Below are 911,312 nucleotides of genomic sequence, written 5' to 3' on the forward strand. Positions count from 1 at the left end.
GCCACGGCGCGTTGACGCCCTTGAACTCGCCTGCGAGGTCGGCGATCGGCGCGAAGACGCCGCGGGCAGACAAATCCGCATCATCCAGCGTTTCCGCGGGATCGCGAAAGCGGGCGCTCGGAATGCCGGCGCGATCGAGCGCTGCCAGGCACTCATCCACGGAGTGCTGCATCGTCCACCGCTCGACGACCTGCATCATCGCGGTCCAGTTCGCACCGCGCGCCGCGACCGAGGTGAAACGAGAGTCTGACGAAAGCTCCGGCAGGCCCGTCAGGGCGCGAAGCGCCGCAAAATTGCGCGCCGATACCGGTGCGATCAGGACGTCGCCGTCCTTGGCGCGCACGGGACCATAGGTCGGGCGTGCCACCGGCGCCGAGAATTGCGCTTCCTGCAGCTCATACACCATGAGGTTCAACATGCAGTCCATCAGAACGACATCGACGTGCTGCCCTGCTCCCGTACGCTCCCGTTGCACCATCGCCGTTTGAATCGCCGAGAAGCCGAAAACGCCGCCGAGAATGTCGGCAACGAACACTGCTCCGGCCGCCGGCCGGTCGCGATCACCGGCGTATCGCATCAGCGCGCGGTCGAAACCGCTCTCGGCTTGAACGATCATCGCATAGGCCGGTCGCTCCGACTGCGGACCGGCCTGGCCGTAGCCGGATATCGAGCAATAGATCAAACGGGGATTGATCTTGCGAAGCGCCTCATAGCCGAGACCGAGACGCTCCATGACGCCGGGCCGGAAATTCTCGACCAGAATATCCGTGCTTTCGACCATCCGATGCACGAGCTTGATCGCCTCGGGCGATTTGAGGTCTAGTGCGATGCTCTTCTTGCCCGCGTTGAGCTGACCGAAATAGGCGCTTTGGCCGTCGCGAAGGGGCGCGCGCAGACGCATCTCCTCGCCTTCCGGCGGCTCGATCTTGATCACTTCGGCGCCGACATCCGCCAGCAGCCGGGCGCAATAGGGTCCGGCGAGCATGATCGAGAAGTCCAGCACGCGGACGCCCTCGAGTGGTGGCTTCAACGATTGTCCCTGCATCATCCGTTCCTATCGAGGTAAGCCAAGCGCACGCTGCGCAATCAGGCTGCGCTGAATTTCGTTCGTTCCGATGCTGATCACCCACATCAGGGAATGACGCAGGTTTTGCTCGAACCGGCCGTTGTCGATGGCACCCGGCATCTGTTCGGACAGCGTGGCGCGCATGCCGAGCATGTCGAGTGCGGCCTCGCCGAAGCGTTCCATCAGCTCGCTGGAAAAGACCTTGCTTATCGCACCATACTCCGGCGGAGTGATGCCGCCGGCGGCAAGGTCAGCGCAATGCATCATCAGTTGGCGCCCGATCTCGATTTCGCACGCGAACGCCGCCATGCGGTCCCGAATGATCGGATCCTCGCTCAATTCCTGCCGGGCCATGACGTGCTGGCGCAGTCGTTCAAAGGCATGCGCGACTTTCAGCACGATGCCGCCGCCGACCAGCCCTCGCTCGAAAGCGAGCGCACCGGTCAGGACTTTCCAGCCTTCGTTTTCAGCGCCGACGAGGTTCTCCAGGGGCACGCGAACATCGTCGTAGAAGATGTTGGCGAACGTTCCGTCGTACATGGTGGTGGCCGGCCGGATCGTGATCCCGGGCGTGTTCATCGGCACGATGAACATGCTGATGCCGGCATGGGGCTTGGCGCTCTTGTCGGTTCGCGCCGCCAGGAACATGTATTTGCCCCACCAGGTCGTGGTCCAGATCTTCTGACCGTTGATGACCCAATGGTCGCCATCGCGGACCGCGCTGGTCCACAGTGCCGCAAGGTCGGATCCTGCCTGCGGCTCGCTGTAACCCATCCCATGCATGGCCTCGCCGCGCAGAATTTCCGGCAGATATTTCTTCTGTTGCTCGGGCGTTCCGAACATCATCAAGGCGTTGGCCTGGATCGAGGCGCCGATACGCGGAGCCTCGCTTTGCTCCATGGTTTCCATGAAGGCGATTTGCTCGAGCGGCGAACGCGCCTGGCCGCCGAACTGCTGCGGCCAGCCGAGGCCGATCCAGCCGGTGCTGCCCACATCGGCAGCAAATTCAGCGTCGAACTCCCGCTCGGCGAACGGCTTGGCGTCGAAGGCGGCTTTTCTGCCGTCCGCCCAGTTTTGCGCGAGCCATTGTTTGACCTGGTCGCGTAGTTCGTTGCCAGCGGCGCCGAGGTCATATTGCGGCATCTCCGCACCGCCATTGTCGAACAGATAGGCGGCGAGGCTTCGTCTGGCATAGGCGGCGCCACCGAGCGCTACGGTGTCCAGATGGACGCGCTTGAAATGCAGTGGTGCTTCGTGTTCTTCGGCGTAGCCGATGGCGCCGAACGTGTGCTGCGTCTCCAGCGAAACGCGTCGCAAGGCAGGGCCTGCGAACGCCATGGCGCAATCGGAGAAATACGGCCAGTCGAGATCGGCCTCGTCGCGCAGCTTTGCCGCCTGGTGCAGAACGAGACGCACACCTTCGAGGTCGATGAGGCAGTTGGCGAGCTTGTGTTGAATCGCCTGAAATCGCCCGATTGGTTGACCGAACTGCTGCCGTTCCCCGGCATAGGCTACTGCCAGCTCGAACGCGCGGCGCGAGGCGCCATAGGCGCGCGCCAGTAGCATCAGACGCGCGATCGATCGCAGGTCGCTCAGGCTGATGTCGGCAGCAGGAACAAGTCTTGCCGGCGCCGCATCGAGCGTCAGCTCCCAATTGCCCCACGCCCCCATCGCGCGCGTCGGTATACGATCGACGCCGGGAGCCCGAAGGTCGACGAGCACGAGCTGCGCCTCATCCACCGGCGTGAGCAGTTGGGTCGCGCTTCCCGCGGCCTCGACGAACCGGAGGGATCCCGTTGCCATCTCGCCATCAAGCGTGATCGCACCGATACCGGGATCGGGATCGAACGCACCGAAGGAGAAGACAATGCGCGCCGCGCCAGCGTGAAGCGCCTTTCGCAGTTCGGCTCCATCGGAGGATGCATCCGGCAGCACGAGGTTGGCCAGCACGGCAGACCACATCGGAGCTGGACACGCCGCGCGGCCGAGCTCTTCCATCACCGCCAGGATTTCGCGAAGACCGCCCTCCTCCGGATCGGCGCCCAGAACCACGACACCCTGCTGGGCCAGCTTGTCCCAGATCTCGGTGATCGCGTCCGGCGACGCGCCATCCTTCAGGCGATCGGCGCGCCAATGCGTCGCGAGAAGCCCGCGCAAGGATGCGCGAAGCATGCCCGCAACGTCTTCGCTTTCGATGCCGTAGGCCGCCATCGCGAGAGCCTAAGCCTGACCGAACCTCGGCTTGCGCTTCTCCTTGAAGGACATGGTGGCCTCCTTGTGATCCGCTGTCTCGAACGTGACCTGCTCGAGCGCCATTGACGCCTCCAGCAACATGTTCACGCGATCCTTCACGATCTGGTTGATCGACAGCTTGGTCCAGCGGATCGCCCAAGTCGGGCCGTTCGCCAGTTCAATGGCGATTTCCCGCGCCTTGCCCAGCACGTCGGCACGAGGAACCACGTGATTGACCAGGCCAATCCGTTCGGCTTCCCTGCCCTTGAGCAGCGTGCCGCGGATCAGGAACTCCTTGGCCTTGTTGATGCCGACCAGCAACGGCCAGATCACGGTGCCGCCGTCTCCGGCGACCAGCCCGACGCGGGAGACATGCGTGTCGCCGATGCGGGCGTCCTCGGACATGACCGTGATATCGCACAGCAGCGCATGGGTCGCAGCCAGCCCGATGGCATCGCCGTTGATCGCCGCGATGATGGGCTTGTCGAGCTCGAGCTGCCGGGTGACGCCGCGTCGGCTGATCATGGGATCATGGATCTCGCCTTCCTCCAGAACGTCCCCGCCGGGACGCTCCGACATCGCCTTGACGTCGCCGCCGACGCTGAAGAAATCGCCGGCGCCGGTGAGCACTACGACGTTGACGGCGTGATCGTCGGCCAGATCGTCCCAGATAGTCCTGAGTTCACGGATCAGTTTCTGATTGATGGCGTTACGCGCCTCCGGCCGGTTCAGCGTGACCGTCGCGACTTTGTCCGCGACCTCGACTTTCAGGCATTCGTATTTGGCGTAGATCGACACGGTTTCCTCCGTTTTGGCTCATCGCTTCTCGTTCAGGGGCGCATGCCCGGCTGCATCTCGGCAAGCGCGACCTGCAGCGACATCGCACCGGGATCCTGCTCCAGCATGCGCTGCACTGACTCGAGATGGGTACGCATCAGGCGTGACGAAGTCGCTGCATTTCGTGCCCGGAGCGCCGTCAGAAATTTTCGACGCGTCTCCACCAACCGCGCCATCGCGACACCGCTCGACACGACCTTGGCATAGACGAACCGCATGTGGATCTCGGTGACCGAATCGAGGATCATCGCGATCACCTTGTTCCCGGTCGCAACCGCAAGCAGCTTGTAGAACTCGCGCGAGCATTCGACGCGGTCGAGCAGACGCCCCTCCTGCGTCGCGAGCTCCGTGCGCTCGATGTTGGCCTCGAGCGCATCGAAATCGACCGGCTTGCCGTTGGCACAGGCCAGCCGAACCACGAGATCCAGCACGTCAATCCGCGCCTCGGACAGCTCGCGCACGGAGATCGTGCCCAGACTCAACATGTCGCGCATGACGAGATTCATGCGGCCGGTATCGCCCTCGCGCACAAAAGCGCCGCCTTTCACGCCCTTTCGCAGCCGAAGCACTCCGGCCATCTCCAGACTCCGCAGAGCTTCACGCAGGACGTTACGGCTCACGCCCAATTGCTGGGCCAGGTCGCGCTCCGGCGGCAATTTGTCACCGGGTTTGAGCACGCCCAACGCGAGCTGCTCCCTGATCCTCTCGCAGATCTCCTCGAATGCCCGACGCGTATGGATCGGCCGGAATTTCGGCGCCGTTGGCGCCCCTGCCACGCGGCTATCCGCGGGGCGGTCGCGTCGGCCCGATGTTCCGGACTTTGAGGGAGGGGATGCCTGCGGTCTTGACTTCATCATCATGGCAATGATTATTAAATGGATCACCCATTAAATGGAAGCCCTTTCTTTGGAGCTTCCCCCAAGGAAACGCCGCGATGAGTTTCACCGAAGAGCAAACCGCGTTCCGCGAGAGCATCCGCCGGATGGTGGCCAGACATGTGGCCCCGATCGCCGCGGAGATCGACGAGACCGATCGTTTCCCGACCGAACTGGTGAAACTGTTCGGCGAGATGGGATTGATGCAACTCTGGGTACCCGAGCAGTACGGTGGCCCCAATGGCAACCTCACCATGATGTGCATCGCGCGGGAGGAGATATCGAAGGTCTCTCCCGCCTGCGCGTCCATTGCCGGACTCAACACCATGTTCATCATGCCGCTGCTCCATTTCGGCTCGGAGGAGCAGCGCCGCAAGTTCCTGCCGATCATCGCCAAGGGCGGCGTGGTTACGGCAATCGCGATCTCCGAGCCGCAGGCCGGCTCCGACGTCACCGCCCTCAACACGCGCGCGCAGAAGGATGGCGACAGCTACATCCTGAACGGCCGGAAGCAGTGGTGCAGCTATGGCGTGGAGGCAGAGTTCATCGTGTTGATGGCCCGGACCGGCGACGGACCGGGCGCCGACGGCATCAGCGCCTTCATCATCGAGCCAAAGAAGATGCCTGGGGTGTCGTTCGGCCGACATGAGCGCAAGATGGGTTTTCGCGGCGCGCCCAATACGCCGATCTTCCTCGACAATGTGCGGGTGCCCGCCGAAAACCTCGTGGGGGAAGAGGGCAAGGGCTTTCGTGCCTCGATGCGCGCGCTCGATCTCAACCGCCCGACGATCGGCGCTCAGTCGGTCGGCCTGGCCCAAGGTGCGCTCGATGTCTGCATCGCCTACGCCAAGGAGCGGAAGCAGTTCAGAAAGTCGATCTCCGAATTCCAGGGCGTGCAGTTCATGCTCGCAGACATGGCGATCCAGATCGAGGCCGCGCGCGCGCTCGTCTATGACTGCGCACGGGCCGGCGATGAAGGCGACTGGAAGCGCCTGAATCTGCTTGCCAGCATGGCGAAATGCTTCGGCAGCGATGTGGCTATGAAGGTGACGACCGACGCCGTCCAGATCTTCGGCGGCTATGGCTACACCATGGACTACCCCGTCGAGCGAATGATGCGCGACGCGAAGCTGACTCAGATCTTCGAGGGAACCAACCAGATCCAGCGCGTGGTAATCGCCCGCGAGCTGTTGCGATAGATCTCAACTAAATATAACTCGGAGGAACGTCGTGGCGTTTGGCGTTTCGGAAGCGCGCCAAAGCCGGATACGAAATGGCTAATCCGATATTCTCCGGCAGTCAGTTGGAAAAGCACGGTACCAACTCTCCTCCTGGACTATCGCCAATCCGAGAATGCTCAGCTGCTCATCAGCGGCGCGATCGCCATGTTTGCGCCATGCCCCCGAGAAGGGTTACGCAGCCAGCATACGCCCATGTAGTCGGAAGGCGACCGGAGGGACAGCTGCAATGTTAGTGTCCGGAACCGCGCCTCTTGAACCATCTCTTCACGTTACCGACCGTAACCGGCATCATCTCAGATACATCAATCGTGAACTGGAATATTTTCGCTGCTCTTCCCTCGTCGTCCGGATCGAAGAACGTGAAGGACAACTCCCAGCAGTCGCTGTGCATTCGACATACTGGGCTCTTGGTCACAGCGATGGTGTCGAGCACGCGCCCTTCATCGATTGCTGCAGCAAAAGCCGATGCAGCCTGAAACACATTCGTTGCTGCGAAGTTCATTGCACGATCTCTGGACATCTGTCCCAGATTATGCAACTCGAAGTACACGCGACTGAGGAAGTCGGTTACCGCATGATGCAGAGATGCGCGCGCCGGGGTCGTCTCCGTGCCGTGTATCCTGTCCACGGCGTCGTCGACCAGCTCGTTGATCTTCCAGCCGTAGATGCCGCGCAAATCAGTGACGGCAACGATCGGGAGTTCCACCTTTGATTGAAGCCTTATCATTTCGCCGGTACGGCGGCCCGGGATGCTGATCCTCTCGATGAACTCGGATTGATCCGGCGTCAGGCTTTGACCGGCCAAGAGTTGCAGAAAGGTCTCGTAGATCGTGTCGGCAAAAGGGCCTTCGGGAACGAGCCCATAGACCGGCGAGCCGCCGATCACCAAAGTCCATATCAGACAATCCCGCTCCGTCCGGTGCCGATCGAGGTATTCGATGAGATGTTGCACCTCGTGCGGCGTTGGCCGGTCCGGGCCGGCACGCCCCGCCTCCCGGCTCATATATTGCTCGAACTCCTGGCGGCCGATCTCGGATCCGAAGTCGTAGGCCAAGCTGCCGAGCGCATAGACCAGGCCGGAGTGAGCGGTGCTTTGCTCGACGCCCCCAGTCGCGCCGACCGAAGCCGGTGCCGAAGCGGCAGAGCCCGTTACGGTCGGTGGCGAAGCCGATGGACTGAGGGTCTCCTCGACAGACGATGATGCGGCACTCGCCATCACGCCGGCCTGGGGGACGGTTCCGACACCGGCCAGGAGACGGCCGTCTCTGCCGCTCGCACCAATCCCGCCGCGCGACGTGAACAGCGCCTCGAAGGCCGCGGGCAGATCCAGCACGCCTCGAAGACAACGTTCCGGCTCGTCGATGACGGCTGGATCACATGAGCGCGCCGTATCGAGCAGCGCCGCGCGGATCGCCGCTGCATCAATCTGCTGCCCGGCCTGCAATTGCTGGCTCATCAGCAAGGCGGCGATGCCGGTAACGATCGGCGCCGCCACGCTGGTCCCCATTTCGCGGATCGGCTCATCCGTTCCCGGTTGCGCTCCGAGGATGTTTTCGCCCGGCGCCATGATGCCGTCTGCCGAATAATTGCCGCCCCAATTGCTGAACTTGAACGGTTTGCCGTCGTCCTTCAGAGCGCCCACTGCGAGCGTCCCCGGAAGTGCGGCAGGAAAGCAGCGGCAATCGCCCGCGTTATTGCCGGCCGGCGCCACGATCAGGATGTTGTCGTCGAGACATCGGCGGACCGCGCGCGCCAGCAGGTCGTGTGGCGCATCGGTTCGAGTCGGCACGCACGCGGCGCAATGAATCACGTCAGCTCCCCAATCATGGGCCAGATCGAACGCCCGGGCGAGATTGAGCGGCGATATGAACTCCCCCGCCTCGCCAACCTGGTTCATCGGCACGACGATCACCCGACAATCCGGCGCGATGCCCGGCGCCGGTGTGCCAGGCCGCCCTGCGATGACGCTGGTGATGTGAGTGGCGTGACGGTCGCCCAGAATCCGAAGCAGGATGTCCGGCGAGAACTCGGTGAGAAGTCTCTCTTCCTTCTGCTCATCAGGAAGATCACTGTTCGCGATCTCGCGGAACAAGGCGTGCTGCTCAGCCGTGATCGGGCTCGCCCGCTCATGCCAATACGGAAGCAGCATCGAGATCCGATCGCTGCGAAGACTTGACAATGTCAGGTCGGGGTAGCCGTCGAGAACGACGATGGTGACTCGAGGGTCGCCCAACGTCCGCTTTCGGAGCTCGCCGAGACCAGGAATGCGGCCATCCAAATCGTGGGGAATTGTAACGGCAGCGGCATCGACAATCAGGTTGGACGCAGTCACGCCTCTCGCGGTGGAGGGGCCGTCGACAAACCGCCCATAGAGGCCGGCAGCTCGCACCGATGGGGCGTTCAGAAGTTTCGAAGAATCCAGACTCATCGGGCTGCTCGCTCGTCTGAGATAAATCAAAAGCCTGCCGCCGCTGCCGCTGCAATCGGCAGAATCGCGCACGGCGGGTTGACCTTGTCAGAAGCTCGACCACTCGGCTTCCGGGATTGGGAGCGCTCGCCGCGCCGGCGACGAGCGCTCCCCTTCACATTCGACGGATCACCAATGAACCGTCGCCGATCCGTTGGTGATTGTCGTCCGGCTCTATTCGGCGCTACCCGAATAGGCACAGGTGATCGTAACCGAGCCGACGCCGGGAACGCTGACGCTGACCGACGCGGTCACGCCGGCAAGGGTTTCCTCCGACAGCTCGGACAACAGGTCGGCCGAATTTCCGACGATGCTGCGAGAGACCGGCGCGATCTGCACGGGCTTCTTGTTCGTGATCTTCATAGGTTGTCTCCTTCGATAGACGCATGCTCGACCACTCTGAGCGGGTCGCGTACTCCTCCTCCTTGCGGAGAAAGCCAGGCTCGCCGTGAGAGTCCGGTACTAGCGGAACCCGCGGCGTCAACTAGAACGGCATCGGCGTCGGGTTGAGCAGTGCTTCGGGGGTTGGTTCATTCAACCAGGCGAGCCTGACAGGCACGTCGTAGAGACGCCCCGGCGCAAACCTTTTCCAGAAGAAGCGCATGCCCGGCACGACGACTTTGACGACGTTGAGCCCGATGTCGGGCCGCGTGAGGTCGAGAATCAGGACCTCGAGACCGATGCGCCGGCAAGCGGCAACGGCAATATCGACATCGTCGCGTATGTCGCCCGTCCAGGCTGATTTGAAATCAACGGACTTCGTAGCCGGTGCCAGCCGGTCAGGGACAAGGTAAGGCTTGTCATCTATTCGCGCGCCGAGCAGCCACTCGGCGCTTTCGGCATCGATCAGCTCATCAGGAATCTTGTCCAACTCCAGGCCGACCTGACTCATCTCGGTCAGCGCTCTCGTCACGGCAACCGCTGGATCGAAATGGGCTCCGTAGCCGACAATCAGCCGTTCACTGCTGCCCGTGATCCTTCGGGAGACCGCGGCCACGACCGGGATCCCGAGATCGGCAGTGAGATCGAGGAGCCACATCTCCCGGCCGACATCCCGATAGTACTGCTCGAGATTGCGGAAGTACGGATCATCGAAGCTCGTCAGATCGACGGCCGGACGCCGCAAGCGGTTGTACCACCAAAGCGCCACGCAATCCCGCTCGACGACTTCCAGGAACCCCTGACAAATCGCTTCTTCCAGGTTGTTCCCGGCGGCGTTCCCGTTTGAATCCGCCCGACAGAACTCATGATCCCTTGGGAGCGGGTACCATTGGTAGCAAGCGGCCGTCGGCAGAAATTTCTGGTGTCGATGCGTGAGCGACCAAACCGGTGTCCAGTCGATCGGCCGGCCAGGGTCGAAGCGCATGGGAATCCAATTGCTGCCGGTTGCCGAATTTGCATTCAACGTCTCGCGATCTGCGTACTGCGCCTCGCTGAATTGTAGACAGCATTCGGGACGGAGCGCGTTTTCGCCCATCTCGGCCAGAGTGGCGTTGATCCGCGGCTCGTCACCTTGATAGATGAACGAGTAACGTTCGATCGCCTCGCAGAGACCGCTGGCGCGGGCTTGCTCGCTGGTCTTGCCTTTGCCGGAGCTGGTGTGTCGGAGGATCCGGCGCAGGCCGCGCAGAGACCCGACGGTGCCCCGGCTATGGCTCGATCTATAGGTGTGAACCAAATGGTTGGCGGGATCTGAGATCCTCGTCAATTCCGTGACTATTCCGGAGACAGGGCTGATCAGGTGCTGATAGCGGGCGACGGTCTGCTCTGGCGTCATGGAGCGGTGGCCGCTTTCCTCGACATTCCGCTTCGGCGACGATTCCAGCATGATCGGCTGAAAACCTCGACGAGCGATCAGGCCGTGATCGCCGCAACAGCTGCACTGGGGCCGATGCGGCAGTGAATGCGTTTGGCAGCCGTGATTGAGATGATCCAGCGTGAGGATCTTACCCGCCAGGGTCTCCGCCCCGACATTGCCGTCCTCGGGCCCGAGCGTCCGCCCTGCCAGCCATTTTGCAATCTCCGTCGTCGTCCAATGCAGCGCCAGGTCGACAGTTGACGGAAGCGCAGGCCGTGACGTCGGCAGACAAATCGGAGCGTCGGCCTGGGCTTTCCTCTGCCGGTGTATGGACTCCTTTACTTCGAGGTTGCCCCGCAAGCGGTGAGCCAGGCACTGCCAGCAGCCAGTTTCGCCCGGCACGAAGATGGGACCGAGCCAGATGACGCTGCCGACAGGTTTGACGAGCATCCAGGGCCGTCGGGTCTTCAATGCGACCCGGTTTATCTCCTCGATCTCCGGACGCAGGTAGTCGTCGGTCACGACGACCTGAAGGTCGGGCAGAATTGCCGCCGCATCGCCGCTTCTCTGAACTGCCCGGATATCAGCAACGAGGCCCGCCTCCGATATCGACGTCAGCAATCGCGCGACGGAGACATCGCCGACGGCCACCAGCGAGATCCTGCTCTGCCGGAGCTGCATCACGACCCGGCCTGGATCGAAGCCAAGCTCGCTCCAGAATGCCGCGACGCCGGGAACTGTTCCGTCGACGGCCTCGACGAGAAAGCCCAGCCTGCTCAGCCGCGCGATCACATGATCTACAACGTCACTCGAAATTGTCTCAGACAAGAGCGAATGAATCTCGTCGATGGTGTATCGACCATCGAGCAACGGCACGATGGCGCAATACAATTGCCCTGTCAGGACGTGAGATGCGTGCTCGCTGAGCAAATATACATGCATCGGCTCGACGAGCTCGACACTGAAGTTCGGCTTGATGCACAGCCGCACCGGGCTCGCGCAACAACTCGCCATATAGTCAGCGACCTCAGCCTGCATGTCTCTCATCCGATCCCTTCGTCGTCGAGCCGGGCGACTGCCCCGTCCGCCAATCGCCTATGCCCAAATCCTTCCTCGCAGGTACGATTTGTCGGCATCTTCCGCTCCGGCCGACGCTCCTTTCGCGTTCCTGTCCACTAACCCCGTCAGTCCTTGGAGGTAGCTGCGATAGCTCATGCCCATCGCTCTTGCCTCGTCCCAGGTGATCGACCCGCTGGGGCGCTTTTTTTCCGTTCGCGGCTTCTTCGTCATTGCCGACAGCTCCTCGTTCGCTGCGAAATAATCTTGCTGAACTCGTTCGGCCTCGCACGATGGTCGCCCAGCACTGCCGGCCGATCATCGCGTCCCGCGTCATGATGTCGTCAAAACCTCCGGTGGACGAATGCCGAACTTATGACCTGCTCAGGTGCAGCCCATTCAAACGGAGCCGGATCGTTATAATTCGCGCCGTGGATCAGCGAGATCGCCAGAGATATCAAATCCCCTGGCCTTCCATGCACCACATCGACACATGTCGATGGGTCCACGAAATGCGGACGCTTCACCGGCCTTGAAAGGATCGGATTGATGTTGACCATGCGTGTGTCCTCCCGGAATCAATTGGGTTGGGTCCACCACCGGACCTCGCCCATGGTGACGGGTATGAGGTCGCTCACATCGACCGTATAGCGGAATATCCTCTTGGCGCGTTTGTTGTTCTCCGGATCGAAGAACTTCAACTTCACATCCCAACAATCGCTGTCCATGCGACAGAACGGGCTCTTGTCGACCGCAATTTCATCGAGCTGCATTCCAGCTACGAGCGAGTCGCTGAACGTCGTAGCGACCTGGAATGCGTCGGTGACGGCGAAGTTCAGCGCGCGGTCGCGGGATGTTTTTCCGAGATTCCTCAAGTCGTAGTAAACACGGTTGAGAAATGCTTCCAGCGACGAACGGATGCTCTCGGCCTGATCCGACTCCACCCCATCGCTGGCAAGTGCATTCAATGCGTTATCGATCAGTGCGTTGGTCTTCCAGCCATACATTCCGCGCGTATTGACCGGCTGGATCACCGGAACGATCTGCCCCGAGAACAGCTTGACCGTGCGCTTCGTCAGCACGCCTGGAATGGCCACGCGCTGAACGAAATTTGCGTCCGACTCCATCCTGATCTCGCCGGCGAGCATGGTGAGGAGCACTTCATAAACGTCGCGGGCAAATGCCCCGACCGGCTCGATGGCATACACCGGCGTCAGCTCGATATTCAAAGTCCAGATGAGCGATTTGGCTTCCGCAAGATTGGTCTTCAGATATTCGACCATCTGGCGCGCGTCGTAAGGATTTGCAGGAACCTGGTTGTAGTCCGGCATCAGCTGCTTGAAGCTGTCCCGTCTCGCCTCCGTGCCAAAATCATAGCCGAGCACGCCGAGTGCATAGACCAGACCGGCAGGTTCATCCATGTCCGGTATGGAGCTCGGCACCACCGAGCTGAGCGCCATGCCGGGCGCGGCGCGTGCTGCAGCCGGCCGGGCGCCGGCGCCCTCGTCCGGCAGCCGGCTGCTGCCGAGCGCCATCGCAGCCAGCGACTGGATGGCGCCTTGCGACGACTCCAGACGCAGGTCCGCCGCATTCGGCTCCGCTACTTCTGCCTGTGCGACCGTGTTCGGCTCCTCGAGCTCGTTGCAAGCGCACTGAGGGCTGATCGCCGTGTTCACCGTCATCGTGGTTCTGGTCATTTGTCCTATACTCCGTTTCAAGAGTTCGAAAGCACCTGGTAAGTTCAACCTCCCCGCCAAGCATCGGTCAGACTCGTCCGAGCCCAAGCCGTCGCATGGCAACGCACTGTCGAGCAGCAGCTGGCGAATGAAATGCGGATCAGGCTGCGAGCCTCGATCGACCTGATGGCTCAACAACAGCGCGGCAGCCGAGGCCGCGATGGGCGCCGCAAAGCTGGTGCCGCTGCGACGCGTCACGCCGCCGCCCGGCTTGGCGCCAAGGATGTCCTGGCCTGGGGCCATCAAGCCTTTGGAGCGATACGCTCCGCTCCAGTTGCTGAAATTTATCGGTCGGCCCTGGCGATCCAGCGCGCCGACCGGCAACACCATCGGGAGCGCCGCCGGAACGTGCAGACACTCGCATCCGTCGTTGCCGGCCGCCGCCACCACGAGGACGTTGCGATCGGCACAGAGGCGCACTGCGTTCTCCAGCCAGGTATCGGCCTCCCCAACGTCCGTCAGCTGACCGCCGCTGATATTGATGATGTGCGCGCCATGATCGACAGCCAGCTCGATGGCACGGCCCAGATCGAGCTGCGAGGCGCTCCGGCGATCTTCGAAGAAGACCGGAATAATGAGTCCACTGCAGCCCGACGCGAGCCCTTCGACTTCGCTGCCGGGTTGACCGAAAATGACGCTCGTAATGTGAGTCCCATGCGCGGCCATCGGGCCCAACGACTCTTGATCCGCAGGGAGCATGCTGGGCAGCAGAGCAAGATGAGCACCTCGGAAGCATGGATGTTCAAGATCGACACGGCCGTCCAGCACGGCGATACGAACGCCCGGCGAGCCTCTACCGGCATCGAATCGTTGCACATTGTTAGGACTGCCCCCAGGCGTCCACAGCACGCTGCGCGTCTCCACACCCGACGGTGACGAGCCTGCGGCGCCAAACCCGGACGGCCGCTCAACATGCCTGCCAGCAACTAAGGCAGATCGACTTGCCATCTCGTTCGCTTCCTTCGAAGACGCACCTGAAATCTCAGTTCGACGTCGGCCGCTCCAGCTCTTCAAGCTGCGCTGGAGTTGCCGATCCCAGCGACGACGTCCGCTGGGTGAACACGATCTCAGTTCGCAATGATATCTGTTGAACGATTTCTGTCGCGTGAGATAAGCGTGATTTTTCCTATCCCGGATACGATCCACCTTCCCGCGAACTTCGGACGCCGAATGCATGACGTCATTGATAGGTGCGCGGCCTGATCGCGTGTCGACGCTGACTCCGCAATCGATCAATGACTCGCTATAGGTGTGAGTGCGCGTCGTGATCGCAGCGTCCCGCCGCAGATCGAGATGAAATGCGCAACGCCCCGTTTTCGACCGAGCTCTGCGGGCCGCCCGGCGAACCAGCGCTGACGTCATGAGGCTGAATGGGACTGTCGATCCAACGGCCGGTGCAGACAGCTCGTGGCGCCTTTGAAGCATCAAGGAGCTCACTCAGTTCGAATGCTGGCCAAAGCCGCCAAGGTGCGATGAGCTCAAGACGAATGTTGTCGCGCCTTAGCTTTCATACTTGCATGATCATTTCGAACAGCCCGCTGCGCACTTGGCACTATCGCTGCCCTTCGCGTGGGGGTCGTATCCTTGACGCTCGATCTCTGGCCCAAGGCGTGTACCGTGTCGGCAGAAGAGCGCGCACAGACCGATGTAGCCCGGCGCGCCGCATTTCGGAAGGATCTCGATCCTGTCGACGCTCAGGTCAAAAGATCTGACCGACCAGATCGTCGATCACACTGCCAAGATGGCTTCCAAGATCACTGAAGAAGCCCTGTTGATGGATCGACCCATCCAACTGCGTCGCGACGTCAGCCGTGCCCGAACCTGCGGGATCGTGCCCGATCTCTCGCGACGACAAGCTTTTGTTGAGTATGCTGCGACCGATCGGTGCCGATTGAACTGGAAACATCACTTGGTCCTCCTGGTGGGATTGATGGAGCCATGATAGCCACGGCGCCTGCGTTGTCGCGTGAGTTAAGCGTGAACCGCACTTTGAATGCCTGCACTGCGTTGAGATTGCCGCGCTCTGTGCTTGAGATGGACAGCTGCACGACGATCGCTCTTGCCGGCAGTCAGAGTCTCTGCAGCGCCGGCGCCGCTACGATCGATAGCGCGGTCAGGATCTCCTGGAGGGTCGCAAGGACGCCCGCCACTTCTGCTGCCGGCACCAGGACTTCGCTCAGCGCAATCAGCAGCGCCGCGACGCCGGCCGCGATCCGGACGCGGTTGAAGTACCTGACGTAGTCGCCCTTCACACAGAGAATGTAGAAGATCAAACCTGGAGCCTGCCGGCGCAGGCTGAGGATCAGATCGAGCTTTTCGCCTTCAGGCGTGAGGAAGCGCCCCAGCACGACATCGGTCGGCACATATTTCTCACCGGGCTTGTAAGGCAGACCACGCGCCGCATAGGCTGGAATGATGCTGTTCAGCTTGATCCAGGCCTCGCCCGCACTCCAGACGCTGGCCGGTTTGATCTCGTACCATTCCTTGAAGGCGCGGTGGGAGATGATGTCCGGTCGCCGCATGCTGGCCAGTTCGTCAATGCGCCCTGGCGGAACTGTCGGATTTCTCGGCTTGAGGAACGCCGTGTAGTTCAGCGGTCCCGCCTCGTCCAGAAAGTCGTCGGCAGTGCAGGGCCCCGTCCTCTCGCAGAAATTCTCGAAAACGAACGGCTCGATGAATCGACCGAGCGCCTGCGCGATGAAGCGATCAAACAGAAATGAGGCGCGAAAACAGGCCCTGTCGCCAAATTCCCATTGGTCCAGCACTTTCTGACCGATCGACATATCCCCTAACGTGTTCTCGACGAAGCCCGCGTGGACAGGATCGAGCACGAGGGTCTTTGTGTCCAGCGTCGCGACGTCGATCAGTCCCGCTCCATCCCCACCTTCGAGCCATGTGATCTCGCGGTCCAGACGTTTGATCGTCCCAACCCCGACCACGGGGTCGTTCGGAAACAGACCGCGGTCGGTCTTGAAAGCGACTACGGCATTTCCCGTTTCCTGACCGAAAGCTCCATCGACGCCGGCAGCTTGCAAGGGGAATCCGATGGCGAGAAGCGCTTGCTGAACCAGCGCCACGCTGTCCGACACCTCAGGCGCCAGCATGCGACGCCCGCCGGACGCGATCAACTCGAGGTCTGCGTGTCCAGAAAACAACTGAGATACCAACATGCCTGTTCTCCCTGGCTCTGAGCGTGAAGCGTAAAGGCCCTGTCGACACAAATTGCCGGATATCGTGTTCTGAGGTCGGGAGCCGAACGGCCCGAGACAGGGATTCCGTTGATCGTGCCGGCGGACGCGAACAGCGCGCTCTCACCTTTATTGGTCGAGCGATGTCGATACGAAGAATATCGGCGGCTTGCTTTTTGTCGCGTGAGATAAACGTGAGTGCATCCCTCGGGCCCGGCCGACGCGCTCAACTCGCTGCGTCGTTCCTTCGCGCTCGACGGCAGTAGATGGCGGAAACTGAGCAGCCAGCCGGCTCAGGCATCATGCCGGATCCGGTTGCAGAGCAGCTCGAGCACCCCCGTTGGTTCGCTCGGCGTCCGGCTAGAGATCATGCTCGCTAATGCGGTCAACCAACTGGATCAGCCAGAAGATCGTCTGCCGCTCGTCCGGGGAAAGGTCGGCCCGATCCAGCATCTGGGTGGCCGTTTGCCGAAAATCGGCCCAGCGGGAGTAGAACTCCACCACGTCACGAGGAGCCTCCAGGCCGGATCGCCGACCTTTTTCGTCCTCACCCTCGCCGCCCGATTTGGCCATACAGAACAGTAATGCGAACATCCAAAGCTGGCGGCGTGAAAAATGTGTGAGGACACTTGGATATGCGCTTGATACAGTGTTAGGTTGTATTCATTGCGGAACGATAAGTTGTCTCACCTATGGGATTTCTGTGGTGGAGATCAAGCGCATTGAAATCAATCTGTTTGGAGCCTGCGTGGTCCGGTCCACACAGGCGGATGGATTTGAGATAACCGGAGCCAAGCACAAGGCCCTTTTTGCCCTCCTGGCGACCGCACCATTTGGGCGGCGGACCAGGCCGTTCCTTCAGGACACACTATGGGGCACGGCTTGCTATGATACGGGCAGACAGAGCCTGAGACGGGCCTTATCCGATATCAGACAGATCATGGGAGACTGCTTCACAGACGTCCTGAGCAGCACGAATTCCGACCTCACGCTCGACCTCGCCCGCGTCTCCTTCATCGGGCGGCCGGGATCCGGGGAACTGCTCGAAGGGATCAACCTCAAGGAGGACGGCTTCAACAGCTGGCTTGGCGCGATGCGCCAAAATCCTCAGCAGATCTATTCGCTGTACGGTTGCTCTACGCAGTCGCTCGCCGCGCCGATGCTGCCATTCGTCGCAGTGCTGCCGTTCCGGACGATCGGTGGAACACCCGAGCATGCCGTTCTCGGCGACTGGCTGGCCGAGGAAGTGAGTCGCTCGCTTTCACGATCGAACCTGACCTCCGTGATCTCTCATTGGTCCAGCAGGGCGCTCGATCACCGAGCCGTGGACATCGCAACAGTCCGCGCGCAGCTTGCCGTCGACTATTGCTTGGTCGGCACCCTTCGCGTTGCCACACGCGAGATCATACTCGACGCGGATTTGGTTGACACGATATCGGGCCGCATCCTGTGGACCCGGCAATTCGCGGGACCGATCGGCCGCTTCATGGATAGGTGCGCGGAAGGCGTAGCGGAGATCGTGCGCGCCATTGGCGCCACGGTGGCAGACGATGCGATCTCTCATGTGTCTGATCGTCGACTCTCCGACGTGGAAGATCATCGGCTCCTAGTGGCCGGAGTGGGGCTCATGCATCGCCCGGCACTTCGCGATTTTGCAAGGTCGCGCGAACTTATCGAAGAGACGTTGAAGCGCGCTCCCAATGCCGCTGAAGCCCACGCCTGGTTCGGGAAGTGGCACGCATTGAGCGTCTTCAATGGCTGGAGCACCGATCCGGCCAAGGATACGCGGATCGCCCTCGACAGCACCGCGCGCGCTCTCGACATCAATCCGGACAACGCATTTTGCCTCACGATCGATGGTTTCGCACACAACAATCTGCTGCGTCGCATGGATATCGCCAGTGCGCGCTACGACGAAGCGCTGCGCCGCAACCCGAATGAGGCGCTGGCTTGGCTCCTGAAGGGCGCGCTGAACGCATTCCAAGACCATGGACCTACGGCGGTCACGGCAGCCGAAAGAGCGCGGCGCCTGTCTCCGATCGATCCCTTTCGATACTACTACGAATCGCTCAGCGCGACAGCGCTTCTGTCCGCCGGACGATACGCCGAAGCGCTGGATTTCGCCGAGTGCTCACTGCAGAGACATCACCGCCACATTTCCACTTTGCGCACGAAAATCGTGGCTTTACACAATCTGGGTCGAAACGAGGACGCCAAGCGGGCGGCGTCGGACCTCTTGACTCGTCAACCACACTTCACGGTCTCCGCTTATCGCCGGGATCATCCGGCTGCGGACTACAACTTCGGCAAGCGCGCGGCCGAAGCGCTGAGCGCTGCCGGGATCCCTTCTTGAACAAAGGAGCGTCTGATGTCGATTGTAGGCGGAACGGGCGGCACCGGTGGGACCGGGGGGACGGGAGGCACGGGAGGTACAGGCGGAACCGGAGGCGGGAATCTCAATTTTACCGGGCTGGGCTCCTTCCTCGGCGCCGGCGCCGACCCCGTCTACGATCCGATCCTTGTCCAAGGTCTGCAGATCGCCGAGCAGGCAATCACCCACGTCGCCAGCCGCGATACGGCGGAGGACATCGAAGAACTCGCCTTCTCGTCCGCCGGCAACATGGCCTTGTGGGCCGACTGGGTGAGAGCCTCGCTTTACATCACCGAATTCTTGAAGGAACTCGATTGGCGCGTAGACGACAGGACCGTGACCCTCAGCTATGGCCCCCGTCGACATCACGGTGACAGCGGTGACCCTGATCGCGGCGAGCGGAGCTTCTACGCCGTGCGGCGTCCGGACAGCGATTGTTTCAAGGAGCAGTTGAAGTTCATGCGGTCCTACCTGGACCAGCGGCCCGACCGAACGCCTGAGATCATCACCCAGCTCGGCTTTCCCACACCGTATTTTGCGATGCTGCTCGGCCTTCAAGTCGGCGCCAACACTCATACGTTCGAGCTGATCACGATCACTCAGGTGCTTGCCGCCCACGTTGCGATGGTTGTGAAGCACCATCTGGCCTGTCGGCGCCCCGATCGCACCGGCGCGCAGGTCATGCCGATGATCCCGACCCCGGCTCACGGCACCTTCCCGAGCGCACACGCCACCGAAGCGTTCGCAGTCGCGACCGTCCTCAACAGATTTGTCGAACGCCAGCAACAGCACTACCCGGACGTCAAGGCGCGCCAAGCGCTAATCACCAAGCTGGCGGAGCGCATCGCCGTCAATCGGACCGTGGCCGGGGTACATTTTCCGATCGATACTTGGGCAGGAGCAATCCTGGGCCGCGCCATCGGTCAGATCGTGCTGGCCAAATGCCGCGCCGGCACCACCGTGACTGGTTATAGGTATTCCGCCAAAGGCGACCTCGACTTCTTCGTCAAGGAGTTCGCGAAGGGCGACAATCGGGGCTTCGGCGTGACCGAGACCGGATCTATCGATGTTGGATCGTCCGAGCTTTTCGAATGGCTTTGGAACAAGGCATCCGGTGAGTTTGACCTCATCCAGGAGGCATGATCATGACAGACGATGGCGCGAGCGATGATCTTGCTGATGGCTCGGACGGCGTGCCAGTCTACCTCAGCCCCTACGAATTCTGGAACTTCGGAATTGGCCAAGGCTATTCCTTTCCGGCCATCCGCGACCACGCGAAATACATCACCGCTCTAGCCGAATTCCCGAAAGCGGCGAATATCAACGCCATCTCCAATCTTCGGGGGGACCGTCGAATCGCATGGTTTCCGACGCTGTGGAATGCCGCAAAGCTGTCCTTCGTTCCCTTCGTCGTCGAGAACCCGCTCGACGACGTCAAGGGGCCGAAGGCGCTTCGCAACCTTCTCAGCAGAGGCTTGATGCAATTGAACACGGAATTCGCCATCGATGCGAATTTTGCCACGATAGAGGAGGCTCGGACACGCGTTGCATTTCCGGTGCCTGAGCGGGCGATGCATCCTGGTCAAGGGCGCTATCCGGAGCGGCCGGACTGGCGCCCCGACGACGGGCTCCGCGGACGGATATCAGGGCAAAAGCGAATCACCATCATCGCGGTCATCGACGATGGCCTGCCCTTCGCGCACCGCAATTTTCGAGACCTTGGCGGGACGCGAACACGCGTCGAGTTCTGTTGGCTGCAATCAGCCATCGCCAATCCGCAGCAGGACAGCGTTCTGTTCGGGCGGGAATACATGCGGAGCCAGATCGAGGACTACATCGCGCAATACGGAGACGACGAAGACACGCTGTACCGCAAGGCCGGAGCAGCCGTCGACACGGAGGCCCTAGGCAGCCTGATCGACCGGCGCGCTACCCACGGTGCTCACGTCATGGATCTTGCCGCTGGATGCGCCTCCGAACGCGGTGACGACCCAAGCGAGGAAATTCGCATTATCGGCGTGCAGTTACCAAACACCGTCGCCTGGGATACGTCAGGCTTCGGCAAGGACATGTACATGTTGTCGGCATTTCACTACATCTTCGACCGTGCCGACGTCATCGCCAGAGGATACGGCATCGACAAGCCGCGCCTGGTCATCAACTTCAGCTATGGTTTTTCCGGAGGGCGCCACGACGGCGGGACGGAGCTCGAGGCAGCGATCGATGAGATGGTTGCGCTCCGCCGCCACTCGACAGGCCCGACGGCTCTCGTGGTGCCGAGCGGAAATAGCTTTCTCGATCGCTTGCACGCCGTCGTCAGCGAAGCGGATTTCGATCGCGGACAAGCCAGGCTGAATTGGCGCATCCAACCAAACGATCGGACACCCAGCTATCTCGAGCTCTGGTTTGCGAGGAACTTGGAGCCATCCGGCTACACGATCAAATTGATCGATCCTCTCGATCGCTCACGCGTCTCCTTGCCTGTTCAATTCAATCAGATGAAGACGGGCGGCGATCCAAGGTCACATAAGCCTCTCTTGAACGCCGAAGGCCGGCCAGTAGGTCTGATCAGTGCTGATTTGCACAGGGGGCAACGATGGCGGGTCTTGGTCATCCTGGCGCCAACGGAACCGGAAATGGCTTCACTTCCGGCCATCGAATCCGGCCAATGGACCGTCGTGATCAGCCGAGACGAGAACACTGCACCGCTTGAGCAGCCGATCCAATGCTGGATCCAACGTGCTGCGGACCCCGAAGGTCTGCGCTCGGGGAGTCGGCAGAGCTATTTCGATCAACCTGCGAATACTCGCTACACCCCTGAGGGAGATCTCAGTGAAACGGATGCGACGGGATCGATGGTTCGCCGCTTCGGCAGCCTCAACGGATTGGCCACCGGTCGCACCTCGCTGATCGTGGGCGGTTATAGACTTGGCGCGGGGCTCGGCTCTTCCCTCAAAGGCGTCCGTCCAGCAGCCTACAGCTCTGCAGGGGCGCTCGAAAGTGGATGGCCGGAGGCCAGGGTCGCGTGCTCATCCATGTCTGACCGATCACGAGTCCTGACCGGAACGATCGCAGCGGGGGTTCGGAGCGGCGCACGGTCCCGCTTGGACGGCACCAGTACAGCTGCCCCATTCGTGGCGCGACAACTGACAGCGGCCTTCGTCACGGCCGGAGATGAGTGCGTAGAGAAAGCCGCCCTTGAGAACTACCGGTCGTTACTTCATGGGTATTGGGAGGATCACGGCGCAGACGACAATGAAAGCGCAGTTCTGAGGAAGGCGCGACTTGGTTTCGTACGCGTACCTCCGCACTGGCAACCTGGCTTCGACAATTCGAACGACGACCGAATCGGCTGACTCGATTTCACCTGGCAGAATTGGTCATTTTGGCTTGCCAATGTGGCCATGATGCGAAAAGCGGTGGTTCGGCCCCCGACCGGGCCAGAAAGTCAATCGATCGGGGCACGACGAGTGTGCCAGTCCGTCACCGACTGGAACGCATGCCCGGCGCGGGCGAGCACATCCTCGGACAGATGCGGGCCGACGAGCTGCATGCTGAGCGGCAGGCTATCCGACGCCATGCCATTCGGCAGCGTGATGGTCGGACTGCCCGAGAAGTCGAACACCGCGGTGAAGCGCAAGATGCTGAGCAGCACGTTCGGATCCGCGCCGTACTCGCCCATCTTGGTCAGCGTCGGAATCGGCACGGGCATGGTGGGGACCAGGAGCAGGTCGATATCGGCAAACAGGGCCGCCAAGCTGCCGCAGAACTTCAGCCTCTCGTGATGGATCTGCGCGATCTCGACGCCGCTCATCGATCTACCCTGCTCGATCAACTGCGCTAGATCGGGGCCGTATTCCGACTTCCGGGACGGATAGGTTTCGAGATGCGCCTCTGCGGTCTCGATCGAGCACATCGGAATCCACATGCTTACGAGCTTCTCGTAGGCCGGGAACTTAACCTCGCGGAAATCGGCCCCAAGCGCAGCGAGCGTCCGCTCGGCTTCCAGCAACGCGGCAGCCACTTGCGGATCGATTCCGTTCTGGGTGTAGCTGCGGTCTACGCCGATCCGCAGGCCTCGGACCCCGCCACCGATACCTGCGAGATAGTCCGGCACCGGCGCCTGCAGGGCCGTCGGATCGTTGACATCGGCGCCGGCGATGACGCCGAGCATGGCGGCTGCATCGGCTGCGCTCCGGCACATCGGCCCGACATGATCGAGCGAATCCGCCAAGGGGAAGACTCCATAGCGGCTGACGCGTCCCCAGGTCGGCTTGATCCCGGTCAGGCCGCATGTTGCCGACGGAAACCGGATTGAGCCGCCGGTGTCGCTACCGATCGAGCCGAAGCAGAGCCCCGCCGACGTCGCCACGCCCGATCCGCTCGAGGACGAGCCGACCCAGTAATCGACACCCCAGGGATTGAGCGGCGCCTGGTCGTTCGGATGGTGGCTGGTGTAGGCGCCCTCGGTCATTTTTAGCTTGCCGAGCGTGACGGCGCCGGCCTGTTCGAGCCGGTCCACGATCGTCGCGTTGAAGGACGGGACGAATTTGGCGTGGATCATGGTGCCACCAGCCGTCGGCGCAAAGGTCGTGTAGCAGAGGTCCTTCAGTCCGATCGGCACGCCGTGCAGCGGCCCGCGCCAGATGCCCTTGGCGAGCTCGGCGTCACAGCGCTTCGCCTGTGCGATGGCGCGCTCGGCAAGGACGAGCGCATAGCCGTGAAATTTGCCGTCGAGCCTGGCGATCCGGCCCAGCATGGCCTCGGTCACTTTCGAGGGCAGAAGCTCGCCGCGACGAAACAGCTCGGAGAGCTCGGTGATGGACTTGTAGTGGATTGGATCTGCTGACATCTGACAGCCCTGTTGTTGTCGGAAAACGGCCCTGCCCGCCGGCGCCGCTGGCGGCCCGGTTTCGTCGCTGCGCGGGTCGGAATGGGCCTAAAACTGCACCCCGCGCGTGAGCGCACCGTCGACCACGAGGTTGGTCCCGGTGATAAAGCTCGCAGCCTTGCTGGCAAGAAAGACCGCGCCGTTTGCCATTTCCTGCGGCGTGCCCATGCGGCCGGTCGGATTGAGCGCCAGCGCAGTCTTGTACAGCTCGGGATTGCCGTCTTTGATCTGATTCCAAACGCCGCCCTCGAAATAGGTGTTGCCCGGCGACACCGAGTTGGCGCGGATGCCCTTGCCGGCAAGCTGGAAGGCGAGCCCCTGCGTGTAGTGGATGATCGCGGCCTTGAATGTGCCGTAGGGACCGCTGGCGAAATCGACCTCGCGGCCCGACACGCTGGAGATGGTGACGATCGCGGCGGCCTTGCTCTTCTCCAGGTACGGCATCGCCGCATTGATCAGCCGCACCGTGCCCATCATGTCGGTGGAGAACTCCTTCTCCCAGCTCTCCTCGTCCTGCCCGATCGATAACGCGCTGACATTGGCGACGACAATGTCGATGCCGCCGAGCTTGGAGGCCATATCCTCTACCCAGGCCTTGAGCGCCGGACCATTGGAAACGTCGACCGAGCTGCCGAACGCGGCGACGCCCTTCGCCTTGATCGCAGTGACCGCGCTGTCGACGTCAACCTGGTTGCGCGCGCAAATGCCGACATTGGCCCCTTCTGCCGCGAAGGTGTCGGCGATTGCCCTGCCGATCCCCTTGGTGCTGCCTGTGACGAGAACCTTTGCGCCCTTGAGTCCGAGATCCATGTTCTTCCCTCCCTATTGACGACTTGAAAGCACGCCTGAGGCCGTTCAGAGCAGAAGCTGTTCGCGCACGTTGTCCTCGTTGACCTCGGCGCCTGCGAGCGACCGCGTAATCTTGCCCTTCTCCATGATGTAGCAGCGTTCGGCGATCGCCAGGATCGTGTCGAGGTTCTGCTCGACGAAGATGATGGTGGTTCCGAGCTCGTTGCGGAACGACCGGAGCGCCTCGCAGATGTGCTGAACGATCGACGGCTGGATACCCTCGGAGGGCTCGTCGAGGATCATCAGGGACGGATTGCCGATCAGCGCGCGACCTATGGCGAGCTGCTGTTGCTCGCCGCCCGACATGGTGCCGGCTGCCTGCCGACGGCGCTCCTTGAGCCGCGGAAAATACTCGTAGACGAGCTCCGGCAGCTTCTTGCCTCCGGGACCGCCGATCAAGCGACCGACTTCGAGGTTCTCTTCGACCGTCATCTGCGGAAACACGTCGCGCCCCTGCGGGATGTAACCGAAGCCCGCCCTCGCCCGTGCGTCGGCCTCCAGCGAGGTCACGTCTTGTCCGACGAAACTGATGGTGCCGCGCCAGGTCTGGAGCAGCCCGATGATGCATCGCATCAGGGTCGACTTGCCGACGCCGTTGCGGCCGATCACGCCGACGATCTCGCCCCGCGAGACCGACATGGTCACCCCCTGCAGGATCGGTGTCGCACCGTATCCGGCCCATAGTTCCGAAACGTCCAGAATCCGGTCGGCGGCATCGGGCTTAGTGAGCATGGGTTTTCCCGAGATAGATTTCAGCGACCTTCTCGTCCTGCAGGATGCTCGCGAGATTGCCCCGCGCGAAAATCCTGCCGAGATGCAGCACTGTCACGCGCTGGGCGACCTGGCGCACGAAGGCCATGTCGTGCTCGACCACGAGCACCGTCATGCCTTCTGCGTTGAACGACTTGATCAGTTCGCCGGTCTTGTAGGTCTCCTCCGGCGACATGCCGGCGGTCGGCTCGTCCAGCAACAGCAGTTGCGGCTTCAGCGCCAGCGCCATTCCTATTTCGAGCCATTGCTGCTGGCCGTGCGACAGCGCGCCCGCGAGCTTGTCGCAATCCGCCGCGAGATTGAGCAGCGTCAGCAGGCGGTCTTCCTCGGCGATGCGCTCCGCGCCGGACAGTCGCTCCTGCAGCGCGGTCTGGATGTTCTGGCGGACCGGCAATTCCTTGAAGACGCTCGGGGCCTGCATCTTGATGCTCATGCCCCGCTGCACTCGCGTGTAGGGCCGCTCGGCCGTGATATCGACGGTGTCGAACAGGATGCTGCCCTCGGTCGGCGGATAGAGGCCGACGATCAGCTTGAACAGCGTGCTCTTGCCGGCGCCGTTGGGTCCGATCAGGCAGTGTATCTCGCCAGCATTGACCGTGAGGTCGACGCCCGAGACCGCCGTCAGCCCGCCGAAGCGCTTCGAAACGCCTTTGACTTCGACCAGAGCCATGATCAGGACTCTTCCGGTTGCAGGCGGCCGGCTTCGGCTACGTCGCTGCGCCGCCGGCGTGCCTGCCACCAGTCGGCGGCGAGCTTACCGATGCCAAGCACGAAGCCTTGCGGCGCCAGCATCACGGTCGCGAGCAGCAGCGCGCCCATCAGCACCAGCGCCGCCTGCTGGCTGTAGACGGTGATGGTTTGAAAGCCGAAGAGAAGCAGGAACGACCCAACCAGCGTCGCAGTCAGATCGCTGCGCCCGGAGAAGGCCACCCATACGATCGGCATCGCAGCCGCCGGCAAGCCGATGCTGGATGGCGTGATGAACTGCCCCCAGGATGTGTAGAGCGCGCCGCTGAGGCCGGCGAGACCGCTGCCGATCACGAAGGTCAGCAGCTGATATTTGCGGACATCGTAACCGAGCATCTCCGCACGCTGGGGATTCTCGCGCGTCGCCACGATGACGTTGCCGATGCCCGAGTTCACCAGCATACGCAGCGCGAGATAGACGATCACGATCAGCGCGACCATGACGTAGTAGAGCGCCGATCCCTCGACGTAGACGTCACCCACCGTTAGAGGGTCCATACCCTTCATGCCGTTGAAGCCGTTCAGCCGCGCCGAGCCGATGTGCCATTCCGGTCCGGCCGTTTGTCCGAGGAAGAAGGCGAGCACCAGCGTTGCGGACAGCGTCACGATGCCGAAGAAGATGCCGTTGATGCCGCCCCAGATCATGAAATAGCCGAGGATGCCCGCCGCGATCATCGCGATGGCAACGGAGAGCACGAGCGCGGCGATCGTCGCGGTGCCGCCGCCCATGTTGATCGCAAGCACGCCGTAACCGTAACCGGCGATGCCAAAGAACAGGGTCTGGCCGAACGACAGCATGCCGCCATAGCCCCACATCAGGCAGAGGCCGAGCGCCATGAAAATCCAGATCAGGAAGTAGGCGAAATTGCCGACATCGTAGGAGTCGGCGAACAGCGGGTAGGCCAGCGCTCCCCCCAACACAACGAGGAAGCAGGTCCAGAACATCCTGCCGCGTCCGAGCGTCTGTGGGCCTTCCAGCAGCCTCAACATCAACGATTCCCCCTAGCGCCCACGACGAACCAGCACGCTGGAGAGCCCTTCGGGCAACACGCGAATGATCAGGATGACGGCCACCAGCATACCGATCTGTCCGATGATCTGACCGTAGCTCGCGTTCAGCGCCATCCGGATCATCGCCAGGAACACGGCGGCCGGCGCCGTTCCGAGCAGAACGTTGGCGCCGCCGATCACGACGGTCACGAAGCTCTCGACCACGAAGGTCGCCCCCATGGTCGGGATCAGCGTCATGGTCGGCGCGTAGAGCGCTCCGCAAAGTCCGGCGAGGCCGGTGCCGATTCCGAAGCTGATGGCATAGATGCGGCCCGTGCGCGCGCCGAGTGCCTTCGCCATCGCCGCATTCTGCATGGTCGCGCGGGCGATCACGCCGAACCGCGTCTTCATGAAGATGATGTAGAGGCCGGCCAGCACCGCCACGGCGCAGGCGAACAGAACGAGGCGATAGGTCGAGAACGTGTAGCCGCCGATGGCAAAACTTCCCTCGGGCGTTCCGATGCCGCGCACGGCGGAGCCGACGATCAGCAGCATCGATTGCGTCACGATGAGGCTGAGGCCCCAGGTCGCGAGCAGCGAATCCAGCGGCCGCTTGTAGAAGCGCCGCACCACCAGGAACTCGACCAGGACACCGATGAGGCCCGCCGTCACTGCGGCCAGGATCTGCGCGACGGCGAGCGGCACGCCCAGATTGACCAGGCCAACGGTGACATAAGCGCCGCACATGATGAACTCGCCATGCGCCATGTTGATGACGCCCATCATGCCGAAAACGATGGCGAGGCCTGCGGCCGAGAGAATGAGGAACGCGAACACGTCGGCAAACTGATAGAATACCGAGAACACTTCAGCCGACATCTTGATCCCCTTGCCGCTCCCGGCGCCGCATCGTTGCGGCGCCGGCCTTGTTCAAGTTCGTGACGCTCAACACGAGCAAGATCCGTGCCCGGACGTCACGATTTCTTGGGGAGATGGCTCGGCGTGTACTGATCCTTGTCGTTCTTCTTGGTCAGATCGCAGCCGATCTCGCCCAGCCAATACGGCTGGATCGTGCCGTAGTCTTTCTCGACCTTCACCTCGTGCTTCGGCCCAACCGAGATCAGGCGCATGCGGTGCGAGGTGTGCTGACTCTTCGGATCGATGCAGACCTTGCCCTCGGGGGCATCGATGCAGGCATCGCCGGTCGCGATCACCTTGCGCATGTCCTCGAGCTTGGTCGACTTCGCCTTCTCGACCAGTGTCTTGTACATGTAGAGCGCGTTATAGGCATTGTAGCCCATGTCGTTGATGTAGAGCTCGTCGGGGAACTTGGCGTGCCAGCGCTTCTTGAACTCGGTCGCCTCCGGCGTGTCGATCTCCTCGAACCAGTTCGCGGTCGCGTGCATGTTGTTGAGCGCCGGCGGCTTGAAGCGCTTGTGCTCGAAGCCGAGCATGACCTTGATCGACGAGCCCATCGGCAGGTTGAGGTTGGCCGCGGCCGCCTGCTCGAAGAACGAATCCTGGGCGGCGCCGACGTTGATCGTGAGCAGCCAGTCCGGCTTCGCCTTCTGGATGTTCTGGATGGTCTGCGCGAACTGCGACACGCCGAGCGGGATGAACTCCTCGCCGACGACCTGGCCGCCGAGATCCTTCATGATCTTGCGGTTCCACTCGGCCGAGATCTGGCCGAAATTGTAGTCGGCGGCGATGACATAGACCTTCTTGCCGAATTTCTCGACCATCCAGGGAATCAGCGTCGAGAACTGCTGCTCGGGCACCGCGCCCATGCTGATCATGCTGGCGTCGCAGACGCCGCCTTCGTACTGGTTGGTGTAGAAGTACGGCGTGGTGGTACGATCGACGATCGGACGCAGCGCCTCGCGCGAGGCAGAGGTGATGCCGCCGATCAGCAGGTCGACCTTGTCGCGGTTGAGCAGACGCCGGCCGAACTCCTGATAGCGCGCATTGTCGCCCTGCGGATCGAGATGGATGAGCTCGATCTGCCGGCCCAGAATGCCGCCGCTCTTGTTGATTTCCTCCACGGCGAGCTGCGAGCCGTGCAGCTTCGGCATGCCCATGAAGGCGAGGTCGCCCGACACGTCCTCGAGCAGACCTATCTTCAGCGGCGGTTCCGCTGCATGAGCGCCAACGATCGATGCTGCCGTACCGAGCATCGCGCCGAGCAGAATAGCACGCAACTTACGTCCCGAATTCATCGTGATGTCCCCTGTTGTTGAAAGTGCTGACGTCATGGCTTGAGGTAATTCTTAAGGATCGATGCCCCCATCGTGTATTTGGGGTCGACCATGTTGCCGAGGCGCATGCGGCCGGCCTGGCTGAGCAGCATGTAGGCGTCGATCTCATCGAAGCCGTAATCGGCCGCCATCCACCGCACGAGCTCGCGATAGGCGATGCGGGCCGCGTCCTCGAGCGGACGCGCGCTGCCGATCGTCATGATGAAGTCCCTGGTCTCGAGCCTCGGCCACGCAAAGGTCCAGTCCTTGATCAGGTCAACCTGCAGCGTGACGGTCGCGCGCTGCTCCAGCGCCACGCCGGAGAGCTCGCCGTCGCCCTGCGTCGCGTGGCAGTCGCCGACGTAGAGCATCCCGCCGTCGGTGTGCACCGGGAAATAGATGATGGCGCCGGGCGCGACGTCGGGAAGATCCATGTTGCCGCCGTGATAGTCCGGCTGCAGCGAAGAGATCGCCTCGATCTCCGGCGAGACGCCGATCGTGCCGATGAAGGGCTCGTAGGGCAGCGTGAGCCTGTCGTTCCAGCGCACGCCGTTCCTGTCGACATGCACTTTCTTCACGCGTTCCGGCAGCGGCGGATTGAGCAGCGCCGTCGAGCCTGTCCCGACCAGTCCGCCGAATTCCGGAATGACGCAGGTCGTGCCGGCCGGCTGCTCGCCCCGGGTCTCGACGTCGCGAATGTGGATCGCAAGGCAATCGCCCTTCCTGGCGCCATTCACCGCGATCGGCCCACATTGCGGATTGAGATAGGGAAAGTTCAACTTCGCGGTGGGGCTGTCGGTCTCCTTGGTGAGCGCGCCACCAAAGGCATCTTCGGTCTCTACGACGACCACTCCGCCGGGATCTATCGACAGGGTCGGCTTGGCATAAGGACCGTAGACGTAGTGGAAGCCGCCCTGCTGCTCGATCGTGAGACTATGGGTCGTGCCACTCGCGCCCTTGGCGACGGCGCGCCTGGCCATGATGGATGTCTTCAACCAGTCTTCGGACATGTGATCGGCTCCTCGATTCAGATCGCGGGATGACGCTTGTGCCAGTCGGTCACGCGCTGGAACGCATCGCCCGCGCGAACGAGGAGTGCCTCGTCGAAATGACGCCCGACGAACTGGAAGCCGACCGGGCCGCCATTCGCCGCGAAGCCGCCGGGCAACGTCACGGTCGGGCTTCCCGTCATGTCGAACGGACATGTAAAGCGGAGCAGGCCTCCGATCAGCGAGGCGTCCTCTCCGAGCGCTGCCATCTTGGCAAGCGTCGGCGCCGCAAATGCCTGCGCCGGGATCGCAAGGAGATCGACCGTCTCGAACAGCGCGCGCACAGCGCCGCGAAACGCTTCGCGGCGGAGCACGATCTTCTGGTAGTCCATACCGGACTGTTGCCGCCCGAGATCGAGCAGGCCGGCCAGCGCCGGGCCGTATTGGTCCTTGCGCGCCGGATAGGTATCCTCGTGCGCGACCGCGACTTCGATGCCGCAGAGCGGGAACCAGTCGTCGATGATCGCCTTGGGATCGGGAAACGCAATTTCCTTGATCTTCGCCCCGAGATCGGCCGCCACCCGCAAACCCTCGGCCAGCACCTTGGCCGCATCTCCATCAGTGCCTTCGCTAGTCCAGCGCCGGTCGATGCCGATGGTCACATCGCGCAGATCGCCGGTCAGGCCGGCGAGATAATCGGGCACGGCCAGCGGCACCGCTGTCGTATCCTTGGGATCCTTGCCGGCGATGACGCCGAGGATGGCACCGCAATCGACCGCACTCCGCGCCATCGGGCCGATGTGGTCCAACGTCGCCGCAAGCTCGAATGCGCCATAACGGCTGACCCGTCCCCAGGTCGGTTTAAGTCCGGTGACTCCGTTCGCCGCGGACGGAAAGCGGATCGACCCGCCGGTATCGGTACCGAGCGAGCCGAAGCAAAGGCCCGCCGCGGTCGCAACGCCGGAGCCGCTCGAAGAGGCACCGGGCCAGAGATCCGCGTTCCACGGATTTCTCGGCGGGTCGATCTTCGGATGATGGTCGGCGTAAGCGCCTTCGGTCTGCTGCAGCTTGCCGAGGATGATCGCGCCGGCATCCTTCAGCCGTGCGACGACCGTTGCATCCTCAGTGGGGCGGAAGTCGCGATGGATCGTCATGCCATGCGCGGAAGGTGCGCCCTTCGCCCAGCAGAGATCCTTCACCGCCACCGGCACACCGTGCAGCGGCCCCTTGATTTTGCCGGAGGCGATCTCCTTCTCGGCCGCGGCTGCTTCCGCAAGCGCCGAGTCGGCCATGACATGCGCAAAACTCTTGAGCTTGCCGTCGAGCTCGTCGATCCGGCCGAGCAACGCCTTGGTGACTTCGACCGATGACAGTTCCTTTGCCTGGAGCTTTTGCCCGATCTCGACGAGTCCAAGATAATGGAGATCTGTTGCCGCCATTGCTCCTCATCCTCTTGCTCGACATGACACACGGTCGTCAGGCGCATGCGTCACCGTTCTGGCGATGCGGACGCATCGCCAGCTGTCCTGGCGGCAAAACGAAAAAAGCCACCCGCCCCTCCCGAATGAGGTGACGAATGGCTCAAATGCCGCGGCTATGATCTGTCGCTTAGGGTCCGTGATCGAACGAAGCAATTAGGTAGCAAAGAGCTGGACGTCATCGGCCAGATCAGCGCACGCGAGGTTCGACAGGTCGCCCTGTAGGAGAAAAGTCTAAGTAACTGCCCATCGTGTTGTCAACGATGCTGCCTGCCTAAATTTCGAGAGTGCTGCGCAGCAAAAGGGCAAGCCACTTGCGCTGTCGTCGGCGATGATGATTTCATGTTCGCGTTCCGCGACCGAAAGCCGTCAATGACAAAGCCGTCTGTTCCCGTTGGCATCGTCTGCTCGCAGTCCGGGCCATATCAGGCGATGGGCCGCGAGATCCTCAAGAGCGCGATCATGGCGGTCGACGAGATCAACGGCCAGGCGGAGTTCGACTTCTCGATCGCGCCCCATATCCGCGATCCCCGCGGCATCGTCTCCGAATATCACACGGTCTGCGACGACCTCATCCGCAACGTCGGCGTCGAGCACATCGTCGGCTGCTACACCTCGGCCTCGCGCAAGCAGGTGCTCCCCATCGTGGAGCGCACCGATCGCCTGCTCTGGTATCCCGCCCGCTATGAGGGCTTCGAGTGCTCGGACAACGTGATCTATGTCGGCGCCTCGCCCAATCACAACGTGTTGCCGCTGGTTCGTTACGTTCTCGACAACCTATCGCGGGAATTTTTCTGCGTCGGCTCCAACTACGTCTGGACATGGGAGACCAATCGCGTCACCCGCGAATTGGTCAGCGCGGCAAACGGCCACATCCTCGCGGAACGACTGCTCGAGCTCGGCGAAAGCGCGGTCGGGCACATCGTCGACGAGATCGTTCGCCGAAGGCCGCCAATCGTGTTCAACACTCTGGTCGGAAGCTCGAGCTACGACTTCATCCGCGCCTTCAACGCCGGCACCAAGGCTGCCGGCCTGGAGATTCCCATGCTGAGTTGCAGCCTGTGCGAGCCGGAACTAGCGATCGTCGGGCCTGCATCGGCCGGCTGCATCACGTCGTCAGCCTATTTCGAGAGCATTCGCTTGCCGGAGAACCGCGCCTTCGTCACGCGCTGGAGGGCGCGCTATGGCGAGGACAGCAGTCCCTCCGTCGACGGTCAATCCGCCTATGTCGCGGTGTATCTGCTGGCGCGCGCTCTGCAGCGCGCGGGCACGTCCGACATTGCCGAAGTGCGGCGCGCCGCGGCGGGATATCGCTACAATTCGCCGCAAGGGCCGGTGTGGATCGACGGCGGCAACAATCATTGCGTCCTTACACCGCGGCTTGCCGTCTCCAATCCGCAAGGACAGTTTGATATCTTCTGGGAAGCCGACGCGCCTGTTAAGCCTGACCCCTACCTGACGCAGCTCGACGTCGCCGTCAGCCCGTCGAAAGAAACCACGGCGGGCGGCGCATTGCCGAACGCGCCGCATTTGCGGGTTGTGAAATGAGCAGACCGTCTTCATTTTCGCTACGCGGACGCAAGGCTCTCGTCGCCATCAAAGACGAACGCGACGCAACCATCGTGCGACGCCAGTTCGAGCGCCTGGGACTCGAGGGTGTCGCATGGACGCCGGCGGAGCCCGTCGACTTCGCACCGGATCTGTCGTTGATCGACGACGAATTCCTGCCCCTGCTGCAACCGGCGCAACGCGCATTACTGACGCGATCACCTGTCATCGCCCTGCTCGGCACAGAGACGCCAAGCCGACTCAAGCTGGTGTTCGAACTCGATCCAGCTTCGTTTCTCATCAAGCCGTTGCGATCGGCCGGCATCTATGCAGCTCTCGTCATGGCATTCGAGCGGAACGAACGCACGAGCGAGTTGAAACAACAGATTTTCAAGCTCGAACAGCGTCTGCGGTCACGTCGCGTCGTGCTCGCCGCCGTTCTTCAGGTCATGCATTCGCATGCGCTCACCGAACCTGCTTCCTTTGCACTGATCCGAAGAACCGCGATGGAGCAGCGCAAGACGATCGAAGAGCTCTCGGCGGAAATAACGGCAAGGGGCATGCTTCCGCGCGCAACGGGTTAGATTGCTTCCTGTTGGGAACGATCCCGAGACGGAAGAATCGAGATCACCGATGCACAAACCGGTCTATCGGCGTTTCGAGGCGGCGTCCGTTCTTTTCTCTACGATCGCATGGCGGCCGACCGCCCGGACAACATGAGGGTCCACATCGACTTCAAGCACGATTTCGATGACAGCGCGGCGCAGCTGCCCCTATGCGTCGCCGACCTGGGCGTCAAAAACACCGCTTGAAAACCGTTCTAGTTCGGCCTTCTCGAACGGTCTGTCTCGCTAAGGTCTTGATTTGAATGGTGGGCGCACCAGGGCTCGAACCTGGGACCCGCTGATTAAGAGTCAGCTGCTCTACCAACTGAGCTATGCGCCCGAAAGGCCGGTCAAAGCCTTGCGAGGCCGGTCGTTTAGCAAAGCGATCCGGGTCTGGCAAGCGACCGGTCGCAAGTTTTCCAAGGTTCTTCCACAGCGCCGGAAAAGCGAAAAGCCGCTGGATTCCAGCGGCTTCGCCAGGGTTGATCCCAAGGGCTGATTCCCCGCAAAAACCCGCCTCGTTCAGAGCCGGCCCTCGCGGTCGCGGTCCTCGCCGGCGTCTCGGCCATGGTGGAAATGCTCCATGCCGTGCCCCATCATGCGGTCCATGCCGCGCTCCATGAAGTGGCGGTGCCGCGGGCCGTCCTCGCCGCCGCCGAACGGGCCGCGGTGGCGGGTCAGCACGGCGAGGCGCCGCTTCTGGCCCTCGTCCAGGGTCTTGTAGAGCGGATCGGCGGCGTCGGCGATCTTCTTCAGGGCCGCGGACGTCGCGCCCATGTCCTCGGCACGCTGGCGCAGACGGGCGACCGGATCGTCCACCTTGTCGGCGTCCTTGCCGGCATCGCCGGGACCGGCATTCATCCGTGCATTGGCGCGGTCGATGCGCAGCTTGGCGAGGTCGCGCACGGCAGCCTCGACCGGCGGCCAGAGCTTCTCCTGATCGGCGTTGAGCTTCAGCCCGGCATGGACGGCGGCGATCCGCGCATCGACGAGGGCGGCGCGATCCTCCGGGTTCATGCGCATGTGGCGGACGTGCTCCATCCACGGGCGATGGTATTGGGCGTAGACCGCGCCTGAGCCGGCGATGCTGAGCACGGCGATGGCGGCGATGGTGAACTTCTTCATCCGAACCTCCTCTGGAAGGATGTTCATGAAGATGGGCGCGGTGCGGCTGACGCGCAACTTACAAGTTGGACAGGGAGCGCGTCCTTACCAAGATGTAACGAGCGATTTTACCTCCAGAATCGGAATCGTTCGCAACAAAAAGGCTTCCGTGCAGACCGCACGGAAGCCTTCGTTCGTCGCTACACGGATCAGTTGGTCGTGCTCTTGGCCTCTTTGAGGAATTCGTCGATCAGCGGCTGACCGATGCGGCTTGCGGCATCCTTGTAGACCGGCTCCATGGCCTTGCGCATCGCCTCGCTTTGCTCCGCCGTGAGCTTGATGATCTCGCTCTTGCCGCTCTTCTTGATTTCGGCGAGCGCGTCGTCGTTCTCCTTCTGGGACTGCGTGTTGCCGAAGTCGGTCGCTTCCTTCATCGCCTTGTTGAGCGGGTCGCGGATGTCGGCCGGCAGATCGTCCCAGAACTTCTTGTTCACGATCACGACGTAGCCGATATAGCCGTGATTGGTCTCGGTGATGTACTTCTGCACCTCGTGCATCTTCTGGGTATAGATGTTCGACCAGGTGTTCTCCTGGCCGTCGACCACGCCGGTCTGCAGCGCCTGATAGACTTCGGAGAACGCCATCACCTGCGGCAGCGAGCCGAGCGCCTTGAACTGGGCCTGCAGCACGCGCGAGGACTGGATGCGGAACTTGACGCCCTGATAGTCGGCGGGCGTGATCAACTTCTTGTTCGCGCTCATCTGCTTGAAGCCGTTGTCCCAATAGGCAAGGCCGGTGATGCCCTTGGCATCCAGCAGCTTCAGCAGCCTCGTGCCGAGCGGCCCTTCCGTCACCTTCCGCAGCGTCTTGATGTCGGGCAGGATGTAGGGCAGATCGAACACCTCGAACTCGCGGATGCCGAGCGGCCCGAACTTGGAATTGGAGGGCGCCAGCATCTGCACGCTGCCGAGCTGGAGCGCCTCGAGCTCTTCCTTGTCCTTGTACAGCGTCGAGTTCGGGTAGACCTCGACCTTGACCTTGCCGGCGGTATATTTCTCGGCCAGCTCCTTGAACTTCTCCGCCGCCTTGCCCTTCGGCGTGTCGGTGGCGACGACGTGGCTGAACTTGATGATGATCGGCGATTGGGCCGATGCCGGCCCGGCCAGCCCGAGTGCCAATGCCGCGATGGACGCGGCGATCGCGAAGGTGCGCATAATCTCTCCCTGGTGCTATTTGGGCCGCCCGGCATGCGGGCGGCCGATCCTCTTTGCCCGGCTGCATTCATACAGGCCGGCCTCGCCAGAGGCTATTGGCCGTTAGCAGGGCGGGTAGTCATGGTGAATGCCGCCTGCGCTCCCTCTCCCGCCTTGGGTTGGGGAGAGGGTGTTTCGGCAACGGGACATTGCCCCGTGGGGAAAGAACCCTCACCCGCCACGCTTCGCGTGTCGGCCTCTCCCGCAAGCGGGAGAGGCGAAGAAACGTCAGCTCGCCGCGGCCGTGGTCACGGTGTCGCGCTGGCGCTTCATGACGATCTTGTTGAGCGCACCGAGATAGGCCTTGGCCGAGGCCACCAGCGTATCCGGATCCGCCGCGCGCGCCGTCATCGAGCGGCCGTCCTGCGCCAGCCGCACCGACACTTCCGCCTGCGCGTCGGTACCCTCGGTGACGGCGTGGACCTGGTACAGCTCCAGCTTGGCCTCGTGCGGCACCAGGCGCTTGATGCAGTTGAACACGGCATCGACCGGACCGTTGCCCTCGGCCTCCTCGATTCTGATCTGGCCGTCGACGTCGAGCTTCATGGTCGCGCGCTGCGGGCCGTGGGTGCCGGCGATCACGGTCAGCGAGGCCAGCTTGATGCGATCGTGCGAGGCCGCCATCTCCTCGTCGACCAGCGCCTCGATGTCCTCGTCGTAGATGTCCTTCTTGCGATCGGCCAGCGCCTTCATCCGCGTGAACGCGTCTTCCAGCTGGTTGGGGCCGAGCTTGTAGCCCATCTCCTCCAGCTTGTGCACGAAGGCATGGCGGCCGGAGTGCTTGCCGAGCACCAGCGAGGACTGCTTCAGGCCGACCATCTCCGGCCGCATGATCTCGTAGGTCGAGGCGTCCTTCAACACGCCGTCCTGGTGGATGCCGCTCTCATGCGCGAACGCGTTGCGGCCGACGATCGCCTTGTTGTACTGCACGGGGAACGAGGTCGCCGCCGACACCACCTTGGAGGCGCGGGTGAGCTGGGTGGTGTCGATCTTGTTCCAGTAGGGGAATTTGTCGTTGCGCACGTTGATCGCCATCACGATCTCTTCGAGCGCGGCGTTGCCGGCACGCTCGCCGATGCCGTTGATGGTGCACTCGACCTGGCGTGCGCCGCCGACGATGCCGGCCAGCGAGTTCGCGACCGCCATGCCGAGATCGTTATGGCAGTGCACGGAGAAAATCGCCTTGTCCGAGTTCGGCACGCGCTCGATCAGCGTCTTCATGAAGTGCGTGTATTCCTCCGGCACCGTGTAGCCGACGGTGTCGGGGATGTTCACCGTGGTGGCGCCGGCCTTGATCACGGCCTCGACGATGCGGCACAGGAAGTCCATCTCGCTGCGGGTGCCGTCCTCGGCCGACCATTCGACGTCGTCGATCTGGTTGCGGGCACGCGCGACCATGGCAACCGAGGTCTCGAGCACTTCTTCCGGCGTCTTGTTCAATTTCACCCGCATGTGCAACGGCGAGGTCGCGATCACGGTGTGAACGCGGCCGCGCTTGGCGAACTTCACCGCCTCAGCGCAGCGGTCGATGTCGGCCGGATGGGCGCGCGACAGACCGGCGATCACGGAATTCTTGGAGCGGCGGGCGATCTCGCTCACCGCTTCGAAGTCACCCTGCGAGGTGATCGGAAAGCCGGCTTCGATGACATCGACGCCCATATCGTCCAGCAGCTCGGCGACCTCCAACTTTTCCTCGAAGGTCATGGTGGCGCCGGGGCACTGCTCGCCGTCGCGCAGGGTGGTGTCGAAAATGATGACGCGGTCCTTCTCGGACTTGTTCACGGTGGCCATTTCAGATTTCCTTTTGAGCTTTTGCGCCGTTCAGGCCGTCCTGGTCCCTGGCGCTTGAGGTGTCCGGTGATCTCGACCAGCCCCTGAGCGCCCAGGCGCATGGCGCCCAGCCGGCCCTCAGGGGCAGCTAAGAAGAAGCCCGCCAATCAGCAGGGTGGGCAGCAGCGCGGCCGGGATCGTGGCGGCGGCCAGAGCCACCTCCCCCGAAATCCTCTCGATTTGGCCGCGAATCAGCATTGCCGGACCCTTTGAGCCCTCAAATCCTCGGTCAAAACCGTTGACGGTTGGTTGCCGGGAGGCTCAGTGGCCTGTTTCTAGACGAGAAATGGCCGCAACTGCAACGCCAAAAGATGGTCAGGGGGACTGACCTGGTTGGGCGGGGCGGCTCTCGCGTGTCCCGGACAAGCCGCGACGCGTCGAGCGTTGCGGCGCAGAGCCGGGACCCAGGGGCGGCACCGCACCATGCGGATGGATGGGCCCCGGCTCTGCAGCGCACCACTTCGTGCTGCGCTGGGTCCGGGGCACGAGAGCGGTGGGTGGGGCGCGCCGTCTCAGTCGTCATTGCGAGCGCAGCGAAGCAATCCAGACTGCGTCCGCGGAGGCAGTGTCGTAGGGTGGGCAAAGGCGCACTTGCGCCGTGCCCACGACCTTTCAAATGCGGAGATAGACGCGTGGGCACGCTGCGCTTTGCCCACCCTACGAGATCGAGGTTGTGACATGCAGCTCGACTCACAGACACGCCTTCGCAGCCTCGCGGCTGAATTCGCCCGAGCTTTGCTTCATCTTTCACCCTCTAAATCCAAGAGGGCGCAGGGAAGGCCGGGTGCTGACAACGCACCCGCGGTCTGCTGCGCAAAATGCACACGCAGAAGAACCGCACAGCAGCATACAGGTGGTGCCGATCACTCGGCCTTCCCTGCGCGATGGTCGGACGGCTTATGCCGTGCTCTCCCGGGAGCCGAACTTTCCTTCTGGCCTCCCTCGCCCCGCGAATTGGATGATGCAGTCTGCCCGGTTGGGCTCGCTCGCACCTCCGCGGAAGCTTGACCGTAGCAACGACGGCCAGGACCACACGGTTTTGCCGTACGCGCATTCGTTCGCACCACAGGGTCGACAGCATCGTGCACGTAGCCATCGAATGTTGGCGCGACGAACTGAACAGCGCCGTTCGTCTGCACGCGGGTGTCGGGCTCACAGGGACTACCCGCCCTGCCCTGCCGCGTCCACCGCAAGCCCGGCTCGCGATCAAGACGACCTCGAGATCGCCCCTCCTGGATGAGCCGGGATGGGCGACACATACGTCAAAACCGAATTTCGGTAAAGTGGAATATTTTCACGCGGACGGATTGACAGAGGCCGACACAGGCACGGTGCCGTAGCCCGGATGGAGCGCAAGCGTAATCCGGGACGATGCGAGATGCCGGGCGAGCGGTCCCGGATTGCGCGGAGCCTGTCATCGGGCGGCGCTTCGCGCCGACCCGTTGGCTCCATCCGGGCTACAAGAACAGCGCCTCTATCCCGCGCGGCGGGCGCGGGCTCTGCTTTCCCAGCGGTTCAGCATTTGGCCGAGCTCGCCGTTGACCACGGGGACGGCCGTGATGGCGCTCGTGATCTCGTTGGTGTTGGCCGGCGCGTTCGCGTTGAGCCAGTCCGGCTCGGTGTATTCGCGCCAGCGGCGGGCCTCCGCGCGCCGCTTGTTGGAGATGTGGTCACGCGTGAAATAGCCGGCCGCGAATGCGATCCCCAGCAACACGATCAATACGACGACGCCAGCCACGTTCAACTCCGTTCATCGCCCCCGGAGGGTGTCTGCGTGGCAATACGCGCGAAATCATGGCTTGAGCCGGGCCGAATGCGTTGCATGCCGCGCTTTGCCGCAAGCAATTTTTGCGCTGGCCTGCGGAACATTTTCGAGCCCTGCGGACTGCGCAAGGCAGACGCGGAGCGCGCCGCTCCAAACGCATTCGAATATGACGGGATTGCGGCCTCCGACATCGCGCGAGAGCAATTCCAGTCTCGCAACCGGCGCCGGACCGCATTAACCTCCAGTTGCTCGGCCGGATCAACTGGCCAGCCGAACGATATTGGGAGGACGCCATGACACGCCAGGAACAGCGTGAGCACGAGCTTGCGCTTTCACGACGAACACTTGTCCGGGGGCTTGCGCTTGGCGCTGCGGCCACCGTCGCCGGCCCTGCGCTGGCCCAGACCGGACCCGCCGCACCGCCGACCACCATCACCAATCCGCCGCGCGATTTCGGACCTCACGGCGCGCCGACCACTTATTTCTGGGACCCCGACATCATCGCGGTCGATCCCTCCTTCAACGATCTCGCGCAGCCCAACACCGCGATCAAGCGTCTTTACACCGGTGTGCTGTGGGCCGAGGGCCCGGCATGGAGCGCGCAAGGACGATACCTGTTGTGGAGCGACATTCCCAACAACCGGCAGATGCGCTGGAGCGAAGACGACGGCCGCGTCAGCGTGTTTCGCACCCCCTCCAACAATTCCAACGGCAACTCGTTCGACTTCCAGGGCCGCCAGCTTTCCTGCGAGCATCTGACCCGCCGGGTGACGCGCTACGAGCATGACGGCACCGCCACGGTGCTGGCCGACTCCTATCAGGGCAAGAAGCTGAACTCGCCGAACGATGTCGTCGCGCATCCCGACGGCAGCTACTGGTTCACCGATCCGCCTTATGGCGGCCAGCTCTACGAAGGCGAGCCTGACGTCGCGGGCGGCCCGAGCAATGCGGGCGGCAAGCTCAATCCGCGCATCGGGCAGCCGGCCGGCTTCACACCGGGCAGGCGCGAGCTGCCGACCAATTGCTATCGCATCGATCCCTCCGGCCGCGTCGACCTCGTCGTCACCGAGGACCAGGTGCCCGATCCGAACGGCCTCTGCTTCTCGCCCGACTACAAGAAGCTCTACATCGCCTCCACCGGCAAGGGACCGGGCGATACCGGCCCCGGCGGCAAGGGCGAGATCTTCGTGTTCGACGTCGGCAGCGACAACAAGCTGTCCAACCTCAAGAAGTTCAGCGATTGCGTAGTCGACGGCGTGAAGTGCGGGCCGGACGGCCTGCGCTGCGACGTCAACGGCAATCTATGGGCCTCCAGCAATGCCGGCCGCGCCGTCGGCTATAGCGGCGTGACGGTGTGGTCGCCCGAGGGCAAGCTGCTCGGCCGCATCCGCCTGCCGGAGGTGTGCGGCAACGTCTGCTTCGGCGGCCCCAAGCGCAACCGCCTGTTCATGGCCGCGAGCCAGTCGCTCTACGCGGTGTTCACGGCAACGCAGGGCGCAGGGCCGGGCTGAGAGTGCACCGCTATCGTAAGGTGGGCAAAGGCGCAAAGCGCCGTGCCCACCTTCTGTTTCCGTATTGAATGAGTCGTGGGCACGCTGCGCTTTGCCCACCCGACGGCACCTGCAGGCAGGACAACGGAGGTGACTCCCCGACAAAGCGCGTGATACTTGAGCCATGGCAGATAAAATTCGCGTCGTTGTTCTCTATGGTGGCAGATCAGGTGAGCACGAGGTCTCGCTGAAATCCGCCGCCTCCGTGCTCAGGCATCTCGACCGCTCGCGCTTCGAGATCATCCCCGTCTCCATCGACAAGGCAGGACGGTGGCAGTGGAGTGATCTGCATGCGATCGATCAGGCGCAGGCGGCGTCCTTGCCGATCCTGCCCGACGCACCCGAAATACGGCTCGCCCGAACACCCGACGGACGCTGCGCGCTCATGCCGATCTCCGAAAGCGGAGCTGGCCCGCTCGATATCGACGTGGTCTTTCCGGTCCTGCACGGGCCGCTCTGCGAGGACGGCGCCGTGCAGGGCCTCCTGGAACTGGCTGAGGTTGCCTATGTTGGGTCGGGCGTTCTCGCCTCCGCCGTCAGCATGGACAAGGATATCGCCAAACGCCTCGCCGGATTAGCCGGCATTCCGGTCGCGCCCTATCGCGTGCTGACCCGCAAGGCCTTCGCCCGGGACCGCGCCGCATCGGTTGCCAAGGCGACCGATGGCTTGGCGCTCCCGGTCTTCGTCAAGCCCTGCAACATGGGCTCCAGCGTCGGCATTCACAAGGTCAAGACCTGGGATGCGCTCGGCGCGGCGCTCGACGACGCATTTCGCTATGACGTCAAGGTGCTGGTCGAACAGGGCATAGACGCCCGAGAGATCGAGGTCGCGGTGCTCGATGGCGAGACGCCGTTCGCGAGCGTCGCCAGCGAGCTCAATCCCAACGCCCATCACGAATTCTACTCGTATGAGGCCAAGTATCTGGACCCCGACGGCGCCCGGGTCGATCTTCCGGCCAGGCTCGACGCCGCCCAGATGGCGCGCGTGCGCATGCTCGCGGTGCAGGTCTTCGCGGCCCTCGAATGCAGCGACCTCGCGCGCGTCGACTTCTTCCTGGACCGGCACTCCGGCGAATTCTATTTCAACGAGATCAACACCCTGCCCGGCTTCACGTCGATCAGCATGTACCCGAAGATGATGGAAGCCTCCGGCGTATCCTATGGCGAGCTGCTGACCCGTCTCGTCGACCTGGCACTGGATCGGCACCTGCAGCGTCGATCGCTGGAACGCGCCTACGCAAGCTAGGTTATCTGTCGGCACAGGCGACACCTGATCGCCGCGCGAAGCATGCGCCGCGCGGAGCCGCTCCCGCCGCGGCCGGAGGATCCAGATGGATGATCGATCAGAACCGACCGGCCGCCTGATGCAGGACGATGGCTTCGTCCGGGTGCGGGGCGCACGCGAGCACAATCTCAGGAACGTCGATGTCCGCATTCCCCGCAACGCGCTCGTGGTGTTCACGGGCGTGTCGGGCTCCGGCAAATCCTCGCTCGCCTTTGGAACGATCTACGCCGAGGCGCAGCGGCGCTATCTGGAGTCGGTATCGCCTTACGCGCGTCGGCTCTTCCACCAGATGCAAGTCCCTGAAGTCGACGACATCGAGGGCCTGCCGCCCGCGGTCGCGCTTCAGCAGCAGCGCGGAGCGCCGACAACACGGTCGTCGGTCGGCAGCGTCACCACCATCTCGAACCTGCTGCGAATGCTCTATTCCCGCGCCGGCGACTATCCGCGGGGACAATCGATGCTCTATGCGGAGGCGTTCTCGCCGAACACGCCGGAGGGCGCCTGCCCGACCTGCCACGGTATCGGCCGGATGCTCGACGTGACCGAAAAGTCCATGGTGCCCGACGATACCAAGACGATCCGCGAGCGCGCGGTCGCGGCCTGGCCGAGCGCCTGGCAGGGACAAAACCTCCGGGACATCCTCACGACTCTCGGCTACGACGTCGACAAGCCCTGGCGCGAGATCCCGAAGAAGGACCGCGACTGGATCCTCTTTACCGAGGAGCAGCCGACCGTTCCTGTTTATGCCGGCTACGACGCCGCCGAGGTCAAGCGCGCCCTGCGCCGCAAGGAAGAGCCGAGCTATCAGGGCACCTTCACCGGCGCCAAGCGCTACGTGATGCAGACCTACGCCAAGTCCGAGAGCGCGATGATGAAGCGCCGCGTCGCGCAATTCATGATCACGCGCGACTGCCCGACCTGCCATGGCACGAGGTTGAAGCCCGAGGCCCTCAAGGTGAGGTTCGCCGGGCTCAACATCGCCGAGATGTCGCACCTGCCGCTCTCGCAGCTGCACCAGCTCATCAAGCCGTTTGCAACAGCATCTGCGGTCAGGTCGGAGAAGGCCGTTGTCGCCAGACGCATCTGCGAGGATCTTTCGGCCCGGCTCGCCGTCCTGCTCGACCTCGGCCTCGGCTATCTCGCCTGCGAGCGCAGCACGCCGACGCTGTCGCCGGGCGAATTGCAGCGGCTGCGTCTGGCAACGCAAGTCCGCTCCAACCTGTTCGGCGTCGTCTACGTGCTCGACGAGCCGTCCGCAGGCCTGCATCCCGCCGACACCGAGGCGCTGCTGCGGGCGCTGGACCGACTGAAGCACGCCGGCAACTCGATCTTCGTGGTCGAGCACGAAATCGAGGTGATCAGGCATGCCGACTGGCTGGTGGACGTCGGCCCCGATGCCGGCGAAGGCGGCGGGCACATCCTCTACAGCGGGCCGCCGGCAGGGCTCGACGACATCGCGCAATCGCGTACCGCGCACTATCTGTCGCGACCAAGAAAGCCGCTGCCGACTGTTCGTCGCGAGCCGAAGGGGCATCTGAAAATCAGGGGCGTGGTCCGCAACAATCTTCGCGGCCTCGACATCGACATTCCCTTGGGCGTCATCGCTGGCATCACCGGCGTGTCCGGCTCCGGCAAATCGAGCCTGATCAGCCAGTTTCTCGTCGACACCGTGGCCGCTCATCTCGGCCACACGCTTGCTGCCGATTCCGATGACGACAGCCTGGCGCCGACGGTCGAGACATTGGGCGGCAGGATCGTTGCCGGCCTCGACCAGGTGAACCGGCTCGTCGTGGTCGATCAGAAGCCGATCGGACGCACGCCGCGCTCCAACCTTGCGACCTATACCGGCCTGTTCGACCATGTGCGGCGGCTGTTCGCGGCAACGCCGCAGGCGAAGTCTCGCCGCTACGATGCCGGCCGGTTCTCGTTCAACGTCGCCAAGGGCCGCTGTGCGACCTGCGAGGGCGAGGGTTTCGTCTGCGTCGAGCTGCTGTTCTTGCCCAGCGTCTACGCGCCCTGCCCGACCTGCAAGGGCGCGCGCTACAACGACAAGACGCTCGAGGTGAAGATCCGCGGCAAGTCCATTGCGGATGTGCTGGCGATGCGCGTCGACGACGCCTTCGCGTTCTTCCAAGGCGATGCCACGCTGAAGCGCTCGCTCTCGGTCGTGCGCGAGGTCGGCCTCGGCTATATCCGCCTGGGCCAGTCCGCCACCGAATTGTCCGGCGGCGAAGCTCAGCGCATCAAGCTCGCGACCGAGCTGATGCGTCCGCAGCGCGGGAACACGCTCTATGTCCTGGACGAGCCCACCACCGGCCTGCACCCGCGCGACGTCGAACGGCTGATCGCCCAGCTCGAGCGGATCGTCGAGGCCGGCAGCAGCGTGATCGTGGTCGAGCACGACATGGACGTCGTGGCCCACAGCGACTGGATCGTCGATCTCGGCCCCGGCGCCGGTGACGAGGGCGGCCGCATCGTCGTGGCGGGAACGCCTGAACAGGTCGCCAAGGCCGGCGGCAAGACCGCGCGCTATCTGGCCCGGCGCTTGACCCAGTGATCACACGTTATCTCCCGCCTCGCCGTCATTTCGCATTTGCGTTACATGCCGCGTGCGGCCGACCTCGACTTTCGCGATGTTGACTTTCCGTCGGCGCGCTCCCCATACTTCGCAAAAAACAACAACCAATCATAAGACGGTTTTGAGGGAGGATAGGATGCCGACTTCACGCAGGCAGCTGCTGAAGGGTACGGCGGCTGCCGCCGCCACGCTCAGCCTCGATTGGACCCGGGCCCAGGCGCAGGCCGAGAATTTGCGCATCGGCCTGATCTACGATCTCACCGGCCCGTTCGCCGCCGGCGGCTCGGTCGCCTCCTCCGTCGGCGCGCAGATCGCCATCGACCTCGTCAACGAGAAGGGCGGCATCGGTGGCAAATACAAGGTCGCTCCCGTCGCCGCGGATTCCCAGAGCAAGCCCGACGTCGCGATCAACGAGGCGGAACGCCTGATCAGCCAGGAGAAGATCGACATCCTCAACGGCGTCTATGCGAGCTCGCACGCGGTGCCGCTCGCGGCCAAGGTCGAGCAGCAGAAGAAGATTCTCTGGATCACGACCGCGGTCTCCACCGCCGTGTTCAAGGACAAGAACCTGCAATACGTGTTCCGCGCGCAGATTCACTCGGATCAATACGGCCAGGCCTTCGCCGCCTTCCTTACCGAGCATGCCAAGGCCAAGCTCGGCATGGAGGCCAAGGACGTCAAGGTCGCGTTGATCCACGAGGACGGCCCCTATGGCGTCGGCGTCGCCTCGGCCGACGAGGCCTATGCCAAGGAGGCCGGCATTCCTGTGGTGCTGCGCGAGGGCTATTCGGCTTCCGCGCCCGACCTGTCGGTGCTCGTCACCAAGATCAAGCGTGCCAAGGCCGACGTGATCTCGCATGCCGGCTACAATCCCGACATCACCCTGTTCCTGCGCCAGGCGCGCGAGAGCGGATTGCGCTTCAAGATGCTGTTCGGCGCCGGCGCGGGCTACAGTCAGCTCGACAAGCTGCGCGCGACGTTTGGGACCGACATCGACAATTTCTGCAACATCGACCCGGTGCCGGCGCAGCTGCTCGATCCCGCCAAGCTCGCGCCCGGCATGGGCGAGCTGATCAAGACCATGGTCTCGCGCTATCAGGCCAAGACCGGCGCCACCGACGTGCCGCCGCATTGCTCGATGGGCTTCAACCAGACCTGGGTGCTGCTCAACAACGTGCTGCCGGTCGCCAAGGAGAAGTACGGCAGCTTCGAGCCCGAGGCCATTCGCAAAGCCGCGCTCGACGTCGACATTCCCGCCGGCGGCACCATCCAGGGCTACGGCGTGAAGTTCTTCCCGCCGGGCACGCCGCTCTCCGGCCAGAACGAACGCTCGACCCCGGTGGTGATGCAGAATGCCGGCGAGCACATCTCGGTGGTGTGGCCGACCAACATCCGCACGCGGGACCCGGTATTCCCGCTGCCGAAGGGCTCGACCTACGGGGCGTAGCTTTGCTCCCCGCGAAGGCGGTGCACCCTCTCCCCTTGTGGGAGAGGGTGGCTCGCCGCGCAAGCGGCGAAACGGGTGAGGGGTATCTCTCCGCGAGTCCAACTCCTGGCGAGCTCGCGGAGAGATACCCCTCATCCGGCGCTTCGCGCCACCTTCTCCCACAAGGGGAGAAGGATTGCAGCGTGCTCGCGGCAACGATCTCCCCTACAACACCACCCGTCGCCCCTCCTCCGCCGCCCAATAACCCGCATAGTTCACCTTGATCGTCTCATAGGCCAGCGCGAGATCGGACAGCGGCTGCCGCCCGCTCGCCACGCATTCCATGAAGTCCTGGATCTCCTGCAGATAGCCGCGCGTCCATTCCTCCTCGAGGCAGACATATTGCCAGCCGGTTTTGCGGTCGACCTTCTCCGTGATGTAGACCGAGGCGAGCTTCTCCTCGCTGGTCTGGTAGCTCATCAGGTGATTGTTCGGCGTGATGTTGGCGAACAGCGAGCCGCCGGACGTGTAGGTCTCGATCAGGTTGCGCACGCCGCCCATGATCATGTCGCCGGAGAACACGGTCGCCTTGGTGCCGTCGGAGAAGGTCGCGGTGAGCGTGCCCCAGTCCTCGACGTCGATGGGATTGGCCTTGATGTAGGTGCGCTCCTCGGGCTTGAGGCCGGCGGTGACGTTGCCGACGTCACAGGTGACGCTGGCGACGCCAATGGTCTCGCCGCGCGCCCTGGCCTCGACCTGCTTCAGATAGAGCACGGCCGAGAGCGGATGGCAGCCCATGCGGATCAGCGAGCCGCCGCCGGTCATCGCCCATTGCGCGGCATGGGCCGCATGCGAGCCGGAATGGCTCTCCTCGCCCTTCATGAACAGGATCTTGTCCTTGGTCGCCTTGATGATCTCCGCGATCTTGGTCACCGCGGGCGCATAGACCCAGTCCTCGGCATACATGAAGAGCTTGCCGGTGCGCTCGATCGCGGCGCGCGTCTTGTCCATCTCCTCGATCACGCGCTCGTACATCAGCGCCTTCGGCACGTGCCGGCCGATCGGCCGCACATCGCCGTCGCGGCCGAAATAGCCGGCGAAAGGCTTTTCGCAGATCACGTGCTTGCCGGCCTGCATCGCCGCAACGATCATTTCCGCGTGAAGATTGGGCGGGGTGCAGATGTCGACGACGTCGATCGCGCCGTCCGCGATCAAATCGGCGAAGCTGCGATAGACGCGTGCGATGCTGTGGCGGCTGGCGAATTCGACGACACCGTCGCCGCGCGCGGCCACCGCGGCAACCTCGACATCGACGCCATAGACGCGCCGGAACGCGTACATGTGCAGCTCCGACACGAAGCCGCAGCCGACGAGTCCCACCCTGATCCCAGCCATAGCCCCTCCCTCTCGCTTTGGGCGGCACTATAGCGCGCGGGCCGGCCTATTCCACGGAGACCCGCACCACGCCGGCGCTCATCATGCCTAGCGCGCGGGCGGCCGGCACCGAGAGATCGACGATCCGGCCGCGAATGAAGGGGCCGCGATCGTTGACGCGGCACTGGATCGTGCGGCTGCCATAGGACACCCTGAGCACGCTGCCAAACGGGCGCGTGCGGTGCGCGCAGGTCAGCTCGCCGCCCTTGCCGGCTTTTCCATAGCCGTAATACGAGGCAAGGCCAGTTTCGGCCTGGGCAACGGAAATTGCACAAAGCGAAAATCCGGCCAGAGAAAAGAAAAACGTGGTTTGCGCGCGCACGGCACCGCTCCAGGTTGCCCTGCCCGGCGCTGCAAACGTCGCTTTGTTCCCTCGGGTTCCAACAACACTGCCGCGCAACGCGCGACAGTGCGATCACAGATTATTTCCGTCTGTGAAGACCGCTTCTTCTCCGTGTAACAAGACGTCCGCGCGCTCAACCTAGGGCGGCGGGATGCCCGAACGTTGCTCAAAGCCGCCCTGCCTCATCTCGCGGCGACCCTGCTCATGCAGTTCGTCTGCATGAGCTGATTGCTCGCGCTCGCACCGACCGCGTGCGACACTCACCAATGTCGGCGGTAGTAGTGACGGTGATAGACCCGGTGCGGCCGGTAATAGCCATAGCCGTAGTACGGACGGTACGGCCGGTAATAGCCATAGTACGGACGGTAGGGCCGATAATAGCGCGGATAGGCATAGACCGGCGCGTAGCCGTAGCCGTAATAGGCGGGGGCATAACCATAGCCATAGCCGTAGCCCGGATAGCCGTAGCCGCCGTAATAATAGGGTCTGCCGTAATAGCCATACGGCGCGCCGCCGGCGATGGCGCCGCCGATGATTGCACCTGCGGCGAGGCCACCAATGGCTAATCCCCATCCGCCGCCGCGCCAATGCACCGGCGTGACGTCGTCGCCGACCGCCGCCTTCATGGTCGCGACGTTGGTCGGCAGAGGGGCCGCCGCCGCCTGCTGGATTTGGCCGGCGATGACCACGCCGGCCAGCGAACAGGCAATTGCCGTTTTCCAGAACCTCATCGTCTTAGCTCCTGTCTGACGTTTCGCTTGGAAAAGGATCGCAGCGGCATGATCGGGCATCGTTGCGTTATGTCAAATCCCGGATCTTGGAGCCGGAATTTTGCGTGCGGCGCACAAGTCCCATTCATGCCTCCTGGCGAGAGGGCCGTCGGCGTGCAAAGCGCCCGAACCATCCGCCGCCCGGCGTCGCCGCCGCGGTGCCGGAGCCGGAGCCGGGCGGGCAGAGCATTAAGCTTCCCGCGCTCGCAACCAACAACCTACTTCACGATTTACTATGCGTACCGCTACTATCTGTTCCAAGGGCGCGAGGACTTCTCGCGACAAATGGCCTCGGTCTGCGCCGGGCGTGAGTGGGAGGATGACATGAGTGCCGTCGGTAATGAACCGCTCGCCCGTCAGGCGTTGGCGTTCGTCCTGGCTGGCGGACGCGGCAGCCGGCTCCTGGAGCTGACTGACCGGCGCGCCAAGCCCGCCGTCTATTTCGGCGGCAAGTCCCGCATCATCGATTTCGCGCTGTCGAATGCCGTCAATTCAGGCATCCGCCGCATCGCGGTCGCCACCCAATACAAGGCACACAGCCTGATCCGGCATCTCCAGATGGGCTGGAACTTCTTCCGCCCCGAGCGCAACGAGAGCTTCGACATCCTCCCCGCGAGCCAGCGCGTCTCCGAGAACATGTGGTATGTCGGCACGGCGGATGCGGTCTACCAGAATATCGACATCATCGAATCCCACGCCTGCCGCTTCATCGTGGTGCTGGCCGGCGACCATATCTACAAGATGGACTACGAGGTGATGCTGCGCCAGCACGTCGAGAGCGGCGCCGACGTCACGGTCGGCTGCCTGGAGATGCCGCGCGCGGAATCTTCCGGATTCGGCATCATGCATGTCGACGAGAACGGCTGGATTCAGGAGTTCCTGGAGAAGCCGAAGGATCCGCCGCCGATGCCGGGCAAGCCGGACGTCTCGCTCGCCAGCATGGGCATCTACGTCTTCAACGCAAAGTTTCTGTTCGACCAGCTCAAGCGCGACGCCGAGGACCCGGACTCCAACCACGATTTCGGCAAGGACATCATTCCCTACCTCGTCAAGAACGGCCGCGCCATCGCACACCAGTTCTCGACCTCCTGCGTCCGCTCCAGCCGCAACAACACCGCCTATTGGCGTGACGTCGGCACGGTCGACGCCTACTGGTCCGCCAATATCGATCTCACCGACGTGGTGCCGGAGCTCGACCTGTTCGACCGCGCCTGGCCGATCTGGTCCTATTCGGAGATCACGCCGCCGGCGAAATTCGTCCATGACGAGGAAAGCCGGCGCGGCCAGGCGGTGAGCTCGCTGGTCTCCGGCGGCTGCATCATCTCCGGCGCATCGCTGCGGCGCTCGCTGCTGTTCACCGGCGTGCGCATCAACTCCTACGCCAATGTCGAGAACGCGGTCATCATGCCCTATGTGAATGTCGGCCGCGGGGCTCGCCTGAAGAACGTCGTGATCGATCGCGGCGTCGAGATTCCGGAAGGCCTCGTCGTCGGCGAGGATCCCGAATTCGACGCAAAGCGCTTCCGCACCACCGAACAGGGCATCTCGCTGATCACCCAGCCGATGATCGACGGGCTCAATAAATGATGCCTGTTCGCGTCCTCGCGGTCGCTTCGGAAGTCTATCCCATCGTCAAGACCGGCGGCCTCGCGGACGTCGCCGGCGCGCTGCCGATCGCGCTGAAGGCGCACGGCGTCGAGATGCGCACCTTGATGCCGGGCTATCCCGACGTGATGCGACAGGTCGCCGGCATGGCGGAGATCCGCAGCTGGCCGGATTATTTCGGCGGACCGGGGCGGCTGCTGGCCGGCTCGCACCAGGGGCTCGATCTGTTCGTGCTCGACGTGCCCCATCTCTATGCGCGGCCGGGCAACCCCTACGTCACCACCGAAGGGGTCGACTGGCCGGACAATGGCGTTCGCTTCGCGGCGCTGTCGCGCGTCGCGGCCGACATCGGCCGCGGCCTCGTGCCCGCGTTCGTGCCCGACGTCGTGCACGCCCACGACTGGCAGGCCGGGCTTGCGCCCGCCTATCTGCACTATGACAATCGCCCGCGGCCCGCCACCGTGATGACCATCCACAACATGGCCTATCAGGGCAAATTCGCGCCCGATCTGATCGGATTGATCGGCCTGCCCTGGCACGCCTTCAACGTCAATGAGCTCGAATATTTCGGCGGCATCAGCTTCCTGAAGGCCGGCCTGCAATTCGCCGACCGCATCACCACGGTATCGCCGACCTATGCCCAAGAGATCCAGAGCGACGAAGGCGGCATGGGGTTCGGCGGGCTGTTGCGCGAACGCGCCAGCGTGCTGAGCGGTATCCTCAACGGCATCGACATCGAAGTGTGGAATCCGCAAACCGATCCGCACATCGCCTACCGCTACGGCGCCGAGGACCTCACGTTCCGGGCCGCCAACAAGGCCGTGCTGCAGCAGCAGTTCAATCTCGATTCCTCGGACGAGGCGCCGCTGCTCGGCGTCATCAGCCGGCTGTCGTGGCAGAAGGGGCTTGATCTCCTGCTCGAGGTCATTCCGACCATTTTGGACCAAGGCATGCAGCTCGCGCTGCTCGGCAGCGGCGACCGCGATCTGCAGGAGCGCTATCAGGCCGCCGCCCGCGCCAATCCCGGCCGGATCGGCGTCGTGATCGGCTATGACGAGATTCTGGCGCATCTGATCCAGGCCGGATCCGACGCGCTGATCGTGCCCTCGCGCTTCGAGCCGTGCGGCCTCACCCAGCTCTGCGCGCTGCGCTATGGCGCGGTCCCGATCGTCTCGCGCGTCGGCGGGCTCGAGGACACCATCGTCGATATCGGCGAGGCCGACGCCTCGGAGCGCGATGCCACCGGTTTCAAGTTCGCGCCAGTTACGGCCGAAGCGCTTGCCTGGACACTGCGCAAAGCCAATACCGCTTTCCATAACAAGGCGGCTTGGCGACGGTTGCAGCGAAACGGCCTTGCGACCGACGTCTCTTGGCGTAACCGCGCCAGCGACTATGCCGCGCTCTATCGCGATATGATCGGGGCCCACGGCTGAAGCATGACCGCCTTCGAATCCGTGCTATAGAGCCGGCATGGAACCCTTCATGATCAAGTTGATCGGCTTTGCCGCCGCGACCTGCACCACCGTGGCCTACGCGCCGCAAGCCATCAAGGTGTGGAAGACCCGCTCCACCGGCGACATCTCGCTCGGCATGTTCCTGGTGATGGTGCTGGGCCTCGTGCTCTGGCTGATCTACGGCCTGCTCTCGGGAGATGCCCCGCTCGTCGCCGCCAACGCCATCACCATCGTGCTCGCCGGCGGCATTCTGGTGATGAAGCTGAGATACGGGTGAACTAACAACGCTGCCCTCTTCCTTCGCCCCTGTGGGAGAAGGTGGCGCGAAGCGCCGGATGAGGGGTATCTCTCCGCACGTACACTGCGAGAGGTTCGCGCGCGGAGAGATACCCCTCACCCGTCTCGCCGCTTCGCGGCGATCCACCCTCTCCCACAAGGGGAGAGGGGAACACCGCTCTCGAATTCACCCAAACACATACGACGCCATCGCGACACCCGAGACCTCGTCGACGAAGACACGCTTGCCGATATCGCTGCCCGCCGCTCCTGCCGCCACCATCAGCGGCAACAGATGGTCCTCGCGCGGATGCGCCAGGCGCGCACTCGGTGCGTTCTCCCAATCGACCAGCATCGCGTTGCGGCGGACCGGATCCGGGTTGCTGATCGCCTCGTTCAGATAAGCCTCGAAATCGTAGGAGACCGGCCTGGACTCCGGCCGGTTGAAGCCGCGCATGTTGTGATAGGTCAGCCCGCTGCCGACGATCAGGATGCCTTCATCGCGGAGCGAGGCGATGGCTTCGCCGGCCTTGATGTGCTCGGCCGCATCGTAGGCAGACTTCAGCGACAGCAGCACGATCGGCATGTCGGCGTTCGGATACATCAAGCCGAGCGGCACGAAGGTGCCGTGATCAAACCCCTGATTGGGATCTTCCCGGCAATCGAGGCCGGCCCGCGTCAGCAGCGCCTTCACTTCCGCCGCGAGTTCGGGCCTGCCGGGCGCCGGATATTTGATGTGGTAGGTATGCTCGGGGAAACCGTAATAATCGTACACCATCGGCGGCTGCGCCGAGGTCGACACGGTGAAGGCGTCGGCTTCCCAATGGCCGGTGATGACGAGCACGGCCTTCGGCCTTTCCGGGAGCAGCTGCGGCAGCCGGCCGAACTCCGCGGCTGTCTTGGCATATTGCACCCGCCTGTCCTCCATGAACGGCCAGGGACCGCCGCCATGCGATAGGAAGAGCGTCGGAAATCGCGTCATGTGCTCGTCTCGCGGCAATATGCGCGCCAGTGCCGGCGCGACCTGCGGCGAGCATAGGCAAACCGGCATGGTTAGCAAGTCGTTAACGATTTGCCGCCCAAAATCTCCGGTGTGGCCGAAGCAGTCGGCCTGAAGACAAGTGAGACGTGAGATGAGGAAGTTTGCGCTGGGGGACGTCGTCAACAGTGACAAGGGCCGCCGCGGCATCGTGCGCGCTGCCTTCAAGTCGAGAGATGGCCAGCAGTTCTACGCCGTCGAGAAGGACGGCGCGATGGACTATCTGGAGGAAGACCGGCTCAGCCCGGCGCCGCGCGTCGAGCTCGCGGCTTAAGCCCGCTTCATTTCATCGCTAGCGCGCAAATTGGTCGAGACGTTCCGCGGCGGGATCGTCCCCGCTCGCGATGCGATCGTTCGCGATCAGCAGCAGGCGATCGCCGCCTGCCGCAGCGTCCCAGTGCGGCAGGCCGGGACCGTTGGGATCGCCGCTCCTGGCGAAGTTGATCCAGTAGGATCGCATGCGGCTTGCGACCTCGCGATCGGCTCGCGCGAAGATGCCGGCTCCCGGCACGCCTTCCGCGCCGAAAATGAACTGCAACTCGCGCCCGTGCCCACCTTCCCGACTGGCGCGCCGGGCCTCCGGCACATAGGCGAAGCGATAGCGGAAGGTCGCTGCCCCTCTTGCGGCATGCAGGCGGGCCAGCAATCGTGCCGGTTCGGAAAAGACCTTGTCGGTATAGAACCTTGCCGCAAGCTCCGACGGCCGGACGAGACCGGGATAGAGCTCGCGCAGCTCGCCGCTCGTGAACCCTGACGATGCGACCTCCTCCTTGATATCGGGCTCGCTGTCGAAACCCGTCTCGTCATCGTTCGAGCCGATGATCAGGGGAATGCGGCTTTGATGCCCGGCCGCAAAGCCGGCGGCGATATCCTCGGTCACCAGACCTGCATCCCTCATCGGCGCGAAGCCGCGCCGCGAGGTCTGCAACAGACGGCTTTGAGCGGCAAGCAGGCGTCGCGGTTCGACGGCGCGCAGATCCGCCTGCACTCCCAGCGCCGCCGCGAAGTGCCGGCCGACAGCCTCCGCCTCCTGCACCGAGCGAAGATGCGCGCGCGCCGGGATCGATTGCAGAATGGCTTTGTGAAAGAGACCACGCGCTTGCGCGGACAGCATCAGAAGCGCGATCGACGTCGCGCCAGCGCCGCTGCCGAACAGGGTGACGTTATCAGGATCGCCGCCGAAGGCCGCGATGTTGTCGTGAACCCAATGCAGCGCGGCGATCTGGTCCATCAGGCCGTAATTGCCCGAGCCGTCCTCCGACAGCGCGGGATGAGCGAGCCAGCCGAGCGCGCCGAGACGATAATTGGCGGTCACGACGAGGAGGCCGGCCTGCGCCAGCCTGGCACCGTCGAACAGCGGCTCGTTCGCGCTGCCGCTGACGAAGCCGCCGCCATGGATGAACACCATCACCGGCAGCGGGCCGTCGACCCCGAAGGGACGGAACACGTTCAGCGTGAGACAATCCTCGCTTGCCTCGGGCAGCGCCGGCTGAAGACACGGCGCGCCGTAGGCGTAGGCGGTGTGCATCTCCGAGCTTTCGGGCGTCGGCTGCGGCGGGCGCCAGCGCAACGCGCCGACCGGCGGCGCCGCGTAGGTCAGTCCCTTGAAAGAAGCCACCTCGCCTTCGACGGCGCCGAGCATCTGTCCTTCACGCGTCAGCGCGAATGGAAACTGCCCGACCGGCTGAGCCATGGCAGAGCCGGCAAGCCAGAGCAACGCGGAAGCCGCAATGAGCGCAAGCAGGGATCGCATCTTCTGGGCATCTCGATGCGCAGACGGGTTCGCGCGAGGTTATGTCCGCGGCGCGCCAGCAGGCAAGCCTCGCGGTTCACTCACCGCGCTTTGCGAGAATCTCCGCCAGCGCGCGCCGCGCGACGATGCCGAGCTCGCCGAGCGTCGAGTGCCCGGCCTGCGCCGCCTCGATCAGACGCTCGGCGATGATTCTGCGGCTGTCGTGATCTCCGCCATGCGGCAATTGCCGGCACGTCTGCTCCAGGACGACGTCCATGTTGGCTTTGGTGCGCTCACTCAACTCTGGCATGACGCTACTCTGGCATGACGCTCGGTCGCTACGCGTGGCTTGTAACCGCAAGCATACACAGGGGGATCGGGCATGATTAGCCCGGGCAATCACGGCCATTGTGCATCGCGATGCGTGCAGCGCCCACGACATTCGCGCGGCCACGATGCGTCGCAAACGACCACCGAAGATTGCACTTGCTCTGATGACAAGCTGAACCTGCAGCGATAGCCTGCCGGCAAAACGAAACATACGGGAGGAACTGCCATGTCTGACGCGATGGTTGCCACACGTGCCTCCGAGGAACACGGAACCGCTCAGCAGGTCGACGTCGCCGTGGTCGGCGCCGGCTTTGCCGGTCTCTATCTCCTGCACCGCCTGCGCAAGGCCGGCTTCAAGGCCGTCGCCCTTGAGGAGGCCGGCGACGTCGGCGGCACCTGGTATTGGAACCGCTATCCCGGCGCGCGCTGCGACATCCAGACCATCGACTACAGCTACACCTTCGATCCCGAGCTCGAGACCGCCTGGACCTGGTCGGAGAAATACGCGACCCAGCCCGAAATCCTGCGCTATCTCGGCTTCGTCGCCGACCGCTACGATCTCCGGCGCGACATCCGCTTCGGCACGAAGGTCACCGAAGCCAGATGGGACGAGACGGCGGAGCGCTGGCTGCTCAGCACCGACAATGGCGACCCGGTCTCCTGCCGCCATTACATCATGGCCACCGGCTGCCTCTCGGCGCCAAAGCCGCCGGAGATCGACGGCGTCAAGGATTTCAAGGGCGAGGTCTATTTCACCGGACGCTGGCCGCATGGCGGCGTCGATCTCGCGGGCAAGCGCGTCGCCGTGATCGGCACCGGCTCGTCGGCGATCCAGTCGATCCCGCTGATCGCCGAGCAGGCCGCGCATCTGACCGTGTTCCAGCGCACGCCGAACTTCGCGTTGCCCGCGCATAACGGTCCGGCGCCGTCGGACCGCATGAGCCTGCTGCAAAGCGACCGCACCGCCTATCGCGAGCAGGCGCGCCAGTCGATGGCCGGCGTGCCCTATCCGCAGCAGACGGTCGTGAGCTGGCAGTTGAGCGATGCCGAACGCCGTGAGCGGTTCGAGCGTGCCTGGGCGGCCGGCGACCTCGTCCACATCCTGACCCAGCTCTGGGCCGATCAGGCGGTCGACGTCGACGGCAACAAGATCGTCCAGGACCTGATCCGCGAGAAGATCCGCGCGGCGGTGAAGGACCCCGAGACCGCTGCCGCACTCATGCCGCACGACCACCCCTTCGGCGCCAAGCGGCCCTGCCTCGATACCAATTACTACGCCACCTACAACCGGCCCAACGTCACACTGGTCAACCTGCGCCAGGAACCGATCAAGGCGATCACGGCGAGCGGCATCGCGACCGACAAGCGCAGCTTCGACCTCGACGTCATCGTGTTCGCGACCGGGTTCGACGCCATGACCGGCGCGATCCGCGCCGTGCATCCGATCACCGGGCGCGGCGGCAAGTCGCTCACCGATGTCTGGGCGCAGGGGCCGCAGACCTATCTCGGCCTCACCGTCGCGGGCTTCCCGAACTTCTTCATGATCACCGGTCCGGGCAGCCCGTCGGTGCTGTCGAACATGGCGGTCTCGATCGAGCAGCATGTCGACTGGGTGGTCGACCGCCTGGCCGCGCTGCGCGATGCCGGCCTCACCACGATCGAGCCGACCGAGACGGCGCAGGCCGGCTGGAACAGGCACATGGCCGATTGTTCGATGCTGACGCTGCACCGGCTCGCCAACACCTGGTACACGGGCGCCAACGTGCCCGGCAAGGTGCAGGGCCTGATGCCCTATACCGGCGGCGTCGGTCCCTATCGCAGCATCTGCGACGAGGTGGTGAGCCGCGGCATGCTCGGCTTCAAGCTCACCGGCCCTGGTGGCGCCGCGCAATGCAATGACGGCGAGGTGGTGCGGCTGCAGCCGGACGTGCGGCTGGTGCTGAACCTGCTGGCCTCGCTCAACCTGCCGCCGATCGAGTCGATGGGCGCGGAAGGCGCGCGTGCGTTCGTGAACGAGTTCAACAAGAGCCGCCCCGCCGGACGGCCGATCGGCGACATCGTCGACGGCACCCTGCCCGTCGAGGGCGGCGCGCTGCCTTACCGCGTCTACAAGCCGGCGACGGCGGGACCGCATCCGGTCGTGGTGTATTTCCACGGCGGCGGCTGGGTGCTCGGCGACGAGCAGTCGGACGAGCCGTTCTGCCGCGACATGGTGAGGCGGACCGGCATGATGTTCGTCAGCGTCGGCTATCGTCACGCGCCGGAGCATCGCTTCCCGACCGCGGCCGAGGACGGCTATGCGGCGACGCGCTGGATCGCCGAGCACGCCGAAGAGCTCGGCGGCAGAGCAGGCCCGGTGCTGGTCGCCGGCTGGAGCGCCGGCGGCAACGTCGCCGCCGTCACCTGCCAGCTCGCGCGCGATCGTGGCGGGCCCGAGATCGCCGGCCAGCTCCTGATCTGCCCGGTCACCGATTGCAGCTTCGATCGACCCTCCTACAACGACAATGCGACCGGCTACTTCCTGACGCGCTCGCTGATGTACTGGTTCTGGGACCTCTACTGCTCGCCGGCCGACCGCACCGATCCGCGCGTCTCGCCGCTGCGCGGCAAGGTCGCCGGCCTGCCGCCCGCCTTCGTGGTGACCTGCGAGGTCGATCCGTTGCGCGACGAGGGAATCGCCTATGCCGAGGCGATGTCGGCCGCGGGCGTCCCGGTCGAGCAGCTGAAGGCGCACGGCCACTTCCACTCCTCCTTCACCATGGTCGACGTGGTGATCACGGGCGTACCGGGCCGGGTGCAGATGGCGGAAGCCTTGCGTCGCTTCGCCGGGCAGGCCAGCCCGGGGCACAAGATCGCGGCGGCGGCGAGCTGATCAGGCAAGGCGACCGGGAACCTTTTCCCGGCTGCTGCATTATGGCGTCGTGGCATTGAGATGCAGCGACAGGTGTAGGCCCCGGCACGCAGATCCGCGTGCTGGGGCGTTTTTTGCGTGAGGCGGGATGATGGGGGACGTTGTCGGGGAGTCAAAGGTCGATTTCGGTGCGCTTGCGGTGCTGAACAAATGGCCGTCGCTGGCCAATCAGCGTCAGCCGGACCGGGAGCCGTACCAGGTCGTCGAAGGTACGCTCGACGATTGCATCTCGGCATTCATGGACAAGCCGGTGGCGACCCGTCACCTCTATGAGATCCGCACCGTGGCGCAGCCGCCGCTCGTCACCGAGATTCTCTCGCCCGAGCACGTCATCGAGCTCTGGCGCCTCCGAGAGTTTCTCTGACGGCACTTCAAGGAATCGCGCAGGAACCTTCTTCCGGTTTGTCCCGTTAACGGGGATCGGAAGCCAAGTCCTAAGCCAAGTCGCGAGAGCCTGAGGATGCTTGAAGCTGGCGTACCATCATCGATCGTGCCCTACGGGGCGGACCAGACCTTGTTCGTGGTGGTCGATCGCCGCGACGAGAACACCGAGATCCGCATCGAGCGCAACGACCTCGAAGCCACGATCGGCGAGCTCGTCGCCGGCTGCTTCAACGACCCCATCAAGGTGATCTCCTTCAACACGCTCGAGCATTGGATGAAGGACATCTCGACCGACGTCGCCGGCGAGATCCGAGCGCGCTGCGACATCGACGGAAGGGAGCTGCCTGATTATCTCAGCGACTTCGTGGAAAGCCATTCCTGAAAGCGCTCTGCTTGCCCGAACAGGAAAAGCGCCGCGTCCACGGCGCATTTGGCGGTCACCTCGGCGGTGCCAACGCTCAGGACAAGGATTGTGAAGAGTCTAAGCGCGCCGGTACTTGCCGGCGATGACCTCGATCTCGCGGCGGCGTTCGTCCGCAAAGGCCAGCAGCCTTTCGATCGTCAGCGTATCCGTGATCCGTCTGGCGAGCCGCTCGGCGCGCGCGGCCTGATCTTCGAGATACTGGATCGTGTTCAAGCGTCGCTCTCCCCACTGCCCCAAACTGCCTTGATACCCATGGTGCTTGAGAAGCCGCTAACACCCGGTTAAGCGGCGGCGTGTGTTTGCGAGCCGTCCTATTGCACGACCTCGAGCCGGACATTGGTGATGCCCTTGTCGACCATGCCGAGCGCCTCGGCCGCGGACGGCGTGATGTCGACCACGCGTCCGCGAACATAGGGTCCGCGATCGTTCACCCGGACCGTGACGAAGCGGCCGGAATCGGTATCGGTGACGCGCAACTTGGTGCCGAACGGCAGAGTGGGATGCGCCGCGGTCAACTCGTTCTTGTCGAACCGTTCGCCGCTTGCGGTCTCCGTATCCGAATAGAAGCTGGCAATGCCGTGCGACACGGTTTGCTTTGCGTCCGCATCGGGAGCGCGCGCCCGGCTGATCGGGCGCGGATGCAGCGCCACCACGCGCTGCGGGCGCTCGACCGCGGCCTGCCGGCTGGCGCCGGCGAGATCGGCCTTCTGGCGGTCTACCGGCGCTTGCGCGCAGGCGGCAAGCGAGGCGGCGCCGGCGACGGCAAGCAACAGCCGGCATGAGGTCGCGAAGGACAACCGGGAAGCTTCGGCACGTGCAATGCGAGACATGATACGCCCTCCGAACGGGGGCGATTTTCGGTCGGCAATGAGGGCAGAACCTTGTCGGAACAAAAGCAGGCGTGCGGCCGCCGCCATTTCGCGTCAGCTGTGACGATTCCACCACAGTGACGCGTCCTGAATCGGGACAGCCGGCCAGGGAGGGCCGGCAACCCCCGGTGACTCAGTAATGCGGCTCGTACATCTGGGACTGGACCAGGGCCTTGACGTCGTTGGGCGCCGGTCCGGCCGCCAACCCGCGCTGATAGGCGACGTCGGCAACGGCCGCGGCGATGCGGACCGAGACCTCGCGAATGCGCGGCAACGCCGGATAGAGACTGCCCTGGGCGAGGTCCTCCTTGCCGACGCAATCGGCCAGCGTATGGGCCGCCGCCATGAACATCTCGTCGGTCACCAGCTTCGAACCGCTGGCGATGACGCCGAGGCCAACCCCGGGGAAGATGTAGGAATTGTTGCCCTGGCGCGGCACGAAGCTGCGACCGTTGAGCTTGACCGGATCATACGGGCTGCCGCAGGCGAACAGCGCCCGGCCCTCGGTGTAGCGATAGGCATCCTCGGCCGAGCATTCCGCCTTCGAGGTCGGGTTGGAGAGCGCAAACACGATCGGCTGTTCGTTGAGCTCGGCCATGGTCTTGAGCACCTCCGGTGTGAAGGCGCCGCCGACCGCGGCGACGCCGATGATCGCCGTCGGCTTCAGCGTCTTGATCGCGGTCAGGAAGTCGGAGATCGGCGCCTGGCCGGCATGCGCATAGCGCAGCTTGTGGCCGGAGAGACCATCGCGGCCGCCGACGACGAGGCCCCGGGAATCCACCAGCCAGTTGCGCCGGAGCGCGTCCGCTTCGCTGGCGCCTTCCGCCATCATGGCCGACACCACGAGATCGGCGATGCCGGTCGCCGCCTCGCCCGCGCCGAGGAACAGGATGCGCTGATCCCTGAGCTTGCCGCCGGAGATGCGCAAGGCCGAGAACAGGCCGGCCAGCGCCACCGCCGCGGTGCCCTGGATGTCGTCGTTGAAGACGCAGGCTTCGTCGCGATATTTGTGCAGCAGCTTGAACGCCGAATGATTGGCGAAATCCTCGAACTGGATCAGCACGCCCGGAAAGGTCTTTCGCGCAGCCTGCATGAACTCGTCGACGAAGCTGTCATAGGCCTCGCCCGTGAGCCGCCGCTCGCGCAGGCCGAGATAATAGGGATCGTTCAGCAGCTCTTCGTTGTTGGTGCCGACGTCGAGCACGATCGGCAGGCAGGATTCGGGATGCACGCCGGCGCAGGCCGAATAGAGCGAGAGCTTGCCGACCGGGATGCCCATGCCATTGGCGCCGAGATCGCCAAGCCCCAGAATGCGCTCGCCGTCGGTGACGACGATCAGCTTGGCCTGGTAGGGCCAGTTCTTCAGCAACTCGGCGATCTGGCCGCGATCGCGCGAGGAGATGAACATGCCGCGCGGCCGCTGGAAGATCAGGCCGTATTTCTGGCAGGCGAGCCCGACCGTCGGCGTGTAGATGATCGGCTGGATCTCGTCGATATGGTCGACGACGACGCGGAAGAACAGCGCCTCGTTGCGGTCATGCAGCGCGTTCAGCGCGACATATTTTTCCAGATCGGTCGGCAGCGTGCGCAGATTGGTGAGGACGCGCTGCGCCTGCGTCTCCATCGTCAGCACGCAAGGCGGCAGCAGGCCGCGCAGGCCGAGTGCGGCACGCTCGGATTCCGTGAAGGCGGTGCCCTTGTTGAGCAGGGGATCGCGCAGCAGCGCCATGCCTTGCGGCGGATTTGACGACGTCGATTGGGCAACGACCCGAGCAGGTCTATTCACGATTCCCCCAAGGAGCTTCACATTGAACGGTGGACATTGTCGGCCAGCGCTCCATCGAGATCAAGGACGTAGAGACTGCGGCGCCGATTGTGATCTCGCAATGCAGCGAGATTGCCGCGAACGACTGGCAGTGGCGCGAGCAAGAGTTAACGCGGCAAGACAGCTCTCTCGCCTCATGGTGAGGAGCGCGGTACGCGGGTCTCGAACCATGAAGGCCGAGATCTCGCCCGCGGCCATCCTTCGAGGCGGCCGCTGCACGGCCTCCTCCAGGATGAGGAAGAGTGCTTGCGGCGCCATGCACAGCTATTCCGGCTTGATATTGGCCGCCTTCACGATCGGCCACCATTTCGCGGTCTCGGCCTTCTGGAAAGCCGAGAGCGCCGCAGGCGTCTGCTGGTCGGGCGGTGGTATCTCCTGACCCAATTCGGCAAAGCGCCGCTTGACCGCGGCATCGGCAAGCACGGCGACGATGGCCGCGTTGAGCTTGGCCACGATCTCCTTCGGCGTGGTCTTCGGTGCCCAGATGCCGTGCCAGTAGGAAATATAGAGCCCCGGCAGGCCCGCCTCGTCCACGGTCGGAATGTCGGGAGCGGGCTGGAGACGGAGTGAACGCTGCCGGCTGGACGGAGGCAAGCCGGAAATTTCCGCGGGCGACTAACCGGCCGCCCGTCTTGGCGTCAGACTGGCGGCACCGTCTGCCGGCGGCGCGATGTGCATCAGGATGGTCTGGGTGGCGGATGCGATGTTGATGCCATTCTGCTGGAAGCGCAGCTTCATGCGGCGGTTGAATTCGCGCTGGACCGGCCAGCGCCCGGCCTCGGTGCAGCGGATCTGGCCGACGATCGACACCATCGCGCCGTCCACCTTGTCGATGCCCCACAGGTCGAGGTCGCCGCGGATCAGCGCGCGGAATTCCGGTTCGCGGCGCATCTCGTCGACGATGTCCTTGAGGATCTGGCCGGCGCGGTCGGTGTCTTCCCTGTAGGCGACGTTGACGCTGACCGAGGCATTGCCGGCGCCGCGGCTGGCATTGGTGATGGTCGTGACCGCGCTGAACGGCACGATGTGCACCGCGCCGTCGCCCGCGCGCAGGCGGATGGTGCGGATCGAGACGTTCTCGACCGTCCCGGAAAGCCCCGACACGCTGACATTGTCGCCGACCTGCACCGTGTTCTCCAGCAGCAGGAACAGACCCGTGATGAGATCCTGCACCAGCTTCTGCGAGCCGAAGCCGATGGCGATGCCGACAATGCCGGCGCCCGCCAGCAGCGGCGCGACATTGACGCCGATCTCGCTCAGCGCGGTGAGGCCGACGATCGTTGCGATCAGGCAGAGCAGCGCGGTGCGCAGCATCGGCTGAAAGGTGCGCAGGCGCGCGGCGCGGGCATAGTGCCCATCGCGCGACAGCGTGTTGATCTGGCGATCCAGCAGCGCGTTGCTGGCTTCCCAGATCGCGGCTGCGATGAAGACGGCGAGGCCGATCGTCACAAAAGCGGAGATCAGCCGGCTGCCGATCTGTCCGCCGTAGAACCAGACGATGGCGTCCACACCCCAGACTTCGAGCACCGCCACCAGGCCGATGAAGACGATCACGCTAGATACGATCTTGCGCAGCAGCGGCAAATAGCGGTTGGCGCGGATCTCGAGGCCCGGAAAGCGCTGGAGAATCTCCGGCTGGATCCGGAAGCCGCGGTCGATCAGGCTCAGCGTCAGCATGACGGCGAGCCGCGTGATCACGGCGACCACGATGGTGCCGACGAAATATTGCAGCAGCAGCGAATAGCCGTTGCGGATGTTGAGCGCCCACACCGCCCACAGCGCCAGATCCAGGGCGATGGCGAGATAATGCCAGCCGCCGGCGATGCGGTTGCGCAGGCGGGCCGCGATCCCCTGCCGGTCGGCCGGCGCGCGGATGGCCTCGGCGACCTGCCGCCGGCATTGCAGGATGATGACGACGACGAAGAGGTGCACGATCAGCATCACCATGCGCAGCAGCGCGGCGTAGCCGGCGCGGTGCAGACCGAGCAGCAGCGCGACATTGGCAAAGGCGATGCCGGTGACGCCGACGCCGACGATGCGGCGCGCCCAGATCTCGACATAGGCCGCCGTCTCGGCGCGCACCGGAAACAGGCCGAACGGCCCTGCCAGCGCGCGCACCACGCAGATGAGCCCGCGCGAGAACGCGTAGGCGTTGACGACGGCGAGGATCACGAGGCGGACCGTGGTGGGCTGGCCGATCTCGGTGCCGAGCAGCGCGGTCGCGACGCCCACGAAGACGAGAACGGGAAGCAGCTCGAGCACGAGGCGGCCGAACACGGGGGGCAGCCGCAGCATGACCTGCCAGACGCGCGCGAGGCTGTGACGGCGCTTGTGCAGTTCGGGCGCGGGGGTGACATCGGCGACCGAAGACGGCGGATCGGCAATCGGCAGCACCTGCGCCGGCAGATGCGCGGCTTGCGGCACGCATCCTTCGAGGAAAACAACCGGGCGGCGGATCAGGCGGAACAGCACCCATTCGGCCAGCAGCGCGCAACCGAGAACCAATGCGAGCTTCCAGGCGATCTCGATCAGGAGGTTATAGGCCGCGGGATCGTTGGCGGTCCGCACGATCCAGTAATAGAACGCCGGGAAATGCGTGATCGTCCGCGCCACGCTGGCGATCTGGCTCGAGATCTCGCCGATCTCCTCGGACACCGTGAGCAGGAGCTGCGCACCGAGGCCGTCGGCCGAGAGCGGAATCGGCGACGTCTGCCCGGGCGCGGGCGTCGCGGGCTGCTGCGGACCGGACGCGTTGGCGATCGCGCGCAGCGTGTCGATCATCTGCGCGCGTTTCTTCTCGTCCTGGAGCGTCTCGAGCGCTCGCCTGGCCTCCTCGGGCGACAACGCGGCGGCATTGGTCGTCGGCGGCTGCGCCTGCTCGGCGCGAACGCTGGGGAAGGAGAGCGCGAGGAAGAGAACGGCGAGGAAAGCTTGGGCAAGCTTATGCGACACGAGGATTCCCTGAAAAAAATGCATGTGCCGGCGGCGTCGGGACCACCGAAACACATGCGTCATGTCGGATTGCCGCTATTCGCCCCTCGCCTGTGTCGGAAATTGGCCTTCGAGGCGACATTCTCTTGGCATTTGTTGCAATGCGAAGATCGGGGGAACTGCGTCTCCGAAGCGCCCCTCGCGAGAGGTCGCGCTTAGGTCGGAGACCATCGCGGTCTGAGCGCGCGCCTGGTCCTTCGAGACGACCGCTTCGCGGTCTCCTCAGGATGGGGCTAAGCAGCACCGGCACTCGTTGAAACTGCAGCCGCGCACGCGATCCTCTTCCTGAGGGCTCGCCAACGGCGGGCATCTCGAAGGATGCGCGGGGAGCGGTTCTCCTGCGATCACTCCGTCATTCCGGCGTTAGCTCGGAATGACGGCGAGGAGGAAGGACGACAAAATGCAGGATGTGATAGGACGCTTGTCGCGGCGCCCTCCCCGCGGCCATGCGACACGATCGATGGTGATCAAAAATACAGCGCCGGGAAGGTAGGGGCTCTGCCTTACTGATGCAGCCCGCTAAACCTTGACCCGGCGTGCCGTTCGCGGTTTTCGCCGCTATGCGATAGTCCGAACGAGCTCCATCGCACTTAACGCGGCTGGATTTGCGGAGGTGGTGTCATAGACCTCCCCTTGCTCATGAGGTGGACGTTGCGCGTCGCTTGTTTGCGACCATCGGCATGGTCCTCCCGTGACACAAAACTGTCAAGCAGGATCAGCCGGGTGAAACATCACAATTCAACACGCCGGTTCCGCAAGGAGGCGCCGCGCGTCTGTTTTGTCCGACGCGACAAATTCGTCAAATCAGAACGCCCTCCCGGCGGCCTCCAAGTCCTTGATTTTGCTTCCACCGGCTACTGTGCATGGGGTTGTTTTCGCGTCTTTCTTGTCTTGTCCCGTTCCTCTTCCTTCTCCAGCGCCTTGCGCACCTCGTCGAACTCCCGCAGCGAGGCCTTGTCGGCACGGGGAAAGCGCAGGTCGAGCTTTTCGAGCGTCGCATTGATCACCGAGCCGATCACGACGCGCGCGAACCATTTGTGGTCGGCCGGCACGACGTACCAAGGCGCGTGAGACGTCGCCGTGTGCCGGACGATGTCCTGGTAGACCGCCTGGTAACGCGGCCACAGCGCGCGCTCCTCGATGTCGCCCATGGAGAATTTCCACTGCTTGGCCGGATCCTGCAGCCGGTCGAGGAAGCGCTCGCGCTGCTCGTCCTTGGAGACGTTGAGGAAGAACTTCAGCACCACGGTGCCGTTGCGGCAGAGATAGCGCTCCCATGCGGAGATGTCTTCGAACCGCTCCTTCCAGATGTTCTTGGTGAGGAGCCTCTGCGGCAGCTTCTCCTTGGCGAGAAGCTCCGGATGCACGCGCGTCACCAGGCATTCCTCGTAGTGGGAACGGTTGAAGATGCCGATACGGCCGCGCTCGGGCAGCGCGATCACATGGCGCCAGAGGAAGTCGTGGTCGAGCTCCTTGCTGCTCGGCGCCTTGAAGGCATGGACCTCGCAGCCCTGCGGGTTGATGCCTTCGAAGATCGCCTTGATGGCACTATCCTTGCCGCCGGCGTCCATGGCCTGGAACACGATCAGCAGCGACCAGCGGTCCTGCGCGTAGAGCTTCTCCTGAAACTCGGTCAGCCGCTTCTTGTTGGCGTCGAGTATCGCCTGCGCCGCCTCCTTGTCGAGACCGCCCTTCTCGCTGGTCTTGTGATCCTTGAGATGAAACTTGCCCGAGCCGTCATAGCGGAACGGCGTGATGTAGCGGTCAAGCTCCTGGGCGAGCGGCTTGGACGGTTTCTTGCTCATGAGCGCGGGGCACCTTGCGTTGCGGCTTCAATCGGTCGAGCAAGCTACCAAGGATGCCCTTGGGAAGGAATATGATGAAAAGCACGAGCAATAGCCCGTAGACAAGGTTGTCCCAGCCGACCGCCTTGGTACCGAAACCGATGCGCAGGGTCTCGGCCAGCATGATGGTGATGATGGCGCCGACGGTCGGGCCGAGCGAGACGAACAGGCCGCCGACGATGGCCGCGAACACCATCTGCAGCGACACCGCGATGCCGCTGACGGTGTCGGGCGTGATGAACATCTGGTACTGGCAGTAGATCGCGCCCGCCAGCGCCGTCATCAGGGCGCTGAGCAGCGTGATTTTCAGCTTCTCCGCGGTGACGTCGACGCCGGCGGCGGCCGCCGCGTCCTCGTCCTCCGAGATCGCCTCCAGCGCATAGCGGGCCATGCTGCGGTCGACCCAGTGCCAGACCACGATGCCGAACAGCCAGACCCCGAGCGCGATCAGGTACCAGGTCGTCTTGTCGTCGAACTGCAGCGCCAGCAGCTTGCTGCCCGAGGTCCGGTTCGGCGTGTAGCCCAGCGAGCCGCCGGTGTAGTCGCGCGTCGCGGTGATGACCTGGAGCACGATGCCCGACAGCGCCAGCGTCACCAGCACGAAATAATGCCCGGTGATGCGGAAACGGAAGCAGGGATAGCCGACGATCAGCGCCAGCGCGCCGGCCGCGATCATGCTGATGGGAATCCCGATCCAGGGCGAAAGCCCTGCGTGATTCCACAGCAGCGCGGTGACATAGGCGCCGATCCCCATGAAGCCGCCGTGCCCGAGCGAGACCAGGCCGAAACGTCCCATCACCGACCAGGAGGTGTAGGCGAACGACCAGATCAGGATCAGCACCAGGATGTGCAGATGATAGGGATCGCGATAGACGAACGGCAGCGCGACCAGCGCCGCCAGGCCTATTCCCCATGCCGCAAGCCGCCCCTGCCCCATCATCGGCGCCTCGCCAGCAGGCCCGCGGGCCGGATGAACATCATGACGATGAAGAAGGCGAAGGCGAGCACATAGCCCCATTCGAGATCGGAGAACAGGCCGCCGAGCGAGATGATCTCGGCAAAGACGAAGGCGGCAATGAAGCCGCCGATGAAATTGCCGAGACCCCCGAGCACGCAGATGAGGAAGGTGATCGGCCCGAACGACAGGCCGACGAAGGGGTGCACGTCATATTGCAGCACGAGAAGGCAGGCGGCGAGCCCGGCCAGCGCGCCGCCCAGCGCGGAGGTGATGAGATAGATCCGCCTGGTGTCGACGCCCATCAGCGCCATGATCTGGCGGTCCTGCGAGATGGCGCGGATCGCGGTGCCGGTGAAGGTGCGCGTCATGAACAGGTAGACCGCGACCATGCCGACCAGCGCCGCCAGGAACGACAGCAGCCGCGCATAGCTGAAATTCATGTCGCCGAAGGCGAGCACCGGCAGGCGGATGCCGAGATTGCGGAAGTCGATGCCGAAGGCGACGGTGGCAAAGCTCTGCAGCACGAACAGAACACCGCCGGTCGCGAGCAGCTGGTTGATCGGCGGCGCGGTCAAGAGCGGCGCGATCACGAGGTAATGCAGCGCCGCGCCAAGCATGGCCACCAGCATGATGGTGAGCGGGGCGGCAACGAAATAGCTGACGCCGTAAACCTGCACCAAGAAATACATGCCGTACATGCCGATCATCACCAGCTCGGCGTAGCAGATCCAGGTCACGTCGATGACGCCGAAGATCAGGTTGAGCCCGAGCGCGAGCAGCGCCAGCACGCCGCCGAGCAGGATGCCGTTGATCACGGCCTCCAGCAGGTAGATGTCGAAGACGTCGAGGAATCCCTGCATGCCCATCACACCCCGAGATACGCTTCCTTGACCGTATCGCTCGCCAGCATCTCGGCCGCGGTGCCGGACGCGCGGATCGAGCCGGCCTCGATCAGATAGGCGCGATCGACCACTTTCAGCACCTGCTGCACGTTTTGCTCGACGATCAGCACCGTCAGCCCGCTGGCGCGGATCCGCTTCACCAGCTCGAACACCTGCTGCACCACGACCGGCGCGAGACCCGCCGACGGCTCGTCGAGCAGCAGCAATTTCGGATTGGACATCAGCGCGCGGCCGATCGCGCACATCTGCTGCTCGCCGCCGGACATCGTGCCGGCCATCTGGTGCCGCCGCTCCTTCAGGCGCGGGAACAGGTCGAACACGACCTCGAGCCGCTCGGCATAATGCCCGCGCGCCTCCTTCATGAAGGCGCCCATCTTGAGATTGTCGTCGACCGTGAGCTGCGGAAACAATCGCCGGTTCTCCGGCACATGCGCGATGCCGAGGCTGACGATCTTGTGCGGCGGCGTTGTCACGACGTCGACGCCTTCCATCCGGATCGAGCCGCGCGAGGGCCGGATCAGGCCGGAGATGACGCGCATCAAGGTGGTCTTGCCGGCGCCGTTGGGGCCGATGACGCCGACCGCCTCGCCGGCCCTGACGTCGAGGCTGACGTCGAACAGCGCCTGGAACGTGCCATAGCCGGCATTGACGGCGCGGAGCTCCAGCATCGGCTAGCCTCCCGCGCGGCGGCGCGCTTCGGCGGCCGCGGCCTGCGTGGTCTCGGCATCGGTGCCGAGATAGACCTCGATGACGCGCGGATCGCCGGCGACCGCACTCGGCAGGCCTTCCGAGATCTTCTCGCCGTGATCGAGCACCATGACCCGATCGACGACGCGCATCAGGACGCCCATGATGTGCTCGACCCAGATGATGGTGATGCCGAGCTCGTCGCGGATGTTGCGCAGCATGTCGGCGGCCTGGTCCATCTCGGCCTCGTCGAGGCCGCCGAGGCTCTCGTCGGCCAGCAGCAGCTTCGGCGCGGTGGCGAGCGCCTTGGCGAGCTCGAGCTTCTTCAGGCCGGCGGCGCCGAGGCCGTCGACGCTGGCATGGCGATCGGTCGGCAGGCCGACCATGGCGAGCGAACGCTCGGCCGCCTCCTCGGCCTTGACGCGACTGTGGCGGCCCTGCCCGTAAAAGCCGGCGAGCGCGACGTTCTCGAAGATGGTCAGGCGGCGGAACGGCCGCGGAATCTGGAAAGTGCGGCCGATGCCGCTGTTGATGATCCGGTGCGGGGCAAGACCCGCGATCTCGGAGCCGCCGAACAGGATCGAGCCCGAGGTCGGCGCCAGCGTGCCGGAGAGCATGTTGAAGATCGTGCTCTTGCCCGAGCCGTTGGGGCCGATCAGGCCGAGAATCTCGCCCTGGTCGACCCGAAACGACACGTTGTTCACGGCGGTGAAGCCGCCAAACCGCTTCACCAGCCCGCTGACTTCCAGCACCAAAGCTCTCCGCCGCTACTGGTTGCTATAGGTAGTGCCCTTCGGCAGCGGCAGCACGGCCTCGCGCTGCGCCTGGCTCTTGGGCCACACCACGTAGGATTTGTCGTCGACGTACTGGATCACGACGGGGAACGAGCGCTCGTTCTGGCCGGCCATGGGCGAGCCCTCGCCGTGGAATTTGACGCCGAAGCCGAGCATGGTGCCGCCTTCGGGGATGTCGGTGTCGAGTGCTGCCTTGCGCAGGGAGTCGGGATCGGTGCCGCCATATTTCTTGATCGCTCGCGGCAGCACGTCGGTCAGGAACAGATGGGTGTTGGAGGCCGCCATGCCGACATGAGCCGAACGGATGGCGAGGCCCGGCTTGCGCTTGTCGAACTCCTCGCCGACCGCCTTGATGATCGGCGGCAGCTTCGGATCCATGCTCTTCTGGTTGGCGAGCCAGATCGAGATCGGATCGGTGTTGAAGACGTAGTTGACGTCGGCGCCGAGGCCTTCCTTCAGCTTCTCGTAGACCCCGTAGCCCGCGCCATGTCCTACCAGGGCTCCGAACTTCAGCCCCTGCTCGCGCGCTTGCCGGAGCAACAAGGTGATGTCGGGATTGTAGCCGGTGTGGAAGACCACATCCGGCTTGGCCCGCTTCAGCTTGGTGACCAGCGCAGACAAGTCCGGGGCCGTGGCCGAATAGCCTTCCCTGAGAACGATGTTGAAGCCGGCCTTCTTGGCACCCGCTTCGTTGCCCTTGGCAACGTCGACGCCGTAGGCGCCGTCCTCATGGATGATGGCGACCCGCAGGTCCTTCGGCTCCTTGCCCAGCTTCTCCTTGGTGTTCTGCGCGATGAAGTCCATCGTCATCATGCCGAACTGATCGCCGGAGGCCTGCGGCCGAAACACGTATTTGTAGTTCTTGTTCTCCAGCACCGCAGACGAAATGCAGGTCGTGATCCACATGAACTTCTTCAATTGCTCGACGCGCGCTGCCACCGGCACGCACTGCGCCGAGGAAAAGAAGCCGAGCAGCATGTCGACCTTTTCCTGCTCGATCAAACGGATCGCTTCATTGATGGCGACATCCGGCTTGCTCTGAGCATCGGCATAGATCGCCTCGATCTTGTAGCCCTCGACGTCCTTGCCGCTGTACTGATCCAGCATGATTCTCGCGCCGGTATATTGCAGCTCCGAGCCGCCGCCGGCGAGCGGGCCCGTCAGATCATAGATGACACCGATCTTGAGCTTCTTGTCCTGGGCCTTGTCTTGGGCCTCGGCGGACACCGCCAAGCCTGTCGCCGATATCGCGACCAACAGCCCACGTAGCAAACGGGCAGCCATGCGCATGCGCATCAGAACCTCCCTGGACGATTGTGCGTTGCATTCGTCTTGATCTTGCTTGCCCCCATCACATGGGCAGAGCGCAGGGATGTCAAGCCTTGCGCATCAGCGCGAGGCGAACTGCTGCTCGATAAAGGCCGTGACAAATCGCGGCATGGTCGGCCTCAGATCACTCATCCCGCGCACGAGATGGATGGCCGACAATTCGGGCTCGTCCTCGCGGGCGAGGTTGGCTTCGATCCGGGCGCGGGCCTCCTCCCCCGACATATCCAGGTTGAGCACCTGCATCATCGCAATCGTCGGACCGCTGACGACGCAGTGCCATTCCGGCTCGGCCCGGTAGTCCGCCGGCGTCAGGCCGGTCTCCTCCTCGAGCTCGCGGACGACGCTGCCGGGGATGTCCAGCGCGCCGTCCCTGACGTCGTCGAGATCGGGCGTGCCCGACGGGAAGTAGATACGGCCCGCATTGGCGGTGTGCTGCGCCATCTCGCCCATGATGAAGGCGCCGTCGGAGGTACGCAGCGCGCCCATGCCGAAACCGTTGAACACGGGGACGCCGGGAAAACCCCAGTCGCGCCAGGCGAGGAAGCTTGCGAAATCGGTCTCGAAATAGGTGGAAGCGAAATGGCCGCCCGCGAACACGGGATCGCGTCCGAGCAGGACCCGGCCGTTCCAGATCTTCGGCCGCTCGCGCTGCTTCTCGGCGAAGTGCGCCGCGATCTCGTCACGGCGCTCCTCCGCGAACGGCCAGACGATAGGCCGCACCGCAAGAGCGAGCGTCGTGACGCGATGAATGATCGACGACGTCATGCGGGACGACTATCGCGTCAGCTATTTGACGTTTCCCGTGGTCTTCTTGGCTTGCTCGACGAACTTGTTGGTGAAGGTCTTGCTGACGTCGATCTTGGCATTGGCCACCTCGGGCGAGCCGACGCTGAACACCGCGAGCACGGCGTCCGCCCCCTTCGGGTCCATCTTGCCGGTCTCCGAGTACATCGGGATCGTGTTCTTCAGCGCGGCGAGATAGAGATCCTTGTTCTTGCCGACCGTCTCTTCCGGCATCTTCGCCATGATCTCCTCCGGCGAGTGCGAATGGATCCAGGCGAGCGTGGCGAGGATGGCATTGGTGAGCGCCTGCGCCTCCTTCTCGTGGCCGTTGATCCAGGCCAAGGTCGAGTAGAGCGCGCCGCCGGGATACTCGCCGCCGAACGTCTCGAGCGTATCCTTCTGCGTGCGGGTGTCCGAGAGGATGCGCAGATCCTTGTGGCTGCCCTGAAGCACGGTCACCGAGGGATCGAGCATCACCGCCGCGTCGATCTGGCCCTGCTGCATGGCGGCGACCGCGGTGGCGCCGAGACCGACGCCGATCACGGCGACGCTGGTGGGATCGATCCCGTTCTTCTTGAGCATGTATTTGAGGAAGAAGTCGGTGGAGGAGCCGGGCGCGCTCACGCCGACCTTCTTGCCGGCGAGATCCTTGACCGACTTGATCTCATTGGTCCGCGAGGGCGCAACCACCAGCACGAGGCCGGGATAGCGGTCATAGACCACGAAGGACTGGAGCTCCTGCTTCTTGGCGGCGAGATTGACGCAATGGTCGAAATAGCCGGAGACGACGTCGGCGCTTCCGCCGAGCACGGCCTTCAGCGCGTCCGAGCCGCCCTTGAGATCGACCAGCTCGACGTTGAGGCCGGCCTTCTCGTATTCACCGAGCTGCCTGGCCAGCACCGTCGGCAGATAGCACAGGCAGGAGCCGCCGCCGACCGCGATGGTGACCTTGCTTTGCGCCTGGGCGAGCGAGACGGTGAGCGTCAGCGCGAGCAGTGCGGCGGCGAGCCTGGCAATCGTGTTCTTCATTGGTTTCCTCCGTTCGGCCGGCGGCACCATAGAGCAGCAGGGCTGCCTTGAGAAGCGCTCCGCCGGCCATTCAATCGAGACCGTTACAGCTTACCCCCGCCCGTCCGACGCCGTCGGCCGCCACACCAGCAGGCGCCGCTCCACCAGCGTCACCCCGAAGTCGATCAGGATCACGAACGCGGAGAGCACGAACATGCCGGCGAACACGCCGGCGACGTCGAACACGCCCTCGGCCTGCTGAATGAGGTAGCCGAGCCCTGCCGCAGACCCCAGATATTCGCCGACCACCGCGCCGACCACGGCGAAGCCGACCGAGGTGTGCAGCGAGGAGAACATCCAGGACAGCGCCGAGGGCCAATAGACGTGCTGCATCAGCTGCCGCTCGCTCATGCCGAGCATGCGGCCGTTGTCGAGCACGGTGCGGCTGACCTCTTTCACGCCCTGATAGACGTTGAAGAACACGATGAAGAACACCAAGGTGACGCCGAGCGCGACCTTGGACCAGATGCCGAGACCGAGCCACAGCGCGAAGATCGGCGCCAGCACCACGCGGGGCAGTGCGTTGATCATCTTCACGTAAGGATCGAACACCGCCGCCACCAGCGGCTGGCGCGCGAACCAGAAGCCGACCAGCACGCCGCCGAGCGAACCGATTACGAAGGCGAGGATCGATTCCGTCAGGGTGATGCCGAGATGCTTCCAGATCACGCCGGAGGAAAACCACTTCACGATCTGGCTGAAGACGTCGAGCGGGTTGGAGAAGAAGAACGGCGGCAGCAGGATCTTGCCGAACACGGGGACGGTCGACAGCACCTGCCACAGCACGATGCAGACGACCGCGACCAGGACCTGCAGCGCAAGCAGCGTCGGGCGCGACATCAGACCGTCTCCGCCGCTTGCGTGGATTGCGCGTAGCCCTTCATCACCTCGTCCTTGAGCACGCTCCAGATCTCGCGATGCAGTTCGTGGAACTCCTTGTCCAGCCGCACCTCGAAGATGTCGCGCGGGCGGGCTAAGCTGACGCGCCAATCGCCGATGATGCGCGAGGACGGACCGGCCGACATGATCACGACGCGGTCGGCGAGCGCGATCGCTTCTTCCAGATCGTGGGTCACGAACAGCACCGCCTTGCGGTCGGCGCTCCACAGATCGAGCAGCAGATTGCCCATTACCTGGCGAGTCTGCGCATCGAGCGGCCCGAACGGCTCGTCCATCAGCAGGATCTTGGGATCGCGGATCAGCACCTGCGCCAGCGCCACGCGCTTGCGCTGACCGCCGGAGAGCATGTGCGGATAGCGACCCGCGAAGGCGCCAAGGCCGACCGAGGTGAGCCATTGCTGCGCGCGCGGCAGCGCCTCGGCCCGCGGCGTGCCCTTGATCTCGAGCCCGATCGCGACATTGTCGAGCGCGGTCTTCCAGGGGAACAACGCATCGGCCTGGAACAAATAGCCGGCATCCCGGTTCAGCCCGGCCAGCGGCCGGTCGAAAATCCTGACGCTGCCGGCGGCCGGCTTCAGCAGCCCCGCCGCGACGTTGAGCAGCGTCGATTTCCCGCAGCCCGTGGGGCCGACAATGGCCACGAACTCGCCCTGCGCAACCGCAAGATGGGCTTTCTCCACCGCCGTATAGACCCGCCCGTCCCCAAGCCGGAACGCGACCTTGGCATCTTCCAGCGCCACCGCCGTGGGCGTCGACATAGGCTTCCTCCGAATTTCGCTTGATGCCTTAGCCGCTCGCGCGGCCAAGTTCAATCAAGGCGCCAAGCGTGCTACGCATGGGGCCACCCTCCTGACCTGCCAGGGAAGGACAAGCGCGAGCCTCCTTGAGATGCCTTCCAAACCGGCCATCAGTTATTCCCACGTCAGCAAGAGCTTCGGCTCGCTCAGGGCTGTCGACGACGTGTCGCTCGATGTCGCCGAAGGCGAGTTCGTGGCCATCGTGGGGAGCTCGGGCTCGGGCAAGACGACGCTGCTGCGGCTCGCCAACCGGCTGATCGAAGCCGATGGCGGCACCATCAGTGTCGAGGGCGAGGACGTGCAAAGCGTCGATCCGGTCGCGCTGCGGCGGCGGATCGGCTACGTCTTCCAGAGCGGCGGGCTGTTTCCGCATTTGAGCGTCGCTGACAATATCGGGATCACACCCAAATTGCTGGGCGCGCCGGCGGCGGGCATCGCTGCGCGCGTCGACGAGCTGCTCGCGCTCGTCCAGCTCGACCGCGATGCGCATCGCGACCGCCTGCCGGCCGCGCTCTCCGGCGGCCAGCGCCAGCGCGTCGGCGTGGCGCGGGCGCTTGCGGCGAAGCCTCGCATCGTGCTGATGGACGAGCCCTTCGGCGCGCTCGATCCGCTCACCCGCGACGCGCTCGGCGAGGATTATCGTTCGCTGCACCGCAAGCTCGGCCTGACCAGTGTGATGATCACGCATGACATCACCGAGGCGATCCTGCTCGCCGACCGCATCGCGGTGATGCGCGGCGGGAAGCTGCTCGCCCAGGGCACCCCTGCCGAGCTGTCGACCAGCAGCGAGGCCTATGTGCTGGAGCTGTTGCGCACGCCGCGCCGCCAGGTCGAACGGCTGAACGCGCTGCTGCCGCCGGGCGGCGCGGCATGAGCGTGCTTGCCGATCCACGCTGGGGCGAGGCGCTGGCGCATCTGCCCGATTACCTCGGCAACCACGTCCGGGTCAGTCTGGCCGCGCTCGCGCTCGGTCTCGCCGTCAGCCTGCCGCTGGCGATCCTGACGCGCAACCGCCCGGCCCCGCGCGCCGTCCTGCTCGCGGTCGCCAGCATCGTGCAGACGGTGCCGGGTCTGGCGCTGCTCGCGCTGTTCTATCCGCTGCTGCTGCTGGCGGCATCGGTGACGCTGGCCTGGTTCGGCGTGTCCTTCTCGGCCTTCGGTTTCCTGCCGGCGATGCTGGCGCTGGCGCTCTATTCGATGCTGCCGGTGCTGCGCAACGGCATCGCCGGGCTCAACGGCATCGATCCCGCGCTGATCGAGGCCGCCAAGGGCGTCGGCATGACAACACGCCAGTCGCTGATCATGGTCGAGCTGCCGCTGGCGTTGCCGGTGATGATGGCGGGCATCCGCACAGCCGCGGTGTGGGTGATCGGCACCGCGACGCTGTCGACGCCGATCGGACAAACCAGCCTCGGCAATTACATCTTTGCCGGACTTCAGACCCAGAACTGGGTGTTCGTGCTGTTCGGCTGCTTTGCCTCGGCCCTGCTCGCACTCGCCGTCGATCAGCTGCTCGGCCTGATCGAAGGTGGCCTGCGCCAGCGCAGCCGTGCCCGCTCCGCGCTCGGCGCGGCCGGCGTCGCAGCGTTGGTCGCCGCCACGCTGGTCCCGACGATGGGACGCTCGTCGCAGGGCTATGTCGTCGGCGCCAAGACCTTCGCCGAGCAATATGTGCTGTCGGCGCTGCTCAGGGACCGCCTGCAGGCCGCCGGCCTCTCCGCGACGGCGCGCTCGGGGCTCGGGTCCAGCGTGATCTTCGGGGCGTTGAAGGCCGGCGACATCGATCTCTGTGTCGATTATTCCGGCACGCTCTGGGCCAACCAGCTGCATCGCACCGACATCAAGCCGCGCGCCGAGCTGATCGCGGAGCTGAAGAGCGCGCTCGCGAAGGACAACATCACCTTGCTCGGCGAGCTCGGCTTCGAGAATGCCTATGCGCTGGTGATGCCGAAGCAACGTGCCGAGGCGCTCGGCATCCGCACCATCACCGATCTCGCCGCGCACGCATCGACGATGTCGATCGCCGGCGACTACGAATTCTTCTCGCGGCCGGAATGGGCGGCGCTGCAGAAAGCCTACGGCCTCTCGTTCCGCGCCCAGCGCCAGATGCAGCCGGACTTCATGTATGCGGCGGTGGCCAGCGGCGAGGTCGACGTGATCGCCGGCTACACCAGCGACGGCCTGATCGCGAAATACGACCTGGTCGCGCTCGACGATTCCAAGCATGCGATTCCGCCTTACGACGCAATCCTGCTGCTGGCACCGAAGCGCGCCGGCGACGAGCGGCTGCAGGCCGCTCTCAAGCCCCTGCTCGGCAGGATCGACATCGCCACCATGCGCGAGGCCAATCTGCGCGCCAGTGGCAATGACGCGAACTCCTCGCCGGACGCGGTGGCGAAGTGGCTGTGGGGCAAGGTAGCGCGATAGACCCGGATTTCGTAGGGTGGGCAAAGGCGCGTAAGCGCCGTGCCCACGATCTCTTCAATGCGGTGAGAATGGTGGGCACGCTCCGCTTTGCCCACCCTACAAGCGTAGCGATCGCCGCTACAGCCCCCGGATCATCCCCGCATCGATCAGCAGGCGGTTCAGCCGCCGCGCTTCGGCGCCGTCCTTGCAGCCGTAGAAGACGCCCTTGCAGCGGAGCATGATCTCCTTCTGCTCGGCAAAGGACGGGTCGAGCGGGATGCCCGCGGCCTCCTGGATCACCAGGGGCAGATAGGGGCCGTCGATCGTGTCCATCACGGCCTCGCTTTTGACCGGCTGGAAATTCAAGGCGTCGATCGCGTAATAGGTCGCATAGAGGCGCGGATCGTAGGCGTCGAGCTTCTTGCCGAGAGCGCCCTCGTCCAGCCCGGGCTCGAGGATGGCAGGCGCGAACTCAGGCTGATGATCGCCGTAACGCACGATCAGGAAGGGCTCGCCCGGAAATTTCTTCTTCAGCCCCGCGACGAACGCCTTGTACTGCTCGGCGCTCATCGCCTGCCGGCGCAGGTATTCGTCGATGGACGCCACATTGCCCGGCGCTCGCCAGTTCGGCAGCAGCTCGGGACGGAAGCGCGTCTCCCAGGGGAAATGGTTGGCGCCGAGATAGATGAAGGTGAACAGCGGCTTGTTGGGCGGCTGCTGGCCGATCAGCTGCAGCGCCTTGTCGTAGAAGAAGCTGTCGGGCTCGACGTCCTTGGCGCCGAGATCCTTGGAATCGAGGAAGCGTTCGATTCCGGTGGTCGTCTGAAAGCTGCGGGCGGCCATGAAGCCGCCATGGGCGGGATAAAGCGACATCGTGTCGTAGCCGCAGCGGCGCAGCGCCAGCGGCAGACCGCGCTCGACGCGGCTCGAGGCGATGCGTGTCACGAAATAGGCGAAGCGGCCGAACGAACGCGAGGAGAGCCCCGCCAGCACGTTGTATTCGGTGAACCAGCTCGGCCCGCCATTGCTCTCCGCCAGGAACGTGCGCTGCTTGCCGTCCCAGGATTTGAAGTGGCTGCCATAGCCCTGCGGCACCTTGATGCCGCGGGCGGCGCGGATGTCGAAGCTCGATTCATCATGGATCATGATGATGTTCGGCCGGCGCCCGGCGGGGTGGCAGGAATCAACCAGCGGGATATTGAGCCGCTCATTGGTCGCCGCGGCCGATTCCATGAAACCGTATTGCACGAAATCGGAGACCGAACTGACGCCGGAGCGGAAGAACTTCGAGAGATAACCGTCGTCGTAATAGCCGCGCCAGGCCTCGTCAGGGTGATAGAGCGAATAGAAGACCAGCGCGGCAAGACAGGCCAGCTTGCAGGCGAGCGCGGGCAGGCGGCGGATGCGGAAGGGATCAAGCCACCACAGCGCATACATCAGCGGCAGCGTGACCAGGCCGGCCAGGATCACCGACCAGCGCAAATTCGGGAAGATCGCGAACAGGAACGCGACGGTGTCGCGGTCGATCATCATCAGGTCGATGAAGTTGACCGTCATCTGCACGACATCGTGCTTCAGCCGCGACAGCAGCACCAGCACGACCACCATGGTCAACGACAGCGCGCCGGAGAGGGCCGGCCGGCGCAGCAATGTGATCCAGAAGAAATTGAGGATGCCCCAGGCCAGCGCGAACGAGAGCCGCGAGCCGAAATCGGTCTCGGTCTGGTACATCAGCGCGAGGGCGGCAAGGTGCGGCGCGGCCACGGCGAGCAGCCGCCAGATGCCGAGCGCGGCGACGCTCGCCAGCACGGCGGTGGTGGCAGAAGGACCTGGATTGGGCGCGGACGCCATCGAGGACACGCAACTCTGGTCCGGTGCGGTGATGCCAAGCCGTCTGGCCGGCCCGAAAACGACCAGGGCCTCCGGCGCAGCCGGAAGCCTGCACCATGTCATAAAACTGTAACGGAACGGTCAAGGACAGGCAACGCGCGTCGTGATCCGACCTTCGCTTAATGTCAGCGAGCGGCGCGCCGCGATACGGCGGTCGACATCGCCACGCACCGACCTAGCGCTTTGCGATGGCTGAGATGAACAGGTCGAGCACCGCTTCCGCCATCCGCTCGATCTTGCCCTGCTCGACGCCCCAGCGCGGACAATCCCTCTGCCTCGAGTTGCAGCGCAGCATCAATCAGGACACGGTACCTTATTGGGGCAGGAACCCGAGCCGCTTGGCGATGATGCGATCGAGCGTCCGCTTCGGCAGCACGGCCGCGATCAGGTGGCGCATCGGGTCGGGCGTGATCTGGTAGCGCACCTTGGGGCTCGCCGCCGTCAGCGCCTCGAACACGACCTCGGCGATCCGCTCGGCCGGCAGGCCCTTGGCGCCGAGGTCCATCATGAAGGCCATGACCTTGTTCAGCGCCGGCAGGTAGGGCGAGTTCTGGTAGACGGAGAGATCGATCTGTTCGGCCTTGCTCCAGATCGGCGTCTTCACTGCGCCGGGAGCGACGATGATGACGTCGATGCCGAACAGCATCAATTCGCGGCGCAGGCTTTCCGCCAATCCCTCGATGGCATGCTTGGAGGCGGAATAGGGCGCTGACAGCGGATTGCCGTTCTTGCCCGCGACCGAGCTGATCATCACGATCCGCCCCTTCGGCCCCTTCAGCGAGGGATCGGCGCCGAGCAGCGGCCCGAACGCCTGGGTCGCGATGACGGGGCCGATGACGTTGATGTCCATCTGGCGGCGAAAATCGTCGGCCGACAATTCGAGCACGGGACCGGCGACCGCGACGCCCGCATTGTTGACGAGGCCGGCCAGCGTCTCCCCGCTCAGCGCCTCGCGGACCGTTCGCGCGGCGGCAAGGACGGCAGCCTCGTCGGTGACGTCGAACAAGAGCGGGGTAAAATTGGCGCCGAATTCGGCCCTCAGCCGGTCGGCGTCGGCCTGCTTGCGCACACTGCCGAAGACGCGATAGCCGCGCCCGGCCAGGAACTTTGCAGTGGCCCAGCCGATGCCGGTGGACGCACCGGTGACGACGACAGATCGCATGGTCCCCCTCCCTGGAGTTCCCCGCGATCATGCCTCGGATTTTCACCCGTGTCCCGGACAAGCGCAGCGAAGCGGAGCGCAGGGCCGGGACCCAGGAAGCCGCATGGACCCCGGATCAGCAGCGCAGCACCAACGTGCTGCGCTGCGTCCGGGGCACAAAGACTTAGTTCTTCGACTTGTCGACCAGCGCGCCCTTCTTGATCCAGGGCATCATGTCGCGCAGCTTGGCGCCGACTTCCTCGATCGGATGCTGAGCGAGCTTGGCGCGGGTCGCCTTGAACGAGGTCTGGTTGACCTTGTTCTCGAGCATCCAGTCGCGGGCAAACTTGCCGCCCTGGATGTCGGCCAGAACCTTGCGCATCTCCTTCTTGGTCTCATCGGTGATGATGCGCGGACCGGTGACGTACTCGCCATACTCGGCGGTGTTGGAGATCGAGTAGTTCATATTGGCGATGCCGCCTTCGTAGATCAGGTCGACGATCAGCTTCACCTCGTGCAGGCACTCGAAATAGGCCATCTCCGGGGCGTAGCCGGCTTCGACCAGCGTCTCATAGCCGCCCTTGATCAGCTCGACCAGGCCGCCGCAGAGCACCACCTGCTCGCCGAACAGGTCGGTCTCGCACTCTTCCTTGAAGGTGGTTTCGATGATGCCGGCGCGGCCGCCGCCGATGGCGGAGGCATAGGACAGGCCGAGGTCATGGGCGTTACCCGAGACGTCCTTGGCGATCGCGATCAGGCAGGGCACGCCGCCGCCGCGCTGATATTCCGAGCGCACGGTGTGGCCGGGGCCCTTCGGCGCGATCATCAGCACGTCGAGATCGGCGCGCGGATCGAGCAGGTTGAAATGGACGTTGAGGCCGTGCGCGAACACCAGGGCAGCGCCCTTCTTCATGTTGTCGTGCAGGTGCTCGCGGTAGATGTCGCCCTGGAGCTCGTCCGGAGTCAGCATCATGACGAGGTCGGCCCATTTGGCAGCTTCGGCGACTTCCATCACCTTGAAGCCGGCGTTCTCCGCCTTCTTGGCCGAAGCCGATCCCTTGCGCAGCGCGATGGCGACTTCCTTGACGCCGGAATCCTTCAGGTTGAGCGCATGGGCATGGCCCTGGCTGCCATAGCCGACGATGGCGACCTTCTTGCCCTTGATCAGGTTCAGGTCGGCGTCGCGATCGTAATAAACACGCATGGTCGTTTCCTCGTTCAGGGCCGAAAATCGGCCATTGGTCAGTGTCCGAAGGGTGAAATTTGCGGATTTCGGGGGCTGTCTAGAGCATTTTCAGCCCTGAGGGAAACCCGTTTCTGCATGGAAATCCGCGACATCATGCATCCATGAAAACGGGGTAGAGGGAGGCCAGCAGCAGGATCGCCATCAGGATATTGAAGGCGCGGACCAGCCGCTCCGAGGTCAGGACCGGCCGCAAGGCGGAGCCGAACAGGGCCCAGACCACGGTCGAGACGGTGCCGACGATCAGGCTGATCAGGGTCTGGATCGCGATATTGAGCGGGAATTGGGCGATCGCCGCATAGGCGGTGATGGTGCCGATGACGATCACCCAGCCCTTGGCATTGATCCATTGGAACATCGCCGCGCCCCAGAAGGTCATCGGGCCGCGGCCATCCCCTTCCCCCGGCTTGGCCGGGCCGGACATGGCGATCGCGACGGCAAGATAGATCAGGTAGGCGGCACCGGCATATTTCAGGATGGTCTGCAGGATCGGATAGGCCAGGAATACGGAGCCGAGCCCGAGGCCGACAGCTGCGACCATGAAGGCGAAGCCGAGAACGATGCCCACGATGTGGGGGATGGTGCGCCGGAAGCCGTAGGTCAGGCCCGAGGACAGCAGCATGATGTTGTTCGGCCCGGGCGTGAAATACATCACGACCATGAAGATGAGGAAGGCATAGAGCAGCGACTGGGACATGCTGACCTCACGCCGTCTTCGGCAACGGTTCTTCGGGTAGCGTATTGGGGCGCTTCGCCAGCACCATCACGGCGATACCGCCGATCACGGTCACCATGCCGGCAAGCCGCAAGGGTCCGAACCGCTCGCCGAAAACGATGCTGGAGGCCGCCGAGCCGACGAACGGGACCAGCAGCGCGAACGGCACCACTTGCGCGGCGGGATAGTCGCGCAGCAATCGGCCCCACAGCCAATAGGCGATGCTGGTGGAGATGCCGCCAAGCGCCAGCATGCAGAGCGCCGATGTCAGCGACATCCGGCTCAGCGAAGTCCAGGTCGGCGCCGGGCCGTCGGCGACTAGCGTCAGCACGAACAGCGGCACGGCCGAGGCGAGGCACAGCCACGCGAACAGGTCGAACATCGGCACGCCGCGGGCCCTGCGCAGCAGCAGATTGCCGACCGCGAAGCTGAGCGGCGAGATCATCAGCACCGCGAACGCAGCGACGCTGAAATCGTAGCCGACCGTGCCGCAGATCATCAGGAGGCCGATCGCGGCGATAGCGATGCCGAGCGTCTGCATCGGTGTCGGACGCTCGCCAAAGGCGATCGCGGCAAAACCGATCGTGAACAACGCCTGGCTCTGCACCACCACGCTGGTGAGCCCGACCGGCACGCCGTGAGCGATGCCATAGGCCTGGCTGAGGAACTGGCCGAGGAACAACGTGGAGCTGATCGCGATCAGCAGCGACCAAGCGATCTTGGGCTTGCGGATGAACAGGCACGGCACCGCTGCAATGGCGAAGCGCAGCGCCGTCATCAGCTCCGGCGACAGCTCGTCGAGCGCGAACCGGCTCGCCACGAAGGCAAGCCCCCAGATGATCGCCACCAGGACGGCGATGAGGATGTCGGCCGGCTTCATTCCAAACTCCCTAACCTCTCCCGCTTGCGGAAGAGGTCGCGCCGAAGGCGCAGGTGAGGGCTTTTTCCTCTGAGGGAGTCTTCGTTGCCGAAACACCCTCTCCCCAACCCTCCCCCGCTAGCGGGGGAGGGAGCGCAGCGACGTTGTCGTTGCAGCTTGCACTCACAGTTCTAGCCTTGCTCGCCGGCCTTTACGTGGAAGAATTGGGTTTGCGCAGCAGATACGTGCCGTGCATCGGTCCGTGGTAATCGGCCGAGACCAGCGTGAAGCCGACGTCGGTCAACATCCGCTCCATCACCCAGCCGAAGGTGGAATATTCGTCGCGCATATGCGTCACCACGCTTTCGCGTGCGAAATCGTGGTTCTTGATCTGGAAGTCGGCCCATTGCTCGACGTCGCGCTCGATCGCGTCGGGCATCGCGGTGTAGACGATGTCGCGAAGATAGAACGTCGCTCCCGGCTTGAGCGCGCGAAAAATCCGCGACATCGCCACTGCTTTCCAGAAATCCGGCAAATGATGCAGCGTGAACTCGCTGACGACGAGATCGTAGGATTCCGGCCGATAGGCAAAGCTGAGCAGGCCGGCTGATTGGGTGCGCACGGGCGCCTTGCGGTCGCGCGCGTAGATCTCGGCGAGCGCCAGCATCGCCGGCGAGATGTCGATGGCGTCGACCTCGGCACCCATCAGCGCCGCTTCGGTCGCCAGCACGCCGTTGCCGCAGCCGATGTCGGCGATGCGCCAGCCGCGCTGGACTCCCAGCATCTTCAGTGCGGCGCGCGCCCGCAGATCGGCATCTTCGTGGGCGTCGTAGATCGAGGCCACGGCAGGCCCGATCCCCATCCGGTTCCGCTCGTTGTAGTACCAGTCGCGCGCTAGCATGGCTCACATCCCTTCAGGCCCGCGGCCGATCGCGGCAACGCCGGTTCGCGACACCTCGACGAGGCCGAGCGGGCGCATCAGGTCGATAAACTGGTTGATCTTGTCCGTGTTGCCTGTGATCTCGAACACAAAGCTCTCGGTGGTGGCATCGATCACCCGGGCGCGGAAAGCATCCGCGAGCCGGAGCGCCTCGACGCGATGCTCGCCCTGCCCGCGCACCTTCACCATCGCGAGCTCGCGCTCGATCGAGCGCCGGGTCTGGGTCATGTCGACGACCTGATAGACCGGGATCATGCGGTCGAGCTGGTTCTTGATCTGCGCGATCACCATCGGCGTGCCGGTGGTGACGATGGTGATGCGCGACAGATGCTTCTGGGCCTCGGTCTCCGAGACCGTGAGACTTTCGATGTTGTAGCCGCGGCCCGAGAACAGGCCGATGACGCGCGCGAGCACGCCAGGCTCGTTCTGCACGAGCACGGCGAGCGTGTGCGTCTCGTTCGGATCGTGGCGCTCTTCGATGAAATAGGCGGATGCGGGCTGGTTCATTGTCGTCCCCTCAAATGTCGCTCGTCACACCAGCGCCTTGCCGCCGGCGAACGCCTTCGCGGTCGCCTCGTCATTGGCCTGCTCCGGCAACAGCATCTCGTTGTGCGCCTTGCCGGACGGAATCATCGGGAAGCAGTTTTCGAGCGCCGCGACGCGGCAGTCGAACAGCACCGGGCGCTTGACCGAGATCATCTCCTTGATGGCGCCGTCGAGATCGCCGGGCTTGTGCACCTGAAGGCCGACGGCGCCATAGGCTTCGGCGAGCTTGACGAAGTCCGGCAGCGCCTCCGAATAGGAATGCGACAGCCGGTTGCCGTGCAGCAGCTGCTGCCACTGCCGCACCATGCCCATGTACTGGTTGTTCAGGATGAAGATCTTGATCGGCAGCTCGTACTGCACCGCCGTCGACATCTCCTGCATCGTCATCTGCACCGAGGCATCGCCTGCGATGTCGATGACGAGACTGTCGGGATGGGCCACCTGCACGCCGACCGCGGCCGGCAGGCCGTAGCCCATGGTGCCGAGACCGCCCGACGTCATCCAGCGATGCGGCTCCTCGAAGCCGTAGAACTGCGCCGCCCACATCTGGTGCTGGCCGACCTCGGTGGTGATGTAGGTGTCCCGGCCGCGCGTGGCTTCGAACAGGCTCTGGATCGCATGCTGCGGCAGGATGACGTCGTTGCTCTTCTTGTAGTAGAGCGAGTTGCGGGCGCGCCATTGCGCGATCTGCTGCCACCAGCTCTTGATGTCCGGCTTCTTCGCCTCCGCCTTGAACACCTGCAGGATGTCGCCGAGGATGTTGGCGCAATCGCCGATGATCGGCACGTCGACGCGGATGTTCTTGTTGATCGAGGACGGGTCGATGTCGATGTGGATCTTCTTCGAATTGGGGGAGAACGCATCGACGCGGCCGGTGATGCGGTCGTCGAAGCGCGCGCCGACGCACAGCATGACGTCGCAATCATGCATCGTCATGTTGGCCTCGTAGGTGCCGTGCATGCCGAGCATGCCGAGCCAGTTCTTGCCCGACGCGGGATAGGCGCCGAGACCCATCAGCGTCGAGGTGATCGGGAAGCCGGTGACCTCGACCAGCTCGCGCAACAGCCTGGTCGCCTCGGGGCCGGAATTGATGACGCCGCCGCCGCTGTAGATCACCGGACGCTTGGCACCCGCCAGCAGCGCCACCGCCTTGCGGATCTGCGCCGCATCGCCCTTCACGCGCGGCGCGTAGGAACGGTGCACGTCGGACTTGCGCGGCGGATGATAGGTGCCGGTCGCGAACTGCACGTCCTTGGGGACGTCGACCAGCACCGGCCCGGGACGGCCGGAGGTCGCGACGTAGAAGGCCTCGTGCAGGACTTTCGCGAGATCGTTGACGTCGCGGACCAGCCAATTGTGCTTGGTGCAGGGGCGCGTGATGCCGACCGTGTCGCATTCCTGGAACGCGTCGTTGCCGATCAGATGCGTCGGCACCTGGCCCGAGATGCAGACCAGCGGGATCGAGTCCATCAGCGCATCGGTCAGCGGCGTCACCATGTTGGTGGCGCCGGGACCGGAGGTCACCAGCGCGACGCCCGGCTTGCCGGTCGAGCGGGCATAGCCCTCGGCGGCGTGGCCCGCACCCTGCTCGTGACGGACCAGGATGTGCTGGACTTCGCTCTGCTGGAAGATCTCGTCATAGATCGGAAGCACGGCGCCGCCGGGATAGCCGAAAATGTCGGTCACGCCGTGATCGATGAGGGCGCGCACGATCATCGCGGCGCCGGTCATCTGGTTCGGATCGTGGCTCTTGTCGCTCATTGGCTTGCTCCGGATGCGCTGTTGTCAGCGGCTTCGTTCGTGTCGGGTTCGGGAAATAAAAAAGGCCCCGAAGAGGGCCCATGCACACCGCCTGTCTTGTGGATGGCAGCTAGCCATCCCCGGCGGTGTGCCTGGGTACGACGGCGATAAGGAGTTTGGTAATAATGTTACGCATGGCAGGCGCTCGGCTTCCCAAAGGTTGCGCGAACATAGCGGCCAAAGCCTAGATGTCAAGGCAATGCGGCCGTCTCCGCGCGATTTAGGCAGTGTAGCGGTGTTCCCCGGGTTCGGCGAGAGGTAAATTGGGGAACCGGACGGAAAAGCGCGTCAGCCGCGGGCGCGGACCGCGTTGACGTTCGCAGCGCCCCATTCCCTCGCCTGCTCCGGCCTGACCCATTCGAACTCCGGCAATTGATGCCGAAACCAGGTGAATTGCCGCTTGGCATAGTGACGGGTGTCGGCGCGGCCGATGACGGCGGCCTGCTCCAGGCTGAGCTCACCGCGCAAGTGCCGGATCAGGGCGGGCACGCCATGCGCCTTCATCGCCGGCAGCAGCGGATCGAGCCGTCTGGCGGCAAGTCGCTCGACCTCCTCCAACGCGCCGGCGGCCAGCATGGCGTCGAAACGAGCGTCGATCCGTGCGTAGAGCGTGTCGCGCTCGGGTGCGAGAAACACCGCGCGAAAACTGTCCTTCGGCAGCAGCGGAGGCTGGCCTTCCCGGTGCCAGTCGAGCAGCGAGCGTCCGGTCGCCTCGACCACTTCGAGCGCACGCGCGATCCGGGTGCGATCGCGCAGGTTCAATCGCGCTGCGGCAAGCGGATCGCGACGCGCCAATTCCGCATGCAGCGCCTCCGCACCGGTCCGTTCCAGCCGCGCGCGCACGTCCTCGCGCACCTCGGCGGGAATTGGCGGCACCACGGAGAGCCCGGCGGTCAGCGCCTTGAAATAGAGTCCGGTGCCGCCGATGAAGATCGGCAGGCGGCCTTGCGCGCGCGCCTCGTCGAGCGCCTTTGCCGCGTCGGCCACCCAGGCGCCGGCCGAGAAATTCACGGCTGCATCGACATGGCCGTAGAGACGGTGCGGAACGCGGGCCTCCTCATCCTGTGTCGGCCGTGCCGTGATGATGCGCAGATCGCGGTAGACCTGCATGGAATCGGCATTGACGACGATACCGCCGCTGGCGAGCGCGAGCTCCAGCGCCAGCGCCGACTTGCCGCTGGCGGTCGGGCCTGCGATAAGCACGGCCTCGCCAACGGGCCTTCTGCCGACTTGCTCCTCGCTCACGAAAACCTCAAATGTCCCTCGTCGCCACGCTGATCTGCAACCCCGACAATCCCGCGCTCGATACGACCATCGTCGACGGCGCCCGCGCCGTGCTGCCGCAGGCCGCGCCCGCGCACTGGCTGTTCGACGGGGTCGCGGTCGATATCCCGTTCGGCGCCGACAGTCACCTCGAAGCCGACCGTCACGCCATCGAGCAGCGGCTGCGCGAGCTTCGCGGCGACCTGCCGATCGACATCGTCGTGCAGCCTGTCGGCTTCAGGCGCAAGAAGCTTTTTCTCGCCGACATGGATTCGACCATGATCGGGCAGGAATGCATCGACGAGCTCGCCGATCTGGTCGGGGTGAAGGCGCATGTGGCCGCCATCACCGAGCGCGCCATGCGCGGCGAGATCGAGTTCGAGCCGGCGCTGCGCGAGCGCGTCGCGCTGCTGAAGGACTTGCCCGCCAGCGCGGTCGACGAGGTGCTGGCCAAGCGGATCACGCTGACCCCGGGCGGCAGCACACTGGTCGCGACCATGCGGGCCCACGGCGCCTATACCTGCCTCGTCTCCGGCGGCTTCACGCTGTTCACGGCCGCGGTTGCCGCCAAGATCGGCTTTCAGGAAAACCGCGCCAACGAGCTCGTCGTGCGCGACGGCAAGTTCACCGGCGAGGTGAAGGAGCCGATCCTGGGGCGCGCGGCCAAGCTCGCCACGCTGGTCGACCTGATGGAATCGTTCGATCTCGACGACATCGACTCGGTCGTGGTCGGCGACGGCGCCAACGACCTCGCGATGATCCAGGCGGCGGGGCTCGGCGTCGCCTATCACGCCAAGCCGGCGGTGGCGGCGGCGGCAGCCGCGCGGATCGATCACGGCGATCTCACCGCGCTGCTCTATGCGCAGGGGTATAAGCGCGAGGAGTTCGTGGAGGTATAGTCTCTTGCCGCACGCTCAGCCGCCGTAGCTGTAGGGTGGGCAAAGCGAAGCGTGCCCACCAATTGTCCATGATAGCAAGAGAACGTGGGCACGGCGCAAGAGCGCCTTTGCCCACCCTACGAGACCGTACCTGCGGCTACTGCACGCTCAGCGCGACGAAGCGCAGCTCGCCCTCGGCATTGGAGACCAGCAGCAGCACCGACTTCTTGCCGTCCTTCTTGAGCTGATCGACCCGCTTCTGGATGTCGGCGCCGCTCGAGACCGCTTCCTGCGCGACCTCGACGATGACATCTCCGGCCGAGAGGCGCTTTTCCGCGGCGTCGGAATTGGCATCGACCGAGGTGACGACCACGCCCTTGACGCTCTCCTTGATCTTGTAGCGCGTGCGCAGATCCTTGTTCAGCGCGGCGAGATCGAGGCCGAGCGCCTTCTGCGTCACCGGCTTCTCGGGCGCCGGCTCGTCGGTCTTGACCGCGGCCTGCACCTTTTCGGGATCCTGCAGGCGGCCGAGCGTGACTTTCTTGGTCTGCTCCTGGCCCTTGCGGATGATGACGACGTCGACCTCCTTGCCGACCGCCGTATCGGCGACGACGCGCGAGAGATCCTTCGGATCTTTCACGTCCTTGCCGTCGAACCTGACGACGACGTCGCCGGGCTCGATGCCCGCGGGCTTGGCCGGGCCCTTGTCGTCGATGCCGGCGACCAGCGCGCCGCGCGCCGGCTTTATGTTGAGGCTCTCGGCGATCTCGTCGGTGACGCTCTGGATGCGCACGCCGAGCCAGCCGCGGCGCAACTCGCCGAACTGGCGCAGCTGATCGACGACGCCCACGACCGTCTTCGACGGCACGGCGAAGCCGATGCCGATCGAGCCGCCGGAGGGCGAGATGATCAGCGTGTTGACGCCGATGACGTCGCCGTCGAGATTGAACAGCGGACCGCCGGAATTGCCGCGGTTGATGGAGGCGTCGGTCTGGATGTAGCTGTCGTAGGGACCTGAGGAGATGTCGCGATTCTTCGCCGAAACGATGCCGGCGGTGACCGTGCCCCCGAGGCTGAAGGGATTGCCGATCGCGACCACCCAGTCGCCGAGGCGAAGCTTGTCGCTGTCGCCGAACTTCACCGCGACGAGAGGCTTCGGCGGCTTGATCTTGAGCACCGCAAGATCGGTCTTCTTGTCGACGCCGACCAGCTCGGCCTTGATCTTGGTGCCGTCGTTGAGAATGACGTGGATCTCGTCGGCATCCGCAATGACGTGATTGTTGGTGACGACGACGCCCGCCGTGTCGATGATGAAGCCGGATCCGAGCGAGTTGGTCTTCTTCGGAGCGCTGCCGCCGTCGCCGCCCTTGCTGCCGCCGCCGGGGCCCCTGCGGTTCTTGAAGAAATCGTCGAAGAACTCCTCGAAGGGCGAGCCGGGCGGCAATTGCGGCATGGTGTTGCTGCCGCCGCCGCTGCCCTTGGCTTCCACGGTCTGCGAGGTCGAGATGTTGACGACCGCGTCGATCACCTTCTCGGCGACGTCGGCGATGCCATCCGGTCCGCGCGCCTCGGCCGGTGTGCCGAACGCACTGAAAGCACTGACGACGAGCGCGGCCAGCCCTAAACGCAAGCGGGTCGGGGCAATGGTGGCAGCGGACATTGGTATCTCCAGAGAATAAGGATTCGGTCCAGACTGCGCTCGAACGGGGGGACGGCGCAAGCACGGAGCTTAACGGGCCTCAAGAGCCCGATAATACGGCGAAAACCGGTCTTTCGGCTTCACTTTGGCGTTGGTGCGCGGCCTAGACCGGCCGCCGCATAACCCAGATCAGGACCAGGCCGACCACGGCCGAGCCGATCCCGACCGCCCGCAGGATGTTGTCCGGCGTGGCGATGGCGCTCTTCATGGCCTTGCGCATCCAGTTTGGACTCGCCGCAAACATCAAGCCCTCCAGCACGAACAGGATGCCCAAGCCGATGAGGAAGTCGGCGAACGCAATGGACCTCATCGGATTGGAACCTCCCGTTGTGCTGTTCTTGTCTGGACGAGGGCGGCCGGACCTGCCGCCCCTGTCTCGCTTACGGCTTCGCCGGCGTATCGGTTGCCATCTTGCCGGACGGGTTGCTGAAGTACCGGAAGAAATCCGAGTCCGGCCGCAGCAGGAAGCGGGTATCGTTCGACTTCAGGCCGTTCTCATAGGCGGTCATCGAGCGGTAGAAGGCGAAGAAGTCGGCATCCTTGCTGTAGGCCTCCGCAAACAGGCGGTTGCGCTCGGCATCGCCCGCACCGCGGGTCTGCTCGGCCTGCGAGTTGGCTTCCGCGATGATCACGGTTGCCTCACGGTCGGCCTTGGAGCGGATCTCCTGCGCCTTCTGGCCGCCCTGCGCGCGGAACTCGGCCGCTTCGCGCTCGCGCTCGGTCTTCATGCGCTGATAGACCGCCTGGCTGTTCTGCTCCGGCAGGTCGGCGCGGCGGATCCGGACGTCGACGACCTCGATGCCGTAACCGTCGGCCTCGCGATCGAGCTGGTCGCGGATGCGCTGCATCAGCCTCTCGCGTTCGTCGCGCACCACGTTGATGAAGGTGACTTCGCCGAGCACGCGGCGCAGTGCCGCGTTGAGGAGCGTGGTGAGCTGGATGTTGGCAGCCTGGATCGAGCCGACGCTCTGATAGAAGCGCAGCGCGTCCTTGATGCGGTAGCGCGCGAATGCGTCGACCACGAGCCGCTTCTGATCGGACGCGATCGCTTCCTGCGAGGGGTTCTCCAGGTCGAGGATGCGCTTGTCGATGTTGATCACCGAATTCCACGGCGCCTTGAAGTGCAGGCCGGGCGCGGTGACGACGTCGACGGGGCGGCCGAACAGGAGCACGATGGTCTGCTCGGTCTGCTGCACCGTGAACAGCGACATGTAGCCGAGCACTGCGACGAGCAGGAGCGCGAGCAGGGTGACGAAACCCGTGACCGGAGACCTCATCGGTTGCCTCCGCTCGAGGGCTGCCCGGCGGTAGATGGCCGCTTGCTGGTCAATTCGCCCAGCGGCAGATAGGGCACGATGCCCTGGCCCGAATTGCCGCCGTCATAGACGAGCTTGTCCGCGCCGCCGAGCACGCGCTCCATCGTCTCCAGATAGATCCGTTCACGCGTCACGTCGGGCGCCTTCTTGTACTCGTCGTAAACCTTCAGGAAGCGCGCGCTCTGGCCCTTGGCCTCGGCGACCGCCTGCTCCTTGTAACCTTCGGCATCCTGCAGGATCTTGGCTGAGCGTCCACGCGCCTGCGGGATGACCTGATTGGCGTAGGTCTGCGCCTCGTTCTGCAACTGCTCCTGATTGGCGCGGGCCGCCTGGACGTCGCGGAAGGCGTCGATCACCTGCGCGGGCGGATCGACCTTCTGCATCTGCACCTGGGTGATGAGGATACCCGCTCCGTAGCTGTCCAGCGTCTTCTGGATCAGCTCGTGGACGCCCTGTTCGGTGACGTTGCGCGCGCCGGTCAGGATCGGCTGGATCTGCGACCGGCCGATCACCTCGCGCATCGCGCTCTCGGCGACCGCCTTCACGGTGCCCTCGGGGTTCTGGATGTTGAAGAGGAAATCACCGACGCCATCGGGCTTGATGCGCCAGAGTACGGTGAAGTCGACGTCGACGATGTTCTCGTCGCCGGTCAGCATCAGGCTCTCCTCGGGCACATCCCGAATGGAGCGGCCGCGCCGTGCCGGATCCTCGATCAGCGTCATGCCGATGGAGGTGGTGTTGACGCGCAGCGCCTTCGGCAGCAGCACGGTCTCGATCGGATAGGGCAGGTGATAGTTCAGGCCCGGTTGCACGGTGCGGACATGCTTGCCGAAGCGCAGCACGACGCCGAGTTCTTCGGACTGCACGCGGAAGAAGCCCGACAGCAGCCAGAACGCGATGATGAGCAGGACGATCAGCGTGATGCCGATGCCGGAGAAATAGCCGCCTGGCATGATCTGCTGGAGGCGGTCCTGGCCGCGCCGCAGAAGGTCTTCCAGATCCGGCGGCCTCGGCCCGACCGGTTGCGGACCGGAGCCCCATGGTCCCTTTGGACCCGAGCCCCATGGGCCACCGCCCTGATTCTTCCACGGCATTCGTCGCTCTCCTCGGCAGGGTGGAATTGCCCCCGCCCGCTTTGTCCGGTCCGGCTTTATAGGGGACAGGCAGGTCCCTTACAACGCGGCCCTGACCGTCTTCCGAGCTATGCTCGGGCACGAAAATGTCAATGTAAACATTGACGAAAGCGGTTAATGGCCGCGCCGCCGACGATATGTCACATAGGAGAAGTCGGCGCTGTCGTTGGGACCGGCAGGATGGCGGATACGGTCGACCTCGTCCCATTCGCCCTTGTCGATGTCGAAATGCGTATCCCCTTCGGGCTGGGCATGGACTTCGGTGATTTCGAGGCGATCGGCGCGATCGAGCCATTGCCGGAAGATCTCGGCGCCGCCGATTACCGCGATGTCAGTGGCCGAACGTCGCAGGGCATCCCCGCGCGCAACCGCGCCGGCGTCGGCGGCGGATGTCGTGACGATGGCCCCGTCGGCACGATAAGCCGGATCGCGCGTGATCACGATATTGGTGCGGCCCGGCAGGGGACGGCGGGGCAGCGATTCGAAGGTCTTGCGGCCCATGATCACGGGCTTGCCGATGGTCAGCGCCTTGAAGCGCGCCATGTCGGATTTCAATCGCCACGGCATCGCATTGCCCGCACCTATGACGCCGTTCTCCGCGATCGCGACGACGAACACGATCTCCATCAGGCAGAGCTCCCGGCAAGCCGCGTCAGCGCAGGCCCGGTGACGCGGCATAGCGTCCAGTCGTCCATCATGACGGCGCCGAGCGATTTGTAGAACGCGATCGACGGCGCGTTCCAGTCGAGCACCGCCCATTGCAACCGCGCCCAGCCGTTGTCGACGCATTCCTTCGCGAGATAAACCAGCAGCGCCTTGCCGAGCCCCCTGCCCCGATGCGACGGCCGCACGTAGAGATCTTCGAGATAGATGCCGTGGCGGCCGCTGAAGGTGGAGAAATTCGTGAACCAGACCGCGAAGCCGACGGCCTCACCATCCCATTCGGCGATCGCGCAATAGAGTTGCGGTCGTTCGCCGAACAGCGCGTCAGCGACGTCGGCCTCGGTCGCCTCCACCTCGTGCGAGAGCTTCTCGTACTCGGCGAGCTCGCGGATGAAGGAGAGGACGAGCCCCGCTTCTCCGGGCTGCGCACGGCGGATGGTCAACGACATCGGCGTCAGACCGCGACTTCCGCCTTGATGTGCGGATGCGGGTCGTAGCCGACGAGCTCGAAATCCTCGAAGCGGAAGGAGAAGATGTCCTTCACTTCAGGATTGATCCGCATCGCCGGCAGCGCACGCGGCGCGCGGCTGAGCTGGAGCTTTGCCTGCTCCAGATGGTTGGAATAGAGATGGGCGTCGCCGAACGTATGCACGAAGTCGCCGGGCTTCAGGCCGGTGACCTGCGCCACCATCATGGTCAGCAGCGCGTAAGAGGCGATATTGAAGGGCACGCCGAGGAAGACGTCGGCCGACCGCTGGTAGAGCTGGCACGACAGCTTGCCATTGGCGACATAGAACTGGAACAGGCAATGGCACGGCGGCAGCGCCATCTTGTCGACGTCGGCCGGATTCCACGCCGAGACGATCAGGCGGCGCGAGTCCGGATTGCGCTTGATCATGTCGACCACGTTCGCGATCTGATCGATGCTGCGGCCGTCGGGCGCGGGCCAGGAGCGCCATTGATGGCCGTAGACCGGGCCGAGATCGCCATTGGCATCCGCCCACTCGTCCCAGATCGTGACGCCGTTGTCGCGCAGATATTTGACGTTGGTGTCGCCCTTCAGGAACCACAACAGCTCATGCACGATCGCCTTCAGCGGCAGCCGCTTGGTCGTCAGCATCGGGAAGCCGGCGGACAGATTGAAGCGCATCTGGTGGCCGAACACCGAGAACGTGCCGGTGCCGGTGCGGTCGGTTTTCTCCGCGCCGTCTGAAAGAATCCGCTCGAGCAGGTCCTGATATTGGTGCATGTGCGACTATGCCTTTGGGAAGGCGGCGAACTTAGCGGCCACCCCCGCGCTGCAACAGCGGCGATTCGCTGTCCGCACCGATTATACCCGGAAAAGTGAGCGTTCCCGGCGCAAACGACAAGGGGGCGGAACCCGGTGTCCCGCCCCCTCCTATCGGCCTGATGGTGTTGCCTAATTTGCCGCCTTCAGCACCGGGCTCCACTTCGCGATCTCGTTCTTGACGAGGGTCGCCAGCGCCTCCGGCGTGCGGTCCTTTGCCGCCGGGATGACGCTGCCGAGTTCGAGCAGGCGCTTCTTCACGGTCTCGTCGTCGAGCGCCTTGATGGCGGCTGCGTTCAGGCTCGCCACGATGGCAGGCGAGGTTCCCTTGGGCGCGAACATCGCGTTCCAGGCCTGGGCCTGGAATTTCGGCAGGCCGGCTTCAGCCGTGGTCGGCACGTTCGGCAGCGACGGATTACGCTCGGCCGTGGCGATCGCATAGGCCTTGATGGTGCCGGCGTTGATCTGCGGTACGGCGTTGACGATCTGGTCGCACATGTAGTCGACCTGCCCTGCCACCAGCGCGTTCATCGCAGGTCCGGTGCCGCTGAAGGGCACGCTGACCGGCTTGACGTCGAGGATCGAGTGCAGGAGCTCGCACGAGACGTGCGAGACCGAGCCGACGCCGGCATGCGCCGCGTTCACCTTCTCGGCGTTGGCCTTCACGTAGGTCACGAACTCGTTCAAGTCCTTGGGCGGGAAATCCTTGCGCGCCAGGATCAGGATCGGCGTGCCCGCCAGCAGCGCGATCGGCTCGAAATCCTTCTCGGGATGGTAGGCGAGCTTCGGATAGAGCGGCACCGAGGCGGCATGCGTGCCCATATGCCCGGTGATCAGCGTATAGCCGTCATTGGCCGCGCGCGCGGCGCGCGTCGTGGCGGTGGTGCCGCCGGCACCGACCACGTTCTCGATGATGATGCTCTGCCCCAGCGTCTGCGCCATGTGCCCGGTGACGATGCGCGAGATCACATCGGTCGGTCCGCCGGCCGCGAACGGCACGATCATGGTGATGCTGCGGGTCGGATAAGTCTGGGCCTTTGCCGGTGCGACAAAGGCGCATAACGAGGCAAGTGCTGCGGCACATGTGCCCGAAACCAGCGTGCGAATGGTCGTCATATCGGTCCCCCGGGACAAACTAATGCCGGCAACAAAGGCCCGCATTTTCATTTCACGAAGCCGTCACACAAGTCGATTCGACTTCCGAATGCGGCGTGCCGACGCAGCTGCGCTGCGCCGGCACAGATGCGGTGCTCAATTCTCGGATTCGGTGAACACCTCGTCGCGCTTCGATCGCAGCGAAGGCAGCACGGTAAGGACGAGGAGGCTCGCCGCGACCGCCAGCAGCACTGCCGACAACGGACGCGTCAGGAACACGCTCCAATCGCCGCGCGAGATCAGCAGCGCACGGCGCAGGTTCTCCTCCATCAACGGTCCCAGCACCATGCCGAGCAGCAGAGGTGCCGGCTCGAAATCGTGCTTGATCAGCCAGTACCCGACGAGGCCGAACACGCCGGCGAGGATGACGTCGACCGGCGCGTTGTTCACCGAATAGATGCCGATCGCGCAGAAGATCACGATCGAGGGGAACATCAGCCGGTAGGGCACGCGCAGCAGCCGCACCCAGATTCCGACCAGCGGCAGGTTGATGATGATCAGCATCAGGTTGCCGATCCACATCGAGGCGATCATGCCCCAGACGAGGTCCGGCTGCTTCTGCATGACCTGCGGCCCCGGCACGATGCCGTGGATGGTCATCGCGCCCACCATCAGCGCCATCACCGCGTTCGGCGGGATGCCGAGCGTGAGCAGCGGAATGAAGGAGGTCTGCGCGGCGGCGTTGTTGGCGCTCTCCGGCCCCGCCACGCCCTCGATCGCGCCGCGGCCGAACCGCGAGGGATCCCGGGCGAGCTTCTTCTCGAGCGTATAGGCGCCGAAGGATGCAATCGTCGCACCGCCGCCGGGCAGGATACCGAGGATCGAGCCGAGCACGGTGCCGCGCAGGATCGCGGGCGTCGAGTCGGTCAGATCCTTCCTGGTCGGCATCAGGCCGGTGATCTTCTGCTGCACGAGGTCGCGGCTCATCTCGGCGCCGGCGTCGAGATTGCGGATGATCTCCGCGAAGCCGAATACGCCCATCGCCACCGTCGCAAAGCCGAGGCCGTCGGCGAGCTCCGGAATGTTGAAGGCCATGCGGGAGGCGCCGGTTTCGATGTCCGAGCCGACCATCGACAACAACAGGCCGAACACGATCATCGCGATCGCCTTCAGCACCGAGCCCTTGGCCAGCACGACCGCAAAGATGAGGCCGAGCACCATCAGCGAGAAATATTCAGCCGGACCGAACGCCAAAGCGAGCTTGGTCAGCGGCGCGCCGAGCACGGCGATGAGCACGGTCGCGACGCAGCCGGCGAAGAACGAGCCGATCGCGGCGATCGCCAGCGCCGGGCCGGCCCGGCCCTGCTTGGCCATCTGATGACCGTCGATGGCGGTCACCACCGATGTCGCCTCGCCGGGTATGTTGACGAGGATCGACGTGGTCGAGCCGCCATACTGCGCACCGTAATAGATGCCGGCCAGCATGATCAGCGCGCCGACCGGCGGCAGTCCGAAGGTGATCGGCAGCAGCATCGCGACGGTCGCGATGGTGCCGATGCCCGGGAGCACGCCGACCAGCGTTCCGACGAGAGCGCCGATCAGACACATCAAGAGATTGATCGGGGAGAACGCGACGGCGAAGCCGTGAGCGAGGTTGGCAAAAATATCCATCACGCCCTCACTGGATCAGGAAACGCGGGTACATCGGCATCGGCAGCCCGAGAATGTATGGAAACAGGATTGCGCAGCCGATCGTCAGGCAGGCGCCGACGATCAGCGCTTCCAGCCACCGCGTCTCCTGCGAGCCCGCCGCTGCGATCATGAAGCTCGTGAAGGCCGTGACCACGAGGCCAAGAGACCGGATCGACAGGGCGAAGAAGAGGATCGCGGCGACCACGAACAACGGTCCTCGCCAGGAATAATGGGCCATCGCCGGCCCATCGGTCAGAAGGCCGGTCAGGGCGATCGCTGCGGACAAGGCAACCAGCAGTCCGCCGAACATGCGCGGCGCGGTGCCGGCACCGAAGGAGAAGCCCCGCATGCCCTGCAGATCGCTTCCCGCCCACAGCGCGAACAGGGCAACCGCCATCAGGACGACGCCGCCGACATAATCCTGCGCCGACCGTACCGTCATGAACAGCGTCAGGATCGCCACGACCAGCAGCGGATAGGAATAGATCAAGGCCAGCAGCACCTCGGACGACATCTTCTTGGTGCCGCCGCCGAACGATCCGAAAATCGCACTGGGCGCGCCTGCGAGCAGCGCCGTCACGTGACTGGTGACCACAGTCCCGGGGCCGCGGCCGGTGCCCCAGCCGAAGATCGTCCCGATCGACCAGATCAATTCGAAGATCTGCGGCGCAATCGCCAGCAGACAAAAACCAAGCGCCAACCGGGTATTTCGGGTGGCCGTCGCTGAGTGGCCCATCGTGTCGGCCATGCCTGTCTCCTCCGCGACCCGTAAGTCACGAGCACTGTTGTTCTAAATCGGCTGGAACTGGATCCCCCGCCCGGAACACTGCCTAGCGATTTTCATGACACAATGCCAGCAAAACCCAACAGCCCGCCGGCAAGCAGCAGCCACAATGGATTGATGCGCGAGACGGATGCGATCACCGCAACCATTGCGGTCAGAAGCAGTGCAGCAATCGAGCGATCGGTCGACTGGGCCAGGATCAGGGCACTCGCCGCCATCAATCCGATCGAGAGCGGAACCAGTGCAGCTTGTATCAAGCCAGGCCAGCGCGACTGGCTGGGCCGATTCAGCAGCCGGCTGACATAATAGGCAAGCAGCGCCGTCGGCAGGCACATCGCCAGCGTCGCCGCCAGCGCGCCGGGGATGCCGGCGACGGCATAGCCGATTAACGTCACGATCAGAACGTTCGGACCCGGCGAGAGCTGCGCGATCGCATAGGCATCGGCGAACTGCTTGTCGGTCATCCAGTGATTCACCTCGACCGCGATGCGATGCATCTCGGGCACCGCCGCCGCGGCGCCGCCGACTGCGAACAGCGACATCAGTCCGAAGGTGGCGATCAGGGCCCAGATCGGATTGTCGGCATTCATGCTGCTACTTTCCGCCGCAGGAAATAAGTGGCGCCGATGCTCACGGGGATCGCGACCAGCAGCACCGCCTGAAGCGGCAGGCGGAGCACGCCGATGGCGAGGAACACACCGAGCATCAGGATCAGCGCGAGGAGGTCCGTCCGCTTCAGCAGCGGCGTCATCATGCGGAAGACCACCGCGATCAGGAGACCGACGGCCGCGCAGGAGATGCCGGCGAGGCTGCGGCGCAGCACGTCGAGGTCGCCAACACGGGCGTAGATGATCGCGAGAACCATCATGATCAGCGTCGGCGGCAGCAGCAGCCCGGCAAAGGCGGCAATCCCGCCGGCAATGCCGCGCAGCCTCGATCCGAACACCATCGACAGATTGACGATGTTGGGCCCGGGCAGGAAATGGCACAGCGCGAAGGTCTCGTTGAACTCGTCCGCCGTCATCCAGCGGTGCTGCTCGACGATGGCCCTCCGGGCAAACACCAGGACCCCGCCGAAACCGGCCAGCGACATCCTGGCGAAGGCCAGAAACAGTTCCAGCAGGCCGGGCGCAGCAACGCCGGGCGCCGGCGGATCCGGCAGTCGATCTGATGGTTGGCCGGCCGGTGCTGAATCCTCGGACATCTCAGAAGCTTAGACCGCCGGCGCCGATGCGGCCAAGATCAGGCCCGCCTCGGTGCGGAACCTTTCCAAAGAGAATTGGGAGACGCGTGCAAAACCCCTGTTTTTCGAAACCCTTGCCCCCTATATTGGGAGTGCCGGTTCGCCGGCTATGGAAATAAACGGTCGTCGCAATAAACCATTCGGACCCGGGGGCGGTACCCGGCGCCTCCACCAAAGCCCACCCACCGGCTATCCGGAAGCGGGCTTTGGCGGGGGCGAAATAGGATCGACGAGGGCGTAAAGGGCGTACTTTTTCCCGGTATTGTTCCGCCGTTATCGGGCTACTGCAATAGTTGCCAACGACAACTTTGCTCCGGTTGCTCAGGCTGCGTAACGCAGTTTGAAAGACCATCTTAAAGTCCTAACGGGTTAAGCTCCGTTAGGCGGGGTTCGGAGGCACCTGGCAACAGAAGCCTCCACTTGCCTTTCTTTCTTCTCCGGCGGGGACTCCTGCTGACCCGTCAGGCGCGATATTGTTGCGGCTTGGCGAGTCGAGTCGGTAGGGTCCGGCTTCGGGGACGCAACAGGACCACCATGGCGACCGATCATATCCGATACGATGTGCTGGCCCGCGACGCGCTGCGCGGCGTGCTGCGGAAGGTGCTGACCGATGCCGCGGCCCATGGCCTGCCCGGCGAGCACCATTTCTTCATCACCTTCGTATCGAAGGCCGAGGGCGTGAAGCTGTCGCCCCGGCTGCTCGCGCAATATCCGGAAGAGATGACGATCATCCTGCAGCACCAGTTCTGGGATCTGACCGTGCTCGAGGACCGCTTCGAGGTCGGGCTGTCCTTCGGCGGCATTCCGGAGCGGCTGGTGGTGCCGTTCAGCGCCATCAAGAGCTTCCTCGATCCGTCCGTGAAGTTCGGCCTCCAGTTCGACACCTCCGATGTCGCCGAGGTCGCGCCGGAGACTTTGCCGGCGGCCCCTGCCCCTTCGGCCGTAGCGGTGCCCGCCGCCACTGAAAAGGCCGAGACCGCGGAAGAGCCGACCCCGCCGAGCCAGGGCGGCGCCGAGGTGGTGCGGCTCGATCGTTTCCGCAAGAAATGATCTAGGTTGGCTTTGCAGCCGTCGCGGCGGGCCAAACTGCCTATATAGAAGAGCACATGAAGAGGCCGCGCGGCGTTTCGCGCGGCGGAATGGATGTGCTCATGGCCAAAGCTTCCCGCTCGAAGACCGCTCCTCCCGCGACCCGCACCGAGACCGACAGTTTCGGGCCCATCGAGGTCCCTGCCGATCGCTATTGGGGCGCGCAGACCGAACGCTCGCGCCAGAATTTCCGCATCGGAACGGATCGGATGCCGATCGCGCTCGTCCACGCGCTCGGCATCGTCAAGCTCGGCGCCGCGCAGTCCAATCTGGAGCTCGGCCTGCTCGACAAGCGCCGCGCCGGCGCCGTCATCCGCGCCGCACGCGAGGTGATCGAGGGCAAGCTGGACGACCATTTCCCGCTGGTCGTGTGGCAGACCGGCTCTGGCACGCAGACCAACATGAACCTCAACGAGGTGATCGCCAACCGCGCCAACGAACTGCTCGGCGGCGAGCTCGGCGCCAAGAAGCCGGTGCATCCCAACGATCACGTCAACATGAGCCAGTCGTCGAACGATTCGTTCCCGACCGCGATGCACATCGCCGCCGCAAGCCAGATCAATGCCGATCTCATCCCCGCGCTCACCGAACTGCTGCGCGCGCTGCGCAAGAAGGAGAAGGCGTTCGCAAAAATCGTCAAGATCGGCCGCACCCACACCCAGGATGCGACGCCCCTGACGCTCGGCCAGGAGTTTTCCGGCTACGCCGCGCAGGTCGAAAGCGGCATCGCCCGGCTCAAGTCCGCGGTGAAGGAGCTTTATCCGCTGGCGCAGGGCGGCACCGCCGTCGGCACCGGCCTCAATTCCAAGCCGCGCTTTGCCAAGCTGTTCGCAAGGCACGTCGCCGCGATCACGAAACTCCCGTTCACCAGCGCCGCCAACAAGTTCGAGGCGCTGGCCTCGAACGATGCCTATGTGCTGGCGCATGGCGCCATCAATTCGGTGGCGACGGGCCTGTTCAAGATCGCCAACGACATCCGCCTGCTCGGATCCGGCCCGCGCTCGGGGCTGGGCGAGCTGATCCTGCCTGAGAACGAGCCGGGCTCGTCGATCATGCCGGGCAAGGTCAACCCGACGCAGTGCGAGGCGATGACCATGGTGTGCTGCCAGGTGTTCGGCAATCACACCGCGATCACGATGGCCGGCAGCCAGGGCCATTTCGAGCTCAACGTCTACAAGCCCGTGCTGGCCTACAACATGCTGCACTCGATCCGCCTGCTGGCGGATGCGGCGCGATCCTTCACCGAGCATTGCGTCAGCGGCATCCGCGCCGACGAGAAGCGCATCGACGAGCTGATGCAGCGCTCGCTGATGCTGGTGACGGCGCTGGCCCCGAAGATCGGCTACGACAACGCCGCCAAGGTGGCCAAGACGGCCCATGCCAACGGAACCACGTTGAAGGAGGAGGCGCTGCGGCTCGGCTTCGTCTCGGCCGACGAGTTCGACCGCCTGGTGCGACCCGAGAAGATGACCAGCCCGGGATAAATTCCGAATTCCGATAGCCATCCGTAATGATACGGACCCCCTGCGCCCAGAAATGTGCGGCTTTGGGGGTGGGATTTGATTACCGTCAATGTTCCGGCGGGACGGCGTGCTACGCAACCCTTCCGCCCCCCGACGGGGCCGAATTCATCCTTTGATGGCCCAAGGGGCTGATTGACGAGGACGAGCGAATGGCGATCAAGTCTTGTAGGGCGCAACGCGGCGCCCTGTTTGTGAATGTTTCATCCCGCCTGACGAGGATCGGATGATGGAGACGCGGCATGGGGAACGTCATCAACCTGAATCGTTTCAGGAAGCGCGCCGAGCGGGAAGCCTCGGCGAAGCAGGCGGACGCCAACCGGTCGAAGTTCGGCCGCACGAAGGCGGAACGGTCGGCGGAGGAGACGCGCGCGGACAAGGCGAAGGCGCACCTGGACCGGCATCAGATCGACCGCGAGGAGCAGCCATGAAGTCGCCCGTCGTGAAGCGGTCGATCGTCGTCGCCGGGCACAAGACCAGCGTCAGCCTGGAAGAGGCGTTCTGGAACGGCATGAAGGAGATCTCCGGCCTGCGCAACATGACGTTGTCGGAGCTGGTCGGCGAGATCGACAACAACCGCCAGCAGGGCAATCTGTCGTCGGCGATCCGCCTGTTCGTCCTGGACTACTTCAAGAGCCGGGCGATGGCCGCCCAGCCGGACAAGGTCCCGGCCCAATAGCCAGCTCTCGGGGGCGCCTGCGAGGCGCCCCGCGATCCGCGCTCTTTAAAATTACTCTAAGGTGCGGTTTCGGCGAGCGCCCGCGCTTGACCTCAATGCCTTGCGTTGAAAATACAGGGCATGACCGACACCAACGACACGCGCCCGCACATGCCGCTCGGCCTGGCCCAGCGCGGCTATTCCGGCGTCATCCAGCACCTGTCCGCTAGCCAGGCGGGCTCGGCGCTTTCGGACATCGAGCTCGAGAGCCGCCTGATCGAACTCGGCTTCGTCGAGGGCGCCCGGGTCGAGGTGCTGCACGAGGGGCTGGTCGGGCGCGATCCGATTGCGGTGCGGGTCGACAGCATCACGATCGCGGTCCGCCGCCGCGAAGCCATGGCGGTCATCGTCGCTTAGCCTGCGGCCGGACGCCTCATCACAAGCCGTTTGCCAGGCCTTGATCCCATGGAATTACCCCTGCTGCATCTCGCCCTGGTCGGCACGCCAAACAGCGGCAAGACATCGCTGTTCAACGCCCTGACCGGCAGCCGGCAGAAGGTCGCGAACTATCCCGGCGTTACCGTCGAGCGCAAGGAAGGCTTCTTCGTCACCCCCCTGGGGCGCCAGGTCTCGGTGGTCGACCTGCCCGGCACCTATTCGCTGCGCGGCCGCAGCCCGGACGAGGAGATCACCCGCGACTTCGTGCTCGGCAAGGCCTCCGGCGAGACCGTGCCCGATCTCGTGCTGTGCGTGGCCGATTCGACCAATCTGCGGCTGACTATCCGCCTGCTGCTCGAGCTCAAGCGCACCGGCCGGCCGATGGTCCTCGTGCTCAACATGTTCGACATCGCGGCCCGCCGCGGCATCAATGTCGACGTCGAGCGCCTCGCCAAGGAGCTCGGCCTGCCCGTGGTCACCTCGATCGCGGTGCGCAAGGGCGGCACGGCCGAGCTCTTGAAGCTGACCGACGAGATCTCGGCAAAGCTCGCCGCCGAGGCCGAGGCGAACAGCTGGCGCGCGCTCAGCGTCGCCGAATTGCGCGCGACCCAGCGCGAGGCCGACCGCATCATTGCCGACTGCGTCAGCCTGCCTGCGAGACCGGACACCTGGACCGCGCGGATCGACGCGGTCGTGCTGCATCCCGTCGGCGGTCTCGTCGTGCTGACGCTGATCCTGTTCGTGATGTTCCAGGCGGTGTTCGCCTGGGCGCAACCGGCAATGGACCTGCTCAAGTCCGGCTTCGACGCGCTCGGCGAGCTCGTGCACGCCACCCTGCCCGAGGGCCTCCTGCAGAGCTTCCTGGAGAACGGCGTGATCTCGGGCGTCGGCAGCGTCATCGTGTTCCTGCCGCAGATCATCCTGATCTTCCTGTTCATCCTGCTGCTGGAAGATTTCGGCTACATGGCGCGCGCCGCGTTCCTGATGGACCGCATCATGGGCGGCGCCGGCCTGCACGGCCGCGCCTTCATTCCGCTGCTGTCGAGCTTTGCCTGCGCCATCCCCGGCATCATGGCGACGCGCGTGATCGACAACAAGCGCGACCGGCTGACCACGATCCTGATCGCGCCGCTGATGACCTGCTCGGCGCGCATTCCGGTCTACACGCTGATCATCTCCGCCTTCATTCCGGCGAAGGAGATCTGGGGCTTCATCAATCTGCAGGGCCTCGTGATGTTCGGCCTCTACGCCGCCGGCATCGCCAGCGCGCTGATCGTCTCGTTCCTGATCAAGTTCTTCATGCTGCGCGACTTTGCGCCGGCGCCGTTCATGCTGGAGCTGCCGGACTACAAGATGCCGCGGCTGAAATCGATCGCGATCGGCATCTACACCCGCGCCAAGATGTTCCTGGTGCGCGCCGGCACCACCATCTTCTCGATGATGGTGCTGATCTGGTTCCTGGCCTCGTTCCCGCAGCCGCCGGCGGGCGCCACCGGGCCCGCGATCGACTTCAGCCTGGCGGCGATGATCGGCAAGGCGCTCGAGCCGCTGCTGGCGCCCGTCGGCTTCAACTGGCAGATCGCGGTCGCGCTGATCCCGGGCATGGCGGCGCGCGAGGTCGCGGTCGCAGCGCTCGGCACCGTCTACGCGATCGAAGGCGGCCAGGAAGCGTCCGAGCAGATCGGCCAGGTGCTGGCGACGAAATGGTCGCTCGCCACCGCACTGTCGATGCTGGCCTGGTACATCTTCGCCCCGCAATGCGCATCCACCCTGGCCGTGATCCGGCGCGAGACCGGCAGCTGGGCCTGGATGGGTGTGACCTTCACCTACATGCTGGCGCTGGCCTATGCGGCGAGCCTTTTGACCTACAACGTCGCCGTCGCGATGGGGGCGGGTTAGACCCCTGAAGCCAAAACTGAGAAAACAACCCCATGCACAGTAGACGGGGTCAGTGAAATCAATGGCTTGAGTCGGGCGCGAAAATCATCCGACCGAAACTCCGCCCCGGTTGCTCCGTCGGGCGACACAGGGGGATGATGACATCCTCGGCCGCAAACGATGGCGGCATGAACGACGACACGCGACCGAAGCAACCGCGATGACGCACATCGGCCTGTCCGAGCTCGCCCTGCCATCCCTCATCGGCATCGTGAACGTCGCAAACGGCGCATCGCGCCCCGTGCTGGAGAAATCGGATTACCTGGTCGAGCGGAGCACGAACCGTCATGGCAACGACGTCGTGATCTACCGCATCCGCCGCCGAACGCCGCAATGACAGGATTGGAGCACGTTGACCGCCGGACTGTGTTCAATTTTGAACCGACATTGCTGCCGCGGCGGCATGTACCCACAGCCAGACAAGCCCCGGCGGCCGGGAACCGGCTCGCTGCTCAAGAGTTCCTTGTACGGACCTATTTTGGTCCCGGCCCCAGCCTCTCGACGCCTGGGGCCTAGTGCTCTTCCGACATGTGCTGAGGGGGTTCAATGACCGATCCATCAGGGGCTGCTTCGGCCAGTTCCCTCAAGGATTTGCCGAGAATTTCAACGGGCAGCGAAGGTCTGGACGACATCCTGGGCGGCGGCTTGGACCCCAACCGGATGTATCTCTACGAGGGACGTCCGGGCACCGGCAAGACCACGATCGCGCTGCAATTCCTTCTCCGGGGCGCGCGCGACGGCGAACGTGTGCTCTATATCTCCCTCTCCGAGACGCGGCGGGAGCTCGAGCTTGTCGCGCATCGGCACGGCTGGTCTCTGCAAGGCGTGGACATCTTCGAGCTGGTCCCGCCGGAGACGACACTCGACCCCGATCGGGAGCTCACGGTCTTCCATCCTGCCGAGATGGAGCTCAGCGAAACGACCGGCCTCATCTTCAAGGAGGTCGAGCGGCTCAATCCCACCCGCGTCGTGCTCGACAGCCTGTCCGAGCTGCGCCTGCTGGCCCAAAACCCGCTTCGCTACCGCCGCCAGGTGCTGGCCTTGAAGCACTTCTTCACCAACCGCAATTGCACCGTCGTGCTGCTCGACGATCTGTCCTCCTCCCAGGACGATCTGCAGCTGCATTCGATCGCACACGGCGTCGTCATGCTCGAGCAACTCGCGATCGACTACGGCGCGGAGCGGCGCCGGCTTCGCGTGATCAAGATGCGCGGCATTCGATTCCGCGGCGGATACCACGATTTTACAATTTCAGCAGGGGGCCTGCGCATCTTCCCGCGGCTCGTCGCGGCCGAGCATCACAAGGCGTTCCCCGGCGAGTCCATGTCCAGTGGAAACGCCGAGCTCGATCGGCTCCTCGGAGGCGGGATCGAGCGCGGCACCAACATGCTCCTGCTCGGCTCTGCCGGCGTGGGGAAGTCGTCGCTCGCGCTCGCCTATGCCATCGCTGGGGCCGAACGCGGCGAGCACGCCGTTTTCTTCGCGTTCGACGAGGGCCGGGGAACGATCGAAGCGCGGGCGCGGACGCTCGGCCTGCCTCTGCAAAAGCACCTCGATTCCGGCAAAATCCGGTTTCAACAAGTCGATCCCGCCGAATTGTCGCCCGGCGAGTTCGCATCGACGCTGCGTCATAGCGTCGAGGTCGACGGCGCCCGCATCGTCGTCATCGACAGCCTGAACGGCTATTTGAACGCGATGCCGGACGAGCGCTTTCTCGTGCTGCAGATGCATGAATTGCTCAGCTATCTGGCGCAGCAGGGCGTGCTCACGATCTTGATCCTCGCGCAGCATGGAATCGTGGGCCCGATGGATACGCCGCTCGACCTCAGCTATTTGAGCGATGCGGTGCTGATGTTGCGCTATTTCGAGTTCGGCGGAACGGTGCGGCGCGCTCTGTCCGTCGTTAAGAAGCGCAGCGGCAACCATGAGCACACCATCCGCGAGTTCCGGCTCGGCAACACCGGAATCAAGCTCGGCCCGCCGCTTCAGGATTTCAGCGGCATCTTTTCCGGCAATCCGCATTTTACCGGCACGGCACTCCCGGAAGGACCGATCGAATGAACGCGGCTCGCGATGGCCGCGTCCTCATATTCGCCCCGATCGGACGCGACGGGCCGACATCAGCCGAGCTCTTCCGCAGCTCCCATCTGGAAGCGGTGAACTGTCGAAGCCTGCCCGAACTCGTCAGCGCGATGAGCGAAGGCGTCGGCACCGTCTTTCTCGCCGAGGAAGGACTGTTCGGAAAGGACACGGCGCCGCTGGCACAATGGATCGCGGCGCAACCGCCGTGGTCCGACCTCCCCTTTGTCGTCCTCACCAGCCATCGAGAGCAGCCGGCTGTGGTTGCGTGGCGACGCAGCATCGTCGAACTTCTCCGCAACGTTTCGCTGCTCGAGCGTCCGGTTCAGCCGATCACGCTGACCAGCGCGGTTCAATCCGCGATGAGGGCGCGGCGGCGCCAATACGAGATCCGGGCTCTGCTGCAGGCCCGCGAGGAGACGGCGCAGGAGCTCGAGAAGCTGGTGGTCGAGCGCACGCGCGAGTTGAAGGAAGCCAACGAGCAGCTTCGCCTCGAAATGAACGAACGCGCGCGCGTCGAGGAGACGCTTCGCCAGGCCCAGAAGATCGAGGCGATCGGCCAGCTCACCGGCGGCGTCGCGCACGACTTCAACAATCTGCTGATGGTGATTTCCGGCGGCCTCGACATGCTTGATCGCCAGACCGATCCCAGCCGGCGCCGGCGTCTCATGGACGGGATGATCCAGGCGGCGCAGCGCGGCGCCAGCCTGACCAAGCAGCTGCTGGCGTTCTCCCGCCGGCAGACGCTCAGGCCGCAGCCCGTCGACGTCGCCGCGCAAATCGGAGGCATGCGCGAGCTGCTCGATCGCAGCCTGCGGGGCGACGTCCATGTCGAGTTCGACTTCCCGGATTCGTTGTGGCCGGTGGAGGTCGATCCCGGAGAGCTCGAGCTGGTCATTCTCAATCTGGCGGTCAACGCCCGCGACGCCATGCCCAATGGCGGCACCATCGTGGTCCGCGGCGAGAACCTGCCCGACCTGAACGACGAGGAGATCGCAGGCGACTATGTCCGGCTGTCGGTGATCGATACCGGGATCGGCATGCCGGCGGAGATCCTGTCGCGTGTTTTCGAGCCGTTCTTCACCACCAAGGACGTCGGCAAAGGGTCCGGACTTGGGCTGGCGCAGGTCCACGGCTTTGCAACGCAGTCGCGGGGCACCGTCCGAATTCAATCGGAAGTCGGCCGCGGCACCAGCATCGAGTTGTACCTGCCGCGATCGTTCGATGTTCCTTCGAGCGAGCGGCACCTCATCGACCTCACCAGAGTGCGACCCAAGCGGAGCAATCAGGGTCGCGTCTTGCTGGTTGAGGACGATGACGAGGTTGCCTCGCTCGTGAGCGAGATGCTCGGCCAGCTCGGTTACGACGTGACCCGCGCCGGCAGTGCCGCAGCGGCGCTGGGGGCCCTGGCAGACGGCCGTTCCATCGACCTGATCTTCTCGGACATCATGATGCCGGGTGGCATGAATGGGGTCGAGCTCGCGCGAGAGATCAAGAAAAGAAGAAACGACATTCCGGTGCTGTTGACCAGCGGTTACGCCGAGGCCTCGTTCCACGAAGCAGAGACGGCGGGTATCCGAATCCTCGCAAAACCCTATCGCATCGACGAGCTGGCCGCGGCTCTGAGTGCCTTGCGACCGAGTGTGCGGCTTGGTCTGGAGTCCCAGCGCTCAGGCTCTTGCTGACGGCGCAAGGACCCGCGATTGGCGATAGCGAGTCCTACCGGAAATACCCGAGCACGAGGTCGACGTCGGCGCTGCGGGCCACCGTGCCGGTCAGCTCGGCGTCGATGACGCGGCGACAGGCTTCGATCGCGGCGTGGTCGCCGAGATCATTGGCGGCTTCGAGCACGAGCCAGGCCGCGTCGACCGAGGCCTTGTCCGGTGCTCCGCCGCCGAGATCGCCGGGGGCGGCGCTGTTGAGATTCTTCTTGCGAACGGCGGTGCCGAATTGAGGCAACATTGCAGATACTCCCCTGTCCTTCATGTACCTGTCAGTGAACTTGGAGCTCGGGCTGACGGCCCGCATCGGCACCCGCGCCGGTCTTGCGCGACTGGTAGAACTTCAAGATGCTGCGCGAGGTCTCGATCTTGAGCCGACCATATTCGCGCTCGTTGTCCTGGAGCTCGCGCGCCGTGATCAGATGATCCTTGGCGCCGAGGAAGAGCAGTGACATCGTCGTATCCCAGGAGAAGTCGAGCGCCTTGCACAGGACCAGGATCATCTCGCGATTGCGGTCCATCAGCGCGCGCTCGATCACGTCGACCGGCAACGACGAGAGCAGCGACAGGCCGATCTGGACCTCGTCGAAACGGTGCTGGCGGGCATAGTTCGAAATCGAATCCTGGTTGAGATTGCCTTGGCGGTATTGCGTCGTGACCACGCGCTTGGCGACGAAATAGCTGCGCGAGGACGGACCGAACTTGGACTGAAGGTCGCCGGTGACCTCCGTCACCGAGCTCTGGATCTGCGCCATCATCTCGGGCCGCTCGGTCTCGAGGCGGCGGCGGACGTCTTCCGAGGCCTTCGAGATCAGCTGTTGGAAGATATGGCGCGGCACGTCCTTGCGCAGGCCGAGCTGCTCGGCGAGGATCGAATCGCCCTCGGCGCGGCGGACCATGTGCAACAGGCCCGAGCCGGAGAAGCGCGCGCCCTCGTTCTTCGCGACCGACGTCACGACCTCCTGGTTGCCGCGCTTGACCAGCACGTCGGTCACGGCCTCGCCGATCGACTTGCGCTGGGCGATCGCGAGCAGATGCGACTGGCCCTTGGTCATGGCGCTCTCCACCAGCATCCTGTCGTCGATGCGATTGGAATCGCGCAGCACGGGACCGGCGACCGCGATCTCGTCGTCGAGGGCGAGCTTCTCGATGACGTTCAGGGGCGCGTGATCGCACGCCGACATCACCTCCGACAGCTGCGTTCGCGCCGCGACCTCGATCTCTTCGGCGAGCCGGCCGATCACCTCGCCGAACGTGCTGATCTCGTCGTCGCTGTAGCGGCCGGTGATCAGAATGTCGGTCGCATGCCACAACGCCTTCGCCCGGCTTTCCTCGGTGCCGCGCGCGATCGCGTCGTCCAGATCCTGCAGAAGCGATTTCGCCCCGTTCATCTCGATCACCCCAGTTCTTGGTCGTTCTCTTGCGGACCGTTGCGCCGCAATCGACGCGACGCCGAGTTCCTCTGGAACCGAAGCTAGGGAAGAAACGCGAGAATTCAGTAAAATCGGCAAATCAGTTTTGCCGGGCAAAATTCATTCAAATGCGAGGGAATGGGTTAAGGGGCGGGAGAAGAAGGACGGTGCGCTCCCTCGCCCGCTTGCGACCCGCTTGCGGGAGAGGGTTGGGGAGAGGGTGTCTCCGCAACGGGACAATCCCTTAGAGGAGAAAGCCCTCACCCGCGCCTTCGGCGCGACCTCTCCCGCAAGCACGCGGGGGAGGTAAGCAAACTCGCGGCCCGGTCCGAGCAAACCAGAAGCGCCCTCATGGGTTTTGCGGCGTCAGCACCAGCGGGGGCTTTGGCTTCGGCTTGGCCGGCGGCGGGCCCGGGGCAGGCTTGACGTCGATGGCCGGCGGCAGCGGCGCGAGCTGCTGGCTCGCGAGCGGCGGGCTTGTGAGTGAAGGACTCGTGAGTGAAGGGCTCGGGGCAGCGGGAGCCGCTTGCGGCGGTCTCGGCGTCGGCGCAGCCTTTGGCTTTGCGGGCGGGCGGCGCGGATCCTGGCCGGGCAGCGGCACATGCGCGGGCGCCAGCTCGGGCGTCGGATCCGGAGACACCAGCGTCGGCAGCGCCGCGGTCGCTGGCGGCGGCTCGCCGCGTTCGATCGCGTCGAGCCGGCGCGTCTCGCGGTCGATCGTGCGCACCGCAAGCCAGGACGACAGCGGCGCCAGATCGATGGTGCGGTTGAGCTTGTCGGGCGGACCCGCGGCGAACAGCTGAATCTCCGGCGGGGCGCCGGAGAGGCCGGTCATGATCGGCGTCAGGCTGGCGCGGATGTCGGCCTGGTCGGCGGGAATGTCGTAGCCGCCGGAGACGATGGCCCGGGCATTCTTCGCTTCCAGCGGCGTCGCGCCGACGCGCAAGCGTCCGTCGCGGATCGTGAAGGGAATCTGGGCCGACGCCACCGCGATCGGTGCGGCGGCAAGCGCGGGCTCGACCAGCTGCCGCAAGCGGTTGTCGTCGGCGACCTGGCCGCCGTCGCTGGCGCGGATCGCGATCTCGAAGGCGCGCGGATTGAGGCCGCCGATTTCCGCGGCCTCCAGCGTCACCGTGCCGTTGCCGGCGAGCGCGCCGGTCAGCGCCGCGACGCTGCGGCCCTGGCTGGTCAGCGCCATCTGCACCGAGGCGCGTCCCTTCGGCAGCGCAAGCTCGCGGTAGCGCAGCGCCGCCGCATCGACATTGGCGAGCTCGATGCGCGCATTCACAGCGAGGCCATTGGCGCTGTTGCGCGCGTCGAAGCTCGCCGACATCTCGCCGCCGCCGAGCGTGCCCTTGAGCCCATCGAGCGCGAACGACTGGCCGTCGCCGCGGAGCGTGCCGCCGAACGGACGCAGCTCGATGCCGCCGGGCAAGGTCCCGCGCAACGCCTGGAAGGCGATGCGGCCGCGCCAGCCGGTGACGAGCCCAGCGCTGAGCGGCTCGCTCGCATCACGCCCGGCTGCGCCAACCGCCAGCGCGAGCGCCGGCGCAAGATCGAGCGTATCGAGACCGACTTCGCCGTCGACGCTTCTGTCGGAATCCAGCATCACCGCCAGATGGCCGCGCAGATGCGCGCCGGCCGCATTGCCGTCGAGATCGTCGAAGGTCAGCCGATTGCCCGTCAGCGTAAGGCGGGAGGACAGGCTGACGTTCTGCACCGATTTGTCGGTCCGGCTGGTCCCGAGCAGCGGCGCCAGATTGACGTTGCGCACGCGCAAGTTCACGCTGCCCTTCGGCTCCGACAATTCGACACTGCCCTGCGCGTCGGCATCCAGCCCGCCGCCGCTCAGCTTCGCGCTCAGTTGCAGCGGCCGCCGCCAGGCGCCGGTCAGCTTGCCCTCCAGCTGCGAAGCGCCCTCGCCTGCGGCCACCATGCGATCGAGCCCGAGCAGCGCCAGGAGAGCCCCCGCCTGCGGCGTCGACACTTTCGAGTCCAGCGTGAAGTCGCTGCTGCGCAGACGCTCCAGGTCGATGCCGCCGATCGCGGCAGCCGGCGTCTGCGCAGCCAGCGCCGCGGTCGCCTTGAGCTGCGGCGCATCGAGCTCGAGCACGGCGCGGGCATTGCTGCGATCGGCATGCTCGGCGTTCTTGTCGAGGCTGAGATCGAGCTTGAGGCGGGTCGCGCCCGATGCAGCCGGGATGGCATCGAGGCGCGCGCGCAGCGCGGGCACAAACGGCTCGATCAGCGCAGTGAGCTCGCGCAGCGAATTGGCCGAGGATTGCAGCGCGAGCTTGCCGGTGGTCCTGGCGCGGTCGAAGCTGCCGCTCGCCACGGTGGTCACGCCGCCGGCCTGGCCGAAGCGCAGCTGCTCCAGCGACAGCGAGGCGGGGCCGTAAGCGAGCTTGGCAGTGAACGGACGCAGCTCCTGCCCGGCGGAAATCGCGCGGCCGATATCGAGCGAGAGCTTGGCTTCCTCCGGCCACTCGCCCTGCGGTCCCGCGAGCGCGCGCACGAAGCTTGCGGCGGAATCGAGATCGAGCCGATCGGCCTTGAGGTCGGCGTCGATCCGCGAGCCCTTGCTCGCGCCTGTCTGCACGAAGGCGATGCGGCCTTCGACGGTGCCGCCTTCGATGTCGGCCTTCAGCCGGTCGATGGCGAGATGGTTGGCGGCGATCGTGACCTCGCCGGCGAGGCGCAGCGGCCGCGTGCTGCGGCGGTTGACCTCGCTGCGGCCCTGGAGCCAGGCCACAAGCGTGTCGGGATCGGAGGATTCGACGCTGAGACGGCCGCTGAAACTGTCAGCGCCGGGCGTTGCGCCGTTGAGCGAGAGCTGCGTCATGCCGGGCGCGCGCAGCTCGAGGCGCTGGAAGGTCCAGGACCGTCCGTCGGTCTGGAGCTCGGTCGTGATGTTCTGCAGCGGACGGCCGCCGAGCATGATCTGGTCGGAGTTGAACTCGATCTGGGCGGGGATCGGCGCCTGCGGAATGGCGGCGAGCCCCGCGCGCAGCGCCGGCAGGACGCGGAGCGGCTCGGCATCGTCCTTGTCCGTATTCTTGGCGGCGAGCCTGTCGGCATCGACCTGGCGCGCCGACAGCACCGCGCGCAGCAGCGGCGAGGCGCCGAATTTGAGGTCGCCGACGCCGCCGAGCTTCAGCGCGCTGTCCTCTGGGCCGAAGCTCGCGTCGATCTGCTCGAACTTCGCCCCGGCCGGATCCGCCTTGAGCCTGGTCGTCAGCTTCCAGGGGGCCGGCCCGGCCGCGCCGGCCTTCTTGACCGCCGGCACCGCCAGCGTCAGCGCGCCGTCGAATTTCGGCAGGCGGTTGTCGAAGGCGAGCACGCCTTCGAGATCGGCGAGGATGGCGCGCTCGCCGGGATCGATGTTGAGGTGGAGACGGGTGGCGTTGCCGTCGGCGCTCGGGCCGGACGAGACGCGGAACGGATAGCGCACCCCGTTGGCGGTGAAGCCGCCATCGCCGCGCACCGAGCCCGCGAGCGAGCGGACGTCACCGGAAAAGGTGATGTCGTTCAGCTCCAGCGTCGAGCGGCTGGCGGCATCGTGCAGGGCGATGCGGCCGGTGAGATTGAGCCGCTCGATCGCGAGCGAGGCCAGATTGAAGGTGCCGCTCGCGGTGGAGGGCAGATCGACCCTCCCACGCGCATCGAGGCCGAGATCGACCGCCATGCCGCCCACCGAAAGCTCGGTGGCGCGCCATTCGCCGCGCATCAGCGAGCTAAGGCTGAACTCGACGTCGAGCTTGTCGGCGCGCAGGCGGCCGAGATCGTTGTTGCCGCCGAAGGTGACCTGGCGCAGCCGCAGCGTCGGCGCCGGCAGGAGCCGCGCGTCGAGCTCGCCCGCGACCCGCACCGGCACGCCGATGATCTTGCCGGCCTCCGCCTCGAACTGGGGCCTGAACTGGTTCCAGTCGACGTAGTAAGGCCCGATCAGCGCGGCCAGCAGCGCAATGATGAAGGCAATCGCCAATCCGAGCAGCGTCGTCTGCACGGGTCTCCCCTCGGCCAAACCGGCACCCGGACCAAACCCTGGCCTTCAATGGACTTCAGGCGTGCCGGAACAGCCCCTTATATAGGGGGAAGTGTGGCGAAGTCACAGCGACTGTTGCGCGCGGAGGTTAACGCTGGAGGGCGACCCTCATGGTGAGGAGGCGCACCAAGCGCCGTCTCGAACCATGCAGGCCCGCTCTCGCCCGCGGCCATCCTTCGAGACGCCCGCTTCGCGGGTCCTCAGGATGAGGGCAGCGCGTGCAGAATCAGTCCCGAAGCCTCACCAGCTCGCCGGCAGCCGCTTCAGGCCGCGCAGCACGAAGGTCGGCCGCCATTCCGGGTTCTCGACGTCGTCGATGCGCAAGTCCGGCAGCCGCCGCAGCAGCGTGGCAATGGCGATCTCGGCCTCGATGCGCGCCAATTGGGCCCCGAGGCAGAAATGGATGCCGCCGCCGAACGACAGCGGCTTCACGTTCTGGCGGGTGACGTCGAGCCGGTCGGGCCGGTCAGGATAGACCGCCGGATCGCGGTTGGCCGAGCCGAGCAGGCACAGCACGGTCTCGCCCCTGGGGATCCGCTTGCCGCCGAGATCCTCGATCTCCTCCAGCGCGACGCGTCCGGTCATCTGCACCGAGGAATCGTAGCGCAGGAATTCCTCGATCGCGCCCTCCATCAGCTCGGAGCGTGCCTTGAGCAGCGCAAGCTGGTCCGGGTTGCGATGGAGCGCGAGCAGGCCGTTGCCGATCAGGTTGACCGTGGTCTCGTGGCCGGCGCCGAACAGCAGGATGATGTTGGCGGTCAGCTCCTCGTTGCTGAGCTTGTTGCCGTCCTCCTCGGCCTGCACCAGCTGGGTGATGAGGTCGTCGGCGGGATTTTTGCGGCGCAGCTCGAACAGCTGCTGGAAATACATCTGCGCCAGCAGGTTGCCCTCGTTGCCCTTCTTGATCTCCTCCGGCGTGAGGGGTACGGGGTCGAGCAGCCGCCCGCCATCGCGCGAGCTGTTGTAGAACACCTCGCGATGCTCCTCGGGGATGCCGAGCATGTCGCAGATGATGGTGATGGGCAGGCGGAAGGCGAAATCCTCGATCAGGTCCATGTGGCCGCGGTCGATCACGGCATCGATGGCCTGGTCGACGATCTCCTGGATGCGCGGCCGCATGTCCTCGACCCGGCGCGCGGTGAAGGCCTTGACGACGAGGCCGCGCAGGCGGGTGTGATCCGGCGGATCGGCCTGCAGCATCCAATGGCTCATGCTGCGGAACACCGGCTCGTCCATGATCTTGTCGCTGTAGCGGCGTTTCGAGCGCTCGACGAAATCCTTGCCGAAGCGCTTGTCGCGCATCACCAGGCTGACGTCGGCATGGCGGCTGGCGACGAACTGGCCGAACGGCGTCACATGGATCGGATCGAGCGTGCGCAGCCGGTCGTAATGCGGATAGGGATCGCGGATGAAGTCCGGCGAGAGCGGGTTGAACAGCGGCGCGCCGCCGGCGCCTTGCACGTGCTCGTTCATGGTGACCTCAAACCGGTTGCCGCATGACACGAATACGCCGACGCTTGCCTGCTTGCGCGGCGTAACCATCCCTTGAAATTATCAACTCGATACATTGTTGTATCGAGTTGCATTCTGCCCTACCCTGCTGCGATGTCAAGGGTGAGAACCAGGCCGACCAGGGACGATACGCGCGACAAACTGTTCGAGGCGGCCGCGCGCGTGTTCGAACAGGACGGCATCGGCGGCGCCAGCATCGAGGCGATCGCGGCGGCGGCGGGCTTCAGCCGCGGCGCGTTCTATTCGAACTTCAAGAGTAAGGACGAGCTGATCATCGCCATGCTCGAGGACCATGTCGAGCAGTCGATCCGGCGCAACATGGATATCCTCGCCCAGCACGACAATCTCGACGATTTCATCGCCGCGCTGAAGGCGATGGACCGCACGCGGCAGGATCCGCTCGGCCGCTCCCCGCTGCTGCACATCGAGATGATCCTGTTCGTCGCCCGTGCCGAGAAGCGCCGGCCCGAGCTCGCCAAACGCCTGCGCGCGCGCCGCAAGCTGGTCGCCGACATCGTCGAGGCCACGCTGAAGAGCAACGGCAAGAACGGCAATCTCAATCCGCCCTGGATGGCCTCTGTCGTGCTCGCGTTGGAAGATGGCTTCCGCCTGCACCGGCTGATCGATCCCGAGACCACGCCGGCCGACAGCTTTCTGCGCGCGATCACGGATCTCAGGCGCAGGACGGGACTGGCGGCGAGCCAGGGCGCATCGTCATAGGACGCGAGCCGGCTTCAACTCGCATGCGGCAAGGGCGGCTTGCGTTCAAAGGGCTTCTTCTTCGGCGGCGCGGGCAGCAATCCCTCTCTGATCGCTTGTTTCCGGGCCAGCTTGCGCGCGCGACGAACAGCTTCGGATTTCTCGCGTGCCTTTCGCTCGGACGGCTTTTCATACGAGCGCCGCTGCTTCATTTCGCGAAAGACGCCCTCGCGCTGCATCTTCTTCTTGAGAACGCGGAGTGCCTGCTCGACGTTGTTGTCTCTGACGAGTACGTGCAATTTGATCCTCCCGATCGGGGCTGCGAATGGCGACACGTCCTGCAGGCAGCCGCTTGCGCAGGAGCTTCATTGCGAATTTTGGTGATAGCGGCGGCGATATTGGTCGCGGCTTCGGACGCAGGTCTGCTTGTCGCGGCGATACAGACACCGTGACCCTTGTCGTGCAGCGCTGTCAATCGCTAACGTCCCGCTGCCAGATCGACAGAGCCACGCAAGGCGCCTCGATCGGAACAGACGAATCGGCTGTTTCGAAACAAACCAGCCTGGCTCCTTGCAAAATCCTGGGGATCATATATATTGAACTCGTTCGATTAGCCGCTGTGCCTTGTTGAATGCGCCCGCGGGCTCCTTTTCCAAAGACATCGACGAAGTTGAAGATGACCGCGTGATTGTCGCGCGGAATGCGCTTGCGCGCTTTGGAGAAGAAGATGACGACAGGTACGGTCAAGTGGTTCAATGGCCAAAAGGGCTTCGGTTTCATTCAGCCGAACGACGGCGGCAACGATGTGTTCGTTCACATCAGCGCCGTTGAACGGGCTGGTCTTGCAGGTCTCGGAGAGGGCCAGCAGGTCAATTTCGAGATCAAGACCGACAAGATGCGAGGCAAGGTCAGCGCTGAGAATCTCTCGCTGGCTTGATATCGTGGCGACCGCTTCACGGATGTACTGAAACGGTCGCCCTGCCCGCTCAATCCCAGGATTGAGCGGGTTTAGTCGTTTGCGGAGCCGGGTGGACGATGAGCACCAAGAAGCCGGCAGAGCCGTCACCCGAAAGCGTCGCGCGATCCGATCGTCGCCGCGTCGCCGCTGAAGACGGAGCGCGGGCAATGGCCGACGCCGAACGGCAGGCCATCGAAGTTCGCAAGAACATGGCGCGGCTCCGAGCCGTGCGCGAGGCCAAGGAAGCGGCTGACGAAACTGCTCGGCTGGCTTTGCCGCCGGCGCCCAAGAAGCGCGCGAAGAAGCCGACACGATAATCGTCTTCAAGCCGCCGCCAGCGAGGGGCCGATCACATGCCGGAGGGTGCAGATCGTGCCTAGAATCAAGCCAGACCACGGAACCATCACCTTCTTTCTCGCGTCCGGCGCAAATCGGCAGATGTGCCAGCTTGCCACGACCTTCAACACGCAGAAGCAGGCGTTCAGCTATCTGCAGAAGCATCGAACCGAGTTCGAGCGCATGGCGCGGGAACGGCTTGCTTCAGGCGAGCTCCAAGACGGGGTCGTCGTCCTTTCCATGCTCTAGCTGCAGCGCCGCGACGGTATGGCGCTTGTCGTAGGAGAAGTGCGACGCCTAAGGCGTCCTCTCGGACCGGCTCCGCAGTTCTGCCTCCCTCGCCAGCCGCTCGGCCTTCAGCCGTTCCCGATTTGCCTGGAAAGCCTGCTCCGCCTTCTCGTAATCGGTCGCCGGCTTCGCCGCGGCCTGTTTGAAGTGGCTGTTCGCCTCGTTCGCTGCACGCCATGGGGAATACGGTTTCATCAGACGTTCCTCTGTGCTTCTGGCGGCTCGAAGTCCCCCGGTGTCGGGGCCTCCTGTGCTCGCCTTATTCCTGGACCGGCTTGCTGCGCCTGGCTCGATCGATTCGCACGTGGTCGAATGCCTTGGGTCCATCGAGCAGAGCCCGCTTACGGATCGCCCGATCATCGGCCGTCGTGGTGGTGTCCGCCATGCGAGGGATCGCATCCCCAGCCATCTCTGGGTCTTTCTTCCTGAAGCGCCACCCATGCGGTGATGGCTCTGAGCAGCGATTGCGAAGGCCGAAAAGCTGCCGAATGAACCAAGGGGGTGGCTTTTTCCGGTCTTTTCGTCCCAGCCATACAGTCTCCAGACTGGATACGGCGTGGCGCCCTTCCGGCAGGTCTCACTCAAGCAAACCGCCGATCTGCCGATGCGTTCCTAACTGCCGGGAATATCGCCAGAAAGCAAACGATTATGCTGACCGCCTCACCGCGCCGGGACCGCTCGGCGCGACATCGAGCTTCCCGAGCATCGACTTCGCCTGCTCGGCGCAGTGATCGATCAGCCAGCGCTCGAAGGCGACGGGCGGAAGCGCGGGGGCGTAGAGAAAGCCTTGCACGACGTGGCAGCCGAGTTCGGCCAGCGTCTTGCGCTGGCCCTCGGTCTCGACACCCTCGGCGACGACGGTCATGCCGAGGCCCTGGCCGACGCGCACCACGGCCGTGGCGATGGCGAGCGCACCCGCGTCGCGCTCGATGTCGCGCATGAAACTGCGGTCGATCTTGAGTTCGCGGATCGGCAGATGCGCGAGGCGGCTGAGGCTGGAATATCCGGTGCCGAAGTCGTCCACCGAGAGCCCGACGCCGAGCTCGCGAATCGCGGTCATCGTCTCCAGCGCGGCGACGCCGTCCTGCATGAACGCGCCCTCGGTGATCTCCAGCATCAGGGCGTCCGCCGGCAGGTCGTATTCGGCGAGGACGTCCTTGAGCCGCGCGGCGAGCGTGACGTTGCGGAAATTGATCGGCGACAGGTTCACCGACACGCAGGGAATGTTGAGGCCGGCACGGCGCCAGCTCGCCATCTGCCGGCAGGCTTCGCGCACCGACCACAGGCCGATCTGCTCGATCAGGCCGCACTCCTCCGCGAGCGGAATGAACTTTGCCGGCGAGACGTCGCCGAGCACGGCATCGTGCCAGCGCGACAGCGCCTCGACGCCGTGGATCGCGCCGTCGCAGCTGCGGATCTGCGGTTGGTAGCTCAGGCTCAGCGCGCCTTCCGCGATGGCGCGGCGGAGCGCTGCGATCAGCGCCAGGCGCTGCTCGGTGAGCCCGTTCATCTCGGCACTGAAGATGCGATAGGTCGAGCGTCCGGCCTGCTTGGCCATGTACATGGCGGCGTCGGCCTGCTGCATCAGCGTGTCGATGTCGGTGGCATGGTCGGGGTAGAGGCTGATGCCGATGCTGGCCGACATCGGCATCAGCTTCGATCCGAGCTTCAAGGGGGCGGCCAGCGCCTCCGTGATGTCGGCCGCGACGCCTGCTGCGCTCTCGGCATTGCGTCGCGGCAGCAGAATGACGAATTCGTCGCCGCCGAGCCGTCCCAGCATGTCTTCGGGCCCGATCTGCTCGCGCAGACGCTGGGCGAGCTGGACCAGCAGTTCGTCGCCGGCCGCGTGACCGAGCGTGTCGTTGACGTCCTTGAAATGGTCGACATCGAGGAAGGCCAGCGCGACATGGCTGCCGGTCGGGCAGGCATCGATCGCGGTGGTGATCAGGTGCCGCAGCTGCGCGCGGTTCGGCAGGCCGGTGAGGATGTCGTGATAGGCGAGCCGCGCGATCTCGGCGCGGGCCTCCTTGCGTTCGATCGCGAAGGCGCCGAGATTGACGCAGGCCTCGACGATGCGCCGGTGCCAGTTGCTCGGCGCGCGCGGCTCCCGAAAGTAGAAGGCGAAGGTCGCGATGACCCGGCCGTCCTTGGACTTGATCGGCGTCGACCAGCAGGCGCGCAAGCCGATCCCGAGCGGCATGGCCTTGTAGGGCTGCCAGCGGGCATCGGTCTCGAGGTCGGTCGCCAGCACCGGCTCGCCGTAGAAGGCGGCAGAGCCGCAGGAGCCGACATTCGGGCCGATCCCAATGCCGTCCAATGCGCGGGAATATTCCTCCGGCAGAGAGGGACCTCCGAGCGGGTGGAGCAGGCCGGCGGCATCGACGTGGAGCAGCGAGCAGACGACGTCGGGCGCGATCTGCTCGACGCGGCGGCACAGCCTGTCGGCGATGTCGGCAATCGGAACCTCGTCCGCGAGCGAGGCCATGATGAGCTGTTGCAGCGAGCGCAATTGCCTGGTCTCGGTGATGTCCTCGATCAGCGCGAGAATGTGCTTGACCCGACCCTTGCTGTCGCGGAACGCGTCGATCCGGGCCCAGATCCAGATCTCCTCGCCGTGCTTGTCGTAGGCGAGCACCTCGGCCTCGCCGCGGCGGCCGCCACGCATCAGACGCTCGACCAGCTTTGCGATCGCCTTGCGGTCGGTGTGGCGGCCGGCGATGAGCTCATCTGCACGGTGGCCCTCGGCCTCGGCGCTGCTGTAGCCGAACAGCGTGGTGAAGGCCGTGTTGACGTAGACGATGTTCTGCTCGGTGTCGGCGATGATCACCGCCCGGTTGCTCTGATCGGCGACGGCGTGGAGAAGCCCGATTCTGGCGCGGCGCTCGGCATCCGCGGTGACGTCGCGCGCGAACACGATGCGATGGATCGCGCCGTCATGCGCAATGGGCGAGAGCGATATGGCCGCACGGATTCGGCTGCCGTCGTGTCGCACGAGGCTGATCTCGTCGCGGAATTCCCCGACCGGATCGGCCTGAAGACATTTGAGGGTGAGCATTCCGGCATCGCGGCCGAGCGCGTCGGTGCGCGCGAGCTTCCAGATCCGCTCCGCACTGGCGTTGAAATGCGTGATGCGGTGCGCACCATCGACAATGACGACGCCATCGTCGGCGCGTTCAAGTGCAGCCAACTGCACGTCCGGAGTTTCTGTCGCAAGATGATCGGAGGCAGACATCGGAGACCGGGAGCATCGGGAAGAAGCGGCAATCGGCCCGAAGCTACGCTCCGATGGTGTCCAAGACGTTTTTGAAAATCCCCGCGCATCCGCCAAGCCGCGACATGCTTAACATTCGGCAAAAGCAGCGCAGGTAATGCAGTGTGTGCCCGCAACTCACTCCACGGTTCGGCTCGGCGACTTGTGCAGCCGGCCGGCCACCGCCCTCACCTTGCCCGGCGATGCCCGCCAGATCGCGAGCGCCGACAATCCGCTCACGATGATCGCGAGGCCGAAGGCGATCGTGTAGTCGCCGGTGCGATCATGGAGCACGCCGGTCAGCCATGGTCCGGCCGCTCCGCCCGCGAGCGCCGCCAGCATGATGGTGCCGAAGATGCTGCCCTGGTGCTTGCCCTGGAAAATCTCGAACACCACCGCGCCCATGATCGAGGTGAGACCGTAGCCGAGCGCGCCTTGCGCGAGCACCATGAGGTAGACGAGCCAGAGCGAGGGTTGATGCTTCAAGCCGATCAGCGCGGCGAAGCAGATCACGAAGCCTGCGCAGCTGATCGCCCAGACCCACTCCCGCCCGATGCGGTCGGAGACATGGCCCAGCACGATCTGCCCGGGAATGCCGAGCAGGCTGACGGTGCCGAGCGCCCACACCGCGACGGAAGGGCTGAAGCCGATGTCGAGCAGGAACTTGGTCTGGTGCACCTGCACCGCGTACCAGATGTACAGGCCCGAGAAATAGCCGAGCGCGATCCACCAGAAGCGCGCAGTCGCGACGGCGCGCTTCAGCGTCCAGTCGGTATTGACCCAGGCCGGATCGACCACGTTGGAGACCGGCTGAGCACCGCCCGCAGCCAGGGCGGCATCGCCGTCCGGCTCGAGGCCGATGTCCTGCGGGCGCTTGTGCAGCAGCAGGTTCACCGGCGCCAGCACGATCAGGACGAGCAGACCCATCGCGGTGCAGGCGGTGCGCCAGCCGGTCGCTTCGATCATGTGCTGCACCCATGGCAGCAGCGTCACCGAGCCGATGCCGACACCGGCGAAAGCGATGCCGATGGCGAAGCCGCGCTTGCGGATGAACCAGTTCGGCAGGAACAGCGACTGGCCGGAATAGCCAAGACACACCGAGCCGGCACCGACCATGACGCCGATGGTGACATAGAGATGCCAGGGCTCGGTGGTGAGCGGCGCAAGCAGCAAGCCGCCGCCCATCAGCACCACCCCGAGCTCCATCACCGCGCGCGGGCCGGCGCGGTCCATCAGGCGGCCGATCAGCGGGCTGACCACGCCCGACACCACGAAGCCGAAGGAGAAGGCGCCGGCGGTCACGCCACGCTCCCAGCCGAACTCCGAGATGATGGGCGGAAAGAACAGCGAAAAGGCGGTACGCGCGTTGACGCCGATGGCCATGGTGACGAAGGTCACGGCGACCACGACCCAGCCGTAGAAGAACGGAAGCCGCATGATGTGCTTGTTTCATCCCTAGACGATCCTTCCGATCATCCGGGGTTGCTCAGGTCAAGCGCTTTTCGTGCATGCCCGTCGCGCCGGGCGCTCAGGCGGCGTCGCGCCGTGACCGTTTGACGGGGGCATCGAACAGGATCCGCTCGATCGGCTGCGGGCGGCCGAACAGATAGCCTTGGGCGAAATTGACGCCGAGCGCCTTCAGCCGCTCGTACTCCTCGCGGGTCTCGACGCCTTCGGCCGTCACCGACATGTCGAGCCCGCGCGCCAGCGTCACGATCGCGGAGATGATGGCGGAGCTGCGCGGCTGATGCGTGAGATTGCGGATGAACGACTTATCGATCTTGATCTTGTCGAACGGGAACGCGGTCAGATAACTGAGCGAGGAATAGCCGGTGCCGAAATCGTCGAGCGCGAGCTCGATGCCGAGGCGCTTGAGCCGCTCCATGAAGGCGTGGTTCTCGCTGCCGCGCTCCAGCAGGACGGATTCGGTGATCTCGATCTCCAGCCGCTGGGGCGGCAGGCCGGAATCCGCGAGCGCCGCGCCGATCATCTCGAAGAGCTCGGCTTCCTTGAACTGGATCGGTGACAGGTTGACCGCGACCGACAGATCGGAGGGCCAGCCGGCCGCATCCGCGCAGGCGCGCCGCAGCACGAATTCGCCGAGCGGCACGATCAGCCCGGTCTCCTCCGCAAGCTGGATGAACTGGTCCGGCGGGATCAGGCCGCGCGTCGGATGCCGCCAGCGCACCAACGCCTCGAAGCCGCACCGCGCTCCGCTGAGAGCGTCGACGAACGGCTGGTAATGCACCTCCAGCTGGCAGCGCGCGATGGCGTCGCGCAAATCCCCCTCCAGCGTGTTGCGGGCCTCCAGCTCGGCCGACATCGCCTCGTCGTAGATGGTGAAGCAGTTGCGACCCGCCGATTTCGAGCGATAGAGCGCAAGGTCCGCCTTCTTCAGCAATTGCTCCTGATCGCTGCCGTGATCCGGCGCGATGGCGATGCCTATGCTGGTGCCGATCTCGACGCGGTGGCCGGGCAGGAGGAACGGTTCGGTCAACAGCTTGGCGATCCGCGCCGCCAGCTCGGTCGCACAGGCGCGCTGATCCGCACCGGCTTCCTGGATGATGGCGAACTCGTCGCCACCCAGCCGGGCCAGCACGTCGTTGGCGCGCAATGCGGATTTCAGCCGCTGTGCCACCTGGCGCAGCAGCGCATCGCCGGCCCCGTGACCGAGGGAGTCGTTGACGTTCTTGAAGCGGTCGAGGTCGAGCATCAGGATCGAGAACGGCAGTCCCCGCACCCCCAGCTGGTTGTTCATCTCGTCGAGCCGGCTGAGGAAGAAGGCGCGGTTCGGCAGTCCGGTCAGGACGTCGGTTTGGGCGAGCTCGAGCACCCGCCGGTTGGCCAGTGACAGCCGCCGCGAGTTGCGGCTCGCCAGCATGAGGTAGGTCGACAGCGACAGCGTGAGCAGCATGCCGACGATCAGCACCGCGACCGCGCGATCGTAAGTCGTCTCCAGCGGACCGCCGGCGGTGGGGACGGCCCGCACCTGCCAATCGGTATCGCCGATCTTGAGGGTGCCCGACCAGTGCAGTGCCCGGGCAACGTCCCGCATCGACTGCGGCGCCCTGGCTGCCGACGAATAGTCCGGCAGCATCTGCTCCAGGCCGACGATTTGCCCCGTGAAGGGCGGATAGACATTGATGCTGACCGCGGGGCTTGCTCCGGTGGTCACGCGAATGGCGTGAATCAGCAGCGGCAGGTCGAAGATTCCGACCACGAAGCCGGCGAGATTGCGACGCCGGTCCGCGATCGTCTCGCGCGACGTCCCCTTGGCGTAGACGGGAACGGCAACGAGGACGTCGGGCAGCCGGCCTCCCTCCCTCGGTTCGAACAGGCGGGTGCGGATGGCTGCGACGCTGTCGTGGTCGCGCGCGCGCTCCAGAATCGCGCGGCGCTCCGGAACGGTGGCGTAGTCCATGCCGTAGACCGACGAGGTCTTGGGCTGGGTCGAATAGAACACCGGAAAATATTCGTCGCTCTGCGGCGCCGTCGCGAAGCTCTCGCCCTGGAGCGACTTGATGCGATAGCCGGAGACGCCGTCCGTGATCGCCGCGGCCTCGTAATCGGAGCGCTCCTTGCGGTTGATGCGCGGCACCCAGGCCACGCGCAGCATGCCGGGATGGCGTTCGAACAGGCGGGCACTGAAGGTCTCGAACTCGCTGCGGGTAACTTCGTCGTTGGTCGATTCGAACAGCGTGCGCAGGGCGAGCAGCCTCGAGATGTATTCGCCCATGCCGTTCTGCATGACGATCGCTTCGGTCTCGGCCGCGTTCTCGAACTCGATCCTGTTGACGCGATCTTCCCACCGCGCCACGGCGGCCGCGCCGACGACCGAGAACAGAAGACCGACGCCGACCGCGACGAGCGCGGGGCGATACAGCCCGAGCAGCAGCGCGGCGCGCCACCATCCGGTCATACGCCTCCGATCCTGATCGTGCTGATCGTGACCGCCCATTTCGAAGCCGCCGTCCCCTATCCCGCGACAAACCGAACCTCTGGTTGAGGCATCGGTTCGGCTATCGGAACAAGACCGCGGTTAAGAAACTGCACAATTTCGGAACCGGATCATGCCGCAATGCACCGGCTTAGTTAATGAAGTGCGCGAGCGATCCGGTATTGTGGAAACAAGTTGCCGATTTTGCCCGGAGTCCTACGGGGTGCCGACACGGTGCCGATTAGCCAGCTGTTCAGGCTCGCAGGGATATGTTGGGGAAGGTTTCCCAACTATCCGGCAAGGCCCCGATGCATCGATTTCGATCGACGAGATCCGTCATCCTGACCTGCGTGCTCCTGGCAGCGACCACGCTCACGGCCAGGGCCGAGGAGGCCGGCGTCAGCGAGGATGCGATCCTGTTCGGCCAGGCCGCCGCGCTGGAAGGTCCCTCCTCCGCGCTCGGGCAGCACATGCGGCAAGGCATCGTTGCAGCATTCGCCGAGATCAACGCCAAGGGTGGCGTGCATGGCCGCAAGCTGCAGCTCATCAGCCGCGACGACGGCTACGATCCCGATCGTTCGGCGGCCCAGACGCTGCGGCTGATCGATGACGACAAGGTGTTCGCGCTGATCGGGGCGGTGGGCACGCCAACCGCGATGGCGACAATTCCGATCACCAGCGCCAGGAGCATTCCCTTCATCGGCCCGTTCAGCGGTGCCGAATTCCTGCGCGACCTCGAACTCACGAACGTCGTCAACATCCGCGCGAGCTACGGTGCGGAGGCCGAGGCGTGGATCAAGCACCTCACCGAGGATCGCCACTTCACCCGCATCGGCATTTTCTATCAGGACGATTCCTTCGGCCGCGACGGTCTGACCGGTGTGAAGCGCGCGCTCGCCAGGCGTGGCCTCGAGCTTGCCGCCGAAGGCACCTTCGAGCGCAACACCCGCGCGGTCAAGGCCGCCTGGCGAACGATCAGGCGCGCCGAGCCCGAGGCCATCGTGATGGTCGGGACCTATGGCCCCTGCGCGGAGTTCATCAAGCTCGCGCACCGCAGCGGCTTCTATCCAACCTTCGTCAACATCTCCTTCGTCGGCGCCAACGCGCTCGCCAGGGAGCTCGGCCCCGAGGGCGAAGGCGTCGTCGTCTCGCAGGTCGTGCCATTTCCATGGGACCGCTCGCTCAAGCTCGTCGCCGACTATCAGGCGGCGCAGAAGGCGGTCGATCCGACGCAGACACCGGACTTCGTATCGCTGGAAGGCTACCTCTCCGGCCGCCTCGCAGCCGCAGCGCTGGAGCAGGCCGGACCCGAACCGACCCGCGCGAGCCTGCTGCGCGCCATCAACGAAGTCGGCCGCTTCGACATCAGCGGCAGCGTTGTCAACGTCGGCGTCCGCATGATCGACGCGCCGCCGAAAGTGTTCTTGACGGTGATCCAGAAGGACGGGTCGTTCAAGGCGGTGGACCGGCTGTAGGGCCGCTCATGGCCGCCGCATCCAGTGTGCGGCGTTCACCGCGCCCGGCGGGACCTCGCCCTTCACGATCGCTTCGACCTGCCGCACGGTTTCGAGCGACTGATATTCGATCGCCTGCGGCGTCAGCCCGCCGACATGCGGGGTGGCGATCACGTTCGGCAGCTTTGCGAGCTCCGGTGTCGGCATCTGGTCCGGCGCGCGGCCGACGTCGATCGCCGCACCGGCGATGCGGTTCTCGCGCAACGCCTGCGCCAGCGCCGGCTCATCGACGAGATTGCCGCGCGAGAGGTTGATGAAGAACGCATGCCTCTGCATGCGCGCCAGCGCCGCCACATTGATCAGATTCTCGGTCTGCTCGTTGGCGATCGCAAGGCAGACGACATAATCCGATGCCGCGAGCAGCTCGTCGAGGCCGACCTGCCGGATCGCGGCATCGCCGACATCGGCGAAGGGATCGGAGACCAGCACCTCCATGCGCAGCACCTTTGCGATTCCGGCGAGATAGCGCCCGATGCTGCCGTAACCGATGATGCCGATCGTGCTGCCGGCAAGCTGGCGGCCCATCCGCGCCTCCGGCTTGCGGCCGGCCTGGTAGTCCGCCGTCGTCCGCGACACGCCGCGGGAGAGATCGACCATGAAGCCGAGCGCGAGCTCGGCGACGGCCTGCACGAAGCCGGGACCGGCGCGGGTGACGAGCACGCCGGCGTTCGAGGCCGCTTCCACATCGACGTTGCGGATATCGACGGCGCAGCGGACGAAGGCGCGCAGATGCCGCAGCTCGGCGAAGATCCGGCCACGGCCTTCCGTCATGCGATCGGCGACGATGATGTCGGCGTCCTTCGCGGCCCGCACGAGGCCGGCGGCGTCAAGGGGTTCGTCGCCTTCGTGCAGGATCACCTCGGCGGCCGCGCGCAGACCGTTCAAGCTGCGGTCGCCGTAATAGTTGCGCCGCATCTCCGGCGTGTGAGCAAGCAGAACCTTCACGGCTGGACTCCTTCCATGACCGAATGCCTGGGCAGCGCCGCCGCCGAAACCTGGCACGACGCCAGCCGCGCCAGGCATCCTGTCACAATTTGCCGCAGCGCGCAGCGTGACCCAGCGCACAGACGGATCCATGGCGGCCCCCTAGAAAAGATGCCATCATCGCGCGTATTGCCGTTGGAGGTGACATCATGCGCCGTCCAGTCTTTTCCAATCTGCTCGTTGCATCCGGTTTTCTCGCCCTCGCCCAGCTGATGACGCCGACGGACGCCGCAGCCGAAGCGCGGCTTGCGCTGGTGATCGGCCAGTCCGCCTATCGCACCGTGCCCGAGCTGCCCAATGCTGCCAACGACGCCAAGGGCATGACGGAGCTGCTCGGCAATGCCGGCTTCACCGTCACCACGGCGGCCAATCTGGGACAGAATGAAATGCGCGCGGCGATCTCGGATTTCGCCGGCAAGGTCGGCGCCAGCGGCGCCGACACTGTCGCGCTGGTGTTCTATGCCGGCCACGGCCTGCAGATCGACGGCGAAAACTATCTCGTTCCGGTCGATCTCGACCCCAAGCGCGAGGCCGACATTCCGCTCCAGGGCGTGCGCCTCAACGACCTGCTCAACACGCTCGGCGCGCTGCCGACGCGCGCGCGCATCTTCATGCTCGATGCCTGCCGCAACAATCCGTTCCCGGCGCTAAGCGGCGCCGGCCACGGCCTTGCGATCGTCGACACCAAGGCCGGCGCGCCCGGCTCCTTCATCTCCTATTCGACCTCGCCCGGCGCCGAAGCCGAGGACGGCAACGGCATCGACAGCCCCTACACCGCGGCCGCGCTGACCATCGCCAAGCAGCCCAACTTGCCGATCGAGGAAGTGTTCAAGCGCATCCGCGTCGCCGTCGCGCAATCGACCGACGGACGGCAGATCCCGTGGGAAAGCTCCTCGCTGACCACCGACTTCAGGTTCTTCGGCGAAAGCAGCGGCAACACGCCCGCCGTTCCCGGCGCATCCGCGATGGCGCTCGCCGGCGGCACACGCAGCGTCGAGGACTGGCGCAAGACCTTGCGGGGCAAGCCGGCCCTGGCCGCCTATGAGCTGGTGATCACCGAGGACACCGTGGAGGCGTATCAGGCCTATATCGAGCTGTACGCACAGGACGCCCGCACGCCGCGGCTGCGCACGGTGCTGGAACGGCGTCGGCAAATGCTGGCCTGGGAGCGCGCCACCGCGATCAACACCCGCGCCTCGTTCGAGGCTTATCTGGCCAACTGGGACAACAGCGATCTCGCCGCGACCGCGCGCCGGCTGCTGCTGCGCGTGCAGAACCGCAATTATGGCGTGCCAGTCGCTGCCGCGGCGACCCCGGTCGCGGTGGCGATGGCTCCGACCTGCCCGTGCTCGGCCCCGACGGCGCCGGCAACGCCGGCCAATCCGAGCGTCGCGCCCGTGATCAAGAAGCGCGTCGACGACACGCCGCCGAAGCGCAAGGTGGTCGAGACCCCGCCGAAGCGCCGGCCGCCGCCCGACGACGTGGTCTACGAGCGCGCCCCGCCCCCCGGCCCGCCGCCCGGTGCCATCATGCAGGGCGTCGGCATCGGGATCGGCATCGGCGTGGGAATGGGCAGCCGCGGCGGCGGCGACCATTATCGCGGCGACTACAACCGCAGGTACTGAGACGATCTCCAGCGTGGACGTCGCACCGGCTCGCGCCTCGCGCGAGCCGGTCCTATTGCGCCAGCGCCGGATAGTCGCGCTGCACGGCCTCCCGGACCCAGCCGGCCTGAATCGCCCGAAACAGGATCTGCGCGGTCTTGGCGTCGTCGGCCTTCATGCAGAGGTCGACGATGCGGCGGACCGCATCGTCGCGCATCAGATCGTCCGCGATCTTCATCGCGATTTCCATCGCGACGCGGGCGGCCCGTTCGTAGCGCTCACGCTGGCCGGGCTGCGCGGAACCTGCCGCGCTCGCGGCAGCGGCATCGCAGATCGCGCGGATGCGCGCGGCGGCTTCGATGTCGCCGAGCGGTGCATCGATCGCTTCGTCCCAGATGTTCCCTCGCGTCTTTCGCGCGAACCAGCGCATTGCCCGCTCCGTCACTGACGGAGCGAGCATAAAGGGCGCCTACGCCGCGCGCTATGCCTCCGGCACGATCTTGCCGGGGTTGAAGATGTTGAGCGGATCGAGCGCCTTCTTCAGGGCCCGCATGGCGTCAAGCGCCTCGGGGCCGAGCTCCGCCTTCAGATATTTCTGCTTGCCTTGGCCGATGCCGTGCTCGCCGGTGCAGGTGCCGTCCATCGCCTGCGCGCGCTCGACCAGGCGATGCATGAACTCTTCGCCGCGCGCCATCTCGCCTGCGTCGTTGGTGTCGCAGACCAGCGAGCAGTGGAAATTGCCGTCGCCGACATGGCCGACGATCGGCGACAGCAAATTGAGCCGCTTGAGATCCTCCTCGGTCTCGCTGACGCAATCGGCAAGCCGCGAGATCGGCACGCAGACGTCGGTCGCGACCACGCCGATGCTGTCGCCGGGCCGCAGCGCCTTCACCGACCAATAGGCGTCGTGCCGCGCCTGCCACAGCTTGGTGCGGTCCTCGGGCTTGGTGGTCCAGGAGAAATCGCCACCGCCGCAATCCCGGGCGATCTCGCCGAACGCCTTGGACTGCTCGGCCACCTCGATCTCGCTGCCGTGGAATTCCATCAGCAGCAGCGGCGTCTCCGGCAGCGTCAGCTTGGAATAGGCGTTGCAAGCTTGCACCTGCGCCGCGTTGAGCAGCTCGATGCGCGCCACGGGAATGCCGGTCTGGATCGCCAGGATCACGGCTTGGCAGGCCCCGTGCACGCTCGCGAACGACACCGCGCCCGCCGCGATCGTCTCGGGGATGCCGCGCAGGCGGATGGTCAATTCCGAGATGATGCCGAGCGTACCCTCGGCGCCGACGAACAGATGCGTGAGGTCGTAGCCCGCGGACGACTTCTTGGCGCGCGTGCCCGTGGTGATGATCTCGCCGTCGCCGCGCACCACCTTCAGCGCCAGCACGCTGTCGCGCATGGTGCCGTAGCGCACCGCATTGGTGCCGGAGGCGCGGGTCGAGGCCATGCCGCCGAGCGAAGCATCGGCGCCGGGATCGATCGGAAAGAACAGGCCCTGGTCGCGCAGATGCTCGTTGAGCGCCTTGCGGGTGACGCCGGGCTGGATCACGCAGTCGAGGTCCTCGGCGTGCACCGCCAGCACCTTGTTCATGTCGCGCAGATCGATCGAGATGCCGCCCGCGGGCGCGTTGACCTGGCCCTCGAGCGAGGTGCCGGTGCCGAAGGGAATGACGGGGACGCGGTTCCTGGCGCAGATCCGCACCACGTCCTGGATGTCGGCGGTCTCCTGCGCCATCACCACGCCGTCAGGCGGCTGGTTGGGAAGCCAGGTGGTGGTATGGCCGTGCTGCTCGCGGACGGCCTGCGAGGTGATGAGGCGGTTGCCGAAGCGTGCGGCGAGCTGCTCCAGCGCGCTCGCGAGGGCTTTCGGCTCCGGCCGCGGCGGATTATTGGTGATGGTGGTGCCCACGGAATTCCTCCCGACAGAAGAACCGTGGCAAAGGACATAAAGCCGGTCAAGTCAAGCGACCGGACGCATAGCTAGGGAATGAAGCATGCCGGAGAGTGCCGCCACCGCCCCAACGCCTCAGCCGTTCCGCGCCTCGATCATGCAGATCGAGCCGCAATGGATCGACTATAACGGCCATCTCAACATGGCCTATTACAACGTGATGTTCGACCGCGCGATCGACCAGCTTTGGCTCGAGCTCGGGATGGGGCCGGCCTACATGAAGGAGCGAGGCGGCTCGAGTTTCACCGCCGAATGCCACGTGCGATATTTGCGCGAGATCCACCTCGGCGATCCCGTGCAGATCTTCGCCTGGGTGCTGGAAGCCGACGACAAGCGGATCCACACGTTCGAGGAGATGCGGCACGCGACCGAGGGCTGGCTGTCGGCCACGTCCGAGAACATGTCGCTGCATATGGACATGAATGCGCGCCGCGTTGCGCCGTTTCCGCCCGATATTCGCGAGCGTATCGCTGCGGTCACCAAGGCCCACAGCGCAGTCCCGCGCCCCGAGGGCATCGGCCGAAGCGTGGCGATGCCCGCGAAGCGGTAAGTTCAAAGCGTTTCGCAGCATGATAGCCGCGGTGCGGACGCGCGCCTCGTCCTTCAGACGACCGCTTCGCGGTCTCCTCAGGATGAGCTAAGCGGCATTTGCGCTCGTGAGACTGCTGCCGCACACTCTGACCTCATCCTGAGGGCCCGCCGTAGGCGGGCGTCTCGAAGGATGCGCCGCGCGATGGCGCTATACCCTGTTGCGGCCGCGGGCGAGGCCGACCACGGCCGAGACCAGGAACAGAACGACCGCGATGAAGAAGATGATCTTGGCGATCTCGATCGAAGCGCCGGCGACGCCGCCGAAGCCCAGGATGCCGGCGATCAGTGCGATAACCAGAAACGTCACAACCCAGCCTAGCATGGTCAAACCCTCGTCTTGATGTTGTCTGCGTCCGGCGCGGCTTGCCGCACCACCTGCCAGACAATCTCAAGGCGGGAACGATGGTTCCGACCCGGTCAAGGAGGAAATTCGCAAGGCGCGCGGGAACAAATTGGCCCGCCACGCACGTGGAAAACCTGTTTTCGCCGCCCCATATAGGCACCATCCCTGTTAGAAGGCTCCCTTCCGCCACCCCGCGGTGCCATCGTGGGGCCAATGATTCGCATGACCGAGCCGAGCAAGATCACCAGCGTACCCGACCACCAGCCCGCAGCCGGCGGCATCGCCGCGCGTGCGCGCGCCTCGGTGGGCCCGCAATATCTGTCCGGGCTCAATCCGGAGCAGCGCGAGGCCGTGGAGACCCTGGAGGGCCCGGTCCTTGTGCTGGCCGGCGCCGGCACCGGCAAGACCCGCGTGCTGACGACGCGCATCGCCCATATCCTGAGCCAGGGCCGCGCCCGTCCCGCCGAGATCCTGTCGGTGACCTTCACCAACAAGGCCGCGCGCGAGATGAAGCACCGGCTCGGGCAGATGCTTGGCCACGCCGTCGAGGGCATGCCGTGGCTCGGCACCTTCCACTCCATCGGCGGGCGCATCCTGCGCGTCCACGCCGAGCTGGCGCAGCTCAAGTCGAACTTCACCGTGCTCGACGTCGACGACCAGGTCCGGCTGCTGAAGCAGCTGCTTCAAGCCGAGAACATCGACGACAAGCGCTGGCCTGCGCGCATGCTCGCCGGCCTGATCGACGGCTGGAAGAACCGCGGCCTGACGCCCTCGCAGGTGCCCTCGGGCGAAGCCGCCACGTTCGCCAACGGCAAAGGCGGCAAGCTCTATGCGAGCTATCAGGAGCGGCTGAAGATTCTGAACGCGGCCGATTTCGGCGATCTCCTGCTGGAGAACATCCGCATCTTCCGCGAGCACCCGGATATCCTCCGGCAGTACCAGCAGCGCTTCAAGTACATCCTGGTCGACGAGTACCAAGACACCAACGTCGCGCAATATCTGTGGCTGCGGCTGCTGTCGCAGGCGCCGTCTTCTCCTTCCTTCGCCTCTCCCCGCGTGCGGGGAGAGGCCGACGCACCCGGCAGCGCAATTGCGCGCCAGAGTGCGGCGGATGAGGGGGACTCTCCGAGCAGCGCGCTCGTGGAGACTCCCCCTCATCCCGACCTTCTCAGCGCGAGCGAATCTCGTCGCGACCCCGCATCCGCCTTCGCCAAGGCTTCGGCGGACATGAGCGGGGAGAAGGAGAAAACAAAGAACATCTGCTGCGTCGGCGACGACGACCAGTCGATCTACGGCTGGCGCGGCGCCGAGGTCGACAACATCCTGCGCTTCGAGCACGATTTCCCCGGCGCCAAGGTCATTCGCCTGGAGCGCAATTACCGCTCCACCGGCCACATCCTCGCCGCCGCCTCGCACCTGATCGCGCACAATGAAGGCCGGCTCGGCAAGACGCTGCGCACCGAGGACCAGGACGGCGAGAAGGTCACGGTCACAGGCTCGTGGGATTCCGAGGAGGAAGCGCGCGGCATCGGCGAGGAGATCGAGCAGCTGCAGCGCCGCGGCGAGAAGCTCAACGAGATCGCGATCCTGGTGCGCGCCTCCTACCAGATGCGCGAGTTCGAAGACCGTTTCGTCACGCTCGGCCTGCCCTACCGCGTCATCGGCGGCCCACGCTTCTACGAGCGCGCGGAGATCCGCGACGCGCTGGCCTATTTGCGCGTCATCAACTCGCCGGCCGACGATCTCGCCTTCGAGCGCATCGTCAACGTGCCCAAGCGGGGCCTCGGCGATGCCACGGTGCAGATGCTGCACGACCACGCCCGCAAGCGCCGCATCCCCCTGTTCGAAGCGGCCCGCGCGGTGGTCGAGACCGACGAGCTGAAGCCGAAGGCGCGCGGCTCGCTTCGCGACGTCGTGGCCCAGTTCGACCGCTGGCGCGCCCAGCGCGAGGTCACCGCCCATACCGATCTCGCCCAGATCGTGCTCGACGAGAGCGGCTACACCGAGATGTGGCAGAAGGACCGTTCGGCGGACGCCGCGGGCCGGCTGGAAAACCTCAAAGAGCTGGTGCGCTCGATGGAGGAGTTCGAGAACCTGCAAGGGTTCCTGGAGCACATCTCGCTGGTGATGGATCGCGAGGGCGGCGCCGAGGAGGATGCGGTGTCGCTGATGACATTGCATTCGGCCAAGGGGCTCGAGTTCGACAACGTGTTCCTGCCGGGCTGGGAGGAAGGCCTGTTTCCGAGCCAGCGTACGCTGGACGAGCAGGGCCGCGCCGGCCTGGAAGAAGAGCGCCGGCTCGGCCATGTCGGCCTGACCCGCGCCCGCCGCCGGGCCATGATCTATTTCGCCACCAACCGGCGCATCCACGGCACTTGGTCCACCACGATCCCCTCGCGCTTCCTCGACGAATTGCCGGCGGCCAATGTCGAGATCACGGAGTCCAAGGGCGGCTCGGCCTGGGGCGGCACCGGCGGCTACGGCGCCTCGCGCTTCGACGACATGGAGGCGTTCGGCTCCAGCTACACCACGCCGGGCTGGCAGCGCGCCCAGGCCAACCGCAACCGCGGCGGCGGCCGCAATAGCGGCGGCGGTTACGGTGGCTTCGAGGACGAGACCGCGACGTTCTCCTCCTCATCATCATCGGGTCCCGATTTCGGCAGCTTCGGCTCGCGCCGCCGCGGTCCGCTGACGATCGAGGGCGAGCTGGTCGCCAAGTCGACCGGCACGACGTCGGACTTCTCGCTGTCCGACCGCGTCTTCCACCAGAAGTTCGGCTACGGCCGCGTCACCAAGATCGACGGCAACAAGCTCACCATCGCCTTCGACAAGGCCGGCGAGAAGAAGGTCGTGGACAGTTTTGTGCAGCGGGCGTGAGGCCCCGATTTGGCTCAGTACGTCGCCATCATCGAGGATACCGATCCTGACGAGGCCGTGGGCCTGTGGTTTCCGGACCTGCCCGGCTGCTTTTCGGGAGGTGACGATATCGACGAAGCGCTGGAGAATGCGCCCGAGGCCCTCGCGCTCTACGCTCAGGACCTCGCCGCGGACGGCCGCGCGCTTCCTCCGCCGCGGACGCTGGAGGAGCTCAAGGCAGACGCCGATGTGGCCGACGACCTCAGAGACCACACGGTCGCCCTGATCGAATGGCCGCCCCTCGACGCCCCCGAGTGAGGACTGTTCGCCGCACTCGCCCGGCCTTCGACGGTTCTGCCCCGAACAGGTCTTGACCATCGCGAACTTCCCCGTATCAGATGCAGCCATGGTCCGGGGCATCGCACTGATCTTGCTGGCATTGGGGATGCCGTCGCTGGCGGCGGCGGAGACCATGAGTTTTGGCGATTCGATCGCAAAGCTGGCGGCGAGCTGCGGCGCCGAAATCGTCGCCAATTGCCGCGGCGTCAACCCGGATTCGAACCGGCTGAAGGAATGCCTGTCGCGCAACCGCGATGTGCTCTCGCCGCAATGCGCGAGCGACTATCTCGGCGTCTTCGACGCCATCCAGAAGCGCGTTGCCGCGCGCGTCACCGTGGCAAACGCCTGCCAGCGCGAGATCGTCAAAGTCTGCGGCGGTTCGACCAAGGAGACCAGCAAGTCGGTCCCCTGCCTGGTCTCGACGCCCAAGGGCATCAGCAACAATTGCCTGAAGGCTGTTGACGATGCGGGGTATCGCTGATGCGCGCGAAACGGCTCACCACCGCGGGACTGGGCATCGCGCTGGGCTTCGCGCTGCTCGCCGGCCCTGCACGTGCGCAGACGGCGGCACCGACCCGCGACGACATCGTCGCCAAGCTGAACCGTTTCGAGCAGGCTGCCGAGGTCGATCTGCCCGCGCTGAAGCAGCAGGTGATGGAGCGCGCCAAGACCAGGATCAAGAACGATCCGGGACCCGTAAACCGGCCGCTGATCGCGCCCGATCTCGCCAGACTGCCGGCCTTCAATGCGCAGATCCAGTTCGATGCCGACACGCCCATCATCCAGCCGGTCTCCTACCAGACCGTCGGCCGCATCGCGGACGCGCTAGTTCATTCCTCGCTGCTGCCCTACACGTTCCTGATCGTCGGCCATGTCGAATCCAATTCGAAGACGCGCGAGGCCAATGCGATCCTGAGCCAGCGCCGCGCCGACGCGATCCGCGACGTGCTGGTGAACACGTTCAAGATCTCGACCAAGCGCCTGCATCCGATCGGCCTCGGCGAGGAGCAGTTGCTCGACCGGGCCAGGCCGACTTCGGCCGTCAACGGCCAGTTGCAAATCCTGACCTATGCCAAGCTGCCGGAGGAGGCGCCACATCCGGCGGCGCCGGCGCCTGCGGCGAAAAAACCCGCCAAGAAGCGTTGAGCGGAGACGGCCGCGCGCCTGGCGGAACCTCTTGAAATCCTGCTCGTTTTGGTGCCTGTCTGCCGCGCGCCAATACCGCCTTGCGCGACAATAGTGCCGGTTTGTGCACCGCCCGGTCCAGTGCTATAGCGACTATTCGCCCTTCCCGATCCCGTGCTGCATGAGACCAAAATGGGTGGCTTGTTTCAGCGCCAACTTGCCGTTTACGTCGAGTACCATCGCGATCCCCGCAACACGGCGATGCATGTGGTCGGTATTCTCCTGTTGTTCACCGGCGCGGTGCTGCCGCTGACGCTGGTCAGGCTTCCGCTGTTCGGTTTCGATGTCAGCCTGGCGGTGATCCTGGCCTTGCCGGTTCTGGTCTATTGGCTGCTGCTCGATGTAGCGCTCGGGATCGGCATCCTGGCGGTCTCCATCGTGCTGTTCTCGGTTGCGTCCAGCATCGCGGCGCAGGTCAGCACCGCGGCGATGTGGGCGATTTTCGCCACGCTGGTGGTGCTCGGCCTCGCCGCGCAGACCATCGGCCACAAGGTTTTTGAGGGGCGCGAAGCCTCGCTGTTCACTTTTCCTTCGCATCTTTTCCTTGGACCGATGTTCGTGATGGCAAAATTGTTCATTGCCTTGGGCTTCCGTCGCGACCTTGCCGCGATTCTGGCGCCTCTTCCGACCAATTCCCTTTCAACCCGATAGCTCTAGAAGCGAAACAGCAACCTTCTGCATGGCTCTCGTCCTGGTTACCGGTGGCAGTGGCTTCATCGGACATCATCTCGTCGAAGCGCTCCGCGCCCGTGGGCAGCGGGTGCGTGTTCTCGACGTCCGTGCGCCGGCCGCGGCGACGAACGCCGAAATCGAGCACGTCCATGGCTCGGTGCTGGACGGCGCCGCGGTCGATGCGGCGCTCGCCGGGGTCGATCAGGTCTATCATCTCGCCGGCCTGCCCGGCATGTGGGTCGCCAACAAGCAGGACTTTCACGAGGTCAATTACCGCGGTACCGAGATCGTGCTCGCGGCCGCAATGAAGCGCGGCGTGTCGCGCTTTTTGCACTGCTCGACGGAATCGATCCTGTTCCCCTATTCCGACCTCAAAGGCGTTCCCGCCGAAGAGGCGCTGCAGCCCGCCGACGCCATGCCCGGCGCCTATACGCGCTCGAAGTCGCTCGCGGAGCATTGCGCCGCAAAGGCCGCGGCCAGCGGTTTTCCGCTCGTGATCGGCACGCCGACCATGCCGATCGGCGCCGCCGACCACAATCTGACGCCGCCGACCGCGATGCTCTGGTACTTCCTCCAGAAGAAGGTGCAGCCGCATCTCAACTTCCTGGTCAACCTCGTGGACGTCCGCGACGTCGCCATGGGCCTGGTGCTGGCCATGGAACGCGGCCGCCAGGGCCAGCGCTACATCCTCGGCGGCGACTGCGTCCCGCTCGGCGACATCCTGCGGATGATGTCGGCGATGAGCGGCCGCCGGCAGTACCCAATCGTCGTGCCCGGCAAGTTCGCCGAGCTCTCGGGCATCATGCTCGAGTATCTGGCCGACAACTTCACGCGCAGGCCCCCCAACGGCACAGCCGAAGGCGTGCGCATCGCGCTCGCAGCGAGCGATCTTTCGATCGGCAAAGCGCGCACCGAGCTCGGCTATTCGCCGCGTCCGATCGAGCCGGTGCTGCGCGAAACCATCACCCACCTGCTCGCCCGCAACGGCCAGCAGCCCACCGGCGCCATCGAACATCGCGCGCTCTCCTCGCGCGCGGGCTGACGCCGCCGCCCAACGCAAAGAACCTTCATGTCCTTCGATTTCAGCAAGCTTCTCTCTGTCGCCTGGGGTGGCTGGACCACGACTTGGCCGACGCAACTGCTCGCCCTGATTTGGCTCGCTTTTCTGGCCAGCTGGGTCGGCGCCTCGTTCTGGCAGGGGCAGACCAAGAAGCAGGTGATGACGCTGGAGTCTCAGCGCTATCGCTTGCCGATCCTGGTCGGCGGCATCCTGTACACGCCGTTCATTGCGGAAGCCATGGGCTGGAAGCCGCTTTGGGTGCTCGGCAACACCGGCATCATCATCGCTGCGGTCCTCTCGGTCGCCGGCATTGCCTTCGCCTGGTGGGGGCGGCTGCATCTCGGAAAATTCTGGTCCAACACCATCACCCACAAGGAAGACCACCGCGTCATCGACACCGGCCCCTACGGTATCGTCCGTCACCCCATCTACACCGGCCTGATCTTCGGTATGCTGGTGACCGGCGTTGCGATCGGCCTGGTGACGACGATCCTCGGCGCGATCCTGATCTCGCTTGGCATGTGGCAGAAGGGCCGGATGGAAGAGGTGTTCCTCTCCAAGGAGCTCGGCGAAGACGCCTACGGCGCCTATTGCCGCCGCGTGCCGATGATCATTCCGTTCCTCTCGCCGCGGTAAGGGCGTAGCAACCGGCTCACTCTCGTGTCCCGGACGCGCTGCAGCGTGCAACGCTGCTGCGCAGAGCCGGGACCCAAGGCAACATAGGAACGCTGTGAGATGGGCCCCGGCTCCGCAGCGCACCGCGAAGACGCGCTGTGCCGCGTCCGGGGCACGAACGTATCGTCCAGCGCAGAGGAACCGCCCCTCCATTCGCCTGTTACCCCTCGACAGCTGCAACATGTGCAGAGCATCGAGCCATGTCGGATGCCTACGATTATTTTCGCGAGCACGCGATTGCCGCCCTGCGCAAGGCGCGGGCGCTGCCGCCTGGGCGGACGAAGCAGAAACAGCGCACGGTGGCGCGGATCTATCATCTGCTGTCCAGGGAGGCTGCGCTGGCGCCGAACATCCAGCACATCGACGATTTTCGTGCGGCACGGCAGCTCGAGCGGCAGATCGGCCGTTGATCTCCAGGAAGTAGTCATCGGCGCACGTCCCATGCAAATTCGATCGGCTGCCATTCCGCTGGAATAGTCCCCGGCGGCAGGCCGCACCGGTTGACGTCTGCCCCGCCAGCCAGTTGGATGCGCGCGCAAACAGGGGCTCTCATGACCTTCTCCAGCATCTTCGCGCAGTTCGTCGCGATCCTCGGCGGCATCGCGCTGCAATGGCGCAAGATGACGGGCACCGAGCCCGCGCCCGCCTGGGGAGAGACCCCCGCCATTCCCGAAGCGAAGCCGCAAGGCGCGATCCCGACCTTGAAGATGCCGACCGCGCGCGGCTGGAGCCAGGGCCAGAAGCCGACCGTCGCGCCGGGCCTCAAGGTCAATGCGTTCGCGACCGGCCTCGACCATCCGCGCTGGATCGAGGTGCTGCCGAACGGCGACGTGCTGATCGCGGAAGCAACCCAGATCGCAGGCGCCCCGCGCAGCGTGTTCCACTATGCGATGCAGGCGACGATGCGCCGCGCCGCCGCGCTTGGCGTGTCCGCCGACCGCATCACGCTCTTGCGCGACAAGGACGGCGACGGCGTCGCCGAACACCGCGGCGCCTTCATGGAGAACCTCAGCCAGCCCTTCGGCATGGCGCTGGTCGGCGACACCTTCTATGTCGGCAACACCGACGGAGTGATGGCCTTTCCCTACGCCGCCAACGCCGACCGCATCACCGCCCCGGGCAAAAGGCTCACGACCTTCAAGCCGGGCGGACATTGGACCCGCAGCCTGCTCGCCAGCCCCGACGGCAAGAGGCTCTATGCCGGCGTCGGCTCGCTCAGCAACATCGCCGAGATGGGGATGGAGGTCGAGGAAGGCCGTGCCGCGGTGTACGAGCTCGACCTCGTCGCCGGCACGCACCGCATCTTCGGCGCGGGCCTGCGCAATCCCGTGGGCCTTGCTTGGGAGCCGAACACGAACGTGCTCTGGACCGTCGTCAACGAGCGCGACGGGCTCGGCGACGAGACGCCGCCGGATTATCTCACTTCGGTGCGCGACGGTGGCTTCTATGGCTGGCCCTATTGCTATTGGGGCAAGACGGTGGACGACCGCGTGCCGCAGGATCCGGCGATGGTCGCCAAGGCGCTGCAACCGGACTACGCGCTCGGCGGCCACACCGCTTCGCTCGGCCTGTGCTGGATGCCCGCAGGCACCCTGCCCGGCTTCGGCGACGGCATGGTGATCGGCCAGCACGGCTCGTGGAATCGCAGCAAGCTGTCCGGCTACAAGCTGGTGTTCGTCCCGTTCGAGAACGGAAAGCCGTCCGGTCCCGGTCGCGACATCCTGTCGGGCTTCCTGTCACCCGATGAGAAAGAATCCTATGGCCGCCCGGTCGGCGTTGCGATCGGCCCCGACAAGACGTCGCTGCTGATGGCCGACGACGTCGGCAACGTGATCTGGCGTGTGACGGGCGCGTAGGTTGAAATAGTCGAGATCGGCGCCGCGGACTGGCTGCACCTCTCCCGCCTGCGGGAGAGGTCGCCGAGCGAAGCGAGGCGGGTGAGGGTTCTTTCCTCTGGGGGAGTGTCCCGTTGCGGAGAGACCCTCTCCCCAACCCTCTCCCGCTCGCGGGAGAGGGGGCGCAGCGTCGCCTTGATCCCCCCCTTTCACGTCCCCACGCACAGCGTGGCGCGCTGCTTGCGCAGCAACGCGATCACCGACAGCGCAGTGATCAACCCCGTCTTGGGATTCTCGGACGGAATGTTCTCGATGCCCATCGAGAACCGCGCCGAATCCGCTTCGACCTCGATGCGGTGAACGTTGCGCGTCACGGTCGGGTCGGCCCAGACCTGGATCCGGGTCCGATCGGGCCCGATGCCCGCCAGCGACAGCGCGACGGCGACGTTGACGTTCGCCGGAAAGCCCTTCGCCGCTTCGCGCGCGCTGCCTTCGAACAGCTTGAGCGGCTCGCGCAGATTGTCGATGTCGATGTTGTTCTGCACGATGAACGGCGCGCCCTTCAGCCCGTCGATCGGCTTGCGCGTCACCATCTGCACCGAATGGATGGTGCCGACCGCGGCGGCGTTGACGGCATCGAGCCCGATCAGCGCGCCGGTCGGCACGAGGATGCGGCCGCCATTGGCGCGGGCGAGATCGACGAGGTCGAAATTGTCGAGCAGGCCGCCGACGCTGACCACGACCGCGGCCCTACCGCGCTTCACCGCCGGCTCGACGATGGACCGTAAATGATGGCTCGGCGCGCATTCGACCACGATGTCGGCGGCCTCGCCGAGTTGCTCGATCGGCAGAACTTGCGGCGGGCGGCGCAGGCCGCCGATGAAAGCCTGATGCTTGGCGGGATCGCGCACGGCGACGGCCGACAGGGTCAGTCCCTCGATGCCCTGATCGAGCGCGGTCGCGACCTTGGTGCCGATCGAGCCCAGCCCTGCGATGGCAACCCGCAATTCGTTCGAGGCTTCCTGTCCAGCCATGGCATCCTGCTTTCTCGTTGGCTGATGTCATAGCGCAACATTTTCTGTATAAGCCAGCCCGAATTGGTTTGCCTTGCCAGCCTACCAGGCCTTGCTGCGGCCTGGAGCGCGATCCGCCGGCGCGAACCGCTGATGTGTCCCGATGGAGGTCCTCATGCGCACTCATTCGATCGCAGCCATTCCCGCCGACGGCATCGGCCCCGAGGTGATCTCGGCCGGGATCCGCGTGCTGGAAGCTCTGGCCAAGCGCAGCGGCGATCTCGCCTTCAACGTCAAGACGTTCGACTGGGGTTCGGACTATTACAAGAAGCACGGCGTCATGATGCCGGCCGACGGTCTCGCCGAGTTGAAGACGTTCGACGCGATCTATTTCGGCGCGGTCGGCGCGCCTGATGTGCCCGACCACATCACGCTGTGGGGGCTGCGCCTGCCGATCTGCCAGGGCTTCGACCAATACGCCAATGTGCGGCCGACGAAGATCCTGCCCGGCGTCGCCTCGCCGCTGCGCAATGTCGGCGTCGGCGATCTCGACTGGGTGATCGTGCGCGAGAACTCGGAAGGCGAATATGCCGGCATGGGCGGTCGCGCCCACAAGGGTCTGCCGGAAGAGGTCGGCACCGAAGTCGCCGTGTTCACCCGCGTCGGCGTCACGCGCATCATGCGCTATGCCTTCCAGCTCGCGCAGTCGCGCCCGCGCAAATTCCTGACCGTGGTGACCAAGTCGAACGCCCAGCGCCACGGCATGGTGATGTGGGACGAGATCGCCGCCGAGGTCGCGAGCGAATTCCCCGACGTCACCTGGGACAAGATGCTGGTCGACGCCATGACCGTGCGCATGACGCTGCATCCGAAGAGCCTCGACACCATCGTCGCGACCAATCTGCACGCCGACATCCTCTCGGACCTTGCCGGCGCGCTAGCGGGAAGCCTCGGCGTGGCGCCGACCGGCAACATCGATCCGCAGCGCCGCTTCCCCTCGATGTTCGAGCCGATCCACGGTTCGGCCTTCGACATCACCGGCAAGGGCATCGCCAACCCGGTCGCGACCTTCTGGACCGGCGCGCAGATGCTCGAGCATCTCGGCGAGAAGGACGCCGCAGCCCGCCTGATGGCGGCGGTCGAGCGCGTCTGCGCGGCCGGCGTGCTGACGCCCGACGTCGGCGGCAAGGCGACGACGAAGGAAGTCACGGACGCCGTGGTCGAGGCGATCCACGGAACGAATGTGTAGCGCTCTCCCTCTCCCCGCATGGGAGGAGAGGCGAAGCAGCTACTTCCGCTTTGCCGGAGCCGCCGGCGGCATCGCCATCGCGGCTGCAGGCTCGGGCGGGGTCAGGTGGCGCGGGACGATGATGGTTTGCCCGGGCGTGAGCTGTGCATTCTCCGCAAGCGAATTGCTCTGCGCGAGCGTCCACAGCGGCACGCGATTGGCGGCGGCGATGCTCTCCATGGTGTCGCCGCGGCGCACCGGGACCCGCACACCGGAATCCCACAATTCAACCAACGTATCCGCTGGCACGAGATAGCGCAGCGGCACGGCGTCGGCCTCGGTCTGCGGTGGAATGCGCGGCAGCCGCGTCACCATCTCGACGATCTGGCGATGAATGTCGTCGGACTTCTCGATGTTGATGTGCGAGACGCGCGCGTTTTCCTTCAAATCGTAGCTCGCGTAATGGCCGCGGAATCCGGGCACCGCGACGACGTCGCCGCCGCCGAGCACGCTGTCGGACAGGAAGATGTTGATGAAGCGCTCGACATTGAGCGGCACGTCGCCGGTCGCATGCGCGGGATCGATGGCGATGACGAGGCTGATCGGGATGTTCTCCTTGGCCGCCATCTCGGAGATGACGATCGAGCACAGCCCGCCCATGGAATGGCCGATCAGCACGATCGGCGCCGCCTGCTCCTTGTAGCTGGCGATGACGCGATTGCCGATGAACCGGCACAGGGTGAATTCATAGACGTTGGCCGAGAAGCCGGCCTTCGTCAGCTTCTCCTCGAGCCGGTCCATGCCGGTCGAGAAGATCGGTCCCATGGCACCGCGGAACAGGTAGATTTTCGGCGGCGGCAATGGCTCGAACGGCGGGGGCGGCGGCGCGGCAGGCACGGCCCCGGTGGTCCTGGACTTGGCGGGTGAGGCAGCGGCTATGCCGGGGCCCAAGGCGAGCAGCGAAATCGCCGCCAGCACGATTAGTCGCCTCAGATCAATCATCAGTCCAGCAGTCCCACCGCGGGAGGCAAAGGCCTCCCCCCCGGGCTTCATGACCGCGGATTTGGCGGATTTTGCGGCGCCGAAACCGAGCCGATTTGCCTCAGTTCCTGGTTTGCCTCAGTTCCTGGCCGGGGCGGTCGCCGCCGCCGAGCGCGCCTGCCGCGGGGCGCCGTGTTCGGCGACCGGCAAGGCCGGAGCGCGCGAGCGCATGATCGCAGCGTCGATCTCGGCGATGACGCGGCGCTGGATCGCCTCGTTCTTGTCGATCGAGATGTGACCGACGCCGGAGCCTCGCACGTCGACGTTGTCGAGCTTGCCGCGGAGGCCCGCCGCGGCCCGCACCGGCTCGCCGGGACCGTCGCCGATATAGATGTTGATGTAGCGCTCGGCCCCGGTCGAGAGCTTGGTCTTGAACACGGAGTCGAGACCGATCGCGAGCTTCACGGGCACGCCGAGCTGGTTGAGCTTGGCGATCATGTCGGGCAGCGCGGTCGCGCCGGAGGAATGGCCGACCAGGACGATGGTCTTGAGCCGGCCGGCCTTGTAGGCGGCCGCGGCTTCGTCGGCGAGCGAGGACCAGGACACGAAATTGGCGACCGTCACCGGGATGCCCTGCGCCTGGAGCCGGGCGCCGATCGTGTCGAGCCCGAGCGAGAAGATGTTGAGCACGCCACGCAGCAAGTAGACGTGCGTGGTCGCGACCTGGGCCTGGCTCGGCGCGGCCCTGGCGGGGGTCGGATTGATGGCAACAGCTGACAGCAGGATCAGGCCCATCGCCCATGCACGGAGGGCGGACAACTGGCTGGCGCCGGCGGTGTGACGGCCGTTCGATCTCATCGATGTTTTCCCTGGAGACATACGCTGCGCGATTGGCCGGAATCGTAGCCACGGCCTGCTCGCAGACGCAACAAAGAGCCGCGTGAGCGACAATCTTAGCCGCAAGCAGTGACCATCGCGCAACACCTGCCTGAAACCTGCCACCGAAAGGCCTGTTTTGAGACCATTTTTCTCCGGGGAATTGCGGGCAGGCAAGTGCGTTCCTATTTCAGGGCTCCGCTGACCTCCCTCCGGGACCGGTCCGGCCCCCTCCCCAACCTTTTGCCCCTCAGCCTTGCGGCCATCATGTCCTCCATCATCTCCGTCGCCAATCTGTCGAAGACCTATGGGTCCGGCTTCAGGGCGCTCAAGAACGTCAATCTCGATATCAAGCGCGGCAAGATTTTCGCGCTGCTCGGGCCCAACGGCGCCGGCAAGACCACGCTGATCTCCATCATCTGCGGCATCGCCAACCCGAGCGAGGGCCGCGTCCTCGTCGGCGGCGAGGACATCCAGACCTCCTACCGCAAGGCGCGCTCGCTGATCGGCCTCGTGCCGCAGGAATTGCACACCGACGCCTTCGAGAGCGTGTGGGCGACCGTCAGCTTCTCCCGCGGCCTGTTCGGCAAGCCGAAGAATCCCGCGCACATCGAGAAGGTGCTGAAGGACCTCTCGCTGTGGGACAAGAAGGACAACAAGATCATCACGCTGTCCGGCGGCATGAAGCGCCGCGTGATGATCGCGAAAGCGCTGTCGCACGAACCGCAGATCCTGTTCCTGGACGAGCCCACCGCGGGCGTCGACGTCGAGCTGCGCAAGGGCATGTGGGAGGTGGTGCGCACCCTGCAACAGTCCGGCGTCACCATCATCCTCACCACGCATTACATCGAGGAAGCCGAGGAGATGGCCGACCGCATCGGCGTCATCAACAAGGGCGAGATCGTGCTGGTCGAGGACAAGATCACCTTGATGCAGAAGCTCGGCAAGAAGCGCCTGACGCTGCATCTGCAGGGCAAGATCGCCGCGCTGCCGGAAAGCCTTCGCCACTACGAGCTCGAGCTCTGCGATGGCGGCGCGACGCTGGTCTACGATTACGACACAAAGGGCGAGCGCACCGGCATCACCAGCCTGCTCGGCGATCTCCGCACCGCAGGCATCCGCTTCAACGATCTCGACACGACGCAATCGTCGCTCGAGGACATCTTCGTCGACCTCGTGAGGACGTCATGAACCATCGCGCCATCCGCGCCATCTATCTGTTCGAAATGGCGCGCACCTGGCGTACGCTGCTGCAAAGCATCGTCTCGCCGGTGGTCTCGACCTCGCTCTATTTCGTGGTGTTCGGCGCCGCGATCGGCTCTCGCATCAGCCAGGTCGAGGGCGTCAGCTACGGCACCTTCATCGTGCCGGGCCTGATCATGCTCTCGGTGCTGACGCAGAGCATCGCCAACGCCTCGTTCGGCATCTACTTTCCGAAGTTCACCGGCACGATCTACGAGATCCTGTCGGCGCCGATCTCCTATTTCGAGATCGTGCTCGGCTATGTCGGCGCCGCCGCGACCAAGTCGATCATTCTGGGCCTGATCATCCTGGCGACCGCCGGCCTGTTCGTGCCGCTGCATATCCACCATCCCGTCTGGATGCTGGCCTTCCTGGTGCTGACGGCGGTGACGTTCAGCCTGTTCGGCTTCATCATCGGCATCTGGGCCGACGGCTTCGAGAAGCTGCAGATGATCCCGATGCTGGTGGTGACGCCGCTGACCTTCCTCGGCGGCAGCTTCTATTCCATCGACATGCTGCCGCCCGCCTGGCGCACCGTGGCGCTGCTCAATCCGGTGGTCTACCTGATCTCCGGCTTCCGCTGGAGCTTCTACGAGATTGCGGATGTCAGCATGGCCGTCAGCGTCGGGATGACGCTGGCGTTCCTGGTGATCTGCCTCGTCGTGATCTGGTGGATTTTCCGCACCGGGTATCGGCTGAAGAATTGATAGCCCCCGAGCCCATCACCTATAACAGTGGAAGTGGTGATACCCGTCGTAATATCCGCGGCAGCGGTGGCGGTAATGACGGTGGGGAATGCCGAACACGCCCTCCACTGCGCCCACGGCGCCTCCAACACCGGCGCCGACTGCGCCACCAACCACGCCTCCAACGGGACCGGCGATCCGGTTGCCTTCATAGGCGCCTTCCTGCGCGCCGCGCACAATGCCTTGGGCCTGACCAGCTTGCGGCAGGGCCAGCAGCGCAAGCAGGATGGCTGCGGCGAACAGCAGGCGGACGGGCAAGCCGGCCGGCAGAGCTGCGGCGGCGATACGGGCTTTGTTCATCTTCGACCCCAGGAAAACAAGAAAGAGGTAACGGCGGCGGATGCCGCCTGTTGAGTGGTGATGATCAACGCCCGGGGCCGCCGGATGGTTGCGCCTTTGTAACGAATTGTCGGCGTCGAACGCACGTCCGGCTCGCGAAAATGTCAGCGCCGCCACGCGCGGCGCGACCGCTAGCGGCCTTGCTTACGCCCCGCATCGCGTTAACGATGGGCAGGCACGCCGCTGGAACCAAAGCCGGGTTGCAGGCATATTGCACGCCGGGGACGGAGAGCCGCGGCGGCTAGCGAGACAAGGCCGGAGGCCAGGAATCAAATGCGTTTCCAGATGCGTTCATTTTTCATTGTTTTCACATCCCTGATGCTTTTGAGCGCGGGTACCGCGCAGGCCAAGGTCGAGATCACCGTCGACAAGGACAATCAGCAGATGACCGTCGCGGTCGACGGCGTGGCGCGCTATCGCTGGCCGGTGTCGACCGGCGTCCCCTCGCGCGAGACGCCGAACGGCGCCTTCCGCGCCTTCCGCATGGAAGAGGATCACTATTCCAAGGAATTCGACGATGCGCCGATGCCGCACGCGATCTTCTTCACCAAGGTCGGGCACGCCATCCACGGCACGGACTCCGTCGGCCGGCTCGGCGCGCCGGCGTCGCACGGTTGCGTGCGGCTGTCGCGTCAGAACGCATCGACACTCTATGCGCTGGTGCAGCAGCAAGGCGTGCTCAACACCACGGTGACGCTGACCGGTTCGGCGCAGGTGGCGCTGGCGCGCAATCCGCGCGGCCGCGCCAACGCTGCGGTGGCCCGCGCTCCGCAGCAGCCCACCGAAGAGCAATACGCCACATCGGGCGATCCCGTGAACCTGTCACCGCCGGCGCAGCCCGCGCGCCGCTACATGCCGCAGGACGACAATTACATCTATCCCGCCGACGGCAGCGACACCGGCGCGCGCTATCCGGCGCCGCGTTCGGTCACCCGCCCGCTCTATGACGCGCAGGTCTATCAGCAGCAGCCGCAACCCTATTACGACCAGGGTTACGGCCAGCAGGGCTATTATCATCAGCCGCAGCCCCGGCAGGTTTATCAGCCGCGCGGTTATTACTACCAGAACTGACGCAATCGCAGATCAATCGACCTTATCGGCCGAGGCACCATGCCGTCACGCGCCGCAACCATCCTGACCGTGCTCTCGCTTCTCACCGCAGGACAAGCCATTGCAGGACGAGGCATCGTAGAACAAGCCATGGCCTTCGATCTCGAGGCGCATCGCGGCGGGCGGGCGCTGCTGCCGGAGAACACCCTGCCTGCCTTCGCCAACGCGCTGTCGATGGGCGTGGACACGCTGGAGCTCGACGTCGGCGTCACCGCGGACGGCGAGATCGTCGTGTCGCATGAGCGCGGGCTCAATCCTGATCTCACACGCCGCGCCGACGGCGCTTACATCACTCCACCCGGCACACCCTTCGTCAAGCTGCGGCTGGACGAGGTCAGGACCTATGACGTCGGCCAGATCAGGCCGGATAGTGCTTACGCGAAACAATTCCCCGACCAGCGCGCGCTGCCGGGGACGCGCATTCCGACCTTGCGCGAGCTGTTCGCGCTGGTAAGAAAATCCGGCAACGCGCGTGTGCGCTTCAACATCGAGACCAAGATCGATCCGAACCGTCCGGACGAAACGCTCGATCCACAGGCCTTTGTCGCCAAGCTGCTGGCGCTGATCGAGACCGAAGCGTTTTCCGACAGGGTCATGATCCAGTCGTTCGACTGGCGGACCTTGCAGCTGGTCCAGCAGCAGGCGCCCAAGATGCCGACGGCGTACCTGACGCTCCAGCGCGGCTCGGCTCCGACGGTGGCGCTGGACAAGGCGACGAACTGGACGGCCGGCCTCAATCCGGCCGATCACGGCGGCTCGCTGCCGCGCACGATCAAGGCGGCGGGCGGCGCGATCTGGTCGCCCCATTTCGGCGATGTCACCGCCGCGCTCGTCGCGGAGGCCCACGGACTCGGATTGCGCGTGGTGGTCTGGACGGTCAACAAGCGCGAAGACATGGCGCGGATGATCGAGCTCGGCGTTGACGGGATCATTTCCGACAGACCCGACCTGCTGCGGCAGGTCGCCGGCGAGAAGGGAATGGCGTTGCCGGCGGGGACGCCGGTGGCGCCGTAAGACGGTCTCGTATCCCGGACGCGGCGCGGCATGAAATGACGCGACGCAGAGCCGGGACCCAGGACGCCGCGGCATGGGTCCCGGCTTTGCAGCGCATCACTTCGTGCTGCGCAGCATCCGGGCACGGAGGACGGAGTTTGCCTACTCCCCGTCCCGCAGGCGCCGATGCAACGCGCCCAGAATGTTGGAATAGTCGTCGGTCCAGACCCGCACCCTGTCGTCGGCTTCGGTCTGCTCCCACGACTTCGAGGCGGCGAGCCTGCCGATGTCGGCTTCCTCCCGCGCCGAGATGACGACGTCGGTCGAGAAGATGTAGTCGCCATCGCGCCCGGAATCCTCGTTGAAGACCCAGCTCTTGAGATCGTTGGCGTCGGCGATACCGACCACGACGGTCTCGAGATCGAGATGCCGGTTGGAGACGTGCATCACCACGGCGCCATGCGGCGCGAGCTTGTCCTTGTAGATCTTCATCGCCTCTTCGGTGGCGAGATGGATCGGGATCGCATCCGACGAATAGGCATCGACGATGACGAGGTCATAGGCGCCGTCGGGCTCCTTGGCGAAGGTGAGGCGCGCGTCCCCGATCACGGGCTTCATATCCGGCATGCAGCTCGAGATGTAGCGGAAATTTTTGGGATCGCGGGCGGCATCGACCATCGACTGGTCGATCTCGAAGAATTTCCAGTCCTCGCCGGGCGCGGCGGCACAGGCGAGCGTGCCCGAGCCGACGCCGATCGCTGCGACCTTGAGCGGCGCGCCCTTGCGTTCGCGGATCGCGCTGACGGCCTGACCGATGCCGCCGTCCGCGTGATAGTAAGTGATCGGCTCGGGGCGGCCGGTCACGGGCGTGCCGTCATTGTTGCGGAAGCGCTCGGCGCCGTGAATGGTGGTGCCGTGCATCAGCACGTGGAAATAGCCGCCGGGCGCCACCACGATCTTGTGCACGCCGAAGAAACTGCGCACCGTCGTGACGCGGCCCTCGTCCGCGGGATAGACGCGGATCAAGGCCAGCGCGAGCACGACCGTGGCAAAGATCTTCCAGCGGCTGGCATTGAGCGCCAGCGCCAGCAGTGCCGCGAGCACGCCGACGCTGCCGGCGACCCAGACGCGGTGATCCTCGAACCAGGTCGAGATGCCACCCGTGCTGGTTGACGGCACCACCAGCGCCACCGCGATCGCGGCGAGCGCCAGCCAGTACCATTTGACGACACCGGCAAGCCGTTCGTTCGCAATCGGCCGGCACAGCGCGGCAAGCGCGACCAGGATCGGATATTCGGCGATCCACGAGAACGTGAAGGGAGCGAGGAGACCGGCAAAGAGGCCGCCGACCATGCCGCCGAACGACAGCGCGACATAGAAGCCGGTGAGATATTTGGCGGCCGGCCGGGTCCGCGCCAGCTCGCCGTGGCAGGCCATGGCGATGACGAAGAAGCACAATTGGTGGCCGCCGAGCGTCAGCAGCAGATTCTGTTCGCCGCCAAAGGCGAGCAGGACGACAACGCCCGCGATCGCGACCGGCTGCAGCGTCAGCATCCATTTGTGCGGCAGCAGCGGCCGCGACTGGAATACGATGACCCAGGTCAGCAGATACAGCGACAGCGGCAGCACCCACAGCAGCGGCGCCGCCGCAACGTCCGTCGAGATGTGCGCGGTGACGGCGATGAGCAGGCCCGATGGCACCGCGGCGAGGAAGATCCAGCGCAGCCGCGTCAAGACGGCCGGCGCCGGCGCATTGGCGTCCTCTGTCGTCGCGTCGACCACGGCCAGTTTCGGCGAGCGCAACAGCAACACACCGCAGGCGCCGATCAGCAGGATCAAGAGGGCATAGCCGCCGGTCCAGAGCCGGTTCTGCGTGTGCAGCGTGAATACCGGCTCCAGCAGGAACGGATAGGACAGCAGCGCGAGGAAGCTGCCGATGTTGGAGGAGGCATAGAGGAAATAGGGATCATGTCCGGCGGGATGGCCGGTGCGCACGAACCAGGCCTGCAACAGCGGATTGTTGGCCGCGAGCGCAAAGAACGGCAGGCCGATCGAGACCACGAACAGACCGAGCAGCCAGAACGCATAGTTCGAAGCCGGCGGCTCGCCATAGCCGGAGGCGATGCCGAGCGGCAGCATGACGAAGGCCGCGATCAGCAGCACCAGATGCACGGCCACCGGCACGACGCGGCTCCTCGCCTGCATCAGGAAGTGCGCATAGGCATAGCCCGCCAGCAGCAGCGACTGGAAGAACACCATCGCCACCGACCACACCGCCGGCGAGCCGCCGAGCCGCGGCAGCACCATCTTCGTGAACAACGGCTGCACCGAGAACAGCAGCAGCGCGCTGACGAAGATCGCAGCGGTGTAGACCGTCAGCACCAGCCGGTTGCGCGAGGCGGCCGGCTGCTCCGTGGCGGCGGGTTGCACGATCGAATCCATGGAAGCTCCGGCTCAACCCCGGCGGACGCCGGGCGCGCGCAATGGAGCACAAGGCGCCTGAACGAGCAATAAAGGGAGGCGTGATGTTGCAGTGGGCAATGCTTGATATAGAGATGTCATTCCGGGGCGCCTCGAAGAGGCGAACCCGGAATCTCGAGATTCCGGGTCTGGTCCTTCGGACCATCCCGAAATGACAGTGGAACAATTCGAAACTCTCATGACCGAGATCGACGTCGTCATCATCGGCGCTGGCCATAACGGCCTCACCTGCGCGGCCTATCTCGCGAAAGCGGGTTTGCGGGTGCGCGTGGTCGAACGGCGCAAGGTGGTCGGCGGCGCCGCGGTCACCGAGGAGTTTCACCCCGGCTTCCGCAATTCGGTTGCGGCCTACACCGTGAGCCTGCTCAATCCGCAGGTGATCGGCGACCTCGATCTCGTCGGGCAAGGCCTGCGGGTGGTCGAGCGGCGCGCGCAGAATTTCCTCCCCGCGCCGGACGGCAGCTATCTCCTCACCGGGGAGGGCCGGACGAAGGCATCCGTTGCGCGACTGAATGCGCATGACGCCGGCGCGCTCGACGGGTTTTCACGCGAGCTGGAAGACATCGCCGACGTGCTCAGGCAGTTCGTGCTGCGCGCGCCGCCGAACCTCGTCGACGGTTTTGGCACTGCGGCGTTGCGCGAAGGCGTCAATGCCTGGAAGACCGCCGGCATCCTGCGCGGCCTCACCCTGGAACAGAGCCGCAATCTGCTCGATCTCTTCACCCGCTCAGCCGGCGAGATGCTGGATGAGCGTTTCGAGCATGATCTGGTCAAGGCGCTGCTCGGCTTCGATGCCATCGTCGGCAATTATGCCAGTCCCTATGCCGCCGGCTCGGCCTACGTGATGCTGCACCACGCCTTCGGCGAGGTGAACGGCAAGAAGGGCGTCTGGGGCCATGCCATCGGCGGCATGGGCGCGATCACGCAGGCGATGGCGCGCGCGGCGCGCGACCGCGGCGTCGTGATCGACACGGACGCCGGCGTGCGCGAGGTGATCGTCGAGCGCGACCGCGCCGTCGGAATCGTGCTGGAGAACGGCGAGGCGATCCGCGCGAAATATGTCGCGGCCAACGTCAATCCAAAGCTGCTCTACACGCGGCTGATCGCGGCCGAGGCCCTGCCTGCGGACTTCCTCGCCCGCATCCGTCACTGGAAGAACGGCTCCGGCACCTTCCGCATGAACGTGGCGCTAGATCGCCTGCCCTCCTTCACGGCGCTGCCGGGCGAAAGCGACCATCTCTCGTCCGGCATCATCCTGGCGCCGAGCCTTGCCTACATGGACCGCGCCTATCTCGATGCGCGGGCGCAGGGCTGGAGCCGAGAGCCCGTGGTCGAGATGCTGATCCCCTCCACGCTCGACGACACGCTGGCACCCACAGGACAGCACGTCGCGAGCCTGTTCTGCCAGCACGTCGCGCCGGAGCTTCCGGACGGAAAGTCGTGGGACGACCATCGCGAGGAGGTCGCCGATCTCATGATCGCGACGGTGGACAAGTACGCGCCGGGTTTTGCGGCGAGCGTGCTTGGCCGCCAGATCCTGTCCCCGCTCGACCTCGAACGGCAGTTTGGCCTCCTCGGCGGCGACATCTTCCACGGCGCGCTGAGCTTGAACCAGCTGTTCTCGGCACGGCCAATGCTGGGCCATGCCGATTATCGCGGGCCGTTGCGAGGCCTCTATCATTGCGGCTCAGGGGCCCATCCCGGCGGCGGCGTCACCGGTGCGCCCGGCCATAACGCCGCGCAGGCGATCCTGAGGGATCACCGCTCGCTGTTCGGACGCCGTGGATAGATCTGTGGACTGCTTGTGGACAGGCTGTTGAAGGGTTTGTGGGTAGGCCGCGGGATGCTTGGACCAAGCGCGTCGGGACGGCCGGGGGAAAGACCGTGGATAATTGCAGGGACAATGGCGGGATAACCAGTGGATAGCGTCCCGGCGAGTAGCGCATAACCTGTGAATATCGAAAAGCGACGGCCAAGAACGACCTCGCCCGCCAGGGGGAATCCCTTGGCGGGCGGTGATCAGGATAGCCTCGGAAGAAAAGCAGCCCCCGCTGGGAAAATGGAGGCGGAATTTACTTCAGGTTGGTGCTAATCGTCGTGAACTTGTCGTTCATGGTGCTGCCCAGGCTGTTCACCACGGTGATGATCGCCAGGGCGATGCCCGCGGCAATCAGACCGTATTCGATCGCCGTCGCACCGGACTCATCCGACCAGAACTTCTGAATCATGCTCTTCAAGACTGCCTCCGTTTCAATTCCAAGCTGTGTTGGCTTCGTTCGACATCCGAGAATGTACGGCGCGGAACCTTCAGCCGGGTAAACCCGGGAACCGCAACTTGCGCGGAAAATTGCCGGCAAAAATTGCAAAAATTCAACGCAACGGAACCCTGAATGCAGCCTGCTCCAACCCATCGCGCCAGCTTTTCGATCGGCAGCGAGGCCGACGCCAGGCGCGTCGTCGATGTGCTCACGGAGGTATTCTTCGAGGGCGACGCGGCGGTTGCGGCCTTCGAGCGGCCGGACGGACAATGGGACGTCACGCTCCATTTCGCCGAGGCGCCTGATGCCACATGGCTGCGCGAACTCATTGCAACATCAGCAGGAAATGAGATCGCCGCGACGCTCGCCTTCGACATTGTCGAGGCCAGGGACTGGGTCAGGGCCAGCCTGGAGGATCTCGTGCCGGTCCCGGCCGGGCGCTTCGTCGTGCACGGTAGTCATGACCGCGACCGCGTGGCGCCGAACAAGCTCGCCATCGAGATCGAGGCGGCGCTCGCCTTCGGCACCGGCCATCACGGCACGACGCGTGGCTGTTTACTGTTGCTTGACCATGTCCTGAAGAGTTCCAGCCCGAGGAACCTGCTCGACCTCGGCACCGGAACCGGCGTGCTGGCGATCGCCGCGGCAAAGGCGCTGCATCGCGCCGTGCTCGCTTCCGACATCGATCCGCCCTCGGTGCGGGTGGCCTCCGAGAACGCCTCGCTGAATGAAGTCGGCAACCATGTGCGGGTGATCCGCGCGACCGGCTTCGGCGCGCCGGATTTTGGACGGGCCGGTCCGTTCGACCTGGTGCTGGCCAACATCCTCGCCAATCCGCTGCGGCAATTGGCGGGCCCGATGGCACGGCATCTCGCGCCCGGCGGACGCGTCATCCTCTCCGGCCTGCTGACGCATCAGGCCCCCGCCGTGATCGCCGCCTATCGCGCCCGCGGCCTCGTGCCGTTGAAGCATCTGCGGATCGAGGGGTGGAGCAGTCTGTTGCTGCGGAAGATGGGGAGCGAGGTGCCATAGGGTGGGCAAAGCGAAGCGTGCCCACCATTCCGCCCCCGAATAAAGCGAAGATGGTGGGCACGGCGCTTCGCGCCTTTGCCCACCCTACGGCATCATCAATGCCGCTACTCCGCCGGCTTTTCGTCTTGGCGAATTTCCCGCTCGACCTGCAAGGTGCGCCTGGCGCGACGCTCGGCGATGCGGTCAATCATCTGGCTGATGACGCTGCGCGGCTTCTGCGGTGCCGCCGCAGTCGGAGCCCGTCGCGCCGGCGGGGAAATTTTCTCAAAGGAGAATGCTGGCATCGTGTGTCCCCTCGCCGTTGAGATGAACCACCTGCTCGAATATCGCTGTCATCCGGACGAAGCGCGGCTGCCGCATCCTTTACTCCACTCAATACAAGTGGAACCATTCAAGCACAGTCCATGCCAGATGCGACGCAAATTGCGTCCAGATTGCGGACTCGTCCCCATGATCCTAAAGTGATCCACCATGTTCGAAGCACACTTCCAGACATTCGAGGAGCCGGAGGCCGGCGTCGCATTGACGGCACGGCTGGCCGCACTTCGCGAAGAACTCGCCCGTCGCAAGCTCGCCGGCTTCGTCGTTCCCCGCGCCGATCAGCAGCAGAACGAATATGTGCCGCCCTCGGAAGAACGGCTGGCCTGGCTGACCGGCTTCACGGGCTCGGCGGGATTCGCGGTGGTTCTGGCGCAGGAGGCCGCATTGTTCGTCGACGGCCGCTATACGCTTCAGGCCGCCAAGCAGGTCGATGCAAAGGCATGGGTGGTGGAATCGCTGATCGACCCGCCGCCGGAGAGCTGGGTGTCGACGCATCTGAAAGCCGGTGACCGCCTCGGATTCGATCCGTGGCTGCACACTTTTGCGGCAGCCGAGCGCCTGTCCGCCGCCTGCGCCAAGGCCGGCGCAGAGCTGGTTGCCGTCGACAGCAATCCGATCGACGCGATCTGGCAGGACCGCCCGCAGCCGCCGCTCGCTCCCGTCGCCGTGCACGGGCTGCAGCATGCCGGCGTCACCGAAGCCGAGAAGCTGGCGCAGATCAGAGGCGAGATCGGCAAGCTCGGCGTCGACGCGCTGGTGCTGTCCGACAGCCACGCGGTCGCCTGGACCTTCAACATCCGCGGCGCCGATGTCGCCCATACGCCGCTGCCGCTGTCCTATGCGCTGGTGCCGAAAGACGGACGTCCCACCATCTTCATCGATCACCGCAAGCTCTCCAACCTGACGCGCGACCATCTCGAGCAATCCGCCGACGTGCGCGAGCCCGACGCGATGGCGCCGACGCTGATGGCGCTGGCCAAGGGCGGCGGATCGATCGCACTGGACAGTGCCACCGCAGCCGACGCGCTCAGCCGGCTGATCGCAAGCGCCGGCGGCAAGCCGGTGCGCGGCAGCGACCCGATCGCACTGCTCAAGGCGGTCAAGAACGCGACCGAGATCAAGGGGACGCAGACCGCGCATCGGCGCGACGCGCTGGCGCTGGCGCGCTTCCTGGCGTGGGTCGACCGCGAAGCGCCAAGCGGCAAGCTGACAGAGATCGACGCGGTCGAGGCGCTGGAGACGTTTCGCCGCGACACCGGCGCGCTGAAGGACGTCTCGTTTCCGACCATCTCCGGCACCGGCCCCAACGGCGCCATCGTGCACTACCGCGTCACGCGCAAGAGCAACCGGCGCATCGCGCCCGGCGACCTCCTGCTGATCGATTCCGGCGCGCAGTACGAAGACGGCACCACCGACGTCACCCGCACCATGGCCGTGGGCGAGCCGACCGCCGAGATGCGCGACCGCTTCACGCGCGTGCTGCGCGGCCATATCGCGATCGCGCGCGCGGTTTTCCCGGACGGCACTACCGGCGCGCAGCTCGACACGCTGGCACGGCAATATCTCTGGGCCGCCGGCGTCGATTTCGAGCACGGCACCGGCCACGGTGTCGGCAGCTATCTCTCGGTGCACGAAGGGCCGGCGCGGATTTCGAAGCTCGGCACCACGCCGCTGAAGCGCGGCATGATCCTCTCCAACGAGCCCGGCTATTACAAGACCGACGGTTTCGGCATCCGCATCGAGAACCTCGAGCTGGTGGTCGAAGCCAGCATCGAGGGCGCCGAGAAGCCGATGAACGCGTTCGAGACGCTGACGCTCGCGCCGATCGACCGCCGGCTGATCGATGCCGCGATGCTGAGCAAGGATGAGCTCGACTGGCTCAACGCCTACCACACGCGCGTGCGATCCGAGGTCGGGCCGGCGCTCGACGAGTCGACCAAGGCCTGGCTCGATCGGGCGACGGCGGAGCTGAAGGCGTAGGGCCTCACTGCCGCAGCGCATGGCGCCACGCCCCCTGCGCAAAGCTCTTCCCCAACACAACTGTCATGCTCTGCGAAAGCGGGACATCGAGTATTCCAGAGCCCGCAAACGTAGATCGAGACGCCGCGGCGTACTGGATTCCCCGCCTGCGCGGGGAATGTCAGCAGAGGCTGACGCCAACATCGTGCTTCCATCATCACCGTCCCGGAATCCGTATAGCCGCATTCCGAAACGCCGATATCCGTCTTGCGCCGGCGCGCTACAGTCGATTCGAACTCAGAAGATGGACACGCATGCACGGCATCATCAGCAAGCCGCCGGAAGGGACGCGCAACCTCGCGACCTCGCGCGGGGTGCTGCTGCTGCTGGTCGTGATGACCGGGATCGCGCCGATCTCGCTCTACATCCTGGTTCCGGCGCTGCCGGTGCTGGCGACGAATTTCGGCAGCGACATCTCGATCGCGCAGATGACGGTGTCGCTCTACATGGTCGGCATCGCGTTGTCGCAGCTGATCATGGGCCCGCTGTCCGACCGGTTCGGACGGCGCCCAGTGCTGCTCGGAGGGTTGGCGCTGATGGTGGCGGCCAGCATCGCCTGCATCTTTGCCGAAACCCTGCCGCAGCTGATCGCGGCCCGTTTCTTCCAAGCCCTGGGCGGCGCCGCCGGCATGGTGGTGAGCCGCGCCATCATCCGCGACATCTATGAGCGCGACCGCGTCGCCTCCATGATCAGCCTGGTGGTCGCGGCGCTGATGATCGGACAGATGGTTTCTCCGCTCACCGGCGGCCTGATCGAGACGGCGTTCGGCTGGCGCGCGATCTTCTACGCCATCACCGTCGCTGCAATCATCGTCGCCGTCGGCATCGCGGTGGCGCTGCCGGAAACGCGGCGCAGCCGCGCCGCCGGCGGCAGCTTCCGCGGCGACGTCGCCGTCCTGATCAAGAGCCGCGCCTTCGTCGGCTATGTGATGTGCCAGGTGCTGGCCTCGCAGATCATCTTTACCTTCGCGGGCGGCGGCCCCTATATCGTGGTGACGCAGATGGGCCGGACCAGCGCCGAATACGGCGCCTGGTTCGCGACGACGGGGTTTGCATTTCTCGTCGGCAACCTGCTTTGCGTGCGCTTCGCGCCCAGGCATTCGCTGGAGAAGCTGATCTGGTTCGGGCTCGCGCTCCAGATCTGCGGGAGTCTGCTGAACCTGCTGTGGAGCTTCACCGGGTGGAACGAGGCCCCAAGCTGGCTGTTCGGCACGCAGATGATCGTCATGGTCGGCAATGCCTTCGTGATGGCGAATTCCGCCGCCGGCGCGATCAGCATCCGTCCCGAAGCCGCCGGCGCCGCCTCGGGCGCCATGGGTTTTCTGCAGCAGGGGATCGGCGCGCTGATGTCGCAGTTCGGCGCCTATCTCGGCGGCCATTCCTCGACCACGTTGCCGCTCACCTCCGCGGTTCTCGCGGTCTCGCTGCTCTGTGCCTGCATGATGATTTTCGTCGTTCCCCGCCACCAGGTCGTGGTGAGCGAGAAGCTGATCGAGCAGGCGGAGGAGGAAGAGAGCGGGATGATGTAGCTGTCGCTGGGGCGCGACGGCCGTCACCCTGCGTTCGGTGTCATCCCCGCGAAGGCGGGGGATCCAGTATTCCAGAGACGCTGCGGGGATACGGATAGGCCGCGGCGTACTGGATTCCCCGCCTTCGCGGGGAATGACGGCGGAACGTGACGCGCGGGCGCGCCCCCTCACTCCCCGATCAGCTTCAGCCACTCGTCCTCGGTCAGCACCTTGACGCCGTGCTTGTTGGCCTCCGCCAGCTTCGAGCCCGCACCGGGACCGGCGACGACGAGATCGGTCTTCTTCGACACCGAGCCCGAGACCTTCGCCCCCAAGCGCTCTGCCGTGGCCTTGGCCTCGTCGCGCGTCATCTTTTCCAGCGATCCGGTGAACACCACCGTCTTGCCGGCGACGGCCGAATTGCTCTTCGGCTTCTCGGCGTCGACGATCTCGACCTCCTTGGTCAGCCGCTCGACGATGCCGCGATTGTGGCTCTCGCCGAAATAATCGGCGATGCTCTTGATCACGGTGTCGCCGATCTGGTCGAGCGCGTCCATGTCCGCGATCGCCTCCTCGTCGCCCTTGGCGACCTTGAGGCAGGCATCGTGGAAGGCATCCCAGGAGCCGTAGCCGCGCGCCAGCGCCAGCGCCGTGGTCTCGCCGACATGGCGCATGCCGAGCGCATAGACGAAGCGCTCCAGCGCGATCCTGCGCCGGCTCTCGATGGCGCCGAACAGATTGCGCACCGAGGTCGCGCCATAGCCCTCGACCTCTTCGAGCTTGAGCCTGGAATTGCGCTTCTCCAGCGTGAAGATGTCGGCGGGCTCCTTGACCCATCCCTCGTCGAAGAAATACTGGAGCTGCTTCTCGCCGAGACCGTCGATGTCGAAAGCACGGCGCGAGACGAACAGCTTGAGGTGCTCGATCTTCTGATAAGGGCAGGCGAACTCGCCGGTGCAGCGGGCACGCGAGCCCTCTTCGCCCGCCGCCGTCTCCTCGCGCACTACGTCGGTGTGCAGCGGACATGGGCACTTCTTCGGGAAGTGGAATTCCCGGGCAGACTTCGGCCGCTTGTCGAGAACGACGTCGACCACCTGCGGGATGACGTCGCCGGCGCGCTGGATCACGACGGTGTCGCCTATCCTGATGTCGCGCCCCTCGCGCAGCACCTCGCCCTTGTTGCCAATGCCCTTGATGTAGTCCTCGTTGTGCAGCGTGACGTTCTGCACGATCACGCCGCCGACACCGACCGGCTCGAGCTTGCCGACCGGCGTGAACGAGCCGGTACGGCCGACCTGGATCTCGATGTCGCGCAGCACGGTCATGGCGCGCTCGGCCGGGAATTTGTGCGCGATGCCCCAGCGCGGCGTGCGCGAGACGAAGCCGAGCCGCTCCTGCCAGTCGATGCGGTCGACCTTGTAGACGACGCCGTCGATGTCATAGTCGAGCCTTGCACGCTGCTCCTCGATCGCATGATGGAAGGCGAGCAGTCCCTCGATGGAATGGCAGAGCTTGGTCAGCGGGTTGGTCTTGAAGCCGCAGCGCTCGAACCAGCCGATCATGCCGCTCTGCGTCCCCTCCGGCATCGCGCTCATCTCGCCCCAGGCATAGGCGAAGAAGCCGAGGGGACGCGAGGCTGTGATGGTCGGATCCTTCTGCCGGAGCGAGCCCGCGGCCGAGTTGCGCGGATTGGCGAAGATGGTGCCGCCTTCGGCCTTCTGCCGCTCGTTGAGCGCGAGGAACGCCTTCTTGGTCATGTAGACCTCGCCGCGCACCTCGCAGATCTCCGGGACGTTGCGGCCCTTCAGCTTCTGCGGCACGTCTTCGAGCGTGCGGATGTTGGCGGTGACATCCTCGCCCACCGCGCCATCGCCGCGCGTCGCCGCAGTGACGAGCTCGCCGCCTTCATAGCGCAACGACATCGAGAGGCCGTCGATCTTCGGCTCGGCGGAGAAATCGACCTTGCCGTCGTCGAGCTTGAGGAAGCGCACGATGCGGCCGACGAAGTCGCGCACGTCTTCTTCGGCAAAGGCGTTGTCGAGCGATAGCATGGGCACGGAATGCCGCACCTTCTTGAAGCGCCCCGACGGCGCGGCGCCGACCTTCTGCGAGGGCGAGTCCGCGCTGACGAGCTCAGGGAAACGCTTCTCGATGGCGTTGAGGCGCTGGCGCAGCGCATCGTATTCGGCATCGGTGACGGTCGGCGCGTCCTCCTGATAATAACGCTCGTTGTGCCCCTCGATCTCGAGCGACAACCGCATATGCTCGACCTTGGCCTGGGCCTTGGTGAGATCGGCGACGTCGCGCGGAGGTGTTGCTTTGGATTTTGCTGCTCTGGCCATTGTGCTTGGATACGACGGAGCGGGTAGCACGGTAAAGGCGTGTGGAAATCTCGTGCCCCGGACGCAGCGCAGCGCCTCTTCGGCGTTGCGCTGCAGAGCCGGGGCCCATGCGACGAGAGCTCTGGGTCCCGGCTCTGCGGAGCAGCGCTACGCGCTGCACCGCGTCCGGGACACGAGAGCTAAGCCGTTGCCGCCTTCAGCAGCCGCTCCGCGGCGGCCCTCGCCTCGGCCGTGATCTCGGCACCCGCGAGCATCCGCGCGATTTCCTCGCGGCGGTGGTCGGCGGCGAGCGCATTGACGCGGGTGGCGACGCGCTTGCCCTTGTCGAGGGCGTCCTTGGAGATCAGCAGATGCTGGTCGGCGCGGGCGGCGACCTGCGGGGCGTGGGTCACGGCCATCACCTGGACCTTGCCGGCGAGGCGCGCCAGGCGCCCGCCGATGGCGTCGGCGACCGCACCGCCCACGCCGGTGTCGATCTCGTCGAACACCAGCGTCGGCGCCGAACCGCGGTCCGACAGCACGACCTTGAGCGCGAGCAGGAAGCGCGACAGCTCGCCGCCCGAGGCGACCTTCATCAGCGGCCCCGGCTTGGTGCCCGGATTGGTCTGCACCCAGAACTCGACGCGGTCGAAGCCTTGCGGCCCCGGCGCGGCCTCGTCGGTCTCGACCTGGGTCATGAACCTGGCGCGTTCGAGCTTGAGCGGCGCGAGTTCGGCGTTGACGGCCTTGTTGAGCTTCTCGGCCGATTTCTGCCGCGCCGCCGACAGCTTCTTGGCGGCGGCGGCATAGCGGCCATCTGCCTCGATCGCGGCCTGCTCCAGCTTCTTCAATTGCGAGGCACCGGCGTCGATCAGCACGACGTCGGCGGCATATTTGGCGGCGAGCGCGGCGAGCCCGTCGACCGGCGTCGAGTATTTGCGCGAGGCGGCGCGAAGGGCGAACAGCCGTTCCTCGATGCGCTCGAGCTCTGCCGGATCGAAATCGGTTGCGGCCAGGGCGGCCTGGAGATGCTGGTCGGCCTCCTCAAGCGCGTTGATCGCTGCGTCGATCGCCTTCACGGCCGGCTCGACCAGAGCCGGCGAATTGACGCCGCGGCGCTCCAGCCGGCGCACCGCGGCCGAGAGGGCCGCAACCGGCGAATGATTGCCGCCGACCGCCTCCTGCGCCTCGCGCAGATCAGAGGCGATCTTCTCGCCCTGCATCATGGTGGTGCGTCGCGAGGCCAGCGCAGTCTCCTCGCCGTCCTTGGGCGCGAGCTGTTTCAGCTCGGCGGAGGCGTGGCGCAGATAATCGGCCTCGCGCGCGGCGCGCTCCATGCCGGCGCGATGCTCCTCCAGCGCGGTGTTGGCGGTCCGGCGTGCGTCCCAGAGCGTTTCGACCGCGGCGACGTCCTTCTCCAGGCCGGCGAAGGCGTCGAGCAGGCGGCGATGGGTGGCGGCGTCCACCAGCGCGCGCTCGTCGTGCTGGCCGTGAATCTCGACCAGGGCGGCGCCGACCGCCTTCAGCGTCTGCACGCTGATCGACTGGTCGTTGATGAAGGCGCGGGTGCGGCCGTCGGCGAGCTGCACGCGGCGCAGGATCATCTCGCACGATTCTTCAACGCTGGTGTCGTCGAGGCCGTTCTCGGCGAGGATCTTCGCCGCAGGGTGATTCTTGGGGACATCGAACACGGCGGTGACCTGCCCCTGCTCCGCGCCGTGGCGCACGAGGCCGGCGTCGCCGCGGCCGCCGAGCGCCAGCGCAAAGGCATCGAGCAGGATGGATTTGCCCGCACCGGTCTCACCGGTCAAAACCGCAAGGCCCGTTGCGAATTCGATATCGAGCCGTTCGATCAGGACGATGTCGCGGATCGATAGACGCGCCAGCATGGAACCAAATTTCCTAGCCGAGGCCCATCTTCTTGAAGGTCTTGCTGATCCAGGACCCCTGATTCTCGCTCGGCTCGAGACCGCCGGATTTTACAAGATTATAGGCGTCCTTGTACCAGCGGCTGTCAGGAAAATTGTGGCCAAGCACGGCCGCCGCGGTCTGCGCCTCGCCGACGATGCCAATCGCCATATAGGCTTCGGTCAGCCGGTACAGCGCCTCCTCGACATGACGGGTGGTCTGGTACTGGGTGACGACGGTCTTGTAGCGGTTGATCGCCGCCGTGTAGTCGCGCTTCTGCGCATAGTAGCGGCCGACGTTCATTTCCTTGCCGGCGAGTTGGTCGCGCGCACCTTCGATCTTGGCCTTGGCGGATGTCGCATATTCCGAGTTCGGATATTTGCGCACCACCTCTTCCAGCGCGGCGATCGCCTTCTCGGTACGGGTCTGGTCGCGGCTGATGTCCGGGATCTGGTCGTAATGGGAGGCCGCGATCAGATATTGTGCATAGGCCGCATCCGGGCTGCCGGGATGCAGCGTGACGTAGCGGGTGGCCGCGCCGATGCAGCCGTCGTAGTCGCCGCCCTGATAGGACGCATAGGCGGACATCAGCAGCGATTTGCGGGCCCAGTCGGAATAGGGATGCTGGCGATCGACCTCTTCGAACTTCTTGTTCGCCGCCTTCATGTCCTTCTTCTCGTTCATGAGGTACAGGCCCTCATTGTAGATCTTGTCGGCGGGCTCCTCGACGAAGGTGTCGTCCTTGGCGGTGAACTTGTCCCAGAGCGAGCCGGTGCCGCAGCCGGCCAGCGGCAGCGCGAGCAGGATGAAGGTGACCGCCTGAAGCAGCCCACGAGCTCGCAGGGAGATCGAGAAATATCCGCGCGTCATACGCTGTGCCGACATGAGTTTAAGCCCTGACGCCCTGTGATGCGGTGCCCGCCAGCCCATGACCCCGTCACGGGCGCGAAATGGTGCCGTGGTGCCTGCCATGCGACCACGCCGATGGATCCGAAAAGCGATCTTTAACCAACCGGATAGGCAGGCAATTCGCCCGGATTAAGGCGAACGTGCCGCAATGCTAGCCGATCATGGTTACCAGGAGTTTCCCGGGTGTGCGCCGCGGCCGGAGGCCGGCGGCAACTGCTCTGCTCAGGACACGTTCGGCCCGTAGGCCGCCGCAACCCGGCCACCGACGATCCCGCGGCCAACTTCGCCCACGGGACGCGTGGTGCGGCGGATCGCCTCGCCCTCGACCACCCGCCAGGCGGTCCGATCGGCCAGCAACGCAGTCAGGACGGCATGGTTGAGCTTGTGGCCGCCACGCACCGAGCGGTAGGCGCCCAGCAGCGGCAGGCCGGCCAGCGAGAGATCGCCGATCACGTCCAGCACCTTGTGGCGGGCGCATTCATCGGCGTAGCGCAGGCCCTCGGTGTTGAGCAGCCGCTCGTCGTCGAACACGACGGTGTTGTCGAAGGAGGCGCCGAGGGCATAACCCGCGCTCCAGAGCCGCGCGACATCGGACATCAGACCGAAGGTCCGGGCCCGGCCGACTTCGCGGCGGAAACGTTCCGGGTTGAGTTCGAAAGTATAAGCCTGCTGGCCGATGACGGGATTGGTGAAGTCGATCTCGACCTCGACACAGAACCCGTTGGCATGGGGCCTGATTTCGCCGAAGGAATCGCCGATCTTGACCGAGATCGGCTTCAAGACCTGAATGAAGCGGCGTTGTGCCGGTTGGGTCACGATGCCGGCCTGGTCGATCGCCGCAATGAAGGCCGCGGCGCTGCCGTCCATGATCGGCACTTCCGGACCGTCGATCTCGATGGTGGCGTTGTCGACACCCATGCCCCGCAGTGCAGCAAGAACATGCTCGGCAGTGGACACCAGCGGACCGTTGCGATCGCCGAGGACGGTGGCGAAGTCGGTCGCGATCACCTGATCGGCCGTCGCCTGAACTTCGCGATCACTTCCCTCGAGGCCTGTCCGGATAAAAACAAAACCCGCGTCGACAGGCGCGGGCCCAAGCGTGAGAGTGACGGGAAGACCGGAATGAACGCCCACGCCTGCCACGGAGGCTTGCGCACCAAGCGTTGTTTGCCGGCTAAATTTCATCAGGAACCCGCCCCACTACGACCCATTGTGACTTATACGAGACCAACTTGCCCGGCCAGTGCCGGCGCCGCGAATCCGTATCCCCAAGTCACGGCAAACCATAATCACTGCCCTAAACAGCGCCAACTCACGCTTTTTTACCGATTGTTACCCCAAACCCGCCGTATTCGCGCCAAGGCTTAACCAAATTGCGCCGAGCTTCTAGGCCGCTGCCGGCAATTCTACCGAACACCCAAACGCGTAATTAATCATTTAAAATCAGCTGCTTGATTGCACAATCCGGGCATGCACGGGAGCAAAGAAAAGGTCCCGGCAAGCTGGTTGCCAGGACCTGTTTTCGTCTGCCTTATTGTAACAATCCTCAGGTCGCCTGCCGCCGCAGGAAGGCCGGGATATCAAGATGGTCGTCGCCCTGTGGCGCCGGCGCAACAGGCGCGGGACGGCCATGCATGTCCAAGCCCTGCGGGGCCGGACGGCGAGCGTACTCTGATACCGGTTCGTTCGATGCGATCTGCTGTGCCACGGTCTTCTGCGGCCGGCGCTCGGGCAGCGGCGGCATCGCGGGGCCGGTGGTGCGGGCCGCAACGGGCGCCTCGCTTTCCTCGTCGCGACGGCCGAGGCCGACATTGGCGAGGCGCTGCAGCAACGACAGGCGGCTCTTCTGCGGCGCCTCCTCCTCGACCTCACCGCGCGCCTGGCGCAGCTCGGCCTGGGCCGGCATCGGCAGCTCGTCGATGCGCGGCATCCTGGGCGTGCGGACCGGGCGCTCGGCCTGGGGCGGGATGAAGGTTTCGGGCGTCATCGGCTCCTGCATCACGGCCGGGGTCTGCTCGGGCTCCGGAAACAGGGTCGGCTTCTGCGCGATCGGACGCACGGTGACGTCGCCGTAGGTCTGCATCGGCGCCGGGGCCTGCGGAACGTCGGCAACGGCAGCCGCGATGGCGGCGAGCGCGGCGCGCTCGACGTTCGGACGGGGCGCCATCGGCGCGGTAGCAACCGGAGCCTGGCTTGCGGCCGGGATCTGCGCTTCCAGCTTCTGGGCGCGCTCGGCCATGCGCTGGTTGTCGGCGCGGAGCCGCGCGGTCAGGTCGGCGAGACGGCTCTCGGCGGCCGCGGCCGGGGCTGCGGGCGCCTGCTGCGCCTGCGGCGCCGGGTTTGCGACGGGGGCGGAGGTGGCCTGGCTGTTGCGGGCGATCGCGGCCTGCTCGATGCCGGTGGCGACGACCGAGACCCGGATCAGGCCGTCGAGCGCTTCGTCGAAGGTCGCGCCGACGATGATGTTGGCGTCCTGGTCGACTTCCTCGCGGATGCGGGTCGCGGCTTCGTCGACCTCGAACAGAGTGAGGTCCTTGCCGCCGGTGATCGAGATCAGCAGGCCCTTGGCGCCCTTCATCGAGCTATCGTCGATCAGCGGGTTGGCGATCGCCGCTTCCGCGGCGGTCAGCGCGCGCTTGTCGCCGGAGGCTTCGCCGGTGCCCATCATCGCCTTGCCCATTTCGCGCATGACGGCGCGGACGTCGGCGAAGTCGAGGTTGATCAGGCCTTCCTTGACCATCAGGTCGGTGATGCAGGCAACGCCCGAATAGAGCACCTGGTCGGCCATCGCGAAGGCGTCGGCGAAGGTGGTCTTCTCGTTGGCGACCCGGAACAGGTTCTGGTTCGGAATGATCAGCAGCGTGTCCACGACCTTGTGCAGCTCGGCGATGCCGGCTTCGGCGGTGCGCATGCGGCGGCCGCCCTCGAAGTGGAACGGCTTAGTCACGACGCCGACGGTGAGGATGCCCATGTCGCGCGCGGTCTTGGCGATCACGGGAGCCGCACCGGTGCCGGTGCCGCCGCCCATGCCGGCGGTGACGAACACCATGTTGGCGCCCGAGAGATGGTCGCGCAGCTCGTCGATCACCTCTTCCGCCGCCGCGGCGCCGACGTTCGGCTGCGAGCCGGCGCCCAACCCTTGCGTGACCGCGGTGCCCATCTGCACGATGCGCTGCGCCTTCGACATCGTCAGCGCCTGCGCGTCGGTGTTGGCGACCACGAAGTCGACGCCCTGAAGGCCGGCCGTGATCATGTTGTTGACGGCGTTGCCACCGGCGCCGCCGACGCCGAACACGGTGATCCGGGGCTTCAGTTCGTGAATATCAGGAACATTGATGCTGATGGTCATGGTTGCCTCTCGATCACGCGCGCGTGGGTTCGCCCCGGCCGGCGGCCGCGGGTGTTGGTGAAAGTCGGGAATTGCGGAAATGAATCATCAGAAGCCCTCGCGTAGCCATCGTCCGACCTTTCCGAAATAACCGCCGGTCCCTGTCTTGACCTGGTGCCGCGTATGCCGCGGTTCGACATGTTCGAGGTGAACATATTGCGGGTAGACGAGGAGTCCGGCCGGCACCGCGAACGCGGCGTTCTTCGCCTCGTTTGGCAGCCGGCCGAAGCCGAGCGGACGTCCGACCCGCACGGGCCGGCCGAGAATCTGGGTACCGAGCTCGACGAGGCCGGTGAGCTGCGAGGCTCCGCCCGAGAGTACGACGCGGCCGTTGGGCTCTGCGGCGAAGGGCGAATCCTTCAGCTTGTCCCGAACCATTTCGAAGACTTCCTCGGCACGGTGCTTGACGATGTTGGCGATGGTGGCGCGGGAGACGATCTGCGGCAGATCCTGCTCGTCACCGGCTGTCGGCACAGACATCAGCTCACGCGAGTCCGATCCGCCGGTGATGACGGTGCCGTATAACGTCTTGATTCGCTCGGCGTCGGCAATGGTCGCGGAGAGTCCGCGCGCCAAATCCATCGTGATGTGTTGCCCGCCGACCGCAAAACCCGCCGCATGCACGAAACGGCCGCCTGAATAAACGGCAATCGTGGTGGTGCCGGCGCCCATCTCGACGACGGCAGCGCCGAGATCGGCCTCGTCGTCGGTCAGCACCGACAGGCCGGCCACATAAGGGCTCGCTGCCATGGCTTCGACATTGATGTGGCAGCGTTCGACCGCCAGCATCAGGTTCCGTGCCACGGTGGCGTCGCAGGTGACGACGTTCATGTCGACGCCGAACTGATGGGCAACCATGCCGCGAGGGTCTCGGATGCCCTTGACGCCATCGAGCGTGTAGCCGACCGGCAGCGCGTGCAGCACGGTGCGGCCGTCGCCGGTGGCGTGACGCATGCCGGTGGAGGTGACGCGGCTGACGTCGGCCTGCGTCACCGCACCACCTCGGATGTCGGCGGCGGCTTCGACCAGCTGGCCGGACAGCCGGCCGCCGGAGACCGAGAGCAGCACGGACTCGACCCGCACCTTGGCCATCTTCTCCGCGAGCGCGACGGCCTGGCGCACCGCCTGCTCGCATTCACCGAGATCGATCACCGCGCCGGACTTCATGCCGCGCGACTGGATCTGGCTGTATCCGATCAATTCCACCGCATGGGTGCGGCCGCGCAACGCCTCGCTCGGCGGCGACGGCTTCAGCCGCGCGATCATGCAGGCGATCTTGCTGGTGCCGATGTCGAGGCAGGCGACGAGGCCGCCCCGCTTGTGCGGCATCGGGCGCGTCTTCGGCGTCTGGGTGCGATCAAGACCGGTCATGCGGAATCCCCGGCCTTCTTTTTCTTCTTGTCCTTGAACAGATCCTCGCGCGCCTTGGCGGCGTCCTCCGACAGCTGCACCACCAGCCGATCGGGCAGGCGCATGTCGACGGCGACGATGTCGCGGGAGAACAGCCTGTCCTCCTTGTCGAGCCTGGACAGCATCGCGAGCGCGTTGCCGACGTCCTGCTCGGGCAGACGGATGTCGAGGCCGTCCTTGAGCCTCAGATTCCAGCGCCGCTCGCCGACGTAGATCGCGGCCTTCGTCACCGCATTGACCTGCGGATAGCGCGCCAGCAGCGCCAGGAAATCGCGAGCCTGGGTCTCGGCGCCCTTGCCGACCACGAGCGGCAGCGTCAGGAAGCGGCGCGAGACATAGGGCTCGAGCACGGCGCCGTCATCGGCGATCACCGAGAGCCGGCCGGCCTCCTGCCACAGCGCGAACGCCTTGCGCTCGGTGAGCTCGATCATGAGCTGGCCCGGATAGAGCTTCAGCACGGTCGCATCCGCGATCCAGGGATTGGCCTTGAGCTTGTCGCGCACCGCGTCGGCGTCGAGGAACAGCAGCGAAGAGCGGCCGCTGACGCCGCCGATCGCCAGGATCTCGTCCTGGGTGAGCTGCTTGCGGCCGTTGATCACGACGGAGGTGATGCGGAATCCGGCGGAATTGGCCAGCGCGTTGCGGGCGTCGCTGACCGCGGTGATGAAATCCTGGAGATGGCCGCCCTTGACGATGCCGAAGCCGCAGCTGCCGATCAAGAGCAGCACGGTCATGCTGATCCCGACCCGGCGCGGCAAATAGCGCTCGACCAGCGCGACCACGCGCGGCGGCGGCTCGCGCTCGACGACGGCCTTGGCCCTGGCCTTGGTCTTGTCCTTGGCGGCTGCGCGCGCCGCCTCAAGTCTTTCCTGGCGCTTGTCCTGCACCCACTCGCGCAGAAGCACGACCGCTCCGACAGCGGCCGCCTTCAGGTCAGCTTGGGGCCTCAGCGATCTGAAAAGAGACCGGGTGAGGCTTCCTGCTCCATCCATTGCACGAGCTCGTCAACAGTTTGCCCGCGACATCGCGCGGATCCTGGCGAACATGACGTCGTGGACGTGCCGGGCCGGGTGCTGGTCTTCAGCAGAAGAAAACCTCTCCCCTTCAAAGCGTTCGCTGGAGGTGACATCACCCGCGACAGCTCACGCGCCGGCAGCCAAAGCGCCATATGCGCCGCCAGCGTTAACCTTCGGACGTCCTGGTAAACAAAAGGTAAAATTCGTTAACGTCCGGCGCATTTTGCCGGGCCATGTGAGGCATTTATGCCGCGATGTCCGGCATTTTACCGGTTTTGGACGCCAAACCGGCCCGTTTCGCCGATCCGGCCGTTAACCAGTCCTAATTATTTCCGCACACCCCGCTGCGCGAGCTCCACCAGGTCGCGCAGGAAGTCGACGAATGCGATGCCCTCGGCTTTCAGCGCCTTGGGGTAGAGCGAGGACTTGGTCAGCCCGGGCAGCGTGTTGGTCTCGAGATAGACGAGGCCCTTGTTCGAGACGATGAAATCCGACCGGGAATAGCCGGTGCATGACATCGCGCGGTGCGCCAGCATCGCCTGCACCTTCAGCGCGGCAGTGATCTCGGGCGCGAAACGGCCCGGGCAGATCTCCTGGGTCGACTTCAGGAGATATTTCGCGGCGTAGTCGAAATTGCCCTCGCCCGGAATGATCTCGATCGGCGGCAGCGCGATGATCGAGCCATCGGTGCGCTCCAGCACACCGCAGGTTGCCTCGACGCCGGCGATGTAGGGCTCGATGACATAATCTTCGTGCTTTGCCGCATTGCGGACGGCGACGAGATCCTGCCTGGCGTTGACGAAGATCAGGCCGTAGCTCGAGCCGTCGCGCGCCGGCTTCGCGATCAGCCTGCCGTATTCGGCAAGAGCCTCATCGATGTTGTCGAGCGCAACGTTTGCCGGCGGCGTTACGCCGCCGAGGGCGGCAAACCGCTTGGCCGCGACCTTGTCGAAGGCAAGATGCGAGGAGGCCGAGCCTGAGCCGGTGAAGGGCACGCCGCGCGCCTCGCACATCACCTGCAATTCGCCGTTCTCGGCACGCCCGCCATGCAGACCGAGCACCAGCACGCGCCCCTCGGCCTTGGCCTGGTCGAGTGCCTGCTCCAGCGGAATGCCACGCGTGCCCGGCTTGAACTCGTCCTCGAAGGGGCGAGCATGTTCGAGCAGTTGCTTGGACTGCACGACATGCACCTTGTCCTCGATATCCCACCACCAGAGATCCGCCTCGGGCAGCGCGAGATGCAGCGCCTGCGCCGAAGCGACCGAGACCAGACGCTCCCGGTTGGAGCCGCCGAAGAGGATGGTGATGCGCATACGCTGCCTCTGTTTCTTTCTCATTCCGGGGCGCGCAAAGCGCGAACCCGGAATCTCGAGGTTCCGGGTTCGGCGCTTCGCACCGCCCCGGAACGACATTCACGCGGAAATCCCGATCCGCTTGATTTCCCAGTGTAGCTCGATCCCGGAATTTGCCTTCACCCGTTCGCGCACGGTCTCGCCCAACGTCTCGATGTCGTGCGCGGTGGCATCGCCGGTGTTGATCAGAAAATTGCAGTGCATCTCCGAGACCTGCGCGCCGCCGACGCGCAGGCCGCGGCAGCCGGCGGCGTCGACCAGCTTCCAAGCGGAGTGGCCGGGCGGATTCTTGAAGGTGGAGCCGCCGGTCTTCTCGCGGATCGGCTGCGCGGTTTCGCGATGGTTTTGCACCTCCGCCATGCGCGCGCGGATCGCCTCCGCGTCCCTGATCTCACCGCGAAAGCGCGCGGAGGTGAAGATGATGGAAGGATCGACGCCGCTGCTCCTGTAGACGAACTTCATGTCGGCATTGGAGAACACGTGCTTGGTGCCGTCGCGGCCGACGCCCGTCGCCTCGATCAGCACGTCCTTGGTCTCGCCGCCATTGGCGCCCGCATTCATGCGCAAGGCGCCGCCGATCGTGCCGGGAATGCCGAAATAGAATTCGAGCCCGCCGATATTGGCGGCGGCGGCGACTTCCGCCACCCGCTTGTCGAGCGCGGCGGCGCCCGCGGTGACGACATCGCCGCTCGCGCTGGCCTCGCCGAAGGCGCGCGGCAAAAGGCGAATCACCACGCCCGCGATGCCGCCGTCGCGCACGATGAGGTTGGAGCCGACGCCGACGACGTAAACCGGAATGTCGGCAGCAAGGTGCGCGAGGAAGTAAGCCAGATCGTCCTCGTCCGCCGGCGTGAACAACACCTGCGCCGGACCGCCGACGCGAAACCAGGTGAGCTCGGCGAGCGACTGGTTGGCGAGTAGTCGGCCGCGCAGCTCTGGCATCGCGGCTTTGAGAGTGGGCGTGATGTCGGGGAAGCTCACCGCCCTACCCCAGCGCCTTCAATTCGCCGGGCAATGCATACGCCCATTGCGTGATGTTGCCGGCGCCAAGGCACACGACGAGATCGCCCGGCTTCGCGAGCTCCTTGACGATGCGCGCGAGCTCTGATGCCGCCGGCAGCGGGATCACCTCGCGATGGCCGTGGGCGCGCAAGCCCGCGACGAAATGATCGCGGTCGATGCCCTCGATCGGCGCTTCGCCGGCGGCATAGACGTCGGCAACGATCACCGCGTCGGCGTCGTTGAAGCAGGTGCAGAACTCCTCGAACAACGACTGCAGGCGGGTGTAACGATGCGGCTGCACCACGGCGATCACCTTGCCGGTGTAGGAATCGCGCGCCGCTTTCAGCACGGCTGCGATCTCCACGGGGTGATGGCCGTAATCGTCGATGACGGTGACGCCGTGCCACTCGCCGGTCTTGGTGAAGCGGCGCTTGACGCCGCCAAAGCCGGCCATCGCCTTGCGGATCGCCTCGTCCGACACGCCGAGCGCATGCGCGACCGCAATCGCCGCCGTAGCGTTCGAGGCGTTGTGCCGGCCCGGCATCGGCAGCGCGAGGTCGGCGATCTCGTGCATGGTGCCGGCCTTGCGGTCGCGGATCACGACCTTGAATTTCGAGCCGCCGCCGCCCGCGGTGAGATCGACCAGCCGCGCATCGGCCTGCGGATTCTCGCCGTAGGTGATGATGCGGCGATCCTCGATCTTGCCGACGAGGCTCTGCACCACGGGATGATCGATGCACATCACGGCAAAGCCGTAGAACGGCAGGTTCTCGACGAAATGACGGAAGGCGTCCTGCACGGCCTCGAAGGTCTTGAAGTGATCGAGATGCTCGGGGTCGACATTGGTGACGATCGCGACATCGGTCGGCAGTTTCAGGAACGTGCCGTCGCTCTCGTCGGCCTCCACCACCATCCAGTCGCCGGCCCCCAGCCGCGCGTTGGAGCCATAGGCATTGATGATGCCGCCGTTGATCACGGTGGGATCGAGCCCGCCGGCGTCGAGCAGCGTCGCGACCATCGTCGTCGTCGTGGTCTTGCCGTGCGTGCCGGCAATGGCGACGCAGCTCTTCAGCCGCATCAGCTCGGCCAGCATCTCGGCACGGCGTACCACAGGAATGCGACGTTCGCGCGCCGCCATCAGTTCCGGATTGTCGCGCTTGATCGCCGTGGAGACCACGACCACCTCGGCGCCGTCGACATTCTCCGCCTTGTGGCCGACCGAGACCTTCGCGCCCTTCTTGCGCAGACGGTCGAGATTGTAATTGTCGGAGGCGTCCGAGCCCTGCACGGCATAGCCGAGATTGACCAGCACCTCGGCGATCCCGCTCATGCCGATCCCGCCGATCCCGACGAAGTGGATGGGTCCGATCTCGCGCGGCAGTCTCATGTGGTTTCCTTGGGGTCATCGTCCGCGAAGGCGGACGATCCAGTACTCCGCGACGCCAGAGATTCAAATCAACTGCGTCGGATACTGGATGCCCCGCTTTCGCGGGGCATGACAAGTGGCTTTTTTGGCCATTCGGGCCGGAACAGGCGTCAGATTCCCGCGACCTTGACCACGAGATCCGCGAGCCGCTCGGCCGCATCGAGCCGCCCTACCCCCTTCGCGGCCGCAGCCATCGCGGTGAGGCGAGCGGGTTCGGCGGCCAGACCGGAGATTTCGGCGGCGAGACGATCGGAGCTGAACTCGGTCTGCGGGATGCGGATCGCGCCGTCGACCTTGGCCAGCACGCCGGCATTGGCGAATTGGTCCTGATCGATCGAGCCGGGCAACGGCACCAGGATCGAGGGCCGGCCGATCGCCGCGAGCTCGGCCACCGTGCCGGCGCCGGAGCGCGATACCACGAGATGGTTTGAAGCGAGCCGTGCTGGCAGATCGGTGAAGAACGGTGCGAGCTCGGCCTTGATCTTGAGCTTGTCATAGACCGCGCGCACGCGGCTCATGTCTTCCTCGCGCACCTGCTGGGTGAGGACGAGGCGATTCCATAACGCCGGCTCGAGCCGCTCGATCGCACCGGGCACGATGTCGGCCATGATGCGCGCGCCCTGGCTGCCGCCGACGACGAGCAGGCGCAGCGGGCCGTTCACCTCGGGCGCGGCATAAGGCACAGCGGCGGCGGCGAGCACGGCCGGGCGCATCGGCGTGCCGACCGTCGTGGTCTTGCCGGAGAGCGCGGGATCGCGGTCGAGCACCCCGGGCAAGGACGTCGCGATGGCGCGGACGTGGGCGGACAGGAACCGGTTGGCGCGGCCGAGCACGGCGTTGGCGTCGTGGATGATGCCGGGCACGCCGGCGAATTTCGCCGCGACCAGCGGCGGCAGCGTCGGATAGCCGCCGAAGCCGACGACGGCGACGGGCTTCAAGCGCTTGATCAGGCGATACGCGGAGAGCGTGCCGGCGGCGAGCGTGAAGCCGGCATAGGCGAGTTGCAGCGGATTGCGGCCGCGCGCGGTCTCGCTTGCCACGACGTCGATCATGTCCTTGCTGAACAGCCCGCTATAGCGCAGCGCGCGGTCGTCGGTGACGAGGCGGACGCGATAGCCGCGCCGGATCAATTCGACGCCGAGCGCCTCGGCCGGAAACAGATGGCCGCCGGTGCCGCCCGCGGCGAGAAGAATCAGGGGGGAGTTGTCCATGGTGGAGGAGTTTTACAGTGTCTGAGCCGTCATTGCGAGCGCAGCGAAGCAATCCAGAATCCCTCCTTGGAGACAGCCTGGATTGCTTCGTCGCTTCGCTCCTCGCAATGACGAGCTAAGCGTAGCTGCGCATCGCCTCGGCATGGCCGCTGGCTTCGACCTCGGTGCGCGGGCGCAGCCGCGTCAGCGCCAGCATCATGCCGACGCCATAGGCGAGCGACACGATCGAGGAGCCGCCATAGGAGATGAACGGTAGCGTCATGCCCTTGGCCGGGATGAGCTGGAGGTTGACCGACATGTTGATCGCCGCCTGCACGCCGAACAGGATCGCCAGACCCGAGGCGGCGAAGCGCGAGAACATGTCCTCATTGGCATACGCGCGCGACAGCGTACGGAGGACGACGAAGGCGAACAGCGCCAGCATGGCCAGGCACAGGATGATGCCGAACTCCTCGGCAGCGACGGCGAATACGAAATCGGTGTGGCTGTCCGGCAGGCTACGCTTGGCGATGCCCTCGCCCGGCCCGAGGCCGAACCATCCGCCGTTGTAGAAGGCTTCCATGGCGGTATCGACCTGGAAGGTGTCGCCGGAGGCCGGATTCATGAAGCGCCTGATACGCCCCGCCACGTGCGGGACGAACAGATAGGCGCTGAACAGGCCAGCGGCGCCAAGGCCTGCGAGACCGAACACCCAGATCATGCGCATGCCCGCGATGAAGAACAGCGAGCCCCACACCATCAGGACCAGCATGGTCTGGCCGAAGTCGGGCTCCATCACCAGCAGCGCGACCAGCATCAAGAGCAGCATCAGTGCCATCGTGGTCGCCGGCATCTCAGGGCGCCGGGTCGATTCCGCGAACAGCCATGCCGCGATCACGACGAACGACGGCTTTGCGATTTCGGAAGCCTGGATGTTGACGCCGAGCAGCGTGATCCAGCGCCGCGAGCCCTTCACCTCCGGGCCGATGGCGAGCGTCAGCACGATCAGGACGATGCTGATCGCGAAGATGATCAGCGCGCTGCGGCGGATCGAGCGCGGCGACAGGAAGGACACTCCGAGCAGGACGATGCAGGACGGCAGCAGGAACAGCACGTGGCGGCTGAAGAAGTGGAAGGGCTCGAGCCCGATGCGGGTCGCAACCGGCGGGCTTGCCGCCAGCGACAGGATCACCCCGGTCAGCATCAAAGCCAGGATCGCGCCCATCAGCGGCTTGTCGACGGTCCACCACCACTCGGAAAAGGGGGTGCGTTCTTCACGGGAGAGCATGGGCGGCCGCTTTCGGACGGAGGTCCGTCCATTGGTCGCCGAGGTTGGTTACCGGAGGGTTAATAGCTTGTTCAAGTTTTGAAGAGTCTCGTGCCCCGGACGCAGCGCAGCGCCTTTTGCGGTGCGCTGCAGAGCCGGGGCCCGGCGAGCTTTCTGGTCCCGGCTCTGCGGAGCGTCACTTCATGCCGCGCCGCGTCCGGGACATGAGACCGCCTCACACCACCGGCTTCACGCCCGGCAGCGCCCGCACCAGCTCGCGGAACTTGGTGCCGCGGATCTCGAAGTTGCGGTACTGGTCGAAGGAGGCGCAGGCGGGGGACAGCAGCACGACGGCGTCGGTGAGGCCTGCGGCATCCGCATCGCGCGCGGCATGCGCGACGGCGACGTCGAGCGTCTGGCTGATCTCGTGCGGCACCTGCGTGCCCAGCGTTCCCGAGAACTCCTGCGCGGCCTCGCCGATCAGATAGGCTTTTCGGATGCGCGGGAAGAAGCCGGTCAGGCCGGTGATCCCGCCGGCCTTGGGCTTGCCGCCGGCGATCCAGAAGATGTCCGAAAATGACGACAGCGCATGCGCGGTGGCGTCGGCATTGGTGCCCTTGGAATCGTTGACGAACAGCACGTTGCCGCGGCGGCCGACCTGCTCCATGCGGTGCGCAAGGCCGGGAAAGCTGCGCAGGCCGTTCTGCAGCACCTCCAGGCTGATGTCCATCGCGAGCGCGGCGGCGGCAGCACAGGCCGCGTTCTGCGCGTTGTGCTGGCCGCGCAGCGAGCCGATGCCGCCGAGCGCGCCCACTTCGCTGCGGGCACCGCCCGAAGAACGCACGATGTCGCCATGCTCGACATAGATGCCGCTCGCCAGCGGGTTCTTGACGGAGATGCGCACCACGTTCTTGCCGGCGCGGTCGAGCCGGTCGGCGATGTCGCGGCAGAAGCCGTCGTCGACGCCGACGATCGCCGTGCCGCCGTCCTGCACGCCGGCGACGAGGCGCTCCTTCACGGCGGCATAATGTTCGATGGTGCCGTGGCGGTCGATGTGGTCCTCGCTGACATTGAGCAGGATGCCGACGGAGGGATCGAGCGAGGGCGTGAGGTCGATCTGGTAGGACGACATCTCGATGACGTGGACGCGGCCCATGCGCGGCGGCTCCAGCGACAGGATCGCGGTGCCGATATTGCCGCCCATCTGGGTGTCGTAACCGGCGACCTTGGTGAGATGCGCGATCAGCGCCGTCGTGGTCGACTTGCCGTTGGTGCCGGTGATGGCGACGAACGGCGCGTCCGGCGCGTGGCGGCGCCGCTCGCGGCAGAACAGCTCGATGTCGCCGATCACCTCACAGCCGGCCTCGCGCGCCTTCAGCACGCTCCAATGCGGCACCGGATGGGTCAGCGGCACGCCGGGCGCCAGCACGAGCGCGACGAAATTCGCCCAGGACACGTTGCGCAGATCGGCGGTGATGAAACCGGCCTGCGCGGCCTTAGCGACGTTCTCGGCATTGTCGTCGGCGGCGATCACCTCGGCGCCACCCGCTTTCAGCGCGTGGCAGGAGGCGAGCCCCGAGCCGCCGAGGCCGAACACCGCGACGGTCCTGCCGGCGAAGGAAGTGACGGGGATCATCGAGCGATCACCGCAGCTTCAGCGTGGACAGACCGGCGAGCGCCAACATCACCGAGATGATCCAGAACCGGATCACGATCTGCGGCTCGGTCCAGCCGAGCTGCTCGAAATGGTGGTGGATCGGCGCCATCTTGAAGATGCGCTTGCCCGTGAGCTTGAACGACACCACCTGCACGATGACCGAGACCGCCTCCAGCACGAACAAGCCGCCGATCACCGCGAGCACGATCTCGTGCTTCACCGCGACCGCGATGGCGCCGAGCATGCCGCCAAGCGCGAGCGAGCCGGTGTCGCCCATGAAGATCGAAGCTGGTGGCGCATTGAACCAGAGGAAGCCGAGGCCGGCACCCAATAGCGCGCCGCAGAGTACCGCGAGCTCACCGGTGCCGGCGACATATTTGATCTGGAGATATTCGGCGAACACCGCGTTGCCGGCGAGATAGGCGATCATCGCAAAGCTCGCGGTCGCGATCATCACCGGCACGATGGCGAGGCCGTCGAGACCGTCGGTGAGGTTGACCGCGTTGCCGGAGCCGACGATGACGAAGGCGCCGAAGATGACGAAGAACCAGCCGAAATGCAGCACGGTGTCCTTCAGGAACGGAATCGTCAGCGCGGTCGAGGCGGGATCGCGGTTCAGCCGCACCAGCGCGTAGCAAGCCACCAGCGCGATCGCAGCCTCGATCAGGAGGCGAAGCTTGCTGCCGAACCCGGTCGTGGTCTGCTTGGTCACCTTGAGGTAATCGTCATAGAAGCCGACGAAGCCGAAGCCGAGCGTCACCGCCAGCACGATCCAGACATAGGGATTGAGCGGATTGGCCCACAGCACGGTGCCGACGGTGAGGCCGGACAGGATCATCAGCCCGCCCATCGTCGGCGTGCCCTTCTTGGCGAGATGGGATTGCGGACCGTCGCTCCGGATCGGCTGGCCCTTGCCCTGGCGGATGCGCAGATGGTCGATGATCCAGGGCCCGAACAGGAACACGAACAGCGCGCCGGTAACCACCGCGCCGCCAGTGCGGAAGGTGATGTAGCGGAAGACGTTCAGGAAGGTGCGGACGGCACCGAAGCCCGGAAATGTGTTGGAGAGCTCGATCAGCCAGTAAAACATTCAGTCGGTCCTATCGCGCCAATGCACGCGGTCTTGGCCTGGGTATTCGCTTGAACGTGCCTCACGCGCATTCGCTGTCTTCATCATGGGTCGCGCGCCCCAGGGAAACCGGATCGCTTCGCGCCGCAAAGGGTTAAGATTCGGGAGCGGCGCCTTCCAAGCAGTTTACGCCTTCGCCTGCAAGGCGGCCACCAGGCCGGGTACAAACTTGTTGACCCAGAACATCTTCTTGCTCCCCTTGACAACCACGACATCGCCTGCCTGCAGCAGATTTGCGACCTCGCCCGGCTTCAGCGTGGCCGGATCATCGTGCCAGCCGAGGCGCTTGCCTGACGGCAGCACATCGTAGAGGTGGCGCATCAGGGGGCCGACGCAGTAGACCCCGTCGATCCCGTCGAGATGCTTGGCAAGGGCGGTGTGGTAGTCCGGCGCGTCTTCGCCGAGCTCCAACATGTCGCCGAGGACCGCAATGCGGCGGCCGCCGCTCATGTGGCGGGCCTGAAGGCTCTGCAGCGCGGCAGCAACGCTGGCCGGATTGCCGTTGAAGCTGTCGTCGATCACGGTGATGCCGCCGACCGTCTGCTCGACGCCGCGGCCGGTCATGATGCCGACGCGGTCGAGCTTGATCGCGAGCGTCGCCGGATCGAGATGAGCCGCGCGGATCGCGGCGAGCGCGGCCAGCGCATTCTGCACGCGGTGCGGCGCGCCCGGCGTGAGGCTGAAGGCGATCTCCTTCTTGCCGATCATGGCCACGACCTGCCAGCTCTCGCCATGCGGCGCGTGCGCGACCTCATGCACCTCGGCGTGCTCGCCGAAACGCACGACCTTGCCTTTCCATTCGGAGGCCTTGAGTCCCGCAGGCAGCACCAGCACGCCGTCCTCGGGCAGGCCGAGCGCGATCGAGACTTTCTCGTGCCTGATAGCTTCGAGCGAGCCGAGCTTTTCCAGATGCACGGGCTGGACGTTGACGACCAGCGCCACCGTCGGCCGCGTCAATTCGCTGAGCCGCGCGATCTCGCCTTTCTGGTTCATGCCCATCTCGACGACCCAGAGGCTGGCGTTGGGCCGCGCGTTGCACAGCGTCAGCGGCACGCCCCAGAAATTGTTGAAGCTCGAAGGGCTGGCATAGGCGTTCGGATAGGCCGCCAGAAACTCCTTGGTGCTGGTCTTGCCCGCGCTGCCGGTGAGCCCGATCACCGGCCCCTTGAAACGCGCGCGCCCAGCGCGTGCGAGGCCCCAGAGGCCGTCGATCAGCGTGTCCTTGACGACGATCTGGGGAATGCTGATGCCCGCGATCTGGTGCGGCACGATCATGGCGACCGCGCCTGAAGCCTCCGCCTTGTCGGCGAACTCCCAACCGTCGCGCGCGCTGGCGAAGGCCGAGACGAAGCCGCCGCTCGGCGTGCCGCTCAGCGCCACGAACAGGCTGCCCGGTTTCACCAGGCGGCTGTCCTGGGTGACGAAATCGATCGGGGTGTCCGGGAACGATCCGTCCGCGCCCAGCGCGCGCGCCACTTCGGCAATCGTCCATATCGGCGCGCTCATGCAATCCTCGACGCTAATGCGGCGGCGACCGCCTCGTGATCACTGAAGGGCAAGACCTCTCCGCCGACGATCTGCCCGGTCTCGTGGCCCTTGCCGGCGATGAGCAGCGCATCGCCCTCCTGCAATTCCTCGATCGCGGCGCGGATCGCAGCAGCGCGGTCGCCGATCTCGCGGGCGTCCTTGGCGGTGGCGAGGATCGCGGCGCGGATCGCTTCCGGCTTCTCGCTGCGCGGATTGTCGTCGGTGACGATGATGCCGTCGGCATTCTCGGCCGCGATCTCGCCCATGATCGGGCGCTTGCCGGCATCGCGGTCGCCGCCGGCGCCGAACACGACCACCAGCCGGCGCTTGGCATAGGGCCGCAGCGCCTGCAGCGCCTTCGCCAGCGCATCGGGCTTGTGCGCATAGTCGACGAAGATCGGCGCGCCGTTGCGCTCGCCGACGCGCTCTAATCGTCCCTTGGCGCCTTCGAGATGCTCCAGGTTCGCGAACACGTCGGCTGCATCGCTGCCGGTGCCGATCGCAAGACCGGCCGACACCATTGCGTTCTCGATCTGGAATTCGCCGACCAGCGGCAGCCGGATCGCATGGCGCTTGCCGCGATGTTCGAGCGTCAGCCGTTGCGAGAAGCCTTCGACCACGGCTTCGGTGAGACGGATGCCCTCGCCCGCCCCGTCGCCGCTGCGGCCGACCGCCATCACGCGCAGGCCGCGCGCCTTCGCTGCATCGATCGCCTCTGCCGAGCAATCATGATCGGCAGAGATCACCGCCGCGCCGCCGGGCGGCACCAGCTCGCGGAACAGGCGGAGCTTCGCCGCGAGATAATGTGCGACGGTCGGATGGTAATCCATGTGGTCGCGCGACAGATTGGTGAAGCCGGCGGCGGAGACGCGCACGCCGTCGAGCCGGTACTGATCGAGCCCGTGCGACGACGCCTCGAAGGCGAGATGCGTCACGCCCTCGCGCGCGATCTCGTCGATCTGCCGGTGCAGCGCGATCGGATCCGGCGTCGTCAGCGAGCCGTAGATGGTGCGTTTGGGCGAGACGAGGCCGATGGTGCCGATGCTGGCGGCGGCATGCCCGAGCCGCTCCCAGATCTGGCGCGTGAAGGCTGCGACCGAGGTCTTGCCGCTGGTGCCGGTCACGGCCGCGATGGTCGCCGGCTGGGCGGGGAAGAAGTTGGCAGCGGCCAGCGCCAGTGCGCGGCGCGGATTGGCAACCGCGACGAACGGCACCTTGCCCGCGACCGGCGCATGGTCACCGACGACAGCCACGGCGCCCGCGGCAACCGCAGCATCAATGAAACGCGCGCCGTCGGTCTTGCTGCCCGCCAGCGCGAAGAAGACATCGCCCGGTTTGACCGCGCGGCTGTCGAGCGCAAGGCCGGTCACATCGAGCGCGGCGGCAGCGGGCTCGAGCGCGGCGTCATCGCCCAGAATATCCTGACCCAGGAGGTCGCGCAGCTTCATGGTCTTCCAGTCGACATGCCCTGCCGGGAAGCCGAATCCGGGGAAAATCCCGACTCAGCCGCGGCGAAAGCCTACCCCGTTGATTACTGGGTTGTCCTGGATGCTGCAAGAATAAGGCGCTCCGCAGGCGGCAGGTCGAACCGCGGCTCGACGCCCAGAAGCGGCGCGATCCGCTCGATCACCTTGCCGCCGGTCGGCACCGCGTTCCATCCCGAAGTGATGAAACCATGCGTCTCGGGCAATGCCTGCGGCTCGTCCAGCATGATCAGGACGTGATATTTGGGGTCGTCGCAGGGCAGGATGGCGGTGAACGAGTTGAGCACGCGCTTCTTGGCGTAGCGGCCGTTGATGACCTTCTCGGACGTGCCGGTCTTGCCGCCGACATAATAGCCCTTGACGTCCGCCTTTCTTGCCGAGCCGACTTCGGCATTAAGCCGCATCAGGAACCGCATCTTGTCGCTGGTGTCCTGCTTGATCACGCGCTTGGCCAGCGCCGCGGCTTCGGATTCGCTGCGCTTCATGAACGTCGGCGGAATCAAATGGCCGCCGTTCACCAGCGCGTTGATGCCCATTACCGCCTGGAGCGGCGCCACCGACATGCCCTGGCCGAAGGCGATGGTGACGGTGTTCAGTTCCCCCCAGCGTCGCGGCACCAGCGGCGCCGCGCTTTCCGGCAGCTCGGTGCGCAGCCGGGTCGTCTGTCCCAGCTTGGTGAGGAAGGCCTTGTGCGCCTCGACTCCCTGGTTGAGCGCAATCCGTGCCGCGCCGATGTTGGAAGAGTAGGTGAACACTTCCTTGGTGTTGATGAAGCGCCCGAGCGGATGGCTGTCGTGGATGGTGAACTTGCCGTAGTGCAGGTTGCCGCGTGCGTCCCACATCGAGTTCAGATTGATCTTGCCGGAATCCAGCCCCATCGCCAGCGTGAACGCCTTGAAGGTCGAGCCCATCTCGTAGACGCCGGTGGTCAGGCGGTTGATGCGGTCGGGATCGTGCGCTTCCTTCGGATTGTTGGGATCGAAATCCGGCAGCGACACCATCGCGACGATCTCGCCGGTCTTGACGTTGGAGACGAGGCCGGAGGCGGCCTTGGCGTGGAACTTGTCCTTGGCCTTCAGCAGCTCGTCGCGCAACGCGTGCTCGACGCGCAGATCGACCGAGAGTTCGATCGGTTTCTGCAGCCGGTCGGTAGCGAATCCGGCGCGGTGGAGATCGGCGAGGCCCTGATTGTCGAGCCACTTCTCCATGCCGGCAATGCCCTGGTTGTCGATGTTGACGAGGCCGATGAGGTGGGCGACCTCGTTGCCGGTCGGATAGACGCGCTTGTTCTCGCGCAGGAAGCCGATGCCGGGAATGCCGAGCTTGTGAATCGCCTGCTGCTGCTGCGCCGTGACCTCGCGCTTGAGCCAGACGAAGCCCTTGCGCGTCCTCAGGCGTTCGCGCACCTCGGCCTCGTCGAGGTCGGGCACGGTCGCGGTGAGAAGCTCGATCGCCTCGTCCTTGTCGATGATGCGGCGCGGCTCGCCGAACAGGCTCGCCGTTTTGACGTCGGTCGCCAGGATCGCGCCGTTGCGATCGACGATGTCGGGCCGCGCGGTCGCAACCACCTCCTGCGAGGCCGCGCGACGCGCACTATGGGCATCGGCGCCGATCGCAAACATCACGAGCCGGCCGCCGATCAGGGCATAGACCAAGGCGAAGGCGAGCATGGCGAGACCGACGCGTGCGCGCGCCTTTACGGCGCGGTCGACGTTGCGTCCGTACAGCAGGCTGCGGATCAGACGCTGCCGCCAGGGTTCTGCAGGCTTGGCCGGAGTCACAGCGCTCATTGCTTGTCCTCGGGCTGAGGCACGGAGCCCGTCACATTGTCGGGATCGCTGGCGGCTTCGATGGTGTTGAGCATGGCCCCGATCGGATCGGGCTCGCCCGGCCTGAACATCCGTGGCGGACGCTCCGGCAGGTTCTTCAGCGAATCGTACTGCGTGCCGTTGACCGGCCTGAGCTGCAGATGCCGGTCGGACAGCCCTTGCAGCCGCTGCGGCGCATCGAGCTTGGCCCACTCGGACCGCAGCGCCGCGATCGCGTCGCGCTGCTCGCGGATCTCCGCATGCAGCCGCAGCACCTTCTCGGTGCGCGCGGTGGAGTCCATCTTGATCCGGTAGACATAGGCCGCCGCGAAGATCAGCGCGCCGATGACGATGAGGTGGATGATGCGCATCCGCTACCCGCCCCTGATCACGTCGGAGAGTTTCGGCCAGGACGATTGCTCGCCATCCTGATGCGCCGGTGCCGAGGTGCGTTCGGCCGCGCGCAATTTCGCGGAACGCGCCCGCGGATTATGCGCGACTTCGTCGTCACCGGCGACGATGGGCCGCCGCGTCAGCAGCTGGAAGCTCGGCGCAACTTGCGCCAGTTCCGGCAGATGCCGCGAGCCGCCGCCGGTCTTCGAGCGCTCGGAGAGGAAATTCTTGACGATGCGGTCTTCGAGCGAATGAAACGAGACCACGACGAGGCGGCCGCCGGGCTTGAGCACGCGCTCGGCGGCCGCCAGCGCGGTCTGCAGCTCATCGAGCTCCTCGTTGACGAAGATGCGCAAGGCCTGAAAGGTCCGCGTCGCCGGATGAATGTCGCCCGGCTTCGATCGCACCACCCTGCCGACGAGATCGGCAAGCGCGCGCGTGGTCGTGAACGGCGTCTCCTGCCGATCGGCCACGATGGCGCGGGCGATGCGGCGCGAATGCCGCTCCTCGCCGAGCTGATAGATGATGTCGGCGAGATCACCTTCGGAGGCACGCGCGACGACGTCGGCTGCGGTCGGCCCTGACTGTCCCATCCGCATGTCGAGCGGACCGTCGAGGCGGAACGAGAAGCCGCGGCCGGCTTGGTCGAGCTGCATCGAGGAGACGCCGACATCCATCACGACGCCGTCCACGGTGTCGATGCCCTGTGCCGCGCAGACATCGGCGAGATTGGAAAAGCGGTCCTCGACCAGGGTCAGCCGGCCGGCGGAGCGTTCGACCAGCGCGGCACCGCTTGCGATCGCCGTGCGGTCGCGATCAATGGCGATGAGCCGGGTTCCCGGCACGTCCAGGATCGCACGGCTATAGCCGCCGGCACCAAACGTGGCGTCGACATAAAGGCTGCCATCGCGCGGAGCGAGATGGGCGATGGCCTCGCGGCCAAGAACGGGAATGTGCGGGGCCGGGCTCATGCGCCACGCCCGCCGAAGGCCCTGCCTGACGTCCAAGCGAGATCGGGGACGAACAAGCCCATAACGCCTCGAATCATTCCGCGTCGCGGCGGTTCCACGACAAAGCCCCAGTCCGGCATGGTTACCGAGCCCGGTCGTCCCGGGCCGCAGACCGAGTGTTCCGAGCGGAATTTGTCGGGCAGCCATGGGATTTCGAGCCAAAATACGCTTTGGCCGCCTCCGGACGCGGGTCGGCTCTTCAGCTCTCAGTAACGGCCCTTAGCGTTAAGAAAGCGTTGATCGACTCGTTACAAGTCGCAAAGGTGAAGCGGCGGTGATGCCTCTTCCACACACATCCGCAAAATGCATCCGTTAACCGCGCCGCGCGATTGCGCACGGTTGACGGTAAAGGAATAGTAAAGAGAAGGGCTTGGCCCATTCGCGTCCGACCTGAGTTGTCCATGCCGCCGTCCGGTTCGTCCACACCATCTGGAACTGATTCGAAGCGCCACCGCGTCCTCCCGGTTCCCAAGGCCGCGGCGAACATGCGGACGTTCGAGCCGGACTCCTCGATCGTCTCCGACATCATCCCTTCGCCGAATTACGGCGAGCGCAACAAGGGACGGCAGCCCGATATGATCGTGCTGCACTACACCGGCATGCCCGATGTCGAGGGCGCGCTGGCGCGGTTGTGCACGGCCGGCACCGAGGTCTCGGCGCATTATGTCGTGCTGGAGGACGGCCGCATCGTGCAATGCGTGCCCGAGACCAAGCGCGCCTGGCACGCCGGCGTATCGTCCTGGGCCGGCGAGGACGACATCAACTCCTGCTCGATCGGGATCGAGATCGTCAATCGCGGCCACGACTGGGGCTATCCTGAGTTTCCGCTGCGCCAGATCGCAGCCGTGATCGCGCTGTGCCGCGGCATCATGCTCCGCCGCAAGGTGCCGTCCCACCGGGTGCTCGGCCATTCCGACGTCGCGCCCGCGCGCAAGAAGGACCCCGGCGAGAAGTTTCCGTGGCACTCGCTCGCCAATTCCGGCGTCGGTCACTGGGTCACGCCCGCCCCCGTCGTGCGCGGCGAGACCCTGATGCTCGGCACCATCAGCGACGAGGTGCTGAGCCTGCAGCAGGCGCTCGCCAGATACGGCTACGGCGTGCCGCTATCAGGCAAATACGACGCCGCGACCATGGAGGTCGTCACGGCCTTCCAGCGCCATTTCCGCCCGGCGCGGCTCGATGGCGTCGCGGACCACTCGACGCTGTCGACATTGCAGGCGCTGCTGGCCAGCCTGCCACCGGAAGGGACCACCGTCGCGTCGAAGTGACGACAACAGCCGGACGCGCCATCGCCGTGTCCCGGACACTGGGCACACATCTTCAGGATGAACTGTTGCAGGCCGTACGCTCGGCGATATCGGCTTGACGGGACGGTCACAAATGCCCCATGCGTTACCGGTCAGTCGGCCGGACGGCCGCTCCGGCAGGTGCCGAAAGGCCGCCGGGGAGGAAAGTCCGGGCTCCCTTGACATGCGGTGCCGGATAACGTCCGGCGGGGGTGACCCCAGGGAAAGTGCCACAGAGAACGAACCGCCCCGCTTCGCCTTCGGGCTTGGCAGGGTAAGGGTGAAAAGGTGCGGTAAGAGCGCACCGCGGCTGCGGCAACGGAGCCGGCATGGCAAACCCCACCGGGAGCAAAACCGAATAGGGACGGCGTAGCGGGCTGTTCGCGAAAGCGATAACGCCGCGGGGCGATGTCAGGCCCGCCGTCCGGGTAGGTTGCTCGAGGCCGTGTGCAAACACGGTCCCAGAGGAATGGCCGTCACGTATCGTCCGCGCAAGCGGACGGTGCCCTACAGAACCCGGCTTACAGGCCGGCTGATATCTTGCAACGAGGGGTTCGGCGCCAACGCGCCGGGCCCCTCACCATTTTAGCCAAGCGCGTCGCCCCTAGCCGGTGTCATTCCGGGGCGCGCGTAGCGCGAGCCCGGAATCCATCGCGCAGCAGAATTGGTGGAAGAACGGATTCCGGGTTCTCGCTACGCGCGCCCCGGAATGACGGCGGAAACTATACAACGATCTCGTCCAACATCCGCATCAGCGCCTCCGGCGCAGTGACATTCGGCGCGTGGCTGGCATCGAGCTCGAAAGAGCGCCATCCGTTCTCGTTCTTGGCACGCGTCGTGAATTGCCCGAACACGTCGCCCGGCGGGATGCGGGTGCAATAGATGTAGCTGCGCGGGATCGCCGGCTCGCCATGTTCGAGCCTCAGCTTCGTCTCGAAGCACTTGATGGGCATCGGCACCCGGCGCGCGTTCAGCCAGTCGAGATCGGCCTGCGGCGTATCCGGCGGCGGCGGGTTCGGCGGAATGCGATAGCCGTCGCCAGCGGCTGCCGCCCTTCGCATCGACTCCCGCCCCGCCTCGTTGAGGTCGAACAGCGACTGGCCGTCGCGCGGCACGAAAGCATCGAGATAGATCAGCTGCCTCACACGCTCGCGGGCGCGGTCGGCGACACCGGTCGCGACCATGCCGCCATAGCTGTGGCCGAGCAGCACGATGTCGTCGATATCCTCGAATCTGATGACGTTGAGGATGTCCTGAATGTGCGTGTCGAGATCGATCGCCGGGCTGGCGAGATGCGCGCGTTCGCCGAGGCCCGTATAAGTCGGAGTCACCAGGCGATGACCGGCCTCAGCCATCAGCGGATGCATCTTCTTCCAGGCCCATCCGCCGGACCATGCGCCGTGACAGAGCAGGAAGGTGTTCGCGCGGGCGGCCATCGGCGTTTCCATCGTTTTTATTCTTTCGACGATGAAGTGTAGCGACCGGCCGCGTGATGTAAACGCCGCCTCAGGCGGCGCGGGCGTCGGCCTTCACCAGCACGGGCGCGAGCTCGCCCGCCTCCCGCCGCAGCTTTCCCGCCTCGAATCCGTGCATGCCGAGCTGCCATTGCAGCCCCACGATGGCGCCCTTGGTCGGCTGCAGCAATGCGAGCGAGGCGAACAGCGTCACCGGAAGCCACACGGCGAGCTGCAACCATTCCGGCGGCGCATAGGCGGTCTCGACCGCGAGGATCGCCGGCACCACGAGATGGCCGACCACGACCATCACGAGGTAGGCCGGAAAGTCGTCTGCGCGCTGGTGAAACAGCTCCTCGCCGCAATGATCGCAACGATCGGCGACTTTCAGGAAACGGCCGAAGAGATGCCCTTCGCCGCAATTCGGGCACTTGCCGCGAAAGCCGCGCCACATCGCCTTCCCCAGAGAGACTGAACCGGCCGCCATGACCACACCTCTTCCTTTTCGACGACCCATACAATAATAGGCTGTATCCATACATTCAAAGGATAAGGGCCGGAATTGCATGGATTGGATCCCGACAATCTCGGAGCTGTCAGGCCCGCGCTACCAGCGCATCGTCGAGGCCATGGAGGCGGACATCGCCGCCGGCCGGCTGGTGCGCGGCCAACAGCTGCCGACGCAGCGCGCGCTGGCGAAAGCTCTCGGCATCGATCTCACCACGGTGACGCGCGCCTACACCGAGGCGCGGCGCCGCGGCATCCTGGAGGCGCGGGTCGGACAGGGTTCGTTCGTGTCGGAGACCAGCGCGCGCCGCGCGGTCGACCTGCCGCATCCCGTCGCAATCGATCTGTCGATGAACGTGCCGCCGCATCCGCTGGAGGCGCAGCTCGACGAACGCATCATCGCCGGGCTGGAATCCATCCGCGCGCAATCGGGCCTGACGGCGTATCTCAACTATCAGCCGCCCGGCGGCAGCGCGCATGAGCGCGAGGTCGCGGCGCGCTGGATGCGCGGGCGGGTGCCGCACGCCCATGCCGACAGACTCGTGGTCTTTCCCGGCGCGCAGACGATCCTGTTCAACCTGCTCGCGCACCTCGCGAAGCCCGGCGATATCGTGCTGACGGAGGCGCTGACATTCCCCGGCATCAAGGCCGCGGCCGAGCAGCTCGGCATCAAGCTCGTCGGGATCGCCATGGATGACGGCGGCATCCTGCCCGATGCGCTGGCCAAGGCCTGCCGCGTGCACAAGCCTAAGGCCGTCTATCTCATTCCGACGTTGCACAATCCGACCACAGCGACGCTTTCTGCCGAGCGGCGCGGTGCCGTTGCAAAGATCATCCGCGACGCCGATACGATCCTGATCGAGGACGACGCCTATGGCCTGCTCGACCGCTCGGCATCGCCGATCGCCAATCTCATTCCCGAGCGGACTTATCTCGCGACCACGCTGTCGAAATGCATCGCACCGGCGTTGCGCGTCGCCTATCTGGTGACGCCCGACGGCGACGCGCAGCGACAGATGCGCACGTCCCTGCAGGCGACCGTGCAGATGCCGGCGCCGCTGATGGTCGCACTGGTGACGCATTGGATCGAGACTGGCGTTGCCGATCGCATCATCACCGCCATTCGCAACGAAGCAATCGGCCGGCAGCAGCTCGCGCAACGCACGCTGAAGGGCTTCCAATTCCTGGCGAGGCCGGCAGCGCATCATCTATGGCTGCGGCTGCCCGAGCGCCGGCCCGATGTCGCCGCAGATCTGCTGCGGAACGGACTTGCAGTCGTCGCCGCCGATGCTTTCACGGTCGGCGGGACGCCGCCGCACGCGGCCCGCGTCTCGCTGGGGGCGGCCCGGAACAGATCTGAATTGACGGAAGCGCTGCGCATCCTGGTCGGCGCGCTGCAGAAGCCCGCCGACACCAGGCAAATCGTCTAGACCATCGACGACGAGGGCGATGGCCGCAGCGCACGATCGTCGCCGCCCTTCGCGAAAGCCCGACGCGCCGCAGATCACGCTTGCATGCGGGATGGATTGACTTGCACGGCAGCAAGCGTGCTATGCGGGCGGCGGCGATCGACAATTCGGGATCGCCGCGGCGAAGGACAATCCGTTGGAAATGCTCACCTACGTCCTGCTGCTCCTCGGCGCGTTGGCCGGCGGCTTCGTCTCGGGGCTGGCAGGGTTCGGCACGGCGTTGATGGCGCTCGGCATCTGGCTCTACGTGCTGCCGCCCTCGCTCGCGGTGCCGCTGGTGCTGATCTGCTCGGTGATCGCGCAGACCTCGACGTTGCCGTCGATGTGGAAGAGCTTTGACCTCTCGCTGGTCTGGCCGTTCCTGATCGGAGGGCTGGCCGGTGTGCCGCTGGGGACCATGATGATCGCCTCGGCCGATCCCAAAGTGTTCAAGCTGAGCGTCGGCATTTTAATTCTGATCTTTTCGAGCGCGATGTATCTGAACAAGAGGCCGCTCGCGATCACGTTCGGCGGCCGCATCGCCGACGGTGCGATCGGCTTTGCCGGCGGCATCCTGGGCGGCCTCGCCGGATTGTCGGGTCCACTGCCGATCCTGTGGGCCAACATCCGCGGCTGGAACAAGCACGAGCGGCGCGGCATCTTCCAGCTCTTCAATTTCACGGTGCTGGCCACCGCGCTGGTGCTGCAGACCGCATCGGGTCTCGTCGAGCTCAAGGTGGTCTGGCTCGCACTGGTCGCCTTTCCCGGCACCTTGATCGGCGCCTGGGCCGGCGCACGCGTCTATCATGCCCTCAACGACAAGCATTTTGGCGATGTCGTGCTCGGTCTGCTGTTCCTGTCCGGCCTGACCCTGGTCTGGAACAGTCTCGGCGCGCTCTAAAGCGCGATGAGATTTGGATGAATCGTCATCGCGCTTTAGGTTGTTGTTTGCGCATGATCTTGCCGGAAAACCGCTACGCACTTTTCCGGATCATGCTTTAGCTCTTCCGTCCTTCCAACGAACGCAACACAAGGAACAAGCTGCCGTCACACCGGCTCGCGGGCGAGAGGCGCGACGGGTTCGGGGGTCTCCTGCTCCGAGGTCCTCACCTTCGGCACCAACGTCAGGCGCTTGTTGAACTCGCGATGCAGCAGCCACAGGCTCAAGCCGGCCTGCAACGTGGTCGTTGCGACAGAGAGATACCAGACGTGCTCCATGCGGAAGCCCGGCAGCGTCGAGAGCCAGATCGCCGGCAGGGAGTAGGTGAGCACGCGCGTCGCCGAGGTCAAAAGCACCGGCTTGGTGTTGCCGAGGGCCTGGAACATGCTCGAGCAGGTGAAGATCAGCCCTTGCGCGATCATGTTGAGCGAGATGATCCGCAGGAACAGATAGGCGATCTCCATGGTCTCGCGGTCGTTCGAGAATCCGCCGAGCAGCAACTCCGGCGTCACCTGCGCAAGGATCATGAAGCCGGCCATCACGAGCGTGACGATCAAAGCGGTCTTGATGAAAGTTTCCCGCACGCGCGCCGCATTGGCTGCGCCGAAATTCTGTCCAGCGATCGGCCCGGCCGCCAGCCCGACCGCGAGCGCAGGCATGTTGATCAGGCCGAGCACGCGCTGCCCGATGCCGAATCCCGCCTGCGCCGCCGCGCCGAAATCGCGCAGCACGTAATAGACCACCGCCATGAAGATGAACATCATCGCGAACTCGCCGCCGGCCGGCAGGCCGACGTCGAGAATGCGCATGAGATGGCGCGGATGCGGCCGCCACTGCGCCGCGCTGAAGGCGACATAGCGCTCGACCTTGCAGAAATAGACCAGCAGCATCAGCGCGCCGAGGGCGACCGCGATCGAGCTCGCCAGACCCGCACCGGCAACGCCGAGCGCATGGCCGGTGCCCCAGCCCGAGATCAGAACCGGCGCCAGGGCGATATTGATGACCACGGCAAGCGTCTGCACCAGCATGACGGGACGAACGATACCGGTGGCGCGCAGCGCCGATCCCATCACCTGGGTCGCGAACTGCAGCGCGAGCGCCGGCATGAACCACAGCAGGTAAGTGGTCCCGGTCTCGATCGTGGCCTGGTCCGCGGCGATCGAATGCATGTAGGGGCGCGACAGCACGGCACCTGCGACCAGGGTCAACACTCCGAACAGCACCGACAGCACCATCGCCTGGTTGAAGATCAGGTTTGCATCCGCCCGGTCCTTGCGTCCCACGGCATGCGCGATCAGCGCCACCGCGCCGACGCCGAGCACCTGCATCAGCCCGTTGACGAGGAAGCCGGCATTGCCGGCCGCGGCAACGCCCGCGACCGCGGCATCGCCGAGGCCCGACACGAAGTAGAGGTCGACCAACTGGCAGATCATGATCGTGACCATGCCGACCATGATCGGAGGGGCCATGGCCAGGATGTGTCTCACGATGGAGCCGTTCGTCAGGTCTTTCATGTCGTTCCATCCTTGACGCATTCCTTAACGCGTTCTTGCGGCGTGACGGCGGAGCCTCCGCCGCCCCGCGCCGTTCATTCCGCCGCCGCGATATGCCCGAGTTCCACCACCTGGCGCTCGAACAGGCCGCGATAGATGCCGCCGGGCTTGCTCGCGAGCACGGCGTGGGTGCCCTGCTCGACGATCTCGCCGCGGTCGAACACCAGGATGCGGTCGAGGCTCCTCACCGTCGACAGCCGGTGCGCAATCACGATCGAGGTGCGGCCCTTCATCAGCCGCTCCATCGCCTGCTGGATCAGCGCCTCCGATTCCGAATCCAGGCTCGAGGTCGCCTCGTCCAGGATCAGCACCGGCGCATCCGCCAGGAACGCGCGCGCCAGCGCCACGCGCTGCCGCTCGCCGCCCGACAGTTTCACGCCGCGCTCGCCGACCAGCGTGCCGTAGCCCTTCGGCAGGCGCAGGATGAAGTCGTGCGCATTCGCCAGCCGCGCCGCCTGCTCGATCGCCTCCAGGCTGGCACCCGGCCGGCCGTAGGCGATGTTCTCCGCAAGCGTGCGGTGGAACAGGATCGGCTCCTGCTGCACGATCGCGATCTGACTGCGCAGCGATTGCTGCGTGGCGTGCGCGATATCCTGCCCGTCGATCAGCACGCGGCCGCCGCTGACGTCGTAGAGCCGCTGCACCAGCTTGACGAAGGTGGTCTTGCCGGAGCCCGAGCGTCCGACCAGGCCGACGCGTTCGCCGGCGCGGATCGTCACCGACAGTCCGTCGTAGAGCGGCGCGCGATGGCCGCCATAATGGAACGTGACGTCGTCGAACACGATCTGGCCGCCCTCGATCGCGATCGGCCGCGCATCGGACGCATCCACGATCCCGATCGGCTCGTCATGGATCGCCACCAGCTCGTCCATGTCGTTGACCGAGCGCTGGAGGTTGTTGATGTGCATGCCGACGTCGCGCAAATACGCGTGAATGACGTAGTAGCTCGTCAGCACATAGGTGACGTCGCCGGGCGATGCGTGACCTGACATCCACAGCAGCACCGATCCGCCGATCACGGACGCGCGCAGGCACAGCAGCAAGGAAAGCTGCGACATCGCCGTGTAATTATAGCGAAACCAGGTTCGCCGCACGCGCACCCGCCAGCGGTTGATGACACGGGCGAGCCGCGTGTCCTCGCGCGCTTCCGCGCCGAAGGATTTCACCACCGCGTTGCAGGTCAGCGCGTCCGCCAGCGTGCCGCCGACCTTGGTGTCCCAGGCATTGGAGACGCGTGCGGCCGGCGCGATGTAACGCGTCGAGAACACGACCGTCGTGGTGACGTAGAGGATCGCCCCGATCGCGATCACGAGGCCGAGCGAGGTCCAGTGCACGCCGATCAGGATCATCGAGCCGACCAGCACCAGCAACGAGGGCGCCAGCGCCATCAGGATGGTGTCGTTGAGCAGGTCGAGCGCCCACATGCCACGGGTGATCTTGCGCACCGTGGAGCCGGCAAAGGAGTTCGCGTGCCAGTCGGTCGAGAAGCGCTGCACGCGGGTGAACGCGTCCTGCGCGACGTCGGACATGATCTTAAGCGTGAACGGCACGATCGCCTGGAGTCCGATAAGCCGCAGCACCATCGAGGCCGCGCCCAGCGCCACGATCGCGCCGAATGCCACCAGCGCGGCGTGGCGCGCCTCGGGATCGGACGGGCCGCGCGTCAGCGCATCGACCAGGTGTCCCGAGAACACCGGCATAAACAGATCGGCGATGGTCGCACCCAGGAGGCCGCCGGCCACGATCAGGCCGCGCCCCGGCTGCTTCAGCCAGTGCCGGAATACGAAGGGCAGCACCACGCGAATGGCGGCGGGTCTCTTGGACAGAGCGGTCATGACATCATCCGGCCGCACGCGCGGGCCGGCTCCAACGGCGGACACAGGCCGACCACGAGGGCCGAACGGCGTCACTCAAAACTGACTTTGACTTGCGAAGCGGAGCGATCGGGACGCTTGGTCGAAACCTTGGCCCAATCGAAGCTGGCGGAAGAGGCCTCTAACAGGCCGCGTACATACCGAGCCAGACCATCATCGAGCGCGGGCGTACGATCTGCGAATGCGACGAAATCATGCAAATCCCTCCCGGTTCGATTGAATGAGGTGCGCTTTATAGATGTGTGGTTCGCGCTTTGCAACGGGGCTTGTGCGAGATCACGGATGAGTGTTGCAAATTAGTGCGCATCGCCCCCGGCGCCGAACGGCGACGGCGGCTTGTTCAGCAGCAGCACAAGGAAGCTGAGCGCGAGATAGAACAGCGTCAGGATGAAGAAGGCATCGCCGAAGCTCATCACCACGGCCTGGCGATGAACCAGCTGGGAAAGCTGCTTCATGGCCATCAGCGCGGAATCGCCAAGTCCCTGAAATTTCTGCATGAACATGCTCAGAGTTTCGGTAGCGGTGGCGTTGCCCCAGGTCACGCGCTCCTGCAAGCGGCTGATGTGAAGGTCGGTGCGGTCGTTGAGCACCGTGTTGATGACGGCAAGGCCGAGCGCGCCGCCGAGATTGCGCATCAAGTTGAACACGCCGCTCGCGTTCTTCACCTTGTCGGGCGGCAGCGTGCCGAGGGCGACGTTGTTGGTCGGGACCATCGCGAACATCATGCCGACGCCACGCAGGATTTGCGGCACCAGCAGTTCATAGAAATCATAGTCCCGCGTCATCCAGGTCATCTGGTAGGAGCCGAGCGCGAACACGACGAGGCCGAACGCGATCATGTAGCGCATGTCGACCTTCGCCATGAGCCGGCCGACCAGCGGCGCGACCAGGAACATGGTAATGCCGGAGACGAACATGGTGTCGCCGATCATCAGCGCGCTGTAGCCGCGCACCTCGGCGAGATAGCGCGGATAGATGTAGGTCAGGCCATAGAGTCCGATGCCGATGCAGAACTGCAGCGTGCAGCCGACGGCGAAATTGCGGTCCGAGAAGGTGCGCAAATTGACGATCGGCTCGGCCGCCGTGAACACGCGCCAGAAGAAGGCGATGGCCGAGAGACCGCAGATCCAGGCGCAGATCGCGACCGACGTGTCCTGCATCCATTGATATTGCGGGCCCTCCTCCAGCACATATTCCAGCGTGCCGAGGAAGCTCGCCATGAACAGCAGGCCCCACCAGTCGAAGCGGTCGAGCAGCTCGAAATGCGGCTCGTCGAAATCGACCAGCGCCAGCACGCCGACGGTGATGCCGATGCCGGGCACGACGTTGATGAAGAACAGCCAATTCCACGACATCAGGTCGGTAATGTAGCCGCCGACCGTCGGCCCGATCGTGGGAGCAAGGGTCGCGACCAGCCCGATGATGGGACCGACGATGTGAAATTTCGTTCGCGGGAAGACGGTATAGGCCGAGGCGAACACCGTCGGGATCATGCCGGCGCCCAGGAATCCCTGCAGCGCGCGCCAAAGGATCATCTCCTCGATGGTGGTGGCAAAGCCGCAGAGCAGGCTCGCGGCGGTGAAGCCGGCCGCCGAGATCGCGAACAGCAGCCGCGTGCCGAAGGCGCGCGACAGGAATCCCGACAACGGAATCGCGATGACCTCGGCGATCAGATAGGCGGTCTGGACCCATGAGACCTCGCTGGAGCTTGCCGACAGGCCGGCCTGGATCTCGCTGAGGGATGCCGAGACGATCTGGATGTCCAGGATCGACATGAACATCCCGAACACCATGATGATGAAGGCGAACAGCCGCTTCGGCGCGATGCGCTCCGACGCCGGGTCCGCCATCATGGCAGGTGAAGCGGTGGTGGCGGTTGCCATGGGTCAGCTCGGGATCGCGCCAGCCGCGGGGTCGGTGCACCTCTCCCGCCTGCGGGAGAGGTCGGCGCGTAGCGCCGGGTGAGGGTTCTCTCCGCTTGGGGACTGTCCCATTGCGGAGGCACCCTCTCCCCAGCCCTCTCCCGCAAGCGGGAGAGGGAGCGCACCTGCACTTGCCGCTGCAGCGCGATGCATTTCACCGCATCCTACTGCGGATGGACCGCGGGATCGTCGAGATCGACCTCGCTGTCGGCGTCGGCGGCGCCCTTGTTGGTGTCGACGGTGGCATAGACCGACATGCCGGCCCGGAGCAGGTTCTGCTTCGCCACCGACTTCGGCACGCGGATGCGGACCGGCACGCGCTGCACGATCTTGGTGAAATTGCCGGTGGCGTTGTCGGGCGGCAGCAGCGTGAACACCGAGCCCGCGCCCGCCGCGATGCTGTCGACCACGCCGGAGAACTTGCGCATGCCGTAGGCGTCGACCTTGATCGTCACCGGCTGGCCGGGACGGATGCGCTTGAGCTGCGTCTCCTTGAAATTGGCGTCGATGTAGACGTCGTCCAGCGGCACGATGTTGCCAAGGCGCTGACCGACCGCGACGAAGTCGCCGGTGTTGACGAGGCGATTGGAGAACGTGCCGTTGACCGGCGCACGCACCGCCGTGAAGCTGAGGTCGCGCTCGGCCTTGGCGAGCGTGGTCTTGAGCTCGGCGAGCTGGGCCTGCGCTTCGGCCTGCTGCGCCTTGGCAACCTCGACATTGCTGACGGCAACGTCGTAGGCGGCCTGCGCGGCCTTGACCGCGGCGGCGCCCTGGTCGCGTCCGGCTTCCGAGCTCTCGAACACTGCACGCGAGGCGAACCCCTTGGTGCTCAGCGCCTGCTGGCGCTCGTAATCGAGATCGGCGCGCTTCAGGCCCGCTTGGGCCGAGACGAGCTGAGCCTTGGCCTGCGCGACCTGGCTGTCGAGCGCGGCGACCTGGCGGCCGATGCGGTCGATGGCGGCCTGCTGGGTCGCGATCTTCGTGGCGGCGGCCTCGACCGCGATCTTGTAGTCGCCGTCGTCGATGCGCAGGACGACGTCGCCGGCGCGCACCGGGCTGTTGTCGCCGGCGAGGATCGAGGCGACGTGTCCGGACACCCGCGCGCCCAGCATGGTGTTGTTGGCGCGGACGTAGGCGTCGTCAGTGGAGACGTAGAAGCGGCCGACCAGCGTGTAATAGCCGGCATAGCTCGCGACGGCGAGCGCGAGCAGCAGACCAACGCCCATCAGGACGAATTTGCGCTTGCCGGATTTGGGAGCACCGCCTGCGGGTGCATCCGGCGCTGCTGCAGCCGGCTCGTCAGTCGCGGGCTTCTCCAGCGCCTCAGCGGGGCGGCGCTTGGCCTCCTCGACCCTTTCACCGCGCAAGTGCTCGGCAACGGGAGCGGAGCTCTCGATCGCAGCGTTACCGCCGGCTTGCTCCGCCGCTTCCTGGCGAAGGACTCGCGCAGCCTGGTCTCTCGATGCCGCCATCAAGGCCTCCAAAAAAGGCGATCGAGGACGGCCGGCCGGAGGCCGCTTTCCCTGTCGCTGATCTCAAATATCATTGACCGAACGGTTCGGTCAATATACACAAATGGCTCTGAGCGGCACCCTACTCGCCCGAATCCCTTAATATTTGCGTTTGACCGTTCAGCTGATCAGAAAATCTTCCGAGACCCTAAACCAATGGTTGTAGCCGGCCGCGACCATCTGCACGCCGTCCAAGAGGAGGACGGCACCAAACGTCGCCAGATCCTGGACGGTGCCCGCAAGGTGTTCATGGATCTGGGTTTCGACGGCGCCAGCATGGGCGAGATCGCGCGCGCCGCGCAGGTCTCCAAGGGCACGCTCTACGTCTACTTCGCCGACAAGTCCGCGCTGTTTGAAGCCATCATCGAGGAAGAGGCCCTCCAGCACGGCCAGGTCGTGTTCAACTTCGATCCTGCCCGCGATGCCGAGGCCACGCTGAGGGAATTCGGCCTCGCCTACCTTCACCTGATCTGCCGGCCCGGTGGCGGATCGGCGATCCGGACCGTGATGGCGATCGCCGAACGCATGCCTGATGTCGGCCGCCGCTATTATGCGCGGGTGCTGGACAAGAGCATCAACCGCCTCTCCGGTTATCTCAAGGCCCGTGTGGTCGCGCGCGATCTCGATATCGAGGATTGCGATCTTGCCGCCTCGCAGTTCATGGAACTGGCCAAGGCTTCACTCTTCCTGCCCTTCGTGTTCCAGGCGGCGCCGGCACCGTCGGAACAGCGCATGGCCGAGGTGGTCGACAGCGCCACGCGGATGTTCCTGGCGGCGTACAAGACGAAGTAGCAGCGCGTTGCACCTGCAGGCGGGGCGGCATTATATTGCGGCCATGTCTCGTGATCTTCGCCCGCCGGTCGACATCCTCCACTACGAGATCGTCCAGGAACAGGCCTCGGCCCTCGGTCGGATGGGCCGCGCGCTCGAACAGGCGCTGGCGCGCTTGCGCGAGTTCGACGCCGCCCACGCCGCCGCGGAAACTGCAGCCTCGATGCAGCCGGCCAGGCGCAAGCTGGTGCTGGAAGCCGGCCAGGCGCTTTGGATGTTCGTGGTCCAGCGCGAGGCGACGGGCCTGCGCGACAGCCGCCACATCATGCGCACCTACAATGTCCCGGGCGAGGTGCAGCGTTGCATGGGGCTGGCGCCGTCGACAACAGGCTCGAGATGACGACAGCAGCTCGACCTAGTCCGTCACCTGCTTTCTCAACGCGGCGAGATCATTGACGACCATCTTGGTCGGACCGGTCGAGATGATGCCCTCGTCCTGGAGTCGGTTGAGGATCAGGCTGATCGACTGCCGTGTCGCGCCGATCATGCGCGCGAGATTGGCCTGGGTGATGCGGCCGAGTGAGATCGGACCGTTCTCGTCCTGCGCCGCGTTCTCGCACAGTTTCACCAGCAGCAGCACCAGTCGTTCCGCAGCCTTCTGCCCGGCCAGCGTCTGCGCCAACATCGAATAAGTCTCGCCCTTGAAGCCGAGACACTCGATCAGCGCGACTGCGAACGAAGGCGACTGCGCGATGAGCCGGCGGATCGCATCCTGGTCGAGATGCAGCGCCTCGACCCGGCCGAGCGCGCGCGCCGACCAGCTATGCTGATGATCGCCGAGAATGTAGGGGGCGCCGACGAAGTCGCCGGCCTCCCAGGTCGCCAGCATCAGTTCTCGCCCCTGCGTACCGGCGTGGGTGCTTTCGACGATCCCGCTCAAAATGATGTGGATGCCGTTCGCGGGCTCGCCTTCGCGCAGCAGATGTTCGCGGTTCTGGTAGGTCGCCAACCTGCCGGTCCGCATCACCAGATCCAGATCGGACTTGTCCAACGACTTCAGCACATAGCGCCCGGTGCCGGCGGCTCGCGCCTCCGCGCACGACTCACCCGGATCGGCGACCTCATGCGCATGACCGCGCCCCACGATCAGTCTCCCTTCGAGTGACGGCTCGAAGGCTAGGAGGTATCAGGTCGGATTGCAACGCGGCGCGAACGCTCAATGCACGGCCGCCGCAGCTGTAAATGCGCAGGCGAGGTCAGCAAGCAGGCGCTCCCGCCCCGCCGGCGCCAAGAACGTGACCCCGTAAGGCACACCCGCCCTGGTCATCGCATTGGGAACTGCAATCGCGGCGAGCCCGAGCGGATTGGCGTAGTTGGTGTAGTAACCGTTGTTGAAGTTAGCCGTCAGCGGATCGCGCGCCACATCATCAATGCTGAGGACAGTGCCGACCGTCGGCACCACCAGCACGTCGTGAGCCTCCCAGAAACCGCGAAGCCGACGCTGGACTTCCTTGACCTCGTAGAACGCACGGTACGCATCGGCGGCGGAGAACTTCCGGCTGCCAAGGACGAGGTCGCGGACGATCTTGACGCCCGCATCGGGATGGGCGTCGAGGAACGCACCGACCGAGACGTCGCGCTCGGCAAGGAACGGACCGAAGAACATCAAGTCGTTGATCGAGGTGAACGGCGCGAAATCGACCGGCGTGATCGGCAGGTCGAGTTGCCGCAGCCGGTGCAGTGCGGCGCCGAACAGCCTCTCCGTCTCCGGATTGCCGAAGAACTTGAGCTGATCGACGCGGGGCGTTGCGAGCTTCAGCGGCCGCGCGGGGCACGTCTGCTCCGTCCATCCGGCGAAATCCACCGGGGCAAAACAGTCCGCGGGATCGCGCCGCGCCAGCACGCGATAGACGTCGTAGCCGTCAGCGGGACCGCGCGTGTAGAGCGAGATGGTGTCGAAGCTCCGGCACGCATACACCATGCCGCGCTGGCTGAACGCGCCCGGCGCCGGCTTGAAGCCGGTCACGCCGCAATAGGACGCTGGCACCCTGCCCGATCCTCCGGTGTCGGTGCCGAACGCGAAGGACGACGTTCCGGTTGCGACCGACACCGCCGCGCCCGAGCTGGAGCCGCCGGGAATGTAGTCGGGATTGTGCGGATTGCGCGCGATGCCGTAGGGCGAGCGAACACCGACGAGCCCGGTCGCGAACTGGTCCATGTTGGTCTTGCCGATAAAGATCCCGCCGGCTGCGATGGCATCGGCGACCACCGGGCTCGTATCCTTCGCGACATAGGCAAATTCCGGACAGGCCGACGTGGTCTGCTCGCCCGCGACGTCGATGCAGTCCTTGACCGAAAAGACGAGCCCGTAGAGGGGCAGGCCGTCGATCTCGCCGATGCGCGCATCGAGCGCGCGCGCCGCGGCCATGACGTTCTCGGGCCCCGCCGTCGATATCCAGACGCCGCTCTGGTCGGCGTCCGCCAGGCGCGACAGCACGTGCGCGGCGACGGCCGACGGCTTGAGCGTTCCGCTGCGATAGGCGGCGCGAAGACGGCGAGGCGAAATATCCATGTCGGTCACATGCTCACGGGAATCGGAGATGCCGGCGAGACGAGCCCGCCGGCCCGGCGCGTCAGCGGCCGATCACCTTCTCGAGATAGACCGGCTGGATGAAGGCTTCGAAGTCGGCGCGCGGCAACAACTTCGGCAGGCGCTCCTGCTTCACCAGAAAGTCGGCGGTGGAGATTAGCGTGTCGACAAACCTGCCCTTCTTCGCGGTTGTGCCGAGATATTCCTCGGTGAGCTGCTTGTTGCAAGGCACCATGCCGGTGCCCTTCATCATCCGCGTCGCGTCGGGTAGCGGCAGCGACAGCTCCTCCGCAATGATCTCGGCGGTCTTCTCCGGGTTCTTCAGCCAGAAATCGATCCCCTCGCATTCGGCCTTGATGAACTTGTCGACGTAGGACGGATATTTCTCCGCAAACGCATTCATGACGACGCCGATGTCCCAGGTCGGATAGCCACGCTTGGTCATCTCCCCCGAGGTGATCAGGATCTTGCCACCGTTCTTGACGGCTTTGTCGAGGTTCGGCTCCCAGAACCTGGCGGCATCGATATCGCCGCGAAGCCAGGCGGCCGCGATGTCCGAAGGCGCGAGATCGATGATCTTGATCGAGGCGGGATCGACGCCCTCGTCCTTCAACGCCTGCAACAGCAGATAGTGCGTGGTGGACCCGAACGGCGCGGCGACCGTCCTGCCCTTGAGGTCCTTGAGCGACGTGATGTTCTTGTCGGCGCGCACCACCATCGCCTCGACATAGTCGAGCAGATTGATCACGAGGATGCCCTTGATCGGCAGGGCCCGGGTCGCCCCGATCGCCGTCGGGGGATTGCCGAGGCCGCCGAAATCGACGTCGTTGCCGGCGATCGCGCGCAGCATGTCGCCGCCGCCGCCGACCTTGACGTATTTGATGTCGACACCCGGCATCTCCTTGGCGAGCAGGCCGAGATGCTTGGTGACAAGCTGCGCGTTCACCAAGTTCAGATAGCCGACGGTCACCTTGGCCGGCTTGTCCTCGGCCCGCGCGGCGGCCGTGAGCGCCAACGTGGCAAGTGCGAGCGCGGCAACAAGTCTCTTCATCATGTCGATCTCTCCTCGATCAGGATTACGTTCGGGCCCACGGCATCAATAATCCGGCAATTCCGCGCATCATCAGGTCGAGCAAGACCCCGGTCAGGCCAAGCACGATCAGGCCCATGATGACGACGTCGGACAGCAGGAATTTCGCGGCATCCCAGATCATCCAGCCGATACCGGCCGAGGCAGCGACGATCTCGGCGGCGACGAGGACGGTGTAGGTGAAGCCGAGCGAGATGCGCATGCCTGCGAGGATCAATGGTCCCGCCGCGGGCAAATAGACGTGAAACAGCAGATGCCGCCGGGTCGCGCCGAGGGATTGCGCCGCGCGCACATAGACGGGATCGACGCTGGTGACGGCCTGGATCGTCGAGATCACGATGCCCGGCAGGCCCGCAAGAAACAGCAACGACAGTTTGGAGCTCTCGCCGATGCCGAGCCACATCACCAGCAGCGTATAGAGCCCGAGTGGCGGCAACGGGCGATAGAACTCGATCAGCGGATTGAGCAGCGCACGCGCATTGCGCGATACGCCCATGAGAACGCCGAATGGAATGCCGACGAGGCACGCCAACGCGAACGCCACGAGGATGCGGTAGAGGCTGGCGCCGAGATGCTGAAGCAGCGTGGCGCCCTGATAGCCCTTCGTCATGGTCTTGACGAACGCACCCCACACCGCCTGCGGCTTCGGCAGGAACAGCTCGTTGGCCCAGCCCATCTCCGTGACGATGGTCCATGCGGCCAGCAGCGCGACGACGGTAAGCGTGGAGAGCAAGACCGACCGGGAGACCGTTGGCAGCCGCAAACTGCCCCGCCGCGTACGATCGGCGGAGATCGGAATCGCCATGGGGCTTGCCTCGACGCTCATGTGCGCACTCCCAGGATCTGCATGATGGTCAGCGCGTAGATCCGCGTCGCCATCACCGACTTGGTGATGGAGATGTTCTCGTTGTCGACGGCCCAGCCGTCCTCGCCCGGACCGAACGTCACCGCGTTGATGCCGACTTCGCGGAAGCGGATGGTGTCGTTGAAGGCGTTCTTGCGATTGACGCCGGGCTCGCGGCCCATCAGGCGCCGATAGACCGCGCGAAGCGAGCGGCAGGGCTCTTCCTCAACCGGCACGGGCTCGGTCGCGTTGACGAACAGCGAGCCGGGCACCTGGCGCACCCCGACCTTGACGTCGTTGATCCCGGCAAATGTTTGCTGCCCGAGCCGCTCGATGTCGGAGATCACGCTGGCAAGCGTCATGCCGGGCACGATGCCGACCACTGCAAGCGTGATGGTGCAGGCATCCGGTGAGAACTGCATCTCGCCGGGCAGGCCGCCGCGGATACGCACCACCGAGCAGCAGGGCGGCGTATGCCCCATGAACTTGCTCGGCACGTGGGTGAACGTCATCTCCGCGAGTCCTGGCAGCAGTTTCGCCGCCTCCATGATGGCATTGACGCTGATGTCGGGCCGCCAGATATGCGACTTGATCCCCTGGACCGTGACCTCGATCAGGCAATGGCCGGAATTGGCCACCGAGAGGTTCATGCCCCAGTCTTTACTGACGTCACCCCAGGCGGTCGGCTCGGCCGTGATCTCGTAGTCGGCAGCAAGGCCGACCTTGTCGAGCATGTAGATCGAGCCCTCGGTGCCGTTGCGCTCCTCGTCGACGGTGTAGCAGCACATCAAGGTGCCATCGAACTTCACGCCCTCCTCGATCAGGGCCTGCACCGCGAGCAGTGAGGCGGCGAGATTGCCGCGCGTGTCGGAGGTCCCGCGCGCGTAGAGCAGATCGCCATGGCGCGTGGCCTTGAACGGATCGTAATCCGTCATGTGCCATTTCTCGGGCTCGACCACCGGATAGGTGTCGAGATGATCGTTGAGAATCAACGACGGCGCGCCCTCGCGCCCTTTGAGCACGCCGAGCACATTGGGCCGGTGCGGCTGCGCGCTGTGCTTGGTGACCTCCATGCCGAGGGCTTCGAGCTTGCCCGCGACCAACATGGAGATCGCCTCCTCCTCGGCGGGCGGCAGGTCGGGATCGAGCGGATTGCCGGAGCGCGGCTGACCGGTGCGGATCAGTTCGGATGCAAGGTCGAGCCAGCGTTCCTCCGTGATGCGCGCCAGCACGCGCCGCTCGAGATCGGAGTAAGGCGGGGTGACAGACATCTGCATGACAGGTTCCGCTGGCTCACAGCGCCGGCTGCGCTGCGTCGTTGCAGGCCCTTCATTGCACCGACTGTGCCAATTGCCGACCACGCCCGTTCGGACACGAATAGCGATTGCAGTTCAATGATTTGGTCGAAAATCGAGACCGCGCAAATTTTTGCGCGTCAGCTGTGCTTTGCCGAAGGCACAGCGCTGGCTGAACAGACCAGCCGCAGCGGGCGGACGGCCGCCTGAGCTCTGGCGGACGCGCCTATTCGTCGATGTAATCGTCATCCTCGCGCTTGCGCGCCGTGCTCTTGCGCGCACCGAGCGAACCGGTGACGGAGGGATCGCGCGCATTGGCATAGGGGCTGCGCGACTGCGCGCGCGCGGCGACCTGCTCGCCGGACACGGCGGCCGGCTGGCAGATCAAGCGGCGGCTGGCGCGGCGCATCAGGTCGACGTGGATGTGATCGTAGTGAAAGACGTTCGAGCCCGGCGCGAGAACGGTGGTGAAATGCGCACATGCTCCCGCTTGCACGTCGCGCAGGAAGCCCTGCTCCTCCGGCATGCCGCGCCAACCGTCCTTGATGGTGACGCGGCGGCCGTCGGCCAGCACGAAGGCGGAGATGTCGAGCGCGTTGCCGAAGGCGTGCTCGGAGATATGGGCCCGCGAGTTGCCGTTCATGCCGCGGCAGGAATAGGCGGAGATCTGCTTGATCTCGGCGACGCGGACGCCGAACCAGCGCATCGCCGAGGGCTGGACGGTGTCGGCGAGCCAGCGGTCGAGCTCGGACACGATCGGGCAGGCCAGCGTCGCCGTCGGCTTGATCGCGACGGGCCCCACGGCCGTGACGGAATTGCCCTGCGCAGGGCCGAGGCGCGGCAGCGGCTGCTGCGCAGGCGCCTGCGAGTAAGGCGCCGGGCGTGCCGGATAGCTCGGCGAATTCATGTAGCGCGCCGCGCCTGCGGCATCGGTGCCATCGGGCGGCAGATCGATCTCGTCCTCCTGCGCCGCCACACCCGGTGCGTTCAGCGACACCGGCCCGGACGAGGCGCCGTAGCCGGACGGGTGGCGCACCGCGCTCTCAGGATAGTTCGACTGCGGCGGATAGGCGGAGGCCGGGTAGTTCTGGCCCTGCGGATAGTTCGATTGCGGCTGCCTCACGGGCCAGCGCGGCTGGTTGCCGATGCTTCCCGGCGGCCGCAACGGCTCGTCGGCGAAGCCGTAGGTGCTGGAGGCCTCGCCGATAGCGGCCACCTTGAGTGGAAATTCGGCGCCGCACTGGCCGGGTCCGGAAATCGGGTCGATGCGGACGAGATCCGGCCCCTCCTTCACCGCGCCCGATTTCAGGCATGCGGCTTCCGCCTCGGCCCGCCACGGTTCGCGTTCGGCCTGGAAGAAGCCGCGTCCGCAACCCGCTAGCGAAACAAGGACGATGGAGCCGACGAGATACAAACGAACTCCGCGCGTCATGTACGCACGTTCGGTGAATTTACTTAAAGACTCTTCAACACGTTGATTTCAGTGTTCTTTAACCATGACGACCAGCGCGCGCCGAACCCCCGGGCAAACCGAGCGACAGCAGGGCTGACTTTATCGAGACGAGACTCTCTGTTAACTATGATGCTCGCGCGCAAAGCAGCGCGCGTGGAGGGAGCGACTCATGACGTTCGCCGGGAAACTGAGCGTAGTCACCGCCTACCTCGCCATGGCTTTCGTCGGCGCCATCGTGCTCGGCATGATCTAGCGGCTCATCGAGCGCATCGAAGCCGGCTTGTTCCCTTCTCCCCTTGCGGCAGAAGGTGGCGCGAAGCGCCGGATGAGGGGTTCTATCCTCGCGCGCCGGCGTTCGCGGACATGCCCTCTCCCGCAAGCGGCGCGGGCATTTTGCGCGACGCTACGACCGCGCACTCCACTGCCGCGAGGTCGTGATCAGTTGCTCGCGCGGCGCTTCGATCCGTGTCCAATCATTGCCCGAGCACCAGAAACGCCAAAGCGCACAGGCCTCGACGCGGAGCCTGCCGGAGCTCTTCAGGGTCATCGTCGTGTAATAGGTGTTGCCGCTGGAGCGGCTGTAGATGCTGCCGGTCCAGACGTCGTGCGATTTCGGCTTCATGTTGACGAGCACGCTCTCGCCCCGGCGCGAGGTCTCGGTCAACGCATAACCGCAAAGCGCAGGGCCGCAGCGCTCGATGCGGACCGTGCCCTTGGCACCCCGGCTCTCCCATTCGCCGAGCGGCGTAGAGGCCTGCTCGTCGTCGCTGCGCCGTGCGACCGCCACGGTCTGCTTGATCTCGGGGCTCGGGACCGGCGGCAGCTCCAGGCGCGGCGCCTCAGCTCTTGGCGGCTCTGGTCTCGGTGGCTCTGGTCTTGGTGTCTGCGGCGGCACGACGGGCTGCGATGTCGTCGCGGCCAGCGTCGGGGCTGGAGCAGCCGGCGGAGTCGCGACCACGCTCGCTTGCGGCGGACGAGGTGGGATGGCCGGATCGACCGGCGAGCTCGGGGCAATCGGCGTCGGGACCGGTCTCGTCGCCGCGTTTTCCGCCGGCCGAAAGCTGCGATGGGACGAGATCGACACACAGGATGTGGATCGGCACGTTTTGGGCGCCTCGACATGGAAGCGGTGGCGGCCAATCGAGACGGAATAGGAACCGGCCTCGGCCGCCGGCGCGATCGCCATCAGCGCGATCAATGTGCCAAGCCAGGTTGCAAGCCGTTGCATCGCGCTCTCCCTCAATGTCGCGACGACCTTACGCAGAGGAATTGCGGCCGAATGTGCGCTGCCTCACCCAGCCGCCCGCCACCGTTGTGACCCTCATCACAGAACACCGGGCCGGCCCGGCATAAGGTCGAACCACGCTTCATCCACCAGCGACTTCGGTCCATATCGGGACCGCGCCATTTTGGAGGTTGTCATGAACAAGCTCACCGTCGCCGCCACCGCGCTCTTCCTTGCCTCGACCGCCGCCCATGCCGGCGGCAATACGATCTCGTTCCAGATCGAGGGCCAGCACATCCGCATCGAGACGCCGCGCAACTGCGCCTCGCTCAACTGCGTGACCATCGTCGCACCGGGCCTGTCGGACAAGCCGATCAAGCTGAACAACATCAACCTCAAGGGCTTCGGCGGCGCCAAGGATGATGACGCCGACACCACGCCGGCTCCGGCCACGGCCGCGCAGCCCGCGCCGGCTCCGGTGCAGCAGCAGCCCGTGCAGCAGGCGCCGGTTCAGGCGACCGTACCGGCCGCACCAAGTGTCGCCCCCGCCGCGCCCGCGTCGACCGTTGCCGCCGCGCCGTCCGTCGACACGACGACGCAGCCCGCGCCGGCCGCGGCGCCCGCTCCCGTTGCTGCGCCCGCTGCGGTGGCGGCCGCTCCGGCTCCGGTGGCGGCCGCGCCCGTGGCGGTAGCGAACTCGCCGATCGGCATCTGGGCGACCGAAGAGGGGAAGGGCAATGTCCGGGTCGAGCAGTGCGGCGCCAATCTGTGCGGCTACGCCGAGAAGACCAACGAGCGCATCCTGATCAACATGAAGCCCGAGGGCTCGAAGTGGAGCGGCCGCATCCGCGATCCCAATTCCGGCCGTAACTACGACTCGACCATCGCGATGAAGGGCCCGAATACGATGCGCGTGCAAGGCTGCGCCTTCGGCGGCATGTTCTGCGGCGGTCAGACCTGGAAGCGCGTGAGCTGACACGCCGAGCGCATCAGCCCCGACACATGCACCATCTTCGTCATGCCCGGGCTTGTCCCGGGCAGACACGTTCCTGGTGCCAGCACGCCGCTCTCTCCTCCGTCATTGGAAGGAGCTCAGGCTCTCACCGGCCCATCCGCTCGCGGATGTCTTCAGACCGCGAGCAGTATGCTCTGGACCTCACGCCTCGCCGCGCAGCCAGGCCTTCATCTTGTGCAACAGGCCGTGCCGCAACTCCTCGGCGGAGGCGACCTCGGCTTGCGTCAGCGTCTGCAAGGCTGAATCGGTGTCATCGGCCGATTGCACCGGCTCCGGCACCAGCCCTGCCGCGGCAAGCGCGATCGGGCCGGTCTGGGTCAGGAACGCGCGCTCGTATTCGCGCGACAGCCGCGCGATCGCGTCGTCCAGCGAGAGCCAGTCGACCGCCTTGACGTCGTTCGTCAGCTTGCGGACCGGCCCGCCCTCGGCCTCCATGCGCCAGAAATGCACGACCTTCGAGCGCCCGCCGGACTGGTAGGCGAGCGTGCCGAGAAATTCGTGCACGGCGACGTCGTGGCCGGTCTCCTCCAGCACCTCGCGATGCGCGGCTTCTTTCGGCGTCTCGCCATCGTCGAGCTTGCCCTTCGGCAAGGCCCATTCGTTGCGCTTGCGCTGGCGCACGACCGCGATCAGCGGCGTCGAACCACGCCGCAGCACAATACCACCCGCCGCCATCACCGGCGCCCGCGCCATCACCAAATCCGTCGTCGAATCGTCCCCACCGACGATATAGGCGCCGGGAACGGCGGATTGAAGGCTACTTTCTTCTGAGCAGCCCCTGGCCGGCTCGGATGCGCGTGCCCTCGGCGATCCCGTCGCAGAAAGTGAAATCGCCGGGCGCCAGGATGATGATGGTCGAGCCGTGCTCGAACCAGCCGAGCTCCTCGCCCTTGGCCACGTTGACGTCACAGGCGAAACTGACGGGGCCGCGGGTCTGCGCGTTCAGCACCCTATCGAGGAAATGCAACCGGATGCTCGCGACCAGGATCGCGGCGACCGGCACCAGCGTCACCGCCTCGCCGGTCGAAAGATGCGTGCGGATCACGGCGCGCTCGTTCTTGCAGAACAGCCGCTCGACCCGCTTCAACGCGATCGGGTTGACGTTCCAGACGTCGCCGTGGATCAGCGTCACGCCCTCGATCTGCGCATCATAAGGCGCATGGAAGCGGTGATACATGCTCGACGTCAGCCGCAGCGTGACGAACGAGCCGTTGCGGTGCTGATCGACCAACGCGGAATCGCCGACGAGATCGAGCAGCGAATACGGCGCACCCTTGACCTGGAACAGCTCGGTATCCGCGATCCTGCCGTGAGCGCCGACGATGCCGTCCGAGGGGCTGGCGACGATCGAGGGGTCCGGATCGAACGGCCGCAGGCCCGGCTTCAGCTCCCGGGTGAAGCAATCATGCAGGCTCGTGAAATGATCCTTGCGCGCCTCGGACAGATCGAGATCGGAGAACAGCTTCCACAGCGCGATCGAGAAGTCCCGAACCAGGGGATTCTCGATCTTGGAGAACCAACCCATGAAGCGGGTCAGGGCGGCGCGCGGGATGCGGTTGGTCAACAGGAAGTTGAGATCTTCCTGCTGGGTGAAAGAGGCGATGAGGGCTTTGACTGTCATGAATCTGTCAGCTCGCAGGTTTAGCGCTTGTTGTCATGGAAACGACACTCCCGATTCTCTCGATGTCCGTGGCCGCCGCAGCGTCCGCTGCCGCCGTCCTCCCGAAGCTGAAGGCGCGGATCGAGTTGTCCCGCGCCAAGCACCGCTCGCTCGCCGGACACTCCAAGATGTCGCGACGGGTGGCCAAGCTGCTCCCGTTCTACGAGTTCGGAGAGAACGACTACTTCTCGTGCGACGGCGCGCCGGCCAACATCGCCGCGCAGCGCAAGGACGGCTTCTTCCGGCTCGCCGCTCTCTACGCCGAGCGCTACCCGAAGGGGCGCGCGATGACAAAGGAAGCGGCTGAAAAAATCTCCGACCTGAACTTCACCGAGAGCTACCGCGTGCCGTTCCAGTTCTCGCGCCTGGTCCGCGAGCACCTGGGCACCTCGAACTTCGTGGCGTCCTCCAGCGGCGTCACCGTCACCGACGTCGACGGCAACACGTCGTACGACCTCACCGGGTCCTACGGCGTCAACATCTTCGGCAACGACTTCTACAAGGAGTGCATCGAGGGCGCCGAGAAGCGCGCGCACGCGCTCGGCCCGGTGCTCGGCCCGTACCATCCCGTCATCCTGGAGAACGTGCAGCGGCTCTGCCAGATCTCCGGCCTCGACGAGGTCTCGTTCCACATGTCCGGCACCGAGGCCGTGATGCAGGCGGTGCGGCTGGCGCGCTATCATACCAAGCGCACGCATCTCGTCCGCTTCGCCGGCGCCTATCACGGCTGGTGGGGCGACGTGCAGCCCGGCGTCGGCAACCCTATCCCTGCGCACGAAACCTACACGCTCGCCGAAATGTCGGAGAAGACGCTGCATGTGCTGCGCACACGCAAGGACATCGCCTGCGTGCTGGTCAATCCGCTGCAGGGCCTGCATCCCAACGCCAACGCGCCCGGCGATTCCGCGCTGGTCGACTCGTCGCGCGGCGGCCGTTTCGACCGCGCCGCTTATACCGGATGGCTGAAGAAGCTGCGCGAGGTCTGCGACCAGCGCGGCATCGTGCTGATCTTCGACGAAGTCTTCGTCGGCTTCCGTCTCGCCGCCGGCGGCGCCCAGGACTATTTCGGCGTCAAGGCCGACATGGTGACCTACGGCAAGAGCCTCGCCGGCGGCCTGCCGGTCGGCGTCGTCTGTGGCAAGCGCGAGCTGATGCGCCGCTTCCGCGACGACCGGCCCGCCGACATCTGCTTCGCCCGCGGCACCTTCAACTCGCATCCCTATGTCATGACGGCGATGGACGAGTTCTTGAGCCGCCTCGCCAGCCCGAACTTCCGCGCGGTCTATGAAGGCCTCGACGAGACCTGGAACGGCCGCGTGCAGAAGCTCAACGGGATGATGGAGAACGCCGAGCTGCCGGTGCGGTTCGCCAATTTCTCCTCGATCTGGACGGTGAAATACACCACCCCGTCCCGCTACAACTGGATGCTGCAATATTACCTGCGCGCCGAAGGTCTGGCGCTGAGCTGGGTCGGCACCGGCCGGCTGATCTTCAGCCTCAACTACACCGACGCCGATTTCGCCGAAGTCGCCGAACGCTTCGTCCGCGCGGCCGCGAAGATGAAGGCCGACGGCTTCTGGTGGCACGACGGCGTGCTCACCAACAAGCAGATCAAGCGGCAGATTGTGAAAGAGATGCTGTCCAGGCGGTTCGGACGCTGAGGCCGAACCTGTCATGGCCGGGCTTGTCCCGGCCATCCACGCGGCTCCGCACGATGGCTTCAAGACGTGGATGCCCGGGACAAGCCCGGGCATGACGTAGACCATAAACATTCGCGACCTGGGTAGGGGCCGTATCAGGCGTGCTGCTCTTCGAGCGTGGGCTCGTTGATCAGACCCAGCGTGTGCTCGGGATTGAGATGCAGGCCCGGGTCCATCAGCTCGCCGCGCAGCAGCGCCAGCGGCGCCTTGTGATAGAGCATCAAATCGTGGAACGGATCGGTCAGGATCTTGGTCATCCAGACCAGGCCGGTCTCGACATCGCGGATGAAGAACAGGTGCACGGTGCGGAACAACAGGCCGCCGCCGCCGACCACGAGCCAGATCTTGGCGACCTGCCGCATGAAGTCGGTCGCGCTTTGCCAGGGCGTGAACAGGCCGAACAACGTGGGATCGATCACCAGCACCAGCGGCGAGAGCGCCCAGATCGCCATTAGCACCACCTTGCGCTGCAGGTTGTAGCCGACCTTGATCTCTTCCTTGTACTCGTGCGTCGCCTGGTTGACGTGGTCGTAGGTATGCGGCTCGAAGAAGAAATGACCGGCCTGACGCGAGGTCATCGACACCAGCCAGCCGACCAGCGCGGACACGACGGGATCGATGAACAGCCAGACATAGGCGAACAGGAAGCTCAGCGCGCTGATGAAGTGCAGGCTCTGATTGATGCGGCTGTGATGGTAGTAGCGATGGTCGTCCCAGCGCTGGATCCGCAGCTGCTCGAGATAATTCTTGATCATGCTCTTCCCCAAATGCTTTCGGCTACGGGGTTAAAGGGATTCGATGTACGCCGTGTGACAACATCATCTTGTCATGTGATGGCACGCGGCGGCGCGATGACGCACGACGCCTGCGCTCGAGGTCACGCCGCCTTGGCGACATCGACCTTGCGGAAGCGCACCAGCGAGAAATGACCGAGCGGCGGAATCAGGCGCCGTTCCGCGAGCTCGATGCCTTTGGCGCCGGCCAGCCATTTCGTATAACGCGACCAGGCGAACTCGGCGGTGCGGAAGCCCAGCGGACGCACCACCGGCTGCAGCTTCTGCTCGATGAAGCGGCGCATGCCGGCATCCGCGCTGACGCGGGTGAGGACGATCAGCTCGCCGCCCGGACGCAGCACGCGGGCGAATTCGTCCAGCGCCTTCTCCGGATTCGGCACCGCGGTGACGACATATTGCGCCATCACCACGTCGAACGAATTGTCGGGAAACTCGAGCTTCTCGGCGTCCATCACCGCGAGGCCCTCGACATTCTTCAGCTTGCCCTCGGCGACGCGCTGGCGCGCCTTGTCGAGCATCGCCTCCGAAATGTCGGTGCCGAAGATGCGCAGATGCGGCGCGTACATCGGCAGCGAGATGCCGGTGCCGACGCCGACCTCCAGCACGCGGCCGCCGATCTTGTTGGTGGCCGCGATCGCGGCCTGCCGACCCTTGGCGAACACGCCGCCGAACACGAGGTCATAGACCGGGGCCCAGCGGTCATAGGCCTGCTCGACCGTGCCGCGGGTGAGGTCGAGCTGCTGGGTGCCGTCAAGGTTCATGATCTTGGCCATCGATGAGGTTCTCGCTGTGGGTCTAAGGAAAGTTCAACCGCGCACCGGCCGCCGCGCCATGCGGGGCGAGGCGCGCAAGGCGCGGCTGGGTTGGAGTGAGGTCAGGTTGCCGACGAATTGGCGCGCGCTGTTCTCCCAGGAGCGCTCCAGCGCAAAGTTGCGGCAGGTCTCGCGCGACATGGTGAGCGCGCGCAGGCAGGCGGCGCGCAGATCGTGGTCGATCGCGCCGATCGGATGATCGGCGATGACGTCTTTCGGACCCGTGACAGGAAACGCGGCAACCGGCGTGCCGCAAGCCAGCGCCTCCAGCTGCACCACGCCGAACGTATCGGTCAGGCTCGGAAACACGAACACGTCTGCGGCCGCAAGATGCGCGGTGAGATCGGCACCCTTTTTCTCGCCGAGGAAGACGGCATCGGAATATTTCCGTTCCAGCGCCGCCCTCTGCGGGCCGTCGCCGACGATCACCTTGGTGCCGGGCAGGTCGAGCGCGAGGAACGCGTCGAGATTCTTCTCCACCGCGACGCGGCCCATGGTCATGAAGATCGGGCGCGGCAGCTTGAGCTGAGCCGGAGCATCGGGATGAAACAGCTCGGTGTCGACGCCGCGGGTCCAGAAGCCGAGCCGCTTGAAGCCACGCTCGGACAGCTCCTGCCGCAGCGACGGCGTCGCCACCATGGTCATCGCGGCGGCATCGTGGAAATGGCGCAGCACGGCATAGCCGACGCTTGCGGGGATTCCGGTCCGCACCGCGACGTATTCCGGAAAGCGCGTCGTGTAGGAGGTGGTGAAGGCGAGCCGGTTGCGGCGGCAATAGGCCCGCGCCGCCCAGCCGATCGGGCCTTCGGTCGCGATGTGCAGCGCGTCCGGCGCCGCGGCCTCGATCCGCCGTGCGATCTCCTTGCTGCCCGGCAACGCAAAGCGCAGGCCCGGATAGGTCGGCAGCGGCCAGGACGGAAAGCCGTCCGGGGTCAGGAAGCCGATCTCGACGTCCAGCGCCTTGGCCGCATTCGCCAGCGAGGTCAGCGTCCGGACCACGCCATTGACCTGCGGATGCCAGGCGTCCGTCGCGATTAATACCCGCATGGGAAAATCCCGAGAGTTTGATGATTCTCGGTTTCCGACCATCAACGAAGGATATTTCAGGCGTGTGACGTCATAGAAGTGTCGGCCCGTCGTTTTGTGCGTTAACGGACGCCTGCGGCCACGAAACTGTCATGAAACAATTCTTGCCGCGGTGAAACCGTTTTCGGTTTTGCGCGCAAATGTCCCGAAACGTTTTGCCGTTAGTGATCCAGGCAACAGAGCACCGCAGCGGTGCCGCGGTGGCCGAGACCACCGAGCCAACAGGGGCGATCACATGTTCAATCTGGACACGTTCAAGACGTTTTCGCGCGCCGTCGCTTTTGGCGCAGTCGCGGCCTCCGCGATCGCATTCGCAGGCGCAGCCAAGGCAGCGCCGGTGCAGATCTTCCCGTTCTTCCAGCCGCTGCCGCCGATGGTCGCGCCGCAGCCGTTCCAGCCCTACCAGCCCTATCAGGCGCCGAACTACCAGACCGAGCCGTCCGAGGACCAGGACGCCGTGGAGATGCCGGCCCGCTTCCGCCGCCAGACCGTCGCTTACGCGACGCGTGAAGCGCCGGGCACCATCATCGTCGATACGCCCAACACCTATCTCTATTACGTGCTCGGCAACGGCCAGGCGCTGCGCTACGGCATCGGCGTCGGCCGCGACGGCTTCACCTGGTCCGGCATCCAGTCGGTGACTCGCAAGGCCGAGTGGCCGGCCTGGACGCCGCCGCCGGAGATGATCGCCCGCCAGCCCTATCTGCCGCGCCACATGGCCGGCGGCCCCGGCAATCCGCTCGGCGCACGCGCCATGTATCTCGGCGGCACCATCTACCGCATCCACGGCACCAACGCCCCCGAGACCATCGGCAAGCGTGTCTCGTCGGGCTGCATCCGCATGACCAACGAAGACGTCACCGACCTCTATTCCCGCGTCAATGTCGGCACGAAGGTCGTGGTGCTGCCGATGACGGAGCGCCGCGCGGAACTCGGAACCGCGACGCGCTGAACCGGCAGGACATCGTGACGCAAACGGCCCCGGAACCTGCCGGGGCCGCTTTTGTTTGCCCTCGACATGTCGATGCGCGCCGGTTGCGGCGCGGTCCCCGATGGAGGCGCAAATGCAATCACGCCTGCAATCCTCGCCCTATCCGTGGCTGCACGCGATCGCCGGCGCCGCCACGCTGGCGCTGCTCGTCTCCGCGCCCGCCTCGCTCGCGCAGCAGCCTGCGGGCGATGAGGCAGGCAAGCAGGCCTTCAACAATTCCTGCCGCACCTGCCACTCCATGAAGGAAGGCGACAACCGCCTCGGCCCCAACCTCAACAAGATCGTCGGGCGCAAGGCCGGCGCGCTGCCGGACTACAATTACTCGTCATCGATGAAGGACGCCGGCATCGTCTGGGACCAGGACAAGCTGACCCGCTTCATGGTCAAGCCGGACGAGGTGGTGTCGGGCAACAAGATGCAGCCCTATGGCGGCATCTCGGCGGAGGAAGCGGCGAAGGTCGTTGCGTATCTGCAGGCGGCGGGCGGTCAATAGCGGTGCCCACGCCGGGCGGTTTCAGGCCGGGCGGTTTCAGGTTTGCTTGAGAACTCGCGGCGCATCCTTCGAGACGCCCGCCTACCGGCGGGCCCTCAGGATGAGGACTGAGTGTGCGGCCGCAGTCTCTCCGCCCTACTTGCACAAATCATCAAATGCCAGTTAGCCTCATCCTGAGGAGCGCGCTCTTGCGCGCGTCTCGAAGGAGGAGGCGTTCACGATGGCTGACGGCGCGTGGCTCTACATTCTTAGATGCGCCGACGGCAGCTACTACATCGGCACCACGCGCACCGAGCTCGAGAGCAGGATCGCCCAGCACAACGCCGGCACGTTCGAAGGCTACACGAAGTCACGCCGGCCTGTGGCGCTGATGTTCTCACAATGGTTCGATCGCATCACCGATGCAATAGAGTGCGAGCGAAAGCTGAAGAAATGGAGCCGTGCGAAGAAGGAGGCCTTCATGCGCGGCGACTTTGCCGAGCTCCATGAATTGGCAAAGCGCGCATCAAGCCATCCTTCGAGACGCCCGCCTACGGCGGGCCCTCAGGATGAGGACTGAGTGCGCGGCTTCGATCGATGGCAGAGACGTTTCCTGGACGACGATCACTCCTTTCTTGCGCCGAGGCAGGACTGCCAGTTAGCCTCATCCTGAGGAGCGCGCCCTTGCGCGCGTCTCGAAGGACGAGGCGTTCACACCGGCGGCGCGCTTACCGGCTGACTGCACGCCGCCATTCTGCGATCAATCTCAGCCACGCCGATGCATGAAACGCGCTCATCAGCAGATACATCGGTACCATCCCGCCGAGCACGGAAACGTGCCCGGCTGCGCACAGGATATCTGCCGAGCCATTGTCGATCATGGCCGTCAGCACGGCCATGATCGCGAAGGTCGGCGTGGCCGCCAGCGCCAGCCATCTGGCGAGGTGGCGCGCGGCCGCGACACCGTCGGGGTCGGCACCGGGGACCGCGCTGGCCGGACCGGTCATTTCCGTTCCCCCGCGGCCTCCTCGCGAAAAGCCTTCTCGCCGGCGTCGGAGATCTCGACCCACTTCTTGTCGGGCGCGGCGCCCTCCGTGTAGCTGTCGTGCCAGTTCCACCATTTGTAGGTCGGAGTCTGGGGATAGCCCTTCGGCGAATCCTCCCAGACCTCCTGGCGACCGAGCGGCGTGATGTCGAGGTAGTTCCAGGTGCCGCCCATCTGCTCGTCGCCGCGGCTCTTGACGAAATAGGTGCGGAAGATGCGCGTCCCGTCGCGGTAGAACACGTTCGTGCCGTGCCATTCTTCGACGCCGAAATCGGCGTCGAAGCTGTCGGTGATCGTGACCCATGGCATGGTCCAGCCCATCCGTTGCTTCAGCCTGATGATATCGGCTTGCGGCGCGCGCGAGGCGAACACGAGCGTGGTGTCGCGGGCGTTCAAATGCGCGACGTGGGCGACCTGGTCGGCCACCATGGAGCAGCCGCGGCAGGCGTGATCGGGCCAGCCGAACACGCCGGGCTCGAAGAACGCGCGGTAGACGATCAGCTGCCGCCGACCCTGGAACAGGTCGACGAGACTGAGCTTGCCGCCGGGCCCCTCGAACGCATAGGTTTTGGAAACTTCCATCCACGGCATGCGCCGGCGCTCGGCGGCCAGGGCGTCACGGGCACGGGTATGCGCCTTCTCCTTCACGAGCAGTTGCTGACGAGCGGCCTCCCAGTCCTGCGGCGACACCACCGGCGGTGTCTGCATGACGGACTGTCCGTTATTCGGTTCGTTTTGGGCTAATGTCATCATGACTCTCCAAATCTCTCGCTCAGGTCCATTCCGCCCCGTACCGCACATGGTCGGTCGACAACGATTTCTGGCACCGCGCGGTTGCGCGGTGGGAGTAACAAGTGTGGCGGGATTTGAATGGAGTCGCTGATCACGGCCGCCGCGCGCGCGCTCGAGGCGGGCGATCCGCTCGGCGCCCTGAACCGCGTCGCGCTGCGCAACGACGCACCGTCGCTGGCGCTACGCGGCATCGCGATGGCGCAGCTCGGCGACCTCGCCAAGGCCAAGTCGCTGCTGCGAAACGCGGCGCGCGCGTTCGGTCCGCGCGAGGCGGTGGCGCGGGCAAGATGCGTAGTGGCCGAAGCCGAGATCGCGCTGGTCTCGCGCGACCTGAGCTGGCCGGACAAGACACTCGCCGCCGCGCGCACGACCCTTGAGAAGCACGGCGATCTCGCCAACGCGGCGCATGCCCGCCACATCGCCGCGCGGCGTCTTCTCCTGCTCGGACATATCGAGGAGGCGGAGCGTATGCTCGCCGATCCCGGCCGCTTCCCGCTCCCGCCTGCCTCACAAGTCGTTCGCGAGCTGGTGCTCGCCGGCATCGCCATACGGCGGCTCCGATCGGAGGATGCGGGCGCGGCGCTCGCGCGGGCAGCCCGCGCCGCACGGCAGGCCGGCATCCCCGCGCTCGCCGCCGAAGTCGAAGCCGCGAGCCGCGTGCTCGATACGCCGGCGGCGCGCCTGATCACGCGCGGCGAGGAGCGGCCATTGCTGCTTGCGGAGGTCGAGCAGCTCGCGACATCCGAGGCGCTCGTCGTGGACACGTTCCATCATTCGGTGCGCAGGCGAGGCACCGTGGTGCCGCTCGGCACCCGGCCGGTGCTGTTTGCCCTCGTCCGCATCCTGGCGCAGGCGTGGCCCGCGGATGTGTCGCGTCAGACGCTGATCGCGGGCGCGTTTCACGCCAGGCATCTCGATGAATCGCATCGCGCGCGGTTGCGCGTCGAGATCGGTCGGCTCCGCACCAAGCTCAAGCCGCTCGCCGACGTGAACGCGACGAAGCAAGGATTTGCGCTGGCGCCGCGCAGGACGCGCGACATCCTCGTGCTGGCGCGGCCGGTCGACGAGAAGCACGCCAATGTTCTCGCTCTCCTCTCCGACGGCGAGCCTTGGTCGAGCTCGGCGCTCGCGCTGGCGCTGGGAACGAGCCCGCGCACGGTGCAGCGGGCCCTCGACGGGCTGGCGCGCTCGAACAAGGTGCAATGTTTCGGGCACGGGCGCGCCCGGCGCTGGATGACGCCGCCCGTCCCGGGTTTCCCGACAGGCTTGTTACTCCCCACGCCGCTCCTGAAGACGTAACGTTGAGGCCACATCACAGGGAGCAAGCAGATGAAGCGTTCAGCCGCCGAGATCATCAGGGAGTACGGGCCGTTTGAGGGCGTCGAGGCCGTGCATGGCGTCACCTATGACGGCAGCCATGTCTGGTTCGCCTCCGGCGACAAATTGAATGCGGTCGATCCCGATAGCGGCAGGGTCGCGCGCTCCATCGATGTCGCCGCACATGCGGGAACGGCATTCGACGGAAGGCACCTGTTTCAGATCGCAGAGGATCGCATCCAGAAGATCGATGCGTCCTCGGGCAAGGTGATCAGCACCATTCCGGCGCCGGGCGGCGGCGGCGATTCAGGCCTCGCCTGGGCCGAAGGCTCGCTGTGGGTCGGGGAATATCGCGAGCGCAGGATCCATCAGGTCGATCCGGAAACCGGCAAGGTTCTCCGCACCATCGACAGCAAGCGCTTCGTGACCGGGGTGACCTGGGTCGACGGCGAGCTCTGGCACGGCACCTGGGAGAACGAGGAGAGCGACATCAGGCGGATCGACCCCGCGACCGGCAAGGTGCTCGAGCAGCTCGACCTGCCCGCCGGGACGGGCGTGTCCGGGCTGGAATCCGATGGCGGCGACCGCTTCTTTTGCGGCGGCGGCAACAATGGCAACGTAAGAGCGGTCCGCCGCCCCCGGCGCGGCTGAATGCCCGGCAAAGGCGGGGCGCATCCGTTAACCTGTTCGCCGCAATTCCACCCCACCGGTGCGCTCTAGCGCCCTGCTCGCCCGCCCTGTAAAATCCCCGCCGGGGCGGCTTGGGGGATTGATGCGACTGACGTTGAATCTGAAGACCATCCTGGTCGGAATCGCCGTGCTCGCGGCGTCCTTCTTCATCAGCTTGAAGGCGATGGACTTGCTGTCGCCGCGCGCGACGAATTCGGCGCCGCCGGTCGCGCAATTGCCGCCGCTGCCGCCGGCCGCGAAGAGCTCGATCGTGATCGCGCCGGTCGCCATCGCGCTCTCGGCGATCCGCGAGCAGGCCGAGAAGGCCGCGCCGCGCAATTTCGCTGGCAAGGCCGACAACCCGATCTCGCAGATCCTGGAGAACGCCGACATCGGCTGGTCCGCCGTGCGCGGGCCGATGGCAGCTAGCGGCGACAAGGACGTGCTGACGATCTCGACGCCGCTCTCCGGCAAGCTGAACGTGACGGGCTCGCTGTCGGCGAAGGCCACCGGCGCGCTCGGCGACGCGCTCGGCAGCGTGCTCGGCGGTGACGCAGCCAAGCGGATCGGCGCCGTCAACATCAAGAATCTGAACGCCAGCGCGGAGATCAAGGGCAACGTGGTCGTCACCTCGCGCCCGAAGCTCGCCGCCAATTGGCATCTCGAGCCCAATCTCGGCGCCCAGGTCAATCTCGGCGACACCAACCTCAATGTCTCCGGCGCCAAGGTCAACGTGCCGGCGCAAGTGAAGCCGCTGATCGACAAGAATGTCGGCGAGCAGATCAACATCGTTTCCGAGCGGATCCGCAACGATCCGAGCCTGCGCGAGAACGCGAAGCTGCAATGGGCCAAGGCGTGCCGCTCGATCCCGCTGCAGGGCTCGGGCGCCTCGGCCGCGCTGCCGCCGCTCTGGCTGGAGATGAAACCGATCCGCGCCATCGCCGCGCAGCCGCGTGTCGACGCGCAGGCCGTGACGCTGCTGCTCGGCCTGGAAGCGGAGACGCGCGTCACCTCGACGCCGACCAAGCCGAATTGTCCGTTCCCCGACAAGATCTCGATCGTGCCGCCGACCGGCACCGGCGTGAACATCGGCGTGCCGATCGACGTGCCCTTCACCGAGATCAACAAGCTGATCGCCGCGCAGATGGTCGGCCGCACCTATCCCGAGGACGGATCCGGCCCGGTCGACGTCACCGTGAAGAGCGCCAACGTGACCCCGTCGGGGGACCGGCTGCTGATCTCCCTGCTGGTGCGCGCCAAGGAGAAGAAGAGCTGGCTCGGCCTCGGCGCCGAGGCGACCGTGCACATCTGGGGGCGGCCGGTGCTCGACCAGGCGCAACAGACGCTGCGGCTCACCGACATCGAGCTCGCAGTGGAATCCGAGGCGGCCTTCGGCCTGCTGGGCGCCGCGGCGCGCGCCGTGGTGCCGCAGATGCAGCAGGCGCTGCTGCAGAAGGCGACGCTCGACCTGAAACCGATTGCCGCCAACGCCCGCGAGAAAATCGCCGCGGCAATCGCCGATTACCAGAAGAGCGAGGACGGTCTCAAGGTCGAGGCCAGGATCGACAGCCTGACGCTGGCCGACATCGCCTTCGATTCCAAGACCTTGCGCGTGGTCGCGGAAGCCGGCGGCTCGCTGAACGTGTACGTGAGCAAGCTGTCGGGGATGTAGCGCTTTCACTCTCAGAAGGCTATCGCATTGAGATCGGTCCCCGCGGCCGTCCTTCGAGACGCCCGCCTCCGGCGGGCCCTCAGGATGAGGCTGGAGTGTGCGGCAGCCATTTCAACGTGCATCCAATGCCGCCTAGCCTCATCCTGAGGAGCCCGCGAAGCGGGCGTCTCGAAGGACGAGGCGTGCGCGCATGCTACCGCCGCGAATCGCATCCGATAGCCTGCACTCGCACGCCTCTTCATCGGCCGCCCGGCTGGCATTCTCATTCGAGGATGCTAAGCTGCCCCTGGCCACCTCGAACGAGGTGCTGACGAGCATCGTAGCGGCAAGCCGAGGTCAACATGGAAGCCGGCATGGTCACGCCCCCGCCGGCATTGGTACGCTTTTCCGGCATTCAGAAGACCTACGATGGCGAGCACCTCGTGGTGAAGAACCTCGATCTCGACATCAGGAAGGGCGAGTTCATCACCCTGCTCGGCCCGTCGGGCTCGGGCAAGACGACCACGCTGATGATGCTGGCCGGCTTCGAAGTGCCGACCCATGGCGAGATCTATCTCAGCGAGCGGCCGATCAAGAACATGCCGCCGCACAAGCGCGACATCGGCATGGTGTTCCAGAACTATGCTCTGTTTCCGCACCTGACGATCGCCGAGAATATCGCCTTCCCGCTCTCCGTTCGCAAGACGAGCAAGGCGGACGTGCAGGAGCGCGTGGCTGCGGCGCTGCGCATGATCAAGATGGAAAACCTGGCGCACCGGCGGCCCGGACAACTGTCCGGCGGCCAGCAGCAGCGCGTGGCGCTGGCGCGCGCGCTGGTCTTCAACCCGCAGCTCGTGCTGATGGACGAGCCGCTCGGCGCCCTCGACAAGCGCCTGCGCGAGCAGATGCAGCTGGAGATCAAGCAGCTGCACGAGACGATGGGTATCACGATCGTCTACGTCACCCACGATCAGAGCGAAGCGCTCACCATGTCCGACCGCATCGCCGTGTTCAACGACGGCGTCGTGCAGCAGATCGACAAGCCCGACGCGTTGTACGAGCATCCGGTCAACAGCTTCGTCGCCCATTTCATCGGCGAGAACAACGTGCTGGCCGGCACCGTCGAGACGGTCGACAAGGATTATTGCCGCGTCGCGCTGGCCGGTGGCGGCGCCGTCACCGCCCGGGCCGTCAACGTCTCGGGCGCGGGCGCCGCCACCTCGCTCTCGGTGCGGCCGGAGCGGATCGCCATCATCGCGGACGGCAGCCCCGGCGACGGACCAAACCGCCTGCCCGCGAAGGTGCAGAACACCATCTATCTCGGCGACCACGCGCTGGCCGTGCTCGACGTTGCCGGCAACGCCGAGTTCATGGTCAAGCTTCAGCCGGGCGCCCATGGCAGTCTGCGACATGGCGAGAGCGTCTTCATCAGCTTCCGCCCGGAGGATTGCCTCGCCCTCGATCCGGTCTGAGACACGGACCTGAAATGCTCAACTTCAACGCAACTCGCACCAAGAAGGGAACCAGGACCATGATGAAGCGCAAGATGGGCAGGATTGCTCTGGGTTTTGCCGCCGCGCTCGGTGCCAGCGCTGCGCTGGCGACGGTCGCACAGGCGCGGGACCTCACCGTCGTGTCGTGGGGCGGCGCCTATCAGGAGGCCCAGAAGAAGGTCTATTTCGAGCCGTTCAAGAAGGCGGCCGGAATTGCCATGAACGACGAGTCCTGGGACGGCGGCGTCGGCGTGCTGCGCGCCAAGGTGCAGGGCGGCGCCGCCACCTGGGACGTCGTCCAGGTCGAGAGCGACGAGCTTGCGGTCGGCTGCGAGGAAGGCCTGTTCGAGAAGCTGGACTACACCAAGATCGGCGGCGAGGCCGCCTATATCCCGCCATCGGTCAATCCGTGCGGCGTCGGCGCCATCCTCTACGATTTCGTGCTCGGCTACGACAAGGACAAGCTGAAGGAAGCCCCGAAGGGCTGGGCCGACTTCTTCGACATCAAGAAGATTCCGGGCAAGCGCGCCCTGCGTCAGGGCCCGAAGACCACGCTGGAAATCGCGCTGATGGCCGACGGCGTCGCACCGAAAGACGTCTACAAGGTGCTGGCGACCGACGAGGGCGTCGAGCGCGCCTTCAAGAAGCTCGACAGCATCAAGGGCGACATCGTCTGGTGGAAGGCCGGCGCCCAGCCGCCGCAACTGCTCGCTTCCGGCGAGGTGGCGATGACCTCGGTCTACAACGGCCGCATCGACACCGCGAACAAGAACGAGAAGAAGAACTTCGGCATGGTGTGGGACGGCGCGCTGTTCACGCTCGACAGCTGGGTCATCCTCAAGGGCAGCCCGAACAAGGACGCCGCCTACAAGTTCCTCGACTTCGTCGGCAAGGCGGAGAACCAGTCGAAACTGTCGGAGAACATCGCCTACGGCACCTCGAACAAGGACGCGGCCGGCAAGCTCTCGCCCGCCGTCCTGAAGGATCTGCCGACGGCCCCTGACAACATCAAGAACGCGGTCGAGATTAACGTCGCCTTCTGGCTCGAGAACATCGACCGCCTGACCGAGCGCTTCAACAAATGGGCCGCGAAATAGCGCACGGCCGAAATGGGCGCTGAGGCAAAGACGTGGCAGATTGCGCGTCCGCGGCGCATCCTTCGAGACGCCCGCCTCCGGCGGGCCCTCAGGATGAGGTGTGAATTTGTGGCAGCAGCTTTGCAGGCACCCATGTCAATCAGCCTCATCCTGAGGAGACCGCGAAGCGGTCGTCTCGAAGGACGAGGCGCTTGCTCAGGCCTCTCCTCCCAGAGGCCAGCCCGATGACAGCCGCGCCCAGCGCCAGCGTGTCAACCGAGATGCCGCTCAAGCGCCGGCTACGGCGTGCAGAGCGCGCGCGTCAGCTAAAGGCATTGGCGCTAGTCGCCCCGCTTCTCGTCTTCCTGCTCTTCACCTTCGCCGGGCCCATCGCCGGCATGTTGTGGCGCGCGGTCGACGACAGGGAGGTGCGTCAGGTTCTGCCGCAAACCATCGCTGCTCTCGTCGATTGGGACGGCAAGGACCTGCCGGACGAAAAAGCCTATGCAGCACTGGCAAGCGACGTGCTGGCGGCACGCGCCGCCGGCACCATCGCCGTCGCGGCGAAGCGGTTGAACTACGCGCTGAACGGCTTTCGCACCATCCTGACCGGCACCGCCCGCAATCTGAAGGCCGCGCCCGAGCCCGGCACCGCCAAGGAGGCGCTGGGCAGGATCAATCCGGCCTGGCGCGAACGCGCCACCTGGACGACGATCAAGGACGCCAGCGGCCCCATCACGGGCTTCTACCTTCTGGCGGCGCTCGACCTCGTGCGGAACGTGGACGGCGCGATCGTCGCGGCCCCGCCGGACCAGGCCATCTACCGCAGCCTGTTCGTCCGCACCTTCGTCATCAGCCTCAGCGTCACCGTCCTCTGCCTGATCCTCGGCTTCCCGGTCGCCTACCTCCTGGCGACGCTGCCGCCCGGAAAGTCGAACCTGCTGATGATCTTCGTGCTGCTGCCGTTCTGGACCTCGCTTCTGGTCCGCACCTGCGCCTGGATCGTGCTGCTGCAGAGCAAAGGCGTCGTCAACGACAGCCTGCACTGGCTCGGCATCATCGACGAGCCGTTGCGCCTGATCTACAACCGCTTCGGCGTCTGCGTGGCCATGACCCACGTTCTGCTGCCCTTCATGATCCTGCCGCTGTACAGCAGCATGAAGGCGATTTCGCCGGCTTACTTGCGCGCCGCCGCCTCGCTCGGCGCGCCGCCGGTCACCGCCTTCCTGCGCATCTACCTGCCTCAGACCCTGCCCGGCATCGCCGCGGGAAGCCTGCTCGTCTTCATCCTGGCGCTCGGCTATTACATCACGCCGGCCCTGGTCGGCGGCGCCGCCGACCAGATGATCAGCTATTTCATCGCGCTCTACACCACCGACACCGCCAATTGGGGCCTGGCTTCGGCGCTCGGCGCGGTGCTGCTGCTCGCCACCATTCTGCTGGCGCTCGTCTACGGCAAGCTGGTGCAGGGCCAGCAGGTCACGGGAGGCATGAAGAATTGAGCGACAATTCCGCCCTGCGCTCGCCCAGCCAACGCATCGCGTGGACCGCGACCATTGTCGTGTCCACGCTGGTGTTCGTCTTCCTGATCGCGCCGATCCTCGCGATCATGCCGCTGTCCTTCAGCTCGGGCTCGTACCTCACCTATCCGCTGCCGGGGCTGTCCTTACGCTGGTACGACGACTTCATCACCTCGCCGCGCTGGATGAATGCGTTGAAGAACAGCGTGATCATCGGCGTCGCCTCGACCGCACTGTCGATGGTGCTTGGCACGCTGGCCGCGCTGGGGCTGGCGCAGTGGAAGAGCCGCTTCAAGCCGCTCGTGCTGGCCTTCGTGCTGTCGCCGGTCGTCGTCCCCGGCGTCATCACCGCGGTCGGCCTCTATTTCTTCTTCGCGCCGATCGGACTGACCGGCAGCTATCTCGGCCTGATCCTGGCCCACACGGCGCTGGCGACGCCCTTCGTGGTGATCACGGTTGGCGCAACGCTGCAGAGCTTCGACACCAATCTGGCGCGCGCGGCCGCCTCGCTCGGCGCCTCGCCGCTTCAAGCGTTCCGCCGCGTGATCCTGCCGCTGATCCTGCCCGGGCTCGCATCGGGCGCGCTGTTCGCCTTCGCGACCAGCTTCGATGAGGTGGTGATCGTGCTGTTCATGGCGGGGCCCGAGCAGCGCACCCTGCCGCGCGAGATGTTCAGCGGCATCCGCGAGAACATCAGCCCGACCATCACGGCCGCGGCGTTGATCCTGACGAGTGTGTCGGTCATCCTCCTCGCCACCATGGAAGCCCTGCGCCGCCGCAACGAGCGACTCAAGGCCGGCGGCTGAAGGACGGGGGCAACTCGCGAGACAAAAAACGACACGACAGCGCGCCCGGTGAAGACCGGGCGCGCCTCGTCTGCTCGCTCAGAGTGGGATTACTCCGTATACTTGAACTCCGGCATGTTCTTCAGCTCGTCCTTGCTGGCGTTGAACACGGCGTGGTCCGGGTACCATTTCGAAGTGGACGACGTCGTGGTCGCAGCGGGCTTGGTGTCGGCGGTGCCGGTCGCAGCGCCGGTCGTGGTGGTCGTGGCAGGCTTCGCGCCGGTACCGGTATAGGCCACGGCCTCGTTGACGAACTTCAGCTTCTCGTAGGGCACGGCGACCAGATGCTCGCCCATGCCGAGGAAGCCGCCGACGCCGATCACGGCGATCTTGATGTCGCCGTTCTTGTCCATCAGCAGGTCGTTGATGGTGCCGATGTTCTCGTTGGCTTCGTTATAGACCTTCAGGCCGTCCATCTTCGACGTACGCCACTGGCCGGACGCCGTGGTCGAGGCGGTCGTGGACGTAGTCGTGGTGGCGGACGGCGCCGCCTTGTCGGTGGTGGCGGTCGGTGCTTGCGCGAACGCAACGGTCGTGAGCAGTGCGGTGCCGGCAAGACCGGCGACGATCGACTTCATCATGTTGTCCTCTCCTTCAACGAAACTCGTAAGGAGAAAACAGCGCTGACCACACGCAGTTCCGTGCGCGCCGCAATTTCGTCGCGATGCGCGCATGCGCACTGTTCCTGAGTCACCCAGGAACATATTGCGAGGTGAACATATTGCGAGGTGTCGATCGGCCTCGACGTCTCGGACAGCAGGCTCGCCATCGACGTCGAGGACGTGTGGCAGCAGCCGCGCTTGGCGGCGTAGGCTCGCGCGCTGCTTGGCGGAAGGCCTTACGCCGCGAGCGGCGGGTGCTCGACGGCCGTCTCGTCGTAGATGGCCACCGCCTCGAAGCGGTAATTGCAGGCCTGGCAGGTCCAGAGATACGAAACGCGTCCCTCGCCCGGCTCGATCCAGTCGGGCCGCGGGATCGGCGTGCCGCACTGGGCACAGGGGTTCTGCCTGGGGGTGTCGCTGAGGATTGCTTTCGGCATGGCACCTCTCCCGATTTGCTAGCCGCTTTTACTCGCTTTTGCGCGCCCGCGCGAATAGACAGCCTTGCTGCCGCGAGCGGGCATCCGCCTGAGGGAACCCATAGCCCGACATTGAGTCGTCAAAGCGGCTCGGCGCCGCAAAATCGCCATTGGCGGCGTTTGGTCACATCATCGCCGCGTTCGGAAGGCCTAACGGCGGCCGGGCGCAGGTCACACCAAGGGCCCAAGGAAGGGTCCAAGGGCCTCAGGAATATCTGATGAAAATTTTACGCATCGCCGCGCTGCTCGCGGCTGGACTGACATTGCCGCAAGCCGCGCTCGCCGGCCAAGCCGACTATGCCGAGATGGTCGCGGCCCATGCCCGCGCCAACGGCGTGCCCGAAGCGCTGGTGCACCGCGTGATCATGCGTGAGAGCCGCTATCAACCCCACCTGGTCGGCCGCGGCGGCACCATCGGCCTGATGCAGATCAAGCTCGCGACCGCCCGCGGCGTCGGCTACACCGGCGATGCCGCCGGCCTGCGCGATCCCAACACCAACCTCACCTACGCCGTGAAATACCTCGCCGGCGCCTATCGCGCCGCCAATGGCGACCACGCCCGCGCCGTGCGCTATTTCGCCGGCGGCTATTATTACGTCGCCAAGCGCCAGCGCCAGGACGCCGTGCAGCTCGCCACCATGAGCGACAGCAGCATGGGCCAGGGGGGTATGGGTCAACTTTGGCTCGAGCCGAACGGCAACCCGCAGCCGATGTTCGCCGCCGCTCCGCACCGGAAGCTGGCCCAGCGCGTCCGCAACGCGCGGGCGCAAGCCTCGCGGTGACTCCCGTGTCCCGGACGCGCTGCAGCGTGCAACGCTGCGGCGCAGAGCCGGGACCCAATGCTCTCTCCGCAAATGGGCCCCGGCTCAGCAGCGCACCACTGCGTGATGCGCTGCGGCCGGGGCAGGGTTTCCACCTAACGCGTTGACCACCCCGCCCCACTGTCCTACATTAGCACCGTTCCGAGGGGTGCTCCGAGGAGGAGCTGAGATACCGCTAAACGGGCAATGCCGATCAACCGGCTTGCCAGGACCGCGGTGACCCTTTGAACCTGATCCGGGTTATGCCGGCGAAGGGACAGGGATGTTGCAGAAGACCAAGCGACCGGATTCACCGGTATCCATCATCGGCGCAGGCATTGCGGGCGCCTGGCAGGCCCTGCTGTTCGCACAGGCCGGCCATGCCGTGACCTTGCACGAGCGCGGTGACGAGGCGATGACGGACGCCACCAGCCATTGGGCCGGCGGCATGCTCGCGCCCTATTGCGAGGCCGAGGTCGCCGAGCCCATCATCAGCCGCCTCGGGCTGCGCTCGCTTCATATCTGGCGGCGCGAGCTGCCCGACACGCCGTTCAACGGCTCGCTCGTCGTCGCCCATCCGCGCGAGCGCAACGATTTCGAGCGCTTTGCCCGCATGACCGAGGAGCACCGCCGGCTCGACGCCGCCGGCCTCGCCGCGCTCGAGCCGTCGCTGGAGGGCCGCTTCCGCGACGCGCTGTTCTTCCCGGCCGAGGGCCATGTCGAGCCGCGCCGCGTGCTGCCGCAGCTGCACGCGCGCATCCGCGCCGCCGGCGGCACCATCAAGTTCGAGAGCGACGTGACCGCAAGCGATCTCGCCAAGGACCCCGACGGCATCGTCATCGACTGCCGCGGCCTCGGTGCCCGCGACGAGCACAGCGAGCTTCGCGGCGTCAAGGGCGAGATGATCCTGATCGAGACGGCCGAGGTGCAGCTGGCGCGCCCGGTGCGGCTGATGCATCCGCGCTGGCCGCTCTACGTGATCCCGCGCGAGAACAATCTGTTCATGCTGGGCGCGACCTCGATCGAGGCCGAGGACACCGGCGTCAGCGTCCGCTCCGCGCTGGAGTTGCTGGGCGCCGCCTATACCGTGCACCCGGCCTTCGGCGAGGCCCGCATCGTCGAGTTCGGCTCGGGGCTTCGTCCCGCCTACCCCGACAATCTGCCGCGCATCGGCATTCGCGGCAGAACGATCTCCGTCAACGGCCTCTACCGCCATGGCTTCCTGATCGCCCCTGCGCTCGCCGAGCTGACGCTCGCCTATGTCGAGCGCGGCCAGATCGACAACGAGGTGATGCAGTGCGCGTGATCGTCAATGGTGAGCAGCGCGAGGTGACTTCCGCCAGCGTCGACGCGCTGCTCGCCGAGCTCGACTATGAGGGCACCCATTTCGCGATCGCGCTCAACTACGACGTCGTGCCGAAAAGCCGCTGGGCCGAGACGAGCTTGAAGGCCGGCGACGAGATCGAGATCATCACGCCGCGGCAGGGAGGGTGAGGGAGATGAGGCCACGCTTTCTCCCCACGTCGTCCCCGCGAACGCGGGGACCCATAACCCCAGGGAGGAGTTATGGAGCTCGGTCTCTCCCGGCGTGCCCCAAGAGAAATCACGCGGTATGGATCCCCGCCTTCGCGGGGATGACAGCTGCATTTGCGGAGACACCTTCGACATGGTGACCTTCTACGGCAAGACCTTCGCCTCGCGCCTCCTCATCGGCAGCGCGCTCTATCCCTCGCCGGCGATCATGCAGGAGGCGATCCGGGCCTCCGGCGCCGGCATCGTCACGGTGTCGCTGCGGCGCGAATCCGCCGGCGGCAAGACTGGCGATGCGTTCTGGAAGCTGATCCGCGAGCTCGACGTCACCGTGCTGCCGAACACCGCGGGATGCCGCACCGTGCGCGAGGCGGTGACCACCGCCAAGCTCGCGCGCGAGCTGTTCGGCACCAATTGGATCAAGCTCGAGGTCATCGCCGACAACGACACGCTGCAGCCCGACGTCGTCGGCCTGGTCGAAGCCGCCGGCATCCTGATCAAGGACGGTTTTGAAGTGTTCCCCTATTGCACCGAGGATCTCTCGGTGGCGAACCGCCTGGTCGAAACGGGGTGCAAGGTGGTGATGCCGTGGGCAGCTCCGATCGGCAGCGCCAAGGGCATCACCAATCGCGATGCGCTGAAGCTGCTGCGCGAGCGCCTGCCCGACATCACGCTGGTGGTCGATGCCGGACTGGGCGCGCCGAGCCATGCGGCGCAGGCGCTGGAGCTCGGCTATGATGCCGTGCTGCTCAACACCGCGATCGCCAAAGCCGCGGACCCGATCGCGATGGCCAGGGCCTTCCGCCTCGGGATCGATGCAGGCCGCACCGCTTATGAAGCCGGGCTGATGAACGCCCGCAACTTCGCTTCCCCCTCCACTCCTGTCGTTGGGACCCCGTTCTGGCATGCCGTATCCTGATCGCTTCTATCCCGTCGTCGACAGCCTCCAATGGATCGAGCGCCTGACCAAGCTCGGCGTCGGCACCATCCAACTGCGCGCCAAGGAGCTCGACGACGGCCAGGCCTTGCAGATGGTCACCGACGCGCTGGCGATCACGAAAGGCACGCAAGTCAAGTTGGTCGTGAACGATTATTGGCGCGCCGCGATCGTCGCCGACGCAAAATATCTGCATCTCGGCCAGGAAGATCTCGCCGAGGCCGACCTCAAGGCGATCCGCGAAGCCGGCCTGTCACTCGGTATCTCCACCCATGACGATGCCGAGCTTGAAACCGCGCTCGCAGCCAGGCCCGATTACGTCGCCCTCGGCCCGATCTTCTTCACCACGCTGAAATCGATGCGCTTCGAGCCGCAGGGCATTCCCAAGATCACCGAATGGAAGAAGCGCATCGGCGATATCCCGCTGGTCGCCATCGGCGGCATCAAGTTCGAGCACGCCGCGGAGATCTTTGCCGCGGGCGCGGATTCCATTGCGGTCGTATCCGACGTCACCCAGAACCCCGACCCCGACGCCCGCGTGCGGCAATGGCTCGGCCTAGCTGCGGAGGTGGCCTGATGATCGCCCCACTCTCTCCCCTCGTCATTGCGAGGAGCCTTGCGACGAAGCAATCCAGACTGCGTCCGCGGATGCATTTCTGGATTGCTTCGCTGCGCTCGCAATGACGGAGCAAGAACTTACCAGCGTCGCACCAACGCACGCACAACAGAATTAAACCGGAGGATCCCCATGAACATCCGCTCCAATCCCGACAAGACCGTCCCCGCCGTCACCACCGGTCCCCTTCCCTCCTCGCGAAAAATCTTCGCGAGCCCCGACGCCGCGCCCGATTTGCTCGTGCCGCTGCGCGAGATCATCCTGTCCGAAGGCGCGGGCGAGCCCAACCTGCCGGTCTACGACACCTCGGGCCCCTACACCGACCCCTCCGTCACCATCGACGTCAACGCTGGCCTGGCGCGCAACCGCAAGCAATGGGTGCTGGAGCGCGGCGGCGTCGAGGAATATGAGGGGCGCCAGATCAAGCCGGAGGACAATGGCAGCGTCTCCACCGACAAGGCCGCGCGCGCCTTCTCGGCCTATCACAAGCCGCTGCGCGGGCTCAACGGCCACAAGATCACGCAGCTCGAATTCGCCCGCGCCGGCATCGTCACCAAGGAGATGATCTACGTCGCGGCGCGCGAGAACCTCGGCCGCAAGCAGCAGCTCGATCGCGCGGAAGCGGCGCTTGCCGACGGCGAAAGTTTTGGCGCCTCCGTGCCCGCCTTCATCACGCCGGAGTTCGTCCGCGACGAGATCGCGCGCGGCCGCGCCATCATCCCCTGCAACATCAACCATTCCGAGCTCGAGCCGATGATCATCGGCCGCAACTTCCTGACCAAGATCAACGCCAATATCGGCAACTCCGCCGTGACGTCGTCGGTCGAGGAAGAGGTCGAGAAGATGGTGTGGGCGATCCGCTGGGGCGCCGACACCGTGATGGACCTCTCGACGGGCCGCAACATCCACACCACGCGTGAGTGGATCCTGCGCAACTCGCCGGTGCCGATCGGCACCGTGCCGATCTACCAGGCGCTGGAGAAGTGCAACGGCGATCCCGTCAAGCTGACCTGGGAGCTCTACAAGGACACCCTGATCGAGCAGTGCGAGCAGGGCGTCGACTATTTCACCATCCACGCCGGCGTGCGCCTGCAATACATCCACCTCACCGCCAGCCGCGTCACCGGCATCGTCAGCCGCGGCGGCTCGATCATGGCGAAGTGGTGCCTGGCGCATCACAAGGAGAGCTTCCTCTACACCCATTTCGACGAGATCTGCGACCTCATGCGCAAGTATGACGTCTCGTTCTCGCTCGGCGACGGCCTGCGCCCCGGCTCGATCGCCGACGCCAACGACCGCGCGCAGTTCGCGGAGCTGGAGACGCTCGGCGAGCTCACCAAGATCGCATGGGACAAGGGCTGCCAGGTCATGATCGAAGGCCCCGGCCATGTGCCGATGCACAAGATCAAGATCAACATGGACAAGCAGCTCAAGGAGTGCGGCGAGGCGCCGTTCTACACGCTCGGGCCCCTGACCACCGACATCGCGCCGGGCTACGATCACATCACCTCCGGCATCGGTGCGGCCATGATCGGCTGGTTCGGCTGCGCCATGCTCTGCTACGTCACGCCGAAGGAGCATCTCGGCCTGCCCGATCGCAACGACGTCAAGACCGGCGTCATCACCTACAAGATCGCCGCCCATGCCGCCGACCTCGCCAAGGGCCACCCCGCCGCGCAGCTCCGCGACGACGCCCTCTCACGTGCGCGGTTCGAATTCCGCTGGACCGACCAGTTCAACCTCGGCCTCGACCCCGAGACCGCCAAAAACTTCCACGACGAGACCCTCCCGAAGGAAGCCCACAAGGTCGCCCATTTCTGCTCGATGTGCGGCCCAAAGTTCTGCTCGATGAAGATCACACAGGACGTGCGGGACTATGCAGCGACGCTGAACGACCCGAACAGCGTCGGCATGTCGCTGGCCGGCACCGCCGAAGACGGCATGGCCAAGATGAGCGCGAAGTTCAAGGAGATGGGCGAGAGCTTGTATCTGGATGCGGAGAAGGTGAAGGAGAGTAATCGGGTGTTGTGAGGGGGCTGCGAGGCCCGGGGCTCCGTCTAGTTACATTGATAGGGGCCAAGCAAAAGCTTGGCCCCTATTATACGTTTGATGTATTTACACTAAACTACCTTTAGTAGAATTTTATCCGCCCTCGATTTTTCAATCATTGCACGAGAATCAATATGCCTTGGTCTGATGGGCTCGTTGCCGGAACGCCCGCTCACAGCATTGCCTCATCTGCGAACGCTCGCATAAGGGTTGTCGCTGGACCGGGCACCGGAAAATCGTTCGCAATGAAGCGTCGCGTCGCCCGCCTCTTAGAGGCTGGAGTCGATCCGAGCACTATACTTCCTGTAACATTTACTCGTGTAGCTGCAGAGGACCTGCATCGCGAGCTAGTAGGAATGAATGTTCCTGGATGTGACGCGTTGAATGGCGTTACTCTTCACAGCCTTTCGCTGAAGATTCTCATGAGGAATCACGTCTTGCAAGCGACTGGCCGTACTGCCCGCCCCCTGAATGAATTTGAAATCGCCCCGCTTGTCAGCGACCTAATGCAGGTTCACGGTGGCAGAAGGGGCGTCGAACGTCTTAGGATGGCGTACGAGGCCGCGTGGGCCAGACTGCAACACGAACAACCTGGGTACGTTCAGTCTCCAGCGGACGCTGCCTTTGCAATTGACCTCCGGTCTTGGCTCTTATTTCATGAGGCGATGTTGATTGGGGAGGTAATTCCTCAACTTTACGAGTATCTCAGGTCCAATCCGGCGGCGCCCGAGCGCGCTGAGTTCAACCATATTCTAGTCGATGAATTCCAAGACCTGAACAAAGCGGAACAGGGTGTTCTTCATCTGCTATCGAACATCGCAGACGTTTGTATCGTCGGTGACGACGATCAGTCGATATACAGCTTCAAGCACGCCCACCCGGAAGGCATCCGCGATTGGATTACCATTAACGCAAATGCGGACGACCTTCAGTTAAGCGAATGCCGCCGATGTCCTACAACCGTCGTGCACATGGCAAATAGCCTTATCGGGCACAATCAAATGCGGTTGGTACCAAGACAATTGACACCACGGCCGCAAAACGGAGCGGGGCACGTTCAAATAATTCAATACCAAAATCTGGCTGACGAGGTCGTTGGCGTCGCAGATCGTGTCCGAGATTTGGTGGATCAAGGGACACCACCCGGTGACATCTTAATTCTCGCCCAGAGAGGTGTCATTGGGACCCCGATCTACGAAGCCCTGCAAGGACGCGATGTTCCTGTACGCTCGTACTATTCCGAGGCTGAGCTTGACTCGGAGGATGCGCAGCGTCGCTTTGCCCTACTAAAGCTTTTTACAAATCGAGAAGACCGAGTTGCCCTCCGATGGATCGTAGGGCTGCCTGGAAACAACTGGAACGCAAGCGGATATCGACGAGTGAGAGAGCATTGTGAGAATTCGGGACTCTCTCCCTGGCAGGTTCTTGGCCAACTCTCTGCGGGCGCGCTACAAATTCCGTATACTGCGAACATCGTCGCCGCCTTCGACGCGGTGGTAGCTGAGCTTGATGCTTTGGAGGCGCTTCCGGATTTGGCCGCCGTAATTGACTATCTGCTACCTGCGGCCGACAACTCTGTCCGAGACTTGCGAGACTTAGCCGTTCTCACACTCCAAGAGGTGGGAACGAACGATCGGGAGGATTGGCTCTTTGCTCTAATGCAAGCCATAAGCCAGCCCGAAATCCCGTCAGAGATTCACGATGTGAGAATCATGAGCCTGCATAAGAGTAAAGGGCTCAGTGCGCCGGTCACTATTATCGCCGGCTGCGTTGAGGGACTTCTCCCTAAACAGCCGGCAACAGGTACGCCGGCCGCTCAAGCTGCGGCTGAGATCGAAGAACAGCGGCGGCTTTTCTTCGTGGGAATATCGCGAGTGAAGGCGGACTTGCCTAACGGGAAACCGGGCACATTAATTCTTACAAGTTCGCGCAGCATGACGTTGGCTGGTGCGATGGGGGCGGGCATTACGCCTGCATCGGTACAGTACGGTGTGGCACGACTGCACGCGAGCAGATTCGTTGCGGAACTAGGACCTCACGCACCCGCGCCGATTGCTGGCTAGAAACTGGCCCGCATAAAGATGGAGACAGCTAATAGCTCTCATCCTATCGAAACACCCCCCTACCGCCTCCCCGACCTCCTCCTTCCCAACCTCCGCCTCGTCTTCGTCGGCACCGCCGCCTCGACGCGTTCGGCGGAGCTCGGGCACTATTACGCCCATCCCGGCAACCGCTTCTGGCGCGCGATCCATGAGGCCGGGATCACGCCGCGGCGGTATCGGCCAAGCGAGTTCGCAGGCCTGATCGCGCTCGGGATCGGCTTCACCGATCTCTGCAAGACGGGCGCCGGGATGGATCACCAGATCGCGGCGAAGACGATCGACGTGCCGGGCTTCAGGGCAAAGATGGAAACCTATCGGCCGCGAACAATCGCGTTCACCAGCAAGAAGGCGGCGAGCCTGTTTTACGGCCGGCCGTCAGCTGCGATTGCGCTGGGGCGGCAGCCGCGCGATGCGAGCCTGCCGGAGATTTTTGTGCTGCCCTCGCCGTCAGGTGCGGCGTCGGGAAGTTGGACCATCGGGCCGTGGCGCGAGCTTTCGGCGTGGATTGCTTCGTAGGGTGGGTTAGCTGCGCGGCGGCGCGAAGCGCGGTCGCGCGGCGTAACCCACCGCTTCGGTCGCCGCAAGTGGTGGGTTACGCCTTGCGGCGTTCCATGTTGACGGACCGCGCTCGTGAGCGGCTAACCCACCCTACGCAACGCATCACTCCTCGAACAATTCCTTGAACAGCGTCTTCGCGCGTGCGAGGCCTTCGTCCGTGAACACCACCGACTTCACCTTGCCGACGGGATCGTCGATCATGCCCTTGTCATGCAGGCGGCCGAGCACGCCCCAATCGAAACCTTTCCAGGCTCGATAGCCGTCGTGCAGGGTGAGATAGAGCAACGCCAGCGCGGCGTCGTCGATCTTGTCTGTGTTGATGGCCATATCGACCTCCTCGCGAACCGTGTTGCGGCCAATCCTATTCGGCAATCGACAATCTGCAACGGCCCTCGGCAGCCGGGAGTCTGTAGGGTGGGCAAAGCGGCTCGTCCGCCGTAGCTCGAAGAGCCAAGGCGGAAAGCGTGCCCACCACCTGTCCCAATCCATGAAGAGATGGTGGGCACGGCGCTTTGCGCCTTTGCCCACCCTACGCCACCTCGCCCTACCGCATCGTGATCGCGAGGCCGCTGAGATCGGCGTTCGCCATCAGGCCGACTTGGTGACCGGTCAGCTCCAGCACCGCGCCCTTCTGGTTGGTCAGCACGATGGCGCGGGCGCCGCGGCCGACGGCAAGGCCGGCACCGGCGGCGCCGTAGACGCCGGCGACGTCGGAGGGACGGTTGATGTTGCTGACGCGGCCGCGCAGCACGGTCTTGGAGCCGCCGAACACGAGGCCGTAGTCGAGGCCGCCGGTGGAGAGCCCATAGGTGCGGCCGCGGAAGTTGAGCACGCCCGAGCCGCCGGAGCCGCCGATGATCCAGCCCGCCTTGTAGATCGTCAGCGTCACGAAACCGCTGTCGGCCCGCGCGGCGGTCGAGAGGCCGGCAAGTGCGGCAATGGCGACCAGCGCGGCGCGAAGGGTGGATGCGAGCTTCATGGATGTCTCCGGGGGCTATCTTCTTGGAAGAGGATTCGAATCAGACGAAGGGAATGTACAGGATGGATCGGGGCGGCAACATGATGGGAGGCGGCGTCAATCGGGGCATGACAGCGGGGCTTGGGGCCGAGCCCAGTCCATCATGCCATCCTGCTCCTGTTTTGCCCGACGGAGCAATGCTAATTTCGACATTTCAGCATTCCAAAAAAGGCCGATGATTTTCGCTGGACTCCTACTGTGCATGGGGTTGTTTTCGCATTTTTTAGTTTGAGCCCCCCTCACCAGCCGCTACGCTCCTGCATCAAGCGAACGTCCTTCGAGGTGATCCCATGCCGATCCAGCATTTCGCGCCCCCGCCGCACGTCCAGGCGCCGCCGCTGTCCTTTGCGACGCTGGTCGGCGATCTCCTGTTCGTCTCGGGCATTCCGGGCTTCGATGCCGACGGCGCGCTGCCTGACGGTTTCGAGGCGCAGTTCGCCAATGTCGTCGTCAACATCAAGCGCGTGCTGGACGAGGCCGGCGCCGGCATCCGCGACCTCGCCAAGGTCAACGTGCTCCTGACCCGCGCCTCCGACGTCGCCGCCATGAACGCGCTCTATGCCGGCGCCTTCGGCCCGCCGCCCTACCCGGCGCGGACGACCTGCGTGGTGCAGGCGCTGCCGAGGCCGGAGATGCTGATCGAGATCGAGGCGGTGGCCTCGCTGGCGAGGTGAGGTTCAAGTAAGGGCCATGTCAGGCTCACGTCAGCTGGCTGTGGCCCGCAGGGCACGCGGCCGAACCGAACGCGCAAGGCAGGGCTGACATGTCCGTGAGTGGCGGCTCACTCGCTTGCAAAGGACCTGCTTTTACCGCACGAGTTTTTCCGGTCCATATCCCAAAGGAGTTATTCATGCGTCGCCTTCTCGCGCTCAGTGCCGTTGCCGGCATCGCCAGTTCCGTGTTCGCCGTGCCCGCCTCCGCGAAGGTCGGCTATTACGTGATCCGCTGGGACAACACCGGCATCTGCCAAGTCTGGAACGAGGACCTGCAGATGAAGCCGCTCCAGATCGGGACCTCGACCTACAAGGTCGTCAGCAAGCCGTTCCCGACCTTCCAGCAGGCCTCCGATCTCCAGATCAAGATGCGCGGCGAGCGCCGCTGCACGCTTTAGAAGCACCGCAACAGACACGGATTTCAGGGGCGGGTCGCGCAGGCGGTCCGCCCCTTGTCTTTGGCAGGACCGCGCATTTTTCCGTCCCCGATCGGCCATCTCCCGCGCGCGTTCGTTGAACCTCAGCGGCAGGCGGAACTACTCACATCTTGTCCGGGGCGCATCGACCACGAGCGTCCGGCACCCGCCCTCCCCGTCATTGCCGGGAGGCGCATCACATCATTCATTTTGAGGAGCTGATCATGCGTCGTATTTCCCTGCTGTGCGCCGCCGCCGGCCTTGCCGTCACCGCCTTCGTCGCGGCGAGCCCCGCCGAGGCCGGCTATCACCTGATCCGCTGGCAGGACAGCGGCTTCTGCCAGATCTGGGACGAGACCATCCCGACCACGCCGTGGCCGGCCGGCTATCACCGCGCCAGCCCGAGCGTCGCGACCTTCATCGACGCACTCGCGGTGAAGGACGCCGCGCTCAAGAGCGGCAGCTGCAAGTGGTAAGGTAATCGATCGGGGGACGAAGAACCGGGCAAGGACGCGGGCGTCCTTGCCCGTTCTGATTTCCGAGATGTCGTAGGACCTCCTAGAGCGTTTCACTTTTTGATGGAAGCGTATCCAGCATTAACGAAGTAGTTGGTGCATTCGCCGGGCAGAACGTTTCTGACGAGATGGCCGATGTAGTCGCAGGCCTCGTCGATCGAGCGCTTCTGTGCGATGCGCATCCAGTGCTTGATCTTGGCGAAGACTTGCTCGATCGGGTTGAGGTCAGGTGAGTACGGCGGCAGGTACCATAGCCTTGCGCCGGCTTTCCGGATCATCTGCCGGACGGTCGGCGACTTGTGGCTACCAAGATTGTCCATGACGACGATGTCGCCCGGTTTGAGCACTTTGACGAGTTGCTGTTCGACGTAGGCGCGGAAGCTTTCGCCGTTGATCGGTCCGTCGAAGACGCAAGGCGCGGTGAGCTGGTCGGAGCGTAGGGCACCGAGGAAGGTCAGGGTTCGCCAGTGACCGTGCGGTGCAAAGCCGCGCAACCGCTCGCCCTTGGATCCCCAGCCGCGCAGCGGGGCCATGCTGGTCTTGATCCAGGTTTCGTCAATGAACACCAGTCGGTTTGGATCGAGGCGATCCTGCAAGCTGCGCCAGCGTTGCCGCCGCCGCGCGACGTCGGCGCGGCCCTGCTCAAGGGCGAACAGTGTTTTTTTTGAAGCTGAGACCTTCGCGTCGCAGGAAGGTCCACACCGCCTGGTGCGAGACTTTCACGCCTCGCGCGGCAAGTTCGTCCTTCAGCCCGTGCAACGTGAGATGTGGCGTCTGCCTGTCCGCTCCACGATGAACGATCGATGCGGCTCCAGAACCGGCTTGCGGTGGCCACCAACCTTGCCCGGCGCCACCGAACCCGTCGCGCGATAGCGCTGCCGCCACTTCACGACCGACGACACTGCAACATCGAACCGGGCTGCCACCGCATGGCAACTCTCGCCCGATTCCACCGCCTTTACGGCTCGTTCCCGAAGATCATTCGAAAGAGGTCGGACCATCCGATGCTGGCCTCCGATCCAGCCAGCATCTTGAATCACAAATCGCCGCCCGACGGAATCCCTCCCGATTCAGTTAATCAATGAACCGCTCTAGCCTTGGTCAAGAGCTTTCGTGCCTTGGTGGACCAGGGTAGCGCGGTGCTCACCGCTGTCCAGGACGCTTCGCGCCGGCTACGCCGGTGCCGATGGCATCCTGGACAGCGGCTGCGCGCCGCGCTGTTGGGCTCGGCAGGTCGGGACGAAGGAATGGTCACAAGCGGCCGAACAAAGGAATGAGATAAGCCCAGATCACCCGCACCGGATGATCCTGCCCGATCAGGCTATCGATATCGACCGCTCGCAATTCGACCTGATCGCGCACCGGCTCTCGCAGCCGAGGTGCGCCCCGTGGCACCGCTTCGGCCCGCCGTGCCGACTGCTCCGGCAATTCGCCAAAAAGTCCGTCGTCAGCCATCATTCTCTCCAGCAGATCAGTCTGCCCAGAGAATCACATTCGCCCGACGCGCGGTACAAAAGATTCACAGCCTCGTAGGGTGGGCAAAGCGCAGCGTGCCCACCACCTCCATCGTGGCGCTGGACAGAGCCGACGTGGGCACGGCGCTTTGCGCCTTTGCCCACCCTACAATATCGACGTTTGTCGCTACGTCCCCTTCGGCCGCACGATGGCCCAGCCGATGCGCAGCAGCTGCTGGCGGCCCGTCACCAGCCATTCGAAGGCACGCGGCACTTCCGGCACGATGCCGGGAAAGCGCTTGAGGATGTCCGGTGGCGGCGTGCCGGCGGTGTCGGAGGCGCGCCAGACCACGACGCCGCCGGTCTCGCTGAATTTGGCGTGATTCATCCACGGCGTGCGCGCAGGGTCGGCATCGATGAAGAGATGCGGACGACCTGAATGCAGCGTGATCAGGCTCGCCAGTTGCGTCTCGCCCGCAACGGCGCGCAGGCGGTGGTTGGTGCGGCGGGCGAAGCTGTCGTCGAAGAAGTCCGAGATCGCACGCGCCGGCATCGAGGTCGCGATCTCGCTCGTGCCGGTCCAGGGCAACAGCAGGACGCCCAGGACGACGCCGATGGCCGGGGCCACGACGGCGGCGGCCCACACCATGCGCAGCATCCGCGCGCGGCGCATCGCAATGAGATCGCCCGCCGCGACCACCACGGCAAGCCCGGACATCACCAGCACGACGCCGGCGCCGCCGACGACGGATTCGAGCCCTAGCAGGCCGGAGACCAGCACCCCGCCCAGCACCGGGGCGAGTGCGAAGAAATAGACGAAGTTGCGCGCCAGCGGCGCGACCGGCGGCCGGTAGATGATCGGCGGCTCCTCGCCCTTGCCGGAAAACAGGCCGGTATTGAGGAAGGTCAGTGCCGGGATCGCGGCGGCTCCGAGCACGAGGCCGGCCAGCAGCCAGGCCGCATGCAGGGCGCGGGCACTCAGCTCCGCAACTTGCGGCAGGGCCGGCATCGCCAGCGTCTCCGCCCGCATCAGCCAGACCGCATAGGGCAGCGCCAGCACCGCGACGACGATCAACGCGAACAGCGGATCGAGCGCGCGCAGCGTCCGGCGGCCGCCGGCGGTCGAGACCGCGAACACGGCGAGCAGCAACAGCAGGAAGATCGCCGCGGGCGTCGTCAGCAGCAACAGGCCGGCCTCGATCGACCAGGCGAACCAGGCATTGCCGCGGCGCTGGCCGATGATCTGCCAGGAGTGCAGCAGCAGCAGCGCCCACAGCGGCCGGGCCAGTACGAGGGGGCCGAAATCGAGCGCCGAGGAGGAGAAGGCGAGCACCGTCATAGTCAGCAGCACGGCGAGCACCGCGTGCTGCGAGCCGACCACGGCGCGGGACAGGTGATACAGCGCGATGAAGGTCGCTATCTCGCAGAGCTGGGCCAGCACATAGACGCCGAACATGTGGCCGCCGGCGGCGCGATAGGCGATGTCGGCGAGCCAGACCGCCAAGGGCGGACCGAGGTCGGTGCCGACCTGGTATTCGCGTCCGAAAGCCAGCAGCGTCGCCAAGGTGCCCGGGGGGCTGCGGTAGAACACCAGCGCCACGACGAGCCACATCAAAGCCTGCAGCAGCACGGCGATCCATACGATCAGCCGCGGCCGGGCGCGAATGAGCTCGATGACCAGGGAGGTAAACCGCATGCAACGCCCGAAAGATGCAGCCAACCCGTCCAGCCGGCCCTGTTCGCTCACGATTACTTTGATAAGGGGCGTCGCCCGTCGTGGCAACTTCGGTGTGCTCGTCATGCCCGGGCTCGTCTCGGGCATCCACGTTCTTCGTGCGGCATCAAAGACGTGGATGGCCGGGTCAGGCCCGGCCATGACGAGAGAGCTGGGTTAGCTCCCTAGAGCGCGGCCGATGCGTCGATCTCGACGCTCGCATCCACGTGCACCGCGACCTCGGCCACTGCAAACAGGTCCTGCACCGGCTCGACGGTCCATGGCATGTGCTTGGCGCGCGCGGCGGCGACCGGGGCGAAGAAGCTGCGGTGGTGGATGGTTGGGCCGAGGCGGTCGAGCGCGTCGAGATGCTCGGGGACGGCATAGCCCTTGTGCTGCTCGAAGCCGTAGCCGGGGCAGTCCTGCGCCAGCGCGCACATCAGGCGGTCGCGCGTCACCTTGGCGATGATGGAGGCCGCGGCGATCGACAGCACGATGCCGTCGCCGCCGATCACGGCCTCGCAGTCGCATTCCGTGTCGAGCCGGTCGCGGCCGTCGACGAAGACATGCCTTGGCGCCTCCGGCAGTGCCACCACGGCCCGCTTCAGCGCCCACAGCGAGGCGCGCAGGATGTTGTCGCGATCGATCCGCGAGGGCGAGGCCACGGCAACCGAGACCTGCGCGGTGGCGCAGATCTTGTCGAACAGCTTTTCGCGCTCCTCGGCCGTCAGGCGCTTGGAATCGTCGATGCCGCGCGGGATGCGGTCGGGGTCGAGAATCACTGCGGCCGCCACCACCGGCCCAGCCAGCGGTCCGCGACCGGCCTCGTCGCAGCCGGCGACCGGCCAGACGCCGCGCTTGATCAGCGCGCGCTCGCGGCGAAAGCTCGGGGGAGCGACGGCAATGATACCTCTCTTGCCGGCGGGAGCGGCCATGGCTTGGGCCGCAGCCGTCTTGGCTGCCTTGGCCGGCGCGGCCTTGTTCGCAGCAGCCTTCTTACCCGGCTTATTAGGCGCGTCTTTGGCCGGCTTGGTGGCGGACTTGTCCCGAATCATGGCCGGGATCGTGCGCAAGGCGCCCGGCCTGCGCAACCGGGAACCTCGCACAATTCCCGCTATTCAGGCCGCCTACTCCGCCAGATGCACCCGCCGGTCGTCGCCGACATCGATGCCGGGCGCGACCACGACCTCCCAGGGATGACCGTCGGGGTCGGCAAAATAACCGGAATAGCCGCCGTAGTGGGTCTCGTGCGCGGTCTTCACCAGCTTCGCCCCCTTGCCGAGCGCGAAGGCCATCACCGCATCGACCTCCTCGCGGGTCCGACAGTTCCAGGCGATCGTCATGCCGCGGAAGGCCTGCGGCCTTGGCTGGTCCGGCAGCCCCGCGTCGGCCGCGAGCTGATCCCAGCCATACAAGGCGAGCACGGGACCACCGGTATCGTAGAACGCGACGGCCTCGCCGGTCGCCTTCAGCCGGCGCGAGAAACCGAGCGCGTCGTAGAAAGCGATGCTGGCGCGGAGGTCGCTGACGCCGAGCGTAATGACCGTGAGACGCGGCACCGGCACATTGAGTTCCCCTGGCATGCGACGCCTCTTCCGTTTCCGATCAGAACAGGCTGAGCTGGTCGCCGTTCCGCTTCGGCCGCGCAAAGTGATCCGTCGTCAGCTTGGAGCGCCGCTTGTTCAGCCCGAGCCGCTCGCAGGCGATCTCGAAGCGGCGGCCGATGGTCCAGGCCATCGGTCCGGTGCCCTTCATTCGCTCGCCCCATTTCGCATCGTAGTCGCGCCCGCCGCGCATGTCGCGGATCAGGGTGAAGACGTGGCGGTAGCGGTCCGGATAATTCGCCATCAGCCATTCGCGGAAGAGATCGCGTACCTCCAGCGGCAGCCGCAGCAGCACATAGGAGGCTTCCTTGACACCGGCATGGGCGGCGGCATCGAGAATGCGCTCGATCTCGCAATCGTTCAGCGCGGGGATCATCGGCGCCACCATCACGGTGGTCGGAATGCCGGCGTCCGAGAGCTGCTTCAGCGCCTCCAGCCGCTTCGGCGGCGTCGCGGCGCGCGGCTCCATTGTGCGGGCCAGTTTCGGATCGAGCGAGGTCACTGATATCGCGACCTTGGCGAGGTTGCGCTTGGCCATCCGCGCGAGAATGTCGATGTCGCGCAGCACCAGCGCCGATTTGGTGACGATGCCGACGGGATGGCCGGCACGTTCCAGCACCTCGAGGATGCCGCGCATGATCTGGTGCTCGCGCTCGATCGGCTGATACGGATCGGTGTTGGTGCCGATCGCGATCATCCGCGGCTCGTAGCCGGGGGCGGCGAGCTCCTTCTCCAGCAGCGAAGGCGCCTCGGGTTTCGCAAACAGCTTCGATTCGAAATCGAGGCCCGGCGACAGGCCGAGATAGGCGTGGGTCGGCCGGGCGAAGCAGTAGACACAGCCGTGCTCGCAGCCGCGATAGGGATTGATCGAGCGGTCGAAGCCGATGTCGGGTGAGTCGTTACGGGTGATCACCTTGCGCGACGTGTCGACTGCGACCGTGGTCTTGAACGGCGGCAGCTCTTCCAGGCTCTGCCAGCCGTCATCGAAAGCAACGCGCGCCTCGGCCTCGTAGCGGCCGCTGGCATTGGACTGCGCCCCCCGCCCTCGCCGGCGGGCGCGGTCGATGGCGACGCCGAGTTCCGGAAAATCAGAGTCCGCACCCGCCGGCTCGGAGGGCGCCTTGACCGGCGGGTGCTTGAGAGCATGAGAGGATGCTGCTGGACTCATGAAGCGAAGATAGCATGCGGAAGGAACAAATCAAGAACACAAATGAGAAATGGAAAAACAACCCATGCAAAGCGGCCGCCCAGATTTCGAGCGTGGTCCTTTGACCTCACGCAACAAGGCTGTCGTAACGATCTCGTTTGATGTCGGAGGGGGATCGATCGCGCCGGAACAAAGTTGGTGACGATCGCGGCCCTTGGCTCGGCAACAATCGGCAGGAACATGACAAATCAACAACAATCAGCTGCCGCGAGCAGCGATCTCAATCTGCTTGATCGCTACTGGCGCGCCGCCAACTACCTCTCCGTCGGGCAAATCTATCTGCTCGACAATCCGCTGCTGCGCGAGCCGCTGCGGGCCGAGCACATCAAGCCGCGCCTGCTCGGCCATTGGGGCACGACGCCGGGTTTGAACTTCATCTACGCCCATCTCAACCGCGTCATCCGCGCGCTCGATCTCGACGTGATCTATGTCTGCGGCCCCGGGCATGGCGGTCCCGGCATGGTCGCCAACACTTATCTGGAGGGCAGCTACAGCGAGATCTATCCCGAGATCGCCCGCGATGCGGACGGCATGCGCAGGCTGTTCAGGCAGTTCTCCTTTCCCGGCGGCATCCCGAGCCATGCGGCGCCGGAAACGCCGGGCTCGATCCACGAGGGCGGCGAACTCGGCTACGCGCTGGTGCACGCCTACGGCGCTGCCTTCGACAATCCCGATTTGATCGTCGCCTGCGTCATCGGCGACGGCGAGGCCGAGACCGGCCCGCTGGCTGCGTCCTGGCACTCCAACAAGTTCCTGAACCCCGCCCATGACGGCGCGGTGCTGCCGATCCTGCATCTCAACGGCTACAAGATCGCCAATCCGACCGTGCTGGGGCGGATGCGAGATGCGGAAATCCGCGATCTCTTTCGCGGTTTCGGCCACGAGCCGCTGTTCGTCGAGGGTGACGATCCCAAATTGATGCACCAGGCCATGGCGGACGCGCTCGACGTCGCGCTCGCCAGCATCCGTTCGATCCAGCAGCACGCCCGCGACAGGCGCAGCAGCGTCGAGCGGCCGCGCTGGCCGATGATCGTGCTGCGCAGCCCGAAGGGCTGGACCGGCCCTAAGGAGGTCGACGGCAAGAAGGTCGAGGGCTTTTGGCGCGCGCATCAGGTCCCCGTCGCCGGCTGCCGCGACAACCCGGCGCACCTGAAAGTGCTCGAAGACTGGATGCGCAGCTACGAGCCTGAAAAGCTGTTCGACGCGAGCGGCGCCCTCGTTCCCGAGCTTCAGGCGCTCGCGCCTCGCGGCGACCGCCGCATGGGTGCCAACCCGCATGCCAATGGCGGCCTGCTCAAGAAGGAGCTGAAGCTGCCGGACTTCCACCGCTTCGCGATCGAGGTGCCGCAGCCCGGCGGCGTCATGGCCGAAGCGACGCGCGAGCTCGGCAAGTTTCTGCGCGACGTCATCCGCCTCAACGCGAAGGAGCGCAACTTCCGCATCATGGGCCCGGACGAGACAGCATCAAACCGGCTGGACGCCGTGTTTGAGGCGACCGAGCGCGTCTGGATGGAGCCGATCGAATCCTACGACGTGCATCTGGCGCAGGATGGCCGCGTCATGGAGGTGCTGAGCGAGCATCTCTGCCAGGGCTGGCTCGAGGGCTATCTGCTCACCGGGAGGCACGGCTTCTTCTCGTGCTACGAGGCCTTCATCCACATCGTCGATTCCATGTTCAACCAGCACGCCAAATGGCTGAAGGTCACGCGCGAGCTGCCATGGCGGCGCCCGATCGCATCGCTCAATTATCTCCTGACCTCGCATGTCTGGCGCCAGGACCATAACGGCTTCAGCCATCAGGATCCCGGTTTCGTCGATCTCGTCGCCAACAAGAAGGCCGATATCGTCCGCATCTACTTCCCGCCGGATGCCAACACGCTGCTGTGGATCGCCGACCATGCCTTACGCACCTACAACCGCATCAACGTCATCGTCGCCGGCAAGCAGCCGGCGCCGCAATGGCTGTCGATGCGGGACGCCGCTACGCATTGCGATGCCGGAATCGGCATCTGGAGCTGGGCGGGGACGGAGAAGGCTGGCGACGAACCGGACGTGGTGATGGCCTGCGCCGGCGATGTCCCGACGCTGGAGACGCTCGCCGCCGTCGATCTCTTGCGCAAGACCCTGCCGGATTTGAAGATCCGCGTCGTCAACGTCGTCGACCTCATGACGCTGCAGCCGAAGGATCAGCATCCGCACGGCCTGTCCGACCGCGACTTCGACAGCCTGTTCACGCGCGACAAGCCCGTCATCTTCGCCTATCACGGCTATCCCTATTTGATCCACCGGCTGACCTATAGCCGCACCAACCATGCCGGCATGCATGTGCGCGGCTTCGCCGAGGAAGGCACCACGACGACGCCGTTCGACATGGTCGTGCTCAACGAGCTCGACCGCTACCACCTCGCGATCGAGGCGATCGAACGCGTGCCCGGACTCGCGGACAAGGCCGCGCGGGCCAAGCAGCAATTCCGCGACAAGCTGATCGAGCATTCGCGCTATGTGCGCGAGCACGGCGAGGACATGCCGGAGATCCGAGACTGGGTCTGGCCCAACAGCTCCGGCGGCACCACGCCTGCCGAAGCCGGCGACTAGCCATGTCGGACATGGTCCTCGTCCTCAATTCGGGATCGTCGAGCATCAAGTTCGGCCTGTTCGACATCTCGGCGGCCGAGCCCGTCCTGCTCTGCAAGGGCCTGCTCGACGAGCATGAGGCAAGACCGCGCCTCGTGGTGAAGAGTTCGGCGGGCGACGACCTGTTCGCGGCGCGGAAGGAGGCGCCGGCCGCCGACGGCGGCCATTTGTTCGCCGACGTGCTCGCCTTCATCGAGAGCAGGTTCGGCGCGCACGGCCTGTGCGCGGTGGGTCACCGTATCGTCCACGGCGGGCCGGATTATTCAGGCCCGGTCGTGCTGACGGACGACGTCACCGCTAAGCTGGCGGCATTGACGCCGCTGGCGCCGCTGCACCAGCCGCGCTGCCTCGCGCCCGTCCGCGCGCTTGCGGCGATCCGGCCTGCGCTGATGCAGATCGCCTGCTTCGACACCGCCTTCCACCACAGCCTCGCGCCGTCCGCGCGCCGCTTCGCGATTCCGCGGCACTATGAAGAGCGCGGCGTCCGACGCTACGGCTTTCATGGCCTCTCCTTCGAATATGTCGCGGGCCGCCTCGCCGCGATCGCGCCCGAGCTCATCGCCAAGCGCAGCGTCATCGCCCATCTCGGCAACGGCGCCAGCCTGTGCGCGTTGCACCACGGCCGCAGCCTCGACACCACGATGGGACTGACGCCGCTCGACGGCCTCGTCATGGGCACCCGCTGCGGCACCATCGATCCCGGCGTGCTGCTTTATCTGCAGCAGCATGAGAAGATGTCGGCCGAGCAGATCCAGCACCTGCTCTATCACGAGTCAGGCCTCTTCGGCGTCTCCGGCATCTCCGCGGACATGCGAACGTTGCTGGCGAGCGGCGAGGCCGGGGCGCGGGAGGCGGTCGAGCTCTTCAGTTTCCGCGCGGCACAGCAGATCGCGATGATGGCCACAACACTCGGCGGGCTCGACTGCCTGGTCTTCACCGGCGGCATCGGCCAGCATGCCAAGGAGATTCGCAGCGCGATCTGCGAGCGGCTCGGCTGGCTCGGCGTGCGCATCGATGCTGCGGCGAACGACGCCGCGCGCGAGCGGATCGGCGCTGGCGGAAGTGCTATTGATGTGTTCGTCATCCCGACCGATGAAGAGATGACGATCGCCCACCATTGCGCGGCGCTGATCCGTGGACGCCGGGCCGCCGCGCCTCAGTGACCGCTGCCGGTCAGGAGCTGAAAACTCCCCATCGCGACCTCGATCAGGATCAGCACCACGACCGCTATCTCCAGGCGGAGCGAGCGCTGGGTATCGATGATGTCGGTCAGCGCGTTGGCGGTCTCCGACACCGCGGCAAGCTTGCGCTCGAGCGTGTCGAGGCGCTCCTTCAGCTCGTACTCGTCCTCCAGGCGCGAATAGAGCCGATCGAGCTCGGGCTTCTCCCAGAGCACGTCGGGCTTCTCGGCGATGGCGACGCGGCCGGCGACCCGCTGCTGCACCAGCAGTGCGTTGCCGATCAATTGCAGGATGCCCTTGCGCCGTTGCGGCGTGCGGCCGTGTTCGGCGAGCTCCCGTGCAAACGGCTCGATCACGTCGAAGACCGCGGCGACGCGGCGCTCGTCGCGCGCCAGCGACGTGCTCTTGGCGAGCGCATCCGCAACCAGCAGCAGCCGGTCGTCGGAAAATTTGGCAAGGCAGATCGGCCCGCCCGGCTGGATCGCCTCGGCGGCCTCATCGCTGCAGAGCTGGGCCTGCGCGATCTCTTCTTCGTAGGGGCTGAGCTCTCCGGTCACGCGTGACGTCAGGTTGTCGATGAGCACCTTCTCCTCCGACGGGAGCAGGCCGATCAGCACCACGACGCCGTAGCGGAAGATCACGGCAAGACCGGCATGGACCCGGTAGGCCGCCGGGGTGGAAGAAACCAGCGTCCCGATCTCCAGGCCAGAAGCATTGATGCGGTCCCCCAGCATCAGCGCCCGGATCCGCAAGGTGGCCGCGGCCTGCTTCGGCGAGAGCGGCGCCGCGCCGACGGCGATCTGATCGGCGTTCATATCAGGCCTCTCCTGCGCGCAAGATCACACATTTTCATTCGACCTTTCCTGCAAGCTGCATCCTCAGCGGCGAGGGGCCGGGGCCGGCGCAGCGAGAATGCCGCCATGAAGCCGGGGCTAATACTGTCCGGCGGGCTTGTGCCGAAACAATCGGCAATATGACCAACCCGCGCAGGACACTTTTGGCTGCTATGACCGCCGAGGGTTTACCATCGCATGCCGCGGCACCGCCGGAAAGTTGCACTCGGCCACGCTTCGGGTTTATGACAGCCTCATGCAGCGCTACGCTTCTCCCGAAATACGGACATTGAAGCCTCGATCATGCTGAGCGTCATCATTCCGACCGAAGGCGTCGAACAGACGGCAGTGGCGACTCTGGCCGCGCTGGTGCCCGGCGCCGCCGCCGGTGTCGTCCGGGAAGTGCTCCTGGTCGACGGCACCCGCAACGGGGTGATCGAGCGCGTCGCCGACGTCGCAGGCTGCCGTTTCGTCGGCTTCGAGGGGACCTCGCAGGGCGCCGCGCTCGCCGCCGGCGCGCTCCAGGCGCGTTCGCCCTGGTTGATGTTCCTGCCCGCCGGCGCCGTGCTGGAAACCGGCTGGATCGAGGAGACCACCCAGTTCATCCAGGCGGTCTCGAGCAGCGGGCGGGACCGGGCCGCGGTGTTCCGCTATGCGCGCTCGCCTTATGCAGATACCGGATTGCGTGACATGCTCCGGGCCGCGGCGCGCGGGTTGATTGGCCCGCTCGGCGGCCAGGGACTTCTGATTGCCCGTGATCATTACGATCGGATCGGCGGCTACCCCCCGCAGGCTCGGCATTCCGAGGCACAGCTGCTCCGGCGGCTCGGCCGTTCGTCCCGCACCATGCTGCGTAGCCGCATCGTCATGATCAACTGAGATCAGCCGATACTTGCCAAAGTCAAATAATTATTTGACAATGGCAATTATCGAGGTGATCCATGCCGATCGACGCTACCGACGACCCCATTGCAGCGGTCCGCGCCTTCAACCGCTTCTATACCCGCAAGCTTGGCGTGCTCGACCAGCATCTGGGAGAGAGCCCGTTTTCCCTCAGCGAGGCCCGGGTGCTGTATGAGCTCGCGCAGCGCAACGAGCTGGCGGCCAAAGAGATCGGAGGCGAGCTCGGTCTCGACCCCGGCTATCTCAGCCGCATCGTCCAGAGCTTCGATGAAAAGGGGCTGATCGCGCGAAGGCCCCTGCCCGCGGATCGCAGGCAATATCAGCTCAGCCTCACCGCCAAGGGCCGCCAGGCGTTCGCCAAGCTGAACCTGAGCTCGCAGAACGAGGTCGCTGCAATGCTGGCTCAGCTTTCGGCCAGCGATGTATCGCGGCTGACGCAGGCCATGGCAACCATCGAATCCGTGCTGGAGCAACGCCGAAGCCAGCCCGCCGCCGTCATGCTGCGCAGCCATCGCGTCGGCGACATGGGCTGGGTCATCTCCCGACAGGGCGTCGCCTATGCCACGGACTACAATTGGGACATCAGCTACGAGGCGCTGGTTGCCGAGATCTGCGCGCAGTTCATCACGAACTACGACGCCGCGCGCGAGCATTGCTGGATCGCGGAATTGGGCGGTGAGCCGGTCGGCTCGGTCTTCCTGGTCAAGGCAACGGACGAGATCGCCAAGCTGCGCCTGTTGCAGGTGGAGAAGAAGGCGCGGGGCCTCGGCGTCGGCCGCGCGCTGGTCGAGCAGTGCATCCAGGGCGCACGAGAAAGAGGTTACAGCAAGATGACGCTGTGGACGCAGAGCATCCTGGTCGCCGCGCGCGGCATCTACAAGAGTGCAGGCTTCAAGCTGGTCGCCACCGAGCCGCATCACAGTTTTGGGCAGGATCTGATCGGCGAGACCTGGGAAATGGATCTGTGATCTCGCAAACTGCGATTGGGCAGCACGCGCGATGCGCATTGATGTGCCCTCGCCCCTTGTGGGAGAGGGCAGCGACGCTGGTAGGCAGAAGCTCACTTGGGTGAGGGGTATGTCTCAGCGAACGTCGGTGCGCGCGGAGAGAACCCCTCATCCGGCGCTTCGCGCCACCTTCTCCCACAAGGGGAGAAGGAAGAAGTCCGCTCACGCCGTCGCGCCCTGCGCCTTCGGCCTTCGCAGATGCTCGTCCAGCCGCGGCATGATCTCGACGAAATTGCAGGGCCGCGTGCGATAGTCGAGCTGGGCCGCGAGGATGCCGTCCCAGCCGTCGCGGCAGGCGCCGGGAGAGCCCGGCAGGCAGAAGATGTAGGTCGCACCTGCAACGCCCGCCGTGGCGCGGCTCTGGATCGTCGACGTGCCGATCTTGGCGTGGCTCAGCATGTGGAACGCGATCGAGAAACCGTCCATGCGCTTTTCGAACAGCGGCTCGACTGCCTCCGGCGTGACGTCGCGCCCGGTAAAGCCGGTGCCGCCGGTGCTGATGACGACGTCGACGCCGGCATCCGCGATCCAGCGGCGAACGACGTCACGGATCGCCTCGATATCGTCGGTGACGATCTCGCGTGCGGCGAGACGATGGCCGGCAGCGGTGAGACGATCGACCAGCGTCTGGCCGGACTTGTCATCCGCCAGTGCGCGCGTGTCCGACACCGTGAGCACCGCGATATTGAGCGGGATGAACTGCTTGGTTTCGTCGATGGAAGCCATGTCGCATCTCTCGTGTCCCGGACCAGGTGCGGCGCATCAGCGCCGCGCCGCAGAGCCGGGACCCATTCGGGAGGTATGGGAAACCGGCATTGTGGGCCCCGGCTCTGCAGCGCACCGCTGAAGAAGCGCTGCGCCGCGTCCGGGGCACGCAATCTTCGCTACAGCGCCCCCGCTCCGAACGTGTTGCAGGCCTGGACCGTGCCCTGCTGATAGCCGGTCATGAACCATTGCTTGCGCTGCGCCGCCGAGCCGTGGGTGAAGGAATCCGGGACGACGCGGCCCGTCGACTGGCGCTGCAGCGTATCGTCGCCGATCGCGCTCGCCGTGCTCAGCGCTGCCTCGATGTCGCCGGGCTCGAGGAAGTTCGGACGCTTCTTGGCCTCGCGATTGACCCAGACGCCGGACAGGCAATCGGCCTGCAACTCGACCTTGACCTGGAGCGCATTCGCCTCCGCCTTCGAGCCCGCCTGCTGCTGCAGCCGCGTCACCCGCGGAATGATGCCGAGCTGGTTCTGGATGTGGTGGCCGACCTCGTGCGCGATGATGTAGGCGGTGGTGAAATTGCACGCCGACTTGCCGGAGCAGCCGCGGAAGCGCGTCTCGACCTCGCGGAAGAAACCGGTGTCGAGGAAGATGGTGCGGTCCGGCGGACAATAGAACGGGCCCATCGCCGATTGCGCCATGCCGCAGCGCCCGCCATTGGTGGCGTTGCGGAACAGCACGATCTTCGGCCCGGTATAGGATTGGCCCGAGGCCTGGAAGATCTCGCTCCAGCGATCGTCGAGCTCGCCGAGGATTCCGGAGATCATGCTGCCCATCTCGTCGGTCGGCGCGCCGCGCTTGCCGGAGGAGGCCTGGCGGTCGGTCTGGTAGCTCGGGGCATGGCCGCCGCCGGTGAGGATCTCGGCGCCGCCGATCAGGATGCGCGGATCGATGCCGAAGGCGTAACCGACGAGACCGAGGATGATGATGGTGCCGATGCCGAGCCCGCCGCCGCCCATCGGCAGGCCGAATCCGCCGCCAAAGCCGCCACCTTCGTCGCGACGATCCTCGATGTCGTCGCTGCGGCGGAAGTCATCGTAACGCATGGCGGCCTTCCTTTGGGGTCCCTGATTCAGGTTCGTCGGTGTCGTCCGGCGCATAAACGCGAAAGCTCAACGCGCCACACACGTAAAATTTCCGTTGCTTTTATCAATATCGTGGCCGGCAAAAATTGCCTAGTGCGGCAACATGCCGATGCCAGCAATTTTTTCCGAGGGTCGAGCAATTTTTTCCGAGAGAAATTTGCGGCCTTTTTCAAGCCACGATTGCTTTCGCCAGCCAGCGACGCGCGAAATGCACTGTAAAATACGGCGAATGCGCGCGACGACATGCGCGCAGAACGCGACTTGAGGCCTGCTCAGCAAAGCGGCGGGTTAAGTCGATTTTTACTTTGCCGCTTCAATGTAACGATCAGTCGGTTGTTTGGTCCCGCGTCGCCGACAGCGTCGCCTGAGTCAGAGTTCTTGAGTCATGGTAGAGTCGCGTCGCGGGGCGTCTGCAAGGGCGCCCCGCACAAATTTTGAGTCTCCGTCGCATCGCGTCATCCTCGGTGATTGCGTCGCCGAGATGTCGAAACTTCAGGCCGGTTCGGTCGATCTCGTGTTCGCCGACCCGCCCTACAATCTCCAGCTCAAGGGCGATCTCAAGCGCCCCGACGAATCCCACGTCGACGCCGTCGACGACGACTGGGACAAGTTCGATTCGTTCTCCGCCTATGACGATTTCACCCGCGCCTGGCTGCTTGCCGCACGCCGCGCGATGAAGCCGTCGGCGACGATCTGGGTGATCGGCTCCTATCACAACATCTTCCGCGTCGGCGCGATCATGCAGGACCTCGGCTTCTGGCTCCTGAACGACATCGTCTGGCGCAAGTCGAACCCGATGCCGAATTTCCGCGGCCGCCGCTTCACCAACGCGCACGAGACCATGATCTGGGCCGCGCGCGACGAGAAGGCCAAGGGTTACACGTTCAATTACGAGGCGCTGAAGGCCGCCAACGAGGACGTGCAGGCACGGTCCGACTGGCTGATTCCGCTCTGCACCGGCGAGGAGCGCCTCAAGGGCGCCGACGGCAAGAAAGTGCATCCGACGCAGAAGCCCGAAGGCCTGCTCGCGCGCGTGCTGCTGTCCTCGTCGAAGCCCGGCGATCTCGTGATCGACCCCTTCAACGGCACCGGCACCACCGGCGCGGTGGCCAAGCGCCTCGGCCGCTCCTATATCGGCTTCGAGCGCGACAAGACCTATGCCAAGGCCGCCGAAGCGCGCATCGCCGCGGTCGAGCCGCTGCCGGAAGCGAGCCTCGCCCCGTTCATGACCGCGCGCGAGGCGCCTCGGGTCGCGTTCTCCGAGCTGATCGAGCGCGGCATGATCATGCCCGGCACGAAGCTGTTCGACGCCAAGAAGAAGCTCGGCGCGCTGGTGCGCGCCGACGGCGCCATCATGTTCGGCGACAAGGTCGGCTCGATCCACCGCATCGGCGCGGTGGCGCAAGGCGCCCAGGCCTGCAACGGCTGGACCTTCTGGCACGTCGAGACCAAGAAGGGTCTCAAGCTGATCGACGAGCTGCGCGCCGAAATCCGCGCCGGCATGACGGCGGAGTGATTCGATCGTGATCTCGTAGGGTGGGCAAAGCGAAGCGTGCCTACGTCCTGCCCAATTGATGCGAGGACGTGAGCACGGCGCAAGTGCGCCTTTGCCCACCCTACGGCGCGCCTTGAATGCCGCCTCAACCAGGACTAGACTCCCCCGATCAGCCTCCGTCCTGGCGGGCCCGCTCCCATGCGACGACAGTCCGAGACATTGCTGTTGGTGCCGCTGCTGCCGATCTTCCTGGTCGGCATGTTTCCGATGTTCCTGATCGCCCTGCTCGGCTTCTTCGGCCTCGCATTGTTCGGCGTGCTGGTGATCTGCGTCGGGCTCGCCAGCAGCAACGAGGCGCACGACAATTTCAATCACGACGTCATCGTGCACGGCTATGCGCGCGGATCGGAGCGGGCGGCGCAGGCGTCCGACATGCATCTCGCCGCGCGGCTCGGGCTGCGCCTTGAGGCGGTCGGCGCCGCGATGGTCATTACGGCGGCAATCGGTCTTTGTTACGCCGGTTGATCTGCGTCGCGCGCAGATGCCGCCCGGCGAACTCGCCGGTTGCTCCCGCCGACGCGGTTAAGGCAAGAGAGGCGGCGCGGCACTGACGCTGCATTTGCGCCTGGCAATAAATCCTGGGGAGACCGATGCTCAAATTCTATTTCAACGGATCGCCGAACCCGACCAAGGTCGCGCTTTACCTGGAAGAAGCAGGCCTGCCGTACGAACCGGTGAAGATCGACACCCGCAAGGGTGAGCAATTCACGCCGGACTATCTGAGGATCAATCCGAACGGCAAGGTGCCAGCGATCGACGACGACGGGACGATCGTGTTCGACTCGAACGCCATCCTGCTCTATCTCGCCGAGAAGACCGGCAAGTTCCTGCCCGCCGCCAGCCTGCGCGGCGAGACGCTGTCATGGCTGATGTTCGTCGCCACCGGCGTCGGCCCCTATTCGGGCCAGGCCGTGCACTTCAAGCATTTTGCGCCGAAGGACCAGAACCACGACTACGCCCACAACCGCTACCAGTACGAGACCGATCGCCACTACAAGATTCTCGACGCTCGGCTCGAAGGCCGCCGCTACATGGTCGGCGACAGCTATTCGATCGTCGACATGGCGCTGTGGGGCTGGGCGCGGATGCTGCCGTTCAAGCTCGGCGACGACGCCTTTGCGCGATACCCGAACGTGAAGCGGCTGCTCGACGAGATCTCGGCGCGCCCCGCAGCAGAGCGCGCGATCGCCCTCAAGGACAAGTTCACCTTCAAGGCCGAGATGGACGACGAGGCGCGCGCCAACATGTTCAAGCACATGACGACCAAGGTCGCCTGATCGCGCGACGTCAGCTGGGGCCACGCGCATGCGCGTGGCCCTTTGCTTTCGCGGCTCAGGCGGCGTGGACCGAGCTCAGGAACCTGGCGACTTCCTGCTTCAGCCGGCTGCTGTCGGCAGACAGCGAACGCGCCGCAGACAGCACCTGGGACGAGGCCGATCCGGTTTCGGAAGCGCCGCGCTGCACGTCGCCGATATTGGTCGAGACGCGCTGCGTGCCGTGCGCCGCTTGCTGGACGTTGCGGGAAATCTCCTGCGTCGCCGCGCCCTGCTGCTCCACGGCGGCGGCGACCGCCGACGAGATCTCCGACAGCCGCTCGATGGTGCCGCTGATCTCCCTGATGGCGCCGACCGACTGCTCGGTCGCAACCTGGATGTTGGAGATCTGCTGGCCGATCTCGCCGGTGGCTTTCGCGGTCTGCTCGGCCAACGCCTTGACCTCGGAAGCGACCACGGCAAAGCCGCGGCCGGCATCGCCGGCGCGCGCCGCCTCGATGGTGGCATTCAGCGCCAACAGGTTGGTCTGGCCGGCGATGGTGCTGATCAGCTCGACCACGTCGCCGATTCGCGCGGCGGCCTTGGAGAGTTCACCGACATGTGCGTTGGTCTTGCTCGCCTGACCGACGGCCTCGCCGGCGATCCGGGCGGATTCCTGCACCTGGCGGGCGATCTCGGACACCGAGGAGGAGAGCTCCTCGGTCGCCGAGGCGACCGCCTGCACATTGGCCGACGCCTCCTGCGAGGCGCTGGCCACCTCCGTCGACAAATCCTGCGCCCGCGAGGCGGTCGTGGTCAAAGTGCCGGCGGAGGCTTCGAGCTCGTTCGACGCCGACGACACCGTGTCGACGATCTCGCCGACGGCCTGCTCGAACTGCTCCGCCAGCTTGGCCATGTCCTGCTTGCGGCTTTCGGCTTGTCGCGCCTCGAGCTCGGCCTGCTCGGCGCGCATTCGCTCGGTCTCGATCATGTTGTCCTTGAACACCTGGATCGCCTTGGCCATGTCGCCGATCTCGTCGGCCTTGCCGCGACCGGGAATCTCGACCGCGAGATTGCCGCCGGCAATCAGCCCCATCGCACGCGTCATCGAGGTCAGGGGACCGACGATGCTGCGGGCGATCAGGAAGGCGACGATGCTGCCGAACAGGATGGCAAGACCGCCTGCAACTTCCTGAATGGTCGTCGTGCCGGCGATGACGTCTTCGGCATGGGTGCGCGAATCCTGATAGTCCTTCTTCAGGGTCGTTTCAGCGGCCTTGAGCCTACCGATGCTGTCGACGATGAGGGGCGCGAGATTCTTGTGGTAGATCTCGTCGGCCTGGAGCATCGCGGCGGAGGTCGTCTCGAACGCGGCTTTGTAGATGCCGAGCGCGGTCTTCACCGGCGCGAGCGTGGATCGCAATTCCCCTGCCTGCGGGCTCTTTTCGATCGCCGCGAGCCGTTGCGCCGCCCTGTCCACGCTGGCCCGGAAGTTGGCCGGCCCCTGGGTGTCGCGCAGGGCCAGGAAGCGCCAGTTGGCGACACGAACGAGAAGGACCCTGGATTCGAGGTCGGCAACGAGCGCCGCGGTGTCTTCGTCGACGGCTGCGCGCGCCGTATCGACCAGCTTGGCCATTTTCACGGCCAGCTCTTCGCCGCTCGGCAGCAACGTCGCCTTGCCCGTTCTCGCCTCGTTGACGGCGTCTCCGAGGTTGTCACGCAGGCGTCGCATCTTGGCGACGTCGTCGATGAGGCCGTTGTAGAGCGCCCGCCGCTCCTCCGAGAGCGTCCCCTTCGCGCCGACCCGCAACAGCTCGGTCGCCGCGGTTTCGCGCTCTTGCGCCTCTTTCATCGCGGGTTCGTTGGCATCGTAGATGTAGCGCAGATTGGCGCGCTGGATGGCCTGAAGGTGGGTCGATATCTCCAGCACCCGCGCCGTGCTGTCCGAGAGCGCGGATTGTCTCGCGACCTGATCCTGCACCGCCCGCAAATTCCAGACCGCCACCACGGCCATCACGAGACCAACCGCCACCAGGGCCATGAAGCCTGCGTACAGGCGTCCCCTGATCCGCAAACGAAACTTCGGCATTCCCACTGTCCACCAAGATGCATTTCACTTCGAGCGGCCGAACGAATCCGGCGATCGTCAGCGGCCACCCCGGCAGCCGCGCGTCGCGCCCTCGCGACCCACGCTGCACCGCGACACAATGGGGGACACTCCTTAATTGAACCTTCAAATTCTTCGCGCGCATGCGCATCGGCGCACATGGACCTGCTGATATTATCGGCAGCTATGCGAAGTCATGCAAGAATCTGCAGCGGCGTGCATAGCGTGCACGCAAATCCCTAGAAAACGCTGGCCTGCTGCAATTTGCCGAGTGCGTGCTCGACCACTTCGAGCGTGTAGGGCTTCTGGACGACCGGCACCGAGGCAAGCTCGGCCGGAAGCGGCGCGCGCTCGCCATAGCCGGTTGCGAAGATGAAGGGCACGCCGATCTCTTTCAGTTTCTGCGCCACCTTGATGCTGCTCTCGTTGCCGAGGTTGAGATCGAGCAGGGCAAAGCTCGGCCGCGAACGCTCGATCGAACGCAGCGCCTGATCGACGCTGGCGGCGGTGTCGACGTGGCGGGCGCCGAGATCGAGCAGGATGACCTCCGCCGCCATTGCGATGATCAGATTGTCCTCGACAATCAGCGCGGTCTCGGACAGTCGGGGACGACTGGACTGCTGCTCCTCGATGCGCATGGCGGCTCCTGCTATTGATGGCACGAATTCTACGAAATTTGCGGGGATGACGAACTTCGCCTGCACTCCCAGAAGATCGAAGCGGATCTCGGCATCGCCCTTGAGATCGAACGGCACCGAGCGTTCGATGATCGTGGTGCCGAAGCCCCGCCGCGAGGGCGGCTGCACCGGCGGGCCGCCGCTTTCCTTCCATTCGATCACGAGACTCGACGACGGATCGAGCCGCCAGACCACCTCGACGCTGCCGGTGGAATCGGCGAGCGCGCCATATTTGGCGGAATTGGTCATCATCTCGTGGACGACGAGCGCCAGCGTCGCAAACGCCTTGGGATCGAGCGCGACGTCGGGCCCGCCCATCTTGATCCGGCCTGCACGCGCGCCGAGATAGGCGCCGGCCTCGGATTCGACGAGGGTCCGCAGCGCCACCGGCGCCCAGTTCAGATTGGTGATCTGGTCGTGGGCGCGGGCCAGAGCCTGGATGCGACCGCCGAGGACGCTGGCAAACTCCTCCACGTTCGTCGCGGTGTCCTTGCTCTGCGCGACCAGCGCGCGGACCAGGCTCAGGATGTTGCGGACGCGGTGATTGAGCTCGGCGATCATCAGCTCCTGCCGCTCCTGCGCACCGCGGCGCTCACGCGCGGCGAGATCGGACAATTGCAAGATCACTTCCAGCAGAGTGACGCGTAGGCTCTCGGCGATGCGGATGTCGGCCGCCGACCACGGTTTCGACTGGCCTGCCACCGTCTCCTGCCAGAGCTCGAAACTCTTGCGCGGCGTCAGGCGTGGGCCGTTCGGACCTTCGTCGTAGACCTTGTCGGGAGCGCCGGCCCAATTCACGGACCGCGTGACCTCGCGCCGGAAGAAGATCAGGCAGTCGCGCGGCGTTCGCGAGATCGGAATGGCGAGAAACCCCGCGGCGCGGTCGCGGAACGCCTGGCCGGCGGCATAGATCTTGGCGATCTCGGCGCTGGCGAAGATGCGCCCCGGCGAATTCCGGTTGATGAAGGCGACGAGATCCTTCACCTCGTCCTCGGTCGGCGTCTCGCCCTGGAGCGCGATCTTGTTGTCGGACCACACTGCGACGCCATCGCAGTCGATCATCTTGCGATAGTCGCCGAGGAAATCGACGATCGCGCGCCGACTGTGCTCGTGCGAGGCTGCGATCTCGATCAGCCGCTCCTGGACCTGATGGGCGCGGGCTTCATAGGCGACGTCGCCCTCGCGTTCGCGTCCCTCGACGATCCAGGAGAACATCTGCCCGAACAGCTCGGACGCCGTCCGCTTGTCGAACGAGATGTAGCGCGGCGAATAATGATGGCAGGCGAACAGGCCCCACAGCTTGCCGTCACGCAGGATCGAGACCGACATCGAGGCGGCAACGCCCATGTTGCGCAGATATTCGATGTGGATCGGCGAGACCGCGCGCAGCACGCTCATCGAAAGGTCGAGCAGCCCGGCATTGTGCGTGGGGGTAGATACCAGCGCAGCCGGCCTGGAGTTGATATCGGCAATGATGCGTAGCCAGTTCCGCTGATAGAGGATGCGGGCCTGCCGGGGAATGTCGGAGGCCGGGTAATGCAAGCCGAGGAAGGATTCGAGCCCGGCTTCCGCAGTCTCGGCGATCACTTCGCCCGATCCGTCGGGATGAAACTGGTAGACCATGACCCGGTCGAACCCGGTCAGCACCTTGAGCTGGCGCGCCGCCTCACGCGCGAGATCGGTCATGCCGCGCGTCTTGCGGATCCGGTCGAGCATCAGGCGGACCAGCTCGCCGGAATTGACGCCCGGCTCGTGGACGCTCGGCTCCGCTTCGACGATCAGGTAGACGCCGGAGAAGTGGATCGAGAGATCGTAGAGCGGCTTGCCGGCCTGGAGCTCGAGACCGAACAGGCGCTCGGTGGCATCCGGGCCGCTCAGATGGTCGACATGGCTGCGGATGGTCGCAACGGCGGCTTCGGAGATGACGCTCGACAACGGCCGCTGGAGCAGATCGGCAACGTCGCTTCCGAGAAAGCTGCCGACATTGTCGGAGGCCATGCAGATGGTGAAATCCGAGAGGACTGCGAGCAAGAAGCCGAACGGCTGCACGCTGCCGGGAATGTGGATCGGCTCGCGATCGCAATTGGTGAGATTGACCGCCTCGTTCATGCGCGGTCCGCCGCCTGCTCGAACGCGGCGAAGGCAACGCGCGCCGCCGCGATCACCTCGGCTTCGTCGCAGATCTCACTTTCGAGCTTTGACAGGAAGCTCTGCCAGAGTCGCTTGCCCGTCCCGTGGCGAAGATAGAGGGTGGCCGCCCCGATGCGCGGATCGGCCGCATCGGCGACCGTCTTCAGCAGAAATTTCGCGCCCAGACGGGAGCCCTCCAGCACGTACATGGTGCCGAGCACGCCGCTGCGCGTGAGCGGCGGCACCGACACCGTCGCCGCCGCGCTTGCGCCCAGGCGATCGAGATCGGTCGCAATGGCAGCGCTCCGCGACCGCTCCGGCCAGTCTGGAAAGATGCGATCCACGCCGGCGTCCGCCAGGGCCGCTTCGAGCGGAAGAAGGGCACCGGCACTGGCATGAAGGAAGCGGCGATAGCCGGAAAAGCCGGTCAGGTCGAACGCGGACAATTGCGCATCGAGCTCGCGATGGGCATCCGACGTCGCATCTCTGAGGTTTTCACGGAGACCGGAAAAGCTGCGGCCCGCATGCGTCGTAACGTCCGAAGCCCCAACCAGCATAGAATTCCTAGAAAGCCCGCGGTCTCGGGCCCGATTGCCCTAGCAACTCACAGAAACGTCCGGCAGGCGCAAAGGTTCCCGAGGGTTCCGGGGATCCGGGATGAAGCGGCGCGGGCAGCGCCGCTCCTTCTTGTCCGTTTATTTCGGCCGGATAGGCTTCTTCAGCTCGTAGGCAATCTCGGCCCGGGTCATGCCGCAATCCTGGAGCTCTCGGTCGGTCATTGCAGCGAGCTGGCATCGGGCCCAGGACCGCTGTCGCCGGGCCCGCGCGAGGTTCACCAGCCTCCGCCATATCCGCACAAGCATGGTGAGGCGCGACGGACAGGGCCGGCCGGTGGACGTGACGTCGTCCAATCCAGTCAGCTCGCAGCCCTCACGGCCTCTTGCGGAAACGGGCCCAGCGCCCTCTCCGTCAGGATCGAGTCGCAATATTCGCGGATTTCCTTGATCTTGCCGTCCTCCAGACGGAACACCAAGCAATAATCATTGTCGTAGCGCACGCCCTCGGGCGTGACGTTGTCACCCTTGGCCTCGACGACGACCACATCGCCGTCGGCAATGAAGCGGTGCGCGACCGTGCGCGTGCGGTCGCGCAGGCGCTTGCGCACATAGCCGTGCAGATCGCCAAGGATCGCCTCCTTGCCCGAAAAGGTGCGCGACCAGGAATACTGGCCGGTGACCACCCATTTGGCGTCGTCGGCAAGGCTCGCGGTAAACAGGGCGCGGTCGCGCGCAGCCGGATCCGGATTGGCGGCGGCGGCGAAAATATCCTGCATCAGTTTCTTGTTGGCGGCAACGCTCATGGCGGCATCTCCGTTTGGTGAGAACACCGAGATCATCGCCGGCCGATCTACATTCTTCAAATCGATAGTCGATATGATATGTATTCACCCCATGAATTTGCATTCGCTCGACTTGAACCTGCTGACCGCCCTGGACGCATTGCTGCGCGAGACCAGTGTCAGTCGCGCCGCGCTTCGGATGGGCCTGTCCCAGCCGGCGGCGAGCCATGCATTGCAGCGCCTGCGCGACATTCTCGGCGATCCCCTGCTGGTGCGCACCGGCGCGCGGATGGAGCTGACGCCGCGGGCGCAGGCCTTGCGTGCGCCGCTCGCTCAGGCGCTCGACCAGGTGCGCGGGCTGTTCGTGCCTGACGATTTTGATGCGGCGCGCAGCGAGCGGCAATTCCGCCTGATGATGCCGGATCTCGCGGTCGAGCTGTTGGTGCCGCGGTTCATGGAGAAGGTGACGCAGGTCGCGCCCAACATCCGCATCGACGTTGTTCCATGGCGGGGATCTGCGATCTTCCACGCCGAATTCGCCCGCACCATCGACCTCGTGATCTCGATCGGAAACGCCTTCAAGGGATTTCACCGCCAGCTGCTCTATACCGACAGCGACGCATTGGCGGTGCGGCACGGTCATCCCACAGGCGCGAAGCTGAAGCGGCGCGAAACCTTCCTGGCCGCACGCCATGTCGGCGTGATCATTCGCGGCAGCAATGAGGATTTGATCGACACCTGGCTGCGAGCCAAGGGCATCGAGCGGCACATTTCGCTGGTGGTGTCAGGCTATCTCGAAGCGCTGCACGTCGCCGCCCGCACCGACCTCGTCGCCTTCGTGCCGCGCCGGCTGATTGCCGCATTGTCGAAGCAGCTCGGCCTCGTCACGGTGACGCCGCCGCTCGACCCCGGCATCGACGAGCAGTTCATGTTCTATCCGACCCGGGCTCAGATGGACCCCGGCTCGATCTGGCTGCGCCGGCTGATGCTGGAGACGGGACGGGAATTGGAAAAAGGGAGGGCTGGATAAGTCTACAGCTTCAACAAGCACAGTGTCGTCCCGGACAAGCGCGCGCCAAGCGCGCGCCGATCCGGGACCCATAACCCCAGGGAGGAGTTTGGCGAAGACTCGCGGTTGTCAGCGCGCGCGGCAACTTCTCCCTGGGGTTATGGGTCCCGGGTCTGCGCTGACGCTTGCCCGGGACGACAGGGGTGTATGTGGCCGCGTTCCTACGCCTTCTGAGCTTCCATCACCTTTGCCACGGCCGGGCGCTCCGACATGCGCTTGAAGTGATCGGCGATCTTCGGCGTCGCATTGATGTCGACACTGTCGCCTTCGAGCCAGGTCGAGAGCGTGTAGAGATAGGGATCGCAGATCGTGTACTGCTCGCCCATCACCCAGGGTCCCCCGAACATCTTCTGCTCGATCAGCTTGAAGCAGGCGGCCATGGTCTTCGGAACCATCGCCTTCATGTCGGCGAACGAGCTCTCCTGGGTCGCCCAACGCGCGCCGCGCATCTTGTGGGCGTGGTTGATGTGCACGGTCGAGCACAGATAGGAATTGAACGACTGTACCTGGGCGAAGTCGAAGGGATCGTCGAGCGGCGCGAGCTTCGCCTTGGGGAAGGTCTGGGCGAGGTAGGCCAGCATCGCCGGCGTCTCGGTCAGGACGCCGCGATCGGTCACCAGCGCCGGCACGCGGCCCTTCGGGTTGATCTTGAGATAATCGGGGCTGTTCTGCTGGTTGTCCTTGAAGCTCAACCGCTCGGCCGTGTAGTCGGCGCCGGCCTCCTCCAGGGTGATGTAGGTGGCGAGCGCGCAGGTGCCGGTGGCGTAGTAGAGCTTGAGCATGTCGGACCTCATGGGAAAGCTTGAAGTTAACGGTCCCTCGCCGCCCCGTCCATAGGCGAGCTCTTCGCAGTTGCCCACCGCCGCCCTGCTATGCGAAGACGCGTCGATCGGAGGGGGATCTTGTCATGACGGTACTCATCGCCGGCGGCGGCATCGGCGGGCTGACGCTCGCGCTCAGCCTGCACCAGATCGGCGTTCCCGTGAAAGTGTTCGAGAGCGTCGCCGAGCTGAAGCCGCTCGGCGTCGGCATCAACGTGCTGCCGCATGCGGTGCGCGAGCTGATCGAGCTCGGGCTTTTGGACAAGCTGGATGCCAGCGGCGTGCGGACGCGCGAGCTCGCCTATTTCTCCAAGCATGGCAAGCCGATCTGGAGCGAGCCCCGCGGGCTGGAGGCCGGCTACAAATGGCCGCAATTCTCGATCCATCGCGGCACCCTGCAACAGATCCTGCTCGACACCGCGGTCGAGCGGCTCGGCCGCGACAACATTCTCACCAGCCATCATCTGACCGGATGGACCGAGACCGCAAGCGGCGTGCGCGCTGACTTCATCGACCGCGCGACCGGCAAGACCGCCGGGAGCCATGAAGGCGCGATCCTGGTCGCCGCCGATGGCATTCATTCCGCCGCGCGAGAAAAGCTCTATCCGAACGAAGGCCCTCCGATTTGGAACGGCCGTATCCTCTGGCGCGGCGTCACCCCGGCGAAAGCTTTCTTCACCGGCCGCACCATGATCATGGCCGGGCACGAGATCCTGAAATTCGTCTGCTATCCGATCAGCAAGGAGCCGGACGCGAACGGCAACCACCTGATCAACTGGGTCGCCGAGCGGCACATGCCGCCGACCTATCAGTGGCGGCGCGAGGACTATAACCGCACCGCGCGCCTGGAGGAGTTCCTGCCCTGGTTCGAGAGCTGGACGTTCGACTGGCTCGACGTGCCCGGCCTGATCAAGAACTGCCCGCACGCCTATGAATATCCACTGGTCGACCGCGATCCGGTCTCGCAATGGACGTTCGGCAAGGTCACGCTGATGGGCGACGCCGCGCATCCGATGTACCCGATCGGATCGAACGGCGCCTCGCAGGCGATCCTCGATGCCCGCGTCATCACCCGCGAGATTCTCGCGCATGGTCCGACCAGCGCGGCGCTGCGCGCCTATGAGGCCGAGCGCCGGCCCGCGACCACCGATCTCGTCCTGCTCAACCGCAAGAACGGCCCCGAGCAGGTGATGCAGCTGGTCGAAGAGCGCGCGCCCGAGGGCTATAAGATCGTCACCGACGTGCTGTCGCAAAAAGAACTGGAAGACATCGCCGCCAATTACAAGCGCGTCGCCGGCTTTCAGGTCGAGGCGCTGAACGCCAAGCCGCCGATCGTGAGCAAGGACGCGCGCGCGGGGGCGTGACGCTCTCGCTCGAAGCGAGATGCCCTTTGATGTGCCCTCGCCCCTTGCGGGAGAGGGCCGCGATGCCGGTAGACGCGGGCTCACTCGGGTGAGGGGTATCTCTCCGCGAGTCCAACTCGCAGTTTAGACTCGCGGAGAGATACCCCTCATCCGGCGCTTCGCGCCACCTTCTCCCACAAGGGGAGAAGGAAGAGCAGTGCGCAACACTAAACTATTTGCCCACCACCCTCGCCGCCTCCAGCAGCCGCTCGCTCGCGCTCGCCGTCGCCAGCACCGTGCCGTCCTCGGCCATCAGCTTGGCCTCGACGAAGGCGATGGTCTTGCCGAGCTGCGTCACTTTGGCCTCGCCGATAATTGGCCCAGGCTTGGCCGGCGCCAAAAAGTTCACGGTCATGCTGATGGTGGTGGTGTAGAGCCGGCCCTCGCTCATCACGAGCACCGCCGGCCCCATGGTGTCGTCGAGCATGGCCGAGAGCATGCCGCCCTGGATGAAACCCGCAGGGTTGCAGAATTCCGGCTTGCCCTCGAAGCCGAGCTTGATCCAGCCTTCCTGCGGGCGGGCATCGAGCAGTCGCCATCCCAGCAGCTCGGCACAGGGCGGTCTCGGAAAGTCGTCGAGTGCGGTCTTGACCATTGGCAGCCTCCGTTCGCAATCCCTAGCGCAACGCTGCTGCCAGCGTGCTGTCAGGAGGGACGGCGCGGTGCGAGATCCAGTGCATGCGCGATCACCTTGCGCATGACGTTGGGAAGCGCTTCATCGGCAAGGGTCGCAGTCGGCACCCAGCGCATGCCCTCCGGTGCCCGCGTGCGCGCCGACGCCTTCGCGGTATAGACCACGAGCTCCAGCGGAAAATGCGTGAAGACGTGGGTGACCACGCCCGCCTTGCGTTGCCAGCGCGACAATCCCTTCAACTCGGGCGCCTGCCGCTTCGCGGTAGTATCGTCCTGGCCGGCAAGCCAATCCGAACCCGGCACCTCGGTCATGCCACCGAGCAGCCCCTTGTCCGGCCGGCTGCGGACCAACAGCTCGTCGCCGCGCGTCACGACGAAAGCGGCGCCCCGCCGCAACGTGCCGCTCTTCTTCGGCGCCTTGCGGGGAAAGGTCTCCTGGGTGCCCTGCGCATACGCGATGCAATCCTCGTTCAGCGGGCACAGCGAGCACGCCGGCTTCTTCGGCGTGCAGATCGAGGCGCCGAGGTCCATCAGCGCCTGTGCGCTGTCTCCGGCCCGGCTGTCGGCCAGCAGCGTCGCCGCCAGTCGCTGGATCAACGGCTTGGCCTGCGGCAGCGCTTCCTCGACTGCGAAGAGCCGCGACACCACGCGCTCGATATTGCCGTCGACCGGCATGGTGCGGCGGTCGAAGGCGATCGCGGCAATCGCCGCCGCCGTATACGGCCCGATCCCCGGCAGCGCGCGCAAGCCCTCCTCGGTGTCGGGAAAGACGCCGCCATGCTCGCGCGTCACCGCGACGGCGCAGGCATAGAGGTTGCGTGCGCGCGAGTAATAGCCGAGCCCGGCCCACATCCGCAGCACGTCATCCTGCGAGGCGCGTCCGAGCGCGATGACATCCGGCCAGCGTGCGACGAATTTCTCGAAATAGGGCCCGACCGCCTTCACCGTGGTCTGCTGCAGCATGATCTCCGAGAGCCAGACGCGATAGGGGTCCGACGCCTGCCCCGGCGCGGCGCGCCAGGGCAGCCGGCGGCGGTGGCGATCGTACCAGGCGAGCAGCAATGACGGGCGAGCCGATGGCGTGAGCGCCGTCGTGCTACGTTCTTTCCTGCGCGCAGACGAGGACATTCGTCTTTCCTAGAGGAGGACTCCGCCCCTGGCCAGCGCAACCCCACCATTGCGCACTATAACGCCATACGTTATACACAAGCATGATCCAGAGCTTCGCCAACTCCGAGACAGAGTTGATCTGGTCCGGGCGGCGAAGTCGAAAACTGCCGCCCGACATCCAAAATACGGCTTTGCGAAAGCTGCGTTTGCTGAATCAAGCACGGGTGTTGGCCGATCTCTGGGTTCCGCCGGGCAACCGGCTCGAAGCCATGAAGGCTGATCGCCAGGGCCAGCACTCGATTCGGATCAACGATCAGTGGCGCATCTGTTTTGCTTGGGACGACGGAGGACCGAGAGATGTCGAAATCGTCGACTACCACGACTAGGAACGGTCTCCTCCGCAATCCTCATCCCGGCGAAATCCTGCTGGAGGAGTTCTTGAAGCCGATGGATCTCAGCCAGAACGGGCTGGCGCGCGCCGTCCGCGTGCCACCGCGGCGCATCAACGAGATCGTCCTGGGCAAGCGCGACATCACGGCCGACACCGATCTGCGGCTCGCCCGCTATTTTGGTCTGTCGGAAGGCTTTTTCCTCGGACTCCAGATGGACTACGATCTGATGCAGCGACGGCGCGAGATTGATCGCGACCTCAAGGCCATCCGGCCACGCGCGGCGGCCTAGTTCCAGCCGATGTCCAAATTCCCACCCAAACCCGGCCCCATCAGCGCCAAGCCGCTCGGGATCCTGCTCGACGACGTCTTTGCCGAGGCCTATGCCAAGCAGGGGTTCGCGGCGCGCGAGCTGGTGACGCGGTGGGCGCAGATTGCGGGAGCCGAGATCGCCGCCCATGCCGAGCCGTTGAAGATGCAATGGCCGCGGCCGGTGGAGGGACAACCGCAGGAGCCGGCGACCCTGGTGCTGCGGGTCGAGGGACCGATGGCCCTGGAGATCCAGCACTCCGCCGACGTGATCCTGGAGCGGGTCAATCGCTTCTTCGGCTGGAGCGCGGTCGGCAAGCTGGCCTTCCGCCAGGCCCCTCTGTCGCGGCCCCAGGCCCGGAAGCGGCCGGCCCCGCCGGACCCCAAACGCGTCGCCAAGGTGGCCGAGAGCCTGGGGGAGATCGAAGATGAAGAACTGAAGACGGCGCTGGCCCGGCTCGGGGCCGCCATCAAGCGAAATTGAGCCTCATTTCGCGGCCAATCTGGACCCGTCATCGTCGCTCGCCATTGCCTCAAACCACGTTTCAAGCTAGCGACAGGCCGCCCGGGAACCTCGAAAAGCCCCGGGGCGAGACCACGCCAATTCGGGAGCCGACCGTGATCATCACCCGCCGCGCCTTCACCACGATGCTGTCGCTGACCGGGCTTGCCGCGCTCGCCGGGCTCTCGCCGCTCCGCCTCATCTCCGACGCCATGGCGCAGTCGGCCGCCGACGTCGCCAAGCCGGTGTCGCTGCCTGACATGGCGCTCGGCCCGAAGGATGCCGCCGTCACCATCACCGAATATGCCTCGATGACGTGCCCGCACTGCGCCGTCTTCAACGAGCAGGTATTCCCCAAGATCAAGAAGGAATACATCGACACCAACAAGGTGCGTTACATCTTCCGCGAGTTCCCGCTCGACATCAAAGCCGCCGCAGGCTCGATGCTGTCGCGCTGCATCGCCAAGGACGACGCGCCGAAATATTTCGCGGTCACCGACATGCTGTTCCGCCAGCAGAACGACTGGGTCATGAAGAACACCACCGAGACCCTGACGCGGATCGGCAAGCAGGCCGGCCTCACCCAGCAGCAGGTCGAAGCCTGCCTGAAGGATCAGGCGTTGCTGGACAAGATCGCCGCCGACCAGAAATACGCCAGCGACGTGCTCAAGGTGGATTCGACGCCGACCTTCTTCATCAACGGCGAGAAGATCAAGGGCGAGACCTCGTTCGAGGAGTTCGCCAAGAAGATCAATCCGCTGCTGAAGAGCTGATTCGCACGCCACCGCTCTGATTCGCGCATCCAAAGCCGTATCTTTCCCGGCATAAATCCCTTGGGAAAAGCGGCTTTCGCCGGTTGCCCTCGCTGCCCACCGCGGCCATTGTCCAGCCGCATGAGGCGCCTCGCGCGACTCGCCCGGATAGCGACATTGCCTTTCATGGTATTGTCCCGGCAGGGGGATTCGCGCCTGCCAACAGAGATGCGTGCTTATGAAAATCACCCGCCTGCGCCTTCACGGCTTCAAGTCCTTCGTTGAGCCCACGGACTTCGTCATCGAGCCCGGCCTGACCGGCGTGGTCGGCCCCAACGGCTGCGGCAAGTCGAATCTCGTCGAGGCGCTGCGCTGGGCGATGGGCGAGACCTCCTACAAGAGCTTGCGCGCCGCCGACATGGACGCGGTGATCTTCGCCGGCTCCGGAAACCGTCCCGCGCGCAACCACGCCGAAGTGACGATGACGATCGACAATGCCGATCGCACCGCGCCCGCGGCGATGAACGACAGCCAGCTGCTCGAAATCTCCCGCCGCATCGAGCGCGAGGCCGGCTCGGTCTATCGCATCAACGGCCGCGACGTGCGCGCCCGTGACGTCCAGATCCTGTTCGCCGACGCCGCCACCGGCGCGCGCTCGCCTGCGCTCGTCCACCAGGGCAAGATCGGCGAGATCATCCAGGCCAAGCCGGAGCAGCGCCGCCGCGTGCTGGAAGACGCTGCCGGCGTCGCCGGCCTGCACGCCCGCCGTCACGAAGCCGAGCTGCGGCTGAAGGCGGCCGAAACCAACCTCACCCGCGTCGAGGACGTGATCGGCCAGCTCGCAGGGCAGATGGAAGGCCTGAAGAAGCAGGCCCGCCAGGCGGTGCGCTATCGCGAGGTCGCGGCCAAGGTCCGCAAGGCCGAAGCCACGCTGTATCATCTGCGCTGGATCGGCGCCCATGCCGACGTCAACGAATCCGGCCAGACCCACGACCTCGCCGTGCGAGAGATGGCCGAGCGCACCCAGCACCAGGCGGAGGCCGCCCGCATCCAGGCCATCCGCGCCGCGGAGATGCCCGCCCTGCGCGATGCGGAAGCGCGCGCCGCGGCCGGACTGCAGCGCCTCACCAATGCCCGCGAGCTGCTCGACCGCGAGGAGGAGCGCGCCAAGGAGCGCGTCGCCGAGCTCGAGCGCCGCCTCGCCCAGTTCGAGGGCGACATCTCGCGTGCCCAGCAACAGACCATGGATGCCGACGTCGCGCTGCAACGGCTCGACACCGAAGACGCCGAGCTGAAGGAAGAGATCAAATCGCGGGTCGAGAAGCGCTCCGGCGTCGACGAGCGTGTCGCCGAGGCCGAGGCGGTGCTGACCGAGACCGAGCAGCGCTTCGCCGAGCTCACCACTGCGCTCGCCGACCTCACCGCCAAGCGCAATCAGCTCGAGGCCAACGTCCGCACCCACCGCGACAAGCTCGCCCGGCTCGACCAGGAGATCGCAAACGTTGCCGCGGAAGAGCAGAAGCTCACCGAGGCGACCGGCGGCTTCGGCGATCTCGACGAGCTGACCGCTCTGGTCGAGACTGCGGAAGAGACGCTGGCGGCGTCCGAAGCTGCGGCACAGGCCAGCGAAGCTGCCCACGTCGCGGCCCGCCAGACCCTGGAATCCTCGCGCTCGCCGCTGGTCGAGGCAGACAAGCGCGTGCAGCGGCTGGAGACCGAGGCGCGCACGATCTCCAAGATCGTCAACGGCGAGACCAAGAATCTGTGGCCGCCGATCATCGACGGCATCACCGTCGACAAGGGCTTCGAGAAGGCGATCGGCGCCGCCCTCGGCGACGATCTCGACGCCCCGATCGATCCGTCGGCGCCGATGCGCTGGACCAATGTCGGCCACACCGAAGGCGATCCGGAGCTGCCCGAAGGCGCGGTGCCGCTCGCCAACCACGTTCAGGCGCCGGCCGAACTGGCCCGCCGCCTGGCCCAGATCGGCGTGGTGCCGCGCGAGCGCGGCGCCGAGCTGGTGTCGCAGCTCAAGACCGGCCAGCGGCTGGTCTCGCCCGAAGGCGATGTCTGGCGCTGGGACGGTTTCGTCGCCGCGGCGCATGCCCCGACCGGCGCGGCCCGCCGCCTTGCCGAGCGCGCCCGCCTCGTCGACATCGAGAACGAGCTCGAGCAAGCCCGCATCGACGCCCAGATCAAGCGCCAGGCGCTGGAGAACGCCGAGTCCGAGCTGCAGATGGCGGCGAGCACCGAAGGCGCCAGCCGCGAAGCCTGGCGCGCCGCGCAGCGCGAGCTCAACGTCGCGCGCGAGCGTCATGCCAACGCCGAGCGCGAGATCAGCCGCCATGCCGCGCGCAAGGCGACGCTGTCGGAAGCGCACAGCCGCCTCGCCGCCGACCGCGCCGAGGCCGAGGCTGCCTACGAATACGCTCAAGCCGGCATCGGCGAGCTGCCGTCGAGCGAGGACACCGAGACGCGTCTTGCCGCCGTCCGCAGCGACATCGAAGGCCATCGCCGCATGGCCGCCCAGGTCCGCGCCGAGGCGCAGGCGCTGGCGCGCGAGGCCGAGCTGGCCGACCGCCGCGTGCAGGCGATCCTCGCCGAGCGCACCGAGTGGCAGAACCGCAAGGAGAGCGCGGCCTCCCATATCGACACCATCCAGGCCCGCATCGCCGAGCTCACGATCGAGCGCAGCGAGCTCGAAAACGCACCGGCCGTGTTCGCCGAGAAGCGCAGCGCGCTGATCACCGAGATCGAGTACGCCGAGAACGACCGCCGCATGGCCGCCGATGCGCTCGCAACCGCAGAAAGCGCGATGGCCGAGACCGACCGCGTCGCCAAGCTGACGCTGGAGGCGCTCTCCAGCGCGCGCGAGGCCACCGCCCGCGCCGAGGAGCGCATGGAAGGCGCCCGCCGCCGGCTGGAAGACGTCGAACGCGAGATCCGCGACATGCTCGAGGTCGAGCCGCAGGCCGTCGCAGGCCTCGCCGAGATCGAGCCCGGCGCCGAGCTGCCGCCGCTGCACGACATCGAGGAAGAGCTCGAAAAGATGCGCCGCGACCGCGAGCGTCTCGGTGCGGTCAACCTGCGCGCCGAGGAGGAGCTGCGCGAGGTCGAGACCCAGCACACCGGCCTCGTCACCGAGCGCGACGACCTCGTCGAAGCCATCAAGCGGCTGCGCCAGGGCATCCAGAGCCTCAACAAGGAGGCGCGCGAGCGGCTGTTGACCTCGTTCGAGGTCGTCAACAACCACTTCAAGCGCTTGTTCGTCGAGCTGTTCGGCGGCGGCGAAGCCGCGCTGCACTTGATCGAGAGCGACGACCCGCTGGAAGCCGGCCTCGAAATCATCGCCAAGCCTCCGGGTAAGAAGCCGCAGACGCTGTCGCTGCTGTCGGGCGGCGAGCAGGCGCTGACCGCGATGGCGCTGATCTTCGCGGTGTTCCTGACCAACCCCTCGCCGATCTGCGTGCTGGACGAAGTCGACGCGCCGCTCGACGACCACAACGTCGAACGCTACTGCAACCTCCTGCACGAGATGACCGGCTCGACCGACACGCGCTTCATCATCATCACCCACAACCCGATCACGATGGCGCGGATGAACCGTCTGTTCGGCGTCACCATGGCCGAGCGCGGCGTCTCGCAGCTGGTGTCGGTGAGCCTCGCCGAGGCCGTGGACATTCTCGACCAGAACGTGGCGTGAGTCCGCAGTCGCGCCACACCCATTGACGTCATCATCCGCCTTGTGCGCAAATTGCGCACTGGAGCGGATGATCCAGCACGCCGCGGCTCCTCGGCTGACGGCACTGTCTCGGAGTACTGGATGCCCCGCCTTCGCGGGGCATGACCGCGGATGATGATAGCCCCCACCCTGCCCGCCGAACTGAAAGCCGCCCTCGACGGCAAGCTGCAAGGCTTTTCCCGCACCGACGCCGCGCAGCGCTCGCAGAAGATCTCGACCACCTATCGCGCCGGCGGCACCTCCGGCACCATCAAGTCCGAAGCCGACGCGCTCGCCTACGCACTCGCACGCATGCCCGCGACCTACGCGGCGGTGGTGGCCAGTCTCAATGCGCTGACCGAGATCGCGCCAAGCCTTGCCCCGGAAACGCTGCTCGACGTCGGCGCGGGCCCGGGCACCGCGAGCTGGGCCGCCGCGGAGGCGTTCCCGTCGCTGCAGGATTTTACGCTGCTCGACGCCAACGCCACGCTGAGCCGGCTCGCGCTCGAACTGGCGCGCGGCAGCTCGCGATTGGCGGAGTGCCGCTATCTGCCCGGCGATGCCGGCGGCAACCTCGCCGAGGTCTCCCAAGCCGATCTCGTCATCGCCAGCTACGTCATCGGCGAGCTCGGCGAAGCTGATCAGCGCAAGCTCGCGGACGCGATGTGGGCGAAGGCGCGCCACGCGCTGGTCGTGATCGCGCCGGGCACGCCGGCCGGCTACGGCCGCATCCTCGCGCTGCGCCAGCAGCTAATCGCGGCCGGCGCTTACGTCGCCGCGCCCTGCCCGCACGAAGGACCCTGCCCGCTTATCCCGCCCGACTGGTGCCATTTCTCCCAGCGCCTGCCGCGCTCGCAGGCGCACCGCCAGATCAAGGGCGCCGACGTGCCGTTCGAGGACGAACGCTTCATCTACGTCGCGCTGACCCGCAGCCCGCCTGCCGCCCGCGCCGCGCGCGTGCTGGCGCCGCCGGACGTGGGCAAGGCCGAGATCACGGCCAAGCTCTGCACGGAAGACGGCGTTGAGCTTGCGAAGGTACCTCGGCGCGACAAGGCGGCCTATGCAGCGGCCCGGCGCTGGCGCTGGGGCGATGCCGTCATCGCCGAAAGTTGACCTCATTGCTCGCTTTGCCTTGAACTTGGGCGGCTCCCCGTTCGACCAAGTCCTACCTCCCTTCCGCGTCGGGCTCTCATCCTGCACCGATTTGGTCTATCCTAGCGCCCGCCCGCTTTCTTTTCCCTTCAGGAGTCCTCCATGTCGACCGGCTGGATCGTTCTCGGCGTCATCGTCGTCCTCGCGCTGTTCGCCTTCAGCGCGTATAACCGCCTGGTGGCGCTGAGCCAGCGCGTCGGCCAGGCCTTTGCCGATATCGACGTGCAGCTCAAGCAGCGCCACGACCTCGTTCCGAACCTGGTCGAGACCGTGAAGGGCTATGCCACGCATGAGCGCGGCACGCTCGACGATGTCATCAAGGCGCGCAATTCGGCGATGTCCGCGCAGGGGCCGGCGCAGGTGTCCGCGGCCGAGAACCAGCTGTCCGGCGCGCTCGGCCGGCTGATCGCGCTGTCGGAGGCTTATCCGGACCTCAAGGCCAACGCCAATTTCCAGCAGCTCGCATCCGAGCTTTCCGACCTCGAGAACAAGATCGCGGCGAGCCGCCGCTTCTTCAACAGCGCGGTCCAGGAATACAATACCGGCATCCAGCAGCTGCCGGCTGCGCTGTTCGCCGGCATGTTCGGCTTCACCCGGAAGGACTTCTTCGATCTCGGCGCCAGCCGTACCGAGGTCGAGGCGACGCCGCAGGTGAAGTTCTGATTGCTGCGTGATCGGCTTCTCACTCTTGCCGTTCCGGGGCGCGTCGAAGACGCGAACCCGGGACCTCGACCGAGACACTAAGCTCCAGATTCCGGGTTCACGCCGTTGGCGTGCCTCGGAATGACAAGGAGCAAACGGAAGCAGCCATGGCCGCGTACGGTCTCTACACGCACATCGCCTCGAACAAGTCTCGTTCGATGCTGCTGCTCGCCGGCTTGTTCCTGCTGGTCTACGTGCTGGTCTTTGCCGGCGCACTCGTCGCCGAGGTTTTCATCGACAGCAACCGGACCGTCGCCTTCTACCTGACCCACGCCTTCCAGGATCTGAAAGTCGCAGCGCCTGTTGCAACCGTCGTGGCGGCGGTCTGGATCGTGATCGCCTATTTCTTCCACCAGTCGATGATCGACGCGGTGACCGGCGGCCACGGCGTCACCCGGCAGGAGGAGCCGCGGCTCTACAACCTGCTCGAAAACCTCTGCATCTCGCGCGGCATCACCATGCCGAAGCTGAAGATCATGGAGAGCCCGGCGCTAAACGCGTTCGCGACCGGCCTCAATCCCAGGCAATATTCCATCACCGTCACCACGGGTCTCCTCGATGCGCTCGATGACAAGGAGATCGAGGCGGTGCTGGGCCACGAGCTGACCCATATCAGGAACGGCGACGTCCAGCTGATGGTGGTCGCCGTCATCATCGCCGGCGTGGTCGGCTTCTTCGGCGAGATGTTCTTCCGCCTGTTCACGAATTTCAACTGGAGCTCCGGCGGCTCGTCGGGCTCCTCATCGTCCTCGCGCTCGTCCTCGTCGTCGAGCGACAGCAAGAGCTCCGGCGGCGGCGCGGTGATCGTGATCATCATCGCGATCGTCCTGATCGTGTTGGCCTGGCTGCTGTCGCAGGTGGTCAAGCTCGCGCTGTCGCGGTCGCGCGAATATCTCGCCGACGCCGGCTCCGTCGAGCTGACGAAAGATCCCGATGCGATGATCTCGGCGCTGCGCAAGATCGAGAATCGCGGCGAGCTGCCCGGTGCGACCTCGGCCGTGATGGAGCTCTGCGTCGACAATCCCCGCGAGGGCTTTGCCGATCTGTTCGCAACCCACCCCTCGGTGCAATCCAGGGTCGATGCACTGGTCAAGTTTGCCGGCGGCCGTGATCCGGGCCCGCTGCCGCCGACCGAGGCAACGGACGAGCTGGAAGCGCCAGCCGATCCGCAGGACGCCCCACCACCGCTCAGTCATGGCCCCTGGAACGGTGTCGACAGCCAAGCTGCTCCGCCGCCGGTGCCTTCGTCCGGCACCTCCGGAACCGCAAACAGCCCCCCGCTGGGCAATCCTATGGGTCCTTGGGGCCGTCATTAAGCATGCGTTGTGCCGCCATCCGCGGCAGTTTCGCCGCGAGTGGGAAAAACTTCGGGAATTGCCGTATCGACGGCCTGCGGAATTGAATTCTCCCTTGTTTCTGCCATGTTCGCGCCCAACAGCAGACTCGGGACATCCTTGGGGCATTCCTTGGGACATCGATTTGGGGCCCGGCCGATTGCGACCTCGCGATCGGGGGCGCGTTAGGGGACAGCAATGGCAAAGCCGGCAGTGGTTGTGGTGGGCGCGGACAAGGGCGGGGTCGGCAAGACCACGGTGTCGCGCACCTTGCTCGATTATTTCTCAGCCAACAACGTGCCGACGCGCGCCTTCGACACGGAATCGCCGCGCGGAACCCTGAAGCGCTTCCACCCCGACATCACCGAGATCGTCGACATGACGACGACGGCCGACCAGATGAAGATCTTCGATACGCTGAACGCCGTCAGCCCTTCGGTGACCGTGATCGACGTCCGCGCCGGCTTGCTCTCGCCGGCGTTGGCCTCGCTCCGCGACATCGGCTTCCTCGACGCCGCCAAGGCCGGCCAGATCACCTTCGCCGTGTTCCACATCCTGGGACCCTCGATCGCCTCGCTGGAGGAGATCGCCGAGACCGCGGGCTTCATGACCGGTGCAAAATATTTCCTGGTGAAGAACTTCATCAACGACACCCAGTTCTTCCAGTGGGACCAGGCGACCTACAATTCCTACTTCCACCGCATCAAGGACGCCACCGAGCTGACCATCCCCAAGCTCAACGAAATGGCCTACGAGCAGGTCGAGGTGTCCTCCGTTCCGTTCCTGAAGTTCGTCGCCAACAAGGGCATCAACGACGAGGCCGCGAACTATTCCTTCGTGCTGCGCGGCTATGTCCGGCACTGGCTGGCCAACGTCTGGAGCGAGTTCGACCGCATCCGCCTGACCGACATCGTCGGTTCGAAACCGGTGACCCGCAACAGCGAAAAATAGTTGCGCAAGCCGGGCTGATACGGCTGGATTGGTCGTCAAGTTCGACCGATATGGCTGTCGATGTCCGCAACGCCCGTCTACATCATCTGCTCGCCCCGCCCGCAGGTCGGCAAGACGCTGCTGGCGCGGCTTTTGAGCGAATTCCTGCTGCTCAAGAACGGCAACGTCGCGGCCTTCGACGTCAATCTGAAGGAGCCGTCGCTGCTCGACTACCTGCCGGGGGTCACCGAGACCGCCGACGTGATCGACACCTACGGCAAGATGCAGCTGATGGACCGCGTCATCGTCGACGACGGGCTTGCCAAGGTGATCGACCTCGGCTTCCACGCCTTCGACGAGTTCTTCAAGATGACCGAGGAGATCGGCCTGTTGAAGGAAGCGGCGCGCCGCCACGTCGCGCCGCAGATCCTGTTCATCGCCGACACCGACCGCGTCTCGGCGCGCGCCCACGAGATGCTGCGCGGACAGATCCCGCGCATGAACCTGATCACGGTCGACAACGAATATGTGGTGCGCGGCGAGCTGCCGACGGCGATGGAAGGCGGCCGGCTGCTCCGCCTGCCCGCTCTGCCCGGCTTCCTCAAGACCTATGTCGACCGGCTGAACTTCTCCTTCACCCGCTACCTGCGCCAGGAGAAGGACTCTTCGACCGAGCTGCATCAATGGACCCGGCGCAATTACCTCGCCTTCCGCGAGCTCGAGCTCAGCCTGATCCTGCAGCGGTCCTGAATATTTTACCCGGGTAATATTGACAGGAGCCAGACGTGCCGCTACTGGGGTGCGCAGCAACGCCCTCAGTTAAAAGGCCCCGCCCGTGAGCATCGACCGGAAAGCAGCAATCGCCGCCTATAAGGAGCGCAAGACCATCGCCGGCATCTTCGCCGTGCGCTGCGCGGCCTCGGGCGAGGCCTGGGTGGGCCAGGCTCCCAATCTGGAGACGATCCAAAACCGCATCTGGTTCTCGCTGCGCCAGGGTAGCCACACCTGCCGCAGTCTCCAGGCCGCCTGGACCACGTATGGCGAGGCTGGCCTGACCTTTGCCGAATGCGAGCGGCTGGAGGACGAGGACAGCGCCTATGTCAGGAACGCGCTGCTGAAGGAGCGCCTGCTGCATTGGCAGGCCGAGCTGGAGGCCGAGGCGATCTGACCGCTGTGGCGAGTCAGTGTCCCTCGAACGTCATCAGCGTGCGCACCGGCACGTCCATGGCGCGCAGCTTGGCGGCGCCGCCGAGCTCGGGCAGGTCGATGATGAAGCAGGCGGCCACGACGTTGGCGCCGATCTGGCGCAGCAGCTTCACCGCACCTTCCGCGGTGCCGCCGGTGGCGATGAGATCGTCGACCAGGATCACGCGCTCGCCGGGCTGGATCGCGTCGACATGCATCTCCATCTCGTCGATGCCGTATTCGAGCGAATAGGCGATCCGCACGGTGGTGTGCGGCAGCTTGCCTTTCTTGCGGATCGGCACGAAGCCGGCCGAGAGCTGGTGCGCCACCGCGCCGCCGATGATGAAGCCCCTTGCCTCCATGCCGGCGACCTTGTCGATCTTGTTGCCGGCCCAGGGATTGACGAGCTCATCGACCGCGCGGCGAAAGGCGCGCGCGTCCGCGAGCAGGGTCGTGATGTCGCGGAACATGATCCCGGGCTTCGGATAGTCGGGAATGGTGCGGACGCTCGCCTTGATGTCGTGGTCAAAGGTCATTTGTATCCCATGTTAGCTGTCATTCCGGAGCGGCTCGAAGAGCCGAATCCGGAATCTCGAGATTCCGGGTTTGATGCTGCGCATCGCCCCGGAATGACGAGCATGAAACATGCACTCAATTTGCCCCGGCATCCAGCCGGAACGCATTCTCAACAATCTTCAGTCCCACCTCATTGCCGAGCGACATCAGCGATTCCGGATGGAATTGCACGCCGGCGACCGGCAGGGTCTTGTGCTCCAGCGCCATGGCGACACCGTCCTCGGTGCTGGCGGTGACGGACAGCACCTCCGGCATGCTGTCGCGTTCGACATAGAGCGAGTGATAGCGGCCGATGACGATCTCGTTCGGCAGATTGCGCATCAGGCGCCCGCCGCGCACCTGCACCCGCGAGGGCCGGCCGTGCGCGGGATGGGTGAGCTGGCCGAGCTCGCCGCCGAAATATTCGCCGATGGCCTGCACGCCGAGGCAGACGCCGAACACCGGCAGCTTCTTCTCCAGCGCCGCATCGATTGTCTTGTTGATCGCGAAATCTTCCGGCCTGCCGGGGCCCGGCGACAGCACCAGCAAATCCCAGGTCTTCTGCTTGAGCATGTCGAGCGCGTGCACGTGGCGGACCACGGTGACGTCGGCGCCGACCTGGCGGAAATAATCGGCGAGCATGTGCACGAAGCTGTCGTCGTGGTCGATCAGCAAGACCCGCTTGCCCGAGCCGGTGGCATCGGGCGCGAAAGTCGAAAGCGGCTTCGGCGGATCGCCGCGCAGCGCCTGGAACAGCGCGGCGGCCTTGACCTGGCATTCGCGGTCTTCGGCGGCGGGATCGGAATCGAACAGGCAGGTGGCGCCGACGCGCACTTCGGCGAGGCCATCCTTCATGCGGATGGTGCGGATGGTGAGGCCGGTGTTGATGCTGCCGTCGAAATTCACCGCGCCGATTGCCCCCGCATACCAGCGCCGCGGCGAGCGCTCGTGATCCTCGACGAACTGCATCGCCCAGAGCTTCGGCGCACCCGTGACGGTGACGGCCCAGGCATGGGTGAGGAAAGCATCGAGCGCGTCGAAGCCGGGACGCAGCATGCCCTCGACGTGGTCGACGGTGTGAAACAGCTTCGAGTAGGTCTCGATCTGGCGACGCGCCAGCACCTTGATGGTGCCGGGGACGCAGACGCGCGCCTTGTCGTTACGGTCGACGTCGGTGCACATGTTGAGCTCGAACTCGTCCTTCTCCGAGTTCAGGAGTTTACGGATCTGCTCGGCATCGCCGATCGAATCCGTTCCGCGCGCGATCGTGCCCGAGATCGGGCAGGTCTCGACGCGGCGTCCGTCCGAGCGCACGAACATTTCCGGCGAGGCGGAGACGAGAAACTCGCCCTCCCCCAGATTCATCAGCGCGCCGTAAGGCGACGGGTTGATGACGCAGAGGCGCTGGAAGACTTCGGCCGGCGATCGGTCGCAGGGCTCGGCAAACAATTGTCCCGGCACCGCCTCGAACAGATCACCGCGCGCGAACGCCGCGCGCGCGGTCTCGACCGTGGCCTGATATTCGCCGGGCGCATGGTCGGCAAAGCCCTGGCGCGGCGTTTTCAGGTACGGGCTTTCGGCGGTCTCGCGCGGCAGGCCCGCAGTGGACTTGCCCTTCCAGGCGAAATCGTAGGAGAGCACGACGCCGCGGCCGGTAGCGCGGTCATAGGCCAGCAGGCGATCGGGAACGTAGAGCACGATGTCGCGCTGGTCCTGCTCGCGCGGGCGCTTCTGCACGAGATCCTCGATCTGGAAGACGAGGTCGTAGGCGAAGGCGCCGAACAGGCCGAGCAGCCCGTCATCATTGGCGGAGAAGGCGGCGACGAGGTCGCGCACCAGCGACATCACACTTGCGCGCCGCGTGCGCTGATCCTCCTCGACCGGCGCGTCGCCGCGGATGATGTGGCCTGCGAGGCGCACGGGCGTCTTCTCGGAGATCACCACGCAGGGCTCGCGCAGGACGTCGCCGAGGAAAGCGATCAGCACCTCTCCTCGCGGATTGAGCGCTTCGAGCTTGAAATTAAAGCCCGTTGTCTCGAGCTTGAGCGGCGGATCCGAGAAGCCGAGGTCAAAACTCTCGTAGCGGCCGGGCACGGTCGTACCCGAGGACAGCACCACGCCGCGGCGGCGGTCGAGCAGATTGATCAGGTCGTCGAGCCGGCTGGCGCCGCCGGTAAACTGCTCTGCCACGCGCGTGATCGCAAGACCTGCGCGGGTCGCATAGTCGCTTCTGGCCGGGAGGGCAAAGACGGTCCTGTTCATGTCGTCCTCTTACGAAACTTGCCGAGGGAACGCCACACAGGACAAACGAGAAGGCCGCCGCGCTGTGCAGGCGACCTCAGACGATTTGGGAAAGAAAAATCGCACCGGCCACCTCGTCAGGAGGTGCGCCACCAAAGACGGGCTGGGCGGACGGCGGTGCTCATGGGGCGATACTCACCATGGCGCGGGGACGGCGTCAAGGGCCGCCCCATCTGCGAGGGTCGGCTTCGGGCTATTGCTCGAGAGGGTCAGCCTCCCAGCCGAACCTGCTCTTCTTCCGATCCCATTTGAGCACGGAATAACCGTCGCATTCCATGCATCCCCAAAGGACGAGCTTGCCGCGCTTGTCCTTCGAAAGAGCCGCGAACTGGCGGTTGGTACGTACGGCGTCGACAAAGCGCACCTTAGGCTTCTCGCCGTCCGGCTGATCGAGGATCAGCATGAACCTGCCCTTCGGGCCGGCACACTCCTGAAACACACCGACCACGGCGATCTGCCTCGTGGCGGCGCCGTCGAAGCGCCCCTCGACGGCAAAGGACATGCCGGCGTCCTTCATCACATCAGCGCCGTTCTCGACCAGCAGCTCCTTGGGAATCAGGTCCTTGCGGAATTCGGTCGCCTTGCACCAGCTCTTGCGGATCTGGTTCGCGGGGATGCCGCGAACCTCGGTCGTGAACGGGTGGAATTCCGCGATGACCCACCAGGCCTCTGCCTTGAGGTTGCCGTTCAGCGTGACGAAGGCCTGCTCTGCCGCCGCCTGGGCTGTCGTCAACGCAACGATGCCGGCAATGGCGGCCACGCCCCCAACGATCAGGCCGCGCACGCGGCGGGTGAAAGAAGACGTCGCCATACTTCGCTGCTCCCGATCGATCGCTCCGGGTCTCACCCCAGATGCTTGCGGAAAAACTCCGTCGCCCTGCCCCAAGCGAGCTCGGCGGCCTCGCGGTCGTGCACGGCCTGGCGCTGCTCGTTGACGAAGGCATGCTCGGCATCATAGCGGAACAGCTCGAGCGACTTGCCGGCGGTCTTCATCGCCTTTTCGAAGCCGTTGACCAGCTCCGGCGTGCACCAATCGTCCTTGTTGGCAAAGTGGGCCTGGAGCGGAATCTTGACGTCGGCGGGCTTGGCGGCCTGCTCCGGCGGGATGCCGTAGAACACGACGCCGGCCGCCAGCTCCGGAATCCTGGTCGCGCCGATGATGGTCACGGCGCCGCCGAGGCAGAAGCCGGTCAGGCCGACCTTGGCGCCGTTGCGCGACAGATATTGCGCGGCGCCACGCACCGTCTGCGTGGTGGCGTCCATGAAGTCGAGCGAGTTCATCTCCTTGTTGGCGCTGTCGGTGTCGTGATACGGCACCACCTTGCCCTTGTAGAGATCGGGCGCCAGCGCATCGAAGCCGGCCAGCGCGAAGCGGTCGCACAGGCCCTTGATCTGATCCGACAATCCCCACCATTCCTGGATCACGACCACGCCCGGCGCGTTGCCGCGCGCGGCATTGGCGAGATAGCCCGAGGCGTCCTTGCCGTCCGGCCGCTTGAAGGTGATGGCGGTTCCCATGGTGTCCTCCGGTGAGTTTCTGAGGGAGCGGTTGACGGCATTTTGGCGGGTGAGCGCAGAGGACGCAATCACCGCGCAAACAAACTCTCGTGCCCCGGATGCTGCGCAGCGCGCCCCTGGCGATGCGAAGCATCGTCCAGTCCGGCGTGATGCGCTGCTGTTCCTGGGGCCCAGTCGGAAGCATCCTGGGTCCCGGCTCGCGCTTCGCGCGTCTGGGACACGAGAGCAACAAAAAAGCCCCCTTGCGGGGGCTTTCTCATGTCTTGTCTCGTCAGGCGCGGCCTCAATGCGAGCTGGCCCAGACCTTCTTTTTGGTGAAGTACATCAGGCCCGCGAACAGGATCAGGAACACGAAGACCTGGAAGCCGAGGGTCTTGCGCGCTTCCATGTGCGGCTCGGCGGTCCACATCAGGAACGTGGTGACGTCCTTGGCGTACTGCGCAACCGTCGTCGGCGAGCCATCGTCATAGGTCACCTGGCCGTCGCTGAGCGGCTTCGGCATCTTGATCGCGTGGCCCGGGAAGTACTTGTTGTAGTAGGACCCCTCCGGGATGGTCACGCCCTCAGGCGCCTTGTCCTCATATCCCTGGAGCACCGCGGTGACATAGTCAGGCCCCTGCTCCTGGTACTGGGTGAAGACGTCGAAAATGAACCAGGGGAAACCACGCTTGTAAGAGCGCGCCTTGGTGATCAGGGACAGGTCGGGCGGCGCCGCACCACCGTTCGCCGCACGCGCAGCCTGCTCGTTCGGGAACGGCGAGGGGAAATAGTCCGCCGGCCGGCCGGCCCGCTCGAACATGTCACCCGCATCGTTCGGACCGTCCTTGACCTTGTACTCGGCTGCAAACGCCGACGCCTGCGCCACCGAATAGCCGGGCCCGCCGGGCTCGGCGAGATTGCGGAAGGCGACGTAAGACAGGCCGTGGCAGCTGGCGCAGACCTCCTTGTAGACCTTCAGGCCGCGCTGCAGGGCGCCGCGATCGAACGTACCGAAAGGCCCAGCGAAGGACCATTTGTTGCCCGGAGGCTTGTCGCCGCCTTCAGACGCTTTCGCGCTGTCGATCGAGCCCGCGAACAACGAGCCGGCGAGCGCCAGCACGATCGCGGTCGACACCATCGGTGTCGATCGGCTGCCGGTCTTGGCCAGCACCGCATCCGAGATCGAGTTCGGCACCGGCCGCGGCTTCTCGATCCGCGAGAGCAGCGGCAGCACGATCAGGAAGTAGGCGAAGTAGCAGAACGTCAGGATCCGGCCGGCAATGACGTAGATGCCCTCCGGCGGTTGCGCGCCGAGATAGCCGAGCAGGATGCAGACAACGACGAAGATCCAGAAGAACTGCTTGGCCAGCGGGCGATACTTCGACGACTTCGTCTTCGCGGCGTCCAGCCAGGGCAGGAAGCACAGGATGATGATCGCCCCGAACATCGCGACGACGCCAGCGAGCTTGTCCGGAATCGAGCGCAGGATCGCGTAGAACGGCAGATAATACCATTCCGGCACGATGTGCGGTGGCGTCACGCCCGGGTTCGCCGGAATGTAGTTGTCGGCGTCACCGAGATAGTTCGGCATGTAGAAGATGAACCAGGCGTAAAGCAGCAGGAAGCAGGCGACGCCGAACATGTCCTTGATGGTGGCATGCGGCGTGAACGGCACCGTGTCCTTTTCCGTCTTCGGCTCGACCCCATCAGGGTTGTTCTGGCCGGCGACGTGCAGCGCCCAGACGTGCAGCACGACGACGCCCGCGATCACGAACGGCAGCAGATAGTGCAGCGAGAAGAAGCGGTTCAGCGTCGGGTTTCCGACCGCATAGCCGCCCCACAGCAGCGTCACGATGCTCTCGCCGACATAGGGAATGGCGGAGAACAGGTTGGTGATGACGGTGGCGCCCCAGAAGCTCATCTGGCCCCAGGGCAGCACGTAGCCCATGAAGCCCGTGGCCATCATCAGGAGGTAGATGATGACGCCGAGGATCCACAACACCTCGCGCGGCTCCTTGTACGACCCGTAATAAAGGCCGCGGAACATGTGGACGTAGACGGCGACGAAGAACATCGAAGCGCCGACCGCGTGCATGTTGCGCAGCAGCCAGCCGTAGTTCACGTCGCGGACGATCAGCTCGACCGACTTGAAGGCGAGATCGGCATTCGGCGTGTAATGCATCGCCAGGATCACGCCGGTCAGGATCTGCATCCCCAGCATGAAGGAGAGGATGGCGCCGAAGGTCCACCAATAGTTCAGGTTACGCGGGGTGGGATAGGCGACGAACGAGGAGTGCATGAGGCCGAAGATCGGCAGGCGCCGCTCGATCCATTGCAGGGCCGGATTGCTCGGCTGGTAGTCGGATGGTCCGCTCATGATGCGATCCTGAGGAAATAATACGACGAGACGGCGCGAAGCTTCGGACGAAGGTCCGAAGCTCAGCCGATCTGGATTTTGGTGTCGGAAACGAACTGGTACGGCGGCACTGGCAGGTTCGAGGGCGCAGGGCCCTGGCGGATGCGGCCGGACGTATCGTACACCGAACCATGGCAAGGGCAGAAGAACCCGTCGTAGCTGCCTTCATGAGCGATCGGGATGCAGCCGAGATGGGTGCAGATGCCGATCACGACCAGCCACTGATCGTGACCGGACTTGACCCGAGCCTCGTCGGTCTGCGGATCGGGCAGGCTCGCCACGTTGACGGCGCGCGCCTCCTCGATCTGCTTCTTGGTGCGGTGGCTGATGTAGATCGGCTTGCCGCGCCAGAACACCTTGATGTCCTGGCCCTCGGCGATCGGGCTGAGATCGACCTCGATCGGCGCACCGGCGGCGATGGTCGAGGCGTCAGGATTCATCTGCGAGATGAAGGGCCAGAGCGCGGCCGCGCCCCCTACTGCCGCAGCTGCCCCGGTTGCAACGAATAAGAAATCACGGCGTGTCGGATGGTCCGCCGAAGACGCTGTCGTCACGATTCCAACCCTTTCTTCTTGTGCAACCGGTGGAACCGCTCCAGGGGGCGCCCATGAGGTCCCCGGAAAGGCTGCCGGCGCCCGCGGCCCCCCGCGGCGGCAGAACTTCGCTTATTCGCCTCTAAATAGGCGAAACAGCAGTCCAGAATCGTTCTATTGGCACCCTTGCCGGGCGAGCGCAAGCCCGCTATCGGCGCGGGGGCGTGCCATGCACGAATTCCCGGGCAGGCGATGTTTTATTGAGACATTTCCAATCCACAACCAACCCGCCATTCCCGATGCAGATAGCGCTTTTCCAACCCGACATCCCCCAGAACACCGGCACGATTCTCAGGCTCTGCGCCTGCCTCGGGCTGGACGCCCATATCATCGAACCGGCGGGGTTCCCGGTCTCCGACCGCGCGTTCCGCCGGGCGGGAATGGACTACCTCGGCCATGTCAGCATCGTCAGGCACGATTCCTGGCCGAAGTTCGAGGACTGGCGCGCCGCCCACGGCCACCGCCTGCTGCTGTTCACCACCAAGGCCGCCACCGACTATCGCGATTTCCGTTACCAGACGTCGGACATCCTGCTATTCGGGCGCGAGAGCGCCGGCGTCACCGAGGCGGTGGTCGAGGCCGCGGATGCGCGGCTGGTGATCCCGATCCGGGCCGGGCTGCGGTCGCTCAATGTCGCCATGAGCGCGGCGATGGCCGCCGGCGAGGCGCTACGGCAGGTCCGGACCCCGCAAGTCTGAAGGCCAGAGGAGAGACGATTGAGTTACGCGGTCAAGGAAATCTTCCTGACCCTGCAAGGCGAAGGCGCCCATGCCGGACGCGCCTCCGTGTTCTGCCGCTTTGCCGGCTGCAACCTCTGGAGCGGGCGCGAGGCGGACCGCGTTGAGGCCACTTGCAAGTTCTGCGACACGGATTTCGTCGGGACCGACGGCACGCTCGGAGGCCGCTACGGCTCGGCCACCGAGCTCGCCGACACCATCGCCGCGCAATGGCGCGCCGCCGAAGCCGACCGCTACGTGGTGCTGACCGGTGGCGAGCCGCTGCTCCAGGTCGACGCCGCGCTGATCGAGGCGCTCCACGCCCGCGGCTTCGAGATCGGCGTCGAGACCAACGGCACCATCGAAGCGCCCGATGGCCTCGACTGGATCTGCGTCAGCCCCAAGGGCGGCAGCGAGCTGGTGCTGCGCCAGGGCCACGAGCTGAAACTGGTCTACCCGCAGGCCCTCGCCACGCCCGAGACGTTCGAGCACCTCGCCTTCGAGCGCTTCTCTCTGCAGCCGATGGACGGACCCGAGGTGATCGAGAACACCGCGCGCGCGATCGACTATTGCCTGCGCCACCCGCAATGGCGGCTCAGCGTGCAGACGCATAAATCGCTCGGTATCAGATAGGACAGATCTCGTAGGGTAGGCAAAGCGAAGCGCGCCCACCATTCAGGATGACGATAAAAAGACGTGGGCACGGCGCAAGGCGCCTTTTGCCCACCCTACGGCACACTCCTACGGCACACTCCGCGTGGTAAGCGACCGGGAATGAAGATGGACAATTCGACGATCGAAGACCGCAAGGCCCGCGCCCGCACCTGGTTCGAATCCTTGCGCGACGACATCTGCGCGAGCTTCGAGCGGCTCGAGGACGACGCCCCGCAAGACCTCTATCCGGGCGCAGCCGGCCGCTTCAAGCGCACGCCCTGGCAGCGCGCCGACCATACCGGCGCGCCCGGCGGCGGCGGGGTGATGTCGATGATGCACGGCCGGCTGTTCGAGAAGGTCGGCGTGCACTGCTCGACCGTGCACGGCGAGTTCGCCCCTGAATTTCGCGCCCAGATTCCCGGCGCGGCGGACGACCCTAAGTTCTGGGCCTCCGGCATCTCACTGATCGCGCATATGCGCAATCCGAACGTGCCCGCCGTGCACATGAACACGCGCTTCGTGGTCACCACGAAAGCCTGGTTCGGCGGCGGCGCCGATCTCACCCCGGTGCTCGACCGCCGGCGCACGCAGGACGATGCCGACACCATCGCCTTCCACGCCGCGATGAAGGAGGCCTGCGCGCAGAACAGCGGCGTTGCCGATTACGACAAGTACAAGACATGGTGCGACGAGTATTTCTACCTGCCGCACCGCAAGGAGGCGCGCGGCATCGGCGGCATCTTCTACGACTGGCACGACAGCGGCGATTGGGAGGCCGACCTCGCCTTCACCAAGGACGTCGGCCGCGCTTTCCTGAAGGTCTACCCCGACATCGTCAGGCGCAATTTCGCCCGCGCCTGGACCGCCGCCGACCGCGAGGAGCAATTGATCCGGCGCGGCCGCTACGTCGAGTTCAACCTGCTCTATGATCGCGGCACCATCTTCGGGCTCAAGACCGGCGGCAATGTCGATTCGATCCTGTCGTCGATGCCCCCGGAGGTGAAATGGCCGTGACCGTTTCGAAGCAGCTCCCCCGCGCCATGCTGATCGACATGGACGACACCATCCTGTCGGCCTATGGCCGGCCCGAGATCGCCTGGAACACGATCGCGAACGAGTTCGCCGAGGAGCTTGCGCCGCTGCCGCCACCGCAGGTCGCGACCGCGGTGCTGGCCTATGCCAGGCAGTTCTGGTCGACCGCGGAGCCGATCTGGCGGATGAAGCTCGGCGAGGCGCGGCGGCTCACAGTGCGCGGCGGCTTCGCCGCGCTCGCCGCCGACGGCCATCGCGCCCTCCCGGACGATCTCGCCGACCGCATCGCCGACCGCTTCACCACCTTCCGCGAGGAAGCGATCTTCGTCTTCCCCGGTGCGCATGATGCGATCGACGCGTTCAGGGCACGCGGCGTCAAGCTCGCGCTGGTCACCAACGGCGCCGCCGACATGCAGCGCGCCAAGGTCGAGCGGTTCGAGTTGGCGCATCGCTTCGACCACATCCAGATCGAGGGCGAGCACGGTTTCGGCAAGCCCGAGGAGCGCGCTTATCTGCACGCGATGGAGGCGCTCGGCGTCACGCCTGCGGACACCTGGATGATCGGCGACAATCTGGAATGGGAAGTCGTGACGCCGCAGCGGCTCGGCATCTATTCGATCTGGATCGACGTGCACGGCGACGGCCTGCCCGAGGGCTCGACCGTCAAGCCCGACCGCATCATCCGCTCGCTGAGCGAATTGGTGCCGGATAGGCCCTGAGCAGGCCGCCCAACAAAAAGTCGAAAAACAACCCCATGCACAGTAGACGGCCCCTGCAAAATCAAGGGCTTACGGATTTTGCGAAACGCCTTTGATGAGTCAGTCAAAACAGGGGCATGACGTCGCACGATCAAGAGGCGGATGCCCAGAGGCTCAGTGCGGCAGCAGGATCTTGTGCACCACGCCGGACCCACCGCCGGATTCTATCGGCACGACCGGCCTGCGTGATCGGCCCGTCATGACCGCCTGCTAGCTTCCCTTCCGGGTCAATCACGCGAAAGGAACACTCCATGGACTTGAAAGCCGGCGATGTCGTGATGCTGAAATCCGGCGGCCAGCCGCTGACGGTTGCGGAGGTGAAGGAGAGCGACGTGCTCTGCCTCTGGATGGGCATGGAAGGCGACCTGTTCCGCGAGACGCTGCCGCTGGCCGTGCTGGTGCAGGTGGAAGAGGACGATGAGGAGGAGGAGGAAGACGACGAGGACGAAGAGTAGGCGCGCTCAAGACCGCATCCCGGTCAGGCCGGCCTGCTACGCGTTCGATATCCGCTGATCTGCCAATCGCGGGGCAACAGCGGACATGGCTGGATGTCGCAGAAAGGCCAATAGCCGACCCGCCGCATCATAGATTTTTCACCAAGCGCCGGTGGAGCGTTGCGGCGTTGGGCTGCCTGGCGGCCCACTCCAGATTGCGTTCGCCATCGATCTTCACCCAAGACGTACGGGTCGGCGCATCGTCGCCAGTGAGCGAGTTGAACGTACATGATGCCCTTTCTCGCATGATGGCGCCGAGGGAATCCTGAGCCTGGTAGTCGATGAGCGCCACATACTGAACCGGCGGGTGCCGCGCTGATTGCATCATGAATCTTCTGGTTGACTCGGGTACGGCCCGTTCCGGCTCTGCGAAAAATTCGTCCCACGTGATCGTTCTTCTGGAGTCTTCCAGGTCGATCCGTTGATAGGTGGAAGGATCCGCCAGCCGCTCTTGAATCGCCTTTTCGCAGGTCTGCACAAATTGGGACGTGAACGGCGGATGGCTACGCATGTAAGCATTACCGAGACCCGCGATACCGAGGACTACGAATGCTGCAATGGCGAGCTTGATCTTCATCTCTGAACAGCACTCCAAGGGGTTGGGACACCTGCGAGCCCGTCGCTCAAGGAAAACCACAGACTCATACGGCCTCAGGGCTAGCAAGCAGCAACGAACGGACTACTGTAACCCGACTAAGACTAAGCGTGCATTAACCGGCGCGCACAACCTTTCATTCTGGAGTGTGGTACTGCCGCTGGCGCGTGCGACGGCGAGTTGGCCGATTTGTTCTGGTCAGAACGTCTGGTTTGGGCGTCGATGATGCCGATTCGCGACTCAGGTCCGCTTGAACCCATGGCAGCCGTTGAGCCGATGCTGGCCGCCGAGATCACGCGAACATTCTTGCGACCGGCGCAAGCTTTAATCCGCACGAGGAGTTGCAACTGATGCTCCCGGGCAACCAAGCGGTTCACGCATCCCTACGGCCACATTCGGCAACGTGAGGACCACGAAGGCGCCCGATGCGAACTCGCGTCCATGCTTCCGGCCCCATTCAACGATCATCAGTTCCACTAAAGCTTTGCTAACCAAACAATCCTTCCAAGAGAGATTACCCATGGAACAACCGCCCCTTATGAAACTGGAAATGATTGCTCCTCTAGGTTGATTCAAGATGAAGTCGCAACGCCATCAAGAAGCAGCAACTCCTAGCGTTGCGGAAGCTTCGAGCAGCTAGTCGGCTTATCTGATCGATTTTGACCGAGCATCGTTCGTGATCTCATGAAATCCAGCAATGGCCTATATTTTTCTCGCCTCGATCACATCAGAGCTCTGGCGGCCTACCTCGTTTTCGTGTGGCACTTCACCCATCTGACTAATCAATTCCCGGTGCCGTTCTCCGCCGTGCCGCCATTTCCTTTCGCGCTGCTGGATGAGGGGCACGTCGGCGTTGGGCTCTTCATGACGCTGAGTGGCTACCTCTTCGCCAAGCTGGTGAACGGGCAGGCGATCAACTATCCCGCGTTTCTTTGGAGTCGCGCCGTAAGATTGGTACCCTTGCTCGCCGCGTCTCTGGCCGCCTGGTATCTTCTTGGCCAGCTTCACATTGGGCCTCCAATTGACTTCAGTCAGATCTGGCGCGGAGTCTTGCTGCCGACGTTGCCGAACGGAGCTTGGTCGATCACGATCGAATTTCAGTTCTACCTGCTGTTCCCGTACCTGCTTGCGCTTAGCAACCGCTTTGGTCCTCATGCGCTGCTCATCGGCATCTGTCTCAGCCTCTGCCTGCGTGCGCTTCTCTGGCTAAGATACGGAGAGGTCCAGCTCGTGGCGTATTGGACCATCGTCGGGGCGATCGACCAGTTTCTGATGGGCATGTTCTTCGCGACGGCTGGCCTTAGCGCAAAGGCACGTCGCGTCGTGGCTTTCACGTGTGGGCTGCTTTTCCTGATCTTCTGGCAAATCTTCGACGCCGAGGGCGGCTTCTTCTACCTCGATGGGGCCTATCCCTCTCCCTCGGCATTATGGATAGTCATTCCGTCGATCCAGGCCGTAGCCTTTGGCAGTTTCATCGCCTGGTACGACAATTCAGGGATTAGCTTTCCCCCAAAGGTTGATCTCTGCCTTCGCAAAGTCGGAGAGTGGTCATATTCGATCTATCTCCTGCATTTCTTCCTGCGCGAAGTCGCAATATTCCTCGTCAAAGACCGTGGTGGCCAAGACACCAACTTTTGGTGGGCGCTCCCAGCTGCGACCTTGCTTTTCGCAGCATTCGCACCCGTGGCGGGGCTGTCATTCGAATTCTTCGAGAAACCGCTTCTACGACTGCGGACGGCCTACATCGTGCGATCCAAAAAAGGGTTCGGCGGCACTGCATCCGCATTGAAATCCGATCCGCGATCTCGGGCTCGATGATCTGAGGTCTGCTTCGGGTCAAGGCTGCCGCAGACCGTTGAGCCGGCGCCTTCGGTTGGCTCAGCAGCCGACGTTCACGAGAACGAGCCTGGATCGCGGGCACGTTGCGCATGCCCAATCGGGCCCATCCGTCTACGCCAGGAGCTGCCTCGCCGCCGCCGAGATCATCACCAGCCCGCCGGTGATGACAGCGACATCGAGGATCGCGGTGTGGATGTGCAGCGGCATCCGCTCGACGAAGGCCTTTGCCAGGAAGGCGCCGGGGATCGCGATCACGCCGATCAGGAGCGCGAAGGCAAGCACCTGTGCGGTGACGGCGCCGGCGAGGCCGAACACCGAGATCTTGATCAGGCCGGTGCCGAGCGAGATCATCGCATCGGTCGCGATCACGGCGGCGCCCTCCAGGCCGGCCGCCATCAGGAGCGAGAGCAGGATCACGCCGGAGCCGGAGGTGCCGCCGACCAGGACGCCGTAGCCGACCGAGCCGGCGGCAAGGCCGCCGTCGCCGATCCGGACGCTCCGGCGGCGGAGCACGCGGCGCAGCGGCACGCTCAGGATCAGCATGGCGCCGATTACGAGCGCCGCGCCCGCATTGGTCAGCCGCGTATAACCGTAGGCGCCGAGCGCGGTGGTCAGCGCGGCGCAGGCGAGCACGATACCTGCGCGGCGGCGATCGGCGTAGCGCAGGTAGGCAACCGCGCGGCTGCAATTGGTGAAGATGGCGGAGATCGCGATGATCGGCACCACGGGCTCGGCACCGACCAGCGGCACCAGCACCAGCGGCATCAGGGCGCCGGTGCCGTAGCCGGCGAGGCCGCCGATGATCGAAGCAAACAACGCCATCAACGCGACCAGCAGCAGCTGCGGAAGCGAGATGTCGGCAAGGCCTGAGAAGATGGTCACGTTTTCCGATCGCGGCAGACGCGTGCCGCAGCTTGAGCTGCGATGGACGCGAGCGTGGCTTCGTCTAGTGGAGAATCCGCGACGAGGCAACCGTCAGCGAGGCACGCGGCAGCCGGCCTGGCCGCCGCGTCCGACGTCATGCAACGAACCGGCCCGCCCTGATGACGGCGGTGAATCGCGGCCGGCCCTTGGCACCGCCTTTGGCCATTGTCGGCGGCACCGAGGCATCGGATCGAAAGGCGTCGCAGGCCGCTTCGTCCCGCCAGTCGATCAGGACGATGACCCGGTCCGAGCCATCCGATGCGAACAGCACCTCGGCGCCGAGGCTTCCATGCGCCTCCCGCTTGTTGCGGCCATCCGTTGCGAAGACGGACAGAAAGCGCGCGAGATCCTCGATCTCGACCTCGGCAATGGTCGTGTACATCGCCTACCCTCTCAGAATGGCGCCCGCGTCATGCGAGACAGCGGCAGGTTGAGGCTGAAGGACGAAATGACGGGGTCGGTCACGCCAAAGGCGGCGAGACGGGGCCGATGTTTGGCGACATACGCAGCGGCAGCTGCCGGCGTTTCGAACAGGTAGACGCCTGCCGCGCGGCCGGCGTCGCGGTCCTCGCCCCAGAGCTTCCAGATGAGCCCGGGCTGGGCCGCGATGTCGTCCGCAAGATCACGGCAGGCGATGTGGAGATCTTCTCCCCACGGCCCATCAAACGGGAAGTCGAATTGCAGCAATGTCGTCATGTGGTACCTCTTGTTCGCAACGGCCAGAGCGGGCTCGCGCGATCTACGCCGCCGAGGCGCTTGCGGGAATTCACCGCGTGGTAGGAACGATGATGACTGGGAGTGTGCGATAGGCCATGGATACGCTGAGCAGCATGCGTGTCTTCGTGCGGGTGGTTGAGCTCGGCGGATTCAATGCGGCGGCCCGCGCCTGCGCGATGTCAGCCGCAATGGTGGCCAAGCATGTCGGTCATCTCGAGGATCGCACCGGAGCCCGGCTTCTCGACAGAACCACACGCTCGGTCCGACCGACTCCGGAGGGGCAGCTCTACCTCGAGAAGGTGCTCGCAATCCTCGAAGCCGTCGACGAGGCGGAGGGTACCGTCGGAGCGGAGAAACGACTGGCGCGCGGGACCCTCCGCGTGACGGCGCCGGTCGAACTGGGCCAGGACCACCTCGCGCCGCTGCTCGTCGATTTCATGACGCGGCATCCCGGGATCGCCGTCGTCGCCGACCTGACGAACCGCCCGGTGGATCTCGTGCAAGAAGGCTTCGACATGGCGATCCGGGTCGCACCGTCGCTCGACACCGCGCTGATCGGACGCAAGCTCGCGACAACCCACTTTCGCGTCGTGGCAAGTGCGGAATTCCTGGCCAGGCACGGCGTACCCGAGACGCCCGAGATGCTCGCAACCCTGCCCGCGCTGACCTTCTCGCAGCCCGCACCTCGTCTGGACTGGTCCTGGCGCCGGCGTGAGATGCACGGCAGGGTGAGGATGACCGCCCGGCTCGCCTCGACCAGCGCCGATACTTTGCGCAAGGCGGCCGTTGCGGGCCTTGGCGTCTCCTGGCTTCCGTCATTTGTCTGCGGCAAGGACATCGAGGGGGGCCTGCTGATCCCGATCCTGGAGGATTGCGACTGGGGCAGCCTCGGCGTTCATGTCCTCTACCCGCATCGGCGTTTCTCACCGAGCCGGCTTCGTCTCTTTATCGACTTTCTCGCAGAGAGACTGGGTGACGATCCCTCGGGTGACCCGTGGGCGCCACAAATGGAGGAGCGCCGCATCATGCTCGCGGGAAGCCGGTTGGTCTAGCTGAGACAGGCGAAAGTCCGATGCTCGGGGCGATCCCGGGGTACCACGATCAGCGCTATCAAGCCTAGGTTTTCTCGTCGCGGCTGACGCGGGCCGCAGCTTGATCGGCGATGGCAGCGAGTGCGGCTTGCTCCAGGGGAAAATCCGCCGCGAGCCAAGCGTCCTCGGCGAGCGTCAACACGTGTCCGAGCGCGGGTCCTTCGGGCAGTCCGCGGGCAATGAAGTCGGCGGCCCTCAGCGGAAATCTCGGCGCCGTCCAGCGCTGCGGCAGCTCGGCGAGTGCGCGCCAGCGCGCGGAGGCGACATCGCCGCCGCTCCGCGCCCAGCCCAGCAACACGCGATCGTGATAGCGCTCAGGCCCGAGCCGGTAGAGCAGCCGCCGCGCATTGGCCTCGTCCTTGGTGGCGAGGCGCCACCAGCGGTGTCCCATCGAATCCAGCGCCTTGGTCTCGGCATTGGACAGCCGCAGACGCGCGGCGACGCGCTTGGCATCCTCGGTCACGGCGACGGTCAGCGCGGCGAGGCGCCGCGTGCTGCCGGCGGCGAGGCCGAGCTCGCGCTCGACCGCGATCATCGTCGCCAGCGGTCCGGTGTAGACGACGCCGCCGACCAGCGTCTGCAGCAGGCCGCCCTCGGCCATGGCCAGCGCGGCCGCGGACGCGCCCGATGCCACCAGGAGCTTCAGCATCTCCATCCGCACCCGCTCGGCCGAGAGGCTGGCAAGGCCGGCGCGGCCGCGGATGCAGGCGAGATAGCCGTCGCGGTCGGGCTCGCCCGCGCCAAAAGCGGCGTGGATGCGGAAGAAGCGCAGGACGCGCAGATAGTCCTCGGCGATGCGCTGGTCGGGATCTCCGATGAAGCGGACGCGGCGCGCTTTGGCATCCGCGATGCCGCCGACATAATCGTAAACGACGCCCTTCGCGTCGGCCGACAGGCCGTTCATGGTGAAGTCGCGCCGCTCGGCGTCCTTCACCCAGTCGCGGCCGAACGCGACCTTGGCCTTGCGGCCGAAGGTTTCGGTGTCCTCGCGCAGCGTCGTGACTTCATAGGGATGGCCGTCGATGACCAGCGTGACGGTGCCGTGATCGATGCCGGTCGGCACGCCCTTGATGCCGGCAGCCTTGGCACGTCGCATCACCTCCTCGGGCCGCGCCGTGGTCGCGATGTCGATGTCGCCGGGCTTGAGGCCGAGCAGCGCGTTGCGCACCGCGCCGCCGACCACCCGTGCCTCCTCGCCGTCGGCATTGAGCAATTGCAGGACGCGCGCGGTCCCGCCCGAGATCAGCCAGGGCGCATCGGCAAGGACCGGCGCGAGTAATGGCTCGGCGCTCATCGTGCTGCCCCTATTTTTCCACGCCCGGCACCAGCCGCCCGTTCTCGACATGGGCGGGAACGTAGGTCGAGTCCGGTGGCGCGCCGGAGAACTCCGCAAGGCCGATCAGGCCCGCGATGACGAGCGCAAGCGCGACCAGGGAGAGACGCGCGACGATCGTGACCGGCCAGGACGAACGCGCGAACACACCGGAGCGGCTCGCGGCCAGGAACAGCGCATAGACGGCAAACGGGATGAGGAAGATTCCGATCTCGGTCAGAACCGTCCGGATCATGACGAATAGATCCGCTCATACAGCACACGCAGCATTCCCGCCGTCGCCCCCCAGATGTAGCGCTCCGCGAACGGCATCGCGTAATAGGACCGCTCCATGCCGCGGAATTCCTTGCTGTGCACCTGATGGTTCACCGGGTTCATCAGAAAGGATAGCGGCACCTCGAAGGCATCATCAACCTCGGAATGGTTGATGGTGAGCGAGAAGCCCGGCCGGACCTTGGCCACCGTCGGCAGGATGCGGAAGCCGAATGCGGTGCCGTAGAGATCGAGATAGCCGAGCGGCTCGACGAAGTCCCTGGACAGCCCGACCTCCTCCTCGGCCTCGCGCAGCGCCGCGTCCAGCGGCGAGGAATCGGTCGCGTCGATCTTGCCGCCGGGAAAGGCGACCTGGCCGGCATGGTCGTTGAGATGCGCCGCGCGCTGCGTCAGCAGAATGGTCGGCTCGGGATGATCGACCACGGCGATCAGCACCGCCGCGGGGCGCACCGGCTGCTCGCGTGCGATGATCTCCAGCATCTTGTCGGTGCCGGGATCGCCCGAGGCGGGAATGATGTTGGGATCGTAGAGGCCGGGCGGCACGTCGAAGCCGAGCTTTGCCTTCGAGCGGGCGAAGAAATCCGCCGCGCCGAGCACGACCTGGTCGCTCTTCAGGATAGGCTTGGTCAAAGCGCGGCCCTCACCTGCTCCGCATCGGCCATGGCGAAGAACTCGCCTGATGATTCGACGCCGAACATCGGTTGGCCATCGACCATCCGCTCCTCGCCCATGTCAACCAGATCGTAATAGAGCGCCCTCGTGACCTTGGCCCAGAGATCGGCTCGGACATGCAGGTAAGGCGTCAGCCCGCCGTCCGCCGCCTGCTCGAAGCGCAGCCGGTGCGCGGCACCGCAGCTGACCCAGTCGTCGACATTGGTGCGGAAGCGCAGCACGCGATGGCCGTTCTCATCGTCCTTCTGCATCTCGACCGCCATGAACGGCGCATCATCGACGCGGATGCCGACCTTCTCCACCGGCGTGACCAGGAAATGCTTGTCGCCCTCACGCTTGAGGATGGTCGAGAACAGCCGCACCAAGGCGGGACGCCCGATTGGCGTGCCCAAGTAGAACCAAGTACCATCGGAGGCGATTCGGATGTCGAGATCGCCGCAAAACGGCGGATTCCACAGGTGCACCGGCGGCAGGCCCTTCTTGCCGCCTTCGGCATTGGCAGCACTCTTGGCGGCGGCAGTCAGCCCCTCGAGGCCACGATCGGCGCTCTGCCCTTGGTTCGCCATGGTTTGCCCTGACTTTGTCTTTGGCACGATTGGTGCAGGTCTACGTTGTACTTGGGTGCACGGTTCCATCCGGGATAGTCCGGTGTGGAGGTCGCCACTTCGTGATGCCGTACATAACCCGAAGCCGATAAGGTGGGGATAGGTTAATTCAACGAATACATGGCCTTCCTGCAAGCCTAGCATAGGCCCATGATTTGACGCGATGCGATGACATGACGGCCCAGGCAAGCCGCATGGCGGGCTGAAGGAGCGAGCGGATGGCGGAGAGTGTCGAGAAACTCGAGGACGGGATCGTCCGTTCGGCCGAGCAGGTGTCGAGCCAGATTCGCGCCGCGAAGGATGCGATCGCCTCCGTCATCTTCGGCCAGGACCGCGTGATCGAAAACACGCTGGTCACCATCCTCTCCGGCGGCCATGCGTTGCTGATCGGTGTGCCCGGCCTCGCCAAGACCAAGCTGGTCGAGACGCTCGGCGTCACGCTCGGGCTCGATGCCAAGCGCATCCAGTTCACGCCCGATCTGATGCCGTCGGACATTCTCGGCGCCGAGGTGCTGGACGAGAGCACCACGGGCAAGCGCGCCTTCCGCTTCATTTCGGGTCCGGTGTTCGCGCAGCTCTTGATGGCCGACGAGATCAACCGCGCCTCGCCGCGCACGCAGTCGGCGCTGCTGCAGGCGATGCAGGAGCAGCACATCACCGTGGCCGGCGCGCGTCACGACCTGCCAAAACCATTCCACGTGCTGGCGACGCAAAACCCGCTGGAGCAGGAAGGCACCTATCCGCTGCCCGAAGCCCAGCTCGACCGCTTTCTGATGGAGATCGACGTCGACTATCCCGACCGCGACGCCGAGCGCCGCATCCTGTTCGAGACCACCGGCGCCGAGGAAACGCTGGCGAAGGGATCGATGAGCGCGGACGCGCTGATCGCCGCGCAGCGGCTGATCCGGCGCCTGCCGGTCGGCGATTCCGTCGTGGAGGCCATCCTGTCGCTGGTGCGCTCGGCCCGTCCGGGCCCCGACGCCGGCGAATCCGGCAAGTTCATCGCCTGGGGTCCCGGCCCGCGCGCCAGCCAATCCCTGATGCTGGCGGTGCGCGCGCGTGCACTGATCGACGGCCGTCTGGCGCCCTCGGTCGACGACGTGCTCGACCTCGCCGAGCCCGTGCTGAAGCACCGCATGGCACTGACCTTCCAGGCGCGCGCCGAAGGCCGCACGATTCCGGACGTGATCCGGCAATTGAAGACACGGATCGGTTGATGGCAGCGGAGAGCGGGCACACGGCGAAGGAGGTCATCGCGATCCGACGTGCCGATGGCGAAAGCCGCACGCTCGCAGCGTCCTTGCCGCGCCTGGTGTTAGAGGCCCGCCGTATCGCCGCCAACGTCATCCACGGCCTGCATGGCAGGCGGCGCGCCGGCTCCGGCGAGAATTTCTGGCAATATCGCCGTTTCGTCTCCGGCGAGCCGGCGCAGAACGTCGACTGGCGGCGGTCGGCGCGGGACGACCTTCTCTATGTCCGCGAGCTCGAATGGGAAGCCTCGCACACGGTCTGGATCTGGCCCGACCGCTCGCCCTCGATGGCGTTCGCCTCGAAGACCGCGCGCGAGTCCAAGCTCGAGCGGACACTGATCGTCGCCTTCGCGCTGGCCGAGCTGCTGGTCGCCGGCGGCGAACGCGTCGGGATCCCCGGGCTGATGGCGCCGACGGCGAGCCGCAGCGTCATCGACAAGATGGCGCAGGCGATGCTGCATGACGATGCCGATCGGCTCAGCCTGCCGCCGTCCTTCGTGCCTGCCGCGCTCGCCGAGACGATCGTGCTGTCGGATTTCTGGTCGCCGATCTCCGAGATCAGGACGACGCTCGCAGGGCTGTCCGGCTCGGGCGCGCACGGCACGCTGGTGCAGGTCGTCGACCCCGCCGAGGAATCGTTTCCCTATTCCGGCCGTGTCGAGTTCGTCGAGCCCGAAGGGTTCGGCGTGATCACCGCCGGCCGCGCCGAGAGCTGGGCACAGGATTACACCACGCGGCTCGCGCTGCATCGCGACCAGATCCGCGCCGAGACGGGCAAGCTCGACTGGCTGTTCACGACGCACGCCACCGACCGCTCCGCCGCCGAACTCTTGCTGTTCCTGCATGCCGGCATGCAGGTGAGCAAGTCGGGCGCCCGCACCACGACCATCAAGGCGGGGCCGGCCGCATGATGGGACTGCCGCTCGCCTTCACCCAACCGCTGCTTCTGATCGGCCTCGTCAGCCTGCCGGTGCTGTGGTGGCTCTTGCGCGTGATGCCGCCGCGGCCGCGCCGCATCGAGTTTCCGCCGACCCGCCTGCTGTTCGACATCGCCCCGCGCGAGGAGACGCCCTCGCGGACGCCATGGTGGCTGACCGCGCTGCGGCTGCTTGCGGCAGCGCTGGTGATCTTCGCCGCCGCCGGCCCGATCTGGAATCCGCAGACCGACCTTGCCGGCAGCAAGGCGCCGCTGATGATCGTGTTCGACGACGGCTGGAGCGCCGCATCGCACTGGGATGTCAGGATCAGGGCCGCCGACGAGCTGATCGCCAACGCCGACAACGACCGCCGCGCCATCGCGCTGGTGCCGCTGTCGGAGCCGAGCCGCGACATCACCCTGATGCCGGCGGGCGCCGCGCGCGTCGCGCTGCGCCAGCTCGCGCCAAAACCCTATTCGGTCGACCGCGTCGACACGCTCGCCACGATCGACCGCTTCCTGAAAGCCACCGGCGATTGCGAGATCGCCTGGCTGTCGGACGGCATCGACACCGGCCGCGGCGAGGAATTCGTGGCCGGCCTCGGCAAGACCATCGGCGAGCGCAGCCTGACCATCTTCGATGGCGGCACCCCCTCGCCGCTGGCGCTGGTCGCGGCCGAGAACGCCGCCGCGAAGATGACGGTGAAAGTGCTGCGCACCGACAGCGGCATCGCGGTCGGCACCGTGCGCGCGCTCGACCAGAAGGCCTCGCCGATCGGCGAAGCGCGGTTCTCGTTCGGCCCGCAGGACAAGGAGACCGACGCTGCGTTCGATCTGCCGGTCGAGCTGCGCAACGACATCAACCGGCTCGAGATCTCGGGCGAGCGCTCCGCCGGCGCGGTGCAGCTGCTCGACAAGCGCTGGCGCCGCCGCGCCATCGGCATCGTCTCGGGCTCCACCAGCGAGACCGCGCAGCCGCTGCTGGCGCCGACCTTCTACCTCGCCCGTGCGCTGACGCCGTTCGCCGACGTCAGGCTCGCCGACAAGGGCTCGCCGCAGCAGGGCATCACACAATTCCTGGACCAGAAGCTGCCGATGATCATCCTCGCCGATGTCGGCACCATCGCGCCGGAGCTGCGCGAGCGCCTCAACGCCTGGATCGACCAGGGCGGCGTCCTGGTGCGGTTCGCAGGGCCCCGACTGGCGCAGGCCGAGGACGACCTCGTGCCGGTCAAGCTGCGCAAGGGCGGCCGCACCCTCGGCGGCAGCCTGACCTGGGAGAAGCCGCAGCATCTGGCCTCCTTCGCGGCCGACGGCCCGTTCGCCGGCGTCGCGGTCCCCAGGGACGTCGCCGTCAGCCGCCAGGTGCTGGCCGAGCCGGACGCGGTGCTCGCCACCAAGAGCTGGGCCTCGCTGGAGGACGGCACGCCGCTCGTCACCGGCGAGCATCGCGGCAAGGGGCTGGTCAGCCTGTTCCACGTCAGCGCCGACATGCGCTGGTCGGATCTGCCGATGTCCGGCACCTTCGTCGAAATGCTGCGGCGGATCGTCGACATGTCCGGCTACACGTCCAAGCCCGGCGCAGGCGTTGCAGGTGAAGCGACCACCGAGACGGTGGCGCCGCTGCACATCCTCGACGGCTTCGGCGCCTTCGGCCCGCCGCCGGCGACCGCAAAGCCGCTGCCCGCCGATTACCGCGACCGCGCCACATCAGATCATCCGCCCGGGTTCTACGGCCCGGCCGAAGGACCGCTCGCCGTGAACACGCTTGCCAGCGCCGACCGCATCGCGGCCCTCAACACCACGAGCCTGCGCGCCCGGCACGCCACCTACACCAATGCCGAGCCGCGCGACCTGCGCGGCTGGCTGCTGTCGACGGCGCTCGCGCTGTTCCTGATCGACGCCATCATCGTCGCGGTGCTCGGCGGCGGGATCGCCGCGCTGCTGCGCCGCCGCGCCGCGCCCGCCATGATCGTGCTCGGCCTGCTGCTCACCACGCTCGCGCCGACGCCGTCACGCGCCGACGGCGCCGCGGACGATTTCGCGATGAAAGCGACGGCGCAAACCCGCCTCGCCTATGTCGTCACGGGCAATGCCGACGTCGATTCCATCGTCAAGGCGGGGATGAACGGGCTGACGCTGTTCTTGGCCCAGCGCACCGCGCTCGAGGCCGGCGATCCCGTCGGGATCGATCCGGCGCGCGACGAACTCGCCTTCTTCCCGCTGATCTACTGGCCGATCGTGCCCGGCGCGCCGAAGCCGCCGCGGGACGCCATCAACAGGATCGACGCCTACATGAAGCAGGGCGGCACCGTGCTGTTCGACACCCGCGACGCGATCGAAGCCCCACCCGGCGCGAACGGCGCGGCGCAGACCCCCGCCATGCAGACGCTGCGCGAGATCCTGTCCTCGCTCGACGTGCCCGAGCTCGAGCCGGTGCCGCGCGAGCACGTGCTGACCAAGACCTTCTATCTGCTGCGCGACTTCCCCGGCCGCTTCGTCACCGGCCAGACCTGGGTCGAGACCCTGCCGCGCGACGAGGACGAGGACAGCGCGCAGCGGCCGGCGCGCGGCGGCGACGGCGTCTCGCCGATCATCATCACCTCGAACGACCTTGCCGGCGCCTGGGCGGTGCGGCCCGACGGCCAGGCCATGCTGCCGGTGACCGGCGGCGACACCCGCCAGCGCGAATTCGCCTACCGCGCCGGCGCCAACATCGTGATGTACACCCTGACCGGCAATTACAAGGCCGACCAGGTGCACGCACCGGCCCTGATCGAACGGCTGGGGCAATAGGATCGAGATGAATTACGGCATCGCATTCACGCCGCTCGTCCCCGCCATCGTGCTGTGGCTCGCGCTCGCCGCGATCGTCGTCGTCGCGCTGGTGCTGCTGATTGCGCGTGCGCGCGGCGCTGCCGTGCGCGTGGCCGCGCTGGCGCTGTTCCTGCTCGCGCTCGCCAACCCCTCCTTCACCCGCGAGGAACGCGAGCCCCTCACCTCGGTCGCAGCGATCGTCGTCGACAAGAGCCCGAGCCAGAATTTCGGTAACCGCAATCGCGAGGCCGCAGCTGCGCAGGAAGCGCTGGTCGACAGCCTGAAGAAGATCAAGGGGCTGGAGGTGCGCGTCGTCGATGCCGGACAGGCCGACGGCGAGACCGACGGCACCAGGCTGTTCGGCGCCCTCGCCTCGACCTTGTCGGACGTGCCGGTCGACCGCGTCGCCGGCGCGTTCCTGATCACCGACGGCCGCGTCCACGACATTCCGGCGAACGCCGCCGCGCTCGGCTTCCAGGCGCCGGTGCATGCGCTGGTCACCGGCCAGAAGGACGAGCGCGACCGCCGCATCGCGATCACGGCCGCGCCGCGCTTCGGCATTGTCGGGCAGAGCCAGACCATCAGCTACCGCCTCGACGACCAGGGCGTCACCGGCGAGCGCGCCAAGGTCACGATCCGCAGGGATGGCGAGGTCATCAACGAGCGCACGCTCTCGAGCGGCCAGGCCGCGAGCGTCGACGTCGACATCAAGCATGCCGGACCGAACATCGTCGAGATCGAAGCCTCCCCGCTCGAGCGCGAGCTGACGCCGGTGAACAACCGCGCCGTCGTCGCCATCGACGGCGTGCGCGACAAGCTGCGCGTGCTGCTGGTCTCGGGCGAGCCGCATTCCGGCGAGCGCACCTGGCGCAACCTCTTGAAGTCCGACGCCAGCGTCGATCTCGTCCACTTCACCATTCTGCGGCCGCCGGAGAAGCAGGACGGCACGCCGATCAACGAATTGTCGCTGATCGCGTTTCCGACCCGCGAATTGTTCCAGCAGAAGATCAACGAATTCCAGCTGATCATCTTCGACCGCTACGCCCGTCAGGGCGTGCTGCCGATCGCCTATTTCGACAACATCGCGCGCTATGTTCGCTCGGGCGGCGCGGTGCTGGTCTCGGCCGGCCCCGACTACGCCTCCACCACCAGCATCTGGCGCACGCCGCTGGATACGGTGCTGCCGGCCGAGCCGGTCGGGGTGACGGAGAAGCCGTTCTATGCGCATCTGTCCGACCTCGGCAAACGCCACCCCGTCACGCGCGGCCTCGAAGGCTCCGCCTCCGAGCCGCCGCGCTGGAGCCGGTTCTTCCGCACCGTTGATACCCGCAATTCCGTCAACCCACCGGTGATGACGGGTGTCGACGGCAAGCCGCTGTTGTTCCTGTCGCGCTTCGGCGAGGGCCGCGTCGCGCTGCTGCTGTCCGACCACATCTGGCTGTGGGCGCGCGGCTATGAGGGCGGCGGCCCGCACCTCGATCTGCTCCGGCGGATGTCGCACTGGCTGATGAAGCAGCCGGACCTCGACGAGGAGGCGCTGCGCCTCCAGGTACAGGGCAAGAATCTGGTCGTGGTGCGCCAGACCATGGCGGACAGCGTCCAGCCGGTGAGCGTGACCTCGCCGTCCGGCGCCTCGCAGGATTTGACGCTGAGCCCAGGGGAGCCCGGCGAATGGCGCGCCAGCCTGCCGGCGAGCGAACTCGGGCTGTGGCAGGCCACCGACGGCACACTGAAGGCGCTGATCAATGTCGGACCGACCAATCCGAAGGAGTTTTCGGAAGTCACCTCCACGGTCGAGACCTTGAAGCCGCTGACGCAGGCGACCGGCGGCAACGCCGTGCGCGTGGCGAATGGCGCCAACGTCGAGCTGCCGCGCGTCCTCCCGGTGCGTTCGGCCAGCGTTTTTGCCGGCGACGGCTGGATGGGGGTCAGGATGCGCGATGCCAGCGTCGTCAAGGGCGTCGGCGTGCTGCCGATCTTTGCCGGCCTGATCGGCCTGTTGCTGCTGCTCGGCGCGTTTGCGGCGACCTGGGTCCGCGAGGGGCGCTGAACGCTCCGTTGCTCGAACGCCACATCGGACAGTCACCCGCGCTGGGCGGGTTGGAGTGCCGTTGACATCAGCTGACGATTGGAGCGATGTTACATTATAACATCGCGGTGCCCCAGGGACTTGACGCCTCGCGATGTGGGGGTGGCGTTTTCCGATGAAGTGGTTCCGGTCGAATATCAGGCACGGCGCCCGGCTCGCGTTGTTCGCGATGCTGGTGCAGTTCGCGCTGACGTTCGGCCACAGCCATTGGTTCGCTCAAGCCGCTACCCTTGCCCAGGCCACTCACCACCAAGTCGATGGCAGCAAGGATCAAGCTGCGGTCGACCGCGCGGCGGTTCACCAGCAATCGCCTGCAAGCCCCGACCGCGAGCATCAGGGCGAAGACAATTGTGCGATTTGCGCCGTCGTCGCGATGGCGGGCACGATCCTGTTCGCGACGCCGCCACTGTTGCAGCTGCCGCAGGCGATCGACCTGCTCTATCGCACCACCGATGCCGAATTCCTCCATCTGAAATCGGCCGGCACGGCGTTCCAGCCGCGCGCCCCTCCCGCGTCCTGACTCCCGACACCACTTGATCACGCCCGCCGTCGCGCTTTCAGGCGCTCCGGCCGGGAAAAGTTGAAGTCGAATTCCGTCGCACCGCGACGGCAGGCCGCCTCCGATCAGCAGACCACCACCCGGACGGCGCCTGACTGGAATCAGGACAATGTCATTCAAATCGCGACGCGCGCAACGACTTGCCGGAGCAAGCCTGCTCCTGCTCGGCGCTGCCGCCACGCCCGCTTTCGCCCAGACGCCCGCACAGGACAAATCGTCGACCGAGATTCCCGCCGTCACGGTGACGGCGCCAAGCCCGATCGTGCGCAGGGCGGTGGTGCCGTCCCGCAACCCAGGCCGCGGTACACGGACCGCGCGGGTGCGCAGCCGCGAGCAAGCGGCGGAAGCAACGCCGGCAGAACCGGTGCCTGCCGCGCCTCAGCAGGGCGTGCTGCCTGTTGTGACCGATCAGTTCGCAACCGTCACCGTGGTGCCGAACGAGGAGATCCGGCGCAACGGCGGCGGCACGCTCGGCGATCTCCTGTTCTCCAAGCCCGGCATCACCGGCTCGAGCTTCGCGCCCGGCGCCTCGAGCCGGCCGATCATCCGGGGTCTGGACGTCAACCGCGTCGGCATCGTCGAGAACGGCACCAATGCCGGCGGCGCCTCCGATCTCGGCGAAGATCATTTCGTCCCGATCGATCCGCTCGCGACCAACCAGGTCGAGGTGGTGCGCGGACCGGCCGCGCTGCGCTACGGCTCGACCTCGATCGGCGGTGTCGTGAGCGCCACCAACAACCGGATTCCGGACGCGATGCCGAGTTGCGCGCCGTCGTTCCAGAGCTACGGCCTGCCGACCAAGGCGCCGCTCGCGAGCGCGGCGACCTCGCCTTGCGTCACCGCCGAGACGCGCACCGCCTTCAGCTCGGTCGATCGCGGTGTCGAGAGCGGCGTGCTGCTCGACACCGGCGGCGGCAATTTTGCCTTCCATGCCGATGCCTATGGCCGCACGACCTCGGATTACTACATCCCGAGCTATCCCTATCTCAACGACCAGTCGCGCCCGGTGAACGGGCGTCAGCCCAACTCGGCGACACGCTCGGACGGCGCCTCGATCGGCGGCTCCTACTTCTTCCACGGCGGCTATATCGGCGCATCGATCACGCAGAACGACTCGCTCTACCACATCCCCGGCATCGACGGCGCCGACCACAACACGCGGATCGACGCGCACCAGACCAAGATCAACGTCAAGGGCGAATACCACCCCGACGCGGCAGCGATCGACACCATCCGCTTCTGGGCCGGGGCGACCGACTACCGCCATAACGAGATCGGTCTTGCCGATCCCGCCGACCTCACCAGCGACGGCATCAGGCAGACCTTCACCAACAAGGAGCAGGAGATCCGCACCGAAGTGCAGCTGATGCCGTTCAACGCCCGCTTCGCCGAGGTGACGACCGCGCTCGGCTTCCAGGTCGGCCACCAGGAATTGAGCGCGTCGAGCCCGGACAATCCCGGCACGCTGTTCAACGGCCTGTGGGATCCGAACAACAGCAACCGCGTTGCCGGTTACACCTTCAACGAGTTCAAGTTCACGGAGACGACACGGGCGCAGATCGCCGGCCGCATTGAGCACGTCGAGCTGCGCGGCACGACGCCGGACTTCCCGGCCGATTATCTGCCCGACGGCACGCCGCAGGCGGCGACCTCGCGCAATCCGTCCTTCACGCCGAAGAGCGGTAGCATCGGCCTGTTGCAGGACCTGCCCGGCGGCATGGTCGGCAGCATCACCGCGCAATATGTCGAGCGCGCGCCGAAGGCTGCCGAATTGTTCTCGCGCGGCGGCCACGACGCGACCGCGACCTTCGACATCGGCAATCCGAACCTCGGTATCGAGACCGCGAAATCGGTCGAGCTCGGCGTGCGCAGGGCGACCGGGCCGTTCCGCTTCGAGGCGACCGTCTACTACACGCATTTCGACAATTTCATCTATCGCCGCCTCACCGGCGTGTCCTGCGACGACGACTTTGCATCCTGCGGCACGCCCGGCGCCGAGCTGAACCAGGCGGTCTACTCACAGCGCAACGCGAATTTCCGCGGCGGCGAATTCCAGTCGCAGCTCGACGTCGGCGCCTTCCAGGGCGGCATCTGGGGCATCGAGAACCAGCTCGACTTCGTCCGCGCCACCTTCAGCGACGGCACCAACGTGCCGCGCATTCCGCCCTTGCGGATGGGCGGCGGCGTGTTCTGGCGCGACGACAATTGGCTGATGCGCGTCAACCTGTTGCACGCCTTCGCGCAGAACAACGTCGCCGTGATCGCGGAGACGCCGACGGCGGGCTACAACCTGCTGAAGGCCGAGGTCAGCTACAAGACCAAGCTCGACCGCAACTGGTTCGGCGCACGCGAGATGATGGCCGGCATCGTCGGCAACAATCTCCTCAACGAGAACATCCGCAACCACGTCTCCTACACCAAGGACGAGGTGCTGATGCCCGGCATCGGCGTCAGGGCGTTCGCGAACTTCAAGTTCTAGGCTTGATGTATGTCGGGGCCTGCGGGCCCCGACATACATGCCGTCATTGCGAGCGCAGCGAAGCAATCCAGGCTGTCTCCGCAGGGAGATTCTGGATTGAAACCGGGCGATCAAGGCGCGCGCGGCCAGGCCGGACTCGGCGGCCTCATTGTCCGTTCGGACGGTACAGCAAGACGTTCGATCGGCAAGTACGGCTTGCAGAACTATAGGCAGCAGAAACAATATGTATCTGAGAAGATTTGATGTAGCTCAACATTCACCATATCGCTTCGGTGCCAGCTCACTGCTGGCACCCTGCTCTTGAATGGAGGCACGATGCGCACGATCCTTCTCATACTGATCCTCATGGCGCCTATCACCACCGCTCATGCTGAATATGATTATCCTTGGTGCGTCTATGGTGGAGAGCTCGGACCGTCCGGCGAGTGTCTTTACCGAACAAGAGAGCAGTGTCTGGCCTCGGCATCCGGCCGGTGGAATACATACTGCGATGTGAACCGGTACATTCTGTTCCAGCAGCGCGCATTGCAGCCGCGGCCGAAGAAAGCTCCTCGCCATTGAGAGACAATGTGCGGACGGGCGTTCTCTTCTCGACGCTGGAAGAAAGAACTGCTTTTCCGCTGTCGGATCGCGAGCTGCTTTTTCGACAGGCGATGGAGCGCGCTTCGGGTCGTCCGCGCCGGCCGAGCCCTGCGGCAGCCCGATCTTATCCCTGCGCCTTGCTCCAGTCGGGGCCCACCGTCCCCGACACGCCGTCGAAGGCACCGTCGACGAGCTCGAACACCAGGATGCGCGCGGCATCGACCGGGCCCGGCATCGTGACGCGGCCCTTCGGCACCGGCTTGAAGCCGACACGACTGTAATAGGGCTCGTCGCCGACCAGCAGCACGAGACGGTGGCCCTTCGCCTTCGCGTCCTTCAGCGCACGCTCCATCAGCAGGCGGCCGACCCCGTGGCCGCGAAACGGCGGCTCGACGGTGAGCGGCCCGAGCAGCAGGGCCGGCGTCTCGCCGATCAGGATCGGCAGCTGCCGGACCGAGCCGACCAGCAGCGTGCCGATGCGGGCGGTAAACGACAATTCGAGCAGATGGTCGACGTGCTCGCGAATCCGATAGGCGCTGAGCACGAAACGGCCTGGACCGAAGGTGCGTTCATGCAGCCGCTCGATCGACTGGGCGTCGCCGGCGGCCTCGGGAAGGACGGTGAGTGAAAGGTCGGTCATGGCAATCGCGGGATAGCATTGGAACGCGGCGCGGTCCATTGGGCAGCGAAGCCGCTCAGGTCCATTTTGGGGCGCCGATCCGACAGGTGTTCCGAGACCTCAGCCTGCTCGTGTCGAATGACGATCCCCATGCGCAGACACGGCCCGCCCTCACCGCCAGGTCGCAATCAGGGGCCGGCCGTCGAGCACTTCCGCGATCCGCAGCCGCGTGCCGGACGTGGTCCCCTCGGGCAGCGCATCGATCGCGAAGAACCCGCATTCGACGATCTCGCGGTTGGGTGCGGGCAGCCGGTCCTGGCTGAACTGCCTGACCACGTAGACGGCGACGTGATCGCGGCGCGAGACGTGGCTGTTGAGGAAGATGCCATGCAGGGTCGCCTCGCCGGTGAGATCGATGTCGCCCTCCTCCTTGAGCTCGCGCCGCATCGCCTCATCCATGGTCTCGCCGAAATCGACGCCGCCGCCGGGCAGGTACCAGCCGCTGACATAGCTGTGCCTGACCAGGAAGACCCGGTTGTCGGCATCCAGCACCACGGCGCGGACGCCGAGCGTCATGCCGCGCACCAGGAGAAAATAGGCGTGGAAGAAGCGCCGCAGCAGCGGCTCGGCTCTGCGTCGGGCTCGGTTCAGACGTTCTCCCATCAGGCTTCCTCGACGCCGCGGCTCAGGCCGTGCTTGCGCGTTGCTTGCGAGCTTGCCATTACAGCGGAGCAATAGCGAGGCAATCGCGCCCCATGACTCCCAACAGGCTGGCTCCCTTCACGCTCGCCCATCTGTCCGATCCGCATCTTGCGCCGCTGCCGAAACCGCGGCTGATCGAGCTCGCGGGCAAGCGCGCCTTCGGCTACGTCAACTGGACCCGCAACCGCCACAAGTACCAGCGCCGCGAGGTGCTCGACGCGCTGGTCGCGGACATGAAGGCGCAGGCGCCCGACCACATCGCGGTGACGGGCGACCTCGTCAATCTCGCGTTGGAAGCCGAGTTCGCGCCGGCCCGCGCCTGGCTCGACGAAGTCGGCCCGCCCGACCGCGTTACGACGATTCCCGGCAATCACGACGCCTATGTCCGAGCTACCTCGCACCGCTTCGGCGAGACCTTTGCGCCCTATCTTGCGGGCGACGACGGCCGCGTCGGTTTTCCCTCGGTGCGCCGGCGCGGGCCGCTCGCGCTGATCAGCCTGTCGACGGCGGTGCCGACGCTGCCGCTGATGGCAACGGGCACGCTCGGACGCGATCAACTCGCCGCGCTCGAAACGGTCCTGGAACGGCTCGCGACCGAGGACGTCTTCCGCGTGCTGCTGGTGCATCATCCCCTGAAATCCGATGCCCGTCAGAAGCGGATGACCGACGCGCCCGCGCTGCTCGAATTGCTCAAGCGCCACGGCGTCGAGCTGATCCTGCACGGGCACGACCACGTTCATTCGACCGTGTGGGTCGAAGGTCCCAACGGCGACATTCCCGCGCTCGGCGTGCCCTCGGCCTCCGCGCTTGCGCACGGACGCTACCCCGCGGCGGCGTATAATCTGCTCCGTATCGAGAAGGACAATGCCGGCTGGCGCTGCGAGCAGACGGTGCGGAGCCTGGGGGCGGGGTTTCAGGTCGGGCAGATCAAACATGTGAGGTTGATTTAGACTTGGCCGTCATTCCGGGGCGGCTCTGGGAGCCGAACTCCGGTGCGCCCTTGCACACCTGAGAATCTCGAGATTCCGGGTTCGCGCTTCGCGCGCCCCGGAATGACGGCGGAGGATACCTCACCAGCTCCGCAAGGCCGCCAGCACCGCGACGCCGAACAGCGCGGCCGCACCTAGCACGAAGCCGAACACGAACGGCCAGAAGCGCGAGCGGCGCGGTGGCGCGACGACCGGTGCCTGCGGCTCGGGAGGAACGACCATGGCCCGTTCGCGCTCGACCATGCGGCGCGCGACATAGTCGGTGACGGCCTCGACGATAACAGCGGTGTCGTGCGATTCGGCGAGCACGATGCGGCCGAAACGGGTGTCCTGGACGAAGCGGTACATCCGCTTGTCGCGCCCCATCACGACGTGGGCGACGACGTCGATCCAGAGCCTCGGCGTATCGCCCTGGCTGACGCCGCGGTCGAACAGGTCGATCTGATCAGGTACCTGAGCGAACAGGGGATCGAGCGCATCATTGAGGATCTCGAGCCGCGCCACCTCGGCGTCCCTGAGATCGACGACGACGCCGGTCCGGTCGGCGGCCTCGATCCGCGCGCGCAGCAGCGCATCGCGCAGCCGCACCGGACGCGGCTGGCCGGGATGGGTCCCGCTGGTCTCGGGCTCTGACATTGTCGGCCTCGTCCTCGACTTTCCGCCATTAACCTATCAGCAACCAAACCCTCCGCAAAGGCCTACAATTCCAGCTACTTACGGCGCCCACAGCCGATTGACCTGTGCCAAAAACAGACGATCCCACCCAGGCAGGCCTGGATGGGACCGTCCGTCCTTGGACGTCTTCTTAAGTGAGGGCGATCAGGCCGAGACCCGCGAGGGCTCTTCCACGATCGAGAAGCGGACGCCGGCCTTGTGGCGGCTCTCTTCCGAGACTTCCTTCCAGCAGTCCTCGGCTTCTTTGCGGGTCTTGAACGGACCCTTGACCTGGGCGGAGCCTTCCACGAGCTTGTGGAAGTTCATCGAGCCGAACTCGCCGCCGATCACCCAGAAATTGCTGCCTTTGGTCATTGTCAGTCTCCTGTCGAATGGCGTGATGGGTTAGCCGAACTGGTTCATCGTGTTGTGGGCACCGCCCGCCTTCAGGGCGGCTTCACCCGCGAAGTACTCCTTGTGGTCGTCGCCGATGTCGGAGCCGGCCATGTTCTGGTGCTTCACGCAGGCGATGCCCTGACGGATCTCGGCGCGCTGGACGTTCTTGACGTAGCCCAGCATGCCCTGCTCGCCGAAATATTCGCGAGCGAGATTGTCGGTGGAGAGCGCCGCCGTGTGATAGGTCGGCAACGTGATCAGGTGGTGGAAGATGCCGGCGCGCTTGGCCGAATCCGCCTGGAAGGTACGGATGCGCTCGTCGGCTTCCTGCGCCAGCGGCGTCTCGTCGTACTCCGCCTTCATCAGCTCGGCACGGTTGTACTTGCTGACGTCCTTGCCGGCGTCCTTCCAGGCATCATAGACCTGCCAGCGGAAGTTGAGGGTCCAGTTGAAGGACGGCGAGTTGTTGTAGGCGAGCTTGGCGTTCGGCACGACCTTGCGGATGCGGTCGACCATGCTGGCGATCTGCTCGATATGCGGCTTCTCGGTCTCGATCCAGAGCAGGTCGGCGCCGTTCTGCAGCGAGGTGATGCAGTCGAGCACGCAGCGGTCCGCGCCGGTGCCGGGGCGGAACTGGTAGAGGTTCGAGGGCAGCCGCTTCGGGCGCATCATCTTGCCGTTGCGGTTGATGATGACGTCGCCGTTGCGGGCGTTCTCCGCGGTGATTTCCTCGCAATCGAGGAAGCTGTTGTACTGGTCGCCGATGTCACCGGGCTTGTGGCTGACGGCGATCTGCTGCGTCAGGCCGGCGCCGAGCGAGTCGGTGCGGGTCACGATGATGCCGTCTTCGACGCCGAGCTCGAGGAAGGCATGGCGGCAGGCGCGGATCTTCGCGAGGAAGACCTCGTGCGGCACGGTGACCTTGCCGTCCTGGTGGCCGCACTGCTTCTCGTCCGAGACCTGGTTCTCGATCTGCAGGGCGCAGGCACCCGCCTCGATCATCTTCTTGGCGAGCAGATAGGTCGCTTCCGCGTTGCCGAAGCCGGCGTCGATGTCGGCGATGACGGGCACGACGTGGGTCTGGAAGTTGTCGATCTTCGCGATCAGCTCCTGCTCGCGGGTCTTGTCGCCTTCCTTGCGCGCCTTGTCGAGCAGGCGGAAGATGTCGTTGAGCTCGCGGGAGTCCGCCTGACGCAGGAAGGTGTAGAGTTCCTCGATCAGCGCCGGCACCGAGGTCTTCTCGTGCATCGACTGGTCGGGCAGCGGGCCGAACTCCGAGCGCAGCGCCGCGATCATCCAGCCGGAGAGGTACAGATAGGTGCGATCGGTCTTGCCGCCGAAATGCTTCTTGACCGAGATCAGCTTCTGCTGGGCGATGAAGCCGTGCCAGCAGCCCAGCGACTGCGTGTACTTGGTCGGGTCCTTGTCATAGGCCGCCATGTCGGCGCGCATCAGCGCCGCGGTGTAGCGGGCGACGTCGAGGCCGGTCTTGAAGCGGTTCTGCAGGCGCATGCGGGCGACGGCCTCGGCCGACACGCCGTTCCAGGTCGGCTGGGTCTCGAGGAGCGCCTGGGCCGCCTTGACCTCGTCCTGATACGAGGACGGGCCCTGGAGGGTGCTGATGCCGCGCGGCTGGTAGTTCATGTGCCTGATCCTTTCGCTGACGATGGCGATGGCGGGCCATCGACATTCTTGACACTGCATTGCGAGATGCGTGTCAGGAGCTAAACGCGAAAACGGAAACTTCGTACAGATGGCTTGCTTTTTATTGGTGATGTCATGTAACATCAGAACATGTAACAGTTGTTACTTTGTAAAATTTGTAAATATTGGGTCAGCAAGACTGCCCTGATGCAAACGGAGATCGCAGGATATGGCCGCGGAGTCCGGCAAGAAACTGTTCGTCGGCCCGCGTTTCCGGAGGATCCGGCAGCAATTGGGGCTGTCGCAGACCCAGATCGCCGAGGGGCTCGGAATCTCGCCGAGCTATGTCAACCTGATCGAGCGCAACCAGCGCCCGGTGACGGCGCAGATCCTGCTGCGGCTGGCCGAGACCTACGACCTCGATCTGCGCGATCTCGCCACCGCCGACGAGGATCGCTTCTTCGCCGAGCTCAACGAGATCTTCTCCGATCCCCTATTCCGCCAGATCGACGTGCCCAAGCAGGAGCTGCGCGATCTCGCCGAGCTCTGTCCCGGCGTCACCCATGCGCTGCAGCGGCTCTATGCCGCCTATACCGAGGCCCGCCAGGGCGAGACGCTGGCCGCCGCCCAGATGGCCGACCGCGACGTCGGCACGCGCTATGAGGCCAATCCGGTCGAGCGCGTGCGCGAGCTGATCGAGGCCAATCGCAACTATTTTCCGGAGCTGGAGCAGGCCGCGGAGAGTCTCCGCGACGAGCTGAACGTCCCGGCCGAAGGGCTCTACGCGGCGCTGGCCGCGCGGCTGCGGGAGAAGCATTCGATCCAGACCCGCATCATGCCCGTCGACGTGATGCGCGAGACGCTCCGGCGTTTCGATCGCCACCGCCGCCAATTGCTGATCTCGGAGCTGGTCGATCCGCCGGGCCGCGCCTTCCAGCTCGCCTTCCAGCTGGGCCTCGGCGAATGCACGCAAGCCCTGGAGAGCATCATCGGCCGTGCCGGACCGCTCGACGACGCGCCGCGCCGGCTGTTCCGCATCACGCTCGGCAATTACTTTGCAGCGGCGGTGATGATGCCCTACCCGGCTTTTCTCGCCGCAGCCGAAGCGCTCAATTACGACATCCACGTGCTGGCGCAGCGCTTCAATTCCGGCTTCGAGCAGGTCTGCCATCGCCTCACCACCCTGCAGCGGCCGAACGCGCGCGGCATTCCGTTCTTCCTGCTGCGCGTCGATAATGCCGGCAACGTCTCCAAGCGCTTCTCCTCCGGCACCTTCCCGTTCTCCAAGTTCGGCGGCACCTGCCCGCTGTGGAACGTGCACTCGACCTTCGACACGCCGGATCGCCTGCTCAAGCAGGTGATCGAGCTGCCCGACGGCACGCGCTATTTCTCGATCGCACAGATGGTGCGCCGCCCGGTCGCGCCGCATCCGCTGCCGCAGCCGCGCTTCGCCATCGGCCTCGGCTGCGAGATCCGTCACGCCGCGCGCCTGACCTACGCGGCCGGCATCGACCTCGAGAAGACCGAGGGCACGCCGATCGGCGTCAATTGCCGCCTGTGCGAGCGCGAAAACTGCGCCCAGCGCGCCGAGCCGCCGATCACGCGCACGCTGATCCTGGACGAGACGACGCGACGGGTGTCGAGCTTCGCGTTCTCGAATGCACGGGAGCTGTGAGGCTCGGCTGCGCGTTTGGGGGAAGGAGCACGCTACACCTACCGCTGTCATGCTCCGCGAAGGCGGGGCATCCAGTACGCCGCCGCCCATCGGCTCAATCACTGCTGCCGCGGAGTACTGGATCGCCCGCCTTCGCGGGCGATGACGGCTGAGATTGCCGCGCGCCGCCGATCCATGCTTGGTTAATCCGGTCCTAATCCGCGCGCGGGATCTGCAACCAGCGGTTAAGCACGCCTCAACATCGGTGCCTTAGTCTTGCCCCACTCACTTTTCGCAAACAACGGCGGCCTATTCTGCCGGGCGAAGTGACATCAGGGGGTTTCATCATGCGCATTGCGTTGCTGCTGACCGCAACCATCGTCGGCGCGCTCTTCACCAGTCCGTCCCGTGCCGGATCGCTCGATGCGGACGCGGCGCAGCCGCTGCCGCCGGGCTTCCAGAGCTATCGCGGCTACATGTTCGACCTGTCGGAGAATTCCGAGCGCAAGGACGTCGACAAGCTCACCGACAATCTGAAGCAGCAGATCGACCTCGTCGAAGGCGCCGGCCTTTCGCCGCGCGTGTTGCGCTTCTTCCATACCGTGCCGATCGTGGCGAGCGAGCTGGCCTGCCTCGACGAAGGCGCCGCAACCGCGTGCTACGGCCGGGTCACGCCGGACATCCGCCGCACCGCGCCGCGGACGCTCACGGTGTGGGACCCGAACAAGCAGCGCTGGACCAATCCGAACGCCGTCGACCTCGCGGTCGATTCGGGGCTCGGCGTGATCATGCTGCGCCCGGACATGATGCGCTACGAAAAGGAGGCCGTGCTGCTGCACGAGCTGCTTCACGCCTATCATGCGCGGCTGCTGCCGGACGGCTACGCCAACAAGGGCGTGATCGGCTATTACGCCTTGGCCAAGTCCAAGGACCTGCTGCCCAAGGAGACCTATGCGATGAAGAATCCCATGGAGTTCTTCGCGGTGACCGCCAGCATCTTCCTGGCCGGCAAGAGCGAATTCCACGACCCGAAGTCGCGCGAGGCGCTCAAGGAGAAGATGCCGGACTATTACAAATATCTGGTCGGCGTGTTCGGATTCGACCCCGAGCCGGCGGCGGCGAGCGGTCCGGTTGCCTCGCTGAAGTAAGGCGCCACGCCGAAACGTCGAAAGAGCCGCGCGGCATGCGCGGCTTTTTCAGTTTTGGCCCGCTGGAAGCTGCGGATGACGCACAGCCGGGAATTGCCAAGGCGGGGCCCGATCTGCATAGTCCGGCCCGCATCGATAGCGTTTTTCGAAGGGGATAAGAGAACATGGCGGACGCCGACCTGGATGTCGTGATCCGGCAACTGGCCAGACAGCTGCATACGGGCCTGATGACCCGCGCCAAGGAGCGACGGGATCGCCTCAACGGCCTTGCGGCCAAGGCCAAGAGCAAGGAGACCGCCGACCGCTTCAAGATGATGGCCAAGGCCACCCTGGAGCAGGCCACCGCCGCCGCCAAGCGCCTCCAGATGTCCGCCGACAACGTCGCCGACAGCTACGCGCGGTCGATGCGGATTGCCGCCAGCGCGCCGGTGGCGGTGAAGGTGGCGAAGAAGGCCAAGGCAGAGAAGCCGGCGAAGAAAGCCGCGAAAGCGACGAAGGCGAAGTAGGCGGCGAAGGAAGAAGGCCCGGGCTACGCGAAATCCATCTTCTCGACGCGACAATCAGAATCGTAGGGTGGGCAAAGCGAAGCGTGCCCACGCGTCGGTGGCCGCATTGGGAAGATCGTGGGCACGCCGCTTTGCGCCTTTTGCCCACCCTACGATTCCCGGACTGGTTCGGTTGTCTGGTCATCTCCGGCGTAATCGGGCTCGCGGGCCTCCACGCAGCAATGTTCGCTTACGACCTTCGTGCGACGTGCGCCCGAAGCTGCGATAGGGTCGGCCGTGACGTACGAAGCGGTCCCCGGCACACACGACTGTCAGTACATCGCCGATCCGTCATCCGTCACATGTGGCTCCTCGAACTTTGGAGAAATCGATCCTTCTCGCCCGGCGCATAGCGAGACGGCATGAAGGTTTGACGCTACTGACGCCGTTTGTTTCCTCTGGCCGTCGCACCATTGTAGTAAGGATTGAGGACGCACATCTGACCGTTCGCCGACGCCCTGCATTGGTCCATCGTCATGTAGGTGCATCGATAGTAAGGGGTCATTCCCTGAGAAACGACGTACAGGCACACGGGAAACGCCGGATCGTATCTTTGGGCCCGGGCGTGCCCGGCTGTCAGGCCAATGCTCAAGGTCAAGAGCGTGAGAGTCCATTTCCGCATTTGAACCTCCTCCAAGTCCGCACGACACCGGCGCACTCTGACCGCGGTCGGCGTTGATCCAAATCAATTCCGGGAGATTGGTTCGAACGCGCGCCGGGAGGAACCGCGACATCATTGATCCGCGGCCGTATCAGTCACAGCTCTACGGGGCGAGCCACCCGTCTCAGACACGGAGCGGGAAGCTGCGGGCGGCGAGTGCTGCTCCGGGCCAATCACCTTCTCAACGCGGCAATCGGCATCGGCTCGGCGCTCGCGAGTTCGGCGAGCTTGGCGCGCGCCGCTTCGCGCGCGCGGCCGTCCTTGCCGACGGGCAGCGCCAGCGCCGCCTCGAAATCGGCGCGGGCGTCATCGGCCTGGCCGCGCGCGAGGAACGCGAGGCCGCGGTCGAGGCGGGCCTGCGCATCGGAGGGGTCGAGACGGACCGCCGTGTTGTAGCTCAAGATGGCGCGATCGAGATCGCCCATGGCGGCGAGCGCGAGCCCGCGCTGGTGATAGGGCGCGGCGCGCTTGGGATCATGCGCGATCGCCTCGTCATAATCGGTAACCGCAAGCTCGAGGTCACCGTTCTGCCGGCGCGCCTGCGCCCGGTCGCGATAGAGCGAGGCGCGGTTGGGATTGAGGTGGATGGCCTCGCTGAAATCGGCGATCGCCCGCCTGAAGTCGCCGTGACGCAACGCGATCCGCCCACGCCCCTCATAGGCGAAGGCGATCAGGGAGCCGCGCAGCGGCGAGAAGCCGATCACGGCCGAGCAGATGTCGGGATCGTCCTCGTCGCCGCAATTGACGACCATGTGCGTGGACAGGCCGAAAAGCACGCACAGGACGATCAGTAGTGGCACCAAAACTCTGGTCATCTTCGGCGATGGCCGACAGCGGGCCGGCCACGCATCCCCTTTCGAAGAATTGGTCTCGCCGGGGTGTTAACACCGGCGTCGGGGATTATGTGTGCGCCAGGTCACAAAGCCGCACGCAAGGCCTGCGGTTCCGTCAGCCCCAAGGACCACGCGAAGAACCACGCGACGATGAGCGCCCCCACGGACCACGCGGCGGGTAGTTCTCGTTGGCGCCGACCGACGGCGCGGCCCGCGTGCCGAGCTCGGCCGCCAGCTGCTGAAGCGCGGCGATGCGGTTCTGCGTCGACGGATGGGTGGCGAACAGATTGTCCACGCCATGGCCCGACAGCGGATTGATGATGAACATGTGCGCGGTCGCGGGGTTGCGCTCGGCCTCGTAGTTCGGCACCTGATGCGCGGCGCCCTCGATCTTCACCAACGCGGAGGCCAGCCACATCGGCTGTCCCGCGATGCGCGCACCGAGGTTGTCCGCGGCGTATTCACGGGTGCGGCTGATCGCCATCTGCACCAGCATGGCGCCGAGCGGGGCGAGGATCATCATCAGGATCGAGCCGACGATGCCGAGACCATTGTTGTTCTCGCGATTGCCGCCGAAGAACATGCCGAACTGCGCCAGCATCGAGATCGCGCCGGCGATGGTCGCGGTGATGGTCATCAGCAGCGTGTCGTGATTCTTGATATGGGCGAGCTCGTGCGCGATCACGCCGGCGAGCTCCTCGCGGCTGAGCTGGCGCATCAGGCCGGTGGTGACGGCAACCGCGGCATTTTGCGGATTTCGTCCGGTCGCGAACGCGTTGGGCTGCGGCTCGTCCATCAGGAAGACCCGCGGCATCGGCAGGCCGGCACGGCCCGCAAGCTCGGCGACGAGCCCGACCAGCTCCGGCGCGCTCGAACGGTCGACCTCATGCGCGCCGTACATCGACAGCACCATGCGGTCGGAGTTCCAGTAGGTGAAGAGATTGGTTGCCGCGGCAATGACGAGCGCGATCATGGCGCCCGAGGCGCCGCCGATCAGATAGCCGACGCCCATGAACAGGGCGGTCAGGCCTGCGAGCAGAATTGCGGTACGAAGATAGTTCATGGCCCTCTCCCAGAGCCGGCCGCGGCTGCTGGAAGCACCTGCAGGCCGGCAAGCATCAGGTAGGGATGACCCCTGCCGGAGTGCAAGGTTTCAAGGTGCGTCGCGGAGCCGCGGCACTGGTTTGCGCACCCTACTTCCATTAAACTTCATTCAGAATCCAAGCGTCTCCTCCCCGCCGGAAACTCCATGCTCCAGACCCGATTTGCGATCGCGGCCGTAGCTCTCGCTGCGCTGTCCTTTCCTGCCTCCGCCCAGCTCCAGCCTCCGCCCGCCAGGCCCCCTGCCCCCAAGGCGGCCGCGCCCGCGCCGCGCGCCGCCTCGTGCCACAACGGCGCGAGCTTCGATCGCTTCCTGGCCGACGTGAAGAGCCAGGCGGTGGCGGCCGGCGTGTCGCAGCGGACGATCGCGGACGCCTCGCCCTACCTGGTCTACGACCAGGGTATCGTCAACCGCGACCGCGGCCAGCGCGTGTTCGGCCAGCTCTTCACCGAATTCGCCGGACGCATGGCCGCGCCCTATCGCATGCAGAACGGCCAGCAGCACATCAAGCGACATGCGGCTGCGTTCGCGCGCGCGGAGAAGGACTATGGCGTGCCGCCGGCGGTGATCGCCGCGTTCTGGGGGCTGGAAAGCGACTTCGGCGCCAACATGGGCAATCTGCCGACGCTGAAATCGCTGGTCTCGCTCGCCTATGACTGCCGCCGCTCCGAGATGTTCGTGGGCGAGACCATCGCCGCGCTGAAGATCATCGACCGCGGCGACCTGCATCCCGACGAGATGATCGGCTCCTGGGCCGGCGAGCTCGGACAGACCCAGTTCCTGCCGGTGCATTACGTCAACTACGCCGTCGATTATGACGGCGACGGACGGCGCGACCTGTTGCGCTCGCCGGCCGACGTGATCGGTTCGACCGCGAACTACATCGCCAACGGCTTGAAGTGGCGGCGCGGCGAGCCGTGGCTGGAGGAGATCAAGGTGCCGCCGAACCTGCCGTGGGAAAAGACCGATCTCACGGTGCGGGAGCCGCGCTCGACATGGGCGCAGCTGGGGGTCACCTATCCCGATGGCCGTCCCCTGCCGAACGACAATCTGCCGGCCTCCGTGCTGCTGCCGATGGGGCGCTTTGGTCCGGCCTTCATGGCCTATGCGAATTTCGCCGCCTACACCGAGTGGAATAACTCGCTGATCTATTCGACCACGGCGGGCTATCTCGCCTCTCGCATTGCCGGCGCCGCCCCCATGCGCAAGCCGGCCCAACCGGTGCCGCAGCTGCCGTTCAACGAGCTGAAGGAATTGCAGCAACTCCTGGTGCGCGCCGGGTTCAATGTCGGCAAGGTCGACGGCGTGCTGGGCCAGCAGAGCCGAATTGCGGTGAAGGCGATGCAGACCAAGTTCGGCCTGCCGGCCGATTCCTGGCCGACCGCCGAACTGCTCGCCCGCATGCGCGGCGGCACGGTCCAGGCGCAGCCGCCGGGCGTGGTGCGGTAGCGGCCCGTCCACTGTCATGCCCCGGCTTGACCGGGGTATCCAGTCCGCCGCGGCCTCTCGATTCAGCCACGACCGCCTCGGAGTACTGGATCGCTCGGTCGGTGCCGGGCGATGACAGTGAGGGTGTGGCCCGACGCTACCGCGAACAGCGCGAGATTTTCGCATCGCACAAGCCGATTTCGCGATTGTATTTTTCCCTGAGGCTCCCATGTGAGTGGCTCAGGTTTTCTCCTGAGATTTCCCATTCACGAAGCGAGCACACATGTCCTTCTACGACGCGGTCGTCCCCGCCTATCTGCAAATGCTGAACAGCGTAACCGGGCTGCTGACGAAAGCCGAGGCGCATTGCGCGGCCAAGAAGATCGACCCCAGCGTCCTGCTCGGCTCCCGCCTGTTTCCGGACATGCTGCCGCTGTCGAGGCAAATCCAGCTCGTCAGCGATTTCGCCGCCAAGGGCTGCGCGCGCCTGACCCACAGCGAGGTCCCCTCGACGCCCGACACCGAGACGAGCTTTTCGGAGTTGAAGCAGCGGCTGGCAAAGACGATCGATTACGTGAAGTCATTCAAGCCCGAGCAATTCGAGGGCGCAGATGCCAAGGACGTCACCTTCCCGACCGGGCCCGACAAGACCACGACCCTGAAGGGCCAGCAATTTCTCAGCGCGTTTTCGCTGCCGAACTTCTACTTCCACTGCGCGACCGCCCACGGCATCCTGCGCCACAACGGCGTCGAGATCGGCAAGCGCGATTTCATGGGCCTGACCTGACTTGGCAATCGCGACTTGGCAATCGCACGCGGCAGTCGAAATCCGCTGTCGTGGCCGGAATTTCACGTGAATTATGCTACGCGGGACTTGCCGCGTAGCTCGCCTGCACTTTCCGTACGGCTCGTCTCTTGCGCCAGATGTCGCGATGCACAAGTGTTCCTGACCTTTCACCGTCTGGAACATCCCAAATGAGCCGTTCGACCAAGTTGTTTGAGACCTACAAGCTCGGCCCGATCACGCTGGCCAATCGCCTCGTGATGGCGCCGCTGACGCGTAACCGCGCCGTACCGGGCACGTTCGTGCCCGGCGCGCTCGCCGCAGAATATTACGGCCAGCGCGCCTCCGCCGGCCTTCTGGTCACCGAAGCAAGCCAGGTCTCGCAACAAGGGCAAGGCTACCAGGACACTCCGGGCATCTACAGCAAGGACCAGGTCGCCGGCTGGCGCAAGGTCACGGACAAGGTCCATGAGCGCGGCGGGAAGATCTTCATCCAGCTCTGGCATGTCGGCCGTATCTCGCATGTCGATCTGCAGGCAGGCGGCGCAGCCCCGGTGGCGCCGAGCGCGATCCGCGCCAAAGGCAAGACCTTCGTGAACGGCGGCTTCGCCGACGTCTCCGAGCCACGCGCACTCGAGCTTTCCGAGATTCCAGGGATCATCGACGACTTCAAGCGCGCCACGAAGAACGCGCTCGAAGCGGGCTTCGACGGCGTCGAGATTCACGGCGCCAATGGCTATTTGCTCGATCAGTTCGCCAAGGATGGCGCCAACAAGCGCACGGACGCTTACGGTGGCTCCATCGAGAACCGGGCGCGCCTGATGCTTGACGTGTCGAAAGCCGTCGCCGCAGAGGCCGGCGCCGATCGCACCGGCATCCGCATCTCGCCGGTGACGCCGGCCAACGACATCTCCGACAGCAATCCGCAAGCCCTGTTCGATTACATCGTCGACGGTCTCAGCGCGCTGAAGCTGGTCTATCTCCACGTCGTCGAAGGCGCCACCGGCGGGCCACGCGACTTCGCGCCGTTCGACTACGCATCCTTGCGCAAGCGCTTCTCCGGCGCCTACATCGCCAACAACGGCTATGATTTCGATCTCGCCACCAAGATGCTGGACGCGAACGCAGCCGACCTCATCGCCTTCGGCAAGCCGTTCATCTCCAACCCGGACCTCGTCGAGCGGCTGAAGCAGGGTGCGGCATTGAACGACTGGGACAAGACCACGTTCTACGGCGGCGGGGCGAAGGGTTACACGGACTACCCGACGCTGGCGGCCGAGCCGGCGGAGTAAGCGGCGCGCCGTCGCTCCATCCTCCGTCATTGCGAGGAGCGCAGCGACGAAGCAATCCAGAGTCTTTCCGCGGTGACAGGCTGGATTGCTTCGTTTCGCTCGCAATGACGATGCGGAGACAGCGCAGTGAACACAGAAAGTAAAAAGGCCGGGATCGCTCCCGGCCTTTCGCATTTGATGGCGCTATCCGCCGCTTACTTCGCTTCCGCGCGCTTGGGGGGCGTGGCCGGCCACGACTTGATCAGGGTGTCGTAGTCCACCGTCTCGCCCTTCGGCTTCTCGTTGGCGAGCTTGCGCTGGGGCGCGATGGTGCCGTCCTTCTCGGCCTTCGCGAACCAGTATTCCGGCTTCTCCTTCTTGTGCAGCTTCGGACCGCAGGCGCCCTGCACGCCGGACTTCTCCAGGCGCTCCATGACGGAGTCCTGGGCGGCCGCGAGGGCATCCATCGCCTGTTGCGGCGTCTTCGCACCGGACGACGCATCGCCGATGTTCTGCCACCACAGCTGCGCCAGCTTCGGATAGTCGGGCACGTTGTTGCCGGTCGGGGTCCACTGCACGCGCGCGGGCGAGCGGTAGAACTCGACGAGGCCGCCGAGCTTCGGCGCACGTTCCGTGAACGACTTGTCCCAGATGTCGGATTCACGGACGAAGGTGAGACCGACATGGCTCTTCTTCAGCGACACCGATTTGGAGACGATGAACTGGAGATACAGCCACGCTGCCTTGCGGCGATCCGGCGGAGTGGACTTCAGGAGCGTGAGCGAGCCCGCGTCCTGATAGCCGAGCTTCATGCCTTCCTTCCAGTACGAGCCGTGCGGCGAGGGAGCCATGCGCCATTTCGGCGTACCGTCCGCGTTCATCACGGCGATGCCCGGCTTCACCATGTCGGCGGTGAAGGCGGTGTACCAGAACATCTGCTGGGCGATGTTGCCCTGCGCCGGCACGGGGCCGGACTCGGAGAACGTCATGCCCTGGGCCTGCGGCGGCGCATACTTCTTCATCCACTCGAGGTATTTGGTAATCGAGTAGACCGCAGCCGGTCCATTGGTGTCGCCACCGCGCTCGACCGAGGAGCCGACGGGGCGGCAGCCTTCCATGCGGATGCCCCATTCGTCGACCGGCAGACCGTTCGGAATGCCCTTGTCGCCGTTGCCGGCCATCGACAGCCAGGCGTCGGTGAAGCGCCATCCGAGCGAGGGGTCCTTCTTGCCATAATCCATATGGCCGTAGACCTTGACGCCGTTGATCTCCTTGATGTCGTTGGTGAAGAACTCGGCGATGTCCTCGTAGGCGGACCAGTTCACGGGCACGCCGAGCTCGTAGCCATACTTGGCCTTGAACTTGGCCTTGTAGTCGGCGTTGGTGAACCAGTCGTAGCGGAACCAGTAGAGGTTGGCGAACTGCTGGTCGGGCAGCTGGTAGAGCTTGCCGTCCGGCCCGGTGCCGAAGGACTTGCCGATGAAGTCGTTGACGTCGAGCATCGGATTGGTGACGTCCTTGCCCTCACCGGTCATGTAGTCCGACAGCGCGATAGTCTGGCCGTAGCGGAAGTGGGTGCCGATCAGGTCGGAATCGTTGATCCAGCCGTCATAGACGTTCTTGCCGGACTGCATCTGGGTCTGCAGCTTTTCGACGACGTCACCTTCCTGGATGAGGTCGTGCTTGAGCTTGATGCCGGTCAGCTCGGAGAATGCCTTGGCGAGCGTCTGCGCCTCGTATTCGTGGGTCGTGATGGTCTCGGAGACGACGTTGATCTCCATCCCCTTGAAGGGTTCGGCGGCCTTGGCGAACCACTCCAGCTCCTTCTTCTGGTCTTCCTTCGACAGCGTCGACGGCTGGAATTCGGCGATCCACTTCTGGATCGTCGCCTCGTCGGCGGCGCGGACCGGAGCCGAGAGAGCGAACGAGACCGCAACAATCGCGGCAGCGCTCGACATGGTCAGAAAACTGCTCTTGGTCAATGGACCCTTCCTTCTCCTAAACTGTCGCATGGTGTTCCTCCGTTGCAGCGACAAACTTTTATACAGGTCCGGGTTGCCCCCGGATCTGGCCGTCCCTTCGCAAGCTTCAGACCGTGCGAAAAATAAGCACGGCCGTGGCCAGCGAAATTCCACTTGCGAGCCACAGGCTCGAAATCTCAAACCCCTCCTCGCCGATCGGCAGCGTGGCGACCGGATCAGTGCCGACGACACCGATCCACACGAGGTGGATGACGGCGGCCACGATCAACGAGACGAACAGGCGATCGCCGCGCGTGGTCGGGATGCGCAGCACGCCGACGCGCTCGGCCTCGGGATAGACCGCGGCGAGCCAGGTCATCACCGCGAGCGTGCAGGCGAGCGCGGCGAAGAAGATCGCAGTCGGCAGCGTCCAGGCCATCCATGCGATTGATTCCATAGCTCTTACTCCTCGCGCATGATCTGGTCCGAAACCCGGTTTCCACTTTTCGGGATCATGCGCGCCTCCCCTCAGACCCGGCCGAGCGCGAAGCCGCGCGCGATGTAGTTGCGAACGAACCAGATCACCAGCGCTCCCGGGATGATGGTGAGCACGCCGGCGGCCGCGAGCAGGCCCCAATCCATGCCGGCCGCCGACACCGTGCGCGTCATGATCGCGGCGATCGGCTTGGCATGCACCGACGTCAACGTGCGCGCGAGCAGAAGCTCGACCCAGGAGAACATGAAGCAGAAGAAGGCGGCGACGCCGATGCCGCTTGCGATCAGCGGCACCAGGATCTTGATGAAGAAGCGCGGGAAGGAATAGCCGTCGAGGAAGGCGGTCTCGTCGATCTCGCGCGGCACGCCGGAAACGAAGCCTTCGAGGATCCACACCGCCAGCGGCACGTTGAAGATGCAGTGCGCCAGCGCGACCGCCCAGGGCGTATCGAACAGGCCGATCGCCGAATAGAGGTTGAAGAACGGCAGCGCGTAGACCGCGGCCGGCGCCATGCGGTTCGACAACAGCCAGAAGAACAGATGCTTGTCGCCGAGAAAACGGTAGCGCGAGAAGGCGTAGGCCGCCGGCAAGGCCACCGAGATCGAGATGATGGTGTTGAGGACGACATATGTCAGCGAGTTGATGTAACCGGAGTACCAGCTCTCGTCGGTGAAGATGCGCTTGTAGTGCTGCAGCGTCGGCGTATGCGGCCACAGCGTCATGGTCGAGACGATCTCGCTGTTGGTCTTGAAGCTCATGTTGACGAGCCAGTAGATCGGCAGCAGCAGGAAGACCAGGAACAGCCCCATGATGAGGCGGCGGCCGGGGATCGAATGCATCACGCGGCTCCTTCCTTGACGGGGCGCTCGGCGCCGGCGTTGGTCATGACGGTGTAGAAGATCCAGCACACGATCAGGATGATGAGATTGTAGACCAGTGACAGCGCCGCGGCCTTGCCGAGGTCGAATTGGCCGAGCGCGATCTTGACGAGCTCGATCGACACGAAGGTCGTGGAGTTACCGGGCCCGCCGCCGGTGACGACGAACGGCTCGGTGTAGATCATGAAGCTGTCCATGAAGCGCAGCAGCACTGCGATCAGCAGCACGCGGTTCATCTTCGGCAGCTGGATCGCCTTGAACACGGCCCAGCGCGAGGCGCCGTCGATCTGGGCGGCCTGGTAATAGGCTTCGGGAATCGACTTCAGGCCGGCATAGCAGAGCAGCGCGACGAGGCTGGTCCAATGCCAGACGTCCATCACGATGACGGTGACCCAGGCGTCGATGTCGTTGGATACGTAATTGTAATCGATGCCCGCGGCGTTGAGGACGTAGCCGAGCAGCCCGATGTCCGGACGTCCGAAGATCTGCCAGATCGTGCCGACCACGTTCCACGGAATCAGCAGCGGCAGCGCGAGAATCACGAGGCAGGCTGCCACGGTCCAACCCTGGCGCGGCATCGACAGCGCGACCACGATGCCGAGCGGCACCTCGATCGCGAGGATCACCAGCGAGAAGAACAGGTTGCGGCCGAGCGAGGCGAGGAAACGGCCGCCGAGATCGGTCGAGGGATCGAGCAGCTCCTTGAACCAGCCGACGCCGTTCCAGAAGAACTGGTTGTTGCCGAAGGTGTCCTGCATCGAATAATTCACCACCGTCATCAGCGGCAGTACCGCCGAGAAGGCGACCACCAGGAACACCGGCAGCACCAAGAACCAGGCTTTTTGGTTGACGGTCTTGTCCATCAGGCAGCTCCCTCCACCAGAAGGCTGTCGGCATAGACGTGGACGTGTGACGGATCGAATTTCAGACCGGCCATGCCGTCCGAGCTGGCGAATCCGGCGGGCGCGCGCGCCGCGAGCTTGGCGTCGCCGAAGCGCGCGCGCGCAAAACGGATGCGGCCGAGATCGTCGAGACGCTCGATCTTCGCCGTGAGCAGGCCGGGCGCGGGCGCAACGACCTCGACGAATTCGGGCCGGACGCCGATCTCGATCTTGGCGCCGGCCGGCAGGTTGTCGTAGGTGCGGGTGAGCGCGATGACGTGGCCGCCGACCCTGGCCTCCCGCCCCCTCACCTCGGCCGGCAGGATGTTCATGCCGGGCGAGCCGATGAAATAGCCGACGAAAGTATGCGCCGGCTTGTCGAACAGCTCGGCCGGCGTGCCGCTCTGCACTACGCGGCCGTCATGCATGACGACGACGGTGTCGGCAAAGGTCAGCGCCTCGGTCTGGTCGTGGGTGACGTAGATCATCGTGAGGTCGAGCTCGCGGTGCAGCGCCTTCAGCTTGGAGCGCAGCTGCCATTTCAGCTCGGGATCGATCACCGTCAGCGGCTCGTCGAACAGCACGGCGGCGACGTCGGAACGGACGAGGCCGCGGCCGAGCGAGATCTTCTGCTTGGCGTCGGCCGTGAGGCGCGTCGCCTTGCGGTTCAGATAGGGCTCGAGGTCGAGCAGGCGGCCGATCTCGGCCACGCGCTTGTCGATCTCGGCCTTCGGCACGCCGCGGTTCTTCAGCGGAAACGCCAGGTTCTGCCCCACCGTCATGGTGTCGTAGATCACCGGAAACTGGAACACCTGGGCGATGTTGCGCTTCTGGGTTGACAGCGGTGTGATGTCCACCCCGTCGAACAGGACTTTTCCCCGCGACGGCGTGATGATGCCGGAGATGACGTTGAGCAGCGTGGTCTTGCCGCAGCCGCTCGGCCCGAGCAGCGCATAGGCGCCACCCTGCCGCCAGGTCATGGTCACCGGCTTCAGCGCGAAAGTCTCCTGCGGCGCGTTGTTGCCACCGTAGGAATGGGCGAGATCGACGAGGTCAATGCGGGCCATGGCGCATCTCCTCAGGAGCTCGGTGCCGCGACGAGGCGATCCGCCGCGTCGAACACGAAGACATCGTTGGGATCGAGCACGGCGTCGAGCGTCTGGCCGGGCTCGAATTCGTGCACGCCATGCAGCACCGCCACCCAGTTCGATCCGTCGCGGGTCAGATGCACGAAACTCTCCGAACCGGTGATCTCGGTCACCGTGACAGTGGCGTGGAACGCATGGCGATCGGCCTCGCCATTGGCGAGCGCGAGCTGATGCGCGCGGAAGCCGACGCGATAGGCCCCGTCGGCGAGGCCTGAATAAAGACCGGAGGCCGGCGAAGCCGTACCGCCGGCATATGCGACCTGCCCGTTCTTCTTCTCGATGCCGACGAGGTTGAGCGGCGGATCGGAGAACACCTGCGCGACGCGCAGCGTCTGCGGCCGGCGATAGACATTGGTCGTCTCGCCCATCTGCAGCGCCTGGCCTTCCCACATGCACACCGTGTTGCCGCCGAGCAGCAGCGCCTCGGTCGGCTCGGTGGTGGCATAGACGAAGATCGCGCCCGAGGCCTCGAAGATGCGCGGCAGCTCGGCGCGCAGCTCCTCGCGGAGCTTGTAATCGAGATTGGCGAGCGGTTCGTCGAGCAGCACGAGATCGGCGCCCTTGACCAGGGCGCGTGCGATCGCGGTACGCTGCTGCTGGCCGCCGGAAAGCTGCAGCGGGGTGCGCTTCAGGAACGGCTCGAGCCGCAGCAGCTTTGCGGCCTCCGCCACCCGCGCCTCGATCTCGTCGCGGGGCTTGCCCTGCACGCGCAGGGGCGAAGCGATGTTCTCATAGACCGTGAGCGAGGGGTAGTTGATGAATTGCTGGTAGACCATGGAGACCGAACGCCGGCGCACGTCGGCGCCGGTGACGTCCTTGCCGTTCACCACCACCTTGCCCGTGGTCGGCTTGTCGAGGCCGGCGAGCAACCGCATGATCGAGGTCTTGCCCGACAGCGTCGGCCCGAGCAGCACGTTCAGCGTGCCGCTCTCGAACGTCAGCGAGACGTCGCGGATGTGCGGGATTCCATCGACGGTCCGGGTCACGTGGTCGAGTGTCACGGTCATGAGCGTCCTCCCGCTTCCAGCAGGGGACTTTGCGGCACGGCGTGGGTCCTGATCCAGTCGTCAAGCGCACCGACCTCGTCGGCAGATAGTCGCAGGCCGAGCTTGGAACGGCGCCAGACCACGTCCTCGGCGGTCACGGCCCATTCATTGGCCATGAGGTAGCGGACCTCGCGCTCGGTCAGCGTCGCGCCAAAGGACTGGCCGAGATCGGCGGCCGATTTCGCCTCGCCGAGCAACTTGACGGCCCTCGTGCCATAGGCGCGCGCGAGCCGCCGCGCATGCTCGTGGCTGAGGAAGGGATAGCCACGCTGGAGCTCGGCGATCAGCCCGTCGATATCGGACACGTTCATGTCACCGCCGGGCAGCGGCGATTTTCCGGTCCAGCCCTCGCGCGCCTTCGCGCTGCGCAAGTAGGGCGCGAGCCGTTCCAGCGCTTCCTCGGCGAGGCGGCGATAGGTCGTGATCTTGCCGCCATAGATCGACAGCAAGGGCACTCCGCCCGGCGTGTCGAGCTCGAACACGTAGTCGCGCGTGGCGGCCTTGGCCTCGCTGGCACCGTCATCATAGAGCGGGCGCACGCCGGAATAGGTCCAGACCACGTCATCCGGCATGACGGGCTTGGCCAGATATTCGCTCGCCGCCGTGCAGAGATACTGGATCTCCTCGGTCGTTGCCTTCACCTTGGCAGGATCGCCGTCATAGTCGCGGTCCGTGGTGCCGATCAGTGTGAAATCATCCTGATACGGAATCACGAAGATGATGCGGCCGTCGGCATTCTGGAACATGTAGGCGCGGTCGTGGTCGTAGAGCTTCCTGACCACGATGTGCGAGCCCTGTACCAGGCGCACCTTGGCCTTGGCGTTGACGCCTGCGCCGCGGCCGAGCACGTCCTCGACCCACGGGCCACCGGCATTGATCAGCGCCTTCGCCTGGATCTGCGAGCGCTCGCCGGTCAGCGTGTCGACCATGCCGACGGTCCAGAGGCCATCGGACTGGCGGATCTCGGTGGCGCGGGTGCGGGTGCGAATCTCGGCGCCCTTGTCGGCGGCATCGCGCGCGTTGAGCACGACGAGACGGGCGTCATCGACGAAGCAATCCGAATATTCGAAGGCGCGGCTGTAGCGATTCGGGATCAGCGGCTTGCCGACCTCGTCACGCCCCAGATCGACCGAGCGGGTCGCCGGCAACAGATGGCGGCCGCCAATGTGATCATAGAGGAAGAGGCCGAGGCGCAGCAGCCAGGCGGGCCGCAAGCCGGCATGATGCGGCAAAACGAAACGGAGGGGGCGGATGATGTGGGGCGCGATGCCCCAGAGAACCTCGCGCTCGATCAGGGCCTCGCGGACCAGGCGAAACTCGTAATATTCGAGATAGCGCAGGCCGCCGTGCACCAGCTTGGTCGACCAGGACGATGTCCCGCTCGCCAAATCGTTCATTTCGCACAGGAAAACGGTATTGCCGCGACCGACCGCGTCGCGCGCGATACCGCAGCCATTCACACCGCCTCCGATGATGGCGAGGTCGAAAATACGCTCCAACAGACGCATCCCCCGGCGACCGCCCGTTCCTTCGAGCGGTTACTTTCGAATTTGATTAGATCATACCGCGAAACGAAAGCAAGACGAAAGAGAAGCGAAGGGAAGTGAAAGAAGGCTTTTTTGACAGGCAGAATGGCGGCAAGAATGGCAGCTCCGATGGTGATCTGGACGGCACAGCTCTCTTGACGGCTGCGTCGCGGAATTATAGTCATTATAGTCATACTGGACTATTCGCATGACCGGTCGCAACACTGCACCTGACACCCTTTCAGCCGATGACACCTGGACTCTGGCCAATGCCAAGGCGCGGTTGTCCGAGGTGATCGATCGAGCTCAAGCGGGCCCGCAGGTCATCACGCGGCACGGCAAGCCCAACGCGGTTGTCGTCTCCGCTGAGGAATGGGCGCGCAAGACCACACGCAAAGGCACGCTGGCCGAATTCCTGCTGGCCTCGCCGCTGCGCGGCACCGATCTTGAGCTCGATCGGGTGCACGATGAACCACGCGACGACTTGCCGTGAATCTCTTGCTCGATACCAATGTGCTGTCGGAAGTTCAGCGTCCCGCGCCTTCGCCGAAAGTTCTGGCGTTTCTGGATACGATCGATGAGGACCGTACGTTCATCAGCGTCGCGTCGATCGCCGAGCTTCGCCGCGGCATCGCGCTGCTGGAAGATGGCCGCCGGCGCGCCGCTTTGGCCGCGTGGCTTGCCCACGATCTGCCAGCACGATTTGCCGAACGCATCTTGCCGGTCGACCACGCGGTGGCTGAGCACTGGGGCGACTTGATGGCTCAGAGCCGCAAAAGCGGCGTTGCCTTGTCAGTCATGGACGGCTTCTTTGCGGCGACCGCACTTGCGCACCACCTCACGCTCGTCACGCGCAATGTGAAAGACTTTGCGGCGTTCGGCGTCCCACTCCTCAATCCGTGGGACGATGTCTAGGATCTATCTCAGCCGCACCACCGGCGCGGCTTCCGGTGCCGCGTCCTGCACCTCGGCCGGCGCATCGTCGATGTCCGCGCCCTTCGGCAGCGCTTCCACCACTTCGATGCCCTTGCTGTGGCAGATGGTGGCGAGGCGCTCGGGCAGCTCCTGGTCGGTGACGAAGGTCTGGATCTGCGTCATGTGGGCGATGCGCACCGGCGCGCTGCGGCGCAGCTTGGTGGAATCGGCAACCAGCATGACGCTGCGGGCATTGGCGATGATGGCCTGTGCGACCTGCACCTCGCGATAGTCGAAGTCGAGCAGCGCGCCCTCCTCGTCGATCGCGGACGCACCGATGATGGCGTAGTCGACCTTGAACTGGCCGATCAGCTGCGTCGCGGTCGAACCGACCACGGCGCCGTCGGCGCGCCGCACCGTGCCGCCGGCGACCACGACCTCGATGCGGGGATGGCGGTAGAGCAGCATCGCGACGTTGAGATTGTTGGTGATGACGAGGAGATCCTCGTGCGAGGTCAGCGCGCTCGCGACCTCCTCCGTCGTGGTGCCGATATTGATGAAGAGCGAGCAGCCGTTCGGGATCAGCGAGGCGGCTGCGGCTCCGATCGCCTTCTTCTCGTCGGCGGCAACGAAGCGGCGCGCCTCGTAGGCGAGGTTCTCGACGCCGGAGGCGATGATGGCGCCGCCATGGATGCGGGTCAGCGATCTCCGCTCGCAGAGATCGTTGAGATCCTTGCGGATGGTCTGCGCCGAGACCTCGAAGCGGCGCGCGAGCTCCTCGACCATGACGCGGCCCGAGGCGCGCGCGATGTTGAGGATTTCGGCTTGGCGATGGGTCAGTCCGGTCACGGCAAGGGCCTCACATCAGGAAGCTGCATGGTGCGGCGGTTCGCGCCTGCGGTCAATGCGCACGCCGATCACGGTTAACGGACGAGGCGGTGCTCACCATGCCATGGCGGCGGCAAGGCGCGCGAGCAGATCCGGGTCGTCGAAGGCGCTTGCAGAGGCGACGGCGCCGGCCCCGACAAGATCGTCATGGCTGAGGCTGGTCCGGATTCCGATCGTGGGAATGCCGGCGGCGGCGGCCGATTGCACGCCGGTGCGGGAATCCTCGAACGCAACCGAGGATGCGGCACTGCCTCCGACGAAGCGCAGCCCTTCCTGATAGGGCAGCGGATGCGGCTTGCCGTAGGGCAATTCGTCGCCGATCACGATCGCCCTGAACCGCTCGGTGATGCCGAGGCCCGACAGCAGCAGCTCGGCGTTGAGACGCGGCGCATTGGTGACGGCGACCATGGGAACGCCGGCGGCGTCCGCGCGGTCGAGCAGCGCCATCAGACCCGGCAACGGTTCGACCTGTCCGGCCACGAGCGTGCGGAAGATCTCCTCCTTCTCGGCGAGAATCGCGGCGCGCCGCTCCGGCGTTTCGTCGGGCAGAAAGCGGTCGCCGATCGAGACATTGGCGAAGCCCTGCAGCTCTCTGGAGAACCGCGCGTGGTCGAACACATGGCCGTGCGGCCCCAGCACCTCGTTGAACGCCTTGAGATGCAGCGGGTCGGTGTTGGCGAGCGTGCCGTCGATGTCGAACAACAACGCCCTGCCGATTGCTTCGATCATTTCCCTACTTTCCAAGTCCGCGACGCATCAATGCGGAAGACGTATCAATACGGGCTCGAACGCGCAACGATGCATCGACATGACGACGATGCGCCACTCGACAAAGCCGCGCGCGGCTGCAACACTCCTTGCAAGACCAAAAAGGAGGAAACGATGATCAACCGACGCGACCTTGCTCTCTCGACTCTCGCCGTCTCCGCGCTTGCGCTCACGGCACCGGCGCTCGCCGCCTCGGCAGACGAAGAGGCGGTGGCGAAGAAGGTCGAGGCCTTCCGCCTCGCCCAGATCGCAGCCGACCCGAAGGCGCTCGGCGCGCTGTGCTGGGACGATCTCAGCTACAGCCATTCCAGCGGCAAGGTCGAGGACAAGGCGACCTTCATCGCCAACGCCACCGACGGCAAGTCGAAATTCCTCTCGATCGAATACAAGGACCCGACCATCAAGGTCGTCGGCCCTGCCGCCATCGTGCGGTTCCATTGCCTGGGGGAACAGGAAATGGCGGCCGACGGGAAGAAAGTATCGACCAATCTTCACATCCTGATGAACTGGCAGAAGCAGGGCGACGAATGGAAGCTGCTGTCGCGGGCGGCGACGAAGCTGTGATGGCAGTTCTTCCCCTCTCCCCTTGCGGGAGAGGGTGGCTCGCCGCGCAGCGGCGAGACGGGTGAGGGGTCTCTCTCGGCGAGCAGATCTCTCACAATTGGATTCGCGGATAGAACCCCTCATCCGGCTTCGCGCCACCTTCTCCCACAAGGGGAGAAGGAAAGGCAGATGTGTGCTCGGCAAAAAATTCCGGCCTCGCGCTACGCGCGCCCCGAAATGACGGCAGTTACGCCGCTTCCTTCACATCGCCGTTAATCAGCTTGCGCGCGGCGCGCTCGGCTTCGCGGGCGTTGCGAAAAAGCTGGCCTTCGAGGCGATTGAAGCGGTGGGATGAGGCGAAGAAGCAGTAGCCTCCCTGAGAACGAACGACGATACCTGCGGTCTGCGAGTTGACTTCGATAATGTAGCTGTCCGGCATGGTCCGTGGATTCCTCAGTGCGGGCAAATAACGGTGCTCCTGCCCAAAGGTTCCCCAGGCATTTGAGGCCGTTTCCACCCCGAATCGACACGCAATTGAGTACGCCGAGACCTCATCCGTTTTATGACTGGTTCTTGACTGGTTCTTGGCGAAGCCGAGATAATGATGGCTTACTGGCGCCGCGTCGCGCGCGATTACGTCGCGATCGTCGCGTCGGTTGCGCGAACCGCTTGCGGACGGCCGTGCTCGTCGATCGAGACGTAGGTGAAATTGCCGTCGGTGACGAGGAACGGATGCTCCTCGCCGCGCCGCAGCGCCCAGGCTTCCAGATGCGCGGTGAGGGAGGTCCGTCCGACGCGGACGAGATTTGCATAGACCGAGACGAGATCGCCGACATAGACCGCCTTGCGAAAATTCATCGCCTCGATCGCGACCGTCACTGTCCGCGACTTCGCGACCTTCGAGGCAAACACGCCGCCGCCGACGTCCATCTGGCTCAACAGCCAGCCGCCGAAGATGTCGCCGTTGGCGTTGGTGTCGGCCGGCATCGCCAGCGTGCGGATGCAGAGATCGCCGCGCGGCCCGGTATTCGCCTGTTCGTTCATACTTCTCTCACTTGAAACTGTCCCAGCCCGGATCGGGCGCGAACCGTTCGCCGAACCTCTCGGCGAGCCCGCGCAAGGTGGATACGACATTCTCCACACCACGCGTGCGCGCATAGTTCAGCGGACCGCCGCGGAACGGTGCATAACCCGTGCCGAAGATCATGGCGCCATCGACAGCGTCGGCATCATCGACGATGCCTTCGCGCAGGGCAGCAACGCAGACGTTGGACATCGGCAGCACCAGGCGGTCGACCATCTGGTCGGTGACGCGCGGACCGGTCTCGGGGAGCGGCGCCTTCTCCGCCTTGCCGTCCTTCCAGGTGTAGAAGCCCTTGCCGGTCTTGCGGCCGAGCTCGCCCCTGGCGACCTTGTCGCGCAGCCAGGCCGGCGTCGGCGGCAAGAGATCGCCGAACTTGGTGCGCAGCATGTCGCCGACGTCGAGGCAGATGTCGAGCCCGACCTGATCGGCGAGCTCGATCGGTCCCATCGGCATGCCGAACTGCTCCGCCGCGGCGTCGATCAGGCGCTGGTCGATCTTCTCGTCCAGCATCACCATCGCTTCCAGCATGTAAGGGGTCAGCGCGCGGTTGACGAGGAAGCCGGGCGAGCTCTTCACAGGTAGCGGCAGGCGATCGATCGCACCGACGAAAGCGAGCGCGTCTTTCAATATCTGCGCCTCGTTGCCGTCGTGACTGACGACTTCGACCAGTTGCAATCGCGACACCGGATTGAAGAAATGCAGGCCGACCAGCCGCTCCGGCCGCGCCAGCGTGGTGCGCAGGTCCTGGAGCGGAATGCTCGACGTGTTGGTCGCAAGGAGTGCGCCCGGCTTCATCCGCGGCTCCAGCCCGGCATAGACCTTCTGCTTCAGCTCGAGCTTTTCCGGGACCGCCTCGATGATGAGATCGGCGTTACGCACGCCGTCCCCGTTCATGTCGGGGATGAGGCGATCGAGTGCGTCGCGGACCTCGATCGGCTTGCGGATGATCTTGCCGTAGAGTTCGGCAGCGCGCTTCACCGTACCCGCGATCGGTTCGGCCTTCATGTCGGCGAGCGAGACCCGCAACCCCTGCCCGGCTACCCAAGCTGCGATATCGCCGCCCATGGCGCCGGCGCCGATGACGTGGACATGCTTGATGGTATTGCCGCTGCCCGCCGCCTTCTTCATCTGCTCGCGCAGGAAGAACACGCGGATCAGGTTCTGCGCGGTCGGCGTCACCATCAGCTTGGCGAAGGATGCCTGCTCCGCCCTCAGCATCGCGGCCTTGCTGCCGCCATGGGTCTCCCAGAGGTCGATCAGCGCGTAAGGCGCCGGATAGTGCTCGCGGGAGGCGGCCTTGGCCGCCTCCGAGCGCATGCGCTTGGCCAGCAGGCCGCGGACCAGCCCGAGATTGGCGGCGCGCACGAGCAGGCCGGGCTTGGCCCGCTTCAGCCGCCCGAACAGAGCGTCCTTCACAGCGCCCCTGACGTGGCGCTCCTGCGTGACGGCATCGACGAGGCCGAGCGCCTTGGCCCGGCGCGCATCGATGGTGCGGCCAGTCAGCATCAAGGCCATGGACTGGGTCGGATTGACCAGCGCGGTGAACCGCGCGGTGCCGCCGAGGCCGGGGTGCAGACCGAGCATCACCTCCGGGAAGCCGAAGCGCGCACCGTCGATCGCGATGCGGGATTGGCAGGCCAGCGCAACCTCGAGCCCGCCGCCAAGGCAGAAGCCGTGGATCACGGCGACGGTCGGCAGCTTCAACGCCTCCAGATGATCGACCACGGCGTGCGCGGCGCGGATACGGGTCTCGACCATGCCGGCATCGGAGGCACCGCGGAATTCGTTGACGTCGGCGCCGGCAATGAAGCCCGACGGTTTTGCCGAGCGGATCACCAGGCCAGCCGGACGCTCGGTCTCGATCGCCGCGAGCACCGCGTCGAACTCCTCCATGACGTCGGAGGACAGCGTGTTGGCACTTGCGTCGGTGCGGTCGAACAGCAGCCAGGCGACGCCGTCGGCGTCGCGCGTCAGCTTGAAGTGCTTGTACGGGCTGTCCGGCGCGGGCCGGGGCCCGAGCTCCAGGACCCGCTCGCCGAGCGCGGTCATGATCTTGGAATCCATGGTCACACCGCCTCGATCAGCATGGCCCCGCCAAGACCGCCACCGATGCATTCGGTGGCGACGCCACGGCGCGTACCGAGCCGCTTCATCGCGTTGACGAGATGCAGCACGATGCGGTTGCCGGAGGTGCCGACGGGATGACCGAGCGAGATGGCACCACCGTCGACGTTGAGCTTGTCGCGGTCGATCTCACCGGCCGCACCGTCGAGACCGAGGATCTCGCGGCAAAATTTGTCGTCGTTCCAGGCCGCGAGACAGCCGAGCACTTGTGTGGCAAAGGCTTCGTTTAGCTCCCAGGTCTCGACGTCCTTGATGGTGAGGCCGTTGCGCTGGAGCAGCGGCGTCGCGGACATCACCGGCCCGAGCCCCATGATGCCAGGATCGAGCGCCGCCCAATGGCTGTCGACGATCGCGGCCTTCGGCGTCAGCTTGTGCTTCGCCACCGCCGCGTCGGAAGCCAGGATCACCCACGAGGCGCCGTCGGTGATCTGCGAGGAATTGCCGGCCGTGACCTGGCCCCAGGGCCGCTCGAACACCGGCCGGAGTTTCGCGAGCGTCTCCGCCGTGGAGTCCGGCCGCACGCCATCGTCATGGTCGAAGTACTTGCCGTCGCGCGCGAACGCCGTCTCGACCTCGCCTTTCAGATAGCCCGCGCCTTGCGCCTGCGCGAGGCGGCGATGGCTCTCGGCTGCGTAGGCGTCGGACTGGGCGCGCGTGATGCCGAAGAGATGGCCGACGACCTCGGCGGTCTGGCCCATGTTCAGATCGGTGATCGGATCGGTCAGCCCGCGCTCCAGGCCGATGACCGGCTTGAGATCGCGGGGGCGGAGCTTGAAGGCCGCGGCGAGCTTCGCGGCCACGCCCTTGGCGGTGGCAAGGCCGGCGAACCAGCGCACGCCCGAATTGGGCCAGACCAGCGGCGCGTGGCTCAGCGCCTCGGTGCCGCCCGCCAGGATCATGTCGGCATGGCCCTCGCGAATGTAGCGATAGGCGGTGTCGATCGACTGCATGCCGGAGCCGCAATTGATCTGCACGGTGAAGGCGACCATGTCCTCGCCCATGCCGAGCCGGAGCGCGGCAACCCGGGCCGGGTTCATCTCGTCTGCGATGACGTTGACGCAGCCGAGAATGACCTGGTCGAAACTATCGGGCGCAAACGGCTGGCGCGCCAGCAGCGGCCGGCCGCATTGCACGGCGAGATCGACCGGCGTGAACGGTCCGGGCCCCGAGCGCGCCTTCAGAAACGGCGTCCGGCTGCCGTCGACGATGAATACCGGTCGTGCCATCAGCCCGCCGCCCTTTGCTCACCGAGTTCCTGGAAGAACTGATGCACATTGACGGTTTTCTTGTAAATCGGCGACAGCGCCTCCGGCGCAAAATCATCGACCTCGATCACTTTTGTGACGGCTTCATGAGCAGCAGCCAGTTGCTCGCCTTCGGCCTGCGTGATCACGCCCCTGCTGACGGCATCCTTCCAGTCGCGGATATGCGCGGCGCGCATGCGCCTGGCGATAGCCTCAGTGCCGGTAGCCAGCTTGAACGCACGCTCCAGCCGGGCGAAGCCGCCGTCGTCATCGACGTAAGCCAGATCCGGTGTCAGGCGCTCGCGCGCGGCCGAGAGCTCCAGCACCAGGCTCGCACATTCGTGCACGACGCGGTCGGACGGGCCGAGCACGCGGGCGCCGAACGGCTGAACCACGAGCTTGAGGACGCCGGCGACGAAACGGTTGGGCAGGTTGGCGAGGATTTCGGCGAGGCGGTTCTCGATGGTCCTGAAACCGCTCGCCATGCACCATTCCAGCGCGGCAAAGTCCTGCTTCTGCCGGCCCTCGTCGTGCCAGCGCTTCAGCGCCGCCGAGAGCAGATACAGCTCGGACAGGATGTCGCCGAAGCGCGCCGACAGCATCTCCTTGCGCTTGAGCGCGCCGCCGAGCGTCAGCAGCGCCATGTCGGCGCAGAGCGCAAACGCCGCCGAATAGCGCGAGAGCTGGCGGTAGAATGGCGTGGCGTCGCCCGCATCCGGGGCAAGCGCGAAGGCGCCGAAGGTCCAGCTCCGGCCGAAGGCACGAAACAGCGTCCGAAAACTGTGGCCGACATGCTTCCAGAAGGCCTTGTCGAACGCAGTGAGGCCACGCTCGCGATCGGTGTCGGCGAGTGCATTCATCTCGTCGAGCAGATAGGGATGCGCGCGGATCGCGCCCTGCCCGAACACGATGAGATTGCGCGTCAGGATGTTGGCGCCCTCGACCGTGATCCCGACAGGAACGGCGCGGTGCAGATTTCCAAGATAGTTTTGCGGACCGTCGATGACGGCCTTGCCGCCGTGGATGTCCATGGCATCATCGATCGCGGTGCGCATCCGCTCGGTCGCATGCAGCTTCATGATGCCGGAGATGACGGCAGGATGGACGCCGGCATTCAGCGCCGCGCAAGTCAGCCGGCGCGCCGCGTCGAGCTGGTAGGCGGTCGCGACGATACGTGCGAGCGGCTCCTCGACGCCTTCGAATTTGGAGATGGAGATGCCGAACTGCTCGCGGATGCGGGCATAGGCGCCGGTGGTGCGCGCTGCATAGGCTGCACCCGCGGCCGAGAGCGACGGCAGCGAGATGCCGCGGCCGGCGGCAAGCGCGGTCATCAGCATCTTCCAGCCCTGCCCCAGTCGCGCCTGGCCGCCGATGACATAGTCGAGCGGAATGAAGACGTCGCGGCCCCGGTTCGGGCCGTTCTGGAACACCTGCATCGACGGCAGATGGCGCTGGCCGATCTCGACGCCGGGCAAATCGGTCGGGATCAGCGCGACGGTGATGCCGAGCTCTTCCTGATGGCCGACGAGATGATCGGGATCATAGGCCTTGAAGGCGAGTCCGAGCAGTGTCGCGACCGGTCCCAGCGTAATGTAGCGCTTGTGCCAGTTCAGCCTGAGCCCGAGCACCTCGCGGCCTTCGAACTCGCCCTTGCAGATGATGCCGCTGTCGACCATCGAGGCGGCATCGGAGCCGGCCTCGGGGCTGGTGAGGCCGAAGCAGGGAATGTCGCGGCCGTCGGCGAGGCGCGGCAGCCAGCGCTCCTGCTGCTCTTTCGTGCCGAAGCGCATCAGGAGCTCGCCGGGCCCCAGCGAGTTCGGCACCATCACCGTCACCGCAGCTGCGATCGAGCGGGTCGAAATCTTGCGCACCACCTCGGAATGGGCATAGGGCGAGAAGCCGAGGCCGCCGAACTCCTTCGGGATGATCATGCCGAAGAATTTCTCGCGCTTGACGAAGTGCCAGACGTCCTGCGGCAGGTCCCGCCATTCCCAGAAAATCTTCCACTCGTCGAGCATGGCGCAGAGCTCGTCGACGGGACCGTTGAGAAAGGCCCGCTCCTCCTCGGTCAATTTGGCTGGCGCAATTTTCAGCAGTTTCGACCAGTCAGGGTTGCCGGTGAAGAGATCGGCGTCCCACCAGACGTCGCCCGCCTCCAGCGCCTCGCGCTCGGTGTCGGACATCGCCGGCAGAACGCCGCGCGCCCAGGAGAAGATCGGCTTGGTCAGGGTGTCGCGGCGGAAGCTCATGGCGGACCTCATGCATCGGCGCGGTTATCGGGCATTTTAGCGGAAACTGGCTGGCGGAGGCGAACACTTCGCCTGCAAAATTGACGCGGCCGTGCGGCCCCGGACCATAACGGCCAGGGTGCGACGGCAGTTCCGGGAGGGATGAGGAGCGGTAGCTCGGATGGAGCGCAGCGCAATCCGGGAAAGTCTATCCGTGGTAACAATCCCGGATTTCGCTGCGCTCCATCCGGGCTACGGCAGCGACCGGGTCAGTCCGGCCGCACCATCTCGAACATGTTTTCCGGCTTGATCTCGAAATAATCGCCGCGGCGGCCGGCGCGGACGATCGGGCGGGCGGCGGCGGTCTGGTAGACGCCGTCCTTGATCATGGCCTTGTCGATGTGCACGGCGACGACCTCCCCCAACGTCAGCCAGGCGTCGGCCTCCTTGCCGTCGGCGCCCTTGAGGCGGATGATGTCCGACACCTTGCATTCGAAGGCGACCGGACTTTCGCCGACGCGCGGCACGTTGACGAGCTTGCCGGGCACGGCGGTGAGCCCCGCAAGCTTGAACTCGTCGACCTCCGGCGCGACATGCGCAGCGGTCGCATTCATGTGCTTGGCAAGGTCCATCGTGGCGAGATTCCAGACGAATTCGCCGGTCTGCTGGATGTTCTCCACCGTGTCCTTCCAATTGGTGGAGGAGAAGCCGATGATCGGCGGCACGTAGCAGAAAGCGTTGAAGAAGCTGTAGGGCGCGAGGTTGACGTGGCCCTTGCTGTCGCGGGAGGAGATCCAGCCGATCGGCCGCGGCGCGATGATGGCGTTGAAGGGATCGTGCTTGAGGCCGTGGCCCTTGGAGGGCTCGTAGAAGTAAAGGTCTTTGTCGGTCACGCGGGTGCTTCCTTTGCGTCATTGCGAGCGCAGCGAAGCAATCCAGAAATCCCCCCGCGGAGACAGTCTGGATTGCTTCGCTGCGCTCGCAATGACGGAGTTTGTTGATCCGTCCTGGCCGCCTCGAGCGGGTCAGCCCGCTGCTTATAGAGGAAAATCCGCCGCCTCGTCAGTGGCGCGGCGACAGACCGGCGATGACGAAATCGATCATCTGGTCGATGTTCGGGCCCGGCTTGGTGGCGCACTGGGCGATCATCTGGGGATGGAAGAACCGCATCATCGCGGTGCAAGCGCACAGCGAGGCCAGCTGGAGGTCCTTCGTCTCGAACTCGCCGGAGGCCACGCCTTGCGCGATCATCTGGCCGACGACGCCGGCGATGCACTCCATATGGTTGACGCAGACCTCCCAGTCCTCCTGCATCGCGATCTCGACCATCTCGTGCAGCTTGTTGTCGCCGACATAGCGCTCGGTGTTCATGCGATGGATGGTGGTGAGGAGCTCGCGGAAGCGCTCCGGCACCGGGCCGGGCCTTGCCACGATCCGCTGCGCTTCGAGCTCGACCTCGCCCATGAGGGAGCGGGCCACCGCCTGATGGATCGCCTTCTTCGATTCGAAGAAGCGATACACGTTGGCGGGGCTCATCCGGAGCTCCTTGGCGATGTCACCCACCGTGGTCTTCTGGTAGCCGATCTGGCGGAACAGCCGCTCGGCCACCTCGAGGATACGATCCCGGGTGTCGCCTTCGATATGTTCCGAAACAAGGGCCATCAGTCAGGACTCATCGCTCAGCACTTCATCTCACCTATTCAGCCGCTTCAGCAAGCGGAATAGCTGAATGCTCATCGCTCCCATGCTGCGGCGCGGTAGGCCGTTCGGGGATACCTGCCTCGTCCAAGCTTTTCCTGAACCACAGCGCGTAGAGGCCCGGCAGATACAGGAGCGTGAGGAAGGTCGCCACGAACAGGCCGCCCATGATGGTGATCGCCATCGGACCCCAGAACGCCGAGCGCGACAGAGGAATCATGGCAAGGATGGCGGCGAGCGCCGTCAGCACCACGGGCCGGGCGCGGCGGACGGTGGCCTCCACGATCGCCTCGCGCCGGGGCAGGCCGTGGGAGACGTCGGTCTCGATCTGGTCGACCAGGATGACCGTGTTGCGCATGATCATGCCGGCGAGCGCGATCAGGCCGAGCAGCGCCACGAAGCCGAACGGGGCATTGGCGACGTTGAGGCCGAGCGAGGCGCCGACGATGCCGAGCGGCGCGGTCAGGAACACCAGGATCAAGCGCGAGAAGCTCTGCAGCTGGATCATCAGCAGCGTCAGCATCACCATGACCATCACCGGGAAGAGGATGAAGATCGAGGCGTTGCCCTTGGCGGACTCCTCGAACGCGCCGCCCGGCTCGATCCGGTAGGCCGGCTCGAGGTGATCCATGATCGGCTTCAGCTTCGGCGTGATCTGGTTGGTGACATCGGGCGCCTGCACGCCGTCGACGACGTCGGAGCGCACCGTGATCGCCATGTCGCGGTTGCGCCGCCACATGATCGGCTCCTCGTGGGCGTACTCGATCTTGGCGATCTGCTGCAGCGGCACGGCGACGCCATTGCGCGAGGTGATGGTGAGATCGCCGACGCCGCCGAGGTCGAGCCGCTCGGACGGGATCGCACGGGCGACCACGCCGACCTTCTCGATGCCGTCGCGCACGGTCGTGACCTGCGAGCCGGAAATCAGCATCGCCAGCGCCTGCGAGACGTCCTGCGGCGTCAGGCCCATGGCACGGGCGCGGTCCTGATCGACGACGAGCTTAAGGTAGGGCGACTGCTCGTTCCAGTCGAGCTGGACGTCCTTGACGCTCTTGTTCTGGCGCATGACGTCGCGGACCTGGTAGGCGATCTCACGCACCTTGTTGGCGTCGGGGCCGATCACGCGGAACTGGACCGGGAAGCCGACCGGAGGACCGAAATTGAAGCGGTCGACGCGCACGCGCGCCTCGGACAGGAACCCCTCGGCAGCGGCGTTCTCGATCTTGGCCTTGATGCGCTCGCGCGCCTCGACGCCCTTGGCGACGATGACGATCTCGGCGAAGGCCTCGTTCGGCAGCTGCGGATTGAGGCCGAGCCAGAAGCGCGGCGAGCCCTGGCCGACATAGGACGTATAGGTCTCGATGTCCTTGTCGTCCTTGAGCAACGTCTCGGCCTTCTTCACCGCCTTTTCGGTGACGTTGAAGGCCGTGCCCTCGGGCAGGCGCAGCTGGAAGAACAGCTCGGGCCGCTCCGACAGCGGGAAGAACTGCTGCTGGACCTGGCCGAAGCCGACGATCGAGGCGACGAAGACGCCGACGGTCGCGACCACCACGGTGATGCGGTGGTTGACACACCATTTCACGATGGCGCGCAGGCCGCGGTACATGCGGGTCTCGTAGACCGCATGCGGATCGTGGTTGTGGTGCGCCTTCATCTCCGGCAGCAGCTTGACGCCGATATAGGGCGTGAAGATCACCGCCACGAACCAGGAGGCGACCAGCGCGATCGCCACGATCCAGAAGATGCTGCCGGCATATTCGCCGACCGCGGAATTGGCAAAGCCGATGGGGAGGAAGCCAGCGGCCGTGACCAGCGTTCCCGTGAGCATCGGAAACGCAGTAGATTCCCAGGCAAAGGATGCCGCACGCATGCGGTCCCAGCCCTGCTCCATCTTCACCACCATCATCTCGACCGCGATGATGGCGTCGTCGACGAGCAGGCCGAGCGCGATGATCAGGGCGCCCAGCGTGATGCGGTGCAGGTCGAGCGACATCGTGTTCATGACGATGAAGACGATGCCGAGCACCAGGGGCACCGACAGCGCGACCACGATGCCGGTGCGCCAGCCCAGCGCCAGGAACGAGACGAACAGCACGATGACGAGCGCTTCCATGAAGGAATGAACGAACTCGCCGACGGCATGCTCGACCACCTTGGGCTGATCGGCGATCAGCTTGACGTCGATGCCCTGCGGCACCGCCTTCATGAAGTCCGCGGTCGCCTTCTCGACCTCCTTGCCGAGCTCGAGGATGTTGGCACCCTTGGCGGTGACGACGCCGATGCCGATCGCCGCCTTGCCTTCCTGGCGGACGACAAAGCTCGGCGGATCGACATAGCCGTGGGTGACGGTGGCGATGTCCCCCAGGCGGAACACGCGGCCGTTGCTCTCGACCGGCGTTTCGGCCACGGCCTTGGCACCGTCGAGCGCGCCGGTGACGCGCAGCGGCACGCGCTGCGAGGAGGTCTCGACCGTGCCGGCGGGAGTGACGTTGTTCTGCTTGGCAAGCGAATCGAACAGCGCCTGCGGCGTGATGCCGAGGGTGGCGAGCTTGGCGTGGCTGAACTCGACGAAGATGCGCTCGTCCTGGTTGCCGTAGACGTCGACCTTGGTCACGCCGGGCACCTTGAGCAGGCGCTGGCGGAAGCCTTCCGAAACCTTCTTGAGCTGGGCGTAATCCGCGCCGTCACCGGTCATCATGTAGAGGATGGAATCGACGTCGGAGAACTCGTCGTTGACGACGGGTCCCAGAATGCCCGACGGCAGCTGGCCCTGCACGTCGACCAGCTTCTTGCGCAGGAGATAGAAGAGATAAGGCACTTCCTTCGGCGGCGTGTTGTCGCGGAAGGTGACCTGGAGCGCGGTGAACGCGGGCTTGGAATAGGTCTGCACCTTCTCGAAATAGGGCAGCTCCTGGATCTTCTTCTCGATGGGATCGGCGACCTGCGTCTGCATCTCCTGCGCGGTCGCGCCCGGCCAGATCACGGAGACGTTGACCACCTTCACCGTGAAGAACGGATCCTCGGCGCGGCCGAGCTTCTCATAGGAGAAGAAGCCGGCGACACCGAGAATGATCATCATGAAGAGAACCAGCGTCGGATGGCTGACGGCCCAGGCCGAAAGGTTGAAGCGCTTCATCGCTCTCTCCGAAAAGACGATCCAATTACCAAAGACACGACAGCCATTCCGTTCAAACCGTCGTCGCGAGGCAGCGAAGCAATCCAGGGGGCTGGGCAGGTTCTGGATCGCTTCGCCGCTTCAGCCCAAGCATTTGCGCCGGGGCCGAAACTCGCCTTGCAACGAGGAACTCGTAAGCCGAATTTAGAAAGACAGTGACGACACGACCCGCACCCGCTGGCCCGGATCGAGCTTCTGCACGCCGAGGGCGACGATCTTGGCGCCCTCTTCCACGCCGCCGGTGATGACGACGTCGTTGCTCTCGTAGGACTTCACCGTCACCGGCTTCAGGGTGAGCGCGCCATTGTCGTCGACGACGTAGAAGGACGGCTTGCCGCCTTCGTTGAACAGCGCCGACAGCGGCAGCCGCGCGACGCGCTCGGTCGCGGCGTCCGACAGCGTCAGCGTCGCGGTCATGCCGAGCGAGACCTTGTCGTCGGCCTCGGGCAGCGAGAATTTCGCAAGATAGGTGCGCGTGGCCGGATCGGCCGCCGGCGCGATCTCGCGCAGCTTGGCCGCATACTTCTTGCCCGGCTCGGACCAAAGAGTGACGCTGGCGACGCCCGACTTGGCGCGTCCAACCAGCGTCTCAGGGATCGCGACGACCGCTTCCTTCTCGGCAAAGCGGGCGACACGGATCGAAGCCTGGCCCGCGGCAACCACCTGGCCGGGCTCGATCAGCGTTGCGGTGACGACGCCACGGGCGTCGGCGTTGAGCGTCGCGTAGGAAAGGGAGTTCTTGCTCAATTCGAGCGCGCGCTCGGCCCGGTTCAGGCGGGCGCGGGCTTCGTCCGCGGCGGCGCGGCTCGAATCCATCTGCGCATCCGTGGTCCAGCCCTTGGCCTTGAGATCCTTGGCACGTTGCTCGGCGGCGGCGGCCTGGGCCAGCACGCCGGTGGCGGCGGTCTGCTCGGCCAGCGCCTGCTCGGCCTGCAGCTTCAAATCGACCTCGTCGAGGGTGGCGAGCGGCTGGCCGACCTCGACGGTCTGGCCGACCTCCACGAGGCGCTTGGCAACCTTGCCGGCAACGCGGAAGCCGAGATCGCTCTCGATCCGCGGCCTGACGGTGCCGACGAAGCTGCGCTCCGGGGTCTCAGCTTCATAATGCGCGGTTGCGACCAGAACCGGCCGCGGCGGCTCGGCCTTCTCCGCGACGGTGTCATTGCACCCGGCCAGCGTCGCGGCCATCAGGGCCAGCGCCACGCCTGCCAACAGCCTGGAATAGCTCGATAAAACCAACCGGACGAACATCGAAGGACACTCCTGCATCTCGACTGGGAGGAATGTCGACTAATCACTGATAAAAGTCAATAATCGTCAGTCATCAGGAATCCGTGATCGTTAAGGGGTGGTAAGAGAGGGGGTTGGATGGCAACAGAGGAGGCGAAGTCGCGCTCGCTCGTGCCCCGGACGCAGCGCAGCGTCTCTTCGACGGTGCGCTGCTGAGCCGGTTCCCATAATGCGCCGGGTTCGCTGTCCCTGGGTCCCGGCTCTGCGCTGCAACGCTTGTACGTTGCAGCTTGTCCGGGACACACCGAGCCTAGGGAAAGATGGTGGGCACGGCGCGAAGAGCGCGCCTTTGCCTCCCCTACGCAATTACCCCGCTACCGCCCCTGCCCGGCGAACTCGTGCTTGCTGTCATGGCCGCCGACAAACACCAGGATGCCGGCGAGGAGCGGCAGCACGGCGAGTACGAGCAGGCCGGTCGAAGTCTGGCCCGTGGCTTCCTTGACCCAGCCGATCAGATACGGCCCGCCGAAGCCGGCGAGGTTGCCGATCGAGTTGATCAGGGCGATGGCGCCGGCGGCCGCGGTGCCCGACAGCCAGGCGGTCGGCAGGGTCCAGAACACGCCGAAGCAGCAGAACACACCGATGGCCGCCACCGTCAGCACCACCATCGTCATGGTCGGGTCGGTCAGGTAGCTGGAGACGGCGAGCGCCACGGCGGTGAGCAGCAGCGGCGCGCCGACATGCATGACGCGCTCGCGCGTCGCATCGGAGTGCCGCGCCCACAGGATCATGGCGATGGTGCCGAACAGGTACGGGATCGCAGTGACGAAGCCGGTCTGGGCGTTGGTGAGCCCGAACGCCTTGACGATCTGCGGCAGCCAGAATTGCATGCCATAGAGCGCCCCGACGAAGCCGAAATAGATCAGGCTGAGCGCGATCACCTTGGGCGAGGACAGCGCTTCGCCGAGCGAGACATGCTTCACCGCCTGCTTGGCCGCGATCTCCGCATCGAGCTTCGCCTTGAGCCAGGCCTTCTGCTCGGCCGACAGCCAGTCCGCCTTCTCCGGCCTGTCGGTCAGATAGAACCAGGTGACGATGCCGAGCAGCACGGAGGGGATGCCCTCGATGATGAACAGCCACTGCCAGCCCTTCAATCCCATCAGGCCGTCGAGCCCGAGCAGGAGGCCCGAGATCGGCGCACCGATTACGGTCGAGACCGGCACCGCGATGGCGAAAGCCGCCAGGAAGCGGGCGCGATATTCTGCCGGATACCAGTAGGTGAGGTAGAGGATGATGCCGGGGAAGAAGCCGGCCTCGGCGACGCCGAGCAGGAAGCGCAGGACGTAGAAGCTCGTCACGCCGCTGACCATCGCCATCAGCGCCGAGATGATCCCCCAGGTCACCATGATACGGGCGATCCAGCGGCTCGCGCCGAATTTCTCCAGCGCGAGGTTGCTCGGAACCTCGAAGATGAAATAGCCGATGAAGAAGATGCCGGCGCCCCAGGAGAAGATCAACGGCGTGAACTTCAGATCGGCATTCATGGTCAAAGCGGCGAAGCCGAGATTGACGCGGTCGAGATAGGAGAAGAAATAGGCCAGCACCAGGAAGGGAATCAGGCGCCAGGAAATGGCGCGGATCGTCGACGTTTCGATTTCGCTCTTGACGTTCCTGGCGCCGCCGGCGGAACCGGCATGGATGGTGGTCTGGCTCATGGCTTCCCCCTTGGTTGTTGCTTTTGTGGGCGAGTGGCGGTTTTGAGCATCGCGGGCGAAGAGTCAATGGAGCGAGCAATGCATGGGGCGCAGCCGGATCAAGCCATTGCGCCGATGCAGAAGGCGATGATCCGCGCCGCTCTCGCGCTGATCGTCATCGCCTGCGGGCTGTCGTTGCGCTGGTACGGCTTTCCGCTCGGCCTCCCCGCTTTCGTGGTGAAGTATGGCGGCTCGCTATTGTGGGCCACGATGGTGTTTCTGCTGGTCGGAGTCTTGCTGCCGCGACTCACGCGGACGCAGATTGCAGCGCTCGCGGCGATCATCGCGATCGCCGTGGAATTCTCCCGCCTGGTGCATGCGCCGTGGCTCGACGCATTCCGCCTGACGACCGCCGGCGCGCTGATCCTGGGGCGAATCTTCTCGCTGTGGAATCTGGTGGCGTATCTGGTCGGAATCGGGCTCGGCGTGTGGATCGATCGTCTCGCCGGGATGCGCGGTCTCGTAGGGTGGGCAAAGCGAAGCGTGCCCACCACAAGCAGCTGGTGGACACGGCGCTAACGCGCCTTTGCCCACCCTACGCGACCGATGCTTTGCAATTCACTCCGCGAGCTGAAACCGCTCGAAGCGATCGAGCTCCTCCTCGATCCGCTGCTTCAGCGCCGTGCGGCCCGCCGTCTTCTTGCCCTGTCCGACCCAGGTCCATTTCTGCATCAGGAGCTTCTTCGCCTGCCGGTCGGTCTTCATATCGAGCGCGGCGACGATCTCGTCGCCGACCAGCACGGGCAGCGCGAAATAGCCGAGCTTGCGCTTGGCCTTCGGCACATAGGCTTCGAACAGATGATTGTAGCCGAAGATGAGATTGGTGCGCTTGCGCTGGATGATCAGGGGATCGAACGGCGAGAGGATGTGGACCAGGTCGGGCGAGACCGCCTCACTGCCCGGCTCGAGCACAGCCGGCGCCGCCCAATGCTCCTGCTTGCCGGCGCCGTCGAGCGCGACCGGCACGAGCTCGCCGCGGCGGACGCGGGAAGCGATCAGGCCGGCCACCGCCTTCTTGCGCGGGGCGTCGAGGTGGCAGATCGAATCGAGGCTCACCACACCTTGCGACCGCAACGCGCGGTCGAGCTGATAGGTCGTGATCTCCCTTGCCGAGGCAGGCCTTGGCAGCCTGTCCCAGCCGAAATGGCGCGTCATCAGCTCGTAGGTCTTGAGCATGCCCTGCCGCTCGCTGATGGTGACGGCGCCGGTATAGAAGGCCAGCTGCAACGCCCGCTTGGAGGGCTTGCGGCTCTGCCACAGATGCTCCTTCTCAACGAGCACGTCATCCTCGATGTCGCGGATCGTCAGCGGACCGGCCCGCAGCAGCCGCATCACCTTGCGCATGTCGGCGGGCTTCACCGAGGCGAACCATTTGTGCCCCTCGCGCCGATGCTCGCGCATCGCCGGCAGGAAGAAACGGAAGTCGCCGGTCGGCACGTAGGAGAGCGCGTGGGTCCAATACTCGAACACGCTTCTGTCGGCGCTCTGGGCATGGCGCAGATCGGCGCGGCGATAGGACGGGATCCGGCTGAACAGAATGTGATGATGGCAGCGTTCGATGACGTTGATGGTGTCGATCTGCACATAGCCGAGATGAGCGACCGCATCCGCGACGGCCTGTGCTCCCTCGCCGAACGGGGTGCGCTCATCCAGCCGCTGAGCATGCAGCCAGATCTGCCGGGCCTGTCTCGTGGTGAGGGGATGGGGTCTGGGTGTGCGTGACATTGCAGAATGCAATGTAGCGAGATTCGCGCGCAGGCAAACAATCGAGGCAAAGAAAACCGCGCTGCCATCTACTGGCAGCGCGGCCGGTCGACAAACGCGGACTATTTGGCGCTCATCTTCTGCATCTTCATGTAGTGCTTGCAGGCGCCGCGCATATTGGCTTTGCTCATCTCGGAGTTGGCCGAAGCCATTTCCTTCGCCATCGCCTGCTTGGACGGCGAATCCACGGTTCCCATCGCGGTGATCGACTTGCCCATCGCTTCGCCCGTGCAGGGCTGCATCTTGGCTGCGAAAGCCGGCGATGCCGAAAACGCGGCGAGCAGAACGACCGAAAGCAAGATCTTCATCTAGTGTCTCCTCCGTAGAGCGAAACCGGCGCCATGCCGGTCAACACGACAGCCATTCTTTAGCGACAAGTTTGCAGGGAGAAGACATTTTCGTTGCTGCGCCGCAGCGCAAGCCCGCTGTCAGCGTGCGACTTTTGGGCGCTCCCCCCGCGGCTGCCGGTAGCGACCTCCGGCTCAGGCACATTGCCCGGTCCGGCGGGCCACTGCGGGAGTCCGTCTCCCGGCAAAGAGCCCGCGCCCTCAACGTGATTTCAATCATACCGGACCTGCCGCGGTGTGAACCTGTCCCGCGCAGAATGCGACCACTGCGATTGGGACGATCGGCTCCGCTGCCGGAGGGTCCGCGAAACCTGCCGGTTCACCGCCCGAAAGCCGGAAAATATGCGAGAACAGGCCTGGAAGCGCTGTCGGCCACCGTGACCAAGATCACATCCGGGGCTTTGAACCTGCCCTATGCTCGCAGCATCAAATCGCTATCAGGCGTAACAGCGAGGATACGACAATGACCCGTTTTGATAAATTCTTTGGACTGAAGGCGATTGCTCTTTCCGCAGCCCTGTCGATGACGACGGGCCTGGCTCTGGCCGGCGACAGCAATGTCTCCACTGACAAGATCCTGGATGCACTGAAGCCCAAGCCGGCAACCCGCGGCCTGTCCGTCGGTCCGCAGACCGACACGACCGCGCAAGCCAAGGAAGCGACCTTCCTGAACACGGTGCGCAACCGTTCGACCCGGTCGCTCTCGACGGGTGAGCGCGAGCAGATCGCCGAGCTTGCGGCGACCAAGCCGAAGATCGACCTGGAAATCCAGTTCGACTACAACTCGGCCGATATCGCCAAGACCTCGATGCCCTCGGTGCAGGCGCTCGGCAAGGCGCTGTCCGATCCGGCGCTGAAGGGCTCGACCTTCGTGGTCGCCGGCCACACCGACGCGACCGGCGGCGAACAGTACAATCAAGGCCTCTCCGAACGGCGCGCCGACACCATCAAGAAGTACCTGGTGCAGAACTACGGCCTCAACGGCAACGATCTCGTCACGGTCGGCTACGGCGAGACCAAGCTGAAGGATACCGCCAACGGCTCCGACGCCGTCAACCGCCGCGTCCAGGTCGTCAACATGGACACCAAGACCGCGTCGAAGTAACTCGCCATCATCGCGCGAAACACGCCGCCTGCCGCAACCCGGCAGGCGGCGATGTCATATCCAGCTCTGGAACAGCATCAGCCGGTTGAAGCTCCGCATCGAGGTGCCGATAAAGGCCGCCGAGATCGGCAGCATGATTGCAAAGCCGATCGCCGAAACGCCGACATAGGCCCACAGCAGCCAGCGCGGCAGGCCGCCCCGGCGCAGCACATAGACCAGCGCGAGCGAGGCCGCCGTGGCGGCGGGCAGATAGTAGTAGATGAAGCCCAGCGTGCGCGGCAGCAACGCCCACGCGAGCCACGGGCCGACATAGAACGCCGCGATCAGGAATGCATCCCAGCGGCGCTCGACGACGAAATCGCGCAGCACGACGACGAGCGCGAGCAAAGCCGGCCACAGAACCAGCGGATTGCCGAGGAACACCACCGCGGAGACGTTGTCTTCCGCCATCTTGTCGAACAGGAACCAGACCGGCCGCGCCAGCAGCGGCCACGACGGCCATGAACTCATGTAGGTATGCCCGGCAATCGCGGTCGTGGTGTTGTCGGTGAAGATCCGCCGCTGCGCCTCGATCAGCTCCGGCACCGACATCCCGTAGAGCGGAACGAAAGCGGCAAGGTAGGCCACACCGGGCAGAACCGCGAAGCACAGCGCGACATGATGCAGCCGGAGGCCGGGCCAAAGGTCCGGTCGATACCAATCGTCCGCTTTGGCGTCGGCGAACAGCGTGCGCCAGCCCTGCATCAGGCGGATCACGGCGACGATGACGATGCAGACGCCGAGCGGAAACAGGCCGCTCCATTTGCAGGCCGCAGCAAGGCCGAACAGGCTGCCCGCGAGCGCGAACAGCGCCTGCGGTCGCTCTCGTCGAAACCCGTGCATGAAGGCGGCCGTCGCGAGCAGACCGAAGCCGAGCGCAAAGATGTCGAGCATGGCGATGCGCGCCTGCACGTACAGCATCTGGTTCAGCCCCGCGATCAGCGCCGCGGCGATCGCGGGGCCTTGCGCCGAGAACAGCGCGAGGCCGCACAGATAGATCGCGACGATCGCCAATGCGCCGAACAATGTCGCGGGATAGCGCCAGCCAAGCGCGTTGTCGCCGAAAACCGCGATCGAGGCCGCGATCAGCTCCTTGGCCAGCGGCGGATGCATCGGATTGAGCATCGGCTGCGACATCGCCGGCGCCAGCATCTGCCGCGCCGCCGGCACGTAATGCACCTCGTCGAAGACGAACTTTTCCGGCGTCGTCAGTCCGATCAACAGCGCGAGATGCGCGACCAGGAAAATCGCGACAGCAATGACTGCGCTCCGCGACATCTTTGGAACTACGGATGATTGAAGCGGCTGCTGAGGGGCTGTTTTGCGTGTCAAATTTGCGTCACCGCGGACAAAAATGAAAGCTTCGTTTTTCATTGAACGCATTCTGCCGCAACTGTCACTAAGCATGACGCACGTCCCGCGCCGCTTGTGATAATTCCGCCACATCACAAGCAAGCGCGATCCGGTACGATCAGGGACATATCGATCGGTTGCGAAATGAATTTGCGTTTCTGGCTTTTCTCCACCCTGCTGTCGGCCGCGTTGTGCACGGGTCCTTGCGCGCTGGCGCAGACGCGCGTCGGCGAAGCCGTCGTGATCCAGAACGAGGTGGTGCGCGTCGCTGCGACCACCACGCCGATCAATGTCGGCGACAGCATGCTGCGCGACGAGACCGTGCGCACCGGCGCCGATAGCGCGGCGCGCTTCGTGATGGCCGACAGCACCAATCTGTCGCTCGGCCCCAGCGCGACGCTGAAGCTCGATCGCACCGTCTTCAACGACGAGCGCAGCTATCGCGACGTCGCGATCCGCATGACCACCGGCGCATTCCGTTTCGTCACCGGACATTCCGATAAGTCCGCCTACAAGATCACGACGCCGCTTGCGACCATCGGCGTGCGCGGCACCACGCTCGACATCCTCTCGCAGCGCGGACGCTCCGTCGTCGTGCTTCAGGACGGCGCAGCCAGCGTCTGCACGAGAAGCGGCCAGTGCGTGCAGCTCACCCAGCCCGGCGACACCGCGATCATCACATCGACCGGCGGCAAGGTCGGCATCACCAAGTCCAGCACGCCGCCCTGGACCTTCGCCGCCAACTGCGCCGCAAGTGCCGGGCTATGCGCGGTGAACCAATATGCCGGCGCCTCGCCGACCATCACGCCCGCCGTCCACGACGACGGCATGCTGTGCGGGCGCTGACCATGGCGAAATTCACCGTCCGGCACCTCATTCTTGCCGCTGCGTTGGCCGCATCTGCGGCGTTTGCGCTCGTCACGTTCGATGCCCGACCGGCGGCTGCACAGGCCTCGGAGTGCGGGTCCGAGTGCGAACCCAATCCCACTCCGTCCCCGACCTATTCCCCGTCGCCGAATCCGTCGCCCACACCGACCCCCTCCCCGTCGCCTTCCCCGGCTCCATCGCCATCTCCATCGCCGAGTCCGTATCCTCCGCCGTCAGGACCGACCGGCGCGGATTCCAGCGGCAATTCGATCGGCGGTCTCGCCAATCAGCGCTTCAACCAGATGATCACCAACCGGGTGCTGGGCACGGTGCTGCTCGGCGTCAACGAGCAGGTCAATTGCGGCGATTGCATCAGCGCATTCGGCTCGGCCGGCTCGTTCTCGGCCGGCATCCACGGCCGCAAGGAGCTCACCAACAACCTGTCGCTCCTCGCCGGCATCGCCTACACGCATTACAACGAGGGCGGCTACAAGATCACCAGCGCACCGATCGGCGCCTTCGCGCTGCGCTACGACTTCACCGACTGGGGCTCCTCGCGCCCGTTCTTCGACGTCGGAACGATCCTGACGCCGTGGGAGAAAGCGCGCTACACCCGCAGCTACGACACCAGCCTCGGCCCGGTGAGCGTGACGAGCTCGACCAACGCCTCGAACTACGCGGTCTACGGCCGCGCCGGCTGGATCAGCCGCGTGTCGCCCCGCGACGAAGTCGCAGCCTCGATCGAGGTCTGGCAGCTCTGGCAGCGCGTGTCCGGCTACAGCGACAATGCGGTGGGCTTCAATCCGTTCGACGCCACCATCGCTGGTGGCACCGACCGCACCAGCCTGGTCAAGATCGGCGGCCAGTGGACGCGTCTGTTCGGCAGCAATCTCGAGGCCAACATCAACGGCGGCTGGGTGCAGTCGTTTGCGAGTCACAGCGGCATCGTGGCGACCGTGACCGGTCAGGGCACGGTGGTGCCGACCATTGGCAACCAGGGCTGGTTCGAATATGGCGGCCGCCTCGGCTTCCGCGTGCAGAAGGGCTGGATCGTGGATCTCTTCGCCAACGGCACGCTCGGCCCGCAGCCGGTCGGCAACACAATCCACGGCGGCGTCGGGCTGAGGATCAATTACTAAGAGACTCGGCGAGGTCTCGTAGGGTGGGCAAAGCGAAGCGTGCCCACGACTTTCTAACTACGAATGAATGGTGGGCACGGCGCAAACGCGCCTTTGCCCACCCTACGGCACCTGTGCGAAAGTCACGCCGCCGACTTGCCCTCGAACGCGCGGCGCAACGCGTCGATATCCAGCTTCACCATCTTCATCATCGCCTGCACCGCGCGCGCGGCGGCGGCCTTGTCGGGGCTCGACAGGAATTCGAACATCACCTTCGGCACCACCTGCCAGGCCACGCCCCAGCGGTCCCTCAGCCAGCCGCACTGCTCCTCCTTGCCGCCATGAGCGAGGAAGGCATTCCAGACGCCGTCCACCTGGGCCTGGTCGTCGCAATGGATCATCAGCGAGATGGCGTGGGTGTACTCCATCGTCATGCCGCCGTTGAGCGCGACCAGGGGCTGCCCGGCCAGAGTGAACTCGACGACCAGCACGGAGCCTTCCTTGCCGGAGGGACCATCCGAGACGTTGCGCTGAACGTGCGTGATGGCCGAGTTCGGCACGAGCGAGGTGTAGAACTTCGCGGCTTCCTCGGCATCGCCGTTGAACCACATGCAGGGTACGACCTTGGACATCGTGAATGCTCCTCTGGGATTTAGCGTTCGGAAGGACGGCGATCAGGCATTCGCCAGCGCGGGCTGCGGAGGGACCGAAGCCATATCCAGCCAGTTCACACCCCACATATGGCCGTCCGGATCCTCGAAGCTGCGGCCGTACATGAAGCTGTATTCGTCCTTGGGGCTGGGATCGGCCACCCCGCCCGCGGCCTCGGCCCTGCCGATGATATCGTCGACCTCGTTGCGGGTATCGGCGGACAGGCAGAACAGAGCCTGGTTCGAGGTCTTTGCGTCGGCGATCGGCTTGGGCGTGAACTGACGGAATTTGTCGTGGGTCGTCAGCATCGCGTAGATGGTCTCGGAAAAGACCATGCAGCTCGCCGTGTCGTCGCTGAATTGCGGATTCCGGGTTGCCCCGATCGCCTCGTAGAAGGCGGTCGCGCGCTCGAGGTCGGTCACGGGCAGATTGAGGAAGATCATCCTGGGCATCGGAGGCTCCTTGGGCGAGGTTCTGCCCAAGGACGGACGGGCCGACGGCCATCCGACAGCGCTTCCGGATATTTTTTCAGGCCGCCTGCCGCTTCGGCCGCGTAGAACCGGCAGGCGGACCCTCAGGCTTATTTCTTCTCGTTCGGATCCCGATGCACCGGATCGATCCACAGCACGGTCTCGGGCTTCTCGACCGGCTCGATATCGAGGTTGATCGCCACGGCCTCGCCGTCGCTGCGCACCAGCACGCATTCCAGCACCTCGTCCGGGCTGGCATTGATCTCCTGATGGGGCACGTAAGGCGGGACGAAGATGAAATCGCCGGGGCCGGCCTCCGCCGTGAATTGCAGGCTCTCGCCCCAGCGCATCCGCGCCTTGCCCTTCACGACGTAGATGACGCTTTCGAGATGGCCGTGGTGATGTGCGCCGGTCTTGGCATCGGGCTTGATGCTGACCGTGCCCGCCCACAATTTCTGCGCGCCGACGCGCGCGAAATTGATGGCGGCCGCACGATCCATGCCGGCTGTGGAAGGCACATTGGTATCGAGCTGGTTGCCGGGAATGACGCGCACGCCGTCATGTTTCCAGCGATCATCATGATGATCGTGATCATGGTGGGAGTGCGAGTGGTCATGGCCGGTCATGGGACTTGCTTTCTGTTGCTTCCGTGCGCGGCAAACTAACCCGAAGCTTCGCCCGTGAGCCATAACAAAATTGGAACCCTCATAGCTCCAGGACGTTGTCCTTGCGAGCAAAATGGAAGGAGAGTTTCATGGGCAGCACGACCGACAAAATCAAAGGCACCGCCAACGAGGCGATCGGCAAGGCCAAGCAGGGCATCGGCGACGCCACCGGTTCCGACCGCCTGAAAGGCGAAGGCGTGGTCCAGGAAGTGAAGGGCAAGGGCCAGCAGGCCATGGGCGATGCCAAGGACGCCGCCAAGGATGCGATCGATCGCGCCGCGGCAGCCGCAAAGCGCGCGGCGGAGTGACGCACGCAAATCTGAATGCGAGAAGACCGGCCGAAAGGCCGGTCTTTTTGTTGTTATGTCTTGCTCAGTCATCCCGGCGCGATGCGCAGCATCGAACCCGGGATCTCAAGATTGCGCGTTCGGCTCTTGAGCCGCCCCGGAATGACGGCTGCGCTGTCACTTCACCGCGAGCAATTCCACGTCGAACATCAATGTCGCATTCGGCGGGATCACGCCGCCGGCGCCGCGCGCGCCGTAGCCGAGCTGCGGCGGGATGATCAGCGTACGCTTGCCGCCGACCTTCATGGAAGCAACACCCTCGTCCCAGCCGGCGATGACGCGGCCCTTGCCGATCGGGAATTCGAACGGCTCCTTGCGATCGACGGAGCTGTCGAATTTCTTGCCCTTCTGGCCGTTCTCATAGAGCCAGCCGGTATAGTGCATCACGCAGATCTGGCCGGTCTGCGGCGAGGCACCGGTGCCGACTGTGGAATCGATGATCTGCAAGCCTGAAGCTGTGGTCATGGTCTTTCCTGCGGTCTGGGCCGAGGCCGTGGTGGACACGAAATGCGACACGCCTGCGATCACGGTGATCGCGAGTGCCGACATCAGGTTGAGGAGCGCGCGCTGGAAACGCTGCATAAGGCACCTTCCGTTTGAGGCGGAAGGTGTCTAGCGCAACGCGGGTGGGGTTTCCACCCCTCACACCTCGATATTTTCCAGCCGGACCGGGAGCTTGCGGATGCGCTGGCCCGTGGCATGGTAGATCGCATTGCAGATCGCCGCATTGGTGCCGACATTGCCGAGCTCGCCGACGCCCTTCACGCCGACGGGATTGATGCGGTCATCCTGCTCGGACAGCAGGATGACCTCGACGTCGGCGACGTCCGCATTCACGGGCACGAGGTAATCGGCAAGATTGTCGTTGACGTAGCGCGCATTGCGCTCGTCGATCTCGGTGGCCTCCAGCAAGGCCGAGGACATGCCCCAGATCAGTCCGCCCATCAGCTGGCTGCGCGCGGTGCGCGGGTTCATGATGCGGCCCGCGGCGAAGGCGCCGACCAGGCGGGGGCAGCGGATCTCATGCGTGAAGCGATTGACGCGGACCTCGACGAACTCCGCGCCGAACGCATAGGCGATCTGGTCCTTCATCTGGTGACCGCCCACGAGCCGCACCTGCCCGCTATGCATGGCGCGGAAGGAATCCGGCGGCGCGCCTTCCGGCTTCCACTCGCCATATTCCTCGACCACGCCGACCCCGAGGGCGTCGAATGCCTTCTCCAGATCCAGTGGCTGATCTCCCTTCGCGGCCTGCGTGGCCGGTGTCTGGCCGATGCCCACGGTCTCCCTGGCCTTGTCCGTCAGGCTTTGGCCCGGCATCACCGCCTTGAACAGACGCTGCCGGATCTGGTCGCACACCATCGTCACCACCGAGCAGGTGCTGGCCGTGGAATTCGAGCCTCCGGCAACGGGCGCCGGCGGCAGATCGCTGTCGCCGATGAAGACCGCGACCTTCTCGAGCGGCACGCCGAGCCTTTCGGCCGCGGTCTGGGCAATGACGGTGTAGGCGCCCGTGCCGATCTCGTGGCCGGCGATCTCGACCCGGGTGCGGCCGTCGCGCTGCAGCCGCACGCGTGCTGCGGCGGGCCCCATCTGCGCCGGATAGCAGGTTGCGGCACAGCCATAGCCGATCAGCCAGTCACCGTCCGACATCGATTTGGGCTGAGGCGAGCGCTGCGCCCAGCCGAACGCCTTGACGGCCTCGTCGAAGCAGGCCATCAGCGAGCGCGAGGTGTAAGGCTTGCCGCCGATGGGCTCGTTGGTGGCGTCATTGATACGGCGAAGCTCGACCGGATCCATGTTCAGCTTGACCGCGAGCTCGTCCATCGCGCTTTCCAGCGCGAACAGATACGGCACCTCCGGCGGCGAGCGCATGAAGCCGGGCGTGTTGCGGTCGGCCCGCACGATCGAGACCAGGCTGTCGACATTCGGACAGGCATAGAGGCGCGTCGTCGTCTTGGTGCCACCGACGCAATAGGCGTCGGGGCGCGATGAAACCTCGGCGCCCTCGTGTCTGAGCGCGACCAGCTTGCCGTCGGGGCGCGCGCCAAGCTTGATCTCGTGGCGCGTCTCGGCGCGGTAGGTGGTGATGGTAAAGCCCTGGTCGCGGGTCGGGACCAGCTTGACCGGCCGGTTCAGCCGCTTGGCGATGCCCGCGATGATGGCGGTGCGCGGCGTCATGGAGCCGCGCGCACCGAAGCCGCCGCCGACATAGGGGTTGACCACGCGCACCTTGTCGGCGTCGATGCCGAGCTGCTCGGCCACGCCATACTTCAGGCCATAGACGAACTGGCTCGGCTCGTAGATGACGAGTTCGTCGCCCATCCAGGCGCAGCTCGTCGAGAACAACTCCATCGGGTTGTGATGCTGCGTCGGCGTCTCGTAGGAGGCGGTCAGCTTGACCTCGGCCTCGTCGAACGCCTTGGCGAAATCTCCGACCTTCGGGTCTTCCTTGAACTGGGCATTCTGCCCCTTCGCAGCCGCCGCCGTCGTTCCCGGCGAGTCGAAGGTCGCGCTTGGCGTGGTCGCGGTGTAGCTGACCTTGACGCGGTTGGCGGCCTCGCGCGCCGCCTCGTAGGTCTCGGCAACGACGACCGCGATGATCTGGCCGTCATGGGCGATCTCGGCGGATTTGAGCGGCTGGATCGTCGTTCCTGCATAGCCGCCGTTGCTGAAGAGCTTGGAATCCTTCAGCTTCGGTGCGTTCTCGTGGGTGACGATATCAATCACGCCGCGGACACGCCTGGCTTCATCGTAATCGAAGCCGTCGATCCGTCCCTTGGCGATGGCGCTGGTGACGAGGAAGGCATAGGCGGGATCGGCGAGCGGCATGTCGGACGCATAGGTGGCGCGCCCCGTCACCTTTACGACCGCGTCGTAGCGCGGCACAGGCTGGCCCATGTTCGCCTTCGGCTCGGGAGCGGCAGCGGTCATGATCAGATCTCCATCGTTGCGGCCTGCTGGAGCGCACGTGCCACGACGCGCTTGCCGAGCGCGATCTTGAAGCTGTTGTGCCGGCGTCCCCTGGCGTCCGCGAAGGCGGCATCGGCAACACGCTGCGCCAGGCCGTCATCGAATGTCTGTCCTTTCAACAGCGCCTCCGCCTCGCGCGCCCGCCAGGGCACGGTGGCGACACCGCCGAGCGCGACGCGCGCATCGCGGATCGTGCCGTTCTGCACGTCGAGCGCGACCGCAGCAGAGGACAGCGCAAACTCGTAGGACTGCCGGTCGCGCGCCTTGAGATAGACCGATCGGGGCCAGAGTCCGGAGATGGAGAACGCCGAGATCAGCTCACCCGGTTGCAGCGTGGTCTCGATCTCGGGTGTGGTACCGGGCGCCTTGTGCAGCTGGGCAAACGGCAGGCTGCGGGCACCGGATTTTCCGGTGATCTCGACCGTTGCATCCAGAGCCATCAGCGCCTGCGCGAAATCGCCGGGATAGGTCGCGATGCACTGGTCGGAGACGCCGAGCACCGCGTGCATACGGTTGACGCCGTCCATAGCGGCGCAGCCCGAGCCCGGATTGCGCTTGTTGCAATTGTCGTAGGACACGTCGCGGAAATAGCTGCAACGCGTTCGCTGCATCACGTTGCCGCCGAGCGTCGCCATGTTGCGCAGCTGGGCGCTGGCGGCGAGCTTCAGTGAATTGGCGATCACCGGATAGCTGCGCTGAATTTCGTCATGCGCGGCCACGTCCGACATCTTCGCGAGCGCGCCGAGGCGCACGCCATCGCCCTTGGGCTCGATTGCCGACCAGCTACGCGCGAGCGGATTGATGTCGACGATCGCGGCGGGCCTCATCACGTCGAGCTTCATCAAATCGATCAGCGTGGTGCCGCCGGCGAGCGGCTGCGCGCGGGCCTGGGTCAGCGGATCGTTCGCGGCCGCAGCGGCGCCGAGCGCCCGCACGGCCGTAGCGGGATCTGTTGCCCTCTGGTACGAAAACGGTCGCATGCGCCTAGCCTTTCATGATCTCGGGCGCGGCCTGCTTCACGGCGGCGACGATGTTGGGATAGGCGGCGCAGCGGCAGATATTTCCGCTCATATATTCGCGGATGTCGGCCTCGCTGCCAGCATGGCCCTCCTTGACGCAGGCAATGGCGGACATGATCTGGCCGGGCGTGCAATAGCCGCACTGGAACGCGTCGTTGTCGATGAAGGCCTGCTGCATGGGATGCAGGCGGTCGTCGGTGGCGAGACCCTCGATCGTCGTGATCTCCTGCCCCTCGGCCGCAAGCGCGAGCGTCAGGCACGACACCACCCGCCGGTCGTCGATCAGCACCGTGCAGGCGCCGCACTGGCCGTGATCGCAGCCCTTCTTGCTGCCGGTGAGCTTGAGATGTTCGCGCAGCGCATCGAGCACCGTGGTTCGCGCGTCGATGTGCAGGCGCTTGTCCTTGCCGTTGATCCGCAGCGTGACATCGACGGGAAGCGACGGATCCTGTGCCGCCGGGTCCCGGCCCTCCTCTGCGGCCGCGCGGGCCGTGAGCGGGACCAGCGCGCTGCCGGCCGCGCCGGCCATGAAGGCCCGCCGATCGAATGCTGATTGCTTGGAACCTGGTGTGTCGGACATCGACGCCTCCGCCGCTGATCTCTCAAGGCAGCGCACGCCTGCACCGCTCATCGCCCCTTAACCGGAAGCAATGAGCTCCGTTCCGAACGGGAAAGGGCGATGCGGCAAATGCCGCATCGCCCTTCGTCAACTTTTCCTGATGTCGTGCGAGGAACTCGCTGGGATCAATAACCCAGGGCGCAGCCGTCCTTGCGCGGATCGGAACCGCCGGTGAGCGTGCCCTTGTCCCAATCGATCCAGATCGCCTGCGCGCCGCCGAGTGGGCTGACCACGCTCGTGGTCTTGTGACCGAGCTTCTTCAGGCCCTCGACGATTGCGGCCGGCACGCTGTCCTCGAGCTGATACTGGCCCTCGTAGTGCAGGCCGCGCGGCATGTCGATCGCCTCCTGCACGTCGCAGCCGTAGTCGAGGATGTTGGTCAAGACATGGGTCTGGCCGGTCGGCTGATACTGTCCGCCCATCACGGCAAACGACATCGTCGAACGGCCGCCCTTGGTGAGCAGGCCGGGCATGATCGTGTGCAGCGGGCGCTTGCCGCCTTCGATGCAGTTGGGATGGCCGGGCTGGATGCGGAAGCCGCCGGCGCGGTTCTGGAACAGGACGCCGGTCTTGTTGGAGACGATCGCCGAGCCGAAGGAATGCGCGACTGAATTGATGAACGAGCAGACGTTGCGGTCCTTGTCCACCACCGTGATGTAGATGGTTGAGGGATTCATCGGCGGCGCGACGTTCGGCAGGTCGAGCATGCCGTCCATGCGGATCTTGCTGATGTACTCGTCGGCGAAACCCCTCTGGAGCATCTCGGCGACGTTGATCTTCATGTGCTCGGGAGAGGCGACATGCATCTCGCGGTTCATGTAGGCGATGCGCGCGGCTTCCGCCTCGAGATGGAAACGCTCGACGCTGACGGGCGCGTACTTGGTCAGATCGAAGCGCGACAGGATGTTGAGCATCAAGAGCGCGGTGACGCCCGGGCCGTTCGGCGGGCACTGCCAGAAATCATAGCCCTTGTACATGGTGCCGATCGGCGTCGTCGTCTCGGTGGTGTGCGCGGCGAAATCGTCCAGCGTGTGCAGGCCGCCGATCCCACGCAGCGTCTCGACCATGTCTTCCGCGATCGGGCCCTTGTAGAAGGCATCGCGGCCGTCCTTGGCGATCGCCCGCAGGGTCTTGCCGAGCTCGGCCTGGCGGATGACGTCGCCCGCCACCGGCGGCTGGCCGCCCGGCAGCAGGTAACGCACCGTGTTGGTGCCGGCCTTAAGCTTCTCGAACTGGTTCTTCCAGTCGAAGGCGATGCGGGGCGCGACGACGTAGCCCTCCTCGGCGGCCTTGATCGCGGGCTGGAGCAGCCGGTCGAAGCCGAACTTGCCGTGATCGCGCAAGACGGTGGCGAAGGCATCGACCACGCCGGGGATCGAGACCGCATGGGCCGAGGTAAGCGGCACGGAGTTGATCTTGCGCTCGAGATACCAGTCGGCGTTCGCCGCCTTCGGCGCGCGGCCGGAGCCGTTATAGGCGACGATCTTGCCCTCGCCGCGCGGCTGGACCAGCGCGAAGCAGTCGCCTCCGATGCCGGTCGATTGCGGCTCGATCACGCCGAGCACGGCCGAGCCTGCCACGGCCGCGTCCACCGCGGTGCCGCCCTCGCGCAGCACCTCGATCGCCGCGAGCGAGGCCTGCGGGTGCGAGGTCGCAACCATCGCGTTGGTGGCATGGACCGTGGACCTGCCGGGAAAATGGAAGTTTCTCATCGAATTTCTTGCTCTCTTGGCCGTGGGCGCGGGTGGCGCGCCATCTCGGAAAAAACCGGGTCTACATGACACATTCCCGCGGCCCTCGGCAATGCTGGCATGCCAGCGAAATGGCTGCCATCCGCTGGACGTATGGACCTTCGCGGCCGGCGGCGATGTGGGTTTTCCGAGCGGCGGGCGCCTGCTAAACGAGCCGCCATGTCTGATCCGCATTCGGTCACCAAGGTCGCAGCCTTCTACCAGTTCGCCGCCCTCCCGGATTACCGCGAGCTGCGCGAGCCCCTGCGCGCATTCTGCGCCGGCCTGAAGCTGAAGGGCAGCGTGCTGCTGGCGCAGGAGGGCATCAACGGCACGCTCGCCGGCGCGCCGGACGCGATCGACGCCTTCGCGCATGAGCTGGGCCACGGCGACCTGTTCGGCGGCAGGCTCGACAATCTCGAATTGAAATTCTCGACCGCCGGGGCGATGCCGTTCGGGCGGCTCAAGGTGCGGCTGAAGAAGGAGATCGTCACCCTTGGCGACGCCGCTGCCGATCCGACCCGCCAAGTCGGCACCTACGTCGATGCAAGCGAATGGAACGCACTGATCTCCGCGCCCGACACGCTGCTGCTCGACACCCGCAACGCCTTCGAGGTGGCGATGGGAACGTTCGCGGGCGCGGTCGATCCCGGCATCAGGAGCTTCGGCCAGTTCAAGGATTTCGCCGCCGAGCGGCTCGATCCGGCAAAGCATCGGAAGATCGCGATGTTCTGCACCGGCGGCATCCGCTGCGAGAAGGCGAGCGCGCATCTGCTCGCGCGTGGATTTGCCGAGGTCTATCACCTCAAGGGCGGCATCCTCAAATATCTGGAAGAGGTGCCGGAGGCGCAGAGCCGATGGAGCGGCGAATGCTTCGTGTTCGACGAGCGCGTCGCGCTCGGCCACGGTTTGCGCGAACGGAATAAGGACTCAGCGCGTGACGAATGAGATCAGGACGCTGAGCGAGCGCATCGACACGCTGGAGACGCGCCTCGCCTATCAGGAAGACACGATCGAGACGTTGAACCAGACCATCACCGCGCAGTGGAAGCAGATCGATCTGTTGACGCGGAAGATCGCAGAGCTCGGCGAGCGGCTGCAGGACGCCGAGGCCAATGCGCCTGGGCCTGCCAACGAGCCGCCGCCGCATTATTGAATTCTCGTGCCCCGGGCGCAGCGCAGCCCCCTTGGCGATGCGCTGCTGAACCGGGCCCCAGCTTGCGGCGAAGACAGAGCATGGGTCCCGGCTCAGCGCCGCACCGTTTCACGTTGTGTCGCGTCCGGGACACGATGATCCGCAGGCCGGCCCTCCTACTGGCCGGACGCCTTGGGCAGCAAATTCATGAGCTCGCCGGACATCATCAGGCGGTTGCGGCCTGCGTCCTTGGCCTCGTAGAGCGCGCGGTCGGCCGCCTCAAGCAGCGAGCTCACGCCCGCCGTGCGTTCCAGCGCGGGCCGGCACGTCGCACCGCCGACCGAGGCGGTGACGCAACCGGCGGCCTGATTGCTGCCATGAACGAGGCCGGCGTCGTGAATGGCCTTGCGGATCCGTTCACCCACCTGGGCGCAGCCCGCGGCATCGGTGTTCGGCAGCAGCATGGCGAATTCCTCGCCGCCATAGCGCGCCGCCAGATCGCCGGCGCGCTGCGTCTCGGCCGCGATGATCTTTGCGACCAGGCGCAGGCAGGCATCGCCCGCGGGGTGGCCGTATTCGTCGTTGTAGGCCTTGAAATGATCGACATCGATCATCAGCAAAGCGAGGCTGGAGCGATCGCGATAAGCGCGCGCCCACTCCTCCTTCAGCCGCTCGTCGAAGCGGCGGCGGTTGGCAAGGCCCGTGAGGCTGTCCTCGATCGCCAGCGTCTCGAGCCTGGTTTCCAGCTTCTTTTGCTCGGAGATGTCGCGGGAGATCGCGACCACGCCGTCGACGCGGCCATTGTCCTTGCGCGTCACCCGCATGGTCGATTCCAGCCAGACTTCGCCATCTTGCCGGTGCGAGTTGCGATAGGTGAGGCGCGCCTCCTCCCGCTCGCCACGCTTCATGGCGTCGACGACGGCCTGAACCGCCGGCAGATCCTCGGGATTGATGCCCGCCAGCGCCGGCGTGCCGACCAATTGATTGGGGCGCCAACCGACGACGCGCACGGATGAGGGCGAGACATAGCGCAGGTGCTCGTCGAGCCCGATGCGGGTCACCATGTCGCTGGAGCCTTCGGCGAGCAGGCGGAAATGCGCCTCCTTCTCGACCAGCGCCGCGGCCATGCGCTGGCCGCGCTGCAGCTGCCGCACCAGCACGGCGCCGATGACCGCGATCAGCAGCACCAGCGCGACGACGTAGAGCATGCGGGAGATTGCCGCGGCACGCCAGGGCGCCAGCAGCTCGTCCTTGTCGACCGTGGCAATCAGGAGCAGAGGGAAACGGCTGCTGCGCTTGAAGAAGCTGACGCGCTCGGCACCGTCCAGCGGCGACTTGAAATGGTAGGCGCCGCTCGGCCGCTGCAGGCTGGCGTCGCGGAAGAACGGCGTGTCGGAAACGCTGCGTCCGACGAACGCCTCGTTGCTGGGATTGCGCGCGATCATCAGGCCGTCGCCATGCGTGAGCGACACCGAGCTGTTGCGGCCGATCTCGAACTGCTCGTAGAAATGCGAAAGATACTTTGAGCTGATGGTCGCGATCACCACGCCGCCGAAGCTACCGTCCGGCTTGTTGAAGCGGCGCGACAGCGTGACCACCCATTCTCCGTCCAGGAGGCTCTTTACGGGAGGGCCGACATGGGGCTCTCGTTTCGAGGAGAGCCGATGATAGCGGAAGAACCCGTCATCGCTGAGCGTTGACCCGATCGTCCCAGGCGAGGTCAGCCAGTTGCCCTGGTCGTCGATGATGGCGAGGCTGTGAATGCGCTCGATGGCCTTCTTGCGCGCTTCCAGCAGGATGCGCAGCTTCGCGACCGTGACCGGCGCAGTGCCGTCCATCTCGAGCCGGCTGACGACGCCGACGACCCCGGAATCCAGGAGATCGAGGCTGTCCTCGGCATGCTGGGTCAACGACCGGGCGACGTTCGCCATTTCGGTCTCGGCACCCCTCAGCACCGCATCGCGCGCAGTCCATTCGCGCCAGCCGCTGACGCCGAGGATGGCCGCGCCGGTCAGCGCGACGAAAGCCGCCGCACGCAACGGCAGGTGGCTCCATCCAGTTCGCTGGGTCGTAGCACTCATGCGGCAGAATTTCTCCGATGCTCGGAGCCTCTGCCGCTTCTATTAGTGAACTCTGAAATCGCGACGGCAATACGCAGAGTCTGCCGGTTTCCCGGTAGTCCTACGGACGCCGCAATCGGCGCATCGCTAACAAGATATTAGCGAACCTATCGGAATCCGGCGTGCGCCTCCGCCCGCTAGCTGAAGATCGCCTTGACCTTGTCCCAGAGCGAGGGACTTTCGGCCTCGGCATCGGCCTTCGAGGGCGTCGGCTGTGTCGCGCTCACGGGATCGGATGCCGGGAAGCTGTCCTTCAGCCCGGCGTCGAGCTTGGATTGCCGATCGGCGGCCAGCGCCTCGTGCAGATCGTCGGCGTGCTTGTCGGGCGGCGCGGGATTGAATGTCTCAGCCATGATGTCCTCCGTCAGGGTCAACGCGGCGCTGCGGCGCTGGTTCCCCTGTTCCGCTGAGGGCCGAGGGTGTATCAGGGGCGATAACCCTGTTCAGGACCATTCGTGCCCCAAACTGCAAAAAAGCCCTTCATCGACGTACTCTCCGGCCAGCGCCAGAGCATCCCGCCCATGTGGATGATGCGGCAGGCCGGCCGCTATCTGCCGGAATATCGCGAGGTGCGCGCCAAGGCCGGCGGCTTCCTCGACCTCTGCTTCAATCCGGAGCTTGCAGCCGAGGTGACGCTGCAGCCCATCCGCAGGTTCGGCTTCGACGCCGCAATCATCTTCTCGGACATTCTCGTCATCCCCTATGCGCTCGGCCGCTCGGTGCGGTTCGAGGTCGGCGAGGGCCCGCGGCTGGATCCGCTGGATGATCCCGCCAAGGTCGCGACGCTGGCGCCGCGCGCCGACTTCGGCAAGCTCGAGCCGGTGTTCCAGGCGCTCAAGCTCGTGCGCGGCGCGCTGGATCCGAAGATCGCGCTGATCGGCTTCTGCGGCGCGCCGTGGACGGTCGCGACCTACATGGTCGCCGGCCAGGGCACGCCCGACCAGGCACCGGCACGGATGATGGCCTACCGGCATCCGGAGGCGTTCGCTGAAATCATCGACGTGCTGGTCGAGAACTCGGTTCAATACCTGCTGGCGCAGCTCGAAGCCGGCGCCAATGCCTTGCAGATCTTCGACACCTGGGCGGGCGTGCTGCCGCCGGCCGAATTCGCGCGCTGGTCGGTCGAGCCGACGCGGCGCATCGTCGAGGGGGTGCGGGCCAAGGTGCCCGATGCCAAGATCATCGGCTTCCCTCGCGGCGCCGGCGCGCTGCTGCCGGCCTATGTCGAGGCGACCGGCGTCAATGCGGTCAGCATGGACTGGACCGCGGAGCCGGCCTTCATCCGCAACCACGTGCAGAGCAAGGTTGCCGTGCAGGGCAATCTCGATCCGCTGGTGTTGATCGCGGGCGGCGCCGCGCTCGATCGCGCGATCGACGACGTCCTGGCCAATTTCGCGCAAGGGCGCCTGATCTTCAATCTCGGCCACGGCATCCAGCCCGAGACGCCGATCGCCCATGTCGAGCAGATGATCAAGCGCGTGCGGGGCTGATCGGCGAGCGGTCTCTCCGCATCGTCATGGCCGGGCTCGTCCCGGCCATCCACGCCTTGCCACGCGACATGAAGAACGTGGATGCCCGGGACGAGCCCGGGCATGACGAGCTTCGCGATGAGGCTCAGCGCGGCCGGCTGCGCTCGATGATCTCGGCGGCGCCCTTGGTCAGCAGGTCCAGGCCCACCGCACGCCCGAGCTCGCGCGGGCGGTCGGCCGGGCCTGCACGCGAAGCCTCGATGATGGTGTTGCCGGAGAGGTCGAGCACGGACGCTGTGAGCGACATCCGATCGCCCGCGATGGTCGAGAATCCCGCCACCGGCGAATTGCAATGGCCGTTCAGCACCCACAGCACCTCGCGCTCCGCGTCGGCAGAGGCATGCGCGGCGGGATCGTCGATCGACGACAGGATTTGTCGCGTCTGCCAGTCCTGCGCCGCGCATTCGACGGCGACGATGCCCTGCCCCGCCGCGGGCAGCATCTCAGCCGGGGTGAATTCATAGGCGATGCGGCCGGCGAGGCCGACGCGGTCGAGGCCCGACCGCGCCATGATCAGCGCATCGGCCGGTCCCACGGCGCCGCCATCCGGCAGCCGTTGCATCTCGCCGTTGTCGAGCTTGCGCACGCGCGTGTCGGCGGCGCCGCGGAAGTGGATCACCTCGACCTCCGGAAGCAGCCGCCGCGCATAAGCGGCGCGGCGCACGGCGTTGGTGCCGAGCTTGAAACCCTTGCCACGCGACTGGCGCAGCGCCGCCAACGTCACGCCGTCGCGCAGCACCAGAGCGTCGGCCGGCGGATCGCGCGACAGCGTGGCGCCGATGACGAGGCCGGGCGTGTCCTCGTTGCCCGGCATGTCCTTCAGCGAATGCATTGCCGCGTGAAGCTCGCCCGACCGCACGGCGGCCCGGATCTGCGCCACGAAGGCGCCGCCCTTGCCGCCATGCGGCAGCAGCTTGCTGGTCTGGTCGAGATCGCCCGTGGTGTCGAACTTGACGATCTCGACGTCGAGACCGGGCACGGCGGCGGTCAGGCGGCGCGCGATCTCTTCCGTCTGGGCCAGCGCCATCGCGCTCTTGCGGGTGCCGATCTTCAGTCGCGTAGCCAAGTCCTGGTCCTTTCGAGAGGCGCGTCGTTATCTTTGAGCATGATCTGATCGGAAAACCGATTCCCACTTTGCGCTAACGCGGCCCTCCGGGTCCGGATCATGCTCTACCGCGCATCCTCCAATATCATGTCGGAGGCCTTTTCGGCGATCATGATGATGGGCGCATTGGTGTTCCCCGAGACGAGGTCCGGCATGATGGAGCCGTCGACGACCCGCAGGCCTTCGAGACCCCTCACCCTCAACCGCTGATCCACCACCGCGAGCGGGTCGTTGCCCATACGACAGGTCGAGGTCGGATGGTAGATGGTGCTGCCGCGCTCGCGGCAATAATCCAATATTTCGGCATCCGTAGCTACCTTCGCCCCGGGATCGTACTCGCTGACCACGAACGGCTTCAGCGCCGGTGCATTCAGGATCTTGCGCAAGATCTTGATGCCTTCGACGTTGGTGTTGCGGTCGGTCTCGGTCGACATGTAGTTGATGCGGATTTCCGGCGGCACGGTCGGGTCCGCGCTTCTGATCCGCAGTGAACCGCGACTCTCGGGGCGGAGCTGGCACACCGACGCGGTGAAGCCGGAGAAATCGTGCAGCTTCTCGCCCATCTTGTCGGTCGAGAACGGCAGGAAGTGCACCTGGATGTCGGGCGAGGCGAGCCGCGGGCTGGTCTTGAAGAAGGCGCCGGCGGTGCCGGCCGCAATCGTCAGCCATCCCTTCCGGAACAGCGCATAACGCGCGCCGGCCATGGTGCGGCGGAGCGGATGATTGACGGTGTCGTTCAGCGTGATCTTCTGCGAGCAACGCATCACGATGCGGACCTGCATGTGGTCCTGCAGGTCGTGACCGACGCCCGGCGCGTTCAACACGACGTCAATGCCGTGCTTGCGCAGGAGATCGGCGGGACCGACGCCGGAGAGCTGGAGCAGTTGCGGCGAATTGTAGGCGCCGCTCGACAGCACGATCTCTCTTCGCGCGCGAGCGCGACGGAGTTGCGCGTCTTGCCGATATTCGACGCCGACGGCGCGGCGGCCCTCGAACAGCACGCGGTGGCCGAGCGCGTTCGTTTCGATCTTGAGATTGCCGCGTGCCTTGGCCGGGCCGAGATAGGCCACCGAGGTCGAGGCACGGCGGCCGTTGCGTGTCGTGGTCTGGAACAGGCCGACGCCCTCCTGCGTGGCGCCGTTGAAGTCGGGGTTGTAGGGCAGGCCGCTCTCGACCGCGGCGTCGATGAAGGCCTTTGACAGCGGGTCGGTGACGACCATGTTGGAGACCGGCAGCGGTCCGCCCGTGCCGTGATATTGATCGGCGCCACGCGACTGGTTCTCGGCCTTCTTGAAATAAGGCAGCACGTCGTCATAGCCCCAGCCGGTATTGCCGAGTTGACGCCATCGGTCGTAATCCTCGTGCTGGCCGCGGACATAAAGCAGGCCGTTGATCGAGCTCGAGCCGCCCAGCGTCTTGCCGCGCGGCTGGAACACCTGGCGGCCCTTCAGCTCGGGCTCCGGCTCGGTCTGGTACATCCAGTTGACGCTCTTCTCCTTGAACAGCTTGCCGTAGCCAAGCGGCACGTGGATCCAGATATTGGAATCCTTAGGCCCGGCCTCGAGCAGCAGCACTGTGTGCTTGCCGTTCGCCGACAGCCTGTTGGCCAGAACGCAGCCGGCAGAGCCGGCGCCGACGATGATGTAATCGAACTCGGGATCGGATGGCGTGAGGGAGGAATTTGCGTTCATGCGCTGCGGTTCTTCTTGTTGGAGCGGGCGTTTCGCCTCGTCACTAGCACGATCATGCCTTGACGCGCAGCGCCTCGACCAGCGACTTGAACGCACGGGCATATTCCGCGCCCGCCCTTGCGATGTCGGCGCGGCCGGCGCAGGCGACCGCAGCCTCGGTGACGGCGCCGAGCAGCAGCCGCGCCAAGGGCTCGACCGGCTGCTTTGCGATCAGACCGGCCTCCATCGCCGCCGCCAGCGCGCGCGGCAGCTTGCCGCCAAAGTGCTTTGCGTCGATCTCGCGCCAGCGCTCCCAGCCGAGCACCGCAGGGCCGTCGCGCAAGATGATCTGGCCGGTCGGGCCGTTCGCGGTCGCGGCGAAGTAATGCTGGGTGCCGGCGACCATCGCGGCCAGCACGTCTTTCTCCGCGCGTGCGGCTCCGTCGATCTCGACGACGAGGTCGCGCGAAACCTGGTCGAACACGGCCTCGAACACCGCCTCCTTGGTCTTGAAGTGATGATAGACCGCGCCCTTGGCGACGCGGGCCCCCTCCGCGATCTCGTCCATGGTGGTGGCGGCAAAGCCTTGCGTCCCGAACAGGCGGCGGGCCGCCGTCAGAATCGCCTCCGATGTCGCCGCCCTCCGCTCCGCCTGCTTCGCCATGGATCTCGTCTAGTCCAATCATCCGCCGGCCGCCAGTTGACTTTTCGACCACCAGTCGGTATTTACCGACTAACAGTCGGTTTATGTCCCGGAGGTGCGTCATGCCAAGCCGTGAGATTGTCGAAGCGTTCGCAAAGAGGCTGGAGGATGGCGACTTCGTCGGAGCGATCCTCGACTACTACACGCCGGACGCCGCGACCTACGAGAATCTCGCCGCGCCGGTGGTCGGGCGCGACAAGCTCGCGGACAAGGAACGTGGTGTGCTGGCGGCCTTCAAGGCCGTCACTGCCGTGCGCATCGGCGCGAGCCTGATCGCTGGCGACATCGTCGCCAGCCGCTGGAAATTCTCCTTCACCAATAGTGAGGGCGTGACGCGGACGCTGGAGGAGATCGCCTGGCAGACCTGGCGCGGCAACGAGATCCTCGAGGAGCGCTTCTTCTACGATCCGAAACAGCTCGGACGCTGAGTGTTTGCGGCAATTGCCACTACCGATACAGCATAACCACGGCCATGCCGATGAGAGGCGCAAGAAACCAGACGGCCTGCCACGCGGAGCCGTTGATCGACCATCGTCCATAGACGATGGTGCCGCCGTTCCGGGATGACGACCCCGGTTGATCCCGGAATGCTTTCCATCGCGCCTCGGCAGGCCCGAGAAAATCTTCCGGCTTGACCGTCATGTCGCCGCCGCTCAGCACCACCTGCATCATCTCGCCTTTCGGCTGGAACATGGCTTCAGACCCGGGCGGCGCGAAGAAGCTGCGCTTCGGGGCGATATGCTGCTCATAGAAATCCTGACCGACCGTGACGGCCGCAGCGTATGGACTGACGTACGGCACCCCCGAGATGCCGGGAACGACGAGATGGCCCACCCCACGCACCTCCTGCCAGGGAATGAAGAGACCCTTGAGCCAGGGCCTGTGAAACCGGATGCCGGCGGCGGACATGGAGACGACCGCCTGGTCGGCGTAGAGGTGCCGGTAAGCTGAAAACACAATCCATCCCAAGCCCAGATAGAGCAGCATCCAACCGAAGACATTCAGCGATGGATTGACGAGACGGCTCCAATAGAGACTGGGCACGACGCCGCCATAACTGGAGCGTCCGCTTGGCCCGCCGACCAACACGCTGATCACGCCGATCACGCCGGCGACGATGCTCAGGACAAGGACGCCGATCAACAATTCCAGAAGCAATGGCAGCCCGGACCGCCCGATCAGGGTCGTCAGTGCAAAGCCTGCGAACGCCAGCCCCAGGAGAGCCAGATAGACGACGGCCAGGGCCGCTCCGCTCTGGCCGCGGCTCTCGGCGTGAAGCGCGATCGCAAGGCCGGCGACGCAAGCCCACATCGCCCAGGGAAGGCGGTCCATCCGCCATTTGTCCATCGTGTATTCGACCGTTGCCGAAACGTCGGCTGAAGGCTCGCTCATGAACAGGGCCCTCGGGATCGCGAACATATCCGTTGCCGACGCGGCGCACCGAAGCCTGGTCGGTCGACCAATCCTATCACGCGGTCGAGCACAACGTCACCCAAGGCCGAGGGCGCGGCAAGCCATCCCGCATTTGTATCGATTTGTTATCGATACTTGGCACGAACACGCAGAAGTGGGCGGCGCGAGCCCCGCGGCGAAGGATAATTCATAGTTCGTCAAAGGTTTGCAGCGAATTCTCCGCACCGAGCCGGACCAACGGCGCATGCAGGCTCTGGAATGCGGACTCAACTGACCACCTATTTCGCGCGGCTGTTTGCCGGCGATCTGTCGGCGTTCGGCGGTCCCGTGACGGACGAAGCCATGGCCGGCCATATCCGTGCCGAGCAGATGTCGCTCGTGCTCGGCTATTCGGTCGGCATCATGCTGGCCAATGCCTGCAACGCCATCGTGCTCGCCATCGCGCTGTGGTCGTCGCCGGACCGGATCTCCGCGCTGATCTGGGGCGCCGCCGTCGCCGGCGCGGCGATCGCATTCGGCCTGCAATCCCGCACCGCGCGCCGCATCACCAAACCGCAATTCGTCTCGCGCCGCGCCATGCACCGCCTGGTGCGAAATGCCTTCGTCCTCGGCGCCGCCTGGGGCATCGTCCCCGCGGCCTTCTTCGCGGACGCCTCGACCGGCGGCCAGCTCGTCATCACCTGCCTGTGCTCGGGCATGCTGGCCGGCGGCGCGCTCGCCTTCGCCACCGTCCCGATCGCAGCCATCGCCTTCACGGCCCCGATCTTCGTCGGGATCGCCATCTGCCTCGGCAGGAGCGGCGATCTGGCCTTTGTCCTGATCGCCTTCCTCGTCGTGGTCTACGGCAGCGTGCTGTTGCGCGGCGTGTTCGTCAATTCGTTCTCGTTCGCGCGGCGCGTCACCCAGCAGATCGAGGCGGAGCGCACGGTGCGGCTGGATCCCCTGACCCACCTGCCCAACCGCGTCGCCTTCAACGAGACGCTCGAGGCTGCGCTGAAGCGGCTGACGCTGTCCGGCGAGGAGTTTGCGGTGCTGCTGCTCGATCTCGATCGCTTCAAGGAGGTCAACGACCAGCTCGGCCATCCCGCCGGCGACGAATTCCTGGTCCAGGTCGCAAGCCGCCTGCAACGCTGCACACGCGCCGCCGAGCATGTCGCGCGCATCGGCGGCGACGAGTTCGCGCTGGTGATGGCCAATCTGGCGCGCCCGGAAGATGCCCTCGAGATCGCCGAGCGCTTCGTCGCGGCCTTCGACGAGCCGTTCCGCATCGAGGGCCGCCAGATCGTGGGCGCCACCAGCGTCGGCATCGTGCTGGCGCCACGCGACGGCAGCGCGCCGCTCGACATCATGAAGAATGCCGATACGGCGCTCTACCGCGCCAAGAAGGCGGGCCCCGGCACTATCCGCTTCTTCGAGGCCAACGACGACAAGGTGTCACGCGATCGCAAGGCACTGCAATCGGACCTCGAGGGTGCGATCGCGCGAGACGAGCTGTTTCTCGTGTTTCAGCCGTTCCTCGACCTCGACCAAAGCCGGATCACCGGCTTCGAGGCGCTGCTGCGCTGGCAGCATCCCGAGCGCGGATTGGTGCCGCCGAGCGAATTCATCCCGATCGCGGAGGAGACCGGGCTGATCCACGAGATCGGCGAATGGGTCGTCCGCCGCGCCTGCGCGACAGTCGCCAAATGGCCCGACGAGATCAGGGTCGCCGTGAACTTCTCCGCGGCGCAGTTTCACAACGCCGCCATCCTCCAGATCATCGTGCAGGCGCTCCGCGAGGCCAGGATCGCCCCGCACCGGCTCGAGATCGAGATCACGGAATCGATGCTGCTGTCGAAATACGGCCTGGCCGAGCCGGTCGTCAACGCGCTGCTGCAGCTCGGCGTCACCGTCGCGCTGGACGATTTCGGGACGGGGTTCTCCTCCCTCACCTATCTGCGCAAGCTGCCGTTCAGCCGTATCAAGGTCGACCAGTCCTTCATCCGCGACATGCTGGTGCAGCCCGACTGCGCCGCAATCGTGAAATCGGTGATCGGCCTTGCCCGCGACCTCGACATCGGCGTGGTGGCCGAAGGCGTCGAGACTGCGGACCAGCTGGAATATCTCAGGCAGATCGGCTGCGAGGAGATTCAGGGCTACCTGATCAGCCGCCCGGTGTCGGCGGACGGCGTGCTGGCGCTGCTGGAGACGAGGAAGCTCCGGGCGACGTTCGCGGCGTAGGTGAAATTGTGCCTTGAGGCCGGCGGCACGGGAGGCGCGCTCCCTCCCCCGCTTGCGGGGGAGGGTTGGGGAGAGGGCTCTCTCAACGGAGGGACTCGCCCAGAGGAGAGAGCCCTCACCCGCGCCTTCGGCGCGACCTCTCCCGCAAGCGGGAGAGGTGGAGCCCGCAGCGCGGTCCATTGCCCTAACGGGCTTCAGAGCAAGCTCAAACCGCATCCGCCCGCAGCAGCGTGTCCACGGTGACGGTCCCCCGCGCGCGGGAGACGCAGGCGCAGATCTTCTGGTTGCTCTCTTTCTGGTGGTCGCTGAAGAAGACGTCGCGATGGTCGATCTCGCCGTCGACATCGACCACGTCGATGGCGCAGAGGCCGCATTCGCCGCGCTTGCAGTCGGATATCACCTCAAAGCCGCTGGCGTTGAGCACGTCAAGCATCGAGCGCTCGCGCGGGATTTCCAGCTCGACATTCGAACCCTTCAAGCGCACCCGGAACGCCTCGGTCGGCAGCGTGCCGCTGGAGCCGAAGGTTTCGTAGCGCAGGTCGGGCAGCGGGTGGCCGGCTCCGATCCAGGCATGGCGCGCAGCGTCGAGCATGCGCATCGGGCCGCAGAACAGCGCGAGCGCGCCCTTGGGGAGCGTGCCGAACAGCGCGTCGAGATCGAGCCGCTTGCCTTCGTCGCCGGCATGGACGACCAGACGATCGCCGAGCAGCGCGGCGAGATCGTCGAAATAGGCCGCCTCTGCCCGCGAGCGCATCGCATAATGCAGTTTCACGTCGGCCCCACGCCGCACCAGCGCCTGCGCGGCGCCGAGGAGCGGCGTGATACCGATGCCGCCGGCGATCAGGCAATAGCTTTGGCGGGACCAGTCCACCGCAAGGAGCGAGGCGGGCTGGGTGATGTCGAGCCGCGCGCCCGGCTTGAGCTGCCACATGTAGCGCGAGCCGCCGCGGGAATCGTCAGCGCGGCGCACTGCGATCCTGAAACCCTCCGGCGAGGCCTCGCCGACCAGCGAATAGGATCGCGTCTCTGGCAGGCCGTCGATGGTCACGCTGATATTGATGTGGCTGCCGACCGGATAGGCGACACCGTCATACTGATCGGGCCGGATCAGGAATTCGCGAATGCCGGGGGCGAGATCGCGCGTCGAGACGAGCGTTGCCGGAGTCCAGGTTTCGATGAAGCGCATGGTGGCGGCCCTCAGTCGGTTGCGGACTTGATCAGCGCGAGCGCCGGCAACAGGTCCAGATGGGTCCGGTTGCGCAGCGCGAGCCGCAAATTGCGCACTGCGAGCCGTGCGTGCTCGCGCATGATCGCTTCGGCGCGCGCGCCTTCGCGGTTCTCGATCGCGTCGATCACGACGCGGTGGTGGTCCTGGGCGATGATCAGGATCTGCTGCGCCTCCGGCAGCGCCGACTGCGCCATCACGAAGCCGCTGGGAGATGCGAACGGCAGCGCCGAGGCACGGTCGATCTGGCGGATCAAGGGCGGGCTGCGCGACAATTCGGTGAGCAGCGCGTGGAAGCGCGCGTTCAGCGTGACATAGGACGAGAACGCCTCGATCGAGATCGGCACCTGGCGCAGCAATTCGTCGATCGCGGCCAGGCACTCCTTTAGCGGCTCGAGGTCGCGCGCGGAGACGCCGCGCTCGGCCGCAAAGCGCGCGGCGAGGCCTTCGAGCGTGCCGCGCAGCTCGATGGAATCGGAGATGTCGCGTTCGGAGAACGCCTTCACCATGAAGCCGCCGGAGGGAATGGCCTCCAGGAGGCCCTCCTCCTCCAGCCGCACCAGCGCCATGCGCACCGGCGTGCGCGAGGCGCCGGTGGTCTCCACCGCCTGCAGCTCGGAGATGCGCTCGCCCGGCCGCAAGGCGCCGGACAGGATCTGGTCGCGCAGCGCGAGCTGCGCCTTCACGGTCTGCGAGACGGAGCGGTCGACTTCGCGCTCGGCCATGACCTACTCCGCGGCCTGAAGGCGCTGCGGCGCGCTTTCCTTCGCCACCATCTTGTCGATCAGCTTGCGCGACCACATCGCGCCGGCGTCGATGTTGAGGTTGTAGAAGATGCGGTCCGGGTTCTCGTCCATGGCGCGCTGCTGGGCTTCGAGGATCAATTCGTCCTCGCGGAAGATGCCGGAGACGCCCTCGCGGATCTCGGACGTGATGCGCTGCTCACCTAGCTGGTAGTTGCGCACGAAGGCCCAGAAATAGTGGCAGGTCTTCTCGGTCTCCGGCGTGATGGTGTTGAGCACGAAGCCGTTGACGCCCTGCGAGCGGTCGCCTTCCGGGGCGCCGGTACCGGTTGGCGCCACGCCGACATCGATCGCGATGGTGCACGGCGCCTCGAAACGGATGATCTGCCAGCGGTCGACGAGGCCGGGCTTGCCGAGCTGCTTGGCCCAGAACGGCGGCGGCTCGATGTTGCGCATCCAGCGCGTCACCGTGACGGTCTTCTCGCCATGGGTGACGTCGAACGGCGCCTCGGCGACCGCCTCGTTGCCGATCGAGGAGCCGTGCACGAAGGTCTCGTGGGTCAGGTCCATGAGATTGTCGAGCACGAGGCGATAGTCGCATTTGACGTGGATGGTCTTGCCGTCGCCGGCCCAGGCCGGATCGTGATTCCAGTGCAGGTCGGGGACGAGCGCGGGATCGGCCAGCGCGGGATCGCCCATCCAGAGCCAGATGTAGCGGTGGCGCTCGACCACGGGATAGGAGCGCACGCAGGCCGACGGATTGATGGTCTCCTGCGAGGGCATGAAGGTGCAGCGGCCCTGCGCATTGAATTTCAGGCCGTGATAGCCGCAGACCACGGTGTCGCCTTCGAGCCGGCCCTTGGACAGCGGCACCAGGCGATGCCAGCAGGCGTCCTCCAGCGCGGCGACCGAGCCGTCGGCCTTGCGATACATCACGACATGCTTGCCGCAGATCGTCCGCGGCAGCAGCGCCGGCTTCACCTCTGCATCCCAGGCGGCGGCGTACCAGGCGTTCATCGGGAACGGCTTTGTCATCGGTCTCACTCCCACGGCTCTGTATGCGTTATGTATACAATAGCCGAGAGGTGGAATTGTTCAAGGCTCAAATAGGTGTATTATTATACCTTAATCAGGGATAATGTATACACTGCTCATGGTCATCGCCCGCGAAGGCGGGCGATCCAGTACTCCGCAGCGGAAGTTGCCTGCACCGATGACTGCCGCGGAGTACTGGATCCCCCGCCTTCGCGGGGAATGACAGCCGTGGCTGCGGCCCAAGCTGAGCATGCGGCCTGCGCTCAAGTGCCTTCAAAGGCGGGCAAGAGGGGCTGCCTGGCAGCTACGCTCCGAATACCTTCGCCAGACCCGCCTGCGCCTCTTCCTGAATCCGCTTCAGGTGCTCGGGGCTGCGGAAGCTCTCGGCGTAGATCTTGTAGACGTCCTCCGTCCCCGACGGCCTTGCCGCGAACCAGCCGAAATCGGTCTCGACCTTGATGCCGCCGAAGGGCTGGCCGTTGCCGGGCGCCTTGCTCAGCGTTGCGCGGACCGGATCGCCGGCGAGGCTCTTCAGACCGAGCTGTTCGGGCGTAACCGACTTCAGGATGGTCTTCTGCGGACCCGTCGCGGCGACGTCGATGCGGGCGTAATGCGGCACGCCGAACTCGGCGGTGAGATCGCCGAACAGCTGGCTCGGATCGCGGCCGGTCCTGGCCATGATCTCGGCGGCGAGCAGGCCGAGGATGATGCCGTCCTTGTCGGTGGTCCAGACCCCGCCGTCGCGGCGCAGGAACGAGGCCCCCGCACTCTCCTCGCCGCCGAAGCCGAAGCCGCCGGTGAGGAGGCCGTCGACGAACCATTTGAAGCCGACCGGCGTCTCGACCAGCTTGCGGCCGAGCTTCTTGGCGACGCGATCGATGATCGAGCTCGACACCACGGTCTTGCCGATCGCGGCGTCCTTGCCCCAGTTCGGCCGATGCGCGAACAGATAGGAGATCGCGGTCGCCAGATAATGGTTCGGGTTCATCAGGCCGCCGGATCGCGTCACGATGCCGTGGCGGTCGGCATCGGTGTCGTTGGCAAAGGCGACGTCGAAGCGGTCGCGCATCGCGATCAGGCTCGCCATGGCGTAGGGCGAGGAACAGTCCATGCGGATCTTGCCGTCCCAGTCCACCGTCATGAAGCGGAAGGTCGGATCGACCGCCTCGTTCACCACGGTGGCCTTCAGGCCGTAGTGCTCGATGATCGGATGCCAATAGCGCACGGCGGCGCCGCCGAGCGGGTCGATGCCGATGTTGATGCCGGCGGATTCGACGAGCTCGAGATCGACGACCTCGCCGAGGGCTGCGACATAGGGTGTGACGAAGTCGGTCGGGTGGACGGTCGATGATTTCAGCGCCTTCGCATAGTCCATGCGCTTGACGCCCTTGAGAGCGTCGGCGAGGTAGGCATTGGCGCGCTTCTCGACCACGCCCGTGACATCGGTGTCGGCCGGGCCGCCATGCGGCGGATTGTATTTGTAGCCGCCATCGTCCGGCGGGTTGTGCGAGGGCGTGATGACGACGCCGTCGGCCAGGCCGTCAGTGCGGCCCTTGTTGTAGGCGAGGATCGCGCGCGAGATCACCGGCGTCGGTGTGTAGCCGCCGTCCTTGTCAATCATGATGTCGACGCCGTTGGCGGCGAACACCTCGACGGCGCTGACCAGCGCCGGCTCGGCCAGGGCGTGGGTGTCGATGCCGATGAAGAGCGGGCCGGTCAGGCCCTTTTCCTTTCGATAGTCGCAGATCGCCTGCGTGGTCGCGAGGATATGGCCTTCGTTGAACGTGTTCTTGAACGAGGTGCCGCGATGGCCGGAGGTGCCGAACGCCACGCGCTGCGCGGGATCCGCGACATCGGGCTTGCCCGCGAAATAGGCCGTCACCAGCCGCGGAATATTGGTGAGCGCGTCCGGCGAAGCCTGCTTGCCCGCCGCGGGATGAACATCAGCCACTGGAATATCCTCGTCGTTGTCAAAATTGAGGCCCTACCGCACCATAGCATTGGGCTTGCACACGCCAACTCAAAAGCCATCGGCCGACGCCGGCAACAAATGGCCGCATTTGGGTCCATGAATTGGGACATGACCATTCTCGCAACGGCCGTGCTGCTCGCCAGTTCCTTGGTGCTATCGTCTCCCAGATACGTCGAGCGAACGGGCGTCGAACTCAACCCGACGCTGCGCAACGCAGCCGTGGATCATGACCTCGCCAAGGTAAGGCGCCGGTTCGAGCGGGAGCTCCGTGGCGACACCACGGACAGCTTCGGCGCATCCACCAGGCGCTAGTGCGGTAGTGCCGTAGGGTGGGCAAAGGCGCCCTTGCGCCGTGCCCACGATCTGTCCGATGCGGCGATAGACGCGTGGGCACGCTGCGCTTTGCCCACCCTACGAGATCGCGTTTGTGGCACGCGCAGCGCAAATCGCAGACATGCCTTCTCGCTCTCGCGGCTGAATTCGCCCGAGCTTTGCATGATCACTCCGCCCTCAATCCAGGAGGGCGCAGGGAAGGCCGGGTGCTGACAACGCACCCGCGGTCCGCTGCGCGAAAATGCACACGCAGGAAGAACCGCACAGCAGCATACAGGTGGTGCCGATCACTCGGCCTTCCCTGCGCGGTGGTCGGACGGCTTATGCCGTACTCTCCCGGGAGCCGAACTTCCTTCTGGCCTCCCTCGCCGTTCGAATTGACGATGCCGTCCGCCCGGTTGGGCTCGCGCACATCTTCGATCCGGCTTGACCGTAGCAACGACGGCCAGGACCACACGGTTTTGCCGTACGCACGGCCCGCCCTTTCGCCGCAGTATTTCCAGCCCTGTCGACGAAGCTGCGAAACTTACAGGCGAGACGAAGCCTAGCAGCGCCGTTCGTCCGCACGCGGCCACGGACTCACAGGGACTACCCGCCCTGCCCGCACCTCTCATGCCGACGCTGCCGCGTCCACCGCAAGCCCGGCTCGCGATCAAGACGACCTCGAGATCGCCCCTCCTGGTGAGCCGGGATGGGTGACACATACGTCAAAACCGAATTTCGGTAAAGTGGAATATTTTTGTGGAGATGGGTTGACAGAGAGCGACACAGGCCAATCGCATGTGGCGCCCTGCGAGACCTGAGCGCGCGCCTCGTCCTTCGAGACGCTTGCTACGCAAGCTCCTCAAGATGAGGCTAAGCGGCATTCGTGCCTGTTGAAACTCGTGCCGCGCACCCGCATCCTCATCCTGAGGGCCCGCCAACGGCGGGCGTCTCGAAGGATGGCCAAAGGCCAGATCGCTGCCACGCGATCGCCCCGCCTTCATCCCCCGGAGATCAGCGTGGTTGGCTGCGGGCTCACGGTCGCGTAAGGAGATCATGTTATGCTTGCCGCAATCGAGGCCGGTCGAATCGTCCCATGGCTCTTACGCGCAAGCTGCTTCTGCTGATCGCCGGCCTCGTCGCGGCGGCGACACCGGTGCGCGCCGCCGAATTCTACACCGAGGACCTGCGCATCCCCATGGCGCAGGCGGGGCCGCAGGGGCTCGAGGCCTTTCTGGTCCGCCCGGCGGGAGCGAAGCGCTATCCGCTGGCCCTGCTGAGCCACGGCTCGCCGCGCAGCTTCGAGGACCGCGCGACGATGTCGGCCCACAGATATTACGGCATCGCGCTGGAATATGCCCGGCGCGGCTTTGCCGCGCTGGTCGTGATGCGGCGCGGCTACGGCACCTCGCCCGGCGGACGCATCGACAGCGTCGGCGGCTGCGCGAAGGCCGCCTATTTGCCCGCAGCCGCGATCGCGGTTGCCGATTTGCGCGCCGCGATCGATGCGATGGCGCGCCGGGCCGACGTGACGACGTCGGGCATGATCGCGGCTGGCCATTCCGCCGGCGGGCTCGCAACGATCGCGCTCACAGCGCAAGCCCCGCCCGGTCTCGTCGCCGCGATCAACTTCGCCGGCGGCCGCGGCTCGCGCGACGACGACGACGTCTGCAATCCGAACGGGCTGGCGCAGGCCTTCACGGCTTTCGGCCAGTCCTCGCGTGTGCCGACGCTCTGGGTCTATGCGGCGAACGATTCCTACTTCGGCCCCGAGCTCGCGCGCCGTCTCCATGACGGGTTTCGCGCCGGCGGCGGCAACGCGACATTCGTCGCGGCGCCGCCCTACGGCGACGAAGGCCACTATCTCTATTCGGTGGCGGGCCGTCCGCAATGGACGCCTTATGTCGACGCCTTCCTGCGCGAGCGCGGCCTCCTCAGTCGCGACATCCTAAGCCCGCCCGATTCCCTGCCGCCGCCGCACCAGCTCGACGAGGCCGCGCGGGCCGAGTTCTCGCGCTATCTCGCCAGCATGCTGCCGCACAAGGCTTTCGCGGTGTCGCCGAACGGCGGCTACGGCTGGCGCGCGGGGCGCAGCACGGCCGACGAGGCCCAGCGCGACTCGCTGGCCGCCTGCCTGAAATGGTCACCGACCTGCACGCTCTATGCGGTCGACGACCGCCTGGCCAGCCCGCCGCAAACGCCTGCCACTGATCAGAGCGCCCGCGCACGCTAAAGCGGATGGCTTCAGTCGAATCGATTGCCGCGGCCGTTTACCTCTCCCGCTTGCGGGAGAGGTCGGCGCGAAGCGCCGGGAGAGGGCTTTCTCCTCTGAGGGATTATCCCATTGCGGATATACCCTCTCCCCAACCCTCTCCCGCAAGCGGGAGAGGGAGCGCATCACGGTCGTTGCAGCGATCGAGCCTCATGCCATCATGCTTTAGTCGCCGCGCCGAAGGCTGGTGTTAACTCCGGCGCTCTATGACGGAGCCATGCTGTGGGATCGGGCACGCTTCAATCTTGGCGCTACTCTTTGCGCGGCGTGGCGAACCGTGGCGGCCGTCCTGCTGCTGTCGGCCCCGCTCTGCGTGCACGCCGCAGACGGCAACACGGAGCTCGGCGCAGGCGAGACGCCGTCATCCCGGGCGCTGATCCGGAAGATCATCGAGAGAGAAACCGCGCGCACCAATCTGCCGGCGGACATTGCCGAAGCGGTCGTCTTCGTCGAAAGCGGCTACAATTCGGCCGTCATCGGCAACGCCGGCGAGATCGGCCTGATGCAGGTGCGGCCCGACACGGCCGCCATGCTGGGCTTCCGGGGCAGCGAGGCGGAACTTGCCGAACCCGACATCAACATCCATTACGGGGTGCTTTATCTCAGCCAGGCCTGGCGTCTGGCCGGCGGGGAGATCTGCCGCGCCCTCATGAAATACCGGGCAGGCCATGGCGAGGAAGCGATGACGCCGAGGTCGCAGGTCTATTGCAACCGGGCCCGCAACCGCCTTGCCGCCATGAATTCGACCTTGACCGGTGCCGAAGCGGTGGCTGTTCCGGATCCGGCGCCCCCTGTCGCGGCGGCGGCTGCAGCTCCGGCAAAGCCGGCGGGCCGCTCGAAAGCGTCGGTGCAGCCGAAAGCCGTCTATGCCCAATATCGACAAGGCACCGCGGCCGCCAGCCGCGCCTATTGGGCGGCCCACGAGGCCAAGGTCAGCAAGATCAAGGCTCGCATCGAGGCAAAGTGGAAGCGCGTCGCAGCGCGTTGAAGACGATGCCCTACAGCCGCTCGCTGAGCGCGAGCTTGTAGCCGACGCCGGTGACGGTCGTGATCACGGGCGTGCCGCTGCCGACCAGCTTGCGGCGCAGCCGCGCCACCAGCGCGTCGACCGTGCGGATGTCGACCTCGGCCTGGCGGTTGCTGACGACCTCGATCAGATAGTCGCGGCTAAGCGGCCGTCCATCGGCGCCGACCAGCGCCGCGAGCAGATCGAATTCCGCGCGGGTCAGCGACACCGGCTTGCCGTCGCTGCCGAGCAATTCGCGCCGGGTCAGGTCGATGATCCAGTCGCCGAAGGCGATCGAATTGTGGTTGCGCGCCGCCTTGCGGTCGAGCGAGCGCCGCCGCAGCACGCTGCGGGCGCGCGCGAGCAGATCGCGCAGATTGATCGGCTTGGTGACGTAATGGTCGCCGGCGATCTCCAGGCCGAGGATGCGATCGACGTCGGTGTCGCGGCGCGTCACGAAGATGATGCCCGCGTTGCTGGTCGCCTGGATCTCCTTGGCGAGCTCGAAGCCGTCGCCGTCGGGCAGCTGCACGTCGAGGAAGATGAGATCGGTGCGCCCGCGCAGCGCCTGGCGGCATTCCGCGCAGGAGCCGGCGCCGACCACGTCGAAATTCTGGTCGCTGAAATAGCCGACCAGCATGGTCCGCGTCACCGGATCGTCCTCGACGACGATCAGCCGCTCGCGGCCGGCGGGGCGCAATTCCCGAATTGCGGAATCAACCACGGTCTTGGGTATCCTGTCTGCCTGCGGCCCGGCTTTGATGACCTGCGGCCCGGCTTGGATGGCCTGCGGCCCGCCTTGGATGGCCTGCGACCCGCCTTGAATGGCCTGCGGCCCGCCTTGGAGATTCAAGCCGCCGCGCAACGCGCTGTCATGTGAACGGACATTCACGACCTGTTCGAGCCCCCGAAACTAGCCGCCGCAATATTAGGCGCGTTACCGCGCGCAAACAATATTGGTCATGGTCTTGATGCATTAAGTATGAATTGGCCCACACTTCTCGCCAGGGCATCAATGCGCAGGATCGCCGGTGCCTCGCCGGTAGCGATCGATCCCGCCTTCGTCTCAGAGGCCCGACCGCCGGTTAACGTAAAGACTGCCTTCGGCTTCGGAAAGCCAGCCTGCCCCTCTATGGTCCGGCCTGCACAATGAGAACCACGGAGCAGGCGTGATGCAGGGGCAGGCCCGGTTGGATGCCGGTCGAACCGAGCCAGGAACGGCACCGTTCGGCCGTTCGCACACGCTCGATGTCCTGCGCGGCCTTGGCATTGTCGGCGTGATGGCGATCCACGTCTCGCAGGCGTTTCCGTCGCACATCCGCGTCGTCGATTACGCTTTCATGTTGGGCTGGACCGGCGTCAACGTGTTCTACTTCGTCAGCGCCATGACGATGTGCCTGATGTGGACGCAGCGCAGCGGCGAGGCCGATCCGACCCGCAAGTTCTACATCCGGCGCTTCCTTCGCATCGCGCCGCTGTTCTGGCTCGCGATCCCTATCTACCTCGCCATCAACGGCACCGGGCCGAGCGACAATGCGCCCGGCGGTATCGGGCCGGTTCAGGTGATCCTGACCGCGACGTTCCTGCACGGCTTCTGGCCGGACAGCGTCAACAGCGTGGTGCCCGGCGACTGGTCGATCGCAGCGGAGATGACCTTCTATCTGGTCTTCCCGCTTCTGATCACCGCGTTCGGATCGCGCCGTCGTCTTTATCTCGCGTTGGCGATCGTGCTGCATCTCGTCAATGTCTGCCTTTTCAAGCCGTGGGCCTTCGCGCTGTTCGCGGCCCATTACGGTCCCGGCCACGAGGGGTTCGTCTGGACCACGCTGCATCTCAGCTTCCTGAACCAGCTTCCGGTGTTCCTGATCGGATGCGCCCTGTTCTTTTCGCTGCGCGACGGCTTCAGCAGATCCGACGCCGCGATCTTCGCAATCTTCATCGCGCTGTCCTTCGTCGCCGACCGCGCCACCGGCTCGCATGAGTTCAACTATCTCATGATCAATCTCGTGCTCGGCGCGCTGGTGACGGGTTGCATCAAGCTTGCCATCCGCTTCCAGCCGCTCGAAGCGCTCGGCCGCAACTCCTATTCGATGTACCTGTCTCACTTCGCGATGATCTACGGCCTGCGTCAGATCTGGCCGCTCGCGGACGGGCTGATCTCGCTGCTCGTCGCCTATGTCGTCACCGCCGCGCTGAGCTATCTCGTGGCACGCGCGACATGGCATCTGGTCGAACGGCGCGCGCAGGACCTGGCGCATCGCCTGACAATGGCGGGATCGGGCCGCTCGAGCCTCCGGCCAACCATCGCCGCCAGTGCGGCCGGCATGAGCTGAACGAGGCCTCTACCTCACCCGTCCCAGGGCTATCGCTTCTGGCGCTTTGAGGGATCTGTGGGCACGCCTCGTCCTTCGAGACGACCGCTTCGCGGTCTCCTCAGGATGAGGCTAATTGTCATTGTGCTCGTGGTACCGCGCACCCGGTCCTCATCCTGCGGGCCCGCCGAAGGCGGGCGTCTCGAAGGATGGCCACAGGCGAGATCGCTCCCATATGCGATTGCTCTGCCACTCCGGTGCGGCTTGCGTCATGGCCGCCTTCGTATCTACTGTGAAGCATCTTCACGCTGGAGTGGGCACCATGGAGGTCATACTGCTCGGCACCGGCGGCCCGCGGCCGGACCCGCGCCGCATGGCGACGACCACGCTGATCAGGCTCGGTGACGAGAATATCCTGTTCGATGCTGGCCGCGGCGTCGTGCTCCAGCTCAGCAAGGCCGGCGTTTCACTCGGCGCGGTCAACACGGTCTTTCTCACGCACCATCACTTCGACCACATCGGCGACCTCTACGATGTGATGCTGAATTCATGGATGCACGGGCGCAAGGACGCGTTGCGCGTCTATGGACCGCCGGATACCGAGCGGCTCGTCAACACGCTGGTCACGCAGGTCTACGACAAGGACATCGCCTGGCGGGATCAGGGCGAGCCGACCCTTGGCGGCTGGAAGCCCGTCGTCGCGACGGACATCGTACCGGGTCCGGTTGTCGATACCGGACGCTGGAAGATCAGCGCCGAGCTGGTCTCGCATGGCGATGGTCTCGACATGCAGCCGGCCTTCCTGGCGAGATGGATGTGTCTCGGCTACCGCTTCGAAGCGGAGGGCAAGGTCATTGCAATTTCCGGCGACACCGTCCCCTGCCCCGGGCTGGAGCGGCTGGCCGAGGGTGCCGACCTGCTCGTCCAGTGCTGCTTCCTCGCAACGCCGGAGATCAACAACGAGCACCTGCGCCGCCTTGCGAAGTTCACGATCGCCTGCGGCGACACCGTCGGCAAGGTCGCGGCCAAGGCCGGCGTCAAGAAGCTCGCGCTGACCCATCACCGGCCACGCACCGACGACGTCATGCTGAACGCGCTGCTCGACGATGTCAGGCGGGACTATGCGGGCCCCGTGGTGCTCGGCGAGGATCTCACGCGGATCGAAGTCTGAGCGCCCTCAGCAGGGTCCGACCTCGATCCGGAACGACAATTGCTCTTCGGCGCCTGCTGCGATGTGCATCAGGCCGGGCTTGTCGCTGAACTCGCCGTCGAATCCGGCTGGACTGGCATAACCGCGCCAGGGCTCGATGCAGAGGAATGGCGCGCCGGATGGTTTCGACCAGACGCCGAGCTCGCGAAAGCCGCGCCATGACATCTTGAGCCAGGGGCCGCTGGGCGCGGCGTAGCGGACCGCGTTGCTCTCGATCCGGTCGAAAATGACGGCGTCGTCGGTGAACAGGGATTCGGACAAGGGGAGCACCGCGCCTTTGACCGGGCTCGGCTCCGTTGCCGCGCGCAGCAATCCGCCATCGAGGCGACGGACGGGAGACGATTCCACGCTCGCAAAGGTCAGCGAATAGCTCTCCTTGGCAAGTCCGCCCTGGAGCGGCCAGTTGAACGCGGGATGTCCGCCGATCGAAGCCGGCAAGGTCTCCTTGCCGGTGTTGGCGATCACGAGCGTCAGATCGAGACCGGCGCTGTCGAGCGCATAGGTTGCGGTCAGCCGGAACGCGAACGGATAGAGAGCACGCGTCGCCTCGCTGTCCTCGAGCACCAGCGTGCAGCTTTGCTCGCCGCGCTCCGTCCATGCAAAGCGGTTGTCGCGCGCAAAGCCGTGCTGGGTCATCCGGTAGGTCTTGCCCCGATGCCGCAATTCGTCCTTGGCGAGGCGCCCGACGATCGGAAACAGCAACGGCGCATGGCGCAGCCATTCCGGTCCCGCCTGCCAGACGAATTCGGTGGTGCCGTCCGTCAACGAGCACAGCTCGGCACCGTGCGCCTTGACGGTGCTGGCAAGTCGGCCGTTGCGGAGAGTGTGGGTATCGTCACTCATGGCCGACATCTACACCGCGCCCTCACACGCAGCAAGGCGGCTCCGCTGGTGCCATCGGAGCGTTTTGGCGTCGGGCTGAGAGCAGCGTCATATTTCCGTACCTAATGATTGCTCCTGTGGGGCTCGTCCACCACCCGAAAGCCGATGAAACCCATGGTAGCCAATTGAAGTTCTTCATCAACGGGCGCTTTCTGTCGCAAAAGATCACGGGCGTTCAGCGCTATGCCGCTGAAATGGTCAAGGCGATCGACGCGCTTTTGGCGTCGGAGCACATTGCCGCCTCGCTGCGGAACGCGGATTGGCAATTGCTCACGCCAGCGGATGCAACCGAAAGCCTCGATCTCGACCGAATCAAGATCCGCACCGTCGGTCGCTTGCGTGGTCATGCCTGGGACCAGATCGATCTGGCGCGCGCCGCGGCAGGAGGCCGCCTGATCAGCCTGGCCAATTCCGGCCCCGTCTTCCATCGCGACCACATTGTCGTGATCCACGACGCTCAGGTCTTTCGCAGGCCGGACTTCTTCAACTGGCGCTATCTGACCGCCCATCGCACCATGGGCCGGCTGCTCGCGCGCCACGCAGCCATCGCAACCGTGTCGGGCTTCTCCCGCCGCGAGCTGGCCGAGGTGCTGAATCTATCGGCATCGCGCATTCCGGTGTTTCCCAACAGCGCCGAACACTTCGCGGCGACGACGCCCGACCCCGGCATTCTTGCCAGGCTGGGCGTCCAGCCGCAGAAGTTCTTCCTCTTCGTGGGATCGAAGACCAAGAACAAGAATCTTTCCGTGGCGATCCGCGCCGTTCAGCTGCTCGATCGGGCCGACGTTCCGCTGGTCATCGTCGGCGGAGATAATAGCAAGGTCTTTCAGGACAATTCGGGCCAGGGGGTTTCCGGCCTGCTGCTGGCCGGACGACTGACGGACAGCGAGATTGCAGCGCTCTATGCGCATGCATCGGCATTCGTGTTTCCCTCGCTCTATGAAGGTTTCGGCGTGCCGCCGCTCGAAGCCATGATCTTCGGTTGCCCGGTCATCGCCTCGACGGCTGATGCGGTCGTGGAAACGTGCGGCGATGCCGCTGCGTATTTTGACGCCAATGATGCCGAAGCATTGAAGCAACTCATGCTCGAAAGATTGGCAACCGGCGCCATCTCGGAGCAGGAACGACGACGGCAGCAGGAGCGCGTCGCATTTTATTCGTGGCAGAAATCGGCCAAGTCTTTGCTCGAGCATCTCGCACCACCGGCAAGCGTTGCCAGCGCTGCTTGAAGTTTAGTGCATTTCACCTATTGCGCGCGTCGGTTTTCGCACAAGCGGTTTGCAACTGGCTGCAACGCGGGTGCCTTCGCGTTGTTCCATGACATGATGTGTTCATTCACGTGTCCAACGCGCGCGCAATGAGCTTGGCGCAACATCACCACATCGCTGCCCCATTATCGCTACGTATTCGAGGAACTGTGTTTCGCACTCGCGAACACAGAACAGGGATACACGATGTCCGGCTCTCCGACGCAGCCCTATGCAAGGCAACCGATGAAAGTGCTGCACGTCGCCGAGACGATTCGCGGCGGGATTGCGAGCTATCTGAACGAGTTGCATCCGCAGCAGCAAGCAAGCTTCGGCGCCGAGAACGTGCACTACATCGTGCCCTCGGATCATCGCCGCGATCTCCCCGGGATCGATGACAGCCAGATTACGACGTTCGAGCGATCCGGCCGCAGCGTCGCCGGACTATTCCAGATGCTGCGCGCGAGCATGCAGGCGCTGGATGCCTTCAAGCCGGACGTGGTGCACCTGCATTCCTCGTTCGCGGGCCTCGTGCTCCGTCCCGCGCTCGCGGCCCGCTCGGACGGACCGCGCGTCGTCTATTGCCCGCACGGCTGGGCGTTTTCGCGCGAGACCGGCCGCCTCAGTCACGTGGTGACGAAGGCGGCGGAGAACCTCCTCGCACGAACGTCGGACCGGATCATCTGCATCTCCGGCGACGAGTTCAACGAAGCCGTCCGCGCCGGAATTCCTGCCGACCGGCTCACCATCGTCCATAACGGCATCTCGAAGACTCGCTCGCCGCAGCCTCTCGCCGCGGACTGGACTTCCAAGAAGGTCAAGGTTCTCTTCATCGGACGCCTCGACCGTCAGAAGGGCTTTGATCTCCTGATCGAGGCGGCGCGCACGCTCGAAGACGTGCTCGATATCCGCATGATCGGCGCCTCCGTCGTCAACAAATACGAAGGCCCGAGCGTCCCGTCCAACGTCACCCTGCTGGGCTGGCTCGAACGCCCGACCATCGAGACCCAGCTCGAGGCCGCCGATCTCGTCGTGATCCCGTCACGATGGGAAGCCTTCGGCCTCGTTGCCCTGGAGGCGATGCGCGCGGCAAAACCCATCTTGGCGTTCCGCAGCGGAGCCTTGCCCGAGATCGTGGTCGACGGCGTCACCGGCGTGCTTTGCGAGCCTGTCGGCGTTCAGCCGCTCGTGGACGGCTTTCGGCGGGCCCTCGATTTCGATCTCAGGGTGTTGGGGCAGCGCGGCTACGACCGCTTCAAGCAGCTGTATGACGTTCAGAAGACGCATGGCCAGTTGCAGCAGGTCTATCTCGAGCTGCTGCAGGACGACCAGGCCCCGGTCGAGGCGAAGGCAGGACTGCAATCGGATCTCTCCAAGAATTTCTGATGGCTCCGCTAGTCTCACGCACCTTGGTTCGCGACAGTCTCCGCCTCGCGAGCCTCATCGCATCCATTTTTCTGCCGGTCTCCGTCTGCGCCCAGCAGGTGCAACCGCTCGAGGCCCGATTCCTGCTGGGGGTCGGCACGCATCAGGGTCTGGGCGGCCCGGTGAGCGCGCGCGGATACGTGCCTTCGCAGAACGTCGCCCAGATCAAGCAGCTCGGCCTCAACGCCTTCCGCGATGATTTTCCCTGGTCCGATTTCGAGACGGGGGGGCGCCGGATGGGATTCACGCCCAGGCTCGGCAGGCTGGAATCGCAAGTCAGGTCCGGCGTCGCGCGCCCACTTCTGATTCTCGCGTTCGGTCATCATCTGGTGCCGAATTCCTCGCCGCCCACAACCGACGAGGCGCGGCAGCGGTTCGCCGATTATGCCGCGGCGGCGGCGCAATCGGTCTTGCTGCAGCAGCCGCTGTTCGAGCTCTGGAACGAATGGAACTTGGCTGCGAAGAAAGATGCCGCGTTCTCGCCGGAGAACTATCTGGCGCTCGCGCAAGTCGCGCGGCCGGCGGTCAAGCGGGTCGCGCCGAATGCGCCGTTCCTGGTCGGCGCGCTCGGCGACGACCTTGGCTGGACCTGGACGGAGAAGATGCTGCGGACCGGCATCCTGCAATATGCCGATGGCGCTTCGATCCATCTCTATAATTTCTGCATGGGGCCGAGCAAGCGCACCTCGGCCGAGATCATCGACCGACTGACGGCGTTTCACCGCCTGGTCGGCCAGGCCAGCGGAAACCCCGACTTCCCGATCTATGTCACCGAGACCGGCTGGACTACGGCGAGCAACAAATGCGGCGTCAGCAAGCAGGCGCAGGCCGACAATAGTGCGCAGCTGATCCTGTGGGCATCGACCGCGGCGCGCTGGCTCAAGGGCATGTGGCTCTACGAGCTCAAGGACAGCGGACAGAATCCATCGGACCTGGAGCACAATTTCGGGCTCTACCGTTTCGACAATTCGCCGAAGCCCGTGGCCTGCGCGGTGCAGGGCGCCTGGGCTTTCATCCGCTCCAGCCTGAGTGCCGAACGTCGCGAGCTCGCCAGCGGCGTCGTGTCGATCAATGCATCAACGACCTCGGGCGGCAGAATTGCGGTCTGGTCCGAGACTCCGGACCGACGTTACGAAATCCGGCTCAAGGGTGATGCGCAAGGGGCGAGCTTTGCGATGCCGTGCGACCAGGCGGCAAGGCCTGCGTCCGGGGTCTGGATCCCCGTCTCGAGCACACCGGTTCTGATTGCAGCCAATGACAGTGCCGTTCCCGCCCTGGAGATCAGGCCGGCGCGGTAGAGCCGATTTGCAGACATGAGGTTGACGCGATGAAAGTTCTTTTGACGTCCACGCTTTATCCGACGCCTCAGGCACCCAAGATCGTGGGCGGCGCGGAGATCTTCGCCCGTCGTTTCGCCGAAGGCCTGACGCAACGCGGCGACGAGGTGGAAGTGATCCGGGCCGCGTCCAGGCCCGAGCAGGGCCCGGAAACCTGCGACGGCATCAACGTCTACTCCGCGCCGGTGCGGAACGTGTATCTGCCCTTCACGGAGCAGAAGAACGTCGCGCTGCGCAGCATCTGGCACGCGATCGACGACTGGCAGATGCAGGCCCCGATGATCGCGGAACGCATCCGGGCCTTCAAGCCGGACGTGCTGCACTCCAACAATCTGTCGGGCCTCACCACCGCGATTTGGCGGGTTGCCGCCCAGCTCGGCGTTCCCGTGCTTCACACGCTGCACGACTATTATCTGACGTGCCCGCGCTGCTCCCGCTTCGACAACGGACGGTCCTGCGAGCACACCTGCACGAGCTGCGCTGTTCTGACCTTTCATCGCAAGCGTGCCACGCATTGGCTCAGCGCCGTGGTCGGCGTCAGCGAGCGCGTCCTGTCGATTCATACCGACATGGGCATGTTCGCGGAGACGCCGATCCGCACCGTGATCCGCAACGCCTCGACGGAGCCGCCGCGTGAACCCTATCCCCGTCCGGTTTGCACCGCCGAGGTGACGTTCGGATTCATCGGCCGGCTCACCGAAGAGAAGGGCATTGACAACCTGATGCATGCCCTCGCCATGCTGCCCCCCGACCGCATCCGGATGATGATCGCCGGCCGGGTCAGCGACGAGGAGCAGCGACGCCTCAGGTCGCTCGCGCCGGATGCGCGTATCGAGTTCATGGGCTTCGTGGCGCCGGACGATTTCTACAAGCAGGTCGACGTGGTGATTGCGCCCTCGATCTGGCACGACCCCGGTCCACTGGTCGTCGCAGATGCCAAGGCGGCCGGCAGGCCCCTGCTCGGAACCCGCTTTGGCGGCATGCCCGAAGTCATCGAGCACGGCGTGACCGGCTGGTTGACCGATGCCGATCCGCAATCCCTGGCCAGGAGCATGCTCGCGGTCGCCGCCGATCCGCACAAGATCGACGAGATCAGCCGACGCCTGATCGCGGATACCAACAAGTGGATCTTTGCCGACGTGCTGTCTTCATACAAGAACCTGTATGAACAATTGCGCGAACAGCGGATGTCGCGCATGCGCGCTGCGACGAATGAAGCGCCGCAGGGACGGGCCGTCGGAAAGGAGCGCCTCATTCCGCGATGACACGCCTGCGATGACACGTCTCTTGGCGATGGCGGGCTACGTCTATCAGAGCGCCGCGGCGATCATCCTGATCTTCGCGATCAGCCATCTGTTGCCCGCCGCCGACTACACCAACTTTTCCCTCGCGCTGGCCTCGAGCCAATTGCTCTGCGTCCTGATGTTCGAGTGGCTGCAGCTGGCGGGACTGCGCTTCCTGGCGGCAGCCAAGGAGAACGAGGCGGCCCGGCTGAGGTGGTCGCTGCTTGCAGCCGGCCTGTCGAGCGCGGCCGCGCTCGTCGTGGTCGGCGCGTGCGCGTCTGCGGCCAGCGTGCTCCCGACAGGGATCGTGGCGTTGGGTCTGGGCATCTCCGTCCTGCAGGGCCTGACGGACCTCTATTTCCTGTCGGTCCGCCTGTCCGACCGGCTCGGCATCGCCTCCTTCCTGCTTGCACTGCGTGCCACCGGCCTTCTGGCCGGTGCCGTCGCGGCAGGCGTGATCTCGGGGACGGCCGAAGCGGCGCTGCTCGGCATCGCGTCGGGGCACGTTCTGGGCCTCCTCGCCGGCCTGGCCGCCTATCGCACGCCGATGGAACGCGTGCCGTTGAAGAGGATGCTGGCCGACTGGAAGGACTTCTCCCGTTACGGGATGCTCGCGGCGGGCGCATCCGTCATCCATCTGTCGGTGCCGGTGCTGCTCCGCGTCGTCATCCTCGGCCGGCTGGGCGCGACGGGAGCCGGCGCCGGATTTTCGATGGCGCTCGACCTCCTGCAGCGCCCGTTCTGGGTCCTCAATGCGGCGATCCACACCGTGAGCTATCCGGAGGTCGTCAACGACTTCGAACACGGAGGCAGCGCAAGATCGGTGCAGTCGGCGCGCCGGATGTTCGAATTCATGATCTGCACGACCCTCGTGCTGCTCGGCGGACTGATCGGATTCATTCCGGACGCAGCACGTATCCTGGTGCCCCAGGCGAGCCTGGTTGGATTTCTGGAGACGGCGCCAATGGTCGCCGCCTTCTATTTCCTACACACCCATTTGCAGGCGACGACCGCGGTCGTCCCCCACCTCGAGAAGCTGGCGACCAGGCTGGTGCTCGTCGCGGCCGGCCAGCTCGCCGTCGTGGTGTCCATCTCCCTGGTCGCGGTGTCGGCCGGCCTGTCGCCGCGAGGGGCAGTCGGCTGGGCTGCGGTCGCCACGTTCGCGACGATATTGGTCGCACTCGGCCCGACCCTGCGGTTCGAGGCGTTCCCGCGCTGGCCGCTGGTGATGCAGGCCTTGGTGGCCGCACTCCTGATCGGATCGCTCGGCTCACTGCCGACGGAGCCCACGACGTGGCTCGCCGGCAAGATCGTGATCGCCGCGATTGCGACGGCGGTGATCGGATGGCGTGGCGACTTCTTGATGCTGGCCCGCCGCGGCTGATTTTCGCACCGACCTCTGTCGTGCACGCCGGGTTCCTGCACGGAACCGGCATCGTCAGCAAAGAGCGTCTGCACCCTCTCTGGGCAAACACAACCCTTGCGGGTACATTACATGACTTAACCGCCCATGGAAGCGGCATCTGCGAACTTCGCGTGCGAACGAAGTCCCGACAACGGCGACAAGCGAGTCGCGTGAGCGCGCTCCCAACAAAAATTGTAGAACCTTTCTGCGCCGCCTGCGCATACATTCAGCAGCGCAAATCCAGAAAATCTTGAAAGCGCCTTTCTCGCGCCACGTCGATCCGGCATCGCTCGAACATTCTGCTGCCACCGGGCAAGTCTGTTCCTGCACAAGGAACCTCGTTTCGCTCGCGATTCGCAGCTTCGATTTTTATCTGAAATTCACACTCCACAGAGAAGCTTGAACGCAAATCCCTGCGAGCATTCTCGCTCGCGTTGAAACTCGAGTGTGCAATGCCCGATCAAACCATCCTGTCCGCCAGCGGCTTCATCAACTCCATTGGCGTCAACACGCACGCCGGCTTCGGATGGACCGGCTACAACAATCTCGCGATGATGGTCGACAACCTCGAGTATCTCGGCGTCACCCATCTCCGCGACGCGATGGGAACCAGCCCGGCAGCGCAACCCGTCGTCGAGGGACTGGCCGCAGCCGGCTACAAGTTCGACTTCCTGGTGTCGTCCGCCCTGCCCCAGACCGGCACGGCCGGACTGCAGAAGTACATCGCCTCGCTGGAGAAGTTCGCGACGACCTATGCGGGCAGCATCAGCGCCATCGAAGGGCTCAACGAAGCCAATCACCAACCCTTCAGCTACAACGGCAGCTCGAGCCTCACCGCCGCAGCCCAGTTCCAGAGCGCGCTCTATCAGGCCGTCAATGCCAATGCCACGCTCGGCAGCATCCCCGTCTTCAATCTTTCATTGGCCTACAACGATCCGCAAGGCTACAGCCAGCTCGGCAACATGTCGGGCTCGGTCGACTACGCCAACGCCCATGCCTATGTCAGCACCAGCCTGACGACCAGCAGCTCGATTTCGGCGACGCTGAGCGCCGTCATGACCGCGGCGCCGGGCAAGCCCGTCGTCATCACCGAGACCGGCTACACCACGCAAGCCAACACCCAATATCTCGGCGTCAACGAGACGGTGCAGGCCAAATCGATCCTAAACACCCTGGTGGATGCCTACAAGGCCGGGGTGAGCGCGACCTATCTCTACGAGCTGTTCGATCGCGACTCGTCCGCCGGCAACACCAATCCCGAGGCCAATTTCGGACTGTTCAATTCCGACGGGACGCCGAAGCTCGCCGCCACGGCCATTCACAACCTGACGTCCATCCTGGCCGACGACGGCAAGGGCGGCCTGCAGCCGACCGATCCGTTGAACTACACCCTGAGCAACATGCCGGCCACCGGCAACAGCATGGTGCTCGGCAAGAGCAACGGCGCCTACGAACTCGTCGTATGGGCGGAGCCGAAGCTCTGGAACGATTCCACCGATACCGAGCTGACCAATACGGCCCAGACGGTCACCGTGAACCTCGGCGGCGTGCATCATTCGGTGAAGGTGTACGACACCCTGACGGGAACCACGGCGATTGCCAGCTACACCGACGTCAGCTCGATCACGATTCCGGTCAGCGACCACCCAATGATCATCGAGATCGACGCGCCCCCCGCCACTTCGACTCCGCCGGACACAAGGACCAGCGTCAGCGGCACGGCGGCCGAAATCGTGCCTGAGCTCTCCGACCTGAGCGACTCGACGGCGCTGCAGACCATCACGCTGACCGACTCGCACGTCCTGCCGGTCGCCTCGAAGGCGACCATGGACTACATCATCGCCCATTACGGCAGCGCGCTGTCCAAGATCCAGGGCGGCTACTCGTTCGCGGTGACGAACACCGCCTCGACCTGGAGCAGCACGAAGACCTATGATGTCAGCGGAACGCTGCTGTCGAAGTCGGATACCGGCCTGAACTCGAGCGGGCAGCCGACCTCGACCACCGTGGCCTACTCCGACGGTTCCAAGGATCTGATCAGCTACACGGGCGGCGTGATGACGAAGTTCGTCCACGTCGGCACCGACGGAATCAGGACCACCGACACCTACAACACGGCCGGAACCCTTCTGAGCGAAGTCGTCCAGAAGTCCGACGGCTATTACTCCACCACGCTCTACACCGCCGGTGTGAAGACCGCCGCCTACGTCAAGAACGCGGACCGCTCGCAAGACAACTATACCTACAACATCACCGGGAAGAGCTTCACCACCCAGGTGCAGCATCTCGACGCCTCGGGGAAGGTCACCTCGGTGATCCGCAGCCATGCCGACGGCTCGCTGGATTCGACCCAGGTCTACAACAGCGACGGCAGCAGCGTGATCACCACCTACAGCGCCACCGGCGTCAAGCTGGTGGAGACCACCTATCATGCCGACCGCAGCAAGGATGTCTGGACCTACAACATCACGGGCCAGAACTACACGACCGAGCACTACGACTACGACGCGAACGGGTTCATTACCAGCCTGACCCGCCTGCACGGCGACGGCAGTCTCGCCTTCAAGCTGGTCCAGACCAGTGACGGCACCAAGACGACCGATTGGTACAATGCCGCCGGCGTCCTCACCAGCGAGGTCGTGCAGACGGCGAACGGCACCATGTCAACGACGACCTACAGCAACGGCGTCAAGACCAACACCTACATTAAGTATGCCGACGGCAGCCAGGACAATTACGCATTCGGCATCACCGGCAAGAGCTACACCACGCAGATCCAGCACGTCGATCCGTCAGGCAAGATCACTTCCGTGACCCGCAAGCACGCCGACGGCACGCTCGATTTCACGCAAGTCACCAACGCCGACGGCAGCAGCGTCATCACCAACTACGATGCCGCGGGAACGCGGATCAAGGAAGCCAACCTGCACGCCGACGGCAGCAAGGACGTCTTCCTGTTCAACATCACCGGCCAGAACTATACGACCGAGCACGACGTCTACGATGCGACCGGCTTCCTCACCACGCTGATCCGCAAGCATGCCGACGGCAGCATGGCATTCAAGCTGGTGCAGAGCGCAGACGGGACCAAAACCACCGAGTGGTACGACGCCAGCGGCGTTCTCAACAGCGAGGTGCTCGAGAAGCCGAGCGGTTACAGCTCGAACACGGTGTACACCAACGGCGTGAAGACCGCGGCTTACATCACCAATGCCGACATGAGCCACGACAATTACAGCTACAACATCACCGGCCAGAGCTACACCACGCAGCACCAGCATCTCGACCCCACCGGCAAGACGACGGAGGTGACCCGCTGGCATGCCGACGGCTCGCTCGACTACACCCAGGTCGTCAACGACGACGGCAGCAGTGTCGTCACCAGCTACGATGCGGCCGGGGTCAAGAAGTTGCAGACCGACTACCACGCCGACGGCTCCAAGGACGTCTACCAGTTCAATATCGTCGGCCAGACCTACACGAACGAGCACGACAGCTACGACTCGACCGGCTTCCTCACCAACATCGTGCGCACTCACGCCGACAACAGCCTGGCCTTCACGCTGGAGCAGAGTGCCGACGGCACCAAAACGTCGGAGTGGTACGACGCCAAGGGCGTCATCACCAGCGAGGTGACGACCAAGAGCGACGGTTACAGCTCCACGACCGTCTACACCGCCGGCGTGAAGACGGCGGCCTATATCAAGAATGCCGACGGCAGCCAGGACAACTGGAACTACAACGTCACCGGGCAGTCCTACACCACCCAGCATCAGCACCTCGATGCCTCGGGCAAGCTGGTCGAGCTCACCCGGACCCACGCCGACGGCACCCTGGACTATACCCAGGTGATCCATAACGACGGCAGCAAGCTGACCGACATCTACGACAGCGCCGGCAACAAGACCCAGGAGATCGCCAACAACGCCGATGGCTCCAAGGACGTCTTCCTGTTCAACTTCAACGGTCAGACCGGCACCACGCAGCACGAGAACTACAACAGCGCGAGCGCGCTGCAGTTCTTCGATCAGACCAAGACCGACGGCACCCACAACGTCACGGCGGTCGCCGCCGGCGTCACGATCCAGGGCGGAGCCGGCAACGACGTGTTTTCGGCCGCACCGAGCTCGACCACCATCGCCTACGACCACGGCCAGGACCAGATCCTCAACTTCCAGGCCGGCGACGGCACGACCCACGACGTGATCCAGATCTCGAAGCTGCTGGCCGAAGACTACAGCCACCTGCAGATGACGCAGTCCGGCACGAACGCGCTCATCACGTTCTCCGCCACCGACTCGATCCTGCTGAAGAACGTCTATGTCTCCAGCCTGACGAGCCACGACTTCGTGTTCGTCTGATCGCGCTGGATCGCTTGGGGGGCCGGGACCATGCAATGTCCCGGCCCCGTTCATTTGTTGGGCGACTGCCTCCTCGCTGAGCAGCAGCCGGGAATTGGATGGTGCCCATGAAGTCCAGGGCAATCTCATATGCTGTGTATAATGCGGCGGCACCCGCAGTGGGCTCCCTCCCCGCTTGCGGGGGAGGGCTATCGCATATGGCGCTTTGCGAGACCTGAGCGCGCGCCTCGTCCTTCGAGACGACCGCTTTCGCGGTCTCCTCAGGATGAGGCTAAGCAGCATTGGTGCTCATCGAAACTGGTGCCGCGCACCTGGTCCTCATCCTGAGGGCCCGCCAACGGCGGGCGTCTCGAAGGATGGCCACAGGCGAGATCGCTCTCATATGCGATTGCCCTGCGCTTGCGGGGGAGGGTTGGGGAGAGGGTGTCTCCGCGTTGGGGCTGTCGGGAATTTGCCGAGTATGTCCCTGCGCTGCGAGAACCCTCACCCGCCACGCTCTGCGAGCGCGTCGGCCTCTCCCGCAAGCGGGAGAGGCGAAGCAAGCGCGGCCGTGCCAATAAAGCAACTGCGATAGCCCTGCCATGAATTCGGCCGGACGGCCGCGATTGCGCCGCATCGACGAACGCTCTCAGCGAACTTGCGTCACAATTCGCCGCTAGACACGGCGATGACCCGCGCAAGGACTCCGAGGCCCGATGGAAGCCAGTGAAGCAAGACGTTTCGTCGTTCTCGACTTCTACCGCTTCGTCGCCGCGCTCGGGGTCTTCATCTTCCACCTGAAGCTGATCGACACGGGCATCTCGCCGGCCTGGAACGGGTCCTTTGGCCTGTTCGTCGACATGTTCTTCATCCTGTCCGGCTTCGTGATCTCCTACTCCTACCCGTCCGACGCGCGTGGCGTGGCTGCCTATTCCCGCTTCATGATCCGGCGTGTCGCGCGGATCTATCCGCTGCACCTCTTGAGCCTGCTCATCTTCGTGGTGCTGATCGGCGTCGGGCTGGAGCGCACCGCCCGCTCGACCCCGCTGGACTTCCTGTACAACATCCTGCTGGTCCAGGCCTGGGGCGTCACCGATCACCTCAGCTTCAACTCGCCGTCCTGGTCGATCAGCGCGGAGTTCTTCTGCTACCTGATCTTTCCGCTCTTGATGCTGTTTGCGCGCAAGGTCCAACCAATGGTGCTCGCCGCAATCGTGGCGGCGCTCTATCTGGTCCTCGCCCATGGCCATCTGCCGATCTGGCAGGAGCGGTCGCAGATGTATGGCGCCAATTTCGACTACGGAATGCTGCGCGCGCTGCCGAGCTTCCTGAACGGAATCCTGCTCGCCATTCTGTTCCGGATGTCGCATCCCTACCGGAGCAAGCGGATGATCATCGCCGGCATCGGCATGTTCGGCGTCTCCGTGCTCGTCCTCAACGTCTTCGCCAAGCCCGACCTCGCCATCCTGCTGTTCTCCTGCGCCATCCTGCTGACGGCGGTCGGCGAAAGTGCCTTCAAGCAGTTTCCGGGCGCCCGCCTGCTCGGCCGGCTCGGTAACACCTCATATGCGATCTACATGCTGCACGACGCCGTTCTCATTGCCGTGTTCAAGCCATTGTGGACCTGGCTCGGACTGCGCCCCGATCAGTTCGGCCTGTACGCCCTGGCATGCTGTGTGGTCCTGACGATCATCGCGGACCGCACCTACGCCTATTTCGAGAATCCCACGCGGCGGCTCATCAATCGCTGGGCCGACACCGGCCTTCCCTCCTCGCGCAAGGTCCAGACGGTGGCCGCCGAGACATCGATGCGGTTCGACAACACCGAGCGGGCGGTCAACTGACCGCCCTGCCGATGACGTGAGTGCGTTCAGGCGACCTTGCCGTCGGCCGCCGGCACGATCCGCATCGCGCTTTCACCCAGCAACGGCGCGATATTGGCGCGGGACAATTCCATGACGTCAGGCAGGGCCTGACGGACCTGCTGGCCGACCGCTTCGTGCGCGCCGAGGAAGTTCAGCAGGAACGTCTCGAAGCTATCGCCGACGAGGAACTGCGACGGCGATAACAAGAGCTGTTCGCTGACGCCAAAGTGCGCGAACAGGCCCTGGAATTTGTCCTGGTAGGTGATCGCCGCGACCGGCGTGCCCTGCCCCAGCGCCGCAATCGCCAGATGCATGCGGCCGGTGATCACGCCGTCGACCAGACCCACCACGGCCTTGATCTCGCCCGCCGACAGCGCCTGATCGACGTGGTGCACGCGATCGCCGAGCACGGGCTCGAGGAGGTCGGCCAGCGGCCGCAGACAATTGTCGTCGGCGATCTCGGGGCGATAGTCGTGTGCCAGCAGCACCCAGCTTGCATCGTGCTCACGAGACAGAAGCTGCATGGCGCCCGCCGCAAGCTCGATCATTTGCCGCAGCTTGGCCGGCTCCGGCTTCTTGAACAACATCGGATGGATGTTGAAGACGAAGACCTTGCGGCCCTGCTCGCGCTGCCGCGCTATCCTGGCCGCGATCTGCTTCACCGCGGCCGTATCCGCCCGCGGCGTCAACATGAACGCCGCATCGGTGACCAGATGGGCGCGCTTCCTGGCGAAATCGTCGAACCGCCGAAGCGATATCGCATCGCGCAGGTTCAGGACCACGCCCGGATCCAGCAGTCGGAACACTTCGCGCAATGCCTTCGCCGGGCGGGAGTTGAAGCTGAAGCCGAGCACGCTGACCTTGGCGCCGAACGCCGCCATCAGATCGGCAACCAGCAGCATGCGCGCGGCATCCACCGGCGAATAGTAGCCGTCCAGCACGTCGGCCCCCAGGATCAGCCCGAAATCCGGCCTGGTGAGCGACAGCTCCTGCGCCACCGTCTCGTAGGAGAACGGCTGTCTCCACAGCTCGAGCGGCTTGAAGCCCATCGCTCGCACGTCCGCGCTGGCGGCTGCGGTCGCGGTCACGATGTAGACCTCGAGATCGGGATAGGCCCGCTTCACCTCTCCGGTGGCCGCTTCGATCATGGCCTCGTCGCCGCGCGACTGATGGACGCTCCAGGGATCGGAGGGGAGCACGACGAGCCGGCGCGGATTGTTGCGCGGCGCGCCGTTGACGCCGACGTCCTTCCGCGCGATCTGCCACCTGCGCAGCTCGAGCAGATCGAGGGCCCACGGCGTATTCTTCGCGCTGTTGAGCCAGCCTCGCAGCTGCCTGCGTACGGGCACGGGGATCAATTGCTTCACGACATCCTCCTCGTCTGCATCAAGCGGTCGCACCGCGCTTCACGACGAAATCGATCAGGGAAAGGACCTGCTTGCGCCAGAGCAGCAGAAGGCCCGTCAGGTAGGTTACACCAAAACAGGACGACAGCAGTCCGATCCGGAAATAGGGGTTCATGCCCGGCGTCGCCTCCCGGCACAGCACGACCGCGCCGTAAGCCAGAACGATCGCACACAGGCAGCCCGCAATGGGACGCAGAAACTGGCCCCAGCTCAGGCCCAGCAGCCGGAGCGCCAGCGCGAATGTCACGGGAGTGACCACGAGCTGCGAGAACGCGAAGATCGTGGCCAGTTGGCCAATGTCGCGCGACGGCAGCAGGAACATCGCCGGCACGACCGTACAGAACTTCAGGATATTGAGCAGAAAGACGTAGTTCGGTTTGCCCAGCGCGCCGAAATAGGCGCTGTTGACGAACTGCACGGTCTGGACCGCGCCGATCAGCATCAACGGCCGCATCACCGCTTCGCTGCCGGCCCATTTCGCACCGAACAGCAGCAGGGAGAACTCCGGCGCGATCGCCGCGAGGAGCACAAAGACCGGAGACCCGACCAGCGCACCGAGGCTGACGCTGCGCAAATAGGCAGCCGCGATGCGGTCCCGCTCGTGCGCGATCCTGGACAATGCGCTGAGCGCGACGTCCATGACCGCCTGGGTGAGCAGCTGCATCAGGATGATGTAGACCCTCGCACCGACCGTATAGATGCCAAGCGCCGCAACGCCATAGAGCGACAGGATGATCATGTCGATGGTGCGAACGATGGCGAAATCCAGCAGCCTGTTCAGCACGACGTGGATGCTGTAGCCCGAGAGCTCGCGGAAACTTTTCATGTCGTGGCCGCGCATCGGCAGCCAGCGCGGCTGGCTCCAGAGCCACAAGCCGCTGATCGCGCTCTGAACGACCACCTGGATCACGAGGCTGAGAGCGCCAAACCCGGCATAGGCGCAGGCGATCCCCACGACGCCGGACACGGCGGTTGCCACCATGGTCCTGACCGCGAGCACGCGAAAATCCATCTGGCGCTTGTAAAGCGCCTCCTGGAACAGGGTCGCGGTCCCGATCGGAAGCGAAAGACTGGCGGCCGTCAGCAGCGGCGCGAGCCCCTGCACGCCGAGCCAACGCTCGATATCCGACGCAAGGAGGACAATCAGAACCGCCAGAAGCGTCGAAGCGGCGAAGGAGCAGAAGAAGGGCAACGTCACGTCGGCGGGCGTGAGCGTCCGTCGCTGGATCAACGCGTCACCGAAGCCGAATTCCGCGATCGAGCTCAACAACAGGAGGATGAAGGCGACGAGCGCGGCGAGGCCGAAATCCGCCGGGTTGAGCAGCCGCGCCAGCACCAGGAACAGGACGAACGACAGCGCCCGGCCGCCCCAATTCTGTGCAAGCGACCAGAACAAGGCAACCACGACCTGATGTTGTTTGCCCGGCGTGACGTTCATCAACAATTCGACCCAATTCCGACAGATCCAACCACAATCGCAGGCTAGATGACGTGGCACGCGATGCTGCCGCGACGTCACCGTCTTCGATCACTGCGGAGCAGTGATTGCTCCGGACATTACGACGGAGTGATGGCAATCAGATGAGTGCCGTCACGTTTCCCATTTAGAGTGGAAGTGAGTTCAAATCGTGGACTACACTCCAATCGACCTTTGCGAAGTGATGCAAGATGGATGCCTTGATGAATTCGCCTGCTCAGCGTTCTCTCCGCAACTCCAGGCGTTTGCGCGTGGCGATCTACGCACCGCATTTTGCGGAATATTCCTACCGGCTCGCATCGGGATTGGCGCATCATTGCGACGTCCGCCTCGTGCTCAACGCCAAGGACGCGAACCAGCAATGGGAACTTGCCGATATCGCCGTGGCCGCGCCCTTCGAGACCCGCGTCCGCGACCTGAGCCTGCGTCGCGGCGGCGCGATCGGCATCCCCGCGTCCTTCATCGACATAATATCGTTTCGTCCGGACGTGATTCATTGTCACGAAGTTCCGGAAATCTACACGTCGAAGCTGATTCAGCTGCTCCGTCCGCTCGGCATTCCCCTAGTGCTGACGGTTCACGATGCGATACCGCATTCGGAAGGTGGCTCCGGCACCTCGCCGCGTGAAGATGCCTGGCGTGGACGCATGCGCGCTGCCGCATCGATCGTCACGACCCACGGCGAAAGCTGCATCGCGGATTTTCGCCGCGCGTCACCTGACTTCAAGGGCGACACGGTTTCCAGCATGCACGGCGTGCTGATGGTTCCGCCGGCAGGAGGCGCGATCGCCGCACCCGAATCCGCGCGCATCCTGTTTTTTGGGCGGATGTGGGCGTACAAAGGCCTCGACGTCTTCATCGACGCGATCGACATGTTGAACCGGCGCGGCGTAGCCCATGAGGCGATCGTTGCCGGCCGCGGCCCGGAGATGACGCGGCTCGGCGCGCGGATGGAGGCGATGCCGACCGTCAAGACGATCAACGCCTATATTTCGCCTGGGGATACCGGGCGGCTGTTTCAATCCGCCACGGTGGTCGCCCTGCCCTACAAGGATGCAACGCAGAGCGGCGTGCTCGCATCGGCCTACGGCAATTCCCGTCCCGTCGTTGCCAGCGCCACCGGCGGCATCCCCGACGTCGTCACCGACGGCGTCAACGGGCTGCTGGTCCCGCCGGGTGACGCCGCCGCATTGGCCGATGCGCTCGAACGCGTGCTGACCTCGAAGCCCCTTGCCGCGACACTGACAGACGGCGCACGCCAGACCGCCGCCGGCATCTTGAACTGGGACCACATCGCCGAGCAATTGCTCGGGTCCTATCACAAGCTCGCCGGCCGTACCGTGAGCTGACGGCGACGGCACGCGCGCCTCAAGCCGATTGCCCGACCTTCAGCGGTCGAAAGAACATGCCCCGGATCGCCCCGTCCAACAGGCGCCTCAGCCTCACCTCGATCAGCTCATAGCTGATCACGCTCGCGACCAACGACAGCACCAGCCCGAGCGCGATGAAGGCAGCCCACAGCAGCCAGCGATCGACGCCGACAGCAACCAGCTTCAGGCCGATCACCTGCAGGGGGAACAGCACGAAGGGATGCACGAGATAGAGGCTGTAGCTGATCTTGCCGACATATTGCAGGGCCGGCGCACTCAGGGCCCTGCCGAGGCCCGACTCCGGGGCAAGCGCCATGCCGAACAGCAGGAAGCCGGGCAGCAGCCCCACGAACGGGTGAAGCAGCACCAGGCTCGCAAACATCGCTGCTCCGCAAGCAAGCCCCGCGATCAAGCCGAGACGCCCCGGAATCGAGATACGAAAGCCGGTGGCGCTGAACAGCATGCCGATGCAGAAGAAGGCCGTGATCGGCCAATGCAGAAGACAGGCGATGCCGAGCAGGATCAGGGGCGCAGTCAGCAGCCTGCCGCCGCTGCGCCACATGGAGAATGTCAGTGCGAACCAGATGTAGAATGCCCATTCGTAGGTCAGCGTCCAGGCATTCTGCTGGGCAATGGGCAGGCCGAGCGCATCCTGCACGAAGAACAGGTTGGCGGTGAAGATGGCGAGATAGCTCGGCAGATCGATGCCACGGAAGAACTTGTAGGCGACGATCGGACCTATCGCGAACAGTGCGAGATGCAGCACGACGAACACCGGCATGATGCGCAGGACGCGATCGAAGAAGAACCGCGGCAGCGACCCATGCCGTACCAGGCTCGCCGGGATCAGAAAGCCGCTGATCATGAAGAACAGCTCGACACCGTGCCCGCCGACATTGATCACCGATTGCAGCCAGGCCCAGAGCGGCGGCAGGAATCCGGGATCCGGGATGTCGTACATGCCGCCCTTCGGCATGTCGTAGAAATGATCCATCAGCACGCTCAGCGCCGCAATGCCGCGCAGCCCCTGGACCGACGGGACGAACGATCCGTCATAGGCCGGGCCCGCCTGGTGCGGAATCCTGGTCACTCTGCGGCCCCTTGGGTGCTGAGCGCAGGCTCGATGACCACCCTCTTTCGGCGCGCCGAGCGGAACCGGTGTCCATAGGCAATACTGGGCTTCTCGACGAACGAGAACGTCATCCAGCTGACGGCAAGCGACAGCGCCAGGGTCAGCAGCAGGAACAGCGACCATCCGAGCGGCCCGTCGCCGAACCAGACGAGCCGGTGGACGAAGACGATCACGAACGGCGACATCAGGTAGACCGAGTAGCTGATCACGCCGACAAAGGCCATCGGACGCCACGCCATTCTCTCGCCGAACACGGCAAAGCCGATGAAGACCAGCGCGGCGCAGACATAGGCCGCTCCGATCGAATAGCTGTAGAAGAAATTCTCGTGATACACGCCGCCGAACCGCCGGTCGGACAGGGTGACGGCGAAGATCGCATACAGCAGCGTGCAGACGGCCACGTGGCTCCATCGCAGCCTCCCGCCGATGACGGTGTCGCGAATGATCTTGCCCAGGAACATCGCCGACAGGTTCAACCCGACCTCCATCACCGAGGAGACCATCCTGCTCTCGACGAAGAGCGCAGCGCTGGTTCCGACCAGCGCGGCCCCAACCACGATCGCCACCGCCGTGAAGCGCTGATTCAGCAGTCCCATCGCGAACAGAATGGTGCATCCGACGTAGAACAGCAGCTCGATCGCCAGGGTCCAATAGAACACCCAGAGGTTCGGGACATTCACGAAGGTCTGCAACATCGTCACGTTCGCAGCGACCTGCCCGAGCGGATAGACCTTCGAGTCCAGCAGATACATCGTCACCAGCCCGATGACGAGCGAGGTCCAATAGGCCGGATAGAGCCGGAAGAAGCGACTGATCGAGAAATCCCGCACCGGCGTGGCGCTGTCGGGAAAGCTGAACGGAATGACGAAGCCGCTGACGAAGAAGAACAGCACCACGCCGAACCGGCCGAAGTTCATATAGTAGCCGAACACGTCGTGGATGGGCCAGTAATAGGCGCCCGTCGGATGCTTTTCGACGATCACCTCGAACACGTGCTGGACCAGGACCGCTAACACGGCAATGCCGCGCAGCGTGTCGATGAATGCGAGCCGTTTATGCATCGTTCGTTCTCACCTGCTTCCGCTCGCCGCCGGCATGTCCGGGCGGAAACCTTCCAATGGCGGCAGCGGCGGCTTCATGACGATTGGCACGGTGTCGCCCGCCCGTGCGGAGGCCGCGCGCCGCGAAAATACCTCGCTGAAGCTCAATGCGATGATCAGGAGACCGGATGCCGGGCCGTAGTTCAGCACCGTGATCGTGAACAGGTTGACGATGAAGATCAGCGTCAACTTGTACACGTCTGTCGCTCCGAACGTTGCCCGGAACACCATCACCATGAACGCGACAAAGGGCAGGCCGAACATCAGGTAGGTCCCGATGTAGAAATTATCGACGGGCACCCAATAAGCCGCGAGCGGCGAGAACAGCTGCTGCGGATAGTTGAAGCAGCCCGCGCCGCAACCGGTCACCAGGCCGACCGGCATGAGCTGAGTCAGGTAGATGAACGGCTTCTGCCAGCTGTTGTTGATGCGATCGAGGATGCTGAAGAGGGTCGAATGCGGCACCGCCGCGGTCCCCGAAGCGACCACGATCATGAAGAACGGCACGAAGATCGAAGCATACGACCACAGCGCGATGGTCCGGATCGCGGGAAAGCGCGATCTCTCCGGCAGCATCCGCACCAACACCAGCAGGATCAAGTAGAGCACGAGGACGATCATGGTCGTCTTGCTGGTGGTCAGCTTGGTGGCATAGATCGCGATGGAACCGAGCAGGAGACACCAGGTGGTGCTCATGCGAATCGACGTGATCGCGAACGACACCAGGATGAAAAAGGCCGCCATGGTGTTGTCGGCCGCAAAGCCCATGAGGCGCTGGTCGTCGCCGCCATAGGCCCACCACAATCGGCCGGCCTCGCGGACTGCGCCGAAGGACTCGTATTTGTAGCCCACCCAGGGCATCAGGTAGAATTTGGTCAGGAACACGCCGATCACCGACAGGTAGAAGGTCACGGCGATGACCGACAGAAGCTTCTTGTATGAGCCGAGGCTCGAGTCGCAGAAGCAGAATCCGACGAACACCGGCAGCATCATCTTGAACGACGAGACCGCTGCGTTGACCGTACCCAGCATGAAATAGCCGAGCACGAGCGACAGCATGATCTGCACCAATACCAGGAGGGCCAGGGTACTGCGATTGCGCAAGATGCAATGGACGAAGAACTGGATCAGGCACAGAATCGCAATGGCGTCGGGCACGTACCAGAGCGCGTTCATGTGATAGATGCTGGTGTAATAGCGGATCACGCCGCCAAAGGCGTCGCGGACCAGATAGGCGCCGAGCGCGATCGCCTCGATGTTGAGGCTGATCAGCGTCATTCTGGGCTGTTGCAGCGCGAGCATCGTCATATGCGGCTCAGTTCGTCAGCCGCGCCGAGCGCGCGGGAGCCCCCGCGAAATCCCGACGGCTTCCGAGCGCATTCCGCATGAACTTGCCGCCGGGAATTTCGATGTAGAGATAAGTGAAGTGCGAAACCGCCAGAACCGCGGCCAGCGAGACCACGAGGTTCAACGTCGCCGGCAGGCCTGCCCAGACCGAATCCAGCGCGGCGATCCGCCCTGCCCCCACGGCCCGCACGAAATACTCGGCGAGCAGCACCACGAGCGCGTGCACCATGTAGATCGAGTAGGAACGTTTCCCGAGCCAGACCAGCGGCCTGGCCACCAGCATCCGCGGCACCATCAGCGCATCCGGAAAGGCCAGCAGGCTGCCGAGGAACACCGCGAACGTCACGGGCGCGAGGAAGGTCGACGCAGGACTGGTCTCCGCCAGGGACACCAGCACGATGCTGGCCGTCATGGCGGCGAATTGCAGCGCGCCCTGAACCGCGGGGCCCGGCCTGGTCGGCAGGCGATCGACGATCCTGACCGTGAGCACGCCTAGAAAGAAGCTGACGAAGCAGCGCAGGATACCGAAGTCGGTCTGAAGCCCGAGGCTCCTCTTGTCGAGCACGAAGATGATGAAGACCAGGCTTCCGACCGCCAGCGCGCCGCAGAGGACGTAGAACAACAGCAGGGAGCGCAGGCGCTGGGCAAAGAGAATAATCAGGCCGAACACCAGGTAGGTGTAGAATTCGACGCTGATGCTCCAGCTGGGCGCGTTCCAGCTGAGATAGTTGATCAAGCCCATCGAATGCAGCAGCAGGACGTTGAGACCGAAGGAATAGGCATTGTTCACTTCGAAGGCCGCGGGCGCGGCCACGATGACGCCCGCCATGACCAGGCTGATACGCAGGAGACGAAACAACAGATTCGCCATCAGCATGACGATGTGCAGCGGATAGACCCTCGCCAGGCGCCGCACCATGAACTCGCGCAGCGAGAAGCGTCCGAACTCGCTTTCGACGTAGCTGAGCGCCATGACGATGCCGCTGAGAACGAAGAACAGATCGACCAGCAACCAGGAGCTTCTGAAGAACGAGCAGTTGATCCACGCATTGTGCGGGAACGCCGCGAGGAACGTCGGCATCAGCAGCAGATGGTGAATCACCACCGACGTCGCGGCGATGCCCCGGATGCTGTCGAGCGGCAGGACATGCGCCTTCTCACGATGAACCAACTCCGTCACATCAACATTCCCAGCTATTGCACCGCAGTACTGTGTATCAGGACTCGCGCGCGTTCAATCTCTGCGATCGCGGACTCGCATTCGGCGCATGACGGTCGACGATAATTTCAACGCTCGCAGTTCGTCCGGACATGCGAGCGCCAAGTTCACGCCACTTTTTTTGTTTGAGACCGCCGCGCATCGGCGCGCAATCAATTCGGCCGGGATCATTGCGAGCATTTGCGTACAAAGTGTGCGCGAAATTCGGCGGTGTTGCGATGCAGGCCCGGCGCACGAGATGATTTTCTGCCGTGAATTATCGCAGTGAAAAATTTTCTCCGTACGGGGAACAATGAAACGCGGCGCGACTTGTGTCGGTTCTGCGACACGCCGGTCCGCGAGTGCCCGACATGTTTTCAAGTTGCAACATTCGTGAGCGCGACATGCCGATCTCGCAGGCATTGTAATCCGTGTCTTTGCAACCGGTGCAAGTCTCAGAGCATCTGTTCGTCATCGACGATCGCGCGTCAGCTTTTGCGCCGCACAAAAAGATGACACAGTTACCTGACAAGTTTCGCCTGTTCTCTCATTGCAACACAAGCAAGGAACACGGATGGGCCGCGGACTAACACGTCGTCATGCACAACCGCGATGGCTATCGACCGTCTTGATAGGTTCTGCGCTGATCGTTTCGAGCGTCGATGCTTGCCGGGCTCAGTGCGTCGAATTTTCGGGCCGTGCCTCGCAACTGGAACTCGACACCTTCGTCAAGTCACCCTCCTCGCTTCTGGAGCGGTTGCGCAATGACAAGGAGAAGCTGAGATTTCAGCTCGCGACCTATCTCGCCACGAATCCGTCGGTGTTGCCGTCGGTGCAGACGCTGATCTCTTCATCGGCCTCGGCCGACCGCTCCTCCATCGGTGCCGCACTGCGCATTGCCGAAGGGAGGTGCACGTCGACGAAGCCGGAGGCTGCACGCAAGATCAGGGATTTCGTGCAGCGGATCGGTGATCTCAACGTGCAAGCAGGTTATTCCGCCGCGGGAGACGACGCCTCTGGCATCCAGATTCAATCGCAAGCCAGGAGTTCGACGCCACCGCCCCGGGGCGGGGCGCTGCTCGACGGCGAATGGAAGACCAAGCTGGCCAATCCCTTCAAACCCGTCCCCCTTCCGAACTGATCAGCGACCGTCAGAGGCAGCGAAGCAAACCAATGTACCAACCCAGAGAACATTTCCAGTCGGGACACCGATTCGGCATCGAATTCGGCGGAGCGGTCCTCAGCTTCGAGCGCGTCACGGACGTCCTGCGCCGGCAATGGCCGGTCATCGCGGCCTGCACCGGAGCTTCGCTGGCCCTGGTGATGGTCTATCTGGCGCTGGCGCAACCGATGTACACGGCGAATGCCCGCATCATGATGGACACGCGTCAGGCACAGGTGCTGGACAAGGACAGCAACGCCAGCAGCGCGCTCATCGACACCGGCTACGTCGACAGCCAGGTCGAGGTCATCAATTCGGACGACCTGATCCTCTCGGTCGTCCGTCGCCTGAAGCTGACGGAGGATCCGGAGTTCAATGGCTCCAATCCGGGCCTGCTGTCCATCGTCCTCGGCAAGGTCATGTCGCCGTTTGGCTCCCGCGAGCCGCCGTCCCAGGAGCGGCTCGAACATGCCGTGGTCGAGACGGTTCAAAAGAGCCTGAGAACCGAGCGCGTCCTGACGACGTATGTCTTGTCGCTGAATTATCGCGCGCGAAGCCCCGACAAGGCCGCCAAGATCGTCAACGCCATCGCCAATGCCTACCTCGTTGGCGCGCTGGAAGCCAAATATCAGTCCACCAAGCGGGCAACCGAATGGCTTCAGCAGCGCAGCATCGAGCTGAGCGAGCAGGCAACCGCCAGCGACCGTGCCGTGCAGACCTTCAAGGCCGAAAACAATATCGTCGGAACCAGCCGCGGCCTGATGTCCGAGCAGCAATTGTCGGACCTCAATACCCAGCTGGTTCAGGCGCGGGCGTCGACGGCCGAAGCCAAGGCCCGGCTCGACCGGATCACCGCGATTTCAGACCAGGACGTCGCACAATCGACGGTGACCGACGCTCTCAACAACTCCGTCATCACCCGCCTGCGCGCGCAATATCTGGATCTCCAGGCCCAGTATGCCGACTGGTCGAGACGCTACGGCAAGCAACATCTTGCGGCGGTCAATCTCGCCAACAAGATGGATGAGCTGCGCAAGAACATCGCCGACGAGCTGCGTCGGATCGGGGACGCCTATCGCAGCGACTATGAGATCGCAAAGAGCCGCGAAGCCTCGCTCGAGAAGAACGTCAAGGAGCTCGTCGCCCAGGCCGGCGATACCGGCCAGGCCGCAGTCAAGCTGCGCGACCTCGAGAGCGCCGCGGACACCTACCGCAACCTCTACAACAATTTCCTCGAGAAGCTGCAGAGCGCGACGCAGAATCAGAGCTTTCCGCTCAGCGAGGCGCGCCTGATCAGCACCGCCACCAAGCCCGAACGCAAGAGCTCGCCGCGCACCGTGCTGGCGCTGGTGGGAGGCCTGGTCGGCGGCCTCTGCCTCGGCTTCGGTGTCGCGTTCGGGCGCGAACTGCTCAGCGACGTCTTGCGGACCCCCGCCGAGGTCGAGGACGAGCTCGGCGTCAAGTGCCTCGGGGTCCTGCCCGACATTCGTCCGCCGACGACGACCGGCGCGTTGCTTTCGACGTCGGCCAAGACAAGCTCGGCCGATCTGTCCCGCTACGTCGTCGATCATCCGTTCTCGCGGTTCGCCGAGACGTTGCGCAACATCAAGGTGTCGATCGACGTTGCGCGCCTGACCCGCGAGATCAAGGTGATCGGCATCGTGTCTTCCCTGCCAAAGGAAGGAAAAACGACGGTGGCGGCCAACTTCGCGCAGTTGATCGCCCTTACCGGACATCGCACCGTCCTGATCGACGGCGATCTGCACACGCGCTCGCTGACCCGAGAGCTTGCCCCCAACGCCCAGAGCGGACTGGTGGAGGCTCTCAGCGATCCGGCGAGCCTCGGCTATCATGTGCAGCGAAGCAAGGAGACGGGCCTGGATTTCCTGCCCTCCGTCGTCGCGTCCCGCATGGTCAATTCGGCCGACGTCATTGGATCGAAGGCGATGGCCGAGCTGCTCAAGGTGCTGAGAGAGCACTACGAGTACATCGTGATCGATCTTGCCCCGGTGATGCCGGTGGCGGACTCCAAGGCCGTCAGCCTCCTGATCGACGCCATGGTCTACGTGATCGAATGGGGGCAGACGACACGAAGCGCCCTACAGGAGTCGGTTTCCGGATCGGAAGTCCTACAGAAGAAGCTGCTCGGCGCCGTGCTCAATCGCGCCAACCCGAAGATGCTCAAGCGCATCGAGGCGTACAAGGGAAAGCACCACAACAGCTACTACGTCGAGCATACCTAGGCAGAGGCGCGGCGCCGCGCCCAGCCGACCTGGAACGACCGCGGGCCCGTTGCCATTTGGCAGCGGGCCCTTTTTCGTGCTTTGCGGAACTGTTGGGTGAAGGCGATCGCGCGCGCCTCGCCTGCGAGACCGGAGCTTGCGTCAAGCCGACCCGGACCTACTCCGGTCTCCGTATTCGTCCGGAATCCACAACTTGCAGTTATTGCTCTAGCCAAAAGCAAGGATTGACGAAGACGGCGACGGCTAGGACAGTGCGCCAATTGGCCAACGTTCATCGATAAGACGCGACAATCCGGTCTTCGACGTCTCAAATGCCGAAACTTTGGGCACCTATCTTTCCGGGTTCTCTGAGGCTACTCTCGGCTCATATTTGTAGTTCCTTTCCGGCGGGCTCGGAATGCTGATCGTCCTCACGATTTTGACCATTTGGGTGCTGCTCAACATCCTGTTCGTGTTGATCGTGGTTCCTCCACGCAAGGCGCGTCGGCAGCCGATGGCGGCGCCGACACTCTCACCCGCGCCCATCGATCCGAGCCGGCGGGAGATCGAGCAGGACGAACCGTTCTCGATCCGCCATGTCATCGTCTCCGTTGCGATGGGGGCTTTCTTCGTGCTGGTGCCGCCGCTGCTCGCCCTGCGGGATGCGATCATGCGGCTCTTCGGCAGGTCGACACGCGACGGAACCTGAGCTCCGGCGCCTGCCGTTTCAGATCATCGGTTAGATCATCGGGCCATTGAGCCGTCAGTAGGCTTCCTGGAACATCACCGCGGACGCCGTGCGGGCCATGATCTTCAGGTCGAGCCAGATGCTCCAGTTGCTGACGTACCAGACGTCGTACTCGACCCGCTTTTCCATCAGATCGATCGTCGGCGTCTCCCCTCTGAACCCGTTCACCTGGGCCCAGCCGGTCAATCCCGGCTTCATGTGGTGCCGGTAGACGTACTTGCTGATCAGCTCGTCGTAATAATTGTCATGGGCCAGCGCATGCGGTCGCGGCCCGACCAATGACATATCCCCGCGCAGCACGTTCCAGAGCTGCGGCAGTTCGTCGATGCTCGTCATGCGCAGGAAACGCCCGATCTTGGTGACCCGGGCATCCCGCTTGGTCGCCTGGGCGATGGTCTCGCCGTTCTCGCAAACGGTCATGGTTCGGAACTTCCAGATCTCGAACGGCCGGCCGTTGAAGCCGCGGCGCGATTGCCGGAATATGACGTTTCCGGGGGAGTCCAGCTTGATCAGCACGGCAACGGTCAGCAGCAGCGGCGTCAGCATCACCAGCGCGAACACGGCCACGCCAACGTCGAGGCAGCGCTTTTGCAGCCGCTCCAGAATGGTGAGAGGCGGCCGCTGGATTTCGACCGCGACGGTTCCACTGACCGGCAGGAAGGGACGGGCCACGAGATCGGCGACCGGGTCGTCCGGCAGCAGGCGTATGGGCTGTGGAACCGCGCGCAAGTACGGCCCCAGCTTGCGAAGCATCGGCAATTCGTTCCAGTCGATCGCAAGCAGATATTCGTCGACGTCGGCCGAACGCGACTGACGGATCACGTCACGAATCTGGCGCTCCCACTGGCCGTCGTCCCGATCGGCTCCGAGCACGAAATGGCGCATCACGTCGAAGCCATTCCTCCGCAGGTCCTTGAAACGGCTCGACGTGAAGTCGAGCGGCTTGAGGCTGAGCAGGATCACCTTGCGGTCGACCAGCCGGCTTCGCGCAAAGCTGGTGCCGAACACCGCCTGCCAGACGAAGCGGAGGCTGATCAGGCCGAGCCCGCCGATCACGGCAAACACGATGACGGTGCCGCGCGACAGATTGTCTGTCGATTTCAGCAGGAAGGCCGCAACGGCAAGGATCGTCAGCGACATCAGCCAGATCATCACCGCCTTTCGAAGCTGCCAGACGACGTTGAGCAGACGGTGGGTGGCATAGACGTCCCGGAAATAGGCGACCGCGACGAACACCACACCGACAAACAACCCTGCTCCCACCGAAGCGCCGTCATTGGGCGAGGCGACCGCTGCGCCGTACAACGAAGCCCCGGCGGCATAGCTCAACAAGATCAGCAGAAAGTCAGCCGCCATGACGACGATCTGAAATGGCCTCTGAAGAGAGCCACCGCGCGTCGACGACAGCGTGTGAGCGTTTTCAGAACCATAAGTTGCAACAGCCATTCGAACCTCTGCTTATCGTAGAGAGTGCCTGACGCTCATCGTGATGCTGAAGACTCGTCACTTCCCCGCACGGAAAGTGTTGGTTGATCGCAGCGACATTGTGGCGCTGCACGCAAAACTTTTGCGGCGCAAGGATCGTATGTCGCGTTGAAATGCGCGGTGAAATTCGTCGCGCTGAAAATGTCGTCACAGTGATGACATAGGAGCGAACGCGTTGCCCTATTTTGAATCAAGTTCCACATCCGGGGCGGCAGCTGATCGTTGCGCGAGCGTCTCGCCGCCCATCTTTCAGGCGACGCAATTGCTCAGGCTCGCCGGGCGGCCCGCGAGAATTTCGATGGATTTCTATCTGGGCGTGCGTCTGGAAATTCGATTCAGGCATGCAATTCTGGCCGAGCGATCATTCGCGTTGCCCGCATGAGCAATCGGCAAAAACTGCCGCGCCCTTCTTTTGGCGTGATCGAGCCGGAGAACAGGGACGCTGCCTCGCCGAATGCACGCTGTTCGTTGCATGGAAGCTCCTGGGGTGCCGGCGACTTGGGAAATTTTTTCGACCACCCGATCGATTGAGCGCCATGATATCTCTCGCCCGACCACGTCCGTCCGTTCCCAAACCGCAATTGCCGGAGGGAGTCCGAATCTATGCGATCTCGGATATTCACGGATGCGCGCATCTGCTCCAGCCCATGTTGCGGGTGATCGACGCCGACGTTGCCCGCAGCCGACCGCGCTACGCGGTCGAGGTCTTCATGGGTGATTACATCGATCGCGGCCCGGATACGCGCACTACACTCGACGTCCTGGTCGAACGGAGCCGTCGTGGAAACGCGGTCTTCCTCAAGGGAAACCACGAGGCGTTCCTCGTCAGCGTGTTCGAGGACCCTTCCCTGTTCGAGGATTGGATTGCCGTGGGCGGCGCCCAGACGTTGATGTCCTACGGGCTCCCACCGCCGGACCTGAAGCGCGACGAGCCCGCATCGATCATGCGCGATCTGATCCGGGCAATGCCCACCGAGCATCTGGAATTCCTCGACAATCTGCGGCTGAGCTTCAGCTGCGGGGACTTCTTCTTCGTCCACGCCGGCGTTCGCCCGGGCGTTCCCCTGGCCGAGCAGGCCGAGCGCGATCTGCTCTGGATCCGCGAAGAATTCCTGCGCAGCGAGCAGCAGTTCGGCAAATATATCGTGCATGGTCACACGCCGGTCCGCAGCGCCGAATTCCTGGCGAACCGCGTCAACATCGACACCGGCGCCTATGCGACCGGCAACCTGACCCTGATGAGTATCCAGGGCAGCCGCATGCTCGCGGTGTGAGTTGACGAGGGTTTGCCCGCTACAGCTGAAGCGCGCTGCGATTAGTTGAGCAGGCCGGGCTTCTCCAGCCCCGCACGCTTTCCAGCCATCCAATCGCTCCAGGCCCGCTCGTGCTTGACGTAGAGCTCCAGCCAACGCTCGCCATGCCCGGCCTGACGGACACGGCGCGCTTCGACAAGGAAGTCAGCGCCGAGGCGGGCGCCTGGATTATCGAGGGCTTCGAACTCGGCCGTCTCCGAGATCGTGAGGCCGACAAGCACGCGTTGTCCCGCGCCATCCACGATGTAGCGCCGGGGCGCGTCCCTCTTCGGCTCGCTCATCTCGCCATGCCCCATTGGTATCAGTGAGATCCCGCGTCCTGCCAGCGCATCGGACGCGGCGCTAAAAGGCTCGCCGGGCGTGGCCGAACGTTGAGGTGGGAGTTGCACCGTCTGTTCGGCGCGCGGCGCCACGGGATGATCTCGCGGGACTTCGCTGGACGCGCCAAGCACGCAACACGTATCCCGAGATGAGTCCGGCACTGAAGATGAAAGTGGAGACGAATGCAGAAGTCATGGGAGTCGCCCTGGATAGTCCGGGCACTTATCAAGAGCGAGCACTGTGTCGACATCATGATTCCTGCCGCCCCCTGGACGCCGAAAGATTGTTCATGCCTGATCTCTCGCGTGCATGCGGCGTAATCTCGCGCGCGGCGATCGCAGCGATCAGAATCACTCCATGACGAAGCACTCTATATAGAAGGACGTCATAGAGAGACGTCCTCGCAGGGCCCGGCCCTCCAGCACCGTTGCCGTCGGGCGAGCCCGACTGCGGTTTCCCGCGAACAGGAAATTTCGGGCCGGCCAGCCGGCCCACGCCCTTGCAACCGTCCGGAACCCGTCGCATTATTTGGCATCGCATTTTACGAGGGATTCAATCCAATGAACTTCCGCGCTGTTATTCCATCGATTGCCCTGGCTGCTCTTGGCCTCGCCGTGACCACCTCGGTTGCGCCGGCCGCCGAACTCGCGCTTGCTCCGTCGCACCGGGCAGCCGCCGTCCAGGGCGGCGTTGTGCTGTGGGATGACGTCTACCCGCCCGCGATCTATGGTCCCCAGCTTCGCCCGGTCGAGGAAGTCGCCGCCCTGAAGGCGCAGGCCCGGCCGGTGTCCCAGCGCTGGTGGGGATATTGGTACGTGCGGTGACGCGCGGGAGCGCTTCGCCAACACTCAAGCGCATCACCCACAAACCGCCGCAATGCCGAGCGTCAGCAGCGGCGGTTTTTCTATGAGTTGATGAGGCGATCTCGCTGGGCAGTAAGAGGGCTCGAAGAGGGAGCTCACGTCCGGATGCGCCTGATCCGCCTGATCCGCCTGATCGATGCGCGCGGAAGGATCACCGGCGGGCTCCATGCAGGAGAAAGCGCCCACATCTGAGCGGCTTATGAGCCACCCGCAGCGCGCGGGGGGCGCCAGTGACAGGATTAAGAACAGGAGATGATCAGGATCGTTACAGGGGTGGATCAGGACTACTTCAGGTCCATCGTCCAGCAGGGGCCGACAGGTAGATGCAGAAAGGGGGTGCATCGCACTTGAGCGGCGAGGATGCTTGATAGCGCCGAAACTAAGCCTCGTTTACAGAAACCTGACTGGCCCGCGCCGAGGCGGAGCCTTGCTCGTTCAATCTTTCACAAGCGGCCCTAAACAGGCATCGCCGTGAAGCTTAGCTACGGGCCAAAAACAGACGTCCACTCTCTTCAAGCGTGCGAGTACAGATAGATCGGGCGAGTTGCCTTCATCATTCCCTCAGATCAACGGCGCGCCTTTAGCCGGATAGCGCCACGAAAATACCGGTTTGAAGGCAAGCCAAACGGGCTGGTTCGCATCTCGAAGCGGTACTTTGCTTAAGACTGTTCCTCCTCCGGCACGACTCAGCACGAGAAGAGCAGGTTATAGCGGGACACTGAACATTGAGCCGCGCCTGCCGTTTGCTGCAGTCACACATGACACTAGCCTTTGCCGCCGTTGATTCTCTTGTCGTACCCATCGCTACGGTCGCCGACATACTTATAGTTGAAGGCATCAACGCAATTGGTGGCGAAGATCAGCAGCAAAACGGCGAGTACTGAAGCAGCAGGTGAATGAATTTTCACGGATCGCCTTCCTACCCAACTCCCCTGCATTTCGACTCAAGCACGCAGAAAATGAACAGCTGCGGCGGTGATCGGGAGTGCCCGGCCTATGTAGCACCTCGGTGACGGCGGACTTGCATCCGTCGGAGAAGCTGGTCCGGAGACTAAGATGGTGTTGCCGATGCGCGGAGCGGCCATGAAAAATAGGTCATACTCGGCTTTCTCGCTGTGAGCTGCTGCCGGTTTGATCGACACTGAGTTAAGCTAATCCCACCTTGCGCTCTAACTCAACTGGTCTGAGATAACCGATGGTCGAGTGCCTGCGGGTCGTGTTGTAGAATCTTTCGATGTAGTCGAACACGTCGGCTCGTGCCTCGTCTCTGGTCCTGTAGGATTGCCCTCCGTCCGTTCGGTCTTGAGCGACGAGAAGAAGCTCTCCATCGCCGCGTTATCCAGACGTTGCCGAAACCGCTCATGCTGCAGATGATGCCGGGGTCGGCCATCAAACGCTGGTACTGCTCGCTGGTGTACTGACTGCCTTGGTCGGAGTGGTGCAACAGTACTTCCGGATTGCCGCGGCGCCAGACAGCCATCAGCAGAGCATCGGTCACCAACTGAGCTGTCATGGCGGCGCTCATCGACCAACCCACCACCCGACGTGAGAACAGGTCGATCACTGCTGCGACGTAGAGCCAGCCCTCCGCCGTCCAGAGATACGTAAAGCCGGCGATCCACTTCTGGTTCGGCCGCTCGGCAACGAACTGCCGGTCAAGGAGGTTCGCCGGCACCGTCTCGAGTTGTCGATCGCCACTATCCTTCGGCAGGCGCCGACGTCGCGGACGTGCCCGCAAGCCTTGCAGGCGCATCAGCCGTTCGATCTGGTGCAGGCCACAGTCCGCCCCATCGGCGAGCAGATCTCGCCACACCCGGCGCGCGCCGTAGGTGCGGTCGTTCGCCATGAAGCTGGCCTTGACCTTGCCGCCGAGTTCCTCGTCGCTGCGGGATCTGGCGTTGGGAGAGCGGTTCAGCCAGGAATGGAAGCCCGACCGCGATACCCCAGCGCATCGCATAGCCATGCCACCGGCCAGATCGTGCGGTGCTTCACGATGAAGATGAACTTCACGTCGCTTCCTTCGCGAAGAAGGCTGCGGCCTTTTTTAGGATGTCCCGCTCTGCCTTCAGCTTAGCGACGTTACGGCGCAGCCGCTCGATCTCTTACTGCTCCGGCCTCATCTGGCCGTGGCCGGGAAAGGCCTGCACAGGGTCGGCGCCGAACTCCTTCACCCATTTGCGCAAAACATTCTCATAACGTCCAGGTCGCGGCCCGCCTGCGCCACCGACACCCCGCGTTCCCGGACCAGCTTGACCCCTTCAATCTTGAATTCGCGACTGAACTTTCGTCTCTTCATCGCCCACCTCCGGCTCCATGAAACACCTAATCTCGGTGTCCATCAAACCGGCAGCAGTTCAGCCGAGGAGTAGGCTGCACCTCCAATCGATCTTACAATGCACAAGTAGGCAGTCAGCGTTAAGATCCGTCTCGAACATACAGGAAATTGGCCGGTCCGTCCTTGTATCGACAGGTGTAGCCCGCGGAACGAAGCGCTTGATCGACAGACTCCGCTCGCTCTTTTCCGCGCGATGACGGGAACAGCATCTCGTCAAACTCGACTAGGACCTGCCTAGGTCGCACGTTAGTTGTCGTCATCTTGAGGAGAACATCAACTTCCGCTCCTTCGATATCCAACTTTAAAAGTGGCAAATCAGTGAGGTTGTACTTTGCGACAAGCTGATCGAGGGTCACACTAGGAACTTCAATGTGATCTGTGTTTGTCGCATAATTGTTCTGAAAATTGATAATCGAATGGCTGACGTGAGCAGGATTGGGAGGCGCGAAGAACTTTAATACGGTGTTCTCTGTCCATAGAGCAGACGGCTCAAGGCGGAGCATATCCGCGCTCAGGCGAGAAAGTGGATATGCGGATATAGGTTGCTTTCCTCCGTCGACATATGCAGTTCGATTTTCGCGGCCCATTTCGGCCTGGATCGCTGTGAAGTGCGCAACCGCTCTAGGTGTGGGATCCACAATAATAACCGTAGCGCTATACTTGGCTGCGAATTCACAGTCAAAGCTGGCGTCTTCGCCTAACCCGCAACTGACAATGGTTGCGCCGTGAAGATCTGGCGAATCCTCGAGTATCCAGCCTCCGTAGCGAGACCCCAGTCGAACGATTTTCGCGACGCCAGGTTCAATTTTGATTCTGGGAGCAAAATACGCGCAGCGCAGACGATGAGAGATTTTTCTAAGCGTGTCCAAGGAAATGAACCTCCGAGCATCCACTACAAATCATACGGGTCGTCGTTAGCGCGAGGGAACGAAAAAAAACTTGGGTAGTCTGATTCAACAACTCCAACGGCTGACTCTCCAAGTATTGCCGACAAGACGAAATGGCGTGGAAGATGGCTGACAACGTCGACCGTTGATAGCCGGCAGAACGGCTATGCTTCGGGAGCTTATCTCTCGCGGAAGGCTCGAACAATCTGGTCCCGGAATGGCTTTATCAGATACGAAATAACTGTCCGCTCAGACGTGCGCACGAACACATCCACAGGCATCCCGGGAACCAGCTTGAGCGCTCCTAAGCGTTCGAGCTCCTTTTCTGATATGCTAACTCGGGCGAGATAATAAGGCGCTCCGGTCTTGGGATCTTGGATCGTATCGGCGGAAACTCGGCTTAGTACGCCATCCAGCTCAGGTGTGGTCCTTTGATCGAACGCAGGGAAGCGGACAGACGCCAGTTGCCCGGTTGCAAGCTGATCAATGTGCTGAGGAGGCACTTTCACTTCGGCGCGCAGCTCATCGGTTTGCGGCACGATCAGCATGATCGGCTCGCCTGCGCTTATAACCTCGCCAGCGGTATGGACTGCGAGCTGCTGCACGATGCCATCCTGCGGTGCACGAATATCAGTTCTACTGAGCTGATCTTTAGCAGCGATCTCCTTTTCGGTCAGCTGTTCAATTTGAGCTTGGACATCGCGCAGCTCTTTTGCAACTTCAGTGCGAAGATCCTCATCAATTTGAATAATCTGTAACTCAGTCTCGTTGATCTTTCCATTGGTCTGGGCCGCGCTCGTAAGCAGCTGATTCCGCTCGCCATCAAGACTTACGGCTTGCCTCTCCAGCGACGTAACACGAGAAATCGGTACTAGGTGTTGCTGCCAGAGCTCGCGAACACCAGCGAGCTCCTTGGCAATCAGCTCGATCTCCTTTGCCTTGGACGTGGACTGATCAGAGAATCCCCGCGCTTGCTGTCGAAGCTGGCCGATTTGCTCGCGTAGCTGAGCTTTCTTGCCAAGGCGCGCATTGAGCCTAACTTCGAACAGCTTGCGTTCACTTGAGATTATCCGCAAAATATCGTCGTTTGCAGACTGGGGGAGTGCACCAGGAAACTCCAGCGCCGTCTCTCCGCGCCGCTCTGCATCAAGCCGCAGTTGTCGAACCCTAAGCTCATTCAGATTCTTGGTAACAGCCGTCAGATTCGCGCGATTCAGAGTTTCGTCAAGGCGTAAGAGAGTTTGGCCGACGACGACATGGTCTCCATCCCGCACCTTCAACTCGCTCACAGTTCCACCGACCGGATTCTGGACCTTCTTGACACTACTTTCGACTACCAGTGAACCGGAGGCAACAACTGCTCCTGAAATTTCGGTGGTAGCAGCCCACCCGCCAGCGCCACCGACAAGGAGAACCAGCAGCACGCAACCGAAGACAATATGCTGGCGGAGACTTACTTCAGCTTCGTTCTCACTGCGTTTCACGGTGCAACACCCGCGTCGACGACTTTGAGTCCAGCAGGACCTATCGAGGCAGGTCGGGTGATCCTCTTGAGTACCGCCTCCTTAGGACCGAATGCCTGCACAACTCCTTCGGATAAGGCCAGGATATGATCAACGGCGACCAGAGCGGAGGGCCGGTGAGCTATCACGACGACGACGCCTTTGCGCTGTCGCACCTCTAGAATGGCTTTCGTAAGAGCCTGCTCACCTTCAGCGTCCAGATTCGAATTCGGTTCATCGAGAACCACCAGCCAAGGGTTGCCAAAAAGCGCTCGTGCTAGCCCGATGCGCTGTCGTTGGCCGGCGGATAAACCGACACCGCCCTCTCCAATGACAGTGTTATAACCACTCGGCAGCCGGACGATCATCTCGTGTACGTCCGCTGCCTTCGCTGCATCGATCACCATCCAGTCCTCGACACCATCCCGGAATCTCGCGATGTTCTCCGCGATCGTGCCCGCAAGAAGATCGACCGACTGCGGGACGTAGCCAATGTGCCGTCCGAGCTCATCAATGTTCCATTGGTCGATCGAGGCTCCGTCGAGCCGAACTGAGCCGCGAAACGCGGGCCAGACGCCCACGATCGCTCGTGCCAGCGACGACTTGCCGGATCCGCTAGGCCCGATGATGCCCAGCCCTTGACCCGCATGAAGGGAGAAGCTGACGTCCGCAACGACCACCTTAAGATCACCTGATGGACGAACTGCCACCCCTTCAAGAGACAGAGTGGACTTCGGCGCGGGTAGCAAGACCGGCGCCTTGGCGGCGGTATCATGATTGGCCAGCATGGCTTGCAAACTCAGCCAGCCCTGCCTGGCAGCCAGCAAACCTTTCCAATGAGCTATCGTCAGTTCGACGGGCGCCAACGCCCTCGCAGTCAGAATCGAACTTGCGATGATCACGCCCGCTGTCGCTTCCTGATGAATCACCAGAAATGCGCCGAGCCCCAGAATCGCAGACTGCAGGAGCATACGAAATGCACGGCCGGCGGCGCCAAACCCGGCCAAAATATCAGCGGCCTCCTGATGAGCATTCAGATACGTCAGATTTCGTTCTTGCCATCTTGCGATGACCCGACCGGTCATTCCTAGTGCGTGCAATGTTTCCGCATGGCGCACTCCCATCCCTGCAAAGCCAATCCGCGCCGAACCAGCGATCACAGTAGCTGTTGTTGGCCGGCTGGTGAGCATGCCGCTAGCTGCGGTCAGCAGGATCAAAATGATTGCGCCGATCAGCGCCGCGGCCCCGATCCATACGTGGAACGCAAAGCAAAGCCCGAGATATAGGGGCATCCAAGGCAGGTCGAACAGCGCCGCTGGCCCGGCGCTCGATAGAAAACTCCTGACCTGATCCAAATCTCTAAGAGGCTGCAATCCGTCGCCGTTGAGCCGGCTCGCCCGCGAAGTCTCGAACAGAACTTCAACAATCGTCCGGCTGAGGTCCAAGTCAAAGGAGCGGGCGAGCCTCACAAAGATTCGACTGCGAGTGGCCTCAAGAAGTCCCTGGAAGATATAGAGGAGGGTTACAAGCACACCGAGGGCAACGAGCGTCGACGCACTCCGGCTCGGCAAAACGCGATCGTAAACCTGCAACATGAAGAACGATCCCGTCAACATGAGCAAGTTAATGAAGCAGCTGAATAGCCCGACGGCGAAAAATGCCCTTCGACTCCGCCGCAGGAAAAGTTTGGCCGGAGATGCCGTTTTCAACTGCCTGACACGAGACATCAATATTTCACCGGTGAAAAATATCGCTTACAGCAAATCCACCCCAAAAGTCCGGCCTTCTTCGGGGTAGGTTAATGGCACAGATTGAGCGGCAAACCGGCTCACGTAACCATTAGAAACTTCACGCGCCAGTGGAAGTGCACTGGCACGTGAACTTCTCAATGCATCTGCGGGCGGCGACGCTCAGGTCACGCCATTCAGCCAGTCGGCATGACCGATAAGCATGATCGAGCTCTTACCTTCGAGATTGATGGCGAGATCATTTCCGACAGCACGCGCGAAAGTCGTGCTGCTCGAATCGTTCAGCAGATCGTGAATGAAGTCCTGGAAGTCGGCCACCGAACGAAGCGTAATATCCTGGCCGTTGTAATCATTGAGGACGATCTTGTCCTCATCGGCCACGAAGTCTACCAACTTGTCGCCACCAGTGTGCTGGCCGTTAGAGAAGTCGTAGTAGAACAGATCAGCACCAGCACCGCCACCAAGATTGTCATTGCCGTCACCTCCAGCAATGAAATCACTTCCGGCTCCGGCTCTCACTGTATCGTTGCCCGCGCCGAGCGAAATGTTGTCATTCCCAGCGCCCCCGACAACAGTATTGTTACCAATGCTGTCGCGGATAATATCGCCATCGGCTCCCGCAATAATCGTATCGTTACCTGCACCGCCACTCAGGACAATATTGTGCCCAGACCCTCCAATGATAACATCGTTACCGTCACCGCCAGATATGTTCTGATCTGCTCCGCCAACAAGCCTGTCGTCGCCGCTCGTGCCAATCAGTGGGGTCGTCGCCATAGATAGCTCCTCATAACACAATGTGTGAACTTGATGTAATGGTTAACACTCCATTAATGGTCTACACCTTATTATCAGTCGCTAGTCGTTTCAATCCAAAAATGAACAATATTTTTGATTTTTTCTCTCCTAAATCGATTGCCGCGCCACGCGGACCAAGGCGTCGGAAGCAGATAAATTGAGGACTACCGCGTCAACCTTGCGGAGTCGCGGTCAGCACCGCCCCAAAGCCTTCGGGCCGACTGGACGCAGCTAGATTGGCTCTACTGGAGCTCCTTGCAGCGAGCCGACACATCAGACTACGCTGCATAATTGGACGCCGGCGATCGAGGACCTTTGCGATCAATCTGCCGACGGCGGTCGGCCATCCGAACTCTGAGTTTAAGAGAGCACTGCAAGTCAAATCATCTGCCGGTTTTTAGTTTGGAGTGTTCAGCTGTGGGGTTGTCCCGCATTGCGTCCAGCGCCACTATCGAAAGGCCTCGCATTCGGCATTGAGCAGCGCAGCATTTTATTGCAATAGAAGGAAATTCACAGATAAATGCCCAACTGGCGTCTCACATATGGCCACCTTAGGAGCGCTCAGGAGGTGCCAGAAGCCCTACTTTGCTAGGTCAGAGGCATGCGACGCGGCACCGCACGGACACTCCTGGAGATTGCCGCGATGCTTGCGAGAATTCTTCCGCAGCTGCCCCATTGGCTTGCAGCCTATCGCCAGCGCGAAAAGCTCGGCGCCTCGCTCTGGGTGAAATTGCAGAAGATGTAACGCGCCTCGAAAAAGTAACTGCTTGCAGGGGTGTAAATCAGCCGGGGATCGAATCCGCTCGCCAAATGGCCAATACCCGGCCTTCAGCGACTCTGTCATCCCTCAATTCCTGGATCGGGCTTGGAAAGTTGAAGGGAGACCGCTCGAGATTTATTCTCCTGAAATCACCATTGCGAATGTCTGAGTTAAACCAGATCGATTTATCAGACGTCAGAATGATATACTTGAAGCCGGCCCGTTTAATATTGGCAATCAGCCGCTGAGCATCGACGAACGAAAGATGAAACAATACTTCTCGGCAGATGGCCACATCGCCCGATTCAATTGAATTCTGCGTTGCATCCGTACACAAGAAGCGTCGGCGATCACCTCCGAACCTTGCAATGTTCGTCTTGATCACGCTAGGCACGACATCAATGCCAAGGTAGTTGAAGTCCCCCTCCACTGCCTGCATCCAATTGAAATCGCCACACCCGATGTCGACGAGTTGACGACACTCGATTTGCCTCAAAAAATCCGACAAGCTCTGAATAACCTTCTCGGCCGCGTGGGCGGTGGAGCCAACACCCGACAGGCTTTCCTGACCATTCGCCTCAACCCAGACATTCTTGGAATAGATCTGAGAGAAGACGTCCCCCATGTCTTTCGATCGCATGTAGGCAGTGAACCTGCCGCGACGGTTTCTAACCTTGTCCCACGTTTCGATCAGACCGCATCGAAACAGGAGGTGTCGCACGACTTCCTTCAATGATTGCTTGTGATCGTACATCAATCTCCTCCCTCAACCCGCCGGGAATCGGGAGAATGATGACGCTCCCTCAAGGGCCGTGCAGGATTCCCTGCATAGATCGTCCACGGCAGCAAACTCTTAACGGTTACTGCCCGCGCCCCGAGGACGGCCCCCTCACCAACGACGACGCCGGGTCCGACAAAGGCTTCGGCAGCTACCCACGCATTTCGTTCAATACGAATCGTTGCTGCGAACAACTGGAAATCCGGATCGTCGACGTCGTGCGAGCCGCAACATAAATGAGCTCCCTGTGAGACGAGGGAATACGGCTCGAGGATGATTCGATCCATCGAATAGCAATTTACGCCGCGCCCCAGACACGAAAACGGTTGAAGTTCGAGATTGCGTGGATGCCAAATTCTCACTCCTGGATAGATCTTCGCGGTAGGTGCGATCTTGCCGCCAAAGGTTCGCACCAAGACCCTGCGCCAAGCATGAAAGGGGACAGGAGTCCATATTCCGAAGCCATTCCAGACAATGCTCCAAATCAGCCGCTCGAAACGGTTCTTCAGCGTGAAAGTCGCCCCACCCTCGCGGGGATTTGTTTCGACCGCTTTCAGGATTTCCGACATGCGGCCACCGCTTCTGAAATCATGTCAACCAACGTTCGACTTACCGAACGGGCGTCGAAGTGAGTATCGAAACATCGCCGCGCCGCGCTGCGCATGGCGTGTACTTGCTCAGACGGCAATTCCAGATACGTCCTTAGCAATCTGGCTATGCCTGCCTCGTCGTCATCGTCTACCAGACCGGCACCGCTGGCTTGCACCTCACGCCAGATGTTAACCTTGTTCGTTATCAAAACTGGCGTATCGCACGCGAGCGCCTCCGCAACGACGATGCCAAAGTTCTCCTGATGGGAGGGCAAGATAAACGCGTCGGCAGCGCGGTACACCTCCCATTTTGCATCGCCCAGGAGCACTCCCGGCCAATGAATACGATCCGCTATTCCTCGAGCTTCGGCCATCTGCATCAATTCGTTCTGAAGCCCCACTTGATCGGGCCCCGCAATGACCAGGTCAACGTCTCGATACTCATCCGATAATGAGGCAAAGGCAGACAGCAGAAGGTCGCAACCCTTCTTTGGATGGATGCGACCCAAAAACAACAGAAAGCGCCGACTGCCGAGCGCGGGCAATCGCCTATGAAAGCTATTTCCATCCAAACTCTCAATATGAGACGGACGAGTAGTCCCGTAGCCCACCACGAACTCACGGTACTTCTGGCAAAAGAACTCCCCTCGAGCCAGTCGCCGCTCCTCGTCGGTCGTGAACAGAACAGCATTTGCGTTGGCGAGAAGCGGCCCTTCGCTAAAAAACCACAAGAGTTGCTTCACGCAATGCTTCAGGGGATAATTTTTCCGAAACCACGGGTCCATCATTCCATGCGGAAAAACGAAATATGGCACATGGCACTCCCTCAGCACGACGTATGCGGCGCGGGCCGAGTAGTTCCACAGACCATTTACGATCACCGCATCATATTTTCTCACATGTTGCCTAAGCCATGGGATCGCCGCTGGGGCGTATTCGTATATGTCGGTCAAACGGCCCAGCGCGTAGGTTTTAACATCAAGCAGATCGAGCCAGTCCGAATTCGGCGGATCAAAACATACAATCTCTGATTGAACGTCAAACTCGCGCATAAGACGTGACGTCTGCAGAACACCTTCAATAACCCCGCCCGACTTCGGATTAGATGATGCGATGATCTGCAAAACGCGCACGATACGATTGCCTTCCAATTTACTCAATATTTGCGAGCCTGGCTCAGAGGGAACAGCTCCCCACCGCCAACTGGACACTTCTAGTTTAGCGAAGACCCGTCAGACAGATTGCATTAAGCTCCAACTGTCTTACGAGCGAAGATCAATCTCACACTTTTCATCGGCTCTGGAGATAGCCAGTGCAGAACCTTGAACAGCGATGAAAGTAGCTTGCTCCGCCCAGCATAGCTGAGGGAGGCATCCGTACAGAACGTCAGCGCGTCAAACTGCCCCGCCGGAAACGCCCTCCCCACCGCCAACCGCGAGTTCAAGCGATAAAATTTTGGAAAAACGTCCTGCTCCTTCCGCTTTGGTTGAACTATACGCAACACCAAGCTGTGTAGACGCTCTGGAATCAACCTGGCCGATAGCGCAATATATCCGCTTCGGTTGGGTGTTCGTGCGCAAACATAACCGCCCGGCTTTAAAACGCGCCTAAACTCCGCCGCAACCTTCGCAGGGGCTTCAATGTGTTCGAAGACCCAGTCCGAGACAATTAAGTCTATCGATTCGTCGGGGAGTGGGATGGCTCCCTCTTCGCCAAGAAGATAGGCCTCATCAAGGCTCTCGTTAAGAAGCACCACGTCATCCATGTCTACGCCGATGAGCTTTTTCACGCGGCCTTTCAGGTTGTGCAGATTGCGACGATAGGCACATGTGTCGCCCTCCAAGTACTCGGCACGGCCGGCGCCGTAGTCGAGAACTACATAATCTGGCCGACAAAGACTATTTACGAAGGTGTAAAATTGAATAGTCCCATCGACTCGATCAAACCCGAACCACTCAACCTCAGGGTACCAGGAATTATCCATCGAAAAACTCATCAGTCTATTGAAGCTCGAAGCCTTCGGATAGGCGGGTCTCTTCGATTAATTCGAAAGTCGATACATGGCGTCACGTCGCGCTGCCTGCGCGCGCCCCGACTGCACGAGCAGAGCCGACTTGAAATACGACATCAAGAGCATTTTCGATTAACTGACGCTGCGTGACAGGATTGTATTTCGTTCTAATGACGTGATGGCATTTCGTCCTAACTGACTTCCGATCGATGTCCCGATTGAGCCAATGTGAAATTGTTCGAACCAAATCCTCCACGTCCCCCTCTTTAAAGAAAGATCCACTTTCCCCCGGAACAATTGCTTCGACTTCCGGCATTTGCGCATCTGGGTTATCGTGCGTAATGACGGGCGTTCCATACATTAGACTATGAACCGCAGTTAGGCCGACCTTGCCAGGCGAGATCGTCAAATCCGCAGCATAGATCATAGCTCCTAGCCTATCTTCATCATACAGAGCCCCAGTAAAAACGACCGATAGATTTAGCCGCTTCGCTTGAGCTTCAAGTGGAGAACGCTCAGGACCATCTCCAACAAGCAAGAGTCGCGTTTCTTTCCCGCTCGCAGCTAGCTTAGCCAAAGCTTCGAGCAACAAGTCGAAGCGGCACAAGCTCGTGAGTCGAGCAGTACAAATCAGCAATGGAAGGTCAGAGCGACCAACCAATTCAGTTCGCAGCGTCGATAGATCTTGCCGCTCCAACTTCTCGAAGATCGAACGCGCCTTGTCCCAATCGAGCGAGTTGTAGATCGGCGAGATCTTTTCGCCCGCAAAGCCGCTCTTCATCGCAAGTAGCTTTGCTCGTTCGCCATAAGTTAGAATACGCTGGCCGAGACCGAAGTATAAGTTACGAAGCCAGGCCTTAAAGTAGGGCTCTGGACGGAGCCATCCATGAGTCCAGAAGAGAACCTTCTTCCCAACAATCCGACCTACGATCGCGATGAACCAAGTATCGATTAGATTGGGATTCCCCAAAACAATAAGGGCACCAACGTTCCTGTCAAACACGGGCTTCCAGTATCCCGAAATCCGCCCCCCCCTTTTGTTATTCCGAAACGACAGTGGACGAATGTGAACCACGTCATCACTTGGACATGGTTTTATTCCTTCGACTTCGGTCGTGGATCCCCAGAATTCAAAATCGTAGCGATTACTAGTCGCCAGAGCCCTCATGACCGGAGCGCGATAATGCGGGAAGAAAGCGTAGATAAGGGCGACACGCTTGCGCACGCCTTCGGCTGCAATACACGCGTCCGTCATTTCAACACCCTTCTCCTGGTCTTGATTGCATTTTCTTCGCAGACGCCGCTGGGAACATTGGATAAGCTCTTCCCCCGCGGCTGATTAGGAGACGACCGATTTTAGTGCTTATGTGAAGCGAACCTATGCCTACCATCGAAATGAAAGCAAATGTCATATCGAAGCGCCACAAAGCGATCCCGATAAATGCGCCAAAAAAGGCGTAAGACGGGGAAAGACGAGCCACGCTCCTGAACAGAAGCTCGAAAAGCAAGAGCATCAAAAGAAGAGCAAATGGCCAAAATGTATAAAAGTTGCCATAAGCCTCTCCGAAAAGCGTTGAATTCAACGCTAGCCCTTGGATCGATTCGACATAATATCCTAAATAAACGCCAAACGTCTTCGGCTTATCCTCCCATATGGAGGCGGGAATAAAAAAAGAAAACGACTTTAGCAAGAAGGTCTGGCCCCAGAGTGGCGAGAAGTGATCCGGAACGTTTTCGACCAGAAACTTAAACACAAGAATATTGCTTGCCTCAGCGAAGGCATTCAAAGTTTTTGATACTCCGCCTTCTCCATTTTGAGCAGCGGTAGCAGTCTGCAGAGCCAATAGAATGTTCTCGATGCTCACTCCCCTAGAGAGAGCCATACCGCGGAACACCGCCCATACGGAACTTGCATATGTTACCGTTGGAGCCAGCACCGCTAAGCCCATGGCGAGGAGTGCTAACCGGTGCCGGTAGAGCACGGCAATCATCATTATAAAATACGCGACCGTTATACGATTAAAGGTTAACGCCACATCGACAGTTACGACGACAGCTCCCAATAGGGCCGCGGAAAATCGCGACATATCTCCGCAAACCACGCGATAAATAAGATATCCGAATGCGCTCGTCCGGAGGCAGTTCTGTATTCCCAAGCTAAAAACCGCGATCGGGTTCTGGGAAAATGCTGCAGCCGCATTATCCGCCCAATGCCCACCGCTACTCTTCCCGGAAATGAAAAAATTGGCGACCTCCAAACCTAACAAGATGCTCAAAAACATCCGAAATGAAAATCGCTCCACTTCTATCGAACGCGGTGAAAGCCGCCTTCTTGGTAGCATTCGGGCAATCACGTGAAGCGCGAGAACGACGGCCAGCCCAAGGAGGAGGTTCAAGGTTGTGGCAAAATCGGCGTATGGGTCATAGGCCGGCACGTGTAGATTGAGATCCCGTAGCTCGCCCGTTAGCAACACAACCGATAGAGGTATTACGACGTAGTAGACCGCGCCGATCAAAATCCCATCTGAAAATCCTAACCTGTCGACGCGAATAGTTCGCAGTTCAAGAATAGTGAATGATAGAACCGAGAAAAAGCCGAGGACTACGATTACATCGTTCATGGCCGCTGTCCCAGACAGGCGCGACGTTTGACGAGTTGGCCAAGACGGCCGATCACTCTAATCTGCTCGGCGGAGAGCCGCAAAATCACGAAGAAGCTCAGGATCACGAAGACTTCTTTCATGAGCTTTGCCCTGGGGCCAGTTTAACGCTAACGGCCCGCGCGAGCCGCCAGGTCACCCTCATGTGCTCGGCGAAATCGTACCGCCGATATCCGCGGAACCAGTGGTGAAGGACGGTGAAGGCCACTATGACATCCATGGGGAGCAAGGCGATCGCCGCAGCTTCGATCCCGAACTTGCTTGCGGCCAAATATACCAGGCCGGCAGTTACAGCTGATGTGGCCGCATAGACCGCAGCGAACCGATGTTGCTGGTTGATCGCGAGCAGGAAAGAACCGACTGTTCCCCACAGGGTACTTAAGATCATGTTGACGGTGAGAGCCACGAACAGAATTGTGCTCGCATGCATTTGTCCACGGGCTATCCAGAAAAGGAGCCGATCCCCTGCCACTATCAATGCAGCCGCAGAAGGTATGGTGACCAAAAGGAATACAGTCAGATTGAGGTAAACGAGCCTGTCCACGTACAGCTTGTCTTTATGCGCTTCCGCTACGGTAATTTCTGGAAGTGCCGCCCGCGTTAGCAAGCCCACTACTTGCAACGGCACCCTGGCCATCATTCGAATTGTCCCGAGAACAGCGGCGGCCGCAGGCGAAACCGCCAGTCCGACAAAGAAAACGGTTCCTTGGATGCTGAGGGCCGATGATATGGGCAGACTTAATGCCGCGATTGCCGGCTTCGCCAACGACCGAACCTCAGATGCACGAGCTTCGGTCCAGCCAAAGCGGATCCATCCAGCCGCTCGTCGTAACGTGGTATAATAGAAGATAAATCCAATAACCCGCACGATCAGCATTAGTGATGCGCATGCAAGATAGCTTCCGCCGAAGCTCGCCGCGGCGAGAACAGTTGCTTGCTCGATCGGCGATACTATGTCCAGGAGAAAGGTGCCTTGAGCATAGTGCCCAATGCTTCTAAAACCCATATTCATGACGTTCATCTGCAGAACGACTAGCGAATACGTAACCAATAGGAGCGCAGTAGCAGGCAGGCGCTCGTCATGCCAGCCCGCCAGCCCCGAAAAATCTCTGGCGACCAACCACAACCCGGAAGCAAGCCCCAAGATCGCGACCGAGATCAGACTGATGAACAACCAGACGCTCTGAAAAGCACAGAGAGCTCCAGAAAGGTCCCCCGCGGCCACGCGGCGGAGCATATTGACACCACCGGCAGTCCCAAAACCCAGATCGCTGAGCGCGACGTAAGTTGGTATGGCTGTCAGCATAAGCCAGACACCGTAACCGGATGCTCCCCATGAGGAGACGAGAATCGGCACGGAAGCTAGCTGAATAAGCAAGACCCATGCTTTGCCCACAGCATTTGCCGCGACCCCAAGCAAAACTCGAGCGGTTGGGCGGCCAAGCGAAACCCTCATGATCACCGTGCCGCCATTCCCGTCAGCAAGAGATATGATATCTTGCGGATTTAGTTCGGATCCGTTGCTTCGCTCGACTGCGAATCGGCCTGTGCCGAATGTCCATGCTCAAAGATCGAAAAGCTCTCGCCATGATCCACTGAGCGCAGCGTAGTCGGATAGAGGACCGGGGCTTGAGCATAGAAGCATCTCCCAGCTCGGCAATCCTTGCCAGAGCCCTTGGGGTGAAGTGAACTGACTTCAGCCTCGGTAAACTCGTTAGGCCAGTACTTGAAGTGGAGATATAGATTTCCGGCTCGGTCGAGAGCAGCCCTTTGTCTCCAAGCAGCATAATAGCTGCGCCCCGGCTCCACGATCACGCGGTGCATCAATCCGTTTGCCCAACGCTTGAAAGGCTGTTCGAATGGCTTGAGCAGCTGCACAAGTTGGTAGTGATAGGAGTCTCCTTCGGATCGAGCAAATACATGGAGGTTCTGCTCTTTATCCATCAGAGCCGAAGCATAGGAATATCTGCCGTACTTCTTGTTTGATTCGACTTCACCGAAGTCCTCAGGTTGTGTCCATCCCGCTTGTATGGTCGCAGGGGCGCTCGACATTGCCAACTTGAACAGACCTTGATGCGCGCCGAAGATTACGTACAGTATGCCGCGCCTGTCGGCGGTAATGGCAGGAATATTATGGGGATCTGGCCCATGGATGAGGTTCCGCACCGGACTGATATCGCCTGACAGACCAAGGTACTTCGAATCACCAGTGAAACGCTTGCCAAGCAAGTCGAACTCTCGAATGTACACCATGGTGCCCGGCTCTCCGGGTACCTTGGGGGTCGCGCTTGGGTACACAATGAAGATCTTCTGTCCGAGGGTTATGAGCGAATTTGCCCCTCCTGAATGGTTAATCACAAGCAAGCTGTCGTTCGCCACCAGTTGAGCGGGAAAGTCGGGAGCTAGAGTCCCGGACGGATCAAAATGGAAATGCTCCAGCCATAGCCGCTTGCCGGCTCTGGTGCCATAGTTTTCATGGCTCAGAATGGCCGGAGGTCCGTCGTGAGAATTGAACCCATCCGGCATCTCCATTGCGGCCGCCCTCCCGCGTAGTGGCAGAGCTCTCCATGTGCGCATACCGTCCAGCGAGTAAAGCAAAACAGCATGATCGAGATTTGAGTATCGCGGCGTGATGATAGTATAGGCACGATCTCTCGCATCGATTACGATGCGATCATCGATCATTTGACTAGTATCCCACTTCCCATCCCAACGGCTGCCATCTGAGAATATGTCGCGGTTGATCGCCTCAACTACTCGGTCTCCGAAATCCCGGCGGATCGAATAGGACTCGGTCGCTTGCCTGACAATTGCAGACCCGAGCCGAAAGTATGCGACTGACGCTGAATCAAAGGCAGGTGTACCGGCCGAATATTCCGTTGCAAGAGGCGCTAGCCGCGGATCATCAGCGAACCCGGCAAATGAAATCGGCAATTTGATCGAGGGTTGGGTGGACTGTGCAGCCCCCACATCCACCACGCTTGCGATGACCAGCGCCATCACGCCGAGGCGAACCCAAGCGGCGCTGGCCACGCGTCTGACGCCGGACCGGAGTAACCTGTAGCGAGCGGCTATTGTCATGCGCACCTTCCAAGCGAGGCTTCGGAGAGAGGCTCCTGCGGCTTGCAGGCCGTCGGCGCCACTCCGACAAACAATCCGCGCCCTTCGGCGCGTTGAGGTCAGTTCCCACCCTTCAATTGTAGACCGGTGAATGTTTCAAGTCTCACCAGCATTTCATCCCTGTTGGCGACCGGGAGCAGCCTTTGCTCCAGTTCGAAGACCTTCGAGCCGACCAGCATTCTATACCAATAGCCTTGCAGGAAGTGATAGATCAGACCTTGCGTGCCGTCGAGAAACCCTAATCGGATGATGTATCGATAGAGAAAATAGAGCGTTGCGCTGATCCAGAATGGCAGCGCGTTGTAGATGCGGATCTTCAAGAAGCGCTTAGCTGCAGCCTGCAGGGACAGATTTCCCGGCTTTATTGCATTGTCCGAGTGGAAGAGGCCATAGCGGTCGTTCAATATGTCGACGGCTTCTCGGGTCGCGTAGCGGTTGTGCTTCTCGACGAATTCGGAAATGCTGAGCAGGCTATGGTCTGAAAACTCACCAGATAGCGGCTGAGACCTGCCGCTGGTCAAAACGATATGCTCGTCCATCCAGCGATCTTCAATTCGCGCAGATCCCTTCCGCCAAATCCGCAAGAGTATCAGCGGATAGCGGCCACCATGGCGTATCCAACGCCCCAGGAAGATGTGCCTGCGTCTTAGTGTTAGTCCTGTCACTTCAGCCGGCACCAATTGAAGTTGTGACCTAATTTCGGCTGCAAGATCGGCTCCTACGACTTCATCAGCGTCGAGCCGCATCACCCAAGTTCCACTGATCGGCAAGTTGTCCAATGCCCACTGGAATTGCTTCGCCTGGTTTATGAACTTGTGCTGGTAAACATGCGCTCCGCTGTCACGAGCGATCTCGAGTGTCCGATCGGAGGAAAAAGAGTCAACGATGAAGACCTCATGCGCGATAGGCGCCACAGATCTGAGCGCTCGAGCGAGATGCCGCTCCTCATTGTAGGTAAGAACAATAATCGAGATCACGAACTCATCTCATTTGAGGGCCGCCACTTCAAGCACGCGATCAGCAGTTTGAGTCAACGAGACTGTCGCGAGAATTCGCTCAAACTTGGTCGTGATCTGATCGATATCGAAATGCGTTTCAGCATATTTACGGCCATTTGACGCCGACCTCGAGCGAAGGTCCGGATCGCTCAGAAGCGCAACCACGGCATCAACGAAGTGGGTTGGATTGCCGGCGGCTGTCGGCAAACCCGCCTGCGCTTTCTCCAGAATACTGAAAGCCAGGTTTTCTGACGGAGCCGACAAGACAATCGCCCTACCGGCGCACAAATAGCTCAACACCTTCGATGGCACCGAGTAAATTCCTGCGTCCGGCTCGAGGATTGATATCAAGACGTCGGCACTCCCGAGAACATCCGGATAGACGCCATACGGCTGAAACGGCAGAATTTGAAGATTAGTCAGGCTACGGCTTGCCGCCTGGGAGCCGAGGCTGTCCGCAACCTCCCCTTCAGATGTCACGACAACAACAGCGTCGGGCCTATGATGCCGGGCTGCCTCGGCGACTGAAAGGATGAGTTCCGGATTGTGCTTCATCCCGAGCGTTCCCGTATAAAGGACCACCTCTTTATCGGCCAAACCATTGGCCAGCGACCAGGCATTCACCTTTGGGCGCGGCGTTATCTCGTTCAGGGGAGCCCAGTTTTCGATAACGTGGACCTTGCTCAAGGGCTGCTTGAACTCCTCCTTCAGGGGGGTGAGAAAATCGCTAGAGATAGCGACAATTGCGTCACTCTCCCGCAACGCGCGCTTCTCGATCGCTCTGTAATATGCCCCAACCAAACGCCCAATCACTCCAAATTTTTGCATCAAGATGCGAGTGATTGCGATCGAATAGATATCTTGCTGCCAAAACACCAAGTTGTACCGATGCTTCCGCTTCGCACGCACAATTTGGCGTATCGCATCTAAAGGCATATTCGACGAAATCACCACATCCGGCTCGAATTGCTGGATTCTCGCTACGAACCTGCTCCCGACCTCTATCTCCTGATGACGGCGGTGGATGAAGCTATACTTTGAAAATGGGCGCCCCAGAGAGATTGCCTCCGAGATAAAGGTCTTTGGATCGTCCGCGTCACGATCTAGTCTTCCTTTAGGAGTCAAGAACTCGCTGAAATGAAGGTGAAGTACAGTATGCCCGCGAGCGGCAAGTTGCCGGCTCAGTTGAACTTGAAAGGGATGACCCGAGTAGTCCGCTACAGCTATCCGCACTGTCCGCAACCCAGCTAAAAAGAAAAAATAAAAGAACTGAACGAAAGCTCTTAGGCCGCGGATTTTCTGGCATTCGGAATCTGATAAACTTGCGACTCAATCCACGCGTAGGTCTTCTCAAGGCCGGCCCGAAGCGGCTGGCTAGGAGCCCAACCGAGTGTCTCTTTGATCAACTTGTTGTCGGAGTTCCGGCCTCGTACTCCAAGCGGCCCAGGGACGTGAACAATATCAAGTCGCTTACCAGCAATTTCCATGGCCATCTCGGCCAGCTGGTTTATCGTCACCATCTCCTCGGACCCGACGTTAAATGGACCCTCATGAGCCGATCGAGCTAATCGCAACGTTCCCTCTACACACTCGTCGATATACAAAAAGGAGCGAGTCTGCGTCCCATCACCCCAGATCTCGATACTTCCGCCGTTCGAGGCCTCCGCGACTTTTCGGCAAATTGCGGCTGGAGCCTTCTCTTTGCCGCCTTTCCAAGTTCCTTCGGGCCCAAAGATGTTGTGATAGCGGGCGACCCTACATTCCATCCCGTAATTGCGATTAAATGCCAAATAGAGCCGCTCACTGAAGAGCTTTTCCCAGCCATATTCGCTGTCTGGCGCAGCTGGATAGGCAGAGCTTTCGGCGCAATTCGGGTTCTGTGGATCCTCCTGATTATAGGCGGGGTACATACAAGCGGATGACGAATAGAATACCCTTTTCACATTCCGACGTCGGCAGGCATCGGCCATGTTCAGATTAATTGTTGCTGAATTGTGCATGACGTCAGCATCATGCTCACCTGTAAAGATGTAACCTGCCCCACCCATGTCGGCAGCCAACTGATAGACTTCGTCAAACCGGCAATCGACGGCCGATCGGCAAAGGTCTTGATTTCTGAGATCGCCAAGAACGAAATCATCGGCAGCAGTTTCGGAAAATTCCGGGAATTTAATATCCACCCCGCGGACCCAGAAACCTTCAGCCTTGAGATGCTTGACGATATGGCTCCCAATAAAGCCTCCGGCTCCGCACACCAGCGCACGTTTCATGCTCATGACCTTTCCAAACCGATTAACTCAAGTTGATTACGAACCGACGATCGGCTCCCTCTGCGTGTGCAAAGGTCATACCAATTCGGAACAAACCGTTGACCCGGATTCTAGTCCGAACAACCCGAGGGACTTCTACAAGAAGAACTGCTAAACTAAGATCGATATTGCTAACAAGTCGAAACTATCCTCAAGCTTAATCGTGAACCCGACCCTTGGTTGCATTCGCTTAGCTAGGCCCATCGAGCGGCTGTTGAATTATTGTGTATCTGAAGGTTAGGCCGCCTCTTACCGTACCAAGAATGGTATCGACCCGTTGATAGGCCCCAACGCGTATCGCGTTACATCTGCTCGAATTGTAGTAACAAACCATAGCCAGTATTCTGCGAGCACAATTATTCTTGATGCTAACGATTTGATCCCGCATAGCTTGATCGACCACATGAGCTCGAGCCGCCGCCTCGATATTAAGACAAGGACGCCCCAACCCGTCGCGAATAATCGGCGAGGAAGACTGTTCAGGCCCACTCTGCATTAACACGCGTGGCGTGCCGCTCTGGGCAAAGCAACGATCAGCGAAGAATAGACCAATGATAGCACTCAGGAAATAAGCCCGAAGTGTTGGAGAAGCCCAATCCAAAACCACGCCCCCAATTCAGAGGCGGCTCAAACGATGACGGCATCAAAAGGCCTGACGCTGCACCACATAGCCGCACACGCGGTCCCAGTACCACCCATAAGGCGTCTCGACGCGGACTAGGGGACAACGGCGTCGTGGTGCGTACCTATACGGATAAGACTGCGCCCAGAACGAAACCAAGGATCGAAGGTCATCCCGGATGGGAGATGACCGCGAATCCAGCATACTTGCTTGCGACACGCCACTGATGACGAGAGACATAGCCAACGCCGCAAAGCCGGTACGGGCAAATCCCCAAAGCATCCTATCCCCCTCTCGCGCCCAGTGTGGCATGATCCAGCAACCTAATTAGGTTATCAATCCCGCGGCAGTAACGCAACGATATCGGAGCGCACCCGCGCCCTTGATCAATCTATTTGCCAATATCCCCTGCCCCTCGGGAGGCAGCAATCGGAGCCCGGCGATACACATTGCGCAAGGTTTGAAAATCGACCAACCGGGAGAGCGGAACAGTCTCCTCGCCGAGCTTTGCAAATAAGAGGATATCCCGTAGCGTTCTCCAGCGGCTCTCGTCATAATCCGCAATCCGACCGCCGACGGGCATCACGAGCGACCGAAGGTTCCGCAGATCGGACTCGACACTCGTTGGATCGAGTTCCGCAGGGTTGAAACCCACGAGGAGTGGCACGCTGCTAGCATAGTCGGCATATACGAATTGCCATCCTCTGATGATGCCTAGGAGCACTTCCGCAATGAGCCCGGGCCGACTTCTCAGAAGATCGTTACTCGCAAAATATACTAATCCTGGGACGTGGATAGAATAGTCCTGGGGCTTTATGAGCTTTAGTCGCGGGCGCGTCTGCCCGTGGAGTAAGGGCTGCTCCATAACCTTAGAAATAATGGCGTCGACCTCCCCGTCGCGCAAAGAGTCGACGCTAGATAAATGGGAGACTTTTATGACCTGGCTGCGTGACAAACCGAGTTGCGCCAGCATGGCGTCAACTACCGCCTCCCCCTCGCTCTGCGGCTGATAGCCAAGGCGTCTACCCATCAGATCGGCAGGGCGCGCAATTCCCGAATTTTCTAACGTAACGATTGCGACAGAAGTGTCTAGGAGGCTGGCCGCGAAAGCTGTTACCGGAGCACCGTTCCATGCGGACAGCATGAACTTGTGTCCGCTGGTCACTCCGATCGCACCCTGCCGGGCTACCGTTTCGACGAAATTCGGATCAGCCGCATTGGATCGAACAGAAACGTTCTCGGGGAGATATTTCTCTTTGGTTGCGATCATCTCGCCGGCAAACTGCGCTCCATACCGGCCGTCAAGCAGGATGCTGATTTGGGAACCGGAGGATTTTAACTGCCCTCCCAATTGCCGTGGGAAAGCTAAATAAATGGCTGCAGCTGCAGTTGTGCAAGCCGCTACGATCGCAACACCGAAAAAGCGGATCTTGGTCCGACCGGGAAACAAGCGAGGTTTGACCAAAGCAGCAGCATCCTAATGAAGGGTTGAATTTACCCAATCTACGGGCTAAAGTTGGTGCCATAAAGATTAAGTTATTTTTCCGCCCTTAAATAGAAGTTTTTGTGAACGCTCGTTCAACGTTTAAACGATGGGAAGCGATGACTTTAGCATCGAGCCACTCAGAATTAGCTTCCCAAACCGAACCTCCAATCATCATACTGGATCGCGGGCGCGAACTTACTGCCGACAAGATGGTGCCTCGCCGTTCTGCCCGCTGGCTACGTCCCTCGGTCGTTGAGCGGCTGATGGGCGTTGTAGATTCGGGCCTCATATTGCTCAGCGGAATTGGTTGCGCGCTATCTTACCAATTTTATGTCCAGTCCGCGCTCGGCAAACCTATCAACTTCGCCGCCGCAAGCGTTCTCATCGCGCTTATTTTCGGCCTCCTGCTCGCGGTGCAAGGGGGCTATCGACTGAGGAACATCGGCAACGTTCGGCAACAATGGAGGATCACCTTCACCGCTTGGACGGGGGTCTTTGCTCTTTTGCTCGCCCTCGCCTTCGCGATGAAAGTCAGCGATGAGTTCTCCCGCGGCACTACGATCTCGTTTTATTTCGTTGGCCTGACCGCTCTGTTGATCTGGAAGAGTTTGGCCGCATACTGGATCTCAACCGCACTGAGGAACGACGCATTTGCGAACGCCCGCGCGATCGTAATTGCAGAGTTCGGACTGTCGTCCACCTCTTCGGCGATGGCGGATCTGGGCCGACTCGGCTTCCATCTGGTTCAAGTTATTGAAATTCGGCCGCGAGAATTGGCCTCGCCGCTTCTGCTGTCCTCCCTCGCATCGCGGTTCGATCAGATCGTGGCCTTTGCACGCGAAAACGAGATCGAACACATCTTCCTCTTAATGGATTGGGGTCGAAGACATGCGATTGACAGCATTCTCGATGCTCTGAAAATTCTTCCAATTCCGGTACACTTAGTTCCGGATCCTAAGGTCGCGCAATTTCTGCGTTATCCCTTGGTTGGCACAGGAGGAACATGGACCGTTGAGCTGCGGCGCACCCCGCTGAACTGGAATGAACGCGCTTCGAAGCGAGTGATTGACGTTCTCGGCGCCTCAGTAGGCCTTCTCGTATTCGCGCCCGTTATGCTTCTGACCGCCGGCTTGGTTAAGCTGACTTCGCAAGGTCCGGTGCTCTTCTGTCAGACCCGCAATGGGTTCAACGGCCGAGCCTTTCGCATTCTCAAATTTCGAACAATGCGCGTTTTGGAAGATGGCCCCACCATCATCCAGGCTACTCGCAATGACTCACGCGTGACCTCAATTGGAAGATGGCTTCGCAAAACCAGTATCGACGAGTTGCCGCAGTTGCTGAACGTGCTGCTCGGAGACATGTCTCTGGTCGGCCCCCGCCCACACGCTGCTGCGCATAACTCCGAATATGAAAAGCTTATCGGCAATTACGCCTTTCGGCACCACGTGAAGCCCGGAATAACTGGCTGGGCACAGATAAATGGTTATAGGGGCGAGACAAGCACAATAGACATGATGGCAAGGCGAGTAGAGTTCGACCTTTGGTACATCAACAATTGGAGTATGGCTCTCGATCTATCGATTCTCTTTCGCACGTTGCTCGTCGCATTTGGACGACCTTCAGCATATTGACCTGCGAACATCACCAACGCAGCCACGGCCTTCGATCCGGCCCAACTCCCGGCACCGTCAATTTAAACCCCGTTTCGGCCAGACTTTTTGCCAAGGCCTCACGCGGAATACTGTCAACTTGCCTTAGCGAAATGAGAAGTTCTTCGCGCACGGGCCAGCCCGGTCCCGTAAGGTTGTTCACGGCATCCCCAATGAATCCACTGTCGACCAAAGCCGCGAATTCCGCGAGAACTTTTTCCCGCGTCGAGGCGCTGAGCATCGGATAAGCGGCAAGAGCAATCCGATTCCGTCGAAGCGCGATCCAGCCTTCAAGCGGCGCAGTCAGATAAGACTGATCCAAATATTTGAGCAATTCCTGGTCAAATCCGCTGCGGTTCATTTGCGCGGAATAGAGCAGCAACCATAAAAAGCCGTCCGCCGGCGCGGTCGAGAGAGCGAGCTTCAGATCCGCCTCAGCTAGCAACATTTCTAGATCGATGTCGCCGCCGCGCGCAATCGCCGTTTCGGTAAGCGCCAATCGCACGAGCGCTCGTGCGTGTAGAAAGTCGGGCTCTGGGAATCTCAACTCAACGCTCATCCGCGACAGCGCACGAGATAACGCGGCTGGTTTCAACCTATCCCCGGCTTCAATCGCTCTCGAAACTTCTCGGGCGCTCTTGGTGCCCCAGAATGACGGAAGAGCGTAGTAAGACCAAGTAAGGGTTGCCATGCCAAGCAGCGTGAGCAAAATTCTTAATAGCGCCCTGTACATTGCCCGGGTGCGATTTCATTCCTATTCGACATACCCGTAACGAGCATAGTATTTTTGATAGTAATTTCGGCCGTGATAAGATTCATATCGCGCGAGAAGCCTAGTATCTGCCTTGTTAAGCACGACGCCCAACAACTTCTCCTGAATCTCCGGCAAGCTGCGTAGCTTGTGTTGGACGACGTCAACCCTCGTTTGCCCCCATTCGACGACGAACAAGTAGGAGTCGACATATGACGAAGTCACTCTGACGTCGACCACGGGCGCCAGGGGTGGCATATCGATCACGACGTAATCGTACTTCGAACGCAATTGACCAACCAGATCTCCCATGGCCTGCGAAGCCAGTATCTCATTCGTATGCGGCAGATTCGAAGTTAGACCAGCCGGCAAGAACGAAAGACCCGTGCTGGAATCGACATTTATAAGATTATCCAGCTCGGCGACATGACCCGCCACCTGAACCAGGCCGTCGCGATTATCCATCAACAACGCGCGCGACAGCGAGGGATTGCGCAGATCGAAGTCGATCAAGATCACTCGAGCTCCGCCCTGAGCCATGAGCTGAGCAAGGTTGATCGAAAGCGTGCTCTTACCCTCGTTTGGAAGCGTCGAAGTAATCGCAATGACGCGATTTTGACGTCCGGACGAGCTCAAATCAAACGCCACCTTCAACGAGCGCACGGCTTCCGCAAATCGCGACAATGGCTTGTCCACCACGTACCGCAAGAGATCAGGCTTTGCGCCACCTTCAGCTTCCTTTGAGGCGTCAGCGAGCAATTTGGTGGAGTTGTTTCGAGCTATGAGCGGCACTATGGCAAGGCAGTTAGCACCGATGATCTGGTCTACCTGCTCGGTCGTCCTGAACACATTGTCCATCGTCTCGCGTGCCAGAGCTACGCCGAAGCTGAGAACAATCCCGGCAATTAGGGCTATGGCAAGAATGATGAGCGTCTTGGGGTAGCTCTTCACCAACGGAGTTGATGCAGCGCTGATAACCCGAGCCTCAGTTATCGGAAACGATTGCTGCTGTACCGATTCCATATAGCGCTGCAGGAAGTTGTCATACATCGCTTGATAGGTCTGCGCATTGCTCTCCAGCTCGCGCAATTGAACCTGGGCCTGGTTGGTGAGCTGCGATTCCGACACGACATTGTTGAGACTGGACTTGATGCTCTCTTCGCGTGTAAGCGCGATGTCATAGTCGCTCTTATAGGACTCCTGAATGCGCTTAAGCTCGTCCTGGATATTCTTCTTAATCTCCGCCATTTGCCGCCGCAAATTGACGGCTGCAAGATGGTCGGAGCCGTATTTAGCCGACCAGATTGACTCCTTCGATGCCATGTCGACGTACTGACCTCGAAGCTTCACGATCGTGTCGTTCTTCAAAGCGTCAGCGACCGAAGCATCGGGAATCTCTTGCTTGACGATATCATTCATGCGATCGAGCCGAGCCTTTGCTTCGGCGGTGGATGCACGAGAAAGAATCAGCTGACTGTTCACCTCGGCAAGCTGCTGCTCGTTCATAAGTCGGCCGCCGGTATCCACGATGTTGTTGGTCGTCTTGAAGTCGACAACGGCCTTTTGCGCCGCCGAGGCCTGGGTTCTGAGCTCTTTGATGCGATCCTGAAGCCAAACACTCGCGCGGCGGCTCGCTTGGTATTTGGCCTCCAATTGATCGACAATATAGGCGTCCGCTATTGCGTTGGATATTTGAGCGGCCTTTCCTGGGTCAGAAGAGGTAAAGCCAATCTCCATCACGTAGGTGAGGCCAATTCGTCTGATCGTCCGCTTCTTTTCAAAACGCTCCAGCGCCTTCCGCGTCTGTTTGAATTCCGTGGGCGCCTGGGCTGTCGAAACCAAGGCAGAAAGCGCGTCTGCGACCGCACCTATTAGTCCGCCTCCAGATCCGGTAAATTCGGGATCCTCAATCAAATGCAGGTCTCGAATAACGGCGAGACTAATATTCTCCGATTTCAGAATCTCGACCTGAGTCTCAACCATACCGGAGTCTACCGACACGTCGCTCATCATTGAGGGTTGCTGGAATAACTGCACCTTACGGGTATCAATTACCATCGATGCCGTAGAGGTAAATTGAGGCATAGCCGTAAATAGATAAAGCAAGGCCACAAGAAGACATGCAACCACAATGGCAAGCATCGTAGGAAATTGCCGTCGAAGTATATCTATATAAAAATGGAGCGTGTTTTGGCCAGACTCATCGCCTTCGCCAAACTGGCGATTGACAGCCGAGCTGCGCTTATTCATCTGCAGCATTCTGCAATTCCCACAATCGATTCGCCCTTAGTTGAGACAAAAGCTGCACCTTACGGATCAAACAATGAACAATAGCACTTTCGATCGACACTGTGCGATGTTCGTCCAGGGTTGCAGCCGCGGGAGCATTAACTCACAATGAAAAAACGGCGCTCACCGAGCGCCGTTCGAAGGACCGCGTCATCTCGTCGGCTTCTAACATCTAAGATCGATTTAACGTGGGCTGACGCTAACAGTGGTTCCACTCACCGACCCTGTGTATGTCGTAACTGTGTTGCCGTAGTGAAGACCACCAAACGCTGCAGCCGTGCCGGAAGAGCCTCCGAACGCCCCTCCAGAAATGCCCGTAGCGCCGCCAGTGCCAGAACCGCCGCCACCAGCTCCGCCGCCTGCCGCGGCGATAGCGACGTCCCCCGTGGCCGCTTGATAGGCGGCAATGACGTCAGGATTGTTAGTCCCCGCGATTGCAGTTTGTATCTCGTTGGCGAATGCCTGATCGGTCTGCGCAGCCATGCGAGCGACCTGAGCAAGACCGGCAACGATCGCGCGCATCTGATCCTGAGTCGTCGCTGAATCCTTGAGAAGCGCAATCAAGGCAGGCAAAGTTGTGGGATCCGAAGCGCCGAGATCGCGAACACGCGAGATCATTTGCGCTCCGCCGCCCGGATATTGCGAAAGCAAATTGCTCGGGCTCGCTTTAAAATCAGAAATAACCTGTACTGCTAGCTGTCGCTGAGGAGGATATACAGCAGCGTAAGCGACTCCTGTTATCGTCGCGCCGACAGCGGCAGCAGCGACCAAGCGGAGCGCCAGCTTGACAGCGCGCATGAACTACCCTCCAAAAATTGAACGGCCAAAAGAACAAGATTTATACTAACTACTCCAAAGGGGAGCCGCTGTCTACATTACCTGAAAAGTTCGTAAATGGCCTAAGTCTCTCAATATTAAGACTTAGTTGGTCGCTCGGCCTTTGGTTCGCAAGGACGACGAATTGGCCGATTCTGCAGCTGGTGTCCTTAGGGAACGGAACGATTGGGCTAGTCCTGCACCTAAGAGTGCAAGAAAGGGGATGCTATAGCCGGGTATTTGCAGGGTGAAATCCAGGCAGGAATGCAACATCGACAGTCCGGCGATTGACACTGCTGCGAGCGGGATGACTGTATCCCGGCGTCGATTAAGAAAGCCGAGCACCAGAATGACACACATCGTCATCCATGCCGCTGCTACAAGAACGGCCAATGGGATGCCGACGTCGGACGCGAGTTCCAACGGTGTGGAGTGTGCGATGTCCCAGACCCCGCGGATTGAGACACCAGGACCGCGGAGAGGCGGCGAAGCCCACCGGAACGTACCTATGCCCGTGCCAAACCAGGGATTCTCGCTGATGATCCGCAGCGTCAACTTCCACGCCTCAATACGTCCCTCATCGACAAGCCCTTGGCTGTCGAAACGGCCGGAGACCCTCCCGCCGACGAGGTGCATGAGCCCAAGCGCCACCATCCCGCCGGCAGCTAGCGAAATCCAGATCCCGGCGCGCGACGGCAGGTCCTTCTTCAAGAATACCGTAACCGAGATGATCATGGCGAGCAGCGAGAGACTCACGCCGGCTCGCGAGCCCGTCATGAACATTGCCATGAGGCAGATCAGGAGGCCCGCAAGCTGCGGGAGAATTGCCCGCAGAGAAATGGTTCGCAAGGCAAGCGACAAACGCGACCAGTCGATAGGGGGCTCGGGAAGCCGCCGCCGCACGCCCCCCAGGATCAACAACATCCAGACTACCCCGCAGGAGCCAAAATACGCCGCGGCCGTGTTGCGGTTGATGAAGGTGCCGGTGACGCTGCCGAGATAGGCCGTCTTGTCCCGCCATAGGATCATGGTGGGCTCGATCAGGAACGAGAGCACGCCGTAGAGCGCATAGGCCGCGCCCGAGATCGCGAGCACCCACAGCAGGCGGCGGGCGCGCATCCGATCGGCGCCGACGGTGATGCCGAGCACGATGGCGAGGATGTTGGCAAGCGGCGCACCGAGCGCGAAGAAGGCCTCGTTCTTGACGATGGACGCGGATGGCGCGATCGGCACGCCCAGGAGATCCGAAGCCTGCTTCCAGATCGGCTGGAACGGCGCGATCCAGGGATGGTCGGACAGCTGCTCGTGCAGCACGAAGGCGTAAGCTGTGACGATCACACCGATCCCGGCGAGCAGCCACAGATGCGACCTGCGCAGATCGCGCGTCGGCGCGAACATCACCGCGATCCCGAGGCACAGGCACCAGAACGCGATCGACAGATCGTTGGTCGACCCGAACGGAAACGGCGCGCCGGCCACCACGAAGTACAGGATGACGGTCGCGGGCAGGCTCCATGACCAGCGAATTTCGGGAAGCCGAAGGCGCATCGTTCTTGCGAGCCTTGCTCTGGGCCTAGAGGAAGCAATCGATCGGATAGATCTTCACGTCCACATTAAGGCGGCTGTTCCGGGTCTGGGCCCGGAAGGCGTAGAATAGCCCAAAGCTATCACTGCCCGGATCGAGTTTTATTCCGGGGGTTAATTCGTCGGGCGGCACCAGCACACCGATGTGCCGGTTGATGGCCGAGATCTCGATCCGGCCCTCGCCTTCCGCAAAATGCCCGCCGAGCTGGGTCACGGTGACCTTTGGCAGGCCGCGGCGCTGATGGCAGACCTCCTCCTCCCAGAGCTTGGTCTGCTGAACCAGCGGCTTGCCCGCGCCATCGGGAACGACGATATCAGGAAAAGACGGCCGCAGCATGCCGAAGAACTTGCTTTCCCTGGAGTTCGCCGACAGGCGGACGGTGAAGGACAGCTCGCCCTTGGCGCCCTTGAGGCGCGACAGGATTGGAGCGTCAGGCTCGGCGGAGACCGTCACGTCGATGCGGTGGCGGACGCCGAGCTCCGCGGCAGCGCCAAGAGCCGTTCCGGCCGGCGCAAGCCCGAGAGCGACCAAGACGAGAGCCGGAAGGCTGCAAAACGTTCGAAAGCGCATGAAGCAGAAAGCCCCTTGCAACGCTGCGGGTGAGCGGCTGACCGGCACGTACTCCGTAGGCGCCTTGATCCCAGCAATATCCCCGCGGCCCCCGACAATACCGATGGGATCGCGAAACGAAAATGGCACCTGGACAAAGCCCGGTGCCATCGCCTTTGGTCGATTAAATCGGCGTCTTACGGCGCCAGCTTGACGTTGTTGCGGAAGATCAGCGCGTCGTTGCTGAGGTTCACCGCATCTCCACCGGTCGCCATGATCACGCGCAGGTAATTCAAGAACTTAGCAACTTCCACGTTGCGCGAGTTCGAAACGTAGATGATGTCCTGGTTCTTCATCATGACTTTGGTGGCCAGGAAGAAACCACCCGGATCGCGGAAATTGACCGCGAAGATGACCGGGATCGTCTCTGACGTGTACTTGCTCACATCGATGCCGAGCTGGGTTGCAACCTCACGCGGCTCGCGGCGATAGAGGTAAACAGCGGCCGGATCGGCCTGCGCATCTAAAAGGCCCCCGGCCTTGCCCACAGCCTCGCCGAGGTTGATGCGCCAGGCATCGAAGTTGAACTCGCCGCTCTGGCCGCTGGCGCCGAACGCCATGAACTTCTGCTGCTCGCGATAGACGTAGATGCTGTCGTCCGGACGCACATAGACGTTGTTCTCGGGCGCCATCACGAGATTCTCGAACGGCACGGTGGCCCGGCGGCCGCCACGCTCCAGCATGACCCAGGTCTCGAAGCCCTGGCCCTTGATGCCGCCGGCGCGAGTGATCGCGTCAAGCACGCGGTCCTTCGCACCCGCCGCGCTGGCGGGGTAACGCGCCGGCGAATTGACTTCGCCGAGCACGCTGATGAGCTGGGTGCGCTGCGAGGACATCGAAACCACGGCCTGCGGCTCGATGGCGCGATTGCCGATCTTTTCGATGATCGAGCGCTGGATCTCCACCGCCGTGCGGCCCGCGGCCTTGATCTGGCCGGCATAGGGCACCGTGATGAAGCCGTCGTTGTCGACCGACTGATCCGGGATCGTCACGTAGTTACCGGGACGGACGCCGGCTTCGGCCGGGATGAACAGACCGCCTGCCGCGGCTTCGAAGATGGTGACGCTGACGACGTCGCCGATGCCGAACACGATGCTGGCGGGCGGACGGCGATCAGTGAACACGCCGGCGAGCCCCTTGGGCTCATGCGTATGCAAGATCTTCACCGTGGCCGGATTGAGCGGCACCAGCTCATAGGCCGGCGCGCTTTCCGTCTGGATCTTGTTGTTAACGTCGTCCGTCAGCGGACCCGAGCCGGGATTGGTCGAGCAGGCCGCGAGCGCCAAAGCGGCGGCCAGAAACGCGGGCTTCAAAACATAGGTCTTGGCAATAGATGACATGAATCGCGCCCGAGTCCCGACTTGACGTCATTGGTACGTCCTAGGGGGTAGTGCGACAAGTGTTCCCGGTGGTTAAGGGAGCGATCCGCCGGCTACTGTTGCGTGTGAGCCACTCTTTCGAGCCTCCTTTAACCCTTTGTGACTATTTGTTGTATTTGGCGTGCCCGGTTGGAGAGCAAATTGCCCGGGTCGAGGCCTAGGTGTGTCGACCTGAGTCTTCTTGGCCCCGCCTCCGTCTGTTAAAGCTGCGTCCCTCAAAAGGAGGAAACCTCGTGTCTGCCCCTCTTCTGTTCGCCCTTATGGCAGGATCCCTTCTTGGCGGCGCAGACCGTCCTTTGGACCGGGCCGGCTCCTGCGCACGGTCCTCGTGCCCGGTCGCGCCAGTCGTGGAAGTGGCGACGACAAGCCCCTCCTCCGTCTGGAAGTTCAGCCGAACGCAAGGGGGCAAGGACGGAGAAAGCTTCGCGGCCATCATGAAGACCGCGGATACGACCCAATCCGACCCGGACTTCGCCGGACTGATCGTGCGCTGCGCCCCGAAGGGCAAGATCGACGTGCTGGTGGCCGTGATTAGGCCCTTCCCGCCGCGGAGCCACCCCAAGGTCACCATTGCCGCGAGCGGCGGCGGCACCTTGACCGTTGACGCCAGCATGGCCGCCGCGGGGGCGGCGGTGCTGCTGCCCGACGAGGTCTCGGCCTTTGCCGCGGGCAAGTGGCAGACGACGGCCTCGCTGTCCGTCGTGGTCAGGGAAAGCGACAGCGAGATCAAGGGTACCGTGGCCCTAAACGGCTTGCGCGAGGCCTATCATTCGTTGCTGGCCAATTGCAGCCAATAGGCCAAATTTAGCCATACAACTTAAGGGTCTTTTTAGGGTGGGAACCTAGGGTCCGAAGCACGGAGTGTTTCGGATGACCGCGCTTTTGATTTTTAGCTTCCTGGTAGGTGCCGTGCTGGGCCAACGCTTTCGCGTCCTGGTGCTGCTGCCCGTCACGTTCGCTTTGCTGCTCACCGTGCTGCCGGTCAGCCTGATGACCAGTCTTGGCGCCCTCGAAGGCCTGAAGGCCGCGGCCTTTGCGGCCGTTGCACTCCAGGGCGGCTACCTCTTCGGCTCGGCCGCCCGCTTCAGCCTTGCCGCTGCCCGCGCTGCGCGCGTGTTTGCGCGCCCCGTCAAGAGCGCGCGCTGATCTTCCGCAGCTGATCCGGCTCGATAGACTTTGGCGCACAGGCGGAAAGGCCAACGGGCAAGTTGTTGGCCCGCACCGACCTTTGCTTGAAAACTACCCGCTCGCTTGTATGGTGACCTGACCGTTTCAGGATTCCGCATCGAGCGCGCCGTTTGTCCCTCGCTTATTTTGCCCTCATCGTTTGCATCGTTTCCGCTTCCGCTCTCGAAATCGCCGGCGCCAAGTTCGGTGCACAGCTCGGGACGATGACCGCCGCGCTCGGCTTGCTGGCCGCCACCGCAACCGCGCGAAAAGCCGACTCCGCCCATTATGTTCGCGCGACCTCGTGGGGCCGCTGGATCCTGATTGCCATGCCGCTCTTCATCGCGGCTCAACTCGTCCCGCTTCCGCTGAATTTGGCGCATCCGATCTGGGCGAGCGCCCACGACGTCCTGGGCGGCCTGTCACTCGGCCCGATCACCGCCGATATCGGCCTGACCGTCAGCGCGCTGTTCCTTTCGGTTGCAGCGGTCTCGGCGCTCGGCGTGACCATCCTGGTGGTGCGCGACCGCGGCCGCGCCGAACTGGTCCTCTTCGTGCTCGCTGGTATCGCCGCAGTCTCTGCCCTGAACCTGGTTCTGCATCGGCTGTCACCAGCAGACGCACAGATCGCCGCAACGTCCGAACTTGCAACGACCCTGGCCGGCTTTGGCCTCGTCGTGAACCTGGCGATCATGCAGCTTGCCGCGGAGCGGGCGGAAACGCATCATTCCCTGCTTCGCTCGATCGTGCTTGGCCTGTTGGGCCTTGTGGGCGCCTTGATCAGCGCGCTTGCGATCTTCGGCCTCTCGGGCACGAACAGCGCGGTGGCCGCAAGCTTCGGCATCGTGCTGATCCTGCTGATCCTGGTCATCCGCAGGCTCGATCTTTCGCCGTTGGCCGCGGGCGCGCTGTCGCTGGCAGCTCTGATTGGAGCAGCGATCGTCCTGACCTTCCTCTTTGAGAAGAGCTCCGGACCGGTCCTGCTGCGGCTGGTACCGGAGATGGGAGCCGAGACGAGGGCAGCCCTCGAGCGGATGTTGGCCGACACGCGCTGGTTCGGCGCGGGCGCAGGGACCTTTGCCGCGGTGGGGAGGATCTATCAGAGCGACGCTGCAGCGATCTTGACGGCGCCCTCGGCAGCGACGGCCGTCTTTGCAGAGATGGGATGGCTCGGTCTGGCGGCCCTGATTGCGGCGAGCCTGCTCGCTCTGGTGCGCCTGGTTGTCGGCGCTTTGCAGCGCGGACGCGACTCGTTCTTCCCGGCGGCAGCCGCGGCCTGCATGCTCTTTGCGCTGGTTCAGAGCTTCGCAGGTCCCGGATTGCTGCGGCCCGCAGCAATCCTGTGTCTTTCGGTGATCGTGGGATTGGGGCTGTCGCAGAGCGTCAGCCAGTCGGGATCACGATAGGGCGCCGGTGGTCAGACCGAGCGGTCGCCGAGCGAGGCCCAGTAGTTCGGGTTCTTGGGCGACTGAATGCGGACCCAGCGATAGGGCTTCTTCGACCACGGCAGGATGTGGCCGGACAGATTGTCCAGCACGAGATCGCCGGAGAAGGTCCGCACCACGACGACGAGATGATGCTCGCCCCAGGTGGTCACGACCTCGCTGAGCAGCACCGCGCGGGCCGGAAAGCCCTTGGCGATCAGTTCGTGGCGTTTTGTCACGGCGTAGTCGTTGCAGTCGCCGCTCGTCGGATGCAGCAGCCATTTCTCGCCGCGCAGTCCTTCCAGATTGGCCTCGGGACGGATGGCGGTATTGACCTGCCGGTTGACATCCTGCATCTGCGCCAGCCGCTCGGCCGTGAGCTTCAGCCGGCCGCCCCTGAACACGATCTGCTGCGGCCGCGGCTTGCACTCGTCCTTGTACTTCAGGCAGAACAGCGTGAAGGCCATCGGCGCCAGCGTCGGCTGGTCGAATTTGATGTACTGGATGGCACCGCGCAGCCCCAAGGGCGCGCCGACGAAAGCGGCTTCGGCGCGCTGCTGCACCTCCGCAGCAACCACGATGGCGGCCATCGCCGCCAGGAACTTTACAACTTTGCGCATGTCGCGCTCCCCGTTCTTGTTGGGGAGACGCTACGCGAGACCTCTTGAAATACGGCTCAAAGGCCGCGCGATCCTTTAATCAAAATGCGGGCGACTTGGTCGGAAACAATTAAGAATACCGATGTGTGACTTGTTCTGCTAAGAGCGGTTACGACGTTCTCGCTCGTGACGCTGGATGCGATTCGACCGACCCGATGGGCCTCTCCTCACGCTTTCGAAAGAAGACCAAGCCGCGGCTTCCCGACGGCGTCCGCATCTATGCGATCGGCGACGTGCATGGCCGCGCCGATTTGCTTCAATCGCTGTTAACCGTCATCGACGCCGATCTGGCCCGTTCCGCGCCCGAGCGGGCCATTCAGGTCTTTCTCGGCGACTATGTGGACCGCGGCCCGGATTCGCGCGCCGTGCTCGATCTGCTGATCGCGCGCTCGAAGTCGCATGAGACGGTCTGCCTGAAGGGCAACCACGAGGTCTTCATGCTCGAGGTGCTCAAGGACCCCGCCCGCCTGCAGGAATGGCGCCATTATGGCGGCCTCCTGACGCTGGTCTCCTACGGGGTCACGCCGACCATGAACCCGTCGGCGGAGCAACAGGTCGAGCTGATCGAAGGACTGAGGCGCGCGCTGCCGCCCGAGCACCTCGCGTTCCTGCAGCAATTGCCCTCGTCCTTTACCTGCGGCGACTTCTTCTTCGTGCACGCCGGCGTCAAGCCCGGCGTCGCGCTCGAGCGCCAGAAGGACGAGGACCTGCTCTGGATCCGCGAAGAGTTCCTGGCCTCCGAAGAACGCTTCGGCAAATACATCGTCCACGGTCATACGCCGGTCAGCATGCCCGACATTCGCCCGAACCGCATCAACATCGACACTGGCGCCTATGCGACCGGAAACTTGACGCTGCTGCTAATCCAGGGCGATAGTCTGCTCGCAGTTTAAAGTCTGTCTTTCCTTCCGATCCCGTGTTCGCTTCGCCCCTTCGGGCCTCGTCGATTTCACCATGAACCGCATCATCCTGCTTCGAATCATCGGCATTTGCGCCGCGACGCTCTTTGCAGTTCATGCTGCCATGGCGTGCTACAGCGATTTCGTCCGACCGGATTTTCGTGCCAGCGATTTGTTCTCAGGCGAGATCCCGCCCGAGAATGCCAAGCTGGCGGCCGGCGGTATTCTGGCATCCGTTTCATTGGATGGAGACCTGCTCGCGAATTACGCGGCGGCCAAATCCGCTGACGTTCTTCACCGCCCCTCAATCGATGCGCCCGGAAGGACCAGCGAGAACAGGGCAGCCCAGTCCGCCGTCATCACGGCCTTGAAGGTCTCACCGGTCAGGCCCGCGCTTTGGCTCACGCTTGGCATGCTGCAGGCCCAGGCCGGCGAAGTAGCGACACCTGCGGTGAAGATGTCCTACCTGACAGGATCGGTGCCAATCGACGTCGCCTTCGCCCGCGTGCGGACTGTGACCTCGACCGCGGCAGCAGCGGACGAGGAGATCAAGCTGATGGCGCAATCTGACATCCGCGCCACGCTGGCCAATCGGTCCCGTTACGAGCCGCTGCTGATCGCGGCCTATGTGCAGGCAACACCGCAAGGCAAGTTGCTGCTGCTCGACACCACGAAGATCACGGATCCCAAATTCAACGAGATCCTGCGGCGGTACTGAGCCTCAGCGCACCGATTTCGGTGTGACCGGCACAAATCCTGATCGGGGCGCGGCTAATCGGATCGTTTATCCTCGCTGAAGAGAAGGCAAGACAGGTACTTGGGATGAAGCCTATCAACGCGCAACGCTCAAAGGCGACTTGAGCGATCGATCCGGCTTTCAATGCCACGCTTCGCGCCGACTGAACGTCGCCAAGCAGGAAGCATGGCGTCTAGATATCCGCATGGCCTCAACCACTAAAAAGTCGAAGGCCGCGTAGCGTTAGGATCGCGCGCTTCTCCTGCTCGCCCCGGCGGCGCCGATCAGGAAATCTTCAATTTTCTTGCCTGCATTCAGCTGATCGACCATCCAGCGCGGCTGCTTGCCTCTACCGGCCCACGTTTCAGATAGATTTGCTGGGTTCTGGTATTTTGGCTGCACGCGAGGGTATTTCCGCCGATGTCTTTTCGAACCAAGCGTTACCCGATAGTCTCGCCTCGGAATATCCGAACCTGCCGCCTTAAGCTCAAGAAGGCGTTGTTCGAGCTTGCGTTTTTCGTCCTCGATTTTCTTGGTAAGAATATCACGGACTTGATCGTACAGGCTTGAGAGTTCCTCCATGGTCAAGCTTTCAAGGGACGACGCATTGAAGCCCATTTCCAACCTCGCTTGCCGCACGCACGAATCGGCTTAGCTCCAGAAGCTAATATGTTCAATATACCACAGATTGCATTTCAGTCATGGACAGAATAGCAATTTTCCTTCCCACTTTTTGAAGCTGGGGAGCAAGGTCTTCCTTATTTGATTTTCAGGCCTCGCTAACGCCGGCTGGGGTCCGTTGGGCGTCGGGACCGAACGGGCTCTCGAGCAGATCTCTTCGCGGCAAAGTTGTAAAGGATCCGATACTCGAAAAGTTGGACCGAAAGAGTGAGTTGGTCGCGAGCGATCGCAGACAACCGGACGTCGTACTCGCGAATTTTTCCATTAACTGCGTCAATCTGGCGAACATTCATATCCATACTCGTCACTAGGAAATCTTTTGCGCTGACCACGAAAAATGCCGCTTATGTTACTGCATCTGATATGCCACGCGCTCCGCGACAATCCAATGAAGCATCGCTGAACTACACCACATTCAGACGTTAAGGTTTCGAGCTTACTTTAACGACAAATGCTTGCTGCAGGTCGTTTGTGGGACGAGCCGAACGAACCGCTAGGGTCCAGACTCAATTGAGCCAGTAAGCGTAGGCTGCTGCGATCAGGACGCCTAAGAGGTAGTTTGCAGCGCGCTTGTCGTAACTGGTTGCGACGCGCCTGAAGTCCTTAGGCCTGCCACATACGCTCGACGCGGTTTCGATCCTTGTAGGCGATGGTGTCGTAGGGGATTGGGGCGCGGCGCGATGTTGTGAAGGGATGACGGCCTTGGCGCCGCGTTCGGCGAGGCGGCGGCGCAGGCGGTTTGCGTCGTACCCCTTGTCGGCCAGCAGCCTTCGGAAAGCGCCTGCGGCTTGGACAGGGCCTCGGCCATGCTGATGTCGTGGTGTTTCCGGCGCTGAACGGGAGAACGCAAGCTTGCCGCGACCATCGACCAGGCCGTGGATTTTGGCCGTCCGGCCGCCACGCGAGCGGCCAATCGCCTGGGCGAAGGCCTCCCTTTCGCGCCGGCGGCGGAGCGGTGGGCTTTGACATGGGGGGTCGATCGCCGCTCCATCGAAGATGCCGTTATATCCCGTCAGAGCTTCGAACATCTTAAGCCACAGACCCTGCCGGCTCCAGCGGTGAAGCGATTGTAGACCGTCGTGTAAGGCCCAACCCAGGGGGCAGTCGCGCCATCGCGCCCCGCTCTTGTGCACGATCCCCGAGATCACTCTGAGGTCGTCCACCCAGATGCGCGCCTGTGCGCCCTCGTGGGGGTAGCGGCTCGATCCGAGCCCACTCCTCATCGCTAAGCCACCGAATCTGTTTTGCAATCTCCAAGGCTCCCTTCCGAAATCCTTGAATCAGCAACTCAGCTCCGACGCTAGACCTTATTGAATACGGATCCTAGGACCGCGTCGCAGATCGCGAAGCCGATATTCTGCCTGCAGCAGCAAAGGTGTTCTTGTCTGATTTACCCGGCTGCCGCAGCAGGAAAGAGGGTACTTGGCGATTGGACGGGCGAAGATACGGTTCAAACTTGAGATATTGAATGCGTCGTTTACGCGACAGCATTGCTCGCGCGCCATAGCCGGCAGCGAACGATATTACTGCGACAAAAGACAACAATAATACACCCAACAACACGCCAAAATCCACTTATACAATAGATATTTAATAAGTTTGCAGAAACGACAAATTAACGCAATAGCGTTATGATGGGGGCATTATAAAATGATTGAATCAGCTATGATATAGCTCATAATTAGCGCACCGATTTCGGGGCGACCGGCACGAAGTCCTGGTCGCGGCGCGGCTGATCGGGCCTGCCCTGGTAGACGAACATGCCCTTCTTGGTCGTGACGATGTCGCCGCGCTGCAGGCTGTCGTCGCGGAGCAGACGTTCGGTCGCGACGAGGTCCGGATCTTCCGGAATCGGCTTGTAGAGCTCGGGATGCTCCCGCCGCTCGCGCGAGACTTCCTTGGCCCGGCGCCGCGCGTCCTCGATGCGTCGCCGCCATTCATCGCGCGAGACTTCCGGCTCGCTTGGCGGAAGATAGTCGCTGAGCGAGGGCTCGGGTTCGCTCTGGGCAAGACATAGGCGCGGACCGGCCCCGTACACGGCCAGTCCGACAGCGGCAGCCAACAGCACCTTGACCGATGCATCCCCCGGTATCCGGCGACCTGACACGGAATTGCGGCGAGTGGATTGCACTCCGATGTCTCCAAGGTTGGGCCACAGCAGTCACAGGCCATTGCAACTTCAGCTCATAAGGTTCCCAATTGCAAGAAGGTGGTTCGCAGTCGGTCGCATCGGCCCTTGGACCTTCGAGCCCCCCTTAAAAATCGAAAAACAACCCCATGCACAGTAGCCGGCCCCAACCGAATCAAAGGCTTACGAGTTTCCGAATCCAGATTGTTCGGTCCGGGCCAAGCAGCATCGCATCGTTCCGCTCGACCGACGGACGAGTGCTGTTGTTCGAGATCCGCGCCAGAAGACCGGAGAGGAACAAAGCCCTTTCTAAGACCTCATTAGCTCATTGCTGCTAGCTTCCGGTTTCCCCTCCGGAGTGGCCGAGCATGCGTGCAGGATCATTGTTGCTGTTGGGCGTTGCCGCGTCCGCAATGTCAGGCCTCGCGGCTCACGCCAGCCCGCTCTGCATCAAGGAGCGAACACCGTTTGCCTTGTCGCAGGATACGGTGAGATGGACGATGTCGATCGCGCCTGGCGCGGAGTGCATCCAGGGCCTGCGTTGGTCGTACATGCAGATCTTCAACGTATCGGTCGTGAGCGGACCATCACGGGGACAGTTGGCCGTCGTCGGCTCCGGTTTCCGCTATTCGGCCGAGAGCCAGACGCACGGCACTGACAAGTTCACGCTGCTGATCTCGGGCAAGAACCGACATGACGCGGGTACCTCGACCTTGGAGGTCGAGGTCAACCCGCAACAGGAGGAGGTCGCCGCCCGGTGAACGATGGCTAGCGGCGGCTGGACCCGCTGCCCCGGGTTCTGTTCCCGTAATAGGGCCGCGCGTGTCCGCGCGTCGTCACGGGAGGCTCGATCCGGCTCGGGATGTTCCGCGTCGCGTTGGGGGGCGCCGGTTGCGACGGATTGACGATGGTCACGTTGCGGTTGGGCGTCGAAGGATCGTTGACGCCCTGGGCCCAGGCAGCGGCGGGCACGAGCAACGCGATGGTGATCAGAACTGGTCGTTTCATGAATTATCTCCCGAGCAATAACGTCAGGGAGGCGATCACCGTTCCTTCACGGTTCCGTTGGGCCGCCTCAGCGGGGAACGGCGACCAGCTTGCCGTCGCGCCAGACGCCCTGCGCCGACTTTCCGGCGGGCAGGCTGCCCGACAGGTTTCGAACGGCGGTCGGCCGCGACGCCGCCTGATTGGTCTGCGCCTTCTTCGTGGGCGTCGTGATGATGCTGGAGCTCGTGGTGTTGGCCTGATCCTTGATCCCTTGCGCAACCGCAGGCGAAGCCAGGAATGTCAAAGCCGTGAGGACTGCCAGAACGCCGCGCATGATCGAACACCGGAATGAGGAGCTCCGCGAAATGTCACAGGTTTTCCCCTAAAAGCAAGCACCTTCGAACGACCGAGAGGGCCGTCGGCAGACCCGGCAATCAGCGCCAGGGCTGCCTCGGTCCTGGCGTCTCGAGCGGAAAAGCCTAGCGAAATCGCCTCATCCGGGCTACTTGGTCGCCCTTGATGACCGACTCCGGCGAAACTGCGGCCAACGCCCCCTCGACGCAACAGATCAAGGCCGGGTTTATCCGTCTCCTGTCGAGCCGCATCCGCGCCGTCTCCGACGATCCCCAGCAGATGCGGGAGATCGTCTATGAGCTGGCACGCGTCAAGCTGCTCGAGCAATTCACCCACGCCGACGCGCGGGAATCCCGCGAGCTTCTGCAGGTGCTCGAACGCGCCATCAAGGAGGTGGAACGTTCCTTCGCGCGCAGCGCCGCCTCGGAGCCACAGAATGGTGTGGTGGCAACCGCCGTCCCGGCGCCCCCGCCGGTCCAAACTCCCTCTCCTCCGCCCATTCCGTCGCCATCCGCTTCCGCTGCGACACCGATCGCGCAGGACGCGGGAGCACCGCGCCGTCCCGTGGCACCGCCGCAATCGCGCGATCCACGCAAACGCGGCAGCGCCTTCACCTTTCTGGTTCGATTGGTGGTCATCCTCCTGCTCATTGGCGCAGGCGTGACCGTGGCTGTCTATTGGCCTCGGCTGCGGTCGCAACTGACCGCATTGTCGCAGATGGCGCCGATGCCCGAGCGGGCACCGAGCAGCCCGGCATCTCAACCGAGCGCCAGCCCGTCTCCCCCCGTCGGCGAGGCTGTCGAACGGACGCCGGATAGCGCGAAAGAGCCGGCGCAAGCTGCACAACCCTCGATGCCTCTGCCGACGACGTTCGGAGTCTACGCTTTGAGCGAGGGCCAGCTCCATGAACTCAAGTCGGTGCCGGGCAAGATTCCGGACCGCCGCGTCGCGATCTCGGCGGCCATCACCACGCCGAGCGCGACCACGTTGATGGACGGCGACGTCAGGTTCATCGTGTTCAGGCCCGATGGCGGTGTCGATGCAACCGGGACCGAAGTTCGGGTCGTCGCGAAAGTCTCGCGAGCCATGGGCGTCGATGCCAGCGGGAAAGCCTCCATGGTCAGCGCAGGCGATTCCTGGGTCATCCGCAGCATGTCCTACCCCTACAAGGTGGGCCCGGTCGAGGACCAGCCGAGAATGCTGTTGCTGCAACCGGAGCAGGACGGCTTCACGCTCGCTCCCGGCCGCTACGTCGTGGTGATCAAGGGCATGGGCTACGACTTCACGGTGGCAGGAACGGTCACCGATCCCAATCAATGCGTCGAACGCATCAATGCGGCCAACGGCGCGTTCTACTCGCCCTGTCCGCCGCCGCGTCGCTAACCGAGCCCCGATTCCCTATTTGGCCGGCTTGCTGTCCTTGGACGTCTCCGCCGGAGCGTCATCGACCTTGCCGTTGTTGGCGACGCATTTCTGGTAGTATTCGCGCTTGTCCTTCGCGGTGCCCTTCAGGCTACCAGCCGCGGGATTGCCGATCTGCCTGGGCGGATAGGCCTTGGCCACCGCCGCGTCGCATGCGCGCGCCACTTCGGCGGTAATTGCCGACGCCGTCGCCGGCGCAGCCAGTGTCAGCACGCATGCCAATCCGATCAACCTTCGCATATTTCTGACCGGCACGTCGTTGCTCCTTCGAACCGTGAACATCTGCCGGACCATAGCAAAAACGATCGAAGCGCCAAACGGCAAAGCGGTGCCGAAATTGCTACGCGGCCTGCCTCGCGTGCTGCTCGACCTGAGCGCGCGCCTCGTCCTTCGAGACGACCGCTTCGCGGTCTCCTCAGGATGAGGCTAAGCGGCATCGGTACTCGTTGAGTCTGGGGCAACGCAATCGGTCCTCATCCTGAGGAGCGCTCGAAGAGCGCGTCTCGAAGGATGGCCGCAGAGCGCGCAGCCCGCAAGTCTAGCTGTTGAGCTGCGGCGGCTTGAAATCCGGAAAGCGCGTCAGCATGGCGGTCCTGACGAACTTCAAGTGCGCAATGCTGCTCGCCAATTCCTTGAGCCGGCGCTGGCCGTTGGAGATGTCGGCGGCGAACAGGTCCTGGTGATGATTGTCGAGCGCCTCCCGCTCGAGATATTCGTCGGTGCCGTTGCCGAAGGTGACGGATGCACGTGCAAGTGCGTCATCGACGCGCCGGTTGAGGCCGGCCTGCTCCCGCTCCGCCTCCTGCAATGCCGTTTCGATCGCCGCCAGGACGGCACCGATCCGGACCCGGTCGGTCTCGGCATCGCGCTCGACGGAGCGCGCCTTGAACCCTTTGTCCTCGCGGCGAGAGCCGAGAAGATTGTGCGCGCGCGCTCTCAGGAACAGCTGAAACATTTGGGCTATCCCCATATTCGAGATTTAGGCCGCTACCATCGGTCAGGCATAGTTAACAAAGGCTAAATCCTGCGGCCGCTCCGCCTGGCTTCGTGCGATCCACGCCCGCCAGGCTGCTTCGTGCTTGGAATAGAGCTCGAGCCACCGAACGTCGTCAACCGCACCCGTTCCCTTGCCGAGGCCGGCTTCGGCCGCGATTTGCACCGTCTCCGTCGGCGCAAGATCCAGCGCCTCGAATTCCGCCGTCTCCTCCAGCGAAAGGCCGACCAGAACGCGGTGTCCCTGCGCGTCGACGAAATACCTGCGCGGCGCGTTGTGCCGTTGATCAATCATTCGAATGACCCTCGTTCATGATCCAGGGACCTGAAAGATCTTTCAGATGACGGCCATAAATGCAGACGAACGCAATCATGAGGACGCAGATCGTCGCGCCCAGCAAGGCAATGAGATACGTCATCTATGTCCACCTGCGCGCCCCCGAAAAACAGAGGCGGCCAAACGCTCGCCATGAATTGCCTCGTCTTAGGCTGCCTTTCCGAAGCGCTCAAGGAGGGTGACGAGTTAACCTAACCGCACATGGTTATTTCGATTTCGCCACGACTTTCGAGTTGGCGCACGCGTCGTCTACGATGATGGCGGCTGGGTTCGGCCGGTCGCCATCGAGGCGGGGGTATAGGGCGCGTAAAGACGATATCGCGCCGATCGCCTCCGCGAGCGCCACGCCCTCACACCATAGCCGCAACCAAAGCCCGCCGCGAAAATCGAAACCAAGACCAAGACTGCCGTCATCTGGAATGTCCCACGTTTGCCGGAACGTTCCTCCCGCGCTCATTTTCATCTTTTCGTTGCGCCGACTTCAAGATCGGCAGCGCCGAAACTTTTGTCAGACGAAGATGAAGTTTGTGCAACGTGGTGCTTGAAGATTGATCGGCACGTGAGGGCAGAGGTGCGGTGAAGAGGCTCCGGTTCTTCTTACCAGAACCCGACCCGCCGACACCGTGAACCCTCGTTCACGGGAGTCATACGGTGCCTCGCGTGCCGACTTCATCGCGGTAAGGTTGAGCGGTTAGCTTAATCCGCGTTGTTTGTTGCGAAGTCTCACCAAACGCATATCCATCTTCGCACCGGGCTCCCCCAAGCCTGGCCCCACCCAAGCAAAGCCGTCGAGCGAACATGGGTCGCTTGGCGGCTTTGTCATTGTGTCGACAAGAGGATCATTTCGGTTATGGCGCGCAAGCCCTGGTCGTTCAAGGAAGACCGCCGACTCATGGAATTGGCCAAGTCTTCGGCTTCGCTGGAGCAGGCGGCGAAACTTCTCGGCCGCTCGCCGGATGCGATCAAGCGCATGGCTTTGCGGCTTGGTCTTTCGTTGAAGTCGAAGACCGGCAAGAAGGGCTAGTCCTGGAAACGGTTCCCCGCCGACCGCAGCTTTGCCCGCCAGCGCAGAACCTCCTTCATTCCGCCGTGAGGGGCGGAACCAAGGCAAGCATCCGGAGGCTCTCCGCCCGTCTCCGGTGAACGCGACCAAGCGTCCCGTCTTTCAGTCCGCCCGGCCGTTCAGACCTAGTTGCGCGTCTTCTTCTGGGAGCCCATCCCGGGGCTGGTTCCGTAGTTCGGTGTCCCCGTCCCCTTGAAAGCTCCGCCCATGCTGTCCGAGCCGGAATTCGTCGCAGCGCCGCTGCGGCTGGTGGGCTGATTGCCCGCTGGCTGGTCTTTGGTCCCCTGCGCGGAGGCCACCGCGCTGCCGAGAACCAACGACAGGAGAAGGCTTAACGTCCTGATCATACTGCTCAACTTTCATGCTTGGGCCGCGCCGGCCATCGGTCAGGCAAGTTACGCGGTCGCCCTTCCGGGCCGTGGGCCCGTTAAACCCTATCTTAGCCCTCGCTGGCTAGGATCAATTCCCAAGATAATTCTCAAGGTCATTGCCAAGATCAGTCCCTGCCTCTCCTGAATTCCGCCCGGACCGGATGAGACTCCAGCGACCGAACCTTCCGTTTGTGGCGCTCGTGCTTGCGAGCATGATGGCGTTTGGGCTGGCGGGCCATTTCGCGGCCGAGGCCGTCATTCGCCACCAGCAGGTGCACCAGCTGAACGAGCTGACCGAGGTGGTTCTGCGCCGATCCGAACTGGCGGTCGATTTCGCCGCAGCGAGCCTCGACGAGCTTGCCAAGCGCGATCTTGCCAGCTGCGCGCCGGGCGCGCTGCAGGCCATCCGGCTCCACGTCTACCAGCGCTCGACGATCAAGGACGTCCGTCTCGTCAATCCGGACGGATCGGTGATCTGCTCGGCCTATTCCGAGACGCTCGAGTTCGACAAGGGATGGGCGGATCGCCGCGACATGCTGCCCTCGCAGGACAAGCAGCTCGCTTTATTCCGCGTCGAGCAGTTCGGCGGTGACGCATTGGGGGTGCTCAGGGACGTCAATCCCAGCTCGGCGCTGGTCGCCATCGTCGGCATCAATTCCGGCCTGTTCGATCTGATGCCCGCCGAGCTGCGCGCGCATAGCGAGGTGATCCTCGCCTTGAGCAATGGCGAGAAGCTCGGCGAGTTCCAGCTCGATGCCGACAAGCCGCTGCCGGGGCCGATCAGCTTCGACAGGCAGTCCGCGCGCCTGCCGCTTCACGCCACGATCCGGCTCGAGCAGGCGGTGCTTTCGAGCTGGAACAGCGAGGCGTATTGGCCGGCGCTCGCGGTCGCGCTTTGGCTGGGTGCACTCTTCGGCATCCTGCTGGCACGCAGCCGCCGGACGGAAGGACCGGTCGCCGACCTCGATCGCGCCCTCGCAGCCGGCGAATTCAAACCGTACTACCAGCCGATCTTCGACCTCAGGACCGGCCGGATCACCGGATGCGAGGTGCTGGCGCGCTGGGTCCGGAAGGACGGCTCGGTGGTGCCGCCGGTGAACTTCATTCCGCTGGCCGAATCCAGCGGGCGCATCCAGGCGATGACCTGGCAGATCCTGCGATCGGCGCTCTCCGATCTGCAAGTCGTGTTGAAGGCGGACAAGAGCTTCAAGATGTCCGTGAACGTCGTGCCGAAGCACCTGCTGAGCGCCGGCTTCGTCGAGACGCTGCGGCGCACGGTCCTGACGGCGAGAATCTCCGCACGCCAGATCGTGGTCGAGGTGACCGAGCGCGACGAGCTCGACGATCTCGCGAACGCCGCGACCGTGGTGGCGGAGCTGCGTGACCATGGCTTCCGCGTCGCCATCGACGACGTCGGTGTCGGCCATAGCGGCTTGTCGCGGCTGAAGGGGCTCGGCGCCAGCGCAATCAAGATCGACAAGTTCTTCGTCGACACCATCACCGTGGACGCATCGACCACGACGATCGTCGAGATGCTGGTCGCGCTCGCCAGGGATTTTCGGATGACGGTCGTCGCGGAGGGGATCGAGACCGAGGAGCAGCGCCGCGCCCTGATCGCGTCCGGCGTCGAAGAAGGACAGGGCTATCTCGTCGCCGCCCCGCTCCCATTCGCCAAGTTCAGCGAGCTGGTCGAGTCGCGCCGCCATTCCGCAGCCGCGGCACCGGCTGGCGACGTCCTGGTCGCCTGACCATCCCCGCCGGCGCCCTACCGTTCTTCGGGGGGCGAGCCTCCATCGCTTCCCCGCGACTATCGCATTTGAGAACATTCTCTGCGGCCATCCTTCGAGACGCCCGCTTTGGGCGGGCTCCTCAGGATGAGGACGGAGTGTGCGGCAGCAGGTTCAACGGGCATTGACCTGCCCTAGCCTCATCCTGAGGAGGCGCGCAAGCGCCGTCTCGAAGGACGGGGCGCTAACTCAGCCAGTCGCCAAGAGTCATATGCGACTGCCCCCACGACCAGGCGCTTTAACGATGTTCGCGTCTTTCGAAGGCGGGATCGCATCCGGGCGGCTATGGTAGGCCATGCGTCGAAATCACCTCATCGCAGCCGCGGCCATCTGCCTCGCCCTCATCGTCTATGCCACCTTGGCAAGACTGGCGGGACGGCCTGCGCTGATGGGGCATCACGAGGCCTATTGGATCGTCGTGATCGAGCGCTTCAGCGCCTACGGCCTGCTGGGATTCCTGCTGTCCTTCCTGTTGCCCGGCCGGCTCGCTCTGGCCTGCTCGCTCGTCGTGGCCGTCGCCATGGGGCTGGAAGTCCTGCAAGCACTGATCCCCGATCGCGATCCGGGCTTCCTCGACGTGCTGCAAAAGGCGGCGGGCGGCACCGTCGGCGTCCTCCTCGCCCAGACGATCCTGGCCTTCCTGCCCCGACCGCCAGCCTGAACGATCGCGGCGCCGACAACCTCTTCAGCGCCACCGGGACATCATCCCTACTTCATCATCTGCCCGCGCAATTCGCCGCCCGGGTTGGCGGCCGTATGGATGTTCGCGTACCATTTCCCGGCCAACAGATCGGCCGCCTGAGCATCCGTCAGCGTGGCGCTGCCCTGGATCGGGCTTTGAACCGTCTTGAACGGCAAGGCGATGCCGGCGTTCTTGCCCGCTTCACCCGGACCATGGAAATGGGCTCCCATCGCCGGCCCCGTCAGATCGGCAAAGGTGACGGTATAGGTCAGGACTTTGGTCTGGGTGTCGAACGCGGCCTCGGCCTTGCCTGAACCCTGGGAATTGTTCGGCGGGACTTCATTGCTGCCCTTCAGCTCGGCCTGCAGCTTGACGACCTCCGCACGCGCCGGCGCGGCTGCGACCATCAGCAGCGCACCGAGCACCGCCGTTCCCCACAGCGTCACGCCGATCCGATCCTTGGCTTTCCTCATGGCATTCTCCTCGCGGACTAAAACGGCCCGCCTCGGTTTGAAACCCCGGCTCCGGCGAGATCTTCCGGACGACGAGACTATGCCAGATTCGCGAAAAGCGCTCGGATGTCGAAGCGCGAAGCGCTCAGGCTGCACCGCGTTCGCGGAACCCGGTCGGTGTCAGGAGTTCGGCCATTTGCCGGTGGGTGCTCTGGAGCGCGGCGATGGCGCCGTCGAGATCGAAATCCGCTTCGCGGACGGAGGCGAAGAATTTGGCCGTCAGCGCCAGGTCAAGCTTGACGCGCGTTGCGCCGTCGCGGCTCTTGCGGCGATCGAGCGACAGATGGATGGCCCGCATTCTGGCTTCCGCGGGCGTACAATCGCTGAGCGTCGCCAGTTCGTCGTATGTCATCCAGATCTGAGGCATGGTTCGTTCGTCCTTCATTGCGGCCTCATCGTAACGTTCCGCCCCTAAATGCACCGTTGCCACGGTGCATTCGCAGCCCGCTTCGCTGCGATAGCGTCAACGCAAGGCTAAGACGCGGGAGGCCTCGGAGGCAGCGGGAACTGGCGCGGCCGCGAACGGCTGTCGAGACCCTTGGGCAATTTGTCATTGAGCTTCACGACAGCGGATCGCGTTTCCACTGCCGGCGCGTCTTCCTGGCAGAAGATCAGCGTCACCTCGAACAGCACGTCGGGCGCCTGCTTGGCTTTTCCGGAGCAGGTCGCAAGCGCGCCGCTGCACACGCCCGCGAGCTCGACCTCGACCTCGTCAGGACCGAACACGGTCGGCGGGCCCTCGGCATACCGCCGCGTGGTCAGGACCGCCGTGAAGTGCTGGTCGTCAGCGAACCGATAGGAGCCGCCATAGGTGAAGAAGCTGTCGCTACCGGAGATCCGTCCATCCGCCAGATACACGATGCCCGTGCCCTGGCCGCGCGGGGTCCTGAACCAGGCCGCGTATTTGCCGTCTCTCATCATGGAAGCATCCACCGTAAATTTCACCGGTATCTGCAACCCAAGTCTGCGGCGCGACAATGACCGATGCGGCGAGCATTCCGCCACGGTTAATGCCCTGCAAAGCCGACCCGTCAAATTGACCCTGCCCCACGCGGCGATCGCTGCGGCACGTCAGAACAATTCTATGCCGTCGTCCGCGGTCTCGACCGTCTCGACCCGGCGCGAGGCGGCGGCCGACTCAAGCCCGATCGTTTGCAGGAAGTCGCGATGAACGTCGCGCTCGCGCTCCATCGTGTAGCGCGCGAAGAGATCGTCGAGTATCCCCTGATCCTGCACCTCCACCTGAAGCCGCTGCGCACCCGCGGCCGCCGTCTCCAGCCGCGTCGCGACCGCGGGCAAGGCCGCCGAGCTTTCGCCGAGCGTGGTCATCAGGCTCTGGGCCGAGTTCATCAGCCTCTCGAATTCAGCGCCTTCGTTCACGAGCCGGCTCATCTGCTTGCCGAGCCGCTCATTGCCGGCCTCGACCTCGCGCAGCGCCAGCAGGATCTGCGGCTCGAGCTTGGCAAGCTGCGTGGGATCACCCTGCACGCGCAGCTGCTTCAGCTCCCTGGCCGAGCGCTCGATTCCGTCGAGCACGGGCCGGAGGCGCGCGGCTCCTGCCGAGACCTGATCGGCGGTGGCCTTGAGCTCGTTGGCGATGACGACGAAGGCGCTGCCGCGGCTGCCGAGATGGCTCGCCTTGAGGCCGGCATTCATTCCGATCAGCGTGATGTCGACCGTCGCCTCGGCAAGGCCGGCGATCGCCTGGCGAAATTTTGCCAGCGTGTCCTCGAGGATCGCGAGCGCCTCGTCGACCGAGCGGCCCGCACTGTCGCAGGTGGCGATCAGGTTCGACGCGTGCGCCAGCGCCTGCTTGATGCGCGCCAGGAACGACGACGAGCCGTCCTCCTCGCCGCCGAACAGCGTACGGCCGTGGCCGGCGACGCTGCCCGCATCGCGCAGGATGGCGCTGAGCGCGCCGACGATCTGGCCGATGTCGCCGCCGAACTCGCGCTGGGCGTCCCTGAGCTGGGCCGCCTGCAATCGACAAATCGCGCGTATGACGCCGTCGCCCGGGACAGGTTCCGGGACGAGGCTCGGCGCGGGCGCGAGGCCGAGACCGTGGCAGACGTGCTCGAGACGCTGACGCGTGCTGTCGCCGGCCTGCAGCGAGATGATCGCGCTGCCGACCGCGTCGGCGATCTTCCTGGTGCTGGAACTGGCGCGCTCGGCCAGATGGCCGCTCTTGCTGCGCTGGTCGCGCAGGCCGGAATAGGCGGCGCCGAGCTCGGCGCTCTCCGACATCAGCTGGGCCCGGTAGCGGCTCTCGAATTCCCTCTGCCGTCCGGAGGCGGTGGCGACCGCTTCCGACAGGCGCTGCTGGTCCCGCGCGCAGCCTTCGATCGAGCCCTGCACGGCCTTGCCGAGATCATAGGCTTCCTGAGTGAAGGCGAGAAAGCCCTCGCGGTCGCCGTCGAGCGAGGCGGCCTCGATCCGCGCGCTGCGCGCGATGATGGTGATCATCTGGATGTGCTTGAACAGCGGCTTGAGCAGCGCAGACGCCTCCGCCGTGCTGTTGCCGATCGTCTCCAGCAGCGCGCTTTCCGCCGGCAGCGCCCGCGCGAGCTCGCTCAGCCGCGCGGCGATCTCCTGCAGCGCCGTCGCGGCGCCCTCGATCTCGGCGCCGGAGAGTTCGCCCGAGAGCGCAGCCAGGCCCTGGTTCAGCTCCTGGAAGATGAGGTGGCCGCGCCCGAGATCGTGACCGACGCGCGCGAAGACGTCCTCGATGCGCGAGCAGACATCCTCGATCGCAGCGGTCGCCTCTGCAAGCGTGTCGGCGGGAACCGGGGACATGGCCATCAACCCGCCACCGCCGCGTGCCCGGCCTGATACCAGTGCATGATCTCGCGCGGGATCTGATGCAGCGACACGACCCTCTCGACACCGCCATAGGCGATGGCTTCCTTGGGCATGCCGAACACCACGCAGCTCTCTTCGTCCTGCGCCCGCGTCGCGGCGCCGAGCTTGCGCATCTCCAGCATCCCGCGCGCGCCGTCGTCGCCCATGCCGGTCATGATGACGCCGAGCGCGTTGGCGCCGGCATGCTGGGCCGCCGAGCGGAACAACACGTCGACCGAGGGACGATGCCGCGACACCGGCGGACCGTCCTTGATCGCGATCTGGTAGCGCAGGCCGATGCGCTGGAGCAGCATGTGCCGGGCCCCGGGCGCGATATAGGCGCTGCCCGGCAGCACCGGCTCGCCATCCTCGGCCTCCTTGACCCTGATCTGGCAGACGCCGTCGAGCCGCCTGGCGAAGGCCGCGGTGAAGCCTGCCGGCATGTGCTGGACGATGACGAGCGGCGGACAGTGCGCCGGCAGCATCTCCAGAACGTCGTTGAGCGCTTCAGTCCCGCCCGTCGAGGCGCCGATGCACACGATGCGCTCCGTCGTCGGCCGCACCCGGCCCTGCACCGGCGGCGGGATGATGGCGTCGGCGGTCAGCTTCTTCTCGATGGCCCGGCGTTCTGCGCGTGGGCGCACCCGCGCCCGCGCCGCCGACTTCACGGCCTCGCGGAGCCGCGTCGAGCATTCGAGCAGCGCCTGCCGCGTGTCGATCTTCGGTTTCGGCACGATGTCGACCGCGCCAGCCTCGAACGCCTCGAACATCACGTTCGAGCCCTCCTCGGTCAGCGAGGAGCAGATGATCACCGGGATCGGACGCTGCGCCATGATCTTGCGCAGGAACGTCATGCCGTCCATGCGCGGCATCTCGAGGTCGAGGATGATGACGTCGGGAATCTCGTTCTGGAGACGACGCGCCGCCACGAACGGATCCGAGGCCGTTCCCATCACCTCGATATCGGGGTCATCGTTGAGGATCGTTTGCAGGATTTGGCGCACCGACGCCGAATCGTCCACGATCAGCACGCGAACTTTCTCCTTCGGCATGGTGGTGCGGCGCTCCGATCAAACCTGGAAGATGGTGGGCTGGACCTGCTTCAGGCCCGGCACGGCGCTGTGAATCATCGATTCGGAATGGCCGACCAGGAGATAGCCTCCCGGCCGCAGATGGCTGCACAACCGCTCGATCACCTTGCGCTGCGTCTCGCGCTCGAAATAGATCAGGACGTTGCGGCAGAAGATGATGTCGACGTCGCGATCGACCGGATAGGACGCGTCCATGAGATTCATCCGCATGAAATGCGTCATCCGCCGCAATTCGGGCACGACCCGCACCTCGCCGCGCGACTTGTCCCGCGACGACAGGAAATATCGCTTCACAAACGGCTCCGGCACCGGGGCGAGCACGTCCCTGGTGTAGATGGCGGTCTTGGCGAGACGCAGCACGGCGGTCGAGATGTCGGTCCCGAGGACGCGGTACTGAAAGCGCGAGCCGTTCCGCGTCATGTCGTCCAGCACCATCGCGGTCGTATAGGCTTCCATGCCGGTGGAGCTTGCCGAGCTCCAGATCTTCAGCTTCGCGCTGTTGCGCCGATGGGATTTGAGCAGAGCCGGCACCGCGGCCTCGCGCAGGAAGGCGAAGTGCTGGGGCTCGCGAAAGAAGTCGGTCTTGTTGGTCGTCACCACGTCGATGAGATGGGTGAGCTCGCTGTCGAAATGATCCGGCTCGAACAGGTTCTCGACATATTCGTTGAGGTCGGAGAAGTTCAGCGCGCGCACGCGCTTGTGCAGCCGCCCCTCCAGCATCAGCCGCTTGCCCTGCGGCAGCTTGATCCCGACCTGCCCCTCGATGAGCTCGGCGATGGTCCGGAAGTGCCGGTCCGACAGATGGACGGCCGTATCCTGCACGGCGGGCATCATGGCCGCGTGCCCCGGCCCGGGATGGCCGCCTGTCCTGAATATCGGGCCATACGGGCCATCTTCGATCCTAAGCGTTGGCGCAGTCGTTGTAGGCGGACCGGTTCACCCGCGGTGCGGTGAGCCGGTCCGCGGGAGTCGCGATCTAGCGCTGGAAATCGGCGTCCCGATCGTCCCCGCCGTCGTTCATGTCGAAGGCGAAGCCGCCGCCGGCCACCTTCGCGGCGCGCGCCGGCTTGGCCGGCACGGCCTTTTTCGCCGGGCGTTCGACGGCCGCCATGGTGGCCGCCTTGGCGCGCAACTGGCTCACCGCCCGGTCGATCGGCGCCGGCGCCTGGCTCTTGGCGGCCTGCTCGATGCGGAAATAGGCGATCGTGGACTGCAGCTGTTCGGCCTGCGAGGCGAGCTCCTCCGAGGTCGAGGACACCTGCTCGGAGGCGCTGGCGTTCTGCTGGCCGACCTTGTCGAGCTGCTGGATGGCCTGGTTGATCTGGGCCGAGCCGACGTCCTGCTCGCGGCAGGCCGCGGTGATCTCCTCGACGAGCTCTGCGGTCTTCTTGATGTCCGGAACCAGCTTGGCAAGCATGGCGCCGGCCTCCTGCGCCACCTTCACGGTCTCGGATGACAGCGATCCGATCTCCGCCGCGGCCGCCTGGCTGCGTTCGGCGAGCTTGCGCACTTCGGAGGCGACCACCGCAAAGCCCTTGCCATGCTCGCCGGCGCGGGCGGCTTCGACCGCCGCGTTGAGCGCCAAGAGGTCGGTCTGGCGCGCGATCTCCTGCACGATCGTGATCTTCTCGGCGATGGTCTGCATCGCATTGACGGCGCGGCCGACCGCTGCGCCGGAAGCTTCCGCGTCCTTCGCCGACTGCGCAGCGATCTTCTCGGTCTGGTTGGCGTTGTCGGCGTTCTGCTTCACGTTCGAGGCCATCTCCTCCATCGAGGAGGAGGCTTCCTCGGCGGACGAAGCCTGCTCGGTCGCGCCCTGCGAGAGCTGCTCGGCGCTGGCGGAGAGCTCCTGGCTGCCGGCCGAGACGTTCTGCGCCGCGGTGAGAGCTTCCGACACGATCTGGCGGAGCTTCTCCACCATGCGCTCGAGCGCCAGGCCCAGCGTGTCCTTGTCCGACAGCGGCTTGGCCTCGACCGTGAGATTGCCCTGCGCGATCTCGTTGGCGAGGGCCGCGGTCTGGTTCAGGTTTGTGGTCATCGTGTTGAGCGACTTGATCAGATCGCCGATCTCGTCATTGCTGGATGACTCGATCTTCTGCGAGAGATCGCCAATCGCAACGGCATCGGCGAGTCCGACTGCAAGTGCCAGCGCGCGGCTGATATTGAGGGCAATCCAGACCGCGGCTACCACTGCGATGAGCAGCGATGTGGCCACCAGCGCAAGCAGCATGATGATCGCCCGGCTGCCTTCATGCCGCGCTTCGGCGCTCTCCTCGGCCATCGACTTCTTGACGTAGTTGATGTAATCGGTCGCGGCATTCAGAGCCAGCGTGGTCGACTTCAGGCCCTGATTCATCGAATGCTCGGCGGCCCTGGCCTTCTCCTGCCGCGCCATCCGAAGGGTTTCGTCCTGGACCGTATTCGAGGCAGCATAGGTGGTGGCGAAGGCATCGATCATCTTCCTGCCGGTCTCGCTCGCGCCGACATAGGCTTCGTCCTTGACCTTCAGCGCCCTCTCGCGAAGCTGCGCAATCTGGCTGGTGAACTTCTCCTGGTCTGCCTCAGACGACGCGAGGATCGCGTTCTTCTCCGCCCGGACCTGGAGCAGCACGCTCTCCTGCAGCTCGGCAACCTTTGCAAGACGGGCCGCACGCTGGGACAGATGCTCGGCCGTGTTGACGGTGTCGTTGAGCTTCAGATAGGCGACGGCGCCTGCGATCATCGAGAGCAGAATGACGACGCCAAACGCGCTTGCGAGCTTGGCCTTGACGGTGAATCTCATGGTCGATCTCATCGGTTCAAATTGGGATTGCTATTCGGCAACGCTTTACGCTCGTAACTCAGGCGGCGCGGGGCGCATCCGCGCCGGCGGCGCGCCCTTCCGGAAACTTGTCGTTCGCCATCAGCTTGGCGAGATCGAAGATCACGACGAACTTCTCGCCCTTGCGGCCGATGCCGGCGGCATAGTCGGACTGCCACTTGCCGCCGACCTCGGGCACCGGCTCGATCGCCTGCTCGTCGATGTCGGTGACCTCGAATACGCAGTCGGCGACGAAGCCGACGCCGACCAGACGATCCTTCATCGGCACGTCCAGGATGATGATGCGGGTCGCTTCGGTGGCGGCCACGGCCGGCAGGCCGAGCTTGGTGCGGAGATCGACGATCGGATAGCCGCTGCCGCGGACGTCGATCATGCCGAGCAGGAAGTCCGGCGCGTGCGGAAGCCGCGAGATCGGCCGCATGTCCAGGATTTCGCGGACGTTGCGGATGCTGATGCCGAACGTCTCGCCGGCGAGCCCGAGCGTCAGATATTGCGAGGTTGCGGCCATGATGCGGTCCGGGGTTCCGAAGGTTGGAAATGAGCGCGGTCCGGCACGAGGCCGGACCGGTTGATCAGCGTTGGAACTCGGCGTCGCGATCGTCGTCGCCGTCATCCATGTCGAAGGCGAAGCCACCGCCGCCGGCGACCTTCATCGCACGCGCCGGCTTGCGGGCAGGCACCGGCTTCTTCGTGCCGCGGTCGGCCGCCGCCATATGCGCGGCCTTGGCCCGGAGCTGGCCGACGGCGCGGTCGATCGGCTCGGCGGCCGCCTTCTCCTTGCGCACGGCGTCCTCGATCCGGAAGAACGAGATGGTCGATTGCAGCTGCTCGGCTTGCGAGGCGAGCTCCTCGGACGTCGAGGACACCTGCTCGGAGGCGCTCGCGTTCTGCTGGCCGACCTTGTCGAGCTGCTGGATGGCCTGGTTGATCTGGGCCGAGCCGACGTCCTGCTCGCGGCAGGCCGCGGTGATCTCCTGCACCAGCTCCGCGGTCTTCTTGATGTCGGGCACGAGCTTGGACAGCATCTGGCCCGCCTCCTGCGCCACCTTGACGCTTTCCGTCGAGAGCGTGCCGATGTCCGCCGCAGCCGCCTGGCTGCGCTCGGCGAGCTTGCGCACTTCGGAGGCGACCACCGCAAAGCCCTTGCCGTGCTCGCCGGCGCGGGCGGCTTCCACCGCTGCGTTGAGGGCGAGCAGGTCGGTCTGGCGCGCGATCTCCTGCACGATGGTGATCTTCTCGGCGATGGTCTGCATCGCCTCGACGGCGCGGCCGACGGCAACGCCGCTGGCCTCGGCGTCCTTGGCCGACTGCGCCGCGATCTTCTCGGTCTGGTTGGCATTGTCGGCGTTCTGCTTCACGTTGGAGGCCATCTCCTCCATCGAGGAGGAAGCTTCCTCGGCGGACGAGGCCTGCTCGGTCGCGCCCTGCGACAGCTGCTCGGCGCTGGCGGAGAGCTCCTGGCTGCCGGCGGAGACGTTGTTTGCCGCAGTGAGAGCCTCCTCGACGACCTGACGAAGCCTCCCGACCATCGTGTTCAGCGATTTGACGAGATCGCCGATCTCGTCGTTGCTGGTGACGTTGATCGTCTGGGTCAGGTCGCCGCCCGCCACGGCACCGGCGAGGCCGACCGCACGGCCGAGCCCGCGGGAGATGCTGAGCGAGATCCAGATCGCGGCGATCAGGCCGATCACGAGCGATGCGCCCACCGCCGAGACCAGCATGACGTGGGCGCGATTGCCGTCCTCATGCGCCAAGGCGGCCCGGTCCGCCATGTTCTTCTTGACGTTGCTGATATAAACGTGGGCGGCGTCCATCGCTTCGCGGACCGCCTTACGAACCTCGACCGCGGACTGCTCGACGGCCTTCGGCCTGTTCGTTCGGGCGGTCCTGAGCGCGTCGTCCTGAACGGCATTCATCCGGGCGTAGGCGGCGGCGAAGTTCTCGATCAGCTTCTTGCCTTCCGGGGACGCTGCGGCGTGAATCTCTTCTTTCAGCTTGAGAAGCGCCTCGCGCTGCTTTGCGATCTCGGCGACGAAGCCATCCGCTTCGCTATCGGGCGCCAGAAGCAGATTCTTCTCGGCCCGAACCTGGGTCAGGATCCCCCTCTCGATCTCGGCCGCATGCTCCATCCGGCCGGCGCGGGCCACCAGATTATCGGCGGTCTCGATCATCTCGGTCAGCTTCACGTAGGCGAGGCCGCCTGCCGCCATCGAGAGCACCAGGAGCACACCAAACGCGCTGGCCAGCTTGGCCTTGACCGTAAATCTCATTTCCAGCCCCCACAGGTCTCGCCCCGAGACCTCAACTTCAATTCAGGATGCGTTCCATGTTCGGAACGATGACGAACTCTTCACGCCACTTGGCGATGAAGCGAATGAACTCCGGCTTCCAGTGCATGCCGACCCGCGGCGTCTGCTGCACGTCGGTCTGCGATATCTCGGTGACCTCGTAGACCTTGTCGGCGGTGACGCCGACCAGCACCGGTTCGCCGTCGAGCTCGAGCTCGATGACGACGATGCGCGTATCGGCGGTGTCGTCGAGCTGCGGCATGCCGAAGCGGATGCGCAGGTCGGCGAGCGGAATGACGTTGCCGCGGACGTTGATCACGCTGGGAACGAAGGCCCGCGCGCCCGCGACCCTGGTCACGGGAACGGGATCGATGATCTCGCGCACGAGGCCTGCATCGAGCGCGAATTTCTCCTCGCCGAGGCCGATCATGACGACCTGCATCGCGCCCGTCTGACGCTCGCCAGTCAAACCGTCGTTCATCACGCCGCCTCGCTGATGTGCTGCTTTTCGACCTTCGACTGCGCCAGCGCGACCAGCTGCGCGACGTCGAGGATCAGCGCCGCCGTGCCGTCACCCAGGATCGTCGCGCCCGAGAACATCGTGACGTCCGAGTGGAGCTTGGAGAGCGACTTGATCACGGTCTGGTGGTTGCCGATGATCTGGTCGGCGACGAGACCGACATGGGTCTCGCCGGTCGAGATGATGATGGTCTTCTGATGCCGGTCGGGCGTGCCCGATGCGGTCATGATCTCGCGCAACCGGAGGAAGGGCACCAGATTGCCGCGCACATTGAGGAAATTGCGGCCGCGGGAGCGTTCGTCCTCGGCGGTCAGCTCGATGCATTCCTCGACCGCGGACAGCGGAATGATGTAGCGGCCCTCGCCGACGCGGATCAGTAGACCTTCGATGATCGCGAGCGTGAGCGGCAGACGCAGCGTCACGGTGGTCCCCTCGCCGGGCCTGGTCGACAGGTCGATCGAGCCGCGCATGTTCTCGATGGTGCGCTTGACCACGTCCATGCCGACGCCGCGGCCCGACAGCGCCGAGATGGTCTGCGCGGTCGAGAAGCCGGGGTGGAACAGGAACTGATGGATTTCGTGATCGGTCAGCACTGCTCCGGGCGCGATCAGCCCCTGCTCTTCCGCTTTCGCACGGATGCGCGCGGTATTGAGGCCGCCGCCGTTGTCCTTCACGGTGACCAGCACCTGCGCGCCGGAATGCACGGCGGCGAGCTCGATGCGGCCCTGCTCGGTCTTGCCATTGGCCGAGCGCGTCGCCGTATCCTCGATGCCATGGTCGATGGCGTTGCGGATCAGATGCACCAGCGGATCGGCGAGGCACTCGATCATGGTCTTGTCGAGCTCGGTGTCTTCGCCCGAAGTGACGAATTCGACCGGCTTCGATAGATCGCGCGAGAGATCGTGCACCAGGCGGCGGAAGCGGCCGAACAGCGAGCCGATCGGCACCATGCGCGCGCCCATCGTGGTATCGCGCAAGGACGAGGCGAGACGTTCGATTTCCTCGGCGATCATCTTGATCGAGAGGTCGGAGCCGGACGAAGCGAGCTGGGTCAGACGCGCCTGCGCGATGACGAGCTCGCCCACCCGGTCCATCAACTCGTCGAGGCGCTCGGCCTGGACGCGAACGGTGGCAATGCCGCGATCCTGCTTGGCTTCCTCGCGGCGCGCGGGCGCCGCCTCACGCTTGATCTCGGGCTTGTGTTCGGGCTTGTGTTCGGGCGCGGCTTCGACTTCCGCCTTTGCGACGGGTCGTTCGACGACCGGCGCAGGCTCGACCGCCGGCGCAGCCGTCTCGGCGACGGCCGGCTCCTCGTCGAGCAACTGGAACAGCGGCGCCGGCGCGGGCGCCTCGGCCTGCTCGAGCGGCGAGAGCGTCAGCTTCATCTCGTCCTGGACGAACATGAAGACGTCGTCGATCGCGTCCTTGTCGCAGGCCGCGTGCAGCTTGACGTCCCACTTCAGATAGCAGTCTTCCGGATCCATCTCGTCGAGGAACGGGATGCCGTCGGTGACGGGCACGACGAAGCAGGGGCCGAGCTTGCAGAGATCTTCAAGCAGATCGAGCGGGTTCGAGCCGTTGCGCAGGATGTGGGATTCGAATTCGAGATACAGGTGCCAGCCGGCTTGCTTGCTCGCGCCGGGCGCCAGCGGCGGCGCCTCGGCGATGTCCACGACCGGAGCGGCAGGCTGGTCGGCCGTGACGAAGCGCTTGAGGTCGTCGAGGATGGCTTCACCGATGACGTCGTCGGTCGACTGGGGATCTTCGATCAGCGCGCGGATATAGTCCTTGGCGGCGAGCGCGACCGAGATCAGCTCCTGGGTCGGCTTGATCTCGCCCTTGCGGACGCGGTCGAAAGCGGTCTCGAATTCGTGGGTGAAGGACGCCACCTTGTCGAAGCCGAACATGGCGCCCGAGCCCTTGATCGTATGCAGGGCGCGGAAGGCGGAATCGACCAGCTCGCGGTCGTCGGGACGCAGACCGAGATCGAGCAGGGCTCCTTCGAGCACCTCGAAGAGCTCGCTGGCTTCCTGACGGAAGATCTCGGTCGGGTCCATCGCGCTCATGCGCGCACCAATTTGCCGACCACGGCGAGCAGCTGCTCCGGCTTGAACGGCTTGGTGATCCAGCCGGTGGCGCCGGCGCTCTTGGCTTCCTGCTTCACGGTGTCGTTCGATTCGGTGGTCAGGAATACGATGGGCATGCCGACCGCGCTCGGCAGCTTGCGCAGGGCCCGGATCAACTCGAGCCCGTTCATGACGGGCATGTTGAGGTCGGTGATCACGAGGTCGAGCTTGCCGGCCTGGGCCTTGGCGAGCCCTTGCGCACCGTCGCCCGCCTCGATCACGCTGTGGCCGGCCGGCTCGAGCACGACCTTGATCATCTGGCGGATGCTGGGGGAATCGTCGACCGTGAGAATCGTGGCCATCAGGTGCCATCTTTCTTTTGCGGGAAATGCTGATCGATCATCGCCTCGCTGGCGAAGCCGGCGCGACGAAGGGTGGTACGCAGAGACTGTGAGAAGGAGGTCAGGACCACCGGCCGGCCCTGGGCCTCGCCGGTCTTGGCGGTCGACAGCAGCAGCTGGATCGAGGTCACGTCGGCTTTGTCGACGCTGGAGCAGTCGATCTCGAGCCGCTGCTCGCGCCGGAAGGCCTCGCGAATGAGATCATAAACGCTGCGAACAGCAGCGATGCTGCAATCGGCGGGTAACCGCAGCGACCATTTCGGCTCCGTCGGATCGAGCGCCATCAAAGCCCCGCCTTTGCTAAAATTCCGCTACACGTTTGACGCGAATCCCATGAGCAAACTCCTAACGCGACGATCCGTACAACTACGGGTGACATTCGGTCGGAACTCGCGCAGGTTATATGCAGGCATGCACAGCCTGCTTAAATGACAGCCAGCGACGCGGGCCGCAGCGCATTTGCTTCGCGTTAAATCCGCCGGGTTATGCGTGGGGTCCGTGCCTTTGCCAGCGAAGAGAGCCCCGGCCACCGATGCTGACCCAAGCGCTCCTGGTTGACGACAGCCGCTCCGTCCTCAACTTCCTGAAACGTCACATCGAGGCCGAAGGTCTGGTCGAAGCCACCACCTTCCTCGATCCCGTCGAAGCGCTGGCCTGCGCACGCGAGCGCGTTTTCGACCTCGTGCTGGTCGACTACGAGATGCCGCACATGGACGGCATCAGCTTCATCCGCGTCTTCCGTACCCTGCCCGGCCGTGCCGACATTCCGATCGCGATGATCACCTCGCGCCAGACCGACGACGTCAAGATGGAAGCGCTGCAGGCCGGTGCAACCGATTTCCTGCCCAAGCAGCCGCAGAGTGTCGAGATGACGGTGCGCCTGCGGAACTTGATTCAGCTTGGTGCAGCCGTGCGCAAGCTCAGCGATCGTGCCGCGCATCTGGCCAGTGAAGTCGCGGCGGCGACGCGAAAGCTCGGCGAGCGCGAGGAGGAGATCATCCTGCGGCTCGCGCTCGCGGTCGAGTATCGCGACAACGACACCGGCGAGCACACGCTGCGGGTCGCCCGCTACAGCCGCATCATCGCCGAGCAGCTCGGCCTGCCGGCCCGGCTCTGCCGCGACATCTATCTGGCCGCGCCGCTGCACGATGTCGGCAAGGTCGCCATTCCCGACAATATCCTGCTCAAGCCGGGCAGGCTGACCGACGCGGAGATGGCGGTGATCCGGACCCATGCGACGATCGGCGAACGGATCCTGGCGGATTCGAGCTGCGAGCTGATTCAGCTCGGTGCGCAAATTGCCGCTGGTCATCACGAGCGCTGGGACGGCGCGGGCTATCCGAACGGGCTCGAAGCGCAGGAGATTCCGGTGGCCGCACGCGTCGTCGCGGTCGCCGACGTGTTCGACGCCCTGACGACGCGGCGACCCTATAAGGAGCCGATGCCGCTCGAGGCGGCGCGCAACTACCTGATCGAGCACCGGGGGCGGCAATTCGACCCGGCCTGCATCGATGCGTTTCTGTCGCGCTGGAACGAGGTCGTGGAGATCGCCGCGGGGCAGCAGGCCACGCCGTTTCAGAAGACCGAAGCCCCGCTCGTTCCCGATTCAGAGAGCGCAGCGGAGAGCCGTCCGGCCGAGCCCGTCCCGGCGGCCTGACCATTCGAGCAACAGCTTGCCGCGGCTCTGGTTTCTCCGGTCGCCGGCTTGAACCTGTTCCTGCTAGAATGGCACCAACACCAAACAGTGATTCTGGTCACACTTGCCTGGAACCGCTAGTGCTAAGCACCGGACCAGGACGGGGACCCATACCGTCGGTCGAACTGGATGAGAATTCGCATGAAAAGCCTGATCGGCGCTGCTGTCGGCGCCTTCTTTGTCGCGGCCCCCGCCTTGGCGGAGACCCCTGCCGCCATCGTCGAGGATGTGCAAGGCAAGGTCGATGGCATCGAATTCATGGACTATGTCGCGGCGGGCAAGATCATCAAGCTCGGCCCGAAGGCCAGCATTACGCTCAGCTATCTCAAATCCTGCCTGCGCGAGACGATCAGCGAAGGCGTCGTGCTGGTCGGCGCCGAGCAAAGCACCGTGCAGCTCGGCGACGTGCAGCGCGCCAAGGTGCCGTGCGACACCAAGGCGGCGCGACTCTCAGAGCGCGAAGCGAACCAGAGTGCCGCGACCACGTTTCGGACCGTGCGGTCCGATGCCAAGGCCGCCCCGTCCAGGCTGCCGACGATCTATGGCGTCGCGCCGCTCATTCAGGCCAAGACCGGCAGCACGCTGGTGATCGAGCGCACCGACGGCAAGGAGCCCACGATCAGCGTGCCGCTGAAGAGCGACGTCATGACCCGCGGCAAATTTTATGATTTCGCCAAGGCCGGAAAGTCGCTGACCCCGGGCGGCAGCTATCTCGCAAGCCTCGGCAGCAAGCGCTACACCTTCCAGGTCGATGCCAGCGCCACCGCATCGCCGACCCCGATCATCGGCCGCCTGTTGCGGCTCGAATAGCGGACTCGAATAAGCGGAATTGGCGACGGGGCGATGCGGCGGATCGGGGGGCGGGACATCGTTGCAGCGATTCTGATTGCGCTCCTCGCGGGCGCAATTTTCACGTCGCCGCCGCTTCAGGTCCTGCAAGGCCTCTCGCTCGACATCCTCACGGCCCTGCGCGGCAAGCTCATCGGCGACCGCCGCGATCCCGCCAATTCGCCGGTCGTCGTCGTGGCGATCGACAATGAGACCTACGAGACGGCGCCCTTCAAGGGATCGCCGACGCAGACCTGGACGCGCGAGATCGGCCGCGTGCTCGGCAGCATCACCGAAGGCGGCGCCAGGGTGATCGGCTTCGACGTCATCTTCAAGAACTCGATCGAGCAGTCGGAGATTCCCTTTGGCGACACCGCCCTTGGCGGCCGCATGAAAGGATTCGACCGGGATTATCTCCTCGCGCTGCGGCAAATCTCCGACAGCGGCAAATTGGTGCTTGGCGAAATCCTCAGCAACGACCATCCGGAAGTGCCCTATCGCGCCCAGCAAGTGGCCGTGCGCAACACCGTCCGGGCACTCAACGTCCACACCGACCAGGACGACGTCATCCGGCGAATGCCGCTGAGCTTCGCCATCGAGGGGCGGCCGGTCCCTGCGATGGCGGTCGAGCTCGCTGCGCGCGCGACCGGCGCAAAGCTCGAGATTGCGCCTTCCGGCGCGACCGCCTTGTCCGGCTACGCGATCCCGAGCGCGGTGCCGAATACGATGACGCTCAACTTCCGCGGGCTCGGAGGCGACATCCCGACCTTTTCCTTCGTCGACCTGCGCGCCTGCGTCGAAAAGGGCGACCGCGATTTCTTTCGCCGCGCCTTCGACGGCAAGGTCGTCCTGCTCGGCACCGTGCTGAATTTCGAGGACCGCAAGCTCACCTCGATGCGCCTGTCCGGCGGTCGTGACGGCAAGCCGGCCGAGCGATGCGCCCTGCCCGCGCCGGCAAGCACGCCGCAGAAATCCCGCAGCGACGTCGCGGGCGTGTTCGTCCACGCCACGGCGGTCCGGAACCTGATGGAGCATGACGCCGTAACCGAGCTCGTCTTTCCGATGCGGGTCATTGTCACCATCGCGTTCGCGGCAATCATTGCCTGCGCGGCCTGCGCGCTCGCACCCGGCAGCGCCGTAATTGTCTGGTTCGTGCTCACCGCCGTCTATGCCGCAATGGCCGTCGCGGCCTTCGTTCACGCCCGGGCGTTGCCGCTGACCGAGCCGGCGCTCGCGGGCCTTGCCGCGATCGCGATGATGATCGGCTACCGCTTCGTGCTGGCCGAGCGCGACGAGCGGTTCCTGCGCAAGAGCTTTGCGCTCTATCTCGCGCCCGAGGTGATCGAGACCATGGTCGCCTCCGGCAAGATGCCGGCGCTCGGCGGCGAGATGCGCAACGTCACCATGTTCTTCTCCGATCTCAGCGGCTTCTCGTCCATCGCCGAGACCATGACGCCGGGCGAGCTGGTGACGCTGATGAACGAATATCTGTCCGCCATGACCGATATCATCGAAAGCCACGGCGGTTACGTCGACAAATATATCGGCGATTCCATCGTCGCCATGTTCGGCGCGCCGGCCGACGATCCCGCACACGCAACCAAGGCCGTTCGCGCCGCGCTGAAATGCCACGAAAAGCTTGCGGAGCTCAACGCCGATCACCCTGCCTTCGCCGGGCACGGCCTGTCGCATCGCATCGGGCTGAACAGCGGCGAGGCCGTGGTCGGCAACATCGGCTCGCGCCGCCGCTTCAACTACACCGTGATGAGCGACACCGTGAACGTCGCCTCCCGGCTCGAGGGCGCCAACAAATATTACGGCACCGCGATCATGGCCTCCGAATCGACGATGGCGCAGACCGGCGATGCCTTCGCCTGGCGCGAGCTCGATGCGATCAGGGTGCTGGGTCGCGGCGAGGCCATCAAGGTGTTCGAGCCGTTGGCCGAGACGGGCGCCGAGAGCGAGCAGCAGGCAAAGGTGGCTGCCGTCTATGCGGAAGGGCTCGCCTGCTGGCGCGCGCGGGACTTTACGAAGGCGGCCGACGTTTTTGGGCAGATGGCAGAGGCCGATCCGGCATCAGCGCTGTTTGCGAAGCGCGCCCAAGCGCTCACCGCGAACCCGCCGCCGGCGGATTGGACTCCGGTCAATACGCTGGAGGGGAAGTAGCGGCACTTACCCTCCCCTGGAGGGCAGGGCAATCGCATATGGAGCCGATCTCGCCTGTGGCCATCCTTCGAGACGCCCGCCGTTGGCGGGCCCTCAGGATGAGGACCAGGGGCGCGGCACCAATTTCAACGAGCGCCAATGCTGCTGAGCCTCATCCTGAGGAGACCGCGAAGCGGTCGTCTCGAAGGACGAGGCGCGCGCTCAGGTCTCGCAAAGCCCCATATGCGATAGCCCTCCCCTCCAGGGGAGGGTGAAGTCGATTGTCTCTAAAACGGCAGGCCCACGTAGTTTTCCGCGAGCAGGCGCTGCGCGGTCTCGGACGAGAGCAGATAGTCCAATTCCGTCTGCTGCAGCCGATCCTCGTAGTCGGGCCGGTCGGGGAAGCGGTGCAGCATCATCGTCATCCACCAGGAGAAGCGCTGCGCCTTCCAGATCCGGGCGAGCGCCTTGGCGGAGTAGCCTTCGAGGCCGGACTCATCGCCGCGCTGATAATGCGCGAGCAGGGCGTGGTAGAGATAGTAGATGTCGGACGCGGCGCTGTTCAGTCCGCGCGCGCCGGTCGGCGGCACGATGTGCGCGGCATCGCCGGCGAGGAACAGCCGGCCATAGCTCATCGGCTCGGCAACGAAGCTGCGCAGCGGCGCGATGCTCTTCTCGATCGATGGCCCCGTGATCAGGCGGCCGGCCACCTGATCCGGCAGGCGCCGCTTCAGCTCGGCCCAGAACGCATCGTCCGACCAATCCTCCACCTTGTCGGTCAGCGGCACCTGGATGTAGTAGCGGCTCAGCACCTGAGAGCGCAGGGAACAGAGCGCAAAGCCGCGCGCGTGCTTGGCATAGATCAGCTCGGGCGACACCGGCTTGGTGCGCGACAGCACCCCCAGCCAGCCGAACGGATAGACCTTCTCATATTCGCGCAACACGTCCTTCGGGATCGACTTGCGGCTGACACCGTGGAAGCCGTCGGCGCCGACGATGTAGTCGCACTCAACGCGGACCGTCTCGCCGTTCGCGCGATAGGTCACGTAGGGCCGATCCGACGTCAGATGGTGCGGCGCCACGTCCTCCGCATTGTGCACGACCTTGCCGCCGAGACGGTCGCGCGCCTCATAGAGGTCGCGCGTCAGCTCGGTCTGGCCGTAGACCAGCACCGAATTGCCGCCGGAATGCTTGTGCAGGTCGATCTTGGACAGCACGCCGTCATGGGCGATCTCGAAGCCGCGGTGGATCTCGCCCTCGCGGTCCATGCGCTCGCCGCACTGCGCCTCGCGCATCAGCTTGGCGAAGCCATGCTCGAGCACGCCGGCGCGGATGCGGGCGAGCACGTGGTCGCGGCTGTATTTCTCCAGCACGATGGTGTCGATGCCCTTGAGGTGCAGGAGCTGGGACAACAGCAGTCCGGACGGCCCGCCGCCGATGATACAGATCTGAACTTTCATTTTTGCGTCCTCCCGTCGGCACTTTTTTGCAGATTTGATGCCGCAGACCGATGGAGGGTTTCGTCATTGTCTTGTACTATTCGAACATGAAAGGCCCCGTCCCCGCGATCCGGATCTACAACCTGTTCGGCGAGTCCGGCGACTTGCCCGACGTCGTGCATTGCGAGACCATCGCGTCACGCTCGGTGCTGCATGACTGGACCCTGGCCGTGCACCGCCACGCCCGGCTGCACCAGGTGCTGCTGATCGAGCGCGGCGGCGGCGAGGCGACGCTAGACGGACGCGTGGTGCCGCTCAAGCCGATGCAGGTCGTCAACGTGCCCGTCGGCCACGTTCACGGCTTCCGCTTCGTGCCCGACACGCAAGGCTGGGTGCTGACCATCGCCGCGGAGATACTGGACGAGGCGCTGCTCGCCGCCGAGGGCCTGCGCGGCGCGCTGTCGCGTTCGGCCGCGGTGCGCGGCACGCCGCAGATCCGCGCCATCATGAAGCAGATCTTCGCCGAGCACGCCGCGCGCGACTTCGGCCGCGCGCATGTGCTGCGCGCGTTGTCGTCCGCCATGATCGGGCTGGTGGCACGCGCGCTCACGAGCGAGAGCGGCGGCAACGGCACGGTCGAATCCGGCCTGTTCCGCCGCTTCGAGGCGCTATTGGAGCAGCATCATCTGGAGCGCTGGAGCGTTGCGGACTATGCCGAGGCGCTGGCGGTGACGCCGACCCATCTCAACCGGATCACACGGGCGGCGACCGGCGATACCGCCTCGCACCTCATCCTCAACCGCCTGATCCGCGAGGCGCGGCGGAACTTGGTCTACACCAATCTGCCGGTCTCGACGATCGCCTACACGCTCGGCTTCGAGGATCCCGCCTATTTCAGCCGCGTCTATGCCGCCGCCACGGGCGTGTCGCCGCGCGCCTTCCGCGCGCAGCTGCACGGCGAAGAGAGCTGAAGCCTCACACGTCGAAGAACACCGTCTCCTCCGGCCCCTGCAGATTGATCGTGAAGGAATACACGATCTTGCCGCCGCGCTCACCGCGCTTTGCGATCAGGGTCGAGCGCCGGGACGGCTGCTCGATCAAATTGAGCACGGGGTCGGCGGCGTTGGCGGCTTCCTCGTCCGAGAAATAGAGCCGCGTGTTGAGGCCGATATTGATGCCGCGCGCGACGATCCAGACATTGACATGCGGCGCGCATGTCCGGCCTGCTTTGTCGACGATCGCGCCCGGCTTGATGGTCTCGAACGTCACGAGGCCGCTCTCGAAATCGGAGCCGGCGCGGCCCCAGCCGCGAAACTCCTCATCCGACGCGCCGGCCGAGCGATCAGCCGGATGGTTGTAGCGGCCGCTGGCATTGGCCTGCCAGATCTCCAGCAGCACGTCGCGCAGCGGCGTGCCGGTGCCGTCGAGCACTTTGCCTTCCAGCGTGATGCGCTCGCCCTGCGTGTTCGGCGTCGTCAGCACGTTCGAGAAGTTCTTCTCGAAGATATCGAAGCCGGCCATCGCCGGGATCAGTCCGATATGGACGTAGGGCCCGGCCGTCTGCGAGGCAGTTTCCTTGAGATAGTTGAGCGGCTGCGGCATGATTGGATTTCCTGGCTCAGTTCCCCGCGGTGCGGTTTTCAAAATAGGTGGAGCGCTGGCCGCGCAGCACGATGTCGAAGCGGTAGGCGAGCGAGTCGAACGGCGTCGAGGCGTTGAGGTCGAGCGGTGCGACCAGGCGGTCGAGCGCATCCTTGTCCGGTATCGTCGTCAGGATCGGGCAGATCGGGATCAGGGGATCGCCCTCGAAATACATCTGCGTGATCAGCCGCTGGGCGAAGCCGGAGCCGAACACGGAGAAATGGATGTGGGCGGGACGCCAGGAGTTGACGTAATTGCGCCAGGGATAGGGCCCCGGCTTCACGGTGCGGAAGTAGTAGTAACCGGTGTCGTCGGTCAGCGCGCGGCCGCAGCCGCCGAAATTCGGGTCGATCGGCGCCAGATAGGTGTCCTTCTTGTGCCGGTAACGGCCGCCGGCATTGGCCTGCCAGAACTCGACCAGCGTGTTCGGCACGCCGCAGCCGGTCTCGTCGACCACGCGGCCGTGGACGACGATGCGCTCGCCGATCGGATCGCCGTCCTTGGCGTAATTGCGGATCAGGTCGTTGTCGAGCGGACCGAGATCGTTGTGGCCGAACACCGGCCCCGTGATCTCCGAGATCGAGCCCTCCAGCGACAACAGCGCCTGCCGGGGCGAGCGCAGCACCGAGGATTTGTAGCCCGGCGCATGCGCCGGCGGATGAATGGATCGGTCACGCTGGAAGAAGCCGCCGTCGCCGAGCGGCGGCGTCAGGGGCTCGGGACGGTTGAGGCGGGCATCCCGCACCTGGGCATTCATGGTGTCTCTCCCTGGGGCGCCCGGTCCGGACGCGCGGCTTATGGGGAGATCATGGTCCGCTCTATTCCTCGGATAAATAGATCGATTATAATATATTGCATGAAAGAAATCGATCATTTGGCGCTCGACGGCCACGCGCTCGAACTGTTCCTCGCCGTGCTGGAGGAGGGATCGGTCACCGCGGCGGCAACCCGGCTCGGCCTGACGCAATCTGCGGTCAGCCACGGGCTGAACAAGCTGCGGCGGATCGCAGGCGATCCGCTGTTCGCGAAATCCGGCCGCGGCATCGTCGCCACCGCGCATGCGCAGGCGCTCGCCGCAAAGGCGCGAGCTCTGATCGACGAGATGCGGAGCTTTGCCGGTGGCGTCACGTTCGAGCCGGCCCGCGCGCAGCTTTCGCTGACGATCGCCGCCAATGACTTCCAGCGCGATCTGCTGCTGCCGCGGTTCTTCGCTCATGTCGCTGCACAGGTGAAGACCCTGAGCCTGCGCGTGATCCCTTCGCAATCGCCCTCGCCCGCAATGCTGCGCGAGGACCGCTGCGACGTCCTGATCACGCCGCTGCCGCCGTCCGGCATCGACATCGTGCAGAAGCGCCTCTTGAGCGATCATTACGTCTGCTACTTCGATCCCAAGATGCGCACCGCGCCGGCCGGCCGCGGCGCCTATCTCGCGGCGCGCCACATCACGGTCGTCTATACCGACAATGAGCGGCTCGACTTCGACCGCCGGCTGGCGGCCAACGGTCTTCACCGCGACATCGCGATCTCGGTGCCGAGCTTCTCCGGCGTGCCGTCGTTCCTGCGCGGCTCGCAGATGCTGGCGAGCATGCCGAGCCTGCTGGCGTCCGGGATCATGCGTGATTTCGCGCAAACGCGGATTCCGCTGGCGTCCCGCACGCGGACACTGGCCGAGTTGCCGATGTTCATGGTCTGGCACCAGCGTTATCAGAAGGACCCGGCCCATCGCTGGGTCAGGAACCAGCTCGAGACCGTGGCAGCGACGGCCGCCAAGGCGTGATCAAGGCGTGATAACGATACCGTCTTTCGGAAGACCAGCTCTGGCCAATTCCACTGGTTGCGCGCGGGCCGCCACGCTAGAATTGCTTCATGACAGTGACCGACATTGCGAGCCGGACCTACAATCACAGCTGGCGGCTGGATCCCATCATCCGCAGCCTGCTTGATACCGATTTCTACAAGCTATTGATGTTACAAATGATTCGGGAGACCTACCCGAGTCAGCAGGTGACCTTCTCGGTCATCAACCGCTCGCGCCATGTGCGGCTCGCCGAGATCATCGACGAGAGCGAGCTGCGCGCCCAGCTCGACCATGCCCGCACCATCCGCTTCACCAAGAAGGAGCTGATCTGGCTCGCCGGCAACACCTTCTACGGCAAGACCCACATGTTCTCGGCGGATTTCATCCGCTGGCTGGCCGAATTCCGCCTGCCCGAATACGAGCTGCGCAAGGTCGAGGGCCAGTACGAGCTGCATTTCCACGGGCCGTGGACCCACACCACGATGTGGGAGATCCCGGCGCTCGCCATCCTCAACGAGCTGCGCTCCCGTGCGGCGATCAAGGGCCGCGGCCGCTTCGAGCTCGACGTGCTCTATGCCCGCGCCAAGGCCAAGCTCTGGACCAAGGTGGAGCGTCTTCGCAAGCTGGAGAACCTGCGTTTGTCCGACTTCGGCACCCGGCGCCGTCACGGCTTCCTCTGGCAGCGCTGGTGCGTCGAGGCGGTGAAGGAGGGCCTCGGCTCGTCCTTCATCGGGACATCCAACGTGCTGCTGGCGATGGACAACGACCTCGAGGCGATCGGCACCAATGCGCATGAGCTGCCGATGGTCGCGGCCGCGCTCGCCAAGGACGACGAGGAATTGCGCTGGGCGCCCTATCGCATTCTCGACCAGTGGCGCCAGACCTATGGCGGCAACCTCCTGATCGCGCTGCCCGATGCCTTCGGCACCAAGGCCTTCCTGCGCGATGCGCCGGAATGGGTCGCCGACTGGACCGGCTTCCGGCCCGACAGCGCGCCGCCGATCCAAGCCGGCGAGGAAATCGTCGCGTGGTGGGAGAAGAAGGGCCGCAACCCCAAGGACAAGCTGCTCGTCTTCTCCGACGCGATGGATGTCGGCTCGATCGAGGAGACCTATCACCACTTTGCCGGCCGGGTGCGGCTCTCCTTCGGCTGGGGCACCAACCTCACCAATGATTTCGTCGGCTGCACGCCGGACGGCTCGTTCAATCTCGATCCGATCTCGCTGGTCTGCAAGGTATCGTCGGTCGACGGCCATCCCGCCGTCAAGCTCTCCGACAATCCGGAGAAGGCGACCGGAATCCCCTCGGAGATCGAGCGGTACCTGCGCGTGTTCGGCGACGCCGGCCGCGTGCGCAAGCCGGTGCTGGTCTAGCCCGGGCACGTCCGTCCTCGCCAAGCAAGGCGCACACGACGAATGCGACAAGTCGATCGGGCGATTTGACGGCATTTGACGCAATCTGCAGGCGATCATTTCACGACGCCTTCACCCTGCGACGCAGTCCTTCGCCCTTTTCAGGCCGAGTTAAGCAACCATCGCTTCTACTTCGCATTGCAGGCGTGGCGCTCCGTTGGGGCATTGCGCGACTTGGGGAACGTTAGGGTGTTTCGCAGAACAGCGACGTCGATGAAGAGGCGCAGCTTCCTTCACGTCATCAAGCTTGTCTCGCCTTTCGTGATGGTCGTCGTGCTCCAGGCGGCGATCGCCGGATTCAGCCTGGAGGTGATGTCGTCGGTTCGCGCCTATGTCGCGGGCGAAGCATTCTGGTCGCGTTCGCAGAAGAACGCCGTCTATTTCCTCAATCTCTATCTGCATTCCGGCGAGCCCAGCCAATTCGCGCAGTACCAGGCCTCGCTCGCCGTCCCCATCGGCGACGAGTTCGCGCGCTGGGCACTCGAGCGCGATCCGGTCGACGTCGAGGCGGCCCGCATCGGCTTCCTGCAAGGCGGCAACCATCCCGATGACGTCCCGGGATTGATCTGGCTATTTCGCTATTTCAACCGCGTCAACTTTCTCCAGGAAGCGATCCAGGAGTGGAGAGCCACCGATCCCATGCTGCTGGAGCTGAGCGTCTTCGGCGAGGTCATTCGGTCCGAGTGGCAGAACGGTCCACTTCAGGACGCAAGCCGTGTGCAAGCCCTGTCGTCGCGGCTTTCCGAGCTCAACACCCAGTTCACGGTGCATGCCAAGCGGTTCTCGGCCGTCCTCGGTGAAGGTTCCCGCGCCATCAAGCTGACGCTGACCGGCATCAACATCGTCACCGCCGCCGTGCTCGCCCTGCTCCTGATCTGGCACACCAGACGATTGGTACTGCAACGACAGGCGTTCGAGAACGCGTTGCATGCCGAGAAGGAACGTCTGGCCTTCCAGGCTTCGCACGACTGGCTGACCGGCCTGTCCAACCGCCGCGCCTTCGAGGCGCGACTGCAGGGCGAGTTGGACGCTGCGGCAGCGGGTTCGCTCAGCCTGATCCTGCTCGACCTCGACCAGTTCAAGAATGTCAACGACAGCTGCGGGCACCTTGCCGGCGATCGCCTGCTCTGCCAGGTCGCGCGTCTGCTGCAACAGGACCGGCATCCGCACGATTTGGTGGCGCGCCTGGGCGGCGACGAATTCGGCCTGATCCTGCCGCAGTGCTCGCCTTACGACGCGGTCGATACCGCCGAACGGCTGCGGCGATCGATCGAGATGTTCACCTTCGCCTGGGACGATCGCTGCTTTGCGGTGACCGCCAGCATCGGCGTCGCCTGCATCGCCGACAGCGCCACCACGCTCGAGGACGCGATGCGGCGCGCGGATGCCGCCTGTTATCGCGCCAAGGAAAAGGGACGCAACCGGGTCCAGGTCGACGGCGGCAGACCGGACGTCGTGCTCGTTGCAGCCCGGCCGCGCGAGGCCGTGGCGCGGCGAGGCTGATCGCCGCCTGCGAGCCGCTTCCGCTCCGGCCACGAGGACCAGCCGCGCTCCAGGCATAAACTGCCTCCTGAGCAGCTTGTGCGTAAGGCGTCAGGGCCGCAACGACCCGGTTGTGGTCCCCCGGCCACATCATTCCCGAAAACGTTGCGTCTTTCGCATTCCGACACTTCGCCTTGCGCGCCGGTCCAAGAAGGCCGAGGCCTCCATCACTAAGCATTGCAGCTGCCCCGCGTTGCCGCCGGATTCCGTCCGGGCCGCATTGTGAACGGAGTTTGCTTTGTCTTGGAATGATTGGATGACCTCGCCGCACGTCAGCGCTGCAACCGCGCGCCCGCGACGCGCGCTCCTCTTGAGCACAGCGATCAGTGCCCTTGCCGCAGGCGCCACACTGCCCTGGTTGACCGCGCCGGCAGCAGCGGCCTGCGTGATCACCGGTGGCGGTTCGCAGACGGCGCTTCAATCGGGCGATTCGATCACCTGCACCGGGGCGGGAAACACCCTCGTCAAGACGGCACCGGGGGTCAGCGGCGTCACCGCCAACATCGGCGACGGCACCGCGACGTCCGTGAACGATCCCGCCTTTGCCGGCGTCATCTTCGAAGCCGCATCCAATGGCGCGATCAATGTTTCCGCCAACGCGTCGGTCACGTCCGCCAACAGCGACGGCATTGCATTGGTCAGCGGCAGCAACAACAACGTCATCGCGATAGATGCGGGTGCCGTCGTCGGGTCGTCGTCCGTCGGAGCGACGGGACTCGCCCTGTCCAATTCCAGCAACAACATCGTCGTCATCGGGGGGACGGTCGGGAGCGCCGCGCCCTTGACGAGCGGCATTGGGATCGGCACTGGAGCGGCAAGCAACCAGGTCAACATCCTGTTGGGCGGGGTGGTCCAATCCAGCAATGTCGGGGCGATCGATCTCAACGGCGCGGGCGCCGGCAATACCATCGACAACGCGGGTACGATTTCGAGTGCTTCCGGCGCCGCGATCCTCGGCTCGGCCAATCAGGATTCCGTCATCAACTCCGGCACGATCATGACCGGCGCCAGCACGGCCGTGGACCTCAAGGACGGCGACGACATCTTCGCGCTCCATGCCGGATCGACCATCACGGGCGCGGTCCTCGGCGGCAACGGAACGGACACGCTGCGGTTCGGCGGGACGGCCGACAGCTCCTTCGATCTCGGCACATTCGGTGCGGCCCAGCAGTTCCGGGAGTTCGAAGCGCTGGAAAAGACCGGCAGCTCCACCTGGACGTTGACGGGCTCCACGACGGACACGGCGACGATGAATGTCCAGGCCGGCATCCTCATCGTCAGCGGCGCAATGCCCAATGTTGCGACGACGGTCGGCAGCGGCGGCACGATCGGGGGAGACGGTGCGATCGGCGATCTCACCGTGCTGTCGGGCGGCAGGGTCGCGCCCGGCGGCTTTGGTTCGCTCACGGCGTACGGCAACGCCACATTCAACGCCGGGTCGGCCTACGCGATCTCCGTCAACGCGGCCGGTCAATCCGACAAGATTTCCGCCGTGGGTGCCACGTTGAACGGCGGCACCGTCGCGGTCACCACGCTTGCGGGTGCATACGCGCCTTCGACGCAATACACGATCCTCAGCACGACGATGGGCCTCACCGGATCCTTCGCAAACGTCACCCTGAGCGGATACAACCCGCAGTTCTTCACCTCCGCCCTTAGCTACGACGGGTTCTCGGTATTCCTGACGCTCAACTACAACACGGCCGTCTTCCAATCCGTTGCCCAAACGCAGAACCAGAAGGCGGTGGCCGGCGCATTGAGTGCGTTCGGCCCCAACCTGCCCTTCCTCGCATCGTTTGCCGGCCAGAGCGATGCCCAGCTGCGCACCAGCATGGACCAACTTTCGGGGGAAGCCGCCACAGGAGCCCAGCAGGGCGCCTTCCAGTTCACGGGCCAGTTCCTCGGCCTCATGCTCGATCCATTCGTCAGCGGACGCGGGACCTTGGGCAGCGCCACAGGCGACACCGTGCTCGGCTTCAACCCCGCGCGCGCCCCGTTTCCGCATGATATTGCGCTGGCCTACAACAAGGTCTTGGGCGCACCGGCCGCACCGACCTTTGCTGAGCGCTGGACCGCCTGGGGAACGGCGTTCGGCGGCGCCAACCGCACCGGCGGCGATGCCCTCGTGATCGGCAGCCACGACCTCAGCGCGCGCGCAGGCGGCGTCGCCGCGGGAGCCGACTATCATGTCAGCCGTGACGCGATCGTCGGCTTTGCGCTCTCCGGCGGCGGCACCAAATGGGATCTGGCGCAGGCGCTGGGCGGCGGCAAGAGCGATGCGCTACAGGCCGGCGTCTATACCGCGTTGCGTGCCGGCCCGGCCTATTTCGCCGCCTCGCTCGCCGTGGCCAACCACTGGATGTCGACAGACCGCCTCGCGCCGTTCGGCAATCAGCTCACAGCGAAATTCAATGCGCAGACCTTCGGCGGCCGCATCGAGGGCGGCTATCGCTTCGCGACGCCGATCGGCGGCTTCACGCCCTACGCAGCAGCACAGGCGCAGGCGTTTCGCACGCCGACTTACGCCGAGGTTGATCTGGCGGGCGGCGGTCTTGGGCTGACGTATCAGGGCCGCACCGCCTCCGGCACAAGGAGCGAGCTCGGCGCACGCTTCGACCGGGCGACACTGATTGCGCCGAATGCGGTCCTGACGTTGCGCGGCCGCGCGGCCTGGGCGCATGATTGGGTGAGCGATCCGGCACTCCTCGCCGCGTTCCAGGGGCTCCCCACCGCGAGCTTCATCGTCAATGGTGCGACGCCGGCGAAGGACGCCGCGCTCGCATCTGCCGGCGCCGAGCTGAAGTTTTCGAACGGTGTTTCCCTGTCTGCCAAGTTCGACGGCGAGTTCGCGGCCCGCAGCACCACATATTCCGGCACTGCAAGCCTGCGATACGCCTGGTAACGGCGATCCCTCATCGAGATGGCGGTGCGCCCACCGGCAGAATGCCGAGGCCGGCGAGATGCACGTCGATGAACTGGTCGACCTGCTGGCGCAGCATCTGGGGCGGCACGGCCACCATGCGCTCCTCGAGACCGAGCGAGATGATGCCGTGCACGGCGGAGAACAGCGTGCGCGACAGCAGCGCGATCTTCACGTCATCCGCATCCGGCAGCAGCCGCACCAGGGGTGCATGCATCAGCGCGAAGGCGTCCATCACCATCTGCAGGATGTCGTCGGGATAGGGGCGGTCATCCTCCATCCGGTGCTCGAACAGCGAGCGCAGCAGGTTGGCGTGCCCGGCAAAGAAGTCGAGATAGGTCGCGGCAAGTCCGTAGAGCTGGCGCACGGGGTCATCGGCGGGAACGCCGCGAAGCCGGGCCGTGAGGGCCTGCACCGTCTCCCGATTGACGGTCAGGATCACGCCGTCGAAGTCGCCGAACTCGTTATAGACGCTGCCGACGGAACAGCCGGCGGCCTCCGCGACGTCCCGAACCTTTAATGATCTCAATCCCTTAGCGGCGATGATGCCGCGCGCGATCTCCAGGATCTGGAGCCGCCGCCGATTTTTTTTCCGGTCTCGTAGCGATTCTTCTTGAACATTGTTCATTTTCAAGCTACTCATGTGAACATTGTTCAACTTAACCTGGAGACCTGCAAAATGCAAACCCTCGCTGTTGATATCGCCACCACCTTCGTCGATGACGCCGCCGCTCTCGTGACCGGCTTTGGCCGAGCCCTGTTGCGGTTCGCCACGGCGCCGATCAATCGCATCGCCAACGCCTGCGACGTCGCCGGAGTGCTCGCCGAACGTCGGGCCGCCTTCCGGATGTGGCGCGCCAGCCGCGACCGTGCACGCTCCGAACGACGCAGGTCTAGCGTTCTCGGCCGCTTCTCGCCCTTTCGCCACCTCTCCCATCTCACCTGAGGCGAATGCAGTCGTGCCCTCAAGTTCGGCCGGAATCCCGGACCTGGTCGCAACGAAGGACTCACCATGACCGGACATTCGCGGTCGATCTCGCTTACCTCCGTGAAGCGGTTCAGGTTTTCTCATCGCCTGGACCCTATCCGGGTCAGCGCGGCTCGTCCGCCGGTGGTGGCGCGGCCGCGACCAGATAGTTGCGAACCTAACGAGACCATTTGGAGACCAACAGGATCGGAAGGACGGACGGGACAGAGCAGGCAGGCGACTTCGTCCCCTGCACTCGTCGGCCCCATACGCTTCCGGTCGTGACGCCTCACCGGTAACAACCTCAGGCTGCCTTTCCAAGACAGGACTAGTCATGATCAGGGAATTGATGTCGTCACGCCGCTTTGCGCCGCTGTTCTGGGCGCAATTCTTCTCGGCGCTCAATGACAATGTGCTCAAGAACGCACTCGTCATCATTCTGCTTTACAGCGCCGCGACCGGCCACGGCGATGCGCTGGTGACGGTGGCGGGCGCCGTCTTCATCTTCCCCTATTTCATCCTGTCCGGTCTCGGCGGCCAGCTCGCCGACAAATACGTCAAATCCGTCGTCGCAAGGCGGCTCAAGTTCGTCGAGATCTTCGCAGCCTGTTTTGCCGCCGCCGGCTTCTTCCTGCATTCGGTGCCGCTGCTGTTCGCAGCGCTGGCGCTGTTCGGCACCATCGCCGCGCTGTTCGGCCCGGTGAAATACGCCATGCTGCCGGACCAGCTCGAGCTAGGCGAGCTCGCGACCGGCAACGCGCTGGTCGAGGGCGCGACCTTCATGGCGATCCTGCTCGGCACCGTCGCCGGCGGCCAGTTCGTGGCCGGCTCCGCGCATATGGGCTGGGTTGCATCCGCCGTGGTCGCGCTGGCGCTGCTGTCCTGGGCGTTCGCCGCCCGCATTCCGCAGACGACGCCCTCCGCGCCCGACCTCCCCGTCGATGCCAATCCCTGGACCTCGACGGTCAGCCTGCTCAGGACCTTGCACGCCGACCATCGCTTGTGGGACGGCACCGTGATCGTGTCGTGGTTCTGGCTGGTCGGCGCCATCGTGCTGTCGCTGCTGCCCGCGCTGGTCAAGGATGTCGTCGGCGGCACCGAAGGCGTGGTGACGCTGTGTCTTGCCATCTTCGCGATCGGCATCGCCATCGGCTCGCTGTTTGCCGCAAGCCTCAGCCACGCCCGCCCGAACCTCGCGCTGGTGCCGATCGGCGCCATCATCATGGGCTTTGCCGGCCTCGATCTCGCCTGGGCCATCGGCGTCACCGCCAAGGGGCACGAGGTCACCGCGCTCGGCTTTGCAACATCGTTCGCCGGCCTGCGCATGCTGGCCGACTTCGTCGCCTTCGCATTCGGCGGCGGCCTGTTCGTCGTTCCGTCCTTCGCAGCGGTCCAGGCCTGGTCGCAACCTTCCGAACGCGCCCGCATCATCGCCGCCGGCAACGTGCTGCAGGCTGCCTTCATGGTGGTCGGCTCGCTGTTCGTCGCGCTGCTGCAGGCGGCCGGCCTCCATATCGGCTGGATGTTCTTCGGCCTCGGGCTCGCCAGCTTCGGTGCGGTCTGGTTCGTGATGACCAAGTGGGGCAAGGAAGGCGTGCGCGACGCCGGCGGCCTCTTGTTCCGCGCGCTGTTCCGCACCGAGGTGCGCGGGCTGGAAAACCTGCCGCCTCCGGGCACGCGCATGCTGATCGCGCCCAACCACGTCAGCCTGGTCGACGGCCCGCTGCTGCACGCCGTGCTGCCGATCGACGCCAGCTTCGCGGTCGACACCGGCATCGCCAAGGCGTGGTGGGCCAAGCCGTTCCTGCGCGTCGTCAAGCACTACACCATGGATCCGACCAAGCCGCTGGCTGCGCGCGACCTGATCAAGCTCGTCGCCGCGGGCGAGCCCGTGGTGATCTTCCCGGAAGGCCGCATCACCGTCTCGGGATCGCTGATGAAGGTGTATGACGGCACCGCGATGATCGCCGACAAGGCCGACGCCGTGGTCGTGCCGGTCCGCATCGAAGGCGCGCAGCGTTCATATCTCAGCTATCTCAACAGCAGCCAGATCAAGCGGTCGTGGTTCCCGCGCGTGACGGTCACCATCCTGCCGCCGATCAAGCTCCCGGTGGATGAAACGCTCAAGGGCAAGGCGCGCCGTAATGCCGCCGGCGCCGCGCTCCAGGACGTGATGATCGACGCCCTGGTCAAGAACGCCATGCTCGACCACTCGCTGTTCGAGGCGCTCGGACACGCCTATCGCGACCGCGACACCGGCAAGGTCATCATCGAGGATGCGCTCGGCACCAAGCTGACCTATCGCAAGCTGATCCTCGGCGCGCAGGTCCTGAGCCGCAAGCTGGAGAACGGCACCGGCGTCGGCGAGAATGTCGGCGTGCTGCTGCCGAACTCGGCCGGCGTCGCCGTCGTCTTCATGGCGCTGCAAAACAGCGGCCGGGTGCCGGCGATGCTCAACTTCTCGGCCGGCCCGGTCAACGTGCTCGCTGCCATGAAGGCCGCGCAGGTCAGGACCGTGCTGACGTCGAGCGCCTTCATCGAGAAGGGCAAGCTCGACAAGCTGATGACCGCGATTTCCGCGGAGGCGCGCGTCGTTTATCTCGAGGACGTCCGCGCCTCGATCGGCGCGGCCGACAAGATCAAGGGCCTGCTCGCCGGCACCAAGCCGCGCGTCGTCCGCCAGGCCAACGATCCCGCCGTGGTGCTGTTCACCTCGGGCTCGGAAGGCACGCCGAAGGGCGTCGTGCTGTCCCACCGCAACATCCTCGCCAACGCGGCGCAGGCGCTGGCGCGGGTCGATGCCAACGCCAACGACAAGGTGTTCAACGTGCTGCCGGTGTTCCACTCGTTCGGGCTGACCGGGGGCATGATGATGCCGATGCTGGCGGGCATCCCGATCTACATGTACCCCTCGCCGCTGCACTACCGCATCGTGCCCGAGCTGATCTACCAGACCGGCGCCACCATCCTGTTCGGCACCGACACGTTCCTCACCGGCTACGCCCGCTCGGCGCACGCTTACGACTTCCGCACCCTGCGCCTCGTGATCGCCGGCGCCGAAGCGGTCAAGGACCGCACGCGCCAGGTGTTCATGGAGCGCTACGGCATCCGCATCCTCGAAGGCTATGGCGTCACCGAGACGGCGCCGGTGCTGGCGATGAATACGCCCATGGCCAACCGTCCCGGCACCGTCGGCCGCCTCTCGCCGCTGATGGAAAGCCGGCTGGATCCGGTCCCCGGCATCGAGGACGGCGGCCGCCTCTCGGTGCGCGGTCCGAACGTGATGCTCGGCTATCTCAGGGCCGAAAATCCCGGCGTGCTCGAAAAGCTGCCCGAGGGCTGGCACGACACCGGCGACATCGTTTCGATCGACGCCGCCGGCTTCATCACCATCAAGGGCCGCGCCAAGCGCTTTGCCAAGATCGCGGGCGAGATGGTCTCGCTGTCGGCGGTCGAAGCCATCGCGGCGGCGCTGTGGCCGCAGGCCGCGTCGGTCGCGGTGTCGATTCCCGATCCGCGCAAGGGCGAGCGCATCGTGCTGCTGACGACGGAGAAGACCGCCGAGCGCAGCGCGATGCAAGCCCAAGCCAAGACGATCGGCGCGTCCGAGCTGACCGTGCCCGCGGCGATCATGGTGGTCGACAAGGTGCCGCTGCTCGGCACCGGCAAGACCGACTACGTCACCGCGACGACGATGGCGCGCGAGCAGGCCTCGGCGCCGGAGCGCGAGGTGGCGTAGCCGCGGCTCGTCCGCCTCTCCCGCCTGCGGGAGAGGCGGACGCGCTCGCAGAGCGCGGCGGGTGAGGGCTCTCGCCGCGCACGGGCGTCCTCAACTATTCTCAATAATCCCTGCGCGGAGACACCCTCTCCCCCGCCCTCCCCCGCAAGCGGGGGAGGGAGCGCACTTTCATCGTTGAGCCGACCCCGCCTCATCCGTCACGCCGGTCATGCCGCCGTCCGCCGCTCCTGGGCGTAGCGCACCAAGGCGGCGAAGCGATAGATGCCGTGCACGAACTTCCCGTAGGGCATGGTGATGAACAGCGCGAACACCGCGCCGAGATGCAGCGCGAGCAGTGGCCCCATCGCGGCGGTCTCGCGCAGGACCAGCAGCAGCATGCCCGTGAGGCCGGTCAGGAACAGCATGGCGATGAAGCCGACGTCCATGCCGTAGCGGCTCTCGTCCAGCAGCGCGGGATCGCGTTGCATCTTGGCCATGAACAGGCCGATCGGGCCGATGATCAGGCCGATGCCGCCCAGCGTGCCCAGCACGACGGGCAGGTCCCACCACGGATACGGCGCCTCGCGGCCAAGCAGATAATGGTAGAGCGTCGCCACCGACGTCGCGGCGAAGCACAGGATGAAGCCGTAGAACGTCAGGTGGTGATACAGCCTGCGCCGGTCGGTCGGCTTGTCGTCCTCGTTGTAGCAGCCGACGCCGCCGCCATGGAGATAGCGCAGCTCGCCGGCGTCCCGGATCGCCTGAAAGATCGAGCCGCCATCGGCGCGCCCGCCGATCGCGGGACCGATGTCGCGCCAGAAGGCGCGCACGCTCATGACCAGCGCGAGAACGGCATAGAGAAATGCGGCGCTGAACAGGGCGACCATCGCGTTGTGCGGCATCAGCTTGTAGAAGGCGCCGGGACCGGTGTGCACGCCGAACAGCACGCTGCGATCGTTGAGGGCGGCAAAGCCGAGGATGAACGCCGCCATGCTGAGCGCAGCGAGGACGCTGATGATGAGACCGTTGCGCGCGAAGGCACCGGACAGCGCCTGAGGCCAGGCATAGGCCGCATAGGATTCCGCGCGCGCGACCGCCAGCGTCTTGGGAACATTGACGTTGAATTCGTGCGGCGGCGAGAACTGGCAGTCGACATAGCAGGCGCCGCAGGAATGGCAGAGATTGGCGAGATAGTTGAGGTCGCCGTCGGAGAAAGCGCGGCGCATCTCCATCGCCGGAAACACCGCGCACAGGCCCTCGCAGTAGCGGCAGGAATTGCAGACCGTCATCAGGCGGTCGGCCTCGTCGAGAATTCTAGTTCCGTGCATGTTTCGCCGCTTCCCGTCCCGCGATCCGTCCAAACACGCTGCCGATGGTCATGCCCATGCCGGCGGCATAACCCTTGCCGAGCACGTTGCCGGCCATGATCTCGCCGGCCGCGAACATGTTGGCCGACGGTTTGCCGTCAGCCATCATCATCCGCGCCTCCTCGTTCACCCGCGTGCCGAGATAGGTGAAAGTGATGCCGGGCCGCACCGGATAGGCGAGAAAAGGCGGCGTCTCGATCTTGCGCGCCCAATGCGTCTTGGGTGGCGTGATGCCCTCGGTCACGCAATCGTCCAGAATGGTGTGATCGAACGTGCCGGGCCGCACCGCGGCGTTGAACTCGGTCACGGTCTTCTCCAGCGCGGCCGGATCGAGCTCGAGCTTGGCGGCGAGCTCGGCCACCGTCTGGCCGGCAATCGGCGGGAACAGCGTCGGCATGAAGCTGGTGACGACGGTGGAATCGAAGATGATGTAGGCGATCTGGTCGGGCTGCGCCGCCACCAGCCGGCCCCAGATCGCGTAGCGCTTCGGCCAGATGTCCTCGCCTTCGTCGTAGAAGCGCTGCGCGTGCTTGTTGACGACAATGCCGAACACGACGGAGTCGTGGCGGGTGATGATGCCGCCGTCGAATTTCGGCGCGCGGGCATCGATCGCGACCGCATGGCACTGGGTGGGATCGCCGACCTCCTGCACGCCCTTGTCGAGCAGCATCTTCAGGATCGCGCCGCGATTATAGGGCGTGCCGCGGATCAGGAAATTGTCGGCGGCCTCGCCCCAATATTGCTTCAGCCATTCGATGTTGGCCTCGAACCCGCCGGCCGCGGCGACCAGAGAGGTGGCGCGGATCTCGGTCTCGCCCTTGACCGGCCGTTTCAGCCGTGCAGCGAGAAACATGCCGTCCTCGATCAAGAGGTCGGTGACCTCGGCATCGTATTCGACGTCGACGCCGAGCCGCTCGGCGGTCAGATACAGCGCGTTCAGCATCGCCCGGCCGCCGCCGAGAAAGAACGAATTGGTGCGGCCGAGGCTCAGCGTGCCGCCGAGCGAGGGCTGCCAGCGCACGCCCTGCTCCACGATCCAGTCCAGGATGTCCTTGGACTCGCGGATCATGTGGCGCGCCAGCACCTCGTCGGTTTGCCCGCCGGTGACGCGCAGCAGGTCCTCCCAGAATTCTTCCTCGGTATAGGGACCGGTCAAGATCTCGGTGGCGGCGTCATGGGCGCAGCGCATGTTGCGGGTGTGGCGGGTGTTGCCGCCACGATAGAATTTTGGCGCCCCCTCCAGCACCAGCACCGACGCGCCGCCGCGCCGCGCGCTGATCGCCGCGCACAGCGCCGCGTTGCCGCCGCCGATCACCAGCACGTCGTATTTGCGGCTCATCCTGTCCGCCCGACGACACGCGAGATTGGAGAAGTTCCGTCCGTCAGTGGCATGCTTGACCTTCCAGCGTTGCGCATTCTGTCGACAACTAGCGCCTCGCCCGGCGCGCGGGACGCGCGTCTTCAGACGAAGCCGATAAAGCACTGTCGAGCAGCTCGGTCGGACCACCCAGCGCGCGCGTCAGGCGGCCGGCGGCTTTCAGCAACAACGACGTCATCGCCTTGATATTGTCCCTTGTGAAGCGCGGCTTCGGCCCCGAGAGCGACAGGGCGCCGGCGCATTTGCCACCGGGGCCGAACACCGGGCACGCAAGCCCGGCGCAATCGGGATCGCGCTCGCCAAAAGACAAGGCGATGCAGCTCTCGCGGATCGTGTCATAGCCCTCGCCTTTTTCACCATCGAAAGCCAGGATGACCCGTCCAGCCGCGCCGCGGTCCAGCGGCAGCAGCATGCCGGCCTCGACCCGGTCGAGCGTCGAATGCTGGGAGTCGACGCGGAAGACGCAGAGCCGGCGCTTGGCATCATGCCGCACGTGATAAGAAGGGCTTTCCGTGCCGTCCGCCACGAGCTGGCGAAGGATCGGCATCACGCGATCATACAGGTTGTTGCCGCGCTGATAGATCGCGCCGAGCCGGAAGGGCGTCGGCCCGAGATGGTAGCGGCCGTCGGCGAGCTGCAGGAGATAGCCGAACTCCTGTAACGAGGCCATCAGCCGCAACAGCGTGCTCTTGTACATGCCGGTCCGCCGGGCGAGCTCGGCCAGCGTCATCGGCTCCGGCGCTTCCTCGAAGGCTGCAAGGATGGTCAGGGCGCGGTCGACGGCGGCGACACCGGGCATGCAGGCTCCTAGTCCGGGAATCCAGAGGGATCGATGAGCTTGGCGATGACGGGAAAGTACGCATCACCCATGCCCTTGTCGATCGTCTCCTGGAAGATCGTGCGCATCAGCGCCGCGCCGCGCAGGCTCAACCCGGCCTGTGCGCCCAGCTCCAGCGCGTAGGAGAGATCCTTCATCGCATATTCGGTCGAGAAGGCCCGCAGCGGAAACTCCTCGGCGACGATCGCCTTCATGCCGTGATTGCGCAGGGCAAAGCTGTCCGCTGACCCCTTGGACAGCGTCTCCAGCAGCAGCTTCGGCTCGACGCCGCTGTGCTTGGCGATCGCGACGGCTTCCGCCAGCGCATTGACCGTCTCAAACAGCACCATGTTGTTGAGGATCTTCGTGACCTGCCCCGCCCCGGTGCCGCCGCAGAGGGTGACGTCCGTGGCGAAATGCCGGATCAGCGGCTCGACCGCGGCGAACTGCTCCGTCGTCGCGCCGACCATGACGCTAAGCGTGCCGTCCTGCGCGGCCTGACGTGTGCGCGCGATCGGCGCGTCGATCCAGAGCGCGCCTTTGTCAGCCAGCTGCTGGGCGAATGATCGCGTCTGGCCGACATCGGAGGTGCCGAGATCGATCACGGTCTGGCCGCTTCTGATGGCCGGCAAGATGCCTTCGAAGACCGACATCACATGCTTGGCGCTGGGCAGGCACAGGAAGATTGTCTCGGCGCCGGCGACGACATCCCCGACCGACTTCGCCGTCATAGCCCCGTCGGCCGCGATCCGCGCCAACGGCTCGTCGGCAAGATCGAACGCGAGCACGGCTCGTCCGCTCTTGCGCAACAGGTTGCGGCAGATCGGCTCGCCCATGACGCCGAGACCGATGAACCCAATCGAACCAGACATTCCATACTCTCCTCGAAACCTGCGGCCGGGCGGATGGCGGCCCGCCCGGCCTCCGCGCTTACTTCACCAGCGGACAGCCGCCTTCGCTCATCGGCCGGAACACCTCTTCGCCCGGCTTGGAGCTGACGACCCGGTAATAATCGAACTTGTACTTGGATTCTTCCGGCTTCTTCACCTGGACCAGATGCATGGTGTGCAGCACGCGCCCGTCGGGGCGGATCGCGACATCCTTGTTGTACATATCATTGACTTTCAACGCGTGCATCTTGGCGGCAACGGCCGTCGCGTCCGTGGTGCCGGCCGCCTTCACGGCGGCAAGGTAGTGGTGAACGCCGCTATAGACCCCGGCCTGCACCATGCTCGCGACCTTGCCATCCATCAGGGCGGCATAGCGCTTCGACCATGCCCGGGTTTGCTCGTTGAGATCCCAATAGAACGAGGTCGTCACCTGCAAACCCTGGGTGACCTTCAGGCCGAGCGAGTTCACGTCCGTGATGAAAACGAGCAGGCCAGCGAGCTTCTGGCCACCCTCGACGATGCCGAATTCGCCGGCCTGCTTGATCGCGGTCTGCACGTCGGCACCCGACGTCGCCAGGCCCACCACGTCGGCCTTGGAGCCCTGCGCCTGCAACAGGAACGACGCGAAGTCGGCGGTGCCGAGCGGATGTGCGGCCGAGCCGATCACCTTGCCGCCCGCCGCCTCGATGAACTTGGTCGCGTCGCGCTGAAGCGCGTGACCGAACGCGTAGTCGGCCGTCACGAAGTACCAGGTCTTGCCGCCGGCCCGCGTGATCGCGTCGCTGGTGAGCTTCGATAGCGCATAGGTGTCGTAGTTGAAATGGAAGCTGACCGGCGAACAAGCCTTCCCGGTGAAGTCGGAAGAGCCGGGTCCCGAGATGACGAAGATCCTGTTCTTCTGCTTGGCGACCTCGAGGATGGCAAACCCGGCCGAGGAGGCCGCGCCGTCCGCGATCATGTCGACGCCTTCATTGTCGAACCATTTGCGCGCGGTGGCCGATGCGATATCCGGCTTGTTCTGGTGGTCGGCGGAAACGATCTCGATCTTCTTGCCGAGCAGCTCGTTGCCGAAATCCTCCGCGGCGAGCTTTGCGGCGGCGACCGAACCCCGCCCGCCGTTATCGGCGAACACGCCGGACTGGTCGTTGAGAACGCCGATCCTGATGACATTGTCGGCCGCACATGCAGCCCCCGTCTGCGCGGCCAGAACGGCCGCCATCATCCAACGCAACTTCATATCATACGCCTCCCTTTTACGAACTTTGCTTGTCGAGAATGTCCTGCAGCACAGGCGCGATGTAGCGCCGGAACTGTTTCGGGTTCTCACTCATCGGAAAATGGCCGAGGCGCTCCATCACGGTCGCCTTGGCACCGGGAATGCCGGCGGCGGTGCGCAGCGTGTCTTCCGGCGTGCAGGAGAAATCGTACTCGCCGGTGAGGAGATAAAGCGGGCACTGGTTGACGTCGATGTGAGAGGTGCGCCCGCGCAGATCGCCGTCAACGCGATAGAAGTAAAGATCGCCCTTGAAGATGCCAGGGCCGCCCTGCTTGTAGCCCCACAGCGTTTCGTTGCGCGCGGCTTCCGGGCCGCCAGGCGCGATCAGCCCGGACACCAGCGCGGCGCAGACCTCCCCGCCATGAACATCGGGCCGGTTCAGCCAGTTCGTGTCGTACCAGGGCTGCTGGAAATCCGCGGCCTCGAGCCCGATCAGCGCGCGAAACTCGCGCGCGTGCTCGATGGCAAGATTGAGCACGATACGGCCGCCGATCGAGCAGCCCATCACCACCGGGCGCTCCAGCTTCAGCGCGTTGCAGAACGCGCGGATGGTCGCGGTGTAGCTTGCGGTGGTCAGTCGGTATTCGTTGCCATACTGGCTGTCGGGCGGATTGGACTTGCCGTGCCAGGGCATGTCGAAGGCGACGATGCGGAAATGTCTGGTGAGCTCGGGATCGGTCAGCAAATGCCGCCATTGCCGCGCGTCAGAACCGGCGGTGTGGAGGCAGACCAAGGGAATGCCGCTGCCGTTCTCCTCGAAGTAGATGCGGCTGGTCTCTCCGTCGATTTCGACGTGCACGTAGCGCCCGACGATCGGCTCGATGAAGCCGTTCATGACGCCCCTCCAAAACCGTTCCTTCGGGGCAGCGCCAAGAGATCCTTGAAGTACTGAAGATGCGTCATGAAAGGACGCAGATCCCCTTCAAGGGTCGCCTGTCCGCGCTTGGTCAGCGCGAGCAGATCATGCCAGCCGGCTGGTGGCATCTGCTGCCAATGAGCGGCAAGCGCAGCCGGCGTCGCACGGTAGGCGAACCGCCAGGAGCGCATCAGGACAGGTGCCGGCGTCATGTCCACGATCTGCCCGGCGCGGATGGCAACGTGAAAGGGCCGGGTGCTCGGGCCGAGCAGGCAGTCGACGTCGAGCCTGCGTCCACGGACGATCAGAGCAGCATCGCGCGCCAGCAAGTCCGGGATCATCGCGAAGGCGGCGGTGACGGCATCGGGCGCGAACGGCACCGGTGGGTCGGTGTCGGGAAACAGATTGGATTGCATCGCCTCACCTCCCATGTTCTGTTGTGCAGAACGCTATTCTATTCTGTCCAGATCTATACAGGGCCTCCGCCCGAACTCAAGTGGGTATGATGCTCAAGGAGCCGATGCCGTCGCGAGGGCTTCAATAGGAGGGGACTTGTGCCAGGACTTGGCGGCTCGGGATCAGGCCTCGAAAACGCGCGCGAGCAGCCAATAGCTGCCAAGCAGGCAGATGACCGCGGACAGCGCGTAAACCAACTCCGGCGCCCTCACCGGTTCGAACCGATCCTCAACACTGGGTCGGTCGGCCAGACGGAGGATCGGCAATGCGATCGCGACGATCGCGACCTGTCCGATCTCGACGCCGATGTTGAAAGCTGCCAGCGCGGGCAGGACTGCGTTCGGTGGCAGCCCGATCTCGCGAAGCACGCCGGCGAAGCCGAAGCCGTGGATCAAGCCGAACAGGAAGGCCACGCGCCAGCGCCTGTCGACGTCGCGCGAGAAGAAGTTCTCCACGGCGACGAAGACGATCGAGGCCGCGATTGCGGGCTCCACGATGCGGCTCGGGATGACGAGGACATCCAGCGCGGCCAGCGACAAGGTGATCGAATGGGCGATCGTGAAGGCAGTCACGATCTTGACGACGGGAACGAGCCGTCTCGCCCACAGCACCACGGCGACCAGAAATGCGACGTGATCGTAGCCGAGGAAGATGTGTTCGATGCCGGTGAACAGATAACGCTGCAGGGTCGACGATAGCGACGGCGGCGCTGTTGAAAGCGTGATTGTGGTATTGCCGGCGTCGAGCAAGGCCTGTGCCTCCGACCGGCCCTGCGCAATCAGTACGATTTGACGCGCGGCCGGATCCTTCTCGGTCAGCACCGTCGAGCGATAGACAATGTCGCCGGCGGCATCAGCGCAGGCAAACCCGTTGCGATAGAGAATGCCGTCGCCGTCGGCCAGGATCGCCGCATCTCGGGCCACACAGGGCCTGGCACCGCCCGTGACAGCCAGGTGCGTGCTTATATAGACGAGGATGGCGGACCTGGCTGCTTCGACCGCGGCGGGATCGACCGCGTCCTGCCTGACATCATAGATCCTCGTGCCGATCAGGCGATCGACATCGCTGCCCTTCAATCCGAGCTCGACGCTTACCGTGCGATCGGCGTCCAGCGCCACGCGCGCCGTGACGAGATTGACCTGATGCGCCTCAGCCGGAAGACCGATGCCAAGAAGCACCGCGAGCCACGGCAGAAGCAGCCGCCTCATGACCCCGCTCCATGCTGCTCACGCCAGTACATCCGCAACGACCGCCTCGAGGACATCCCGCACATCGGCTGGTTTCAATCGCACCTGCAAGCCGCGCTGGCCGCCATTGAGATAGACCATCTCCTGCGCGAGCGCACTCTGCTCGACCACCGTACGCACCGCCTTGCGCTGTCCGAACGGGCTGATGCCGCCGACCTTGTAGCCGGTGACGCGCTCCGCCTCGGGCGGTTTCATCATCTGCGCCGACTTCCCGCTTGCCGCAGCGGCAAGCTTCTTCATCGAGACTTCCCGGTCCGACGGTACGACCACGCAGACCGGCTTGCCATCCACCAGCGCCATCAGCGTCTTGAGCACGCGCGCGGGATCCTCGCCGAGCGCGGCAGCCGCCTGCAGCCCGATGCTCTCGGCGTCGGGATCGTAGTCATAGGCGTGGACGGTGAAGGCAACACCGGCGGCCGTCAGTGCACGTGTGGCTGGGGTGACTTTGGACATGAACGGAATCTACCACCGTCATTGCGAGGAGCGAAGCGACGAAGCAATCCAGGATCTTGGCGCGGAGGCAGTCTGGATTGCTTCGCTTCGCTCGCAATGACGGTGTGGGCGCAGATTTCCCGCCACACTCCAGCCGTCGTTCCCGGCGAGGCCTATTCCGCCGCGTCCCGCAGCTCTACCCGCTCGGCCCTGGCCGCGCAGAACTTGAACTCCGGGATCTTGCCGAACGGATCGAGCGCGGGGTTGGTGAGCAGGTTCGCCGCCGCTTCCGCGTAGCAGAACGGCATGAACACCATGTTCTCCGGCACGTCGCGGTCGGAGCGCACCTTGACCTCGACGGCGCCGCGGCGGGTCTCCAGGCGGATGAAATCGCCGGGCGCGAGCTGCTTCCTGCGCATGTCCTTCGGCGACATGAAGGCGACCGCCTCGGGCTCGATCTGGTCGAGCACCTGGGCGCGGCGGGTCATCGAGCCGGTGTGCCAATGCTCCAGCACGCGACCGGTCGAGAGCACCATCGGATATTCGTCGTCGGGAATCTCGTCCGGCGGGATGACCTTGGCCGGCACGATCTTGCCGCGGCCGCTCGCGGTCGGGAAGCCCGTGGTGAAGATGATTTCGTTGCCCGGCTTGTCGGGCGCGTCGACCGGATAGGTCACCGCGCCTTCGCGCACCAGGCGCTCCCAGGTGATGTTCTTCAGCGACGGCATCAGCTGCGCCATCTCGGTGAAGACGTCGCCGGGACCGGAATAATTCCACGGCAGGCCCATGCGCTTGCCGATCTCCTGGATGATCCAGAGATCCTGCCGCGCATCGCCCGGCGGCTTGATCACCTGGCGGGCGAGCTGCACGCGGCGATCGGTGTTGGTGAACGAGCCGTCCTTCTCCGCAAACGCCGAGGCCGGCAGGATCACGTCGGCGTGGAACGCGGTCTCGGTGACGAAGAGATCCTGCACCACGAGATGATCGAGCATGGCGAGCGCATGGCGCGCGTGCTGCAGATCGGGATCGGACATCGCGGGGTTCTCGCCCTCGATATACATGCCCTTGATCTCGCCGGCATGGATCGCGTTCATGATCTCGACTACGGTCAGGCCGCGCACGGGATCGAGATCCTGTTGCCAGAGCTTTTCGAAGCTGCTGCGCAGATCGTCGCGCCCCACCGGTTGATAATCCGGCAGGAACATCGGGATCAAGCCGGCGTCGGAGGCGCCCTGCACGTTGTTCTGGCCGCGCAGCGGATGCAGGCCGGTGCCGGGACGCCCGACCTGGCCGGTGATCAGCGCCAGCGCAATCAGGCAGCGTGCATTGTCGGTGCCGTGCACATGCTGGCTGATGCCCATGCCCCAGAAGATGATCGACGACTTCGCCCGCGCATAGGTTCGCGCCACCTCGCGCAGCGTCTGCGCCGGGATGCCGCAAATCGGCTCCATCTTCTCCGGCGTGAACTCCTTGATCTTCTCCTTGAGGTCCTCGAAGCCTTCGGTGTAGCCGGCGATGTACTGGTCGTCGGTGAGGCCTTCGGTGATGATCGTGTTGATCATCGCGTTCAGCATGGCGACGTCGGAGCCCGGCTTGAACTGCAGATGCTTGGTCGCGTGGCGCGACAACGTCTGCCTGCGCGGGTCCATCACGAACAGTTTTGCGCCGTTCTGCTTCACCGCGTTCTTGATGAAGGTCGCGGCGACCGGATGGTTCACGGTCGGATTGGCGCCGATCACGATGATGACCTCGGCGTCCATCGCCGCGGCGAACGGCGCCGACACCGCGCCCGAGCTCAGGCCTTCGAACAGCGCCGCGACCGACGAGGCGTGGCACAGTCGGGTGCAATGATCGACATTGTTGGAGCCGAAGCCGGTGCGCACCAGCTTCTGGAACAGATAGGCCTCTTCGTTCGAGCCCTTGGCCGAGCCGAAGCCCGCCAGCGCCTTCACACCCTTCTCGTCACGGATCTTGACCAGGCCCTTGGCGGCGATGTCGAGCGCTTCGTCCCAGCTCGCCTCGCGGAAATGGGTGAAAGGGTTGGCCGGATCGACCTGATCGTTGGCATCCTTCTTCGCATTCGGCAGTCGCACCAGCGGCTTGGTCAGGCGATGCGGATGGTGGATGTAGTCGAAGCCGAAACGGCCCTTGACGCAGAGACGATTGTGATTGGCGGGGCCGTCGCGGCCTTCCGCATAGATCACCTTCTCGTCCTTGACCTCGTAGGTGACCTGGCAGCCGACGCCGCAGAACGGACACAGCGAGTCCACCTTCTTGTCGGCGTAGGTGACGCGGGTCTGCTTCTCGTCCAGCATCACGGCCGGCATCAAGGCGCCGGTCGGGCAGGCCTGCACGCATTCGCCGCAGGCGACGCAGGTGGACTCGCCCATGGGATCGTCGAAGTCGAACACGATTTTCGAGCCGTGACTACGATAAGCCATGCCGATGACGTCGTTGACCTGGACCTCGCGGCAGGCGCGCAGGCACAGACCGCACTGGATGCAGGCATCGAGATTGACGCGCATCGCCGGATGGCTGGCGTCGGTCGCCCAGCGCTCGGCAGCCGGGAAGCGGCTCTCGGTCACGCCCGTGGTCTCGGCCCAGTGCCAGAATTTTGAATCCGGATCGTGGCTGGTCTCACGCGCCGGCTGGTCGGCGACGAGCAGCTCCATCACCATCTTCTGCGCCGACACCGCCCGCGCGCTCTCGGTCTTCACCTTCATGCCGACCGACGGCGTGCGCTTGCAGGACGCCGCCAGCACACGCTCGCCCTCGATCTCGACCATGCAGGCGCGGCAATTGCCGTCGGGACGATAGTCGGGCGCCGGCGAATAACACAAATGGGGAATCTCGCGGCCCTGGCGCTTGGCCACCTGCCAGATGGTCTCGCCGGGCTTGGCCTCGACCTGCTTGCCGTCGAGCTCGAACGTAATCTTGGTCATTCGGCCGCTTCCTTGAACTCGTCAGGGAAATATTTGATAACCGAGGACAGCGGATTCGATGCCGCCTGTCCGAGCCCGCAGATCGAGGCGTCGCGCATCGCCTGGCTCAATTCGTCCAGCAACGCCCGGTTCCAGACCGGCTTCTGCATCAGCTGCGCCGCCTTCTGGGTGCCGACGCGGCACGGCGTGCACTGGCCGCAGCTCTCGTCCTCGAAGAACTTCATCAGGTTCAGCGCCGCCGCGCGCACGCTGTCCTTTTGCGACAGGATCACGATCGCGGCAGAGCCGATGAAGCAGCCGTATTTCTCCAGCGTACCGAAATCGAGCGGGATGTCGTCCATCGACGCCGGCAGGATGCCGCCGGACGCACCGCCCGGCAGATAGGCGTAGAACTGATGGCCGTCGGCCATGCCGCCGCAATATTCGTCGATCAGCTCACGCACGGTGATGCCGGCGGGCGCGAGCTTCATGCCGGGATTCTTGACGCGCCCCGAGACCGAGAAGCTGCGCAGGCCGTACCGCTCGTGGCGACCATGGCCCTTCCACCACTCGGCGCCCTTCTCGACGATGTCGCGCACCCACCACAGCGTCTCGATGTTGTTGATCAGCGTCGGCATGCCGAACAGGCCGACCTGGAATGGGTAAGGCGGCTTGTGCCGGGGCAGGCCGCGCTTGCCTTCGATGCTCTCGAGCAGCGAGGATTCCTCGCCGCAGATATAGGCGCCGGCGCCGCGGCGCATATGCAGCGTCGGGCCGCCCGGCGGCAGCTTTGCGATCTCGCGCGCCAGGATCTCGCGCGAGGCCGGATATTCGTCGCGCAGATAGATGTAGACGTCGGAGGCCTGCACCACATGCGCGCCGATCAGCATGCCTTCGATGAATCGGTGCGGGTCGGTTTCGAGATAATAGCGGTCCTTGAACGTGCCGGGCTCGCCCTCGTCGCCGTTGATCGCCATCAGCCGCGGACCGGGCTCGCCGAGCACGGCGCGCCATTTGCGCCCCGTGGGGAAGCCGGCGCCGCCGAGCCCGCGCAGCGAGGCGTCGTCGAGCGACTTCAACAGGTCGTCGGTTGACAGCTCGCCCGAGCGCAGGCGGCCCAGCAGCTTGTAGCCGCCGCCGGCGACATAGGCGTCGTAGCCGACATAGTCGGGCAGATGGGCGTGGGTGTCGCCGCCTTTCGCGGCGGCCATCACCTTCGTCACCGTCGCATGATCGACGAAGTGGTGACCGACCTCCGCAGCAGGCGCGGTATCGCAGCGCCCAACGCAGGGCGCGCGCACGACGCGGATGCCGGGACCTGACGCGCTCTGCAGGTCCTGAAGCAGTTTCTCGCCGCCCAGCATCGCACAGGTCAGGGAGTCGCAAACGCGGATCGTCAGCGGCGCGATGTCAGGCTCGCCCTCCTTCACCACGTCGAAATGTGCATAGAAGGTCGCCGTCTCGAACACTTCGGCGAAAGCGAGCTTCATCTCATCGGCGAGCGCCGCAAGGTGCGCAGCCGAGATCTGGTGATATCTGTCCTGGATCAGGTGCAGATATTCGATCAACAGATCGCGCCGCCGCGGCCGGTCGCCAAGTAGCTGCTCGATCTCGTGCGCGGCGGTCGGATCGACCTGGCGCCCCTTGGGCGTAGCCTTGGCGCGCCGGCGCCCCTCACCGGGATGCTCGAATGGGCGGACCTCATGCACGTCGTGGCTCATCGATTCGTCTCGATCTCGTCTTTAGAACAGGTCCAGTTCTAGCTCTTGGCATGCCAGATGCCAAGAAAATTATCATGCTCGCCGAAGCAGTTAACAGCAGTCCAAAAGCCAGCCTGGAGTCGCTGCCCGGACAAGGCCTTGCGTTCATCCAACGCGCCAATCGATAGAACGAAGCCTGAATTGGTCCGGAGATCAATAAAGGCTTCCTATGCTGCGATAGCGAAGTCGTATCGAACTTCGCTCCGAGACTACACGTGCCCCTTTACAAGCAATGAGCTGCTGGAGCGCGCTTGGCGCGCTCCAGCACACGATGAATGTGCGATCAGAAGATCTTGACCGCGCTTTCCAGCGTCTTCCAGACACCCCAGGCCAGCGGCACGCCGACGAAGGCCCAGAACATTGCGGCACGGGCGTCCAGACCGCCCTTGCCGATGCCGAACGAGCCGTGCTGGATCGACGCCGCGCTCTTGGCGCTCGCCGCCTGCAATCTGGCGACCTCCTCCTGGCTCATGTTCCACTTCGGATCGACCGGCTTGATCATGTAATTGCAGATCAGACCGGCGATCAGCATGGCGCACAGGATGTACATGGTCGTGTTGTAGAGCTGATCGCGTGGCACGCCGGCAGCGAGCTGGAACTCGCGGATGTAGTTGACCACCACGGGACCGATGATTCCGGCCGTCGACCAGGCCGTCAGCAGCCGGCCATGGATGGCGCCGACGAACTGGGTTCCGAACATGTCGGCCAGATAGGCCGGCACCGTGGCGAAGCCGCCGCCATACATCGACAGGATGATGCCGAAGCCGAGCACGAACAGCAATTTCGAGCCCATCGCCGCGAAGGTGGGCGCCAGCGCGTAGAGCACGATGCCGAGGATGAAGAACGTGTAGTAGGTGTTCTTGCGGCCCATGAGGTCGGACATCGAGGCCCAGAAGAAGCGGCCGCCGATATTGAACAGCGACAGCAGACCGGCAAATCCGGCGGCGATCGCCGCGATCGCAGCCTTCTGCTCGCCCGAAAGCTGGCTGAAACTCAGCTCCGGATGCCCGATCAGCTTGCCGGCGAAGATCTCCTGGAGCATGGGCGAGGCCATGCCGATCACGCCGATGCCGGCCGAGACGTTCAGGCAGAGCACCCACCAGATCAGCCAGAATTGCGGCGTCTTGTGCGCGTTGTTGAGGTGCACATGGTGCTCGGTGATCATCGATTTCTTCTCGCTCGGCGGCGTCCAGCCGTCGGGCTGCCAGCCGGGCGGCGTCACCCGATACGAGAAGGCGCCGATCGTCATGAAGACGAAATAGATCACCCCCATCACGACGAAGGTCTGCCAGACGCCGACGTCGCTCGCGCTCTTGAAGTAATTGATCAGGAGATTGGCGAGCGGCGCGCCGATCATCGCACCACCGCCGAAGCCCATGATGGCCATGCCCGTCGCCATGCCGCGGCGATCGGGGAACCACTTGATCAACGTCGACACCGGCGAGATGTAGCCGAGGCCGAGCCCGATGCCGCCGATGACGCCGGCCCCGAGCCACATGATCCAGAGCTGATGGACATAGATTCCGAAAGCTCCGACCAACAGGCCGCCGCCCCAGCACAGCGCCGCAACGAAGCCGGCCTTGCGCGGGCCGGCACGCTCCAGCCAGCCGCCCCAGATCGCGGCGGAGACGCCGAGCAGCACGAAGAACAGCGTGTACATCCAGCCGAGGCTTGCAACCTTCCAGTCGCAGGTGGTGGTGAAGAGCTCCTGCCACAGCGAGATGTCCGCGCAGGCCTTGCTCTGCGAGATGCCGATCGCGCGCGACAGCGGCAGCCAGAACACCGAGAAGCCGTAGGCCATGCCGATGCAGAGATGGATGCACAGCGCGGCCGGCGGCACCAGCCAGCGATTGAAACCGGCCTTCGCGATCGTGCGTTCACGATCGAGCAAGCCGGGAGCACCAACCGGTGCATAGACGGTATCGGCAGTCGTCATCAACATTTCCTCCCAAGCGCGGCCTTTGCGGGCACATCGGTTTGAGACCGGTCGCGTGCGGGGCTTGGCAGCCGCGCATGACCGGTCGGATTTCATGCCGAAGTGGAATCGTCTGGCGCGCATCGCCTCATGTGCGCCGAGCAAGCAACTGGTCGCGGGCGATGTCTCTTCGCTTCGCAAGCAGCGTTGCAGCGACGGCTTATGCGCCCTCGTCCCCCCTCAACACCCTGTCTTGAGATGAGCAACGCGCGTGCCAGAAATCACATCGTGATGATTCAACGACTTCCCGCAGCGCAATGTGCCGCGCCAGACAGAATGTCCGACATCCCGGGACAAAATGTCCGATCAACTCGCTTCCGGCAGCCACATCGTGAATGTGCTTCCGGAACCGAGGTGACTTTCGGCCGTGATCTGCCCGCCCTGGCGCTTGATCAGCGTCTGGCTGATGGAGAGGCCGAGCCCGGTGCCCTGCCGCCGTTTCGTGGTGTAGAAGGGATCGAAGATCTTCTCGATCACGTCTTCGCTCATGCCGATGCCGGTATCGGCGACCTCGATGGCGACGCCTCGATGGCCGTCGCGCTCGGCATCGAAGGATCGGAGCGTCAGGGTCCCGCCATCCGGCATGGCGTGGATCGCGTTGACGATGAGATTGACCAGCACCTGCTGCAGCTCGTTCCGGTTCATCAGCACGAGCCGGTCGGCGCGATCGTCCCTGACCACGGCGATCGCGGTCTTGTTCAGAAGATGCTGCACCAGCGGCAGGCAGTCGGAGATGACGCTGGCCGGCGCATGGCGCTCGACATAGCCGGCATATTCCTCCGGCCTCGCAAACTGCAACAGCTTGGTCACGATCTGGCTGATGCGGTGAATCTGCTCGTCGAGCAGGCGAAACTCGACCTTGGCCTTGTCGGCATCGGCTCCGAACACGCTGCGGATGACGTCGAGGTTGCCCTGCATCACCGCGATCGGATTGTTGATCTCGTGGGCAACGCCGGCGGTGATCTCGCCGATCGCCGCCAGCTTCTCGGACATGACGAGCTGCTTGGTGGTGGCCTCGAGCTTGAGATTGGCGTGCTCGAGGTCCCGGGTGCGCTCCAGCACGCGGACGTTCAGCTCCTCGTTCCATTCCCGCAGCTGCCGGTCGCGTTCCTGGATCTGGTCGAGCAGGCCGTCGAGATGAACCGCGACGCGGCCGATCTCGTCACCCGACGCCGGCATCTTGGTGCGGGCGGACAGGTTGCCGCGTTCCACCTCGGCGATCGTCGCCGTGACGCGCTCCAGCGGCATGAAGATGGAGCTCGCCCAGCGCAGGAAGATCGGCACGGTCGCGGCGGTGATGGCGACGAAGGCCGCGATGATGATCAGCAAGGTCTGGTATTTGGCTTCGCTGAACGGCTTCTCCAGAAAGCCGACATAGAGCATGCCGACCCGCTTGCCATAGCTGTCGACCAGCGGCTCGTAGGCGGAGATGTACCAGTCATTGACGACGAAGGCGCTGTCGAGCCAGGTGCGCCCCTCGCCCAGCACGGCCGAGCGCACCGCCGCCGACACGCGCGTGCCGAGCGCGCGCCGTCCCTCGAACAGACGGACGTTGGTCGAGATCCGCACGTCGTCCAGGAACAGCGTCGCAGTGCCCTGGCTGCCCTCCGGCAGGCTCGCGGCGCGATAGACGAGGTCGTTGATCGTGTCGATGAATTCGAGATTCTGGTTGAGCAGGGTGCCGCCGACCAGCGCCGCGGCGCTGCCGTCGGGCAGCATCGCCCGGCTCGCCGCATGCACCACCATGCCGCGCGTCTCCGTGCTGCGGTCGGTCGGCACCGCGTTCGGGGTCGGCACGAGGTCCAATCGCGCGCGCTCGGCCAGGGCCGGCGAAATCGCTGCGAGCTCGTCATTGCCGAAAATGTCGACGCCGGTCGCAGCGACCTGGCCCGACAGCGCCGACATGATGATCGGCCAGTCGCGTCGCGGTTGATGCTGCAGCGGCGGCGACGAAGCCAGGACCTCGCCGCGATCGTTGGTCAGATACAGGAAGTCGAGACCGATCTCCTTGCGGGTCTCGTCGAGCAGATCCCGCAAGGAACCGCGCGCATCCGGTGCCAGCACCTCGTGAAAGCGGGCCGACAGGCCGAGCGCGCGGACCTGGACGCCGGTCTTCTCCAGGATGCGGGCGAGATATTGATGGGCGATGGTGAGATCGCCGTTCACCTTGGAGATCAGGGTCGCGTCGAATTTCGCGTTCCAGCGATAGATCGCGACGCCGAGCAGGAGCGGCAGGATGACCAGCATCGGCAGCAACGCGATCGCGAGCAGCCGGAAGCGGACGGAGCGTCCCCGCACCAGCTCGCCGCTGCGGCCGGCAGCATCAGACATCCCACAACGCGCATTTGCGGTCGATGGTCTTGCGCGAGATGCCGAGGCGCCGGGCCGCCTCCTCGCGATTGCCGTTGACCTCCTTCAGCACGCCGAGAATGTGACGGCGCTCGAGCTCGGCGAGGCTGTCGGCGGGCGCCGACTGACCGTCGTTGCGGGGACCGGCGAAATCGTCGGGGAAGGCGCCGAGGATCAGTGTACGCTCGATCAGATTGCGCAGCTCGCGGACATTGCCCGGCCAGTCATAGCTTGCGAGCGCCGCCCGCACCGAGGCGTCGATCGGCACCGGCGGCATGCCGAGCTGGACCGACAGCTTGCTCATGAAGATGCCGGCAAGCTCCAGCACGTCGTCGCCGCGATCCTTCAGCAGCGGCAGGCGAATCTGCACCACGTTGAGCCGGTAGAACAGATCGGCCCGGAAACGCCCCCTCTCGACCTCCTTCTGAAGCTCGGCATTGGTCGCGAAGATGAAGCGCAGGTCGACCGGAACTTCACGCTCGGAGCCGACCGGGCGGACGCGGCGGTCTTCGAGCACGCGGAGCAGCTTGCTCTGCATCGGCAGCGGCAGCTCCCCGATCTCGTCGAGGAACAGCGTGCCGCCATGGGCATGCAGGAACAGGCCCTCACGCCCCGAATCGGCGCCGGTGAAGGCGCCCTTGATGTGTCCGAACAGCTCGGCTTCGATCATGTCGGGCGGGATCGCTGCGCAATTCACGGGCACGAACGGCTTGTCCGCGCGGTCGGACAGCGAGTGGATCGAGCGCGCCGCCACCTCCTTGCCGGTGCCGGATTCGCCGGTGAGGAGAACCGAGGTCGGCAGCGGCGCGACCCGCGCGATGGTCTCGCGCACGCGCAGCGTCGGTGCCGACTGCCCGATCAGGTTGTCGCGCAGAAAGGTGCGGTCGGACGAGGCCTGCAAGGCATAGCGCAGGACGTAGTTCTCGCGCTGGAGGCGCACACGGTCGAGGCATCTCGCCACCGCGTTGAGGATCTGGTTGGAGCGGAACGGCTTGAGCACGAAATCGGCCGCACCGGCGCGCAGGGCCTGGATCGCGGTGTCGAGGTCGGCAAAGGCGGTAATCAGGATGGCGTCGGCGAAAAAGCCGACGGCGCGTTGCTCGGCGAGCCAATCGACGCCGTTCTTGCCCGGCATGATGTTGTCGAGAATGACGACGTCGTAGCGGCTTGAATCGAGCTTGCGCGAGGCCTGGTCGGTATCGGCCGCCTCGTCCACCAGCTTGCAACGCGGTCCAAGCGTGCGCACCAGGAAATTGCGCATGCCCGGCTCGTCGTCGACGATCAGGATGGAGGCCTGCGCCAGCGCGCCGAACTCCTGCCCTGCAGTCGTCTTGCCGGGCTTGACGGCAGGCTCGCGGCCCGCCGCGGCAGGTGCGGCTGCGCTTGGCCTCGATGTTGAGAAAGTCATGCCCGATGTCTTAGGTTTGAGACCATCCACGCCACAGCCGGCGCCTTTCGCATTGCAGCGAAACCCGGCCGTTCTCCCCACGGCGCAGCATAGTCAAACGCCGCCGCCGTGAATATGCACCTTTCTACGAGCCAGCGCCCTTTTCGACCAGGAACACGATGCGGGCCTCGTTGCGCTCGGTGATCTCGACCTTGTCGCCGGTCTCGCGGATCAGATTCGGAATGTCAATCACCGACAGGGGATCGGTGCAATGAACCTCGAGCTGATCGCCGGGCTGCAATGGCTTGAGCGCCTTGCGCGTCTTCAGGGCGGGCAGCGGACATTTCAGTCCGGTGAGATCGAGCATCGTTCTGGTCATGGGCGCAACATGGCGGGACGAAGCGATGGCGTCAACGCAAGGCCGCTACAGCAGATCGGCGTAGGACAAGAAGCCGACATCCTGCCCCGGCTCGACGCCCGTGATGCTCTCGCCGAGCTCGACGAGGCCCTCGGTCTCGACCAGCGAGGAGAGGAGTCCCGCGCCCTCGCGCGGAAACTTGATGGCCTCGAGCCGGCCGTCCTGCGCGCGTTGCAGGGAAACGCGCACATATTCGCGCCGGCCCGCCTTCTTCTTGTAGGTAAACGCGGCGCGCAGCGGGATCGGCGTCAACGGCTCCGGCGAGCCGCCGGCCAGCGCCAGCACCGTCGGCCGCACCACATGGACGAACGTCACGAAGCTCGCGACCGGATTGCCGGGCAATCCGATCAGCGGCGTGCCGTCGATAATGCCCATCGCAACTGGCCGGCCGGGCTTGATCGCCATTCGCCACAGCACCAGCGAGCCGATGCTCTCGACCGCCGCCTTGACGTGATCCTCCTCCCCGGTCGAGACGCCGCCGGTGGTGAGGACCAGGTCGTGGCGACCCGCCACCTGCTTCAGGCCGTTCGCCAGCGAGGTCCGCTCGTCGCGCAGGATGCCGAGGTCGCTGACCTCGCAGCCGAGCCGGCGCAGCATCGCCATCAGCATGAAGCGGTTGGAATCGAACAGCTGCGAGGGCGCGCGCGGCTCGCCGGGCGAAGCCAGCTCGTCACCGGTCGAGAACACCGCGACGCGAATGCGCCTGACCACGTCGAGGCTGGTCAGACCGAACGCCGCCGCCAGCGCGACGTGCTGCGGCCGCAAGCGCTGGCCCGCGCGCAGCGCGACATGTCCCTGCGGGATGTCCTCGCCTGCGGGCCGGACATTGGCCCCACGCTTCAGCCCCGGCGGCAGAACGATCCTGCCGGCCGCATCGACGCGGACATCTTCCTGCATGAAGACGGTCTCGGCATCGGGCGGCATCGGCGCGCCCGTGAAGATGCGCGCGGTGTGGCCGGGCTTGATCGGTGCCTGGGCGAGCCCGCCGGCCTGGATGCGGCCATCCAGCGGGAACGCCTGCTCGGCGCTGACAGGAAGATCGGCGCTGCGCACAGCATAGCCGTCGACGGCGGAGTTGGTGAAGGGCGGCAACGGCAGCGGCGCCGCGACGTCGCGCGCCAGCACGCGCCCGTCTGCGTCGGTGAGCGCCACCGTCTCCAGATCGGCGATCGCGGCGACGCGCGCTGTGATCAGGCCGACGGCGTCGTCGACCGACATCATCGGGCCGCCGAAGGCAAAGCAATCGTCCGAGAGTTGCGCCATGGTGCCTCGTCAGCGTATCGCGGCGCTTGCCGCCACCACTTCGTCGACCGGCATCGCCGCGCGCACCAGCAACGCCGCAGCAGCCTCGATGTCGTCGAGATGGACAGTCGGCAGGTGCGTGTCAATGGCGGCGTCGGTCGCGATCCCGGCAATGCCGGGATCGCCGGGAAACAGCAGCGGCTTGCCGTTGGCCGCGCGATGCACCTCGATCTTGCGGTGCGGCTCGCGCTTGAAACCCTCGACCACGACGAGATCGACCGTAGACAGCTTGCCCAATAATTCCGGCAGCCGCGGCTCCGCCGCGCCGCGCAATTCATGCATCAGGGCCCAGCGGTTCGACGAGGCAACCAGCACCTCGGCCGCGCCGGCCTCGCGATGCCGCCAGGAATCCTTGCCGGGCACGTCGACATCGAACCGGTGATGCGCATGCTTGATCACCGAGACGCGCAGGCCCTGCGCGTTGAAATGCGGGATCAGCCGCGCCAACAGCGTGGTCTTGCCCGCCCCGCTCCAGCCTGCAAGGCCGATGACTTTCATTCCAGCTCCGTCGCTGCGCACGACTCAGTCTTTGGGTGGAACCGCCGGTCCGACCCCGTCATTGCGAGCGCAGCGAAGCAATCCAGACTGCCGCCGCGGAAAGATCCTGGATTGCTTCGCTGCGCTCGCAATGACGCCGAGGCGGCATTTACCTATTCTCGCCCATGCTTATATCGGCTTGACCCGAATGTCATGCTAACCTCGCCGCCATGATGAAGATCGACAAAGCTCCGGTGCCCCTGATCGTCCCCAACCCGGACGACCCGCGCCTGACCCAGAGCGTGACCGGCACCGACCAGACCGGCGCCAGGGTCGAGATCAAGGTGCCGATGGAGCGGCCGTTGACGCTCTACCTGAATGCGCAGGAGATCGTCACCATGATGACGATCGGCGACTATCCGGAATATCTGGCGCTCGGCTACCTGCTGAACCAGAACATGCTGAAATATGACGACGCGGTCACCGAGGTCGAATACGACGACGATCTCCAGGTGGTCGTGGTGCGCACCGAACATCACACTAATTTCGAGGCCAAGCTGAAGAAGCGCACGCAGACCTCGGGCTGCGCGCAGGGCACCGCTTTCGGCGACCTGCTCGAAGCCGTCGAGAGCGTCGCATTGCCGAAGGCGGAGCTGCGGACATCCTGGCTGTACCAGATGACGCAGACCATCAACACCATGCCCTCGCTCTATCTCGAGGCCGGCGCGATTCACGGCTGCGTGCTGTGCAAGGAGGGCACCCCGCTCTGCTACACCGAGGACGTCGGCCGCCACAACGCCGTCGACAAGATCGCCGGCTGGATGTATCGCCACGGCGTCGACGCTTCCGACAAGATCCTCTACACCACGGGGCGTCTCACCTCGGAGATGGTGATCAAGACGGTCCGCATGGGCATTCCGATCCTGGTGTCGCGCTCCGGCTTCACCGCCTGGGGCGTCGATCTTGCAAGGCAGGTGGGCTTGACGCTGGTCGGCCGCACCCGCGGCAAGCGCTTCATCGTGCTGGCGGGCGAGGAGCGCATCGTCTACGACCAGAACCTTGCTTACGTCGAGGAAGAATCGGCGAAGCACAAGCGCAAGGGTGAAGGTGGTGACGACTGAATTCCCGGCCACGCAAGGTGTGCTGCTCGCCGGCGGCCTCGCCCGCCGCATGGGGGGCGGCGACAAGCCGATGCGCAGCATCGGCGGTCGCACCATTCTGGACCGCGTGATCGCGCGCCTGAAGCCTCAATGCAGCGGGTTGATCCTCAATGCAAACGGCGATCCCGCGCGTTTCGCGGCCTTCGGCTTGCCGGTCGTCCCCGACGACGTGCCCGGCTTTCCCGGCCCGCTCGCCGGCATCCTCGCGGCACTGGACTGGGCTGCGGCGAACCGGACGGGCGTCGAATGGGTGCTCAGCGCCGCCGGCGACTGCCCGTTCCTGCCGCGCGATCTGGTTGCCCGCCTGCACGAGGCACGCGTGCGCGAAAACGCCCAGCTCGCCGTCGCCGCGTCAGGCGGGCAGTCGCATCCGGTGATCGGCCTGTGGCAGGTTGCCTTGCGCGACGAGCTGCGCCACGCGCTGGTCGTCGAAGACCTCCGCAAGATCGACCGCTGGACCGCCCGCTATCCGCTGGCGACGGTGACGTGGCCGGCCGAGCCGCTCGATCCGTTCTTCAACGCCAACACGGTCGAGGACATCGCCGAGGCCGAGCGGCTGGCCGCGCTGGATGACGCGGCCTAGCGGCGTTACGATTTCGGAAACTCGTTGAGAAGCTGCGCCCAGATGATCGCGAAGGCGATCAGGCCGCAAAGGCCGAGGGCCGTGGTGAATCGCGGCAGACGGCCGATCGCAACCAGCAGCCAGGCCGGCAGGAAGAACGCTCCGAAGACCATGCCGAGCGGAAACACCGCGAGCCATTGAAAGCCGCTGCGGTCCCCCTGCGGGACATTGGCGATGTGATAGAAGGTGTAGAGCCAGAACAGCGTACCGATCGCCGCGACGATGGCAGCGAACTTGCGGAAATTGAGGGGTGCGGACGCGGTCATGACCTGGCTCATGTTCCTTGGTCGTGGCGGCGGCCATCCAAGTTCATGACGCCCTGAACCGGACCCGGCTCCGCGGCGACCACTGACCGAACCTTGCCCGGATCAGCCATGACCGACTCGCTCTTGGATGTCATTTTCGATGTTGTCGATCTCGCCCTCGATGTTTCGGACGTGATCGATCGCACGAAGCCGCTGAGCAAGCCTGACACCGTCGAGGTCCCCCCGGAGGCAGAACCGCTACCGGCCACGGCGCAGCGTGCGCTGGCTGAAGCCCAGGAACGAAAGCGCCAGCGCGAGCGCGCCGATCAAGCCGCCAGCGGCGCCGACCAGGCGTCGTAGCCGTAGAGGCACCTCGCTATGCGGGCCGGAAGCCGGCCCGCTCCAGCGCCGCACGCGCCTCGTCCGAGCCGAGGGCGTCGAGAAACGCCTGCACCGCTGGACGGTCCTTGCGCGCCGTCACCAACGCAAAGTCGTAATGCTCTTCCGCGAGCGGAATGAAACCGAGGCCGGCCGCAGCGGCGACCGGCGCAATGGTCATGCCCCAATCGGCGCGGTACTGGGCGACGGCCGCCGCGACCGCGTTGTGCGACCGCGGCTGGTTCCAATAGCCTTCCGGGCGCGCGCCGCCGAGCAGCCGGTCGATCAGGATGCGCGTGCCGGCGCCCTGGTTGCGGTTCACCATGATGCAGGCGGGATCGGCGAGCGCAGCAGCCGCCGCTTGCTTCACGTCCAGACCTTCGAAACGCCGGTCGCCCTTGCGGAAGACAATGCCCTGCATCCGCCGCCAGCCCGGCACGAGTTCGAGCCCCTCGACGAGATAGGGGGTGTTGTAGGTCTCGCTTCTATCGTCGAACAGATGTATCGGCGCGACATCGCATTCGCCGCGCTTGGCGGCCGCGAGTCCGCCGAGGCTGCCGACCGCGATCGAGCGCACGGTCAGGCCGGCATGCGCGAGCCCGGCGGTGACGAGATCGAGGCCGGTGCAATGGCTGCCGACGATGACGAGATCGGGCACCCGCACATGCGGCGTGAACAGCGTCACCTCGGTTGCGGTCCCGGCCGGCATCTGGTCGGCGAGGGCGTCGATGCGCAAGAAACCGTCGGCCTGCGCGAAGGACGTGATCGCGCCGGACCCTTTGCCGGAGGGATAGGCGATCAGGCCATCCCTGCCCTCGACCAGCGAGACCATGACGAATTCGGTGCGACCGAGCTCGGACGCGATGCGTACCGGCACCGTCGCGTTCACCTTCGCATCGGAGCGTGGCGGCAGGCCGGCCAGCCTGCGCAGCACCGGCACGATCATGTCGTGGAAAGTGAACATGGCCGAGGTCGGAAAGCCCGGCAGGATCACCACCGGCTTGCCGTCGCACACCGCAAGGCACAGCGGCTTGCCGGGCTTGAGCGCGACGCCATGCGCGATGATGCCGGGCTTGCCGAGCCGGCCGATGATGCGATGGGACAGGTCGCCCGCGCCTTTCGAGGTGCCGCCTGACAACACCAGCATGTCGGCATCCGCGAGCGCGCCGCGCATGGCCGCTTCGAGCTTGGCTTCGTCGTCGGGAATGGCGCCGAGGAAGACCGCCTCGCCGCCGTTCTCGTCGATCGCGGCCGCGACGATGGCGCCGTTGGTGTCGTAGATCCCGGCGGGGGCGAGCCTCTGGCCGGGCTGGACCAGTTCATCGCCGGTGGAGATCACGGCCACGCGCGGCTTGCGCGCGACCTTCACCTCGGCGATGCCGCAAGCCGCCAGCATGCCGATCTCGCGCGAGCCGATGATGGTGCCGGCCCGCAGCAGCGCCTCGCCGCGTGCGATGTCGGATCCGGCATAGGACACGAATTGCCCCGGCGAGACGGCACGGCGAACCTCGATCGTGCCGGAGCCTGCCGGCTGGGTGTGCTCGACCATGACCACGGCGTCGGCGCCACGCGGCAGCGGACCGCCGGTGGCGATCGCCGTCGCGGTTCCCGGTGCAACTTGCAGCCTCGGCGCGGTGCCGCACTGGATCGTTTCGCCGTTCAACCCAAGACGCACCGGCTTGCCTTCGCCCGCCGCGACGAGATCCGCCGAGCGCACGGCAAAGCCGTCGACATTGGAGCGGTCGAAAGGGGGAACGTCGATCGGCGCCGTGATGTCTTCGGCGAGCGCTGTGCCAAGCGCATCGGCCAGCTTGCGCGGCTCGGCTGGAATCGAACGCGGGAACAACGCCGCCTCGAAGCGCGCCAGGGCGTCCTCCCGCGAGAGGATCTTGAGGAACTGCGCCTGTTCGAAGGCGCTGCGGTCTTGCGGCGGGGGGATCATCGTCATGCCGAACCCATATCACTCCCGGATCAGATAGGCATCGACCGGCACTCCCGCCGCAAATCCCTCGCTGTCGCCGGGAACGAGCAGCCATGCGTCGGCACCGGCGATGGCGTGGAACGGCCATTCCCCGATTGCGAGCGGCGTCCAGGCATCGCGCTCCTCGGCCAGCAGAACCATCTCGGCGATGCCGCCGCTGGATGCGATCTTGCGCGCGAGCGGCAAGGTGATGCGTCGGCGCGTCCGGCGCGCCGCCAGGCGATCGACGAGCGGCTGCACCAGCGCGAGCCAGGCCGCGAGCGCGGCATCCGGCGAGCCGGGCAAGGCGACGGCGGGAACCGGTCCGAGCCGACCGACCGCGGCAGTACGTCCAGGTTGAAGCGCAAGGCCGTGTGCCTTCACCTCGCCCCGCCGGGCCAGGGCCATCACGGCGGCGTCGCGGCGGCCGACGCCGCTGCCGCCGATGGTCAGCACGAGATCGCACGAGGAGGCGTCAAGCGCGTCGGCAATCGATGCTTCATCGCGCGCGCCGGCTTCGCGCGGCTCGACGTCCAGCCCTGCCGAGCGCGCGAGACCGGCGATCATGTGCATCGTTGCCGTTGCACCCGGGACATTGACGATGCGCAGGCGCGGCCGCCGCACGCCGAGCTTCGCCAGGCCCGCAACACGTGCGAGCAGCAGATCGGCCGCACCGACCGGAGAGCCCTCGGCCCCCGCAGGCGTGCGCGCCGCGAGGTCGCTGCCGGCGCGCCTGACGCCCTGCCCCGGCACGGCCTCCGCCAGCACCTGCACGAGCAGCCCGGACACCTCCACCGCGTCGGCATCGAGCACGCAGTCGCATCCCGCCGGCATCGCGTCGCCAGCCTCGATCCAGGCCGGGGCTTTCGTCAAAGGCAGCGGAGAATAAGAGGATGCGCCGACCAGATCATTGGCGCGGAACGCCCAGCCGTCCGTGGCGGCAATGTCGTGCGGCGGATGGGCCGCAAGCAACGGCGTGCCCGCCGCGATGCACCCGGCCGCATCGCGCAGCGGCAACTCCACCGGCGCGAGCGGCGCGAGCCCGTTCAGCAATGCGGCGAGCGCGGTGTCGAGCGGCGTCAGCGAAGGCGGCAGGCGCTGGGTCATGCGCCATGATGGACCATGCATCGCCCGCTTTGGCAACCGCCGGCGATGTGGGTCTCAGCCCCCGGACCGGTCCGAATTCGGGAAGAACAGCTGCTGACCGTCGACCTTGTAGGCGGCGATCGCCGCCTGCCCCTCCGGCGAGGTCAGCCAGTCGATGAAGCTCTGCGCGAGATCCTTCTTCACGTTGGGAAACTTCGCAGGATTCACCAGCATCACGCCGTACTGATTGAGCAGCCGCCGATCGCCTTCGACGACGATGTCGAGATCGCCGCGATTCCTGAACGAGATCCAGCTGCCGCGATCCGACAGCACATAGGCATTCGCGGCGCGCGCGGCGTCGAGGGCCGAGGCCATGCCCTGCCCCGCCTCGCGATACCAGGCGCCCTTGGCGGCCGCGATGTCGATACCGGCGACGATCCAGAGCGCGAGCTCCGCGGCGTGGGTGCCCGACCGATCGCCGCGCGTCACGAACGGCGCGCCCTTGGCCTCGATCGCCTTCAGCGCGGTGGCGATGTCCTTGCCCTTCACCGCCGCGGGATCGCTCTTCGGCGCGATCAGAACGTAGTCGTTGTACATCACGTCGAAGCGCTTCACGCCAAACCCGTCGGCGACGAATTTCTCCTCCTGCGGCCGTGAATGCATGAGCACGACGTCGGCCTCGCCGCGGCGCGGCCCGTCGAGCACCTCGTCGGCGCGCCGCGCGATCACGGTCACCTCGATGCCGGTCTTGTCGCGGAAGATCGGCAGCAGATAGTCGAGCAGACCGGATTCCTGGGTCGCGGTCGTGGTGGCGAGGACGATGCTGCGGTCCTCGGCGAATGACGCCGCAACGCCCACGGTGAGGCCGCAGAACAGCGCGAATGCAACGGACAGGCGGCCCATGATCAGGTTCCCATTGGCTATGGCGCGATCATGATGCGGATCGAATGCGCCGCACTCGTGACGCGTTGGCGCGCTCCGCGCGCTCCAATCCGGGAAATTTCGGCAAGGCTGCACGCTTCTGAATCATTCACCACAGCAGAAATCGCATGCGAGGATGTGTTGCAAAGCAGCGAGATGATCAGGCATGGTTCCCGCGAACTCTTGAAATGCAGAATTCCAACCTGCGTCGAACGTCAAGAAGAAGCAAGAATTTGCATAGGAATGCAGGATGGAATTCCTGACGACCAGCGAAGCGGCCGACTATCTTCGGCTCGGCGAGCGCAAGCTCTATGAACTCGTCACCACCGGCGCGATCCCCTGCACCAAGGTGACCGGGAAGTGGCTCTTCCCGCGACACGAACTCGATCTCTGGGTGCTGTCGGGCCTCGCGCGTCCGGCCGGCATGCTAATCGCGGAGCCGCCGCCGGTGGTGGGCGGCAGCCAGGACGAGCTCCTGGATTGGAGCCTGCGCGAATCCGGCTCGGGCCTGGGGTCGATCAGCGAGGGCAGCGTGCGCGGGCTCGAGCGCCTGCAGCGCAACGAGGTGATGGCGGCGGCAGTGCACTTTCACGGGCGGGACCCTTCCGACGATGTCGCCGGGGATGCCAGTGTCGAAGCGGTGCGCGCGGCGCCCGACCTGCATGATGCGGTGCTGGTGGCGTTCGTGCGCCGCGAGCAGGGGCTCGTGCTGCCGCCAGGAAATCCCAAGCAGCTGCACGGCCTGGCCGACGTGCTCGCGCTCGGCGCCCGGATGGCGATGCGGCAACAGGGCACCGGGGCGCAGATGCTGCTCGACGTGCTGCTGAAGCGCACCGGCGCCACGACGCGGGATTTGCGCCGGGTCGAGACACCGGCTCTCACCGGCCCGGACCTTGCCGAGCTGGTCCGCGCCGGCCAGGCCGATTGCGGCATCGCGACGCGTGCGGCCGCGCGCTCGGCGGGGCTCGATTTCGTGCCGCTGGTCTGGGAAAATTTCGACCTCGCGATGCGGCACCGCAGCTATTTCCGCCCCGCCATGCAGGCCCTGCTGCGGTTTCTCGGCGAAAGACGGCTGCGCCAGCGCGCCGAGGAACTGACCGGCTACGATCCCTCGGCCGCGGGCCAAATCCGGTTCGCAGCCTGACATTGACGCCCGCCCCCAAATAGTTGCAAAAGAAACCAATTCAGCCGGCGGCACAGCCGGGGCAACACCGGCCAACGCGCCGGACAAGGGGAGGAGACGCGTGAATCCAACGAGATTTGGACTGCCGGCCGCGGCCGGCTTTGCCGCAACGTTCCTGGCGGCGACGCTGATGTCGGGCGCCGCCATGGCGCAGCTATCCGACGACGTCGTCAAGATCGGCGTGCTCACCGACATGAACGGCCCGGCCTCGGCGCCGACCGGCCAGGGTTCGGTGACGGCGGCGCAGATGGCGATCGACGATTTCGGCGGCACCGTGCTCGGCAAGCCGATCAGCGTCGTGATCGGCGACCACCAGCTCAAGGCCGATATCGGCGGCACGATCGCGCGGCGCTGGTACGACGTCGAGCAAGTCGACCTGATCGTCGACGTGCCGGTCTCCGCGGTGGGGCTCGCGGTGCAGAACGTCGCCAACGAGAAAAAGCGGCTGTTCATCACCCATTCCACCGGCACCGCGGACTTCCACGGCAAGTTCTGCTCGCCTTACGCGATCCAGTGGGTGTTCGACACCCGCGCGCTCGCGGTCGGCACCGCGGACGCGGTGGTCAAGCGCGGCGGCGACAGCTGGTTCTTCATCACCGACGATTACGCCTTCGGCCATTCGCTGGAGCGCGACGCCTCCGCGGTCGTCACCGCCAATGGCGGCAAGGTGCTGGGCTCGGTGCGGCCGCCGCTGGCAACGCCGGATCTCTCCTCCTTCGTGCTGCAGGCGCAGGCCTCCAAGGCCAAGATCATCGGCATCGCCGCAGGTCCCCCCAACAACATGAACGAGATCAAGACCGGCTCGGAGTTCGGCGTGTTCAAGGGCGGCCAGCAGATGGCGGCGCTGCTGGCGCTGATCACCGACATCCACGGCATCGGCCTGCAGGCCGCGCAAGGCCTGCTGCTGACCACCTCGTTCTATTGGGACATGGACGACAAGACCCGCGCATGGTCGAAGCGCTATTTCGCCAAGATGAACAAGATGCCGTCGATGTGGCAGGCCGGCGTCTATTCCAGCGTGATGCACTATCTCAACGCCATCAAGGAGGCGGGCACCGACGATCCGCTCAAGGTCGCCGCCAAGATGCGCGAGAAGCCGATCGAGGATTTCTTCGCCCGCAACGGCAAGCTGCGTGAGGACAATCTGATGGTGCACGACCTCTGGCTGGTGCAGGTGAAGACGCCGGAGGAGAGCAAATATCCGTGGGACTATTACAAGATCCTGACCACGATCTCCGGCGACAAGGCGTTCGGCCCGCCGGACCCGGCGTGCCCGCTGGTGAAGAAGTGAGATTGGCGAGTATGAGGCCGCGATGACGGTGCCCCCTCTCCCCTTGTGTGTTCAGACCGGGGAGAGGGTGGATTCGCGGAGCGAAGCCGGGTGAGGGGTTCTCTCCGCGAGTCCAGCTATCATTTGAACGCGCGGAGAGAACCCCTCATCCGGCGCTTCGCGCCCCCTTCTCCCACAGGGGGAGAAGGGGGTAAGAGAGCTATCTCACCATCCCGATCTCGCGGAAGTATTTCATCACGCCCGGATGGATCAGCTCCATCTTCGGCGCGGCGGCGACGGTGTTCGACGCGGTCGTCTCGCAGGCCTGGGCGAGCTTCTGGCAGAACGCAGCCCCGACGCCGTGCAGCGTCTTCGTGAGGCGATAGGCGAGATCGTCGGGCAGATCCTCGCGCGTCAGCACGAAGCTCCACGATCCCAGCGAAGCGATCGGCGCGTCCTGCTTGGGATAGCTGCGCGCCGGCACCAGCAGCGGCTTCAGGAACGAATGCTTGGCGCGGATGCGCGTCATCTCCTCAACGCTGGGCGCGATGAAGCGCGCGCCCGCGGCGCTCGATGCCACCGCGGCAAAGCCGGGCCAGCCGATGCCCGCGCCCCAGAGCGCAGCGACTCGGCCGTCCTCGACCATCGCAGGGCCGTCGCCGGCGCGGTCGAGATAGACCGCCTTGAAGTCCTCGTCCTGCTTCAGGCCGATGCCGTCGAGCACGTAGCGCGCCAGGATCGGCAGGCCCGAGCCCCTGGCGCCGAACGCGACAGGCTGGCCGACGAGATCGCGGATCGTCCTGTAGGGACTGTCCGCGCGCACCACGAACATGCCGGGGTTGGAATAGATCGCGGTGAGGATCTTCAGGCGCACGGGCGCGCGGCCGATGCCGGCGAAGGCCTCGTAGGCCGGCTCGCCCGCGACCAGCGCGAGATCGAGCTCGCCCTTCTCCAGCAGCGGGATGTTTTCGCTGCTGCCCTTGGTGTTGCGCGGCGCGATCGAGAGGTGCGGATCGGCCGCGTTCATCACCTCGGCGAAGGCGTTGCCATAGAGCGGAAAGCCGCCGCCCGGCGTCGCGGTGCCGAGGCTGAGTGTCGTGGTCGGAATGGCCGTGGCTCCGGTTTGAGCGGCAAGCGGGCTCGAGAGCAGCGCCGCGCTGACGAGGATGATCGCAAATCGCATGGTCGTCCCTCGGGGGCCCGCGTCAACAGCGACCTGCGGCGATGTAGGCAGCGGCCCGATTCTGTGAAAGCATGCCCCCAAGCACAATAGAAAAATGGGGAGATCTCATGTTGCGAATTCTGCGGTGCGGTGTTGTCGGGCTCGCGGTCCTCACAGGTCTTTTCAGCGCCACGCCTCCCGCCTCCGCCGCCTATCCCGACCGCCCCATCCACTGGCTGATCGGATTTTCCGCCGGCGGCCCGGTCGACATCGTGGCGCGGATCATGGCGCAATGGCTGTCGGAGCGGCTCGGCCAGCAGGTCATCGTCGAGAACCGCACCGGCTCCGGCGGCAACATCGCCGCCGCCGCTGCGATCAACTCGCCGCCGGACGGCTACACGCTGCTGTTCGTCGCGCCCAACAATGCGATCTCGACCTCGCTGTACAAGAAGCTGCCGTTCGACTTCCTGCGCGACACCGCGCCGGTCGCGAGCATCATGCAGCTCACCAACATGCTGGTCGTCTCCAACGCGTTTCCGGCCAAGACGGTCCAGGAGTTCGTCGACTATTGCAAGGCCAATCCCGGCAAGATCTCCTTTGCCTCGTCCGGCAACGGCACCTCGGTGCACATGTCGGCCGAGCTGTTCAAGGTGCTGACCAAGTGCGACATGGTGCACGTGCCCTATCGCGGCTCGGCCATCGCCTTCCCCGACATCATCTCCAACAAGGTGCAGCTGATCTTCGACAACCTGCCCTCGGCCATGGAGCAGGTGAAAGGCGGCAACGTCCGCGCGCTGGGCGTGACCTCGCCGCAGCGCTGGCCGAGCGTGCCCGACGTGCCCGCGATCGCCGAGACCGTGCCGGGCTTCGAATCGGTCGGCTTCTACGGCATCTCCGCGCCGAAGGGCACCCCGCCCGAGGTGATCGAGACGCTCAACAAGGCCGTCGGCGAAGCGCTGAAGGATCCCAAGCTGGTGGCCAAGCTCGCCGAGACCGGCGGCATCCCCAAGCCGATGACGCCGGCCGAGTTCGGCAAGCTGGTCGCCGACGAGACCGCGAAGTGGCGCAAGGTGGTCGAGTTCGCAGGCGTCTCGGTGGATTAGCGAAGGGCTTGGCGGCGCCGCCGGCGCGACACCAGGAGGGGCTCAGGAGGGTCCCTCCAATCAAAAAGTCGCAAAACAACCCCATGCACAGTAGACGGGGCCAGTGATTTCAATGGGTTAGCGGACCGGAAAACCGAGCCCTGACGAGGTGGTTTTGCTGCGTCGGGCAAAACAGGGGTATACAGGCATCATCCGCAGTTTCGGTTATTTGAAAACCACCGTTGATGGAACGCCGCCGTTCCATCCCCCACAGCCAACATTGCACCCCCGCCTCCATCCCTGTAAACGAACCGCGCACCGTTGCCGGCCGCGTTCCCGCGAGCTGTCTCGCGGCGGGGCCTGTAGCTCAATGGTTAGAGCCGGCCGCTCATAACGGTCTGGTTGCAGGTTCGAGTCCTGCCGGGCCCACCAGCCTTCGCGAGCTTCGGCTCGGCGAGCCAGCGCCACGAACTCCTAACGAAGCGAAAGCTTAAATCCTCCTGTACGTCACATGCCCCGTCGCGAACGGAACGCCCGCGCGCCCGGCGCTTCCCCGCACGATGCACGCCCGCTCATCGATCGCGTAGAACCAATCATCGAAGTTCAGCTTGAACGACTTTCCATCGCCCTGGGGCGTGTCGCGCGTGTACTTCCAATGAAACGCGCAACCCGCCTGCTCGCCGGTGGCGTCGCCTTCGAGGCGATTCTCGTGGCCGGTGTACTGGCCTTCGCCTAGCTTGTGAATCGTCCAGCGCAGCGTGTCGCTATGGCCGTCATCGAAGGTGTAGGTTTCGGTCAGGACGACGGTGTCGGTGTCCGCGTCCAGTTCGCCATGAGCTTTGATCGACGCGCGCTTCAGAAGCCCGCCGACGAGGCTTTCGACCACCGCCCAACCTTCCAGACGGCCGACGAAGAACTGCTCGGGAAGAAACACCGGCGTGGTGCCGGCGAACGCATCAATGGCCATGGCTTTTCCTCCGAGACTGACGGGGACATAAGACGCCTCTCGGCCTCAGGTTCCTCGGAGGAAACATGCCTGGATCGGCCGCGCGCTTGCACACGCGAGATCGGACTCGCCATTCGCCACAGCCGACCGCCAACGACGAAAACGGACTACGCCGGCAAGGGCGCGTTGGCAGTGCCTCGTGAGGCGCGAAGGGCCGCATCCGCGTTCTCGGCGCGTTGGCCGAAATCGCCTCTCAGCGCCATGAGGGCGCGGCGTTCTTCCTCGATTTCGTAGGAGGTGCGAAAGCCCAGTTTCCTCAGCACCGGAATGGGCGGGCACCACCCCTGGACGGCGTGCTGGAACAGAAAGCTGGTGACCAGCGCCGGAAGCGCCAGCCAGCGCCTGTCGCTGGTGGCCGCCAGCACGGTGCCGGTGAATCCGACCACCGCTGCGTTCGCCTCGATGGCTCTCTCGATATCCCACTCCCGATCGATCTCACGCAAACGATCGCCGATCTGATCGCGGTGTTCGGCGAAATAGGGCCTGCATCGTGCGCCTGATCCGACGATTGTCGATCTCGGACGAATGCAGAGGCACCCGGTTCCGCGTCGTGGTCATTTGGGCCGCTCCCTATGCTGACCAGATGACGTTCGCTGATCCGATTTGTTCCCGACCGCAATCGCCCGGTTCGGCGCCACCAAAGCGCGACGAACCTTCGATTCCGCGGACATCCATTGGAATGGCGGGGTCGCGCTCACTGCCTGCAGCTGCGCTTGACTATCTGCTCCAGGGCGAACGTGGCTCAGCCGGAATCCGACCAACCGGATCCGTTTTCAGACACTCACCGCGATCGGTGGTGAAAGCCGTGGTATTGGGCAACGCCAGGCGTCGTCTCATAAGCGCTGCCGGGCCCAAACAAGGGAGCCGCGCCGCCAGGGCGTTCCAGGCCCATTCTGCCTGCCGGCGTCAGTTCGCAGTCGTTCAACACATCCCGATCGGGATATTGCGCCTGAAACGAATTTGGATCTTGAATCGCCCACAACGGGCACTGGGCGCTTGCAGAGCTTATCGCGCCAACTGACATCATCGCTGCAACAACAAAGGTCCTGAATCCAGTCATGGTCGTGCTCCATACGGATGTTGTTTTTCGTGCGGAGCATTCGCGCTGGTTCGAATCGGCTGCTCTGTTGAATGCGTTTCCTTCGAATTTCTTGGATGAACATCAGGTGGGTATTCGCTCGGCGCAAAAAAGGTGGCGAACAATCACGGCTGCGCGAATGGCAAATCGGTTTGCTCATCATTGAGTGACGCACACCCGCGTCTCCGCATATCGAAGTCGCGTCACATCGGACACATTCGCCAAAGTCGCTCCAAAATCGGCTGCTGAGTGCAAAAGCCATGCGAGATCACGAAGCCGAGTGCGGCGTTTACAGATACGCACGAATTCGACCGTCAACCGGCGCTTAATGCCGAGGACGTTACCGATCTTGCAGGCGTGGTCGATTGCGAAGGCGTGGACCGAGGCTCATCTAACTTCTCATCGTAGGTCTATCGGAGAAACTACCATGCGATCAGGTGTCGTTTTGAGCCTTTTGATTGTCTTATGTGCACCCGTCAGCGCCGCAATGGCAGGCCAGGTCCATCGGCACCATGCGAAGGCGCATTCTCGTGTCTTGACGACTGGGACCGCTGCGGCCTTGGCTTATTCACCGGCACGGCCGGACCGCCATCGACCGACCCAGAACTATGATGATCGACCAGAACCAGGCTATAATCCGTACGAGAGATGGGGTGGTTAACACCCCTCGCCGCCGACCTGGCGCCTTTCGAGCGCGGCGAGATTGGCCCCACCTATTCCGCGCGGCTTGTCGCTCGAGCGCCGAGCGCGAAACATCACGATCGGCCATATCGAGGCGGACGGCAGAACTTCTGGACCAAGAGCAACAATCGCAGTCGCTTCATCGTCAGATTTCAAATGCAGCTAGGCGCGATGCGAGAACCGAAACTGATTCCGGCCACTCAACAGCACACCAGTTTCGCACCAGAAACGATCGAACCCAAACGAAACGCGGCAAAATCGACGACGCACAATCAGGTCAGGCTGTTCCGCGATAAACCGACAAGTTGACGCTCTTCGCCGATGGTCGCCACATTCTCAAAGCCCCCGCTTCACCAGCGGGCATTCACTGTCGGCCAAGGGCGCATAGACGTCGCCGCTCGGGATCTTTCCGAGCACGTTGTAATATTCCCAGTTCGACTTGACCTCGGAAGGCTCCTTCACCTGGACGAGGTAGAAGTCGTGCACGAGCTTTCCGTCCTCGCGCACCGTCGCCCCGCGGGCGTAGAAGTCGTCGACGGGAGTGGAGCGCATCTTCTCCAGCACCGGATCCGTTGCATCGGTGCCTACCGTTGCAACGGCCTTCAGATAGTGGCTGACGCCTGAATAGACCGCGGCCTGCGGCGCCGTGGGCATCGTGCCGCGGAGCTTGTAGAAGCGTTCGCCGAAGGCCCGGGTCTCCTCGTTCAAGGCCCAGTACCACGCCGTGAGCGTCGTCAGGCCCTTGGCGGTTTGCGGGCCCATGGCATGGACATCGCTGATGAACATCAGTTGAGCCACGGGCTTCTGGCTCCCCGTATTCATGCCGAACTCGTTCCACTGCTTCATGAGGGTCACGAGCTGCTCGCCGGCATTGGCGAAGGCGATGACCTTGGCTCCGGATGCCTTCGCCTGCAGGATGAACGAGCTGTAATCCGCATTTCCGATCGGGTGATACACGGCGCCAAGCGACTTGCCGCCTGCCTGCGCCAGCACGCGTTGCGACTCCGACACCATGTTCTTGCCGAACGCGTAATCGGCGGCGATGAAGTACCAGGTGTCGTAGCCCTGCGAGAGCAGCGTGCGGATCGGGCCCGATACCAGATTGTAGGAATCGTGGAGCCAGGCCAGCCCGGTGCGCGCGCATTGCTTGCCCGCAAGCTCGGTCGTCGCCACCGCCGAATAGATCGCAATCCTGTTCTTGTCGCGTGCCAGCGACTGGATCGCCAGTCCGACCGCGGAGTTGGAGACGTCGGCAACCATGTCGACGCCGTCGACGTCGAACCATTTGCGGGCGATGCCGACGCCGATATCCGGCTTGTTCTGGTGGTCCGCGGCCAGAATTTCGACCTTGATCGACGGGACCGCTTTCTGGAAATCCTCTGCAGCCATTTTGGCGGCTGTGACGGAGCCCGGTCCCGACAAGTCGGACAGCGGTCCGGTCTGGTCATTGATGATGCCGATCCGGACGCCGCCGCCGGAGATTTCGCCCGCCGTGGCGGGAACGCACGATCCGATGAAGGCCCCAAAAATCAGAAGTGTAGCGACGCGGCAGTTCATGCGAGTACCTTTCCAATGCTGGCGTTGGGGCCTTCCTCCCATTGACGAGCGAGCTTAAGCGGCCGCTCTTGATTTGAGTTTCGCAGCCGCCTTCTGGACGGCCGCCGCGCGCTTGCGAAGCCAGGGCTCGGCGTCCGCGCGCATGCGGGCGACCAGTTCGGGCGGCGCATTCTGCACCGTGATGTCGAACGGCGGCTGCGGCTGATATTCCAGCATGAGCTGGAGGTTCTTCGCGACGTCCTCGCCGCAGAGCTCGGCGGCGACCTGAAAACCGAAATCGATTCCTGCAGTCACGCCGCCGCCGGAAATGCGGTTGCGGTCGACCACGACGCGGTCGTCGACCGCAATCGCGCCGAAGGCGGCAAGCTGGTCGCTCATGAGCCAATGGCAGGCCGACTTGTATCCGTCGATGAGCCCCGCGGCGCCGAGGATCAGGCAGCCCGCGCAGACCGAGGTGATGTAGCGTGCCGATCCACCCTTGTCGCGAACGAAGGCGATCACCTCGTCATCATCCATGGTGTCGACCTGCCCCGGCCCGCCGCCGATGCAGAACACGTCGAGATCCGGACAGTCGGCGAACGTCGTGGTCGGCAGCAGCGGCAGACCGACGTCGCTAACGACCGGCTCGATGCGCTTCCACAGCAGATGCACCCGAGCGTTCGGCAGGCGGGCGAAGACTTCGAAAGGCCCGGTGACATCCAGTTGAGTCATCCCGGGATAGTACAGAATTCCGATCTCGATCCGCTTGCCGGACATGCATCGCTCTCCTCTTTGGAACGAAGGCATGTTGACAGGCCGGCCGGTTTGCCGAAATGTCAGAACACACGCAATTCCTGCCAAGGCTCGCCGATGGCTCGTTCTGCCGCCCGCCGTGTCGTCTTCGTCCTGTTCGAGGATTGCCTGCTGCTCGATTTCGCCGGGCCGTTGCAAGCCTTCGAGCTTGCCTGCGAAACGTCGGAGGCCGGGCGCGCGCCCTATGTCTGGCAGGTCTGCTCGTTGAAGGGCGGCCCGGTCAAAACCTCGTCCGGGCTGGAGGTGACGACGACTGCGCTCTCCGACTGTGCCCGCAAGGATATCGACACCCTCATCGTGGGTGGCGGCCCCGGCGTCCATCGCGCCGCTGCCGAGGCCGGATTGGTCGACTGGTTTCGGTCAGCCGCGCCGAAGGTCCGGCGCGTCTGCTCTGTTTGCACCGGCACGTTCGTCCTGGCCGCGGCCGGCCTGCTCCACGGACGAAGCGCGGTCACCCATTGGAGCTCCTGCGACCTGCTGCGCGCCCAACATCCTGACATCTCGGTCCTGGTCGACCCTGTGTTTGTCCACGACCGCGGAGTCTGGACGTCGGCCGGCGTGACCGCGGGCATCGATCTCGCGCTCACGCTGCTGGAAGACGATCTCGGACACCGCGAGGCCATGCGCGTCGCACGGCGCATGGTCGTGTTCCTGAAACGGCCCGGCGGACAGGCCCAGTTCAGCGTGCCGCTGTCGCTGCAAACCTCCGAAGACAGGGCCTTCGAGAATATCGCGGCCTGGATGCAGGACAATCTCAGCCGCGATCTGCGCGTCGAGAGCCTGGCCGAACGAGCGGGCATGAGCCCGCGCACCTTCGCGCGTGTTTTCCGGCAGAAGACCGGCCGCACGCCCGGCAAGGCGGTGGAAGAGCTGCGCGTCGAGGCCGCCCGCCGGGCGTTGGAAGAATCGGCGTCGAGCATCAAGGAAATAGCGGCCCGCGCCGGATTTCAGAGCGAGGAGCATTTGCGGCGCGCTTTTCGCCGCCGCCTGAATGTGCTGCCGCAGGATTATCGCGTTCGGTTCTCTCAGGGGCAGGATTAGCGGCGCAAGGTTTTCGCGCAAGGATTCACTCAAAGACAAGCGCAACCAATGTGCTATCCTCGGCGTCGAAAGCAGCACCGGAGTCCCCCCATGCCCACCAGCGTCAAGCAAATGCTCGAAGCCGCCAACGCGGCGGTGCCCAAGATCACCTCCGACCAGGCCGCCGAGATGATCAAGGCCGGCAACACTCTCGTCCTCGACGTGCGCGATGCGCCGGAGGTTGCCGCCAACGGCAAGATCGAGGGCGCCCTGCATGTCTCGCGCGGGATGCTGGAGTTTCGGGCGGACCCGGAATCGCCCTATCACGACAAGGCGTTCGACAAGAGCAAGTCCGTGATCCTGTACTGCGCATCCGGCGGCCGGTCGGCGCTGGCCGGCAAGGTGTTGAAGGATATGGGGTACGACAAGGTCTATAACGTCGGCGGCTTCAAGGACTGGACCGGGGCCGTCGAGAAATAGCGAACACGAGGCACCGTTCCGGGTCGTCGGAGCGGCCCGCTTCGGCTTGTCGGTCGGCGCGCCTTATCCCGGTTGCAACAATCAGCCCTCCTTCGCGTTGTTCCGGCGCACACAGCGAGGCGCGCCATGACCAAGCCTACCGACAAGGATGCCGAACTGACACCCGACGACTTCCCGCTCGAAGCCGACAAGGACAAGCTCAGGACGCACAAGGGCGAGCCGGTGGCCTCGGCCGAGTCGGAGCAGATTGCCGACGAATTGGCCGAGCGGCTCAACGAGCAGGCGCATCGGGAGGAGCAGGACCGCTGGTCGGCGTGACGCGCCGGCGTCACCGCCGCGAATAGGAACGGGCCGCCGCACCAGGCATTGGCTCACGCCGGGGTTTTGCAATTCCGGTCAATGGCAGCCTCGGCGCGACGTCCCCAGCCTCTGACCAGCGCCAAGGCCGCCTGACCCAGGTACAGGAGCGAAAATGAAAACCTTTATTCTCGCCGTCCTCATCGCGGCGCTCGCACAAGGCCCGGCATTCGCGCAAGGCGGCACCGGCGCGTCCAGGACTGGATCGGGCATAAATTCGACAGGCACCGGCGGCGCCACGGGAGCGGGTGCGTCGAGCCTGAACACGTCGTCGGACAACAACAGCGGCGGCGCGAGCGCACCGGCAAGATCCACCTCCGAGCGGCCGAGCGCGAACGACCCGCGGCAGACGCAAGGCGGCCAGCAGGCCGTTCCAGGCTCCGGCTCGACGGGCGCGAAGAGCAAGTAGGACGATCCGGCCCAGCTGCGCTTCGCGCCGGCCGCCGCCCTACTGGATCGCCGTGATCTGGCGCCGGCGCAGCTCGGACGGGCTGTGGCCGAACTTGCGGCGAAACACCGTGCTGAAATGCGATGAGCTGCTGAAGCCGAGCCGATAGGCAATCGCGGTCACCGAAAGCGCGCGCAGCTCCGGGCGCATCAGCGCATCGTAGCAACGCTGCAGGCGGCGGTTCAAAATCCATTCCGACACCGACATCTCGGTCGATCGAAACAGATAATGCAGATGCCGGAGCGAGACGCCGTTGCTCCTGGCAATCTTCTCCAGCGACAGGTCGGGTTCGGTGAGGTGCTCCTCGATCCAGGCCTTGACGGAACGCAGCCGGGCGTTGCGCGCGGTTGCATCCTCCGAGAATTCGTCCTTGTCGCCCATGTCGAGCGCGAGCGCCAGGACGTCCATCAGTTCGTGACCGAGCCGGCCTCGCGCCGTCTCCTCCAGGCTCGAGGCGCCCGAAGCAAGCAGGGCGCAGAATTCGGCGGCGATCCGGCCCAAGCCCCGCCCCGTGGCGATCGTCGCTGCGAGCGGCATCTTGCCTTCGGCGAAGCGCGAGGAAAACTCCTTGCGCGGAATCTCCAGGTACAACGACCGGAATTGGTTCGAGCACTCCAGATCATACGCGTCGGAGGCCGAAAAGATCGCGCCGATGCCTGGGCTGGTCATCAGGGTCTGGCCGGCCTGAAGCACGTCCATGCTGCCCTGCTGCAGAAACTGGACGTAGTAACAATCCTTGTCGAGCTTGGCGATGTGCCGCTCGCGCCGTGATATGCGCTGCTCCGACAGGAAGACGTCGCTCATCGTGACGGGGCCAAATTGCGCCTCGCGGATAAAGCCTTGATAATCGGCCGGCTTCACCGCGTTCACGTCGACATGAACATAGTGATCGCAGATCGCGTCCTGCCAGGCCGCGAACCGCTTGGCCGGGTCTAGCTCCTCGGTTGTAAAGACGAGATCCATCGGCGGCCCGTTGCGAGGTTGGCTGTGCAGCGCACAAAAGCCCGCCCTCGATCTTAGGTTCCTGTCAGCTTCGTGCAAGACTCTTTGCGCGCCAGCGCAAAAGGTTTGCGCGTTGACGCAAGTCAGCGCGAGCTCCCTCGCCTATCAAGCGCAAAACAAATCTTGGGACGGGGGGAGGCAAGCGCGCGCCGTGACGGCGATCCCGCACGCGCAACGCCAATCCCCCCGGGGATGGCAAGCGATGAAGCGCGTTCGGATCAGCCAACAGGAAATCGTGTTTGCGGTCTTTGCGGCACTCTTCCTGAGCTTCTCGATCTTCCTCAACGGCTTTCTGTCCGCGGACAACATGCTGACATTGCTGCAGAACGTGGCAGTGCTCGGCATCCTGGGCCTGGCCATGGCGATCGTCGTGATCGGCCGCGGCATCGACCTGTCGTTGATCGCGGCGCTCGCGGTCCCCGGCGGCCTGGTGCTTCAGATGGTACAGAACGGGCATTCGCTGCCGGCCTCGCTGCTGGCGGCCGGCCTGTTGTCGATCGCGGTCGGTCTCGTCAATGGCTGGCTGATCGCCTATGCGGAAGTGCCGCCTCTGTTCGCGACGCTGGCGACCGGCCTGTTCGTCGCCGGCCTCGGCCAGGCCGCCCTTTTTCAGCTCGACGTTGTGCAATGGAGCGAGGGCATGGCCGGGTTCGAGCGGCTCGGCCAGGGGAGCATCCTCGGCATCCCGACCTCGATCGTCATGTTCGCGATCGCCTGCGTCGTGGTTTTCGTGCTGCTGCGCAAGACGCGGTGGGGCGCCTACATCTACGCGATCGGCGACAACCCGTTCGCGGCGCGCGTCACAGGCATCCCGACGCGGCCCATCATCGTGCTGCAATACGTCCTGGCGGCCCTGATCGGCTGCTTTGCGGGCCTGGTGATGGCGGCGTCCGTCAACTCGATGCCGACCCGCATCTTCAACTCGACGCTGATCTACGATGTCATCCTCGTCGTCGTGCTCGGCGGCATCGGCCTATCGGGCGGACGCGGCGGCGTCGTCAACGTCATCATCGGTACGCTCCTAATCGGAACGATGCTGAACGGAATGACGATCCTGAACATCCCCTATGCCGGCCAGAACCTCATCAAGGGCCTCGTGCTCCTGGTCGCGGTCATCACCGACACGTTCCTCAATCCACGCAACGAAGAAACGGCCCAACAGGGCGACATCTGATCTGCCCAAAACAATACGCTGTCCAACTAGGAGGAAACCAATGGCCTGCATGCACAAATTCGCGCTTGCGAGTATCGCCGCATTGACGCTTTCGGCCGGCACCGGCCCGGCTTTGGCCCAACAAGGGCTCGACGAGCCGTTCCAGAAAACCTTCCGGGAAGCGCTGGCCGGCAAGACCGTCGCCTACGTGCCGGTGGCGATGAACTTCGACCTGACGGAGGGCTGGTATGCCGGCCTGAAGAAAGAGCTCGAGCCGTTCGGCGTCAAGTTCGTCATCCGCGATCCCAACTGGAATACCAACGCTGGCGCGCAAGCCGTCACCTCGCTGATCTCGGAGAAGCCGGCGGTAATGGTGATCCACAATCCCGACGTCCAGACCTACGCCAAGCTGCTGCAGCGCGCCGAGAACGAAGGCATCTACGTCATCCAGATCAACATGGGCTCGGCCTATCGCAGCTCGGCCTTCGTCGGCGCCAACTGGATCGAGATCGGCGAGCGCCAGACCGAAGGCGTGGTAAAGGCCTGCCAGGGCAAGTCGAACAAGATCGCCATCATCCAGGGCGCGCTCTCCGCGGCCGCCAGCGCCTACACGCTCAAGGGCGTCGAGAACGTCCTCGCCAAACATCCCGAGATCAAGGTCGTCTCCAGCCAGGCCGCCGATTGGGATGCCGCCAAGGCCAAGGCGATCACCCAGACGGTGCTGAAGCAGAATCCCGACCTCTGCGGCATCGTCGGCTTCTGGGACGGCATGGACATCGGCACCGCCGCCGCGATCAAGGAGGCCGGCCTGACCGGGAAGGTGTTCCTGGCCACGTCGGGCGGCGGCGAGCGCAAGGGCGCTTGCGAGCTCGTGAAGAACGGCTCGTTCGATCTCAACATGAGCTACGACGTGCCGACCCAGGCCGCGCAAATGGCCGGTACAATCAAATGGCTGCTGTCGTCGGGTGTCAAGCCGGGCTCGGTCAAGGGCTCCGAATACACCACGCTGATCCCGATCACCAAGGAGAACGCCGACAGCCAGATGGCGTGCTGGAATCTCTCCGATCTCAAGAAGTGATCGCACCCGAAGCTGCGCGTTTCGCCCGTTCCGGTGCGGAACGCGCAACCTTGCTCATGGAATCAGCGGAAGGCAGATGCGCGAGACACTGACGAGGCTCCGATATCGCTATTGGCCGGACCATCTCCTCGGCGAGATCCTGTCCAAACGATGGACCGAAACTGCCATTCCGGTGATCCTGCTGCTGATCGTCGGTTTCGCGCTCAGCCGCTCACTCGAGCACTTCCTATCGCCGTCGAGTCTTGCCGACACCGCGCGGCAGGCCGGCGAGATCGGCTTCATCGGGCTCGGCATGGCGCTCGTCGTCATCGTCGGCGGCATCGATCTGTCGGTCGGATCAATCTTCGCGCTGACGGATTTCTGCGCGCTCTACCTGCTCGACGTGCTCAATTGGCCGGTCCCCGCCGTGGTGGTCGTCACCATGATCGTCGGCGGCCTGCTCGGCGCCGTGAACGGCGTGCTGATCGGGTATCTCAGGCTGCGCGCCTTCATCACCACGCTGATCACGCTGATCATCTACCGCTCGGCCTATGATCTCCTGATCCAGCGTTATTCCAACGCCATCGCGTCGGCCTTTCCCGACATTCCGTCCTGGGATTTCATCGGCGGCGGAACCGTGCTCGGGATTCCCAGCGTCGCGCTGGTCTATATCGTGATCGCGATCTTCGGCCATATCTTCCTGACGCGCTTGCGGCCCGGCTGGCACATCACCGCGATCGGCGGCTCGCGGCGCTCGGCCTACAATTCCGGCATTGCCGTCCGCCGCACCATCGCGCTCTGCTATGTCGCGAGCGGCGTACTGACCAGCATCGGCGCGCTCTTCTTCGCGGCCCGGCTCGGCACCGTCGGTGGCGATATCGGCGTTGGCCTCGAGGTGATCGTGCTGACCGCCACCGTGCTCGGCGGCATCACCCTCGGCGGCGGCAAGGGGTCGGTGGTCAAGTCCATGGTCGGCGTGCTGATCGTGCTTCTCGTCACCAACGGCCTGACCGCCATGAACGCCCGCGGCGGCGTCAACCGCATGGCGCTGGCGTCGATCCTGCTGGCGGCCGCGATGGTCGACATCCGCTGGCAGAAGAACCGCACGCGCATCATCAGCAAGGTCTATGTCGCGCCGACCTATCATGCGCTGCCGCCACCGCCGCCGACCGAGATCGGCCAGGGCGGGCCGTTCGAGCAGAACGACAGGCTGCGCGACGTCACGTTGATCGGGCTCGGCCGGATCGAGGCGCCCGAGGACGTCATCCTCGACCGCAACGACGTGCTCTATGCGGGATCGCGGCACGGCGACATCATGCGCTTCTTCCCGCCAGATTACGAGCGCATGGAGGTGTTCGCGCATATCGGCGGCCAGCCGCTCGGCATGGCGTTCGACAAGGAGGACAATCTCTATGTCTGCATCGGCGGCATGGGCCTCTATCGCATCAGGCCGGACGGCACCGTGGAGAAGGCCACCGACGAGACCAACCGCAGCCTCTACTCCGTGAACGACGACAGCCGCCTGCGGCTTGCCGACGATCTGGACATCACCGACGACGGCCTGATCTTCTTCTCGGAGGCCACCGTGCGCTACGAGATGGACGAATGGCCCGTCGACGGGCTGGAAGCGCGCGGCAATGGCCGCATCATCTGCTACGACACCAAGACCGGCACGACCCATACCGCGCTGCGCGGTCTCAAATTCCCGAACGGCGTCGCGGTCGCCAGCGACGGGCAATCCATCCTGTTCGCGGAGACATTCGGCTGCTCGATCAAGCGCTATTGGTTCGCAGGCCCCAGGAAGGGCGACGTCGAGATCGTCATGGACAACCTGCCGGGCTATCCCGACAACATCAACCTCGCCTCGGACGGCAATTACTGGCTGGCGCTGGTCGGCATGCGCAGCCCGTCCCTGGATCTCGCCTGGAAGATGCCGGGCTTCCGCCGGCGCATGGCCAAGCGCGTGCCGGTCGACGAATGGCTGTTCCCGAACATCAATACCGGCTGCGTCGTCAAGTTCAACGAGCAGGGCAAGATCCTGGAATCGTTCTGGGACCTCAAGGGCCTCAATCATCCCATGATCACCTCGATGCGCGAGCATCGCGGCTATCTCTATCTCGGCGGCATCGCCAACAACCGGATCGGCCGCTTCAAGCTCGAAAATGCCGATCCCAGTTTCGTGCAGTACGACAAGCGCTGGGGGAGGTCGTCGTGATCGCCGCCATCAGCGAATTCGCCAACCGCGTCCTCGGCCGCGGCGAGGCGGCCATTACCGTTCCGTCATTCGATGGGGCGTTGAAGCCGAACCAGGCGCTGGAGCAGGCGGACATCCTGCTCGCATGCGAGGCCCCGGAGGATCTCGCCACCGACGGCACGTCGCTGCTGCTTGCCGACGGCACGCGGCTGACACGCCTGACCGGTGACTCAGCACAGACGATCCGCAGCTTCGAGCGGCCGATCTCCGCGCTGGCGTGCTTGCCCGGCGGCGGCCTCGCCGTCGCACTCGGCGGCACCGAGGTCCGGCTCTACGAAGATGCCGCGGCCGAGACGCCTGCGACGGTGTTTTCGCAAGGGCTGCATGCCGTCAATGCGCTCGCGTCGGCGGCCGAGGGGACGTTGATCGCAACGGACGGATCGTCGTTGCGCGGTGTCGACGACTGGGCGCGCGACCTGATGGAGCTCGGCAGGACCGGCCGGGCGCTGCGGCTCGATCCGATGACCGGCGCTGTCGCGCAGCTTGCCGGCGGATTGGGCTACGCGTTCGGCGCCACCGCGAGCAACGGCAGCGTGCTCGTCAGCGAGAGCTGGCGGCATCGCCTGATCTCGATCGCTCCGGACGGAAGCCGCAAGGACCTGCTCCGTCACCTGCCCGTCTACCCATCCCGGCTTTCGCCGGCGCGCGGCGGCGGCTTCTGGCTCACCGCCTTCACCGCGCGCACCCAGCTCGTCGAGTTCGTGCTGCGCGAGACGGCCTATCGCCGCCGTATGATCGCGGAGATCGACCCCGAGTTCTGGGTGGCGCCGCGTCTGCGGTCCGGTCATTCCTTCAAGGAGCCGCTGCAGGGCGCGCACATCAAGACCATGGGCGTGATGAAGCCCTGGGCGCCACCGCGCTCCTACGGTCTCGTCATCCGGCTCGGGGCCGACGGCTTGCCGCGCTATTCGCTCCATAGCCGGGCCGACGGCGTCAACCACGGCATCGTCGCCGCGGTCGAATGCGGTGACGACCTCGTGATGATCGCAAAAGGCCCCGGCCGCGTCATCAGCCTGCCGCTGGCCAGTCTCGGCGAGGAGGCCCGCGCATGAACGACCTCGTCCTTTCGCTTTCGAAGGCAACCAAGCTCTACGCCGGCGTGCCCGCCATCGACGGCGTCGATTTCGACCTGCGGCGCGGCGAGATCCACGCGCTGGTCGGCGAAAACGGCGCGGGAAAGTCCACGCTGACGAAGGTCATGGCCGGCGTGGTGACGCTGACGTCGGGCGGCATGACGGTCGACGGCGTCGAGGTCACGCCGAAGACCCCGCTGGAGGCGCGCAACCTCGGCATCGCCATGGTGTTCCAGGAGAACAGCCTGGTGCCAACGATGACGGTGGCGCAGAACCTGTTCCTCGGACAGGAAAAGTTCTACAACCGCCTGCGCGGCATCTACATCGCGGCCCAGCAATTCCTGCAATCGCTCAACTTCGACGTGACGCCGACCGCGACGGTCGGCGGCCTCGGCGCGGCCAAGAAGCAGATGGTGGAGATTGCGCGCGCGGTCTTGCACAAGGCGAAGGTGATCATCTTCGACGAGCCGACGGCGACGCTGACGCCGGAGGAGAAGAAATACTTCTTCGACCTGGTCAAGGACCTGAAGCGGCGCGGGGTCTCCATTATCTTCATCTCGCACGCTCTCGAAGAGGCGCTGCTGCTTGCCGACCGCATCACCGTACTGCGCGACGGCAAGCACGTCGTGACCGACGAGGCCTCCCGCTTCGACCGGGCGCGCATCGTGCAGGCGATGGTGGGACGGGATCTCTCCAACACGCTCTACGGCGCGCGCAAGACGAACGTCCGCCCCTCCGGCAAGCGGGTGCTGACCGTACAGAACCTGAAGATGGCGCCGATGGTGAAGAACAATTCGCTGTCGGTGTTCGCGGGCCAGATCACCGGCGTCTTCGGCCTCGTCGGCGCCGGGCGCACCGAGACGTTCAAGATCGTCGCTGGAGTCATGAAGCGCGACTTCTTCCATGGCGGCGAGGTGATTCTCGACGACAAGCCGGTGCGCTACCGGGTGCCCGCGCCGGCGGTGCAGGCCGGCATCGCCTACGTGACCGAGGACCGCAAGGTCGAAGGGTTCTTCGAGACAGCATCCATCGCGCGCAACATCTATCTCGGCCTGCTCGCCAAATTTCCAAGGGGACGCGCTTGGCTATCACGACGCGAAAGCGCCGCGGCCGGAAAGTCCTGGATCGAGCGCCTCAAGGTGCGCGCCATCGGCGACGAGGCCAAGGTCGTCGAATTGTCCGGCGGCAACCAGCAGAAGGTCGTGATCGCCAAATCGCTGGTCCAGGATCCCGAGCTCATCATATTCGACGAACCTACGCGGGGCGTCGATGTCGGCGCCATCGTCGAAATTCACGAGCTGATCAATTCGCTGGCCGACAAAGGCAAGGCGGTGGTCGTGATTTCCTCCTACCTCCCCGAGATCATGGCGCTGTCCGATCGCATCCTGGTCTGCAGGCAGGGCAAGGTCGTCGAGGAATTTTCCGCGCTAGAGGCGACGGAGGAAGCCATCATGTATGCGGCGATCCACTGATCGGCCTCCTGCTGCCCCTTGCGAGGCAACCGGCGCGGTCGGATCAGGCGGAACGCGGCGTTGACCCAGGCTGTCCGTTCGGCTCGTTCAGCAGCCGGCCGGTGGTGGTGTTGACGAAGTGCAGCGACATGCAGGCCGGGCACCTCACCGGGACATAGCTGTCCACGGGCGTGCGCCCCTCGGGCCGCTCGTCGTCGATCCGTTGCTGGACGTTCATGCCGGTGCGGGGGCACCTGAAGAGAATCTGGCGCTGCATGCTTCCTTCATGCGCCCAAACCCGAGCCGGCGAAATTGCGGACGATTCCTTACGGGCCTTTCCCAGGTTTGCGATGGGTCAATGCGAACGGCCCGCCGCTCCCTATGCTTTGCACGACATCGGGCGCGCCGTCGCTCCGGTGCCGCACGAAGCGGAGCCCGGACTCCTAGGCACTCCGGGCACCGCTTCGCAAGACAGGGTGCAAGCGTCCGCGATCAGGGAGCCGGCTCCGCAAGGGGAGGCTTCGCCGGCAGGTTCGATGGAACGAAGGCCGGTACCGCGGCTCGCCCAGCCCTGAACAGACCATGCAATCGGCCTCGGTCGCCCGTTGGAAACGCTCCTCGGAAACCGGGGCTGATTGATTTCGCCCGGCCGGCCCGCCACCCAATGCCGCCGCCGGCAAGAGGCCACCATCGAGACCGCCTCGATCAGGGGAGCAGCCATGATGTCCGCGAAGCTCGACGATCTCCCTGCGGCCGTGCGCTACGCGCTCGAGACGACGCGCGCGACCACGGTCTGCCCGTTCCACGGCGAGGTGATCATCCGCGTCGGCGACGACGCCGCCGAGAGCCATGCCTACGAACGCGCCAAGCGAATCCTGAAGAGCGACGGGACGCCCTTCGAGGCGGACGCGCTCAGGGAAGAAATCGGCCGGCAACTCGCGGTCGCCGCGGACGGGCGGTGCCCGAAATGCGATCGGGCCGATCCGGCCGGCTAGAGCGCGCTGCCTCCGCCGGTCAGGAAGCCGCGCGCCTCGAGGCCTTCTTGCTCGGCCGGGAGGACACGAGGCTCCGCGGCCGCCCGATCAGATATCCCTGCATCTCGTCGCAGCCTTCCTGCATCAGCAGCGACATCTGTTCCTCCGTCTCGATGCCTTCGGCAAGGACCGGCACCCCAAGCCCGTGGGCGAGGCCGATCACGGCCCGGACGATGGCGAGCGATCGGTCGCTCTGACCGAGCGAGGCGACGAAGGAGCGGTCGATCTTGATGCGGTCCAGCGGAAACGCTTCGAGATATGACAGCGACGAATATCCCGTTCCGAAATCGTCGAGTGCGATCAGGATGCCGAGCGCCTTGAGCGATTGCATCGTCGTCTTGGCGCGCGGCATGTCCTCGATCAGGACGCCTTCGGTGATTTCGAGCTCGAGACGCGCGGCCGGAAGCCCGCTGTCGCGCAGCGACCGGCGGACCTGCCGGTCGAGGTTTTCCCGGCGGAACTGCGCCGCCGAGACGTTGACGGCCACCCGCAGCGGCTGGTCCCATGACGCCGCTTCCCTGCACGCCTCCATCAGGACCCAATCGTCGATCTGCGCGATCGAGCCGCTTCGCTCCGCGATCGGAATGAACTCGCCCGGCGGGATGATGCCGCGCACCGGATGCCGCCAGCGCACGAGCGCCTCGTAGCCCATCAGCGTGCCATCGCGATGCTGCTGCGGCTGGTACTCCAGATAGAGCTCGCCCCGCTCCACGGCGGCCTGCAAATCGTGCTCCAGCTCACGGCGGTCCCGCAATTGCTGGTCCATCACGCTGGTGAACAGGCGGACGGCTCCCCTGCCCTCGTGCTTGGCGCGATAGAGCGCGGCATCCGCATTCGCCAGCAGGGCAACGGAATCGCCGGCATCTCTCGGATACAGCGCGACGCCGACGCAGAGATCGATCTTCAGGGCATGGCCGTCGACCTCGATCGGCTGCTCGAACTGTGCCCGCATCCTGGTGGCGAGCAGCTCCGCGGTTGCCGGCAGCGGCGCTTCATCGATGATGCCGATGAATTCGTCGCCCCCGACGCGCGCCACGTAGGATCCTTGCGAGACGTCCTGCAGGCGTCTTGCGGCCTCGCGGAGCACGGCGTCACCGACGGCATGACCGAAGCGGTCGTTGATCGCCTTGAAGTGGTCGAGATCGATGCAGAGCACGGCGAAGGCGCCATCGGCGACCTCGGCGCGTTCGATCGCGGCGGAGAGATGCTGGCCCAAGGCGGCCCTGTTGGGCAGCTCCGTGAGCGCGTCGTGACCGGCGAGATAGCTCACCCTCTGCTGTGCCCTGTTCCGTTCCGTCACGTCGAAGCCGACGCAGACATGGGCGGGTCGCCCGTCATAGACCAGCGGTCGGGATTCGATCACGACCTCGATCACCTCGCCGTCGGCCGTCCTGTGCAACTCGCAGTCGCGTTCGGCTGTCGCCTGCTGCTGCGCATGGGCGAGCTGATGCTCGGACATGGCGAGGAGATCCTGGCGGGAATAGCCGTAGTGCCTGCACATCGCACCATTTACGGCGATGAGCCGATGTGTCTTCGCATCGACCACCCACATCGGAAGCGGGTTCTCCTCGAACAGCAGGCGGAAGGAGGCTTCCGCCTCCGCCAGCGCCCTCTCGGTGCGATGGCGCTCCGTGATGTCCTCGTGGGTTGCGACCCAGCCCTTCCCCTCAGGGCGATGCCGGATCCGCACGATCCTGCCGTTGTTCAGCTCCACGGTCGTATCCGAATTCTCGGCGATCACCGGAGCGCTGTTGCGCCAGACCAGATAATCCTGCTTGGACATCTTCGGGGCGCTGCCGGCCGAATAGCGGAGATCGACGATCTCGCTCAGCTTCATGCCCGGCCGGACCAGTTTCGGATCGAGATCGTAGACCTCGAGGTATTGCCGATTGCAGACGATCAGGCGCTGATCGGCATCGAAGAAGCAGAGCCCCTGGGACATGTTGTTGAGCGCCCGGTCGAAGCGCTCCGCGAACGCGGTCGCGGTCTGCTCGGCGGCCCGGGCGCGATCGCCTTCCTCGGACAGCCGTGCATGGGTCTCGACCAGCTTCACGAAGGAGCGGAAATTGGTGTTGATCATCCGGGCGAGCAGGACGAGCAACGCCAGCAGATTGATCCCGACCGAGATCAGCATCCCGTCGCCGGAGAGCAGCAGGAGTGTCGCGATCGGTGCACCGGCGATCAACATCGTCAGCCGGGACGACGGCGGGAAGCTGCCGAGGCAGTAGGCAGTCCCGACGCAGCCCATGAAGAGCAGCAGGCAGACCGACACACGCAGGCCGGGATCGACCACCATGAACAGCGCCAGGATCCAGATTACGAAGCTGGAGCTGATCACTACGGTGGCGAGACGAGCCCTTACGAGCTCTCGGTAAGCCTCCTCGGCGGTGAAGTCCTCCTTCTTCAGCCGCAGCCACTGCACCAACCGAAACAGACAGGCCACCAGGAGCGCGGCCGGCAAGGCAAATCGCAGCCATGGCGACACCGTGCTCGGAAGGAGCAACCCCACGCTGATGCTGTTGACCAGAAGCGCGGCATAGAGAACCGGCACCTGCTTGCGGAGCACGCGGAACTGCTCGACGAGCAGCGAACGGCCGAGCGGATCGGTCGTGTCACCGATCGCGAATGCGTCGCGAAGCCGCGCGAAGAAACCCATCGAGATTGTCCCAGCCACGTCAAACGCTAGGACAGATGGGCGAAGGACCCGTAAAGGCGCTTGGTGTCTTTGACCTTAACGCGGCTGCCGCAATCATTAGCAAAAGGAACCGCCGCGGTTCCCAACTGGGAACGTCGCGACGCTTGCCCTCTTGAAAGGTCGTGGTGCAGATGAGGTGACCGCGGCCCTCACCCCGCGACCCGCCACAGCCTCCATCGTTCCGGCACGCCCTTGAGCCGGTGCATGCCGTGATCCTTCAGGCTGATCGCAGGCTGCGTCTTCATCAGCTCTCTGACCGCGCTCGACACCAGCACCTCGCCGGGGCGCGCCTTCGCCGCGACGCGGGTGCAGATGTGAAAGGCGAGGCCGACCATCTCGCCGGCGCTGATGGTGTATTCGCCGGCGTGCAAGCCGATCCGGATCTCGAGGCCCAGCGTGCGCATGGCTTTCTGAATCGCAGCCGCGCAGGCGATGCCGCCGTCTGGTTTCCTGAACGTGGCCAAGACGCCGTCGCCCGTCGTCACGACTTCCTTGCCGCCACACGTCTTCAGCTCCTTGCGGACCGCGGCGTAATAATGGCCCATGATCTTGGTCCAGCGCGCATCGCCGAGCTTGGCGGCTTTTGCGGTCGAGCCGACGATGTCGACGATCAGGATCGTGGCCCGCGCTTGCTTGAGCTCGGCACTGCGCTCGGCCGACCGGCGCCGGGGTGCAATCGGCGCGGTCAGCGGTTCATAGCGATGATTGCGGCGCCGGGCGATCGCGGCCTTTGCGTAATCCTGGGCGCGCTGCGCCGTGCCGCAGCGAACGGTCTTCTCCTGAGGCACCCGCGCCCAATAGACCCTTCGCCCATCGCCCGCACCATGAACCTCCACGGCGCCCCACTTCAGAAACACCGCCGAACCAACCCGCCGGACGCACCACGCCTTCGACGTGTACCCCGATACGTTCGACTGATGGACTCCGATGCGCAGAAATTTGGGCATGTGTGCAGCTGATCGCGGGGACCAGGGACTGGTCGCGGTGAAGCGTAGTTGCACATTTCCGCGTTTGCAACAGACGAGCCTCGGCCCGGAAGCCCGACTTCGGCCCGCGGCGTCCATCGCCCGGAAATGCCCGCCTCAGCCGTGATATGCAAACAGCTCGATCGGATCGCTGAAACCCCGCACCTCGTGCTTGCCGACATGCTCCAGCTCGAATTTCGGCTGCACTAGCTCCGCAAAATCGCGCGACAGCAGCACCTTCCGTCCCAACTGCTTGGTGAGGGCTTCGAGGCGCGAGGCCATGTTGACGGCGGGGCCGATCACGGTGAAGTCGAGCCGGCTGGCCGATCCGATATTGCCGTACATGACGTCGCCGACATGGACGCCGATGCCGTAGTTCAGCGGCGCACGGCCAGTCGCGTTGTTCCGCTCGTTCAGGGCGATCATGGCCTGACGGGCCTCAGTGACGGCATGGAGCAGGTTTGCGCAGGCGTTGGGATCCTGAAGCGGAAAGATGGCGAGCAGGCCGTCGCCGATGAATTTCAGGATCTCGCCGCCGTGCCGCGCGATCGGCTCCGACATCGCGTCGAAATAATCGTTGAGCAGGTCGATGACGTCGTCGCGCGGCCAATTGTCGGAAATCTTGGTGAAATCCCTGAGGTCGCAGATCATGATCGCGGCGCGCACTGTCGTGCCGGTGCCGCGCCTTATGGCGCCGGCCAGGATGAGCTCGCCGGCATGGGAGCCGACATAGGTCTCCAGCAGGGTTCGCGCCAGGCGGTTCTTGATGCGGATCTCGCTGACCAGCGCCAGCACCGGCAGGAGCTTCTTGAGGGCGGCGATATGCGCCGGATCGAAACCGCCTCGCCGGCCGGTCGCGAAGGTGACGATGTGCCGCTTGCCCAGCGTGTGGTACAGCGGCCAGGCGACGTAGTCGGTCAGGCCGTTGGCCCGCATCTCGTCATAGAGGGCGTGCTTGCGGCCGAGCGAGGGATCGCGCTCGAGATTCTCGCGCAGCTCGTCCGCTCCCTCATGAATCTCGTTGGCAGGACTTCCGATATACTCGGACCGCTCGCGAACGTCGTAATCGACCCGCGCGATCTCGGCCCCTTTCATCCCGTCGGACCAAGTCATGCGGGCGCCGAGCCATTGCGGATGATTGATCTGGACGTGAAGAGTCGCCCGCTTGAGCGGAATGCCGGCCTGTTGCAGCCGGATGCACATCTGCGCGAAGATGTCGTCGATGAAGCGCTCGTCGCGCGTGCCGTTGGTCAGCCAGTCGACGACACCGTCCGATAGCGTCGGGACATTGTTGGTCGGTGCGTCCATATCCTGCCCCTTATAGCCGTGGCCTGCATCAGGGCAGATATCGTGCCCAGCTTCGCCGCGTCAACCTGGCCAGTTGCATGGATTATACGCAACGGGCTGCGGGACCGATGCCGCCTATCCCAGAAGCCGGACCGAGCCCAGCACCACCAGGCCGTGCATGAGTGCGAGCGTCGATGCCTCGGTCAAATCAATCCTAAGCGTGCCGTTGCCGGGGATGGTGAAATCCGCGCCATCGAGGCGGACGCGGCAATCGCCGCGCGCGGCGTAGACCAGATGCGTACCGGCGGCAAGCTGCCGCGTGCCGGGCTCCATGAGCGCCACGAGCTCGATCTCCGCCGCGCCGCGCCGGGCCATCAGGTTCACGACCTCGACCGGACCTTCTTCGAGCGCGGTCACGATCTCCATCTCGCCGGTGAAGCGCACCGTCGTAAAAGGTTCACGCTCGTCGAACTCCTGCGTCGGCGACTTCAGCACCAGCCCGCGTCCAGTGACGACCATCTGCAGCCGGTCGATCCCGGGCATGTGCGAGAACGGACCGGGCGCCACGATCGGCGTGCTGGCAAAGCGCCACAGCAGGCTGCTCCAATCCTTCGCCGCCGCCTCAGCGCGCCAGGCGCCCGCAATGTCGGTGAAGATGCCGCCGCCGTTCTTCCACGGCGAGCGGGTGTAGTCTTCGGGTGTCAGCAATGTCGTCTTCATGGGAGAACCTCGAGGCGATGAGGGGACGGAGCGCGTGAGCGCGCCTCGAGCAGCGGCTCGGCCGCCTCGCGCACGACGTCCAGATACGTGAAGAGCGAGACGTGGCCTCCGTCGGGAAGCGCCAGCAGCTTCGCCTGCGGGATTGCGTGGCAGACGTTCTCGGCATGCGCGAACGGCACGACATTGTCGGCGCGGCCGTGCACGACCAGAGTGGGCGCCGAGATCGATCCCGCCGGCAATTGTCCCAGCACCGCGAACTGCGCGATGTCGTTGACGGTCCCCGGCAGCCGGGCGGACAGATGCTCGAACACACCCGACTGCAAGGCGCGCAGGAGCGGACCGGCCTCGGGATGGCGAAGCGTGCGTTCGCGCATGGCGTCATCAGGAATGGCGCGGCGGTCACCGACCTGCGGATTCCGTTCGGCCCGCCACTTCAGCAAGCGCGGCAGGCCGGGAACGCGCGCAAGGTGCCGCATCAGGCGCAGGCGCGCTGCTATCTCCGGCGGCGTTTGCAATTGGCCGGTGCAGGCCGATACCAGCACGAGCGAGCGGCAGCGCGAAGGATGACGGGCTGCGAATTGCAGCGCCGAGGGACCGCCGGCGGAGACCGCGACGACCGCCGCGCTCGCAATCCCGAGCGCGTCGAGCAGCCCTCCATAGAGATCAGCCTGTTCGTCGGGTGACGCGCCGAGCGCGAGGCGCGAGCCGAGATAGCCCGGGCGGGACACGGCCACCACCCGCTTGTCTCTGAGCGTCGTGGCGAGGGCGCGCGCCAGCAGCCACGACTGGTCGTGGCCACCCATGCCGCCATGGATGGCCAGGATGGCCGGCCCCTCGCCTGCGCTGGCGCATTGGACTGCCCCGCGGGAAGTCTGCACCCAAACCGGAGCAGGCCCGGCGAGCGGCAATACGTCCGGACTCGCGATCATGGCGCGGCTTCCGATTGTCCGGATGCGCTGGTCTTGAGGTGACGCAAAAGCGCAGCCGCCTCCATCGGCGGCCGACGCTCGATCCTGCGATAGGCTCGCCCATCGGCCGTGCGGGAAACCAGGCCGTGATCGCACAGCGCGCGGCGGAGCAAGGCATCGTCGGCGAAAGCGTGCTGTCGATTGAGCAGCGTCTTCACGTCCGCCTCGGCCAGACTGCACCGCGACGGGAAGCCGGCCCACAACACCCAGAGGCTCAGCTGCTGCAAATTGTGGCGGGCCGGCCAACGCAGCAGCCTGCCGTGATCGTCGAAATGGCGCGCCGCGCGTTGCACGCGCTTCAGATCGACCGTATCGACTGGGGGCGCGGGACTGCCGCGATCGTCCAGGGACTTGCCGACCGCACCCGCCCGAAAGTGCTGGTAGTTCTTATGTCCCGTCGCGCGCGCAAGAATGTTGAGCAGCTCGACGTGCCCGGGTGGCGACGTCCGCTGCAGAAGCTGGGCACGCACGGATTTCGCGAGCGCGGAGATGTCGCCCGCAACAAAGGCAATGGGAGTTCTGGCCATGACCAATCCTCAAAGTGCCGATCCGGATAGGATTGTCGGAGGTCACCGGCTTACGACGCGGCACGAGGTTTGGTGTCGGTTCGATGGAGCCTTGCAGGTTTAGCTTCCCTCGCGGGACGGTGACGCCTGGGTGAACTGCAGACCCACGCAATCCTTACTATAGACGCCCGGCGGGCTCAAGAGCCTGATGTGACATGCGCGGATGTCGTGATTGACGCGCCAAGCGCCATGAACTGCGACCTCGCTATTTCGTCGCCAAGGCTGCCACGGCCCGCCAATCGGCGACGGGCGCGGCCGATGCGAGCTGCCGACAGCGGTCCCGCATCAGCTCGGCGGGACGATCGTTGCGGCGCCGTTTCAGCACGACCTCGAAATCGGCCAGCGCAGCGGCGAACCGCCGCGCGCGATAGGCGGCAAGGCCGCGCTCGTAATCTGCGATCCAGCCGATCGCCTCGGCGTCGATGGCCTCTCCGTCCACCGTCCCGATCAGCTCGTGGACCAGCAATCCCTCCTCCCGGCCATAGACCGCGATGCTGTCTAGCTCGCGCGTGATGACGGCGCCGCGCGCCAGGCGTTCGGTCGTCTCGCCGATCAGGATCTGCGTGCCGTAGGCCTTGTTGGCGCCTTCGAGCCGGCTGGCGACGTTCACGGCATCGCCGATCACGGTGTAGTTCAGCCGCAGCTCCGAGCCGATATTGCCGACCAGCATGCGGCCCGAGTTGATGCCGATCCGGATCTGGAGCGGCTGGCCGAGATCGTCGACCAGACCGGACTCTGCCACCGCCTTGCGGCAGGCGAGCGCCGCGCGGCAGCATCGCGCGGCGTGATCGTCCTGCGGCTGCGGCGCGCCCCAGAACGCCATCACGGCGTCGCCGATGAACTTGTCGATGGTACCGCCATTGGCGACGATGATCTCCGAGGTGACGTCGAGATAGCGGGACAGCAGCGGCACCACGCGATCGCCGAGCCGCTCCGACAGCCCGGTGAAGCCGGCAATGTCGATGAACATCACGCTGAGCTCCTGGACAGTGCCGCCGGGCCTCGCCTCGACGCCCTGGCGCAGCAGGCCGCGGACGAGATCGGCCGGAATGAACTTGCGGAAGGCGGACAGGCCGGACGCCATCTCCGCGATGGCGCCGGACAGGCTCGCGATCTCCTTGAGCCGCGAGGGATGGCGGCGCACCTGCTCCAGCGCGAAGGCCTCGACATGGCGAAGCTCACCGACGACGCGCGACAGCGGCGCGGCGATGACGGACCGCGCCAGCATCGCGGAGGCCAGCGCCGCGAGCACGGCACCGACGGCAAGGCCGAGGATCAGGCGGCGCAACGTCGTCTCGACCGGCCCGAGAAACTCGGCCTCCGGAATCACGGTGGCGAGCGACCAGCCGGGAAACGGCAGCGGCGTCAGAGCAACCTCGTAGGCCGCGCCGCCCGAAATGAGCCGGCTCCGCCACGCCTCCTTGCGGCCGGCCTCCCCTGCCTTGTCGAGCGCTGCGCGCGCCAGCGGCAGCAACGTGGTGTCACCGCGCGCCGGATGGAGCTCGTCGGCGTCCTTGTCCGGTGCCGCGACCAGCTCGCCGCTGCCATCGACGATGAACGCAGTTCCCGTGCGCCCGACCTCGAGCTGCGACAGGAAGCGCGCGAGCCTCGTATATTCGATGATGACGGCCAGAACGCCCTGCCGCTCCTGATAGACGTCGATCGGGCCCGCAAACGCGATCGACGGCCGTTCGCCGGTCGCGTGCTCAGTCACCCTGAACCATTGCGGTTCGTCCGCGTCGAGCCCGGCCTTGAACCAGGCCTGATCGGCGACGCGGAACGAGGTCGGCTCGAAGCGGCGGTTGGCGAATTCGATGTCGCCGGGCACCACGTCATATTCATCGACCCGGCGCTCGCCCGGATGGTCGGTCAGCGAGATCTCCATCATCTCCAGGCGACGATCGCCGAGCTTGTGCGCGGCGAAGAAGGAGCCGTCGGGCCAGCCGAACGCGACCCAGGAGATCGTCGCCTGCGACTGCAATTGCGACAGGAACACGAACTCGCGCTTGTCGGCCTCGCGGGTGTCGAGCACGTTTTGCAGGAACAGGGTGCGGATGGCGGTGTGGGCGGCGCGCGCCTCGTCGACGATGGCCGAGACCTCCTTGCGCACCGCCGCGACGATCTGCTCGTTGATGGTCGAGGCGAGTTGCCGGCTGGCCGCCTCCGCCGTGCGCCACCAGAGCAGGCTGGAGAGCGCGGCCGTCAGCAGGATCGCAGCCAGCACCAGCGCGGAGACCGCGAGGCGGATGCTGATCGTCAGCCCTGCGATCGCACGAAGCCGTCGTTCGGGATCAACCCTCATCGCCCTCTTGCCTGTCGGTTCACGCCGAGCCGCTGACCTTGTTCTACGCCGTCGGCGCTCGTCCGTTACGTCTGGCAGGAACGGGCTCCGGCCGCCAATGCGCGGCGGCTACCGTGTCGATAGAGCCAAGGCATTGGCTTTGAGCCGAGGCTTGCCCGCTAATGCCGGCCAAGCGCACCGGCAGTGCGCCCGATCCAATCGGTCTCACGGCTTTGTGAGCAGCCAGCAGGTAACGCCGGCTGCGCGCCCAGCGAAGGAGACCACGCGCACATCGCCTGCAAGGCGATGCCATCTCGAACAGGAGAATCTCGATGTCTGCCAAGCATGCCGTCACCTCGCTCGTCCTCGCCGGCGCCGTATCCACCGCGCTCGCGACCCTCGCCGCCGCCGGCCCGCTGACCAAGGCCGAGGGCGAGGCTGCCATGGCCGCCAAGAAGGAGAAGTGCTTCGGCGTCGCGCTGAAGGGCCAGAACGATTGCGCGGCGGGACCGGGCACGACCTGCCAGGGCACCTCGACCGTCGACTTCCAGGGCAACGCCTGGAAATTCGTACAGGGCGGCACCTGCACCAGCATCGAAGTGCCGGGCGGCAAGAAGGGCTCGCTCAAGCCGGTCTAGCGGCCTTCACGACGTCGCCAGCAAGCACGAACGGAGCAGCAAGATGAGCACGGCGATCAAGGCGACCCGACCGGCAGCCATGCCGCTTCGCTTCGCGATTCCCATCGGCGGCGTTGCCGGGACGAGCTTCAAGCCGGAGCATCTTGCGGCAATTCTCGAGGCAGGACCTCGGCGTGGCTTCTTCGAAGTCCACGCCGAGAACTACATGGGCGATGGCGGCCCACCGCATCGCGCGCTGGAGGCGATCCGCCGCGACCATCCGCTGTCCCTGCATGGCGTCTGCATGTCGATCGGCGGGCCGCGGCCGCTCGACAAGGCGCATCTGGCGCGCTTCCGCAGCCTCGTCGCGCGCTATCAGCCGGCGCTGGTGTCCGAGCATCTGGCCTGGTCGACGCATGAGGCCAGCTTCTTCAACGATCTGTTGCCGCTGCCCTATACCGAAGCGACGCTGGCTTGCGTCTGCGACCACATCGACCAGATGCAGGAGGCGATTCGCCGTCCGCTGCTGCTGGAAAACCCGTCGACCTACGTCGCCTTCCGCGAATCCTCGATGCGCGAGACCGAGTTCATTCGCGCAATTGCGGAGCGCACCGGCTGCGGGCTGCTGCTCGACGTCAACAACGTGTTTGTCTCCGCCGCCAATCACGGCACTTCGGCGCTCGACTATCTCGCGGATTTTCCGCTATCACGTGTCCAGGAAATTCATCTTGCCGGCCATGCCGAGCAGGCCGACGACGAAGGCGACCTGCTGTTGATCGACAGCCACGACGGCCCGGTCGCGGATGCCGTCTGGAAGCTCTACGAGATCGCGATCCAGCGCCGCGGCGCGGTGCCGACGCTGATCGAATGGGACAGCAGGATTCCGGACTGGCCGGTGCTGCAGGCGGAAGCCGCTGCCGCCCAGGCGATTCTCGACCGTCATCAGTCCGCCGCGATGGCAGGAGAGCGTCATGCGGCCTGAAGCCGGCTTGTCCTTTGCTGCTGCATTCGCGCCGGCGCTGCTGGATCCCGCACGCAGCACGCCTGAAATCGTGACCGGCCCGAACGGCAAGGCCGCCGGCGGGCGCTACGACGTCTACCGCAACAACGTCACCGTCAGCCTGATCGAGGCGCTGGCCGCGGTCTATCCGGCGGTGCAGCGCATCACCGGGGCCGACTTCTTCCGCGCCATGTCACGCTTCCATGTCCGCAGCCATCCGCCGGCCTCGCCGCTGCTGTTCGAATACGGCCGCGAATTTCCCGGGTTCATCGAAGCCTATGAGCATGCGCAGGATATGCCCTGGCTCGCCGATGTCGCCCGCATCGAGCGGGCCTGGCTCGATGCCTATCATGCCGGCGACGCCGCGCCGCTGTCCCCGGCCCGGCTGTCCGCGATCGACCCGGAACGTCTGGCCGACGCCGTCTTCATCCCGCATCCGGCGATGCGGATCGTTCGTTCGCCATACGCCGCGGTGACGATTTTCGCCGCCAATCGTGGCAGCGCTCCCCCCGCGCGCATCGATGCGTCCAGACCGGAGGACGCGCTGATCACACGGCCCGAATTCGAGGTCGCGGTGCGGCACCTTCCACCCGCCGGCGCCGTCTTTGCCGCCTGCCTCGCATCCGGCCAACCGCTCGGCGAAGCTGCCGCGACGGCCTTGGAGGCATCGCCCGACTTCGATCTTGCCTCGAACATCGCCGGCCTGATCGAGGCCGGCGCCTTCACCTCGCTTGCTGCTGGAGACGCACGATGATCACGGACCAACGCATGGCGACCGGCGGCGGCCTGCCGTCGCCCTGGCTGCTCGTCGACAAGGCCAACCAGCTGGTGCAGGCGATCGCCGTCCCCTCGCTGGTCCTGCTCGTGCTGCGCCTCGCGCTGGCGGTGCCGTTCTGGCGCTCGGGGATGCTCAAATGGGACGGCTTCCTCAGGCTAAATGACACCGCCGTGACGCTGTTCAGCGATGAGTTCATGCTGCACCTGCCGGGCGGGCCTTACCACTTTCCGGCGCCGACCCTGATGGCATTCCTGTCGGGCTGCGGCGAGATCATGTTTCCGATTCTGCTCGTGCTCGGGTTCGGCACGCGGTTCGCAGGGCTTGGGCTGCTGTTCATGACAATCATCGTCGAACTCACGGTGCCCGACGGCTGGCCGATCCACCTCACCTGGGCCGCCATGGCGCTCGCCCTCATGGCCTACGGACCCGGAAACATCTCGCTCGATCACCTCATCTGCCGCATTCGTAGCCCGGATGGAGCGCAGCGCAATCCGGGGCAACTCGCGCGGTGAGGCACCTGTCCCGGATTACGCTTGCGCTCCATCCGGGCTACTGAGTCACATCCCACTCAGGCCGCTATCCACTGCGAGCGTCTGCGCGGTGACATAGACGCTTTCGTCGGACAGGAAAAACAGCACGGCATAGGCGATCTCCCACGCCGTGGCCTGGCGGCCGAATGGGATGTGGCCCTTGCCGCGATTGGTGCGGCCAGCGCCGGCTTGGCGGCCGTTCGGGGTATCGACGAGACCGGGATAGACCAGGTTGGCGCGAATGCCGCGGCGCGCGCCGAGATGGGCGATGTTGCGCATCAGGCCGCCGAGCGCGGCTTTCGATGAATCATAGACCGCCATTTGCGATCCGGCCTTCAGCGCGGCGATCGAGGAGATGAAGACGATGGCGCCGCCATCGTCGAATTTCGGCAAGCCGGCGCGGCAGCACAGCATGGGGCCGCGAACATTGACGTCGTAGATCCTGTTCCACTCTTCCGGGCTGACGTTATCGAGGCCGGTCTTGCCGAAGGTGCCGATGTTCAGCACCATGCCGTCGAGGCCGCCCATGGCGCGATGCGCCTCTTCGATCATGCGGATGACATCGGTCTCACGCGTGACGTCGGCGGCAATGGCGAAGGCCTCGCCGCCTTCGTCGGTGATGCGCTCGACGGTCCTCTGCGCGGAGGCGTGATTGAGGTCGGCGACCGCGACCTTCGCACCCTCGCGGGCGCAGAGGATGCTCATGGCGCGGCCGTTGCCGATCGGATCTGTGGCCGCATCGAACACGCGCTGGCCGCCGCCGACGATGAGGATATGGCGGCCTTTCAGTCGTCCCCTGCCCGGCGCTTCGCCCAGCGATTCCGCGCTCGGCGGACGGACAAAGCGCTCCGGCTTGCTCTCGGTCTCCGCCATCCTCAGCCGCCCTATTTCTTGCCGCCGTCATAGACCGCCATGCCGGCGGCGGGATCGAGATCCGTTTCGGTCGCTTCAGTCAGGCGCGCCATCATCATGTAGAAGCCGAGCGCGACGATGGACTCCACGATCTCTTGGTCGCTGAAGTGTTGTCGCGCGGCGGCAAAGATCGCCTCGGGCACACGGACGTTCTCGACGACTTCACGTCCGAACTTAAGCAAGGCGCGTTCCGCCTCATTCAGCGCGGCAGCATCGTAGTCGCCGCGCTCCACCGCATCGACCTGGGCCTGCGTGCATCCGACGCCGAGCGCGATCGGCACGTGCTGGCGCCATTCGTAGGCACCGCCCTCGAGCTGGGCGGCCTGGAGGATCAGAAGCTCGCGGTTGACGGACGAGAGCTTCTGCTTGTGCAGGATCGAATTACCGAGCCGCATCGCCGGAATCATGTTGGCCTCGGCATGGGCCATCATGCGGAAGATGTTGAGCTTGACCGGCATGCGATCGAACGAGGCGCGGATGTCGCCGCTCGTCGTCTCAGGATCAATCAGAGGCAGCCTTGCCACGGTTCTCTCCCTTGGGCTTTCGCTTCTTGTTGTCGGCACCGTTCCCTGCCGCGATCAGCGACAGGAAGAAATCCAGATAGCGGTCGATCGCCTCGAGCACCTTCGCCCGCGGCGAAGGGGCTGCGCCCATCACGTAATGCTCGAGACGGATGTAGATCAGGCCTGCCGCGAACAGCCGCGCGGTCTCACGCGGATCCGGCGTCGACACCAGGCCGGCCAGCGCGAAGCCGCGAAAATAGGCCGTCATCAGGCTCTCTTCGCGCGCATAGAAGTGATCGGCGAATTTGGCGCGGATGCCGGGGACGCGGTTGCGCTCGGCGGTGATGACCTTCTGGAACTGGTGCTCGCGCGGGTCCGACCATTGCTCGACCAGGTCGAGCGCGAACCGGCGGCAGAACGCGGCAGGCTGGCGCGCGAGCTGCTTGTAGCGCGGCTCCTCCAGCCGGCTCGCGGAGCTTGCGGGACCGTGCTCGGCCACGATCGCCTCGAGGATGGCGGCCTTGCCGGGGAAATGGTTGTAGAGGCTGCTCTCGCGGATGCCGACGCGGCGCGCGAGCTCGCGCATCGAAGCGCCGCCATAGCCGCTCTGCGCGAACAGGTTGAGCGCTTCGGTGAGGATGCGCTCGCGCGTCGTAGGCGCGGCCGCTTCTGCCGCGCTGGAGGTGTGGACAGCCATGATACTTGACTAACGAACGCTCGTTCGCTAGTCAACCGTACGAACGATCGTTCGTTTTTCATTCAGCGATCACCGGCACGACGCAGCAAGCGCCGTGCACGATCGAGACATTCAACTCCGCTCGATAAGCGGAGAGCAATTGGGGGAAGAAAGCCATGGCAAGCCACGCTCGCCTATTGCCCGCACAATCAACCGCAGCGCTTCGCATCGTCGCATCATTGCTGCTGATCCTGCCTGCGGCGTTGCCCGCATACGCCGAGGATCCGGCCGTCTACCCCACCCACAAGATCAAGATGCTGCTGCCCTATGCGGCCGGCGGCGGCGGCGACGTGGTCGGCCGGCTGCTTGCGGACAGGATGGGCAAGGCGCTCGGACAGAGCATCTATATCGAGAACCACACGGGCGCGGCCGGCACGCTCGGCACGCAGATGGTCGCGAAATCTGCAAACGACGGCTACACCATCACCGTCGGCGGCATGACCACGCATGTGCTGGCGCCGGCGATCTATCCGAAACTGCCGTACGATCCGATCAAGGATTTCACCACCATCGGCCGCGTCGGCACCTCCTCGATCATGCTGGTCGCGACCAGGAATTTTGCCGCCAATGACATCAAGGGCCTGGTCGCGCTGGCCAAGAAGGGCGAGCCGGTCCAGTACGGCAGCTGGGGCGTTGGCTCGACCGGGCAGTTCTGTGCCGAAATCCTGATGCAGCAGACCGGCATCAAGATGGATCACGTGCCGTTCAACGGCATCGCGAAGCTGGCCGGCGACCTGCTCGGCGGCCACATCTCGCTGGCGACGCTCGACGTCGCGACCGCGACGCCGCTGGTGAAGGACGGCTCGATCAAGGCGCTGGCCGCCTGCGGCGAGCGTTCGCCGAGCCTGCCTGACGTCGCCAGCTACAAGGAACAGGGCGTGCCGTTCGACCGTAATCTGTCCTGGGCGATGTATGCGCCCGCAGGCCTTGCTCCGCCGATCGCAGGGAAATTATCGGCGGCGCTGAAGGAGGCGCTCGGCGATGATGTTGTGAAGGGGAAGCTGCTTGCGCTCGGCATCACGCCGCAATTCGTGCCCGGCGAGGAGCAGCGCGACATCAACGCCCGCGACATCGCAGCCTGGAAGCAGGTCGCCAAGGACGCCGGCATCGAGGTCAAGTGATCATGTTGAGACTGGGAGCGCGGACATGAGCCGCATCTTCGGCGCGGTGCGCCAGAACGGATATGTGGTGCGTGACATCCATGCCGCGATGAAGCACTGGATCGAGGTGATGGGCGTCGGTCCCTGGTACTACATGGGCCGCGTCAAGACCGACTGGTTCCGCCATCGCGGCCAGGACTCTGCCGTCGAGATGAGCATTGCGCTCGCCAATTCGGGCGAGCTCCAGATCGAGCTGATCCAGCAGCGCAACGACGCGCCCTCGATGTACAGGGAATTCCTGGACGCCGGCCACGAAGGGCTCCAACACATGTCGTACTGGAGCCACGATTACCAGGCGCTCTACGACAGGGCGCTCGGGCTTGGCTACAGGATCGGCCATGAGGGCCAGATCGGTGGCGACAAGGGACGCTTTGCCTATTTCGACACCCAGGCCCATCCGGGCACGGTGATCGAGATTTCGGACATCAGCGGCACCAAGGGCCCGTTCTTCGAGAAGGTCCGGCAGGCCGCGCTGAACTGGGACGGCACGCGGCCGATCCGCGAGGTCGGCGGCGCAAAATCGTAAGGCGCGATGACCTACTTCGCCGATGTTCGCTGAGAGCGCAACGCTGTGTTGAGCCGGTCTATTTCACATCCTTGCCGGCGCATCCATGGTAAGGTTGGACCTGACGTCCGAACCTTCAGCGAGGCAGGCATGTCCGACACTGACAAGGTTTTTGCCGGCTCCATCCCAAAGCTCTACGATGAGCATCTCGTCCCGATGATCTTCGCCGGTTACGCCGACGACATCGCAAGACGCGTCGCTGCGCTCTCGCCCTCCGCGCTGCTCGAGATCGCGGCCGGCACCGGCGCCGTGACGCGCGCCGTGGCGGCGGCGTTGCCGGGCCGCACCCGCTACGTTGCGACCGACCTCAACGAGCCGATGCTCGCGGTCGCGGCGCAGCGCCAGGCCGGCGATGATCGCATCTCCTGGCGCCAGGCGGATGCGTTGGCGCTTCCGTTCGGCGACGCCGAGTTCGACGTGGTCTGCTGCCAGTTCGGCGCCATGTTCTTTCCGGACCGCGTCAAAGGCTATTCGGAAGCCAAGCGCGTCCTGAAGCCAGGCGGCACGTTTCTCTTCAATGTCTGGGACCGCATCGAGGAGAACGTGTTCGCCGACGACGCAACGACCGCCCTGGGCAAGCTGTTTCCCGACGATCCGCCCCGCTTCATGATGCGGACACCGCACGGCTATTTCGACCAGGCGATCATACGGGCCGATCTCGCACGCGCCGGTTTCGACAACGTCTCGATCGAAACGCTGGCAGCCACCAGCCGCGCCCCGTCGCCCGACCTCGTGGCGTTCGCCTATTGCCAGGGGACGCCGCTGCGCGGCGAAATCGAGGCGAGAAGCGGCGGCGATCTTCAGGCCGCGACGGACGCTGTCGCCGCTGCGATTCGCGCGCGCCATGGCTCCGGACCGGTCGAAGCCAAGATCCAGGCCCTGGTGATCACGGCGCGGCCATAAGCCTGCGCCGCAGGCAAGCCCGGCTTTCCTACCAAAAGCCGCGCTGCATCGGCTGCGCCGGCTGATAGTACTGATACTGGCTGCGGCGGCGCGGATTGCCTTGCTGGACGTAGGGATCGCGCTGCTGGAAGAAGAAGCCGAAGCCGTTGTCCCAGCCGTCGTCGCTCGCGATCATGGCAGGCGCAGTCGGCTTGCGGGTGATAAAGCCGCCCTGCGGCTCGTTGCTCAGCACCGCGACGAATTCGGTGCGGTAATTGGTCTCGCTGCTCAGCGGCTCGTCCGAGATGACGATCGAGGAGCGCGGCAAGGCGGTCGGCCCGATGCGATCCCACACGTCCTGCGGGATGGTGATGCGGTCGAGCGCGTTGCGGGCCTCGTCGCCGTTCTCGATCGTGACCACGCTCCAGCGCAGGCCCGCATCGGTCTTCGCCATCGCCGTGAAGATGTGCGTGCCGATCGGCTGCTCGGGGTTGCGGATCGTGACGGGCACCTCGATGCTGGTGTCGAAGACCTCGCCGCCGCCGTCGGGCGCCGGCTTGTGCGTGTTTCGCCGCACGTAGAGCTTCTGCGTGGCGCGGCTGATATAGACCGAGACCGGCTCGCTTGCGAGCTTCGCGTCGGTCGCGGCCTTGACGGCTTCAGCCTTTCTGGCCGCAGCGGCCTTGGCGGCCTCCTTCGTCGCGGCCACGGCATCGCGCTTCGGCTGCGCGGCGGCCTTGGCGGCATCGAGCTGCGTCGCCGCGTCGGCGGCCTTGGCTGCCGCCTTCTGCGTCAGCTCCTCGGCCTTGGCGCGGGCCTGATCGTTCCTGGCGTTCGCGAGCGTCTTGTCGGCGAAGGCGAGCTCGGCATCCGCGCGGGCTTTCTGCTGTTCCAGCTTGCGCAGCGCGGCGGGGAGTGAGGCTGCCTCCTTCGCGGCGACAGAAGCAGCCTTCTTGGACTCGTCCGCAGCCCTTGTCGCCTCCTCCGCCTCGACGGCGAGCTTGTCGGCCTGGCGGGGCGCTGCCGCGATGGCTTCCGGTTTCGGCACGAACAGCGAGGGATGAGAGATCTCGGTCGGGACCGTGTCGTGCGGTGAGACGATCACGCGCATGCCGATATAGGTCTTGTCGAACACATTCTCGGCAAAGCCGAACGGCATCCGCACGCAGCCGTGCGAGGCGGCATAGCCGGGCAGCGGTCCGCCATGCAGCGCGATCCCGTTCCAGGTGATGCGCTGCATATGCGGCATCCAGGCATCGTCATACAGGCTCGAGCGATGCTCCCGGTTCTTCTCCAGGATGGCGAAGACGCCGGCCGGCGTCTCGCGTCCCGTCGTGCCGGTCGACACCGGCGCGCGCACGATCCAGCCGTCGGCATCGTAGAAAGTGACCTGCTGGCTCTTGATCGAGACGATCGCCATGATCGGGTCGCCGGCCTGCCGCGGCGCCACCGCCTCGGCCGCCTGACGCGCCTGCTTGGCCGCATTCGCCGGCGCGACCGTCGCAAGGACGGCCACCGCCGCCATCGTCACAATTCCGGGAAGGCCCCAACACCGCATGGCCCAGGTGGATCGCGCCGTGGTCAGTCGGTTGTTCATGCCATCCTCGGTCGAAAATGCCGGCCTGTGCCGATCATGTATCAGAATGCGATCACTGAATTAAGAAATCGCAGCCGGCTTACGTTCCGTCTGTGGCGATATTCGGCACGGCCCGGCAACAAATCCCTCATATACGATGGCCCGAGCCGGCGGAAGGTCGGTTGCAGCCGGGCTGGTCCGAAGCTGGCACCAGTCAGTGCGGCAGAATGTCCGCTCTGCCCGCGAGCGAGGTCGCCCGTCAGACGCCGAGAGCCCTGCGGTTGAAGCTCCGCAGGAACCGCAGCGACAGCGTCCGGACATTGGCGACGTTGAGGAGCCAGGCCGCGAGGGCATAAGCGAGGCCGCCTGCCAGACTGACGATGATGAGCGCGATGAGGCCGGTGCCGCCGGCCTGAGAACGCGCAACGAGGATGGCGGCGGCCATCGCCGCGGCCGAAACCGCGACCCCGGCGAGCCGGTTGAAATCGAATGGCACGGGATGAGCGCGATGCATCAGGGCGATTGCGACGAGCAAACCGATCGCCTCGGTCGCGAGCGTCGCCAGCGCCGCGCCGTAGATGCCGTAGCCGGCGACCAGCACGACCATCAGCACCACGCTGACGACCAGGGTGAGGAAGGACTGCGCCGCCAACATGAAGGGCCGCTCGGCGAGCTGGAAGCTGATCTGCACGTAAAACTGATTGGCGATCCCGAACAAGCGGGCGAGCACCAGGGTCGGCAGCAGGGCCGACACGCCGGCACGGAAGTCGACGCCTACGAGCGTGCCGGCAACCTGGTCCGCGGCAAGCGCGAGCCAGACCGCAACCGGCGTGACCACGACGAGCAGGAGCTCGAGGCTCTCGGTCAAGCGCTCCCGCGTCGCCTGCTTGTTATTCTCGGACAAGGACCGGAACACCAGCGGCACGGTGGCAGCGGCAACGCTGGATGCGATCATGACCATGAACTGGCGCGGCAGGTCGGCCGCGACGCCGAAGATGCCGGCGGCATCCTTGCCGAGCAGATAGGCGACGATAAGCCGGTCGCAGGCCGAATAGACCGCGACCGACAATCCGGCCAGCGTCAGCGGCAGGCCGTAGCGCGCCAGTTGCATGAACTGGCTGCGCTGGAAGCGTGCGATCCTGGTGCGGTCGCCGACAAGGTTCAGGATGATCCCGGTCAGCGAGCCCAGGCCGAACGCGGCCAGCAGCCCCAGTCCGCCCCAGCCGAGCCAGATGGCGAGCAGGCCGAACCCGACGCTCGACACGCTGCGCACGATCGAGATCGCGGCAAACCGGTAGGGACGCAATTTGGCGCGTTCGAACTCCTGACCGACATCGACGGCATTGGCCATGATCGCAACGAACATGCTGGCCAGCAGCAGCTCGACGCTGACGTCGCTACGAGCCAGGAAGACCAAGGGGGTCGTGGCGCAGAGCACGGCCGCGGTGAGGGCAAAGGCCACCATCGCCGTGCCGCGAAAATCCACCTCCGCCGACATCGCCTGATAGCGCGACACCGACAGCTTGATCCAGGCGAAGAAGATCGCGCCCAAAATGCCGGCGAGGCTGATGCCGACGACATAGACGCCGTACTCCGCCGGGCTGAGCAGCCGCGTATAGGCGGTGACGGCGAAGAAGCCCACCGCCGCGGGCAGGATGTAGGCGACGAGATAAATCGAGAAATGGCGGTTCAGCATGCGAGCACGGGACCGTGGGCGGTCTTGCGAGTGTGGCGGCCGTTCATCAATGGGACCTTGGCGAGGCGAACGAACTGCGCCGCAACATCGCTCAAGATTGTCACATAAGTGCGCAGATCGGGCGGCAAATGAAGCCTAGAAGCCGCTTTCGCGCGTTAGCGTTAAATTTGGCCTTCCCGGAACGCCGAGGCTCGGTCATGCGCGGCCATGGCCGGCAAACCGCAGGGGTTAACCCAACACGGCAAAATCCCGGCGTCGCAGCTCCCCGCTTGGTACGATGCTGCGTTGGCTCGAAAAGGACCGCCGTGACCAGGCTCGACAGACGCGAATTCCTCCTCGGCGGCGCCGCAGCCCTGGCGGCGGGAGCAACGGCATCCGCGGCCCCGGCGTCGAAGCTTGCGCAGCGCCGCCCCGGCTTTGGCGCGGCCGCCACGCTCTGGGACCTGCAGGCCGATCCCAGGCTCGGCGAAGCCATCAGCACCTATTGCACGCAAGTGGTGCCGGTGCTGGAGCTGAAATGGCCGATGCTGCGGCCGAACGCCCACACGTTCAATTTCGAGCGCGCCGACGCGATCCTGGATTTCGCGCGCGACAACGACCTGACGATGCGCGGTCACGCGCTCGCCTGGTATCACGACATTCCGGACTGGACCAAGCAGATCAAGGACACACGCGGCGTCGAACGCGCCTATGTCGATCACATCGGCACCGTCGTCTCCTACTACAAGGACAAGCTGACGTCGTGGGACGTCGTCAACGAGCCGATCCCGGACAACCCCCGCAGTCCGAAGGACCGGCGCGACACGTTCTGGACGCAGCATCTGGGCCAGAGCTGGATTCCGCTGGCCTTCCGCACCGCCGCCGCGGCCGATCCATCGGTCAAGCTCGCGATCAACGAATACGACATCGAGTCGGCGAAGGACTCGTTCATCGCCAAGCGCGCCGCCTATCGCAATCTCATCATGGACCTGCTCGACCGCGGCGTGCCGCTGCACGCCGTGGGCCTGCAAGCGCATCTGCATGCCGAGCTCGAGATCGACACCCATGGCCTCGCCGAATTCGTCACCGAGCTGCGCTCATGGGGACTGGATGTGCTCGTCACCGAGCTCGACGTCGACGACCAGAAGCTGGCGGGAAGTCCTGCGCAGCGCGACGCCATCGTTGCCAAGCGCGTCGACGATCTCCTCACCGCGATCTCGACCAGCGGCCCGGTGCGCTCGATCCTGACCTGGGGACTTTCGGATCGCTACAGCTGGATCAACGGCACCTTCGCCCGTGCCGACAAGCAGCCGAACCGCCCGCTGCCGCTCGACGGCGAGTTCAAGCCGAAGCCGTTCCTGGACGTGATCAGCAAGTTCACGAAAGATGCCTGAGGATCACCTCTCCCCGTTGGGGAGAGGTCGGATTGCAAAGCAATCCGGGTGAGGGGCCGCAGGATTTGGTGACACTGTAACCCCTCACCCGGATCGCATCTCCGATGCGATCCGACCTCTCCCTTCGGGAGAGGTAAGCCGAGTTCAACGGCTTGGCGGCCGTGATCTCAGCGCGTCTTCGGCGCGACGAAGGCGGCCGCCTCGTCGATGTGGTCGGGTGCAAGGCCCGGAGCCCGGCGATCGCGCGACGAGAGGCGGAACACCTCGCGGATGTCGTCGACCGAGGTCGAGGAATAGGACTGGATGCAGAGCGCGACCTGCTCGGGCGACGCGGCGCGCATCATCGCTTCGATGGCGGGACGGTCGAGCGGCGTGTCGTCCCAATGCGAGACCGCGATGCTGTCTTCCGTGACCCTGTGGGTGGCCAGATGCGCGGGCGAATTCGCGACGAAATGGCCGTACATCAGGTATTCCGAGAACTTCTTCTTCCGGCACAGCGCCAGGACCCAGTTCAGCCCGGTCGCCGATTTGATGGCGGCGGTCATCGCGCGCGCGGTGTCCTTGTCCCAGACCAGGGCATTGCCGACATAATCGTCGGCGGGAAACGAGCGGTCCTTGATGCCGAGGAGCTGATCGACGGTCCGCAGCCACAGCCCATGCAGCGGGTGGTCGGCGCCGATGTCCTTCGGCGTGACGAACAGCGGCGTCTTCTCAGCGCCGGCATATCGACCAACGTCGAATTCGCGGAAGAACAGATTGTCCGAATCCAGGATGCAGACGCGCTGCTCGGGCGCGTTGAGAACGCCGGCGATCTTCAGGATCTGCTGGATGTGCCAGCCGTGCACCGGCGACGACAGCAGCGACAGCCAGACCCGCCGCTTGCTGATGAACTGAAGCGCCGGCGGCAGGGCGAACAGCCATTTCGGCAGGTAGCGCGAGGCCGGAACGATGACCCGCTTGTCGGACGCGAAGCGCGCGAACAGCGGCAAATCCTCATCGTTAACGAGAACATAATGCCGCGTGTATCCCGTCAGCCAGGTGTCGATGCTCTCGCTTAGCAGCGAAAAGCGTTCGATATCCTTGGCGTAGCTGGCAGTCAGCAGGGCAACGGAATGCATGGAGCGCGCTCAAATGGCCATCAGGCCGCACTCATAGCCGCCTGACGAGACCAGAGAAACTCACGATTCGAATCAAGGTAAAGCGAAACAAAGCGCAGGTCTCGAGCTGAAGCGAGCTAAGCGCTCGTCCCTCGCGGCGGCGCGTGCCCGGGACAAGCCCCGGACATGACGACCGACCCGACGAGGTGAAGAGATCTCACCTCACCTCTTCGAACCCGGCCAGCACCGAAGTCAGGTTCGCACCCAGAATATCCGAGAGATAACCGCCCTCCTGGACGAACACGGTCGGCAGGCCCATCCTGGCGATGGCCTGGCCGATGCGGCGGAAGCCCGGCGTGGTGACGGCCAGTCCCCTCAGCGGATCGTGTTCGGAGGCATCGAGACCGAGCGCGATGACGAGCGCGCCGGGGGCGAAGGATTCGATCGCCTTGCCTGCGACCTCCATCGCCTGCATGTAGCCGTCGTCGCCGGTGCCGATCGCCAGGGGAATGTTGAGATTGGTGCCGAGGCCCGGACCTTCGCCCCGCTCGTGCGCATAGCCCCACACATAGGGATAGTACGCGATGGGGTCGGCGTGGATCGACACCGTGTAGACGTCCGGCCGCGCGTAGAAGATGCCTTGAGTGCCGTTGCCGTGATGGACGTCGACGTCGAGGATGACGACGCGTTCGTGCTTCTGCCGCAGATGGGCCGCGGCAATCGCGCTGTTGTTGAGGAAGCAGAAGCCGCCGGCCATGTCGCGATAGGCGTGGTGACCGGGCGGACGGCACAGCGCATAGACCGCGTCCTCGCCGTCCATCACCATCTGCGCGGCGGTGACCGCCACGTCGGTTGCGGCACAGGCCGCGGCCCAGGTGCCCGGACCGATCGGCGCCGCCGTGTCGGCGGTGTGCCAGCCGAGCTTGCCGACGATATGGGTCGGATAGGTCGCGGCATGCCGCACCGGGTGGATGTTGCCGATCATCTCCGGACCGGAATCGCCGAGCGCGATCCAGGCGTCCCAGGCTTCGCTCAGGAACGACAGATATTCCGGGCTGTGAATGCGCGCACGAGGCCCCTGCCCGAAAATGGTCGGCTCGACCAGCTGGTGCTTGCCGTCCTTCAACCCCTTGAGCAGGCGGTCGGCGCGCTCCGGCTGCTCGGTGGTGCGCTTGACGACGCCGCGAACCAGGAAGAATTGCGGATCGTGGCTGCGGTGCAGTTCGGTATGGACGGCTTTCACTCAAACACTCCGTGGTCGCTTTGAAGATGCCACAGATGTCTTGATCGCTGCGGCCGCAGGATGCAAGCAAGAAGAATGCCGCAAACCTGTCGCGTGAAGCTGATCGTTGCAACGAGCGAGGTGCACTCCCTCTCCCGCTTGCGGGAGAGGGTTGGGGAGAGGGTGTTTCCGCAATGGGACAATCCCCGAGAGGAGAGAGCCCTCAACCACGCTTACGGCGTGACCTCTCCCGCAAGCGGGAGAGGTGAGCCACCCCCGCGACGACCGTTTCAACCCAAAGCCATTGCTCTCAGCAGCGCCCGCGCTGCAGGCAGTGCTCGCGGCCCTCCTGGTCGGTGCGGAAGGACTCGATGAAACCGCCCTGACGCTGGGTGACGAAGACGGTCTTGCCGTCGCTGCCACCGAAGGCGATGTTGGTCGGCTCCTTGGCCTTGAGTGCGATCTCGCGCTCGACCGCGCCATTGGGCTTCAGCAGCGCGACCGTGCCCTTGAGGATGCGGGCGACATAGAGACGGCCGGCAATGTCGGTGCGCAAGCCGTCGACGGTGTCGGGCTGGAATGTCTTGATCAGCTTTGCCGCCGTCAGCTCGGTGCCGTTGATGGCATAGGACCAGATCTGGCCGTTGCTGGATTCGCCGACATAGAGCGTCTTGCCGTCGGGGCTGAGATCGATGCCGTTGGTGGTGCCCATCGCGCGCGGTGCCGTCATCGGCTGTCCCTGCACCGTACCGTCGGCGGCTCTCGCGATCCGCCAGATGTGACCCTCCCTGCCCTTCCAGTTCGGATCGCTCGCATAGATCGTGCCGTCGCGGGCGATCGTGATGTCGTTGGGCTGGTTCATCTCGTCGGAGTGAAACCAGACGGCGGGCGCAGTCGTCCCCTTCGGAATCGCGAAGATGTTGTGCTTCTTGTAATCGGCGATGAACATGGTGCCGCTGCGATCGAAGCGGATGGCGTTGCCGACGCTGCCCTCGGGCAGTGCCGTGAACGGCTCCGACGCCGCACCGCCCGCAGGCAGCCTGCCGATGGTGCCGGGCTTGCCGAGATTGACCACGAACAGATTGCCGTCGAGGTCCGCCGCGGGGCCCTCGATGCCGAAGGTGTATTCGCCGGCGGGCGTCAGCTGCGCGCTTTCGAACAGCTTCGTCTCCGCTTGCGCGGAAGCCGTCGCAACGGCGAGGAGGACGCTACTGCACAGGCACCAGAAATTCCTGCCGGATGTAATAGCCATCGCCGTCGGTGCACTCGCCGTTCAGGTAAGGATCGGCCGGCCTGAAGAATCGGCTGAAGCCGGGTTTGTCTACAGCGCTGCTTTGTGTCACGATAACGACCTTCCCAGCCGGTATTTCGCCGCATTCCTTGCCGGTCTTGCCCAAGAACTTGCGCTGCGGCGGGCCGGGCTTGATCCGCATCCGCGTGCCCGGAACCATTTTCGCAACGAGCAGGTCCATGGTGTCGAGCAGGCGCCCATAGCCGGGCTCGGTCTTCGGGAGGCTCTCGCCGCCCGGCGGCATCAGCTTCTCCGCGCCGATGCCGCGCAGGCGCGTGCGCAGCCTGCCGGAAGCGGGGTCGCCCGGATAGATCCAGCCGTCCTGCGCCAGCATGAAGCGGAGCACAGCGCCGTCCTTCTCCGCCTCCGATTGACCCGGCTTCAAGCCGAAATCCGAATGACAGCCGACACAGTGCCGCTCGACGAGGCCTTTGCGCAGCGTGCTCAGCCGGGCGCTGTTCTGTGCGTCCCGGGCGACGAAGGCCGCAAGCTGGTCGATCATCGCCTCGCTGCGCGTGTCGCACGGCAGCGGTGGCGGCGGATCGCCCGCGGCACGGTCGATGCGGATCACGCTGCGGTTCTTGTCCTCGACCAGCCAGATCGCGCCGTCCTCCGCCACCGTCATGCCGACCGGCGCGCCTTGCGGCCGCGCGCCGTTGACGCGGTGCCAGCCCGCGATCAGCTCGCCAAACGGCGCGGCGGCGACGTCGCCGGCCTCGGTCTGGAAGCTGCGCGTCGGCTCGGCCGCACAACTGACGTGATAGCGCACCGGTGCCGGGCTCGGCCTGGGGAAACCGTGATCGTCGACGTCGTAGACGAGAACGCGGCTGCCGGTCGGGCGATAGCCGTGCAGGCCGACCAGCAGCTTGCCTTCCAGCTCCGGGAATTTGACGCCGCGATAATACAGCATCGCGAGCGGCGCACCGTGCGGCGGCAGCAGCGTGAGCGGCGGCTTGTAGAGCGCGCCTGCCGTGCAAAACGATTTGTAGAGTCCGGATTGCAGCACGCTTCTGAATTCGGGACTCGGCGTCGACAGGTCGTAGCAATAGGGCCAGCCATAATGCCCGCCCTGCACAATCGCGTTGATCTCCTCGTTCGGCTTGAAGATATCGGGCAGGTCGCGGCTGTTCTCGCCCTGCAGGAAGGCGTAGCCGGCATCGGGGAAATTCGGATGCAGCGCCAGCGCCATCGAGTTGCGCAGGCCGCGCGCATAGACCGTGTGCGGCGGATCGGGATCGCCGGGATTCAGCGCCGGGAAGACGCCGCCCGCGGGCGGCGCGAACAGCCAGATCGAGGCCAGGGCCGCAGCGCCCTCGGCCGCCGCGCAAGGTCTTGTGATCGGAGCCGGTGTGATGCAGTCGTCGCTGTGCGAGCCGACATTGACGAACAGCCGCCCGTTCCTGTCGAAGACGAACTGCTTGAGCGGATGCGCGCTCTCCTCGAGCCTGGTGCCGCCGGGCAATTTGATCCGGCGGCCGGGCATGTGACGGATGATGGTTTCGACCGTGCCGCGCGGATTGTCGGCGAGCGGATCGAACCGGAAGATCGCATCAGCGGTCGAGGCGTAGAGCTTCTTGTCCGGACCGATCGCGAGGCCGAACGGATATTCGATTCCCGCGAGAAGCTCCTTGAGCCGCCCGCCCTGCGGCGCGCGCGGATCGAGCAGCAGCAGCCGTCCGTCGCTGTGGCCCCAACCGCCCATGTCGGCCACCACGAACAGATCGCGGCCCGGAACCTGGACGATCGACCGCGGAAACTTGAGGCGATCCTCCTCGCTGGCAACGAGGCCGGCGCAAAATCCGGCCATCATATCGATCTGGATGCTGGGGAAAGCGAGATCGCCGTTGCCGCAGCTATCCGCGCCGATCGCATAGCCGCTGCGGCGGAGCGGCTCCGATGACGCCACCGAAATGAGCCCGAGCACGACAGCAAGCGCCGACGCACATGCGCGCAGCCTCCCAGATGTGAAATAGCTCACGGCGGCCTCCCAGACTTCCCGCCGAAAACCTGTTCCATGACGCGGAAACGCGGTCCAGCCCAACATCACTCGCCTGTGATTAAACCTGTAACGATCTTCGTGACGACCAATCTCCGTAGATTCCCTCACCGGAATCGACCCGAATATTTCGCGAAGGCTTCAGGTGGTATCGCTTTGCCATCCTAGTTGCTCCGCCAGGAGGCGCATATGGTCCAGGTCTATTTTCACTGCTCCAATACCGAGGGCACGCTGATCGACCGCTACGGCGCCGCCGTCTCCAATCTCACCGAGGCGCGCGACCATGCCTCTCAGATCATGCGGTCGATGATCCTGACGCCGAGCAACGAAGACTGGCGCGACTGGGTGATCCATGTCAGCGACGATGACGGCGAGGAGATTTTCGATCTCCCCTTCACCGCCATGCTCGGCAAGCCGCATTGAGGTGATGTCATGCTGATCGCCTCCCTGAGCCTGCTTCGCCAGCCCCTGAGCTTCGTCGTCGCCAAATGGCAGACGCTGGTCAGGGTCGCCGGCGACCCCTACCGCCCCGAGCTCCATTATATGCGCGGGCCCGGCCCGAAATGGCGCGCCAAGTATCAGGCCAGCCGGCTGAACCGCGGGCTCTGACGCTGCGGTCTCCGCCGCTTCCACGCTAGTCTCCGTCTCCCTTCGCCATGGCCGGAGAAGCGTGCCTTTCCCCTACTTCCCCGTGAACTTCGCCTTGCGCTTCTCGACGAAGGCATTGCGGCCTTCGAGCGCATCCGCGCTCTTGCGGATCTCGGCCTGAAGCTCGATCTCGCGGCGGAATTGCGCCTCGTAGGGCGCATGCTCGCTCTCCTCGACCAGCAGGCGGGTTGCGACCAAAGCGCGCGTCGGGCCCTCGGCGAGCCGGCGTGCCAAAGCAAGCGCCTCGTCCATCAGCTTCGCGTCGTCGACGACCTGCCGCACCAAGCCGATCTCCTGGGCACGCTCTGCCGTCAGCGGCTCGTTCAGCAGCATCAGCTCGAGCGCGCGCTGCCGGCCGATCAACCGGGGCAGCAGCCAGGTCGAGCCGAGATCCGGCACCAGCGCGATGCGGCTGAACACCTGGATGAAGCTGGCCGACCGCGCCGCGACGATGATGTCGCCGGCCATGGCGAGGCTGAAGCCGCCGCCGGCCGCCACCCCGTTCACGGCGACGACAACGGGCACGCGGCACTCGCGCAAGGCCTTGAAGGCCGGCCAGTAGAAGCGCATGACGCCGGCCGCGATATCTTCGCCGAGTGCTTCCGACGCCTTCAGGTTCTGTCCCGAGCAGAAGCCACGTCCCGCGCCGGTCAGGACCAGGGCTCGAATAGTCTCGTCCTGCGACATCTCGCCGATGGCGGCGGCGAGCGCGCCGAGCAGGTCCGGCGTCATCGCATTCAGGCTCGCCGGCTCGTCGAGCGTCAGGATTCCGACGGCGCCATCCCGCGCCCGTTTCACACCAGCCATGTCGCGCCTCCCTTTGGATGTTCTCGTTGGCCGCAATGTGCCATTGTCCGCGGGCTTCGCCAATCGCGGAGCAAGTCAGCGCAGCCACGCCAGCCCAGAACAACAAGACGACATCATGCCTCATCAGTTCAGCCTCAACCAAACCGTCCGCAAACCCGCCGTCACGTCCAAGGGCGGCATCGTCGCCTCGCAATCGCGGCGGGCGGCCGAAGTTGGGGCAGAGGTGCTGGCGGCAGGCGGCGACTGCGTGGACGCGGTCGTGGCCACGACCATGGCGCTGAACGTGCTCGAGCCCTGGAACAGCGGCATCGGCGGCGGTGGTGCGATGGTGCTCTTCCGCGCCAAGGAAAATCGCTACGAGGTGATCGATTACGGCATGTGCGCGCCGCAGAGCCTGCGCGTCGCCGACTATCCGCTCAGCGGCGAAGGCGCTGCGTCCGATCTCTTCCCCTGGCCGCGGGTGAAGGACGATCGCAACATCCACGGTCCCGGTTCGATCGCGGTGCCCGGCGTCGTCGCCGGGATGGAGGAGGCGCATCGCCGCTACGCCAAGATGCCGTGGAAGGATCTGGTGGCGCCGGCAGCCAGGCTCGCCGGCGAAGGCCTGCTGGTCGATTGGTGGACCACGGTGACGATCTCGGGCTCGGCCGCCGATCTCAGGCGCTATCCCGCCAGCGCGGCGGCGTTCCTGAAGGACGGCCTGCCGCCGAGCGCGCCATGGGGCATCAAGGCCGAGACGCGGCTGCCGCAGGACACGCTGAAGGCGACGCTGTCGCATCTCGCCGAGGCCGGGCCGCGCGACTTCTACCACGGCGATCTCGCCCGGAGCATCGCCTCCGACATCAAGGCTGACGGCGGCTCGCTGTCGGTCGAGGACCTCGCCGCCTTCCGCGCGCATATGCGCGACCCGCTGGCGATTCCGTATCGCGGCGGCAGGGTGTATGCGACGCCCGAGCTCACCGCCGGGCCCACCATGGCGCACGCGCTGCGCCTGTTGCAGCAGAGCCTGACGCCGGCAGGCGCGCCGGACGCGGCCGCCTATGCCGAATATGCACTCGCGCTGCAGGCGGCCTTCCGCGAGCGGCTCAAGGACATGGGCGATGCCGACGGCAAACGCTCGCTCGGCGCCGAATATCTGGCGCCGGCCTGCACCACGCATTTCTCCGTGGTCGACCGCGACGGCAACATCGCCGCGGTGACGCAGACGCTGCTCTCGTCCTTCGGCTCGCGATACGTGACGCCGCACACCGGCATCGCCATGAACAACGGCATCATGTGGTTCGATCCGACGCCGGGCACCACCAACTCGCTCGCGCCCGGCAAGCGCTGCCTCTGCAACTACACGCCCGTCATCGCCGAGACCAAGAGCGGCAATCGCCTCGCGGTCGGCGCATCCGGCGGCCGCCGCATCCTGCCGTCGGTGCTGCAGCTCGTGTCGTTCGCGATGGATTACGGCATGGATCTCGACGCCGCCATCCATCAGCCGCGCATCGACGCCAGCGAAGGCGCGGTGGTGATCGGCGATGCTCGCCTGCCGGAGGAGGTGCGCAAGACCCTGGCCGCGCGCTTCGACTATGAAGAGACCCGCGTGCAGACGCTACCGCAGAAATTCGCCTGCCCGAGCGTAGTGATGCGCGAGGGCGACACGAATTTCGGCGCGGTCGAGATCTTCCAGCCGTGGGCCGATGCGGTGGCGGAGGGCTGAGACTCTAAAGGACATCAGTCGAGCCGCGAGCACCGCTACACCTCTCCCGCTTGCGGGAGAGGTCGGATCGCATCGAAGATGCGATCCGGGTGAGGGCTTTCGCCTCTTAGGGGTTTCTTCGTTGCGGAGAGACCCTCTCCCCAACCCTCTCCCGCAAGCGGGAGAGGGAGCGCAGCTGCTTCGGGGCAACGCCGAGCTTCGATCGCGCACTAAATTCCGAGCCGGTCCCGCACCCGGCCTGCGATCACAGCGGTCGTCACACCCACCGGCCAGAACGCGTGCAGCGGAATCGGCTTGATGCCCGTGATCGGCATGTCGATCTCCGCCTTGGCGCCGTCGATCAGCCGGCGCGCGAGCTGCGCGCCCATCGCGGTCGCGAGCGCAACGCCGCGGCCGTTGCAGCCAAGCGAGATCAGGACGCTCTCGGCCGGCTCATGCACATGGGGATAGTGATCCGCGGTGATGGCGAGCCGGCTGTTCCAGCCGTGGGTCCAGGACACGCCCTTGAGCTGCGGCCATAGTCTCTCCGCGTACCGCATGAGATAAGCGACATCGTACGGCGACTTGATCCAGCGCATCGGGCCGCGGCCGCCCATCAGCAGGCGATTGTCCTGATCGATGCGGTAATAGACCGTGATGTGGCCACTCTCGTAGAGCACCGGCCGCGTCGGCATGATCGAGCGAGCCACAGCATCGGAGAGCGGCGCGGTGGCGGCGATCGAGGAGAACACCGGCACGATGGTGCGGCGGAGCGCCGGCCAGAGATCCCCGGTGAAACCGTTGGTGGCGAGCAGGACCTTGTCGGCATGCACGATTGCCCGCGGCGTCTCGATCCGCCAGCGACTGCCCTCGCGGCGCAGCGACAGCGCCGGCGTCTCGCCATGCACCTTCGCTCCGGCCGAGATCGCGGCGCGCGCAAGACCACGCGCGTAGCTCAGCGGATGCAGATCGCCGCCGCGCGCGTCCAGCATGGCGCCGATGTAGCGGTCGGTGCCGGTCATCGCGCGGAGCTGCTCGCGGTTCAGATACGTCACCGGCATGCCGCGGCGGATGCATTGCTGCGCGGTCTTCTCGATCGCGGCGGCGCTCGCCTCGTTGTAGGCCGCGCGCAGCGTGCCGTTCTGCCGCGCCTCGCACGGGATCTGGTAACGGCGGATCAGATCATGGGTGAAGTTGGTGGTGCCGTAGGCAAACTCGATCATGCGGCGGCCGAGCTCTGCGCCGAAATCCGCCTCGATCTGATCGGGATCGTGCTTCAAGCCGGGGTTGGTGTGGCCGCCATTGTTGCCGGACGCGCCCCAGCCGGGCTCCTGCGCCTCCAGCACCAGCGCCTCGACGCCCTGCTCGGCCAGGTGCAGCGCGGTCGAAAGCCCGGTGTAACCGCCGCCGACGATCGCGACGGAGACACTCCTGTCGACGTCGAGCGGCGGCGTTGCCACCGGCGCGACGGCGGTGTCGACATAGAGCGAAGGCGGCAGAGGCAGGCGCGACATGGCGGAAGACCGTCAGAGCGGATGCAGCACGCGGCGGAGAAAATCCTGCGTCCGCGGATGCTGGGGTTGATTGAGGACGGTCTTGGCCGCCCCTTGCTCGACGATGATTCCGCCGTCGATGAAGAGCACGCGGTCGGCGACATCGCGGGCAAAGCCCATCTCGTGGGTGACGACGACCATGGTCATGCCGTCGTCGGCGAGCTTGCGCATCACGCCGAGCACGTCGCCGACCAGTTCAGGGTCGAGCGCCGAGGTCGGCTCGTCGAACAAAATGGCCTTGGGCTGCATCGCGAGCGCCCGCGCGATCGCGACGCGCTGCTGCTGGCCGCCGGAGAGCTGCGGCGGATGCGCATCGGCCTTCCCGGCGAGGCCGACCTGGGCGAGCAGCGCGCGGCCGCGCTCCAGCGCCTGGGCCCGCGGCTCCTTCTTCACGAACAGCGGTCCCTCGATCACGTTCTCCAGCGCTGTGCGATGCGGGAACAGGTTGAAGCGCTGGAACACCATCGAGACCTGGGTGCGGATGTTCACGATCGACGGCGCCTCGCGGTCGACCTTCAGGCCCTCGATGCTGATGCCGCCGCGATCGTAGCTTTCCAGCCCGTTGATGCAGCGCAAGATGGTGGACTTGCCGGAGCCGGAGGGACCGACGATGCAGACCACCTCGCCCTTCTCGACGGAGGCTGTGATGCCCTTGAGCACCTCGACCTTGCCGAAGCTCTTGTGGACGTCGTTCAGCTCGATCATCGCTTACCGGCCCGCTTCTCGAAGTGACGGACCAGGAGGATCAGCGGAATGCTCATGGTGAGATACATCAGCGCCACCAGCGTGAACACGCTGGTGTTCTTGAAGGTCGAGGACGCGATCAGCTTGCCCTGCAGCGCGAGCTCCGCGACCGTGATGGTGGAGGCCTGCGAGGAATCCTTCAGCATCATGATCATGACGTTGCCGTAGGGCGGCAGCACGATGCGCACGGCCTGCGGCAGCACCACGCGGCGCATGGTGAGCCACCAGCCCATGCCGATCGACTGCGCCGCCTCGATCTGGCCCTTGTCGATCGCCTCGATTCCGGCGCGGAAGTTTTCCGCCTGGTAGGCCGAATAGGCGATGCCGAGCCCGAGGATCGCGGCCTGCAAGGCCGACAGCGTGACGCTGAGTTCGGGCATCACGAAGTAGAGATAGAACAACAGCACGATGATCGGGATGCCGCGGATCACGTTGATCAGGCTGGCGCTGAGCATCGACAGCGCCTTGATGCCGGAGACCCGCATCATCGCCCAGACGAGGCCGAGCACCGTCGAGAGCAGCAGCGAGCCGATCGTGACGAGGATCGTCAGCGCGACGCCGCTCATCAGGATCGGGAAGAATTCGGCGGCGTCGTGCCAGAAGCCTTTCATCGCGCAGCCTTCATCGATCCGTCGCTGACGATCAGCACCGCTTGATCAGCCCTGGGCCTTCAGGCCCCATTTATCCAGGATCTTCTCGATGGTGCCGTTGGCCTTCAGCTTCGCCAGCGAGGCGTTGATCTTGCCGAGCAGCGCGGCCTCGCCCTTGCGGACGCCGATGCCGACCGAGCCGACCGTGACCGGCTTGTAGCCGTCGACCAGCCGCACCTCGGGGAAGCCGCCCTGCTTCAGATTGTAGGCGAGGATCGGATAATCGGCGTAGCCGGCCTTGAGGCGGCCGGTGTTCACGTCGCGCAGGATGTCGGGAATGGTGTCGTAGGCCTTCACCTCGGCGAACAGGCCGGTCTTCTTCAATGCGTCGACGAAGGCGGTGCCGACCTGGGCGCCGACCGTCGCGCCTTTCAGATCGTCCTGGGTGGCGTAGGCCTTGGTGTCGGTCTTCGGCACCACGAGGCCTTCGCCATAGCTGTAGATCGGGTCGGAGAAGTCGACGACCTCCTTGCGCGGCGGCGTGATGAACATCGCGGCGGCAATGATGTCGATCTTGCTCGAGGTCAGCGACGGGATCAGCGCCGAGAACTGCATCGGCTCGATCTGCACGTTGAAGCCGGCATCCTTGCCGACCTCGGTGATGAGGTCGACCATGATGCCCTCGATGGTGTTGGTCTTGGTGTCGAGGAAGGTGAAGGGAACACCCGTCGGCGTCGAGCCGACCTTCAGCACCTGTTGCGCCGAAGCCGGCACGACGGTGGCAAGTGCGAGTGCCGCGACCACGGCCAGACCAAAACGCTTCATCGCATCCCCCTTTGGACCCGGCCGGTGGCGGCGCTCGCGCATGTCGTGATCAGACGTTGCGGGCCGCGCCGTTTCGGCCTATTTTCACCAATATGAAAATTTGGTCACACTTTCGCTGACGATGCAAGCGGTTTTCATGCACATGAAGGAAGCGGTTTGACGTGAGCGGTGGCACAAGAATGCGCAAACCGGCCGCCGCAAAGCCGGCGAAGCGGGCGAAGTCCAAGGCCGTGACCAAACCGGCGGAGCCCGCGATGGACGTCGCGGTCGGCCGCCGCATCCGGGATCTCAGGCGCGTCCGGCAATTCTCGCTGGAGACGGTCGCGGCGCGCACCTCACTGTCGATCGGCTTCCTCAGCCAGATCGAGCGCGGCCTGTCCTCGCCCTCGCTGCGCGTGCTGGCGACGCTCGCCGACGTGCTCGGCGTCGGCATGGCCGCATTGTTCGGCGCGAGCCCGAGCGCCGACGGCGGATCCGACCAGGTGGTGACGCGCGGGCTTCAGCGGCCCGAGCTGAAGCTGTGGCGCACCGGCGTATCGAAGCAGCTACTGAGCCCGGCGAGCGCCGACAGCAAGCTCAACCTGTTCCTGGTGCATCTGGAGCCCGGCGGCTCCACCGGCGACGAGCTCTACACCCATGACGGCGAGGAAGCCGGGCTCGTGCTCGAAGGCGAGATGCTGCTGACGGTCGACAGCGAGACCTGGTCGCTGAAGCGAGGGGACAGCTTTCGCTTCGCCAGCCGAAGGCCGCACCGGTTCTCCAATCCGGCGAACGATGCGAAGTCCGTGGTGCTGTGGGTGAATTGCGTGACGGGGGCGGGCTGACTGCTCTCAACGCGCACGGTGGGGTGGGAGAAATCCGCGGCATCTCCGCCGTCATTGCGAGCGTAGCGAAGCAATCCAGCGTCTCGCCGCGGAGACAGCCTGGATTGCTTCGTCGCTTCGCTCCTCGCAATGACGCGCGGAGAGGTCTTACCCGAACCGGTGCTTGTACCGCTCGACCGACAGCGCACTGACGTCGATGTCCGGCTTTTTGCCCGACAGAATGTCGGCGAGCACGCGGCCCGAGCCGCAGGACATGGTCCAGCCGAGCGTGCCGTGGCCGGTGTTGAGGTGGAGATTGGCGTAATGCGTCCGGCCGATCACGGGCGGGCCGTCCGGCGTCATCGGGCGCAGGCCGCTCCAGAATGTCGCCTTGGTGAGATCGCCGCCGCGCGGGAACAGATCCGTCAGCGAATGATCGAGCGTGGCACGGCGCGCGTCGTAGAGCTTGTCCGAATAGCCGGAGATCTCCGCGGTGCCGCCGACGCGGATGCGATCGCCCAATCGCGTGATCGCGACCTTGTAGCTCTCGTCCATCACGGTGGATTCCGGCGCGCCGGAGGCGTCCTTGATCGGCACCGTGATCGAATAACCCTTGACCGGATAGACCGGCAGCGAGATGCCGAGCGGCGCGACCAGCCGGGACGACCAGCTGCCGAGCGCGAGCACGTAGGCGTCAGCCTGCAACAGCCCGGCGCCGGTCGCAACGCCGCTGACGCGGGCGCCCTCGGTGACGATGCGGTCGATCGAGGTGTTGAACAGGAAGCGCACGCCGAGCGCTTCGGCATGTTTGGCCAGCGCCTGCGTGAACATGTGGCAGTCTCCGGTCTCGTCCTGCGGCAGGCGCAGCCCGCCGACGAACTTCTCCTTGACGCCTGCCAGCGCCGGCTCGACCGCGATGCAGCCCTCGCGGCTCAGCACCTCGAAGGGCACGCCATATTGCTTGAGCACGGCGATGTCCTCGGCGGTGCCGTCGAGCTGGGCCTGGTAGCGGAACAGCTGCAGCGTGCCTTGCGAGCGCTCGTCATATTGGATGCCTATGTCGCGGCGCAGATCGCGCAAGGCGTCGCGGCTGTATTCGGCGATCGGGATCATCCGGCTCTTGTTGACCGCGTAGCGCGCGCTGGTGCAGTTGCGCAGCATCTTGAGCAGCCAGACCCACATCACGGGATCGAGCTTCGGCCGGATCACCAGCGGGCCGTGCTTCATCAAGAGCCACTTGACCGCCTTCACCGGCACGCCGGGGCCGGCCCAGGGCGAGGAATAGCCGGGCGACACCTCGCCGGCATTGGCGAAGGACGTCTCCAGTGCCGGCTCGGGCTGACGGTCGACGACCGTCACCTCGTGGCCGGCACGTGCGAGGTAGTAGGCAGAGGTGACACCGATGACACCGCTGCCGAGGATCAGAACTTTCACGCTTCGTCAAACTCCCGCGGCATCACTTGTCGCCGCTGCAAGGACACAACTCGCTAGCGGCGAGAGCAATTATCAGGCCACCTTCTTGATGGCGTCGCCGAGGATCGAGACCATCTGGTCGATGTGACTCTTCTCGACGATGAGCGGGGGCGACATCGCGAACGAGTCGCCGCTCATGCGCAGGTAAAGCCCGGTGTTGAAGCAGTCGACCATCACGTCGTAACCGCGCGCACCGACGACACCGTCACGCGGCGCCAGCTCGACCGCGCCCATCAGGCCGCAATTGCGGATGTCGACGACGTTCGGCAGGCCCTTCAGCTGATGCAGCGTATCGCGCCAATATTCGGCGATCGAGGCACCGCGCGTCAGCAGCCCCTCGTCCTTGTAGATGTCGAGCGTGGCGATGCCGGCGGCGCAGGCGGTCGGATGCGCCGAATAGGTGTAGCCATGGAACAGCTCCATCTGGCTCTCGGGGCCGACCATCAAGCCGTCATGCACCTTGCGGCTCGCAAACACCGCGCCGCAGGGAATGGTGCCGTTGGTGATGCCCTTGGCCGTCGTCATCAGGTCCGGCGTGACACCGAAGAAGTTGGCGGCGAACGGCGTGCCGAGACGGCCGAAGCCGGTGATGACCTCGTCGAAGATCAAAAGGATGCCGTGCTTGTCGCAGATCTCGCGCAGGCGCTGCAGATAGCCCTTCGGCGGCGGCAGCACCGCGGTCGAGCCCGGCACCGGCTCGACGATGACGGCGGCAATGGTCTCGGCGCCATGCAGGGCGACCAGGCGCTCGAGATCGTCGGCGAGCTCGGCGCCATGCTCCGGCTGATCCTTGGCGAAGGCGTTGCGGCTGAGGTCGTGGGTATGGCGGATGTGGTCGACGCCCGGCAGCAGGGTGGTGAAGGCGCGGCGGTTGGCGACCATGCCGCCGACCGAGGTGCCGCCGAAGCCGACGCCGTGATAGCCGCGCTCGCGGCCGATCAGGCGGGTGCGGCTGGCCTGGCCGGTGGCGCGGTGATAGGCGAGCGCGATCTTCAGCGCGGTGTCGACCGACTCGGAGCCGGAATTGGTGAAGAAGACGCGATCGAGGCCCTTGGGCGCGATCTCGGCGAGCCGCTCGGCGAAGTCGAACGCCAGCGGATGGCCCATCTGGAACGACGGCGCGAAGTCCAGCGTCATCAGCTGGCGCTCGACCGCAGCCGCAATCTGCTTGCGGCCGTGGCCGGCATTGACGCACCAGAGGCCGGCGGAGCCGTCGATCACCTTGCGGCCGTCGACGGTGGTGTAGTGCATGCCCTCGGCCGAGGAGAACAGGCGCGGCGCCTTCTTGAACTGCCGGTTGGCCGTGAACGGCATCCAGAACGAGTCGGTCTTGATAGTGTTCGGAATCTGATGAAGGGTCACGGCCGCGCTCCTTTGCTGACCCCACAGCAGAGGCACGGCTTGGCATGCGCAACAAGTCCTTTTCTGGCGCGCCGCAAGCCATTGATTTGTCTGGGGCTGCCGGTCCATATTTGCGCGATCCGCAACACTCGCAACAGGGACCTGGGCCAATGAGCGTCGACATCGGTGGACGGCTGCGATTCATCCGAGCGCGCCACAAGCTGTCGCAGCGCGAGCTGGCCAAGCGTGCCGGGGTCACCAACTCGACGATCTCGCTGATCGAGTCCAACCAGATGAACCCCTCGGTCGGCGCGCTCAAGCGCATCCTGGACGGCATCCCGATGGGGCTCGCCGAGTTCTTCGCGCTGGAGCCGGAGTCCAGGCGCAAGATCTTCTACCGGGCCGAGGAGCTCACCGAGGTCGGCAAGAAACCGATCTCCTATCGTCAGATCGGCGACAACCTGTTCGGCCGCAATCTGCAGATCCTGAAAGAGCGCTACGAGCCCGGCAGCGACACCGGACGCGTTCACCTCGTCCACGAGGGCGAGGAAGGCGGCATCGTGATCTCGGGCAAGCTCGAAGTCACCGTCGAGGACGAGCGCCGCATTCTCAACCCGGGCGATGCCTATTATTTCGAGAGCCGGCGGCCGCACCGCTTCCGCTGCGTCGGCGGCAAGCCCTGCGAAGTGATCTCGGCCTGCACGCCGCCGACGTTCTGAGGCGCGATCGGCCGCATCCGGGAGGATACGGGGCGATGCTCTTTCTGAATCGGATTGAGCCAGCTCAATTTCCGGCGTCCAAACCGCCTCTATATTCAGAAGCATAGCCGAGCAGCCTGGCGCAAAGGGTGCTGAGGTTATGGCCCCGGACTCCTAGGCTCTCCGGGGCCGCTTCGTAGACGGAGCTCGCGCATGAAGACCACCCTCGCCAATGCCCAAGCTGAACCCGTACCGGATATCCCCCTGCGCGATGCCGACAGGCTTCATTCGCGCGAGCTGCGCAAGGCGATCGCCGAATATATCGAGCAGCAGCGCGAGGCGGTGAAGGCGCTTCGCCGGAAACTGAACTGACGGCATCGGCAGGGGGCGAGGAACACGCCCCCCTGCCGCTCAAAGCTGCGTCAGCAGTTCCTCGATCCGGATCGGAAACTTGCGGACACGGACGCCGGTCGCATGCCAGACCGCGTTGGCGACCGCGCCCGCGCTGCCGGTGATGCCGATCTCGCCGACGCCCTTGATGCCGAGCGCGTTGACGTGGGGGTCATGCTCCTCGACCGTGATGACGTCGAGCGGCGGCACGTCGGCATTCACGGGAACGTGGTACTCGCCGAGATTGGCATTCATGATGCGGCCGGTCCGGCGATCGGTAATCGCCTCCTCGTGCAGCGCGAACGATAGGCCCCAGATCATGCCGCCAAACAGCTGGCTCTGCACCATGCGCGGATTGACGATCCGCCCGGCGGCAAAGGCTCCGACCATGCGGCTGACACGGACCTGGCCGAGATCGGGATCGACCTTCACCTCCGCGAACACCGCACCATGCGCGTGCATGGCATATTCCTCCATCGCGGCAGGGTCCGCCGCGCCGGTGCCGCGGGCCTCGACCTCCGCGACGCCGGCACGGGCCAGGATCTCGGCGTAGCTCTCGCCGCGGCTCTCGTCGTCGCGCCGGATCAACCGTCCCTCGCGCGCGATCACGCCGGCATTGCCGGCGCCGAACAGCGGCGAGCGCTCGTCGTTCGTCGCGAGATCGGCAAGCTTGGCGATCACGGCCGCGCCGGCGCTGTGGATCGCCGCACCGGCCGTGGCCGTGTGGGCGGAGCCCCCGGCGATGCCGGCATCGGGCAGATCGGACGTGCCAGCCTTGAACTCGACGCGCGCGATATCGAGGCCGACGGCATCGGCCGCGATCTGCGCCAGCGCGGTCCAGGCGCCCTGCCCCATGTCGTGCGCACCGATTTCCATCACGCCCGAGCCGTCGCGCCGGATCGCCGCCCGTGCTTCCGCCTGGAACATCAGCGCCGGGAAGGTGGCCGTGCCCATGCCCCAGCCGACCAGGAGGCCGGCATCGTCACGCATCTGCCGTGGCTGCAGCGAACGCTTGGCCCAGCCGAAGCGCGCGGCGCCCTGCTCGTAACAGGCTAGCAGCGCTTTTGACGAAAACGGCTTGCCGCTGATCGGCTCGACCTCGGCGTAGTTCTTGAGGCGGAAGGCGAGCGGATCCATGCCGCAGGCCCAGGCCATCTCGTCGATCGCGCTCTCCAGCGCAATCGAGCCCGTCGCCTCGCCGGGCGCGCGCATGAACAGCGGCGTTCCCGTGTGGACACGTACGGCGTCGTGCGAGGTGCGGATCGCGGGGGCCGCATAGAGCGTGTGCGAGGCATCGGCCGCGGGCTCGTAGAAATCGTCGAACGTGCTCGACACGGTCCGCGCATGGTGATCGAGCGCGGTCAGACGTCCCTCGGCGTCAGTGCCGAGGCGCAGGCGCTGACGCGTCGGCGCCCGATGGCCGACCGGGCCGTACATCTGCTCGCGGCGCAGCACCAGCTTGACCGGCTTGCCGACCAGCTTCGCCGCCATGATGCCGAGCACCGGCGGCCCGCCCATCAGCCCCTTCGAGCCGAAGCCGCCGCCGAGAAACGGACTGCGGATATGGATATTGTCGTGCGCGATGCCGAACAGTTCGGCAATGCGCGCCAGCGACAATTTCAGGCCCTGGGTCGGCATGTCGACCGACAATCTGTCGCCCTCCCAGCTCGCGACGACGCCGTGCGGCTCCATCGCGTTGTGGTATTGCGGCGGCGTCTCGTAGGTCGCCTCGATCCGCTTCTCGGCCGCGGCAAGGCCGGCCTCGACGTCGCCGCGGTGATGTTCGGTGGGGTTGCCGACGCCGACGACCGGCGGCACGAAGCTCTCGCCGGCGTCGAGCCCGACCAACGGAGGCAACGCCTCGTAGCGCGGCGCCAGCAATGCCGCGCCTTCCGTCGCCGCCTCCAGCGTTTCCGCGATCACGACCGCGATGGGCTGGTTGGCGTAACGGACTTCGTTGCTCTGCAACGCTTCCATCCGGAACACGAACGGATTGGTCTTGATCTCCGGATCGATCGCAAGCCGCGGCTTGTGCTCCGGCGTCATGACGTCGACCACGCCGGGATGACGTTTTGCGGCGGCGACGTCCAGCGAGACCACGCGGCCGTGCGAGATGCTGGAAACAGCGATCACCGCATAGAGCATGCCCGGCGGATGATTGTCGGCGGCATAGGTCGCCTGCCCCGTGACCTTGAGGACGCCGTCGCGGCGGGTCAGCGGCTGGCCGACGTTCGAACCGTGCCTGATATGGGCAGGTGCGCTGGTGAGATTGAGCTCAGACATGAACGGCTCCGGACGTGGAGGCAAAGGGAGACGCCGGCAGCGCAGGAATGCGCGCAGGCGTACCGGCGGCGGCAAGTCGCAGCGCGCGCATGACGATGCGGCGCGCGAGCTCGATCTTGAAGACGTTGTCGCCGGACGGCTTCGCGTCGGTCAGCGCACGCGAGGCGGCCTGCTGGAAGACGTCTGCCGTGGGCGCAACGCCCCTCAGCACGTCTTCCGCGGCGCGGGCCCGCCAGGGCTTGGCGGCAACGCCGCCGAGCGCAAGCCGGGCGTCCGCGATCTTGCCGTTCTCGATCCGCAACGCGGCGGCGGCGGAGACGACTGCGAAGGCATAGGACGTGCGCTCGCGGACCTTGAGGTAGCGCGCATGCGCCGCAAACGCGCGCGCCGCCGGCGGCAGCCGCACCGCGACGATGAGGTCGCCAGGCTCGAGCGCGGATTCGCGCGCCGGCGTGTCGCCGGGCAGGCGATGCAGCTCGTCGAGCGCGATCTCGCGACGGCCGCTCCTGCCCTCGATCTCGACCATGGCGTCGAGCGCGACCAGCGGCACGCAGAAGTCGGACGGATGCGTGGCGATGCAGCTCTCGCTCCAGCCGAGCACGGCGTGGGTGCGGTTCTCACCCTCGCGGGCATCGCAGCCGCTGCCGGGCTCGCGCTTGTTGCAGCGGCTGGCGGTGTCGTAGAAATATGCGCAACGCGTCCGTTGCAGGAGATTGCCGCCGACGGTCGCGGCATTGCGCAATTGCGCCGAAGCGCCGGAGAGCAGCGCCTCGGCGACGGCGGGATAGGACTTTGCAAAGGCCGGATCATGCGCGAGATCGGCATTGCTCACCAGCGCGCCGATGCGCAACGAGCCGTCGGGAAGCGTCTCGATGCCATCGAGCCCGTCGAGATGGGTGACGTCGACCAGGCGATCGGGACGGCTGACGCCGCCTTTCATCAGATCGAGCAGATTGGTGCCGGCGGCGAGGTAGACCGCACCCGGCTGAGCGGCGGCGGCGACGGCCTCAGTGACCGTCGCAGGCCGGACGTAATCGAACGGTTTCATGCCGAGCGCCTCTGATTGGATTGGTCCATCTGTCCTTGCGCATCGAGCACGGCATCGACGATGCCGGCATAGGCGCCGCAGCGGCAGAGATTGCCGCTCATGCATTCGCGGATGCGCTCGGGATCGTTGCCGGCCTGCGCCTCCTGGATCATGCCGATCGCGCTCATGATCTGGCCGGGCGTGCAGAAGCCGCACTGGAATCCGTCATGGGCGATGAAGGCGGCCTGCACCGGATGCAGCTGGTCGCCGCGCGCGACGCCCTCGATGGTGAAGATGTCGGCGCCGTCATGGCTGATGGCGAGCGCGAGACAGGAATTGATGCGCTTGCCGTCGACCAGAATGGTGCAGGCGCCGCACTGGCCGCGATCGCATCCCTTCTTGGTTCCGGTGAGATGGAGGCGCTCACGCAGGAGATCGAGCAGCGTGACGCGCGGATCGTCGAGGACGAAGTCGCGCCGCGCACCGTTCACGGTGAGGCTGATGGAGTGGTTCATACAAGGCTCCGATCAGATTTGGACATGAATCATCGCGCAGCGCGCCACCGCCGTGGCCGCCGTCGACATGCGCCGGCCGGACGGAAGCCGGCCGACAGCCCAGCGAAGATACGGAGGCACCCTCCGTTTAACAAGGCCGGTGCGGAAATATTTGGAATTCGTCGAAAGCGCTTGCACCATCAACGCGATGCAGCCCTGCGAAGGTCCGGAAAGGGTTCAATCTAACCAATTCGTGATCTACATTGCGCGCCATGGACGACCACACCGACCAGGTTCGAAAGCCCCGCGCCGATGCCGTGCGCAACCGCGAGCGCGTGCTCGAGGCTGCGAAGGCCGTGTTCAGCGCCGGAGGTCCCGAGGCCAGCCTGGAAGCCGTCGCGAAGCGCGCCGGGGTCGGCATCGGCACGCTCTATCGGCATTTTCCAACGCGCGAGGATCTGTTCGAGGCGGTGTACCGGCGCGAGGTCGAGCAGCTCAGCGAGCTGGCCGAGCAGTTGAAGAACGCCAAGGACCCGGTCGACGCGCTCAGGCGCTGGCTGCGCTCCAATGTCGAATTCGTCGCTACCAAGAAAGGCATGTCGGCCGCGCTGGCGCTGACATTCCAGAGCTCGTCGGAACTCGCCGCGTTCTCGATGGACCGGCTGACCAAGGCGATCGGCTCGCTGCTCGACCGCGCCGTCGCGGCCGGCCAGATGCGCGGCGATATCAGCCCGGAGGACCTGCTCAGGGCCTTGATCGGAATGTGCTACATGCACGACCAGCCCGGCTGGCAATCCTCGGTGCTGCGCATGCTCGACGTGTTCGTCGATGGCTTGCGCGTGCAGCCGGCCGGCAAGGCCAAGGCAGGCGCAGTCAAGACAGGCGCGGTCAAGGCACGCACAGCCAAGCCAGCGAAGTTGGCCGCAAAGCGGAAGCCTTAGTCGAAAGGGAAATGCGAGATCCGGCTGTTCGCTGCCGAAGGGAAGAGCCGGTCTAAGTCGCGAACCCCGGGCCCGCCTTCACCGCGCTCATCCGCGAGCGGATCAGCAGCAGCACGACGATGCTGACGTTGAGCGCGTTCCAGGCCACGCCATTGGCGAAGGCCGCGCCGTAGGAGCCGGTGGCGTCGAAGATCACGCCCGAGACCCAGCCGCCAAAGGACATGCCGAACACCGAGGCGAAGATCACGATGCCGACGCGCGTCGCCGCCTCGCTCGCCGGCATCGCCTCGCGCACGATGATGGCGTAGCTCGGCACGATGCCGCCCTGGAACAGGCCAAACATCGCGGAGATGAGATAGAGCGAGGCGAGGCTGTCGAAGAACAGATAGAATACCAGCGCAAAGCCCTGCGCCAGCGATCCCACCAGCAGCGTGCGGATGCCGCCGATCTTGTCGGCGAGATAGCCGGAGCCGATCCGGCTGATGATGCCGCAGCCCATCATCAAGGACAGCATCTCGGCGCCGCGCGCTACGCCGTAGCCGAGATCGCCGCAATAGGCGACGATGTGCACCTGCGGCATCGCCATGGCGACGCAGCAGGAGATGCTGGCGATCGAAAGCAGCACGGTCAGCGTGTTGGTCGACAGCTTGAGACCGACGCGGGGGGGCGGCGCATTGGCATGGTCGCGGACATGGTCGTCGCCCATCTGCGCGCGCAGGACGAGGACCAGAAGCGCCATCGTGCTGGCGCAGACGATGCCGATGCCGATATGGGTGTAGCGCCAGCCGATCGTCTCGGTGCCCCAGCTCACGATCGGCGGCCACATCGCTCCCGCGACGTAATTGCCGCTGGCGACGATGGTCACGGCAAGGCCGCGATAGCGCTCGAACCAGTGCGAAGCTTCCGCCATCAGCGGCGCGAAGGTCGCCGAGGTGCCGAGGCCGATCAGGAAATAGGCGGCGACAAACTGCCAGAGCTGTGTCGACAGGCCCGCGAGCAGGTTGGCGATGCCGAGAAAGGCAATGCTGATCCCCATCGCGAGCACGATGCCGAACCGGTCGGTGATCTTGCCGGCGATCACCCCGCCGAGCCCGAAACCGAACATCATCATGGTGAAGGCCAGCGACACGGCGCCGCGCGTCGCCCCGAATTCGGCCTGCACCACGGGAATCACGACCACCACCGCCCACATGCCGACGGCGCCGATCGAGCCGATGACGAGTGCAAGGACGAGGCGCACCCAGGCCTGACGGGAGTCGGGGGTGAAGGAGGCCGGTCTCTGTCCTGGATGATTTGGCGCGAGCACGGCCGGAACATGTTCGCTGGGCGCTTGATGGTCAAGCATCGTGGCGCGATATTGGGCATGCGCTGTGCACTGCGGTAACAAGGTGCTTGGCGGCCGCCGCTTTTGCGATTAGCTTGCAATCAGCGCAGGCACCATCGCCGCGTGGGAACCTGACGACGCAATGTTGCTGCGATTGAGACGATCGGTGCGGATCAAGGTGGGGCGCCTCATTGCCCTCGCCTATCTGTTCTGCGTGCTCGCGCCGGCAGCAAGCCTCGCCTGGAGCAACGGCCCGGCGCCCTGCCTCGATGAGGCCGTGCCGGCGCATCATCAGATGCCTGCCGGCCACGGGCATGACGCCAGCTCGCATCAGCACGCCGGACCGCACGCGCATCACCAGACCGCCGAACGGGATGCGCCGGCGCAGCATCACCATGGCGACCAGGGCACGGTCGGCCCCTGCTGCGCAATGATGTGCGTGAGCGCATTGCCGGCCGATCTGCCCAGCGTCGCCATGCCGCTTCCGCCTGTCACCGCCTGTGCGCCGGAGATCGTGGCCAGTCTGCACAGCGCGGCGCCGCCCCTGCACTACCGCCCTCCCATCGCCTGATCTGACGCGACGATTTCGGGCCGCTGCGCGCTCTTTCGCGCGCGCGAACCTGTGGTCTTTCAGATCAGGGATGAATCATGCTGACGCTTTCCGGGGCGGAGTCCGCCGCAACATCTGCGGTGCGTGGACGATACTTTCGATTCTATTGGCCGTTGCTGGCCCTGGTTGCGCTGGCGCTGTCCGGCTGCATGCCTGCCACCACGCGGGTCGCTGCCGCCGATCCTGCCGATCCGGCGGCGAAGGTCGCGCCGGTCGGCTATCGGTCGACCATCGCGCCCTACACCAGCCTGCGGCCTGCGACGCCGGCACCATGGCGTGGTCGCAACGACGCGGTGACGCCGCAGCCGAAGCAGGACCGGTAGGAGCGCGCCATGGCATGCCATCTTGCGCGAGCCCTGCTCGTCCTCACCGCGTTCAGCGTCTCCGGCTGCGCCGCGTTCTCGCCCGACAGCGGCATGAGCGCCGTCTCCGAGCTGACCAGCCGGGCCATCAACAAGGACGTCGCCTTCGTGCGAACGACTGAGGGCGCCGGCGCGGTCGAGGCGCGCGTTCAGCAATTGCTGGCGCGCACGCTGAGCGTCGAAAGCGCGGTGCAGATCGCGCTGCTCAACAACAGGGGACTGCAAGCCGCCTATAACGAGCTGGCGTTGGCCGAGACCGATCTGGTCGAGCAGAGCCTGCCGCCCAATCCCGTGTTCGCGGTCTCGCGCATCACGGGCAATGGCGCCAGCGAGATCGAGCGCCAGGTGGTCGGCGACATCCTCGCGCTCGCCACCCTGCCGTTCCGCTCCGAGATCGCCCGCGAGCATTTTCGTCAGGCCCAGTTGCGCGCGGCGCTGGCAACGCTGCGGCTCGCCGCCGAGGTCCGCCGCGCCTATTGGCGCGCCGTTGCCGGCAACGAGATGGTGGCGCTGCTGACCGACGCCAAGGCGACGGCGGAATCGACCGCACAGCTCGCCGTCAAGCTCGGCGAGACCGGCTCCCTCAACAAGCTCGACCAGGCGCGCGAGCAGGTGTTTTACGCGGAGACCACCGCCGATCTCGCCACCGCGCGGCAGATGGCAGCGAGCTCGCGCGAAAGACTGGCACGCCTGATGGGGCTGTGGGACGGCGGCCTCGATTTCCGCCTGCCGAACGCCTTGCCGCCGCTGCCACGCCGCCCGCTGACCTTGCCTTCGATCGAGACCGACGCGGTCGCTCATCGCATCGACCTGCAGATCGCGCGGCTGGAGCTGGTGGCACTGGCCAAGGCCTTGAACCTCACCGAGGCGACACGCTTCGTGACCCTGCTCGACCTCGCCGGCATCGCCCGCCGCACGCAGGATCCGGAAGGGCCGTCTTTCCGCGAACGCGGCTTCGACGTCCAGTTCCAGATCCCGATCTTCGACGGCGGCGAGGTGCGGGTGCGGCAGGCGGCGGAGACCTACAATCTCGCCTTCAACCGCCTGACCGAGCGCGCCGTCAACGTACGCTCGGAAGCGCGCGATGCCTATCGCATCTATCGCTCGAGCTACGACATCGCCAGCCACTACCAGCGCGAGATCATCCCCTTGCGCAAGATCATCACCGAGGAGATGCAGCTGCGCTTCTCCAGCATGCAGGTCGACATCTTCGCGCTGCTGACCGAGGCGCGGCAGCGCCTGGCCTCGCTGCGCGGCGCGATCGACGCAAGGCAGCGATTCTTTCTCGCCCAGGCCGACTTGCAGACCGCCGTCAACGGCGGCGGCGTGCCGGCCGCCGGCGGCGACAATCCAACCGCCATCGCCGCGGCAGCGCCTGCCGCCGGCGGCGGCCACTGACACGGAGACCGTGATGTTTTCCCGCCGAGGATTTTTGGGGACCGCCGCGCTCGTCGGCGCGTCTGCGGTTCAAGGCCGCGTGCAGGCGGCGTCGATTCCGGAAGCCCCGCACATGGACAAGGTGGTGATGCAGCCGCCGCTGCATCCGATTAGCGGACCCGACTATCGCCCCGTGGTGACGCTGAACGGCTGGTCGCTGCCGTTCCGCATGAACGGCGACTGGAAGGAATTCCATCTCGTCGCCGAGCCCGTGGTGCGCGAGTTCGCCGAGGGCATGAAGGTGAATCTGTGGGGCTATAACGGCCAGTCGCCCGGGCCGACCATCGAGGCGGTCGAGGGCGACAAGCTGCGCATCTTCGTCACCAACCGCTTGCCCGAATACACCAGCGTGCACTGGCACGGCATGATCATCCCGAGCGGCATGGACGGCGTCGGCGGGCTGACCCAGCCGCACATCCAGCCGGGCAAGACCTTCGTCTACGAGTTCGAGATGAAGAAAAGCGGAACCTTCATGTACCACCCGCATTCCGACGAGATGGTACAGATGGCGATGGGCATGATGGGCATGGTCGTCGTGCATCCGCGCGACCAGAGCTTCCGGCCGGTCGACCGCGACTTCGTCTTCGTGATGAGCACCTATCGCGTCGACCCCGGCACCTACCTGCCCCATGTCAACGAGATGACCGACTTCAACATGTGGACCTGGAATGCCCGGGTGTTTCCCGGCATCGATCCCTTGCCGGTCCGGCTCGGCGACAAGGTGCGCGTGCGCATCGGCAATCTCAGCATGACCAACCATCCGATCCATCTGCACGGCCACAGCTTCGCGGTGACCTGCACCGACGGCGGCTGGATTCCGGAGAGCGCACAATATCCGGAGACGACGACCGACGTGCCGGTCGGTGCCGTCAGGGTGTTCGACGTGCTCGCCGACAATCCCGGCGACTGGGCATTCCACTGTCACAAGTCGCATCACACCATGAACGCGATGGGGCACGACGTGCGCAACCTGATCGGCGTGTCGCGCAAGGATCTTGCCAAGGCCGTCGGCAAGCTTGCGCCTGACGGCATGGCGATGGGCTCGACCGGCATGGCGATGGGCAACATGGAGATGCCGACGCCGGACAACACGCTGCCGATGATGACCGGCACCGGCCAGTTCGGCCCGATCGAGATGGGCGGCATGTTCACGGTGATGAAGATCCGCGACGACCTCGCGCGCGACGATTATCGCGATCCCGGTCCTTACAAATTCCCGCAAGGCACCGTCGCCTACGAAGTGGCCGCACCCGCCCCGGAGCCGGCGCGGCAGAAATCCGCTAGCCCGCCGATGAAGCACAAGATGTGAGCGTTTCGATGAACCATCAACTGGAGTTGACCATGAAGACGATCAAGCTCGGCCTTGCGCTGATTGCGCTGTCGACCGCGCCGGCCCTTGCGCACGACAAGCACTCTCACGCGACCTTTTCGGCCGGCGAGCCCGGCGACCCCAAGAAGCCCGCGCGCACAATCGAGATCCTGCTCAACGAGATGGACTACACGCCTGCGAAAATCGAGGTCAAGCGCGGCGAGCAGATCCGCTTCGTGCTGCGCAATGTCGGCAAGGAGGACCACGAATTCCTGCTCGCCACGACCAAAGAGAATCTCGCGCATGCGGAGCAGATGAAGAAGCATCCGCACATGGAGCACGACGAGCCCAATGCGGCGCGGCTTGCACCAAAGAAGACGACCGAGATCCTCTGGAAGTTCAGCAAGCCCGGCACCTTCGAATATTCGTGCCTCATTCCCGACCACCGCGAGTACGGCATGGTCGGCCAGGTCACCGTGAAGTAACGCGAAAGGAGATCCACATGAACCGCATCATCGGTATCGCTGCCGCGCTGGCGCTGACCGTCGGCCTTGCGACTGCAACCTTCGCCGCCGAGAGCGCGGCGATCAGCGGCGAGGTCAAGAAGATCGACGAGGGCGCCGGCAAGATCACGCTCAAGCACGGTCCGGCGAAGAGCCTCGGCATGGAGGATCCCATGACCATGGTCTATCGCGTCAAGGATCCCGCCATGCTCAAGCAGGTGAAGGTCGGCGACAAGGTGACCTTCGAGGCCGAGGAGGCGGCCTCGGGGTACACGGTGACCAAGATGCAGAAGGCGAAGTAGGAGGCTTTTCCCCCGACCGTCATTCCGGGGCGCGCCCCTTGGCGCGAGCCCGGAATCCATTTCTCCATAGCGTATGCGGCCCGATGGATTCCGGGCTCGCGCTTCGCGCGCGCCGGAATGACCACAGCCGGGCCCCGAAACACCCCGCCCCGCCCCTCCGTTAACCCTTTGCTAACCATACACCCGGCAAGAATTGCCGGGTGAAGTCGAGTGTCGTCGGCCGCGTAGAACGGGAGGAACCCCGTGGACGCCAGTGCGGTGCCTCACTTTCGGAACGGCGGCCCATCGGCCGCCGCGCAGACGTTTGGGGCGCGCGGACGGCAGTCGCGCGGGGAGGCAGCTACCATGGTCGACGTCACCGCAGGACAGGGCGTAGGCAGCACGAGGCCCTCGATCCCCTCCCTCAACGACATCGTCACCGTCCTCAAGCGCGGCGACATCGCGCTGGCGCTCGGCGTTCTCACCATCCTGGTGGTGCTGATCCTGCCGCTGCCTGCGATCGTGCTGGACGTGTTCCTGGCGATCTCGATCACGCTCTCGATCCTGATCCTGATGACCTCGCTGTTCATCCAGACGCCGCTGGAATTCTCGTCCTTCCCGACCGTCCTTCTGATCTCGACCATGCTGCGCCTGTCGCTCAACATGGCCTCGACCCGCCTGATCCTGTCGCACGGGCACGAGGGCACGGCCGCCGCCGGTCACGTCATCGAAGCCTTCGGCAACTTCGTGATGGGCGGCAATTTCGTCATCGGCATCATCGTCTTCGCCATCCTGATCATCGTCAATTTCGTCGTCATCACCAAGGGTTCGGGCCGTATCGCCGAAGTCGCCGCGCGCTTCCACCTCGACGCCATGCCCGGCAAGCAGATGGCGATCGACGCCGACCTCGGAGCCGGCCTGATCGACGAGAAGGTCGCCAAGGAGCGCCGCAAGGAGCTGGAGGACGAGAGCGGCTTCTTCGGCGCCATGGACGGCGCCTCCAAGTTCGTCCGGGGCGATGCCATCGCCGGCCTCCTGGTCGTCTTCATCAACGTCGTCGGCGGCATGATCATCGGCGTGGCGCAGCAGGGCATGTCCTTCGCCGACGCCGGCCGCACCTACACACTCCTGACCGTCGGCGACGGCCTCGTCACCCAGGTGCCGGCGCTGATCGTCTCGACCGCGGCCGGCCTGCTCGTCTCCAAGGCCGGCGTCTCCGGCGCCGCCGACAAGGCGCTGATGAAGCAGTTCTCGGGCTATCCGCAGGCGCTGGCGATGTCCTCGGCGGTGATGCTGGTGCTGGCGGCGCTGCCGGGCATTCCGACCCTTCCCTTCCTCGCGCTCGGCGCCGGCGCCGGTGCGCTGGCCTGGAACGCCCGCAACCGCAACCGGGTGACGGCCAAGGCCGAAGCGGCCGCCCAAGCCGCGCCCGCTGCGGGAACGCCGGGTGCGCCGGGGGCCGCGGCGACCGAGGAGCCGATCTCGGCCGCGCTCAAGATCGACGACCTCAAGATCGAGCTCGGCTATGCCCTGCTGCCGCTGGTCAACGGCCCCGACGGCACCGACCGCCTCACCGAGCAGATCAAGGCGCTGCGCCGCTCGCTCGCGATCGAGATGGGCTTCGTGATGCCGGCGGTCCGCATCCTCGACAACGTCCAGCTCGAGGCCAACACCTACATCATCAAGATCAAGGAGGTCGACGCCGGCACCGGCAAGATCTGGCCGAACCAGTTCATGGTCATGGACCCCGGCGGCAGCCAGGTGCAGGTGCCCGGCATCCACACCACCGAGCCGACCTTCGGCCTGCCTGCGACCTGGGTCGATGCCAGCCTCAAGGAGGAGGCCTCGCTCAAGGGCTACACCGTGGTCGACGCCGCCACCGTGCTCTCCACCCACCTCACCGAGCTGCTCAAGGCCAATATGTCGGACCTGCTCTCCTATGGCGAGGTGCAGAAGCTGCTCAAGGAGCTGCCCAAGGAGCAGAGCGAGCTGGTCAAGGACATCGTGCCGGGACAGGTCACGGTCTCCGGCATCCAGCGCGTGCTGCAATTGCTGCTCGCCGAGCGGATCTCGATCCGCGACCTCTCCACCATCCTCGAAGGCATCGCGGACTCGCTGGCCTTCTCGCGCAATCCCGCGACCATGGTCGAGCATGTCCGGGCGCGCCTGGCGCGGCAGATCTGCGCCCAGAACACCTCCTACGCCGGCTATCTGCCGCTGATCGCGCTGTCGGCGAAATGGGAGCAGGCCTTTGCCGAATCCATCATCGGCCAGGGCGAGGAACGCAGCCTGGCGATGCAGCCCTCGAAGCTGTCGGAATTCATGACCGCGGTGCGCGAAGCCTTCGAGCGTGCCGCGCGCGAGGGCGAGGCGCCGGTGCTGGTCACCTCTGCGGCCATTCGCCCCTTCGTCCGGTCCCTGGTGGAGCGGTTCCGGGCCCAGACCACCGTGCTGTCGCAGGCTGAAATCCACCCCAGGGCGAGGTTGAAAACGGTCGGAAGCGTCTGATTTGTCTTAAGAAGCCGTGTGTTTTTCGGCACAGGCAAATGGTTTTTGAGTTCCTGGCGCCTTGTGGACCAACTCCCGAAAAGGCGCCTGACCGCCACATTACAGCTTTGAAATAATTGCAAAAATACACGATCAGGGGTCGCTTTCGCTCGCGATTTCTCACGTCCTGTCACGCTCTTGTGATGGCCTCTTGGGAACGAATCCCCCCAATACTAGGTTGTTGGGCACCGGAAGCATGAACCTGCCCAAATACGCAGGCGACTACTTCGGGTAGATGGCGGCAGGAGCCTTCCATGAACCACTCGATTTACAGCGCAGATCGCTCGACCCACTTGAAGATCGTGGTCGTTGCCCTCGTTGCCGGCATCGCCGTTGCGGGGCTTGGCATTACTGCGCGCGCGACGAGCTCGGACGAAGGCCTCACCCAGACCGCACGCGTCATGAAGGCCGGCAAGCCGGTCACCATCACCAGCGCGAACACCTCGCTCGTTCGCTAAGGAGAACACGAGTTTTTTGAATTCACGCGGCTCTTTATCAGCCCCCCAAAGTCGCCACGTGGATATGTAGACGACCCCAACCCCAAGTCGACTACAGAAAGCGCCCGCCCCCCACGGGCGCTTTCTCATGTCTGGGGTCGCGATTGCTTCCGGTTGCCTACGCTTCAAGCTCGGCAAGGCGCACCCCATGACGGAGCGTGTGGGAACGCCAATGCATGAATCGCGTGTCCCGGACGCGCTCAACGCGCAAGCGCTGCTGCGCAGAGCCGGGACCCAGCAGGCCCCGCGCTCGCTGCTGCATGGGCCCCGGCTCTGCAGCGCATCACTTCGTGCTGCGCAGCGTCCGGGGCACGAGAGTGAGTTGATGCACCGCTCTCTCATCCTCGTCATTGCGAGCGCAGCGAAGCAATCCAGACTGCCGCCGCGGAAAGATTCTGGATTGCTTCCGCCTTCGCCAAAAGCTTCGGCGGACAAGTCGCTGCGCTCGCAATGACGGCGTGTGGAGCGGCAATGCATGAATTGCGTGTCCCGGACGCGCTGCAGCGCTCTTGCGCTGCTGCGCAGAGCCGGGACCCAGCAGGCCGCACATTCGCTGATGCATGGGCCCCGGCTCTGCAGCGCATCACTTCGTGCTGCGCTGCGTCCGGGGCACGAGAGCGTCAGTGAATGATTGAACATGGGATCGCATCCTCGCGGCGTATGTTGCCCGAGCTTTGCTTGATCGCTTCGCCCTCTGAATTGGAAAAGGGCGCAGGGAAGGCCGGGAGCCGGTGGCTCCCATGGACCGCCATGCCAAGGGCAGACTGCGTGTGCTGCTGCATAGCGGAGAACAGGGCAACCGGGACATCCCGGCCTTCCCTGCGCAGTGGTTGGAACGGCTTATGTCGTGCTCTCCCCGGGGAGCGTTGCACTATTGCCCCCGTCGCCTTGCGGATCACTGATGCGCAGGCCCGGTCGGGCCGCCGCATCACCGCAACACTTAGCGCACAGACCCCGGGCGCCAGGACCACACGATTTTGCCGTACGCCGATCGCACCGGTCGTGTGCGCGACGGCCTTGCTCACGGTTGCCCGCCCTGCAAGACCCTTCGCGCCGATGCCATCGGCGTCCACCGCCGCCCGGCCCGCGTTCGTGACGATCGCGATACGCCCCTCTTCCTTGGGCCGGGTTGCGCGACACATACGTCATTTCCGAATTTCGGTAAAGAGGAATATTTTCGGCGGCGCGGGTTGACCGAGGGCTTGTGTGTTTTGCCCGTCAGGCAACGCAAGCTGTTGATGCGCCGGGTGCGTTAGCGGGCGACCGCGCGCAAGCGGGGGCGGCCGCTAACCCACCGATTGGGCAACTTGCGCAAGAAGCGGTGGATTACGCTTCGCTAATCCACCCTACCGGTCTTGCTCACGCCTCGCGCAGTTCAGACGGCGTCGCGCCGAAGCGCTTGCGGAAGGCGCGATTGAAATAGGACAGATCGGCGAAGCCCGAGGAATGTGCGATGTCGCTGATCTTGCGCGCCCTGGCGCGGGGATCGCCGAGCAGCTTGCGTGCCTGCAGCAGACGCTGCTCCAGCACGAATTCGGTGAAGGTCGTGCCGGCCTGCTCGAACAGACGTTGCGCCTGACGCGGGCTGAGCCCCGAGCGCGTCGCGACCTCGGACAGGCACAGATCGTTGCGGCCGAGCGCGGCCATCACGTCGGCACGCATCAGGTCGAGCCGCGCCGCCGCGTGGCCGCGGCCGCGCGCGAGACTCGCGTGCTCGGCATCGGTGCCGAGCAGGAGGCCGACGAGATCGACCATGTGCTGCGCGGTCAGGCGCTGGCCCACCGCGTCGAGATGCGGCGCGTGATTGGCGGCGAGCGCATGGTAGCGGAAGATGGTCTCGGCGACGGCGCCGTCGGAGAGCACTTGCGACAGCTTGCCCTCGGCGCGCGGATTGATGTCGAGCAGCGCGCGGCGCGGCATGCGGATGCTGGTGAAGCGGTCCTCAATGGTGTGCCCGACGGTGCCGGTGATGCTCATGTCGACGAGCACCATCTGGGCGGGCGCAAGCTCGACGGTGTGGCCGTTCTGCCCGACGCGGACGCGGCCGGCATGGGCGGCGATCAGGACGAGGTCGTCGCTGCCGTCGGCGAGATGGCTCTGGGTGCGGGAATATTGCGCGGAGGCGCCTTCGGGAATGACGAGCGTGATGTTGTCGACCACGCTGACCTGGAGCCGGCAATCGATGCTGTCACCATGGCTCGGTCCGATGTCGAGGCCGCAGGGACCGACGGCCCGCTCGCGCCAATGCTCGAACGCCGCACCCTGCGGCAGTCCCGTATATTGGTGAACGACGATGCCCGGCGTTTTCGCTGCATCCATTTGATCTCTAGCCCCTCTTTCGGCTCCGCGATCGGCGGCGCCGACTGCAATTTCCGGAAATTTGACGCCACGGATTGCGGCGAGGTTCAAATCGGGGGCCGATTCAGGGGGGCTTGTCGGGATGCGACGGCGGGATGGACGCTGGCGACAGGGATCTTGTAGCCCGCACGGAGCGCAAGCGGAATGCGGGACGGCGGCCCCGGATTACGCTTGCGCTCCATCCGGGCTACGGCACCTATTTCTTCGCGGGCGCCTGCGGCTGGGACGGCGGCACGGTCTCGATCAGCTTGCCGGAAAACACCGGGGCCGAGGTCGGCCGGCCGTCGGGTGAGCCGCCGGCCTGCTCGACGGTGACGGCGTAGATCGCGGCGTTGACGATCTCGGCATCGTAGGAGGCGAGCAGCGGACGCGCGGTGAAATCACTGGCGCCGATCACGCCGAGCGAGCGCGGGCGCGGCAGCTTGTCGGAGATCAGCCAGAGCTCGAAGCTCTTGCCGGGCTCCGGCGTCGCGCCGACCTTGCGCACCGTGAAATTGCGCGTCGCGCCGTCGACGGTGAGAATGAAAGCGGGACCGCCGGCCTGGCCCTGCAACAGCGCGACATATTGCGCGGAGGCGGCGAGCGGCGCGGCGGGCGCCTTCACTTCCACGGTCTGGATGCGCGGAGCGGGACGCAAGCCGTTCGGCAGCGCGTCGGGCAGGAAGATCTGGAGCGACAGCGTCACGAGCAGCGCCGCCGCGAGCGCTCCGGCGACGGATGCGATGGAGCGCCAGCGTTTGACGCGGCCCTCGAGGCGAATCACGTTGCCATCGTCGACGACCGCCGCCTGCGGCGCGCGCGCGACGGCTAGATCCGGGGCATGGACCTGCGGGATGAATTGCGGCGCGACGTCGGGAAGCGTATCCGGCTCCGGTCGCGGCATGTCCGGCGGCGCGGCCTCGGCCTGCGACCCCGCCGGTGTCGGCGAAGCCTCCGTCGCCGGCTCTGCTGCCTCCGCAGCGGGCAGCCCCGGTGCAGGCGGAGGTGGCGGCGAAGCTTCCGCAAGCGCGGGCGGCTGCTGCGCCTGCGCCGTGCGCGCGATCTCGGCCCTGATGTTCTCCCACACGATCGGCCGCGGCTCGATCGAGCCGACCATCTGGTTGAGACCGCCGAGCCGGAAGGACCAGGCCTGCACGACCGCGGCGAACGCCTCGTCCACCGCCATCATGGTCTCGACCTGCGCGCGCTCGTCGGCATCGAGCGTGCCGAGCGCATATTCCGCGGCGAGCGCGATATGGTCCTCGGTATAGGCCATCACGTTCCCTCACCTCTCCCGAAGGGAGAGGTCGGATCGCATCGCAAGATGCGGTCCGGGTGAGGGGTTACGCTCCCACATGAAAGCTGCGGCCCCTCACCCGGCGCTACGCGCCGACCTCTCCCCGACGGGGAGAGGTGGATCGTCGTTGCCGCTCTGGTTCGTGCCACTCTCATCATCCTCTATAGTCCGAGGCACTCCCGGATATCCAACATGCTGCGCCGGAGCCACGTCTTCACCGTGTTGACGGGGGCTGCGAACTTCTCCGCCAATTGCTCGCGGCTCCAGCCGTTGTAATAGGCGAGAAGCACGAGCCGCTGACGGTCCGGCTCGAGCCGGCCGATGCATTCCAAGAGCCGCTTCAGCTCTTCGGTCATCTCCCGGCGCGCCAGCGGGTCGGGACTGTCGGCCGCAACCTCCATCGCCTGAGGCTCTTCCTCGATGGAGGTCTCCGACTTCTTGCGGACGACGTCGATCGCGCCGTTGCGCGCAATCGAGGCCATCCACGTGATCGGCGACGACAGCGCCGGATTGAACCGGCCGGCGCCGTTCCAGATCTTGACGTAGGTCTCCTGAATGACCTCCTCTGCGAGATCCTGCCGGCGCAAGATACGGAGCACGACGCCATAGAGTTTCGCGCGCGTGGCGGCGTAGAGGCGCTCGAACGCGGCCTGATCGCCCTTCGCCACCGCCTCGATCAACCCGACCAGTTCTGCTGGCGTCAGCATTCAGCCCCCTGACACACGGTCCGCCGCTTGCCGTCACCTCTCCCCGATGGGGAGAGGTTGATTTGCGCAGCAGATCGGGTGAGGGGGCGCAGGGCTAACGGGGGACCGTCACCCCTCACCCGGCGCTCCGCGCCGACCTCTCCCAAGGGGGAGGTGGGCACCGCCGTCGCTGGCACAGCATTCATCCCCACCACCATAGCGCGCGGCCAAGCCGACCACCAAGGGGCGCGGCGCCACGCTGTGGACAGCACATGCGAAAACCCGGACCTTGCGGGTCCGGGTTCTGCGGATTTCTTGGTAGCCTTGCTTGTCGGCCGTCAGGCGACGGCGCCGATCCGGGCGCGCATCAGGCCGATGCTGTCGAGGTCGGCCTGCTCGCGGGCATTCTCTTCGGCGCGCTCGCGGGCCTGGTCGCGCTCGTCGAGCAGCTCGACCTTCTTCAACTCCTCGAAGGCCTCGGCCAGCGCGGCCTTGGCTTCGTCGAGCTGGCCCTTGAGCTCGTCGGCGGAGCGGGTCAGGTTCTCGCGGCGCTGGATCGCGGCCTTGGCGTAGGTCGGGTAGGCGAAGTGCGAGGGATCGTTGATCCCGGCGCGCTCCTGCTCGGTCTGGATCTCGCGTTCGAGATCGACCGACATCCGCTGGAAATCGGCGATCATGGTCTCGATCTGGGTGACCCGGCGGCGCTTCTCGTCGACCTGAAACTTCTTCAGGCGAATGAGGGTATCTCGTGACTTCATCGACTCGTACTCCCCAGAAGTCCCCCCGCTGCACGTGGGACGATACCGGTCACCCCACGGGCCCGATGGAGGCCCAGACCGGCTCTGCTACTCTGTGGGATCGGATGATGACCGGACAAAGTTAGCGTTCCGTTTCCAAATTACCGAGGATGTGAGCCAACTGGCGGTAGCCGTCTGCCAGTGACGCATTTTCGTCCTTGCGCTGGCGCAGGAAGGCCTCCAGCGGCTCGTGCAGGCGGATTGCCTCGTCGACCTCGGGGCTGGAGCCGGCCCGGTAGGCGCCGAGCCGGATCAATTCCTCCATGTCGGCATAGGTCGCCATCACCTGGCGCGCCTTCTGGATGACGGGCCAGAATTGCGGATCGGCCGATTTCGGCATGGTGCGGGAGACGGATTTGAGGATGTTGATCGCGGGGTAGCGGCCGCGCTCGGCGATCGAGCGCTGCATCACGATGTGTCCGTCGAGAATGCCGCGCACGGCGTCCGCGATCGGCTCGTTGTGATCGTCGCCGTCCACCAGCACCGTGAAGATCGCGGTGATGGCGCCCTCCCCCAGGCCCGGGCCGGCGCGCTCCAGAAGCTTCGGCAACTCGGTGAAAACGGTCGGCGTATAGCCCTTGGCCGTCGGCGGCTCGCCGGCGGACAGGCCGATCTCGCGCTGGGCCATGGCAAAGCGCGTCACCGAGTCCATCAGGCACAGCACGTCCTTGCTCTCGTCGCGAAAATATTCGGCGACCGCGAGCGTCAGATACGCCGCCTGGCGTCGCATCAGCGCCGGCTCGTCGGAGGTCGCGACCACCACGACGGAGCGCGCCAGGCCCTCCTCGCCGAGGTCGTCCTGCAGGAACTCCTGCACCTCGCGGCCGCGTTCGCCGATCAGCCCGATGACGCTGACATCGGCGTCGACGTTGCGCGCGAGCATCGACAGCAGCACCGACTTACCGACGCCGGAGCCGGCGAAGATGCCCATGCGCTGGCCGCGGCAGCAGGTGAGGAACGTGTTCATCGCGCGCACGCCGAGATCGAGCGGGTTGCCGACGCGCTTGCGCGAATGCGCCGGCGGCGGCGTATTGCGGAACGGCATCGGCGAGGCGCCTTGCGGCAGCGGTCCCTTGCCGTCGATCGGCTCGCCCAGCGCGTTGACGACGCGGCCGAGCCAGGCCGACGAGGGCCGCACCAGATTGGCGGCGTTGGCGATGACAGCCTTGCAGCCGCGGCGCACGCCGTCGAGGCCGGCGAACGGCATCACGACGGCATTGTTGCCGGAGAAGCCGATCACCTCGCAAGGAATCGAACGGTTGGCGCCGGTCTCGATCACCAGCCGCGCGCCGACCGACATGGCGTGAATGGGACCGGCCACCTCGACCATCAGGCCGCGGACGCCGACCACGCGGCCGTAAATATTGATGCCGTCGATGTCGCCGATCTGTTCGGCAAGAGCCTTCATCGGGAAGCCTTCATCAGGAGCGCGCGTTCAATATGAGGGCCTTCATGTAATGGGTCGCCTTCGCGAATTCCCGGCCGCCGCAGCGATCCCCGGGACTTCACGGAGGAAACCTTAAGTTTCGCCATATTTCTGAACGCCGCTTAACTTCGTGTTTACCCGCATCATTAATCATTGCGTCACTGTCTTTGTGACTGAGCGTGGCTCCCCTTCAGAAGAAGGCTGAGTCGCGGGAGTCGGTTAGGCCCGTCTCTTAAAGTGGAACTTGAACGGAGCTGGGTGACGAAAGCTGCTTCACCGCAAGACCTTAGGGCGATTCGACAAAAATTGCACCCGAGGGACTTGCGTTCCAGAATCAGGATTTGTTAACCATCTGTTGTCAGGATCCGAATCAGTTGTTCAAAGGCGTTTTGTTGAGTGCCGCGAATGCGGCCGACCTGACGCCCAGGAGCGGCGACTATGGGGAACTGGCATGCGCGTTTTGCTGATTGAAGATGACAGCGCCGTCGCGCAGTCGATCGAGCTGATGTTGAAGTCGGAGAGCTTCAACGTCTACACGACCGATTTGGGGGAAGAAGGCGTCGATCTCGGTAAATTATACGATTACGACATTATCCTTCTCGACCTCAACCTGCCCGACATGTCCGGATACGACGTGCTCAAGCAGCTCCGGGTCTCCAAGATCAAGACACCGATTCTGATCCTCTCCGGCCTCGCCGGCATCGAGGACAAGGTCAAGGGTCTCGGCGTCGGCGCCGACGACTACATGACCAAGCCCTTCCACAAGGACGAGCTGGTGGCCCGCATCCACGCGATCGTGCGCCGCTCCAAGGGCCATGCCCAGTCGGTCATCCAGACCGGCGACCTCGTCGTCAACCTCGACACCAAGACGGTGGAAGTCGGCGGCCAGCGCGTGCATCTGACCGGCAAGGAATACCAGATGCTGGAGCTGCTCTCGCTCCGCAAGGGCACCACCCTCACCAAGGAAATGTTCCTCAACCACCTCTATGGCGGCATGGACGAGCCGGAGCTGAAGATCATCGACGTCTTCATCTGCAAGCTCCGCAAGAAGCTGGCCAACGCCTCCGAGGGCCGCAACTTCATCGAGACCGTGTGGGGCCGCGGCTACGTGCTGCGCGAGCCGCACGAGGCCGACGAACGCATCCCCGCCTGACCTCTATAGGGTTACGTCGCGAGCCCTCGGGCTCGCTCCTCCCAGCCTGGACCCCGCCGCAAATGGCGGGGTTTTGTTTTTGGGGGACGGGATTTCTCCCTCTCCCGCTTGCTTGCGGGAGAGGGTCGGGGAGAGGGTTTCTCCACATCGGGACAATCCCTGTGTGGAGAGAGCCCCCACCCGGCGCTCCGCGCCGACCTCCCCCGCAAGCGCAGGGCTATCGCATATGGGAGCGATCTCGCCCGTGGCCATCCTTCGAGACGCCCGCCGTTGGCGGGCCCTCAGGATGAGGACCAGGTGCGCGGCACCAGTCTCAACGAGCACCGATGCTGCTTAGCCTCATCCTGAGCCGCCAGCGCCAAAACCGGCACTGCACACGGACCATGAACACGGTATCGTTGGCTGCGGAGCGCCGCCGGGAGACAGTGTGGCTGCTTGATCCTCTGGTGCGCCTGGTTGCCCGGCAGATGCTGTCCAGGATGCCGAAGGCACCGGCAACGCCGGCGCAACGCGTCCTGGACTGCATCGAGCACGGCGCTACCATATCGCTCAAGGGCGATCTCCCCTTGACCACGGGTAGGAGGTCCTACGGCGGCTACGCTTCCGGCACACCCTCGACGAACAGCAGCCGGCGTTCCAGCGCCGTCTGCCGCAACTTGAGCACCTCGGCATATTCCGGCGAGGCGTACCATGCCTTCAGCCTCGCCATCGACGGAAATTCGACGATGACGATCGCCTTCGCCGGGAGGTTGCCTTCGGCAAGCTCGGCCTTGCCGCCACGGGCGAGATAACGTCCGCCGTACTGCGCGATCGTCTTCGCGGCGAGCGTGCGATAGGCTTCGAATCCGCCCGCGTCGCACATCTCGACTTCGGAGATCACATAGGCTGTCATGCGCGGCCTCAGGCAATCGTATTGACGATACCGCCTTCTGCGCGCAGCGCCGCGCCGTTGGTGGCGGATGCCTGCTTCGAGGCGACGTAGACCACCATGTTGGCGATCTCGTCGACGCCAGCAAAGCGCTGGAGCAGCGAGCTCGGGCGATGCTGCTTGACGAAATTGGCGGCGGCCTCGTCTACCGACTGGCCGTTCTGCCTGGCGAGATCCTTCACGAAAGTCTCGACGCCCTCCGACATGGTCGGGCCCGGCAGCACGGAGTTGACGGTGACACCGGTGCCGCGGGTGAGCTGCGCCAGGCCGCGGGCGACCGAGAGCTGCGCCGTCTTGGTCATGCCGTAATGGATCATCTCGACGGGAATGTTGAGGCCGGACTCCGAGGAGATGAAGACGATACGGCCCCAATTGCGCTGGAGCATGCCCTTCATGTAGGCCCGCGACAGCCGCACGCCGCTCATGACGTTGACCTCGAAGAAGCGGCTCCAGTCCTCATCGGGAATGTCGAAGAAGTCCTTGGGCTCGAAGATGCCGGCATTGTTGACGAGGATGTCGACGTCCGGCAGCGCCGCCACGAGCGCCTTGCAGCCCGCGGCGGTCGAGACGTCGGCGGCGACGCCGCGGACCCTGGCGCCCGTCCCTTCCAGCTTGCGCACGGCCGCATCGACCTTGTCCTGGCCGCGGCCGTTGATCACGACGCTGGCGCCGGAGGCCGCCAAGCCTTTGGCGATGGCATGGCCGATGCCGGCGGTCGAGCCGGTCACCAGGGCGGTTTTTCCGGAAAGGTCGATGTTCATGTAATATCTCCATCAGATCGATGACGTGGATATCGGACGCGGTACACCGGCCCGCAATCGGAGCTCACCAATCAGTGAGGCGCTCGGCGCCGTTCCGGCAGCAATGGGGCGCCCCGGCTCGACCGCAGGTGGAATGATTATTGCTAACCCAGACCCGAGCATCCTCGCTCATGCGAACACGGAAGGACGAAGCAATGAAGAGAACCGCCCTCACTGTTACGCTCGGGTTGCTCGGCCTGATGGGCAGCAATTCGCTCGCGCCAGCGCAAGCGGTCTACCCGGACAAGGCCCTGCAATTGGTCGTCCCCTTCCCGCCCGGCGGCGCCTCCGACGTGGTGGCGCGCATCATCGGCGGCGAGTTGGAGACGCGGCTCGGCAAGCCCGTGATCATCATCAACCGCCCCGGCGGCGGCACCACGATTGCGGCCAAGGAAGTCGCGCGAGCGGCGCCGGACGGATACACCGTGTTCTTCAGCTCGAACTCGAGCTTCACGCTGCCGGCAGCCGTCAAGGAAACCGTGCCTTACGACGCGGCCAAGGATTTCGAGCCGCTCGGCCAGGTCGGCAAGATCACGCTGGTGCTGGTCACCTACAAGGACAATCCGGTCAAGGACGTGGCTGCGCTCGTCGCTGAAGCCAAGGCCAATCCCGACAAGCTCTCGCTGGCATCCTTCGGCGTCGCGACCGTCTCGCACTTTGCCGGCGAATTGTTCAAATCGGCGGCCGGGATCAAGATGGTCCACCTGCCCTACAAGGGCAGCGCGCCGGCTATGAACGACCTCATCGGCAAGCACATCCAGTACCACGTCGACACGGTGATCGCGGTCAAGCCGCAGATCGAGGCGGGCACCGTCAAGGTGCTCGCCGCGTTCTCGGCCAAGCGCACGCCGTTCCTGCCTGACGTGCCGACACTCGCCGAACTCGGCTATGGCAACATCGACTTCGCCTCATGGGGCGCCGTGGTCGCTCCCAAGGGCCTGCCGCCGGCCGTTCACGACAAGCTCTCGGCAACGCTGGAGGAGACGATCAAGAATCCTTCCGTGGCCGAGCGCTTCGCCAAGGTCGGCTTCGAGCCCGGCTTCGCGCGCTACAGCGATTGGGCGGGAGCGATCGGCAAGGAGACCGCCGACATGAAGGACATCGCGCAAAAGGCGGGGATCAAGGAGGAATAGTCAGTCCCGCGCATCGGCGCAGGTCCCAGACGCAAAAACGGCGCCCGAGGGCGCCGTTTTCAATCCGTATCCGCTGAGTGGCTTACGCCGCCTCGGCTTCCTTTTCCAGCACGGGGCCGGAATCCTGGCCCTTGGCATCGACGTCGCGGTCGACGAACTCGATCACGGCCATCGCGGCGTTGTCGCCGTAGCGGAAGCCGGCCTTGATGATGCGGGTGTAGCCGCCCTGGCGGTCCTTGTAGCGGGTCGCCAGCGTGTCGAAGAGCTTCTTGACCATGTCGACGTCGCGCAGCTCCGAGATCGCCTGGCGGCGCAGCGAGAGGCCGCCCTTCTTGCCGAGGGTGACGAGCTTCTCGACGATCGGACGGAGCTCCTTGGCCTTCGGCAGGGTGGTGACGATCTGCTCGTGCTTGATCAGCGCGGCCGCCATGTTGGCGAACATCGCCTTGCGATGCTCGGCCGTGCGGTTGAGCTTCCGATGAACCTTGCCGTGACGCATGTGAGTAGTCCTTCTCGATTGTGTCGCGGTGGTTCAGCGACTGGTTTCAGGTGGGCTTCCTGCGTTCGCCCTGTGAGTCATTCCGGGGTGGCTCGCAGAGCCGAACCCAGAATCTCGAGGTTCCGGGTTCGATGCTCGCGCATCGCCCCGGAACGACAAAATCAGTAATGATCCTCGAAGCGCTTGGCGAGCTCGTCGATGTTCTCCGGCGGCCAGCCCGGCACTTCCATGCCGAGATGCAGACCCATCTGGGCCAGCACTTCCTTGATCTCGTTCAGCGACTTGCGGCCGAAGTTCGGGGTGCGGAGCATTTCCGCTTCGCTCTTCTGCACGAGGTCGCCGATATAGACGATGTTGTCGTTCTTCAGGCAGTTGGCCGAACGCACCGACAGCTCGAGCTCGTCCACCTTCTTGAGGAAGGCCGGGTTGAAAGCGAGGTCCGGGATGATCTCCTGGGCGACTTCCTTGCGCGGCTCTTCGAAGTTGACGAACACGTTGAGCTGATCCTGCAGGATGCGGGCGGCGTAAGCCACCGAGTCATCCGGCGAGATCGCGCCGTTGGTCTCGATCGTCATGGTCAGCTTGTCGTAGTCGAGGATCTGGCCCTCGCGGGTGTTCTCGACCTTGTAGGAGACCTTGCGGACCGGCGAGTACAGGCTGTCGACCGGGATCAGGCCGATCGGCGCATCCTCGGGACGGTTGCGCTCGGCGGGCACGTAGCCCTTGCCGGTGGCGACCGTGAACTCCATGCGGATCTCGGCGCCCTCGTCGAGGGTGCAGATCTGCAGGTCCGGGTTGAGCACGACGACGTCGCCGACGGTCTGGATGTCGCCGGCGGTGACGACGCCCGGGCCCTGCTTCTTCACGACCATGCGCTTGGGGCCTTCGCCCTGCATCTTGATCGAGATGTCCTTGATGTTGAGCACGATATCGGTGACGTCCTCACGGACGCCCGCGATCGAGGAGAACTCGTGCAGCACGCCGTCGATGTGCACCGACTGCACCGCCGCGCCCTGGAGCGAGGAGAGCAGGATGCGGCGCAGCGCATTGCCGAGCGTCTGGCCGAAGCCACGCTCGAGCGGCTCGGCGACGATCGTCGCGAAACGCGAGGAATCGCTGCCGGGCGTAACCTGGAGCTTGTTCGGCCGAATCAGTTCTTGCCAATTTTTCTGGATCGTCACTGTTTCACCCATACAGGCCAGTCGAACTGCCATTGCAGACACTGGCGTTGGAGAAAGGCCGCAGGTCGCACCCGCGGCTTCTTGCAAAGTCGTTGCGGGCGCCGATGCGCCCGCAACTCGTAAAAATCAAACGCGACGACGCTTGCGCGGACGGCAACCGTTGTGCGGGATCGTGGTCACGTCGCGGATCGAGGTGACGGTGAAGCCGGCGGCCTGAAGCGCGCGGAGCGCCGATTCGCGACCCGAACCGGGACCGGCGACTTCGACTTCCAGCGTGCGCATGCCGTGCTCCTGCGCCTTCTTTGACACGTCCTCGGCGGCAACTTGCGCGGCGTACGGGGTCGACTTGCGCGAGCCCTTGAAGCCCATCGTGCCGGCGGAGGACCAGGCAATCGTGTTGCCCTGCGCGTCGGTGATGGTGATGGTCGTGTTGTTGAACGACGAGTTCACATGCGCGACGCCGGAGGCGATGTTCTTGCGCTCACGACGACGAACGCGGGTGGCTTCCTTGCCCATTGAGTCCCTTTCCTGAAGATCTCAAACGCCGCCGTAATGCCAGCGGCTACACCTGTGGAACGAAAGGCGCGCGGCGACCGGCTCATCCCCGGTTCGCCGCACGCCGCGATTGGATTCGAAAACTTACTTCTTCTTGCCGGCGATGGCTTTCGCCGGACCCTTGCGCGTGCGCGCATTGGTGTGGGTGCGCTGGCCGCGCACCGGCAGACCGCGACGATGACGCAGACCGCGATAGCAGCCGAGGTCCATCAGACGCTTGATGTTGATACCGACCTCGCGGCGCAGGTCGCCCTCGACCAGATAGTCGCGGTCGATCACTTCGCGGATCTGGAGCACTTCAGCATCGCTGAGCTGATTGACGCGACGATCCACGGGGATCTTCACCTTCTCCAGGATCTCACCGGCGATCTTCTGACCGATACCATGGATGTACTGGAGCGCGATCAGCACGCGCTTGTTGGTGGGAATGTTCACGCCGGCAATACGGGCCACGGCCTTCTCTCCTGTTGCCGATCCTCGTCAGGATCGGGCTTTAAGTGCTTGTGTTCTCGGGCAGGTGTTCACAAACGCGAACACGACGCCCTCCCCCGGTCTTCCTGGGGCCCGGCATCGTCTGAAACTATCCGACTTGGATGCGGGGCTTATTAGGGGATTCCGGGGGCTTTCGTCAACCGCTGCTAGCGCTTGGCTCGCTTTTTCGTGACCTTTTTTGCAGCCTTCCTGGCACCCTTCTTGACCGCCTTCTTGGCGGCCTTTTTCACCGCTTTCTTGACGGTCTTCCTGGCCGCCGTCTTGCGACCCTTGACGGCCTTCTTGGCCGCCTTTTTGGCGGATTTGGCCGGTTTGGCGGCCTTTTTGCCTGCTTTCACCGCCTTTTTGGCCGATTTCTTCGCCGCCTTGGCCTTCTTGGCCGGGGCGGCCTTGGCCGCGCTCCTGGTCTTTGCCTTGGTCTTGGCCTTGGTGGCTTCCTTGGTCTGCATCTTGGCGTCAGCCGCGCCCAGTGCCTGGAGCTGGCGATCGATGGCGCGGGTGACCTCGTCGATGGCCATCATGCCGTCGATGGTGGAGAGCTTCCGACGCTCGGAATAGTAGTGAATCAGCGGTTCCGTCTGGCTGCGGTAGCTGGCTAACCGCTTGGTCAGGACCTCCGGCGTGTCGTCGAGACGGACCTCCTCGCCGCGCTCCCGCATCTGGGCGACGCGGGTCTCGACCCGGTGCAGCAGCGCGCTCTCGTTGACACGGAGCTCGATCACGGCGTCGAGCTTGAGACGCTTGTCCTTGAGCAACTGGTCCAGCGCCTCGGCCTGCGGCACGGTGCGCGGGAAGCCGTCGAGGATGAAACCGTTCTTGGCGTCCCGCTGGTCGATGCGATCGGAGATGATTCCGACGACGACCTCGTCGGGCACGAGGCCGCCGCTGGCCATGATCTCCTTGGCCTTCAACCCGACCGGCGTTCCGGCCGCCACCGCGGCACGCAGCATATCGCCGGTCGAGAGCTGGACGATGCCGTAGCGCTGCACCAGCAGCTGCGCCTGCGTCCCCTTGCCCGACCCCGGCGGTCCCAGAAGTATAATTCTCATCGGCGTACGCCCCCCGGATTGGTGAGCGATACGTCGCGCACCCGTGTTTGAAAAATCGAGAACAGTGCAAACCACAATCGGCGCTGCACCGCTACCCTACCATAGGGCAGCAGATGGGTGGACGCCAAGAAGGGCTTTGAAATCAGTGATTGCAGAGCAGTGAGAGCAGCCCTGCCGAAGCGACCGAGCGGTCGCCTCAGAGGCCGCGCGCTGCTTGCGCGGCGAATCGGCGGCGCGGTTCGCGCCGCCTTCAGAGCACGCCGCCTTTAGCGGCGGCGACCGCGCAGCTTCGATTTGCGGATCAGGCCTTCATACTGGTGCGCCAGCAGATAGCCCTGCACCTGTGCCACCGTATCCATGGTGACGCTGACGACGATCAGCAGCGAGGTGCCGCCAAAGTAGAACGGCACCGAGGCGTACGAGATCAGGATCTCCGGAATCAGGCAGACGATCGCCAGATAGATCGCGCCGAGCACGGTGATGCGCGAGAGCACATAGTCGATATATTCGGCGGTGCGCTCGCCGGGCCGGATGCCCGGAATGAAGCCGCCGTGCTTCTTCAGATTGTCCGCGGTCTCGGTCGGGTTGAACACGATCGCGGTGTAGAAGAAGGCGAAGAACACGATCAGTGCCAGATACATGAACAGGAACAGCGGACGGCCGTGGCCGAGCTGAGTGGTAATCCACTGGAACCACTCCGGCCCACTGCCCGCGTTGAAATTCGCGACCGTCGTCGGCAGCAGCAGCAGTGAGGACGCGAAGATCGGCGGGATCACACCGGAAGTGTTGAGCTTGAGCGGTAGATGCGAGGACTGGCCCTCGAACATCTTGTTGCCGACCTGGCGCTTCGGATACTGGATCAGGAGGCGGCGCTGCGCGCGCTCCATGAAGACGATGAAGGCGATCACGGCGACGGCCATGATGATGACGACCAGAATCAGGCCGGTCGACATCGCGCCCTGACGGCCGAGCTCGAGCATGTTGGCGAGCGCGGCGGGCAGCTCGGCGACGATGCCGGCGAGAATGATCAGCGAGATGCCGTTGCCGATGCCGCGCGAGGTGATCTGCTCGCCCAGCCACATCAGGAACATGGTGCCGCCGGTCAGCGTGATAGAGGTCGAGAGCAGGAAGAACAATCCGGGCTCGCTGACGACATTGCCGGCGCCCTGAAGTCCTACCGCGATGCCGTAGGACTGGAACGCGGCCAGAATCACCGTGAGATAGCGGGTATACTGATTCAGCGTCTTGCGGCCGGCTTCGCCTTCCTTCTTCAGCGCCTCGAGCTGCGGCGAGACGGTGGTGAGGAGCTGGATGATGATCGAGGCCGAGATATACGGCATGATGTTCAGCGCGAAGATCGCCATGCGGTTGATGCCACCGCCCGCGAACATGTTGAACATGCCGAGGATGCCGCCGGCCTGCGAGCGGAACACCTGTTCCCAGGCACTGGGGTCGATGCCGGGCAGCGGAATGTAAGTCCCGAGCCGATAAACGAGCAGCGCACCCAGGGTGAACCAGATGCGCTTCTTCAGTTCGTCAGCCTTGGCGAACGCACTGAAATTGAGATTGGCTGCCAGTTGTTCCGCTGCAGAGGCCATCTTGGACTTTCTCCCGCCGCCTATCGCGCCGTCATGCCCGCGGCCGGGCTACATTATACCGGACACCGGACATTATCTGGGGCTCGGCTTCGATAAGTCCATCGTCCCACATGCGTAAAGGCCCGCGCGCCGCGGGCCGATGACGCAGTTGTTACGCCGCCTCGCCTTCTTCCTTGGCAGGGGCGAGAATCTTCACCGATCCGCCGGCCTTCTCGACCGCTTCGATCGCGGTCTTGCTGGCGCCGTGGACTTCGATGTTGAGCTTGGACTTGAGCTCGCCACGGCCGAGCAGCCGCAGGCCGCCCTTGGCGCGGCGCAGCACGCCGCCCTTCACCAGGGCCTCGACGTTTACGACGCTACCGGCGTCGATCTTCTTGGCATCGACCGCTTCCTGGAGCCGGTCGAGATTGATCTCGGCGAACTCGACGCGGAAGATGTTGTTGAAGCCGCGCTTGGGCAGACGGCGATGCATCGGCATCTGGCCGCCTTCGAAACCCTTGATGCGCACGCCGGAACGCGCGGTCTGGCCCTTGCCGCCGCGGCCGGACTGCTTGCCCTTGCCCGAACCGATGCCGCGGCCGACGCGCATACGCTTCTTGCGCGAGCCGGCGTTGTCGGCGATATCGCTGAGCTTCATCGCCCTTCTCCTTGTGTCTTGCGCCTGATCTTCGCCGAAAACGGGTAGCCCGCCGTTCGGGATCCTGCGCCTTTGCTTACTTCTCGTCGACGATGCGGACGAGATGGTGAACCTTCTCGATCATGCCACGGACCGCCGGCGTATCCGGCAGTTCGCTGGTGCGGCCGATCTTGTTGAGCTTGAGCCCGATCAGCGTCGAGCGCTGCGAGTGATGGCGGCGGATCGCGCTGCCGGTCTGCTCGAGCTTGATCGTCTTTGCGGCCTTGGCCATGGGAGTCTACTCCGAAAAGCTTCCGTTAGTCGGCAGCCGCCTCGGCGTCGCCACCGATACGGCGGGACTGGAGGGTGGACACCTTGATATTGCGGCGGGCAGCGACCGAGCGCGGCGAGTCCTGGTGCTTCAGCGCGTCGAAGGTCGCACGAACCATGTTGTAGGGGTTCGACGATCCGATCGACTTCGCCACCACGTCCTGGACGCCGAGCGTCTCGAACACGGCGCGCATCGGACCGCCGGCGATGATGCCGGTACCGGCCGGAGCCGCACGCAGGTAGACGCGGCCCGCGCCATGACGGCCGGCGATGTCGTGATGCAGCGTACGGCCCTCGCGCAGCGACACGCGGGTCAGGTTGCGCTTGGCGGATTCGGTTGCCTTGCGGATCGCCTCGGGCACTTCGCGCGCCTTGCCGTGACCGAAGCCGGCGCGGCCCTTCTGGTCGCCGATCACGACCAGCGCTGCGAAACCGAAGCGCTTGCCGCCCTTGACGACCTTGGCCACGCGATTGATGTGGACGAGCTTGTCGACGAACTCGCTGTCGCGCTCCTCGCGCTCCCTGCGTTCACGTCCGCCGCCGCGTTGATCGCGTCCACCACGTTGTTCGCGTTCAGCTGCCATGGTTTTTCCAATCCTTCAGAGGCTTACGCCTCAATCCTCAAATTCCGTTAGAAGCTCAGCCCACTCTCACGCGCAGCGTCGGCGAGAGCCTTGACGCGCCCGTGATAGAGGTAGCTGCCGCGATCGAACACGACTTCCTTGACACCCTTCTCGGCGGCGCGCTCGGCCAGCAGCTTGCCGACCGCCTTCGCCGCATCGATGTCGGCGCCGGTCTTGCCGCCGTCGCGCATCGACTTCTCGAGCGAGGAGGCAGAGGCCAGCGTCTCGCCCTTCAGGTCGTCGATGACCTGGGCGTAGATGTGCTTGGACGAGCGGAACACCGACAGACGCGGACGACCACCACCGGAGCGGCGCAGCTTCAGCCGCACACTCCGCTTGCGCCGGGCATTGGTAACCTTGGCTTTGGACATGACCGGCTCCGTTACTTCTTCTTGCCTTCCTTGCGGAAGATGAATTCGCCAACATACTTCACGCCCTTGCCCTTGTAGGGCTCCGGCGGGCGATAGCTGCGGATCTCGGCCGCGACCTGGCCGACACGCTGGATGTCGCTGCCCGACACCGTGATTTCGGTCGGCTTCGGCACCGTGATCGTGATCCCTTCCGGGATCGCGTAGACCACGTCGTGGCTGTAACCGAGCGCGAGCTGCAGGTTCTTGCCCTGCATCGCGGCGCGGTAACCGACGCCGGTGATCTCCAGCTTCTTCTCGAAACCCTTGGTGACGCCTTCGACCAGATTCGCGACCTGGGCGCGAGCGGTCCCGTACAGGGCGCGCGCGCGATTGGTCTCGAAGCGCGGCTGAACCTTGATCTGGCCGCTCTCGAGCTTCACCTCGACGTCGTCATGGACGACGAACTGAAGCTGGCCCTTCGGCCCCTTCATCTTGACGGTCTGCCCATCGACGGTCGCGGTAACACCCGACGGCACCGCCACAGGCCTTTTGCCAACACGTGACATGGATGAAAAATCCTTCTCAGAACACCGTGAAGAGGACTTCACCGCCCACATTCGCGTCGCGCGCGCTGTGGTCGGCCATGATCCCCTTCGGCGTCGACAACACCGAAATGCCGAGCCCGTTGTTGACCCGCGGCAGGTTCTTCACCGAGGCGTAGACACGGCGCCCGGGCTTGGAGACACGTTCGATCTCGCGGATGACGGGCTCGCCGTCGAAATACTTCAGCTCGATCTCGATCTCGCTGCGGCCCGAGGAATGCTCGAGCGTGGCGTAGCCGCGGATGTAGCCCTCGGTCTTGAGGACTTCGAGCACGTTCTCGCGCATCTTCGAGCCGGGCGTGGAGACCTTGCTCTTCGAGCGCATCTGCGCGTTGCGGATACGGGTGATCAGATCGCTGATTGGATCGTGCGTGGACATCTAAACGACCCTCCTTACCAGCTGGACTTCACGAGGCCCGGGACCATGCCCTTGGAGCCAAGTTCGCGCAGCGCGATACGGGACAGCTTGTTCTTGCGGTAGTTCGAGCGCGGACGGCCCGACAGCTCGCAACGCAGGCGGATGCGGGTCGCCGACGAGTTGCGCGGCATTTCCGCCAGCTTCAGGGTCGCGGCGAACCGCTCCTCCATCGGCAGCGTCTTGTCGGCGATGATCGCCTTCAACCGCTCGCGCTTGGCGGCGGCGTTCTTCACCATCCGCTTGCGCCGGTTGTTCTTCTCGACTGAACTCTTCTTTGCCATGCTTGGCTCCTGGGTATCCGCGTTTGAGAGGCTTTAGGTCAGCGTCTCACTGCCGGAACGGGAAATTGAAAGCGGTCAACAAGGCCCTCGCCTCTTCGTCGGTCTTGGCCGTGGTGCAGACGGTGATGTCCATGCCGCGGGCTTCCGTGACCTTGTCGAAGTCGATCTCGGGGAAAATGATGTGCTCCTTGATGCCGAGCGAGTAATTGCCGCGGCCGTCGAAGCTCTTCGGGTTCAGGCCGCGGAAGTCGCGGACGCGCGGCAGCGCGACCGTCACCAGGCGATCGATGAACTCGTACATGCGGGCCTTGCGGAGCGTGACCTTGCAGCCGATCGGCTGGTTCTCACGCAGCTTGAAGGTCGCGATCGCGATCCGCGAATAGGTCACGATCGCCTTCTGGCCGGCGATCTGGGTCAGCTCGGCAGCGGCGGTCTCGGCCTTCTTGCGGTCGTTGACGCTGTCGCCGACGCCCATGTTCAGCACGACCTTGTCCAGGCGCGGAACCTGCATGACGTTCTCATAACCGAACTTCTCGGTCAGAGCCGTGCGGATCTTCGCGTCGTATTCCGCGCGCAGGCGCGGGGTGTAAGCGGCCTCAGCCATCGATCTCAGCTCCCGAGCTCTTGGCGATGCGGACCTTCTTGCCGTCCGCCAGAATCTTGAATCCGACGCGGGTCGGCTTTCCGTCCTTGCCGACATACGCGATATTGGACAGTTGGATCGGCGACTCCTTGGAGATGATGCCGCCCTCCTGTGCCTGCGTCTGCTTCTGGTGACGCTTGACCATGTTGATGCCGCGCACCAGCGCCGTGCCGGCGTCGGGACGCACTTCGAACACTTCGCCGGTCCGGCCCTTGTCGCGACCGGTCAGCACGACGACCTTGTCGCCCTTGCGGATCTTCGCAGCCATCACAGCACCTCCGGCGCGAGCGAGATGATCTTCATGTGGTTCTTGGCGCGCAGCTCGCGCGGCACGGGCCCGAAGATACGGGTGCCGACCGGCTCGGACTGATTGTTGATCAGAACGGCGGCGTTGCGGTCGAAGCGGATGACCGAACCGTCGGCGCGGCGGATGTCCTTGCGGACGCGCACCACGACGGCCTTCATCACGTCGCCCTTCTTCACCTTGCCACGCGGAATCGCTTCCTTGATCGAGACGACGATGATGTCGCCGATCGTGGCGTAGCGGCGCTTGGAGCCTCCGAGCACCTTGATACACATGACACGGCGTGCGCCAGAATTGTCGGCCACGTCGAGGTTGGTCTGCATCTGAATCATTGATGCACCTCGTCCTCTTCTCTTTGCGCCAGCCCAGCCGGCGCTCAACATTTCCCTGAAGTCAGTCGGCTAAGGCCAACAGATCAGGCGCTTTTCTTGTGCTCGCCCCGGATCACGACCCAGCGCTTCAATTTCGAAATCGGCTTCGATTCCTCGATCCACACCATGTCGCCCGGCTTGAACTCGTTGCTCTCGTCGTGCGCGTGGTAGTTCTTCGAACGGCGGATCGTCTTCTTGTAGATCGGGTGCGTGAAGCGGCGGTCGACGCGCACCACGATGGTCTTGGCCTGCTTGTCGCTGACGACCACGCCCTGCAAAGTACGTTTCGGCATCTTCGTAAGCCTCTTACTTCTTCTTGGCGCGCGTCTGCGCGGCGACGGTCTTGATCCGGGCGATGTCACGGCGGGCCTCGCGCAGGCGCGAGGTGTTCTCGAGCTGCCCGGTGGCGCGCTGGAAGCGCAGGTTGAAGCGCTCCTTCTTCAGGTTCAGGATGGCGTCATCCTGCTGGTCGGGGCTCATCGCGCGGATGTCTTCGATCTTCATCTGGGCCATGGCCATTACTCCGCAATGCGCTCGACGAAGCGCGTCTTGATCGGCAGCTTGGCGGCCGCCAGGGTCAGCGCCTCACGCGCCGTCTGGGTGTTGACGCCGTCGATCTCGAACAGCACCCGGCCCGGCTTGACGCGCGCGACCCACAATTCCGGCGAACCCTTGCCGGAGCCCATGCGGACTTCGGCCGGTTTCTTCGACACCGGAACGTCCGGGAACACGCGGATCCAGACGCGGCCGGCGCGCTTCATGTGGCGGGTCAGCGCGCGACGAGCGGCTTCGATCTGGCGCGCGGTGACGCGCTCAGGCTCGGTCGCCTTCAGGCCGAACTGGCCGAACGCCAACGTCGCGCCCGAAGACGCAACGCCGTGGATGCGGCCCTTGTGCGCCTTCCGGAACTTCGTTTTCTTAGGTTGCATCATGGCTTTGAGCCCTCAAATTCCTGTACGGCTTTAGGCTGCAGCCGTGTCGCGGCGCTGACGGCCACCACGATCACCACTACCGCCCGTCTCGCCTTCGGCCATTCTCTTGTCCTGGGCCATCGGATCGTGCTCGAGGATCTCGCCCTTGAAGATCCAGACCTTGACGCCGCAGGTGCCGAAGGTCGTGAACGCGGTCGCAACGCCGTAGTCGATGTCGGCGCGCAGCGTGTGCAGCGGCACGCGACCTTCGCGGTACCATTCCATACGCGCGATTTCCGCACCGCCCAGACGACCCGAGCAGTTGATGCGGATGCCTTCCGCGCCGAGACGCATCGCCGACTGCACGGCGCGCTTCATGGCCCGGCGGAACGCCACGCGGCGCTCCAGCTGCTGGGCGATCGATTCGGCCACCAGCGTCGCATCGAGCTCCGGCTTGCGGATTTCGACGATGTTGATGACGACGTCGGACGAGGTGATGTCCGCGACCCGCTTGCGCAGCTTGTCGATGTCGGCGCCCTTCTTGCCGATCACCACGCCCGGACGGGCCGAGTGGATGGTGACGCGGCACTTCTTGTGCGGACGCTCGATCACGATGCGGGCGACGGCCGCCTGCTTGAGCTCCTTGTGCAGGATCTCACGGATCTTGACGTCCTCGTGCAGCAGCTTGCCGTATTCCTGCTTGCCGGCGAACCAGCGGGAATCCCAGGTACGGTTGATGCCGAGGCGCAGACCGATCGGATTGATCTTTTGACCCATCGTGTTCTCCTGCGCCCTTAAGCGGCGGCTTCAGCTTCGACCTGACGAACGATGATCGTCAGCTGCGAAAATGGTTTGTAGACCCGGCCCGAGCGGCCACGGCCGCGAGCGGCGAAGCGCTTCATCACCAGACCGTTGCCGACGAAGGCCTGCGCCACGACAAGATCGTCGACGTCGAGGTCGTGGTTGTTCTCGGCGTTGGCGATGGCCGATTCCAGGCACTTCTTGACGTCGACCGCGATCCGCTTGCGCGAAAACTGCAGATCGGCGAGCGCAGCAGCAGCCTTCCGGCCGCGAATGAGCTGGGCGACCAGGTTGAGCTTCTGCGGGCTCACCCGCAGCATCCGGGCGACCGCCTTGGCCTCGTTGTCGGCGAGGCTCCGTTCGCGCTTAGGTTTGCTCATCGTTTAATCCTCAAGCCTTCTTGGCTTTCTTGTCGCCGGAGTGGCCATGGAAGGTCCGGGTCGGCGAGAACTCGCCGAACTTGTGACCGACCATTTCCTCGTTGACGGCCACCGGCACGTGCTTCTGACCGTTGTAGACGCCGAAGGTCAGGCCGACGAATTGCGGCAGGATCGTCGAGCGACGGCTCCAGATCTTGATGACATCGTGACGGCCGGACGCGCGCGCGGCATCTGCCTTCTTGAGCAGAGAACCCTCGACGAACGGGCCTTTCCAGACTGAACGAACCATGTCCGGCGTTCCTTACTTCTTCCGCTTGTGGCGGCTTAGGAGAATGAATTTGTTGGTCGACTTGTTGGTGCGGGTCTTCTTGCCCTTGGTCGGCTTGCCCCACGGCGTGACCGGATGGCGGCCGCCCGAGGTACGACCTTCACCACCGCCGTGCGGATGGTCGATCGGGTTCATCGCGACACCGCGGTTGTGCGGGCGACGGCCCATCCAACGCTTGCGACCGGCCTTGCCGATCGAGGTGTTCATGTGATCCGGGTTCGACACCGCACCGATCGTGCCGCGGCAACGGCCGTGCACCAGGCGCTGCTCGCCCGAATTCAGGCGGATGATGACGTAGTCCTGGTCGCGACCGACGAGCTGGGCGTAGGTGCCGGCGGAACGGGCGAGCTGGCCGCCCTTCCCGATCTTGACCTCGATGTTGTGGATGATCGTGCCGACCGGCATGTTGCCGAGCGGCATGACGTTGCCCGGCTTCACGTCGACGTAGTTGCCGGCGACGATGGTGTCGCCCACGGCCAGGCGCTGCGGCGCCAGGATGTAGGCCTGCTCGCCGTCCTGATACTTGATCAGCGCGATGAAGCCGGTGCGGTTCGGATCATACTCGAGCCGCTCGACGGTCGCGGGGACGTCGATCTTCTCGCGCTTGAAATCGACGGTGCGCAGCGTCTTCTTGTGACCGCCGCCGCGGAAGCGCACGGTGATGCGGCCGGTGTTGTTGCGGCCGCCCGAGGAATGCTTGCCCTCGGTGAGCGCCTTGACCGGCTTGCCCTTGTAGAGGGCCGAACGATCGACCATGACCAGCTGGCGCTGGCCCGGCGTCGTGGGGTTGAATTTCTTCAGTGCCATCGTCGTACGACCTTACAGACCGGTGGTGACGTCGATCCGGTGGCCCTCTTCGAGGGTCACGATCGCGCGCTTGGTGTTCGACTGCGAGCCGAGATTGCCGCGGAAGACCTTGGTCTTGCCCTTGCGGACCAGCGTGTTGACGCTCTTGACCTTGACGTCGAACAGCTTCTCGATCGCTTCCTTGATCTGCGGCTTGGTCGCCTTCGCCGCGACCTTGAACAGCACCTTGTTGTGCTCGGAGGCGATCGTCGCCTTCTCGGTCACGACCGGCGCGACGATCACGTCGTAGTGGCGAGCCTCGATGTTCTTCGTCATTTGAAGCGCGCCTCCAGCGCATCGATGGCGGCCTTGGTCAGAACGAGCTTCTGACGGCGCAGGATGTCGTAGACGTTGATGCCCTGGATCGGCAGCACGTCCATGTTCGGGATGTTGCGGGCCGCAGCGGCAAAACCGTTGTTGAGCTCGGCACCGTCGATGATCAGCGCGTTGGTCAAGCCCAGACCGGAGAAGTGACCGAGCAGCGCCTTGGTCTTGGCGGCTTCCAGCGCGGCCTTGTCGATCACGACGAGATCGCCGTCCTTGGCCTTGGCCGAAAGCGCATGCTTCAGCGCGAGCGCACGGACCTTCTTCGGCAGGTCGGTGGCGTGCGAACGCACCACCGGACCGAAGGCACGACCGCCGCCGCGGAACTGCGGCACGCGGGCCGAGCCGTGACGAGCACCGCCGGTGCCCTTCTGCTTGTACATCTTCTTGCCGGTGCGCCAGATCTCGGCGCGGCCCTTGGCCTTGTGCGTACCGGCCTGGCGCTTGTTGAGCTGCCACTGCACGCAACGTGCAATGATGTCCTGGCGCGGCTCGAGGCCGAAAATGGTGTCGGAGAGCTGGACCGAGCCGGCTTCCTTACCTTCGAGGGTGGTGACCTTCAATTCCATCTCACGCCTCCTGCGCAGCCGGAGCGGCTTCCGCGTCGCCAGCAACCTTGAACTTGCCGGGCTTCGGAGCTTCCTTCGGCAACGGCTTCTTGACGGCGTCGCGCACGCGGATCCAGCCGCCCTTGGAGCCGGGAACGGCGCCTTCGACGAGGATCAGGCCGCGCTCGACATCGGTCTGGACGACCCGAAGGTTGAGCGTGGTGATGCGGTCGACACCCATGTGGCCGGGCATCTTCTTGTTCTTCCAGGTCTTGCCGGGGTCCTGACGGCCGCCGGTCGAACCGATCGAACGGTGCGAGACCGACACGCCGTGGGTGGCGCGCAGACCGCCGAAGTTCCAGCGCTTCATGCCGCCGGCGAACCCCTTACCGACCGAGGTGCCGGTGACGTCGACGAACTGCCCGACGACGAAGTGATCCGCGAGGATCTCGGCGCCGACGGGGATCATCGCGTCCTGCGAGACGCGGAATTCCTCGACCCGCCGCTTCGGCTCGACCTTGGCGACCGCGAACTGGCCGCGCTCCGCCTTGGGCATGTAAACGGTCTTGCGGCTGCCAGAACCGAGCTGGAGCGCGACGTAGCCGTTCTTCTCTTCGGTACGGTGGCCTACGACCTGGCAATTGCCGAGCTTCAGCACGGTCACGGGGATATGTTCGCCGGCCTCCGTAAAGACCCGCGTCATCCCGACCTTTTGTGCGATCACTCCGGAGCGCATCGGCTTGCTTCCTGTTCTTTCTGTCCTTGCGGACTAGCTAATCTTCGTAAGTGAGCACGACCCGATCCGAAGACCGGTGCCCACTTCTCGGGGCATGCTCAGAGCTTGATCTCGACGTCGACACCGGCGGCCAGGTCGAGCTTCATCAAAGCATCGACGGTCTGCGGGGTCGGATCGACGATGTCGAGCAGGCGCTTGTGAGTGCGCATCTCGAACTGCTCGCGGCTCTTCTTGTCGACGTGGGGCGAACGGTTGACGGTGAACTTCTCGATGCGGGTGGGCAGCGGAATGGGTCCGCGGACCTGCGCGCCGGTGCGCTTCGCCGTGTTCACGATCTCGCGGGTCGACGTATCGAGGATACGATGGTCGAACGCCTTGAGACGGATACGAATGTTTTGGCCGTTCATTGCCGTGCTTTCTTTGAGTAGAGTGGCGAGTAGCGAGTAGCGAATAGATCCCTATCCGCCACTCACCATTCCCTATTCGCTTGTTACTCGATGATCGAGGCGACGACGCCGGCGCCGACGGTGCGGCCACCTTCGCGGATCGCGAAGCGGAGCTTCTCTTCCATCGCGATCGGCACGATCAGGTGCACTTCCATCGCGATGTTGTCGCCCGGCATCACCATCTCGGTGCCTTCCGGCAGATGCACGACACCGGTCACGTCGGTGGTGCGGAAGTAGAACTGCGGACGGTAGTTGGTGAAGAACGGGGTGTGGCGACCGCCCTCTTCCTTGGTGAGGATGTAAGCCTCAGCCTTGAACTTGGTGTGCGGCTTGACCGAACCCGGCTTGCACAGCACCTGGCCGCGCTCGACGTCTTCGCGCTTGGTGCCGCGGAGCAGCGCACCGATGTTGTCGCCGGCCTGGCCCTGATCGAGCAGCTTGCGGAACATTTCGACGCCGGTGACCGTGGTCTTCTGCGTGGCGCGCAGACCGACGATCTCGATTTCCTCGCCGACCTTGACGATGCCGCGCTCGACGCGGCCGGTCACGACGGTGCCGCGGCCCGAGATCGAGAACACGTCTTCAACCGGCATCAGGAACGGCTGGTCGATCGGACGCTCCGGCTGCGGGATGTACTCGTCGACGTTCTTCATCAGCTCGAGAATGGCGTCGTGGCCGAGCTTCTTGTCGGAATCTTCGAGGGCGGCGAGCGCCGAGCCCTTGATGATCGGGATCTTGTCGCCCGGGAAGTCGTACTTGGAGAGCAGCTCGCGGACTTCGAGCTCGACGAGCTCGAGCAGCTCCGGATCGTCGACCATGTCGCACTTGTTGAGGAACACGACGAGCGCGGGCACGCCGACCTGGCGGGCGAGCAGGATGTGCTCGCGGGTCTGCGGCATCGGGCCGTCAGCGGCCGACACGACCAGGATCGCACCGTCCATCTGGGCGGCGCCGGTGATCATGTTCTTGACGTAGTCGGCGTGGCCGGGGCAGTCGACGTGGGCGTAGTGGCGGTTCGGCGTCTCGTACTCGACGTGCGCGGTCGAGATGGTGATGCCGCGCGCCTTCTCTTCCGGCGCCTTGTCGATCTGGTCGTACGCGGTGAACGTCGCACCGCCGGCTTCGGCGAGAACCTTGGTGATCGCCGCGGTCAGCGACGTCTTGCCATGGTCGACGTGACCGATGGTGCCGATGTTGCAGTGCGGCTTGTTACGTTCAAACTTTGCTTTGGCCATTTGACTCTCCGTTCAATCGTCAGCTTTAGACCGACGACAATCAGGCAAACTTCTTCTGGACTTCTGCCGACACGTTGGCCGGCGCTTCTGCGTAGTGGTCGAACTGCATGGTGAAGGTCGCGCGACCCTGGCTCATCGAGCGCAGGTTGTTCACGTAACCGAACATGTTCATGAGCGGCACCATCGCGTTGATGACGTTGGCGTTGCCGCGCATGTCCTGACCCTGGATCTGACCGCGCCGGGAATTCAGGTCGCCGATGACCGAACCGGTGTAGTCTTCCGGGGTCACGACCTCGACCTTCATGATCGGCTCGAGCAGGACGGACTTGCCCTTCTGCAAGGCTTCGCGGAATGCCGCGCGCGATGCGATTTCGAAGGCGAGCGCCGACGAGTCGACGTCGTGATACTTGCCGTCGACGAGCTGAACCTTGACGTCGACCACGGGGAAGCCCGCGACCACGCCGGAGCTCATCACGCTGTTGAGGCCCTTTTCGACGCCGGGGATGTATTCCTTCGGAACCGCACCGCCGACGATCTTGGACTCGAACTCGTAGCCCTTGCCGGGCTCGTTCGGCTCGACCACGATCGACACTTCCGCGAACTGACCGGTGCCGCCGGTCTGCTTCTTGTGGGTGTACTTGACCTCGGCCTTCTTGGTGACGCGCTCACGGAACGCAACCTGCGGGGCGCCGATGTTGGCGTCGACCTTGTAGGTACGCTTGAGAATGTCGACCTTGATGTCGAGATGGAGCTCGCCCATGCCCTTGAGGATGGTCTGGCCGGACTCCTGGTCGGTCGACACGCGGAAGGACGGATCCTCCGCGGCGAGCTTGGCCAGCGCCACGCCCAGCTTTTCCTGGTCGGCCTTGGACTTCGGCTCGATCGCGATCTCGATGACCGGCTCGGGGAATTCCATCTTCTCCAGGATCACCTGCTTGTCGGGATCGCACAGCGTGTCACCGGTGCGCGCTTCCTTCAGGCCGGCCAGCGCGACGATGTCGCCGGCATAGGCTTCCTTGATGTCTTCGCGGTTGTTCGCATGCATCAACAGCATGCGCCCGATGCGCTCCTTCTTCTCGCGCGTCGAGTTCACGACGCCGGTGCCGCTCTGCAGCACGCCGGAATAGATGCGACAGAAGGTGATGGTGCCGACGAACGGGTCGTCCATGATCTTGAACGCGAGCAGCGCCAGCGGCTCCTTGTCGTCCGCCTTGCGCACGACCTCGTTGCCGCGGTCGTCGGTGCCCTTGATCGCGGGCACGTCGATCGGCGACGGCAGATAGTCGACGACGGCGTCGAGCAGCGGCTGCACGCCCTTGTTCTTGAAGGCCGAGCCGCACAGCACCGGATAGAAGGCGCCGGTCAGCACCGCCTTGCGGATCAGCCGCTTCAGCGTCGCCTCGTCCGGCTCCTTGCCGTCGAGATAGGCGGCCATGGCGTCGTCGTCGAGCTCGACGGCGGCTTCCACCATCTTCTCGCGATATTCCTTGGCCTGCTCGACCAGATCCTCGGGAATGTCGACATAGTCGAACTTCGCGCCGAGCGATTCATCGTTCCAGATGATGCCCTGCATCTTCACGAGGTCGACGAGACCCTTGAAGTTGTTCTCGGCGCCGATCGGAAGCTGGATCGCGATCGGCTTGGCGCCGAGGCGGTCGACGATGTCGGCCAGGCACTTGAAGAAGTCGGCGCCGGTCTTGTCCATCTTGTTGGCGAAGACGATGCGCGGAACCTTGTACTTGTCACCCTGGCGCCAGACGGTCTCGGTCTGGGGTTCGACGCCTTGGTTCGAGTCGAGCACGCAGACGGCGCCGTCGAGCACGCGCAAGCTGCGCTCGACCTCGATGGTGAAGTCGACGTGGCCGGGAGTGTCGATGATGTTCAGGCGTTTGCCGGCCCAGAACGCGGTGGTCGCAGCCGAGGTGATCGTGATGCCACGCTCCTGCTCCTGCTCCATCCAGTCCATCGTCGCGGCACCTTCGTGCACTTCGCCGATCTTGTGGCTCTTGCCGGTGTAATAGAGGATGCGCTCGGTCGTCGTGGTCTTGCCGGCGTCGATATGCGCCATGATACCGAAGTTACGGTAGTCCTCGATGGCATGTTGGCGGGGCATGGGTGGTTCCTTGCGAGTCCGAGTGTGTCGCCGTTACCAGCGATAGTGCGAGAAGGCGCGGTTGGCTTCCGCCATCCGGTGCACGTCTTCACGCTTCTTGACGGCGTTCCCGCGGTTGTTCGATGCGTCCAGCAACTCGGCCGAAAGCCGCTCGGTCATGGTCTTCTCGTTGCGCTCGCGCGCGGCCGAGATCAGCCAGCGGATGCCCAGCGCCTGCCGGCGGGTCGAGCGAACCTCGACCGGAACCTGGTAGGTCGCGCCGCCGACGCGGCGGGAGCGAACCTCGATCGTCGGCATGACGTTCTCGAGCGCCTGCTCGAACACGCCGAGCGGGTTCTGCTTGGTCTTGGATTCGATGATGCCGAACGCACCGTAGACGATGCCCTCGGCGACCGACTTCTTGCCGGCGTACATCACCGAGTTCATGAACTTCGTGACGATGATGTTCCCGAACTTCGGATCGGGAAGGACTTCGCGCTTTTCCGCTGAATGGCGACGAGACATAGAGCTGGTTCCCGCTTACTTCGGACGCTTCGCGCCGTACTTCGAACGACGCTGCTTACGGTTCTTGACGCCCTGGGTATCCAGAACGCCGCGGAGGATGTGGTAACGCACGCCGGGCAAGTCCTTGACGCGGCCGCCGCGGATCATGACCACCGAGTGCTCCTGGAGGTTATGGCCCTCGCCGGGGATGTAGCCGATCACCTCGAAGCCGTTGGTCAGGCGCACCTTGGCAACCTTACGAAGCGCCGAGTTCGGCTTCTTCGGGGTCGTGGTGTAGACGCGGGTGCAAACACCACGCTTCTGCGGCGACTGCTGCAGCGCCGGCACCTTCTTGCGCGACTTCTGCACTTCACGCGGTTGAGCGATCAGCTGGTTGATCGTCGGCATCCTGGCCTTACCCTTTGTTCTGTCGCGGCCCCTTGCGGATCCGCTGTCTTGCCGCAGCCCGTTGCCGGAACTGCAAATTCTTTCGAGCTACCTGCCCGACGAGGCTGCCTTCCGCGGAACAATCCGCACAAAGCGAAATCGCGCCAACCACCCCATCAACGGGCGGAAAGCGCTTCGACGCCACAGAGGACCGCAGTATTAAGGCCGTCGGCGTAAAGCCAGGCCTGCGCACTGAGGTCATGCATCCGAATTCGATCTCAAGAGAACTTGCTCAAGAGACCTAGAATCGCACTGGCATTGCCTAGCTATGATCGACAGCGTTTGAGCGGCATTCGTCGAGGTTGGTGCCCGTCTTGAGCGATCCCTTGCGGAGCTGGTCCTAGGAGATCTAACGGGTGGCCCGTTCCGACGCTGGCGATGCTCACCGCCTGTCGTTAAGTGAGGCGCTTTCTATAAGTGAGAGTCGCTCAAGTCAAGGCGAAACGACAGTCACGAAGCGCTTCAGCAGCCTGTCAAAATCGCAGTTTGCCGCCCTCACCGCGCTCCCTCAATATGGGACGGTAGCGTTCACTTTGCCAGCCTGACTGTATTTAATACCCGGAAAAAAAGCAACTTTATGACAATCGGCGCGGCCTTTTCTTGCTCGGAATGCGTTAAGGGTCATTAATCTCTCCGCTTCGGCGGTCATCGGCACCACTGGGAGCAGCGGAAGTCGTCGCGCGACCAAGGTCCGCGACGACAGCCGCTTGGACTTTCGATGCTCACGACCAACTCGAATGAGAGCTATCCGATCGAGCTCTCGAATCGAAAACTCGTCAGGTGCGGACCGCGCCGATGCCGATCACCGGAATCACCGAATCGCGGTCCGGTCACTCCTAGTCATCCTCATCGTCGTCGTCGTCATCTCTGCCGTCGTCGACGGGCGCGGCCGCGCCGTGCGGCTGGTGGATCTGGTCGTTCCACAGCTTGCGATAGGTCCCGTTCTTGGCGAGCAGCTGGGCATGAGAGCCGCGTTCGATCGCCCTGCCCCCGGAAATCACGATGATCTCGTCCATCTCGACCACCGACGTCAGACGGTGGGTCGACCAGATCATGGTGCGGCCCTTGGCGACCTTGAGCAGCGTGCGGTTGATCGCAGCTTCCGTGGTCTGGTCCAGCGCCGAGGTGGCTTCGTCCAGCAGCAGCACCGACGGATTGCGGATGATGGCGCGCGCGATCGCGATGCGCTGGCGCTGGCCGCCCGACAGGGTGTCGCCGCGCTCGCCGACCGGCGTGTCGTATCGCTGCGGCAGGCTCATGATGTAGCGGTGGATCTCGGCCTTCTTGGCGGCTTCCTCCACCTCCTCGTCGGTCGCGCCCTCCTTGCCGAGCCGGATGTTCTCCCGGATCGACATGTTGAACAGCATGTTCTCCTGGAACACCACCGCCATGCTCCGGCGCAGCGAATCCAGCGTCACCTTGCGGACGTCGACACCGTCGATGGTGAGCCGTCCCTCGTCGGGCACGTAGAGCCGCAGGATCAGGTTGAGCAACGTGCTCTTGCCGGAGCCGCTCGGGCCGACGATCGCGATGCGCTTGCCGGCGTCGAGCTTGAGACTGAGATTGTCCAGCACCGGCGTCTGGCTGCCTTCGTACCGGAAGGTGACGCGGTCGAAGGTGATGTCGTTGGTGATGCGCGGCAAATCGGGCGCACCGGGCCGATCGGCGGCGCGAGTCGGCTCGTCCAGCAGCTCCTGGATATGGCGGATCGCGGCGGCCGAGGAGATCGACACCGGGATGAAATGCATCAGATGGGCGATGTTGTAGGAGACCTCCCAGAACGCGCTCTCGAAGGTGACGAAGGTGCCGATCGTGATCTGGCCCTTGGTCGCCAGATACGCGCCAATCGCGAGCACCACGAGGTGCAGCAATAGCACCGAGATGGTGACCGTCCGCTCCACCATGGTCGACAGGAACGCGGCCGAGGCGATCTTGTTACGCGTCTCGTCGTTGCGGAAGGCGAAGAAGCCGAACATCTTGCGCTGCAGGCTGAACGCCTTGATCACGGCCTGCGCCGCCACGTTCTCCTGCACCATGCCGAGCAGCGCGCTCTCGTTGAGCTTCTGCTCGTAATTGGCCTGCACGGCCTTGGGGGTCAGGATCCGCGGGCCGATCAGCGTGATCGGAAACACGAGCAGCGCGACCACCGCGAGCTGCCAGTTCAGGAACACCATCAGGATGATGCCGGCGACCAGCTCCAGAAACGGCAGCGCGGCGCTGTTGGCGAAGGTCTTCACCGAGCCTTCGAACGCCGAGAGGTCGACCGAGAAGCGCGACAGGATTTCGCCGCGCTTGGTGCGGCCGAAATAGGCGGCCGGCAGGTCCTGGACGTGCTCGAACAGGCGTTTGCGGACGTCCGAGATGACACAGGCGGCCAGCCGCGCATCCCAGCGCTCGTACCAGACTGCGACAATCGAGGTGAAGATGCCGGCGACGGCGAGCACGCCGAGGATCTTGTACAGCGCCTGGAAGTCTTCCTCGCCGAGCGCCTCGTCGATCAGAAACTTGAGGCTGAGCGGCATGATGACGTTGAACAGCGTCTCGACGAAGACGCCGAACGCGACGAACGACAGCATCCGCTTGTAGTTCGTCAGATAGGGTTTGACGAACCCGAGGATGGTCGCGAGCGCGCCGGCGGCCTCGCGAGCGGTAAAGACGACGAGGTCCTCGTCCTCATCATCGTCGTCGAGTTCCAGGCCGTCATCCGCCTCGTCCTCGTCATCCTCCTCGTCGTCCAGGTCCGGCTTGGCAGAAGCGGCGAGCTTGTCGTCGAGCCCGGCCGCCTTGTCTGCGGCGAGCTTCTGTTTGTCGGGCGCGAGAGGCTTGTCGTCGGGCGAGAGAGGCTTGGATGCCATGAAACCAACCGATGCTGACGGCCGGCATGACCGCAGAGAACGCAGGACATAGCGGCAACCGCTAAGGCCCCGATTCTATGCGATCAAGATGAATTCGGCAAAACAATTGGACGAATTCGATGCGTCCCGCGGCTATTCCTCGTCCTCGTCCTCGACCTTGTCGAAGAAGGAATAGCGCAAGCTGTCGGCGTCGGCGTACCACTGCCCTGGCCCCTTGTTGGCGGCGAGCGTCGCCTCCCAGAGCGCATCGGTGCAGTCCTTGCGGTGCATCGAGAGATCGAAACCGTTGCCGAAGAACAGCTCGGACCATTCCCACCAGGTGCCGAGCTTCTTGACCCCGCGCAGCAGGTCGTAGCGGTCGATCAGGGCGGGAGCCATGTCCGAGGTGATCGAGCCGAACACGAGGCCGGTCCTGACCACGCGGTTGAGCTCGCGGATCGCGCGGACCACCTGCTTCGGGGAAACGTGGCAGAGGCTGGTCTCGAACACGAAGTCGAACGCGCCGTCCTTGAACGGCATGTCGGTGATCGAGCCGAGCTTGTTGTACTTCTTCAGCGCCTTCGGCGTCCTGGCGTGAATGGCACGGTTGTTCTCGATGCCGAAGGCATCGATGCCGCGCTCGCGCAGCGCGCCGACCAGTTCGCCGCTGGCGGAGCCCGCGACGAGCAGCTTGAAGCCCTTCGTCTTGCCCCAGACGATGCCGAGCAGCTTGGTGAGATAATCGGGGTCGGTAAAGTGGCGCCACGCCTCGTGGTAGGGACCGAGACCGCGATAGTTCTCGAAATAATCGCGATCGATCTTGTCGGAGAGCGGCTGGTCCTCCTGCGCGCGCTCCCGGCGCAGGCGCATCATCTCGGTCAGGATGATGTCGGTGGCGGCGTCGGAGGAGTCGAGCAGCCCGTTCAGCGTGGAGTCGAACAGATAGTCGCCGACCACCACGATGCCCGGATGCTCCTTCGGCTCCGGCCGGTGGTTGGTCATGACGTCGCGCACGGGCAGCCCGCCCGGTATGGCGTTCACCGACGACAGCCAGCGGTGGATCCTGCCTTCCATGAAATGCGAACGCGCGTCGCCGAGCGAGGCCGGCAGCGACTTCAGCGCGGCGTCGATCAGCTCCTGGTCCGACAGATTGGCGAAAGCCAGCGCGTCGGAGCCCGGAATCAGCCAGTTCAGCACGCCGTGCTTGCCGACGTCGTGGCGCGCGCCCTCGTTGTAGACGCAGCAGCCGCCGAAAGCTTCCGACATGAACCAGGCGCCGGGAATCTTCCCGCCCCAGAACGGCGTGTCGAACAGGATCGAGACGCGCAGGTAGTGGGCGGGACGGTCGAAATAGGAGACGTGCTTGACCATCGACTTGCGCAGCTGCTCGCCTTCCCAGCCGAGCGTGGCCAGCCAGGAATGCGGCAGGCAGACCAGCACGAGGTCGAAGTCGCGGGTCTCCGGTCCTTTGCCGTTCATCATCTTGAGCTGGTAGCGGCCGGTCGGCGCCTTGCCCACGGTAAGCACGCGATGATTGAGCTGGATGTCGGCGTTGACCTCCGACTGCAGGCACTCGATCAGCTGCTCGTTGCCGTTCTGGATGGAATAGAGGCCGATATAGCCGTCGACGTCCATCAGGTAGTTCTTGAGCGCGTTGAGGCCGTTGGTGTTGTGGCTCTCGGTCGCGATGTCGGAGCGCGCCATCACCTTGAAGAATCGCTTGGCCGTCTCGTCCTCGACCTCCTCGTCGAGCACCTGCTCGGCGGTCTTGTAGGCCCAGGGATTCTCGTTGTCGTGCGCGCCGACGCCCTCGTAATATTCGACCGGCGACAACATCTCGGCGCAGCGCTTGCGGAAGGCCTCGATCGCAGCGGCGGTCTTGGCACCGTATTTGCGGCGCATGCCGGGCACATCGTTCAGCAGCTCGCCGCCGAGGTGCACCTGCTCGGCGTCCATCGGAATGGTCTGCAGCCCGAAATGCTGGATCAACTCGCGCAGCGGATCCGGACCCGTCATCGAGTAATCGTAGATCTCGGCCACGCCGGCCTCGTACATCGCGGGCGCGGCATCGAACTTGCGCGTGACGATCTTGCCGCCGAGCCGGTCGGAGGCCTCAAAGATGGTGACGCGACAGAGATCGCCGAGCTTGCGCTTCAGGTACCAGGCGCTCATCAGCCCGCCGGGGCCGCCGCCTACGATTGCGAGATCAAGCATATGAGTTCCGTGGTCTCCGGTCCGCCCCCCATCACGGGACCACCGGTCTAGACTCCCCTAGCAGAAGCGCTTTTACGCCTGAAGGAAAGATGAACAAGGGCTGATCCCGCATCGCAGCAAGCAAGCAAGGAATGTAGCAAAAAGGCCGGCTTGCGCCGGCCTTTTCATTATCTCAGTAGTCCTACGGATGAACGATCATTCCGCGGGCGGCAGCGCGGGAAGCTCCGCTTCCGGCGCGGGCGACACGACCGCCGCCTGCTTCTCGCGCTCGTCCAGGATCAGCTTGTCGCGCTTCATGGCGACTTCGCGGATCTTGGCCATGGAGGCGCCGGTGCCAGCCGGAATCAGCCGGCCGACGATGACGTTCTCCTTGAGACCTTCGAGCGGATCGACCTTGCCGTTGACCGCCGCTTCCGTGAGGACGCGGGTGGTCTCCTGGAACGAGGCCGCCGAGAAGAACGAACGGGTCTGCAGGCTCGCCTTGGTGATGCCGAGCAGAACCGGCGTTCCGGTGGCGGGCTTCTTGCCCTCTTCCTTGGCCTTCTCGTTCAAGGCGTCGAACTCGATCTTGTCGACCTGCTCGCCCGAGATCATGTCCGTATCGCCCTGGTCGGTGACTTCCACCTTCTGGAGCATCTGACGGACAATCACCTCGATGTGCTTGTCGTTGATGAGCACGCCCTGGAGCCGGTAGACCTCCTGGATCTCGTTGACCAGATAGGCCGCGAGTTCCTCGATGCCCTTGACCGCGAGAATGTCGTGCGGCGCCGGGTTGCCTTCGACGATGAAGTCGCCCTTTTCGACGACGTCGCCGTCCTGAAGATGGATGTGCTTGCCCTTCGGGATCAGGTACTCGCGCGGCTCGTCGGTCTTGTCCATCGGCTCGATCGAGATGCGGCGCTTGTTCTTGTAGTCGCGCCCGAACCGGATGGTGCCCGCGATCTCGGCGATGATCGCCGCATCCTTCGGACGCCGTGCCTCGAACAGCTCCGCCACCCGCGGCAGACCGCCGGTGATGTCACGCGTCTTGGCGCTTTCGGTCGAGACACGGGCGAGGATGTCGCCCGGATTGACCTTGGCTCCGACGTCGACCGAGAGAATGGCGTCGACCGACAGCATGTAGCGGGCATCGCCGCCACGGGCGAGCTTGAGCACCTTGCCGTCCTTGCCCTTGACCACGATGGCCGGACGCAGGTCCGAGCCGCCGCGGGTCGAGCGCCAGTCGATGACCACGCGCTTGGCGATACCGGTGGCCTCGTCGAGCGTTTCCGAGATCGACTGCCCCTCGACCAGATCCTCGAAGCCGATGGTACCTTCGACTTCGGTGAGCAGCGGACGGGTATAGGGATCCCACTCGACGATGCGCTGGCCGCGCTTGACCATGTCGCCCTCGTCGACGTGCAGGCGCGAGCCGTACTGGACGCGGTGCGTCGCACGCTCGGTGCCGTCGGCATCGACGATCGCCACCACCATGTTGCGCACCATCGCGATCAGGTGCCCTTCGCTGTTGCGGGCGATGGCCTTGTTCCTGATCACGATCTTGCCGTCGAAGTTGGCTTCGACGAAGGACTGCTCGTTCAGCTGCGCCGCACCGCCGATGTGGAAGGTGCGCATGGTCAGCTGGGTGCCCGGCTCGCCGATCGACTGCGCCGCGATGACGCCGACGGCTTCGCCGTGGTTGACCGGCGTGCCGCGGGCGAGGTCGCGGCCGTAGCACTTGCCGCAGATGCCGTTGACGAGCTCGCAGGTCAGCGCCGAGCGGATCTTCACCTCCTGCACGCCACCCTGCTGGATGGCGTCCAGATGGCTCTCCTCCATCAGCGTGTCGCGCTTGATGATCACCTTGCCGGAACTGTCACGGATGTCTTCGCAGGCCGTGCGTCCGAGGATGCGCGAGCCCAGCGAAGCGACCACGGTGCCGGCATCGACGATGGCGCGCATCTTGATGCCGAGCTTGGTGCCGCAGTCGCTCTGCGTGATGATGCAGTCCTGCGCGACGTCGACCAGACGACGGGTCAGGTAGCCGGAGTTGGCGGTCTTCAACGCGGTGTCCGCGAGACCCTTGCGGGCGCCGTGGGTCGAGTTGAAGTACTCGAGCACCGAGAGGCCTTCCTTGAAGTTCGAGATGATCGGCGTCTCGATGATCTCGCCCGACGGCTTGGCCATCAGGCCGCGCATGCCGGCGAGCTGGCGCATCTGGGCCGGCGAACCGCGGGCACCGGAATGAGCCATCATGTAGATCGAGTTGATGTCGGCATCGGCCCCGCTCGCCGTCTTCTTGGTCGAGGAGATCTCCTTCATCATCGCCTTGGCGATTTCTTCGGTGGCCTTCGACCAGGCGTCGACGACCTTGTTGTACTTCTCGCCGTGGGTGATCAGACCGTCGTTGTACTGCTGCTCGAAGTCCTTCGCCAGCGTACGGGTGGTGTCGACGATCTTCCACTTGCCGTGCGGCACGACCATGTCGTCCTTGCCGAACGAGATACCGGCCTTGAACGCGTTGTAGAAGCCGAGCGCCATGATGCGGTCGCAGAAGATCACCGTCTCCTTCTGACCGCAGTGACGGTAGACCTGGTCGATCACGCCCGAGATCTCGCGCTTGGTCATCAGCTTGTTGATGATCTCGTACGAAATCCGCGGGTTCTTCGGCAGCAGGTTGCCGAGCATGACGCGGCCGGCGGTGGTCTCGATCCAGCGCGTCGAGACCTTGCCGGTCTCGTCCATGCCCTGCCACCGGTACTTGATCTTGGTGTGGAGGTGGATGACCTTCGCGTGCAGGGCGTGCTCGAGCTCGGCCATGTCGCCGAAGATCTTGCCCTCGCCGGGCAGACCCTCGCGCATGATCGAAACGTAGTAGAGACCGAGCACGATGTCCTGCGACGGCACGATGATCGGCTGACCGTTGGCCGGATGCAGGATGTTGTTGGTCGACATCATCAGGACGCGCGCTTCCAGCTGCGCTTCGAGCGACAGCGGAACGTGCACGGCCATCTGGTCGCCGTCGAAGTCGGCGTTGAACGCCGAGCAGACCAGCGGGTGAAGCTGGATCGCCTTGCCCTCGATCAGCACGGGCTCGAACGCCTGGATGCCGAGGCGATGCAGCGTCGGCGCGCGGTTGAGCAGCACCGGATGCTCGCGGATCACCTCATCCAGGATGTCCCAGACCTCGGGCCGCTCCTTCTCGACCAGCTTCTTGGCCTGCTTCACCGTGGTGGACAGGCCCTTGGCGTCGAGCCGCGAATAGATGAACGGCTTGAACAGCTCGAGCGCCATCTTCTTCGGCAGGCCGCACTGATGCAGGCGCAGCTCGGGACCGACCACGATCACCGAACGGCCCGAATAGTCGACGCGCTTGCCGAGCAGGTTCTGGCGGAAACGGCCCTGCTTGCCCTTGAGCATGTCGGCGAGCGACTTCAGCGGGCGCTTGTTGGCACCCGTGATGACGCGGCCGCGGCGGCCGTTGTCGAACAGCGCATCGACCGCTTCCTGAAGCATGCGCTTCTCGTTGCGGATGATGATGTCGGGCGCGCGCAACTCCATCAGCCGCTTCAAGCGGTTGTTGCGGTTGATGACGCGGCGATAGAGGTCGTTGAGGTCCGAGGTCGCGAAGCGGCCGCCGTCCAGCGGCACCAGCGGACGCAGGTCCGGCGGAATCACCGGGACCACGGTCATGATCATCCATTCCGGCTTGTTGCCGGAGTGGCGGAACGCTTCCACGATCTTGAGGCGCTTGGCGAGCTTCTTGTGCTTGATGTCGGAGTCGGTCTCCTGCATCTCGACGCGGAGCGAAGCCTCCAGCTTCTCGAGGTCCATGCCCTTGAGCAGCTCGCGGATCGCTTCGGCGCCGATCATGGCGGTGAAGCTGTCCTGGCCGTATTCGTCCTGCGCCTTCAGATACTCGTCTTCCGACAGCAACTGACGGTCCTTGAGCGCGGTCAGACCCGGCTCGAGCACGACGTAATATTCGAAGTAGAGGATCCGCTCGAGATCCTTCAGCGTCATGTCCAGCAGAAGGCCGATGCGCGAGGGCAGCGACTTCAGGAACCAGATGTGGGCGACCGGGGCTGCGAGCTCGATATGGCCCATGCGCTCGCGCCGGACGCGCGACAGCGTGACCTCGACCGAGCACTTCTCGCAGATGATGCCCTTGTACTTCATGCGCTTGTACTTGCCGCACAAGCACTCGTAGTCCTTGATCGGCCCGAAGATGCGGGCGCAGAACAGGCCGTCGCGCTCGGGCTTGAAGGTGCGGTAGTTGATGGTCTCCGGCTTCTTGATCTCGCCGTAGGACCAGGACAGAATCTTCTCTGGAGACGCGATCGAGATCCGGATCTGGTCGAAGACCTGAGCCGGCGTCGTCGGGTTGAAGAGATTCATAATTTCTTGGTTCATCGTCTTCTCCTCGCGTGCCGGTCGCCTCCGGCCGCAAATTCGAAAATCACTTCAAGCAGGCGCCCTGCCCTCAAGGCCTCGGGCGGGGCGCCGGTGCCCGGCCGCAAAGGCCGGGCATGACAGGTCGAATTACTCGGCCGCTTCCGACGTCGGCGCCGGTCCCACCTTGGAGTTGTGCAGGTCGACGTTGAGGCCGAGCGAGCGCATTTCCTTGACCAGCACGTTGAACGATTCCGGAATACCGGCCTCGAACGTGTCGTCGCCGCGCACGATCGCCTCGTAGACCTTGGTACGGCCGGCGACGTCGTCCGACTTCACCGTCAGCATCTCCTGGAGCGTGTACGCCGCGCCATAAGCCTCGAGCGCCCACACCTCCATTTCGCCGAAGCGCTGGCCGCCGAACTGCGCCTTACCGCCCAGCGGCTGCTGGGTGACGAGCGAGTACGGACCGATCGAACGCGCGTGGATCTTGTCGTCGACCAGATGGTGCAGCTTGAGCATGTAGATGTAGCCCACCGTCACCTTGCGATCGAACGGATCGCCGGTGCGGCCATCATAGACGGTCGACTGGCCAGAGGCGTCGAGACCGGCAAGCTTCAGCATCTCCTCGATGTCGGCTTCCTTGGCGCCGTCGAACACCGGCGTCGCGATCGGCACGCCGCGGCTCAGATTGTGGCCGAGCTCGATCAGCTCATTGTCGTTGAGCGACTTGATCGTCTCGTCGTCGCCGTAGACCTTCTTCAAGGTCTCCTTCAGCGGCTTGATGTCCTGCTTCGACAGGTACGCATCGACCGTCTGGCCGATCCGCTTGCCGAGGCCGGCGCAGGCCCAGCCGAGATGGGTCTCGAGGATCTGTCCGACGTTCATGCGCGAAGGCACGCCGAGCGGATTGAGCACGATGTCGGCATGCGTGCCGTCTTCGAGGAACGGCATGTCTTCGATCGGCACGATCTTCGACACCACGCCCTTGTTGCCGTGGCGGCCGGCCATCTTGTCGCCGGGCTGGATCTTGCGCTTCACCGCGACGAAGACCTTGACCATCTTCATCACGCCGGGCGGCAATTCGTCGCCGCGCTGAAGCTTCTCGACCTTGTCGAGGAAGCGCTGTTCGAGCCCCTTCTTCGACTCGTCGTACTGCTTCCGCATGGCCTCGATCTCGGCCATCAGCTTGTCGTTCGGCGATGCGAACAGCCACCACTGCGACTTCGGGTACTCCTCGAGCACCGCGCGGGTGATCTTGGTGTCCTTCTTGAAGCCCTTGGGACCGGCGATGCCCTGCCGCCCTTCGAGCAGCTCGGCAAGACGGTTGTAGACGTTGCGGTCCAGGATCGCCTGCTCGTCGTCGCGGTCCTTGGCCAGACGCTCGATCTCTTCCCGCTCGATCGCCAGCGCACGCTCGTCCTTGTCGACGCCGTGACGGTTGAACACGCGCACTTCCACGATCGTGCCCTGCACGCCCGGAGGAACGCGCAGCGAGGTGTCGCGAACGTCGGAGGCCTTCTCGCCGAAGATGGCGCGCAGCAGCTTCTCTTCCGGCGTCATCGGGCTTTCGCCCTTCGGCGTGATCTTGCCGACCAGGATGTCGCCGGCGCGCACTTCCGCACCGATGTAGACGATACCGGCTTCGTCGAGGTTCTTCAGCGCTTCTTCCGAAACGTTCGGAATGTCGCGGGTGATTTCCTCGGGCCCGAGCTTGGTGTCGCGGGCCATCACCTCGAACTCCTCGATGTGGATCGAGGTGAAGACGTCTTCCTTCACGATCCGCTCGGAGAGCAGGATCGAGTCTTCGAAGTTGTAGCCGTTCCACGGCATGAACGCGACGAGCACGTTGCGCCCCAGAGCGAGTTCACCGAGATCGGTCGACGGACCGTCGGCGATGATGTCGCCCTTCTTGACGATGTCGCCGACCTTCACCAGCGGACGCTGGTTGATGCAGGTCGACTGGTTGGAGCGCTGGTACTTCATCAGGCGGTAGATATCGACGCCCGACTTGGTCGGATCGAGATCTTCCGTGGCGCGGATGACGACGCGGGTCGCGTCGATCTGATCGATCACGCCCGAACGGCGCGCCGCGATCGCAGCACCCGAGTCGCGCGCAACCACGCCTTCCATGCCGGTGCCGACGAACGGCGCCTCGGCGCGAACCAGCGGCACCGCCTGGCGCTGCATGTTCGAGCCCATCAGCGCGCGGTTGGCGTCGTCGTTCTCGAGGAACGGGATCAGCGCCGCAGCGACCGAAACCAGCTGCTTCGGCGACACGTCCATGTAGTCGACCTTGTCCGGCGTCACCGGCAAGACTTCGCCGGCATGACGGCAGACCACGAGGTCTTCGGTGAAGCGGCCCTTCGGGTCGAGCGGCACGTTGGCCTGCGCGACCGTGTAGCGGCCCTCTTCCATCGCGGACAGGTACACGACCTCGTCGGTGACGCGGCCGTCCTTGACCTTGCGGTACGGCGTCTCGACGAAGCCGTACTTGTTCACGCGCGCGAAGGTCGCGAGCGAGTTGATCAGGCCGATGTTCGGGCCTTCCGGCGTCTCGATCGGGCAGATGCGGCCGTAATGCGTCGGATGCACGTCGCGCACCTCGAAGCCGGCGCGCTCGCGGGTCAGACCGCCCGGTCCAAGCGCCGACAGGCGGCGCTTGTGGGTGATCTCGCTGAGCGGGTTGGTCTGGTCCATGAACTGCGAGAGCTGCGAGGAGCCGAAGAACTCGCGCACGGCGGCAGCCGCCGGCTTGGCGTTGATCAGGTCCTGCGGCATGACCGTGTCGATGTCGACCGAGGACATGCGCTCCTTGATCGCGCGCTCCATACGCAACAGGCCGATGCGGTACTGGTTCTCCATGAGCTCGCCGACCGAGCGCACGCGGCGGTTGCCGAGATGGTCGATGTCGTCGATCTCGCCCTTGCCGTCGCGCAAATCCACCAGCGTCTTGATGACGGAGAGGATGTCTTCCTTGCGCAGCGTGCGCTGGGTGTCCGGCGCATCGAGGTCGAGGCGCATGTTCATCTTGACGCGGCCGACCGCGGAAAGGTCGTAGCGTTCGGCGTCGAAGAACAGCGACTGGAACATGGCCTGCGCCGAATCCAGCGTCGGCGGCTCGCCCGGACGCATCACGCGGTAGATGTCGAACAGCGCGTCCTCGCGCGTCATGTTCTTGTCGGCCGAGAGCGTGTTGCGGATATAGGGGCCGACATTGACGTGGTCGATGTCGAGCAGCGGCAGCTCCTTGTAGCCCTGCTCGTTGAGCGACTTCATCAGCTTGTCGGTGATCTCCTCACCGGCTTCGGCGTGAATTTCGCCCGTCTTCGGATTGACGAGGTCCTCGGCGACGTAGTTGCCGACCAGCTCCTCGTCGGACATGCGCAGCGCCTTCAGCCCCTTCTCCTGGAGCTGGCGGGCGGCACGGACGGTGAGCTTCTTGCCGGCCTCGAGCACGACCTTGCCGGTGTCGGCATCGATCAGGTCGTTGACGGTCGAGTAGCCGCGGAAACGGTTGGCGTCGAACGGAACGCGCCAGCCTTCCTTGGTCCGCTTGTAGAGGATCTTCTTGTAGAACGTGGACAGAATCGCCTCGCCGTCGAGGCCGAGGGCGAACATCAGCGACGTCACCGGAATCTTGCGGCGACGGTCGATACGCGCATAGACGATGTCCTTGGCGTCGAACTCGATGTCGAGCCAGGAGCCGCGATACGGGATCACGCGGGCGGCGAACAGCAGCTTGCCCGAGGAATGGGTCTTGCCCTTGTCGTGGTCGAAGAACACGCCGGGCGAGCGGTGCATCTGCGAGACGATGACGCGCTCGGTGCCGTTGACGATGAAGGTGCCGTTCATCGTCATGAGCGGGATGTCGCCCATGTAGACGTCCTGCTCCTTGATGTCCTTCACCGACTTCGCGCCGGTTTCCTCGTCGATATCGAACACGATGAGGCGCAGCGTCACCTTGAGGGGAGCCGCGAAGGTCATGCCGCGCTGACGGCACTCGTCGACGTCGTATTTCGGCTGCTCGAACTCGTAGCGGACGAATTCCAGCATCGAGGTGCCCGAGAAATCGGAGATCGGAAACACCGAGCGGAACACCGCCTGCAGACCCTCGTCGAGACGGCCGCCCTGGGGTTCGTCGACCATCAGGAACTGGTCATAGGACGCCTTCTGAACCTCGATGAGGTTCGGCATCTCGGCCACTTCCTTGATGTGTCCGAAGAACTTGCGAACGCGTTTGCGACCGGTGAATGTCTGCTGCGCCATCGTGGCCTCTCATTTTCGTCGCCCGATCTGGGCGCGCCGTCCAGGACGCGGCTGCCACCGCTCCCCGGGTTGAATTTTCGAACCCGTTTTGGGGGCCGCAGACTCAGGTTCAGGCGAGAATGTCCTGAATCTGTTCTTCAGACCTTCAAAACGCAAAACGACGCGCGGGGCGCTGCTGCGCGCCCGCCCGTCACAACGATCGTGTTCACGGACTGCAAAAGCCCGAAATAGCCTGCTCTCCCAACGGCTTACAGGGAAATCCGGCATCCCTGCCCACCGCGCCTTCGTGCTGCCGACCCGATATGGGGCGACAATAGTGCAGATTCGAGGGTCAAGCCCGCAAATCCCCACACTTTTTCGTGTTCGGCCCGCGTCGGAACGTTCCGTCGCACGCCTTTTGCATCCGGCCCGCCATCCGAGGACGGGCCAGGATCCCGGACGCGCGCCCGGGATCCCGCCAGTAAGCAGTGCTTACTTGAGCTCGACCTTGGCGCCAGCCTTCTCGAGCTGGGCCTTGATCTTGTCGGCTTCTTCCTTGTTCACGCCTTCCTTCAGCGGCTTCGGAGCACCCTCGACGAGGTCCTTTGCTTCCTTCAGGCCGAGACCGGTGATGGCGCGGACTTCCTTGATGACCTCGATCTTCTTGTCGCCGGCGCTGGCGAGAACGACCGTGAACTCGGTCTTCTCTTCCGCCGGGGCGGCAGCAGCGCCACCGCCAGCCGGGCCGGCCACGGCGACGGCCGCGGCAGCCGAAACGCCCCACTTCTCTTCGAGGAGCTTCGCCAGTTCAGCAGCTTCGAGCACGGTGAGGCTCGAGAGGTCGTCAACGATCTTCTGCAAGTCAGCCATTGTTCAGTTTCCTTAACTGTAAGTCTGGTTCGGGTTTGAGTTTTGCGAAGGGCGTCAGGCCGCTTCGCCCTTTGAGGCATGAGCCTGGATGACGCGCGCGAGCTTGCCCGCGGGCGCATTGGCGAGCTGAGCCAGCTTGGTCGCCGGGGCCACGATGAGGCCGACGATCTTGCCGCGCAGTTCATCAAGCGACGGCAGCGAGGCAAGGGCCTTCACGCCGTCGACATTCAGGACGGTCTTCCCCATCGAGCCGCCGACGATGACGAACTTTTCGTTCGCCTTGGCGAATTCGATGGCGACCTTTGGCGCCGCTACCGGATCGTTCGAAGTGGCGATCACGGTCGGTCCCTTCAGCATGGGGCCGATGGCAACGACGTCAGTGCCTTCAAGAGCAATTTTGGCGAGACGGTTCTTCGAGACCTTCACCGCGGCACCCGCCTGCTTCATCTGCTGGCGCAGCTTCTGCATCTGGGCGACGGTGAGGCCGGAATATTGAGCAACGACCGCGACGCTCGTGGTCTTGAAGACCTCATTGAGCTGTTCGACCGCCTCTTTTTTTGCCGCTCGTTCCACAGCAAGCTCTCTCCGGTTGGCGGTCATCGCGAAAGCGGGACCGCCGGGTTGCACCCATCGTCCCACCCAAAACCTGAACCTCGGGGCCAAAATCCCCTTCGGACACGCGCCGGGCGAGACGACAATTCAAAGCCTGCCCTCCGGGAGCACCTGAGGGCGCCCACGGCGTGTCGAGGTCCGAACCAGACCCGTTTCGCGACCAGCCTTTGAAGCTGGATGCGAAGTGAAATCCGGTCTTCACCCGTCTATGCAGGCCATGCGATTAAGCCATTGAGAAATCGGAGTTTCCCGCAGGCGCCTGCAGTCTTGGACAGGACAGGGTCAGTCGGCGAACCGCCCGACCCCTGCCCACATTCCACCAACAGACGGGCTCTCCTTCCTTTTCGGGCAAATCCTCACGGACGTCCTGAAAAGGAATGATCTCCTGTCGTGTCGGGTTTTCGGAATGCGTGCACGAACGCGCCAGCCGAGGCCGGCACGTCCGGAGGCGGTTCTTTAACCGCTCCGGGCTTGCTTGCCAAGAGCAAAATTCACACCAGTTCCAATCCGTTGCCGGATAGGCTTAGGGCGGGCCGGTAAGGGCCGATTCAGGCCGCTTTGACCGCGTAAGGCAGCGGCTTGCCCGCGAAGAACGCGGTCAGGTTCGCCAGCACGCAATTCTGCATGGCAACGTGCGATTCGAGGGTGTGGCCGCCGACATGGGGAGCGAACACCACGTTCGGCAGCGCGGTCAACGCGTCGGGGGCGTGCGGTTCCTTCTCGAACACGTCGAGGCCGGCGCCGGCGATGGTCTTGTCGGTGAGTGCCGCCACTAGCGCCTCCTGATCGATCACCGAGCCGCGGGAGATGTTGACGACATAGCCGTCCGCCCCGAGCCGCTTCAGGATGTCGGCGTTGACGACGTGCTCGGTCTCGGCCCCTGCCCGGACCGCGATCATCAGCACGCTGCACCAGTCGGCCAGCGCCTCCAGCGACGGGAAATATCGATAGGGCAGATCGTATCGGGTGCGGCTGAAATAGCCGACGTCGCTCTCGAAAGCCGCGCAGCGCGCGGCGATCTTGCGGCCGATTTCGCCCATGCCGTAGACGCCGATGCGGCGGCCAGGCATGCCGGCCTGTGGCCGCATCATTGGCGACGGCTTCGAGGCGGCCCAGTCGCCGCTGCGGACATATTGGTCGGCGACAGGATCCGACGCGTCGCCGCGAGCATCAGGGTCATCGCGATATCGGCGACCGAGGCCGCGTTGGCGCCGGGACTGTGGCCGACCGCAATGTTGCGGGCGGCGGCCGCCTTCAGGTCGACGCCGTCATAGCCGGTGCCGTAGCAGACGATGGCCCCGAGCTTGGGGAACAGGTCCATCGCCTCCGCGCCGAGCAGCGAGCTGCCGGCGGTCAGCAGCGCGCGGATGCCGCCGAGTTCCTCGGCCGGAAACACCTCTCGCGCGGGCTTGCCGCCGGTGTCGAGCAGCTCGAAGCGCTCGGCGAAGCGCGTCATCATCGTCTTGGGAAAGCGCGAATAGATCAGGACCTTGTCAGCCATTGTTGTTGCTTCCAGTGAGCGCCGCCACGAACGACGAGGGGCGGAATCGGTTGCCCAATTCCGCCCCTCGCCTCATGCAATTTTCAGGCTTAGCCGAGGATGGTGCCCGGCTCGACCTTCACGCCGGGGCCCATCGTCGAGGACACTGCAACGCGCTGGATGTAGGTGCCCTTGGAGCCGGCCGGTTTGGCCTTGGAGACGGCGTCAGCCAGGGCCTTGATGTTCTCGACCAGCTTTTCCTCGGAGAACGAGGCCTTGCCGACGCCGGCCTGAAGGATGCCGGCCTTCTCGACCCGGAACTCGACCGAGCCGCCCTTGGCACCCTTCACCGCGCCGGTGACGTCCATGGTCACGGTGCCGATCTTCGGGTTCGGCATCAGGCCGCGCGGGCCGAGCACCTTACCGAGACGGCCGACCAGCGGCATCATGTCGGGGGTGGCGATGCAGCGGTCGAAATCGATCGAGCCGTTCTGCACCTTCTCGACCAGGTCTTCGGCGCCGACGACGTCGGCACCCGCGGCCTTGGCCTCATCGGCCTTGGCGCCGCGGGCGAACACGCCGACGCGGAGCGTACGGCCGGTGCCGTTCGGCAGGGTCACGACGCCGCGGACCATCTGGTCGGCGTGACGCGGATCGACGCCGAGGTTGATCGCGATCTCGATGGTCTCGTCGAACTTCGCTTTCGCGCGCTCCTTGACCATCTTGATGGCGTCCGCGAGCGGGTAAAGCTTTTCGCGGTCAACACCTTCGCGGGCTTTGTTCAAACGCTTTCCGATTGCCATGACCGCTTACCCCGCAACTTCCAGGCCCATCGAACGGGCGGAGCCCTCGACCATCTTCATGGCCGATTCGATGGAATCGCAATTGAGATCCTTCATCTTCTTCTCGGCGATCTCGCGCACCTGCGCCTTGGTCACCTTGCCGGCCTTGTCGCGGCCCGGCGCCTTCGAGCCGGACTGGATCTTGGCGGCCTGCTTGAGGAAGAACGACATCGGGGGCGTCTTCATCTCGAAGGTGAACGAACGATCGGCGTAGATCGTGATCACCACGGGAATCGGGGTGTTCTTCTCTTCCTTCTGGGTCTGGGCGTTGAACGCCTTGCAGAACTCCATGATGTTGAGACCGCGCTGACCGAGCGCGGGACCGATCGGGGGCGAAGGATTCGCCGCACCGGCCGGGACCTGAAGCTTCAGGTATCCGGTCACTTTCTTTGCCATGTATCACTCCTGTTGTGCCGGCGTGCCGCCGGCGGTTTCAGGTTCGTGGTCGGGATCAACGGCGGCTGGCAACCGCCCTCGTCCTCCCACGCCTCTTGCTGCGCAAGACCGAAGTCTCGCGCAGTACCCGGTCAGACCTTCTCGACCTGACCGAATTCCAGTTCGACCGGCGTTGCGCGACCGAAGATCGACACCGCGACCTTCACGCGCGAGCGCGCCTCGTCGATTTCCTCGACGACGCCCGAGAACGAGGCGAACGGGCCATCGGCCACGCGCACATTCTCGCCGATCTCGAACGACACCGACGCCTTGGGCCGCTCCACGCCCTCCTGCACCTGGTGCAGGATGCGCATGGCTTCGGCCTCCGAGATCGGCATCGGCTTGTTTTCCGCACCGAGGAAGCCGGTGACCTTCGGCGTGTTCTTGATCAGATGAAACGCCTCGTCGGTCAGCTTCATCTTCACCAGCACGTAACCGGGGAAGAACTTGCGCTCGGCGTCGATCTTGCGGCCGCGGCGCACTTCCGTGACCTTCTCGGTCGGCACCAGAACCAGTTCGAACAGTTCCTCGAGCCCGCGCTGCTTGGCCTGCTCGCGGATCGATTCGGCGACCTTCTTCTCGAAGTTCGAATAGGCGTGGACGATGTACCAGCGCTTGTCGGACAGTTGAGCGGTTGCTGTTGCCATCATTGAATGCCCAGAAGGAAGGTGATGAGAACGCGGATGACCTGGTCGGCGGCGAAGAAGAAGATCGAGGCCACGGCGACCATGACGAACACCATGATGGTGGTGATGGTGGTCTCGCGGCGGGTCGGCCAGGTGACCTTGGCGGTCTCCGAGCGCACTTCCTGCAAGAACTTGAACGGGCTGACTGCCATCGTTTTGATGTCCAACGTCCGTCGACAGACGCGAATGAATTTCAGGGATCCGAACAGCCGCCGTTTGCCCAGCCCTCTGTCTCGAAGGATGAGCCGGAAACCGGGCTCGATTGTTCGGGGATTTCAAAGCCGCGCCGGAGATCCGCGTCTAACGGGCCGGCTGCGAGTGCGGGGTATCTACTGCGGATAGGCCCAAAGGTCAAGGTACAGAGGCCGCTGCCCGGGCGAGCCGATCGCCCCAGGCGGGAGAGCAGAGCCAAGCCGGATCAAAGGCTTGTCCGCCCCCACCAATCCGCCACGGCCCCGGCACGGCGAGACCGTGGGCTTCCGCAGCGTATCAGTCGGCCCGGTCGACCATCGAAACGCCCGGCAGCGGCACCACGAACTTTCCGCCTTCGGCGAAATAGCGGGCGTGCTTGGCCCGGATCGGGTCGACATAGCGCCAGGCGAAGACGACCACGAACGCCGGCTTGCGCTCGTAAAGCGCGGCAGGCGGCAGGATCGGGATGTCGTAACCCGGGCCGGCCATCACGTTCCCCTTCTTGGGATCGTCGTCGACCAGGAAGTCGATCTTGTTCTCCAGGCCGAACTGCGGCAGCAGGGTCGTGGTGCCGACCGAGACGCCGTAGCCGGCGACGAGCTGACCGCGCGCATGGGCGGCGTCGGCCATCGCGACCAGCTCGTCGCGGATGGCGGCGATCCTCTTCACATAGGGCGCATAATAGGCCGGCTGGTCGACACCGAGCCGCTCTTCCTCGGCAACGAAGCGCGCGACCTCCGCCGACGGCTTCTTGGCGCCCCCGGCGCGCTGCACGGTCACGCGGATCGAGCCGCCCTTGGTCCAGATGTGCTGGACGTCGATCAGCTCCATGCCGAGCCGGGCAAAGAAACGGATCAGCGGCTTGATGTTAAAATACGACAGGTGCTCGTGATAGACGGTGTCGAGCAGGTTCTTCTCGGTGACGTCGACGCCGTATTGGGTTTCGAAGACGAACAATCCGTCCGGCGCGAGCACATCGCGAACGCCGATCACCAGAGGATCGAGATTGTCGACATTGGCGATCATGTTGTTGGCGATCACGACGCTCGCCGCACCGTGGCTCTGCAGGATGCGACGCCCGATCGCATCGGTGAAGAAATCGCCGATGGTCTCGATCCCCGCCTCCGTCGCGCGCCGCGCGATCTCGACGGCGGGATCGACGCCGAGCACCCGCATCCCGCGTTCCTTGAAGAAGCCGAGCAGCGATCCGTCGTTGCTGCCGAGCTCGACGACCAGCGAGCCCGGCGCGATGGCGAAGCGGCTGACGACGTCGTTGGCATAGCCCGCGAAGTGCTCGCGCAGGCCGAGCGAGAGCGACGTGGTGTAGACGTAGTTGCGGTACTGGATCTCCGGATTGCCGACATGGAGAATCTGCAGATGGCCGCAATCCCTGCACAGATGCAGTGCCATCGGCACCGCGGCGCGGAACACGGGATCGTCGACGCTGGCGTCGGGGACCTGGAAGTTCGGCGTGCCGATCGGCATGCCGGCCATCGGGACGACCAGCTCCTGCTTGTCCGAATGGCAGAGGCGGCAGGTTTGGCGGACGTAGAACAGATTTTTCATCGTGGAACCGAAAATTGAGACAAGCGATCGGGTGGGGCAATCCCACCCCGTGAAAACCACATCGGCAGCAATGGTCTCAAGTGGGTCATGGCTGGCTCGAGACTTCCCTGCCCAGCCCGTCGTAGCTGGGGGCCTCCGCCGCCGCCTTGGCAGCGTTGTCCGCGGAATACGATCCGCGCTCCGGACTTGCCAGCCAGATCACACCTCCGACAAGCCCGATGATGACGCTGATGGCGCCCAGCAGAAGCGAAACCGACAGCGCTTGCTCGGAAGGGACGCCCGCCAGGCCGAGACAGGCGACCATCGCCCCCTCCCGAACGCCCCAGCCGCTGATCGAGATCGGGACCGCGGTCAACAGCACCACCGGCGGAATCAGGACGCCGGCGTCCGTCACCGAGAGTTGGGCGCCGACACCGCGCGCCAAGGCGTAGCAAGCCGCCGCGGTCACGAGATGGATGAGGAGCGCCGATCCGAACAGCAAAGCGCGGCTCTTCGATTGCAGGAGAAGGAACCTGACCAGTGCTCCGAACCGGACGAAGCTTGCGATCGCCGGATGCGCAACGAGGCGCTTGGGCAGACGATCGAGCGTCAACAGGACAGTAGTGCCGGCGACGCCCGCCAGCGTCAGCCCGCCGATGGCGAGGATCGCGGCCGGATTGGACACGCGTGACGTGAGGAACGGCAATCCGGCGACCATCAGCACGATCAGTCCGATCAGGGCCGTGAAGCGATCAGCCGCGACGCCCTTGACCGCCTCCGGCCACTGCACGCCGCGCTGGCGCAGCAGCCAGATCCGCACGGCGTCCCCGCCGACCGACGACGGCAACACCTGATTGAACCAGAGGCTGATCATCAGGATGCGCCAACCCGCGAGCCAATCCAGCGAGACGCCGAGCGCACGCATGATCAGCTCCCACCGGCCATTGAGCACGAAGGTCTGGAAGAAAATCAGCGTCAGCGCGAGAACGAACAGGAAAGGATCGACCGAGACAAGATGGCTGCGCAATTGTTGCAGGTCGAGACCGCGCGCGATGTAGACCAGCACCGCGATCGACAGCAGCAGCTTTACCGAAAACAGGGCCGCCTGCTTGAACCGCGACTGCATCGAGTGCCCGCCTCAGGATGCCGGATATTCCGCGCGACCGATGACAAGGTCGATCGCGGCCATCATCCAGAACTGGTGCGTCGTCTCGACGATGTTGTAGCTGCGGCTGTCGACAAAGAAATTGATGTCGCCGAGATTGCGCAGGGGATTGTCCGCATTCATTCCCGACAGCGTGATCACGTCGAGCTTCATTGTCCGCGCCTGCGCAACCGCGTTGAGGATGTTCTTCGACCGTCCGGACGAGCTGATCGCGACGAGGCAGTCGCCGGCACGCGCGCTCAATCGCACGGCGTGCGCGATCCAATCCTCGAAGCCGTAATCGTTGGCGAGGCACGACATCATGCTGGCGTCGCTGAAGCAGAGCGCCGGCACCGCTGCGTTCTTCGCCAGGTCGATCGCCAGATGCGAGGCGATGCCCGCCGAACCGCCGTTGCCGATGAAGATGACGCGGCCGCCCTGCTCGCGCGTGCGCAACCAGACGGCGCGGGTGGCGGAGATGCTGGCAAAAACGCCGTCGTCGACAGCCGTCGCGCGATGCAGGCGCCCGACATAATCGACGAGGAAAGCCTTGTGATCGGGATCGACGGACTCGACAGGCATGGGCTGGCGGCTCGACTGCAACATGATGCCCTGATACCGGCTATCACCAGGGATTGCAAAGGTATAATGCTTGCAAAGTCGGCGAGCGGCTGATAGTCGGCTTTCGGGTTTCACTCAACATTGGCCGGCCTGTTTCGCTGGGCATTCGCGTCACGGATGTTCCCCATGAAATGCATTGTCACTGGTGGCGCAGGTTTCATCGGAAGTCACCTCGTCGATCGCCTCCTCGACGATGGCCACGAGGTCGTCGCGCTCGACAATTTCGTCATCGGTCGCCCGGAAAACCTGGCCTCGCGCGCCAGCTCGAGCCGGTTGAAGGTGGTGCGGGCTGATGTCACCGACCTCGACTCGATCAGGCCGTATTTCCACGGTGTCGACTGGGTCTTCCACCTCGCGGCGCTGGCCGACATCGTTCCCTCGATCGAGTCCCCGATCCCGTATCATCGCGCCAATGTCGACGGCACGGTCAACGTTCTCGAGGCGGCACGGCACGCCGGCGTCCGCCGTTTCGTCTATGCCGCATCGTCGTCCTGCTACGGCATTCCCGACGCCTACCCGACGCCGGAGAGCGCCGAGATCCGGCCGATGTACCCCTACGCGCTTACCAAGAATCTCGGCGAGCAGTGCGTCATGCACTGGTGCCAGGTCTACAAGCTGCCCGCGGTCGCGCTTCGCCTGTTCAACGTGTACGGGCCGCGCCATCGCACCACCGGCACCTACGGTGCCGTGTTCGGCGTCTTCATGGCGCAGAAGCTCGCCGGCAAACCCTTCACGGTGGTCGGCGACGGCGAACAGACGCGCGACTTCACTTTCGTCAGCGACGTCGCAGACGCCTTCGTGACCGCCGCGCGCTCCGATATCTCGCACGAGATATTCAACGTCGGCTCGGACAACACCTACAGCGTCAACCGGCTGGTCGAGCTTCTCGGCGGCGACAAGGTCCACATCCCCAAACGTCCGGGCGAGCCCGATTGCACCTACGCCGACATTACCAAGATCAAACGGGTCCTGAACTGGGCGCCGAAGGTGAAATTCGAGGACGGCGTTGCGACGATGCTGAAATCGATGGATCAGTACAAGGACGCGCCGCTGTGGACGGTCGACAAGATCGCCGACGCCACCAAGGACTGGTTCAAATATCTCGGTGACGACGGCGGCGCGGCCCAGAAGGCAAGCTCTTGAACAGGTGCGCGGGATATCATTGCCGCGATTCGATCATTTCCGGGCGGCCATCTGAGACCTACCGGCGCTTTGGGTAATTCATATGGCTCATCCTCAGACAGACAAACCGGCCGTCCATCCGGCACCGCACGACAAGATCAAGACGGTCGAGGAGCTCGGCGAGATGGCGCGTGCCGCGCAGGCAAAGGGCCTGACCGTCGCGCTCTGCCACGGCGTGTTCGATCTGGTGCATCTCGGCCACGTCCGGCACATCCTGGCGGCGCGCAACGAGGCCGACGTGGTCATCGTGACCATCACCGCCGACCGTTTCGTCAACAAGGGCCCGGGACGGCCGATCTTCCCGGAGAACATGCGTGCCGAGATGCTGGCCGCGCTCGGCACGGTCGACTGGGTCGGCATCAACCAGACCTCCAGCGCCGAACCGGTGCTCGATACCGTGCGCCCCGACATCTACGTGAAGGGCTCGGACTACGAGAATCCCGAGGACGACGTCACCGGCAAGATCGCCATCGAGCGCGAGGCCGTCGAACGTCATGGTGGGCGAATCGTCTTCACGCGCGACGTGACCTTCAGCTCGTCGTCGCTGCTGAACCGCTACTTCGACATCTACGATCCACCTTTGCGCGACTACCTGCAGAAGGTGCGCGAAGGCGGCGGCGCCGAGCGGCTGCTGAAGCTGATCGACAAGATCCAGGACATGCACGTCGTGCTGGTCGGCGATACCATCATCGACGAATACCAATACGTCACGGCGCTCGGGAAGGCTTCGAAGGAGAACATCGTCGCCACCCTGCTCAAGAACGGCGAGCAATTTGCAGGCGGCGTCATTGCAGCGGCCAACCACGTCGCGAGCTTCTGCAAGTCGGTCGAGATCGTCACCACGCTGGGCGGCAACGACTACCCTGAAGAGTTCATTCGCGCGCATGTCCGCCCGAACGTCACGCTGACTCCGATCCGCATTCAGGGCCGTCCGACGACCCGCAAATTGCGCTACGTCGAGATGGGCTATCTGCACAAGCTGTTCGAAGTCTATACGATGGACGACACGCCGCTCGACGAGACCACGCGCAAGGAGATCGACCGCGTCACCACCGAGCGCGTGCGCGCCGCGGACGTCGTCATCGTCACCGATTTCGGTCACGGCATGATCGCGTCCAGCACGATCGAGGCGTTGATCGCGAACTCCAAGTTCCTTGCGGTCAACGCCCAGAGCAACAGCGGCAACCACGGCTACAACCTGATCACGAAATATCCGCGGGCCGACTACATCTGCATCGACGCGCCGGAAGCACGGCTGGCCGCCACCGACAAGTTCAGCGACATCGCATCGGTGATCGAGGACGGCCTGCACCGCAAGATCGATTGCGACAACATGATCATCACGCACGGCTCCTTCGGCTGCTACCCGTTCTCGTCGAAGACCGGCGTCGCGCGCGTGCCCGCTTTCACCAAGACCGTGGTCGACACGGTCGGCGCAGGCGATGCCTTCCTGACGATCACGGCGCCGCTGGTGGCGGCCGGCGGCAACATCGAGGACGTCGCCTTCATCGGCAATGCGGCGGGCGCGATCAAGGTCGGCATCGTCGGTCACCGCAACTCGGTCGAAAAGGCACCGCTGGTCAAGTTCGTCACCGCGTTGTTGAAGTAGCGCGAACGGAAAACCTGGAGAACGACAGTGATTGATCGGAAATGGAACGTGATGGTCACCGGTGGCGCCGGCTATGTCGGCAGCGTGCTGGTTCCCCAGTTGCTGGCGGCCGGCCACAAGGTCACGGTGCTCGACCTCTTCATGTACGGTGACGACGTCTTCAACGCCGTTCGCGACAATCCGAACCTGCGCCTGATCAAGGGCGACATCCGCGATGAGGCCGCGGTCAACGAGGCTCTGCGCGGCAACGACGCGGTGATCCACCTCGCCTGCATCTCCAACGATCCCTCGTTCGAGCTGGACCCGGCGCTCGGCAAGTCCATCAACTACGACTGCTTCCGGCCGATGGTGCGCGCGGCGAAGAAGGCCGGCATCAAGCGCTTCATCTACGCCTCCTCGTCGAGCGTCTACGGCATCAAGGACGAGGCCGAGGTGACCGAGGAATTGTCCTGCGAGCCGCTCACCGACTACTCCAAGTTCAAGGCGATGTGCGAGACCGACCTCGCCGAAGAGGCAGCGCCCGGCTTCGTCACCTGCACGGTTCGTCCCGCCACCGTCTGCGGCTACGCTCCGCGGCAGCGGCTCGACGTCGTCGTCAACATCCTGACCAACCTCGCGGTCAACACCGGCCGCATCCGCGTGTTCGGCGGAACGCAGAAGCGGCCCAACCTGCACATCCAGGACATGTCGGCGGCCTATCTGTTCCTGCTGCAGCAGGACGACGCGAAGATCGACGGCAAGACCTACAACATCGGCTATGAAAACCACTCGCTGATGAAGATCGCCGACATCGTCAAATCGGTGGTCGGAGACAACGTCGACGTCGCCGTCGAGCCGACCGACGATCTGCGCTCCTACCACGTGTCTTCGGAGAAGATCCGCCGCGAGCTCGGATTTGCGCCGACCCACACGATCGAGCAGGCCGTATCCGGCCTCGTGGACGCCTTCAAGGCCGGCCGCCTGCCGAACTCGCTCAACGATCCCCGGTATTTCAACATCAAGATGATGCAGAACATCAGCCTGAAGTGAGCGGCGTGCGGATCGGCATCGATTTCGACAACACGATCATCTGCTACGACAAGGTCTTTGCCGCCGTCGCGCGTCAACGTGGGCTGGTGCCGGAGGGTTGGGAGGGGCTGAAGAGCGAGGTCCGGGACCTGTTGCGGTCTCGTGCCGGCGGCGAGCTTGCCTGGCAGGGACTGCAGGGCTTCGTCTACGGCAAGGGCATCGGCGGCGCCGAAATCTATCCTGGGGTCCGCGAGTTCCTCGCAAGCTGTCGCAAGGCCGGCGCCAGCGTCTACATCGTCAGCCACAAGACGCAGTTCGGCCATCAGGACCCCGACCGCGTCGACTTGCGCGAAGCCGCACGCGGCTGGTTGAAAGCTGCAGGTCTCGTCGACACCGCCGATGCGGCGCTGGCGGCGGGCAATGTCTATTTCGAGGACACGCTGGCGGCCAAGGTCGAGCGGCTCGCGAGCCTGAAGCTCGATATCTTCATCGACGATCTCGTCGACGTCTTCGAGCAGCCGCATTTTCCGAAGGCGACGCGATCGATCCTGTTCACGCAGTCGCGGCCGCCCCATCCCGCCCATTGCGAGCCGATCGCGAGCTGGGCGGACATCAGCAGCGGGGTGTTCGCGCGATGAGCGAGCCGGACCTGAACGCGCTGGATGCAATTTCGATCGGCAGCCGCCTCGCCGGCGCGCAGGTCGTGGCCGCTCAACCGGCGCGGTCCGGCGGCAACAACCGGGTGTTTCGGCTGGAGATGGCGAAGGGACCGCCCCTCGCCCTCAAGCATTATCCATCCGACGGGCGCGATCGCCTGGGACAGGAATACGACGCGCTCACGTTTCTGTCGCGCCACGGCATCTCGTCGACGCCGCGGCCCATCGCAAAGGACGCAGATGCATTCTGCGCGCTGTATCAATGGTTCGACGATGACGCGGCGGTGCTGCGTCCCCAGGAGAACGATGCCGACCAGCTGGCCGATTTCCTGATCGAATTGCAGACATTGCGCGACGCCGAGGGGGCGCAGACCCTGCGGAACGCCTCGGCCAGCATCTTCTCGCCCGAGCAAGCCATCGCCCAGTATGAGCAGCGCCTCGACGGACTGAGGCGGGCCGCGGACGATGATCCGGATCTGCGTGCGTTCATCGACGGCAGCCTGGTTCCCACCACCGCCGCCGCCGTCCGACGCCTCCGTCGACGTTATGCGGAACTCGGCCGGAATCCCGCAGCGGACCTTCCGCCCGCTCATCGCGCGTTGAGCCCCTCGGACTTCGGGCTGCACAATGCGCTGCGCGCCGAAGACGGCAGGCTGCGGTTCATCGACTTCGAATATTTCGGGTGGGACGATCCGGTCAAGCTCGTGTCGGACACCGCGATTCACCCAGGCAGCGATCTGCCCGCGGCCAGCGCGAACCGATTGATAGAGAGGCTCTCGCGCGCTTTCGAAGCCGGGGATGACGCGTTTGCGATCCGCCGTGACGTGCTGTATCCTGTGTTCGGGGCGATTTGGTGCCTGATTGTCCTGAATGCCTATTTGCCCGAAAGCCGCTCCCGGCGCGCTCTGGCTGCGCAAGGTGGCGATCTGACGGTCCGCCTTGCCGGCCAGCTCGACAAAGCCCGCCGGCTTCATCAAACGATTTGCAAACGTGATCCAGATCTCACCCCACGCTGAAGCCGCCCTCACCTGCACGCTGGACGAGCGCAGTCTCTACTTGCGCCGCCTGGTCCTCGGTTCTGTCCGCTCCGCGGGACGCGGCCATGTCGGCCCGGCCCTGTCGCTGATCGAGATGGTCCGCGTGCTCTACGACGACGTGCTGCGGATCGACCCGCAAAACCCGCGCGATCCCAATCGCGATCGCGCCATCCTGAGCAAGGGCCACGGTTGTCTCGCACTCTATGCACTGCTCGCCGATCGCGGCTTCTTCCCGTTGTCGGAGCTCGAGGGCTTCTGCGGCTCCGACAGTATCCTGGGCGGACATCCCGAATACGGCATGGTGCCGGGGGTCGAGGCCTCGACCGGCGCGCTCGGACACGGCCTGTCGATTGGCGTCGGCCTTGCGCTCGCCGCCCGCATGCGCGAGCGCAGCTACCGGACCTTCGTCCTGCTCGGCGACGGCGAGATCAACGAGGGGTCGGTGTGGGAGGCCGCGATGGGCGCGGCCAAGCACGGGCTCGACAACCTGGTCGCGATGATCGACTACAACAAGCTCCAGAGCTACGGACCGACCGATTACGTCCTGCCGCTGGAGCCGCTCGCGGACAAATGGCGCAGCTTCGGCTTTGCCGTGCAGGAGCTCAACGGCCACGACATCGGCGCGCTGCGCACCGTCCTGAAGCAGGTCCCGGCCGTTCCGGGCAAACCCACAGCGATCATCTGCCATACCGTCAAAGGCAAGGGTCTGCCGGCCGCGGAATCCAACGCCGATTGGCATCACAAGAACAAGCTGACCGACAGCGAGCTCGACGCCATTCGCGTCGCCGTCGGCGATTTTTGATCGGCTCCCCATGCGCAACACCGCGATGAACATGGTCCACAAGCTCGCCGCGCGCGACGAGCGCGTGCTCTACATCGGCTCCGATCCCGGCGCCGGCACGCTGCGCGCGATGAGCAAGGAGTTTCCCAAGCGCCATCTGATCGAGGGCATTTCGGAGGCGCACATCATCGGCATGTCGGCCGGCCTGGCGATGGAGGGCTTCGTGCCCTACGTCAACACCATCGCGACATTCCTCACCCGCCGCTGCTACGAGCAGGTCGCCGTCGACCTTTGTCTGCACAACCTGCCGGTACGGCTGATCGCCAATGGCGGCGGTCTCGTCTACGCGCCGCTCGGCCCCACGCACCAGGCGATCGAGGACATCGCCATCATGCGGGCGCTGCCGAACATGACGGTGATTTGCCCGTGCGACGCCGACGAGGCCGCGCGCATGATGGACAAGACGCTCGACTGGACCGGGCCGATCTACATCCGGCTGGGCAAGGGCGGCGACGCCATCGTCTCGAAGGCCGAGCACGGCTTCGAGATCGGCAAGGCCATCCTGATGCGGCCGCCGGGCGACGTGCTCATGGTGACCACCGGCATCATGCTCCAGCGCGCCATCGCCGCCGCCGACCAGCTCGCCGCGCAAGGCATTCGCGCCGGCATCCTGCACATGCATACGGTGAAGCCGCTCGACGCCGAGGCGCTGCTCCAGGCGGTGCGCGGCACCAAGCTCGTGGCGACGCTGGAGGAGCACGTGCCCTCCGGCGGCCTCGGCAGCGCCGTCGCCGAAACGCTGATCGACAGGCTCGGCTCCGGCTTTCCCGCCATGCTCCGGCTCTCGCTGCCGGACCGCTTCATGCACAATTACGGCTCGCAGGATTCGCTGCTGAAGAAGCACGGACTGTCCGCCAACGCCATCGCGACGTCGATCGAGCACGCGCTCGCGGCGTCGCGCAGCTCCGCTCCTCAACTTCATTCCACCTGACGGGTCACATGTACGACGTTCGATATTCCTATCTGCTCGAGCAATTCTCCGACCCCGCTCCGATCCTGGCCGAGATCGGCCGGCTGGTTGCGACCGGTGACTTCACCCTTGGCAAGCCCGTTGCCGAATTCGAGAAGCGCTTTGCCGAGCTGATCGGCGTGCGCCACGCCATCGGCGTCGGATCGGGCACTGACGCACTGAAGCTGCCGCTCAAGGCGCTCGGCATCGGTCATGGCGACGAGGTCATCACCGCCGCCAACACCTTCATCGCCACCGTCGGTGCGATCGCGGAAACCGGCGCGCGGCCGGTGCTGGTCGATTGCGACGATTCCTTCTGCATGAACGTCGACCAGGTCGAAGCCGCGATCACCGAGAAGACCAAGGCGATCATGCCGGTGCAGTTGACCGGCGAGGTCACCGACATGGGCAAGCTGATGGCGATCGCCAAACGTCGCAACCTGCCCGTGGTCGAGGACGCCTGCCAGGGCATCCTGTCGGAGTTTGCGGGAAAGCGTTCCGGCACCCACGGCGTCGCGGCCGGCTTCTCGCTGCATCCGCTCAAGAACCTCAACGTCTGGGGCGATGCCGGCGTCGTCGTCACCAATGACGACGGCATGAACGAGAAGCTCCGCCTGATCCGCAACCACGGCATGAAGAACCGCGACGAGATCGCGATCCTGGGCTGCAATTCGCGGCTCGATTCCCTCCAGGCTGTCGTCGGCAACTGGCTGATCGGTCAGACCAGCGAAATCACGCGGCGCCGGATCGAGAATGCCGCCTATTACGACGCGGGCCTTGCCGGCCTGCCTGGCCTGCGCGTCCCGCCGCGCCGGCCCAACGTGAAGCACGTCTACCATCTCTACATGGTGTTCGCCGAACGCCGCGACGAGCTCTACAAGTACTGCCTGGACAACGGCATCGAGGCCAAGATCCACTATCCGATCCCGCTGTATCAGCAGGAAGGCCTGAAGCATCTCGGCTACGCACCCGGCACCTTCCCGGTCACCGACCGCCATGCCAAGGAGGTCATCAGCTTCCCCGTCGACCAGCATCTGACGCGCGCGCAGCAGGACCGCGTCATCGAGACCGTCAGGAAGTTCTGCCATGGACGCTGACACCGGCCGCCGGCGCATCGGTTACGTCAATCTTCCCGCGCAATTCGAGGAAGAGCGCGCCGAGATCATGCAGGCGGTGGAAGGTGTATTCCAGCGCGGCGACTTCATCGGAGGCGCGGCGGTCGGCAAGCTCGAGGAGGAATTGTCGGCCTATCTCGGCTCGCCGCATGTGGTGACGCTGAATTCCGGCACCGACGCGCTGATCCTGGCCTTGCGGGCGCTCGACATCGGCCCCGGCGACGAGGTCATCACGCCCCCGAATTCGTTCGTGGCCTCGACCGCCGCGATCATCGCGGTCGGCGCCACGCCGGTGTTTGCGGACGTACTGCCGGACCAGAACATCGATCCGGCCGCGGTCGAGGCCGCGGTCACGGCGCGCACCAAGGCGATCATGCCGGTGCATCTGACCGGGCGCATGGCCGACATGAACCCGCTGATGGCGATCGCGGACAAGCACGCGCTCGCGGTGATCGAGGACAGCGCCCAGGCGGTCGGCTCGACCTATGACGGCCGGATGAGCGGCACCATCGGCACGTTCGGCTGCTTCTCCGCCCATCCCTTGAAGAATCTCAACGCGGCCGGCGATGCCGGTTTCCTCGTCACCGCCGACGCGGCCCTCGCCGCCAGGATCCGCCGGCTGCGCAACCATGGCCTGATCAACCGCAGCGACGTCCAGGAATGGGGCATCGTCTCACGGCTCGACACGCTGCAGGCCGAGGTGCTGCGCGTGCGCCTGCGTCACCTGCCCTCGGTGATCGAACGCCGGCGGCGCAACGCCGCGCAATACCGCGCCGAGCTCGAAGGCCTGCCCCTGTTCATCCCGCCCTGCCGCAACATCGAGTTCAACACCTTCCACACCTTCGTGGTGCAGACCGACCGCCGCAACGACTTCCAGAAATTTCTGGCCGACAAGGGCATTGAGACCGCCATCCACTATCCGATCCCGATCCACCTGCAGCCGGCGGCGGCGCATCTGGGTCACGGCCGCGGCGCGTTCCCGGTGACCGAGCGGCAGGCGGACCAGATCCTCACGCTTCCCATCAACCAGTTCCTGTCGGCCGCCGATATCAGCTATATCTGCGCGACCGCCCGGGAGTACTTTGCATGACGGATACGGACTTCCTTCAGGCCGACGAGCAGGCGCTGGCGCAGCGCTTCATCGACGACGGCTTCGTCACCACGCCGGCCGACGATCGCGCCGGGCTCGACCGCATCCAGCGGCGCGCTGCGGAGCTTGCGGCGGACTACCTGAAGCTGCCGCACAGCAACGATCCCTATGCGATGCTCGACGGCATCCATACGCGGGTCAGCGTCGACGATCTCAACGGCCTGCGGCTGCACGTCTTCAACGGCCTCAATGCCGAGCCGTGGTTCCGGCCCACCTATTTCCGCCTGGCGCGCTCGACGATCGAAACCATCGTCGGCAACGAGCTGTGCATGCAGCGCCGCGTCAATCTCAGCATCCAGATGCCAGGGGACAGCTCCTCGCTGCTCGCCACCCATTCCGACGTCTGGTCGGGCGACTCGCCGTTCGAGGTCGTGGTGTGGGTGCCGCTGGTCGACGTGCACCGCACCAAAGCGATGTATCTGCTCCCGCCGTCGCTGAACGGCGAGATGCAGGATCGGATGGCAAGCCTGCGCAGCGCCGAGGAACTCTACAAGACGATCAAGCCGCACGCGACCTTCATCGAGATTCCCTACGGTCACGTGATGCTGTTCAATCAGACCCTGATGCACGGCAACCGCGTCAACGAGGAGCCCGGCACGCGGTGGAGCATGAACTGCCGCTTCAAGAGCATCATGTCGCCCTACGCCGACAAGCGCTTCGGCGAGTTCTTCGAGCCGATCCTGCTGCGCCCGGCGACCCGGGTCGGCATGCAATACAAGCTGCCGGGAGGCTTCCATGGCTGAGCGAGCCGGCCATCGCGGCTATATCGGCGCCCGGCCGTTGAACGGCAGCCGCACCCCGCAGCACGTCCAGAACATCGTGATCCGCGACTATGCGCGGCGGAAGAACCTGCAGTTCCTGCTCAGCGCCGTCGAGCACATCATGCCCGGCAGCTACATGGTGCTCGAGGACATCCTCGACGAGCTGCCGCAGCTGCGCGGCATGATTCTCTACAGCATCTTCATGCTGCCGCCGGACGAGGCCCGCCGGCGGGAAATCTACGACCGCGTGCTGCGCGAAGGCTGTGACCTCCACGCAGCCGTCGAGGAGATCACGCTGTCCTCGCCGAAGGACATCCAGGCCGTCGAGGACATCCTGCTGGTCAACAAATACGCAACTATCCTGTGACGATGCCGCGGACCGGTTGAGCCCCATGAGCGAGATCAACCTGCTCCAGCCGATGCACGCTTCGACCAGGCGGGACTACGTTCAGCGCGTGGTCGAGCACGACAAGGCGGAATCCGCCACCGTCGCGCGGCAATGGGGCCGCGACTACTGGGACGGCGACCGGCGCTACGGCTATGGCGGCTATCGCTATGACGGACGCTGGCGCCCGCTCGCGCAGACCCTGATCGATCGCTACGGCATCAAGCCCGGCATGAGCGTGCTCGACGTCGGCTGCGGCAAGGGTTATTTGCTCTACGAGTTCACCCAGCTCGTCCCCGGCGTCAAGGTCGCCGGCATCGACATCTCCGAGTACGGCATCGCCAATGCCAAGGAGGAGATCCGGCCGCAGCTCCAGGTCGGCAACGCCGTCGAGCTGCCCTACCCCGATCACAGCTTCGACCTCGTGGTGTCGCTCGGCGTGCTGCACAACCTTCCGCTCGAGGACGTGTTCCGCGCGGTGCCCGAGATCGAGCGCGTCGGACGCGGCGCCTCGAAATACCTGATGGTGGAATCCTTCCGCAACGAGCGCGAGAAGGCCAATCTGCTCTACTGGCAGCTCACCTGCCTGAGCTTCCACGGCCCGGAAACCTGGGCGTGGATCTACGACAAATGCGGGTACCGGGGCGACCATGGGTTCATCTTCTTCGAATGAGACGACGGGTGTGCGCCGGCCGACCTCGCTGCGCGCACAGAATCCCGAAGTGTATTATTCGGACGACGCCATCGTCACGGCGGATGACGCCACGATCGCGGAGCTGAAGCGCATCGCCGCCGGCAACCCGCGGCTGCGCAGCCGGCTGTGCACGCATCCCGATCCCTCATCCGGCCTGCACGAGATGCTGATCGTGCACCACCGGGAGGCCTATGTGCGGCCTCACAAGCATCTCGGTAAACCCGAATCGTTTCACGTCATCGAGGGCACCGCGCAGGTCGTGATCTTCGAGGATGACGGCCGCATTCGCGACGTGCTCGAGATGGCACCCTACGGCCAGGGCAAGCGCTGCTACTACCGCATGCCGGAAAAGGTCTTTCATTCGATCCTGATCACCTCGGAATGGCTGGTGTTCCACGAAACCACCGCCGGTCCGTTCGATCCCTCCCGGACGGTTTTTCCGGACTGGGCGCCCGATGGCAGCAACGCCGTCGAAGTGCACGACTACGTCACGCAGATCGGCAGGCTCGTCATCGAACATCAAGGCCGCGATGCGAGGGCCTGAGGCCATGATCGAGCCGGCCAGTCCCAACGGCTTCCGCTGGAAGACGATCCCACTCGCCGCGCTTTCCTACATGCGCGAGCGAATGGGGATCGGATATGTCTGGGTCGGTGCGGTTCTGGCCCTTGGTGCGAGCTTGCCCGCATTATTCGCACGCGAGGTCTTCGGCGACGATTGGAGCGTTTACTACACCTACTGGACCGAGGGCCTCCCCGGACTTTTCCGCGTGCTGTATGAAGCGGCCCATGCCGGCTTCATCGTGCCGATGTCGCTGCTCGTCGTTCTCTTGCCCGACATGCCGGACGTCGCTGCGCGCCTCGCAGGTCTGGGTTGCCACCTCGCCAACGGCGTGTTGCTCTACTCCATCCTCCAAAGGTCGCCCCACACGAAGCCGATAGCTGCCTTGTTTGCGGCTCTCTTCCTGCTCAGCCCGTTTTACGTCATTCGCCTCACGCAGAACGCCGTCTACGACGTCTTCCTGCTCTTCTATTTGTTGTCTTACGAGTTGACCTATTCGAAAGTGCGGGCGCTTCGATGGGCCGCGCCGTTCTGCCTGTTCTTCTCATTGTCGCTGGAGACCTTGATCGCCCTCGAGCCTCTCCGGGTCGTGCTGGCCCGATCTCCCGGCGAACGTTGGACGCGGACGCTCGCGCGGCTCGCTCCGTTTTGGTTGGCCGTCGCGACCATCATTGTGCTGCGGATGACGATCCTGGGGAAGAGCGGTCACTACGCCGGACAATATAGCTTCGTGTCCGACCCTGTCGTCATCCGGAAAGCGCTGGTTGCCCATTTCATGGCCTTTCGGACCGGCCTGGAATACGCCTACTCTCACGGGTTCGGGCTGCTGGGAAGCCGCAATTCCACAGTCCTGGCATTGGCCGCCATGGTCGGCTCCGCTCTGCTCTCCGCGAGCGCATTCTGGACTCCATGGCTGTTGAGGAGCTTAGTCTCGTCCGCCAACGCGATGCTGCTGTTGGCGCTCGGAGCCGCAATCGCCCTCCTCGGGGCAATGCCTTACGCCATCACCGGAATTTATGGCGACGTGATGCGGGGGGAATCCAGACTGCTCTTTCCCTCGCAGGTCGGCGTCTTGTTGCTGATGGCGACGTTCATCCAGCTGGTTCCGGGAGCACGATTGCGCGCCGGCTTGGCTGGCGGCCTGCTCACCGTGTTCGCGCTGTCCATGGTGCAAGACTCCAAACGGCTTCTCTATGACGGGCTGATCAACTCGGATCTCCAGCGGCAAGTTCGGGCAGCCTTGCTTGCTGACCCCGAACCAAAGGTCGTGAGGCTCCATATAGAGAATCCTCATCTGTTCTCGTATCGCTCCCGCTGCCTGGGCGCCCCCGACATGAATGTCGCTCAGATGATGCTGCGGGATGAAAATCGAGAGCGGTCGTTCGTGTACACGGATCATTGTGGGGATTTCGACAGTTCCGGGGCTATCCGGAACGACGCCTGCACGGTCTCCTACCTCGAGTTCTTTCCCTGCCCCCCACGCCGAGAGACCTGGCGCTACCGCGCTGCGCCCAGCATTCCGCCGCCCGATCGCATCAGACTCCTCGAACTGATGAGAGCCGTCCTCGAGGATGCGCCGTCGGCCACGCAAGGTCGCGGCGAGCTCGTGCAATTGAAGGACAATCTGCCGATTCCTTTGGCAAGAGCTGAATACCGGCCACCTTGCCGCCGGCCCGGAGTACGTGGAACCGCCTGGCTGCTGGCGTTACCCGCGCCGTCCTGCGAAGAGTCGGGCCTTGGGGCCCGATAGGCAAAGCAATGCTCATACTATGGCTCCCGATCGCTCTCCTCCGGCCGCTCGCATCCAGCCGATGCGCGACGCCGGGAAGGACTGGCTGCTGACGGGTGGAACGGGCTGACGATGCCTCCTGGCAAGAAGACGATCATTGTCCTGACCAAGTTCTTGGTCTCAGCCGGCATTATCGTTCTGGTCGCACGCGACCTCGATCTCTCGTCACTCAAAGCCGACCTTCTCGCCGTTGAATTACACATGCTCGCGCTGGCGATGTTGCTGCTGTTCGCGCAGACGTTCGCCCTGTGCAACCGCTGGATTCTCATCCTCCGCGCGATCGGCGTGTCCCTGGATTGGGTGGCCGGATGGCGCATCGTGCTTGCCAGCGCCTGGTTCAATCAGGTGTTGCCCTCCGGCGGCGAAGCGATCCGCATATGGATGTTGCGGCGCCATGGAATCAAGTGGTCGCAGACCCTGAGCAGCATCGTCGCAGATCGGTTCATCGGCCTTCTGACCCTCGGCTTCCTCATCTTGGCGGGAATGCCATTCCTGATCTCGCGTATCCATGACAACGTCTTGCTGTTCGCCATCGCAGCGATCGTCGCTGCCGCATATTCCGGCGCAATCGTCCTCATGATGCTGACTCGGATGCCGGCCCGAGTGACTGCCGTTCTTCCCGCCCGGGTCATGCAGTTTGCGGCGCTGCTCGAGGCTCCGCTACTCGCGAGAGCAGGACGTGAAGCCTTGTTCGGTTCGGCTGTTGTCGTTCATCTCCTGACCATAGCGGCTTCTTATGCCCTGGCGATCGGGCTGGACGCCGGGTTGTCCGCACTCGACGCATTCGTCCTCGTGCCGCTGGTGATCATGGCGGCCGCCGTCCCGCTTTCCATCGGAGGATGGGGCATTCGTGAAGGAGCGATGGTCGGCGCGCTTGGGCTTGTCGGCATCGCATCCGACAAGGCGCTCGCAATATCCATCCTGCTTGGGCTCGGCAATCTCATTGTCGGATTCATCGGGGGCGCTGTGTGGCTGCTTGCGCCCGAGCGTGCGGCTTACGGCGCCGAACCGAATGATACTGCTCCTCCGCTCCATCAGCGGTAATTGCGCGGAGCTGAAGGACGTGCAACCGCACGGAACTGCCGCGGCAACCCGACGAGCCGGATGCCATCGATCGAAGCCGCCCCTGCTGTGGCGCGGCGCTGTCCCGGCCGCCGCGGGCGCAGGGACAAGGCAACTTAGGAATTGTGGAGCAGCCTGAGCCACTATATAGCCTTCAGCCAGTTCGGAGTTTCACCCGGGGCTCCGCCCCCATGTTGTTCCTGCAAAGAGCCAGCCCAGTGACCGACCATTGCCGCCTTTGCCACTCGACCAACCTGCGTCCGGTCATCGACCTCGGATTGATGCCGATCGCGCATCGCCTTCGGCATAGCCGAAACGAGCAGGAGGAACGGTATCCGTTCGAAGTGCTGGCCTGCGGCGATTGCGGCCTGCCTCAGATCGTCAAGCCGATCGATCCGGAAATTCTGTATCGCCAGTTCAACTACAACTTCAGCAGCTGGAAGCCGGAGCCGCATCAGGCCGACGAGCTCGACACCATCGCGAAATTCTCCAAGCATCAATCCGTGTTCGAGATCGGCTGCAACGACGGCCTGTTCATGGACAAGCTGCGTGAGCGCGGCACCAAGATCATGGTCGGTGTCGAGCCCAATCCGGTATCGGGTAAGATCGCCCGCGAGCGCGGCATCAAGGTCTATGCCGACATGCTCAGCCCGGACATGGCCCACGACGCGGTCGCTCAGTCCGGCAAGTTCGACCTCGTCATATCGCGCCAGGTGCTCGAGCACATCGTCAATTTCGAGAACTTCTTCGCTTGCGTGAAGATCGCGCTGAAGGATGATGGGCTGCTGTTCATCGACGTGCCCGATTTCGCGCCCGGCTCGGCCGTGGGTGACCTCTCGGTGCTCTGGGAAGAGCACGTCAGCTATTTCACCGAACCGACCCTCCTCGCACTGCTGGCGCGCCACGGTTTCGAGGCAGTGTCGGTGAAGACATACAATTTCAGCGGCGGCAGCCTCGCGGTCGCGGCCCGCCGTGCCAAGGGCGCAGTGACGCCGCCGCCGGCGCCATCCGGGGTCGGCGAGAAATTCGGTCAGCGCGCAAGAGAGTATGGCGCGCGTCTCCGCCCGATTCTGGCGAAGGCCCGCGCCAACGGCGCGGAGATCGCCATCTATGGCGCCGGCTGCCGCGCCTGCACCTTCACCAACGCCCACGAGCTGGCCGATCTCGTCGATCTCTCCGTCGACGACCAGAAGGAGCGCCAGGGACTGTTCCTGCCGGGCACCGGCATTCCGATCCGTGCGCCCGAGGAGCTCGCAGGCAAGTCCGGGCCGCTGGTCTGTCTTCTCGCCGTGAACGAGGAGAACGAGGCCAAGGTCAGCAGCCGGCTGCGCGAGACTGTGAAGCGACCGCTGCAGATCGTTTCGATTTTCGCACCCTCGGACATCTGGAGCGAGCTCGACCGTCTCGAGGCGGCCGCAGGGTCGCGGCATGGCTGACGACAAGCTCTTCAACTATTACGAACGTCAGGACGTCCTGCCGACGTTCGGGAACTTCAAATCGTCCAGCGAGCTCGAGGCCTATGCCACCCAGCGGCGCGAGCTGTTCTCGGACAAGCTGGTGCTGCCGCCGCGACTGTTTCGCGATGCCGAGGTGCTCGAGTTCGGCCCCGATTCCGGCGAGAATGCGCTGGTGTTCGCCGGCTGGGGCGCGAACATGACGCTCGCCGAACCGAACCGGCTCGCGCACCCGAAGATCGAGGCCTATTTCACCCGTTTCGGCCTGACTGGACGTCTTCGCGAACTCGCGCTGGCCGACGTCGAGGGCTTCAGCGGCGACCGCCGTTTCGACATCATCGATGCCGAGGGCTTCATCTACACCGTGCAGCCGAGCGAAAAGTGGCTTGCCGTCTTTCACCGCCTGCTCAATCCCGACGGTTACGCCGTCGTCTCCTACTACGAGCGCTACGGCGGCTTCTTCGAGCTCGCGCTCAAGGCGATGCATGCGGCGGGCAAGGTGTTGACCGGTCACGCCGCCCTCGATACGGCGAAGATGCTGTTCGAGGCGAAGTGGAACAGCATTCCGCACACCCGCAGCTTCGAATCCTGGCTGATGGACGTGTTGGAAAATCCGTTCGTCCGGCATCGCTACTTCCTCGATGCGACTGCGTTGTGCACGGCCGCGCACGACAGGGGATTTGACGTCCATTCGGCATGGCCGGCCTACCGCGACAGCCTCGACATCTACTGGCACAAGAAGGTTCTGCCTGGTGACGAGAAGCTCCGTCGCGCCGCGCGTCATCTCGATCGCAGCCGCCTGAGCTTCCTCGGCGGGCGGAAGCTTTATCTGGTCGGCAAGGCCGATGCCGTGCAGGCGATCTCCGCATCGATCGAGGCGCTGGTTCGTAACGTCGATGCAATAATCGACGATCCCCTCGGCGAGAGCCTGCCGCGCGTCGTCGCGGGCCTTGCCTCCTTGCGCGAGACGATCGGCACCACGGACATTCTCGCCGACGACGCGGCCGACATCGAAGCCATCACGGTTACTCTCGACAGCTTCCATCGCATCTTTGCTGCGATCGGGCGACGGGACGTCTCCGCCGTCGCCGCCCTCGCCCGGTCGGATTCGGCATTCATCAACATCTGGGGACAGCCGGCGCATTTCCTCGTCATCCGGAAGCGCTGAGGGAGCGCAGCCATTGAGGCCAGGCATTGGCATCATCGGAACGGGCATGGTCGGCCAGATGTGCCACCTCGCCAATTTCGCCGCCAATCCCGCCTGTCGCGTCGTCGCGATCGCAGACCTCCGGCCGGAGCTGGCGGCTGCGGCCGCGCAGAAATTCGGCATCTCGCGAACTTACGGCTCGCACCGGGAGCTGCTCGCCGATAGCGCGGTATCCGCCGTCGTGGTCGTGACCAAGCGCCGTGCCACTGGCCCGATCGTGCTGGACGCGCTCAACAGCGGCCGGCACGTGCTCTCTGAAAAGCCGATGGCCTACACGACCGCCCAGGCCGTGTCGCTGGCCGAAGCCGCTCGGCGGCAAAACCTGGTCTACAGCATCGGCTACATGAAGCGTCACGACGCCGGCGTGGCACGGGCGCTCGAGGTGCTGACGCGCTTGCGTCATGACGGCTCGCTCGGACGCATCGTCCGGGCAAAGGGCTGGTGCTTCGGCGGCGACACGGGGCGGTCGCAAGACAATTTCGTGATGACCGGCGAAGCGCGACCGGACGGAATCGAGCTCTGGCAGGACGGCCCCGACTGGATGCCGCGCGCGATACGTCCCGGCTACGACAACTTTCTGAACGTCTTCAGCCACATCATCAACCTGTCGCGCTATTTTCTGGGATCGTCGCCCGCCGTCGCCGAAAGCGCGATCGAGGCTTCGGGGGCCGGGCGCATCACCCTCGATTTCGACGGCATCGCCTGCACGCTCGATCTCGTCAGCGGGTCGGACGGAGCCTGGCGCGAGGGACTGACGATCGAGTTCGAACGCGGCGCGGTGATGCTGGAGCTGCCCCCACCCTTTGCCGCGCAAGAGGCGGAGGTGGTTGTCGATCGCGACGGTCAACGCACGCGGTTGACGGGTGGTGCGAGCTGGGCCTTCCGGCGTCAGGCCGATGCCTTCGTTTCCGATGTCGCCACGCACGGTATACCGCTGGCCTCCGGCGCGGATTCGGTCACCGACATCGCGCTTGCGGAGACGGTTTGGAAACAGTGCGCTGGCGGCTGAACCATCCTCATCGCGCTTCAGGCGCGGCATTCTTCTCGATCGGCAGGATCCCCGCGATCGGCCCAAGCTTGATGGTGACCTGCGCGAGCTGCGCCAGGAACTCCGGAACGTCGCAGCGCGCCAGCAGGCGGCACGCATAGTACTTCCGCACCAGGACCGGGTTCGGTGCTGCTCCCGGCCCCGGCTGGAAGGAGATCGTCGCCTGCGGCCCAGACGGATCGAAATGATGGAAGGCGCTTCCCGGAGCCTTGCGCGCCTCGTCCATGCTGCGCAGGATGTCGGGCCGTTCGGCGCGCAGTGCAAATCCGAAGAACGGCTGATTTCCCCAGGCAAGGCGGAGCATGCCGGTGACTTCGGCGAGGCCGAACGGCACATGCCGTGAGGGGTAGTCGAAGAAGCCGTCGTCGAGCGCATAGACCGTCGCCGCGGGCTGGGCCCGACCGGCAAGATCGCGCGCCAGAGCCTCCTGCTTCAGCGTTCTCGCCTGCATGAAGATGTAGTTGGTCCACAGCATGCCGATCGACACGATCAGCCCCGCCCCGAATACGGCCGCAAAGGCCAAGCGAGGGCTGGTCCAGCGTTCGACCAGCCGCTTGACTGCGAGCAACGCCAGCGCCGACGGCACGCCGAACATCAGCAGATGACGGCTCTCGTAGAAATGCATGGACGACGGCCGCAGGCCGGCGATCAGATAGGGCGATGCCAACGCGAGGAACAGCATGACGGCAAGCACGAGCGGCAGAAAGATCGCGAGCCTGGATGCAGCCGGCTTCGTGTCGGAACGCAGCAACAGCACCACGATGCCGGCGAGCACCGCCGCCGCAATGAAGAGCGTCGGGACCGTGATCGCCGCGCGCACCGCATTCGCCATGACGTCCCGGTAACCCGCGACGAAAAATGTCCACCACCCCCTCGCCAATTCGCCGAGAGTCGGGAAATGCGCGTCGTAGTGCTGCGCGTACACGCCCATCCGCTTGAACCAGATGTTGAGCGTGCCCCAGTAGATCAAGGGAAGCGCGATCAACTCCGGATAGCCTGCAGCACAACGCCAGCCTGCGAGCCAGGTGCGGCGAACGAAGCCGTCCGCCGCGTTGCCGCCACGCCAGATCGCAACGAAGAGGCCCAGCATCACGAAAGCAAAAAGCACGATCGTGGAGTTGAGCGCGAAACCGAGCAGGAACGCGAGCGCACAGGCGAGGCGAAGCAGCACGCGCCGCGGACCACGGGCACTGAAGGCCAGCGTCAACAACCAGGCACCGACGAACAGGAGTCCGAAGCTGAAAACGTAGACCGCGTTCGCCTTGCCGGCCCAGAGTTGGTAGCCGGGATAGGTCCAGACGCTCAGCGCGAAACCGACCGCCTCGGCGCGGTCGAGCAGACCGAGACGCCTTGCGGTCAACACCAGCGATGTCGCCCCGAAGACGATCCCGGCAAATGCCAGCGAGACCATCACCGCGACCGGTGCTCCCGTCCAGTTGGCGAACCGGTCGTAGCTGTAGAAGATCGGATGACCGGCGCCGTTCAGCAGAAAGTCGATATCGATGAAATAGTCCGGACGCGGCTTGAGCACCAGCCAATCGTCCATGAAGAGACCGTCGTTCAGGAGCATCGGTGCATGCGCAGCCAATAAGACGGCAAGGAGGACGACGATCGCACGCGGCAATGGGGGCATCTCGGAGGGAGGAACGGTATCGCCGACAAGGGTTCGCACGCCCGGGTGAGGTCCGCAAGGGCGCGCCGACGGGCTCCCTTGACCGGAAAAATGCGACCTCCTATAGAACTTCGCACTGGCTGGACCGAGAGGCGTCCGGGACGATTTTCCGCAATGAACATGCTACCGGGCCCCGCGCAAGCCGCTGCGATTGGTCTCAGTCTTGCGCTGCCGTTGTTGCTGCTGTGCTATGCGCGCATCGCCGCCACCGGCGGATCAGGCCGACGCTTCCGGCTCGGCTGCCTCAGCACCATGGCCCTTTACGCAATCGCCTGTCTCGCGCTTCCCGGACAACGCCATTTCGACGACGTGCTTGGCGGCCTGTTCCTGCTGGCGACTGCGATGATGTTCTTCTACATCCTGTTCAGCCTGCTGGCCTGGGGCTTCACGCTGACGCTGCTCACGGCACTGGTCAAGGCCGGCCGGCCGCTGACTCTCGAGCAATGGGCGGTGGCCTACATGCAGGGCGGCGATCTCGGCACCTTCACGCACAATCGCCTGAAGCTGCTGGTCGGTGCGAGGCTGGTGATCACCGCGGACGGCAAGTTGGCCCCGACGGCAAGAGGCGTCGCCGTCGCGCGCCTCGTCAAGTTGGTTCGCCTGTCGACCGGGCTTGGGTGAGCGACCACGATGTCCTTCATTGTCGGACTCCTCGCCGCGGTTGGCTTCGCCCTGCTGTCGCCCGCCTTGCAGCTGTTAGCCCGCGCGCGCGGCTGGACGGTTGCACCCGTGACGCTGCTCGCGATCGCCGCAATCGTCACGCATGGTCTGGGCGTCGTGCTCGGAATCTTCGTCGTCGCGCAATTCAGGTATTGGGACGCTGCGTCGATCTTCGGGTTTTGCGTCATGGCTTACGTCTTCGCTTTTGGCGCAGTGTACAAATCGGTGTCCCTGGAGATTCTGCTCGGCCTCGTCGACCGGCCCCAGCGGAGCGCACCGCTTTCGGACATCGCCGAGCGGCAGGTTCCAGCTCTGTTCCAGGGACGAATAGGGAACCTGGTCGATGGCGGCCTGGTCGAGCCGCTCGACTCGCACTTCGCCGCGACGGCAGCCGGCCGGGCCATGGCAGCCCGCGTCGGGCATCTGCGCCTCGCTTTCGGCATCGGCGACACCAGTCTTTACGATTTTTCCGACTAGTTGCGGGAAATACACACAACACCGGCTTCGTGCCGGTTGTGCAGGTCTAATCTGCGGGGGCCTTATTGTTCGCCCAGGCCTTATGACCTAGAGTTGCGTTTGGGGGCCGCCGGTCGAAAAGGGGCCGGCAACAGGCAGCTAGAGATGACACCTTCCAGGGCGGCAAAGCGGCTTACCATCGTCATCCCTGCTCTGAACGAGCAGGACAAGATCGCCGACACCATTGGCGGCGTCCTGCCGCTCGCCTGCGAGCTGCTCGACGACTTCGAAATCTTCCTGATCGATGACGGCAGCACCGATGCCACCGGCGCGATCATGGACGAGTTCGCCGCCGGCGATCCGCGCATCATCGTGCAACATAACGCCGAAAGACGGGGCGTCGGTGCCGGCTTCGAATACGCCCTGTCGCGCGCGAAATTCGAAGCCATCACGCTCATCCCCGGCGATCACGCCTTCCAGAACGAAGGTATTGCCCGGATGTTCAAGGCAGCGGGCGCCGCCGACCTCGTCATTACCCATCGCGACAACCAATCGGACCGCTCGGTCAACCGCTCGCTGCAGTCGCATTCGCTGCGGTTCATCCTGAACTGCCTGTTCGGCTTCTGGCTGTCCGACTACCACAGCATGATCGTCTATCCCGTGAAATGGCTGCGCCAGATCGCGGTGAAGACCGACGGCTACGGTTATCAGATCTGCGCGTTGATCTCGCTGCTCCAGCTCGGCCTCAGCTACGTGCAGGTGCCCGTGAGCCTGAACGCGGAGCTGAAGGGGTCATCCCGTGCGCTGCGGCTGCGCACCTATTTCGAGCTCGGCGGCACCATCGTCTCGCTGCTGCGCCGCGTTCCCATCCGGGACGTCGATCTCAGCCAGGTTCCCCGCGGCGCAGGGCGCGTCCCGGCGCGCTAGGCGACGCCTCGCCCGCGTTCCTCGCCTGAACGGCAGGTGAATATACCGTTCAACGGCCGTTGCGCGTGAGGGCGCTATAAGCTCCCTTACCGGAACTCGCGTCCTGGCTCATTGTTACAGGATCGACCAAAGAGGGAGAGAAACTGTGCTTATTCAAGCCGTGGTGCTGGCGATGAGTACCCTTGGACCAGTATCGGCCGCGCCCGCCCAGGAGCCTCTGGTTCAACAGGTCCAGTTCCCGGGAAGAAACGGCTGGTGTCCGCGGGGCTATGACTTCAACTATTCGAACGGCTACTGCTATCCCAACGGCCAGCACGCCCCCGGCCTCTATGTGAGGCCGACGCCGAGACATTATGCCCCCGAGGGATATTACCGGCCGCACCGGCACAGGCACCCGCCAGGCTATTACGACCGCTACTAGGGCAAGCGTCCGCATGGATAAGGCCCGCCAGAGCCGGCGGGCCTCGCTCGGGGCCACCAGCTCACCCTGCTCCCTGGACAGGGTGCACGCGGACACATCGATCGCGGCCATCGTCGACAACTGCTTTGCCGGAATTTTGGGGAGCCTGACCCATTTGGGTGACGGCGGGAGCCAGTTCGGCCTCTGTCGAGACAAGAGCCGCTTAAGCCATTGAATTATCTGGCAGGAGTGGCAGGGCTCGAACCTGCGACCCCCGGTTTTGGAGACCGGTGCTCTACCAATTGAGCTACACTCCTACAGACCCCGCGTTGCCTTGGGATCAGGCGCGCTTTCAAGCACAGAGAGCGGCCGGTTTGCAAGGGTGAACCGCGCCGGCTTCGCTTGTTTGTGCCGGGGCTTCTGGGCCACAGTCCATCGCCGATAATCAAGAAACAACCGGGAGTGCTCATGACCGCCACAGCAACCGCTTCAGCCGCCTCACAGGCCACCGTCGCGCCATCGACCCCGCCTCTGCCGGAGGCCCGCCCGGAGACGCTCGGGCTGTCGCGTCCGCGCCTCCAGGCCATGTCGGACGCCTTCAAGCGCGAAATCGACAAGGGTACTGTTCCCGGGATCACCGTGCTGGTGGCGAGAGGCGGCCAGGTCGGTTGGTTCGAGGCGCTCGGCAGGCAGAGCCCGGCGGCCGCCGCGCCAATGGCCCGTGATTCGATCTTCCGGATCTTCTCGATGACCAAGCCGATCGTGTCGGTCGCCGCCATGGCGCTGGTCGAGGACGGCCGCCTCCTGCTCAGCGATCCCGTCGCCAAGTTCATCCCGGAATTTGCCATCCAGCAGGTCGGCATCGTCAAGGACGGCAAGCTGGAGCTGGTGCCGCCGGCGCGGCCCATGACCGTGCAGGACCTGCTCCGCCACACCTCGGGCCTCACCTACGAGCACCAAGGCGACGGTCCCGTGCACAAGCTCTATCAGGAGTCCCGCGTCCGCAGCCGCAAGATCAGCAACGCCGAGCATGCCGCATTGGTGGCGAGCTTCCCGCTGGTCTGCCAGCCCGGCGCGGAGTTCAACTACAGCCGCTCCACCGACATCCTCGGCCGCATCATCGAGGTCGTCAGCGGAAAGACGCTCGGCGCCTTCCTCCCTGAGCGCGTGCTCGCTCCGCTGCAGATGGCCGAGACCGGCTTTGCGACCTCGGAGGCCAATGCGGGCCGGCTCGCCGAGCCGTTCGCAACCGATCCCTGGACGGGCGACAAGGTCGCGCTGTTCAACATGCTGGAGCAGCCTGTGATGGAGTCAGGCGGCGGCGGTCTCGTTTCAACGACGATGGACTATGCTCGCTTCTGCCTGATGCTGCGCAATGGCGGCACGCTCGACGGCAACAGGATCATCGGGCGCAAGACGCTGGAGCTGATGGCGTCGGATCACCTCGGGCCGCACGTTCAGACCAACGGCACCCTGCTTTCGCCCGGCCACGGCTTCGGTCTCGGCTTCGCCGTGCGCCGCGAGGCCGGCATCGCGCCGTTCCCCGGCAGCGTCGGCAATTACTTCTGGAGCGGCATCGCCGGCACCTTCTTCTGGATCGATCCGAAGGAGGATCTGTTCGCGGTATTCATGAGCCAGGGACCGGGACAGCGCGACTACACGCGGACCTTGGTGCGGGATCTGGTTTACGCCGCGGTGGAGTGAGGTCCGCGCTAACGCGCGGCACTGCTCCTCCACACACACTGTCATGCCCCGGCTTGACCGGGGCATCCAGTACTCCGCGGCGGCAGTTCGTTTACACAACTTCAGCTACGGAGTACTGGATCGCCCGCCTTCGCGGGCGATGACACCGGTTGTTGGGTGGGCTGGGGTGCCGCCTCGACGCTCTATCGCCTCAACTGATCGTCGCGCCGCCGTCGATCACCATGGTCTGGCCGGTCATGAAGTCGCCGGCCTTCGATCCCAGGAACACCGCCGCGCCCGCGATCTCGTCGGGAATGCCGATGCGCAGCAGCGGCGAGCGCGAGGTCGAGGCCTTCAGGTTCTCCGGATTGTCCCACAGCGCCTTCGCGAAGTCCGTCTTGATCAGGCCCGGCGCGATGCAGTTCACGCGGATGTTGTGCGGGCCGTACTCGCACGCGAGGTTACGCGCGAGCTGCATGTCGGCGGCTTTCGAGATCGCGTAGGCGCCGAGGATGGTCGAGCCTTTCAATCCGCCGATCGAGGAGACGATGATGATCGAGCCGTCCTTGCGCTCGATCATCTGCGGCACCACCATCGAGATCAGCCAGTTGTTGGCGACGATGTTGTTGTCCAGGATCTTCCTGAACTGATCGTCGGAGATGCCGGCGAGCGGACCGTAATACGGGTTGGAGGCGGCGTTGCAGACCAGCACGTCGATCTTGCCGAAGGCGCGGTTGCTCTCATCAACGAGGTTTTGCAGGTTCTCCTTCGACGAGATGTTGGCGGCGACCGCGACCGCGGTCCCTTTTCCGAACTTGTCGTTGATGCCCTTGGCGACCTGCTCGCAGACGTCGGCCTTGCGCGAGGAGATCACGACCTTGGCGCCATGCTCGGCCATGCGCTCGGCGATCGCAAGCCCGATGCCGCGCGTCGATCCCGTGATGACGGCGACTTTCCCCTTCATGTCGAACAAGGTCATGTGTCTCTCCCAGATTGATCTTGGTATCGAGATTCCGGGTTCGGTCCTGCGGACCGCCCCGGAATGACAGCTTAACTCACGCCAGCTTCTTGACTTCCGGTCCCGCCGGCTGGTGCATCGCCGCATGCGCGGCATCGGCAATCCACGGCTGCTGGTTCACCATCGGCAATCGCCAGACCGTGCGCTCGGGGCTCGCAAAATGGTCGAGCCGGGTGATCGAGCAATTGTCGATGTCGAACGACAGCGCCTTCTCCAGCTGGCCGTCGAGCGCGAGTCCCAGCGCCGCCTTGATCGTGCCACCATGGGCGACCGCGATGATGTCCTGTCCGGCCGCCTCATTGTTGATCCGCTCGATGGTGCGGCGGGTGCGGTTGTAGAGATCCATGAAGCTTTCGCCGCCGGGCGCGGGCTCGTTGATGTCGGCGAACCAGCTTGCGCCGACGGGACGGCTGGCGATGAACGCGGCGCGGTTCATGCCCTGCCATTTCCCGAGATGCTGCTCGGCGAGATCCGCTTCCCATGGCATCGACTCAGGCTTCGGATAACCCGCCGCCCAGATCGCCTCGGCGGTCTGGTGTGTGCGCATCAGATTGCTCGAATACCACACCGCCTTGCGCGGCAGCACCTTGGCGACGGCGTTGAACACGTAGGTATCGCTGGTGTCGCAGGCGATGTCGCTCTGCCCGTAGATGTTGCCGCCGTCGCTGCGCACCGGCGCATGTCGGACCCACCACCATCGCGTGACGACCACATTGGGCTTGTCTGCACCTGCCATCGAAACCCTTCCATCCCGCCTGATGTCGCTGTACGTCAGGAGCGAACCCGTCTCAAGACACTTTACCGTTTGAAATCTTGTTTGAAATTCCATCGCGCGGCAAGCGCCGCGCGAGGCACCACGAGGGAGAATCGCATGGGCCGCCTGCAAGGCAAATCCGTCATCATCACCGGCGCCGGCAGCGGCATCGGCCGCGCCGCCGCAGCGCTGTTCACCAGGGAAGGCGCCAAGCTGGTCGCGGTCGATCGCACCGAGGCGGTGAAGGAGACCGTCGCCGAGATCAAGAAGGCCGGCGGCGTCGCGGAAGCCATGATCGCGGATGCCGGTTCCGAAGACGACGTCATGGCGATGATCGACAAGGCGGTGAAGACGCATGGCCGGCTCGACGTGATCTGGGCCAATGCCGGCATCTCCGGCGGGCTCGTTCCGCTGGCCGAGCAGACCGTGGAGCACTGGCAGGAGATCCTGCGCATCAATCTGATCGGGCCGTTCCTCGCGGTGAAACATGCGATGCCGCACATGGTGAAGCAGCAGTCGGGCGCGATCGTGCTGACCGCGTCCGTCGCCGGCCTCAAGGCCGGCGCCAGCGGGCATCCCTATGCGGCGAGCAAGGCGGGGGTGATCAGCCTGGTGCAGACCACTGCCTATTCGCTCACCGGCACCGGCGTGCGCATCAACGCGGTGTGCCCGGGCCTGATCGAGACCGGCATGACCAAGCCGATCTTCGACCGCGCCAAGGAGCGCGGCACGCAGGGCAAGATCGGCCAGCTCAACCCGCTTCAGCGCCCCGGCCAGCCGCACGAGCTCGCCGCGATGGGCCTGTTCCTGGCCAGCGACGAGGCCTCGTATGTCAACGGCCAAGCCTTCCCGGTCGACGGCGGCCTCACCGCGTCGATGCCGTATACTGGCAAGCCGGTCTAGCCCAGGTCTCGTGTCCCGGACGCGCTGCAGCGTTCTTACGCTGCTGCGCAGAGCCGGGACCCAGCAGGCCACGGCACTTGCTGACGCATGGGCCCGGCTCTGCAGCGCATCACTTCGTGCTGCACTGCGTCCGGGGCACGGGGCGGTGTTTGGGCGCACAACTGTCTCAACATTCGTCATTGCAGCGCAGCGACGCGATCCAGAAATCTCTCCGCGCAGGCAGCGCCTGGATTGCTTCGTCGCAAGAGCTCCTCGCAATGACGGAACGTGAGGTGATTGCGCGCGTCTCTCGTGTGTCCCGGACGCGCTGCAGCGCTCTTGCGCTGCTGCGCAGAGCCGGGACCCAGCAGGCCTCGGCACTTGCTGATGCATGGGCCCCGGCTCTGCAGCGCACCGCCGAAGAGGGCGCTGCGCAGCGTCCGGGGCACGAGAGAGGAGTTGACTCACGGCTCTCTCATCGTCATTGCGAGGAGCCCTTGCGACGAAGCAATCCAGACTGCCACCGCGGAAGAAACTTTGGATTGCGTCGCTGCGCTCGTAATGACGGAGTGTGTGGTGATTGCGCGCGTCTCTCACGTGTCCCGGACGCGCTGCAGCGCTCTTGCGCTGCTGCGCGGAGCCGGGACCCAGCAGGCCGCGCGCTCGCTGCTGCATGGGCCCCGGCTCTGCAGCGCATCACTTCGTGCTGCGCTGCGTCCGGGGCACGAGAGTGGTGAATGATTGACATGGGGTCGTGTCCTCGCGGCTTGTTCGCCCGAGCTTTGCTTGTCGCTTCGCCCTCTGAATTGAAAGAAGGCGCAGGGAAGACCGGGAGCCGGTGGCTCCCATGGACCGCCATGCCAAGGGCAGACTGCGTGTGCTGCTGCATAGCGGAGAACAGGGTGTAGCGCGCAATTTCAAATGTCACCTCGCGCAGGTTCAAATGTCACCCCCTGCCGGCCCGGCCTGGAACCCGATTCCAAGGCCCTTTCAAACCGCTTTTGAAGGGCCGCCCTAGCGCCGGGTCAGGCCGCGAATGGAGCAGCCGAGCGGATCGACGCCTGAGGTGATGTAGGTCGCCGTATTTGACGACACGGCGCCCAGCATCGTGGCGTAGTGATAGCCCTCCGACAGCCCGGTCTTGACCGATGAGAGCCCCAGCGAGACGACCACGCCGGCCGCGGATGAATTGCCGAAGCAGCCGCCCTGTTCCGGCGTCGACGAGCTGTCGACACCGGCCGCGAAATACACCGCGCCGGCCGCGCCCAGCCAGCCGCCGCCGGCCCCGTCGATGACCCACCGCTCGCCCGCCCACAGCAAGGTTTCGATGCGGTATGAGGAGTGGATTTCACTGAAGCTGGGCGAGACGGTGGTGAGGGTCGGCCGCGCGCCGGCGCTGATCGTGTTCGTGGTCTCAGCGCCGCCGTCATTGAACCAGGTTCGCACGAAGCGCTGCGCAGCGCTGTCGGCCCATGCCGGCCCGGTGACGACGCGCGCGAAACCGACGAGCGACCGCGTGTCGTCGCCGGCCTTGATCTCGGTGCCTTTGTTGCCCGACGTCGTCGATGTCGCGTGACCCGTCGCTGACGCTTCCAGGGTCATCACGCCCGAATTCATGTAGGCGTAGATGTAATAGTCCGTCGAAGGCGTCAGGCCCGTCGCCGGCAGCGAGACGCCGGCATCCGGAACGGGATGCGGCGTCCCCGCGATCGTCAACAAATTGCCGTTGCACGGGGTCAGCACCAGGTCGGCGCCGGACAGCTTCAGCCTGCACTGACCATAGGTCTGCGGCACCCCGAGATTGTCGCGCGCCGCCGATTTGTTCGATAGCTCGGACAGATTGTTGCCCGCGCTCAGATCGCCGGCGCCCGGCTCGCCCGTGGCGTTGAAATTCCAGGCCGTGCCGGTGCCGCTGCCGCCGGTCTTGTCGCTGGTGATGGTCAGCGTCGTGCCGCTATAGGTGACGACACCTTCGAGCCAGCCGGTCGCGCCTGCCGTGGCGGTGGCGCGGACGCGGGCACCGTCCTGATAGGCCAGCCCCGCCTGGGTGGCGAATACTTTCGATCCCGCGCCGATCGTGAGCGACGAGGTCGACGTGCCGCCGTAGCCCTTGCCGGCCGGAATGGTGAAGTCGAGGACAGCGGCGGAAGACGAGCCGGAGTTCTCGACCGATGCAGCGCTGCCGCCGGCGCCCGTCGTCACCGTGCCGACGTCGACCGTCGCCGCATCGCCCTTAGCTGCCAGCACCGCCCAATACGTCGCATTCGGCGGCGCGTGGCCCGCACCGGGCGTCGGGTTGATCCAGACGTAGGAGGAGCCGCCCGACGTCGCGACCTCCATCAGCGAATAGGTGTGGGCATTGTCATAGGGCGCCGGCGTGCCGAACCCCTTGTAGGTGCCGACGAAGGACCAGGCGCCTGCGGTCTTGACCCACAGCTTGGCCGTCGAGGGCTGGAACGCATATTGCCCGTCATTGCCATAGGACGGATCCGGCACCGAGAGCGCGGGGCCGACGAACACGTAGAAGCCGTCCGTGTTCAGCGCGGCGACCAGCGCCGAGACGTCCGCCATCGCCTGGCCGCCGGCAAAGCGCAGCGGCGAGCGCTGCACGATCTTGTAGGCCGTGCCGGCCGCGACGTTGCCGTACGGCCAGGCGTCGATCGCGATGTGCGTCTCGTCGATCACGTCCTGCACGATCACCGTATGACCGTCGATGACGATGTCGTCGCCGGCGCGCGCGTTGACGCCGGACCAGATCGTGCCGGCGCCGACGATGGCGGTGTCGCCGCTGTCGACGGAGACGGTGCCGGTCGAATAGCTCGGAAATGCAGTCATGGTCGCCCCCGTTGCGCGTTGCCGTCAGACCGTGCCGACATTGGCGACGATCTCGTCGAGTGCGGCAGGCGTCGTCGCCTGCGCGATCAGATGCAGGGCGCGCTGACGCGCGCTCTCGCGCTCCTGCAGGTCGTCGCTCTTGCCCGCGATGAGCGCTGCAAGGTCGATCGGCCGCAGGCCGCGCAAGGCGGCCTCGGCATCGAGCGAGGTCTCGGGCGAGCCGGCGAGCAGCCGCGCCGCGGCCTGGCGCTTGGCGGCATGCGCCTGCTCGCGGTGCAGGTTCGCCTGCGCGATGCCGTTGAAGTGGGTGTTGATCTGCATCACGGCGACGGCGCGCAGCGCCGGCATGGGATCGATGACGAGCTTCATGGTCAGACGGCCTCGATTGCGATGACGTGATCCCTGTACGGCCAGAGCGAGATCGTGACCCGGTAGACGCACGGGACCGGGATCGCGATCTCCAGCTCGGTTGCGTCGAGCGGATCGACATTGTGCAGCACCGCGCCCGCGGCGCCGATCACGGCCTTGGCCTGCTTCGGGATACCGGAGATCACAGCGGAATCGACGCCGCCGGCCTTGATGACGGTCTTCGTCACCGCGATCGGCATCACCGGCCGCGCGGTCAGCTCCTTGGCTTTGACGTCGACATACCATTCGCTGAAGCTCGGCAGCGTATTGGTCTCGGCGGCGATGTAGGTGTAGCCGTGCTCGTCGAGCAGCTTGTCGTAGCCTTCGGGGTCATAGACCTTGTTGGCCTGGGTGAGCTGTCCGCTCGGCTCAAAGACTGCGAAGAGGGTCATTGGTAATTCCTGAAGATGCAGTAGGAGATGTGAGTCTGATCGCTAAAGGCGGGAAAGGGATCGCCGAACAGCAGAAATTGCTTCATGAAGTTGATCCCGGTGAAAGAGCCGTCGCCGACGGCTCCGCCGGCGCCGAAATTGCTGCTGTAGCAAGGGCTGCTTCCATAGGGCGTGTATCCGACAGTCGTCGTCGATCCGCTGGAGATCGGCTGATAGAACATCGTCAGGAACAGCGGATATGTGCCGGAAGGCGTCGCCGGCAACGCAGGCCCGACAGACCACCTCAAGATGTTGGCATCGCCCGGCGGCGTGTAGGCAACGCGCATCCAGCCGTTGAGGAAGACCCGCAGCGGCGGCTGGTTCGCATCGAAGATGAGATCCTCGAACGAGGCGCCGGAGGCATCGACGCCGCCCGCGGCGACCCGCAAGGGAGATCCGGCGCCTGGCGTGATGAGCACGCGCCGGGTCGTCATGTGAAAGCCTTCGAGTAGACCGCATAGACGGTCGGGCCGCTGCAGCTGACCGTCAGCGAAGCGCCGTTGCCGTTGATGATCGCGGCGCCCGGCGGGCTGATGCCGACGATGTAGCCGCCGCTGCCGTCAGGCGTCATCGTGATCAGGGGAGACGGCCGGCACGGGCCGCCCGATCCGCTGTAGCCAGGCAGGCCGGTCAACGGATTCTGGGTGGTCACCATCACGATCGGCGAGCGTGAAAGGCCCAGCGCGATCGTCTGCGTGGCCGACACCTTGCCCAGCAGCAGCAGCGTCGACACCTTCGCGCTGACGTTCAAGATGAGGTTGGAGTCGGCAGTCGTATGTGCATCGAAGCCAGAACCCTTCGACACGAACATGCCGTAGGTCCCATCTGCCCTCTTGCCGACAACGGCGCGCCTCGTGCTCATGTGAGCACCACCGGAACGCCGTAGACGACATAAATGCAGGTGTCGCCTACATTCAGCCTGTAGACCGACAGCGTGAGCGGCGACGCGCTTCTCCAGCCGATCCCAACGCCGATTCTCGTCGGAGCGGTTCCGTAGGTGTAGTCGTCGCGAATGAGATTGCCGCCTTCGAATTTGCGTGCATCGACGTAGGGAACATATCCAGGGCTACTCACCAGAAGGTCGGTCGGGGCGCCGCCCGCAGCCGTGGCGGTCAGAAAGCCCGATTGGATGATCGGCACGATGTCGTTCCAGTTCGAGTTGAACGACAGATTGGGCGAGTCGTCGCTCTCAGCCAGCGCGTCGTAGCCCGGCAGCGCTGCCTTGACGCCCAAGGAGACGCCGTCAGCATATTTCCCGATGATGACCCGGCGCGACGTCATGACCAGATCTCTATGCGCTCGTTGTCGGCGTCGATGACGAAATTGCCTGACGGGCTCTGGATCTTGCCGGCGGTCACGGTGCCGATGTTGGCCGTGATCGCGCTCAGAACTGCGACGTTGATCATCGTCGCCGTGATCGAGCCGTCTGCGTACATGTCGCCGCGGAACGCGATCTTCGGCGAACCCGACACGTTGCCGACCGTGAAGATCGGCACGGGGTCGCCGCCGGACACGCCGGGCGCAGCGATCAGGAACTTGTCGGCGGTCACGGTGAATTCGGACACGCCGGCGCCGCCGTTGACCAGCTCGAAGCCGGTCGCATAGCCGTTCACGTCGAGCGTCACCGCGTAGCTCGCCGCGGCATAGCCTTCGAGCGTCGCGACGGCGGCCGACACGGTGCTGACCGTCGAGAACGACGGGCCGAACGTTGCGCTTACCTCGGTCTGGAACAGCGCAAGCGCCGCCTGGTCGTCCGCCATCGCCTGCTGCAGCGTGGCGATCGACGCCTTCGCCGTTCCGGCAACGGCGTCGAGCTGGCTTCTCGCCTCCTTCTTGTCCAGCCAGTTGCGGGCGTCCTGGTTGGCGGAGATCGAGGCGATCAGCTGCGTGGCCTCGTCGACCTTGTCGTTGAGGAAGTCCAAGAGCGTGGTGACCTGCGCCTTGATGGCGGCTTCGAAATCGGCGATCGACAACCGCACATCGGGTGCCGTGACGTCGATCCAGGCGGACCAGAGCATGTCGCGCGGGGCGCTTGGGACGAACGCGCCGCGGACCTGGTAGGCCATGGCGGGCAGAATCGATTGCGTGATGATCAGGTTGCCCGCGGTGACGCGGTCCGATCGGCCGCGCGCAACGTGAGCTGCATCGAGCGCCCGCCGCACCTCGTATTGAACCGCGGAGACGCCGGGCTGTGATCCGTCCCAGGTGATGAGGATCGCCGGCCGCCGGACCAGGCCGGAATCGTCGACCAGGATGTATGGCTGGGCGTCGAACCCGGCGATGCCTTGCGGCGCCGGCGGGTTGGAGATCGTGGCGCCGCCCGTGACCGGCGTGAAGTCGGTCGCAGTGTCCCAATCGTAGTCGGCAGGATCGACTTCCGTCAGCACCAGCACCACGTCGAGGTTGGCCTTGTCGGTGCCGGCATCGACGCGAAATTGTTTCGCCGCATAGCCGTTGCGCGCGCTGGTCCATTCGCCGACGTCGCCGGGCTCGACCGTCCAATAGGCCGGCGGCAGCACGATCGTGTGCCCGCGCGCGCGCTGGCCTTCCTCGACCGCCGATTTCTGCAGCCGTTGCACCTGCTCCGGATAGGGCACCGCATCGAACGCGGGATTGGCCATCAGCCGCCGGTTGCCGTCCCGCGCTTCGAGATCCGTGCGGTAATAGGCCGGCGCGGTCGCCGTGTTCCAGCCTTGCGCCGGATCGGGATACGTCGCCTGGATGCCGTTGACGCTGTCGGACAGGGCGAAGAATGGCCGGAAGGCCTGGCTCTCCGTGGCGATGATGTCGGCGTCGGCGAAGCTGAAGCTCGTCGAGTCGGGCGCGCCGACATGGCATTTGTAGAATCCGCCGACCTCGGAGATCTTGCCCTGGCAGCCCGTCATCAAGGCTTCGAGCGCGTTGGCCGGCTGCGCGTCGACGTTGATCTGCAGGCCGGTGCGATAGGTCGGCTCCGGGCCGGCATCGCCGAGCACCGCCGTGCGGCACTTGCCGATCTGCGCGATCCAGTTGCTGACGGGTAGCCGCGCCGCCGCAATGTTCTGCAGGCCGTAGAGCCAGCTGGCTCCATAGGAGATGCCGCGCAGAATCGCATAGGCCTGCACCACCGGATAGTCGTCGCCGTCGCCGCCCCAGGTCGCGGGTTCATCGAACCGATGCGCGCCGCTGCCGCCGACCGTCGAATCCTTCGAGGGATCGTAGAGCGGAATGCCCGACATCTCGAACTTGAAGGTCGGGATGCCGTTCCAGAGCGTATCGTTGATCAGCGTGTGGACCACGGCGTAGCAGATGCCGGTGCCGACGCGCGTGCCGGTATAAGGCCGCGCCGACGAGGACAATGCGTTGACCAGGGCGCCGTCGGCTGCGGTTTGAGTGCCGTCGTAGTACTTCACGAACAGGTGCGGCGTCGGCGAGCTCTCGCCGTCGAGCAGCTTGACGTATTCGGGCACCTGGTAGCCGAGGTCCGTGCCGAAATTGCTGTACAGCGCGGCGTTCAACGGCAGGGTCACCTTGGAGCCGTTCACCCAGAGCGCGATCAGCTGCTCGCCCGGCATGTCCGAGAGCGCGATGACCTGCGAGAGCATCGCGTTCGGCGTCTGCGTGCCGTTGCTCCAGGTGTTGGCGTAGACCAGCGAGCCCGCGGTGAGATGACGGCCGAAGCCGAACGAGCGCGGCACGGCGCCGCCGCCGGCGATCTGGGTCTGGACGCCGAAATGTTCGGCGGCCTTCTGCGCCGGCTTCCCGGACAGCGCCTTGACCGCGTAGGACAGCGCGAACGAGGCCGCGAGGCTGAGGCCGGTCGCGATCACCGTTGCCGCGATGGCGCTGCCGGCGAAGAAGGTCGCGGCGAGCGCAGTGCCGATGGCGGTGAAAATCGCCATTTCAAACCGCCTTCAAGAAGTGCGTCTCGGCTTTGAAATAGCCGCGGCGCGCGTAGAGCCTGGCGATGACGGGATCGTCGCCCATGCCGGCCATGCCCGCGAACTTGCAGCCCTTGCCGCTCGCCCACGCCTCGTAGGCGTCGAGCATCGCAAGGGCCGAGTAGCCGCGATGCGCGGGATCGATCCACCACACCGTCTCGCTCGCCAGCCAGACGGGACCGAAAGGATGCTCGTGCGCGATGGCGAGCAGCAGGCCTTCGGCCCGGCCCTGGACCTCGTGCACCAGGGCGCAGCCGTTCATCATCTCCAGATGCCGCGCGAACAGGCGCTCGGCATAGGCGGCCTCGAAGGGCACCGCAAAGCCGCTCCGGCCCGTGCCGTCGAAACCCGCGGCGGCGTGGGAATCGCGCAGCAGCTCGACCGCGCGGGCCGTGTCGGCCGGGCTTGCGCTGCGGATCATCTGCGCCACCCCACGGCGTCGGCGACGGCGCGAACGGAGATCGGGCCGCTCTGCTTGCCCCAATATTGCTGCCACTCCGACACGGTCGCGGTGTCCTGGTAGAAATTGTCGGTGGCGCTGCGCAGCCGCTGCGAGGCATCCGAGCGCGTGTCCGGATTGGAGCGCGTCAGCTCCATCGTGTTGCCGGTGCAGGTCAGGGTGACGTCGCCGGTCTGGCCCGCGGGCGGCGTGGTGATCGGCGCGCTGTCGATCGTGCCGACGAAGCGCGGGAACGCCGGCGCGACCAGCGCCCGCGACGACAGGTCGAACAGGCCTCGGAAGATCTGCACCTTGCCTTGCTTGCAATCGTAGCCGCGCACCAGATTGTTGACGCGGTCGGCGACCTGCGAGAGCTTCACCTGGACGTTCTGCACCGTCAGGTTCGACACCCGCGGGATGTCGGAGATCGAGATCAGGCCGCCGGCGCCGACGAAGCTGCGCGTCACCGTCGATCCGGTGTCGGGGTCGATCACGGCGGCGGCGATGGTGCCGACGTCGGACCAATAGCCGTCCGTGACGGGATTGCCGGTGTCGCGGTCGCGCACCACGAACCAGATGAAGTCGCGGGCGATCAGCCGGCGCGCCTGCAACGCTGCGAAGTTCTCGGCGGAGAGTGAGAGCGTCATACCAGGGCCTGCACGGTCTTGAAGCTGAGGCGGCCGAACTTGCCGCGCGTCTGGGTCGGCACCACGGAATCCGGCAGCAGCACGAAGAGGCAGCGCGGCGCCTTCAGGTTCACCGCGCTCGACAGCGCCCACCCTGCGCGCAGGTGCGGCCGCACCTCGAACTGCGCGGTCACGCCGCTGCCATTGGCCGTGACGGTCTCCATCGCCTGGTGCAGCGCGCGCCCGCCGTCATAGTCGAACGACAGATAATCGCCGCGCGAGATGGTCTGGCCGGCAGCGAGGCCGGACAGCGCCAGCGCCTTGTTGTTGGCATTGACGGAAGCGAGCACGCCGTCATTGGCGCCGGTGCCGCCGGGATAGAGCCGCGGCGCCGGCCGGCGCAGATCCCAGGCTTCGAAGCTGTTGATGATGCCGTCGAGCGAGGCAAGCACGGCCTGGTACTCGACCATGACGTCGTTGTGCAGCTCCTCCGTGGTGTAGCTGGCGAACCACAGCGCCGGTCCAAGATCCTTGCCGATCGTGGTGCCGATCGAGAGCCGGCTCTGCTCCTGCTGCGACACCGGCTCGAACGTGAACGGCGGCTCGAAGCCGACCAGGGTGAGGATATCAGAGCGGGGAAAGCTGATCGCCATCTCAGAGCTTCCTCTGCGCGCTGGCGAGGGTCGCGGCATTGCCGACATGGTCGACGAACTGCGGGCTGCCGACGTAGCTGCCGAGCGTATCCGAGGCCGACTGCATCGAGACCTTCTTCACGTAGGCTTGCAGATTGCCGTCGCCGTCAACCGACACGCCGAGTTCGACCTTGAGGGCGCCCGTGGAGGCTCCGCCGCTCGCGGCTGCGCCGACCAGGCCGCCGTCGGCGTAGCCCCGATGCAGCCGCGCCAGATTGCGCAGGCCGATCCGTGCAACGGAGTCCTGGTCGAACACGTACTCGCCGCGATGCACGACGCCGGCGGGATCGTACTTGCCGCCGCGGCCGGTGTAGCCGCCGGCGTCGAACATCGGGAACGACAGCCCGCCGGTGCCGGCGCCGAGGCCCGACGACCAGCTCGGAGCGCCGCCGCCGCCGAGGCCGAGCAGCCCCGCCAGGCCGCCGCCGGAGCCGCCCAAGGCATTCGCGAACAACTGATCGGCTGCCATCGACACCAGCTTGTCCGAGATCCGGCCGAGCGCGTTGAGGCCGGCATTGGCGAACGCGTCCCAGAGCGAGCCGCTGCTGCGCAGGTTCTGGCCGATCTCGACGAAGAAGCTGCGGTTGACGGCCATGCCCTCGACCGCGAGCGAATCCAGCTGCCGGCGCGCGCTGCCGGCATCGTTGAGGGCCTGCTGCAGCTGCGGCAGCGCGGCGCCGGCGACGCGCGCGTAATCGGCGGTGTCCTCCAACGATTTCGCCAGCGCGTTCTGCGCCGCCGTCATCTGCTGCGTGTTGGTCGGGTCGAGCAGCTTGGCGCCGATCGCCGCCTTCAGCTGGTCGTTCGCGGCGTGCTGCGCCCTCGCGTAGTCGAACACGCCGAGAGACGCTTGCTGCTGCACGCGGGTCAGCTCGGTTTGAGCGCGCACCAGGTCGAGGATCGCCTTGCGCTGTTCGCTCGACACCGCAACGCCGTTGCGGGCGGCGATGTTCAGCTCTGCCTCTTTCGCCGCGACCATCTGCTCTGCCGTCGCGAGCTGGCCGAGAAGCCCGATACGCTGTTGGAGACGCGCATCCTCCAAATCGCGCCGTTCCTTCGTCACTGGCTCGGCGATGCCTGCGGCTTTATTCAAGCCGCTTTGAAGTGCAGTGGCGTTGCCCGGCCTATCGAATGTTCCGAAGCGGTCGCTGAACCCAGGAGCCGCGCCAATACCTGCAGCCGTCGCGATCCCTTTGCCGGCCGTGTAAAGTCCACCAAACAGCGGATTGATCGACAGCGATTTGTCGGCGAGGGTCTTCAGCCAGTCCGGCACCGTGACGCTGGACAGCGCGCCGGTGATGTCCACGGCGGCGGCCTTGAAGTTGGCGACGAGCTTCGTCGTGGTTCTGTTCCAGGCGTCGTCGAAGTCGCGCGCCTTCTTGATCAGGTTCCGCTCGGCCGCATCGTTGAACTGCACCGTGCCGGCGATGGCCGCCTGGATCCCTTTGCCGCCTTGCTCCATGAAACGGACCCAGGCGGCGTCGCTGGGCAGCCCAGCCTCGCGCAGGATCTTCTGCTTCTGGATGTCGCTCGACGCCCGCGCGACCAGGTCTGCGACATTGGTCAGGTAGCCCGTCAGGTCCTTGGCGCTCTTGCCGTTGGCGATCATCAGGCCGTTCAGCGAGCCGGCGTTGTGCTGCGCCTCGAACACCTTGTCGGCGAACTCGGTAATCCCTTGCGTGAAGTCCTGGTTGCTGATGCCCTTGAACGACATCGCCTGCTGCAGCGCGTGCAGCTTGCTGATCGGCTGGTCGGTTGCGCGCGAGAGGTCGTCGAGCGATTTCACGCTGGTGATGACCGAGCTCGCGAGCAGCGTCGCGCCCGCAACGAGCCCGACCAGGCCTCCGGCCACCAGCCGCGTCGGCGTCAGCACGGCGCCGATCTGCGCCGCGAAGCCGCGCACCGAGCCGTTGGAGGTGGCGAAGACGTCGGCGACCTGCGTGCCTTGCTGGATCAGCACGGTGAAAGGCGACTGGCCGGACGCGAGCGAGACGCCGACGTCCTGGATCTGGCGCGAGAGGTTGACCAGCTCGTGCCGGGCGAGGCCTGCGCTCTTGGCGATGTTGTCGTTGGCCGCCCCGGCGGCGCCCACAGCATTCTTGGCTTCGTTCGCCGCGGTGCCGAGCCCCTTGACGGCCGCGCTCGCATCCTGCGCCGCCTTCTTGGCGCCGGAGGCGTCGCCGTCGATGACGAGCGAGACGCGCATCAGCTCACCTCATTCAGCGCGGCCGCCGCCGCCTGCTCCATCACGCGCAGGCCGCGCCACAGCTCCGGCGTCACCGCAATGCCTTCCGCGTCGAGGCCGGCCCGCACCGCCGCGTAGTCCAGCGCGAGATAGATCGGGACGCTCGGCCCGATCGCGCCGCCGCCTGGACCCAAGGCACCGCCCGGGCTGCACGCCACCACACGCCATTGCGTCGCCACGGCGAGGAAGGCCTCCACCGCGGGAACGTTGTCCGGCCAGATCCGCGTGAACTCCGCATCGTCCTTCGGCAAGCCGCCCTCGATCTCCTCGCGCAAGGCGACGAGCGAGTCCGCATCCATGCCCGCGTGCCGCGCGCCTTCGATCACCGCCTCGGTCTCCCGCTGGGCGTCCTGTCGGGCTGCCGCGGCGCGGGCGCTGCCGGCCCACCGCCTGGCAGCCCATCTCAGTTTCCCTCGGGAGCCTTGGCGACGGCCGCGAGATAATGGTTGCCCAGCGCCTTGCGCACGTCGGGCCGGCGCAGCAGCTTGTCGCGCAGCTCCTCGCTGTAGGCGAGCGGCGCGCCGTTGTCGGCGACCAGGTCGTGGAAGGCGACGACGATCGCTTTGAGGTACGCGGTGGTATCGTCCGCCCTAGTGAGGTCGAAGGCGGCGAGCTCGTCGCTCGGCAGAAACCTGAATGTGGTCTTGAGCACGTCCTCGGCATGACCGCCGTCCGCCGGCGTCAGCACCTTGACGTCATGGGTGAAGGTCAGTTCGTCCGCAACTTTGAACATCGATTGAAACCTCCTGACCAGCTTTCCGGTGAAGTGGGCTTAGGTGACCGTGATCGAGACCTGGTCGTTGCCGGCGCTCGGCAGGCACAGCATCGAGAGCGGCCACTCCGCGATGCCCTGGTTCTGCTGATAGCCGGTCGGGCGCTTGAACTCGGCATAGGGCGCCGCGATCGTGACGATGTTGCCGGCGGTGACGCCGTGCACCAGGTTGACGGCGACGGTGGTCTGCGCGTTGGCGAGGCCATAAGGGTCGAGGGTTGAAACCGGCACCGCCTCGCAGGTGAAGTCGATCTGCTCGCGATGGTCGGTGATCAACACGGACTCGCTGCCGACCAGCATGCGCGCCTCCACCTGGTTGCCGAGGTCGAGCGAGAAGTTGCGCATCACCAGCGCCACCGCGTTGACCGTGAAGGTTGGCGTGTTCGCCGCGTTGACGATCGCCGGCTTCTTGAAGGCCGTCAGCGTCGGCGTCGCCGCGGCGGCCTCGCTGGGCGCGACCCACAGGCCGGTGAAGGTCCAGTGCACGATCGGGATGCCTTGCGCGTCCGTCGTGATCTTGGCGTTTCCGCGGGCGCCCTTGATGGCGTGCAGCGTCGCGCCCATCCAGAACTTCATGTAGAGGCTCTCGATCGACGACGTGACCGGCGAGTACACGGTCGATACCCCCGCCGACACCACCTCGGCATAACCGCAGCCGCGCATCAGCGGCCCCCAGGCGGGCGCGGTGCCGGCGGTGCCGGACCCCGCAAGCTCGGTGTCGAACTCGATCACGACGTGCAGGTCGGCCGGGATCGAGGGCTGGTTGCCGAAGTTCGGCTGCACCAGGTCGCGCGAGACGTCACTGCCTTCCATCGGGCGGATCGCCACGTTCTTGGCGAGCAGCGCGTTGGCGGCGCCGGTCAGCGTGGGGTCGGTGGCGTAGCTCGTCTCGATCTTGGCGAGCAGCACCATCTGGCGCCAGAAAATCGGCATGGCTTACTTCTCCTTGGAGGGCTTCTGCCGCGACGCCCGCGGCGCGGCCTCCGCGTCCTTCGCCGTCGCAGGTTCTTCATTGCGCACCAGCGAGCCGTCCGGCTGCCGCGTGTAGCTGCCGCCATGGACGGGCTGTTCCTGTTCGCTCATCAAACGATCCTCAGTTGGTCGGTCTGCGAGAAGTCGAGCTGGTAGAGCACGAGGCCGCCTTCCGCGGAGAGCAGCCGGCCGCGGCGAACGAAGAACACGCCGGCGGCGTCAGCCGGTCCCCAGCCTGCGACCGCGGCGATCACGGCGTCCTTCAGCTCGGCGAGCGTCGGCAGCGCCTTCTTCGCCTTCACGTCGCCGCGCGCCTTGATGCAGAGGATGACGCCCACGGCGTTGTCCAGGATTTGCGTGTGATAGCCGGTCGCGGACTCGCCGCCCCTGTCGTCGAACCCGAGCGGGACGACGAAGGCGCAGACGTCGGCGTTCGGCAGCGCACCCTCGGCGATAAGCACCGCGAGCGCGGCGATGTCCTCGACATGGCCGGTGAGCGCGGCGACCTGTGCGCCGAGCCGGTCCGAGACCTGCTTTTCCAGCGTGGTCATGCCAGCTGCCCTTCATCCGAAAGCCAGCGCTCCACGATCGTCCTGATCGTTTCCGGGTCGTCCTGGTCGAGCCCGAGGAACGGCCGCGCCGGCATCCTCACTGTATGCGCGCCGATCGTCGCCTTGCGCGCGCGGTCCGCTTTGCCCGGCTTGGCAAAGCGCGAGATCCCGGTGCGCTTGTTGGTCTTGAAGTGCAGCACGGCGGAGCGCGCCGCCTTGGCGATCTGCCCGCCGAACTGATGGATGGCGGCATAGACCACGTTGGTGCCGACCTCGACGCCGCTGCTGGACGCGTTGGCGGTGATCGAACGATAGAGCCGCGATGTCAGGATCAGCGTCTTGCCGCCGTGCGCGATCACGCGCAAGGACGGCGGCCACGGCGAGCCGGTGGGCGCGACGCTGCGCTGCCAGCGCTCGTGTGTCGACGTCACCAGGGCAAGGCCGATGTCCTGGTACATCGGACGCGGGCTCGCCACGCGGGCGATCAGCGCACTGAGATCCGCGAGCGCGCCGGCTTCGTTCTGCAGGTCGACACTGAGCCTGGCGCCCGCCATCAAATGAAGCCCTTGAGATTGTCGGGCGTGAAGTCGCGCGGCCGGTCGGTCACCCGAACGCCGGTCGCGCCCGACGAGGCCGGCTCGACGCCGGCAACGTTGAGGCGGACCACCCCGTCCGCGATCTGCTTCAGCGTCTTCAGCGCGTCCTGGTAGTCGGCCCGGATCTTGTCCGAGACGGAATCGCGATGCAGCTTGTAGATCGCGATGGCCTTGGCGAGGTCGTTGAGCAGCGCCGGCGTCGTCGCCAGCGGCAGCTGGTAGCGATTGAGCAGATAGCCGTCGATCATGGCGTCGGTGTCGGCGAGCGCATCGGTAACGACGCCGGAATCGATCGCGCCCGCCGGCGGATCGACGCGGTCGGTCAGGTCGATCAGCATGGTCTCGCCGAAGCGCTCGACCAGCTCGGCCTGGGTCGCGTAGGTCATGCTGCCTCCGCCATGCGCCTGCGGAACACGTCACCGGGGCGACGCGCGCGCACCAGGCCGTCGACGACGTCGAGGAAGCGCGCCTCCATCAAGGGCGAGACCGTGCCGTCGCCGTGATCGACGACGACCTCACGCGGCTCGCGCTTGGGAGGAAAAGCGGTCATTCAACCGACCTTCAACGCCTTGCTGATGGCGCGCAGATTGTCGAACGCGGCGTCGACATAGCCGACCAGGCTGGAGAAGGTCTTCTCCTCATCCGCCGGCGGCTCGGCATGGCAGGCGGCGATGATGGAGCGCAGCGAGGCGCCGGCGGCGAAGGCCTGCTTGCCGAGCTGGTAGGCTTGCTCGTCGATCTCGTCCATGGGCGGTCCCCCTCGAAGGAAACTGGACCCCCGGCCGGCGGTGAAAGGCTAAGGCCGCCGGCCGGGGGAAGATCCGTGTGCCGCCGTCTGTCAGGACCCGGACCCGTTGCGTGGTGATCCGGAGCGGCACACGAATTCGAAACGAGGCGTCAGTCCGGAACGTGGTCGCTGACGACGAGCTCGCGGTCGCTCTTCAGCGCTTCGAGCTGATCATCGGAGAGATCCGCGAGCGCGATGATGGTGTCTTCCCGCGTGAACGCGCGCCCGATGCGATACCGCGCCTGCTCGCGACCCTGCCGGGTGCGCACCACGATCGCGGGGCCGTTCACCTCAGTCGGCTTCGCCGTGACGGAGGCCGCCGACGGATGCGCCTGGTGCGCGGCTTCGAGCAAGGCGGCGAGCTTGCCGCGCTCGGCGTTGGCTTCAGCGAGCTGCGCGATCAGCTCCTCGGCGCGGTTGCGCGCGGCTGCGGTCTCCGCCGAGGCAACCGACAGCTGCTTGGTCAGCTCTTCGACGCGCCCGCCATCACCCGCCTGCGCGTTCGCGAGCTTGTCTTCCAGCTCACCGACCAGCGTGAGCAGATCGGCCTTGGTGAGGTTCTTGTTGTCAGTCGCCATGTCTCGTCCTTTCGATCAGCGGAAACGGATCAGCCCGGGCTCGGATCAACCGAGCCAGGTGCAGACGAGAACTTCGGCCGTGTTGTAGTAGATGTTGTCCGCGCCGTTGGCGTTCTTCTGCGCGTTGATCAGCGACAACGCCGCGCCTTCGAGCGTGGACGGCACGACGAGCAGCGGCTTGCTGCCGTTGGCGAGCACGTTGAGCGGACGGCCGAAGTCGCCCTTCATGCCCATCAGGCCCTGCCGCGCGGCGGCGTAGTGCGTGGCGTCGAGCGTCTGCTTGGAGCCCCAGGCATATTGCCAGAAGCCGTAGCCGGCGTTGCCGCGGCCGTCCCAGCCGTAGAGGAATTCCTTCTTGTTGAAGACGTTCTCGTCGGTCGGGTTGTCGAGCGCCACGAACTGGCCGGACTTGCGCAGCTGCCAGATCAGAGGCTTCAGCACCTTCGAGACGTCGAGCAGGAACCAGGCCGTGCCCGAGCCGCCGTCCGTGTTGGCGACCGATTGCGGCGCGCCGTTCGCATCGAGCACCGGATGGTCGGTGTCGAAGAAGAACTGGCCGTCGTAGCAGTTGGTGGCGAAGCCGGCGGCCAGCAGCGGCCAGATCAGCTGATCCGGCCACGCCGCGACGCTCTCGCCGAAGCTCTGGAAGATCGGCGTGTAGATGCCGAGCACGTCGTCCTCGATGTCCTCGCGGTCGACACCGACCGTCAGCTCGTAGGACTTGTTCTTGATGCTGTAGCTCGCCTCGGAGAGCGCCTGGACGACGCGGGCGCCGAGCCACTCGCGCACGCTGGGGATCTTGCCGAGCCAGCCATAGGTCTCGCTCTTGGCGGTGGACGGCACCACGGTCGCGATGCGCTTGTACAGCGACGGCGTGACGTCGAGCTGGTTCTGGAAGGCGGTCTTGAAGCCGACGCGGAGGCCGTCGAGATTCTGGCGATTGATGATCATGGACGCGTGTACCTGGTGAGCTGAGGTTGACGGATGAAAATCAGAGGACGTTGCCCGGGCCGACCGCGACCCAGACGCCCTGGGCGTCGACGTTCACGACCTTGCCGGCGACGGAGCGCGTCGACGACCCGTTGGTCTTGGCGACCGTGTTGTCGTCGACGATGTAGCAATCGCTGCCGACCTCGGTCATCGCGATCAGATCGGAGGATGCCGAGTTGTTGAAGCGGTAGATGCCGGACTTGACCCGGCCGTTGATATCGCCGTTGGCGCCCGCCGAATTGTCCGCATATTTGTCGAACACGCCGACAGCGATCAGGCCGGTCGCGGTCGTGCCCGGAGCCAGCCAACCGCCGTTGAGCACCGCAAGCGCGCCGGCATAGCCCTTGGTCGATGCCTTCATGGGATAGTCGTGCATCACCTTGTCGGTGTAACGGGGCGTTGCGCGGTCGGCGGCGAGAGCAGTCATGATGGGCTCCGATTGATCGTTTCGCTAGGCGTGTTCGTCTGGGTTTGGATGTCAGCCCGCGTTCTCGGCCGCGAGCGTCTTGGCGTAGTCTTCCGGCTTGAGGCCGAGCAGCGTCGCGAGCTTCTCCTGCTCGGCATTGAGCGATATCTTGCCGTCCTTCGCCGCGGGCGGCTCGACGGGCAAGATCGTGTTGCCCGAAACGCCGAGCTTCGGCAGTGCGCCGATCTCCTTCTCGACGGCGGCAGCGCCCTCCGAGCTGGCGGCGTGGCGCGAGATGTAGTGCTCGCGCATCGGCTTGACGCCAACGCGGCCTTCGCGGATCGCGTTGTCGATGAAGGCGGTCGCCTTCTCGGTGGCGCTGGCGTTGAGGGCCTTCTGAAGCTGGCCGCCTAGATCCTTGATCTCGCTCTGCAGCGCCGCGATCGTCGCTGCGCCGTTATCCTTGCCCGTGGTCGCAAGCGTCGTCACCGTCGAGACGATGGCCTCGCTCGTCGCGTCCGCCTGCAGGCCGGCCGCCTTGGCGATCGATTGCATGGCGGTGCTGGTGCCACACATGTCCTTGACCTTGGCGACCACGGAGCCGGCGTCCGCCTCGTTACCGAGGCCAAGGAGCTGGCGAAGCTGCGCAAGCAAATCCATCTGGTCGTTCTCCGTCGAATTGAGCGCGGTCATTCCGCGCAGGTTGGGGGTGTTTGTGAGCGAGGCTCGCGGCATGTCGAGCACGTTGTTCTTGGCGTCGCAGATCAGCACGGGAGAGATGAAGCGATAGGCGCGCTCGGCCATGAGCGTCGCGCCGGGCGCTGACCACTCGACATGGCCGTAGATGCCATCGGCGCGCACATCCATCTGCGTGACCCAGCCGCGCGCCGGCGCCGGCCGCCCTTCGGGCGCCGCGAGATCCGTGGCGTGGTTCTCGTCGATCGGAATGCGGCCGCTGTGGGCCGAGAGCGCCGACGCTGCAAGCTTGGCGGCATCGGTGACGCGATACGGGCCACGACCATCCTTGGTCGACACCAGGCCGCCCGCGTCGATCGGCAGCAGCATGATCCAGTCGGCCGCGCCGCCGCCTTCGCTATTGAAGGCGATTTCAACGCCTGTGCCCAGCACGAGATCTGGCGCCTTGCTATGCGCCAGTTCGATGCGGAAAGCTGTGCTTGTGTTTTGTCCCGACATGCGACCACAATGGCCGCACCGACGCAGAGTTCGTAACCCTGACACGTGTCAGGGTGCGGAATTCGAAGCCGACGCCGTAACTGTAAGCGCAACGCTCGCCATCAACGCTGGAGCCTTGCGCGATGCCAACTCAAATCCTCGCTGTGGGTTCGACCGCCCTGGACTCGGGCGACGTGGTCGTCTCGGCCGGAACGCCTGTCACCGTCTGTCTGAAGGATGCGGCCGGCCCATCTGTCGGCGACCTCGCATCCGTCGAGATCCTTCTGAAGGACGACGCCGGCCAATATTTCAAGGTCGACGACCTCAACGCCAACAAACCCGCGCTGATGATCGTCGCTCCGGGCACCTATCGCTTCAGCCGGCGCGCCGGCACGTCATGCGGTGTCTTCAGTGGCTAAGCCAACGCAGCTGCTAACGCGATCTCTGACACAGCCGCCGTTGGTCTCGCCTGACGACTTCAGAGACCTTGGGGGAGCTAACAGCGGAGGGGGTGGTGCCCCCGCGTGGCTCTGGCTTAACGACCTAGGCCTCGCCCCAACTATCTATGTTGACACCCAGCTTAACCACTACTGGCTGGACGGCCAACAGTTCGCTTCCGAGGCGGAGCTTAACGCTGCCGCGTTCACATCGATGGTGTCGTCCGGGATCGCCAGAACCGGGAGCTATGTCGATCCGTCAGCCACGGAGCGCATCACCAACGGTGACTTCACCGTAGATGCCACTGGTTGGACCGCAGAGAACTCCTCCGTAGCGGCGACTGGTGGGGAGCTTGTCGTCACTGGCGCTGGTGCCGCTAACCCCACTGCTAGACAGGACATCGCCACCGTGGACCGTGAGGCCTACGTGGTGACGGCAAAGGGGCGGCGCGGCACGATGACCCCGACCAACACGGCGTGCGGTGTGGCGGTGCAGTCGGGGGCCTCGCTCCGGGGATCGAGCACGACCACCTTGCAGACCGCACAGCACCTCCGCTACATCTTCGCCAGCGATGGGGCCTCCACCCACAGCATCTTGGCGAGAGCCATAGGGGCCAACCCCACCGGCACTGCCATATTCGATGACATCTCAGTCAAGCGATGCGTCCCGTTCAAGGGATTCGCCAATGGCAACAGGTTCGGCAGGGTATGGGGCAAAACGCCTGCCTCTCTCCCGACCAGCACGCAGTGCGTCAAGACAATCGGGGTCGACCACGCGAACAACTGCTGGCCACGTATCGAGTACACTGCGACCGGTCACATCCAAGCGAAGTTCACTCTATACGCGGGGACAGGCCCGGTTATGGACCTCGGCTACTACCCTCCCGATACGGAGTTTGTCGTTCGTTGGGCTGTAACCCCGCGTCCGGTGGCGTGGGTCGAGGGGTACAACGCCCGTCTCTACAACGCCACGACGGCCCCGCTCGGTGCTGGTGTGATCAGGGTGGGCCGCGACTTCGCCGGGTCAACCTTCACCGGTCAAATCTACGGCTATGCCGTTGGAATTGGTGCGGACATTCTCGGCGACGTCGGCCATCTCATGGGCGATAGTCTCGCGAACGGAGCGGGAGGCGTCATCAATTTCCAGACGCAACTCTTAGCCCTTGGGGGGTTCGCCACTCTCGGTTCTGGTTACGGTGGGTCCGCTCTTGAGTATCAGATCGCTCAAGATGCTAACTTTCCACACGCCGCAAAGTGTCCGCTGATTTGGTACGACCTCCCTAACTTCGACACGGGTGGAGGACCCGGAACGTCAACAACTGGGTACCTCAATGAGATGAAGGCGTACGTCGATAGCTTAGGCATACCCGGCAACAAGTGGGCCATGATCATTCCACACATCAGCGCCGAAATGTCGGCAGTCGTTGCTCAATGCGTGCGGGACATGCGTGGCGGGGCAGCCGCCTCTATCCTCGGTGCGGAACACGTATTCGATTGTTACGAGGTTCTTCCGCACGGCAACGACGGCAACGGCGCTGATGTTGTCGACAATGTGTGCCTGTTTGGCTACCCCAGCGTGGGAGCGGGTGAAGTGCATCTGAACCAGACCTACATCAACAACGTTGCGGTTTGGGCCGCGGGTATGATGCGGGCCTCGGGTTACATTGGGGCAGCTCAGCCGACCTAGTATCTCACGAAAGGTATGCGGCTGCCGATAAGCAGATCCGGCGATCCTCCATAGGGGATAAAGAAGTTAGTCGCGACCCTTGCCAATCCTGCGGCGGTAAACGCAAGTGGCATTGTGGGGACGTTGTTTGAGATAGGCCAAAATTGCCGTATTCCTAACGACGCAGCGTAATGCTCCGGCTGGGGGATGAGTCGGGCTGGACCACTGAGGCAATGAACGAAACAAGAGCGAAGGACGATCGTTGTGGTCTGCACGTTGCAGGCCGGAAGGCCTGGCCCGATGATCGGAGGGCCTATATAGGCTCCGCGATGCCAAGTTGATTCCGGATCAACTGAGGCGGCTACTCGGCCGAAGCCGATGATCCAGTTGTCCGGAGGAGCACCTGTATTCATCAGGATTTCGCGCTCCTGCTGCGGAATGGCTTGTGTCTTAAGGTCCGCAAACTCGAAGCACATCGTTACCATAGCGCTCCACGCCGCCAAGTGTCGTATTCCGACACGGTCGAGCGTCGACCAATCATCGCGCATCAGCGCTGACAGCACGTCGCTAGCGGAGGTTTGCAGCCGCGACATCCATTCGTTGTTGCAGCGCTTACAAACCAGGCGCAATTGCTGAGCATGCGGATTGCCCTGTCGATGAAGACGACCCTTCGCCATCGTTGAGATCGGAGCGCCGCTTCGCCAGTCAGTGAAGGACGTGAAATGGTCGGTCCTGGTGAACGTGGAAGTGAACCGGTCCTTCATCCACTGGCCAAAAATATGCTCAGCCGTCCGCCTTGCAGGTTCGTTGCAAAAGATACAGTGAGTTTTGAACTGGGCCATCTTCGTAGTGATGCGGAGGAGAGTTGAGACCGCCGCCGTGGGGGTACGGAAGTGGGAATGGCGGCGGCCACCGATCAGCGCCACTGGGATGGCCCCGGCCGGTTGGCAATCTTATCGACCTCCCGCTGCCGCAGTCCACTCCCTCTCAAGGGGAGAGCGGGAGGGAGCGCATGCGGCGGTGGCCTCACTTGGCTCTAGGCAAACTCGCTCGGAAGCAATGCGCGCTTTCGTTTATTCGGCGCCAACAATTGCCGGCAGCGCACCGAGTACACTTCGACAGTCCACATCCGGGCGCAATTCATCCTCTTGCCCGTACTGGCGGCGGGATACATCGGAGCGGCCCCGCCGCCGGCTTGGAGGGCAGCTTCATCGTCTAAGTGGATGAATCGTGAAACTGTCCATTTTGCCCGGAAAGAAGGGAAACTCTGCATGTTCCGGATATTTCTCGCCAACGACTACGATAGGAACATCCATCCGAACCCCATGACGATCATCAAGGTACATTGAGGCTGGATGATAATTGGCAGCCTTTAGAGCCAGCACCACCGGGTGATCATTGAGACTTGATCCCGGTGGTAAGAATACGAACAACCCGGTCCCAAAGCTGAGATCCAATGTTGGGTCGCCATAGATCTCCGCGCCGGCCGCCCTGAATGCAGTCGTAAGGTGGTTGGCGAGAAGTATACACTCAAGGCAGCCTCGCTGGCTCAGTATTCCAACGGCTGGAATCCGTCCTTTCATGGATGAGACGGCCTCAAATTGCTCTTTCGTCCATGGTCTAGGAGCAGTTTTCCGCCGCTCTTTCTCCAGATCGAGGTTTAGCTGCGCAGTACGTTCGTTGGCAGATGAAGCTGCAAGTTTGGTTGCTTCAATCTCTCTCGCAGCGTCCGCTTTGTACTTTTCTAGCGCCTCGGACGCCGCCTTGGATTCTGCTCTTTGAAGTTGGAGCTGAACATAGTTTGCGATAAGTGAGCCGATACCGGCGGCCGCAGCTAAAACTAGCGCTCCAATCCGAATTGCGTTCCAGCCGTCGAGGTCAAACCCGAACATGCGCTTGCGCCTTGAATTGCTGCTGTTTGCCATGACGCATTGAAAATTGCCGACAGATCGTTGAGGCGTCAACGCGCGTGTTCACTCTCTTCAGGGCACCGCAGTACCTGGGAGGTCGCGTGATCGATTCCCCTCCCGAGTTGTCTTCAACCGCCAATGCCCGTCAGCTTCCTTGCTTGCTTCATATAGGAAGTCCAATCTACGGGACTCGCTAAAGATATCTGCGAATGTCACGTAACCGTGCACAAACAGCCATGCTCGACCGTCGAGTATTTGTGACAACTGCTCTGCTGTAAGATCGTGGCGTTGAATCTTGATCGCGGTGCCGCCGGGCCCGAGGACGCTCGGGGACGTGCCGGGTTGAACGACCTGTTCCAGAGAGTAGTTTCGATCATTGGTTCCCGTGAGCCAAAGTCGGATATCGACGTCGTACGAGGGGGTCGTTCCGCTGTTCTTGACTTGGATCTTCGCAAATGCGCCTCGATCGTCAAAATTGACGTCGGCTTGCGAAACGGAGAGGTAGGCGCGCAATTGAACGCGTGATGAGTTTTGAGCCAGGCTAAGTTGCGCTTGCGCCGCCTTCATTTGTCCGAAAGCGAAGTAGCCTGCCAGTACAGCGGCAAGCAGGGCGGCAGCAGGTAGCAGAACATCCTTAATCCAGTCGCGAACACATGCTCCGATCTGCTTGTCATCACATGGCGATCCGCCGATCGCAGCAGGTAGCCCGATCACGACGACTGCGAAGACGCAAACAATGGCTGCAAGTAGGATAATTCGTTGCATATTGCATTCTAATCGCGAGCGGCGGGCACCGTCCACTCCCTCAGGGGCCGTCTTTCGCTCCCTTCAGGTGCTCCATACGGCGCAGGATCGTTACGCTCCCTCCAATCAGGACTTCCGCCATTCCTCGAGGCGGAGAGGTCCAATACGTGACCGAGCGCGTAACCCACGTATCGATGAATGCGCCTCCCGGGCCTGTGATGAGATCATAGTCGGCCACGTAGATCGGAGCGGTCTTGTTCGGTTGGATTTCGAAGATGTGGGCTCCGGGACGGAATCTATCCCGGAAAGTGATGGCATCCTCTGCGCTTGCTGCCGCGAAGATGCAGTCAAGCCGGCTCGGCGCAGAACTGCCGAAGGCGCGTCTTGCAGCTTCCAGCGTAGCTTCCCATGCCAAGGTTTTCGCGTCGTTGACTTCAGCGAGTGGTCGACTTGAGCCAAATGCTCGGGTGGTCCGTCCCCAGGAGCCTTGCTCAAGCACCGCCCCTATCGGATGATCTATTGTGGAGACGTGGAAGTAGCTATTTTGCGGGCTTGCTGAGGTCCCCGTCAGACGGCCGAAAGCGCTGTTGAATAGCTTTAGCAGACGTTCGCCGATCAATGTCCCCTCCCGCCTTTACTCGGTGCTCGGCGAGATTAGGCGCTGTGATGCCGCCCGGTCCATTCCCTTCCGGCCGGCCGCGCGCCGCCTGATCAACGGATCAGCCGGGTCGTGCGCGGCGAGCGCTTGCGCTGCGGCGGGGGGTTACCGGCGTTGAGCGCGCGCATCATTCCGATCCGCGCCATCATCGGCGGTCCGTTGCGCTCGGCGACCAGAAGCAGCGCCTCGGCCGCCGCCTGCCATTCCGGCCGGGTCTGGAGCTTCGGCGGGAGCGCAGCGACGTAGTTGGCGGCATCGAGCAGCGTGGCGAGCTGGCGCCCATCCGCCAGCGGGATCGGGGCGTCGAAGCGCGCGGACCATCCCATCAGGTCATCGCGTCGGCGCCCGATCGTGCGCGTACTGCCGCTCGCGGGCGAGCCGGAACGCCGGGTCGGTGGCGTAGCGCTCGGCATCCAGGCGGCTGTCGGGGGTGAAGTGGTAGACCGGGATGCCGTTGCAGGTCACGGTCCACCAGGTCGGCGGCGGGCCGTGCGGTTCGGGCTTCATCGGAACCACCTCATAGGCCTCGTTGGGATCGCGGCCGGGGATGATGGGCATGGGCGGGGTCCTCAAGGCTGTGAAACAGTCGGTTTCCCGTGAAACAGGAGGGCAAGTCGGGCCACCCGGGCAAACCGCCCGAACCTCCCCTTCTGAAAGGCGCGCCATCCGGCAGAGGCCCTTCAATTTCCACTTAAACGATTCTTTCTGGCACCGATGTGCCCCACGGGTCGAACGCGCATGGGCGGGCTTCTAATCGGCTCGGGATATTCGGACTGGCCCGGCCTGGAACTTCCGATCGCCGCCCGCCCCCGCAATCGCAGCCTCGATCCGGGTGGCAGCGAACACGATGACGGCGATGAAGGCGCTCGTGAAGTAAACGATTGCGGCCAGCACCATGTCGATCACCGTCCGGCTTGCGCCCAGGATGGCGAGACAGGCGATCAGCGAGACGATGCTGATCATCACAGTGAAGGCGTCCCCTGACCGAGCGGCGAAGACCACCGGCGCAAGCGCCGTCAGCAGGCCACAGACACCGAGCAGGAGGACCAGCACCGTTCCGCCGCCGGTCGCGATCGATGGAGCGATCTGCTGGGTGATCGCGCTGAAATCCGGCTTCGGCAGCTCGCCAATCGAGACGAGATAGGCGTAGCCGACGACCAGCACCAAGAGCAGCACAAAAGCCGTGAACTTCACAGCGAAGCGAACGTATTCCATCTTGCCTCCCGCTACTTCGTTCGGGGATCCTCAGATAGCTCTACCGTACCACCGCACCCGCGCGGCTACGCGCACGTCATCTATCTCTTCCGCCGGGACAAGCTCAGGCTCGTATGCGCTGTTGTCGCTCTTAATGAGCAACGACCCGTCGCGACGAACTTGAAGCCGCTTAACCCTAACTGCGCCTTGCGAGATGATGATATAGATGCCGTCATCAACAACAGACGTAATGGATTCGTCGACGAGCAAGAGATCACCATCGCTGATCGTGGGCCACATGCTGTCTCCGCGAGCAAACATCGCGCGAGCGTAGCGGGGATTGACACCGAGCTTCCGAAGCCAGTCCGATCGAAAAGCGACCACGTCGGCATCGACAGACATTTCGGGAGACAAGATGCCCGCACCAGCGGCAGCCTCAACGTATAGCTGAGGCACGAACGAGAAGTACTCGGCCATCTCGCGCTGCGACCCCCAGCCGCTGACCTTGCCCTCGGTGATCCAACTGAATGGGATTCCAGTTTTTGCGGACAAAGCGAAGATCACGTCCAAGGACATGTCGCTAGCCGATTTCCAGGTCCGAAGCGTCTTCTCTTGCCTACCAAGCTCCGCCCGCTGATCCACCGGCACCAACCTCAAAGCAAACTTGAAGCGGTCGATCAGCTCCATCCGGCTGCCATCCGGCAGACGGAACGCCCCACCACCATCTTCACCGTTCAAACCGCCTGAGATCTCACGGCCGCCCGATTTTCTGGCATCCGCATCAATTATGGCCGTTTTTCTGGTTGACTTGTCCGTTTTTTCGACCATACTCGCCAAACTTCCTTGGCAATCGCCCGAAAAAACGACCGCCGTGCCCCGAAAATCAACCGCCATAAAGCCATCGATGCCAGGCTGGCATCGAGCAGACATCGTCGCGGCTATCCGCAAGTGCGGACACACACTTGAAGCGCTCGGCCGCTCGAATGGCAAGGGGCGATCGTCCATGTCTGCAGCGCTGCTGAAGCCGAGCCGTGGCTGCAATGAGATCATCTCCAAGACCATCGGCGTACCCCTGCATGAACTCTGGCCTTCCTGGTTCGACCGGTCTGGTCGTCTGATCGCCGGCGCCCGTACTTCTACTGGATGCGCCGCCCAGCGAGACTCAGAAGCGCGGGGCCGCCTTGAGTCGACACGGAGGCGCGCATGAGCCACGGGCCGCGCTCCGCTTTCGACCCCGACAGCAACGTCGAGGTTGCGGTCGACCTGGTCGAGGTCAGCCGCTTCCACCTGGTCGTGCGCAACCGCGCCGACGGCTCGACGCACGCCCTGGCCTATGATGGCGTCGCGATCGGCGCCAACGCCACCGGCGATGCCTACACGCTGATCATGCCGCGCGTGCTCGCGCAGATGCAGGGGTTCTGCGAATGAGCGCGCGCACGGCCCTTCATGTCCGCTGCGCCATCGCGCTCGTCGTTCTGACGCTCGCCTCGGTCACGCTGTTTGCCGCCGCCTCGCGTGACACCGGCAAGCGCGTCGCCGCCATCCGCCCGCAGCTCGTCAACGTCATCGCACGGGTGGCGCCATGACGAAGTACGCCGTCGCGCGGATGAACCGGCGCCATCCGCGCTTCTTCACGGGCCGCTACACAGATCATGGGCCGCTGCCGCTCGCCATCACCACCGGCCAGCCAGGCCAGGCGCGCGCCTATGACGACGAAGCCATCGCGCGCCTGGTCTGCAGCTTCCTCAATTCGATCGCTGCCGTGATGACGCATGGCAAGCCCTGGGCCGTCCTCCCGCTGCCGGAGGGGCGCAAGTGACGCGGCGCCGCGACGAGAGCGAGCTGGACCTGGCGCCCGTCGTCGCGCGCTTCGAGGACGAGCGCGTGCGCTCGCCGATGGTGGCAAGCCGGATCTCCAAGGCCATCGCCGCGGCCATCACCGATTCCGGCAAGTCGCGCGAGCAGATCGCGGCCGACATGACCGCCTTCCTCGGCGGCGAGAGCGTCACCGCCGGCACGCTCTACCAATATTCGTCCGAGGCCAACCAGAAGAACAACATCCCGGCGCACCGCCTGATCGCGCTGGCGAAGGTCACCGGCGACGCGCGCCTGCTCAACGCCGCGCTCGAAGGCATCGGCTTCGTCGCCGTCGAGGCCCGCTACGAGCCGCTGCTGCGGCGCGAGGTGCGCAAGGAACAGCTGAAGGATCTGCTTCAGCGCGAGATCGACGACGCGGAAGCACAATGGAGGGCCATCAAGTGAGAGCATTTTGTTGGGCTAGTGGATTGATCGAGTTCGGGCAGCGCGTTCCTGCTGGCGCCATCCCGATTGCGCGCGGTCCTGCGAAGGTTCTGCGCGAGTTCGTCGATGGCGTCGCGCGTCACGGTTACAAGGCCCAGCGTGTCGGCGGTCGAATGCAGAAGATTCCGGGCTCGGATCGATTGCTTGTGCCCGGTATCCCCGAAGCAACGACCGAGACGGCGGCCGTGGATGCGCTTAGCGCCTGGTGCACGTGGATCGGCAAGCAGGCTCCGAACGGAGTGACCGTGCTGTGAGCAAGCTCGACATCATCACCACGCTGCTCGCGGTGCTCTACCTGCCGGTTCTCCTTGCGGCGTCTTGCGCCAGCTATCGCCTCGGCCGCAACGCGGGCAGCCGGCTCTGGCCGCATCACTCGGATTACGACGACCGCTTGAACTGACGTTCAAGCGCTGGGGATCGCGTCTCCTGGGGCGCAACGGGGAAGTTCGGACGTGAAGATGTTCTTGTCAGCCGCAGAGATCGCCGCAGAAGCGCTGCCGGGCCTGTCCACGGCCGAGCGCGCGATCAAGCGCATGGCGGAGAAGTGCGGCTGGCAGTCGCGCCCGCGCGCGGGGCGTGGCGGCGGTCTCGAATACGCGCTGGAATCGCTGCCGGCCGAGGCGCGCGCGGCCTATGTCGGCCGGCACATCGAGGCGGTCGAGATTCCCGCCGCGATGGCGCGTGAGGCCGCGAGCGAGCCGGAAGCTGGAAGCGTCAGTGCCGGCGCCGCCGATGCCCGCGACGCGCGCCTCGCGCTGCTCGGCCAGTCCGAGCGCATCGCGCGCGAGGCCGGCGTCGGTCACAAGCGCGCCGATCGCCAGCTCTGCGATCTCTACAACACCGGGCAGCTCGACGTCGCGCCTTGGATCAAAGCTGAGGTCAAGGGCCTGACGCCGCGCACGCTGGCGCGCTGGCGCGCCGCCGCCAGGGCCGGCCACAAGAACAAGCTCGCCGTGAACCGCGCGGCCGCCCGCCGCGGCACCGGCATCCTCGACCGCGCCAACGACGGCCAGGTCCGCACCTACATCCTCGCGCTCGTTGCCAAGCAGCCGCACCTCACCACGCATCACATTCGCAGCCTGGTCGCCGACGCCTTCCCGCAAATCACCATCGCCGGCAACGCCGTGAGCCTGCCGCCGATCCGCACCTTTCAAGCGGCGTTGAAGAGCTGGCGGACCGCCTTCCGCAACGAGATCGAGCAGATCCGCAACCCCGACGGCTTCAAGAGCCGGATCCGCTTCGCCGCCCGCGTCGCCAATCCCGCCACGCGTCTCAACGAGCTCTGGCAGATCGACGCCTCGCCGTCGGACGTGATGACGACCGAGGGCCGTCGCCAGAGCGTCTATGTCTGCCTCGACGTCTTCTCGCGCCGCATGATCACATTGGTCAGCGCGACCGCGCGCGCCGCGGCGGTCGGGCTGCTCATCCGCAAGGCGATCCTGACCTGGGGCGTGCCCGAGCGCATCAAGACCGACAACGGCTCCGACTTCATCGCGCACAGCACGCGCCGGCTGTTCGCCGCGCTCGGCATCGACCACGAGACCTCGGCGCCGTTCTCGCCGGAGCAGAAGGGCCATGTCGAGCGCGCGATCGGCACGCTGCAGCGCGGCCTGATGCGCACGCTCGAAGGCTTCATCGGCCACAGCGTCGCCGACCGCAAGGTGATCGAGAACCGCAAGGCGTTCTCGGCCCGGCTCGGCGAGGCGCCGGAGGACATGTTCCAGGTCGCGCTGTCGTCGGCCGAGCTGCAGGCCAGGCTCGACGCCTGGTGCGCCGATGTCTACGGCACCAAGCCGCACGAGGGCCTCGGCGGGCGCACGCCGTTCGCGGTGGCGGCAATGGCCGCAGGCCACCTCCGCAGGATCGAGGATGTCCGCGCGCTCGACATGCTGCTCGCGCCCATCGCCGGCAAGGACGGCCTGCGCACCGTCACCAAGTCCGGCCTGCGCATCGAAGGCGCGCACTATATCGGCGGCTTCCTCGACGTCGGCGAGACCGTCATGGTGCGCATGGACCCCGCCGACATGGGCCGCGCCTACGTCTTCACCGAGGACGGCGACACCTATCTCGGCGAAGCCGTCGCGCCGGAGCTCGCCGGCATCGATCCGGCCAAGGCCATCGCCGCCGCGCGCGCGGAGCAGAGGCGCCTGATCGACGAGCGCATGGACGAGGTCAAGAAGACCGCGCGCAAGATCAGGGCGAAGGATTTCGCGCCGGCCATCCATCGTCAGGCGCTGCTCGATCACGCCAAGGCGGACGGCAAGCTGATCGAGTTTCCGAAAGCCGTCGAGATCCACGACACGCCGGCGCTCGCCGCCGCGCGTGCCGCGCACACCACGGTCGAAAGCGGTCACGCCCCGGAGATCGCCGCACTGGCGGAAGCGCTGCGCACCGAGACGCCGGCGAACGTCACGCCGCTGCGCGCCGAGGAGACCGATCATCAATTGTGGAATCGCGCCCGCGCTCTCGAAGCGCGCATTGCCGCCAAGGAGTTCGTCGAGCCCGACGAGCTGCTCTGGCTCGGCAGCTTCCGCGAAGGCTCCGTGTACCGCGGCTTCCTCGCCACCTACGGCGCTCTTGGCGTCGCCGGCGAGATCGCATCAACCGACGAGGCTGCCTCGTCCTCTTAAGCCCAACCCACCAATGGAAGGTCAGGACTCCATGACGAACACAACCGTACAAGGACCCGTCGCTCTCAAGAACGTCGCCTCCTTCATGGCGATGACGACCAGGCTGATCGAGCGCGCGCCGCATCTGCCCGGCTTCGGCGTCTGCCATGGCCCGTCCGGCCTCGGCAAGAGCTGGGCCTCGATGTTCGTGCAGATGAAGGTGAAGGCTCGCCGGATCGAAGTCGGCGAGACGTGGACGCGCCGCGCGCTGCTTCGCCACATCCTGAAGGAGTGCGGCGAGACCGTGCGCAAGAGCTGGAGCGCCTCCGATCTCGCCGAGCTGGCGAAGGCATCGCTCGGTGCCGACGCGACGCGTCCGCTGATCGTCGACGAAGCCGACAAGCTGGTCGACAAGAACATGATCGAGGTCATCCGGGAGCTGCAGCAAGAATCGGGCGTTCCGATCATCCTGATCGGCGAGGAGAAGCTCCCGGCGAAGTTGCTCACCGTCGAGCGCATGCACAACCGCGTGCTCGACTGGTTTCCGGCGCAGCCTTGCGACCTCGACGACACGCGCGTGCTGGCCAACGCCTTCGTGCCGAAGGTGCGCATCGAAGATGACCTGCTCGACACCATCCGCCAGCGCTCCGGCGGCCGGGCGCGGCGCATTGTCGTCAACCTGGAAAAGGCGTCCGAGTTCGCCCGCAACCGCAGCCACAAGGTGCTCGATCTCAAGATCTGGGGCAGCCAGGACTTCTACACCGGCGAGCCGCCGCAGCAGCGCGAGATCGAGCAGTTCCCGCGCCGTACCACGCTGAGGGTCGCCTGATGCGCACCGAGCACTTCAACAGTGCCAACCTTCCGGTCCGCGTGCCGCGCGGCTTCGAGGGGTTTTGGGACATCATGCTCAAGCTCGACAAGGACCAAGGCTGCTTCACCGTCGCCGACGTCGATGGTGAGAGCAATGTGTCGGTCAAGTGCATCAGCAAATACCTGACCGCGCTGGTCGCGGCCGGTTTTGTCGAGCGCATCGCGACCCGGCACCATGCCATCAAGGGCAAGTATCCGACGCCGCTTTACAAGCTCTTGAAGCACCCCGTGAAAGCGCCGCGGCTGCGCCCGGACGGCAGCGTCGTGCCCGGCTCGACCGTGCACGAGCAGCTCTGGATCGCGATGCGCAACCTCACCGCAGGCTTCAGCCTGACCGAGCTGATGTTTGCCGCGACCACCGAGGAGGTGAAGCCCAACAAGCAGACGGCGGGCCGGTTCGTTCGCCAGCTGCACGGCGCCGGCTATCTCGCCGTCACCAAGGCGACCCGGCGCGGCGGCGTCAAGGGACGCGGCGGTGCGGCGGCGTGGCGCCTCAAGCCCGGCATGAACACCGGGCCGCTGCCGCCGAGCCTGAAGCATATCAACGGCAAGTCGGTCTGGGACGCGAACCTGAAGAAGTTCGTAGGCGAGCCCCCGATTGCGAGGGAGGTGAAGCCGTGAGGCATCAGACGCTTACTTTTGTCCAAAAGGCGCAAGCGGCCTGGGGCGATCCGCTTCCGGATTGGATCGAAGCGATCGCACGCGACGCTGATCTCGTCGGCGCCAAGTCCGTGTCTCGGACCCTCGGATACTCGCCGGGAATCGTTTCGGCGGTGCTCCGCAACAAGTACCCGAACACCCAGGACGTTGAAGCTGCTGCACGAGCGTCGCTTGGGAACGGACGTCTATGGACCAAAGTACCCGCTGCAGCACCTCAAGCGCCCCAACGGCATCCAGGGACCTTCGTCGAGAAGGCGAAGGGTGCTTGGGGCGATCCATTGCCTGACTGGATACAGGCGCTCGCCGAGGAAGCTGACCGCATCAAACTGGCCGGCATTGCGCGCAAGCTGGACTATTCGCAGGCGGCCATTTCGACTGTCCTATCGAAGAAATACGCTGGCGACGTCGCCCGGATCGAGGGCAAGGTTCGCGGCTTTTTGCTCGGCGCCAAGGTCATGTGCCCGGTCTATGGCGAGATCGGTCGCGACCAATGCCTCGACCTGCAAAAAGTTCAGCCGCCATTCTCCTCCGAGGCCAGCAGCCGTTGCTATCGCTGCTGCCGCGGCCTCGGCGGCATCGCCAAGTGCCCGAACTCCCGCATTCCGGATGGCCAGCGATGATGACGGTCAGCCAGGAGATGCTCAAGCTCTACGACCGCTACGTCGACTGGATCAACGGACGCGTCAACTTCACCGTGGCCGAGGCGGTCGAGTTTCAGCGCGACTTCCGCGCGCTGATGGTCAAGGTCGGGCTGATGGAGCTCGGCGTCGACAACAAGGGCATCGACCTGATGATCCAGGCGGCCGAGCCCGGCAGCAACGTCGTGATCTTCAACAAGGAGAAGCTGGCGCGGATCGCGGCGCGCGCGCGCGACGGAGGTGCGTCATGACGACAATTGCCGGCATGATCGAAGCCAAGCTCGCCGCGCAGATCTCCGCGGTCGACGCCAGCGCGGTGGCCGAATCCATCGTCGGCCACGCCTCGCACCAGGCCAAGGAGCGCTTCGCGATGGGAGCCTCGACCGTCGAGATCATCGCCATGGCGGCGTACCTCGTCCGCCTTCAGGACGTGGCCGATCTCACTTACGACATGTTCAAGACCGCGGACCTCATGGACGCGGAGCCCAAGGGAAGCGCCGCGCGCGCCGAGCTGCGCCGCCACACTCTCGAAAAGATCGCCGTCGTCGGCGCCTCGCTCGAGGCGCTCGGCTTCGGCCGCGCACCCACCACCGTTCCCTCACAGCAGGAGAAGCCTTGATGTCACCCGGCAAGACCAATGCGATCAGCGTTCCCCAGGACAAGGAGGCCGCCGTTGCGCTGCTCGCCGAATACGGCGCGACGTTGCGCGAGCTGGATCGTCTCGAACTCGACATGAACGACAAGATTGCCGCCCTGAAGCTTGAGGCGGCGGTCGAGGCGGAGCCGCATCGCGTCAAGGTCGAACAGATGGAGCGCGCGCTCCAGGCCTATTGCGAAGCCCACCGCAAGGAGCTGACCAAAGACGGCAGGGTGAAGACAGCCGATCTCGACGTCGGCAAGGTGTCGTGGCGCTGGAACCCGGCCAAGGTGACGATCCGCGGCAAGGAAGAGACCGTGCTTGAATTGCTGAAGCGCTCGGAAAGCGAGGAGCTGAAGAAGTTCCTGCGCCCGACCGTCGAGATCGACCGCGTCGAGATGCTGCGCAATCCGAAGCTCGCCGAGACCGTCGAGGGTGTCGAGATCACCAAGGGCGTCGAGACCTTCGAGATCAAGCCGGACAGCGCCAAGGTGCCGGAGACATCGGAGAGCGCGGCATGAGCAACGCACCGATCCGCATCGGCCTCACCAAATGCCAGCGCGAGATGCTCGAAGGCATCGAGGCCTACATCGCCCAGCACAACCAGCCACCGAGCTACAGGGAGATCGCCAACATGTTCGGGTTCAAGTCGACGGGGCGCGTTACCGAGGTTCTCCGCGCGTTGCAGGAGCGCGGCTGGATCACGTTCATTCCGGGCCGTGCGCGCTCCATCACCGTGATGGAGAAGGTGAGCCCGCGCACCGGCGGCTACGATCTCGGCCTCGCGCTCGACGCCAAGCTGCGCCGGTTCTGCGCCGACACCAACCAGAGGCCTGAAGACGTCGTTGCCGACGCGGTCGCGCTGCTGCTCGACCAGGAAGAAGGCCAGGTCGCGGCATGAGCGGCACCTCCGCAGGATGGAGCCCGGAGCGCCGGGCGCAGCAGGCCGAGCGCATGGCGGCGCTGAACGCGAACGTCATGACGAAGAGCCGGCGCACCGCGTCCTGGACGCCGAAGCGGCGCGCGGCCAAGCGCGCCGAGTTGATCGAACGCAACAAGGACCCGGCGTTCAAGGCAAAGCGCTTCACCGGCATCAGGCAGCGCGGCCTGCGCGAGGACGCGGAACGGCATATCCACCCGCTGGTGCGGGGCCTGTTCGTCGAGATGGCGAGACAACGGGCGACCTATGACCGGATCGCGGACCCCGTCGGCATCTGCCGCTCCACGCTCGTGAGCTGGCGGCGGCGGCACATGCCTTACCTCGATCTGCTCGACGCCGCGCTCAACGTGCTCGGCTTCGAGCTGGTGATCGTGCCGAAAGGCCGGCGCGGTCCGAACGGTTTTCCGGTCAAGCAGCGTCCAACAGAGGAGTAACCCATGCCCTTGTCCACCCATCTCGCGACCACGTCGATGATCTCGACCATCCACGTGCTGAAGGCGAAAGCCAAGTTCGACGACGACACCTACCGCGACTTCCTGGCCCAGCGCGCCAACGGCAAGCGCTCGGCCAAGGAGCTGACGACATCCGAGGCCGGCCGCGTCATCGAGGATCTGCGCTCTACCGTTGGCGAGGCCGAAATCCGCGGCGCCGTCGCCGGCCTCGACAGCGCGATCGGCGGCAAGCTGCGCGCGCTGTGGATTGCCGGCTACAATCTCGGCATCGTCCGCGAACGCACCGACCGCGCCATGCTCGCGTTCCTGCAGCGCCAGACCGGCGTGTCGCACGTGCGCTTCCTGAAGGACGCGCAGGCGGCATCCAGTGCGATCGAGGCGCTGAAGGCGTGGCTCGAACGCGCCGCCGGCGTCGTGTGGCCGAGCAGTCGCGACCTGGAAGACCTCACGGAGGGCGACCGCGTCATCGCCAGCAAGCGCGCCATCCTAGACGCACAGTGGAAGAAGCTGATCGCGATCGGCGCCGTCAAGCCGGTCGGCCAGGCCGTCGACCCCATGGAGGACCTGCAGTTCTACGCCGGCAAGGTCGTTCGTCAGAACCGGCCCTTCGAGACGATGTCGAGCCGCGACTATGACGAGGTGCAGAAGTCGCTCGGCAACAAGCTCCGCGGCGCGCTGGCGCGGCGTGACCAGGCGGGAGAACCGGCATGAGCATGGTGGAGGCAACGGCCAGACAGGCCGATATGGCCGACGGCGATCTCGACCAGGCGCAGCGCGAGACGGGCTGGACGGCGACGCGGGCGCGCGTCGCTCTCGCGCTCTTCAACGCCGGCGCCTCGGCGGCAGAAGTTGCCGCTGCGATCGGAGGCGTCAGCCGCAACGCGGTCATTGGCAAGATCCACCGCAGCGGCCTGTCCGAGGCGAACCGGAAAAGGAGCCGCGCTGCCGGTCAGGCCCGCGCCAGGCGACGTGAGGGAACCGCCGAGACCGCGGGTTCGCGCCGTTCGGTCAAGCTCCCGAAAGAGGCGCTGCCGCCGCCTGATGTCATCGATCAGCAGATCCCGATCGAGCAGCGCCGCACGCTGGCGCAGCTCGACAGTGCCTGCTGCCATTGGCCGGTCGGAGATCCGCAAGGCCCGGACTTCTTCTTCTGCGGGGCTGCGAAGGCGAATGACGAGGGCATTCCCTATTGCCCGTCGCACATGGTGCGGTCGCAACAGCGCGAGTACCGGCCGCGCAAGCCGGCCGGCGCGGCGTTCGTCAACACGGGGCCGAGCGCGCCCTGGCACGCGAGGTGAGCCATGGCCCGGCCGTTGCGCGTCTGCGACCATGCGCTGCTGCGCTTCCTGGAGCGCGTCGGCGGCCTCGACGTCGAGGGTCTGCGCCGGCATCTGGCGGAATCCCTCGATCGCGCGGCCGGCGCGGCCGAGCAGCTCGGCGCGCGCGAGATGACCATCGCTGCCGATGGCAATCACTACGTCGTCATGAAGGGCGTCGTCGTCACCGTCCTCGCTCCACCCATGAAGCCGAAGCGGATCAAGGCGCGGCGATGACAGAGAAGCTGCCCGGCGTGCTGGCGGAGATCGCGGAGGTGGCGGGCGAAACCGCCGCCCTGATGATCGCTGCGAAGCACGGCGGACGGCGCGTCTACTTCCCCAGCGTCAAGGCGCTGCACGAGGGCCAGTGGCTGTTCGAATGCGTCGGTGCGGAAACCGCCCGCAAGATCTGCGCGCATTTCGAGGTCGACGGCCGCGGCCAACGCATCGACATCCCCTTGCACGTCGGCGGAACCTACCGGCAGTTCGTCCGTTCGGTTTCCGAGCGCATCCACAAGCTCGATCGAGAGGGCAAGTCGTCGACCGAGATCGTCAACCAGGTCGGCGTGACACAGCGCACCGTGCACCGGCACCGCGCGCGGCACGGCAAGCCGAAGAACGACAAGCAAGGCAAGCTGTTTTGACTTCCACGCGGGCTGTGCGAGAGTAGCACGCCCGCATCATCACCGGCCTGACACCTGTCAGGGTCGGTAATTTCGAGCAATTCCGGGATTGTGGCCCTCTCAGCCGGGGGCCAGCTTGCTTCAACCTTCATTCAAGAGCGCTTTGAAATGGGCATGCCTGGCCCTCGCGCTGGCCTTTTCCGCGCCCGCGCGCGCCGAGATGATCTATCCCGGCGTCGCGACCTGGTCCGGCGAGCAGAGCGGCCGTTACACGGCTTTCGGCGAGACCTATGACGCCGACGACCTGACCTGCGCGCATCCGACCTTTCCCCACGACACGCTTGTGCGCGTGTGGTGGCGCGGCCGCAGCGTGATCTGCCGCGTCAACGACCGCGGCCCTGCCAAATCCACCGGCGTCGACATCGACCTCTCACGGGGCGCCGCACGCGAGCTGCGCATGATCGACGCCGGCCGTGTCCACGTCGTCATCGAGAAGCTCGGAAAGATGCTCGAATGAGAGAGAACTTCCCAAAGAGCATGCCGGTCATTCTCGCCTACGAGGGCGGCTATTCGAACCACCCGCGCGACCCCGGCGGCGTCACCCTGGAAGGCATCATCCAGCGCGTCTATGACGCCTACCGCAAGCGCAAAGGCCGCCGCGTCCAGCCGTTGACCAAGGCGATGCGCTTCACGCAAGTCTGGCAAGCCGAGCGCAACGAGATCTACAAGGTCCAGTATTGGGATGCGGTGCGCGGCGACGAGCTGCCTGCCGGCCTCGACCTCGTGATGTTCGATTCCGGCATCATGTCCGGCCCGTACCAGGCGATCCTCTGGCTGCAGCGCGCGCTCGGCCTCAATGCCGACGGGCATCTCGGCGAAGGCACGCTAGATGCGATCGAGAACCACCCCGACCACGATGCGCTCATCGCCGACATCTGCCGCCGCCGGCTCGGCATGCTCCAGCACCTCTCGACCTGGGGGACCTTCGGCAAGGGCTGGGCGTCGCGCGTCGCCAACCTCAAGCAGATCGGCCAGGCCTGGGCGACCGGCTCGGTCGGGCCGCAGCCCGTGGCGGCGCATCAGCAACTCGGCGACGCCAAGGCCTATGCCTCCGACGTGGCGCAGCCGGCCGTCGACGCCAACGACGCCGTCAAGGCCAGCGTCGGCTCCGGCTCGATCGCCGGCGTGCTGGAAGGCGCCCGCGACACCATCGCGCCGGCGGCGTACTCCTCGGAGATCCTGACCAAGGTCTACACCGCGATCGTCATCCTCTGCGTGATCGCCTCGCTCGGCGCGCTGCTCTACTCGTTCTGGTCCAACTACAAGAGCAAGAAGGCGCGCCGCGCCATCGACGGCGACGTGCTCGCCGATATGCCCGCCGGAGAGCCGGCATGAGCTGCGGCATCTTCTCGCCCGCGCAATGCGTGCTCGACGCCGCCCGGATGGTCGACGACTTCTCGGCCGAGCTGTTCTGGCAGCTCGCCACCGCGCCTTTGACGCTGGTCGTGATCGCCATCATCGCGATTCTGGCCTACGCCATCGCGCACGTGCCCTTCGTCGAGAAGTTCTTTCCGGTCACGGCGCCGTTCATTGCGTCGGCGCGGATCGTCTGCCTCGTCTGCGCGGCAGCCCTGATCTTCCTGATCGGGCACCGCGCCGCAGACCAGCGGGCCGAGCTGGAGCGCGCCCGAAGCGATCTCGCCTGGACCGAATTCCAGCTTGCCGCCCAGAAGCGGACCGTCGATGACGCCGCCGAACTGAAGCAGACCGCAGAGTCCGATGCGGCGCAGGCCAAGGGCCGGCTCGCCCAGTACCAGGAGAAGTTTGGCAATGATCCTACTGCCGCCGTTTGTCCTCCTCGTCCTGGCGTTGTTGAGTGGGTGCACGACCTCCAACGTCGAAAGCCCGCAGGCCCCAACGCCGCCAAGGCAAAGCGTGGCCTTGTCGACCGCCTGCGAAGATCTGGCGCGGAACGTCGATGATCCCGTCGTCACCGAGACAATCGATCCGTGGCAGAAGGTCGGCGAGTACGCCGTCGCGCTCGGCGAAGCCAACGCCAACATCGACGCCTCGCGGACGTGCCAGAAGCGGCAGCGCGAGCGGCTCAGCAAGGGGAAGTGAGACGTGAACGTCAACGACTGGGCGCCGTGGGTCGCCATCGGTCTATCCGTGGTGTCGATGCTCTATTCGATCGTCACAGGACGCTCGAAGGAGAACGACAAACGCTTCGCGCATCTGCAAGAGCAGATCCACGAGAAGGCCAACAAGGATACGGTCGCGGTCGCGGTCGGAAAGCTCGATCTGTTGGAAGATCGGGCCACGCGCATCGAGACCAACATGGATCATCTTCCCGATCACCAGATGGTCACGACGCTCCAGGGCATGATCGGCAAGCTGACGGGCGACGTCGCCGTGCTTTCGGAGCGCATCCGCCCGATCGCGTCGATCGCTGATCGGCTTCAAGAGAAGATTCTGGAACAGGCGGGGTTTGATCGATGAGCCGGGACATCATTCGGGAGCACGCGCGGCTGATCATCCTGCGCGAGCTGCACAACCAGTCGAACTATACCTCGAACGACAGCATGCTGCAGCAAGTGCTGGAATCCTTCGGTATCGCCAAGTCGCGCGACTGGATCCGCGGCGAGCTGGACTGGCTCGCCGACATGAATGCCCTGACCAAGACGAGCGCCGGCACCGTCTGGATCGTCACGCTGGCGGCCAAGGGCATCGAGCATGTCGAGCGGCGCCTCCTGATCGAAGGCGTCAAGCGTCCCAGCCCGCCGGAGGGTTAGCGCCCGATGGCACCGCACGCAAAGGCGCGCCGCGGCCGGCTGTCGGAGATCGACAAGCTGCCGGAATGGGCGGACGAAGCCAAGGTCTGGGCCTTCGAGCAGCTGAAGGAGCGCAAGCTCTCGCAGCTCGAGATCCTGGACGATTTCAATGCGCGTTTAAGGGCGGCTTCGCTGGCGCATGACGCCAGCGCCGAGGTGCCGGAGATCTCGCGCTCGGCCTTCAACCGGACCGCCATGCGCGTTGCGCTGCTCGGCCGGCGCCTGGAAGAGACGCGGGAGATCGCGGCGATCATCGCGCCGAAGCTGGACGAGGCCGGCGACAATTCCATCACGCTGATGGTCGCCGAAACCATCAAGACACTGATCTCGGAGATGCTCGGCAACGCCGGCGAGCTTACGGCGGACGGCGCGACCGCCGAGATGCTGATGATGACCTCGCGCGCGCTGAAGCACGCCGAGGAAGCCAAGCGGATCAGCGCGGACGGCCGCCGCAAGATCGAAGTTGAGCTGAAAGAGAAGGCTACCAAAGCGGTTGAGACTGTCGCGAGGACAAAGGGGCTCACAGCCGACACGGTCGAAGCGATTAAGAGACAGATCCTTGGTATCGAGAGAAGAACTCAATTGTGACCATCTGAGAGGCCTAGCTCAATTCGCTTCCGATACATCTTCAGCTTATCTCTAAGGCGATATTCGTGCGCGATCAGATCCTCAAGTTGCCTGTCAAACGCGGCGCGCCATCTGCGCAGATTGTCGCGATGAATCTGATCGAGCTCCTTCGAGTAGGGCTCCCCTGCCTCCTCTTGCTGTCGGATGATGGCGAGATCAATGCTAATGCTGCAAAGTTTGCTGAAATAGAGCGACCATTTCTGCAGCAAATCGATGGGGAATGGTGTGGCAAGCTTACTTCGCAGGTTGGTTGCCATCTGGTGCCGATTCTCAGACAGTTCATATTCTTCGAGTTCATCGGCGAGCAGCCCGTAGCGATCGCGCAAGACAAGCCGCAGAGTACCAGCGACCGGATCCGCCTTCTCCTTTATGATACCTATGGCCAGGAGTTCAGTCTCGATTCGATCTTCCTCTCGCGCTGTGACCTCCAAAAGCTGGGCCGCACGCGCCACCCGAATCTGCTGCTGAACGGCATTCCACGCAATAAACGCTGCCATCAGCGTGCCGAAGGCGCCAAGGATGTTGCCCGCGAAGCCGAGCCAATCCTTCAGTTCAACGGTGTCCTTGGAAACCGATATCGGCACGCCGATACTGATCAATGCCGTCAGCGCTGCGGCAAGGACGATCAGTCCAATGGCTCCCAAACCTTGGTCCCAGTTTTTCATACGTCTAGGATGGCCCGACGCTCGCTAGCTGTCCAGTCCGATGCGGTCGGCGGAGCCGCGATGGGTCTGACTGAGGTCATTGCAGGGTGACCAAGTTCATCGCACGCGAGATCAACGATGCCGAATGGGCAGAGACGCGCCGCGCTGGCCTTAGCGTGGGCGCACAGCTTGCGCGCGAGGCCGGCGGCGTCGAGGGCGTGCTGTTAGGCTATCAGAAGAGGCTGCTGCGCTCGACCTCGGAGCACTCTGTCACGATCTGCGAGAAGTCCCGCCGCATCGGCGCGACCTGGGGCGTCGCATCCGACGCCGCGCTGACCGCAGCCGCCGTCAAGTCGGCCGGCGGCATGGACGTGTTCTATATCGGCTACAACAAGGAGATGGCGCGGGAGTTCATCGACGTCTGCGGCATGTGGGCCAAGAGCTTCGAGCAGGCCGCTTCCGAGGTGCAGGAGTTCGTCTTCGACGATGGCGATCCCGACAGCAACATCCAGGCCTTCCGCATCCGCTTCGCCTCCGGCTTCGAGATCATCGCACTGCCGTCGCGCCCGCGCTCGCTGCGCGGCATGCAGGGCTTCGTGATCCTGGACGAGGCCGCGTTCCACGACGATCTCGACGCCATGATGAAGGCCGCGCTGGCGCTGCTGATGTGGGGCGGCCGGGTGTTGGTGATCTCGACCCATCTCGGCGTCGCAAACGCGTTCAACAAGCTGATCGAGGACGCGCGCGCCGGCCGCAAGCCCTACCACGTCGAGAAATACGATTTCGACGACGCACTGAAGGACGGTCTCTACCAGCGCATCTGCCTGGTCACAGGCAAGGAGTGGAGCCCGGAGGCCGAAGCGAGGTGGCGCGTCGAGATCGTCGCCTCCTATGGCGACGCTGCCGACGAGGAGCTGTTCTGCGTTCCCTCGGAAGGTGGTGGCGTCTACCTGGCCCGCGCTTTGATCGAGGCGCGCATGGTGCTCGACGCGCCGGTGCTGCGGTTGTCCCGGCCGGCCGAGTTCACCTTCCTGCCGAAGGAGCATCGCGAGGCCGACATCCTGGCCTGGTGCAAGGAGAACCTCGAACCGCTCTTGAAGAAGCTCGATCCGGAGCGGCAGCACGGCTTCGGCCAGGACTTCGCGCGCAACGTCGACCTCTCGGTGCTGATCCCGATCGAGATCGGCAAGACGCTGCGGCGCACCGTGCCTTTCTGGATCGAGATGTCGAACATCCCGTTCGAGCAGCAGCGGCAGGTGCTGTTCTATCTGTGCGACGGCCTGCCTCGCTTCATCGGAGGCAAGATGGACGCCTCCGGCAACGGCGCTTACCTCGCCGAGGTCGCGGCGCAGAAATACGGCCCGCTGCGCATCGAGCAGGTCAAGATGTCGACCGAGTGGTACCTGGAGAACTTTCCGCCGCTCAAGGGTGCGTTCGAGGACGGCAGCATCCTGCTGCCGAAGGACGCGGACGGCGTCGACGATCTCGCGGCCGTGCAGACCATCAGGGGCGTGCCGCGCGTGCCCGATGTCCGCACCAAGGGCGCGGACGGCAAGAAGCGCCACGGCGACGTCGCCATCGCCCTGGTGCTCGCCTATGCGCAAACCCGCTCAAAGCTGGTCGAGTTCGATTACCGATCGGCGAGAACCGAGGCCGCATCCGGCGGCCCCGATGACGACGGCGACGGGCGCGGTTGGTGGCAGCCGCCGCTCGGCGCCCGCATTCGAGGAGGCTTTTGATGGCCGTTAAAACATCACAGATCCTGGATCAGTTCGGCCGCCCGATCCAGCGCGAGATCCTGACCGAGGAGATCGCAGGTCCCCGCATCGGCGGCGTGCGCTCGCCGATCTCGGGCTACCCGGCCGATGGGCTCAATCCGATCAGGCTCGCGAACATCCTGAAGGCGGCTGATGCCTATGATCCGCTGCGCTTCTTCGAGATGGCCGAGCAGATCGAGGAGCGCGATCTGCATTACGCCGGCGTGCTCGGCACGCGCAAGCGGTCGGTGTCGCAGCTCGACATCACGGTCGAGCCGGCCGATGACACCGCCGAGGCGAAGGCGCACGCGGCCTGGGTTGAAGGCGTGTTGAAGCGCGACACGCTCCAGGACGAGTTGTTCGACATGCTCGATGCCATCGGCAAGGGCATCAGCGTCACCGAGATCATCTGGGACACGTCCGGGGGCGACTGGGCGATCAAGAAGCTCGCATGGCGCGATCCGCGCTGGTTCCGGTTCGATCGCAACGACGGCGAGACGCCGCTGCTGCTCGGCGACTACAGCGCCGATGGCGTCGGCACGGTGCCCATGACGTCGGCAGGCGAGACGCCGCTGGCGCCCTTCAAGTTCATCACCACCGTGATCCGCGCCAAGTCAGGCCTGCCGATCCGCTCCGGCCTCTCGCGCCTGGTTGCCTGGGCCTGGATGTTCAAGGCCTTCACACAGCGCGACTGGACCATCTTTACCCAGACCTTCGGCCAGCCCGTGCGCGTCGGCAAGTATCCGGCCGGCTCTTCGCAGGGCGACAAGGACACGCTGTTCACCGCGGTCGCCAACATCGCCGGCGACTGCGCCGCGATCATCCCTGAGATGATGACGATCGAGTTCATCGAGTCCAAGAACGTCGGTCCGGGCAGCGACCTCTATCAGAAGCGCTGCGACTGGCTCGACCAGCAGGTCTCCAAGGCGGTGCTCGGCCAGACCGCGACCACCGATGCCATCGCCGGCGGCCACGCGGTCGGCCAGGAGCACCGGCAGGTTCAGGAGGACATCGAGCGCGCCGATGCGAAGGCTCTCAGCGCGATTCTCAACCGCGACCTGGTCCGGCCCGGCATCGACCTGCAATTCGGCGCGCAGAAGGCCTATCCGCGCCTGCGCATCGGCCGCTCGGAAGACACCGACGTCAAGCTGACGGTCGAGAGCGCGGTGAAGCTGGTGCCGATGGGCCTGAAGGTCAAGAAGACGTACTTCAACGAACTGCTCGGCATTCCCGTGCCGGAAGACGGCGAGGAATTGCTCGCTGCGCCGTCTCAGGCGCCGTCGCTCACGCTTCCCGGCGAGAATTTTCCGAGCGCGCCGGCGCTCAACGCCGCTTTGCGCATGCGGGAGACGCACGATCCGATCGCGGCGCTCGCCGAACAGGCCGAGCGGCTCTGTGGTCCAGGCACGGACGCCGTGATCGACGAGGTGCGCGCCGTCGTCGAGCGCTCGACTTCGCTGCACCAGGTGCAGGAGGAGCTGCGCAAGCTCAAACCCGGCATCGCCGAGCGCAATCTCGCCGGATTGATGCGGATGGCGCGCACGCTGGCGAATTTGACCGGCCGGGCGCAGATTCCCGATGCTTGAATACCGCGGCAACAAAGTCGCGCGCGCCTGCGGCTGCTCCTGGGCATCGCTGCACGCCGAGGTGTTGCCGTTTGCGGTCAATCCGATCGAGGCGATCGACTTCCTGAGGAAGAAAACCGACATTCCAACCGCGACCTGGACCGATCTATGGCAACAGGAGCACTCGTCGAGCTTCACCGTCGCCGGCGCGATGACCGACGCGCTCGTCGCCGACTTCCACGACGCCGTGATGAAGGCGATTGAGAACGGCGAGACGCTGGAATCCTTCCGCAAGGACTTCGATCGCATCGTCGAGGACCACGGCTGGAGCTACAACGGCTCGCGCGGCTGGCGCAGCCGCGTGATTTTCGACACCAACATGTCGACGGCCTACGCGGCCGGGCGCTGGGATCAGATCCAGCGCGTCAAGCGCACGCGGCCCTACCTGATCTATCGTCATCTCGAAGGCCAGCGATATCCGCGCCCGCTGCACGAGAGCTGGGACGGCACCGTTCTTCCCGTCGACCATCCCTGGTGGCAGACGCATTACCCGCCGAACGGCTGGGGCTGCCATTGCTGGGTCGACAGCCTCTCCGACGACGATCTCCGCCGCTACGGCTACAAGGTTTCCGACCAGGCGCCGGCCTCCAAGATGGTCGAGAAGACGATCACGCTCTCGGACGGCAGCCTGAAGACGGTCACGGTGCCCGAAGGCATCGATCCTGGCTTCGCGTATCGCCCCGGCGAGATGCCGGCGAGCTTAGATGAGGCGCTGGAATGAGCTTGGCTCCTGCATCCGCACACCAGGCGAAGCAACTCGATCTCTTCATCCCAGAGAAGGCGCCGCGTCCTCATCTCTGCGTGGGCTTCTGGAGCCATGCATGGGCGATTCCTGACATCTATTTCACGTGTGGCTGCAGCTTCGCTCGGAAGTGGAACAAATGCCAAGATTGGCGTGATCGCAGGAAGACACGATGATTACCCCTCGGCATGTAGTGGCGGGGGTCGACAGCGCGCAAACGCTGCCAACCGCGGGCCGATCCTGGCAGACAGACCCGCACGACGAGAGAAACCGTCCTCGCCGACCCGCCGCTGCTGCGCAGCGCGGCGACCGTAGGCGGGGCGGAGCGATTCGAAGAGATGAGTACGGGAGTTGTCTACAGGCCGGTGAAGCCGGCCGCGGGCTATATCGGCGGCAAGAAGCAGCTGGCGGCGCGCATCGTCGCCGCGATCGAGCGGATTCCGCACGAGACCTATGCCGAGCCCTTCGTGGGCATGGGAGGCGTTTTCCTGCGGCGGAGGCGGCCGAGGAAAGGCGAGATCATCAACGACCGCTCCGGCGATGTCGCGACGTTCTTTCGCATCCTGCAACGCCATTACGTGCCCTTCATGGACCTGCTCAAATGGCAGATCACGGGGCGCGCCGAGTTCGAGCGGCTGAAGGCCACCGACCCGTCGACGCTGACCGACCTGGAGCGGGCCGCGCGCTTCCTCTATCTCCAGCGCACGGCGTTCGGCGGCAAGGTGGCGGGCCGGAGTTTCGGCGTCGATCCGGCCGGCGCGCGCTTCAATGTGGCGAAGCTCGCACCACAGCTCGACGAACTGCACGAGCGGCTCGCCGGCGTCACGATCGAGTGCCTGCCATGGGCGGAGTTCATGCGCCGATACGACCGGCCGGGCGTGCTGTTCTTTCTCGATCCGCCCTATTGGGGCGGCGAGAAAGACTACGGCGCCGGCCTGTTCGAGCGGTCGGAATATGCCGAGATGGCGGAGGTTTTAAGGGGCTTGAAAGGCCGCTTCATCATGTCGATCAACGACGTCCCGGAGATCCGCGAGACCTTCGCCGGCTTCCGTCAGAAGCCGGTTCGGCTGACCTATTCGGTGGCCCGCAACAGCAAGGCGCACCAGGCGCGGGAGCTGATCATCACCGCCCGGAATCGAGGGCGCTGAGGAGTCCGAGTTCCGAGTCCGAGTTCGGCGTCTGCGGCCACGGCCGCAGAGCCGCTAAGTCGTTGCGGGACAATCGCTTACGGCCATTTTTGCCGAACTCGGACTCCGGCGCGCAAAACCCCGGATTCGAGTCCGAGTTCAATCGGCCGCTCCGGGTTTTTCAGGCGATTTCGTGCGCCGCCCGCCGCTGGGTGACATTTGAACTTGCGCGCCGTCTGTGCCGCCAATTCGCGCCGGGGGCCGTCCAAGCCCTTGCATTCCAATCACTTCCCGCCGTTTCCCGGATAATCCCGGCTGATCCCGGGAGGTGTCATATGAACCTGCGCGTCACACAGGGCAACCGGAGACATCCCGGCCTTCCCTGCGCAGTGGTTGGAACGGCTTATGTCGTGCTCTCCCCGGGGAGCGTTGCACTATTGCCCCCGTCGCCTTGCGGATGGCTGATGCGCGGGCCCGGTCGGGCCGCCACATCACCGCAACACTTGGCGCACAGACCCCGGGCGCCAGGACCACACGATTTTGCCGTACGCCGATCGCACCGGTCGTGTGCGCGACGGCCTTGCTCACGGTTGCCCGCCCTGCAAGACCCTTCGCGCCAATGCCATCGGCGTCCACCGCCGCCCGGCCCGCGTTCGTGACGATCGCGATACGCCCCTCTTCCTTGGGCCGGGTTGCGCGACACATACGCCATTTCCGAATTTCGGTAAAGCGGAATATTTTCGGTAGCGCGGATTGACCGATGGCTTGGGTGTTTTGCCCGTCGGGCAGCACAAGGGCTGGTAGCCCGGATTGCGCTGCGCTCCATCCGGGCTACGAACTGTTTTGATTTGCCCCCCGGGGCATCGCGTTGGTATGGTTCCTGCAAGCATTCCGTGCTCCATACCCCTGACAGAATGAGACAATGCCGAGCTCAAGACCCGACCGTATTCGCAAACTCCTCGCCGACCTCGTGTCGTTCGACACCGTCAGCGACCGCACTAACCTGCCGCTGATCGCCCATATCGAGAGCTACCTCGCTTCCTTCGGCATCACGGGCGAGCGCATCGTCGACGCGACCGGGCAAAAGGCCTCGCTATGGGTCACGATCGGCGCCGAGGACCGTCCCGGCTTCGTGCTATCGGGCCATACCGACGTCGTGCCCGTCGTGGGCCAAGACTGGAGCCACGATCCGTTCAAGCTGGTCGAGCGCGACGGCAAGCTCTACGGCCGCGGCACCACCGACATGAAGGGCTTTGTGGCGGTGTGCCTCGCCATGGTGCCCGAGATGGTGGAGGCCAGGCTTGCAACGCCGATTCACCTGGCGATCTCCTATGACGAGGAGATCGGCTGCGTCGGCGTGCGGCCGATGCTCGGCGTCGTCGCGAAAAAGAAGACCAGGCCGCTCGGCGCCTTCATCGGCGAGCCGACCGAGATGAAGGTGATCATCGGCCACAAGGGCAAGCACGGCGTGCGCGCGACCTTTCGCGGCCTTGCCCGCCATTCCTCGATCGCGCCCGACGGCGTCAACGCGATCGAGTACGCCGCCGATCTGATCGTCGAGATCCGTCGCCGCGCCGAACAGCTTGCGGCCGCGCGCGCGACGGACAGCCTCTACGACGTTCCGCATTCGACGCTGCTCACCAGCATCGTCCACGGCGGCGCCGCACTGAACATCGTGCCGGACACTTGCGCGGTCGAGTTCGAATGCCGCGGCATCGGCATCACCGAGTCGCGCGAGGTCACGGATGCGATCGTCGCCTGGGCCAAGGCCGAGCTCGAGCCGGCGATGAAGGCGCGGCATCCGGATTGCGGCATCGGCTTCGAGGAGATCCTCGACTATCCCGCGCTCGACACCGAGCCGGACGCCGCCATCGTCACGCTCGCCAAGAGCCTGGCCGGTCGCAACGACCACGCCAAGGTCGCCTTCGGCACCGAGGCGAGTCTGTTCGCGAGCATGGCCGACATCCCGTCCGTCGTCATCGGCCCGGGCTCGATCGCGCAGGCGCATACGCCGGACGAGTTCGTGGAGATGGCCGAGCTGGAGAAATGCGCAGGCTTCGTGGAGCGGCTGATCGCGCATTGTGCGAAGGCCGCGGCATAGGTTGCCGTAGGGTGGCAAAGCGGCTTGTCGCCGTAGCGCGAAGAGCGCACCGATTCGCTGTCATCATGGAGAGCTGGTGGGCACGGCGCTACGCGCCTTTGCCCACCCTATGGAAGCAAGCGCGGGCACGACGCCTCAGCGCTCCTGCAACGCCAGCCGGACGCCAACCGCGCAATAGATGGTCCCGACCACCTTGCCCTGCCATTTCACGACGGCCGGATGGCGGCGCAGGAGATTGCCGAGACGGCCGGCGCCGACGGCAAATACGACGGTGCTAAGCAAGCCGAGCAGCACGAAGACGATGCCGAGTATCGCCAGTTGAATGGTGACCGAACCGTGCTCCGGCCGGACGAACTGCGGCAGGAAGGCAAGAAAGAACAGCGCCGTCTTGGGATTGAGCACCTCGGTCAGCACGGCCTGCCGGAATGCGCGGCTTGCAGTGATCGCCGGCGTGCCGCCATCAAGGCCGTTCGGCGCCTTGTCGATCATGGCGCGAATGCCGAGGTAGATCAGGAAGCCCGCCCCCGCATATTTGACGAGGCTGAACAGCAGCGCCGAAGTGGCGATGATGGCGGAAAGGCCGACAATCGCCATGCTGGTGTGGATCACGTCACCCGCAGCAATGCCGGCGCCCGTGGCAATTCCGACCCTCGTTCCAGAGCTTGCAGCCCGTGCCATCGTGAGCAGCGTCGCGGGGCCAGGAATGAAGACGAAGCCGAGAACGATCAGAATGTAGGCAATGAGGGTGGCGTGGTCGACCATGCGCGCGGTTCCGAGGTGAATTCCTGCGCAGGCTGAGTGACGGTTCGCGGGCAATGACAGCGAATGTGCGGGATGACGAACTCCTGAAAGCGAAAGGCGCGGCCATCAGCCGCGCCTTCGTCATCCTTACACCGCGCCCGCCTTCTGCGCGTATTGCCACGACGCCTTCGACAGCGGCACGGTGCGCTTGGCTGACTCCAGCGCCTTGGCGTTGGCGGCGGTGCCGTCGCGGACGCGGCCGGCGATTCCTTGCGTGATGCCGGCGAGACGGAACAGATTGTAGGCGAAGTACCAGTTGAGATCGGGCACCGTCATCTTAGTGACGTTGCAGTAGATCTGCGCGGCCTCTTCCAGGCTCGGGATGTTGAGCGCCTTGAGGTCGGCGCCCTCGAGGCCCGGCATGATCCACTGCATCAAGAGATAGGTGAAGTCGGCCATGGGATCGCCGAGCGTCGACAGCTCCCAGTCCAGCACGGCCTGCACGCGCGGTTCCGTCGCGTGGAAAATCATGTTGTCGAGGCGATAATCGCCGTGGACGATCGAGACCCGCGCCTGGTCCGGCACCGTCTTCGGCAGCCACTCGGCGACCTTCTCGAATTCCGGAATGTGCTGCGTCTCGGAGGCGCGATATTGCTTGGTCCAGCGGTCGATCTGGCGCGCGAAATAGTTGCCGGGCTTGCCGAAGTCGCCGAGGCCGATCGCGGTGGGATCGAACATGTGCAGTTTCGCCAGCGTCTCGATCTTGCTGGTGAAGATCTTGCGGCGGTCGTCCGGCGTCTGGCTCGGCAGCGTCGGATCCCAGAACACGCGGCCCTCCTCCATCGACATGATGTAGAAGGCGGCGCCGATGACGCCGTCGTCCTGGCACAGCGCATAGGCGCGCGCGACCGGAAAGCCCTGCTTGCCGAGCGCCGCGATCACCCGGTATTCGCGATCGACCGCGTGCGCCGAAGGCAGCAATTTGCCGAACGGCTTGCGGCGCATCACGTAGGAGCGGTTTGGCGTGTTGAGGCGATAGGTCGGGTTGGACTGACCGCCCTTGAACTGGAGCACGACCAGCGGCCCCTCAAAACCTTCGACGTGCTCGCGCATCCACGCTTCGAGGCGCAGCTCGTCGAAACGATGCCGCTCCTCGACGGGTTTGGTGCCCGAAAACTCTTCGTCTTTCCTGACGCCGTCAGCCACGATGACGCTCCCTCTTCAGTCCGAACATGATCCTAATCGGTAACCGCTGACGCACTTGCGTCAAGCGGTTACCGAAATTGGATCATGTCTGGTCGTTTCTTCAAGTCAGGAGCACCGCAGGGCTCCCCCGCTTAGTGATTGGGAGAGTTGGCATACTTCCGAACCTCAAGTCTGGCAATGGCGCGATTGTGCACCTCGTCCGGACCGTCGGCGAGACGGAGCGTGCGGATGTGAGCGTAGTCCTTGGCAAGGCCCGCCTCGTCCGACACGCCGGCGCCGCCGAAGGCCTGGATCGCCTCGTCGATGATCTTCAGCGCCATGTTGGGCGCTGCGACCTTGATCATGGCAATCTCGGCCTGCGCGGTCTTGTTGCCGACCTTGTCCATCATGTCGGCGGCCTTGAGGCACAGCAGGCGCGTCATCTCGATGTTGGTGCGGGCTTCGCCGATGCGCTGCTCCCACACGGAGTGCTCGACGATCTTCTTGCCGAACGCGGTGCGGGAGGACAGCCGCCTCACCATCTTCTCCAGTGCCTCCTCGGCCTTGCCGATGGTGCGCATGCAGTGATGGATACGTCCGGGACCGAGCCGGCCCTGCGCGATCTCGAAGCCGCGGCCTTCGCCGAGCAGGATGTTCTCCTTCGGCACGCGCACGTTCTCCAGCAGCACCTGGGCGTGGCCGTGCGGGGCGTCGTCGAAGCCGAACACCGGCAGCATCTTCTCGACCTTGATGCCGGGCGTGTCGAGCGGAACCAGGATTTGCGACTGCTGCTGGTGCTTGGCCGCCTTGAAATCGGTCTTGCCCATCAGGATCGCGATCTTGCAGCGGGGATCGCCGACGCCGGACGACCACCATTTGCGGCCGTTGATGACGTAGTGGTCACCGTCGCGTTCGATGCGGGTCTCGATATTGGTGGCGTCGGAGGACGCGACCGCCGGCTCCGTCATCAGGAAGGCCGAGCGGATCTCGCCGTCCATCAGCGGGCGCAGCCATTTGCGCTTCTGCTCCTTGCTGCCGTAGCGGATGAACACCTCCATGTTGCCGGTGTCGGGCGCGGAACAATTGAACACTTCCGAGGCCCAGCTGATGCGGCCCATCTCCTCCGACAGCAGCGCGTATTCGAGATTGGTCAGTCCCGCGCCGCGGAATTCGTCGTCCTCATGCTCGGACGGCGGCATGAACATGTTCCAGAGGCCTTCGGCCTTCGCCTTCTTTTTGAGGTCCTCCAGGATCGGAATCACCTTCCAGCGCTCGCCGCTGTGATCCTGCTGGTCGTAGATCGGCACCGCCGGGCGCACGTGCTTGGCCATGAAGGACCGCACGCGGTCGAGCCATTCCTTCTGCTTGGGGGACAGATCGAAATCCATGGGACGCTCCTCGTCTCTCTTGTGCGAGCCTGCTGCTTCGCGGGGCTGTTTGCGCCGGACTGTCCTCCCGTTGCGTGCGGTCCGCAAGCGCGGGCTCGCGGACGCTTCGGAACCAGGCTCGAGTTGCGAACGAGTCCCGATTGCGGATTGACATGTCCGGCCTTCAAACGATAGTTTCATACAAGCGTTTGAATTGCAACTCCCTCGCTCACGACGTCCTTCCGGGGCAGCCTGCAGGGCTGAACCCGGAATCTCGAAATGTGGTGCGAGATTCCGGACTCGACGCCTCGCGTCGTCCCGGAACGGGAAAAGAACCATGGCCAGCGATCATACGAGGTTTGCCATTCTGACCGCCGCCGAACGGCTCTATGCCGATCGCGGCTTCAGCGACGTGACGCTGCGCGACATCGTCGCGGAGGCCGGCGTCAACCTCGCCGCGGTGAACTATCATTTCGGCTCGAAGGACGAATTGATCGCGGAATTATTCGTCACCCGCTCGATCGCCACCAACCGCGAGCGGCTGCGCGAATTGAAGGCGGCGGAAGAGCAAGGCGGCGGCCGCGCGCCGATCGAGGTGATCCTGCTCGCGCTGGTCGGGCCGACGCTGCGCGGCTGCCTCGGCCCTGAGAACCAGCGCTCGACCGCGGCGCGCTTCATGATCCGCGCCTCGATCGAATCCGTGCCGCCGATCCGCCGCATCAAGAACCGCGAGATCGACCATCTGCGCAAATTCGCCGGCGCCATGCGCCGCGCCCTGCCCGAGCGCAGCGACGTCGACATCTACTGGGGCCTCAATTTCGCGCTCGCGATGGCGCATCACACCATCCGCGAGAGCGAGCGGCTGACCAAGCTGTCGGAAGGCAAATGCGACCTCGACGACGTCGAGGACGTCGTCGCCCGCGTGGTCAGCGTGGCGACGATGGCGCTGACGGCGGGCAAGGCGGAGTCGAAGGCGCCGCGGGTGGCGGCGCGGTAAGAGATTCCAGAAGGTTGAGAGCTAACAACGGTGCGTCCCTCGCCCCGCTCGTGGGGAGAGGTGAAGAAGCGCCTCATGCTTCGCTTCTAACCGGAGTGTGTTTGTGACGGCGGGGCTATGCCCGCTGCGGCATCTCCTCGGCCTCTTCCTTGGCGAGCAGCAGCAGCATCTCGATGCCCATCTCGCCTTCCTGCGGCGAGCGGATGAACTTTATCTCATCGGCACTCTGCCGCAGCGCGGCAATGATGGCGACGGCCTGATTGGCGGTGGCCGCCTCGGTCGCCAGAATGGACTTCTGGTTCTTGGCCTGAAACCCGATCGTGTAGGACATGCACTTCCCTCCCCGAACTCCGTGGAGAGATCGAATCAGAGTCGCGTGCAAAGCGGAAGCCGGTGCGACTACGGACCGGACTTATCTGGGGATGGCCCGCATACCTCAGGCAAGCTCGGGCGTCGCTGCCCTTTCGCCTTGGGGGAAGAAAGGGGCTAGATAATCCCCTGCTGCTTCAGCTCGTCGATCTTCGCCGCATCATAGCCGAGCTTGCCGCCGAGCACCTCCTGGGTGTGCTCGCCGAGCAGAGGCGGAGCGCGGTATTCGGTGATGGGGGTGCCCGAGAGGGTCAGCGCGTTGCGGATCAGCGACAGCTCGGGCTCGAACTTGTGCTGCGTCTTCACCCGCATGCCGCGCGACTGCACGTGCGGATCGGAAAACACCTGCTCGAAATTGTTGATCGGGCCCGAGGGCACGCCGGCCTCCTCCAGCTTCTCCAGCCAATAGGATACCGGCTGCTTCAGGAACAGGCCGGCGAAGATCGCCATGATTTCTTTGCCGTGCACGACGCGGTCGTTGTTCTTGAGGAAGCGCGGATCGTTCGCCAGCTCCGGCTCGCCGAGCACGGCGCAGGTCTTCCGGAACTGGCCGTCATTGCCCACCACCAGCATCAATTCGCCATCGGTGCAGCGGAACACGCCGGCCGGCATGCCACCATTGCCCCAGGTGCCGCGCCGCGGCGGCGTCTTGCCGTTGACGAGGTAGATCTGCAGCCAGTGCGACAGCGACGCGATGACGGTGTCGAACAGGCAGACATCGATGTGCTGGCCCTGCCCGTGATTGACGTCGCGATGGTACAGCGCGGAGAGAATCCCGATCGAGGTGTTCATGCCGGTCATGTAGTCGACGATCGAAGGGCCCACCTTCATCGGGCCCTCGCCCGGCTCGCCGTCCATGTGGCCGGTGACGCTCATCAGGCCGCCCATCGCCTGCAGGATGGCGTCATAGCCGGCGCGCGGCGCATAGGGCCCGGTCTGGCCGAAGCCGGTGACCGAGCAATAGATGATGCCGGGGTTGATCGCCTTGATGGTCTCGTAGTCGAGGCCGTAACGCTTGAGATCGCCGACCTTGTAGTTCTCCATGAAGACGTCGACGTCCTTGGCGAGCTCGCGGATGATCGCCTGCCCCTCGGGCTTGGCGATGTTGACCGTGACCGACTTCTTGTTGCGGTTGGCGCAGAGGTAGAAGGAATTGTTGTTGTTGGCCTTGCCCTCGGGATCGGCCAGATAAGGCGGGCCGAAGGCGCGTGCGTCGTCGCCGGTGCCTGGCCGCTCGATCTTGATGACCTCGGCGCCGAGATCGCCCAGCATCTGCGCCGACAGGGGCCCGGCGAGCACGCGGGTGAGGTCAAGGATCTTGATGCCTGAGAGCGGCAAGGCCGACATGTCGATTTCCTCCGGGGAACTGATCTTTGGCGCGGCCGCCCGAAGCGGCCCGCGCTCCTGCCGATACCACCATTTTGACGCCCTGAGCACTGCACTGGCGGCATGCGGCCATCTGCTGCCGGGCACGACGACATTGCCACCAGCACTTTCCGCGCCGCGAATATCCGTTCAGGTGACGGGCGCCGCCACCACCCGCGGCCGTCGCCGTCCGAGCAGGACCAGGATCAGCACCGTGGCGCAGGAAAATACCAGGGTGAGACCGAGCGCGCCGCGGCTGCCGAACTGCGTGAGCAGGCCGACGAGCAGCGGCGGCGAGATCGCGGAGGCGAGATTGAGCGGCAGCGCGATCATCGACATCGCCTTGGCGAACTCGGCCTGATCATAGAACACGAGCGGGATGGTGGCCCGCGCCACCGCCATCGCGCCGCTGCCGGCGCCGTAGAGCAGGATGAAGGCCGCGACCGCCCAGGTCGCGCCCTCGCTCAGCATCAGCAGCAGCATGGCCGCGGGCAGCGCCGTGCCGGCGACGAGGCCGGTCGTGATCCCGTCCCACCGCCCGCCGCCGAGCAGATCCAGCCCGCGGGCGCTGACCTGGATCACGCCCAGCATCGAGCCGAACGCCAGTGCCTGCGCCGGCGCCAGCCCCTCGGCCCGCAAGAGCTCGATCAGGATGGCGCTGATGCCGAAATTAACGAAGGCGTTGAGCGTGATCGCGGCGACGACGAGGCCGAACGTGCTCCTTGGAATCGCGGGCGGCGGTGACGACTTGACCGGCTCGCCGGCATCATCCGCCGCGATCTTCCGGCGCGGCGCGGCGAACGCGTAAAGCGGCAGGCTGACGACGAGCAGCATCGCGGCATAGACCAGGCACGTCCCGCGCCAGCCGAGGTGGCCGCTCAGGAATGCGGTGGTCGGCCAGAAGATGCTGCTGGACAGGCCCGTCACCAGCATCAAGGCCCCGATCGCGTTCTTGGCCTGCCGCCCGGCGATCTCGTTCAGCATGATATAGGCGCCCGTCGACAGCGTGGCGCTGCCGGCGACGCCGAGGACGATCCAGGCGGCGAAATACAGCATCGGCTCGCGCGCGAGGGACAGCAGCAGAAAGCCCGGCGCGGTGACGATGGTGCCGACCATCATGACCGTCCGGGCGCCATGCCGTGCAAACGAAGCGGCGAGCCACGGCGCGCACAAGCCCATCGCGACGTAGAGAACGGAGGTCCCGGCGAACACCGCCGGCAGGCTCATGCCGAGATCGGCGGCAAGATCGCGCCCGACGATGGCAGGAAGCCCGATCGTGCCCCATCCGATCAGTTGCGTGATGGCAAGCACCAGCAGGACCCCGATCAGCCTGCCGTCAGATTTCAAGAATTGCATTCCGGAGGTCGCCTGCCTGCCGGGCCCAGATCGCGCCGGCCCACATCTCTTAGCGGCAGATCGCAGGATCGAGGAATGTAAGTTCCGAATGGGAAGGAGCCGCATTCGCAGAGCCGAGAAGCGCCGCCCAATTGACACGGACTATTCTCTGGTCCATTTTATGGAAAGTTCAAAAGAGACAATGAGATGCGAGTCTCCGTCACCGAGGCCAAGGGACAATTGACCGATCTCGTCCGCCGGGCAGAAGCCGGCGACGAGGTGATCCTGACGCGACACGGACACCCTGCGGTGCGGCTCGTTCCGATCAAGCTTCCGCCGGACCTTACGACCCGCCGCGCGGTGCTCGAGGCTGCGCGCAAGAACGGCGCAGCCAAAGCTCTTCCCGGCCCGGATGCGGCCCGCAGCCAGGACTTTCTTTATGGTGACGACGGACTGCCGGAATGATCGCGGTCGATACGTCGGCACTGATGGCGATCGTGCTCGACGAGCCGCAAGCCAATGGCTGCATCGCTGCCCTGGAGACCGCTGACGAACTCCTGATCTCTGCCGCCACCGCTGCCGAGAGCCTGATCGTCGCTGCGCGCCGCGGCGTGCACGAAGAGATGCAGAATCTGATCGCAAACCTCGGCTTCAACGTGATTTCGGTGACCCGAGCCTCCGCTGAGCGCGTAGCGCAGATCTACTCACGCTGGGGCCGAGGAATCCATCCTGCCGGCCTCAACTTTGGCGATTGCTTCGCCTACGATGTCGCCAAGGAGAATGGCTGCGCACTGCTCTATGTCGGCGATGACTTTGCACAGACCGATATTACCGCGGCCGTGTAAGTCGAGCGTGAAGCGCTGCGGTGTTTTGCGCGCCGGATTTCAAAGAGCTGAGAGCTCGCCCGGCATCACGCGGTGTGGCCGGGATCGACGTGCTTCGGGGTCTTCTTGTCGCGCTGCGGGGTCATCCTGGCCGGATCCGGCGCACCGGGCACGCCGCGAGGACCCAGCTGCTCGCGCTGGATGTCGTCCTCGGAGCGGGATGGCTCGACGCCGTTGGGCTCACGGGGCTTGGTCATCGCGTCTCCTTCTCGAGCGTTGTCCCTCTCACGCGTTGTCCTGGACGCCGAGCGCGTTGCCGCCAGCCTCGCGGCCGGGCACGCTGACCTGGACTTCATGTCCCTCACGCAGCGCGAGAGAAGCCGCGGCAACTGCTGACTCGAACGCAGCTTCCTTGGTGGCATAGGTGTTCTTGACGTCGCCGTCATGCAGCACGCCCCATTCATCCTTCACCGGCACGATGGCGTATTGAGCAAGACCCATGTCGAACTCCTGAGTTTCAGAAACCGTCTGCCCCGATAACGCGCCGGCGGGCCTAACGTTGCGTCAGTTGCGGATGCGTGGCAGTGACGCGCCACACCGTGTTGCCGCTATCGTCCGCGACCAGCAGCGCGCCTGATTTGTCGATGGCAACGCCAACCGGGCGACCGCGCGCCTGGTTGTCGCCGTTGAGAAAGCCGGTCACGACGTCCTGCGCCGGTCCGCTAGGCTTGCCGTCCTTGAATGGCACGAACACCACCTTGTAGCCGTTCAGCACCTGCCGGTTCCAACTGCCGTGCTCACCGACGAAGGCGCCGCCGCGATAGGCGGCCGGCAGACCCGAGCCGGTGTTGAACACCATCCCGAGCGGCGCCACATGCGAGCTCAGGGCATAGTCCGGCACGATCGCCTTGGCGACGAGATCGGGCCGCTCCGGCTTGACGCGGGGATCGACGTGCTGGCCGAAATAGCTGTAGGGCCAGCCGTAGAAGCCGCCGTCCTTCACCGACGTCATGTAATCAGGGACGAGATCGGGACCGAGCTCGTCGCGCTCGTTGACCACCGCCCACAGCGCGCCGGTCTGCGGCTCGAAGCTGAGCCCGTTCGGATTGCGCAGGCCGCTTGCGAAGATGCGCCAGCGCCCGCTGGCGCGGTCGACCTCGAGGATCGCGGCGCGGTTGTGCTCGGCCTCCATGCCTTTCTCGGTGATGTTGCTGTTGGAGCCGACGCCGGCATAGAGCTTCGAGCCGTCGGGACTGGCGACCAGGCTCTTGGTCCAGTGATGGTTGATCGGCCCGCCCGGCAGTGGCGTCAGCACCGTGCCGGGTGCGGTGATCCTGGTATCCCCTTCGGCGTAGGGATATCTGACGATCGCATCGGTATTGGCGACATAGAGATCGTTGCCGACCAACGCGACGCCGAACGGCGAGTTGAGATGGTCGAGGAAGACGCTTTGCGTATCCGGCACGCCGTCGCCATTGCCGTCACGCAGCAGCGTGATGCGGTTACCCGGCCCGGAATCGTTGCCGCCGGAGGTCGCCCAGGACTCGATGAATCCCATGATGAGCTCCTTCGGCCGCTTGATCCCGGCTCGCTTCGGCGCCTTGGATTCCACCACCAGCACGTCACCGTTGGGCAGCACGTAGAGGAAACGCGGATGCTGCAGGCCGGTGGCGAAGGCTTTGACCTGCAGGCCCTGCGCCACCATCGGCGTCTCGCCTTGCTTCCAGCCGACAATGCGCGCGATGTGGACTGGCGGCAGCAGATATTGCTGGATGTCGGGAAGCTTCGGGTTGGCACCGATCTGCGCCTGGGGATCGCCGCTGCCGTCGTCGCAGGCGGCCAGAAGCAGCAGCGAGGAGCATAACAGCGCGCGGGTAAGCTTCGATGTCATCGCGCAACTCCCACGCCGTGGCGATAGACCATGGCCCAGCCGAGCCAGCCGGTGACGGGCAGGATCAGCACCGTGATCACCGACAGAACGAGCCCCGTCGGCCACACCGAGGTCCAGCCATCGCGGGCATGGATCAGCGTGTTGACGATCGCGAGGGTCAGCGCCACGGCATTTCCGATCAGATGCGGCCAGGCCGGCGTCTGCGCCCGCACCAGCCGGTTGCCGAGGAAATCGGTCAGGCCCGCGATCGCCGCCAGCACGCCGAAGACGACGCCAGCGAGCAGAAGCCAGGCGGAGAAATTCACCCACATGATCTCGGCGCTGGTGACATAGGCGATGTCGGTCAAGAGCGCCCCGACGAAGCACGTCATCGGTATCGGCACCAGCATCGGATGAATGGGATGCCCCGCGATTTGCGCGGTCGTGCGCACGCGCACGTCTTCCTGCACGGTCGGCCTCGTGATTTCGTCCTGCCCGACCGGCCAACTCGTGCGCGGCGCGATGGTTCCTAGGTGCGGGTTCCCAGGCGCGTCAGGCCCAGCCGTTGGCGAACCTCGTCATCCTCGATCGCCTGATCCAGGCGCGGGTCATCGCAAGGCTTCTTGCCGGCCTCGAAATCTTCGGCGATCGTCTCGAGCGCCCGAAACGCATCCCCGGCGCTTGGCGGCGTCTCGATGTGGGCGATCGATCGACCGTTGACGGTGAGATCGGCCTCGCCCCAAGGGGTGGCATCGATCTCCAGGCGGTCGCCGCCGGCTTTTGCGGTGAAGTGCTGCACGGTGGATTTCGAGGTCGGCAGCGTGAGATCCGGCGTCCAGTCGATCGGCTTGTCGGTCATGTCGTGGTCTTTCCAAGATACGACCGACAGATAGACCATCCGATCCGTACCGGATTGATCTGGATCAGGCTCGATTCTGGATTCGGGCGATCGGCGCCCCCGTGTTGAGGCTTTGGCTTGGCTGGACCACGGCTGCGTCGGTCGCCACCATCCGCACCTGCACGTCCCTGGGTTTTGCCAGATAGGGCGATGAGGTGACCAGGACATCGGCGCCGGCTCCAGCAATCGCTATCCTTTCGGAGCCAAGGAGCGAAAGATGCGTCCATCACCCTGGCAAAGACGCTCGACAAGGAGGGGGCGCGTGGTCCTCTCGCTGTCCTAGGAATGAACAGGTCCGGACGGCGCCACATCCAAGCGAACCGCGATCCCGGCCAGATCCGGGCGCGGCGCCGGATAAAGCATCATGACGAGCGGATCGTGACCTGGAACGATATGCTCGGCACTGGGCGCTGTGGCGCGCAGCTTGTCGAAGCCGACCAGCATGTCGCCGATGTGGAACGCCGTCGTGAACGGACGCTCGCTCGTCATGTTCTCGTAGAAATGGCTGACGTCGGAGGCGAGCACGACAGGGCCGCGGCGGGTGTTGACGCGGACGAATTGCAGCCCGGCGGAATGTCCGCCCGCCGCATGGACCGTCAGCCCAGGTGCGATCTCGGCGTCGCCGTCGTAAAACAGCACCCGGCGCGCATAGTTCAGCCGCACGATCCCGCAGATATCCTCGACCTCGAAAGAATGCGACAGCCTGGGATAGTGCATATAGCGGCCGGTCGCGTAGGCGAGCTCGCGCTCCTGGAGATGAAACCGAGCGTACGGAAACCGGTCGAAATTGCCGGCATGGTCGTAGTGCAGATGGGTGAGGATCACGTCCTGCACCTCGGCAGGATCGACATCGAAAGCGCGCAGCGTCTCCACCGGGCAGCGCAGGAAAGTCCGCCTGCGCTGCTTGGCGACATCCGAGTTGAACCCGGTGTCGATGACGAAGGTGCGCCCGCCTCCCCGCGCCAGCCACATGAAGTAGTCCATCGGCATCGGCCCGTCATGCGGGTCGCCGCCGATGAAGTGCTCGCTGCGCTGGGCATCGCGCGTGGCGTAGCGGATGGCGAAGAGCTCGTAGTCCGGGGCGGCCATGGGACAATTGCTCAGGAGCCGGCCGCGTCGACCTCGTTGAAGGCCTCGCGCGCGTTGCGGAAGGCGTCGATGCCTGCGGGCACGCCGCAATAGACCGCGACCTGGAGCAGGATCTCCTTGATCTCCTCCTTGGTCAGCCCGTTCTTCAGGGCGCCCTTGACGTGCAGCTTCAATTCGTGTGGCCGGTTCAGCGCGCCGAGCATCGCCAGATTCACGATCGAGCGCGTGCGCCGGTCGACGCCGGGCCGCGTCCACAGCGCCCCCCAGCAGAACTCGGTCGACCATTCCGCCATGGTGCGCGTGAACTCATCGGCTCCGGCGATCGATTTGTTGACGTAGTCCTCGCCGAGCACCTCTTTACGAACCTTGAGGCCCTTTTCGAACAGTTCGGTCTTGCTCATGATCGTCCCTTTCAGGTCTTGAGAGCTTTAGTTGGAAGTTGCGTGGTGCGATGCCGGCGGCGGCCGAAGCGATCGCAGGAGAGCGCCGACGTCATCGGCCGCATTGAGCCGCCATATCGCATCGATGACACGCTCCGCATCCCAGTCGCTGCGGCCCGCGCGCACGCCGTCACGCAACTTCGCTTCGATGTCGCGATCCGACAGCGGCGCGGCCTGGCTGCCGCGCGGCGAAATGACGGTCTCGGTGAGCACTTCGCCGGTCGACAGGCGCAAGGTGACACGCGCGGCGCCGTCGGGCATCTCGCGGTCGAGCTCCGCCCTCACATTTTCCCGCAATCGCGCGATATCGGGCCGGATCACGGTCTCCTGCTCGAACTCGGTGACGCCGGCCCTTCCGAGGAAGAGTCCGCACGCCACGCAATGATGGATGCTGACGCGCGCATCGCGCGCGTTGTTGACGGGGCGGTCGCCGCGGGCCAGCAGCAGCGCCGAGCCCTGCACGATCACCGATTCGATCTGGTCGACGCGCCCGCCAACCCGCTCGCGCAACAGCAGACAGGCGTCGATCACGGCGTGAAACACGATACCTGCGGAATACGGCTTGTAGGTATTCTTTGCGATCTCCCAGGTTCTGCCGAGACCATCGAACAGCCGCGCGCGGTCGAGTTCGTCTCCCATGGTTCGCGCCCACCCAAGCGGACCTTCGAGGGCAAGGGGCGCGGCCTCATAGCCTTGCTGCGCCAGCAATGCGGCGAACAATCCGTTGCGTGCCGCGTTGCCGACGCTGACATTCTTGGCCGCACTCGGAAGATTCTCGACATTGCCGGCCGACTGGCTCGCCGCAATTCCGATCGCGTTCGCAATCCCATCCTCCGAAAGGCCCAGCAGCTTCGCGCACGCCGCCGCCGCGCCGAAAATTCCGCAGGTCGAGGTGATGTGCCAGCCGCGCGCATAATGGTGTGGCGAGACCGCATTGCCGATCCGGCACTCGACGTCGACACCGAGAATGAACGCCGTCAGCACCTCGCGCCCCGAAGTTCTGCGCGCCTCCGCCAGCGCCAGCAAGGGCGCCGCGATCGGCGCCGCTGGATGAATGATCGTGTCGGGGTGAGTGTCGTCGAAGTCGAGCAGATTGGCTGAGACGGCGTTGAGAAACGACGCGCACATCGCATCCATCCGCTCCGAATGGCCGATGATGGTCGAGGTCGCCGTGCCGCTGAACGGCGACAAGGTACGCATCGCGGCGGTGACCACAGGATCGCGCGCAGAGAGCAGCGCCGTCGCGAAGAAATTGAGGATCGACCGCCGCGCTTCCAGACTCTGCCCTTCCACCTCCACCCAGGATGAGACGGCGACGAAATCAGCGAGCGTCCTGCTCACACTCGGAATCGAATCTTGCGGCACGCGGGGCGTCTTCCTCGTTTTGTTCGGACCTTACGCCGATCCGCGGCAAACTGTCGACCCCAAATGTTATGCTTGACAGCTTGTCTGACAATCATAACAATCCGGTCCGTCGGCGCGGGTTCTGCCTCGCCGCAACGATTGCGGCCGACGCGGCCGGCGATCGACGAGAGATCAGCGACCACAAGATCAAGAAGGCGCGCCCGTCACGGGATCGCGCGACAGGGAGTGAACGATGGCGGGAGAAACGCTCGGCGTGATCGGCACGGGCCGCATGGGCGGCCCCATGGCGGGACGATTGATGGACGCGGGCTATTCGCTCGTCATCTACGACACGCAGGCCGAGGCCACCCAACCGCTGGTCAAGCGCGGCGCGCTGCTCGGCAAATCGCCGGCCGACGTCGCCTCGCGCGCCGATATCGTGCTCGCGAGCCTGCCGACGCCCGACATCGTGAAGGCGGTTACGCTCGGCCAGGACGGCATCAGCAGCGGCAACCGCGCCAAGATCGTCGTTGACCTGTCGACCTCGGGTCCTGGCGCGGCCAAGCTGGTCGCGGAGGGCCTGAGAGCCAAGGGCATGACGCTGGTCGACGCACCCGTGAGCGGCGGCATCAAGGGCGCGGTCAACGGCACGCTGGCGGTGATGGTGTCCTGCCCGCAGGCGACCTACGAGACCGTGCAGCCGATCCTGAAGAACTTCGGCAAGTTGTTCTACACCGGCGACAAGCCGGGCGTGGCGCAGACCGCCAAGCTCGCCAACAATCTGATGGCGGCGGCGGCTCTCGTGATCACCTCGGAGGCGGTGGCGATGGGCGTCAAGGGCGGCGTCAACGCCAAGGTGCTGATCGACATCATCAATGCCAGCAGCGGCCGCAACAGTGCCTCCGAAGACAAGTTCCCCCGCGCGGTGCTGCCCGGCACGTTCGATTTCGGTTTCACCACCGGACTTTCCTACAAGGACGTTCGCCTCTGCGTGGACGAGGCCGAGGCCATGGGCGTGCCGATGGTGTGCGGCGCGGTGGTGCGCCAGATGCTCGCGATCACCAACGCCAAATACGGCGCTTCATCCGACTTCACCTCGATCGCCAGGGTGCTCGAAGAGTGGGCCGGCGTCGAGATGCGCGGCTGATCGGGCAAGCCTGTCAGGGAGAGCGACCCGCGATGACGATCGACCCGACCGGATCAGGCAAGACATCGCTCGCGCGCCAGATGGCGCGGAGCGTGCTTGCGCTGGACCTTCGAGATTTCGGGCCTGATGTCGTCACCAAGGCCAAGCTCTGCCTGCTCGACTTCCTGTCCTGCGCCTTCGAGGCGGGTTGTCACCCCTGGAGCCGCCAAGCCGTCGCGATCGCGCTGGGCCGCGGCAACGCAACGATCATCGGGACGTCGCAACTTGTCTCGCCGGCCGAGGCCGCCTTCGCCAATGCCGTGATGGGGCACGGGCTCGTGCGCGAAGACATGCACGCGGCCAGCATCGCGCACCACGGCGTCGTGATCTGGCCTACTCTCCTCGCGCTGTCGGAACAGACGCCGCTGCCCGGCGCAAGGCTGCTTACCGCCGCCATCATCGGTTACGAGACCGGCGCGCGAATCGGCCGTGCGCTCTTGACCTCCGACCTCGCGCGCCTCTATCGCCCGACCGGCCTCGTGGCCCCCTTGGGCGCCGCGCTCGCGGGAAGTTTTGCGCTCACGCTGTCCGAGAACCAGGCCACCAGCGCGACGGCGATTGCGGCCAATACCTCCAGCGGGCTCAACGAATGGCCGCATGCCGGCGGCTCGGACATGTATTTCCATCCCGGCTTTGCCGCCGGCAACGCGATCAGGGCCATCGGCCTTGCCGCCGCCGGGGCGTTCGGCTCCGAGACGATCATCGAAGGCGAAGCCGGCCTGTTCGCCGCCTACCGCCGCCAGGCTGCACCCGACGGAATCGCGCTGTTTCCCGACGGCGAATGCGAGATCATGGCCGTCTACAACAAGCCGGTGCCGGCCTGCAATTTCGCACAGACCGCGGCGCAGGCGGCGCTTCGGGTGTCGCACGAACTCGTCGGCGTCGATGAGATCGACCGAATCGTCATTCGCGCACCCGATGCCGCCGTGCGCTATCCCGGCTGTGATTCCATGGGGCCCTATCGCAATGCGCTCCAGGCCAAGATGAGCATTCCCTTCAGCGTCGCGGCGACGCTGGCGCGCGGCGAGATCGAGGAAGAGAACTATTCCGAGCTCGATGATGCCAAGATCATCCGCCTCGTTGCGGTCACCGAGCTGAAGGCGGATGCCGGCTTCACCGCCGCCTTCCCGGGCAAGCAGGGCGCGCAGGTGAGCGTACGGCTGCGCGACGGCCGGACCATCCGGCAGGCTTTGCCGGACGTCATCGCCGCGACGCCTGCAGATATTCGCGCACGCTTTCGCAGCTCGGCAGCCGGTGTCCTCGGCGACGACCGGGCGCGCCGGCTCGAGCAAACGATCGACGATTGCGAGCAACTCGGCAATGCCGGCGACATCGCCGCGCAGTGCCGCCTCGACGCAGCGGAACGGGCTTTACGATCGGCATCATGAGAAATGCCGGAGAGGACGGGGGAGATATGGTCGACGTGGAGACCAACCTAAAATCGTCAGCTGCGCGGAGGCCGGGCTGATGGAAGGATTCTTGCAAGCGCTCGCCGCGGGCGTTCTGATCGGCGGCGTCTACGGCCTGATGTGCGTCGGGCTCGGCCTGATCTTCGGCGTCATGCGGGTCATCAACTTCGCCCATGGCGATTTCATGATGCTCGGCATGTACACGGCCTTCTATCTCTTCACCGCGGCCGGGGTCCAGGCGCTGTTCGGCAACACGGTCGGGCCGTTCGTAGCCATCCTGCTGGCTGGGCCGGTGCTCGCCGTGTTCGGCTATTTCGTGCATCTGGCCCTGATCTCGCACGTCTCGGGCACGCGCACCGCCTCGCTCGAAGGCGAAGGCCACTACGCCCAGCTCATCCTCACGCTCGGCATCGCGCTGATCCTGCAGAACGGCGGCCTCATCGTGTTCGGCTCGGTGCTGGCCTCGATCCGCACGCCGCTATCGAGCTCGGCCTGGGAGCTCGGGCCGTTCTTCGACATGAGCATCTTCCTCAACAAGGCGCGCAGCATCGACATGGTCGTGTCGCTCGCGATCATGGTCCTGCTCTCGCTGCTGATCACGCGCACCCGGATCGGCAAGTCGCTACGCGCCGCCGCGGACAATCCGACCGCGGCGACCTATATGGGCATCGACGTCGACCGCGCGCACCGCACCGCCTTCGCGCTCGGCTGCGGGATCACCGCGATTGCCGGCGGCTTGCTAGCCACCAACTATCCGTTCCACCCCTTCGTCGGCCTCGAATACGTCATCGTCATGTATGCCGGCGTCGTGCTCGGCGGCATGGGCAGCATCATCGGCGCGTTCTGGGGCGGCATGACGATCGGTCTCGTGCAGCAAATGTCGACGCTGATCCTGCCGACGCAGCTGCAGAACGCCGCGATCTTCGCCGTCTTCCTCCTCATCATCTTCTTCCGTCCGCAAGGCTTCTTCGGACGCATGGTGGAGAGGACGTGACCATGCTCCGGATGCGCTCCCTTCTGCCTCCCCTGCTCTTCACGCTTGCCTACGCGGTCGTATCGCTCGGCGTCACCAATTCCTACTACCAGCTCATCCTGACGCTGGTGCCGGTGTGGGCGGTGTTCGGGCTGTCGTGGAATCTGCTCAGCGGTTATACCGGCCTGATCTCGTTCGGCCACGCCGCCTTCTTCGGAATCGGCGCCTATGCGACCGCGCTTGGCCAGATCTATTTCGACATTTCGCCGTGGCTGCTGATCCCGATCGCGGCCGTGCTCGGCGGCATCGCCGGGCTTCTGATCGGCTTTCCGACCTTCCGCCTGCAGGGCCACTATTTCGCGCTGGCGATGCTCGCCTATCCGCTCGCCATTCTCTACGTGTTCGAATGGCTCGGCTTTCAGGAGGTCACGCTTCCGATCAAGCGCGACGCGCCGATCGCCTTCATGCAGTTCACCGATCCCCACGTCTACACGTTGCTGGGCCTCGCCATCATGCTCGGCACCATCATGCTGACGCAATGGATCGAGCGCTCCCGGTTCGGCATGGCGCTGCTCGCGATCAAGCAGAACGAGGCCGCGGCCGAGGCCGCCGGCATCAACACGCTGGCCTGGAAGCTGCGCGCGATCACGCTGAGCGGCGCGATCGCCGCCGCGATCGGCGGCTTTTACGCCCAGGTGCTACTGGTCGTGACCCCGCAATCTGTGTTCGGCATGCTGGTGTCGGCGCAGGCACTGACGGTTGCGATGTTCGGCGGCGTCGGCACGGTCTGGGGACCCGTGATCGGCTCGGTGATCCTGATTCCCCTCGCCGAGATCCTGCACGCCGAAGCCGGCGCGCGCTTTCCCGGCATCCAGGGCGTGATCTTCGGCTTCGCCATCGTCGGCGTCATCCTGATGGCGCCGGAGGGGCTGTTCTGGAAGCTGCGCGATCTCCTGTGCAGGCGTACGGCACCCAAGGCCGCGGCCAGCGATACAGCGGAAGCTGTCGCCAACGTCACGACGCTGAAGCCGGCCGCGCGGCAACGCGCCGCCAAGGGCGAAGTCATGCTCGAGGTCAAGAACCTGTCGCGCTCCTTCGGCGGCCTCAAGGCCGTGCAGGACGTCAGCTTCAAGCTTCACAAGAACGAGATCCTCGGCATCATCGGACCCAACGGCGCCGGCAAGACCACCCTGTTCAACCTCCTCAACGGCTTCCTGAAGCCTAGCCAGGGCGAGGTGCTGATCGACGGCCGCAACATGTCGGGCCAGCGGCCGCACGTGATCTGCGAGGCCGGCATCGGCCGCACCTTCCAGGTGATGCGGCCCTTCCTGCGCATGTCGATCCTCGACAATGTGGTGGTCGGCGCCTATGTGCGTGCGCGCACCGACGACGAAGCCCGCAAGCTTGCGGCCGATGCGGTCGCCCGCGTCGGCCTCTCCGCCGTCGCCGACCGTGTCGCCGGCGAGATCTCCACCAAGGAGCTGCGGTTGATGGAGCTGGCCCGCGCGATCGCCGGCCAGCCGCGCATCCTGCTGCTCGACGAAACGCTCGCGGGCCTCGGCCATGGCGAGGCGGACGAAGTCGTCGCCGTGATCCAGCAGCTCGCGCGCGACGGCATGACCATCGCGATCATCGAGCACACCATGCAGGCCATGGTCCGCCTGGTCGACAGCTTCCTCGTGCTCGACCACGGCGCCGTCATCACCGAGGGCCTGCCCGAAGTCGTGACGCGCGACAGTCGCGTGATCGAGGCCTATCTCGGCAAGAAATGGGTGGGCCATGCTGCGAATTGAGGAATTGAGCGCAGGTTACTCGACGAAGCCCGTCCTGAACCACGTGTCGATCGATGTCGGCGCAGGTCAGTTCGTCGCGATCGTCGGCCCCAACGGCGCCGGCAAGACCACGTTGTTCAAGACCATCTCCGGCATCGTCAAGCCGAGCAGCGGATCGATCACCTTCGACGGCGTCGATCTGCTCGCGGTGCCGCCGCCGCAGCGCGCCCATCTCGGTATCGCCCATGTCCCGGAGGGACGCCAGGTCTTCCCGTCACTGACCGTGATGGAGAACCTGGAGATGGGTGCAATGACGGAGAGCGGCCTCCGCGACTGGCAGGCCAATATCGAGCGCATCTTCGACTGGCTTCCCGTGCTGAAGGAACGCCGCAACCAGTTCGCCGGCACGCTGTCCGGCGGCCAGCAGCAGATGCTCGCGATCGGCCGAGGCCTCGCCTCCTCGCCGAAGCTGTTGATGCTGGACGAACCCTCGATGGGGCTGGCGCCCTCGACCGCGGACTTCATCTTCGAGCGGCTTATCGATATCCGCCGCCAGTCCGGGCTGACCATGGTGCTGGTCGAGCAGCGCGTCGCGGAAGCGTTGGAATCCGCTGACCACGGCTATGTCCTCGAAGCCGGCCACGTCGTGCTCCAGGGCAACAACGCCACGCTGCGCGCCGACGACCGCGTGCGCAAAGCCTATCTCGGCATGTGACGACCAAGAAAAAACAGGGAATTGGGAGCAAACAAGATGAGCAAGACTTCGAAAGGCAAGATGGCGAACGGGCTGACCCGCCGGACCGTGCTGTCCGGTGCCGCCGCCGTCGGCCTCGCCGGCGTGGCGCGCGCGCAAGCCCCGGCAGAAATCAAGGTCGGACTGATCGTGCCATTGTCAGGCATCTACACCCGCCCCGGCCAAGTCATGAAGATGGGCGCCGAGATGGGCATCGAGCACATCAACGCGCAGGGGGGCATCAAGGCGCTCGGCGGCGCCAAGCTGAAGCTGGTCGTGATCGACTGCGGCGACACCACCGAGAAGGCCAAGAACGCGGCGCAGCGCATGGTGGCACAGGAGCCCGACCTCGTCGCCGCAACCGGCGCCTATCTCTCCTCCTTCACGCTCGCGGTCACGGAAGTGACCGAGCGCGCCGAACTGCCGGTGCTGACGCTGTCCTACTCGGACCTTCTGACCGACCGCGGCTTCAAATACATCTTCCAGACCGCCGCGACCGCGAGCCGCCAGTCCGAGCTCGGCCTGCCGACATTGATGAAGCTCGCCGAGAACGCCTCCGGCAAGAAACCAAAGACCGTGGCGATGCTGATGGACAACACCGCGACCTCGGTCGCCACCGCCAAGGCGCTCAAGGAGAAGCTGTTCGCGCAGGAAGGTCTCCAGCTCGTCGTCGAGGAAGTCTGGACCCCGCCGCTGTCGGATGCGACGCCGCTGATCCAGAAGGTGCGGTCGGCCAAGCCCGACCTGCTGCTGTTCATGCCGAATGCGGTGTCGGACGCCAAGCTTGGCCTCGAGAAGATCAGCGAGTTCGGGCTCGGCCAGGGCAAGATCCCGACCGTGTCCTTCAGCATCACCATCGCCGAGCCCGATATGCTGCAGAGCGTCAGCCCGGAGACCGTACAGGGCATCATGACCATCGTCGCCAATTGGGGCTCGAAGGGCCACGAGGCGCTGATCGCCGAGCTCAAGGCCAAATACAAGGAGCCCTGGATGACGCAGAACGTCATCTCGACCTATGGCGACATGTGGCTGATGAAGGAAGCGCTGGAGAAGGCCGGCAAGGCCGATCGCAATGCGGTCGCGCAGGCTTTCCGCACCATGGATGCCGGCCCGTCGAAATATTACCCGGGCGGCCAGCTCAAGTTCGACGAGAAGGGCCGCCGCGTCGGCGCCGGCGTCGTCATCGTGCAATGGCAATCGGGCGTGCCTGTCACCGTCTATCCGCCCGAGCTCGCGCAGGCGCAGCCGTTCTGGCCGAAGAAATCCTGAAGCGTCGCGCGGTTTTTCAGGGAGGAGAATTGTCATGACTGCAAAGAGCAAGACCACGATCTCTCGCCGAACATTGCTGGCCGGCGCCTCCGGCACGCTGATCGCATCCCGCGCTGCCTGGGCGCAGCAGCCTGCCGAGGTGAAGGTCGGCCTGCTGGTGCCGATCTCCGGGCTCTACGCCCGCCCGGGAACGGTGATGCGCGAGGGCGCCGAGATGGCGATCGACCACATCAACGCGCAAGGCGGCGTCAAGGCGCTCGGCGGCGCCAAGCTGAAGCTCGTGGTGCTCGATTCCGGCGACACCACCGAGAAGGCCAAGAACGCCGCGCAGCGCATGGTGGCGCAGGAGACCGATCTGGTCGCGGCCAGCGGCGCCTATCTGTCTTCGTTCACGCTCGCGGTCACCGAGGTGACCGAGCGCGCCAACCTGCCCATGCTCACCCTCTCCTACTCCGACCTGATCACCGAGCGTGGGTTCAAATACGTGTTCCAGACCGCCGCCACCGCGGGGTCGCAGGCGCGGCAAGCCTTGCCGCAGATCATCAAGCTGGCGGAGACGGCCGCGGGCAAGCGGCCGAAGACGGTCGCGATCCTCACCGACAACACCGGCGCCTCGATCGCCTCCGCCAAGGCCATGCGCGAGGGCCTGCTCGCGGAGAACCAGTTGCAGCTGATCGTCGATGAGACGTTTACGCCGCCGCTCGCCGACGCGACCTCGCTGGTGCAGAAAATCCGTTCCGCCAAGCCGGACCTGCTGTTCTTCCTGCCCACGGTGATCTCGGACGCCAAGCTGCTGCTGGAGAAGATGAATGAGTTCGGCCTCGGCCAGGGCAAGATCCCGACGATCTCGTTCGGCATCGCGATCGCCGAGCCGGACATGCTGCAGACCGTCAGCCCAGAACTGCTGCAGGGCGTCCTGACCTGCGTCGCAAGCTGGGGCGCCAAGGGCCATGAGGCGCTGATCGCCGAGTTGAAGACTCGCTACAAGGAGCCGTGGATGACGCAGAACGCGATCTCCACCTATGGCGACATGTGGGTGATCAAGGACGCGCTGGAAAAGGCCGGCAAAGCCGATCGGGTCGCCGTCGGCGAAGCGCTGCGCACCATGGATGGCGGCCCCTCGAAATATTATCCGCTGGGCGAGATCAAGTTCGACGAGAAGGGCCGCCGCGTCGGCGCCGGCATGACCATCGTGCAGTGGCAATCCGGCGTGCCGGTGACGGTGTTTCCGCCGGAGCTCGCGCTGGCGAAGCCGTTCTGGCCAAAAAGCTGACATCCGCCCCAGAAGAAACGGAGACCACAATGGACAAGGCGACCTACGACCGCGGCCTCGAAATCCGCAAGAGCGTGCTCGGCAACGAGTTCGTCGACAAGGCGATCGCGTCGGCCGACGAGTTCAACCGCCCAATGCAGGACCTCACCACGGAATATTGCTGGGGCTACGTCTGGGGCCGCGAGGGCCTGACGCGAAAGACGCGCAGCTTCCTGAACCTCGCGATGCTGTGCGCGCTCAACCGCCCGCACGAGCTGAAGACTCATGTCCGCGGCGCACTCGCCAACGGCGCGACCAAGGAGGAGATCCGCGAGGTCTTCATGCAGGTCGCGATCTATTGCGGCGTGCCGGCCGGCGTCGATGCCTTCCGCAACGCGAAGGAAGTCTTCGCCGAGCTCGACAAGAAGTAGCGGAGCAGGTTCGTGATGAAGGGTAAATGGGCGCTCGTGACCGGTGCGACGGCAGGCCTCGGCCTTGCGGTCGCTGAAGGCCTTGCCGGCGCGGGCGCCAACATTGTCCTGCACGACCTCGCTCAGCCGAAGCAGGCTGCAGACGATCTGCGCGCCCGCTTCGGCATTGAGACGATCGCAGCCGGCGCCGACCTGTCGCGCCGGGAAGCGATCGAGACCCTGATGACGGATCTGCGCGACCGCTGCGGCGCCATCGACGTCCTCGTCAACAACGCCGTCGTCAGGCATTTCGCCGCGATCGAGCAGTTTCCGCCCGACCGCTGGGACGAGGCGCTGGCCGTCAATTTGTCGGCGCCGTTCCATCTCATCCGCCTGGCGCTGCCGGCGATGAAGCAGCGCGGCTGGGGCCGGATCATCAACATGGGCTCGATCTATTCGAGCCGCGCGGTCGAGGACCGCATCGACTACGTCACCACCAAGACGGCGATCGCAGGCATGACCCGCGCCGTCGCCATCGAGACGGCGCGCAGCGGCATCACCTGCAACACGCTCTGCCCCGGCACGCTGCCGACGCCCGCCATCCTGAACAAGATCGCGAGGATGGCGGAAAGCAGCCGCCGCCCCGTCGAGGACGTCTCGCGCGACTATCTCGGCGAGCGCCAGCCCACTCAGCGCTTCATCGAGATGGACGCCGTCGCGGCCTTGGTCGTCTTCCTCTGCGGCCCCGCCGCAAACGACGTCACCGGCGCCAGCCTGCCGATCGACGGGGGCTGGTCCGTGGCATGAGCACATGGGAACGGGAGTTTTGCGATGACTGAACGATCCGGCCAGACCGCCGTCCTCACGGGCGCCGCCGGCGGCATGGGGCGCGCCATCACCAAGGCGCTGCTGGACAGCGGCCGCCGCGTCGTGCTGGTGGATCGCGATGCCAAGGCGCTTGAAGAACTGGCGGCGACGGCAGGCGATGCGGTGGTCCCGATCCAGCTTGACGTCAGCGATGCCAAGGCCGTCGATCGCCTGCCCGATGCCATTCCCGCTCATTTCAAGCCGGTCGATATCCTCATCAACAATGCCGGCCACGACATCGGCGGCCGGACGCGCTTCGACATCGGTTCCGCCGACGACTGGTCCAACATCATTCAGACCAATCTGATCGGCCTGATGCGCGTCACCCGCGCGATCCTGCCCGGAATGGTCCAGCGCAACGCCGGCCATATCGTCAACATCAGCTCGATCAACGCGGTGCGGATCGTGCCCGACATGGCCGCCTACAGCACCAGCAAGGCGGGCGTGCACATGTTCACCGAGACCCTCCGCGGCGAGCTCGCGGACACCGCGATCCGGGTCACCGAGCTGCAGCCCGGGCTGACCCGCACCAACATCATCCTGACCCGCTACCGCGGCGATCAGCAGAAGGAAAAGGAGTATTTCGACCAGTTCAGGATGGCGCTCGATCCGGCCGATATCGCGCGGTCGATCGTGTTCGCCCTCGACCAGCCCGCCCACGTTCAAATTGCCGAAATGATGATTCTGCCTGTAAACCGGTACTGAGTTTTCCCGAACAGGACCAGAACATGGAAAGACGCCGCGAATTGCAGTCGACACTCCGCATCGAGGACGTCCCGACCGTCCGGGCGATGGTGGCGCAGAAGCTGCGTGCGGCGATCATGTCGGGAACGCTGAAGCCGGGCCAGCGCCTGGTCGAGCGCGAGCTCTGCGAGATGATGGGCGTCAGCCGTCCCTCGATCCGCGAGGCGCTGCGGGCGCTCGAGGCCGACGGGCTGGTCAATACGGTCCCGCACCGCGGCCCTGTTGTGTCCACGATCAGCCTGGAAGAGGCGCGGCAGCTCTACGCGGCTCGCGCGGTGCTCGAAGGTTTTGCCGGGCGCGAATGCGCGCGGCTGCACGATCCCGAGGTGGCACGCCGGATCGGCGACGCCCTGACGCGGCTGAAGGCCGCCGCCGCCAAGCAGGATCTCGTCGGCAGCCTCGAAGCCAAGACCGATTTCTACGCAGCGCTGATCGGCGGCTGCCGCAATGCGTTCATAGAGCGCATGCTCAAGCCGCTGCACGATCGCATCCAGCTGCTGCGGATCACCTCGATGTCGCAGCCGAAGCGGATCAACAAGAGCCTGCGCGAAGTCACTGCGATCTGGCGAGCGATCCAGAACGGCGACCCGGATCTCGCCGAACGCTGCTGCGTCGACCACATCAATGCGGCTGCGGTGGCAGCGCTCGACATGATCGAAAAATCGTCGGCGGCCAAGGAGGCGGCGCCTGCCGACGACTAGAACAATGCCGCCAGGGAGTGTTCGATGACGTTTCTCGTACGATCGCTGATCCTGTTCCTCCTGCTCTATCCCTGCAGCGCGGCGATCGCGGACGACTACCCCGCCCGCCCGATCACGGTCATCGTGCCGTTCTCCGCCGGCGGGCCCGGCGACGTCATCGCGCGCATCCTCGGCAGCGCCATGAGCGCGACGCTGAAACAATCCATCGTCATCGAAAATGTCGTCGGCGCCGGCGGCACGCTCGGCACCAACCGCGTCGCCAAGGCGGCCCCTGACGGCTATACGTTGCTGCTGATGCATGTCGGCCAGGCCACGGCACCCGCCCTTTACGCCAAGCTGCCGTTCGACCCAGTCGGCGACTTCGCCCCGATCGGGCTCGTCACCGACGTTCCGATGATCCTGGTGGCGCGGCCGAACTATCCCGCCAAGGACCTCGGCGAGCTCATCACGCAGATTCGCAAGGCCGGCGACAAGGTTACTTTCGGTAATGTCGGTCTCGGCTCGGCATCGCAGCTCTGCGGCCTGATGTTCATGAGCGCCACGGATACCAAGCTCACCCCGATCTACTACAAGGGCGGCGGACCGGCGCTGAACGACGTCATCGCCGGCCACATCGACGTCTATTGCGATCCCGCGACCGGACCGACGCCCTACATCCAGTCGAACACGATCAAGGGCTACGCGATCACCAGCAAGACGCGCGTTGCGACGCTGCCTGAGGTGCCGACTTCGACGGAATCCGGCGTTCCCGAATTCGACGTGACGACTTGGTATGGTCTGTACGCGCCGAAGGGGACGCCGAAACCGGTGATGGACCATCTCGTCGCCGCGCTGCAGGCGGCGCTGAGGGACCCCGCCCTGATCAGCCGCTTTGCCGAGCTTAGCATGGCTCCCGTCGAATCCGAGCGTGCGACGCCGGAAGCGCTCGAAGCATTCTTGAAAGCCGAGATCGGCAAATGGAAACGGATCATCAAAGCCGCCGGTATCGATCCGCAGTAGACGCTAGCGGCGGAGAGGCCGATGCCTCTCCACACGCTGCGATAGCGCACTATCTGCACGACGACGAAGCAAAGCAGGATGCGCAAATGAACGCATCAAGCACCGAGCGAAACGAGCGAAAGGAAAGTGACCGCTTGTCAGAATGGGAATGCGCGTCTTGTCAGAATGAAAAGGCCCTGACGCGCTAAGTTATTGAAAACATTGGAGCGGGTGAAGGGAATCGAACCCTCGTATTCAGCTTGGAAGGCTGCTGCTCTACCATTGAGCTACACCCGCGCTACGGGCTCCCTAACACGGCCGGGCGGCGGTCTCAACTGCTGAGGACGCCGCGTTCCGGCATGTCCTCGGCCCTGCGAATCGCACCGGTTCCTTGCGGACCTGCCGCCCCCTTAACAGCGGCGGCCACGCCGCCTATATTGAGATCTTCCGCAACCAACGAAAGGAGGTGATCCAGTGTCTCTTACCAAGCGCTGTCACCTCGCTGGGGTCGCCCGCTAAGCTCCGATGAGAGGCTTGGCATCGGGGCGGTCTCAGCCCTGGACCAGCGAGCACGAAATCGGGCGCGACGGGGTTTCCCCGCCGCGCCTTTTCTTGGCGCTGGTTGGAGCGCTCGCTCGGTCAGCCCGTGCGAAGCCGCTCGCGCAACGCGACGGCCGCGATCGATATGCCGACACACCAGGCTATGACTGCCCGGTGCGGCTCCCCGCCGAGCACCAATGTGGCGATGCTCGCGAGCAGGCACGGCGCAATGGCCTTGCCGTTGCGGCTCACGAGCGAGACCAGAAACGGCATCGCCGCGATCGATATCTGCAGGACGTCCATGGCAGGCAGACGGTAGCCGCAGCTTCAGAAGCCGCAGACGTTGGTGGCGCGCGGACGCTTGCCGCGCCGGCTTTCCACGATGCGCTCGCCGCCGTTCTCGGCCGAGCTGCCGTAATAGCGGTGATGGCCGCTCTGGTCGTGCAGATCGGCCGTCTCCGATGGTTTGGCGCGACGTGCGTCGCAAATGATCCTGGTGTTGTGACCCGACATTGCCGCCTCCAGCAAAACCTTGTTGTTTATGGTCCATCAGTCGCGACCGCTTCCGGCCACGTTCACGCGGCAAGGGTGCAATCGGGTTTCAGGACGGTTTCGTTGCTTGCGGGCGGCGCAATATTTTGCTTCGGGATTGTCGGCACCGCCTGCGATGCAACGTCCTTGGGGTCTGTGCAGAAAAACAACGAGGTGACCATGCTTTACGCCATCCTGGCCTATCACGTGGAAGACGAGGTCATGTCCTGGACGCCGGAGCAGGACGCCGCCGTCGTCGCCAAGGTCATCGAGGTTCAAGCGCCGCTCAGGGAAAGCGGCCAGTTTGGACCGGCCGCCCGTCTGGACGAGACCCGAAAGGCCCGGACCCTGCGTGGCCCCGGCGCGGGCATGGTGCTGGACGGGCCGTTCGCCGAGACCAAGGAGCAGCTCCTGGGCTTCCACCTGATGCAATGCGCCACCGAGGAGGAGGCGATCGCGGCGGCGCGGAAGCTGCGTGCGGTCAACCCGACCGCGGTCTACGAAATCCGCCCGGTCAAGCTTTACGTGCCGGCCGACGGGTTCGGCGCGACATCCGGGTGAGCCCCACACCTAAGCGTCGGGCGTGCTCCGCGCGCCGTAGAAGCGCTGGATCAGGAGGCCGCCGAAGGCGATGAACCACAGGTAGGGCGCGGCGTGCGGCGCGAAGGCCGCCACGATCGTGCCCGGAATGAACACGAGCAGCGGAAACAGCGAGGCCATGATCTCATGGCTCCAGCCGCCCAATATCCTCCACCATAGCCAGGCGTTGAGGCCGGCGATCGCGGTCAGATGCAGGCCATAGAGCACCGCCACCGCGCTGCTCAGGGGATAATTGGTGTAGAGGCCGTTGGTGACCGGCAGCAGCACGATCGAGAGCAGGAAGAACAGATTGAGCATCACCGCACCGCGGCTGCCCACCGGCTGGCGCGCCAGGCGCCGGTGATGGCTGATCCAGAATACGCCGGCGATGATGAAGCTGAGCGCGAAGCCAATCAGCTTGCCGGAATAGACCCGGGCCAGATCGTTCCAGTCGGGCGCGCCGGTAAACACAGCCGCCTTCGGCAGGTCGTAGGCCAACAGCGTCATGGCGACGCCAAAGATGGTATTGCTGAGCGATTCCAGCCGCCGCATTTCGAACTGCTCTGGCTTGGGCTTGGGCTCGGGCTTGAACTTGGGGTCGGTCATGCCGGCTGTACGCTTTTGGGCTGGAACTTTGGGCCTTCTTTTCCCTAGGTGTTAAATTGAGTTGCGTCCAGCCGCATTGCGATTCGCGCGGCAATAGCCGACTCTCGGCCTTTCACCGGGGCGATTCGTGGCGACATATCTGGACACGCTCAATGCGGAGCAGCGCCGCGCCGTCGAGCATGGCGTGGCCGGCGGCACGACATTGGGTGCCCCCCTGCTCGTCATCGCCGGCGCTGGCTCCGGCAAGACCAACACCCTGGCCCACCGCGTCGCGCATCTGATCGTCGCCGGCGCCGATCCGCGCCGCATCCTCTTGATGACGTTCTCCCGCCGCGCGGCAGCCGAGATGGCCGGCCGGGTCGAGCGCATCGCCCGCAAGGTGCTCGGCGAGAACAACGCCGCGATCATGCGCGAGGCGCTGACCTGGGCCGGCACCTTCCACGGCATCGGGGCGCGGCTGCTGCGCGAATATGCCGAGCGGATCGGCGTCGATCCCGCCTTCACCATCCACGACCGCGAGGATTCCGCCGACCTGATGAACCTGGTCCGGCATGAGCGCGGCCTGTCCAGGACCGAGAGCCGCTTTCCCGCCAAGGGCACCTGCCTGTCGATCTACTCGCGCTGCGTCAATGCGGAGATGGAGATCGAGAAGGTGCTGGGGCAGCACTATCCCTGGTGCGCGGGCTGGGCCGCCGAGCTGAAGGGACTGTTCGCCGCTTACGTCGAGGCCAAGCAGGCCCAGCACGTGCTCGATTACGACGACTTGCTGCTGTACTGGTCGCAGATGATGAGCGATGCGCTGATCGCCGAGGAGATCGGCGGCCGCTTCGACCACGTGCTGGTCGACGAATACCAGGACACCAACCGCCTGCAATCCTCGATCCTCCTGGCGCTGAAGCCCGACGGACGCGGGCTCACCGTGGTCGGCGACGATGCCCAGTCGATCTACTCGTTCCGTGCCGCCACGGTGCGCAACATCCTGGACTTCCCGCAAAGCTTCTCGCCGCGCGCGGAGATGATTACGCTCGACCGCAATTACCGCTCGACCCAGGCGGTGCTGGCCGCGGCCAATGGCGTGATTGGTCTTGCACGCGAGCGCTTCACCAAGAACCTGTGGACCGACCGCAGCTCGGGGCGCAAGCCGCAGCTCGTCACCGTGCACGACGAGGCCGACCAGGCACGCTACATCGTCGAGGAGGTGCTGGCGAACCGCGAGCAAGGCGCGCTGCTCAAGCACCAGGCCGTGCTGTTCCGGACCTCCTCGCATTCGGGTCCGCTCGAGATCGAGCTGACCCGCCGCAACATTCCCTTCGTCAAGTTCGGCGGGCTGAAATTCCTCGACGCCGCGCATGTCAAGGACGTGCTGGCGCTGCTGCGCTTTGCCGAAAATCCGCGCGACCGCGTCGCCGGTTTCCGCATCCTGCATCTGCTACCGGGCGTGGGCCCCGCGACCGCGCAGCGCGTGCTCGACCAGATGGCGGAGAGCACCGATCCGCTTCATACGCTCGGCCAGCTTCCGGTGCCGGCGCGCACTGGGGCGGACTGGACCGACTTCGTCCGCACGACCCAGAACCTGCGCTATTCGGAATGGCCCGTCGATCTCGAGCGTGTGCGGCTGTGGTACGAGCCGCATCTCGATCGCATCCACGAGGATTCGGAGACGCGCCGCGCCGACCTGATGCAGCTCGAGCAGATCGCGAGCGGCTATCCCAGCCGCGAGAAATTCCTGACCGAGCTCACGCTCGATCCGCCGGATGCGACCAGCGACAAATCAGGGCCGCCCTTGCGCGACGAGGATTATCTGATCCTTTCCACCATCCATTCCGCCAAGGGCCAGGAGTGGAAATCGGTGTTCGTGCTCAACGTCGTCGACGGCTGCATGCCGTCCGATCTCGGCGCCGGCACCAGCGCCGAACTGGAAGAGGAGCGCCGCCTGCTCTATGTCGCGATGACGCGCGCCAAGGACGATCTCCACCTCGTCGTGCCCCAGCGCTTCTTCACCCACGGCCAGGCTGCCAAGGGCGACCGCCATGTCTACGCCTCGCGTACCCGCTTCATCCCGGAGCAGCTGGTCTACCTGTTCGAGCGCACCGCATGGCCGAAGGCTGCCGCGGGTGGCGCGCGTACCGCGGCGCAGGGGCCGAAGATCGACATCGGCGCGCGGATGCGGGGCATGTGGCGGTAGACGCAACAGCTGTCCTATTTAGCCTTCTATCGTTTTAGACTAAATTCAGTTCATGCAAGCTGGCCAGCTTTGCCGATAGTTCCGGCTCCGGCCTCTACGATCACCCAAGCTGTATTGTCAGCCAGTAGAGCCGTAAGAATTGCTGTATTGAGTTTGTGCCCACCCCTAACTGTCTTGATAGAAGCAATCAAAGGCAAACCTGCAAGGGCAAAGTCGCCCAATACGTCCAGCACTTTATGTCGAGCGCACTCGTCGGCGTAGCGCAACCCGTCTCTGTTCAGCAATCCTGTATCGTTAAAGACTATTGTGTTCTCGAACGAAGCGCCTAGAGCAAAGCCTGCAGCCCACAGGCGAGAAACGTCTTCCATAAGACCAAATGTGCGTGCACTTGCAATTTCAAGCCTAAAACTCTCGGGTGTAACGTCCACCACGTAACGCTGGTGGCCAATCGCTGGATTGCTGAAATCAAACTCGACTTCAACTCGAAAACCCTGGGAATAGGGCCTTAATTCTCCGAACGAATCACCGATCTCAACTCGAATTGGCTTGAGTACCTTTATGAGTCGCCGAGCCGCCGATTGCGTCGATAGACCGACTCGATCAATCAATGACACAAATGCCGCCGCGCTACCGTCCATTATAGGCACTTCCGGCCCGTCTATCCGGATGATAGCGTTATCCAAGCCAACACCTCGGACAGCGGCCAGTACATGCTCCGCGGTTGAGACCAACGGCCCCTCACCGTCCCCTAGCACAGTCGCAAAATCTGTCGCAACGACTGAACTTGCGACGGCTTGAACCTGCCTACTCCCTCCGTCGAGTCCTGTCCGCACGAACACGATGCCTTGATCGACTCCGGCCGGCTCAATTGTAAGACTAGCCGGAAGGCCGGAATGTACGCCGACACCTTCCAGCGTTGCCGGCGCTCGAATGGTCGTTTGATAGATACCGCTGGTTAGCTGAGTCCGCGCGTCAATTGCCGTCCTTGAACGTCCGGATGGCACGAAGCCGATAGCACCATCCAGGTTGGCTCCTGCCAAGTTTGTGCTCTCATCGTAGACCGCGCCAAACCAATTGGTTCGAGTAAGATTCGCACCGGTGAAATCGAAACCTCGAAGATCAGATCCACCGAAATCGACATCTGATAAGTTTACAAATCTGAGGTCTCGCACGGGGTCTAAACTCGCTAATGATACGAGCTCCGAAAACGTGTCCGACTCTGATAGCCGGACGCGGTTCATTGCGTCGATATCTTCTGGCGACAGAAGCACAGCGCTACTCTCCATGTGGCGCCTCGAGTATTCTCGTTGCGATCAATCGCTGATGACACAGAAGTACCAAACGGCGACTGTTGCTCTCCGACTTTCTTCGCAAAGCCTTCGCCATAATCGCAGATACGACGGCCTGCTTCCGCTTCGCGCTCGATTCCGGCTCCTTAACGCAGCTGAGACCTGAGATGCTATCAATCCAGAGACCTAAAATGTCACCGTAATACCTGACCACCACATGCACTTGTTCAGCAGAACTGTCCGGAACGACAAAAAAAGTGGCTCGTCGCCAACAATCTTGTTTTCGAGCACGCCCTCTGGATTAAGACCTGTTCCTTCTAAACGCCAAACGTTATGCCCGGCGTCAGCTACCCGCCATATGACCTGGAAATATTCGCCACGTTTCTCCTCGAAAACTAGAGAGCCCGCAGATAGCTTTCCGCCAAGCTCGGCTCCCAGCTTAGTTGCTCCAAACATTCTTCCGATATCAAAACCAAGAATGGCTCCTGCCTTGCCCTCCTTCGTCGTGGTGTCCTTGCTGTTTTGATCAACTTTCTGCCGAAAGAATTCTTGCTTGTAGCGGCCTTCGTGGGAAATGCGGCCGTTCTTCACATCTATTTGGATTTCGCCGACTCGAAATCCGTAAGACAGCCAGTCCAATCCGTCGTCGCCAAGCTCGACGTGGTCTCTTCCGCACCAAAGCGACACGAATATTCCGATCGTATCCGGCGCGTGAGCGTTGCGGGGAGACACTGTTTGTAGAGACGCGACACGAGGCACGGCAAACCTCGGTTCGCCGACCTGAATATCCCATTTTGGAATGCCGACCGCAGGCTTCTTCAAAACGGTCCTCATATGCTCGGTGTGCCTGGAGTTCCTCGTGACAGCATATACTACTGGTTGAGAAGAAGTGAAGCGCGTTGCCGCGCCGGTGCGGGTGCGGCGTCGGGCTAGACTTCGGGATTTGCAGACGTTGCGCCTCGCGGATGAGCTCACGCTCAATCCGCCGGATGCGACAGCGCCCAATCAGGGCCGCCCTTGCGCGACGAGGATTATCTGATCCTCTCCACCATCCATTCCGCCACCAGGAGTGGAAATCGGTGTTCGTGCTCAACGTCGTCGACGGCTGCATGCCGTCCGACCTCGGCGCCGGCACCAGCGCCGAACTGGAAGAGGAGCGCCGCCTGCTCTATGTCGCGATGACGCGCGCCAAGGACGATCTCCACCTCGTCGTGCCCCAGCGGTTCTTCACCCACGGCCAGGCTGCCAAGGGCGACCGCCATGTCTACGCCTCGCGCACCCGCTTCATCCCGGAGCAGCTGGTCTACCTGTTCGAGCGCACCGCATGGCCGAAGGCCACCGCGGGCGCTGCGCGCAGCGCGGCGCAGGGTCCGAAGATCGACATCGGGGCGCGGATGCGCGGGATGTGGCGTTAGACGCAAGAGGCCAGTCGTGGGACCTGTCAGGACAACTGGAACAGCAGAGGTCGGGACATGAAAGCCGTTGTCGTCGAGCAATACGCCCCAATCGATCAGATCGAGCTCAAGGACGTCCCGCCTCCATCCATGGACCCGGGCCAGTTGCGCATCCGCGTCGAAGCCGCCGGCATCGGATTTGTCGACGGCTTAAAGATCGAAGGGCGCTACCAGACCAAGGATCCCCTGCCCTTCATTCCCGGGACGGAGTTCGCAGGCGTGGTGACGGACGCGCCCGGGGCACCCGGCGGCTATCAGCCCGGCATGCGCGTGATGGGGATGACGCGCTCCGGCGCGCTTGCCGAGGAGATCGTCGTCAGCCCCGCAGCGCTCCATCCCCTGCCGGACGGTGTAGCGGCCGAGGTCGCCGCCTCGTTTCGCGCCAATTATCTGACCGCGCTCTATGCACTCAGCGCACGCGCCTCGCTCGGCGCGGGCGAACAGCTGCTCGTGCTGGGCGCGGCCGGCGGCACGGGGATCGCAGCCGTCCAGATCGGCAAGCTGCTCGGCGCGCGGGTGATCGCGGCAGCTTCGACACCGGACAAGCGCGAATTCGCGCAAGCGCACGGCGCCGACGCCGTAATCGACTATACGCAGGCCGGCTGGCGCGACACGTTGAAGGAGTTGACCGGAGGACACGGCGCCGACGTCATCTTCGATCCCGTCGGCGGCGAGATCTCGGTGCAGGCCTTTCGATCCATCGCCTGGCGCGGACGCCATCTCGTGGTCGGTTTTGCGGCCGGTGCCATCCCCGCGCTGCCGTTCAATCTCCCGCTGCTGAAAGGCGGCGCCCTGCTCGGCGTCGACCTCGCGCAGATCCCGCTGCGTGAGCCCGAGCTGCAGAAGCGCCTGATGTCGCAATTGACCGGCTGGCTCGCCGACGGCCAGCTCAAGCCCGTGGTCGGCCGCGTCTTCGCGCTCGAGGATTTCCGCGACGCGTTCAGAGCCATGCAGACGCGCGCGGCGCTCGGCAAGATGGTGGTGCGGATCGCGCGATAGCACGCACAAACGGAAACCGAGCATTTCCGCAGGTGCGCTTGTGACCGGGCCGCGGTCCCTTAGATCTTGCCGATCATCCCACAGAGACCTGATCGATGACCGCACCGCTCGAATTCGGACTGGATACCTTTGGCGACGTCACGAGAGATGTGTCCGGCGCCATGATCACGCACGCGCAGGTGATCCGCAACGTCGTGGACGAGGCGGTGCTGGCCGACGAACTCGGGCTCGACTTCATCGGGCTCGGCGAGCACCACCGCGCCGATTTCGCGGTCTCCTCGCCGGAGACCGTGCTGGCCGCGATCGCATCGCGCACCAAACGCATCCATCTAGGCTCGGCCGTGACGGTGCTGTCTTCGGACGATCCCATTCGCGTGTTCCAGCGCTTTGCCACGCTGGATGCGCTCTCGAACGGGCGCGCCGAGGTGATCCTCGGCCGCGGCTCCTTCACCGAATCCTTTCCGCTGTTCGGCTTCGACCTGCGCAAATATGAAGAGCTGTTCGAGGAGAAGCTCGATCTGTTCGCCGCGCTGTTGCCGCAGCAGCCGGTGAGCTGGGACGGCAAGCTGCGTCCGCCGCTGCGGGATCAGCTGGTCTATCCGCCGGTCGAGAACGGCAAGCTGAAAACCTGGATCGGCGTCGGCGGCAGCCTGCAATCGGTGGTGCGTGCCGCGCATTACGATCTGCCCCTGGTGCTCGCGATCATCGGCGGCGATCCCGCGCGCTTTGCGCCCTACGTCGAGCTCTATCACCGCGCCTTCAAGGAGTTCGGCCGACCCGCGCAGCCGATCGGCGTGCACTCGCCGGGCTATGTCGCCGACACCGATGCGCAGGCGCGCGAGGAGCTGTGGCCCGATTACAAGGCGATGCGCGATCGCATCGGCAAGGAGCGCGGCTGGCCGCCGATGGGCCGTGACGAGTTCGTCAGCGAGGCCGAGCACGGCTCGCTCTATGTCGGCTCGCCTGAGACGGTGGCGCGCAAGATCGCGAAGTCCGCGAAGGCGCTCGGCATTTCACGGTTTCAGTTGAAGTACTCGGCAGGACCTTTGCCGCACGAGAAGCTGATGCGGAGCATCGAGCTTTATGGGCGGAAGGTGGTGCCGATGGTGCGGGAGATGATGGGGGAATAGTCTCAGCCCGACTTCACTCACCAGAGTCTCTTTTTCGCGAAGGCGTGGCCCGAACCGGATTTCAAGTACCGTTCAAACTCACGTGCCTTCGCAATGTCCGAGAAGGCCACGTAAGTCACCAGTCGCCAGGGCATGTACTTCGAGGTGTGCGGTGACTTGCCTGCATTGTGGTCTGCCAGGCGCTGCTTGAGATCCATAGTCAGGCCGATATAACGCTGACCTCCGAACTTTTCGCTCTCCAGAAGATAGACATAGTGCATCGCCGCCGCCCTCCTTCGCCAAGGCTTCGGAGGGCATCCTGCTTCGCGCAGTGAAGGGCTGCAATCCTGCGAAGCGCGTCAGCGCGAAGCAGGATGGTGGGGGAGGCAGGACTCGAACCTGCGAAGCCATGAGGCGGCTGATTTACAGTCAGCTCCCTTTGCCACTCGGGACACTCCCCCGCTCGACGGCAGCACAATCGGGCCGGACCTTGCCGGCGGACCGAAAACGGCCATGGAACGTGAAGGCCGCGACAGCCCGGATGGGGGTGCGACCGGGCGCGTTTATGGGCGAAGCGGTGGGGCAAAGTCAACCGAGGCGAACAGCTAAAATCGCCCTCGCGGGCGCTCAAATTGCCATATTCCGGGACCCGTGACACAAGCGAGCCCATGAAGGATCGAAAATTCGCACCAAGGGGCCCCCGCGGCGGGGCTAAGCCCTTCAACAGGCCGGGGAAATCGGCCGGCCGGCCGGCCTGGCGGGACCGCGATTCGCACCCCGACGGACCGGCCATCCTCTACGGCTGGCACACCGTCACCATGGCGCTGGCCAACCCCCAGCGCCGGATCCGCAAGCTAACGCTGACCGAGAATGCAGCGAAGCGGCTCGCGGATGAAAACATCGCGACCCCGGTCACGCCCGAGATCGTTCGGCCTCAGGAGATCGACCGTCTGCTGTCGCCCGACGCCGTGCACCAGGGCCTGCTCGCCGAAGCCGACCCCCTGCCCTCGCCCGATATCGAGACGCTGAAGCAGGAGGGCATGGTGCTGGTGCTCGACCAGATCACCGATCCCCACAATGTCGGCGCCATCCTGCGCTCGGCCGCCGCGTTCGCGGTCAAGGCGATCGTCACCACCGCGCGCCACAGTCCGGAAGCGACCGGCGTGCTGGCGAAGGCCGCTTCAGGCGCGCTCGAACTGGTGCCTGTCGTCACTGTGCAAAATCTCGCCCGTGCGCTCACCGGGCTGAACGAACGCGGCTTCCAGACCGTCGGGCTCGACAGCGAAGGCAGCGAGGATCTCTCGGACGTCGCGCTGCGCGAGCCGCTCGCGCTGGTGCTGGGGGCCGAAGGAAAAGGTCTGCGGCAATTGACCCGCGAGACCTGCAGCGTCGTGGCGCGGCTCGACATGCCCGGCGAGATCAAGAGCCTCAACGTGTCGAATGCCGCCGTGCTCGCGCTCTATGTCGGTGCGAGCCGGCTGGGGCTGATGAAGCGCTAGCTCCTTCGCCTTGTATCGAAAAGCAAAACGCCCGTCCGTATCACGCGGACGGGCGTTTCGTTACTTGGACCGATCAGAGATCAGTAATAGCGGCGCAGCACGCGGTGGCCGCCGTAGTACGGCGCCGGCGCGTGGCGGTGGGCGTAGCCGTAGCGCGGAGCGTGGCGATGGGCGTAGCCGTAGTGCACGCGCGGCAGATAGCCGTAGCGCGGACCGTAGCCGTAACGGTACGGACGGTAGTACGGGCGGTGATGGGGAACGACGGCGGCGCGATAGCCATAACCGTAACCGTAATTGCCATAGCCGTAGTTGGCGGGCGCGACGACCGCGTCCTCACGGTAGGTCGGATACGGCGCGAAGGCGCCCGGGCCGGTGTAAGTCGGGCCCTGGTTGACGTAGTAATACTGCGTGGTCGGCTCGGCGAGACGCTCGTAGGCGCCATAGCCGTACCCGTACCCGCCGCAGCCGGTGTTGCAGCCGGAATAGACCGGCGCGACGGGCTGGCACGGATTGAAGCCGCAGGCCGCGGCCGGCGCGGTGGCGGCGAACATCACGGCAGCCGCCGCGACCAGTCCCGAAATCATCTGACGCATTACTCTCTCCTGTTGATTTCCGTGTTGTTGGATTTTGACGTTTCTTAACCCGGCGGCCTGCCGGGGACCTCGACATGCGGCCGCGGTCGCGGTGGCCGCGGACGATTATTGATCTCTGGCGCGTAGATCACCGGGGGCGGATCGACAGGCGGATCCATCTGCGCCGGCAGCGGCGCCGATTGCGCGCCCCAACTCTGGTGATAGCTCTCGGCCGGCTTCGGCAACTTGCGGTTCGCGGGCGGCTCAACCTCGAGCCGGCCGTAACCGGGCCGCAGGCCCAGCGTCGGATAATAGTGGCCGACATTGTCGGGCTGACGCTCGGCGATATAGCGTCCGCCATAGATCGTGGGCTGCACCTGCTGGTTCTTGCCCAGACCCCAGACACCCTCGACCACCGCATAGGACGCGTCGATATTGTTGATGATGATCGGCACGCCGGGACGGCCGGGAATGACGATATCGAAGCCCTCGCCGGCAAACGCGGTCGCAGGCAATCCGATCAGAAAGGCGGCGAGCGCTAGAGCGCGCATGAGGAGACCCCGGTTATGCGGCTGCAACCTAGCCGATCACGACGTAGAGAGGGTTAAGGCGCGCTCACCAACTTCCGGTAAGCCTAATGCGTAAGGATTGCGCGCCGCTCAAATGCTGGGAAGCGGGCTAGTGAAGCGTTAACGGCGCAGGGCGCGCCGCACGGAACCGCGCCGCGCGCTCACCTCGGTTTGAGCGTTTGGCGTTCGAAAATTCACCGGTTTCAGCGGAACGTCCGGCGCCGTGAGTGTTTAGCTCTCGTCAACAAGATGGGAGCCAACAACCATGACGATCAAACTTTTTGGAGCGACGGCCATTGCGGCGACCATGCTGGCGGGCTCTGCCATGGCGCAGTCTGTGGTCAACGAACCCGGCCGCTGCTCGGCGCAATTCCCCAACGCCAACTGCCAGAACCTCGGCCCCGGCAACCCTTACACAGATCGTGGCAACCGCCAGCGCCGCGTGTCCCACCGGCAGACCAATGCCGATTGGAATAACGACTGGAACAGGAGCCGCACCGGCTTCTGGCCGACCGACGTCGCCGCCGGCGTAGCTGGCGCCGCGATCGGCACCGCCGGCGCGATCGCGACCTCACCGTTCCGTGGCTGGGACAATTCCTATGCCTACGACAATCGCTGGAATAATTCCTGGGACAATCGCAGCTGGGACACTCGCTCTTATGCCGAGCGTAACGGCTTCGTTTGTACGCCCGGCACCTGGTTCAAGGGACAAGACGGCCGCCGGCACATCTGCCAGTAAGGCGCTCTGAACGATGCGAGAGATCAGGCGGCCCCGAGGGCCGCCTGATTCATGCTGGTGCCACGACCTCCCGGGTTCTGGCACTTTCCGATCAAGTCTGGTATTGCGGCGCGCACGGGCGGACAGCCCCGGCGCCTGCCGGCCCTGCCCGCGTGTTTCAGGCGTCGCCGGCTTAGCTCAGCGGTAGAGCAGCGGTTTTGTAAACCGAAGGTCGGGGGTTCAATCCCCTCAGCCGGCACCATCAAAGACCCAGGATTCCGCGAACCACCGGGACGAAGAAAAACGCGGCAAGCCCGAGAAGCATGCCGATGACGAGCTTCACGTATCGCCCGGCTACGTTCTCATCCAGCCACTGCCCCACCTTTGTGAACAAGGCGAGCGACCAAGCCTCGACGACGGACCTCGCAATCGGAAGCAGCAATTCTCTGATGATGCCGGTCATGCCACTTTGTGGCGCCAGGCTCCGAAGCGGTTCAATGCCGCAGCGCCCGCGGCGCGAATCTCACGTCGACGGCTTCGGCGCGCTGCTTGGCTCTCCCCTGGTGGCCGCACCCGTAATGCGGCCGCGATCCGGCAACTCGTCGAGCCGCCACAACCCGAGGCTCTTGTCGCGCCAGCCGCCGTCGCCCTCCTCGCAGCGCTCGTCGATCAACGCGCGCGGCGCCGGCCAATTGAACGGCGCCTTCGTCATGTCGAGCGCGCGCCAGTCGCCGTCCTCGCAATTGCGATTGCGCTCCCATTCCGGAAACGTCGTGACGAGCAGGAATTGCGCCCCGCTCTCCCGAAAGCGCGCGATGGCGCAGGCGATGTTCTCAAAACTCAGATGCACCAGGCAGTCCCGGCACAGGATCAGGTCGGCACGCGGCAGGGCATCGCGCGTGATATCGGCAACGAGGAAGCGGCCGGCCAGTTCGCCGTCCGCCACCCGCCGTTTGTTGGCCTCGATCAGCGAGGGCACGATGTCGATGCCGATGTAGTCGAGATCGAGCTTGATGCGGCCAATCCACCCCGCATCGCCGCAGGGCGCATCCAGCAGCGAGCGCGCGCCCAGCCGTTGCAACAAGGGCGGAAGCGCCTCCCGGATGGCGGCGGTGGCGGTGTCCTCCGAGCCGAGGCCCGACACCGAGCTGGCTGCGCCCCAGAGGTTGGTCTGCTCGATCCGCTCGAACCGCGCGGCGAGATCGAGTCCCGCGAAATTATCGCGGTCGGCGACGAAGCGTTCGTGAGCCAGCACGGGCGGACGATTGGCGATCATCTGACGGGCGCGAGTCGAAATTGCGGATGCGGGACATCATACAGCGAACGCCGCCGATGTGGTCAGGTTGTGATGACGGCCGTGCGGTTCGTCATCGCCTCGGGATTTCTGGCGCTATCGACGGCATTCGCGTCCCGAACAGAGGGCCGCGCGGAACCAACGACGCACGTCATTCGTTCTCGACCCATGCGAATTCGCGAAGAAAACCGGAACATGTTTCTGCTGGCGACGGTGACACTATTCTGTGGCGCCGTGGCCGGGACGTTGACGCTGCTTGAGCCGGTGTTTCAGCCGGCCCCCGAAAGGCAGGTCGCCGAGCGGATCGTGGCCGAGCGGACTATGATCGACGTCACCAGGATCTCGGATCAGAGGCCGGTTCGGGTGGTGGGCGCGCCGTTCGAGCCCAACGTCAATCCGCGCGAGCGATAGCGCTCATCTCGGCGATGCCTTGGTGCCCTCCTCGGGCCGGCCATGGGCACGCGCCAATTCCTCCACAAACGCAATCACCTCCGCCCGCCTGTCGGACGGAAGCGACAGGAAGGCGCGGATCAGCCTCAAGCCATCCACTTCGGCCGAACGTTCTTTTCCGGACTCCATTCGCCCACTTTCGGGCGACCGGGAAAAATATGCAACCCTTGTCAATCGTCTTGATTCGGCGCAGCCGCTTTGCTGGAATGGCAGCGGCTGAGGTGGATCATGAAATGGATCAGGGAACGCGACGCGCTGATCGCGCAGACACTGGCCTTCGTCCAATCGGTGACCGGCAGGACGGATGAGCTCCTGCGGCCGGGCGCGCCGCCGGAGGCTTCGGCGGCGACCATCGAGGCCGTCGCGGTCGAGACCGTCATGGTCGAGGTCGAGGCACCCCCGGCCCCTCCGCAGCCTCAGCCCATTCAGCTTTCGCCGCCGCGGACGACCGGCGATTTCCGCACCGAGATGCAGGCCCGCATCGCCAATTTCCGCAAGCATCAGGAGCGGTTCGAGCGCGAGCGCGAGGAATTTTGTGCGCAGACCCTGACCAAATTGCGCGCCGCCCTCCGCGACGCCCCGGGCCCGCTGGCCAAAAAGTAAGACTGCCCCGTCAGAGGGCCGACAGCCAGTTCCCACAGCCAAGACTTATAGCCAAGACCACACCAGCCAAAGATTGGCAGCGCAGGCGCCGAGGAGCGCCAGCGTCAGCGGCAGGAGCATGTGCCCGCAGGAGGTGTTCAGGTGGCTCGTCATGGCGGAAAACATCCGCTGATTCCGCCAAATGAGTCCCGGGGATTCTTTTTTTCGCGATTCAGGACTCGTTAAGGACTCAAGGCTTGGTGCCCCCGATCACGGGCCCGTGATCGACCTCCACCTGGAACGCCCGGGCACGTGGGGCCGTTAACGGGCTTTCCGGAGCGGAAAGCAATGCCCTACGCCCTGTTCTGCAACGACGCCCAGATCAGCAAGGCCTATCCGAGCGAGTCCGACGTCTGGAAGCTCGCGCAACGGAGTGGTCTGGTCTTGGATGTCAACGCCGACGAGGACCGTCCGGGGCCGCGCCGGGTGCTCGACAATGACTACGAGATCAAACCCTGCCGGGCTGCCCCGGGCGAGGACCCCGCCAGGAACAAGGCCGAGGCCGAGCGCCAGTCCAGGATGGAGCTCGAGCTGAATTCGTGAGGGGCTGCCGGCGGAAGCCGCAGGGGGATCAGGGCGTCGCGGTCGCCAGCGAGGCCTGCTCACCAGGCATGGTCACGCAGGCCTTGCGGCGGTGCAGCCCGCGGATCGCGCCGGTGACTTTCATCACCTTGCCCGACGGACACGAGGCGTCCTTGACGAAAGCCACCTCGTAAGGTGCCAACATCAGAGGCTCTGATTTGAGGATTGTCTGTGCAGAGCACGGCAGGCCCGAGAAGCACGAGAGCACCACCGCCGACACCAAAATACGCATGTCCGTCGTCCCACCAGCCCGGTAATTGTCATATAACGCGTTCCGGAGCGCGAGTTCCGTAAGCGGCAAAAATTATTTTTGCTTTACCCGCGATCCATGACGCGCGTGAGAAAGCGCGCGCCGGAATGTTCGTCTGCAAATGACGCGCCAGATGGTTCATGCATTGCAAATGCAGGGCCGGCCGACGGCGGATAAACGAAAGGCCGGCGGAGCCGGCCTTTGTCAGAGGGTGGTCGTAGGGTCGCGGGGTCAGTAGCGCGAAGCTGCCGGACCGCCCCAGCCGAAACGGTAGTTCACACCGACCTTGACGGTATGCTCGTCCTCCCGGCCGCGGACCCCGACGATTTCGGCCGGACCCGAGGTGAAGGTGGTGCTGCCGAAATTATAATACTGGTACTCGGCCTTGGCGGACCAGTTGGGCGCGAACATGTATTCGAGGCCGGCGCCGACCGTGTAGCCATCCTTGCTGTTGCCGGTGGTGGTGAAGGCCTGCGGCACGCCGGCGATGTTGACGCCGAGATTGTTGTTACGCCAGGCGTAACCGCCCTTGGCGTAGAGCAGCGTCGGTCCCCAAGTGTAGCCGATACGGCCGGTCACCGAACCGATCTGGTCGGTGTTGGACGTCACCTGCGTGCCCAGCGGGAACGTGACGCCGTTGTTGTTGGTCGGCAGCCACGAGTACTGAGCCTCGATACCCATCACCCAATTGGGGGCGAACTGGTAGTCGAAGCCGCCCTGCACGCCGCCCATGAAGCGGGCGTCGCTGGACTGGAAGCTGTTGTCGCCGGCAAACGCGCCGCCGACATGACCGCCGATATAGAAACCGGTCCAATTATAGATCACCTGCGGCGGCGTATACGCCGGCGCCTTGGCATAGGTGCGCGGCTGCATGTCCGCCGCTGCGGCCGGCGCGGCCAGCGCAAGCAGAGCAACTGCACCCAGCAAAATCGATTTCATGATCATCCCCGTTCTTTCATTTACGACACTCAGGAAACAACGTGGCGTGAATTGGGTTGCTTCGCGGCGATGCCGGAACGTTGATCGTTCGTTACTGTGACGGGTCGGCAACAACGCGAGTTTGTTCCATCCCGCCGACTGTTTTTGTCAACTCGCAAGACCTGCCGTCCCAATTTGTCGCAACGCCAAACCGCCCCGTTCAAAGCTCGCCGAAATGTGATCCGGCGGCCCCGGCGATCTCGTTCTAGCACCAGGCCATGAAGGCCGGCTTTGGGCTACCGCGTCATCTTTTCGAGTTCCGGAAAGGGTGCGTAAACCGCACCCGCACAGAGCTCGCTGGTCCGGTCGACGACACGGTCCGCTCGTCCGTTGACGAAGATCACCGCGCGTTCCCGCATGGCCTTGTAGCTGCCATCGGTCTCGCGCGGGGTGAAGTGCAGACAGCTCACATAGAACTGCCGGCCACCGACCTCGCGCTGGACCGGCTCGGCCATGCTGGCCTCGCGCACGCCGACCGGGTTGTTCAGATAGCTGCGCATCAGCGCCAGCGTGTCGCTGCGGAAATTGTCGGGAAACGGCTGCGGCCCTCCGGCCTGGGTCCCGCCCATGAAGGTCGGACGGTCGCCATCGCCGCCGAAACAGGCCCCAAGCGCCAGCGGCAAGGTCAGGATCAACGCCAGGCGCGCAGTACGTTTCGCCAATCGCCCCACAGCTCGCGCTCTCCACGTGCACAGACTCCGGGCATGTTCTAGCCCCAAGGCCGCGCAAAGGGAACGCACCGCCGCCGGCGCCTGCGCTTTCGCACAGGCGCCGGGACGGGCCTGAAGTCCGTACGCGGCGGCGGGCAATGCAAGGTGCCGCCGCGCGGGATCAGACGTCAGCTGCGCTTGTCGCTGGTGGCCGGCTTGGCCAGGTCCGGCTGCGCCTTCTGCGACTTCTTGGCCGACAGATGCTTGTCGTCGTGGCTGTGCGTGGGCGCCGACTTGTGCTCGTCCGGCGTGGCCGCCGCGTTGGCATTCATCGCCTTCGACTTGGAATCCGCCTTAACGTCCGCCTTGGAATCCGCCTTGACGTCGGCGGGCTTGATGTCAGCGGCTTTGGCGTCGGCCTTGACAGCGGCGTCCGGCTTTGCGGCGGTGGTGGACGCCTTGGTCTGGCCCTGCTCCGCCTTGATCACCGGGGCGGTCGTGGTGGTCTTGCCGGGCTCGGCGGCGAAGGCCGGGGCTGCGATCACGGAAGCCGCGAGCAAGGCTGCGGAAATGGTCTTCAGCATGGTGGTCTCCTCTTGGAAGGATCTCGAGGCGGCACCCTCTCGCCTACCCTTCGATCGTAGGCCGGAACCTAGGGGCGAGGCACTGAACCCAGTCTGAAGCCCCTTGCAGGCTCCCGTTCATCTCGATGACGCGCTTGTCATCTGCATCCGGGCGAGCAGATGGTGCGAAGCGGGAATGTTTCTGCGGGACGGGTGTTTCGGTCTTCGGGCAATCGTGTAGGATCGCCAAGTTCCATACGGGAGAATTTAGATGCGCAGACTCTCAATGCTTGTCATGCCGGGACTGGTCGCCATGTCGCTGGCGGCCGCACCGGTGCTGTCCAGCGCCTATGCCGCGGGCGGCGACTCCCCTTCGCCGCCGCCGAGCTCGGACTCATCGACCAAGAAGGGCAAGAAGAAGAGCTCTTCCGTCAACGATCCCAAACTCCTCGCCGCCTATCGCATCGCCTACACCGCGATCTACGACAACCACGACTACACCGGCGCGATCGGCCAGCTGAAGTCGTTGAAGCGCGACGACGTCGCCGACGTCGCCAATCTGATCGGCTACTCCTATCGCAAGCTCGGCGACTACCAGTCGTCGAAGCTCTATTACGAGCTGGCGCTGAAGAACGATCCGAACCACGTCCGCACCTGGCAATATTACGGCCTCTGGCAGCTCGAACAGGGCAACCGCGAACAGGCGCAGTATCACCTGAACAAGATCGCCTCGCTCGCGGGCACCGACAGCTCCGAATATCGCTCGCTTGCTGCTGCGCTCGACAAGCCGACCGGCGCGACGCTCGTGTACTGACGACATCGCAACTTCATGAGGCGAACGGGCACGACCTTCCGGGTTGTGCCCGTTCCGCTTTCTCGGCTAGCCTCTCGCACCAATCCTCCCCGCAAATCGGTAGCGCAATGGACAAGTGGCTGCGATCCGCGATCGACTACGTCGGCTCCTGGATCGAATTCCAACTGACGACAATCCAGCAGCCGGGCGTCATGGTCGCATTCGCCCATCGTGGCGAGATCGTCGCCGAGCATGCGTTCGGCCTTTCCAATCTCGACACCGGCGAGAAGCTCACCCCGCGCCACCGCTTCCGCATCGCCTCCCATTCCAAGAGCTTCACCGCGGCCGGCATCATGAAGCTGCGCGAGCAGCGCAAGCTCCGGCTCGACGATACGATCGGCCAGTATGTCGGCGGCCTGCATCCGCGCGTTGCCGAGACGACGATCGCGCAGGTGCTGTCGCACAGCGCGGGGCTGACGCGCGACGGCGTCGATTCCGGCCAGTTCATCGACCGTCGCCCCTACCTCGACGCGAACGAGCTGCTCGCGGAATTGAAGCTGCCGACCGCGATCGAGGCCGGCACCCGCTTCAAATATTCCAATCATGGCTTTGGCCTGCTCGGCCTCGTCATCGAAGCGGTGACGGAGCAGCCCTACTCGGCCTGGATCAAGCGCGAGATCATCGGGCCCGCGGGCCTGCGCGAGACCGAGCCGGACGCGCCGCTTCCCAAGGGCGCCTCCTTCGCGCGCGGCCATACACGAAAGGTTCCGCTGGGCGTACGCTGCGTGATCCCCGGAGACAATCCGGCGCAGGCGATGGCTTCGGCCGCCGGCTTCGTTGCCACCGCCGGCGATACCGCGCGCTTCTTCGCGCAGCTTGCGCCCAATGCGAGGAAGAGCGTGCTCTCCGTCGCTAGCCGCCGCGAGATGACGCGGCATCACTGGCGCATCCCGCAGAGCTTCGAGGGCTATTACGGCCTCGGCGTCAATGCCGGCAAGACCGACGGCTGGGACTGGTTCGGCCATAGCGGCGGCTTTCAGGGCTACATCTCGCGGACCTGCGCGATCCCGGCTTGCGAGCTTTCGATCAGCATCCTGAGCAACTCCATCGACGGCGCGGCGCCGTTCTGGATGGACGGCGCCATGCAGATCCTGCGCGTCTTCAAGACCCGCGGCGCACCCGACCGCCGCCTGCGCGACTGGACCGGGCGCTGGTGGACGATCTGGGGCGCGACCGACCTCGTTGCCGCGGGCAACCGCGTGCTGGTCGCCAATCCGCAGTTCAACAATCCGTTCATGGATGCCGCCGAGATCGAGGTCACCGGCCGCGACAGCGGCAAGCTCGCCTGGGCCGCCGGCTATTCCAGCCATGGCGAGCCGGTGCGCCGGATCCGCGACAAGCGCGGCAAGGTCAGTGACATCTGGATCGCCGGCGCGAATGTGAAGCCGGAGCGCGTCGTGGCGAAGGAGATCGCCCGTCGCTATCCGCCGCGCAAGCGGCGGCCTACTCCCTGATCAATCGCTCGACCTCGCTGCGCAACGCCTGCCGTGAGCCGCCCTGCGAATAGAACATGTGGCCGCCGGGATAGACCACGAACTTGACGCGCTGCGTCACGAAGGCGGGCAGTTGATCGAGCACCCGCTTGGTTCCGAAATAGGGCGTGGCAAGATCGAACAGGCCGTGCGTGACCAGCACGTTCAGCTTGGCATCGGTGGCAAGGATCTGGCGCAGCTCGGACACCGATTGCGGCGGGTTGATGCCGCGGCCGAAATCCCAGTGACCTTCCACACTGCCGTTCAGGACCTCATAGGAGCCGTCGGGCCGCCAGTTGAGCTTGCGCGTGAGCACGTCGACAGCAGCGCTCGTCAGCGGCGCCTGGAGCGCATCGCCCGAGGGATCGCCGAACCGCGAGCTGCTGGAATCCGGATAGGGATCGAAGCCGCGCACGGAGCCGTCGTAGCGTCCCGTCACCTTGCCGCCTCTGCGGTCGAACTCGCGGCGGAATTCGCCGACGTCGAAGCGCCCGGCGAGGCGGCGGCTCACCGCCTGGTCGATGCCGGTGAGCTCGGCGACCTTGTCGGCCAGACGATTGGTGGCCTCCTTGTCCGCCTCGCCCTTGACGAGGTCGGCCAGGAATTCGCCGCGCGCGTAGGCCTCGACGTCGGCGAGGTCGGCGCGCTTGACCGGGCCCTTCGCCGCGCGCGCCACCGCGACATAGCTCGGCAGCGTTGCGACATATTGCAGGAGGCTGGTGCCGGTGAACTCGCGGAAATCCAACAGCGGCGATACCAGGATCAAACCCCGGACGCCGACGCCATGCTGGAGCTGCAACTGGCGCACGACCTTCGGGCCGCGAATGCCGCCATAGCTCTCGCCGGCGACGTATTTCGGCGACGCAAGCCGCTCGTGCTTTTCGAGCCAGCGCCGGATCACGAGCGCGATCGAATTGGCATCGCCATCCACGGAGTAGAAGGATTTTCGCGCGTCTTCGCCGCTCGCGACGAAGCGACTGTAGCCGGTGCTGACGGGATCGATGAAGACGAGGTCGGTGAAATCGAGCCAGGTCTCCGCGTTCGGCTTCACCTCGGGCGAAGCCGATGGCGACAGCGCATCGCCATCGAACGGCAGCCGCCATGGACCGGCCGCGCCGAACTGGAGCCATGCCGAGGATGCCCCGGGTCCGCCGTTGAACAGGAACGTGACCGGGCGCGTGGCGCGGTCGGCGCCGTCGAGCTGGTAGGACGTATAGGCGATGTCGGCCAGCGGCTCGCCCTTGCCGTCGAACACGCGAATGGAGCCGGCGGTCGCCGCGAAGCTGAGGGTGCGGCCGGGCAGCTCCAGCGTCTGCTTCGTGGTCGAATCCGGCGGGAGACGGTGCGTCTCGGCCGGGGACGAACTCTGCGGCCCGCTTTGCGCAGCGCTGCCGCGCCCGCCCTTCTGTCCGGCCGGCGCGGTCATCTCGGCGCGCGGCTGCGGCGGATCCTCCGCGCGCACAACACTTGCGCATGCGACCACCGCAACAGCCAGTACGAGCCCGGTTCGTCGCAGCGTCGGCAAGATCGTGGGCATGATCGTTCTCCCTGCCCGGCTGTCATCGCCGGGCCGCACCGAAGCTAGCAAGAAATTGCGACCGTTTGCGGGATCACGGTCGATGGCGCATCCCCGCCGGGCTCAAATCAACCCGTTTTGTTCTCTGGACCGACAATCGCCCGTTTGCCTTGAAAGCCGGTCATCCTCGACAATGCAGCCAAACCTCGTATAGACGAGCCCGGCGGAACTTCCTCCAGCCAGCGGCCGTGTCCGACAAGCCAATGACCAAGCCCCAGCGATACGACCGGATCGCCTTCGTTGCCAGCTCGAGCAATGAGGCGCAGGCCGCCTTCGGCCAGCTCACCAGGGACTACGGCAATTGCGACCCCAACGAGGCCGATGTCGTGGTCGCGCTCGGCGGCGACGGGCTGATGCTGCAGACGCTGCACCAGAACATGCGCACGGGAAAGCCGATCTACGGCATGCATCGCGGCACCGTCGGCTTCCTGATGAACGAATATTCGACCCACGATCTGCGCGCACGGCTCGAGGCTGCGCATGAATCCGAGATCAATCCGCTTCTGATGCGCGCGACCGACGTCAACGACCGGGTCCACCTGCACCACGCCATCAACGAGGTCGCCCTGTTCCGGCAGACCTATCAGGCCGCACGCCTGCGGATCATGATCGACGAGCGCGAGCGCATGCCCGAGCTGATCGCGGACGGCATCATGGTGGCAACGCCGGCCGGCTCGACCGCCTATAATCTGTCCGCTCAGGGTCCGATCCTGCCGATCAACGCGGCGCTGCTGGCGCTGACCCCGATCAGCGCCTTCCGCCCGCGGCGCTGGCGCGGCGCCCTGCTGCCCAACACGGCCTATGTCGTCATCGAGGTGCTGGAGGGCGACAAGCGACCGGTGGCCGCGGTCGCCGACCACGACGAAGTGCGCGACGTCCGCCGGGTCGAGGTCTTGTCCGACAAGACCATCTCGATGCGCATGCTGTTCGACCCCGGCCACAGCCTGGAAGAGCGCATCCTGCGCGAGCAGTTCGGCTACTAGAACCACCTCTCGGCCCGCCGCCGCACCGCGGCCGCAACCCTTCGTTAACCTCCGGCGCGATATGGTTAACGAAGGTTGACCGCTTTTGGCCCGGGCGTCATGTTCCGTATCGACTTCAACAAGCTGCGCTTCCTCGTCTGCGACGACAATCCGCACATGCGCCGCATCCTGCGCACGCTGCTGCATTCCTTCGGCGCGCGCGAAGTCTATGAAGCCGAGGACGGCGCCACGGCGCTGGAGATGTACAGCCATTACGTGCCCGACATCGTCATCACCGACTGGGCGATGCCGATCTTCGACGGGCTCGAGCTCGCGCAGATGATCCGGCAGCCGGAATCCAAGGGCAACCCCTACGCCCCCATCATCATGCTGACCGGCCATTCCGAGAAGCGCCGCGTCACCGTGGCGCGCGATGCCGGCGTCACCGAATTCCTGGCCAAGCCGATCTCGGCCAAGGGGCTCTATCAGCGCATCCTCAACGTGGTCGCCAATCCCCGCCCCTTCATCAAGACCAAGACCTATTTCGGGCCGGACCGGCGCCGCAACACCAATTCCGCCTATATGGGTCCCGAGCGCCGCGTCGGCGAAAAGCACGAGGTGCTGCAGCAGCCCTCGCTGCTCGACAAGGCCCGCTCCACCATCTAGCGCAGGCGTCTTCAGGCGAGGCAGAGATCATGGCGAAGAACAGCGCAAAGGACATCGAGGTCAAGGCCTTCGCCACGCATCAGATCATCACGCAGCCCAACCCGCTGCGCAAGGTTCTGCGCCGCGTCGACGAGAAGGACCTGGACGATCCGGTCGGCCGCGCCGAGCAGGCGCTGGCGGGCCTTTCCGGCGAGTTCAAGGACTGGATGACGACCGAGGTCAACCGTCTGTCGGCCGCCTATGTCGCCATCCGCAATGACGGCTTCACCAAGGAAAGGCGCGACGAGCTGTTTCACGCCGCCCACGACATCAAGGGCGACGCCGTGACGTTCGGCTATCCGGCCGCGGCGGGAATTGCCGAGAGCCTGTGCCGCGTCATCGAGCACGCGCCTGACCTGGCAAAGGTCCCGGCCGAGCTGTTCACGCACCACATCAACGCCATCCTCGCCATCGTGCACGAGAACACCAGGCTCGACAGCATCAGCGTCTCCGCCGAGCTCAGCCGCCGCCTGCGCAAGATCGCCGACGACTATCTCGCACACGTCAACCGCGACCGCCCCGAGCACCTCGAGGTGATCCTGGCGCCGAGCATCGTGCCGGGAGAGTAAGGCCTCCCGCCCTCTCCCCGTCATTACGAGCAGCACTTGCGACGAAGCAATGACGGTGGCTGGAGGCCCGGCTCCATCATTGCGATCAGCTTCGTAGGGTGGGCAAAGCGAAGCGTGCCCACGATTCATCCCGGATCAAACTGAGAGGCGGTGGGCACGGCGCTTTGCGCCTTTGTCCACCCTACGGCATCGCGCTATGCCGCGATCAGATCGTCGTACAGCGGATCAATTGCATCGTCCGCGACCAGCTCGTCGCAGAACAGCCGCGCCTCTTCGCGAGCAGATTCCGTGGCGAAGCGGCGCAGCAGGACCATCAGCGGTTCGGTGGCGCCGCGGTCGGTCTCGCAATGGGTGAGCACGCGCTCGACCATGCGGCGGCGCAGCCGTGCCGCGCCGTCGTCGCTGTCGACAAAGCCCTGCTCGTGGCAGGCATCGAGCGCGACCTGGAACGCCGCAAACGTCGCCTCGGGCAGCCCGGCGCGCCTAAGCAGCGCATGCAGGCTGTTGCCGCCGCGGTCGTGCAGCAGCGCGGTGACGCGTGCCAGCGGCAGATCGGCAAGCTCGGCCAGCGCCGCGTCGAACAGACCGAGATTGCTCGACAACAGCGCGCGCAGGATCAGGCCGGCGGTCAACTGGCCCGTGACGCGCAGATGATGCACCAGGCCCTGCATGTCCTCGCCGCGCGAGCGCGCCGCGATGTTGATGGTGGAGCGGTCGCGCGCCTCGATCGTGATGCGATCGGCACGGTCGGCGCTCAGCCAGTTCCGCGCCACGACGAATTGCGCCAGTGTCTCGGAGAGCTTGGCCACCAGCGCGGCGCGGGTTGCGGACGGCAGGTCGTCCAGCACCAGCATCGCCTCGCGGATCGCCGCGAGATGGCCGTGGCGCTCGACGATGCGATTCCAGGAGAACGGCGCAAGCTCGGCATGGGGATTTTCGATCAGCTCCAGCGCTGCCGCCGCGCAGCCGACTTCGGCGATGGCGGCGCAGACCGAGACCGGCAGCGCGATGCGGCGGGCGACCGCGCATTGCACCTCGTCGTTGCCGGTTGCAACGATGTCGACGAGATCGGCGTCGATCAGCAGCGGGGAATGTTCGAGCACCGGCAGCGCGACGCTCGGCTGGTCCGCCGACAGCGCCCGCACGATCGATGCAGGCGCGTCCGGACTGCGCGCAAACGCCTCGGCCATCGCCTGCCGCACCAAGGGCGAGGCATCGTCGAGCTGCATCAACAGCGCGCCTTCGGCGGCGATGCGGTCCTCTGCCGAAAGGTCTGAGATCAGCCAGGCCCGGGCCAACGCCCGCGTTGCCTCGGCCCGCTCGCCGGCGGACGCCGTCCTGATCCAATTAATGAACTGCCGAACAATCATGCTGCTTCCGGCTTACACAACAAACGAAAGGGGTGACGGCTCGTCACCTGCAACCCAAAATAAACCACGACGCTTAACAAAGCGTTCACCATAACTGGCTGGTTTTATTGAGGATTTATTAAGGGAACAAGGGCGCTTCGGCTCGCGTGCCCCGGACGCAGCGCAGCACGAAGTGATGCGCTGCTGAGCCGGGGCCTAGAATCTCTGAGCGAGATGCGCGCAGCATGGATCCCGGCTCTGCGGCGCAACGCTCACGCGCTGCGCCTTGTCCGGGACACGGCCCGAGAATTAGCTGCTGAACGTGCCGCTGCGATCGCTGAAGAGATCGAGCGGTTGCGGCGGACGCACGTCGGGCGCAGCTGAGGCGACTGATGTCAGCGAGGCGTTATTGCCCCACAATTTCTGCACCGTGGTCGAGACCGGCTGCGTGGTGTCGCCGGGCTGGTAGATCGAGCGGAAGACCGGTGTGGTCGGCGCATTGTCCGCGACCGTCGTGGGCGATATCGCACCGACAGGAGTCGCCGCACGTGTATTCGGGAAGGTCTGGAGATAGGCGGCATTGTCGACAATCGGCGCGGTCGGCTGCACACCGTTCGCGCTCGCGACCTCCGTGGTCGACGGCGTGCCGCCATACATCGCCATCGCGCTGCGGGTCACTTTCGAATTGGCCGCGCTGGCATAGCGCGCGTCCAGCACCGAATAGACCTCGGAGACGCTGCGGGCGCGGCCGTCCCTGGTGTAGAAGATCGAACGGTTGGCGGACGCTGCGTTCGGAAACAGCCGCGCGCCGACCGCTTGCGGATTGTCCTCGGCATTGGCGATCAGTTTCGCGGCGCCTCCGACGCCCATGAAATGCGCCATGTAGAGCTCACTGTCGCTCGGTCTGCGCCCGAGCAGGCCGGTCAGCTTGAAGCCGTTCGACTGCGTCAGCGCCGCCGCCATGCTGGAAGCGGCTTGTGGGTCGTCGCGCAGCTTCATGATCGACCGCTTCATCGCGGGATCATCGACGGTGTAGCTGCCCGACGACGTCCTGGTGATGGCGTCGGAATAATTGCCGTAGCCGAGTTGCGTGCCGGCCTCCTTCACGGTGCCGAGCCAGGTCTGGTCGATGAACTGGTAGAGCCCATGCGCGGACGAGGTGGTGGCGCCTGCCGTGGGATTGAAATCCGATTCCATCTTGGCGGTGGTCAGCATGTACTGGAAGCTGACGCCGGCGACGTTCGAGGCCTGTTTGATCGCACCGGCGACGCGCGCCCGCGCCGGATCGAGACCGGCCGTTTGCGTGGCACTGAAATTGTCGATCGCCATGATGAAGCGCCCGCGCGGCGTTGAGGGACGCCGGCAATTCGGACCGTCCCATCGTTTCACCGTGGGACAGGTATGGTTAATGCGGGGTTAATCGAGGGATGAACGACAGCGAGCTACTTCTTGTAGACCGCGTTCGGATCGAACAGCCGCTCCGCATCGGCGAAGACCAGCTTGGCTCCTCCGCCCCCACCTTCGACCTTGCGATAGAAGCACGACCGCCGCCCGGTGTGGCAGGCCGCCCCGATCTGCTCGACACGGATCCAGACCGCGTCCTGGTCGCAATCGGTTCGCATCTCGATCACGCGCTGGGTCTGACCCGACGTCTCACCTTTTCGCCACAAGGCCTTGCGCGAGCGGCTGAAGTACCAGGCCTCGCCGGTCGCGATCGTCTTGCGCAGCGCCTCCTCGTTCATGTGCGCGACCATGAGAACGTCGCCGGTGGCGACGTCGGTGGCGACGACCGTCACCAGCCCGCTGGCATCGAAGCGGGGCTGGAAGGACAGGCCTTCCTCGATCTCATGGGAGTGAGCGGACACGACCTTGCCGATCCATTCGCGAGGTCAGCGCGCGCCTCGCACCAGGGACAGGAAACGGGCCTGCTCCGCCGGATTGTCGCGGAACATGCCGGTGAAGCGGCTGGTGAAGGTGGAGGCGCCGTGCTTGGCGACGCCGCGCACCGACATGCAGGTATGCTCGGCCTCGATCAGCACCGCAACGCCGCGCGGCTTGAGCACCTCGTCGATCGCAGCCGCGATCTGCGCCGTCAGGTGCTCCTGGGTCTGGAGCCTGCGGGCGAAGATGTCGGTGAGACGCGCGAGCTTGGACAGGCCGACGACGCGCTCCACCGGCGTATAGGCGATATGGGCCTTGCCGTAGAACGGCATCATGTGATGCTCGCACTGCGAGGTGAACTCGATGTCGCGCACCAGCACGAAATCGTCATAGCCGGCGGTCTCGCCGAAAGTGCGGTCGAGCACCTCGGCCGGGCATTGGTGATAGCCCTGATACAGCTCGTCGAAAGCCTCGACGACGCGGCGCGGTGTGTCGAGCAGGCCCTCGCGCTCGGTGTTTTCGCCGATATAGGCGAGCAGCGTCTTCACCGCCGCTTCCGCCTCGGCGCGCGCCGGGCGCGGCTGGTCGGCGCGGACGGCGGCCGCGAGGAATTCAGCGGGATCAAGCTCGGCCGGTCGGCTCTCGGGCTGCCGGTCAGAGGGCTTGCCCGGGCGGATGGATTTGATTGCAGCGTCCATATCGACTCCGTTCGACGGCCTTGAGGGCCGGAGTGTCACCGGCAGACGGGGCGGCCAAGCCGCCGGACGCCTGAAGAGAACAGTTTCGGCGGAATGGGTCCCGAGCTCAAAACGCCGACGGCATGAATCTGGATCACCGCCTCGTACCGCCGGACTGTATTTCCACCAGTTCCGACCCTATATAGGACCCTGGACGACGCCCGCCAAGGCCGATCGGGTGCCGAAACGGACATGGACGCGCTGGACTCCATCACATGCTGAACGACATTTATAACAAGCGGATCATCGAGTTGGCCGGCAATATTCCGCGCCTCGGACGGCTGCCGGACCCCGATGCCTCCGCCACTGCCCACTCCAAGCTGTGCGGCTCGACCGTCAAGGTCGACCTCAAGATGACCGGGGACACCGTCACGGACTTCGCCCATGACGTGAAGGCGTGCGCACTCGGACAAGCCTCTTCATCCATCATGGCAAGTCGGGTTGTCGGCTCGACTGCAAGCGAACTCCGTGAGTTACGCGAGACTGTTCGCAAGATGCTGAAGGAGAACGGTGCGCCTCCGGAAGGCAAATGGGAGGAGATCAAGTTCCTCGAGCCCGTCCGCGACTACAAGGCGCGTCATGCTTCGACGCTGCTGACCTTCGATGCCGTGGTTGACGCGATCGGTCAGATCGAGGCCAAAGCCAAGCAGCCGGCTGCGGCACAGGGCTGAGCCCATCGATGTCATTCCGGGGCGCGCGTCAGCGCGAACTTGGAATCTTGCGCTTTAACATCTGGTTTCCGGGTTCGTCGCTTTGCGACGCCCCGGAATGACGGCGAAGAATCTTACTTCGGCGTCGGCGCAACCGACGCGGCCACACCGCCCGTCGGCACCACGGCTTCCGCCGTCTTGGTCGACTTGGACGGCTGCTCCGGCTCCTCGCCGAACCTTGCCTGCGTCTTCGGGGCAAGCCCCGCCATCGCAGGTGCGGAGATGTCCACATGCGGCAGCACGTCGGCGACGAGATCGGTCGTTACCAGATTGGTGACCTTGAGCTCGCCGGCATCCAGCTCGTGCAGATCTTCCCAGGGCGGAACGCTGAGCGCGAGCGACAGCAGATCGCCGGTGCCGCCCATGTCGAAGGTGTATTTGGCGAGCCGGCCGATGTCGCGCTCCACGATCATCAGGTCCTGGGCGCTGTAGCTCGCCGCCTTGGCATCGTCGGCGCGGTCGCCCATCCAGATCTGGTGGACGCGGACATGGGCGGCTTCAGGCACGTAGCGCTTCTTGCCGGCCAGCAGCAGGAACACGCACATGGATTCGCAGTAGGCCTCGGGCGCGACCGCCGGGTGGGCCGACTGCCCGCCGCGCAGGCTGACGCCGACCGTGGTCAGCAGGCCGAGATTGCGGAAGCGCCGGCCGAGCGTGATCGCGTCGTTGACGGAACCGCCGCTGGAATCGAGCACCACGGTGGCGCCGCCGAGCTGACGTCCGCGAGAGAATTCTTCGAAAGCCTTGGGGGTGTCGGCGGTGATGATACCGACCGCGCTGACCCAGCCGCGGCAGTTCGGCTCGCAGGCGACCCAGCCGAACTTCATCGGCAGCTTGCGCTCTTCGAGCGCGCCACCCGCTCGGGCCGACGACCCGAGTGTCGCGACGGCGCCAGCCAGCACGACTCCACACACGGCGGTTCCCACCAGCAACCAGCCGCGAAGATTGAGCGACTTCAGAACTTTCAAACTGGTCCCTTCCCCAAGCCCCAGAGGCGATTCAGGCAAGCCCCGTTTTGCGTCCGATGAGTCTACACACGAACGTCACAAAAATGGTATCCGGGGGAATACAGATCGTCCATAGGTACTTGCTGCACTGCTCCCAAAAAGCATGCAAAATATGGCGCGCAAACAACAGCTTACAGTTCCTCGCATTGGAACCGTGCAACACCTCGCTTAACATCGCAGCACCGCGCACATGAAGCATTCAGCCTGCGGGCATTGTTCCAGCTCAGTCGAAGGGGCGCTTCGGCTGCCACGCAGATTCGGCCGAGCGCTGATCTGGCTGTACCGGCACACGCTGTCGCCCCTGGTCGGCTACAATTGCCGGCATCTGCCGACTTGCTCGGTCTATGGCGACGAAGCGATCGAACGGTTCGGGCTGTGGGCCGGCGGCTGGATGACGCTGGCGCGGCTGCTGCGCTGCCATCCCTTCGGCACATCAGGCATCGACAACGTGCCGCTGACCGCACCGCAAGGCGCGCACTGGTACCTGCCATGGCGCTATGGCCGATGGCGCGGCGTCAATGCGCCCTGAGCTTGCGATTGCGTTGCCGGGCGCCTGACTGGAACCTTGGACTTTGCTCCCGCGTTGTTTTGACGCTCCCTTGGGGAGGAAACAACAATGCGCTGGAAAATCAGCCCTCATCTTCACGCCAGGCTTATTCACACTAGGCTTTGGCCCGCCCGCGGCTCCAGGCGGCACCACGACCCCCGTACCATGGACCTGCTCGCGATCGTCGCCTTGCTGGCGCTCGTGCTCGGCTCGGGCTGGTACCTGGCATCGAGCCTTGCGACGCCGCCAAGCACGACGGCGTTCATCGTACCGAGCCAGAGCGTGCACTGGTAATCATCGGAACCAGTAGAAGCGCCCGGACTGCGGCGGGATCGACTCGGGCGGTCGCAGCCGTTTCGGACGCGGCGGCTTCGGCGCCGGCTCGGCCGACGAGGTCGCCTCCCCGCTTGGCAGCGTTTCGCTCCCCGGCACTTTCACCGCCAGCAATAAATTCGACTCGTGCTTGCGCCAGCGGTAGCCGACGCCGAAGTCGATCGGCTGGGCCCGTGTGAACAGCTCGGCGTAGCGCTCCTGGTAGCGGCCGGGGAATTCGCCGATCGGCCCGAGATAGCGGCCGAACGGGAAGAACCGCCACTGCCGTGCGCCGTAATTGGCAAGTGGAATGCCGGAATCGTCCTGGATGATGGTGGCGCTGTTGGCGAGCAGCCAGTCGCGGACGACAGTGAAGTTTCCGGAGTGCAGGAGATAGGACGCGCTCTTGAGCAGGCTGTTGCCCGGCCCCAGCGTCTCGCAGAATTTCAGAAAGCCGGTGTTGCGCGCGCCTGAATTGGAAAGGTCGGTGGAGAAATAATACAGCGTGCGCGCCTCGCCGTCGCTGCCGGCGAAGGTGATGCGGACGCCATGGGCGGCGTTCGGTCCCGGATTGTCGCCAGCGGCATGCATACCCCCCTTGGCATCGAGCGCGACCATCTCGACGTTGCGGATGGTCTTGCCGGAGCGCGCCAGGAAGACATAGAGGATCGGCAAGGTGCCGTTGACCTGATTGGCGTGCAGGTCGACCTTCATCTGCTTGGTGATGAAGAACGAGAAGCTCAGGATCGAGCCGAGCGAACGTTCGACATTGTAGAGCGCGGCGCTGATCGAACTGCGCGGCAGCCGCGTCAAATCGGGCACGGCACCGACCGGCTCCAGCGCACCGAGCACGTAGGTGCTGGCCTTGGCATAGAAGGCGTCGGCGTAGAGGAAATCCGGGCCGCTGAACATGTAGAACATGGTCGGCCGGGGCGCGGCGAGATTGACGTCGGCCCAATCGCGGATCTTCGAGAGCTGGCGCTGTTCGAGCTGGGCGAAGGCGCCGTCGAAGAACTTGGCATGGCGCTGCCATCCCGGCTCCTTTGTCAGCGGCAGCAGCGGCGAGTCCGCCGAAGGCTGCATGCCCGCGAGGAAGCGCGCGGTGTCATCGAAGGTGACGTCGGCGGCGCGGGCGGACGAGACGGCCGCAGCCAGCAGGGCAAGAGCGGCGGCTGCAATTCTGAGGGGTCGAAACATATCTATTCGCGAGTGTGTGAATTGCCAGCGGCGACCGGCCGCCTGCGGAAAACGGCATAAATCAACAGGCCCGACAGCATGACGAGCATCCCCGAGAGCGACTGCACCGGCCGCTCGGTCAAGAGGTAGTACATCATGAACGCGGTCACGAGCAGGAAAACCAGGGGCGTGAACGGGTATCCCCAGGCGCGATAGGGCCTTGGCAGATCGGGGGCGGTGATGCGCAGCTTGATGACGCCGGCGACCGTGAAAAACGAGCAGAACAACAGTGCGAACTGGATGAAGTCGAGCACCGCCTCGAAGCTGCGCGTGAACAGCAGCAGCGTCGCGACCGCGAGCTGGAACAGGATGGCATAGGCCGGCGCGCCGCTGGTCGATCGCTTCGAGAACACGCGCAGGGCCGGAATGTCCTCCCCCATCGTCATCATCACGCGCGGGCCGATCCACATCATCGCGGAGATCGAGGAGACCAGGCCGACGCAGATCATCGCGCCGACGATGCGGCCGCCGAGACTGCCGAAGATCGCGGTGCCGGCAACACTGGCCACATCGAGCTGGCCGGCGAGCGCACCGATCGGCGTGGAATAGAGGAACACCGCGTTCAGCGCGACATACAGCACGAGCACGATCAGGGTCCCCGCCAGCATCGCGCGCGGCAGATTCCGCTGTGGCATGTTCATCTCGCCAATGATGTACGTCGCGGCATTCCAGCCGGAGAACGAATACATCACGAAGACGAGCCCGATCGCGAACGGCGCGCTGACGATGTGGGCGAGATCACCCGGCTGCGGCGTGAAGGTGATCGGCTGCGGCACGCCGATGACGAAGCCGGCGACCAGGAATGCGACGATCAACGCGACCTTGATGATGGTCGCGATCAGCTGGAAGGTCGAGGAGTGTCTCACGCCGGTCAGCTGCACCAGCGAGACCAGCCACACCACGGCGATGGCGAGCGGGATCGGCGGCAGATCGGGCACGACCGATTTGGCGTATTCGCCGAACGCCATCGCGGCAAGTGCGACCGGCGCTGCGAAGCCCACCGTCGCCGACACCCAGCCGGCGAGAAAGCCGAACGCCGGATGATAGGCACGGCCGAGGAAATTGTACTCGCCGCTCGAGCGCGGAAACATCGCCCCGAGCTCGCTGTAGGCGAACACCCCGCATAGCGCGACGATGCCGCCGACGGTCCACAGCAGCAGGATCGAGAACCCGGACGGGATATCCTTGACCTGGAAGCCGAGGCTGGTGAAGACGCCGACCCCGATCATGTCGGCCACGACGATGGCGGTCGCGACCAGAACCGAGACCCCTGTCCCGCTTCCGGTCAGCCGGCCAGTCCAGGGTTCGGTTCCCGCATCTGATGCCGTCATCGGGGTCCTTAACCTGAGGCGTGGTGCCTCGCGGGCGCATCGTGCAGTTTGGCCCAGTCAATTCAAGCAGGGTTAACAAGGGTTAAATGAGGCAACGGAAATGGGGTACTTGAGCACCGCTATTTCCATAGCCGAGAGAAAAAGCGGCATAAGCCCCGGAAAACCCCGTCCACCCTCCCCACAATCAGGACACGATTGCATGATCCTTTTGAGCGTTCCGGATGTGGGGAAGTTTCTCCGGACGCTTAACGTCGCCTAAACGCCGGTCGGCTCAATTGTATCGAAATTGCCGAGTGGACGTGACTTTGGGGTCATGGGTGGATGGTCGGGGCCGTTCCGAAATCGAGAGCTGACATGCGTGCCGATCGGACCCCCTCCGATGCGCGCGGTCGTGCGCTCCGACTCGGCCTGATCTCAGCCTTGGTGCCGCTATCGCTGACGCTGGTTCAATGCGGCAAGGCACCGAACCCGGCCGCGCTCGCGGCGAACTCGCAGGCGAACGTCCAGATCGTTGCGAAGACGAGCCAGAAGGTGGCGAGTGGCGACACGTTCGAGGATCGCTTCCCGGCCCCGCAGTTCAGGGAGCGCTTTCCGTCCGCAAGCGAGAGTCTCCTGCAGCGGCAGATGTCGGATTTCTCGCCCAAGCACGCTGTGCAGCAGCAGCCGCCGGAGCAGGCACCTTACAAAGTCGCCTCGCTGGAGCCGCAGGTCCCCTACAAGCGCCCCGCGCGCGAGGGCCTGACGACCCTGGTCAGCATGAAGTCGTCGGCCTTTCCCTATTTCGGCAACAACCCCGCCTCCGACGCACCGTTCCTCAACATTGCCAAGGGCGACCGCCGCGGCCACCGCAGCTATTCGGGTCGCGTGTTCTGGCAGGACGAGACCTATAACGACAGCCGCGTCCTGATGCACATCCCTGAGCATTTCGACGCGCGCAAGCCGGGTGTGATCGTGGTGTTCTTCCACGGCAACGGCGCAACGCTCGAACGTGACGTGCGCGACCGCCAGCTGGTGCCGAAGCAGATCACCAATTCCGGCGCCAATGCCGTGCTGCTCGCTCCGCAGATGGCGGTCGATGCCGCCGATTCCAGTGCCGGCAAGTTCTGGCAACCGGGCGGCTTCAAGCGCTTCATGGCTGAATCGGCCGAGCATCTCGCCCGCGTCACCGGCGATCCCAACGGCGCGCGCGCCTTTGCCAGCATGCCGATCGTGATCGTCGGCTATAGCGGCGGCTTCCTGCCGACGGCCTGGAGCCTGGAGGTCGGCGGCATCAGCGAGCGCGTCCGCGGCGTCGTGCTGCTCGATGCCGTCTATGGCGAACTGGACAAGTTCGCGTCCTGGATCGAAAACCACCGCTCCGGCTTCTTCGTCAGCGCCTATACCCGCCACACCGCGCGGCGCGACCGCGAGCTGATGAACATGCTCCGTCAAAAGGGCATCAGCGTCGCCGAGGACATGGATCAGCCGCTCCGTCCAGGCAGCGTGGTGTTCGTCGAGACCGCCGACGGCATCACCCATCGCGACTATGTCACCCGCGCCTGGACGCAGGATCCGCTCAAGGACGTGCTGGTGAAGATGGCGGCGACGCCGTCGCTGGCGCTGACGCGCGTGGCATCCAGCCGCTAAAGCGCGATGCGATTAGGCTGAATCGTCATCGCGCTTTAGGTTGTTGTCTCAAGCATGATCTATTCGGAAAACCGCTTCGCACTTTTCCGGATCATGCTTTAGCCTTGCGGCTGCTCAGCCGGATCGGCAACTGAGCATGTCCCGCAGCATCAGTTCTTGACATCAGTTATTGACATCAGTTTTTGGGCAGCTTCGGAATGCTCTCGGCAAAACCGTTGAAGCAGGTCAGCCGCTCGTCCTCTTCCTTGAAGAACCGGCAATCGGCGTAGCCCTTGGCCTTCGCAGGCTTCGGCTTCGGGGCCGGCGGCATCACGGCGTCGTAGCAATTGAGGCGGTCCTTGGTGCCGTCGTCGATCTCGAGACAGGCCTGGAGCCGCACGGCGATCGATTGCGGCTTGCCCTTCGGCGCCGTTGCCGTCGCCTCCTTGGTCCCTTTGGGCTTGACCTGCACCAAGGGCTTGTCCCCGACCATCGGTGGCTTGTCGGCTTGCGCGAACGCGGAGGCTGAATAGAGCACCGCGGCAACCGCCAGAATCATCCTCATTTCAGTCAACTCTCTTTGGTCCCCATGACCGGCGTTCTAGCCCTCTCGCGCGCTGTTTGCCAAGCACCTTGCGCACGCCAGGCGCGAAAGTCAGGCCGTGACAGCGGCTTGATGCGGCCGGGTCAGGACCACCAGGATCAGCGCCAGCGCGACGAAACCGACGGCGACGAAGCCGAGCGTGTGCAGGAGCCCGCGGGCGAACAACAATCCGCCGATGGCGGAGCCGACCGCCTGGCCGATATAGAGGACGGAGGTGTTGAGCGCGACGGTCGCCGATGCCAGCGACGGCGCGGCGGCGACCAGCCGGACCTGCTGCATCGAATTGGTCGAGGCAAAGCCGAGGCCCCAGATCGCAACCCCGCACGTCATGAAGGCAAGCGTCCCGGCGCCGATCGCCCAGCCTGTGACCCCCGTCAGCAGCAGGCAGGTGAACAGCAGCGAGGTCCGATAGGGCCCCCAGGTGTCGACGATGCGGGTGGCGATGACGACGCCGAGGAAGCCGCAGATGCCGTAGAGCGCGAACACCGTGCTGATCGCATCGGGGCCGGCGCCGGTGAGCTTGTTGAGCAGCGGGCCCATGTAGGTGAAGATAACGAACTGGCCGGACATATGCAGCATGGTGATCGCAAGCAGCAGCAGAATCGTCGTGTCGCGGCCGACCTCGCGCCAGGTCTTCAAATCCACCGGCACTCCCTGCAAGCCCGCCGGCAAGCGCAGCAGCAACAGCACGAAGCTGAGACAACCGAGCACGCCGATCTCGCCATAGGCTGCCCGCCAGCCATAGCGGCTGGCAATGAAGGTGATCAGCGGAAGACCGACGGCGGCAGCCAGCGACCAGCCGAGAAAGACATAGGCGATGGTGCTGCCGCGCCGCTCGGCCGGGACGATCAGCGCCGCCGTGCCGGCGGCCTGCGGCGTGTAGAGCGCACCGACCGCGAGCATGACGAGGCGGATGACGAGGAGGCTGGTGTAATCGGGGGCAAAGGCCGAGGCGAGATTGCCCAAAGCCAGCACGGCGAGCGTCGCGCTGAGCAGCGTCCGCCGTTCGATGCGGCTGGTGAGCCAGGCCGTCAGCGGCGAGCCGATGCACAGCGTCACCGCGCCGAAGGTGATCAGCAGCCCGGCGGCATGAATGCTGACATCGAGTCCCCCAGCCAATTCCGGCAGCATGCCCGCGGGGGCAAGCACGGAGCAGCCGGTGACCAGATTGCCAAGCATCAGGGCGGTCGGCGCGAAACGGCCGGCAACGGGAGGATTTTTCATGCAACTGCATGTAGAGCAGCCCCGCGGCAAGTCAAAGGGCACGCGGCCAAATAGTTGAAGCGCCGTCTCGGCTTTTGCGCGCCACTTTCTTGGAATTGCCGGATTGCGCAGGCCGAATCGCCTGATATATCGCTCGTTCCCGCTTACCTGCGCTCGTTCGCAGGAGTGAGCCTCAGGAGAAAAGCAATGACCGATCAGCCCAAGTCCGAGTCCGGCTTCCAGTACAGCCTGTCCAATCTCAAGCCCGTGACCCCCGCCGCCAAGGTCACCCTCACCTTCCCCGACGGCGCCCGGCGCGAATACGACAAGAGCATCACCGGCCTCGACATCGCCAAGGGCATCTCGCCGTCGCTGGCCAAGCGCACGGTCGCGATGGCGCTCGACGGCGTGCTCACCGACCTCAACGATCCCATCGAGGACGACGCCAGGATCGAGCTCGTTGGTCGCGACGATCCGCGCGCGCTCGAATTGATCCGCCACGATTGCGCCCACGTGCTGGCCGAAGCCGTGCAGACGCTGTGGCCGGGCACGCAGGTCACCATCGGCCCCGTGATCGAGAACGGCTTCTACTACGACTTCTTCCGCAACGAGCCGTTCACGCCGGAAGACTTTGCCGCGATCGAGAAGAAGATGCGCGAGATCATCGCGCGCGACAAACCCTTCACGAAGGAAGTCTGGGACCGCGAAAAGACCAAGCAGGTGTTTCGCGACAAGGGCGAGGCGTTCAAGGTCGAGCTGGTCGATGCCATTCCCGGCACCGAGCCGATCAAGATCTATTACCAGGGCGACTGGTTCGATCTCTGCCGCGGCCCGCACATGACCTCGACCGGCAAGGTCGGCAACGCCTTCAAGCTGATGAAGGTGGCCGGCGCCTATTGGCGCGGCGACAGCAACAACCCGATGCTGACCCGCATCTACGGCACCGCCTTCGCCAAGCAGGAGGATCTCGACGCCTACCTCAAGCAGATCGAGGAGGCCGAAAAGCGCGACCATCGCAAGCTCGGGCGCGAGCTCGACCTCTTCCATTTCCAGGAGGAAGGTCCGGGCGTCGTGTTCTGGCATCCGAAGGGCTGGACCATCTTCCAGCAGCTGATCGCCTATATGCGCCGCCGCCTGACCGGCGATTACAGCGAGGTCAACGCGCCGCAGATCCTCGACAAGGTGCTGTGGGAGACCTCGGGCCATTGGGGCTGGTACCGCGAGAACATGTTCGCGGCGCAGTCGGCCGGCGACGAGGCCGAGGACAAGCGCTGGTTCGCGCTCAAGCCGATGAACTGCCCCGGCCACGTGCAGATCTTCAAGCACGGCCTCAAGAGCTACCGCGACCTCCCCCTGCGCCTCGCCGAGTTCGGCGTGGTGCATCGCTACGAGCCGTCGGGTGCCATGCACGGCTTGATGCGCGTGCGCGGCTTCACTCAGGACGATGCGCACATCTTCTGCACCGAGGACCAGCTCGCCGAGGAATGCCTGAAGATCAACGATCTGATCCTGTCGACCTATGCCGATTTCGGCTTCACCGGCGATCTCACCGTGAAGCTGTCGACCCGGCCGGAAAAGCGCGTCGGCACCGACGAGATGTGGGATCACGCCGAACGCGTGATGGCCACGGTGCTGCGCGAGATCCAGTCGCAGAGCAACCACATCAAGACCGAGATAAATCCGGGCGAAGGCGCCTTCTACGGGCCGAAGTTCGAATACGTGCTGCGCGACGCCATCGGCCGCGACTGGCAGTGCGGCACCACGCAGGTCGACTTCAACCTGCCGGAGCGGTTCGGCGCGTTCTACATCGACCATGACGGCGGCAAGAAGCCGCCGGTGATGGTGCACCGCGCGATCTGCGGCTCGATGGAGCGCTATATCGGCATCCTGATCGAGCACTATGCCGGAAACTTCCCGCTCTGGCTGGCTCCGGTGCAGGCGCTGGTCACGACCATCACCTCGGAAGGCGACGAATACGCCAAGGTGGTATTGGAGCAGGCACGGCGCGCCGGCTTGCGGGTCGAGATCGACCTGCGCAACGAAAAGATCAACTACAAGGTCCGCGAGCACTCGCTGGCCAAGATCCCGGCGCTGCTCGTGGTCGGCAAGAAAGAGGCCGAGACGCATTCGGTCTCGGTCCGCCGGCTCGGCAGCGACGGTCAGAAGGTGATGACGACCGCCGAGGCGATCGCCGCGCTGGTCGACGAGGCAACCCCGCCGGATGTCCGGCGGGCGCGTGGCGCCTTCTGACGGCGCTCAAGCGGCTCTGTCTTGCCCGACTTTAATGAGGGACTCGGCAGGAATGCCGAGCCCCTCATGCAGGCGTCGGATCATGCTGAGTGTCAGTTCGCGCCGTCGGTTGAGCACCTCGTGAACCCGGTTGCGGCTGCCGATGAAGGGAATCAGATCTCTCGGCTGTAGGCCGCTCTGCTCCATATGATACTTGATGGCTTCGACCGGGTCCGGAAGGTCCAGGCGGTAATGCTTCCGCTCCCACGCCTCCACAAGCGTCACAAGTACGTCCAGCCGATCGCCCTCGGGCGAGTTCCGGCGCGCATTCATCAACGTCTCGATCTCCTTGAGGACGCGACGATAATCCCGGTTAGACTTGATTGGCGCGATCTCCATCATCGACCTTCTAAATGGTTTGCGCATCGATTGCGTCGTACTGCCGGTGCGTTCCGACAAAACGAATATAGACCACGCGGTATGGGTAGTTGATCCAGACCACGACGCGATATTTGTTGCCCGCGACATTGAAGACGACACGGCCATCCCTGAGAATACTAGCGGTTCCGATATCTCGCTTGACGTCCGCTGGCTTCGCCCAATCGGCCTGGTTTACCTGCCGAAACCAAGCCATCAGGGGTTCGCGGGCATCGGAGACCCCGCTCGTCCGATCGAGAAAAGCCTTGATCCTGCTGAGCGCTATGACCCTCATTCAATTCATCTTAACATAGTCCCAACTTGGGACCATAACTTTCTGACCAGGACGCCAGCGGACCCCATAATCCCTCTAAAATCCCTTCCATTCGTCTTCCGCAGGACCTATCTCCGGGCGAGAATAGCAAGCCACGAGAATAGTAAGCCATAAGGACGCCACAGTGCCCGACGCCATCGAACTCCTGAAGACGCGCCGCTCGGTCAAGCCGCGCGAGATGACCGGGCCCGGCCCCTCTCCGGCCGAGCTCGAGACGATCCTCACCATCGGGGCGCGCGTGCCCGACCACGGCAAGCTGGCCCCCTGGCGCTTCATCGTGTTCGAGGGCGAGGCCCGCCAGCGCGCCGGCGAGGTGATCGCAAAAGTCTTTGCGCGGAAGAATCCCGGCGCGCCGGCGGCTGACGTCGAGACCGAGCGCAAGCGCCTGATGGATGCACCGCTGGTGATCGGCATCGTCAGTTTCACGAAGCCGCACCCGAAGGTGCCGGCGTTCGAGCAGGAATTGTCGGCGGGCGCCAGCGCCATGAACATCGTCACGGCCGCGACCGCGCTCGGCTACGGCGCCTGCTGGCTGACCAGCTGGTTCGCGTTCGATCGCGACGTGCTCGACGGCCTCGGCCTCAAGCCGGATGAGAAGCTCGCCGGCTTCATCCATATCGGCACGCCGACCAAGCCGAGCGAAGACCGTCCGCGACCGTTCCTTTCGGAAATCGTGACGCGTTTTTAGTCGATGGCGTGTTGACCCTTCCGGCATCTTGCGGCTTTGATCCCGCCGAGGGAGGAAGGCCCGATGAGACGCCGTGAATTTCTGGTCGGGGCCGCGATGCTCGCCGGCACGGCGGCGCAAGGCCGCTCCGCCGACATCCCCGCCCCGTCGCCGGGCGGGCTCGACCGCATCACGGCATTCTTCGACAACGAGGTGACGAGCGGCCGCCTGCCGGGCGCCGTGGTCCTGGTGCAGCAGCACGGCAAGCCGATCTATCTCAAGACCTTCGGCGTGCGCGACACCAGGACGGGCCTCGCCATGACGCCTGATACGATCTTCGCGATCCATTCCATGACCAAGCCGATCACGTGCCTCGGCGCGATGATGCTGATCGACGAGGGCAAGCTCGCGCTCACCGACCCCGTGTCGAAATACGTCCCGCTGTTCGCCGGTACCAAGGTGGGCCGCGAGGTGACCCTGCCCGGCGGCATGGTCGAGCTGGACCTCGACCCACCGGCCCGCCCCGTCAACATCGAGGATCTGCTGCGGCATACTTCGGGCATCAGCTACGATTACATCGGCAGCCAGTGGGTCGAGCACGCCTACAAGATGGCCAACATTTTCAGGGGTCACTTCAACAACAGGGAATTCGCCGATCGCATCGCAGAACTGCCGCTAGCCCGGCAACCTGGAACGCTGTGGCGCTACGGCCATTCCACCGACGTGCTCGGCGCCGTCATCGAGATCGTCTCGGGCCAGACGCTGTACGAATTCCTGAAAGCACGCATCTTCGATCCGCTCGGCATGACCAGCACCAAGTTCGCGCTGGCGACGGAGGCCGAGCTGGCGCGGATGGCGCGGCCGCTGCCGAACGATTTCATCCTGCTCGCCGGCGAGCGCGAGCGTCTCGACCATCCCGAGTGGCAGTCCGGCGGCGGCGGCCTGCTCTCGACCATCACCGACTATCAGCGCTTCGCGCAGATGCTGCTCAACGGCGGCGAATTCGAAGGCAAGCGCTATCTGAGTCCGGCCGCCTTCAAGGCGATGACGACGGATCACATCGGGCCCGGCTCCGGCGTCGGACGCGATTACTTCTATTTTCCGGGCGACGGGTTCGGCTATGGCTATGGCCTTGCGGTACGGACCGATCCCGGCAACGCAAAACCGCCGCCGCCGGGCTCGCTCGGCGAGTTGAAATGGGACAGTGGCAGCGGCACCTATTTCGGCGTCGATCCCAAGCTCGACATGGTCTACGTCATGATGCAGCAGACCCAGACCGAGCGCGGCCGCATCACGCCCGCGTTCAAGGCGCTGGTCTACGATAGCTATCCCGAGGCGCTACGCCGCCCGTGAGGCGCGCCGACCGAAATCGGCGAGCAGCCTTGCGATCTCGGCCGCGGGCCGCGCCGCGCTGAACAGAAACCCCTGCACTTCGTTGCAACCTTCGGCGCGCAGCCAATCGAGCTGGTCCTCGGTCTCGACGCCCTCCGCAGTCGTGGTGATGTTGAGGCTGCGGCCGAGGCCGGAGATCGCGCGCACGATCGCGCCACAATCGGGCCGCTCCGCCAGATCTTTTACGAAGGAACGGTCGATCTTGATCTTGTCGAACGGAAAGCTGCGCAAATAGCTCAGGCTGGAATAGCCGGTGCCGAAATCGTCCATGGAAATGCCGACGCCGAGCTCGCGCAGTTGATGCAGGATGGCCAGATTGGTATCGGTCTCGGCCAGGAAGATCGACTCGGTGATTTCGAGCTCCAGCCGTCGCGGCGACAAGCCGGACTGCGCCAGCGCCGAGATCACGACCTGCACCAGGTTGCGGCTGCGGAATTGCGCCGGCGACAGATTGACCGCGACCTTGATGTCGCCAGGCCATTTGACGGCCTCGGCGCAGGCTTCGCGCAGCACCCACTCCCCCAACTGTGTAATCAGGCCGATGTCCTCGGCGACAGGAATGAACTCCGCCGGCGAGATCATGCCGTTGTCCGGATGACGCCAGCGCAAGAGCGATTCGAAGCCGGAGATGCGGTCGGATGCGATCGTCACCAGCGGCTGGTAGTGCAGCTCGAACTCGCCATTGGCGAACGCGCGACGCAGGTCCAGCTCCATGTCGCGGCGCTTCTGCGCCTGCAGATCCATCTCGCGCTCGAAGAAATGGTGCACGCCGCCGCCGTCGGACTTCGCCCGGTACAGCGCCATGTCGGCATTTCGCATCAGCTCCTCGGGCGTGGTGCCGTCGCCGGGCGACAGCGCGATGCCGATGCTGGCGCCGATCACCATCTCCTGACCGTCGATGTCATACGGCGCCTTCAGCATGTCGATCAGCAGGCCAGCGCAGGCGCTGGCCTCGTTCGGCGAGACGTCGGCGCCGAGGATCACCGCGAACTCGTCGCCGCCGAGCCGGGCCGCCAGATTGGGGCCGCGGACCGCCTTGGTCAGGCGTCCGGCGACCTCCTTGAGCAGGCGGTCGCCCACGGGGTGGCCGAATGATTCGTTGATGTTCTTGAACAGATCGAGATCGATGTAGAGCACGCCGACGCGCTTGTCCCCGGCCTGGTCCAGCGCCTGCTTCAGCCGCTCCCGGAAATATTCGCGGTTCGGCAGGTCGGTGAGCCCGTCATGGTGGGCCATGTGCGCGATGCGAGCCTCGGCCTTGCGCCGTTCGGTGATGTCGACCACCGCGACCAGATAACCGTCACGATCGTCGAAGGCGACGCGGCGGCCGAAGGTGAGCACCTCGATCTCGCTGCCGTCGGCGCGCAGGTGCCGCCAGTTGCGCGAGGAATGATAGGCTTCGCCGAGGCGTTCGAGCGCCTCGGCGTGGCTGTCCCACTCGTCCTCCGGCCAGATCTCGTGCAGCTTCATGCGCAGGAAGGTGGCGCGGCTGTAGCCGTAATGCTGGACCGCGGCGTCGTTGACGCCGAGGAATTGCCTGGTCTCGGCATCAAACACCCACATCGGCATCGGGTTGTTGTCGAACAGCAGGCGGAAGGAGGCGTCGCGCCGCTTCAGCGCGGTGACATCGGAGATCGTCAGCGAAACCACGTCGGCGAAGGCCGTGGCACCGAGACGGAGGTGCCGGCCCTCGCTCTCGATCTCGAGCTGCTCGCCGCGGCCGCCGGCGAGGGTCTTGAGCAGAAAGTCCATGATCTCGGGCAGGGCCAGCAGCGTCGCCCCCTCGCCGATTCGCCGCCACAACAGGCTGCCGGTCGCGACTTTCAGCAGCGTGCTCGCGCTGTTGTTGTGATGCACGACCTGGAGATCGAACGGCTTGCCGCCGGCATCGCGCAAGGTGGCCAGCGAGATCACCGCGTCGTCGGTCGAGGCGAAGATCGCGTCCAGCAGATTGTACTGCGCACCGCGCTCGTTGACATAGGCGCCGACCAGCGTGGCGCCCCAGCGCGAGGCCGTCGGCAGCGCCAGCACGTCGTAGGTCCGCACCATGCCGTCGCGCACGCAATGCGCGCTGGCCCGGTGCGGCCGCCCGTTGGCAAGCGCGCTGGTCGCTGCTTCCGACAGCGCCGTGGCGCAATCCGGCGACAATTCGGCGACGGCAATGTCCCAGCGCTCATCGCCGAGCCATTTTTGCACGTAACGTCCGCTCCGCGACAGTTCAAGCGCGCCGTCGTTCTTCAAGATCGCGATGTGATCGGCGAGCCGGCCAAGACTGCCGAGCATGACGTCCTCGTAGCGCGGCAGTCGGTCGCCCGGCTTCAACGCGGCATGCCATTTGCGCTGAAGCACCGGGATGTCGTCGAACATTTCGGCGGCCGGTTTTCCCGGCACTTTCCTCGCAGCATCCATGGCAGTCCCCAACGCACTTTGCCGGCGCATCCAATGCAGGCGCACTTAACGACATGTAAAGAGCGCGCAAGCGCGGGTTCCGTTCGGCGATTATGACACTTTTAAGTCGGGTGTTGGTTAGTGCGCGTTAGTGACTGTGACTGTGGTGCGAAGGCGAGCGTCGTGTGCCGGACGCGCAGCAACGCGAAGAGCGTTGCGGCGCGTCCGGGGCACGAGAGGGGAGTTTGGCGCGCGCTGTTTCCGCGCCGTCATTGCGATGCTCCGGTGCAGATCCGGCGGCGGTGCCGTAGGGTGGGCAAAGGCGCAAAGCGCCGTGCCCACGATTCTTCGCGAATTCGGAGACGGATCGTGGGCACGCTTTCGCTTTGCCCACCCTACGAGATCGCGTTCGTGGCGCGCAACTCAAGTCGCACACATGCGCAGGCAGCCTCGCGGCGCATGTCGCCCGAGCTTTGCTTGATCTCATCGCCCTCGATCGGAAGAAGGCGCAGGGAAGACCGGGAGCCCGCTGGCACCCGAGGTCCACTGTGCGAAGTTGTGGTAAGAAGTTTGCACAGTGGCATACAGGTGTAGCCAGGACATCCCGGCCTTCCCTGCGCAGTGGCTTTACGGCTTATGTCGTGCTCTCCCCGGGGAGCGTTGCACTATTGCCCCCGTCGCCTTCTCGGATAGCTGATGCGCGTGCCCGGTTGGGCCGCCACATCACCGCAAAGACTTGACGCCAGCCTGCGGGCGCCAGGACCACACGATTTTGCCGTACGCCGATCGCACCGGTCGTGTGCGCGACACCCTCGCTCACGGTTGCCCGCCCTGCGAAACCCTTCGCGCCGATGCCATCGGCGTCCACCGCCGCCCGGCCCGCGTTCGTGACGATCGCGATACGCCCCTCTTCCTTGGGCCGGGTTGCGCGACACATACGCCATTTCCGAAATTCGGTAAAGCGGAATATTTTCGGCGGCGCGGGTTGACCCATCGCTCGGGTGTTTCGCCCGCCGGGCACCACAAGGTCTTGTCGTCCTGATGGAGCGGCTACGACGGCGGTCCTGCCAGCCGCTCGATCACGAGATCGAGCAGCGCACGCAGACGAGCGAGTCGCTTCAGATCGCGATGATAGCCGACATAGGTGTCGCGACCGGGCGGGGGCGTGCCGATGTCGAGCGCGACCAGACGGCGATCGCTGTCGCCGAGCGGCCGCGGCAGCACGGCAAGGCCGCCACCCCTCGCGCAAAGCTCGGCCTGCACCTGCCTGTTGTTGCTGCGCGAGGCGACGTCCGCATTCGGCAGCATGCGCTTCAGCCAGACCGCGTCCGGCATCTCCGCGAATTCGGCATTCATGGTCACGACGCGAATACCGCTGCCGTCCCCCGCCCGCGGCGGTTTGCTGCCCTTCTTGCCATAGAGCGCGTAGGGAATGTGCAGCAGCTTTCTGGAGATCACCTCGGGCTCGCTGAACGGCTTGATGCGGAAGACCAAATCGGCCTCGCGCCGCGGCAGGCTGTAGAGCCGCGCATCGGTCAGCAGCTCCACCGTCACGGCGGGGTGACGCTTGCCGAACGCGGCGATCACCGGCGACAGCATCACCGTGCCGAACCAGTCCGACGAAGACAGGCGCAACAGCCCGTCGAGCTGCGTCGTCGCACCGGACGCTTGACGCTCCAGCGCGAGCGCCTCGTCCTCGATCCGCTCGGCGTGACGCAGCACGGCCGTGCCCTCGTCGGTCAGCACGAACCCGTCCGCCGTGCGCTGGAACAGCGTCTGACCCAACGACGTTTCGAGCGCGCGAAGCCGCCGCCCCATCGTCGGCTGGGTCTGGCCGATCTTCCGCGCGGCGGCGCCGAGCGTGCCTTCGCGGGCAATCGCCAGGAAAATACGCAGATCGCTCCAGTCCACCACACCACCGCCCATACGAAAATGTATGTTCATCGTACAGCATCGTTCCTTTTCATGCAAAAATTCATGAGCATATTGGCGCCGACAACTGGAGCAAGACGGTCATGATGGCACAACCGACGATGCGTGCCGGCGTGCTGGAGGCCCACAACGGCCCCTTACGCCTCTCGACGATTTCCCGACCCGAAATCGGACCGCGCGAGGTGCTGGTGCGGGTGCGGGCGAGCGGGGTCAATCCGCTGGACACCAAGATTCATGCCGGTACGGCCGCGCATGCGCGCCATCCGCTGCCGGCAATTCCCGGGATTGATCTGGCCGGGATCGTCGAGCGCAGCGGCAGCGAGGTGACGCGGTTCAAGGCGGGCGACGAGGTCTATGGCATGACCGGAGGGGTCGGCGGCGTACCGGGATCGCTGGCCGAATTCGCCGCGGTCGACGCCGATCTTCTCGCCTTGAAGCCCGCCAATCTCAGCATGCGGGAGGCTGCCGCCCTGCCCCTGATCGTCATCACGGCCTGGGAGGGCCTGATCGACCGCGCCGGCCTGAAGGCGGGCCAGAAGGTGTTGATCCACGGCGGCGCGGGCGGCGTTGGTCATGTCGCGATTCAGATCGCGCGCGCTTTCGGGGCGGACGTGTTCGCCACGGGCTCGGCGGCGCAGCGCGGCACCATCGAAGCCTTTGGCGCGGAGTTCATCGACCGCGACAGCCCGATCGAAGCCTACGTTGCGCAGCATGCCGGCGGCCGCGGCTTCGATATCGTCTACGACACCGTCGGCGGCAAGGTGCTCGACGCCTCTTTTCAAGCGGTGCGCCGCTTCGGTCATGTGGTGAGTGCCTTGGGCTGGGGCACGCATGCGCTTGCCCCGCTGTCGTTCCGCGCCGCCACCTATTCCGGCGTGTTCACGCTGCTGCCGCTACTGTCGGGCGAAGGCCGCGCGCACCACGGAAAGATCATGGCGGAGGCCACTCGCCTCGTCGAAGCCGGCAAGCTCGTGCCGCTGCTCGATCCCAGGCGCTTTACGATGGAGAGCGTCGGCGATGCCTATGAGCTGATCCGCGATCACGCGGCGAACGGCAAGCTGGTCGTCGACATCTGAGGTGAAGCCGGTCGTCGGCAGCTGCGCCCCGGCTGTCAATCCTCGCTGGAGGCCGCCGAGCGGTTGCGCAGATAGGCCTGCGACAACAGGAAGAACAACGCGCGCTCGCCATGATATTTCGCCGACGGACGGGTGCGCTCGAAACCATCGGCAAAGATCTTGCCGGACTGGTCGCACACACGCCATCGCCAGCCGAACCGCTTGCGCCTGGTCAGGATCACTTCGAACATGCCGTCGAGCTTGGTCCCCTGCTCCCCTGCCGGTCTCGCAGATTCACAAATCTGCGCCGGCCTTCCCCGTTGGACGGAAGGCCCGAGATATAACCCAGCAGGATGGAAAGAGAACAAGATTGATGATCGGAAATCGGTATCTTCCACCGGCTGTGGTGAATCCGCGAGGCGTCAGGAATAAGCCAGCGGTGCCGGTGTTTGTGGACTCCCGGCGAAGCCAGGAGTGGGCTGAGAATCATTCAAAACAGAAGACTGGATTTGCTGCCGAAGAGCCTCCTTGCACCAGCGCGCCGGACGAGCGGTAACAGGAGACGGATCGATGGTGCACGGAATGAGAAGCGCCGTGCGAGGGGAATCGGTCCGGCGTCCGGCTGGGCGGCATCACCGCCCAGACCCTACCGCGCGACCACCTCGACCTCGCCGTCGACGCCGTTCACGACGTTGAAGCCGCGCTCATAGACCTTGCCCTCGTTCTTGGCGATGGCGCGGTATTCGCCTTCGGAGAGCACCACCCGCGGAAAGGCGCCGATCGATTCCTTGATGACGTCGCCGCCCGGGGTCAGCACCGACCAGGCGGTGTTGGCGAGCGCCTCGCCGCCCCTGTCGCTGACCAGCTTGAGCGTGATCACGGCGGCGCGGTGGGTGATGGTGACGTCGGTGAGCTTGCCGGCCTGGACGCGAATGTCCGAGCGCACCACCGAGTTGGCGTCACCGTAATTGGAGACGATGTAATAGGTGCCTTCGGGGATCAGCACGACGTCGCCGGCTGCGACGTTCGGTACCAGCGAGGCGCGCTCACCGGATTCGAACTGGCTGCCCTTGTAGATCGCGAACGAGATCTGGTTCTGCGGAATCCGGCTGGTGCCGACCCGGCCCTCGATGCGCAGGCCGCCGGCCGGCAGCACGAAGGATTCGCGGTCGGTCTCGGCCTTCAGGCTGACGGTCCGCACCGCGCTGACCAGGCCGAAGGCGACGTGCACGACGTAATTTCCTGGCGGCAGCACGATGTTGGGCGAGGCGTTGCGGTCCTCGCGGATCAGCTTGAAGGTGCCGTTCTCGTCGGGACGGTCGGCAAACACGCGCCAGACCAGGCCGCTGGTGATCGCCGGCGTGTCCTTGCCGTATTTCGCGCTCAGCGACAGCACACCTTGTCCGGGCACGGCCGCATTGAGCGGCGCGGCCGGCGGCACGGTGGTGAGGGCGGGCGGCGGCATGCTCGGCGTGGCCGGCTGCATCAGGGTCGGCGGCAGGCTCGCAGGACCGGCGCCTGGTCCGGAGGGCGGCGCCAGGCTGACGGCGCCGCCGGGGTCGGGCACCGAAGCCGGAGGGACCGGCGGCGGACGATCGGAGAAAAGCTGCGCCTGCGCAGTGTCTTGGCCTGAGGTAACGAGGGCCGCGACGAGCATCAGCGCCGGCAGCAGCCTGATGCTGCGCCGCCATCCGATGATGCCGTCACCCCCGCTTGTCATGCCTCCTGCTTTTCACCGAAAACGCGGCAAATTCAAGCCTGTGAAACCCCAGGAAATACGGTGCCGGTTCGGTCTGTGGAACCCGGTTGACGCCTGCGTGATTAGTCCTGAGGCAACGCCCCTCGCCTTACTCCTGCCCGGTGCCCTGTCCAAAGCGGCATAAACCATGCTTCGCGCCCGGGATGGCGGAGTGCGAGTGCGGTGCCTAGTCTGGCGATACGGGCCTGGCCGCAGCTTTGGCCCCGGCGTAGGAGAGTTTCGGTGCTGGACATCTTGAAGGGGCGCGGCGCAAACGGCTCGAACGGTGAGAAGATTGGCCTTGGCCCCACCCGCCGTCCCATCATCGGCCTTGCCCTCGGCGGCGGAGCGGCGCGCGGCTTTGCCCATATCGGCATCCTCCGGACCCTGCTTGCCAACGGCATCGTGCCCGATGTCGTGGTCGGCACTTCCATCGGCGCCGTCGCCGGTGGTCTCCACGCGGCCGGCCGGCTCGATACGTTCGAAGACTGGGGGCGCAGCCTGCAGGGCATGCGCAACATCCTCGGCTATCTCGACATTCGCCTCAATGGCTCCGGCCTGCTCGGCGGCGAGAAGCTGGCAAGCCGACTCGAGGACGCGATCGGACAGATCCTGATCGAGGACCTCCCGATCAAGTTCGCGAGCGTCGCGACCGAAGTGCGCACCGGCCACGAGATCTGGCTGACGCGTGGCCGCGTGGTCGATGCGATGCGCGCGTCCTACGCCCTGCCCGGGATCTTCCAGCCCATGCTGATTGGCGACCGCTGGCTGGTCGACGGCGCGCTGGTCAATCCCGTGCCGGTGTCCGCCGCCCGCGCGCTCGGCGCCGAAATCGTCATCGCCGCAAATCTTTCCAGCGACATCTTCACCCATTCCACGACCATTCATGCGCATGGCGCCGTGCCGGCTCAGGTCGCGCCGGAGGTTGAGGAGCCGACGACCAAGCGGCGCTTCCCGCGGCTGTTCTCGCCCGAGAAGACCATGAAGCGAGAATTTTTCGGCGGCAACGGCCGGCCCGGCATCTCCTCGGTGATGGTCGACGCCTTCAACATCATGCAGGACCGTATCACGCGCGCCCGCCTCGCCGGCGATCCCCCGGATCTCTTGATCTCGCCGCGGATCGGCCAGTTCGGCTGGTTCGACTTCCATCGCTCCGAGGAGCTGATCGCCCACGGTGCGCGCGCCGCCGAGCGCGCGCTGGAGTCGATCCAGGAGGCGATCGATGTGCTGGCGCCGGCGCCCGCGGGGCACGCCCCGAAAGCGGACGACCAGGCCTGATCAGGCCGTCTTGATGTAGTCGCGCAGGGCTTCCTGCTCGGATTCGTATTCCTGAACCCGGCGCTTGACGATGTCGCCGATCGAGATCAGGCCGACCACCTTGCCGTTGTCGATCACGGGCAGGTGGCGGAACTTGCCTGACGTCATCATCTCCATGAGCTCGGCGACGGTGTCGGTCTCCTTGCAGGTGACGACCTTGCGGGTCATGACCTGAGCCACCGGCTCTTCCAACGCGCCGGCGCCGCGCTCGCCGAGCACGCGGACGATGTCACGCTCCGACAGGATGCCTTCGAGCCGGCTCTGGTTCATCACCAGCACCGCGCCGATCTTCTTCTCACCGAGCAGCCTGACCGCGGCGGCCAGCTTGACGTCGGGCTCGACGCTTACGATCTGGTGGCCCTTGGTATTGAGAATGGAACGTACCGTCATTGTCGCCTCCCTGAATCCGAGCCGCCCGCCTTCTCGGCGGTCCGAACTTGGTCTTCGAGTCTTCAACTAACAGTTTTGTTTAGCGCCGGTTTCACGCTCGGGCGCTTTGCGAAGCATCGCCGCCAGCGGCTCGCAGCTTCGAAACATTCTTCCCGCAAATGATGGATGAATTCGGGCCGCGCCGCAAGCGCCGCTTCAAATACGGTCTGAAACGTCCTGTGATGACGCATCCGCAGCATCGTTTCGCACGCGCGGCACCGGATCGAACAGGGCGAACAGCAACAGGCCGGCGAAAAAGCCGCCGATATGCGCCTGCCAGGCGACGCTGGTGGTTTCGGCATCGATGCCGATCGCGCCGACGCCGAAGATGATGTTGACGCCGAACCACACCGCGAGGAAGCCGATCACCCGCCCATCGCGCAGCGCCCGCAACAGCGGCAGCGCCGGGACCCTTGCCGCGGTATCGGCGTCCGAGCGGTTGAACGACAGGAAGCTGCCGCGGACGAACGCGAAGCGGATCGCGGCTGCCATCGCGCCCGACACCGAGGCGGAGGCGCCGATCATCGGCGCCACCGCGTGCTCATGGGTGAGGAGATGGGCGAGCGCGCCGGCCGCCGCCGTCACCGCCAGAAACAGGAAGAACCTGACGGCGCCAAAGCGCCGTGCCAGCGCGCTGCCGAACGGCAGCAGCCACAGCACGTTGAAGCCGAGATGGGTCAGATTGGCGTGCAGCAGCGAATAGGTGACGAAGGTCCAGACCTTGGCCCCGCTGCCGCCGGGGATCTCCAGATTGAGCAGGGAGGAATCGTAGCGCTTCGGGATGAAGCCGAAGACGTCGATGGTCCAGTTCTCGAATTCCGGCGGCAGCAGCACCCGCAGATGGATCACCGCCAGCAGGACGATATAGGCGGTCAGCGCCGGCGGCAGCGTCAGCACCGGCTCGTGCGGAGCCTCCTCATGGGCGGCAGGCAGGTCGAGCGGAGGATCTTGCGACGAATCGTGCGGGGAATCCAAGGCAGCTTCGCTTTCAGGCGATCGGAGCGATCCACCTGCAGATAGTCGCCTTTCCCGGCCTTGCGCAAGTGCACAAAAGGAAAAGGCAGGGCCCTGGGAAAGCCCTGCCTATCCGTGTCGGCCTTCCGATCCCGGAATGAAGGTGTATCCCCACCCCTCCCCGGCCCGTGGCCAAACTGTTTGACGCCCTGTGTACAGAACCTCGCCGAGAACCTGGAGAAAAGCGGCGGGGCTTGCGACCGGGATCACCATAGCAGGGCGGCGGCCGACGCAAAGCGCATAGTTAATTTAACGTTAACGATGCAAAGGCGCGCTTGAGGGAGGCGAAAACGCGCCTGCGGCATGGACGCTGCAAATCACCTCCTGCACAACAACACAAGGGATCGCGGGTGCACTGAAGCGGGACAGGTCTGTCCCTTCGAGGTTGCACCCCGGGGTAAGCGTTCAGTCATGAAACATCCGTCGAGCCGCGCGTTCTTCGCCTATTGGGACGACAAGCGTGGCGCCGCACGGGCCCCTGACCGGGCCGACATCGATCCGGCCGCGGTCCGCGGTCTGCTCGGCGACATCTTCGTGCTCTCCTGCGAGCCGAACCTCGGCTTCCCGTTCCGCGTCGCCGGCACGCGCGTCTGCGCGCTGGCGGGGCGCGACCTCAAGGACACGGGCTTTGCCGCGCTGTTCGATGATGCGAGCCGCGGCGAGATCGAGGAGATCACGACCATCGTCGCCGACGAAGCGCTGGGCGCGATCGCCGGCGTCACGGCCGCGCGCGAGGACGGCAGCAAGGCCGCTCTCGAGCTGTTGCTGCTGCCCTTCAACGCCCGCCCGCATACGCCGGTGAGCGTGACCGGCGTGCTCGCGCCGTTCGACGACGAATGCGGCGCGCTTTCAGCCTTCACCCTCACCTCCTGGCGCTACCTGCACCAGCCGGAGAAACTCCTGCCGCGCGCGATCCGGAAACTGCAGATCGCCCGCGGGCTGATGGTGTATGAGGGGCTGAGATAGTTCCCACTCCGTCACAATGGCCGCGCCGGCGCATGCGACCGTTTTTGCGGGATCTGCGTCATTCCTGGTCGTGCCGCGAAGGGTTAGTTTCCGCCTCGCGTGAGCTAACGACGGTCGGGTGACATCATGAGCTGGCGAATTCTGGCATGGAGCGCTCTCGGCTGCGTGGTGTTGCTGGCGGCGATCGGCGGGAGCTGGCTGTTGTTGCTGCCGGGCACGCCGGCTCCGGAAGCCGCGCCTGCGATATCCAGGGAGGAGACCGAGGCCACGCTGGCGGCATTGAAGCCGCCGAAGCGCAAACGCCCGCTGATCGCCATCGTCGGCATCAACGACATGACCGAGACGACCGACTATCTGATGCCATACGGCATTCTCGCGCGCGCCGACGTCGCCGACGTGCTCACCTTGGCGACCCAACCCGGACCCGTCGCGCTCTATCCCGCGCTGAAAGTGCAGCCGCATGCGACCATCGCCGCGTTCGATGCTGCGCACCCCGACGGCGCCGATTACGTCATCGTGCCCGCGATGAGCCGCGAAGACGATGCCGTAGCCTTGCAATGGATCAGAAGCCAGGCCGGCAAGGGCGCGACAATCATCGGCGTCTGCGTCGGTGCCAAGGTCGTCGCCAACACCGGGCTGCTCGACGGCCGCAAGGCCACCACGCACTGGTATTCCGTGCGCGACCTGCAAAAGCATTCTGCGATCCGCTACGTCGCGGACCGCAGGCTGGTGGTCGACCGCGGCGTTGCGACGACGACCGGCATCACCGCATCCATGCCGATGGCCCTGACCCTGGTCGAGGCCATCGCCGGCCGCGCCAAGGCGGAGGCGGTCGCCCGCGAGGTCGGACTTGCCGCGTGGGATGCGCGCCACCGCAGCGAGGCGTTCCAGTTCACCCGCCCCTTCGCGCTGACGGCGATCGCCAACACGCTCGCATTCTGGAACCGCGAGCAACTCGGAATCGCCCTGACGCCTGCTATCGACGAGGTGTCGCTCGCGCTGGTCGCCGATGCGTGGTCGCGCACCTATCGCTCGCGTGCCCTCACCTTCGCGGCGACGACAGAGGCGCAGACAAGTCGCGGCGGTCTTCGCATCCTGCCCGACGCGGCCGTCGCCGACTGGCCGGCGCAGCAGACGGTGCCGGCCGCCGTCGACCTGCCGCCGGCGCGGGCACTGGACCAGACCTTGCGCGCCATCGACGCCCGCTACGGGCCACGCACGGCCGACTTCGTCGCGATGCAGCTGGAATATCCGAGATAATTGCAGCGCGCCGGCTGCCGCGTGGAGCAGCCGACGCTCGTGTCCGCGTACCCCGCCGTTACGGCATCGCCAGGTGCCAGGCGCCGTTCAGGAAGCCGTCGCCGGTGATGTCGCCGGGCTTCTGGTCCTTGGCGAAGGTGTAGAGCGGCTTGCCCTTGTAGGCCCACTGCTTGGAGCCATCGTCGCGGGTGATGATGGTGTAGCCGTCGCCGGCTTTGTCGCTGGCCTCGGCCTTCAGCACCGGCCAGTTCGTCGCACATGGACCGTTGCAGGCCGACTTGCCGTCGGTATCCTTGTCGAAGGTGTAGAGCGTCATGCCCTTGGCGTCGGTGAGCACGTTGCCCTTGTCGGTCTTGCCCGTCTTGGTCGGCGGCGCGGCGAAGGCGGCGGGAACGATCGCGAGCGATAGAGCCAGCGCGAGCGCGAGGCGGATCGAGGACGTCATGATGTCTCCTATCATGCAATTGGCTTGCATGGGTAGGACGCCGGGCGCGGCCTCGTATTCCTCGGGCGGCAGCAAAGAAATTTTTCGCTGCGCGCCGCCGCGCGGTGGAATAAACTGGATGATGTGAGACGGAACCACGGATCGAGATGAGCAAGCCGTACTGGCGCCCAGCGCGCATATCCGATCTCGCGGCGATCGTCGCCATCGCGGCGCGGATACATCCCGATCTTCCCGAAAGAGCCGAGGTGTTCGCGGAGAAGATGCAGCTCTGTCCCGACGGATGCCGCGTGCTCGTTGCGGACGATACGATCGCCGGCTACGGCCTCGCGCATCCCTGGAAGCTGCATCAGATCCCGCCGCTCGACCGCTTGCTCGAACGGCTCCCCCAAGACGCGGACTGCCTCTACGTGCACGATGTCGCCGTGCTGCCGGACCGGCGCGGCGGCGTGGCGCGCGAATATGTCGCCGGCATCGCGAAGCTCGCGCGCGCATCCGGCATCACGGCGCTCGCATTGGTCTCGGTCTACGCCACGCGGCCGCTGTGGCAACATCTCGGCTTTCGCCCGGTGACGGCGGACGCGGCACTGCGCGCGAAGCTCGCTTCCTACGGGGAAGGCGCGACCTATATGCGGCGCGACCTCACCGCGGCGTAGCGCCCCTGCCCGACTGCGCCGATGCAGATGACGTCGCCGCCGCCATCCGGCGGCATCATCGCCGTCCGTCCCGAACGGCCGCGGCTCAGCCGCGATGCTTTTTCTTCTTCGGCTTCTTTCCCGGTGCACCCTTCACCGGCCAGGGCGTCACCGAGGGCTCCGCGCGGGCCTGCTTGTCGCGATGCTTCTTCTTTCCAAAGGGCGGCGCGTCGTCGAATCGCGGCGCGCGGTTGCCGGGCGGTTTGCCGCGCGGCTTGAATTCACGCGTCTCGCGCGGGCGCTCGTCGCGGCGTTCGCGATGATCGCCATCGGCTCGCTCGCGAGCCGGCGCGTGTGACCGTTGCTCCGGCGACGCCTGTCGCTGCGGCGCGTCCGCCATCGGCTCGATACGGATGCTGTCTTCCTTGTCCGGTCGCTTGATCTTTGCGGCGAACGATTCCGCGGCCTGCGCGGAGATCTCGAACTCGGTCGTGGTGTCCATGATCTTGATGGCGCCGATGTCGCGCTTGTCGATGCCGCCGCGGCGGCAGATCATCGGCAGCAGCCAGCGCGCTTCCGCATTCTTGCGCCGCCCGATCGCGGCGCGGAACCAGACGCTGCCGTCGGCCATGCTGTGCTTCGACGAGGCTTTTCCGGACTTCGCTCGCGGCCTGGCGGCACGATCGTCGCCACTTTCGCCTTGGACGCCTTGGCCGTGAAATCTGTCCCGTCCGCGCTCCTCGCGCGGCCGACCGCTCCGCTCGCCGGGATCGATGATGTCCTCGGGCGACGGCAGCCGCGCGCGATAGAGCCGCGCCAGTGCGGCGGCGATATCCTCGGCCGACCGCTCGGCGAGCAGCGCCTGCGCCAGCACGAGATCGTCGGCGGTCGTTTCCTCGGTGAACAACACGTCCTTCATGCGCGCGTGGTCGAGCTTGCGGATCTCGTCCGCCTGCGGCGCCGTGCCCCAGACCGCGTCCACCCCTGCGAGATTGAGCAGCAGCTCCGCGCGCCGTCGGCGGGCGGGCGGCACCAGCAGAACGCTCGTGCCCTTGCGACCGGCGCGCCCGGTGCGGCCCGAGCGGTGCTGCATCACCTCGGCATCGTTGGGCAGGTCCGCGTGGATGACGAGATCGAGGCTCGGCAGATCGATGCCGCGGGCGGCGACGTCGGTCGCGACGCAGACGCGGGCGCGTCCGTCGCGCAGCGATTGCAGCGCCAGGGTTCGCTCGTTCTGCGTCAATTCGCCCGAGAGAGCGACGACGGCAAAGCCGCGCTCCAGCAGCGCCGCCTGCAAATGCCTGACCGCATCGCGCGTGCTGCAAAACACCAGCGCGCTCGGCGCCTCGAAGAAGCGCAGCACGTTGACGACGGCATGCTCGACGTCGGCGGGCGCGATCCGGATCGCGCGGTACTCGATGTCGGCGTGGCCGCCTTCGTCACCGGCGACCTCGATCCGAAACGCCTGATGCTGGTATTGCTTGGCCAGCGCGACGATGCCGCGCGGGAACGTCGCCGAGAACATCAGGGTGCGGCGCGTATCCGGCGTGGTCTCGAGGATGAATTCCATGTCCTCGCGAAAGCCGAGATTGAGCATCTCGTCGGCCTCGTCGAGCACCACCGCCTTCAATTCGGAGATATCGAGACGGCCGCGGCGCAAATGGTCGCAGAGCCGGCCCGGCGTGCCGACGACGATATGAGCGCCGGCCGCAAGCTCGCGCTGCTCGCGGCGCGGATCCATGCCGCCGACGCAGGAGACCACGCGCCCGCCCGTATGCCCATAGAGCCAGGCGAGTTCGCGCTGGACCTGCATCGCGAGCTCGCGGGTCGGCGCCACGATCAGGGCGAGCGGAGCGGCCGCGGATCCGAACTGCTCGGCATCGCCGAGCAGGTCCCTGGCCATGGCGAGACCATAAGCGAGGGTCTTGCCGGAGCCGGTCTGGGCCGAAACCAGGAGGTCGCGATCGGCGGCTTCGTCCGCGAGCACGGCGAGCTGGACGGGGGTCGGAGAATCATAATTCCGCTCGGCCAAAGCGCGGGCGAGCGGCGGGGTCAGGGCCGGAAAAGACACGGGATGGAGAACCTTGGTTAATTCAGGCGCGGCACAGCGAGCCGAGAGGCCTGAGGCTGACGTGCGCGGCAATCGGCCCGGCCGCACGCTGGCGATTTGATCTGGCCGCTCTTTACGCCAAGCGCGCGGGAATCACCATGCCTATGTTGCATGGCTTGGCGGAGAGCCGCGCCTTGGAGGTTGCAGCGGATTTTTGCGGCGACCTTGGCTAACATCGGCGCAACCGGATCTGGCGGCGACTGAGCCGAGATCGGACCCAACGAGATGGAGCGCACAACGATGCGATTGGCAGTCATTTCCGATATCCACGGCAACCTTGCTGCGTTGGAGGCCGTGCTGGCCGACATCAAGGCGCGTGGCGTCGATCGTATCGTGAACCTCGGCGATTGCGTCACCAGCCCGTTGTGGCCGAAAGAGACCTTCGAAGCCCTGCAAGCGCTGTCGTTGCCGACCGTGCGCGGCAACCATGACCGCTGGATCGAGGAATTTCCGGACGACAAGCTCTCGCCGGCAGGCCTGTTTGCCCGCAACGCATTGACCGCGGAGCAGCGCCGGGCGCTGCACAGCCTGCCCTCCCAGCTGCGGCTGGACGACGCCATCCTGGCCTGCCATGGCACGCCCGAGAACGACACGACGTGCCTGCTGGAGGAATCGCTCGACGACGGCCGCTTTGTGCCGGCACGCCGCGACGTCCTGGAGGCGCGCCTCGCGAGCGAACCGTCGGCGCGCGTGGTGCTGTGCGGTCATAGCCACCGCCAGGCGGTCGTTCAGGGTCCCGGCGGCCGCCTGGTCCTCAATCCGGGAAGCGTTGGCTGCCCGGTCTTCGCGGACCTTCCCATCGCAGCAAAACTCGAACACCGCTCACCTCACGCCCGCTACGCAATCCTCACGAACAGAAACAAGCGCTGGCAGGCCGAGCTGCTGGCCCTCGAATATGATTGGGACGCCGCCTCGGCGCGCGCTCTCGCCAACAATCGCCCGGAATGGGCGCATGCGATGTTGACCGGGAGCGTCACATAGCCGGCTGCGCCGAGCGCGCAGCGCTCAGATCTCCGCGTAGACCTCCAGCAGATTGCCGTCGGGATCGCGGAAGAACAGCGTGCGGTGGCCGAAGGATTGGTTCGTCGGCGGCGATACCAGCGCAACGCCCTGCCGCACCAGCTCCTCCGCGCACGCATCGACCTCGGCCGCGGACACCTTGAAGGCCAGTTGCAGCGCCGCGCTGCCCGCCGGCGTCGGCGCGTCAGTCGCTGTGCGGCTCGGCCGTGCCAGCGCCAGCGTGTTGGGGCCCAAGCCGTACTCGATCCAGTTCGCAGAGAGCTCGCGCAGCAGCGGGAAGGCAAGAACGTCCTCGTAGAACCGCCGCATCGCCGCCATGTCGCGCACGAAGATGACGGTGTAGTCGATCGCGCGGATGGCATGGAAGGGCGATCGAGCCTGCGGGTTGGATGCGTCTGTCATCGTGGCTCTCGTTGGTATGCCGGCACGTGGCCCGCGGATCACGTGCCGCGGCAGGCCATCACTCCACCAGCTCCGGCCACGGCACGATGGTCGACTTCACCGTCTTCATCGCCATCGCGTCCTTCACGGCCTGCGCGACGCCGTCCTCCGTGAAAGGATAGATGGTCTGCATCTTCAGCCAGGGATATTTGTCCGCGGTGCGGTACAGCATGTCGACGCCGAGCGGCAGGTCGTTGCCGGTGAAGCCCCAGGAGCCCAGCACGTTGAGGTCCTTGGTGCAGATGCGGTGCCAGGACGTGTCGATCGAGCCGGCGTCGGTGAACTGGCCCATCTCGACATAGGTGCCGCCGTCGCGCAGCATCTCGATGCCTTCGGGGCCCGCGGTCGGATGACCCGAGCAGTCCATCACGAGATCGGCGCCGAAGCCGCCCACGATCTCGCGGACGCGCGCGATGCGCTGCTGCGGCGACTTGAGCTCCTCGATGTTCACGGTTGCCTCCGCGCCGAACTCGCGGGCGAGCTTGAGCCGCGGCTGCTCCGGCGCGCCGACGCAGATCACACGCCCTGCCCCCATCTCCCTGGCGGCTGCGACCGCCAGAATGCCGATCGGGCCCGAGCCCTGGATCACCACCGTGTCGCCCCAGGAAAAGCCGCCGGCGCGGGCCGCGCGGTTGAAGGCGCGGATGCAGGAGGTCAGCGGCTCGGACAGTGCGCCCAGGCGCAGCGACATGTCGTCGGGCAGCTTGTAGATCTTGGTGCCCGGCAGCATGTCGAGGTCGACATAGACGTATTCGGCCCAGCCGCCCCACATATGCGGCGCCTTGTCGAAGCCGAGATAGCGGCCGTAGTAGACCGGCGTCAGGCACTTGTTCGCGGTCTGCGGGTAGTGGATGCAGTAATAGCAATGGCCGCAGGGCATCAAGGGCGGGATCATCACCTTCGAGCCGACGGTCAGCGGCTTGCTCATGAAGTCCTCGGTGAACTCGTCGCCGCATTCGACGATCACACCGCCGAGCTCATGCCCGAGCGTGAACGGCCACGGCAGCGGCTTCGGCCAATGTCCTTTCAGGATATGCAGATCGGTGCCGCAGACGCCGCAAGCGCCGACCTTGATCAGCGCGGCCTTCCTGCCGACCTTCGGCCACGGCACGGTGCGGATGACGGGCTCCGAGCCGGGACCTGAATGGGTGCAGACGCGGATCTGTTGCATGGCTGTTTCCTCGCTGCCCGTCTGTTATGGTTGGTTGGTGCGGGCCTAAGGCGAAGCGTATGTGAGATGGGCGGTCGTGCCAAGCCGAAGTCGTAGCCCGCATGGAGCAACGCGGAATGCGGGACCGGCGGTCCCGGATTGCGCCACGCTCCATCCGGGCTCCGGTGCTGCTACACACTCCGCCGCCATCCTGAGGGGCGAGACGTGCGGCGCGCAGAGTCGAGCGTGGAGCCTCGAAGGATGACGGCGGAGTGTGTAGCCACAGTGCATGGCAGATGGTCATACACCCAATTGTCTTGAGCGCCGATTAGCGAACGTGTAAGGCGCCGATAGTCTCACCCCAGGTATTCCCTTGAATCCCCTGCCCCAAAATCCCGTGGCCACGTCCGGCTCGTTCGCGGCCATGAAATCGGCGCCCTACCGTCTCCAGTTCGGCTCTTACGTGCTGGCGATGATGGCCGACAATATCGAGCACGTGATCAGCTATTGGGTGGTATTCCAGAAATTCCATTCACCGGCGCTGGCCGGTTTTGCGGTGCTGTCGCACTGGCTGCCCTTCCTGCTGTTCTCGGTCGCGGTCGGCGGGCTCGCCGACCGGTTCGATCCGCGCCGCATCATCCAGTGCGGCATGCTGCTGTTCATCGTCGCGTCGAGCGGATGGGGCTTCTTCTTCCTCACCGACACGATCCAGATGTGGCATGCGATGCTGCTGCTGGTGATCCATGGCTGCGCCGGCGTGCTCTGGCAGACGCCGAACCAGCTCTTGCTCTACGACCTCGTGGCGCCTGCGGATCTACCGAGCGCGGTGCGGCTGAACGCGATGGCGCGCTATCTCGGCATCCTGGTCGGGCCGGCGGTGGGCGGGATCATCATGCTGACGCTCGGCACCTCCTACGGCATCATCTTCAACACGCTGTTCTACCTGCCGATGCTGTTCTGGCTGTTCTGGGCGCCCGTGCGCGACAAGAGCGTCGCGGCGCGGCGCTTTGCCGTGCGCGGCCTTGCCGACATCGTGCTGACCGTCCGCGCCATCGGCACCCAGCCGGTGCTGACGGCGATGACGTGGCTGGCCGGCCTCACCTCCTTCATGATCGGCAATGCCTACCACGCCCAGATGCCGGGCTTTGCCGGCGATCTCGGCCATGGCGATCCCGGCGTCTCCTACAGCGTGCTGCTCGCGGCCGACGCCGCTGGTGCGGTGCTCGCCGCTATCGCGCTGGAATCCTGGGGACGCCTCAAGGGCACGCCGCGCACGGCGATCATGCTCGCGATGCTCTGGAGCCTGGCGCTGCTCGGCTTCGCACTGGTGCCGGTCTATCCGGTCGCGATCGCGCTCTTGTTCTGCGCCGGGTTCTTCGAGCTGTCGTTCAACACCATGGCGCAGGCGCTGGTGCAGTTGAATGCGCCGCACGACATTCGCGGCCGGGTCGTCGGCCTTTATAATACGGCCGGCCTCGGCATGCGCGCCTTCAGCGGCATCACGGTCGGGCTGTTTGGCGCGGCGATCGGTATTCACTGGTCGCTCGGCCTGTCGGCCGCGCTGCTGCTGGCAATGCTGGTCGTGCTGCAATTACGGGCGACGAAGCCGGCGTGAGCGGGCTTTGGGTGTGGCTTTTCGGGCGCATTGTGTCTGTCCGTGACCGCCGCGGCCGATCCTAACGCGGCATTAACCCTATGCACCTTAGGGTCGTCCCGGACTCCGCCCGGGCGGGGGGTCGGGTGTTGAAAATGGCGTTGGCGAACAAGAAATTTCTACCGGCCGCCGAGGAGCGTCGGCGCTTCCAGCGGGTGAAGGTGCACCTGCTCGGCCGCTACATGCTGCCGGACCGCCGCGAATTCCCTTGCCAGGTGATCAACATGTCGCCGGGCGGCCTCGCGCTGCTCGCCCCCGGCATCGGCAATGTCGGCGACCGCGTGGTCGCCTATCTCGACCATATCGGCCGCGTCGAGGGCAAGATCACCCGCATCATCGACAACGGCTTCGCCATGACGATCGGGGCGACGCCGAGGAAGCGCGACAAGCTCGCGGCCCAGCTGACCTGGCTCGCCAACCGCGACATCCTCAACCTGCCGGAAGACCGCCGTCACGACCGTATCGTGCCGCGCAACCCGATCGCGGTGCTGACGCTCGAGGACGGCACCAAGATGACCTGCCGCATCATCGACCTCTCGCTGTCGGGCGCCGCCATCGCCGCGGAGAACCGGCCGCCGCTGAAATCGACGGTCCTGCTCGGCCGGGTCCAGGGTCGCGTGGTCCGAAACCTCGAAGACGGCTTCGCGCTGGAGTTCCTGCACGAGCAGCCGATCGAGACACTCGAAGAGAGCGTTACCGCGCGGTAAAGCGCCAGCGCGCGAAAACCCCCATATTTCCAGCCCTGAAGGCGGCCTCCGCGATGCGGACGCCGCCTTTTTCATGCCTCTCGCCGCCTCTTGCGCGGGTTAACGCGCGGCCGTTTACAGATGGAAACAGCGGTTCCGGCAGCGTTTGCGCGTTAATCGATAAAATTTGAATCAATTGCAGTTGTTTCAAATTTTATGAGAATTCGATTCAAGTATAGATCGAATTCGCCGCAGGTTTTACTTGCATTCGTCTCGACTTGACTTGGTCGACTTAGCGGCAACGCAAAAGCTCCGTGCGAAATGTGGTCCCAACAAGAAACGGGGGCCGCAATGTTTGACTTCAGGGGACAGGGGAAGGGGCTGGCGCTGGCCGCCATGCTCTTCGGGATCAGCGCGGCAGCGCAGGCCGGCGAAGGCCGTCTGCTCTACGCGAGCCTCGGTGATACCACGCGTGCACCGATCGGCTGGGTCGAATTCTGTGCGGACAATACCGCCCAGTGCCAGGGCGCACCGGCGCAGCCGCGCGACATCGTGATGTCGCAGGGCGCATGGCGCGACCTCGTCAAGGTCAATCGCTGGGTCAACGAGACCGTCAAGCCTCTGACCGACCAGGAGCACTGGGGCGTGATCGAGAAATGGTCGTTGCCATCGGACGGTTACGGCGACTGTGAAGACTACGTGCTGTTGAAGCGCAAGATGCTGATCGATGCCGGATGGCCGCGCCAGGCCCTGCTCATCACCGTCGTGCGCGACAAGAAGGGCGAAGGACACGCGGTGCTGACGGTGAAGACCGACAAGGGCGAGTTCGTTCTCGACAATCAGAACGAGAACGTCGTTGCCTGGACCGAGACCGGCTACCGTTTCGTCAAGCGCCAGTCGCAGAGCGATCCCAACGTCTGGGTCTCGCTCGGCGATACCAAGCCCGCGGTCTCCACCGCCAGCGCCAGAGACTGAGCAAGAGATCAGGAACGAGACAACAGGTTACGCGACCCGGTCACATCCCCACCCACGCTGCACGACGCGCCCCGGGGACAGGCTGGGCTCCAAAAAAGTTGCGCCCAGCCATCCCCCAATGGCTGGGCGCAACTTTTTTGGAGCCCAGCCTGTCCCCGGGGAGCGTCGTGCAGCGTGTAACGCTGCGTCGCTGAATCGGGACCCGGTTTGCGAACAGCGATGAGCCCCGGTTCAGCAGCACATCATTGCATGCTGCGCCCCGGGGCGTGGCAATCACCCCAGCACGTCCGCAAGCCGCAGCTCGTCGGCCGCGGGATCCTTCAGGAACAGCTCGGCTTCGATCTCGTCCAGGTGCGACAGCATCTGCGCGCGCGCGACTTGCTTGTCGCGCTTGCGAATGGCGGCAACGATGCCGGCGTGATGCTCGGTGCCGCAGGCCGGCGTGTCGTGGCGGCGATAGAGCAGAATGATGAGCGAGGAGCGCGCGATCAGCTCCTTCAGGAAGCCGAGATAGATGCTGTGCCCGCTCATCTCGGCGACGAGACGGTGAAACTCCCCGGAGAGCCGGACCGAGGCGCGGGCATCGCCGCGCAGCTCGGCCTCGCGTTCCTCGGCAAGATGCCGCTGGAGGCGATCGATCCAGTCCGACGTCACCGCATCGACGGCGTGATCGACGATGGTGGGCTCGATCAGGCGGCGCGCCTCGAACACCTCGCGGGCATCGGCCGGCGTCGGCCGCGCGACGAAGGCGCCGCGGTTCTTCTCGATGTTGACGATGCCCTCATGCGCGAGCTGCTGAAGCGCGGTGCGGACCAGCGTGCGGCTTGCGCCGTAGATCTCGCCGATCTCGTCCTCGCCGAGCTTGGTGCCCGGCAGCAGGCGGTGCTCGAGGATCGCAGCGGTCACACCCTCCCGGATGCGGCTGACGCGATCGTTCGCATCAGGCGCGTCGGATTTGGGACGGTGCTTGGCGGCCATGAGTTCGAGGTTGGGCTTGAGGGCTCGATCGACGACGTTCGCTGGCGAATGTTAGTCGACGAGCTGTATGCAATCACAGGCGAAAGTTTATACAATCCGCGCCCGTTTCGTGTGCAGGTGATTGCGCACAGGGCGGACGGGACAGCGGGCCCGGATTCGATCTAACGATCTGACTCCGCTGCACAGTTTCGCAATTCGGCCGGCGAGGCGGCGGTTGGCACGGACCTTGCGGAGAGAGCAGCAAGCAAGCCCCTCCTTGGACACGCCATGGCCACTCCCGCCGCCCTCGAACTGGTCGCCGTCACCAAGCGCTATGACACGACGCTGGCGGTCGACACCGTCAATCTGAAGATCCCGGCCGGCACCTATTGCTGCCTGCTCGGCCCGTCCGGCTGCGGCAAGACCTCGACCTTGCGCATGATCGCGGGCCACGAGGCCGTCAGCGAGGGCGACATCATCCTGGGCAGCCAGAACGTCACCGACCTGCCGCCGGCCGATCGCGGCACGGCGATGATGTTCCAGTCCTACGCGCTGTTTCCGCATCTTACCGTGCTCGACAACGTCGCCTTCGCCCTGAAGATGCGCGGCATCGACAAGCCGACACGCCACAAGCGCGCCGGCGAGCTGCTGGAGCTGGTGGCAATGAGCCAATATGCCGGCCGGCTGCCGGCGCAGCTCTCCGGCGGCCAGCAGCAGCGCGTCGCGCTGGCCCGCGCGCTGATCACCGAGCCGCAGATTCTCCTGCTCGACGAGCCGCTGTCCGCGCTCGATCCGTTCCTGAGGGTGAGGATGCGCGGCGAGCTGAAGCGATTGCAGCGCGAGCTCGGCATCAGCTTCATCCAGGTCACCCACGGCCAGGAAGAGGCGATGGCGCTCGCCGACCACATCGTGGTGATGAACCACGGCCGGATCGAGCAGCAGGGCACGGCCCGCGACATCTTCCACCATCCCCGCACCGAATTCGTGGCGCGCTTCATCGGCGGCCACAACGTGCTCAGCGACGCCGGCAGCCTCATCGCCGTGCGCGCCGATCAGCTCGGCATCGCGCCGTTTGCTGACGGCGCGTTCGGCGCGCCGGCGCTGCTGACCCAGACCGAGTACCAGGGCTCCTACATCGCTGTCTCGCTCACGCTCGACGACGGCACCGCCCTGTTCTCCCACGTTCCCGAAGCCACTTTCGACGTCCACCCGTTCCGTCCGGGCGATCGCGTGCTGGCCACCTGGGACCCCGCCAAGGCGCAACGCCTGCAATAGCGCCCTTGATCTTGGAAAAATGCGCAACACTAGAGGAGTGAGGGAAATGACCGAGACGACCAGGACAACCGGCCTCAGCCGCCGCACGCTGCTCAAGGGCACCGCAAGTCTTGCCGGCCTCGCCGCCGGCTCCGGCGCCATCACAGGCTTTCCCTATGTGAAGTCGGCCGATGCCAAGGTGCTGCGCTATCTCGGCACCGCCGTGAACGAAGGCGACGACATCTCCAGGCAGTGCCTGAAGGACACCGGCATCAAGATCGAATACATCACCGCGACCACCGACGACGTCACCAAGCGCGTGATGACCCAGCCGAACTCCTTCGACGTGCTGGACACCGAATATTTCTCGCTGAAGAAGATCGTGCCGTCGGGCAACATCCTCGCGCTCGATGCCCGCAAGATCAAGGAATTCGGCAACATCACGCCGGTCTTCACCAAGGGCGAGACGCCCGGCGGCAAGAAGATCGGCGGCCAGGGCACCGCGCCCTGGAAGGTGCTCTATCTCGAGGGCAAGGATTCCAAGAAATTCGCGACGTCGGCGACCGAATTCGTCACGCTGATCCCGACCGTCTACAATGCCGACACGCTCGGCATCCGGCCCGACCTCATCAAGCGGCCGATCAGCTCCTGGTCCGAGCTGCTCAACCCCGAGTTCAAGGGCAAGGCCTCGATCCTCAACATCCCCTCGATCGGCATCATGGACGCCGCGATGGTCGTGGAAGCCTCCGGCAAGTACAAATATGCCGACAAGGGCAACATGACCAAGGAAGAGATCGACCTCACCATGAAGGTGATGACCGAAGCCAAGAAGGCCGGCCAGTTCCGCGCCTTCTGGAAAGACTTCAACGAGAGCGTCAACCTGATGGCCTCGGGCGAGACCGTGATCCAGTCGATGTGGTCGCCGGCGGTGACGAAGGTGCGCTCGATGGGCATCCCCTGCACGTTCCAGCCGCTCAAGGAAGGCTACCGCTCCTGGGCCTCCGGCTTCTGCGTTTCCAAGGGCGTCTCGGGCGCCAAGCTCGAATGGGCCTATGAGTTCGTGAACTGGTTCCTGTCCGGCTATGCCGGCGCCTATCTCAATCGCCAAGGCTATTACTCCGCCGTGCTCTCCACCGCGAAGGCGCATATGGAGCCCTACGAGTGGGCCTATTGGATGGAAGGCAAGCCGGCCGAGAAGGACATCAAGGCGCCCGACGGCTCGCTGCTGGAGAAGGCCGGCGCGGTGCGCGACGGCGGCTCCTACGAGGACCGCATGGGCGGTGTCGCCTGCTGGAACGCGGTGATGGACGAGAACGACTACATGGTCCGCAAGTGGAACGAGTTCATCGCGGCGTAGCGGACATGTCCGAAGAAGTCCTGCAACAGGCAGCCCCGGGCCTGATCCCGGGGTCGGGCACAGCGCGCGCCGCCAAGCCGACGCGCCTGTCGCCGTCCTCCATCTCCTGGCTCCAGGCCGGGCCGATGATGCTGGTGTTTCTCGCCTTCTTCCTCATTCCGCTCGCCTTCGTCGTCATCGTCTCGTTCTGGGATTACAACGAATACCAGCTGCTGCCGGCTTTCTCCGGCCGCGGCTACACCGACACGTTCGAGGGCTGCCTTGCGCAGCTGCCCGAGCTCTGCACGATCGGCAAGACCTATCTGAAGACGCTGAAGCTCTGCTTCATGGTGTGGGCCATCACGCTGTTCATCGGCTTCTGGGTGGCCTACTTCCTCGCCTTCCACGTCAGGTCCAAGACCTGGCAGATGGGATTGTCGCTGCTGTGCACGATCCCGTTCTGGACTTCCAACGTGATCCGCATGATCGCCTGGATCCCGCTGCTCGGGCGCAATGGCCTGGTGAACTCGGGCCTGATGAAGACGGGGCTGATCAACCACCCGATCGAATGGCTGCTGTTCTCCGAATTCTCGGTGGTGCTGGCGCTGGTGCACCTGTTCACCTTCTTCATGGTGGTGCCGATCTTCAACTCGATGGTGCGCATCGACAAGTCGCTGATCGAGGCCGCCTATGATGCCGGCGCCAGCGGCTTCCAGACCCTTGTCAACGTCATCATTCCGCTGTCCAAGCCCGGCATCGTGATCGGCTCGATCTTCGTCATCACCATCGTGATGGGCGATTTCATCACCATCGGCGTGATGGGCGGCCAGCAGATCGCCGCCGCCGGCAAGATCATTGAGACGCGGGTGAATGCGCTGCAATTCCCGGCCGCCGCAGCCAACGCCGTGATCCTGCTCGCCATCACCTTCCTGATCATCACCATGATGTCGCGCATCGTCGACATCAAGAAGGAGCTCTAGGGCATGACGGAAGGACGCCCGCGCTCGTTCTACGTGCTCGCGATCTTCTTCGCGGCCTATGTGCTGTTCCTGTACGGCCCGATGATCGCGATCTACGTGCTGTCGTTTCAGGGGCCGCAGGGCGGCCTCACCTTCCCGATGAACGGCGTCTCGACGTTCTGGATCGCAAAGCTGTTCCAGGGCACAGGCATCGTCGATCTCGGCGCGGCGTTCCGCCGCTCGCTGCTGCTCGGCGTCATCGTGATGATCGTCACCGTCGTGCTGTCGGTCGCCGCCGGCATGGCCTTCCGCAGGAAGTTCAGGGCGCAAAGCATCCTGTTCTACTCGGCGATCGCCAGCCTGATCGTTCCCTCGATCATCACCTCGCTCGGCATCTCCCTCGAATTCCGCATCATCGACGACCTGATCAAGGCGCATTGGAACGAGAATTTCGAGACCTCGATGGGCCTGCTCACCTCCGGGCTCGGCGCGCACCTGACCTGGACGCTGCCGTTCGGCCTGCTCATCATGTTCGCGATCTTCAACCGCTTCGACCCGCGGCTCGAGGAAGCCGCGCGCGATCTCGGCGCCACGCCATGGCAGACGTTCCGCCATGTCGTGCTGCCGATCATCCTGCCGTCGGTGATCGGCATCGGCCTGTTCGGTTTCACGCTGTCGTGGGACGAGCTCGCGCGCTCCAGCCAGGCGATCGGCGCGGTGAACACGTTGCCGCTCGATCTCCAGGGCCTCACCACCACGGTGACGAACCCCGACATCTATGCGCTCGGCACCGTGATTTCGGCCGTCTCCTTCACGGTGATCGCCCTTGCGCTCGGCACCATCCACGTGCTCAACAAGCGGCAGGCGGCCAAGGGCTCGGATGCCGGCCAGGGACTCGTCTAACAATGCGCTCGTCTGAGGGACTTGTCTGATCCGATGCGGCTTCACGTCGTCAATCCCAACACCACCGCGTCGATGACGGCGAAGATCGCTGCTGCGGCGCGCAGCGTCGCCCTGCCCGCCACGGAGATCGACGCGCGGCAACCGACGATGGGCCCGGTCTCGATCGAGGGATTTTACGACGAAGCCTTCGCCGTGCCCGGCATGCTCGGCTGCATCCGCGAGGCCGACCGCGACGGTGCGGACGCACACGTCATCGCCTGCTTCGACGACACCGGCCTCGATGCCGCGCGCGCCGCCGCAAAGGCGCCGGTGATCGGCATCGGCGAAGCCGGCTTCCACATGGCGAGCCTGATCGCCGCGCGCTTTGCCGTGGTGACGACGCTCGGTGTCTCCGTCGTGCCGATCGAGCACAATCTGCGGAAATACGGCCTCGCCGATCGCTGCGCCCGCGTCCACGCCGCCGAGGTCCCGGTGCTCGCGCTGGAAGAGCGCAATAGCGATGCGCTGGCGAAGATCTCCGCGGAGATCGAGGCCGCGATCCGTGACGACCGCGCTGAGGCCATCGTGCTCGGCTGCGCCGGCATGGCCGATCTCGCCGCCGAACTCGCCGCCACGCACGGCCTGCCCGTGATTGACGGCGTCGCGGCGGCGGTGACGCTGGCGGAATCGCTGGTGCGGCTGGGCCTGAAGACCTCGCGCCTCGGGCCCTACGCGGCGCCGCGATCGAAGCCCTATGATGGACTGCTGTCGCACTTCCGGCCGTAACCGCAGCACCACATACCTATGGGCGGCATGAGCAGAGGGTCAGTGTGCCCGGCCGACAACAGCGCACGCTTTTCGCGGCATCGAGTTCCACATTCGTTGTCGCGCTTGCTGCAACCTGCGAATCTGCCCGGACTCAGATTCGGTGCGCACGTGGGGGCGGAGCATGGCGAGAGACTTGATCGCAAAGTTTGCTGGAGCACTGGCATGGGCTGCTGTCGCAGGTTCGGCGCTGGCCGCCGACATGCCGGCGAAGGCGCTGCCGGCAGTGCCGTCATGGTCTGGATTCTATGCCGGCGTGTCGCTCGGCGCCCGCTGGGCGGCCAGCGACTGGCACACCAGTGACATCGCCCCGAACTTCGGTGCCGGTGCATTCGCACCGACAGCCGGCACCGGGGGCGCAATCGACAGCGTAGCGGCCAGGTTCGGGGGCTATCTCGGCTACAACGCTCAGATCTCGACATCCTGGATCGCCGGCGTCGAGGCCGATTTTGGGTGGGCCGACAACAAGAAGACGATGAATCCTATACCGGGGACGACCGGGCTCTTCTTCGGAGCACCCTTGATCGGACTTCCATCCGGCAGCGTGCGGGAAACATGGGACGGCAGCCTCCGCGGCCGTCTCGGCTATCTGGTCGCGCCCGCCATCTTGGTCTACGGCACGGGCGGCGTGGCGTGGCAGCACCTCGAACTGAACGCCAGTTGCACCGTGGTTCCCGGAAACTCGTTCTGCTTCGGCGCTTCTCACAACGAAACTCTTCCGTCGACGCGGGTCGGATGGACCGTCGGCGGCGGCGTCGAGCACATGATCGGCGGTCATTGGCTCGCGCGCGTCGATTACCGATACGCCGATTTCGGGACGTGGACCCAAACGTTCTTCGCCGCAGGCGGGACCGGAATCGGGTTCGACGACCGCTTCACCGCCCACGTCAGGGCCCGCACCCATACTGCGACGGTCGGCCTCGCCTACCGATTCTGATGCGGAAGCACTAACGAGCGAAGTCCCGATCAACGGTCAGCAACGCGTCCTCGGGCGGACGGCCGCGACCCGGATTGACCGAATCTCACGAAACGCGGCGGAAAAGGTGTTATCGAACCTCCTTTTCTGCACGTATCTTCCCCTTGAGCCCAACCAGCCTCTTTTTGGTCCCATTCCTTGCCGACACGTAACGCTTTCGGGACGCCCCGGCCGCCTCAGGGCTGCCGGTCTTCGCCACTCACCAAGTTTCAATTTGGGTTTTGTCAGCGATGATCGATCTCGCCCAGGACACACCGTCCAACCCGCTTCTCCGTCTCGGCGCCCAGCCCATCGCGCTGACCGCCGCAGCGCTCCTGCTCCTGATCGCCGGCGTCACCTCGATCGCGATCTGGCGTGCCTATACCGGCGCCGCGCCCGAGACCGACCGGGTGGTGGCATCGCGGCAGCTCCAGGCGCGGACCGCGCAGGCTTCCGAGCAGCTGGTCGAGAAGACCAAGGGGCTGGAGGCGACCCAGCAGGAATCGATCGACCAGCTCCAGGTGGTGCAGGATCAGCTCCAGACGATGAAGCGGCTGATGGCGGCGCAGCAGGCCGACACCAAGCGGCTGTCCGAGCAGGTGGCATCGCTGAACGAGTCCATCGACGGCCTGCGGCAGTCATTCGCCAGCGCGCGAGCCACCGACGTCGAGGCGCCCGCGGTTACCCGCAGGAAACCGGTGCGGCACCGCGCCCAGGCCAGCGCGCGCAAGCGCTCGCGCGGCTAGGCAACTCACGGCAGCGCCCGTAATTTTTTCGACTTGTGAACTGGATCACATTCGCCCGTGTGATTCCGCGCGATGCTCCCGGTTACCGGATGGCGTGAGCCGATTTCAATGTCCGGGGCTGGCAAGGTCGTTGACGGTATACTGCGTCAACGGCCTTGTTTTTTAGTGGGGTCAGCATCTCGCCAAGGGCGCTATTCGCAGACATCCACACGGCGATACCGCCATCCCGCAGGGGTCATGACGCGCTTCCGCACGACGTAGCAGCCGCCGTAGCCATCGTTGTAGGCGGGACCATAGTCGTCGGGAACGGCGTAATAGGGGTAGCCGTAACCATAGCCGTAATAGCCGCCGTACAGGCCGGCACCCGCGATCCCCGCTCCGATCGCCACGCCGGGCCAGAAGCCACCGCCACGCCAATGGCCGCCATGGCCCCAACCACCACCGCCATGCCAGTGGCCGCCATGTCCGAACCCGCGCGCCTCGGCCGCTTGCGGCACTGCGAGCCCGACCACTGCCACGGCCAGCGCCGCCATCATCATCCTGCGTAACATCACTCGATCCTCCGCGTGGACACGCTCCACGCTTCAAGCGGGACCAAGCTAACGCCATCAGGACATTCCGGACAGCCACACTGCCTCACTTCCGCGCGAGCATTCAGCAGCCGCGGCAGATGCTCTTGAGCTTCTTGTCGAGCAGGCGATTCTCGGCATTGACGGCGGCGTCCGTCCCGCCGCCAGTGGCGGCAGCGCCTCCGCCGCCGGGGCCGGACGATTGAGCCGTGCCGAGGCTGTTGGTGCCGGGCGGCGGCGCCGGCGAATTGGCGACACCTCCGGTCGACCCTGCGGCGCCACCGCTCGTTCCGCCAGAGCCGCCAGCCGCCTGCGCGAAGGCGACGGCCGGCATCGCCGCAAGCGCGAGGATCAGGATCAGGGTTCTTGTCGAGACGGCTACAGGCGATGCGGCCATGGAGAATTCTCCTTTACCGGTCAACCGCCGCGGCGGAATCCGGTTCCGGAACAAACGCCGTTACCTCAGCTTGAAAGCTAAGGAGAAAAATTCGATGACCGATCGCGATCCTTTTGCAGAAGGCGAACGCGCCGCGCGCGAAAACATTCCGGCTGAGGCAAACCCTTATTCGGACGGCAGCGACGATCACGCCTTGTGGTCGGCGGGCCACGAGAAGATCGCAAGCGCCAGGGAAGCCCGCGAGTCCGAAGGCACTTAGCCGATCCGCTTCAGGCCCTGCTTGAAGCGCGGGCCGTTGGCCGCGTAGAACTTCGCCGCGCTGCCCATCTTCTGCACCTGGGCGTCGTCGAGCGTGCGGAGCACGCGGGCCGGCGAGCCGATGATCAGGGAACGTTCGGGAAATTCCTTGCCCTCGGTGATGACGGAACCAGCCCCGACGATGCTGTTGCGGCCTATCCTGGCGCCGTTCATCACGATCGAGCCCATGCCGATGAGCGCGCCCTCCTCGATGCTGCAGCCATGCAGGATGACGTTGTGGCCGACCGTGCAGTTCCGGCCGACCACAAGCGGAAAGCCGAGATCGGTGTGGCAGGTCGAGCCGTCCTGCACATTGGCGCCCTCGCCGATCTCGATCCACTCATTGTCGCCGCGCAGCACGGCGCCGAACCAGACGCTCGCGCCCGGCTTCAGGCGCACCCGGCCGATCACGGTCGCGGTGTCCGCAATGAAATAATTGCCGTCGGCGGGAAGGTCGGGCGCCTGCCCGTCGAGCTCGTAGATCGCCATGGAGGTCTCCTGTCACGTCGCCCCAGCCATAGCGAAACGGCGGCGAGGAGGCAAAGGAACCGACGCGCCGGGTGATCCGGCCGGGCGTCAGCCCAGAACGCCGGCCGCGCGCAGCGTCATCAGGAAGAAGGTGCCGCTCATCATGCTCCAGAACCCGGCGATGACGGTTGCCATCATCACGAACTCGGCGCGGCGGCTTTCCAGCCGCCTGCCGCGCAGCGTGTTGCGCATGATGATGAAGGGCGCGGCGAAAACCAGGAACGGCACCGCCGCGAAGGTCTTCGGCGCCACGCCGTCCTGCAACAGGCCGAAGCCGGCGGGGCGCTGCGCCAGCGCCTGGTATCCGTTCACGAGCGCGCCCGCGAGCGCGAAGCCAATGCAGATCGCAAAAAACATATTGAGAGCTTCAGGTGTCATCGGAACGGTCCGCCCTTACGCAACGCCACCGCCTTCCTGTGACAAAGAGTGCGGGTTAACGCTACATTATCCTTAAGCGAAGGTTAACGCCGCCGCTGTTCCGCGCAGGGCCGTCCCCGCCCGCCGCAGGTGCGGAACGCTGCGCGAAATCGCTGCCGCGTGGCATATTCGCCGCTGATTCGCCGGCCGGCGGCCGGCGTCCGGATCTCTTGCGCCAGCTCATGACGGTGTTTTCGGAAGCTCCCTTCAGGTCCCCTCGCACGCGCGCCCGGGCGCATGTCGTCCCAATCGTGCTCGGCGGCCTTGCCGCGGCCGGCGCGGTCGCGCTGGTCGCCTATCTGCTGTGGCCGACCTGGGGCCCGCGCGGCGCCAACGCCCCGGACAAGCTGCCGGTGAGCGTCGGCGGCACGCTTTTCAACCTGCCCGTGAACGCGATCCGCATGAAGATCCAGCGGCACTCCGGACCGCAGGAGCGCATCGATCTCGACTTCCTCTATCCCTCGCTGGAGCCGCCGGGCGCGCCCAAGCACGTCACCGCCGAGACGGTGGAAGCGGCGGTGCGATCGATCGACCGCATCTTCCTGTCGATCGCAGCCCATCACGATGCGCTCTCGCCCGAGCAGCGCACGACCACGATCTATCCGCGCTATCTCGACCAGGCTGCGGCCCAGCCCGCCGACGGACTGACCATGCGGATGTTCCGCAGCGATACGCCCTACGGCAGCGAGGATCTCTATTCCGCGGCAAGACCGGCGCTGACCGCGCGCTGCACCCGCGATGGGGCGACGCCGGGCATGTGCCTGTCCGAGCGCCGCGTCGGCGGCGCCGACCTCACCTTCCGCTTCCCGCGCAGCTGGCTGTCGCACTGGCACGACGTGGCGGACGCGATGGACCGGCTGACCGCGCAGCTGCGCGGGCCGAAGGGGTGAACCTAGCCGCCTGCTCTGCCGTGAGATCGGCAGGGCTGTCGCCGCCAAAACAAAAAATGCGAAAACAACCCCATGCAAAGTAGCCGAGCATTGGGAGCATTAAGCATTTTCGTATTTTTCGAACGGCCGTTGACCCGACGGGCAAAACAGAGGCACAATGGCCTCACGAGAGCGGCAGTTGAATGATGCGGTTGCGCATCTTCTGCCGGCACCGGAATTGCCCGGGTCGCCGCCCCGGTGTGTGACTGATATCACTGATCATCATTTGCACTGGGGCATTGTGCGAATGATCTGACGCTATTGCATTCGGGGGCTGGAATGCGGTTTCGGCTGTTGGCTTTGTTGATTGTTGCGAGCTGGTTCGGGACCGGCGCTGCGCACGCCGAGAGGCGCGTCGCGCTCGTCATGGGCAACTCGGCCTACAAGAACGTGGCGCGGCTGGCGAACCCCGCGAACGATGCCGCGCTGGTCGGCGGCATGTTCAGGAAGGCCGGGTTCGACGTCGTCGACGTCAAGCACGACCTCAACGTCGCCGAGATGCGCAAGGCCCTGCGCGATTTTGGTGGCAAAGCCCGCGAGGCCGACGTCGCGGTGGTCTATTATGCCGGCCACGGCATCGAACTCGACGGCACCAACTACCTGATCCCAACCGACGCGACGCTCGAGACCGACAGCGACGTGCTCGACGAGACGATTGCGCTGGACCGCGCCCTGTTCGCAGTCGAACCCGCAAAGCAGCTGCGTCTGATCATCCTCGACGCCTGCCGCGACAATCCGTTCGCCAAGACCATGAAGCGCACGATTGCCTCCCGCGCCATCGGCCGCGGCCTCGCCAAGGTCGAGCCGACCAGTCCCAACACCATGATCGCCTTCGCGGCTAAGGCGGGCTCGACCGCCTCGGACGGCGATGCCAGGAACAGCCCGTTCGCCACCGCCCTGGTCGAACGCCTGCCAATGCCGGGCCTGGACTTACGCAAGGCGTTCGGCTTCGTGCGCGACGACGTGCTCAAGACCACCAGCTACAAGCAGGAGCCCTATGTGTACGGCTCGCTCGGCGGCGACGATGTGGCGCTGGTCCCTGCCAAGCCGGTTGCCGTCGGGCCGCAGGCCAATCCTCAGGATAGCGTGCGCCGGGATTACGAGCTGGCGCTTCAAATCGGCACCAGAGAAGTCTGGACCGCTTTCCTCGCGCAATATCCTGATGGATTTTACGCCAGTCTCGCCAAGGGACAGATGAACAGGATTGCAGCTGAAGAAACGCGTGCTGCGGCGGCGGACAAGGCCCGGCAAGCCGAAGAGGAAAAGTCACGGCTCGCGGCCGAGCGGGCCAAGAAAGCGGAGCAGGACAAGGCTGCGGCCGCAGCCAAGGCAGCGGAGGACGCTCGCATCGCCGCGGAGAAAGCCAAGCAGATCGAGGAGGCCAGGGCGGCCGCAGCAGAGCAGCGCAGGAAGGACGCGGAGGCCGCGGTTGCCAAAGCGCTGGCCGACAAGCAGGCCGCCGAAAAGGCGCGGGCCGAGAAGATTGCGAACGACAAGGCGGCTGCTGAGCTCGCCGCCAAAGAGAAGGCTCAGCGTGACGCTGAGCAGAAGGTCGCGGCCCTGGCTCCTACTCAGTCGACGCCCGGCCTGTCGCCGCAGGAGGCCGCAAAGCTGGTACAGTCGGAGCTGCGCCGCGTGGGCTGTCTGGCCGCCGCCGCCGATGGCGACTGGAATGCATCGTCACAACGCTCGCTGACGCTGTTCAACCAACATGCGGGAACGAAGCTCGACACCAAGCAGGCGAGCTTCGAAGCGCTCGACGCCATCAAGGCCAAGTCGGGGCGCGTCTGCCCGCTGGTCTGCAATCGCGGCTTCAAGGCGGACGGCGATACTTGCGTGAAGATCACCTGCCGCGCCGGCTACCGCGTCAACGACGACAATGAGTGCGAGAAGGTGCAGGACAAGAAGCCGGTCGCGACCCGCGAGGATGCCAATAAGCGAGACAATGAAAGGAAGAAGGTCGAAACCACACCCGCGAAGCCGCAGGCGACGGGTCAGATCTTTTGCAACTCTGTCGGTTGTCGTCCGGTTCGTTCGGGCTGCCGGCTCGAAAATGCGGGGAGGGGAAGCGGAATAACTGGTACGTCGCTCATTGAAATCTGCAACTAAGAAGCCGGCCACGGGGAAGGTTGCTTGCAGCCAAGCGGGTTTGTCGGCAGGTGAGACACGTTTGTCGGGATCGGGGCCCCTTGCTGGAGCGACGCGGCGTGTGACTTCTGGGTCCCGGCTCTGCACTGCAACGTCGTATGCGCGTCTACGCACGCGCTATAGAGCGGTGCAGTGCGTCCGGGACACGAGGCGTCGAAACTACTCCTGATCGACCAGATCGTCCTCGAGGATCGCCATCTGGAACTGGAACGAGCGATCGTCGTCCTCGTCGTCGACGAACAGGACACCGATGAATTCCTCGCCGATATAGACTTCGGCGGAATCGTCCTTCTTCGGCCGCGGCACGACGCGGATCTTGGGATTGCCGAATACGCGCTTCAGATACGCATCGAGCTTTCTGACTTCTTTGACGTCCACGGCAAGTCTCCGATCGAAATTGGTCGGCCGCGTTTTAGGACGAGACGCGGCGAACCGCCAGCATGAATTGCTAGAGAATTTGGGGACGGAAAGGGCCGGAAAATCCGGCCCTTCGCAACGTCAAGAGCTTGCTCACAGCCCCATGGCGTTGATCATCTGATCCATGGTGCGCGACGGCTCGGCGCAGCCGGCTTCGCCGACGATCTTGGCGGGCACGCCCGCAACCGTGACGTTGTGCGGCACCGGCTTGACCACCACTGAGCCCGCGGCGATGCGCGCGCAATGGCCGATCTCGATGTTGCCGAGGATCTTTGCGCCGGCGCCGATCAGGACGCCGTGGCGAATCTTGGGATGACGATCCTCGTTCTCCTTGCCGGTACCGCCGAGCGTGACGCCGTGCAGGATCGAGACGTCGTCCTCGATCACCGCCGTCTCGCCGCAGACGAAGCCGGTGGCGTGGTCGAGGAAGATGCCGCGGCCGATGCGCGCGGCGGGATTGATGTCGGTCTGGAACACCGCGGAGGCGCGGCTCTGCAGATAATACGCGAAATCCTTGCGGCCCCTCAGATAGAGCCAGTGCGCCAGGCGGTGGGTCTGGATCGCGTGAAAGCCCTTGAAGTAGAGCAAGGGATCGATGAAGCGGGAGGTCGCGGGATCGCGGTCATAGACGGCGACGAGATCGGCGCGGAAGGCGTTGCCGAGATCGGGTTCGTCGCGCAGCGCCTCGCCATAGGCCTGGCGGACCAGCTCGCCGGACAACGCGGAGTGATCGAGCCGTTCGGCGACGCGGTGAACCACCGAGTCCTCCAGGCGGCTGTGATGCAGCACAGACGAATAGATGAAGGTCGCAAGCTCCGGCTCGCGTCGGACGATGTCTTCCGCTTCGCCCCGGATCCGGTCCCAGATCGGATCGAGCGATGCGAGCTTTCCCCCCGGATTGACCTGATGCACTGCCATGGATTTTCTCTTTGGGTCTGCCCTCTGAAGGGCTCGTTTCGGTTCTATAGCACAGTCTAGGCGACAAAGCCCTGACGGGCTTGCCTGAGAGCGAACATCACCCTGCCCGGCGAAGGCGCACCAAGCCGTTGGAAAACAACAACTTCTTCTGTAACCCCCAAGCGGCAAGGTCGGCTCAACGTGGTCAGAGTTTCGCCAAATTCAAGCCGGCCGGCCGTCAGACTATTGGTGAATTCTCCGGGAACCGCTATGCGAGCATGGTCGGAACCGGGGACGGAACGAATTTGAGCATCACCACCGATCAATTGCGCGCACGCGCCGCGGGGGCGTCTTGGCTGCGCGTAGCGGCAATGGCTCTGCCCCTCCTCTTGCTCGCGCCGGCGTTCTGGAACGGCTATCCGCTGCTGCAATGGGATACCGGCGGCTATCTGGCGCGCTGGTACGAGGGCTATCTCGTTCCCAGCCGCTCCACGGTGTTCGGGCTCTATCTGCATTATGGCGAGAGTTTTGGTTTCTGGACCAACCTCGCGGTCCAGTCGCTGGCGACGCTGTGGCTGCTGCAGCTCACCCTGCGCGTGCTCTCGATGATGCAGACCTTCCGCTTCGTCGCGATCAGCCTGTGCCTGATCGTGGCGACCGCGCTGCCATGGCTGGCGAGCATGCTGCTCACCGACATCTTTGCCGGGCTCTCGATCCTGTCGCTGTTCCTGCTGGTGGTCGGCGCAGGCCGCATCTCGACACTCGAGAAGATCTCGCTGTTCGTCTTCACCGCCTTTGCCGCGGCGACCCACAGCGCCACGCTCGGCGTGCTGCTCGGCCTTTGCATTGCGGGCTGGATGGCGCGGCCGTTCCTTAAGCAGCGCCTGCCGCTGGCCGGATTGGCACAGGCGAGCCTCACCATCGTCGCGGGCAGCCTGATGCTGATCTCGGCGAACTACGCGCTGTCCGGCAAGCTGGCCTGGACGCCCGGCGGCTACGGCGTCGCCTTCGGCCGCATGATGCAGGACGGCATCGTCGCGCGCTATCTTAACGACCGCTGCCCGCGCGAGCGCTACAAGCTCTGTCCCTATCGCAACGAGCTGCCGGCGACCGCCGACGAGTTCCTGTGGGGCAAGAGCATGTTCAACACGCTCGGCCGCTTCGAAGGCATGAACGACGAGATGGGTTACATCGTCGTGCAGTCGATCAAGGACTATCCGGCCTGGCAGGCCGCCGCGGCACTGCGCGCCATGGGCCAGCAATTGCTGCATGTCGCGACCGGCGAAGGCACCGATGGCTGGATCCCGCACACCCGCGGCATCATCGAGCGCTATATCCCCGCGCAAGTCCCGCCGATGCGGGCGGCGCGGCAGCAGAATTGGCAGCTCGACTTCACCGCGATCAACTGGCTGCACGTGCCGGTGGCGCTGGCCTCGATGCTTGGGCTGCTCGCACTGCTCGGCAACGCTCTCGCGAGCCGCCGGCTCGACGACCTGACATTGCTGGCGGCGACCGTGACGCTGGCCCTGCTCGGCAACGCCTTCATCTGCGCCGTCATCTCCGGCCCACACGACCGCTACGGCGCGCGGATGGTGTGGGTTGCGACGTTCGTGGTGTTGATGGCCGCGGCGCGGCGGTTGGGCGATGACGCCAAGGCTGAGTAAGGCTGGTTGAAGCGTCACACGCCTGACTTGAGCCCCGGTGGCGCTACGAGGGACGTGAGGAACGGCGACGCGCCCTCCTCCGAATTTAGCTCTTCCGCTCTGAGGACCACGGGAAGTTCAGATATTGGTCGCGGCTGTCGAAGCAGATGTTGCCGTACATTTTGAGATAGCTGTCGCGTCGTCTGGGCTCGTTGTACACGGCCGCGGGGTCCGCAACGTCGGCTTCGTATTGCGCCAGGTTTTGCAAGGTCAGCGCCTTCGGCAAAATATCCATCGCCTTGGGAATGCTCTTGCCATCGAGCCAGTCGGCGGCGTGTTGACCCATCGCATATCCGAAGATCGGGCTGGCCAGGCTGACACTGGTCTTGTAGGGACCACCGCGCCTGATCTCGGCGACCGCTGCAGGCTCGCCGTCAATGCCGCCGAAGAACTGGTCGTTCCGGACCTTGCCCGCCTCGCGCATTGCGGCCAGTGCTCCCAAGACAACCGTATCTGCGCCGAGCACCACGTCGACATCCGGATTGGCCAGCAAGATCGTCCGCATCATGGCAGCACCGCCCGCTTCATCCACGGTGAGCGGCGAAATATCGGCGACGATGGTGACGCCTGGCACCGTCCTGAGGGTGTCTCGCATCGCCGTAAAACGCGGAGCGAGGAATTGCAGGCTGTCGTGGGTGAGCAACACCACTTTTGCCCGACCGTTGAGCCTGGCCTTGATATAGGCCGCCGCTTCGTCAGCCAGGACCTTGCCGGTCAGATATTGCGGTGCATTGAGGATCGTCGTCGCGGGCGGCGGCACGACCGTTCCAACATAGGCTCCAGTCCAGATCACCTGCTGCAGCACGGGCGCAAGTGAGAGCGCGTTGACGGGCGCTGCAACCAATGCGCCGACCTTGTCGTTACGCAATGATGCAATCTGCCGGCTCATCAAACTGGCGTCGTTGCCCGCCTGGGCCAGTCGATAATCCAGACCGCGGTCCCCGGCGGCCAATTCCAGGCCACGCGCGACGCCTTGCATGAATTTTCGCTCGTTGTCCTGCGCGAAAGCGAGAACGCGGTTGAGGTCGGCGGGCTTGTTGCAGCCAGGCGCGTTCGAATCGTAAGGGGGCAAGACGACGGGCTTGGTGATGCCGGGCGCGCCCGGCTGCGCCTCGACGGCAGCAGCAAATCCCGGCAGCGTGGCAGCGAATGCCAGAATGAAAGGCCACCGCATCGATCGTCAGCCTTCCGTTCCCGCGGCGAACGCCAAGCGTGCGACAGTGCCTCGGCCATTCGCGATATATTCGACATCGGCTCCAAGCGAACGCGCCATCGCGTTGACGATCCGCGATCCGAGCCCGGTGCCCTTGGCGGGGCCTTCGACCCGACCTACGCCGTCATCCTCTACCGACAGCTCAGCCTTGCCGTCGGTCCGCTTGCGCAGTCGCACGCGCACTTCACCCGGCTTTTCCGGATAGGCGTACTTGAATGCATTCGTCACCCACTCCGTGACGATAACGCCGAGATTGATGGTCCAATCGGTTTTCAGCATCAGCGGTTCCAGCTCATACTTCAAGGAAGCCACGTGGCCCTGGCCGCGCATGGACGCCTCGACGTGTTCGAGAACACTTGAGAGATATTCCTGGAGGTCGACAAAACGCGCGTCGGCGCCGCTGTAGAGGCGCTTGTGAACCGAAGCCACCGCGAGGATCCGTGTCTCCGTTTCCTTGAGCGCCTCCTTCGAAGAGCTGTCCGTGATCAGGTTGGATTGCAGGCGGACAAGGGAGGCGACCAGCGACAGGCTGTTGGCGACGCGATGATTGACCTCTGCCACCAGCAGCTCCGCGCGGTCACGGGCTTCCGCCAGCTGCGCCGTTCGCTTCGTCACGCGGTCCTCGAGCGTGAGGTTCAAGGCATTCAGCTCGTTCCTGGCGCGCGACACCTCCCAAGCATAGCGGAAAACCGTGGCTGTGGTCGCACCGACGACCAGGATGATGATGAGGCCCCCGATCGTGGTCACCAGGCGGAGCAACAAGGCATTCCGCCGCTGCTCCTGCTGGAGCGCTTCCTGTGCGTCGTCGGCCTGGCGAATAATGCTGGAGAGGAACAGGTTCGCTTCATCCATGAGGGCCTTGCCGCGATTACTGCGGAAGCCCTCCTTCGCCTGTTCGTCGTCGAGCCCTCCCTTCAGCGCGACGCTCTTGTCCATCTCGGCGACTTTCTCCGGAATGATTTGCGATAGCCGGTCGAGCACCGCCACGTTCTGCGGAGAGCGGGGAAGCAGTTCCTTGAGGCTCTCAAACTGCGTCAGGACTTCCGCCTTGGCGGCGTCGTAGGGCGCAAGATAAATCTCGTTGCCGTCGAACAGATAGCCGCGTTGACTTGATTCAGCGATCTGCAGGGCGCTGCGCACCTCCACGGCGGAAAGCCGTAGTCCTCGCGAGCGGCTGCTCTGTTCGAAATAGGCGTTGGCGTTTTCGCCGAGCCAGACGGTGGAGCCGATGATTCCCAGGAGCGTCAGAAAGCCGATCGCGAGCAGGATGACGCTCGAACTGATCACAAAGCGGCTTGAGATGGGCATGGGGCTCGGAGCTAAAGGGAAGCCCGACCTTACACGACTTCCGCCCGGCCTGTGTACAATTCGCCGCTTAACGCGGCTCAGCGTCTCAAGTTGAAATGGTAAGGTAAATCAGCTGTTTAGGCTTTGCGCCCTTGGCGGTTCACCTGCGCGCTACAGAAACCAACACGCCGGTCTCGCGACCCAATCGCCACCCCCTCGGGTATCCTCGCGCCGGCAATTTCGAGCACTTCGTGCACCTGGGACGATGGCGCCGAGCGCGCTGGCGGAGTCGGCGACATCGTCGGTCGAGCCGACTGCGATCGGCATGGACATGTCGATGCGCGCGACCTCGTCCTTCGTCATGAGATCGCGCGCGCCGCGCAGGCATCTCCATCTCACTCCTTGGCGAGCGCGATCAGCCGGAAATCCTCGAGCGCCGCGTGCCGGTGCGGGGCGACGTCGCGCCGGTAGGTCTCGGTTTCGACGATCGCGCGGAAGGTGGCGAAGTCGCCGTACTCATTGATCGCCGCTTCGTCCCAGCGTTCGCCCGGCGAGCCGACGATGGGCGCCAGGACCGGGACGGAGAATACCCGCACGAGCGGCTTACCGGCCGCCAGACGCCGGAATGCCGGCCGATAGCGTTCATTGAAGGCTTCGCGGCCCGAGCAAGGCGCGGCGTCGAATCCGTCCTCGTAATGCGCCTGCGCGCGATAGCGCAGCAGATTGAGCATGTAGATCGGCTGGCCGGATGGGATCGCCCGCTCGGCGGCGTCGAGGGCTTGCAGGGTGATTTCGATCGGGTTCATCGGTCTTCCCATGTTTCGAGCGCCGCAGATGCGCGCTGACGCTCTCCAATTAGGGGGTTCGGAAAGGCTCTTGTAGCGACTGGACAGCCATGATTGTGTGGACTGCATGTCCACAACGGCCTTGCCTCCCGATCTCTCCCGTCTGGTCGCCTTCGTCCGCGTGGTCGAGGCGGGCTCGTTCGCCGAGGCGGCGCGGCGGGCGGGGACGACCACCTCGGCGATGTCCAAGGCGGTTGCCCGCCTGGAACAGGCTCGCGGGGTGCGGCTGTTGCATCGCTCCACCCATTCGTTGGCGCTGACCGACGAGGGCGACCGGCTGATGACGGCGGGACGCGCGCTGGTCGAGAGTCTCGCTCATGTGCAATCCGCGCTCGGCGAAGTCGCGCGCAACGATGGCGGACGGGTGCGCGTGACCGCCCCCGCCTCATTCGCGCGCGCCTGCATCCTGCCGCGGCTGCCCGCGTTCCTGCGGGAACGGCCGGAAATCGAGATCGAGGTCAAATTCCGCAACGAGATTCTCGATCTCGCCGCGGAAGGCGTCGACGTCGCGATCCGCTCAGGGCCCCTCGACCGCACGCCCGGTCATCAGGCGCGGCGGCTTTGCACGTTCTCCTGGATCGCCTGCGCCTCGCCCGCCTATCTGAAGGCGCGCGGCGCGCCGGCCACTCCCTTCGAGCTTTCCGCGCACGACCATGTCGGCTTCCGCAATCCGGCGAGCGGTCAGATCCTGACCTGGCGCTTCACCGATCCGCGCGGCAAAGCACCCATTCGCCTCACGCCCAAGCCCAAGCACATTTGCGACGACGCGCATGCCTCGCTCGCTTTGATCGCGAATGGGTTCGGGATCGGCTGGGGGCCGGCGTGGCTCGTCAACGAAGACCTTCGCGCCGGCCGGCTGGTCGAGGTGCTGGCGCCCTGGCGCGCGCCTGGGGAGCCCCTGTGGATGCTGCGCACGTCGGGCCGCCGCCCGCCCCTGCGCACACAGCGCGTCATGTCGTTCCTCAACACGCTTCCGGCCGAGTTCAGCGACAAGGCAGGGTGAGGCATCGGTCGTCATCGCACCCAGCGCGCTGTGCCTCGCTATACGGGAAGCCGCGACCGATAGGGCGCGGTCAGAAGCAGCATGAAAAGCGCTCTTTCAGCCTGGTACTTGGCGGCGGGTCGACTTGATTCCCGCCCCTGCGCCGCGACCGCCCCTTCGCTGGTGCAGACGCTCCAGGCCCATCTTCTTCGCCGGCCCTGCACCAGGACCACCTCGAATATCGGAAACTCCGGTCTGGCCATTGTTGCCGCTTCTCGCCCAAGATCCAATCCAACAAACTTCAACCCGGAGGATTGACTTGAGTCTTCACCCATTTGGGTGACGAGGGAGTTTGCGCATACCGGGCCAAAGCAAAGTCTAATCCAGACCGTCGCGTGCAAGATCAGGCCGGGCGATAAGGAGATATGTCCGCGGATGGTAAAACCGTCTAGCCGCCGCGCAATGCCTTGCCGGCGAGCAAGCTGACGAGCTCCTGCTGACGGGAAAGACCGGTCTTTGAAAGCACGGCTTTGAGCTGCGTGCGCACGGTCTCTCGCGCAACGCCGAATGTCGCTGCGAGCGCATCGATCGATGCGGCCTGTGCAACGCCACGTGCGACCTGGGCCTCTGCGGGCGTCAGGTCGAAAAGTCCCTGCAGGACTTCCGCACTCGGTACCGCGCCGCGGTCGACCGGGGTCACGACGAGCATGAAGGTGGCTCGCGTGAAGATATCGCGTGCCGATCCGCGCACCGGGATGACATGGAGGACCATGGGGACGCGATCGATCGCCGCTGCGATGGCGACGGACTTGACGATCCTGCTGTTGCCGACCAGCGGAGCTCCCACTGCTGCCAGGAACAATTCGTCCGCGGCAGCATCGGTCAAGGTCAGCCGCTCGGCGCGGTCGTGGAACAGCGACGGCATCAGCGCTTCGAACAGGCCGTTTGCTGCGAGCAACCGGCCGCGTTCGCGCAATATCGCTCCGGGCAGCCCGATCGCCTGCAATGCATCGGCTTGGGCGCGCGCGTGCTCGAAACCAAGGCGGCTTGCGGTCAGGGACGCCCGAGCCAGATGCGGCCTCAAGTCATCGAGGAACGAGACGACGTCGCGCGGCACCGGTCCGTTGTCCTGGTGTCGCGGCATGACGATCGCGATCGAATCGCCGCTCGGTATCGGGATGATCGTCCCCGCTCGGTAGCCGAGCCCGTGCTGACGGTAGAAATCGCGGTACACGTCATTGGTCGCGATCTCCTCCTCCGACAGCAGGTCTCCATCATTGAGGAAGCCGGCGTAATTGAGCGCGGCGGCACGCGGCAGCAACGGATCGCGCTCACTCCATCCCTCATTCAGGAACAGAGGCATGGTCTGGTCGAAATTATGGGAGTTGAGCGCGCTGAGGTAGCCGTCGCGTACTGCGAAAAGCAGGCCGCCATTCCCGCCGATCGCGATACCGATTTCATTGAGGACCTCGGGCCACAATGACGGTATCAGCCCGGCCTCGTAGATGCGATCAATCAGGTGATCGAGATGCCCAGATCCACTCATGCGCTGCGCGAAGGAGCCAATGGCGCAAATTATAGCTGGATGACCAAGGGACGCAACCAGCCACAAGGAGGGGGGCCCGGATCCTGCCGTGGAACCAGCTGGCTCCTCACTCGCGCCGTGACAAGAAATCCAGCACGCCGGTCTTGTAGACCTTGTCGCCGACCGCGCGCATGTGGTCGCGATTGGGAATGTCGAGCACTTCCGAGCCCGGGATGATCGCACCCAGCGCGCTGGCGGAGCCGGCGACGTCGTCGGTCGAGCCGACCGCGATCAGCACCGGCACGTCGATGCGCGCGGCTTGCTCGCGGGTCATGAGGTCGCGCGTGCCGCGCAGGCAGGCGGCGAGCGCACGATGATCGGAGCGGGTCTGGTCCGCGAAGGCACGGAAGGTCCGGCCCACGGGATCGGTGACCTCGTCCAGCGAGGCCGCCTCCAGCGCTTTCGCCACGGTCTCGCCGGGCCCGGTGCCCTCGATCAGGCCGCCGATGCCGATGCCGCCGAGGATCGCCGAGCGCAAGCGCTGCGGCTCGTTGAGGGAGAGCCACGCCGCCATCCGCCCGCCCATCGAATAGCCCATGACGTCGGCCTGCGGGATGGCGAGATGATCCATCAGCGCCAGCACGTCGCCGGCCATGGTCGGAATCGAATATTGCGCGGGCTCGTACAGCTTGGCGCTGTCGCCGTGGCCGCGATTGTCGAGCGCGATGACGCGGCGGCCGTTCTTGCGCAGCTCCGAGACCCAGGTCGGATAGACCCAGTTCACGTTCTTGCTGGAGGCAAAGCCGTGCACCAGGATGATCGGATCACCCTCGCCTTCGTCGAGATAGGCAATTTCAACGGCGCCGTTGTGAAAGCTCGGCATCTTCAGTTCCGTGAGGATGTTGAGGAATGAATTGATCTTAGACCACGATCCGGAAAAGTGTGCAGCGGTTTTCCGGCAACATCGTGCTCAAACAATAGCCCGAAGCGGCTCGCGCCTCAGGCCGTCGCGACCGCGTTGGCGAGTGCGGCCTCGGTTGCGATCCGCGCCTTGCGCAGCCGGCGCGCCCGCCTGCGGTCGCACCAGGCCTGGGTCAGGCGCTCGGTGGTCGCCTTGATGGACGACAGCAGACCGAACAGCGTCAGCATCGCGCCGAACAGCCACATCGCCAGATCGAACGCGCCGCCGATCAAGAGCAGCGCGCCGCGGTCGAGCAGCTTCATGATCGCACGCGTCTTGCTGCCTTGCGCTTCGGCAAGCCGCGCTGCGCGCGCGACGTCCTTCGGGCCTTCGGCGATGCGCAACGTATCCATCGCCCCGCGCGTGCCGGTCTTGCCGGCGACGCGCGTGACGTCCTTGCCGAGCCGCACCAGCGCCCCGGCCTTCTCGGCCCGAAACGCAGCCTTGATCGCGCTCACCGTCTCGCCCGGGCGGAGCACCGATCCTTTGGCGACCGCATTGCGGAGCATCGGCGTGTCGACGACCTCGCGCGCGGAGCGGCCCGCCCATGTGGCGAGCCCCTCGCCGAGCCGCCCGACCTTGCGCGCATCCTTCACCAGCGTCAGTCCGGCGCGCACCGGCGCCGCACCGCCGGCGGACACATAGGTTGCCGCCGTCACCGCAAGGCCGGCGGCCGCAAGCCCGAGCACGAGGCGATCGGTGTCCTCGCCCATGGCGAGGTGCTTGCCCTCGCGGACGATGTCCCTGATGTCGCCGAACACGAAGAGATCGCCGGCCACCGTTCCCGACAGGCTCGCGACGTCATCGGCATTGCCGGTGACGAGGCCGGTGGCAAATCGCTTGGCAAACTGCGAGGTGGAATTCTCGGCCTTGACCGCATCGCTGACGCGGCTCAGGAGATCGTCCGGCAGCGCGATGTTGCGGTCGCGCGCGAGCGCGACGAAACTGTCGGCGAGATCGGCATCACCGGCCGCGAGCGCGGCCTCGATGTTGTCCTGAACCACCCGCTCGTTCTGCCGCAGCAGCCCATTCAGCTTGAGCTCGGACAGCACGGCGGGATCGTCCTGGGCGGCGAGGATCGCGCCGGCCTCACGGGCATGCGGCGCCACCAGCGCGAGCAGGAAGCTGCACGCGGCAATGCCCGCCAACGCCGTACTGATTCGCAGCCACTTCATGTGGAACAGCCCGGATGCCCCTGGGATCGCTCGCGCCGACAATTCGTCTTTCGTCTCGAATGCACGCGCCCACAGAGATAGTATGCCAAAATTGCGACACAACGTCCCCGACGAAAGAAGGGCTTCTCTCAGGCCGCAAGATTGTGTCGAATTTGCATGAGCAAATGAGCATGGGGCAATTGCGGAGCTTTCGGTTCCGCCGGACTAGCAATCAGCTGCACCCGCCAGTATGGTCCGCGGCGCCTTAAAGATGCCGCGTCAGTTCTTGATTGTGTCTGCCGCCATTGCCACTCCAGGATGAGTTACGATGTCCGATCATGTCGTCCCGCACTTCCACAACGATGCCGGTGTCCCCGTCATCGAGATCGGCTCGCAAGAGTTCATGTGCGTGGGCGCCAACCCTCCGTTCGACCATCCGCACGTCTTCCTCGACCTCGGCAACGACAACGAGATCATCTGCCCCTACTGCTCGACGCTGTACCGCTTCGCGGCCGACCTGAAGGCGGGCGAAGCCCGCCCGCCGGAATGCGTCCTGAAGGACAAGGTGGCCTGACCGTATCCGTCGGTCAGGGGTGGCGCTCTCCCGAACGATCGTCATCGCCGGTGCCGGCATCGGTGGACTGACGGCCGCGCTGGCGCTCGCCGCGCGCGGGTTTCGCATCGTCGTGCTGGAAAAGGCCGAGCGCCTCGAGGAAGTCGGCGCCGGCCTGCAGCTCTCCCCCAATGCCAGCCGCGTGCTGGTCGAGCTCGGCCTCACCGAGCGCCTCAAGCTGCGCGCCGTCGTCCCGGAAGCGGTCTCGATCATGAGCGCGAGGGCCGGCGGCGAGCTGCTGCGCATGCCGCTCGGCGAAGCCGCCTCGCTGCGGGCCGGCGCCCCCTATTGGGTGGTGCACCGCGCCGACCTGCAATCGGCGCTATCAGGCGCCGTTGCCGATCATCCCGATATCGATCTGAAGCTGGGCGCGACCTTCGAGGACGTCGCGCCGCATGCCAAGGGACTGACGGTGGTCCATCGCAGCGGCACGATCCGCCGCAGCGATCTCGCCAGCGCCCTGATCGGCGCCGACGGCATCTGGTCGACGGTGCGCCAGCATCTGTTTCCCGAGGTGCAGCCGCGCTTCTCAAGGCTGATCGCCTGGCGCGGCACGTTAGACGCCACCCAGCTGCCGAAGGACTACACCGCGCGCCGGGTGCAGCTCTGGATGGGACCGAATGCCCATTTGGTCGCCTATCCGATCGCCGGCGGACGCCAGATCAACGTGGTCGCCGTGCTGCCGGGCACCTGGAACATTCCGGGCTGGAGCACGCCCGGCGATTTTCGCGAGGTGATGGACGCTTTCGCCGCCCCGCGCTGGCCGCCGTCGGCGCGGATGCTGCTCGCCCCGGTCGAGAGCTGGCGGAAATGGGCGCTGTTCGGCGTGCCCGACGGCTGCCCCTGGAGCAAAGGGCCGGTGGCACTGCTCGGCGATGCCGTGCATGCGATGCTGCCCTTTGCAGCGCAAGGAGCCGGCATGGCGATCGAGGATGCCGCGGTGCTCGCCCGTCATCTGAGCTTTGAAGCCACCGAGAGCAGCGCTGATATCGCTGCTGCGTTGAAGCAATACGGCCGGGCGCGCGAGGCGCGGGTGCGGCGGGTGCAGCGGACCGCGCGCCAGCAGGGCCGCATCTATCATCTCGGCGGGGCGCTGGCGATCGCGCGCGATGTTGCGATCCGCGCGCTCGGTCCCGAGCGCATGCTGGCGCGGCAGGACTGGATCTACGGCTGGCGGCCGTGAACCGGGGCGGTCGCGGCCTCAGCGTGCCGGTCGGCCGGATTTCGGAGCGGGCTTGACCGCTGCGGCCGGCGCAGCCGCCGGCTCGGCGGGCGGTGTTGCCGCCTCCATGTCGCTCTCGCGGCATCTATTCCTGCGCCAGGTCTCTTCGAGCAGCTTCTGCTGGCCCCGCGCGGCGACGTAATCGTTGCGATAGGCGAGCTCTGCGACGACGACGCCCCCCGTCCCGGTCTCGGCCTTCGCCATCAGCCGCTCGAGGTCCTGGATGCGGATGACGAGATTTTTGCGTTCGGGAGCAAGCTGCTTGCAATCCCAGAGGTCGTAGCGGGCCGGGTCCACGAAGGCCGGGCTGATGGTGTCGCTGACGCTCGCACAGCCGGCGAGCGCCGCGCAGAACAGGCCCAGCGCAAGCAGTCCGCGCCCGGAGCGACAGCGGGAGAGAAACGAAACAGGCATGTCGGATGAAGAGTCCCCGTGGATGAGAATGCCTAAAGCAATAACACATGTCCGGATTGAGGCTTTGCCTTGTGCCGCCGGCTCGCTTAGAGAAGAAACGTCCCCCGGTGACACAAGGCGCCAATTCCAGACCGCCGGCGATGGACTTAAGTGCTTGATCTCGTTGGATCAAAGCGGGCATGGCGGAATTGGTAGACGCAAGGGACTTAAAATTCTTATCCTTGATGAGCTAAGGATAAAAATGTACGATAAATCATCAAGTTAGGTGATTGACCAAGCCTAAAACCCTTAGCACATTGTTAGCACAAGTCGCGGTCTAGCACGCCCAGCGTGTGGCCGAGCCGCGAAGCCAACGAAAGCAAGGGTCATGGAAGAACTCGCGACGCGGGCCTTAAAACAAAAGAGCCACGTTATTCTTGGTGGCAAAGTTCACATCTACCGCCGCGGGAAGCGCGGCCACTATCATTGCTCCGCTTCAATCGAAGGAAAACAACACCGGTCAGCCACAGGCGCGGATGATCTCCAGTTGGCCAAGGAGATTGCCGAGCAGTGGTACATGAAACTGCGGGGGCTGGTGACCAGCGGTGACCTGGAAAAGGTCACCGCTCGCAAGAGGGAAAAGACTTTCAAGGCAGCCGCCGAAAAATTCCTGGAGGAGTTTCCAGTGCTGACGGAAGGTCAGCGCAACTCCATCTACATCGCCGGCCACGAGCGCCGGGCGCGCAAGTACCTGATTCCCTTCTTTGGCAAGAAGGGCCTCTCGGAAATCACCGGCGGTCTCGTGAACGAGTACCGCATGTTCAGGATTGCGGACGCCAAGGAAAGGTGGGGAAAGCCACCTGCCCGCACGACAATGCACCAGGAGATCGTCTGCCTCCGGCAAATCCTCAAGACCGCCATACGCCACCAGTGGTTAGCATCACTCCCCGATCTTTCAGAGCCTTACCGGAAAAACGGCAAGATTTCACATCGGGCCTGGTTCTCGCGTGAGGAATACAGACAACTCTACACCGCGACCGGGAAACGGGCGCGGAAGCCTTTGAATAACAAATACAAGTGGTGGGGCGAGCAACTGCATGACCTCATCCTCTTCATGAGCAACACCGGTCTGCGGCCGGACGAGGCCTTGCGCCTTGAGTATCGCGACGTAACGGTGGCCTTCGATGAAGGCACCCAGGAGACGATCCTTGAGATCGAAGTGCGCGGAAAGCGCGGCTATGGTCCCTGTAAGAGCACGCAGAATGCCGTGCCGGTGTTTGAGCGCTTGAAGAAGCGCAACAAACCGCAGCCTACCGACAGGATCTTCCCCAAGTCACACCATGCGATGTTCAATGAAATCCTCAAGGAGCTTGGGCTCAAGTTCGACCGCGAGGGACGCCCCCGCACGTTATACAGCCTGCGGCACACTTACATCTGCTTCCGCCTGATGGAGGGCGCCGACATTTACATGCTGGCCAAGAACTGCCGCACCAGCGTTGAAATGATTGAGAAGTACTATGCCGCCCACCTCAAGGACGTGCTGGACGCCAGCGCCATCAACGTCCGCAAGAAGAGGCCGAAGCGGGAAGTGGCGGAAATCCGCAAGGGCGAGCTGGAGACGCTTCGGTAAACAGCTTCGCCACCAACCGCTGATAATCACAAAAATCAACTGTATATTGACAGTTTCAACACAAAACTTGCAATTTTCTCCGTATAGACCTATATAGATAGGCACTAGGGAAGAAAGTTGACATGCTCTATCGCCTTGAAATTGAGAACTTTTACTCAATCCGGAAGCCTCAAGTACTAGACTTGCGGGTCGGCCAGAGTGTGCCGGAAGCCCCCGGCAGGTTTGACGTTCTCTTCCCCGGGTCCAAAGAGCGCTCTCCCCGGGTAGTAGGGATCTTCGGGCCGAATGCATCTGGAAAGTCGACGGTCCTCAAAGCCCTTTCGTTTATCGGTTGGTTTACCCATAGCTCCTTCCAGCTTACTCCCGACGCGAGCTTGCCCTGCGAACGTTTCAACGACGCCGAAGCGCAAACTCAGCCGATGCGGCTCGCAATTGAATTCAGCGCCCCCCTCGACCTGCTAGTTGCGAAGATTGATGACGCGACCGAGCACGGCACCTGGCGCTACGAACTTGAGGTCATCCGGAAGGAGAACCGTTATGTTGTAGGCTCGGAGTCGCTGAAGCAGCGCGGCGGAGGCAAGGGAAAATGGGCTCGCGTGTTCGAGCGGGCTGGCGACTCCGTGCAGGCGAGCAAGGTCTTCGGGCTGAGCGGCTACAGCAAGGTCATCGACAAGGTGCGCGACAATGCGAGTCTGATTGCGACCCTTGCGCAGTTTGACCATCCGATCTCCCTGAGGTTGAGGGAAGCTGCACAGGCGATCGTCGGCAACATTCTTGTCGCCGACCGGAACGAAATCACCGACGTCAGCGCCATACAGTACTACGCCACCAACAGTTCGGCTGTTGAAGCGCTAAACCGGGAGATCCAGCGGATCGATCTCGGCATTCGCCGGATGGACGTCATACCGCAGGCAACGGGACCGATGGCGTTTTTCGACCATGAAGGTCTTCAGTCGCCGATGCCCTGGTCATTCGAAAGCCACGGTACCCGAAGTTTTGTGAAGAACTTTCCGTGGCTGCATATTGGCCTTCAAAGAGGAGGTCTGGTGTTGGTCGATGAGATAGATGTGTCGATCCACCCGCTGGTGCTGCCGGAAATCATTCGCTGGTTCTACGACCCGAACAAGAATCCTCACGGCGCGCAGCTGTGGGTAACCTGTCACTCAGCGTCACTGCTCGAGGAATTGCTCAAGGAGGAGGTGTTCTTCTGCGAGAAGGACGCGCAAGGACGCACCAGTGTGTATGGCATGCAGGACATCCAGAACGTCCGTCGCACTGATAACCGTTACCGCAAGTACCTGTCCGGCGCGTACGGCGCTGTTCCAAATATCGGATGAGGCGCCGGATCGCCCTTATTCCCCAGAGAAGGCCAATCTTCCTGGGATGCGAAGGCCAGAGCGAGGAAGGCTATGGTGCTTTGTTGGGCCGTCTTGCGCGTGAATTGGATAACGTTCACATCCACCTCCACGCGGAAGTTCTACAACCGGGAGCCGGCGATCCTGAGGCTCTTGTGGTGCGGGCAGTACAACGCATAGATCATATTCAGCGTCGCCGGGCTCCCTTTGCCGTCAAGGCCGTCATGCTGGACCGCGGAACTGCTCAAAAGAATGCGGCCGCGGAAGCTCTTGCCCGAGCGAATGGCATCGATTACCTCATCTGGCAGAATCCGGATTTCGAGGCCGTACTCCTACGTCACCTGCCGGGTTGCCAAGCATTGAGGCCACCGGCCGGCAGGAGCATGCAGGAGCTGCAACGGCGCTGGCCTGGATATCAGAAGGGAACGCCCGCACTCCAATTGGCCCGCCAAATCACGCTGGCCGAGGTGCGCCTGGCGGCTACCGTTGAGCCCGACCTGAGCAGCTTCCTGCAAAGCATCGGCCTGCTCTAGCGTGAGCTATCCGGACGGGCTCCGTAAGGCGATGCTGCTCAAACCGTGTGCGAAAACGACTGTATTCTCTTTGCCCTATGGGCGTTTGCGCCGTATAGATGGACCGATGCGGGCGTGGCGAAATTGGTAGACGCATCGGACTTAAGCCATTGAGTGCCCCCGGGGAAACCCAGGGTGCAGAACTGCTCAAAGTCGGGGAAACCTTTACTGGCAATCCCGAGCCAAGCCCCCGCCAGGGGGAAGGTGTAGAGACTAGACGGGCAGCACCTAAAGCTTCCAAGCCAGGGTGAAGGGATAGTCCAGACCACGAACGCCGGAAAGGCGGCGGCGAAAGCCGAAGTGGTACGAAAATCCGTAGGGCCGTAAGGCCTGTGCCGGTTCGAGTCCGGCCGCCCGCACCAGAATTTCAATTGAGCAATTGAGGTGGCGATGAAAGAGCGATTTGAAGGAGAGCAAAACCGCCCTCAGCTCGTTGCATCCCTTCGCCGCCAGGAATTTGCCGGAGGCAAGCTTGAAATCGCCACCGCGCTCGCGGATGCGGGCGAACTCGTTGAATTCAGGCCAGGTGAGAACATCATCGTTCAGCACGCTGCCGATAACGACATTTATCTGCTTGTGACGGGGGTCGTCGCCGTCATCGTAAATGGCGCTCAAGTCGCAACGCGCGCGGCGGGCCAACACGTCGGAGAAATGGCGGCCATCGAGCCGTCGCTACCGCGCTCGGCCACTGTCACCGTGCTCGAGAACGCGGTCGTGTTAAAGCTCAGTAGCGCAGCCTTCCTCTCTGTCGGACACAGCTTCCCCGAGTTGTGGCTGCCGATTGCGCAGGAACTCTCTAAGCGCCTTCACCAACGCAACAAGACCATCTACCCTCCCAACAAGGCTCCCAAGCTCTTTATTATGTCCTCGTCCGAGGCGTTGAAGATCGCTCACGCACTTCGGTCCGGCTTGGAAAAGGACGTGTTCAGTACGGTGTGGGATGACGGCGTATTTTTTGCCGGCGGCTACCCGTTGGAGGCTTTAGAGAAGCAGGTGGGTGAATCCGATTTCGCGGTGGCGATCGCCGAACCGGACGACATCTCTGAATCGCGCGGGCAACGTGCGCCGACCGTCCGCGACAACGTTCTCTTCGAGCTTGGTTTGTTTATGGGCAAGCTCAGCCGCTATCGCACCATCCTGGTGCATCCCAAGGTAAAGGACTTAAAGCTTCCCTCTGATTTACAGGGATTAACCCTTGTGCCCTACCAGGCGGGCGATGATGCAACCATTGCCGAGCGGATTGCGCCGGTATGCGACACCATCAGGGATCTCGTACTTCGCCTTGGAGTGCGGACGTTCTCTATCGAAAAAGATCGATAAACCGCACAATCCAGTTACGTTTGGGGCCGGGACCACCCTCGATCCTGATGTCGACGTTGACGGGCGAGGCGTTTGCGCGAAAGGCCGTCCCAGACAGGCGCAGCGAGGACCTTCTGGCGAGGGTGACGATTAAGAGAACCGCAAAGTTAACTCCCACGTTCGGATCCTCGACGATATCCCGCATCGCGCGTGTATCCTGCCCGCTGGGCAGCGGTTCGAACGAAGGATGAGAGTGCCATTCGCCTAGATAGTTAAAACGTTCATAGTCATGACCGGTGCGCGCGAAGAAATCCGCGATGAACGCCCGATTGTGCTCTACATCCCTTACGAAGTGGGTCGCCGAGCCCCCGCTGTGTTGTATGGAAAGGTCAGCGACGCGGAACGTCTCGCCACCGACGTGTTCGCCCACGAGAACACCGCCGATCTCGCGTATTCCTGCACGCTTAAGCTCCGCCGCCAGCTTTTGGACCACTTCGTACGGAAGAAGCACTTTCATTGCTTGTCGAAGATCTTGGCGATTTCCACGATCTCGGCGGTGGCTTCTTCGGCAGACAGGTCGAAGGGACGCTCTTGCGGTGGCGCCTCCGGCATCGGGATGGGAAATGTTTCAAAAGCTTGCGTAAAAAGGCCTTCCTCCGGCGCAAGGCCCAGAACATAGGCCGACACAGGGAAATAAGAGGGCTCGCGCGCCAGAAGCGTATCAATGGTCAACCGCGCGGTGGCGGCAGCGATACTGGCGACATCGGCGTCGTCAGCGATCATCGGCGGTCCGTCGCCTCCGGTCGCATAATCCCGCGTGACGGTCTTGGGTTGATACCCTCTCTCCGCAAACCAGTTTTCTATCGCGCGGCGCATGAGCTGAGGGGACGGCTCCTTACCGGGCCGATAACGAGCCATAAGCCCGCCGAACCCTCCTCCGAATACTTCGGCCCACACAACGGGCCTTTGCTCCGACTCAGCAATCGCTGCGACCAAGTTGAAAACACTCGGGTTTGCGGTCGCGTTGACGATAACGTCGCGTGCGAGCAACGAGGCGATTGCGGTCTCCGCACTGCCACTCGATTCCTGGCCGGCCATCCGCACCTTGCGGACATAAACCTTCGCTTTGGAATTCACGTTCCTGATGCGCTGTGCAACCGCATCGACCTTGTGGGTGCCGATATCTCGCCAATCAAGATCGTGGCGCACCAGGTTGTCAGGCAGAAGAAGGTCATCATCGACCAGATAGAAATTGCCTACTCCAGACCGCGCGAGCATTGCCGCGACCTTACTTCCCAAAGACCCACAGCCGATGAGTGCGACGCTCATCTCCCGGAGGCGTTCATGGCTTTCGTCCAATCGCTGGGAGACGGGCTCAGGAGGGATGGTGGCGACTTCGCCGGCATAATCGCTGTATGCAAAGAAGCAATGAGCCTTGTCGCCCCTGAGGATGACGATTGTGGCCGCATCCTCATCGAATCCAAGCGCTTTTGTCGCAGCCTTGAAATCAGCAACGCTTGTCGTAGGCGGCAGTGCTTGGGTTAGCTCGATCCGCAGAATCGGTGCCGAACGCTCAAAGGTTTCACTGCCCAGCTTCAGCGGCACGTCAGGATCGGTCCAGACCTCGCCGTCCGATTTCGTGACTTTCTCGATCACGTATACGTTGGTTTCCGGACGGCAGAGCACCAGCATATTGCTTTTGAGCATCTCGCCGGTCTTCATGCTGGCGAAGAAAGCCGTCAGCCCACGGGTCAGTAGCATCCGGAGATTGCGCGTACGCAAGGTCTGCCCAAGCGAAACTTCATGCGCCGAAGGGACCCTCTCCGCTTCGCCCTCGGGCGGGTTTTCCGTAAACAGCAGCCGGTGCGCGCTCTCTAGCAGCATCGCGCCAGTGATATCGCTCGTCCAGTTATCGGGCCGATATTCGAGGCACAGCTCGCCGCCAGGACCGAACTGGTGGTTCGACCACAAAGTCGTTTGGTCGCCCCTCGGATAGACGGAAGGCGGCGTATGCGGGAAATGCGCGGGATAGCTCAGATACACAGGGTAAGTGCGCGCTCCGATCGTAATGTCGGCGTCGAAGATCAAACGTTTGGTATCATCCGTCCTCCACCCGAGCGGGGTCAGCCATTCCGCGCTAGCGGCCAGGGCTTCAAGCCCCAGCCTTTCGCTCTTGAAGCGGCCGAGATCGGAAAGATACCACCACATCAAGCAAAACCGCCGGGCGTGGCGGGTCCGGTCGGCCGGTTGGGAAAGCTGAACGGCTGGGCCGCAGCGGCAGCGGGCTGCAACAGGGAGCCCGTGGACAGCGCCTTGGCCGCTTTCGCTGCCTTATCGCCCTTGGCGGACATCTCGTTGACGGCCGTCTCATAGTCGAGACCAGCGCGTTTGCGGCCCGAACCGAAGATGGTGCGCACCGGCTCCGAGGCCTTGGCGTAGGCGTTCGCCCCGATTGCGCTCTCCGTGCCGGCGCAGCGGGACTGCTCTTTCTCTGCCGCCAAAACGCCGCGGCTGACCGAGCACCGAATGAGTTCGCCCTTGATGCCAAGCCGCGTGACGTTCATCGGACCGAAGTCGAAGCCGATCGCGAGCCCCAGGCTTGAGGCGTCGGTGCCGTTCGTCTTCAGACGCACGAGGGCCAGGTCAAAGCTACTGCGCATGCCGCCTGCGCAAAGGGTCATGTTGCTGATGGTCTCTTCCACGTCGGTGGTTTGCGCTGTCCCCTCCACCAACAGGCCGTGCACGCAATCACCGATGAAGCGGACCTTCACGCCCTTGAAATCCTCGTGGAGCACCGCATCGAGCTCGGCCCGCAGCACGTGAAGGGCGCGCACGACGTGTTTGGCACCGGCGTCGGTGGCGATGTTCTTGCCCACGTAGTTGGTGAAGCCGTCGATGTCGCCGTACACCGCGCAGGCGTCCTGCCGGCGCGAGTTCTTGGCGGAAAGCGTTTCGATGTCGAGCGTCGAGTACGGAGGCGTGTGCCCGGAAAATTCAAACGCCCCGATCGGGTTGTTCTTCAGATCTTCCTTCCATTCCTTGACGATCTCGGCGGCCGTGACCTCTAGCTTGGCCTCCTTCTGGCTCTTTTCGATTTCGGCGACGGTGAGTGGCGTCACATCAACGTCGGTCGCCTCTGAAAGCCCGATGGCTTTGCGCGCCTTGTTGGTGAGATAGATGCCGGTTGCGGTACCACCGCCTGAGCGCTTGGCTGCATAGTTCGCGGGCTCGCCCAGGAACAGCGGCTCGCGGTGGCCGCGACGTCCGTTGTTCACCGCCAGAGCCTTGCCGGTGTCGATGCCGACCCGCACCTTCGCGGCCGGGTGATCGGCGTCTTCGCCTGTTTGCGCCAAGACGTCGATGATCAGTTGCGCCGTTGCAACGGCGCGGTGCACCCGTTTGGCTTCGCTGTCGTAGGGCTTGGCCACCACGGAATGGAGGCGCTGGTTGTGGAAGTCGACCAGGATGGCATCCACCCGGGCGATGATCCGGTGCACCGCCCGGTAATGGAGATTCAGAAAGCGGAGCGTGCGCTTGTGGCAGGTTTCACCTTCGATATCGGTGACTGCCAGCAGGTCCTTCATGTTGAGCACGTCGGCGTAAAGGTGCACGCCGTCGACACGGTAAGCGACCGTGTTTGCGAGGTTGGAGAGATCGGTGTCTCGCACGTATTCCTTGATCTCGATCGCCTTGAGCGGAAGGCCGTCGATCTTGGCATCGATCCGCTTTGTGGCACGCTCTTTATTCCAATTCCGACCTGCCATTGCTGCTGCTCCGTTTGGATGCGCGGCACGAGCGGTGCCCGGAAGGGCGACGGCGATGGCAGCGCGTCATTGATCTCTGCCGTGCGAGGTGCCTCGTTGACCCTGCACGCGTAACGCGTATATTTAGAACATAAGAAGAACTGATAGAAGACGGCTGTAACAGATTTGGGCAGTTTTCCCCCATTTTCCGCTGTGCAGAGATTGCGCGCCATTTTCTCTGCATTTTTTGTAGAGAATAGCCTTGCCGATGACGAGAATAGGCCCCATAATCTCTGCAAAGGATGATGAGATTATGGTCTATATTCACGAACTGCCGGGGTGGCCAGCTTTCAACTGGAACGTTCAACGGATTGCCGATCGCCTGGCTGCAGTTCGACATAAGCAGGGGCGATTGTTGGGCCGTATGGAGCGGCTAGGTTTCCCGCTCAAGGCCGAGGCCACACTCCAGACCCTCACCGAAGAAGTCGTGAAGTCGAGCGAGATCGAAGGTGAAGTTCTCGACCGCGACCAGGTCCGGTCGTCCATTGCACGCCGCCTCGGGATGGATATCGGTGCGCTCGTCCCCGCCGACCGGCACGTTGAGGGCGTCGTGGAGATGATCCTCGACGCGACCGAGCACTACGCTGACGAGCTTACCGACGAAAGGCTGTTCGGTTGGCATGCCGCGCTCTTTCCCACCGGTAGAAGCGGCATGACCAAAATCGTTGTGGGTGCCTGGCGCACGGCGCAAGCCGGTCCGATGCAGGTGATCTCTGGCCCGATCGGGCGCGAGCGCGTCCATTACGAAGCTCCTCCCGCCGAGCGCCTTGCCCAAGAGATGAACGCGTTCCTGGAGTGGTTCAACGGAAATGCCGGTGGCATTGACCCGGTGTTGAAAGCCGCCCTCGCACACCTCTGGTTCGTGACGATCCATCCGTTCGAGGATGGTAACGGGCGCATCGCGCGTGCCATCGCTGACTTGGCGCTCGCACGCTCCGAACAAAGCGCGCAGCGATTCTATAGCATGTCCGCGCAAATCCGCCGGGAACGAAATGACTACTATACCATTCTCGAACGGACTCAGAAGGGTGACCTCGACATCACCGACTGGTTGGCGTGGTTTCTCGATTGCCTTGATCGCGCCTTTGACGGCGCGGACATCATCCTTGCCAGCATTCTCCGCAAGGCGAACTTTTGGGATCTGCATAACACCCGCCAGCTCAATAAGCGCCAGCAGCTGGTGCTCAACCGCCTCCTGGATGGCTTCGAGGGCAAGCTGACCTCGTCGAAGTGGGCCAAGCTTACAAAAGTGTCGCAAGCCACCGCCTCAAGAGACATCGACGAACTTGTTGAGCACGGGATACTTCAGAAGGACGCTGCTGGCGGCAGGAGCACAAGCTATTCGCTTGTCGACGCGCAAACCTGATGGGACATCATGAAAGACGACCAGGAAGATGCATTCGAGAAAATTCTTTCCACGCAGCTCGGCCGCAACATCGATTTCGTGAAGTTCGCGGAGACCAAGAACGCAGCACTGCTCACGTTCTCCTCCGCCTGGATCATCGGCTCCATTAATCTGCTGACTGGCCAGGCCACGCTTCCTCTTGGGTACAATGTCGCCTTCTGCGTTGCGCTTCCGCTCTTCGCGATCGGTGGGCTCGTCTGCATTCTTTCCTTCGTTCCGCAGGTTATGGCGCGCTTTCACCAACCTGACGATGATGCCAAGAGTCTGCTTTACTGGGGGCATATCGCTGAAATCCCTGTTGCCCGGTATCACGAGAGAGTCACCGAACGATACAAGCCCTCCGAAAACCATAGCGTCACCGAACGCTATCTCGACGACCTGTGTGTCCAGATCTCGGTGAACGCCCGCATCGCGACCCGCAAGTTCTCGATGTTTAATATCGCGGCTGGGTTCGTATTCGCTGCGATTCTTGCGCTATCCTCCCCACCTGTTTGGTGGGGTTTGCGCCTTCTTCTGAAATAGTTCGTTCGGTACAGGTAGTTGGGTTAAGATGAACCATGCAGACCATCGACAACCTACGCGACACAGTCCGCAAGCTCGAACCGACCGGGCCGAATGGATTCGAGGGTCTGCTAGCGGCCGTGCTAACCGAACTTACAGGTCGCACTTTCGCGCTTGCCAGCTCAGGCTCACAGCGCGGCAAAGACGGCCAGTCGGTTCTAGATGAGGGCGCGATCTCCTTCGAGGGCAAGCTTTACGAAGATGCCGTGGCAAAGGATCAGATCCTCTCGAAAATTGCAGAAATTGCGGCTGATGAGGAAGGTCAGACCGGACTCTGGATATTGGCTTCGACCGGTCCGATCTCTGTGCAGCACACCAACACGGCGCAAAAAGCGGGCAGAAAGCTCGGCATCTCAGTCAAGGTGCTTGCATGGCCCGCAAGCGGCCTGTCCGAACTTGCAACACTGCTGGCCATGGCCCCCACGGCATCGGCCAACTTCCTTTCCAATAAGACGCCGACTTCGCACTCCGATGTTGTTGCTCAGTTACAGGCGGTAACTGCTCATCCCCAGTTTTCCGAACGGTCCGCCGAGCTGAAAGCCGAGCTTCTGCAGCCAAGTATCGCCCCGGCCTTTGCCCTCAAGGACAACATCGCTTTTTTGTCGGAGGCCTTTGGAAACAGGAGACGCGCCCGCGTCGTGTTCGGACAAGCCCTTTCCCCGACAGATGCTTCAATACAGGGGGTCCTCGATCGCCCGGCTCTTCGAGCAAGAACAGCTGATGCGATCTTCTCCAAGCCGGATGGCTCTGTCGTCGCAATTCTGGGGGCCGAAGGAAACGGCAAATCATGGATTTTTGCGCAGGCATGGATCCATCAGCCGTCGAAATCACTAACGATCGTTCTTCTGCCTGAGGACTTCAATGTACCGTCTTCCCTTGAGTCGATGCGAGACCTTCTCGTTGCCAAGCTCATTGGGCAAAGTGGTGAACCGCCCACCCAAATTTCGCACAATCGTTGGCATCATCATCTCCGCCGGTGGAAACACCTCCCCAGTCCCGAGCAACCACGGCTCGTGGTTTTTGTCGATGGCCTGAATCAACGGGATATTGGCAATTGGGCTCACGTGATCGACATGTTGAGCGAAGTTGCCGCCGAAATCGGCGGCAAAGTCGTCATTAGCTGCAGGACTCTCTTCTACAAGGATAATCTGGAAGGGCGCCTCGTAAGCAACGTCGCTAAATGTGTTGTGCCTGAATGGGATGACGCCGAGCTGGACTCGCTGCTCGCTTCGTTCGGGACATCCATTAGCCAGCTCAACGCCGATGTTGTACGAAGCTTGCGTAACCCCCGGTTGTTTGGGATTGCCGCAGCGCTCCTCAAAGATCAGAAGATCGATCAGTTCGGCGAGTTAAGCGTGAATCGACTACTCTTCGAGCATATTCGGATCGGCGGTGAATCAGAGAACAGTAAGATTCCCCCATGGCAGTTCGTCGGCGATATCCGCCGGCACGCCGATCAAATCATCGCAAGGCTGAAAGACAATCAGCAAGCTGATCTAACTGTGTTTGACCGCCCAAATCCGCTCTCAGGTCACCCGCCGCAGAGCGTGGCACAGCAATTCGAGCTAACGTCGGCAGGCCGCTTTTTCGAAGTTCTTGAAGACGATCCCAGCAAATACGCTCTGAAAGAGGAAGGCCTTTCATTGGCACTGGGATTGTCGCTGTTGACTTCCACGCGAACTGCCCTCCGGCAGAAGAAGAATGTACTTGAAGCGCTCGGAGAGGTTCTAGACCCTATCGCCGCACTGGACAAAACAAGCGACGTCCTACTCGCTGCCGTACTCGCGTCCATTCTTGAAGGTTCGCCTGCGGAAGTCACAGCCCCGCTGATCCAGTGCTTCGTGGACCTCCAGAACTTAGACCAGACGCTTTATACCGAATTCAGGGCGCTGCTGAAGCAGGCCCCTCGAGCCTTCCTTATCGCTCTAGAGAACTCTGCACTCATTGAAGGCGTCACCGCAAACCAGTCCTGGCTAGTCCAGGCTATCCATGACAGCCGGGCCGCCCCCGACTGCGCCGAAGCGCTGAAGGAGACGCTTCTGCGTTGGCTCAGCATGTATTCTGACGATCCAGAGCGCGCGATGGCCCCCTCGCATCCGGGCGAACCGGAAGAAAAGCGAAAGGAACAACGCGCGAAACGCGCCGCTGAGCTCGCGGATAAAATGAAGCAGTTATGCGAAGCTGAGAAAGCTCTCCTTGACGATCTGATCCGGCCGGAGCGTGGCGACTATAGCGGGCTAAGTGCTTTATCCTTTCAGTTCTTGGGGGGGCATCCTCTGGCCGAATATGCGGAGAGCCTGCGCAACTGGGCTTTCGCTTCAGCGTTCAATGGCAGCTATCGTGATCGACGTGAGGATTTCAATAACCTCATCCGTTTGAACGTCCTCGATTGGGCTGAGACCAGGACTGCGATACTCGCAGCTGCACAACCCCTCCGGGGACCAAACACATCCGGGACGGGCCAGTGGGCACTTTCGTATCTCCTGTACGCCACCGGAGACAGCGACGACGCAGCAGCAGCCGGCGAACTTTTTCAGGCTTTGACGAAGGACCAAGAACGATTTGGGGGGTGGCGCCTCATCGAGACCTACTGCGCCACCGATCCCTGCGATCCTTCATCTACGGACCCAGATAACATCGACGACACGGCGAAGAACTACTCGACAATCGATGTTTCCAAGCTGCGAGGAAACATGGGCCATGGCCAGGAAGATCGTTTCTTTGACATGGCGCGTATTGGTCTTGCGCGCTTCAAGTCGGATGTCGCTATCGAGGTGATGCGGCGCTTCGCCGATCAGTCCCTATCCAGACCGACGGAGACATTCCGCCTTGCAACATTCCTACTGCACAAGCACACCAGTGCACTGGAACCCTCCCTTGCAAAAAGGTTCACCGCAAAAGCTGCAGAGGTGGCGACCGAGGCATTAAGTGGCGATAAACATCACGAAAAGCACATTGCGGCGCAATACGCGCTACTGATTGCATTCCCCCACATGACGGGAGAAGAGCAGCTTGATGCCCTTCTTGCTCATCCGAAAGACTCGACATTTCTTCGTGCACTGGCAGATCTATTTCAGCCGTGCGAACCAGCCCGACTAGAGGACGGCCTCGCAAAGGCAATCGCGGACGGTAATGAAGTTTCACAGTTTCGCGCGCTTGCGTTTGCGGAGCATTCCGGCACACCATTAACACCGCGCACTATAGAGCTAGCGGCCAGCCTACTGGCCTCGACCCACAAGCATGTTCGATTGTCATGTCTGGGCCTTGTCCGAGCGACTCAAAATTCATCCCTTCTTACCGCAATTGTGAGCAGCGGTTGGACGGCTTCTGAACTCGACAGCGCCACCGACAAAGCCGAGATCTCGCACGGCTCCGGAGCGCTCGTTGCAGCTTCAAAAATGGGACTTATCTCGATCGAGTCCTGCCTAGACCGCATTGACGTCTGCTCATATCAGAAGATGGTGGAGATTCTGGGTCCCCCGGCGGCCATCGCAGTTGCCGATAGGCTTGAGGTCGCTATCGGCAAGGCGATGAAGTTCAAGATCCAGCGCAACCTGCCTGACATTGAGCAGCAGTTTGAGGAGCCACACTGGATCACATTTCTTAGAGTGTCGGACCGACCAACGCCGACCCGAAATGTTTCACAGCAGCTGAGGGAGCTTTCCGATACAGGCGACGCTTGGTACGAGAGGCAAAAACGCAACCAGGATGCTGCGGAGCAGTTTGAGCGTGAACTCTCCGAAGCAGGAGCGCTGCTCATCATCCGGTCCGTTACCTCGGACCTCGTCCGGGAAATCGACAAGGCCGCTCCGCAGACAACTGACAGATGGCTCAGTCTGTTCCTGAATATGGACCAACAAGACCTGACCAATTTATGCAACACTGGCTGGGCGATCGCGGAAGCGATGTCCTCCCGCAACTCTGTGGATGCAAGCTCACTGATGCAACGGCTCTCGGCAGCCGTGCCTCCAGTGCGCGCGACTTTCGGCAGAGATCGTCTTGCCATTGATGCGGTCACAATATGGGGCGCAGCTTCCACCCCAGAGACTAAGGCGCAGCGATTTGCCAGACTGGATCGAATTGCAAACGATCATGAATTGGCGAATGAGGTACTTGCCGCGTTTCGCGCAAACCGGGAACAGGAGATCCGCGATTACGTCCTTGATCGCCGCAATCGGGCCGAGCCTGCTCATCGGGCGCGCGCCACAATGGTAGCCGGGCTTTGTCCCGCCGAACCATGGGCACTAGAGACGATAGAAATGCTCAAGGACAGCAAGGGATACCTGCAACAGGTCTACAAAGGCGCGACCTATGCAATGGATCGCCATCAGTGGTCGAAGCATTGGTCGCGCCAAATGGCGGGGGCAGGCACTTTGGAGGAGCTTTGGCGTCATGCAGTTCTGCTTTGCAAGATCGTCGATGGCCGCTTCAAAGAATCTGACTTGGTTTCCAAACTTCCCAGCCCTCTGCTGAAGAGATTCGCGCCGACCTTTGAAAGTTCGATCGTTGATCGGATCAAGCGATGGAAGGACAAGCGGGAATCCAAGCTCTTCGGAATGCGAGCACCGGACCGAGTCTTCCTTCCGCATTGACGTGCACCCTCCAGATCCAAGCCGAAAAAGCATTCTGGCGTGGTCCAGTTGCGTCTCAAGCTCATCTCCCGTTGCGCGTTTAACCCCAATGCACGGCCAGGAGGACGGGGAAACTGGCGCCGAGGCGCGTACGCGCAAGGCATCCAACCGCATCCCTGAAGGGAGCCCTCGGCCGGACCCTCCGTTGCGCGCCCGCTATCTCCTCGTCTCCGAAAGATTTCCCGTCCGGCCGCGATTGGCGCAGCCGGCAAAACCAAACGGGAGATAACCAAATGAAACGCAACGAAAAGACCCAGCGCCCCCACAGCGTCTTTGTGGTCGAGGGCGAAGGCGACAAGGCCTTCTGGACCAAGGTAGGTGCAGCCTGGGCGCACGATGACGGCAAGGGCTTCAACATCCAGCTCAGCTGCCTGCCCTTGAACGGCCGCCTCGTCATTCGCGAACCGAAGGCTGACGCGGAGGCGGGGCAATGAGCCCCGCCGCCACGCGGCGCTTCCTCGTCAAGTGCTTTGACTACGAGGAATGGGGCGTCATCGTTGAAGCTGCCACCAGCGAGGACGCCATTCACAAGGCCGAGGCCATCTACCTCACCGACAGCCTGGGCAACATGGACGGCTTCGAGCTTCTCCGCAGCGACTTCGGCTGGGAAGCCCGGCCCCTGGTGCAGGAGGTGCAATCATGAGCGCCCTGCCCATCCAGGACATCCGCAACACCGTGGTTCACGGTGATTGCGTGGAGGTCATGCAACGCATGGCCTCCGGCTCGGTGGATTTCATCCTCACCGATCCGCCGTACCTGTGCCGCTACAAGTCGCGCTCCGGGCAGACCATCGCGAACGACAATCGCGATGGCTGGCTGGAGCCAGCATTTGCCGAGATGTACCGGTTGCTCAAGCCGAAGACGTTCTGCCTGAGCTTCTACGGCTGGAATGCCGCCGACAAGTTTATCGGCGCCTGGCGCAAGGCCGGCTTCCAGATGGTGGGGCACATCGTTTTCAGGAAAAGCTATGCTTCCGCGAGCCGCTTCCTCGAAAGCCGGCATGAGCAGGCCTACCTGCTTGCAAAAGGCCGCCCCGCGCTACCGGCGAGTCCCCTGCCTGACGTCATGGACTGGCACTACACCGGGAATCGTCTGCATCCCACTCAAAAATCAATCAATAACCTGCGACCGCTTGTTCATGCGTTCTCTCCTGAGGGCGGTATCGTGCTCGACCCGTTCTGCGGGTCGGGCTCGACGCTGGTGGCGGCCCGCGGAGCGGGACGCGTCGGCATCGGTATCGAGCTCGACGGGCGTCATCAAGCCACTGCGGCCTTGCGCGTGAACGCCTTGGGTATGGCTGCCTAGCGCGGCGAGTCACCGGCCTACCGCCGTAGGCGGTAGGCCGGATTTTTTGTGCAATTCGGCCGCTTGACCCGTCAACGATGCGCGTGGAAACTGCATCCGGTGTGGGGTTTTCCATGAAATTCATTGAATCGATCGTCGCCAAGTTTGGTCCCGACCGCATAAACAACCTATCCTCCCAAGAACGTTTGCGTCTGTTGGAAGCACGGCGCCATATCCAACACGGCTGGCTGTCAGGTACAGATCAGGCCCGTCTCAAGATAGCGGGCATCTCCGCTTCGGTCATTGCCGACCTCAATTCCAGCCAAGCCCCAAGGCACCGGGCCGCGTTAGGCGATCCCGCCCTGCAGGCATACGTTCGTGCCGAAATCCAGCGATGGATCTCGCTGAGATTGCTGGCCTACTTTCAAAGGAAGCTGGAGTCGTTCGACGATTTCAGCCTCGCAAAAGCCGAAGCTGTTTTAAAAGACGAAGGAAGTTTTTGCTTCAGCCCCGGTTTCGTGGATGACACAGACTTCGGAAGGTCTTTCCGGCGCGGTGTACTTTTCGTGGGCACAAACGACGAGAACGTTCTTTTCGTAATAGCGCACTTCTTGAAACTGTTTGTCAGCACTTTGCGTTCTCTGATGCACAGATACGAAGCATTTGGCATCAACGACCAGCAGCTGAGGCAGGAGTTGCTCAAATCGCTTCCGAACGTTACCGCGACGTTCACGGACAGTGCCTTGAGAAGATTTCAGGAGGCCATGGAGCGAGCTGCTGGCTGCGAGGAACCAAAGGCTATTTGTCCCTACTTCGATATTTTGCGTGCACCAGGCCTGCAAGACGAGCTTGTCAGCGCTCAGCTTGAACGCAAGCGGGCGGTCGCTGCTGAAAGGGCAGCTGTCGATGCCGAGAATGATAAAAAGGCCGCCGCCGACGCAGTTCGTGCGGAGGAGGAAAGGAAACGCCTTGCAGAGGCACAGCTGACACTTGAAATTGTTGACGGGTCTCTCGATGTAACGCCAAGCAGTTGGCCGCTCTTGGAGACGGACGCCAAACTTCAGGAGTTGCTTGAAAACATGCGGACAGGCTTTGCTCAAGCCCGGAAGGTTCACTGCGATGGCGCGCCATTGGAGAAAGAATTTCGGAACGGTCGGTCGATTGTCTCGATGAGTGCGAAGCAGCTTGCTCTCGTGAAGATCGAATTCTGGAAGAGCCGGTCGGGAGTGTTCAGAGGGGTCACGAATCCCGCGTTCATGACGAACCGGATGATTGGGCTCCTTAATTGCGAACACAAACTCGATCCCAACGACACAAAGTTTCAGCACTTTCCAGAACTGTACGCGGGCGGTGCCATTGAGCTGGAGGCAGAGTGGCGCGACAACCTCGACTTCTTGCAGAAGTGGATTGATGATGAAGGATTTAAGGGCGAACTCGTCAGATGGTTTGTTGAAGATAAGGACAACGATGACGGCTGGGCAACGTCGCGTTAGTCTGTGAGCTCGCCGGTTGCTGGCTGAGGCTCCTTTAGTCGCCCTTTGAGCTGAGGGTCCTCATAGGCCTTCACCGCGAGCAGCCGCGCTGGGCGACGGCCGCCTTCAAGGACGACCACCTTGTCCACGTATTCCGGTCCCATGAGTTGCTGTGGTGTCGCCAGCGGCTTCATTTGGCCAGTCAGCAGGTCGCGCCTGCTTCCCAGCTCCTTCGATAATTCCTGAGCTGTCGTGGCGGTTGGCTCCATGAAGCACCGCACCGCCATCAACTCCAGAATGCGTTGCGGGTCGCCGTAAGCCTTCTGAAGCTGCGAAGTCCCTTGCGCAAACAGCCAGAGCCGCAATCCCGATTGGCGGCCGAGGGCGATCATCTGCTCAATCTCCTGCATATACCCGAGCTGTGGAAACTCATCGAGAAAGAAGGTGACGGGCGGCAGGTCGTACTGATCCCGCGCGTCGCGGATCGTATAAAAGATCTGGCCGAGTAGCGTACGGATGAGGGGCCGGTACATCAGCAGCTCCTCGGTCGTGACGCAAAGGTAGAGCGTGCCGTTTTTGCTTCTCAGGTCTTCGAAGTTAATGGTCGTCTCCGCGACGACCGTCTCCAATTGGGGGGAGCCCCACACGTCGACGTGCCTAAGTACGGTCTCGAACAGATTGGACCGGGTCTCCTCATCCGCACTGGCAAGCTGGTTGCCAATGCGCACCAGACTCCTCACCCCACATCCTTGAAGAAATTCGATATGGAGCTTTAGCTCCTTGGGCGATGGCGAGAACCAGTCGACGACGGCCGACATATCCCGCCGCCTTTGGTAGCCGTGCAGGCAGATGTCGTAGAGGGCGCCCTGGAGGAGCTGGGCCGCCCGGCCCTCCCAGAAGCTTTTGGCCGAGTGAGAGTCCGTCGGCACCATGAGCAGCGGCAAAAGCCTTCCTATCGCCGTGTAGGCGGCTATTGGATCGTTCGGCACGGCATCAAGTGGATTGAATTTTTCGGTCGCGGCGGCATCGCCGGGCCTGAAAACCTGAACTGGCCCGACATTCTGGTCGCGCCACTCGCTGGTCAGGTCGGCTATCTCCGGCTTGACGTCCAGGACAATGGCAGGCGCCTGAAGGTAAAGGAGATTGCGGACCACGTGGGCCTGCGTCTTGCCGCGCCCCGGCCGCGCGATCGTGATGAGGCTCTCGGCGCCATCAAAGACGTACTCCTGCCCGGTCTCCTTGAACACGCCGAGCGTCAAAGGTGCCTTGCCCACCATTTCATCAGCCCCCATTGCCATTTCCGGGACTTCCCCGGTCGGCCCACGAGCCATTCAGCGGCCGATTTCGCGACGTCTGCGCATCCTAGCTGGCCTTCGTGCATTGCGCCATCCGCCGCGGAGTGAGCTCCCAGCTAGGAGCGTGGCAGCGCCGTGTGGCGGTCCTGGAAGTGCTGGCGAGGCCGGAACGTCGGCGAAAGTGTCGCTATCAGTGGGAGGCCCAGGCGCTTGCCAACCGGGCGGCGGAGGTTAAACTTACGGTAGTGCGCACTTATGGGTTTGCAGGCAAACCCGCGCCAGTACCCGAGGTGTTGATGGCGATTTACAGCCTGCATCACAGCTCGATTGGCAAGTCCACCCAGGACGAGCCCTACACCGCCGCTGCACACATCCGCTACATCACTCGTACCCGCGCCCTGGGCCGCATTGACGGCGAGCGCATGCCGACTCAGGCCGATCAACTCATAGGGTATCTGCGCAAGGCCGAGGATACCAGCCGCAAGAATGCCCGTGTCATCGACAAGGTAATGCTGGCGTTGCCGAAAGAGCTGGACGCCGAACAGCGGGTGGCCCTGGTCCGGTCCTTCGCCGAAGACGTGACCAAAGGACGGGCACCGTGGCTGGCTGCCTTTCATGACAGGGGCAAGGACGCGAAGAACCCTCACTGCCACCTCGTCATACGGGACCGGGACCCCAAGACTAACAAGCGCGTCATCGGGATGAGTGAGGTGGGCTCGACCGAACGACTGCGGAAGGCTTGGGAGAAGCATGCCAATCTTGCGCTAGAAGCCGCCGGCTTGGATGCGCGGATTGATAGGCGGACGTTGGAAGCTCAGGGCATCAAGCGGAAGCCCACCATACATGAAGGGGTACGGGCACGGCGCATGAGCCGAGAGGGGCGAACGCCGCATTCGCGGCGCCGCTCCTACCGAAACCGGCCAAGGACCCGCAGCAAGAGCCGCGTGGTGGACTACCGTAAGCTCGACAAGGGCATGAGCCGGACCGCGTACAATCGGCGGCTTCAGTTGGCGCACGAGACCGAAGAGGCGCGATGGGCCGCCATTGACGCAGATCGGCAAGCGCGGGAAATCGATCACCTGCGGGGCATCCATCGGCCCGACCTGGACGGAGGACTGGCGCGAGGACTTAAGCGCAAGCTCGAATGATGTTGGCCATTGAATTCAACCGCCGTAGGATCAGGCAAATTTAGCTAATGGATTAGGATATGGATCGCGCAAGAGATATTGCCGTTCGCCTTGAGAACGTTGAAGAGAGACTGAAGAAATTGAAGGGACGAGATGACGAAGAAGCCTCGATCAGAAAGAAGCACCTGACCGGTATCGGTGAGCACCTTCGGACCCAGCTTCTTGAAGAACTTGATTGGATTCACGAGCAGAAGCCCGAACTCGAAATCAAACGAAAGAAGAAGCTAAAGCGTTGAGACCCCGAAGGGCTTGGCTAGGCTGAAGCGCAAGCTTGAATAAACTTGGCTGTTGATTTGGTTCCTCATACTATGAATCTGTGCAGAAGCTTGAGGATGCGTACGTACTGGCTCACAAGCGTGAGCTCCTTGAGTTGCGTAAGCGTCTGGATCAGCTGCGATGGGTTGAAGGGCGCATTGCCGAATACAAATCCACTCTCAGCAATTCTTGTCGCGAAGACGAGCACGATCTAGCTCGCAAGAAATTGTCAATAGCTCAGTCGACCCTGAAGGATCTCAATGAGTGGATCGGCTTGTCGATGCATATTCTTGGATTAGAGGAAGAAAAGTTTAAACTCCAACAGCAGCTTGCCGAGATTGACCCCGCGCTTCTGGAAATCGAATGAGTGACACCGAAAAGCATGTTCGCAGCTTGGAAAAGGAGCTGTCGGACCTTCGTTTCGAGATCTATCATCATGAGGAAACCAAGCGCAGCTTAGAAAAGCGGCTCGCCGAGATAGATGTAGGGAAGTTGCCTCACGAGGCCGAACGCCTCCGCGCACAAATTGGAAAACTTGATGTCGGCATCCTGATCGCCAAGAACAGGATGGAGTACGTCGGCAGGTCCATAGATGGTGGGTTGATGGTAATCAACAAACTTGAATCGGAACTTGAGAAGCCCGAGATAAAGAGGCCAAAGCCGAAGATGTAGGTATTCCTCCGTTGTCTGTTGTCTATCATTTGTAGCGCATCCCTCTGGGGAGCGATTTTATTTTCGAATGCGCGGTGAAGCAGAAAAGCAACGCTGAACGCGTCGGAAGGAAATTTGGGTAGGGAATGGCGCACTTATACATCGCTGCGCGACATAGGTGCACGGCCGACACAGCGGCCGTAAGGTGTCGCCAGGGCGACAAGTCTTTGGAGGGGAATGGCTTCATATCATCTTTCGGCACAACCAGTGAAACGCTCCGAAGGGCGTTCGGTGGTCGCGATGGCGGCCTATCGGGCTGGTGTCTTGCTGAAAGATGAGCGCAGAGGCATCGAGGCAGACTATCGGCGACGGCAGGGCGTGGTGCATGCCGAGATCATGGCACCTGATGGCGCAGCGGAATGGCTGTACGATCGCGAGACCTTGTGGAACGCAGTCGAGCGAATGGAGAAGCGCCGGGACGCTCAGCTAGCCCGCGAGATCAATATGGCCTTGCCTCACGAGCTCAGCGATGAAGAGCGGCTTCGGCTGGTGCGCGGGTTTGTGCGTAGCGAGTTCGTGGCGTTGGGAATGGTTGCCGACTTTGCCATCCATGCGCCAGTCCCCGAGAAAGGTGATGACCCGCGCAACTATCATGTCCATGTGCTGCTCACCATGCGTCAAGCTGGTGGTGGTGGTCTGCGGTCGGTTAAGACACGGGCCTGGAACAGCGATTCCATGCTGATCGCATGGCGAAAGTCGTGGGCTAACCATCAGAACAGGATGCTTAGCCGGGCCGGATACCGGGCTCGCGTCGATCATCGGACCCTTGCCGCTCGCCAGGCTGACGCGGGGCAGTCTGGTAACCGCTGTCTGGCTGCAGAGCTATCCCGCAAGCCCGAGGTCCACGTGGGGCCCAAGATCAAGAATGCGCTGGGGCGGCAGCCAAAGAGTACGGTACGCCGGGCAGGACCGAAGCGAAAGAGAACGGAAAGCGAGACCCCGATCCAGCGTGAGCTTCGGTATCCCGGCCTCGACCGTGGAAGCCGCGCGCAATGGGCCATGCATCGTCTCGCCAGCAATGCTCACTCCTACCAGAAAGAAGCACAGAAGGCAGAGCGCCAGGCGGCGCGGTTACGGGAAAGGCAGCTCTATTTTGCGAAGCTTGCCGAGTCTGCCGAGGCGCGGAGATCTCAGGACGCGGAGCATCGGGTCGAGCGGCAAGCGCATGCGCGCCGACGTTTGGCCGAGATTGCCTATTGGCTCAATGAGCTTGACCTCCTTTTCCTCGCTTTGCTTGGCATCCGCGAGCATCAGTTGGCCCGTCGCTCCGTGTGGGCCAATCGGTTTGCTGGGCGGGTGCGCACTCTTGCCGGCGGACGGGCACGCCCCTGGATGCCGGAATAGCCGGCCATGCATCAAACTTGCCGCGCCAGCGCAAATTCCGCCACGAGCGATAGTTGACCTTCGAAGCAAGTACGGGATAGCGAAGGATATCGCTGCGGTACATGACGATGGCACGTTTGCCCGGCAGCCGCATCACTTCGGAAGGATCAAGCAGCCAGCGGCCGGTTTCCGATTGACCGAGCGAATGATGCTGGCGGATGGGATCGACATTGCTATGCGAGGTGCCCTCATTGCGTGACAGCGATGTTGTCTGCCCGACGATCTCCGATACGAACTTGGCGGCATCCAGGTCGCTGACATTGAAAAACACCTTGCATGCGGCGTTAGCGAGGAACGAGCCGGCGCGGCGGTAGATGGTGCGAAGTTGGCTTAAATCCTGGAACACCAGCAGAGGGGTGCAATAGGCGCGAAGGTAACCTACCCCGCGCTCAAGCGGCTCGAGGCTGCCAAGGGCGGCCGCCTCGTCGAGCAACAGGAGCACCTTGCGCTTGGGGCGCGGCAGGTTCTTGGACCGCGTGAGCGCGTTGAGCACACTGCCGACCATTACGCGGAGGAACCCTGCGTAGATGTCGAGTTTCTCCTCGTCGACAACCAAATAGAGAGTTTTGACATCCCTCACGAGGTTGCCGAGGTCGAAGTTGGAGTATCGGCTGATTTCTCCGGCGGGACCGCCCGCTGCCCATACTCGTGTTGCCTTCTCCGTGTTGGAGAGAATGCTCCTGAACTCTTCGCTGCCGTCCATGGCCATGAAGCTTGCGGCGATCTCAGCGGCCGCTCGTGCACCGGATGTGCAGATCGTGCGCAATAGCTCCTTGAACGATTCGGGCGGCAGGGTCGACAAGGTGCGGACCTGCGCCAGATTGCGTTGCTCCACTCCGAGTTGCATCACGTAGAGAATGATGCAGGCCAGCAATCCTTCGGTCTTAGCGTCCCAATGGCTGGTCTTCTCATCCGGAATGATCATCAGGCGGGCCAGCGCCTCAGCATCATCCCGCTCATGGAATGTTCCGGCACGGATCATGTCAAGGGGATTAAAGTGGTCCGAGTGGTATGGGTCCGTCGTATCGAGGGTACGCACTTTGCCCAACGTGGCACGCTGCCGGCGTGTGATGGCGCTGTTTTCGCCTTTGATATCGGTGCAAACAATCGAGCCGCGATAGTCGAGCAGGTTCGGAATGACGATCCCTACTCCCTTGCCGGCGCCCATCGGCGCGAACACGGCGATCATCCCGTCCTTGTTGAACCGCAAAAAAGAACGGCCCTTCCGGCCGACTATAGGTCCAGATCCTCTCCGCACTCCTGACCATAGCAACTCCCATCCGGAGGCGAAACGAGCCGAGCCGAGCGCACCACCGGGGTTGAAGCCGTGCCATCGGTACAGGGTATGCACGATCGTCAGGATGCAACGAGTGACCGAGAGTGCAATACGCACCACCAGCACGGTGGCGCGCAGCAGCCAGAGCACAATCTGCACCATTTGGTCAGTCTGGCATGCGTTCGTAAAGCGAGCCAGCAAGTGCACTGCAAAGATGCAGGTTGCCGCGATAAGTCAATGAAACAGCGTGATCGGGATGTATCCCAGCCCTACATCCGACATCGGGTCGCGCCGTCCCGCCACCACGTCAAGGGTAGGACAAGCGGCAAGCCGCCCTTGACGCAGCACCATGCCATCGCGGTGGGCTGACCATGGGCAATGCCCAAGTCTGGGCTGTTCCCCATTGGGCACGAGGAGTCGGCCCTCCTGTCAGGCGCACGCTTTGTCTGGGCGGTCATAAGCCCCTGAGCATACCGGCTCATCTCGTTATTCCGCTTAGCCCGGCTTAGCCGGCACGAGGTGCTCGCCCGAGGACTCTCCTATGAATGACTTGGTAGTAGATGCGACTTTCGGAACAGACATCCATGACCTGACTCCCGCAGAGCTGGAGTTTATCGCGGAGAATAAGAATCGCCCCGGATACACAATAGTGAACTCGGAGTACATGGCGCGGCTTTATGATGAACTCAACAAGCCGGTCACCGCCACCTGCCTGCGACGTGCAGTCACCAACGGCCGTGCCTTGCGTATAGACAAGGTAAGGACGAGCTTCCTAGCCATGCTTCTAGGGAGAGCCATCGAGGCGCGTGCGCAAGACGCAAGGCTGGCTCCGCAATAGCGGAGCTTCGCCCTTTTGAGCTTCACTTCAACCGAGAGATTGTGCTCGCACTTACATTAAATGCATTCGCTATTGACGCGAGCTGTTCGCCGGCAGCCTTCCTCAGAAGCGCCTGTTGCCGTTGGCTCTGGTCCAGCTTTGGCTTGCGACCGAATCGCACACCACGAGCCAATGCCCTCTCCCGCCCGGCTTTTGTTCGCCTTAGGATATCCTCCCGAGTTTTGCGCGCGATATAGCCGACAAGAGCGGCGAGCACCTCTCCTAACTCGTGCGTCGTGTCCGCCCAAGGCTCAGCCAAGGATTTGTAAGCCGCCCCTCGCGACGTAATTTCAGTCAGAACGCTCAGCATCTTGAACGGACCACCTCGCGTAAGACGGTCCAGCGCGCAAATGATTACGGTATCGCCGGGCCGCAATCTCCGAAGGAGTTGGGAGAGCACTCGGCGATTGTCTTTGGTGCCGCTTTCCTTTTCGCAAAACACCCTCTGGCACCCCGCAGCATTGAGCTGGGCCAGTTGGATGTCCAGCTCCTGAGCGTTGGTGCTGACACGGGCGTACCCATAGACACGCATGGGATTCAAATGCTCGCTTGCAAAACTCCTGATTTTTGCAAGCCCCCTTCCCTCGCGTACCGAGCAAAGCCTCCGAGCCGCCTTTACTGAATCTTTTCGCGAGGTTGCATCTTTCATGAAACTAAAGAAGCTCTTTCCTGTTTTTCCCTAGCCTGCGCTTTTCTCGCGCATGCGTAAATCAGGATTTTCGCTATCAAGCAGACGGCTGCACAACGTCGGGATTAGCCGACGTCTCACACAAAGCCGGTGCCCCATGGCAGAAGAGTTCAGTCCTGGAGACGGTCCTTCGTACCTCGTTCCCGCAGCGATCGTCCTCTCTGTGCTTGTTGCAGGAGCGATCGGCACCTACGCCTATCTTCAGCAAGAAGCACCGGTCGCCAGGTCGGCACCTGCGCCCTCGCCAGCGGTGGTCGAAACACGGGCGCCGCCAGTACAGCCGAAACCGGAGCCGGTGAGCCGCTTCAAGGGCGTTTACGACGCTTTCGAAATTGGTGCGCTTCCTGCCAGTTTCGAGCGGACCAAGAACGCTGCCCGGCTTCTGGACCAGCTTCAGCGGGAGCCTTGTGACCGACAGGCAATCGTACCGCTCGCCTCCCTGATGGATGATGCGGGCTATCCGCGAGAGAGCGCGAAGATCGTGTTGAAATTCGGCGAACGGTGTGGCCAGACGGCAGCGCTCTTTGAGCGGGCCTACTTCGCTCTCTCACGCATCAGCGACTACGCGGGCGCGCTGGAAGTCTCCGAAGCGATGGTGAAGTCCGACCCTGCCAACGGGCGCTACCGTGTGCTGAGGGGGACAGCCCACGAGCACCTGAAGAACTACAGCGCCGCGCTCAGCGATTATCTCAGCACCCTTCAGCTGTTCACCGACCTGTCCAGGGTGGCGGCGAGCGAGTTCTACCGGGTCTCGCTGATGTACGACGCGCTTGGCCGGCCCTGCGATGCGATCACGCCGATGGAGATGTATCTTTCGTATGACATCGTCAAGCGGCAGACGGCGCAGATCTCACAGATGATCAATGAGTTCGCCAACATGGGTAATTGCCGCGCTTCTTATGCGACCGGGTCTGACCGGGTGCTGGTCGCGCCGTCGAACATTGTCGAGGTGACCATCAACGGTGCGAAGGGACGAATGATTGTGGATACCGGCGCCTCGATGGTCTCGATCACTCCGTCTTTCGCAACGCGCGCAGGCATCTCGCCCGATGAGCGCAATCCCATGACCTTCTACGTCGTCGGCGGCACCATCCAGTCCTCTCCGGCGACCGCCCAGCTTGTCGAGGTCGGCAACGCACGGGCTGCGAACGTTCCGGTCGCGGTATCGACCGGCCATTCGTCCGCATACGGCCCGCAGGTTGACGGACTTTTGGGCATGACATTCCTGGCCCGCTTCAACATAACACTCGCCGGTGGCGCACTGGAATTAAAGCCACGCGCCTTGAACTGACCACCAGACTGCCTGTCATCACTCTCATTCAGCAAAAGGATATCTTATGCGCTTTCTGCTTCCGCTTCTTCTCGCGGCCATTGCTATCTCTGGTCCTGCCAATGCCCAGCAGAAACCCTCGAAACCGCAACCCAAGCAGGCGGCGACATGTTCGTACGACGATTGCGTATCGGGCGCCAAGGCGCGCGGCTGGAGCGGCTCGGAGGCGAGCAGCTGGTGCAGCCGTAATGCCGGTGCCTGTCCCCCGCGCTGATCAATAATCTCTTCCACTACGTCGAGGCTCGAAAGACCAAGCGATAGCAAGCTTGGCCGCTCGGGAGCGGCAAGACCGGATGGGAGCAAGCCGCCCTTGCCACCACTGATCTTGCCGCATTCCGTACTGATCTCGCCGCATTCTGCTGCAGGCGCTGGCGCATCCCTCCCGCAGCCTTCCTTTCACGTCTCTCCTTAGCGTCCACCGGCCATGCTCAGTCGGCTGACCTGACGCGGATACCCGTCCGCCGCAAGGGTCAGGCCCTCGCGCAGGCGCGCCCTGCGGGTGCGGCAGCCGTCTCTCCGCGTCTCTCCCGGTCGCCGGCACGGCCGGATGGCCGCAAAACAAGGAGAGACGACATGAGTAAGGAACGCTTCGATATCCACCAGCACCTCACCGACCGCATCGTTGCGGCGATCGAGGCCGGTGCGGGACACTGGCAGATGCCCTGGCATCGCGGCAGCGGCGGGCGGGCACCGGTCAACATCGCCTCGGGCAACAAGTACCGTGGCGTGAACGTTCTTGGTCTCTGGGTTGAGGCCCAGGTCAATGGTTACGGTTCGCACCTGTGGGGCACTTACCGGCAGTGGGCCGAGAAGGGCGCCGTCGTCCGCAAGGGCCAGAAGGCTTCCTACGTCGTTTTCTACAAGGAGATCGAGGTCGACTCCGCCGAAGATGGCGAGGACGAACGCAAGAGCCGCCTGTTTGCGCGTGCGACGCCGGTCTTCAACGCGGACCAGGTCGACGGTCTGAACGAGGCCCCGGTTGCTGCTCCGGTCGAGGAATTGCGGGACGTGGACGGCTTCATTGCCCGTACCGGGGCGAAGATCATCCACGGCGGAAGCCGCGCCTGCTTCATCCCGAAGCTGGACGAGATCCACATGCCGCCGCGTGAGCTGTTCACCGGATCGGCAACGTCAACCGCGACCGAGGCCTACTACTCCACCCTGCTCCATGAGCTGACCCACTGGACCGGCCCTGCGCATCGCTGCGACCGGGACTTGTCCGGCCGCTTCGGAACTGAAGTATACGCGATGGAAGAGCTGGTGGCTGAGCTTGGCGCTGCGTTCCTGTGCGCCGAGCTGGGGATTGCCGTTGAGCCGCGGGCCGACCATGCACAATACCTGGCGCACTGGCTGAAGGTGCTGAAGGCCGACAAGCGGGCGATCTTCACCGCCGCCTCAAAGGCTAGCGAGGCAGCCGCATTCTTGCGAATGGACGTCCCGTCTACGGGACGTTGACCGGCGGCATCGCAGATGTCGGCAGCGGCTTGCTCCCGCCGTCAAACTTGCTTCCGACGTCCGCCACTTCGCGCATCTTTTTGATGCCGAAGGTCTCGTCGGCCGCTTCCACGATTGCCTCCTTGCAGTCTTCATTCGAAATGCAAAATAGGCCGACAACCGCACCGCCCACCACGTAGACGTTGGCCTCTCCCTCAATCTTGACCTTGCCAAGAGGGGTATCGATCTTCGCCAGCTCAACCTTGGTCTTGCCGTTGAGATTGATGGTAATCGATCGCTCGGAAGGTTTCGTGACAGCAGATTCTAACCCCATGCTCTCCAGTCGCGTGGGAGACCACGGCTTGATCGTAAGACCGGCGGCAGCCTCCGAAGCGGATCGACCAGCGGCTTCTACACCGGACTTCGAGCCGGTGAATTTGACGCTATCGGCGAGGGCGACCATGTCGGACCTGCGGGAGAGCAGCTGCGCTACAGGACCACTCATCCCGCTCGATGCGTCCGCCGCTATCAGGTAGTCGTACCGTCCCGTAGACATCAACGCCTTCATAGCGGCTTCTCTCTCCGCTGCGGTAAGCTCGAAAGTCCTGTAGGCATATCCAGACGTCCGGATCCATCCGAACCGTTCAGCGAGCGCAAGGGCGGGCCGCTCAGGTCCGGCATGGGCGGGGGACGCAAGGGGCAGCCAGGTTGAAACTAACGGCACCGCAATCGCCATCACAAGGGAGAGCTTCATGATCGGACCCCGCTTTCCTGCGTTGGAAATGACAACGGGATTGGAGACTACGGCCGCCAAGATGAACCGGAGCTGACCACAACCTAAAGGATCTGCAATGTTGGTCATCGTCACTGTGGCAGAACGTCGCCACGCCGCCGCAGGTGTCTTTCCTGCCACGCCCGTAATCACCGATTACTTCACCACTGGCTGCTTAAGCAGCACCCCCGCTGCTGAATACAATGATGCGCGCTAAGCTTCCCCCGTGCTCGGACACAAAGCCCGCGTTGCTGCGTATGCCCTGATGGCGGCATCGGTCGCGGCGTCCCCGCTCGCAACAGTCAAAACCCGGCCGGCACACACGCCCCCGGCCGCGCATGTCGACGCCGCATCGCCGACCACGCCCGCACCCCGCCGCGACGGCGCGCCGGTGTGCAAGGTCGGCACCGAACGGATAAGCCCTCTCACCGGACGCAAGCAGGTGTGCAAGTGAGCGCGCTGCTAACCCGGATCACTGCTCTGCTCTCGAAGGGAAGGGGCCCAGCATACGGGCGTCAGATTTGCAAAGCTCCAGGCGATGGATTTGCAAAACGTATACAATCCTTAAGCCCCGCCATCATTCCTCTTTTCCTTATTCTCCTCCTGCCACTCCCGCTCACATCCCACGCCGCCCCCGGCGAATGGTCCGACTTCGCGACCGTCAGCATGACCGACCCGCAGACGCCGAAACTCACCAGCAACGGCATCTGCTGGAGCGACGGCACCAACATCCTCTGCGACGGCACCGCGGGACTGGCCAGCGGCGGCGGGACGGTTGCCGACAACATCACCTCCGGCACCACCCGGGTCACCGCCAACACCACCGGTTACATCAGCTTCACCACAGCGGGGACGACCACTGGCTACATGAATACCTCAGGTGTCTTTGTCCTCCCCGGCGTTTCCGCGACCGGCCCCATCAGCGCCACGAACAGCTACTACACAAATGGACTGGTTATCGGTGGAAGCGGATCAATGCCGGGATGGATGGCCGGCAATGGTCTTTACGTGGGAGGCAGCTATTCTGCCCAATTCACCGGGTCTGTTTTCGTTTCAAGCGGCAGAACGTTCGCTTGGGACAACTATAACGCTCTCTATGGAGACTCCACCAACAAGTATATCTCGGTCATCACCTCCGGCACCGAAGCCATGCGCATCGTCAGCACCGGCCAAGTCGGTATCGGAACATCGTCTCCGAATGGTAGGCTGGAAGTAATCGGCAGTCTCGTGGCGGGTGAATTCGACCGCAACATGGCGTGGAACAGCTCCGGCTCGAACTGGTATTACACAAGCGCTAACACGGCCGCACTGGCCATTCGTTCACTAACGACCGCAAGCAGCACTCAGTTCTATGTGGCACCGGGCGGCGCCCAAGGCGCAACAGCAACGGTCAAGTCGGCAATGGTCTTGGACGGCAACACTGGCAACGTGGCAGTTGGAAACGGTAATGTTTATCCCTCCGCCACCCTCCACGTAGGCGGCAGCGTCCTCACCACCAGTTGGACCGGCATCAACTTCAGCGGCAGCAACGTCACTCCCACCGCCCCCCTCGAAGTCTCCGGCACTGTAAGCGCCACCCGCTTCGTCGGCGACGGCTCAGGCCTCACCGGCATCGTCGGCGCATCAAGCGGCGACAACATCGCCAGCGGCACGACAAAAGTCACCGCCAACACCACCGGCTACATCAGCTTCACCACCGGCGGCACCACCACCGGCTACATGGACACGGCGGGGAAATTCATTCTTCCCGGAGTGAGCGCCACGGGTCCAATAAGCGCAACGAGTGTCTATGCCAACAATATGCAAGTCAGCGGCAGTCTATATGTTTCAACGAATATTGTCGGTGGCTTCTTCTGGCCTGCTAATTTCGGCGGCATAAGCTGGGGAACAGGAAGCACTGACTACGTTATCGGCGCCGGAGGCAGCAACCACATGGTCTCCATCGGCACCTCCGGCACCGAAGCCATGCGCATCGTCAGCACCGGCTACGTCGGCATCGGCACTAACGCGCCAAGCGGCACCCTGCATGTTTACTCCACCGCCAACACAAGTGTCACGTTCAGTGCTAACGACGGAAGCGGCGCAGGCACACGGATTATGTTCGACGTGCAGGCCAATACTAACAACCGCACGATGACCATCGGCGGCAGCACCATTCAAGTCTCCAAAACCAACTTCCTCGCCGGGGCACAGCCACTCCTGCTGAATCCGAACGGAGGAAATTTGAGCGTCAACACGTTCTCCAATATCGCCGCTCTACAAGTAAGTGGCACCGCCATCCATACGAGCTGGACGGCTTTGAACATGAGCACTACCCCCACCGCTCCCCTCGAAGTCTCCGGCACAGTAAGCGCGACAAGGTTTGTCGGCGACGGCTCAGGCCTTACCGGCATAGTCGGCGCCTCAAGCGGCGACAACATCGCCAGCGGAACCACCAAGGTCACCGCCAACACCACCGGCTACGTCTCCTTCACCACCGGCGGAGTTACTACCGGCTATATGAACACCGCGGGTAACTTCATCCTGCCAGGTGTCAGCACGACCAACAGTGGCGTGTCCGCTAGTACAGGTTATTTTCCGAATAGCCTTACGGTAGGCACGACAGCCACCAGCAACAGCACTGCTGTGACGCTTCTCGGCCGCGCTTCTATCAATGGCGCCCTGCTCAGCTATCTGGCCGGCACCGGCAACGCGGGCTTTGGTCCAGCCATAACCACCAGCGGCATCAACAATACCTTCATGGGTGTTCTCGCCCTCAGCAACAACAGCGGGGGCTTCAACAATGCCTTCGGCCGCAACGCCTTGACGAACAACACCACGGGCACCAACAACAACGCCTTTGGGGTTCAGTCGCTTGAGCAGAACCTGACCGGAGGGTTCAATGCGGCCTTTGGTGACGGCGCATTGCAGAACAACTTGGTGACCGGCAACAGCGGTTTTGGTACGGGGGCACTGCGTTACAACGACAGAGGCAGCAATAACGTGGCCGTCGGCACCAATGCCGCCGTTGGCGTCAGCGGTTCCACGACCATCACCAATACCGTCTCTGTGGGCGGCTACAGCGGCGGCGCCCTCACCACCGGGGTCAACAACATCTTCCTGGGCGCCTATGCCGGCCGCTATGTCACGACGGGAAGCTCGAACATCCTTATCGGTTATGATGCGTCACCCTCCGCCGCAACTACCGGCAACGCCCTCAACATCGGCAACAGCATCTTCGGCGACATGACCAACGCCGCGAGCGCGGTGGGCGGTGCAGCCAAGATCGGCATCAACTACGTGAGCCCCAGTGTGGCCCTCGAAGTCTCCGGCACGGTAAGCGCCACAAGATTTGTCGGCGACGGCTCCGGCCTCACCGGCATCATCGGCGCATCGAGCGGCGACAACATCGCCAGCGGCACCACCAAAGTCACCGCCAACGCCACCGGCTACGTAAGCTTCACCACCGGCGGCACCACCACCGGCTACATGAACACGGTGGGCAATTTCATCCTCCCCGGCATTAGCACCACCGGTCCTATTAGCACGACCAACGCATACCTCAGCGGAAACATCACCGCTGTCGGCAGCGTTGTTGCAGCTGGCGGGGTCACAGTTAACAACGGCACCAATTTCGGGTGGTCCGGCGTCACCGACTATCTCACTGGCAATGGCAGTCTCCACTATATCGCAGCCGTCACCTCCGGCACCGAAGCCATGCGTATCGTCTCCACCGGCTACGTCGGCATCGGCACCAGCACGCCGAGCTACACCCTCGATGTCAACGGCTACATACGAAGCAAGCAGAGAGTGCAAGTCTATGCAGGCCCAAGCCTTGCCAATATTCTCATGGACTTGACAGGGTTGCACAGCAATGCCTGGGGCTACGGCATGGTGCTTGATACAACTTCAGCCAGCGGTTTCACCAACGCCAACCAGATCTATCTGCACAGTAACGGCAACGTCGGCGTCGGCACCGCTACACCAACCGCCCCCCTCGAAGTCTCCGGCACCATAAGCGCCACCCGCTTCGTCGGCGACGGCTCTCTGCTTACCGGCATCGTCGGCGCCTCCGGCGGCGACAACATCGCCAGCGGCACCACCAAGGTCACCGCCAACACCACCGGCTACATCAGCTTCACCACCGGCGGCACCACCACCGGCTACATGGATTCTTCTGGGCGCTTTATCCTTCCCGGCGTCTCTACAACCGGTACAGTTTCAGCGACCAACGCCTACATCTCAGGACTTCTCGGCATTGGTCGCAATCCGGGCAGCGGTTACTCGGTGGACGCAGCGCAGGCCATCCGCACCGGCAACGTTGTGCAAACCGCTATTGGCGCCGCGAGCGCGCCGGCCCATACGTTTACGCTCGATAACACCACCGGCATGTTCATGCCGACCTCAGTCACTCTCGCTTTCTCTGCCTCCGGCACCGAAGCCATGCGCATCGTCAGCACGGGCTATGTCGGCATCGGCACCTTTGATCCCAGCGTGACCCTGCATATCGTGAAGAACAACGCAGCCAATACCGCGATCCTTGCGATCAACAACTACACCGCGGGCAGCACTCAGGCGACGCTGCTGAGTATTGGCTCCGATGCATCCGCCGGAAACCTGTTCTCCACCTCATCCGCCTACGCCGACTCGGCGACGTTCGACCCCAACCCGGTTGCCAAGGCCTTCTATATCCGCTCCAGTTCGGCGGCCACCGGCGGCCTGCAATTCCTCACCTCTGGCGGCAGCACGGCCGATATTGTCTTCAAGCCCGGCGCAGGCGAGGCCATGCGCGTCAGGTCATTGAACGGCTACGTGGGTATGGGCACCCCAAGCCCCACTGCCAAGCTCGAAGTCTCCGGCACGGTAAGCGCCACGCGCTTCGTCGGCGACGGCTCCCTGCTCACCGGCATTTCCGCGGGTTCAGTCTCTACCGGCGCCTCCGGCTCCTTGGTCTACCGCGACCAGTCCGGCAATCTTGTCGCCAGCTCCAGCCTCAGCATTTCCAGCACAACGGGGAGCGTCGGCATCGGCGCTGGAGCTCCCGCCAACATCGGCAACAACGCCCTCTACACCTCCGGTCACATCTATGCCAACGGTTACCTCTATGGCTCAGGCATGAGCTTCTCCGGCTCAACCGGCAGCTTGCTCTGGGCCGGCAATACTGTGTCCATCGGCGGCAACTCCAACAGCAACCAGAACTATCTAACCTTCAACACCTCCTCCACGGAGGCCATGCGCATCACCTCCACAGGTCTGGTCGGCATTGGCACCACTGCGCCGGTCGCCAAGCTGGATGTCAGCGGTACTATCCGCACTCCCCAAGTAACCATGCCCAACGGGGGGAGCATCAACGCCGCCAGCAACGCTATCGATTTCACCGGCAACAACTATCTCACCTTCACCACCTCCGGCACCGAAGCCATGCGCATCGTAAGCTCCGGCTACGTCGGCATCGGCACCGGCAGTCCCAACAGCAAGCTGGAAGTGAACGGGACAGTGAGCGCCACCGGCGTCAGGGCCGCCCTCGGCGTCACCGCCACTACCGTCTACGCCACCACCATGGGGGTCGGTCTGGTAGCCCCCGCCGCGCCGGGCGGCTTCCCCGCGCTAAGCGTGGTGGCCGATACCGGCCTGTTCGCCCCCTTGAACGTCGCCAACACCAACAGCACCGGCTACACCTACCTCACGGTCAGCGGCACCGCGCGCACTTACGGCATCGGTGTTGGCAACGGCAGCGAAAGCGGCATTGGCGTCGCCAACAAATTCTTCATCTACGACTGGACCGCTGGCGGCACCAACATGCGTATGGTGATCGACTCCTCGGGCAACATGGGCGTGGGCACCGTGAACCCCAACGCCAGGCTGGATGTGGTGGGAACGGTGAGCGGCACCACCGGCCAGTTCAACTCCCTCGGCACCGGCCTCATCGCCGCCACCGGCATTTCGGTCACCACCAACCGCACCAGCGTGACCACCCTCTACGCCAGCGGCGCGGTGCAGTTCGCCAACTACGGCGCGGGCACGCTCACCACCGACGCCTCCGGCAACATCACCGCCTCCTCCGACGAACGCCTGAAGGACATCAGGGGCAGCTTCGCCCGCGGCCTGGAAGCCATCACGTCGCTTAATCCCATCGTCTACCGCTGGAACGCGAAGAGCGGAAACGACACCAGTGGCACCTATGCGGGCTTCTCCGCGCAGGACGTGGCCAAGGCCATCCCCGAGGCGGTCGGCACCGACCAGCGCGGCTACCTTACCCTCTCCGACCGCCCCATCGAAGCCGCGCTGGTCAACGCGGTGAAGGAGCTGAAGGCCGCAAATGACAACCTGCGAGCCGACAACGATGATCTCAGGAAGCGCCTCGAGAGCCAGCAACGGGACATCGACGAATTGAAGAAGCGCGCGGGACAGCGCTAGCACACGGGATGAACACCCCCGTCCTGACCCGCAAGGCCGCAGAGAAGGGGGTAAGGACCAACCGCGTGAAGGCGCAACAGCACGCCCGCGCCATCCACGCGGCGATGCGCCAGCTGACGAAACAGGGCATCACCGAATTCACGGCAATAGCCGCAAGGCTTGAAGCACTCGGCTTCACCGGACCGCGCGGCGGAAGAATAACCCGCGAACGGCTCTACGAAATCCGCCAGCGCCTGCATCGCAAGTAGCTATCCCACCGACCGGCCACATGCAGGTCTGCGTCCCGCGCTAAAACACGCCCGCGCAGGACCGCAGCTCACCTTCCCTCAAGAAAGAATCTTCGGCGCGTTGGCGACCCAACCGGGCTCTACGCGCAAGCGCGCCGGGCCAGCTGTCCCGGCCTCCGGTCACGATCCCTCGCGCAAGAGCATCGCAGCACACGAGACGCCAAGCCCCAACCTGGTAACCCGTCATTTCAACGGCGAACAACCGGGTGAACGTCCAAAGCCACGCATCCGCAACAAATCCGCCAATCCCACCCGCCAAACCTTGCAAATCCGTCGCCTGACCAGCACCGCGGGGGGCGTTGCATATCCATCACCCGTCACCACTCAACCTCCTTGCAGATCCGTGACACGGCAGCCCCATCGCGCCACGCTTGCGTATGGCAGCCGACACTTCACCACCAGCCACGCCGAAGCCTTCAGGCATCAAGCCTCCTGAGCGCTGCCCCCACTGCAACAGCACGCGGCTGATCAAGAAGGGAACCCGCACCAAGAAGCTGGAGACGGTGGCGATGATGAAGTGCAAGGCCTGCGGCCGCACCTTCACGCCGGGCCCTCGTGCGCTGCGCAACAAGACCTACCCGCTCGCGGAAATCATAGACGCCATTACCACCTACAACCGCGGGCACAGCCTGGCCGAAACCGCCGCCCAGCTCTCCTCCCGCTACGGTCACAAGGTCAACAGCGCCACCATCTCGCGCTGGCTGAGCCAGCATCCGACGCTGACCACCTATTCGCGGATGCGCTCATACGGCAAACGGCTCTACAGCCCGCGCCAGCTCATCCGCACCACCAAGCTCTACCACCGGCAGGTCTACGAGTTCGCCTATCACCGCGCCAAACTCGACCTGCTGCGCAAGGGGATGCTTGACCCCTTCATACACCGCAACGAATACGATTCATTTCAGAAACTTGCTGACTTCATTGAAAGCGTTCCCACAATCTGTCCGCACGCCCTCTTCAAGGCGGAAGACGGTGTGCGCGGCTCGCAGCTGGACGACTCGTTCATCGATACCGGAAGCCTCGAAGTTGTCGAGCGCCAGAACGCGGCCACCGAAACCGCGGCGCTGATCATCCCCGGCGTCGGCAGCAACCATGAACGGCACAGCCGCTTGCAGCGCTTCATGCTCGCCAACGATGCCGCCACGGTCGCCGTCGAGGTGCCCATATGGCTCGGCGAGGACGACATCGCCGGCCTGGAGGCCGAGCACGGCATCGAGCTGGTGCCGAAACGGATGCAGCAAGGCGGTGGCCAAGTCCCGAGGCAGGTCACCGGGCACATAGACTTCCTGCAGGTGCGCAACGGCTGCCTGCACATCCTGGACTACAAGCCCGACGCCCGCACCAACCGCCCGTTTGCCCAGCTCACCCTCTACGCGCTGGCGCTGACCAGGCTGGTGCCCGGCCTGCGGCTTTTCACCATCAAGTGTGCCTGGTTCAACGAGACCGCCTACAACGAGTTCTTTCCGCGCAAGCTTCTGAAAGGAACACGCCGCAGCTAAATGCGGCGGCATGACCTCGGTCGAAGGTAAACTATTTCTTGGTAGACGCTTTCTGCTTCTCTCCATCCGGAGCGCGGAGGACAAGCTTGCCGCTCACCGCGATTCCGGCAGCCAGAGACACGTTCAAACCCTTGCCGTCTTCGTGCTTCCACGCGGCGCCGATTTTGGTCCAGTACGGACTGCTGCCGGTTTCATCGACGACGAAGGCCTCGTAGGCCGGTTTGCTTTTGGTGTTCTCACCCATGGGTCCACTCTTTCAAATGTTGATAGATGCGCAGGAGTCTGCGCCTTCAGTGTGAGCGGACCTGCGACAGTCGCAAAGGAATGAGCGGCGGCCGGAGCCACCCGCGCCGGTTTTCTGCGGGCTCATGTTTTTATTGTCGGTCGTCGGCCATCTGATGTGCTGCCCGCAAACGAGAGCGTTTGGGCCTTTCGCGGCCGGAATACCTTGCCGCACCTGCTCCGCGTCGCTCACACTGCCAGGGCTCGCAAGGGCAACGCGCCTCCGTGCTAAACCAAGAAGAAAAAGGAGGTCGCGATGCGTACAGCGAGCGCCTTCCTAAGGCTTGCATGGAAGGGGCTTGAACTCGCGTTCATGCTCACCATCAGGCTCTAGGAAAAGGAAAGGCCCCATTCGAGTGGGGCCCTCCTAGCTAAACCAAGCTCGTGCGTTAGCGAGCAAGGCATTCATACCCCAAACCTTCAAAAACTTCAAGTTGCATTCATGAGATTGGGTTGTGCTCAATCTAAACCGGGTCGCATCGTGCCCGGCACGCGTCAAGGATCGAGACGAGCGGCAGGCCGCCCTTGACGCGCGCCGGACCCGCTGCAAGGGGCTGGCCATCGCTATGCCGAAGTATCGGCATAGACGCCGTTGCTTCTGCTGCGAATTTCGGAACCTAGTGGCTAGGTGTAGCCGCGCTCATGTAGATCGCTCGCACGGGTCAGCTTGAGTGGGTCAACCCAATCCGTGCCATCCGGCTGAATGAATGTGCCTTTGACGTCCAGGCGACTGGCCAAGGGAAGTCGGGTGCCACGACCGGCATACGACCGCCACCTGGGTGGCATCAACATGCCAGGCGCCGCCTCATCAAACACCCGTCTCTCGTCGAACGCCCAGATTTTAGAATATCCGCCCTTAAAGGACCGTTGGATGGCAGGTTGAGGCACTCCAAGCCTCGCGGAAGCTGGCACGACCAGCATCTGCTCAAGGACATCAATGATACGCCGATTGAAGGCCTCGCCTTCTTCTGGGCTCAGGTAGTATTGCGCGCGATATCCGCAACGGCCGTTGAACAGCTGGTCGAAAGACGGCTCAGGCAAAGGAATCTGGCAGACGATGCGATGAGTATCCGGCGGCGCCTCGGTATCTTCGGCCAATTGCCACTGAAATTCGACCAGGTTCGCGCTCAGGGCCTGGTGGGTTGCTGCCGAGAGTTGAGAGATGAGGCTTTCACCGGAAACCGCCTCCAGCAGACGCATGCGACGGTTCGCATCGGGGAGATTGCTCACATCCCAGTCCGAACCTGATACCGATCGCATCGGGCCCACTCCCTTCTGTTTCTCAAGAATCTGGTAAGGCTTACGCCCTACCATGGTGCAGGCCCACTTCGTTCCTTCCATGGACGATACCCCGCCGCGAGCGGCATGACGGGTCAGTGCCTCTCCTCACCGCTTCATCCATCAGACGGTCGGTATTCGGCCTGTTTAGCACAAATTTTAGCACACGCTTAGCACAACATCCAAAAAGATAAGCAAAACAAGATACTTACCGCTTGACGAGAGGACTTAAAATCCCTCGGTGCGCAAGCGCTGTGCCGGTTCGACCCCGGCTGCCCGCACCACGAGATCTGACGTTGGCCCCGCCGCCGCCTCCGCAAGCGGGCCCGCAGCCCGTGATGCAGACCAGGGAATCAGCCGATGAAGAAGGCCAAGCCTGTCAAACTGGCCCTGAACGATGTGGTCAGGCGCGTCACCAGGCTGGACTGGCAGGTGTGAACCGCCCCGGGTTTGCCGGAGGCTCCAACTGCTGAGAGGATGGAGACATGACGAGCAAGACAACGAACAAGTTCTCCCGAAGTGCGGGCCCGTGCGGTCCGGATAGTACTGGATCATGCCGGTCAGACGCGGAAGGTCGGTCTGCCGAAAGACATCAAGCTGCTTCGACAGCTGCTGACCGTCCTCCAGATGTTTCTGGATGATATCTTACGCCTTCATGTAGGGACCCCTAAATTGCTTATCCCTTGCTGTCCTTGGGATCGGCAGCACGCGGAAACGTGCGCTCCTCCTGGAATTTCCCATCCATTTTTTGGATTTTCACCGAACCACCCTCCTTGCCGAGCACCTTCGGCAAAGCACCACCGGCCGTAGCGTCGGCCTTGTTCTCGAACGACTTTACGACCTTGTTGGTCCTGTCCTGCTCAAGATCCCAACGATCCTTCTTGTCGTTGTAGGTCAGCGTGTATTTTGGAAGTTTCGCCATGCTTCCCCCCTTTCCAGGCGAAGCGTACTCCTTTTCAGGGCCTGCTACTACTGGATGCCCTTCATGGCGGTTACAGCGCACGCCGATCGGCGTACCCTGACCACGATGAACACGAGGAAGCCCAAACCTACTAAGAATGCCGCCGGCTTCGTCCTTGGCCGCAAAGCGTGGGCAAAGATCTCCGCCGTTGAAGGCATTGTGCTCAGCAAGGAATCCGAAGAGCGGCTTGCGGAGTTCGATCGCCTCGGTCTGTCGCCAGCAGAGCGGCGAGAGCGCATCATCAAAAAGTACACCTGCAAGTAAAGCAGCCCCTCCCTGCCGAAGCAGAAAGGGGCTGATGAATTCAGGTTGGACGCTGTTCTGAGCTCGACCAGGGTTTCTTGCTCGTCGTCGATGTCCTTCATCTCGTCGGGTGTGCGCGCGCAACGGCTCGTCCGTCCCGTAGAACGCGAGCTCAAACAGGTGCAAGCCGAAAACCGCCCGGGTACTGGCGATAATGCTTGCGCAGATGGCGCTTCTTCCTGAAACAGGAGTGCACGGTCGAGCCCTTTTGAGAATCCAACTAAAATCCCTCGGTGCGCAAGCGCTGTGCCGGTTCGACCCCGGCTGCCCGCACCCCGAGAGATCTGACGCTGGCCCCGCCTCCGCAGGCGGACCCGCAGCCCATGACGTGCGCCGGGCACGCAAGCTTTCGTTTACCAAGCCGCCCTTCCGCGTGCCAAATCCGGGCGGCGCGGCCGGCCTTTACTCGACCTTAGATCGTCCTCGCCTAAAGCGAGCGATGTCTGCCCCGTCGATGCAGACCCAGGGAACGCAGGGCCTGGAGCGGCTGGCTTCGATGGTGAGAGCTCCGATGGACGCGCGCGAGGATTGGTCCCGGTCCAGGATTGGCGGAAGAGGCGCGGCGTCCGCATCTCACCTGCACGGGGTCGGGGTCTACGTCTTCCTGATCGCCTTCCTCGCCGTCTTCTACCTGTCGAACGGACCGCTTCTGCTCGGCCATTACGATTTGGGCTGGCACCTCGCCGCCGGCGACCTGATCAGGCAGCGGGGCGAAGTCCCGTTGCAGGATCCATGGGCTTTCACCGTCGGCGACAAGCGATGGTACAATTTGTCCTGGCTCTGGGACGTGATGGCCAGCGCGCTGTATCAGCAGGCCGGCTTTGCCGGGATCGTGCTCATGGTCGTCGCCTCCGGCGCGATCATCGCCGGCTATCTCGCCTTCCGCGGCTTGAGCAGCGGCGCTTCGGCCCCTGCGGTCTGCATTGCGGTGTTCGCCGCGTGCCTGCTCTATCCCTGCTACGAAGCCTCGCCCAACATGTATCTGGCGGCATCGCCGAACATCGCGACGATGTTGTTCGCGGTGGTGTTTTACGCGGAGTGCCTGCGGCGGGGGCGATGGTTCCTGCTGCCGCCGATGATGATCGTCTGGGTCAATTTGCATGGCGGCTTCATGCTAGCCTTTCCGATTCTCGGCGTCTTCGCCGGCGTCGCCTTGATGCGGCGGGACTGGACAGGCTTTCGCGATCACTGCCTGGCGGGCGTCGGGTGCTTCGTCGCGATCTTCGTCAATCCGCTGGGATGGCACATCTATGACGGCGTGACGGCGACGCTGGGTCATTTCGTGCAGGCCGACATCAGCGAATGGCGGTCCTATTTTCACAACGTGGAGCTGCCGGGGAGCCTTCCCGGCATCGCCTATGCGCTGTCATTCGCGGTCCTGGAGCTGCGCTACCGAAACTCCACGCGCGTGCCGCTCGAGGCGCGCGTGCTGGCGTGGCTCTTCCTTTTTCTCGGTCTCTATCAGTTCAGATACACCGCGTTCTTCTTCATCTTTTCCAGCGTCCCGATGGCGCTGCACATCGACCGGCTGCTGCCGAAGCTCCGGAGCCTCGAGCTCCGGCGCGCGATGCTGGCGGCAGGTGTCGTCGGGCTCTTGTTGCTGCCCGTCACGTTCATGCAGGTGAGACCGGCGCTGGCATTGCCCGACATGCTCTCGGAAGCAGATGCCCGCTATCTCGAGGCGCACAGCCCGCGCGGGCACCTGCTCAACCATTGGAACGTCGGCGGGCTCCTGATCTTCAGAACCCAGGGATCGGTGCCCCTCTTTGTCGACGGCCGGGCCGCGACCGCCTACCCCGACGCGTTGCTGCGGGATTATCTCGCGCTGGTCCGGTGGGACATCGACGCGGCGACCTGGGACAGGGTGATCGCCAAGTACAAGATCGATGCGGTGCTCTGGATCAGGGCACATGACCAGCTGCGGCATTTCCTGGTCGGCGAGAGGGGCTGGAAAGAGGAATATACCGGCGCGTATGTCAGCCTATACACACGGCAAGAGACCGCTTCGAGGTAAGGCCGCCCGCGACCGATGCCAGGGTCGTCCCCCGCCCCGGGCTGACCGCTCACCAAGTCTTGTCCGCACCTGCTCTGCCTGACAGCCATCCCGAAACGTGGGTTGTGCAGCGCAGCATGGACGGCGGATAAAGCCCCTGAACTTGAGAGGTGAGCTTCTTGTCTGACGTCAATGCCGACGATTGGGTGTCCTCGGGACACCGCCCGATGCGCTTTCCGGAATTCGTCATCGTGATCGCGTCCATCATGGCGCTGAATCCGCTTGCAATGGACATGATGCTGCCGGCGCTGCCCAGTATCGGGGCAGCCTTCAGGATTCCCGTCGCCAATCATCTCCAATTGGTGCTGTCGACCTTCCTGATCGGCTTCGGTGTCGGCCAATTCGTCATGGGCCCGCTGTCGGACCGCTTCGGCCGCCGGCCGGTGCTGCTCGGCGGCATGGCGGTCTATGCGGTGGCGAGCGTGCTGGCCGTCGCAGCGCCCTCGTTCGAGACGCTGCTGCTGGCGCGCGCGCTGCAGGGATTGGGCACCGCGGCGACGCGCGTGATTGCGACCTCGATCGTGCGCGACTGCTATGCCGGCCGCCGCATGGCGAGCGTGATGTCGCTCGCCATGATGGTGTTCATCGCGGTGCCCGTGATCGCGCCTTCGTTCGGACAGGCGGTGCTGCTGGTGACGGCGTGGCGCGGCATCTTCATGGTGCTGATGCTGTACGGCCTGCTCGCGCTCGCATGGTGCGTGCTGCGCCTGCCCGAAACCCTGCCTGAATCCGAGCGTAGGTCGCTGGCGCCTGCCGACGTGCTCGCGGCGTTCCGGCAGACCGTGACCAACCGCCAGACCATCGGCTATGCCACGGCGGCCGGCAGCGTCATCGGCGCGCTATTCGGCTTCGTCTTCTGCGCCCAGCAGGTCTTCACCGACATCTATCACCTCGGCCATTACTTCCCGCTCGCCTTCGCCGCGATCGCCGCCGGCACCGCGATTGCCGGCTTCCTCAACGCAAGGCTGGTCGGGCGGCTCGGCATGCGCGTGATCTCGCACGGGGCGCTGACGCTCTACACATTCGTGGCCGTCGTGATGCTGCTGACGGAGAGCCTCGGCATGCTGACGCTGAGCCTGTTCATGGTGCTCTCGGCCCTGATGATGTTCTCGTTCGGCATGATGGTCGCGAATTTCACGGCACTCGCCATGGAGCCGCAGGGCCACATCGCCGGCACCGCCTCCTCGCTCTACGGCTCGATCACGACCCTGATCGGCATCGTGGTCGGCATGGCGATCGGGCAGAGCTTCGACGGCACGCTGCTGCCGTTCTCGATCGGCTTCTTCCTGTCGACACTCGCCGCGCTCGCGATCGTGCTGGTGGTCGAGAAGGGACGACTGTTCAGGCCGCACCACCGCCCCATCGCTTGAGGAACTTCCTTGAACTCTCGATGTTGTACTGCAGCAATCGAAGGGATTTGCGAGATGGAACAAGAGAGCAGAGCGGATCAGCCCGCGTGGGAGACCGAGCGGCCTGCCCCCGGCGAAATATCCGAGGAGCAGCCGAACCGAAGCCTGCCATTCGCAAGCGAAGGTCTCGAGCAGGTGCGCGACAGCCACTGCTGATCGAGACCGATATCCTCGCATAGAAAAGGCGCCGCGGTTTCACCCGCGGCGCCTTTCGCTTTTCAAGCGCAGGCGGGGTTCGCCTACTCCTTCTTGTCGATATTCCAGAACACCGGCGTCGCGGGACCGTCGAGCACGCCAGTCAGCGATTTGCGCCAGCCGCTCGGGATGAGATACTGCCCCAGCGGAATGTAGATCACCTGCTCATAGGCCTGCTTCTGAATGTCGGCGGCGATCTTCTTCTGATCGTCGACCGAGGCCGCGCGGACGAAAGCGTCCTTGAGCTGCTCGATCTTGGCGTCCTCCGCCCAGCCGAACCAGCCCTTCTTGCCCTGGCCGCCGATCGAGAGATTGGCGATCGGGTTGGACACGTCGGCCGCGACCCAGTTGGTGAAGAACATGTTCCAGCCGCCTTCCTTCGGCGGCTTCTGGCTGGCGCGGCGGCTCACCACCGTCTGCCAGTCGGTCGCCTGAAGGTCGACCTTGAAGCCGGCCTCGCGCAGCAGCTGGGCCGCAACGATCGGCTGCGCCTTCAGCGTCGTGACATCGCCGGGGGCCATGATCACGATCGGCGTACCGTCATAGCCGGACTCGGCCAGCGCCTTCTTGGCTTGCGCCATTCCGTCGCCCTTGACCAGGGTCTCGGAGCCCGCATCGGTTGCGAGCGGCGTGTCGCAAATGAAGAACGCGCCGCAGATCTTCTGATATTTGGCGTTGCCGACCAGCGCGTCGAGCACGTCCTTCTGGTTCATCGCCAGCAAGGCGGCGCGACGCACCTTCACGTTATCAAACGGCGGATGAAGGAAGTTCATCCGGCCGAGCGTCTGAAAGCCGAACTTGTTCAGGACCTCGATCGTGAGCTCCTTGTTGGGTTCCAGCACCGGCAGCATGTCGAACGGTAGGTTCTCCATGAAATCGATGTCGCCCGACTGCAGCGCGTTCACCGCCGTCTGCGAGTCCGGCATGGTGATCCACTCGACGCGGTCGACCTTCACGACCTTGCCGCCGGAGGTCCAGCTCGCCGGCTCCTTGCGCGGCACGTAATCGGTGTTCTTGACGTAGACCGCCTTCACGCCCGGCTGGAATTCACCCTGCACGAACTTGAAGGGACCCGAACCGATCTGCTCGGGAATCTGCTTGTCCGGCGGCGTCTCGGCGAGGCGCTTCGGCATCATGAAGGCAACGCGCGAGGACGGCTTGCCGATGGAGTCGAGCACGAGGCCGTAAGCCTCCTTCAGCTTCAACGTGATGGTCTTGGCGTCGGTCGCCTCGATGCTGGCGGTGAAGTCCATGAGCTTCTGGCCCATGCCGTCGACCGCAGCCCAGCGCTTCAGCGAAGCGACGCAATCCTCCGCCGTCACCGGCGCGCCGTCATGCCACTTCAGCCCGTCGCGCAGCGTGAAGGTGTAGGTGAGCTTGTCGTCGGAGACCTTCCAGTCCGCCATCTGCGGCTGGACCTTGAAGCTCGAATCGGTGGCCACCAGCGTGTCGTAGACCATGTAGCCGTGGTCACGCGTGATGTAGGCCGTGGTGAAGATCGGATCGATGATGCGCAGATCGGAATGCATCACCGCCGTGATGGTCTTGCCGGCGGCGAGCACCGGCGAGGCAAGCGCCGTCGAAAGCGCGACGACAGACAGCGCGAGTTTGGAGGCAAACGCGCGAGGCCCCCGGCGCATGAAGTGCAACATAAAAAGTTTCTCCTGACGTGAAACTGTTCAAAGGCGGGTTATTGATTGAGCATGTGGTTCATTCCCTGGGCGAACTAACCCCATGCAATGCCTTTGTCTTTCGAGATTTGCAGACAGTGCCGAGCACGTCAATCCGGTTTCGCTGCAGGCCCTGGCGGCGTGCGCACGGGCTCCACAAGGATCGGTTTGGCACTACAACACTCTCCGCTCGTCTCGCCCCGCGGCGATGCAATGCGCATTCCATCTTTCGAAGCTTGAGAGACATTGAGATGAATCCAGCCAATCTTCCCTTCGATTCCGAGGCCATGCTCGAAGGCTTGCGCACCTGGGTGGAATGCGAGAGCCCGACCTGGGATGCCGATGCCGTCGACAGGATGCTCGATATCGCAGCGCGGGATATGGCCATCATGGGTGCGACGATCGAGCGCATCGCGGGCCGTCAGGGCTTTGGCGGCGTGATCCGCGCGCGCTTTCCGCATCCGAGACAGGGCGAGCCCGGCATCCTGATCGCCGGACACATGGATACCGTCCACCCGGTCGGCACCATCGAGAAGTTGAAATGGCGGCGCGAGGGCAACAAGTGCTACGGCCCCGGCATCTATGACATGAAGGGCGGCAACTACCTCTCGCTGGAAGCGATCCGGCAGCTGGCGCGCGCATCCTTCACCACGCCGCTGCCGATCACCGTGCTGTTCACGCCGGATGAGGAAGTCGGCACGCCCTCGACGCGCGACATCATCGAGGCGGAAGCCGCGCGCAACAAATATGTGCTGGTGCCCGAGCCAGGCCGTGCCGACAACGGCGTCACCACCGGACGTTACGCCATCGCACGCTTCAATCTCGAGGCGACGGGACGGCCGAGCCACGCCGGCGCGACGCTGTCGGCGGGCCGTTCGGCAATCCGCGAGATGGCGCGGCAGATCCTCGCGATCGACGCGATGACGACGGAGGACTGCACCTTCTCGGTCGGCGTCGTGCATGGCGGGCAATGGGTCAATTGCGTTGCCACGACCGCCACCGGCGAAGCGCTCTCCATGGCCAAGCGACAGGCCGATCTCGACCGCGGCGTCGAGCGGATGCTGGCGCTGTCGGGCACGACCAACGACGTCACCTTCAAGGTGACGCGCGGCGTGACGCGCCCGGTATGGGAGCCGGATGCGGGCACGATCGCGCTGTACGAGAAGGCGCGCGGCATCGCCAAATCTCTCGGCGCGGAATTACCCCATGCGAGCTCCGGCGGCGGCTCCGACGGCAACTTCACCGGTGCGATGGGCATCCCGACGCTCGACGGCCTTGGCGTGCGCGGCGGCAACGGCCACACGCTGGAGGAGTATATCGAAGTCGAGAGCCTCGTTGAGCGCGGTCGGCTGATGGCGGGACTCTTGGCCACGCTGGAGTGACGGTGCAGTTATTCCGTAGCTATTCGGCAGGGTGGGCAAAGGCGCGTAGCGCCGTGCCCACCGTTCTGCCAAATGGAGGGAACGGTGGGCACGCTCCGCTTTGCCCACCTACTAGCTACGCGCTGCCAAAACAGGTGACCGCACTGCAAAAACCGCGACCCTGATGGCACGGGAATTGCTGAAATGTTAGGCTGATGGCAGAACAGACCCCTCGCTGCCACGATTTGACTCTAATCTGACGGATCCAACTTGCTCGGATATCTCCTTCGCCGAATCCTCGCCGCCGTGCCCGTGATGGGCGTCGTCGCGCTGTTCGTCTTCCTGCTGCTCCGCCTCACCCCTGGCGATCCCGCCGCGATCCTCGCCGGCGACAATGCGACGCCCGAGCGGCTGGAGCGCATCCGCACCTCGCTCGGCCTCAACGAGCCGCTGATCGTGCAGTTCATCACCTGGGTCAACAAGCTGCTGCACGGCGACCTCGGGACTTCGCTGATCTCCAACCTGCCGGTGATCAAGATGATCAGCCAGCGCGTCGAGCCCTCGATCTCGCTGGCGCTGTCGACGATCATCCTCGCCGTCATCATCGCAGTCCCGCTGGGCGTGATCGCGGCATGGAAGCACGGCACCTGGATCGACCGCTTCGTGATGGGCCTGTCGGTGCTCGGCTTCTCGGTGCCGGTGTTCGTGGTCGGCTATGTACTGATCCAGATCTTCGCCATCGAATTGCGCTGGGTCCCGGTGCAAGGCTTCCGCAGCGTCTTTAACGGCTTCGGGCCGTTCTTCGAGCGCATCATCCTGCCGACCTGCGCACTTTCCTTCATCTACATCGCGCTGATCGCCCGCATGACGCGCGCGGCGATGCTGGACGTGCTCGGCGAGGATTACGTGCGCACGGCGCGCGCCAAAGGCATCAACGAGGTTGCGGTGATGATGCGCCATGCGCTGCGGAACGCCGCAGTCCCCGTGATCACCGTGATCGGCACCGGCTTCGCGCTGCTGATCTCCGGCGTCGTCGTCACCGAGAGCGTGTTCAACATACCCGGCATCGGCCGCCTCACCGTGGACGCGGTGCTGGCGCGCGACTATCCGGTGATCCAGGCGATGATCCTGCTGACATCGCTCGTCTATGTCGTCGTCAATCTTCTGATCGACGTCGCGTACACCCTGCTCGATCCCCGGATCCGGTACTGAGGCAAGGATTTAAGAACGAACATGTCGGTCGATACCCTTCCCCAGTCCTCCATTCCGATCACGTCGCCGCTGCGGCCGCGGTTCGGATTCCTCACCTCGACGCCGATCATCGCCACGGCGACGGTCCTGCTCGCCTTGATCGTGCTGGTCTCGATCTTCGCGCCGCTGATCGCGCCCCATGATCCGATCCAGCTCGCGCCGTCGCAGCGGCTGAAGCCGTCGTCCGCGCAATTCCTGCTCGGCACCGATGCCTACGGCCGTGACCTGGCCTCGCGCGTCCTCTATGGCGGCCGCATCTCGCTGCTGATCGGCATCGGCGCGGCCATCCTGTCGATCGCCATCGGGCTCGCGATCGGCCTCGTCTCCGGCTTCTTCAAGCTGGTCGATGCCGTGCTGATGCGCGTCATGGACGGCCTGATGGCGATGCCGAGCATCCTGCTCGCGATCGCCGTGGTGTCGCTGTCCGGCGCCAGCCTCTGGACCGTGCTGATCGCAATCACGATTCCGGAGATCCCGCGCGTCGCCCGCCTGGTGCGCTCCGTCGTGCTCTCGGCACGCGAGGAGCCTTACGTCGAAGCCGCGATCTCGGTCGGCTCCAGCCTGCCGAAGATCATGCTGCGGCACCTGATGCCGAATACGGTCGCCCCGCTGATCGTGCAGGGCACCTATATTTGCGCCAGCGCCATCCTCACCGAGGCCATCCTCTCCTTCCTCGGCGCCGGCATCTCGCCGGAGACGCCGACCTGGGGCAACATCATGGCCGAGGGCCGCCAGTACTTCCAGATCAAGCCGTCGCTGATCTTCTGGCCGGGCCTTCTGCTCTCGATCGCCATCCTCAGCATCAATCTGATCGGCGACGCCGCCCGCGACGCCCTCGATCCGCGCATGAAGCAGCGGGAGGGGAAGTGATTTGTCTCGCCGGCCCATCCCCTTGTTCCGTCATTGCGAGCGAAGCGAAGCAATCCAGTCTGCACCCGCGGAAAGATCTCTGGATTGCTTCGTCGCTTCGCTCCCCGCAATGACGACGGAGTGACCTGATGACCAACATTATCCTCGACATCAACAACCTCGTCGTCTCTGTCGGCAAGAAGCCGGGCGGACCGAAGATCATCGACGACATCTCGATCCAGGTGCGCGAGCGCGAGACGCTATGTCTCGTCGGCGAAAGCGGCTCGGGCAAGTCGGTGACCTCGCTCACCACGATGGGCCTGTTGCCGAAGGGCACGCTGGTGCCCACCGCCGGCAGCATCAAGCTGGTCGGCGAGGAGCTGCTCACCGCCACCGACCGCCGCCTGCGACAGCTTCGCGCCACGCAGATGGCGATGATCTTCCAGGAGCCGATGACCGCGCTCAATCCTGTGGTGCCGGTCGGCCGTCAGATCGACGAGGTGCTGCGCGCGCACACCAGCCTCGACGCCAAGGCGCGCAGGAAGCGCATTCTCGACATGATGGAGCAGGTCCACCTGCCCCAGGTCGAACGCATCTTTGCCTCCTACCCGCATCGGCTCTCCGGCGGCCAGCGCCAGCGCATCATGATCGCGATGGCCCTGGTGCTGGAGCCGAAACTGCTGATCGCCGACGAGCCGACCACCGCGCTCGACGTCACCACGCAGAAGCAGATCCTGACCCTGATCCGCGAGCTGCAGCGCGATCACGGCACCGCGGTGCTGTTCATCACCCACGACATGGGCGTGGTCGCCGAGATCGCCGACCGCGTCGCGGTGATGCGGCAGGGCCGCCTGGTCGAGACCGGCCCGCTCGACACCGTGCTGCGCAATCCCACCATGGAGTACACCCGCAATCTGCTCTCTGCGGTGCCGAGCCTGGTGCCGCGCGCGGCGCGACCCGAGACCAAGGAGCCGGTCGTGCTGGAAGCCAACGAGCTCAGCAAGGTCTACAAGGAGCGCGCCTTCTTCGGCAAAGGCCGCGAGGTCGTTGCCGCCGACAAGGTGACGCTGACCCTGCGCAAGGGCCGCACGCTCGGCATCGTCGGCGAAAGCGGCTCGGGCAAGTCGACGGTGGCGCGCTGCATCGTCCGCCTGATCGACCCGACCTCCGGCGGCATCCGCCTCGCCGGCCGCGAGATCGCCGACATCTCGCGGCGCCTGCTGCAGCCGCACCGGCAAAAGATCCAGATCGTGTTCCAGGATCCATATCGCTCGCTCAACCCGCGCGTCACCGTCGGCGAGAGCATTGCCGAAGGCCCGATCAATTACGGCGTCGCGCACGCTGACGCCATCAAGCGGGCGCGCGAGCTGCTCGAGCTGGTCGGTCTGCCCCCCGATGCGGTGTCGCGCTATCCGCACCAGTTCTCCGGCGGCCAGCGTCAGCGCATCGCCATTGCCCGCGCGCTCGCGCTCGATCCGGACGTGCTGGTGGCCGACGAAGCGGTCTCCGCGCTGGACGTCTCGGTGCAGGCGCAGGTGCTGGACCTGCTCGACGAGATCCAGACCCGGCTCGGCATCGCCATCCTGTTCATCACCCACGATCTGCGCGTCGCGGCGCAAATCTGCGACGAGGTCGTGGTGATGCAGCACGGCCGCGTGGTCGAGCAGGGCCCGGCCGCCGAGGTGCTGACGCATCCGCAGCAGGCCTACACCAAGGCGCTGCTGGATGCCGCGCCGGGGCGGGGCTGGGATTTTGCGAACTTCCGGCCGGTGGCGGAAGGTGTGGGGGCGAGCGCGTAGCGACATTCACCGCTGTCGTCCCCGCGAAGGCGGGGACCCATACCGCGGAAGCTATCGGTCGTGCATGGTGCCAATCCCGAACGACCAGCCATCGCCCAACTTCTCCCTGGGGTTATGGGTCCCCGCGTTCGCGGGGACGACACCGCGAATGTGGAAGCATCGCGGCTCACAACACGCATCGCATCCCCAGCATTCCCAAAACAGCTTGAGGCCATGCGCGGCGCGATGGCCTCTCACCTTGCTCTCCTCGCAAGGCCAAGGCTAACGTCGCGCACTTTCAAACGCTGGACTTGAATTGATGACACGTATCGCCGTCGGCGGCTTCCTGCACGAGACCAACACTTTCGCTCCCACCAAGGCGACCTTTGCCGACTTCCAGCATGGCGGCGGCTGGCCGGCGATGACTGAGGGGGCCGAAGTGCTGAAGGTGATGCGGCGCATCAATGTCGGCCTCGCCGGTTTCGTCGACAGCGCAGAGACCAACGGCTGGGAACTCGTCCCGACGATTGCCGCCGCGGCGAGCCCCTCCGCGCATGTCACCGAGGACGCCTTCGAGCGCATCGTGAAGGTGATGGTCGACGGCATCGCAGCCGCGGGCCCGATCGATGCAGTCTATCTCGACCTGCACGGCGCGATGGTGACCGAGCACCTCGACGACGGCGAAGGCGAGATCCTGGCGCGGGTGCGCCGCATCATCGGCAAGGACGTTCCGCTGGTCGCCAGCCTCGACCTCCACGCCAACGTCACCCCCGAGATGATCGAGCATGCCGACGCGCTGATCGCCTACCGCACCTATCCCCACGTCGACATGGCTGAGACCGGCCGCGCCTCGGCGCGACATCTGGCTCGGCTGCTGACGACGAAACAGCGCTTCGCAAAGGCGTTCCGGCAATTGCCGTTCCTGATTCCGATCAGCTGGCAATGCACCAACGACCAGCCCACCAAGGGCATCTACGAAAAGCTCGCCGCCCTGGAGAGCGATGCGGTTCCGACGCTGTCTTTCGCGCCGGGCTTTCCCGCCGCCGACTTCCCCGATTGCGGGCCGAGCGTGTTCGCCTATGGCACGACGCAAGCGGAGGCCGATCGCGCCGCGGACGCGATCGTGCGGCTGGTCGAAAGCCATGAGGACGATTTCGACGGCAAGATCTGGACGCCCGACGACGGCGTGCGCCACGCCATGGAACTTGCGAAGAGCGCGAGCAAGCCGATCATCATCGCCGACACCCAGGACAATCCCGGCGCCGGCGGCGATTCCGACACCACGGGCATGCTGCGCGCGCTGGTGCGCAACAAGGCGAGCGCCGCGACCGGCGCGATCTACGATCCGGAATCGGCCAAGGCCGCGCATGCGGCCGGCGTCGGCGCCACCGTGACGCTGTCGCTCGGCGGCAAGTCCGGCATTCCCGGCGACGAGCCCTACACCGAGACCTTCGTGGTCGAAAAGCTCTCCGACGGCCGCTTCATCGCACCGGGTCCCTATTACGGCGGCCGCGAGATGGAGATGGGCCCCTCCGCAGCCTTGCGCATCGGCGACGTCCGCGTCGTGGTGAGCTCGTACAAGGCTCAGCTCGCCGACCAGGCGATGTACCGCTATGTCGGCATCGAGCCGACGCAACAGAAGATTCTCGTCAACAAGAGCTCGGTGCATTTCCGCGCCGATTTCGAGCCGATCGCTGCGAGCCTGATGATCTGCGCCGCGCCCGGCGCGATGCCGGCCGACACCGCCGCCCTGCCCTGGACGCGGCTGCGCCCGGGTATCCGCATCAAGCCGAACGGCCCTGTTTTCATTCCTCCCTCACGCTGACTGGACAAAGCACATGCCCACGATCGACCGCATCGACGGCTATGCCGACGAACTCACTGCCATCCGGCGCGACCTCCACGCCCATCCCGAAATCGGCTTCGAGGAAGTGCGCACCTCCGGCATCGTCGCCGACAAGCTGAAGAGCTGGGGCATCGAGGTGCACCGCGGCCTCGGCGGCACCGGCGTGATCGGCGTCATCAAGGGCAAGGGCTCCGGCACCAAGCGCATCGGTCTGCGCGCCGACATGGACGCGCTGCCGATGGAAGAGAACACCAATCTGAAATGGAGCTCGAAGATCCCCGGCCGCTTCCATGGCTGCGGCCATGACGGCCACACCACCATGCTGCTCGGCACCGCGCGCTACCTCGCCGAGACCCGGAATTTCGACGGCACCGTGCATTTGATCTTCCAGCCGGCCGAGGAAGGCCTCGGCGGCGCCCGCGCCATGATCAAGGACGGCCTGTTCGAGAAGTTTCCGTGCGACGAGCTCTACGGCCTGCACAACGCACCCGACCTCAACCACGGCGAGATCGCGATCCTGCCGGGCCCGGCGATGGCCAGCGCCGACTTCTTCGACCTGCGCATCACCGGCTATGGCGCGCATGGCGCGATGCCCGAACGCTCCAAGGACGCGGTGGTGATTGCGACCACGCTGGCGCAGGCGATCCAGACCATCGTCAGCCGCAACGTCGATCCGCTGCAGGCCGCCGTGGTGTCGATCACCCAGATCCACGCGGGCTCTGCCTACAACGTCATTCCAGGCGACGCCCATTTGTGCGGCACTATCCGCACCTTCTCGAAGGAGATTCGCGCCCTGGTCAGCGAACGCATCCGCACGATCTGCGCCGGCGTCGCAAGCGCCTACCAATGCGTGATCGACGTCGACATCCGCGACACTTTTGGCGTGCTGATCAATCAGGTCGAGCAGTCCAAGGTGGTCGAGGAGGTCGCACGCACCATCGTCGATCCCGCCAACGTGATCACCCGCGCCCAGCCCAAGATGGGCAGCGAGGATTTCGCCGACATGCTGGAGACCATTCCCGGCGCCTATTTCTGGGTCGGCCATGACGGTTCGGTGCCGGTGCACAATCCCGGCTTCGTGCTCGACGACAAGATCCTGCCGATCGGCGCCAGCATGTTCGCCCGCATCATCGAGACGCGGATGCCAGTGGGTGCCAATGCATAGGAGGCGTGCCGACGAGGCGGTCACCTCGCTGCACGATCTGTCCGCGGTCGATCTGATCGCGGGCTATCGCGCCAAGCAATTCTCGCCGAGCGAGGTGCTGGAGGATGTGCTCGCGCATGTCGCGGCGTGGGAACCGCATCTGAAGGCGCTCTATGCCTTCGATCCCGACGGCGCGCGCGAGGCGGCCAAGGCCTCGTCCGCGCGCTGGACCGGCGGCGAGCCGTCCGGTGCGCTCGACGGCGTGCCCGTCACGGTGAAGGACAACATCGCGACCAAGGGCGTGCCGGTGCCGCTGGGCGCGGCCAGCGTCAAGCTGGTGCCGGCCGAGAAGGACGCCCCGCCGGCGGCGCGGCTGCGCGAGGCCGGCGCGATCATCTTCGCCAAGACCACCATGCCCGATTACGGCATGCTGTCCTCCGGGCTCTCCAGCTTCCACGCGCTGGCGCGCAACCCCTGGGACCTCACCAAGAATCCCGGCGGCTCCAGCGCGGGCGCAGGGGCTGCAGCAGCAGCCGGCTATGGTCCCTTGCATCTCGGCACCGATATCGGCGGCTCGGTGCGCCTGCCCGCGGGCTGGTGCGGCCTCGTCGGCCTCAAGCCGAGCTTTGGCCGCGTGCCGATCGATCCCACCTATGTCGGCCGTGTCGCCGGGCCCATGACCCGGACGGTCGACGATTGCGCGCTGATGATGAGCGTGATCGCCAAGCCCGACCGGCGCGACGGCATGAGCCTGCCCGCCGAGCCGCTCAACTGGAAAGGCCTGGAGAAATCTCCGCGAAAGCTGCGGATCGGCTTGATGCTCGATGCCGGCTGCGGCCTCGCGCCCGAGAAGCCAGTGCGCGAGGTCGCGGTGAAGGCGGCGAAGGCGTTCGAGTCAGCGGGCAGCGTCGTCACCGAGGTCGACGGCATCCTGACGCGCGAGATGCTCGACGGCCTCGACAATTTCTGGCGCGCCAGGATGTGGGACGATCTGTCGAAGCTGGCGCCGGCCGAGCAGGCCAAGGTGCTGCCCTATATCTTCAAATGGGGCGAGTCCGGCGCCAGGCTCTCGGGCGTCGACGTGATCCGCGGCTTCAACCAGACCATGGCGATCCGGGCCGCGGCAGCAAAACTGTTCTGCGAGCTCGACTATGTGATCTCCCCGACCGCGCCGAACGTGAACTATCCGGCGGAATGGGCCTCGCCGACCAATGATCCCATGAAGCCGTTCGAGCACATCGCCTATACCGTACCGTGGAATATGTCGGAGAATCCGGCGGTCTCCGTCAACGGCGGGTTCGACGCCAAGGGTTTCCCCATCGGCGTCCAGATCGTCGGCCGCCGCTTCGACGATATCGGCGTGCTCGGCCTGGCCAAGGCGTTCGAGGCCCTGCGCGGCGCGCAGCGGCCCTGGCCGAAGCCGCCGGCGCATTAATCGCACTGCCGTCATTCCGGGTTGCGCCCACTTGGCGCAAGCCCGGAATCCATTCCTCGGCACAATCCGTGCGGAGACATGGATTCCGGGTTCGCGCTTCGCGCGCCCCGGAATGACGTGCTAGAGAAATCGGCAAAGAACCCGGGAAGGAAACCAGCCATGGCGTATGAGACGATCAAGTACGAGGTCGCCGAGCAGATCCTCACCATCACGCTGAACCGGCCCGACAAGCTCAACGCCTTCAACGCGCAGATGCAGTCCGAGCTGATCGACGCGTTCGATGCCGCCGACAAGGACGACAACGTCCGCGCCATCATCGTCACCGGCGCCGGCCGCGGCTTCTGCGCGGGCGCCGACCTCTCCTCCGGCGCCGACACGTTCGATCGCGATGCGCGGCGCGGGCCGGTCAAGCGCCTTGCCGACGGCAAGGTCGATTACAGCGATCCGCAGGTGCGCGACGGCGGCGGCCAGGTCACCTTGCGCATCTTCAAGTGCCTGAAGCCCGTGATCGCCGCGGTGAACGGGCCGGCGGTCGGCATCGGCGTCACCATGCAGCTCGCGATGGACATCCGCATTGCCTCCGATGACGCGCGGTTCGGTTTCGTGTTCTCCCAGCGCGGCATCGTGCCGGAGGCCGCCTCGAGCTGGTTCCTGCCGCGCATCGTCGGCATCTCGCAGGCGCTCGAATGGTGCTATTCCGGCCGCGTCTTCCCGGCCCAGGAGGCCCTCGCCGGCCGTCTCGTCAGCAAGGTCGTCGCCCCCGATGATCTCCTGCCGACCGCCCGCGCGCTCGCCAAGGAATTTGCGGCGAAGACCGCGCCGGTGTCGGTCGCGCTGATCCGGCAGATGATGTGGCGCATGATGGGCGCAGACGATCCGATGGAGGCGCACAAGGTCGACAGCCGCGGCATCTATGCCCGCGGCCGCTCCGACGACGTCAAGGAAGGCGTGGTGTCGTTCCTGGAGAAGCGTCCCGCACAATTCAAGAACAAGGTCTCGACCGACATGCCGGACTATTTCCCGTGGTGGACCGAGCGGGAGTACAAGTGACGCTCTCGTAGGGTGGGCAAAGCGAAGCGTGCCCACGTATTTTTTCAACCGAGAGAGATGGTGGGCACGGCGCAAGAGCGCCTTTGCCCACCCTACAACACCGTCAATCCATCATCAGCGCCACACGCCCGATCGCCTTGCGGTCGATCAACAGCCGCATCGCCCTCGCATAGTCCTCCAGCGGCAAGCGGTGCGAGACGTTGGGGCGAAGCTTTCCCTGCTCCGCCCATTGCAGCAGCGCCTTCAGGCGCACCTCGCCGAGCACAGGATTCTTTCGTACCGCCTCGCCGGCGCGCACGCCGAGCACGCTGGCGCCCTTGATCAGCAGGAGGTTGGTTCTGGCAGAGCCGATTCCGCCAGTGAATCCGATCACCAGGAGCCGCGCGCCCCAGGCGATGCAGCGCATCGAATCCTCAAAGACCTGGCCGCCGACGGGATCGAACACGACGTCCGCGCCGCGACCGTCGGTGATGCGCTTGACGGCATCGCGAAACGGCTCGCGGTCGTAGCGGATGAGATGATCGGCGCCGCGCGCCTTGGCGACGGCGAGCTTCTCGTCGCTGGAGGCGGTCGCGATCACGATCGCGCCGAGCATCTTGCCGATCTCGACCGCGGCCAATCCCGTGCCGCCGCCGGCGCCGTGCACCAGCAGCACCTCGCCCGGCTCGACCCGGCCACGGTCGATCAGCGCATGATAGGCCGTGCCATGACCGGCAAGATAAGTCGCGGCTTCCGCGTAGTCGAATGTCGACGGCTTGGGGGTGAGCTGAGACGGCGTGACGACGGCTTCATCCGCAAACGCACCGTGCCGCATCTTGACGATGACCTTGTCGCCGACGGCGACGCCCCTCGCCTCTGGGCCAATCTCGGTGACGTCGCCGGCGGCTTCCATGCCGGGCGTGAACGGCAGCTCCGGCTTGAGCTGATATTGCCCGGCCGCCATCAGCACATCGGGAAAATTCAGCCCGGCGGCCCGGATCGCAACGCGCACCTCGCCCGGCTTCAGGGCGCGCGACGGATATTCCTCGAGCCGCAGCGCTTCGGGCTCGCCGAGCGTGCGGCAGACGACGGCCCGCACCATCAGGCCGCGCTCGCCTTGCCGCGCAGAAGCGCCTCGCGGATCAGCGGCAAACGGTCGTTGCCGAAATACATGTCGGTCTTGTTCACGAAGATCGTCGGCGAGCCGAAGCCGCCGCGGGCGACGACCTCTTCGGTATTTGCCTTGAGCTGGTCCTTGATGCCCTGCTCCGAGATCCCCGCAAAGAACTTCTGCTCGTCGATGCCGACCTTCTTGCAGATCTCGGCCAGCACGGCGTCCTGCGAAATGTCCTTGTCTCCGCCCCAATAGGCCTGGAACACGGCGGTCGCAAACGGCACCATGTCCTTGCCGAGCCAGATGCAGCCGCGCATCGCCTTGACGCTGTTCACGGGAAACACCGTCGGCGGCATCTTGATCGGAAGGCCCGCCGAGCGTGCCCAGTCCTGAAGATCCTTCTGCATGTAGCGCGCCTTCAGCGGCACCGGCTTCTCGCGCTGCGCATAGACGCTCGGGTTGACGGTGTTGAAGATGCCGCCGACCAGGATCGGCCGCCAGACGATCTCGGCGCCGAGCTCCCTGGCGAGCGGCTGGATGTTGTGGAAGGCGAGATAGGTCCAGGGGCTGGAGCAGTCGAAGAAGAATTCGATCATGGGGGTTCCTTTGTGACGGACCTCTTCCTGAGGAGGCCGCGTAGCGGCCGTCTCGAAGGATGGCCGCGCGAGACAGTCGGGCCCTCATGGTTCGAGACGCGCCTACGGCGCTCCTCACCATGAGGAACGACCACTACTTCCTTCTCAACAATTCCCTAGCCCTCTGCCCGAACATGATCTTGCGTGATTCCTCGCCGAACGGCTCTTTCCTCGGCTGTCGCCGCGGCTGGAATGGCTAGCGACTTTCGTTGTTCTGTACCTCGACGTTAGGACATGGCAGGAAGGGGCGCAACACAACCTGCCGGGAGGGCCGCCATGCTGTTTCCAACCACGATCGCCGGCTCCTTGCCGAAGCCGGAATGGCTCGCCGAGCCCAACATGCTCTGGGCGCCCTGGAAATCGCAGGGCGACGAGCTTCTCCGCGCCAAGCGCGACGCGACGCTGATCTGGCTGAAGATCCAGGAGGACGCCGGCATCGACGTGGTCACCGAGGGCGAGCAGGCCCGTCAGCATTTCGTACACGGCTTCCTGGAGAAAATCGAAGGCATCGATTTCGCCCACAAGGTCGAGATGGGCATCCGGAAGGATCGCTACAAGGCGATGGTGCCGCAGGTGATCGCGCCGCTCCGGCTGAAGGATCGCGTCCACGCCTTCGAGGCGCGGGTGGCGCGTACGCATACGAAGAAGAAGCTGAAATTCACGCTGCCCGGCCCGATGACCATCATCGACACCATCGCCGATCGCTATTACGGCGACCGCGTGAAGATGGCCTTTGCCTTCGCCGAGCTGCTCAACGAGGAAGCCAAGGCCTTGCAGGCCGACGGCGTCGATGTCGTGCAATTCGACGAGCCGGCCTTCAACGTCTACATGGACGAGGTCAACGATTGGGGCATCAAGGCGCTGGAGCGCGCCGCGCAGGGGCTGACCTGCACCACCGCCGTGCACATCTGCTACGGCTACGGCATCAAGGCCAACACCGACTGGAAGGAGACGCTGGGCAGCCAGTGGCGGCAATACGAGCAGATCTTCCCGGCGATCGGCGCGAGCCCGATCCAGCAGGTCGCGGTCGAATGCCGCAATTCGAAGGTGCCGCTCGACCTGCTCGCGCTCCTGAAGAACAAGATCGTGCAGGCCGGCGTGATCGATGTCGCCAGCGACACGGTGGAGACCGCCGAGGACGTCGTGCAGGTGATCGACGCCGTGTCGAAGTTCGTGCCCAAGAGCAACATCATCGCCACCACCAATTGCGGCATGGCCCCGATGCGGCGCGAGATCGCCGAGGCCAAGCTGATGGCGCTCGGCGCAGGCGCAGCGCTGGCGCGCGAGAAGCTGGGGTGAGACACCCTACTTGCGCGGCAGCGACGTTCCGGTTCCGGGAACAGGCTCGATCGCTCTGACGGCGCCTTGCGGGTGATCGCTTTTGCAAGCAGGTTGGTCGAGCGACTTCAGTCCGAGCAGATATTGGCCGTGCTCGTGCATGTTGCTCGTCATGTATCGGTCAATGCGGGTCAGGAAGCTCAGCATTTGACTCTCCTCGATGTTGCACGAGGAAGGTATGCTGCCGGGCATAGCCGAACGATGGGACCGTCAGCACGATGTTATAAAGGCGATATAGGCTTCGCCGGAACGATTGGCGCGCAAGCGCCTGCGCCTCGATAGTTCGCGATATGAGGCATGCGAGCAACGCAGCAGGACCGGAATTCACCAGTTCCCGCCCTAGCTGAGGGCCGTCGGATGCAGCCTGGGCTGATAGCCCGCGTTCAGGGCACGCAGCGTCGAGGGCGGTGTCAAAAGCCTGGCATCGTCGAGCCGCCCACGAGCGTCGGCATAGCCTGCCGGCGACCACAGCAGCACCCTGCCCTGCGTCACCAGAAAGCTCTCTTCGCCCCGCTGCACCATCGCGCCATCAGGCAAGTCCGTCAGCGGCATCGGGAGCGGGTGCAATCGCTTGCGGCCGCGATCGAGACGTTCCCGATGCAGCACGGCATCCATCGTCTTCGCGCTGATGCCGCTTGCACCATTTCCCGCTTCCCACGCGGCGCGAAACCGTTTGGCATCGTCGCGCCGGCAGAAGAAACAGGGCCGGTGTCCCGCCGCAAAGGCGGTGGCCTCGTCCAGGAAGAACAGCTCGGTCCAGCTCCGCCGCGCCATCACTGGCCGCCGCCAGCCGCGGAATTCGCACAGGCAGGTGATCCAGGCCGGCGACGACCAGCGCTTCTTCAGCAGCGTCTTCGTCGCGGGATCGTGGATGATGCCGCGATTGCCGGTGAACAGGCCGCGATGCGGCGTGGCGACGATGTCGCCGGTGGGCGTGACGCGGTTTTGCAGGGGCATGGCGCGACTATTCTGCTGCCGTCATTCCGGGATAGTCCGAAGGACCAGACCCGAATCTCGAGATTCCGGGTTCGATGCTTCGCATCGCCCCGGAACGACGAACAACTCACGCCGCCCCGTCGCGCAGCGGCGGGTGGTAGGACAGCGCGGTGTCCCAGGGGAAGAAGATCCAGGTGTCCTGCGAGACCTCGGTGATGAAGGTGTCGACCAGCGGGCGGCCCTTCGGCTTGGCGTAGACGGTGGCGAAATGCGCGTCCGGCAGCATCTCGCGCACCAGCCTGCCGGTCTTGCCGGTGTCGACGAGGTCGTCGACGATCAACAGCCCCTTGCCGGTGCCGCCGCCGAGCTTCATGGCCTGTTCCGAAATGCCCTTGAGGACCTGGAGCTCGCCCTGCTTGTCGTGATCGTAACTGGCGATACAGACCGTATCGATCACGCGCACGCCGAGCTCACGGGCCACGATCGCGGCCGGCACGAGGCCGCCGCGCGTGATCGCGATCACCGCGTGGAACGGACCGACCTCGTTGAGCCGCCAGGTCAGCGCCCGGCAATCCCGGTGGAATTGGTCCCACGAGACCGGAAAGGCCCTGCCCGCCCGCTCCTGTGCGCTCAGTTCCGGTGCTTCACCAGCCATTGTCGTCTCCTGCGTCGTAACGTCCAGCAAGCCGCGGGCTTAACGGCTGACGTTCAATCCTGCCAGCATCTCCTTCACCGCCGCCATCGCTGCCGCCAGCTTCTCGGGATCGCGCGAGCGCACCACAAGGTTGGTGTTCGGCTTCGACTCCTCGTCCATGAAGGGATAGCTGCCGATGATGGTGTCGGGATGGGCGGCGGCGATCGCCCGCAGCGGACCGCCGATATCGCCCTCGCGCGCATTGGCGCGCACCGTATCGGAGAGCATGCGCACGCCCGATTTCAGCTTGGGCGCGACGATGTCCATCATCGCCTGCATGATCGAGGGCACGCCCGCCATGACGATGACATTGCCGATCTTGAAGCCGGGAGCCAGGATGGTCGCGCTCTGGATCAGTTCGGCCCCGTCGGGGATGCGGGCCATGCGCAGGCGGGCCTCGTTGAGGTCCTGCTCGCTCCAGCGCTCACGGAAACGGGCGACGACCTCCGGGTGGTGGTCGATGCCGACGCCGAACGCCTTGGCGACGCTGTCGGCGGTGATGTCGTCATGGGTCGGCCCGATACCGCCGGTGGTGAAGACGTAGGTGTAGCGATGCCGCAGTGCATCCAGGGCCGCGACGATGTCGGCCTCGTCGTCGGAGACGACCCGGACTTCCTTCAGGTCGATGCCGATATTGGTCAGGTATTCGGCGATGAAGCCGATATTCTTGTCCTTGGTTCGGCCGGACAGGATCTCGTCGCCAATGACCAGAATGCCCGCCGTGACGATCTCGCTCATAACTCAAGTCCCTCACCTGTAGCGCCGACTTTGCCGGGGTAACGCGTTGAAGTCACGCGGTTTTGCTGCCGAAATAAGCAGTCCTCCGCCATTTTTTCGGGCAGGCCGCCGGCCACCCCCGGCAAATGCTGCCAAGCCATGCTTATCGCGCTGGCCCGGCCCTTGCTACCACATGAAAGTCATGCACTCTTGCCGCATGGCCACAGGACGTTGCGGTCTTCAACAAGGCCTTGCGGCCTGTCCAATGGCGCAACGCCTTGCGGAGACAAGTCGGGATCTATGGCAGTCGCGTTTGATGAAATGAACATTCCCGGCGGGGACCTTCGCCCCGCCTATCAGGAGCTGGCGCGCTGGCTCAAGGAGACGCCCCCCGAGGCGCTCGAATATCGCCGCCAGGAGGCCGAGCTCCTGTTCCGCCGGATCGGCATCACCTTCGCGGTCTACGGCGAGGCCGAGTCCACCGAGCGCCTGATCCCCTTCGACGTCATCCCGCGAATCATGTCCGGCAAGGAATGGACCCTGTTGGAGAAGGGTCTGAAGCAGCGCGTGCGCGCGCTCAACATGTTCCTGCGCGACATCTATCACGGCCGCGACATCCTCCGCGCCGAGATCGTGCCTGACGATCTGATCTTCCAGAATCCGGTATTCCGGCCCGAGATGAACGGCCAGCATGTGCCGCACGACGTCTACGTGCACATCGCCGGCATCGACATCGTCCGGGTCGATGCCGAGGACTTCATCGTGCTGGAAGACAACGCGCGGACGCCGTCCGGCGTGTCCTACATGCTGGAAAACCGCGAGATCATGATGCGGCTGTTTCCGGATCTGTTCGCCCGCCACAAGGTGGCGCCGGTCGAGCGCTATCCGGATGAGCTGCTCGCCGCGCTCCGCTCGGTCGCGCCGCAAAGCGCGTCCAGCGAGCCGACCGTGGCCCTGCTCACGCCCGGCGTCTACAACTCCGCCTATTACGAGCACTCCTTCCTGGCCGACAAGCTCGGCATCGAGCTGGTCGAGGGCCGGGATCTCATCGTCAAGAACAACGAAGTGTTCATGCGGACGACGGAAGGGCTGAAGCGGGTCGACGTCATCTACCGCCGCGTCGACGACGACTTCCTCGATCCCCTTACCTTCCGTCCCGATTCCGTGCTCGGCGTCCCCGGGCTGATGTCGGCCTATGCGGCCGGCAACATCACGCTCGCCAACGCGGTCGGCACCGGCATTGCCGACGACAAGGCGATCTATTCCTACATGCCGGACATCGTGAGATTCTATCTCGGCGAGGAGCCGATCCTGAAGAACGTGCCGACCTGGCGCTGCCGTGAGCCGAAGGATCTCGCCTACGTGCTGGACAATCTGAGCGAGCTCGTCGTCAAGGAAGTGCACGGCTCCGGCGGCTACGGCATGCTGATCGGCCCCGCCGCGACGAAAGCGACGATCGAAGCGTTCCGCGACAAGCTCAAGCGCGAGCCGGAGGGTTTCATCGCGCAGCCGACGCTGGCGCTTTCGACCTGCCCGACCTGCACCGCATCCGGCCTCGCACCGCGCCATGTCGATCTTCGGCCCTTCGTGCTTACCGGCAGCAAGAGCACGACCATCGTGCCGGGCGGCCTGACACGTGTTGCGCTGAAGGAAGGCTCCCTGGTGGTGAATTCGAGCCAGGGCGGCGGCACCAAAGACACCTGGATCCTGGACGAGTAGCAGATGCTGTCGCGTACCGCCGAAAACCTCTACTGGCTCGCCCGCTACGTCGAACGGGCAGAATATCTCGCGCGCACCATCGATGCGACCTTGCGCGTCACCGCGCTTCCCGCCGCCTATATCGGCAAGACCAATGAATGGGACTCGGCTCTGCTCACCGCCGGCGTCGCCGCCAGCTTCTATCAGACCTACGAGGAAGCCAACGAGCACAACGTCGTCGAATACCTCTCGTTCTCCGCGGACAATCCGTCCTCGATCAGGAATTGCATCGAGGCGGCGCGGCTGAACTCGCGCTCGGTGCGCACAGCACTGACCAGCGAGATGTGGGACACCATCAACTCGGCCTGGATCGAGCTTCAGGCGGTATGGAGCAAGGGCGCCTCGACGCGGGAGGAGCTCGCGAAGTTCCTGCGCTTTGTGCAGGAGACCTCCCTGCGCTTCGACGGTTCTGCCTACCGGACCATGCTGCGCAACGACGCCTATTGGTTCTCGCGGATGGGCGTGCACCTGGAGCGCGCCGACAACACCGCGCGCATTCTCGACGTGAAGTATCACGTGCTGCTGCCCGAGGAGGAGCATGTCGGCGGCCCGCTCGACTTCTATCAGTGGAGCTCGATCCTGCGCTCGGTGTCGGCGCTGACCGCCTATCACTGGGTCTATCGCGAGACGCTGAAACCGTGGCTGATCGCGGACCTGCTCATCCTCAACGACACGCTGCCGCGCTCGCTGGCCAGCTGCTACGGCAATCTCGTGCGCAACCTCGACCAGATCGGCGTCGCCTATGGCCGCCAGGGCGCGGCCCAGCGCCACGCCCGCGGCATCCGCAACCGGCTGGAGCACAGCAACATGAACGACATTTTCCAGCACGGCGTGCATGAATTCATTCAGGAATTCATCACGGACAATTCCAGGCTGGGCGAAATCATCACGAAGCAGTATTTGATCTGATGTCCCTCGGCTGACGAAATAGGATACCGTCATGGCCGGGCTTGTCCCGGCCATCCACGTTCTTGCCTTCGCGCGTCGAGAAGAGCGTGGGTGTCCGGGACAAGCCCGGGCATGACGAGCTTCCTTGCGGCGGCAGTCGGGCCTAACCACGAGCACAACGGTCCGCCATGCGCCTGCGAATCCTGCACACCACGACCTATCGCTACGAGCCGCCGGCCACGAGCGTGATCCAGATTCTGCGCATGACGCCGGGCAGCCATGACGGGCAATATGTGGCGGAATGGCAGATCGACGTCTCCACCGACACCAAGCTCGACACGCATGAGGATGCGTTCGGCAACGTCACCCATGTGCTGTCCTGCGGGCCGGTCAGCGATATCCAGATCACGGCCGAAGGGCTGATCGAGACCCACGACACCGGCGGCGTGCTGCGCGGCGCCGACGAACGCTTTCCGGCGGGCATGTTCCTGCGCTCGACCGACCTCACCTCCGTCAACCCGGCGATGACGGCGGTTGCACGCCAGTTGCGCAGCGAGGCCGAGAGCGACACGCTCGGCTTCCTGCACACGCTGATGACTGAGATTGCCGACCACATGACCTTCGACGAGGACCCGACCCATAGCGGCACCTCGGCGGCGGAGGCGTTCACGCTCAAGCGCGGGGTCTGCCAGGACTATGCGCACATCTTCATTGCCTGCGCCCGCGCCGGCGGCGTGCCGGCGCGCTTCGTCTCCGGCCACTTCCTGCGCGCGGACGGCCTGTTGCATCAGGACGCCGGACACGCCTGGGCGGAAGCCTTCGTGCCCGACCTCGGCTGGGTCGGCTTCGATCCCGCCAACAGCATCTGCGCCACCGACGCCCATGTCCGCGTTGCGATCGGGCTCGACTATCTCGGCGCGGCCCCGGTGCGCGGCACCCGCTACGGCGGCGGAACGGAGACGCTGACGGTCACCGTGAAGGTCGAGCAGGCCGGCCGCGGCGGGTCGTCACAATCGCAATCCCAGCGGCAGGGCTAGCCGCAGCCGTCGGATCGCATCAACCATGATACACTCGCGGGACCAGCCCTCCGCGAGGTACCCATGGCCACTGTAAAACTGCTTTCGGACGATGAACTCTCCCCTGAAGCGCGCGCCGTCTTCGACGATATCCGCAAGGTGCGGAAGTCGGACTTCGTCAACAATTTCTGGCGCGCGCTGGCGCATGATCCGAAGACGCTGCGGCGGACCTGGGAGAGCATCAAGGAGGTGATGGCACCCGGCGCGCTCGATCCCAAGGTCAAGGAAATGCTTTACGTGGCGGTTTCGATCGCGCATGGCTGCAGCTATTGCATTCATTCGCACACCGCCGCTGCACGCGCCAAGGGCATGAGCGAGGCCGAATATGCCGAGATGCTCGCGATCGTCGGCATGGCCGCGGAGACCAACCGCCTGGTGACGGCACTCGGCGTGCCCGTTGACGAGGCGTTTCTGGTGGATGCAGCGGATTGAACGGCGGGCCGGTCGCAGAGCGCACCTGTCATTCCGGGGCGCGACGAAGTCGCGTGCCCGGAATCCATTCCTCCGCCGACCCTGCCGCCTGATGGATTCTCAGGTGCGCAATTGCGCACCGTAGGTCGCGCTACGCGCGCCCCGGAATGACGGCCGGAATCGGGGGTTTCATGCCTCCTTGAAATTGGCTAGTAATTCCGCGCAAACGCGTTCGGGGAATGGAAATGACCTATTGCTGCGGAATCCTGGTTCGGGACGGTCTGGTGATGATCGCCGACACCCGCACCAATGCCGGCCTCGACAACGTCTCCACGTTCCGCAAGCTCCACATCTTCTCCAAGCCCGGCGAGCGCATCATGGCGATCGCCAGCGCCGGCAACCTCGCCATCAGCCAGTCGGTGCTCTCCACGCTGACGGAAGGCCTGGAGGACCCCAATACGGGCGAGCTCGAGACGCTGATGAACGCGCCGACGATGTTCCAGGCCGCCCAGCGCATCGGCCGGGCGATCCGGGCGGTGCACGCCACCGAGGGCCCTGCCTTGAAGTCCGAGGACGTGTCCTTCGACGTCTCCTTCCTGTTCGGCGGCCAGATCAAGGGCTCGCGGATGCGCCTGTTCATGGTCTACACCGCCGGCAATTTCATCGAGTGCACCACCGACACGCCCTATTTGCAGATCGGCGAGCACAAATACGGCAAGCCGGTGCTCGACCGCGCCATGCATTACGACGTCGAGCTCTACGAGGCGCTGAAGACCGGCCTGATCTCGATGGACTCGACGATGCGCTCCAATCTCGGCGTCGGCCTGCCCATCGACGTGCTGGTGGTGCGCTCGGACGCCTGCGAGGCCGACCTCAACCACCGCATCGAGGCGGGCGAGCCCTATTTCCACGACCTGCGCTCGCGCTGGTCGGCGGCGCTGCGCGCAGCGCATCAGAACATTCCGCGGCCGCCCTATAAGAACGAAAAAGAACCGAAAACCTGACAACATGAGCAAAGGCAGGAAACAATGAGTGAAGCAAAAAAGATCGCATTGGTGACGGGCGCCGGCACCGGCGTCGGGCGCGCGGCCTCGCTGGCGCTGATGAATACCGGCTTCACCGTCGTGCTCACCGGGCGCCGGCTCGACATGCTCGAGGAGACCGCAAAGCTCGGCCCGGCGGGAAAGAGCCTGTGCGTCACCGCCGACATGACCAAGCCGGATTCCATCGCCGCGCTGTTCGACAAGGTGAAGGCGAGCTATGGCCGGCTCGACGTGCTCTTCAACAACGCCGGCATGGGCGCGCCCGCCGTGCCGTTCGAGGACCTCAGCCTCGAGCAATGGCAGGCGGTGGTGAACACCAACCTCACCGGGCCGTTCCTGTGCACCCAGCACGCCTTCCGCATCATGAAGGACCAAAACCCGCGCGGCGGCCGCATCATCAACAACGGCTCGATCTCGGCGCATGCGCCGCGGCCGTTCTCGGCCGCCTACACCTCGACCAAGCACGCCATCACCGGCCTGACCAAGGCCAGCAATCTCGACGGCCGCATGTACGACATCGCGGTCGGCCAGGTCGACATCGGCAATGCCGCGACCCCGATGACCGATCGCATGGTCAACGGCCCCGGCGTGCTGCAGCCGGACGGCACCACCAAGCACGAGCCACGCATGGACGCCAAGGCAGTCGGCGACGCCGTGGCCTATATGGCCGGCCTGCCGCTCGATGCCAACGTGCTGACGATGACGGTGATGGCAACGAAGATGCCGTTCGTCGGACGGGGCTGACACGTCGAGCGAAGCGCGTTACGAAGCCCACGATCTCGTGCCCCGGACGCGGCGCAGCGCTCCTTCGGCGCTGAGCTGCAGAGCCGGGGCCCATGCTGCGGCTCGCGAAGCGAAGCTGGGTCCCGGCTCTGCGCCGCAACGCTGACGCGTTGCAGCTTGTCCGGGACACGCGACCATCTCTACTTCAAAGTCTCCACCTGACGCTGGCTCGGGACAGCTTCCTCCAGGGGCACCACGACGGCATTGCCTTTGCAAGGCCGGTGCGGCCATAATCGCCGAGGGTTCGGGGACATCATGCTGCGGCTGCAATCGGCACTCGGCATTTTCGCATTGCTGTTGATCGCCTTCGCATTGGCAGAGAACCGGCGCGCCGTGTCGCTGCGCCAGGCGGCGATCGGCGTCGTCATCACATTCGCCACCGCGATCGTGCTGCTGAAGCTGCCGATCGTCGCGCACGCCTTCGGCACCATCAATGACGCAGTCGGTGCGATCTCCGCGGCCTCGCGCGCCGGGTCCGCCTTCGTGTTCGGCTATATCGGCGGCGGCCCGGCGCCCTTCGACGTCAAGGTGCCGGGCGCCGATTTCATCCTGGCGTTCCAGGCGCTGCCGATCGTGCTGGTCATGAGCGTGCTGACGACGCTGCTGTTCTACTGGCGCGTGCTGCCGCCGATCGTGCGCGGCATGGCCTGGCTGCTGGAGCGGACGCTCGGCGTCGGCGGGGCGGTGGGCCTGTCGACCGCCGCCAATGTCTTTCTCGGCATGGTCGAGGCCCCGCTGTTCGTGCGGCCCTACCTCAAGCAGATGACGCGCAGCGAATTGTTCCTGGTCATGACCGGCGGCATGGCGGGCATCGCCGGCACCGTGCTGGTGCTCTATGCAACGCTGCTGGCGCCCCTCATTCCCGACGCCGCCGCGCATTTCGTCATCGCGTCCGTGCTGGGCGCGCCGGCCGCAATCCTCATCAGCCTGATCATGGTGCCTGAAATCTCGGACAAGCGCACCGGCGGCACGCTTGAAGATCCCGAAATGGAAATGTCCGGCACGATGGACGCGATCGTGAAAGGCACCACCGCCGGCCTCGAGCTCTTGCTCAACATCGTCGCCATGCTGCTGGTGCTGGTGGCGCTGGTCTATCTCGTCAACGCCATGCTCGGCCTGCTGCCTCACATCGGCGGTGCCGCGATCTCCTTGCAACGACTGCTCGGCCTGGTGATGGCGCCGGTGTGCTGGCTGATGGGATTGCCGTGGGATCAGGCGGTCACCGCCGGCAGCCTGATGGGCACCAAGACCGTGCTCAACGAATTGATCGCCTATGTCGATTTCTCAAAGCTGCCGCCCGGCGCGCTCGATCCGCGCTCGCGCCTGATCATGCTCTACGCGATGTGCGGCTTCGCCAATTTCGCCAGCCTCGGCATCATGGTCGGCGGCTTGGGCGTGATGGCGCCGGAGCGGCGCGAGGAGATCAACGCGCTCGGGCTGAAGTCGATCGTGTCGGGGACGCTGACTACGTGTCTGATGGGCGCGGTGGTGGGGGTGGTGGCGTAGGTCTCGCTCCGCCGTCATTCCGGGGCGCGACGAAGTCGCGAGCCCGGAATCCATTTGACAACGGATGATGCGGCACAATGGATTCTCAGGTGCGCAATTGCGCACCGCAGTTCGCGCCACGCGCGCCCCGGAATGACGTCAAGCCTTCAACTCTACCGTCTTGAATTCCGCCGGCAGGATTACCTCCAAGAGCTCGACGTCGTCGGAGTAATCCAGGATCATGTGCTTGATCTTCGGTGGCTGGGTCCAGGCGCTGCCTTCCTTCATCAGGGTCTCGCCCTGCCCGTCCATGTAGGTCTTCACCCAGCCCTTGAGCACGTAGACCATCTGGAATTCGACGTCGTGGAAGTGCAGCTTGGAGACCTCGGCGGGATTGCAGGGGCCCTGCAGGCGGATGACATGCGCTTGCGCGAGACCGTGGGTCGCCTCGGCAATGCCGAGGTCGCGGTATTTCGCGTAGGCGCGCAGGCCGTCGGCCCTAAAGTCTTCCTCGCGGTGATGGCTGATGGCGATGCGTTGCCGGGGGCGCGCGGGCTTTTTCGGCGCCAGAACCGCCGGCTGCTTGACCGGCACGCGCACAGCGGCCTTGGCGCTGCTTCGCTTCTGGGCAACGGCCTGCACTGCACCGCGCGATTTGGTCTTCGTGGCCATTGGGTGCCTCCCCTGTTGTTGTTACGGGAGGCTAGCACGGAAACGGGTCTCGTGGCGCGCGCAA

The 911,312-nt window shown here is 64.5% G+C and carries 866 protein-coding genes, 6 tRNA genes, 2 other RNA genes, 11 pseudogenes and 1 riboswitch (1 of these 886 only partly in view); of the genes and pseudogenes, 382 read left to right on the forward strand and 503 right to left on the reverse strand.

Features of this window, described 5'->3' with window-relative positions; genetic code table 11:
* The 4 genes in view from DCM80_RS01105 to DCM80_RS01120 are tightly spaced (at most 32 nt apart) and all read right to left on the reverse strand, a layout consistent with a single transcriptional unit that may run on beyond the window.
* Positions 1–1,030, reverse strand: partial view of a CaiB/BaiF CoA-transferase family protein gene (locus tag DCM80_RS01105; RefSeq protein WP_257195349.1) — the 5' portion only. 155 nt of this gene lie to the left of the window's left edge; 1,030 of the gene's 1,185 nt are visible here — the first part of the coding sequence; the start codon lies at positions 1,028–1,030; its stop codon lies off the left edge, out of view.
* Between the two features lie 24 nt (positions 1,031–1,054).
* A complete protein-coding gene (locus DCM80_RS01110; protein ID WP_257195350.1) occupies positions 1,055–3,277 on the reverse strand; it encodes an acyl-CoA dehydrogenase in 2,223 nt (740 codons plus the stop codon).
* 9 nt (positions 3,278–3,286) lie between these two features.
* A complete protein-coding gene (locus DCM80_RS01115; protein ID WP_028137894.1) occupies positions 3,287–4,096 on the reverse strand; it encodes an enoyl-CoA hydratase/isomerase family protein in 810 nt (269 codons plus the stop codon).
* A gap of 32 nt (positions 4,097–4,128) precedes the next feature.
* Positions 4,129–4,995, reverse strand: coding sequence for a FadR/GntR family transcriptional regulator (locus DCM80_RS01120; RefSeq protein WP_306594628.1), 867 nt, complete (start codon positions 4,993–4,995; stop codon positions 4,129–4,131).
* 74 nt (positions 4,996–5,069) lie between these two features.
* Here DCM80_RS01120 and DCM80_RS01125 point away from each other — a divergent pair, with 74 nt between their 5' ends.
* Positions 5,070–6,209, forward strand: a complete 1,140-nt coding sequence (locus DCM80_RS01125) for an acyl-CoA dehydrogenase family protein (RefSeq protein WP_257195351.1) — start codon at positions 5,070–5,072, stop codon at positions 6,207–6,209.
* 271 nt (positions 6,210–6,480) lie between these two features.
* Here DCM80_RS01125 and DCM80_RS01130 read toward each other — a convergent pair whose 3' ends face one another.
* The 8 genes from DCM80_RS01130 to DCM80_RS01165 all read right to left on the reverse strand — a co-directional run bounded on the left by DCM80_RS01130 (position 6,481) and on the right by DCM80_RS01165 (position 17,090).
* Positions 6,481–8,751, reverse strand: a complete 2,271-nt coding sequence (locus tag DCM80_RS01130; protein ID WP_257195352.1) for a S8 family serine peptidase — start codon at positions 8,749–8,751, stop codon at positions 6,481–6,483.
* A gap of 141 nt (positions 8,752–8,892) precedes the next feature.
* Positions 8,893–9,081 carry a DUF5837 family cyanobactin class RiPP gene (locus DCM80_RS01135; protein ID WP_028137896.1) on the reverse strand — a complete coding sequence of 63 codons (189 nt, stop codon included), beginning with the start codon at positions 9,079–9,081 and terminating at the stop codon, positions 8,893–8,895.
* 121 nt (positions 9,082–9,202) lie between these two features.
* The gene (locus DCM80_RS01140; RefSeq protein WP_257195353.1) at positions 9,203–11,554 is read right to left on the reverse strand and encodes a TOMM precursor leader peptide-binding protein; all 2,352 of its coding nucleotides are present in this window, start codon (positions 11,552–11,554) and stop codon (positions 9,203–9,205) included.
* A 362-nt stretch (positions 11,555–11,916) separates the two neighbouring features.
* Positions 11,917–12,132, reverse strand: a complete 216-nt coding sequence (locus DCM80_RS01145) for a cyanobactin biosynthesis system PatB/AcyB/McaB family protein (protein WP_257195354.1) — start codon at positions 12,130–12,132, stop codon at positions 11,917–11,919.
* 18 nt (positions 12,133–12,150) lie between these two features.
* The gene (locus tag DCM80_RS01150; RefSeq protein WP_306594629.1) at positions 12,151–14,733 is read right to left on the reverse strand and encodes a PatA/PatG family cyanobactin maturation protease; all 2,583 of its coding nucleotides are present in this window, start codon (positions 14,731–14,733) and stop codon (positions 12,151–12,153) included.
* Between the two features lie 274 nt (positions 14,734–15,007).
* Positions 15,008–15,214, reverse strand: coding sequence for a hypothetical protein (locus tag DCM80_RS01155; protein WP_257195356.1), 207 nt, complete (start codon positions 15,212–15,214; stop codon positions 15,008–15,010).
* Positions 15,215–15,377: 163 nt separating this feature from the next.
* The gene (locus DCM80_RS01160; protein ID WP_257195357.1) at positions 15,378–16,478 is read right to left on the reverse strand and encodes a peptidoglycan-binding protein; all 1,101 of its coding nucleotides are present in this window, start codon (positions 16,476–16,478) and stop codon (positions 15,378–15,380) included.
* 378 nt (positions 16,479–16,856) lie between these two features.
* Positions 16,857–17,090: a hypothetical protein gene (locus DCM80_RS01165; RefSeq protein WP_028137902.1), complete on the reverse strand. Its 234-nt coding sequence runs from the start codon at positions 17,088–17,090 to the stop codon at positions 16,857–16,859.
* A 112-nt stretch (positions 17,091–17,202) separates the two neighbouring features.
* Between DCM80_RS01165 and DCM80_RS01170 the strand changes: the two genes are divergently transcribed.
* From DCM80_RS01170 to DCM80_RS01180, 3 genes are read left to right on the forward strand one after another with little or no spacing between them, the layout of a single operon-like run.
* Entirely contained in the window at positions 17,203–18,849 is a 1,647-nt protein-coding gene (locus tag DCM80_RS01170; RefSeq protein WP_257195358.1) for a hypothetical protein, read from the forward strand.
* A gap of 15 nt (positions 18,850–18,864) precedes the next feature.
* The gene (locus DCM80_RS01175) at positions 18,865–20,010 is read left to right on the forward strand and encodes a phosphatase PAP2 family protein (protein ID WP_257195359.1); all 1,146 of its coding nucleotides are present in this window, start codon (positions 18,865–18,867) and stop codon (positions 20,008–20,010) included.
* 2 nt (positions 20,011–20,012) lie between these two features.
* On the forward strand, positions 20,013–22,223 hold the full coding sequence (locus tag DCM80_RS01180) for a hypothetical protein (protein WP_257195360.1): 2,211 nt from the start codon (positions 20,013–20,015) through the stop codon (positions 22,221–22,223).
* 92 nt (positions 22,224–22,315) lie between these two features.
* Here DCM80_RS01180 and DCM80_RS01185 read toward each other — a convergent pair whose 3' ends face one another.
* The 9 genes from DCM80_RS01185 to DCM80_RS01225 form a co-directional block, all read right to left on the reverse strand.
* Positions 22,316–23,719: an amidase gene (locus DCM80_RS01185; RefSeq protein WP_257195361.1), complete on the reverse strand. Its 1,404-nt coding sequence runs from the start codon at positions 23,717–23,719 to the stop codon at positions 22,316–22,318.
* Positions 23,720–23,806: 87 nt separating this feature from the next.
* A complete protein-coding gene (locus DCM80_RS01190; protein ID WP_257195362.1) occupies positions 23,807–24,568 on the reverse strand; it encodes an SDR family NAD(P)-dependent oxidoreductase in 762 nt (253 codons plus the stop codon).
* A gap of 45 nt (positions 24,569–24,613) precedes the next feature.
* Positions 24,614–25,339 (reverse strand): ABC transporter ATP-binding protein, encoded by a 726-nt coding sequence (locus DCM80_RS01195; protein WP_257175955.1) that lies wholly within the window; start codon positions 25,337–25,339, stop codon positions 24,614–24,616.
* A complete protein-coding gene (locus DCM80_RS01200) occupies positions 25,329–26,048 on the reverse strand; it encodes an ABC transporter ATP-binding protein (protein WP_257195363.1) in 720 nt (239 codons plus the stop codon). Before DCM80_RS01200 ends, DCM80_RS01195 begins: the two co-directional genes overlap by 11 nt.
* 2 nt (positions 26,049–26,050) lie before the next feature.
* Complete coding sequence (locus DCM80_RS01205; protein ID WP_257195365.1) at positions 26,051–27,115, reverse strand: branched-chain amino acid ABC transporter permease; 1,065 nt, start codon at positions 27,113–27,115, stop codon at positions 26,051–26,053.
* Positions 27,116–27,127: 12 nt separating this feature from the next.
* The gene (locus tag DCM80_RS01210; RefSeq protein WP_257195366.1) at positions 27,128–27,994 is read right to left on the reverse strand and encodes a branched-chain amino acid ABC transporter permease; all 867 of its coding nucleotides are present in this window, start codon (positions 27,992–27,994) and stop codon (positions 27,128–27,130) included.
* 95 nt (positions 27,995–28,089) lie between these two features.
* Complete coding sequence (locus DCM80_RS01215; RefSeq protein ID WP_373569381.1) at positions 28,090–29,331, reverse strand: urea ABC transporter substrate-binding protein; 1,242 nt, start codon at positions 29,329–29,331, stop codon at positions 28,090–28,092.
* 32 nt (positions 29,332–29,363) lie between these two features.
* Positions 29,364–30,359, reverse strand: a complete 996-nt coding sequence (locus tag DCM80_RS01220) for an acetamidase/formamidase family protein (protein WP_257195367.1) — start codon at positions 30,357–30,359, stop codon at positions 29,364–29,366.
* A 17-nt stretch (positions 30,360–30,376) separates the two neighbouring features.
* Positions 30,377–31,777, reverse strand: coding sequence for an amidase (locus tag DCM80_RS01225; RefSeq protein ID WP_257195368.1), 1,401 nt, complete (start codon positions 31,775–31,777; stop codon positions 30,377–30,379).
* 411 nt (positions 31,778–32,188) lie between these two features.
* Here DCM80_RS01225 and DCM80_RS01230 point away from each other — a divergent pair, with 411 nt between their 5' ends.
* Positions 32,189–33,364 carry a transporter substrate-binding domain-containing protein gene (locus DCM80_RS01230; RefSeq protein WP_257195369.1) on the forward strand — a complete coding sequence of 392 codons (1,176 nt, stop codon included), beginning with the start codon at positions 32,189–32,191 and terminating at the stop codon, positions 33,362–33,364.
* On the forward strand, positions 33,361–33,948 hold the full coding sequence (locus tag DCM80_RS01235) for an ANTAR domain-containing response regulator (RefSeq protein WP_257195370.1): 588 nt from the start codon (positions 33,361–33,363) through the stop codon (positions 33,946–33,948). The genes DCM80_RS01230 and DCM80_RS01235 overlap by 4 nt, the downstream gene beginning before the upstream one ends.
* 285 nt (positions 33,949–34,233) lie before the next feature.
* Here the strand turns inward: DCM80_RS01235 and DCM80_RS01240 are convergent.
* The 5 genes from DCM80_RS01240 to DCM80_RS01260 form a co-directional block, all read right to left on the reverse strand.
* Positions 34,234–34,309: transfer RNA gene (locus tag DCM80_RS01240), tRNA-Lys, on the reverse strand.
* A gap of 182 nt (positions 34,310–34,491) precedes the next feature.
* The gene (locus DCM80_RS01245) at positions 34,492–35,094 is read right to left on the reverse strand and encodes a Spy/CpxP family protein refolding chaperone (protein WP_257195371.1); all 603 of its coding nucleotides are present in this window, start codon (positions 35,092–35,094) and stop codon (positions 34,492–34,494) included.
* 188 nt (positions 35,095–35,282) lie between these two features.
* Positions 35,283–36,287, reverse strand: a complete 1,005-nt coding sequence (locus DCM80_RS01250) for a TRAP transporter substrate-binding protein (protein ID WP_257195372.1) — start codon at positions 36,285–36,287, stop codon at positions 35,283–35,285.
* Positions 36,288–36,554: 267 nt separating this feature from the next.
* Positions 36,555–38,117, reverse strand: a complete 1,563-nt coding sequence (locus DCM80_RS01255; RefSeq protein ID WP_257195373.1) for a 2-isopropylmalate synthase — start codon at positions 38,115–38,117, stop codon at positions 36,555–36,557.
* A 1,513-nt stretch (positions 38,118–39,630) separates the two neighbouring features.
* Positions 39,631–39,894, reverse strand: a complete 264-nt coding sequence (locus DCM80_RS01260) for a hypothetical protein (RefSeq protein WP_257195374.1) — start codon at positions 39,892–39,894, stop codon at positions 39,631–39,633.
* Positions 39,895–40,214: 320 nt separating this feature from the next.
* On the opposite strand from DCM80_RS01260, the gene DCM80_RS01265 reads away from it, so the two are divergent.
* The 4 genes from DCM80_RS01265 to DCM80_RS01280 all read left to right on the forward strand — a co-directional run bounded on the left by DCM80_RS01265 (position 40,215) and on the right by DCM80_RS01280 (position 46,781).
* Positions 40,215–41,432 carry an SMP-30/gluconolactonase/LRE family protein gene (locus DCM80_RS01265; RefSeq protein WP_257195375.1) on the forward strand — a complete coding sequence of 406 codons (1,218 nt, stop codon included), beginning with the start codon at positions 40,215–40,217 and terminating at the stop codon, positions 41,430–41,432.
* Positions 41,433–41,595: 163 nt separating this feature from the next.
* Positions 41,596–42,717, forward strand: a complete 1,122-nt coding sequence (locus DCM80_RS01270) for a D-alanine--D-alanine ligase family protein (protein ID WP_274069673.1) — start codon at positions 41,596–41,598, stop codon at positions 42,715–42,717.
* Between the two features lie 85 nt (positions 42,718–42,802).
* The gene (uvrA, locus tag DCM80_RS01275) at positions 42,803–45,313 is read left to right on the forward strand and encodes an excinuclease ABC subunit UvrA (protein WP_257195376.1); all 2,511 of its coding nucleotides are present in this window, start codon (positions 42,803–42,805) and stop codon (positions 45,311–45,313) included.
* A 157-nt stretch (positions 45,314–45,470) separates the two neighbouring features.
* On the forward strand, positions 45,471–46,781 hold the full coding sequence (locus DCM80_RS01280) for an ABC transporter substrate-binding protein (protein WP_257195377.1): 1,311 nt from the start codon (positions 45,471–45,473) through the stop codon (positions 46,779–46,781).
* Positions 46,782–46,985: 204 nt separating this feature from the next.
* Here DCM80_RS01280 and DCM80_RS01285 read toward each other — a convergent pair whose 3' ends face one another.
* The 3 genes from DCM80_RS01285 to DCM80_RS01295 all read right to left on the reverse strand — a co-directional run bounded on the left by DCM80_RS01285 (position 46,986) and on the right by DCM80_RS01295 (position 49,268).
* Positions 46,986–48,155: a Gfo/Idh/MocA family protein gene (locus tag DCM80_RS01285; RefSeq protein ID WP_257195378.1), complete on the reverse strand. Its 1,170-nt coding sequence runs from the start codon at positions 48,153–48,155 to the stop codon at positions 46,986–46,988.
* 46 nt (positions 48,156–48,201) lie between these two features.
* Positions 48,202–48,516 carry a septal ring lytic transglycosylase RlpA family protein gene (locus DCM80_RS01290; RefSeq protein WP_257195379.1) on the reverse strand — a complete coding sequence of 105 codons (315 nt, stop codon included), beginning with the start codon at positions 48,514–48,516 and terminating at the stop codon, positions 48,202–48,204.
* Between the two features lie 281 nt (positions 48,517–48,797).
* Entirely contained in the window at positions 48,798–49,268 is a 471-nt protein-coding gene (locus tag DCM80_RS01295; RefSeq protein ID WP_257195380.1) for a hypothetical protein, read from the reverse strand.
* A gap of 363 nt (positions 49,269–49,631) precedes the next feature.
* Here DCM80_RS01295 and glgC point away from each other — a divergent pair, with 363 nt between their 5' ends.
* The 3 genes from glgC to DCM80_RS01310 are packed head-to-tail and all read left to right on the forward strand — an operon-like array spanning position 49,632 to position 52,643.
* Entirely contained in the window at positions 49,632–50,894 is a 1,263-nt protein-coding gene (gene glgC / locus DCM80_RS01300) for a glucose-1-phosphate adenylyltransferase (protein ID WP_257195381.1), read from the forward strand.
* Complete coding sequence (gene glgA, locus DCM80_RS01305) at positions 50,891–52,345, forward strand: glycogen synthase GlgA (protein WP_257195382.1); 1,455 nt, start codon at positions 50,891–50,893, stop codon at positions 52,343–52,345. The genes glgC and glgA overlap by 4 nt, the downstream gene beginning before the upstream one ends.
* A 37-nt stretch (positions 52,346–52,382) precedes the next feature.
* Positions 52,383–52,643 (forward strand): SemiSWEET transporter, encoded by a 261-nt coding sequence (locus DCM80_RS01310; protein ID WP_257195384.1) that lies wholly within the window; start codon positions 52,383–52,385, stop codon positions 52,641–52,643.
* Positions 52,644–52,829: 186 nt separating this feature from the next.
* Here the strand turns inward: DCM80_RS01310 and DCM80_RS01315 are convergent, their stop codons facing one another.
* Complete coding sequence (locus tag DCM80_RS01315) at positions 52,830–53,624, reverse strand: class III extradiol ring-cleavage dioxygenase (RefSeq protein WP_257195385.1); 795 nt, start codon at positions 53,622–53,624, stop codon at positions 52,830–52,832.
* 151 nt (positions 53,625–53,775) lie between these two features.
* On the opposite strand from DCM80_RS01315, the gene DCM80_RS01320 reads away from it, so the two are divergent.
* Positions 53,776–53,955: a hypothetical protein gene (locus DCM80_RS01320; RefSeq protein ID WP_257195386.1), complete on the forward strand. Its 180-nt coding sequence runs from the start codon at positions 53,776–53,778 to the stop codon at positions 53,953–53,955.
* 18 nt (positions 53,956–53,973) lie between these two features.
* Here DCM80_RS01320 and DCM80_RS01325 read toward each other — a convergent pair whose 3' ends face one another.
* Both DCM80_RS01325 and DCM80_RS01330 read right to left on the reverse strand, forming a co-directional pair.
* Entirely contained in the window at positions 53,974–55,434 is a 1,461-nt protein-coding gene (locus DCM80_RS01325) for a carboxylesterase/lipase family protein (RefSeq protein ID WP_257195387.1), read from the reverse strand.
* A gap of 76 nt (positions 55,435–55,510) precedes the next feature.
* Positions 55,511–55,723 carry a hypothetical protein gene (locus DCM80_RS01330; RefSeq protein WP_257195388.1) on the reverse strand — a complete coding sequence of 71 codons (213 nt, stop codon included), beginning with the start codon at positions 55,721–55,723 and terminating at the stop codon, positions 55,511–55,513.
* A 246-nt stretch (positions 55,724–55,969) separates the two neighbouring features.
* On the opposite strand from DCM80_RS01330, the gene DCM80_RS01335 reads away from it, so the two are divergent.
* The 3 genes from DCM80_RS01335 (at position 55,970) to DCM80_RS01345 (ending at position 59,420) form a co-directional block, all read left to right on the forward strand.
* Positions 55,970–58,615, forward strand: coding sequence for an alpha/beta hydrolase fold domain-containing protein (locus DCM80_RS01335; RefSeq protein ID WP_257195389.1), 2,646 nt, complete (start codon positions 55,970–55,972; stop codon positions 58,613–58,615).
* A gap of 130 nt (positions 58,616–58,745) precedes the next feature.
* Positions 58,746–59,018: a hypothetical protein gene (locus DCM80_RS01340; RefSeq protein WP_306594655.1), complete on the forward strand. Its 273-nt coding sequence runs from the start codon at positions 58,746–58,748 to the stop codon at positions 59,016–59,018.
* Between the two features lie 96 nt (positions 59,019–59,114).
* Complete coding sequence (locus DCM80_RS01345; RefSeq protein WP_257195392.1) at positions 59,115–59,420, forward strand: hypothetical protein; 306 nt, start codon at positions 59,115–59,117, stop codon at positions 59,418–59,420.
* Positions 59,421–59,519: 99 nt separating this feature from the next.
* Here DCM80_RS01345 and DCM80_RS01350 read toward each other — a convergent pair whose 3' ends face one another.
* From DCM80_RS01350 to DCM80_RS01420, 15 genes and pseudogenes are all read right to left on the reverse strand, one after another.
* Positions 59,520–59,675 carry a hypothetical protein gene (locus DCM80_RS01350; RefSeq protein WP_196236077.1) on the reverse strand — a complete coding sequence of 52 codons (156 nt, stop codon included), beginning with the start codon at positions 59,673–59,675 and terminating at the stop codon, positions 59,520–59,522.
* A gap of 98 nt (positions 59,676–59,773) precedes the next feature.
* Entirely contained in the window at positions 59,774–60,292 is a 519-nt protein-coding gene (locus DCM80_RS01355; protein ID WP_257195393.1) for a septal ring lytic transglycosylase RlpA family protein, read from the reverse strand.
* 172 nt (positions 60,293–60,464) lie between these two features.
* The gene (locus DCM80_RS01360; RefSeq protein ID WP_257195394.1) at positions 60,465–62,117 is read right to left on the reverse strand and encodes an NAD-dependent malic enzyme; all 1,653 of its coding nucleotides are present in this window, start codon (positions 62,115–62,117) and stop codon (positions 60,465–60,467) included.
* A gap of 303 nt (positions 62,118–62,420) precedes the next feature.
* A pseudogene (locus DCM80_RS01365) lies at positions 62,421–62,726 on the reverse strand (tripartite tricarboxylate transporter substrate-binding protein); the annotation flags it as partial.
* A gap of 45 nt (positions 62,727–62,771) precedes the next feature.
* Entirely contained in the window at positions 62,772–65,108 is a 2,337-nt protein-coding gene (locus tag DCM80_RS01370) for a mechanosensitive ion channel domain-containing protein (RefSeq protein WP_257195395.1), read from the reverse strand.
* Between the two features lie 893 nt (positions 65,109–66,001).
* Positions 66,002–66,952, reverse strand: a complete 951-nt coding sequence (locus DCM80_RS01375) for a polyphosphate kinase 2 family protein (protein WP_257195396.1) — start codon at positions 66,950–66,952, stop codon at positions 66,002–66,004.
* Entirely contained in the window at positions 66,912–67,931 is a 1,020-nt protein-coding gene (locus DCM80_RS01380; protein ID WP_257195397.1) for a branched-chain amino acid ABC transporter permease, read from the reverse strand. Before DCM80_RS01380 ends, DCM80_RS01375 begins: the two co-directional genes overlap by 41 nt.
* On the reverse strand, positions 67,928–68,809 hold the full coding sequence (locus DCM80_RS01385) for a branched-chain amino acid ABC transporter permease (RefSeq protein WP_257195398.1): 882 nt from the start codon (positions 68,807–68,809) through the stop codon (positions 67,928–67,930). Before DCM80_RS01385 ends, DCM80_RS01380 begins: the two co-directional genes overlap by 4 nt.
* 5 nt (positions 68,810–68,814) lie before the next feature.
* Positions 68,815–69,519, reverse strand: a complete 705-nt coding sequence (locus tag DCM80_RS01390) for an ABC transporter ATP-binding protein (protein WP_257195399.1) — start codon at positions 69,517–69,519, stop codon at positions 68,815–68,817.
* 3 nt (positions 69,520–69,522) lie between these two features.
* Positions 69,523–70,290: an ABC transporter ATP-binding protein gene (locus tag DCM80_RS01395; protein WP_028137973.1), complete on the reverse strand. Its 768-nt coding sequence runs from the start codon at positions 70,288–70,290 to the stop codon at positions 69,523–69,525.
* A 15-nt stretch (positions 70,291–70,305) separates the two neighbouring features.
* Positions 70,306–71,628, reverse strand: coding sequence for an ABC transporter substrate-binding protein (locus DCM80_RS01400; protein WP_257195400.1), 1,323 nt, complete (start codon positions 71,626–71,628; stop codon positions 70,306–70,308).
* A gap of 93 nt (positions 71,629–71,721) precedes the next feature.
* The gene (locus tag DCM80_RS01405) at positions 71,722–72,426 is read right to left on the reverse strand and encodes an NUDIX hydrolase (RefSeq protein WP_257195401.1); all 705 of its coding nucleotides are present in this window, start codon (positions 72,424–72,426) and stop codon (positions 71,722–71,724) included.
* Positions 72,427–72,447: 21 nt separating this feature from the next.
* The gene (locus DCM80_RS01410) at positions 72,448–73,473 is read right to left on the reverse strand and encodes an ABC transporter substrate-binding protein (protein WP_257195402.1); all 1,026 of its coding nucleotides are present in this window, start codon (positions 73,471–73,473) and stop codon (positions 72,448–72,450) included.
* Between the two features lie 90 nt (positions 73,474–73,563).
* Positions 73,564–74,352 carry an ABC transporter permease gene (locus DCM80_RS01415; protein WP_257195403.1) on the reverse strand — a complete coding sequence of 263 codons (789 nt, stop codon included), beginning with the start codon at positions 74,350–74,352 and terminating at the stop codon, positions 73,564–73,566.
* The gene (locus DCM80_RS01420) at positions 74,352–75,170 is read right to left on the reverse strand and encodes an ABC transporter ATP-binding protein (protein ID WP_257195404.1); all 819 of its coding nucleotides are present in this window, start codon (positions 75,168–75,170) and stop codon (positions 74,352–74,354) included. Before DCM80_RS01420 ends, DCM80_RS01415 begins: the two co-directional genes overlap by 1 nt.
* A gap of 130 nt (positions 75,171–75,300) precedes the next feature.
* On the opposite strand from DCM80_RS01420, the gene DCM80_RS01425 reads away from it, so the two are divergent.
* Positions 75,301–76,083 carry an ATP-binding cassette domain-containing protein gene (locus DCM80_RS01425; RefSeq protein WP_257195405.1) on the forward strand — a complete coding sequence of 261 codons (783 nt, stop codon included), beginning with the start codon at positions 75,301–75,303 and terminating at the stop codon, positions 76,081–76,083.
* Positions 76,080–77,636: a glycine betaine ABC transporter substrate-binding protein gene (locus DCM80_RS01430; RefSeq protein WP_257195406.1), complete on the forward strand. Its 1,557-nt coding sequence runs from the start codon at positions 76,080–76,082 to the stop codon at positions 77,634–77,636. Before DCM80_RS01425 ends, DCM80_RS01430 begins: the two co-directional genes overlap by 4 nt.
* Before the next feature lie 117 nt (positions 77,637–77,753).
* Here DCM80_RS01430 and DCM80_RS01435 read toward each other — a convergent pair whose 3' ends face one another.
* From DCM80_RS01435 to miaA, 9 genes are all read right to left on the reverse strand, one after another.
* Positions 77,754–79,466 carry a sulfatase-like hydrolase/transferase gene (locus tag DCM80_RS01435; RefSeq protein ID WP_257195407.1) on the reverse strand — a complete coding sequence of 571 codons (1,713 nt, stop codon included), beginning with the start codon at positions 79,464–79,466 and terminating at the stop codon, positions 77,754–77,756.
* Between the two features lie 352 nt (positions 79,467–79,818).
* A complete protein-coding gene (locus DCM80_RS01440) occupies positions 79,819–80,667 on the reverse strand; it encodes an SDR family oxidoreductase (RefSeq protein WP_257195408.1) in 849 nt (282 codons plus the stop codon).
* 163 nt (positions 80,668–80,830) lie between these two features.
* Positions 80,831–81,850, reverse strand: coding sequence for a ketol-acid reductoisomerase (ilvC, locus tag DCM80_RS01445; protein WP_257176015.1), 1,020 nt, complete (start codon positions 81,848–81,850; stop codon positions 80,831–80,833).
* Positions 81,851–81,983: 133 nt separating this feature from the next.
* The gene (locus DCM80_RS01450) at positions 81,984–82,586 is read right to left on the reverse strand and encodes a LysE family translocator (protein ID WP_257195409.1); all 603 of its coding nucleotides are present in this window, start codon (positions 82,584–82,586) and stop codon (positions 81,984–81,986) included.
* Positions 82,587–82,593: 7 nt separating this feature from the next.
* Positions 82,594–83,484, reverse strand: a complete 891-nt coding sequence (locus DCM80_RS01455; protein WP_257195410.1) for an EamA family transporter — start codon at positions 83,482–83,484, stop codon at positions 82,594–82,596.
* 190 nt (positions 83,485–83,674) lie between these two features.
* Entirely contained in the window at positions 83,675–84,364 is a 690-nt protein-coding gene (locus DCM80_RS01460; RefSeq protein ID WP_373569382.1) for a class I SAM-dependent methyltransferase, read from the reverse strand.
* Positions 84,365–84,367: 3 nt separating this feature from the next.
* Positions 84,368–84,910, reverse strand: coding sequence for an acetolactate synthase small subunit (gene ilvN / locus DCM80_RS01465; RefSeq protein ID WP_028137987.1), 543 nt, complete (start codon positions 84,908–84,910; stop codon positions 84,368–84,370).
* A gap of 24 nt (positions 84,911–84,934) precedes the next feature.
* Positions 84,935–86,710, reverse strand: coding sequence for an acetolactate synthase 3 large subunit (locus tag DCM80_RS01470; protein WP_257176019.1), 1,776 nt, complete (start codon positions 86,708–86,710; stop codon positions 84,935–84,937).
* Positions 86,711–87,037: 327 nt separating this feature from the next.
* Complete coding sequence (gene miaA, locus DCM80_RS01475; protein WP_257195411.1) at positions 87,038–87,994, reverse strand: tRNA (adenosine(37)-N6)-dimethylallyltransferase MiaA; 957 nt, start codon at positions 87,992–87,994, stop codon at positions 87,038–87,040.
* 11 nt (positions 87,995–88,005) lie between these two features.
* Between miaA and serB the strand changes: the two genes are divergently transcribed.
* Complete coding sequence (gene serB / locus DCM80_RS01480) at positions 88,006–88,911, forward strand: phosphoserine phosphatase SerB (protein ID WP_257195413.1); 906 nt, start codon at positions 88,006–88,008, stop codon at positions 88,909–88,911.
* Between the two features lie 136 nt (positions 88,912–89,047).
* On the opposite strand, the gene DCM80_RS01485 is transcribed toward serB, so the two are convergent.
* The 12 genes from DCM80_RS01485 to DCM80_RS01540 all read right to left on the reverse strand — a co-directional run bounded on the left by DCM80_RS01485 (position 89,048) and on the right by DCM80_RS01540 (position 99,764).
* Positions 89,048–90,550 (reverse strand): Do family serine endopeptidase, encoded by a 1,503-nt coding sequence (locus DCM80_RS01485; RefSeq protein WP_257195415.1) that lies wholly within the window; start codon positions 90,548–90,550, stop codon positions 89,048–89,050.
* 142 nt (positions 90,551–90,692) lie between these two features.
* Entirely contained in the window at positions 90,693–90,899 is a 207-nt protein-coding gene (locus tag DCM80_RS01490) for a DUF2065 domain-containing protein (RefSeq protein WP_028137993.1), read from the reverse strand.
* Positions 90,900–90,969: 70 nt separating this feature from the next.
* Positions 90,970–91,866, reverse strand: coding sequence for a protease modulator HflC (gene hflC / locus DCM80_RS01495; protein WP_257195416.1), 897 nt, complete (start codon positions 91,864–91,866; stop codon positions 90,970–90,972).
* On the reverse strand, positions 91,863–92,999 hold the full coding sequence (gene hflK, locus DCM80_RS01500) for an FtsH protease activity modulator HflK (RefSeq protein WP_257195417.1): 1,137 nt from the start codon (positions 92,997–92,999) through the stop codon (positions 91,863–91,865). The genes hflC and hflK overlap by 4 nt, the downstream gene beginning before the upstream one ends.
* Positions 93,000–93,152: 153 nt before the next feature.
* A complete protein-coding gene (locus tag DCM80_RS01505) occupies positions 93,153–93,665 on the reverse strand; it encodes a dihydrofolate reductase (RefSeq protein ID WP_257195418.1) in 513 nt (170 codons plus the stop codon).
* Positions 93,665–94,150 carry a GNAT family N-acetyltransferase gene (locus tag DCM80_RS01510; protein ID WP_257195419.1) on the reverse strand — a complete coding sequence of 162 codons (486 nt, stop codon included), beginning with the start codon at positions 94,148–94,150 and terminating at the stop codon, positions 93,665–93,667. Before DCM80_RS01510 ends, DCM80_RS01505 begins: the two co-directional genes overlap by 1 nt.
* A gap of 5 nt (positions 94,151–94,155) precedes the next feature.
* On the reverse strand, positions 94,156–94,950 hold the full coding sequence (locus DCM80_RS01515) for a thymidylate synthase (protein WP_257176026.1): 795 nt from the start codon (positions 94,948–94,950) through the stop codon (positions 94,156–94,158).
* A gap of 171 nt (positions 94,951–95,121) precedes the next feature.
* The gene (locus DCM80_RS01520; protein ID WP_028137999.1) at positions 95,122–96,105 is read right to left on the reverse strand and encodes a tripartite tricarboxylate transporter substrate binding protein BugD; all 984 of its coding nucleotides are present in this window, start codon (positions 96,103–96,105) and stop codon (positions 95,122–95,124) included.
* A 135-nt stretch (positions 96,106–96,240) separates the two neighbouring features.
* A complete protein-coding gene (locus DCM80_RS01525; protein WP_028138000.1) occupies positions 96,241–97,755 on the reverse strand; it encodes a tripartite tricarboxylate transporter permease in 1,515 nt (504 codons plus the stop codon).
* 7 nt (positions 97,756–97,762) lie between these two features.
* Positions 97,763–98,524: a tripartite tricarboxylate transporter TctB family protein gene (locus DCM80_RS01530; RefSeq protein WP_257195420.1), complete on the reverse strand. Its 762-nt coding sequence runs from the start codon at positions 98,522–98,524 to the stop codon at positions 97,763–97,765.
* 92 nt (positions 98,525–98,616) lie between these two features.
* A complete protein-coding gene (locus DCM80_RS01535; protein WP_257195421.1) occupies positions 98,617–99,150 on the reverse strand; it encodes a chromate transporter in 534 nt (177 codons plus the stop codon).
* The gene (locus tag DCM80_RS01540; protein ID WP_257195422.1) at positions 99,147–99,764 is read right to left on the reverse strand and encodes a chromate transporter; all 618 of its coding nucleotides are present in this window, start codon (positions 99,762–99,764) and stop codon (positions 99,147–99,149) included. Before DCM80_RS01540 ends, DCM80_RS01535 begins: the two co-directional genes overlap by 4 nt.
* A 94-nt stretch (positions 99,765–99,858) precedes the next feature.
* On the opposite strand from DCM80_RS01540, the gene ssrA reads away from it, so the two are divergent.
* From ssrA to DCM80_RS01590, 10 genes and pseudogenes are all read left to right on the forward strand, one after another.
* Positions 99,859–100,224, forward strand: a transfer-messenger RNA (tmRNA) gene (ssrA, locus tag DCM80_RS01545).
* 113 nt (positions 100,225–100,337) lie between these two features.
* Positions 100,338–100,853 carry an SspB family protein gene (locus DCM80_RS01550; RefSeq protein WP_028138004.1) on the forward strand — a complete coding sequence of 172 codons (516 nt, stop codon included), beginning with the start codon at positions 100,338–100,340 and terminating at the stop codon, positions 100,851–100,853.
* A gap of 89 nt (positions 100,854–100,942) precedes the next feature.
* Complete coding sequence (gene fumC, locus DCM80_RS01555) at positions 100,943–102,376, forward strand: class II fumarate hydratase (RefSeq protein ID WP_257197853.1); 1,434 nt, start codon at positions 100,943–100,945, stop codon at positions 102,374–102,376.
* A gap of 278 nt (positions 102,377–102,654) precedes the next feature.
* The gene (locus DCM80_RS01560; RefSeq protein ID WP_135162941.1) at positions 102,655–102,843 is read left to right on the forward strand and encodes a DUF4169 family protein; all 189 of its coding nucleotides are present in this window, start codon (positions 102,655–102,657) and stop codon (positions 102,841–102,843) included.
* Positions 102,840–103,091, forward strand: a complete 252-nt coding sequence (locus DCM80_RS01565) for a ribbon-helix-helix domain-containing protein (RefSeq protein WP_025038043.1) — start codon at positions 102,840–102,842, stop codon at positions 103,089–103,091. The genes DCM80_RS01560 and DCM80_RS01565 overlap by 4 nt, the downstream gene beginning before the upstream one ends.
* Positions 103,092–103,211: 120 nt before the next feature.
* On the forward strand, positions 103,212–103,487 hold the full coding sequence (locus DCM80_RS01570; RefSeq protein WP_028138007.1) for a FeoA family protein: 276 nt from the start codon (positions 103,212–103,214) through the stop codon (positions 103,485–103,487).
* A gap of 48 nt (positions 103,488–103,535) precedes the next feature.
* Positions 103,536–105,407, forward strand: a complete 1,872-nt coding sequence (locus DCM80_RS01575) for a ferrous iron transporter B (RefSeq protein WP_257195423.1) — start codon at positions 103,536–103,538, stop codon at positions 105,405–105,407.
* Positions 105,408–105,597: 190 nt separating this feature from the next.
* Positions 105,598–105,783 (forward strand): annotated as a pseudogene (locus DCM80_RS01580) (N-acetyltransferase); the annotation flags it as partial.
* Positions 105,784–105,992: 209 nt separating this feature from the next.
* Positions 105,993–107,507 carry an ATPase domain-containing protein gene (locus tag DCM80_RS01585; RefSeq protein WP_257195424.1) on the forward strand — a complete coding sequence of 505 codons (1,515 nt, stop codon included), beginning with the start codon at positions 105,993–105,995 and terminating at the stop codon, positions 107,505–107,507.
* Positions 107,504–109,210, forward strand: a complete 1,707-nt coding sequence (locus DCM80_RS01590) for an ATP-binding protein (protein ID WP_257195425.1) — start codon at positions 107,504–107,506, stop codon at positions 109,208–109,210. Before DCM80_RS01585 ends, DCM80_RS01590 begins: the two co-directional genes overlap by 4 nt.
* Positions 109,211–109,244: 34 nt before the next feature.
* Here DCM80_RS01590 and DCM80_RS01595 read toward each other — a convergent pair whose 3' ends face one another.
* The 4 genes from DCM80_RS01595 to DCM80_RS01610 all read right to left on the reverse strand — a co-directional run bounded on the left by DCM80_RS01595 (position 109,245) and on the right by DCM80_RS01610 (position 116,176).
* On the reverse strand, positions 109,245–109,487 hold the full coding sequence (locus DCM80_RS01595) for a hypothetical protein (RefSeq protein WP_028138011.1): 243 nt from the start codon (positions 109,485–109,487) through the stop codon (positions 109,245–109,247).
* A gap of 31 nt (positions 109,488–109,518) precedes the next feature.
* A complete protein-coding gene (locus DCM80_RS01600; protein WP_257176035.1) occupies positions 109,519–110,637 on the reverse strand; it encodes a DUF2336 domain-containing protein in 1,119 nt (372 codons plus the stop codon).
* 370 nt (positions 110,638–111,007) lie between these two features.
* Positions 111,008–114,664, reverse strand: coding sequence for an AsmA-like C-terminal region-containing protein (locus tag DCM80_RS01605; protein ID WP_257195426.1), 3,657 nt, complete (start codon positions 114,662–114,664; stop codon positions 111,008–111,010).
* Positions 114,665–114,943: 279 nt separating this feature from the next.
* Positions 114,944–116,176, reverse strand: a complete 1,233-nt coding sequence (locus DCM80_RS01610) for a cytochrome P450 (RefSeq protein ID WP_257195427.1) — start codon at positions 116,174–116,176, stop codon at positions 114,944–114,946.
* A 132-nt stretch (positions 116,177–116,308) separates the two neighbouring features.
* Between DCM80_RS01610 and DCM80_RS01615 the strand changes: the two genes are divergently transcribed.
* Positions 116,309–116,935, forward strand: a complete 627-nt coding sequence (locus DCM80_RS01615) for a TetR/AcrR family transcriptional regulator (protein WP_257195428.1) — start codon at positions 116,309–116,311, stop codon at positions 116,933–116,935.
* A 14-nt stretch (positions 116,936–116,949) separates the two neighbouring features.
* On the opposite strand, the gene rpsU is transcribed toward DCM80_RS01615, so the two are convergent.
* Positions 116,950–117,213, reverse strand: a complete 264-nt coding sequence (rpsU, locus tag DCM80_RS01620) for a 30S ribosomal protein S21 (RefSeq protein WP_257195429.1) — start codon at positions 117,211–117,213, stop codon at positions 116,950–116,952.
* A gap of 428 nt (positions 117,214–117,641) precedes the next feature.
* Between rpsU and DCM80_RS01625 the strand changes: the two genes are divergently transcribed.
* The 3 genes from DCM80_RS01625 to DCM80_RS01635 all read left to right on the forward strand — a co-directional run bounded on the left by DCM80_RS01625 (position 117,642) and on the right by DCM80_RS01635 (position 118,457).
* Positions 117,642–117,851 (forward strand): cold-shock protein, encoded by a 210-nt coding sequence (locus DCM80_RS01625; protein ID WP_109145937.1) that lies wholly within the window; start codon positions 117,642–117,644, stop codon positions 117,849–117,851.
* A gap of 98 nt (positions 117,852–117,949) precedes the next feature.
* Positions 117,950–118,189: a transcriptional regulator gene (locus DCM80_RS01630; RefSeq protein WP_257195430.1), complete on the forward strand. Its 240-nt coding sequence runs from the start codon at positions 117,950–117,952 to the stop codon at positions 118,187–118,189.
* Between the two features lie 46 nt (positions 118,190–118,235).
* Positions 118,236–118,457: a hypothetical protein gene (locus DCM80_RS01635; protein WP_257176044.1), complete on the forward strand. Its 222-nt coding sequence runs from the start codon at positions 118,236–118,238 to the stop codon at positions 118,455–118,457.
* Between the two features lie 48 nt (positions 118,458–118,505).
* On the opposite strand, the gene DCM80_RS01640 is transcribed toward DCM80_RS01635, so the two are convergent.
* From DCM80_RS01640 to DCM80_RS01655, 4 genes are all read right to left on the reverse strand, one after another.
* The gene (locus tag DCM80_RS01640) at positions 118,506–118,691 is read right to left on the reverse strand and encodes a hypothetical protein (RefSeq protein ID WP_257195431.1); all 186 of its coding nucleotides are present in this window, start codon (positions 118,689–118,691) and stop codon (positions 118,506–118,508) included.
* 451 nt (positions 118,692–119,142) lie between these two features.
* A complete protein-coding gene (locus tag DCM80_RS01645; RefSeq protein WP_257195432.1) occupies positions 119,143–121,728 on the reverse strand; it encodes an EAL domain-containing protein in 2,586 nt (861 codons plus the stop codon).
* 156 nt (positions 121,729–121,884) lie between these two features.
* On the reverse strand, positions 121,885–123,183 hold the full coding sequence (locus DCM80_RS01650) for an MFS transporter (protein ID WP_257195433.1): 1,299 nt from the start codon (positions 123,181–123,183) through the stop codon (positions 121,885–121,887).
* Between the two features lie 91 nt (positions 123,184–123,274).
* On the reverse strand, positions 123,275–125,665 hold the full coding sequence (locus DCM80_RS01655) for an EAL domain-containing protein (protein ID WP_257195434.1): 2,391 nt from the start codon (positions 125,663–125,665) through the stop codon (positions 123,275–123,277).
* Positions 125,666–125,991: 326 nt separating this feature from the next.
* On the opposite strand from DCM80_RS01655, the gene DCM80_RS01660 reads away from it, so the two are divergent.
* The gene (locus DCM80_RS01660; protein ID WP_257195435.1) at positions 125,992–127,158 is read left to right on the forward strand and encodes an ABC transporter substrate-binding protein; all 1,167 of its coding nucleotides are present in this window, start codon (positions 125,992–125,994) and stop codon (positions 127,156–127,158) included.
* A gap of 6 nt (positions 127,159–127,164) precedes the next feature.
* Here the strand turns inward: DCM80_RS01660 and DCM80_RS01665 are convergent, their stop codons facing one another.
* Positions 127,165–128,142 (reverse strand): NAD(P)-dependent oxidoreductase, encoded by a 978-nt coding sequence (locus DCM80_RS01665; protein ID WP_257195436.1) that lies wholly within the window; start codon positions 128,140–128,142, stop codon positions 127,165–127,167.
* Positions 128,143–128,330: 188 nt separating this feature from the next.
* On the opposite strand from DCM80_RS01665, the gene DCM80_RS01670 reads away from it, so the two are divergent.
* A complete protein-coding gene (locus DCM80_RS01670; RefSeq protein ID WP_257195437.1) occupies positions 128,331–129,806 on the forward strand; it encodes a caspase family protein in 1,476 nt (491 codons plus the stop codon).
* Positions 129,807–129,858: 52 nt separating this feature from the next.
* On the opposite strand, the gene DCM80_RS01675 is transcribed toward DCM80_RS01670, so the two are convergent.
* Positions 129,859–130,215 carry a hypothetical protein gene (locus DCM80_RS01675; RefSeq protein WP_257195438.1) on the reverse strand — a complete coding sequence of 119 codons (357 nt, stop codon included), beginning with the start codon at positions 130,213–130,215 and terminating at the stop codon, positions 129,859–129,861.
* Positions 130,216–130,266: 51 nt separating this feature from the next.
* Positions 130,267–131,691: an FAD-binding oxidoreductase gene (locus tag DCM80_RS01680; RefSeq protein WP_257195439.1), complete on the reverse strand. Its 1,425-nt coding sequence runs from the start codon at positions 131,689–131,691 to the stop codon at positions 130,267–130,269.
* An 85-nt stretch (positions 131,692–131,776) separates the two neighbouring features.
* Between DCM80_RS01680 and DCM80_RS01685 the strand changes: the two genes are divergently transcribed.
* Positions 131,777–132,283, forward strand: a complete 507-nt coding sequence (locus DCM80_RS01685) for a thioesterase family protein (RefSeq protein WP_257195441.1) — start codon at positions 131,777–131,779, stop codon at positions 132,281–132,283.
* Between the two features lie 189 nt (positions 132,284–132,472).
* Here DCM80_RS01685 and DCM80_RS01690 read toward each other — a convergent pair whose 3' ends face one another.
* Positions 132,473–132,646, reverse strand: coding sequence for a DUF1328 domain-containing protein (locus DCM80_RS01690; protein WP_028138034.1), 174 nt, complete (start codon positions 132,644–132,646; stop codon positions 132,473–132,475).
* A 234-nt stretch (positions 132,647–132,880) separates the two neighbouring features.
* Between DCM80_RS01690 and DCM80_RS01695 the strand changes: the two genes are divergently transcribed.
* From DCM80_RS01695 to DCM80_RS01735, 9 genes are all read left to right on the forward strand, one after another.
* Entirely contained in the window at positions 132,881–135,544 is a 2,664-nt protein-coding gene (locus tag DCM80_RS01695; protein WP_257195442.1) for an ATP-dependent helicase, read from the forward strand.
* Between the two features lie 9 nt (positions 135,545–135,553).
* The gene (locus DCM80_RS01700; protein WP_257195443.1) at positions 135,554–135,841 is read left to right on the forward strand and encodes a type II toxin-antitoxin system HicB family antitoxin; all 288 of its coding nucleotides are present in this window, start codon (positions 135,554–135,556) and stop codon (positions 135,839–135,841) included.
* 88 nt (positions 135,842–135,929) lie between these two features.
* Positions 135,930–136,343 carry a hypothetical protein gene (locus tag DCM80_RS01705; protein ID WP_257195445.1) on the forward strand — a complete coding sequence of 138 codons (414 nt, stop codon included), beginning with the start codon at positions 135,930–135,932 and terminating at the stop codon, positions 136,341–136,343.
* A complete protein-coding gene (locus DCM80_RS01710; RefSeq protein WP_257195446.1) occupies positions 136,343–137,008 on the forward strand; it encodes an OmpA family protein in 666 nt (221 codons plus the stop codon). The genes DCM80_RS01705 and DCM80_RS01710 overlap by 1 nt, the downstream gene beginning before the upstream one ends.
* A gap of 171 nt (positions 137,009–137,179) precedes the next feature.
* The gene (locus DCM80_RS01715; protein ID WP_306594650.1) at positions 137,180–137,698 is read left to right on the forward strand and encodes a DUF962 domain-containing protein; all 519 of its coding nucleotides are present in this window, start codon (positions 137,180–137,182) and stop codon (positions 137,696–137,698) included.
* Positions 137,699–137,726: 28 nt separating this feature from the next.
* Positions 137,727–138,761, forward strand: coding sequence for an NAD-dependent epimerase/dehydratase family protein (locus DCM80_RS01720; RefSeq protein ID WP_257195448.1), 1,035 nt, complete (start codon positions 137,727–137,729; stop codon positions 138,759–138,761).
* A gap of 27 nt (positions 138,762–138,788) precedes the next feature.
* Positions 138,789–139,415 carry an isoprenylcysteine carboxylmethyltransferase family protein gene (locus DCM80_RS01725; RefSeq protein WP_028138041.1) on the forward strand — a complete coding sequence of 209 codons (627 nt, stop codon included), beginning with the start codon at positions 138,789–138,791 and terminating at the stop codon, positions 139,413–139,415.
* 239 nt (positions 139,416–139,654) lie between these two features.
* Positions 139,655–139,864: a hypothetical protein gene (locus DCM80_RS01730; RefSeq protein WP_257195449.1), complete on the forward strand. Its 210-nt coding sequence runs from the start codon at positions 139,655–139,657 to the stop codon at positions 139,862–139,864.
* A gap of 141 nt (positions 139,865–140,005) precedes the next feature.
* Positions 140,006–141,310 carry a sorbosone dehydrogenase family protein gene (locus tag DCM80_RS01735; RefSeq protein WP_257195450.1) on the forward strand — a complete coding sequence of 435 codons (1,305 nt, stop codon included), beginning with the start codon at positions 140,006–140,008 and terminating at the stop codon, positions 141,308–141,310.
* A 188-nt stretch (positions 141,311–141,498) separates the two neighbouring features.
* Here the strand turns inward: DCM80_RS01735 and DCM80_RS01740 are convergent, their stop codons facing one another.
* Complete coding sequence (locus DCM80_RS01740; protein WP_257195451.1) at positions 141,499–142,323, reverse strand: aspartate dehydrogenase; 825 nt, start codon at positions 142,321–142,323, stop codon at positions 141,499–141,501.
* 154 nt (positions 142,324–142,477) lie between these two features.
* On the opposite strand from DCM80_RS01740, the gene DCM80_RS01745 reads away from it, so the two are divergent.
* Positions 142,478–143,551 (forward strand): tartrate dehydrogenase, encoded by a 1,074-nt coding sequence (locus DCM80_RS01745; protein WP_257195452.1) that lies wholly within the window; start codon positions 142,478–142,480, stop codon positions 143,549–143,551.
* Positions 143,552–143,590: 39 nt separating this feature from the next.
* Here the strand turns inward: DCM80_RS01745 and DCM80_RS01750 are convergent, their stop codons facing one another.
* Both DCM80_RS01750 and DCM80_RS01755 read right to left on the reverse strand, forming a co-directional pair.
* On the reverse strand, positions 143,591–144,532 hold the full coding sequence (locus tag DCM80_RS01750; protein WP_257195453.1) for a LysM peptidoglycan-binding domain-containing protein: 942 nt from the start codon (positions 144,530–144,532) through the stop codon (positions 143,591–143,593).
* Positions 144,533–144,649: 117 nt separating this feature from the next.
* Positions 144,650–145,369 (reverse strand): hypothetical protein, encoded by a 720-nt coding sequence (locus DCM80_RS01755; protein WP_257195454.1) that lies wholly within the window; start codon positions 145,367–145,369, stop codon positions 144,650–144,652.
* A 285-nt stretch (positions 145,370–145,654) separates the two neighbouring features.
* Between DCM80_RS01755 and DCM80_RS01760 the strand changes: the two genes are divergently transcribed.
* Entirely contained in the window at positions 145,655–146,578 is a 924-nt protein-coding gene (locus tag DCM80_RS01760) for an ABC transporter ATP-binding protein (RefSeq protein ID WP_257195455.1), read from the forward strand.
* Positions 146,575–147,336: an ABC transporter permease gene (locus DCM80_RS01765; RefSeq protein ID WP_257176067.1), complete on the forward strand. Its 762-nt coding sequence runs from the start codon at positions 146,575–146,577 to the stop codon at positions 147,334–147,336. The genes DCM80_RS01760 and DCM80_RS01765 overlap by 4 nt, the downstream gene beginning before the upstream one ends.
* Before the next feature lie 15 nt (positions 147,337–147,351).
* Here the strand turns inward: DCM80_RS01765 and DCM80_RS01770 are convergent, their stop codons facing one another.
* Positions 147,352–147,675, reverse strand: coding sequence for a hypothetical protein (locus DCM80_RS01770; protein WP_257197854.1), 324 nt, complete (start codon positions 147,673–147,675; stop codon positions 147,352–147,354).
* 312 nt (positions 147,676–147,987) lie between these two features.
* Between DCM80_RS01770 and DCM80_RS01775 the strand changes: the two genes are divergently transcribed.
* Positions 147,988–148,785 carry a L,D-transpeptidase gene (locus tag DCM80_RS01775; protein WP_257195456.1) on the forward strand — a complete coding sequence of 266 codons (798 nt, stop codon included), beginning with the start codon at positions 147,988–147,990 and terminating at the stop codon, positions 148,783–148,785.
* Positions 148,786–148,824: 39 nt separating this feature from the next.
* Complete coding sequence (locus DCM80_RS01780; protein WP_257195457.1) at positions 148,825–149,838, forward strand: glycerophosphodiester phosphodiesterase; 1,014 nt, start codon at positions 148,825–148,827, stop codon at positions 149,836–149,838.
* A gap of 141 nt (positions 149,839–149,979) precedes the next feature.
* Here the strand turns inward: DCM80_RS01780 and DCM80_RS01785 are convergent, their stop codons facing one another.
* The gene (locus tag DCM80_RS01785; RefSeq protein WP_257195458.1) at positions 149,980–152,259 is read right to left on the reverse strand and encodes a fused MFS/spermidine synthase; all 2,280 of its coding nucleotides are present in this window, start codon (positions 152,257–152,259) and stop codon (positions 149,980–149,982) included.
* 217 nt (positions 152,260–152,476) lie between these two features.
* On the opposite strand from DCM80_RS01785, the gene DCM80_RS01790 reads away from it, so the two are divergent.
* Positions 152,477–154,087: an NAD(P)/FAD-dependent oxidoreductase gene (locus DCM80_RS01790; RefSeq protein WP_257195459.1), complete on the forward strand. Its 1,611-nt coding sequence runs from the start codon at positions 152,477–152,479 to the stop codon at positions 154,085–154,087.
* Positions 154,088–154,370: 283 nt separating this feature from the next.
* Here DCM80_RS01790 and DCM80_RS01795 read toward each other — a convergent pair whose 3' ends face one another.
* Positions 154,371–154,526, reverse strand: a complete 156-nt coding sequence (locus DCM80_RS01795) for a Flp family type IVb pilin (protein WP_373568139.1) — start codon at positions 154,524–154,526, stop codon at positions 154,371–154,373.
* 162 nt (positions 154,527–154,688) lie between these two features.
* On the opposite strand from DCM80_RS01795, the gene DCM80_RS01800 reads away from it, so the two are divergent.
* Entirely contained in the window at positions 154,689–155,588 is a 900-nt protein-coding gene (locus DCM80_RS01800) for a 50S ribosomal protein L11 methyltransferase (RefSeq protein WP_257195460.1), read from the forward strand.
* A gap of 104 nt (positions 155,589–155,692) precedes the next feature.
* Here DCM80_RS01800 and DCM80_RS31210 read toward each other — a convergent pair whose 3' ends face one another.
* The gene (locus DCM80_RS31210) at positions 155,693–155,872 is read right to left on the reverse strand and encodes a hypothetical protein (protein WP_306594630.1); all 180 of its coding nucleotides are present in this window, start codon (positions 155,870–155,872) and stop codon (positions 155,693–155,695) included.
* A gap of 187 nt (positions 155,873–156,059) precedes the next feature.
* Here DCM80_RS31210 and DCM80_RS01805 point away from each other — a divergent pair, with 187 nt between their 5' ends.
* Both DCM80_RS01805 and DCM80_RS01810 read left to right on the forward strand, forming a co-directional pair.
* Positions 156,060–157,889: an aminopeptidase P family protein gene (locus DCM80_RS01805; protein ID WP_257195461.1), complete on the forward strand. Its 1,830-nt coding sequence runs from the start codon at positions 156,060–156,062 to the stop codon at positions 157,887–157,889.
* Between the two features lie 293 nt (positions 157,890–158,182).
* On the forward strand, positions 158,183–159,457 hold the full coding sequence (locus tag DCM80_RS01810) for a multidrug effflux MFS transporter (protein ID WP_257195462.1): 1,275 nt from the start codon (positions 158,183–158,185) through the stop codon (positions 159,455–159,457).
* A 167-nt stretch (positions 159,458–159,624) separates the two neighbouring features.
* Here DCM80_RS01810 and ligA read toward each other — a convergent pair whose 3' ends face one another.
* The 19 genes from ligA to rsmH form a co-directional block, all read right to left on the reverse strand.
* Complete coding sequence (ligA, locus tag DCM80_RS01815; protein WP_257195463.1) at positions 159,625–161,778, reverse strand: NAD-dependent DNA ligase LigA; 2,154 nt, start codon at positions 161,776–161,778, stop codon at positions 159,625–159,627.
* A gap of 179 nt (positions 161,779–161,957) precedes the next feature.
* Positions 161,958–163,646, reverse strand: coding sequence for a DNA repair protein RecN (recN, locus tag DCM80_RS01820; RefSeq protein WP_257195465.1), 1,689 nt, complete (start codon positions 163,644–163,646; stop codon positions 161,958–161,960).
* 13 nt (positions 163,647–163,659) lie between these two features.
* Positions 163,660–164,550, reverse strand: a complete 891-nt coding sequence (locus DCM80_RS01825; protein ID WP_257177049.1) for an outer membrane protein assembly factor BamD — start codon at positions 164,548–164,550, stop codon at positions 163,660–163,662.
* Positions 164,551–164,796: 246 nt separating this feature from the next.
* A complete protein-coding gene (gene lpxC, locus DCM80_RS01830; RefSeq protein WP_257195466.1) occupies positions 164,797–165,759 on the reverse strand; it encodes a UDP-3-O-acyl-N-acetylglucosamine deacetylase in 963 nt (320 codons plus the stop codon).
* A gap of 361 nt (positions 165,760–166,120) precedes the next feature.
* Positions 166,121–167,923, reverse strand: coding sequence for a cell division protein FtsZ (gene ftsZ, locus DCM80_RS01835; protein WP_257195467.1), 1,803 nt, complete (start codon positions 167,921–167,923; stop codon positions 166,121–166,123).
* Positions 167,924–168,010: 87 nt separating this feature from the next.
* Complete coding sequence (gene ftsA, locus DCM80_RS01840; RefSeq protein WP_257195469.1) at positions 168,011–169,333, reverse strand: cell division protein FtsA; 1,323 nt, start codon at positions 169,331–169,333, stop codon at positions 168,011–168,013.
* A complete protein-coding gene (locus DCM80_RS01845; protein ID WP_257195470.1) occupies positions 169,330–170,364 on the reverse strand; it encodes a cell division protein FtsQ/DivIB in 1,035 nt (344 codons plus the stop codon). The genes ftsA and DCM80_RS01845 overlap by 4 nt, the downstream gene beginning before the upstream one ends.
* A 350-nt stretch (positions 170,365–170,714) precedes the next feature.
* On the reverse strand, positions 170,715–171,701 hold the full coding sequence (locus DCM80_RS01850) for a D-alanine--D-alanine ligase (protein WP_257195471.1): 987 nt from the start codon (positions 171,699–171,701) through the stop codon (positions 170,715–170,717).
* A 99-nt stretch (positions 171,702–171,800) separates the two neighbouring features.
* Positions 171,801–172,721, reverse strand: a complete 921-nt coding sequence (gene murB, locus DCM80_RS01855; protein ID WP_257195472.1) for a UDP-N-acetylmuramate dehydrogenase — start codon at positions 172,719–172,721, stop codon at positions 171,801–171,803.
* A 4-nt stretch (positions 172,722–172,725) separates the two neighbouring features.
* A complete protein-coding gene (gene murC, locus DCM80_RS01860; protein WP_257195473.1) occupies positions 172,726–174,129 on the reverse strand; it encodes a UDP-N-acetylmuramate--L-alanine ligase in 1,404 nt (467 codons plus the stop codon).
* A gap of 149 nt (positions 174,130–174,278) precedes the next feature.
* Positions 174,279–175,379: an undecaprenyldiphospho-muramoylpentapeptide beta-N-acetylglucosaminyltransferase gene (gene murG, locus DCM80_RS01865; RefSeq protein ID WP_257195474.1), complete on the reverse strand. Its 1,101-nt coding sequence runs from the start codon at positions 175,377–175,379 to the stop codon at positions 174,279–174,281.
* A gap of 115 nt (positions 175,380–175,494) precedes the next feature.
* Complete coding sequence (ftsW, locus tag DCM80_RS01870) at positions 175,495–176,646, reverse strand: putative lipid II flippase FtsW (protein ID WP_257195475.1); 1,152 nt, start codon at positions 176,644–176,646, stop codon at positions 175,495–175,497.
* 214 nt (positions 176,647–176,860) lie between these two features.
* Positions 176,861–178,261: a UDP-N-acetylmuramoyl-L-alanine--D-glutamate ligase gene (gene murD / locus DCM80_RS01875; protein ID WP_257195476.1), complete on the reverse strand. Its 1,401-nt coding sequence runs from the start codon at positions 178,259–178,261 to the stop codon at positions 176,861–176,863.
* Between the two features lie 7 nt (positions 178,262–178,268).
* Positions 178,269–179,372 carry a phospho-N-acetylmuramoyl-pentapeptide-transferase gene (gene mraY / locus DCM80_RS01880; RefSeq protein ID WP_257195477.1) on the reverse strand — a complete coding sequence of 368 codons (1,104 nt, stop codon included), beginning with the start codon at positions 179,370–179,372 and terminating at the stop codon, positions 178,269–178,271.
* A gap of 165 nt (positions 179,373–179,537) precedes the next feature.
* Positions 179,538–180,917 carry a UDP-N-acetylmuramoyl-tripeptide--D-alanyl-D-alanine ligase gene (murF, locus tag DCM80_RS01885; RefSeq protein ID WP_257195478.1) on the reverse strand — a complete coding sequence of 460 codons (1,380 nt, stop codon included), beginning with the start codon at positions 180,915–180,917 and terminating at the stop codon, positions 179,538–179,540.
* Complete coding sequence (locus DCM80_RS01890) at positions 180,914–182,386, reverse strand: UDP-N-acetylmuramoyl-L-alanyl-D-glutamate--2,6-diaminopimelate ligase (protein WP_257195479.1); 1,473 nt, start codon at positions 182,384–182,386, stop codon at positions 180,914–180,916. Before DCM80_RS01890 ends, murF begins: the two co-directional genes overlap by 4 nt.
* Before the next feature lie 83 nt (positions 182,387–182,469).
* Positions 182,470–184,212 (reverse strand): penicillin-binding protein 2, encoded by a 1,743-nt coding sequence (locus tag DCM80_RS01895; protein ID WP_257177041.1) that lies wholly within the window; start codon positions 184,210–184,212, stop codon positions 182,470–182,472.
* Complete coding sequence (locus DCM80_RS01900; RefSeq protein WP_028138080.1) at positions 184,209–184,601, reverse strand: hypothetical protein; 393 nt, start codon at positions 184,599–184,601, stop codon at positions 184,209–184,211. Before DCM80_RS01900 ends, DCM80_RS01895 begins: the two co-directional genes overlap by 4 nt.
* A 3-nt stretch (positions 184,602–184,604) precedes the next feature.
* Positions 184,605–185,594, reverse strand: coding sequence for a 16S rRNA (cytosine(1402)-N(4))-methyltransferase RsmH (gene rsmH / locus DCM80_RS01905; RefSeq protein ID WP_257195480.1), 990 nt, complete (start codon positions 185,592–185,594; stop codon positions 184,605–184,607).
* A 524-nt stretch (positions 185,595–186,118) separates the two neighbouring features.
* On the opposite strand from rsmH, the gene DCM80_RS01910 reads away from it, so the two are divergent.
* Both DCM80_RS01910 and rnpB read left to right on the forward strand, forming a co-directional pair.
* Entirely contained in the window at positions 186,119–186,901 is a 783-nt protein-coding gene (locus DCM80_RS01910) for an N-acetylmuramoyl-L-alanine amidase (protein WP_028138082.1), read from the forward strand.
* A 131-nt stretch (positions 186,902–187,032) separates the two neighbouring features.
* Positions 187,033–187,459, forward strand: an RNA gene (gene rnpB / locus DCM80_RS01915) — RNase P RNA component class A.
* A 182-nt stretch (positions 187,460–187,641) separates the two neighbouring features.
* Here rnpB and DCM80_RS01920 read toward each other — a convergent pair.
* Positions 187,642–188,355: an alpha/beta fold hydrolase gene (locus tag DCM80_RS01920; RefSeq protein WP_257195481.1), complete on the reverse strand. Its 714-nt coding sequence runs from the start codon at positions 188,353–188,355 to the stop codon at positions 187,642–187,644.
* A 70-nt stretch (positions 188,356–188,425) separates the two neighbouring features.
* Positions 188,426–188,890, reverse strand: coding sequence for a DUF983 domain-containing protein (locus DCM80_RS01925; RefSeq protein WP_257177037.1), 465 nt, complete (start codon positions 188,888–188,890; stop codon positions 188,426–188,428).
* 49 nt (positions 188,891–188,939) lie between these two features.
* Between DCM80_RS01925 and DCM80_RS01930 the strand changes: the two genes are divergently transcribed.
* A complete protein-coding gene (locus DCM80_RS01930; protein WP_257195482.1) occupies positions 188,940–190,310 on the forward strand; it encodes a PLP-dependent aminotransferase family protein in 1,371 nt (456 codons plus the stop codon).
* Positions 190,311–190,485: 175 nt separating this feature from the next.
* Positions 190,486–191,229: a sulfite exporter TauE/SafE family protein gene (locus DCM80_RS01935; RefSeq protein ID WP_257195483.1), complete on the forward strand. Its 744-nt coding sequence runs from the start codon at positions 190,486–190,488 to the stop codon at positions 191,227–191,229.
* A gap of 146 nt (positions 191,230–191,375) precedes the next feature.
* Here DCM80_RS01935 and DCM80_RS01940 read toward each other — a convergent pair whose 3' ends face one another.
* The 4 genes from DCM80_RS01940 to DCM80_RS01955 form a co-directional block, all read right to left on the reverse strand.
* Positions 191,376–192,782, reverse strand: coding sequence for an MATE family efflux transporter (locus tag DCM80_RS01940; protein WP_257195486.1), 1,407 nt, complete (start codon positions 192,780–192,782; stop codon positions 191,376–191,378).
* Positions 192,783–192,856: 74 nt separating this feature from the next.
* Positions 192,857–194,656, reverse strand: coding sequence for an ABC transporter ATP-binding protein (locus DCM80_RS01945; protein WP_257195487.1), 1,800 nt, complete (start codon positions 194,654–194,656; stop codon positions 192,857–192,859).
* Positions 194,657–194,991: 335 nt separating this feature from the next.
* Complete coding sequence (locus DCM80_RS01950; RefSeq protein ID WP_257195489.1) at positions 194,992–196,578, reverse strand: DHA2 family efflux MFS transporter permease subunit; 1,587 nt, start codon at positions 196,576–196,578, stop codon at positions 194,992–194,994.
* A gap of 203 nt (positions 196,579–196,781) precedes the next feature.
* A complete protein-coding gene (locus DCM80_RS01955) occupies positions 196,782–198,089 on the reverse strand; it encodes an HlyD family secretion protein (protein ID WP_257195490.1) in 1,308 nt (435 codons plus the stop codon).
* A 195-nt stretch (positions 198,090–198,284) separates the two neighbouring features.
* Here DCM80_RS01955 and DCM80_RS01960 point away from each other — a divergent pair, with 195 nt between their 5' ends.
* Both DCM80_RS01960 and DCM80_RS01965 read left to right on the forward strand, forming a co-directional pair.
* Positions 198,285–198,920 (forward strand): TetR/AcrR family transcriptional regulator, encoded by a 636-nt coding sequence (locus DCM80_RS01960; protein ID WP_257195491.1) that lies wholly within the window; start codon positions 198,285–198,287, stop codon positions 198,918–198,920.
* Between the two features lie 43 nt (positions 198,921–198,963).
* The gene (locus tag DCM80_RS01965; protein WP_257195492.1) at positions 198,964–199,299 is read left to right on the forward strand and encodes a DUF6665 family protein; all 336 of its coding nucleotides are present in this window, start codon (positions 198,964–198,966) and stop codon (positions 199,297–199,299) included.
* A gap of 15 nt (positions 199,300–199,314) precedes the next feature.
* Here the strand turns inward: DCM80_RS01965 and DCM80_RS01970 are convergent, their stop codons facing one another.
* From DCM80_RS01970 to DCM80_RS02000, 7 genes are all read right to left on the reverse strand, one after another.
* The gene (locus DCM80_RS01970; protein WP_257195493.1) at positions 199,315–200,043 is read right to left on the reverse strand and encodes a Crp/Fnr family transcriptional regulator; all 729 of its coding nucleotides are present in this window, start codon (positions 200,041–200,043) and stop codon (positions 199,315–199,317) included.
* 72 nt (positions 200,044–200,115) lie between these two features.
* Positions 200,116–201,471: an amidase family protein gene (locus DCM80_RS01975; RefSeq protein ID WP_257195494.1), complete on the reverse strand. Its 1,356-nt coding sequence runs from the start codon at positions 201,469–201,471 to the stop codon at positions 200,116–200,118.
* A gap of 61 nt (positions 201,472–201,532) precedes the next feature.
* On the reverse strand, positions 201,533–202,543 hold the full coding sequence (locus tag DCM80_RS01980; RefSeq protein ID WP_257195495.1) for an ABC transporter substrate-binding protein: 1,011 nt from the start codon (positions 202,541–202,543) through the stop codon (positions 201,533–201,535).
* 22 nt (positions 202,544–202,565) lie between these two features.
* The gene (locus tag DCM80_RS01985) at positions 202,566–203,405 is read right to left on the reverse strand and encodes an ABC transporter permease (RefSeq protein ID WP_257195496.1); all 840 of its coding nucleotides are present in this window, start codon (positions 203,403–203,405) and stop codon (positions 202,566–202,568) included.
* Complete coding sequence (locus DCM80_RS01990) at positions 203,402–204,700, reverse strand: M20 family metallopeptidase (protein ID WP_257195498.1); 1,299 nt, start codon at positions 204,698–204,700, stop codon at positions 203,402–203,404. The genes DCM80_RS01985 and DCM80_RS01990 overlap by 4 nt, the downstream gene beginning before the upstream one ends.
* Before the next feature lie 244 nt (positions 204,701–204,944).
* On the reverse strand, positions 204,945–206,150 hold the full coding sequence (locus tag DCM80_RS01995) for an extensin family protein (RefSeq protein WP_257195500.1): 1,206 nt from the start codon (positions 206,148–206,150) through the stop codon (positions 204,945–204,947).
* A 424-nt stretch (positions 206,151–206,574) separates the two neighbouring features.
* Positions 206,575–207,399 (reverse strand): DUF2147 domain-containing protein, encoded by an 825-nt coding sequence (locus DCM80_RS02000; protein ID WP_257195501.1) that lies wholly within the window; start codon positions 207,397–207,399, stop codon positions 206,575–206,577.
* 193 nt (positions 207,400–207,592) lie between these two features.
* Here DCM80_RS02000 and DCM80_RS02005 point away from each other — a divergent pair, with 193 nt between their 5' ends.
* Positions 207,593–208,372 carry a DUF2147 domain-containing protein gene (locus DCM80_RS02005; protein ID WP_257195502.1) on the forward strand — a complete coding sequence of 260 codons (780 nt, stop codon included), beginning with the start codon at positions 207,593–207,595 and terminating at the stop codon, positions 208,370–208,372.
* A gap of 180 nt (positions 208,373–208,552) precedes the next feature.
* Here DCM80_RS02005 and DCM80_RS02010 read toward each other — a convergent pair whose 3' ends face one another.
* Together DCM80_RS02010 and asd are read right to left on the reverse strand one after the other, a co-directional pair.
* Complete coding sequence (locus tag DCM80_RS02010; protein ID WP_257195503.1) at positions 208,553–209,104, reverse strand: NUDIX hydrolase; 552 nt, start codon at positions 209,102–209,104, stop codon at positions 208,553–208,555.
* 64 nt (positions 209,105–209,168) lie between these two features.
* Positions 209,169–210,032, reverse strand: a complete 864-nt coding sequence (gene asd, locus DCM80_RS02015) for an archaetidylserine decarboxylase (RefSeq protein ID WP_257195504.1) — start codon at positions 210,030–210,032, stop codon at positions 209,169–209,171.
* A gap of 35 nt (positions 210,033–210,067) precedes the next feature.
* Between asd and DCM80_RS02020 the strand changes: the two genes are divergently transcribed.
* Positions 210,068–211,732 (forward strand): aminotransferase class III-fold pyridoxal phosphate-dependent enzyme, encoded by a 1,665-nt coding sequence (locus tag DCM80_RS02020; protein WP_257195506.1) that lies wholly within the window; start codon positions 210,068–210,070, stop codon positions 211,730–211,732.
* 134 nt (positions 211,733–211,866) lie between these two features.
* Here DCM80_RS02020 and DCM80_RS02025 read toward each other — a convergent pair whose 3' ends face one another.
* The 3 genes from DCM80_RS02025 to DCM80_RS02035 all read right to left on the reverse strand — a co-directional run bounded on the left by DCM80_RS02025 (position 211,867) and on the right by DCM80_RS02035 (position 214,424).
* Positions 211,867–212,526, reverse strand: a complete 660-nt coding sequence (locus DCM80_RS02025; protein ID WP_257195507.1) for a hypothetical protein — start codon at positions 212,524–212,526, stop codon at positions 211,867–211,869.
* 122 nt (positions 212,527–212,648) lie between these two features.
* Entirely contained in the window at positions 212,649–213,338 is a 690-nt protein-coding gene (locus DCM80_RS02030) for a methyltransferase domain-containing protein (protein WP_257195508.1), read from the reverse strand.
* 33 nt (positions 213,339–213,371) lie between these two features.
* Positions 213,372–214,424, reverse strand: coding sequence for a glycosyltransferase family 1 protein (locus DCM80_RS02035; RefSeq protein WP_257195509.1), 1,053 nt, complete (start codon positions 214,422–214,424; stop codon positions 213,372–213,374).
* A 274-nt stretch (positions 214,425–214,698) separates the two neighbouring features.
* Here DCM80_RS02035 and DCM80_RS02040 point away from each other — a divergent pair, with 274 nt between their 5' ends.
* The 3 genes from DCM80_RS02040 (at position 214,699) to DCM80_RS02050 (ending at position 216,506) form a co-directional block, all read left to right on the forward strand.
* A complete protein-coding gene (locus DCM80_RS02040) occupies positions 214,699–215,415 on the forward strand; it encodes a L,D-transpeptidase (protein WP_257195510.1) in 717 nt (238 codons plus the stop codon).
* 112 nt (positions 215,416–215,527) lie between these two features.
* Positions 215,528–215,947, forward strand: coding sequence for a cytochrome c family protein (locus tag DCM80_RS02045; RefSeq protein ID WP_257195511.1), 420 nt, complete (start codon positions 215,528–215,530; stop codon positions 215,945–215,947).
* A 220-nt stretch (positions 215,948–216,167) separates the two neighbouring features.
* Complete coding sequence (locus DCM80_RS02050; protein ID WP_257195512.1) at positions 216,168–216,506, forward strand: GIY-YIG nuclease family protein; 339 nt, start codon at positions 216,168–216,170, stop codon at positions 216,504–216,506.
* 148 nt (positions 216,507–216,654) lie between these two features.
* On the opposite strand, the gene DCM80_RS02055 is transcribed toward DCM80_RS02050, so the two are convergent.
* A complete protein-coding gene (locus DCM80_RS02055; protein WP_257195513.1) occupies positions 216,655–216,933 on the reverse strand; it encodes a hypothetical protein in 279 nt (92 codons plus the stop codon).
* Positions 216,930–217,721, reverse strand: a complete 792-nt coding sequence (locus DCM80_RS02060; protein WP_373569383.1) for a DUF899 domain-containing protein — start codon at positions 217,719–217,721, stop codon at positions 216,930–216,932. The genes DCM80_RS02055 and DCM80_RS02060 overlap by 4 nt, the downstream gene beginning before the upstream one ends.
* Before the next feature lie 120 nt (positions 217,722–217,841).
* Between DCM80_RS02060 and DCM80_RS02065 the strand changes: the two genes are divergently transcribed.
* From DCM80_RS02065 to DCM80_RS02095, 7 genes are all read left to right on the forward strand, one after another.
* A complete protein-coding gene (locus DCM80_RS02065; protein WP_257195515.1) occupies positions 217,842–219,062 on the forward strand; it encodes a helix-turn-helix domain-containing protein in 1,221 nt (406 codons plus the stop codon).
* Positions 219,063–219,092: 30 nt separating this feature from the next.
* Positions 219,093–219,731, forward strand: coding sequence for a glutaminyl-peptide cyclotransferase (locus tag DCM80_RS02070; protein ID WP_257195516.1), 639 nt, complete (start codon positions 219,093–219,095; stop codon positions 219,729–219,731).
* A 121-nt stretch (positions 219,732–219,852) separates the two neighbouring features.
* Positions 219,853–221,421: a DUF4403 family protein gene (locus tag DCM80_RS02075; protein ID WP_257195517.1), complete on the forward strand. Its 1,569-nt coding sequence runs from the start codon at positions 219,853–219,855 to the stop codon at positions 221,419–221,421.
* A gap of 341 nt (positions 221,422–221,762) precedes the next feature.
* Positions 221,763–222,872, forward strand: coding sequence for an ABC transporter ATP-binding protein (locus DCM80_RS02080; protein ID WP_257195518.1), 1,110 nt, complete (start codon positions 221,763–221,765; stop codon positions 222,870–222,872).
* 59 nt (positions 222,873–222,931) lie between these two features.
* Entirely contained in the window at positions 222,932–223,990 is a 1,059-nt protein-coding gene (locus DCM80_RS02085) for an ABC transporter substrate-binding protein (protein WP_257195519.1), read from the forward strand.
* 224 nt (positions 223,991–224,214) lie between these two features.
* Positions 224,215–225,471, forward strand: a complete 1,257-nt coding sequence (locus tag DCM80_RS02090) for an ABC transporter permease (RefSeq protein ID WP_257195520.1) — start codon at positions 224,215–224,217, stop codon at positions 225,469–225,471.
* A complete protein-coding gene (locus tag DCM80_RS02095) occupies positions 225,468–226,295 on the forward strand; it encodes an ABC transporter permease (protein ID WP_257195522.1) in 828 nt (275 codons plus the stop codon). Before DCM80_RS02090 ends, DCM80_RS02095 begins: the two co-directional genes overlap by 4 nt.
* A gap of 89 nt (positions 226,296–226,384) precedes the next feature.
* On the opposite strand, the gene DCM80_RS02100 is transcribed toward DCM80_RS02095, so the two are convergent.
* Both DCM80_RS02100 and DCM80_RS02105 read right to left on the reverse strand, forming a co-directional pair.
* Complete coding sequence (locus tag DCM80_RS02100) at positions 226,385–226,915, reverse strand: PRC-barrel domain-containing protein (RefSeq protein WP_257195523.1); 531 nt, start codon at positions 226,913–226,915, stop codon at positions 226,385–226,387.
* Between the two features lie 257 nt (positions 226,916–227,172).
* Positions 227,173–227,373, reverse strand: coding sequence for a hypothetical protein (locus DCM80_RS02105; RefSeq protein WP_257195524.1), 201 nt, complete (start codon positions 227,371–227,373; stop codon positions 227,173–227,175).
* A 257-nt stretch (positions 227,374–227,630) separates the two neighbouring features.
* Between DCM80_RS02105 and DCM80_RS02110 the strand changes: the two genes are divergently transcribed.
* The 8 genes from DCM80_RS02110 (at position 227,631) to DCM80_RS02145 (ending at position 235,962) form a co-directional block, all read left to right on the forward strand.
* Complete coding sequence (locus DCM80_RS02110) at positions 227,631–228,194, forward strand: lytic transglycosylase domain-containing protein (RefSeq protein WP_257195525.1); 564 nt, start codon at positions 227,631–227,633, stop codon at positions 228,192–228,194.
* Between the two features lie 173 nt (positions 228,195–228,367).
* A riboswitch (TPP riboswitch) is annotated at positions 228,368–228,508 on the forward strand.
* Positions 228,496–229,518: an FAD-dependent oxidoreductase gene (locus tag DCM80_RS02115; protein WP_257195526.1), complete on the forward strand. Its 1,023-nt coding sequence runs from the start codon at positions 228,496–228,498 to the stop codon at positions 229,516–229,518. It overlaps the preceding riboswitch by 13 nt.
* The gene (gene thiS / locus DCM80_RS02120) at positions 229,509–229,706 is read left to right on the forward strand and encodes a sulfur carrier protein ThiS (RefSeq protein ID WP_257195527.1); all 198 of its coding nucleotides are present in this window, start codon (positions 229,509–229,511) and stop codon (positions 229,704–229,706) included. The genes DCM80_RS02115 and thiS overlap by 10 nt, the downstream gene beginning before the upstream one ends.
* Before the next feature lie 172 nt (positions 229,707–229,878).
* On the forward strand, positions 229,879–230,661 hold the full coding sequence (locus DCM80_RS02125) for a thiazole synthase (protein ID WP_257195528.1): 783 nt from the start codon (positions 229,879–229,881) through the stop codon (positions 230,659–230,661).
* Positions 230,648–231,256 carry a thiamine phosphate synthase gene (locus DCM80_RS02130; protein WP_257195529.1) on the forward strand — a complete coding sequence of 203 codons (609 nt, stop codon included), beginning with the start codon at positions 230,648–230,650 and terminating at the stop codon, positions 231,254–231,256. Before DCM80_RS02125 ends, DCM80_RS02130 begins: the two co-directional genes overlap by 14 nt.
* A 171-nt stretch (positions 231,257–231,427) precedes the next feature.
* The gene (gene thiC, locus DCM80_RS02135) at positions 231,428–233,326 is read left to right on the forward strand and encodes a phosphomethylpyrimidine synthase ThiC (protein WP_257195530.1); all 1,899 of its coding nucleotides are present in this window, start codon (positions 231,428–231,430) and stop codon (positions 233,324–233,326) included.
* A 152-nt stretch (positions 233,327–233,478) separates the two neighbouring features.
* Positions 233,479–235,407, forward strand: a complete 1,929-nt coding sequence (locus DCM80_RS02140; RefSeq protein ID WP_257195531.1) for a UvrD-helicase domain-containing protein — start codon at positions 233,479–233,481, stop codon at positions 235,405–235,407.
* 18 nt (positions 235,408–235,425) lie between these two features.
* Entirely contained in the window at positions 235,426–235,962 is a 537-nt protein-coding gene (locus DCM80_RS02145; RefSeq protein ID WP_257195532.1) for a mismatch-specific DNA-glycosylase, read from the forward strand.
* A gap of 144 nt (positions 235,963–236,106) precedes the next feature.
* Here DCM80_RS02145 and DCM80_RS02150 read toward each other — a convergent pair whose 3' ends face one another.
* Entirely contained in the window at positions 236,107–236,331 is a 225-nt protein-coding gene (locus DCM80_RS02150; protein WP_257195533.1) for a DUF6429 family protein, read from the reverse strand.
* A 217-nt stretch (positions 236,332–236,548) separates the two neighbouring features.
* Positions 236,549–236,983 carry a hypothetical protein gene (locus DCM80_RS02155; protein WP_257195534.1) on the reverse strand — a complete coding sequence of 145 codons (435 nt, stop codon included), beginning with the start codon at positions 236,981–236,983 and terminating at the stop codon, positions 236,549–236,551.
* A 329-nt stretch (positions 236,984–237,312) separates the two neighbouring features.
* Here DCM80_RS02155 and DCM80_RS02160 point away from each other — a divergent pair, with 329 nt between their 5' ends.
* From DCM80_RS02160 to DCM80_RS02170, 3 genes are all read left to right on the forward strand, one after another.
* Positions 237,313–237,696 carry a RidA family protein gene (locus DCM80_RS02160; RefSeq protein WP_257195535.1) on the forward strand — a complete coding sequence of 128 codons (384 nt, stop codon included), beginning with the start codon at positions 237,313–237,315 and terminating at the stop codon, positions 237,694–237,696.
* Positions 237,697–237,872: 176 nt separating this feature from the next.
* Positions 237,873–238,133, forward strand: a complete 261-nt coding sequence (locus DCM80_RS02165) for a hypothetical protein (protein WP_257176989.1) — start codon at positions 237,873–237,875, stop codon at positions 238,131–238,133.
* 242 nt (positions 238,134–238,375) lie between these two features.
* Positions 238,376–238,627, forward strand: a complete 252-nt coding sequence (locus tag DCM80_RS02170; protein WP_257195536.1) for a hypothetical protein — start codon at positions 238,376–238,378, stop codon at positions 238,625–238,627.
* A 92-nt stretch (positions 238,628–238,719) separates the two neighbouring features.
* Here DCM80_RS02170 and DCM80_RS02175 read toward each other — a convergent pair.
* From DCM80_RS02175 to DCM80_RS02200, 6 genes and pseudogenes are all read right to left on the reverse strand, one after another.
* Positions 238,720–239,703 (reverse strand): annotated as a pseudogene (locus DCM80_RS02175) (IS630 family transposase).
* 238 nt (positions 239,704–239,941) lie between these two features.
* Positions 239,942–240,124 (reverse strand): annotated as a pseudogene (locus tag DCM80_RS02180) (IS5/IS1182 family transposase); the annotation flags it as partial.
* Between the two features lie 183 nt (positions 240,125–240,307).
* Complete coding sequence (locus DCM80_RS02185; RefSeq protein ID WP_257195537.1) at positions 240,308–241,816, reverse strand: glycosyltransferase family 39 protein; 1,509 nt, start codon at positions 241,814–241,816, stop codon at positions 240,308–240,310.
* Positions 241,817–242,019: 203 nt separating this feature from the next.
* The gene (locus DCM80_RS02190; RefSeq protein ID WP_257195538.1) at positions 242,020–242,889 is read right to left on the reverse strand and encodes a ribonuclease HII; all 870 of its coding nucleotides are present in this window, start codon (positions 242,887–242,889) and stop codon (positions 242,020–242,022) included.
* Between the two features lie 72 nt (positions 242,890–242,961).
* Entirely contained in the window at positions 242,962–243,417 is a 456-nt protein-coding gene (locus DCM80_RS02195) for a VOC family protein (protein ID WP_257195539.1), read from the reverse strand.
* A gap of 22 nt (positions 243,418–243,439) precedes the next feature.
* Positions 243,440–244,606: a PA0069 family radical SAM protein gene (locus tag DCM80_RS02200; protein ID WP_257195540.1), complete on the reverse strand. Its 1,167-nt coding sequence runs from the start codon at positions 244,604–244,606 to the stop codon at positions 243,440–243,442.
* A 219-nt stretch (positions 244,607–244,825) separates the two neighbouring features.
* On the opposite strand from DCM80_RS02200, the gene DCM80_RS02205 reads away from it, so the two are divergent.
* Positions 244,826–247,240, forward strand: a complete 2,415-nt coding sequence (locus tag DCM80_RS02205) for a phosphoketolase (protein WP_257195541.1) — start codon at positions 244,826–244,828, stop codon at positions 247,238–247,240.
* 2 nt (positions 247,241–247,242) lie between these two features.
* A complete protein-coding gene (locus DCM80_RS02210) occupies positions 247,243–248,442 on the forward strand; it encodes an acetate/propionate family kinase (protein WP_257195542.1) in 1,200 nt (399 codons plus the stop codon).
* On the opposite strand, the gene DCM80_RS02215 is transcribed toward DCM80_RS02210, so the two are convergent.
* Positions 248,436–249,275: an RMD1 family protein gene (locus DCM80_RS02215; protein WP_257195543.1), complete on the reverse strand. Its 840-nt coding sequence runs from the start codon at positions 249,273–249,275 to the stop codon at positions 248,436–248,438. The genes DCM80_RS02210 and DCM80_RS02215 overlap by 7 nt on opposite strands.
* Before the next feature lie 321 nt (positions 249,276–249,596).
* On the opposite strand from DCM80_RS02215, the gene DCM80_RS02220 reads away from it, so the two are divergent.
* The gene (locus DCM80_RS02220; protein ID WP_257195544.1) at positions 249,597–250,172 is read left to right on the forward strand and encodes a glycosyl transferase; all 576 of its coding nucleotides are present in this window, start codon (positions 249,597–249,599) and stop codon (positions 250,170–250,172) included.
* A gap of 62 nt (positions 250,173–250,234) precedes the next feature.
* Positions 250,235–251,164, forward strand: a complete 930-nt coding sequence (locus tag DCM80_RS02225; protein ID WP_257195545.1) for a helix-turn-helix domain-containing GNAT family N-acetyltransferase — start codon at positions 250,235–250,237, stop codon at positions 251,162–251,164.
* 201 nt (positions 251,165–251,365) lie between these two features.
* Here the strand turns inward: DCM80_RS02225 and moaB are convergent, their stop codons facing one another.
* Both moaB and DCM80_RS02235 read right to left on the reverse strand, forming a co-directional pair.
* Positions 251,366–251,929 carry a molybdenum cofactor biosynthesis protein B gene (gene moaB, locus DCM80_RS02230; protein WP_257195546.1) on the reverse strand — a complete coding sequence of 188 codons (564 nt, stop codon included), beginning with the start codon at positions 251,927–251,929 and terminating at the stop codon, positions 251,366–251,368.
* Between the two features lie 158 nt (positions 251,930–252,087).
* Positions 252,088–253,017: a neutral zinc metallopeptidase gene (locus DCM80_RS02235; protein ID WP_257195547.1), complete on the reverse strand. Its 930-nt coding sequence runs from the start codon at positions 253,015–253,017 to the stop codon at positions 252,088–252,090.
* A 424-nt stretch (positions 253,018–253,441) separates the two neighbouring features.
* On the opposite strand from DCM80_RS02235, the gene DCM80_RS02240 reads away from it, so the two are divergent.
* The 3 genes from DCM80_RS02240 to DCM80_RS02250 all read left to right on the forward strand — a co-directional run bounded on the left by DCM80_RS02240 (position 253,442) and on the right by DCM80_RS02250 (position 255,888).
* Positions 253,442–254,572 (forward strand): site-specific DNA-methyltransferase, encoded by a 1,131-nt coding sequence (locus tag DCM80_RS02240; RefSeq protein ID WP_274069662.1) that lies wholly within the window; start codon positions 253,442–253,444, stop codon positions 254,570–254,572.
* 177 nt (positions 254,573–254,749) lie between these two features.
* A complete protein-coding gene (locus tag DCM80_RS02245; RefSeq protein WP_257195549.1) occupies positions 254,750–255,076 on the forward strand; it encodes a hypothetical protein in 327 nt (108 codons plus the stop codon).
* 125 nt (positions 255,077–255,201) lie between these two features.
* Positions 255,202–255,888 carry a glutathione S-transferase family protein gene (locus DCM80_RS02250; protein ID WP_257195550.1) on the forward strand — a complete coding sequence of 229 codons (687 nt, stop codon included), beginning with the start codon at positions 255,202–255,204 and terminating at the stop codon, positions 255,886–255,888.
* Positions 255,889–255,943: 55 nt separating this feature from the next.
* Here the strand turns inward: DCM80_RS02250 and DCM80_RS02255 are convergent, their stop codons facing one another.
* The 5 genes from DCM80_RS02255 to DCM80_RS02275 form a co-directional block, all read right to left on the reverse strand.
* Entirely contained in the window at positions 255,944–257,953 is a 2,010-nt protein-coding gene (locus DCM80_RS02255) for a methyl-accepting chemotaxis protein (protein ID WP_257195551.1), read from the reverse strand.
* Between the two features lie 257 nt (positions 257,954–258,210).
* Entirely contained in the window at positions 258,211–260,757 is a 2,547-nt protein-coding gene (locus DCM80_RS02260; RefSeq protein ID WP_257195552.1) for an HWE histidine kinase domain-containing protein, read from the reverse strand.
* Positions 260,754–261,335, reverse strand: coding sequence for a biliverdin-producing heme oxygenase (locus DCM80_RS02265; RefSeq protein WP_257195553.1), 582 nt, complete (start codon positions 261,333–261,335; stop codon positions 260,754–260,756). Before DCM80_RS02265 ends, DCM80_RS02260 begins: the two co-directional genes overlap by 4 nt.
* A 138-nt stretch (positions 261,336–261,473) precedes the next feature.
* Positions 261,474–261,641, reverse strand: a complete 168-nt coding sequence (locus tag DCM80_RS02270; RefSeq protein WP_257197855.1) for a DUF1127 domain-containing protein — start codon at positions 261,639–261,641, stop codon at positions 261,474–261,476.
* A 53-nt stretch (positions 261,642–261,694) separates the two neighbouring features.
* The gene (locus tag DCM80_RS02275; RefSeq protein WP_257195554.1) at positions 261,695–262,138 is read right to left on the reverse strand and encodes a nuclear transport factor 2 family protein; all 444 of its coding nucleotides are present in this window, start codon (positions 262,136–262,138) and stop codon (positions 261,695–261,697) included.
* 91 nt (positions 262,139–262,229) lie between these two features.
* Between DCM80_RS02275 and DCM80_RS02280 the strand changes: the two genes are divergently transcribed.
* Positions 262,230–263,147 carry a LysR family transcriptional regulator gene (locus tag DCM80_RS02280; RefSeq protein ID WP_257197856.1) on the forward strand — a complete coding sequence of 306 codons (918 nt, stop codon included), beginning with the start codon at positions 262,230–262,232 and terminating at the stop codon, positions 263,145–263,147.
* Between the two features lie 200 nt (positions 263,148–263,347).
* Here DCM80_RS02280 and DCM80_RS02285 read toward each other — a convergent pair whose 3' ends face one another.
* Positions 263,348–263,968, reverse strand: coding sequence for a glutathione S-transferase family protein (locus DCM80_RS02285; protein WP_257195555.1), 621 nt, complete (start codon positions 263,966–263,968; stop codon positions 263,348–263,350).
* A 125-nt stretch (positions 263,969–264,093) separates the two neighbouring features.
* On the opposite strand from DCM80_RS02285, the gene DCM80_RS02290 reads away from it, so the two are divergent.
* Positions 264,094–265,371: a flavin-dependent oxidoreductase gene (locus DCM80_RS02290; RefSeq protein WP_257195556.1), complete on the forward strand. Its 1,278-nt coding sequence runs from the start codon at positions 264,094–264,096 to the stop codon at positions 265,369–265,371.
* A 211-nt stretch (positions 265,372–265,582) separates the two neighbouring features.
* On the opposite strand, the gene DCM80_RS02295 is transcribed toward DCM80_RS02290, so the two are convergent.
* Both DCM80_RS02295 and mutY read right to left on the reverse strand, forming a co-directional pair.
* Positions 265,583–266,005, reverse strand: a complete 423-nt coding sequence (locus DCM80_RS02295) for a PaaI family thioesterase (protein WP_257195557.1) — start codon at positions 266,003–266,005, stop codon at positions 265,583–265,585.
* Positions 266,006–266,055: 50 nt separating this feature from the next.
* On the reverse strand, positions 266,056–267,171 hold the full coding sequence (gene mutY, locus DCM80_RS02300) for an A/G-specific adenine glycosylase (protein ID WP_257195558.1): 1,116 nt from the start codon (positions 267,169–267,171) through the stop codon (positions 266,056–266,058).
* Between the two features lie 83 nt (positions 267,172–267,254).
* Here mutY and DCM80_RS02305 point away from each other — a divergent pair, with 83 nt between their 5' ends.
* The 11 genes from DCM80_RS02305 (at position 267,255) to DCM80_RS02355 (ending at position 278,112) form a co-directional block, all read left to right on the forward strand.
* Positions 267,255–267,539, forward strand: a complete 285-nt coding sequence (locus tag DCM80_RS02305; RefSeq protein ID WP_257195559.1) for a type II toxin-antitoxin system RelE/ParE family toxin — start codon at positions 267,255–267,257, stop codon at positions 267,537–267,539.
* Entirely contained in the window at positions 267,511–267,834 is a 324-nt protein-coding gene (locus DCM80_RS02310; protein WP_257176132.1) for a HigA family addiction module antitoxin, read from the forward strand. Before DCM80_RS02305 ends, DCM80_RS02310 begins: the two co-directional genes overlap by 29 nt.
* A 9-nt stretch (positions 267,835–267,843) precedes the next feature.
* The gene (locus DCM80_RS02315; RefSeq protein ID WP_028134867.1) at positions 267,844–268,335 is read left to right on the forward strand and encodes a DUF721 domain-containing protein; all 492 of its coding nucleotides are present in this window, start codon (positions 267,844–267,846) and stop codon (positions 268,333–268,335) included.
* A 134-nt stretch (positions 268,336–268,469) separates the two neighbouring features.
* Positions 268,470–269,126 carry a DsbA family protein gene (locus DCM80_RS02320; protein WP_028134866.1) on the forward strand — a complete coding sequence of 219 codons (657 nt, stop codon included), beginning with the start codon at positions 268,470–268,472 and terminating at the stop codon, positions 269,124–269,126.
* A gap of 217 nt (positions 269,127–269,343) precedes the next feature.
* Complete coding sequence (gene smc / locus DCM80_RS02325; RefSeq protein ID WP_257195560.1) at positions 269,344–272,808, forward strand: chromosome segregation protein SMC; 3,465 nt, start codon at positions 269,344–269,346, stop codon at positions 272,806–272,808.
* Positions 272,809–272,958: 150 nt separating this feature from the next.
* Positions 272,959–273,939, forward strand: coding sequence for a small ribosomal subunit Rsm22 family protein (locus tag DCM80_RS02330; protein ID WP_257195561.1), 981 nt, complete (start codon positions 272,959–272,961; stop codon positions 273,937–273,939).
* A 141-nt stretch (positions 273,940–274,080) separates the two neighbouring features.
* Positions 274,081–274,641, forward strand: a complete 561-nt coding sequence (locus DCM80_RS02335) for a LemA family protein (protein ID WP_257195562.1) — start codon at positions 274,081–274,083, stop codon at positions 274,639–274,641.
* A gap of 146 nt (positions 274,642–274,787) precedes the next feature.
* Positions 274,788–275,996: a M48 family metallopeptidase gene (locus tag DCM80_RS02340; protein ID WP_257195563.1), complete on the forward strand. Its 1,209-nt coding sequence runs from the start codon at positions 274,788–274,790 to the stop codon at positions 275,994–275,996.
* Between the two features lie 216 nt (positions 275,997–276,212).
* Positions 276,213–276,965, forward strand: a complete 753-nt coding sequence (locus tag DCM80_RS02345; protein WP_128924119.1) for a hypothetical protein — start codon at positions 276,213–276,215, stop codon at positions 276,963–276,965.
* 60 nt (positions 276,966–277,025) lie between these two features.
* Complete coding sequence (locus DCM80_RS02350; RefSeq protein WP_257195564.1) at positions 277,026–277,694, forward strand: hypothetical protein; 669 nt, start codon at positions 277,026–277,028, stop codon at positions 277,692–277,694.
* 85 nt (positions 277,695–277,779) lie between these two features.
* The gene (locus tag DCM80_RS02355; RefSeq protein ID WP_257195565.1) at positions 277,780–278,112 is read left to right on the forward strand and encodes a GIY-YIG nuclease family protein; all 333 of its coding nucleotides are present in this window, start codon (positions 277,780–277,782) and stop codon (positions 278,110–278,112) included.
* A gap of 13 nt (positions 278,113–278,125) precedes the next feature.
* Here DCM80_RS02355 and DCM80_RS02360 read toward each other — a convergent pair whose 3' ends face one another.
* From DCM80_RS02360 to petA, 6 genes are all read right to left on the reverse strand, one after another.
* Positions 278,126–278,665 carry an adenine phosphoribosyltransferase gene (locus tag DCM80_RS02360; protein ID WP_018323310.1) on the reverse strand — a complete coding sequence of 180 codons (540 nt, stop codon included), beginning with the start codon at positions 278,663–278,665 and terminating at the stop codon, positions 278,126–278,128.
* Between the two features lie 115 nt (positions 278,666–278,780).
* Positions 278,781–280,946, reverse strand: coding sequence for an anthranilate synthase component I (locus DCM80_RS02365; RefSeq protein ID WP_257195566.1), 2,166 nt, complete (start codon positions 280,944–280,946; stop codon positions 278,781–278,783).
* A gap of 232 nt (positions 280,947–281,178) precedes the next feature.
* Complete coding sequence (locus DCM80_RS02370) at positions 281,179–281,796, reverse strand: hypothetical protein (RefSeq protein ID WP_257195567.1); 618 nt, start codon at positions 281,794–281,796, stop codon at positions 281,179–281,181.
* A 32-nt stretch (positions 281,797–281,828) separates the two neighbouring features.
* Positions 281,829–282,503, reverse strand: coding sequence for a dienelactone hydrolase family protein (locus DCM80_RS02375; protein ID WP_257195568.1), 675 nt, complete (start codon positions 282,501–282,503; stop codon positions 281,829–281,831).
* Between the two features lie 283 nt (positions 282,504–282,786).
* Entirely contained in the window at positions 282,787–284,859 is a 2,073-nt protein-coding gene (gene fbcH, locus DCM80_RS02380; RefSeq protein WP_257195569.1) for a cytochrome b/c1, read from the reverse strand.
* A 62-nt stretch (positions 284,860–284,921) separates the two neighbouring features.
* Positions 284,922–285,452: a ubiquinol-cytochrome c reductase iron-sulfur subunit gene (gene petA, locus DCM80_RS02385; protein ID WP_028134854.1), complete on the reverse strand. Its 531-nt coding sequence runs from the start codon at positions 285,450–285,452 to the stop codon at positions 284,922–284,924.
* Between the two features lie 278 nt (positions 285,453–285,730).
* On the opposite strand from petA, the gene DCM80_RS02390 reads away from it, so the two are divergent.
* From DCM80_RS02390 to DCM80_RS02410, 5 genes are all read left to right on the forward strand, one after another.
* Entirely contained in the window at positions 285,731–286,189 is a 459-nt protein-coding gene (locus tag DCM80_RS02390; RefSeq protein ID WP_257195570.1) for a tRNA (cytidine(34)-2'-O)-methyltransferase, read from the forward strand.
* A gap of 18 nt (positions 286,190–286,207) precedes the next feature.
* Entirely contained in the window at positions 286,208–286,840 is a 633-nt protein-coding gene (queE, locus tag DCM80_RS02395) for a 7-carboxy-7-deazaguanine synthase (protein WP_257195571.1), read from the forward strand.
* 147 nt (positions 286,841–286,987) lie between these two features.
* Positions 286,988–287,875 carry an oxygen-dependent coproporphyrinogen oxidase gene (gene hemF / locus DCM80_RS02400; protein WP_257197857.1) on the forward strand — a complete coding sequence of 296 codons (888 nt, stop codon included), beginning with the start codon at positions 286,988–286,990 and terminating at the stop codon, positions 287,873–287,875.
* A complete protein-coding gene (locus DCM80_RS02405) occupies positions 287,866–288,612 on the forward strand; it encodes an HAD family hydrolase (protein ID WP_257195572.1) in 747 nt (248 codons plus the stop codon). The genes hemF and DCM80_RS02405 overlap by 10 nt, the downstream gene beginning before the upstream one ends.
* A 290-nt stretch (positions 288,613–288,902) precedes the next feature.
* Complete coding sequence (locus DCM80_RS02410) at positions 288,903–289,106, forward strand: DUF2158 domain-containing protein (protein WP_257195573.1); 204 nt, start codon at positions 288,903–288,905, stop codon at positions 289,104–289,106.
* A 127-nt stretch (positions 289,107–289,233) separates the two neighbouring features.
* On the opposite strand, the gene DCM80_RS02415 is transcribed toward DCM80_RS02410, so the two are convergent.
* Complete coding sequence (locus tag DCM80_RS02415) at positions 289,234–289,722, reverse strand: hypothetical protein (RefSeq protein ID WP_257195574.1); 489 nt, start codon at positions 289,720–289,722, stop codon at positions 289,234–289,236.
* A gap of 702 nt (positions 289,723–290,424) precedes the next feature.
* On the opposite strand from DCM80_RS02415, the gene DCM80_RS02420 reads away from it, so the two are divergent.
* Positions 290,425–291,558: an acyltransferase gene (locus DCM80_RS02420; RefSeq protein WP_257195575.1), complete on the forward strand. Its 1,134-nt coding sequence runs from the start codon at positions 290,425–290,427 to the stop codon at positions 291,556–291,558.
* 132 nt (positions 291,559–291,690) lie between these two features.
* Here the strand turns inward: DCM80_RS02420 and DCM80_RS02425 are convergent, their stop codons facing one another.
* The 3 genes from DCM80_RS02425 to DCM80_RS02435 all read right to left on the reverse strand — a co-directional run bounded on the left by DCM80_RS02425 (position 291,691) and on the right by DCM80_RS02435 (position 293,199).
* Positions 291,691–292,461 carry a sulfite exporter TauE/SafE family protein gene (locus tag DCM80_RS02425; RefSeq protein WP_257195576.1) on the reverse strand — a complete coding sequence of 257 codons (771 nt, stop codon included), beginning with the start codon at positions 292,459–292,461 and terminating at the stop codon, positions 291,691–291,693.
* Between the two features lie 136 nt (positions 292,462–292,597).
* Positions 292,598–292,885 (reverse strand): antibiotic biosynthesis monooxygenase, encoded by a 288-nt coding sequence (locus DCM80_RS02430; protein WP_257195577.1) that lies wholly within the window; start codon positions 292,883–292,885, stop codon positions 292,598–292,600.
* Between the two features lie 11 nt (positions 292,886–292,896).
* Positions 292,897–293,199, reverse strand: a complete 303-nt coding sequence (locus DCM80_RS02435) for a monooxygenase (protein WP_257195578.1) — start codon at positions 293,197–293,199, stop codon at positions 292,897–292,899.
* Between the two features lie 116 nt (positions 293,200–293,315).
* On the opposite strand from DCM80_RS02435, the gene DCM80_RS02440 reads away from it, so the two are divergent.
* Positions 293,316–294,272, forward strand: a complete 957-nt coding sequence (locus DCM80_RS02440; RefSeq protein ID WP_257195579.1) for a LysR family transcriptional regulator — start codon at positions 293,316–293,318, stop codon at positions 294,270–294,272.
* Between the two features lie 64 nt (positions 294,273–294,336).
* Here the strand turns inward: DCM80_RS02440 and DCM80_RS02445 are convergent, their stop codons facing one another.
* From DCM80_RS02445 to DCM80_RS02460, 4 genes are read right to left on the reverse strand one after another with little or no spacing between them, the layout of a single operon-like run.
* Positions 294,337–295,605: a CCA tRNA nucleotidyltransferase gene (locus tag DCM80_RS02445; RefSeq protein WP_257195580.1), complete on the reverse strand. Its 1,269-nt coding sequence runs from the start codon at positions 295,603–295,605 to the stop codon at positions 294,337–294,339.
* Positions 295,606–295,615: 10 nt separating this feature from the next.
* A complete protein-coding gene (locus DCM80_RS02450; RefSeq protein ID WP_257195581.1) occupies positions 295,616–295,879 on the reverse strand; it encodes a DUF6111 family protein in 264 nt (87 codons plus the stop codon).
* A complete protein-coding gene (locus DCM80_RS02455; protein WP_257195582.1) occupies positions 295,876–296,547 on the reverse strand; it encodes a CoA pyrophosphatase in 672 nt (223 codons plus the stop codon). The genes DCM80_RS02450 and DCM80_RS02455 overlap by 4 nt, the downstream gene beginning before the upstream one ends.
* On the reverse strand, positions 296,544–297,155 hold the full coding sequence (locus DCM80_RS02460) for a DUF1285 domain-containing protein (protein ID WP_257195583.1): 612 nt from the start codon (positions 297,153–297,155) through the stop codon (positions 296,544–296,546). The genes DCM80_RS02455 and DCM80_RS02460 overlap by 4 nt, the downstream gene beginning before the upstream one ends.
* A gap of 257 nt (positions 297,156–297,412) precedes the next feature.
* Here DCM80_RS02460 and DCM80_RS02465 point away from each other — a divergent pair, with 257 nt between their 5' ends.
* The 8 genes from DCM80_RS02465 (at position 297,413) to DCM80_RS02500 (ending at position 307,865) form a co-directional block, all read left to right on the forward strand.
* Positions 297,413–298,411, forward strand: coding sequence for a MoxR family ATPase (locus tag DCM80_RS02465; protein WP_257195584.1), 999 nt, complete (start codon positions 297,413–297,415; stop codon positions 298,409–298,411).
* Complete coding sequence (locus DCM80_RS02470; RefSeq protein WP_257195585.1) at positions 298,411–299,355, forward strand: DUF58 domain-containing protein; 945 nt, start codon at positions 298,411–298,413, stop codon at positions 299,353–299,355. Before DCM80_RS02465 ends, DCM80_RS02470 begins: the two co-directional genes overlap by 1 nt.
* Positions 299,352–302,156 (forward strand): DUF4159 domain-containing protein, encoded by a 2,805-nt coding sequence (locus tag DCM80_RS02475; RefSeq protein WP_257195586.1) that lies wholly within the window; start codon positions 299,352–299,354, stop codon positions 302,154–302,156. The genes DCM80_RS02470 and DCM80_RS02475 overlap by 4 nt, the downstream gene beginning before the upstream one ends.
* 7 nt (positions 302,157–302,163) lie before the next feature.
* Positions 302,164–304,227: a hypothetical protein gene (locus tag DCM80_RS02480; RefSeq protein ID WP_257195587.1), complete on the forward strand. Its 2,064-nt coding sequence runs from the start codon at positions 302,164–302,166 to the stop codon at positions 304,225–304,227.
* Positions 304,228–304,381: 154 nt separating this feature from the next.
* The gene (locus DCM80_RS02485; protein ID WP_257195588.1) at positions 304,382–304,786 is read left to right on the forward strand and encodes a DUF2946 domain-containing protein; all 405 of its coding nucleotides are present in this window, start codon (positions 304,382–304,384) and stop codon (positions 304,784–304,786) included.
* Positions 304,787–304,934: 148 nt separating this feature from the next.
* On the forward strand, positions 304,935–307,304 hold the full coding sequence (locus DCM80_RS02490) for a TonB-dependent receptor (RefSeq protein WP_257195589.1): 2,370 nt from the start codon (positions 304,935–304,937) through the stop codon (positions 307,302–307,304).
* 96 nt (positions 307,305–307,400) lie between these two features.
* Entirely contained in the window at positions 307,401–307,547 is a 147-nt protein-coding gene (locus DCM80_RS02495; protein ID WP_257195590.1) for a hypothetical protein, read from the forward strand.
* Positions 307,548–307,649: 102 nt separating this feature from the next.
* Complete coding sequence (locus DCM80_RS02500) at positions 307,650–307,865, forward strand: DUF3551 domain-containing protein (RefSeq protein WP_257197858.1); 216 nt, start codon at positions 307,650–307,652, stop codon at positions 307,863–307,865.
* A gap of 145 nt (positions 307,866–308,010) precedes the next feature.
* Here the strand turns inward: DCM80_RS02500 and DCM80_RS02505 are convergent, their stop codons facing one another.
* A complete protein-coding gene (locus tag DCM80_RS02505) occupies positions 308,011–308,526 on the reverse strand; it encodes a GNAT family N-acetyltransferase (protein WP_257195591.1) in 516 nt (171 codons plus the stop codon).
* Between the two features lie 150 nt (positions 308,527–308,676).
* A complete protein-coding gene (locus tag DCM80_RS02510; protein ID WP_257195592.1) occupies positions 308,677–309,168 on the reverse strand; it encodes an NUDIX domain-containing protein in 492 nt (163 codons plus the stop codon).
* A 107-nt stretch (positions 309,169–309,275) separates the two neighbouring features.
* Between DCM80_RS02510 and DCM80_RS02515 the strand changes: the two genes are divergently transcribed.
* A complete protein-coding gene (locus DCM80_RS02515; protein ID WP_257197859.1) occupies positions 309,276–310,157 on the forward strand; it encodes a metallophosphoesterase in 882 nt (293 codons plus the stop codon).
* 120 nt (positions 310,158–310,277) lie between these two features.
* Here DCM80_RS02515 and DCM80_RS02520 read toward each other — a convergent pair whose 3' ends face one another.
* From DCM80_RS02520 to DCM80_RS02530, 3 genes are all read right to left on the reverse strand, one after another.
* The gene (locus DCM80_RS02520; protein WP_257195593.1) at positions 310,278–310,832 is read right to left on the reverse strand and encodes a hypothetical protein; all 555 of its coding nucleotides are present in this window, start codon (positions 310,830–310,832) and stop codon (positions 310,278–310,280) included.
* A gap of 183 nt (positions 310,833–311,015) precedes the next feature.
* Positions 311,016–311,225, reverse strand: a complete 210-nt coding sequence (locus DCM80_RS02525) for a hypothetical protein (protein WP_028134831.1) — start codon at positions 311,223–311,225, stop codon at positions 311,016–311,018.
* A gap of 30 nt (positions 311,226–311,255) precedes the next feature.
* Positions 311,256–312,890: an isocitrate lyase gene (locus DCM80_RS02530; protein ID WP_257195594.1), complete on the reverse strand. Its 1,635-nt coding sequence runs from the start codon at positions 312,888–312,890 to the stop codon at positions 311,256–311,258.
* Positions 312,891–313,119: 229 nt separating this feature from the next.
* On the opposite strand from DCM80_RS02530, the gene DCM80_RS02535 reads away from it, so the two are divergent.
* The 3 genes from DCM80_RS02535 to DCM80_RS02545 all read left to right on the forward strand — a co-directional run bounded on the left by DCM80_RS02535 (position 313,120) and on the right by DCM80_RS02545 (position 316,198).
* Positions 313,120–314,565 (forward strand): short-chain fatty acyl-CoA regulator family protein, encoded by a 1,446-nt coding sequence (locus DCM80_RS02535; protein ID WP_257195595.1) that lies wholly within the window; start codon positions 313,120–313,122, stop codon positions 314,563–314,565.
* Between the two features lie 326 nt (positions 314,566–314,891).
* Positions 314,892–315,692, forward strand: a complete 801-nt coding sequence (locus DCM80_RS02540) for a hypothetical protein (protein WP_257195596.1) — start codon at positions 314,892–314,894, stop codon at positions 315,690–315,692.
* Positions 315,693–315,856: 164 nt separating this feature from the next.
* Positions 315,857–316,198, forward strand: coding sequence for a hypothetical protein (locus DCM80_RS02545; protein WP_257195597.1), 342 nt, complete (start codon positions 315,857–315,859; stop codon positions 316,196–316,198).
* A gap of 415 nt (positions 316,199–316,613) precedes the next feature.
* Here the strand turns inward: DCM80_RS02545 and DCM80_RS02550 are convergent, their stop codons facing one another.
* The 3 genes from DCM80_RS02550 to htpX all read right to left on the reverse strand — a co-directional run bounded on the left by DCM80_RS02550 (position 316,614) and on the right by htpX (position 318,794).
* A complete protein-coding gene (locus DCM80_RS02550; RefSeq protein ID WP_257195598.1) occupies positions 316,614–316,859 on the reverse strand; it encodes a DUF3551 domain-containing protein in 246 nt (81 codons plus the stop codon).
* Positions 316,860–317,071: 212 nt separating this feature from the next.
* Positions 317,072–317,713: a tetratricopeptide repeat protein gene (locus DCM80_RS02555; RefSeq protein ID WP_257195599.1), complete on the reverse strand. Its 642-nt coding sequence runs from the start codon at positions 317,711–317,713 to the stop codon at positions 317,072–317,074.
* 133 nt (positions 317,714–317,846) lie between these two features.
* Complete coding sequence (gene htpX / locus DCM80_RS02560; protein WP_257195600.1) at positions 317,847–318,794, reverse strand: zinc metalloprotease HtpX; 948 nt, start codon at positions 318,792–318,794, stop codon at positions 317,847–317,849.
* 186 nt (positions 318,795–318,980) lie between these two features.
* Between htpX and DCM80_RS02565 the strand changes: the two genes are divergently transcribed.
* The 3 genes from DCM80_RS02565 to DCM80_RS02575 all read left to right on the forward strand — a co-directional run bounded on the left by DCM80_RS02565 (position 318,981) and on the right by DCM80_RS02575 (position 322,337).
* Complete coding sequence (locus DCM80_RS02565) at positions 318,981–320,282, forward strand: lytic murein transglycosylase (protein ID WP_257195602.1); 1,302 nt, start codon at positions 318,981–318,983, stop codon at positions 320,280–320,282.
* A 262-nt stretch (positions 320,283–320,544) separates the two neighbouring features.
* Positions 320,545–321,048, forward strand: a complete 504-nt coding sequence (locus tag DCM80_RS02570; RefSeq protein ID WP_257195603.1) for a DUF1993 family protein — start codon at positions 320,545–320,547, stop codon at positions 321,046–321,048.
* A gap of 188 nt (positions 321,049–321,236) precedes the next feature.
* Entirely contained in the window at positions 321,237–322,337 is a 1,101-nt protein-coding gene (locus tag DCM80_RS02575) for an alkene reductase (RefSeq protein WP_257195604.1), read from the forward strand.
* Between the two features lie 194 nt (positions 322,338–322,531).
* Here DCM80_RS02575 and DCM80_RS02580 read toward each other — a convergent pair whose 3' ends face one another.
* From DCM80_RS02580 to glpD, 7 genes are all read right to left on the reverse strand, one after another.
* Positions 322,532–324,274: an ABC transporter substrate-binding protein gene (locus tag DCM80_RS02580; RefSeq protein ID WP_257180808.1), complete on the reverse strand. Its 1,743-nt coding sequence runs from the start codon at positions 324,272–324,274 to the stop codon at positions 322,532–322,534.
* Between the two features lie 130 nt (positions 324,275–324,404).
* Complete coding sequence (locus DCM80_RS02585; RefSeq protein WP_028134820.1) at positions 324,405–324,734, reverse strand: DUF2160 domain-containing protein; 330 nt, start codon at positions 324,732–324,734, stop codon at positions 324,405–324,407.
* A gap of 71 nt (positions 324,735–324,805) precedes the next feature.
* Positions 324,806–325,612, reverse strand: coding sequence for a carbohydrate ABC transporter permease (locus DCM80_RS02590; protein ID WP_024341434.1), 807 nt, complete (start codon positions 325,610–325,612; stop codon positions 324,806–324,808).
* Positions 325,612–326,514, reverse strand: coding sequence for a carbohydrate ABC transporter permease (locus DCM80_RS02595; protein ID WP_257176176.1), 903 nt, complete (start codon positions 326,512–326,514; stop codon positions 325,612–325,614). Before DCM80_RS02595 ends, DCM80_RS02590 begins: the two co-directional genes overlap by 1 nt.
* Positions 326,514–327,599: an ABC transporter ATP-binding protein gene (locus tag DCM80_RS02600; protein ID WP_257195605.1), complete on the reverse strand. Its 1,086-nt coding sequence runs from the start codon at positions 327,597–327,599 to the stop codon at positions 326,514–326,516. Before DCM80_RS02600 ends, DCM80_RS02595 begins: the two co-directional genes overlap by 1 nt.
* Before the next feature lie 11 nt (positions 327,600–327,610).
* Positions 327,611–328,687, reverse strand: coding sequence for an ABC transporter ATP-binding protein (locus tag DCM80_RS02605; protein ID WP_257195606.1), 1,077 nt, complete (start codon positions 328,685–328,687; stop codon positions 327,611–327,613).
* A complete protein-coding gene (gene glpD, locus DCM80_RS02610; RefSeq protein ID WP_257195607.1) occupies positions 328,684–330,234 on the reverse strand; it encodes a glycerol-3-phosphate dehydrogenase in 1,551 nt (516 codons plus the stop codon). Before glpD ends, DCM80_RS02605 begins: the two co-directional genes overlap by 4 nt.
* 226 nt (positions 330,235–330,460) lie before the next feature.
* Here glpD and DCM80_RS02615 point away from each other — a divergent pair, with 226 nt between their 5' ends.
* Complete coding sequence (locus DCM80_RS02615) at positions 330,461–330,745, forward strand: type II toxin-antitoxin system Phd/YefM family antitoxin (RefSeq protein WP_257195608.1); 285 nt, start codon at positions 330,461–330,463, stop codon at positions 330,743–330,745.
* Complete coding sequence (locus DCM80_RS02620) at positions 330,742–331,167, forward strand: type II toxin-antitoxin system VapC family toxin (protein WP_257176181.1); 426 nt, start codon at positions 330,742–330,744, stop codon at positions 331,165–331,167. The genes DCM80_RS02615 and DCM80_RS02620 overlap by 4 nt, the downstream gene beginning before the upstream one ends.
* A gap of 3 nt (positions 331,168–331,170) precedes the next feature.
* On the opposite strand, the gene DCM80_RS02625 is transcribed toward DCM80_RS02620, so the two are convergent.
* Together DCM80_RS02625 and DCM80_RS02630 are read right to left on the reverse strand one after the other, a co-directional pair.
* The gene (locus DCM80_RS02625; RefSeq protein ID WP_257195610.1) at positions 331,171–332,016 is read right to left on the reverse strand and encodes a DeoR/GlpR family DNA-binding transcription regulator; all 846 of its coding nucleotides are present in this window, start codon (positions 332,014–332,016) and stop codon (positions 331,171–331,173) included.
* 93 nt (positions 332,017–332,109) lie between these two features.
* Positions 332,110–332,784 (reverse strand): HAD family phosphatase, encoded by a 675-nt coding sequence (locus DCM80_RS02630; RefSeq protein ID WP_257195612.1) that lies wholly within the window; start codon positions 332,782–332,784, stop codon positions 332,110–332,112.
* A gap of 153 nt (positions 332,785–332,937) precedes the next feature.
* Between DCM80_RS02630 and DCM80_RS02635 the strand changes: the two genes are divergently transcribed.
* A complete protein-coding gene (locus DCM80_RS02635) occupies positions 332,938–333,387 on the forward strand; it encodes a nuclear transport factor 2 family protein (RefSeq protein ID WP_257195613.1) in 450 nt (149 codons plus the stop codon).
* Positions 333,388–333,613: 226 nt separating this feature from the next.
* Here DCM80_RS02635 and DCM80_RS02640 read toward each other — a convergent pair whose 3' ends face one another.
* The 10 genes from DCM80_RS02640 to DCM80_RS02685 all read right to left on the reverse strand — a co-directional run bounded on the left by DCM80_RS02640 (position 333,614) and on the right by DCM80_RS02685 (position 347,864).
* Complete coding sequence (locus DCM80_RS02640) at positions 333,614–333,805, reverse strand: hypothetical protein (protein ID WP_008568616.1); 192 nt, start codon at positions 333,803–333,805, stop codon at positions 333,614–333,616.
* 194 nt (positions 333,806–333,999) lie between these two features.
* Positions 334,000–334,410, reverse strand: a complete 411-nt coding sequence (locus DCM80_RS02645) for an acyl-CoA thioesterase (protein ID WP_028134809.1) — start codon at positions 334,408–334,410, stop codon at positions 334,000–334,002.
* Between the two features lie 7 nt (positions 334,411–334,417).
* On the reverse strand, positions 334,418–336,514 hold the full coding sequence (locus DCM80_RS02650; RefSeq protein ID WP_257195615.1) for a 3-hydroxyacyl-CoA dehydrogenase NAD-binding domain-containing protein: 2,097 nt from the start codon (positions 336,512–336,514) through the stop codon (positions 334,418–334,420).
* 2 nt (positions 336,515–336,516) lie between these two features.
* On the reverse strand, positions 336,517–337,800 hold the full coding sequence (locus DCM80_RS02655; RefSeq protein ID WP_257195616.1) for an acetyl-CoA C-acetyltransferase: 1,284 nt from the start codon (positions 337,798–337,800) through the stop codon (positions 336,517–336,519).
* A complete protein-coding gene (locus tag DCM80_RS02660; RefSeq protein ID WP_257195617.1) occupies positions 337,800–340,067 on the reverse strand; it encodes an acyl-CoA dehydrogenase in 2,268 nt (755 codons plus the stop codon). The genes DCM80_RS02655 and DCM80_RS02660 overlap by 1 nt, the downstream gene beginning before the upstream one ends.
* A gap of 248 nt (positions 340,068–340,315) precedes the next feature.
* Positions 340,316–340,939, reverse strand: a complete 624-nt coding sequence (locus DCM80_RS02665; protein WP_257195618.1) for a flavin reductase family protein — start codon at positions 340,937–340,939, stop codon at positions 340,316–340,318.
* A gap of 169 nt (positions 340,940–341,108) precedes the next feature.
* Positions 341,109–341,708 (reverse strand): TetR/AcrR family transcriptional regulator, encoded by a 600-nt coding sequence (locus DCM80_RS02670; protein WP_028134804.1) that lies wholly within the window; start codon positions 341,706–341,708, stop codon positions 341,109–341,111.
* Positions 341,709–341,742: 34 nt separating this feature from the next.
* Positions 341,743–344,880, reverse strand: coding sequence for an efflux RND transporter permease subunit (locus DCM80_RS02675; protein WP_257195619.1), 3,138 nt, complete (start codon positions 344,878–344,880; stop codon positions 341,743–341,745).
* 183 nt (positions 344,881–345,063) lie between these two features.
* Positions 345,064–346,170, reverse strand: coding sequence for an efflux RND transporter periplasmic adaptor subunit (locus DCM80_RS02680; RefSeq protein WP_257195620.1), 1,107 nt, complete (start codon positions 346,168–346,170; stop codon positions 345,064–345,066).
* Positions 346,171–346,523: 353 nt separating this feature from the next.
* Positions 346,524–347,864, reverse strand: a complete 1,341-nt coding sequence (locus tag DCM80_RS02685) for an MFS transporter (protein WP_257195621.1) — start codon at positions 347,862–347,864, stop codon at positions 346,524–346,526.
* A gap of 78 nt (positions 347,865–347,942) precedes the next feature.
* Here DCM80_RS02685 and DCM80_RS02690 point away from each other — a divergent pair, with 78 nt between their 5' ends.
* Positions 347,943–348,422: a DUF2809 domain-containing protein gene (locus DCM80_RS02690; protein ID WP_257197860.1), complete on the forward strand. Its 480-nt coding sequence runs from the start codon at positions 347,943–347,945 to the stop codon at positions 348,420–348,422.
* A gap of 39 nt (positions 348,423–348,461) precedes the next feature.
* On the opposite strand, the gene DCM80_RS02695 is transcribed toward DCM80_RS02690, so the two are convergent.
* A complete protein-coding gene (locus tag DCM80_RS02695; protein ID WP_257195622.1) occupies positions 348,462–349,628 on the reverse strand; it encodes a winged helix-turn-helix domain-containing protein in 1,167 nt (388 codons plus the stop codon).
* Positions 349,629–349,729: 101 nt separating this feature from the next.
* The gene (locus DCM80_RS02700; protein WP_257195623.1) at positions 349,730–349,975 is read right to left on the reverse strand and encodes a hypothetical protein; all 246 of its coding nucleotides are present in this window, start codon (positions 349,973–349,975) and stop codon (positions 349,730–349,732) included.
* A gap of 502 nt (positions 349,976–350,477) precedes the next feature.
* Between DCM80_RS02700 and DCM80_RS02705 the strand changes: the two genes are divergently transcribed.
* Positions 350,478–351,119 (forward strand): OmpA family protein, encoded by a 642-nt coding sequence (locus DCM80_RS02705; RefSeq protein ID WP_257195625.1) that lies wholly within the window; start codon positions 350,478–350,480, stop codon positions 351,117–351,119.
* 54 nt (positions 351,120–351,173) lie between these two features.
* Here DCM80_RS02705 and DCM80_RS02710 read toward each other — a convergent pair whose 3' ends face one another.
* A complete protein-coding gene (locus DCM80_RS02710) occupies positions 351,174–352,604 on the reverse strand; it encodes a glycosyltransferase family 39 protein (RefSeq protein WP_257195626.1) in 1,431 nt (476 codons plus the stop codon).
* 51 nt (positions 352,605–352,655) lie between these two features.
* On the opposite strand from DCM80_RS02710, the gene DCM80_RS02715 reads away from it, so the two are divergent.
* Positions 352,656–353,357, forward strand: a complete 702-nt coding sequence (locus DCM80_RS02715; protein ID WP_257195627.1) for a FecR domain-containing protein — start codon at positions 352,656–352,658, stop codon at positions 353,355–353,357.
* Between the two features lie 2 nt (positions 353,358–353,359).
* Positions 353,360–354,517 carry a hypothetical protein gene (locus DCM80_RS02720; protein WP_257195628.1) on the forward strand — a complete coding sequence of 386 codons (1,158 nt, stop codon included), beginning with the start codon at positions 353,360–353,362 and terminating at the stop codon, positions 354,515–354,517.
* A 122-nt stretch (positions 354,518–354,639) separates the two neighbouring features.
* Here DCM80_RS02720 and DCM80_RS02725 read toward each other — a convergent pair whose 3' ends face one another.
* The 3 genes from DCM80_RS02725 to DCM80_RS02735 form a co-directional block, all read right to left on the reverse strand.
* Positions 354,640–355,128 (reverse strand): VOC family protein, encoded by a 489-nt coding sequence (locus DCM80_RS02725; RefSeq protein ID WP_257195629.1) that lies wholly within the window; start codon positions 355,126–355,128, stop codon positions 354,640–354,642.
* A gap of 42 nt (positions 355,129–355,170) precedes the next feature.
* Positions 355,171–355,599, reverse strand: a complete 429-nt coding sequence (locus tag DCM80_RS02730; RefSeq protein WP_257195630.1) for a VOC family protein — start codon at positions 355,597–355,599, stop codon at positions 355,171–355,173.
* Between the two features lie 128 nt (positions 355,600–355,727).
* Positions 355,728–356,243, reverse strand: a complete 516-nt coding sequence (locus tag DCM80_RS02735) for a cupin domain-containing protein (protein WP_028134790.1) — start codon at positions 356,241–356,243, stop codon at positions 355,728–355,730.
* 128 nt (positions 356,244–356,371) lie between these two features.
* Here DCM80_RS02735 and DCM80_RS02740 point away from each other — a divergent pair, with 128 nt between their 5' ends.
* Complete coding sequence (locus tag DCM80_RS02740; protein ID WP_257195631.1) at positions 356,372–356,590, forward strand: CsbD family protein; 219 nt, start codon at positions 356,372–356,374, stop codon at positions 356,588–356,590.
* Between the two features lie 156 nt (positions 356,591–356,746).
* On the opposite strand, the gene DCM80_RS02745 is transcribed toward DCM80_RS02740, so the two are convergent.
* The 5 genes from DCM80_RS02745 to ggt form a co-directional block, all read right to left on the reverse strand.
* Complete coding sequence (locus DCM80_RS02745; protein WP_257195632.1) at positions 356,747–357,211, reverse strand: FKBP-type peptidyl-prolyl cis-trans isomerase; 465 nt, start codon at positions 357,209–357,211, stop codon at positions 356,747–356,749.
* Between the two features lie 60 nt (positions 357,212–357,271).
* A complete protein-coding gene (locus tag DCM80_RS02750) occupies positions 357,272–359,563 on the reverse strand; it encodes a xanthine dehydrogenase family protein molybdopterin-binding subunit (RefSeq protein WP_257195633.1) in 2,292 nt (763 codons plus the stop codon).
* 2 nt (positions 359,564–359,565) lie between these two features.
* Positions 359,566–360,582, reverse strand: a complete 1,017-nt coding sequence (locus tag DCM80_RS02755; RefSeq protein ID WP_257195635.1) for a xanthine dehydrogenase family protein subunit M — start codon at positions 360,580–360,582, stop codon at positions 359,566–359,568.
* Between the two features lie 4 nt (positions 360,583–360,586).
* Positions 360,587–361,201, reverse strand: coding sequence for a (2Fe-2S)-binding protein (locus DCM80_RS02760; protein WP_257195637.1), 615 nt, complete (start codon positions 361,199–361,201; stop codon positions 360,587–360,589).
* 164 nt (positions 361,202–361,365) lie between these two features.
* Positions 361,366–362,952 carry a gamma-glutamyltransferase gene (gene ggt, locus DCM80_RS02765; RefSeq protein ID WP_257195638.1) on the reverse strand — a complete coding sequence of 529 codons (1,587 nt, stop codon included), beginning with the start codon at positions 362,950–362,952 and terminating at the stop codon, positions 361,366–361,368.
* A 198-nt stretch (positions 362,953–363,150) separates the two neighbouring features.
* Here ggt and DCM80_RS02770 point away from each other — a divergent pair, with 198 nt between their 5' ends.
* Both DCM80_RS02770 and DCM80_RS02775 read left to right on the forward strand, forming a co-directional pair.
* On the forward strand, positions 363,151–363,918 hold the full coding sequence (locus DCM80_RS02770; RefSeq protein WP_257195639.1) for a rhodanese-related sulfurtransferase: 768 nt from the start codon (positions 363,151–363,153) through the stop codon (positions 363,916–363,918).
* On the forward strand, positions 363,908–364,126 hold the full coding sequence (locus DCM80_RS02775) for a SlyX family protein (protein WP_257195640.1): 219 nt from the start codon (positions 363,908–363,910) through the stop codon (positions 364,124–364,126). The genes DCM80_RS02770 and DCM80_RS02775 overlap by 11 nt, the downstream gene beginning before the upstream one ends.
* Positions 364,127–364,281: 155 nt before the next feature.
* Here DCM80_RS02775 and DCM80_RS02780 read toward each other — a convergent pair whose 3' ends face one another.
* Positions 364,282–366,186, reverse strand: coding sequence for a diguanylate cyclase (locus tag DCM80_RS02780; RefSeq protein ID WP_257195641.1), 1,905 nt, complete (start codon positions 366,184–366,186; stop codon positions 364,282–364,284).
* Between the two features lie 176 nt (positions 366,187–366,362).
* Positions 366,363–366,578, reverse strand: a complete 216-nt coding sequence (locus tag DCM80_RS02785) for a hypothetical protein (protein WP_257195642.1) — start codon at positions 366,576–366,578, stop codon at positions 366,363–366,365.
* Between the two features lie 102 nt (positions 366,579–366,680).
* On the opposite strand from DCM80_RS02785, the gene hemE reads away from it, so the two are divergent.
* The gene (gene hemE / locus DCM80_RS02790) at positions 366,681–367,715 is read left to right on the forward strand and encodes a uroporphyrinogen decarboxylase (protein ID WP_257195643.1); all 1,035 of its coding nucleotides are present in this window, start codon (positions 366,681–366,683) and stop codon (positions 367,713–367,715) included.
* 124 nt (positions 367,716–367,839) lie between these two features.
* On the opposite strand, the gene hemC is transcribed toward hemE, so the two are convergent.
* From hemC to DCM80_RS02805, 3 genes are all read right to left on the reverse strand, one after another.
* Positions 367,840–368,820, reverse strand: coding sequence for a hydroxymethylbilane synthase (hemC, locus tag DCM80_RS02795; protein WP_257195644.1), 981 nt, complete (start codon positions 368,818–368,820; stop codon positions 367,840–367,842).
* Positions 368,821–368,924: 104 nt separating this feature from the next.
* Positions 368,925–370,550, reverse strand: a complete 1,626-nt coding sequence (locus DCM80_RS02800) for a GMC family oxidoreductase (protein ID WP_257195645.1) — start codon at positions 370,548–370,550, stop codon at positions 368,925–368,927.
* Between the two features lie 52 nt (positions 370,551–370,602).
* Complete coding sequence (locus DCM80_RS02805) at positions 370,603–371,193, reverse strand: TetR/AcrR family transcriptional regulator (RefSeq protein ID WP_257195646.1); 591 nt, start codon at positions 371,191–371,193, stop codon at positions 370,603–370,605.
* 101 nt (positions 371,194–371,294) lie between these two features.
* Here DCM80_RS02805 and DCM80_RS02810 point away from each other — a divergent pair, with 101 nt between their 5' ends.
* Positions 371,295–371,660, forward strand: a complete 366-nt coding sequence (locus DCM80_RS02810; protein ID WP_257195647.1) for a nuclear transport factor 2 family protein — start codon at positions 371,295–371,297, stop codon at positions 371,658–371,660.
* Positions 371,661–371,679: 19 nt separating this feature from the next.
* Here DCM80_RS02810 and DCM80_RS02815 read toward each other — a convergent pair whose 3' ends face one another.
* Positions 371,680–372,624, reverse strand: coding sequence for a hypothetical protein (locus tag DCM80_RS02815; RefSeq protein WP_257195648.1), 945 nt, complete (start codon positions 372,622–372,624; stop codon positions 371,680–371,682).
* A gap of 279 nt (positions 372,625–372,903) precedes the next feature.
* Here DCM80_RS02815 and DCM80_RS02820 point away from each other — a divergent pair, with 279 nt between their 5' ends.
* A complete protein-coding gene (locus DCM80_RS02820) occupies positions 372,904–374,865 on the forward strand; it encodes a bifunctional diguanylate cyclase/phosphodiesterase (RefSeq protein ID WP_257195649.1) in 1,962 nt (653 codons plus the stop codon).
* A gap of 205 nt (positions 374,866–375,070) precedes the next feature.
* Here DCM80_RS02820 and DCM80_RS02825 read toward each other — a convergent pair whose 3' ends face one another.
* The 4 genes from DCM80_RS02825 to pgm form a co-directional block, all read right to left on the reverse strand.
* On the reverse strand, positions 375,071–376,051 hold the full coding sequence (locus DCM80_RS02825; protein WP_257195650.1) for a PDR/VanB family oxidoreductase: 981 nt from the start codon (positions 376,049–376,051) through the stop codon (positions 375,071–375,073).
* Between the two features lie 11 nt (positions 376,052–376,062).
* The gene (locus DCM80_RS02830; protein ID WP_257195651.1) at positions 376,063–376,815 is read right to left on the reverse strand and encodes a GntR family transcriptional regulator; all 753 of its coding nucleotides are present in this window, start codon (positions 376,813–376,815) and stop codon (positions 376,063–376,065) included.
* A 3-nt stretch (positions 376,816–376,818) separates the two neighbouring features.
* Positions 376,819–377,868 carry an aromatic ring-hydroxylating dioxygenase subunit alpha gene (locus DCM80_RS02835; protein WP_257195652.1) on the reverse strand — a complete coding sequence of 350 codons (1,050 nt, stop codon included), beginning with the start codon at positions 377,866–377,868 and terminating at the stop codon, positions 376,819–376,821.
* A gap of 304 nt (positions 377,869–378,172) precedes the next feature.
* On the reverse strand, positions 378,173–379,819 hold the full coding sequence (gene pgm, locus DCM80_RS02840; protein WP_257195653.1) for a phosphoglucomutase (alpha-D-glucose-1,6-bisphosphate-dependent): 1,647 nt from the start codon (positions 379,817–379,819) through the stop codon (positions 378,173–378,175).
* Between the two features lie 129 nt (positions 379,820–379,948).
* On the opposite strand from pgm, the gene DCM80_RS02845 reads away from it, so the two are divergent.
* The 3 genes from DCM80_RS02845 to DCM80_RS02855 all read left to right on the forward strand — a co-directional run bounded on the left by DCM80_RS02845 (position 379,949) and on the right by DCM80_RS02855 (position 383,415).
* Positions 379,949–380,152 carry a hypothetical protein gene (locus DCM80_RS02845; RefSeq protein ID WP_257195654.1) on the forward strand — a complete coding sequence of 68 codons (204 nt, stop codon included), beginning with the start codon at positions 379,949–379,951 and terminating at the stop codon, positions 380,150–380,152.
* Between the two features lie 1,099 nt (positions 380,153–381,251).
* Positions 381,252–382,388 carry a S9 family peptidase gene (locus DCM80_RS02850; protein WP_257195655.1) on the forward strand — a complete coding sequence of 379 codons (1,137 nt, stop codon included), beginning with the start codon at positions 381,252–381,254 and terminating at the stop codon, positions 382,386–382,388.
* Between the two features lie 316 nt (positions 382,389–382,704).
* A complete protein-coding gene (locus DCM80_RS02855) occupies positions 382,705–383,415 on the forward strand; it encodes a transglycosylase SLT domain-containing protein (protein WP_257195656.1) in 711 nt (236 codons plus the stop codon).
* Positions 383,416–383,425: 10 nt separating this feature from the next.
* Here the strand turns inward: DCM80_RS02855 and DCM80_RS02860 are convergent, their stop codons facing one another.
* Complete coding sequence (locus tag DCM80_RS02860) at positions 383,426–384,157, reverse strand: response regulator transcription factor (RefSeq protein WP_257195657.1); 732 nt, start codon at positions 384,155–384,157, stop codon at positions 383,426–383,428.
* Between the two features lie 448 nt (positions 384,158–384,605).
* On the opposite strand from DCM80_RS02860, the gene DCM80_RS02865 reads away from it, so the two are divergent.
* Positions 384,606–385,766, forward strand: a complete 1,161-nt coding sequence (locus DCM80_RS02865; protein ID WP_257195658.1) for an acyltransferase — start codon at positions 384,606–384,608, stop codon at positions 385,764–385,766.
* A gap of 301 nt (positions 385,767–386,067) precedes the next feature.
* A complete protein-coding gene (locus tag DCM80_RS02870) occupies positions 386,068–386,916 on the forward strand; it encodes an MBL fold metallo-hydrolase (protein WP_257195659.1) in 849 nt (282 codons plus the stop codon).
* Between the two features lie 6 nt (positions 386,917–386,922).
* On the opposite strand, the gene DCM80_RS02875 is transcribed toward DCM80_RS02870, so the two are convergent.
* A complete protein-coding gene (locus DCM80_RS02875) occupies positions 386,923–387,798 on the reverse strand; it encodes an aldose 1-epimerase family protein (RefSeq protein ID WP_257195660.1) in 876 nt (291 codons plus the stop codon).
* 164 nt (positions 387,799–387,962) lie between these two features.
* Here DCM80_RS02875 and DCM80_RS02880 point away from each other — a divergent pair, with 164 nt between their 5' ends.
* From DCM80_RS02880 to DCM80_RS02910, 7 genes are all read left to right on the forward strand, one after another.
* A complete protein-coding gene (locus DCM80_RS02880) occupies positions 387,963–389,066 on the forward strand; it encodes a glycosyltransferase family 1 protein (RefSeq protein WP_257195661.1) in 1,104 nt (367 codons plus the stop codon).
* Between the two features lie 225 nt (positions 389,067–389,291).
* A complete protein-coding gene (locus tag DCM80_RS02885) occupies positions 389,292–390,470 on the forward strand; it encodes a glycosyltransferase (protein WP_257195662.1) in 1,179 nt (392 codons plus the stop codon).
* A complete protein-coding gene (locus DCM80_RS02890; protein ID WP_257195663.1) occupies positions 390,470–391,807 on the forward strand; it encodes a hypothetical protein in 1,338 nt (445 codons plus the stop codon). The genes DCM80_RS02885 and DCM80_RS02890 overlap by 1 nt, the downstream gene beginning before the upstream one ends.
* Before the next feature lie 29 nt (positions 391,808–391,836).
* Positions 391,837–393,111 carry a glycosyltransferase family 4 protein gene (locus tag DCM80_RS02895; RefSeq protein WP_257195664.1) on the forward strand — a complete coding sequence of 425 codons (1,275 nt, stop codon included), beginning with the start codon at positions 391,837–391,839 and terminating at the stop codon, positions 393,109–393,111.
* Positions 393,112–393,121: 10 nt separating this feature from the next.
* Positions 393,122–394,513, forward strand: a complete 1,392-nt coding sequence (locus tag DCM80_RS02900) for a hypothetical protein (RefSeq protein WP_257195665.1) — start codon at positions 393,122–393,124, stop codon at positions 394,511–394,513.
* Positions 394,514–394,986: 473 nt separating this feature from the next.
* On the forward strand, positions 394,987–398,895 hold the full coding sequence (locus tag DCM80_RS02905) for an RHS repeat protein (RefSeq protein ID WP_257195666.1): 3,909 nt from the start codon (positions 394,987–394,989) through the stop codon (positions 398,893–398,895).
* A gap of 695 nt (positions 398,896–399,590) precedes the next feature.
* Positions 399,591–400,718 (forward strand): acyltransferase, encoded by a 1,128-nt coding sequence (locus DCM80_RS02910; protein ID WP_257195667.1) that lies wholly within the window; start codon positions 399,591–399,593, stop codon positions 400,716–400,718.
* Positions 400,719–400,744: 26 nt separating this feature from the next.
* On the opposite strand, the gene DCM80_RS02915 is transcribed toward DCM80_RS02910, so the two are convergent.
* Positions 400,745–402,106, reverse strand: a complete 1,362-nt coding sequence (locus DCM80_RS02915) for a polysaccharide pyruvyl transferase family protein (protein ID WP_257195668.1) — start codon at positions 402,104–402,106, stop codon at positions 400,745–400,747.
* Positions 402,107–402,125: 19 nt separating this feature from the next.
* Positions 402,126–403,583, reverse strand: coding sequence for a lipopolysaccharide biosynthesis protein (locus DCM80_RS02920; RefSeq protein ID WP_257195669.1), 1,458 nt, complete (start codon positions 403,581–403,583; stop codon positions 402,126–402,128).
* Between the two features lie 290 nt (positions 403,584–403,873).
* Between DCM80_RS02920 and DCM80_RS02925 the strand changes: the two genes are divergently transcribed.
* Positions 403,874–404,971 carry a glycosyltransferase family 4 protein gene (locus DCM80_RS02925; RefSeq protein ID WP_257195670.1) on the forward strand — a complete coding sequence of 366 codons (1,098 nt, stop codon included), beginning with the start codon at positions 403,874–403,876 and terminating at the stop codon, positions 404,969–404,971.
* Between the two features lie 19 nt (positions 404,972–404,990).
* Here the strand turns inward: DCM80_RS02925 and DCM80_RS02930 are convergent, their stop codons facing one another.
* Genes DCM80_RS02930 through DCM80_RS02945 form a run of 4 tightly spaced genes read right to left on the reverse strand, consistent with a single transcriptional unit; the run spans position 404,991 to position 409,751 of the window.
* Positions 404,991–406,082: an acyltransferase gene (locus DCM80_RS02930; protein WP_257195671.1), complete on the reverse strand. Its 1,092-nt coding sequence runs from the start codon at positions 406,080–406,082 to the stop codon at positions 404,991–404,993.
* Positions 406,079–407,185, reverse strand: a complete 1,107-nt coding sequence (locus DCM80_RS02935) for an acyltransferase (protein WP_257195672.1) — start codon at positions 407,183–407,185, stop codon at positions 406,079–406,081. Before DCM80_RS02935 ends, DCM80_RS02930 begins: the two co-directional genes overlap by 4 nt.
* A gap of 9 nt (positions 407,186–407,194) precedes the next feature.
* Complete coding sequence (locus tag DCM80_RS02940; protein ID WP_257195673.1) at positions 407,195–408,532, reverse strand: hypothetical protein; 1,338 nt, start codon at positions 408,530–408,532, stop codon at positions 407,195–407,197.
* 7 nt (positions 408,533–408,539) lie between these two features.
* The gene (locus DCM80_RS02945) at positions 408,540–409,751 is read right to left on the reverse strand and encodes an acyltransferase (protein ID WP_257195674.1); all 1,212 of its coding nucleotides are present in this window, start codon (positions 409,749–409,751) and stop codon (positions 408,540–408,542) included.
* Between the two features lie 88 nt (positions 409,752–409,839).
* Between DCM80_RS02945 and DCM80_RS02950 the strand changes: the two genes are divergently transcribed.
* From DCM80_RS02950 to DCM80_RS02965, 4 genes are all read left to right on the forward strand, one after another.
* Positions 409,840–410,058, forward strand: coding sequence for a hypothetical protein (locus DCM80_RS02950; protein WP_257195675.1), 219 nt, complete (start codon positions 409,840–409,842; stop codon positions 410,056–410,058).
* Between the two features lie 285 nt (positions 410,059–410,343).
* A complete protein-coding gene (locus DCM80_RS02955) occupies positions 410,344–410,910 on the forward strand; it encodes a hypothetical protein (protein ID WP_257195676.1) in 567 nt (188 codons plus the stop codon).
* 32 nt (positions 410,911–410,942) lie between these two features.
* Positions 410,943–413,174 carry a Wzz/FepE/Etk N-terminal domain-containing protein gene (locus DCM80_RS02960; protein ID WP_257195677.1) on the forward strand — a complete coding sequence of 744 codons (2,232 nt, stop codon included), beginning with the start codon at positions 410,943–410,945 and terminating at the stop codon, positions 413,172–413,174.
* Positions 413,175–413,571: 397 nt separating this feature from the next.
* Entirely contained in the window at positions 413,572–413,862 is a 291-nt protein-coding gene (locus DCM80_RS02965; protein ID WP_257177961.1) for a hypothetical protein, read from the forward strand.
* A 54-nt stretch (positions 413,863–413,916) separates the two neighbouring features.
* Here the strand turns inward: DCM80_RS02965 and DCM80_RS02970 are convergent, their stop codons facing one another.
* Positions 413,917–415,347, reverse strand: coding sequence for an undecaprenyl-phosphate glucose phosphotransferase (locus DCM80_RS02970; protein ID WP_306594631.1), 1,431 nt, complete (start codon positions 415,345–415,347; stop codon positions 413,917–413,919).
* 575 nt (positions 415,348–415,922) lie between these two features.
* On the opposite strand from DCM80_RS02970, the gene DCM80_RS02975 reads away from it, so the two are divergent.
* Complete coding sequence (locus DCM80_RS02975; RefSeq protein WP_257197861.1) at positions 415,923–416,660, forward strand: metallophosphoesterase family protein; 738 nt, start codon at positions 415,923–415,925, stop codon at positions 416,658–416,660.
* Between the two features lie 41 nt (positions 416,661–416,701).
* Here DCM80_RS02975 and DCM80_RS02980 read toward each other — a convergent pair whose 3' ends face one another.
* The gene (locus tag DCM80_RS02980) at positions 416,702–416,980 is read right to left on the reverse strand and encodes a hypothetical protein (protein ID WP_257195679.1); all 279 of its coding nucleotides are present in this window, start codon (positions 416,978–416,980) and stop codon (positions 416,702–416,704) included.
* 600 nt (positions 416,981–417,580) lie between these two features.
* Between DCM80_RS02980 and DCM80_RS02985 the strand changes: the two genes are divergently transcribed.
* Entirely contained in the window at positions 417,581–417,844 is a 264-nt protein-coding gene (locus tag DCM80_RS02985; RefSeq protein ID WP_257195680.1) for a hypothetical protein, read from the forward strand.
* A gap of 803 nt (positions 417,845–418,647) precedes the next feature.
* On the opposite strand, the gene DCM80_RS02990 is transcribed toward DCM80_RS02985, so the two are convergent.
* The 7 genes and pseudogenes from DCM80_RS02990 to DCM80_RS03015 form a co-directional block, all read right to left on the reverse strand.
* Positions 418,648–418,791 (reverse strand): hypothetical protein, encoded by a 144-nt coding sequence (locus tag DCM80_RS02990; RefSeq protein ID WP_257195681.1) that lies wholly within the window; start codon positions 418,789–418,791, stop codon positions 418,648–418,650.
* A gap of 238 nt (positions 418,792–419,029) precedes the next feature.
* On the reverse strand, positions 419,030–419,131 hold the full coding sequence (locus DCM80_RS02995; protein ID WP_257195682.1) for an IS3 family transposase: 102 nt from the start codon (positions 419,129–419,131) through the stop codon (positions 419,030–419,032).
* Positions 419,132–419,282: 151 nt separating this feature from the next.
* Positions 419,283–419,846, reverse strand: a pseudogene (locus DCM80_RS03000) (IS3 family transposase); the annotation flags it as partial.
* Between the two features lie 204 nt (positions 419,847–420,050).
* The gene (locus DCM80_RS31275) at positions 420,051–420,179 is read right to left on the reverse strand and encodes a transposase (RefSeq protein ID WP_274069661.1); all 129 of its coding nucleotides are present in this window, start codon (positions 420,177–420,179) and stop codon (positions 420,051–420,053) included.
* Between the two features lie 119 nt (positions 420,180–420,298).
* Positions 420,299–421,087 carry an FkbM family methyltransferase gene (locus DCM80_RS03005; protein WP_257195683.1) on the reverse strand — a complete coding sequence of 263 codons (789 nt, stop codon included), beginning with the start codon at positions 421,085–421,087 and terminating at the stop codon, positions 420,299–420,301.
* Between the two features lie 197 nt (positions 421,088–421,284).
* Complete coding sequence (locus DCM80_RS03010) at positions 421,285–422,589, reverse strand: HlyD family type I secretion periplasmic adaptor subunit (RefSeq protein ID WP_257195684.1); 1,305 nt, start codon at positions 422,587–422,589, stop codon at positions 421,285–421,287.
* Entirely contained in the window at positions 422,586–424,286 is a 1,701-nt protein-coding gene (locus DCM80_RS03015; RefSeq protein WP_257197862.1) for a type I secretion system permease/ATPase, read from the reverse strand. Before DCM80_RS03015 ends, DCM80_RS03010 begins: the two co-directional genes overlap by 4 nt.
* On the opposite strand from DCM80_RS03015, the gene DCM80_RS03020 reads away from it, so the two are divergent.
* Positions 424,201–424,404 carry a hypothetical protein gene (locus DCM80_RS03020; protein ID WP_257198128.1) on the forward strand — a complete coding sequence of 68 codons (204 nt, stop codon included), beginning with the start codon at positions 424,201–424,203 and terminating at the stop codon, positions 424,402–424,404. The genes DCM80_RS03015 and DCM80_RS03020 overlap by 86 nt on opposite strands.
* 113 nt (positions 424,405–424,517) lie before the next feature.
* On the opposite strand, the gene DCM80_RS03025 is transcribed toward DCM80_RS03020, so the two are convergent.
* The 14 genes from DCM80_RS03025 to DCM80_RS03090 form a co-directional block, all read right to left on the reverse strand.
* On the reverse strand, positions 424,518–425,132 hold the full coding sequence (locus DCM80_RS03025) for a calcium-binding protein (RefSeq protein ID WP_257195685.1): 615 nt from the start codon (positions 425,130–425,132) through the stop codon (positions 424,518–424,520).
* Between the two features lie 803 nt (positions 425,133–425,935).
* A complete protein-coding gene (locus tag DCM80_RS03030; RefSeq protein WP_257195686.1) occupies positions 425,936–426,667 on the reverse strand; it encodes a class I SAM-dependent methyltransferase in 732 nt (243 codons plus the stop codon).
* Positions 426,667–427,260, reverse strand: a complete 594-nt coding sequence (locus tag DCM80_RS03035) for a putative colanic acid biosynthesis acetyltransferase (protein WP_257195687.1) — start codon at positions 427,258–427,260, stop codon at positions 426,667–426,669. The genes DCM80_RS03030 and DCM80_RS03035 overlap by 1 nt, the downstream gene beginning before the upstream one ends.
* The gene (locus DCM80_RS03040) at positions 427,245–428,441 is read right to left on the reverse strand and encodes a glycosyltransferase (protein WP_257195688.1); all 1,197 of its coding nucleotides are present in this window, start codon (positions 428,439–428,441) and stop codon (positions 427,245–427,247) included. The genes DCM80_RS03035 and DCM80_RS03040 overlap by 16 nt, the downstream gene beginning before the upstream one ends.
* 86 nt (positions 428,442–428,527) lie before the next feature.
* The gene (locus DCM80_RS03045; protein ID WP_257195689.1) at positions 428,528–429,265 is read right to left on the reverse strand and encodes a class I SAM-dependent methyltransferase; all 738 of its coding nucleotides are present in this window, start codon (positions 429,263–429,265) and stop codon (positions 428,528–428,530) included.
* 82 nt (positions 429,266–429,347) lie between these two features.
* Positions 429,348–430,547, reverse strand: a complete 1,200-nt coding sequence (locus DCM80_RS03050; RefSeq protein ID WP_257195690.1) for a glycosyltransferase — start codon at positions 430,545–430,547, stop codon at positions 429,348–429,350.
* Position 430,548: 1 nt separating this feature from the next.
* Positions 430,549–431,913, reverse strand: coding sequence for a hypothetical protein (locus DCM80_RS03055; RefSeq protein WP_257195691.1), 1,365 nt, complete (start codon positions 431,911–431,913; stop codon positions 430,549–430,551).
* Positions 431,910–432,035, reverse strand: coding sequence for a hypothetical protein (locus DCM80_RS03060; protein ID WP_257195692.1), 126 nt, complete (start codon positions 432,033–432,035; stop codon positions 431,910–431,912). Before DCM80_RS03060 ends, DCM80_RS03055 begins: the two co-directional genes overlap by 4 nt.
* The gene (locus DCM80_RS03065; RefSeq protein ID WP_257195693.1) at positions 432,032–433,414 is read right to left on the reverse strand and encodes a lipopolysaccharide biosynthesis protein; all 1,383 of its coding nucleotides are present in this window, start codon (positions 433,412–433,414) and stop codon (positions 432,032–432,034) included. Before DCM80_RS03065 ends, DCM80_RS03060 begins: the two co-directional genes overlap by 4 nt.
* A gap of 44 nt (positions 433,415–433,458) precedes the next feature.
* Complete coding sequence (locus DCM80_RS03070; protein ID WP_257195694.1) at positions 433,459–434,985, reverse strand: BNR-4 repeat-containing protein; 1,527 nt, start codon at positions 434,983–434,985, stop codon at positions 433,459–433,461.
* Between the two features lie 146 nt (positions 434,986–435,131).
* Positions 435,132–436,049 (reverse strand): glycosyltransferase family 2 protein, encoded by a 918-nt coding sequence (locus tag DCM80_RS03075; RefSeq protein ID WP_257195695.1) that lies wholly within the window; start codon positions 436,047–436,049, stop codon positions 435,132–435,134.
* 9 nt (positions 436,050–436,058) lie between these two features.
* Complete coding sequence (locus DCM80_RS03080) at positions 436,059–437,303, reverse strand: glycosyltransferase family 4 protein (protein WP_257195697.1); 1,245 nt, start codon at positions 437,301–437,303, stop codon at positions 436,059–436,061.
* A gap of 50 nt (positions 437,304–437,353) precedes the next feature.
* Positions 437,354–438,346 (reverse strand): NAD-dependent epimerase/dehydratase family protein, encoded by a 993-nt coding sequence (locus DCM80_RS03085; RefSeq protein ID WP_257195698.1) that lies wholly within the window; start codon positions 438,344–438,346, stop codon positions 437,354–437,356.
* A 1,046-nt stretch (positions 438,347–439,392) separates the two neighbouring features.
* The gene (locus DCM80_RS03090) at positions 439,393–440,466 is read right to left on the reverse strand and encodes an ABC transporter substrate-binding protein (RefSeq protein ID WP_257195699.1); all 1,074 of its coding nucleotides are present in this window, start codon (positions 440,464–440,466) and stop codon (positions 439,393–439,395) included.
* A gap of 137 nt (positions 440,467–440,603) precedes the next feature.
* On the opposite strand from DCM80_RS03090, the gene DCM80_RS03095 reads away from it, so the two are divergent.
* Entirely contained in the window at positions 440,604–442,118 is a 1,515-nt protein-coding gene (locus tag DCM80_RS03095; RefSeq protein ID WP_257195700.1) for an undecaprenyl-phosphate glucose phosphotransferase, read from the forward strand.
* Positions 442,119–442,128: 10 nt separating this feature from the next.
* Here the strand turns inward: DCM80_RS03095 and DCM80_RS03100 are convergent, their stop codons facing one another.
* From DCM80_RS03100 to DCM80_RS03125, 6 genes are all read right to left on the reverse strand, one after another.
* On the reverse strand, positions 442,129–442,635 hold the full coding sequence (locus DCM80_RS03100) for a hypothetical protein (RefSeq protein WP_257195701.1): 507 nt from the start codon (positions 442,633–442,635) through the stop codon (positions 442,129–442,131).
* Positions 442,636–442,890: 255 nt separating this feature from the next.
* Complete coding sequence (locus DCM80_RS03105) at positions 442,891–445,146, reverse strand: polysaccharide biosynthesis tyrosine autokinase (protein WP_257195702.1); 2,256 nt, start codon at positions 445,144–445,146, stop codon at positions 442,891–442,893.
* Between the two features lie 213 nt (positions 445,147–445,359).
* Positions 445,360–445,974, reverse strand: a complete 615-nt coding sequence (locus DCM80_RS03110) for a hypothetical protein (protein WP_257195703.1) — start codon at positions 445,972–445,974, stop codon at positions 445,360–445,362.
* A 123-nt stretch (positions 445,975–446,097) separates the two neighbouring features.
* On the reverse strand, positions 446,098–447,540 hold the full coding sequence (locus DCM80_RS03115; RefSeq protein WP_257195704.1) for an O-antigen ligase: 1,443 nt from the start codon (positions 447,538–447,540) through the stop codon (positions 446,098–446,100).
* Between the two features lie 25 nt (positions 447,541–447,565).
* Positions 447,566–448,297: a hypothetical protein gene (locus DCM80_RS03120; protein ID WP_257195705.1), complete on the reverse strand. Its 732-nt coding sequence runs from the start codon at positions 448,295–448,297 to the stop codon at positions 447,566–447,568.
* A gap of 26 nt (positions 448,298–448,323) precedes the next feature.
* Positions 448,324–449,526 carry a polysaccharide biosynthesis/export family protein gene (locus DCM80_RS03125; RefSeq protein WP_257195706.1) on the reverse strand — a complete coding sequence of 401 codons (1,203 nt, stop codon included), beginning with the start codon at positions 449,524–449,526 and terminating at the stop codon, positions 448,324–448,326.
* Between the two features lie 473 nt (positions 449,527–449,999).
* Here DCM80_RS03125 and DCM80_RS03130 point away from each other — a divergent pair, with 473 nt between their 5' ends.
* From DCM80_RS03130 to DCM80_RS03140, 3 genes are all read left to right on the forward strand, one after another.
* A complete protein-coding gene (locus DCM80_RS03130) occupies positions 450,000–450,362 on the forward strand; it encodes a hypothetical protein (protein WP_257195708.1) in 363 nt (120 codons plus the stop codon).
* A 73-nt stretch (positions 450,363–450,435) separates the two neighbouring features.
* On the forward strand, positions 450,436–450,711 hold the full coding sequence (locus tag DCM80_RS03135; RefSeq protein ID WP_257178003.1) for a hypothetical protein: 276 nt from the start codon (positions 450,436–450,438) through the stop codon (positions 450,709–450,711).
* A gap of 152 nt (positions 450,712–450,863) precedes the next feature.
* The gene (locus DCM80_RS03140; RefSeq protein WP_257195709.1) at positions 450,864–452,138 is read left to right on the forward strand and encodes a hypothetical protein; all 1,275 of its coding nucleotides are present in this window, start codon (positions 450,864–450,866) and stop codon (positions 452,136–452,138) included.
* Positions 452,139–452,149: 11 nt separating this feature from the next.
* Here the strand turns inward: DCM80_RS03140 and DCM80_RS03145 are convergent, their stop codons facing one another.
* Entirely contained in the window at positions 452,150–452,776 is a 627-nt protein-coding gene (locus DCM80_RS03145; RefSeq protein WP_257195710.1) for a transglutaminase-like cysteine peptidase, read from the reverse strand.
* A 194-nt stretch (positions 452,777–452,970) separates the two neighbouring features.
* Between DCM80_RS03145 and DCM80_RS03150 the strand changes: the two genes are divergently transcribed.
* Together DCM80_RS03150 and DCM80_RS03155 are read left to right on the forward strand one after the other, a co-directional pair.
* Positions 452,971–453,708 carry a metallophosphoesterase family protein gene (locus DCM80_RS03150; protein ID WP_257195711.1) on the forward strand — a complete coding sequence of 246 codons (738 nt, stop codon included), beginning with the start codon at positions 452,971–452,973 and terminating at the stop codon, positions 453,706–453,708.
* A 61-nt stretch (positions 453,709–453,769) separates the two neighbouring features.
* Positions 453,770–454,432, forward strand: a complete 663-nt coding sequence (locus DCM80_RS03155; protein WP_257195712.1) for a hypothetical protein — start codon at positions 453,770–453,772, stop codon at positions 454,430–454,432.
* 261 nt (positions 454,433–454,693) lie between these two features.
* On the opposite strand, the gene DCM80_RS03160 is transcribed toward DCM80_RS03155, so the two are convergent.
* The 3 genes and pseudogenes from DCM80_RS03160 to DCM80_RS03170 all read right to left on the reverse strand — a co-directional run bounded on the left by DCM80_RS03160 (position 454,694) and on the right by DCM80_RS03170 (position 457,262).
* On the reverse strand, positions 454,694–455,068 hold the full coding sequence (locus tag DCM80_RS03160) for an H-NS histone family protein (RefSeq protein ID WP_257195713.1): 375 nt from the start codon (positions 455,066–455,068) through the stop codon (positions 454,694–454,696).
* A 569-nt stretch (positions 455,069–455,637) separates the two neighbouring features.
* Positions 455,638–456,418 (reverse strand): annotated as a pseudogene (locus DCM80_RS03165) (IS5 family transposase).
* Between the two features lie 394 nt (positions 456,419–456,812).
* Positions 456,813–457,262, reverse strand: a complete 450-nt coding sequence (locus DCM80_RS03170) for a hypothetical protein (protein WP_257195714.1) — start codon at positions 457,260–457,262, stop codon at positions 456,813–456,815.
* A gap of 497 nt (positions 457,263–457,759) precedes the next feature.
* On the opposite strand from DCM80_RS03170, the gene DCM80_RS03175 reads away from it, so the two are divergent.
* Positions 457,760–458,020 carry an Ig-like domain-containing protein gene (locus DCM80_RS03175; protein WP_257195715.1) on the forward strand — a complete coding sequence of 87 codons (261 nt, stop codon included), beginning with the start codon at positions 457,760–457,762 and terminating at the stop codon, positions 458,018–458,020.
* Between the two features lie 7 nt (positions 458,021–458,027).
* Here the strand turns inward: DCM80_RS03175 and DCM80_RS03180 are convergent, their stop codons facing one another.
* Together DCM80_RS03180 and DCM80_RS03185 are read right to left on the reverse strand one after the other, a co-directional pair.
* Complete coding sequence (locus DCM80_RS03180; RefSeq protein ID WP_257195716.1) at positions 458,028–458,267, reverse strand: hypothetical protein; 240 nt, start codon at positions 458,265–458,267, stop codon at positions 458,028–458,030.
* A 67-nt stretch (positions 458,268–458,334) separates the two neighbouring features.
* A complete protein-coding gene (locus DCM80_RS03185; RefSeq protein ID WP_257195717.1) occupies positions 458,335–458,580 on the reverse strand; it encodes a hypothetical protein in 246 nt (81 codons plus the stop codon).
* Positions 458,581–458,879: 299 nt separating this feature from the next.
* On the opposite strand from DCM80_RS03185, the gene DCM80_RS03190 reads away from it, so the two are divergent.
* Entirely contained in the window at positions 458,880–459,983 is a 1,104-nt protein-coding gene (locus DCM80_RS03190; protein ID WP_257195718.1) for a hypothetical protein, read from the forward strand.
* A 15-nt stretch (positions 459,984–459,998) separates the two neighbouring features.
* On the opposite strand, the gene DCM80_RS03195 is transcribed toward DCM80_RS03190, so the two are convergent.
* On the reverse strand, positions 459,999–460,163 hold the full coding sequence (locus DCM80_RS03195; RefSeq protein ID WP_257195719.1) for a hypothetical protein: 165 nt from the start codon (positions 460,161–460,163) through the stop codon (positions 459,999–460,001).
* Here DCM80_RS03195 and DCM80_RS03200 point away from each other — a divergent pair.
* Positions 460,156–460,446 (forward strand): hypothetical protein, encoded by a 291-nt coding sequence (locus DCM80_RS03200; RefSeq protein ID WP_257195720.1) that lies wholly within the window; start codon positions 460,156–460,158, stop codon positions 460,444–460,446. The two genes, DCM80_RS03195 and DCM80_RS03200, sit on opposite strands and share 8 nt — an antisense overlap.
* Positions 460,447–460,560: 114 nt before the next feature.
* Here DCM80_RS03200 and DCM80_RS03205 read toward each other — a convergent pair whose 3' ends face one another.
* Positions 460,561–460,977, reverse strand: coding sequence for a hypothetical protein (locus DCM80_RS03205; protein ID WP_126259844.1), 417 nt, complete (start codon positions 460,975–460,977; stop codon positions 460,561–460,563).
* Between the two features lie 42 nt (positions 460,978–461,019).
* A complete protein-coding gene (locus DCM80_RS03210) occupies positions 461,020–461,310 on the reverse strand; it encodes a hypothetical protein (RefSeq protein ID WP_257195721.1) in 291 nt (96 codons plus the stop codon).
* Between the two features lie 892 nt (positions 461,311–462,202).
* On the opposite strand from DCM80_RS03210, the gene DCM80_RS03215 reads away from it, so the two are divergent.
* The 3 genes from DCM80_RS03215 to DCM80_RS03225 all read left to right on the forward strand — a co-directional run bounded on the left by DCM80_RS03215 (position 462,203) and on the right by DCM80_RS03225 (position 465,234).
* Positions 462,203–462,376 carry a hypothetical protein gene (locus tag DCM80_RS03215; RefSeq protein WP_164718874.1) on the forward strand — a complete coding sequence of 58 codons (174 nt, stop codon included), beginning with the start codon at positions 462,203–462,205 and terminating at the stop codon, positions 462,374–462,376.
* A 571-nt stretch (positions 462,377–462,947) separates the two neighbouring features.
* A complete protein-coding gene (locus DCM80_RS03220) occupies positions 462,948–464,534 on the forward strand; it encodes an EAL domain-containing protein (RefSeq protein WP_373569384.1) in 1,587 nt (528 codons plus the stop codon).
* Positions 464,535–464,868: 334 nt separating this feature from the next.
* Positions 464,869–465,234, forward strand: coding sequence for a VanZ family protein (locus DCM80_RS03225; RefSeq protein WP_257195723.1), 366 nt, complete (start codon positions 464,869–464,871; stop codon positions 465,232–465,234).
* Positions 465,235–465,281: 47 nt separating this feature from the next.
* On the opposite strand, the gene DCM80_RS03230 is transcribed toward DCM80_RS03225, so the two are convergent.
* The 13 genes from DCM80_RS03230 to DCM80_RS03290 all read right to left on the reverse strand — a co-directional run bounded on the left by DCM80_RS03230 (position 465,282) and on the right by DCM80_RS03290 (position 478,076).
* Entirely contained in the window at positions 465,282–465,728 is a 447-nt protein-coding gene (locus tag DCM80_RS03230) for a CHRD domain-containing protein (protein ID WP_257195724.1), read from the reverse strand.
* Between the two features lie 124 nt (positions 465,729–465,852).
* A complete protein-coding gene (locus DCM80_RS03235; protein WP_106951322.1) occupies positions 465,853–466,134 on the reverse strand; it encodes a hypothetical protein in 282 nt (93 codons plus the stop codon).
* Positions 466,135–466,241: 107 nt separating this feature from the next.
* Positions 466,242–466,688, reverse strand: coding sequence for a hypothetical protein (locus DCM80_RS03240; protein WP_257195726.1), 447 nt, complete (start codon positions 466,686–466,688; stop codon positions 466,242–466,244).
* A gap of 150 nt (positions 466,689–466,838) precedes the next feature.
* The gene (locus DCM80_RS03245; protein ID WP_257195727.1) at positions 466,839–468,560 is read right to left on the reverse strand and encodes a chemotaxis protein; all 1,722 of its coding nucleotides are present in this window, start codon (positions 468,558–468,560) and stop codon (positions 466,839–466,841) included.
* A gap of 5 nt (positions 468,561–468,565) precedes the next feature.
* Positions 468,566–469,657, reverse strand: a complete 1,092-nt coding sequence (locus tag DCM80_RS03250; protein ID WP_257195728.1) for a chemotaxis response regulator protein-glutamate methylesterase — start codon at positions 469,655–469,657, stop codon at positions 468,566–468,568.
* An 18-nt stretch (positions 469,658–469,675) separates the two neighbouring features.
* Entirely contained in the window at positions 469,676–470,530 is an 855-nt protein-coding gene (locus tag DCM80_RS03255) for a protein-glutamate O-methyltransferase CheR (RefSeq protein WP_257195729.1), read from the reverse strand.
* A gap of 142 nt (positions 470,531–470,672) precedes the next feature.
* Positions 470,673–472,478: a methyl-accepting chemotaxis protein gene (locus DCM80_RS03260; protein ID WP_257195730.1), complete on the reverse strand. Its 1,806-nt coding sequence runs from the start codon at positions 472,476–472,478 to the stop codon at positions 470,673–470,675.
* Positions 472,479–472,536: 58 nt separating this feature from the next.
* Positions 472,537–473,025 carry a chemotaxis protein CheW gene (locus DCM80_RS03265; protein WP_257178025.1) on the reverse strand — a complete coding sequence of 163 codons (489 nt, stop codon included), beginning with the start codon at positions 473,023–473,025 and terminating at the stop codon, positions 472,537–472,539.
* Between the two features lie 64 nt (positions 473,026–473,089).
* Entirely contained in the window at positions 473,090–474,787 is a 1,698-nt protein-coding gene (locus tag DCM80_RS03270) for a methyl-accepting chemotaxis protein (RefSeq protein ID WP_257195732.1), read from the reverse strand.
* 37 nt (positions 474,788–474,824) lie between these two features.
* Positions 474,825–475,286 carry a chemotaxis protein CheW gene (locus DCM80_RS03275; RefSeq protein WP_028134693.1) on the reverse strand — a complete coding sequence of 154 codons (462 nt, stop codon included), beginning with the start codon at positions 475,284–475,286 and terminating at the stop codon, positions 474,825–474,827.
* Entirely contained in the window at positions 475,286–477,391 is a 2,106-nt protein-coding gene (locus tag DCM80_RS03280; RefSeq protein ID WP_257195733.1) for a chemotaxis protein CheA, read from the reverse strand. The genes DCM80_RS03275 and DCM80_RS03280 overlap by 1 nt, the downstream gene beginning before the upstream one ends.
* Entirely contained in the window at positions 477,388–477,753 is a 366-nt protein-coding gene (locus tag DCM80_RS03285) for a response regulator (RefSeq protein WP_018317043.1), read from the reverse strand. The genes DCM80_RS03280 and DCM80_RS03285 overlap by 4 nt, the downstream gene beginning before the upstream one ends.
* Positions 477,753–478,076: a lipid asymmetry maintenance protein MlaB gene (locus tag DCM80_RS03290; protein ID WP_257195734.1), complete on the reverse strand. Its 324-nt coding sequence runs from the start codon at positions 478,074–478,076 to the stop codon at positions 477,753–477,755. Before DCM80_RS03290 ends, DCM80_RS03285 begins: the two co-directional genes overlap by 1 nt.
* 248 nt (positions 478,077–478,324) lie before the next feature.
* Between DCM80_RS03290 and DCM80_RS03295 the strand changes: the two genes are divergently transcribed.
* From DCM80_RS03295 to DCM80_RS03305, 3 genes are all read left to right on the forward strand, one after another.
* Positions 478,325–479,449, forward strand: coding sequence for an HD domain-containing phosphohydrolase (locus tag DCM80_RS03295; RefSeq protein WP_257195735.1), 1,125 nt, complete (start codon positions 478,325–478,327; stop codon positions 479,447–479,449).
* A 180-nt stretch (positions 479,450–479,629) separates the two neighbouring features.
* Positions 479,630–480,298, forward strand: a complete 669-nt coding sequence (locus DCM80_RS03300; protein ID WP_257178032.1) for a hypothetical protein — start codon at positions 479,630–479,632, stop codon at positions 480,296–480,298.
* A gap of 33 nt (positions 480,299–480,331) precedes the next feature.
* Positions 480,332–482,482: an adenylate/guanylate cyclase domain-containing protein gene (locus DCM80_RS03305; protein ID WP_257195736.1), complete on the forward strand. Its 2,151-nt coding sequence runs from the start codon at positions 480,332–480,334 to the stop codon at positions 482,480–482,482.
* A 266-nt stretch (positions 482,483–482,748) separates the two neighbouring features.
* Here DCM80_RS03305 and pobA read toward each other — a convergent pair whose 3' ends face one another.
* Positions 482,749–483,921, reverse strand: a complete 1,173-nt coding sequence (gene pobA, locus DCM80_RS03310; RefSeq protein ID WP_257195737.1) for a 4-hydroxybenzoate 3-monooxygenase — start codon at positions 483,919–483,921, stop codon at positions 482,749–482,751.
* Positions 483,922–483,971: 50 nt separating this feature from the next.
* Between pobA and DCM80_RS03315 the strand changes: the two genes are divergently transcribed.
* The gene (locus DCM80_RS03315) at positions 483,972–484,871 is read left to right on the forward strand and encodes a helix-turn-helix domain-containing protein (RefSeq protein WP_257195738.1); all 900 of its coding nucleotides are present in this window, start codon (positions 483,972–483,974) and stop codon (positions 484,869–484,871) included.
* A gap of 4 nt (positions 484,872–484,875) precedes the next feature.
* Here the strand turns inward: DCM80_RS03315 and pcaG are convergent, their stop codons facing one another.
* Both pcaG and pcaH read right to left on the reverse strand, forming a co-directional pair.
* Positions 484,876–485,502 carry a protocatechuate 3,4-dioxygenase subunit alpha gene (gene pcaG / locus DCM80_RS03320; RefSeq protein WP_257195739.1) on the reverse strand — a complete coding sequence of 209 codons (627 nt, stop codon included), beginning with the start codon at positions 485,500–485,502 and terminating at the stop codon, positions 484,876–484,878.
* Between the two features lie 16 nt (positions 485,503–485,518).
* Positions 485,519–486,298: a protocatechuate 3,4-dioxygenase subunit beta gene (gene pcaH, locus DCM80_RS03325; RefSeq protein WP_257195740.1), complete on the reverse strand. Its 780-nt coding sequence runs from the start codon at positions 486,296–486,298 to the stop codon at positions 485,519–485,521.
* Positions 486,299–486,397: 99 nt separating this feature from the next.
* On the opposite strand from pcaH, the gene DCM80_RS03330 reads away from it, so the two are divergent.
* The 4 genes from DCM80_RS03330 to DCM80_RS03345 all read left to right on the forward strand — a co-directional run bounded on the left by DCM80_RS03330 (position 486,398) and on the right by DCM80_RS03345 (position 493,195).
* Positions 486,398–487,318, forward strand: a complete 921-nt coding sequence (locus tag DCM80_RS03330) for a LysR family transcriptional regulator (RefSeq protein WP_257195741.1) — start codon at positions 486,398–486,400, stop codon at positions 487,316–487,318.
* An 89-nt stretch (positions 487,319–487,407) separates the two neighbouring features.
* Positions 487,408–488,712 carry a nicotinate phosphoribosyltransferase gene (gene pncB, locus DCM80_RS03335; protein WP_257178039.1) on the forward strand — a complete coding sequence of 435 codons (1,305 nt, stop codon included), beginning with the start codon at positions 487,408–487,410 and terminating at the stop codon, positions 488,710–488,712.
* A 228-nt stretch (positions 488,713–488,940) separates the two neighbouring features.
* Positions 488,941–490,254, forward strand: a complete 1,314-nt coding sequence (locus tag DCM80_RS03340) for a GGDEF domain-containing protein (protein WP_257195742.1) — start codon at positions 488,941–488,943, stop codon at positions 490,252–490,254.
* A gap of 295 nt (positions 490,255–490,549) precedes the next feature.
* Complete coding sequence (locus DCM80_RS03345; protein ID WP_257195743.1) at positions 490,550–493,195, forward strand: autotransporter domain-containing protein; 2,646 nt, start codon at positions 490,550–490,552, stop codon at positions 493,193–493,195.
* A 10-nt stretch (positions 493,196–493,205) separates the two neighbouring features.
* Here DCM80_RS03345 and DCM80_RS03350 read toward each other — a convergent pair whose 3' ends face one another.
* Entirely contained in the window at positions 493,206–493,841 is a 636-nt protein-coding gene (locus DCM80_RS03350; protein WP_257197863.1) for a TetR/AcrR family transcriptional regulator, read from the reverse strand.
* Between the two features lie 673 nt (positions 493,842–494,514).
* Here DCM80_RS03350 and DCM80_RS03355 point away from each other — a divergent pair.
* Positions 494,515–497,919: an acyl-[ACP]--phospholipid O-acyltransferase gene (locus DCM80_RS03355; protein WP_257195744.1), complete on the forward strand. Its 3,405-nt coding sequence runs from the start codon at positions 494,515–494,517 to the stop codon at positions 497,917–497,919.
* Between the two features lie 206 nt (positions 497,920–498,125).
* Here DCM80_RS03355 and tcuB read toward each other — a convergent pair whose 3' ends face one another.
* From tcuB to mobB, 17 genes are all read right to left on the reverse strand, one after another.
* Positions 498,126–499,226 (reverse strand): tricarballylate utilization 4Fe-4S protein TcuB, encoded by a 1,101-nt coding sequence (gene tcuB, locus DCM80_RS03360; protein ID WP_257195745.1) that lies wholly within the window; start codon positions 499,224–499,226, stop codon positions 498,126–498,128.
* Entirely contained in the window at positions 499,213–500,604 is a 1,392-nt protein-coding gene (tcuA, locus tag DCM80_RS03365) for an FAD-dependent tricarballylate dehydrogenase TcuA (RefSeq protein ID WP_257195746.1), read from the reverse strand. Before tcuA ends, tcuB begins: the two co-directional genes overlap by 14 nt.
* A gap of 88 nt (positions 500,605–500,692) precedes the next feature.
* Entirely contained in the window at positions 500,693–501,442 is a 750-nt protein-coding gene (locus tag DCM80_RS03370; RefSeq protein WP_257195747.1) for an IclR family transcriptional regulator, read from the reverse strand.
* An 8-nt stretch (positions 501,443–501,450) separates the two neighbouring features.
* Entirely contained in the window at positions 501,451–502,332 is an 882-nt protein-coding gene (locus DCM80_RS03375) for an NAD(P)-dependent oxidoreductase (RefSeq protein ID WP_257195748.1), read from the reverse strand.
* A gap of 58 nt (positions 502,333–502,390) precedes the next feature.
* Complete coding sequence (locus DCM80_RS03380; protein ID WP_257195749.1) at positions 502,391–503,587, reverse strand: ABC transporter substrate-binding protein; 1,197 nt, start codon at positions 503,585–503,587, stop codon at positions 502,391–502,393.
* Between the two features lie 16 nt (positions 503,588–503,603).
* Complete coding sequence (locus DCM80_RS03385; protein ID WP_257195750.1) at positions 503,604–504,461, reverse strand: alpha/beta fold hydrolase; 858 nt, start codon at positions 504,459–504,461, stop codon at positions 503,604–503,606.
* Positions 504,458–504,898 (reverse strand): hypothetical protein, encoded by a 441-nt coding sequence (locus DCM80_RS03390; protein ID WP_257195752.1) that lies wholly within the window; start codon positions 504,896–504,898, stop codon positions 504,458–504,460. Before DCM80_RS03390 ends, DCM80_RS03385 begins: the two co-directional genes overlap by 4 nt.
* Before the next feature lie 162 nt (positions 504,899–505,060).
* Entirely contained in the window at positions 505,061–506,146 is a 1,086-nt protein-coding gene (locus tag DCM80_RS03395) for a HupE/UreJ family protein (RefSeq protein WP_257195753.1), read from the reverse strand.
* An 18-nt stretch (positions 506,147–506,164) separates the two neighbouring features.
* Positions 506,165–506,638, reverse strand: coding sequence for a Cys-tRNA(Pro) deacylase (ybaK, locus tag DCM80_RS03400; RefSeq protein WP_257195755.1), 474 nt, complete (start codon positions 506,636–506,638; stop codon positions 506,165–506,167).
* Positions 506,639–506,790: 152 nt separating this feature from the next.
* Complete coding sequence (fdhF, locus tag DCM80_RS03405; protein WP_257195757.1) at positions 506,791–509,559, reverse strand: formate dehydrogenase subunit alpha; 2,769 nt, start codon at positions 509,557–509,559, stop codon at positions 506,791–506,793.
* Complete coding sequence (locus tag DCM80_RS03410; protein WP_257195758.1) at positions 509,556–511,259, reverse strand: NADH-ubiquinone oxidoreductase-F iron-sulfur binding region domain-containing protein; 1,704 nt, start codon at positions 511,257–511,259, stop codon at positions 509,556–509,558. Before DCM80_RS03410 ends, fdhF begins: the two co-directional genes overlap by 4 nt.
* Before the next feature lie 322 nt (positions 511,260–511,581).
* On the reverse strand, positions 511,582–513,234 hold the full coding sequence (locus tag DCM80_RS03415; RefSeq protein WP_028134667.1) for an OFA family MFS transporter: 1,653 nt from the start codon (positions 513,232–513,234) through the stop codon (positions 511,582–511,584).
* 345 nt (positions 513,235–513,579) lie between these two features.
* Positions 513,580–515,604: a cache domain-containing protein gene (locus DCM80_RS03420; RefSeq protein ID WP_257195759.1), complete on the reverse strand. Its 2,025-nt coding sequence runs from the start codon at positions 515,602–515,604 to the stop codon at positions 513,580–513,582.
* Entirely contained in the window at positions 515,597–517,030 is a 1,434-nt protein-coding gene (locus DCM80_RS03425; RefSeq protein ID WP_257195760.1) for a sigma-54 dependent transcriptional regulator, read from the reverse strand. Before DCM80_RS03425 ends, DCM80_RS03420 begins: the two co-directional genes overlap by 8 nt.
* Positions 517,031–517,154: 124 nt before the next feature.
* Entirely contained in the window at positions 517,155–517,388 is a 234-nt protein-coding gene (locus DCM80_RS03430) for a sulfurtransferase TusA family protein (RefSeq protein WP_257178057.1), read from the reverse strand.
* A 45-nt stretch (positions 517,389–517,433) separates the two neighbouring features.
* On the reverse strand, positions 517,434–518,690 hold the full coding sequence (gene glp / locus DCM80_RS03435; protein WP_257195761.1) for a gephyrin-like molybdotransferase Glp: 1,257 nt from the start codon (positions 518,688–518,690) through the stop codon (positions 517,434–517,436).
* Positions 518,691–518,699: 9 nt separating this feature from the next.
* Positions 518,700–519,227 carry a molybdopterin-guanine dinucleotide biosynthesis protein B gene (gene mobB, locus DCM80_RS03440; protein ID WP_257195762.1) on the reverse strand — a complete coding sequence of 176 codons (528 nt, stop codon included), beginning with the start codon at positions 519,225–519,227 and terminating at the stop codon, positions 518,700–518,702.
* 209 nt (positions 519,228–519,436) lie between these two features.
* Between mobB and fdhD the strand changes: the two genes are divergently transcribed.
* Together fdhD and mobA are read left to right on the forward strand one after the other, a co-directional pair.
* A complete protein-coding gene (gene fdhD / locus DCM80_RS03445; protein ID WP_257195763.1) occupies positions 519,437–520,327 on the forward strand; it encodes a formate dehydrogenase accessory sulfurtransferase FdhD in 891 nt (296 codons plus the stop codon).
* The gene (gene mobA, locus DCM80_RS03450; RefSeq protein WP_257195764.1) at positions 520,308–520,949 is read left to right on the forward strand and encodes a molybdenum cofactor guanylyltransferase MobA; all 642 of its coding nucleotides are present in this window, start codon (positions 520,308–520,310) and stop codon (positions 520,947–520,949) included. Before fdhD ends, mobA begins: the two co-directional genes overlap by 20 nt.
* A gap of 5 nt (positions 520,950–520,954) precedes the next feature.
* Here mobA and DCM80_RS03455 read toward each other — a convergent pair whose 3' ends face one another.
* Entirely contained in the window at positions 520,955–521,254 is a 300-nt protein-coding gene (locus DCM80_RS03455; RefSeq protein WP_257195765.1) for a hypothetical protein, read from the reverse strand.
* A gap of 108 nt (positions 521,255–521,362) precedes the next feature.
* On the opposite strand from DCM80_RS03455, the gene DCM80_RS03460 reads away from it, so the two are divergent.
* Positions 521,363–521,593, forward strand: a complete 231-nt coding sequence (locus tag DCM80_RS03460; protein WP_257195766.1) for a hypothetical protein — start codon at positions 521,363–521,365, stop codon at positions 521,591–521,593.
* Between the two features lie 16 nt (positions 521,594–521,609).
* On the opposite strand, the gene DCM80_RS03465 is transcribed toward DCM80_RS03460, so the two are convergent.
* Genes DCM80_RS03465 through DCM80_RS03475 form a run of 3 tightly spaced genes read right to left on the reverse strand, consistent with a single transcriptional unit; the run spans position 521,610 to position 525,560 of the window.
* Positions 521,610–523,559, reverse strand: a complete 1,950-nt coding sequence (locus DCM80_RS03465; protein ID WP_257195767.1) for a molybdopterin biosynthesis protein — start codon at positions 523,557–523,559, stop codon at positions 521,610–521,612.
* 12 nt (positions 523,560–523,571) lie between these two features.
* Positions 523,572–524,678: a molybdopterin-binding protein gene (locus DCM80_RS03470; RefSeq protein WP_257195768.1), complete on the reverse strand. Its 1,107-nt coding sequence runs from the start codon at positions 524,676–524,678 to the stop codon at positions 523,572–523,574.
* A 54-nt stretch (positions 524,679–524,732) separates the two neighbouring features.
* Complete coding sequence (locus DCM80_RS03475; protein WP_257195769.1) at positions 524,733–525,560, reverse strand: substrate-binding domain-containing protein; 828 nt, start codon at positions 525,558–525,560, stop codon at positions 524,733–524,735.
* Positions 525,561–525,828: 268 nt separating this feature from the next.
* Here DCM80_RS03475 and DCM80_RS03480 point away from each other — a divergent pair, with 268 nt between their 5' ends.
* Positions 525,829–526,722, forward strand: coding sequence for a helix-turn-helix transcriptional regulator (locus DCM80_RS03480; RefSeq protein WP_257178066.1), 894 nt, complete (start codon positions 525,829–525,831; stop codon positions 526,720–526,722).
* A gap of 100 nt (positions 526,723–526,822) precedes the next feature.
* On the forward strand, positions 526,823–528,052 hold the full coding sequence (locus DCM80_RS03485) for an ABC transporter substrate-binding protein (protein ID WP_257195770.1): 1,230 nt from the start codon (positions 526,823–526,825) through the stop codon (positions 528,050–528,052).
* Between the two features lie 199 nt (positions 528,053–528,251).
* On the opposite strand, the gene DCM80_RS03490 is transcribed toward DCM80_RS03485, so the two are convergent.
* Positions 528,252–529,214 carry a TAXI family TRAP transporter solute-binding subunit gene (locus DCM80_RS03490; RefSeq protein WP_257195771.1) on the reverse strand — a complete coding sequence of 321 codons (963 nt, stop codon included), beginning with the start codon at positions 529,212–529,214 and terminating at the stop codon, positions 528,252–528,254.
* 107 nt (positions 529,215–529,321) lie between these two features.
* Here DCM80_RS03490 and DCM80_RS03495 point away from each other — a divergent pair, with 107 nt between their 5' ends.
* On the forward strand, positions 529,322–530,296 hold the full coding sequence (locus DCM80_RS03495; protein ID WP_257195772.1) for a tripartite tricarboxylate transporter substrate binding protein: 975 nt from the start codon (positions 529,322–529,324) through the stop codon (positions 530,294–530,296).
* A gap of 335 nt (positions 530,297–530,631) precedes the next feature.
* Positions 530,632–530,707, forward strand: a tRNA-Ile gene (locus DCM80_RS03500).
* A 58-nt stretch (positions 530,708–530,765) separates the two neighbouring features.
* Here DCM80_RS03500 and DCM80_RS03505 read toward each other — a convergent pair.
* The 4 genes and pseudogenes from DCM80_RS03505 to DCM80_RS03520 all read right to left on the reverse strand — a co-directional run bounded on the left by DCM80_RS03505 (position 530,766) and on the right by DCM80_RS03520 (position 535,353).
* Positions 530,766–531,242, reverse strand: coding sequence for a DUF3833 domain-containing protein (locus DCM80_RS03505; RefSeq protein ID WP_257195773.1), 477 nt, complete (start codon positions 531,240–531,242; stop codon positions 530,766–530,768).
* Between the two features lie 146 nt (positions 531,243–531,388).
* Positions 531,389–531,839, reverse strand: a pseudogene (locus DCM80_RS03510) (hypothetical protein).
* 1,537 nt (positions 531,840–533,376) lie between these two features.
* On the reverse strand, positions 533,377–534,597 hold the full coding sequence (locus DCM80_RS03515; protein ID WP_257195774.1) for an ABC transporter substrate-binding protein: 1,221 nt from the start codon (positions 534,595–534,597) through the stop codon (positions 533,377–533,379).
* A 54-nt stretch (positions 534,598–534,651) separates the two neighbouring features.
* On the reverse strand, positions 534,652–535,353 hold the full coding sequence (locus DCM80_RS03520; RefSeq protein WP_257195775.1) for a DJ-1/PfpI family protein: 702 nt from the start codon (positions 535,351–535,353) through the stop codon (positions 534,652–534,654).
* Here DCM80_RS03520 and DCM80_RS03525 point away from each other — a divergent pair.
* The 4 genes from DCM80_RS03525 (at position 535,300) to DCM80_RS03540 (ending at position 537,655) form a co-directional block, all read left to right on the forward strand.
* The gene (locus DCM80_RS03525) at positions 535,300–536,430 is read left to right on the forward strand and encodes a GlxA family transcriptional regulator (protein WP_257195776.1); all 1,131 of its coding nucleotides are present in this window, start codon (positions 535,300–535,302) and stop codon (positions 536,428–536,430) included. The genes DCM80_RS03520 and DCM80_RS03525 overlap by 54 nt on opposite strands.
* Before the next feature lie 90 nt (positions 536,431–536,520).
* Positions 536,521–536,889: a rhodanese-like domain-containing protein gene (locus tag DCM80_RS03530; protein WP_257195777.1), complete on the forward strand. Its 369-nt coding sequence runs from the start codon at positions 536,521–536,523 to the stop codon at positions 536,887–536,889.
* A 126-nt stretch (positions 536,890–537,015) separates the two neighbouring features.
* Positions 537,016–537,207, forward strand: coding sequence for a hypothetical protein (locus DCM80_RS03535; protein ID WP_257195779.1), 192 nt, complete (start codon positions 537,016–537,018; stop codon positions 537,205–537,207).
* A gap of 154 nt (positions 537,208–537,361) precedes the next feature.
* On the forward strand, positions 537,362–537,655 hold the full coding sequence (locus tag DCM80_RS03540; RefSeq protein WP_257195780.1) for a hypothetical protein: 294 nt from the start codon (positions 537,362–537,364) through the stop codon (positions 537,653–537,655).
* Positions 537,656–537,694: 39 nt separating this feature from the next.
* On the opposite strand, the gene DCM80_RS03545 is transcribed toward DCM80_RS03540, so the two are convergent.
* Entirely contained in the window at positions 537,695–538,657 is a 963-nt protein-coding gene (locus tag DCM80_RS03545) for a helix-turn-helix domain-containing protein (RefSeq protein ID WP_257195781.1), read from the reverse strand.
* A 241-nt stretch (positions 538,658–538,898) separates the two neighbouring features.
* Here DCM80_RS03545 and DCM80_RS03550 point away from each other — a divergent pair, with 241 nt between their 5' ends.
* From DCM80_RS03550 to DCM80_RS03570, 5 genes are all read left to right on the forward strand, one after another.
* Positions 538,899–539,870: an ABC transporter permease gene (locus DCM80_RS03550; protein ID WP_257195782.1), complete on the forward strand. Its 972-nt coding sequence runs from the start codon at positions 538,899–538,901 to the stop codon at positions 539,868–539,870.
* Between the two features lie 40 nt (positions 539,871–539,910).
* Positions 539,911–540,927, forward strand: a complete 1,017-nt coding sequence (locus DCM80_RS03555; RefSeq protein ID WP_257195783.1) for a sugar ABC transporter substrate-binding protein — start codon at positions 539,911–539,913, stop codon at positions 540,925–540,927.
* Between the two features lie 76 nt (positions 540,928–541,003).
* Positions 541,004–543,121 (forward strand): SMP-30/gluconolactonase/LRE family protein, encoded by a 2,118-nt coding sequence (locus DCM80_RS03560; RefSeq protein WP_257195784.1) that lies wholly within the window; start codon positions 541,004–541,006, stop codon positions 543,119–543,121.
* A complete protein-coding gene (locus DCM80_RS03565; RefSeq protein ID WP_257195785.1) occupies positions 543,118–544,212 on the forward strand; it encodes a strictosidine synthase family protein in 1,095 nt (364 codons plus the stop codon). Before DCM80_RS03560 ends, DCM80_RS03565 begins: the two co-directional genes overlap by 4 nt.
* Positions 544,209–545,705 carry a sugar ABC transporter ATP-binding protein gene (locus DCM80_RS03570; protein WP_257195786.1) on the forward strand — a complete coding sequence of 499 codons (1,497 nt, stop codon included), beginning with the start codon at positions 544,209–544,211 and terminating at the stop codon, positions 545,703–545,705. Before DCM80_RS03565 ends, DCM80_RS03570 begins: the two co-directional genes overlap by 4 nt.
* Before the next feature lie 43 nt (positions 545,706–545,748).
* Here the strand turns inward: DCM80_RS03570 and DCM80_RS03575 are convergent, their stop codons facing one another.
* Positions 545,749–545,961, reverse strand: coding sequence for a hypothetical protein (locus DCM80_RS03575; RefSeq protein WP_257195787.1), 213 nt, complete (start codon positions 545,959–545,961; stop codon positions 545,749–545,751).
* 442 nt (positions 545,962–546,403) lie between these two features.
* Between DCM80_RS03575 and DCM80_RS03580 the strand changes: the two genes are divergently transcribed.
* Positions 546,404–546,679, forward strand: a complete 276-nt coding sequence (locus DCM80_RS03580; RefSeq protein WP_257195788.1) for a hypothetical protein — start codon at positions 546,404–546,406, stop codon at positions 546,677–546,679.
* Between the two features lie 19 nt (positions 546,680–546,698).
* On the opposite strand, the gene DCM80_RS03585 is transcribed toward DCM80_RS03580, so the two are convergent.
* The 7 genes from DCM80_RS03585 to DCM80_RS03615 all read right to left on the reverse strand — a co-directional run bounded on the left by DCM80_RS03585 (position 546,699) and on the right by DCM80_RS03615 (position 556,221).
* Positions 546,699–549,374: an EAL domain-containing protein gene (locus tag DCM80_RS03585; protein ID WP_257195789.1), complete on the reverse strand. Its 2,676-nt coding sequence runs from the start codon at positions 549,372–549,374 to the stop codon at positions 546,699–546,701.
* A gap of 188 nt (positions 549,375–549,562) precedes the next feature.
* Positions 549,563–550,360, reverse strand: a complete 798-nt coding sequence (locus DCM80_RS03590; RefSeq protein WP_257195790.1) for an adenylate/guanylate cyclase domain-containing protein — start codon at positions 550,358–550,360, stop codon at positions 549,563–549,565.
* 135 nt (positions 550,361–550,495) lie between these two features.
* On the reverse strand, positions 550,496–551,686 hold the full coding sequence (locus tag DCM80_RS03595; RefSeq protein ID WP_257195791.1) for an adenylate/guanylate cyclase domain-containing protein: 1,191 nt from the start codon (positions 551,684–551,686) through the stop codon (positions 550,496–550,498).
* A gap of 114 nt (positions 551,687–551,800) precedes the next feature.
* Positions 551,801–552,385, reverse strand: coding sequence for a HutD family protein (locus DCM80_RS03600; protein ID WP_257195792.1), 585 nt, complete (start codon positions 552,383–552,385; stop codon positions 551,801–551,803).
* Positions 552,382–553,314 carry an alpha/beta fold hydrolase gene (locus DCM80_RS03605; protein WP_257195793.1) on the reverse strand — a complete coding sequence of 311 codons (933 nt, stop codon included), beginning with the start codon at positions 553,312–553,314 and terminating at the stop codon, positions 552,382–552,384. Before DCM80_RS03605 ends, DCM80_RS03600 begins: the two co-directional genes overlap by 4 nt.
* Entirely contained in the window at positions 553,311–553,880 is a 570-nt protein-coding gene (locus DCM80_RS03610; RefSeq protein WP_257195794.1) for a DUF2087 domain-containing protein, read from the reverse strand. Before DCM80_RS03610 ends, DCM80_RS03605 begins: the two co-directional genes overlap by 4 nt.
* 244 nt (positions 553,881–554,124) lie before the next feature.
* Positions 554,125–556,221, reverse strand: coding sequence for an adenylate/guanylate cyclase domain-containing protein (locus DCM80_RS03615; protein ID WP_257195795.1), 2,097 nt, complete (start codon positions 556,219–556,221; stop codon positions 554,125–554,127).
* Between the two features lie 311 nt (positions 556,222–556,532).
* Here DCM80_RS03615 and DCM80_RS03620 point away from each other — a divergent pair, with 311 nt between their 5' ends.
* The 4 genes from DCM80_RS03620 to DCM80_RS03635 are packed head-to-tail and all read left to right on the forward strand — an operon-like array spanning position 556,533 to position 559,107.
* Positions 556,533–556,838 (forward strand): DUF2282 domain-containing protein, encoded by a 306-nt coding sequence (locus DCM80_RS03620; RefSeq protein WP_257195796.1) that lies wholly within the window; start codon positions 556,533–556,535, stop codon positions 556,836–556,838.
* Positions 556,839–556,881: 43 nt separating this feature from the next.
* Positions 556,882–557,799 carry a DUF692 domain-containing protein gene (locus DCM80_RS03625; RefSeq protein ID WP_257195797.1) on the forward strand — a complete coding sequence of 306 codons (918 nt, stop codon included), beginning with the start codon at positions 556,882–556,884 and terminating at the stop codon, positions 557,797–557,799.
* Positions 557,789–558,571: a DNA-binding domain-containing protein gene (locus tag DCM80_RS03630; protein WP_257195798.1), complete on the forward strand. Its 783-nt coding sequence runs from the start codon at positions 557,789–557,791 to the stop codon at positions 558,569–558,571. Before DCM80_RS03625 ends, DCM80_RS03630 begins: the two co-directional genes overlap by 11 nt.
* The gene (locus DCM80_RS03635) at positions 558,568–559,107 is read left to right on the forward strand and encodes a DoxX family protein (RefSeq protein WP_257195799.1); all 540 of its coding nucleotides are present in this window, start codon (positions 558,568–558,570) and stop codon (positions 559,105–559,107) included. Before DCM80_RS03630 ends, DCM80_RS03635 begins: the two co-directional genes overlap by 4 nt.
* Positions 559,108–559,152: 45 nt before the next feature.
* On the opposite strand, the gene DCM80_RS03640 is transcribed toward DCM80_RS03635, so the two are convergent.
* Genes DCM80_RS03640 through DCM80_RS03650 form a run of 3 tightly spaced genes read right to left on the reverse strand, consistent with a single transcriptional unit; the run spans position 559,153 to position 561,237 of the window.
* Positions 559,153–559,998 carry an SDR family NAD(P)-dependent oxidoreductase gene (locus DCM80_RS03640; protein ID WP_257195800.1) on the reverse strand — a complete coding sequence of 282 codons (846 nt, stop codon included), beginning with the start codon at positions 559,996–559,998 and terminating at the stop codon, positions 559,153–559,155.
* A gap of 11 nt (positions 559,999–560,009) precedes the next feature.
* Positions 560,010–560,561: a carboxymuconolactone decarboxylase family protein gene (locus DCM80_RS03645; RefSeq protein WP_257195801.1), complete on the reverse strand. Its 552-nt coding sequence runs from the start codon at positions 560,559–560,561 to the stop codon at positions 560,010–560,012.
* Complete coding sequence (locus DCM80_RS03650; protein WP_257195802.1) at positions 560,539–561,237, reverse strand: TetR/AcrR family transcriptional regulator; 699 nt, start codon at positions 561,235–561,237, stop codon at positions 560,539–560,541. The genes DCM80_RS03645 and DCM80_RS03650 overlap by 23 nt, the downstream gene beginning before the upstream one ends.
* 155 nt (positions 561,238–561,392) lie before the next feature.
* On the opposite strand from DCM80_RS03650, the gene DCM80_RS03655 reads away from it, so the two are divergent.
* The 3 genes from DCM80_RS03655 to DCM80_RS03665 all read left to right on the forward strand — a co-directional run bounded on the left by DCM80_RS03655 (position 561,393) and on the right by DCM80_RS03665 (position 563,904).
* The gene (locus tag DCM80_RS03655; RefSeq protein WP_257195803.1) at positions 561,393–562,397 is read left to right on the forward strand and encodes a tripartite tricarboxylate transporter substrate binding protein; all 1,005 of its coding nucleotides are present in this window, start codon (positions 561,393–561,395) and stop codon (positions 562,395–562,397) included.
* Between the two features lie 25 nt (positions 562,398–562,422).
* Entirely contained in the window at positions 562,423–562,962 is a 540-nt protein-coding gene (locus tag DCM80_RS03660; protein ID WP_257195804.1) for a VOC family protein, read from the forward strand.
* Between the two features lie 129 nt (positions 562,963–563,091).
* The gene (locus DCM80_RS03665) at positions 563,092–563,904 is read left to right on the forward strand and encodes a class I SAM-dependent methyltransferase (protein ID WP_257195805.1); all 813 of its coding nucleotides are present in this window, start codon (positions 563,092–563,094) and stop codon (positions 563,902–563,904) included.
* Positions 563,905–563,932: 28 nt separating this feature from the next.
* Here DCM80_RS03665 and DCM80_RS03670 read toward each other — a convergent pair whose 3' ends face one another.
* Together DCM80_RS03670 and DCM80_RS03675 are read right to left on the reverse strand one after the other, a co-directional pair.
* Positions 563,933–565,480 (reverse strand): L,D-transpeptidase, encoded by a 1,548-nt coding sequence (locus DCM80_RS03670; RefSeq protein ID WP_257195806.1) that lies wholly within the window; start codon positions 565,478–565,480, stop codon positions 563,933–563,935.
* Between the two features lie 238 nt (positions 565,481–565,718).
* The gene (locus DCM80_RS03675; RefSeq protein ID WP_257195807.1) at positions 565,719–567,155 is read right to left on the reverse strand and encodes a lipopolysaccharide biosynthesis protein; all 1,437 of its coding nucleotides are present in this window, start codon (positions 567,153–567,155) and stop codon (positions 565,719–565,721) included.
* A gap of 305 nt (positions 567,156–567,460) precedes the next feature.
* On the opposite strand from DCM80_RS03675, the gene DCM80_RS03680 reads away from it, so the two are divergent.
* Entirely contained in the window at positions 567,461–568,528 is a 1,068-nt protein-coding gene (locus DCM80_RS03680; protein ID WP_257195808.1) for an endo-1,4-beta-xylanase, read from the forward strand.
* A gap of 167 nt (positions 568,529–568,695) precedes the next feature.
* Here the strand turns inward: DCM80_RS03680 and DCM80_RS03685 are convergent, their stop codons facing one another.
* The 4 genes from DCM80_RS03685 to DCM80_RS03700 form a co-directional block, all read right to left on the reverse strand.
* Positions 568,696–569,646, reverse strand: coding sequence for a DUF6492 family protein (locus DCM80_RS03685; RefSeq protein ID WP_257195809.1), 951 nt, complete (start codon positions 569,644–569,646; stop codon positions 568,696–568,698).
* Between the two features lie 196 nt (positions 569,647–569,842).
* Entirely contained in the window at positions 569,843–570,868 is a 1,026-nt protein-coding gene (locus DCM80_RS03690) for a histone deacetylase family protein (RefSeq protein ID WP_257195810.1), read from the reverse strand.
* Between the two features lie 289 nt (positions 570,869–571,157).
* On the reverse strand, positions 571,158–572,099 hold the full coding sequence (locus tag DCM80_RS03695; protein ID WP_257195811.1) for an SMP-30/gluconolactonase/LRE family protein: 942 nt from the start codon (positions 572,097–572,099) through the stop codon (positions 571,158–571,160).
* Positions 572,056–574,116 (reverse strand): sorbosone dehydrogenase family protein, encoded by a 2,061-nt coding sequence (locus tag DCM80_RS03700; RefSeq protein WP_257195812.1) that lies wholly within the window; start codon positions 574,114–574,116, stop codon positions 572,056–572,058. The genes DCM80_RS03695 and DCM80_RS03700 overlap by 44 nt, the downstream gene beginning before the upstream one ends.
* 207 nt (positions 574,117–574,323) lie before the next feature.
* Between DCM80_RS03700 and DCM80_RS03705 the strand changes: the two genes are divergently transcribed.
* Positions 574,324–574,557, forward strand: coding sequence for a hypothetical protein (locus tag DCM80_RS03705; RefSeq protein ID WP_028134617.1), 234 nt, complete (start codon positions 574,324–574,326; stop codon positions 574,555–574,557).
* 9 nt (positions 574,558–574,566) lie between these two features.
* Positions 574,567–574,743, forward strand: coding sequence for a hypothetical protein (locus DCM80_RS03710; protein WP_257195813.1), 177 nt, complete (start codon positions 574,567–574,569; stop codon positions 574,741–574,743).
* 72 nt (positions 574,744–574,815) lie between these two features.
* Here DCM80_RS03710 and DCM80_RS03715 read toward each other — a convergent pair whose 3' ends face one another.
* On the reverse strand, positions 574,816–575,589 hold the full coding sequence (locus DCM80_RS03715) for an enoyl-CoA hydratase-related protein (protein WP_257195814.1): 774 nt from the start codon (positions 575,587–575,589) through the stop codon (positions 574,816–574,818).
* Positions 575,590–575,704: 115 nt separating this feature from the next.
* On the opposite strand from DCM80_RS03715, the gene DCM80_RS03720 reads away from it, so the two are divergent.
* Positions 575,705–577,294 (forward strand): gamma-glutamyltransferase family protein, encoded by a 1,590-nt coding sequence (locus DCM80_RS03720; protein WP_257195815.1) that lies wholly within the window; start codon positions 575,705–575,707, stop codon positions 577,292–577,294.
* Between the two features lie 209 nt (positions 577,295–577,503).
* On the opposite strand, the gene DCM80_RS03725 is transcribed toward DCM80_RS03720, so the two are convergent.
* Genes DCM80_RS03725 through DCM80_RS03740 form a run of 4 tightly spaced genes read right to left on the reverse strand, consistent with a single transcriptional unit; the run spans position 577,504 to position 580,985 of the window.
* On the reverse strand, positions 577,504–578,787 hold the full coding sequence (locus tag DCM80_RS03725) for an FAD-binding oxidoreductase (RefSeq protein WP_257195816.1): 1,284 nt from the start codon (positions 578,785–578,787) through the stop codon (positions 577,504–577,506).
* A 12-nt stretch (positions 578,788–578,799) separates the two neighbouring features.
* Positions 578,800–579,531 carry an amino acid ABC transporter ATP-binding protein gene (locus tag DCM80_RS03730; RefSeq protein ID WP_257195817.1) on the reverse strand — a complete coding sequence of 244 codons (732 nt, stop codon included), beginning with the start codon at positions 579,529–579,531 and terminating at the stop codon, positions 578,800–578,802.
* Positions 579,528–580,181 carry an amino acid ABC transporter permease gene (locus DCM80_RS03735; RefSeq protein WP_257195818.1) on the reverse strand — a complete coding sequence of 218 codons (654 nt, stop codon included), beginning with the start codon at positions 580,179–580,181 and terminating at the stop codon, positions 579,528–579,530. The genes DCM80_RS03730 and DCM80_RS03735 overlap by 4 nt, the downstream gene beginning before the upstream one ends.
* Positions 580,182–580,226: 45 nt before the next feature.
* Entirely contained in the window at positions 580,227–580,985 is a 759-nt protein-coding gene (locus DCM80_RS03740) for an ABC transporter substrate-binding protein (RefSeq protein WP_257195819.1), read from the reverse strand.
* A 179-nt stretch (positions 580,986–581,164) separates the two neighbouring features.
* Between DCM80_RS03740 and DCM80_RS03745 the strand changes: the two genes are divergently transcribed.
* On the forward strand, positions 581,165–581,809 hold the full coding sequence (locus DCM80_RS03745; RefSeq protein ID WP_257195820.1) for a helix-turn-helix domain-containing protein: 645 nt from the start codon (positions 581,165–581,167) through the stop codon (positions 581,807–581,809).
* A 147-nt stretch (positions 581,810–581,956) separates the two neighbouring features.
* Here DCM80_RS03745 and DCM80_RS03750 read toward each other — a convergent pair whose 3' ends face one another.
* Together DCM80_RS03750 and DCM80_RS03755 are read right to left on the reverse strand one after the other, a co-directional pair.
* Positions 581,957–583,222, reverse strand: coding sequence for a D-amino acid dehydrogenase (locus DCM80_RS03750; protein WP_257195821.1), 1,266 nt, complete (start codon positions 583,220–583,222; stop codon positions 581,957–581,959).
* Positions 583,223–583,294: 72 nt separating this feature from the next.
* Positions 583,295–584,623 carry an aspartate aminotransferase family protein gene (locus tag DCM80_RS03755; protein ID WP_257178116.1) on the reverse strand — a complete coding sequence of 443 codons (1,329 nt, stop codon included), beginning with the start codon at positions 584,621–584,623 and terminating at the stop codon, positions 583,295–583,297.
* A gap of 149 nt (positions 584,624–584,772) precedes the next feature.
* Between DCM80_RS03755 and DCM80_RS03760 the strand changes: the two genes are divergently transcribed.
* Entirely contained in the window at positions 584,773–585,321 is a 549-nt protein-coding gene (locus tag DCM80_RS03760; protein ID WP_028134606.1) for a cupin domain-containing protein, read from the forward strand.
* A gap of 192 nt (positions 585,322–585,513) precedes the next feature.
* A complete protein-coding gene (locus DCM80_RS03765) occupies positions 585,514–585,672 on the forward strand; it encodes a hypothetical protein (RefSeq protein ID WP_257195822.1) in 159 nt (52 codons plus the stop codon).
* Positions 585,673–585,711: 39 nt separating this feature from the next.
* Here the strand turns inward: DCM80_RS03765 and DCM80_RS03770 are convergent, their stop codons facing one another.
* Genes DCM80_RS03770 through DCM80_RS03780 form a run of 3 tightly spaced genes read right to left on the reverse strand, consistent with a single transcriptional unit; the run spans position 585,712 to position 589,515 of the window.
* Positions 585,712–587,973, reverse strand: coding sequence for a xanthine dehydrogenase family protein molybdopterin-binding subunit (locus tag DCM80_RS03770; protein WP_257195823.1), 2,262 nt, complete (start codon positions 587,971–587,973; stop codon positions 585,712–585,714).
* The gene (locus tag DCM80_RS03775; RefSeq protein ID WP_257195824.1) at positions 587,966–589,021 is read right to left on the reverse strand and encodes a xanthine dehydrogenase family protein subunit M; all 1,056 of its coding nucleotides are present in this window, start codon (positions 589,019–589,021) and stop codon (positions 587,966–587,968) included. Before DCM80_RS03775 ends, DCM80_RS03770 begins: the two co-directional genes overlap by 8 nt.
* Positions 589,018–589,515, reverse strand: coding sequence for a (2Fe-2S)-binding protein (locus DCM80_RS03780; protein WP_257195825.1), 498 nt, complete (start codon positions 589,513–589,515; stop codon positions 589,018–589,020). Before DCM80_RS03780 ends, DCM80_RS03775 begins: the two co-directional genes overlap by 4 nt.
* A 251-nt stretch (positions 589,516–589,766) precedes the next feature.
* Here DCM80_RS03780 and DCM80_RS03785 point away from each other — a divergent pair, with 251 nt between their 5' ends.
* Positions 589,767–590,435: a TetR/AcrR family transcriptional regulator gene (locus DCM80_RS03785; protein ID WP_257195826.1), complete on the forward strand. Its 669-nt coding sequence runs from the start codon at positions 589,767–589,769 to the stop codon at positions 590,433–590,435.
* A gap of 52 nt (positions 590,436–590,487) precedes the next feature.
* On the opposite strand, the gene DCM80_RS03790 is transcribed toward DCM80_RS03785, so the two are convergent.
* A complete protein-coding gene (locus DCM80_RS03790; protein ID WP_257195827.1) occupies positions 590,488–591,675 on the reverse strand; it encodes an MFS transporter in 1,188 nt (395 codons plus the stop codon).
* A 226-nt stretch (positions 591,676–591,901) separates the two neighbouring features.
* Between DCM80_RS03790 and DCM80_RS03795 the strand changes: the two genes are divergently transcribed.
* The 8 genes from DCM80_RS03795 to DCM80_RS03830 all read left to right on the forward strand — a co-directional run bounded on the left by DCM80_RS03795 (position 591,902) and on the right by DCM80_RS03830 (position 599,266).
* Complete coding sequence (locus tag DCM80_RS03795) at positions 591,902–592,330, forward strand: hypothetical protein (protein ID WP_257195828.1); 429 nt, start codon at positions 591,902–591,904, stop codon at positions 592,328–592,330.
* Positions 592,331–592,407: 77 nt separating this feature from the next.
* Complete coding sequence (locus tag DCM80_RS03800) at positions 592,408–592,692, forward strand: hypothetical protein (protein ID WP_257195829.1); 285 nt, start codon at positions 592,408–592,410, stop codon at positions 592,690–592,692.
* 9 nt (positions 592,693–592,701) lie between these two features.
* Positions 592,702–594,129: a TolC family protein gene (locus DCM80_RS03805; RefSeq protein WP_257195830.1), complete on the forward strand. Its 1,428-nt coding sequence runs from the start codon at positions 592,702–592,704 to the stop codon at positions 594,127–594,129.
* 13 nt (positions 594,130–594,142) lie between these two features.
* Positions 594,143–595,477, forward strand: a complete 1,335-nt coding sequence (locus DCM80_RS03810; protein ID WP_257195831.1) for a copper oxidase — start codon at positions 594,143–594,145, stop codon at positions 595,475–595,477.
* Between the two features lie 8 nt (positions 595,478–595,485).
* On the forward strand, positions 595,486–595,962 hold the full coding sequence (locus DCM80_RS03815) for a cupredoxin domain-containing protein (RefSeq protein WP_373569385.1): 477 nt from the start codon (positions 595,486–595,488) through the stop codon (positions 595,960–595,962).
* A gap of 17 nt (positions 595,963–595,979) precedes the next feature.
* Positions 595,980–596,282, forward strand: a complete 303-nt coding sequence (locus DCM80_RS03820; protein ID WP_257195832.1) for a copper-binding protein — start codon at positions 595,980–595,982, stop codon at positions 596,280–596,282.
* 345 nt (positions 596,283–596,627) lie between these two features.
* Positions 596,628–598,769: a flagellar biosynthesis protein FlhA gene (gene flhA / locus DCM80_RS03825; protein ID WP_257195833.1), complete on the forward strand. Its 2,142-nt coding sequence runs from the start codon at positions 596,628–596,630 to the stop codon at positions 598,767–598,769.
* A gap of 293 nt (positions 598,770–599,062) precedes the next feature.
* Entirely contained in the window at positions 599,063–599,266 is a 204-nt protein-coding gene (locus DCM80_RS03830; RefSeq protein ID WP_024341740.1) for a hypothetical protein, read from the forward strand.
* 1,398 nt (positions 599,267–600,664) lie between these two features.
* Here the strand turns inward: DCM80_RS03830 and DCM80_RS03835 are convergent.
* The 5 genes from DCM80_RS03835 to fliI all read right to left on the reverse strand — a co-directional run bounded on the left by DCM80_RS03835 (position 600,665) and on the right by fliI (position 605,830).
* On the reverse strand, positions 600,665–601,624 hold the full coding sequence (locus tag DCM80_RS03835) for an AraC family transcriptional regulator (RefSeq protein WP_257195834.1): 960 nt from the start codon (positions 601,622–601,624) through the stop codon (positions 600,665–600,667).
* Positions 601,625–601,859: 235 nt separating this feature from the next.
* Complete coding sequence (locus tag DCM80_RS03840) at positions 601,860–602,918, reverse strand: anti-sigma factor domain-containing protein (RefSeq protein WP_257197864.1); 1,059 nt, start codon at positions 602,916–602,918, stop codon at positions 601,860–601,862.
* 182 nt (positions 602,919–603,100) lie between these two features.
* Positions 603,101–603,646, reverse strand: coding sequence for a sigma-70 family RNA polymerase sigma factor (locus tag DCM80_RS03845; RefSeq protein WP_257178130.1), 546 nt, complete (start codon positions 603,644–603,646; stop codon positions 603,101–603,103).
* 317 nt (positions 603,647–603,963) lie between these two features.
* Positions 603,964–604,383: a flagellar export protein FliJ gene (fliJ, locus tag DCM80_RS03850; RefSeq protein WP_011084990.1), complete on the reverse strand. Its 420-nt coding sequence runs from the start codon at positions 604,381–604,383 to the stop codon at positions 603,964–603,966.
* Positions 604,384–604,504: 121 nt separating this feature from the next.
* Positions 604,505–605,830 (reverse strand): flagellar protein export ATPase FliI, encoded by a 1,326-nt coding sequence (gene fliI, locus DCM80_RS03855; RefSeq protein WP_257195835.1) that lies wholly within the window; start codon positions 605,828–605,830, stop codon positions 604,505–604,507.
* Between the two features lie 469 nt (positions 605,831–606,299).
* Here fliI and ctrA point away from each other — a divergent pair, with 469 nt between their 5' ends.
* Positions 606,300–607,001: a response regulator transcription factor CtrA gene (gene ctrA, locus DCM80_RS03860; RefSeq protein WP_016848562.1), complete on the forward strand. Its 702-nt coding sequence runs from the start codon at positions 606,300–606,302 to the stop codon at positions 606,999–607,001.
* Between the two features lie 595 nt (positions 607,002–607,596).
* Here the strand turns inward: ctrA and DCM80_RS03865 are convergent.
* A complete protein-coding gene (locus tag DCM80_RS03865) occupies positions 607,597–607,893 on the reverse strand; it encodes a DUF1330 domain-containing protein (RefSeq protein ID WP_257195836.1) in 297 nt (98 codons plus the stop codon).
* A gap of 8 nt (positions 607,894–607,901) precedes the next feature.
* Positions 607,902–608,690 carry an SDR family NAD(P)-dependent oxidoreductase gene (locus DCM80_RS03870; RefSeq protein ID WP_257195837.1) on the reverse strand — a complete coding sequence of 263 codons (789 nt, stop codon included), beginning with the start codon at positions 608,688–608,690 and terminating at the stop codon, positions 607,902–607,904.
* A gap of 194 nt (positions 608,691–608,884) precedes the next feature.
* Here DCM80_RS03870 and DCM80_RS03875 point away from each other — a divergent pair, with 194 nt between their 5' ends.
* Positions 608,885–609,862, forward strand: a complete 978-nt coding sequence (locus DCM80_RS03875; RefSeq protein ID WP_257195838.1) for a tripartite tricarboxylate transporter substrate binding protein — start codon at positions 608,885–608,887, stop codon at positions 609,860–609,862.
* Between the two features lie 82 nt (positions 609,863–609,944).
* On the opposite strand, the gene rplQ is transcribed toward DCM80_RS03875, so the two are convergent.
* The 45 genes and pseudogenes from rplQ to DCM80_RS04100 form a co-directional block, all read right to left on the reverse strand.
* Positions 609,945–610,361, reverse strand: a complete 417-nt coding sequence (gene rplQ, locus DCM80_RS03880; protein ID WP_225128122.1) for a 50S ribosomal protein L17 — start codon at positions 610,359–610,361, stop codon at positions 609,945–609,947.
* 161 nt (positions 610,362–610,522) lie between these two features.
* The gene (locus DCM80_RS03885) at positions 610,523–611,554 is read right to left on the reverse strand and encodes a DNA-directed RNA polymerase subunit alpha (RefSeq protein ID WP_049820165.1); all 1,032 of its coding nucleotides are present in this window, start codon (positions 611,552–611,554) and stop codon (positions 610,523–610,525) included.
* 114 nt (positions 611,555–611,668) lie between these two features.
* A complete protein-coding gene (rpsK, locus tag DCM80_RS03890; RefSeq protein WP_007603045.1) occupies positions 611,669–612,058 on the reverse strand; it encodes a 30S ribosomal protein S11 in 390 nt (129 codons plus the stop codon).
* 123 nt (positions 612,059–612,181) lie between these two features.
* Positions 612,182–612,550 (reverse strand): 30S ribosomal protein S13, encoded by a 369-nt coding sequence (rpsM, locus tag DCM80_RS03895; protein WP_008549231.1) that lies wholly within the window; start codon positions 612,548–612,550, stop codon positions 612,182–612,184.
* A gap of 185 nt (positions 612,551–612,735) precedes the next feature.
* Positions 612,736–613,638, reverse strand: coding sequence for an adenylate kinase (locus DCM80_RS03900; RefSeq protein ID WP_257195839.1), 903 nt, complete (start codon positions 613,636–613,638; stop codon positions 612,736–612,738).
* A 266-nt stretch (positions 613,639–613,904) separates the two neighbouring features.
* Positions 613,905–615,236, reverse strand: a complete 1,332-nt coding sequence (gene secY / locus DCM80_RS03905) for a preprotein translocase subunit SecY (protein ID WP_257195840.1) — start codon at positions 615,234–615,236, stop codon at positions 613,905–613,907.
* A gap of 151 nt (positions 615,237–615,387) precedes the next feature.
* Complete coding sequence (rplO, locus tag DCM80_RS03910; protein ID WP_028137015.1) at positions 615,388–615,873, reverse strand: 50S ribosomal protein L15; 486 nt, start codon at positions 615,871–615,873, stop codon at positions 615,388–615,390.
* A gap of 76 nt (positions 615,874–615,949) precedes the next feature.
* A complete protein-coding gene (gene rpmD / locus DCM80_RS03915) occupies positions 615,950–616,144 on the reverse strand; it encodes a 50S ribosomal protein L30 (protein WP_011088137.1) in 195 nt (64 codons plus the stop codon).
* Between the two features lie 25 nt (positions 616,145–616,169).
* On the reverse strand, positions 616,170–616,766 hold the full coding sequence (gene rpsE / locus DCM80_RS03920; protein WP_014494507.1) for a 30S ribosomal protein S5: 597 nt from the start codon (positions 616,764–616,766) through the stop codon (positions 616,170–616,172).
* A 47-nt stretch (positions 616,767–616,813) separates the two neighbouring features.
* Positions 616,814–617,176, reverse strand: a complete 363-nt coding sequence (gene rplR, locus DCM80_RS03925) for a 50S ribosomal protein L18 (RefSeq protein WP_007603036.1) — start codon at positions 617,174–617,176, stop codon at positions 616,814–616,816.
* A gap of 11 nt (positions 617,177–617,187) precedes the next feature.
* Complete coding sequence (gene rplF, locus DCM80_RS03930; RefSeq protein ID WP_257195841.1) at positions 617,188–617,721, reverse strand: 50S ribosomal protein L6; 534 nt, start codon at positions 617,719–617,721, stop codon at positions 617,188–617,190.
* A gap of 16 nt (positions 617,722–617,737) precedes the next feature.
* Complete coding sequence (rpsH, locus tag DCM80_RS03935) at positions 617,738–618,136, reverse strand: 30S ribosomal protein S8 (RefSeq protein ID WP_028137017.1); 399 nt, start codon at positions 618,134–618,136, stop codon at positions 617,738–617,740.
* A 14-nt stretch (positions 618,137–618,150) separates the two neighbouring features.
* Positions 618,151–618,456, reverse strand: coding sequence for a 30S ribosomal protein S14 (gene rpsN, locus DCM80_RS03940; RefSeq protein ID WP_028137018.1), 306 nt, complete (start codon positions 618,454–618,456; stop codon positions 618,151–618,153).
* 46 nt (positions 618,457–618,502) lie between these two features.
* Positions 618,503–619,060: a 50S ribosomal protein L5 gene (rplE, locus tag DCM80_RS03945; protein WP_018647250.1), complete on the reverse strand. Its 558-nt coding sequence runs from the start codon at positions 619,058–619,060 to the stop codon at positions 618,503–618,505.
* A complete protein-coding gene (rplX, locus tag DCM80_RS03950; RefSeq protein WP_007603031.1) occupies positions 619,053–619,367 on the reverse strand; it encodes a 50S ribosomal protein L24 in 315 nt (104 codons plus the stop codon). The genes rplE and rplX overlap by 8 nt, the downstream gene beginning before the upstream one ends.
* Positions 619,367–619,735, reverse strand: a complete 369-nt coding sequence (gene rplN / locus DCM80_RS03955) for a 50S ribosomal protein L14 (protein ID WP_007603030.1) — start codon at positions 619,733–619,735, stop codon at positions 619,367–619,369. The genes rplX and rplN overlap by 1 nt, the downstream gene beginning before the upstream one ends.
* An 83-nt stretch (positions 619,736–619,818) precedes the next feature.
* Positions 619,819–620,067, reverse strand: a complete 249-nt coding sequence (gene rpsQ, locus DCM80_RS03960; protein WP_007603028.1) for a 30S ribosomal protein S17 — start codon at positions 620,065–620,067, stop codon at positions 619,819–619,821.
* A 13-nt stretch (positions 620,068–620,080) separates the two neighbouring features.
* On the reverse strand, positions 620,081–620,287 hold the full coding sequence (rpmC, locus tag DCM80_RS03965) for a 50S ribosomal protein L29 (RefSeq protein WP_011088144.1): 207 nt from the start codon (positions 620,285–620,287) through the stop codon (positions 620,081–620,083).
* Positions 620,288–620,292: 5 nt separating this feature from the next.
* Positions 620,293–620,706, reverse strand: coding sequence for a 50S ribosomal protein L16 (gene rplP / locus DCM80_RS03970; protein ID WP_008136349.1), 414 nt, complete (start codon positions 620,704–620,706; stop codon positions 620,293–620,295).
* Between the two features lie 30 nt (positions 620,707–620,736).
* Positions 620,737–621,462: a 30S ribosomal protein S3 gene (rpsC, locus tag DCM80_RS03975; RefSeq protein ID WP_018647246.1), complete on the reverse strand. Its 726-nt coding sequence runs from the start codon at positions 621,460–621,462 to the stop codon at positions 620,737–620,739.
* 17 nt (positions 621,463–621,479) lie between these two features.
* Entirely contained in the window at positions 621,480–621,866 is a 387-nt protein-coding gene (rplV, locus tag DCM80_RS03980; RefSeq protein ID WP_028137020.1) for a 50S ribosomal protein L22, read from the reverse strand.
* Between the two features lie 10 nt (positions 621,867–621,876).
* Positions 621,877–622,155, reverse strand: coding sequence for a 30S ribosomal protein S19 (gene rpsS / locus DCM80_RS03985; protein ID WP_008136357.1), 279 nt, complete (start codon positions 622,153–622,155; stop codon positions 621,877–621,879).
* Positions 622,156–622,167: 12 nt separating this feature from the next.
* On the reverse strand, positions 622,168–623,001 hold the full coding sequence (rplB, locus tag DCM80_RS03990) for a 50S ribosomal protein L2 (RefSeq protein ID WP_126258105.1): 834 nt from the start codon (positions 622,999–623,001) through the stop codon (positions 622,168–622,170).
* Between the two features lie 12 nt (positions 623,002–623,013).
* The gene (locus tag DCM80_RS03995; RefSeq protein WP_028137022.1) at positions 623,014–623,316 is read right to left on the reverse strand and encodes a 50S ribosomal protein L23; all 303 of its coding nucleotides are present in this window, start codon (positions 623,314–623,316) and stop codon (positions 623,014–623,016) included.
* Positions 623,313–623,933, reverse strand: coding sequence for a 50S ribosomal protein L4 (gene rplD, locus DCM80_RS04000; RefSeq protein WP_074116741.1), 621 nt, complete (start codon positions 623,931–623,933; stop codon positions 623,313–623,315). The genes DCM80_RS03995 and rplD overlap by 4 nt, the downstream gene beginning before the upstream one ends.
* Before the next feature lies 1 nt (position 623,934).
* Positions 623,935–624,648 carry a 50S ribosomal protein L3 gene (rplC, locus tag DCM80_RS04005; RefSeq protein ID WP_028137024.1) on the reverse strand — a complete coding sequence of 238 codons (714 nt, stop codon included), beginning with the start codon at positions 624,646–624,648 and terminating at the stop codon, positions 623,935–623,937.
* Positions 624,649–624,746: 98 nt separating this feature from the next.
* Positions 624,747–625,055 carry a 30S ribosomal protein S10 gene (rpsJ, locus tag DCM80_RS04010; RefSeq protein WP_002712302.1) on the reverse strand — a complete coding sequence of 103 codons (309 nt, stop codon included), beginning with the start codon at positions 625,053–625,055 and terminating at the stop codon, positions 624,747–624,749.
* 83 nt (positions 625,056–625,138) lie between these two features.
* Positions 625,139–626,329 carry an elongation factor Tu gene (tuf, locus tag DCM80_RS04015; protein WP_008136415.1) on the reverse strand — a complete coding sequence of 397 codons (1,191 nt, stop codon included), beginning with the start codon at positions 626,327–626,329 and terminating at the stop codon, positions 625,139–625,141.
* Between the two features lie 40 nt (positions 626,330–626,369).
* Entirely contained in the window at positions 626,370–628,442 is a 2,073-nt protein-coding gene (fusA, locus tag DCM80_RS04020) for an elongation factor G (protein WP_128919614.1), read from the reverse strand.
* 33 nt (positions 628,443–628,475) lie between these two features.
* The gene (gene rpsG / locus DCM80_RS04025) at positions 628,476–628,946 is read right to left on the reverse strand and encodes a 30S ribosomal protein S7 (RefSeq protein ID WP_008136420.1); all 471 of its coding nucleotides are present in this window, start codon (positions 628,944–628,946) and stop codon (positions 628,476–628,478) included.
* A 15-nt stretch (positions 628,947–628,961) separates the two neighbouring features.
* Entirely contained in the window at positions 628,962–629,333 is a 372-nt protein-coding gene (gene rpsL, locus DCM80_RS04030) for a 30S ribosomal protein S12 (protein WP_007603006.1), read from the reverse strand.
* 875 nt (positions 629,334–630,208) lie between these two features.
* Entirely contained in the window at positions 630,209–632,227 is a 2,019-nt protein-coding gene (locus tag DCM80_RS04035; protein WP_257195842.1) for an ABC transporter ATP-binding protein, read from the reverse strand.
* A 132-nt stretch (positions 632,228–632,359) separates the two neighbouring features.
* A complete protein-coding gene (locus DCM80_RS04040; protein ID WP_257195843.1) occupies positions 632,360–634,420 on the reverse strand; it encodes an FAD-dependent oxidoreductase in 2,061 nt (686 codons plus the stop codon).
* 195 nt (positions 634,421–634,615) lie between these two features.
* On the reverse strand, positions 634,616–638,812 hold the full coding sequence (rpoC, locus tag DCM80_RS04045) for a DNA-directed RNA polymerase subunit beta' (RefSeq protein ID WP_126258100.1): 4,197 nt from the start codon (positions 638,810–638,812) through the stop codon (positions 634,616–634,618).
* Positions 638,813–638,941: 129 nt separating this feature from the next.
* A complete protein-coding gene (gene rpoB, locus DCM80_RS04050) occupies positions 638,942–643,060 on the reverse strand; it encodes a DNA-directed RNA polymerase subunit beta (protein ID WP_028137029.1) in 4,119 nt (1,372 codons plus the stop codon).
* 471 nt (positions 643,061–643,531) lie between these two features.
* Positions 643,532–643,909, reverse strand: a complete 378-nt coding sequence (gene rplL, locus DCM80_RS04055; protein ID WP_100177007.1) for a 50S ribosomal protein L7/L12 — start codon at positions 643,907–643,909, stop codon at positions 643,532–643,534.
* A gap of 54 nt (positions 643,910–643,963) precedes the next feature.
* A complete protein-coding gene (rplJ, locus tag DCM80_RS04060; RefSeq protein WP_025037001.1) occupies positions 643,964–644,482 on the reverse strand; it encodes a 50S ribosomal protein L10 in 519 nt (172 codons plus the stop codon).
* A gap of 587 nt (positions 644,483–645,069) precedes the next feature.
* Positions 645,070–646,022, reverse strand: a pseudogene (locus DCM80_RS04065) (2-hydroxyacid dehydrogenase).
* A gap of 89 nt (positions 646,023–646,111) precedes the next feature.
* Positions 646,112–646,804: a 50S ribosomal protein L1 gene (gene rplA, locus DCM80_RS04070; RefSeq protein WP_028137032.1), complete on the reverse strand. Its 693-nt coding sequence runs from the start codon at positions 646,802–646,804 to the stop codon at positions 646,112–646,114.
* A 6-nt stretch (positions 646,805–646,810) separates the two neighbouring features.
* Complete coding sequence (gene rplK / locus DCM80_RS04075; RefSeq protein WP_006611824.1) at positions 646,811–647,239, reverse strand: 50S ribosomal protein L11; 429 nt, start codon at positions 647,237–647,239, stop codon at positions 646,811–646,813.
* A gap of 131 nt (positions 647,240–647,370) precedes the next feature.
* Positions 647,371–647,925, reverse strand: a complete 555-nt coding sequence (gene nusG / locus DCM80_RS04080) for a transcription termination/antitermination protein NusG (protein ID WP_007602985.1) — start codon at positions 647,923–647,925, stop codon at positions 647,371–647,373.
* On the reverse strand, positions 647,925–648,116 hold the full coding sequence (secE, locus tag DCM80_RS04085) for a preprotein translocase subunit SecE (RefSeq protein ID WP_028137033.1): 192 nt from the start codon (positions 648,114–648,116) through the stop codon (positions 647,925–647,927). Before secE ends, nusG begins: the two co-directional genes overlap by 1 nt.
* Before the next feature lie 337 nt (positions 648,117–648,453).
* Positions 648,454–649,722, reverse strand: a complete 1,269-nt coding sequence (locus DCM80_RS04090; protein ID WP_141934308.1) for a class I SAM-dependent methyltransferase — start codon at positions 649,720–649,722, stop codon at positions 648,454–648,456.
* Between the two features lie 85 nt (positions 649,723–649,807).
* Complete coding sequence (locus tag DCM80_RS04095; protein ID WP_028137035.1) at positions 649,808–650,827, reverse strand: lysylphosphatidylglycerol synthase transmembrane domain-containing protein; 1,020 nt, start codon at positions 650,825–650,827, stop codon at positions 649,808–649,810.
* Positions 650,828–650,839: 12 nt separating this feature from the next.
* Positions 650,840–651,427, reverse strand: a complete 588-nt coding sequence (locus DCM80_RS04100) for an SIS domain-containing protein (protein WP_257180551.1) — start codon at positions 651,425–651,427, stop codon at positions 650,840–650,842.
* A gap of 165 nt (positions 651,428–651,592) precedes the next feature.
* Here DCM80_RS04100 and DCM80_RS04105 point away from each other — a divergent pair, with 165 nt between their 5' ends.
* The 18 genes from DCM80_RS04105 to DCM80_RS04190 all read left to right on the forward strand — a co-directional run bounded on the left by DCM80_RS04105 (position 651,593) and on the right by DCM80_RS04190 (position 669,933).
* Entirely contained in the window at positions 651,593–652,609 is a 1,017-nt protein-coding gene (locus DCM80_RS04105; RefSeq protein ID WP_257195844.1) for an SDR family oxidoreductase, read from the forward strand.
* A gap of 82 nt (positions 652,610–652,691) precedes the next feature.
* On the forward strand, positions 652,692–654,257 hold the full coding sequence (locus DCM80_RS04110; protein ID WP_257195845.1) for a PfkB family carbohydrate kinase: 1,566 nt from the start codon (positions 652,692–652,694) through the stop codon (positions 654,255–654,257).
* A 27-nt stretch (positions 654,258–654,284) separates the two neighbouring features.
* Complete coding sequence (locus DCM80_RS04115) at positions 654,285–655,286, forward strand: NAD(P)-dependent oxidoreductase (RefSeq protein WP_257180554.1); 1,002 nt, start codon at positions 654,285–654,287, stop codon at positions 655,284–655,286.
* A gap of 5 nt (positions 655,287–655,291) precedes the next feature.
* The gene (locus DCM80_RS04120) at positions 655,292–655,903 is read left to right on the forward strand and encodes a hypothetical protein (RefSeq protein ID WP_257195846.1); all 612 of its coding nucleotides are present in this window, start codon (positions 655,292–655,294) and stop codon (positions 655,901–655,903) included.
* The gene (locus tag DCM80_RS04125) at positions 655,900–656,937 is read left to right on the forward strand and encodes an aminoglycoside phosphotransferase family protein (protein ID WP_257195847.1); all 1,038 of its coding nucleotides are present in this window, start codon (positions 655,900–655,902) and stop codon (positions 656,935–656,937) included. The genes DCM80_RS04120 and DCM80_RS04125 overlap by 4 nt, the downstream gene beginning before the upstream one ends.
* Entirely contained in the window at positions 656,912–657,760 is an 849-nt protein-coding gene (locus tag DCM80_RS04130) for a transketolase (RefSeq protein WP_257195848.1), read from the forward strand. The genes DCM80_RS04125 and DCM80_RS04130 overlap by 26 nt, the downstream gene beginning before the upstream one ends.
* 10 nt (positions 657,761–657,770) lie before the next feature.
* The gene (locus DCM80_RS04135; protein WP_028137043.1) at positions 657,771–658,730 is read left to right on the forward strand and encodes a transketolase family protein; all 960 of its coding nucleotides are present in this window, start codon (positions 657,771–657,773) and stop codon (positions 658,728–658,730) included.
* Between the two features lie 8 nt (positions 658,731–658,738).
* Positions 658,739–659,845, forward strand: a complete 1,107-nt coding sequence (locus DCM80_RS04140; protein ID WP_257195849.1) for a DegT/DnrJ/EryC1/StrS aminotransferase family protein — start codon at positions 658,739–658,741, stop codon at positions 659,843–659,845.
* Positions 659,835–660,953 carry a DegT/DnrJ/EryC1/StrS aminotransferase family protein gene (locus DCM80_RS04145; RefSeq protein ID WP_257195850.1) on the forward strand — a complete coding sequence of 373 codons (1,119 nt, stop codon included), beginning with the start codon at positions 659,835–659,837 and terminating at the stop codon, positions 660,951–660,953. The genes DCM80_RS04140 and DCM80_RS04145 overlap by 11 nt, the downstream gene beginning before the upstream one ends.
* On the forward strand, positions 660,950–661,756 hold the full coding sequence (locus DCM80_RS04150) for a sporadic carbohydrate cluster 2OG-Fe(II) oxygenase (protein WP_257195852.1): 807 nt from the start codon (positions 660,950–660,952) through the stop codon (positions 661,754–661,756). The genes DCM80_RS04145 and DCM80_RS04150 overlap by 4 nt, the downstream gene beginning before the upstream one ends.
* Positions 661,749–662,141 (forward strand): LIC12192 family sporadic carbohydrate cluster protein, encoded by a 393-nt coding sequence (locus DCM80_RS04155; protein ID WP_257195853.1) that lies wholly within the window; start codon positions 661,749–661,751, stop codon positions 662,139–662,141. Before DCM80_RS04150 ends, DCM80_RS04155 begins: the two co-directional genes overlap by 8 nt.
* 25 nt (positions 662,142–662,166) lie before the next feature.
* Complete coding sequence (locus DCM80_RS04160) at positions 662,167–662,832, forward strand: class I SAM-dependent methyltransferase (protein WP_257195854.1); 666 nt, start codon at positions 662,167–662,169, stop codon at positions 662,830–662,832.
* Between the two features lie 10 nt (positions 662,833–662,842).
* Positions 662,843–663,397 (forward strand): WbuC family cupin fold metalloprotein, encoded by a 555-nt coding sequence (locus DCM80_RS04165; RefSeq protein WP_257195855.1) that lies wholly within the window; start codon positions 662,843–662,845, stop codon positions 663,395–663,397.
* Between the two features lie 4 nt (positions 663,398–663,401).
* On the forward strand, positions 663,402–665,162 hold the full coding sequence (locus tag DCM80_RS04170; protein ID WP_257195856.1) for a hypothetical protein: 1,761 nt from the start codon (positions 663,402–663,404) through the stop codon (positions 665,160–665,162).
* A gap of 111 nt (positions 665,163–665,273) precedes the next feature.
* Complete coding sequence (locus tag DCM80_RS04175; RefSeq protein WP_257195857.1) at positions 665,274–666,245, forward strand: lysylphosphatidylglycerol synthase transmembrane domain-containing protein; 972 nt, start codon at positions 665,274–665,276, stop codon at positions 666,243–666,245.
* A gap of 236 nt (positions 666,246–666,481) precedes the next feature.
* On the forward strand, positions 666,482–667,699 hold the full coding sequence (locus DCM80_RS04180) for a class I SAM-dependent methyltransferase (protein WP_257195858.1): 1,218 nt from the start codon (positions 666,482–666,484) through the stop codon (positions 667,697–667,699).
* Positions 667,692–668,885 (forward strand): class I SAM-dependent methyltransferase, encoded by a 1,194-nt coding sequence (locus DCM80_RS04185; protein WP_257195859.1) that lies wholly within the window; start codon positions 667,692–667,694, stop codon positions 668,883–668,885. Before DCM80_RS04180 ends, DCM80_RS04185 begins: the two co-directional genes overlap by 8 nt.
* Positions 668,886–668,898: 13 nt before the next feature.
* Entirely contained in the window at positions 668,899–669,933 is a 1,035-nt protein-coding gene (locus tag DCM80_RS04190) for a Gfo/Idh/MocA family protein (RefSeq protein WP_257195860.1), read from the forward strand.
* Between the two features lie 7 nt (positions 669,934–669,940).
* Here the strand turns inward: DCM80_RS04190 and DCM80_RS04195 are convergent, their stop codons facing one another.
* Complete coding sequence (locus DCM80_RS04195; RefSeq protein WP_257195861.1) at positions 669,941–671,542, reverse strand: hypothetical protein; 1,602 nt, start codon at positions 671,540–671,542, stop codon at positions 669,941–669,943.
* 216 nt (positions 671,543–671,758) lie between these two features.
* Between DCM80_RS04195 and DCM80_RS04200 the strand changes: the two genes are divergently transcribed.
* The 4 genes from DCM80_RS04200 (at position 671,759) to DCM80_RS04215 (ending at position 674,108) form a co-directional block, all read left to right on the forward strand.
* The gene (locus DCM80_RS04200) at positions 671,759–672,265 is read left to right on the forward strand and encodes a hypothetical protein (protein WP_257195862.1); all 507 of its coding nucleotides are present in this window, start codon (positions 671,759–671,761) and stop codon (positions 672,263–672,265) included.
* A gap of 9 nt (positions 672,266–672,274) precedes the next feature.
* Positions 672,275–672,781 (forward strand): hypothetical protein, encoded by a 507-nt coding sequence (locus tag DCM80_RS04205; RefSeq protein ID WP_257195863.1) that lies wholly within the window; start codon positions 672,275–672,277, stop codon positions 672,779–672,781.
* Between the two features lie 144 nt (positions 672,782–672,925).
* Positions 672,926–673,687 carry a glycosyltransferase family 2 protein gene (locus DCM80_RS04210; protein ID WP_028137057.1) on the forward strand — a complete coding sequence of 254 codons (762 nt, stop codon included), beginning with the start codon at positions 672,926–672,928 and terminating at the stop codon, positions 673,685–673,687.
* A 172-nt stretch (positions 673,688–673,859) separates the two neighbouring features.
* Entirely contained in the window at positions 673,860–674,108 is a 249-nt protein-coding gene (locus tag DCM80_RS04215) for a hypothetical protein (RefSeq protein ID WP_257195864.1), read from the forward strand.
* A 220-nt stretch (positions 674,109–674,328) separates the two neighbouring features.
* On the opposite strand, the gene DCM80_RS04220 is transcribed toward DCM80_RS04215, so the two are convergent.
* Positions 674,329–674,404 (reverse strand) — tRNA-Trp (locus DCM80_RS04220).
* A gap of 151 nt (positions 674,405–674,555) precedes the next feature.
* Here DCM80_RS04220 and DCM80_RS04225 point away from each other — a divergent pair.
* Positions 674,556–675,791, forward strand: coding sequence for a serine hydrolase (locus DCM80_RS04225; RefSeq protein ID WP_257195865.1), 1,236 nt, complete (start codon positions 674,556–674,558; stop codon positions 675,789–675,791).
* A gap of 190 nt (positions 675,792–675,981) precedes the next feature.
* Here DCM80_RS04225 and DCM80_RS04230 read toward each other — a convergent pair whose 3' ends face one another.
* Both DCM80_RS04230 and DCM80_RS04235 read right to left on the reverse strand, forming a co-directional pair.
* Entirely contained in the window at positions 675,982–676,749 is a 768-nt protein-coding gene (locus DCM80_RS04230) for an SDR family NAD(P)-dependent oxidoreductase (protein WP_025037031.1), read from the reverse strand.
* Between the two features lie 76 nt (positions 676,750–676,825).
* Positions 676,826–677,524 (reverse strand): histidine phosphatase family protein, encoded by a 699-nt coding sequence (locus DCM80_RS04235; RefSeq protein ID WP_257195866.1) that lies wholly within the window; start codon positions 677,522–677,524, stop codon positions 676,826–676,828.
* 135 nt (positions 677,525–677,659) lie between these two features.
* Between DCM80_RS04235 and DCM80_RS04240 the strand changes: the two genes are divergently transcribed.
* Positions 677,660–678,445 (forward strand): SDR family NAD(P)-dependent oxidoreductase, encoded by a 786-nt coding sequence (locus DCM80_RS04240; protein WP_257195867.1) that lies wholly within the window; start codon positions 677,660–677,662, stop codon positions 678,443–678,445.
* A 993-nt stretch (positions 678,446–679,438) separates the two neighbouring features.
* Here the strand turns inward: DCM80_RS04240 and DCM80_RS04245 are convergent.
* The 24 genes from DCM80_RS04245 to DCM80_RS04360 form a co-directional block, all read right to left on the reverse strand.
* Complete coding sequence (locus tag DCM80_RS04245) at positions 679,439–681,259, reverse strand: hypothetical protein (protein ID WP_257195868.1); 1,821 nt, start codon at positions 681,257–681,259, stop codon at positions 679,439–679,441.
* Positions 681,260–681,283: 24 nt separating this feature from the next.
* Positions 681,284–681,628, reverse strand: a complete 345-nt coding sequence (locus DCM80_RS04250; RefSeq protein WP_257195869.1) for a hypothetical protein — start codon at positions 681,626–681,628, stop codon at positions 681,284–681,286.
* A gap of 2 nt (positions 681,629–681,630) precedes the next feature.
* Positions 681,631–682,059: a hypothetical protein gene (locus tag DCM80_RS04255; RefSeq protein ID WP_257195870.1), complete on the reverse strand. Its 429-nt coding sequence runs from the start codon at positions 682,057–682,059 to the stop codon at positions 681,631–681,633.
* Entirely contained in the window at positions 682,056–682,532 is a 477-nt protein-coding gene (locus tag DCM80_RS04260) for a hypothetical protein (protein WP_257195871.1), read from the reverse strand. The genes DCM80_RS04255 and DCM80_RS04260 overlap by 4 nt, the downstream gene beginning before the upstream one ends.
* Positions 682,529–682,909, reverse strand: a complete 381-nt coding sequence (locus DCM80_RS04265; protein WP_257195872.1) for a hypothetical protein — start codon at positions 682,907–682,909, stop codon at positions 682,529–682,531. Before DCM80_RS04265 ends, DCM80_RS04260 begins: the two co-directional genes overlap by 4 nt.
* A gap of 47 nt (positions 682,910–682,956) precedes the next feature.
* A complete protein-coding gene (locus tag DCM80_RS04270) occupies positions 682,957–683,379 on the reverse strand; it encodes a hypothetical protein (RefSeq protein ID WP_257195873.1) in 423 nt (140 codons plus the stop codon).
* Positions 683,376–685,979, reverse strand: coding sequence for a phage tail protein (locus DCM80_RS04275; RefSeq protein ID WP_257195874.1), 2,604 nt, complete (start codon positions 685,977–685,979; stop codon positions 683,376–683,378). Before DCM80_RS04275 ends, DCM80_RS04270 begins: the two co-directional genes overlap by 4 nt.
* 1 nt (position 685,980) lies before the next feature.
* A complete protein-coding gene (locus DCM80_RS04280) occupies positions 685,981–686,439 on the reverse strand; it encodes a GCN5 family acetyltransferase (protein WP_257195875.1) in 459 nt (152 codons plus the stop codon).
* On the reverse strand, positions 686,436–687,104 hold the full coding sequence (locus DCM80_RS04285) for a hypothetical protein (RefSeq protein WP_257195876.1): 669 nt from the start codon (positions 687,102–687,104) through the stop codon (positions 686,436–686,438). Before DCM80_RS04285 ends, DCM80_RS04280 begins: the two co-directional genes overlap by 4 nt.
* Entirely contained in the window at positions 687,101–687,736 is a 636-nt protein-coding gene (locus DCM80_RS04290; protein ID WP_257195877.1) for a hypothetical protein, read from the reverse strand. The genes DCM80_RS04285 and DCM80_RS04290 overlap by 4 nt, the downstream gene beginning before the upstream one ends.
* A gap of 1 nt (position 687,737) precedes the next feature.
* On the reverse strand, positions 687,738–689,981 hold the full coding sequence (locus DCM80_RS04295; protein WP_257195878.1) for a phage tail length tape measure family protein: 2,244 nt from the start codon (positions 689,979–689,981) through the stop codon (positions 687,738–687,740).
* On the reverse strand, positions 689,981–690,346 hold the full coding sequence (locus tag DCM80_RS04300) for a DUF1799 domain-containing protein (protein ID WP_257195879.1): 366 nt from the start codon (positions 690,344–690,346) through the stop codon (positions 689,981–689,983). Before DCM80_RS04300 ends, DCM80_RS04295 begins: the two co-directional genes overlap by 1 nt.
* A 77-nt stretch (positions 690,347–690,423) precedes the next feature.
* A complete protein-coding gene (locus DCM80_RS04305; RefSeq protein WP_257195880.1) occupies positions 690,424–690,753 on the reverse strand; it encodes a hypothetical protein in 330 nt (109 codons plus the stop codon).
* A gap of 39 nt (positions 690,754–690,792) precedes the next feature.
* Positions 690,793–691,725, reverse strand: coding sequence for a phage tail tube protein (locus tag DCM80_RS04310; protein WP_257195881.1), 933 nt, complete (start codon positions 691,723–691,725; stop codon positions 690,793–690,795).
* Positions 691,726–691,728: 3 nt separating this feature from the next.
* Complete coding sequence (locus tag DCM80_RS04315; RefSeq protein ID WP_257195882.1) at positions 691,729–691,875, reverse strand: hypothetical protein; 147 nt, start codon at positions 691,873–691,875, stop codon at positions 691,729–691,731.
* The gene (locus DCM80_RS04320; protein ID WP_257195883.1) at positions 691,875–692,315 is read right to left on the reverse strand and encodes a hypothetical protein; all 441 of its coding nucleotides are present in this window, start codon (positions 692,313–692,315) and stop codon (positions 691,875–691,877) included. The genes DCM80_RS04315 and DCM80_RS04320 overlap by 1 nt, the downstream gene beginning before the upstream one ends.
* Entirely contained in the window at positions 692,312–692,869 is a 558-nt protein-coding gene (locus DCM80_RS04325; RefSeq protein WP_257195884.1) for a phage virion morphogenesis protein, read from the reverse strand. The genes DCM80_RS04320 and DCM80_RS04325 overlap by 4 nt, the downstream gene beginning before the upstream one ends.
* Positions 692,869–693,297, reverse strand: coding sequence for a gp436 family protein (locus DCM80_RS04330; protein WP_257195885.1), 429 nt, complete (start codon positions 693,295–693,297; stop codon positions 692,869–692,871). The genes DCM80_RS04325 and DCM80_RS04330 overlap by 1 nt, the downstream gene beginning before the upstream one ends.
* Entirely contained in the window at positions 693,294–693,461 is a 168-nt protein-coding gene (locus DCM80_RS04335) for a hypothetical protein (protein WP_257195886.1), read from the reverse strand. The genes DCM80_RS04330 and DCM80_RS04335 overlap by 4 nt, the downstream gene beginning before the upstream one ends.
* Positions 693,462–693,659 carry a hypothetical protein gene (locus DCM80_RS04340; RefSeq protein ID WP_257195887.1) on the reverse strand — a complete coding sequence of 66 codons (198 nt, stop codon included), beginning with the start codon at positions 693,657–693,659 and terminating at the stop codon, positions 693,462–693,464. It abuts the gene before it with no gap.
* Positions 693,660–693,808: 149 nt separating this feature from the next.
* The gene (locus DCM80_RS04345) at positions 693,809–694,276 is read right to left on the reverse strand and encodes a hypothetical protein (protein ID WP_257195888.1); all 468 of its coding nucleotides are present in this window, start codon (positions 694,274–694,276) and stop codon (positions 693,809–693,811) included.
* A 45-nt stretch (positions 694,277–694,321) separates the two neighbouring features.
* Positions 694,322–695,227, reverse strand: coding sequence for a Mu-like prophage major head subunit gpT family protein (locus DCM80_RS04350; protein WP_257195889.1), 906 nt, complete (start codon positions 695,225–695,227; stop codon positions 694,322–694,324).
* 40 nt (positions 695,228–695,267) lie between these two features.
* Positions 695,268–695,693 (reverse strand): hypothetical protein, encoded by a 426-nt coding sequence (locus DCM80_RS04355; RefSeq protein ID WP_257195890.1) that lies wholly within the window; start codon positions 695,691–695,693, stop codon positions 695,268–695,270.
* Between the two features lie 51 nt (positions 695,694–695,744).
* On the reverse strand, positions 695,745–696,800 hold the full coding sequence (locus DCM80_RS04360; protein WP_257195891.1) for a phage protease: 1,056 nt from the start codon (positions 696,798–696,800) through the stop codon (positions 695,745–695,747).
* Between the two features lie 188 nt (positions 696,801–696,988).
* Between DCM80_RS04360 and DCM80_RS04365 the strand changes: the two genes are divergently transcribed.
* Complete coding sequence (locus DCM80_RS04365) at positions 696,989–697,264, forward strand: hypothetical protein (protein WP_257195892.1); 276 nt, start codon at positions 696,989–696,991, stop codon at positions 697,262–697,264.
* Positions 697,265–697,304: 40 nt separating this feature from the next.
* Entirely contained in the window at positions 697,305–698,969 is a 1,665-nt protein-coding gene (locus DCM80_RS04370) for a hypothetical protein (protein ID WP_257195893.1), read from the forward strand.
* On the opposite strand, the gene DCM80_RS04375 is transcribed toward DCM80_RS04370, so the two are convergent.
* From DCM80_RS04375 to DCM80_RS04410, 8 genes are all read right to left on the reverse strand, one after another.
* Positions 698,966–699,874 (reverse strand): hypothetical protein, encoded by a 909-nt coding sequence (locus DCM80_RS04375; RefSeq protein WP_257195894.1) that lies wholly within the window; start codon positions 699,872–699,874, stop codon positions 698,966–698,968. The genes DCM80_RS04370 and DCM80_RS04375 overlap by 4 nt on opposite strands.
* A gap of 282 nt (positions 699,875–700,156) precedes the next feature.
* On the reverse strand, positions 700,157–700,840 hold the full coding sequence (locus DCM80_RS04380) for a hypothetical protein (RefSeq protein WP_257195895.1): 684 nt from the start codon (positions 700,838–700,840) through the stop codon (positions 700,157–700,159).
* Positions 700,841–700,930: 90 nt separating this feature from the next.
* Complete coding sequence (locus DCM80_RS04385; RefSeq protein ID WP_257195896.1) at positions 700,931–701,623, reverse strand: hypothetical protein; 693 nt, start codon at positions 701,621–701,623, stop codon at positions 700,931–700,933.
* Positions 701,624–701,663: 40 nt separating this feature from the next.
* Positions 701,664–702,221: a DUF2441 domain-containing protein gene (locus DCM80_RS04390; protein WP_257195897.1), complete on the reverse strand. Its 558-nt coding sequence runs from the start codon at positions 702,219–702,221 to the stop codon at positions 701,664–701,666.
* A 92-nt stretch (positions 702,222–702,313) separates the two neighbouring features.
* Positions 702,314–702,586: a hypothetical protein gene (locus DCM80_RS04395; protein WP_257195898.1), complete on the reverse strand. Its 273-nt coding sequence runs from the start codon at positions 702,584–702,586 to the stop codon at positions 702,314–702,316.
* 4 nt (positions 702,587–702,590) lie between these two features.
* On the reverse strand, positions 702,591–702,818 hold the full coding sequence (locus DCM80_RS04400; protein ID WP_257195899.1) for a hypothetical protein: 228 nt from the start codon (positions 702,816–702,818) through the stop codon (positions 702,591–702,593).
* Positions 702,819–703,010: 192 nt separating this feature from the next.
* Entirely contained in the window at positions 703,011–703,475 is a 465-nt protein-coding gene (locus DCM80_RS04405; RefSeq protein ID WP_257195900.1) for a hypothetical protein, read from the reverse strand.
* A 30-nt stretch (positions 703,476–703,505) separates the two neighbouring features.
* The gene (locus tag DCM80_RS04410; protein ID WP_373569386.1) at positions 703,506–704,510 is read right to left on the reverse strand and encodes a helix-turn-helix transcriptional regulator; all 1,005 of its coding nucleotides are present in this window, start codon (positions 704,508–704,510) and stop codon (positions 703,506–703,508) included.
* Here DCM80_RS04410 and DCM80_RS31280 point away from each other — a divergent pair.
* The 27 genes from DCM80_RS31280 (at position 704,395) to DCM80_RS04540 (ending at position 717,919) form a co-directional block, all read left to right on the forward strand.
* Positions 704,395–704,661, forward strand: coding sequence for a helix-turn-helix domain-containing protein (locus tag DCM80_RS31280; protein WP_373569407.1), 267 nt, complete (start codon positions 704,395–704,397; stop codon positions 704,659–704,661). The two genes, DCM80_RS04410 and DCM80_RS31280, sit on opposite strands and share 116 nt — an antisense overlap.
* Complete coding sequence (locus DCM80_RS04415; protein ID WP_257195902.1) at positions 704,658–704,882, forward strand: hypothetical protein; 225 nt, start codon at positions 704,658–704,660, stop codon at positions 704,880–704,882. The genes DCM80_RS31280 and DCM80_RS04415 overlap by 4 nt, the downstream gene beginning before the upstream one ends.
* Positions 704,879–705,040, forward strand: a complete 162-nt coding sequence (locus DCM80_RS04420; RefSeq protein WP_257195903.1) for a hypothetical protein — start codon at positions 704,879–704,881, stop codon at positions 705,038–705,040. The genes DCM80_RS04415 and DCM80_RS04420 overlap by 4 nt, the downstream gene beginning before the upstream one ends.
* Complete coding sequence (locus DCM80_RS04425; protein WP_257195904.1) at positions 705,037–705,273, forward strand: hypothetical protein; 237 nt, start codon at positions 705,037–705,039, stop codon at positions 705,271–705,273. Before DCM80_RS04420 ends, DCM80_RS04425 begins: the two co-directional genes overlap by 4 nt.
* On the forward strand, positions 705,270–705,716 hold the full coding sequence (locus tag DCM80_RS04430) for a hypothetical protein (RefSeq protein ID WP_257195905.1): 447 nt from the start codon (positions 705,270–705,272) through the stop codon (positions 705,714–705,716). The genes DCM80_RS04425 and DCM80_RS04430 overlap by 4 nt, the downstream gene beginning before the upstream one ends.
* A gap of 23 nt (positions 705,717–705,739) precedes the next feature.
* Positions 705,740–706,009, forward strand: coding sequence for a host nuclease inhibitor protein (locus tag DCM80_RS04435; RefSeq protein WP_257195906.1), 270 nt, complete (start codon positions 705,740–705,742; stop codon positions 706,007–706,009).
* Positions 706,006–706,155 carry a hypothetical protein gene (locus tag DCM80_RS04440; protein ID WP_257195907.1) on the forward strand — a complete coding sequence of 50 codons (150 nt, stop codon included), beginning with the start codon at positions 706,006–706,008 and terminating at the stop codon, positions 706,153–706,155. Before DCM80_RS04435 ends, DCM80_RS04440 begins: the two co-directional genes overlap by 4 nt.
* Positions 706,156–706,213: 58 nt before the next feature.
* On the forward strand, positions 706,214–708,385 hold the full coding sequence (locus DCM80_RS04445; RefSeq protein ID WP_257197865.1) for a DDE-type integrase/transposase/recombinase: 2,172 nt from the start codon (positions 706,214–706,216) through the stop codon (positions 708,383–708,385).
* A gap of 31 nt (positions 708,386–708,416) precedes the next feature.
* On the forward strand, positions 708,417–709,193 hold the full coding sequence (locus tag DCM80_RS04450; protein WP_257195908.1) for an AAA family ATPase: 777 nt from the start codon (positions 708,417–708,419) through the stop codon (positions 709,191–709,193).
* A complete protein-coding gene (locus DCM80_RS04455) occupies positions 709,193–709,855 on the forward strand; it encodes a hypothetical protein (protein WP_257195909.1) in 663 nt (220 codons plus the stop codon). Before DCM80_RS04450 ends, DCM80_RS04455 begins: the two co-directional genes overlap by 1 nt.
* Entirely contained in the window at positions 709,852–710,514 is a 663-nt protein-coding gene (locus DCM80_RS04460; RefSeq protein ID WP_257195910.1) for a hypothetical protein, read from the forward strand. Before DCM80_RS04455 ends, DCM80_RS04460 begins: the two co-directional genes overlap by 4 nt.
* Positions 710,511–710,783 carry a hypothetical protein gene (locus DCM80_RS04465; RefSeq protein ID WP_257195911.1) on the forward strand — a complete coding sequence of 91 codons (273 nt, stop codon included), beginning with the start codon at positions 710,511–710,513 and terminating at the stop codon, positions 710,781–710,783. Before DCM80_RS04460 ends, DCM80_RS04465 begins: the two co-directional genes overlap by 4 nt.
* Positions 710,780–711,151, forward strand: coding sequence for a hypothetical protein (locus DCM80_RS04470; RefSeq protein WP_257195912.1), 372 nt, complete (start codon positions 710,780–710,782; stop codon positions 711,149–711,151). The genes DCM80_RS04465 and DCM80_RS04470 overlap by 4 nt, the downstream gene beginning before the upstream one ends.
* Positions 711,151–711,690 (forward strand): host-nuclease inhibitor Gam family protein, encoded by a 540-nt coding sequence (locus DCM80_RS04475; RefSeq protein WP_257195913.1) that lies wholly within the window; start codon positions 711,151–711,153, stop codon positions 711,688–711,690. The genes DCM80_RS04470 and DCM80_RS04475 overlap by 1 nt, the downstream gene beginning before the upstream one ends.
* A complete protein-coding gene (locus DCM80_RS04480) occupies positions 711,687–712,070 on the forward strand; it encodes a LexA family transcriptional regulator (protein ID WP_257195914.1) in 384 nt (127 codons plus the stop codon). The genes DCM80_RS04475 and DCM80_RS04480 overlap by 4 nt, the downstream gene beginning before the upstream one ends.
* The gene (locus DCM80_RS04485) at positions 712,067–712,543 is read left to right on the forward strand and encodes a hypothetical protein (RefSeq protein WP_257195915.1); all 477 of its coding nucleotides are present in this window, start codon (positions 712,067–712,069) and stop codon (positions 712,541–712,543) included. The genes DCM80_RS04480 and DCM80_RS04485 overlap by 4 nt, the downstream gene beginning before the upstream one ends.
* Positions 712,544–712,546: 3 nt before the next feature.
* Positions 712,547–713,272 carry a regulatory protein GemA gene (locus DCM80_RS04490; protein ID WP_257195916.1) on the forward strand — a complete coding sequence of 242 codons (726 nt, stop codon included), beginning with the start codon at positions 712,547–712,549 and terminating at the stop codon, positions 713,270–713,272.
* The gene (locus tag DCM80_RS04495; RefSeq protein WP_257195917.1) at positions 713,269–713,859 is read left to right on the forward strand and encodes a GcrA family cell cycle regulator; all 591 of its coding nucleotides are present in this window, start codon (positions 713,269–713,271) and stop codon (positions 713,857–713,859) included. Before DCM80_RS04490 ends, DCM80_RS04495 begins: the two co-directional genes overlap by 4 nt.
* Before the next feature lie 3 nt (positions 713,860–713,862).
* On the forward strand, positions 713,863–714,114 hold the full coding sequence (locus tag DCM80_RS04500; protein ID WP_257195918.1) for a hypothetical protein: 252 nt from the start codon (positions 713,863–713,865) through the stop codon (positions 714,112–714,114).
* A complete protein-coding gene (locus DCM80_RS04505; RefSeq protein WP_257195919.1) occupies positions 714,111–714,521 on the forward strand; it encodes a helix-turn-helix domain-containing protein in 411 nt (136 codons plus the stop codon). Before DCM80_RS04500 ends, DCM80_RS04505 begins: the two co-directional genes overlap by 4 nt.
* Positions 714,522–714,663: 142 nt before the next feature.
* Positions 714,664–715,017 (forward strand): septal ring lytic transglycosylase RlpA family protein, encoded by a 354-nt coding sequence (locus DCM80_RS04510; protein WP_257195920.1) that lies wholly within the window; start codon positions 714,664–714,666, stop codon positions 715,015–715,017.
* Positions 715,014–715,895 (forward strand): glycoside hydrolase family 108 protein, encoded by an 882-nt coding sequence (locus DCM80_RS04515; protein WP_257195921.1) that lies wholly within the window; start codon positions 715,014–715,016, stop codon positions 715,893–715,895. The genes DCM80_RS04510 and DCM80_RS04515 overlap by 4 nt, the downstream gene beginning before the upstream one ends.
* Complete coding sequence (locus tag DCM80_RS04520) at positions 715,892–716,482, forward strand: hypothetical protein (protein WP_257195922.1); 591 nt, start codon at positions 715,892–715,894, stop codon at positions 716,480–716,482. The genes DCM80_RS04515 and DCM80_RS04520 overlap by 4 nt, the downstream gene beginning before the upstream one ends.
* A complete protein-coding gene (locus DCM80_RS04525; protein ID WP_257195923.1) occupies positions 716,442–716,621 on the forward strand; it encodes a hypothetical protein in 180 nt (59 codons plus the stop codon). The genes DCM80_RS04520 and DCM80_RS04525 overlap by 41 nt, the downstream gene beginning before the upstream one ends.
* A gap of 3 nt (positions 716,622–716,624) precedes the next feature.
* Positions 716,625–716,999 carry a hypothetical protein gene (locus tag DCM80_RS04530; protein WP_257195925.1) on the forward strand — a complete coding sequence of 125 codons (375 nt, stop codon included), beginning with the start codon at positions 716,625–716,627 and terminating at the stop codon, positions 716,997–716,999.
* Positions 716,996–717,292 (forward strand): hypothetical protein, encoded by a 297-nt coding sequence (locus DCM80_RS04535; protein WP_257195926.1) that lies wholly within the window; start codon positions 716,996–716,998, stop codon positions 717,290–717,292. Before DCM80_RS04530 ends, DCM80_RS04535 begins: the two co-directional genes overlap by 4 nt.
* A 6-nt stretch (positions 717,293–717,298) precedes the next feature.
* On the forward strand, positions 717,299–717,919 hold the full coding sequence (locus DCM80_RS04540) for a DUF3486 family protein (RefSeq protein WP_257195927.1): 621 nt from the start codon (positions 717,299–717,301) through the stop codon (positions 717,917–717,919).
* Here DCM80_RS04540 and DCM80_RS04545 read toward each other — a convergent pair.
* A complete protein-coding gene (locus DCM80_RS04545) occupies positions 717,910–718,623 on the reverse strand; it encodes a hypothetical protein (RefSeq protein WP_257195928.1) in 714 nt (237 codons plus the stop codon). The two genes, DCM80_RS04540 and DCM80_RS04545, sit on opposite strands and share 10 nt — an antisense overlap.
* 86 nt (positions 718,624–718,709) lie before the next feature.
* On the opposite strand from DCM80_RS04545, the gene DCM80_RS04550 reads away from it, so the two are divergent.
* From DCM80_RS04550 to argE, 5 genes are all read left to right on the forward strand, one after another.
* The gene (locus DCM80_RS04550; RefSeq protein WP_257195929.1) at positions 718,710–720,341 is read left to right on the forward strand and encodes a terminase large subunit domain-containing protein; all 1,632 of its coding nucleotides are present in this window, start codon (positions 718,710–718,712) and stop codon (positions 720,339–720,341) included.
* Positions 720,341–721,945, forward strand: coding sequence for a DUF935 domain-containing protein (locus DCM80_RS04555; protein WP_257195930.1), 1,605 nt, complete (start codon positions 720,341–720,343; stop codon positions 721,943–721,945). Before DCM80_RS04550 ends, DCM80_RS04555 begins: the two co-directional genes overlap by 1 nt.
* Entirely contained in the window at positions 721,938–722,705 is a 768-nt protein-coding gene (locus DCM80_RS04560) for a phage head morphogenesis protein (RefSeq protein ID WP_257195931.1), read from the forward strand. The genes DCM80_RS04555 and DCM80_RS04560 overlap by 8 nt, the downstream gene beginning before the upstream one ends.
* 359 nt (positions 722,706–723,064) lie before the next feature.
* Positions 723,065–723,874, forward strand: coding sequence for a DNA adenine methylase (locus DCM80_RS04565; protein WP_257195933.1), 810 nt, complete (start codon positions 723,065–723,067; stop codon positions 723,872–723,874).
* Positions 723,875–724,775: 901 nt separating this feature from the next.
* Complete coding sequence (gene argE / locus DCM80_RS04570) at positions 724,776–725,954, forward strand: acetylornithine deacetylase (protein ID WP_257195935.1); 1,179 nt, start codon at positions 724,776–724,778, stop codon at positions 725,952–725,954.
* A 135-nt stretch (positions 725,955–726,089) separates the two neighbouring features.
* Here argE and DCM80_RS04575 read toward each other — a convergent pair whose 3' ends face one another.
* From DCM80_RS04575 to DCM80_RS04585, 3 genes are all read right to left on the reverse strand, one after another.
* Positions 726,090–726,716: a LysE family translocator gene (locus DCM80_RS04575; RefSeq protein ID WP_257195936.1), complete on the reverse strand. Its 627-nt coding sequence runs from the start codon at positions 726,714–726,716 to the stop codon at positions 726,090–726,092.
* Between the two features lie 126 nt (positions 726,717–726,842).
* Positions 726,843–727,901 (reverse strand): phosphotransferase family protein, encoded by a 1,059-nt coding sequence (locus DCM80_RS04580; protein ID WP_257195937.1) that lies wholly within the window; start codon positions 727,899–727,901, stop codon positions 726,843–726,845.
* Positions 727,902–728,032: 131 nt separating this feature from the next.
* A complete protein-coding gene (locus DCM80_RS04585; RefSeq protein WP_257180580.1) occupies positions 728,033–729,268 on the reverse strand; it encodes an acyl-CoA dehydrogenase family protein in 1,236 nt (411 codons plus the stop codon).
* 316 nt (positions 729,269–729,584) lie between these two features.
* Here DCM80_RS04585 and DCM80_RS04590 point away from each other — a divergent pair, with 316 nt between their 5' ends.
* A complete protein-coding gene (locus tag DCM80_RS04590; RefSeq protein WP_257195938.1) occupies positions 729,585–730,244 on the forward strand; it encodes a TetR/AcrR family transcriptional regulator in 660 nt (219 codons plus the stop codon).
* Between the two features lie 115 nt (positions 730,245–730,359).
* Here DCM80_RS04590 and DCM80_RS04595 read toward each other — a convergent pair whose 3' ends face one another.
* The 3 genes from DCM80_RS04595 to DCM80_RS04605 all read right to left on the reverse strand — a co-directional run bounded on the left by DCM80_RS04595 (position 730,360) and on the right by DCM80_RS04605 (position 733,334).
* Positions 730,360–730,575 (reverse strand): hypothetical protein, encoded by a 216-nt coding sequence (locus DCM80_RS04595; RefSeq protein WP_028137066.1) that lies wholly within the window; start codon positions 730,573–730,575, stop codon positions 730,360–730,362.
* Between the two features lie 155 nt (positions 730,576–730,730).
* Positions 730,731–731,960 (reverse strand): CaiB/BaiF CoA-transferase family protein, encoded by a 1,230-nt coding sequence (locus tag DCM80_RS04600; protein ID WP_257195939.1) that lies wholly within the window; start codon positions 731,958–731,960, stop codon positions 730,731–730,733.
* A 168-nt stretch (positions 731,961–732,128) separates the two neighbouring features.
* The gene (locus DCM80_RS04605; protein WP_257195940.1) at positions 732,129–733,334 is read right to left on the reverse strand and encodes an MFS transporter; all 1,206 of its coding nucleotides are present in this window, start codon (positions 733,332–733,334) and stop codon (positions 732,129–732,131) included.
* A gap of 186 nt (positions 733,335–733,520) precedes the next feature.
* On the opposite strand from DCM80_RS04605, the gene DCM80_RS04610 reads away from it, so the two are divergent.
* Positions 733,521–733,778 carry a type II toxin-antitoxin system Phd/YefM family antitoxin gene (locus DCM80_RS04610; RefSeq protein ID WP_257195941.1) on the forward strand — a complete coding sequence of 86 codons (258 nt, stop codon included), beginning with the start codon at positions 733,521–733,523 and terminating at the stop codon, positions 733,776–733,778.
* On the forward strand, positions 733,775–734,158 hold the full coding sequence (locus DCM80_RS04615) for a type II toxin-antitoxin system VapC family toxin (protein WP_257195942.1): 384 nt from the start codon (positions 733,775–733,777) through the stop codon (positions 734,156–734,158). The genes DCM80_RS04610 and DCM80_RS04615 overlap by 4 nt, the downstream gene beginning before the upstream one ends.
* A 65-nt stretch (positions 734,159–734,223) precedes the next feature.
* On the opposite strand, the gene DCM80_RS04620 is transcribed toward DCM80_RS04615, so the two are convergent.
* The 8 genes from DCM80_RS04620 to DCM80_RS04655 all read right to left on the reverse strand — a co-directional run bounded on the left by DCM80_RS04620 (position 734,224) and on the right by DCM80_RS04655 (position 739,775).
* A complete protein-coding gene (locus DCM80_RS04620) occupies positions 734,224–734,394 on the reverse strand; it encodes a hypothetical protein (protein WP_212092251.1) in 171 nt (56 codons plus the stop codon).
* 28 nt (positions 734,395–734,422) lie between these two features.
* Complete coding sequence (locus tag DCM80_RS04625; protein ID WP_257195943.1) at positions 734,423–734,638, reverse strand: hypothetical protein; 216 nt, start codon at positions 734,636–734,638, stop codon at positions 734,423–734,425.
* Positions 734,639–734,690: 52 nt separating this feature from the next.
* Positions 734,691–736,028, reverse strand: a complete 1,338-nt coding sequence (locus DCM80_RS04630) for a sorbosone dehydrogenase family protein (protein ID WP_257195944.1) — start codon at positions 736,026–736,028, stop codon at positions 734,691–734,693.
* Positions 736,025–736,477 carry a DUF2231 domain-containing protein gene (locus tag DCM80_RS04635; protein ID WP_257195945.1) on the reverse strand — a complete coding sequence of 151 codons (453 nt, stop codon included), beginning with the start codon at positions 736,475–736,477 and terminating at the stop codon, positions 736,025–736,027. The genes DCM80_RS04630 and DCM80_RS04635 overlap by 4 nt, the downstream gene beginning before the upstream one ends.
* A gap of 59 nt (positions 736,478–736,536) precedes the next feature.
* Positions 736,537–736,905 (reverse strand): hypothetical protein, encoded by a 369-nt coding sequence (locus DCM80_RS04640; protein ID WP_257195946.1) that lies wholly within the window; start codon positions 736,903–736,905, stop codon positions 736,537–736,539.
* 279 nt (positions 736,906–737,184) lie between these two features.
* A complete protein-coding gene (locus DCM80_RS04645; RefSeq protein WP_257195947.1) occupies positions 737,185–737,994 on the reverse strand; it encodes an N-acyl homoserine lactonase family protein in 810 nt (269 codons plus the stop codon).
* Between the two features lie 11 nt (positions 737,995–738,005).
* On the reverse strand, positions 738,006–738,395 hold the full coding sequence (locus tag DCM80_RS04650; RefSeq protein ID WP_008557256.1) for a carboxymuconolactone decarboxylase family protein: 390 nt from the start codon (positions 738,393–738,395) through the stop codon (positions 738,006–738,008).
* 27 nt (positions 738,396–738,422) lie between these two features.
* Entirely contained in the window at positions 738,423–739,775 is a 1,353-nt protein-coding gene (locus DCM80_RS04655; protein ID WP_257195948.1) for an MmgE/PrpD family protein, read from the reverse strand.
* A gap of 256 nt (positions 739,776–740,031) precedes the next feature.
* On the opposite strand from DCM80_RS04655, the gene DCM80_RS04660 reads away from it, so the two are divergent.
* From DCM80_RS04660 to DCM80_RS04715, 12 genes are all read left to right on the forward strand, one after another.
* Complete coding sequence (locus DCM80_RS04660; protein WP_257195949.1) at positions 740,032–740,925, forward strand: NAD(P)-dependent oxidoreductase; 894 nt, start codon at positions 740,032–740,034, stop codon at positions 740,923–740,925.
* Positions 740,926–740,957: 32 nt separating this feature from the next.
* The gene (locus tag DCM80_RS04665; RefSeq protein ID WP_257195950.1) at positions 740,958–742,352 is read left to right on the forward strand and encodes an MmgE/PrpD family protein; all 1,395 of its coding nucleotides are present in this window, start codon (positions 740,958–740,960) and stop codon (positions 742,350–742,352) included.
* 79 nt (positions 742,353–742,431) lie between these two features.
* Entirely contained in the window at positions 742,432–743,367 is a 936-nt protein-coding gene (locus DCM80_RS04670) for a branched-chain amino acid ABC transporter permease (RefSeq protein ID WP_257195951.1), read from the forward strand.
* A 2-nt stretch (positions 743,368–743,369) separates the two neighbouring features.
* Complete coding sequence (locus DCM80_RS04675) at positions 743,370–745,139, forward strand: branched-chain amino acid ABC transporter ATP-binding protein/permease (protein ID WP_257197866.1); 1,770 nt, start codon at positions 743,370–743,372, stop codon at positions 745,137–745,139.
* The gene (locus DCM80_RS04680; protein WP_257195952.1) at positions 745,126–745,833 is read left to right on the forward strand and encodes an ABC transporter ATP-binding protein; all 708 of its coding nucleotides are present in this window, start codon (positions 745,126–745,128) and stop codon (positions 745,831–745,833) included. Before DCM80_RS04675 ends, DCM80_RS04680 begins: the two co-directional genes overlap by 14 nt.
* Positions 745,834–745,869: 36 nt before the next feature.
* Positions 745,870–747,120, forward strand: coding sequence for an ABC transporter substrate-binding protein (locus DCM80_RS04685; RefSeq protein WP_257195953.1), 1,251 nt, complete (start codon positions 745,870–745,872; stop codon positions 747,118–747,120).
* A 34-nt stretch (positions 747,121–747,154) separates the two neighbouring features.
* Positions 747,155–748,393, forward strand: a complete 1,239-nt coding sequence (locus tag DCM80_RS04690) for an ABC transporter substrate-binding protein (RefSeq protein ID WP_257195954.1) — start codon at positions 747,155–747,157, stop codon at positions 748,391–748,393.
* A 29-nt stretch (positions 748,394–748,422) separates the two neighbouring features.
* Positions 748,423–748,803 (forward strand): carboxymuconolactone decarboxylase family protein, encoded by a 381-nt coding sequence (locus tag DCM80_RS04695; RefSeq protein ID WP_028137140.1) that lies wholly within the window; start codon positions 748,423–748,425, stop codon positions 748,801–748,803.
* A gap of 15 nt (positions 748,804–748,818) precedes the next feature.
* A complete protein-coding gene (locus tag DCM80_RS04700; RefSeq protein WP_257197867.1) occupies positions 748,819–749,589 on the forward strand; it encodes an SDR family oxidoreductase in 771 nt (256 codons plus the stop codon).
* Positions 749,590–749,613: 24 nt separating this feature from the next.
* The gene (locus DCM80_RS04705; protein WP_257195955.1) at positions 749,614–750,354 is read left to right on the forward strand and encodes an SDR family oxidoreductase; all 741 of its coding nucleotides are present in this window, start codon (positions 749,614–749,616) and stop codon (positions 750,352–750,354) included.
* 23 nt (positions 750,355–750,377) lie between these two features.
* Entirely contained in the window at positions 750,378–751,094 is a 717-nt protein-coding gene (locus tag DCM80_RS04710) for a GntR family transcriptional regulator (RefSeq protein ID WP_257195956.1), read from the forward strand.
* Between the two features lie 24 nt (positions 751,095–751,118).
* Positions 751,119–752,093, forward strand: a complete 975-nt coding sequence (locus tag DCM80_RS04715; RefSeq protein ID WP_257195957.1) for a tripartite tricarboxylate transporter substrate-binding protein — start codon at positions 751,119–751,121, stop codon at positions 752,091–752,093.
* 202 nt (positions 752,094–752,295) lie between these two features.
* Here the strand turns inward: DCM80_RS04715 and DCM80_RS04720 are convergent.
* From DCM80_RS04720 to DCM80_RS04735, 4 genes are all read right to left on the reverse strand, one after another.
* A tRNA-Gly gene (locus DCM80_RS04720) sits at positions 752,296–752,369 on the reverse strand.
* A 342-nt stretch (positions 752,370–752,711) separates the two neighbouring features.
* On the reverse strand, positions 752,712–752,915 hold the full coding sequence (locus DCM80_RS04725; protein ID WP_257180602.1) for a hypothetical protein: 204 nt from the start codon (positions 752,913–752,915) through the stop codon (positions 752,712–752,714).
* 24 nt (positions 752,916–752,939) lie between these two features.
* Positions 752,940–753,125, reverse strand: a complete 186-nt coding sequence (locus DCM80_RS04730) for a hypothetical protein (protein WP_257180603.1) — start codon at positions 753,123–753,125, stop codon at positions 752,940–752,942.
* A 62-nt stretch (positions 753,126–753,187) separates the two neighbouring features.
* Positions 753,188–753,325 (reverse strand): hypothetical protein, encoded by a 138-nt coding sequence (locus tag DCM80_RS04735; protein ID WP_257195958.1) that lies wholly within the window; start codon positions 753,323–753,325, stop codon positions 753,188–753,190.
* Here DCM80_RS04735 and DCM80_RS04740 point away from each other — a divergent pair.
* A complete protein-coding gene (locus tag DCM80_RS04740) occupies positions 753,324–753,704 on the forward strand; it encodes a YciI family protein (RefSeq protein ID WP_257195959.1) in 381 nt (126 codons plus the stop codon). The two genes, DCM80_RS04735 and DCM80_RS04740, sit on opposite strands and share 2 nt — an antisense overlap.
* Positions 753,705–753,713: 9 nt before the next feature.
* Here DCM80_RS04740 and DCM80_RS04745 read toward each other — a convergent pair whose 3' ends face one another.
* Positions 753,714–754,328, reverse strand: coding sequence for a TMEM175 family protein (locus DCM80_RS04745; RefSeq protein WP_257195960.1), 615 nt, complete (start codon positions 754,326–754,328; stop codon positions 753,714–753,716).
* Between the two features lie 127 nt (positions 754,329–754,455).
* On the opposite strand from DCM80_RS04745, the gene DCM80_RS04750 reads away from it, so the two are divergent.
* Positions 754,456–756,513, forward strand: a complete 2,058-nt coding sequence (locus tag DCM80_RS04750; RefSeq protein ID WP_257195961.1) for an ATP-dependent helicase — start codon at positions 754,456–754,458, stop codon at positions 756,511–756,513.
* Between the two features lie 50 nt (positions 756,514–756,563).
* Here the strand turns inward: DCM80_RS04750 and lpxC (DCM80_RS04755) are convergent, their stop codons facing one another.
* The 3 genes and pseudogenes from lpxC (DCM80_RS04755) to DCM80_RS04760 form a co-directional block, all read right to left on the reverse strand.
* On the reverse strand, positions 756,564–757,460 hold the full coding sequence (lpxC, locus tag DCM80_RS04755; protein WP_257197868.1) for a UDP-3-O-acyl-N-acetylglucosamine deacetylase: 897 nt from the start codon (positions 757,458–757,460) through the stop codon (positions 756,564–756,566).
* Between the two features lie 138 nt (positions 757,461–757,598).
* A pseudogene (locus DCM80_RS31285) lies at positions 757,599–757,799 on the reverse strand (pentapeptide repeat-containing protein); the annotation flags it as partial.
* 189 nt (positions 757,800–757,988) lie between these two features.
* The gene (locus DCM80_RS04760; RefSeq protein ID WP_257195962.1) at positions 757,989–758,624 is read right to left on the reverse strand and encodes a hypothetical protein; all 636 of its coding nucleotides are present in this window, start codon (positions 758,622–758,624) and stop codon (positions 757,989–757,991) included.
* A gap of 100 nt (positions 758,625–758,724) precedes the next feature.
* Here DCM80_RS04760 and DCM80_RS04765 point away from each other — a divergent pair.
* From DCM80_RS04765 to DCM80_RS04775, 3 genes and pseudogenes are all read left to right on the forward strand, one after another.
* A pseudogene (locus DCM80_RS04765) lies at positions 758,725–759,217 on the forward strand (3'-5' exonuclease); the annotation flags it as partial.
* A gap of 57 nt (positions 759,218–759,274) precedes the next feature.
* Positions 759,275–760,255 carry an NADPH:quinone oxidoreductase family protein gene (locus DCM80_RS04770; protein WP_257195963.1) on the forward strand — a complete coding sequence of 327 codons (981 nt, stop codon included), beginning with the start codon at positions 759,275–759,277 and terminating at the stop codon, positions 760,253–760,255.
* Positions 760,256–760,350: 95 nt separating this feature from the next.
* Positions 760,351–761,385: an LLM class flavin-dependent oxidoreductase gene (locus DCM80_RS04775; RefSeq protein WP_257195964.1), complete on the forward strand. Its 1,035-nt coding sequence runs from the start codon at positions 760,351–760,353 to the stop codon at positions 761,383–761,385.
* 17 nt (positions 761,386–761,402) lie between these two features.
* Here DCM80_RS04775 and DCM80_RS04780 read toward each other — a convergent pair whose 3' ends face one another.
* Positions 761,403–761,645 carry a GIY-YIG nuclease family protein gene (locus DCM80_RS04780; RefSeq protein WP_257180610.1) on the reverse strand — a complete coding sequence of 81 codons (243 nt, stop codon included), beginning with the start codon at positions 761,643–761,645 and terminating at the stop codon, positions 761,403–761,405.
* Between the two features lie 94 nt (positions 761,646–761,739).
* Positions 761,740–761,825: transfer RNA gene (locus tag DCM80_RS04785), tRNA-Tyr, on the reverse strand.
* Positions 761,826–762,032: 207 nt separating this feature from the next.
* Between DCM80_RS04785 and rlmB the strand changes: the two genes are divergently transcribed.
* Positions 762,033–762,863, forward strand: coding sequence for a 23S rRNA (guanosine(2251)-2'-O)-methyltransferase RlmB (gene rlmB / locus DCM80_RS04790; protein ID WP_257195965.1), 831 nt, complete (start codon positions 762,033–762,035; stop codon positions 762,861–762,863).
* 80 nt (positions 762,864–762,943) lie between these two features.
* Here rlmB and DCM80_RS04795 read toward each other — a convergent pair whose 3' ends face one another.
* Together DCM80_RS04795 and DCM80_RS04800 are read right to left on the reverse strand one after the other, a co-directional pair.
* Positions 762,944–763,456 (reverse strand): hypothetical protein, encoded by a 513-nt coding sequence (locus DCM80_RS04795; protein WP_257195966.1) that lies wholly within the window; start codon positions 763,454–763,456, stop codon positions 762,944–762,946.
* 44 nt (positions 763,457–763,500) lie between these two features.
* Positions 763,501–763,986, reverse strand: a complete 486-nt coding sequence (locus tag DCM80_RS04800) for a hypothetical protein (protein ID WP_257195967.1) — start codon at positions 763,984–763,986, stop codon at positions 763,501–763,503.
* Between the two features lie 283 nt (positions 763,987–764,269).
* Here DCM80_RS04800 and DCM80_RS04805 point away from each other — a divergent pair, with 283 nt between their 5' ends.
* The gene (locus DCM80_RS04805) at positions 764,270–764,743 is read left to right on the forward strand and encodes a hypothetical protein (RefSeq protein ID WP_257195968.1); all 474 of its coding nucleotides are present in this window, start codon (positions 764,270–764,272) and stop codon (positions 764,741–764,743) included.
* Positions 764,744–764,909: 166 nt separating this feature from the next.
* Positions 764,910–764,984, forward strand: a tRNA-Thr gene (locus DCM80_RS04810).
* On the opposite strand, the gene DCM80_RS04815 is transcribed toward DCM80_RS04810, so the two are convergent.
* Positions 764,985–765,185: a hypothetical protein gene (locus DCM80_RS04815; protein ID WP_257195969.1), complete on the reverse strand. Its 201-nt coding sequence runs from the start codon at positions 765,183–765,185 to the stop codon at positions 764,985–764,987.
* Between the two features lie 60 nt (positions 765,186–765,245).
* Positions 765,246–765,998, reverse strand: a complete 753-nt coding sequence (locus DCM80_RS04820; protein ID WP_257195970.1) for a class I SAM-dependent methyltransferase — start codon at positions 765,996–765,998, stop codon at positions 765,246–765,248.
* A gap of 81 nt (positions 765,999–766,079) precedes the next feature.
* On the opposite strand from DCM80_RS04820, the gene DCM80_RS31220 reads away from it, so the two are divergent.
* The 3 genes from DCM80_RS31220 (at position 766,080) to DCM80_RS04835 (ending at position 767,651) form a co-directional block, all read left to right on the forward strand.
* Positions 766,080–766,427, forward strand: a complete 348-nt coding sequence (locus DCM80_RS31220) for a hypothetical protein (RefSeq protein ID WP_306594633.1) — start codon at positions 766,080–766,082, stop codon at positions 766,425–766,427.
* Positions 766,428–766,694: 267 nt separating this feature from the next.
* Positions 766,695–767,069 (forward strand): hypothetical protein, encoded by a 375-nt coding sequence (locus DCM80_RS04830; protein ID WP_257195971.1) that lies wholly within the window; start codon positions 766,695–766,697, stop codon positions 767,067–767,069.
* Between the two features lie 327 nt (positions 767,070–767,396).
* Positions 767,397–767,651, forward strand: coding sequence for a hypothetical protein (locus DCM80_RS04835; protein WP_257180618.1), 255 nt, complete (start codon positions 767,397–767,399; stop codon positions 767,649–767,651).
* A 28-nt stretch (positions 767,652–767,679) separates the two neighbouring features.
* Here the strand turns inward: DCM80_RS04835 and DCM80_RS31225 are convergent, their stop codons facing one another.
* The 4 genes from DCM80_RS31225 to DCM80_RS04855 all read right to left on the reverse strand — a co-directional run bounded on the left by DCM80_RS31225 (position 767,680) and on the right by DCM80_RS04855 (position 770,152).
* On the reverse strand, positions 767,680–767,922 hold the full coding sequence (locus DCM80_RS31225) for a DUF6719 family protein (RefSeq protein ID WP_306594634.1): 243 nt from the start codon (positions 767,920–767,922) through the stop codon (positions 767,680–767,682).
* Positions 767,923–768,171: 249 nt separating this feature from the next.
* A complete protein-coding gene (locus tag DCM80_RS04845; protein ID WP_028137483.1) occupies positions 768,172–768,879 on the reverse strand; it encodes an outer membrane protein in 708 nt (235 codons plus the stop codon).
* Positions 768,880–769,154: 275 nt separating this feature from the next.
* On the reverse strand, positions 769,155–769,589 hold the full coding sequence (locus DCM80_RS04850; RefSeq protein ID WP_257195973.1) for a hypothetical protein: 435 nt from the start codon (positions 769,587–769,589) through the stop codon (positions 769,155–769,157).
* 167 nt (positions 769,590–769,756) lie between these two features.
* The gene (locus DCM80_RS04855; RefSeq protein ID WP_257195974.1) at positions 769,757–770,152 is read right to left on the reverse strand and encodes a His-rich protein BRANT; all 396 of its coding nucleotides are present in this window, start codon (positions 770,150–770,152) and stop codon (positions 769,757–769,759) included.
* Positions 770,153–770,402: 250 nt separating this feature from the next.
* Here DCM80_RS04855 and DCM80_RS04860 point away from each other — a divergent pair, with 250 nt between their 5' ends.
* A complete protein-coding gene (locus DCM80_RS04860) occupies positions 770,403–770,945 on the forward strand; it encodes a tetratricopeptide repeat protein (protein ID WP_257195975.1) in 543 nt (180 codons plus the stop codon).
* Positions 770,946–771,052: 107 nt separating this feature from the next.
* Entirely contained in the window at positions 771,053–772,438 is a 1,386-nt protein-coding gene (locus DCM80_RS04865; protein WP_257195976.1) for a serine hydrolase, read from the forward strand.
* Here DCM80_RS04865 and DCM80_RS04870 read toward each other — a convergent pair.
* A complete protein-coding gene (locus DCM80_RS04870; RefSeq protein WP_257195977.1) occupies positions 772,428–773,993 on the reverse strand; it encodes a S10 family peptidase in 1,566 nt (521 codons plus the stop codon). The genes DCM80_RS04865 and DCM80_RS04870 overlap by 11 nt on opposite strands.
* Positions 773,994–774,235: 242 nt before the next feature.
* Between DCM80_RS04870 and DCM80_RS04875 the strand changes: the two genes are divergently transcribed.
* The 3 genes from DCM80_RS04875 (at position 774,236) to DCM80_RS04885 (ending at position 776,268) form a co-directional block, all read left to right on the forward strand.
* Positions 774,236–775,015 (forward strand): NAD kinase, encoded by a 780-nt coding sequence (locus DCM80_RS04875; RefSeq protein WP_257195978.1) that lies wholly within the window; start codon positions 774,236–774,238, stop codon positions 775,013–775,015.
* Between the two features lie 99 nt (positions 775,016–775,114).
* On the forward strand, positions 775,115–775,660 hold the full coding sequence (locus tag DCM80_RS04880) for a response regulator (protein WP_011088265.1): 546 nt from the start codon (positions 775,115–775,117) through the stop codon (positions 775,658–775,660).
* Between the two features lie 29 nt (positions 775,661–775,689).
* Entirely contained in the window at positions 775,690–776,268 is a 579-nt protein-coding gene (locus tag DCM80_RS04885; protein WP_257195979.1) for an Hpt domain-containing protein, read from the forward strand.
* 194 nt (positions 776,269–776,462) lie between these two features.
* On the opposite strand, the gene DCM80_RS04890 is transcribed toward DCM80_RS04885, so the two are convergent.
* The 4 genes from DCM80_RS04890 to folE form a co-directional block, all read right to left on the reverse strand.
* The gene (locus DCM80_RS04890; protein ID WP_257195980.1) at positions 776,463–777,638 is read right to left on the reverse strand and encodes a DUF2336 domain-containing protein; all 1,176 of its coding nucleotides are present in this window, start codon (positions 777,636–777,638) and stop codon (positions 776,463–776,465) included.
* 288 nt (positions 777,639–777,926) lie between these two features.
* Entirely contained in the window at positions 777,927–778,946 is a 1,020-nt protein-coding gene (locus DCM80_RS04895; protein WP_257195981.1) for a lytic transglycosylase domain-containing protein, read from the reverse strand.
* 113 nt (positions 778,947–779,059) lie between these two features.
* The gene (gene hisI / locus DCM80_RS04900; protein ID WP_257195982.1) at positions 779,060–779,482 is read right to left on the reverse strand and encodes a phosphoribosyl-AMP cyclohydrolase; all 423 of its coding nucleotides are present in this window, start codon (positions 779,480–779,482) and stop codon (positions 779,060–779,062) included.
* A gap of 24 nt (positions 779,483–779,506) precedes the next feature.
* Positions 779,507–780,196: a GTP cyclohydrolase I FolE gene (gene folE / locus DCM80_RS04905; protein WP_257195983.1), complete on the reverse strand. Its 690-nt coding sequence runs from the start codon at positions 780,194–780,196 to the stop codon at positions 779,507–779,509.
* 254 nt (positions 780,197–780,450) lie between these two features.
* Between folE and DCM80_RS04910 the strand changes: the two genes are divergently transcribed.
* The gene (locus DCM80_RS04910) at positions 780,451–780,906 is read left to right on the forward strand and encodes an iron-sulfur cluster assembly scaffold protein (protein ID WP_126257965.1); all 456 of its coding nucleotides are present in this window, start codon (positions 780,451–780,453) and stop codon (positions 780,904–780,906) included.
* 113 nt (positions 780,907–781,019) lie between these two features.
* Here the strand turns inward: DCM80_RS04910 and DCM80_RS04915 are convergent, their stop codons facing one another.
* Positions 781,020–781,913, reverse strand: a complete 894-nt coding sequence (locus DCM80_RS04915; RefSeq protein ID WP_257195984.1) for a hypothetical protein — start codon at positions 781,911–781,913, stop codon at positions 781,020–781,022.
* A 229-nt stretch (positions 781,914–782,142) separates the two neighbouring features.
* Here DCM80_RS04915 and yidD point away from each other — a divergent pair, with 229 nt between their 5' ends.
* Complete coding sequence (gene yidD, locus DCM80_RS04920; protein ID WP_257195985.1) at positions 782,143–782,481, forward strand: membrane protein insertion efficiency factor YidD; 339 nt, start codon at positions 782,143–782,145, stop codon at positions 782,479–782,481.
* An 87-nt stretch (positions 782,482–782,568) separates the two neighbouring features.
* Positions 782,569–782,793 carry a hypothetical protein gene (locus DCM80_RS31230; RefSeq protein WP_306594635.1) on the forward strand — a complete coding sequence of 75 codons (225 nt, stop codon included), beginning with the start codon at positions 782,569–782,571 and terminating at the stop codon, positions 782,791–782,793.
* On the opposite strand, the gene DCM80_RS04930 is transcribed toward DCM80_RS31230, so the two are convergent.
* Together DCM80_RS04930 and DCM80_RS04935 are read right to left on the reverse strand one after the other, a co-directional pair.
* On the reverse strand, positions 782,794–784,008 hold the full coding sequence (locus DCM80_RS04930; RefSeq protein WP_257195986.1) for a hypothetical protein: 1,215 nt from the start codon (positions 784,006–784,008) through the stop codon (positions 782,794–782,796).
* Between the two features lie 2 nt (positions 784,009–784,010).
* Positions 784,011–785,378 (reverse strand): APC family permease, encoded by a 1,368-nt coding sequence (locus DCM80_RS04935; RefSeq protein ID WP_257195987.1) that lies wholly within the window; start codon positions 785,376–785,378, stop codon positions 784,011–784,013.
* Positions 785,379–785,732: 354 nt separating this feature from the next.
* Between DCM80_RS04935 and DCM80_RS04940 the strand changes: the two genes are divergently transcribed.
* Positions 785,733–787,004, forward strand: coding sequence for an alpha/beta hydrolase (locus tag DCM80_RS04940; RefSeq protein ID WP_257195988.1), 1,272 nt, complete (start codon positions 785,733–785,735; stop codon positions 787,002–787,004).
* Between the two features lie 175 nt (positions 787,005–787,179).
* Here the strand turns inward: DCM80_RS04940 and DCM80_RS04945 are convergent, their stop codons facing one another.
* Together DCM80_RS04945 and DCM80_RS04950 are read right to left on the reverse strand one after the other, a co-directional pair.
* Positions 787,180–787,548 (reverse strand): hypothetical protein, encoded by a 369-nt coding sequence (locus DCM80_RS04945; protein WP_028137207.1) that lies wholly within the window; start codon positions 787,546–787,548, stop codon positions 787,180–787,182.
* Positions 787,549–787,638: 90 nt separating this feature from the next.
* Positions 787,639–788,811: an MFS transporter gene (locus DCM80_RS04950; RefSeq protein ID WP_257195989.1), complete on the reverse strand. Its 1,173-nt coding sequence runs from the start codon at positions 788,809–788,811 to the stop codon at positions 787,639–787,641.
* Positions 788,812–788,997: 186 nt separating this feature from the next.
* Between DCM80_RS04950 and thrS the strand changes: the two genes are divergently transcribed.
* A complete protein-coding gene (gene thrS, locus DCM80_RS04955; protein ID WP_257180639.1) occupies positions 788,998–791,040 on the forward strand; it encodes a threonine--tRNA ligase in 2,043 nt (680 codons plus the stop codon).
* Positions 791,041–791,046: 6 nt separating this feature from the next.
* On the opposite strand, the gene DCM80_RS04960 is transcribed toward thrS, so the two are convergent.
* Both DCM80_RS04960 and DCM80_RS04965 read right to left on the reverse strand, forming a co-directional pair.
* On the reverse strand, positions 791,047–791,418 hold the full coding sequence (locus DCM80_RS04960) for a type II toxin-antitoxin system HigA family antitoxin (protein ID WP_028137210.1): 372 nt from the start codon (positions 791,416–791,418) through the stop codon (positions 791,047–791,049).
* 10 nt (positions 791,419–791,428) lie between these two features.
* Positions 791,429–791,731, reverse strand: a complete 303-nt coding sequence (locus tag DCM80_RS04965; protein WP_257195990.1) for a type II toxin-antitoxin system HigB family toxin — start codon at positions 791,729–791,731, stop codon at positions 791,429–791,431.
* Positions 791,732–791,894: 163 nt separating this feature from the next.
* Between DCM80_RS04965 and DCM80_RS04970 the strand changes: the two genes are divergently transcribed.
* A complete protein-coding gene (locus tag DCM80_RS04970; RefSeq protein WP_257195991.1) occupies positions 791,895–792,458 on the forward strand; it encodes a nitroreductase in 564 nt (187 codons plus the stop codon).
* A 63-nt stretch (positions 792,459–792,521) separates the two neighbouring features.
* Positions 792,522–793,790 carry a serine hydrolase gene (locus DCM80_RS04975; protein ID WP_257195992.1) on the forward strand — a complete coding sequence of 423 codons (1,269 nt, stop codon included), beginning with the start codon at positions 792,522–792,524 and terminating at the stop codon, positions 793,788–793,790.
* On the opposite strand, the gene DCM80_RS04980 is transcribed toward DCM80_RS04975, so the two are convergent.
* Positions 793,776–796,238 (reverse strand): bifunctional diguanylate cyclase/phosphodiesterase, encoded by a 2,463-nt coding sequence (locus DCM80_RS04980; RefSeq protein WP_257195993.1) that lies wholly within the window; start codon positions 796,236–796,238, stop codon positions 793,776–793,778. The two genes, DCM80_RS04975 and DCM80_RS04980, sit on opposite strands and share 15 nt — an antisense overlap.
* 1,029 nt (positions 796,239–797,267) lie before the next feature.
* Positions 797,268–798,128: a LysR family transcriptional regulator gene (locus DCM80_RS04985; RefSeq protein ID WP_257197870.1), complete on the reverse strand. Its 861-nt coding sequence runs from the start codon at positions 798,126–798,128 to the stop codon at positions 797,268–797,270.
* A 104-nt stretch (positions 798,129–798,232) separates the two neighbouring features.
* Between DCM80_RS04985 and DCM80_RS04990 the strand changes: the two genes are divergently transcribed.
* Entirely contained in the window at positions 798,233–799,225 is a 993-nt protein-coding gene (locus tag DCM80_RS04990; protein ID WP_306594636.1) for a zinc-dependent alcohol dehydrogenase family protein, read from the forward strand.
* A gap of 35 nt (positions 799,226–799,260) precedes the next feature.
* Here the strand turns inward: DCM80_RS04990 and DCM80_RS04995 are convergent, their stop codons facing one another.
* Positions 799,261–799,455, reverse strand: a complete 195-nt coding sequence (locus DCM80_RS04995) for a hypothetical protein (RefSeq protein WP_028137218.1) — start codon at positions 799,453–799,455, stop codon at positions 799,261–799,263.
* 395 nt (positions 799,456–799,850) lie between these two features.
* Complete coding sequence (locus tag DCM80_RS05000; protein WP_257195994.1) at positions 799,851–800,924, reverse strand: hypothetical protein; 1,074 nt, start codon at positions 800,922–800,924, stop codon at positions 799,851–799,853.
* Positions 800,925–801,185: 261 nt separating this feature from the next.
* On the opposite strand from DCM80_RS05000, the gene DCM80_RS05005 reads away from it, so the two are divergent.
* On the forward strand, positions 801,186–802,220 hold the full coding sequence (locus DCM80_RS05005) for a patatin-like phospholipase family protein (RefSeq protein WP_028137220.1): 1,035 nt from the start codon (positions 801,186–801,188) through the stop codon (positions 802,218–802,220).
* Here the strand turns inward: DCM80_RS05005 and DCM80_RS05010 are convergent, their stop codons facing one another.
* Positions 802,221–802,649, reverse strand: a complete 429-nt coding sequence (locus tag DCM80_RS05010) for a CBS domain-containing protein (protein WP_257180645.1) — start codon at positions 802,647–802,649, stop codon at positions 802,221–802,223.
* Positions 802,650–802,844: 195 nt separating this feature from the next.
* Positions 802,845–803,663: a rhomboid family intramembrane serine protease gene (locus DCM80_RS05015; protein WP_257195995.1), complete on the reverse strand. Its 819-nt coding sequence runs from the start codon at positions 803,661–803,663 to the stop codon at positions 802,845–802,847.
* Positions 803,664–804,113: 450 nt separating this feature from the next.
* On the opposite strand from DCM80_RS05015, the gene DCM80_RS05020 reads away from it, so the two are divergent.
* Both DCM80_RS05020 and DCM80_RS05025 read left to right on the forward strand, forming a co-directional pair.
* A complete protein-coding gene (locus DCM80_RS05020; protein WP_257195996.1) occupies positions 804,114–804,668 on the forward strand; it encodes a PAS domain-containing protein in 555 nt (184 codons plus the stop codon).
* A gap of 126 nt (positions 804,669–804,794) precedes the next feature.
* Positions 804,795–805,928 (forward strand): DJ-1/PfpI family protein, encoded by a 1,134-nt coding sequence (locus tag DCM80_RS05025; RefSeq protein WP_257195997.1) that lies wholly within the window; start codon positions 804,795–804,797, stop codon positions 805,926–805,928.
* 58 nt (positions 805,929–805,986) lie between these two features.
* Here DCM80_RS05025 and DCM80_RS05030 read toward each other — a convergent pair whose 3' ends face one another.
* Positions 805,987–806,373: a hypothetical protein gene (locus DCM80_RS05030; protein ID WP_257180650.1), complete on the reverse strand. Its 387-nt coding sequence runs from the start codon at positions 806,371–806,373 to the stop codon at positions 805,987–805,989.
* A 146-nt stretch (positions 806,374–806,519) separates the two neighbouring features.
* Here DCM80_RS05030 and DCM80_RS05035 point away from each other — a divergent pair, with 146 nt between their 5' ends.
* Entirely contained in the window at positions 806,520–807,026 is a 507-nt protein-coding gene (locus DCM80_RS05035) for a GNAT family N-acetyltransferase (protein WP_257195998.1), read from the forward strand.
* An 85-nt stretch (positions 807,027–807,111) separates the two neighbouring features.
* Here DCM80_RS05035 and DCM80_RS05040 read toward each other — a convergent pair whose 3' ends face one another.
* Positions 807,112–809,076, reverse strand: a complete 1,965-nt coding sequence (locus tag DCM80_RS05040) for a DEAD/DEAH box helicase (protein ID WP_257195999.1) — start codon at positions 809,074–809,076, stop codon at positions 807,112–807,114.
* Positions 809,077–809,355: 279 nt separating this feature from the next.
* Between DCM80_RS05040 and DCM80_RS05045 the strand changes: the two genes are divergently transcribed.
* Complete coding sequence (locus tag DCM80_RS05045) at positions 809,356–810,096, forward strand: metallophosphoesterase (protein WP_257196000.1); 741 nt, start codon at positions 809,356–809,358, stop codon at positions 810,094–810,096.
* Positions 810,097–810,120: 24 nt separating this feature from the next.
* Here DCM80_RS05045 and DCM80_RS05050 read toward each other — a convergent pair whose 3' ends face one another.
* Positions 810,121–810,537: a VOC family protein gene (locus tag DCM80_RS05050; RefSeq protein ID WP_257196001.1), complete on the reverse strand. Its 417-nt coding sequence runs from the start codon at positions 810,535–810,537 to the stop codon at positions 810,121–810,123.
* A gap of 58 nt (positions 810,538–810,595) precedes the next feature.
* Positions 810,596–811,747, reverse strand: coding sequence for a zinc-binding dehydrogenase (locus DCM80_RS05055; protein WP_257196002.1), 1,152 nt, complete (start codon positions 811,745–811,747; stop codon positions 810,596–810,598).
* 376 nt (positions 811,748–812,123) lie between these two features.
* On the opposite strand from DCM80_RS05055, the gene DCM80_RS05060 reads away from it, so the two are divergent.
* The 3 genes from DCM80_RS05060 to DCM80_RS05070 all read left to right on the forward strand — a co-directional run bounded on the left by DCM80_RS05060 (position 812,124) and on the right by DCM80_RS05070 (position 815,041).
* Positions 812,124–813,341, forward strand: a complete 1,218-nt coding sequence (locus tag DCM80_RS05060) for an MFS transporter (RefSeq protein ID WP_257196003.1) — start codon at positions 812,124–812,126, stop codon at positions 813,339–813,341.
* Positions 813,342–813,475: 134 nt separating this feature from the next.
* Entirely contained in the window at positions 813,476–814,087 is a 612-nt protein-coding gene (locus tag DCM80_RS05065) for a PilZ domain-containing protein (protein ID WP_024340745.1), read from the forward strand.
* A 330-nt stretch (positions 814,088–814,417) separates the two neighbouring features.
* Entirely contained in the window at positions 814,418–815,041 is a 624-nt protein-coding gene (locus DCM80_RS05070; RefSeq protein WP_028137233.1) for a transglutaminase-like cysteine peptidase, read from the forward strand.
* A gap of 273 nt (positions 815,042–815,314) precedes the next feature.
* Here the strand turns inward: DCM80_RS05070 and DCM80_RS05075 are convergent, their stop codons facing one another.
* Positions 815,315–816,019 carry a GntR family transcriptional regulator gene (locus tag DCM80_RS05075; protein WP_257196004.1) on the reverse strand — a complete coding sequence of 235 codons (705 nt, stop codon included), beginning with the start codon at positions 816,017–816,019 and terminating at the stop codon, positions 815,315–815,317.
* Between the two features lie 267 nt (positions 816,020–816,286).
* On the opposite strand from DCM80_RS05075, the gene DCM80_RS05080 reads away from it, so the two are divergent.
* The 7 genes from DCM80_RS05080 to DCM80_RS05110 all read left to right on the forward strand — a co-directional run bounded on the left by DCM80_RS05080 (position 816,287) and on the right by DCM80_RS05110 (position 822,955).
* Entirely contained in the window at positions 816,287–817,273 is a 987-nt protein-coding gene (locus DCM80_RS05080; protein WP_257196005.1) for an ABC transporter ATP-binding protein, read from the forward strand.
* A gap of 46 nt (positions 817,274–817,319) precedes the next feature.
* Complete coding sequence (locus tag DCM80_RS05085; protein ID WP_028137236.1) at positions 817,320–818,609, forward strand: PotD/PotF family extracellular solute-binding protein; 1,290 nt, start codon at positions 817,320–817,322, stop codon at positions 818,607–818,609.
* A 5-nt stretch (positions 818,610–818,614) separates the two neighbouring features.
* Positions 818,615–819,568, forward strand: a complete 954-nt coding sequence (locus DCM80_RS05090; protein ID WP_257196006.1) for an ABC transporter permease — start codon at positions 818,615–818,617, stop codon at positions 819,566–819,568.
* A 3-nt stretch (positions 819,569–819,571) separates the two neighbouring features.
* Positions 819,572–820,450, forward strand: a complete 879-nt coding sequence (locus DCM80_RS05095) for an ABC transporter permease (RefSeq protein WP_257196007.1) — start codon at positions 819,572–819,574, stop codon at positions 820,448–820,450.
* A gap of 33 nt (positions 820,451–820,483) precedes the next feature.
* Positions 820,484–821,215, forward strand: a complete 732-nt coding sequence (locus DCM80_RS05100; protein ID WP_257196008.1) for an aspartate/glutamate racemase family protein — start codon at positions 820,484–820,486, stop codon at positions 821,213–821,215.
* Positions 821,216–821,390: 175 nt separating this feature from the next.
* Positions 821,391–822,191 (forward strand): outer membrane protein, encoded by an 801-nt coding sequence (locus DCM80_RS05105; RefSeq protein ID WP_257196009.1) that lies wholly within the window; start codon positions 821,391–821,393, stop codon positions 822,189–822,191.
* Positions 822,192–822,460: 269 nt separating this feature from the next.
* On the forward strand, positions 822,461–822,955 hold the full coding sequence (locus DCM80_RS05110; RefSeq protein WP_257180663.1) for a hypothetical protein: 495 nt from the start codon (positions 822,461–822,463) through the stop codon (positions 822,953–822,955).
* Positions 822,956–823,146: 191 nt separating this feature from the next.
* On the opposite strand, the gene DCM80_RS05115 is transcribed toward DCM80_RS05110, so the two are convergent.
* On the reverse strand, positions 823,147–823,506 hold the full coding sequence (locus DCM80_RS05115) for a hypothetical protein (protein WP_274069657.1): 360 nt from the start codon (positions 823,504–823,506) through the stop codon (positions 823,147–823,149).
* A 103-nt stretch (positions 823,507–823,609) separates the two neighbouring features.
* Positions 823,610–823,921 carry a hypothetical protein gene (locus tag DCM80_RS05120; RefSeq protein WP_257196010.1) on the reverse strand — a complete coding sequence of 104 codons (312 nt, stop codon included), beginning with the start codon at positions 823,919–823,921 and terminating at the stop codon, positions 823,610–823,612.
* A gap of 94 nt (positions 823,922–824,015) precedes the next feature.
* On the opposite strand from DCM80_RS05120, the gene DCM80_RS05125 reads away from it, so the two are divergent.
* Complete coding sequence (locus DCM80_RS05125; RefSeq protein ID WP_257180666.1) at positions 824,016–824,180, forward strand: hypothetical protein; 165 nt, start codon at positions 824,016–824,018, stop codon at positions 824,178–824,180.
* Here DCM80_RS05125 and DCM80_RS05130 read toward each other — a convergent pair.
* Positions 824,177–824,707 carry a gamma carbonic anhydrase family protein gene (locus DCM80_RS05130; RefSeq protein WP_028137246.1) on the reverse strand — a complete coding sequence of 177 codons (531 nt, stop codon included), beginning with the start codon at positions 824,705–824,707 and terminating at the stop codon, positions 824,177–824,179. The genes DCM80_RS05125 and DCM80_RS05130 overlap by 4 nt on opposite strands.
* Before the next feature lie 87 nt (positions 824,708–824,794).
* The gene (locus tag DCM80_RS05135) at positions 824,795–825,124 is read right to left on the reverse strand and encodes a hypothetical protein (protein WP_257196011.1); all 330 of its coding nucleotides are present in this window, start codon (positions 825,122–825,124) and stop codon (positions 824,795–824,797) included.
* 221 nt (positions 825,125–825,345) lie between these two features.
* Between DCM80_RS05135 and DCM80_RS05140 the strand changes: the two genes are divergently transcribed.
* Entirely contained in the window at positions 825,346–826,053 is a 708-nt protein-coding gene (locus DCM80_RS05140) for a hypothetical protein (RefSeq protein ID WP_257196012.1), read from the forward strand.
* 318 nt (positions 826,054–826,371) lie between these two features.
* Positions 826,372–828,201 (forward strand): caspase family protein, encoded by a 1,830-nt coding sequence (locus DCM80_RS05145; protein ID WP_257196013.1) that lies wholly within the window; start codon positions 826,372–826,374, stop codon positions 828,199–828,201.
* A gap of 198 nt (positions 828,202–828,399) precedes the next feature.
* On the opposite strand, the gene DCM80_RS05150 is transcribed toward DCM80_RS05145, so the two are convergent.
* Both DCM80_RS05150 and cysE read right to left on the reverse strand, forming a co-directional pair.
* Positions 828,400–828,618, reverse strand: coding sequence for a DUF3126 family protein (locus tag DCM80_RS05150; RefSeq protein WP_007602550.1), 219 nt, complete (start codon positions 828,616–828,618; stop codon positions 828,400–828,402).
* Positions 828,619–828,750: 132 nt separating this feature from the next.
* A complete protein-coding gene (gene cysE / locus DCM80_RS05155; RefSeq protein WP_257180669.1) occupies positions 828,751–829,575 on the reverse strand; it encodes a serine O-acetyltransferase in 825 nt (274 codons plus the stop codon).
* A gap of 284 nt (positions 829,576–829,859) precedes the next feature.
* On the opposite strand from cysE, the gene DCM80_RS05160 reads away from it, so the two are divergent.
* A complete protein-coding gene (locus tag DCM80_RS05160) occupies positions 829,860–831,218 on the forward strand; it encodes a hypothetical protein (protein WP_257196014.1) in 1,359 nt (452 codons plus the stop codon).
* Positions 831,219–831,303: 85 nt separating this feature from the next.
* Here DCM80_RS05160 and DCM80_RS05165 read toward each other — a convergent pair whose 3' ends face one another.
* The 3 genes from DCM80_RS05165 to DCM80_RS05180 all read right to left on the reverse strand — a co-directional run bounded on the left by DCM80_RS05165 (position 831,304) and on the right by DCM80_RS05180 (position 834,563).
* Positions 831,304–832,431: a sugar ABC transporter substrate-binding protein gene (locus DCM80_RS05165; protein ID WP_257196015.1), complete on the reverse strand. Its 1,128-nt coding sequence runs from the start codon at positions 832,429–832,431 to the stop codon at positions 831,304–831,306.
* A gap of 6 nt (positions 832,432–832,437) precedes the next feature.
* Positions 832,438–833,778 carry a sensor histidine kinase gene (locus DCM80_RS05170; RefSeq protein ID WP_257196016.1) on the reverse strand — a complete coding sequence of 447 codons (1,341 nt, stop codon included), beginning with the start codon at positions 833,776–833,778 and terminating at the stop codon, positions 832,438–832,440.
* A gap of 374 nt (positions 833,779–834,152) precedes the next feature.
* Complete coding sequence (locus tag DCM80_RS05180) at positions 834,153–834,563, reverse strand: hypothetical protein (RefSeq protein WP_257196017.1); 411 nt, start codon at positions 834,561–834,563, stop codon at positions 834,153–834,155.
* 106 nt (positions 834,564–834,669) lie between these two features.
* On the opposite strand from DCM80_RS05180, the gene DCM80_RS05185 reads away from it, so the two are divergent.
* Positions 834,670–835,605, forward strand: a complete 936-nt coding sequence (locus tag DCM80_RS05185) for a LysR family transcriptional regulator (protein ID WP_257196018.1) — start codon at positions 834,670–834,672, stop codon at positions 835,603–835,605.
* A 427-nt stretch (positions 835,606–836,032) separates the two neighbouring features.
* On the opposite strand, the gene DCM80_RS05190 is transcribed toward DCM80_RS05185, so the two are convergent.
* From DCM80_RS05190 to DCM80_RS05200, 3 genes are all read right to left on the reverse strand, one after another.
* Complete coding sequence (locus DCM80_RS05190; protein WP_257196019.1) at positions 836,033–837,196, reverse strand: LuxR family transcriptional regulator; 1,164 nt, start codon at positions 837,194–837,196, stop codon at positions 836,033–836,035.
* A gap of 40 nt (positions 837,197–837,236) precedes the next feature.
* A complete protein-coding gene (locus DCM80_RS05195) occupies positions 837,237–837,992 on the reverse strand; it encodes an alpha/beta fold hydrolase (protein WP_257196021.1) in 756 nt (251 codons plus the stop codon).
* Between the two features lie 116 nt (positions 837,993–838,108).
* Complete coding sequence (locus tag DCM80_RS05200) at positions 838,109–839,245, reverse strand: hypothetical protein (RefSeq protein WP_257196022.1); 1,137 nt, start codon at positions 839,243–839,245, stop codon at positions 838,109–838,111.
* A 307-nt stretch (positions 839,246–839,552) separates the two neighbouring features.
* Between DCM80_RS05200 and DCM80_RS05205 the strand changes: the two genes are divergently transcribed.
* Both DCM80_RS05205 and DCM80_RS05210 read left to right on the forward strand, forming a co-directional pair.
* A complete protein-coding gene (locus DCM80_RS05205; protein WP_007602543.1) occupies positions 839,553–839,798 on the forward strand; it encodes a zinc-finger domain-containing protein in 246 nt (81 codons plus the stop codon).
* 19 nt (positions 839,799–839,817) lie between these two features.
* On the forward strand, positions 839,818–841,020 hold the full coding sequence (locus tag DCM80_RS05210) for an FAD-dependent monooxygenase (protein WP_257196023.1): 1,203 nt from the start codon (positions 839,818–839,820) through the stop codon (positions 841,018–841,020).
* Positions 841,021–841,038: 18 nt separating this feature from the next.
* Here DCM80_RS05210 and DCM80_RS05215 read toward each other — a convergent pair whose 3' ends face one another.
* A complete protein-coding gene (locus DCM80_RS05215) occupies positions 841,039–841,473 on the reverse strand; it encodes a twin-arginine translocation pathway signal (RefSeq protein ID WP_257196024.1) in 435 nt (144 codons plus the stop codon).
* A gap of 367 nt (positions 841,474–841,840) precedes the next feature.
* Between DCM80_RS05215 and DCM80_RS05220 the strand changes: the two genes are divergently transcribed.
* The 4 genes from DCM80_RS05220 (at position 841,841) to DCM80_RS05235 (ending at position 846,329) form a co-directional block, all read left to right on the forward strand.
* Positions 841,841–843,082: a site-specific integrase gene (locus DCM80_RS05220; protein WP_257196025.1), complete on the forward strand. Its 1,242-nt coding sequence runs from the start codon at positions 841,841–841,843 to the stop codon at positions 843,080–843,082.
* Between the two features lie 122 nt (positions 843,083–843,204).
* On the forward strand, positions 843,205–844,419 hold the full coding sequence (locus DCM80_RS05225; RefSeq protein ID WP_257196026.1) for an ATP/GTP-binding protein: 1,215 nt from the start codon (positions 843,205–843,207) through the stop codon (positions 844,417–844,419).
* Entirely contained in the window at positions 844,416–844,970 is a 555-nt protein-coding gene (locus DCM80_RS05230) for a hypothetical protein (RefSeq protein ID WP_257196027.1), read from the forward strand. Before DCM80_RS05225 ends, DCM80_RS05230 begins: the two co-directional genes overlap by 4 nt.
* A gap of 429 nt (positions 844,971–845,399) precedes the next feature.
* Positions 845,400–846,329 carry a TIR domain-containing protein gene (locus DCM80_RS05235; RefSeq protein ID WP_257196028.1) on the forward strand — a complete coding sequence of 310 codons (930 nt, stop codon included), beginning with the start codon at positions 845,400–845,402 and terminating at the stop codon, positions 846,327–846,329.
* Here DCM80_RS05235 and DCM80_RS05240 read toward each other — a convergent pair.
* Genes DCM80_RS05240 through DCM80_RS05250 form a run of 3 tightly spaced genes read right to left on the reverse strand, consistent with a single transcriptional unit; the run spans position 846,310 to position 850,072 of the window.
* Complete coding sequence (locus DCM80_RS05240) at positions 846,310–846,825, reverse strand: Mov34/MPN/PAD-1 family protein (RefSeq protein ID WP_257196029.1); 516 nt, start codon at positions 846,823–846,825, stop codon at positions 846,310–846,312. The two genes, DCM80_RS05235 and DCM80_RS05240, sit on opposite strands and share 20 nt — an antisense overlap.
* Positions 846,822–848,516: a ThiF family adenylyltransferase gene (locus tag DCM80_RS05245; RefSeq protein WP_257196030.1), complete on the reverse strand. Its 1,695-nt coding sequence runs from the start codon at positions 848,514–848,516 to the stop codon at positions 846,822–846,824. Before DCM80_RS05245 ends, DCM80_RS05240 begins: the two co-directional genes overlap by 4 nt.
* Positions 848,516–850,072: a transcriptional regulator gene (locus DCM80_RS05250; protein ID WP_257196031.1), complete on the reverse strand. Its 1,557-nt coding sequence runs from the start codon at positions 850,070–850,072 to the stop codon at positions 848,516–848,518. Before DCM80_RS05250 ends, DCM80_RS05245 begins: the two co-directional genes overlap by 1 nt.
* A gap of 292 nt (positions 850,073–850,364) precedes the next feature.
* On the opposite strand from DCM80_RS05250, the gene DCM80_RS05255 reads away from it, so the two are divergent.
* The 7 genes from DCM80_RS05255 to DCM80_RS05285 all read left to right on the forward strand — a co-directional run bounded on the left by DCM80_RS05255 (position 850,365) and on the right by DCM80_RS05285 (position 859,485).
* A complete protein-coding gene (locus DCM80_RS05255; protein ID WP_257196032.1) occupies positions 850,365–851,477 on the forward strand; it encodes a Fic family protein in 1,113 nt (370 codons plus the stop codon).
* Between the two features lie 9 nt (positions 851,478–851,486).
* Positions 851,487–852,038, forward strand: a complete 552-nt coding sequence (locus DCM80_RS05260; protein ID WP_257196033.1) for a Pycsar system effector family protein — start codon at positions 851,487–851,489, stop codon at positions 852,036–852,038.
* A 35-nt stretch (positions 852,039–852,073) separates the two neighbouring features.
* Positions 852,074–856,669: a hypothetical protein gene (locus DCM80_RS05265; RefSeq protein WP_257196034.1), complete on the forward strand. Its 4,596-nt coding sequence runs from the start codon at positions 852,074–852,076 to the stop codon at positions 856,667–856,669.
* A gap of 272 nt (positions 856,670–856,941) precedes the next feature.
* Positions 856,942–857,142: a hypothetical protein gene (locus DCM80_RS05270; RefSeq protein ID WP_257196035.1), complete on the forward strand. Its 201-nt coding sequence runs from the start codon at positions 856,942–856,944 to the stop codon at positions 857,140–857,142.
* Positions 857,139–857,351 (forward strand): hypothetical protein, encoded by a 213-nt coding sequence (locus DCM80_RS05275; RefSeq protein WP_257196036.1) that lies wholly within the window; start codon positions 857,139–857,141, stop codon positions 857,349–857,351. Before DCM80_RS05270 ends, DCM80_RS05275 begins: the two co-directional genes overlap by 4 nt.
* The gene (locus DCM80_RS05280; RefSeq protein WP_257196037.1) at positions 857,348–858,013 is read left to right on the forward strand and encodes a DNA methyltransferase; all 666 of its coding nucleotides are present in this window, start codon (positions 857,348–857,350) and stop codon (positions 858,011–858,013) included. Before DCM80_RS05275 ends, DCM80_RS05280 begins: the two co-directional genes overlap by 4 nt.
* Before the next feature lie 113 nt (positions 858,014–858,126).
* The gene (locus DCM80_RS05285; protein WP_257196038.1) at positions 858,127–859,485 is read left to right on the forward strand and encodes a hypothetical protein; all 1,359 of its coding nucleotides are present in this window, start codon (positions 858,127–858,129) and stop codon (positions 859,483–859,485) included.
* Here the strand turns inward: DCM80_RS05285 and DCM80_RS05290 are convergent.
* Positions 859,482–860,756 carry a type IV secretory system conjugative DNA transfer family protein gene (locus DCM80_RS05290; RefSeq protein WP_257196039.1) on the reverse strand — a complete coding sequence of 425 codons (1,275 nt, stop codon included), beginning with the start codon at positions 860,754–860,756 and terminating at the stop codon, positions 859,482–859,484. The two genes, DCM80_RS05285 and DCM80_RS05290, sit on opposite strands and share 4 nt — an antisense overlap.
* A gap of 299 nt (positions 860,757–861,055) precedes the next feature.
* Between DCM80_RS05290 and DCM80_RS05295 the strand changes: the two genes are divergently transcribed.
* The 5 genes from DCM80_RS05295 (at position 861,056) to mobQ (ending at position 864,256) form a co-directional block, all read left to right on the forward strand.
* Positions 861,056–861,907: a MobA/MobL family protein gene (locus DCM80_RS05295; RefSeq protein WP_257196040.1), complete on the forward strand. Its 852-nt coding sequence runs from the start codon at positions 861,056–861,058 to the stop codon at positions 861,905–861,907.
* 59 nt (positions 861,908–861,966) lie between these two features.
* Complete coding sequence (locus DCM80_RS05300) at positions 861,967–862,182, forward strand: hypothetical protein (RefSeq protein ID WP_257196041.1); 216 nt, start codon at positions 861,967–861,969, stop codon at positions 862,180–862,182.
* Between the two features lie 80 nt (positions 862,183–862,262).
* Positions 862,263–862,568 (forward strand): hypothetical protein, encoded by a 306-nt coding sequence (locus tag DCM80_RS05305; RefSeq protein WP_257196042.1) that lies wholly within the window; start codon positions 862,263–862,265, stop codon positions 862,566–862,568.
* Entirely contained in the window at positions 862,565–862,873 is a 309-nt protein-coding gene (locus DCM80_RS05310; protein ID WP_257196043.1) for a hypothetical protein, read from the forward strand. Before DCM80_RS05305 ends, DCM80_RS05310 begins: the two co-directional genes overlap by 4 nt.
* A 216-nt stretch (positions 862,874–863,089) precedes the next feature.
* A complete protein-coding gene (gene mobQ / locus DCM80_RS05315) occupies positions 863,090–864,256 on the forward strand; it encodes a MobQ family relaxase (RefSeq protein ID WP_257196044.1) in 1,167 nt (388 codons plus the stop codon).
* Positions 864,257–864,353: 97 nt separating this feature from the next.
* Here mobQ and DCM80_RS05320 read toward each other — a convergent pair.
* A pseudogene (locus tag DCM80_RS05320) lies at positions 864,354–865,733 on the reverse strand (type IV secretory system conjugative DNA transfer family protein); the annotation flags it as partial.
* A 379-nt stretch (positions 865,734–866,112) separates the two neighbouring features.
* Between DCM80_RS05320 and DCM80_RS05325 the strand changes: the two are divergent.
* On the forward strand, positions 866,113–866,409 hold the full coding sequence (locus DCM80_RS05325; protein WP_257196045.1) for a hypothetical protein: 297 nt from the start codon (positions 866,113–866,115) through the stop codon (positions 866,407–866,409).
* 22 nt (positions 866,410–866,431) lie between these two features.
* On the opposite strand, the gene DCM80_RS05330 is transcribed toward DCM80_RS05325, so the two are convergent.
* Positions 866,432–867,097 (reverse strand): recombinase family protein, encoded by a 666-nt coding sequence (locus DCM80_RS05330; protein ID WP_257196046.1) that lies wholly within the window; start codon positions 867,095–867,097, stop codon positions 866,432–866,434.
* Between the two features lie 136 nt (positions 867,098–867,233).
* Between DCM80_RS05330 and DCM80_RS05335 the strand changes: the two genes are divergently transcribed.
* Both DCM80_RS05335 and DCM80_RS05340 read left to right on the forward strand, forming a co-directional pair.
* Entirely contained in the window at positions 867,234–868,427 is a 1,194-nt protein-coding gene (locus DCM80_RS05335; protein ID WP_257196047.1) for a retropepsin-like aspartic protease, read from the forward strand.
* 612 nt (positions 868,428–869,039) lie between these two features.
* A complete protein-coding gene (locus DCM80_RS05340) occupies positions 869,040–869,921 on the forward strand; it encodes an ArdC family protein (RefSeq protein WP_257196048.1) in 882 nt (293 codons plus the stop codon).
* Here DCM80_RS05340 and DCM80_RS05345 read toward each other — a convergent pair.
* On the reverse strand, positions 869,908–870,654 hold the full coding sequence (locus DCM80_RS05345) for a hypothetical protein (protein ID WP_257196049.1): 747 nt from the start codon (positions 870,652–870,654) through the stop codon (positions 869,908–869,910). The genes DCM80_RS05340 and DCM80_RS05345 overlap by 14 nt on opposite strands.
* Positions 870,655–870,751: 97 nt before the next feature.
* Here DCM80_RS05345 and DCM80_RS05350 point away from each other — a divergent pair, with 97 nt between their 5' ends.
* From DCM80_RS05350 to DCM80_RS05365, 4 genes are all read left to right on the forward strand, one after another.
* A complete protein-coding gene (locus DCM80_RS05350; RefSeq protein ID WP_257196050.1) occupies positions 870,752–870,889 on the forward strand; it encodes a hypothetical protein in 138 nt (45 codons plus the stop codon).
* A 233-nt stretch (positions 870,890–871,122) separates the two neighbouring features.
* The gene (locus tag DCM80_RS05355) at positions 871,123–877,068 is read left to right on the forward strand and encodes a tail fiber domain-containing protein (protein ID WP_257196051.1); all 5,946 of its coding nucleotides are present in this window, start codon (positions 871,123–871,125) and stop codon (positions 877,066–877,068) included.
* Positions 877,069–877,076: 8 nt separating this feature from the next.
* Positions 877,077–877,316 (forward strand): hypothetical protein, encoded by a 240-nt coding sequence (locus DCM80_RS05360; protein WP_257196052.1) that lies wholly within the window; start codon positions 877,077–877,079, stop codon positions 877,314–877,316.
* A gap of 416 nt (positions 877,317–877,732) precedes the next feature.
* Positions 877,733–878,854, forward strand: coding sequence for a PD-(D/E)XK nuclease family protein (locus DCM80_RS05365; protein ID WP_257196053.1), 1,122 nt, complete (start codon positions 877,733–877,735; stop codon positions 878,852–878,854).
* Between the two features lie 31 nt (positions 878,855–878,885).
* Here DCM80_RS05365 and DCM80_RS05370 read toward each other — a convergent pair whose 3' ends face one another.
* From DCM80_RS05370 to DCM80_RS05380, 3 genes are all read right to left on the reverse strand, one after another.
* Positions 878,886–879,098 (reverse strand): hypothetical protein, encoded by a 213-nt coding sequence (locus DCM80_RS05370; RefSeq protein WP_257196054.1) that lies wholly within the window; start codon positions 879,096–879,098, stop codon positions 878,886–878,888.
* Between the two features lie 662 nt (positions 879,099–879,760).
* Positions 879,761–880,477, reverse strand: coding sequence for a hypothetical protein (locus DCM80_RS05375; protein WP_257196055.1), 717 nt, complete (start codon positions 880,475–880,477; stop codon positions 879,761–879,763).
* 613 nt (positions 880,478–881,090) lie between these two features.
* The gene (locus tag DCM80_RS05380; RefSeq protein ID WP_257196056.1) at positions 881,091–881,804 is read right to left on the reverse strand and encodes a DUF2188 domain-containing protein; all 714 of its coding nucleotides are present in this window, start codon (positions 881,802–881,804) and stop codon (positions 881,091–881,093) included.
* A 28-nt stretch (positions 881,805–881,832) separates the two neighbouring features.
* Between DCM80_RS05380 and DCM80_RS05385 the strand changes: the two genes are divergently transcribed.
* Both DCM80_RS05385 and DCM80_RS05390 read left to right on the forward strand, forming a co-directional pair.
* Entirely contained in the window at positions 881,833–883,692 is a 1,860-nt protein-coding gene (locus DCM80_RS05385) for a hypothetical protein (RefSeq protein ID WP_306594637.1), read from the forward strand.
* Between the two features lie 158 nt (positions 883,693–883,850).
* Positions 883,851–885,101, forward strand: coding sequence for a multidrug effflux MFS transporter (locus DCM80_RS05390; RefSeq protein WP_257196057.1), 1,251 nt, complete (start codon positions 883,851–883,853; stop codon positions 885,099–885,101).
* Between the two features lie 278 nt (positions 885,102–885,379).
* Here the strand turns inward: DCM80_RS05390 and DCM80_RS05395 are convergent, their stop codons facing one another.
* A complete protein-coding gene (locus DCM80_RS05395; RefSeq protein WP_257196058.1) occupies positions 885,380–886,987 on the reverse strand; it encodes an ABC transporter substrate-binding protein in 1,608 nt (535 codons plus the stop codon).
* A 269-nt stretch (positions 886,988–887,256) separates the two neighbouring features.
* On the opposite strand from DCM80_RS05395, the gene DCM80_RS05400 reads away from it, so the two are divergent.
* From DCM80_RS05400 to DCM80_RS05435, 8 genes are all read left to right on the forward strand, one after another.
* Positions 887,257–888,387, forward strand: coding sequence for a M20/M25/M40 family metallo-hydrolase (locus DCM80_RS05400; protein ID WP_257196059.1), 1,131 nt, complete (start codon positions 887,257–887,259; stop codon positions 888,385–888,387).
* A gap of 249 nt (positions 888,388–888,636) precedes the next feature.
* The gene (locus tag DCM80_RS05405) at positions 888,637–889,578 is read left to right on the forward strand and encodes an ABC transporter permease (RefSeq protein WP_257196060.1); all 942 of its coding nucleotides are present in this window, start codon (positions 888,637–888,639) and stop codon (positions 889,576–889,578) included.
* A gap of 21 nt (positions 889,579–889,599) precedes the next feature.
* Positions 889,600–890,487 carry an ABC transporter permease gene (locus DCM80_RS05410; RefSeq protein ID WP_028137266.1) on the forward strand — a complete coding sequence of 296 codons (888 nt, stop codon included), beginning with the start codon at positions 889,600–889,602 and terminating at the stop codon, positions 890,485–890,487.
* Positions 890,488–890,615: 128 nt separating this feature from the next.
* Positions 890,616–892,265 carry an ABC transporter ATP-binding protein gene (locus DCM80_RS05415; RefSeq protein WP_257196061.1) on the forward strand — a complete coding sequence of 550 codons (1,650 nt, stop codon included), beginning with the start codon at positions 890,616–890,618 and terminating at the stop codon, positions 892,263–892,265.
* Between the two features lie 298 nt (positions 892,266–892,563).
* Positions 892,564–894,069: a M81 family metallopeptidase gene (locus tag DCM80_RS05420; protein ID WP_257196062.1), complete on the forward strand. Its 1,506-nt coding sequence runs from the start codon at positions 892,564–892,566 to the stop codon at positions 894,067–894,069.
* A 13-nt stretch (positions 894,070–894,082) separates the two neighbouring features.
* Positions 894,083–895,255 (forward strand): M20 aminoacylase family protein, encoded by a 1,173-nt coding sequence (locus DCM80_RS05425; protein WP_257196063.1) that lies wholly within the window; start codon positions 894,083–894,085, stop codon positions 895,253–895,255.
* On the forward strand, positions 895,248–896,669 hold the full coding sequence (locus DCM80_RS05430; RefSeq protein ID WP_257196064.1) for an amidase: 1,422 nt from the start codon (positions 895,248–895,250) through the stop codon (positions 896,667–896,669). Before DCM80_RS05425 ends, DCM80_RS05430 begins: the two co-directional genes overlap by 8 nt.
* Before the next feature lie 159 nt (positions 896,670–896,828).
* On the forward strand, positions 896,829–897,719 hold the full coding sequence (locus DCM80_RS05435) for a crotonase/enoyl-CoA hydratase family protein (RefSeq protein WP_257196065.1): 891 nt from the start codon (positions 896,829–896,831) through the stop codon (positions 897,717–897,719).
* Between the two features lie 103 nt (positions 897,720–897,822).
* On the opposite strand, the gene DCM80_RS05440 is transcribed toward DCM80_RS05435, so the two are convergent.
* Positions 897,823–898,800 (reverse strand): NADPH:quinone oxidoreductase family protein, encoded by a 978-nt coding sequence (locus DCM80_RS05440; protein WP_257196066.1) that lies wholly within the window; start codon positions 898,798–898,800, stop codon positions 897,823–897,825.
* On the reverse strand, positions 898,800–899,408 hold the full coding sequence (locus tag DCM80_RS05445) for a 2-hydroxychromene-2-carboxylate isomerase (protein WP_257196067.1): 609 nt from the start codon (positions 899,406–899,408) through the stop codon (positions 898,800–898,802). Before DCM80_RS05445 ends, DCM80_RS05440 begins: the two co-directional genes overlap by 1 nt.
* 315 nt (positions 899,409–899,723) lie before the next feature.
* On the opposite strand from DCM80_RS05445, the gene DCM80_RS05450 reads away from it, so the two are divergent.
* Positions 899,724–900,746 (forward strand): methionine synthase, encoded by a 1,023-nt coding sequence (locus DCM80_RS05450; protein WP_257196068.1) that lies wholly within the window; start codon positions 899,724–899,726, stop codon positions 900,744–900,746.
* A gap of 6 nt (positions 900,747–900,752) precedes the next feature.
* Here the strand turns inward: DCM80_RS05450 and DCM80_RS05455 are convergent, their stop codons facing one another.
* The 4 genes from DCM80_RS05455 to DCM80_RS05470 all read right to left on the reverse strand — a co-directional run bounded on the left by DCM80_RS05455 (position 900,753) and on the right by DCM80_RS05470 (position 903,153).
* Positions 900,753–900,932, reverse strand: coding sequence for a hypothetical protein (locus DCM80_RS05455; RefSeq protein ID WP_257196069.1), 180 nt, complete (start codon positions 900,930–900,932; stop codon positions 900,753–900,755).
* Positions 900,933–901,124: 192 nt separating this feature from the next.
* Positions 901,125–901,742, reverse strand: a complete 618-nt coding sequence (locus tag DCM80_RS05460; protein WP_257196070.1) for a hypothetical protein — start codon at positions 901,740–901,742, stop codon at positions 901,125–901,127.
* A 106-nt stretch (positions 901,743–901,848) separates the two neighbouring features.
* Positions 901,849–902,376, reverse strand: coding sequence for a xanthine phosphoribosyltransferase (gene gpt / locus DCM80_RS05465; protein ID WP_063195254.1), 528 nt, complete (start codon positions 902,374–902,376; stop codon positions 901,849–901,851).
* A gap of 39 nt (positions 902,377–902,415) precedes the next feature.
* Positions 902,416–903,153: a molybdopterin-binding protein gene (locus tag DCM80_RS05470; protein ID WP_257196071.1), complete on the reverse strand. Its 738-nt coding sequence runs from the start codon at positions 903,151–903,153 to the stop codon at positions 902,416–902,418.
* Positions 903,154–903,432: 279 nt separating this feature from the next.
* Here DCM80_RS05470 and DCM80_RS05475 point away from each other — a divergent pair, with 279 nt between their 5' ends.
* The 7 genes from DCM80_RS05475 to DCM80_RS05505 all read left to right on the forward strand — a co-directional run bounded on the left by DCM80_RS05475 (position 903,433) and on the right by DCM80_RS05505 (position 910,597).
* Positions 903,433–904,851: a circularly permuted type 2 ATP-grasp protein gene (locus tag DCM80_RS05475; protein WP_257175331.1), complete on the forward strand. Its 1,419-nt coding sequence runs from the start codon at positions 903,433–903,435 to the stop codon at positions 904,849–904,851.
* Between the two features lie 3 nt (positions 904,852–904,854).
* The gene (locus DCM80_RS05480; RefSeq protein ID WP_257175332.1) at positions 904,855–905,799 is read left to right on the forward strand and encodes an alpha-E domain-containing protein; all 945 of its coding nucleotides are present in this window, start codon (positions 904,855–904,857) and stop codon (positions 905,797–905,799) included.
* 167 nt (positions 905,800–905,966) lie between these two features.
* The gene (locus tag DCM80_RS05485; RefSeq protein WP_257196072.1) at positions 905,967–906,815 is read left to right on the forward strand and encodes a transglutaminase family protein; all 849 of its coding nucleotides are present in this window, start codon (positions 905,967–905,969) and stop codon (positions 906,813–906,815) included.
* Positions 906,816–906,878: 63 nt separating this feature from the next.
* Positions 906,879–907,286 (forward strand): carboxymuconolactone decarboxylase family protein, encoded by a 408-nt coding sequence (locus DCM80_RS05490; RefSeq protein ID WP_257196073.1) that lies wholly within the window; start codon positions 906,879–906,881, stop codon positions 907,284–907,286.
* A 224-nt stretch (positions 907,287–907,510) separates the two neighbouring features.
* Positions 907,511–908,269, forward strand: coding sequence for a proteasome-type protease (locus DCM80_RS05495; protein ID WP_126257829.1), 759 nt, complete (start codon positions 907,511–907,513; stop codon positions 908,267–908,269).
* A 24-nt stretch (positions 908,270–908,293) separates the two neighbouring features.
* Positions 908,294–909,052 (forward strand): SDR family oxidoreductase, encoded by a 759-nt coding sequence (locus tag DCM80_RS05500; protein WP_257196074.1) that lies wholly within the window; start codon positions 908,294–908,296, stop codon positions 909,050–909,052.
* Positions 909,053–909,346: 294 nt separating this feature from the next.
* A complete protein-coding gene (locus DCM80_RS05505; protein WP_257196075.1) occupies positions 909,347–910,597 on the forward strand; it encodes a NupC/NupG family nucleoside CNT transporter in 1,251 nt (416 codons plus the stop codon).
* 138 nt (positions 910,598–910,735) lie between these two features.
* Here DCM80_RS05505 and DCM80_RS05510 read toward each other — a convergent pair whose 3' ends face one another.
* A complete protein-coding gene (locus tag DCM80_RS05510; protein ID WP_257196076.1) occupies positions 910,736–911,248 on the reverse strand; it encodes a cupin domain-containing protein in 513 nt (170 codons plus the stop codon).
* Positions 911,249–911,312 lie beyond the last annotated feature (64 nt).

The sequence above is a fragment of the Bradyrhizobium sp. WBOS08 genome, assembly GCF_024585125.1.
Classification (GTDB): Bacteria; Pseudomonadota; Alphaproteobacteria; order Rhizobiales; family Xanthobacteraceae; genus Bradyrhizobium; species Bradyrhizobium japonicum_B.

Bases quoted from the DNA above. Each gene is read 5' to 3' on its own strand.
- DCM80_RS02215 (WP_257195543.1), bottom strand. From the start codon at position 249,275: ATGAACGCCGATCAGATCGCCGTCGGCGCGGCGCCGCTCTCGCCGAAG.
- DCM80_RS05185 (WP_257196018.1), top strand. From the start codon at position 834,670: ATGTCCACAACGGCCTTGCCTCCCGATCTCTCCCGTCTGGTCGCCTTC.
- DCM80_RS01470 (WP_257176019.1), bottom strand. From the start codon at position 86,710: ATGAGCGACAAGAGCCACGATCCGAACCAGATGACCGGCGCCGCGATG.
- DCM80_RS05120 (WP_257196010.1), bottom strand. From the start codon at position 823,921: ATGGCCGCATCGCCTGTAGCCGTCTCGACAAGAACCCTGATCCTGATC.
- DCM80_RS03875 (WP_257195838.1), top strand. From the start codon at position 608,885: ATGAAGAGAACCGCCCTCACTGTTACGCTCGGGTTGCTCGGCCTGATG.
- DCM80_RS01805 (WP_257195461.1), top strand. From the start codon at position 156,060: ATGTTCGAAGCACACTTCCAGACATTCGAGGAGCCGGAGGCCGGCGTC.
- DCM80_RS01485 (WP_257195415.1), bottom strand. From the start codon at position 90,550: ATGTCCGCTGCCACCATTGCCCCGACCCGCTTGCGTTTAGGGCTGGCC.
- DCM80_RS01790 (WP_257195459.1), top strand. From the start codon at position 152,477: ATGACCGAGATCGACGTCGTCATCATCGGCGCTGGCCATAACGGCCTC.
- DCM80_RS01375 (WP_257195396.1), bottom strand. From the start codon at position 66,952: ATGAGCAAGAAACCGTCCAAGCCGCTCGCCCAGGAGCTTGACCGCTAC.
- DCM80_RS02100 (WP_257195523.1), bottom strand. From the start codon at position 226,915: ATGATGAAGTCGATCGTCGCCGGTCTTGCCGGCACCGCACTGCTCACG.
- rplN (WP_007603030.1), bottom strand. From the start codon at position 619,735: ATGATTCAGATGCAGACCAACCTCGACGTGGCCGACAATTCTGGCGCA.
- DCM80_RS01205 (WP_257195365.1), bottom strand. From the start codon at position 27,115: ATGTTGAGGCTGCTGGAAGGCCCACAGACGCTCGGACGCGGCAGGATG.
- DCM80_RS04835 (WP_257180618.1), top strand. From the start codon at position 767,397: ATGCCCTACGCCCTGTTCTGCAACGACGCCCAGATCAGCAAGGCCTAT.
- DCM80_RS04345 (WP_257195888.1), bottom strand. From the start codon at position 694,276: ATGGCGACTGACAACAAGAACCTCACCAAGGCCGATCTGCTCACGCTG.
- DCM80_RS03995 (WP_028137022.1), bottom strand. From the start codon at position 623,316: ATGACGAAGAACATCGAGGCTCGCCACTACGACGTGATCGTCGCGCCG.
- DCM80_RS03430 (WP_257178057.1), bottom strand. From the start codon at position 517,388: ATGACCAGAACGATGCTCGATCTCACCGGACTGAAATGTCCGCTGCCC.
- DCM80_RS01955 (WP_257195490.1), bottom strand. From the start codon at position 198,089: ATGGCGGCATCGAGAGACCAGGCTGCGCGAGTCCTTCGCCAGGAAGCG.
- DCM80_RS04780 (WP_257180610.1), bottom strand. From the start codon at position 761,645: ATGCACTATGTCTATCTTCTGGAGAGCGAAAAGTTCGGAGGTCAGCGT.
- DCM80_RS02445 (WP_257195580.1), bottom strand. From the start codon at position 295,605: ATGAGCGCCGAGCCATTACTCGCGCCGGTCCTTGCCGATGCGCCCTGG.
- DCM80_RS03705 (WP_028134617.1), top strand. From the start codon at position 574,324: ATGGTCCAGGTCTATTTTCACTGCTCCAATACCGAGGGCACGCTGATC.
- DCM80_RS01625 (WP_109145937.1), top strand. From the start codon at position 117,642: ATGACGACAGGTACGGTCAAGTGGTTCAATGGCCAAAAGGGCTTCGGT.
- DCM80_RS02530 (WP_257195594.1), bottom strand. From the start codon at position 312,890: ATGAACTACCAGCCGCGCGGCATCAGCACCCTCCAGGGCCCGTCCTCG.
- DCM80_RS03630 (WP_257195798.1), top strand. From the start codon at position 557,789: ATGCGGCCTGAAGCCGGCTTGTCCTTTGCTGCTGCATTCGCGCCGGCG.
- DCM80_RS05035 (WP_257195998.1), top strand. From the start codon at position 806,520: ATGAGCAAGCCGTACTGGCGCCCAGCGCGCATATCCGATCTCGCGGCG.
- DCM80_RS04555 (WP_257195930.1), top strand. From the start codon at position 720,341: ATGGCCGTTAAAACATCACAGATCCTGGATCAGTTCGGCCGCCCGATC.
- DCM80_RS03820 (WP_257195832.1), top strand. From the start codon at position 595,980: ATGAACCGCATCATCGGTATCGCTGCCGCGCTGGCGCTGACCGTCGGC.
- DCM80_RS02740 (WP_257195631.1), top strand. From the start codon at position 356,372: ATGGGCAGCACGACCGACAAAATCAAAGGCACCGCCAACGAGGCGATC.
- DCM80_RS02630 (WP_257195612.1), bottom strand. From the start codon at position 332,784: ATGATCGAAGCAATCGGCAGGGCGTTGTTGTTCGACATCGACGGCACG.
- rlmB (WP_257195965.1), top strand. From the start codon at position 762,033: ATGAAGGATCGAAAATTCGCACCAAGGGGCCCCCGCGGCGGGGCTAAG.
- DCM80_RS02290 (WP_257195556.1), top strand. From the start codon at position 264,094: ATGACGGTACTCATCGCCGGCGGCGGCATCGGCGGGCTGACGCTCGCG.
- DCM80_RS01535 (WP_257195421.1), bottom strand. From the start codon at position 99,150: ATGAATGCCGACAATCCGATCTGGGCCCTGATCGCCACCTTCGGACTG.
- DCM80_RS02905 (WP_257195666.1), top strand. From the start codon at position 394,987: ATGCCCGATCAAACCATCCTGTCCGCCAGCGGCTTCATCAACTCCATT.
- DCM80_RS03835 (WP_257195834.1), bottom strand. From the start codon at position 601,624: ATGGATGCAGCGAAAACGCCGGGCATCGTCGTTCACCAATATACGGGA.
- rplP (WP_008136349.1), bottom strand. From the start codon at position 620,706: ATGATGCAACCTAAGAAAACGAAGTTCCGGAAGGCGCACAAGGGCCGC.
- DCM80_RS04685 (WP_257195953.1), top strand. From the start codon at position 745,870: ATGAGCAAGACTTCGAAAGGCAAGATGGCGAACGGGCTGACCCGCCGG.
- DCM80_RS01405 (WP_257195401.1), bottom strand. From the start codon at position 72,426: ATGACGTCGTCGATCATTCATCGCGTCACGACGCTCGCTCTTGCGGTG.
- DCM80_RS01515 (WP_257176026.1), bottom strand. From the start codon at position 94,950: ATGCACCAATATCAGGACCTGCTCGAGCGGATTCTTTCAGACGGCGCG.
- DCM80_RS01560 (WP_135162941.1), top strand. From the start codon at position 102,655: ATGGGGAACGTCATCAACCTGAATCGTTTCAGGAAGCGCGCCGAGCGG.
- DCM80_RS02360 (WP_018323310.1), bottom strand. From the start codon at position 278,665: ATGACCTTTGACCACGACATCAAGGCGAGCGTCCGCACCATTCCCGAC.
- DCM80_RS03545 (WP_257195781.1), bottom strand. From the start codon at position 538,657: ATGGATCTCGTCTTTACAACCGAGGAGCTAGACCCGGCCAAGCGGTTC.
- DCM80_RS01185 (WP_257195361.1), bottom strand. From the start codon at position 23,719: ATGTCAGCAGATCCAATCCACTACAAGTCCATCACCGAGCTCTCCGAG.
- DCM80_RS03215 (WP_164718874.1), top strand. From the start codon at position 462,203: ATGGCGCGCAAGCCCTGGTCGTTCAAGGAAGACCGCCGACTCATGGAA.
- DCM80_RS04590 (WP_257195938.1), top strand. From the start codon at position 729,585: ATGGCCAGCGATCATACGAGGTTTGCCATTCTGACCGCCGCCGAACGG.
- DCM80_RS02245 (WP_257195549.1), top strand. From the start codon at position 254,750: ATGCGACGACAGTCCGAGACATTGCTGTTGGTGCCGCTGCTGCCGATC.
- DCM80_RS03255 (WP_257195729.1), bottom strand. From the start codon at position 470,530: ATGATGCCCGCCGTGCAGGATACGGCCGTCCATCTGTCGGACCGGCAC.
- DCM80_RS02255 (WP_257195551.1), bottom strand. From the start codon at position 257,953: ATGCCGAAGTTTCGTTTGCGGATCAGGGGACGCCTGTACGCAGGCTTC.
- DCM80_RS01645 (WP_257195432.1), bottom strand. From the start codon at position 121,728: ATGTCTGCCTCCGATCATCTTGCGACAGAAACTCCGGACGTGCAGTTG.
- DCM80_RS03840 (WP_257197864.1), bottom strand. From the start codon at position 602,918: ATGGCCTATACCGAGGACCATATCGCGCTCGCCGCGGAATATGCGCTC.
- DCM80_RS03515 (WP_257195774.1), bottom strand. From the start codon at position 534,597: ATGAACTGCCGCGTCGCTACACTTCTGATTTTTGGGGCCTTCATCGGA.
- DCM80_RS02415 (WP_257195574.1), bottom strand. From the start codon at position 289,722: ATGAAGATCAAGCTCGCCATTGCAGCATTCGTAGTCCTCGGTATCGCG.
- DCM80_RS03125 (WP_257195706.1), bottom strand. From the start codon at position 449,526: ATGTCATCTATTGCCAAGACCTATGTTTTGAAGCCCGCGTTTCTGGCC.
- DCM80_RS02335 (WP_257195562.1), top strand. From the start codon at position 274,081: ATGTCGACCGGCTGGATCGTTCTCGGCGTCATCGTCGTCCTCGCGCTG.
- mobB (WP_257195762.1), bottom strand. From the start codon at position 519,227: ATGAAAGTCATCGGCCTTGCAGGCTGGAGCGGGGCGGGCAAGACCACG.
- DCM80_RS02850 (WP_257195655.1), top strand. From the start codon at position 381,252: ATGGCTCTTACGCGCAAGCTGCTTCTGCTGATCGCCGGCCTCGTCGCG.
- DCM80_RS03490 (WP_257195771.1), bottom strand. From the start codon at position 529,214: ATGCGATTTGCGATCATCCTCGTCAGCGCGGCGCTGCTCTCGAGCCCG.
- DCM80_RS02760 (WP_257195637.1), bottom strand. From the start codon at position 361,201: ATGTCCGACACACCAGGTTCCAAGCAATCAGCATTCGATCGGCGGGCC.
- DCM80_RS03775 (WP_257195824.1), bottom strand. From the start codon at position 589,021: ATGAAACCGTTCGATTACGTCCGGCCTGCGACGGTCACTGAGGCCGTC.
- DCM80_RS03460 (WP_257195766.1), top strand. From the start codon at position 521,363: ATGACCGACTCGCTCTTGGATGTCATTTTCGATGTTGTCGATCTCGCC.
- serB (WP_257195413.1), top strand. From the start codon at position 88,006: ATGTCCCTCGTCGCCACGCTGATCTGCAACCCCGACAATCCCGCGCTC.
- DCM80_RS03715 (WP_257195814.1), bottom strand. From the start codon at position 575,589: ATGGCTGGTGTGAAACGGGCGCGGGATGGCGCCGTCGGAATCCTGACG.
- DCM80_RS01920 (WP_257195481.1), bottom strand. From the start codon at position 188,355: ATGGCCGCCCGCGCGAACACCTTCCTGCTCTGTCACGGCGCATGGTCC.
- DCM80_RS02645 (WP_028134809.1), bottom strand. From the start codon at position 334,410: ATGAACGAACAGGCGAATACCGGGCCGCGCGGCGATCTCTGCATCCGC.
- DCM80_RS02935 (WP_257195672.1), bottom strand. From the start codon at position 407,185: ATGCATAAACGGCTCGCATTCATCGACACGCTGCGCGGCATTGCCGTG.
- DCM80_RS04610 (WP_257195941.1), top strand. From the start codon at position 733,521: ATGCGAGTCTCCGTCACCGAGGCCAAGGGACAATTGACCGATCTCGTC.
- DCM80_RS03285 (WP_018317043.1), bottom strand. From the start codon at position 477,753: ATGGCCACGATTCTCACGGTCGACGATTCCCCCAGCATCCGCCAGATG.
- DCM80_RS01710 (WP_257195446.1), top strand. From the start codon at position 136,343: ATGCGCGCGAAACGGCTCACCACCGCGGGACTGGGCATCGCGCTGGGC.
- DCM80_RS01135 (WP_028137896.1), bottom strand. From the start codon at position 9,081: ATGAAGATCACGAACAAGAAGCCCGTGCAGATCGCGCCGGTCTCTCGC.
- DCM80_RS03740 (WP_257195819.1), bottom strand. From the start codon at position 580,985: ATGAAGCGTTTTGGTCTGGCCGTGGTCGCGGCACTCGCACTTGCCACC.
- DCM80_RS03725 (WP_257195816.1), bottom strand. From the start codon at position 578,787: ATGTCGCGCCTGCCTCTGCCGCCTTCGCTCTATGTCGACACCGCCGTC.
- DCM80_RS01720 (WP_257195448.1), top strand. From the start codon at position 137,727: ATGGCTCTCGTCCTGGTTACCGGTGGCAGTGGCTTCATCGGACATCAT.
- DCM80_RS04095 (WP_028137035.1), bottom strand. From the start codon at position 650,827: ATGCAGTCGCGGTTCAAGCAGGCGGCCCTGTTTTCGGTAAAGCTGCTG.
- glpD (WP_257195607.1), bottom strand. From the start codon at position 330,234: ATGCGTCTGTTGGAGCGTATTTTCGACCTCGCCATCATCGGAGGCGGT.
- DCM80_RS03145 (WP_257195710.1), bottom strand. From the start codon at position 452,776: ATGCGCAAAGTTGTAAAGTTCCTGGCGGCGATGGCCGCCATCGTGGTT.
- ilvN (WP_028137987.1), bottom strand. From the start codon at position 84,910: ATGAACCAGCCCGCATCCGCCTATTTCATCGAAGAGCGCCACGATCCG.
- DCM80_RS04560 (WP_257195931.1), top strand. From the start codon at position 721,938: ATGCTTGAATACCGCGGCAACAAAGTCGCGCGCGCCTGCGGCTGCTCC.
- DCM80_RS03655 (WP_257195803.1), top strand. From the start codon at position 561,393: ATGGCAAGCCACGCTCGCCTATTGCCCGCACAATCAACCGCAGCGCTT.
- DCM80_RS05170 (WP_257196016.1), bottom strand. From the start codon at position 833,778: ATGCCCATCTCAAGCCGCTTTGTGATCAGTTCGAGCGTCATCCTGCTC.
- DCM80_RS03345 (WP_257195743.1), top strand. From the start codon at position 490,550: ATGACCTCGCCGCACGTCAGCGCTGCAACCGCGCGCCCGCGACGCGCG.
- DCM80_RS02070 (WP_257195516.1), top strand. From the start codon at position 219,093: ATGAAGCGTTCAGCCGCCGAGATCATCAGGGAGTACGGGCCGTTTGAG.
- rpsG (WP_008136420.1), bottom strand. From the start codon at position 628,946: ATGTCTCGTCGCCATTCAGCGGAAAAGCGCGAAGTCCTTCCCGATCCG.
- DCM80_RS02195 (WP_257195539.1), bottom strand. From the start codon at position 243,417: ATGCCAGGGGAACTCAATGTGCCGGTGCCGCGTCTCACGGTCATTACG.
- DCM80_RS02405 (WP_257195572.1), top strand. From the start codon at position 287,866: ATGGCCGTGACCGTTTCGAAGCAGCTCCCCCGCGCCATGCTGATCGAC.
- DCM80_RS03535 (WP_257195779.1), top strand. From the start codon at position 537,016: ATGACCAAGCCTACCGACAAGGATGCCGAACTGACACCCGACGACTTC.
- ybaK (WP_257195755.1), bottom strand. From the start codon at position 506,638: ATGTCCAAAGTCACCCCAGCCACACGTGCACTGACGGCCGCCGGTGTT.
- DCM80_RS02145 (WP_257195532.1), top strand. From the start codon at position 235,426: ATGGAGACAGCTAATAGCTCTCATCCTATCGAAACACCCCCCTACCGC.
- DCM80_RS01420 (WP_257195404.1), bottom strand. From the start codon at position 75,170: ATGTCGACGCCCACGGCGGTGGCGCTGGAAGATGCCAAGGTCGCGTTC.
- DCM80_RS02555 (WP_257195599.1), bottom strand. From the start codon at position 317,713: ATGACCAGAGTTTTGGTGCCACTACTGATCGTCCTGTGCGTGCTTTTC.
- DCM80_RS03470 (WP_257195768.1), bottom strand. From the start codon at position 524,678: ATGACCCAGCGCCTGCCGCCTTCGCTGACGCCGCTCGACACCGCGCTC.
- DCM80_RS03240 (WP_257195726.1), bottom strand. From the start codon at position 466,688: ATGATGAGAGACGGCAAATACGCGGCCTGGTTCAGGACCCCGCGCGGC.
- DCM80_RS03805 (WP_257195830.1), top strand. From the start codon at position 592,702: ATGGCATGCCATCTTGCGCGAGCCCTGCTCGTCCTCACCGCGTTCAGC.
- flhA (WP_257195833.1), top strand. From the start codon at position 596,628: ATGGTCGACGTCACCGCAGGACAGGGCGTAGGCAGCACGAGGCCCTCG.
- DCM80_RS04625 (WP_257195943.1), bottom strand. From the start codon at position 734,638: ATGGGTCTTGCTCAATACGCCATCGTGCCGGTGAAGGATGAATGGGGC.
- DCM80_RS05000 (WP_257195994.1), bottom strand. From the start codon at position 800,924: ATGACAAGCGGGGGTGACGGCATCATCGGATGGCGGCGCAGCATCAGG.
- DCM80_RS01670 (WP_257195437.1), top strand. From the start codon at position 128,331: ATGCGCCGTCCAGTCTTTTCCAATCTGCTCGTTGCATCCGGTTTTCTC.
- DCM80_RS04895 (WP_257195981.1), bottom strand. From the start codon at position 778,946: ATGGCGATCGACAATTTCAGTGCCACGCAAACGGCCGGTCTCGATCCG.
- DCM80_RS01985 (WP_257195496.1), bottom strand. From the start codon at position 203,405: ATGAGCGTCGAGGCAAGCCCCATGGCGATTCCGATCTCCGCCGATCGT.
- DCM80_RS04395 (WP_257195898.1), bottom strand. From the start codon at position 702,586: ATGGGATGGTCCGCGCGCTTCGACGCCCCGATCCCGCTGGCGGATGGG.
- DCM80_RS01735 (WP_257195450.1), top strand. From the start codon at position 140,006: ATGACCTTCTCCAGCATCTTCGCGCAGTTCGTCGCGATCCTCGGCGGC.
- DCM80_RS02965 (WP_257177961.1), top strand. From the start codon at position 413,572: ATGCTGATCGTCCTCACGATTTTGACCATTTGGGTGCTGCTCAACATC.
- DCM80_RS03050 (WP_257195690.1), bottom strand. From the start codon at position 430,547: ATGACGGACGCGTGTATTGCAGCCGAAGGCGTGCGCAAGCGTGTCGCC.
- DCM80_RS03625 (WP_257195797.1), top strand. From the start codon at position 556,882: ATGAGCACGGCGATCAAGGCGACCCGACCGGCAGCCATGCCGCTTCGC.
- DCM80_RS02420 (WP_257195575.1), top strand. From the start codon at position 290,425: ATGAAATCCAGCAATGGCCTATATTTTTCTCGCCTCGATCACATCAGA.
- DCM80_RS02160 (WP_257195535.1), top strand. From the start codon at position 237,313: ATGCCGATCCAGCATTTCGCGCCCCCGCCGCACGTCCAGGCGCCGCCG.
- DCM80_RS05435 (WP_257196065.1), top strand. From the start codon at position 896,829: ATGGCGTATGAGACGATCAAGTACGAGGTCGCCGAGCAGATCCTCACC.
- DCM80_RS05280 (WP_257196037.1), top strand. From the start codon at position 857,348: ATGAGCGCCCTGCCCATCCAGGACATCCGCAACACCGTGGTTCACGGT.
- DCM80_RS01775 (WP_257195456.1), top strand. From the start codon at position 147,988: ATGCGTTTCCAGATGCGTTCATTTTTCATTGTTTTCACATCCCTGATG.
- DCM80_RS03580 (WP_257195788.1), top strand. From the start codon at position 546,404: ATGATGTCCGCGAAGCTCGACGATCTCCCTGCGGCCGTGCGCTACGCG.
- DCM80_RS03640 (WP_257195800.1), bottom strand. From the start codon at position 559,998: ATGGCGGAGACCGAGAGCAAGCCGGAGCGCTTTGTCCGTCCGCCGAGC.
- DCM80_RS04245 (WP_257195868.1), bottom strand. From the start codon at position 681,259: ATGACTGCATTTCCGAGCTATTCGACCGGCACCGTCTCCGTCGACAGC.
- DCM80_RS04110 (WP_257195845.1), top strand. From the start codon at position 652,692: ATGGCTCATCCTCAGACAGACAAACCGGCCGTCCATCCGGCACCGCAC.
- DCM80_RS02275 (WP_257195554.1), bottom strand. From the start codon at position 262,138: ATGAGCGTTGCCGCCAACAAGAAACTGATGCAGGATATTTTCGCCGCC.
- DCM80_RS01385 (WP_257195398.1), bottom strand. From the start codon at position 68,809: ATGCAGGGATTCCTCGACGTCTTCGACATCTACCTGCTGGAGGCCGTG.
- DCM80_RS01575 (WP_257195423.1), top strand. From the start codon at position 103,536: ATGGAATTACCCCTGCTGCATCTCGCCCTGGTCGGCACGCCAAACAGC.
- DCM80_RS03210 (WP_257195721.1), bottom strand. From the start codon at position 461,310: ATGATTGATCAACGGCACAACGCGCCGCGCAGGTATTTCGTCGACGCG.
- DCM80_RS05225 (WP_257196026.1), top strand. From the start codon at position 843,205: ATGCTCTATCGCCTTGAAATTGAGAACTTTTACTCAATCCGGAAGCCT.
- DCM80_RS01690 (WP_028138034.1), bottom strand. From the start codon at position 132,646: ATGCTAGGCTGGGTTGTGACGTTTCTGGTTATCGCACTGATCGCCGGC.
- DCM80_RS04605 (WP_257195940.1), bottom strand. From the start codon at position 733,334: ATGCAATTCTTGAAATCTGACGGCAGGCTGATCGGGGTCCTGCTGGTG.
- DCM80_RS02980 (WP_257195679.1), bottom strand. From the start codon at position 416,980: ATGAGCGAGCCGAAGAGGGACGCGCCCCGGCGCTACATCGTGGATGGC.
- fbcH (WP_257195569.1), bottom strand. From the start codon at position 284,859: ATGAGCGGACCATCCGACTACCAGCCGAGCAATCCGGCCCTGCAATGG.
- DCM80_RS02720 (WP_257195628.1), top strand. From the start codon at position 353,360: ATGGCGAAATTCACCGTCCGGCACCTCATTCTTGCCGCTGCGTTGGCC.
- DCM80_RS02460 (WP_257195583.1), bottom strand. From the start codon at position 297,155: ATGGCGAACCAAGGGCAGAGCGCCGATCGTGGCCTCGAGGGGCTGACT.
- DCM80_RS02220 (WP_257195544.1), top strand. From the start codon at position 249,597: ATGCTGAGCGTCATCATTCCGACCGAAGGCGTCGAACAGACGGCAGTG.
- DCM80_RS02105 (WP_257195524.1), bottom strand. From the start codon at position 227,373: ATGCCGAAAGCAATCCTCAGCGACACCCCCAGGCAGAACCCCTGTGCC.
- DCM80_RS02670 (WP_028134804.1), bottom strand. From the start codon at position 341,708: ATGGCCCTTGTTTCGGAACATATCGAAGGCGACACCCGGGATCGTATC.
- DCM80_RS05345 (WP_257196049.1), bottom strand. From the start codon at position 870,654: ATGAAGCTCTCCCTTGTGATGGCGATTGCGGTGCCGTTAGTTTCAACC.
- DCM80_RS03745 (WP_257195820.1), top strand. From the start codon at position 581,165: ATGCGCAAACCGGCCGCCGCAAAGCCGGCGAAGCGGGCGAAGTCCAAG.
- DCM80_RS03610 (WP_257195794.1), bottom strand. From the start codon at position 553,880: ATGGCCAGAACTCCCATTGCCTTTGTTGCGGGCGACATCTCCGCGCTC.
- DCM80_RS05065 (WP_024340745.1), top strand. From the start codon at position 813,476: ATGGCGTTGGCGAACAAGAAATTTCTACCGGCCGCCGAGGAGCGTCGG.
- DCM80_RS02450 (WP_257195581.1), bottom strand. From the start codon at position 295,879: ATGATCCGGACGGTTCTGACCGAGATCGGAATCTTCCTCATCCCGTTT.
- DCM80_RS04255 (WP_257195870.1), bottom strand. From the start codon at position 682,059: ATGACCCTCTTCGCAGTCTTTGAGCCGAGCGGACAGCTCACCCAGGCC.
- DCM80_RS03220 (WP_373569384.1), top strand. From the start codon at position 462,948: ATGAGACTCCAGCGACCGAACCTTCCGTTTGTGGCGCTCGTGCTTGCG.
- rpmD (WP_011088137.1), bottom strand. From the start codon at position 616,144: ATGGCCAAGGCCGCAAAGACGATCAAGCTCGAGCAGACCGGCAGCGCG.
- DCM80_RS05335 (WP_257196047.1), top strand. From the start codon at position 867,234: ATGGCAGAAGAGTTCAGTCCTGGAGACGGTCCTTCGTACCTCGTTCCC.
- DCM80_RS01850 (WP_257195471.1), bottom strand. From the start codon at position 171,701: ATGCGCATCACCATCCTCTTCGGCGGCTCCAACCGGGAGCGTCTGGTC.
- ftsZ (WP_257195467.1), bottom strand. From the start codon at position 167,923: ATGACCATCAGCATCAATGTTCCTGATATTCACGAACTGAAGCCCCGG.
- DCM80_RS04285 (WP_257195876.1), bottom strand. From the start codon at position 687,104: ATGACGCTCTCACTCTCCGCCGAGAACTTCGCAGCGTTGCAGGCGCGC.
- DCM80_RS02685 (WP_257195621.1), bottom strand. From the start codon at position 347,864: ATGAGCCAGACCACCATCCATGCCGGTTCCGCCGGCGGCGCCAGGAAC.
- DCM80_RS01200 (WP_257195363.1), bottom strand. From the start codon at position 26,048: ATGGCTCTGGTCGAAGTCAAAGGCGTTTCGAAGCGCTTCGGCGGGCTG.
- DCM80_RS02825 (WP_257195650.1), bottom strand. From the start codon at position 376,051: ATGCGCTTCATCGAAACCTGGACTCCGGCAACGCTCGTCTCGACGCGC.
- DCM80_RS02480 (WP_257195587.1), top strand. From the start codon at position 302,164: ATGAATTACGGCATCGCATTCACGCCGCTCGTCCCCGCCATCGTGCTG.
- DCM80_RS02770 (WP_257195639.1), top strand. From the start codon at position 363,151: ATGTCTGATCCGCATTCGGTCACCAAGGTCGCAGCCTTCTACCAGTTC.
- DCM80_RS04540 (WP_257195927.1), top strand. From the start codon at position 717,299: ATGGCACCGCACGCAAAGGCGCGCCGCGGCCGGCTGTCGGAGATCGAC.
- DCM80_RS03120 (WP_257195705.1), bottom strand. From the start codon at position 448,297: ATGGCACCGGGCTTTGTCCAGGTGCCATTTTCGTTTCGCGATCCCATC.
- DCM80_RS03185 (WP_257195717.1), bottom strand. From the start codon at position 458,580: ATGCGCGGCGTTCTGGCAGTCCTCACGGCTTTGACATTCCTGGCTTCG.
- DCM80_RS05215 (WP_257196024.1), bottom strand. From the start codon at position 841,473: ATGCCTGTTTCGTTTCTCTCCCGCTGTCGCTCCGGGCGCGGACTGCTT.
- DCM80_RS04950 (WP_257195989.1), bottom strand. From the start codon at position 788,811: ATGAAAAATCCTCCCGTTGCCGGCCGTTTCGCGCCGACCGCCCTGATG.
- DCM80_RS02475 (WP_257195586.1), top strand. From the start codon at position 299,352: ATGATGGGACTGCCGCTCGCCTTCACCCAACCGCTGCTTCTGATCGGC.
- DCM80_RS04690 (WP_257195954.1), top strand. From the start codon at position 747,155: ATGACTGCAAAGAGCAAGACCACGATCTCTCGCCGAACATTGCTGGCC.
- rplO (WP_028137015.1), bottom strand. From the start codon at position 615,873: ATGAAGCTCAGCGATATCGCCGACAACGCCGGCTCGCGCAAGAAGCGT.
- DCM80_RS04200 (WP_257195862.1), top strand. From the start codon at position 671,759: ATGAACATGCTACCGGGCCCCGCGCAAGCCGCTGCGATTGGTCTCAGT.
- DCM80_RS05410 (WP_028137266.1), top strand. From the start codon at position 889,600: ATGTCGGTCGATACCCTTCCCCAGTCCTCCATTCCGATCACGTCGCCG.
- rplA (WP_028137032.1), bottom strand. From the start codon at position 646,804: ATGGCAATCGGAAAGCGTTTGAACAAAGCCCGCGAAGGTGTTGACCGC.
- DCM80_RS04535 (WP_257195926.1), top strand. From the start codon at position 716,996: ATGAGCCGGGACATCATTCGGGAGCACGCGCGGCTGATCATCCTGCGC.
- DCM80_RS05445 (WP_257196067.1), bottom strand. From the start codon at position 899,408: ATGATCGAATTCTTCTTCGACTGCTCCAGCCCCTGGACCTATCTCGCC.
- DCM80_RS03475 (WP_257195769.1), bottom strand. From the start codon at position 525,560: ATGGGCCGCCTGTCCGTTGCATTCGCGCTGTTCTGCGGCCTCACCGTG.
- DCM80_RS01195 (WP_257175955.1), bottom strand. From the start codon at position 25,339: ATGCTCACTAAGCCCGATGCCGCCGACCGGATTCTGGACGTTTCGGAA.
- DCM80_RS02350 (WP_257195564.1), top strand. From the start codon at position 277,026: ATGTCCGCAACGCCCGTCTACATCATCTGCTCGCCCCGCCCGCAGGTC.
- DCM80_RS03305 (WP_257195736.1), top strand. From the start codon at position 480,332: ATGCGGCGGATCGGGGGGCGGGACATCGTTGCAGCGATTCTGATTGCG.
- tcuB (WP_257195745.1), bottom strand. From the start codon at position 499,226: ATGCACGGAACTAGAATTCTCGACGAGGCCGACCGCCTGATGACGGTC.
- DCM80_RS01770 (WP_257197854.1), bottom strand. From the start codon at position 147,675: ATGAACAAAGCCCGTATCGCCGCCGCAGCTCTGCCGGCCGGCTTGCCC.
- DCM80_RS01310 (WP_257195384.1), top strand. From the start codon at position 52,383: ATGGAACCCTTCATGATCAAGTTGATCGGCTTTGCCGCCGCGACCTGC.
- DCM80_RS03660 (WP_257195804.1), top strand. From the start codon at position 562,423: ATGAGCCGCATCTTCGGCGCGGTGCGCCAGAACGGATATGTGGTGCGT.
- DCM80_RS03865 (WP_257195836.1), bottom strand. From the start codon at position 607,893: ATGACAGCCTATGTGATCTCCGAAGTCGAGATGTGCGACGCGGGCGGA.
- rpsS (WP_008136357.1), bottom strand. From the start codon at position 622,155: ATGGTTCGTTCAGTCTGGAAAGGCCCGTTCGTCGAGGGTTCTCTGCTC.
- DCM80_RS04275 (WP_257195874.1), bottom strand. From the start codon at position 685,979: ATGGCGATTTTCACCGCCATCGGCACTGCGCTCGCCGCGACCTTCTTC.
- DCM80_RS04505 (WP_257195919.1), top strand. From the start codon at position 714,111: ATGACAGAGAAGCTGCCCGGCGTGCTGGCGGAGATCGCGGAGGTGGCG.
- DCM80_RS02485 (WP_257195588.1), top strand. From the start codon at position 304,382: ATGAAGTGGTTCCGGTCGAATATCAGGCACGGCGCCCGGCTCGCGTTG.
- DCM80_RS01155 (WP_257195356.1), bottom strand. From the start codon at position 15,214: ATGTTTCCAGTTCAATCGGCACCGATCGGTCGCAGCATACTCAACAAA.
- thiC (WP_257195530.1), top strand. From the start codon at position 231,428: ATGAACATCCGCTCCAATCCCGACAAGACCGTCCCCGCCGTCACCACC.
- DCM80_RS05425 (WP_257196063.1), top strand. From the start codon at position 894,083: ATGCCCACGATCGACCGCATCGACGGCTATGCCGACGAACTCACTGCC.
- DCM80_RS03390 (WP_257195752.1), bottom strand. From the start codon at position 504,898: ATGCAATCCAATCTGTTTCCCGACACCGACCCACCGGTGCCGTTCGCG.
- DCM80_RS03600 (WP_257195792.1), bottom strand. From the start codon at position 552,385: ATGAAGACGACATTGCTGACACCCGAAGACTACACCCGCTCGCCGTGG.
- DCM80_RS05270 (WP_257196035.1), top strand. From the start codon at position 856,942: ATGAAACGCAACGAAAAGACCCAGCGCCCCCACAGCGTCTTTGTGGTC.
- DCM80_RS03250 (WP_257195728.1), bottom strand. From the start codon at position 469,657: ATGCCGAAGGAGAAAGTTCGCGTGCTGATCGTGGACGATTCGGCGTCG.
- rplD (WP_074116741.1), bottom strand. From the start codon at position 623,933: ATGGAATTGAAGGTCACCACCCTCGAAGGTAAGGAAGCCGGCTCGGTC.
- DCM80_RS04230 (WP_025037031.1), bottom strand. From the start codon at position 676,749: ATGACCTTGTTCGACATGAAGGGGAAAGTCGCCGTCATCACGGGATCG.
- DCM80_RS04660 (WP_257195949.1), top strand. From the start codon at position 740,032: ATGGCGGGAGAAACGCTCGGCGTGATCGGCACGGGCCGCATGGGCGGC.
- cysE (WP_257180669.1), bottom strand. From the start codon at position 829,575: ATGGCAGTGCATCAGGTCAATCCGGGGGGAAAGCTCGCATCGCTCGAT.
- DCM80_RS31230 (WP_306594635.1), top strand. From the start codon at position 782,569: ATGCGCTGGAAAATCAGCCCTCATCTTCACGCCAGGCTTATTCACACT.
- DCM80_RS02565 (WP_257195602.1), top strand. From the start codon at position 318,981: ATGCTCCAGACCCGATTTGCGATCGCGGCCGTAGCTCTCGCTGCGCTG.
- DCM80_RS02390 (WP_257195570.1), top strand. From the start codon at position 285,731: ATGCAGATAGCGCTTTTCCAACCCGACATCCCCCAGAACACCGGCACG.
- DCM80_RS01845 (WP_257195470.1), bottom strand. From the start codon at position 170,364: ATGGATGGAGCAGGAAGCCTCACCCGGTCTCTTTTCAGATCGCTGAGG.
- DCM80_RS05450 (WP_257196068.1), top strand. From the start codon at position 899,724: ATGCTGTTTCCAACCACGATCGCCGGCTCCTTGCCGAAGCCGGAATGG.
- DCM80_RS05325 (WP_257196045.1), top strand. From the start codon at position 866,113: ATGAATGACTTGGTAGTAGATGCGACTTTCGGAACAGACATCCATGAC.
- DCM80_RS01435 (WP_257195407.1), bottom strand. From the start codon at position 79,466: ATGGCGTCCGCGCCCAATCCAGGTCCTTCTGCCACCACCGCCGTGCTG.
- DCM80_RS02750 (WP_257195633.1), bottom strand. From the start codon at position 359,563: ATGACCGCTGCCGCTCCCGAGCCGAAGGCGAACATGGGCCAGCCTGTG.
- DCM80_RS02315 (WP_028134867.1), top strand. From the start codon at position 267,844: ATGTCCAAATTCCCACCCAAACCCGGCCCCATCAGCGCCAAGCCGCTC.
- DCM80_RS02510 (WP_257195592.1), bottom strand. From the start codon at position 309,168: ATGGGAGAACGTCTGAACCGAGCCCGACGCAGAGCCGAGCCGCTGCTG.
- DCM80_RS02545 (WP_257195597.1), top strand. From the start codon at position 315,857: ATGGCGGACGCCGACCTGGATGTCGTGATCCGGCAACTGGCCAGACAG.
- DCM80_RS03355 (WP_257195744.1), top strand. From the start codon at position 494,515: ATGATCAGGGAATTGATGTCGTCACGCCGCTTTGCGCCGCTGTTCTGG.
- DCM80_RS04890 (WP_257195980.1), bottom strand. From the start codon at position 777,638: ATGATTGTTCGGCAGTTCATTAATTGGATCAGGACGGCGTCCGCCGGC.
- DCM80_RS04155 (WP_257195853.1), top strand. From the start codon at position 661,749: ATGGCTGAGCGAGCCGGCCATCGCGGCTATATCGGCGCCCGGCCGTTG.
- argE (WP_257195935.1), top strand. From the start codon at position 724,776: ATGCCGAGCTCAAGACCCGACCGTATTCGCAAACTCCTCGCCGACCTC.
- DCM80_RS04820 (WP_257195970.1), bottom strand. From the start codon at position 765,998: ATGATCGCCAATCGTCCGCCCGTGCTGGCTCACGAACGCTTCGTCGCC.
- DCM80_RS02000 (WP_257195501.1), bottom strand. From the start codon at position 207,399: ATGCAACGGCTTGCAACCTGGCTTGGCACATTGATCGCGCTGATGGCG.
- DCM80_RS04910 (WP_126257965.1), top strand. From the start codon at position 780,451: ATGCTGAACGACATTTATAACAAGCGGATCATCGAGTTGGCCGGCAAT.
- hflK (WP_257195417.1), bottom strand. From the start codon at position 92,999: ATGCCGTGGAAGAATCAGGGCGGTGGCCCATGGGGCTCGGGTCCAAAG.
- DCM80_RS01630 (WP_257195430.1), top strand. From the start codon at position 117,950: ATGAGCACCAAGAAGCCGGCAGAGCCGTCACCCGAAAGCGTCGCGCGA.
- DCM80_RS01415 (WP_257195403.1), bottom strand. From the start codon at position 74,352: ATGTCGCGCCCGACGCTGCTTGCGCTGCAGGTCCTGGTCGCGGTCGTC.
- glgA (WP_257195382.1), top strand. From the start codon at position 50,891: ATGATGCCTGTTCGCGTCCTCGCGGTCGCTTCGGAAGTCTATCCCATC.
- DCM80_RS02210 (WP_257195542.1), top strand. From the start codon at position 247,243: ATGTCGGACATGGTCCTCGTCCTCAATTCGGGATCGTCGAGCATCAAG.
- DCM80_RS03380 (WP_257195749.1), bottom strand. From the start codon at position 503,587: ATGAAGTTGCGTTGGATGATGGCGGCCGTTCTGGCCGCGCAGACGGGG.
- DCM80_RS02025 (WP_257195507.1), bottom strand. From the start codon at position 212,526: ATGATCAAGAATTATCTCGAGCAGCTGCGGATCCAGCGCTGGGACGAC.
- DCM80_RS03225 (WP_257195723.1), top strand. From the start codon at position 464,869: ATGCGTCGAAATCACCTCATCGCAGCCGCGGCCATCTGCCTCGCCCTC.
- DCM80_RS02955 (WP_257195676.1), top strand. From the start codon at position 410,344: ATGGGCCGCGGACTAACACGTCGTCATGCACAACCGCGATGGCTATCG.
- DCM80_RS04290 (WP_257195877.1), bottom strand. From the start codon at position 687,736: ATGGCGATCAGCTTTCCCCGCTCTGATATCCTCACCCTGGTCGGCTTC.
- DCM80_RS05265 (WP_257196034.1), top strand. From the start codon at position 852,074: ATGCAGACCATCGACAACCTACGCGACACAGTCCGCAAGCTCGAACCG.
- DCM80_RS05350 (WP_257196050.1), top strand. From the start codon at position 870,752: ATGTTGGTCATCGTCACTGTGGCAGAACGTCGCCACGCCGCCGCAGGT.
- DCM80_RS04860 (WP_257195975.1), top strand. From the start codon at position 770,403: ATGCGCAGACTCTCAATGCTTGTCATGCCGGGACTGGTCGCCATGTCG.
- DCM80_RS01685 (WP_257195441.1), top strand. From the start codon at position 131,777: ATGCCGGAGAGTGCCGCCACCGCCCCAACGCCTCAGCCGTTCCGCGCC.
- DCM80_RS04040 (WP_257195843.1), bottom strand. From the start codon at position 634,420: ATGCTTGATCTCGCAATCGTAGGCGGCGGCCCCGGCGGGCTGATGAGC.
- DCM80_RS04945 (WP_028137207.1), bottom strand. From the start codon at position 787,548: ATGAGGATGATTCTGGCGGTTGCCGCGGTGCTCTATTCAGCCTCCGCG.
- DCM80_RS02960 (WP_257195677.1), top strand. From the start codon at position 410,943: ATGTACCAACCCAGAGAACATTTCCAGTCGGGACACCGATTCGGCATC.
- DCM80_RS05400 (WP_257196059.1), top strand. From the start codon at position 887,257: ATGAATCCAGCCAATCTTCCCTTCGATTCCGAGGCCATGCTCGAAGGC.
- DCM80_RS02605 (WP_257195606.1), bottom strand. From the start codon at position 328,687: ATGACCGTGACACTCGACCACGTGACCCGGACCGTCGATGGAATCCCG.
- DCM80_RS01795 (WP_373568139.1), bottom strand. From the start codon at position 154,526: ATGATTCAGAAGTTCTGGTCGGATGAGTCCGGTGCGACGGCGATCGAA.
- DCM80_RS01995 (WP_257195500.1), bottom strand. From the start codon at position 206,150: ATGACGCGCGGAGTTCGTTTGTATCTCGTCGGCTCCATCGTCCTTGTT.
- DCM80_RS04930 (WP_257195986.1), bottom strand. From the start codon at position 784,008: ATGTTTCGACCCCTCAGAATTGCAGCCGCCGCTCTTGCCCTGCTGGCT.
- DCM80_RS04325 (WP_257195884.1), bottom strand. From the start codon at position 692,869: ATGGCGGGCGCCAGGCTCAGTGTCGACCTGCAGAACGAAGCCGGCGCG.
- DCM80_RS02580 (WP_257180808.1), bottom strand. From the start codon at position 324,274: ATGTCGAGCGCTGCCGCGATTGTTGCGGTCTCGTTCGCTCTCTCGGCT.
- DCM80_RS05130 (WP_028137246.1), bottom strand. From the start codon at position 824,707: ATGGCGATCTACGAGCTCGACGGGCAGGCGCCCGACCTTCCCGCCGAC.
- rpsH (WP_028137017.1), bottom strand. From the start codon at position 618,136: ATGTCCACGCACGATCCAATCAGCGATCTGATCACCCGTATCCGCAAC.
- DCM80_RS02410 (WP_257195573.1), top strand. From the start codon at position 288,903: ATGGACTTGAAAGCCGGCGATGTCGTGATGCTGAAATCCGGCGGCCAG.
- hflC (WP_257195416.1), bottom strand. From the start codon at position 91,866: ATGAGGTCTCCGGTCACGGGTTTCGTCACCCTGCTCGCGCTCCTGCTC.
- fdhF (WP_257195757.1), bottom strand. From the start codon at position 509,559: ATGACCAAGATTACGTTCGAGCTCGACGGCAAGCAGGTCGAGGCCAAG.
- DCM80_RS01900 (WP_028138080.1), bottom strand. From the start codon at position 184,601: ATGCGCATCATCCACCTCATCGTCATCGGCGCGCTGATCTTCGCGGCG.
- DCM80_RS03025 (WP_257195685.1), bottom strand. From the start codon at position 425,132: ATGGCGACGACCCCACTGATTGGCACGAGCGGCGACGACAGGCTTGTT.
- DCM80_RS02940 (WP_257195673.1), bottom strand. From the start codon at position 408,532: ATGACGATGCTCGCGCTGCAACAGCCCAGAATGACGCTGATCAGCCTC.
- DCM80_RS03105 (WP_257195702.1), bottom strand. From the start codon at position 445,146: ATGCTGCAGATGAATAAGCGCAGCTCGGCTGTCAATCGCCAGTTTGGC.
- DCM80_RS02305 (WP_257195559.1), top strand. From the start codon at position 267,255: ATGATCCAGAGCTTCGCCAACTCCGAGACAGAGTTGATCTGGTCCGGG.
- fliJ (WP_011084990.1), bottom strand. From the start codon at position 604,383: ATGAAGTCACGAGATACCCTCATTCGCCTGAAGAAGTTTCAGGTCGAC.
- rplF (WP_257195841.1), bottom strand. From the start codon at position 617,721: ATGTCACGTGTTGGCAAAAGGCCTGTGGCGGTGCCGTCGGGTGTTACC.
- DCM80_RS01910 (WP_028138082.1), top strand. From the start codon at position 186,119: ATGCGGACGTTCGAGCCGGACTCCTCGATCGTCTCCGACATCATCCCT.
- DCM80_RS04565 (WP_257195933.1), top strand. From the start codon at position 723,065: ATGAGTACGGGAGTTGTCTACAGGCCGGTGAAGCCGGCCGCGGGCTAT.
- DCM80_RS02910 (WP_257195667.1), top strand. From the start codon at position 399,591: ATGGAAGCCAGTGAAGCAAGACGTTTCGTCGTTCTCGACTTCTACCGC.
- DCM80_RS03095 (WP_257195700.1), top strand. From the start codon at position 440,604: ATGACTTTAGCATCGAGCCACTCAGAATTAGCTTCCCAAACCGAACCT.
- DCM80_RS02615 (WP_257195608.1), top strand. From the start codon at position 330,461: ATGACCGGTCGCAACACTGCACCTGACACCCTTTCAGCCGATGACACC.
- DCM80_RS04150 (WP_257195852.1), top strand. From the start codon at position 660,950: ATGACGGATACGGACTTCCTTCAGGCCGACGAGCAGGCGCTGGCGCAG.
- DCM80_RS05010 (WP_257180645.1), bottom strand. From the start codon at position 802,649: ATGACGGTACGTTCCATTCTCAATACCAAGGGCCACCAGATCGTAAGC.
- DCM80_RS05030 (WP_257180650.1), bottom strand. From the start codon at position 806,373: ATGACGTCCTCGATCCGCCTCGCGCTCGCGCTGGCTCTATCGCTCGCG.
- DCM80_RS01120 (WP_306594628.1), bottom strand. From the start codon at position 4,995: ATGATGATGAAGTCAAGACCGCAGGCATCCCCTCCCTCAAAGTCCGGA.
- DCM80_RS04365 (WP_257195892.1), top strand. From the start codon at position 696,989: ATGCCAACTCAAATCCTCGCTGTGGGTTCGACCGCCCTGGACTCGGGC.
- DCM80_RS01225 (WP_257195368.1), bottom strand. From the start codon at position 31,777: ATGGCGGCAACAGATCTCCATTATCTTGGACTCGTCGAGATCGGGCAA.
- DCM80_RS01270 (WP_274069673.1), top strand. From the start codon at position 41,596: ATGGCAGATAAAATTCGCGTCGTTGTTCTCTATGGTGGCAGATCAGGT.
- DCM80_RS01110 (WP_257195350.1), bottom strand. From the start codon at position 3,277: ATGGCGGCCTACGGCATCGAAAGCGAAGACGTTGCGGGCATGCTTCGC.
- DCM80_RS03275 (WP_028134693.1), bottom strand. From the start codon at position 475,286: ATGAACGACGGTTTGACTGGCGAGCGTCAGACGGGCGCGATGCAGGTC.
- DCM80_RS03590 (WP_257195790.1), bottom strand. From the start codon at position 550,360: ATGCCCAAATTTCTGCGCATCGGAGTCCATCAGTCGAACGTATCGGGG.
- DCM80_RS04140 (WP_257195849.1), top strand. From the start codon at position 658,739: ATGTACGACGTTCGATATTCCTATCTGCTCGAGCAATTCTCCGACCCC.
- murD (WP_257195476.1), bottom strand. From the start codon at position 178,261: ATGATCCCCGTCACTTCCTTCGCCGGCAGGACCGTCGCGGTGTTCGGC.
- fusA (WP_128919614.1), bottom strand. From the start codon at position 628,442: ATGCCCCGCCAACATGCCATCGAGGACTACCGTAACTTCGGTATCATG.
- pncB (WP_257178039.1), top strand. From the start codon at position 487,408: ATGACAGTGACCGACATTGCGAGCCGGACCTACAATCACAGCTGGCGG.
- DCM80_RS01220 (WP_257195367.1), bottom strand. From the start codon at position 30,359: ATGTCCGAAGACTGGTTGAAGACATCCATCATGGCCAGGCGCGCCGTC.
- DCM80_RS04145 (WP_257195850.1), top strand. From the start codon at position 659,835: ATGGACGCTGACACCGGCCGCCGGCGCATCGGTTACGTCAATCTTCCC.
- DCM80_RS02430 (WP_257195577.1), bottom strand. From the start codon at position 292,885: ATGTACACGACCATTGCCGAGGTCGAGATCGAGGATCTCGCGCGCTTT.
- DCM80_RS04940 (WP_257195988.1), top strand. From the start codon at position 785,733: ATGCGTGCCGATCGGACCCCCTCCGATGCGCGCGGTCGTGCGCTCCGA.
- DCM80_RS02875 (WP_257195660.1), bottom strand. From the start codon at position 387,798: ATGAGTGACGATACCCACACTCTCCGCAACGGCCGACTTGCCAGCACC.
- DCM80_RS02020 (WP_257195506.1), top strand. From the start codon at position 210,068: ATGGAAACGACACTCCCGATTCTCTCGATGTCCGTGGCCGCCGCAGCG.
- recN (WP_257195465.1), bottom strand. From the start codon at position 163,646: ATGCTGGCGCGTCTATCGATCCGCGACATCGTCCTGATCGAACGGCTC.
- DCM80_RS04105 (WP_257195844.1), top strand. From the start codon at position 651,593: ATGAAATGCATTGTCACTGGTGGCGCAGGTTTCATCGGAAGTCACCTC.
- DCM80_RS01895 (WP_257177041.1), bottom strand. From the start codon at position 184,212: ATGAGCGCTGTGACTCCGGCCAAGCCTGCAGAACCCTGGCGGCAGCGT.
- DCM80_RS01660 (WP_257195435.1), top strand. From the start codon at position 125,992: ATGCATCGATTTCGATCGACGAGATCCGTCATCCTGACCTGCGTGCTC.
- DCM80_RS03315 (WP_257195738.1), top strand. From the start codon at position 483,972: ATGGAGGGTTTCGTCATTGTCTTGTACTATTCGAACATGAAAGGCCCC.
- moaB (WP_257195546.1), bottom strand. From the start codon at position 251,929: ATGGCTTCCATCGACGAAACCAAGCAGTTCATCCCGCTCAATATCGCG.
- DCM80_RS01425 (WP_257195405.1), top strand. From the start codon at position 75,301: ATGCCTTCCAAACCGGCCATCAGTTATTCCCACGTCAGCAAGAGCTTC.
- DCM80_RS04800 (WP_257195967.1), bottom strand. From the start codon at position 763,986: ATGCGCGCTCTAGCGCTCGCCGCCTTTCTGATCGGATTGCCTGCGACC.
- rplL (WP_100177007.1), bottom strand. From the start codon at position 643,909: ATGGCTGACTTGCAGAAGATCGTTGACGACCTCTCGAGCCTCACCGTG.
- DCM80_RS03155 (WP_257195712.1), top strand. From the start codon at position 453,770: ATGAACCGCATCATCCTGCTTCGAATCATCGGCATTTGCGCCGCGACG.
- DCM80_RS05480 (WP_257175332.1), top strand. From the start codon at position 904,855: ATGCTGTCGCGTACCGCCGAAAACCTCTACTGGCTCGCCCGCTACGTC.
- DCM80_RS03035 (WP_257195687.1), bottom strand. From the start codon at position 427,260: ATGTCGGAAATCCTGAAAGCGGTCGAAACAAATCCCCGCGAGGGTGGG.
- DCM80_RS01460 (WP_373569382.1), bottom strand. From the start codon at position 84,364: ATGCTAGCGCGCGACTGGTACTACAACGAGCGGAACCGGATGGGGATC.
- DCM80_RS03290 (WP_257195734.1), bottom strand. From the start codon at position 478,076: ATGGCGCTCGATCCGACGGAGCCGAAATGGTCGCTGCGGTTACCCGCC.
- DCM80_RS03420 (WP_257195759.1), bottom strand. From the start codon at position 515,604: ATGTCTGATGCTGCCGGCCGCAGCGGCGAGCTGGTGCGGGGACGCTCC.
- DCM80_RS04415 (WP_257195902.1), top strand. From the start codon at position 704,658: ATGAGCCACGGGCCGCGCTCCGCTTTCGACCCCGACAGCAACGTCGAG.
- thrS (WP_257180639.1), top strand. From the start codon at position 788,998: ATGACCGATCAGCCCAAGTCCGAGTCCGGCTTCCAGTACAGCCTGTCC.
- DCM80_RS03280 (WP_257195733.1), bottom strand. From the start codon at position 477,391: ATGAGCGCGATGGACCCGACCGAGATCTTCCGTCAGGAAGCCAGCGAG.
- DCM80_RS02660 (WP_257195617.1), bottom strand. From the start codon at position 340,067: ATGAGCTTCCGCCGCGACACCCTGACCAAGCCGATCTTCTCCTGGGCG.
- DCM80_RS02970 (WP_306594631.1), bottom strand. From the start codon at position 415,347: ATGGCTGTTGCAACTTATGGTTCTGAAAACGCTCACACGCTGTCGTCG.
- DCM80_RS02170 (WP_257195536.1), top strand. From the start codon at position 238,376: ATGCGTCGTATTTCCCTGCTGTGCGCCGCCGCCGGCCTTGCCGTCACC.
- DCM80_RS02735 (WP_028134790.1), bottom strand. From the start codon at position 356,243: ATGACCGGCCATGACCACTCGCACTCCCACCATGATCACGATCATCAT.
- DCM80_RS01610 (WP_257195427.1), bottom strand. From the start codon at position 116,176: ATGAACGAGCACGTGCAAGGCGCCGGCGGCGCGCCGCTGTTCAACCCG.
- rplC (WP_028137024.1), bottom strand. From the start codon at position 624,648: ATGCGCTCCGGAGTGATCGCACAAAAGGTCGGGATGACGCGGGTCTTT.
- DCM80_RS02270 (WP_257197855.1), bottom strand. From the start codon at position 261,641: ATGCTTGTGCGGATATGGCGGAGGCTGGTGAACCTCGCGCGGGCCCGG.
- DCM80_RS02375 (WP_257195568.1), bottom strand. From the start codon at position 282,503: ATGGGAACCGCCATCACCTTCAAGCGGCCGGACGGCAAGGACGCCTCG.
- DCM80_RS02520 (WP_257195593.1), bottom strand. From the start codon at position 310,832: ATGTCAGAGCCCGAGACCAGCGGGACCCATCCCGGCCAGCCGCGTCCG.
- DCM80_RS04545 (WP_257195928.1), bottom strand. From the start codon at position 718,623: ATGAAAAACTGGGACCAAGGTTTGGGAGCCATTGGACTGATCGTCCTT.
- DCM80_RS03205 (WP_126259844.1), bottom strand. From the start codon at position 460,977: ATGTTTCAGCTGTTCCTGAGAGCGCGCGCGCACAATCTTCTCGGCTCT.
- rpoC (WP_126258100.1), bottom strand. From the start codon at position 638,812: ATGAACCAAGAAATTATGAATCTCTTCAACCCGACGACGCCGGCTCAG.
- DCM80_RS03650 (WP_257195802.1), bottom strand. From the start codon at position 561,237: ATGGCTGTCCACACCTCCAGCGCGGCAGAAGCGGCCGCGCCTACGACG.
- DCM80_RS03085 (WP_257195698.1), bottom strand. From the start codon at position 438,346: ATGAGCATGAAACGTGCGCTGGTGTGCGGAGCCGGAGGCTTTATTGGG.
- DCM80_RS01800 (WP_257195460.1), top strand. From the start codon at position 154,689: ATGCAGCCTGCTCCAACCCATCGCGCCAGCTTTTCGATCGGCAGCGAG.
- DCM80_RS02330 (WP_257195561.1), top strand. From the start codon at position 272,959: ATGATGATAGCCCCCACCCTGCCCGCCGAACTGAAAGCCGCCCTCGAC.
- DCM80_RS04620 (WP_212092251.1), bottom strand. From the start codon at position 734,394: ATGACCAAGCCCCGTGAGCCCAACGGCGTCGAGCCATCCCGCTCCGAG.
- DCM80_RS04495 (WP_257195917.1), top strand. From the start codon at position 713,269: ATGAGCATGGTGGAGGCAACGGCCAGACAGGCCGATATGGCCGACGGC.
- DCM80_RS03190 (WP_257195718.1), top strand. From the start codon at position 458,880: ATGCGGGAGATCGTCTATGAGCTGGCACGCGTCAAGCTGCTCGAGCAA.
- DCM80_RS02755 (WP_257195635.1), bottom strand. From the start codon at position 360,582: ATGCGACCGTTTTCGTACCAGAGGGCAACAGATCCCGCTACGGCCGTG.
- mraY (WP_257195477.1), bottom strand. From the start codon at position 179,372: ATGTTTTACTGGCTGATCGAGCTCTCCAACACATTTCCGGGCTTCGGT.
- DCM80_RS02635 (WP_257195613.1), top strand. From the start codon at position 332,938: ATGATCAACCGACGCGACCTTGCTCTCTCGACTCTCGCCGTCTCCGCG.
- DCM80_RS05095 (WP_257196007.1), top strand. From the start codon at position 819,572: ATGACGGAAGGACGCCCGCGCTCGTTCTACGTGCTCGCGATCTTCTTC.
- DCM80_RS05205 (WP_007602543.1), top strand. From the start codon at position 839,553: ATGTCCGATCATGTCGTCCCGCACTTCCACAACGATGCCGGTGTCCCC.
- secY (WP_257195840.1), bottom strand. From the start codon at position 615,236: ATGGCCTCTGCAGCGGAACAACTGGCAGCCAATCTCAATTTCAGTGCG.
- rpoB (WP_028137029.1), bottom strand. From the start codon at position 643,060: ATGGCGCAGCAGACATTCACCGGTCGCAAACGCGTTCGCAAGTTCTTC.
- DCM80_RS05235 (WP_257196028.1), top strand. From the start codon at position 845,400: ATGAAAGAGCGATTTGAAGGAGAGCAAAACCGCCCTCAGCTCGTTGCA.
- DCM80_RS04125 (WP_257195847.1), top strand. From the start codon at position 655,900: ATGAGCGAGCCGGACCTGAACGCGCTGGATGCAATTTCGATCGGCAGC.
- DCM80_RS05200 (WP_257196022.1), bottom strand. From the start codon at position 839,245: ATGAAGTGGCTGCGAATCAGTACGGCGTTGGCGGGCATTGCCGCGTGC.
- DCM80_RS02010 (WP_257195503.1), bottom strand. From the start codon at position 209,104: ATGGCGCGGGCGCCGGTGATGGCGGCGGGTGGTATTGTGCTGCGGCGT.
- pobA (WP_257195737.1), bottom strand. From the start codon at position 483,921: ATGAAAGTTCAGATCTGTATCATCGGCGGCGGGCCGTCCGGACTGCTG.
- DCM80_RS04670 (WP_257195951.1), top strand. From the start codon at position 742,432: ATGGAAGGATTCTTGCAAGCGCTCGCCGCGGGCGTTCTGATCGGCGGC.
- DCM80_RS04740 (WP_257195959.1), top strand. From the start codon at position 753,324: ATGCTTTACGCCATCCTGGCCTATCACGTGGAAGACGAGGTCATGTCC.
- DCM80_RS05440 (WP_257196066.1), bottom strand. From the start codon at position 898,800: ATGGTGCGGGCCGTCGTCTGCCGCACGCTCGGCGAGCCCGAAGCGCTG.
- DCM80_RS03635 (WP_257195799.1), top strand. From the start codon at position 558,568: ATGATCACGGACCAACGCATGGCGACCGGCGGCGGCCTGCCGTCGCCC.
- DCM80_RS02975 (WP_257197861.1), top strand. From the start codon at position 415,923: ATGATATCTCTCGCCCGACCACGTCCGTCCGTTCCCAAACCGCAATTG.
- DCM80_RS02695 (WP_257195622.1), bottom strand. From the start codon at position 349,628: ATGTCACGCACACCCAGACCCCATCCCCTCACCACGAGACAGGCCCGG.
- DCM80_RS01655 (WP_257195434.1), bottom strand. From the start codon at position 125,665: ATGACCGGATGGTGGCGCGCCGCGCTGCTGCTCGGGCTGTATCGCCCC.
- DCM80_RS02125 (WP_257195528.1), top strand. From the start codon at position 229,879: ATGGTGACCTTCTACGGCAAGACCTTCGCCTCGCGCCTCCTCATCGGC.
- DCM80_RS01520 (WP_028137999.1), bottom strand. From the start codon at position 96,105: ATGACGACCATTCGCACGCTGGTTTCGGGCACATGTGCCGCAGCACTT.
- DCM80_RS05085 (WP_028137236.1), top strand. From the start codon at position 817,320: ATGACCGAGACGACCAGGACAACCGGCCTCAGCCGCCGCACGCTGCTC.
- DCM80_RS02890 (WP_257195663.1), top strand. From the start codon at position 390,470: ATGGCTCCGCTAGTCTCACGCACCTTGGTTCGCGACAGTCTCCGCCTC.
- DCM80_RS05145 (WP_257196013.1), top strand. From the start codon at position 826,372: ATGCGGTTTCGGCTGTTGGCTTTGTTGATTGTTGCGAGCTGGTTCGGG.
- DCM80_RS03115 (WP_257195704.1), bottom strand. From the start codon at position 447,540: ATGCGCCTTCGGCTTCCCGAAATTCGCTGGTCATGGAGCCTGCCCGCG.
- DCM80_RS03665 (WP_257195805.1), top strand. From the start codon at position 563,092: ATGTCCGACACTGACAAGGTTTTTGCCGGCTCCATCCCAAAGCTCTAC.
- DCM80_RS03045 (WP_257195689.1), bottom strand. From the start codon at position 429,265: ATGGATAATTCCTGGTACCCTGAGGTTGAGTGGTTCGGGTTTGATCGA.
- DCM80_RS03135 (WP_257178003.1), top strand. From the start codon at position 450,436: ATGACCGCGCTTTTGATTTTTAGCTTCCTGGTAGGTGCCGTGCTGGGC.
- DCM80_RS01990 (WP_257195498.1), bottom strand. From the start codon at position 204,700: ATGCAGATGTCTGTCACCCCGCCTTACTCCGATCTCGAGCGGCGCGTG.
- htpX (WP_257195600.1), bottom strand. From the start codon at position 318,794: ATGAACTATCTTCGTACCGCAATTCTGCTCGCAGGCCTGACCGCCCTG.
- DCM80_RS04865 (WP_257195976.1), top strand. From the start codon at position 771,053: ATGGACAAGTGGCTGCGATCCGCGATCGACTACGTCGGCTCCTGGATC.
- DCM80_RS04695 (WP_028137140.1), top strand. From the start codon at position 748,423: ATGGACAAGGCGACCTACGACCGCGGCCTCGAAATCCGCAAGAGCGTG.
- DCM80_RS04250 (WP_257195869.1), bottom strand. From the start codon at position 681,628: ATGAAGCTCGTCATCGATCCCATGCCGGCGCTGCGCGCCGTCGCCGTG.
- DCM80_RS04725 (WP_257180602.1), bottom strand. From the start codon at position 752,915: ATGGACGTCCTGCAGATATCGATCGCGGCGATGCCGTTTCTGGTCTCG.
- DCM80_RS02250 (WP_257195550.1), top strand. From the start codon at position 255,202: ATGCTCAAATTCTATTTCAACGGATCGCCGAACCCGACCAAGGTCGCG.
- DCM80_RS03150 (WP_257195711.1), top strand. From the start codon at position 452,971: ATGGGCCTCTCCTCACGCTTTCGAAAGAAGACCAAGCCGCGGCTTCCC.
- DCM80_RS01160 (WP_257195357.1), bottom strand. From the start codon at position 16,478: ATGTTGGTATCTCAGTTGTTTTCTGGACACGCAGACCTCGAGTTGATC.
- DCM80_RS04975 (WP_257195992.1), top strand. From the start codon at position 792,522: ATGAGACGCCGTGAATTTCTGGTCGGGGCCGCGATGCTCGCCGGCACG.
- DCM80_RS03560 (WP_257195784.1), top strand. From the start codon at position 541,004: ATGCGCGAGACACTGACGAGGCTCCGATATCGCTATTGGCCGGACCAT.
- DCM80_RS02570 (WP_257195603.1), top strand. From the start codon at position 320,545: ATGTCCTTCTACGACGCGGTCGTCCCCGCCTATCTGCAAATGCTGAAC.
- DCM80_RS03425 (WP_257195760.1), bottom strand. From the start codon at position 517,030: ATGACTTTCTCAACATCGAGGCCAAGCGCAGCCGCACCTGCCGCGGCG.
- DCM80_RS02060 (WP_373569383.1), bottom strand. From the start codon at position 217,721: ATGACATTAGCCCAAAACGAACCGAATAACGGACAGTCCGTCATGCAG.
- DCM80_RS04380 (WP_257195895.1), bottom strand. From the start codon at position 700,840: ATGTTCGGGTTTGACCTCGACGGCTGGAACGCAATTCGGATTGGAGCG.
- DCM80_RS01890 (WP_257195479.1), bottom strand. From the start codon at position 182,386: ATGAAGCTGCGCGACCTCCTGGGTCAGGATATTCTGGGCGATGACGCC.
- DCM80_RS01190 (WP_257195362.1), bottom strand. From the start codon at position 24,568: ATGGATCTCGGACTCAAGGGCGCAAAGGTTCTCGTCACAGGCAGCACC.
- DCM80_RS31210 (WP_306594630.1), bottom strand. From the start codon at position 155,872: ATGCCAGCATTCTCCTTTGAGAAAATTTCCCCGCCGGCGCGACGGGCT.
- DCM80_RS03585 (WP_257195789.1), bottom strand. From the start codon at position 549,374: ATGGGTTTCTTCGCGCGGCTTCGCGACGCATTCGCGATCGGTGACACG.
- DCM80_RS02900 (WP_257195665.1), top strand. From the start codon at position 393,122: ATGACACGTCTCTTGGCGATGGCGGGCTACGTCTATCAGAGCGCCGCG.
- DCM80_RS03415 (WP_028134667.1), bottom strand. From the start codon at position 513,234: ATGACGACTGCCGATACCGTCTATGCACCGGTTGGTGCTCCCGGCTTG.
- DCM80_RS04875 (WP_257195978.1), top strand. From the start codon at position 774,236: ATGACCAAGCCCCAGCGATACGACCGGATCGCCTTCGTTGCCAGCTCG.
- DCM80_RS02575 (WP_257195604.1), top strand. From the start codon at position 321,237: ATGAGCCGTTCGACCAAGTTGTTTGAGACCTACAAGCTCGGCCCGATC.
- DCM80_RS01125 (WP_257195351.1), top strand. From the start codon at position 5,070: ATGAGTTTCACCGAAGAGCAAACCGCGTTCCGCGAGAGCATCCGCCGG.
- DCM80_RS05230 (WP_257196027.1), top strand. From the start codon at position 844,416: ATGAGGCGCCGGATCGCCCTTATTCCCCAGAGAAGGCCAATCTTCCTG.
- DCM80_RS02540 (WP_257195596.1), top strand. From the start codon at position 314,892: ATGCGCATTGCGTTGCTGCTGACCGCAACCATCGTCGGCGCGCTCTTC.
- DCM80_RS01250 (WP_257195372.1), bottom strand. From the start codon at position 36,287: ATGCGCACCTTCGCGATCGCCGCGTCCATCGCGGCATTGGCACTCGGG.
- DCM80_RS02730 (WP_257195630.1), bottom strand. From the start codon at position 355,599: ATGCCCAGGATGATCTTCCTCAATCTGCCCGTGACCGACCTCGAGCGC.
- DCM80_RS31275 (WP_274069661.1), bottom strand. From the start codon at position 420,179: ATGAAGAGACGAAAGTTCAGTCGCGAATTCAAGATTGAAGGGGTCAAG.
- DCM80_RS05240 (WP_257196029.1), bottom strand. From the start codon at position 846,825: ATGAAAGTGCTTCTTCCGTACGAAGTGGTCCAAAAGCTGGCGGCGGAG.
- DCM80_RS04980 (WP_257195993.1), bottom strand. From the start codon at position 796,238: ATGGATGCTGCGAGGAAAGTGCCGGGAAAACCGGCCGCCGAAATGTTC.
- DCM80_RS02030 (WP_257195508.1), bottom strand. From the start codon at position 213,338: ATGGCCAAGATCATGAACCTTGACGGCACCCAGCAGCTCGACCTCACC.
- DCM80_RS04830 (WP_257195971.1), top strand. From the start codon at position 766,695: ATGAAATGGATCAGGGAACGCGACGCGCTGATCGCGCAGACACTGGCC.
- DCM80_RS04770 (WP_257195963.1), top strand. From the start codon at position 759,275: ATGAAAGCCGTTGTCGTCGAGCAATACGCCCCAATCGATCAGATCGAG.
- DCM80_RS02185 (WP_257195537.1), bottom strand. From the start codon at position 241,816: ATGCGGTTTACCTCCCTGGTCATCGAGCTCATTCGCGCCCGGCCGCGG.
- DCM80_RS03795 (WP_257195828.1), top strand. From the start codon at position 591,902: ATGTTGCTGCGATTGAGACGATCGGTGCGGATCAAGGTGGGGCGCCTC.
- DCM80_RS04870 (WP_257195977.1), bottom strand. From the start codon at position 773,993: ATGCCCACGATCTTGCCGACGCTGCGACGAACCGGGCTCGTACTGGCT.
- tcuA (WP_257195746.1), bottom strand. From the start codon at position 500,604: ATGAGCCGCAAATACGACGTGCTGGTGATCGGCGGCGGCAACGCGGCG.
- DCM80_RS05135 (WP_257196011.1), bottom strand. From the start codon at position 825,124: ATGACACCTGAAGCTCTCAATATGTTTTTTGCGATCTGCATTGGCTTC.
- DCM80_RS01715 (WP_306594650.1), top strand. From the start codon at position 137,180: ATGGGTGGCTTGTTTCAGCGCCAACTTGCCGTTTACGTCGAGTACCAT.
- DCM80_RS04175 (WP_257195857.1), top strand. From the start codon at position 665,274: ATGCCTCCTGGCAAGAAGACGATCATTGTCCTGACCAAGTTCTTGGTC.
- DCM80_RS03160 (WP_257195713.1), bottom strand. From the start codon at position 455,068: ATGGGCTTCAATGCGTCGTCCCTTGAAAGCTTGACCATGGAGGAACTC.
- DCM80_RS02440 (WP_257195579.1), top strand. From the start codon at position 293,316: ATGGATACGCTGAGCAGCATGCGTGTCTTCGTGCGGGTGGTTGAGCTC.
- DCM80_RS01540 (WP_257195422.1), bottom strand. From the start codon at position 99,764: ATGTCCGAGGATTCAGCACCGGCCGGCCAACCATCAGATCGACTGCCG.
- rplK (WP_006611824.1), bottom strand. From the start codon at position 647,239: ATGGCAAAGAAAGTGACCGGATACCTGAAGCTTCAGGTCCCGGCCGGT.
- DCM80_RS02690 (WP_257197860.1), top strand. From the start codon at position 347,943: ATGCATGGGGCGCAGCCGGATCAAGCCATTGCGCCGATGCAGAAGGCG.
- DCM80_RS02535 (WP_257195595.1), top strand. From the start codon at position 313,120: ATGGCCGCGGAGTCCGGCAAGAAACTGTTCGTCGGCCCGCGTTTCCGG.
- DCM80_RS01455 (WP_257195410.1), bottom strand. From the start codon at position 83,484: ATGAAGCCGGCCGACATCCTCATCGCCGTCCTGGTGGCGATCATCTGG.
- DCM80_RS04160 (WP_257195854.1), top strand. From the start codon at position 662,167: ATGAGCGAGATCAACCTGCTCCAGCCGATGCACGCTTCGACCAGGCGG.
- rplX (WP_007603031.1), bottom strand. From the start codon at position 619,367: ATGGCTGCGAAGATCCGCAAGGGCGACAAGGTCGTCGTGCTGACCGGT.
- rplV (WP_028137020.1), bottom strand. From the start codon at position 621,866: ATGAGCAAACCTAAGCGCGAACGGAGCCTCGCCGACAACGAGGCCAAG.
- DCM80_RS02085 (WP_257195519.1), top strand. From the start codon at position 222,932: ATGATGAAGCGCAAGATGGGCAGGATTGCTCTGGGTTTTGCCGCCGCG.
- DCM80_RS02715 (WP_257195627.1), top strand. From the start codon at position 352,656: ATGAATTTGCGTTTCTGGCTTTTCTCCACCCTGCTGTCGGCCGCGTTG.
- DCM80_RS03570 (WP_257195786.1), top strand. From the start codon at position 544,209: ATGAACGACCTCGTCCTTTCGCTTTCGAAGGCAACCAAGCTCTACGCC.
- DCM80_RS05470 (WP_257196071.1), bottom strand. From the start codon at position 903,153: ATGAGCGAGATCGTCACGGCGGGCATTCTGGTCATTGGCGACGAGATC.
- DCM80_RS05430 (WP_257196064.1), top strand. From the start codon at position 895,248: ATGCATAGGAGGCGTGCCGACGAGGCGGTCACCTCGCTGCACGATCTG.
- DCM80_RS05140 (WP_257196012.1), top strand. From the start codon at position 825,346: ATGACGGTGTTTTCGGAAGCTCCCTTCAGGTCCCCTCGCACGCGCGCC.
- DCM80_RS03760 (WP_028134606.1), top strand. From the start codon at position 584,773: ATGAGCGTCGACATCGGTGGACGGCTGCGATTCATCCGAGCGCGCCAC.
- DCM80_RS04260 (WP_257195871.1), bottom strand. From the start codon at position 682,532: ATGACGACCCGGCGCGTGCTCATCACGCCAGGCGCCGGATCTCCCTTG.
- DCM80_RS04270 (WP_257195873.1), bottom strand. From the start codon at position 683,379: ATGACGTCGCGCCGGGTCATCATCGGGAAATATGCTGACGGCGTCTCC.
- DCM80_RS01950 (WP_257195489.1), bottom strand. From the start codon at position 196,578: ATGGCAACCGCCACCACCGCTTCACCTGCCATGATGGCGGACCCGGCG.
- DCM80_RS04340 (WP_257195887.1), bottom strand. From the start codon at position 693,659: ATGGACGAGATCGACGAGCAAGCCTACCAGCTCGGCAAGCAGGCCTTC.
- DCM80_RS02280 (WP_257197856.1), top strand. From the start codon at position 262,230: ATGAATTTGCATTCGCTCGACTTGAACCTGCTGACCGCCCTGGACGCA.
- DCM80_RS03870 (WP_257195837.1), bottom strand. From the start codon at position 608,690: ATGAACATCGACCTTTCCGGAAAAACCGCCCTGGTGACCGGCTCGACC.
- DCM80_RS05195 (WP_257196021.1), bottom strand. From the start codon at position 837,992: ATGCCGAGCTTTCACAACGGCGCCGTTGAAATTGCCTATCTCGACGAA.
- mutY (WP_257195558.1), bottom strand. From the start codon at position 267,171: ATGTCCTCGTCTGCGCGCAGGAAAGAACGTAGCACGACGGCGCTCACG.
- DCM80_RS04735 (WP_257195958.1), bottom strand. From the start codon at position 753,325: ATGGTCACCTCGTTGTTTTTCTGCACAGACCCCAAGGACGTTGCATCG.
- DCM80_RS01210 (WP_257195366.1), bottom strand. From the start codon at position 27,994: ATGTCGGCTGAAGTGTTCTCGGTATTCTATCAGTTTGCCGACGTGTTC.
- DCM80_RS01550 (WP_028138004.1), top strand. From the start codon at position 100,338: ATGGCGACCGATCATATCCGATACGATGTGCTGGCCCGCGACGCGCTG.
- DCM80_RS01760 (WP_257195455.1), top strand. From the start codon at position 145,655: ATGTCCTCCATCATCTCCGTCGCCAATCTGTCGAAGACCTATGGGTCC.
- DCM80_RS01640 (WP_257195431.1), bottom strand. From the start codon at position 118,691: ATGAAACCGTATTCCCCATGGCGTGCAGCGAACGAGGCGAACAGCCAC.
- DCM80_RS03495 (WP_257195772.1), top strand. From the start codon at position 529,322: ATGTTGCGAATTCTGCGGTGCGGTGTTGTCGGGCTCGCGGTCCTCACA.
- DCM80_RS01380 (WP_257195397.1), bottom strand. From the start codon at position 67,931: ATGATGGGGCAGGGGCGGCTTGCGGCATGGGGAATAGGCCTGGCGGCG.
- DCM80_RS03465 (WP_257195767.1), bottom strand. From the start codon at position 523,559: ATGACGATGATCCCCCCGCCGCAAGACCGCAGCGCCTTCGAACAGGCG.
- DCM80_RS02165 (WP_257176989.1), top strand. From the start codon at position 237,873: ATGCGTCGCCTTCTCGCGCTCAGTGCCGTTGCCGGCATCGCCAGTTCC.
- rsmH (WP_257195480.1), bottom strand. From the start codon at position 185,594: ATGAGCCCGGCCCCGCACATTCCCGTTCTTGGCCGCGAGGCCATCGCC.
- DCM80_RS04310 (WP_257195881.1), bottom strand. From the start codon at position 691,725: ATGCCGATTTTCTGGCGCCAGATGGTGCTGCTCGCCAAGATCGAGACG.
- ligA (WP_257195463.1), bottom strand. From the start codon at position 161,778: ATGGCCAGAGCAGCAAAATCCAAAGCAACACCTCCGCGCGACGTCGCC.
- rpsE (WP_014494507.1), bottom strand. From the start codon at position 616,766: ATGGCAGCTGAACGCGAACAACGTGGTGGACGCGATCAACGCGGCGGC.
- ftsW (WP_257195475.1), bottom strand. From the start codon at position 176,646: ATGCTCTCCCGTGAAGAACGCACCCCCTTTTCCGAGTGGTGGTGGACC.
- DCM80_RS04480 (WP_257195914.1), top strand. From the start codon at position 711,687: ATGAGCAACGCACCGATCCGCATCGGCCTCACCAAATGCCAGCGCGAG.
- DCM80_RS01450 (WP_257195409.1), bottom strand. From the start codon at position 82,586: ATGTCCCAGTCGCTGCTCTATGCCTTCCTCATCTTCATGGTCGTGATG.
- DCM80_RS01650 (WP_257195433.1), bottom strand. From the start codon at position 123,183: ATGCGGCTTCCGTTCTTCTACGGCTGGGTCGTGGTCGCCGTGACCTTC.
- ggt (WP_257195638.1), bottom strand. From the start codon at position 362,952: ATGAGAAACTTCCATTTTCCCGGCAGGTCCACGGTCCATGCCACCAAC.
- DCM80_RS03605 (WP_257195793.1), bottom strand. From the start codon at position 553,314: ATGATCGCGAGTCCGGACGTATTGCCGCTCGCCGGGCCTGCTCCGGTT.
- DCM80_RS02640 (WP_008568616.1), bottom strand. From the start codon at position 333,805: ATGCCGGACAGCTACATTATCGAAGTCAACTCGCAGACCGCAGGTATC.
- DCM80_RS04880 (WP_011088265.1), top strand. From the start codon at position 775,115: ATGTTCCGTATCGACTTCAACAAGCTGCGCTTCCTCGTCTGCGACGAC.
- DCM80_RS03395 (WP_257195753.1), bottom strand. From the start codon at position 506,146: ATGAGGCGGCTGCTTCTGCCGTGGCTCGCGGTGCTTCTTGGCATCGGT.
- DCM80_RS04795 (WP_257195966.1), bottom strand. From the start codon at position 763,456: ATGCGTCAGATGATTTCGGGACTGGTCGCGGCGGCTGCCGTGATGTTC.
- DCM80_RS04705 (WP_257195955.1), top strand. From the start codon at position 749,614: ATGACTGAACGATCCGGCCAGACCGCCGTCCTCACGGGCGCCGCCGGC.
- DCM80_RS02240 (WP_274069662.1), top strand. From the start codon at position 253,442: ATGGTAGAGTCGCGTCGCGGGGCGTCTGCAAGGGCGCCCCGCACAAAT.
- DCM80_RS04845 (WP_028137483.1), bottom strand. From the start codon at position 768,879: ATGAAATCGATTTTGCTGGGTGCAGTTGCTCTGCTTGCGCTGGCCGCG.
- DCM80_RS02920 (WP_257195669.1), bottom strand. From the start codon at position 403,583: ATGAACGTCACGCCGGGCAAACAACATCAGGTCGTGGTTGCCTTGTTC.
- DCM80_RS04965 (WP_257195990.1), bottom strand. From the start codon at position 791,731: ATGAGGGTCATAGCGCTCAGCAGGATCAAGGCTTTTCTCGATCGGACG.
- DCM80_RS05110 (WP_257180663.1), top strand. From the start codon at position 822,461: ATGATCGATCTCGCCCAGGACACACCGTCCAACCCGCTTCTCCGTCTC.
- DCM80_RS04185 (WP_257195859.1), top strand. From the start codon at position 667,692: ATGGCTGACGACAAGCTCTTCAACTATTACGAACGTCAGGACGTCCTG.
- rplR (WP_007603036.1), bottom strand. From the start codon at position 617,176: ATGTCCAAAGCCAAGGTTACCAATGCCCGGCGCAAGCGGAGTGTGCGG.
- DCM80_RS01590 (WP_257195425.1), top strand. From the start codon at position 107,504: ATGAACGCGGCTCGCGATGGCCGCGTCCTCATATTCGCCCCGATCGGA.
- DCM80_RS01975 (WP_257195494.1), bottom strand. From the start codon at position 201,471: ATGGATATTTCGCCTCGCCGTCTTCGCGCCGCCTATCGCAGCGGAACG.
- DCM80_RS01180 (WP_257195360.1), top strand. From the start codon at position 20,013: ATGACAGACGATGGCGCGAGCGATGATCTTGCTGATGGCTCGGACGGC.
- DCM80_RS01980 (WP_257195495.1), bottom strand. From the start codon at position 202,543: ATGATGAAGAGACTTGTTGCCGCGCTCGCACTTGCCACGTTGGCGCTC.
- DCM80_RS02830 (WP_257195651.1), bottom strand. From the start codon at position 376,815: ATGGCCGAGCGCGAAGTCGACCGCTCCGTCTCGCAGACCGTGAAGGCG.
- DCM80_RS04995 (WP_028137218.1), bottom strand. From the start codon at position 799,455: ATGTTCGAAGTGATCCTGACCAGGCGCAAGCGGTTCGGCTGGCGATGG.
- DCM80_RS02800 (WP_257195645.1), bottom strand. From the start codon at position 370,550: ATGAACGCAAATTCCTCCCTCACGCCATCCGATCCCGAGTTCGATTAC.
- DCM80_RS05250 (WP_257196031.1), bottom strand. From the start codon at position 850,072: ATGGCAGGTCGGAATTGGAATAAAGAGCGTGCCACAAAGCGGATCGAT.
- DCM80_RS01410 (WP_257195402.1), bottom strand. From the start codon at position 73,473: ATGAAGAACACGATTGCCAGGCTCGCCGCCGCACTGCTCGCGCTGACG.
- DCM80_RS01600 (WP_257176035.1), bottom strand. From the start codon at position 110,637: ATGAACGGGGCGAAATCGCTTCTGCAGGATCTGGACGACGCGATCGCG.
- DCM80_RS02295 (WP_257195557.1), bottom strand. From the start codon at position 266,005: ATGGTCAAGACCGCACTCGACGACTTTCCGAGACCGCCCTGTGCCGAG.
- DCM80_RS01175 (WP_257195359.1), top strand. From the start codon at position 18,865: ATGTCGATTGTAGGCGGAACGGGCGGCACCGGTGGGACCGGGGGGACG.
- DCM80_RS01740 (WP_257195451.1), bottom strand. From the start codon at position 142,323: ATGGCTGGACAGGAAGCCTCGAACGAATTGCGGGTTGCCATCGCAGGG.
- DCM80_RS04700 (WP_257197867.1), top strand. From the start codon at position 748,819: ATGAAGGGTAAATGGGCGCTCGTGACCGGTGCGACGGCAGGCCTCGGC.
- DCM80_RS02595 (WP_257176176.1), bottom strand. From the start codon at position 326,514: ATGGACAAGACCGTCAACCAAAAAGCCTGGTTCTTGGTGCTGCCGGTG.
- DCM80_RS03555 (WP_257195783.1), top strand. From the start codon at position 539,911: ATGGCCTGCATGCACAAATTCGCGCTTGCGAGTATCGCCGCATTGACG.
- DCM80_RS05255 (WP_257196032.1), top strand. From the start codon at position 850,365: ATGGTCTATATTCACGAACTGCCGGGGTGGCCAGCTTTCAACTGGAAC.
- DCM80_RS04100 (WP_257180551.1), bottom strand. From the start codon at position 651,427: ATGCCTGTCGAGTCCGTCGATCCCGATCACAAGGCTTTCCTCGTCGAT.
- DCM80_RS01215 (WP_373569381.1), bottom strand. From the start codon at position 29,331: ATGAATTCGGGACGTAAGTTGCGTGCTATTCTGCTCGGCGCGATGCTC.
- DCM80_RS04335 (WP_257195886.1), bottom strand. From the start codon at position 693,461: ATGACCGCTTTTCCTCCCAAGCGCGAGCCGCGTGAGGTCGTCGTCGAT.
- DCM80_RS04035 (WP_257195842.1), bottom strand. From the start codon at position 632,227: ATGGCATCCAAGCCTCTCTCGCCCGACGACAAGCCTCTCGCGCCCGAC.
- DCM80_RS03295 (WP_257195735.1), top strand. From the start codon at position 478,325: ATGCTGACCCAAGCGCTCCTGGTTGACGACAGCCGCTCCGTCCTCAAC.
- DCM80_RS03710 (WP_257195813.1), top strand. From the start codon at position 574,567: ATGCTGATCGCCTCCCTGAGCCTGCTTCGCCAGCCCCTGAGCTTCGTC.
- DCM80_RS04885 (WP_257195979.1), top strand. From the start codon at position 775,690: ATGGCGAAGAACAGCGCAAAGGACATCGAGGTCAAGGCCTTCGCCACG.
- DCM80_RS03900 (WP_257195839.1), bottom strand. From the start codon at position 613,638: ATGAGAATTATACTTCTGGGACCGCCGGGGTCGGGCAAGGGGACGCAG.
- DCM80_RS04235 (WP_257195866.1), bottom strand. From the start codon at position 677,524: ATGGCAGGTGCAGACAAGCCCAATGTGGTCGTCACGCGATGGTGGTGG.
- rpsC (WP_018647246.1), bottom strand. From the start codon at position 621,462: ATGGGTCAAAAGATCAATCCGATCGGTCTGCGCCTCGGCATCAACCGT.
- DCM80_RS02040 (WP_257195510.1), top strand. From the start codon at position 214,699: ATGTTCAATCTGGACACGTTCAAGACGTTTTCGCGCGCCGTCGCTTTT.
- murF (WP_257195478.1), bottom strand. From the start codon at position 180,917: ATGAGCGCGCCGATATGGACGATTGCCGAAGTGGCGCGCGCGCTGGGC.
- DCM80_RS05245 (WP_257196030.1), bottom strand. From the start codon at position 848,516: ATGTGGTGGTATCTTTCCGATCTCGGCCGCTTCAAGAGCGAAAGGCTG.
- DCM80_RS02035 (WP_257195509.1), bottom strand. From the start codon at position 214,424: ATGCGGGTATTAATCGCGACGGACGCCTGGCATCCGCAGGTCAATGGC.
- DCM80_RS02780 (WP_257195641.1), bottom strand. From the start codon at position 366,186: ATGAGTGCTACGACCCAGCGAACTGGATGGAGCCACCTGCCGTTGCGT.
- DCM80_RS02005 (WP_257195502.1), top strand. From the start codon at position 207,593: ATGAACAAGCTCACCGTCGCCGCCACCGCGCTCTTCCTTGCCTCGACC.
- murC (WP_257195473.1), bottom strand. From the start codon at position 174,129: ATGAGACTGCCGCGCGAGATCGGACCCATCCACTTCGTCGGGATCGGC.
- DCM80_RS01705 (WP_257195445.1), top strand. From the start codon at position 135,930: ATGGTCCGGGGCATCGCACTGATCTTGCTGGCATTGGGGATGCCGTCG.
- DCM80_RS03885 (WP_049820165.1), bottom strand. From the start codon at position 611,554: ATGGGTGAAACAGTGACGATCCAGAAAAATTGGCAAGAACTGATTCGG.
- DCM80_RS04210 (WP_028137057.1), top strand. From the start codon at position 672,926: ATGACACCTTCCAGGGCGGCAAAGCGGCTTACCATCGTCATCCCTGCT.
- DCM80_RS02080 (WP_257195518.1), top strand. From the start codon at position 221,763: ATGGAAGCCGGCATGGTCACGCCCCCGCCGGCATTGGTACGCTTTTCC.
- DCM80_RS02110 (WP_257195525.1), top strand. From the start codon at position 227,631: ATGAAAATTTTACGCATCGCCGCGCTGCTCGCGGCTGGACTGACATTG.
- DCM80_RS02725 (WP_257195629.1), bottom strand. From the start codon at position 355,128: ATGTCCAAGGTCGTACCCTGCATGTGGTTCAACGGCGATGCCGAGGAA.
- DCM80_RS02365 (WP_257195566.1), bottom strand. From the start codon at position 280,946: ATGAACAGGACCGTCTTTGCCCTCCCGGCCAGAAGCGACTATGCGACC.
- DCM80_RS01330 (WP_257195388.1), bottom strand. From the start codon at position 55,723: ATGCCAGAGTTGAGTGAGCGCACCAAAGCCAACATGGACGTCGTCCTG.
- DCM80_RS03530 (WP_257195777.1), top strand. From the start codon at position 536,521: ATGCCCACCAGCGTCAAGCAAATGCTCGAAGCCGCCAACGCGGCGGTG.
- DCM80_RS05370 (WP_257196054.1), bottom strand. From the start codon at position 879,098: ATGGGTGAGAACACCAAAAGCAAACCGGCCTACGAGGCCTTCGTCGTC.
- DCM80_RS04425 (WP_257195904.1), top strand. From the start codon at position 705,037: ATGACGAAGTACGCCGTCGCGCGGATGAACCGGCGCCATCCGCGCTTC.
- DCM80_RS05460 (WP_257196070.1), bottom strand. From the start codon at position 901,742: ATGCCCCTGCAAAACCGCGTCACGCCCACCGGCGACATCGTCGCCACG.
- DCM80_RS04405 (WP_257195900.1), bottom strand. From the start codon at position 703,475: ATGGAATACGTTCGCTTCGCTGTGAAGTTCACGGCTTTTGTGCTGCTC.
- DCM80_RS01165 (WP_028137902.1), bottom strand. From the start codon at position 17,090: ATGTTCGCATTACTGTTCTGTATGGCCAAATCGGGCGGCGAGGGTGAG.
- pcaG (WP_257195739.1), bottom strand. From the start codon at position 485,502: ATGCCGCAGCCGCTCAACTATCTCAAGGAAACTGCCTCGCAGACGGCC.
- DCM80_RS03055 (WP_257195691.1), bottom strand. From the start codon at position 431,913: ATGAACGATGTAATCGTAGTCCTCGGCTTTTTCTCGGTTCTATCATTC.
- DCM80_RS02345 (WP_128924119.1), top strand. From the start codon at position 276,213: ATGGCAAAGCCGGCAGTGGTTGTGGTGGGCGCGGACAAGGGCGGGGTC.
- DCM80_RS31225 (WP_306594634.1), bottom strand. From the start codon at position 767,922: ATGCGTATTTTGGTGTCGGCGGTGGTGCTCTCGTGCTTCTCGGGCCTG.
- glp (WP_257195761.1), bottom strand. From the start codon at position 518,690: ATGGCGCAACTCTCGGACGATTGCTTTGCCTTCGGCGGCCCGATGATG.
- DCM80_RS01595 (WP_028138011.1), bottom strand. From the start codon at position 109,487: ATGTTGCCTCAATTCGGCACCGCCGTTCGCAAGAAGAATCTCAACAGC.
- DCM80_RS01505 (WP_257195418.1), bottom strand. From the start codon at position 93,665: ATGGAGATCGTGTTCGTCGTCGCGATCGCGGAGAACGGCGTCATAGGT.
- DCM80_RS05090 (WP_257196006.1), top strand. From the start codon at position 818,615: ATGTCCGAAGAAGTCCTGCAACAGGCAGCCCCGGGCCTGATCCCGGGG.
- DCM80_RS01230 (WP_257195369.1), top strand. From the start codon at position 32,189: ATGACAAAGCCGTCTGTTCCCGTTGGCATCGTCTGCTCGCAGTCCGGG.
- DCM80_RS01490 (WP_028137993.1), bottom strand. From the start codon at position 90,899: ATGAGGTCCATTGCGTTCGCCGACTTCCTCATCGGCTTGGGCATCCTG.
- DCM80_RS04320 (WP_257195883.1), bottom strand. From the start codon at position 692,315: ATGACCACGCTGGAAAAGCAGGTCTCGGACCGGCTCGGCGCACAGGTC.
- DCM80_RS02600 (WP_257195605.1), bottom strand. From the start codon at position 327,599: ATGGCCCGCATTGACCTCGTCGATCTCGCCCATTCCTACGGTGGCAAC.
- DCM80_RS02265 (WP_257195553.1), bottom strand. From the start codon at position 261,335: ATGCTGGTTGGGGCTTCGGACGTTACGACGCATGCGGGCCGCAGCTTT.
- DCM80_RS02150 (WP_257195533.1), bottom strand. From the start codon at position 236,331: ATGGCCATCAACACAGACAAGATCGACGACGCCGCGCTGGCGTTGCTC.
- DCM80_RS03575 (WP_257195787.1), bottom strand. From the start codon at position 545,961: ATGCAGCGCCAGATTCTCTTCAGGTGCCCCCGCACCGGCATGAACGTC.
- DCM80_RS02055 (WP_257195513.1), bottom strand. From the start codon at position 216,933: ATGACCGGTCCGGCCAGCGCGGTCCCCGGTGCCGACCCCGACGGTGTC.
- DCM80_RS02985 (WP_257195680.1), top strand. From the start codon at position 417,581: ATGAACTTCCGCGCTGTTATTCCATCGATTGCCCTGGCTGCTCTTGGC.
- DCM80_RS02655 (WP_257195616.1), bottom strand. From the start codon at position 337,800: ATGGCACGACCGGTATTCATCGTCGACGGCAGCCGGACGCCGTTTCTG.
- DCM80_RS05385 (WP_306594637.1), top strand. From the start codon at position 881,833: ATGCTTGCGCAGATGGCGCTTCTTCCTGAAACAGGAGTGCACGGTCGA.
- DCM80_RS02815 (WP_257195648.1), bottom strand. From the start codon at position 372,624: ATGAGCGAGCCTTCAGCCGACGTTTCGGCAACGGTCGAATACACGATG.
- DCM80_RS01355 (WP_257195393.1), bottom strand. From the start codon at position 60,292: ATGTCTCGCATTGCACGTGCCGAAGCTTCCCGGTTGTCCTTCGCGACC.
- DCM80_RS03685 (WP_257195809.1), bottom strand. From the start codon at position 569,646: ATGCATTCCGTTGCCCTGCTGACTGCCAGCTACGCCAAGGATATCGAA.
- DCM80_RS04615 (WP_257195942.1), top strand. From the start codon at position 733,775: ATGATCGCGGTCGATACGTCGGCACTGATGGCGATCGTGCTCGACGAG.
- DCM80_RS03330 (WP_257195741.1), top strand. From the start codon at position 486,398: ATGAAAGAAATCGATCATTTGGCGCTCGACGGCCACGCGCTCGAACTG.
- DCM80_RS01335 (WP_257195389.1), top strand. From the start codon at position 55,970: ATGTCTGACGCGATGGTTGCCACACGTGCCTCCGAGGAACACGGAACC.
- DCM80_RS02235 (WP_257195547.1), bottom strand. From the start codon at position 253,017: ATGCGTTACGATGACTTCCGCCGCAGCGACGACATCGAGGATCGTCGC.
- DCM80_RS03540 (WP_257195780.1), top strand. From the start codon at position 537,362: ATGAAAACCTTTATTCTCGCCGTCCTCATCGCGGCGCTCGCACAAGGC.
- DCM80_RS02885 (WP_257195662.1), top strand. From the start codon at position 389,292: ATGTCCGGCTCTCCGACGCAGCCCTATGCAAGGCAACCGATGAAAGTG.
- gpt (WP_063195254.1), bottom strand. From the start codon at position 902,376: ATGGCTGGTGAAGCACCGGAACTGAGCGCACAGGAGCGGGCGGGCAGG.
- DCM80_RS01750 (WP_257195453.1), bottom strand. From the start codon at position 144,532: ATGATTGATCTGAGGCGACTAATCGTGCTGGCGGCGATTTCGCTGCTC.
- DCM80_RS04575 (WP_257195936.1), bottom strand. From the start codon at position 726,716: ATGGTCGACCACGCCACCCTCATTGCCTACATTCTGATCGTTCTCGGC.
- DCM80_RS02370 (WP_257195567.1), bottom strand. From the start codon at position 281,796: ATGGCGACGTCTTCTTTCACCCGCCGCGTGCGCGGCCTGATCGTTGGG.
- DCM80_RS05275 (WP_257196036.1), top strand. From the start codon at position 857,139: ATGAGCCCCGCCGCCACGCGGCGCTTCCTCGTCAAGTGCTTTGACTAC.
- DCM80_RS02680 (WP_257195620.1), bottom strand. From the start codon at position 346,170: ATGTTCGTCCGGTTGGTTTTATCGAGCTATTCCAGGCTGTTGGCAGGC.
- DCM80_RS05080 (WP_257196005.1), top strand. From the start codon at position 816,287: ATGGCCACTCCCGCCGCCCTCGAACTGGTCGCCGTCACCAAGCGCTAT.
- DCM80_RS04775 (WP_257195964.1), top strand. From the start codon at position 760,351: ATGACCGCACCGCTCGAATTCGGACTGGATACCTTTGGCGACGTCACG.
- DCM80_RS03815 (WP_373569385.1), top strand. From the start codon at position 595,486: ATGAACCATCAACTGGAGTTGACCATGAAGACGATCAAGCTCGGCCTT.
- DCM80_RS01400 (WP_257195400.1), bottom strand. From the start codon at position 71,628: ATGCGCATGCGCATGGCTGCCCGTTTGCTACGTGGGCTGTTGGTCGCG.
- DCM80_RS02675 (WP_257195619.1), bottom strand. From the start codon at position 344,880: ATGAAGCGCTTCAACCTTTCGGCCTGGGCCGTCAGCCATCCGACGCTG.
- DCM80_RS01340 (WP_306594655.1), top strand. From the start codon at position 58,746: ATGGGGGACGTTGTCGGGGAGTCAAAGGTCGATTTCGGTGCGCTTGCG.
- DCM80_RS04710 (WP_257195956.1), top strand. From the start codon at position 750,378: ATGGAAAGACGCCGCGAATTGCAGTCGACACTCCGCATCGAGGACGTC.
- DCM80_RS05220 (WP_257196025.1), top strand. From the start codon at position 841,841: ATGGAAGAACTCGCGACGCGGGCCTTAAAACAAAAGAGCCACGTTATT.
- DCM80_RS04855 (WP_257195974.1), bottom strand. From the start codon at position 770,152: ATGCTGAAGACCATTTCCGCAGCCTTGCTCGCGGCTTCCGTGATCGCA.
- DCM80_RS04475 (WP_257195913.1), top strand. From the start codon at position 711,151: ATGTCACCCGGCAAGACCAATGCGATCAGCGTTCCCCAGGACAAGGAG.
- DCM80_RS02490 (WP_257195589.1), top strand. From the start codon at position 304,935: ATGTCATTCAAATCGCGACGCGCGCAACGACTTGCCGGAGCAAGCCTG.
- DCM80_RS04715 (WP_257195957.1), top strand. From the start codon at position 751,119: ATGACGTTTCTCGTACGATCGCTGATCCTGTTCCTCCTGCTCTATCCC.
- pcaH (WP_257195740.1), bottom strand. From the start codon at position 486,298: ATGAATGCCCAGGTGCGGGATGCCCGCCTCAACCGTCCCGAGCCCCTG.
- DCM80_RS03130 (WP_257195708.1), top strand. From the start codon at position 450,000: ATGAAGACCGCGGATACGACCCAATCCGACCCGGACTTCGCCGGACTG.
- DCM80_RS05050 (WP_257196001.1), bottom strand. From the start codon at position 810,537: ATGACAGACGCATCCAACCCGCAGGCTCGATCGCCCTTCCATGCCATC.
- DCM80_RS03265 (WP_257178025.1), bottom strand. From the start codon at position 473,025: ATGGCCGCAACCTCGCAATATCTGACGCTCGGGCTCGCCGGCGAGACG.
- rpmC (WP_011088144.1), bottom strand. From the start codon at position 620,287: ATGGCCCAGATGAAGATCGAAGACATCCGCGCGATGAGCCCCGACCAG.
- DCM80_RS02845 (WP_257195654.1), top strand. From the start codon at position 379,949: ATGACCATTCTCGCAACGGCCGTGCTGCTCGCCAGTTCCTTGGTGCTA.
- DCM80_RS05045 (WP_257196000.1), top strand. From the start codon at position 809,356: ATGCGATTGGCAGTCATTTCCGATATCCACGGCAACCTTGCTGCGTTG.
- DCM80_RS04445 (WP_257197865.1), top strand. From the start codon at position 706,214: ATGTTCTTGTCAGCCGCAGAGATCGCCGCAGAAGCGCTGCCGGGCCTG.
- rplB (WP_126258105.1), bottom strand. From the start codon at position 623,001: ATGGCACTGAAGAAATTCAACCCCACGACGCCGGGCCAGCGCCAGCTG.
- tuf (WP_008136415.1), bottom strand. From the start codon at position 626,329: ATGGCCAAAGCAAAGTTTGAACGTAACAAGCCGCACTGCAACATCGGC.
- DCM80_RS04455 (WP_257195909.1), top strand. From the start codon at position 709,193: ATGCGCACCGAGCACTTCAACAGTGCCAACCTTCCGGTCCGCGTGCCG.
- DCM80_RS03385 (WP_257195750.1), bottom strand. From the start codon at position 504,461: ATGAACGGCTTCATCGAGCCGATCGTCGGGCGCTACGTGCACGTCGAA.
- DCM80_RS04265 (WP_257195872.1), bottom strand. From the start codon at position 682,909: ATGTTCGTGTCGAAGGGTTCTGGCTTCGATGCACATACGACTGCCGAC.
- DCM80_RS01930 (WP_257195482.1), top strand. From the start codon at position 188,940: ATGGATTGGATCCCGACAATCTCGGAGCTGTCAGGCCCGCGCTACCAG.
- DCM80_RS04500 (WP_257195918.1), top strand. From the start codon at position 713,863: ATGGCCCGGCCGTTGCGCGTCTGCGACCATGCGCTGCTGCGCTTCCTG.
- DCM80_RS03455 (WP_257195765.1), bottom strand. From the start codon at position 521,254: ATGACCGCGTCCGCACCCCTCAATTTCCGCAAGTTCGCTGCCATCGTC.
- DCM80_RS02115 (WP_257195526.1), top strand. From the start codon at position 228,496: ATGTTGCAGAAGACCAAGCGACCGGATTCACCGGTATCCATCATCGGC.
- DCM80_RS04420 (WP_257195903.1), top strand. From the start codon at position 704,879: ATGAGCGCGCGCACGGCCCTTCATGTCCGCTGCGCCATCGCGCTCGTC.
- DCM80_RS04815 (WP_257195969.1), bottom strand. From the start codon at position 765,185: ATGACCGGCATCATCAGAGAATTGCTGCTTCCGATTGCGAGGTCCGTC.
- DCM80_RS02865 (WP_257195658.1), top strand. From the start codon at position 384,606: ATGCAGGGGCAGGCCCGGTTGGATGCCGGTCGAACCGAGCCAGGAACG.
- DCM80_RS02155 (WP_257195534.1), bottom strand. From the start codon at position 236,983: ATGAAGCTCGCATCCACCCTTCGCGCCGCGCTGGTCGCCATTGCCGCA.
- DCM80_RS02310 (WP_257176132.1), top strand. From the start codon at position 267,511: ATGTCGAAATCGTCGACTACCACGACTAGGAACGGTCTCCTCCGCAAT.
- DCM80_RS01325 (WP_257195387.1), bottom strand. From the start codon at position 55,434: ATGCGATCCCTGCTTGCGCTCATTGCGGCTTCCGCGTTGCTCTGGCTT.
- DCM80_RS03845 (WP_257178130.1), bottom strand. From the start codon at position 603,646: ATGCTGACGCCAGCAGAACTGGTCGGGTTGATCGAGGCGGTGGCGAAG.
- DCM80_RS03720 (WP_257195815.1), top strand. From the start codon at position 575,705: ATGCCTCATCAGTTCAGCCTCAACCAAACCGTCCGCAAACCCGCCGTC.
- DCM80_RS02285 (WP_257195555.1), bottom strand. From the start codon at position 263,968: ATGCTCAAGCTCTACTACGCCACCGGCACCTGCGCGCTCGCCACCTAC.
- DCM80_RS05055 (WP_257196002.1), bottom strand. From the start codon at position 811,747: ATGCAACAGATCCGCGTCTGCACCCATTCAGGTCCCGGCTCGGAGCCC.
- DCM80_RS05420 (WP_257196062.1), top strand. From the start codon at position 892,564: ATGACACGTATCGCCGTCGGCGGCTTCCTGCACGAGACCAACACTTTC.
- DCM80_RS04630 (WP_257195944.1), bottom strand. From the start codon at position 736,028: ATGACATCGAAGCTTACCCGCGCGCTGTTATGCTCCTCGCTGCTGCTT.
- DCM80_RS01315 (WP_257195385.1), bottom strand. From the start codon at position 53,624: ATGACGCGATTTCCGACGCTCTTCCTATCGCATGGCGGCGGTCCCTGG.
- DCM80_RS05500 (WP_257196074.1), top strand. From the start codon at position 908,294: ATGAGTGAAGCAAAAAAGATCGCATTGGTGACGGGCGCCGGCACCGGC.
- yidD (WP_257195985.1), top strand. From the start codon at position 782,143: ATGAAGCATTCAGCCTGCGGGCATTGTTCCAGCTCAGTCGAAGGGGCG.
- DCM80_RS03030 (WP_257195686.1), bottom strand. From the start codon at position 426,667: ATGTACGATCACAAGCAATCATTGAAGGAAGTCGTGCGACACCTCCTG.
- DCM80_RS05300 (WP_257196041.1), top strand. From the start codon at position 861,967: ATGGATCGCGCAAGAGATATTGCCGTTCGCCTTGAGAACGTTGAAGAG.
- DCM80_RS01140 (WP_257195353.1), bottom strand. From the start codon at position 11,554: ATGCAGGCTGAGGTCGCTGACTATATGGCGAGTTGTTGCGCGAGCCCG.
- DCM80_RS02820 (WP_257195649.1), top strand. From the start codon at position 372,904: ATGCGGACTCAACTGACCACCTATTTCGCGCGGCTGTTTGCCGGCGAT.
- ilvC (WP_257176015.1), bottom strand. From the start codon at position 81,850: ATGCGTGTTTATTACGATCGCGACGCCGACCTGAACCTGATCAAGGGC.
- DCM80_RS04675 (WP_257197866.1), top strand. From the start codon at position 743,370: ATGCTCCGGATGCGCTCCCTTCTGCCTCCCCTGCTCTTCACGCTTGCC.
- DCM80_RS02505 (WP_257195591.1), bottom strand. From the start codon at position 308,526: ATGACCGACCTTTCACTCACCGTCCTTCCCGAGGCCGCCGGCGACGCC.
- DCM80_RS04515 (WP_257195921.1), top strand. From the start codon at position 715,014: ATGAGAGAGAACTTCCCAAAGAGCATGCCGGTCATTCTCGCCTACGAG.
- DCM80_RS03180 (WP_257195716.1), bottom strand. From the start codon at position 458,267: ATGAAACGACCAGTTCTGATCACCATCGCGTTGCTCGTGCCCGCCGCT.
- DCM80_RS01695 (WP_257195442.1), top strand. From the start codon at position 132,881: ATGATTCGCATGACCGAGCCGAGCAAGATCACCAGCGTACCCGACCAC.
- secE (WP_028137033.1), bottom strand. From the start codon at position 648,116: ATGGCAGTCAGCCCGTTCAAGTTCTTGCAGGAAGTGCGCTCGGAGACC.
- ftsA (WP_257195469.1), bottom strand. From the start codon at position 169,333: ATGACCGGTCTTGATCGCACCCAGACGCCGAAGACGCGCCCGATGCCG.
- DCM80_RS01755 (WP_257195454.1), bottom strand. From the start codon at position 145,369: ATGAGATCGAACGGCCGTCACACCGCCGGCGCCAGCCAGTTGTCCGCC.
- DCM80_RS02590 (WP_024341434.1), bottom strand. From the start codon at position 325,612: ATGCATTCGATCCCCGGCCGCCGCCTCATCATGGGGCTGTTCCTGGTC.
- DCM80_RS03780 (WP_257195825.1), bottom strand. From the start codon at position 589,515: ATGAACCACTCCATCAGCCTCACCGTGAACGGTGCGCGGCGCGACTTC.
- DCM80_RS03615 (WP_257195795.1), bottom strand. From the start codon at position 556,221: ATGAGGGTTGATCCCGAACGACGGCTTCGTGCGATCGCAGGGCTGACG.
- DCM80_RS03245 (WP_257195727.1), bottom strand. From the start codon at position 468,560: ATGTCCCCGGTTCCCGCCGACACGCTTGCAGAGGCGACCGCTGCGATC.
- DCM80_RS03020 (WP_257198128.1), top strand. From the start codon at position 424,201: ATGAAGAACGATCCCGTCAACATGAGCAAGTTAATGAAGCAGCTGAAT.
- DCM80_RS03230 (WP_257195724.1), bottom strand. From the start codon at position 465,728: ATGAGGAAAGCCAAGGATCGGATCGGCGTGACGCTGTGGGGAACGGCG.
- DCM80_RS02050 (WP_257195512.1), top strand. From the start codon at position 216,168: ATGGCTGACGGCGCGTGGCTCTACATTCTTAGATGCGCCGACGGCAGC.
- DCM80_RS02525 (WP_028134831.1), bottom strand. From the start codon at position 311,225: ATGACCAAAGGCAGCAATTTCTGGGTGATCGGCGGCGAGTTCGGCTCG.
- murG (WP_257195474.1), bottom strand. From the start codon at position 175,379: ATGGACAACTCCCCCCTGATTCTTCTCGCCGCGGGCGGCACCGGCGGC.
- fdhD (WP_257195763.1), top strand. From the start codon at position 519,437: ATGATGAAGATCGACAAAGCTCCGGTGCCCCTGATCGTCCCCAACCCG.
- DCM80_RS01925 (WP_257177037.1), bottom strand. From the start codon at position 188,890: ATGGGTCGTCGAAAAGGAAGAGGTGTGGTCATGGCGGCCGGTTCAGTC.
- DCM80_RS01810 (WP_257195462.1), top strand. From the start codon at position 158,183: ATGCACGGCATCATCAGCAAGCCGCCGGAAGGGACGCGCAACCTCGCG.
- fliI (WP_257195835.1), bottom strand. From the start codon at position 605,830: ATGAAGGCTCTTGCCGAACAGATCGGCGACATCGACGGCATCAATATT.
- DCM80_RS04450 (WP_257195908.1), top strand. From the start codon at position 708,417: ATGACGAACACAACCGTACAAGGACCCGTCGCTCTCAAGAACGTCGCC.
- DCM80_RS04280 (WP_257195875.1), bottom strand. From the start codon at position 686,439: ATGATCCGCAGCGCAAGCCCGGCCGACACGGCCCGCGCGGTCGAGCTG.
- DCM80_RS04680 (WP_257195952.1), top strand. From the start codon at position 745,126: ATGCTGCGAATTGAGGAATTGAGCGCAGGTTACTCGACGAAGCCCGTC.
- glgC (WP_257195381.1), top strand. From the start codon at position 49,632: ATGAGTGCCGTCGGTAATGAACCGCTCGCCCGTCAGGCGTTGGCGTTC.
- DCM80_RS05485 (WP_257196072.1), top strand. From the start codon at position 905,967: ATGCGCCTGCGAATCCTGCACACCACGACCTATCGCTACGAGCCGCCG.
- DCM80_RS02785 (WP_257195642.1), bottom strand. From the start codon at position 366,578: ATGGCTGAGACATTCAATCCCGCGCCGCCCGACAAGCACGCCGACGAT.
- DCM80_RS04355 (WP_257195890.1), bottom strand. From the start codon at position 695,693: ATGACTGCTCTCGCCGCCGACCGCGCAACGCCCCGTTACACCGACAAG.
- DCM80_RS04315 (WP_257195882.1), bottom strand. From the start codon at position 691,875: ATGAGCGAACAGGAACAGCCCGTCCATGGCGGCAGCTACACGCGGCAG.
- DCM80_RS03830 (WP_024341740.1), top strand. From the start codon at position 599,063: ATGAACCACTCGATTTACAGCGCAGATCGCTCGACCCACTTGAAGATC.
- DCM80_RS03765 (WP_257195822.1), top strand. From the start codon at position 585,514: ATGAAGACCACCCTCGCCAATGCCCAAGCTGAACCCGTACCGGATATC.
- DCM80_RS01235 (WP_257195370.1), top strand. From the start codon at position 33,361: ATGAGCAGACCGTCTTCATTTTCGCTACGCGGACGCAAGGCTCTCGTC.
- DCM80_RS04090 (WP_141934308.1), bottom strand. From the start codon at position 649,722: ATGAAAAATCTGTTCTACGTCCGCCAAACCTGCCGCCTCTGCCATTCG.
- DCM80_RS05360 (WP_257196052.1), top strand. From the start codon at position 877,077: ATGAACACCCCCGTCCTGACCCGCAAGGCCGCAGAGAAGGGGGTAAGG.
- DCM80_RS05165 (WP_257196015.1), bottom strand. From the start codon at position 832,431: ATGCGGTGGCCTTTCATTCTGGCATTCGCTGCCACGCTGCCGGGATTT.
- DCM80_RS01430 (WP_257195406.1), top strand. From the start codon at position 76,080: ATGAGCGTGCTTGCCGATCCACGCTGGGGCGAGGCGCTGGCGCATCTG.
- DCM80_RS01730 (WP_257195449.1), top strand. From the start codon at position 139,655: ATGTCGGATGCCTACGATTATTTTCGCGAGCACGCGATTGCCGCCCTG.
- rpsQ (WP_007603028.1), bottom strand. From the start codon at position 620,067: ATGCCGAAACGTACTTTGCAGGGCGTGGTCGTCAGCGACAAGCAGGCC.
- DCM80_RS01530 (WP_257195420.1), bottom strand. From the start codon at position 98,524: ATGGCCGACACGATGGGCCACTCAGCGACGGCCACCCGAAATACCCGG.
- DCM80_RS03810 (WP_257195831.1), top strand. From the start codon at position 594,143: ATGTTTTCCCGCCGAGGATTTTTGGGGACCGCCGCGCTCGTCGGCGCG.
- DCM80_RS02225 (WP_257195545.1), top strand. From the start codon at position 250,235: ATGCCGATCGACGCTACCGACGACCCCATTGCAGCGGTCCGCGCCTTC.
- DCM80_RS03110 (WP_257195703.1), bottom strand. From the start codon at position 445,974: ATGCGCGCTGTCAAGCTGGCGCTCCGCTTGGTCGCTGCTGCCGCTGTC.
- DCM80_RS04485 (WP_257195915.1), top strand. From the start codon at position 712,067: ATGAGCGGCACCTCCGCAGGATGGAGCCCGGAGCGCCGGGCGCAGCAG.
- DCM80_RS04730 (WP_257180603.1), bottom strand. From the start codon at position 753,125: ATGTCGGGTCACAACACCAGGATCATTTGCGACGCACGTCGCGCCAAA.
- DCM80_RS04330 (WP_257195885.1), bottom strand. From the start codon at position 693,297: ATGACCTACGCGACCCAGGCCGAGCTGGTCGAGCGCTTCGGCGAGACC.
- DCM80_RS03350 (WP_257197863.1), bottom strand. From the start codon at position 493,841: ATGAACAATGTTCAAGAAGAATCGCTACGAGACCGGAAAAAAAATCGG.
- DCM80_RS02550 (WP_257195598.1), bottom strand. From the start codon at position 316,859: ATGCGGAAATGGACTCTCACGCTCTTGACCTTGAGCATTGGCCTGACA.
- DCM80_RS03300 (WP_257178032.1), top strand. From the start codon at position 479,630: ATGAAAAGCCTGATCGGCGCTGCTGTCGGCGCCTTCTTTGTCGCGGCC.
- DCM80_RS05115 (WP_274069657.1), bottom strand. From the start codon at position 823,506: ATGTTACGCAGGATGATGATGGCGGCGCTGGCCGTGGCAGTGGTCGGG.
- DCM80_RS04350 (WP_257195889.1), bottom strand. From the start codon at position 695,227: ATGATCATCAATCGCCAGAATCTCGACGGCCTCCGCGTCGGCTTCAAG.
- DCM80_RS01780 (WP_257195457.1), top strand. From the start codon at position 148,825: ATGCCGTCACGCGCCGCAACCATCCTGACCGTGCTCTCGCTTCTCACC.
- smc (WP_257195560.1), top strand. From the start codon at position 269,344: ATGAAAATCACCCGCCTGCGCCTTCACGGCTTCAAGTCCTTCGTTGAG.
- DCM80_RS05020 (WP_257195996.1), top strand. From the start codon at position 804,114: ATGAAACATCCGTCGAGCCGCGCGTTCTTCGCCTATTGGGACGACAAG.
- DCM80_RS02585 (WP_028134820.1), bottom strand. From the start codon at position 324,734: ATGGAATCAATCGCATGGATGGCCTGGACGCTGCCGACTGCGATCTTC.
- DCM80_RS04295 (WP_257195878.1), bottom strand. From the start codon at position 689,981: ATGCGCGTCTCGCTCGTCATCGACGGCGACGCCTCCGGCGCCAAGAAG.
- DCM80_RS02835 (WP_257195652.1), bottom strand. From the start codon at position 377,868: ATGACAAAGCCGTTCCCGATGAACGCCTGGTACGCCGCCGCCTGGGAT.
- DCM80_RS05290 (WP_257196039.1), bottom strand. From the start codon at position 860,756: ATGGGGGCTGATGAAATGGTGGGCAAGGCACCTTTGACGCTCGGCGTG.
- DCM80_RS01615 (WP_257195428.1), top strand. From the start codon at position 116,309: ATGTCAAGGGTGAGAACCAGGCCGACCAGGGACGATACGCGCGACAAA.
- DCM80_RS01745 (WP_257195452.1), top strand. From the start codon at position 142,478: ATGCGCACTCATTCGATCGCAGCCATTCCCGCCGACGGCATCGGCCCC.
- DCM80_RS03235 (WP_106951322.1), bottom strand. From the start codon at position 466,134: ATGCCTCAGATCTGGATGACATACGACGAACTGGCGACGCTCAGCGAT.
- DCM80_RS03270 (WP_257195732.1), bottom strand. From the start codon at position 474,787: ATGAGATTTACGGTCAAGGCCAAGCTGGCCAGCGCGTTTGGTGTGCTC.
- DCM80_RS05490 (WP_257196073.1), top strand. From the start codon at position 906,879: ATGGCCACTGTAAAACTGCTTTCGGACGATGAACTCTCCCCTGAAGCG.
- DCM80_RS03730 (WP_257195817.1), bottom strand. From the start codon at position 579,531: ATGATCGAGCTGAACGACGTCCACAAGAGCTTCGGCAAGGTCGAGGTG.
- nusG (WP_007602985.1), bottom strand. From the start codon at position 647,925: ATGGCAACAGCAACCGCTCAACTGTCCGACAAGCGCTGGTACATCGTC.
- DCM80_RS03595 (WP_257195791.1), bottom strand. From the start codon at position 551,686: ATGGACGCACCGACCAACAATGTCCCGACGCTATCGGACGGTGTCGTC.
- DCM80_RS04225 (WP_257195865.1), top strand. From the start codon at position 674,556: ATGACCGCCACAGCAACCGCTTCAGCCGCCTCACAGGCCACCGTCGCG.
- DCM80_RS01785 (WP_257195458.1), bottom strand. From the start codon at position 152,259: ATGGATTCGATCGTGCAACCCGCCGCCACGGAGCAGCCGGCCGCCTCG.
- DCM80_RS04170 (WP_257195856.1), top strand. From the start codon at position 663,402: ATGATCGAGCCGGCCAGTCCCAACGGCTTCCGCTGGAAGACGATCCCA.
- DCM80_RS02075 (WP_257195517.1), top strand. From the start codon at position 219,853: ATGCGACTGACGTTGAATCTGAAGACCATCCTGGTCGGAATCGCCGTG.
- DCM80_RS01440 (WP_257195408.1), bottom strand. From the start codon at position 80,667: ATGCGATCTGTCGTCGTCACCGGTGCGTCCACCGGCATCGGCTGGGCC.
- DCM80_RS03370 (WP_257195747.1), bottom strand. From the start codon at position 501,442: ATGCCCGGTGTCGCCGCCGTCGACCGCGCCCTGACCATCCTTGCAGCC.
- DCM80_RS05340 (WP_257196048.1), top strand. From the start codon at position 869,040: ATGAGTAAGGAACGCTTCGATATCCACCAGCACCTCACCGACCGCATC.
- DCM80_RS05455 (WP_257196069.1), bottom strand. From the start codon at position 900,932: ATGCTGAGCTTCCTGACCCGCATTGACCGATACATGACGAGCAACATG.
- DCM80_RS02260 (WP_257195552.1), bottom strand. From the start codon at position 260,757: ATGAACGAGGCGGTCAATCTCACCAATTGCGATCGCGAGCCGATCCAC.
- DCM80_RS04385 (WP_257195896.1), bottom strand. From the start codon at position 701,623: ATGCAACGAATTATCCTACTTGCAGCCATTGTTTGCGTCTTCGCAGTC.
- folE (WP_257195983.1), bottom strand. From the start codon at position 780,196: ATGGACGCTGCAATCAAATCCATCCGCCCGGGCAAGCCCTCTGACCGG.
- DCM80_RS05375 (WP_257196055.1), bottom strand. From the start codon at position 880,477: ATGGAAGGAACGAAGTGGGCCTGCACCATGGTAGGGCGTAAGCCTTAC.
- DCM80_RS02470 (WP_257195585.1), top strand. From the start codon at position 298,411: ATGGCAGCGGAGAGCGGGCACACGGCGAAGGAGGTCATCGCGATCCGA.
- lpxC (WP_257195466.1), bottom strand. From the start codon at position 165,759: ATGAAATTTAGCCGGCAAACAACGCTTGGTGCGCAAGCCTCCGTGGCA.
- DCM80_RS01585 (WP_257195424.1), top strand. From the start codon at position 105,993: ATGACCGATCCATCAGGGGCTGCTTCGGCCAGTTCCCTCAAGGATTTG.
- DCM80_RS02950 (WP_257195675.1), top strand. From the start codon at position 409,840: ATGACGGTCGACGATAATTTCAACGCTCGCAGTTCGTCCGGACATGCG.
- DCM80_RS02190 (WP_257195538.1), bottom strand. From the start codon at position 242,889: ATGATTCGGGACAAGTCCGCCACCAAGCCGGCCAAAGACGCGCCTAAT.
- DCM80_RS01570 (WP_028138007.1), top strand. From the start codon at position 103,212: ATGACCGACACCAACGACACGCGCCCGCACATGCCGCTCGGCCTGGCC.
- DCM80_RS05365 (WP_257196053.1), top strand. From the start codon at position 877,733: ATGGCAGCCGACACTTCACCACCAGCCACGCCGAAGCCTTCAGGCATC.
- DCM80_RS02090 (WP_257195520.1), top strand. From the start codon at position 224,215: ATGACAGCCGCGCCCAGCGCCAGCGTGTCAACCGAGATGCCGCTCAAG.
- ctrA (WP_016848562.1), top strand. From the start codon at position 606,300: ATGCGCGTTTTGCTGATTGAAGATGACAGCGCCGTCGCGCAGTCGATC.
- DCM80_RS03800 (WP_257195829.1), top strand. From the start codon at position 592,408: ATGCTGACGCTTTCCGGGGCGGAGTCCGCCGCAACATCTGCGGTGCGT.
- DCM80_RS01265 (WP_257195375.1), top strand. From the start codon at position 40,215: ATGACACGCCAGGAACAGCGTGAGCACGAGCTTGCGCTTTCACGACGA.
- rpsK (WP_007603045.1), bottom strand. From the start codon at position 612,058: ATGGGCAAGGAAGCCACCCGCGTTCGTCGTCGTGAGCGCAAGAACATC.
- DCM80_RS04240 (WP_257195867.1), top strand. From the start codon at position 677,660: ATGGGCCGCCTGCAAGGCAAATCCGTCATCATCACCGGCGCCGGCAGC.
- DCM80_RS03060 (WP_257195692.1), bottom strand. From the start codon at position 432,035: ATGAAAGAAGTCTTCGTGATCCTGAGCTTCTTCGTGATTTTGCGGCTC.
- DCM80_RS01675 (WP_257195438.1), bottom strand. From the start codon at position 130,215: ATGCGCTGGTTCGCGCGAAAGACGCGAGGGAACATCTGGGACGAAGCG.
- DCM80_RS05415 (WP_257196061.1), top strand. From the start codon at position 890,616: ATGACCAACATTATCCTCGACATCAACAACCTCGTCGTCTCTGTCGGC.
- DCM80_RS05260 (WP_257196033.1), top strand. From the start codon at position 851,487: ATGAAAGACGACCAGGAAGATGCATTCGAGAAAATTCTTTCCACGCAG.
- DCM80_RS04595 (WP_028137066.1), bottom strand. From the start codon at position 730,575: ATGTCCTACACGATCGGGTTTCAGGCCAAGAACCAGAAGTCCATTCTG.
- DCM80_RS03505 (WP_257195773.1), bottom strand. From the start codon at position 531,242: ATGGCCATTGATGCGTTCGCCGGCACCACGCCGGTGTTTCTTCCCGAG.
- DCM80_RS03520 (WP_257195775.1), bottom strand. From the start codon at position 535,353: ATGTCCGGCAAGCGGATCGAGATCGGAATTCTGTACTATCCCGGGATG.
- DCM80_RS03675 (WP_257195807.1), bottom strand. From the start codon at position 567,155: ATGCTGAACCGCCATTTCTCGATTTATCTCGTCGCCTACATCCTGCCC.
- DCM80_RS04640 (WP_257195946.1), bottom strand. From the start codon at position 736,905: ATGGTCTATCTGTCGGTCGTATCTTGGAAAGACCACGACATGACCGAC.
- DCM80_RS04465 (WP_257195911.1), top strand. From the start codon at position 710,511: ATGATGACGGTCAGCCAGGAGATGCTCAAGCTCTACGACCGCTACGTC.
- DCM80_RS02140 (WP_257195531.1), top strand. From the start codon at position 233,479: ATGCCTTGGTCTGATGGGCTCGTTGCCGGAACGCCCGCTCACAGCATT.
- DCM80_RS04745 (WP_257195960.1), bottom strand. From the start codon at position 754,328: ATGACCGACCCCAAGTTCAAGCCCGAGCCCAAGCCCAAGCCAGAGCAG.
- DCM80_RS03695 (WP_257195811.1), bottom strand. From the start codon at position 572,099: ATGGCTATTACATCCGGCAGGAATTTCTGGTGCCTGTGCAGTAGCGTC.
- DCM80_RS03785 (WP_257195826.1), top strand. From the start codon at position 589,767: ATGGACGACCACACCGACCAGGTTCGAAAGCCCCGCGCCGATGCCGTG.
- DCM80_RS04990 (WP_306594636.1), top strand. From the start codon at position 798,233: ATGATGGCACAACCGACGATGCGTGCCGGCGTGCTGGAGGCCCACAAC.
- DCM80_RS04470 (WP_257195912.1), top strand. From the start codon at position 710,780: ATGACGACAATTGCCGGCATGATCGAAGCCAAGCTCGCCGCGCAGATC.
- rpsN (WP_028137018.1), bottom strand. From the start codon at position 618,456: ATGGCAAAGAAGAGTTCAGTCGAGAAGAACAACCGGCGCAAGCGGATG.
- DCM80_RS04400 (WP_257195899.1), bottom strand. From the start codon at position 702,818: ATGCCCATCATCCCCGGCCGCGATCCCAACGAGGCCTATGAGGTGGTT.
- DCM80_RS01510 (WP_257195419.1), bottom strand. From the start codon at position 94,150: ATGTCGTTGACCATCCGCCGTGCGCAGCCCGGAGAAGCGGGGCTCGTC.
- DCM80_RS01965 (WP_257195492.1), top strand. From the start codon at position 198,964: ATGTCTCGTGATCTTCGCCCGCCGGTCGACATCCTCCACTACGAGATC.
- DCM80_RS02435 (WP_257195578.1), bottom strand. From the start codon at position 293,199: ATGACGACATTGCTGCAATTCGACTTCCCGTTTGATGGGCCGTGGGGA.
- DCM80_RS04645 (WP_257195947.1), bottom strand. From the start codon at position 737,994: ATGGCCGCCCCGGACTACGAGCTCTTCGCCATCCGCTACGCCACGCGC.
- DCM80_RS03735 (WP_257195818.1), bottom strand. From the start codon at position 580,181: ATGAAAGGCTTCTGGCACGACGCCGCCGAATTCTTCCCGATCCTGATG.
- DCM80_RS05025 (WP_257195997.1), top strand. From the start codon at position 804,795: ATGAGCTGGCGAATTCTGGCATGGAGCGCTCTCGGCTGCGTGGTGTTG.
- DCM80_RS01725 (WP_028138041.1), top strand. From the start codon at position 138,789: ATGTCCTTCGATTTCAGCAAGCTTCTCTCTGTCGCCTGGGGTGGCTGG.
- rplQ (WP_225128122.1), bottom strand. From the start codon at position 610,361: ATGCGTCACGGCAAGGTTCATCGGAAGCTCAACCGCACGGCCGAGCAT.
- mobQ (WP_257196044.1), top strand. From the start codon at position 863,090: ATGGCTTCATATCATCTTTCGGCACAACCAGTGAAACGCTCCGAAGGG.
- DCM80_RS02805 (WP_257195646.1), bottom strand. From the start codon at position 371,193: ATGGCGAAGCAGGCGGAGCGGAGGGCGGCGACATCGGAGGCGATTCTG.
- DCM80_RS01345 (WP_257195392.1), top strand. From the start codon at position 59,115: ATGCTTGAAGCTGGCGTACCATCATCGATCGTGCCCTACGGGGCGGAC.
- DCM80_RS04205 (WP_257195863.1), top strand. From the start codon at position 672,275: ATGTCCTTCATTGTCGGACTCCTCGCCGCGGTTGGCTTCGCCCTGCTG.
- DCM80_RS02205 (WP_257195541.1), top strand. From the start codon at position 244,826: ATGACAAATCAACAACAATCAGCTGCCGCGAGCAGCGATCTCAATCTG.
- DCM80_RS01245 (WP_257195371.1), bottom strand. From the start codon at position 35,094: ATGAAGAAGTTCACCATCGCCGCCATCGCCGTGCTCAGCATCGCCGGC.
- DCM80_RS02650 (WP_257195615.1), bottom strand. From the start codon at position 336,514: ATGGATTCCAAGATCATGACCGCGCTCGGCGAGCGGGTCCTGGAGCTC.
- DCM80_RS01390 (WP_257195399.1), bottom strand. From the start codon at position 69,519: ATGCTGGAGCTCCGCGCCGTCAATGCCGGCTATGGCACGTTCCAGGCG.
- DCM80_RS01765 (WP_257176067.1), top strand. From the start codon at position 146,575: ATGAACCATCGCGCCATCCGCGCCATCTATCTGTTCGAAATGGCGCGC.
- DCM80_RS01295 (WP_257195380.1), bottom strand. From the start codon at position 49,268: ATGAGGTTCTGGAAAACGGCAATTGCCTGTTCGCTGGCCGGCGTGGTC.
- uvrA (WP_257195376.1), top strand. From the start codon at position 42,803: ATGGATGATCGATCAGAACCGACCGGCCGCCTGATGCAGGACGATGGC.
- DCM80_RS05495 (WP_126257829.1), top strand. From the start codon at position 907,511: ATGACCTATTGCTGCGGAATCCTGGTTCGGGACGGTCTGGTGATGATC.
- DCM80_RS01960 (WP_257195491.1), top strand. From the start codon at position 198,285: ATGGTTGTAGCCGGCCGCGACCATCTGCACGCCGTCCAAGAGGAGGAC.
- DCM80_RS02895 (WP_257195664.1), top strand. From the start codon at position 391,837: ATGAAAGTTCTTTTGACGTCCACGCTTTATCCGACGCCTCAGGCACCC.
- DCM80_RS05295 (WP_257196040.1), top strand. From the start codon at position 861,056: ATGGCGATTTACAGCCTGCATCACAGCTCGATTGGCAAGTCCACCCAG.
- hemF (WP_257197857.1), top strand. From the start codon at position 286,988: ATGGACAATTCGACGATCGAAGACCGCAAGGCCCGCGCCCGCACCTGG.
- DCM80_RS02045 (WP_257195511.1), top strand. From the start codon at position 215,528: ATGCAATCACGCCTGCAATCCTCGCCCTATCCGTGGCTGCACGCGATC.
- DCM80_RS03620 (WP_257195796.1), top strand. From the start codon at position 556,533: ATGTCTGCCAAGCATGCCGTCACCTCGCTCGTCCTCGCCGGCGCCGTA.
- DCM80_RS01825 (WP_257177049.1), bottom strand. From the start codon at position 164,550: ATGTCGGCACAGCGTATGACGCGCGGATATTTCTCGATCTCCCTGCGA.
- DCM80_RS04195 (WP_257195861.1), bottom strand. From the start codon at position 671,542: ATGCTCCTGAACGACGGTCTCTTCATGGACGATTGGCTGGTGCTCAAG.
- DCM80_RS04600 (WP_257195939.1), bottom strand. From the start codon at position 731,960: ATGTCGGCCTTGCCGCTCTCAGGCATCAAGATCCTTGACCTCACCCGC.
- DCM80_RS03410 (WP_257195758.1), bottom strand. From the start codon at position 511,259: ATGAGCCACGACGTGCATGAGGTCCGCCCATTCGAGCATCCCGGTGAG.
- DCM80_RS01940 (WP_257195486.1), bottom strand. From the start codon at position 192,782: ATGAAAGACCTGACGAACGGCTCCATCGTGAGACACATCCTGGCCATG.
- DCM80_RS04215 (WP_257195864.1), top strand. From the start codon at position 673,860: ATGAGTACCCTTGGACCAGTATCGGCCGCGCCCGCCCAGGAGCCTCTG.
- DCM80_RS03670 (WP_257195806.1), bottom strand. From the start codon at position 565,480: ATGAACAACCGACTGACCACGGCGCGATCCACCTGGGCCATGCGGTGT.
- DCM80_RS02745 (WP_257195632.1), bottom strand. From the start codon at position 357,211: ATGCAGCGTTTCCAGCGCGCGCTCCTCAACCTGATGTCGGCACTCGCG.
- DCM80_RS01280 (WP_257195377.1), top strand. From the start codon at position 45,471: ATGCCGACTTCACGCAGGCAGCTGCTGAAGGGTACGGCGGCTGCCGCC.
- DCM80_RS05505 (WP_257196075.1), top strand. From the start codon at position 909,347: ATGCTGCGGCTGCAATCGGCACTCGGCATTTTCGCATTGCTGTTGATC.
- DCM80_RS02465 (WP_257195584.1), top strand. From the start codon at position 297,413: ATGGCGGAGAGTGTCGAGAAACTCGAGGACGGGATCGTCCGTTCGGCC.
- rpsJ (WP_002712302.1), bottom strand. From the start codon at position 625,055: ATGAACGGCCAAAACATTCGTATCCGTCTCAAGGCGTTCGACCATCGT.
- DCM80_RS02870 (WP_257195659.1), top strand. From the start codon at position 386,068: ATGGAGGTCATACTGCTCGGCACCGGCGGCCCGCGGCCGGACCCGCGC.
- DCM80_RS02700 (WP_257195623.1), bottom strand. From the start codon at position 349,975: ATGAAGATCTTGCTTTCGGTCGTTCTGCTCGCCGCGTTTTCGGCATCG.
- DCM80_RS04135 (WP_028137043.1), top strand. From the start codon at position 657,771: ATGCGCAACACCGCGATGAACATGGTCCACAAGCTCGCCGCGCGCGAC.
- DCM80_RS03550 (WP_257195782.1), top strand. From the start codon at position 538,899: ATGAAGCGCGTTCGGATCAGCCAACAGGAAATCGTGTTTGCGGTCTTT.
- DCM80_RS02130 (WP_257195529.1), top strand. From the start codon at position 230,648: ATGCCGTATCCTGATCGCTTCTATCCCGTCGTCGACAGCCTCCAATGG.
- DCM80_RS05125 (WP_257180666.1), top strand. From the start codon at position 824,016: ATGACCGATCGCGATCCTTTTGCAGAAGGCGAACGCGCCGCGCGCGAA.
- DCM80_RS04520 (WP_257195922.1), top strand. From the start codon at position 715,892: ATGAGCTGCGGCATCTTCTCGCCCGCGCAATGCGTGCTCGACGCCGCC.
- DCM80_RS04490 (WP_257195916.1), top strand. From the start codon at position 712,547: ATGCCCTTGTCCACCCATCTCGCGACCACGTCGATGATCTCGACCATC.
- DCM80_RS05100 (WP_257196008.1), top strand. From the start codon at position 820,484: ATGCGGCTTCACGTCGTCAATCCCAACACCACCGCGTCGATGACGGCG.
- DCM80_RS03175 (WP_257195715.1), top strand. From the start codon at position 457,760: ATGTCGATCGCGCCTGGCGCGGAGTGCATCCAGGGCCTGCGTTGGTCG.
- DCM80_RS01285 (WP_257195378.1), bottom strand. From the start codon at position 48,155: ATGGCTGGGATCAGGGTGGGACTCGTCGGCTGCGGCTTCGTGTCGGAG.
- DCM80_RS03375 (WP_257195748.1), bottom strand. From the start codon at position 502,332: ATGTCTGGTTCGATTGGGTTCATCGGTCTCGGCGTCATGGGCGAGCCG.
- DCM80_RS02200 (WP_257195540.1), bottom strand. From the start codon at position 244,606: ATGAGTCCAGCAGCATCCTCTCATGCTCTCAAGCACCCGCCGGTCAAG.
- DCM80_RS01255 (WP_257195373.1), bottom strand. From the start codon at position 38,117: ATGGCCACCGTGAACAAGTCCGAGAAGGACCGCGTCATCATTTTCGAC.
- DCM80_RS04650 (WP_008557256.1), bottom strand. From the start codon at position 738,395: ATGAGCAAGACCGAACTGTTCGAAAAGGGCCTCAAGGTTCGTAAAGAG.
- DCM80_RS02340 (WP_257195563.1), top strand. From the start codon at position 274,788: ATGGCCGCGTACGGTCTCTACACGCACATCGCCTCGAACAAGTCTCGT.
- DCM80_RS05180 (WP_257196017.1), bottom strand. From the start codon at position 834,563: ATGAACCCGATCGAAATCACCCTGCAAGCCCTCGACGCCGCCGAGCGG.
- DCM80_RS04665 (WP_257195950.1), top strand. From the start codon at position 740,958: ATGACGATCGACCCGACCGGATCAGGCAAGACATCGCTCGCGCGCCAG.
- DCM80_RS01320 (WP_257195386.1), top strand. From the start codon at position 53,776: ATGAGGAAGTTTGCGCTGGGGGACGTCGTCAACAGTGACAAGGGCCGC.
- DCM80_RS04805 (WP_257195968.1), top strand. From the start codon at position 764,270: ATGACGATCAAACTTTTTGGAGCGACGGCCATTGCGGCGACCATGCTG.
- DCM80_RS01525 (WP_028138000.1), bottom strand. From the start codon at position 97,755: ATGGATATTTTTGCCAACCTCGCTCACGGCTTCGCCGTCGCGTTCTCC.
- DCM80_RS05330 (WP_257196046.1), bottom strand. From the start codon at position 867,097: ATGAAAGATGCAACCTCGCGAAAAGATTCAGTAAAGGCGGCTCGGAGG.
- DCM80_RS05510 (WP_257196076.1), bottom strand. From the start codon at position 911,248: ATGGCCACGAAGACCAAATCGCGCGGTGCAGTGCAGGCCGTTGCCCAG.
- DCM80_RS05310 (WP_257196043.1), top strand. From the start codon at position 862,565: ATGAGTGACACCGAAAAGCATGTTCGCAGCTTGGAAAAGGAGCTGTCG.
- DCM80_RS02710 (WP_257195626.1), bottom strand. From the start codon at position 352,604: ATGTGGCGGAATTATCACAAGCGGCGCGGGACGTGCGTCATGCTTAGT.
- fumC (WP_257197853.1), top strand. From the start codon at position 100,943: ATGGATGTGCTCATGGCCAAAGCTTCCCGCTCGAAGACCGCTCCTCCC.
- DCM80_RS03260 (WP_257195730.1), bottom strand. From the start codon at position 472,478: ATGAGATTCACCGTCAAGGCCAAGCTCGCAAGCGCGTTTGGCGTCGTC.
- DCM80_RS02705 (WP_257195625.1), top strand. From the start codon at position 350,478: ATGACCCGTTTTGATAAATTCTTTGGACTGAAGGCGATTGCTCTTTCC.
- DCM80_RS04960 (WP_028137210.1), bottom strand. From the start codon at position 791,418: ATGGAGATCGCGCCAATCAAGTCTAACCGGGATTATCGTCGCGTCCTC.
- DCM80_RS02065 (WP_257195515.1), top strand. From the start codon at position 217,842: ATGGAGTCGCTGATCACGGCCGCCGCGCGCGCGCTCGAGGCGGGCGAT.
- asd (WP_257195504.1), bottom strand. From the start codon at position 210,032: ATGACAGTCAAAGCCCTCATCGCCTCTTTCACCCAGCAGGAAGATCTC.
- DCM80_RS05285 (WP_257196038.1), top strand. From the start codon at position 858,127: ATGAAATTCATTGAATCGATCGTCGCCAAGTTTGGTCCCGACCGCATA.
- DCM80_RS02500 (WP_257197858.1), top strand. From the start codon at position 307,650: ATGGCGCCTATCACCACCGCTCATGCTGAATATGATTATCCTTGGTGC.
- DCM80_RS01150 (WP_306594629.1), bottom strand. From the start codon at position 14,733: ATGCTTCAAAGGCGCCACGAGCTGTCTGCACCGGCCGTTGGATCGACA.
- DCM80_RS02810 (WP_257195647.1), top strand. From the start codon at position 371,295: ATGCCAAGCCGTGAGATTGTCGAAGCGTTCGCAAAGAGGCTGGAGGAT.
- DCM80_RS01565 (WP_025038043.1), top strand. From the start codon at position 102,840: ATGAAGTCGCCCGTCGTGAAGCGGTCGATCGTCGTCGCCGGGCACAAG.
- DCM80_RS05070 (WP_028137233.1), top strand. From the start codon at position 814,418: ATGTTTGACTTCAGGGGACAGGGGAAGGGGCTGGCGCTGGCCGCCATG.
- DCM80_RS05395 (WP_257196058.1), bottom strand. From the start codon at position 886,987: ATGTTGCACTTCATGCGCCGGGGGCCTCGCGCGTTTGCCTCCAAACTC.
- DCM80_RS04585 (WP_257180580.1), bottom strand. From the start codon at position 729,268: ATGGATTTCGATCTGTCCCCCAAGCAGAAGGAATGGCTCGACCGCGTG.
- DCM80_RS03480 (WP_257178066.1), top strand. From the start codon at position 525,829: ATGGAATTCCTGACGACCAGCGAAGCGGCCGACTATCTTCGGCTCGGC.
- DCM80_RS05475 (WP_257175331.1), top strand. From the start codon at position 903,433: ATGGCAGTCGCGTTTGATGAAATGAACATTCCCGGCGGGGACCTTCGC.
- DCM80_RS01945 (WP_257195487.1), bottom strand. From the start codon at position 194,656: ATGACCGCTCTGTCCAAGAGACCCGCCGCCATTCGCGTGGTGCTGCCC.
- DCM80_RS03770 (WP_257195823.1), bottom strand. From the start codon at position 587,973: ATGTCTGAGCTCAATCTCACCAGCGCACCTGCCCATATCAGGCACGGT.
- DCM80_RS04305 (WP_257195880.1), bottom strand. From the start codon at position 690,753: ATGTTCAAAGTTGCGGACGAACTGACCTTCACCCATGACGTCAAGGTG.
- rplE (WP_018647250.1), bottom strand. From the start codon at position 619,060: ATGGCTGAGGCCGCTTACACCCCGCGCCTGCGCGCGGAATACGACGCG.
- DCM80_RS05075 (WP_257196004.1), bottom strand. From the start codon at position 816,019: ATGGCCGCCAAGCACCGTCCCAAATCCGACGCGCCTGATGCGAACGAT.
- DCM80_RS04935 (WP_257195987.1), bottom strand. From the start codon at position 785,378: ATGACGGCATCAGATGCGGGAACCGAACCCTGGACTGGCCGGCTGACC.
- rpsL (WP_007603006.1), bottom strand. From the start codon at position 629,333: ATGCCGACGATCAACCAGCTGATCGCTCAACCGCGTGAAGTGCAGAAG.
- DCM80_RS01145 (WP_257195354.1), bottom strand. From the start codon at position 12,132: ATGGTCAACATCAATCCGATCCTTTCAAGGCCGGTGAAGCGTCCGCAT.